At 45.4% G+C, this 895,055-nt stretch carries 691 protein-coding genes, 6 tRNA genes, 1 pseudogene and 2 riboswitches; of the genes and pseudogenes, 319 read left to right on the top strand and 379 right to left on the bottom strand.

What is annotated here, in order from left to right:
* A partial coding sequence (locus tag AB4Z08_RS11890) for a hypothetical protein (RefSeq protein ID WP_441573958.1) occupies nucleotides 1–779 on the top strand: 779 nt, incomplete at its 5' end.
* A gap of 344 nt (nucleotides 780–1,123) precedes the next feature.
* Here the strand turns inward: AB4Z08_RS11890 and AB4Z08_RS11895 are convergent.
* Nucleotides 1,124–2,080, bottom strand: a complete 957-nt coding sequence (locus AB4Z08_RS11895) for a BPSS1187 family protein (protein ID WP_441573959.1) — start codon at nucleotides 2,078–2,080, stop codon at nucleotides 1,124–1,126.
* 53 nt (nucleotides 2,081–2,133) lie between these two features.
* Here AB4Z08_RS11895 and AB4Z08_RS11900 point away from each other — a divergent pair, with 53 nt between their 5' ends.
* Nucleotides 2,134–2,805: an MgtC/SapB family protein gene (locus AB4Z08_RS11900; protein WP_441573960.1), complete on the top strand. Its 672-nt coding sequence runs from the start codon at nucleotides 2,134–2,136 to the stop codon at nucleotides 2,803–2,805.
* A gap of 1 nt (nucleotide 2,806) precedes the next feature.
* On the opposite strand, the gene AB4Z08_RS11905 is transcribed toward AB4Z08_RS11900, so the two are convergent.
* Nucleotides 2,807–6,418 (bottom strand): gliding motility-associated C-terminal domain-containing protein, encoded by a 3,612-nt coding sequence (locus AB4Z08_RS11905; protein ID WP_441573961.1) that lies wholly within the window; start codon nucleotides 6,416–6,418, stop codon nucleotides 2,807–2,809.
* 127 nt (nucleotides 6,419–6,545) lie between these two features.
* On the opposite strand from AB4Z08_RS11905, the gene AB4Z08_RS11910 reads away from it, so the two are divergent.
* Nucleotides 6,546–6,941, top strand: coding sequence for a DUF6304 family protein (locus AB4Z08_RS11910; protein WP_441573962.1), 396 nt, complete (start codon nucleotides 6,546–6,548; stop codon nucleotides 6,939–6,941).
* Nucleotides 6,917–7,198, top strand: coding sequence for a hypothetical protein (locus AB4Z08_RS11915; RefSeq protein WP_441573963.1), 282 nt, complete (start codon nucleotides 6,917–6,919; stop codon nucleotides 7,196–7,198). Before AB4Z08_RS11910 ends, AB4Z08_RS11915 begins: the two co-directional genes overlap by 25 nt.
* 51 nt (nucleotides 7,199–7,249) lie before the next feature.
* Here AB4Z08_RS11915 and AB4Z08_RS11920 read toward each other — a convergent pair whose 3' ends face one another.
* Nucleotides 7,250–8,473, bottom strand: coding sequence for a family 16 glycosylhydrolase (locus AB4Z08_RS11920; RefSeq protein ID WP_441573964.1), 1,224 nt, complete (start codon nucleotides 8,471–8,473; stop codon nucleotides 7,250–7,252).
* Nucleotides 8,474–8,784: 311 nt separating this feature from the next.
* Nucleotides 8,785–10,524: a cellulase family glycosylhydrolase gene (locus AB4Z08_RS11925; RefSeq protein ID WP_441573965.1), complete on the bottom strand. Its 1,740-nt coding sequence runs from the start codon at nucleotides 10,522–10,524 to the stop codon at nucleotides 8,785–8,787.
* 172 nt (nucleotides 10,525–10,696) lie between these two features.
* Between AB4Z08_RS11925 and AB4Z08_RS11930 the strand changes: the two genes are divergently transcribed.
* Nucleotides 10,697–13,555 carry a ligand-binding sensor domain-containing protein gene (locus tag AB4Z08_RS11930; RefSeq protein WP_441573966.1) on the top strand — a complete coding sequence of 953 codons (2,859 nt, stop codon included), beginning with the start codon at nucleotides 10,697–10,699 and terminating at the stop codon, nucleotides 13,553–13,555.
* A gap of 99 nt (nucleotides 13,556–13,654) precedes the next feature.
* A complete protein-coding gene (locus tag AB4Z08_RS11935) occupies nucleotides 13,655–14,893 on the top strand; it encodes a multidrug effflux MFS transporter (protein WP_441573967.1) in 1,239 nt (412 codons plus the stop codon).
* On the opposite strand, the gene AB4Z08_RS11940 is transcribed toward AB4Z08_RS11935, so the two are convergent.
* Both AB4Z08_RS11940 and AB4Z08_RS11945 read right to left on the bottom strand, forming a co-directional pair.
* A complete protein-coding gene (locus tag AB4Z08_RS11940; protein WP_441573968.1) occupies nucleotides 14,890–15,615 on the bottom strand; it encodes an SDR family oxidoreductase in 726 nt (241 codons plus the stop codon). The genes AB4Z08_RS11935 and AB4Z08_RS11940 overlap by 4 nt on opposite strands.
* A 74-nt stretch (nucleotides 15,616–15,689) precedes the next feature.
* Complete coding sequence (locus AB4Z08_RS11945; protein WP_441573969.1) at nucleotides 15,690–16,271, bottom strand: Crp/Fnr family transcriptional regulator; 582 nt, start codon at nucleotides 16,269–16,271, stop codon at nucleotides 15,690–15,692.
* 75 nt (nucleotides 16,272–16,346) lie between these two features.
* Here AB4Z08_RS11945 and AB4Z08_RS11950 point away from each other — a divergent pair, with 75 nt between their 5' ends.
* From AB4Z08_RS11950 to AB4Z08_RS11960, 3 genes are all read left to right on the top strand, one after another.
* Complete coding sequence (locus AB4Z08_RS11950) at nucleotides 16,347–16,553, top strand: hypothetical protein (protein WP_441573970.1); 207 nt, start codon at nucleotides 16,347–16,349, stop codon at nucleotides 16,551–16,553.
* Nucleotides 16,540–16,884 (top strand): TfoX/Sxy family protein, encoded by a 345-nt coding sequence (locus tag AB4Z08_RS11955; RefSeq protein WP_441573971.1) that lies wholly within the window; start codon nucleotides 16,540–16,542, stop codon nucleotides 16,882–16,884. Before AB4Z08_RS11950 ends, AB4Z08_RS11955 begins: the two co-directional genes overlap by 14 nt.
* A 118-nt stretch (nucleotides 16,885–17,002) precedes the next feature.
* The gene (locus AB4Z08_RS11960) at nucleotides 17,003–18,235 is read left to right on the top strand and encodes a cation:proton antiporter (RefSeq protein WP_441573972.1); all 1,233 of its coding nucleotides are present in this window, start codon (nucleotides 17,003–17,005) and stop codon (nucleotides 18,233–18,235) included.
* 46 nt (nucleotides 18,236–18,281) lie between these two features.
* On the opposite strand, the gene AB4Z08_RS11965 is transcribed toward AB4Z08_RS11960, so the two are convergent.
* Nucleotides 18,282–20,438, bottom strand: a complete 2,157-nt coding sequence (locus AB4Z08_RS11965) for a glycoside hydrolase family 3 N-terminal domain-containing protein (protein ID WP_441573973.1) — start codon at nucleotides 20,436–20,438, stop codon at nucleotides 18,282–18,284.
* 147 nt (nucleotides 20,439–20,585) lie between these two features.
* Between AB4Z08_RS11965 and AB4Z08_RS11970 the strand changes: the two genes are divergently transcribed.
* Nucleotides 20,586–21,701: an aminotransferase class V-fold PLP-dependent enzyme gene (locus AB4Z08_RS11970; protein WP_441573974.1), complete on the top strand. Its 1,116-nt coding sequence runs from the start codon at nucleotides 20,586–20,588 to the stop codon at nucleotides 21,699–21,701.
* Between the two features lie 197 nt (nucleotides 21,702–21,898).
* Here AB4Z08_RS11970 and AB4Z08_RS11975 read toward each other — a convergent pair whose 3' ends face one another.
* Nucleotides 21,899–22,732 carry an aldo/keto reductase gene (locus AB4Z08_RS11975; protein ID WP_441573975.1) on the bottom strand — a complete coding sequence of 278 codons (834 nt, stop codon included), beginning with the start codon at nucleotides 22,730–22,732 and terminating at the stop codon, nucleotides 21,899–21,901.
* A gap of 728 nt (nucleotides 22,733–23,460) precedes the next feature.
* Here AB4Z08_RS11975 and fusA point away from each other — a divergent pair.
* On the top strand, nucleotides 23,461–25,536 hold the full coding sequence (gene fusA / locus AB4Z08_RS11980; RefSeq protein WP_441573976.1) for an elongation factor G: 2,076 nt from the start codon (nucleotides 23,461–23,463) through the stop codon (nucleotides 25,534–25,536).
* 61 nt (nucleotides 25,537–25,597) lie between these two features.
* Here fusA and AB4Z08_RS11985 read toward each other — a convergent pair whose 3' ends face one another.
* A complete protein-coding gene (locus AB4Z08_RS11985; protein WP_441573977.1) occupies nucleotides 25,598–26,191 on the bottom strand; it encodes a nuclear transport factor 2 family protein in 594 nt (197 codons plus the stop codon).
* Nucleotides 26,192–26,301: 110 nt separating this feature from the next.
* Nucleotides 26,302–27,339 carry a tRNA dihydrouridine synthase DusB gene (gene dusB, locus AB4Z08_RS11990; RefSeq protein WP_441573978.1) on the bottom strand — a complete coding sequence of 346 codons (1,038 nt, stop codon included), beginning with the start codon at nucleotides 27,337–27,339 and terminating at the stop codon, nucleotides 26,302–26,304.
* A gap of 195 nt (nucleotides 27,340–27,534) precedes the next feature.
* Here dusB and AB4Z08_RS11995 point away from each other — a divergent pair, with 195 nt between their 5' ends.
* The 8 genes from AB4Z08_RS11995 (at nucleotide 27,535) to egtD (ending at nucleotide 36,511) form a co-directional block, all read left to right on the top strand.
* Entirely contained in the window at nucleotides 27,535–28,098 is a 564-nt protein-coding gene (locus tag AB4Z08_RS11995; RefSeq protein ID WP_441573979.1) for a TetR/AcrR family transcriptional regulator, read from the top strand.
* Between the two features lie 65 nt (nucleotides 28,099–28,163).
* Nucleotides 28,164–29,051 (top strand): alpha/beta fold hydrolase, encoded by an 888-nt coding sequence (locus AB4Z08_RS12000; RefSeq protein WP_441573980.1) that lies wholly within the window; start codon nucleotides 28,164–28,166, stop codon nucleotides 29,049–29,051.
* 144 nt (nucleotides 29,052–29,195) lie between these two features.
* Nucleotides 29,196–30,083: an alpha/beta fold hydrolase gene (locus AB4Z08_RS12005; RefSeq protein ID WP_441573981.1), complete on the top strand. Its 888-nt coding sequence runs from the start codon at nucleotides 29,196–29,198 to the stop codon at nucleotides 30,081–30,083.
* Nucleotides 30,084–30,333: 250 nt separating this feature from the next.
* Complete coding sequence (locus AB4Z08_RS12010) at nucleotides 30,334–31,713, top strand: mercuric reductase (protein ID WP_441573982.1); 1,380 nt, start codon at nucleotides 30,334–30,336, stop codon at nucleotides 31,711–31,713.
* 45 nt (nucleotides 31,714–31,758) lie between these two features.
* A complete protein-coding gene (locus tag AB4Z08_RS12015) occupies nucleotides 31,759–32,700 on the top strand; it encodes an ABC transporter ATP-binding protein (RefSeq protein ID WP_441573983.1) in 942 nt (313 codons plus the stop codon).
* 9 nt (nucleotides 32,701–32,709) lie between these two features.
* On the top strand, nucleotides 32,710–34,278 hold the full coding sequence (locus AB4Z08_RS12020; RefSeq protein WP_441573984.1) for an ABC transporter permease/substrate-binding protein: 1,569 nt from the start codon (nucleotides 32,710–32,712) through the stop codon (nucleotides 34,276–34,278).
* 12 nt (nucleotides 34,279–34,290) lie between these two features.
* The gene (gene egtB / locus AB4Z08_RS12025) at nucleotides 34,291–35,445 is read left to right on the top strand and encodes an ergothioneine biosynthesis protein EgtB (RefSeq protein WP_441573985.1); all 1,155 of its coding nucleotides are present in this window, start codon (nucleotides 34,291–34,293) and stop codon (nucleotides 35,443–35,445) included.
* A gap of 79 nt (nucleotides 35,446–35,524) precedes the next feature.
* A complete protein-coding gene (egtD, locus tag AB4Z08_RS12030; protein ID WP_441573986.1) occupies nucleotides 35,525–36,511 on the top strand; it encodes an L-histidine N(alpha)-methyltransferase in 987 nt (328 codons plus the stop codon).
* A gap of 13 nt (nucleotides 36,512–36,524) precedes the next feature.
* Here egtD and AB4Z08_RS12035 read toward each other — a convergent pair whose 3' ends face one another.
* The gene (locus AB4Z08_RS12035) at nucleotides 36,525–36,998 is read right to left on the bottom strand and encodes a DinB family protein (protein WP_441573987.1); all 474 of its coding nucleotides are present in this window, start codon (nucleotides 36,996–36,998) and stop codon (nucleotides 36,525–36,527) included.
* A 242-nt stretch (nucleotides 36,999–37,240) separates the two neighbouring features.
* Between AB4Z08_RS12035 and AB4Z08_RS12040 the strand changes: the two genes are divergently transcribed.
* Nucleotides 37,241–39,949: an outer membrane beta-barrel protein gene (locus tag AB4Z08_RS12040; RefSeq protein ID WP_441573988.1), complete on the top strand. Its 2,709-nt coding sequence runs from the start codon at nucleotides 37,241–37,243 to the stop codon at nucleotides 39,947–39,949.
* Here AB4Z08_RS12040 and AB4Z08_RS12045 read toward each other — a convergent pair.
* Nucleotides 39,944–40,861 carry a DsbA family protein gene (locus tag AB4Z08_RS12045; protein WP_441573989.1) on the bottom strand — a complete coding sequence of 306 codons (918 nt, stop codon included), beginning with the start codon at nucleotides 40,859–40,861 and terminating at the stop codon, nucleotides 39,944–39,946. The two genes, AB4Z08_RS12040 and AB4Z08_RS12045, sit on opposite strands and share 6 nt — an antisense overlap.
* 133 nt (nucleotides 40,862–40,994) lie before the next feature.
* Complete coding sequence (locus tag AB4Z08_RS12050) at nucleotides 40,995–41,855, bottom strand: OmpA family protein (RefSeq protein WP_133810237.1); 861 nt, start codon at nucleotides 41,853–41,855, stop codon at nucleotides 40,995–40,997.
* Nucleotides 41,856–42,135: 280 nt separating this feature from the next.
* Between AB4Z08_RS12050 and AB4Z08_RS12055 the strand changes: the two genes are divergently transcribed.
* Nucleotides 42,136–43,161, top strand: a complete 1,026-nt coding sequence (locus tag AB4Z08_RS12055) for a LacI family DNA-binding transcriptional regulator (protein ID WP_441573990.1) — start codon at nucleotides 42,136–42,138, stop codon at nucleotides 43,159–43,161.
* 290 nt (nucleotides 43,162–43,451) lie between these two features.
* Here AB4Z08_RS12055 and AB4Z08_RS12060 read toward each other — a convergent pair whose 3' ends face one another.
* From AB4Z08_RS12060 to AB4Z08_RS12070, 3 genes are all read right to left on the bottom strand, one after another.
* Nucleotides 43,452–44,690, bottom strand: a complete 1,239-nt coding sequence (locus tag AB4Z08_RS12060; RefSeq protein WP_441573991.1) for an alkaline phosphatase family protein — start codon at nucleotides 44,688–44,690, stop codon at nucleotides 43,452–43,454.
* 143 nt (nucleotides 44,691–44,833) lie between these two features.
* Nucleotides 44,834–47,005, bottom strand: coding sequence for a DPP IV N-terminal domain-containing protein (locus AB4Z08_RS12065; protein WP_441573992.1), 2,172 nt, complete (start codon nucleotides 47,003–47,005; stop codon nucleotides 44,834–44,836).
* Between the two features lie 35 nt (nucleotides 47,006–47,040).
* A complete protein-coding gene (locus AB4Z08_RS12070; RefSeq protein WP_441573993.1) occupies nucleotides 47,041–47,997 on the bottom strand; it encodes a hypothetical protein in 957 nt (318 codons plus the stop codon).
* A gap of 150 nt (nucleotides 47,998–48,147) precedes the next feature.
* On the opposite strand from AB4Z08_RS12070, the gene AB4Z08_RS12075 reads away from it, so the two are divergent.
* The 12 genes from AB4Z08_RS12075 to AB4Z08_RS12130 all read left to right on the top strand — a co-directional run bounded on the left by AB4Z08_RS12075 (nucleotide 48,148) and on the right by AB4Z08_RS12130 (nucleotide 57,600).
* Nucleotides 48,148–49,413, top strand: a complete 1,266-nt coding sequence (locus AB4Z08_RS12075) for a dihydroorotase (protein WP_441573994.1) — start codon at nucleotides 48,148–48,150, stop codon at nucleotides 49,411–49,413.
* Between the two features lie 6 nt (nucleotides 49,414–49,419).
* On the top strand, nucleotides 49,420–49,956 hold the full coding sequence (locus AB4Z08_RS12080) for a DUF4199 domain-containing protein (protein WP_441573995.1): 537 nt from the start codon (nucleotides 49,420–49,422) through the stop codon (nucleotides 49,954–49,956).
* A 15-nt stretch (nucleotides 49,957–49,971) separates the two neighbouring features.
* Nucleotides 49,972–50,970, top strand: a complete 999-nt coding sequence (locus AB4Z08_RS12085) for a glycosyltransferase family 2 protein (protein WP_441573996.1) — start codon at nucleotides 49,972–49,974, stop codon at nucleotides 50,968–50,970.
* Nucleotides 50,971–51,001: 31 nt separating this feature from the next.
* Entirely contained in the window at nucleotides 51,002–52,135 is a 1,134-nt protein-coding gene (locus AB4Z08_RS12090; RefSeq protein WP_441573997.1) for a glycosyltransferase, read from the top strand.
* Nucleotides 52,136–52,215: 80 nt separating this feature from the next.
* Nucleotides 52,216–53,241, top strand: coding sequence for a GHMP family kinase ATP-binding protein (locus AB4Z08_RS12095; protein ID WP_441573998.1), 1,026 nt, complete (start codon nucleotides 52,216–52,218; stop codon nucleotides 53,239–53,241).
* A 27-nt stretch (nucleotides 53,242–53,268) separates the two neighbouring features.
* Nucleotides 53,269–53,844: a D-sedoheptulose-7-phosphate isomerase gene (locus tag AB4Z08_RS12100; RefSeq protein WP_441573999.1), complete on the top strand. Its 576-nt coding sequence runs from the start codon at nucleotides 53,269–53,271 to the stop codon at nucleotides 53,842–53,844.
* On the top strand, nucleotides 53,844–54,539 hold the full coding sequence (locus tag AB4Z08_RS12105; protein ID WP_441574000.1) for a nucleotidyltransferase family protein: 696 nt from the start codon (nucleotides 53,844–53,846) through the stop codon (nucleotides 54,537–54,539). The genes AB4Z08_RS12100 and AB4Z08_RS12105 overlap by 1 nt, the downstream gene beginning before the upstream one ends.
* Nucleotides 54,536–55,057, top strand: a complete 522-nt coding sequence (locus tag AB4Z08_RS12110) for a D-glycero-alpha-D-manno-heptose-1,7-bisphosphate 7-phosphatase (RefSeq protein WP_441574001.1) — start codon at nucleotides 54,536–54,538, stop codon at nucleotides 55,055–55,057. Before AB4Z08_RS12105 ends, AB4Z08_RS12110 begins: the two co-directional genes overlap by 4 nt.
* A gap of 26 nt (nucleotides 55,058–55,083) precedes the next feature.
* Nucleotides 55,084–56,055 carry a hypothetical protein gene (locus tag AB4Z08_RS12115; RefSeq protein WP_441574002.1) on the top strand — a complete coding sequence of 324 codons (972 nt, stop codon included), beginning with the start codon at nucleotides 55,084–55,086 and terminating at the stop codon, nucleotides 56,053–56,055.
* 3 nt (nucleotides 56,056–56,058) lie between these two features.
* The gene (locus AB4Z08_RS12120) at nucleotides 56,059–56,601 is read left to right on the top strand and encodes a hypothetical protein (protein ID WP_441574003.1); all 543 of its coding nucleotides are present in this window, start codon (nucleotides 56,059–56,061) and stop codon (nucleotides 56,599–56,601) included.
* 192 nt (nucleotides 56,602–56,793) lie between these two features.
* Nucleotides 56,794–57,165 (top strand): VOC family protein, encoded by a 372-nt coding sequence (locus AB4Z08_RS12125; RefSeq protein WP_441574004.1) that lies wholly within the window; start codon nucleotides 56,794–56,796, stop codon nucleotides 57,163–57,165.
* Between the two features lie 9 nt (nucleotides 57,166–57,174).
* Nucleotides 57,175–57,600: a hypothetical protein gene (locus tag AB4Z08_RS12130; protein ID WP_441574005.1), complete on the top strand. Its 426-nt coding sequence runs from the start codon at nucleotides 57,175–57,177 to the stop codon at nucleotides 57,598–57,600.
* A 51-nt stretch (nucleotides 57,601–57,651) separates the two neighbouring features.
* Here AB4Z08_RS12130 and AB4Z08_RS12135 read toward each other — a convergent pair whose 3' ends face one another.
* The 8 genes from AB4Z08_RS12135 to AB4Z08_RS12170 form a co-directional block, all read right to left on the bottom strand.
* A complete protein-coding gene (locus tag AB4Z08_RS12135; RefSeq protein ID WP_441574006.1) occupies nucleotides 57,652–59,403 on the bottom strand; it encodes a RagB/SusD family nutrient uptake outer membrane protein in 1,752 nt (583 codons plus the stop codon).
* Nucleotides 59,404–59,421: 18 nt separating this feature from the next.
* Nucleotides 59,422–62,892 carry a SusC/RagA family TonB-linked outer membrane protein gene (locus AB4Z08_RS12140; protein WP_441574007.1) on the bottom strand — a complete coding sequence of 1,157 codons (3,471 nt, stop codon included), beginning with the start codon at nucleotides 62,890–62,892 and terminating at the stop codon, nucleotides 59,422–59,424.
* Nucleotides 62,893–63,029: 137 nt separating this feature from the next.
* Nucleotides 63,030–64,139: a FecR family protein gene (locus AB4Z08_RS12145; protein ID WP_441574008.1), complete on the bottom strand. Its 1,110-nt coding sequence runs from the start codon at nucleotides 64,137–64,139 to the stop codon at nucleotides 63,030–63,032.
* A gap of 51 nt (nucleotides 64,140–64,190) precedes the next feature.
* Nucleotides 64,191–64,787 carry an RNA polymerase sigma factor gene (locus AB4Z08_RS12150; RefSeq protein ID WP_441574009.1) on the bottom strand — a complete coding sequence of 199 codons (597 nt, stop codon included), beginning with the start codon at nucleotides 64,785–64,787 and terminating at the stop codon, nucleotides 64,191–64,193.
* 168 nt (nucleotides 64,788–64,955) lie between these two features.
* Nucleotides 64,956–67,493 (bottom strand): DNA gyrase/topoisomerase IV subunit A, encoded by a 2,538-nt coding sequence (locus AB4Z08_RS12155; protein ID WP_441574010.1) that lies wholly within the window; start codon nucleotides 67,491–67,493, stop codon nucleotides 64,956–64,958.
* A 17-nt stretch (nucleotides 67,494–67,510) separates the two neighbouring features.
* Nucleotides 67,511–67,915 carry a hypothetical protein gene (locus AB4Z08_RS12160; RefSeq protein WP_441574011.1) on the bottom strand — a complete coding sequence of 135 codons (405 nt, stop codon included), beginning with the start codon at nucleotides 67,913–67,915 and terminating at the stop codon, nucleotides 67,511–67,513.
* Entirely contained in the window at nucleotides 67,912–68,814 is a 903-nt protein-coding gene (locus tag AB4Z08_RS12165; RefSeq protein ID WP_441574012.1) for a DUF1835 domain-containing protein, read from the bottom strand. The genes AB4Z08_RS12160 and AB4Z08_RS12165 overlap by 4 nt, the downstream gene beginning before the upstream one ends.
* A 98-nt stretch (nucleotides 68,815–68,912) precedes the next feature.
* A complete protein-coding gene (locus AB4Z08_RS12170; protein ID WP_441574013.1) occupies nucleotides 68,913–70,820 on the bottom strand; it encodes a DNA topoisomerase IV subunit B in 1,908 nt (635 codons plus the stop codon).
* A gap of 336 nt (nucleotides 70,821–71,156) precedes the next feature.
* Here AB4Z08_RS12170 and AB4Z08_RS12175 point away from each other — a divergent pair, with 336 nt between their 5' ends.
* The gene (locus AB4Z08_RS12175; protein ID WP_441574014.1) at nucleotides 71,157–71,306 is read left to right on the top strand and encodes a hypothetical protein; all 150 of its coding nucleotides are present in this window, start codon (nucleotides 71,157–71,159) and stop codon (nucleotides 71,304–71,306) included.
* A gap of 336 nt (nucleotides 71,307–71,642) precedes the next feature.
* On the opposite strand, the gene AB4Z08_RS12180 is transcribed toward AB4Z08_RS12175, so the two are convergent.
* Together AB4Z08_RS12180 and AB4Z08_RS12185 are read right to left on the bottom strand one after the other, a co-directional pair.
* Entirely contained in the window at nucleotides 71,643–72,311 is a 669-nt protein-coding gene (locus AB4Z08_RS12180) for a response regulator transcription factor (protein WP_079468073.1), read from the bottom strand.
* A 47-nt stretch (nucleotides 72,312–72,358) separates the two neighbouring features.
* On the bottom strand, nucleotides 72,359–75,460 hold the full coding sequence (locus AB4Z08_RS12185) for an ATP-binding protein (RefSeq protein WP_441574015.1): 3,102 nt from the start codon (nucleotides 75,458–75,460) through the stop codon (nucleotides 72,359–72,361).
* Between the two features lie 146 nt (nucleotides 75,461–75,606).
* On the opposite strand from AB4Z08_RS12185, the gene AB4Z08_RS12190 reads away from it, so the two are divergent.
* The gene (locus tag AB4Z08_RS12190) at nucleotides 75,607–76,710 is read left to right on the top strand and encodes a WD40/YVTN/BNR-like repeat-containing protein (RefSeq protein ID WP_441574016.1); all 1,104 of its coding nucleotides are present in this window, start codon (nucleotides 75,607–75,609) and stop codon (nucleotides 76,708–76,710) included.
* Between the two features lie 237 nt (nucleotides 76,711–76,947).
* Entirely contained in the window at nucleotides 76,948–79,350 is a 2,403-nt protein-coding gene (locus AB4Z08_RS12195; RefSeq protein WP_441574017.1) for a glycoside hydrolase family 31 protein, read from the top strand.
* A 668-nt stretch (nucleotides 79,351–80,018) separates the two neighbouring features.
* Here the strand turns inward: AB4Z08_RS12195 and AB4Z08_RS12200 are convergent.
* The 19 genes from AB4Z08_RS12200 to AB4Z08_RS12290 all read right to left on the bottom strand — a co-directional run bounded on the left by AB4Z08_RS12200 (nucleotide 80,019) and on the right by AB4Z08_RS12290 (nucleotide 99,951).
* Entirely contained in the window at nucleotides 80,019–80,621 is a 603-nt protein-coding gene (locus AB4Z08_RS12200; RefSeq protein ID WP_441574018.1) for a toxin-antitoxin system YwqK family antitoxin, read from the bottom strand.
* A 96-nt stretch (nucleotides 80,622–80,717) separates the two neighbouring features.
* Nucleotides 80,718–81,626 carry a DUF4382 domain-containing protein gene (locus AB4Z08_RS12205; protein WP_441574019.1) on the bottom strand — a complete coding sequence of 303 codons (909 nt, stop codon included), beginning with the start codon at nucleotides 81,624–81,626 and terminating at the stop codon, nucleotides 80,718–80,720.
* A gap of 314 nt (nucleotides 81,627–81,940) precedes the next feature.
* Nucleotides 81,941–83,875 (bottom strand): 1,4-alpha-glucan branching protein GlgB, encoded by a 1,935-nt coding sequence (glgB, locus tag AB4Z08_RS12210; RefSeq protein WP_441574020.1) that lies wholly within the window; start codon nucleotides 83,873–83,875, stop codon nucleotides 81,941–81,943.
* A 247-nt stretch (nucleotides 83,876–84,122) separates the two neighbouring features.
* Complete coding sequence (locus AB4Z08_RS12215) at nucleotides 84,123–85,928, bottom strand: DEAD/DEAH box helicase (RefSeq protein WP_441574021.1); 1,806 nt, start codon at nucleotides 85,926–85,928, stop codon at nucleotides 84,123–84,125.
* A 79-nt stretch (nucleotides 85,929–86,007) separates the two neighbouring features.
* The gene (gene rimO, locus AB4Z08_RS12220; protein WP_441574022.1) at nucleotides 86,008–87,315 is read right to left on the bottom strand and encodes a 30S ribosomal protein S12 methylthiotransferase RimO; all 1,308 of its coding nucleotides are present in this window, start codon (nucleotides 87,313–87,315) and stop codon (nucleotides 86,008–86,010) included.
* Nucleotides 87,316–87,535: 220 nt separating this feature from the next.
* Nucleotides 87,536–88,417, bottom strand: coding sequence for a cupin-like domain-containing protein (locus tag AB4Z08_RS12225; RefSeq protein ID WP_441574023.1), 882 nt, complete (start codon nucleotides 88,415–88,417; stop codon nucleotides 87,536–87,538).
* A 211-nt stretch (nucleotides 88,418–88,628) separates the two neighbouring features.
* On the bottom strand, nucleotides 88,629–89,591 hold the full coding sequence (ftsY, locus tag AB4Z08_RS12230) for a signal recognition particle-docking protein FtsY (RefSeq protein ID WP_441574024.1): 963 nt from the start codon (nucleotides 89,589–89,591) through the stop codon (nucleotides 88,629–88,631).
* Nucleotides 89,592–89,854: 263 nt separating this feature from the next.
* Nucleotides 89,855–90,028 (bottom strand): DUF4295 family protein, encoded by a 174-nt coding sequence (locus AB4Z08_RS12235; RefSeq protein ID WP_079468085.1) that lies wholly within the window; start codon nucleotides 90,026–90,028, stop codon nucleotides 89,855–89,857.
* A 74-nt stretch (nucleotides 90,029–90,102) separates the two neighbouring features.
* Nucleotides 90,103–90,285 (bottom strand): 50S ribosomal protein L33, encoded by a 183-nt coding sequence (rpmG, locus tag AB4Z08_RS12240; RefSeq protein WP_133810271.1) that lies wholly within the window; start codon nucleotides 90,283–90,285, stop codon nucleotides 90,103–90,105.
* Nucleotides 90,286–90,315: 30 nt separating this feature from the next.
* Complete coding sequence (gene rpmB, locus AB4Z08_RS12245; protein WP_133810272.1) at nucleotides 90,316–90,552, bottom strand: 50S ribosomal protein L28; 237 nt, start codon at nucleotides 90,550–90,552, stop codon at nucleotides 90,316–90,318.
* Between the two features lie 194 nt (nucleotides 90,553–90,746).
* Nucleotides 90,747–91,334: a carboxymuconolactone decarboxylase family protein gene (locus AB4Z08_RS12250; RefSeq protein ID WP_441574025.1), complete on the bottom strand. Its 588-nt coding sequence runs from the start codon at nucleotides 91,332–91,334 to the stop codon at nucleotides 90,747–90,749.
* Nucleotides 91,335–91,445: 111 nt separating this feature from the next.
* Nucleotides 91,446–92,000 (bottom strand): peroxiredoxin, encoded by a 555-nt coding sequence (locus AB4Z08_RS12255; protein ID WP_133810274.1) that lies wholly within the window; start codon nucleotides 91,998–92,000, stop codon nucleotides 91,446–91,448.
* Between the two features lie 424 nt (nucleotides 92,001–92,424).
* On the bottom strand, nucleotides 92,425–93,330 hold the full coding sequence (locus AB4Z08_RS12260; RefSeq protein ID WP_441574026.1) for a serine hydrolase: 906 nt from the start codon (nucleotides 93,328–93,330) through the stop codon (nucleotides 92,425–92,427).
* Between the two features lie 481 nt (nucleotides 93,331–93,811).
* Nucleotides 93,812–94,540, bottom strand: a complete 729-nt coding sequence (gene bshB1, locus AB4Z08_RS12265) for a bacillithiol biosynthesis deacetylase BshB1 (protein WP_441574027.1) — start codon at nucleotides 94,538–94,540, stop codon at nucleotides 93,812–93,814.
* 35 nt (nucleotides 94,541–94,575) lie between these two features.
* Nucleotides 94,576–95,073: a hypothetical protein gene (locus AB4Z08_RS12270; protein ID WP_441574028.1), complete on the bottom strand. Its 498-nt coding sequence runs from the start codon at nucleotides 95,071–95,073 to the stop codon at nucleotides 94,576–94,578.
* Between the two features lie 46 nt (nucleotides 95,074–95,119).
* A complete protein-coding gene (locus AB4Z08_RS12275) occupies nucleotides 95,120–95,743 on the bottom strand; it encodes a DUF4294 domain-containing protein (protein ID WP_441574029.1) in 624 nt (207 codons plus the stop codon).
* Between the two features lie 79 nt (nucleotides 95,744–95,822).
* A complete protein-coding gene (locus AB4Z08_RS12280; RefSeq protein WP_441574030.1) occupies nucleotides 95,823–96,824 on the bottom strand; it encodes an alpha/beta hydrolase in 1,002 nt (333 codons plus the stop codon).
* Nucleotides 96,825–96,960: 136 nt separating this feature from the next.
* Nucleotides 96,961–99,441 carry a cytochrome c biogenesis protein CcsA gene (gene ccsA, locus AB4Z08_RS12285; protein ID WP_441574031.1) on the bottom strand — a complete coding sequence of 827 codons (2,481 nt, stop codon included), beginning with the start codon at nucleotides 99,439–99,441 and terminating at the stop codon, nucleotides 96,961–96,963.
* Between the two features lie 111 nt (nucleotides 99,442–99,552).
* Nucleotides 99,553–99,951 (bottom strand): cytochrome c maturation protein CcmE domain-containing protein, encoded by a 399-nt coding sequence (locus AB4Z08_RS12290; protein WP_441574032.1) that lies wholly within the window; start codon nucleotides 99,949–99,951, stop codon nucleotides 99,553–99,555.
* 237 nt (nucleotides 99,952–100,188) lie between these two features.
* Between AB4Z08_RS12290 and AB4Z08_RS12295 the strand changes: the two genes are divergently transcribed.
* The 3 genes from AB4Z08_RS12295 to AB4Z08_RS12305 are packed head-to-tail and all read left to right on the top strand — an operon-like array spanning nucleotide 100,189 to nucleotide 103,164.
* Complete coding sequence (locus tag AB4Z08_RS12295; protein ID WP_441574033.1) at nucleotides 100,189–101,232, top strand: agmatinase family protein; 1,044 nt, start codon at nucleotides 100,189–100,191, stop codon at nucleotides 101,230–101,232.
* Between the two features lie 16 nt (nucleotides 101,233–101,248).
* Entirely contained in the window at nucleotides 101,249–101,836 is a 588-nt protein-coding gene (locus AB4Z08_RS12300) for a hypothetical protein (protein WP_441574034.1), read from the top strand.
* 32 nt (nucleotides 101,837–101,868) lie between these two features.
* Nucleotides 101,869–103,164 carry a radical SAM protein gene (locus AB4Z08_RS12305; RefSeq protein WP_441574035.1) on the top strand — a complete coding sequence of 432 codons (1,296 nt, stop codon included), beginning with the start codon at nucleotides 101,869–101,871 and terminating at the stop codon, nucleotides 103,162–103,164.
* Between the two features lie 125 nt (nucleotides 103,165–103,289).
* Here AB4Z08_RS12305 and AB4Z08_RS12310 read toward each other — a convergent pair whose 3' ends face one another.
* On the bottom strand, nucleotides 103,290–104,177 hold the full coding sequence (locus tag AB4Z08_RS12310; protein ID WP_441574036.1) for an AraC family transcriptional regulator: 888 nt from the start codon (nucleotides 104,175–104,177) through the stop codon (nucleotides 103,290–103,292).
* Between the two features lie 112 nt (nucleotides 104,178–104,289).
* Nucleotides 104,290–105,528, bottom strand: a complete 1,239-nt coding sequence (locus AB4Z08_RS12315) for an MFS transporter (RefSeq protein WP_441574037.1) — start codon at nucleotides 105,526–105,528, stop codon at nucleotides 104,290–104,292.
* Nucleotides 105,529–105,672: 144 nt separating this feature from the next.
* On the opposite strand from AB4Z08_RS12315, the gene AB4Z08_RS12320 reads away from it, so the two are divergent.
* The 3 genes from AB4Z08_RS12320 to AB4Z08_RS12330 all read left to right on the top strand — a co-directional run bounded on the left by AB4Z08_RS12320 (nucleotide 105,673) and on the right by AB4Z08_RS12330 (nucleotide 109,602).
* A complete protein-coding gene (locus AB4Z08_RS12320; RefSeq protein ID WP_441574038.1) occupies nucleotides 105,673–106,560 on the top strand; it encodes a hypothetical protein in 888 nt (295 codons plus the stop codon).
* Nucleotides 106,561–106,693: 133 nt separating this feature from the next.
* Nucleotides 106,694–108,199, top strand: coding sequence for a DUF5723 family protein (locus AB4Z08_RS12325; RefSeq protein ID WP_441574039.1), 1,506 nt, complete (start codon nucleotides 106,694–106,696; stop codon nucleotides 108,197–108,199).
* A gap of 113 nt (nucleotides 108,200–108,312) precedes the next feature.
* Entirely contained in the window at nucleotides 108,313–109,602 is a 1,290-nt protein-coding gene (locus AB4Z08_RS12330) for a bifunctional folylpolyglutamate synthase/dihydrofolate synthase (protein WP_441574040.1), read from the top strand.
* A gap of 1 nt (nucleotide 109,603) precedes the next feature.
* Here AB4Z08_RS12330 and AB4Z08_RS12335 read toward each other — a convergent pair whose 3' ends face one another.
* From AB4Z08_RS12335 to fbp, 5 genes are all read right to left on the bottom strand, one after another.
* Entirely contained in the window at nucleotides 109,604–110,155 is a 552-nt protein-coding gene (locus AB4Z08_RS12335; protein ID WP_441574041.1) for an NUDIX hydrolase, read from the bottom strand.
* Nucleotides 110,156–110,173: 18 nt separating this feature from the next.
* Nucleotides 110,174–110,701 (bottom strand): YfiT family bacillithiol transferase, encoded by a 528-nt coding sequence (locus AB4Z08_RS12340; protein ID WP_441574042.1) that lies wholly within the window; start codon nucleotides 110,699–110,701, stop codon nucleotides 110,174–110,176.
* Nucleotides 110,702–110,710: 9 nt separating this feature from the next.
* On the bottom strand, nucleotides 110,711–111,475 hold the full coding sequence (locus AB4Z08_RS12345; protein ID WP_441574043.1) for an ABC transporter ATP-binding protein: 765 nt from the start codon (nucleotides 111,473–111,475) through the stop codon (nucleotides 110,711–110,713).
* Nucleotides 111,476–111,609: 134 nt separating this feature from the next.
* Nucleotides 111,610–112,101 carry a CAP domain-containing protein gene (locus AB4Z08_RS12350; protein WP_441574044.1) on the bottom strand — a complete coding sequence of 164 codons (492 nt, stop codon included), beginning with the start codon at nucleotides 112,099–112,101 and terminating at the stop codon, nucleotides 111,610–111,612.
* Nucleotides 112,102–112,344: 243 nt separating this feature from the next.
* On the bottom strand, nucleotides 112,345–113,355 hold the full coding sequence (gene fbp / locus AB4Z08_RS12355) for a class 1 fructose-bisphosphatase (protein ID WP_441574045.1): 1,011 nt from the start codon (nucleotides 113,353–113,355) through the stop codon (nucleotides 112,345–112,347).
* Between the two features lie 140 nt (nucleotides 113,356–113,495).
* Here fbp and AB4Z08_RS12360 point away from each other — a divergent pair, with 140 nt between their 5' ends.
* The 3 genes from AB4Z08_RS12360 (at nucleotide 113,496) to AB4Z08_RS12370 (ending at nucleotide 117,624) form a co-directional block, all read left to right on the top strand.
* Nucleotides 113,496–114,764, top strand: coding sequence for an aspartate kinase (locus tag AB4Z08_RS12360; RefSeq protein WP_441574046.1), 1,269 nt, complete (start codon nucleotides 113,496–113,498; stop codon nucleotides 114,762–114,764).
* A gap of 74 nt (nucleotides 114,765–114,838) precedes the next feature.
* Nucleotides 114,839–115,114 (top strand): hypothetical protein, encoded by a 276-nt coding sequence (locus AB4Z08_RS12365; RefSeq protein WP_441574047.1) that lies wholly within the window; start codon nucleotides 114,839–114,841, stop codon nucleotides 115,112–115,114.
* A 65-nt stretch (nucleotides 115,115–115,179) separates the two neighbouring features.
* Nucleotides 115,180–117,624 (top strand): outer membrane beta-barrel protein, encoded by a 2,445-nt coding sequence (locus AB4Z08_RS12370; RefSeq protein WP_441574048.1) that lies wholly within the window; start codon nucleotides 115,180–115,182, stop codon nucleotides 117,622–117,624.
* A gap of 3 nt (nucleotides 117,625–117,627) precedes the next feature.
* Here the strand turns inward: AB4Z08_RS12370 and AB4Z08_RS12375 are convergent, their stop codons facing one another.
* The 22 genes from AB4Z08_RS12375 to AB4Z08_RS12480 form a co-directional block, all read right to left on the bottom strand.
* Nucleotides 117,628–119,067 carry an NADH-quinone oxidoreductase subunit N gene (locus AB4Z08_RS12375; protein WP_441574049.1) on the bottom strand — a complete coding sequence of 480 codons (1,440 nt, stop codon included), beginning with the start codon at nucleotides 119,065–119,067 and terminating at the stop codon, nucleotides 117,628–117,630.
* Nucleotides 119,054–120,505 (bottom strand): NADH-quinone oxidoreductase subunit M, encoded by a 1,452-nt coding sequence (gene nuoM, locus AB4Z08_RS12380; RefSeq protein WP_441574050.1) that lies wholly within the window; start codon nucleotides 120,503–120,505, stop codon nucleotides 119,054–119,056. The genes AB4Z08_RS12375 and nuoM overlap by 14 nt, the downstream gene beginning before the upstream one ends.
* Nucleotides 120,506–120,528: 23 nt before the next feature.
* Nucleotides 120,529–122,418 carry an NADH-quinone oxidoreductase subunit L gene (gene nuoL, locus AB4Z08_RS12385; RefSeq protein WP_441574051.1) on the bottom strand — a complete coding sequence of 630 codons (1,890 nt, stop codon included), beginning with the start codon at nucleotides 122,416–122,418 and terminating at the stop codon, nucleotides 120,529–120,531.
* A 15-nt stretch (nucleotides 122,419–122,433) separates the two neighbouring features.
* Entirely contained in the window at nucleotides 122,434–122,742 is a 309-nt protein-coding gene (nuoK, locus tag AB4Z08_RS12390) for an NADH-quinone oxidoreductase subunit NuoK (protein WP_133810298.1), read from the bottom strand.
* Complete coding sequence (gene nuoJ / locus AB4Z08_RS12395; protein ID WP_441574052.1) at nucleotides 122,739–123,269, bottom strand: NADH-quinone oxidoreductase subunit J; 531 nt, start codon at nucleotides 123,267–123,269, stop codon at nucleotides 122,739–122,741. The genes nuoK and nuoJ overlap by 4 nt, the downstream gene beginning before the upstream one ends.
* A complete protein-coding gene (gene nuoI / locus AB4Z08_RS12400; protein ID WP_441574053.1) occupies nucleotides 123,266–123,781 on the bottom strand; it encodes an NADH-quinone oxidoreductase subunit NuoI in 516 nt (171 codons plus the stop codon). The genes nuoJ and nuoI overlap by 4 nt, the downstream gene beginning before the upstream one ends.
* A gap of 11 nt (nucleotides 123,782–123,792) precedes the next feature.
* Nucleotides 123,793–124,743 (bottom strand): NADH-quinone oxidoreductase subunit NuoH, encoded by a 951-nt coding sequence (nuoH, locus tag AB4Z08_RS12405; RefSeq protein WP_441574054.1) that lies wholly within the window; start codon nucleotides 124,741–124,743, stop codon nucleotides 123,793–123,795.
* Nucleotides 124,744–124,747: 4 nt separating this feature from the next.
* The gene (nuoG, locus tag AB4Z08_RS12410; protein WP_441574055.1) at nucleotides 124,748–127,441 is read right to left on the bottom strand and encodes an NADH-quinone oxidoreductase subunit NuoG; all 2,694 of its coding nucleotides are present in this window, start codon (nucleotides 127,439–127,441) and stop codon (nucleotides 124,748–124,750) included.
* Nucleotides 127,428–128,702: an NADH-quinone oxidoreductase subunit NuoF gene (nuoF, locus tag AB4Z08_RS12415; protein WP_441574056.1), complete on the bottom strand. Its 1,275-nt coding sequence runs from the start codon at nucleotides 128,700–128,702 to the stop codon at nucleotides 127,428–127,430. Before nuoF ends, nuoG begins: the two co-directional genes overlap by 14 nt.
* Nucleotides 128,703–128,704: 2 nt before the next feature.
* On the bottom strand, nucleotides 128,705–129,169 hold the full coding sequence (nuoE, locus tag AB4Z08_RS12420; protein WP_441574057.1) for an NADH-quinone oxidoreductase subunit NuoE: 465 nt from the start codon (nucleotides 129,167–129,169) through the stop codon (nucleotides 128,705–128,707).
* 11 nt (nucleotides 129,170–129,180) lie between these two features.
* Complete coding sequence (gene nuoC / locus AB4Z08_RS12425; RefSeq protein ID WP_441574058.1) at nucleotides 129,181–130,926, bottom strand: NADH-quinone oxidoreductase subunit C/D; 1,746 nt, start codon at nucleotides 130,924–130,926, stop codon at nucleotides 129,181–129,183.
* 117 nt (nucleotides 130,927–131,043) lie between these two features.
* Entirely contained in the window at nucleotides 131,044–131,682 is a 639-nt protein-coding gene (locus tag AB4Z08_RS12430; protein ID WP_441574059.1) for an NADH-quinone oxidoreductase subunit B, read from the bottom strand.
* A gap of 50 nt (nucleotides 131,683–131,732) precedes the next feature.
* Nucleotides 131,733–132,152 (bottom strand): NADH-quinone oxidoreductase subunit A, encoded by a 420-nt coding sequence (locus AB4Z08_RS12435; protein ID WP_441574060.1) that lies wholly within the window; start codon nucleotides 132,150–132,152, stop codon nucleotides 131,733–131,735.
* Between the two features lie 318 nt (nucleotides 132,153–132,470).
* Nucleotides 132,471–132,914, bottom strand: coding sequence for a CBS domain-containing protein (locus AB4Z08_RS12440; protein WP_441574061.1), 444 nt, complete (start codon nucleotides 132,912–132,914; stop codon nucleotides 132,471–132,473).
* A 240-nt stretch (nucleotides 132,915–133,154) separates the two neighbouring features.
* The gene (locus AB4Z08_RS12445; protein ID WP_441574062.1) at nucleotides 133,155–134,969 is read right to left on the bottom strand and encodes a glycoside hydrolase family 35 protein; all 1,815 of its coding nucleotides are present in this window, start codon (nucleotides 134,967–134,969) and stop codon (nucleotides 133,155–133,157) included.
* 150 nt (nucleotides 134,970–135,119) lie between these two features.
* Entirely contained in the window at nucleotides 135,120–136,817 is a 1,698-nt protein-coding gene (locus tag AB4Z08_RS12450) for a GMC oxidoreductase (RefSeq protein WP_441574063.1), read from the bottom strand.
* 84 nt (nucleotides 136,818–136,901) lie between these two features.
* Nucleotides 136,902–138,599, bottom strand: a complete 1,698-nt coding sequence (locus AB4Z08_RS12455) for a GMC oxidoreductase (protein WP_441574064.1) — start codon at nucleotides 138,597–138,599, stop codon at nucleotides 136,902–136,904.
* Nucleotides 138,600–138,631: 32 nt separating this feature from the next.
* Nucleotides 138,632–139,207 (bottom strand): gluconate 2-dehydrogenase subunit 3 family protein, encoded by a 576-nt coding sequence (locus AB4Z08_RS12460; RefSeq protein ID WP_441574065.1) that lies wholly within the window; start codon nucleotides 139,205–139,207, stop codon nucleotides 138,632–138,634.
* A 190-nt stretch (nucleotides 139,208–139,397) separates the two neighbouring features.
* Nucleotides 139,398–140,147: a L,D-transpeptidase family protein gene (locus AB4Z08_RS12465; RefSeq protein WP_441574066.1), complete on the bottom strand. Its 750-nt coding sequence runs from the start codon at nucleotides 140,145–140,147 to the stop codon at nucleotides 139,398–139,400.
* Between the two features lie 263 nt (nucleotides 140,148–140,410).
* Nucleotides 140,411–141,226 carry a hypothetical protein gene (locus tag AB4Z08_RS12470; protein ID WP_441574067.1) on the bottom strand — a complete coding sequence of 272 codons (816 nt, stop codon included), beginning with the start codon at nucleotides 141,224–141,226 and terminating at the stop codon, nucleotides 140,411–140,413.
* A gap of 307 nt (nucleotides 141,227–141,533) precedes the next feature.
* The gene (gene hppD, locus AB4Z08_RS12475; protein WP_441574068.1) at nucleotides 141,534–142,664 is read right to left on the bottom strand and encodes a 4-hydroxyphenylpyruvate dioxygenase; all 1,131 of its coding nucleotides are present in this window, start codon (nucleotides 142,662–142,664) and stop codon (nucleotides 141,534–141,536) included.
* Nucleotides 142,665–142,714: 50 nt separating this feature from the next.
* Nucleotides 142,715–143,872 carry a homogentisate 1,2-dioxygenase gene (locus AB4Z08_RS12480; protein ID WP_441574069.1) on the bottom strand — a complete coding sequence of 386 codons (1,158 nt, stop codon included), beginning with the start codon at nucleotides 143,870–143,872 and terminating at the stop codon, nucleotides 142,715–142,717.
* Nucleotides 143,873–144,882: 1,010 nt separating this feature from the next.
* Between AB4Z08_RS12480 and thrA the strand changes: the two genes are divergently transcribed.
* The 5 genes from thrA (at nucleotide 144,883) to rpe (ending at nucleotide 151,449) form a co-directional block, all read left to right on the top strand.
* Entirely contained in the window at nucleotides 144,883–147,327 is a 2,445-nt protein-coding gene (thrA, locus tag AB4Z08_RS12485) for a bifunctional aspartate kinase/homoserine dehydrogenase I (protein WP_441574070.1), read from the top strand.
* Nucleotides 147,328–147,471: 144 nt separating this feature from the next.
* Nucleotides 147,472–148,398, top strand: a complete 927-nt coding sequence (locus AB4Z08_RS12490) for a homoserine kinase (RefSeq protein WP_441574071.1) — start codon at nucleotides 147,472–147,474, stop codon at nucleotides 148,396–148,398.
* A 20-nt stretch (nucleotides 148,399–148,418) separates the two neighbouring features.
* Nucleotides 148,419–149,714, top strand: coding sequence for a threonine synthase (thrC, locus tag AB4Z08_RS12495; protein WP_441574072.1), 1,296 nt, complete (start codon nucleotides 148,419–148,421; stop codon nucleotides 149,712–149,714).
* A 24-nt stretch (nucleotides 149,715–149,738) separates the two neighbouring features.
* Entirely contained in the window at nucleotides 149,739–150,749 is a 1,011-nt protein-coding gene (locus tag AB4Z08_RS12500) for a tetratricopeptide repeat protein (protein ID WP_441574073.1), read from the top strand.
* 34 nt (nucleotides 150,750–150,783) lie between these two features.
* On the top strand, nucleotides 150,784–151,449 hold the full coding sequence (rpe, locus tag AB4Z08_RS12505; RefSeq protein ID WP_441574074.1) for a ribulose-phosphate 3-epimerase: 666 nt from the start codon (nucleotides 150,784–150,786) through the stop codon (nucleotides 151,447–151,449).
* Here rpe and AB4Z08_RS12510 read toward each other — a convergent pair.
* Nucleotides 151,430–151,819, bottom strand: a complete 390-nt coding sequence (locus tag AB4Z08_RS12510; RefSeq protein WP_441574075.1) for a response regulator — start codon at nucleotides 151,817–151,819, stop codon at nucleotides 151,430–151,432. The two genes, rpe and AB4Z08_RS12510, sit on opposite strands and share 20 nt — an antisense overlap.
* A gap of 9 nt (nucleotides 151,820–151,828) precedes the next feature.
* Nucleotides 151,829–154,477 carry a PAS domain-containing sensor histidine kinase gene (locus AB4Z08_RS12515; RefSeq protein WP_441574076.1) on the bottom strand — a complete coding sequence of 883 codons (2,649 nt, stop codon included), beginning with the start codon at nucleotides 154,475–154,477 and terminating at the stop codon, nucleotides 151,829–151,831.
* Nucleotides 154,478–154,739: 262 nt separating this feature from the next.
* Here AB4Z08_RS12515 and purE point away from each other — a divergent pair, with 262 nt between their 5' ends.
* The 4 genes from purE to AB4Z08_RS12535 all read left to right on the top strand — a co-directional run bounded on the left by purE (nucleotide 154,740) and on the right by AB4Z08_RS12535 (nucleotide 157,766).
* Entirely contained in the window at nucleotides 154,740–155,195 is a 456-nt protein-coding gene (gene purE / locus AB4Z08_RS12520) for a 5-(carboxyamino)imidazole ribonucleotide mutase (protein WP_441574077.1), read from the top strand.
* Nucleotides 155,196–155,293: 98 nt separating this feature from the next.
* The gene (locus tag AB4Z08_RS12525) at nucleotides 155,294–156,250 is read left to right on the top strand and encodes a PhoH family protein (RefSeq protein WP_441574078.1); all 957 of its coding nucleotides are present in this window, start codon (nucleotides 155,294–155,296) and stop codon (nucleotides 156,248–156,250) included.
* 265 nt (nucleotides 156,251–156,515) lie between these two features.
* Complete coding sequence (locus AB4Z08_RS12530) at nucleotides 156,516–156,998, top strand: hypothetical protein (protein WP_441574079.1); 483 nt, start codon at nucleotides 156,516–156,518, stop codon at nucleotides 156,996–156,998.
* Nucleotides 156,999–157,226: 228 nt separating this feature from the next.
* A complete protein-coding gene (locus AB4Z08_RS12535; protein WP_208116220.1) occupies nucleotides 157,227–157,766 on the top strand; it encodes an inorganic diphosphatase in 540 nt (179 codons plus the stop codon).
* A gap of 81 nt (nucleotides 157,767–157,847) precedes the next feature.
* Here AB4Z08_RS12535 and AB4Z08_RS12540 read toward each other — a convergent pair whose 3' ends face one another.
* Nucleotides 157,848–158,621, bottom strand: coding sequence for a C40 family peptidase (locus tag AB4Z08_RS12540; protein ID WP_441574080.1), 774 nt, complete (start codon nucleotides 158,619–158,621; stop codon nucleotides 157,848–157,850).
* A 92-nt stretch (nucleotides 158,622–158,713) separates the two neighbouring features.
* On the opposite strand from AB4Z08_RS12540, the gene AB4Z08_RS12545 reads away from it, so the two are divergent.
* From AB4Z08_RS12545 to AB4Z08_RS12560, 4 genes are all read left to right on the top strand, one after another.
* Nucleotides 158,714–159,289, top strand: coding sequence for a sigma factor-like helix-turn-helix DNA-binding protein (locus AB4Z08_RS12545; RefSeq protein ID WP_441574081.1), 576 nt, complete (start codon nucleotides 158,714–158,716; stop codon nucleotides 159,287–159,289).
* Nucleotides 159,279–160,364: a zf-HC2 domain-containing protein gene (locus AB4Z08_RS12550; protein ID WP_441574082.1), complete on the top strand. Its 1,086-nt coding sequence runs from the start codon at nucleotides 159,279–159,281 to the stop codon at nucleotides 160,362–160,364. The genes AB4Z08_RS12545 and AB4Z08_RS12550 overlap by 11 nt, the downstream gene beginning before the upstream one ends.
* Nucleotides 160,365–160,437: 73 nt before the next feature.
* Nucleotides 160,438–161,019, top strand: coding sequence for an RNA polymerase sigma factor (locus AB4Z08_RS12555; RefSeq protein WP_441574083.1), 582 nt, complete (start codon nucleotides 160,438–160,440; stop codon nucleotides 161,017–161,019).
* Nucleotides 161,020–161,036: 17 nt separating this feature from the next.
* Entirely contained in the window at nucleotides 161,037–161,393 is a 357-nt protein-coding gene (locus tag AB4Z08_RS12560; RefSeq protein ID WP_441574084.1) for an anti-sigma factor family protein, read from the top strand.
* 154 nt (nucleotides 161,394–161,547) lie between these two features.
* On the opposite strand, the gene AB4Z08_RS12565 is transcribed toward AB4Z08_RS12560, so the two are convergent.
* The 6 genes from AB4Z08_RS12565 to AB4Z08_RS12590 all read right to left on the bottom strand — a co-directional run bounded on the left by AB4Z08_RS12565 (nucleotide 161,548) and on the right by AB4Z08_RS12590 (nucleotide 169,123).
* Nucleotides 161,548–162,027, bottom strand: coding sequence for a nucleoside deaminase (locus AB4Z08_RS12565; protein ID WP_441574085.1), 480 nt, complete (start codon nucleotides 162,025–162,027; stop codon nucleotides 161,548–161,550).
* 140 nt (nucleotides 162,028–162,167) lie between these two features.
* Nucleotides 162,168–164,768: an ATP-dependent chaperone ClpB gene (gene clpB, locus AB4Z08_RS12570; RefSeq protein WP_441574086.1), complete on the bottom strand. Its 2,601-nt coding sequence runs from the start codon at nucleotides 164,766–164,768 to the stop codon at nucleotides 162,168–162,170.
* Between the two features lie 259 nt (nucleotides 164,769–165,027).
* On the bottom strand, nucleotides 165,028–165,873 hold the full coding sequence (locus tag AB4Z08_RS12575; protein WP_441574087.1) for a glycine betaine ABC transporter substrate-binding protein: 846 nt from the start codon (nucleotides 165,871–165,873) through the stop codon (nucleotides 165,028–165,030).
* Between the two features lie 11 nt (nucleotides 165,874–165,884).
* Entirely contained in the window at nucleotides 165,885–166,715 is an 831-nt protein-coding gene (locus tag AB4Z08_RS12580; protein ID WP_441574088.1) for an ABC transporter permease, read from the bottom strand.
* 26 nt (nucleotides 166,716–166,741) lie between these two features.
* Nucleotides 166,742–167,935: a quaternary amine ABC transporter ATP-binding protein gene (locus AB4Z08_RS12585; RefSeq protein WP_441574089.1), complete on the bottom strand. Its 1,194-nt coding sequence runs from the start codon at nucleotides 167,933–167,935 to the stop codon at nucleotides 166,742–166,744.
* A gap of 39 nt (nucleotides 167,936–167,974) precedes the next feature.
* Nucleotides 167,975–169,123, bottom strand: a complete 1,149-nt coding sequence (locus AB4Z08_RS12590) for a porin (protein WP_441574090.1) — start codon at nucleotides 169,121–169,123, stop codon at nucleotides 167,975–167,977.
* A 473-nt stretch (nucleotides 169,124–169,596) separates the two neighbouring features.
* On the opposite strand from AB4Z08_RS12590, the gene AB4Z08_RS12595 reads away from it, so the two are divergent.
* Nucleotides 169,597–170,865 carry a DUF937 domain-containing protein gene (locus AB4Z08_RS12595; protein WP_441574091.1) on the top strand — a complete coding sequence of 423 codons (1,269 nt, stop codon included), beginning with the start codon at nucleotides 169,597–169,599 and terminating at the stop codon, nucleotides 170,863–170,865.
* Nucleotides 170,866–170,930: 65 nt separating this feature from the next.
* On the opposite strand, the gene AB4Z08_RS12600 is transcribed toward AB4Z08_RS12595, so the two are convergent.
* Both AB4Z08_RS12600 and AB4Z08_RS12605 read right to left on the bottom strand, forming a co-directional pair.
* On the bottom strand, nucleotides 170,931–172,844 hold the full coding sequence (locus AB4Z08_RS12600) for a DUF3857 domain-containing protein (protein WP_441574092.1): 1,914 nt from the start codon (nucleotides 172,842–172,844) through the stop codon (nucleotides 170,931–170,933).
* A 3-nt stretch (nucleotides 172,845–172,847) separates the two neighbouring features.
* Nucleotides 172,848–174,863 carry a transglutaminase domain-containing protein gene (locus AB4Z08_RS12605; RefSeq protein ID WP_441574093.1) on the bottom strand — a complete coding sequence of 672 codons (2,016 nt, stop codon included), beginning with the start codon at nucleotides 174,861–174,863 and terminating at the stop codon, nucleotides 172,848–172,850.
* Nucleotides 174,864–174,929: 66 nt separating this feature from the next.
* On the opposite strand from AB4Z08_RS12605, the gene queG reads away from it, so the two are divergent.
* A complete protein-coding gene (gene queG, locus AB4Z08_RS12610) occupies nucleotides 174,930–175,844 on the top strand; it encodes a tRNA epoxyqueuosine(34) reductase QueG (protein WP_441574094.1) in 915 nt (304 codons plus the stop codon).
* 99 nt (nucleotides 175,845–175,943) lie between these two features.
* Here queG and AB4Z08_RS12615 read toward each other — a convergent pair whose 3' ends face one another.
* Nucleotides 175,944–176,744 (bottom strand): hypothetical protein, encoded by an 801-nt coding sequence (locus AB4Z08_RS12615; protein ID WP_441574095.1) that lies wholly within the window; start codon nucleotides 176,742–176,744, stop codon nucleotides 175,944–175,946.
* Nucleotides 176,745–177,141: 397 nt separating this feature from the next.
* Between AB4Z08_RS12615 and AB4Z08_RS12620 the strand changes: the two genes are divergently transcribed.
* The 8 genes from AB4Z08_RS12620 to AB4Z08_RS12655 all read left to right on the top strand — a co-directional run bounded on the left by AB4Z08_RS12620 (nucleotide 177,142) and on the right by AB4Z08_RS12655 (nucleotide 196,125).
* Complete coding sequence (locus AB4Z08_RS12620) at nucleotides 177,142–181,239, top strand: two-component regulator propeller domain-containing protein (RefSeq protein WP_441574096.1); 4,098 nt, start codon at nucleotides 177,142–177,144, stop codon at nucleotides 181,237–181,239.
* A 567-nt stretch (nucleotides 181,240–181,806) separates the two neighbouring features.
* The gene (locus AB4Z08_RS12625) at nucleotides 181,807–184,623 is read left to right on the top strand and encodes a TIM-barrel domain-containing protein (protein WP_441574097.1); all 2,817 of its coding nucleotides are present in this window, start codon (nucleotides 181,807–181,809) and stop codon (nucleotides 184,621–184,623) included.
* An 86-nt stretch (nucleotides 184,624–184,709) separates the two neighbouring features.
* On the top strand, nucleotides 184,710–187,835 hold the full coding sequence (locus AB4Z08_RS12630) for a SusC/RagA family TonB-linked outer membrane protein (RefSeq protein WP_441574098.1): 3,126 nt from the start codon (nucleotides 184,710–184,712) through the stop codon (nucleotides 187,833–187,835).
* A gap of 12 nt (nucleotides 187,836–187,847) precedes the next feature.
* The gene (locus tag AB4Z08_RS12635; protein ID WP_441574099.1) at nucleotides 187,848–189,407 is read left to right on the top strand and encodes a RagB/SusD family nutrient uptake outer membrane protein; all 1,560 of its coding nucleotides are present in this window, start codon (nucleotides 187,848–187,850) and stop codon (nucleotides 189,405–189,407) included.
* A 26-nt stretch (nucleotides 189,408–189,433) separates the two neighbouring features.
* Nucleotides 189,434–190,192, top strand: coding sequence for a hypothetical protein (locus AB4Z08_RS12640; RefSeq protein WP_441574100.1), 759 nt, complete (start codon nucleotides 189,434–189,436; stop codon nucleotides 190,190–190,192).
* 341 nt (nucleotides 190,193–190,533) lie between these two features.
* Nucleotides 190,534–191,079: an RBBP9/YdeN family alpha/beta hydrolase gene (locus AB4Z08_RS12645; protein WP_441574101.1), complete on the top strand. Its 546-nt coding sequence runs from the start codon at nucleotides 190,534–190,536 to the stop codon at nucleotides 191,077–191,079.
* A gap of 278 nt (nucleotides 191,080–191,357) precedes the next feature.
* The gene (locus tag AB4Z08_RS12650) at nucleotides 191,358–193,187 is read left to right on the top strand and encodes an alkaline phosphatase (protein ID WP_441574102.1); all 1,830 of its coding nucleotides are present in this window, start codon (nucleotides 191,358–191,360) and stop codon (nucleotides 193,185–193,187) included.
* 172 nt (nucleotides 193,188–193,359) lie between these two features.
* Nucleotides 193,360–196,125 (top strand): glycoside hydrolase family 2 TIM barrel-domain containing protein, encoded by a 2,766-nt coding sequence (locus AB4Z08_RS12655; RefSeq protein WP_441574103.1) that lies wholly within the window; start codon nucleotides 193,360–193,362, stop codon nucleotides 196,123–196,125.
* Between the two features lie 94 nt (nucleotides 196,126–196,219).
* Here AB4Z08_RS12655 and AB4Z08_RS12660 read toward each other — a convergent pair whose 3' ends face one another.
* The 9 genes from AB4Z08_RS12660 to AB4Z08_RS12700 all read right to left on the bottom strand — a co-directional run bounded on the left by AB4Z08_RS12660 (nucleotide 196,220) and on the right by AB4Z08_RS12700 (nucleotide 207,695).
* Nucleotides 196,220–196,924: an NUDIX hydrolase gene (locus AB4Z08_RS12660; RefSeq protein WP_441574104.1), complete on the bottom strand. Its 705-nt coding sequence runs from the start codon at nucleotides 196,922–196,924 to the stop codon at nucleotides 196,220–196,222.
* A gap of 78 nt (nucleotides 196,925–197,002) precedes the next feature.
* Nucleotides 197,003–197,665 (bottom strand): HAD family hydrolase, encoded by a 663-nt coding sequence (locus tag AB4Z08_RS12665; protein WP_441574105.1) that lies wholly within the window; start codon nucleotides 197,663–197,665, stop codon nucleotides 197,003–197,005.
* 154 nt (nucleotides 197,666–197,819) lie between these two features.
* A complete protein-coding gene (locus AB4Z08_RS12670) occupies nucleotides 197,820–198,326 on the bottom strand; it encodes a hypothetical protein (RefSeq protein ID WP_441574106.1) in 507 nt (168 codons plus the stop codon).
* Between the two features lie 27 nt (nucleotides 198,327–198,353).
* The gene (locus AB4Z08_RS12675; protein WP_441574107.1) at nucleotides 198,354–199,526 is read right to left on the bottom strand and encodes a peroxiredoxin family protein; all 1,173 of its coding nucleotides are present in this window, start codon (nucleotides 199,524–199,526) and stop codon (nucleotides 198,354–198,356) included.
* Nucleotides 199,527–199,554: 28 nt separating this feature from the next.
* Complete coding sequence (locus tag AB4Z08_RS12680; RefSeq protein WP_441574108.1) at nucleotides 199,555–200,757, bottom strand: redoxin domain-containing protein; 1,203 nt, start codon at nucleotides 200,755–200,757, stop codon at nucleotides 199,555–199,557.
* Between the two features lie 30 nt (nucleotides 200,758–200,787).
* Entirely contained in the window at nucleotides 200,788–202,173 is a 1,386-nt protein-coding gene (locus AB4Z08_RS12685) for a RagB/SusD family nutrient uptake outer membrane protein (protein ID WP_441574109.1), read from the bottom strand.
* Nucleotides 202,174–202,193: 20 nt separating this feature from the next.
* Nucleotides 202,194–205,682, bottom strand: coding sequence for a SusC/RagA family TonB-linked outer membrane protein (locus AB4Z08_RS12690; protein WP_441574110.1), 3,489 nt, complete (start codon nucleotides 205,680–205,682; stop codon nucleotides 202,194–202,196).
* A gap of 441 nt (nucleotides 205,683–206,123) precedes the next feature.
* Nucleotides 206,124–207,080, bottom strand: a complete 957-nt coding sequence (locus AB4Z08_RS12695; protein WP_441574111.1) for a FecR family protein — start codon at nucleotides 207,078–207,080, stop codon at nucleotides 206,124–206,126.
* Nucleotides 207,081–207,149: 69 nt separating this feature from the next.
* Nucleotides 207,150–207,695, bottom strand: coding sequence for an RNA polymerase sigma factor (locus tag AB4Z08_RS12700; protein ID WP_441574637.1), 546 nt, complete (start codon nucleotides 207,693–207,695; stop codon nucleotides 207,150–207,152).
* 135 nt (nucleotides 207,696–207,830) lie between these two features.
* Here AB4Z08_RS12700 and AB4Z08_RS12705 point away from each other — a divergent pair, with 135 nt between their 5' ends.
* The 3 genes from AB4Z08_RS12705 (at nucleotide 207,831) to AB4Z08_RS12715 (ending at nucleotide 210,655) form a co-directional block, all read left to right on the top strand.
* Nucleotides 207,831–208,823 carry a YncE family protein gene (locus tag AB4Z08_RS12705; RefSeq protein ID WP_441574112.1) on the top strand — a complete coding sequence of 331 codons (993 nt, stop codon included), beginning with the start codon at nucleotides 207,831–207,833 and terminating at the stop codon, nucleotides 208,821–208,823.
* Nucleotides 208,824–208,995: 172 nt separating this feature from the next.
* Nucleotides 208,996–209,796, top strand: coding sequence for an alpha/beta fold hydrolase (locus AB4Z08_RS12710; protein WP_441574113.1), 801 nt, complete (start codon nucleotides 208,996–208,998; stop codon nucleotides 209,794–209,796).
* Nucleotides 209,797–209,821: 25 nt separating this feature from the next.
* A complete protein-coding gene (locus tag AB4Z08_RS12715; protein ID WP_441574114.1) occupies nucleotides 209,822–210,655 on the top strand; it encodes a hypothetical protein in 834 nt (277 codons plus the stop codon).
* A gap of 2 nt (nucleotides 210,656–210,657) precedes the next feature.
* On the opposite strand, the gene AB4Z08_RS12720 is transcribed toward AB4Z08_RS12715, so the two are convergent.
* The 4 genes from AB4Z08_RS12720 to AB4Z08_RS12735 are packed head-to-tail and all read right to left on the bottom strand — an operon-like array spanning nucleotide 210,658 to nucleotide 216,565.
* Nucleotides 210,658–211,764 carry a sensor histidine kinase gene (locus AB4Z08_RS12720; RefSeq protein WP_441574115.1) on the bottom strand — a complete coding sequence of 369 codons (1,107 nt, stop codon included), beginning with the start codon at nucleotides 211,762–211,764 and terminating at the stop codon, nucleotides 210,658–210,660.
* 3 nt (nucleotides 211,765–211,767) lie between these two features.
* Nucleotides 211,768–212,319, bottom strand: coding sequence for a chemotaxis protein CheB (locus AB4Z08_RS12725; protein ID WP_441574116.1), 552 nt, complete (start codon nucleotides 212,317–212,319; stop codon nucleotides 211,768–211,770).
* 33 nt (nucleotides 212,320–212,352) lie between these two features.
* On the bottom strand, nucleotides 212,353–213,174 hold the full coding sequence (locus AB4Z08_RS12730) for a CheR family methyltransferase (protein WP_441574117.1): 822 nt from the start codon (nucleotides 213,172–213,174) through the stop codon (nucleotides 212,353–212,355).
* Nucleotides 213,175–213,181: 7 nt separating this feature from the next.
* Nucleotides 213,182–216,565: a response regulator gene (locus tag AB4Z08_RS12735; RefSeq protein WP_441574118.1), complete on the bottom strand. Its 3,384-nt coding sequence runs from the start codon at nucleotides 216,563–216,565 to the stop codon at nucleotides 213,182–213,184.
* A gap of 331 nt (nucleotides 216,566–216,896) precedes the next feature.
* Between AB4Z08_RS12735 and AB4Z08_RS12740 the strand changes: the two genes are divergently transcribed.
* From AB4Z08_RS12740 to AB4Z08_RS12785, 10 genes are all read left to right on the top strand, one after another.
* Nucleotides 216,897–217,274, top strand: coding sequence for a response regulator (locus tag AB4Z08_RS12740; RefSeq protein WP_441574119.1), 378 nt, complete (start codon nucleotides 216,897–216,899; stop codon nucleotides 217,272–217,274).
* 7 nt (nucleotides 217,275–217,281) lie between these two features.
* A complete protein-coding gene (locus AB4Z08_RS12745; RefSeq protein ID WP_441574120.1) occupies nucleotides 217,282–218,433 on the top strand; it encodes a HEAT repeat domain-containing protein in 1,152 nt (383 codons plus the stop codon).
* Nucleotides 218,433–219,863, top strand: a complete 1,431-nt coding sequence (locus tag AB4Z08_RS12750; RefSeq protein ID WP_441574121.1) for a glycosyltransferase family 2 protein — start codon at nucleotides 218,433–218,435, stop codon at nucleotides 219,861–219,863. The genes AB4Z08_RS12745 and AB4Z08_RS12750 overlap by 1 nt, the downstream gene beginning before the upstream one ends.
* 15 nt (nucleotides 219,864–219,878) lie before the next feature.
* A complete protein-coding gene (locus AB4Z08_RS12755) occupies nucleotides 219,879–221,357 on the top strand; it encodes a glycosyltransferase family 2 protein (RefSeq protein WP_441574122.1) in 1,479 nt (492 codons plus the stop codon).
* 20 nt (nucleotides 221,358–221,377) lie between these two features.
* On the top strand, nucleotides 221,378–224,239 hold the full coding sequence (locus tag AB4Z08_RS12760; protein WP_441574123.1) for a tetratricopeptide repeat protein: 2,862 nt from the start codon (nucleotides 221,378–221,380) through the stop codon (nucleotides 224,237–224,239).
* A 22-nt stretch (nucleotides 224,240–224,261) separates the two neighbouring features.
* A complete protein-coding gene (locus AB4Z08_RS12765) occupies nucleotides 224,262–226,490 on the top strand; it encodes a DUF4838 domain-containing protein (protein ID WP_441574124.1) in 2,229 nt (742 codons plus the stop codon).
* A 230-nt stretch (nucleotides 226,491–226,720) separates the two neighbouring features.
* Nucleotides 226,721–227,338 carry a TetR/AcrR family transcriptional regulator gene (locus AB4Z08_RS12770; RefSeq protein ID WP_441574125.1) on the top strand — a complete coding sequence of 206 codons (618 nt, stop codon included), beginning with the start codon at nucleotides 226,721–226,723 and terminating at the stop codon, nucleotides 227,336–227,338.
* 277 nt (nucleotides 227,339–227,615) lie between these two features.
* Nucleotides 227,616–228,983: a TolC family protein gene (locus AB4Z08_RS12775; protein ID WP_441574126.1), complete on the top strand. Its 1,368-nt coding sequence runs from the start codon at nucleotides 227,616–227,618 to the stop codon at nucleotides 228,981–228,983.
* Between the two features lie 10 nt (nucleotides 228,984–228,993).
* Complete coding sequence (locus tag AB4Z08_RS12780) at nucleotides 228,994–230,037, top strand: efflux RND transporter periplasmic adaptor subunit (protein WP_441574127.1); 1,044 nt, start codon at nucleotides 228,994–228,996, stop codon at nucleotides 230,035–230,037.
* Between the two features lie 11 nt (nucleotides 230,038–230,048).
* Nucleotides 230,049–233,168, top strand: coding sequence for an efflux RND transporter permease subunit (locus AB4Z08_RS12785; protein ID WP_441574128.1), 3,120 nt, complete (start codon nucleotides 230,049–230,051; stop codon nucleotides 233,166–233,168).
* Nucleotides 233,169–233,247: 79 nt separating this feature from the next.
* On the opposite strand, the gene AB4Z08_RS12790 is transcribed toward AB4Z08_RS12785, so the two are convergent.
* On the bottom strand, nucleotides 233,248–234,210 hold the full coding sequence (locus tag AB4Z08_RS12790; RefSeq protein ID WP_441574129.1) for a tetratricopeptide repeat protein: 963 nt from the start codon (nucleotides 234,208–234,210) through the stop codon (nucleotides 233,248–233,250).
* A gap of 227 nt (nucleotides 234,211–234,437) precedes the next feature.
* Here AB4Z08_RS12790 and AB4Z08_RS12795 point away from each other — a divergent pair, with 227 nt between their 5' ends.
* Nucleotides 234,438–234,953, top strand: coding sequence for an outer membrane beta-barrel protein (locus tag AB4Z08_RS12795; RefSeq protein ID WP_441574130.1), 516 nt, complete (start codon nucleotides 234,438–234,440; stop codon nucleotides 234,951–234,953).
* Nucleotides 234,954–235,049: 96 nt separating this feature from the next.
* Here the strand turns inward: AB4Z08_RS12795 and AB4Z08_RS12800 are convergent, their stop codons facing one another.
* The gene (locus AB4Z08_RS12800; RefSeq protein ID WP_441574131.1) at nucleotides 235,050–235,919 is read right to left on the bottom strand and encodes an aldose 1-epimerase family protein; all 870 of its coding nucleotides are present in this window, start codon (nucleotides 235,917–235,919) and stop codon (nucleotides 235,050–235,052) included.
* Between the two features lie 106 nt (nucleotides 235,920–236,025).
* Here AB4Z08_RS12800 and AB4Z08_RS12805 point away from each other — a divergent pair, with 106 nt between their 5' ends.
* A complete protein-coding gene (locus tag AB4Z08_RS12805) occupies nucleotides 236,026–236,742 on the top strand; it encodes a 3-ketoacyl-ACP reductase (protein WP_441574132.1) in 717 nt (238 codons plus the stop codon).
* Nucleotides 236,743–236,800: 58 nt separating this feature from the next.
* Here the strand turns inward: AB4Z08_RS12805 and AB4Z08_RS12810 are convergent, their stop codons facing one another.
* Nucleotides 236,801–237,571 carry a porin family protein gene (locus tag AB4Z08_RS12810; protein WP_441574133.1) on the bottom strand — a complete coding sequence of 257 codons (771 nt, stop codon included), beginning with the start codon at nucleotides 237,569–237,571 and terminating at the stop codon, nucleotides 236,801–236,803.
* Between the two features lie 32 nt (nucleotides 237,572–237,603).
* Complete coding sequence (locus AB4Z08_RS12815; RefSeq protein ID WP_441574134.1) at nucleotides 237,604–238,422, bottom strand: alpha/beta hydrolase; 819 nt, start codon at nucleotides 238,420–238,422, stop codon at nucleotides 237,604–237,606.
* 85 nt (nucleotides 238,423–238,507) lie between these two features.
* Here AB4Z08_RS12815 and AB4Z08_RS12820 point away from each other — a divergent pair, with 85 nt between their 5' ends.
* On the top strand, nucleotides 238,508–238,924 hold the full coding sequence (locus AB4Z08_RS12820; protein ID WP_441574135.1) for a hypothetical protein: 417 nt from the start codon (nucleotides 238,508–238,510) through the stop codon (nucleotides 238,922–238,924).
* On the opposite strand, the gene xrtN is transcribed toward AB4Z08_RS12820, so the two are convergent.
* From xrtN to AB4Z08_RS12850, 6 genes are all read right to left on the bottom strand, one after another.
* Nucleotides 238,914–240,254 (bottom strand): exosortase N, encoded by a 1,341-nt coding sequence (gene xrtN, locus AB4Z08_RS12825; RefSeq protein WP_441574136.1) that lies wholly within the window; start codon nucleotides 240,252–240,254, stop codon nucleotides 238,914–238,916. The genes AB4Z08_RS12820 and xrtN overlap by 11 nt on opposite strands.
* A complete protein-coding gene (locus AB4Z08_RS12830; protein ID WP_441574137.1) occupies nucleotides 240,248–242,761 on the bottom strand; it encodes an XrtN system VIT domain-containing protein in 2,514 nt (837 codons plus the stop codon). Before AB4Z08_RS12830 ends, xrtN begins: the two co-directional genes overlap by 7 nt.
* 205 nt (nucleotides 242,762–242,966) lie before the next feature.
* Complete coding sequence (locus AB4Z08_RS12835) at nucleotides 242,967–245,570, bottom strand: alpha-L-arabinofuranosidase C-terminal domain-containing protein (protein WP_441574138.1); 2,604 nt, start codon at nucleotides 245,568–245,570, stop codon at nucleotides 242,967–242,969.
* A 12-nt stretch (nucleotides 245,571–245,582) separates the two neighbouring features.
* A complete protein-coding gene (locus AB4Z08_RS12840; protein WP_441574139.1) occupies nucleotides 245,583–247,997 on the bottom strand; it encodes a glycoside hydrolase family 127 protein in 2,415 nt (804 codons plus the stop codon).
* 348 nt (nucleotides 247,998–248,345) lie between these two features.
* Nucleotides 248,346–250,067 (bottom strand): DUF885 family protein, encoded by a 1,722-nt coding sequence (locus AB4Z08_RS12845; protein WP_441574140.1) that lies wholly within the window; start codon nucleotides 250,065–250,067, stop codon nucleotides 248,346–248,348.
* 12 nt (nucleotides 250,068–250,079) lie between these two features.
* Nucleotides 250,080–252,218: a prolyl oligopeptidase family serine peptidase gene (locus tag AB4Z08_RS12850; RefSeq protein ID WP_441574141.1), complete on the bottom strand. Its 2,139-nt coding sequence runs from the start codon at nucleotides 252,216–252,218 to the stop codon at nucleotides 250,080–250,082.
* Nucleotides 252,219–252,408: 190 nt separating this feature from the next.
* On the opposite strand from AB4Z08_RS12850, the gene AB4Z08_RS12855 reads away from it, so the two are divergent.
* The 4 genes from AB4Z08_RS12855 to AB4Z08_RS12870 all read left to right on the top strand — a co-directional run bounded on the left by AB4Z08_RS12855 (nucleotide 252,409) and on the right by AB4Z08_RS12870 (nucleotide 259,817).
* A complete protein-coding gene (locus tag AB4Z08_RS12855; RefSeq protein ID WP_441574142.1) occupies nucleotides 252,409–253,317 on the top strand; it encodes an AraC family transcriptional regulator in 909 nt (302 codons plus the stop codon).
* A 77-nt stretch (nucleotides 253,318–253,394) separates the two neighbouring features.
* Nucleotides 253,395–254,843, top strand: a complete 1,449-nt coding sequence (locus tag AB4Z08_RS12860; protein WP_441574143.1) for an APC family permease — start codon at nucleotides 253,395–253,397, stop codon at nucleotides 254,841–254,843.
* 448 nt (nucleotides 254,844–255,291) lie between these two features.
* Nucleotides 255,292–258,324, top strand: coding sequence for a SusC/RagA family TonB-linked outer membrane protein (locus tag AB4Z08_RS12865; protein ID WP_441574144.1), 3,033 nt, complete (start codon nucleotides 255,292–255,294; stop codon nucleotides 258,322–258,324).
* 26 nt (nucleotides 258,325–258,350) lie between these two features.
* Nucleotides 258,351–259,817 (top strand): RagB/SusD family nutrient uptake outer membrane protein, encoded by a 1,467-nt coding sequence (locus AB4Z08_RS12870; RefSeq protein ID WP_441574145.1) that lies wholly within the window; start codon nucleotides 258,351–258,353, stop codon nucleotides 259,815–259,817.
* A gap of 42 nt (nucleotides 259,818–259,859) precedes the next feature.
* Here AB4Z08_RS12870 and AB4Z08_RS12875 read toward each other — a convergent pair whose 3' ends face one another.
* Both AB4Z08_RS12875 and AB4Z08_RS12880 read right to left on the bottom strand, forming a co-directional pair.
* A complete protein-coding gene (locus AB4Z08_RS12875; RefSeq protein ID WP_441574146.1) occupies nucleotides 259,860–261,503 on the bottom strand; it encodes a serine hydrolase in 1,644 nt (547 codons plus the stop codon).
* 116 nt (nucleotides 261,504–261,619) lie between these two features.
* Entirely contained in the window at nucleotides 261,620–261,964 is a 345-nt protein-coding gene (locus tag AB4Z08_RS12880) for a DUF6249 domain-containing protein (protein WP_441574147.1), read from the bottom strand.
* Between the two features lie 112 nt (nucleotides 261,965–262,076).
* On the opposite strand from AB4Z08_RS12880, the gene AB4Z08_RS12885 reads away from it, so the two are divergent.
* Entirely contained in the window at nucleotides 262,077–262,664 is a 588-nt protein-coding gene (locus AB4Z08_RS12885; protein WP_441574148.1) for an RNA polymerase sigma factor, read from the top strand.
* Nucleotides 262,661–262,996: a hypothetical protein gene (locus AB4Z08_RS12890; RefSeq protein WP_441574149.1), complete on the top strand. Its 336-nt coding sequence runs from the start codon at nucleotides 262,661–262,663 to the stop codon at nucleotides 262,994–262,996. The genes AB4Z08_RS12885 and AB4Z08_RS12890 overlap by 4 nt, the downstream gene beginning before the upstream one ends.
* 44 nt (nucleotides 262,997–263,040) lie before the next feature.
* On the opposite strand, the gene AB4Z08_RS12895 is transcribed toward AB4Z08_RS12890, so the two are convergent.
* Nucleotides 263,041–264,198, bottom strand: coding sequence for an aldose epimerase family protein (locus AB4Z08_RS12895; protein WP_441574150.1), 1,158 nt, complete (start codon nucleotides 264,196–264,198; stop codon nucleotides 263,041–263,043).
* A 199-nt stretch (nucleotides 264,199–264,397) separates the two neighbouring features.
* Here AB4Z08_RS12895 and AB4Z08_RS12900 point away from each other — a divergent pair, with 199 nt between their 5' ends.
* Complete coding sequence (locus AB4Z08_RS12900; protein ID WP_441574151.1) at nucleotides 264,398–266,752, top strand: beta-L-arabinofuranosidase domain-containing protein; 2,355 nt, start codon at nucleotides 264,398–264,400, stop codon at nucleotides 266,750–266,752.
* Nucleotides 266,753–266,922: 170 nt separating this feature from the next.
* Here AB4Z08_RS12900 and AB4Z08_RS12905 read toward each other — a convergent pair whose 3' ends face one another.
* The 19 genes from AB4Z08_RS12905 to AB4Z08_RS12995 form a co-directional block, all read right to left on the bottom strand.
* On the bottom strand, nucleotides 266,923–268,920 hold the full coding sequence (locus AB4Z08_RS12905; RefSeq protein ID WP_441574152.1) for an alpha-L-arabinofuranosidase C-terminal domain-containing protein: 1,998 nt from the start codon (nucleotides 268,918–268,920) through the stop codon (nucleotides 266,923–266,925).
* 65 nt (nucleotides 268,921–268,985) lie between these two features.
* Entirely contained in the window at nucleotides 268,986–269,705 is a 720-nt protein-coding gene (locus tag AB4Z08_RS12910; RefSeq protein ID WP_441574153.1) for an NUDIX hydrolase, read from the bottom strand.
* A 231-nt stretch (nucleotides 269,706–269,936) separates the two neighbouring features.
* Nucleotides 269,937–271,619: a sodium:solute symporter family transporter gene (locus tag AB4Z08_RS12915; protein ID WP_441574154.1), complete on the bottom strand. Its 1,683-nt coding sequence runs from the start codon at nucleotides 271,617–271,619 to the stop codon at nucleotides 269,937–269,939.
* A gap of 127 nt (nucleotides 271,620–271,746) precedes the next feature.
* Nucleotides 271,747–273,222, bottom strand: coding sequence for an L-arabinose isomerase (gene araA / locus AB4Z08_RS12920; protein WP_441574155.1), 1,476 nt, complete (start codon nucleotides 273,220–273,222; stop codon nucleotides 271,747–271,749).
* Nucleotides 273,223–273,232: 10 nt separating this feature from the next.
* Nucleotides 273,233–273,931 (bottom strand): L-ribulose-5-phosphate 4-epimerase, encoded by a 699-nt coding sequence (locus tag AB4Z08_RS12925; RefSeq protein WP_441574156.1) that lies wholly within the window; start codon nucleotides 273,929–273,931, stop codon nucleotides 273,233–273,235.
* Between the two features lie 7 nt (nucleotides 273,932–273,938).
* The gene (locus tag AB4Z08_RS12930; protein WP_441574157.1) at nucleotides 273,939–275,612 is read right to left on the bottom strand and encodes a ribulokinase; all 1,674 of its coding nucleotides are present in this window, start codon (nucleotides 275,610–275,612) and stop codon (nucleotides 273,939–273,941) included.
* Between the two features lie 142 nt (nucleotides 275,613–275,754).
* Complete coding sequence (locus AB4Z08_RS12935; protein WP_441574158.1) at nucleotides 275,755–277,302, bottom strand: alpha-N-arabinofuranosidase; 1,548 nt, start codon at nucleotides 277,300–277,302, stop codon at nucleotides 275,755–275,757.
* A gap of 217 nt (nucleotides 277,303–277,519) precedes the next feature.
* Nucleotides 277,520–279,256, bottom strand: coding sequence for a LamG-like jellyroll fold domain-containing protein (locus tag AB4Z08_RS12940; RefSeq protein ID WP_441574159.1), 1,737 nt, complete (start codon nucleotides 279,254–279,256; stop codon nucleotides 277,520–277,522).
* A 38-nt stretch (nucleotides 279,257–279,294) separates the two neighbouring features.
* A complete protein-coding gene (locus tag AB4Z08_RS12945; protein WP_441574160.1) occupies nucleotides 279,295–280,974 on the bottom strand; it encodes an alkaline phosphatase family protein in 1,680 nt (559 codons plus the stop codon).
* 34 nt (nucleotides 280,975–281,008) lie between these two features.
* Entirely contained in the window at nucleotides 281,009–282,475 is a 1,467-nt protein-coding gene (locus AB4Z08_RS12950) for a M60 family metallopeptidase (protein ID WP_441574161.1), read from the bottom strand.
* Nucleotides 282,476–282,504: 29 nt separating this feature from the next.
* Nucleotides 282,505–284,241, bottom strand: coding sequence for a DUF4983 domain-containing protein (locus AB4Z08_RS12955; protein WP_441574162.1), 1,737 nt, complete (start codon nucleotides 284,239–284,241; stop codon nucleotides 282,505–282,507).
* Nucleotides 284,242–284,271: 30 nt separating this feature from the next.
* Nucleotides 284,272–285,915: a DUF5008 domain-containing protein gene (locus AB4Z08_RS12960; protein ID WP_441574163.1), complete on the bottom strand. Its 1,644-nt coding sequence runs from the start codon at nucleotides 285,913–285,915 to the stop codon at nucleotides 284,272–284,274.
* 24 nt (nucleotides 285,916–285,939) lie between these two features.
* On the bottom strand, nucleotides 285,940–286,650 hold the full coding sequence (locus AB4Z08_RS12965; RefSeq protein WP_441574164.1) for a hypothetical protein: 711 nt from the start codon (nucleotides 286,648–286,650) through the stop codon (nucleotides 285,940–285,942).
* A 17-nt stretch (nucleotides 286,651–286,667) separates the two neighbouring features.
* The gene (locus tag AB4Z08_RS12970) at nucleotides 286,668–288,176 is read right to left on the bottom strand and encodes a RagB/SusD family nutrient uptake outer membrane protein (protein ID WP_441574165.1); all 1,509 of its coding nucleotides are present in this window, start codon (nucleotides 288,174–288,176) and stop codon (nucleotides 286,668–286,670) included.
* Between the two features lie 41 nt (nucleotides 288,177–288,217).
* Nucleotides 288,218–291,421 carry a SusC/RagA family TonB-linked outer membrane protein gene (locus tag AB4Z08_RS12975; RefSeq protein ID WP_441574166.1) on the bottom strand — a complete coding sequence of 1,068 codons (3,204 nt, stop codon included), beginning with the start codon at nucleotides 291,419–291,421 and terminating at the stop codon, nucleotides 288,218–288,220.
* 58 nt (nucleotides 291,422–291,479) lie between these two features.
* On the bottom strand, nucleotides 291,480–292,523 hold the full coding sequence (locus tag AB4Z08_RS12980; protein ID WP_441574167.1) for a DUF5007 domain-containing protein: 1,044 nt from the start codon (nucleotides 292,521–292,523) through the stop codon (nucleotides 291,480–291,482).
* A 32-nt stretch (nucleotides 292,524–292,555) separates the two neighbouring features.
* Entirely contained in the window at nucleotides 292,556–293,227 is a 672-nt protein-coding gene (locus AB4Z08_RS12985; protein ID WP_441574168.1) for a hypothetical protein, read from the bottom strand.
* Between the two features lie 8 nt (nucleotides 293,228–293,235).
* Nucleotides 293,236–294,771 carry a RagB/SusD family nutrient uptake outer membrane protein gene (locus AB4Z08_RS12990; RefSeq protein ID WP_441574169.1) on the bottom strand — a complete coding sequence of 512 codons (1,536 nt, stop codon included), beginning with the start codon at nucleotides 294,769–294,771 and terminating at the stop codon, nucleotides 293,236–293,238.
* A 21-nt stretch (nucleotides 294,772–294,792) separates the two neighbouring features.
* Nucleotides 294,793–297,822: a SusC/RagA family TonB-linked outer membrane protein gene (locus AB4Z08_RS12995; protein ID WP_441574170.1), complete on the bottom strand. Its 3,030-nt coding sequence runs from the start codon at nucleotides 297,820–297,822 to the stop codon at nucleotides 294,793–294,795.
* A gap of 657 nt (nucleotides 297,823–298,479) precedes the next feature.
* Here AB4Z08_RS12995 and pepE point away from each other — a divergent pair.
* The 6 genes from pepE (at nucleotide 298,480) to AB4Z08_RS13025 (ending at nucleotide 302,981) form a co-directional block, all read left to right on the top strand.
* Nucleotides 298,480–299,187, top strand: a complete 708-nt coding sequence (gene pepE, locus AB4Z08_RS13000) for a dipeptidase PepE (protein ID WP_441574171.1) — start codon at nucleotides 298,480–298,482, stop codon at nucleotides 299,185–299,187.
* A 50-nt stretch (nucleotides 299,188–299,237) separates the two neighbouring features.
* Entirely contained in the window at nucleotides 299,238–299,828 is a 591-nt protein-coding gene (locus AB4Z08_RS13005) for a TetR/AcrR family transcriptional regulator (RefSeq protein ID WP_441574172.1), read from the top strand.
* 237 nt (nucleotides 299,829–300,065) lie between these two features.
* Nucleotides 300,066–300,809 carry a hypothetical protein gene (locus AB4Z08_RS13010; protein ID WP_441574173.1) on the top strand — a complete coding sequence of 248 codons (744 nt, stop codon included), beginning with the start codon at nucleotides 300,066–300,068 and terminating at the stop codon, nucleotides 300,807–300,809.
* 588 nt (nucleotides 300,810–301,397) lie between these two features.
* Nucleotides 301,398–301,472, top strand: a tRNA-Trp gene (locus AB4Z08_RS13015).
* A 62-nt stretch (nucleotides 301,473–301,534) separates the two neighbouring features.
* Nucleotides 301,535–301,606: transfer RNA gene (locus AB4Z08_RS13020), tRNA-Gly, on the top strand.
* Between the two features lie 28 nt (nucleotides 301,607–301,634).
* Nucleotides 301,635–302,981, top strand: a complete 1,347-nt coding sequence (locus tag AB4Z08_RS13025) for an SDR family NAD(P)-dependent oxidoreductase (RefSeq protein WP_441574174.1) — start codon at nucleotides 301,635–301,637, stop codon at nucleotides 302,979–302,981.
* Here the strand turns inward: AB4Z08_RS13025 and AB4Z08_RS13030 are convergent, their stop codons facing one another.
* Nucleotides 302,982–303,701, bottom strand: coding sequence for an SDR family oxidoreductase (locus AB4Z08_RS13030; RefSeq protein ID WP_441574175.1), 720 nt, complete (start codon nucleotides 303,699–303,701; stop codon nucleotides 302,982–302,984). It abuts the gene before it with no gap.
* 80 nt (nucleotides 303,702–303,781) lie between these two features.
* Complete coding sequence (locus AB4Z08_RS13035; RefSeq protein WP_441574176.1) at nucleotides 303,782–304,714, bottom strand: helix-turn-helix domain-containing protein; 933 nt, start codon at nucleotides 304,712–304,714, stop codon at nucleotides 303,782–303,784.
* A gap of 39 nt (nucleotides 304,715–304,753) precedes the next feature.
* Between AB4Z08_RS13035 and AB4Z08_RS13040 the strand changes: the two genes are divergently transcribed.
* Nucleotides 304,754–305,110 carry an ADP-ribosylation/crystallin J1 gene (locus AB4Z08_RS13040; protein ID WP_441574177.1) on the top strand — a complete coding sequence of 119 codons (357 nt, stop codon included), beginning with the start codon at nucleotides 304,754–304,756 and terminating at the stop codon, nucleotides 305,108–305,110.
* Nucleotides 305,111–305,185: 75 nt separating this feature from the next.
* Here the strand turns inward: AB4Z08_RS13040 and AB4Z08_RS13045 are convergent, their stop codons facing one another.
* The 6 genes from AB4Z08_RS13045 to AB4Z08_RS13070 form a co-directional block, all read right to left on the bottom strand.
* Nucleotides 305,186–306,517 carry a DEAD/DEAH box helicase gene (locus AB4Z08_RS13045; RefSeq protein WP_441574178.1) on the bottom strand — a complete coding sequence of 444 codons (1,332 nt, stop codon included), beginning with the start codon at nucleotides 306,515–306,517 and terminating at the stop codon, nucleotides 305,186–305,188.
* Between the two features lie 465 nt (nucleotides 306,518–306,982).
* Nucleotides 306,983–307,975, bottom strand: a complete 993-nt coding sequence (locus tag AB4Z08_RS13050; RefSeq protein WP_441574179.1) for a DUF6528 family protein — start codon at nucleotides 307,973–307,975, stop codon at nucleotides 306,983–306,985.
* Nucleotides 307,975–309,534: a RagB/SusD family nutrient uptake outer membrane protein gene (locus AB4Z08_RS13055; RefSeq protein ID WP_441574180.1), complete on the bottom strand. Its 1,560-nt coding sequence runs from the start codon at nucleotides 309,532–309,534 to the stop codon at nucleotides 307,975–307,977. The genes AB4Z08_RS13050 and AB4Z08_RS13055 overlap by 1 nt, the downstream gene beginning before the upstream one ends.
* Before the next feature lie 22 nt (nucleotides 309,535–309,556).
* Nucleotides 309,557–312,691 (bottom strand): SusC/RagA family TonB-linked outer membrane protein, encoded by a 3,135-nt coding sequence (locus AB4Z08_RS13060; RefSeq protein ID WP_441574181.1) that lies wholly within the window; start codon nucleotides 312,689–312,691, stop codon nucleotides 309,557–309,559.
* 80 nt (nucleotides 312,692–312,771) lie between these two features.
* On the bottom strand, nucleotides 312,772–313,791 hold the full coding sequence (locus AB4Z08_RS13065) for a FecR family protein (protein WP_441574182.1): 1,020 nt from the start codon (nucleotides 313,789–313,791) through the stop codon (nucleotides 312,772–312,774).
* Between the two features lie 84 nt (nucleotides 313,792–313,875).
* On the bottom strand, nucleotides 313,876–314,409 hold the full coding sequence (locus AB4Z08_RS13070) for an RNA polymerase sigma factor (protein WP_441574183.1): 534 nt from the start codon (nucleotides 314,407–314,409) through the stop codon (nucleotides 313,876–313,878).
* A gap of 178 nt (nucleotides 314,410–314,587) precedes the next feature.
* On the opposite strand from AB4Z08_RS13070, the gene AB4Z08_RS13075 reads away from it, so the two are divergent.
* Nucleotides 314,588–315,052: a hypothetical protein gene (locus AB4Z08_RS13075; protein ID WP_441574184.1), complete on the top strand. Its 465-nt coding sequence runs from the start codon at nucleotides 314,588–314,590 to the stop codon at nucleotides 315,050–315,052.
* A gap of 147 nt (nucleotides 315,053–315,199) precedes the next feature.
* On the opposite strand, the gene AB4Z08_RS13080 is transcribed toward AB4Z08_RS13075, so the two are convergent.
* The 7 genes from AB4Z08_RS13080 to AB4Z08_RS13110 form a co-directional block, all read right to left on the bottom strand.
* Nucleotides 315,200–316,855 (bottom strand): serine hydrolase, encoded by a 1,656-nt coding sequence (locus AB4Z08_RS13080; RefSeq protein WP_441574185.1) that lies wholly within the window; start codon nucleotides 316,853–316,855, stop codon nucleotides 315,200–315,202.
* Between the two features lie 144 nt (nucleotides 316,856–316,999).
* On the bottom strand, nucleotides 317,000–319,396 hold the full coding sequence (locus AB4Z08_RS13085; RefSeq protein ID WP_441574186.1) for a TonB-dependent siderophore receptor: 2,397 nt from the start codon (nucleotides 319,394–319,396) through the stop codon (nucleotides 317,000–317,002).
* Between the two features lie 297 nt (nucleotides 319,397–319,693).
* A complete protein-coding gene (locus AB4Z08_RS13090; RefSeq protein ID WP_441574187.1) occupies nucleotides 319,694–320,749 on the bottom strand; it encodes an SO2930 family diheme c-type cytochrome in 1,056 nt (351 codons plus the stop codon).
* A 25-nt stretch (nucleotides 320,750–320,774) separates the two neighbouring features.
* Nucleotides 320,775–322,049 (bottom strand): parallel beta-helix domain-containing protein, encoded by a 1,275-nt coding sequence (locus AB4Z08_RS13095; RefSeq protein WP_441574188.1) that lies wholly within the window; start codon nucleotides 322,047–322,049, stop codon nucleotides 320,775–320,777.
* A gap of 18 nt (nucleotides 322,050–322,067) precedes the next feature.
* A complete protein-coding gene (locus tag AB4Z08_RS13100) occupies nucleotides 322,068–324,818 on the bottom strand; it encodes a TonB-dependent receptor (protein ID WP_441574189.1) in 2,751 nt (916 codons plus the stop codon).
* 144 nt (nucleotides 324,819–324,962) lie between these two features.
* Nucleotides 324,963–325,847, bottom strand: a complete 885-nt coding sequence (locus AB4Z08_RS13105; protein ID WP_441574190.1) for a LytTR family DNA-binding domain-containing protein — start codon at nucleotides 325,845–325,847, stop codon at nucleotides 324,963–324,965.
* A gap of 59 nt (nucleotides 325,848–325,906) precedes the next feature.
* Nucleotides 325,907–326,293, bottom strand: a complete 387-nt coding sequence (locus AB4Z08_RS13110; protein ID WP_441574191.1) for a hypothetical protein — start codon at nucleotides 326,291–326,293, stop codon at nucleotides 325,907–325,909.
* 66 nt (nucleotides 326,294–326,359) lie between these two features.
* On the opposite strand from AB4Z08_RS13110, the gene AB4Z08_RS13115 reads away from it, so the two are divergent.
* Nucleotides 326,360–326,833, top strand: a complete 474-nt coding sequence (locus AB4Z08_RS13115; RefSeq protein ID WP_441574192.1) for a hypothetical protein — start codon at nucleotides 326,360–326,362, stop codon at nucleotides 326,831–326,833.
* Here the strand turns inward: AB4Z08_RS13115 and AB4Z08_RS13120 are convergent, their stop codons facing one another.
* The 5 genes from AB4Z08_RS13120 to AB4Z08_RS13140 all read right to left on the bottom strand — a co-directional run bounded on the left by AB4Z08_RS13120 (nucleotide 326,834) and on the right by AB4Z08_RS13140 (nucleotide 330,669).
* On the bottom strand, nucleotides 326,834–327,625 hold the full coding sequence (locus AB4Z08_RS13120) for a hypothetical protein (protein WP_441574193.1): 792 nt from the start codon (nucleotides 327,623–327,625) through the stop codon (nucleotides 326,834–326,836). It lies immediately after the preceding gene.
* Nucleotides 327,625–328,143: a hypothetical protein gene (locus tag AB4Z08_RS13125; protein ID WP_441574194.1), complete on the bottom strand. Its 519-nt coding sequence runs from the start codon at nucleotides 328,141–328,143 to the stop codon at nucleotides 327,625–327,627. The genes AB4Z08_RS13120 and AB4Z08_RS13125 overlap by 1 nt, the downstream gene beginning before the upstream one ends.
* A 47-nt stretch (nucleotides 328,144–328,190) precedes the next feature.
* Nucleotides 328,191–329,783 (bottom strand): Na+/H+ antiporter, encoded by a 1,593-nt coding sequence (locus AB4Z08_RS13130; protein ID WP_441574195.1) that lies wholly within the window; start codon nucleotides 329,781–329,783, stop codon nucleotides 328,191–328,193.
* Between the two features lie 9 nt (nucleotides 329,784–329,792).
* A complete protein-coding gene (locus AB4Z08_RS13135) occupies nucleotides 329,793–330,356 on the bottom strand; it encodes a flavin reductase family protein (protein WP_441574196.1) in 564 nt (187 codons plus the stop codon).
* Nucleotides 330,357–330,423: 67 nt separating this feature from the next.
* The gene (locus tag AB4Z08_RS13140; protein ID WP_441574197.1) at nucleotides 330,424–330,669 is read right to left on the bottom strand and encodes an Atu4866 domain-containing protein; all 246 of its coding nucleotides are present in this window, start codon (nucleotides 330,667–330,669) and stop codon (nucleotides 330,424–330,426) included.
* Nucleotides 330,670–330,847: 178 nt separating this feature from the next.
* Here AB4Z08_RS13140 and AB4Z08_RS13145 point away from each other — a divergent pair, with 178 nt between their 5' ends.
* On the top strand, nucleotides 330,848–331,375 hold the full coding sequence (locus AB4Z08_RS13145) for a VOC family protein (protein WP_441574198.1): 528 nt from the start codon (nucleotides 330,848–330,850) through the stop codon (nucleotides 331,373–331,375).
* A 55-nt stretch (nucleotides 331,376–331,430) separates the two neighbouring features.
* Here the strand turns inward: AB4Z08_RS13145 and AB4Z08_RS13150 are convergent, their stop codons facing one another.
* Complete coding sequence (locus AB4Z08_RS13150) at nucleotides 331,431–331,982, bottom strand: ferritin (protein WP_441574199.1); 552 nt, start codon at nucleotides 331,980–331,982, stop codon at nucleotides 331,431–331,433.
* A 166-nt stretch (nucleotides 331,983–332,148) separates the two neighbouring features.
* Here AB4Z08_RS13150 and AB4Z08_RS13155 point away from each other — a divergent pair, with 166 nt between their 5' ends.
* On the top strand, nucleotides 332,149–332,469 hold the full coding sequence (locus tag AB4Z08_RS13155; RefSeq protein WP_441574200.1) for a Bor/Iss family lipoprotein: 321 nt from the start codon (nucleotides 332,149–332,151) through the stop codon (nucleotides 332,467–332,469).
* 30 nt (nucleotides 332,470–332,499) lie between these two features.
* A complete protein-coding gene (locus AB4Z08_RS13160) occupies nucleotides 332,500–334,008 on the top strand; it encodes an FAD-binding protein (RefSeq protein ID WP_441574201.1) in 1,509 nt (502 codons plus the stop codon).
* A 9-nt stretch (nucleotides 334,009–334,017) separates the two neighbouring features.
* Here AB4Z08_RS13160 and AB4Z08_RS13165 read toward each other — a convergent pair whose 3' ends face one another.
* The gene (locus tag AB4Z08_RS13165) at nucleotides 334,018–334,536 is read right to left on the bottom strand and encodes a DinB family protein (protein WP_441574202.1); all 519 of its coding nucleotides are present in this window, start codon (nucleotides 334,534–334,536) and stop codon (nucleotides 334,018–334,020) included.
* Nucleotides 334,537–334,658: 122 nt separating this feature from the next.
* Here AB4Z08_RS13165 and AB4Z08_RS13170 point away from each other — a divergent pair, with 122 nt between their 5' ends.
* Entirely contained in the window at nucleotides 334,659–335,891 is a 1,233-nt protein-coding gene (locus AB4Z08_RS13170; RefSeq protein ID WP_441574203.1) for a thioredoxin family protein, read from the top strand.
* Here AB4Z08_RS13170 and AB4Z08_RS13175 read toward each other — a convergent pair whose 3' ends face one another.
* Both AB4Z08_RS13175 and AB4Z08_RS13180 read right to left on the bottom strand, forming a co-directional pair.
* Complete coding sequence (locus AB4Z08_RS13175) at nucleotides 335,892–336,599, bottom strand: LytR/AlgR family response regulator transcription factor (RefSeq protein ID WP_441574204.1); 708 nt, start codon at nucleotides 336,597–336,599, stop codon at nucleotides 335,892–335,894.
* A complete protein-coding gene (locus AB4Z08_RS13180) occupies nucleotides 336,596–337,621 on the bottom strand; it encodes a sensor histidine kinase (protein ID WP_441574205.1) in 1,026 nt (341 codons plus the stop codon). The genes AB4Z08_RS13175 and AB4Z08_RS13180 overlap by 4 nt, the downstream gene beginning before the upstream one ends.
* A gap of 219 nt (nucleotides 337,622–337,840) precedes the next feature.
* Between AB4Z08_RS13180 and AB4Z08_RS13185 the strand changes: the two genes are divergently transcribed.
* The gene (locus AB4Z08_RS13185; protein ID WP_441574206.1) at nucleotides 337,841–338,737 is read left to right on the top strand and encodes an alpha/beta fold hydrolase; all 897 of its coding nucleotides are present in this window, start codon (nucleotides 337,841–337,843) and stop codon (nucleotides 338,735–338,737) included.
* A 49-nt stretch (nucleotides 338,738–338,786) separates the two neighbouring features.
* On the opposite strand, the gene AB4Z08_RS13190 is transcribed toward AB4Z08_RS13185, so the two are convergent.
* Complete coding sequence (locus tag AB4Z08_RS13190) at nucleotides 338,787–339,635, bottom strand: NAD(P)H-binding protein (RefSeq protein ID WP_441574207.1); 849 nt, start codon at nucleotides 339,633–339,635, stop codon at nucleotides 338,787–338,789.
* Nucleotides 339,636–339,844: 209 nt separating this feature from the next.
* Between AB4Z08_RS13190 and AB4Z08_RS13195 the strand changes: the two genes are divergently transcribed.
* Nucleotides 339,845–340,210, top strand: a complete 366-nt coding sequence (locus AB4Z08_RS13195) for a hypothetical protein (RefSeq protein ID WP_441574208.1) — start codon at nucleotides 339,845–339,847, stop codon at nucleotides 340,208–340,210.
* Nucleotides 340,211–340,298: 88 nt separating this feature from the next.
* Here AB4Z08_RS13195 and AB4Z08_RS13200 read toward each other — a convergent pair whose 3' ends face one another.
* Nucleotides 340,299–340,796: a hypothetical protein gene (locus AB4Z08_RS13200; protein WP_441574209.1), complete on the bottom strand. Its 498-nt coding sequence runs from the start codon at nucleotides 340,794–340,796 to the stop codon at nucleotides 340,299–340,301.
* Nucleotides 340,797–340,957: 161 nt separating this feature from the next.
* Between AB4Z08_RS13200 and AB4Z08_RS13205 the strand changes: the two genes are divergently transcribed.
* The 3 genes from AB4Z08_RS13205 (at nucleotide 340,958) to AB4Z08_RS13215 (ending at nucleotide 342,821) form a co-directional block, all read left to right on the top strand.
* The gene (locus tag AB4Z08_RS13205) at nucleotides 340,958–341,590 is read left to right on the top strand and encodes a DNA-3-methyladenine glycosylase (protein WP_441574210.1); all 633 of its coding nucleotides are present in this window, start codon (nucleotides 340,958–340,960) and stop codon (nucleotides 341,588–341,590) included.
* 72 nt (nucleotides 341,591–341,662) lie between these two features.
* On the top strand, nucleotides 341,663–342,172 hold the full coding sequence (locus AB4Z08_RS13210; RefSeq protein ID WP_441574211.1) for an RNA polymerase sigma factor: 510 nt from the start codon (nucleotides 341,663–341,665) through the stop codon (nucleotides 342,170–342,172).
* Nucleotides 342,173–342,176: 4 nt separating this feature from the next.
* Nucleotides 342,177–342,821: a hypothetical protein gene (locus AB4Z08_RS13215; RefSeq protein WP_441574212.1), complete on the top strand. Its 645-nt coding sequence runs from the start codon at nucleotides 342,177–342,179 to the stop codon at nucleotides 342,819–342,821.
* A gap of 18 nt (nucleotides 342,822–342,839) precedes the next feature.
* Here the strand turns inward: AB4Z08_RS13215 and AB4Z08_RS13220 are convergent, their stop codons facing one another.
* Complete coding sequence (locus tag AB4Z08_RS13220; protein ID WP_441574213.1) at nucleotides 342,840–343,529, bottom strand: hypothetical protein; 690 nt, start codon at nucleotides 343,527–343,529, stop codon at nucleotides 342,840–342,842.
* Between the two features lie 146 nt (nucleotides 343,530–343,675).
* Nucleotides 343,676–344,557, bottom strand: a complete 882-nt coding sequence (locus AB4Z08_RS13225) for a heme-binding protein (protein WP_441574214.1) — start codon at nucleotides 344,555–344,557, stop codon at nucleotides 343,676–343,678.
* Between the two features lie 595 nt (nucleotides 344,558–345,152).
* Between AB4Z08_RS13225 and AB4Z08_RS13230 the strand changes: the two genes are divergently transcribed.
* The gene (locus tag AB4Z08_RS13230; RefSeq protein WP_441574215.1) at nucleotides 345,153–345,818 is read left to right on the top strand and encodes a GNAT family N-acetyltransferase; all 666 of its coding nucleotides are present in this window, start codon (nucleotides 345,153–345,155) and stop codon (nucleotides 345,816–345,818) included.
* A 32-nt stretch (nucleotides 345,819–345,850) separates the two neighbouring features.
* On the opposite strand, the gene AB4Z08_RS13235 is transcribed toward AB4Z08_RS13230, so the two are convergent.
* Both AB4Z08_RS13235 and AB4Z08_RS13240 read right to left on the bottom strand, forming a co-directional pair.
* The gene (locus AB4Z08_RS13235) at nucleotides 345,851–346,651 is read right to left on the bottom strand and encodes a class I SAM-dependent methyltransferase (protein ID WP_441574216.1); all 801 of its coding nucleotides are present in this window, start codon (nucleotides 346,649–346,651) and stop codon (nucleotides 345,851–345,853) included.
* A gap of 4 nt (nucleotides 346,652–346,655) precedes the next feature.
* Nucleotides 346,656–347,324 carry a flavin reductase family protein gene (locus AB4Z08_RS13240; protein WP_441574217.1) on the bottom strand — a complete coding sequence of 223 codons (669 nt, stop codon included), beginning with the start codon at nucleotides 347,322–347,324 and terminating at the stop codon, nucleotides 346,656–346,658.
* A gap of 218 nt (nucleotides 347,325–347,542) precedes the next feature.
* On the opposite strand from AB4Z08_RS13240, the gene AB4Z08_RS13245 reads away from it, so the two are divergent.
* The gene (locus tag AB4Z08_RS13245) at nucleotides 347,543–348,583 is read left to right on the top strand and encodes a bifunctional transcriptional activator/DNA repair enzyme AdaA (RefSeq protein WP_441574218.1); all 1,041 of its coding nucleotides are present in this window, start codon (nucleotides 347,543–347,545) and stop codon (nucleotides 348,581–348,583) included.
* A 19-nt stretch (nucleotides 348,584–348,602) separates the two neighbouring features.
* Entirely contained in the window at nucleotides 348,603–350,030 is a 1,428-nt protein-coding gene (locus AB4Z08_RS13250) for an MFS transporter (protein ID WP_441574219.1), read from the top strand.
* 3 nt (nucleotides 350,031–350,033) lie between these two features.
* On the opposite strand, the gene AB4Z08_RS13255 is transcribed toward AB4Z08_RS13250, so the two are convergent.
* Nucleotides 350,034–350,492, bottom strand: a complete 459-nt coding sequence (locus tag AB4Z08_RS13255) for a DUF2147 domain-containing protein (protein WP_441574220.1) — start codon at nucleotides 350,490–350,492, stop codon at nucleotides 350,034–350,036.
* A 123-nt stretch (nucleotides 350,493–350,615) separates the two neighbouring features.
* On the opposite strand from AB4Z08_RS13255, the gene AB4Z08_RS13260 reads away from it, so the two are divergent.
* Nucleotides 350,616–352,127: an alpha-L-fucosidase gene (locus AB4Z08_RS13260; protein WP_441574221.1), complete on the top strand. Its 1,512-nt coding sequence runs from the start codon at nucleotides 350,616–350,618 to the stop codon at nucleotides 352,125–352,127.
* Between the two features lie 45 nt (nucleotides 352,128–352,172).
* Here AB4Z08_RS13260 and AB4Z08_RS13265 read toward each other — a convergent pair whose 3' ends face one another.
* The 4 genes from AB4Z08_RS13265 to AB4Z08_RS13280 form a co-directional block, all read right to left on the bottom strand.
* Entirely contained in the window at nucleotides 352,173–353,402 is a 1,230-nt protein-coding gene (locus tag AB4Z08_RS13265) for an RNA polymerase sigma factor (RefSeq protein WP_441574222.1), read from the bottom strand.
* A 50-nt stretch (nucleotides 353,403–353,452) separates the two neighbouring features.
* Nucleotides 353,453–353,806, bottom strand: coding sequence for a YciI family protein (locus tag AB4Z08_RS13270; RefSeq protein ID WP_441574223.1), 354 nt, complete (start codon nucleotides 353,804–353,806; stop codon nucleotides 353,453–353,455).
* A gap of 99 nt (nucleotides 353,807–353,905) precedes the next feature.
* A complete protein-coding gene (locus AB4Z08_RS13275) occupies nucleotides 353,906–354,361 on the bottom strand; it encodes a type II toxin-antitoxin system RatA family toxin (protein WP_441574224.1) in 456 nt (151 codons plus the stop codon).
* A 180-nt stretch (nucleotides 354,362–354,541) separates the two neighbouring features.
* Entirely contained in the window at nucleotides 354,542–355,666 is a 1,125-nt protein-coding gene (locus AB4Z08_RS13280) for an epoxide hydrolase family protein (RefSeq protein ID WP_441574225.1), read from the bottom strand.
* A 295-nt stretch (nucleotides 355,667–355,961) separates the two neighbouring features.
* Here AB4Z08_RS13280 and AB4Z08_RS13285 point away from each other — a divergent pair, with 295 nt between their 5' ends.
* The 8 genes from AB4Z08_RS13285 (at nucleotide 355,962) to fucP (ending at nucleotide 366,016) form a co-directional block, all read left to right on the top strand.
* Complete coding sequence (locus tag AB4Z08_RS13285) at nucleotides 355,962–356,978, top strand: LacI family DNA-binding transcriptional regulator (RefSeq protein WP_441574226.1); 1,017 nt, start codon at nucleotides 355,962–355,964, stop codon at nucleotides 356,976–356,978.
* A gap of 123 nt (nucleotides 356,979–357,101) precedes the next feature.
* Complete coding sequence (locus AB4Z08_RS13290) at nucleotides 357,102–358,238, top strand: glycoside hydrolase family 172 protein (protein ID WP_441574227.1); 1,137 nt, start codon at nucleotides 357,102–357,104, stop codon at nucleotides 358,236–358,238.
* 20 nt (nucleotides 358,239–358,258) lie between these two features.
* Nucleotides 358,259–359,827, top strand: coding sequence for an aldehyde dehydrogenase (NADP(+)) (locus tag AB4Z08_RS13295; protein ID WP_441574228.1), 1,569 nt, complete (start codon nucleotides 358,259–358,261; stop codon nucleotides 359,825–359,827).
* Between the two features lie 102 nt (nucleotides 359,828–359,929).
* Nucleotides 359,930–360,712 (top strand): SDR family oxidoreductase, encoded by a 783-nt coding sequence (locus AB4Z08_RS13300; RefSeq protein ID WP_441574229.1) that lies wholly within the window; start codon nucleotides 359,930–359,932, stop codon nucleotides 360,710–360,712.
* Nucleotides 360,713–360,744: 32 nt separating this feature from the next.
* On the top strand, nucleotides 360,745–362,394 hold the full coding sequence (locus AB4Z08_RS13305; RefSeq protein ID WP_441574230.1) for a UxaA family hydrolase: 1,650 nt from the start codon (nucleotides 360,745–360,747) through the stop codon (nucleotides 362,392–362,394).
* Between the two features lie 137 nt (nucleotides 362,395–362,531).
* The gene (locus AB4Z08_RS13310) at nucleotides 362,532–363,764 is read left to right on the top strand and encodes a DUF6786 family protein (RefSeq protein WP_441574231.1); all 1,233 of its coding nucleotides are present in this window, start codon (nucleotides 362,532–362,534) and stop codon (nucleotides 363,762–363,764) included.
* An 80-nt stretch (nucleotides 363,765–363,844) separates the two neighbouring features.
* Complete coding sequence (locus AB4Z08_RS13315) at nucleotides 363,845–364,705, top strand: fumarylacetoacetate hydrolase family protein (RefSeq protein WP_441574232.1); 861 nt, start codon at nucleotides 363,845–363,847, stop codon at nucleotides 364,703–364,705.
* A gap of 21 nt (nucleotides 364,706–364,726) precedes the next feature.
* Nucleotides 364,727–366,016, top strand: a complete 1,290-nt coding sequence (gene fucP, locus AB4Z08_RS13320; RefSeq protein ID WP_441574233.1) for an L-fucose:H+ symporter permease — start codon at nucleotides 364,727–364,729, stop codon at nucleotides 366,014–366,016.
* Between the two features lie 62 nt (nucleotides 366,017–366,078).
* Here fucP and AB4Z08_RS13325 read toward each other — a convergent pair whose 3' ends face one another.
* From AB4Z08_RS13325 to AB4Z08_RS13350, 6 genes are all read right to left on the bottom strand, one after another.
* Nucleotides 366,079–367,254, bottom strand: a complete 1,176-nt coding sequence (locus tag AB4Z08_RS13325; protein WP_441574234.1) for a hypothetical protein — start codon at nucleotides 367,252–367,254, stop codon at nucleotides 366,079–366,081.
* 57 nt (nucleotides 367,255–367,311) lie between these two features.
* Nucleotides 367,312–369,117, bottom strand: coding sequence for a RagB/SusD family nutrient uptake outer membrane protein (locus AB4Z08_RS13330; protein ID WP_441574235.1), 1,806 nt, complete (start codon nucleotides 369,115–369,117; stop codon nucleotides 367,312–367,314).
* 28 nt (nucleotides 369,118–369,145) lie between these two features.
* Nucleotides 369,146–372,229, bottom strand: a complete 3,084-nt coding sequence (locus tag AB4Z08_RS13335) for a SusC/RagA family TonB-linked outer membrane protein (RefSeq protein ID WP_441574236.1) — start codon at nucleotides 372,227–372,229, stop codon at nucleotides 369,146–369,148.
* A 179-nt stretch (nucleotides 372,230–372,408) separates the two neighbouring features.
* Nucleotides 372,409–374,973 carry a GH116 family glycosyl hydrolase gene (locus AB4Z08_RS13340; RefSeq protein ID WP_441574237.1) on the bottom strand — a complete coding sequence of 855 codons (2,565 nt, stop codon included), beginning with the start codon at nucleotides 374,971–374,973 and terminating at the stop codon, nucleotides 372,409–372,411.
* A 294-nt stretch (nucleotides 374,974–375,267) separates the two neighbouring features.
* Nucleotides 375,268–376,002 (bottom strand): metallophosphoesterase family protein, encoded by a 735-nt coding sequence (locus AB4Z08_RS13345; protein ID WP_441574238.1) that lies wholly within the window; start codon nucleotides 376,000–376,002, stop codon nucleotides 375,268–375,270.
* A 185-nt stretch (nucleotides 376,003–376,187) separates the two neighbouring features.
* A complete protein-coding gene (locus AB4Z08_RS13350) occupies nucleotides 376,188–377,072 on the bottom strand; it encodes an NmrA family NAD(P)-binding protein (protein WP_441574239.1) in 885 nt (294 codons plus the stop codon).
* Nucleotides 377,073–377,165: 93 nt separating this feature from the next.
* Between AB4Z08_RS13350 and AB4Z08_RS13355 the strand changes: the two genes are divergently transcribed.
* On the top strand, nucleotides 377,166–378,092 hold the full coding sequence (locus tag AB4Z08_RS13355; RefSeq protein WP_441574240.1) for a helix-turn-helix transcriptional regulator: 927 nt from the start codon (nucleotides 377,166–377,168) through the stop codon (nucleotides 378,090–378,092).
* 9 nt (nucleotides 378,093–378,101) lie between these two features.
* On the opposite strand, the gene AB4Z08_RS13360 is transcribed toward AB4Z08_RS13355, so the two are convergent.
* From AB4Z08_RS13360 to AB4Z08_RS13420, 13 genes are all read right to left on the bottom strand, one after another.
* The gene (locus AB4Z08_RS13360; protein ID WP_441574241.1) at nucleotides 378,102–378,389 is read right to left on the bottom strand and encodes a hypothetical protein; all 288 of its coding nucleotides are present in this window, start codon (nucleotides 378,387–378,389) and stop codon (nucleotides 378,102–378,104) included.
* A 263-nt stretch (nucleotides 378,390–378,652) separates the two neighbouring features.
* Complete coding sequence (locus AB4Z08_RS13365; protein ID WP_441574242.1) at nucleotides 378,653–379,183, bottom strand: hypothetical protein; 531 nt, start codon at nucleotides 379,181–379,183, stop codon at nucleotides 378,653–378,655.
* A gap of 35 nt (nucleotides 379,184–379,218) precedes the next feature.
* On the bottom strand, nucleotides 379,219–388,020 hold the full coding sequence (locus AB4Z08_RS13370; RefSeq protein ID WP_441574243.1) for an RHS repeat-associated core domain-containing protein: 8,802 nt from the start codon (nucleotides 388,018–388,020) through the stop codon (nucleotides 379,219–379,221).
* 74 nt (nucleotides 388,021–388,094) lie between these two features.
* Nucleotides 388,095–388,835 carry a hypothetical protein gene (locus AB4Z08_RS13375; protein ID WP_441574244.1) on the bottom strand — a complete coding sequence of 247 codons (741 nt, stop codon included), beginning with the start codon at nucleotides 388,833–388,835 and terminating at the stop codon, nucleotides 388,095–388,097.
* Between the two features lie 4 nt (nucleotides 388,836–388,839).
* A complete protein-coding gene (locus AB4Z08_RS13380; RefSeq protein ID WP_441574245.1) occupies nucleotides 388,840–390,069 on the bottom strand; it encodes a hypothetical protein in 1,230 nt (409 codons plus the stop codon).
* 18 nt (nucleotides 390,070–390,087) lie between these two features.
* Entirely contained in the window at nucleotides 390,088–396,666 is a 6,579-nt protein-coding gene (locus AB4Z08_RS13385; protein WP_441574246.1) for a DUF5977 domain-containing protein, read from the bottom strand.
* A gap of 42 nt (nucleotides 396,667–396,708) precedes the next feature.
* Nucleotides 396,709–397,809 (bottom strand): hypothetical protein, encoded by a 1,101-nt coding sequence (locus tag AB4Z08_RS13390; RefSeq protein WP_441574247.1) that lies wholly within the window; start codon nucleotides 397,807–397,809, stop codon nucleotides 396,709–396,711.
* A gap of 1 nt (nucleotide 397,810) precedes the next feature.
* On the bottom strand, nucleotides 397,811–400,036 hold the full coding sequence (locus AB4Z08_RS13395) for a hypothetical protein (RefSeq protein ID WP_441574248.1): 2,226 nt from the start codon (nucleotides 400,034–400,036) through the stop codon (nucleotides 397,811–397,813).
* Nucleotides 400,037–400,363: 327 nt separating this feature from the next.
* The gene (locus AB4Z08_RS13400) at nucleotides 400,364–402,061 is read right to left on the bottom strand and encodes a RagB/SusD family nutrient uptake outer membrane protein (RefSeq protein ID WP_441574249.1); all 1,698 of its coding nucleotides are present in this window, start codon (nucleotides 402,059–402,061) and stop codon (nucleotides 400,364–400,366) included.
* Between the two features lie 10 nt (nucleotides 402,062–402,071).
* On the bottom strand, nucleotides 402,072–405,407 hold the full coding sequence (locus AB4Z08_RS13405; protein ID WP_441574250.1) for a TonB-dependent receptor: 3,336 nt from the start codon (nucleotides 405,405–405,407) through the stop codon (nucleotides 402,072–402,074).
* Nucleotides 405,408–405,477: 70 nt separating this feature from the next.
* A complete protein-coding gene (locus AB4Z08_RS13410; protein WP_441574251.1) occupies nucleotides 405,478–406,704 on the bottom strand; it encodes a FecR family protein in 1,227 nt (408 codons plus the stop codon).
* A 92-nt stretch (nucleotides 406,705–406,796) separates the two neighbouring features.
* The gene (locus AB4Z08_RS13415; RefSeq protein WP_441574252.1) at nucleotides 406,797–407,393 is read right to left on the bottom strand and encodes an RNA polymerase sigma factor; all 597 of its coding nucleotides are present in this window, start codon (nucleotides 407,391–407,393) and stop codon (nucleotides 406,797–406,799) included.
* Nucleotides 407,394–407,521: 128 nt separating this feature from the next.
* Nucleotides 407,522–409,531: an FAD-dependent oxidoreductase gene (locus AB4Z08_RS13420; protein WP_441574253.1), complete on the bottom strand. Its 2,010-nt coding sequence runs from the start codon at nucleotides 409,529–409,531 to the stop codon at nucleotides 407,522–407,524.
* 204 nt (nucleotides 409,532–409,735) lie between these two features.
* Between AB4Z08_RS13420 and folD the strand changes: the two genes are divergently transcribed.
* Nucleotides 409,736–410,587, top strand: a complete 852-nt coding sequence (gene folD / locus AB4Z08_RS13425; protein ID WP_441574254.1) for a bifunctional methylenetetrahydrofolate dehydrogenase/methenyltetrahydrofolate cyclohydrolase FolD — start codon at nucleotides 409,736–409,738, stop codon at nucleotides 410,585–410,587.
* 48 nt (nucleotides 410,588–410,635) lie between these two features.
* Here the strand turns inward: folD and AB4Z08_RS13430 are convergent, their stop codons facing one another.
* Nucleotides 410,636–411,268 (bottom strand): MarR family winged helix-turn-helix transcriptional regulator, encoded by a 633-nt coding sequence (locus tag AB4Z08_RS13430; RefSeq protein ID WP_441574255.1) that lies wholly within the window; start codon nucleotides 411,266–411,268, stop codon nucleotides 410,636–410,638.
* 118 nt (nucleotides 411,269–411,386) lie between these two features.
* Here AB4Z08_RS13430 and AB4Z08_RS13435 point away from each other — a divergent pair, with 118 nt between their 5' ends.
* Nucleotides 411,387–411,863, top strand: coding sequence for a hypothetical protein (locus AB4Z08_RS13435; RefSeq protein WP_441574256.1), 477 nt, complete (start codon nucleotides 411,387–411,389; stop codon nucleotides 411,861–411,863).
* Between the two features lie 142 nt (nucleotides 411,864–412,005).
* The gene (locus AB4Z08_RS13440) at nucleotides 412,006–412,521 is read left to right on the top strand and encodes a DinB family protein (protein ID WP_441574257.1); all 516 of its coding nucleotides are present in this window, start codon (nucleotides 412,006–412,008) and stop codon (nucleotides 412,519–412,521) included.
* On the opposite strand, the gene AB4Z08_RS13445 is transcribed toward AB4Z08_RS13440, so the two are convergent.
* From AB4Z08_RS13445 to AB4Z08_RS13465, 5 genes are all read right to left on the bottom strand, one after another.
* Complete coding sequence (locus AB4Z08_RS13445) at nucleotides 412,510–412,995, bottom strand: DinB family protein (protein WP_441574258.1); 486 nt, start codon at nucleotides 412,993–412,995, stop codon at nucleotides 412,510–412,512. The two genes, AB4Z08_RS13440 and AB4Z08_RS13445, sit on opposite strands and share 12 nt — an antisense overlap.
* A 45-nt stretch (nucleotides 412,996–413,040) precedes the next feature.
* The gene (locus tag AB4Z08_RS13450; protein ID WP_441574259.1) at nucleotides 413,041–413,634 is read right to left on the bottom strand and encodes a porin family protein; all 594 of its coding nucleotides are present in this window, start codon (nucleotides 413,632–413,634) and stop codon (nucleotides 413,041–413,043) included.
* Between the two features lie 126 nt (nucleotides 413,635–413,760).
* Nucleotides 413,761–414,867 (bottom strand): Gfo/Idh/MocA family protein, encoded by a 1,107-nt coding sequence (locus AB4Z08_RS13455; RefSeq protein WP_441574260.1) that lies wholly within the window; start codon nucleotides 414,865–414,867, stop codon nucleotides 413,761–413,763.
* 203 nt (nucleotides 414,868–415,070) lie between these two features.
* Nucleotides 415,071–415,601, bottom strand: coding sequence for an OmpA family protein (locus AB4Z08_RS13460; RefSeq protein ID WP_441574261.1), 531 nt, complete (start codon nucleotides 415,599–415,601; stop codon nucleotides 415,071–415,073).
* Nucleotides 415,602–415,699: 98 nt separating this feature from the next.
* Nucleotides 415,700–416,506 (bottom strand): aminotransferase class IV, encoded by an 807-nt coding sequence (locus AB4Z08_RS13465; protein WP_441574262.1) that lies wholly within the window; start codon nucleotides 416,504–416,506, stop codon nucleotides 415,700–415,702.
* A 76-nt stretch (nucleotides 416,507–416,582) separates the two neighbouring features.
* On the opposite strand from AB4Z08_RS13465, the gene AB4Z08_RS13470 reads away from it, so the two are divergent.
* The 4 genes from AB4Z08_RS13470 to AB4Z08_RS13485 all read left to right on the top strand — a co-directional run bounded on the left by AB4Z08_RS13470 (nucleotide 416,583) and on the right by AB4Z08_RS13485 (nucleotide 422,896).
* Nucleotides 416,583–419,828 carry a glycoside hydrolase family 31 protein gene (locus AB4Z08_RS13470; RefSeq protein ID WP_441574263.1) on the top strand — a complete coding sequence of 1,082 codons (3,246 nt, stop codon included), beginning with the start codon at nucleotides 416,583–416,585 and terminating at the stop codon, nucleotides 419,826–419,828.
* A 160-nt stretch (nucleotides 419,829–419,988) separates the two neighbouring features.
* Entirely contained in the window at nucleotides 419,989–420,468 is a 480-nt protein-coding gene (locus AB4Z08_RS13475; RefSeq protein ID WP_441574264.1) for a YdcF family protein, read from the top strand.
* Between the two features lie 54 nt (nucleotides 420,469–420,522).
* Nucleotides 420,523–421,851 (top strand): GntP family permease, encoded by a 1,329-nt coding sequence (locus AB4Z08_RS13480; RefSeq protein ID WP_441574265.1) that lies wholly within the window; start codon nucleotides 420,523–420,525, stop codon nucleotides 421,849–421,851.
* 211 nt (nucleotides 421,852–422,062) lie between these two features.
* Nucleotides 422,063–422,896 (top strand): class I SAM-dependent methyltransferase, encoded by an 834-nt coding sequence (locus AB4Z08_RS13485; protein ID WP_441574266.1) that lies wholly within the window; start codon nucleotides 422,063–422,065, stop codon nucleotides 422,894–422,896.
* Nucleotides 422,897–423,099: 203 nt separating this feature from the next.
* Here the strand turns inward: AB4Z08_RS13485 and AB4Z08_RS13490 are convergent, their stop codons facing one another.
* A complete protein-coding gene (locus tag AB4Z08_RS13490) occupies nucleotides 423,100–424,320 on the bottom strand; it encodes a trans-sulfuration enzyme family protein (protein WP_441574267.1) in 1,221 nt (406 codons plus the stop codon).
* 130 nt (nucleotides 424,321–424,450) lie between these two features.
* On the opposite strand from AB4Z08_RS13490, the gene AB4Z08_RS13495 reads away from it, so the two are divergent.
* The 7 genes from AB4Z08_RS13495 to AB4Z08_RS13525 all read left to right on the top strand — a co-directional run bounded on the left by AB4Z08_RS13495 (nucleotide 424,451) and on the right by AB4Z08_RS13525 (nucleotide 435,941).
* Entirely contained in the window at nucleotides 424,451–425,041 is a 591-nt protein-coding gene (locus AB4Z08_RS13495) for an RNA polymerase sigma-70 factor (RefSeq protein WP_441574268.1), read from the top strand.
* Between the two features lie 44 nt (nucleotides 425,042–425,085).
* Nucleotides 425,086–426,270, top strand: a complete 1,185-nt coding sequence (locus AB4Z08_RS13500; protein ID WP_441574269.1) for a FecR family protein — start codon at nucleotides 425,086–425,088, stop codon at nucleotides 426,268–426,270.
* Between the two features lie 197 nt (nucleotides 426,271–426,467).
* Nucleotides 426,468–429,821 carry a TonB-dependent receptor gene (locus tag AB4Z08_RS13505; RefSeq protein ID WP_441574270.1) on the top strand — a complete coding sequence of 1,118 codons (3,354 nt, stop codon included), beginning with the start codon at nucleotides 426,468–426,470 and terminating at the stop codon, nucleotides 429,819–429,821.
* Nucleotides 429,822–429,838: 17 nt separating this feature from the next.
* Nucleotides 429,839–431,428 (top strand): RagB/SusD family nutrient uptake outer membrane protein, encoded by a 1,590-nt coding sequence (locus AB4Z08_RS13510; protein ID WP_441574271.1) that lies wholly within the window; start codon nucleotides 429,839–429,841, stop codon nucleotides 431,426–431,428.
* A 14-nt stretch (nucleotides 431,429–431,442) separates the two neighbouring features.
* Nucleotides 431,443–433,491: a glycoside hydrolase family 2 protein gene (locus tag AB4Z08_RS13515; RefSeq protein ID WP_441574272.1), complete on the top strand. Its 2,049-nt coding sequence runs from the start codon at nucleotides 431,443–431,445 to the stop codon at nucleotides 433,489–433,491.
* A gap of 9 nt (nucleotides 433,492–433,500) precedes the next feature.
* Nucleotides 433,501–434,940, top strand: coding sequence for an alpha-L-fucosidase (locus AB4Z08_RS13520; protein ID WP_441574273.1), 1,440 nt, complete (start codon nucleotides 433,501–433,503; stop codon nucleotides 434,938–434,940).
* Nucleotides 434,941–435,077: 137 nt separating this feature from the next.
* On the top strand, nucleotides 435,078–435,941 hold the full coding sequence (locus AB4Z08_RS13525; RefSeq protein WP_441574274.1) for an NAD(P)-dependent oxidoreductase: 864 nt from the start codon (nucleotides 435,078–435,080) through the stop codon (nucleotides 435,939–435,941).
* Nucleotides 435,942–436,029: 88 nt separating this feature from the next.
* On the opposite strand, the gene AB4Z08_RS13530 is transcribed toward AB4Z08_RS13525, so the two are convergent.
* On the bottom strand, nucleotides 436,030–436,884 hold the full coding sequence (locus tag AB4Z08_RS13530) for a protease complex subunit PrcB family protein (RefSeq protein WP_441574275.1): 855 nt from the start codon (nucleotides 436,882–436,884) through the stop codon (nucleotides 436,030–436,032).
* 216 nt (nucleotides 436,885–437,100) lie between these two features.
* Here AB4Z08_RS13530 and AB4Z08_RS13535 point away from each other — a divergent pair, with 216 nt between their 5' ends.
* Nucleotides 437,101–437,487 carry a response regulator gene (locus AB4Z08_RS13535; protein ID WP_441574276.1) on the top strand — a complete coding sequence of 129 codons (387 nt, stop codon included), beginning with the start codon at nucleotides 437,101–437,103 and terminating at the stop codon, nucleotides 437,485–437,487.
* Between the two features lie 4 nt (nucleotides 437,488–437,491).
* On the opposite strand, the gene AB4Z08_RS13540 is transcribed toward AB4Z08_RS13535, so the two are convergent.
* Nucleotides 437,492–438,097 (bottom strand): alpha-ketoglutarate-dependent dioxygenase AlkB family protein, encoded by a 606-nt coding sequence (locus AB4Z08_RS13540; protein WP_441574277.1) that lies wholly within the window; start codon nucleotides 438,095–438,097, stop codon nucleotides 437,492–437,494.
* Between the two features lie 58 nt (nucleotides 438,098–438,155).
* Complete coding sequence (locus AB4Z08_RS13545) at nucleotides 438,156–438,962, bottom strand: alpha/beta hydrolase (RefSeq protein ID WP_441574278.1); 807 nt, start codon at nucleotides 438,960–438,962, stop codon at nucleotides 438,156–438,158.
* A gap of 112 nt (nucleotides 438,963–439,074) precedes the next feature.
* On the opposite strand from AB4Z08_RS13545, the gene AB4Z08_RS13550 reads away from it, so the two are divergent.
* From AB4Z08_RS13550 to AB4Z08_RS13575, 6 genes are all read left to right on the top strand, one after another.
* Nucleotides 439,075–439,665: a sigma-70 family RNA polymerase sigma factor gene (locus AB4Z08_RS13550; protein WP_441574279.1), complete on the top strand. Its 591-nt coding sequence runs from the start codon at nucleotides 439,075–439,077 to the stop codon at nucleotides 439,663–439,665.
* 65 nt (nucleotides 439,666–439,730) lie between these two features.
* On the top strand, nucleotides 439,731–440,723 hold the full coding sequence (locus tag AB4Z08_RS13555) for a FecR family protein (RefSeq protein WP_441574280.1): 993 nt from the start codon (nucleotides 439,731–439,733) through the stop codon (nucleotides 440,721–440,723).
* 189 nt (nucleotides 440,724–440,912) lie between these two features.
* Nucleotides 440,913–444,365, top strand: a complete 3,453-nt coding sequence (locus AB4Z08_RS13560; protein ID WP_441574281.1) for a SusC/RagA family TonB-linked outer membrane protein — start codon at nucleotides 440,913–440,915, stop codon at nucleotides 444,363–444,365.
* Nucleotides 444,366–444,376: 11 nt separating this feature from the next.
* Nucleotides 444,377–445,855 carry a SusD/RagB family nutrient-binding outer membrane lipoprotein gene (locus tag AB4Z08_RS13565; RefSeq protein ID WP_441574282.1) on the top strand — a complete coding sequence of 493 codons (1,479 nt, stop codon included), beginning with the start codon at nucleotides 444,377–444,379 and terminating at the stop codon, nucleotides 445,853–445,855.
* Nucleotides 445,856–445,874: 19 nt separating this feature from the next.
* Entirely contained in the window at nucleotides 445,875–447,236 is a 1,362-nt protein-coding gene (locus AB4Z08_RS13570; protein ID WP_441574283.1) for a fibronectin type III domain-containing protein, read from the top strand.
* A 151-nt stretch (nucleotides 447,237–447,387) separates the two neighbouring features.
* Nucleotides 447,388–449,403, top strand: a complete 2,016-nt coding sequence (locus AB4Z08_RS13575; RefSeq protein ID WP_441574284.1) for a beta-L-arabinofuranosidase domain-containing protein — start codon at nucleotides 447,388–447,390, stop codon at nucleotides 449,401–449,403.
* Nucleotides 449,404–449,450: 47 nt separating this feature from the next.
* On the opposite strand, the gene AB4Z08_RS13580 is transcribed toward AB4Z08_RS13575, so the two are convergent.
* Nucleotides 449,451–449,954, bottom strand: coding sequence for an Lrp/AsnC family transcriptional regulator (locus AB4Z08_RS13580; RefSeq protein ID WP_441574285.1), 504 nt, complete (start codon nucleotides 449,952–449,954; stop codon nucleotides 449,451–449,453).
* Nucleotides 449,955–450,162: 208 nt separating this feature from the next.
* Here AB4Z08_RS13580 and ppsA point away from each other — a divergent pair, with 208 nt between their 5' ends.
* On the top strand, nucleotides 450,163–452,574 hold the full coding sequence (gene ppsA, locus AB4Z08_RS13585; protein WP_441574286.1) for a phosphoenolpyruvate synthase: 2,412 nt from the start codon (nucleotides 450,163–450,165) through the stop codon (nucleotides 452,572–452,574).
* Between the two features lie 63 nt (nucleotides 452,575–452,637).
* Here the strand turns inward: ppsA and AB4Z08_RS13590 are convergent, their stop codons facing one another.
* Nucleotides 452,638–453,078 carry a hypothetical protein gene (locus tag AB4Z08_RS13590; RefSeq protein ID WP_441574287.1) on the bottom strand — a complete coding sequence of 147 codons (441 nt, stop codon included), beginning with the start codon at nucleotides 453,076–453,078 and terminating at the stop codon, nucleotides 452,638–452,640.
* A 140-nt stretch (nucleotides 453,079–453,218) separates the two neighbouring features.
* On the opposite strand from AB4Z08_RS13590, the gene AB4Z08_RS13595 reads away from it, so the two are divergent.
* Nucleotides 453,219–453,764: a type II toxin-antitoxin system death-on-curing family toxin gene (locus AB4Z08_RS13595; RefSeq protein ID WP_441574288.1), complete on the top strand. Its 546-nt coding sequence runs from the start codon at nucleotides 453,219–453,221 to the stop codon at nucleotides 453,762–453,764.
* Nucleotide 453,765: 1 nt separating this feature from the next.
* On the opposite strand, the gene AB4Z08_RS13600 is transcribed toward AB4Z08_RS13595, so the two are convergent.
* From AB4Z08_RS13600 to AB4Z08_RS13610, 3 genes are read right to left on the bottom strand one after another with little or no spacing between them, the layout of a single operon-like run.
* Nucleotides 453,766–454,461 (bottom strand): LytR/AlgR family response regulator transcription factor, encoded by a 696-nt coding sequence (locus tag AB4Z08_RS13600; RefSeq protein ID WP_441574289.1) that lies wholly within the window; start codon nucleotides 454,459–454,461, stop codon nucleotides 453,766–453,768.
* A gap of 4 nt (nucleotides 454,462–454,465) precedes the next feature.
* Complete coding sequence (locus AB4Z08_RS13605; RefSeq protein ID WP_441574290.1) at nucleotides 454,466–455,527, bottom strand: sensor histidine kinase; 1,062 nt, start codon at nucleotides 455,525–455,527, stop codon at nucleotides 454,466–454,468.
* Entirely contained in the window at nucleotides 455,520–456,518 is a 999-nt protein-coding gene (locus tag AB4Z08_RS13610) for a hypothetical protein (protein ID WP_441574291.1), read from the bottom strand. Before AB4Z08_RS13610 ends, AB4Z08_RS13605 begins: the two co-directional genes overlap by 8 nt.
* 309 nt (nucleotides 456,519–456,827) lie before the next feature.
* On the opposite strand from AB4Z08_RS13610, the gene AB4Z08_RS13615 reads away from it, so the two are divergent.
* From AB4Z08_RS13615 to AB4Z08_RS13630, 4 genes are read left to right on the top strand one after another with little or no spacing between them, the layout of a single operon-like run.
* Complete coding sequence (locus tag AB4Z08_RS13615) at nucleotides 456,828–459,881, top strand: SusC/RagA family TonB-linked outer membrane protein (RefSeq protein ID WP_441574292.1); 3,054 nt, start codon at nucleotides 456,828–456,830, stop codon at nucleotides 459,879–459,881.
* Nucleotides 459,882–459,892: 11 nt separating this feature from the next.
* Entirely contained in the window at nucleotides 459,893–461,218 is a 1,326-nt protein-coding gene (locus AB4Z08_RS13620) for a RagB/SusD family nutrient uptake outer membrane protein (RefSeq protein WP_441574293.1), read from the top strand.
* 33 nt (nucleotides 461,219–461,251) lie between these two features.
* Nucleotides 461,252–462,487, top strand: a complete 1,236-nt coding sequence (locus tag AB4Z08_RS13625; RefSeq protein ID WP_441574294.1) for a TlpA family protein disulfide reductase — start codon at nucleotides 461,252–461,254, stop codon at nucleotides 462,485–462,487.
* Between the two features lie 16 nt (nucleotides 462,488–462,503).
* Nucleotides 462,504–463,679, top strand: a complete 1,176-nt coding sequence (locus AB4Z08_RS13630; RefSeq protein WP_441574295.1) for a redoxin family protein — start codon at nucleotides 462,504–462,506, stop codon at nucleotides 463,677–463,679.
* Nucleotides 463,680–463,747: 68 nt separating this feature from the next.
* On the opposite strand, the gene AB4Z08_RS13635 is transcribed toward AB4Z08_RS13630, so the two are convergent.
* Nucleotides 463,748–465,769, bottom strand: coding sequence for a hypothetical protein (locus AB4Z08_RS13635; RefSeq protein WP_441574296.1), 2,022 nt, complete (start codon nucleotides 465,767–465,769; stop codon nucleotides 463,748–463,750).
* A 192-nt stretch (nucleotides 465,770–465,961) separates the two neighbouring features.
* Here AB4Z08_RS13635 and AB4Z08_RS13640 point away from each other — a divergent pair, with 192 nt between their 5' ends.
* A complete protein-coding gene (locus AB4Z08_RS13640) occupies nucleotides 465,962–466,378 on the top strand; it encodes a hypothetical protein (protein ID WP_441574297.1) in 417 nt (138 codons plus the stop codon).
* 160 nt (nucleotides 466,379–466,538) lie between these two features.
* Here AB4Z08_RS13640 and AB4Z08_RS13645 read toward each other — a convergent pair whose 3' ends face one another.
* The 11 genes from AB4Z08_RS13645 to AB4Z08_RS13695 all read right to left on the bottom strand — a co-directional run bounded on the left by AB4Z08_RS13645 (nucleotide 466,539) and on the right by AB4Z08_RS13695 (nucleotide 484,322).
* Nucleotides 466,539–467,792 (bottom strand): amidohydrolase family protein, encoded by a 1,254-nt coding sequence (locus tag AB4Z08_RS13645; RefSeq protein ID WP_441574298.1) that lies wholly within the window; start codon nucleotides 467,790–467,792, stop codon nucleotides 466,539–466,541.
* A gap of 9 nt (nucleotides 467,793–467,801) precedes the next feature.
* A complete protein-coding gene (locus AB4Z08_RS13650; protein WP_441574299.1) occupies nucleotides 467,802–468,857 on the bottom strand; it encodes a TlpA family protein disulfide reductase in 1,056 nt (351 codons plus the stop codon).
* Nucleotides 468,858–468,925: 68 nt separating this feature from the next.
* Nucleotides 468,926–470,311: a RagB/SusD family nutrient uptake outer membrane protein gene (locus tag AB4Z08_RS13655; RefSeq protein WP_441574300.1), complete on the bottom strand. Its 1,386-nt coding sequence runs from the start codon at nucleotides 470,309–470,311 to the stop codon at nucleotides 468,926–468,928.
* 10 nt (nucleotides 470,312–470,321) lie between these two features.
* The gene (locus AB4Z08_RS13660; protein WP_441574301.1) at nucleotides 470,322–473,849 is read right to left on the bottom strand and encodes a SusC/RagA family TonB-linked outer membrane protein; all 3,528 of its coding nucleotides are present in this window, start codon (nucleotides 473,847–473,849) and stop codon (nucleotides 470,322–470,324) included.
* A gap of 24 nt (nucleotides 473,850–473,873) precedes the next feature.
* Nucleotides 473,874–474,887, bottom strand: a complete 1,014-nt coding sequence (locus AB4Z08_RS13665) for a FecR family protein (RefSeq protein WP_441574302.1) — start codon at nucleotides 474,885–474,887, stop codon at nucleotides 473,874–473,876.
* A 42-nt stretch (nucleotides 474,888–474,929) separates the two neighbouring features.
* On the bottom strand, nucleotides 474,930–475,505 hold the full coding sequence (locus AB4Z08_RS13670; RefSeq protein ID WP_441574303.1) for an RNA polymerase sigma factor: 576 nt from the start codon (nucleotides 475,503–475,505) through the stop codon (nucleotides 474,930–474,932).
* 152 nt (nucleotides 475,506–475,657) lie between these two features.
* Nucleotides 475,658–476,791: a family 20 glycosylhydrolase gene (locus AB4Z08_RS13675; RefSeq protein ID WP_441574304.1), complete on the bottom strand. Its 1,134-nt coding sequence runs from the start codon at nucleotides 476,789–476,791 to the stop codon at nucleotides 475,658–475,660.
* A 2-nt stretch (nucleotides 476,792–476,793) separates the two neighbouring features.
* Nucleotides 476,794–478,074 carry an IPT/TIG domain-containing protein gene (locus AB4Z08_RS13680; RefSeq protein ID WP_441574305.1) on the bottom strand — a complete coding sequence of 427 codons (1,281 nt, stop codon included), beginning with the start codon at nucleotides 478,072–478,074 and terminating at the stop codon, nucleotides 476,794–476,796.
* A 32-nt stretch (nucleotides 478,075–478,106) separates the two neighbouring features.
* Complete coding sequence (locus AB4Z08_RS13685) at nucleotides 478,107–479,759, bottom strand: RagB/SusD family nutrient uptake outer membrane protein (RefSeq protein WP_441574306.1); 1,653 nt, start codon at nucleotides 479,757–479,759, stop codon at nucleotides 478,107–478,109.
* 21 nt (nucleotides 479,760–479,780) lie between these two features.
* Complete coding sequence (locus AB4Z08_RS13690; RefSeq protein WP_441574307.1) at nucleotides 479,781–483,041, bottom strand: SusC/RagA family TonB-linked outer membrane protein; 3,261 nt, start codon at nucleotides 483,039–483,041, stop codon at nucleotides 479,781–479,783.
* Between the two features lie 264 nt (nucleotides 483,042–483,305).
* Nucleotides 483,306–484,322 (bottom strand): FecR family protein, encoded by a 1,017-nt coding sequence (locus tag AB4Z08_RS13695; protein WP_441574308.1) that lies wholly within the window; start codon nucleotides 484,320–484,322, stop codon nucleotides 483,306–483,308.
* A gap of 162 nt (nucleotides 484,323–484,484) precedes the next feature.
* Here AB4Z08_RS13695 and AB4Z08_RS13700 point away from each other — a divergent pair, with 162 nt between their 5' ends.
* On the top strand, nucleotides 484,485–485,063 hold the full coding sequence (locus tag AB4Z08_RS13700; RefSeq protein WP_441574309.1) for an RNA polymerase sigma factor: 579 nt from the start codon (nucleotides 484,485–484,487) through the stop codon (nucleotides 485,061–485,063).
* A 48-nt stretch (nucleotides 485,064–485,111) separates the two neighbouring features.
* Here AB4Z08_RS13700 and AB4Z08_RS13705 read toward each other — a convergent pair whose 3' ends face one another.
* The 7 genes from AB4Z08_RS13705 to AB4Z08_RS13735 form a co-directional block, all read right to left on the bottom strand.
* On the bottom strand, nucleotides 485,112–485,984 hold the full coding sequence (locus AB4Z08_RS13705) for an EamA family transporter (RefSeq protein WP_441574310.1): 873 nt from the start codon (nucleotides 485,982–485,984) through the stop codon (nucleotides 485,112–485,114).
* Nucleotides 485,985–486,287: 303 nt separating this feature from the next.
* Nucleotides 486,288–487,145 carry a hypothetical protein gene (locus AB4Z08_RS13710; RefSeq protein WP_441574311.1) on the bottom strand — a complete coding sequence of 286 codons (858 nt, stop codon included), beginning with the start codon at nucleotides 487,143–487,145 and terminating at the stop codon, nucleotides 486,288–486,290.
* Nucleotides 487,146–487,285: 140 nt separating this feature from the next.
* A complete protein-coding gene (locus AB4Z08_RS13715; RefSeq protein WP_441574312.1) occupies nucleotides 487,286–488,221 on the bottom strand; it encodes an NADP-dependent oxidoreductase in 936 nt (311 codons plus the stop codon).
* Nucleotides 488,222–488,297: 76 nt separating this feature from the next.
* Entirely contained in the window at nucleotides 488,298–488,642 is a 345-nt protein-coding gene (locus AB4Z08_RS13720) for a nuclear transport factor 2 family protein (protein WP_441574313.1), read from the bottom strand.
* Nucleotides 488,643–488,830: 188 nt separating this feature from the next.
* A complete protein-coding gene (locus tag AB4Z08_RS13725) occupies nucleotides 488,831–490,057 on the bottom strand; it encodes a PepSY-associated TM helix domain-containing protein (protein WP_441574314.1) in 1,227 nt (408 codons plus the stop codon).
* Between the two features lie 22 nt (nucleotides 490,058–490,079).
* Complete coding sequence (locus AB4Z08_RS13730) at nucleotides 490,080–491,270, bottom strand: DUF4374 domain-containing protein (protein WP_441574315.1); 1,191 nt, start codon at nucleotides 491,268–491,270, stop codon at nucleotides 490,080–490,082.
* An 81-nt stretch (nucleotides 491,271–491,351) separates the two neighbouring features.
* Nucleotides 491,352–493,724, bottom strand: coding sequence for a TonB-dependent receptor (locus AB4Z08_RS13735; protein ID WP_441574316.1), 2,373 nt, complete (start codon nucleotides 493,722–493,724; stop codon nucleotides 491,352–491,354).
* A gap of 644 nt (nucleotides 493,725–494,368) precedes the next feature.
* Between AB4Z08_RS13735 and AB4Z08_RS13740 the strand changes: the two genes are divergently transcribed.
* Nucleotides 494,369–496,087: an ATP-binding response regulator gene (locus tag AB4Z08_RS13740; RefSeq protein WP_441574317.1), complete on the top strand. Its 1,719-nt coding sequence runs from the start codon at nucleotides 494,369–494,371 to the stop codon at nucleotides 496,085–496,087.
* A gap of 6 nt (nucleotides 496,088–496,093) precedes the next feature.
* Here the strand turns inward: AB4Z08_RS13740 and AB4Z08_RS13745 are convergent, their stop codons facing one another.
* The 3 genes from AB4Z08_RS13745 to uvrA all read right to left on the bottom strand — a co-directional run bounded on the left by AB4Z08_RS13745 (nucleotide 496,094) and on the right by uvrA (nucleotide 500,351).
* Nucleotides 496,094–496,951 (bottom strand): hypothetical protein, encoded by an 858-nt coding sequence (locus AB4Z08_RS13745; RefSeq protein WP_441574318.1) that lies wholly within the window; start codon nucleotides 496,949–496,951, stop codon nucleotides 496,094–496,096.
* A 29-nt stretch (nucleotides 496,952–496,980) separates the two neighbouring features.
* On the bottom strand, nucleotides 496,981–497,706 hold the full coding sequence (locus tag AB4Z08_RS13750) for a metallophosphoesterase family protein (RefSeq protein WP_441574319.1): 726 nt from the start codon (nucleotides 497,704–497,706) through the stop codon (nucleotides 496,981–496,983).
* Between the two features lie 107 nt (nucleotides 497,707–497,813).
* Nucleotides 497,814–500,351: an excinuclease ABC subunit UvrA gene (gene uvrA, locus AB4Z08_RS13755; protein WP_441574320.1), complete on the bottom strand. Its 2,538-nt coding sequence runs from the start codon at nucleotides 500,349–500,351 to the stop codon at nucleotides 497,814–497,816.
* Nucleotides 500,352–500,474: 123 nt separating this feature from the next.
* Here uvrA and AB4Z08_RS13760 point away from each other — a divergent pair, with 123 nt between their 5' ends.
* Together AB4Z08_RS13760 and AB4Z08_RS13765 are read left to right on the top strand one after the other, a co-directional pair.
* Nucleotides 500,475–501,188 (top strand): 2OG-Fe(II) oxygenase, encoded by a 714-nt coding sequence (locus AB4Z08_RS13760; protein ID WP_441574321.1) that lies wholly within the window; start codon nucleotides 500,475–500,477, stop codon nucleotides 501,186–501,188.
* Between the two features lie 9 nt (nucleotides 501,189–501,197).
* Nucleotides 501,198–501,452 carry an Ada metal-binding domain-containing protein gene (locus AB4Z08_RS13765; protein ID WP_441574322.1) on the top strand — a complete coding sequence of 85 codons (255 nt, stop codon included), beginning with the start codon at nucleotides 501,198–501,200 and terminating at the stop codon, nucleotides 501,450–501,452.
* On the opposite strand, the gene AB4Z08_RS13770 is transcribed toward AB4Z08_RS13765, so the two are convergent.
* Complete coding sequence (locus AB4Z08_RS13770; protein ID WP_441574323.1) at nucleotides 501,432–501,854, bottom strand: secondary thiamine-phosphate synthase enzyme YjbQ; 423 nt, start codon at nucleotides 501,852–501,854, stop codon at nucleotides 501,432–501,434. The two genes, AB4Z08_RS13765 and AB4Z08_RS13770, sit on opposite strands and share 21 nt — an antisense overlap.
* Before the next feature lie 256 nt (nucleotides 501,855–502,110).
* On the opposite strand from AB4Z08_RS13770, the gene AB4Z08_RS13775 reads away from it, so the two are divergent.
* Entirely contained in the window at nucleotides 502,111–502,542 is a 432-nt protein-coding gene (locus tag AB4Z08_RS13775; RefSeq protein WP_441574324.1) for a response regulator, read from the top strand.
* Between the two features lie 2 nt (nucleotides 502,543–502,544).
* On the opposite strand, the gene AB4Z08_RS13780 is transcribed toward AB4Z08_RS13775, so the two are convergent.
* Nucleotides 502,545–503,528 carry a GlxA family transcriptional regulator gene (locus tag AB4Z08_RS13780; RefSeq protein ID WP_441574325.1) on the bottom strand — a complete coding sequence of 328 codons (984 nt, stop codon included), beginning with the start codon at nucleotides 503,526–503,528 and terminating at the stop codon, nucleotides 502,545–502,547.
* Between the two features lie 129 nt (nucleotides 503,529–503,657).
* Between AB4Z08_RS13780 and AB4Z08_RS13785 the strand changes: the two genes are divergently transcribed.
* Nucleotides 503,658–504,059, top strand: a complete 402-nt coding sequence (locus AB4Z08_RS13785; RefSeq protein ID WP_441574326.1) for a DoxX family protein — start codon at nucleotides 503,658–503,660, stop codon at nucleotides 504,057–504,059.
* On the opposite strand, the gene AB4Z08_RS13790 is transcribed toward AB4Z08_RS13785, so the two are convergent.
* The 6 genes from AB4Z08_RS13790 to AB4Z08_RS13815 form a co-directional block, all read right to left on the bottom strand.
* Entirely contained in the window at nucleotides 504,031–504,741 is a 711-nt protein-coding gene (locus AB4Z08_RS13790) for a class I SAM-dependent methyltransferase (RefSeq protein ID WP_441574327.1), read from the bottom strand. The two genes, AB4Z08_RS13785 and AB4Z08_RS13790, sit on opposite strands and share 29 nt — an antisense overlap.
* Nucleotides 504,742–504,939: 198 nt before the next feature.
* Nucleotides 504,940–505,359: a DUF4345 domain-containing protein gene (locus AB4Z08_RS13795; protein ID WP_441574328.1), complete on the bottom strand. Its 420-nt coding sequence runs from the start codon at nucleotides 505,357–505,359 to the stop codon at nucleotides 504,940–504,942.
* A gap of 144 nt (nucleotides 505,360–505,503) precedes the next feature.
* A complete protein-coding gene (locus AB4Z08_RS13800) occupies nucleotides 505,504–506,769 on the bottom strand; it encodes an MFS transporter (RefSeq protein ID WP_441574329.1) in 1,266 nt (421 codons plus the stop codon).
* A gap of 30 nt (nucleotides 506,770–506,799) precedes the next feature.
* Nucleotides 506,800–507,027 carry a hypothetical protein gene (locus tag AB4Z08_RS13805; protein ID WP_441574330.1) on the bottom strand — a complete coding sequence of 76 codons (228 nt, stop codon included), beginning with the start codon at nucleotides 507,025–507,027 and terminating at the stop codon, nucleotides 506,800–506,802.
* Nucleotides 507,028–507,072: 45 nt separating this feature from the next.
* Nucleotides 507,073–507,663: a TetR/AcrR family transcriptional regulator gene (locus tag AB4Z08_RS13810; protein WP_441574331.1), complete on the bottom strand. Its 591-nt coding sequence runs from the start codon at nucleotides 507,661–507,663 to the stop codon at nucleotides 507,073–507,075.
* 152 nt (nucleotides 507,664–507,815) lie between these two features.
* On the bottom strand, nucleotides 507,816–508,592 hold the full coding sequence (locus tag AB4Z08_RS13815; RefSeq protein WP_441574332.1) for an SDR family oxidoreductase: 777 nt from the start codon (nucleotides 508,590–508,592) through the stop codon (nucleotides 507,816–507,818).
* Nucleotides 508,593–508,746: 154 nt separating this feature from the next.
* On the opposite strand from AB4Z08_RS13815, the gene AB4Z08_RS13820 reads away from it, so the two are divergent.
* The gene (locus AB4Z08_RS13820; protein WP_441574333.1) at nucleotides 508,747–509,115 is read left to right on the top strand and encodes a winged helix-turn-helix transcriptional regulator; all 369 of its coding nucleotides are present in this window, start codon (nucleotides 508,747–508,749) and stop codon (nucleotides 509,113–509,115) included.
* Between the two features lie 13 nt (nucleotides 509,116–509,128).
* Here AB4Z08_RS13820 and AB4Z08_RS13825 read toward each other — a convergent pair whose 3' ends face one another.
* The gene (locus AB4Z08_RS13825) at nucleotides 509,129–509,902 is read right to left on the bottom strand and encodes an AraC family transcriptional regulator (protein ID WP_441574334.1); all 774 of its coding nucleotides are present in this window, start codon (nucleotides 509,900–509,902) and stop codon (nucleotides 509,129–509,131) included.
* A 130-nt stretch (nucleotides 509,903–510,032) separates the two neighbouring features.
* Nucleotides 510,033–510,899 (bottom strand): NAD(P)-dependent oxidoreductase, encoded by an 867-nt coding sequence (locus AB4Z08_RS13830; protein ID WP_441574335.1) that lies wholly within the window; start codon nucleotides 510,897–510,899, stop codon nucleotides 510,033–510,035.
* A gap of 187 nt (nucleotides 510,900–511,086) precedes the next feature.
* Between AB4Z08_RS13830 and AB4Z08_RS13835 the strand changes: the two genes are divergently transcribed.
* On the top strand, nucleotides 511,087–511,458 hold the full coding sequence (locus AB4Z08_RS13835; protein ID WP_441574336.1) for a winged helix-turn-helix transcriptional regulator: 372 nt from the start codon (nucleotides 511,087–511,089) through the stop codon (nucleotides 511,456–511,458).
* Between the two features lie 87 nt (nucleotides 511,459–511,545).
* On the opposite strand, the gene nudK is transcribed toward AB4Z08_RS13835, so the two are convergent.
* Entirely contained in the window at nucleotides 511,546–512,124 is a 579-nt protein-coding gene (gene nudK / locus AB4Z08_RS13840; RefSeq protein ID WP_441574337.1) for a GDP-mannose pyrophosphatase NudK, read from the bottom strand.
* A 59-nt stretch (nucleotides 512,125–512,183) separates the two neighbouring features.
* On the opposite strand from nudK, the gene AB4Z08_RS13845 reads away from it, so the two are divergent.
* The 3 genes from AB4Z08_RS13845 (at nucleotide 512,184) to AB4Z08_RS13855 (ending at nucleotide 514,058) form a co-directional block, all read left to right on the top strand.
* Nucleotides 512,184–512,930 carry a DeoR/GlpR family DNA-binding transcription regulator gene (locus AB4Z08_RS13845; protein WP_441574338.1) on the top strand — a complete coding sequence of 249 codons (747 nt, stop codon included), beginning with the start codon at nucleotides 512,184–512,186 and terminating at the stop codon, nucleotides 512,928–512,930.
* Between the two features lie 42 nt (nucleotides 512,931–512,972).
* Nucleotides 512,973–513,542 carry a Crp/Fnr family transcriptional regulator gene (locus AB4Z08_RS13850; RefSeq protein ID WP_441574339.1) on the top strand — a complete coding sequence of 190 codons (570 nt, stop codon included), beginning with the start codon at nucleotides 512,973–512,975 and terminating at the stop codon, nucleotides 513,540–513,542.
* A 126-nt stretch (nucleotides 513,543–513,668) separates the two neighbouring features.
* Complete coding sequence (locus tag AB4Z08_RS13855) at nucleotides 513,669–514,058, top strand: RidA family protein (RefSeq protein WP_441574340.1); 390 nt, start codon at nucleotides 513,669–513,671, stop codon at nucleotides 514,056–514,058.
* Nucleotides 514,059–514,164: 106 nt separating this feature from the next.
* Here the strand turns inward: AB4Z08_RS13855 and AB4Z08_RS13860 are convergent, their stop codons facing one another.
* From AB4Z08_RS13860 to AB4Z08_RS13915, 12 genes are all read right to left on the bottom strand, one after another.
* Nucleotides 514,165–514,962, bottom strand: a complete 798-nt coding sequence (locus tag AB4Z08_RS13860) for an alpha/beta hydrolase (protein WP_441574341.1) — start codon at nucleotides 514,960–514,962, stop codon at nucleotides 514,165–514,167.
* Nucleotides 514,963–515,052: 90 nt separating this feature from the next.
* A complete protein-coding gene (mrdA, locus tag AB4Z08_RS13865; RefSeq protein WP_441574342.1) occupies nucleotides 515,053–517,005 on the bottom strand; it encodes a penicillin-binding protein 2 in 1,953 nt (650 codons plus the stop codon).
* A gap of 106 nt (nucleotides 517,006–517,111) precedes the next feature.
* Complete coding sequence (locus tag AB4Z08_RS13870) at nucleotides 517,112–517,915, bottom strand: hypothetical protein (protein ID WP_441574343.1); 804 nt, start codon at nucleotides 517,913–517,915, stop codon at nucleotides 517,112–517,114.
* A 147-nt stretch (nucleotides 517,916–518,062) separates the two neighbouring features.
* Entirely contained in the window at nucleotides 518,063–519,178 is a 1,116-nt protein-coding gene (locus AB4Z08_RS13875; RefSeq protein ID WP_441574344.1) for a glycoside hydrolase family 76 protein, read from the bottom strand.
* A 132-nt stretch (nucleotides 519,179–519,310) separates the two neighbouring features.
* Nucleotides 519,311–521,104: a RagB/SusD family nutrient uptake outer membrane protein gene (locus tag AB4Z08_RS13880; protein ID WP_441574345.1), complete on the bottom strand. Its 1,794-nt coding sequence runs from the start codon at nucleotides 521,102–521,104 to the stop codon at nucleotides 519,311–519,313.
* A gap of 18 nt (nucleotides 521,105–521,122) precedes the next feature.
* Nucleotides 521,123–524,482, bottom strand: a complete 3,360-nt coding sequence (locus AB4Z08_RS13885; RefSeq protein WP_441574346.1) for a SusC/RagA family TonB-linked outer membrane protein — start codon at nucleotides 524,480–524,482, stop codon at nucleotides 521,123–521,125.
* A gap of 102 nt (nucleotides 524,483–524,584) precedes the next feature.
* The gene (locus tag AB4Z08_RS13890) at nucleotides 524,585–525,523 is read right to left on the bottom strand and encodes a FecR family protein (protein WP_441574347.1); all 939 of its coding nucleotides are present in this window, start codon (nucleotides 525,521–525,523) and stop codon (nucleotides 524,585–524,587) included.
* Nucleotides 525,524–525,713: 190 nt separating this feature from the next.
* Entirely contained in the window at nucleotides 525,714–526,316 is a 603-nt protein-coding gene (locus tag AB4Z08_RS13895; RefSeq protein ID WP_441574348.1) for an RNA polymerase sigma factor, read from the bottom strand.
* Nucleotides 526,317–526,479: 163 nt separating this feature from the next.
* Nucleotides 526,480–527,928: a SusD/RagB family nutrient-binding outer membrane lipoprotein gene (locus tag AB4Z08_RS13900; RefSeq protein ID WP_441574349.1), complete on the bottom strand. Its 1,449-nt coding sequence runs from the start codon at nucleotides 527,926–527,928 to the stop codon at nucleotides 526,480–526,482.
* 17 nt (nucleotides 527,929–527,945) lie between these two features.
* Nucleotides 527,946–531,398 (bottom strand): SusC/RagA family TonB-linked outer membrane protein, encoded by a 3,453-nt coding sequence (locus AB4Z08_RS13905; RefSeq protein ID WP_441574350.1) that lies wholly within the window; start codon nucleotides 531,396–531,398, stop codon nucleotides 527,946–527,948.
* A 124-nt stretch (nucleotides 531,399–531,522) separates the two neighbouring features.
* The gene (locus AB4Z08_RS13910; protein ID WP_441574351.1) at nucleotides 531,523–532,437 is read right to left on the bottom strand and encodes a FecR family protein; all 915 of its coding nucleotides are present in this window, start codon (nucleotides 532,435–532,437) and stop codon (nucleotides 531,523–531,525) included.
* 88 nt (nucleotides 532,438–532,525) lie between these two features.
* Nucleotides 532,526–533,056, bottom strand: coding sequence for an RNA polymerase sigma factor (locus tag AB4Z08_RS13915; RefSeq protein WP_441574352.1), 531 nt, complete (start codon nucleotides 533,054–533,056; stop codon nucleotides 532,526–532,528).
* 296 nt (nucleotides 533,057–533,352) lie between these two features.
* On the opposite strand from AB4Z08_RS13915, the gene AB4Z08_RS13920 reads away from it, so the two are divergent.
* Nucleotides 533,353–534,663: a sensor histidine kinase gene (locus AB4Z08_RS13920; protein WP_441574353.1), complete on the top strand. Its 1,311-nt coding sequence runs from the start codon at nucleotides 533,353–533,355 to the stop codon at nucleotides 534,661–534,663.
* On the opposite strand, the gene AB4Z08_RS13925 is transcribed toward AB4Z08_RS13920, so the two are convergent.
* From AB4Z08_RS13925 to AB4Z08_RS13980, 12 genes are all read right to left on the bottom strand, one after another.
* Complete coding sequence (locus AB4Z08_RS13925) at nucleotides 534,664–537,081, bottom strand: ABC transporter permease (protein WP_441574354.1); 2,418 nt, start codon at nucleotides 537,079–537,081, stop codon at nucleotides 534,664–534,666. It lies immediately after the preceding gene.
* Between the two features lie 163 nt (nucleotides 537,082–537,244).
* A complete protein-coding gene (locus AB4Z08_RS13930; RefSeq protein WP_441574355.1) occupies nucleotides 537,245–537,634 on the bottom strand; it encodes a hypothetical protein in 390 nt (129 codons plus the stop codon).
* 73 nt (nucleotides 537,635–537,707) lie between these two features.
* A complete protein-coding gene (locus AB4Z08_RS13935) occupies nucleotides 537,708–538,472 on the bottom strand; it encodes an SDR family oxidoreductase (RefSeq protein WP_441574356.1) in 765 nt (254 codons plus the stop codon).
* A 106-nt stretch (nucleotides 538,473–538,578) separates the two neighbouring features.
* Nucleotides 538,579–540,375 carry a TlpA family protein disulfide reductase gene (locus AB4Z08_RS13940; protein WP_441574357.1) on the bottom strand — a complete coding sequence of 599 codons (1,797 nt, stop codon included), beginning with the start codon at nucleotides 540,373–540,375 and terminating at the stop codon, nucleotides 538,579–538,581.
* Nucleotides 540,376–540,386: 11 nt separating this feature from the next.
* Nucleotides 540,387–541,772, bottom strand: coding sequence for a RagB/SusD family nutrient uptake outer membrane protein (locus AB4Z08_RS13945; protein ID WP_441574358.1), 1,386 nt, complete (start codon nucleotides 541,770–541,772; stop codon nucleotides 540,387–540,389).
* 37 nt (nucleotides 541,773–541,809) lie between these two features.
* Nucleotides 541,810–545,019, bottom strand: coding sequence for a SusC/RagA family TonB-linked outer membrane protein (locus AB4Z08_RS13950; protein WP_441574359.1), 3,210 nt, complete (start codon nucleotides 545,017–545,019; stop codon nucleotides 541,810–541,812).
* Between the two features lie 266 nt (nucleotides 545,020–545,285).
* Nucleotides 545,286–546,479, bottom strand: coding sequence for a FecR family protein (locus AB4Z08_RS13955; protein ID WP_441574360.1), 1,194 nt, complete (start codon nucleotides 546,477–546,479; stop codon nucleotides 545,286–545,288).
* An 83-nt stretch (nucleotides 546,480–546,562) separates the two neighbouring features.
* Nucleotides 546,563–547,207: an RNA polymerase sigma factor gene (locus AB4Z08_RS13960; protein WP_441574361.1), complete on the bottom strand. Its 645-nt coding sequence runs from the start codon at nucleotides 547,205–547,207 to the stop codon at nucleotides 546,563–546,565.
* A gap of 141 nt (nucleotides 547,208–547,348) precedes the next feature.
* The gene (locus AB4Z08_RS13965; RefSeq protein ID WP_441574362.1) at nucleotides 547,349–548,110 is read right to left on the bottom strand and encodes a tRNA(His) guanylyltransferase Thg1 family protein; all 762 of its coding nucleotides are present in this window, start codon (nucleotides 548,108–548,110) and stop codon (nucleotides 547,349–547,351) included.
* Nucleotides 548,100–548,546 carry an AAA family ATPase gene (locus tag AB4Z08_RS13970; RefSeq protein ID WP_441574363.1) on the bottom strand — a complete coding sequence of 149 codons (447 nt, stop codon included), beginning with the start codon at nucleotides 548,544–548,546 and terminating at the stop codon, nucleotides 548,100–548,102. Before AB4Z08_RS13970 ends, AB4Z08_RS13965 begins: the two co-directional genes overlap by 11 nt.
* A 6-nt stretch (nucleotides 548,547–548,552) precedes the next feature.
* Nucleotides 548,553–548,954: a hypothetical protein gene (locus AB4Z08_RS13975; protein WP_441574364.1), complete on the bottom strand. Its 402-nt coding sequence runs from the start codon at nucleotides 548,952–548,954 to the stop codon at nucleotides 548,553–548,555.
* Nucleotides 548,955–549,092: 138 nt separating this feature from the next.
* A complete protein-coding gene (locus AB4Z08_RS13980; protein ID WP_441574365.1) occupies nucleotides 549,093–549,722 on the bottom strand; it encodes a helix-turn-helix transcriptional regulator in 630 nt (209 codons plus the stop codon).
* 286 nt (nucleotides 549,723–550,008) lie between these two features.
* Between AB4Z08_RS13980 and AB4Z08_RS13985 the strand changes: the two genes are divergently transcribed.
* The 8 genes from AB4Z08_RS13985 (at nucleotide 550,009) to AB4Z08_RS14020 (ending at nucleotide 558,810) form a co-directional block, all read left to right on the top strand.
* Nucleotides 550,009–550,578: an NADPH-dependent FMN reductase gene (locus AB4Z08_RS13985; protein WP_441574366.1), complete on the top strand. Its 570-nt coding sequence runs from the start codon at nucleotides 550,009–550,011 to the stop codon at nucleotides 550,576–550,578.
* 245 nt (nucleotides 550,579–550,823) lie between these two features.
* On the top strand, nucleotides 550,824–552,566 hold the full coding sequence (locus AB4Z08_RS13990; protein ID WP_441574367.1) for an ABC transporter ATP-binding protein: 1,743 nt from the start codon (nucleotides 550,824–550,826) through the stop codon (nucleotides 552,564–552,566).
* Nucleotides 552,550–554,313 carry an ABC transporter ATP-binding protein gene (locus AB4Z08_RS13995; RefSeq protein ID WP_441574368.1) on the top strand — a complete coding sequence of 588 codons (1,764 nt, stop codon included), beginning with the start codon at nucleotides 552,550–552,552 and terminating at the stop codon, nucleotides 554,311–554,313. The genes AB4Z08_RS13990 and AB4Z08_RS13995 overlap by 17 nt, the downstream gene beginning before the upstream one ends.
* 287 nt (nucleotides 554,314–554,600) lie before the next feature.
* Nucleotides 554,601–554,813: a hypothetical protein gene (locus AB4Z08_RS14000; protein WP_441574369.1), complete on the top strand. Its 213-nt coding sequence runs from the start codon at nucleotides 554,601–554,603 to the stop codon at nucleotides 554,811–554,813.
* A gap of 113 nt (nucleotides 554,814–554,926) precedes the next feature.
* A complete protein-coding gene (locus AB4Z08_RS14005; protein WP_441574370.1) occupies nucleotides 554,927–555,511 on the top strand; it encodes a TetR/AcrR family transcriptional regulator in 585 nt (194 codons plus the stop codon).
* 103 nt (nucleotides 555,512–555,614) lie between these two features.
* Nucleotides 555,615–556,847 (top strand): MFS transporter, encoded by a 1,233-nt coding sequence (locus AB4Z08_RS14010; RefSeq protein ID WP_441574371.1) that lies wholly within the window; start codon nucleotides 555,615–555,617, stop codon nucleotides 556,845–556,847.
* A gap of 39 nt (nucleotides 556,848–556,886) precedes the next feature.
* Nucleotides 556,887–557,684 (top strand): PhzF family phenazine biosynthesis protein, encoded by a 798-nt coding sequence (locus AB4Z08_RS14015; RefSeq protein WP_441574372.1) that lies wholly within the window; start codon nucleotides 556,887–556,889, stop codon nucleotides 557,682–557,684.
* A gap of 4 nt (nucleotides 557,685–557,688) precedes the next feature.
* On the top strand, nucleotides 557,689–558,810 hold the full coding sequence (locus tag AB4Z08_RS14020) for a serine hydrolase domain-containing protein (protein WP_441574373.1): 1,122 nt from the start codon (nucleotides 557,689–557,691) through the stop codon (nucleotides 558,808–558,810).
* A 1-nt stretch (nucleotide 558,811) separates the two neighbouring features.
* On the opposite strand, the gene AB4Z08_RS14025 is transcribed toward AB4Z08_RS14020, so the two are convergent.
* The 4 genes from AB4Z08_RS14025 to AB4Z08_RS14040 form a co-directional block, all read right to left on the bottom strand.
* A complete protein-coding gene (locus tag AB4Z08_RS14025; RefSeq protein ID WP_441574374.1) occupies nucleotides 558,812–559,576 on the bottom strand; it encodes a ThuA domain-containing protein in 765 nt (254 codons plus the stop codon).
* Nucleotides 559,577–559,757: 181 nt separating this feature from the next.
* Complete coding sequence (locus AB4Z08_RS14030) at nucleotides 559,758–561,632, bottom strand: glycosyl hydrolase family 18 protein (protein WP_441574375.1); 1,875 nt, start codon at nucleotides 561,630–561,632, stop codon at nucleotides 559,758–559,760.
* 34 nt (nucleotides 561,633–561,666) lie between these two features.
* Nucleotides 561,667–562,839 (bottom strand): DUF5009 domain-containing protein, encoded by a 1,173-nt coding sequence (locus AB4Z08_RS14035; protein ID WP_441574376.1) that lies wholly within the window; start codon nucleotides 562,837–562,839, stop codon nucleotides 561,667–561,669.
* A 30-nt stretch (nucleotides 562,840–562,869) separates the two neighbouring features.
* Complete coding sequence (locus tag AB4Z08_RS14040) at nucleotides 562,870–564,636, bottom strand: glycoside hydrolase family 9 protein (RefSeq protein ID WP_441574377.1); 1,767 nt, start codon at nucleotides 564,634–564,636, stop codon at nucleotides 562,870–562,872.
* A 245-nt stretch (nucleotides 564,637–564,881) separates the two neighbouring features.
* Here AB4Z08_RS14040 and AB4Z08_RS14045 point away from each other — a divergent pair, with 245 nt between their 5' ends.
* Nucleotides 564,882–567,785, top strand: a complete 2,904-nt coding sequence (locus AB4Z08_RS14045; RefSeq protein ID WP_441574378.1) for a ligand-binding sensor domain-containing protein — start codon at nucleotides 564,882–564,884, stop codon at nucleotides 567,783–567,785.
* 282 nt (nucleotides 567,786–568,067) lie between these two features.
* Nucleotides 568,068–569,333 carry a glycoside hydrolase family 71/99-like protein gene (locus tag AB4Z08_RS14050; protein WP_441574379.1) on the top strand — a complete coding sequence of 422 codons (1,266 nt, stop codon included), beginning with the start codon at nucleotides 568,068–568,070 and terminating at the stop codon, nucleotides 569,331–569,333.
* A gap of 106 nt (nucleotides 569,334–569,439) precedes the next feature.
* On the opposite strand, the gene AB4Z08_RS14055 is transcribed toward AB4Z08_RS14050, so the two are convergent.
* Nucleotides 569,440–569,766, bottom strand: coding sequence for a hypothetical protein (locus AB4Z08_RS14055; RefSeq protein WP_441574380.1), 327 nt, complete (start codon nucleotides 569,764–569,766; stop codon nucleotides 569,440–569,442).
* Nucleotides 569,767–570,148: 382 nt separating this feature from the next.
* On the opposite strand from AB4Z08_RS14055, the gene AB4Z08_RS14060 reads away from it, so the two are divergent.
* From AB4Z08_RS14060 to bioA, 8 genes are all read left to right on the top strand, one after another.
* Nucleotides 570,149–570,820 carry a response regulator transcription factor gene (locus AB4Z08_RS14060; RefSeq protein ID WP_441574381.1) on the top strand — a complete coding sequence of 224 codons (672 nt, stop codon included), beginning with the start codon at nucleotides 570,149–570,151 and terminating at the stop codon, nucleotides 570,818–570,820.
* Entirely contained in the window at nucleotides 570,795–572,117 is a 1,323-nt protein-coding gene (locus tag AB4Z08_RS14065; RefSeq protein WP_441574382.1) for a sensor histidine kinase, read from the top strand. Before AB4Z08_RS14060 ends, AB4Z08_RS14065 begins: the two co-directional genes overlap by 26 nt.
* A gap of 63 nt (nucleotides 572,118–572,180) precedes the next feature.
* On the top strand, nucleotides 572,181–574,172 hold the full coding sequence (locus tag AB4Z08_RS14070) for a TonB-dependent receptor plug domain-containing protein (RefSeq protein WP_441574383.1): 1,992 nt from the start codon (nucleotides 572,181–572,183) through the stop codon (nucleotides 574,170–574,172).
* A 48-nt stretch (nucleotides 574,173–574,220) separates the two neighbouring features.
* Nucleotides 574,221–576,170 (top strand): LTA synthase family protein, encoded by a 1,950-nt coding sequence (locus tag AB4Z08_RS14075; RefSeq protein ID WP_441574384.1) that lies wholly within the window; start codon nucleotides 574,221–574,223, stop codon nucleotides 576,168–576,170.
* Nucleotides 576,171–576,595: 425 nt separating this feature from the next.
* Nucleotides 576,596–577,540 carry a terpene synthase family protein gene (locus AB4Z08_RS14080; RefSeq protein ID WP_441574385.1) on the top strand — a complete coding sequence of 315 codons (945 nt, stop codon included), beginning with the start codon at nucleotides 576,596–576,598 and terminating at the stop codon, nucleotides 577,538–577,540.
* A gap of 121 nt (nucleotides 577,541–577,661) precedes the next feature.
* A complete protein-coding gene (locus tag AB4Z08_RS14085) occupies nucleotides 577,662–579,341 on the top strand; it encodes an ATP-binding response regulator (RefSeq protein ID WP_441574386.1) in 1,680 nt (559 codons plus the stop codon).
* A gap of 253 nt (nucleotides 579,342–579,594) precedes the next feature.
* Nucleotides 579,595–582,096, top strand: coding sequence for an ATP-binding protein (locus AB4Z08_RS14090; RefSeq protein WP_441574387.1), 2,502 nt, complete (start codon nucleotides 579,595–579,597; stop codon nucleotides 582,094–582,096).
* A gap of 126 nt (nucleotides 582,097–582,222) precedes the next feature.
* A complete protein-coding gene (gene bioA / locus AB4Z08_RS14095; RefSeq protein ID WP_441574388.1) occupies nucleotides 582,223–583,509 on the top strand; it encodes an adenosylmethionine--8-amino-7-oxononanoate transaminase in 1,287 nt (428 codons plus the stop codon).
* 67 nt (nucleotides 583,510–583,576) lie between these two features.
* On the opposite strand, the gene AB4Z08_RS14100 is transcribed toward bioA, so the two are convergent.
* The 5 genes from AB4Z08_RS14100 to sppA all read right to left on the bottom strand — a co-directional run bounded on the left by AB4Z08_RS14100 (nucleotide 583,577) and on the right by sppA (nucleotide 588,419).
* A complete protein-coding gene (locus AB4Z08_RS14100; protein WP_441574389.1) occupies nucleotides 583,577–584,071 on the bottom strand; it encodes a DUF2911 domain-containing protein in 495 nt (164 codons plus the stop codon).
* A 115-nt stretch (nucleotides 584,072–584,186) separates the two neighbouring features.
* Entirely contained in the window at nucleotides 584,187–584,717 is a 531-nt protein-coding gene (locus AB4Z08_RS14105; protein WP_441574390.1) for an SRPBCC family protein, read from the bottom strand.
* 85 nt (nucleotides 584,718–584,802) lie between these two features.
* Nucleotides 584,803–585,333 carry an SRPBCC family protein gene (locus AB4Z08_RS14110; protein ID WP_441574391.1) on the bottom strand — a complete coding sequence of 177 codons (531 nt, stop codon included), beginning with the start codon at nucleotides 585,331–585,333 and terminating at the stop codon, nucleotides 584,803–584,805.
* 39 nt (nucleotides 585,334–585,372) lie between these two features.
* Entirely contained in the window at nucleotides 585,373–586,479 is a 1,107-nt protein-coding gene (locus AB4Z08_RS14115; RefSeq protein ID WP_441574392.1) for an ABC transporter permease, read from the bottom strand.
* Nucleotides 586,480–586,664: 185 nt separating this feature from the next.
* The gene (sppA, locus tag AB4Z08_RS14120) at nucleotides 586,665–588,419 is read right to left on the bottom strand and encodes a signal peptide peptidase SppA (RefSeq protein WP_441574393.1); all 1,755 of its coding nucleotides are present in this window, start codon (nucleotides 588,417–588,419) and stop codon (nucleotides 586,665–586,667) included.
* An 86-nt stretch (nucleotides 588,420–588,505) separates the two neighbouring features.
* On the opposite strand from sppA, the gene folK reads away from it, so the two are divergent.
* Nucleotides 588,506–588,991 carry a 2-amino-4-hydroxy-6-hydroxymethyldihydropteridine diphosphokinase gene (folK, locus tag AB4Z08_RS14125; RefSeq protein WP_441574394.1) on the top strand — a complete coding sequence of 162 codons (486 nt, stop codon included), beginning with the start codon at nucleotides 588,506–588,508 and terminating at the stop codon, nucleotides 588,989–588,991.
* A 31-nt stretch (nucleotides 588,992–589,022) separates the two neighbouring features.
* Nucleotides 589,023–589,652, top strand: a complete 630-nt coding sequence (locus AB4Z08_RS14130) for a deoxynucleoside kinase (RefSeq protein ID WP_441574395.1) — start codon at nucleotides 589,023–589,025, stop codon at nucleotides 589,650–589,652.
* A gap of 205 nt (nucleotides 589,653–589,857) precedes the next feature.
* On the opposite strand, the gene AB4Z08_RS14135 is transcribed toward AB4Z08_RS14130, so the two are convergent.
* On the bottom strand, nucleotides 589,858–591,093 hold the full coding sequence (locus AB4Z08_RS14135) for an NAD(P)/FAD-dependent oxidoreductase (RefSeq protein ID WP_441574396.1): 1,236 nt from the start codon (nucleotides 591,091–591,093) through the stop codon (nucleotides 589,858–589,860).
* A 120-nt stretch (nucleotides 591,094–591,213) separates the two neighbouring features.
* Between AB4Z08_RS14135 and AB4Z08_RS14140 the strand changes: the two genes are divergently transcribed.
* Nucleotides 591,214–593,673 (top strand): MG2 domain-containing protein, encoded by a 2,460-nt coding sequence (locus AB4Z08_RS14140; RefSeq protein WP_441574397.1) that lies wholly within the window; start codon nucleotides 591,214–591,216, stop codon nucleotides 593,671–593,673.
* Between the two features lie 120 nt (nucleotides 593,674–593,793).
* Here AB4Z08_RS14140 and AB4Z08_RS14145 read toward each other — a convergent pair whose 3' ends face one another.
* From AB4Z08_RS14145 to aspA, 3 genes are all read right to left on the bottom strand, one after another.
* On the bottom strand, nucleotides 593,794–594,957 hold the full coding sequence (locus AB4Z08_RS14145; protein WP_441574398.1) for a porin: 1,164 nt from the start codon (nucleotides 594,955–594,957) through the stop codon (nucleotides 593,794–593,796).
* A 40-nt stretch (nucleotides 594,958–594,997) separates the two neighbouring features.
* Entirely contained in the window at nucleotides 594,998–596,338 is a 1,341-nt protein-coding gene (locus tag AB4Z08_RS14150) for an anaerobic C4-dicarboxylate transporter family protein (protein ID WP_441574399.1), read from the bottom strand.
* A gap of 120 nt (nucleotides 596,339–596,458) precedes the next feature.
* A complete protein-coding gene (gene aspA / locus AB4Z08_RS14155; protein ID WP_441574400.1) occupies nucleotides 596,459–597,862 on the bottom strand; it encodes an aspartate ammonia-lyase in 1,404 nt (467 codons plus the stop codon).
* Nucleotides 597,863–597,999: 137 nt separating this feature from the next.
* On the opposite strand from aspA, the gene AB4Z08_RS14160 reads away from it, so the two are divergent.
* Nucleotides 598,000–599,100, top strand: a complete 1,101-nt coding sequence (locus AB4Z08_RS14160) for a lipase family protein (RefSeq protein WP_441574401.1) — start codon at nucleotides 598,000–598,002, stop codon at nucleotides 599,098–599,100.
* Here the strand turns inward: AB4Z08_RS14160 and AB4Z08_RS14165 are convergent.
* The gene (locus AB4Z08_RS14165) at nucleotides 599,097–599,639 is read right to left on the bottom strand and encodes a hypothetical protein (RefSeq protein ID WP_441574402.1); all 543 of its coding nucleotides are present in this window, start codon (nucleotides 599,637–599,639) and stop codon (nucleotides 599,097–599,099) included. The two genes, AB4Z08_RS14160 and AB4Z08_RS14165, sit on opposite strands and share 4 nt — an antisense overlap.
* Before the next feature lie 107 nt (nucleotides 599,640–599,746).
* Here AB4Z08_RS14165 and AB4Z08_RS14170 point away from each other — a divergent pair, with 107 nt between their 5' ends.
* The gene (locus tag AB4Z08_RS14170) at nucleotides 599,747–600,151 is read left to right on the top strand and encodes a hypothetical protein (RefSeq protein ID WP_441574403.1); all 405 of its coding nucleotides are present in this window, start codon (nucleotides 599,747–599,749) and stop codon (nucleotides 600,149–600,151) included.
* A 45-nt stretch (nucleotides 600,152–600,196) separates the two neighbouring features.
* Here AB4Z08_RS14170 and AB4Z08_RS14175 read toward each other — a convergent pair whose 3' ends face one another.
* Nucleotides 600,197–601,402: a hypothetical protein gene (locus tag AB4Z08_RS14175; RefSeq protein WP_441574404.1), complete on the bottom strand. Its 1,206-nt coding sequence runs from the start codon at nucleotides 601,400–601,402 to the stop codon at nucleotides 600,197–600,199.
* A 602-nt stretch (nucleotides 601,403–602,004) separates the two neighbouring features.
* Between AB4Z08_RS14175 and AB4Z08_RS14180 the strand changes: the two genes are divergently transcribed.
* A tRNA-His gene (locus tag AB4Z08_RS14180) sits at nucleotides 602,005–602,078 on the top strand.
* Between the two features lie 583 nt (nucleotides 602,079–602,661).
* A tRNA-His gene (locus AB4Z08_RS14185) sits at nucleotides 602,662–602,735 on the top strand.
* A gap of 86 nt (nucleotides 602,736–602,821) precedes the next feature.
* Here AB4Z08_RS14185 and AB4Z08_RS14190 read toward each other — a convergent pair.
* Entirely contained in the window at nucleotides 602,822–603,394 is a 573-nt protein-coding gene (locus tag AB4Z08_RS14190; RefSeq protein ID WP_441574405.1) for a hypothetical protein, read from the bottom strand.
* A gap of 129 nt (nucleotides 603,395–603,523) precedes the next feature.
* On the opposite strand from AB4Z08_RS14190, the gene AB4Z08_RS14195 reads away from it, so the two are divergent.
* From AB4Z08_RS14195 to AB4Z08_RS14240, 10 genes are all read left to right on the top strand, one after another.
* A complete protein-coding gene (locus tag AB4Z08_RS14195) occupies nucleotides 603,524–604,114 on the top strand; it encodes a DUF445 domain-containing protein (protein ID WP_441574406.1) in 591 nt (196 codons plus the stop codon).
* Between the two features lie 188 nt (nucleotides 604,115–604,302).
* Nucleotides 604,303–606,879, top strand: a complete 2,577-nt coding sequence (locus tag AB4Z08_RS14200; RefSeq protein WP_441574407.1) for a TonB-dependent receptor domain-containing protein — start codon at nucleotides 604,303–604,305, stop codon at nucleotides 606,877–606,879.
* Nucleotides 606,880–607,048: 169 nt separating this feature from the next.
* Nucleotides 607,049–609,523, top strand: a complete 2,475-nt coding sequence (locus AB4Z08_RS14205) for an outer membrane beta-barrel protein (RefSeq protein ID WP_441574408.1) — start codon at nucleotides 607,049–607,051, stop codon at nucleotides 609,521–609,523.
* Between the two features lie 187 nt (nucleotides 609,524–609,710).
* Nucleotides 609,711–610,259, top strand: a complete 549-nt coding sequence (locus tag AB4Z08_RS14210) for an RNA polymerase sigma factor (RefSeq protein ID WP_441574409.1) — start codon at nucleotides 609,711–609,713, stop codon at nucleotides 610,257–610,259.
* A 111-nt stretch (nucleotides 610,260–610,370) separates the two neighbouring features.
* Nucleotides 610,371–611,420, top strand: a complete 1,050-nt coding sequence (locus AB4Z08_RS14215; RefSeq protein ID WP_441574410.1) for a FecR family protein — start codon at nucleotides 610,371–610,373, stop codon at nucleotides 611,418–611,420.
* A 226-nt stretch (nucleotides 611,421–611,646) separates the two neighbouring features.
* The gene (locus tag AB4Z08_RS14220) at nucleotides 611,647–615,036 is read left to right on the top strand and encodes a SusC/RagA family TonB-linked outer membrane protein (protein WP_441574411.1); all 3,390 of its coding nucleotides are present in this window, start codon (nucleotides 611,647–611,649) and stop codon (nucleotides 615,034–615,036) included.
* Nucleotides 615,037–615,054: 18 nt separating this feature from the next.
* A complete protein-coding gene (locus AB4Z08_RS14225) occupies nucleotides 615,055–616,485 on the top strand; it encodes a RagB/SusD family nutrient uptake outer membrane protein (protein WP_441574412.1) in 1,431 nt (476 codons plus the stop codon).
* 30 nt (nucleotides 616,486–616,515) lie between these two features.
* The gene (locus tag AB4Z08_RS14230) at nucleotides 616,516–617,214 is read left to right on the top strand and encodes a DUF4843 domain-containing protein (RefSeq protein ID WP_441574413.1); all 699 of its coding nucleotides are present in this window, start codon (nucleotides 616,516–616,518) and stop codon (nucleotides 617,212–617,214) included.
* 36 nt (nucleotides 617,215–617,250) lie between these two features.
* Entirely contained in the window at nucleotides 617,251–618,705 is a 1,455-nt protein-coding gene (locus tag AB4Z08_RS14235) for a PKD-like family lipoprotein (protein WP_441574414.1), read from the top strand.
* A gap of 20 nt (nucleotides 618,706–618,725) precedes the next feature.
* Nucleotides 618,726–619,823, top strand: coding sequence for a redoxin family protein (locus AB4Z08_RS14240; RefSeq protein ID WP_441574415.1), 1,098 nt, complete (start codon nucleotides 618,726–618,728; stop codon nucleotides 619,821–619,823).
* Nucleotides 619,824–619,902: 79 nt separating this feature from the next.
* Here the strand turns inward: AB4Z08_RS14240 and AB4Z08_RS14245 are convergent, their stop codons facing one another.
* Nucleotides 619,903–620,556 (bottom strand): protein-L-isoaspartate(D-aspartate) O-methyltransferase, encoded by a 654-nt coding sequence (locus AB4Z08_RS14245; RefSeq protein WP_441574416.1) that lies wholly within the window; start codon nucleotides 620,554–620,556, stop codon nucleotides 619,903–619,905.
* A 124-nt stretch (nucleotides 620,557–620,680) separates the two neighbouring features.
* Between AB4Z08_RS14245 and AB4Z08_RS14250 the strand changes: the two genes are divergently transcribed.
* Together AB4Z08_RS14250 and AB4Z08_RS14255 are read left to right on the top strand one after the other, a co-directional pair.
* Nucleotides 620,681–622,405: a phospho-sugar mutase gene (locus AB4Z08_RS14250; RefSeq protein ID WP_441574417.1), complete on the top strand. Its 1,725-nt coding sequence runs from the start codon at nucleotides 620,681–620,683 to the stop codon at nucleotides 622,403–622,405.
* Nucleotides 622,406–622,530: 125 nt separating this feature from the next.
* A complete protein-coding gene (locus AB4Z08_RS14255) occupies nucleotides 622,531–623,469 on the top strand; it encodes a DUF2279 domain-containing protein (protein WP_441574418.1) in 939 nt (312 codons plus the stop codon).
* Nucleotides 623,470–623,475: 6 nt separating this feature from the next.
* Here the strand turns inward: AB4Z08_RS14255 and AB4Z08_RS14260 are convergent, their stop codons facing one another.
* Nucleotides 623,476–623,973: a phosphoribosyltransferase family protein gene (locus AB4Z08_RS14260; RefSeq protein WP_441574419.1), complete on the bottom strand. Its 498-nt coding sequence runs from the start codon at nucleotides 623,971–623,973 to the stop codon at nucleotides 623,476–623,478.
* A gap of 126 nt (nucleotides 623,974–624,099) precedes the next feature.
* On the opposite strand from AB4Z08_RS14260, the gene AB4Z08_RS14265 reads away from it, so the two are divergent.
* The 11 genes from AB4Z08_RS14265 (at nucleotide 624,100) to AB4Z08_RS14315 (ending at nucleotide 635,056) form a co-directional block, all read left to right on the top strand.
* Complete coding sequence (locus tag AB4Z08_RS14265) at nucleotides 624,100–625,413, top strand: 4Fe-4S dicluster domain-containing protein (protein ID WP_441574420.1); 1,314 nt, start codon at nucleotides 624,100–624,102, stop codon at nucleotides 625,411–625,413.
* A gap of 57 nt (nucleotides 625,414–625,470) precedes the next feature.
* Nucleotides 625,471–626,250: a (Fe-S)-binding protein gene (locus tag AB4Z08_RS14270; protein WP_441574421.1), complete on the top strand. Its 780-nt coding sequence runs from the start codon at nucleotides 625,471–625,473 to the stop codon at nucleotides 626,248–626,250.
* A 106-nt stretch (nucleotides 626,251–626,356) separates the two neighbouring features.
* Nucleotides 626,357–626,860: a hypothetical protein gene (locus AB4Z08_RS14275; protein ID WP_441574422.1), complete on the top strand. Its 504-nt coding sequence runs from the start codon at nucleotides 626,357–626,359 to the stop codon at nucleotides 626,858–626,860.
* A 185-nt stretch (nucleotides 626,861–627,045) separates the two neighbouring features.
* Complete coding sequence (gene miaB, locus AB4Z08_RS14280) at nucleotides 627,046–628,458, top strand: tRNA (N6-isopentenyl adenosine(37)-C2)-methylthiotransferase MiaB (RefSeq protein WP_441574423.1); 1,413 nt, start codon at nucleotides 627,046–627,048, stop codon at nucleotides 628,456–628,458.
* Nucleotides 628,459–628,514: 56 nt separating this feature from the next.
* Nucleotides 628,515–629,750, top strand: a complete 1,236-nt coding sequence (locus tag AB4Z08_RS14285; RefSeq protein WP_441574424.1) for a sigma-54 interaction domain-containing protein — start codon at nucleotides 628,515–628,517, stop codon at nucleotides 629,748–629,750.
* A 24-nt stretch (nucleotides 629,751–629,774) separates the two neighbouring features.
* Nucleotides 629,775–630,296 carry an LPS assembly lipoprotein LptE gene (gene lptE, locus AB4Z08_RS14290; protein WP_441574425.1) on the top strand — a complete coding sequence of 174 codons (522 nt, stop codon included), beginning with the start codon at nucleotides 629,775–629,777 and terminating at the stop codon, nucleotides 630,294–630,296.
* A gap of 35 nt (nucleotides 630,297–630,331) precedes the next feature.
* On the top strand, nucleotides 630,332–631,642 hold the full coding sequence (locus AB4Z08_RS14295) for a hypothetical protein (protein ID WP_441574426.1): 1,311 nt from the start codon (nucleotides 630,332–630,334) through the stop codon (nucleotides 631,640–631,642).
* A 12-nt stretch (nucleotides 631,643–631,654) separates the two neighbouring features.
* A complete protein-coding gene (gene secG, locus AB4Z08_RS14300; protein WP_441574427.1) occupies nucleotides 631,655–632,014 on the top strand; it encodes a preprotein translocase subunit SecG in 360 nt (119 codons plus the stop codon).
* A gap of 134 nt (nucleotides 632,015–632,148) precedes the next feature.
* Nucleotides 632,149–633,201 (top strand): endolytic transglycosylase MltG, encoded by a 1,053-nt coding sequence (gene mltG, locus AB4Z08_RS14305; RefSeq protein ID WP_441574428.1) that lies wholly within the window; start codon nucleotides 632,149–632,151, stop codon nucleotides 633,199–633,201.
* 134 nt (nucleotides 633,202–633,335) lie between these two features.
* On the top strand, nucleotides 633,336–634,304 hold the full coding sequence (locus AB4Z08_RS14310) for a YihY/virulence factor BrkB family protein (RefSeq protein ID WP_441574429.1): 969 nt from the start codon (nucleotides 633,336–633,338) through the stop codon (nucleotides 634,302–634,304).
* A gap of 143 nt (nucleotides 634,305–634,447) precedes the next feature.
* Complete coding sequence (locus AB4Z08_RS14315; RefSeq protein WP_441574430.1) at nucleotides 634,448–635,056, top strand: redoxin domain-containing protein; 609 nt, start codon at nucleotides 634,448–634,450, stop codon at nucleotides 635,054–635,056.
* 84 nt (nucleotides 635,057–635,140) lie between these two features.
* On the opposite strand, the gene AB4Z08_RS14320 is transcribed toward AB4Z08_RS14315, so the two are convergent.
* The gene (locus tag AB4Z08_RS14320; protein ID WP_441574431.1) at nucleotides 635,141–637,678 is read right to left on the bottom strand and encodes a M14 family metallopeptidase; all 2,538 of its coding nucleotides are present in this window, start codon (nucleotides 637,676–637,678) and stop codon (nucleotides 635,141–635,143) included.
* 169 nt (nucleotides 637,679–637,847) lie between these two features.
* On the opposite strand from AB4Z08_RS14320, the gene ggt reads away from it, so the two are divergent.
* The 4 genes from ggt to AB4Z08_RS14340 all read left to right on the top strand — a co-directional run bounded on the left by ggt (nucleotide 637,848) and on the right by AB4Z08_RS14340 (nucleotide 641,629).
* The gene (gene ggt, locus AB4Z08_RS14325; protein ID WP_441574432.1) at nucleotides 637,848–639,554 is read left to right on the top strand and encodes a gamma-glutamyltransferase; all 1,707 of its coding nucleotides are present in this window, start codon (nucleotides 637,848–637,850) and stop codon (nucleotides 639,552–639,554) included.
* A gap of 69 nt (nucleotides 639,555–639,623) precedes the next feature.
* Nucleotides 639,624–640,154 carry a DUF1572 family protein gene (locus AB4Z08_RS14330; protein WP_441574433.1) on the top strand — a complete coding sequence of 177 codons (531 nt, stop codon included), beginning with the start codon at nucleotides 639,624–639,626 and terminating at the stop codon, nucleotides 640,152–640,154.
* 3 nt (nucleotides 640,155–640,157) lie between these two features.
* The gene (locus tag AB4Z08_RS14335; RefSeq protein WP_441574434.1) at nucleotides 640,158–640,580 is read left to right on the top strand and encodes a hypothetical protein; all 423 of its coding nucleotides are present in this window, start codon (nucleotides 640,158–640,160) and stop codon (nucleotides 640,578–640,580) included.
* Between the two features lie 5 nt (nucleotides 640,581–640,585).
* Nucleotides 640,586–641,629 carry an aminotransferase class I/II-fold pyridoxal phosphate-dependent enzyme gene (locus tag AB4Z08_RS14340; RefSeq protein WP_441574435.1) on the top strand — a complete coding sequence of 348 codons (1,044 nt, stop codon included), beginning with the start codon at nucleotides 640,586–640,588 and terminating at the stop codon, nucleotides 641,627–641,629.
* A gap of 66 nt (nucleotides 641,630–641,695) precedes the next feature.
* Here AB4Z08_RS14340 and AB4Z08_RS14345 read toward each other — a convergent pair whose 3' ends face one another.
* Genes AB4Z08_RS14345 through AB4Z08_RS14360 form a run of 4 tightly spaced genes read right to left on the bottom strand, consistent with a single transcriptional unit; the run spans nucleotide 641,696 to nucleotide 648,146 of the window.
* Nucleotides 641,696–642,679, bottom strand: a complete 984-nt coding sequence (locus tag AB4Z08_RS14345) for a DUF5007 domain-containing protein (protein WP_441574436.1) — start codon at nucleotides 642,677–642,679, stop codon at nucleotides 641,696–641,698.
* A 24-nt stretch (nucleotides 642,680–642,703) separates the two neighbouring features.
* Nucleotides 642,704–643,378: a fasciclin domain-containing protein gene (locus tag AB4Z08_RS14350; protein WP_441574437.1), complete on the bottom strand. Its 675-nt coding sequence runs from the start codon at nucleotides 643,376–643,378 to the stop codon at nucleotides 642,704–642,706.
* Between the two features lie 37 nt (nucleotides 643,379–643,415).
* Nucleotides 643,416–644,972 carry a RagB/SusD family nutrient uptake outer membrane protein gene (locus tag AB4Z08_RS14355; RefSeq protein ID WP_441574438.1) on the bottom strand — a complete coding sequence of 519 codons (1,557 nt, stop codon included), beginning with the start codon at nucleotides 644,970–644,972 and terminating at the stop codon, nucleotides 643,416–643,418.
* Nucleotides 644,973–644,990: 18 nt separating this feature from the next.
* Complete coding sequence (locus AB4Z08_RS14360) at nucleotides 644,991–648,146, bottom strand: SusC/RagA family TonB-linked outer membrane protein (protein ID WP_441574439.1); 3,156 nt, start codon at nucleotides 648,144–648,146, stop codon at nucleotides 644,991–644,993.
* Nucleotides 648,147–648,976: 830 nt separating this feature from the next.
* On the opposite strand from AB4Z08_RS14360, the gene AB4Z08_RS14365 reads away from it, so the two are divergent.
* On the top strand, nucleotides 648,977–653,710 hold the full coding sequence (locus AB4Z08_RS14365) for a translocation/assembly module TamB domain-containing protein (protein WP_441574440.1): 4,734 nt from the start codon (nucleotides 648,977–648,979) through the stop codon (nucleotides 653,708–653,710).
* Between the two features lie 130 nt (nucleotides 653,711–653,840).
* Here AB4Z08_RS14365 and AB4Z08_RS14370 read toward each other — a convergent pair whose 3' ends face one another.
* Nucleotides 653,841–655,043, bottom strand: coding sequence for a bifunctional 3,4-dihydroxy-2-butanone-4-phosphate synthase/GTP cyclohydrolase II (locus AB4Z08_RS14370; RefSeq protein WP_441574441.1), 1,203 nt, complete (start codon nucleotides 655,041–655,043; stop codon nucleotides 653,841–653,843).
* 397 nt (nucleotides 655,044–655,440) lie between these two features.
* On the opposite strand from AB4Z08_RS14370, the gene AB4Z08_RS14375 reads away from it, so the two are divergent.
* On the top strand, nucleotides 655,441–658,713 hold the full coding sequence (locus AB4Z08_RS14375) for a TonB-dependent receptor (RefSeq protein WP_441574442.1): 3,273 nt from the start codon (nucleotides 655,441–655,443) through the stop codon (nucleotides 658,711–658,713).
* A gap of 105 nt (nucleotides 658,714–658,818) precedes the next feature.
* Nucleotides 658,819–660,267 carry an OmpA family protein gene (locus AB4Z08_RS14380; protein WP_441574443.1) on the top strand — a complete coding sequence of 483 codons (1,449 nt, stop codon included), beginning with the start codon at nucleotides 658,819–658,821 and terminating at the stop codon, nucleotides 660,265–660,267.
* 236 nt (nucleotides 660,268–660,503) lie between these two features.
* Here AB4Z08_RS14380 and AB4Z08_RS14385 read toward each other — a convergent pair whose 3' ends face one another.
* Complete coding sequence (locus AB4Z08_RS14385) at nucleotides 660,504–660,962, bottom strand: MaoC family dehydratase (protein ID WP_441574444.1); 459 nt, start codon at nucleotides 660,960–660,962, stop codon at nucleotides 660,504–660,506.
* A 337-nt stretch (nucleotides 660,963–661,299) separates the two neighbouring features.
* On the opposite strand from AB4Z08_RS14385, the gene AB4Z08_RS14390 reads away from it, so the two are divergent.
* Nucleotides 661,300–663,477, top strand: coding sequence for a TonB-dependent receptor (locus AB4Z08_RS14390; RefSeq protein ID WP_441574445.1), 2,178 nt, complete (start codon nucleotides 661,300–661,302; stop codon nucleotides 663,475–663,477).
* Here AB4Z08_RS14390 and AB4Z08_RS14395 read toward each other — a convergent pair.
* A complete protein-coding gene (locus AB4Z08_RS14395; protein ID WP_441574446.1) occupies nucleotides 663,474–664,217 on the bottom strand; it encodes an alpha/beta hydrolase in 744 nt (247 codons plus the stop codon). The genes AB4Z08_RS14390 and AB4Z08_RS14395 overlap by 4 nt on opposite strands.
* A gap of 47 nt (nucleotides 664,218–664,264) precedes the next feature.
* Here AB4Z08_RS14395 and AB4Z08_RS14400 point away from each other — a divergent pair, with 47 nt between their 5' ends.
* The 5 genes from AB4Z08_RS14400 to AB4Z08_RS14420 all read left to right on the top strand — a co-directional run bounded on the left by AB4Z08_RS14400 (nucleotide 664,265) and on the right by AB4Z08_RS14420 (nucleotide 669,718).
* Entirely contained in the window at nucleotides 664,265–664,981 is a 717-nt protein-coding gene (locus AB4Z08_RS14400) for an esterase family protein (protein WP_441574447.1), read from the top strand.
* Between the two features lie 7 nt (nucleotides 664,982–664,988).
* On the top strand, nucleotides 664,989–666,062 hold the full coding sequence (locus AB4Z08_RS14405) for an ATP-grasp domain-containing protein (protein WP_441574448.1): 1,074 nt from the start codon (nucleotides 664,989–664,991) through the stop codon (nucleotides 666,060–666,062).
* Between the two features lie 310 nt (nucleotides 666,063–666,372).
* Nucleotides 666,373–667,473, top strand: coding sequence for a carboxylate-amine ligase (locus AB4Z08_RS14410; RefSeq protein WP_441574449.1), 1,101 nt, complete (start codon nucleotides 666,373–666,375; stop codon nucleotides 667,471–667,473).
* Nucleotides 667,474–667,600: 127 nt separating this feature from the next.
* Nucleotides 667,601–668,497 (top strand): type 1 glutamine amidotransferase, encoded by an 897-nt coding sequence (locus AB4Z08_RS14415; RefSeq protein ID WP_441574450.1) that lies wholly within the window; start codon nucleotides 667,601–667,603, stop codon nucleotides 668,495–668,497.
* 12 nt (nucleotides 668,498–668,509) lie between these two features.
* Nucleotides 668,510–669,718 (top strand): hypothetical protein, encoded by a 1,209-nt coding sequence (locus AB4Z08_RS14420; protein ID WP_441574451.1) that lies wholly within the window; start codon nucleotides 668,510–668,512, stop codon nucleotides 669,716–669,718.
* A gap of 98 nt (nucleotides 669,719–669,816) precedes the next feature.
* On the opposite strand, the gene AB4Z08_RS14425 is transcribed toward AB4Z08_RS14420, so the two are convergent.
* Nucleotides 669,817–670,575, bottom strand: a complete 759-nt coding sequence (locus AB4Z08_RS14425; RefSeq protein ID WP_441574452.1) for a hypothetical protein — start codon at nucleotides 670,573–670,575, stop codon at nucleotides 669,817–669,819.
* A gap of 174 nt (nucleotides 670,576–670,749) precedes the next feature.
* On the opposite strand from AB4Z08_RS14425, the gene AB4Z08_RS14430 reads away from it, so the two are divergent.
* Together AB4Z08_RS14430 and AB4Z08_RS14435 are read left to right on the top strand one after the other, a co-directional pair.
* Nucleotides 670,750–671,952, top strand: a complete 1,203-nt coding sequence (locus tag AB4Z08_RS14430) for a hypothetical protein (protein ID WP_441574453.1) — start codon at nucleotides 670,750–670,752, stop codon at nucleotides 671,950–671,952.
* Nucleotides 671,953–672,001: 49 nt separating this feature from the next.
* Complete coding sequence (locus AB4Z08_RS14435) at nucleotides 672,002–672,394, top strand: RidA family protein (RefSeq protein WP_441574454.1); 393 nt, start codon at nucleotides 672,002–672,004, stop codon at nucleotides 672,392–672,394.
* Between the two features lie 103 nt (nucleotides 672,395–672,497).
* On the opposite strand, the gene AB4Z08_RS14440 is transcribed toward AB4Z08_RS14435, so the two are convergent.
* The 4 genes from AB4Z08_RS14440 to AB4Z08_RS14455 form a co-directional block, all read right to left on the bottom strand.
* Nucleotides 672,498–672,803 carry a rhodanese-like domain-containing protein gene (locus tag AB4Z08_RS14440; protein WP_441574455.1) on the bottom strand — a complete coding sequence of 102 codons (306 nt, stop codon included), beginning with the start codon at nucleotides 672,801–672,803 and terminating at the stop codon, nucleotides 672,498–672,500.
* A gap of 39 nt (nucleotides 672,804–672,842) precedes the next feature.
* On the bottom strand, nucleotides 672,843–673,661 hold the full coding sequence (locus tag AB4Z08_RS14445; protein WP_441574456.1) for a PASTA domain-containing protein: 819 nt from the start codon (nucleotides 673,659–673,661) through the stop codon (nucleotides 672,843–672,845).
* A 26-nt stretch (nucleotides 673,662–673,687) separates the two neighbouring features.
* Entirely contained in the window at nucleotides 673,688–674,674 is a 987-nt protein-coding gene (locus tag AB4Z08_RS14450) for a D-alanine--D-alanine ligase (RefSeq protein WP_441574457.1), read from the bottom strand.
* A gap of 148 nt (nucleotides 674,675–674,822) precedes the next feature.
* A complete protein-coding gene (locus AB4Z08_RS14455; RefSeq protein ID WP_441574458.1) occupies nucleotides 674,823–675,170 on the bottom strand; it encodes a 4Fe-4S dicluster domain-containing protein in 348 nt (115 codons plus the stop codon).
* Between the two features lie 95 nt (nucleotides 675,171–675,265).
* Between AB4Z08_RS14455 and AB4Z08_RS14460 the strand changes: the two genes are divergently transcribed.
* Both AB4Z08_RS14460 and AB4Z08_RS14465 read left to right on the top strand, forming a co-directional pair.
* On the top strand, nucleotides 675,266–676,264 hold the full coding sequence (locus tag AB4Z08_RS14460) for an acyl-CoA reductase (protein WP_441574459.1): 999 nt from the start codon (nucleotides 675,266–675,268) through the stop codon (nucleotides 676,262–676,264).
* Between the two features lie 378 nt (nucleotides 676,265–676,642).
* Nucleotides 676,643–678,217, top strand: a complete 1,575-nt coding sequence (locus AB4Z08_RS14465; protein ID WP_441574460.1) for a trypsin-like peptidase domain-containing protein — start codon at nucleotides 676,643–676,645, stop codon at nucleotides 678,215–678,217.
* A gap of 385 nt (nucleotides 678,218–678,602) precedes the next feature.
* Here AB4Z08_RS14465 and AB4Z08_RS14470 read toward each other — a convergent pair whose 3' ends face one another.
* The 3 genes from AB4Z08_RS14470 to proS form a co-directional block, all read right to left on the bottom strand.
* Complete coding sequence (locus tag AB4Z08_RS14470) at nucleotides 678,603–679,364, bottom strand: LytR/AlgR family response regulator transcription factor (RefSeq protein WP_441574461.1); 762 nt, start codon at nucleotides 679,362–679,364, stop codon at nucleotides 678,603–678,605.
* Nucleotides 679,361–682,288: a two-component regulator propeller domain-containing protein gene (locus AB4Z08_RS14475; RefSeq protein WP_441574462.1), complete on the bottom strand. Its 2,928-nt coding sequence runs from the start codon at nucleotides 682,286–682,288 to the stop codon at nucleotides 679,361–679,363. The genes AB4Z08_RS14470 and AB4Z08_RS14475 overlap by 4 nt, the downstream gene beginning before the upstream one ends.
* 150 nt (nucleotides 682,289–682,438) lie before the next feature.
* Nucleotides 682,439–683,914 (bottom strand): proline--tRNA ligase, encoded by a 1,476-nt coding sequence (proS, locus tag AB4Z08_RS14480; RefSeq protein WP_441574463.1) that lies wholly within the window; start codon nucleotides 683,912–683,914, stop codon nucleotides 682,439–682,441.
* Between the two features lie 283 nt (nucleotides 683,915–684,197).
* Between proS and AB4Z08_RS14485 the strand changes: the two genes are divergently transcribed.
* Nucleotides 684,198–685,241 carry a hypothetical protein gene (locus tag AB4Z08_RS14485; RefSeq protein ID WP_441574464.1) on the top strand — a complete coding sequence of 348 codons (1,044 nt, stop codon included), beginning with the start codon at nucleotides 684,198–684,200 and terminating at the stop codon, nucleotides 685,239–685,241.
* A 158-nt stretch (nucleotides 685,242–685,399) separates the two neighbouring features.
* Entirely contained in the window at nucleotides 685,400–686,953 is a 1,554-nt protein-coding gene (locus AB4Z08_RS14490) for an OmpP1/FadL family transporter (RefSeq protein ID WP_441574465.1), read from the top strand.
* A 75-nt stretch (nucleotides 686,954–687,028) separates the two neighbouring features.
* Here the strand turns inward: AB4Z08_RS14490 and AB4Z08_RS14495 are convergent, their stop codons facing one another.
* From AB4Z08_RS14495 to AB4Z08_RS14520, 6 genes are all read right to left on the bottom strand, one after another.
* On the bottom strand, nucleotides 687,029–689,395 hold the full coding sequence (locus tag AB4Z08_RS14495; RefSeq protein WP_441574466.1) for an ABC transporter permease: 2,367 nt from the start codon (nucleotides 689,393–689,395) through the stop codon (nucleotides 687,029–687,031).
* Nucleotides 689,396–689,609: 214 nt separating this feature from the next.
* Nucleotides 689,610–690,512 carry a tRNA (adenosine(37)-N6)-dimethylallyltransferase MiaA gene (gene miaA / locus AB4Z08_RS14500; RefSeq protein WP_441574467.1) on the bottom strand — a complete coding sequence of 301 codons (903 nt, stop codon included), beginning with the start codon at nucleotides 690,510–690,512 and terminating at the stop codon, nucleotides 689,610–689,612.
* A 127-nt stretch (nucleotides 690,513–690,639) separates the two neighbouring features.
* Nucleotides 690,640–691,218 (bottom strand): IS1096 element passenger TnpR family protein, encoded by a 579-nt coding sequence (locus AB4Z08_RS14505; RefSeq protein ID WP_441574468.1) that lies wholly within the window; start codon nucleotides 691,216–691,218, stop codon nucleotides 690,640–690,642.
* A 102-nt stretch (nucleotides 691,219–691,320) separates the two neighbouring features.
* A complete protein-coding gene (locus tag AB4Z08_RS14510) occupies nucleotides 691,321–692,757 on the bottom strand; it encodes a CCA tRNA nucleotidyltransferase (RefSeq protein WP_441574469.1) in 1,437 nt (478 codons plus the stop codon).
* Nucleotides 692,758–692,826: 69 nt separating this feature from the next.
* The gene (locus tag AB4Z08_RS14515) at nucleotides 692,827–693,393 is read right to left on the bottom strand and encodes an L-threonylcarbamoyladenylate synthase (RefSeq protein ID WP_441574470.1); all 567 of its coding nucleotides are present in this window, start codon (nucleotides 693,391–693,393) and stop codon (nucleotides 692,827–692,829) included.
* 16 nt (nucleotides 693,394–693,409) lie between these two features.
* Nucleotides 693,410–694,546, bottom strand: coding sequence for a glycosyltransferase family 4 protein (locus AB4Z08_RS14520; protein ID WP_441574471.1), 1,137 nt, complete (start codon nucleotides 694,544–694,546; stop codon nucleotides 693,410–693,412).
* Between the two features lie 141 nt (nucleotides 694,547–694,687).
* On the opposite strand from AB4Z08_RS14520, the gene AB4Z08_RS14525 reads away from it, so the two are divergent.
* Nucleotides 694,688–695,500: a 2,3,4,5-tetrahydropyridine-2,6-dicarboxylate N-succinyltransferase gene (locus tag AB4Z08_RS14525; protein WP_441574472.1), complete on the top strand. Its 813-nt coding sequence runs from the start codon at nucleotides 694,688–694,690 to the stop codon at nucleotides 695,498–695,500.
* A 130-nt stretch (nucleotides 695,501–695,630) separates the two neighbouring features.
* Nucleotides 695,631–695,714: transfer RNA gene (locus AB4Z08_RS14530), tRNA-Leu, on the top strand.
* 432 nt (nucleotides 695,715–696,146) lie between these two features.
* On the opposite strand, the gene AB4Z08_RS14535 is transcribed toward AB4Z08_RS14530, so the two are convergent.
* Nucleotides 696,147–698,759 carry a DUF7133 domain-containing protein gene (locus tag AB4Z08_RS14535; protein WP_441574473.1) on the bottom strand — a complete coding sequence of 871 codons (2,613 nt, stop codon included), beginning with the start codon at nucleotides 698,757–698,759 and terminating at the stop codon, nucleotides 696,147–696,149.
* Nucleotides 698,760–699,031: 272 nt separating this feature from the next.
* Between AB4Z08_RS14535 and AB4Z08_RS14540 the strand changes: the two genes are divergently transcribed.
* From AB4Z08_RS14540 to AB4Z08_RS14555, 4 genes are all read left to right on the top strand, one after another.
* Nucleotides 699,032–699,616: an RNA polymerase sigma-70 factor gene (locus AB4Z08_RS14540; protein WP_441574474.1), complete on the top strand. Its 585-nt coding sequence runs from the start codon at nucleotides 699,032–699,034 to the stop codon at nucleotides 699,614–699,616.
* Nucleotides 699,616–700,623: a FecR family protein gene (locus tag AB4Z08_RS14545; protein WP_441574475.1), complete on the top strand. Its 1,008-nt coding sequence runs from the start codon at nucleotides 699,616–699,618 to the stop codon at nucleotides 700,621–700,623. Before AB4Z08_RS14540 ends, AB4Z08_RS14545 begins: the two co-directional genes overlap by 1 nt.
* A gap of 128 nt (nucleotides 700,624–700,751) precedes the next feature.
* Nucleotides 700,752–704,393, top strand: a complete 3,642-nt coding sequence (locus AB4Z08_RS14550) for a SusC/RagA family TonB-linked outer membrane protein (protein WP_441574476.1) — start codon at nucleotides 700,752–700,754, stop codon at nucleotides 704,391–704,393.
* A gap of 2 nt (nucleotides 704,394–704,395) precedes the next feature.
* A complete protein-coding gene (locus AB4Z08_RS14555) occupies nucleotides 704,396–705,868 on the top strand; it encodes a RagB/SusD family nutrient uptake outer membrane protein (protein WP_441574477.1) in 1,473 nt (490 codons plus the stop codon).
* Nucleotides 705,869–705,977: 109 nt separating this feature from the next.
* Here AB4Z08_RS14555 and AB4Z08_RS14560 read toward each other — a convergent pair whose 3' ends face one another.
* The 12 genes from AB4Z08_RS14560 to AB4Z08_RS14615 form a co-directional block, all read right to left on the bottom strand.
* A complete protein-coding gene (locus AB4Z08_RS14560; protein WP_441574478.1) occupies nucleotides 705,978–706,889 on the bottom strand; it encodes a DUF4302 domain-containing protein in 912 nt (303 codons plus the stop codon).
* Between the two features lie 35 nt (nucleotides 706,890–706,924).
* Nucleotides 706,925–707,806 (bottom strand): substrate import-associated zinc metallohydrolase lipoprotein, encoded by an 882-nt coding sequence (locus AB4Z08_RS14565; protein ID WP_441574479.1) that lies wholly within the window; start codon nucleotides 707,804–707,806, stop codon nucleotides 706,925–706,927.
* Nucleotides 707,807–707,883: 77 nt separating this feature from the next.
* Nucleotides 707,884–709,359, bottom strand: coding sequence for a RagB/SusD family nutrient uptake outer membrane protein (locus AB4Z08_RS14570; RefSeq protein ID WP_441574480.1), 1,476 nt, complete (start codon nucleotides 709,357–709,359; stop codon nucleotides 707,884–707,886).
* A gap of 21 nt (nucleotides 709,360–709,380) precedes the next feature.
* The gene (locus tag AB4Z08_RS14575; protein WP_441574481.1) at nucleotides 709,381–712,830 is read right to left on the bottom strand and encodes a SusC/RagA family TonB-linked outer membrane protein; all 3,450 of its coding nucleotides are present in this window, start codon (nucleotides 712,828–712,830) and stop codon (nucleotides 709,381–709,383) included.
* Nucleotides 712,831–713,147: 317 nt separating this feature from the next.
* On the bottom strand, nucleotides 713,148–713,480 hold the full coding sequence (locus AB4Z08_RS14580; RefSeq protein WP_441574482.1) for a hypothetical protein: 333 nt from the start codon (nucleotides 713,478–713,480) through the stop codon (nucleotides 713,148–713,150).
* A 295-nt stretch (nucleotides 713,481–713,775) separates the two neighbouring features.
* Nucleotides 713,776–714,537, bottom strand: coding sequence for a DUF72 domain-containing protein (locus tag AB4Z08_RS14585; RefSeq protein ID WP_441574483.1), 762 nt, complete (start codon nucleotides 714,535–714,537; stop codon nucleotides 713,776–713,778).
* Nucleotides 714,538–714,547: 10 nt separating this feature from the next.
* Nucleotides 714,548–715,258, bottom strand: coding sequence for a LytR/AlgR family response regulator transcription factor (locus AB4Z08_RS14590; RefSeq protein ID WP_441574484.1), 711 nt, complete (start codon nucleotides 715,256–715,258; stop codon nucleotides 714,548–714,550).
* Nucleotides 715,258–716,283 carry a sensor histidine kinase gene (locus AB4Z08_RS14595; protein WP_441574485.1) on the bottom strand — a complete coding sequence of 342 codons (1,026 nt, stop codon included), beginning with the start codon at nucleotides 716,281–716,283 and terminating at the stop codon, nucleotides 715,258–715,260. The genes AB4Z08_RS14590 and AB4Z08_RS14595 overlap by 1 nt, the downstream gene beginning before the upstream one ends.
* Nucleotides 716,284–716,308: 25 nt before the next feature.
* Nucleotides 716,309–717,520 carry an acyltransferase family protein gene (locus AB4Z08_RS14600; protein WP_441574486.1) on the bottom strand — a complete coding sequence of 404 codons (1,212 nt, stop codon included), beginning with the start codon at nucleotides 717,518–717,520 and terminating at the stop codon, nucleotides 716,309–716,311.
* A 92-nt stretch (nucleotides 717,521–717,612) separates the two neighbouring features.
* The gene (locus AB4Z08_RS14605) at nucleotides 717,613–718,518 is read right to left on the bottom strand and encodes an ADP-ribosylglycohydrolase family protein (RefSeq protein ID WP_441574487.1); all 906 of its coding nucleotides are present in this window, start codon (nucleotides 718,516–718,518) and stop codon (nucleotides 717,613–717,615) included.
* Nucleotides 718,519–718,523: 5 nt separating this feature from the next.
* A complete protein-coding gene (locus AB4Z08_RS14610) occupies nucleotides 718,524–719,132 on the bottom strand; it encodes a hypothetical protein (RefSeq protein WP_441574488.1) in 609 nt (202 codons plus the stop codon).
* A 38-nt stretch (nucleotides 719,133–719,170) separates the two neighbouring features.
* On the bottom strand, nucleotides 719,171–719,818 hold the full coding sequence (locus AB4Z08_RS14615) for an NADPH-dependent F420 reductase (RefSeq protein ID WP_441574489.1): 648 nt from the start codon (nucleotides 719,816–719,818) through the stop codon (nucleotides 719,171–719,173).
* Nucleotides 719,819–720,057: 239 nt separating this feature from the next.
* On the opposite strand from AB4Z08_RS14615, the gene AB4Z08_RS14620 reads away from it, so the two are divergent.
* From AB4Z08_RS14620 to tsaA, 10 genes are all read left to right on the top strand, one after another.
* Nucleotides 720,058–724,122 carry a hybrid sensor histidine kinase/response regulator transcription factor gene (locus AB4Z08_RS14620; protein ID WP_441574490.1) on the top strand — a complete coding sequence of 1,355 codons (4,065 nt, stop codon included), beginning with the start codon at nucleotides 720,058–720,060 and terminating at the stop codon, nucleotides 724,120–724,122.
* A 262-nt stretch (nucleotides 724,123–724,384) separates the two neighbouring features.
* Nucleotides 724,385–727,462, top strand: coding sequence for a SusC/RagA family TonB-linked outer membrane protein (locus AB4Z08_RS14625; protein WP_441574491.1), 3,078 nt, complete (start codon nucleotides 724,385–724,387; stop codon nucleotides 727,460–727,462).
* A 28-nt stretch (nucleotides 727,463–727,490) separates the two neighbouring features.
* Nucleotides 727,491–728,990, top strand: a complete 1,500-nt coding sequence (locus AB4Z08_RS14630; protein ID WP_441574492.1) for a RagB/SusD family nutrient uptake outer membrane protein — start codon at nucleotides 727,491–727,493, stop codon at nucleotides 728,988–728,990.
* 121 nt (nucleotides 728,991–729,111) lie between these two features.
* Nucleotides 729,112–730,161, top strand: coding sequence for a glycoside hydrolase family 130 protein (locus AB4Z08_RS14635; RefSeq protein ID WP_441574493.1), 1,050 nt, complete (start codon nucleotides 729,112–729,114; stop codon nucleotides 730,159–730,161).
* Nucleotides 730,162–730,166: 5 nt separating this feature from the next.
* Nucleotides 730,167–731,429, top strand: coding sequence for an MFS transporter (locus tag AB4Z08_RS14640; protein ID WP_441574494.1), 1,263 nt, complete (start codon nucleotides 730,167–730,169; stop codon nucleotides 731,427–731,429).
* Nucleotides 731,430–731,440: 11 nt separating this feature from the next.
* Nucleotides 731,441–733,147 carry a hypothetical protein gene (locus tag AB4Z08_RS14645; protein WP_441574495.1) on the top strand — a complete coding sequence of 569 codons (1,707 nt, stop codon included), beginning with the start codon at nucleotides 731,441–731,443 and terminating at the stop codon, nucleotides 733,145–733,147.
* Nucleotides 733,148–733,349: 202 nt separating this feature from the next.
* Complete coding sequence (locus AB4Z08_RS14650) at nucleotides 733,350–733,814, top strand: carboxymuconolactone decarboxylase family protein (RefSeq protein ID WP_441574496.1); 465 nt, start codon at nucleotides 733,350–733,352, stop codon at nucleotides 733,812–733,814.
* A gap of 66 nt (nucleotides 733,815–733,880) precedes the next feature.
* Nucleotides 733,881–734,216: a YciI family protein gene (locus AB4Z08_RS14655; protein ID WP_441574497.1), complete on the top strand. Its 336-nt coding sequence runs from the start codon at nucleotides 733,881–733,883 to the stop codon at nucleotides 734,214–734,216.
* A 58-nt stretch (nucleotides 734,217–734,274) separates the two neighbouring features.
* A complete protein-coding gene (locus AB4Z08_RS14660; RefSeq protein WP_441574498.1) occupies nucleotides 734,275–735,513 on the top strand; it encodes an RNA polymerase sigma factor in 1,239 nt (412 codons plus the stop codon).
* 14 nt (nucleotides 735,514–735,527) lie between these two features.
* Entirely contained in the window at nucleotides 735,528–735,926 is a 399-nt protein-coding gene (gene tsaA, locus AB4Z08_RS14665) for a tRNA (N6-threonylcarbamoyladenosine(37)-N6)-methyltransferase TrmO (RefSeq protein ID WP_441574499.1), read from the top strand.
* 51 nt (nucleotides 735,927–735,977) lie between these two features.
* Here the strand turns inward: tsaA and AB4Z08_RS14670 are convergent, their stop codons facing one another.
* The 6 genes from AB4Z08_RS14670 to AB4Z08_RS14695 all read right to left on the bottom strand — a co-directional run bounded on the left by AB4Z08_RS14670 (nucleotide 735,978) and on the right by AB4Z08_RS14695 (nucleotide 739,893).
* Nucleotides 735,978–736,271 (bottom strand): DUF1330 domain-containing protein, encoded by a 294-nt coding sequence (locus tag AB4Z08_RS14670; protein ID WP_441574500.1) that lies wholly within the window; start codon nucleotides 736,269–736,271, stop codon nucleotides 735,978–735,980.
* 17 nt (nucleotides 736,272–736,288) lie between these two features.
* Nucleotides 736,289–736,696, bottom strand: a complete 408-nt coding sequence (locus tag AB4Z08_RS14675; RefSeq protein ID WP_441574501.1) for a DinB family protein — start codon at nucleotides 736,694–736,696, stop codon at nucleotides 736,289–736,291.
* A gap of 67 nt (nucleotides 736,697–736,763) precedes the next feature.
* The gene (locus tag AB4Z08_RS14680; RefSeq protein ID WP_441574502.1) at nucleotides 736,764–737,603 is read right to left on the bottom strand and encodes a helix-turn-helix domain-containing protein; all 840 of its coding nucleotides are present in this window, start codon (nucleotides 737,601–737,603) and stop codon (nucleotides 736,764–736,766) included.
* A 114-nt stretch (nucleotides 737,604–737,717) separates the two neighbouring features.
* Nucleotides 737,718–738,905, bottom strand: coding sequence for a hypothetical protein (locus AB4Z08_RS14685; protein ID WP_441574503.1), 1,188 nt, complete (start codon nucleotides 738,903–738,905; stop codon nucleotides 737,718–737,720).
* Entirely contained in the window at nucleotides 738,905–739,303 is a 399-nt protein-coding gene (locus AB4Z08_RS14690; protein ID WP_441574504.1) for a hypothetical protein, read from the bottom strand. The genes AB4Z08_RS14685 and AB4Z08_RS14690 overlap by 1 nt, the downstream gene beginning before the upstream one ends.
* Before the next feature lie 185 nt (nucleotides 739,304–739,488).
* A complete protein-coding gene (locus tag AB4Z08_RS14695; RefSeq protein ID WP_441574505.1) occupies nucleotides 739,489–739,893 on the bottom strand; it encodes a DoxX family protein in 405 nt (134 codons plus the stop codon).
* 130 nt (nucleotides 739,894–740,023) lie between these two features.
* Between AB4Z08_RS14695 and AB4Z08_RS14700 the strand changes: the two genes are divergently transcribed.
* On the top strand, nucleotides 740,024–741,931 hold the full coding sequence (locus tag AB4Z08_RS14700; RefSeq protein WP_441574506.1) for an AAA domain-containing protein: 1,908 nt from the start codon (nucleotides 740,024–740,026) through the stop codon (nucleotides 741,929–741,931).
* Here AB4Z08_RS14700 and AB4Z08_RS14705 read toward each other — a convergent pair.
* Nucleotides 741,918–742,844, bottom strand: coding sequence for an alpha/beta fold hydrolase (locus AB4Z08_RS14705; RefSeq protein WP_441574507.1), 927 nt, complete (start codon nucleotides 742,842–742,844; stop codon nucleotides 741,918–741,920). The genes AB4Z08_RS14700 and AB4Z08_RS14705 overlap by 14 nt on opposite strands.
* Before the next feature lie 280 nt (nucleotides 742,845–743,124).
* Between AB4Z08_RS14705 and AB4Z08_RS14710 the strand changes: the two genes are divergently transcribed.
* The 6 genes from AB4Z08_RS14710 to AB4Z08_RS14735 all read left to right on the top strand — a co-directional run bounded on the left by AB4Z08_RS14710 (nucleotide 743,125) and on the right by AB4Z08_RS14735 (nucleotide 747,896).
* Nucleotides 743,125–743,760: a LysE family translocator gene (locus tag AB4Z08_RS14710; protein ID WP_441574508.1), complete on the top strand. Its 636-nt coding sequence runs from the start codon at nucleotides 743,125–743,127 to the stop codon at nucleotides 743,758–743,760.
* A 107-nt stretch (nucleotides 743,761–743,867) separates the two neighbouring features.
* Entirely contained in the window at nucleotides 743,868–744,317 is a 450-nt protein-coding gene (locus AB4Z08_RS14715; protein ID WP_441574509.1) for a KTSC domain-containing protein, read from the top strand.
* Nucleotides 744,318–744,448: 131 nt separating this feature from the next.
* Nucleotides 744,449–744,532 (top strand) — tRNA-Leu (locus AB4Z08_RS14720).
* Nucleotides 744,533–744,920: 388 nt separating this feature from the next.
* On the top strand, nucleotides 744,921–745,238 hold the full coding sequence (locus AB4Z08_RS14725) for an RNA recognition motif domain-containing protein (RefSeq protein ID WP_441574510.1): 318 nt from the start codon (nucleotides 744,921–744,923) through the stop codon (nucleotides 745,236–745,238).
* 1,280 nt (nucleotides 745,239–746,518) lie between these two features.
* Entirely contained in the window at nucleotides 746,519–747,022 is a 504-nt protein-coding gene (locus AB4Z08_RS14730) for a cupin domain-containing protein (protein ID WP_441574511.1), read from the top strand.
* Between the two features lie 130 nt (nucleotides 747,023–747,152).
* The gene (locus tag AB4Z08_RS14735) at nucleotides 747,153–747,896 is read left to right on the top strand and encodes a hypothetical protein (protein WP_441574512.1); all 744 of its coding nucleotides are present in this window, start codon (nucleotides 747,153–747,155) and stop codon (nucleotides 747,894–747,896) included.
* Between the two features lie 421 nt (nucleotides 747,897–748,317).
* Here AB4Z08_RS14735 and AB4Z08_RS14740 read toward each other — a convergent pair whose 3' ends face one another.
* Complete coding sequence (locus AB4Z08_RS14740; RefSeq protein WP_441574513.1) at nucleotides 748,318–748,539, bottom strand: hypothetical protein; 222 nt, start codon at nucleotides 748,537–748,539, stop codon at nucleotides 748,318–748,320.
* A 158-nt stretch (nucleotides 748,540–748,697) separates the two neighbouring features.
* On the opposite strand from AB4Z08_RS14740, the gene AB4Z08_RS14745 reads away from it, so the two are divergent.
* On the top strand, nucleotides 748,698–750,701 hold the full coding sequence (locus AB4Z08_RS14745) for a hypothetical protein (RefSeq protein WP_441574514.1): 2,004 nt from the start codon (nucleotides 748,698–748,700) through the stop codon (nucleotides 750,699–750,701).
* Between the two features lie 106 nt (nucleotides 750,702–750,807).
* On the opposite strand, the gene AB4Z08_RS14750 is transcribed toward AB4Z08_RS14745, so the two are convergent.
* Complete coding sequence (locus AB4Z08_RS14750; RefSeq protein ID WP_441574515.1) at nucleotides 750,808–751,794, bottom strand: GlxA family transcriptional regulator; 987 nt, start codon at nucleotides 751,792–751,794, stop codon at nucleotides 750,808–750,810.
* 127 nt (nucleotides 751,795–751,921) lie between these two features.
* On the opposite strand from AB4Z08_RS14750, the gene AB4Z08_RS14755 reads away from it, so the two are divergent.
* The 6 genes from AB4Z08_RS14755 to AB4Z08_RS14780 all read left to right on the top strand — a co-directional run bounded on the left by AB4Z08_RS14755 (nucleotide 751,922) and on the right by AB4Z08_RS14780 (nucleotide 757,660).
* Nucleotides 751,922–752,371: a DUF1569 domain-containing protein gene (locus AB4Z08_RS14755; RefSeq protein ID WP_441574516.1), complete on the top strand. Its 450-nt coding sequence runs from the start codon at nucleotides 751,922–751,924 to the stop codon at nucleotides 752,369–752,371.
* A gap of 166 nt (nucleotides 752,372–752,537) precedes the next feature.
* A complete protein-coding gene (locus AB4Z08_RS14760; protein ID WP_441574517.1) occupies nucleotides 752,538–752,762 on the top strand; it encodes a hypothetical protein in 225 nt (74 codons plus the stop codon).
* A 164-nt stretch (nucleotides 752,763–752,926) separates the two neighbouring features.
* Nucleotides 752,927–753,763: an AraC family transcriptional regulator gene (locus tag AB4Z08_RS14765; protein ID WP_441574518.1), complete on the top strand. Its 837-nt coding sequence runs from the start codon at nucleotides 752,927–752,929 to the stop codon at nucleotides 753,761–753,763.
* A 90-nt stretch (nucleotides 753,764–753,853) separates the two neighbouring features.
* Nucleotides 753,854–754,957: an agmatine deiminase family protein gene (locus tag AB4Z08_RS14770; protein WP_441574519.1), complete on the top strand. Its 1,104-nt coding sequence runs from the start codon at nucleotides 753,854–753,856 to the stop codon at nucleotides 754,955–754,957.
* A 210-nt stretch (nucleotides 754,958–755,167) separates the two neighbouring features.
* The gene (locus AB4Z08_RS14775) at nucleotides 755,168–756,571 is read left to right on the top strand and encodes a serine hydrolase domain-containing protein (RefSeq protein ID WP_441574520.1); all 1,404 of its coding nucleotides are present in this window, start codon (nucleotides 755,168–755,170) and stop codon (nucleotides 756,569–756,571) included.
* Nucleotides 756,572–756,649: 78 nt separating this feature from the next.
* Nucleotides 756,650–757,660, top strand: a complete 1,011-nt coding sequence (locus AB4Z08_RS14780; protein ID WP_441574521.1) for an efflux RND transporter permease subunit — start codon at nucleotides 756,650–756,652, stop codon at nucleotides 757,658–757,660.
* 137 nt (nucleotides 757,661–757,797) lie between these two features.
* Here the strand turns inward: AB4Z08_RS14780 and AB4Z08_RS14785 are convergent, their stop codons facing one another.
* From AB4Z08_RS14785 to AB4Z08_RS14795, 3 genes are all read right to left on the bottom strand, one after another.
* Nucleotides 757,798–758,784, bottom strand: coding sequence for an SUMF1/EgtB/PvdO family nonheme iron enzyme (locus AB4Z08_RS14785; protein ID WP_441574522.1), 987 nt, complete (start codon nucleotides 758,782–758,784; stop codon nucleotides 757,798–757,800).
* Nucleotides 758,785–758,911: 127 nt separating this feature from the next.
* Nucleotides 758,912–761,749: a hypothetical protein gene (locus AB4Z08_RS14790; RefSeq protein ID WP_441574523.1), complete on the bottom strand. Its 2,838-nt coding sequence runs from the start codon at nucleotides 761,747–761,749 to the stop codon at nucleotides 758,912–758,914.
* Nucleotides 761,750–761,753: 4 nt separating this feature from the next.
* The gene (locus AB4Z08_RS14795; protein WP_441574524.1) at nucleotides 761,754–761,933 is read right to left on the bottom strand and encodes a hypothetical protein; all 180 of its coding nucleotides are present in this window, start codon (nucleotides 761,931–761,933) and stop codon (nucleotides 761,754–761,756) included.
* 282 nt (nucleotides 761,934–762,215) lie between these two features.
* Between AB4Z08_RS14795 and AB4Z08_RS14800 the strand changes: the two genes are divergently transcribed.
* The 6 genes from AB4Z08_RS14800 (at nucleotide 762,216) to AB4Z08_RS14825 (ending at nucleotide 766,560) form a co-directional block, all read left to right on the top strand.
* The gene (locus AB4Z08_RS14800; protein WP_441574525.1) at nucleotides 762,216–762,428 is read left to right on the top strand and encodes a hypothetical protein; all 213 of its coding nucleotides are present in this window, start codon (nucleotides 762,216–762,218) and stop codon (nucleotides 762,426–762,428) included.
* Nucleotides 762,359–762,949: a class I SAM-dependent methyltransferase gene (locus AB4Z08_RS14805; RefSeq protein ID WP_441574638.1), complete on the top strand. Its 591-nt coding sequence runs from the start codon at nucleotides 762,359–762,361 to the stop codon at nucleotides 762,947–762,949. Before AB4Z08_RS14800 ends, AB4Z08_RS14805 begins: the two co-directional genes overlap by 70 nt.
* Before the next feature lie 116 nt (nucleotides 762,950–763,065).
* A complete protein-coding gene (locus AB4Z08_RS14810) occupies nucleotides 763,066–763,650 on the top strand; it encodes a TetR/AcrR family transcriptional regulator (RefSeq protein WP_441574526.1) in 585 nt (194 codons plus the stop codon).
* 54 nt (nucleotides 763,651–763,704) lie between these two features.
* Complete coding sequence (locus AB4Z08_RS14815; protein ID WP_441574527.1) at nucleotides 763,705–764,448, top strand: SDR family oxidoreductase; 744 nt, start codon at nucleotides 763,705–763,707, stop codon at nucleotides 764,446–764,448.
* Nucleotides 764,449–764,494: 46 nt separating this feature from the next.
* Nucleotides 764,495–766,033: a DHA2 family efflux MFS transporter permease subunit gene (locus AB4Z08_RS14820; RefSeq protein WP_441574528.1), complete on the top strand. Its 1,539-nt coding sequence runs from the start codon at nucleotides 764,495–764,497 to the stop codon at nucleotides 766,031–766,033.
* A 71-nt stretch (nucleotides 766,034–766,104) separates the two neighbouring features.
* A complete protein-coding gene (locus AB4Z08_RS14825) occupies nucleotides 766,105–766,560 on the top strand; it encodes a nuclear transport factor 2 family protein (RefSeq protein ID WP_441574529.1) in 456 nt (151 codons plus the stop codon).
* A 30-nt stretch (nucleotides 766,561–766,590) separates the two neighbouring features.
* Here the strand turns inward: AB4Z08_RS14825 and AB4Z08_RS14830 are convergent, their stop codons facing one another.
* Nucleotides 766,591–767,490, bottom strand: a complete 900-nt coding sequence (locus tag AB4Z08_RS14830; RefSeq protein WP_441574530.1) for an AraC family transcriptional regulator — start codon at nucleotides 767,488–767,490, stop codon at nucleotides 766,591–766,593.
* A gap of 350 nt (nucleotides 767,491–767,840) precedes the next feature.
* Between AB4Z08_RS14830 and AB4Z08_RS14835 the strand changes: the two genes are divergently transcribed.
* The 7 genes from AB4Z08_RS14835 (at nucleotide 767,841) to AB4Z08_RS14865 (ending at nucleotide 778,277) form a co-directional block, all read left to right on the top strand.
* Complete coding sequence (locus tag AB4Z08_RS14835; protein ID WP_441574531.1) at nucleotides 767,841–770,972, top strand: glycosyl hydrolase; 3,132 nt, start codon at nucleotides 767,841–767,843, stop codon at nucleotides 770,970–770,972.
* Between the two features lie 13 nt (nucleotides 770,973–770,985).
* The gene (locus tag AB4Z08_RS14840; protein ID WP_441574532.1) at nucleotides 770,986–772,407 is read left to right on the top strand and encodes an arabinose isomerase; all 1,422 of its coding nucleotides are present in this window, start codon (nucleotides 770,986–770,988) and stop codon (nucleotides 772,405–772,407) included.
* A 54-nt stretch (nucleotides 772,408–772,461) separates the two neighbouring features.
* A riboswitch (cobalamin riboswitch) is annotated at nucleotides 772,462–772,669 on the top strand.
* Nucleotides 772,670–772,843: 174 nt separating this feature from the next.
* Nucleotides 772,844–774,826, top strand: a complete 1,983-nt coding sequence (locus AB4Z08_RS14845) for a TonB-dependent receptor (RefSeq protein WP_441574533.1) — start codon at nucleotides 772,844–772,846, stop codon at nucleotides 774,824–774,826.
* Nucleotides 774,827–774,837: 11 nt separating this feature from the next.
* Nucleotides 774,838–775,989 carry a DUF5074 domain-containing protein gene (locus AB4Z08_RS14850; RefSeq protein ID WP_441574534.1) on the top strand — a complete coding sequence of 384 codons (1,152 nt, stop codon included), beginning with the start codon at nucleotides 774,838–774,840 and terminating at the stop codon, nucleotides 775,987–775,989.
* A gap of 18 nt (nucleotides 775,990–776,007) precedes the next feature.
* A complete protein-coding gene (locus AB4Z08_RS14855; protein WP_441574535.1) occupies nucleotides 776,008–776,952 on the top strand; it encodes a hypothetical protein in 945 nt (314 codons plus the stop codon).
* Nucleotides 776,953–777,246: 294 nt separating this feature from the next.
* Nucleotides 777,247–777,702 (top strand): excisionase family DNA-binding protein, encoded by a 456-nt coding sequence (locus AB4Z08_RS14860; protein WP_441574536.1) that lies wholly within the window; start codon nucleotides 777,247–777,249, stop codon nucleotides 777,700–777,702.
* On the top strand, nucleotides 777,702–778,277 hold the full coding sequence (locus AB4Z08_RS14865) for a PIN domain-containing protein (protein ID WP_441574537.1): 576 nt from the start codon (nucleotides 777,702–777,704) through the stop codon (nucleotides 778,275–778,277). The genes AB4Z08_RS14860 and AB4Z08_RS14865 overlap by 1 nt, the downstream gene beginning before the upstream one ends.
* Nucleotides 778,278–778,336: 59 nt before the next feature.
* Here AB4Z08_RS14865 and AB4Z08_RS14870 read toward each other — a convergent pair whose 3' ends face one another.
* Both AB4Z08_RS14870 and metE read right to left on the bottom strand, forming a co-directional pair.
* Complete coding sequence (locus AB4Z08_RS14870; protein ID WP_441574538.1) at nucleotides 778,337–778,723, bottom strand: acyl-CoA thioesterase; 387 nt, start codon at nucleotides 778,721–778,723, stop codon at nucleotides 778,337–778,339.
* 21 nt (nucleotides 778,724–778,744) lie between these two features.
* Complete coding sequence (gene metE, locus AB4Z08_RS14875; protein WP_441574539.1) at nucleotides 778,745–781,207, bottom strand: 5-methyltetrahydropteroyltriglutamate--homocysteine S-methyltransferase; 2,463 nt, start codon at nucleotides 781,205–781,207, stop codon at nucleotides 778,745–778,747.
* A gap of 67 nt (nucleotides 781,208–781,274) precedes the next feature.
* Nucleotides 781,275–781,478: riboswitch (cobalamin riboswitch) on the bottom strand.
* 143 nt (nucleotides 781,479–781,621) lie between these two features.
* On the opposite strand from metE, the gene AB4Z08_RS14880 reads away from it, so the two are divergent.
* From AB4Z08_RS14880 to AB4Z08_RS14910, 7 genes are all read left to right on the top strand, one after another.
* Nucleotides 781,622–782,494 carry an SDR family oxidoreductase gene (locus AB4Z08_RS14880; RefSeq protein WP_441574540.1) on the top strand — a complete coding sequence of 291 codons (873 nt, stop codon included), beginning with the start codon at nucleotides 781,622–781,624 and terminating at the stop codon, nucleotides 782,492–782,494.
* A gap of 229 nt (nucleotides 782,495–782,723) precedes the next feature.
* On the top strand, nucleotides 782,724–783,467 hold the full coding sequence (locus AB4Z08_RS14885; protein WP_441574541.1) for an RNA polymerase sigma factor: 744 nt from the start codon (nucleotides 782,724–782,726) through the stop codon (nucleotides 783,465–783,467).
* Nucleotides 783,377–784,579, top strand: coding sequence for a FecR family protein (locus tag AB4Z08_RS14890; RefSeq protein ID WP_441574542.1), 1,203 nt, complete (start codon nucleotides 783,377–783,379; stop codon nucleotides 784,577–784,579). Before AB4Z08_RS14885 ends, AB4Z08_RS14890 begins: the two co-directional genes overlap by 91 nt.
* A 126-nt stretch (nucleotides 784,580–784,705) precedes the next feature.
* Nucleotides 784,706–788,083 (top strand): TonB-dependent receptor, encoded by a 3,378-nt coding sequence (locus tag AB4Z08_RS14895; RefSeq protein ID WP_441574543.1) that lies wholly within the window; start codon nucleotides 784,706–784,708, stop codon nucleotides 788,081–788,083.
* A 19-nt stretch (nucleotides 788,084–788,102) separates the two neighbouring features.
* Nucleotides 788,103–789,632, top strand: coding sequence for a RagB/SusD family nutrient uptake outer membrane protein (locus AB4Z08_RS14900; protein WP_441574544.1), 1,530 nt, complete (start codon nucleotides 788,103–788,105; stop codon nucleotides 789,630–789,632).
* A 39-nt stretch (nucleotides 789,633–789,671) separates the two neighbouring features.
* Entirely contained in the window at nucleotides 789,672–791,105 is a 1,434-nt protein-coding gene (locus AB4Z08_RS14905; RefSeq protein ID WP_441574545.1) for an aryl-sulfate sulfotransferase, read from the top strand.
* A 21-nt stretch (nucleotides 791,106–791,126) separates the two neighbouring features.
* Nucleotides 791,127–792,122, top strand: a complete 996-nt coding sequence (locus AB4Z08_RS14910; RefSeq protein WP_441574546.1) for a c-type cytochrome — start codon at nucleotides 791,127–791,129, stop codon at nucleotides 792,120–792,122.
* A 67-nt stretch (nucleotides 792,123–792,189) separates the two neighbouring features.
* On the opposite strand, the gene AB4Z08_RS14915 is transcribed toward AB4Z08_RS14910, so the two are convergent.
* Complete coding sequence (locus AB4Z08_RS14915; protein ID WP_441574547.1) at nucleotides 792,190–792,987, bottom strand: DUF4382 domain-containing protein; 798 nt, start codon at nucleotides 792,985–792,987, stop codon at nucleotides 792,190–792,192.
* 311 nt (nucleotides 792,988–793,298) lie between these two features.
* On the opposite strand from AB4Z08_RS14915, the gene trhA reads away from it, so the two are divergent.
* The gene (gene trhA, locus AB4Z08_RS14920; protein ID WP_441574548.1) at nucleotides 793,299–793,943 is read left to right on the top strand and encodes a PAQR family membrane homeostasis protein TrhA; all 645 of its coding nucleotides are present in this window, start codon (nucleotides 793,299–793,301) and stop codon (nucleotides 793,941–793,943) included.
* A 15-nt stretch (nucleotides 793,944–793,958) separates the two neighbouring features.
* On the opposite strand, the gene AB4Z08_RS14925 is transcribed toward trhA, so the two are convergent.
* A complete protein-coding gene (locus AB4Z08_RS14925) occupies nucleotides 793,959–794,843 on the bottom strand; it encodes an AraC family transcriptional regulator (protein ID WP_441574549.1) in 885 nt (294 codons plus the stop codon).
* 101 nt (nucleotides 794,844–794,944) lie between these two features.
* On the opposite strand from AB4Z08_RS14925, the gene AB4Z08_RS14930 reads away from it, so the two are divergent.
* Nucleotides 794,945–795,898: an NADP-dependent oxidoreductase gene (locus AB4Z08_RS14930; protein WP_441574550.1), complete on the top strand. Its 954-nt coding sequence runs from the start codon at nucleotides 794,945–794,947 to the stop codon at nucleotides 795,896–795,898.
* Nucleotides 795,899–796,041: 143 nt separating this feature from the next.
* Here the strand turns inward: AB4Z08_RS14930 and AB4Z08_RS14935 are convergent, their stop codons facing one another.
* Entirely contained in the window at nucleotides 796,042–797,733 is a 1,692-nt protein-coding gene (locus tag AB4Z08_RS14935) for a sodium:solute symporter family transporter (protein WP_441574551.1), read from the bottom strand.
* A 173-nt stretch (nucleotides 797,734–797,906) separates the two neighbouring features.
* Nucleotides 797,907–798,788 carry an inositol oxygenase family protein gene (locus AB4Z08_RS14940; RefSeq protein WP_441574552.1) on the bottom strand — a complete coding sequence of 294 codons (882 nt, stop codon included), beginning with the start codon at nucleotides 798,786–798,788 and terminating at the stop codon, nucleotides 797,907–797,909.
* A 132-nt stretch (nucleotides 798,789–798,920) separates the two neighbouring features.
* Between AB4Z08_RS14940 and AB4Z08_RS14945 the strand changes: the two genes are divergently transcribed.
* Complete coding sequence (locus tag AB4Z08_RS14945) at nucleotides 798,921–799,940, top strand: LacI family DNA-binding transcriptional regulator (RefSeq protein WP_441574553.1); 1,020 nt, start codon at nucleotides 798,921–798,923, stop codon at nucleotides 799,938–799,940.
* Here AB4Z08_RS14945 and AB4Z08_RS14950 read toward each other — a convergent pair.
* From AB4Z08_RS14950 to AB4Z08_RS15035, 18 genes are all read right to left on the bottom strand, one after another.
* Nucleotides 799,937–800,491 carry a DUF1415 domain-containing protein gene (locus AB4Z08_RS14950; RefSeq protein ID WP_441574554.1) on the bottom strand — a complete coding sequence of 185 codons (555 nt, stop codon included), beginning with the start codon at nucleotides 800,489–800,491 and terminating at the stop codon, nucleotides 799,937–799,939. The genes AB4Z08_RS14945 and AB4Z08_RS14950 overlap by 4 nt on opposite strands.
* A 20-nt stretch (nucleotides 800,492–800,511) precedes the next feature.
* Nucleotides 800,512–801,429 (bottom strand): class I SAM-dependent methyltransferase, encoded by a 918-nt coding sequence (locus AB4Z08_RS14955; RefSeq protein WP_441574555.1) that lies wholly within the window; start codon nucleotides 801,427–801,429, stop codon nucleotides 800,512–800,514.
* A gap of 41 nt (nucleotides 801,430–801,470) precedes the next feature.
* A complete protein-coding gene (locus tag AB4Z08_RS14960; protein ID WP_441574556.1) occupies nucleotides 801,471–803,081 on the bottom strand; it encodes an IPT/TIG domain-containing protein in 1,611 nt (536 codons plus the stop codon).
* An 18-nt stretch (nucleotides 803,082–803,099) separates the two neighbouring features.
* Complete coding sequence (locus AB4Z08_RS14965; protein ID WP_441574557.1) at nucleotides 803,100–803,795, bottom strand: fasciclin domain-containing protein; 696 nt, start codon at nucleotides 803,793–803,795, stop codon at nucleotides 803,100–803,102.
* Between the two features lie 17 nt (nucleotides 803,796–803,812).
* Entirely contained in the window at nucleotides 803,813–805,276 is a 1,464-nt protein-coding gene (locus tag AB4Z08_RS14970; protein ID WP_441574558.1) for a RagB/SusD family nutrient uptake outer membrane protein, read from the bottom strand.
* Nucleotides 805,277–805,297: 21 nt separating this feature from the next.
* Nucleotides 805,298–808,537: a SusC/RagA family TonB-linked outer membrane protein gene (locus tag AB4Z08_RS14975; RefSeq protein WP_441574559.1), complete on the bottom strand. Its 3,240-nt coding sequence runs from the start codon at nucleotides 808,535–808,537 to the stop codon at nucleotides 805,298–805,300.
* A 40-nt stretch (nucleotides 808,538–808,577) separates the two neighbouring features.
* Entirely contained in the window at nucleotides 808,578–809,612 is a 1,035-nt protein-coding gene (locus AB4Z08_RS14980) for a DUF5007 domain-containing protein (protein WP_441574560.1), read from the bottom strand.
* A 6-nt stretch (nucleotides 809,613–809,618) separates the two neighbouring features.
* Nucleotides 809,619–810,758 (bottom strand): carbohydrate-binding protein, encoded by a 1,140-nt coding sequence (locus AB4Z08_RS14985; RefSeq protein ID WP_441574561.1) that lies wholly within the window; start codon nucleotides 810,756–810,758, stop codon nucleotides 809,619–809,621.
* A gap of 12 nt (nucleotides 810,759–810,770) precedes the next feature.
* Nucleotides 810,771–812,255 (bottom strand): RagB/SusD family nutrient uptake outer membrane protein, encoded by a 1,485-nt coding sequence (locus AB4Z08_RS14990; RefSeq protein WP_441574562.1) that lies wholly within the window; start codon nucleotides 812,253–812,255, stop codon nucleotides 810,771–810,773.
* Nucleotides 812,256–812,272: 17 nt separating this feature from the next.
* Complete coding sequence (locus AB4Z08_RS14995) at nucleotides 812,273–815,272, bottom strand: SusC/RagA family TonB-linked outer membrane protein (protein ID WP_441574563.1); 3,000 nt, start codon at nucleotides 815,270–815,272, stop codon at nucleotides 812,273–812,275.
* 716 nt (nucleotides 815,273–815,988) lie between these two features.
* Nucleotides 815,989–816,951, bottom strand: coding sequence for a polyprenyl synthetase family protein (locus tag AB4Z08_RS15000; RefSeq protein WP_441574564.1), 963 nt, complete (start codon nucleotides 816,949–816,951; stop codon nucleotides 815,989–815,991).
* A gap of 62 nt (nucleotides 816,952–817,013) precedes the next feature.
* Nucleotides 817,014–818,276 carry a hypothetical protein gene (locus AB4Z08_RS15005; protein WP_441574565.1) on the bottom strand — a complete coding sequence of 421 codons (1,263 nt, stop codon included), beginning with the start codon at nucleotides 818,274–818,276 and terminating at the stop codon, nucleotides 817,014–817,016.
* A gap of 41 nt (nucleotides 818,277–818,317) precedes the next feature.
* Nucleotides 818,318–818,749, bottom strand: a complete 432-nt coding sequence (locus AB4Z08_RS15010; protein WP_441574566.1) for an HvfX family Cu-binding RiPP maturation protein — start codon at nucleotides 818,747–818,749, stop codon at nucleotides 818,318–818,320.
* A 3-nt stretch (nucleotides 818,750–818,752) separates the two neighbouring features.
* The gene (locus AB4Z08_RS15015) at nucleotides 818,753–819,502 is read right to left on the bottom strand and encodes an HvfC/BufC N-terminal domain-containing protein (RefSeq protein WP_441574567.1); all 750 of its coding nucleotides are present in this window, start codon (nucleotides 819,500–819,502) and stop codon (nucleotides 818,753–818,755) included.
* Nucleotides 819,486–820,313 carry an HvfB family MNIO-type RiPP peptide maturase gene (locus AB4Z08_RS15020; protein WP_441574568.1) on the bottom strand — a complete coding sequence of 276 codons (828 nt, stop codon included), beginning with the start codon at nucleotides 820,311–820,313 and terminating at the stop codon, nucleotides 819,486–819,488. The genes AB4Z08_RS15015 and AB4Z08_RS15020 overlap by 17 nt, the downstream gene beginning before the upstream one ends.
* An 83-nt stretch (nucleotides 820,314–820,396) precedes the next feature.
* Entirely contained in the window at nucleotides 820,397–820,723 is a 327-nt protein-coding gene (locus tag AB4Z08_RS15025) for a hypothetical protein (protein WP_441574569.1), read from the bottom strand.
* A gap of 88 nt (nucleotides 820,724–820,811) precedes the next feature.
* Nucleotides 820,812–821,036, bottom strand: coding sequence for a hypothetical protein (locus AB4Z08_RS15030; RefSeq protein WP_441574570.1), 225 nt, complete (start codon nucleotides 821,034–821,036; stop codon nucleotides 820,812–820,814).
* Nucleotides 821,037–821,086: 50 nt separating this feature from the next.
* Nucleotides 821,087–821,701: a sigma-70 family RNA polymerase sigma factor gene (locus tag AB4Z08_RS15035; protein WP_441574571.1), complete on the bottom strand. Its 615-nt coding sequence runs from the start codon at nucleotides 821,699–821,701 to the stop codon at nucleotides 821,087–821,089.
* 197 nt (nucleotides 821,702–821,898) lie between these two features.
* Here AB4Z08_RS15035 and AB4Z08_RS15040 point away from each other — a divergent pair, with 197 nt between their 5' ends.
* Nucleotides 821,899–822,618: a hypothetical protein gene (locus AB4Z08_RS15040; RefSeq protein WP_441574572.1), complete on the top strand. Its 720-nt coding sequence runs from the start codon at nucleotides 821,899–821,901 to the stop codon at nucleotides 822,616–822,618.
* A gap of 16 nt (nucleotides 822,619–822,634) precedes the next feature.
* Here AB4Z08_RS15040 and AB4Z08_RS15045 read toward each other — a convergent pair whose 3' ends face one another.
* Both AB4Z08_RS15045 and AB4Z08_RS15050 read right to left on the bottom strand, forming a co-directional pair.
* A complete protein-coding gene (locus tag AB4Z08_RS15045) occupies nucleotides 822,635–823,498 on the bottom strand; it encodes a hypothetical protein (RefSeq protein ID WP_441574573.1) in 864 nt (287 codons plus the stop codon).
* Nucleotides 823,499–823,646: 148 nt separating this feature from the next.
* Nucleotides 823,647–824,630 carry a LuxE/PaaK family acyltransferase gene (locus AB4Z08_RS15050; protein WP_441574574.1) on the bottom strand — a complete coding sequence of 328 codons (984 nt, stop codon included), beginning with the start codon at nucleotides 824,628–824,630 and terminating at the stop codon, nucleotides 823,647–823,649.
* A gap of 149 nt (nucleotides 824,631–824,779) precedes the next feature.
* Between AB4Z08_RS15050 and AB4Z08_RS15055 the strand changes: the two genes are divergently transcribed.
* The 4 genes from AB4Z08_RS15055 to AB4Z08_RS15070 all read left to right on the top strand — a co-directional run bounded on the left by AB4Z08_RS15055 (nucleotide 824,780) and on the right by AB4Z08_RS15070 (nucleotide 828,938).
* Nucleotides 824,780–825,217, top strand: a complete 438-nt coding sequence (locus AB4Z08_RS15055; protein WP_441574575.1) for a hypothetical protein — start codon at nucleotides 824,780–824,782, stop codon at nucleotides 825,215–825,217.
* A gap of 84 nt (nucleotides 825,218–825,301) precedes the next feature.
* Entirely contained in the window at nucleotides 825,302–826,840 is a 1,539-nt protein-coding gene (locus AB4Z08_RS15060) for an acyl-CoA carboxylase subunit beta (RefSeq protein ID WP_441574576.1), read from the top strand.
* A 107-nt stretch (nucleotides 826,841–826,947) separates the two neighbouring features.
* Nucleotides 826,948–827,790: a UbiA family prenyltransferase gene (locus tag AB4Z08_RS15065; protein ID WP_441574577.1), complete on the top strand. Its 843-nt coding sequence runs from the start codon at nucleotides 826,948–826,950 to the stop codon at nucleotides 827,788–827,790.
* A 47-nt stretch (nucleotides 827,791–827,837) separates the two neighbouring features.
* Nucleotides 827,838–828,938 carry a M42 family metallopeptidase gene (locus tag AB4Z08_RS15070; RefSeq protein ID WP_441574578.1) on the top strand — a complete coding sequence of 367 codons (1,101 nt, stop codon included), beginning with the start codon at nucleotides 827,838–827,840 and terminating at the stop codon, nucleotides 828,936–828,938.
* Between the two features lie 210 nt (nucleotides 828,939–829,148).
* Here AB4Z08_RS15070 and AB4Z08_RS15075 read toward each other — a convergent pair whose 3' ends face one another.
* Nucleotides 829,149–829,922, bottom strand: a complete 774-nt coding sequence (locus AB4Z08_RS15075; protein WP_441574579.1) for a hypothetical protein — start codon at nucleotides 829,920–829,922, stop codon at nucleotides 829,149–829,151.
* A gap of 154 nt (nucleotides 829,923–830,076) precedes the next feature.
* Here AB4Z08_RS15075 and AB4Z08_RS15080 point away from each other — a divergent pair, with 154 nt between their 5' ends.
* Nucleotides 830,077–830,820 (top strand): hypothetical protein, encoded by a 744-nt coding sequence (locus tag AB4Z08_RS15080; protein WP_441574580.1) that lies wholly within the window; start codon nucleotides 830,077–830,079, stop codon nucleotides 830,818–830,820.
* A 455-nt stretch (nucleotides 830,821–831,275) separates the two neighbouring features.
* Here AB4Z08_RS15080 and aroQ read toward each other — a convergent pair whose 3' ends face one another.
* The 3 genes from aroQ to ytxJ form a co-directional block, all read right to left on the bottom strand.
* Complete coding sequence (aroQ, locus tag AB4Z08_RS15085; protein WP_441574581.1) at nucleotides 831,276–831,701, bottom strand: type II 3-dehydroquinate dehydratase; 426 nt, start codon at nucleotides 831,699–831,701, stop codon at nucleotides 831,276–831,278.
* A gap of 37 nt (nucleotides 831,702–831,738) precedes the next feature.
* A complete protein-coding gene (locus AB4Z08_RS15090; protein WP_441574582.1) occupies nucleotides 831,739–832,320 on the bottom strand; it encodes a UbiX family flavin prenyltransferase in 582 nt (193 codons plus the stop codon).
* Between the two features lie 110 nt (nucleotides 832,321–832,430).
* Nucleotides 832,431–832,763 carry a bacillithiol system redox-active protein YtxJ gene (gene ytxJ / locus AB4Z08_RS15095; protein ID WP_441574583.1) on the bottom strand — a complete coding sequence of 111 codons (333 nt, stop codon included), beginning with the start codon at nucleotides 832,761–832,763 and terminating at the stop codon, nucleotides 832,431–832,433.
* A gap of 309 nt (nucleotides 832,764–833,072) precedes the next feature.
* On the opposite strand from ytxJ, the gene AB4Z08_RS15100 reads away from it, so the two are divergent.
* From AB4Z08_RS15100 to AB4Z08_RS15150, 11 genes are all read left to right on the top strand, one after another.
* Nucleotides 833,073–834,434, top strand: a complete 1,362-nt coding sequence (locus AB4Z08_RS15100) for a UDP-N-acetylmuramate--L-alanine ligase (RefSeq protein WP_441574584.1) — start codon at nucleotides 833,073–833,075, stop codon at nucleotides 834,432–834,434.
* 33 nt (nucleotides 834,435–834,467) lie between these two features.
* The gene (locus tag AB4Z08_RS15105) at nucleotides 834,468–835,241 is read left to right on the top strand and encodes an exonuclease domain-containing protein (RefSeq protein WP_441574585.1); all 774 of its coding nucleotides are present in this window, start codon (nucleotides 834,468–834,470) and stop codon (nucleotides 835,239–835,241) included.
* Between the two features lie 72 nt (nucleotides 835,242–835,313).
* Nucleotides 835,314–836,054: a polyprenol monophosphomannose synthase gene (locus AB4Z08_RS15110; protein ID WP_441574586.1), complete on the top strand. Its 741-nt coding sequence runs from the start codon at nucleotides 835,314–835,316 to the stop codon at nucleotides 836,052–836,054.
* 80 nt (nucleotides 836,055–836,134) lie between these two features.
* Nucleotides 836,135–837,013 carry a DMT family transporter gene (locus tag AB4Z08_RS15115; RefSeq protein WP_441574587.1) on the top strand — a complete coding sequence of 293 codons (879 nt, stop codon included), beginning with the start codon at nucleotides 836,135–836,137 and terminating at the stop codon, nucleotides 837,011–837,013.
* 75 nt (nucleotides 837,014–837,088) lie between these two features.
* Entirely contained in the window at nucleotides 837,089–839,935 is a 2,847-nt protein-coding gene (locus tag AB4Z08_RS15120) for an alpha/beta hydrolase family protein (protein WP_441574588.1), read from the top strand.
* 207 nt (nucleotides 839,936–840,142) lie between these two features.
* Nucleotides 840,143–840,742 (top strand): zeta toxin family protein, encoded by a 600-nt coding sequence (locus AB4Z08_RS15125; protein WP_441574589.1) that lies wholly within the window; start codon nucleotides 840,143–840,145, stop codon nucleotides 840,740–840,742.
* On the top strand, nucleotides 840,717–840,896 hold the full coding sequence (locus AB4Z08_RS15130) for a hypothetical protein (protein ID WP_441574590.1): 180 nt from the start codon (nucleotides 840,717–840,719) through the stop codon (nucleotides 840,894–840,896). Before AB4Z08_RS15125 ends, AB4Z08_RS15130 begins: the two co-directional genes overlap by 26 nt.
* A gap of 154 nt (nucleotides 840,897–841,050) precedes the next feature.
* Entirely contained in the window at nucleotides 841,051–841,893 is an 843-nt protein-coding gene (locus AB4Z08_RS15135; protein WP_441574591.1) for a DUF6597 domain-containing transcriptional factor, read from the top strand.
* A 54-nt stretch (nucleotides 841,894–841,947) separates the two neighbouring features.
* Complete coding sequence (locus tag AB4Z08_RS15140) at nucleotides 841,948–842,403, top strand: GNAT family N-acetyltransferase (RefSeq protein WP_441574592.1); 456 nt, start codon at nucleotides 841,948–841,950, stop codon at nucleotides 842,401–842,403.
* A 39-nt stretch (nucleotides 842,404–842,442) separates the two neighbouring features.
* Nucleotides 842,443–842,946 carry a cupin domain-containing protein gene (locus AB4Z08_RS15145; RefSeq protein ID WP_441574593.1) on the top strand — a complete coding sequence of 168 codons (504 nt, stop codon included), beginning with the start codon at nucleotides 842,443–842,445 and terminating at the stop codon, nucleotides 842,944–842,946.
* A gap of 154 nt (nucleotides 842,947–843,100) precedes the next feature.
* Nucleotides 843,101–843,718, top strand: a complete 618-nt coding sequence (locus AB4Z08_RS15150) for a DUF4230 domain-containing protein (protein WP_441574594.1) — start codon at nucleotides 843,101–843,103, stop codon at nucleotides 843,716–843,718.
* Between the two features lie 17 nt (nucleotides 843,719–843,735).
* Here the strand turns inward: AB4Z08_RS15150 and AB4Z08_RS15155 are convergent, their stop codons facing one another.
* A complete protein-coding gene (locus tag AB4Z08_RS15155) occupies nucleotides 843,736–844,455 on the bottom strand; it encodes a hypothetical protein (protein WP_441574595.1) in 720 nt (239 codons plus the stop codon).
* Between the two features lie 253 nt (nucleotides 844,456–844,708).
* On the opposite strand from AB4Z08_RS15155, the gene AB4Z08_RS15160 reads away from it, so the two are divergent.
* Complete coding sequence (locus tag AB4Z08_RS15160) at nucleotides 844,709–845,029, top strand: RNA recognition motif domain-containing protein (RefSeq protein ID WP_079468754.1); 321 nt, start codon at nucleotides 844,709–844,711, stop codon at nucleotides 845,027–845,029.
* A 180-nt stretch (nucleotides 845,030–845,209) separates the two neighbouring features.
* Here AB4Z08_RS15160 and AB4Z08_RS15165 read toward each other — a convergent pair whose 3' ends face one another.
* From AB4Z08_RS15165 to AB4Z08_RS15180, 4 genes are all read right to left on the bottom strand, one after another.
* Complete coding sequence (locus AB4Z08_RS15165) at nucleotides 845,210–846,526, bottom strand: dihydrolipoamide acetyltransferase family protein (RefSeq protein ID WP_441574596.1); 1,317 nt, start codon at nucleotides 846,524–846,526, stop codon at nucleotides 845,210–845,212.
* A 70-nt stretch (nucleotides 846,527–846,596) separates the two neighbouring features.
* Nucleotides 846,597–847,844, bottom strand: coding sequence for a CinA family nicotinamide mononucleotide deamidase-related protein (locus AB4Z08_RS15170; RefSeq protein ID WP_441574597.1), 1,248 nt, complete (start codon nucleotides 847,842–847,844; stop codon nucleotides 846,597–846,599).
* 107 nt (nucleotides 847,845–847,951) lie between these two features.
* Nucleotides 847,952–848,368, bottom strand: coding sequence for an acyl-CoA thioesterase (locus AB4Z08_RS15175; RefSeq protein WP_441574598.1), 417 nt, complete (start codon nucleotides 848,366–848,368; stop codon nucleotides 847,952–847,954).
* A 42-nt stretch (nucleotides 848,369–848,410) separates the two neighbouring features.
* Nucleotides 848,411–848,818 (bottom strand): DoxX family protein, encoded by a 408-nt coding sequence (locus AB4Z08_RS15180; RefSeq protein ID WP_441574599.1) that lies wholly within the window; start codon nucleotides 848,816–848,818, stop codon nucleotides 848,411–848,413.
* 286 nt (nucleotides 848,819–849,104) lie between these two features.
* Here AB4Z08_RS15180 and AB4Z08_RS15185 point away from each other — a divergent pair, with 286 nt between their 5' ends.
* The 3 genes from AB4Z08_RS15185 to AB4Z08_RS15195 all read left to right on the top strand — a co-directional run bounded on the left by AB4Z08_RS15185 (nucleotide 849,105) and on the right by AB4Z08_RS15195 (nucleotide 855,061).
* Complete coding sequence (locus tag AB4Z08_RS15185) at nucleotides 849,105–852,182, top strand: tetratricopeptide repeat protein (protein ID WP_441574600.1); 3,078 nt, start codon at nucleotides 849,105–849,107, stop codon at nucleotides 852,180–852,182.
* A gap of 46 nt (nucleotides 852,183–852,228) precedes the next feature.
* Nucleotides 852,229–853,878, top strand: coding sequence for a hypothetical protein (locus AB4Z08_RS15190; RefSeq protein ID WP_441574601.1), 1,650 nt, complete (start codon nucleotides 852,229–852,231; stop codon nucleotides 853,876–853,878).
* 241 nt (nucleotides 853,879–854,119) lie between these two features.
* Complete coding sequence (locus AB4Z08_RS15195) at nucleotides 854,120–855,061, top strand: hypothetical protein (protein WP_441574602.1); 942 nt, start codon at nucleotides 854,120–854,122, stop codon at nucleotides 855,059–855,061.
* Between the two features lie 3 nt (nucleotides 855,062–855,064).
* On the opposite strand, the gene AB4Z08_RS15200 is transcribed toward AB4Z08_RS15195, so the two are convergent.
* A complete protein-coding gene (locus AB4Z08_RS15200) occupies nucleotides 855,065–855,967 on the bottom strand; it encodes an SDR family oxidoreductase (RefSeq protein WP_441574603.1) in 903 nt (300 codons plus the stop codon).
* Between the two features lie 239 nt (nucleotides 855,968–856,206).
* Nucleotides 856,207–858,297, bottom strand: a complete 2,091-nt coding sequence (locus AB4Z08_RS15205) for a prolyl oligopeptidase family serine peptidase (protein WP_441574604.1) — start codon at nucleotides 858,295–858,297, stop codon at nucleotides 856,207–856,209.
* 171 nt (nucleotides 858,298–858,468) lie between these two features.
* Here AB4Z08_RS15205 and pfkA point away from each other — a divergent pair, with 171 nt between their 5' ends.
* The 4 genes from pfkA (at nucleotide 858,469) to AB4Z08_RS15225 (ending at nucleotide 863,240) form a co-directional block, all read left to right on the top strand.
* A complete protein-coding gene (gene pfkA / locus AB4Z08_RS15210; RefSeq protein ID WP_079468763.1) occupies nucleotides 858,469–859,449 on the top strand; it encodes a 6-phosphofructokinase in 981 nt (326 codons plus the stop codon).
* 12 nt (nucleotides 859,450–859,461) lie between these two features.
* Entirely contained in the window at nucleotides 859,462–860,949 is a 1,488-nt protein-coding gene (gene pyk, locus AB4Z08_RS15215) for a pyruvate kinase (RefSeq protein ID WP_441574605.1), read from the top strand.
* Between the two features lie 239 nt (nucleotides 860,950–861,188).
* Entirely contained in the window at nucleotides 861,189–861,758 is a 570-nt protein-coding gene (locus tag AB4Z08_RS15220; RefSeq protein ID WP_441574606.1) for a TetR/AcrR family transcriptional regulator, read from the top strand.
* 75 nt (nucleotides 861,759–861,833) lie between these two features.
* Nucleotides 861,834–863,240 carry an MFS transporter gene (locus AB4Z08_RS15225; RefSeq protein ID WP_441574607.1) on the top strand — a complete coding sequence of 469 codons (1,407 nt, stop codon included), beginning with the start codon at nucleotides 861,834–861,836 and terminating at the stop codon, nucleotides 863,238–863,240.
* On the opposite strand, the gene AB4Z08_RS15230 is transcribed toward AB4Z08_RS15225, so the two are convergent.
* Nucleotides 863,230–864,405: an MFS transporter gene (locus AB4Z08_RS15230; protein WP_441574608.1), complete on the bottom strand. Its 1,176-nt coding sequence runs from the start codon at nucleotides 864,403–864,405 to the stop codon at nucleotides 863,230–863,232. The two genes, AB4Z08_RS15225 and AB4Z08_RS15230, sit on opposite strands and share 11 nt — an antisense overlap.
* A gap of 108 nt (nucleotides 864,406–864,513) precedes the next feature.
* Between AB4Z08_RS15230 and AB4Z08_RS15235 the strand changes: the two genes are divergently transcribed.
* The 6 genes from AB4Z08_RS15235 to AB4Z08_RS15260 all read left to right on the top strand — a co-directional run bounded on the left by AB4Z08_RS15235 (nucleotide 864,514) and on the right by AB4Z08_RS15260 (nucleotide 869,412).
* On the top strand, nucleotides 864,514–865,869 hold the full coding sequence (locus AB4Z08_RS15235; protein WP_441574609.1) for an NAD-dependent succinate-semialdehyde dehydrogenase: 1,356 nt from the start codon (nucleotides 864,514–864,516) through the stop codon (nucleotides 865,867–865,869).
* 117 nt (nucleotides 865,870–865,986) lie between these two features.
* The gene (coaA, locus tag AB4Z08_RS15240; RefSeq protein WP_441574610.1) at nucleotides 865,987–866,943 is read left to right on the top strand and encodes a type I pantothenate kinase; all 957 of its coding nucleotides are present in this window, start codon (nucleotides 865,987–865,989) and stop codon (nucleotides 866,941–866,943) included.
* Nucleotides 866,943–867,527 carry a Crp/Fnr family transcriptional regulator gene (locus AB4Z08_RS15245; RefSeq protein ID WP_441574611.1) on the top strand — a complete coding sequence of 195 codons (585 nt, stop codon included), beginning with the start codon at nucleotides 866,943–866,945 and terminating at the stop codon, nucleotides 867,525–867,527. The genes coaA and AB4Z08_RS15245 overlap by 1 nt, the downstream gene beginning before the upstream one ends.
* 63 nt (nucleotides 867,528–867,590) lie before the next feature.
* Complete coding sequence (locus AB4Z08_RS15250) at nucleotides 867,591–868,037, top strand: DoxX family protein (protein WP_441574612.1); 447 nt, start codon at nucleotides 867,591–867,593, stop codon at nucleotides 868,035–868,037.
* 34 nt (nucleotides 868,038–868,071) lie between these two features.
* Complete coding sequence (locus AB4Z08_RS15255) at nucleotides 868,072–868,830, top strand: MBL fold metallo-hydrolase (protein WP_441574613.1); 759 nt, start codon at nucleotides 868,072–868,074, stop codon at nucleotides 868,828–868,830.
* Nucleotides 868,831–868,944: 114 nt separating this feature from the next.
* Nucleotides 868,945–869,412, top strand: coding sequence for an ankyrin repeat domain-containing protein (locus AB4Z08_RS15260; RefSeq protein WP_441574614.1), 468 nt, complete (start codon nucleotides 868,945–868,947; stop codon nucleotides 869,410–869,412).
* A 92-nt stretch (nucleotides 869,413–869,504) separates the two neighbouring features.
* Here the strand turns inward: AB4Z08_RS15260 and tssD are convergent, their stop codons facing one another.
* The 5 genes from tssD to AB4Z08_RS15285 all read right to left on the bottom strand — a co-directional run bounded on the left by tssD (nucleotide 869,505) and on the right by AB4Z08_RS15285 (nucleotide 873,740).
* The gene (tssD, locus tag AB4Z08_RS15265) at nucleotides 869,505–869,891 is read right to left on the bottom strand and encodes a type VI secretion system tube protein TssD (RefSeq protein WP_441574615.1); all 387 of its coding nucleotides are present in this window, start codon (nucleotides 869,889–869,891) and stop codon (nucleotides 869,505–869,507) included.
* Nucleotides 869,892–870,044: 153 nt separating this feature from the next.
* Nucleotides 870,045–870,569, bottom strand: coding sequence for a type VI secretion system TssO (gene tssO / locus AB4Z08_RS15270; protein ID WP_441574616.1), 525 nt, complete (start codon nucleotides 870,567–870,569; stop codon nucleotides 870,045–870,047).
* 60 nt (nucleotides 870,570–870,629) lie between these two features.
* Nucleotides 870,630–871,805, bottom strand: a complete 1,176-nt coding sequence (locus tag AB4Z08_RS15275; RefSeq protein WP_441574617.1) for a hypothetical protein — start codon at nucleotides 871,803–871,805, stop codon at nucleotides 870,630–870,632.
* Between the two features lie 10 nt (nucleotides 871,806–871,815).
* Nucleotides 871,816–872,670 (bottom strand): TssN family type VI secretion system protein, encoded by an 855-nt coding sequence (locus tag AB4Z08_RS15280; RefSeq protein WP_441574618.1) that lies wholly within the window; start codon nucleotides 872,668–872,670, stop codon nucleotides 871,816–871,818.
* A 107-nt stretch (nucleotides 872,671–872,777) separates the two neighbouring features.
* Nucleotides 872,778–873,740, bottom strand: a complete 963-nt coding sequence (locus tag AB4Z08_RS15285; RefSeq protein ID WP_441574619.1) for a hypothetical protein — start codon at nucleotides 873,738–873,740, stop codon at nucleotides 872,778–872,780.
* Between the two features lie 213 nt (nucleotides 873,741–873,953).
* On the opposite strand from AB4Z08_RS15285, the gene AB4Z08_RS15290 reads away from it, so the two are divergent.
* The 3 genes from AB4Z08_RS15290 to AB4Z08_RS15300 are packed head-to-tail and all read left to right on the top strand — an operon-like array spanning nucleotide 873,954 to nucleotide 877,297.
* Nucleotides 873,954–875,006, top strand: a complete 1,053-nt coding sequence (locus AB4Z08_RS15290; RefSeq protein ID WP_441574620.1) for a PKD domain-containing protein — start codon at nucleotides 873,954–873,956, stop codon at nucleotides 875,004–875,006.
* 9 nt (nucleotides 875,007–875,015) lie between these two features.
* The gene (locus AB4Z08_RS15295) at nucleotides 875,016–875,447 is read left to right on the top strand and encodes a GPW/gp25 family protein (protein WP_441574621.1); all 432 of its coding nucleotides are present in this window, start codon (nucleotides 875,016–875,018) and stop codon (nucleotides 875,445–875,447) included.
* A gap of 23 nt (nucleotides 875,448–875,470) precedes the next feature.
* The gene (locus AB4Z08_RS15300) at nucleotides 875,471–877,297 is read left to right on the top strand and encodes a hypothetical protein (RefSeq protein WP_441574622.1); all 1,827 of its coding nucleotides are present in this window, start codon (nucleotides 875,471–875,473) and stop codon (nucleotides 877,295–877,297) included.
* 145 nt (nucleotides 877,298–877,442) lie between these two features.
* Here AB4Z08_RS15300 and AB4Z08_RS15305 read toward each other — a convergent pair whose 3' ends face one another.
* From AB4Z08_RS15305 to AB4Z08_RS15345, 9 genes are all read right to left on the bottom strand, one after another.
* Nucleotides 877,443–878,537 carry a transglycosylase SLT domain-containing protein gene (locus AB4Z08_RS15305; protein ID WP_441574623.1) on the bottom strand — a complete coding sequence of 365 codons (1,095 nt, stop codon included), beginning with the start codon at nucleotides 878,535–878,537 and terminating at the stop codon, nucleotides 877,443–877,445.
* Nucleotides 878,534–879,433, bottom strand: coding sequence for a hypothetical protein (locus AB4Z08_RS15310; RefSeq protein WP_441574624.1), 900 nt, complete (start codon nucleotides 879,431–879,433; stop codon nucleotides 878,534–878,536). Before AB4Z08_RS15310 ends, AB4Z08_RS15305 begins: the two co-directional genes overlap by 4 nt.
* A 114-nt stretch (nucleotides 879,434–879,547) precedes the next feature.
* A complete protein-coding gene (locus tag AB4Z08_RS15315; RefSeq protein WP_441574625.1) occupies nucleotides 879,548–880,915 on the bottom strand; it encodes a DUF5458 family protein in 1,368 nt (455 codons plus the stop codon).
* A gap of 38 nt (nucleotides 880,916–880,953) precedes the next feature.
* Nucleotides 880,954–881,400: a hypothetical protein gene (locus AB4Z08_RS15320; protein ID WP_441574626.1), complete on the bottom strand. Its 447-nt coding sequence runs from the start codon at nucleotides 881,398–881,400 to the stop codon at nucleotides 880,954–880,956.
* Between the two features lie 36 nt (nucleotides 881,401–881,436).
* Nucleotides 881,437–883,878: an AAA family ATPase gene (locus AB4Z08_RS15325; RefSeq protein ID WP_441574627.1), complete on the bottom strand. Its 2,442-nt coding sequence runs from the start codon at nucleotides 883,876–883,878 to the stop codon at nucleotides 881,437–881,439.
* 357 nt (nucleotides 883,879–884,235) lie between these two features.
* Nucleotides 884,236–885,282 carry a DUF3137 domain-containing protein gene (locus AB4Z08_RS15330; RefSeq protein WP_441574628.1) on the bottom strand — a complete coding sequence of 349 codons (1,047 nt, stop codon included), beginning with the start codon at nucleotides 885,280–885,282 and terminating at the stop codon, nucleotides 884,236–884,238.
* A 13-nt stretch (nucleotides 885,283–885,295) separates the two neighbouring features.
* Nucleotides 885,296–885,823: a hypothetical protein gene (locus tag AB4Z08_RS15335; protein ID WP_441574629.1), complete on the bottom strand. Its 528-nt coding sequence runs from the start codon at nucleotides 885,821–885,823 to the stop codon at nucleotides 885,296–885,298.
* A gap of 34 nt (nucleotides 885,824–885,857) precedes the next feature.
* Nucleotides 885,858–886,166 (bottom strand): hypothetical protein, encoded by a 309-nt coding sequence (locus tag AB4Z08_RS15340; protein ID WP_441574630.1) that lies wholly within the window; start codon nucleotides 886,164–886,166, stop codon nucleotides 885,858–885,860.
* Nucleotides 886,167–886,307: 141 nt separating this feature from the next.
* Entirely contained in the window at nucleotides 886,308–887,531 is a 1,224-nt protein-coding gene (locus tag AB4Z08_RS15345; protein ID WP_441574631.1) for a PmoA family protein, read from the bottom strand.
* Nucleotides 887,532–887,674: 143 nt separating this feature from the next.
* On the opposite strand from AB4Z08_RS15345, the gene AB4Z08_RS15350 reads away from it, so the two are divergent.
* The 3 genes from AB4Z08_RS15350 to AB4Z08_RS15360 all read left to right on the top strand — a co-directional run bounded on the left by AB4Z08_RS15350 (nucleotide 887,675) and on the right by AB4Z08_RS15360 (nucleotide 890,441).
* Nucleotides 887,675–889,228 carry a C25 family cysteine peptidase gene (locus AB4Z08_RS15350; RefSeq protein ID WP_441574632.1) on the top strand — a complete coding sequence of 518 codons (1,554 nt, stop codon included), beginning with the start codon at nucleotides 887,675–887,677 and terminating at the stop codon, nucleotides 889,226–889,228.
* Nucleotides 889,215–889,484, top strand: coding sequence for a hypothetical protein (locus AB4Z08_RS15355; protein ID WP_441574633.1), 270 nt, complete (start codon nucleotides 889,215–889,217; stop codon nucleotides 889,482–889,484). Before AB4Z08_RS15350 ends, AB4Z08_RS15355 begins: the two co-directional genes overlap by 14 nt.
* Nucleotides 889,485–889,826: 342 nt before the next feature.
* Nucleotides 889,827–890,441, top strand: a complete 615-nt coding sequence (locus AB4Z08_RS15360) for a hypothetical protein (RefSeq protein ID WP_441574634.1) — start codon at nucleotides 889,827–889,829, stop codon at nucleotides 890,439–890,441.
* 153 nt (nucleotides 890,442–890,594) lie between these two features.
* Here AB4Z08_RS15360 and AB4Z08_RS15365 read toward each other — a convergent pair whose 3' ends face one another.
* The 3 genes and pseudogenes from AB4Z08_RS15365 to AB4Z08_RS15375 all read right to left on the bottom strand — a co-directional run.
* The gene (locus AB4Z08_RS15365) at nucleotides 890,595–891,608 is read right to left on the bottom strand and encodes a dipeptide epimerase (protein WP_441574635.1); all 1,014 of its coding nucleotides are present in this window, start codon (nucleotides 891,606–891,608) and stop codon (nucleotides 890,595–890,597) included.
* 12 nt (nucleotides 891,609–891,620) lie between these two features.
* The gene (locus tag AB4Z08_RS15370) at nucleotides 891,621–894,248 is read right to left on the bottom strand and encodes a 4-alpha-glucanotransferase (protein ID WP_441574636.1); all 2,628 of its coding nucleotides are present in this window, start codon (nucleotides 894,246–894,248) and stop codon (nucleotides 891,621–891,623) included.
* Between the two features lie 495 nt (nucleotides 894,249–894,743).
* Nucleotides 894,744–895,055: pseudogene (locus AB4Z08_RS15375) on the bottom strand (hypothetical protein); the annotation flags it as partial.

An 895,055-nucleotide genomic window follows, 5' to 3' on the forward strand; every position in this document is an offset into this window, starting at 1 on the left:
TCAAAATAATCTCCCATGGCAAAACAAATGTCTGTCATTCCAAACAAATGTCTGTCATTCCCTTTACGGGAAAACTCGGCCCTCTCATTGGGTATAAGCGCAATGGCAACTACTTCCTGCGCTCCATGCCTGAAAGCGTGCAGCAAACGGCTGCTACCCGCCGCGCATCACGCCGCTTTGGTATCGCCAGCAGAAAAGGCGCTTTTATCCGGCATGCTTTCTACGGCAACCTGGATATCCACTGTGACGGTGGCCACATCAATCGGCTGAACAGGCTACTCATTGCTGCCGGCGATCATCACGCCGCCATCACGGGCTTCCGCTTCAATCGGCATACCGGAGTAGATCGTTTTTTTACGGTGGCTCCCCGCCTTTTCCCTAACGGGATATTAAATATCCCCGCACAAACCATCGACGGGTATAAAGGTATTACTGCCCTGGAAGTAAAAGTGATCGCAATGCGTATTGATTTTATATCACATCAGGTGGTGGGTAACGAAACGGTTACACTCATGATAGCGCCGGATTCCACTTTACAGGAAACAAATGTTTCGCTCGATGTACCCGGAGAGGGTTCACTGGTAGTAGTTTTCCAGGTAAGAGCGATGTACAACGATGGCCCATCGGGCAACAGACAATATATGGCTGCGGATATTATTGCGGTGGCTGCGCCACAGGTACCCAAATATGCTAAAAAACGTACTTATCCAAAGCGGACAAGATTGCTTCCTAACCTTACCTATACACGCGCATATCCAACTATTATTCAACTGGAATAAAACGCGCTTGCCCCCCGGAGATATTTTGATGAATAAACCTTTTATACCTGCTTCCTTTGAATAATATATTTCTTTCCGCAGCTACAGCCTGGTAGGGAAGCAGCCCTGCTATGGCCATTTCTGGCCTCCATCCATTTGCTGATGCAATTTCATCCCTATTACACATCCAGAGGTCATCCCCGCATCAAGTCCACCTCTACTGCACTGCTTCTGTAGGTACTTAGCAGTTGCTAAGTATAGCATCGGTATCTGTGAGGCAGCCTTTAGGGCTGCTGATAGCCTTAGATCGCTAGCATTCTTCCTGTATAGATTGACTAAAACTTTACACTGCTCAACTTGATCACTTACGGTTTCGTAGCCCCACTGATCATGTATTTCCATACCGGAATAAACTCCATCCCCACTGTAGAGCCGTGCTTATCAGACTTGTTAATATCTGTTACCAGTATACTACGGGTAGAATGTACCGGCGTCTGTGGCTGCACCATCGTTGTATCCGTTACAGCGTGATGATTAATCAGCGCAACATCTGCCACCTGGTACTGATAATTAAAAGGATCCTGCACATGCAGGAATGCATAATACCGGCTTACAGGTGTGCGTCCGTTCACCTCCTGCCAGTGTGCAGGTGCATTAAAATATTGTAAGTAGTCCTGTGGACCGGAAAACATTAATACACCCCGCAGTTTAAATTGCTTACCCATATAAGCAGCATGCCCGGCCCCCTGCGAATGCCCGGCAGCGATGATCTTATCCCAGCGTGGTTGTCCATGCCTCAGAAACTCCTCCCACACCACATCCTGCTTCGCCAGGTATTGCAATAGCTTTGTTAAACGATTCACCAGGCTGTTTACCGAATCTACCGCTACCTTATCACTCACCGGCGAACCAAACATAATTTCCTGCCTGAAATGATCAAAACAGGTGCTGTCTTCACTCTTTGAACAAACCGTAGTAATCACATTATTCAAATAATCCAGCGTCACCACATAATAGCCCATCTCCGCAAAACAACTGTCGAATGCCCTGAAATGGACCGCACTCCCACCGGTGCCCGGTATCATCACCAGCAACTGATGACGATTATTTTTCTCCATTGGCGTCACAGCGAGGTGTGGCGAATGAACAGTACTTATGCCGGCCCCGGTTGTCTCAGGCGACACAGATTGCAGCTTCACCTGTGCCCGGCCAACCAACGGCAACAATAGTACTGCGAAAAACAAAAGCGGTGTTCTTAATACAAACATGCTAAAAAGATGAGTGAGTTCATTTGAAGATACAATTTTTGATTCCTTTAACATAACGCCTATACGTTAAAAATGGTAAAAGGGCATTTATTGCTTAAATTAGTAAGATGATACCCTGGACAGAAATACTACTGCGATTAGCACTGGCTGCTATTTTTGGCGGCATCATAGGACTGGAAAGAGAACGTAAAGATTGGGCTGCCGGCTTAAGAACGCATATGATGGTATCTGTAGGCGCTGCGCTTACCATGATGGTATCTGCTTACGGATTTGCAGATGTACTGGGCACTCCTAACATTGTACTCGATCCCTCCAGGATAGCAGCACAGGTCATCAGTGGTATCGGGTTCATTGGTGCAGGAACCATTCTGTTTCTAAAGGAAGGAGTAGTACGGGGACTCACTACTGCTGCCGGCTTATGGACCGTAGCAGCCATCGGACTGGCTACCGGCGGAGGCATGTACTTTGCCGCATTTATCGCCACTTCCATTGCCATTATTATCTTATGGCTGTTACAACCGGTGGAGAAAAAGTTTCTCTCAAAATTTGAACAGAAAACCATTCGCATTATCACACTGGAAAGAAACAAATCTATAGAGGTGGTTGATAAACTATTTCAAACGACTGCCCTCAATATCTCCTCCTGTAATATCGAACAAAACGATAGCCTGTTTTTTGTCACTATCCGGTTCAGAAGTATGGACAAAGCCATAGTAGGTAAACTCATTGCCGACATCCAAACAGATGCCGGCGTGAAAGAAGTGTCGTGGAACAGCTAACCTACCGGATCAGTGTCACCGCTCCCTTCACCAGCTGTGTACTGCCATCCAGGAATTCCACCGTAGCAAAATAAACATAGGTGCCCATTGGCGCCGGCTGCCCTCTCACATATCCATCCCATCCATAACTTCTGTCATTGGCAGGTGTATTATGCGCTTCAAATACTTTATTCCCTAAGCGGTTGTAAATATTAAAATCTTTCAACTGCTTGATATCCCAGCTGCCAATCACATAAAACCAATCATTTTGCCCATCACCATTGGGTGTAAACGCATTCGGCATCGTCACGCCGAAACTGGTGGAGGTTTTAATATACACGGATGCAGTATCTGTGCAATAATACTGGTTGAAAGCCGTAACGGTATATCGCATAGATGACGTTGCATTGGCAAGTGGCCAGGCACAGGTAGTGCACGATAAGCCACTGATCGGCGTCCAGGCATAAGACACTGCAGGACCGCCATCTACAACAGCATGCAGATTCACCGCTGCTGGTCTTGGCAACTCTATCAGTGAAGGATTCAGACTAACCGTAAAAGGAGTATACGCCCTGTTTGACTGGTTATTGGTATAATTCGTTTCATCCATCACGAAATCCGTTCGCCTGTTTACGATGGCTGCAATTTCATTGCTGTGCGGGGCAGAAAGCAATGTGGTGAAATTATGGCAAACACCATCTGTAACGGGTGTATAAAATAAAGGGGATAATACTTTGGTCTGCTCACTGGATGGATCACCATTGTAAAAAGATACCGGCACCCCCGCATGAATACTATCATAGCCATTAGCTGTGCATACCTTGAATGTCACCAGGATATGATCATTATCGTAGCACTCTGTTTTCAACAGGTCAATGCTAAAATCAGGCGGAAAGATCCGCACATACTGCTGATCTTTTATTATGCAACCATACTTATTAGTCAGCTGTACGCCCACAAAGGCACTGTCTTTCATAGTTGCCCGTGGCACTGCACAGGAATAGCAGCTCAGCGTGTAGGCGTTATCGTTCTGCCATAAAATATCTTTAGGTGTAAAGTCCGTCAACTTATAATACAGTGGAAAATCTGCTTTCCTGAACACGATGGTATCCTGTGGAAACACCGCAACAACAGGTGCTTTATATTGCCAGCGCGTGGTATTATTATCAGGATCTGACTCATTCAAACCCGTTGCAGGTGGATGTATCGTACGGTCCTTGTTCACAATGGCGTACACATTACCGGTCGTGCTTTGCTTAATATAACTGCCATAATCCGCACAGGCACCGGTACTCTGTAATGGTGTCAAAAATCCATTTCCCAGCAGCACCGCTGCAGGATCAGCAGGAGACCGGTCATAAAACGCTACAGGCAACTGAGCAGGAATATTTCCTTTGGTATATAAATTACATAGGGAGAAGTCTACATGTAAACTATCGCCTTTGGCACAATCTACATTTTTCATCGCTACGGTATAATCATCCACTACCGGTATATGCAATGTAGCGGTAGTGCTGTCGTAGCAGGCATTTTGTGTATATGCCATCACCTTCACAGTGGTAACCGTATCCTTTCTGTAAGGCGCGGTAAAAGTAGCATCCACACAGTTCGTACAGCTAAGATAATCGCCTGTCCATATAGCACTTTGCACAGTACCATTTGTTCCTTCAGGTTTCAACACCACCTGTTGTTCCGGTGTAAGCGTATAGTCTGCCGGATCCAACGCTACCTTAAATTTAAAGCCGTGTTTGATACTGATATTATTACCGTAATTAGTTTCCACCAGAGGGGTATTCGGAAGCGCCAATGGCAGCGTAGAACCATCATCATTCAAAACTACCCCAAGGCTATCTATACCGGCACGACCCGCATCCACAATAGTAGATAACAGCGTGGTAGAGCACTTTCCCCTGATATCACCCGGCAAAGGCCAGATGCCTAACTTTTGCGTACCCGGCTTACGGGGATCACCGTCATAAAAAGATACCGGTGTATTTTTAGGAATGGTATGATAACCGAAGTTGTGGAAATATAACGTTACACGCACTTTGGTTTGCTGGTAACATTCTATTTTGGTCACATACACCGCACCATCTGCTGTAGGATCATCTACAATAATTTGTACTGCGTTGGTAGTATCAAAGCAAACACCATCGGTAGCGGCTAAACGAACATGATAGTTCGCGGGTATCTTGAACACATACTTCAGTTGTTCATCTGTGCTGACTACCTGCTCCACCATTCCCTTGTCATTGCTCATGAGCCAACTCCAGCTGGTGGCGTTACGGGAGCGGTTATTAAAATATACACTATCCAGTTCAATTCCGTCTTTGGATGCGATTTTTCTTTTGCTGGGCCAGAAGCGGGCTACTACGCCACAACTAACAGATATCACATCATTGGAGGTAGCGGAACAGCCACTCACGGTATTGGTTACACGGAGAATGATCTCATAATTTTTCTTCTGGGTAACGGTCAGCTGCATAGTGGCCGCAGTACCACTGGGAACACCATCGACCAGCCATTGGTAAGCATTTCCGCCGGTACCACTGCTGGTAAACGTCACCACGTTGCCTACTACGGGATAGTCGATATCACGGGTAAAAGCCGCAACAATATTTTCGGCGCAGGGTTCATTACATACCGTACTGGCTAACATACCGGGCAACGCCACATCAATAAAGCTGTGCATCCGCGCCGCCTGACCGGCTGTAAAGGAAAGGATACAACCAATGCCCTGCCCGTAATCCATAAAGTTATCTGGGAGATCCGGTACGTCTACAGTAAATCCGGATAAGGTATCTGTGCTACAGGAATTTTGTGGTACACCGCAGGCATAGCCGCCGGTAATTGTCTTTTCGGGCGGGGTGTCACATACCATGTCGCCATCAGTAAGACAGTCATTATTTTTACAATCCCGGTTCGCAAAAGTATGTGCCAGGCTAAGGTAATGGCCCATTTCATGCGCCAGTACGCCTACACCAAGTCCTGCTACCACAATGTCGCCACCAGCACTGGCATAACCGCCCATCTTCAGCCGGGTCCAGCTGCCACAGTCGAAATCCTGCATGTATTCCGACTTAATATCCGTCACTACCCATATATTCACATAACGTGCAGGGTCCCATCTGCCGAGGGCTGTAAGGTCCCCTCCTTCCATTTCATTATCAAAATCCGATAAATAGGAATGGGTACGTACAATACCTGTGGTTTTGCCTCCATCCGGTGCTGTTTTAGCCAGGCAAAACTGAATTTTTGTATCGGTGCGGCCGCCGGTGAATGCACCGGTTGCCGCATACGCATCGTTTAGTTCCTTCAGAGCCGCCAGTACAGCTGCGTCCGGATATGCCGTCGGGTCTTCATTGATGATATGAAATACCACTGGTAGGATCACGAGTCCCGGTGGCTTTACAGCGGCTCCTGGTACCCGGATATATTGTTTTTGTAAGATAGCCTTATTAATGGCCCGTTCGCGCGCCAGGAAAGACGCATCTTTCCTCCATAATTCCTGCAAGGCATCTGTGCCACAGGGGCGCACCGTAGCAGACATTCCTTCCTGTGCTTTCAGGACAACAGGAAGTAATAGACACACCAATAACAGGGTGTACAGGTTTTTCAGAGCTGGCAAATGCATCAACGACAGATATATTAACGATGGCGCAAATATATATTCATTTTTATTAATCAGTAAACTTATTATGTGCTCCTTTAACTTTCGCTTCTTTGAGTTAATTACTATATTGACCACCTAAAACGCCAACATGGTCTTTCCAACTACCTATACAGATAATGCTGGTAGCATAACTACGCATTTTGAAACCGATGGCGAATGCATGCAACTGATGCTCCGGAACACCGCATTTACCGGCGCTAATTTCGATGAGCTTTCTTTAGTAAACGAAACTGACCATATTGGTGAAGGCATCACGCTCGATGATTTGGGATGTATTACCAACTGTACATTTGATATCTCCATACCCGTAAGAATAGGGACACAACAGGTAGAAAAAATGGCCGCGCTCTTTTTCCGGCTGCATCTCGAAAGCGGAAAAGTCACCTGGTATGACCAGCTTTCTTTCCGGATAGATGAACATACTACGCTTTGTTACCCGGACAAAAGGGAGAATTTATCATGGAAGGAATACTCCCTTACCTGAAGAAAGAGCTACCAGACAATGTAACCCTGTTGTGTTGTTTCGACTGTGCCTTTGCTCATTACTGGCCCGCAGGGAACAGTGCTTTCGGAGGTATGCGCTGTTATAAAAATCTCTCCACGGAGATCCTGCAAATAGCAGATAAAGGAGACTTAATGGACCTGGACCACTTTCACGGGGATCAGGTGCTGGCTACCCAGGAAACCTGGCATTGCAACGAATTCCAATTCCCCACTCCCGACCAGTGGCGATACCTATAAAAAAGGGCCGCCTGTAAACACAGCCGGCCCGATCCATCACCCTAAATAACATTAATACCGGAATGCTTCCCAACCGGAAGCAGTAGCACGATTACAGGTCATGGCCTGCGTACCGTTTTCACAGGAAACATATTTGCCATTATTACCCCGGAGAGAAATGGAACCATCTGTATTAACAATCCAGTCAAATTTTTCCCAATCGCCCACGGTGGTGCGGCTACAGGTAATCGGATTTAGCCCGTTTTCGGACGATACATACTTACCCTGGCTTTTCAGGGCCACTTTACCACCACCGGCATCTTCTACCACAAACTGTTCCCAGGCCTGGGCAGTAGCCCGGGTACAGGTCATAGCCTGTGTACCATTTTCACCGCTCACAAAAGCATTATTAAATCCTTTCAGGGTAATCGTACTGCCAATAGGTGCAGTACCACCACCGCCATTAGTGATAGAATATACTCTTACATAATCAACATACATATTGGCAGGCAACTTACTTTCATCAATGGTTTGTCCGGGAAAATCACCACCCACTGCCATGTTGAGGATGATAAAAAACTGGTTATGAAACTCTTCTGTGCTGTTAATATTATTCAGAATATTGGCCGTAGCAAACTGGTTGCCATCCAGGTACCAGCGGATAGAACTGGCATCCCACTCAACTGCATATACATGGTAGTCCGTGATGCTGGTGCTGGTATTGCCTCCATAGGATACATGCCCGTTGGCATCCCAGTGAATAGTGCCGTAAATGGTGTTGCTGGTGTTTACCTGCTCCATAATATCTATTTCACCACATTTGGGCCATCCAACTGTGCCAATGTTATTCCCCAGCATCCAGAAAGCCGGCCACAGTCCCTGGCCGGAGGCCAGCTTAATACGTGCTTCGATACGGCCATACTGTGTTGTAAAATGACCGGCGGTATTCATACGCGCAGAGGTATACGGCCAGCCATTCACGCTCTGCTTTTTGGCGGTAATCACCAGGTTGCCATTGCTAACGGTGGCGTTGGACGATTGATAATATTGCTTTTCGTTGTTAACCCCGGGGCCGGTTTCAAAAGACCATTTGGAGGTGTTAACACTGCTGCCGTCAAATTCATCTGACCAGATCAATTGGTAGGAAGCGGCGGCAGCCTGCACTGCAGCTGCAGCTGGTTTAGCGTTTAACGGTTGCAGGGAATCGGTTTTCTTTGCCTCTTTTGTACAGGAGGAGATAATGGTAGCCATTAACAGGAAGGAACCGATGCTAATGGTAAATAGTTTTTCTTTCATGGAATTTAGAATTGAAAAAAGGTGAACAAATAAGGGTCATGGATCAACGCGGAATATTTTTATCTAGTGGAGTAAATTTGCAGCTTGTTGCCTGGGTAACAAAATTTAGGGGTACGTCAAAAGTACGCGGTTTTTTGTCTTCCCCAGGATTATACTGATTTTGATGATTTTACAGATTTTTATTTTATGATTTATAGAGATAAAAAATACCTGTTATCCTCTCCCTTTATCTTTTAATCCTATAAAATCATTAAAGAAAAAAAACTGTAAAATCATCAAAATCAGTATAATCCTGGGGAAGACAATATCCGCTATTGCTTTACAAAAGTGATCCCACTGAAATGGCATCCCCCCTGCACAAATGCCACCCGCAATCTATTGGTGCCTTTTGCCAGTTGAATGTTCTTCAGCTCCACCAACTGCCATACTTTATCATTGCCGGGAACGGCGATATTAGTAGCCAGCGCTTTACCGTTACCCGTAATAGTAAAACGCGCCCCGGCGCTGTCGGTGTCTGCACGCACTTTCACCTGCAAGGTATAAGTACCGGGACTAGTCACCTCCGCAGTATATTGCAGCCACTCTCCGTTTTCTATATTAAAAACAAAAAACTCATTACCTTCTCTTTTAATATCCACCCCATCATTACGGTACGCATAACCACGATTCCCCTGTGTATTTACGCCCGGTGTATAATGATAGCTCGCCGTGTCCATATCAGCATAAGCGGATAAATTTCTCCCTAAATCATAATCTACTGCCTGGATGACGGCTTTATCCCTGATGTAATGTTCCTTAAATGGGATCGCCTCCGCGGAATGTACCTGTCTGAACATGGCATCTGTTACGTCTTTGTGATACACATTGTTCTCCAGGCGGGTATTACGTACAAACTCCGTTAATGCTTTCCAGGCATCATCTGCCGCAGGTGCGGGGGCCTTGCCACTCCAGTAATCCAGGATCGCCTGGTAGCCCGGGCTTACCTTAATTTCCAGGGGTTGATTACTACCTATCTTTTTCAGCTGCCACCATGCCCAGCCAATATCATTGCTTTCCACCATRCGGATGGTATTGGTATACCAGTTATTGGAATTTTCTCCGGATTCTCCCAGCCACAAAGGCAGGTTATACTTTTCCCGCAGGTCCAGGAAATGCTGAATGGAAGATACCTGCGTGAAATTGCCGTATTTATGAAAGCTCATCACGATATTATCATCCCAGGCAGGCAACAGGCCATTGTAATTATTCCCGAATCCATTGCCTTCTATGATAATGATATGCTTTTTATCTACTTCCCGGATCGCTTTGGTGATGTCCTGCATCAGCTGCTTCAAAGGCGCATTCTTTGTTTCCCTGGTGCCCCTGCTATCTGTAGCATCTTCAAAGCCCCAGTTGGGTTCATTAATAATATCATAACCGCCTATCCAGGGCTCATTGGCGTACCGCTCCGCCAGTTTCCGCCATAACGCAATGGTTTTACTGCGGTTAGCTTCACTTTCCCAGAGAGATGGTTTTTCCGGATGCCTGTCGGAAATAGGCAGATCATTCCCCTGTCCTCCCGGCGTAGCATGCAGATCCAGGATCAGGTACAGATGATTCGCCCTGCACCAGCTCAGTAAGGAATCGGTCAGTGCAAAACCTCTGTCCAGCCAGGTGTTTTGTCCGGGTACCGGTTCCTGATCTACCGGCAACGTATACAAATCAAAGTGCATTGGCAACCTCACAGAATTAAAACCCCAGGCCGCCATGGAGTCAATATCTCTTTTATTGGTATGACTGTTCAGCCACTCTTCATAAAAAGCCTGTGTTTTTTCCGGCCCTACCAGCTCCTGTATTTTTGCACGGATCTTATATTGCTGCCCGATATTGCCCAGCCGGAACATATATCCCTCCTGCAACATCCAGCCCCCTAATCCCATTCCCCGTAGAATGACCTTTTCATTCTTCTCGTTTACAATAATATGTCCCTGTGTTTTCAAATACCCCTGCCCGTTAGTCTGCCCAATCAATGCAGCTAAAAAAATGAGTACCAGCCCGTGGAATTTCAGCATGATCATATGTCTTTTAAAGAAAGACCAAGATCTATATTAAATAGGGAAAATTCATTTTTTCACCTACGTCATTTCTACTTCAGATTGCAATAACAGATTGATTATTAATCCGTCTTCATTACTACTATACTACATCAACAAAAAAATTCTACATTTAGTAAAACGCTTTTACATGAAGCCTTTTCTGTTGCTGGCACTTTTATTCCACGTAAGTTTCATTTATGCGCAAAACACCATTGGTCTACCCTCCATTGTCAACTACAGCAAAACCCAATACCAGGGCAACGGGCAAACCTGGGACATAGATATGGACAAACGGGGCATCCTGTACTTCGCCAATAACGAAGGATTGGTCACCTATAACGGTAACTACTGGAAACTATACCCAGTCCCCAATAATACGCGGTTACGTGCCGTAAAAGTAGCGCCCGATGGACGCATCTACGTAGGTGCTCAGGACGATTTCGGCTATTATTATCCGGATGCCAATGGTATACTTGTCTATACTTCTCTCAAAAAAAATATCCCCGCAGGGCAAACAGAATTTGCAGACATCTGGAATATTGCCTTGTACAACAACGCTGTTTACTTTAAAAGCAACAATAAAATATTTGAATGCCGTAATAATAAGATACAGGTATACAACGCTCCTGTGGAATGGAAAATAATGGGCAGCACCGCCCATGGCCTCTATGCACAGGACCTGCGACAAGGGTTACTGAAACTGGTGGCGGGTAAATGGCAACCCGTTTGTAAGGAAAGCTCCGGGCAACAACCACTAGTGACCGCATTCCTGCAGGAAGAAAATGATACCCTTCTCATTGCCACACTAAAAGATGGGCTGTATAAAATCAGTGGACAACAACTGGTCCCCTGGCGTACTGCCGCAGATGAAGTATTCCGCAACAGCCGTATCTACTGTGCCATCCCGCTGCAACAGGGCCAACTGGCCATTGGCACCTTTTCCAAAGGTTGCTATATCATCAATGGCGCCGATGGAAAAGTCATACAGCAATTCAGCATGGACGAAGGACTCCAGAATAATAATGTCCTGAAGCTGTTTACGGACCCTCAACAAAATATCTGGCTGGCACTGGATAACGGTATCGACCAGCTCCGTTATAATACTGCCATCAAACAAATTCAACCCGATAAACATAATTCCCTCACCACTTATGCGGCGCTGGTATTTAGCCACCGCCTGTATATCGGCACCTCCGATGGCCTCTACAGCACACCACTGGACAGCGTTACAGATATCAGTTTCTCAAAAGGCAATTTCCAACCCGTACCCAATACGAAAGGTCAGGTATGGAATCTGACCGCCGTTCAGCAACACCTGCTGATGGCCCACCAGGAAGGCACTTTTGAAATCAATGGCAACAAAGCCACGCCGCTGCTGAAAGATGTTGGCTGCTGGACTTACCTGGCGCTGGGTAACAGGATATTGACTGGTTGCTACAACGGGCTGGCCGCTATTCAATATAATAGTACAGCCGTTACCGTTACCCGGCATATCACCGGATTGTTTGAATCCCTGCGTTTCCTCGCAGCAGATAATGCGCAACGCATTTGGTCTTCTCATCCTTATCGCGGCGTATATCAACTCACACTGAAAAGTGATACCGCCTTGCATTCGCAGCTTTTTACACAAAAAGATGGCCTCCCCGCTACCAACAATAATTATGTATTCCGCATTCAAAACAAAATGGTGGCAGGCACTATGCAGGGCATCTACGAATATGAAGAAGCGAAACAACAATTCGTCCCTTCCCCTTCCCTCTATCCATTACTACACACCCGCAGCATACAATACCTGAAAGAAGACAGCAGTGGCAGGATCTGGTTTGTGTCCGATAAAAAACCAGGCGTCATAGACGCCGCTCACAAAACAGTGACCTGGTTTCCGGAACTGACAGGAAAAATTGTAGGTGGCTTTGAATTCATTTATCCCTATAATGATGAAAACATTTTCTTTGGAGGAGATAAAGGCATTTATCATCTTAATTATAAAAAATACAACAACCATGGCAGCCAACTCTCAGTGCTACTGGGACAAATAAAAGCCACCAGTAAAAAAGATACCCTCTTATTTGGTGGCTATGCGGTACAGGATGCAAAACAACGGGTGACGCTGCCTAATGCATACAATAGTTTTCATTTTGAATACACCGCACCAGCAGCTGAACAAGGTAACAACATCACTTACAGCTATCAACTGTCAGGATTCGATAAACAACCCGGAGAGTGGACCAGCAAAACAGAAAAAGAATATACCAATCTGCCCTATGGTCGTTATACTTTTTCCGTAAAAGCAAAAGATAATCTTGGCAATATCTCTCCTGCCGCTACCTACACCTTTACCATTTTGCCCGCCTGGTATCAAACCTACACGGCATGGGGACTGTATCTATTGCTGCTGGCGGGTTTCATCTACTTCCTGTATGGCCGTCAAAAAAAGAAATTTGCTGCGCAAAAAGAAAAACATGAGCAGGAACAACAACACCTCATTTTTCAGCATCAGTTGGAACTGGAAAGAAATGAAAAGCAACTGATCCAGCTACGTAATGAAAAACTGGAATCTGATGTACAGCATAAAAACAAAGAACTGGCAACTGCTACCCTGCACCTGGTGCAGAAAGGCAAACTACTATCCAATATCCGGGAAGAATTTATTCAGAGCGTAAAAAAAACAAACGATGCTTCCACATTGCCTTCTTTCAAAAAAGTAATGCGGCTGTTTGAAGAAGCAGAAAATAACGAAGAAGACTGGGCTCAGTTCTCACAACATTTCGATGAAGTACATAATAACTTCTTACGCACCCTGAAAAAATTATTTCCTGAACTCACTACTACCGATCTCAAGCTATGTGCTTATCTGCGCATTAATTTAACGACAAAAGAAATTGCACAGTCCATGGGTATATCCGTACGGGGCGTGGAAACCAGCCGATACCGGCTACGCAAAAAACTGAACATTGCAGGTGAAACACCCCTCTATGATTTCCTGATTGACATCAAAGCGTCATAAAAACATAACAGGAACTTTACAGGGATCAGACAATCAGGCCGGGCTTGCATCGTTTTTTCTGTTTATTTTTGCGGTGCATTTTTTAAAGAGATATTTACCTTGGCCAACGAACTCTCCAGAGCGAAATACATTTCGCTTATACTTATATTAGGTACACTTACAGCATTAGGACCATTTTCCATTGACATGTACCTGCCCGGCTTTCCGGCAATAGGTAAGGATTTAGGTGTAGACCCTACGCGGGTGGCACTCTCCCTTTCCAGTTTCTTCATCGGCATTTCAGCCGGCCAGTTATTGTATGGCCCGCTGCTGGACCGTTTCGGAAGAAAGAAACCACTTTATATAGGATTGCTCCTTTATGTGATATCCTCTATCGGATGTATTTATGCGTCCACCCTGGACAGCCTGATCATTCTGCGGTTTGTGCAGGCCATAGGCAGCTGTGCTGCTGCCGTGGCATCTGTAGCCATGGTGCGTGACCTGTTTCCCGTAAAAGAAAACGCGAAAGTATTTGCACTGCTCATGCTGGTAGTAGGTACCTCTCCCATGATAGCCCCTACAGTAGGCAGTTATGTGACCAGTGCCTTTAGCTGGCATGCCGTGTTCCTCATACTGGGTGCCATGGGCGCACTGATCCTGTTAGCCACCATTTTCTGGCTGCCGGAAAGTTTCAAGCCAGACACGTCTATGTCGCTCAAACCCAGACCCATTATCAATAACTTCCTCGCGGTAGTAAGTGAGCCACAGTTTTATACGTATTGTTTTGCAGGCGCCATTTCCTTTTCGGGCCTGTTTGCTTATGTATCCGCGTCTCCACAGGTTTTCATGGACATTTATAAGCTAAGCGATAAAGCCTATGGCTGGATCTTCGCCTTCCTCTCTATCGGCCTGATTGGCTCCAGCCAGGTGAATAGCTTATTATTAAAACGCTTCACCAGCCAGCAAATAGTACCGGTGGCATTGGTTGGCCAAACTATTACTGGTCTTATTTTCGTGATATGTGCCTGGAACAACTGGTTATCGCTGCCGGGCATCATCGCACTTCTGTTTGCATTCCTTTGCTGTCTGGGCTTTATCAATCCCAATACAGCCGCTTTATCACTGGCACCTTTTACTAAAAATGCCGGTAGTGCTTCGTCGCTGATGGGTGCAATCCAAATGGGTATTGGTTCCCTGGCATCTACGGTAGTGAGCTTATACAATACGCACACAGCTACTCCAATGGCAGTAACCATGTGCGGATCTTCTTTTGTAGCATTACTGATTTTAGTGGTTTGCAGCAGGAATATCAAAACAGCGGTTACTGCTGCGCCAGCAGCTGCTGCGATGGCCCATTAAACCATCACGGCGCCCCCGTCTACCACAATAATCTGACCGGTGCTGAAGCCTTCACGCATCAGGTATAAATAGGTTTGTGCAATATCTGCCGTTTCACCTACACGGCCTACCGGCAACGCAGCTGCTGCCTGTGCATACATCGCTTCACGGTCAGCCTCCGCCATCCCCGCCCACAGGTCGGTTTTCACAATACCCGGAGATACGGCATTGACCCGTATAGGCGCCAATTCCATGGCCAATACACGGGTTAATCCATCCATAGCGCCACAGATACATGCGCCCGCTGCCCAGCCCTTCTGTGGCCTTAAACTGGCTATTCCGGTAGTCAATACCACCGAACCACCCGGCAGTATATGCGGACTGGCATATTTCACGGCATTCATAGCACCCAGAAAACGTAACTGTAAAGCGTCCAGCATGTCTGCACTGCTGAAATCAGCGACCTGCCCAAACGGGAAAGGACCACCCGCTGTAAATACCAGGTGATCAAAAGCACCGGCACCGTTAAAGAAATCACGTACAGCTGCCTCATCACGCAGATCTAAGGCAACACCCTGGGCCGTACCAGGTAAAGTAGTCAATGCCTTGTTTACCCGTTCCTGGTTACTGGAAACAATGATTACCAGGGCGCCTTCTGCCGCTGCTGCCTGCGCCGTAGCCAAACCAATACCCGCTGAGCCACCCAATACCATCACCTTTTTTCCTGTCAGATTTGTATTCATAACCTTTTGTTTTTTATGAATACAAAATTCGTGTGTGGCAGGATGATGGCATTTACCAAATGGTAAAAACGATATTAAGCAGTATAGTTTTTCCGGATCCTGCTGAGCGATTGTTGGGTAATACCCAGGAAAGAAGCAATGGTACTTAAAGGTACGCGCGCCGCGATGTCGGGCTCCTGCTGCATAAAATGACGGTAACGCTGCGTAGCATCCAGCCCGGTGTACTCGTTCCGGGTCTCTATCTTTTCCATCAGCACCCGCTGGTTAATAGTCGTGATCAGTGATTGCAGATAAGGGATCTTTTCGTATAACCACAACAGTTGCTCCCGGTGCATTACTGTCAGCTCTGCCTCACACGCAGCTTCCAGCCTATACGCGGCGGGCGTCTGCTGGGAATAACTATCAAGCACCGTAGCGCATCTGTATTCCTTCAGGAAAAACAGGGTAATATCTTCCCCTTCTTCTGAATGCTTCACCAGGCGCAACACACCTTTGCTGATAAAGAATATTTCTTTCGCTACTTTGCCTTCTGCCAGCAACACGGTGCCTTCTTTCACGGTACGCGTACTAAGACCGGCAGATAACAACTCCCAGTCCGCCGCTGTAACAGGGTGCAACAATTGAAGATAATCGTGAAAAGATCCGGCAGCTATCATAGTAACTAATTTCTTTACAATATTATACAGAGAATTTGAAAATCCTTCCGCTATCTTTTACCTTTAAATATTTTTATGAAGATCCCGGCGTTCGCACTGCTCCTGCTTTCCTTTACAGTCCATGCACAATCATTTAAACCTTTAGCGGATAGTATCCGGAAAGCCTATGATATTCCCGCACTCGGTTATGCTGTGGGGAAGCACTGGAAAAACGCTACGGCTATTAAAGGGAAATTGTATCTTTATCATCTCCCAAAAAACACTACCCATGGCACACAATGAAAAACTGGCTGACCGTGTTCGTGAAATCCTCGCTGCAGCTACCAGCAATGTGGAAGAAAAGAAAATGTTCGGCGGACTCTGTTTTATGGTCAATGATAAAATGTGCGTTGGCGTGCGTCCCGAAAGAATAATGGTGAGAATAGATCCGGCCACCTCCGATGCGGTGCTGGAAGCCACACCCGATGCGAAGGTAATGGTACATGGCGGTAAAGAAATGAAAGGATTCATTTTTATAGACGAGTCAGCACTCACTACTAAAAAACAACTGCTTCATTGGATTAAAATGGCATTAGATTTTAATGCAAATGCTAAGTCTTCAAAGAAAAAGTAATCCGAAACCGCCGATCAGGGAATGATTTGCCGCATTTTTTTCTATCTTTAAAGCCCTCCGGAAAAATTGTAGCATCATTAGGAACCTGATTTTTTAACTGGCATTATTCGATTTGCTTATGAACACTTTTACACTGATAACGGCTTTAGTTACCATTAGTGCATTAATTTCCTACATCAATAACCGTTTTATAAAATTACCGGGAACCATAGGCGTGATCGTGGTTTCACTCCTGTTGTCCGTACTGATTCTGTTAACCGGTAAAATATTTCCCGATGCTTTTGCATTCATTAAAGACCTGACCAATGGCATCGACTTTACCGGTACACTACTGGACGTAATGTTAGGTTTCCTGCTCTTCGCCAGTGCCCTTCATTTCGATTTCAATAAACTAAAAGCGCAACGATACCCGGTGCTGGTGCTTAGTACCGTAGGTGTTATCGGCTCTACCTTTATATTCGGATTCCTGTTATACTGGGCTACACAGCTGATGCATATTGATTTACCCCTGGTATATTGCCTGCTCTTCGGCGCATTGATTTCACCCACAGATCCCGTGGCCGTTTTATCCATCTTAAAAAAATCAAAAGTACCACCTGCCCTTGAAACTATTATCGGTGGCGAGTCTTTACTGAATGATGGTACCGGCATTCTCTTGTTTGTGATCCTGAAAGAAGTAGCAGGACAGGCAGATACACATGTCTCCCTGTCATATGCCGCGGCCTTGTTTTCACAGGAAGTTTTTGGTGGTATCGCGCTCGGCGTTATCTCCGCCATCGTTGCTTACAGAACCATGAAACGGGTAGATGACTTCCAGATCATTGTAATGGTGTCCTTGTCGATGGTGATGGTGATATCTGTGCTGGGAGCCATGTTACACGTGTCCATTCCACTGGCAGCAGTGTCAGCGGGGCTGATCCTGGGTAATACATCCCTGGGTACCAAACAGTCGGAAGATATGCAACACTATTTTCACAATGTATGGAGCCTGATAGATGAATTACTGAATACTATCCTGTTTGTGATGATAGGGCTGCAGATTGTGATCATGCCGTTTTTACAAAACTATTGGTTCACCGGTTTATTAGCTACGCTATTCGTACTGGTGGCACGCGCACTGAGTATTACCGTGCCTTCCATTCTATTAAAACGTACGCTGAACATTAACTATAAAAGTATTACGATCCTGGTATGGGCGGGGCTGCGGGGAGGTATTTCTGTAGCACTGGCGTTGTCTTTACCGGAATCACCGTATAAAGAAATTATTCTTTCGGCCAGCTATTTTGTGGTGTTGTTCTCTATTATTGTACAGGGATTGACCCTCAAGAAAGTGGTAGATCGAATGGTATAGCGGATATCCCCTTACGCGGCAGTAGCGCCGCGTAAGGGGATATTATTTATTTTATGCGCAGTTCCTTTGTGAGCACAAAGTCTGCCGAACTCTTTCCTATATTAATCTTATAAGTGCCTTTATATAGCTTCCAGGCATGTTTGGATAAATCCCATTTCTGCAACTCAGCTACCGGTATTTCCAGTTGCACTACTTCCTGTCCGCCCTGTTTCACCAGCACCCGCCTGAATGCTTTCAATTCCTTTACCGGCATGCGTTCTACATCAGGATAGCTGATATAGGCCTGCACTACTTCATCACCATCATATGCACCGGTATTTTTTACAGACACGGCTACACGAATGGTATCATTGTTCCTGTATTCCTTTGCAGGAGCTGTTTGCCAGGCATAATCAAATTTCGTATAGCTAAGACCGTAACCAAATGCGTATTCCGTATTACCTTTAAAATAGCGGTAGGTACGGTTTTTCATGCTATAGTCTTTATAATCCGGTAACTCATTCAGCGAATTATAAAAAGTAACCGGCAGGCGCCCTGCGGGCGAATATTTTCCGAAGATGATATCCGCGAGGGCATTACCGCCCTGTTCACCCGGATACCAGGCCAGGATCACCGCGTCTGCATAAGGTGCAATGGCCGCTACATCTACTGCACTACCGGCAGTAATCACCGCAATGATCGGTTTTTTATGCGCTGCCCGCAGCTTCTTCATAAACAGGATCTGCGAACGGGGCAAACTTAACGTACTTTTATCTCCACCGGAATCAGAAAGAAATGCATCACCATCTTCACCTTCCAATAAAGGAGTTAAGCCAATCACCGCTACTGTTACATCGCAGTTCTCAGAAGCCCAGATACCGCCAAAATGCAGTGTATCCGTGAAATCACATCCCTGGTCGTATTGCATCGCCATACCGGGACCCGCAGCCTTGGCCAAACCGGCAGCAAAAGTAACCATGTCGCCGGATACGCCGTGATAGTTACCCATCAATGCTTCCAGCGAAGCAGCATTCGAACCGGTTACTAGCATAGATGCATATTTATCCCGGTTCAATGGCAACACACCATCATTCTTCAGCAATACCATACTTTCCCTGGCAGCTTCCCGCGCCAGCCCGGCATGGTAGGTGTTGTTTACGCTATCAACGCCAAACCGGCTATAAGGACTGGCTTCCGGCGCGTTATAGAGTCCCAGTTTCAGCTGGGTGCGTAAACTGGCGCTAAGCGCACTGTCTACCTCTGCAGCAGTGAGCCATCCTTTATCAATCGCCTTCATGACATCGTCCTGCAGAATATTGGCGCAGTCCAGGTTAACACCAGCTTTAATCGCTGCCGCCGCCACTTCCTCACGGGTAGGAATGGCTTTATGCCTTAACCAGATATCATCCAGTGCCCAGCAATCCGTTACTACCTGGCCGCCAAATTTCCACTCGTGACGCAGAATGTCCTGTAACAGTGTATTTCCGGTGCAGCAAGGCTGGCTGTTTACCCGGTTATAAGCACACATAATAGACTCCACCTTACCATCTACCAGCCTCTTAAAAGCATAGAGGTAAGTTTCTCTTAAATCCTTTTCATCTATAATCGCATTAAAGCTATGACGATCGGCTTCCGGGCCACTGTGTACCGCGAAGTGTTTGGCACAGGCGGCCGTTTTCAGCATGCCCGGCACATCCCCCTGCAGGCCCTGTACAAAGGCTCCGGCCATCGTGGCTGTCAGGTAAGGATCTTCTCCATAGGTTTCCTGCCCGCGGCCCCAGCGGGGATCCCGGAAAATATTAATATTAGGAGTCCAGAAGTTAAGCCCCATGTACTGCACATGCCGGTGCTGCTGCACCGCCAGGTTATACTTGGCCCGCGCTTCCGTGGAAATAGTACTGGCTACCTCCCGCGCCAGTGGCGCATTAAAGGTGGCAGATAAACCAATTGCCTGCGGATACACCGTGGCTTCACCGCCCCTGGCAATACCATGCAGGGCTTCATTCCACCAGTTATAAGCCGGCAGCTGCAACCGCTCTATCGCCGGACTGTTGTATCCCAGCAGGGAAATCTTTTCCTGCAGGGTAAGCGTATGCAACAAATCATTTACCCGCTCATTCAACGGGGCTGCAGCATTCCTGAAAACTGCCTGCTGTTGCGCTCCCGCCTTAAAGACGAATAAAAATACAATTGAATAAAGAATGAAATACTGTTTTCTCCGCATGCTAAAACCTGAATTTTTATTTAAAATATATCCTGCCACCTCCGCAAGTTATCACATAAAAGAGATAATCATTCCCCGGCTGCTGCTCACTGATTTAATTTGTTTAATATCGTACAGGAAATAATAAAATAGTATAACTACCAGCATATGAATAAATGGGAAACAATAAGAGCCGATTACCCGGTGACCAATAAAAGCGTTTATCTGTTTACCAATGGCGGTGGCCCCGTGAGCACCCCATTTGTACAACATGCCCATACCCTGCTCACTGAACTCAGCGAAAAAGGCCGGATGGTCATGCCGGGATGGAATCAACAGGTAGATGAAGTACGACAACAGGTGGCTCAGATGCTCAACGCACAACCAACTGAAATTGCGTTCATCACCAACACCGCACATGCCATGACCTTACTCTATGACATGTTTCCAAAAAGCTACGAAATCATCACCATGCGGGATGAATTTCCTACCGGCATTGTAGGCTGGATGCACAGCGGATATACCCTCCATCTTGTAGAAAGCGATGCCAATCAGCACATCTCCCTGGAGGCCATTGCCGCGCAAATTACTCCCGCCACAAAAATCCTGATCACCAGCCATGTGATGTTCAGGACAGGCTTCCGTCAGCAACTGAAAGAAATTGGCGAATTATGCAAACAACATGGCATCATCCACATCGTAGATGCTACACAATCATTTGGAGTAAATGATATTGATGTACAGGAATGTAATATAGATATCCTCATCTTTCACGGCTACAAATGGGTAACCTCAGGATATGGCAGCGGCGCTATGTATGTATCCCGGCAACTCCTGGATAAATACCCGCCTACCGTGATGAGCTGGTACAATGTAGATTATGAAAAGCCTGACTTTGATCTGGTGAAAGACTATACCATTTTTACTCCTAAAAAAAATGCGCTGGCTTTTGAAGCCGGTACACTTCCTTTCATCAATATCCTGCTGCTGGGGCATACGCTGGCATATCTGCAACGTATAGGCATTACGGATATAGCGGCCTACATACAGGAGTTAATTGATTACCTGAGGCAACAAGCCAAAGCACATGGTATCAGACTGCTGTCGGACTATGCGCCGGCCAACCGCTCTGCTATTCAACTGCTGGAAATTACGGAGGAACAAAACCTAAAAGTGGTACAAAATAACATTAAGGCGAGATATAAAAATAACAGGCTGACGGTAGCGCTTAATTTTTATAATAATAAGGAAGATATAGACCGCTTATTTGCTGCGATTGCCTGATGCGATTTTTTGTCTTATTCAGGATTATACTGATTTAGATGATTTTCCAGATTTTTACTTTTCAATTTTTTGAACAAAAAGATGAGGGGAGATATAATCGAACTTCGCTTAAATCTACCCTCATCTTTTTAATCTTGTAAAAACAAAAACTGGAAAATCATCTAAATCAGTATAATCCTGAATAAGACAAAAACTCGCTAAAAATCGAAATTATCCGGATCTGGTCCTACTCTTTCTCCGCAATCCAGTGCAGCTATTTTCTGCACATCTTCTTCGCTGATATTAAAGTTAAAAATGGCTGCATTGGAAATAATCCGCTCATTGCGGATGCTTTTAGGAATAGTCACCACTCCTTTCTGCAGATCCCATCTTAATACCAGTTGCGCCACAGATACTTTGTATTTGGCAGCCAGTTCTTTCAACAAGGGCACGTCAAAGGCTTTACCCTGCATCAGCGGGCTCCAGGCTTCGTATTGTACCTGGTGTTGCTGACAGAAGTCCAGCAATGGCTGCTGTACCAGGTAAGGATGAAACTCCAGCTGATCTACCATAGGAACCACCTTGGCGGTCTGAAATAAATCCTCCAGGTGATGTTGCAGGAAGTTGCTGACACCAATCGCTTTTACCCTGCCATCAGCATACAATGTTTCCAATGCGCGCCAGGTTTCTTTGTATTTCCCTTTCACCGGCCAGTGGATCAGATACAGATCCAGGTAATCAGTCTTCAGTTTTTCCAGGGAAGCATCAAACGCTTTTAAGGTGCTGTCGTATCCCTGGTCGGCGTTCCATACTTTCGTAGTGAGAAAAATATCTTTTCTGTCGGTCGTATTTTTCTCAATGGCAATACCAACGCCTTCTTCATTATCATAAATAGCAGCGGTATCTATATGGCGGTAACCCGCATCCAGTGCATAGGTAACGGAGTCTATTACTTCCTGCCCGTCTTTTGTTTTGAAAACACCTAATCCGAAATAAGGCATCTGTACACCATTCGCGAGTTGTACAGTACCATTAATGTCTGTAATATTCATCTGATGGAAGTTTTATGGTTTTTTAAATGTTATCTGATTGTTTGAAACGCCAGCGGTGCCGGTTTGTTCATTCTTATATAAAATTTGTACAAAGCAACAGCCCGGTAAAGGCAAGCGCAGCCCCCGCATATTCCGGTGACTTATAGCTATAAGTCGCTGCCAGTGGTAACGATCTGCAAAACGCAAATTTACGACCATTCAAACCGGTAGCCCTGGTAAATATTAAAGATAAATTTGTATAAAGATGAGAAAAAGGACCTGCACCTGCTGCCAGGCAATCAATGCAGGAATGTCAACGAATTAGTTTTTTTCATATAATTAAAGTATCTTTGCGGAGCAATTTAAAGCACATGAAACGTATTCTCACATATCAGGCAACCAGGCACACAGCTACCGTTATCAGAGCGGTAATTGCAAGTACTTGCATTGTCTTAATTCAAGACGGGGAGGCAGATCCATCCCGGATATGAGAGGTTAATATATAACTCCTGAAATCTTTTCAAGGGGCCTCTTCATCCGAAGAGGCCTTTTTTATTTGCTTCCCCCACTACTCCACATTTTTCCAGACAAGAAAATTTATAATGATGAACTGCAACAGGAAATTTATTATTAAAACATTGTCAGTTACACGGCTGGACCGGTAATGCAGGGCATCCTGTTGCATGTTTGCAAAGGCCTCTCATTACCAGATGAGAGGCTTTTTTTATTCCTTTTTAAATAGAAATTATATGAAACGCTTAGCGGATTTTAGAAATATAGGTATCATGGCTCACGTAGATGCAGGTAAAACAACGCTCACGGAACGCATGCTTTACTTCACCGGCTTTACACATAAACTGGGTAATGTAGACGAAGGCAACACTGTTATGGACAGCGATCCCCAGGAAGAAAAAAGAGGTATCACTATTTCATCTGCAGCGATTACTACGTATTGGAAGCACGGGGATAACACCTGGCAGATCAATATTATTGATACACCCGGCCACGTAGACTTCACCGCTGAAGTAGAACGTTCGCTGCGGGTGCTCGACAGCGCCATCGCAGTATTTTGCGCCCGCTCCGGTGTACAACCTCAGTCAGAAACAGTATGGCATCAGGCCAATCATTATAACATTCCCCGCATTGCGTTCATTAATAAAATGGACCGGCAGGGCGCGGATTTCCGCAGAGTAGTGAATGAAATACGGGAACGCCTGAACGCCAACGTATTGCCGGTACAAATACCAGTCGGTGCAGAAGATGATTTCACCGGCGTGATTGACCTGGTAACCATGAAAGCACTCGTATGGAATACACCCGATGGCAAAACGTATGACACACTGGATATTCCTGCCGAATTGCTGGAAGCAGCACAGGAAGCAAGGAACTATCTGCTGGAAGAATTATCACTGCTGGATGAGTCGTTATTGAATAAATACACCACCCATCCCGGAAGCATTACACCAGCAGATATATATACAGCCTTACGCGGCGCTACCATCCGTATGGAAGCAGTTCCCGTACTGACAGGTGCGGCCTACAAAAACAAAGGCATACAGCCCCTCCTGGATGCAGTAGCCACCTATTTGCCTGCGCCTTCAGACGTAGGTATGGTAAAAGCTGCTGACCCGGATACAGATGAACCCGTGATGATACCCGTGAGCGAAACATCTCCATTGGCGGCCCTTGCATTTAAAATCATCACAGATGATTACGTAGGGAAGTTAACGTTAGTACGTGTATATGCAGGCATCTTACGCAGTGGAGATACACTCTGGAACAGCCGCACCGGCCGTAAAGTCAGGATCAGCCGTTTGATGCGTATCATGTCCGATAAATATGAAACCGTGGAAGAAATTGGTGCCGGCGACATTGGCGCGGTGGTAGGATTAAAAGATGTGAAAACCGGGGATACCCTTTCACATCCCGATCACCCGGTACTGCTGGAAAAAATCAGCTTCCCGGAACCCATGATAGGATATGCGATTGAAGCTAAGTCGGCCAAAGAAAATGATAAACTCGGTGAAGCACTGGCCAGATTGCTCGATGAAGATCCTACCCTCAGCGTAGCAGTAGATAACGCCACCGGGCAAACGATTCTGAAAGGAATGGGTGAACTCCACCTGGAAGTAGTGCTGGAAAAGCTGGCATCACAATATCACCTGGAGGTCAACAAAGGACAACCGCAGATTGCATACAAGGAAATATTTACGAAAGCCGTTACCCACCGCGAGGTATATAAAAAACAAAACGGTGGCTCCGGTAGCTTTGCAGAAATAGAATTTGAATTATCTCCGAAAGAAGATGATGTACCCGGACTGGAATTCATCAACGAAATCAAAGGCGGTGCTATTCCAAAAGAATTCATCCCTGCGATCAGCAAAGGTTTTGAATCGGCCATGCACAATGGCGCCCTGGCGGGATATCCGGTGAAGTCCATGCGCGTAAAATTACTCGATGGAAAAATTCACGACACCGATTCACACGCCATGGATTTTGAACACGTGGCCGTCATCGGTTTCAAAAAGGTAGCGGCCAAGGCTGGCCCCCGCCTGCTGGAGCCCTGGATGAAAGTAGACGTAACCATGCCGGAGGAATATACCGGCGCCTTAACAGGTGACCTGAACAGACGCCGTGGTGTGATCAAACACATCGCCATGGATACACAGGTACAAACCATTACCGCAATGGTACCTTTGTCCGAATTATTCGGCTATATAACGGTACTGCGTACACTCTCGTCCGGCAGGGCATCAGCCACGCTGACATTTGATGGTTATCAAACCGTTCCTGAAAACATCAGCAGCGGTATACTGGTGAAATAAAAAGAAAATGGTGAAGGAATAAATCCCTTCACCATTTTTGTTATTGCGAAAAAACCATGCGCTAATTGGATAAAACATGATCCTCCCGTACATCCTGATAAAACTGTTTTACCAACCGGCTGTCCGGCAGGGAATTCAATACGGCAATAAGCCATTTCCCATCCTTATGTACCACCTTTCCTTTATAATACCCCACAGACATCAGTTGTATCTGTCCGCTGGTCAGATCTGTCCATAAACAGGAAGCATACATACTAACTTTCACGGTGTCATTTACACCAGGGAAAAACTGCATATTGGTAATCATATGTCTGGGCTGAAAATGTGAGTCTTTCGTACTCATGACTAAAGTCTCTATTTTGGCGGTCCAGTTCTGTTTCCCCTTTAACTTCACCCCGTCTACCTCTCCACGGATACTGTCGTCCATAAATTCCACACATTTAGCCAGGTCGCCATTATCAAAATGCTCGCAGAAACCAAGTATGACTTTTTCTATTTGCTGTTGATCTTTAAATCCAAAATCACTGGTGGCCGTCGTGTCAGGGGATGCAGCCGGGCCGGCGGGGATAAGTTTTTCTTTGGGAGATGATTGACAGGAAAATAATCCTGTTATGCAGCATACTACTACAACGGCGATAAGGGAGTATTTGAACATCAGGTGAATTTTATGATATAACAAAACAAACGCATAATAAGTTTTATTATATCATAAAATATTCTTTCTATAAGGCTGTTATCGGGGACCAGCTATTAATATATACCTGGTTATAAGGGGCAATTCTGATGGTAGTCAATGAGTTCTATCGGCGTATTCGCCAGTTCAATACCTTTATAATAGGCTTCAATTTCATCCAGCACTGCTTCTACCTCTTCCACCGTTTTCATGGTCACCAGGCGGCTGCGGAATTGCTTGATATCCGGTAGTCCCTTCAGGTAATTGGCATAACAACCGCGCATTTCATTGATCCCCTGTACCGGCCCTTTCCATTCTACAGATAAACGCAAATGTTTCTTACTCACGGCGATACGCTCTTCCAATGTAGGACCAGCCATAATTTCGCCCGTCTCAACATAGTGCTTGATTTCACGAAACAGCCACGGGTAGCCAATTACCGCCCGGCCAATCATAATACCATCCACCCCATATCGGTTCTTGTATTCCAATGCTTTCTGCGGACTATTGATATCTCCATTACCAAAAATGGGAATATGTATACGTGGGTTGTTCTTTACTTTTCCGATCAGGTCCCAGTCGGCCTGTCCTTTATACATCTGGCAGCGGGTACGCCCATGGATAGCCAGGGCTTTAATACCTACATCCTGCAAACGTTCTGCTACTTCTTCTATGTTTTTGGAGTCTTCATCCCAGCCTAGCCTGGTTTTCACGGTCACAGGCAGTTTGGTCGCCTTCACACAGGCCGCTGTGAGGCGCACCATCAGGTCCAGGTCTTTCAACACACCGGCACCAGCGCCTTTTCCTGCTACCTTCTTCACCGGGCAGCCGAAATTAATATCCAGCAGGTCCGGATTGGTGACATCTACTATTTTAGCCGCCATAGCGAGACTGTCTTCATCGCCGCCAAAGATCTGTATCCCTACAGGACGCTCATATTCGAAAATATCCAGTTTCCTCCTGCATTTGATAGCATCGCGTATCAGCCCTTCACTGGAAATAAATTCCGTATACATCAGATCAGCCCCGGCATCCTTGCACACCGCCCTGAACGGAGGATCACTTACATCCTCCATAGGTGCCAGCAGCAAAGGAAAATCAGGCAGCGTTATGTTGTCAATCTTTACCAAAATCAATATTTTTTCGCAGAAGGCGGAAAGATAAGCATTATTGCCGAATGAGTGGGATTGACCGGTAACCCGGAATATAGAAAAGCTTTGTTGCAGATAGACGGCTTTCTCCAGGACCGGAATAAGTATAGCAGTTGTTTCGGAATTATTTTACCGAACGTTTGGTAATTAAAAACTTTCTCTTACCTTTACACCATGAGACCGCAAAAAATAGATGATACGCAGCTGATTGAAGGACTGATGTCAATATTGCAATCCAAGGGCTTTGAAGGCGCCAGTCTCAACGACATGGCCAACGCTACAGGCTTGCAAAAGGCGAGTCTTTACCACCGGTTTCCGGGCGGTAAAAATGAAATAGCTATTATGGTTCTCCAGTTTGTACATGCCTGGATAAAGGATCATATATACCTGGTATTGACAGAGAAAGGCGTAGCCCCTGCCACCAAATTGCAACGGGCTATACAACACATCAGGCAACTGTATCAGAACGGTGAAAAAAGCTGTATCCTGAACGCACTATCGCTCGATTCGGGATTGGTAGTATTAGGCGATGAGATCAGCAAGGCAATGCAATTGTGGATCGATGCGTTTACCGCGCTGGGCATCGAGCAGGGCTTTACCACAGCTCAGGCCAAAAGCAGGGCCAGACAATCACTGGTACTCATACAAGGAAGTTTAGTACTTGCCAAGGGATTGGGAGATCCCGGTCATTTTCAAAAAGCACTTTCCGATGTGAAACTGCTTTTTGCCAGCGAGTAAAATTTTTTACCCATAAATCTTACCGAACGTTCGGTAATAATATAATCAATATTAAATAAAATAAAATGAGCATTGTAAAACACAACACCGCATCAGTAAATGGAGTCGACATTTTCTACCGGGAAGCCGGTCAAAAAGGCAATCCTGTCCTGGTATTATTACATGGCTATCCCAGTTCATCACATATGTATCGCAACCTGATGCAGCACCTCGCAGATGATTATTACCTGATTGCTCCCGACTACCCGGGATTCGGCAGGAGCGCCCAACCTCATATGGCCGACTTCAACTACTCATTCAGCAGTTTCGCCGGCATTGTACAAGGTTTGCTGGATCAGCTAAAACTGGACCGTTACAGCCTTTACCTGATGGACTACGGTGCACCGGTGGGATTCCGCATCGCCACCGCTCATCCTGAAAAAATCGAATCGCTGATTGTTCAGAACGGCTGCGCCTACGATGAAGGACTGGAGCAGTTTTGGGATCCTATTAAGGATTACTGGAAAGACAGGAACAACAAAGTAGCAGAACGCACGCTGGAAGGCTTTCATAGTATGGAAGGACTACAGTGGCAATACACCCACGGCGTACCCGATACCACATTAGTCAGCCCGGACAACTGGGAGCACGACCTCCGGCATTTGCAACGCCCCGGCAACGACAGGATACAACTTCAGCTGTTCCACGACTATCAGAGTAATGTAGCCTTATATCCTCAATGGCAGGAATACTTTCGTACCCACCATCCCGAAATGCTGATCGTTTATGGTAAGAACGATTATATTTTCCCGGTAGCCGGCGCAGAAGCTTATAAAAAAGATGTAAAACACCTCCAATACCATCTGTACGATACAGGACATTTTGCATTGGAAACCCATGGTGAGGAAATGGCCGCTACCATCAGGGATTTTCTTAACAGGAAAGTTATCCGAAAATCTCCGGCCACCGCCTGATAGTTGTAATATTGCGTCGCCGGAGCGCGCTTTTACAGCCACTCCGGCTACCATCTTTTTTATATACCTGATAGTTACCAATATTTAAATCATCACCACATGAAACACCGGCTGTCTTTTCAAATCACACTAATCTGGATATTTATGATCATCGCATCAACTGCTGCTGCAAAAAAAGAATACCCTGTGTACCACAGGACCATGAAGGTCGACGGCATTACCATCTTTTACCGGGAGGCTGGCGATCCTACCAGGCCTACACTCCTGCTGCTACATGGATTCCCTTCCTCTTCCCACAACTTCAGGACGCTCATCCCTCTGCTGAAAGATGACTTCCATATACTCGCGCCGGACTACCCCGGTTTCGGATTCAGTGATATGCCATCCATGTCCGAATTCGATTATACTTTTGAAAACTATTCACTTTATATAGAAAAATTTCTTGTGCAGAAAGGCGTGACCAAGTGCAGTATGTATTTGTTTGACTATGGCGCACCGGTAGGCATGCGGATCATCCAGCGCAATCCCGGTATCCTGGAGCACCTGGTGGTGCAGAACGGCAACATTTATGCAGAAGGCCTGAGTGATATACTTAAAATGTACAAGAAAAATATAGATGAAAACACCGCAGATTCCCGTGCTCAGGTGTATAAGGCGTTTGAACTGGAATACACCATGTTTGAATACCTGCATGGCGTGGGCGACAGCACAAAAGTAGCACCGGAAAGTTACCAGCTCGATCAATTCCTGATGGACAGACCCGGCAACAAAGAGATACAGTACAAACTGAAATACGATTATCGTTTCAATATTGCAGAGTATCCCAGGTGGCAGGAAACCTTGCGTAAGCTTGCCCCCCGCGTGCTGGTTGTATGGGGAGAGAATGATCCCGTATTCCTTAAGGCAGGAGCACTCGCATTTAAAAAAGATATTCCCGCAACGGAAATGTATTTTTATCCCACAGGACACTTTGCATTAGAAGAGTACGCCGTGGAAATAGCAGAGAAGATCAGGGTCTTTTTAAAACAGTAACATTGAATCATGCCCAAAGACATAAATAAGTGCATACTCCAGGGCAGGAAAAAAACTGTGCTAAATCAAATTTTAGACACTAAAACATCCCGAAAATCAAAATAGTCTCCAAAAACTGAAATTTATCAATTTAAAAAAGAAGGCCAGCCAAAAGGCCTTCTTTTACTTTTGGGTCGGCACCCCATAATTCACAAATTTTCCCTACATTTCCCTGGTATAATCTTTGGCCCCGCTCCTTAAAGCTTTCCGTATGCAAAAATTTGATGCAATCATAATTGGATCTGGTCAGGGCGGAAACCCGCTGGCCAAAAAAATGGCAGAAAAAGGATGGAAAACAGCAATGGTGGAACAGCGCTACCTCGGTGGTACCTGTATTAACGATGGCTGTACCCCTACCAAAGCCATGATTGCCTGTGCGAAAGTGGCACATACTGTTTTTCACAGCAAGTTATGGGGTGTCCACAGTCACGGCTTAACCGTAGATCTGCCCTTTATTGTTGCCAGGAAAAATAATATCGTGGAGCAGTTCCGCGAAGGAACCGCAAAAGGCCTGCAAACAGATGGCGTCACCCTTTTTATGGGCAGCGCAGCTTTTACCGGTAATAAAACCATCAAAGTAACCGGACATAAGGGAGAAGAAAATATCCTCACCGCAGATCACATCTTTATCAATACCGGCACTACGCCCAACATCCCGCCCATTCCGGGTTTGAACGAAGTCCCGTATTTTACTTCCACCACCATCCTGGATGAAGTAGTAATACCCAAATCACTGATTATCCTGGGTGGCAGTTATATTGCCCTGGAAATGGGACAACTCTATAAGCGTTTAGGCAGCGCCGTTACAATTATAGAAACGTCTCCGCAATTGGTGGCTAATGAAGATCCGGATGTAGCCGCCGTGATCAAGAAAATGCTGGAGTCAGAAGACCTGCAGATATACACAGGTACACAAACAGAACGCGTCAGCAGAACAGGGAAAACGATCCAGGTGGATATTGTGACGGGTACCAACCGGGAAACACTAACAGGAACGCATCTACTGATAGCTACCGGCCGCAAACCGCAAACACCGGCACTACAACTCCAGCACACCAACATACTCACCGATGAAAAGGGATATATCCTGGTGAATGACCAGCTGGAAACAACGGAGCCGGGCGTGTACGCCATTGGTGATGTAAAAGGAGGTCCGGCATTCACACATATTTCTTATAATGATCACCTCATTATTTATAAAAATCTGTTTGAAAATGCTACCTTTTCCGTCAAATCAAGACAAGTGCCCTATTGCATGTTTACGGACCCGCAACTGGGTCGTATTGGCATCACAGAAAAAGAAGCAAAAAAACAAGGCATCCCTGTTAAGGTCGCCTGTCTGAGTATGGATAAAGTAGCGAGAGCAATAGAAACCGGGCAAACAAGAGGCTTTATGAAGGCACTCGTACATGAACATACCGATGCCATACTTGGTGCCGCCATCATCGGTCCTGAAGGAGGTGAAATCATGTCGCTCCTGCAGATGGCTATGCTGGGAGGAATTACCGCCTCACAGGTACGTGAAATGGTATTTGCACATCCGCTGTATGCCGAATCGCTGAACAACCTATTTATGACCCTGGAAAAATAGGCTCCAAATTGAGCAAGTTTTTCCCCATATCATCCAATAAAACAAATGATTAAACTGGATCATGTTTCGAAAAGTTTCGGCCCGGAAAAAAAAGCGGTAAATGATATTTCCTTCGAAGTACCTGAAGGAGAAACGCTGGTATTACTGGGCACCAGTGGTTGTGGTAAAACCACTACCCTGCGCATGATCAACCGGCTGCTGGAACCCGGTAGCGGTCACATCTATGTAAATGGAAAAGAAATAAGACAACTCTCCCCGGAAATACTCCGCCGCAACATTGGCTATGTATTACAGAACACCGGACTGTTTCCGCATTACACTGTTAGTGAAAACATTGGTATAGTGCCGTCACTACTGAAATGGGACAAAGCACGTATCCGGGAACGCACCATAACGTTAATGGATAAACTCCGGCTACCGGCAGCGGACTACGCGGAAGTATATCCGCATCAGCTCAGCGGCGGACAACAACAACGCGTAGGCCTGGCCCGCGCGCTGGCGGCGGATGCACCGGCACTGCTGATGGATGAACCCTTCGGCGCACTCGATCCGCTTACCCGTATCAGCGTACGGAAAGAATTCAAAAATCTCGATGAAATCAGTAATAAAACCATCATCCTGGTCACACATGACGTAGAAGAAGCCTTTGAACTGGGCAACCGTATTTGCCTGATGAACGAAGGCCGTATTCAACAGCTGGGCGCACCCGCCGACCTGTTGTTTCATCCGGTCAATGACTTTGTCAGCTCCTTCCTGGATCCGCAACGGCTACAGCTGGAACTGAAAGCCCTGAAAATAAAAGACCTCTGGGCATGGATACCTGCCCGCCATGAATCAGGCGGCAACACCACGCTCACAGCCGAAAATACCTGCTGGGAGGCCCTGGAGGCAATGACTTCCCAACGGGTAGCCGTTGTATACAATCAGGAACAAAAAATAATAGATGGAAATGGATTAATGGACGCAATAGCCGCCTACAAAAAATAATACGACTGCATGGAATCCCGGGAAACACTATTTGATTTCGTACAACAACAATCCGGCAAACTGCTGGAACAAACCCTGACGCATACCGGTCTTACTTTTATATCAGTATTGCTGGCAGTTGCCATCGGCGTGCCCGCAGGCATCCTGATTACCCGTAGAAAAAAATGGTCTGGATTGGTACTGGGCTTCGCCGGTGTGATGCAAACTATTCCCAGTATTGCATTGCTGGGATTTATGATCCCCCTGCTGGGCATAGGTCCCAAACCCGCTATTGTGGCGTTGTTCCTGTATGCCTTATTACCTATTATCCGCAATACCTTCACCGGTATCAACGGAGTCGACCCCAGCGTTACAGAAGCGGCTACCGGCATGGGACTGAGCAAAAGGCAACTGCTGTTTAAAGTGCAGCTGCCACTGGCCTTACCCGTTATCATGGCAGGTATACGCACCGCTACCGTGATCAATGTAGGTGTGGCTACCCTCGCTGCCTATATCGCCGCCGGAGGACTGGGAGAATTTATTTTCGGAGGCATTGCCCTGAATAACACCAACATGATGCTGGCCGGCGCCATACCAGCAGCCTTACTGGCAATTCTGTTCGATTGGCTCCTGTCACTGTTACAACATATCAATATCCGTAAAGCCCGTAAAACATTATACATACTTCCCATCATCTTCGTGGTATTATCTTCTTTCTACCTCATACCGGATACTTACAACAGTAAAATGCTGGCAGGATTTACACCCGAATTTATGGGTAGAAAGGACGGCAACCTGGGACTGAAATCGGTATACGGTTTACATATCCGTACCCTGGTGATCAGCGACATGATCATGTACAAGGCTGCCTATGAAAAAAAACTGGACGTCATCAGCGGAAGCAGCACCGATGGCCGGGTAAAGGCATTTGACCTGGTGGTTCTGGAAGATGATAAACATATCTTCCCTCCCTACTACGCTGCTCCCATTGTGCGCAATGAAACCCTGCAAAAATATCCGGAACTGGAACCGGCACTCAATGTCTTGTCTGGTACAATTAATGATAGCATTATGACGGATCTGAATTACCGTGTTGACTATCTGAAACAAAATCCGGAGAAAGTAGCAAAAGATTTCCTTATCGCACAGAAATTATGGAAACCGGCAGGTACCGGCACAAAAGGAAGTATCCGCATCGGTTCCAAAATATTTGGTGATGGCTATATACTCGCCAATATGTACAAAATGCTGATCGAAGGATATACCGACCTGTCGGCAGTAACCAAAACGGGATTGGGAGGCACCAAAATAGTATTCGATGCCTTAACCAATGATCAGATAGATATGTACCCGGAATATACCGGCACCGGCTTACTGGTGATACTACAAACACCGCAGCAGGTAACAGACAGTATTATCAGCGACTCAAAAAAAGTATACGATTACGTGAGTACTGAATTTGAAAAACAATACAGCATAAAATGGCTGAAGCCAATTGGATTTAATAATACTTACGCATTAATGATGCGGAGATCAGCAGCCGAAAAATTACATATCAGCAGCATTTCGGCATTTACACATTATGTGAATAAACAGTAACGACCTGTAATTATGTTATTGAAAAAAGAATATGAAACCGTGCGCCGGCGAACAGAAAGTATCTGCGCGCCGCTGAAAACAGAAGACTATGTAGTCCAACCTATTGTGGATGTAAGTCCCCCTAAATGGCACCTGGGGCACACCACCTGGTTCTTCGAAACATTTATACTCGTGCCTAACGCAAAAGGATATACGGTATTTGATCCGCAATACAATTATGTATTCAACAGTTATTACGAATCAGTAGGCGCCCGCGTTATACGCACCAATCGTGGTAACCTCAGCCGCCCGGCGGTAGAGGACATTATGCGTTATCGTAAACATGTGGATGAAGCCATGGTTGCTTTTCTGGAAACAACAACACTTACTCCCGAGCTACAGGCACTCTTTACATTGGGCTTAAATCATGAAGAACAGCACCAGGAACTATTATATACCGATATTAAGTACATCCTTGGACACAATCCGCTATTTCCGGCATATGACCCCGCCCGTAAAGATATTCCACCGGTGAACAATCAACCCGGTTCCTGGTTAAATATGAGGGCAGGCATCTATGATATTGGATTTGCCGGAGAGGGATTCAGCTTTGATAATGAATTGGGCAGACATAAAGTATACCTGGCAGATTACGCCATCAGCGATACGCTGGTAACCAATACAGCATACCTGGACTTTATCCAGGCGGGTGGCTACCAGGATTTCCGGTACTGGCACGCAGAAGGTTGGGACTGGGTAAAAACGAACCAGGTCATCACCCCTATGTACTGGTACAACATAGATGGGCAATGGATGCATTACACCTGGCAGGGACTACAGCCCCTGATGCCCGACGCCCCGGTAGCACATGTGAGCTACTATGAAGCAGCAGCATATGCTGCCTGGAAGGGAGCCAGATTACCTACAGAATTTGAATGGGAGGCAGCAGCACCTCAGTTGGCATGGGGCCTTCGATGGGAGTGGACAGAAAGTGCCTACCTCCCCTATCCGGGTTTTGCCAAAGCCCCGGGTGCCATTGGTGAATACAATGGGAAGTTTATGATTAGCCAGATGGTACTGCGTGGCGGATCTGAGGTTACCTCACCCAACCACAGCCGTATTACCTATCGTAACTTTTTCCATCCTTCTCTCAGATGGCAATTTACCGGAATCAGATTGGCAAGATGATTGAACAACCACTCTGAAGAAATCGGGACTTTTTTGAGACAGTTAACTGTCAGTAGAAAGATAACATCAAAAAGTATTTATGACTGTAATTCCAACTGTGCTTCCGTGTAAACGCAAGCCCGCCACCGAAACATTCTACCATGATGTAGTGCAGGGCCTCAGCGCTCCGCAAAAATACCTGGACCCCAAATATTTTTATGATGCCACCGGCGACGCACTCTTTCAGCAAATTATGCAATGCCATGAATATTATCTGACGGGTTGCGAAATGGAAATCCTCAGCACCCAATCTGATCAGATTGCACAGGCATTACAAAAATATGCCGGTACCTTCGACCTCATAGAACTGGGTGCCGGTGATGCTACCAAGTCGATGCATTTGCTCCAGACATTGCTCGATAACGGCGTAGACTATACGTACTTTCCAATAGATATCTCCGCCAACGTTATTCATCAACTGGAAAAATCGCTGCCGGAAAAACTTCCGGGACTCCAGCTGCACGGATTAAATGGAGAATACTTTCATATGCTGCAGCAGGCGAACCAACATACCAGCCGGAAAAAAGTGCTGCTGTTTATGGGAGCCAATATTGGCAACTTCAGCATCACCGCTGCCAGGAGCTTCTGTCAGCAACTGAGGCAATACCTTCAGCCAGGTGATTTGTTGCTCACGGGATTTGATCTTAAAAAGCATCCGCAGGTAATTCTGAATGCTTATAACGATAGCCGCGGCATTACCCGTGCTTTTAATTTCAACCTGTTGCATCGGATTAACCGGGAGTTGCAGGCTGACTTTGATACCACAAAATTTGCGCATTTCCCCACTTACGATCCTGGTACCGGGGCCTGCAAAAGCTACCTTATCAGCCTGGAAGAACAAGTAGTACATATAGGTGACCATCTCACCGTATCCTTTGCAGAAAACGAATCGCTGTATATGGAAATCTCCCAGAAATACAGTCTGGAAGAAACGGATCAACTGGCCTCCTTTGCAGGATTTAAGCCAGTAGCCCGTTTCTTCGACCGGAAACATTGGTTTACGGATTGCCTCTGGAAATGCGTGTAGCTCGCTCCGTCATTTAATGCCAGGCGCCTAACATACGGCGCAGGGTCACAATTTCACCAGTGTGATAACTGGTATGATCCAATAACAATACCGCTTCCCGAAATAAATGTTGCCCGTTTCCCCATGGAAACGGGCTAAACAGATCTGCACCCGGCGCTTCCAGCAGACCTATAAAAGTATGCAGGTCCTCCTCCACCTGGGCCACACTGTGCTTCCAGGCAGCATCATCTGCCGGCACGGTTTCTTTCGGCCAATAAGCTTTGGGCCACTCTATTTCCTTATAATCAGGATTACGGGAAAAATCAAGGATATCAAACTGGGTGATGCGGATATGCTCTACCAGTTGCCAGATACTATAGGGCATTTCCCCGGGAACTACTCCCCTCAATTTGGCGGGGACCGATTTCACGGCATCGGCAAATGTTACGTGTGCATTCGCTTTCAGCAACATTTCCTTTAAAGACTTTACTAAAGTTGGAGCGTTCATAGAATAATATTGACTTTAACACTAAATTAATTAAGATCTTCTTTCTTCCTGCATAATTGCAAGGAGTGTTAACAAAGCGACAATACAACAATCATTCCACCCAAAAGTTGTAAACGATTCGTTAATCTATTTTCATTTTGATTGTTTTTTACATTTTCTGAGAATATTGGTGTTTGATTAACACTTCCCCATGTTGGGCGGGCTATCATTGCAAAAAAGAAATTTTCAACCAAATAAATGCAATGGCCAAATTCGCTCTAACGTTAACCATCCTATTGACTGGCATTCATCTCACCCTATTTGCGCAGAGAGAGATAAAGGGAATGGCCTATGATAAAGATACAAGGAAACCATTGGAAGGAGCTACAGTATTGCTTTTTACAGCTGAAAAATCGATTTTAAAGGGACAGAGTCAATCTGACAGAGACGGCAACTTCCTGGTAAAAAATGTACCACCAGGAAACTTTGTACTCACCATTAGTTATATGGGATACACTGCCGCTACCATCCATCTGTCCGCTAATGAAAAAGGAAAGGTCAGTCAGCCAACCATACAACAAACAGGTCTGCAAAGAAACGCCATCAGTCTTAGCAGTGTAAATATCAAAATAACCAAACCAGCATTTATTATCCGTAAAGATACCATCGAATTTTCCGCAGGCGATTTCCAGACGGCCGAAAATGCATCGCTGAAAAACCTCCTGCAAAAGATCCCGGGCCTGACAGTCGACGCCGATGGCAACTTCTTCTACCAGGGCAAACCCATTAAAGAATTATATATCGACGGCAGGTCCGTATTTCAAAATACCCCTAACTCCTCCGGCGATCCTCAAAAAGTATCCCGGATGCTCCTGGCCAACCTGGTAGACAAAATACAGGTGGCGGATAAAAAAGGATTAGATGGCATGATTGAAGGAGGTAAAAATGAAAAGGTCATTAACATCACCATCAAAAAAGAAATGAAAAAAGGCGTCAACGGAACAGTGGGCGCAGGATACGGAACAGACGACCGCTTTAATGTTGCCGGCAATGCCAATATGTTCCGGGATAATAAACAGGTAATAGCCATGGCCACCCGCAACAACGTAAACTCCTCCAGGGGGCCCTCTTCCACCGATGAAAATTTAAGCAGAGCGGAAAACTACGGTGGCCTGGCCATCAGGAGCAATGCCAGCGGAAACATATCTCTCGACATCGCGAAAAAAGTAAAGCTGAACGCCAATCTAATTCACTTCGATAACCAAATCAATAACGACCAGTTTCAGCAACGCGACAACATATTGCCCGACAGCAATTTTCGTTACAATAGCACTTCAAAAAATGCCACGAATACCTCGTTCAATAACATGTATGCTAATGTGATGATACAACCCAACGACGAAAATTTCATCTCCGTAGACCTGATGGGATCTCTCCAGAAAAATCAGCCCTGTACCGAAAATAAATACATCTCCCTGGGTGGGAAAAATAATGATACCATTAATATGGGAAATACCATCAACAAGGAAACCAGGAAAAACAGTGCCCTCAGCATAGGCACTACATTCATTCACATGTTTGATAAAAAATGGGGCAATACCAATTTCAATATAAATGTAGAACAAAATAACACGCGAGATAACCAAAGCAATTACAACTTAAACTTCGTGCCCGCATCAGACATATCCGATACCATCAATCAACAGCTGGCATATCAGCTAAACACCCGGAAAATCACTACGGGGCTCAGTTACCAATACCCTATCACACCGGTCATTTTCCTGAGCCTAGGTTACAGGTATACCAACAACCTCACTCAAAATGACCAGCAGGCATTTGATTTTGACGGCATAAAAAGAGGTTACAGCATCCTCAACAAAACGCTGACTTATGACTTCCAAAACAGGTACACCGTCAATGCATTCAGCACCGGCATTACCATCAATAAAAATAACTTACAGGGCCAGCTGCTGATTTCCTATAACAACACCAACTCCATCAGCAACAACTATACAGACGGAAAAGAATACCGGCAGAAAGTAAATTACTTCGCCCCAAACCTGTTCCTGTCTTATAAAATTGATAACTACAAAACTTTCAGTGCAAACATTTCCCGCGAAACGCGTGTACCCAACACAGGCACCATGTTAGTACCGGTAGTATCCATCAGAAATCCATTGTATGTGCAACTCGGTAACCCGGACCTTAAACCAACCATCTATAATAACGGTTCCATCGGCTATCGTTCCTACAGCGTAAAGGGCCTTACTTTCGGTACCAATCTGAGTGTGGATATTCCCGAAAATGTAGCAACGCAATCCATCTACTCTGATTCTTCCGGAAGACAAATCAGCCAGCCGATTAACGTAAATGGCACCTACAGTATTAACCAGGATATAACGCTTGGCAAGCGATTCAACAAATCCGGCATCACCCTGAATTATACGCTGGGATACAATTTCAGTCACACCAACACCTTTGTCAACCAACTTAAAAATACTACGTCAAGCTTTGGCAGCATGCAGGTGCTCACCGGTTCCTGGACTTACAAAAAACTGCTGGAACTGGAAGGAATGTTTTGTGTAATGTATAACGGCAACGCCTACTCTATCCAGGACAATGCGTATTATGATTACCTCAATTACAACCTGTCCCTGTCAGCCAATACCTATCTCCCTTTCAATATTAACTTTGGCGTAGGCACTACCTACTACAATAATACCAGTCAGCGACAGCAATATGTAGTAGTAAATACCTGGGTCTCCAAAACCTGTTTGCCCGATAAAAGCCTGCAGGTGAAGTTATATGTATACGACCTGTTCAGAGAAAACCAGGCGCTGCTGACCATGCAAACATTTACCTACATAGAGCAGCAGCGGAATAGTATACTTGCCCGTTATGCCATGCTAAGCGTATCCTACTTTTTTGGTAAGAAAAAACCTGCAACAGGCCCTCAGCCACCACAATTATAAAGAAGCTGTCAGCGCCCACAACTGGCCACTGGCAATCGTATGTACCCACAACTTATTTTCCTCCTGATAGCCACGTAGCGTTGTTTCGGCAGCATCAAAAGAAAGATCATTTAATACGGCGAATTCTTTGGTAGTAAGCGTTGGAAAATAAGAAAATAATTCCAACCCTTTGGCATAAGTCCGCGCCCGTGCTTCCGGCATCAGCTTATGTAAAGCAGTCGTAAATACCGTATACGGCTTGGCACCATATACCAGTTCTGACCGACCTGTATTATCTATAAAAAAGACAGAAGGAAACCCACGCACACCTAATTGTTTCCCTAATGCCAGATCCGCTTCAAACAACCCCGCCGCTATGCTGTTAAAATCTGCCTGCAACTGTAATATATCCAGCCCTGCAAAAGCAGCAGATTTCAATACCGGCTCCGGCTTACAGATATTCTGCTTTTCCATAAACAACAACTCCCGCATACGCCGTAAAAAAATCACCGCGCTATGCTTATCCTGCTGCTGCGCCGCTTTAAACCAGATAGAAGGTGGATAAGAAGAAGCTAAAGGATCTTCCAGCCAAACATTACCATCAATGGGCATCTGGTAATGCAAACTCACCTCATCCCAGTGATGGGCCACATCAGATGGACCACTGATACCACCAGAACTGTATACATCCCAGGAAGGCAACAATCCTCCCATATGATAACTGATATCCAGCACATGCCCATACTCGAGTTTTAACCGGCGCCATTGCGGCTCTATCCCCCAACAGGTGGAACAGATAGGGTCCGTAAAATAAACGAGCTTGATGGGTTTATCGGAAGACGCTAATCCATTCGTTATCGGAGCATCTGTAATAGCACGACCCGGAATCTCACAAACACCGCTTACCGGATCACAAAACATAGGTTCATTCATAGCAGAAATTATTTATGCGGACAAAAATAAGGGAAAGCATACAGCAAAAAGCGTAAAGCAAAAAGCTATTGTAGCGAATGACCGTACGCTACAATAGCTTTTTGCTTTACGCTTTTTGCTCTATGTTCTTTACTTAGTTCGCTGGTTTCTCCAGTAATTTGAAGAACTGATCCAGCTGAGGCAATATCACGATCCTTGTTCTGCGGTTCGCTGCTTTACCTTCCGGTGTATCATTGGAAGCAACAGGTAAGTATTCACTTCTACCCGCGGCAGTCATACGTGCTGGCGGAATGTTATACTGGTTCTGCAGTATACGCACTACGGAAGTAGCTCTTTTCACACTCAGATCCCAGTTGTCCAGTAATACATTAGGACGGTAAGGCACATTATCCGTGTGACCTTCTACCATAAATTCGATATCCGGCTGCGCAATCAGCACCTTGGCAACTTTACCAAGCACTTCTTTTGCTCTTTCATTGATATCATAGCTACCACTTTTAAACAGCAGTTTATCGGAGATATCTATATATACCACGCCTTTATCTACCTTAATATTAATGTCCTTATCATCCATATTACCAATAGCACCCTTCAGGTTCATTACCAGCTGCATGTTCAGGGAATCCTTACGGGCAATGGCGGATTGCAGATCCTTGATATAGGCATCTTTAGCGCCAATATTATCAAGTGACTTTTTAATACTTTCTGCCTGTGAACTGGAAATAACAGACAATTCTTTCAGATGATCCAGCATCTGTGAGTTGTTGGTTTTTAACTGCTGTTGCTGTTCTGTCAGATTCGTTACTTTATCTTTATACGAAGCGGCGGCGCGGGCGGCGTCTTCTTCGCAGGTTCTCAGCTTACCATATGTAGCGCGGTAAAGACTATCCAGTTGAGCATTCCTGGCTTGTGACTCCCTTAATTTTCTCGGAGCGGAACAGGATGCGAAAATGGTTACTAAAGCTACCGGCAAGGCTAGTTGTGCTACTCTCATAAAAATGTTATATTTTAATAATCTAACAAATAACTATATATGATTAATAAGGGATACAATGGAGGTATCCGCTATATAGCAAATAACAGGCCGAAGCACCCATCAGTTCGTTAGAAAAGTGTTAGAAAATCTGGAAATCTTCACCAGAATGGAGAGAATATTATGCCATGCCTGTTAAATACGCATTATTCATAAAAAAAAGTTAATGTTTTCTAATATCTAAGTAACTTGTCCGGTAGAGTATAACGCTGTATCTATTTTCTATTAATTGCTGAAATGTATGAGAAAGGTGGTTTCTTCGGGTCAACCAACAATAAAGGAAATTGCAAAAAGGCTGAACATCTCTGTATCTACGGTATCAAGAGCGTTACATGATCATCACAGTATAGGTTTAAGAACCAAAACCAGGGTAAAAGAACTGGCTGCTGAGCTGAATTATGAACGTAATCAAACAGCTATCTATTTCCAACAAGGCAAAACTTTTACCATCGGTATCCTTTTACCGGAGCTGTCCGAGGCATTTTTTGCCAGCGCAATCAGTGGCATTGAAGATACCGCTTACAGCAACAACTATACAGTACTGTTAGGGCAATCACACGATGACGAAGCCCGCGAAAAACAGATCATCCAGAGCATGAAACAACACCGGGTAGACGGATGTATTGTGTCTATCGGAAAAAACACCAGCAACTACGAACACTTTGAAATGCTGCAGCAGGCTCGCATTCCGGTAGTATTCTTCGATCGCATTCCTGATCTCCCGAATATGCACTCCGTTTCCTGTAACCTGGAATCCGGCACCGTACAGGCAGTAGATTTCCTGCTAAAACAAGGTCACCGCGTAATAGGCATGATCAATGGCCCGGAAACCATGGTGGCCAGCAAGGAACGCGCTGCAGGCTATAGCAGGGCGCTGCACAAACATCGCCTTAAATACGACCCAAAACTGATCGTTAATGCTGACCTTACCGCTGCCGGTACAGAGGAAGCCATGCAATACCTGCTGTCACTCAAAAGGAAAGTAACCGCCATCGTTACATTCAATGACTATGTAGCCATGGATGCTGTACAATATGCCATAAAACAAAAATTGGAAATAAATAAGGATATAACTTTTGTATCTTACGCCAATACACCGGTAAGCGGTTATACGGCTTTTCCTCCTGCTGCTTCTGTTGAGCAGTTCCCTTATGAGCAAGGGCAGGCGGCTACCAATATGCTACTGTCTCTCCTGAATGGAGAACACGCATTAAACGATTATCAACGCACCATCATGGAGTCACAACTGGTGATTCATAACCGCTGAGGCATCTTCTTATCGATAACCTTGCCACAGCAGGTGACCGTGGCACAGGTTATTCGACTTCATTGTTCGCTGTCTATAATTGCTGCTTTTCGAGCTTAGTTCACTTTCTGATTAATTGCTACAACGATTCTACATGATTTTTTTAACATTACGTATACGCAAACGCTTGCGTTATCAGCGCAAGCGTTTGCGTAAAGCCATATTTAGGCTAAAAGCGACAAACAAAAAGCAAAAAGCTATTTTCCCGAAGATATCCTGGAAAATAGCTTTTTGCTTTTTGTCTGTTGCTTTTAGCTTTGTGGCTGCTGCACCACCCAACGGTTAACGGTATTCAACGGCGCCTCCAGCACAATCTTATAAAATCCCGCAGGAACATCTTTTATACTCAATTCCGCCTTTTCTGCCGATACCGGTACTTCTCCCAGGAATTTATATGTGTCATGGCCACCCGTCTTGTAGTTATTGGTGGTGGTCACCCATATTTTCACCTTGCCTTTTTTATCATACGACTTCCACCCTACCTGCAACATATCGTTTGCTACAACCGCTGTAGGCTGGGCCAGTGAAATAGCACCGGTAAGTGGTACACCATCCAGCTCACGGGCATTTTCAACAGGTATTTTAATATTCATAAACCGCGCAATAGATGGCAGAATATCTACAATACCCGGTTGTGCTGTTTTAAAATAAGTATTCAATCCTTTGGCGTTGGTAACAATCCAGGTTGTACGCTCCCGATCCGATTGTCCACCATGCCCATGGCCTCCTTTGGCATCCCTGCCATGATCTGTGGTAATGTAGATCTGCCAGTCTTCATTAAAATGCTGACGGCGGTATTCCATTGCATCCCAGATCTTACCAACCATATCATCTGTCATACGCACGGCGGTATCCATTCTGGCGCCGGTACCATAACGATGCCCCATGTCATCACTGTATTCCAGGTACAACCAGGTCATATCCGGTGCATCACTTTTTACATACTCCGCTGCTTTAGCAGCTACCGTTTCATCTATCTGATGTATGTACCAGCTGTCTTTATCATGCGGAAACTGCACCGTATCATGTTCCAGACCATCTACCGCATGATCTATATGTAAACCACCGGTTTGAGGTAAACCATCTCCCACCAACTTCGTTCTGTTATCCAGCCAGGTAGAAAAAATAGCAGTGGTGCCCTTCGGATAAGCCGATTTAAAAAAACGGAAAATGCTGGGGTATGAATAATTCTGCGCTGCAATATCATTATCCCAAACATTATGTTTGTTGACCCAGGTACTGGTCAGCAAACTATTATAACCAACGGCAGAAATAGTGGGCGTTTGTGAATACCCGTTCTTTTCTCCTCCTACATAAGCCCTGCAATACCCTCCTTCTTTGGCAATACGCTTCAGATTTGGTGTTGGCTGCGATTCAATCACATCTGCCGGTATCCCATCTGCAATGATGAATAATACCTTGTGCTTTTTCTGCTGCGCAACCAACGTGGAAAATGATAAAAGGCCCATTGCCAGGAATAAATATTTCATTGTATACTGTTTTAGGTAAGCTGATCGCAAGTAGCATAAAATAATGAAGCGAAGATAACAGCGAATATTAATTTTTCGCTATGATCTCCGCTTCTTTATTATCCTTATTTATCTAACAGCTAAAAGCTAATAGCTAATAGCTGTTATTTCAGATTTGCATCAAAATAGTCCGTTATCTTCTGCATCAGGTGTACCCTGTCTTTCCCCAGCACATTATGTAAATGTCCCGGATATACGAAATAATCCAGCTGTACTTCATTATCCACACAAGCTCTCACGAAATTAATGGAATGCTGCCATACCACTACATCATCATTGGTACCATGAATCAACATCAGGTGCCCCTGCAGGTTTTTAGTTTTTGTGAGAAGATTGGCATTGGCATAGCCTTCCGGATTTTCCTGGGGCGTATCCATATAGCGCTCTGTATACATGATTTCATACATGCTCCAGTCAATCACCGGCCCACCGGCTACGGCCGCCTGAAATACGCCAGGATGTCGCAACATCAGGGAGGTGGTCATAAATCCTCCAAAGCTCCAGCCATGTACGCCCATTTTCTGCTGATTGATGTAAGGCAATGACTTCAGATAAGCGACTCCCTGTAGCTGATCATTCATTTCTACGGTACCCAACTGACGGAAAGTAGCCTGTTCGAAAGCCATACCGCGGTTATCACTGCCACGGCCATCCATGGTAAAGATAACATAGCCATGTTGGGCCATATATTCATACCACAGGTTACCACTGTAGGGATAGGTATTACGGATCAACTGCACATTCGGACCATTGTACAGGTATACAATTACCGGGTATGTTTTGGTAGAATCAAAATTCACAGGTAATATCAGTTTACCATACAAAGGTGTACCATCATCGGCTTTCAGCGTTATCGGTCTGATTTGCGGGCGTTGAAAATCTTTCAGCGGATCCGCAGCAGTAATAATAGCTTGTTCCCATTTGCCGGAAATTGTTGTCACTCTCGCTACATAAGGTGTGGTGCCAGAGCTGTAGGTATCCAGCACATAGCTGCCATCACTGCTCACCTGTGCATCATGCCAGCCGGCAGCTTTGTCCAGGCGAACATATGGGGTTGCTTTCTGGTTTTTTGCATAGTCAACGGTGTAAATATGCTTCTCCATCGGGCCTTCTTTCGATGCCGTAAAAATCACATTGTCAGGTTTCACATCCACCAGTTCATTTACCACCCAATCACCCGCTGTAATTTGTTTTAACTGCTGCCCCCGGGTATTATAGAGATACAAATGCCGGTATCCGCTACGTTCACTGAACCAGATAAACTGATCTGGTCTGCCCGGTACAAAAGTAAGTGGATGCGTAGGATGTACATATTTGGCGTCTGTTTCTTCAAATAGTGTTTTCACCAGTTCACCGGTAACTGCGCTGTATTGATTAAGCCACAGATGATTCTGCTCCCGGTTCAATAATCCTATATAAACAGATTGCTGATCAGGCGACCAGGTAACACAGGTCAGGTAATGATCAGCGGGACCACCTGTTTTCAGGAAAATAGTTTTTTGAGTAGATGGTTGATAAATGCCCAGGGTCACTTCGTGCGACTTACCGCCGGCCATAGGGTATTTAATGTTATTGGCATGTGCAGGCGTAACAGACCAGTCAATGATCGGATAATCATTCACCATGCGCTGATCCATGCGGTAAAATGCCAGCAGATCGCCTTTCGGAGAAAAGAAAATGCCTTTATCGATGCCGAATTCTTCCCGGTGAACACTTTTACCGTTCACGATATTTTCATCTGCATCGTTGGTCACCGCCTGAACGACATCGGTGGCAGTGCGAATAAAAAGATTATTTTTTACGGTCCAGGCAATCTGGCCGCTTTGTGTATTAACCGTGATATTTTCAGCGGCAGCCGGCAGTTCACACCAGTGACTGAATTGCATCACACCGTTTTGCAGGATCCCTTTGAACAGGTCGTTGCCAATGCTAAACCATGCGCTGCTGGCGGAAATCCAATGCAATGGAGGTAATCCGCGTAAGGGTTTGGCCGAGAATAATTGCTGATTAAGATCCGTCAACTTCAGCAAAGTATCTGCTTTAATACTATTACCTGTGGGTGTACTCTTTACCCAGGCAAAGCTACCATTTGCTGCAACTACGCTGGTGTAGGCGTTTTGCTCCGGAATCCACTCAAATTGTCTTAATCTTTCGGGCGCCAGTTGCTGGCGAAGTCCATTGGTTGCTTCGGCCATCGTATACTGACGTTGCTGGGCCTGTGTATACAGCCCACTCATCATCGATCCTGTCAAAAGCAATAGGAAAGCTTTCTTCATCTCTCTTTTTGGGAAGCTAAATTAAGGAATAGCGATTAGCTTTTAGCCAATGGGCTGATATTCCTTCTTACCCATTCTTTTTCTTCGGGCAACAGGTAATCGGCTCTTTTTTCTGTAATCCAGGAAAAAGTTTTTTTGATATCTGATTTGACGGTACGGAACTTAAAAAGGAATTCCATGCCGAGCATGAGGTCTGTGAAACCGTTCTTCACTGTTTCTATGGTCATCCGGGCACTGCTGCGCCTTTTTGATAACAGCTCCGTAATGCGGGCAGTAACAGCCTGAATGGCATTTTCATCCGCATATTTATAAATGGCTTCCATTGCCTCAAATTTCAATTGTCCCCGCAGGAGGTAACGCATGTAAAACATGGCTTCCTTTTCTTTCTCAATATCCGCCATGGCAGCAAAAGCGAGACTTTTAACGTCCTGACGGTGATATTCCAGTAAGCGGCGTAAGGAAGGAACACTTTTTTGGGTACCTACTTTATGCAGTAATAAAGTGATATAGTAGATATCATATTCATTCATGGTCCGCTTTAACAGGGACAGCGCCCAGTCTTCCACTGCCGGATTATTAGCACCCCTGAGGGCCAGCAGAGCGGAACGGCGGATATTATTATTAACAGATAGCGTATTGTTGAATAAGGGCTCCAGGTTAATATATCCCGGAATAGCAAGCCCACGTTCGAGGTCCTGTTGAATAGCGGTGATCATATCAGCATCCTGCTCTACTTTGAGGCGATCCAGCAAAAAGCGGATCACTTCCGAATCGTTGGTGTTTCTGGAGAGCTGGGTGATGATAAAGAAGGCGGCGCGGCGTTTATCTTTATCAGGCTCCTGATCAATATATTGGTACAGCAGGGGAATATAAGCGTGATTAGCGAGTTGTTCCGCTTCGCGAAGTGCCTGCCAGCTGGTTGTCTGGCCATTATGCAATTGTTCCGAGCGGTCGCATATCCGAGCTACGAGGTTAGTAAGGTAGTCAATCATCAGTAGTTATTTTGATCTGCTACCCCTGCATTTTCAATTATCATACCAACCTGAACAACGATCCGAAAAGTACGAACGGCCGGCTTCAACAATTAACAGTTTTATGTTACATTTGCCCCTGTATTTTCGGACAGGTATAGAACGTAAAGCATGCACATATTACTCAAGAACGTAAAGATTATAGCGCCTTCCTCACCCTTGCACGGGCAGCAAAAAGACATATCCATTCAAAACGGCATCATTCAACAGGTAGCTGATAACCTCGAAGATGCCCGCGCAACGGTCATTTCAGGTAGCAACCTGCATGTTTCCGCCGGATGGATGGATGTTTTCGCACACTTCTGCGACCCTGGTCAGGAACACAAGGAGGATCTGCAAAGCGGCATAAAAGCAGCAGCCACCGGTGGTTATACTACCGTGATGATTGTGCCTAATACCCAGCCCGCACTGCATACCAAACCGCAAATCGAATATGTACTGAGCAGATCGCGCCATTCGGCCGCTACCATTCTGCCAATTGGCGCAGCCACCAAAAACCTGGAAGGCAGCGGTCTGGCAGAAATGTATGAAATGCAGCAGGCAGGAGCCGTAGCCTTCTCTGATGGCCTCAAACCGTTACAATCCCCCGGATTAATGCTGAAAGCCCTCCAGTACATCAAAGCTTTCGACGGCACCCTCATACAATTACCAGACGACCAGAGCATTTCTGCACATGGGCTCATGAACGAAGGCATCTACTCCACCCAGCTGGGGATGCCCGGCAAACCCGCCCTGGCAGAGGAACTGATTATACAACGTGATATAGAACTCGCTAAATACACTGACTCCCGCATTCATTTTACCGGCATCAGCACCCGCAAATCAGTGGAACTGATTGCTGCGGCTAAAGCAGATGGCGTAAAAGTAACCTGCTCCGTTACGCCTTACCACCTGTCGCTGACAGATGCCCACCTGGTTAATTACGACACCCACCTGAAGGTAAATCCACCACTGCGTACCGCAGATGATGTAAAAGCCCTCCAGGAGGCCGTATTACATGGTACCATCGACTGTATTGCCACCCATCACCTGCCACAGGACTGGGATGCCAAACAGGTGGAATTTGAATATGCCAGAAATGGTATGATCGGCCTGGAAAGCACCTTTGGTGTGATCAGACAATACCTGCCCCAGTTACCACTGGAACAGCTCATCAATATGCTGACTACCCATCCCCGTAAAATATTCGGACTGCCTCAGCCTGTACTGCAGGAAGGCGCTACGGCCAATCTTACTATCTTTGATCCGGAAACCAGCTGGCAGTTTACTACCGCCCACATTGCTTCCCGGTCCAAAAATTCAGCGTATATTGGCGAGCAACTGAAGGGTAAAGTACATGCCACTGTGAATGGTCCCGTTTTTCATGTAAATAATTAACCTGGTATGCAGCAAAATTCTAACCCTGGCCTGAAATGGGGCTTGGTCGGCGGTATTATATTAGTATTTTTAAATGTACTGACCTATATAGCCGGTCCTACTATATTATTTTCCTGGTGGAACAGCGTTATACAACTGGCTGTCTTTATTGTGATTGCAATACTGGCTGGAAAAGAAAGAAAGAAACAACTGGGTGGATATATCAGTTTTAAAGAAGCACTGCAACCAGTGTTTACTGCTTTTATCATTGGTACCGCCATCATTACAGTTTATCAGTATATCCTGTATAAATACATAGATCCACACCTGGTAGATGCCTTAAAGCAAAACCTGCTGGAATCTACAGAAAAGTGGATGCATAAGTTCAAAGCACCACAGGAAGAGATAGACAAACAATTAGACGAACTGGCTAAAACAGACTTTAATGTAGGCCTTGCAAAATCGTTCATGGATTTCCTGAAAGGAATTATATTCTATTTTGCGGTGGCAGCCATTATTTCACTGATCATACGTAAGAAACCGGCCGAAGGGCAACACTTATAATACTATTCTATTAAGATGAACATATCCGTAATCGTTCCTTTAAAAAACGAAGAAGAATCGTTACCTGAACTCGCCGCATGGATTGAAAGAGTGATGGATGCTCATCATTATACCTACGAGGTATGGATGATAGATGATGGTAGCACCGATGACTCCTGGGGTGTCATTCAGCAACTTGCTGCGCAAAACCCAAACATAAAAGGCATCAAATTCCAGCGCAACTACGGTAAATCAGCCGCACTAAACGAAGGTTTCAGTGCTGCCCAGGGGGATGTAGTCATCACCATGGACGCCGACCTGCAGGATAGTCCGGATGAAATACCTGAATTATACCGCATGATTATGGAAGATGGTTATGACCTGGTGAGCGGCTGGAAAAAGAAACGTTACGACAATGCCTTTACTAAAAACCTCCCTTCTAAGTTATATAACTTTACCACTACCCGTATGAGCGGCGTAAAGCTGCATGATATGAACTGTGGCCTGAAGTCCTATCGCAAAAAAGTGATCAAGTCAATAGAAGTATACGGTGAAATGCACCGCTATATTCCTGTTATCGCCAAATGGAATGGGTTCCGTAAAATCGGCGAAAAAGTAGTGGAACACCGTGCCCGTAAATACGGCGTTACCAAATTCGGGCTGGAACGTTTTATCAACGGTTTCCTGGATCTGGCCACCATTATGTTTATCGGCAAATTCGGCAAACGCCCGATGCACCTGTTCGGTGCCCTGGGCTCTCTGTCGTTTTTTGTGGGTTTTGTGATTGCGCTTTACATGGCCATTGCTAAAATATTTTTTGATAAGGTGAATATGACAGACAGACCCCTCTTCTACCTGGGCCTGCTGTGTATGATTATTGGTTCCCAATTGTTCCTCACCGGTTTTATCGGTGAACTGGTAACCCGCAATGCTACCGAGCGTAATTCTTATCTCGTGGAAGAACGCATGGACCACACCAGTAATGTTACGGATGACGATTTACAGCTGTCGAATCTTCATGATCGCCGGCTTTAATCCTGTAATTCACTATTCGTAATTTGCAACTATGGCTAACAAAAAGAAAATACTTATTTTAGGTACAGCCTATCCTTTCCGGGGTGGGCTGGCTGCTTATAACGAGCGACTGGCAGAAGAATTACAGGAAACAGATGACGTGGAAATATGGACGTTTACCATCCAGTATCCCAAGTTGTTTTTTCCTGGTAAAAGCCAGTTCTCTACTGATCCCGCCCCCAAGCACCTTAAGATCAGACGCCTGATCAATTCCGTCAATCCGCTGAACTGGTTAATCGTAGGTCGTAAGATCCGGAAAATGAACCCGGATATTATCATCACCAAATACTGGTTGCCTATCATGGGACCCGCATTGGGATCACTCCTGCGACTGGGAAAACGCAGGCATACCAAAGTAATTGCGGTACTTGATAACGTAGTACCACATGAAAAACGACCCGGCGATGTAGCTTTTACCAAATATTTCCTGAAGCCGGTAGACGCTTTTGTGGCAATGAGCCAGTCTGTACTTAACGATCTCCGGGTATTTGAGCCTTCAAAAAAAGCATCGCTCATTCCCCATCCTATTTACGATAACTACGGCGCACTCATCACCAAAGAAGCAGCCCGGGCACAACTGAAACTTCAGCCAGGCAAACGCTATATCCTGTTTTTTGGTTTCATCCGCCAGTATAAAGGGCTGGACCTGCTATTGGAAGCGATGGCAGATGAACGCATGAAAAAGCTGGATGTACACGCTATTGTAGCCGGCGAATATTATGAAGATGCCGCTCCTTACCTGGAACTGCTGAATAAATTACAACTGGGCGACCGGGTGCTCATGCACACCGATTTCATTCCCAACGAAGCCGTTAAAAATTATTTCTGCGCCGCCGACCTGGTGGTACAACCTTATAAAAGTGCTACCCAAAGCGGTATTTCACAGATCGCTTATCACTTCGAGAAACCAATGGTGGTCACAAATGTAGGCGGACTGGTAGAAATGGTGCCGGATGGCGTAGTGGGATTCCAGGCAGAACCCAACCCCGCTTCTATTGCTGCCGCTATTGAAAAATATTTCCTGGAAAACAGGGAAGCAGATATGGTAGCAGCCCTCCGTATAGAGAAACTACAATATTCCTGGAGCCGTTTGGCGAAAGAAATTCATACATTGGCAAGCATTTAACTATCAATGGCTGGCTTTTTGATAAATACCGCCAACTAACAGCTAATCTAATATCTAACAGCTAAAAGCTAACAGCTCGCATGATCTACAGAAGCAAAGCACCTTTACGTATAGGCCTTGCCGGTGGTGGCACAGATGTAAGTCCGTACTCGGATTTATACGGTGGCGCCATTCTCAATGCTACCATCTCTTTATATGCCCGTGCATCTATAGAACCCTCCACTGACGGAAAAATTATTTTTGAATGTGCCGACAGAAGAGAAAGTGCTTCCTATGATGCCGTATATCCTTTACCGTTAGATGGCAAACTGGATATACTGAAAGGTGTGATTAACCGCGTACAAAAAGATTACGGTTTATTACCGTCTACCGGTTTTAAACTCACCACTTTTGTGGATGCTCCTGCAGGCTCCGGTCTCGGTACGTCTTCTACCCTGGTGGTGGCCGTACTCGGCGCTTTTGCAGAATGGCTGAAGTTACCATTGGGAGAATATGACATGGCACACCTGGCCTATTCTATTGAGCGGGAAGACCTGCAACAGGCTGGTGGTAAACAGGATCAATATGCAGCTACTTTTGGAGGCGTAAACTTCATGGAGTTTTACAAAGGCGATAAAGTAATTGTAAACCCACTCCGCATCAAAGAGATCAATCTCCATGAGCTGGAAAACAACCTGGTATTGTTTTACACTTCTACCAGCCGCCTGTCTTCTACCATCATCTCAGAACAACAAAAAAATGTAACAGATAAAAAAGATGCTTCCATTGAAGCCATGCACCAGTTGAAAGAACAGGCGGTGATGATGAAGGAAGCCCTGTTACGGGGTACCATCGACAAAATCGGTGAAATTCTGAACTACGGTTTTGAAAACAAAAAGAAGATGGCCCAGGGCATTACCAACCCGCAACTGGATGAAATATACGATGCTGCCCGCAAAGCCGGCGCCAGCGGAGGTAAAATTTCAGGTGCCGGTGGTGGTGGCTTCATGATCTTCTATTGCCCTAAAAACACCCGCTTCGCCGTGGTAGACGCATTAAGTGGTTTTGGTGGTGATGTAAAACGCTATACCTTTACTAATCACGGCATTCAAACGTGGAGTATTTAAGGTTACACCAAATCAAAAAATCTACTGATGAAACAACATATTATCAACAAGCTCCGGGAAAGTATTACTGTAAAAGAAGCCATTTGCCAGGATGAGCCACTGTTGAACACCATAAAACTGGCAGCAGATACCATTACGCATAGTCTGCAAACAGATCATAAAATCCTTTTTTGTGGTAACGGCGGCAGCGCTGCCGATGCACAGCACCTGGCAGCTGAATTTTCCGGTCGCTTTTATAAAGACCGTATGCCACTGTATGCAGAAGCCTTGCATTGCAACTCTTCCTATATGACAGCAGTAGGTAACGACTACGGCTACGACCAGGTATATGCCCGCATCCTGAAAGGAATAGGCCGCCCCGGTGATGTGCTGGTAGCCATTTCTACTTCCGGCAACTCAGGTAATATCCTGGAAGCCATCAAAGTAGCAAAGGAACAGGGTATGATTGTAGTGAGCATGACAGGTAGCACCGGTGGCAAAATGAAAGCCGGAAGCGACTATCTGATCAACATCCCTTCCAATGATACCCCGCGCATACAGGAAGCACATATTACCGTAGGACATATCATTTGCGAAATAGTAGAAAATAACCTGTTTGGATAATGACCAGTGAATGTATTGTACTCGCCGGAGGCCTGGGAACACGCCTGCGCAGTGTGGTAGCTGATAAGCCAAAATGCATGGCCCCTTTGGGAGAACATCCTTTTTTATATTACCTGTTACAATACCTTCACAAACAAGGCATCACCCATGCGGTGTTGTCGCTGGGTTATTTATCAGAACAGGTGATCGGTTGGTGCAACAGTATGGATTTGCCATTACGTGTATCCTTTACCGTAGAACAGGAACCGCTGGGAACCGGTGGTGGCATTGTTCATGCCCTGCCTGCTTTAGAAGGCAGGGAAGTGTTTATCGTAAACGGAGATACTTATTTTGATGTAAACCTGTCCGCATTCCATCAGTTTCATACAGCACATCAAAGTCCCCTGTCACTGGCACTGAAACCCATGCAGCAATTTGACCGCTACGGCAGCATCGAACTGGATGCCAGGGAGCGAATCAGCGCTTTTCATGAAAAGCAATTCTGCGCGGCCGGACTAATCAATGGTGGTATTTATCTCACCACCACTGACTTTTTAAACAGCTTGTCTTTGCCGGAAAAATTCTCCTTTGAGAAGGAAGTCCTGGAGCCCGGCGCCGCTGCCGGCAACTTATACGGCTTTATCAGTGATACTTATTTTATAGATATCGGTATTCCGGAAGATTATGAAGCAGCAAAAAAAGTATTGGTATCATGACATTATTTCTCGACAGAGATGGGGTAGTAAATGACGAAATCCGTGATGGATATGTACTTCGTCCGGATATGTTTCATTTCAGTGAAGGAGTATTAGCCGCTATGCCATTACTGGCCAAACATTTTGATCGCATTGTGATGGTTACCAATCAACGCTGTATTGGCCGGGGCCTGCTTACCGTAGCAGGTTTACAGGAGATCCACGCACAAATGCTGCAACAAATTGAGTTACATGGTGGCCGTATCGACAGGATCTATTTTTGTCCGGATCTGGATAACAGTAGTCCTTGCCGAAAACCGGCTACAGGAATGGGTTTACAGGCACAAATGGATTTCCCGGACATTGATTTTACAAATGCAGTGATGGTAGGAAATACATTGAGCGATATGCAGTTCGGAAAAAATCTGGGCATGCAAACTGTTTTTATTCCTTCTACCCGTCCGGAAGTATCTTTTCCTCATCCATTGATTGACCAGCGGTGTCAAAACCTGTTGGAGTTTGCACAGTCCATACAATAATTCCAGTCCCGAACCGTATAATAGATATGGCAAAAAAATCATTACTGTCACTACTACTGCTACTCGCCTGTTTACTGACTCATGCGCAGCAACCGGATGCAGCGGCCTTAAAACAGCTGAAACATGACCAGGATACCCTGCAGGTGCTCAGCATGGATATATTCAATGGTAAGGGTGATGATGGCAGGGAAAGGGCTAAAGATGCGTTTATTCCGATGTTGGTGCGGGCACTGAAAACAAAATACTCCTTCCGTTTTCCCTTTGACTCACTGAAAACGATTTCTATCCAATATCCACAGGACAGTACCTTCCGCATATTTACCTGGGCACTGGAACGTGAAAATGGCTTCTACCGGCACTTTGGCGCTATACAAATGAATACAGCAGATGGACAGCTCAAGCTGTTTCCTTTGTTTGATGCCTCAGACTATATCACCAATACAGATACCATTGCAGATAATAAATCCTGGTATGGTTGCCTGTATTATGCAGTCATACATCGCCATTATTTCAACCAGGAATTTTATACGCTCTTTGGCTGGGATGCCAATAACCCACGCAGCCAGAAGAAAATAGTAGAAATGCTCACCTTCAAAAATGGTGCACCCGTATTTGGCGGTCCGTTTTTTAGTTTTGCTGAGGATAGCACGCCCAAGCCTACACGCAACCGCTTTATCATAGAATATAAAAAAGAGAGTACCGCTACCCTCAATTATAATAAGGAACTGGATATGATCGTGTATGACCATCTTATTTCAGAAACCAACGAGCCAGCCAAGAAATTCACCTACGTATCCGATATGGATTACGAAGGTTTTAAATGGCAGGCTGGTAAATGGATGCACGTAAATAAGATTTTTCATGATGCTATCCCTATGGGAAAAGGAGCGCCAACTCCACAGCCCCTCGATCAGAAGAAGAAGATTATGACCCAGCCGAAATCGGCAGAAGATTACCAGGAGACACCAAAGAAACCTGTGCAGAAGAAAAAGCAATAGCCAATGATGACAGATGCACTCAGAGCAGTAGTTCAACAATGGCTGGATGAGGAAATATCCCAAAACGAATTTTTGGCGTTGTTACCTCCCGGACTACAGCATGATCCGAATGTGCTGAATGCGCTGTTTCAAGACATCCTGAAACAACAATTACTTACAGATGTTGTATACTTTCTCCTTATCCTGTGCAAAGTTGAAAAAGAAAATGAACATACTTCGTTACTGAATCAATTGATGTTGGAACCCTGGCATTGTTCTTACGAAGATATTGTTCATATGCTGCAGCAGCGAAAAGATCCTGAGAGTATTCCTTATATCAGGACAGCCATGCAACAAAAATATCCTTGCCTGGAAGCATATGGTACCGGCACCCGCCAACTAATCAATCAGTGCGGATGGGCACTCTACAGCATTGGAACTGACGAAGCCATAACAACGATCAGGGAACTGTCGGCCTCTGATGATCCCGTACTCAGGGATGAAATGTGTTATCGGCTAAGCAGGGTTGAAGGTACCCGCTACGAAAGGAATTACGATCTTGATTAATATACTAATATTTATTATTGATAACCAAACACTTAAACACAAATACGCCCCGCTCCTCATGACCCGGGTAAAAAATCAACCACTTTTTTACCCATCTCCTGAAAAAAACTTTAATATTTTTTTAAAAAGAACGATCATTCGATTATATTTGCATCATAAAAGAGCGAACATTCATTTATTAACTACCGACTAATGCAACTCAATCACTTAAACCTCACTGTAAAAGATGTGCCCGCAACACGCACTTTTTTCGAAACGTACTTCGATTTCCGTTGTACAGATCCTAAACTCAACGATAGCTTATCCGTTTTAACAGGTCCCGATAACTTCCTGCTTGTACTCATGAACCAACGCTTCAACGATAAGGAAAACCATACCTATCCGGATGCTTTCCATATCGGCTTTTATCTGGAAGATAAAGATGCTGTAAACGATATGTATCAACGCCTGAAAGATGGCGGCATCGTATTGGACCAGGCACCCCAGCCTATGCGTAAAACATTCGGCTTCTACCTGCGCTTCGATACTATCATGATTGAAATTACCACACCTGTCAACGATTAAACCACTTGTATGCAATCCGAAATCAAAAAAAAGCTACCTATCGGCTGGTACCTCAAAGAAGCGGACAGCCTGATTACACAATATATGAATGCCGCCTTTGAAACCTTTGGCATCAACAGGTTTCACTGGCAGGCAATGAAGAATATTGATACCCACACAAAGATCTCCAAAGCACTGTATTACCACCAGGTGAGCAGGTTCCTTTCTGAAACTGAACTGGAAGAAATGCTTCAATCCCTCGTATCCCGCGGCTGGGTGCAGCAGGACCAGGACATGTATTCCTTTACATCAACGGGAAAAACAAAATTTGATGAGATAGCAGCCAACCAACAGGGCAATCATGAGAAAATACTCACCGGCACCACAACGGAAGAATATCTTTCTACGATCAACTTCCTGGAAACAATAATTAAAAATATGGGAGGCAAAATTTAATAAACAATGGTGGTCCGAAGATAATATCATCTTCAGACCACCGTTATTTATTTAAAGTCCGTCATTCCAGTTAGGATTCTGGGTAAGATGCTTATTTAATGTGCGCTCCTGGATAGGTACAGGATACAGGTAATCCCGGTTTTCGTTAAAGCCCTTAGCAATATTCCGGTTCACCATCATAGCACCACCGGATGCACCATTTTCAAGGTCTATTTCAGTACCCAGTTTCAGGTAAGCGGGACCTTTGGGGCCTGAAGGTTTAGTGCCTTCATAAATCACCACATCCACTTTCCCATCATTATCCAGGTCATACTGCCCAAGGCCCGGGAAATACATTCCTTTAAAAGGACGGGTAAGCATACTCCCCTCTTTCCATCTGCAGATATCACTCCAGCGGAAATTTTCAATGACCAGCTCTATCCGGCGCTCCCGGCGGATTTCCAGCAGCACACCACTAATGGTCTTATTGTTGTACCGTGCAGCCTCATACGGATCCGGATTCCCATTTGCAGCGGCCACATTCAGGTTGGGCATACCCACCCGGTCACGCAACAATTTAATAGATTGATCTATATCACCCTGTGTAAGCTGTCCCAGTTCTGCCTTTGCTTCCGCATAGTTCAGCAATACTTCTGCATAGCGGAATACCGGCATATCGTTATCATTTTTTACGTAAGAATCCTGCGTTTCATCTGTTACATATTTAATGAGCTGATAACCTGTTACTGCCGCCCCAAAATCCGGTACCAGTTTATTGGTATTTCCAATACGTGTATAACCTGGTGTGCGGATCGTTTGTGCCAGCCGAGGATCACGATCCTGGCATTCTGCATAAAACTGTATTTTATTATAGTCCGGTTTATCTGTAAATCGGCTGCCATCTTTCATCAGATAACTATTCACAAAACTCTTTTCCAGTCCGGGTTGACCATAAGAAGCAGTAATCGTATAGTAGTTAGCGTTATGATATAATTGTAAACCTGCGCTGTATTTTCTGCTCAATATAATTTCGTCTGTATTTGCCGCTTTCGTCGCAAAAAGGTCGCGGTAAGCATTGGCTGCAGTACTGGTGTAAATACGGTATTGCCCACCGGCCATCAGCTGTGCTGCTGCATCCGCAGCTGCCTGCAAAAATTTATTCTCATCCGGTAAATTGAAATTGGCTTCTTTGTGATATTTCCGGAAAGTACCTTCATAAAGACAAATACGTGCTTTCAGCGCGAGTGCCGTCCATTTTGTCACCAGCTCATTACTTTTCAATGCATCCAGGGAAACAATGGCAGAATCAATATCTGCTATCACAGAATCCATCACCAGTTTACGGGGATCTCTCGCTTTTTGCAGCAATGCCTGATCATTAACATCCATCGGTGTATTATACCAGGGTACATCTCCAAATTTTTTGACCATTTCAAAATAAAACCAGGCCCGGAAAAATTTAGCTGCACCTACGTATTTCCTTGTAGTGGCATAAGGCAATACTTTATTACAGTTGATCAGAAAATAATTGATCTTCCGCAATTCCGTCCAGCTCCAGCCACCGCCAGTAACGGGTACCTGCCGTTTACCTGTGAGGAATTCCGATACACTGGACTTCACCACGTTATCCATATCCTCATTATAAATCGTTTCTGCATCTGGTACCATGGTGTACATGGAGTTGATATATAGTTTGAGGTCCTTCTCTGTTTTGAAGAAATTCTCGGGAGAAATTTTTGCCAGCGGGTCTCTGTCCATAAATTTATTACAGGAGCTAAACCCCAGTACCAGCAGGCATATAATAAGTAGATTAATTTTTTTCATCGTCTTTTCTTTTACAGGTTAAAAAGTGATATCCAGTCCTGCCGCAAATGTTTTACTAAAAGGATAAACGCGGCCGTTAGCGTCCGTTCTTACCAGGTTAGGATCACTGGAAAGCTGCTCCGGGTCCAGGTATTTGCTCTGCAGCTTGCTGATCGTAAGCAGGTTTTCACCACTGAAATAAATCCGGCAACGGGTCAGTTTAATCCGCTTCATCAATGACTCCGGAAGAGAATAACCTACAATCAGGCTTTTCAAACGGATGTAGGCCAGGTCCTGCAGATATTTATCATTATTTTCTTTCAGCGAACCGTTATCATTGAGGGCAATGTATCCTCTCAACCGCGGAAAGTAGGCATTCGGATTTTCAGGACTCCATAACTTATCTGCAAAATCTGTTGGAATAAAAGACATATAAGGACGTGAAAAAGGACCCCAGAATTTATCCGCATTGTTTCCCGGATACCAGTTCTGACGGCCTACTCCCTGGAAGAAGAAACTAAAATCTATTCCATTCCAGTCTGCTCCTCCCCTGATACCAAACGTATACCTGGGCAAAGAATTACCAATAACTTTTAGATCACCATGATCTGCCAGGGTATTCTTTCCTTTGTTGATAGTATTATCTCCATTCAGATCTACGAACTTCAGATCACCGGCGCGGAGCTTGCCCCATTCACCCGGCGCTGAAAAAATGTTGTTGCCCACTTGTGTCTGATCTACTTTCCAGTCTGCCGCTTCTTTGTCTGACTGGAAATAGCCTGCAATACTATAGCCCCAGATATCGCCCAGCTGCTGGCCTGCGTAGTAATCACTTAAAATGCTGTTGGGGTTATCAAACCGTGTAATCGAAGCCTTAAAATCACCTACGTTAAAACCAAGATTATAATTAAATGGTTTACCCGCTACCTGCAAGGCACTACGCCAGTCCACGTTTACTTCCCAACCCTGGGAACGAAGATCTGCTGCGTTCTGTTTAGGCTCTCCTGCGCCAAAAACAGCGGGTAAGGTCATACCTTTGGTGAGCATATCTTTCGTATTACGTACATACCAGTCGAAAGTAACATTCAACCTGCTGCGCAAAAAGCTCATATCCGCTCCGAAATTGGTAGAGTTCACCTTTTCCCAGGTAAGATCCGGAGAAATCGGAGTTGGCAGGGTTACATACTGCGTACGTTTACCTTCCGTGATATAATCTATTGTTCCCATACCCATAATAGGGATATAAGGATAGTAGTTATTGCGCACATCCTGGTTCCCTAAGGCGCCGTAAGAAACGCGCCACTTAATATCGTTGACCACATTCCTAACCGGCTTAAAAAATGCTTCCTCACTCATGCGCCAGCCGGCTGAAACAGAAGGGAAAAAGCCAAAACGTTTACTGGAGGGGAAACGGGAAGAGCCATCGTAACGCCCGTTAAATTCCACCAAATACTTATCAGCGTAACTATAGGCAGCACGTCCAAAGGTACCCAGCAGGGCCAGCTCCTGGTTATTACTATTTACGGTAGCATCACCGGTACCCAGCGCTACTTCATTCAGGTCTTCTGACAACAGGTCTTTCCTTCCGGAATACAGCATTTTATATCGCTGCAACTCCTGGTTAATGCCCGCGGTGAGATTAATCGCATGTTTACCGAAATGTTTACTGTAGTTACCATACAGGTTGGCGACATGCACCAGGCGACTATCGTCCTGCTGCCATAACTCATCATTATTAACATAGCTGATTATACCAGGGAAAATAGACCATGGAGACGCTGTTTGCCGGTGATAGCTGTTGCCATTTGCTACGGTCAGCGTATAGTTGGCATTAATATTAAAATCCGGCGTGATTTTGAAGATAGCCCCTACCGTGTTCACCAGCTCTGTTTGCTTCATCGCACCTTTGCTTTTACCATGGAGAAGGTCCGCATAAATACCATCACCAATGGTATAGTTGTTTAGTTCTGTACGATAAGTGGCAGTACCATCAGGGTTTACAGGTACATATGACGGTAACGCATGTACGCTTACAGATACGAAATTACCATTCACGGTACTGCCCGGATACGTATAGTCGTAGGCGTTAAATTGCGTATTGCTGGTTAACGTCAGCCAGGGCTTCACCTGCGCTTCAATTTTAGCCCGGAAATTATAGGAATTATAAATATCCTGTTGAATGCGCATCATACCTTTCTTCTGATATACCCGCCCTGATACCATATAATTTACTTTCTCAGTACCACCACTAATATTCAGGCTATGCTCCAGGGAAGGCATCTGGTCGCGGAACATGGTATGCCACCAGTCGGTATTACCATAGTATACGTACATATCTTTCCCTTTACGGTTCTGTATTACTACAGAAGGCAGGGTGTGATCTGTTTTTCTTTTCAGCAATTCGGCATAGTCTTCATCTGTATAACCAGTATAGGTTTTTCCCAGTGAAATTTTAAATGCCTGATCATTCAGCATGGCCGCATCATAACCACTGGTCACAAAATCGGTACGACTGGTATTACCTGCCCAGGCATAATTGGTGCCGTAACTGATCTGCATTTTACCGGACTTCCCCTTTTTAGTGGTCAGTAGTATCACACCAAAAGCGCCACGGGCACCATATATAGCTGCCGATGAGGCATCTTTCAAAACGGTTACAGATTCAATATCCCTTGGATTTACAGTATTGATATCTCCCGGAATACCATCAATCAGCACCAGCGGCGCTCCACCAGAGATAGAAGTAAAGCCACGGATATTAAGGGTAGCATTGCCCCCCGGACGACCGTCACCAAAGTTTACATTCAGATTTGGAATAGCGCCCTGCAATGCCTGTCCTACATTGGCTATGGGTCTGCTTTCAATTACACTGGCATCTATCTGGCTGACTGCCCCGGTGAGGTTGACTTTCTTTTGGGTACCATATCCTACCACCACCACGTCATTAATTTTCGCGCTACTACTTTGCAGCGATATTGTAAGAAATGCATCATTGGCGATCACCACTTCTTTGGTAGTATATCCCACATAAGAAATAACAAGTATATCACCTGGCTTTACGGTCGCCAGCGTAAAGCCTCCTGCTCCGTTCGTAACCATTCCTCTTTTCGTTCCTTTCAGGAAAACGGTAACACCTGGCAGCGGCTCCCGGCTTGCGCCATCTATTACCTTTCCTTTGAGTCCGAATTCCTGTTCATCTTTAGGATATATGACCAATAAGTCATTTACCGCACGATAAGACAATGTGGTAGGCGCCAGCAAAGAGTCCAGCAGGTCATCTGCGAAACGCCCCATGGCCTCCAGTGAATCCATACGGTAGTTATCTGCCTCTTTAGCATCATAAACCAGTCGTAAATGTGTTTGACGGGCTATCTGCTTTAAGATGGTATTCAGATTTGTGCCGGTTACTTTCAGGGAGATGTTCTTTTTTAAACTCTGCCCCTCCAGGCTTTTAGCCCATAAAGACAAACTTGCTACGGCAAAACAGGCTGTCAGCAGACTTAGGCGCATAAGATAACGGATTGTAGAATTGCTTACTACATTTTTCATAAATTTGAACAGTTTTTATGTTGAATTAAAAACACGCTGCCTCATCCGGTAATTAGCGTTACGGAAGGATTTGACAGCAAAACAAGTGACCGGTTATGTTAGCGCATAACCGGTTTTTTTATAGATGCATAGATGAAATACTCATTGTTCTTTTTCTCGTACGACAGGCGGTGTACAAGGCATAATGCGTCCAATACGGCTGTTAATGTATGACTCCTGGTAAAATCACCTGAAACGCGATACTGCTGCAATGCCGGCATTGTCAGCCGGATATGCACCTGGTAGCGGTTTTCGAGTGCTTCTACCACTTCTTTCATGCTGTTCTGATGAAATACCAGCGCTCCATCCCACCAGGAAGTGGTGATGTTGGCAGGTTGGAAAAAAGTGCGCACGTTATTGTTGCTGGTATTTATTTCAATGCCCTGCTCCGGCAGCAATAAACGGCTGCTATCGGGAGGACTATCCAGGTTGGTGGCAACCTTTACCTTTCCGGATTTCACTACAATTTTCACCGCACCTACACTGTTGGTAATGCGAATATTAAAAGAGGTCCCCAAAACAGTAGTGGCAGTTTTATTGGCATATACCACAAAGGGATGCCCTGTATTTTTCTTCACGTCAAAGAATGCTTCTCCGGCGTCCAGGAATACTTCGCGGGCACTTTTATCAAAGGGCATATTATAATACAAACTGCCGGATCGGTTGAGCATCACCACTGAACTATCAGGCAATACTACTTTACGGATAGCATGAGTAGCTTCCACCCTCACCCGGTATTGTATTACCGGTGATGGCTCGTTTACTGCTATGGGCGCTCGTTTGGCTGTAGTACTATGCCAGTAATAGAATAAAGACAGGCTCCCAATACAGAATATAACAGCCACGGCTATACGCTGAATCCATGGTATTAAACGTCTTTCTTTTGTTATGGATGTTTGTTCTTCCGGCTGTTGCAGATACCCCTGATTCTGGAAACCTCCCTGATCCGGCACCGGGATTTCATCCCTGCCAGACTCCTGTACATGGCCGTTGTGCTGCCGCAAATGCTGCAACATATCTGTCCGGACCGTTTCCAGTTCAGCCGCTGTAAGGTCTACCGGATTATCTTCCGTAGCGGCGAGCCATGCTTCAATCATGGCCTGATCTATGGCGCTGGCTTCTCCTTTCAGATAGCGTTCAACAATACTTTTGAATTCGGATGTACTCATGCTATAGTGAAGCAACAAAATCAGGCAAGTAGTACCATCTTTGAATGTTAACTAAATGTTAAGGAAATAAATGATCCCAGGAAAGAGCAGCGGGATCACGGTAGCCTCTTTTAAATGCATACGCAGGCGTAGCAAGGCTTTAGATAATTGGTTTTTCACGGTTTGCTCAGACAAACCCAGTTGTTGCGCTATTTCTGCAATAGATTTATGCTGCTGCCGGCTCAACAAATAGATTTCCTTCATTTTGGCGGGCAAATGATTCACTGCAATTGACAAAGCATGCTGCAATTCCTTTTCACTTAATAAGTCCACCGTAGTAGCGCCTTCTACCGGCAAAGGCATTAAATCCATTGCTTCGCTCCCGGAAGTCTTCCTGGCCTGCGCTATTTTTTTCAATAACTCATATCGCACTGCGGTAAAGAGATAGGTACGCAACGACGCAGTTAATTGCAGGGTACTTCTTCGTTTCCACAGGTTAATAAAAACGTCCTGCACTGCATCTTTAGATTCCTCCTTATTCTTCAGCCGCTTATAGGCGAAAAGAAAAAGCGGTTGCCAATACCGGTTATACAATACTTCATACGCAGCTCCATCATCAGCTGCAACAAGTTGTAATAGTTCGGTTTCGGCTAAGTTTTCGTATTTCATTCCAGCAATAAAAATATGGACAGGCGCAAATTAAACATCCCTATTAAGATACTGTTTTATTTAATTGTTAAGAGAAAATATACGGGGAAATAAAGACCTGTTCTTCCCGGCACAAAAAAAGGCGGATAGCTACTGCTATCCGCCTCATATATTTATCCGACCAGATGATTAGAACAATTCGCCCTGTCCACCTGCCGGGCCTTCTTCATTTGGATCCGGATCTTCATCTTCAGACAATAATTCCGCACTAATCAGATCATCACCTGCAATCCTTGTTCCTACTGCTTTCCAGCCGGTTACTTCCACAAACTCGGAGAGGTCTATTTCCTCTTCTTCCGGACTCCGCTTCTTGCCGGTTTTCAGCAATACTATGGGTTGTGTGTGTGTGGTTACCATCTCCAGGTAGTTGGACACGCCTTCTTTAATGAAGAGGAATTTATTATTCAATGTTTGCGTTTCAATCCTGAAACGTTTTACATTAAACTGCTTTTTATCTGCATCAAAATAAATGGCGGTCACCGTTTTTTCCGGGTTAAATTTCTCAATGTATACTACATCACCGGATTCGTAGCGATTGGTAAGATCATAGTTGGTGAGCTCGTAGCTACCATTCTTAAAGGCAACAAAAATTTTGTCTTCCCCTTCAAATGCACCGATATATACGCCACGCTCCTCCGTATTCAAACGACCGGTTTCAGTATCATACCAGATCTTTTGCCCCGCCAGTGTAGATACGCCTTTCTCTTTGAATTTCACGCCACGGATCGGATACTTTGTGACCACGTTACCCATGGAACTACGTCCCTTGATAGCAATGGTTTCGAAAAACAGGTCAAATTCCTTGTTACGTGCGCTACAGTTAGGACTGAGTTTGATCGTTACTATTTCTGCTTCTCCATTAGGATTGGAAGAGAAATACTGCACCTTGGAGTTTTTCTCTCCTTTATGTGCCAGCTCGTATTCTTTGTCGCGGGTAACTCCCGTTACATTGAACCGCTTGGCATAACTCACTCCCGTTTTACCTTCTACATAAATCATGTTGTAGGTAGTACGTTCATCATTTTTACGGAATATATCCACATGAATGATATCCTTACCCACAAAGGTTTTATCGGCTACTTTCGTTACCAGCATTTTACCGTCCCGGCGGAATACGATGATGCTATCGAGGTCAGAACAATCTGCCACAAACTCGTCTTTCTTCAGGGAGGTACCAATGAAACCATCTGCACGGTTCACATATATTTTGGTATTGGCAATCGCTACCTGAGCTACCTGTATGGTATCAAAAGTTTTGATAACTGTTTTACGTTCACGGCCTTTACCATATTTCTTCAGCAGGTTATCATAGTAAGCAACGGTGTAATCTACCAGGTTGGCCAGGTGATTCTTTACTTCCTTGATTTCTGCTTCAATACTTTTGATCTGTTCATTCAGTTCATTGATATCGAGGCGATAAATTCTACGTACAGGCTTCTCCGTTAATTTCACAATATCTTCGCGGGTAATTTCACGCTTCAATTGCTTCTTGTACGGATTAAATCCTTTATCAATAGCCACCAGTACTGCTTCCCAGTCTTTGTGTTTCTGCTCCAGTTCCTTGTAGATCCCTTTTTCGAAGAAAATCTTTTCCAGGGAGGTATAGTGCCATTTTTCCTGTAGTTCTGACAGCTTGATTTCCAGTTCCTGTTTCAGCAGGTCTTTGGTATACTCAGCGGAAGATTTCAGCAAATCAGAAGCCGTGAGGAATTGTGGCTTATCATTTACAATTACGCAGGCATTCGGAGAGATAGATATTTCACAATCAGTAAATGCATACAATGCATCGATAGTAATATCCGGAGAAATACCTGGTGCCAGCTGCACTTCAATTTCCACTTCAGCGGCAGTATTATCCACCACTTTCTTAACCTTGATTTTGCCGCTGTCATTTGCTTTCACAATAGACTCCATCAGCTGGGTAGTGGTGATACCATGAGGCACATCCTTTATCAGCAGGGTCTTTTTATCTTTCTCTTCAATATGCGCACGTACACGTACTTTACCGCCACGTTTGCCATCGTTATAGCTGGCTACATCCACCATACCACCGGTCGTAAAATCGGGGAACAGTTCAAACTTTTTGCCCCGGAGATACTTCACAGAAGCATCTATCAGTTCTATAAAGTTGTGTGGCAATATTTTGGTAGATAAACCTACGGCGATACCTTCTGCTCCCTGCGCCAGTAGCAGCGGGAACTTCATAGGTAATGCGAGCGGTTCATTTTTACGGCCATCGTAGCTGAGCTGCCAGGAAGTCGTTTTAGGATTAAATGCTACGTCCAGTGCAAACTTCGACAAGCGCGCCTCAATGTACCGGGCCGCCGCCGCATCATCACCTGTTCTTACATCCCCCCAGTTACCCTGTGTTTCAATAAGCAGATCCTTTTGCCCGAGGTTCACAATAGCATCGCTGATGGAAGCATCCCCGTGCGGGTGATACTGCATCGTTTGCCCGATGACGTTAGCCACTTTATTAAAACGGCCATCATCCATTTCTTTCATGGCGTGCAGGATACGACGCTGTACGGGCTTCAACCCATCTTCCATACTGGGCACTGCCCGCTCCAGGATTACATAAGAAGCGTAATCCAGGAACCAGCTCTCATACATGCCTCCAACGTGGATGACATTGTGCAGAGATTCGTCTGATGTTTTATTTTCCATGTCCATGTATAATACACTTACGGTTTTACGTTAATCATTTTTTCAAAATCCTCCCTCCATATACGTACACTGTCCTTTTGTACATCTTCCAGAGAGTTTAATTCAATAAAGCAACAATCAGTAACAGCAATCAGTTGATGCCATACATTCACCGGCACTTCTACCCTGGCCGGTGCAGTTACTTCCGTTATCACTATTTCGTTTCCTCCCAGCGGGCACCAGTGAATGGCTGCCTTGCCGGCAAAAAGATACAGTACTTCCGGGTTCTTATTGTCACTTTTACCCTCATGGTAATGCTGACCGCTACTGCTACCTGCATTACGGTAACATACCAGGAAATCTCCTGTGCGGTTGCAATTCCAGAAATAACCGCTGCCGCGGTCATCTGCTCCCAACAGGTCAAGGGATGTTACCTTTATCATAGGGTAGTTGGATTTTCAGTGTTGTCCTTACCCGCTGCGTTATCTGTACTTTCTCCAGGTAACTTCACTTCAAAATCACGGATGGTTTTCAGTTCTCCCCTGCTTTCCAGTTTACCTTCACGGATCAGCTCTTTCAGCCGCCAACCCAGGAATTGGTCCATCACAGGGTATTTCAGTTTACCGGTTACCTGTTGTACAATCCGCCATGCTTTCACAAATTCTTTTCCACTCTGCGTTTGCAGCTCTTTATCGTAAAACAGGGTAGGCTCTCCTTTTATCTTTTTACCGCCTTCCAGTAAACGGATACCGGCGTTTTCATTCATCAGGCGATGCCATTCATCTCCATCCAGCTCGTATTCTGCCAATGAAATTGGGCGCGCCAGTTTCTTAGCCTTCAGGAATTCCTTGGGCAATATCTGGTGCAGATGAGTAGGATAAAACACGGCTCCCTTCTCATTGAGGAAAGGCAGGTTGTTGAGGTAGATAATATGTATGCGTCCTGCAAAATCATACAACTGACTCACCAGCCAGTAATAGCCGCATACATCCCGGGCATTTTGTCCTGCCCAGATCCATACTTCCTGTTCGGGGTCTTCCTTCAGCTGTGCTTTCAGGGTATTGAAGCGGTCAGCATCTTCAGGATCCTCATCAGTGCCAGGCGCTGCTACAGGTGCCGGCTCCTCCTCCGCAGGTGTTGGTAGTGGTGATATCCCCGCCAGCTGTTGCCAGAACTGTTTACGTCCGGCCCTGCCCTCTTTGGTGTCCAGTATGAACAAAGGTCCAACCGACAGATCATCTTCAAAACAAAGAATATCTCCGCTCATTTTCTCATCCATCGCGACCGCTTCACCCAGCACAGGAACCGAAGACTGACCAAAAACAATGTGTATTAAGCCCATACTTTGAAATTAATTACGAATTTCAAATGACGAATTACGACTATACCCAAAGATCTTCGCGAATAATCGTAATTCATGATTCTCAATTCGTAATTCTTTTATACTGTTTCTTCAACTAAATCCTTTTCATACCGCAGGTTATTAATGATAAACTCCTGGCGGGTCTGGGTATTTTTACCCATATAATATTCCAGCAACTTCTGGACATGAATATCTTTCGATAAAATGATCGGCTCAATACGAATATCTTCTCCGATGAAACGGCCAAATTCGTCAGGAGAAATTTCTCCCAAACCTTTAAAGCGGGTGATCTCCGGTTTGTTGCCCAGTTTCTTCACTGCTTTTTGCTTCTCCTCTTCTGTATAGCAGTAAATAGTCTGTTGCTTGTTACGAACACGGAACAACGGTGTTTCCAGGATATATACGTGCCCGTTCTTCACCAGGTCGGGGAAGAACTGCAGGAAGAAAGTCAGCAGTAGTAAACGGATGTGCATTCCATCTACGTCGGCATCGGTAGCCACCACAATGTTATTGTAGCGCAGTCCTTCCATCCCTTCTTCGATATTCAGCGCATGTTGCAGCAGGTTGAATTCTTCGTTTTCGTATACGATCTTTTTAGTAAGACCATAGCTGTTCAGTGGTTTACCACGCAAACTGAATACCGCCTGGGTTTCCACATTGCGGGATTTGGTAATGGAACCACTGGCAGAGTCACCTTCTGTAATAAAGATGGTTGAATCCAAACGGCGGGCTTCCTGTTCTGCTCTATCTTTTCCGGTGAGCTCATCGTTCAGGTGTAAACGGCAGTCACGCAGCTTTTTGTTATGAAGATTCGCTTTCTTGGCTCTTTCGTTGGCCAGCTTCTTAATCCCTGCCAGCTCTTTGCGCTCACGCTCACTTTGTTCAATACGTTTCTTCAGCGCCTCTGCAATAGCCGGATTGCGGTGCAGATAATCATCCAGGTGCTTGGACATGAATTCCAGTACAAACGCCTTTACAGAAGGACCGCCTTCAGAAATTACCTGGGATCCGAGTTTGGTTTTCGTCTGTGATTCAAATACCGGCTCCTGCACACGAATGGAAACAGCGGCACAAATAGAGGCCCTGATATCAGTGGCTTCATAATCCTTTTTATAAAAGTCGCGCACTGTTTTCACAAATGCCTCGCGGAAAGCCGCCAGGTGCGTACCACCCTGAGTAGTATGCTGCCCGTTCACAAATGAATAGTACTCTTCTCCGTACTGACTTTCATGCGTGATGGCTACTTCAATATCTTCTCCTTTCAAATGAATGATCGGATAGCGAAGATCTTCTTCATTGGTTTTACGCTGCAACAGGTCCAGCAAACCATTCTTTGAAATATATTTCTTTCCGTTAAAGCTAACAGTCAGACCTGCATTCAAAAAGCAATAGTTCCAGATCTGGTTCTCGAGGAATTCCGGTATAAAGCGATAGTTTTTAAATACAGTATCATCAGGTGTAAAAGTTACCAGGGTGCCATTGGGCTCTGTGGTAGCAGTTTCCTTATGTTCTTTTGTGAGTACTCCTCTTTCGAATTCGGCCACTTTCATGCGACCGTCACGAACGGATTGTACGCGGAAATAGCTGGACAATGCATTCACTGCTTTGGTACCCACCCCGTTCAATCCCACTGATTTCTGAAAAGCCTTGCTGTCGTATTTGGCACCGGTATTAATCTTACTCACTACATCCACCACTTTTCCCAATGGAATGCCCCTTCCAAAATCACGGATGGTGACATGATGTTCTGTAACCTTGATATCCACCTGTTTACCAAAGCCCATGGTATGCTCATCGATACAGTTATCTGTTACCTCTTTGAGCAGGATATAAATACCATCATCCATGCTTGATCCATCTCCCAGCTTACCGATGTACATACCAGGCCGGAGGCGGATATGCTCCCGCCAGTCCAACGACCGTATGGAGTCTTCCGTATAGGAAGCAAATAGATCTTTGTTATCCGTTTTGTCCGTGTTTGCCATAATATATTAAAATTTCCTAAATACTATTGTTTCGTGGGTTAATCAATGATCTGCAAGGATACTAAATCTTTTAGCAAAATCAGATTGCTGGCAAAAATAAAGGATTCATTGAATCATCCCAAGTATAAGTTATGCACTATGCTTACATTATTGAAATCCAATAAATTAAGACTTATGAAAATTGTATTTTTGGGAGATTTTCACCTATTCAGGGTATTTTCCGGGGAGATCACATGAAAATGGTATAAAAAAAATTTATGTGAAATTAAACTTATATCAATAAAATAATTATATTTACATAAGTCAACTTTTAAGAGATATCCTAACCTAATCCTTATGAAAATACTATTTCTAATCCTGCTATCAGCAGTTATTCTGGTAGCGCTCGCAGCTACCTACTTCATCAAAAAAGAACAGGATAATCGTATCGGCAACAAATTTCTCACCCTTATCCGGAAATTTGATTCGTGGCAAATGATGCGATAATCAACTTATTACAACTTTACAAACGGCTTTACAACAATATTTACAACTAGTCACATCAGCCTGGCAATAGCCATCAGGGAATATTATGTCTTATACTTAAATGTATCAACCTATTAACCGTATAATCCCTATCCTATGAAAACTGGTTTATTATTTAAACTCGCCTGCTTACTGATTGCTGCTGTTGTGTTAAGTGTACATCTGCTTCGAAGAAGCATAAGGCAAAAAGCATAAAGCAAAAAGCTATTGAAGCGAATGATAAAATACATAATTATATAATGATTATCATTCGCTTCAATAGCTTTTTGCTTTATGCTTTTTGCCTTATGCTCTTCGTCATCTGTTGTAATACTTATTCACTGCATCCGTACGGCTCCGTACATGCAGCTTTTCGTAGATGTTGTGTACATGTCGTCTTACCGTTTCAATACTGATAAACAGATTGCTGGCAATTTCCTTGTACAGATATCCTTTGGAAAGTTGATCCAGGATTTCTTTTTCGCGGGTAGTTAATGCTTCGAGTGCAGGATTGGGTTTTGCCTGTTTCTGGAAAAACGCTACCACCCTTCTGGCTATTTGCGAACTCATCGGAGAACCGCCATCGTATAAATCACGAATGGCTTCAAGTAATTCACCCGGAGATGTTTTCTTAAGAATATATCCACTCGCACCGGCTTCCAACGCCATGAAGATCTTATCATCATCTTCATAAACAGTCAGCATCATAAATTGCATGTCGGGATGTTCCCGTTTCAACTGCGCAATACATTCAATACCATTCATACCACCCGGCAGATTGAAATCCATCAGCACTACATTTGGCATCAATTGAGGGATCTGTTCTACTGCGGTTTCTGCATTATTAAAAGTCCCTACACAGGCATAACCGTCAGAACCATTAATCAGCAATTCCATAGCCGTGCGGATATCATGATTATCTTCTACTATCGCAATAGTGATAGTGTCCATGTTATCCTGGGACTTCTTCTTTGAGTATACCGTCATGTTTAAAGGAATTATAACACTTAAATGTTATTAAAAACAAATGTATGTCAATTTAGTGGGATATCGAGAAAAACTATTGTTCCATTGTTCGAGGAAATATCCGCATTACCCCCTACAGATATCATTCTCTTCTGAATATTTTTCAGGCCATTACCGAATAATCTTACTTTCTCCTGGTCAAATCCTTTTCCATTGTCCTTAATCATTATTGTCATGTTCTTATGCATCTTCACTTCTACAATCACCTCTGTTGCTTTGGCATGCTTCACCACATTATGCAATGATTCCTTTACTGCCAGATAAATATTCCTCCTGGTACCACCACTCAGCTTAATATTAGGAATACTTTCGGGAATATAAAACTGATGTGTAATATGCGCATGCTCTAAAAACTCTGCAGCAAAACTTCTCATATAGGCGATAAGGTTAGCCAGTGAATCATTGGAAGAACTCATCGCCCAGATGATCTCACTCATTTTATCTACCATCTCCCCCGCTGTTTCGGAAATACGTTCCACTTCCCGCGTTTGTGAAGGATCCTGTATTTTTCGCTTCGCCACTTCGCTCAATAAACGGATAGTTGATAATCCCGAACCAAGGTCGTCATGCATATCACTGGAAATACGCGCCCGCTCCTGGTCTACGGCCTGCTCTTTCTCCAGTTTTAATTTCTCATGCCGTATTTTATAATCCAGGTAAAGCGTAGAGAAATAATAGGCAATACCCAATAACAGCAACAGCAACAAAAACCGAAACCACAGTGACTGCCAGAATGGAATCCTGATCACAATCTCCAACGTGGTAGGAATCGTGCTCCAGATATCATCATTATTAGAACCTCTTACTTTAAAAGTATAACTGCCCGGATGCAGATTAGTATAACGGGCCATCCTGAAAGTCCCCGCCTGTACCCAGTCTTCATCCGCTCCTTCCAGTTTATACTGCACTTTGTTCTTTAATGGATTGGTGTATTCCAGCGGTACAAATTCTATCGCAATCGTATTCTGGTTGTAAGGCAACTCTACTTTCTTCAGCAGCGAAATGGCCGTATCCGATTCATAAGGCTTATCCAGCACTTCCATGCGCCGTATGATCACTTTGGCATTAGAGAGGTTATCCCGGAAATTTTTAGGATAAAATCCATTCACCCCACGGATCCCACCAAAAAATAATTCGCCGTCAATAGATTTATAAAAGGCCCCTGTATTAAATTCGTTCGACTGTAAGCCATCTTCGTAATTATAGGTAGTGATCTCTCCTGATAACGGATTAATCTGCGATAACCCCTTATTGTGGCTCACCCAGATTCTATCTTTATCGTCCAGCAACACGCCGTACATGTAATCGTTGATCAGTTTCGGATTGTCGTAACTGTTATAATGCTGCTTGATACGGCCGGCCTCATCTATAATAAACAATCCTTTGTTAGTGGCTACCAGCAACTCTTTATGGGCATTCTTATTAATAGATTTCACCGTGGTACCCGATGGTAGTGGTACTGACTTCCAACGGGAATCCGATTTGTTTTTTGCATACAGCGAAGATTTCGTACCCACGTACTGGTTACCCATAAAATCTTCATAGTAAGTAGTCAGTAATTCATCCGCAAAATTATGGACCACCGATACTTCATACCCTTTATTAGTATCATCAAACAACAGGAGATAACCGCCGTAGTTGAAGTACAGTTCACCATTGGTACGCTTAAAGAGGAAAGGCCATGGATCCCGCTGCATTGGCAGTCCCAGCGCAGTTACTTTACTGGTGAGGTCCAGGAAAGATTTGGTTTGCACATTAAACAAACCGATGTGCATGTTGGCAAAATGCAGCCATAAATGATCCGCATTTTCACGACAAATGGCGCCCAGGTCATTGGCCGGAAATTTACCGGGATATAATTCATTGGAAATACGTTCCAGGAATTTGCCACCATCTCCATAAATATTCAATCCATCGCGCATGAGGCCCACATAGAGTTTGCCGTCATCATGCTTATACACTGCCTGCACCATATTATGTGTGATGTAGGGAGACCTGTACAGATTAAATACCTTTTTATGAGGAGAATATTTTTTCAGACCATCACCATCTGTGCCTACCCACATATTATCGGAGATATCGCGATAGAGATAAGAAACATTGTTGAAGGACCTGGTTTCAAACGTATTAAAACTGACGATATGCCGCAGAATTTCGTTGCGGGTAATACTGTAGATGAGTACACCATCATTCCCTCCTATCCATACATTTCCAAACTGGTCTACTTCCGATACAGCAGGAATAAAGGGTTCTCCTTTTTCATTCCGCATATCAAAAGTCAGATCGCTGAACTTATTGCGTTGTTTATTGAAGATGGTAATATGCCCCGAGCTCACAATGATCATAGAGTCTTTGTTCAGATTGCGGATCACTGGTTGATTACCCACCCCTGGCAGGCAATAGGTAGCCAGCCGTAGATTTTTAATATTCAGTGAAAACAATTCTCCGGGTTCTCCATTCATCCAGATGGTATTACCATCTTTCATCACGGCTGTAGGCAACACTCCTTTTTGCCGGAACTGTGGTGGATAGAGGATAATGCGCCTGATAGCGTAGGTGGTATTATCCAATACATACAGTCCCTTCATGGGCCGCCACACCCACAATGAATTGGTAGCGGTATCCTCCCCCAGTATCGTAAACTTCACATTATTGTCGCGTTCCTGCGCATTAACATTAGAAGTGTCTTCCAGTAAGGTGCGGAAATTATTACGATACTTATCATACACACTGATCCCGTTGTTATGGGCCAGCAACATCTGTTGACGACTATCTTTATAAAAAGTAAAACCTTTATATCCTTTGAGATCAAACCGGTTGATCACCGCCCGGTTGCCGGTAGAACCACGGGGTACCAGTTCCCCTTTGCCTTCTCCGGCTTTGTAGAGTGTACTTGGTTTATACCGGTATTCATTAAAGGTATAACCATCAAAACGATTGATGCCATCCCGGGTGGCAATCCACATAAATCCCTGGTCATCCCGCGTAATATCGAAGACAGTGCTTTGTGAAAGTCCTTCATTAACACTATAGCTGTCGAAAATGTATGGCTTATCCTGTGCATGCAATATCCCGGGGAGAAGCCCCCATAAGCAACATAGGACGAACATTTTTAAGCGATGCGGTTGATGCACTATGATTATGTTATTGAAGTAAGCAGGTTAGGTAATCTGCAAATATATAAATCTGTACCACACTTTGTAGCAATTTTGTAATTTTCTTGCTGGTAACAGATTGAAAATAAATGATATGCTTTATGAATTCAGTTAGAACAAATCCGGGCTTAATAGCCTTAGATACTTTACAGTGGCTGTTTATCGCTGGCGGACGCAGGCGCACTGCCGGGCTGTTGGCCATGATATGCTTTTATTTAGGATATACTGCTTTACCGGCAACTGCCCAGAAAAAGGAAACAGCATACCAGATAAACGTCATTACATCTGCGCCAGCGAAAAGTATCCGTGGCCTCAGTGTGGTAACGGATGATATTATATGGGCTTCAGGTACAGAAGGTCAGGTAGGTAAAAGTACAGATGGCGGTGCTCACTGGCAATGGACGGTGGTACCAGGTTGCGATAGCTGCGACTGGCGCTCGTTATATGCATTTGATGCCCGTAAAGCGATTGTATTAAATGCCGGTGCTCCCGCACTTATCTTTTTAACCGAAGATGGAGGCACTTCGTGGAAGCAGGTTTACTACGATAACCGCCCGGGTATTTTCTTCGATGTCATACAGTTTTTTAATGACCAGGAAGGAATTGCCATCGGTGACCCATTGGATAATAAATTTACTGTCATTCGTACACACAATGGTGGCCGCTCCTGGGAAAGAGATGCCACAGCTACATTGCCTGCTGCCGCCGCCGGAGAGGCGATCTTTGCCGCCAGCGGAACCAGCCTGGTCACATTACCCGGAAAGAAAGTGTATTTTGCCACCGGCGGAAATGTGGCACGGCTTTTTGTATCCGGTAGTAACTGGCAAGCCTATACGATTCCGGTAGTACAGGGAAGCAGCACCACAGGCGCATTTTCCATTGCCTTCCGGGATGCCGCCACCGGCATTGCTGTAGGAGGCGACTATAAAGTGGATACCGCCAGAAAAGGCAACTGTATGCTTACCAGCAATGGCGGGCGAAACTGGTACGCTCCGGTTACCCCTCCAGGTGGATACAAATCCGGAGTGGCCTACATCTCCCCCAAAATACTAATAGCTACCGGTACGTCCGGCACGGACATTTCGGAAGATGGCGGCAAAAACTGGAAAAAAGTGGGCGATGGATTTAATGTAGTAGCCAGAGCCCGAAAAGGAACGAAAGTATACCTGGCCCGAAAAGATATCGCGGTATTGGGTAACCACTAATAAAAAGGTGCTCCTGGAAAGGTGCACCTACTAAAATAGGTTAAAGCAAAAAGTAAATTTATTAATATGAAGTTAATAAGTAATTTAATCACTTTACGTTATTTTTTGCGAACCACTGAATTTAAAGGGTAAACGCAGAAATATCAGCATCTAACGCGAATTGACTATAACTACTCTGAATTTTTATGTAATTTAAGACCATGGTAACGCATTACCAGGCATCCAGAAAAAGAGATTATGCAAGTTGAAACCTCGTCAAGTAAATACGGCGCCAAGCACTATCCCGACAGTATCAGGGAATGGAAAAAAGAAGGTAATTATTTTTGTTTTTATACTACAGAAACAATTCTCGAAATAAGGGTCATTGCCGATAAGATCATTCGCTTCAGATACGCTGCTGACGGCACTTTTCAAAGGGACTTCTCCTACGCCACCAGCGATACACTCGAGGAATCACCTATATCATTCGGTATCAAGGAATGGGAAGAAACTTTTGAAATATATACAGATGCCCTCCGGGTATTTATAGCCCGTGATAACCTGCGTATCACGATTTCTGATAAGGAAGGCAAAGTAATTAACCAGGACGAAATGGGTTTCCACTGGCAGCACTACCTGTTGAAAGGCGGTAAAATTCAGTACTGCAGCAAACTGGTGCAGGAAGGAGAATGCTTTTACGGATTGGGAGATAAGCCTACGGAACTGAATCTGCGGGGCAAACGCCTGGAAAACTACGGTACAGATGCCTACGGCTATCAGAAAGATACGGATCCGCTTTACCGCAATATCCCTTTCTATTATGGACTGCATCATGGTATCGGCTATGGTATCTTCTTCGATAATACCTTCCGTACCATCTTCGATTTTGGTAAAGAAAGAGAAGACGCCTGCAGCTTCTGGGCACGTGGTGGCGAAATGAACTACTATTTCATTTACGGTCCGGACCTGCTGGAAGTAGCTGAGTCCTATACCAAAATTACCGGGACGCCGGAACTACCTCCCCTGTGGGCCCTTGGATATCACCAATGCCGCTGGAGCTATTACCCTGATACCAGGGTGAAAGAAATTGCCAAAGAGTTCAGAACACGTGGTATCCCCTGTGATGTCATCTACCTGGATATCGACTATATGGATGGCTTCCGCTGTTTTACGTGGAATAAAGAATGGTTCCCCGATCCGGCAGGATTGATAAAGGAGCTGGCTGCAGAAGGCTTCAAAGTAGTGGTGATCATTGACCCGGGTATTAAAGTGGATCCCGATTATGCCGTATATAAAGAAGGCATGAAAAACAATTACTTCTGTAAACGGGCAGACGGCGCCCTGATGGAAGGCGATGTATGGCCGGGCAAATGTGTATTTCCCGATTATACCAATCCTGAAGTACGTGAATGGTGGAGCAGCCTGTTCAAAAGTCTGGCTGAAATCGGTGTACGCGGCGTTTGGAATGATATGAACGAGCCTGCTGTTTTTGAAATGGGCTCTTTCCCTGAAGATGTGCGCCACGACTATGATGGAGAAGAAGTAAGTCACCGAAAGGCACATAATATATATGGTCACCTGATGAGCAAGGCTACGGCTGCCGGTATGAAAAAATACCTGATGCCTAATCGTTCCTTCCTCATTACCCGCTCCTGCTATTCCGGTGCCCAGCGCTGGTCCTCCGTATGGACCGGTGACAATGTATCCAGCTGGGAACACCTCTGGCTGGCCAGCGTGCAATGCCAGCGTTTAGCCGTTTCCGGTATTTCATTTACGGGTAGCGACATTGGCGGTTTCATCGGTGAGCCTGATGGAGAACTCTATACCCGCTGGATTCAGCTGGCAGTATTTCATCCGTTGATGCGTACACACTCCGCCAGCAATGAAACCGGGTTTAACCAGGAACCCTGGAGCTTTGGAACCGAGTATGAAAAAGTAGTGACTAAGTTTATTAAGCTGAGATACAAGCTGCTTCCTTATTTATATACCACCTTCTGGCAGTATGCAAACCAGGGTACACCTATGCTCCGCCCGCTGGCCTTTGTGGCGCAACAGGATGCGGCTACCCACAACTGTTCCCACGAGTTTATGTTTGGTGACGCGTTGCTGCTCAGCCATGTGAGCGAAAAAGGAATGAAAGAAAAAGCAGTATACCTGCCCGCAGGTAACTGGTATTATTTCTGGAATGATCTTAAATATACCGGCGCCCAGGAGGTAACAGTGAATACACCGCTGGATGAAATGCCCCTGTTTGTAAAAGCGGGTGCGGTGCTGCCGCAGTACCCCGATATGCAGTACACGCAGCAAACACCGGTAACGGAAATGCTGTTGCATGTATATTATGGAGAACAGGAGGTGAAGAGTGTGCTGTATGAAGATGCAGGAGATCATTATGGCTACAAAAACGGACAATATAATGTGATCCGCTTCAAGCAACATTCCACGCCGCAGCAGTTCCATCTCAGAAAGCAGTTTTATGTTAATTATGAAACGTCCTATAAAAACCATCGTATTATCGTACATGGTTTACCGTTTCAACCTGCGTCGTTGCTGGTAGACGGGCAATCCGTGGCGTTATTGCCTGAAAATCTGTTGGCAGATAATACCGTGTCATTTGTGGTACCAAGAAGCTTTGAAGAAATTAAGATAAGTAAGGACTAAAGTGGAAAAAAGAAAAGGCACTTCAGATAGAGATCTCGCGCCGGTTTCATAACCTATGCCAACTTTAGAGATACTAAATTAGATGCTTAATCTGAGTGTACAAAATGTCTGATGCCTTGAAAGGCATAATGAACAAAATGAATAACTTGTTAACGTTGAATTAAGAGTGTCTGACGAACATTAAAAAATAAAATCGCTGGTAACGACTTACTGTAAAGAGTTACAGCATAGAAAATCAATTTAGCAAGCATAACCGGAAGGGCATAAAGCGTAAGGCGCAAAGATGATTTATCACCTTTGCGCCTTACGCTTTTGTGTGTTGATGATTGCAACACGTATTGATTGCTTATGCTTAGTAAAAAATAGAAAGAAATATAATTGATGTCAGTGCACAAAACACTAAAAAGATAAAAACTGCTCTAAACAAAATCTCCATCTTGTCGGTCGTGGTATAATCAATTCCATGCAATTCTTGCGGATTCTCCCCGTGGTTGATAATCAGGCTTTTCATACAAACAAATAATTAAAAGGATTAAACAATAAAAATCATTGTAGACTTGGGGTTCCAGAAGATCAACATCCTATAATGAAATTACAGAAAAAAAGCTAAAATGGACAAATCTTTTTGTTCATTTTAGCTTTTTTTCTGTTCATTTTTATTCCTGTGTTTATCCTTTCTTTTTATGCTTTCCTGCATTTTCATGCGGTAGCTGTAAAACTGCTTTTTTAACAGCAGGTTGCTCTTCCGTAGTACTATCTCCCAACTCGCCGGCAGTAACGGTTTCACCTCGTTTGTAGTATTCCTTTACGGCCTTCCCCGTTTCCTCATCATACAATTTCCAGACACCATTGCGCACTGAATTTCCTTTACGGATAATTTCTGTGGGTGTTTCTGCATTCGTTACCGGATCAATGATCATAATCGTATCCCGCTGCCCTTCTATCTCAGTAGAAATAAACGCACCCTCCTCGCTCGGCTTTCCATTTGAATAATAGTACTTACAATAACCATCAAGTACATTATTCTTATACGTTTCTTCCGCTATCAGGTTGCCAATGGAAGTAGTCTTCTTCCATACCCCCTCTTTACGGTCATTCTTGTAAGTCCCCTCCCAGGTATATCCCGGTTCTCCCCTGACCTCTCCCACTTCCTCCACCCAGTATCCCTGCTTACGGTGTTGCTGATCACGTTGATTGGATTTAACCTGTGCAAAACTGCTGCTGATCATTATAATTTGCAGCAGCATATATAAAAATCCCTTTTGTATCATCTTTGTTTCTTTAGCACAAGTTAAATATTTTATACATATAATTGAAAATCCGGACAGTGATATCTGCTATTAACGCATCACCGTCCGGATTAATTGTTATTTATGCAGTTTGATATCTCCTACCTTCGTATCCTTACCGCGTTCTACTTTCACCCCGGTAATAGTAGTGTCCTTGTAACCATTAGAGGCATTCACAAATATATTCCAGTCGCCTACTTTCAGACCACGCACTTTATAATCACCATTTCTCCACGGCAATGCATATAATGTGTCCTTATTGCTGTTGTAAACAGACAGCACAGGATACGCATCCCATGGTGTTACCCGGCCGGAAAGACTACCCATCTTCAGAATGGTAAATACATTGATGTAAGGTCTCAGAATGAACTGTCCGTTCCAGGTTCTGATAATAGAACGCTGTATATCAAAGTCCAGCCACAATTGCAGATCATCCGTACTCAGCTGGTCCCATTCATTATGACGCACTCTTACAATAATCTTTGATTGACCAGATACGGACTTCAACGGATAAGTAACCCCGTCTTTTACCAGTGAGTTCTGGGTACCTACCGTGATACGGATGCGTTCCATTGTTCCTTTGTGTACATTACCACCGGCCAGTAAAGTATCTGCCCCGTTACGCAGGGTCAGCAGATCATAAATGCCCGGATGAATACCCAATGAATCCCATAACTGGCAGGTATCAGGTTTGGGAGTCCTGTCGTGATCATGATCCTCATCCCACCAACATCTGTCTTTGTCATCCCATCCATCATCATCTGTTTTACCACATGTATCTACCAGCACTTCCACTTTACGGATATCCAGTAATACCTTGTCAAAATAACCTGGATCATCGGAAAGAAAGAGACTCACCTTTTGCTGATTAGGTGGAATATTGGAGACGGAAGCTGAATTATCCTTTTTACAGGCTTCCATCATAGTAAAGGCAACAATTGCTGCCATCACTAAACCAAGCCCCGGCTTACGGAGAAAGTTTTTCATAAATGAATGGTTTTAAGTGTCTAATAAAAGTATGATTCGATTCGATCTGGCTGAAAGTTCACGTCCTGTATAAAACGCCTTATACCTGGCATTATTGCTGTTCCGGAACAGTCCGGATAATAGATGGTGCGAAGTGCGGAAAGTTTAAAGCGAACAAAAAATTAGCCAAAAAAAATGGGCCAGTCTCTGTGAGACCGGCCCTTATCTGGCATTAATTTTTTCAGCAACATAAATAGTATACTTAGCTGACCATTGATGGGTAAAGCATTTACGAAGACAATGCCCTCAAACCAATACCCCGTCTCTCAGTAATATTATTGCAGCTTCAATATCGTTGCACCCAATGGTGGCAAACGTAAAGAAAGCGTATAGTCTCTACCGTTATAGATCTGCTGCGTTGTTTTTAAGATACCTGTATTCACTACACCACTACCATAATACTTCGGCGCATCACTGTTGAGGACTTCTTCCCACTCTCCTCCTACAGGCAATCCTACCAGGTAATTCTCCCGCACTACCGGCGTCATGTTCAACACCACCAGCAACACATCTCCCTGCTCTTTTCCTTTTCGCACATAGGCGATCACACAATTATCATAATCATTCACGGTAATCCACTCAAATCCGGCCGCATCAAATTGCTGCTCATACAAAGCGGTAGCATTGACATACAGCTGATTGAGATCTGTTACAAATGCCTTCAACCCCTTATGCGTGGTATGCTGCATCAGGTGCCAGTCCAGCTCACCACGGTAATTCCATTCCGAAGTCTGCCCAAACTCATCTCCCATAAACAGCAACTTGGTACCAGGATGCGTATACATATAACTATACAACAGGCGGAGATTGGCGAACTTCTGCCAGTCATCACCGGGCATTTTATATAGCATCGGCGACTTCCCATGCACTACCTCATCATGACTCAGCGGCAGCATAAAGTTCTCGCCAAAGGCATACACCAAACTAAACGTCAGATCATTCTGATACCATTTACGATGTATCGGATCCTTTTTAAAATAGTCCAGCGTATCATTCATCCAGCCCATCATCCATTTCATACCAAAGCCCAGTCCTCCCATAAACGTAGGCCTGGACACGCCATAATGCGATGTAGAGTCTTCCGCAATGGTCTGAACATCCGGAAACAGGGCATAGATCGTTTCATTCATTTTCTTCAGGAAACTGATGGCTTCCAGATTTTCATTTCCACCCAGTTCATTCGGCACCCAGGCGCCTTTTTCACGGGAATAATCCAGGTGTATCATGGAAGCAATCGCATCTACCCGCAAACCATCTGCATGGAAACGGTCGAACCAAAACACCGCATTACTCAGCAAAAAAGATCTTACCTCGTTACGCGCATAATTAAAAATATAGCTGTTCCAATCCGGATGATAACCCTTACGCATATCCGCATATTCATACACATGCGATCCGTCAAAACGATATAACCCATGCGCATCATACGGAAAATGTGAAGGTACCCAATCCAGTATCACCCCGATATCTGCCAGGTGGAATGCTTCCACCATTTCCATGAAATCCTGTGGTGTACCATGCCTGGAAGTAGGCGCAAAATAACCGGTCAGCTGATAGCCCCAGGAACCATCAAAAGGATGTTCCATCACCGGCATCAGCTCCACATGGGTAAAGCCCATTTCCTTTACGTAAGGCACCAGCATGTCAGCAATCTCCTGGTAAGAATAAACACGCTCAGGATCCGAAGGGTCCGGACGACGCCAGGAGCCCAGGTGTACTTCATATACGGCAAATGGACTGTCCAACGAATTACGCTTCGCCCGCTGACTCATCCACTTCTTATCATCCCACTCATAATCCAGCGGATATACCACAGAAGCCGTTTTAGGACGCACTTCCCAGTAATTCGCATAAGGATCTCCCTTAATCAACTCTTCCCCACTATGAGACCTGATAAAATATTTATAGAGAGAACCGGCTTTTACGCCAGGTACAAAACCTTCCCAGATACCGGAGCTATCCCAGCGGGGCAGCAAGGTGTGACTATAGTGGTCCCACCCGTTAAAATCACCCATCACTGCTACAAATGCAGCATCCGGCGCCCATACGGCGAAATAGGTCCCGTTAGCACCTTCCAATTCCATAGGGTGTGCACCAAACTTTTCGTATAGCCGGTAATGTGATCCGGCCTGGAAGAGGGTAATATCACTGGAAGAAAATAGGGAAAACGGTTCAACATACTGTAAAGCGCGATTAGTATCTCCGATCATAGTAACGTGTGAATTGGATGTCTAGATAAACAAGGTAGTTAAATTTTGGGAAAATGGCAGATACCGGGAAACAGTTATTTAAAAAGAAAAGAGGCTACCCGGTACTTGGGCAGCCTCTTTAATGGCTCACTGTTCCTGCAGATACTCCCATTTAAATAAATCAAACGAGCCAATTGTCCATAAAATAAAAAAGCGCCTCAGTATTACTGAGACGCCTTTTTCTATATCGCTACTCCGTTAAACCGGATTAGTATTTCTTTTTGTACGGAGGTTTACCACCGCTGCCGAAAGACTCGCGTCTGTCGCCACCACCGGTACGGCTACCGCCTGGACGGCTGCTACCACCTTCAGAACTCCAGCTTCTTTTACGCGGACCATCTTCTCTGCGTGGACCACGATCTCCACCACCGCCACCAGTGCGTGGGCGTCTGTCGCCATCCTGAGACATTTCTATCCTTACGCTGCGGCCGTTGTATTCCACTTTCTTGAAAGCTTCTGTTACCTTAGGCAATTCTTCATTCTCTACTTCAAAGAAAGAATAAACGCCTTTCAGATCAATACGACCGATTTTATTACCACGTAAGCCAGTGTTGTCGCACAGGTAACGGAGCATATCGCCACGGTTGAAATCATCTACTGAACCCAGGTTGATGAATAAACGGGTGAATTTGCCATCGCTTCTGCGTGGACCTCTGTCGTCTCCAAGGGTACCTGCACGTCTGTCGTCTTTTGCATTCAAATCAGGTGCATCCTGGTAGTATTCCAGGAACTGGTTGAATTCGAGAGAAGCAAAACGTTTGATCAGGTCTTCCTTGGTCATAGATGCAAACTCTTCGTTGATGCGCTCCATGTAAGGTTCAATCTGTTCTTCGTTTACGACTACGTTATGTACTTTATGTACCAGGCCAAACAGTTGTTTTTCACAAACTGCGAAACCATCCGGTACTTCTGCTTTTACAAATTTCTTACCCAGTACTCTTTCGATCTGGCGGATTTTTCCGGTATCACGTGCGCTGATGATAGCAATAGAGATACCTGATTTACCTGCTCTACCGGTACGACCACTTCTGTGGGTGTAGTTTTCTACGTCATCCGGTAAATCGTAGTTGATTACGTGTGTAACGTTATCCACGTCGATACCGCGGGCTGCCACATCAGTAGCTACCAGCACCTGCAGTGCTCTTTCGCGGAAACGCTTCATTACTTTATCACGCTGCTGCTGCGTCAGGTCACCATGCAATGCATCTGCATTATAGCCATCCTTAATCAGTGATTCAGCAATTTCCTGTGATTCAATTTTGGTACGGGTAAAGATGATACCAAAAATTTCAGGGTTGAAATCCACGATACGTTTCAGGGCCGCATATTTTTCACGCGGACGAACGATGTAGTATTCGTGTTCTATATTAACATTACCGCTGTTTTTGCTACCAACAGTCAGTTCAAACGGATCTTCCATGTATTTCTTGGCGATACGACGAACTTCCTGCGGCATTGTTGCAGAAAACAACCAGGTAGTTTTACTATCCGGTGTGTTAGACAAGATACTGTTGATGTCTTCCTGGAATCCCATGTTCAGCATTTCATCTGCTTCATCAAGGATAGCGTAACGCACGTTATCAAAATTAACGGCACCACGTTCTATAATATCCAGTAAACGACCTGGAGTGGCCACTACAACGTGAACACCTCTTTTCAGTTCCCGCAATTGTTGTACAATGCTGGAACCACCATATACCGCTACGATGCTAACATCGCCGAGATATTTACTAAAATTTTTCAGATCACTTGTGATCTGAAGACACAGTTCACGAGTAGGACATAAAATCAGACTCTGTGGTTTATTAATTTTCAGATCCAGTTGCTGCAGCAAAGGCAGGCCAAATGCAGCAGTCTTACCGGTGCCCGTCTGGGCAAGACCTACGAAATCGCGGTCACCTCCTAACAATACTGGTATTGCCTGTTCCTGGATGGGAGTTGGGGAAACGAAGCCCAGGTCCGTAATTCCCTTTAAGATAGGCTCTTGTAAGCCCAGTGATTCAAATGTAGTCATTGATTTGCATTAATCAAGCTCCGTCGGGAGCTGTGGATATAGCTTTTAGCGATTAGCTATCAGCTGTTAGAAATATTATTTACACCAGCTCGCCTTCGAGGTCGTAGTCAAATGCTTTGGTGATACGGACTTCTACTAAATCACCTGGTTTCAGGCGTTTGGTAGTATCGATAATCACTTCGTTATCTACTTCCACCGAATCAAACTCGGTACGGGCTAAATATCTGCCCGCTTCTTTCTTGTCTATTATTACTTTGAAGATCTTTCCTACTTTCTCCTGATTTTTTTCCAGAGAAATTTCCTGTTGAACTTCCATAATTTCCTGCGCTCTTCTCTCCTTTTCTTCTGCCGGAATATTGTCTTCCAGCGCATATGCGCTGGTACCTTCTTCGTGGCTGTAGGTAAACACTCCTACACGATCAAAGCGCATTCTTTCCAGGAAGCCTTTCAGCTCTTCTACGTCATCTTCCGTTTCGCCAGGAAAACCTGCAATGAGGGTGGTACGTAAACAGATACCAGGTACTTTGGCCCGGATGTTATGTACCAGCTCTTCTATTTCTTCACGGGTGATCTGACGCTTCATTGCTTTTAACATGGCATTGGAAGCATGTTGCAATGGCATATCAATATAGTTGCAGATATTGGGGAACTCATTCATCACATCCAGAATTTCCATAGGGAACTTCGTTGGATAAGCATAGTGGAGACGAATCCACTCCAGCCCTTTTACACCTGCCAGCGCACGCATCAGGTCACCCAGGCGGCGTTGTTTGTACAGGTCCAAACCATAATAGGTCAGCTCCTGTGCAATCAGCATAATTTCCTTTACACCTGATTTTACCAGTTTCTCCGCTTCCAGCACCAGCTCTTCAATGGGTTTGGAAACGTGTGTACCACGCATCAGGGGAATCGCACAAAAAGAACAGGTGCGGTTACAACCTTCTGCAATTTTCAGGTAAGCATAGTGAGATGGTGTACTCAGTAATCTTTCACCAACCAGTTCTGCTTTATAATCTGCATCAAATTTCTTGAGGATCAGGGGCAGTTCCATGGTACCAAACCAGGCATCCACACCTTCAATTTCTGATTCCAGGTCGCCACGATAACGTTCGCTCAGACATCCGGTAACATATACTTTATCCAGTTTACCGCGCTGTTTCAGTTCTACCTGCTCCAGGATGGTATTAATCGATTCTTCTTTGGCCTTGTCAATAAAACCACAGGTGTTCACTACTACAATATTGTGGTCGCGTTTGGCACTTTCATGCACCACATCGATATCATTGGCCACGAGTTGTCCACTCAGCACCTCTGAATCCACCATATTCTTGGAGCAACCAAGCGTAATTATATTAACCTTGTCTTTCTTTAAAGTTTTTGTCTTCAAGCGCGAATTGTTTTAAACAAGCGGTCAAGCATTCTTTGAACCGCTACCGCCACGAAGACACACAGACACTGATTGAATTTAACAGCAGACTTACTGTATGTGACTTGAGTCTTAGTGGGGGTTGAAATAAGGAAGGTGCAAAGGTAGCAAAAAGAATTGACAATTGGAAATTTATGCTAAGTAACTGTTGTTTAGCTACTTAGCATCTCTTATCCCTATATCAGCTCAGTTCCTGCAAGGCCTTGTCTGCACGCGCTCTGGCGAGTCTTCTTTTATAATAGTACCACCATTTAGGGGCCATCTTAATCATCAGGTTATTCATCCCTCTCAGACCAACCAAATGATATAATCCGTTCAATTTACCTAGTAAGGTAGGATCCATTGCCCGTAAACTCATGGCAAACCCGCCATCCAGGTACTCCATATGATGCCAGTAACCTGCCGGCATAAACATGGTATCTCCATGATTGAGAATAGTGGTATAGCCCCTGGCATGCTTGAGGGCCGGAAACTGTTCAAAATCCAGGTTCTCATGCCAGTTGACAAAGTTAGCCGCGCTCTCTACCGTAAAAGGCATGCGGTAAATAAACGGTGCCTGGTTATTTTCCAGTAAAAGCACCCGTTTCCTGCCCAGGAACTGTGTATGAAAGATATGGGACAGGTCAATATCATAATGCATATGCGCTACTGAACCGGCGCCTCCCACAAACAACATGGGATACTTTTTCAGAAAGCCTGTGGACAGGTTATCCGGCCAGGTAAAATCTTCCACCAGCTGAGGTGCGTGCTGAAAAATATTAAAGAGAAAAATGCGGAGGGCTACCGGTCCCTGCTCCACCATAGTGAGGTATTCACCAAAAGAAATGTAATCATCCGCTCCATTAACAAGGGTATTCACGCCGGCGCGCTCGTTATTATATACCCCCACTGTCTTGTCTCCCACTATCGATTTGAAATAATCCCACGTCCACTTTGTATAAGCCGGCCAGTTTTTGCTAAGGCCTCCTGCTGAGATGATAACAGGTTTACGTGGATTGTAGTAGTTCTTCTTGAATTCCGCTGGTGTAATATCTTCAACTCGATCTATGTGCTGTACTATCATACTTACGAATTGTTAAAAAGGGTACAAAAAGGGAACAATATTCAAATGTAATAAATGCAGTTTTATTGTATCAAAACAAAGAAACAGGCTGAATGTTGATGAAAACGGCCGGGCTCCGTACAGGGAGCCCGAACAATGATTTTTTATTTAAAGTAAATTATTAAACAAGCCTTATGCCAATTATGAAATAACAATTATATTAATCAGATAATCAAGCATTTACACTAAATAGAGAGTCTACGAAAGTTTCCTTATTGAACACTTGCAGATCCTCCATTTTTTCACCGATACCAATGTATTTTACGGGTATTTTGAACTGATTGGCGATGGCCAGTACTACTCCACCTTTGGCAGTGCCATCCAACTTGGTAATAGCCAGGGCAGTTACTTCTGTAGTAGCGGTAAACTGCTTGGCCTGCTCCAGGGCATTCTGACCGGTAGAGCCATCCAGCACCAGCAATACTTCATGTGGCGCATCCGGAATTACCTTTTTCATCACACGTTTGATTTTGCCCAACTCATCCATCAGATGCAGCTTGTTGTGCAAACGACCTGCCGTATCTATAATAATAACATCCACATCTTTAGCGGCGCCGCTTTGTACAGTATCGAAAGCCACAGCACCCGGATCGGAACCCATTTGTTGCTTTACAATAGGCACCCCTGCTCTTTCACTCCAGATAGTCAGCTGATCTACGGCTGCAGCGCGGAATGTATCCGCAGCACCCAGCATCACTGATTTACCTGCTTTCTTGAAGTTATAGGCCAGTTTCCCGATAGTAGTGGTTTTACCCACACCATTCACGCCTACCACCATGATTACATAAGGCTTTTTACCAGCCGGTACATCAAAATCACGGAATCCACTATCCGGTGCGTCTACCAGAATGGCTGCAATCTCTTCCTGCAACATCCTGTTTAATTCGCTGGTTCCCAGATATTTATCCTTCGCCACACGTTGTTCGATCCGGTCAATGATTTTTACAGTTGTATCTACACCTACATCAGCAGAAATAAGGGCATCTTCCAGGTTATCCAATACTTCCGTGTCTACCGTAGACTTCCCTGCAATGGCGCGTCCTATTTTACTCAGGAAGCTCTCTTTGGTTTTTTGTAAACCCTGATCCAGATTTTCCTTCTTCTCCCTGGAAAATAGTTTATTGAAAAAGCTCATAGTTAGTTTAATTGGGTCCGGGTCGTCCCGGTTTATTTGAGTTATCCGGCTGCTTGATCACAGCATCATTTACAACAAGTTGCTAAAATACACCTTTTTAGCTTCTAGCCGTTAGCTTTTAGCTGTTAGCAAAATGCAGCGGCATAATAATTTATACCCGCTGCATTTTGCTAACAGCTAAAAGCTAACGGCTAAAAGCTATATCAATACAAAAAGCTGTCCGTTTAACGGGACAGCCTTTCAGTATTATTAGTAAAGCCGAATTACTTTTGTGTCATGTACTCCTGGATCTTGTCCTTGTGTACAATTGCTTCCTTAAAAGTATAAGCACCGGTTTTAGGAGAGCGGATTGCTCTGATCACCTTAGTCCATACTTTTGATTCAGCTGCTGCTTTAGTATCTTTGACTTTCGCGTTCTTTGAAGCTACTTTTGCCATTGTATCTATTGTTTTTATGGTCTAATGGCTAATTGGCTGGTATGCAAATACAGCCATTCACCATCAACAATTACTTATTTAATTTCTTTGTGAACAGTTACTTTCCTTAAGATAGGATTGTACTTTTTCAACTCCAGACGCTCAGGAGTATTCTTCTTATTCTTGTTAGAGATGTAACGGGAAGTTCCGGGTTTGCCAGAAGTCTTATGTTCTGTGCACTCCAGAATTACCTGTACTCTATTGCCTTTTTTTGCCATTGTGTATTACAAATTAAGTGAGTCTTAGAATTAGATTGCCTGACCAGCTGCACGCAATTCCTTCACAACTGCATACAAACCTCTCTTGTTGATGGTTCTGATACCATCAGCAGAAACTTTCAATGATATCCATTTGTCTTCTTCTGCCAGGAAAAAACGCTTCTTTTGCAGGTTAGGAAGAAACCTTCTGTTTGTCTTAATGTTGGAGAAGGAAACATGGTGACCTGTGATCGGCTTCTTTCCTGTCACCTGACATACTCTTGCCATGATCTAAAAATTTAGGAATGCAAAAGTCCAATTTATTTATGGATTTTGCAAATATTATTAAATGAATTTATTCACAAGTACATTTAAAGTCACTTATAAAGCGCCTTTACTTAAGATGTGAACACAATGCAAATTATTGATAACCAAACGATTATCAGACAAATTTTCATCTGTCTTTTATCTAAAAAATAATTTTACAATAATACAACAAGGCTACGTAAAACAGCGCCTAATCTTACCGCTTCCAACACCCTTTGCTGATCCGTACCATGTTTCAACAAGGCTTCTTCGTGGGAAGTAACGCACATTTCGCAACCATTGAGTGCAGATACCACCAGGCTCAACAGCTCAAAAAATTCTTTCCCTAATACCGGGTTTGCCATAATGCTCATCCTGATACCGGCAGGTGTAGTCGTGTAAAATTCCTTATTCACAAAATGCCTGAAACGATAAAACACGTTATTGGCATTCATGAGGGAAGTACAACTAATCACTTCTGCGATATCTTTATCCACCGCACCTTCCTGGATAGCCAGCTTTTCAAAAGCCGCCTGCAGGTCGGTATGCTTCTCATTCACGGCTACCGCCACCCCGATCAGGTAAGCCTCTTTCTTTGACAGCGTAGCTGCCGCAAGAGAGTTGGATACATTGATCTTCAAATCTTTCAGGTAACGTGCATCCACATTTACCAGTGATTGCAATTTGCCGGATACCTGTTCACCTGTCAAACCCACTGCTTCCAGTAATTGAACCGCCGTATCCTGATTTGTAGTTGCAAACATATAAATATATTTTTAATTAAAAATTACGAATTAGGAATTACGAATTAGGGATTTGTGGGAAGACGGACTATGATATCCCATAATTCGTAATTCGTAATTCGTAATTCAAATTTATGCAGTCAGCGTAGCTTCGCCTTTAGTCCAGTTGCAAGGACACAGCTCATCTGTTTGCAGTGCATCCAGTACACGCAAAACTTCTTTTACGCTACGGCCTACAGACAGGTCGTATAAAGAAACCCAACGTACAATACCCTGAGGATCTACAATGTAAGTAGCACGGTAAGCAACTTTCTCGTTTGCTTCCAGGATACCCAGTTCAGTAGCGAGAGATTTGGAAGTGTCAGCCAGCATTGGGAACTGTAATCCACGCAGATCATCATGATCTCTTCTCCATGCAGCATGTACAAATTCACTGTCAGTGGAAGCACCGATCAATACAGCATCACGATCAGCGAAATCCTGTGCATGTTTGTTAAATTCAGCTATTTCAGTAGGACATACGAAAGTAAAGTCTTTAGGCCACCAGAACATCACCATCCATTTGCCGGAGTTCTTCAGTTCTTCAGAAGACAATTCGTAAAATTCTTTACCTTTTTCGATAGAAACAACAGCCGTTTTTTTGAATTCGGGAAACTCTGACCCTACGGATAAGATAACATTTTTCATAATAACTATTCTCTTTTTGATTTACAGACTAATGATTTTTATTCTTTGACGGCGCAAAGATCACATTACATTCATTAGTAATCAAATAGATTTTAAAAATGTGACATTGAGTTTCTCTATATATCACCTTTTTCACTGTGGTAGCAAAGGGAATAACAACAATCGCCTATATAATCAAAAAAAATATCCCGGAGTTAACATTTTAATGCTATTTCTGTAACATTTTGGCACGTTATTTAGTTATATAAGTGGACTTTTTTAATACAAATAGCATGGAAATGAAGAAAAAATACTTTTTACTGGTGGTTATAACGATTGGACTTGCTTTGATTCCGTTTATCAAAAACAGTATCATTAAACACGATGAATTTGACGCTACCCGAGATCTGTTCATTTAGTGTTTAGCGGGTCCCATTGACCGTTCCTAAAACTGCCCCAAAGCGGGGTCGGGTTTCCATTGGCTGGCTGGTTCATAATACTGCCAGAGTGTAAAACCCACCTTCCGCAATAATTGCCATGCCTCATTATCATGGTTCCAACCCTGATCCTTGTTGTTTTTGGTAATAATACAATACACATAATCGCCGTGAGGCGCATTTACCATTATCACCTCCGAACGTGATTCATCCACCGCGCCATTTTTTGACGCGGTGCGAACGTTTGTGGGTACCTGTAGCACCCCTTCCCCATCCCAGTAGTTACGGGTAAGATTCCGGTACATACGCTCACTTGCAGCAGGGCTAATCACTTCTCCCTTATAAATCATCTCCAGCAACCGGGCCATTTCCCTTGGACTGGTTTGCCCCCATCCGTATTCCTGCCGGTTCGCTTCCCTCCCTTTCGTACGGGAATTGACCCGCAAATGCTCAAATCCATGCTCCTGCAACCACTGATTAATTACCAACCCGCCTCCTGCCAGCGACTGCAACCACAAACTGGCGGTATTATCACTCATTGTCAGCATCAGCATCACTGCCTTATCCAGCGCAATCTGCTCGCTGTCCCGGAAAGACCCCAATATGTCTTCCCCCTTGTATAACAACGAATCTCTGTACACCAGGTGCTGGTGATATTGCAGCTCCCCTTTCGCCAGCTTGTTAAAAATGCCTACCTGTATCGCTGTTTTAATCATACTGGCTGTAGGAAACGTGGTATCGGCATTTATAGCCACTATACGGTCCGTTTTAAGGTGATGCACATAAATACCGGCCTGCCCGTGGAAAGCTGCCAGAAGGGGTGCTAAAATGGCCGTGAGCCGTTTATCGGTTTTCTGGGCACCGGCGGATAAAGCAACGAAAAACAGGAGCAGTAGGATGGGTAACTTTTTCATATAACCAAGATAGAAAAATAGCGGGTAAATTTTATATCCCTACCGAACAGCCAAGGGGCCAGGTTATAAAATGGGGGAACATCTTCTCAATATTCTCTAAAGGCCATTTAACACGCATTTTCCATTTTCCCCGTCAACTATCTTTAGCGGCGCCACCATGGCCGATTCCGACTTCGATTTACCTTCATCATCCCCGCATCAAGTCCACCTCATCCCCGCATCAAGTCCACCTCCCCTGCTGTACTACTACAAGTGCATAGCGGGTGCTAAGCATAGACCTGGCGGCGTTTACATAATGAAAAGGTAAGATTGACTATAATAATGGGGGTTTATGCTTAAAACTTACACTATCCACCAAATTTCCAACCTGATTGATCCCCGACAAGCTAACCACATAACAAAAATGCAGCATACACCCACTGTTATACGCTGCATTTTGCTAAAAGCTAATGGCTAAAAGCTAATAGCTGAATGCTAACTGCTAGGTAGTTTGATTAATCATATCCGCAAAACTCCGGACACCAATCATTTTAGCGGAAGTATAACCTTCTGCATACTCCACTCCCACCATTTTGCCCAGCATTTTGGCACGATACACCACGCTGTCAAAAAAGTTGGAGCCGGAAATATACGTCTGGGGTTCGTTATCTTTTGGTGCCAGGAACTGGGAACTGAAGCTTTTGATAGCCTCCAGTTTCCTGTCTATCACTGGTGTAATATCTATAACGAAGTCTGGTTCATGATAACGGTCCTGCAGGAAGTGATATACCTGCTTTGGACGCCAGGCTTCCTGTGGCTGCCCGTCTGAAGATGTTTCGATTTTTCGTAAGCCTGCCATAAAACAACTGTCAGCTATCAGTTTGGCGGCTCGTCCATGATCCGGATGACGGTCATCAATGGCATTTGCCAGTACAATATCCGGGCGATACTTACGGATAGCCGCAATGATCGCCAGTTGTTCCATGGTGTCATTTCTAAAAAAGCCATCAGCCAGACCGAGATTTTCGCGTACTTCCAGTCCCATAATCTTTGCTGCTGCTGCTGCTTCCTCTATCCGCAGCTCCGGAGTACCACGGGTACCCAGTTCTCCACGGGTAAGATCTACCACCCCTACCTTCATTCCCTGTTGCGCATGTACCATCAGCGTGCCTGCACAGCCCAGTTCCACATCGTCCGGGTGCACAGCTATAGCCAGTATATCTAGTTTCATATGCTGTAAATTGAGGTGCAAAGATGGGAAAATATTTAATCTTCTGAGCTGGTAATGACTACGCCTGCCTTCCGGTCCATTACCTGGTACTTATCCTGTACTTCTTTTTCATCAATGATCCTGACAGTGCGAAATGTTTTGCGGTCAACCGTCATTAAACCGGTTTCGTTGGTGGGTGTTACGGGCTTGCCGTTTACGATAAAATAAAAGCTGCTGTCGTTGCCGTATTTGCGTAACAGGCTGTCATATGCGGGAGATTGGCTGCTTAACAGTGCATTGACCCTTTTACGGGCAAAGGGTTTGGTTTCTATGTATACAACGCCGTTGGCCGCCTGGCTGCCGTATTTCAATACCGCTTTGGAACCTTTGGCAATGGTGATGACACCGATGCGATCTGGTGTTACCTGGCCAATGGCCGTTTGGGTCACTACCACACTATCCAGCACATATACCGGATCGTCATCTTCCACAGATTGCGCCATAGCGCCTATTGAAATAAACAGTAAGCTGATAAGTAAGATCCTTGCTTTCATAATAGTCCCTTTTTCTTTACAGGCGAATATTACGAAGATAGCAGAATTAATTATAGGCGCGGTAGTGCTGGTACATTTCCAGCTCCTGAACAATTACCTCGATGTCTTTATCTTCCTGCTTGTCATACTCGCTTTTAAGGTTACCACCAAAGAAGAAAGCAACGGTTTGCCATACACGGGCATTAAATCCGCCTTTGAGTTCCTTGATAATTTCAAAGCAATTCTGACCGGTTTCGCGGTCGATTAGTTTCATGAGTACTTTGCCCTGGTATACGGAGAGATTTTCCAGTTTATCGCCAAACTGGGCTTTAAGTTCCTTTTCTTTGGTGGCCAGGAAAGCTTTGCGCTCTCTTTTGTTCATATTAGCCATGCTGGAATTCACGTCTTTCAGCACTTTTGCGGCCGATCTGGCATAAGGGTATGTTACATAAACGGCATTTCGTAAACGACTCCAGCGCTCGCGTTCCTTCCGAAGTGCTTTCGGCATTTTTTCCACTACATCGAATATAGCGAGGGTAATAACCGGAATGGTATCTTTACCCACCACAATTGCATGCAGCGGAATAACATCCGCACCATGCGCCTCTTGCGCCATCGCACCTGTGTGACAGAGGGATATGCCCAGTACCAGGAAAACAAAAACGATGATCTGTTTGAAACGAAGACGCATAGATTACTTAACGTTGCTTAAATACGGAATGTTACCACAAGTTAAAAAAGATTTCAGATTTGCCGCCAACTAAATCCGGTTACCGTACCGGGGTCATTTTTAACTTGTTGATAGCGAAGTCACTGATCGCCTTTTCTACCGTTGGCAAATCATGCGAAGTCAGCGACGAACCCATCACGTGTGCCCCTGCACCTGGAATGGGGATGGCCTCTTTCTCCATATCAGGGGTACCCAATTCCTCCTGCATCTGTAAAATGGCGCCCACCTTTACAGTGGGGTCCTGGTGTGTTTCATCTTTATAATAATACAGATTCAGCACCGGCTGTTTTATCTTTTCAAATGTTTGTGTGGTCATAGTAGACTCCAGCAGACTTTCCAGCTGCACCACCCCTTCCAGGCGATAATCGGTGTACCAGTATTTCGCCCGTTCCGGGTCTTTATCACTGCCACGCCTGAAATCCCCCTTGCTGACTACCCTGGCCAGTTGCAGGCCCCAGGGATTGTTGGCCAGGAAAGCAAGGTTATCGTTAATAGCAATATTTGGCGACATATTGATCAGGGCATAAACATCGTTGGGATAAGCGGCAGCCAGCTGCAATGCCAGCGTACCACCGGTAGAAGTACTCATCAGGATCACCTTTTCTCCCAGCGCTTTGCCTATACTCAATGCTTCTTCTGCATCTTTCCATAAACCCTCAGCGGTCATGTGCAACAGTGGATCTGAAGTATCTATTCCATGCCCGTCCAATCTCGATAAATAAAGATTACAGCCAAAGCGTGCGGCAAAATTGCGGTGTACCGGGTTGCCTTCTTCCTGGCTGGCGGAGAAGCCGTGCAGGTATACTACGGCATAAGGTGTTTTTCGATGCAGGGAATCATGCCATACAATGCGGGCCTGGTTATCTGGCTTCAGATGATGTCTTGCCTCCCTGGCATGGATATAATCATCCAGCGAAGCACCTGCGGCAGGTACCGACGGTAATTCATGATTATATACCGGATCGGCCGGTTTGGGTCCAAGGAGGTATACCACTGAAAGCGTGGCTATAATGATGAGCGCAATACGCAACCACCTACGCATTATAAGGAAATTTAATGACACTAAATGTAGATAAGAATTCCGAGATGTCGCACGCACCCTGGTTATTTAATAAAGAAAAAATCCTTCAACAGCGGATGCCATTGAAGGATTTCTATATTAAAAATATTTCTGTCGGTTATCTTCTTCTCAATTTCTGATAGATGCTCATCGCAGTACCCAGTATAGTGATGAGGATACCCAGCCATAATACGTTGATATATGGGAATATCATGGCTTTCATCACGATATAGTCGCTGAAGCCATTGGCTTCTTTTACCTTCAGTTCTATTTTGTTTTCCGCAGGCATAATTTTAGAGAACCTTACATTCAGTCCCAGTGGGGCCAGCGTATCTTCTACACTGTACTGGTAACTGCTGTCGCGGATAAAATAAATCGGCTGTAACTTAAAGTGATCATCTGTTTGGGTATACACTTCCAGTTCAGCACCTACTGCCAGATCACCATTCTGTGCAATGTAATTGCGGCTTTCAGGTTTGGTATTCAACCCTTTCAGTACAATGAAGCCCTTGGAGAAAAACACAGAGTCGCCTTGTTTCATCAGATGCGTTACGTAAGGAGTGGTATCCTGTTTCGCTTCTTCTTCCTTGTTAGGCGCCGCAGATACGTAGGTAAAGATATCCCTGGTCAGATAGTGTCTGGAAGCAGGGTTGGAAGAAATTGTATTCTCTTTTCTGTTTACAAATGCATCAGGGTAAAGGGTAAATTTCTCCAGTATATTACCGGAAACTTTATCTTTTTTCTCGTAGTGTACTTTGTAATACGTTTTTGTATCCTGCCCGATGGAGTCACCGGCATAGGTTACATGATAGTCCCCCATTTGTACCGGAACATCCCTTGGCAGCATGATATTTTCCCGCGGATTTTGTTTGCTTTCTTTTCTGAAGAAGCCATCGTTCAGCATCTTCATACGATCCAGTGATATTACTTCCATTTTAGCGGAAGAAATCAGGATGCCCAGCAATACCATTCCAAAACCGATATGTGCTACCGAAGCACCTGCATTCTTCAGTTTACCTTTCAGGCCGGTGAATATGTAAGAAATATTGGCAACAATCGCATAGATGCTGGCAAACAGCATCAGGTAGATAGCCGTCAGGAAGCCGGCGCCATAATTATCATAGGTGATGGTCCCTTTCCAGGCTACCAGCCCGGTTAATAATAAAGCTACCAGCGTAGGAACCGCCAGTTTCTTTGTGATCTCTCCACGTGGGGTATCCTTGTATCTCATGAATTGCACGACTGCTGTTAATACACCCAGTACGATCGCAATCCAGATCTGAATCTTATTGTAATGGAAAATGCTGTCTGATGGCGGCGCAATGTCGTTCATATTAAACAGTGACTTCAGGCCGGTGAAACTCAGCAATTTATTCCATACCGGAATAGAGGTGGTGAAGGTAATCTGAATGGCTGCGATGAGCAGTATCAGGGAACCTACAAACAGCCAGAACTCGCGGGAGTAGCTGTTTTCTTCTTTCTTTACCGCCGGAATTTCCTTTCTGCGCATGATCAGCAATGCAATAGATGGTACGGTAAATACCAGCATGGCAAACAGTAGCTGTGCGGTCATTCCCATATCCGTAAAGGAGTGTACAGAAGTATCTCCTAAAACACCACTCTTGGTGAGGAAAGAAGAATAGAGAATCAGTACATAGGAAATAAAGAAGAAGAAAATGGTAGATTTCAGCGAGTGCCCGGTAGATTTATATGCCAGCAGCGTGTGAACACCTGCCACCATAGTGAGCCATGGCACCAGCGAGGCATTTTCTACCGGATCCCAGGCCCAGTAGCCGCCGAAGTTGAGTGATTCATAAGCCCAGGCAGCTCCCATCATAATACCGGTACCCAGCATCATAATAGCAAACAGGCCCCATGGCTGCACTGGTTTTACCCAGCCGGTATAATCGCGGGTCCAGATACCTGCAAAAGCAAAGGCAAAAGGAATGATCATGGAAGCAAAGCCCAGGAACAGTACCGGCGGGTGGATCACCATCCAATAGTTCTGCAGGGTTACATTCAAACCATTACCATCGTGGATATGCTGCATATAGTCCGCTGTCTGGAAAATAGGCGCCAGTTGATTTTCAGGTGCCTGTCTCAGTAACATAAACGGATTACTACCTACTTTATAGCCCAGTACAAATATACCCAGCAGCATACTGGCCATAATCAGCTGCGCCAGTGAGAAGGTTGTCATCACCGGTGCTTCCCATTTTTTGGAGGTGCGGATCAGGATAATACCCAGGATACTGTTCCAGATACTCCAGAGCAGGAAACTACCTTCCTGATCGGACCAGAGACTGGATAATAAGTATTGTATTGGCAGGTCGCGGGAGGTGTTGCGCCATGCGTATTTATATTCAAAAAAGTGATTATACAAAATATAGTACAGGCAGCTGAAAACGCCGATAACAGCGGCTGATTGTATGATGAAAGACCAGCGTGCCAGTCTTTTCCAGGAGTCCTGTAAAGATGGTTCCTTTAATTTAACTACATTATAATAAGCTACAGTGGCTACTATAGATGCTACAAATGCCAGTATGGCAAAGAAGTGGCCTATTTGGCCCGGCAGTAAATGTTCCCCTACAAACTTCATAAAATTCCTCTAGAGATGTGAATATTCCGGCACCTGACAATTCTGATATGCTGTTTATAACCAGTTGCCTGGAAATAAATGATCAAATATCAAAATGTTCAAATAATTACATTAAAGTTGTTTGTTGCTGATAGCCACCTGGTCGTCCTTGTATTTAGACGGGCATTTCATCAGTATTTTGCTGCAATGAAATTCGCCTTTCTCCATTTTACCTGTGAGTACAATAGATTCGGCTTTTTCAAAATCGGTAGGTTTGGCGCCGTAGAATACCACTTTATGTGATTCGCCCGTTTTATCGTGGACGTAGAAGCTGAATAAGTTAGCATCTTTCATCGGGTCGTAATTCATCGCCTTTAAAGTGTCCAGTTTCCCGATGACATGGAATTCTTTTCCTTCCTTTTCCCGGGCTGTCGCGAAAGTTTCATAGGTACTGAAATCTCCCACCATAGTTACTATCACTCCAATTGCTACCGCAATTACCACCAGCAGAATAATATTTGTTTTTTTCATATGAAAATTATCTTCCCTATTGATTTGATACAAGCTGCAAAACCCTTTACCAGTGCGCCCTTAACGATCCCTGCTTTTTGCCGTACTTTATTTGTTTCCGATTAATCGGCAAAATTAAGTCAAAATGACCTTCTTCGGACAATTTTTATATAAAAGGCAATTCTTTTTATGAGAAGGACGGCTGTAAGTAAACATAATCCTATCTTTGCGCGGAATTTAGAAAAGTACGATTTTATCATGGCAGATTTATCTCAATTTGACCCTAACTCAGTTGGCCTGCTGTCCAACAACGTTTTTGGCTTACCTTTTTCTGAGGAAGAAGCCCGGCTGGTATTGTTACCTGTGCCCTGGGAAGTAACGGTATCCTATAATAATGGTACTGCCCGTGGACCGGAACGTATATTCAGAGCATCCTTCCAGATCGATCTTTACGATGCGGATGTGAAAGATGGCTGGAAACAGGGTTTTTACATGCGTGAACCAGATAAGCACCTTTTACTGCGCAGCGATTACCTGCGTAAGGAAGCGGAGCTATACCTGAAATTCCTGACTGAAGGGGGAGATATTTCCGAAAATGAATTCCTGAAAAAAACACTGGTAGACGTAAGCAACGGCACCAGGGCCATGAATGAGTGGGTATATACCCAAACCAAGGCGCTGCTGGAAAAAGGCAAGCTGGTAGGATTGGTAGGTGGTGATCACAGCACCCCGCTGGGCTTCTTTAAAGCCATTGGTGAACATAAAGGCGACTTTGGTATTTTACAGATAGATGCACATTGTGATTTACGGGATGCCTACGAAGGATTCAAATACTCACATGCCTCTATTATGTACAATGCCCTGGCAGAAGTACCTCAGCTGTCAAAGCTGGTACAGGTGGGTATCCGCGACTACTGCGAAGAAGAAGTGGAGTACATCAACAACAGCGAAGGCCGTGTAGTAACCTTTTTTGATAAGCAAATCAAAGAAAGACAATTCGAAGGGGAAACCTGGAAAGCGATCTGCGACAGCATTGTTGAAACTTTGCCGCAACAGGTATACATTAGTTTTGATATAGACGGACTGGATCCAAAATTATGTCCGCATACCGGTACCCCTGTAGCTGGTGGTTTTGAAGTAGAGCAGATTTATTATCTCTTCAAACGCGTACTGGCCAGTGGTCGTAAGCTGATTGGATTTGACCTGAATGAAGTAAGCACTTCACACGATGAGTGGGATGCCAACGTAGGTGCCCGTGTGTTGTTCAAGCTTTGCAATCTGTTGATCAGTTCTAATTCCTAATCTTACATTCCTGTTCATGCATAGTTTGCGCATCCTGCATCCTAATACCAGTAGCAGAATCCGGTTATTACCGGTTATGCATGGTCTTACGGGTATACTGTTTCTGATAAATGCGATCGGTGTATACCGTGGTCCGCAACCTAACTGGTTCCTGGTGGTCTTTTTCCTGGTGGTAGGACTCATGGCAATTGCGTTTCCGTTTACCATGAAGCGGTTTAAGCAATTCAGTGAAGCAAATACGGTAGCACGTATGATAGAGGCGCTCATCTGCTTTACCGGCAGTTTATACTTCCTGTCGCACCTGCAGCCGCTGACCAGTCTGCTGTTGTTCCTGACAGGGAGCGGCCTGGCATATGTAGGCTGGATGGAATACAGGATTTTCCAGCCATCGTATGTAAAGATGGACACCACCGGTATTACGCTGCCTACCACCTTTTCCAAAAGGCTGGTTGGCTGGAACGAACTGAATAACGTAATTTTGCGGAACGACCTTCTGACAATAGACTTTAAGAATAACAAGATTCTGCAGCTGGAAATACTGGATGAACCTGGAAAAGAGCAGAGAGAAGTATTAAATACCTTCTTTCAGACCAGGGTTCAATAGGTATTCATCCCAACAGATCATAAAATCACAAAATGTTAAAACAAACACCTTACATATTATATTCTGACGGTGAAGGGAATATTTTTGAAGATACCAGCATGCACGTAACTGGCCGCAGTGGCTGGGATGCGTGGCCGGTAGACGTAGAAGAGTGGATCGAATTACCGGAAGGAGGCAATTTGTATGAGTTGCCAGGTCGCCGTGGTATTGGCATCAATGCCACCACCGGTGATATGCAGCTTTGTGATAAAGGATGGGCGGTAGCGGCTTTCATTCCGCCGGCACATACCGGTTTTTACCTGGCAGCCTACGAAACCATGCCGGATGCGCCTACCCTGCCGTTGTTTTGTTATACGGCAGTGGGTTGGCTGGATGGTAAGTTTTATGTTCCTGCCACCCGTATTGAAGCCGATATCCGCCAGGAATGCGCCGGCTTTGACGACAAAAAAGTAAAACAGGGCGTAAAAACACTGGTAGAAGCATATCCGCATAACAGGCTGGTACAACACCTGGCAGAAAATTGCGCATTGACCTACGAATGCCCTGCTGCACGTAATTATTTTATGGGAAGATGGGAATGCCCTATTCCTTCCTCTCCTGCGTGCAACGCCAATTGCGTAGGATGTATCTCCTTCCAGCCGGAAGAAGAAAGCATTGTTTCTACGCAGGATCGTTTGCGTTTTAAACCAACTGCAGCAGAAATCGTAGAATATACTGTACCCCACCTCGAAGAAGCCCCCTTCCCTATCGTGAGCTTCGGCCAGGGTTGTGAAGGCGAGCCTTTACTCATGTGGGAAACCATTCGCGAATCCATCATCGAAATACGTAAACATACACCTAAAGGCAGCATCAATATCAACACCAATGGTAGCAAGCCCGATGCGGTAAGAGCCTTGTGTGAAGCAGGATTGAACAGTATCCGCGTGAGTTTGAATTCTGCCCAGGAAAAATATTATACGCCGTACTATCGTCCTAACAATTATACTTTTGACGACATCGTTGAAAGTCTGAAAGTAGTACGCGAATTTGGTGGCTGGACTTCCATCAACTACTTCGTATTTCCGGGTATGACGGATAGTGCAGACGAGTACGAAGCACTGCGCAAGCTGATCAGGGAAACCGGGCTGAATATGATTCAGTGGCGTAATTTTAATATTGATCCTGACTGGTACCTGGGTAAACTGGGAGTCACTGAAACCGGAGAATGCCTGGGCGTGAAACAGTTGCAGGAACTGATACAGGAGGAATTCCCTGATCTCAAATTCGGTTATTTCAATCCACCGATAGAACGTATCACCGGTGATTATATGAGCGACTTCGCCCATTAATAAGAGCGAAAAGCCGAAAGCAAAAAGCTATTAAAGCGAATGACCAGAGCGGATATTGATTCTTCGCTCTGGTCATTCGCTTTAATAGCTTTTGGCTTTATGCCTTTAGCTTTCCGCTTCTTCAATCAGCTTTCCGCTTCCTCGAACCGATATTGCTTTGCATACGCAGAAGGTGCCATCCCCGTTACCTTTCTGAACACCCGGTTAAACGTAATAGGATTATTATAACCGGTAGCATAAGCTACTGCAGCTATGCTATCAAAATCACCATTAATGATCTTCTTACAGGCAACGTTGATCCTGATTTCATTCAAAAACTCCAGGTATGTTTTACGGGTATGTTTCTTAAAGTATTTACAAAATGCGTAGGTGGTCAGATGGGCTACCGCAGCGATTTGTCCAAGGGAAATATTTTCTGCATAATGCTCCAGTGTATACTGGTAAATATCATTCATCCGCAGTCCTTCCGACTCACTGTAAGAGTGCCTGGAGAAGCCCGTGGATAATGACTTCCATTCCTTTACCTGTTTTGAAAAAAAGACCAGCATTCCCACAAATGCCAGCAATCGCTCTGCACCGCTGAGACGGGAGATCTTTAATATATCTGTTGCAATTTTTTCTGCATGTTCTGACGGTAGTTGCAGACTGTTCGCGGTGAGTTGTAAAAACTTCCGGACCGTTTCCATTTCCTTCAATGAAAATAATCCCTGCAACGCCTGTTCATGATCGAAGAAAATATGAATAGCGTGAATATTCTTCTCCTGAATATTTTCAAAATACCGGGCATCCCCTTTAAACATATGGGGCTGATTAGCACCAATCACATAAATTTCCCCCGCCTTAAATGGCTGGGTATAATTACCGGCAATCAGGGTGCCTTCTCCCTTAATGATGAGTGTTACCTGTGTCTCTTTATGTCTGTGCAGGTAATTATAGAAGTATGGGAGGATGTCTTCCTGTATAACTACAGCTCCTTCATCGGCAACAGGAACAGTAAATTGAATTACTTTCATTAACCAATTTTACTAATTTTTACTCGAAATTAGCATTTTGGTGACAATATTTGCAAAGTCTTTAACAATTTTGAATATGTCAGGCGGGCTTTTTTACGGCTTCTCTTCCCGCCTATACCAGCTCTGATATGGATCTCGTTGCTTTACCAGCGGTTATTTTTTTCTGTAACCACCAGAAACCAGTCCCTGATATAATACAGCCTAACGCCGTGATGGCCCACCAGGGCTTAAATCCCAGGTGCTGTACCACAAAAGCGCCGGTAGTCGGGGACACAATATTGGCCAACGAATAAGAGATCGTGTACAGTGCCGCATACTGGCCACGGTTGTGGTCCTTGCTCCGGCCAATCCAGAAACTATTCATGAAAGGCAGACAAAACATCTCTCCAAAGGTGATGATCAGCATAAATAAAGCCGCTACTGCCCATATTGGTGGCAGGAAAGAAAGCAGCAGATAGGAAGAACAGACCATCAGCGCACCGCGCGCCACAAATACCAGGTTAGGCCGGGTGCCATCCAGGCGGTATACCATCACCATTTCCACCACTGCGATCAGGATGCCATTGATAGACATGTTCAGACCAATGAGCCATTCTTCCATATGCATCACCTCCTTAAAATACAAAGGCACTATACTGGAAAACTGGAACAGGCAGATAGCATTTAAAGTGGCAAATGCCAGGAACCACAGGTAGATATTATCTTTCCATACCTTATCTTCCTTTATCACCACTGTTTTGGCCTCCTTTACCGGTGCCTTTACCGGCGGCAGGAAGATCCGCATTAATATCGCTGCAGCCATACAGGTAAACCCATCTACCCAGAAAAGTAGCTGGTAGCTGAAGCTGGCCAGGATTCCTCCTACAGCCGGCCCTACAGACCAGCCCAGGTTCACCGCCAGGCGGTTCAGGGCATAGGAACGGGTACGGTTTTCCGGGGCACTGTAGGCCGCAATGGCAATACTATTGGCCGGCCGGAAAGCATCACCCACAGAACTCATGACAAATACACAGATACATATTTGCTCAAACGTTCGCATCTGTCCCAATAAAATGAATAATAAACCGTTAGAGAAAAGACTCCAGAACTGTACCTGGTAAAAACCAATTTTGTCAGATAGCCATCCACCCAGCAATGCGCCCACAATAGCGCCGCTACCAAAGCAGGCCATCACCAAACCTGCCTGGGCAATGCTGAAGTGCAGATGTTGTGTGAGGTATACCGTCATAAAAGGAATCACCATGGTACCACTCCGGTTGATCAGCAACACGAGTGATAACCACCAGGTGGCAGGTGAAAGACCTGTATAGGCATTCTGATAAAGGCGAATAGTTTGTCTGACGAGGTTCATAAAAAATTGGCGAAAATAAATTCCTTAAAATCGGATTAACAGCACAGTTTTTGCAAAGATCCGGAATTCATCTTTTGATGAGTGATTATTTTTTCTGGATCAAAACATTAACTTTGGTCTAAACAGGCGCTCAATAAGGTTATCATGGAGGAAAAAAACGGTAAAAAAAATATTCAGGCATTAGGCATTACCATCGGCGTTCATGCGTTGCTGTTAGTTGCCCTTGTATTTACCGGATTCTCCGCTCCACCACCCCTGCCCGACCAGGACCTGGGGATGGAAGTTAACCTCGGCACATCTGACGATGGTATGGGTGATGAGCAACCACTTAACCCTAACCCACCCAGTGCGGCTGCCTCTGAACCCGCACCGGCAGAAAGTCCGGCCACCGCTGCCAAAGACAATAGTGAACCACAACAAGACATTGCTACACAGGATGAAGAGGATGCCCCGGAAATAAAAAAACCGGAAAAACCTGTAGAGAAACCGAAAGAGATTCCTAAAAAACTGGAACCTAAACCTGTCAAGCCAGTAAAAAAACCAACAGAAGCACCACCGAAACCAGCACCACCTGCACCCAAGCCCAAAGCCGTATTTTCCGGTGGTACCGGCAACAGTGCCAACAGTGGTAACAATGCCAATGGCTCCAATAATGCTACCGGAGAAGGTAATACCGGCAAGCCCGGAGATCGTGGACAGCTGGGTGGTAACCCTAACGGTGGAGGATACACGGGCGGAGGCCTGGGAGGAGGTCGTTCGGACTTTCATCTCAATGGCAGAAATCTGATAGGAAGACCACAGGTAACCTACGATGGTACTGAAACCGGCTATGTAGCCATCAATATAAAAGTAGACCAACAAGGCAATGTGACATCAGCCACCTTCAGTATGAAAGGGTCTACGATCAGCAATTCACAACTGATCGAAATAGCGAAGAAGGCAGCGAGAAGCGGACAACTAAAATATAATGCTAACCCGGATGCTCCTGAAGAGCAATTCGGGACCATACGTTTCTATTTCAAAGCAGAGTAACAACAAACAATAACCGGCGTTTTTGAAGTGGCAAGTGCAAGATAATTTATCCTGCTCCTGCCTGCCTTGGAAAACCGGACCAGGAATTCCTACATCTCTACCTATGACTTCAAGAGCATATAAGCACGATTTTGTGTCATTTCGAGAAACCTATTTTTTATCGCCAACGATGATTGTAAGACTTAACCGTATCTTTTTCAGCACATCAGTACTGCTACTACTGACGTATGCCGCTATGGCACAAACTTTCCCGGGTTACAACAACAGTAACTATGCAGGTATTTATGGCGTATTTTCCAACCCTGCCAGCGCAGCCGGTTATCGTTATAAATGGGATGTGAATATTATTGGCGCAGATATCAATGCCGGCAATACTTACGTAAGTGTTCCCAAATCATTGCTGTTCAGCGTGCCGGATACCCTGCGGCGTAACAAGGATTACTTTCTCGATGAAGGCGCCAACAGAAAACAGAATGGATGGGAAATGGCCGAAATAGTATTGCCTTCTGTATTGTATGCTATTGATGAAAAGCAATCGCTTTCCTTTGTATGGCGTATGCGGAGTAGCAGTAATGGCGGGAATGTTACCACTCCTATCGCCAATTTCTTTGGGGTAGATTTCCCCAATACAGGATATAAGAACGTTAACTTAAGCATTCCCCAGGCAGGTGTTACCTCTCACATATGGCATGAGCTGGGGCTCAGCTATGCGCGGGTAATAAAAGAAAGCTATGACAGCCGTTTGAAAGCGGGTATTACGCTGAAACTCTTAAGTGGTGTGGCCGCAGGCTATGCTTCCGTAAAAAATGCTGACTTCCGCCTGAATAATTCCCGCGATGCCAGCATCACCAGTGGTACGCTGTATTATGGCTATAGTAAAGAGCTGGATGACTGGCAATCACCTACGCAAAAAAATCTGAAACTGTTTAATAACAATGGGATTGGAATCGACATCGGGATGATTTATGAATACCGCCCCGATAATGGTGGCTTCGGCGCCTACGAGGGCTYGGATGCAGATGATTATAAATTCCGTATAGGCGCTTCCATTACTGATATCGGTAAAATCAAATACACCAAAGGCGCCAACAATACAGATCTCAGCCTGGTGAAAGATCATGTGGTACCTAATGATATCCAGTACAGGAAAAATGAAAGTCTGCAGCAATATGCACGCCGGCTGAATAAATACTTCACACCACTGGCTACCGATTCCACGTTTAACATGACCTTACCTACTGCCCTGAACCTGATGGGCGATTACAATATAGATGGTCGTTTTTTTGTTAGTACCAATGCGGTAATTGCCTTAACAGCGGGACGCAGAGATATCACCAAAACCTATGCGCTGACGCAGTTCAATATTACGCCCCGGTATGAAACACGCTTGTTTGGTGCTTATCTGCCGCTGACCATTAATCATAACGGTCAGGCAGATGTGGGTGCCGGCATTCGCATAGGGCCTTTGCTGATAGGCTCGAGTACAATTTTTACCAACCTTTTTGAAAGACGTATCGATCATGCGGGGGCTTTCGTAGCTTTGCGCTTAAATTCAAGCATGTTCGAACGGGGCGATGGCAATGGTGGTGGCATCTTCCGGATGCGTAAGCGCCAGCTGGGCTGCCCGGTTAATTATTAAGAAAATTACGAATTACGAATTACGAATTACGGCTTTGTGTGGAGGTAATAACATAGGATCTACCCTCAAATCCGTAATTCGCAATTCGTAATTCGTAATTGTAATTTACAATTATGGCCTCTTACAAAGAAACGCTGGACTATCTTTATGCACAGCTACCCATGTTTACCAAAGTGGGTGCCAGTGCTTTTAAAACAGATCTGCATAATACTATTGCATTGCTGGATTTACTGGAACAACCGCAGCATGCTTTTAAAACCATACACGTTGCCGGCACCAATGGGAAAGGCTCTTCCAGTCATATGCTGGCGGCCATTTTCCAACAGGCGGGTTACAAAACAGGATTGTATACCTCTCCTCACCTCCTTGATTTCCGGGAACGCATCCGCATAAACGGACAGGTGGTGCCGGAAGATTTTGTCATCCGTTTTACGGAGCAGATGCGTCCGCACATTACCTCCATACAGYCTTCCTTTTTTGAACTCACGGTAGCCATGGCCTTCCGCTATTTCCAGGAGGAAGCCGTAGATATTGCCATCATTGAAGTGGGACTGGGCGGGCGCCTGGACAGTACCAACGTAATTACTCCCGAACTTTCGTTGATTACCAATATCAGCTTTGATCATAAAAATATGCTGGGAGATACACTCCCTTTGATTGCCGGAGAAAAAGCAGGCATTATCAAAGCCGGCGTACCGGTGGTAATCAGTGAAACGCAATCAGAAGTACAGGATGTTTTTATTGATAAAGCCGCCTCACTGAATGCTCCCATTCACTTTGCAGACCAGGAATGGATGGAGTCATCCAGCGCTATTGAAGGCAGTCATCTGAATATAACGTTACTGGATACACGCCAACAGCAAATGCGGCGTTTACAGCTGGACCTGAATGGACAATACCAGGAAAAAAATGTGATGGGCGTATTATCTGCGGTCAAAGTATTACAGCAAAACGGATGGCATATTACCTGGGAACATATCAGCGGAGCACTATCACATGTAAAAAAGCTCACCGGCTTAAGAGGCCGCTGGGAAGTGATTCAGCAGCATCCGCTTACTGTACTGGATGTTGGTCATAATGAAGCCGGCATCCGTGAAGTAATGGAGCAACTGGGCCATGTAAACTATCAGCAGCTACATATTGTAGTGGGATTTGTAAAAGATAAAGAAGTAGAAAAAGTATTGCCTTTATTCCCTCCTACAGCGCATTATTATTTTTGCAAAGCACAAATTCCGCGTGCCATGGATGAAGTAGCACTGGCGGAAATGGGCACAGCCAGTGGTTTACAGGGTCACGCGCATGCATCTGTGCAGGCAGCGTTGCAAGCGGCCAGGCAGCACGCCCAGCCGGATGATATGATTCTTGTTTGTGGTAGCTTTTTTGTGGTCGCAGAGGTGATGTAAACTACTTCATCCCCATTTTGCCAAGGTGCAGCAACGCGTAGAAGATACAGGTGGTATGCAGACTGTGTACAATCTTATTATCCAGTACGAGTTGCTGCAGTTCTTCCAGTGGCATAATCACCACTTCAATGTCTTCATTATGATCCAGTTGCTGCTCCTGCACTTTTACACCGCCGGTAGCCAGAAACATATGTGTATAGTTATTGGCAGCAGCAGTATTAGGAGCAATTGTACCCAATGATATCCATTCCTTGAACTCATAGCCGGTTTCTTCCAGCATTTCGCGCTTCATGGCAAATAAAGGAGAAGGATCCGTGGCGTCCATTGTACCACCGGGAATTTCCAGCAATGTTCTGCCAACGCCCTGCCGGTATTGACGTATCATAATTACTTGTCCGTCTTCCCGCAAGGCCACACCGTTTACCCAGTTATTATATTCCAGTACATAATAAGGTTCGACTATTTTCCCGGCAGGTGTTTCACATTTGTCAGCGCGCGCAGTTAACCAGGCGTCTTTAAACAGGTATTCCGAAGACAGTAATTTCCAATCCATATTCATAATATCAATGCTTTACCAATCCATCCTTTCCTTAAGGCGCAGGATATGCTCCAGATGGTGTTTACCATGCCAGGCATAATTAGCGGCATGGGTTTTCAGATTATGTTGTGTACCGTTGGCGGGATGTATAAAAGTACGTTCCCAGTCAGCGGCGGTTAAATGTTCCATCAGGTTAGTCCAACGGGTATGCAGGGCATGTAATAGGGTAATAGACACATTGATGGGGATGAATTTCACATCCGGCAGTTTTGCCCACTCGCCTTCCTCATATGGTTTTATAATGGGTTGTTCTTCTGTGAGGGCGAGTTTCATGCGGATATATCCGTTCATGTGGCTGTCTGCCAGGTGATGCACTACCTGTGCTACCGTCCAGCCATCCGGCCGGTAGGGCGTTTGCAGCTGGTATTCATCCAGTTGTTGCACCGCTATTTCCACCAGCTGGGGTAAATAGTGAATGTCTTTGATGAATCCCTGCAGCATGGCAGGAGTATACTCCGGTAATGCTGTAAAGCGGCCAATAGGATATTTAAGTGCTTCCATCCGGTTTATTTATTCTTCCCGTAGATCTTTACCAGTGAGATGAATGAATACATCTTCCAGGTTTGCTTTCTTCACTTCTTTTGCTCTTTCAAAGCCTGAGGATACCAGTTGATCGATCAGTGTATCAGGAGAGTCGATAGCAATGATACGGCCACTGTCTACAATTGCACAGCGGTCGCACAGGAACTCTGCTTCATCCATATAGTGAGTGGTGATCACCACGGTAGTGCCCTGGCTGCGTACCTGCAGGATCAGATCCCAGAGGTTGCGTCTTGCCTGAGGATCCAGTCCGGTGGTAGGTTCATCCAGGAATATGATCTGTGGTTTGTTGATCAGCGTGGTAGCAATGGAAAAACGTTGTTTCTGGCCGCCGGAAAGCTCTTTGAACTTTGCTTTGGCTTTATCTTCCAGGTTAAACATCCCCAGGAGTTTCATGGGAGATACTGGTTGATTATACAGACCACCGAACATTTCGATGAGCTCTATCAGGTTCAGTCCCGGATAATAACCGGAGCTTTGCAATTGTACGCCGATAATCTTCTTTATATCATTAGGATCTTTGTCGAGGTCGTAGCCGCCCACTGTCACTTTCCCTTCTGTTTTATCGCGCAGCGTTTCAATGATTTCCAGGGTCGTTGATTTGCCTGCGCCATTAGGGCCTAACAGGCCAAAGATCTCACCTTCATACACCTCAAAGCTGATCCCTTTTACCGCAGTAAATTCCCCGTATTTTTTAACCAGGTTATTTACCTCAATGATCTTTTTCTTTTCCATGGGGCCAAATTACAGAAAGAATTACGAATTATGAATTACGAATTACGGATTTGTGGGGAGATAAGAGCGAAGGTTGATACTCGCGTTTATCATCTCCCCACAAATCCGTAATTCATAATTCGTAATTCCTAATTTTATTGCTTAATAAACACCTGTGTAAAGAAAGTGATCCTGCCCTTGCCAGCAGTACCAATACCGATCAGGGTGTAGTCACCGAGCATGTTTTTACGGTGTCCGGGGCTTTTGATCCAGCCATTTACCACCGCTTCAGCATCCAGGGTGCCGTATGCAACGTTTTCCGCAGCACCTGCCACGCGCCCCATTTTCTTGGAAACGTAGGCTACACGCTCTTCAAATCCTTCGTGCCCGAAGCCGGTGCTGCCATTAGCCATATCGCGGCTATGACTGCGGGCCTGCTGGCTGATGGTGGCATCCAGCTGCAAAGGCTTCAGTCCCTTGGATTGACGGAACTTATTGGTGTAGTAAAGGATCTGTTCATCCATACTACCACCGGTGTTACCGCCATCTGCCTGACGGGTGGTGGCACGTGAACATGCACTCACCTGGAAGAAGGCAAAAACAGCTACCAATAACGCAAAGATCCGTTGGTTCTTCAAAATCAACATAGAATAAAAATGGTTAATAATTAGAAATGAATAATGAATAATGAATAATGAATAATGAATAATGAATAATGAATAATGAATAATGAATAATGAATAATGAATAATGAATAATGAATAATGAATAATAATTAGACTATTAAATACACCATAGGTTTAGCAACTGTTATACCAGAAATTAAAAACGGTGTATAGTGGACATTTTGTATCCCCTATACACCGTTTTTAATAATATATTTTTCTTTCTTAATCGTTCATAATATGCTGCCAGGTTTCCATCATGTTCTTTGAACCAATAAAAATAGGCATCCGCTGGTGCAGTTGTACCGGCTTCAGTTCCAGCAGCCGCTGTTTACCATTGGCCATTGCCACGCCACCAGCCTTTTCCATGATAAAGGACATCGGGTTACATTCGTAACAAAGTCTTAGCCTGCCGGATGAATATTTCCCGAAAGCAGGATACATGAAAATACCGCCCTGAATTAAAGTACGGTGTATTTCGGCAACCATACAGCCTACAAAACGATGGCGGTAGATCCGGTCGTTTTCATTTCTGGCCATAAAATGGTCAACAGACTTGCGGATCTTTTCTTCATATAAGTGATAATATCCCATATTGATAGAGAAGATATCACTATCTGGCGGACATTTCAGGTTAGGGTGCGACAAACAGAACTCACCAATAGATGGGTCCAGGGTAAAGCCCTGCACACTGCGACGCGTAGCATATACCATCATGGTAGAAGAGCCATAGATAATATAACCAGCCGCAATCTGACGGGTACCCGGCTGCAGGAAGTCCTCCAGCTCACACTCCGTACCTTCCGGTGTAAGGCGGCGGTACACAGAGAAAATTGTTCCGATAGATACATTCACATCTATATTACTGGAACCATCCAATGGATCCATCAGTACCACGTACTTCGATTTTTTGGAATGCTCATCATGAAAAGGAATGAAATGTTCATTTTCCTCTGAAGCCACCCCACAGCAATAAATGCTGGTTTCCAGGGAGTTGATGAATTGCTCGTTGGCAAATTCATCGAGTTTCTTTACGGATTCGCCCTGCACGTTGGTCTTGCCGGCTTCTCCCAGGATATCAGCAATACCTGCCTTATTCACTTCCACATTTACCCTTTTAGCTGCCAGCCCCATATCACGGAGTAAACCGGATAGCTGACCGGTTGCCCCCGGGTAATTCCGCAACTCCTGAATAGTGAATTCATCCAGGGTCATTACTTTTTGCTTAAGATTCATAACGTTAGGTTGTACAAACGAAATTAAAGGAATTGAAACTATTTTAAGGGAACTGTCATTTATCTATAAACAGATTTTAAAACAATTCTAAACTTGTCTTACTTTGCCAAATAATTTTTTAAAAGAAGATAAACTATCATATGAAGGTTTTCAAGTTTGGTGGCGCAAGTTTAGAAAGTGTTGAACGTATCCGGCAGGTGGCGCAGATAGTGCAGTCATTTCCGGACGAAAAACTCCTCATTGTTATTTCTGCCATGGCAAAAACTACCAATGAGCTGGAAAAGGTAGCAGAAAGCTTTTTTCTCCGGAAACGGGAAATTGCCGCACAATTGCTTTTCAACATTGAACAGCATCACATCAATGTAGCTGAATCACTACTGGGTACCCGCGAACACCCTTTGTTTACGCAACTCCAGCAATTCTTTACCGAAGCCGAATGGACGCTGGGTGAAAAACCACTGCGCACCTATGATTATTACTATGATCAGCTGGTGGGCCTGGGAGAATTGCTGAGCACCGCCATTGTAAGTGCTTTCTTTAACAGCATCGGCCTGAATAATACCTGGCTGGATGTCCGGGATGTTTTCCGTACAGATGACAACTTCCGGGATGCTAATATTGACTGGGTATATACCCAGAGACAGGTAACTGAAAAAGTGGCCCCTCTCTTTGAAAAGACCAGCATCGTGATTACACAGGGCTTCATTGGCGCTACCGATCAAAACGAAAGCGTTACCCTGGGCAGGGAAGGCAGTGATTATTCCGCCGCCGTTTTTGCCAATATGCTCGATGCAGAAAGCCAAACGATCTGGAAAGACGTGGAAGGCCTGAAGAATGCAGACCCTAAATTGTTTCCCAATACCGTGAATATACCGGAAATCAGTTATGGAGAAGTAATTGAAATGGCCTATTACGGCGCCCAGGTCATACACCCCAAAACCATTAAACCACTGCAGAACAAACAGATACCACTGCTGGTAAAATGCTTTCTGGATAAAAATCTGCCCGGCACCGTGATTAAGGAAACGGCAGATGTAAGACAGCTACCTCCCATTATTGTGCTGAAAAAGAACCAGGTACTGCTGAATATCACCTCCAAGGACTATTCCTTTATCACAGAAGATAAAATCAGTGATATTTACGAGATCTTCCACGCGCTGAAGGTAAAAATTAACCTGATGCAGAACGGAGCGATCAATTTTTCCTGCTGCATAGATAATAACCCGGAAAAGATAGAACTCCTGATCAAGACCCTGCACCAGCAGTTCAAAATCGTGTATAATGAAGGACTGGAGCTCCTCACCGTTCGTTATTACCAGACCAACCTGCTGGAAGAACTCAGTGATGGACATACCATACTTTTAGAACAACGTTCTCCCGCTACCATACAACGTCTCTGGAAAAAATAAATTTATCCAGCAAAATAATTTGACTCCCCCGTGCAACTTTTTTTGTACCCGTTCGTCTTTAGTAAAAATGTGGTATGAAAAAAGTTGCTATCGTTTTGTGCCTGAGTACCTTTCTGATGCTTATTTTAGTATTGGGAGGAAAAATGGCAAGCCATGGCCACCTTTCGGCCAAAAACCCGGATGAACTGCCTATATATCTGATTACGCTCGGAAATTTCCGGGAAACACCTGCCGTTCCTGCTACCCAGTCATGTATTGCGAATGAGACAGAAAAAGTACCCATGGAAACAGCAAAAGACATCATGAACCTGGCTTTTAAATACATCCAGGATAATTATAGGAAGAAATAATAGTACGGCCCCCTACATATTTATTGGTTATAGCTTTTGAGAACTTATACAACGGAAACGATAGTATGAAAACGATCATCGTAGCCCTGGGAATGCTTTTTTGTTGCACCTTCACGGCGTTTGCACAACAACCCAACTCCTCAGGAAAAATTACACTAACAGTTACAGACAATGCGGGTAAGCCCCTCCCCTTTACCAGCGTTATGCTGCGGAAGGTAAAAGACTCCACCCTCGTAAAAGGTGAAATGAGTACCGAAAATGGCGGCTGTGCCTTTGATGGCATTGCTAACGGACACTATTTCATACAGGCATCGCAAATGGGATATACCACCTCCTATAGTACCGCATTCCAGGTAGATGCCGGCCACAAAACCATTGCCCTGGGCAGCATGAAACTGCCACCGCTGGGCAAAAACCTGCAGGCAGTGAATGTAACCGCTCAAAAACCTTATATCGAAAGCTCTGCCGGTAAAACGGTGATGAATATAGAAAATAGTGTAAGCGCAGCAGGTAATACCGCCCTGGACCTGCTCCGAAGAGCCCCCGGCGTTCAGGTAGACAACAACGAAAATGTTACCCTGAAAGGACAGAGTGTTACTGTAATGATTGATGGTAAACTGACCTATTTAAGCGGTGAACAGCTGACCAATCTCCTGAAAACCACACCAGGAGAAAGTATTGCCTCTATAGAAATACTGACCAGCCCCTCTGCCAAATATGATGCTTCCGGTAATGGCGGTATCATCAATATAAAAACTAAAAAAGGGAAAATGACAGGCGTAAACGGTAACGTCAATGCTACCCTTACCCAGTCGAAATATGGTCGCTATGGCATATCCGGCAATATTAACTGGAGAACCGAGAAGTTCAACCTGTTCGGCAACTTCGACCAGGGCGATTATCCCCGTCAGGTTACCCGCGACTACAGCCGCTCTGTGAAAGAAAGCGATGGCAGCACTACTTTCATGCAACAGGACGTATTTCAGCGTAACCGCTTCAAAAACAACTACCTCAAAGTGGGTATGGATTACTTTATCAACGATAAACATACCATCGGGGTACTGGCCAATGGCTTTAAAAACGCCTTCAGCAACCAGATCTATAGCGCCACTCACCTGGGCAGACCCAACATGCCGCCGGATTCTGTTGTCAACTCCCTCACCGTTAATGACAATAAATTTGATAATATAGCCCTTAACCTGAACTATAAAGGCATCATTGACACCGCCGGAGGCCGCGAAATCAGCTTCGATGCAGATTATGCCCAATTCAATAATCACCGCTTCATGCAGCTGAACGACAGTTTGTATGATCCGCATTCAAAACTTAGCCGGAATCCTAACAGCATCCGTACTACCGGTGGTACCCAGGTGCTCATTAAAAGCCTGAAGGCCGATCTCAGCTGGCCACTGGGTAAAGAAAGCAAACTGGAAGCGGGTGCCAAAGCAAGTTTTGTCACCACCACCAACCTATTACAGTTCGACTCTCTCTATAAAGGTATTTACCGCCCCTCGCCAACGTTGAGTGACCGGTTTAATTACCAGGAAGATGTGTACGCCGCCTACGCCACTTATAAAAAACAAATACACAAAACAGCCCTGCAATTGGGCTTAAGGGTAGAGAATACCGCATCTACCGGGCATTCGTTCACAACAGACACTTATGTAAAACGTTCCTACACCGACTTCTTCCCGAATATCAATGTGGAACAAAAAATAAATGATAAGAATAAAGTGAGCCTGGCGATGTCACGCAGGATAGAAAGACCGCAATACGGACAGCTAAACCCTTTTATGTTTTACCTCGACAAATACACGTATTTCAAAGGCAACCCTTACCTGAAACCACAATACAGCAATATTGCGGAAGTCTCCTATACCTTTAAGGATAAGTATATTGCTACCCTGCGATACAGCCGTATAAAAGATATGATGGAAGAATTTATTACACAGGACGACAGCACCAAAGCCTCTATCAGCACAGAACGTAACTACGACAAAACGGACATCTACAGCCTGCTGTTAACCTTGCCTATACAAGTCACCAAGTGGTGGAGCAGCGATAACAATGTGGATCTTTCCTACAATAAATACAAGTTTGAGGATCCTACTACTAACGAGCCCTTTAGCCGTTACAACGTTAATTACTATATCAGCAGTACCAATACGATCACACTGCCCAAAGATGTTAAACTGGAAGTAATGGGGTATTATAATTCTCCCTTTGTTTTCGGCATTTTCAGGGGCTACAGTCAATATAACCTGAACCTGGGCATTCAGAAGATGTTCATGGATAAAAATGCTACTGTGAAGCTGAGCTTTAATAATATACTGCGTAATGAAAGCTATCGCGGTGCCGCAGAATTTGCGAACCTGAACATGAGTATTTTTAATACCTGGCAGTTCAGGACCGTGAATCTTTCTTTCAGTTATAAATTCGGCAGCGCCAGCATCAAAGCCGCCAGGGAAAGAAAAACAGGTACCAGCGATGAGCAGAACAGAGCAGGTTGATAGTTAAATCAGTATCCGCATCATCTGCTGTATCAGCTGCATCATAGCAGTAGGATACACACCCAGCCCTATTAACAGTATGGTTAAAATAACCAGGGTGATATTACCGGCCATGGGCAGGGCCGGCACTACCATTGTTTGTTCTCCCGGGGCAGGTACAGCAAACATGGCCGCCACCAGGCGGATATAATAGTACAATCCAATTACACTGTTGATCACCAGCATAAACAACAGGAACCACTGATGCCCGTTTACGCCCGCCATCACCACATAAAACTTACCGATAAATCCGGCAGTGAGTGGTATGCCGGCAAGGGATAACAACATAGCAGTAAACACTGTGGCTACCCAGGGATAGCGCCAGAACAGCCCTTTATAATCAGCAATCGTTTCTGCATCCTGCAAACTACTCGACATCACAATCACTACACCGAACGCGCCTATACTGGTAATAAAATAGGCCACCAGGTAAAAGGCCAATGCTTCCAGCCCTGTTTGTACGCCCGATAAAAAAGCTACCAGGATATATCCCATATGAGCTATAGACGAATAGGCCAGTATGCGCTTAATATTTTGTTGGGTCAATGCCAGCCAGTTGCCCGCAAACATAGAGGCCACCGCAATAATGGCTACAATCCACCATAACATCGGATAGTCGTTACCGTGAATGTCCTGGTAAAAACGGATCAGCAATACCAGCATGGCGCCCTTTGAAACAGTAGCAATGAAGGCGGCCACCGGCAATGGCGCTCCTTCATAAATATCCGGCGCCCACATATGAAAAGGTACAATACCGAGTTTAAAGCCCACCCCTATCAGCATCAATCCGAAACCTGCCATCACACTTACCGGCAAATAACCCGCCTGCCGCAAAGCCACACCTATACCGGGAAAATCCATATGTCCGGTAAAAGCATATACGAGCGCCATACCGAACAGCAGGAAGGCAGAAGACAACGCCGCCAGCATCAGGTACTTAATCCCTGCTTCATCGGAACGCTCACGGGCACGCAGGTACGCAATTAACCCATATAAACTGATACTCAATATTTCCAATCCCAGGAACAACGCCATAAAATGCCGGCTTACCACCAGCACCAATGCTCCGATGGTAGCCAATATCAGCAGGATATAATATTCTTCCTTACGTTCCTCTCTTTCTTCAAAATAGTTAAACGACAACAACAGGATAATGAAGCCCGCTATCAGAATAAGCCCTGTATTAAACAGGGAAAATTCATCTATCACCAGTAGCGGAGGATAAGCATGTGGAATATATTTTATGGCCGGTATCACCGCCATCATCGACATAATAAAAGCGATGAGGGTGAAGCTGTATACGATACGGTGATTACGCCATATCGCTATCAGCAACATAGCTCCCACTGCCGCAGCACTTAGGGTAATCAACGGTCCAAGGCTTAAAAAATCAGCGAACGACATAATCTATAATTTGGGAAGTGTTGAGTACCGGTTGCGGATGAAATCCCAACCAGCAAATGACGATAACCAGGGCCACTATAATCACCAGTTCGCGCCCGTTGAGATCCTGCATAGTATATTGCCGGTCGCAGGGCCCGAAAAAAACTTTCTGCATAATGCGCAAAGAATAGGCGGTAGCCACCACCAAACCAATCGTAGCCAATACTGTCAACAGATGATTGGCCTGCCAGCTTCCCAGCAGCACCAGGAATTCTGCCACAAAATTGCCCAATCCGGGCAAGCCCAGCGAAGCCATCACAAAAATCATAGCAGCACTGCCCATGAAAGGTAAACGCAGCCAGAGGCCGCCCATTTGCCGTATGTTGCGGGTATGAATACGCTCGTATAAAGCACCGGCAATAATGAACAGGGCACCGGTGCTGATGCCATGTGTAATCATCTGCATCACCACACCCTGGTAAGCAATTTCATTAAATGCAAAAGCTCCCAGTAATACAAAGCCCATATGACTTACACTCGTATAGGCAACCAGTCTCTTAAGATCCGTTTGTGCATATGCCAGCATTCCTCCGTAAAGAATACCCACTACGCCCAGCAACATAGCTATCGGAGCTATTTCCGCAGCCGCAGCAGGGAATAGTGGCAATACAAAACGAAGAATACCATATGCGCCCGTTTTCAGCAACAGTCCGGCCAGCACTACGCTGCCTGCCGTAGGCGCTTCTGTATGTGCATCCGGTAACCAGGTATGGAAAGGTACTGCCGGCAATTTTACCAGGAAGGCCACCAGAAAACCCAGCATCAGCCAACGTTCGGTCGATGGCGTCATCGGCGTATTTAACAGATCAAAGTAATCAAACGTATATACGTGTGTGTTAGCTTCATGTACAAAGTAAAGACCCAATATGGCCAGCAGCATCAGTAAACCTCCTGCCTGTGTAAACAGGAAAAACTTATTGGCCGCATATTCCCGGTGCTCATGGCCCCAGATACCAATCAGAAAGTACATCGGTATGAGCATCATCTCCCAGAAAAAATAAAATAAAAACAGGTCCATTGTCAGAAAAACACCGGTAATCCCACAAAGCACAAACAACAGATTGAAATGAAAAAAGCCTACCCGGCTATTGATTTCTTTCCAGGAAATCAATACCGACAACGCCCCAAGAAAAAAAGTAAGTGCCAGCATCAGCAGGCTTAAACCATCCATGGCCAAATGCAGACTGATACCGAAATGCGGCACCCAGTCTATCCGGTACTGATACCACCAGCGGTCTCCACCCGCAGGATGATTTATCCAGATACTGATTACAATACCCAGGTTCAGCAATAAACTAAACAGGGCTATCCAGCGGCTCCCTGCATGGCTTTTCGCACCTACTATCCACGATAGCAGCGCCGCAGCGAAAAGAATCAACAATAGTACCAGCAGGATCATATTAGTTCGTTTATACGTTTAGGTTATATGTATATTCTCCAGATGAGTACAGACAATATCGCTACTGCACCCAGTACTACACCCAATATATACCACCGCAGCAACCCACTCTGGGTACGTGCCAGCATATTATGACACCACTCCATGGCTGCTGCGAGATGAGTATACATTTTGTCTATCAGATCTTTCTTATTCATGCGTGACAGGTATACATAAGGATATACCAACAGGATATTATATAATTTATCGAAGTCCCATCCTCTGCTCCAAAAACCGCGTAACCAAAGGATGGCAGGCATTTCCAGGAAGTCAGACATCCCTTTCGGATGCAACACTACCCAAGCATAGGCAAGCCCTATACCACTCAGCGCAAGTAGGGCAGATAATGCCTGAGAAGTCCATTCCAGGGAAACACTTTCCTGCAACACCGTAACCGCTGGCAATACAGGCAGCAGCCAGTTGCTGAAAAGCGTTACATGCCCCAACGTATGCGGCAGTTCTATAAATCCGGCAATGGTAGATAATACCGCCAGGATATAAAGCGGGATCATCATGCTTTTACCAGGATGATGATGCACCTCCGTTTTAACGTCTCCATAAAACACCAGGAAAAACATCCGGAAGGTGTACATGCCCGTAAGTAATGCGCCCAGCAAGGCAGCCAGCCAGAAACCCATATGTCCGCCTGCGGCAGACCAGGACAACCAGATAATCTGATCTTTACTATAAAAGCCGGCTGTTACAAAAGGAATTGCCGCCAGAGAAGCACAGCCGATCAGGAAAACCCAGTATACGCCCTTCAGCTGTTTTTTCAGTCCACCCATTTTAAACAGGTCCTGCTCATGATGCAGCGCCACAATGATAGCGCCGGCAGCCATAAACAACAGGGCTTTAAAAAATGCATGTGTGACAAAATGAAATACCGCTGCCGACCAGGCGCCACATCCCAATGCCAGGAACATATAGCCAATCTGGCTGATGGTAGAATAAGCCAGTACTCTTTTAATATCTGTTTGCACCAATGCGCTAAAACCGGCCAGCACCAGTGTAATAGCACCTATTACGGCGGTAGTGGTTTGTGCATCAGGTGCCAGTTCAAATAAGGTATGTGTGCGTGCAATGAGGTATACGCCTGCTGTTACCATGGTGGCTGCATGGATCAGCGCACTCACCGGCGTAGGGCCGGCCATGGCATCCGGCAGCCAGGTTTGTAAAGGCAGCTGCGCCGACTTACCTACAGCGCCACCCAGCAGCAACAATGCAATCCAGGTAATCACCGGATCGCCTTTAGTCCACAGGTGCGTGCTGCTGTCCAGTATCTCCGGGATACGCAATGTACCTGTATACTGAAACAACATAAACAATGCAATCGCCATAGCAGTATCGCCTACGCGCGTAACAATAAATGCTTTGCGTGCAGCATAGCCATTGGCCGGATCTTTATACCAGAAGCCAATCAGCAGATAGCTGCAGAGTCCTACTCCTTCCCAGCCAAAGTAAAGCAGCAATAAATTATCTGCCATCACCAGGGTGAGCATAGCCCCTACAAATAAATTCATGCACGCGAAGAAACGGGCGTAGTCGGGCTCCTCGTGCATATAACCGGAAGCATATACATGTATCAGGAAACCTACTATTGTAATCACCCCTACAAATACTACAGACAACGCATCCATCCTGAGATCGAAGCCTATCTTAAATCCACCCACTTCCAGCCAGTTAGCGGCATGCTGTACAACGGCCTGTTCTCCATTGCCGGCAAATTGTATGGCTATCAGTACGGCTACTATAGCGGCCAGACCAATACTGCCGCAGCCAATTACGGTGACGGCTATACGGCTCATACGTTTCCAGCCCAGCATGAGCAGGAAGGCACTTGCAAAAGGAATGAGCGGTATGAGTGCAGGGAACATAGTTATAAAGATTTTTTATCCATTCATTTTTGCGGCTTCATCACTATCCAATGTTTTGAGCTGATGGTATAACTGTAATATCAGTGCCAGGCCAACCGAGACTTCTGCTGCTGCCATTGCCAGTATGAAGATGAACATCACCTGTCCATCTGCCGTCCCCCAGTGGGAAGACGCGACCACAAAGGCCAGTCCTGCAGCATTGAGCATCACTTCTACTGACAACAACATAAAAATAATGTCGCGGCGCACCAGTATACTGATCAGCCCCAGCACAAATAAAACGCCGGCGAGCAACATACCCGCGGTAGTAGGATGCACGTTCATAGTTCATTATTTTCAAGGAACCGGTGTAATGTTTTTTCTTTCTGACGCCCCAGGTGATACGCGCCCACAATACCCGCCATCAGCAACATGCCTGTGAGTTCTACCGCGAGGATGTATGGCCCGAACAACGCCATTCCTACGGCTTTGGGATCCACCACCTGTATTTCTGCGGCAGGCTGACGATTCTGTAAAACAAGAAACACCAGTTCTCCCAACAGGATGATGCAAAGCAAGGAAGGAAAGATCCAGATACGGGGCTTCAACCATAGCTTCTCCTGTGCAGCAGACTCTTTGCCGAGATTCAGCATCATCACGAAAAATATCAGCAGTACCATAATAGCGCCGGCATAAACAATCACCTCCAATGCTGCCATAAAAGGTGCACCATAGAGATACAATACTACTGCCACTGCCAGTAAGGATACTACCAGGTATAACAGCGCATGCATAATGTTATAGCGTGTAATCACCATAATAGTAGCTAAGATGGCAATAGCTGCAGCGATATAGAATGCGGGTCCGATCATGGCATTAAACTTTTTACATCTACTGGTGGTTCCTCCTGCTGGGCATCTCCTTTATCTTTACCTCGTATAGCCATACCCGCTACATTGTAATAATTATAGCCAGGATACTTGCCCTGACTGTTGATCAGCAAATCTTCCTTTTCATACACCAGGTTTTGCCGGTTGTACTCCGCCATTTCATAATCGGGCAATAGCTGTATCGCGTAAGTGGGACAAGCTTCTTCGCAGAAACCACAAAAAATACAACGGGAGAAATTGATACGGAAAAATTCAGGATATCTTCTGCCGGATTCATCTTCCGTTGCCTGTAATGAAATACAATCCACCGGGCAGGCAGCTGCACAGAGATAACAACCCACACAACGCTCGCCTCCGTCCGGATCACGGGTGAGTGCTATGCGGCCACGCCAGCGGGCCGGCAACGGCGCTTTCTGCTCCGGATACTGAAAGGTTTCCCGCTTATGGAACATATGCAGGAAAATCAGCCACATACTTCTTACCAGACTAAGCATTATTTTGAGTTTTAAGTATTTAACCAAAGTTTGATCGCCGCCGTTACCATCAGATTTAATATCGATAACGGAAATAATACCTTCCATCCATACTCCATCAGCTGATCATACCGGGGCCGTGGCATAGATGCCCGGAACAGAATGAATAGCATAATGAAGGCAAAAGTTTTTATAACGAACCATATTACCGGCGGCAGGAAAGCAGGTCCCAGCCAGCCACCGAAATACAGCGTGACCAGCATACCGGAAATAAGGGTGATGCCCAGGTATTCTCCTATAAAAAACATCCCGAATTTCATCCCGGAATATTCCGAGTGAAAGCCCGCTACCAGCTCACTTTCAGCCTCTGGTATATCAAACGGCAGCCGATGTGTTTCCGCCACTCCTGCTACCAGGAAGATGAGAAATCCAATGAACTGCGGTACAATAAACCATACCGTTCTTTGTGCTTCCACTATTTCGCGCAGGTTAAAAGAGCCGCTCAATACCACCACTCCCATCAACGCAAGCCCCATAAATACTTCATAGCTGATCATTTGAGAAGCCCCCCGCATAGCCCCCAACAGCGCATATTTGTTGTTGGAAGCCCAACCGCCCAGCACTACGCTGTACACGCCTAATGAAGACATGGCCAGGAAAAACAGCAGGCCAATATTTAAGTCTGCCACAATAATATTAGGTGCAAAAGGCATCACTACAAAGCTCATGAGTACACTGAGCATTACCACTGCCGGCGCAAATACAAACACTACTTTATCTGCAAAAGGAGGAATCCAGTCTTCCTTAAAAAACAATTTAATCGTATCGGCCAGTACCACAAGCAGTCCAAAAGGTCCGGCCCTGTTAGGTCCGTAGCGATCCTGCCACAGCGCCAGCATCCGGCGTTCTACCCAGATAAGACCGGCCGCCGTATTTAACAGTGCAAATAGCACCCCTCCTATGATCCACCAGAAGTTTGTCATATCGTTATACTTTTATCAGCTGTGGCGCTTCTGCAATCTGTATGCCCGGCAGGCCTACAGGTATACCAGCTACCCCTTGCTGCAATGTATCATTGATGATCACCGGCAACGTATAGTTGTGACCGTTGTCTTTAAAATGTAACAGATACCCTGCTGCCACCTGTAGCCTTTTCGCATCTTCACTGTGCAGCATAATATAGGGTGCAGGAATACGCTCTGCCACACCGGGCGTATGCACGCTCAGTTCCTCTGATCCGTAAATATGATAGAGTGGCACCAGCAGTAGGTGTTCCGTCATTGCCAGATAGGGCTCTGGTACCTCCGTATAAAACGGCGTGTGTCCGTTAACGTGAGGAGCAATTAAGCGTTTACCACCGTTGCCGTCATGCAGGGGACCACCGGTTTCCACCTGGTATTTATTCACGGATTGTACAGAGTTCCATCCCGGCGCCCAGAAGAAAGGAATCATGGAAGAAGGTGGTTCTCCCCGGTATCCTTCCATGGTAAAAGAGAGGGCGGTATCAGTATCTTCCGGCGGCTTGGGTTCACTCACCTGCAGGTTCGCCTGCATGGCCGTGCGACCACTGTAACGATGCGGTTCTCTCGGTACTTTCTGACCGGCAATACGAAAATCCGCATGTGGTGCCAGTGTATCGATGCCTTCAAAGACCGGCCAGGTGGCCGCAACATGGCTTACCACATCATCCAGGTGTTGCAGCTTAGACAGCGTGGCATGCCCGTTACCGGCGGCTATTTGTAACAGCCAGCGCCAGCTCTCCTGCACAGCCGTCTTCGCCGAAAAGACCTGGAAGAAACGTTGGGCGCGTCCTTCGTTGTTCACCAGCGTGCCATCAGATTCTGCAAAGGTGCCGGCGGGCAATATTATAGTCGCTTTTTCTGCAGTAGCGTTATAGAGATGATCCAGTAAAATCACATCATGTACCTTGCTAAAAAAAAGATCGGCCCTGTGCTGATTTAACCGGCGATACAGATCGTTTTCAAGGATAATTACCGTATCTGCTTCATTATTCAGCGCGCGATCTACTGCTGATTCCAGGCGATGGCCACCTAGCATTTCCAGTCCCATGCTATTGCATTCCGGAACGGTAAAGGTGAGCATGGCATCGATGCCCAGGTCATGCAGTGCCCAGGCTACATTGGCAGCCGACTTGATCACGGCTTCGCTGCCACTGCCGTAGCCGGCAATGATAAGCGGATTTTTGGCCGTCTTTAATACGTTGGCAATTTCTATGGCGATGGCTTTACCCTGCTCCGACATGCCATTGACTACCGGCATTTTATCGCTCAGCAGGTGACTAACGCCAAAGCCTATACGTGCAATATTGTCAGGAGCAGTATGCCAGGCACCTGCTGCCAGTTCATCGAGTTTGGTTTCCTGTACATTCAGGATATACAGCGGGCCTTTGCTATCCTGAACGGCCTCACGCACCGCAGCATCCTGCCAGGCCGGCATGTGTACACTGTTGATTACTTCGTTTACCGGAATACGACGTATGGCCTGTCGTACAGACAGGGCCAGCATAGGCGCTGTGTTGGTCACATCTTCTCCCAGGATCAGCACCACATCTGCTGCTGCTGCTTCCTGCAGCGATGCGGCGCGTACCGGGCCTTGTTGAAGTATTCTGAGGGAAAGGGATACCAGGTCATGATCTGCGGCGGAAACGCCCAGATAAAAATTGTCTTCTCCTACCAGTTCTTTTAATACTGCATTGGATTCCAATGAAGCACGCGGAGAACCAATACCTATTGTTTTACCGGGTTTCATCCGGTGATGAATATGCTGCAATATCGGGATACCATTTGCCTGTTCGGCAGGCCCATGATATACCATCGGTGTTTTAATACGCTGTTCACTATTTACAAATTCATAGCCGTAGCGGCCACGGTCACAAAGAAAATATCCATTTACCGCGCCGTTAAAACGGTTGGTAATCTGCCGGATGGCGCCGTATCTTTCGCCGGCCAGGATGTTGCAGCCAAGGCCACAGCCCTGGCATACAGAAGCGGCTGAAGTAAGGTCCCATTTGCGGGTATAATGCTGTTTGAGGGTTTTATCTGTAAATACGCCGGTAGGGCAAATCTCTGCCAGGTTGCCACTGAATTCACTTTCCAGGGTACCTTCCTGCTGACGTCCGAAATACACGTGGTTATGCGCAGCAAATACATCGAGGTCTTTACCACCTGCAAAGTCTTTATAAAAACGCACACAACGATAGCATTGTATGCAGCGATTCATTTCGTGGTTAAGAAATGGCCCGAGATATTGATTATTATACGTTCGTTTGGTAAAATGATAATCGCGGTAGGAATGTCCGGTCATCACCGTCATGTCCTGCAGGTGGCAGGCACCGCCTTCATCACATACCGCGCAATCGTGCGGGTGATTGGTCATCAGCCAGCCGATCACATGTTCACGAAAATCCTTTGCGTCTTTATCATCAATGGATAAACGCAGCTGATCTTTTACGGGCTCCATGCAGGACATCACAATTCTTCCTTTGGTGTCCTCTTCGTCTTTGAAAACTTTCACAGCACATTGCCGGCAGGCACCTACTGACCCCAGGGCCGGGTGCCAGCAAAAGTAAGGAAGGTTTAAACCAAGCGACAGGCAAGCTTCCAGCAGGTTCTTGCCCTCCTTTACTTCATAGGTTTTATTATCGATGTTAATAATGGGCATATGGGCATTTTTTATCTTTGATGTGTTGCTCAAAATCTTCCCGGAAATATTTCAGTGCACTCTGTAAAGGCTCCATGGCACCAGGTGCCAATGCACAGAAGGTATTTCCGGGGCCAAGCAGTTTCGTATGCATTTCCAGTTGTTCCAGATCTGCATACGTTCCGTGTCCCTGTTCCAAAGCATATAATATTTTTTCTGTCCAGGGCAGTCCTTCGCGGCAGGGCGTACAGAAGCCGCATGATTCCTGTGCGAAGAAATGTTCCAGGTTATGTACAAAACCAACCGGGCAGGTACGATCATCTAATACGACCATAGTGCCGGTACCCAGGCGGCTTCCTGCGGCCGCTACTCCTGCGAAATCCATTTTCACATCCAGATGGGCATCGGTTAGGAAATCAGTTGAAGCGCCACCAGGCAGTGCACCGCGAAAGCGATAGCCGGCTTTCATGCCTCCTGCGTGTTCTTCCAGCAATTCCCGCATAGTAACCCCCATAGGTAGTTCCCAGGCACCGGGCTTGTTAACCTTTCCGCTTACACCGTATATTTTCGTACCCCCGTCGGCGGTATAGCTCAGTGATTTAAACCAATCGCCTCCGTTATTCATGATATGCGGTATGTAAGACAATGTTTCTACATTGTTCACAATTGTAGGTTTACCAAATAATCCACTTACCTGTGGAAACGGTGGTTTGGCGCGGGGTACGGCACGCTTACCTTCCAGTGAGTTAAGCAGGGCTGTTTCTTCCCCGCACATATATCTGCCTACGCCGGTATGCAACTGCATTTCCAGGCTGTAATCTTTACCTAGTATATTTTTACCGAGATAGCCTGCCGCATAAGCATCTGCAATGGCCTGGCGCATGATGTGCGCAGCTTCTTTATATGCCCAGCGCATAAATACAAACGCCTGTGTGGCCTGTATCGCATAGGAAGAAATGATCATTCCTTCCAGCAGCTGATGCGGATTGCCTTCCAGCAGCCACCGGTCTTTGAAAGTACCGGGTTCCATTTCATCAGCATTGGCAACGAGGTATTTGGGGCCGTCCACATTCATGGGTACAAAACTCCATTTCATACCAGTGCTGAAACCTGCGCCCCCTCTCCCTTTGAGATTCGCATCTTTGACCTTTCCGGTTACTTCCTGCGGCGTAAGCTCCTGCAATACCTTGCGCAGTGCGGAGTACCCGCCCACTGCTTCGTACTCCTTCAGATGAAGTGCAGCGCCCGAAGCGGGAATATGTTGTGTGAGCGGACGTTCCATATTCATAAATATTGATCCAGTATTTGTGAAAGATCTTCTTCCTTCAGATCTCTGTAGAGGTCATTATCAATCATTAGTGCCGGTGCATGATCGCAGGTACCGAGGCATGCATTGGGCAGCAGCGTAAAGCGTTCATCGGGTGTTGTTTGTCCATATTTTATCTGCAGCAGCTCCATCAGTTTCTGCTTTATTTCCGTATAGCCCATCACGTAGCAACTGATACTGTCGCAGAGCAGAATGACGTGACGACCTACAGGGTGCCTGAAAATCAGGTTATAAAAAGTAGCCACGCTGTCTACTTCCGCGGTGCTCATGTCCAGCAGCAGGGCAATATCGGCCACGCTGTCGTCAGATACCCAGCGGCGTTGTTGTTGTACAATTTTCAGGGCTTCGATACAGGCGGCCTTTTTTACCGGCACCTGTTGCAGCTCATGTGTGATTTGTTCTATTTCGATAGCAGAAAGCATATGTTATCAGGTTATCTGTCAATATCTGCAAGTACATAATCCATTCCTCCGAGTATAGAAAGCAGATCTGCCACCGTATAACCGCGGCTGATCAGCGGAATCATTTGCATGTGCGGGAACGAGGGCGTTCGTACTCTTGTCCGGTAGGCAGAAGTATTGCCATCGCTGACGAGGTAATAGCTGTTCCATCCTTTGGTGGCCTCGGTAACCACCATGGCCTCACCTGCAGGAATAACGGGCCCCCAGCTTACGTTGAGGAAATGGTGTATGAGTGTTTCTATGTCCTGCATGGTGCGTGCTTTTACCGGAGGCGTAGCCAGCGGGTGGTGCGACTTATAATCGCCGGATGGCATATAGGCCACACATTGTTCGATGATGCGGAGGCTCTGCCGCATTTCTTCTACCCGTACTACCGCGCGGTCGTAACAATCACCGTTGTGAGCAACCGGTATCTCGAAAGCAAAGTTCTCGTAACCTCCGTAGGGCCTTTTCTTGCGCATGTCCCACTCCATGCCGCAGGCTCGGAGTCCGGGGCCGGTGACGCCCCAGTCAATGGCTTCTTCCAGGGTATAGATACCAATGCCTTTTGTCCGGGCTTTAAACAGGTAATTTTTCATCACCATGTTATCGTATTCTTTCAGCTGTTTCGGGAAATAGCTGATGAAGTTTTTCACCAATGGTTCCCAGCCGTTGGGCAGGTCCTGGGCTACGCCGCCTATGCGGAACCAGTTGGGGTGCATACGGCCGCCGCAGATGGCTTCAATGATTTCGAAGATGCGTTCACGGTCGGTGAACATATAGAATACAGGAGATAGCTGTCCCAGGTCCTGGGCAAAGGTGCCATACCATACCAGGTGGCTGGCAATGCGGAACAGTTCGCAGAGCATAATACGGATTACCTGGGCCCGGAGCGGTACATCAATACCTCCCAGCTGTTCTACCGACAGCAGATAGGCCAGGTTGTTATTCACGCCACCGAGGTAATCAATACGATCGGTATAGGGAATATAGGTATGCCAGGATTGCCGTTCTCCCATTTTTTCGGCGCCACGGTGGTGAAAACCGATGTCCGGTACGGCATCTACAATATCTTCTCCGTTTAATTGCAGGATAATGCGTAATACGCCATGGGTACCGGGGTGTTGAGGGCCGATGTTGAGGAACATGAAGTCAGCATCTTCGCTATGGCGTTTTAAGCCCCATTCTTCGGGTTTAAACCGCAGGGCCTCCTGCTCCCTATCCTGCTTCTCGTCATAGAGCTTAAATGGCCCCATTTCAGTAGCGCGTGCCGGGTGCTCCTTGCGGAGCGGATGCCCCTCCCAGGTGGAAGGCATAAGAATGCGTTTTAGCAGGGGGTGACCATTGAACCGGATGCCGAACATATCATACACTTCGCGTTCGTACCAGTTGGCGGAAGTCCAGATGGGGGTAATACTGTCCAGCGCAGGGTATTCGCCGTGGAGACCGGCTTTGATACGCAGGAATTCATTTCTGTCGAAGGAAAAAAGTGTGTAAACAACGGTAAAATCATAGGGTTTATGCCCGTTCTGTTGCCGTTTATACGCACGCTCATCAATGGCCGTGAGGTCATAGAGCATGCGATAGGGCATTTGTATTTCAGATTTAAGAAACTGTAGTACGGCCACAATATTCTCCTGTGGCGTCCAGAAGGTAGGCGTCCCATCCCGTGTAGCCTGTGGCTGAAAGGTGATATCACCAAAACGGGAGCTTAATTCCGCTGCAATGCGCTCGGGCATAGAATGGATTTTAGCTGTTAGCTTTTAGCAGTTAGCGGTTAGCTTTTAGCCTTTAGTCTCCTGTGATTAGCTTTCGCTATAATCTAAAAGCTAACCGCTAAAAGCTAACTGCTGCCACTATATTTCGTCGGGTGTTTTAAATTCCGTCATTTGCTGTCGTTTTTCACGCAGGGTATCTTTCATGGAAATCTTTTCGGGTCTGATCACGCCTTGTTCTCCGATCACCCAGCTGAGTGGTCGTTTCTCTTTACCTACGGTGTCGCGCAGCATCACGAGGCCCTGCATAAATGCGTCCGGGCGCGGGGGGCAACCGGGTACATATACATCTACCGGTAAAAATTTATCTACTCCCTGTACCACGCTGTAGATGTCGTACATACCGCCGGAATTGGCGCAGGAGCCCATAGATATTACCCATCGGGGTTCCATCATCTGTTCATACAAACGTTGTATGACAGGCGCCATTTTGATGAACACTGTACCGGCAATGATCATCACATCTGCTTCACGGGGAGTACCTCTGATTACTTCTGCACCGAAACGGGCTACATCATATTTGGGGGTCATAGCAGTTGCCATCTCTACAAAACAACAGGAAAGGCCGAAGTGAAAAGGCCAAAGCGAGTTTTTTCGTCCCCAGGCCAGGAGACTTTCTACAGAAGTAAGCATCACACTTTGCTGGATTACTTCTTCCATAGAAGTATTGCCGGAAACTTTGCCCGATACATCATTTGCGTTGGTCAGCCACCATTTCATAAAAGAGTTGATTTACGTTATGCGTGAATCATAAAATCAACATGCTGCTGTTACGTAAGTGCCTGTGGTGTTGGAGTCTTAATGTCCGTGTAACCGTTAACGTTAGCGGATTTTTTCTTCCGCATTTTTTTGTATGCGCGTAATATTTTCTTCCCATCGGGACCGAAGTCCAATGCGCCGTTACGCCATTCGTAAATAAGTACAGCCAATAATATGAAGATAAAAATGGAAACACCGAGAAAGCCAGTCCAGCCTACTTCTTTGTAGGCAATTGCCCAGGAAATAATCAATACTGTTTCAATGTCAAAGATGACGAACAGCATCGCTACCAGGTAAAACTGAGAAGGGAACCTAAGTCGGGCGGAGCCGGTGGAGATAATACCGGACTCGTATGCCTCGCCTGTTGCGCGGTCTTTATGGCGTTGGCCTAATACATAAGACAGGCCCAATATGATACCGATGAGTATCACAACAATAGCACCATATGCTAAAAATGGCCAAATGGGGGTGATGTCAGAAACAGCGCTTTTCAAAGTGTTCGCCCTCCGAGCGATTTACTTAAAAGTCCGTTATGCCAGTCTTTAGGAAAAACCAGTAGTATGCTTTCCAATCTACTGTAACAAATCTGTTAAACATTAATATACGTCTGTAAACCGCTTATTTCAAAGAGGGAACCAGATATGGATCTGATTTCATAACGTTTCATTCGCTGCATTACGGTAAAGACTATATGAAATTGAAGTTACAAAAATTAGTACGAATCTGCAAAACTGTTTCTACTGCGAAAATCAGGTATGCGTGCCAGTTATATAACATTCCAGACTGGTAATGATATAACGCTGGTCATCTATAATAAATTTCACCACGTCCCCAATAGAAATCAAACCGATCAATCTGTTTTGTCCATCTATTACAGGCAGGTGACGAATTCTTTTATCCGTCATCAATCCCATACAGTCTTCAATGGAATCTTCTTCTGTAACTGTAATAGGGCGTTCTGTCATGATTTCGCGGATCAGGGTTTCTTTGGAAGCACGTCCCTTGAGGATCACTCTGCGGGCATAATCACGTTCTGAAAAAATTCCAAGGAAATGATCCTGGCTGTCGACTACCGTCAGGGCTCCTACGTTACGATCGACCAACATTTGAAGGGCTTCAAAGACAGTGTTGTCAGGGTTTATGGAGTATACTGCATGACCCTTAGCCTGCAGGATATTGCGTACCTTTCCCATGGCATGCATTTTAAGAAAGTAAATAAATGAAAAACCACCATTCCTAAGTTAGCAATTTTCGTTGTTAAAAGCAAGGCAGTGAGAAATATTTGTTAGTGTACAAAGTACACAATAGTGCAAGCTGAAAGCTGAAGGCAGAAAGCAAAAAGCGATTGAAGCGAATGATATTAGCGAAAATAAGATCCGCATACATCATTCGCTTCAATCGCTTTTTGCTTTCTGCCTTCAGCTTTCCGCTATTTACAAGGCTGCTGCTCCCGATACCGGCGCTGCTGCTTCCTGGTGTAAATCAAACACTACTATTTCATTAGCACCTTTCTTCAGCCACGGAGCAGGACAATACAATCTTTTCTGTGGTCCTATTTCCCAATAGCGGCCCAGGTTATGACCATTTACCCAAACAATACCTTTTTTGTATGCAGACATATCAATATAGGTATCGCCGGTTTTATCGAGGTTAAAAGTTGCTTTAAAGAACTGTCCTGGTTTAGTGGCATTTGTAGCAGAGGCGCTGAGGTCCTGTACAAATTTCTCTGTCATGGGCAAACCATACACTTCCCAGTTCATCAGTGTCATACCGTTCAGGACTACACGATCCGTGATTCCTTTACGATCAATGAGTGCATCTGCAAAGTTGATACGGCCCATTCCTTCTACCAGGATCTCCAATACAGGATTTTGTACATCACTCACCGGAATATCAATGGTTTTTTCACCGAGGCGACGATCAATTTTACCAATGTATTTTCCATTGAGGAATACAGTCGCATAATCATGCAGGTCTTTCACCGACAGCTTACCGCTCTTATGTCCAATCAGCGTGGTTTTATACAGCATAAAGCCGTAGTCCTGACCAAAGGCCTCAAATGGTTTAGGTTGCGGAGTATGCATCGCTGTTGGCAGATGATCCCATACAGAAGTAAATGCATTGAGTGTAAACTCCGGGATGGTAATTGTAGGGATAGGTGCCGGAACAGCCGGTAATTTTTTGCCCTTCGGGAGATAACTACCCAACAGTTGACGCAGGGCCTGGTATTTAGGCGTAGCGCTTCCCTGCTCGTTAATAGGTGCATCATAGTCGTAACTGGTTACATCCGGCTCATAACCACCTTTACCGCCTGAATTGGCGCCGGCAGTATAACCGAAATTCGTTCCGCCATGAATGACATACAGGTTAAAAGAGCGTTTGGTATCCATCAGGAATTTTACTTCCTTAGAGATGCCATCAATGCCCGGACGCTGCCATTGTTCGCCCCAGTGTGTTAACCAACCCGGATACGATTCGCTGCTGAACGCAGGTACATTCGGATTTTGTTTTTTCGCAGCGGCAAAATCAGCTTCAGAGCCACCGGAATCCAGTCCTATGGCTGCTCCTTCTACTCCACCTGCTTCCAGCATGTAGGCAGTAGCACCGTCAGCAGTGTAGAATGGAACATTGATACCATTCTTCACCCACATGTCTTTCAGTGTATTTAAATATTCTTTATCGTTACCGTAACTGCCATATTCATTTTCTATCTGCACCATCACCACCGGACCGCCATTGGTAACCAGCAAAGGTTTTACTTCTGCCGCGAGGTGTTCCACATAAGTGGTAACAGCCTGTATATAGCGCGGATCCATACAACGCACTTTGATATCCGGCGTTTGCAACAGGTAAGGTGGTAAACCACCGAATTCCCATTCTGCGCATACATAAGGACCCGGGCGCAGCAATACCCACATACCTTCTTCCTGTGCTATTTTGATAAATTCTGCAATGTTGTGATTGCCGCTGCTGAAATCAAACTGTCCCTTTACCGGTTCATGATAGTTCCAGAAAACATAAGCCGCAATTGTATTACAGCCCATCGCTTTCGCCATCTGGATACGGTGACGCCAATATTCATGCGGAATACGCGCCGGATGCATTTCACCACTGATCATCTGGAAAGGCTTACCATCCAGCATGAAATCAGTTTTACTCAAGGCAAAGGAATGTTTGTTTTGTGCCTGCACTGCCTGCCCCATCCAACAGGATAACGCCAGCATGCCGCTTAGGATTACTTTTTTCATTGTTCAAATAAGTTGCAGATAAGCGTACAAAATACGTTAAATATTAAGAATTACGAATTAGAAATTACGAATTACGGATTTGCAGGTAGATAAACAAATGTTCGTCTACCCGCAAATCCGTAATTCGTAATTCCCAATTCGTAATTTCTACTAGATGTTTCCTTTCTTAAGTTCATTAACAGCATGATCACATGCTCTGGCAGTAAGCGCCATATAGGTGATAGAGGGATTCACACAAGAAGAGGAAGCCATACAGGCGCCATCGGTTACAAATACATTCTTTGCAGCATGTACCTGGTTAAAACCGTTGAGCACTGATGTTTTGGGATCTTTACCCATACGGGCCGTTCCCATTTCATGAATACAATGTCCCGGAGGAGGTGCGCTATCATAGCCACTCACATTCTTCAGCCCTGCTGCCTCCAGCATTTCTATTGCACTGGCCTGCATATCCTTGCGCATGGCCTTTTCGTTGTCTTTAAACTCACAGTCTATGTCCAATGTTGGCAGTCCGTACTTATCCTTCTTCGTTTTATTCATCGTTACCTTATTTTCAAAATAAGGCAGATGTTCTCCCCATGAGCCCACGCCCATATTCCATTTACCGGGTTCTGTCTGTGCTTCTTTCAACTGCACGCCAATACCTTCCCAACTGGTCCCCCTGTCTCTGCCGGCGCCCCCCTGGTAACCAAATCCACGCACATAATCCTTTTGCATGGTTTGGTCGTTGATATTGCGAAAACGGGGAATATAAATGCCATTAGGCCGGCGGCCACTGTTGTAATACTGGTCTTCAAAACCTTCAAACTCGCCACCGGCACCAACGCCAAAGTGGTGGTCCATGAGGTTATGTCCCAGTTGCCCGCTGTCGTTACCAAAACCATTCGGGAAACGGTCAGATACAGAGTTCATCATGATCCAGCTGGTACCCAGGGTAGAGCCATTCAGGAAAATGATGTCTGCATAATATTCTACTGTTTGTAAAGTATGGGAATCCATTACCCTTACACCGGTCGCCTTGCTTTTGTCTTTATCATATAATACTTCCAGTACTATTGAATCAGGACGCAGGGTCATATTGCCGGTAGCCGCTGCTGCCGGCAGGGTAACGCCGTTGCTGCTGAAGTAGCCGGTAAACGGACAACCACGGGCACACAGGTTACGGTACTGGCAGGGACCGCGATCTTTTAATCCTTTGGTGAGGTGCGCCACACGGCCGATGGTGATGATACGGTCGTTATACTTTTCTTTTACACGGGCAGCCACATGTTTTTCCAGGCAATTCATATCCATGGGTGGCAGAAAAACGCCATCCGGCAGCTGGGGCAATCCTTCGGCCTGCCCGCTTACGCCGATGTATCTTTCCACATATTCATACCAGGGAGCAATGTCTTTATAACGGATAGGCCAGTCTACACCGTGCCCGTCCTTCGCATTGGCTTCAAAATCGAGGTCACTCCAGCGATACACCTGCCGTCCCCACATCAGGGAGCGTCCGCCTACATGATATCCACGCAGCCAGTTAAAGGGCTTTACCTCGTTGTAGGGATTCTCTTTATCATCTACCCAGTACTGTTGTGTTGCTTCGTCAAAAGCATAGCAGCGGCTCTGGATAGGATGTTTCTCCCGCATTTCATTGGTGGTGTTGAGGTGATGCGCAAATTCCCAGGGCGCTTTCATGGCGGTGGTGTAGTCCTTGATATGTTCTACATTACGACCTCTTTCCAGTACCAGTGTTTTCAAACCTTTTTCACTCAGTTCTTTCGCAGCCCAGCCACCGCTGATACCGGAACCCACCACGATGGCATCGTAGGTATTCTCTTTTTGTGCCTTTATATTAAGATTCATATCATCGAGTGTTAAAAGCACTTAGCGGCCAGGACATCCCCCTTTATTAAAGGCGTTATTCCCTGACCGCTAAGTACTATAATTTTAGATATTGCCTTTCTTTAATTCTTTTACCGCATAATCCACCGCACGGGCTGTCATAGCCATGTAGGTGAGGGAAGGATTTACACAGGAAGCGGATGTCATGAACGAACCATCTGTTACAAATACGTTCTTTACTGCATGCATCTGGTTGAAGCCGTTGAGCATCGACGTTTTCGGATCGCGGCCCATACGTGCGGTACCCATTTCATGGATAGCCATACCTGGGTAGGAACCGTTGTCGTATGTTTTCACGTTTTTCATACCTGCTGCTTCCAGCATTTCTGCGGCATCATTCATCATGTCTACGCGCATCTTCTTTTCGTTCTCCTTAAATTCTGCATCGAATTTCAGGACAGGCTGACCCCATGCATCTTTCACGGAGCTATCCAGTGTTACCTTATTCTCTTCATATGGTAAGCATTCGCCGAAGCCGCCTAAACCGATACTCCATTTGCCCGGTTCAGTGAGCATTTCCTTGAAATCTTTACCCACACCCATTTCAGCAATACCACGACTCCAACCGGAGCGGCTGGCGCCACCCTGGTAACCAAATCCGCGGATATAATCACGTTTATCGTTACCAATATTACGGTAGCGTGGTACATAGATACCGTTGGCACGGCGACCGAAATAGTATTTATCTTCATACCCTTCTGCAGTACCGGAAGCACCGGTGCGGAAGTGGTGATCCATCAGGTTTTTACCGAGCACACCACTATCATTACCCAGTCCATTCGGGAAGCGGGAAGAGATGGAGTTCATCATCACAAAAGTAGATCCCAGGGTAGAACCGTTAATGAAGATGATTTTAGCGTAGTATTCTACTGTTGCCTTGGTATGTTTATCTATTACTTTTACACCGGTAGCTTTGCCTAATTTTTCATCGTAGATCACGGAGTTTACGATGGAATCAGGGCGGAGCGTGAGGTTACCCGTAGCTACAGCTGCCGGCAAAGTAGAGGATTGTGTACTGAAATAAGCGCCAAACGGACACCCGCGGCTACAAAGATTACGATATTGGCATTTTTCACGACCAGGAAGGGGCTGCGTAATATTCGCCACGCGTCCCATGGTGATGATGCGGCCCTTGAATTTGTCTTCTACACTTTTCTTTACATCTTTTTCCACGCAGTTCATTTCCATCGCTGGCATAAAATGACCATCGGGCAGTTGAGGCAGCCCTTCTTTTGAACCGCTGATACCTGCAAATTTCTCTACATAGTCGTACCAGGGCGCAATGTCTTTATAACGGATCGGCCAGTCTACCGCAATTCCATCTTTCAGATTGGCTTCAAAGTCGATATCGCTCAGGCGATAAGACTGCCGGCCCCACATAATGGACTTACCACCTACGATATCGGGACGATACCAATCGAAGCGTTTTACTTCGTTATATGGACTTTCGGAATCGTTAATCCAGTATTTTTCGTTGTGTTCACTATAAGGATAATCGCGGCTCAGTTTAGGATGTGTTTCGCGCTGATCTACGGTAATGCGGCCACGGTGTTTGAATTCCCATGGATCTTTGGTAGCAGTCTCGTAGTCTTTTACGTGCTCCAGTGGTTTACCACGGTCGAGCATGAGTACTTTCAATCCTTTTTCGGTTAATTCTTTGGCTGCCCAGCCACCACTGATACCAGAGCCAATCACGATGGCATCATAGGTATGCTCTTCCTGTGCTTTTATATTCAGGTTCATGTATGATCAGATTTAAAGAATAAAAAGAAGTTTTACACTGCCCAGGCTTTGTCTCCTTTGGTATAAGGAATACAACCTTCGAACTTGGTGGGCACCGGTACATAACGCAATGCTTTGGTAGCCCCCGGCTCTGAAGTGAAGTAGCCCAGCAGGGTTAATTCCTTCAGGTACTGGAAGTAATGGGTAGGATCTCCTTCTTTTTTATCTTTACGCTTGTTGTAGTTTACGCGCTCTTCTTCGATAGTAGTGAGCAGTTTGGTGCGTTGTTCCGGAGTAATGTCTATGAAGCCTTTTTTGAATTCCTTGTTACTGGCAGCATCAATTTTCGACAATCCATCCAGGAGCACCTGTTGGTCTTCTTTCTTGTAGCAATCATTCATCATCGTGATGATGAATTCTTCTACTTTGGCATCTTTAGCACCGGGAGTGCTGGTTCTGGGTATGATGGTTTCCGCTACTTCTGCCAGGAAGGCTTTTGTTTCCGGCTTTTGCAAATCATAGTTTTTCGGAGCGGAACCTGTACAGCTTTCTAAAGCTGATAACGTGGAAGCGGAAATGGCGGTGCCCAACAAAATCGCCACATTCCTTATTGCGTCTCTTCTGTGCATATTGGTAAATTGATTTGACCTTCGAACAAGTTGGAAAAAAAAACGCTAAAAACCAAATTAAAGTGTGTAAAAAGTACATAAAGCAAAAAGCCTAAGGCAAAAAGCTATTAAGGAGAATGACCAAAGCGAAGATTATCCGCCCTGTTCATTCTCCTTAATAGCTTTTTGCCTTAGGCTTTATGCCTTACGCTTACATTATATATTTACCCTTGTCGTCTACCAGCACTACCGGCAGGCGATGGTGTTTTTCAAAATAATCGTACGCCCCTCTCAGTTCTGTCCAGAATTGCTTGGAAGAACTATCTGTCAGGGTAAACGTACCGAGATAGTTCATAGAACCGGTATTACCGAATTTTACCGGGAAAACATGTACCGGGATAAAATCCTGTCCGGCGTTTTTAGCGTTTACAGCCATGATGTATACCTCATCAATGAATTCATCTGTCAAAGGAATACAACCCACTGTGATACAGTTGCCGTGAATATAAATTTCACCACCCGGATTTTTGGCATCACTCAGGATGCGATCGGAAAAATTGGGATAGTTGATACCAAGTGAGAGGTGATAATTACTGTTTGGATTAAAATCGTTGATATAGTAGAAGCCTTCCGGTACTTGTCTGTCGCCTTCCTTGCGTTTTGGACCCATTTTACCTGATAAGGTACATACACGGTAAGATTTAAACAAGCGGAAGGTATCCGATGCGTTGTTTTTTACCCATATTTCCATCTCACTGTCGAGCTTGAAAGAACGAATGAACATATACTTTGCAGGATAAGTCAAACCTTTCTTTTCGAACTCTTTTTTCAGCAACTCTTCCTTCTCACGGTATGCCTCCCCTACTTTGGGAAACATTTTCTGGTTGTCGAGGAAAGATTGCTGGGCAAATATTTTGCCTGCACCCAACAAAATCAAGACGATTACTACTAGTCGCTTCATATACTAATTCAACAAAATTTTAATGTTTAAACCAGGTTTACGTAAGCAAGATAAAACAATAACAGGGCAATAATAAAATATATTACCATACTTACTTTCTTACTGGCAATCTTTAAAATATAGTGTTTGTGCCCCTGATAGATCAATATAGCTGTAAAAGCCTGGAAAATCCCACCTAACAAAAACAATACACCAAACAGTGTTTGCATCCTCATAAAAACGGAACAGTTATTTTAATATTGTAAAGTTAAGTGATTATTGCTTTACTGTAGCTTTATCCATTCCAGTTTTACCACTGCAGCATCCATTCCGGATGTATAAGTACCGCGTACAGGATATTTACCACCGTTATAGGCATACGAATAGGTACTGGTTACCACGCGGGAAGAATTAACGCTGCTGATATTTTCCGTCAGGATATTGTGTGCAGACAGGTTAGCGGCGCTGAGATCCATCAGGTTGGCTAGTTCCGGTTGTTGTTGCTGAGGATTCTGCTGTTTATCGTAGGTATAGCCCACCGCCGATGTATGCAGGAATTTGGAGTATCCTGGTTGTTTACCAAAATTATCAACCTGCGTTACATTTCCTTCTCCGTCCCAGGTAAATTGCTGGTAGCCGGTATTTTCCCAGGTGCCTTTGGCCGGATTTTTTCCAAACTGGTACCGGGTGGCGAGTTTACCAGCTTCATTATACACCAGTGAATCGTAGGTGTACACTGCATTATCGCGGTAGTAACTGATCTTAGCCACTTTGTCTCCTGCATAATCATAGGAGGTATAAAGATCTCCGGTGGTGGCGGTTTCGTTGTCCGCAAAAAGACTTTTCACCAGGCGACCATTTTCATAAACAGGGAGCTGTACATCGCTGTAGGCTGCATTCTCTGTTTTATGAAACTGTACAATTTTTTTGATCGTCTTATCCGCATTGTATTCCAGCACAGTTTGTCCTGCCGGTGAAGATATTTTATGCAGATAAGTACTTTGTTGTGAATTCCGGTCTGAACGGAAGGCCGAAAAAACAACTGCAGATGCCATGAGCATGGCCAGGCTAACCCTTTGGGTGGCAGATTTGTTGAGCATAGGTTACAAATATTAAATTTTTTACATTATATAAAGACGGCATAAAAATATGGCTAATTAAATGGGAAACAAGGAGGATATGGTTATTAAGTTGTTAATAACAAAGGTTTTCATAAAAACAGGCCCTTCCAATCATTTCCATCATATAGTTTAAATATACGCATTAAAAATAATAAATATCTATTAAAATAAAAATAAAAAAGCCCGCCGTGGAAATCAGGCGGGCTCTGCATTTAAATTGTTGTAACCATCATAAAACGGCCTAAAGAACTCCCATCGGGAGTGTAACTAAAGAAAGCATAGGAAACTATAAGTTACCGCGCAACGCCTGTTCTCTTTCTATAGATTCAAACAGGGCTTTGAAGTTGCCTTTACCGAAAGACTGTGCTCCTTTACGCTGAATAATTTCAAAAAATACGGTAGGTCTGTCCTGCAGTGGCTTCGTGAAAATCTGCAACAGGTAACCTTCATCATCTCTGTCGACCAGGATGCCTAATTCCTTTAACGGGGCGATAGATTCATCGATCTTCCCTACCCTGTCCAGTAATGTTTCATAATATACTTCCGGCACCTTCAGGAACTCCACGCCCCTACGCTGCAACTCAGACACTGTTTTCACAATATCATTGGTAGCAATGGCTACATGCTGTACACCTGGTCCACCGTAGTAATCCAGGTATTCCTCGATCTGGGATTTCTTTTTGCCCTCGGCCGGTTCGTTGATTGGGAATTTCACACGTCCGTTACCGTTACTCATCACTTTACTCATCAGGGCAGAGTACTCCGTAGAAATATCGCTGTCATCAAAAGAGATGAGATTTTTGAATCCCATTACGCGTTCGTAAAATCCCACCCAGGTATTCATCTCGTTCCAACCCACATTGCCTACGCAATGATCTACATATAGCAGGCCGGTATCAGCCGGGTTATAGTCTGATTTCCATTCCTTGAAACCAGGCAGAAATAGTCCGTTATAATTTTTACGTTCTACAAACACGTGAACGGTATCACCATAAGTATGAATTCCACTGCGTACTACTTCGCCAAATTCATCTTTCTCTACAGTAGGCTCCATATACGGTGTAGCACCACGTTTCACAGTTTCTTCATAAGCAGAACGGGCATCCTCTACCCACAGTGCCAGTACTTTTACACCATCGCCATGTTTAGCCACGTGACGGGAAATATCTGTATCGGGAAACAGGGAGGTAGTCAATACAAAGCGTAATTTATTCTGCACTAACAGGTAAGATACCCTGTCTTTCACACCGGTTTCCGGACCGGCATACGCCACTGATTGAAAACCAAAAGCTGTTTTGTAGTAAATGGCGGCCTGTTTGGCATTGCCTACATAAAACTCAACGTAATCTGTGCCGTTGAGGGGTAAAAAGTCCTGCTGACCGGTTAAGTTGTCTGCATTCATTAATGCTGTTTCCATAACATTCAATTGTTTTGGTTTTATAAGTCGTTGGTTGCTGTTGTTAATAATTATTCTGCCCAGCTCATTACATAGCTGCCATCTTCAATACCCAATGCTTCTTCCGTGATTTGCAACGGATGAAAGGTATCTACCATTACTGCCAGTTCTTTTGTTTCTTTTGCGCCGATACTTTTTTCCACGGCTCCGGGATGTGGTCCGTGCGGGATGCCTGCAGGATGCAGGGTGATCATACCACGCACTACATGTTTACGGCTCATAAAGTCACCATCTACATAATATAACACCTCATCACTGTCTATATTACTGTGATTATACGGGGCAGGAATTGCCTGCGGATGGTAATCAAATAAACGGGGACAGAAAGAGCATACTACAAAGTTGGTTCCTTCAAACGTCTGATGCACCGGAGGTGGCTGATGTACACGACCTGTGATGGGCTCAAAATCGTGAATGGAAAAAGCAAACGGATATTCGCATCCATCCCACCCCACCACATCAAATGGATGATGCCTGTAGTGGATCGGATATATGACTCCTTTCTTTTTAATACGGATCAGGAAATCCCCAGCCTCATCAATCGTTTCCAGGTTTTGTGGTTGCCGGATATCCCTTTCGCAATAAGGAGAATGTTCGAGCAGCTGTCCGTATTTACTCAGGTATCTTTTGGGATAACGGATAGGACTAAACGATTCCACGATAAACAGGCGGTTGTCTGCACTATTGAACGAGATCTGGTAAATAGTCCCGCGTGGTATTACCAGGTAATCGCCGTAACTGAATTCCAGCTGACCATACTGTGTTTTCAGCACACCGCTGCCTTCGTGTACGAAGATCATTTCATCTGCATCCGCATTTTTGTAGAAATAACCTTCCATGCTTTTGCGGGGAGCAGCGAGTACAATGTGGAGATCACTATTGACCAGCACAGCTTTACGACTCTGCAGAAAATCATCTTCCGGCTTTATATTGAAGCCCGTGAAACTGCGGTGTTTCAGCATCTTTTCTTCCGCCACCTTAGGTGCAACGGAATAAGGTTCATCTACTTTTACAATTTCTGTAGGTGGGTGGCAGTGATACAATAAGCTGGAATGAGAGGAGAATCCTTCCGTAGAAAACAACTGTTCCGAATACAGCTGGCCATCCGGTTTGCGGAACTGGGTATGGCGCTTATGCGGTATTTGTCCTAGTTTATAATAATGTGGCATATCAGGTAAATTGAATAAAATTGTTTTGGTGTACAATTAACGATTGAACGGGTGTATGATTCGTACTGGTGTATGATCGAAATGATATATCAATGCGCAACCGGTGAATGGCAGTAAATAATTAGATACACATGCACGGGAATAGCAGAAATTTACTATTACAAAGTTACGGTATATAAACACGAAGAATGGCCGGTAGTGGCCGTTGGGAAAGGTTATGCCAAAGTCGAATCCATGGCAAGTGTGGCCATGAGAAAGTAGTAGTTAAGCTGACTGTTGCTTGTATATTTCAGTGAAATGGACAAGTGGCGATTGTTTAGGCAACTAAGTTAAGGATATAATTCTATATTAACCAAAATAAGTAGCGTATCGCAGGAGTTATAGCGGGCACCCGGAAGGGGCATAGTGCAGTGAAAGAGTAGTGAAAGAGTAGTAAGAGTGTAGTAAGAGTGTAGTAAAAGAGTAATGTAACAGTAGTAACAATGTAGTGGAACAGTAATAGAACTATAATGGGAATGTAATAGATAGACGAATCCTAAGTACCGGAGAAGTATACGAGAAGTAGTAATGAGGTAATAATGATCGGCCGAGAGGTGCATTTAGTCATAAAATTGTCATCAAAACAACATTTTCACTACTTATTGAAATAACGAAAACATACAAATAGCCGTAATTTATTAAATAATAATCACCATAAAGGTGCAAAACAAATACAAAAACAACCAATAAGCTCATTTTTTAAAATATTTCTAAATATCGCCACTGCACTTTTATTTACCGGTGTAATTGTAGACTTTTGTTACACAATCGTCATATTTAAAATAGTGATACCGTTTTACACATATCAATTCTCTGTTAATCCCGCCTCTCAGCCGGACACGGACACTATGGCAACAACGTCCACATTTATTACAACCCCACTGCGGGGTTAGTTTTCACATATTATCCAACGACCACCAAGTGGTACATAACCGGGAGGACCCGGAGTTAACTACGTATAAATTTTCCATATGCAAGTATTAAAATTTGGCGGCACTTCTGTAGGAAGCGCCAAAGCAATAGAACAGGTTTGCAACATCCTCAAAAAATATAAACCTGCCGGACAATATGCCATCGTTGTATCTGCGCTGGGTGGAGTAACGGACAAGCTTATACGCTGCGGACAACTCGCAGAGCAAGGCGAGGAAGAATATAAAAATGTATTACAGGAAATTGAAGCCCGCCACCTGGATACTATCCGTGAGTTATTCCCCATTACCGCACAAAGCGGACAGATTAGCCAGCTGAAGAAAAAATTAAATGCCCTCGAAAACCTCTGCGACGGTATCTTCCAGGTAGCGGAACTCAGTCCCCGCACCCTGGATAAAATTATGAGCTACGGAGAACTGATGTCCTGTACCATCGTAGCAGAGAAACTCAAACAACAAGGCTTCTCTGCCACCTGTAAAGACAGCCGCGAGCTGATTGTTACAGATAACAACTTTGGCCACGGCGCGGTAAATTTTGTTGCCACCAATCACCATATTACCCAGTACTTTGCACAGTCCACCGTTGACTATGTAGTATTACCGGGCTTTGTTGCCGCTACCGCCGAAGGAGAAACCACTACCCTGGGCCGTGGCGGATCCGACTATACCGCGGCTATTGTGGCCGCTGCTGTTAACGCCGATGTACTGGATATCTGGACAGATGTTAGCGGCATGATGACCGCAGATCCCCGCATCGTATCACAGGCGATTCCTATTTCACATATCTCTTATGTGGAAGCCATGGAACTCTCCCACTTCGGCGCCAAAGTAATTTATCCGCCTACTATCCAGCCGGTCATGAGTAAACACATTCCCATCTGGATCAAAAACACCTTTGCCCCGGAAGATCATGGCACCCTTATCCAGGACAGTGCTGACCGCAGTTTCCCCGTAACCGGCATCTCCGGCATACAACATATCGCGCTGCTCACCCTGGAAGGCAGCGGCATGGTGGGCATCCCCGGCTTCTCCAAGAGATTGTTTGAATCGCTCCTACGGGAACGGATCAACGTGATCCTTATTACACAAAGCTCTTCCGAACACTCCATTACCGTAGGCATACATGAAACGGATATGCTGAAAGCCAAAACTACCGTTGACAGCGAGTTTGGACAGGAAATACTGGAGAAACGCATTGAGCCCCTGCAGGTGGAAAAAGACCTCTGCATTGTAGCCGTAGTAGGTGATAAAATGAAAAATCATCACGGTACCAGTGGCAAACTGTTTGGCACCTTAGGCCGCAACGGTATCAACGTAAGAGCCATTGCACAGGGATCTACAGAGAAAAACATCTCTGCCGTGATTAATAAGGCCGATATCAAAAAAGCGCTGAACGTCATGCACGAAACCTTCTTCGAAATACCGCTGAAACAGGTTAACCTGTTTATTGCAGGTGTAGGTAATGTAGGCAGCAAACTATTGGAACAACTGCAGCAGCAACAACAGTACCTCCGGGATGAGCTGGGACTACAGGTAAGAGTGATTGGCCTTGCCAACAGTAAACAGACCCTGTTAATGGACGGTGGCATTCCTTTGGATAACTGGCGCGGACAGTTGGAGCAAGGTGACCGTGTAAGCACCTCTGATTTTGTACAACAGATAAAATCACTGAACCTCCGCAACAGTGTATTCGTGGATAATACTGCCAGCAGCGACATTGCGACCGTGTATCATGAATTTCTGCAACATGGTATTTCGGTGGTCACCTGCAATAAAATTGCCTGTTCTTCTGAATACATCTATTACAAGCAACTGAAAGACCTTGCCAGAAAATACAATGCGTCTTTCCTTTTCGAAACCAATGTTGGCGCAGGATTACCGGTTATCAATACCTTAAATGACCTGATCAGAAGCGGCGACAAAGTACATAGTATAGAAGCCGTTTTATCCGGCAGCCTCAATTTTGTGTTCAATCATTTTGTTAACGGCTCCAGCTTCCGGGAAGTGGTAAAAGCCGCACAGGATGAGGGATACACAGAACCGGATCCACGCATTGACCTGAGTGGTAAAGATGTAATGAGAAAGATACTGATCCTTGCCCGGGAAAGTGGTGCGGCCATAGAAATGGATGAAATCACCAACTACTCTTTCCTCCCGGCAGCCTGCCTCGATGCCCCATCTGTACCTGCTTTCTACGATGAGCTGGATATACATGCCGGACATTTTCAGGGGCTCCGCGAAACGGCTGCCGCTGAAGGTAAACGCCTGAAGTTTGTAGCCCGCTATGAAGATGGCAAAGCCTCTGTAGGGTTACAAAGTGTAGCACCGGATCATCCGTTCTTTAAGCTGGAAGGCAAGGACAATATTGTGCTGTATACTACCAGTCGCTATAAAGACCAGCCGCTGATCGTGAAAGGCGCCGGTGCAGGCGCAGATGTAACAGCTTCCGGCATCTTTGCTGATATTATCCGCAGTGCCAGAGTATGAAAAAGAATTACGAATTACGAATTACAAATTACGGATTGGGTAGTTTGTAATAAGGATTCGTAATTCGTAATTCGTAATTCGTAATTCGTAATTCGTAATTCGTAATTCGTAATTCGTAATTTTTAATTCTTAACTTAAGGTTATATGGATAGTATAAAAGTATTTGCGCCAGGAACTGTTGCCAATGTGGCCTGTGGCTTTGATGTGATAGGACTTGCACTGGATGCGCCGGGAGATGAAATGATCCTTCGCAGATCCGCCGAGCCGGGAATTCGCATTACTGCCATCCATGGCGCAGACCTCCCGCTTGATCCCGCCCGTAATGTGGCCGGGGTGGCGGTACAGGCCCTCTTACAGAAATACGAACAACCGGATATCGGGATTGAAATAGAGATCTTCAAAAAAATCCATCCGGGTAGCGGCATTGGTTCCAGTGCTGCCAGTAGCGCCGGCGCGGTAGTAGGCGTTAACCACCTGCTGGGAGAGCCTTTCACCAAAAAACAACTGGTGCGCTTTGCCATGGAAGGAGAAAGACTTGCCTGCGGCTCTGCACATGCCGACAACGTGGCTCCGGCTATCCTGGGCGGTTTTACGCTGGTAAGAAGTTATCGTCCGCTCGATATCACCGCATTGCATACCCCTCAACATCTATGGGTCACCGTTATACATCCGCAAATAGAAGTAAAGACTTCTGATGCCCGTGAAATACTGAAGCAGAAAGTACTGATGACCGATGCCATCCGGCAATGGGGCAATGTAGGTGCACTCGTGGCCGGCTTATACCAGGAAGATTATGAACTCATCAGCCGCTCCCTGGAAGATGTAATCGTAGAACCGGTAAGGGCCATCCTCATCCCTGCCTTCCATGAACTTAAACTGAAATGTAAGGAAGCCGGCGCATTGGGCGGAGGTATTTCCGGTTCCGGTCCTTCTGTATTTATGCTTAGCAAAGGAGAAGAAAATGCCCGCAAAGTTGCGGCTACTATGGATAGCGTTTACGCACCACTGGGAGTAGATTATAAAATCTATGTTTCCCAAATTAACACCGCCGGTGTAAAAGTGATTGACTAACCAAAACAAACGTATTATCCATGCAGTATTTCAGCTTACAAAACAAGCAGCATCAGGTAAATTTCGAAACAGCAGTTGTACAAGGATTAGCACCAGACAGAGGTTTATATTTTCCGGAACAGATACCAACACTGGACAAAGACTTCCTTACTCACCTGCACGACTATACGGATCATGAAATCGGACTAAAAGTTATCCGCCCATTTGTAGGAGACGAAATACCCGAAGAAGCATTAAAAAAGATAGTTGCAGACACGTTGCATTTTCCTTTCCCGGTACAGAAAGTCACCGGTCAGACTTATGCCCTTGAATTATTTCATGGCCCCACCCTTGCTTTCAAAGATGTAGGCGCCCGTTTCATGGCCGGATGCCTGGGTTATTTCCGCCGCAACAGCACAGAACCGGTAACCGTACTGGTCGCCACTTCCGGCGACACCGGCGGTGCTGTGGCCAGTGGATTCTACAATGTTCCCGGTGTAGAAGTAGTGATCCTTTACCCTTCCCAGAAAGTAAGCGTTCTGCAGGAAAAACAACTGACTACCCTGGGTAAAAACATCCATGCACTGGAGATTCAAGGTACTTTTGACGACTGCCAGCAGCTGGTAAAAACAGCTTTCCTGGATAAGGAACTGCAGGCCCGCCGCCCGCTTACCAGCGCCAACTCTATCAACGTAGCCCGCTGGTTGCCGCAGATGTTTTATTATTTCCTGGCTTATAAGCAAATGAAGGCAGCACATCCCAAACTGGTATTTTCCGTCCCCAGCGGTAATTTCGGTAACATTTGCGCGGGATTGATGGCCACCGCCATGGGATTACCTGTGTCACATTTTGTAGCCGCCACCAATATTAACGATACGGTGCCGAGGTTTATGGCCAGCGGTAAATATGAACCCGGTAAAGCATCCCCCACCCTCTCCAATGCCATGGATGTGGCAGATCCCAGCAATTTCGTACGGATATTGGAGTTATTTGGCAATAGTCTGCCTTCTCTCGCTGAAAAGCTGACTGCTTACAGTTTTAATGATAAAGACACTGCCCGCACGATGGAACAGGTATGGAAAGAAAATCACTATATGCTGGATCCGCACGGGGCAGTAGGTTTCATGGGGCTGCAACGTTACCTGGAACATTCTCCTGAGCTGACCGGCGTTTTCCTGGAAACCGCGCACCCGGTGAAATTTGAAGACACGGCGCCTAAGTCTATCCGCGAAGAAATATATACACCGGCGAAGGTGATGTCTTTATACGGTAAAGAAAAAGAAGCCACCTTACTGGCGGCAGACTATACTGTGTTCAAAAACTGGTTAATGCGATAAGGATTCTGTAGTTTTGACGTCTGTATGAAGTATTTATCTATCCTCCTGTTATTAGTGGGTGCCCTGGCATGTAACAATGCCGGCACCCGGCAGCCGGCAGCTGCAGGCAATGCAGACACCGTACTACAAAGTGATATCATCCGGCCCGTAACGGACTCGATCCGGCAGTTTCCGGATAACCCGGAATTGTATTACCGCCGTGCATTATTGCTCTTTAATACCAATCCCGCTTTTGCGCAGGCTGATTTTGAAAAAGCTGCGAAATTGATGCCTGCCAACACCGACTACTGGGCAGGCGCCGGAGAAGCAGCCCTCATCGTAAACGATTACAAAAAGGCAGCGGGTTACTTTCAGCAGGCCCTCACCACCGCTCCCGGCTACACGTACCTGGAGTACCGGCTGGCCACTGCGCTCATAGAAAATAAATCATATGCAGCTGCCGACAGTATCGCCAATATACTCGCACAAACGAATGATGGGCGTGACAAAGCTTTTTACCTGAAAGCCCGTATGGCAGAAGATAAACAAGATACCGTTACTGCCATCCGGCATCTTACCTCCGCTATTCACGCCGCCGGCGCACAACCCGAATTTGAAGCCGTGATGGAACTCGGTGACCTGCTGCGCAGCCGCAAAGCACCAGCCGCCCTGACCTATTATACACAGGCATGGCGAATAGATACCACCAATGCCTACCCTTTATATGAGGCGGCACAATTCCAGGAAGAACTGGGAGATGAACCGGCAGCACTCCTCACCTACCGGAAATGCATCATTGCTGATCCGGGATTTGAAAAAGCGTACCTGGCACTGGGAAAAATTTACGGCAACAAAAAAGACTGGAAAGAGGCGTATACCTATTATAACATGGCCGCTAAATCCGCACCAACAGATGCCTGGGCCTATTATTACCGCGCGCAGACACAAGAACAACTGGGCAATAAAACATTGGCGATTGAAGATTATACGAAGGCTTCCTCCTTTAAAAAAGATTTCAGCGAAGCTAAAGCAGCCTTGCAAAGACTGAAGCCTTAATTACTTAAATTTACATGACTCAAAAATACTGCATTTGGAAAAACATCCTGTTTTAGTGGCGCCATCTTTACTGGCAGCGAATTTCCTGGAACTGGGAAAAGATATAGATATGGTGAACCGTAGTGAAGCAGACTGGTTTCATCTGGATGTAATGGATGGCAGATTTGTACCCAACATCAGTTATGGACTGCCTGTTATTGCTCAGATAAAGAAAAGAGCGAACAAGCCCTGTGATGTTCATTTAATGATCGAAGAACCGGAAAAGTATGCAGCAGACTTCAAAAAAGCCGGGGCAGATATCTTAACCGTGCACCTCGAAGCCTGCATTCATCTTCACCGTAATATTCAACAGATAAAAGGACTTGGCATGAAAGCCGGTGTGGCACTGAATCCACATACACCTGTAGGCATGCTGGAAAATGTAATCAGGGATATTGATGTGGTGCTGATCATGAGTGTAAACCCGGGATTTGGTGGTCAAACCTTTATTGAGCAAACCTATCATAAAATCCGGCAACTGAGAAAGCTGATCACCGATACCCATTCACATGCGTTAATTGAAGTAGACGGAGGCATAGGAACGGAAAATGCAGGACAGCTTATTGATGCAGGCGCCAATGTACTGGTGGCAGGCAGCGCGGTGTTTTCTTCCGCAGATCCTGAAAAGACCATTCATGCACTTAAGACAAGTGCGAAATAATTTCTTTTGATAATGGCTTGGTGAGATAGCCTGTTACGAAATCGTAAGCGCTTACCCGCTCTCTGTCCTTTTCATCAATAGAAGAGGTGAGCACAAATATCCTGATGTTCTTAGGCAGCTGATCGCAAAATGCGGCGTATTCCTCCAGGAACTCCCAGCCATCCATCACAGGCATATTGAGATCCAGCAAAATAAGATCGGGCAGGGCGTGAGAGTTTGCGGCGTTTTCACGGATATAATCCAGCACATCCTGTGCGTCTGAAAATACACGGATATTACTGCTGATTGCCTGACGTTCGATCATGATTTTAGCAATCTGCTGGTGAATAGGATCATCATCTACAATAAAAATCGTATCGATCAACTTCATAAAGGGGGTTTATTCTGATCTAAATGTAATAATAAATTTCGTTCCCTCTCCAGGATGGCTTTCTGCCCTTATATTTCCACCCATTGCTTCCACCTGGGTTTTAGTAATAAACAGGCCTATTCCTTTAGCGTCTTTATTCTTATGAAACGTTTTGCGGAATCCAAATAACTTGCTGCCGAAGCGTTCCATATCTATCCCTACGCCGTTGTCCTGCACACTTAATATGATGTTTTCATTTTCCTTCCAGGTCTGTAAATGTACAGCTGGCGTGCGTTCTGAAGAACGATAACGGATGGCATTGGTGATAAAGTTCTGTAAGATACTATCCAGGTATACCCTTGGATACTCAATCACCGGTTCTGCTCCAAAGTTATAGGTTATCTGAATATTACTGGTTTCAATGTCTACCAGCAGTACATCCCTTACTTTCTGTAACCGCTCTGCAAACTGTAATTTTTCTTTCTCTACATTCACATCTTTCCTGATCTGTACTACCTCTACCAGGTCGTTCAGGGTTTCATCAATCTTTTTAATCACCTCATGTACCATTCCCAGGTACAGGTCTCTTTCCTGCTGGGCCACCGCCTCGTTATGCATTTGCATCAGCGCCTTCAGATTGGCAATAGGCGCCCGGAGGTTATGGGAAGTAATATGGGCAAAATCTTCCAGCTGCTTGTTCTGGTTGATGAGGTTTTTATTAAGATTCGATAGCTGATCATTGGCCTTTCTCAGCTCTTTCTGCATTTTCCGGCTATCTGTTATATCCCGCATGAACACGGAAATACCGCCATCCTGCATAGGTGTAAGCAGGAAATCATACCATTTATCTACTCCGGGAAAGTAAATACCAAAAGATTGAGAAGCCTGTTGCAGTATACATTCCTGCAGCCGTGCATAAAATACAGTGCCGCTAAGCCGCGGGAACTCCTCAAAGATGTTGCTGCCCATGGCTACCGGGTGTCCGATCATTTTCTCTGCCTTGCGGTTGAGGAAGTTAACGTTCCCGTTTTTTTCCATAGCCGCATAGCCCATATCAATGGTATCGAAGAAAAGGCGCATCAGCTCTGTGTTCCGTGTGAGCGCATCTCTTATTTCCAGTTGTTCGGTAATATCCTGTATCACTCCGTACATCCTTACCAGGCGCCCATCTACATAGCCGGGTTGCCCGATGGAGCGGACCCTTTTCAGTTGTTGCTTTGCGGATACAATCGTTAGTTGTGCATCAAAAGGTTTACCGGTGTCTATACATTGCTGAATGAGTGCATGGAGGCTTTCCCTTGCTTCCGGGGTGTAGAAGGCCATGGCCTTCTCAAAGTTTATTTCCGTATCAACTGGGCAGTCGTGGATATAATAGGATTGATCTGTCCAGCGTACCTGCTGGTTGTCGATATCCATTTCCCAGCCGCCTATTTTGCCTATATTGCCGGTTTGCTGGAGGAATTCCTGGTTTTTCCTGTTTTCCAGTTCCTGCATTTTTTTGTCCGTAATGTCATTCACCAGCGCCACTACAATCATTTCCTTGTCTATCGGTTCTATTACCGGGAAGACGGTCAGGTCGAGATATACTTCACGTCCAACGGTTGTCCAGCGTTTGTCCTGGGAGAAGTCGATTCTTTTTTCCACCCGCAGGGATTTGTTTTCTTCCAGTGCCTGAATAAACAGTTTATCCAATTCAAACATGGTGGACAGGTCGTCATTCATGACATTGAAAGGCTGCCTTACAGCGGGATATGGCGAATTAAAGAAGAAGCGTTGTGTTTGATTGATGCGGCGTATAAATCCGAAATTATCGAACTGAATATATCCTATAGGCAGATTTTCTATGATATTGTCGAGGAGTCTTTCACTTTTTTGCAGGCTTAGTTCAGAGAGTTTTTTCTCTGTAATATCATCCAGTATCAGGAAGATATTGACCATATTACGCTGCTGATCGGTGAGTGGAAATATCGTGGCTTCAAAGTACACCGGGTAAAGCCGGGTAACGTTTTCGTTTCTTTTTTCGCGGTAGCTGAGTAATATTTCGCGTTTCAGTGTTTTTCCTGTGCTGAGGGCTTCCTCAAACATTTCAGAGAGTCCATTGAGGCGATAGAAGGGGTCCTGCAGCCATTTATAGGCTTGTTTTGTAAAGAATGGATGTGCCTCTCCCCATATTTCCCTTTGGCGGCTGTTCATATCCATGCTATTGCCATCGGGTGAAAACTGTTGCAGGCCCAGGGGGAGGTTTTCCAGTACCTGGCTGTAATAGATTTCATTTTGTTCGCGTTTTATTTCATCGAGTTTACGGGAGGTGATGTCTATACCAATGAGTATGCAATGTTCCATGGTGCCGTCCTCGTTCATGAGGGGGCTGATACCGGCTTCCAGCCAGAGCGGGGTATCTTCCTTTTTAAGGAAACAGCATTGTTCCTGCACGGGATTGCCGGCCAGCAGGGTGGTCCATATTTTTTGCCACCGGTCCGTGTCTGCGGGCCGGAGGATATGGGTGAGCGGTTGGCCGATAAGTAGGTCGGATGATTGCTGCAATGCGGCTACCACCTGCGTATTTACCGCAGTTACCATCCCCCCGGCATCTATAGTGACAGAGAGTGCACAGGCATTAATAGCGGCTTCAAGATGCTGTAAGTGCCGGTAGTGCTGTTCCAGCATAACTACATTCATATGATAGCAGAATCTAAGATCGTTGTGTCAGGAAATACCCAAAGTAGGCATTATATAATAAAAAACACTATTGTACCGGTAAAAGTAATAAAATGTTGGATAAAGGTCAATTCCTTTACAAATGCGCCTTCAACGGGCGGATGAGTGGTTGGAAGGTATCATTTATCCACGTGTTGTGGATTTTCAGTTTTCTGAAATTGTTAAACGATCAATATCTTTGGGCTATCTATATAAATTATCATTTTTTAAAATACTATTTGAGATGAAAGTTTTGATTATCATGGGTTCCGAGAGTGACAAACCTGTAATGGAAGAATCACAGAAACACCTGCAACATTTTGGGATTGAAAATGAGATGGTGGTAGCCTCTGCACATCGTAATCCGGATAAAGTACGAGAATTGTGTATCACCGCTCAGGAGAAGGGATTTGGCGTAATTATTGCCGCAGCGGGCATGGCAGCAGCCTTACCGGGAGTTGTATCAGCTTACACTTCGCTGCCTGTTCTGGGAGTTCCTTTAGAAGGTGGTTTACCTGGCGGTATTGACGCATTGTATTCAATTGTACAAATGCCTGCAGGCTTACCTGTTGGTACATTGGCAGTAGGAAAAGCAGGAGCGCGCAATGCAGCAATTCTGGCCGCCCGTATCATTGCTCTGAGCAATAAGGATATCGCCGCTAAAGTGGAAGCCTTCAAACAGAACGGGTACAGAATTTAGTGATAGCTTAACAATTGCGTCTTCCAGGTTGTACAAGATTTAAATATATTCGGATTGAAAAATACCGATCATTTCCTGGACAATTAAATCAAGAATCATTGACTGAATCCATTATCAATTTAGACAGTATTAATCCCATTGAGTTTTTCGGTGTTAATAACGGAAAACTAGATCTGCTGAAAAAGAAATTCCCATTGCTTAAGATCCTGTCCAGGGGCACCCAGTTAAAATTGAGTGGGGCACCGGAAGAAGTGGCTACAGCGGAGGAAAAAATCGGTCAGATCGTTAAGTACCTGGAACGTAACGGTAATTTGACGGAGAACTATTTTGAACAGATTCTGGGAGATGAGGAAGGCACAAAAGTCGATAATTTCAGTGAGCGTAACCCCAATGAAGTATTGGTATTTGGTCCTAACGGTCGTACGGTAAGAGCACGTACATCCAACCAGAAAAAGATGGTAGCCCTGGCGGAGAAGAATGACATTATCTTCGCGATAGGTCCTGCCGGTACCGGTAAAACCTATACTGCTGTAGCTTTAGCGGTACGTGCGCTCAAAAACAAAGCTGTTAAAAAGATTATCCTGACACGTCCTGCGGTAGAAGCAGGTGAAAGTCTTGGTTTTCTGCCGGGAGATTTAAAAGAAAAGATTGACCCATATCTGCGGCCATTGTACGATGCGCTGGATGATATGATCCCTGCGGAAAAACTGAGTTATTACATGACCAACCGTGTAATTGAGATTGCACCACTGGCGTATATGCGTGGTCGTACCCTTGATAATTCGTTTATTATCCTGGATGAGGCACAAAACGCCACTGATCTGCAGATCAAAATGTTTCTAACCCGTATTGGAGCATCTGCCCAGGCCATTATTACCGGTGACCTTACGCAGATAGATTTACCTAAAAATCAGCAATCCGGTCTGGAAAGGGCTTCGCGCATCCTTCGTAACATTGAAGGCATCGCACATGTGGAACTTGATGAAGAAGATGTTGTAAGACATCGACTGGTGAAAGCCATCATCAGGGCATATGAAGCCAATAAGGACAAATAGACCATTTTATCGTTTGGCTATTTTGTTATTTTGATGTTTTTTTCAATGGCAATGGCCATTCCGGAAGAAATATCTGTATAACAAAATAGCCAAATGATGAAATATTAACTCTTTGTTAACGGCGATTGCTGTAAGTTCACCTGTTTTTATCCAAGGGAGATATTCAGTCCGAAAGCCTGTGAATGAGCCTCGCTATAGTTGATGACTTTGCAGAATTGAAGTTTACCCCTATTTTTGTTGTGATATATAATAATTTATCGACCGCATGACCAATTTTTTTCGAATCATGACACTGGCATTGACTACAACCTTGCTGTTGGGCAGTTGTAAGAAAAGGGCTTCCCCCGAAGAGGTAGCGCTGGCGTTTATGCATGCGATTCAGGATTCGAACTACGACCAGGCAAGGGACTATGCCACCAAAGAATCTCAACAGGTAATACAGATCTATGCTATTTTTGACGGCCGCCGCAGTGGCCCGGAAAGGGAAAAAATTAAAAATGCAAGGATAGAGGTTGTCAACATTGAAGAAAATGGCGATAAAGCCGCTGTAACTATCCTGAACTCCTCCGCACACCAGAAAGAAATCCTCCAGATGGTGAAGGAAAACGGACAGTGGAAAATTTCCCTGACATTCGACAGCATTATTCCCAACTACGCACCGCAAACAGGTAACGCATTTGATTCTACCGGGGTTTTACCTACAGATACTACCTCCGCTACCGGTATTGTCATGCCGGAAACTAAATAAATTTTCCCCCTTTTTGTCTTTTTACACAAAAGGAAGGGATAATTTTTAGCTATTAACGGGTAGTTCCCTTAATTTTGCCACGCATTAATGATCCGAATGTGTGGCGTATTTCCTGTTTACTTACCGGAAACCTAACCATATCTTCATGAAAAGTGAGGTGAGTACTTTATTCACTTTTCTACATTAAGCCAATATTGAACAATAAACCTTAAAGTAAAGTAGATTATTATGATGACAAATCCCTGGCACAGTGTGAGTCCCGGCTCTGAAGTGCCAAATGTTGTAAATGCAATTATAGAGATTCCAAAGGGATGCCGTGCCAAATATGAACTGGATAAAGAAAGCGGTTTGCTGAAACTGGACCGGGTTTTATATTCTTCTGTATACTATCCTGCCAACTACGGTTTTATTCCACAGTCTTACTGCGATGACCATGATCCATTGGATATCCTGGTATTATCCCAGATTGAATGCGTACCTATGTGCATCATCGAGGCTAAAATCATTGGCGTAATGCAAATGATTGATGGTGGTGAAGCAGATGATAAAATCATTGCAGTAGCAGCCAACGATATGAGTGTAAACCACATCAACGATATTTCTGAACTGCCTCCTCATTTCATCGATGAAATGCGTCATTTCTTCGAAGAATACAAAAAGCTGGAAAAGAAAACCGTTGTGGTGGAAGAATTCCAGAATAAAGCCAAAGCAGAGAAAATTATTATGCAGAGCTTTGAAGATTATCGCAAGATCTTCAAACAAAGCTGATACAGCTTTTAGCCGTTAGCTTTTAGCTTTTAGAAGAAATGCAGCGGAGATACTTCGCTGCATTTCTTTTCTACCAAAAGGCTAAAAAAATCTTTTTATAATGCGTAACCGATGTGTACGAAGCCCCGTTTCTGCATTGATAATACCCTGATTGTCGATCGGATCAATACGAACCTTCCCCGAAGCATGGATAATTTCGTGATCGTTCAGTAATATCCCAACATGCGTAATCCTACCCTCTTCATTATCGAAGAAGGCCAGATCACCCAGCCGTGCTTCCAGTAAGAAATCGACAAGATGTCCCTGTGTGGCCTGCTGATACGCATCCCGCCACAGGGAAATACCGGATAACTTAAAAACATTTTGTGTAAAACCAGAACAATCGACCCCGAAAACACTGGAACCACCCCAGAGATAACCCGTATTTAAAAACTGCCCTGCAGCGTTCTTTAAAGCCGTTATGTCGATTGCAGCAGTATTAGTTAAGGGAAGTGGCTTATCTTCGAATTTTACGACCATATTTCCCCATTGCGTGGAAGTATCGTTATTGCTCTTCACCAGGCAGCCAAAAGGTACCAGCATCAGCTGATCATTCATGGTAACCCGGTTCACCCAGCCAGGTAAATACCAGGCTGCCGGTGCCAGGAACAATGTTTCATCAATGGGTTCCAGGTGAGCAGCAGTGGCCCAGCCTGTATATTCGTCGTATTGATTTTTTATTTGTACCCAGCCGCCGGGAGCTGTTTCCGTAATTTCAACACAGGCTCCCCATAGTAACTGGGAAATCATTTCACTCTTGTGTGAGGCAGTTCCCCTTAATGGCGCAACTGGCACAATGACAATGGCGTATGGCATATTAATTGTATAAATCCATTTTATTATTCAATAATCTTATGCGCTAAATGAACTTTTTCCGCTTTTGTACGTAAATATAAAGTAATAAGTTTATGCAACAACAGTTAACCAATTTATCCGACAAAGAGCTGATATCCCGCGCCAGGAAACAGAACGACCGCGAGGCTGAAGGCGTATTGATGGACAGGTACAGTCATTTACTGGTAGCTGTTACCATTCCCCATTTGAGTAATAATTCCAACCTGGACCCCAATGTTGTATTTCCCGCCCTGCTACAAAGATTAAGTGCCAGTCTTAAAACGCAGACTATCTACAAAGCCAATGAATGGATCTTACATATACAGAAAGGATACCTGGGTAAACCGGAAAAAAATACACCTTTTTATCCATCACGCGATGGAAGAGATTTGTTACATATTGAAAATACAGTGGACAAAGCTGCTACCAATATCATCGACCGGCAGGATCTGATTGTCCGGCTGGAACAAGCCCTACAACGGCTACAGGCAGACGACAAAGCCATTATTACACAATTTTATCTTGAGAATAAATCTTTTGCAGACCTTTCAGCATCTACCGGATTATCACGGGAAAAGTTGAGATCCCAACTGAAAGCAGCCAAAGGAAAACTTGCCAAGCTATTTATGAACCAGGGATATGTTAAGTAGTAAACCGAATAATGATAAAGTACTAAAGATTTTTTCCGCTATCCGTTGCCTCAGCAGAGATCAGCTACCCCGTTATCTGGATGGGAGGCTCACAGACGTGGAAAGACATCTGGTAGAACAGCATCTCACAGATTGTGATCTGTGTTACGATGCCCTGCAGGCATTGGAAAAAGAAGGGAATACCGACAATTATCAGGATCTGACCAACAAACTGCAACGCTATGTACACAATAGCGTGCAGCCGGTTTCACATGGACATAAGGTAGCGCAATACACCCGCAAAGAAAAGAATAAGGAGCATATGCTGACTTATTTCTGGGTGGTAGCCTTTATTGGCTTAGGTATTGGCAGCATATATGTTTTACGTGGTCATATGCGGAATCAACCCCCTGTAAGAATCATGGCCGCCAGTATGCCTGCAAAGGATTCTGCCCAAACCAATGCTGTTACAACCGGCCCGGTGGTATCTCCTGTCAGCAATGACCCGGTAGTAGCACCTCCGCCCGTTACCCATAAATTAGAAACACCCGCTAAGCCGTTGGTAGCTGTAGCAGCCAATGCTACCCACCCGGATTCCATTGCCCTGAAAAAAGCGGCGGCATTGAAAGCATTGCAAAGGAAAGCGGCGGCAGACAGCGTAAAACGACAGGCACTTTTGCTGAAGCAGGCCGATTCGCTGAAAAAAGCCGCGGCCGATAAAGCCAAAGAAAAAGAAGAGGATAAAAAGCCCGATACCAAACCGGATAATAAACCTGCACCCAAAGAAGATAAACCCGATACCAAACCGGATCCTCCTAAAAAAGAAGCCCCGGTGACGGCCGTCAACAGCGATGAATACCTGTATAAAGCAGCGATGGTATACCAGCAACAGGGTAACCTGAGTGAAGCAATAGACCGGTACAGAAGAATTGAATCTGTCAGCTCCGGCAAATATGTAGAGATGGCGCGTTATCAACTGGCTATCTGCTATCGCAGCAAAGGACAAATGGGTAAAGCCCGCCGTATGTTCCGGGAAGTGGTGCGCATGGATGGTTCTATGAAAAGTGCGGCCCAACAGGCGTTAGATAGCATGTAATAAAAAAATATCAAAAATATTATGGACTTTTGCGAATGCTGCATCTCATATGCAGCATTCCATTTATTAGCCTGTGAATAATCCAGACATACAACAACTAACAGACCAGGAGCTACTGCAACGGTTCAAAGCTGATAACAACAGTGATTGGATAGGTGTGCTGTTTGACCGATATGCCTTGCTATTGCTCGGTATGTGCATGAAATACCTGAAGAATGAAGAAGATGCACGCGACGCCGTGCAGCAAATCTTTCTCAAGATGTTATCCGACATCAACAAACATGAGATACAGTTTTTCCGGGCCTGGATTTACCAGGTAACCAAAAATTACTGCCTGATGCAGTTGCGGCAAAAACATATGAAATACAAGGAAGAAATTTCCGACAAACATATGAGTGGCATCGCAGCTGAAGAGGAAGATAAGCGGGTATACCAGGAAAAGGATATCTTGCTGGAAAATATGGAACAGGCCATGAACCTGTTAGTTCCTGAACAGAAAGTTTGTGTACAGCTGTTTTACCTGCAAAAGAAATCATACCAGGAAATTGCTGATCAAACCGGATATAGCCTGCTACAGGTGAAGAGTTATATCCAGAATGGCAAAAGGAACCTGAAACTTTTACTGGAAAAACAACAACGCGCAAACAAAAGTTAATTTGCATCAATAGTGATATGAACGAGCATTTCAACGATATCTTTGTAACTACAGGCTGTCCTACACAACAGCAGCTGCTGGACTACGTGCAGGGTAAGCTGACTGCTGAAGAACAACATGAGGTAGAAATGCACCTGGCCGACTGCGAGCTTTGTAGTGATGCACTGGAAGGTCTGGCTGCTATAAAAGATAAGGAAAAGATACCCGGATGGATCATTGAGATGAAATGGGATCTTCTTAAAAAATTACGTAAACGTTACCGGACCAGAAGAAAAGCGGATAATAATATATACCTCACCGTTATCATTCTCAGTATCCTCTTTCTACTGCTGGCCCTATTCTGGGCATATCACTTTTCAGCTGTTAGGCATTAGCTTTTAGCTATTAGCAAATGCAGCGGAGATAAACACATGATGTTATTCGCTGCATTTACTAATAGCTAAAAGCTAATGCCTAAAAGCTAAAAATCATACATCTATCTCCGCTGCATTTTGCTAACAGCTAAAAGCTAACTGCTAACAGCTGTTTCTAATATAACGTTCTGTCTCCCCGTTCTTTCCAATCATGGAAAACCTCCAAAGCTGCTTTATCCGGCATCGCAATCAGCGGAATTTTTTTATGGGCATGGTCTTCTGCTATTTCCCTGTAAATAAATGAATCATCAAAATCAATAGCAGCCGCATCTTCCTTGGTATTGGCATAGTATACGCGCAGTGGTCTGGCCCAGTAGATAGCACCTAAACACATGGGGCACGGTTCACAGGAAGTATAGATTTCACAATCCTGTAGTTGGAAAGTACCTAACTTTTTGCAGGCCTGTCGTATCGCTACCACTTCTGCATGTGCTGTGGGATCTGTATCCGCAAGTACCTGGTTCCAGCCTTCTCCCACAATCTCCTCTCCTCTTACTACAATAGCTCCAAAAGGTCCGCCTTCACCATTTTCCATGCCCTTACGGGATAAAGCAATGGCATGCTGCATAAATCTTCTTTCTCTTTCTCCCGGCATACAATGACTATTTTGATTCATTCAAATTTAGGAAAAGCTATCGACAATACCTGCAGCAAGGCGCTGCGAAAACAATGCATAAAAAAGCCCCGCGAAGAATCGCGGGGCTTATCGTTAACTATGTATCGTCGTATTTAGAATTAATTGTTTCTGATTACTACTACGCCATCAAACACATCTATCAGCACTGGTTTGGATTTATCAATATCACCTCCAAGAATCTTCTTACTTAAGAGGTTAATGATTTCCTTCTGGATCAGGCGTTTCAATGGTCTTGCACCAAACTGCGGGTCATAACCCTGAACGGAAAGGTATTCGAGCGCATAATCTGAAAATTCCAATATCATGCCATTTTTCGCTACCATATCCTTCAGCTGTTGTAACTGAATGTTAATTATTCCCTTAATTTCATTTCTCATCAACGGCTGGAACATAATTACCTCGTCTATCCTGTTCAGGAACTCCGGACGGATGGTTTGTTTCAGCAGGGTCATTACCTCCTCTTTCGTCTTATCTACGATCTCTTCCCTGTTGGCATCGTTGATGTTTTCAAAGTTTTCCTGGATAATATGACTACCCATGTTGCTGGTCATGATGATGATGGTGTTCTTAAAATTCACCACCCGACCCTTGTTATCCGTTAAGCGCCCATCGTCTAATACCTGCAACAAAATGTTAAAGGTATCCGGATGTGCTTTTTCTATTTCATCCAGCAGGATCACGGAATAAGGTTTACGGCGTACGGCTTCTGTGAGTTGTCCACCTTCATCATATCCCACGTATCCCGGAGGTGCACCTACCAGGCGGCTCACAGAGTGTTTTTCCTGGTACTCACTCATGTCTATACGGGTCATCATGTTTTCATCGTCAAACAGGTACTCTGCCAATGCTTTGGCCAGCTCTGTTTTACCCACCCCGGTAGTACCGAGGAAAATGAAGGACCCGATAGGCCGGCGGGGATCCTGCAATCCTGCGCGGCTGCGGCGTATAGCATCAGATACAGCGATAATTGCTTCGTCCTGACCTATTACCCGCTGATGCAGCTCATCTTCCAGGTGCAGTAATTTATCTTTTTCACTCTGCATCATTTTAGATACCGGGATACCGGTAGCCTTGGCTACGTTTTCCGCGATGTCTTCTGCGTCTACTTCCTCTTTAAGAAGACGTTTATGATTAGCAGATATTTTATTCAATTCTTCTGTCAGATCGATGACCAGTTTTTCCTGCTCCTTCACTTTACCATACCGGATTTCGGCTACACGGCCAAAGTCCCCGTTCCGCTCTGCCTGTTCGGCTTCCAGCTTCAGGTTTTCAATCGCTGATTTAGCATTCTGGATCTGGTCCACTACTTCTTTCTCTGCCTGCCATTTTGCTTTGAAGGTGTTACGTTCTTCACTCAGCCTCGCTATTTCCTCTTTCAGCTCACGCAACTTATCTTCATCGTTTTCCCGCTTGATGGCTTCTCTTTCAATTTCCAGCTGCCTGATTCTTCTTTCCAGTTCATCCAGCTCTTCCGGCATGGAATTCATTTCCAGCCTGAGCTTCGCTGCACTTTCATCAATGAGGTCAATCGCCTTGTCCGGTAAAAAACGGTCGGTGATATAGCGATGTGATAATTCTACCGCTGCAATGATCGCTTCATCTTTGATCAGTACATGGTGGTGACTTTCATATTTCTCCTTCAGTCCACGTAAAATGGAGATGGCATCTTCCACGGAAGGCTCGTCTACCAGTACTTTCTGGAAACGTCTTTCGAGGGCTTTATCTTTCTCAAAATATTTCTGGTATTCATTGAGGGTGGTGGCACCGATCGCGCGGAGTTCTCCTCTTGCCAGCGCAGGCTTCAGGATATTAGCAGCATCCATGGCGCCTTCCATAGCACCGGCACCTATCAGGGTGTGGATTTCATCTATGAAGAGAATGATTTCTCCATTGCTTTCCGCTACTTCTTTTACCACACCTTTCAGTCTTTCTTCAAACTCACCGCGGTACTTGGCGCCTGCCATTAACGCACCCATGTCGAGCGCATAAATGATTTTTGATTTCAGGTTTTCCGGTACATCACCATTGATGATACGGTGGCCCAGCCCTTCCACGATGGCGGTTTTACCAACACCAGGTTCACCCACCAGGATAGGATTGTTTTTAGATCTGCGGGAAAGGATATGCAAGGTTCTGCGGATTTCCTCATCACGACCAATTACCGGGTCGAGCTTGCCTTCCCTGGCCATTTCGTTGAGGTTCTTCGCATACTTTTGCAGGGTATTATATTGATTACCGCCACTTTGTGAGTTGACAGTATCGCCTTTACGCAGTTCTTTGATCGCTGTTTTAAGTCCTTTCTCTGTAAGACCGGCATCTTTTAACAGTTTAGCGGTATCATCATTACCACCGAGGATGCCCAGCAGCAAATGCTCTACGCTTACAAATTCATCTTTAAATTCCTTGATAGCCGCGCCTGCCCGTAATATTACATTGTTGGCGTCCCGGCTCAGAGATTGACCGCCTTCGCCGGCAGCCATGCGGGGGTATTTATTTATCTGTTCATTGAGTTTACTGTTAACAAAAGTAGTGTTGACATCATTCTTCTTCAGTAAGTATTCAATGGGACTATCTTCGTCATTTAATAAGGCTTTTAGAAGGTGTCCTGTTTCAATAGACTGGTTTTGATTATTAAAAGCCAGTTGTTGTGCCTGTTGCAGTATTTCCTGCGATTTTATAGTGAAATTATTCAAGTTCATATCTGCTTATTTTGCTCCTTTTTTTGATGTTCTCAAACGTGCTTAGGTAACAACAAACCGTGATCCAATGTTCTATAACCGGTAATTATGACATATAAAACAAAGTATTACTGCATTTTTAGCAGAAAAGTAGCCTGGTAACTGCTATTTTTTCACGAGCAGAAGGCAGAAGGCAAAAAGCAAAAAGCTATGATAGCGGTTGATCATCCGCTATCATAGCTTTTTGCTTTTTGCTTTGTGCTTGGTGCTCTATTGCGATTTAATCCCAGCTTTTCACCAGCTCCTGGTTGTTCTTCATCCATTCCTTCACCGCAGCTTCTTCGTTACCATCAGCATCTGCCATAGCGCCCATCAGGGAGCCCAGTTGTTCACTGTTCAGCTGAAACTTACGAAAGAAATTAACGGCCACGGTGTCGGATATACTGAATTCGTTATTGGCGATAGTTTGAATTTTTTCTGTTTCTCCAAATACCTGTTTCGGATCTTCCAGGAAACGGAGTTTATAGCGGGAAAACATCCAGTGTGGCGCCCACCCGGTTACCACTACCGGTTGTTTTTCATCCATACTTTTCTTCAGGGTGGCCATCATAGCCGCTTCGCTGGAAGACTGCAACTGATAATCCAGTGCATAGGCCTTCACAGCGTCTTCTGCTTTGCCCATGATACCGGCACCCGCATCGATGCCTACGATGTGGCCTTCGAATTTATCTTTTACAGCATTGAGTTCATCGATACTTTTAATAGTCACGTAGTCCGGTACTACCAGGCCTATCTTAGCGCCTTCGAAATTGGTATTCAGTACCGTTACTTTCTGGCCGAAATTTTCCATATAGTTATGATGCGTCACGGGCATCCAGGTATCCAGGAATACATCCGCATCCCCTCCTGCCACAGCGGCAAATACAGGCGCCACATCTGCATTCTTCAAGGTTACGTGGTAGCCTTTCTGTTCCAGGATGCTTTTAGCCAGTTGTGTCATCGCCACACCTTCTGCCCAGTTTACATAGGCGATGGTAATTTTTTTATCTCCGTTCTGCGCACCGGAATTGCAGGCAGTAATGACTGTTACCAGGGCAGCCAGTGCGAATAATAATATCTTTTTCATATCAGCTGGTTTTAGTTGTTAGCGCGTTGTTTTCTTTTTCCGAATGATTGCGTGATGCGGTCCAGGATGATAGCCAGGATCACCACGGCAATACCACCTTCGAAGCCCAGTCCTATTTTCAGCTGGGTGATACCTTTCAGTACTACTTCTCCTAGTCCGCCGGCGGCAATCATGGCGGAGATCACGACCATAGACAATGCCATCATAATCGTTTGGTTTACGCCTGCCAGCAGTGTTGGCATGGCCAGTGGTAATTCTACCTTAAAGAGCAGTTGCCTGGAAGTGGCACCAAAAGAGCGGGTAGCTTCCACAATATCTTCCGGTACCTGTTTGATCCCGAGTGTGGTTAAGCGTACCGCCGGTGGCATCGCAAAGATGATGGTGGCAAAGACGCCCGGTACTTTTCCCAGTCCGAAGAATAATACTGCGGGGATGAGGTATACGAAAGCCGGCATAGTTTGCATAAAGTCCATCAGCGGACGCATAATTTTACCGGCAGTTTTATTTTTAGCAGCCCAGATCCCTAATGGAATACCTATTAATAAGGCAATTGCGGCCGATACAAGGATCAATGCGAGTGTTTCCATGGTTTGTCCCCAGTAACCCATACCATAGATCAAACCGAGGCCCAGGAGGGTCATTACGCCTACTCCCCAGCCGGCACGTCTCCATGCGAGGATGGCGAGTAAAGCAATCACGACATAAAAGGGGGTAAAAGTGAGCAGCCATTGCACACTGTTGACCATTGCCTCCACACCTACTTTGACCGTTTTAAAGAAGGGGCCGCAGTTGTGGGTAAGCCAGTTGATGAATTGTTCTATATATTTTCCTATTTTAATCATATCTTATTTTCGTTTATTCGCCGGGGTTATACAGGCTGATTACCTGTGGTTTCAATAATCAGGGATGTTTGTGAGATGAGACCCAGCAATTTATTATTCTGCGGATCTACTACTGCCACCGGCTTATCTGTTTCGGCAATAAAAGGCAACATCTGTTCTACCGTTGTATCAGGGTAAGCTACCGGCACATCGCGGTGAATGACTGCTTCAATTGTTTTATCGCCCCGCTTTTTCACTTCCAGTATTTCACGGAGATATACAAAGCCCAGGAAGTGCTTATCTACAGTTACTGCAGGCAGGATATCGAGGCCGGTAGCGCGCATTTTACGAAGGCTCCCTTCCGGTCCGTCTTTACGGAATACTGCCATGGTAGGTTTGGTATCCATCATAGAAGAGGCGGTGATAATGGTTTTACGGTCAACTTTTTCCACGAAAGAAGACACATAATCATTTGCCGGTGCCGTCAGGATTTCTTCGGGGGTACCAATTTGTATCACTTCTCCATCTTTCATGATAGCGATGCGGTCACCAAGACGAATCGCTTCATCGAGGTCGTGTGTAATGAAGATGATGGTTTTGTGCATTTTCTCCTGCAGATCCAGCAGCTCATCCTGCATCTGCGTGCGGATCAGCGGATCCAGTGCAGAAAAGGCTTCATCCATGAGCAGTACTTCCGGATCGTTGGCCAGTGCACGGGCGAGGCCTACACGTTGCTGCATCCCACCAGATAGTTCTGACGGCAGCATCTGTTCATATCCTTTAAGTCCCACGAGCTCCACTACACCAACGGCTTTGGCCGTTCTTTCCGGCAGGGACATGCCCTGCAGTTCCAGGCCAAAAGCAATATTTTCAAGTACGGTGCGGTGTGGCAGGAGACCGAACTTCTGGAACACCATGGAAATTTCCTTTCTGCGTGTTTGTTGCAGGGCGGCTTCATTCAGTTCAGTAATGTTGGTACCGTTGAATAAAATATCACCATCTGTAGGTTCTATCAGGCGGTTTAAGCAGCGCAGGAGACTTGACTTGCCGCTACCGGAGAGGCCCATGATCACAAAAAATTCTCCTTTCTCAATCTGGAAAGATGCATTTTTTACAGCCACAGTGCAACCGGTGGCTTCCAGTATGTCGGCTTTGCTTTTACCTTCCTTCAGCAGTTGCAGCGCCGTGTTACGTTCGCGGCCAAAGATGAGGGTCAGATTATCGATTTGAAGTTTAGGCATTGTTGAATAGTTTTAGCTGTTAACCGGCTAAGGCTTTTGTTAAAAATAGTAGCCAATATTTATGTTGAATCGACTGTGCCATTTGGCCTGGCTATCGCCGGCCGCAAGGGCATCTGTCCATACGGGACCCAGCCAGGGTTGGTTCTTTCCGGCGGCCCAGTCGATATAGGTAAAAATGTGTCCTGCCGTTATCATACAGCCGAGTACATTCATTTGTGTGTCTGCAAAACCGGTTTCCGGTTTATGCATATAGGAGTAATCGTTATAAAAAGTGAGTGCGCTAATGGGCCCCCAGTTCACCGGTTCCGTATATGCCAGTGAAGCGGTATGCAGAAAACTGCGGGCGGCCACCTGGTAAGCGGAGCCATAGGCAGCCATATCCACCGCTTTTTCAAACTGCGTAGAGTCGGCCACGTTATACCGGTAATACATAGACTGGAATTTAAGATTCCATCTCCGCCAGTTCAGATTACTATGTAAAGCGGCGCCCCAGTGGCTCCCCATATTACCGGAGGGAATATTATACAAACCACCCAGCATAACGGAAGCGCCTATACTGTTATGCTCATTAAAAAAATACTCCGTGCGGGCGTTACCCTGATTCACTTCTTTATTTCTGCCTGCCGCATCGTAACTGTAGCGACCCGGGTCAATTTCCGTTTTGTCGCCGAAGTTTAGTTCTTCTGCATTTTTAAAAAAGGCCAGTTGGTATACCCAGTGGGGATTACGGCGTTCGAACTTAATCCCCATATCATAATCATCTTCCTTACCTACATAATAAGGCAGGTTAAAGAACCAGCTATGCGAGTTATAGGTTTGATTACCAAAGGGCACTTGTGTAAGACCGATATCTACCTGTGTGCTGTCATTGAAATGATAGCGTACATAACCTTCTTTCAGCATACTGCCGCCAAAATCTTTCGAATAAAAGCGATATTCTGCATGTAGGGATAGCCTTTTCCAGGAGGCACCTGCATTTACGCGGAACATATCGAAGCCAAAATCACCACCGCGTTTTACCTGTTCCTTTTTCCAGGAAGAGAGGTTGTAATTAAAGCGCAGGGCTCCGCCTATATGAAAGGTGGGCTTATCCTTTTTGGTTTCGGTACTATCCTGTGCAACAACAAGCATACTCGGCAAGAGAAGCAGTAAGCATAGCAAAAACCAATACGATGATGGTTTAATCATAGTTATTAATTTTCAAATATGTTTAAGCTGATCTTTTTCCTGGCGACATAGGAATCCTATGTGCATGCAACTGCATAAAACAGCTAGCCGGAAAGGGAAACCGGGCGCGATGTGGCCCGACAAATGATCAAATCCAATAAATATTGACTGTTATAGCGTATTGCATCGTGCACGGAAGGCACATTAAACAGTCGAAAAAATGCGTAAAGCACGGCGAAGGTACGAAAAAATGGCTGCCGGACCAAAGGAAAAGCAAAAAAAGGTATACATCTCACTATAAATCAACATCTTATTTATAATTCGTTATATATCAAAATTGATATCTTATAGTAATTATTAAGCGATTCAAACAACGCGGGTGACTCTGTTGTTATACAATTTCCTGTAACATACGTCTGTCTGTTCCTGCTAAGAGCCGGATGATTGAGAATCAAAACCGATCAATACATTCATCATCATTAAACCCTACAATTATGTCTTTCGACTTACTGGAAAGCGCTAAAAGTATTTTCAACAACAATGTAGTTAGTCAGGCTTCCTCACAACTCGGAGAGAGCGAGGGGGGCATTCAGAAAGCCTTAAGTGGTATTGTACCGGTCATCTTAGGCGGCCTGCTCAGCAAGGCAGGATCTTCCGGAAGTGCCGGCGGTTTACTTGACATGGTAAAAGGGGTAGCGGGGGATGCCAATCCATCTGCCATCACTGGTGCCCTGCAGGGTGGAGCGGGAGGTTTGGTTGGTAAAGGGGCAGATTTGCTACGTAGCCTGTTTGGCGACAAGGTGAACGCTCTTATTGGTATGCTGGCCTCTTTTGCCGGTATTAAAGAATCGTCTGCCAGTACGCTGATGGCATCAGCTACGCCGGCCACGCTGGGCACGGTAGGTCAGTATGCAGCACAAAACAATCTTTCGCCTAATTCCTTTCTTTCTTTACTGGATTCTCAAAAAGATAAAATACTGGGGGCTATTCCCGGTGGCTTAAACATTGCAGGGATCCTGGGACTGGCCAACCTGGGTGATCTGGGTAAGAAACTGGGCATTACCGGCGATACCGCCACTACTACCGGCGGTGCGGTAAATATAAAACCAGCTCCCACCAGTAATCGCTGGGTTTGGTCGTTACTCCTGATATTAGTCGCCATCATTTTACTGTGGTACCTGATGCGCGGTTGTGGTGGTAACAAACCAGGCACCATGCCGGTGAGCGATAGTGTAACTACCAGCCAGCTGGCCGATTCTGCTACTATGAACGTTACCCCAGGTGGTCCGGTAGTAACCCGTGAAAGCATTAAAGTAACCCTCCCAGACGGCACTGTACTGGATGCATATAAAGGAGGTATAGAAGATCAGCTCGTAACATTCCTGAAAGATGATACCCGTAAAGCCGGCAAAGATGTATGGTTTGATTTCGATAACCTGAATTTCAAAACCGGCAGCGCTGAACTCACAGAAGAAAGTATGAAACAGGTGGGTAACATCGCGGCAATCATGAAGGCATTTCCAAAAGCCAAAATAAAAATAGGTGGCTATACCGATCGTACCGGTGACAGCACTGCCAATCTGCGTCTTTCCAAAGAACGTGCAGAATCCGTAGTTACTTCACTGAAGAAAAACAATACGAATAGTGCACAGCTACTTGGTGCAGAAGGATATGGTTCACAATTCGCCAAGGCTGCGGCTACTGCTTCTGATGAAGAAAAGAAAAAAGACAGACATATATCTGTTAGCGTGAGAGAGAAATAAAGAAAAAAATTACGAATTACGAATTATGAATTACGACTCACGTAATTCGTAATTCGTAATTTTTGTTACTGCTTCACCAGCACCAGCCGACTTCTGTCTGCCCTGTATATCGTGGCATAAAACTTTACGAGTTCCGGGAAATCAGTCGCCGGAAACACGCCCGCCTTCTGTTCCATTTTTCGTATATAGTTTAACGTATTTCCTTTCAATACAATGGTACTGCTGTAAGTGCCGAACTTTCCTGACACCGTTACCCCTGCCGGCAATGATTCCGGCTGATAGCCAGGAGGCAATGTAATATTTACCGTGTCGATATCCCGGTATGCATAATTAAATTTAATCTCCGATTTACGGGCTTCTTCCGCATCCAGCTTCATGCCTCCACGGGAGAGTATATCAGGCACCAGGAACATTCGTTTACCCGTTACCGTAGCATAGTTATGTCCTTTGATCTGTATCTTCTCCTCAATAGAAGGAATGACGGTACCCAGTTCTTTACAGCGATAACCTGTGATATCGTAACTGGAAAGGTCCAATCCTTTCCGCAGGGCCTCCAGTTGCTTTTCTTCGCTCAGCTCATGAATCATGCTATGTAGCCCGTCCTGCTGCAATCCACTATGAATGGTGACAGCACTGATATCAATGTTACCGCTGGAATCCACCAAAGCGGAAACGGTACGGAGTTGTTCATTACAGTCCATTCCATAAAAGGGGGTGCGTATCAGTTTACTTTCTTTTTCATCTATCAACAGTACCGGTCTGTTGTCTGTAAAAGCACCCAAATACCCCACGGGCATTGTGTTACTGGTACATTCCAGCCAGGTGGTATCTTTTGCATCCGGTATACAAAGGATTACGTGATTAAACTGGAACGATGGAAAATCCTCCCGGATAGTATGTGCATTGGGACCGGCTTTCACCAGCACACAATTGGATTTGATACCTGCTTCTTTTAATAATGCCATCATATAATTAGACAGCGCCTTACAATCGCCATAGCCTTTTGCTGCCACAGCGGTAGCCTCAAAGGTTTGCCAGCCGCCTATTCCCAGTTGAATACTGATATAGCGGTTATTCTGTTGCATGAATTTATAGAGCACCTTTATTTTTTCCGCGCGGCTGCTGATGCCTTTGGTTAGTTCCTGTACTTTCGCTTTTATGTTATCCGGCAGCACATCTCTTCCTTCATTCAGTTTATATACGAAAGTGCCAAAATCCTTCCAGGTGCTCATATTACCTTTGTAGCGTTCCAGTTCAAAATCCGTTGACGCCAGGAAAACGCTGGGGGTGCGACGATAAAATTCGTCCGGGTTCACTTCCGACTTCAATGCTGCCAACTGCTTTACTTCCCAGGCATAGGTTTTTATATTTTTATCCGTTGTTGCTACTGGTTCTCCATTATAGAGATAACTACGATAGCGCAATGCATAATCCGATGGCACTGTTACGGTGAGCTTACTCTGCTCTACGGTGCAGTCGATGCCGTCCTGCGGTTGCCATAGCGGTAACCAGGCGGTATTACCGGAACGAACTTCTACGGTATATTCTACCGTATAAGGATATACGGCATAATAAAACTGGTGCAGTTTCATGCGCGCATCTGTCATCAGGCTGGCATCATCTACAGCGCTTACATCCCTGATTTCGCTTTGTTTCAGCCGCTTTACCAGTTCACCGTCAGCATCATACAAGGCGCCGCTGATAGAGCGGATCTCCCGCAGCTTATCGTAGTATTCGTACAGATGTACGTCTGCAGCGCCGGCTTCATCCAGCACTGTAGTAATATAATGATAAGTAATACGCGTATCCGACAGATCATTTACTTTAACGGTGGTTTCATCCAGCCTTTTCACCACATGTGCATTTTCTTTCAGGGCGGCCGGAATATTTTTAGCGGGATAAAACGGCTCTCCTGCCAGCGCAGGCTGTGTGGCTATTGCCAGCAGCAGGCCCACGCTTATTGTTAACAGCTTGCGCATACTTTACTTTTTCTTTTTTAAGACAATCTGCTCTGCCTGTTTTTTTACTATCAGGTCATAAAACTCACGCAGTGTGCTATAATCCTCGGGCTCAAAATTTGCTTTGCTCAATTTTATGCGGCAGCGCAACTGTATATGATTTTCCTGTTGCTGAATAAGATACTGAAATTGTCCTTCATGTTCATTGAAGTTCGCGATAGTAGGTTTGGGTAATTCGTCTACCTCATACCCTTCCGGCACATCCATGTTAAAGGAATATACTTCATCGGATACGTTATTCATTTCCACCGGAAATTTACGTTCCATTGATTTAAAAGGGTTGTTTTTATAGGCTTCTCCCAGCATCGGGTTGATGTATAATACATCTTCATTGCCCAGCTGCATTTTAAATTCGTACTTCACCATCACCGGTGATTCCAGCTCTTTCAGGTCTTCCACCTCTTTATTTGACAGTTCCAGGTCGCCGGTATATCCTTTCGCGATTTCTTTAAAGTATTCCTCCTGGCTTTTCTCTTTAATTTTGGTACGTACGTTATAGGATTCAAAATACGTAGGTCGTTGCATGAATGAGCCACTGATGGAACCATTTTCTATTTTACCTAACATTACGCTGGTGAATTTCTGTTCATTCAGCGAATCGGCGCCCAGGAAAACAGGTGTGGCAAAATCATCCACTGTTCTGGCTGCGCCGTTGTAGCAGGCCGGCGGTAATTTACAGAAGCCCATCAGCGGTTCAGAAGCATCCAGGTTAATGTATCCGTCTCCCAGGTTTACACTGGCAATTACATAGTTGAAACGGGTATACAGCGGATAAAACTGGTACACATATCCATTGCCGCGGGTACTGAGTATTACGGGCGAAGCAAAGAGCCCTGCTTTTTTCAGCATGGCTACCAGCAGGATATTTATTTCTGCCACATTTCCATTCTTTGAGCTGAAGACAGTTTTCAGTGATCTTTTCATCCACAATGCGCGGTGACCGGTACAGGTAAAGTTATCCCGTACCCAGGTAAATATCTTCTGTGCTTTTTCCTTGTTTGTTTTGGCATCTTTTACCAGGTCTTCCACGGTATTAGCCAGGAAGCCGTTATTGTTATCAAGTGCGCCGGCCATTTCCGGATCTTTCATCATATCCTTCATCAGGTCTTCCCAGGTACTTTGCACCGGTTTACGTGGCTGATCGGGCCAGTTGTAGGCCGACAGCTGAAACTCTACCCGGTTAATATAGTTGTCCGTGGTGGTGATAAAACTTTCATCATGAATAGCCGGCACATCTTTCAATGCCCATCTATAGGTAGTAATATTAGGTGTCACAGTCACCATTTGAGTAGGACCGCCGGCACCACGTGATTCATCACGGAAAGTAAAAGTAGAACGACTGAAATCTTTTGTCTTTACCACATACTTCTCATATCCCTGCGGGATGAGCATGTAGTCAAAATACTCAGGAATGGACACACTGTATTCGCTCCACAGGCGCGGGTACTCGCCCTGAAAGTCCCAGGCCCGCAGGTGTCGGTAATATGGCGAAGCAATGGTATAGGTATATTCTATGATAGTTCCTTCTTTTACGGCAGGCAGGGTAAATTTCTTTACCAGCAGCGCCTTATCCTGTTTATCACTGAACACATTTTTGCTCTCCATTTTCGTTTCTACCACTTCCCCATTTTCCAGGTTATAGGCGGATGCTTTCAGGTTCAGCAATTTCTCTTCCTGTGTTTCGGATTTATATAGCGGAACCTCTACAGTAGCTACGTCGTAGCCGTTTTTGTCAACGATTTTAAAGCGGCGGTGAACTTTATACACCAGTCGCAGATCATTCCCATCTGATTCAAAAACAGAGGATCCAATTTCACCGAGCACGATAGCGTGGGCGCCCGTGTCCTGTTCAAATTTTTTTACGATGAATTCCTCTTTTGAAATTTTTCCGAATTTCATTTTAACTCCCTCCTGAGCAACTGCACAAAGGGAAAACAAACTGCTTACCAGGCAGGTAAGCATAACAAGGGTATAACGCATACAGTTAAATAGCATAAGGGATAATATGCAGGGCTAAGGTATAAAAATTCACGTAATTTCGCTGTAATGACGCATACTTTATTCATAAAAGAGCTGGCAAAAGAGTTGGGATTTGATCACTGCGGCATTGCGAAAGCAGTGCAGCTGGATGATGACGCGCGGCGGCTGGAAACCTGGCTGAATAAGGGTATGCACGGCAACATGCAATATATGGAGAACCACTTCGACAAGCGGATAGACCCCCGTAAGCTGGTAGATGGTGCCCAATCCGTGATTACGCTGTTGTTTAACTATTTTCCTTCCAAGCTACAGCGGGAGGATGCGCCGCGTATTTCCAAGTATGCTTATGGACATGATTATCATGAGGTAATCCGGGCCAGGTTGAAAACGATGTTACTGCGCATGCAGGAACGTATCGGTCCCGTGCAGGGACGTGGGTTTGTGGACTCGGCGCCGGTGTTGGAGCGTGCCTGGGCCAGGCGTAGCGGTCTTGGCTGGATAGGAAAAAACGGGAACCTGATCCACAAACAGGCAGGTTCATTTTTCTTCATTGCCACCCTCATTACAGATATTGAACTGGAGTATGATGGCCCTGTGGCCGACTATTGCGGATCCTGTACCCGCTGCCTGGACGCCTGTCCTACGGAAGCGCTGGTAGCACCGGGAGTGGTAGATGGCAGTAAATGTATTTCTTACTTTACGATAGAGCTGAAAGATCAGCTGATACCTGATAAGATGAAGGGACAGTTTGACGACTGGATGTTTGGTTGTGATACCTGCCAGGACGTATGTCCGTGGAATCGTTTCTCCAAGGCACACCAGGAGGCGGAATTTACACCAGTACCAGCCATACTCAACTTTTCTACCCGGGATTGGGAAGAGCTGACAGAAGAAGCATTTAAAAACATCTTCCGCCACTCCCCCCTTAAGCGAAGCAAGTTCGCCGGTATCCGCAGAAATCTTAATTTTCTCAGCTCTTAGCCATTTTTCAGCTGTTAGCCATTAGCTGTTAGCTGTTAGGCAAATGCAGCGAAGATCAACAAATTATGTACTACGCTGCATTTGCCTAACAGCTAACAGCTAATGGCTAACAGCTGAAATAATCCATTGCGTGAGGTCGGCTGCTGCTTCGACGTTCTGGTAAGATGATGGTAATCTCTTTCCATCTACATATTCGTTGTAAAACCAGGGGTCTCCTACGGCAAACACTGTTCCTTTACCTACCCGCGCTTTCGCCATGATAACGTATTGGCCATCTTTGAATACTGCCCGGGCAGGAGATTTTAGTTGGAGGGTAGACAATTCCTTGATATATACTTTTCTTCCTGGCTTAAAGATCTCATGGCCGGGAGGGATATTGAATGTTCCCTGCTCCCAGTTCTTTCCCTGTACCCGGTTGCGGCTGTCGCCATTAAAATGGATACCGAATTTTTCACTCAGCTTATTGAAGTGGTCAAATTCTGCGTTGGCAGAGTCATTCTCCATCAATACCAATACGCCACCGGCTTTTACCCAGTTAAAAATGACCGCAGCATCCTTTTCATTCATATAGTTGGGATGAGGAGATTCCTTTTCCGTATCCGGGTCAATGATCATATAGATATTGGTTTTCTGCAGATTGGCAGCGGTGGGTGCTTCCAGCAGGCTATCTCTTTTCACACCCAATGAGTCAAAGATGCCTCCCCAGATGGAAATACCGCCATTATCCGTTTCATTCCAGATGTAATGCCACCGGACGGGATTACCGGCTTTGTCGGGTTTAAATTCGTTGTTGTAGTAGTAGTCGAGGGTTACGGTGAGTCCCTTTCCAGGCTGTTGCTGGGCCATGGCAGTCAATGCCAGCCCACATAACAACATCATACTTATAGTAATACGCTTCATGGATTTTCAGATTGGCAAAAAAAGTACTCAATAATATTTAAAGATTATAGCAGACCACGAATGAAATTATCTTGTACCGGAAAAAAGGTCATTCATGGCGGGTTTCCAATTTTTTTTAAATATTGTTTGCTAATTTCTTGACAATCGTTTTACCTTCACCTACTTTTGTATAGCAAGAGGCTGGCTACCCCAATAAAATCGCAAACATCACTTATTATATACCGGTTATGCCGGACAATTAGCTGATTAACTTTTTATGGACCTGAGTGCCATAACGTGGAATTTTAGCAATAAAGGTCGAATTCTTTCGACCTTTCTTTGTTTATAACCGTTTTGTACTATATTGTTGCGCCTTTATAATTGTCAGACTAACAATTTTCAACCAAGGGATGTGTACATGCGGAAGAGGCTCTTCATATTCACGTTTTTAATACTACTTGCAACGCTTACGTGGGCGCAAACCCTCACCTATCAGTTCAACCGGATTGATATTAACCAGGGCTTGTCCAATAACCAGGTAAACTGTGTATTCAGGGACAGCACCGGTTTCATGTGGATCGGCACCGTATCTGGCCTGAACCGGTTTGACGGGTACCATTTTACCGTATACCAGCATGATTTGCGCGACAGCACTTCCGTGTCCGATAATAATATAAGTAAAATCATGGCGGGTCCCGGGCAGCAGCTCTGGATCCAAACCCGCACCGGCATTAATATATATCAACCGCAGACCGCAAAGTTTAACCGGCATCCTGAAACCCTCCTCAGGCAATGGGGTATTCCGGGCAACGTATTGACAGACATCGTAAAAGACAGGGCCGGACAGTGCTGGTTTCTCCATCCTACTGCCGGTATATTTATGGTAGATACCCATAACAAGTCCCTATCGTTAGCACATTCAGCTGACAGTACCAGCATTGCCACCAACAGCGTTTCCGCCATGGTCCAGGATAAGGCAGGCGATTACTGGCTGTTGCATAGCAGCGGTACCCTGGAAAAAATGGATGCCCGCAGCCATCGGATCGTGTACCGTAACCATACCCTCGTAAAACCAGAACATCCGGTTACCACCTGGAACATGGTCACCGACAACGATGGCGACCTTTGGATATTCAGTAATAATGAAGACAACGGTGTTTACTTTTTTGTCGTGAGTGATCACCACTTCCGTCATATTGATCAGGCTACCCCGGGGTTGGCACTGAACAATAATATTGTCAGGGGTATTGTTCCGGATAATAACGGACAGATCTGGATCGGCACAGACCATGGTGGCATCAATATTATTGATAAGAAAGACCAAAGCATCCGGTATATCCAGAATATCAACGAAGATAACCGCAGCCTGAGCCAGAACAGCACCACCACGCTGTATAAAGACAATACCGGTATTATATGGATAGGCACTTTTAAAAAAGGACTGAACTACTACCACGAAAACATGGTAAAGTTCCCACTCTTTCAATACCAGGCGTATAGCCGTAACAGTTTACCGTATAATGATGTGAACCGATTTGTGGAAGATGCCAGCCATAACCTATGGATAGGTACCAACGGCGGTGGACTGATCTATTATGACCGAACCCGGAATACTTTTACCCAATACCGTCATGACACCGGCAACCCCAACAGTATATCCGGTAACGTTATAGTAAGTCTGTGGATAGACCATCGCCAGCAACTATGGGTGGGCACCTATTTCGGGGGACTCGACCGGTTTGATGGTCATCAGTTTATCCATTACAAGCATGACCCTAAAGACAGTAACAGCATCAGTGACAACAGCATCTGGGAAGTGCTGGAAGACAAAAACCACCAGCTCTGGGTAGGTACCCTCAACGGCGGTCTTAACAGGATGGACCCTGTAACACAACAGTTCCGTCACTTTCAGCAGGAGGTACCCTCCAAATATATTTCCGCCCTGCTTGAAGACAAAGCAGGCAACCTGTGGATCGGGACTTCCGAAGGACTGGATGTAAGAAACCCAACAACCGGTGCCTTTAAACATTACAGCAATACTCCTTCCGCAGGAGGAAGCCTGAGTCATAATAACGTCGTCTGTATTTTCCAGGATAGCCAGGACCGCATCTGGGTAGGCACCCGCGAGGGATTGGATCTTTTTAACCCTAAAAACAACAGCTTCCATACACTCCGTAAAGAAGACGGGCTGCCCGATAATTCTATCCTCAATATCCTGGAAGCAAACGATCATAGTATATGGATGAGTACACCCAATGGATTGTCTAACATGACCATTCATCCGGCAACTAACGGCAAAGGGCCTACGTATTCGTTCAAAAACTATGATGAATCCGATGGTTTACAGGGCAAGGAGTTTAATGAAAATGCCGCATTAAAAACAAGTCGGGGTGAGCTCATATTTGGTGGTGGCAACGGTTTTAATATCTTCTACCCCAATACAATTGCCGTCAACAAAAATATACCACCGGTTGTATTAACAGATCTGCAGATATTTAATAAAAGTATTCTCCCTGGTGAAAAAATCAATGGCAGGATACTACTCACTTCCGCTATATCAGAAACACGCAGCATTACCCTGAAGTACAGTGAAAATGTTTTTTCCCTGGAATTTGCTTCCCTGAATTATTTCCATCCGGAGAAAAACAGGTACGCTTATATTCTGGAAGGTTTTAACAAAGAATGGTTGTATACCGATGGCCTGCAACGAAAGGCCACCTTTACCAACCTTGATCCGGGGGTGTATACCTTCCGGGTAAAAGCTTCCAATAATGATGGCATCTGGAATGATACCGGGCTTACCTTACAAATCCGCATACTACCGCCTTTCTGGAAAACATGGCCGGCCTTCCTTTGCTATGCACTGCTGATATTGGGAGCATTATTGCTGGCCCGCAGGATTATCCAGGAAAGAGAAAGGCTGAAGTTCAGGATGGAGCAACAAACACAGGAAGCCGCACGCATGCATGAACTGGATACCCTGAAAATACGCTTCTTTACCAATGTCAGTCATGAGTTCAGAACACCGCTCAGTCTTATTATTACCCCCCTGGAAAAGATCATCCGGCAAACGACTGAAGGAAATTTAAAAGGGCAGCTGGAACTGATGCAAAGAAATGCCAGGCGCCTGCTTAACCTCGTGAACCAGTTACTTGACTTCCGTAAAATGGAGGTACAGGAAATAAAACTACATACCACTGAAGGAGATATCGTTGGTTTTATAAAGGAACTAACCGGCTCCTTTTCTGACCTGTCCGACAAAAAGCATATACAGCTTGCCTTTCAGAGTGATGTACAAGAACTGAAGATGCTGTACGATGCAGATAAAATAGAGAAGATCCTCTTCAACCTGCTCTCCAATGCATTTAAATTTACCCCGGAACAAGGTAGTATATCCGTTCATGTTAGTTACCAGGAAGCAGCAGCACAACTGGAAATAGCGGTGAAAGATAACGGCATCGGTATTCCATTGGAAAAACAGGATCATATCTTTGAACGCTTCTTCCAGCATGAAGTACCTGCTTCCATGGTAAATCAGGGCAGTGGGATTGGTTTATCCATTACCCGTGAGTTTGTAAAAATGCATGGGGGAAGTATCAGTGTAGATAGTGCCCCGGAAATGGGCAGTTGCTTCACCGTACTCCTGCCCGTAAAAACGGCAACGGCGGTGGTATTGGGCACTGTGCAGGAAACGATAAACAATGCCCCGACTGTAGCACCTGCCATCCCTGTTAGTAGCAGCAGCAAGAAGCCGGTGATCCTGTTGGTAGAAGACAACGAAGATTTTCGCTTCTACCTGAAAGACAACCTGGGACAATATTTCCAGATCATAGAAGCCGAAAACGGAATGGTTGCCTGGAAGTTACTACAGCATACCCTCCCCCATCTGATCGTGAGTGATATATCGATGCCTGAGATGGATGGACTGGAACTATGTAAGAAAGTGCGTGCACAGCAGCGCACTGCACACCTTCCTATCGTACTGCTTACTGCCCGGGCAGAAGAGGCCCAGCAACTGGAAGCCCTCGAAACTGGCGCGTCTGATTATATTACCAAGCCGTTTAATTTTGAAGTATTGTTGTCCCGTATAAAAAACATTATCTCCCAACAGTCCTCCTTACGGAAAACCTTCCAGCAGCATATAGAGGCACATCCCAGTGAGGTGGCTATTTCTTCCGCTGATGAACAATTTATCCAACAGGCATTACAAATTGTAGAGAAGAATATCTCCAATCCTGACTTTTCTGTAGAAGAACTAAGTCGTGCTTTGTTTATGAGCCGGGTATCTGTTTATAAGAAAATTTTAGCGCTCACCGGCAGGTCGCCCATTGAATTTATCCGGAGTATACGCTTAAAACGAGCGGCCCAACTGCTGGAGAAGAGTCAGCTAACAGTGGCCGAAGTGGCCTATGAAGTAGGTTTCAACAACCCTAAATATTTCACCAGGTATTTTAAGATGGAGTACAATGTACTGCCGTCTGTATATAAAGCAGAAGGCGGAAAGCATAAAGCATAAAGCTATTGTAGCGGAGGTTGCTGTCTGCAACCGGATACATTCGCGACAATAGCTTTCTGCTTTATGCTTTATGCCTTCTGCCTTCTGCTAAAACAACAAATCTGCCCTATTAAATAACGAAATGCTACCCCTTCCTCCCGGGGGCAATGGATAATTTTGCCGGATTGATTATTAAATCTGTTTATGCTCAAGCACAACTTTAAGAAAAGCAACCGGCTGTATCTGTTGATCGAAATCCTGCTATACTGTTTGATCACCATCTCTCTCATAGGGTTATTGTTGTTATAACCCGTTTAGAACCAGGCGTATTCCCTTTAGCTGATTAACATTTTATGCCCTAACCGCTATCATTTTGCTACCCTATGATTGCCTGCGGTTAACATAATCACCCTATATCTAAAACATACCACTACCCTGTGATTCCGTGTGTCCGTTTATTTTTGTTTTCACACGTTCTGAAGTAAACACGTTTTGAAATAAGACTACACGTACCACAAACAACCACGTTCAATCAAGGAAAAAATCCGTTCAGATATGCAGATAAAGAGGGCGATACCGTTCGTACTAATGACGCTTCTAACTTCCTGGTGTTATGCCGGCCAGGTAGATAAGCTGGCAGATGGTCTGGTGATACATTTAAAACAACCCACACCTAATGGTGCCAAACAAGTGAGGTTACAAGTGGTATCCGACAAAGTGATCCATGTAACCGCCACGCCCGGGGACCACTTCGATGGTACACCCAGCCTGATGGCAGTAGATATAAAAGGGAATACCGTAAAATGGGATACAGAAGAGCGCAATGAAACAGTGGTATTGAAGACGGCCAGTCTTTCTGCCACCGTAGCCCTTAATACCGGCGAAGTAGTTTTCCGCGACAATGCCGGACGTATTATACTACAGGAACAAACAGGTGGTGGTAAACACTTTACCCCCGTTACTATCGACAACAAACAATTATACCGTATCCAACAGACGTTTGAATCTCCTGCTGATGAAGCCTTTTATGGTTTGGGGCAGCACCAGACCGGCTTAATGAATTACAAAGGACAGGATGTAGACCTCACCCAGTACAACTCTGTGGCGGCAGTCCCTTTTGTAATATCCAACCGCAACTATGGCATTTTATGGGATAACTATTCCATTACCCGTTTCGGAGATGAGCGCCCATACCAACAAATGTCTGCCTTACACTTAACATCTGCAGAAGGAAAGGCCGGTGGTTTAAGTGCAACCTATGGCGACCGCTATAACAATACCGTGTATGTTAAAGCAGTGGAAGATAAAATTGACTATGAGTTCCTCGACCGCTTAGCTAGTCTCCCGGCGGCTTTCCCGATGGTAAAAGGGAAAGTGACCTGGGAGGGAACAATGAATGCAGATGAGAGCGGTGAATATAAATTCTTCATGACTACCTCCGGATATACCAAAGTATGGATAGATGGACACTTAAAGCTGGACAGGTGGCGCGAAAGCTGGAATCCGGGTGCTTCCGTATTCCGTCATGCACTTAAAAAAGGTCAACCCGCCACTATTAAAGTGGAGTGGATACCAGAAACTTCTCAATCCTTCATTTCCCTCAAATTTCTTTCTCCTACACCGGCAGCTGCAGCAGATAAGATGAAGCTCACTTCTGAAGCTGCCGAAAAAATTGACTACTACTTTATGTACGGTCAAAATATGGATGAAGTAATCAGTGGCTACCGGCAGGTAACTGGTAAAGCCACCCTGATACCACGCTGGGCACTGGGTTTCTGGCAGAGCCGGGAGCGTTATAAAACACAGGATGAAATAGAAAATACGGTAGCTGAATTCCGCAAACGCAAAATTCCGCTGGATAATATTGTGCTGGACTGGAGTTACTGGAAACAGGATGAATGGGGCAGTCAACAGTTTGATCCGGCACGTTTTCCTGATCCGGCGGGGCTGATCAGTCACCTGCATGAAAAGTACCATGCCAACTTCATGATTTCTGTATGGCCTAAATTTTATGAAGGGATAGATAATTACAAATTATTCGATAGCAAAAACTGGTTATACAAACAGAACATCAAAAACAGGCAGCGCGACTGGATTGGTAACGGTTATGTATCTACGTTTTATGATGCATTTAACCCGGAAGCCCGCAGGCTTTTCTGGAATCTGATCAACAAAAACCTGTTCAGCAAAGGCATAGATGCCTGGTGGCTGGATGCCACAGAGCCCGACATTCTGTCCAACTCCTCTATTGATGAGCGTAAGACATTGATGAATCCTACGGCTATGGGATCTTCCACACAATACTTCAATACTTATGCACTGCTGAATGCCAAAGGTATTTACGATGGTCAGCGTGCCACCAAACCCGGTCAGCGTGTATTTATACTTACCCGTTCTGCCTATGCCGGTTTACAACGCTATGCTGCCGCTACCTGGAGTGGTGATATTGCCGCTACATTTGAAGAAATGGGCAGGCAAATACCTGCCGGATTAAATTTCTGTATGTCTGGTTTGCCTTACTGGACTACAGATATCGGTGGCTTCTTTGTAGAAGATAAATACGACAAACCTAATCCGCAGGGGCCTGCACTGGAAGAATGGAGAGAACTGAATACACGCTGGTTTCAGTATGGTGCTTTCTGCCCGCTGTTCCGTTCTCACGGGCAGTATCCTTACCGTGAAATGTTTAACATAGCGCCAGACAGCAGTGTAGCGTACCAGTCTATGCTTTACTATGATCAGCTGCGTTACCGCCTGTTGCCTTACATCTACTCACTGGCTGGCAGCACTTACCATCACGACTATACGATTATGCGTGGATTACCGATGGATTTCGGGCAAGATACTGCTGTATTGAATATCCGTGATCAATATATGTTCGGGCCTTCTCTGCTGGTAAATCCGGTTACACAGTACCGGGCGCGCAGCCGGGAATTGTATTTGCCGGCGGGCAATGGCTGGTATGATTTCTATACAGGTGTATATCAGTCAGGCGGACAGCACATCACTGCCGCAGCACCTTTGTCGCGGATGCCTTTGTATGTTAAAGAAGGCGCTATTCTACCTGTAGGCCCGGCATTACAGTATACCAATGAACGTAAAGCAGATACTATACACTTGTTTGTATATACTGGTAAAGACGGTGACTTTAGTTTGTATGAAGATGAAAACAATAACTATCAATACGAAAAAGGCGCTTACAGTAATATTTCTTTCCACTGGGATGAAGCAGCGCAAACATTGAGTATAGGAAAACGGGCAGGTAGTTTCCCTGGCATGTTACAGCAGCGTTACTTCCGCGTAACGTTTGTGAGCAGGCAAACGCCTGCAGGGCCTGATCTCAGCAGTAAAACAGATAAGATTACATCATATAATGGAATAGCAAAAACGGTCCGGGCCATCTGACCTGGACCAATTTATTCAATTGTTGAATAGTCCAATCAAACATAAACATTATTCAAATTCCTCTGCCTTAATAAAACACGTTAAACATGAAAATCTGGTACACTATCAGTCATTTTTTTCCACGGCAATCTGTCTTACGGACACTTGCAGTATGCAGCCTGGCTGTTGCGCCTCCCGCCTTACAAGCCGCTGCAAATAACGGGAGGGCATATACGCATCCTGTAAAACAAACCATCACGGGCAGGGTACTGGATGCTAAAGATGGGTCTCCCCTGCCGGGTGTAAATATTTTAGTAAAAGGTACCACCCGTGGCGCTGTTACCGGCGTGGATGGCGCCTTTAGTTTATCTGCCGATGCCGGTGAAATGCTGGTAGTTTCGCTGGTAGGCTTCGACAAGGTGGAACTGGCCGCCAAAGCCGGCGCTCCCATGGTGATACGTTTAGCATCGGCATCTACCGGTTTAGAGGAACTGGTGGTAATAGGTTATGGTGCACAGAAGAAAAAAGTACTGACCGGTGCTACCGTACATTTAAACACAGAAGACCTGGTAAAGAATCACAGTGTGAGCGTAGAGCAATCATTGCAGGGACAGGTACCAGGGGTGCAGGTCACCTCCAACTCCGGACAACCGGGTGATGCCATGAAGTTTACCATCCGTGGTATTGGCACCAATGGCAATTCCAGACCGCTTTTCATAGTAGATGGTTTTCCGGTGGATGATATCTCCTATATAAACCCATCCGACATAGCCAGCGTGGACGTATTGAAAGATGCCGCCTCCACAGCTATTTATGGTACCCGCGCCGCGAATGGGCTGGTGATGATTACCACTAAAAAAGGACGGTCCGGAAAAATGAGCGTCAGCTTTGACGCCTCTTATGGGTTACAGAATCCAGCCCGTAAACTGGACCTGCTGGATGCACAACAGTATGCCAATATTATGAATGAAGCCGCCATCAACTCCGGCACCATTCCTATTTACTCAGCAGACTCCATTGCTAAACTGGGTAAGGGTACCGACTGGCAAAAAGCAGCTACAATAAAAAATGCACCTATTCAAAATTATAGTCTGAGTCTTTCCGGCGGTAACGAACATTCCATTTTCTCCTCTTCCCTCTCCTATCAGGGACAGCAGGGCGTCATGGGATTACCTGGTAAGTCTAATTTCGAAAGAACGTCTTTACGCCTTAACTCAGAACATAAGTTATACAAAGACCTGATCAAGGTAGGTGAGAACCTCACGTATGCGCATACACGTCAAAGCGGTATCGGCACCGGTAATATTTACAATAACTCTATTCGGGGCCTATTGAATGCTGATCCTACTTTCCCCGTATATAATGCCAATGGCAGCTATGGCAAACCTGCTTATGCAGATGAGATCAATCCGATTGGCGCCATTGATTACCTGCAGAATAACAAAAGCATCACCGACAGGATCATTGGTGATATTTATGGAGAAGCCATTATTATAAAGGGGCTGACCTTCCGCACCGATTTTGGGGCCGACATCTCCTATAACTATCTCAATTCCTTTCTGCCGGTATATAACCTGGGTACCAATAACAGTAACGATCATTCCCAGGCCAAACAAGCCATGTACCGCAACCTCGCCTGGAACTGGGACAACACACTTAACTACCAGTTTACAGTGGGCAAACATAACCTGAACATATTAGCAGGTACTACAGCCAGGAAAAGCGAAGCCTATAATGTAGGTGGCAGCACCACCGATCTGATCATTTCAGATTTTGAACATGCTGTTATCAGCAACGGATTAAATAAAGACACCCGGCAGGTATTCGGCACCCGAAACATGGATGCGCTGCAATCCTATTTCGGACGCGTGTTTTACAGCTATGACGAAAAATACCTGCTAACAGCTATCCTGCGCAGAGATGGTTCAACCAAATTCGGCGCCAACAATCGTTATGGCTACTTCCCCTCTTTTTCAGCGGGATGGATTGCCTCCAACGAAAGCTTTCTGCAGGGTATCAGCTGGCTAAACTTCCTGAAGATCCGCGGTGGCTGGGGCAGGAATGGTAATGACAGAATTGCCAGCTTTGCTTACTTAGCCAGCGTTAACTCTACCTATCGCGATTATTATTTTAATGGAGTACAAACTGTGGGAGCATCTCCTAACAGAATCCCCAATCCTAATCTGAAATGGGAAGTTTCCACGCAGACAGACATTGGATTTGATGCGACCCTTTTTAAAGACGTTACGGTAACATTTGACTGGTACCGTAAACAAACCGGCGACTGGCTGGTAGACGCACCCATTCCTGCAATCGTAGGTACCGGTGCACCTACCATTAATGGCGGGAACATTGAAAACAAAGGGATTGAGCTGGGCATCAATTACAATCATCAGTTTGGCGAAGTAACTATTGGCATTGGCGGTAACATCGCTTTCAATAAAAATACCGTAGTGGAAATCCCTAACCAGGAAGGTGTGTTGCATCCATCTTATAACGGCGTGTTATCTTCCAATATGGATGAATACTTCCGTGCGCAGAATGGTATGCCTATCGGTTATTTCTATGGATTAAAAACAGCCGGCATCTTCCAGAATCAGGCAGAAATAGATGCCTATACCGGCAAAGGCGGACAAAAAATACAGCCAGGTGCACAACCCGGAGATGCCCGTTTTGTAGACCTCAACGGTGATGGCACGATTACGGGTGATGATAAAACAAAAGTAGGTGATCCCAATCCGAAACAAACCTATGGTATCTCCTTATCTGCAGGCTGGAGAGGGTTTGATCTCTCGGTGTTACTCAGTGGTGTAGGTGGCAATGACATCGTAGATGGCACCAGGGCCTATGACCGCTTTTACAATAACTACACAACAGCTGTTTTTGATCGCTGGCACGGAGAAGGTACTTCCAACTCCATGCCCCGTGTAACGCAAAATAATGAAGCCAATCAAAACTATACCCGCTTCTCTGATCTGTATGTACACAATGGTGCGTTTATGCGCATCAAGAGTATCAACATTGGATATGATTTTAAGAAAACATTATTAAAACATGTTCCTATACAACAGTTCAGGCTATATGTTTCAGGACTGAATGTATTTACGTTTACACATTACCGTGGGCTTGACCCGGAAGTAGGTTATGGTATTGACAGCTGGTCTTCCGGCACTGACCTTGGCTATTTCCCTCAACCCAGAACCATTTTATTCGGTCTTAATGTTAAATTCTAAACTCCGGCAATCATGAAGAAAATATTTGCAGCAATACTAATCACCGGGTTGATCACATCCTGTTCTAAAAGTTTCCTGGAAACATTACCCGTAGACGCTGTTACAGAAGAGGACTTCTACAAAACACCTTCAGATGCCTTCCAGGCATTGGTTTCCGCATACAGTGTATTAAACTGGGATGGTTACGGCAACATTGCCCTGAGTTCTGAAATAGCGTCAGATGATTGTTTTGGCGGTGGGGGTGCTTCCGACAATGGCTGGAGTCAATGGGACAAAAGTTTGAAGATGAATGATCTCAACAGTAATGCCTGGACAAAATATTATGCCGGCATTTACCGTGCTAATAAGTTTTTACAGAAAGTAGGGAACGTTAATTTTAATGGTGACGAGGCTACGAAAAAACGTTACATCGCAGAAGCGCATTTCCTGCGCGCTTACTTTTACTTTGACCTGGTGCGGATGTTTGGTCATGTGCCTTTGTTGACGGCACCACTGGAGCCAGGCAATTATAGTATTCCACAATCCAGTCCGGACAGTGTGTACATGCTGATCGCCAACGATCTTAAACAGGCGGCGGCTGACCTTGCACCTACCCCTTACAGCAGTATCCCGGCTGCGGAAAATGGCAGGGCATCCAAATGGGCTGCAGAAGCCTTACTGGGTCGGGTATTCCTTTACTATTCCGGGTACTACAATAAGCCGGATATTGCAGGCATCATTACACAGGCGGATGCTGCTGCGGCGATAGAGGATGTGATCAATAACAGCGGTTATAGCCTGGTACCTAAGTACCAAAACCTGTTCAGGGCATCGGCAGAAAGTACTACTGCCTACGCCGGACAAAACAACCAGGAAGGCATTTTCACCATACAATATACTTACCTGGGTATGGGTGATCAAAGCCAGCAAAATGGTAATCGCATGCAGGTAATGATAGGTATCCGCAGCCAGGTGCTGGCGCCATATTATAAAGGATGGGGCGCTGCCACTGTAAATGAAACGCTGTATCATGCCTTCGCTCCCGGCGACAGCAGACAAAGCGCTTCCATTATTTCTATTGTGGGAGAAGGATTTGGTAACAGCTACACATTAGCCGATCAGGCGCAGTATACAGGCTTCTTCTGTAAAAAATATACTCCTTTAAAAGATAAGAATGCTGATGACCTGGGCGGTAGTTTCCAGTGGGACAATTTCGACAACTATATGGTGATCCGTTTTGCCGATGTATTGCTGATGGGCGCAGAACTTAACCTAACCAGTAATGCAGGTAAAGCGCAGGGCTATCTGAACAGGGTACGCGACCGTGCTTTCGGTGATCAAACGCATCGTATCACACTGAGCAATAAGGCACAGATCATGGAAGAGCGCAGACTGGAGCTTTCACTGGAAGGGCAGCGCTACTGGGATCTGCTACGTCAGGGAACAGCTGTGGCGAAGCAGGCGATCGATAACACCTCTTCCAATGCGGCATTCAACATCAGTTTCCGCAGTGAAACAGGTGGATTGTTTTCTATTCCGGAAACACAGATCAACCTATCTAACGGTACGCTCAAACAAAACACCGGATGGTGATATTGTTCACTTTAAAAACTAAGAATATGAAACGTCTGCATATATTTTTACTGGGATTAACGGCCGTATTTTTCAATGCCTGCAGTCCTTATGAAGACCGCGTTACCCCTGCCGATCCGGCTGGCATACAGCTGGATTTCTCCGTGACACAAACACCTGGCTATGATAACCAGGTAACATTAGAAAGCAAGACAAAGGGCGTGATTCCTTTCTGGGATTATGGTTTTGGCGTAACCAAAGAAAGCAGGGCCGTGGTAATATTACCTTTTGCCGGCGACTTCTATATTAAGTATTCTGCCTATGGTAGTGGAGGTCCGAAAACGGATTCTGTAAAAGTGAAGATCAGTGAGAATGATCCGAAATTCTTCTCCAGCAAATTATACGATCTGCTTTCCAACAGTTCGGCAGGTAAAACGTGGGTATGGGCGGTAGATGTACCGGGGGGATATTGTTTTGGAAATGGTCCCGGCGATGCAGATAAGCCAGGATGGTGGACAGTAGGTGCGGCTGGACTGAAAGATCAGGGAGTGATTGATGATGAGATGAAGTTTGATCTTAACGGGAATGCACATTTTACGATTACGCATAAAGGTGTTACTACCAATGGTTTCTTTGCGTTGGATACCCTGACACAAAAATTAAAGATCAACGGTGCAGATATCAGTTGGGGAAACAATGTGACCTACAATATTATTAAGCTGAATGAAAATGAGATGACGCTGGTGCAGCAAGGTGATGGCTGGCGTAATATCTGGATGTTCAAGCGGAAAGGTTTTATATTTTAAAAATCCACTTATGGCCCCCGGCGGGAGTTTCCCGCCGGGATTTTTTTGAATGACGAATTAAAAATTACGAATTACGGATTTGTGAGAAGATTAACGCGGATATCTCTCTTTACATTTTTTTTAAAGATGATCTATGCTAATAATTATAAATAATTAAGATACTCAGTATTAATCAATGCTGTTTTGGTTGTTACCTGTTGCCGGTGCTTTTTAGCTCCGGCTATTTTATGAGTACTCCTCCTCACTGGTCTCCAAACAAATCCGTCAGGTGTGATCCGTAATTCATAATTCGTAATTCGTCATTCTTTTTCCTATCTTTCAAGACACAATGCGACTATGTCATGGAAATTAAAGTTCTGACCGCGCCGGGGCTGGGAAGCTCTGGTCCATTACACTGGCAAACCCTATGGGAACAATCTATACCCGGAACAAGGCGAATCGAGCAGAGCGACTGGGATGCGCCGGTTTGCGAACGTTGGGTAGCACAAATAGAGAAAGCTGTTAAAGCAGCGGGGCCTCAGGTAGTTATTGCCGCTCATAGTCTCGCCTGTATGGCGTTGGTACATTGGGCCAGGCAGAGTAAAAGTAAGATTACGGGGGCATTACTGGTAGCGCCGGCAGACGCGGAGCGACCCGGATTTCCGGCAGCAGCCGTGGGCTTTACGCCTATTCCTTTAGTGAAGCTGCCTTTTGAAAGTATTATCGTGGCCAGTACCAATGATACTTACTGTTCCCTGGAAAGAGCTGCTTTTTTTGCCAGCCACTGGGGCAGCCGTTTTGTCAATACCGGTGCCAAGGGCCATATTAACAGCGAATCCGGTTTGGGCGAATGGCAGGAAGGACAGAACCTGCTGAAAGAACTGGTTCAAAACTGGCCCACCCTCTGATTGTTTCCTGTCAACAACGTTTAACCTGTAATTTTCACTATTCCTTACCGCTTTTCCACCTCCTGTATTCAATACTTTCCTTTTGCCGGCAAAAAAATATATCTTGGCTCTCTGAAGCTATAACTAAATCGATTTTTCATCTGTGACAATTAACATAAAGATAAAGATGCCCGGGAGGAATACAAGGTATGATTGTAGCTACCTTTGCCCCCTTTAAAATCAACGGTATTTATTTCTTACCAGAAAAAAAACAGCATTTTCCAACAGACTACTATACAATGAAGAATTTTGTTTCCATTTTGTCAGGCGTGTTGCTGGCAGCCAGTGCAAATGCACAAATAAGACAGTATACCATGGCGGCAGCGCATTCTCATAACGACTATGAGCGGGCTACTCCTTTTTATGCAGCGGCATCTTTACAATTTGGTTCTATTGAGGCAGATGTACACCTGAGAGACGGTATCTTATATGTAGCACACGACGCCAGTGCTATACAGTCTTTCCGCACCTTTAAAGAAATGTACCTGCAGCCGGTGCTACGTCAGTTTGCCCTGTATAACGGCAAGCCGTATGCGGAAAACACACCAATGCAGTTGCTGATAGATATTAAAACGGAAGGCACTCCCACCCTGCAGGCTTTGCAGGATTTACTGCTGCCCTACCGCCAATATTTCGACAGAAGCACCAACCCCTCCGCTGTGAAGCTGGTGATATCCGGTAACCTGCCATCAATAACGGAATGGTCTAAGTTTGACCCTATCTTCTTTTTTGATGGCAGACCCGACAGCGTATATCCGGCGGCGTTACAGCCCCGCATTGCTATGCTGAGTGTAGACTTTCATAACTATAGCAGCTGGAACGGCAAAGGGACCCTGGTACCGGCAGAATTGAAAAAAGTGACCGAGGTAGTAGATCAGGTACATCAACGCGGATATGCGTTCCGTTTCTGGGGCGCCCCCTCCAGCAGATCTACCTACTACAAGCTAATGGACCTGGGCGTAGACTGGATTGGTACCGATCATCCGGAAGAGTTGTACGATGTTATGCATAATACTACCCGTAATACGGCAGCCAACATGCCGGTGCATCCGGTCTATACACCTACTTATGTATCTGATGCCACGCAGGTGCGTTCCAAAAATGTGATCCTGTTTATAGGCGATGGTACAGGTTTGGCAGAAATGTTTGCGGGTTATACTGGTAACAAAGGAGCGCTCAACATTTTCCAGATGAAACAACTGGGTTTATCCAAAACTCAGTCTACCGATAACTACCACACAGATTCCGCTGCTGGTGGCTCTGCCCTGGGCACCGGTTCCAAAACCCATAACCGTGCTATAGGAATGGACAATACCTATGTAGCCATCCCCGTACTCCCTGAAATACTGGCCCCTAAAGGCATTCAGAGTGGTGTGATTGTAACGGAAGAAATTACCGGCGCTACTCCTGCCTCCTTTTATGGTCATACTCCGGACAGGGACAGCACCTACACGCTGAACAAGCAATTGCTTGGCAGCAAGCTGCAACTGGCTGTAGGCGGTGGCAGAGAAGAACTGAATAAAGATTTCGGACCCCAGTTGGCTGCTTCCGGCATACAGATATACGACAACCTGGATAACTGGAACGCTACTACGAAAAACCGCACCCTGGTTATTCTAAGTGATAAAGTAGTTACTTCTATGCGCAATGGCCGTGGCAATTACCTGAAAACAGCGCTGAAGAAGGCATTACAACAGTTGAATGCTTCGGGCAAAGGTTTCTTCTTAATGGTAGAAGGTTCCCGCATAGATCATGGTGGTCACTTCAATGACCTGGATTACCTGGTACGTGAAATGCTGGACTTTGATGATGCCATCGGAGAAGCATTGCGCTTTGCTGACCAGGATAAACAAACCACTGTTATCGTTACTGCCGATCACGAAACCAGTGGTCTTGCATTAATGGATGGTGATATTGCCAAAGGCACCTTACGTGGACACTTTGCCACCAACGACCATACCGGTATTCCTGTGATGGTATTTGCCTATGGCCCTAATTCCAACCTTTTCCGTGGCGTGTACGAGAATAACGAGATCCATGCGAAAATGCTGAAATGTTTCCACCTGTAATAACCACTATCTTTATAAGCAGTCCCGGTAGCATGAAGCTGCCGGGATTTTTTATGTCCTTTCCGGCAATATCATATTGTCTGCCTGACAATTAACGCCGCTCCATTTATCCTATTTTTAGAAATATCCCCTATTTCTTTTTTACTTTTAAAAGCATTTTAAAATTCCGGTTATGTCAGCAAGAATATGGTTGCTGCTTGGAGGCATGTTATGTCTGCACGCAGTGTTTGCACAGGAATCCCAGCGTATCTATCTTTCAGGCACAGATAAAGACCATACCATCAACTGGGACTTTTATTGTTCCGGCGGGCAGCGTAGTGGTAAATGGACCAGCATCCCGGTTCCTTCCAACTGGGAGCAGCAGGGTTTTGGCGGCTATAATTATGGCCATGATAAGGTAAAGGCAGATGAACAGGGCACTTACCGTTATCGTTTTGCCGCACCAGCCAACTGGCGGCAACAGCAGGTAAATATTGTTTTCGATGGTGTAATGACGGATGCCGAAGTAAAGGTCAACGGGCGGCTGGCCGGCGCTATACATCAGGGGGCCTTTTACCGGTTCAAATATGACATCAGCTCTTTATTACATAATGGCAGCAACCTGCTCGAAGTAAAGGTCAGCAAGATGTCGGCCAATGCAGGCGTGAACAGGGCAGAACGCAATGGTGATTTCTGGGTACTTGGAGGCATTTACCGTCCCGTTTACCTGGAAGTGAAGCCGTTGATTCATATAGACAGGATCGCTATCAATGCCACCGCAAAGGGTGATTTTTGGGTACAGACTTTTACCAGCCAACTGCCGAAAGGCTATTCACTCAGTGCACAGGTATTTACGATGGAGGGCAAGGCCGTACAGGAGGCAGTGAGTATTGCTGCTACTAACGAACAAACCTATACGCTGCAACAGGCTGTTGCTCACCCAGCTACCTGGAGTGCGGAGTTCCCGCATCGGTACCGGATGGTGGTGCAGATTAAAAACGGTGATCGTGTTATTCACCAGGTAACGCAGCCGTTTGGATTCCGTACCATTGAAATAAGGAAACGGGATGGCATATACGTAAATGATACCAAAGTCATGCTGAAGGGGGTGAACCGCCACAGTGCCTGGCCTGAATCCGGTCGTACACTGAGTAAGGACATCAGCATACTGGATGTAAACCTCATGAAGGATATGAATATGAATGCCGTGCGGATGTCGCATTATCCGCCGGATGAGCATTTCCTCGAAGTATGTGATTCGCTGGGACTGTTCGTCCTGGATGAACTCACCGGCTGGCAGGCAGCCTATGACACGGTGGTAGGACGCAGACTGGTGCGGGAGCTGGTGGAAAGAGATGTAAATCATCCTTCCGTTATTTTCTGGGACAATGGCAATGAAGGTGGCTTTAACCGTGCACTGGACGGCGACTACGCTTTATACGATCCCCAACAACGGCCTGTTCTGCATCCCTGGGAGCGCTACAATGGTTTGGACACCAGACACTATCCCAACTTCAACTACCTGGTTAATTCCAGCCTATACGACTCCGATATCCTGATGCCTACAGAATTCATGCATGGACTATATGATGGTGGTATGGGTGCCGGTTTACCTGATTTCTGGGAGCGGATGTTGCAGCATCCCCGCTGTGCAGGCGGCTTCCTCTGGGCCTTCGCTGATGAAGGCCTGGTGCGTACCGACAAGAACGGCATCATAGATACAGATGGGAATCATGCGCCAGACGGCATTGTGGGGCCACACCGGGAAAAAGAAGGCAGCTTTTATGCGATCAAATCTACCTGGTCGCCTGTACATATATCCCTGCCCGTTATATCCGGCAGATTCAACGGCCGGATACCGGTAGAAAACCGCTATGACTACACTTCCCTGGCGCAGTGCCACTTCAGATGGCAGCTGCTGCGGTTCCCATCTCCCGGAAAAAATACTACAGCAGATACCATTGCCGGAGGTATTATTGCCTCACCTGACCTGGCGCCTCATACCAAAGGCTTTCTGCAGTTAGCACTACCTACCGGATGGCAGCAGGCGGATGTGCTTTATGTAACTGCCTGGGATCCTTATGACCGGGAAATTATTACCCGAAGCTGGCCGTTGCAATCACCTGCAAAAGCCCCCAACAGCTTCGTGTCTTCTCTTCAACAGGGCATCAACGTAGCCAACAGCGGAGATACCATGATCATTAACAATGTACATGAGGTGTATTATTTCAGCCGTAGCTCCGGGCAGTTGCTGCAACTCACCACGCCTGCAGGAAAGATTTCACTTGGCGGAGGCCCTGTACTAGCGGGGGTGAAGCAGGAGCTGAAGCAATTCAACTGGCAGGAAGACAACGCGCATGGTGGTGGTAGCCTTACTGTAAAGTATGAAGGCAGTGGCTTCCTTCAGCTCACATGGACTTTCAGACCGGGAGGTTTGCCTGTACAACTGGACTACAGTTATAGCATAAAAGGGGAAACGCCCTTTACCGGTATTACTTTCCGCTATCCGGAAGAAAAGGTACAGGGCCTCAGCTGGATTGGCGATGGGCCTTACCGGGTATGGAAAAACAGGCTACAGGGGCAACAGTTTGGCAGCTGGTATAAGGCCTATAACAATACTGTTACCGGTGAAAGCTGGGAGTATCCTGAATTTAAGGGCTATCATGCCAATGTATACCGGGCAACCTTTCATACCACGGAAGCTGACCTGACCTTTTATACCGCTAACGAGGGTACGTTTCTCCAGGTATTCCGTCCACAGCCACCCAAAGGAGCCAGTAACAACAATACCAATCCGGCATTTCCCGAAGGCGATATCGGCTTTATGAGCGCTATAGCGCCCATAGGCACCAAGTTCCAGGATGCTGCGCAAATGGGGCCGGAAAGTCAGGGGAATGTGATGTTGAATTATACGCCGGTAAGCGGAAAGATCTGGATCGGTGTAGCGGTTAGCCATTAGCTGTTAGCTTTTAGCAAAATGCAGCGGAGATAAACATATAATATTATGTTCTCCGCTGCATTTTGCTAAAAGCTAACAGCTAATGGCTAAAAGCTTATCTCAAATTTCCCGGATCTGTTACGAAATTCAGGAAGGCATTAAACTTAGCGTTGTATTTACGTTTGTCCAGCTTAAAGTAGAAAGCGCCACGTTTGGAGCTTAGTCTGTCTTTATCTTTCTGCTTGATCAGTAGTCCGGTTGACAATACTTTGCGGCTGAAATTACGTTTATCGAATGTTACATCATATACAGCTTCGTAGAGCAGCTGTAACTGTGGAATAGTAAATTTCAGGGGCAGCAGTTCAAATAGGATGGGGTGTATAGCGGCTTTATAACGGAGCTTTTCCTGGGCCATTTTCACCATGTCGGTATGGTCGAAGATGAGGTCTGGCAGTTTATCCAGCGCAATCCACTCTGCATGGTATTCGTCGCTTATCTGTAGTTTAAATTTGTTGATATCTATCAGGGCAAAGTAGGTAATAGATATGGTACGCTCTACGGGATCACGGGCAGGTTCACCAAAGGCAAACAGCTGTTCCATGTATACTCCTTCCAGACCGGTCAGTTTGTTTAATACACGGGCTGCGGCGGTTTCAAAACTCTCATCTCCCTGTACAAAGCCGCCCATCAGGCTCCATTTATTTTTCTGCGGCTCAAATCCGCGTTTGATCAGCAACAGCTTCAACTCTTCCCCATCAAAACCGAAAATGATGCAATCAACTGCTACCAGCATTCTTGATTGCCCTGTATAACGTGTCATACCAGCAATATATTTATATAACCCGGCAATTTATGGTACCCTGCTGACATTAGGAAATTATATTGCAATATTCCCTATTTATACAAACAGTTGTTGCAACACCGGATCAGTGTAATCTGCTACAAAAGCGATGATATTGTCGTATTGTGCAAACTCTTCCCGTGTATGCATGGTGGTTAGCACTACTGCCTGCATCCCTGCATTTAAAGCGGCTTCTACTCCTTTGGGCGCATCTTCAAACACAATACAATCTGCCGGTGTAACACCCAGCAGGGTAGCGCATTTGAGGAATACCTCCGGGTTGGGCTTGCTGGTAGCAACATCATCAGCACTCACCACTGCTTTGAGATAGCGGCGGATATCCAGATTGTCCAGGACATAATTGATATTGAAAGTATTGGCAGCGGAGCCTATCGCCATGGGAATATGCCCGGTGGCGGCCTTTTCAAGGAAAGCAGGCAATCCTGCTATCAGCTCCAGGTGAGGACGAAATGCTTCCTGGTACAGGACTTCTTTCTCATGGGCGATGTCCTGCATTTGTTCTGCCGTAAAATGGTCTTTGCCAAATACGCGCACCAGGAGTTCTTCATTTTTGCCATACATATGGCTCCTGACTATTTCCCGCGGAAGGTTGGCGCCCAGCTTATTCAACATGTTATACCATCCTTCCAGGTGATATTCCATATCATTAATCATGGTGCCATTCAGGTCAAAAAGAAATGCTTTGTGCTGCCGGGTCATAATGCCTTTTTTTATAAGGCGCAAAGATACACGGATTTTGTCTTATTCAGGATGATACTGATGATGATAATAATTTCCAAATCAGGAAAATTATCAAATAATAAATCATCAAAATCAGTATCATCCTGAATAAGACAATATCCGCGGTCTTTATCTATTCCAGCAACTTCTTCAGGCCCGCGTCGTAGCTGGCTATCTCAGCAGAAAGCGTGTCCACCAATGGTTTGCGGTTGCTCTTATCCCCTTCCAGCATAATACTCCATCTTACTACAGAAGTATCTTCCTTATCCGGTAAAGATTCCACGAGGGCTGTTACCGTAGCATGTGTGATGCCGGTAGGCAAAGGCGATACAATACTGAAAACAAAAAACTTATACGATTCATGCACCTGGTCAATGATATCGCGGCGTTTACGATTATCCGTAAACGTGATATCGCGGTAGCGTGTTTCATTTTCTGTAACAATCTGTACGTCCTTGATAGTACCATTCGAATAATCCTTTACCTGCGGCAGGTTACGGATAACACGCCATATTTTTACAGGCGATCCTTTTATGAATGTTTCGTGCGTATAATCAGGAATGATTTTCTTAGCCGGTTGCATTTGAGCCATAGCAGCGGTGCTACAACAGATTAACAACAGTGTCCATATTTTTTTCATAACATAGTTAATTACAGGTGATCCAATCTATTTACCAAAAATTTCCTGCAGCTTCTGGCTTAGTTCTTCGCCACGCAGGTCTACGGCTACAATTTTCCCTTCTTTATCAATTAAAAAATTGCTGGGAACGGCGCGAATATTATATTCTTTCGCCACATCATTTTTCCAGCCTTTGAGATCACTTACATGTGCCCATTCCAGGCCATCGTCCTTAATGGCTTTCAGCCAGGCATCTTTTTTATCATCCAAAGATACACCGAGGATCTCCAACCCTTTGCTGTGGTACTTTTCGTAGTTGTCCAGCACATTGGGATTCTCTGCACGGCAAGGACCACACCAGCTGGCCCAGAAGTCCAGCAACACATATTTGCCGCGATAATCAGATAGTTTGACTGCTTTACCGGCAGTGTTGTTTTGAGTAAAGTCCATAGCAGTAGCACCTATGCCGGTTTTCCTGGCAATAGCTTCTGCATTGGCCATATCTGTTTTCTTCTGCTTTGCCTCTGCCAGCCACGGATACTCTTTTGACAAGCGGTTTATTTCTGCCAGGATCAGTGCTTTATCCTTGATGGGATGCAGGAAATCGAGCGCATACATCAATACCGGCGTATGCTGATTCATTTTCACCAGCAGTTTAATACGTTCCCCCATATCGTTAAATAACCAGTTGAACTGCTCACCCAGCGCCCGTTCCAGCGCAGTATCTTTTGCCAGGGAAGCTTTGTATTGCAACTGTCCAACTTCAATCATGTTCTGATAGTTGCGGTGATTGATAAAATTCACTTCATTGATCAGGTCATTTTCCTTGCTGCCTTCAATAAACACGTAAGGCGGATTCTTTATTTTCATCACCGCCGTGTCTTCTCCCCGGAAATCAATTTTCAGGTTGTCTTTACCTGCCCAGATGGTGAGTCGGTCTTCCTCAAACTCGTTGAGGATATAGAATTGTGGACGGGTGGCGTCAATTTTAACACTATACGTACCATCTGCCTTCAGGTGGATCGTATCTAAAGTTACGCGGTCATCCCCCACCTGTTTCTGCACACGAAAGGGGAATTTCTGTTGTTGTTCTGCCGAAGGCGGGAACTTGATTTTACCGCTCACTGTAATGAACTTCTTTGCCTGCTGTGCGGAGGCGGAGGAGGTAATCCCCGCCACCAGCAACAGCATACCAGTGATGTTGTTTTGGTACTTATTCATTTGAAAGTGTATATTTTAAAAGGATGAATTATTGTATGGGTACCATCGGCATAGCTTCTATCACCTTGCCCTCTTCTTTTGCCGGCTTTTCAGCGGTTTTTACTTTGCCTCCAAAGAGTGCTGCCAGCTTCTTTTCTATTTCGCCGCTGCCGTCCGGATTAAAGCCTACTTCCTTCATCAGGATAGTGCCTTCAGGGCTGATCAGGTAGGTAGTGGGTACTCCTGTGATCGCGAAGCCACTACCTGCAATGTTGATATTATCCAATGCCTGCTTCCATGGATTATTTTCCTGCGCCACTGCTTTCAGCCAGTCGGATTTGCTTTTGTCGATGGAAATGCTGTAGATATCGAAGGGCTGATCCTTATACTGCTGGTACACTTCCCGCATATGTGGAAACGACTGCCGGCAGGGACTGCACCAGCTGGCCCAGAAGTCAATCAGCACATATCTTCCTTTGAACTGGCTGAAGGCCAGCGACTGATCTTTTTCATCGGGCAGTGTAAAGTTCTGTACCTGCCTGCCCACGGCAGAATTTTTTATCCCCTGTGTAAACTGCTGGAACTCTTTTGCTTCTTTTGTTTTTTGCATATTGGGAGATAAACCAGCGTATAGTCGTTCCTGTTGCTCCGAACTCATCATCTCCCGTGCCTCCCCTAAACTAAATACCGCCGCATAGGAGTTAGGATGATCCTTTACCAGCTTCTGCAGTAAAGGGACCAGGTATTTCTGCTGCAGGGACTTTTGTTTTGTTTCAAATGCGGCATAGCGTGGATCTGTTTCCTCCATCCAGGGTTTACCATATTCTTTTTTCAATTCCCCCGTGATGCTATTCCACGCAGCGGATTTTTGTTTGCCATATGCCTGTAATACTTCTACCGCCTCGGAGCCTTTTACAACAGAAGCGCTCATCCCTTTTGCCACATCGGTGGTAACGGTATAGGTAACCGGTTTGTCCATCAGGATCCCGAAGGGAGAATACATCTGTCGCTCTGCCAGCACATATTCCGGCACCAGCATGAGATACACCGGTTCTGTGAAAGGAATATGAAGGGTATAGCGCCCATTATCTATAACAGCAGAATCATGATAGGTCCGCGAGTAGATATACATTTTATTGTGTCCCTTCAGGTCACCTGTAATCGTGCCCTGCAGTACAATCTGCTGCTGGGTTTGAGCATAGCTACCGATACAGATCATAGTTCCTGAAATGACGGCGATGATTTTTTTCATTTGCTTTTATTTGAGTTTCCGATATGATGATTAATAGCCTGTATTTTGTTTGATCAGGCCTTTGGTAATATCTATTTCGTGTTGTGGTATTGGCAATGCGTAGCGGGTGGGCGGCAGTTCAGGATTTGGTGCTGTATTGCTGCGGATAGCATCGAAGCGGGCAAATCCTTCAAAAGCCAGTTCCCATTTACGTTCCTGCAGTATCCTGGTGATCAGTGCTGCCGGTGTGGTAAAGTCTGCCGCTGTATACACATGTGGCGCTCCATTTTTCGTATAGGCGCGGGCGTTTACCTGGTTCAGCAAATCAATGGCGGTGTTGTTAATACCCTTTGTTTGCGTCAGCGCTTCTGCGAGCGTAAGCATTACCTCTGGTAAACGGATCAAAACCACGTTATCGCGGATGTTCTGGTCAGTGAATTTACGCATCACCGGATCATGCGATAACATCAGGCTATCCCTGCGTTCATCACCTGCTGTATAGGTATTCAGAAAAGCAGGCAGTGGATTACTAAAGCCATATACGTAATAGATACCGTTGTTATCATTATACCTGGACGTTTTGTTGAAGCTTTCCGGCAAGGCAAATAATATCTCATTACTCAGCGGATAGCTTCCTTTGCTGGCGGCATAATTATCCGGCCACAGGTCCCAGAAAGTAGGCTGCAGGTGATACACGTTGCCAGTCATGGCAGCCTGTGCATATACGACCGCTTTATCGTACGCCTGGCTATATAGGCATACTCTTGCCGCCAGTCCGTTAGCCGCACCTCTGGTGGCCCTGCTACCCTGACTGAGTGCATCACCACGCGTTACCGGCAAATCAGGAATGGCAGCATCCAGATCTTTAAGTATTTGCGTGTACACTTCACCGTTGGTGGACCGTGGTACATCCTGTGAGCCATCATATCCATCAAAGGCACCCAATCTCAAGGGTACCCCCATGTTACCTGGTTTCCCCTGCAATGCACCATCGCCATAGAGACGCAGCAGCGCAAGGTAGCAGTAAGCACGGATAAACCTCGCCTCTCCAATGAATACGGCCTGTTTGGTTTTGTCGAACTGCGCGTATTTAGGCAACTGGGAAATGATCACGTTGCATTGGTTAATTGTTGCGTAAGGCTTGGACCAGAGTGCGGCATATTGATCATCCCGCGGATCTATATTGCCCTTGATGAGATCCTTATCATAAGTATCAGCGATGCCTCCGGTAACATCTCCCAACAGGTAATTATCACTTGCTACCGCATCCATCATGCTTAGGTAAGTGCCTGCCAGGTAGCTTTCCGTGGTTTGTTCATTTTTCAGCAACTCCGATTCTACCATGGTGCCTTCCGGCTTCAGATCCAGTTGTTTGTTGCAGGCGCTCATCACCAGCAGCAACGTAAACAGGCTTATATGGTATTTATATTTTTTCATATCCAGCTCAGTTTATAATTTTAGAAAGATGCTTTAATACCTACTCTCCAGGTACGTGGAGAAGGCATGGTGAGTTCATCATATCCCATATTCAATGCAGAAGAGCCATATGCGCTCACTTCCGGATCCAGCCCCGAGTACTTTGTGAGGATAAAGAGATTGTTCACCTCTGCATACAATTTCAATGCGGTAAATATTTTGGCACCTCTCAACTGTTGACTGTTGAAATTATATCCCAACAGGAGGCTACGCAGTTTTACAAAAGAAGCATCTTCCAGGAAACGGGAGCTCTTCCGATCCAGCGTATAGTCGTACGAGGTACCAAAGCCTACCTGTGAATAATTGGATGCGTTGATCAGCGCAGGAATGGCGGTCTTCTGACCAGGTGCCTGCCAGTAGCTCAGCAAGTCCGAAGAGAGATTGTACACGTTGTTGGCAGCACTGGAACTACCCAGGTAGCTGTACATAGCTGCTTTGGCACCGTTGTACATTTTGTTGCCCGCAGAGAAAGAGAAAAAGCAGTTCAGCTCAAATCCTTTCCAGGTAAATGTATTCCCGAATCCACCGAAAACAACCGGCATAGCATCTCCCATATATTTCCTGTTTACATAGGGTGCATCCGGATATTGTTTTTGTATAGGCACTTCAGATACTTTGCCATTCTTGTCCGACCACTGTGGTTGTCCGTTGGCACTGTTAACGCCTGCCCAATCATATAAATAAAACGCGGTGGCAGAATGTCCTACGCGCCAGAAGCGACCACCAGTGGTTTCATTTTCTGCGGCCAGCTGTTCTTCATCGATCTGGTGCAAACGGGTAACGATGTTGCGGTTACCGGAGATATTAAAAGTCGTATTCCAGCTAAAATCTTTCGTAACCATATTCTGGCTGTTAATACTAAACTCTATTCCCTTATTAGTGAGGTCAGCACGGTTCTGCTGTTGTAAGTCGAAGCCCATGAAATAAGGCAATGCAGACTGCAGGATGGCATTGGAAGTTTGACGGCGGTAGTAGTCAACAGAACCACTGATACGTCCCTTCCATAAACTATAGTCAGCACCGATGTTCCAGGTGGTGGTACGCTCCCATTGCAGATTGGGGTTAGCTGGTTGTTGGTTGTTGATTGTAGATGTGTTACCGTAAGTAGCCCCATAAGTATTGATCACATACTGGCCCTGGTTACCATAATAGCCGTTGCCACCATCGTTACCGGTGAATCCTACGCTGGCACGCAACTTCAGCTGTTCAATAGCTTTACTTCCTTTCAGGAAACTTTCTTCACTGAGTGCCCATCCTGCTGCAAAGGAAGGGAAGCCAACATAGCGGTGATTGGCGGAGAACCGGGAAGATCCATCCAGGCGATAAGTAACACCCGCCATGTATTTATGTTTGTATTCGTAATTGAGGCGACTCAGGAAAGAAACCTGTGCCCATTGCTGCTGCAGTGAATTCTGCACTCTTTTATCGGTAGCAGTGAGGATACTGAGCATATCATCATTCAGGAAACCTTTACCGTTTACGCTATTGGTATTTTCTACCGATTTCTCAAAACTTTGTCCCAGCATGGCGCTGATGGCATGTCCGTTTCCAATGACCTTATTAATGTCCAGCCGGTTATTGATGACCCATTTCCGCAGTTGCTGTTGTGTTTCAGTAGCAGATCCACCTATGTTTTTGGGGCGGTCAATGATGCGATCATAGGCACGGGAGCTGATCCAGTCTATGCCCACGTCCGAGTGTGCACTTAGCCAGGGCAGCAGTTTCAGATCGGCAAAAACATTACCCAGTACGAGGTTATCCGTATTATAATTTTTACCTGACCTCGCCTCTCCTACCGGGTTCGATACATCTTCCGGGCCGGTGGGGTTCTTACCATTCAACCAGTTGTATTTGCCCGTGCTGTCGTATACGCTGATGTTAGGTGCTTTCTGAATAGCGGTACGATATACATTCTGTGCACTGAGTGAATTGTTGGTGGTTTGATTCAGCGTCATGCTCACACCTACTTTCAGCGATTTGCTCATCTGGTTATCGAAGTTCACACGGCCCTGGTAACGGGTAAGATCATTATTGATGATATAGGCTTGTTCTTTATTATAGCCGAGACTCACGTAGTAGTTAGACTTATCAGTGCCGCCGCTCATAGATACCACCGCATTGTTACCATAGGCGTTCCGCACTACTTCATTCAGCCAGTTGGTGTTGGTACCTTTAGGAAATTTATAATTAAAAGGCGTGTACCAGTTGCCGGAGGTAGCTTTTCCGATAGAATCTTTCTGCCGGAAAAGTTCGGTATAAAAATCAGCGTACTGATCGCCGGTCATCACCGCAGGCAGCTCCCGTGGTTTACTCAGCGAAGTACTCACCTGTACGTCTACACGCATTTTCCCTTTTGCTCCTTTTTTGGTAGTGATCAGGATAACGCCGGCGGAGCCGCGGGAGCCATATATGGCAGTAGAATAGGCATCTTTCAATACTTCCACGGATTCAATATCATCCGGATTGAGGGTGGCGAGTGGATTTTTTTCAAAGGTGGTGGGCTGACGATATTCGTTTACCACCTGGTTACCGCCATAGGCGAATCCTGCGGAGCTACCTTTATTATAATCCACTGTGTTGAGGTTGGGATCAATCCCGTAAATGGGTACACCATCCACTACGATCAGCGGGGAGTTACCATTGGTATTGAGGGTGCTGATACCACGAATGGTGATGTTGGAAGCTGCTCCCGGCACACCGCTGGAGGGGGCAATGAATACACCGGGGAGTTTGCCGATCATGGCCTGATCAATGGTCAGTGGCGATTGTCCGGGTTCTCTGCTGGCATCATAGGTGGCCACCGCTCCCAGCAGGCTACGCCTTTCCTGTACACCATAGCCAATTACTACGGCTTCGGTTAAACGCGATGCCGCGATAAATAAATTTACGGATGCTGATGTCACCGCTCCTGGCAATACTTTCACCGCTTTCAATTCTTCGGCACCGTAGCCGATGGATGTAAATGTGAGTTGATAGGTGCCGGCAGGCAAAGATATTTCGAAACCACCTTCTGTATTAGTGACCGCATAATACTTTGTTCCGGCTACTTTCACTGTAACGCCTGGTATTGGAGGTCCCTGTTCACCTTCTTTGACAACACCTTTTATTTTACCGGGACCGGTTTGCTGCAAATTAACGATAGGCGGTGCTGTTTGTTTCACGATCAACAGTACGTCGTTTTTTTCTACATACTTCAGTGGCGTATTTTCCAGCAGAGCCTGTAATACCTTTTCCAGCCGCTCGTTTACAAATTTCAATTTCTTTACCTGGTAGCGTACCAATTCCTGGTTATCATAACCAAAAGAAAGGTGGTAGCCCGATTCCAGTTTTTTGACACAGGAAGCGAGGGATTCGTTCTCAAATTTTTCTGTCACTCTGACTTGCTGTAACAGTTGGCTGTACCCGTTATTAGCATACAGGAGGCTAATACCTCCCAGTATAAAAACAGTGACCATTACGCTCCATCTCATAAGACCTGGTATAAAAGTTAGCGTAAGCGATTTTTGCATATATTTGGTTGATTTTAGTGTTAACTAAACGCATATAACAGTCATCAAGCGTGTCTGCAAATCACTGCCTGACTGTTGTATAACTTTCTAAAACCGTGTCTGCTCCAACAGATGCGGTTTTTTTTTGGCAGTTAGCCTTTAGCTGTTAGCAAATGCAGCGAAGACCAACAACATATGATTATCTCCGCTGCATTTACTAAAAGCTAATAGCTAATAGCTAACTGCTTAAAGGGTATAGCTATCGCAGAGATGGGCTTCCATGTCCATCCTATTTATTTTGGTTGCATCCTCCTTGTATGCGGATTTTAGCGGTTAGTCTTTAGCTGTTAGCTGTTGGCAAATGCAGCGAAGACCAACATATGATTATCTCCGCTGCATTTACTAAAAGCTAACAGCTAATAGCTAAAAGCTTTTGCGGTGTATCGTGATGTCTTTTTCCTTTATATCATATTGTACAGGATGTATGCTGCTTACCAGGTCCAGGACCTGCGTAATGGTTAGTTGTTTGCTGCATCTCAATGTATATTCGTCCTGTTTCATTTCTGCCGGATTAAACCGGATATGTACGCCATATTGATTTTCCAGTGTGAGCGCCAGTTCTGCGAAACCTACCTGTGAAAGGCTGATCATGCCATTGGCCCATTCATTTATCTGTTGGTTGTCTGCTTTTGATTTCATGTATTGCTGTGCCGACCGGCTGAATATGAGCTGGTCGTTGGCACTGAGTACATCGAGTCCTTTTTGTGCGTGCAGTACCTTCACCATGCCTGTTTTCACGGTTACCTGTGTTTCATCCAGGGTGCCGTAGGCCTTTACGTCAAACGAGGTACCGAGTACCTGCACATTCAGTTCCGCCGTATGCACTTCAAATGGATGTTGCTCATCCTGTTTTATGTCAAAGAACCCTTCTCCATCCAGTTTCACGGTGCGCACGTTGCCAAACTCCTGCGGATATTCCATTCTGGCACCTGCGTTGAGCCATACACGGGAGCTGTCGGGCAATACGAGTTCCTGTTGTTGTCCGGTGGCTACCTGCACAATAATCATTTTATGGCGGGGCTGCCAGTTGCTCAGAAACCACCAGCTGCACGCTCCCACGACTCCGGTCAATAAGGCCGCAGCAATATGCCAGCGGTACCGCATCCGTACTACGGGCGCTTGTACCTGCTCCAGCTGTGCATGGATATGTTGTAACATATCTGTTTGCAGCTGTTGCTTGTGGGCATCGTCCCGGAATGTATGCATAGGTTGTTCAGACTGGTTTTCATACCAGTCCTGCAGCCATTGCAGTTCTTGTGGAGTACAGGTTCCGGTTTCAAGCCTCTGGAGGATCTTTGCTATTTTATCTTGAGCATCCACGCTTTAACCATTTGTAGTAGTAAAGACACCTGTGTAAAAAGGTGGTACTATAGGGTGAGAAAATATTTTTTATTTGTAGTGCTTTAGTTTGTCTTTCAGCCGTTTCAGTGCGGTGGTCAGCTGATTTTTCACTGTTTGGCCGGAGATGCCCAACCGGGTGGCTGTTTCCTGGACCGATAGTCCATCACGCCGGCTCAGCAGGTATACTTCCTGCATTTTTTCCGGCATATCTGCGATTGTAGCGGCAATGACCGCCTGTATTTCGGTCAAAAAAAGATGGTCATCTGCCGAAGGCAAAACAGGCATTGGAAAATCTGCAAAAACATCCAGGTGTTTCTGGTAGTTGTGATGATAGCGGAGATGATTGAGCACACGGTATTTGAGCGAAATAAAAAGGTAAGCATCCAGCTGCTGCCGGATCACGATATCCTTTCTCTTATGCCAAAGGGCCACAAACACTTCCTGCAAACAATCTTTTGCGTCTGCATCATTTTGCAATCTGGCGTAAGCTGCGATGTACAATTTCTCCCAGTAGCGGCGATATAATTCATCAAAAGCAGCTCTATCATCCAGCAACTGCATACGTTCCAGCAGCGCGGTATCCGACAAGTGCATCAATCACCAAAAGGTTTAAACGTAAATATATAGAAAAGCGGTTCAAAAAAGCAAGGGGTATTTAGTGTTAGGTAAAAAGACTACAGGTTGTCTCCAGAATCAACCACGAGTTTTGCCGCATAATAATTCACTGCTATGAAACAGATGTTGACTGCTCTTTTTTTCCTGTCCTCCGCCGCTGTGATGGCGCAATCGGGATATCATGTCAGCCGGACCTTCAGGGCCGGTGGTGACGGCAAATGGGATTACATTGCCCTGAACCCGGTCACCGGGCAATTATATGCGGCCCATGGTACCGCTGTAAATATCCTCGACAAAAAAACCGGCGACAGCACCGGTATGATTGCCAATACCACCGGGGTACATGGTGTTGCTTTTGCGGAAAAATTCCGGAAAGGATATACCACGAATGGCAAATTGAATACCTCCACCATATTTGATATTCAAACCAACCAGGTGCTGGGAGAAATCAAAACCGGGACTAAGCCCGATGCTATTCTATTTGATCCTTTTTCTCAGAAAATCATTATTTGTAATGGCAACAGTGCAAACCTCACTGTCATTGACCCCGGTAATGACCAGGTAGTGGCTACCGTGGCGCTGGGCGGCAGTCCCGAAACAGCGGTTACAGATGGTAAGGGAAACATTTATGTTAACCTGGAAGATAAAAGTGAAGTGGTGAAAGTAGATGCCCATACTTTTACTGCCGGCCCGCATTGGTCCCTGGGTAAAGGAGAGGCGCCTACCGGTTTGGCGATAGACGTGGCTACCCACCGATTATTTTCCGGTTGCGATAATAAGGTGCTGGTAGTACTCAATGCCGACAACGGAAAAATTGTGGCCACGCTGCCTATTGGCGACGGCTGCGATGGCGTGGCATTTGATGCAGCGGAGAAAATCATTTTTGCGGCAAACGGCGAAGGTACCTTATCCGTAATACAGGAAACCAGCGCCGATAAATATATCACCCAGGCTACCATACCTACCCGTAAAGGCGCCAGAACACTGGTGCTGGATCCACAAACACATCATGTGTACCTGCCCGTAGCTGATTTTTTACCTGCTACAGGTAAAACCAGCGCCACTATTGCTCCCGGCACATTTAAAGTGCTGGAGGTTAGTAAGTAGTTGGTTCGAAGGAATTACTTATATTTGAAAATGTGACTTTCCGACGGCTCTAAAAGCTAAAATAAAGCGGACTAAACCGAGATAGCGCACCCCTATCCGGATTAGTCCGCTTTCTCAAATAACCTGGTTGTTAGCGGCTATAGTTCATCATTTTCAAATATTAATTGTTGTTATGGACATTATTCAGAGAAATAATATTCACGTGGTTGGTAACCAGGATGCCCTACAAACCCTCCTATTTTCCCATGGATTTGGAATAGACCAGACCTCCTTTTCAAAAGTTATCCCGGCCTTCGAAAAAGATTACCAGATTGTATTATTTGATAATGTTGGCGGCGGTAAAGCCGAGATGAAAGCGTACAGTCCCAAACGTTATGAGTCTGTAAACGGTTACGCTACAGATATAGCAGATATTATCCAGGCACTGGAAGTAAAAAATGTCACTTTTATTGGTCACTCGGTAAGTGGTATGACTGGTCTGCTGGCCAGCAACCATTATCCTGGTATGATAGAACGCCTCATACTGCTGGGTTCCAGTCCCCGCTACCTGGATGATCCTAAAGATGGTTATATAGGTGGATTTGATAATCATGCATTGACCAGTCTTTTTGAAGCCATGGAAGGAAATTACCATGCCTGGGCAAGTGGCTTTTCTAAACTGGCCATGCGAAATGAAGACAGGCCGGAATTAGCCGCTGCCTTTGCAGCATCACTGCAGGCAATAAGGCCGGACGTAGCTATACAGGTAGCAAAAGCCATCTTTTATATGGATCACCGGGACGCTTTGCCTAAAGTCACTATTCCTACCCTGGTGGTACAAACAGAGAATGATATTGCGGTACCTGCCATCGTCAGCGAATACCTGGAAGCCAACATACCCAACAGTCGGCGTATGAAAGTAAAGACCCACGGACATTTTCCGCATATCAGTGCACCGGAAGAAGTTATTGCTGCCATACAATCATTTCTGTAATTATTTCATACTTCAATTTCATACTGTGAGTACCTGGGAGCGTAAAGCATTAAATTTTATCAACCAAACGAGTCGCTGGGATAAGGACAAACATATTTCCTCTTTTCTTGCCTTCAGTATTTCTCTTGTAAAAAATCTTACAGAGGCGGATATTGCCCTGCAGCTTGAATTTGAAGATGAGGAAACAGCGAAGGTGAAATGTGCATCACCCGTGCATTTGAATGATATGGTATTAAACCCGGAGCCTATAAAAAAACTGCTGTACACACAGGGGTTTAAAACTATTTACTGGCGCGACATTCCGCCGCCGAAGGAAAATGTGTTACAGGAAATATTACAGGCTTTTTCCTCTGCTATCATTATTCCCATTAATACAACCCCCAACAACAGCCTGCTGATACTGGGCTGGAGTACGCCCCAGCAGTTTGACAATGACTTCCTGGAATGCATAGAAACCATCCGTTTACGCCTGAAAGAAATACTGCTGCATTCTCAGCAACAGCTGTACTTTCAGCGGGTAGCCATCCGTTTTGCCGCAATACTGCATACCATCCCGTATGCATTGGTGTTCATTAACAACGATGGATTTTCCGGATGGGTAAACCAGGAAGGAGCAACCCTGCTGGGACTTTCAGGACCGGGAGAACAATTACCGGCTATTCTTTCTGATGCGATGATGCAACTCCGGAACAGGGCATTGAATATAGACGATATCTATAAAGAAGCAGTACTGCTGTTTTCTTCTCCCGAAAATTCTATTACCAACTGGATATGGAAGCTGGAACATAAAGCATTAAAGGTCTCCTGTTTACCCGTTACCACGCAACAAATCAGTGGCCGGCTGTGGATATTTGAATAATACTAATACCGTTGCCTCCAGAGGAAATAAAAAGTACTACCCTCTCCTGGCTGAGATTCGACCCATACCTTGCCTCCCTGCTCTTCTACCAACAGCTTGAAGATATTTAAACCGATCCCTGTGCCATCGCCCTTACCATCATTATCCAGTCTTTCAAACAACTTGAATATGCGGTCCGTATCACGTTTGGCCACACCAGGACCATTATCTTTTACGTAAAATTCATGAAACTCACCTTTATCGGTGCCTCCAATGGTAATGATTCCTTCTTTCTTATCATTGTACTTGATGGCATTGGAAATAAGGTTTTGAAAAACCTGCTGCAGTTTTAGTTTGTTGGTTTCCAGCACCGGCAGCTTATCAACGGTTTCGATGCGGATATGTGCCGGTGGAAATAATAAGTGCGACAATTGTCCGATCAGTTCATGTACATCTACGTCTTCAATGGTTTGTTCCATTTCACTTTGCCGGGTATAATCCAGCATAGAAGTAATCATTTCTGTCAGGTGGTTAGTAGCTCCCAAAACAATCGTCATGTATTCTTTCAGGTCAGGGGCGCTCTGGATACGTTCATCTTCATTGATGAGTGCCAGCAGGCCGATTGCGCCGGACAGAGGAGATTTGAGATCGTGGGCTACTACATACATAAAACGTTCCAGTTGCTTGTTGACCTTTTCTTTTTCCACCATCGCTTCCTTCAGCTCCTGCTGATACAGGTATAGTTTTTCAAACACGCTGACTTTGGCCCGGGTGATATTTATATCCAGTGGTTTTGAAAGGTAATCTACTGCACCTTCTTCAAAACCGCGCATCACGTACTGTTCTTCTTTGTTGATAGCCGTAACAAAAATGATGGAGATATCTTTTGTTTTAGGGTTTGCCTGTAATAACCGCGCCACTTCATAACCATCCATATCGGGCATTTGTACATCGAGCATAATTAATCCGATATCATTGTGACGCAGGACTGTTTTTAATGCTTCATTACCGGATGTGGCCTTCAGGATTTCGCGGTTATCTCCTTCCAGCATGTGTTCCAGGGATACCAGGTTTTCCGCTTTATCATCTACCAGCAGGATGGTAAACGTCTTCGGTTTGTGCTGCTTCATTTGTCAACTTTTATTTGCTGTGCTTATTTGTCTTAAATAATGAATGATGTCATTTACCGGCATCGGCTGCACGCCGGAGCAAAGGTCTATGGCGGCCTGCGGCATCATACTAAACCCGGCTGTAAGCGGGTCCTGTACAATCCCTGTGCCACCGGCAGCAACAATGCGGCATAATCCGGCTGCGCCATCTTTATTGGCGCCGCTGAGTAAAACTCCCAGCACGGCAGGGCCAAACACACTAACGGCACTGCTAAAGCTCAGGTCAATAGCAGGGCGACTATAATTTACCGGTTCAGAATAATCGAGGGAAAAGGTACTATCATCTTCTATGAGCAAATGATAGTTTTGCGGGGCCAGGTAAATATTTCCTGGTAATAATGCTTCTTTGTCTTCTGGTTCTACAATGGTTTGTTGCACAGATAACAATCTGTTCAGTTCGCTCTCTACATTTTTTAACCGATGCAGAATGATCACTACAGGTATAAAAAAGGGAGATGGCAACTGATTCAGTAACTCCACCAATACAGGCATACTCCCGGCAGAACCGCCGATCATGAGGATACTGTATTTGTGAGAAAGCGTCAATGACTATACTTTGCGTCTGAAAATCTTATTTGAAATGCTCACTGGTTCAAATTTATACCGCTCTTCATTATATAACAATGACTCTTTAATACCTAATGCAAGGTAACCTAACGAAGTTAAGCTTTCATAAAATAATTTAACTACGCGTTCCTGCAGTGTTCTGTTAAAATATATAAAAACATTCCGGCAACAGATGAGTTGAAATTCATTGAACACCTGATCTGTCACCAGATTATGCTGAAAAAAAATAATGTTGCGCCGTAAGGCCGGCTGTATAATCGCATTATCATAACCCGCCGTATAATAATTAGAGAAATCATTTATTCCTCCAGACTGCATATAGTTATAGGTATAGTCTTTCATGTCTTTCAGGTTGATGACACCATTTTCTGCTTTCCGGAGATTAGCGGCATTCATATCGGTCGCGTATATACGACATCTGTCCAGCAGTCCGGCTTCTTCCAGCAGGATAGCCATAGAATATACTTCTTCACCCGATGCGCAGCCTGCATGCCATATTTTTATAATAGGATATGATGCCAGTCTTGGTAATACCTGCTCCCGGAGTGTTTTATAGAAAGATGGATCCCGGAACATTTCTGTCACGTTCACAGTAATATACTGGACCATTTCCTGAAAAAAGCCGTTTTCATTCAGCAACCGGTGCTTTAATTCAAAGACGCTGTCGATATGTGCATAACCTGTAAACCGGATGAATCGGCGTTTCAACGAAGCGGGAGCATAATCTGTAAAATCATAACCATATCGCTGTTGAATTATCTTCACCAGATCCGTATAATCGCTGTTGCTGATGTCTTCTATCATAGGCCTGTTATGATAACCATACCCTTAACAAGGATAGCAGTTTAATGTTATCCACTGGTTTGGCTATGTAGTCTGAAGCGCCCGCCTCCATACATTTCTGGCGATCGCCGGCCATAGCTTTAGCCGTTAATGCGATGACAGGTAATTGTTGAAACCGGGCGTCTGCACGTATACGTCTCATCGCTTCATAGCCATCCATTTCCGGCATCATAATATCCATCAGCACAAGATCCAGGTGTGGATGCTGTTGTAATATATCCAGCGCCTCCCTGCCATCGGCAGCAGTCAGCACCTCAATCCCCTGCTCTTCCATCAGGGCACTGATAGAAAAAACATTGCGCATATCATCATCTGCCAGTAATACCTTTTTGCCGGACAATGTACTTTCCATTCCTTCCAGCGGAATATTTTCCACACTTGCTTTTTTCTGTAGCTTATAGAGAAACAGTTCCAGTTCGTCCATCAGGCGATCCGTGGAATGCGAAGAGTTGCGTACGATAGCTGACGCATATTTCTTCAGTTGTTGTTCTTCATTGCTGGTAATATCCTGGTCGAGATACACGATAAGTGGTGTATTTCCCGATTCCGGTATCTGGGTAAGCGCCTGTAACTGTGCGATGCCGGCATTTAAGTCGTGGCCAATTTCTACGATAACGGCATCATATTTTTTCGCTGCCAGTAATGACGATGCCGGGTTGATACCAGCAGCGATATCATATTGTGTTTCCAGGTTTCTTTCATCGCTTTTTGTTTTGAGCGCGGCGTCGGCACTCAACGGTCCTGCGGATATGAGTAATACTTTCTTCAGCCGGGCCTGTATCTGTGAGCTGATGCTGGCGAACACTTCTTCCATATCTTTCAGCTCCAGCGGCTTTCTCGTATAACCGTGGATGTTATCTTCTGCGATTCCCTGTATGTCGGCACCCGTTACCACATGGACCAGTATTTTACTCAACTCGTCACTGCTTTTCAGAATTTTCAGGATGCTGCGGCCATCGATAACAGGCAGGTTCATATCCAGTATAATGGCTGCTGGTAAGTATTTGCGGGCATAGGCTAATCCATCCTGTCCGTTATGTGCCACAATAGTTTTAAAGCCTTTATTGCGGGCAAAATCCCGGAGTATATCTGCGAAATAGATATCATCTTCAATAATCAGTATCAGTTTATCCTGCTTGCTGATATTGTTACGGTCATCTTCCACTGTAGCAGCAGGTAAAGCTATGGCCGTGGAGATTTCCGGTGTGGTTACCACCTGTTCTGCGGTCGGTAATATTTTGCCATCTGCAGGAATCACAACAGAGAAAGTGCTGCCGGCCGAAGTACTGCTATCCAGGCGGATCTGGCCATGCAGTAGGAGCATTAGTTCCCTACTGATGCTGAGGCCCAGACCGGTCCCTCCGTATTTGCGGTTGGTAGTGCCATCGCCCTGATGAAAGGCATTAAATACCAGTTCCTGTTTATCGGCAGGTATACCCGGGCCAGTATCGGTAACACTGATACCTATGGCGTTGGCGTCACTCTTATACCAGGAAATACTGATAATGCCACCTGCGGGGGTAAATTTAAAGGAGTTGGACAACAGGTTGCGGATCACCTGTTGCAGCCGGAGTTTATCTGTAACGATGATAGCGGGAACATCCGGCGCAATATTTTTGATAAATTGGATTTTCTTCTCAGCGGAGATGACATCGAAAAGATCAGAGAGGTCGTCCATAATGCTGGTAACGGTTACCTCTTCGAAGTTCATCTCTACTTTACCTGCTTCTATTTTAGATAAGTCGAGTACATCATTGATCAGGTGCAGCAGATCTGAACCCGATTTATAAATGATGCCGGCGTATTCCATTTGTTTTTCCGTAAGATTTTTGCCTTTATTTTCCTGCAGCATTTTGGCAAGGATCAATACGCTGTTGAGTGGTGTGCGCAACTCATGCGACATATTTGCCAGGAACTCTGATTTATAGCGGCTGCTGGCTTCCAGTTCAGCCGCCTTTACGGCAAGAGCGCCCCTGGCGGCTTCCAGCGCTTTGTTCTTCTCATTAACTTCCGCATTCACTTGCCGCATTTCCTCTTCCTGCACCCGTAGTTCTTCTTCGGAAGCCTGTAGTACTTCCGATTGCCGGCTCAGTTCTTCGTTCGATTGCCGCAGTTCTTCCTGCTGACTGATCAGGATTTCCTTTTGTTCCTGTACCTGTTGCAATAATAACAATACTTTACTCCGGGCGTTGGCCGCATTAACGGCCACGGATATATCTTTTTCCAGCAGTTCCAGCAGGCGGAGCTGCAGCGGGGTTACTTCCTTAAAGCTGGCCAGTTCTATCACACCCAGCAATTCATCTTCTATCCACAGTGGCACCATTACCACAGAGCCGGGGATAGCCTTGCCGCTGGCGGAGCCCAGTTGCAAGTACGTAGCCGGCAGATCGTGGATCACGCGGATAGTCCTGCTATTGGCAGCAGTTCCCAGGAAACCATCATTCATAGCAACAATACCAGGTATAGCTGCCGGCATACTAACTGCCGAGGTTAAACGAAGATTATTATGTACGTCATCATAACAATAAAAGGCGCCGGCAGCAAAACTGGCAAAACCGGTTAGGGTATCTATGCATTTACCTACCAGTTCATCCCGGTTATGGATTCCCTGTAAGCTCTCATTCATATTATTTACACCGGTGAGCAGCCAGTTTCTTTCATTGGCGGCTGCATTCAGATCTACCACCTCATCCAGCTTACTGTTAAGTGCATCCTGGGCTTTCAATCTTCTTCTGAACTCCGTATACGTAATCCTCATCAGGATAAAACCTACGAGCAGGATAAAAGCATTATTAAATAGCAGCGCTTTGACGGCTTTACCGAAAGAATCTTTCTTGACTTCTTCCCGGAGTGCCAGCAGCCGGCGCTCTTCCGCATTTACAGCACCAATCTTCGCCCGCACTTTGTCCATTAGCAGCGTTTCTTTCTCCGTGATGTTAGCGTTATCTTTAAAACGTTGTGCATCCGCGACATGATCCAGCTCATTCCAGAAGCTTAACAGGTGGTTCACATCGTCTTCGAGAGAGTCTATGTTCTTTACCTGTACCGGATTATCCTCCACCATGGTGCGCAGATCATTTAATGCTGGTGCTACTTTGGGTAACGCCAATTCATACGGCTGCAGGTACCGATGCTCGAACGTGCTGCGAAACCCGCGCCTGGCCGCTTCCATATCAAACAACAGTCGCTGCACCCTTTCTGAATTATTAAGTACACGGTACGTATGTTGCACCCATCCTGCTTCCTCCGTTTGTGTATCGAATGTGCGCCAGGTTAGAAATCCTCCCAGTATTACAAGTAATACCACAAGGGAAAAGCCAAGGTACAGTCTGTTAACCAGTGAGATCTTCATCGTTGAATGCGAAAAAAAGGTAATTGTTGTGTTTTGTAAAATTGTTATATTAGGTATAAATGTACCGAAATGCCTTCATATTCAATACCTTTGCAAAACGCAACGTATCAGTTTTGACATTAATTTAAAAAAATTATACCGTCTGTGAAAAACCTAACCATATGCTTTTAATGTATATATCTACGCAAATGAATTGTTGAGTGATTGCAACAACTAAAAAAAATCATATTCCTGATTTAATGCATACCATCAAAACCAAATTTCATCATACATCCGTACATCTTAAACAATGCGGCACCTGCATTGTTTACCGGATTAAATTCAGCCCACTATGAGTAAAATATTGTTAGTAGAAGATGACGAGATCATGCCGAAGATAGTTGCCAGAATTCTTGCCTCCACTGAATATGAACTGGACCACGTGTCCAATGGCAAAGAAGCGTTTGAAAAACTGGAGGCCACCAATTACGGCTATGACCTGATCATTACGGACATTATGATGCCATATGCCAACGGGTTTGAAATTCTCAGTAAAGTAAAAAGTCCTGACAGGGAAAAGCCCATTCCTGTTATCATCGTTTCCAATGCAGGTAATGAAGATATGATCATGGAGGGTTTTAAACTGGGCGCCGATGACTTCCTGAAGAAGCCCATCATTCCTGCGGAATTATTGATAAGGGTGAAAAGATTATTAATGAAGACTAAATAGCTGGATATTGGACATACAAGTACCTGCTTTCCTGGAACCAGCCTGGAACCTGTTCCAGGGAGCGCCACTGGCCATACAGCTGGCGATGATATTTATTATAATTGCTGCTGTGATTACGCTACTGGCCTATTTCTCAATTTTAAGAAACCGTTACCGGGGCTATCAGCGTGCAAAAAGACTGGCATCACTCCTACCTACACTGGACAACCTGATCATTGAGGAAGTACTGGCAAATCAGGATCCACTTGCCAACACTCATCCGGACCGGGTAGAACTGAACCTGGAAGGATTCTGGAAATTACCGCTGCAAAAAAAATGGGCCAGACAGGCTACCACCGACCGTATCATCCATTTCCGCCGGAATGTGAGAGGCAATGCCGGACATCTTTTGCGGACGCTATACTTGCAACTGGAATTGGATAAGGATAATATCAAGCAGATGAAATCGTCCAGGTGGGAGCGGAAAGTACGGGCACTGACAGAATTCATCAACATGGACATTCCTATTGCCGACGTATCCATATTACCATTAACGAATAGCCATAACCGTGAGTTGAGGGCTGCTGCCAGACATGCCTATATCAAGCTCAGTAAAAATGAGCCGTTCAAATTTTTTGATGTGGTAACAGATCCGCTGCTGATGTGGGACCAGGTAGAATTATTCCGCATCATCACCACTACCGAAGATATCGCCATCCCCAATTTTGCGCGATGGATCACTTACTCTTCCAACAAGAGCGTGGTATCGTTCTGTTTAAAGCTCATCATTCACTACAACCAGTTGCCGGCGGTACCGGCCGTAAAAAAGCTGCTGGATACCAAAGACCATTACCTCCGTGCGGATGCGATTAACTGCCTCGGAAAATTGAAAGTACCTGATGTGGAAGATAAGCTGGTGGCTATTTACAGCAGTCAACCCCTGCATTGCCAGATAGAAATACTGAAAGCGCTGGGACGCATTGGCAGCGGGCAGCACATCGACTTCCTGAAACAGGAATTCCTGCATTCCACCGATTTTGATTTGCGTAAAAGTGCCGCCAAATCCATTGTAAAAAATGAATGGATCGCCAGCCAGGTATTACAGGAACTACTGGATACTGCAGACCCCGAAAATCTGCTCATCCTGAAACATTGTATGAACCCGTTAATCAAATACTGATGAATGGACTTTTAGAAACAGCAGGCAGGATTTATGAAAACACACTTTTCGTATATGGATTGGTGTTATTGTTTACCTATGCATTGCTCGCTATCTTATCAATGCTGGCCATCCGCAGGTATGTTAAACGGAACAACGATCATCAGCTGAATATTCTATCCAGCTCCCCTATGGCGCCGGGTATCACCATCCTCGCACCTGCCTTCAATGAAGGGCTCACTATTGTATCTAATGTACGTTCCCTGCTAACGCTCAACTATCCCCGTTACGAGATCATCATCATCAATGATGGCAGTACGGATGATACCATGGAACAACTGATCAATGAATTTAAAATAGTCCCGGTAGACTTTGCCTATAATATAAAGATTCTTACCAGGCCGGTACGTAATATATATAAGTCTACCGACCCTGCTTATTCTTCCCTGCTGGTAATAGATAAAATAAACGGGAAAAGTAAAGCAGATGCGGTGAATGCCGGTATCAACGTAGCGGCTTTCGACTATTTTGTTTGTACGGATGTAGACTGTATTCTTCATAAAGATACCCTGCTGGAGCTCATCCGGCCGGTAATGCAGGAAGAAAAGAAGCGGGTAATCGCCGTTGGCGCCACGTTGCGTATTGCCAACTCCTCTGAATTTGACGAGGGTGTGATGACCAGGATGCGGCCACCTAAACAATTATTACCACGTTTCCAGGAAGTAGAATATATCCGCTCCTTTGTATTGGGAAAAATGGGCTGGAGCTACATCAACTGTGTACCTAACGTATCCGGCGGACTGGGATTATTTGACAGGGAAGTAGCCACACGTTGTGGCGGGTACGATCATCTTTCTTTCGGGGAAGATATGGAACTCCTCACCAGGATGTGCCGGTATGCGCACGACAACCGGATTTCCTATGCCGTGCGTTACATTCCTAAAACCCTTTGCTGGACGGAAGCACCATCCTCTGTTAAAATATTGAGCCGGCAACGCGTACGCTGGTCGCGGGGACTTGCACAATTAATGGCTGCCCACTTCAGCATGTTCCTGAATCCGCGCTACGGCAAAATGGGGTTAATCGTATTTCCGTTCAATTTCTTTTTTGAATTACTGGCACCACTGATTGAGTTCACCGGCATCATTGTATACATCATCCTGGCAGCATCTGACAGAATCAACTGGCCATATGCCTTGCTGTTACTGCTTTTCGTGTATACCTATTCCATCATGATCACTACCATTTCCATATTATGGGATCAGCTTTCCTTCCGTTATTATAAAACATGGAAAGAAGTGGCTTATCTCTGTTTCACTCCCTTTATGGAATTTTTACTGTATCACCCGCTCATTGTGATTAATTCATTGCGTGGTTATTATAATTTCCTGACCGGAAGAAGAAGTACCTGGGGTAATATGCAGCGGCAAGGTTTTGGAAAGAAGAAATAAAGAAAAGAGAATCGTATGCTAAGAACCATTTTTGAAGGAGGTGTATTTATATATGGTGTTACGCTATTGTTCATGTACGCCCTGCTGGCTTATATGTCCTATCGTGGCATTATACGCTTTCGCAAAAAGAACAGTTTTACCAATTATGATCACCTGCTGGATTCCCCGCTCACACCGGGTATTTCAGTGATTGCCCCCGCCTTTAATGAAGGTGTTACCATTATAATGAACGTTCGCTCCCTGCTAACGCTGAACTATACACGTTTTGAAGTGATCATTGTAAATGATGGCAGCACAGACGATACACTGGAGAAACTGATCCATGAATTTGAACTGGTGCCGGTAGACTTTGCCTATAATGAAAGGATTGTTACCAAGCCGGTAAAGCGTCTTTTTAAATCTACCAACACCGCCTACGACAAGCTCCTGGTCATTGACAAAGTGAATGGTAAAAGTAAGGCCGATGCATCCAACGCCGGTATCAATGCTGCCGCATTTGACTATTTCCTGTGTACCGATGTGGATTGTATTATAGAGAAAGATACGCTCCTACGCATGATAAAACCATTCATGGATGAAGAGCATAAGCAAACCAAAGAAGTAGGCGAACCTTGCCCTCAGTGCGGTTATGTGCATGTAGTGGAAGATAGCAGGCAGGTAATCGCCACCGGCGCAACCCTGCGTATTGCCAATTCCACAGAGATAGATGATGGAGTCATTGTAAGGGTACGCCCCCCCGAAAAGTTGCTGCCCCGTTTCCAGGAGATGGAATATATCAGGGCCTATGTACTGGGAAAAATGGGATGGAGTGGTTTGAACAGTGTACCCAACGTATCCGGTGGACTGGGATTATTCGATAAAGAAATAGCGATCAAAGCCGGTGGTTATGACCACTCCTCTTTTGCGGAAGACATGGATATTGTGACCCGCATGTGTGCCTACATGTTAGACAACAAAGTGAAATATGCGATCCGCTATATTCCCACCACACAATGCTGGACAGAGGGGCCGCCCAATATGAAAGTATTTAGCCGGCAGCGTACCCGCTGGGGACGTGGCCTCGCAGAGATCATTACTATTCACAGGAAAATATTTTTTAATCCGCGGTATAAAAAACTGGGACTGGTAGTATTACCCTACAACCTGTTTTTCGAATTCCTCGCGCCGATTATTGAATTTACCGGAATCCTTTACTATATCTACCTGATCATAACACATCAGGTAAACTGGCAATATGCGATCATCCTATTGCTGTTTGTATACCTGTATTCAGTGATGATCACCACCCTGGCTATCTGCTGGGATCAGATTACCTATGGCTATTACAAAACCTGGTGGGAAGTAATCGGACTGGCATTCATGGCCTTTTTTGAACCATTGATCTACCATCCGCTGATCGTATTTTTTGCGCTCCGGGGATACTGGTATTTTCTTATTGGTAAAAAAACTGCCTGGGGAAATATGCAAAGACAAGGGTTTGGTAAAAGAAAGTAAACTTATAAATAAGAAAAGCAATGGCTGTATTAAAACATCTGTTAACAGGTATAGTAGTGTGTTTGGCGTTACAAACGCAGGCGCAGGTTTTTAAGCAGAAGAATAATGCAGAAGGACTGTATGATCAGGCAATAGCTGAAACAAAACAACAGCACTACGACAAGGCCATTGCCCTGTCGAAGCAGGCATTACAACAGCAACCAGACTTTATTGATCAGCAATTGCTGCTGGCCAGGTTATACATGCTCACCAAACAATATGACCTTTCCCGCAAATATTTTAAAGAAGTATTGACTAAAAACCCCCGTTACCGGGATGCTTATTACTATGCCATCAATGTAGAATTGACTACCGGCCGGTATACCGAAGCAGAATGTTATGCAGATGAAGCGCTCAGTGTTTTTCCGGGCAGCCTGGATTTTATGCTGAAGAAATTAGGGATACTGGATGTACAACATAAAACCTATCGTGGCAATGAGTTAGCGGAAACACTGATGAGCAAATACCCGGAAGACACGACTGTCAGGAATTCCTATATAGAACATTATCTCCTGAGTGGCCGATACTATCAGCAACTCGGTAATACCGGCATGGCCAGGCAGAGCTATGATAAAGTATTGCTGGTAGATCCCCGCAACCAGCAGGCCAGGGAAGCCAGTCTTGCTGCGGCGATCAAAGGCGGCAGCTACCAGTCGGCGCTGGACCAGGTGAATGAAGGCCTCACCGCCTATCCGGGTTCTTATGATTTGCTGATGCGCAAGCTGGGCATTTTACAGGAAATGCATGCCTATGCAGAAGCACTCAGCACGCTGCAGGAAATACTACGGCGATACCCCGGCGATGCCAAAGCCCGCACGCTGGAAACATCTCTGCGGATGGAAGCAGCCACCTACTATGCTAACACTGACCCCTATACGTTATATGAAGGCGTGCTGGAAAAAAATCCCGGCAACCGCGAAGCACTGGATAAACTGATTGGTTACAGCATGGCCAGGGGCGCCTACAAAGAAGCGCTGGCCTGGATTAACAGGGGCTTAAAAAACAATCCTACTGACACCCGCCTGCTGGCATTAAAATTGGATGTACTGGAAGGCGATCATAAATACAGTACTGCCGCCGCTTTGGCTGAGTTGCTATATCAGCGCGCACCTAATCCGGAGTTAAAAGAAAGGCTGGTACTGCTGCAAACGGCCGGTGGTCGCGAGTATTTGGCGCAGCAACAATACGATCTGGCATTAGCATCTTTTGAAAGTGCCCTGAAAGTGAATCCTAACGATACCACCGTACTGAATCTCCTGGCCAATACCTACATCTCTCAAAAAAATACACCTGCAGCTCTAAAGGTGCTGGACCAGGCACTCACCTATTACCCGGACAACGCCTACTTTTTACTGAAAAAATCCAGCGTGCTGGCAGATGCCGGCAGATACGAAGAGGCCGCAGTAATAGCCGGACAACTGGCTGCCCGTTTTCCTGCAGATAATCGTTTCAGTAGTAACCTGGCAGAGATGCGGCTCACCGCCGGCAGGATTTTAATGAAGGGGGAAGAGTACGATCTGGCAAAGCAACAATTTGAGCAGGTATTGGCCATAGTTCCTTCCAACCAGGATGCCCTGGAATATATGATCAACCTGGAAAGCGCCACCGGCAAGCCCGACAGCGCATTATACTACGCAGATAAAGCATTGGGATATTATCCCGGTAACCGTGATTTTCTCTTAAAGAAGGCCTCTGTATTACAGGATAATCATGACTATAATGCCGCTGCCGCTATCACCGCCGACCTCATGTCTAAATATCCGTATACGCTCAAATACAAAACAGCATATATCAACAGCCTGATGTCTGCCGGTACGGAGTACCAGCGGAATCAACAGCCGGATAGCGCACTGGCCATGTTTAACCAGGTGCTGGCATTGAATCATAAAGATTCTATGGCATTGCTGTACAGTATCAATATTCTGAACGGGCAACAGCGCTACGACAGCGCACTGGCGTATACCGCGCAGGGAATAAAATACTACCCCGGTAACGAAACGTTTTTAATGAAGCGGGCAATTACCCTGGAAAATAAAAAAGACTTTGCTGCTGCTGCACTGGTAGCCGATTCTGTGGTAAAATTACAACCTACTGCAGTGAACACTGACTACCACGATTACCTGCAAAGTAAAACATTGAAGAACCAATTTGGTTTATACTACCTCAATTCCAGCTACGATTATTCAGATAATAAATACAACATCGCGACAATAGAATACCGGCGTTTTATTAAGCGGGGTTCTTATGCGGTGCAGCTGAACTATGCCGGCAGGCAAACCGGCAACGGCTTACAGGGATTGGCAGAAATGTATTATACCCACAACACTAAACTATACTCCTACGGTATGGTGGCATACTCCAACAAAACTGTATTTCCACAGTTGCGTGCTGCGTATTCTATTTTCAAAACATTTAAAAAAGAAATTGAAGTGGAACTGGGTGGACGTTACCTGAACCTTGATAGCACCAGCAGCATTTCCGGTGTGATTTCTGTAGCAAAGCCATTTGGTGATTTCTGGGTGAACCTCCGGGGATTTGTGATCAGTGAGTCGCCTAAAAGCTATACCGCATTTAACCTGACCACCCGTTATTATATGAACAGGCGGCAGGATTACCTACAGGTGGTAGCGGGACTGGGTACCTCACCAGATGACAGGAGCAGGCTGGTAAATTTCCCTAATCTTACCGGTTTGCTGACACATAGCGTGGGCGCAGGCTACCAGAAAGTATTTCACTACCGGACTACACTGGGATTATATGGTACCTGGATTAATCAGAAGATCAGTGACACCGGGTTCCAGAACCAGTACGACATTTATGTAACGCTTCAGCGGAAATTTTAACCGACTTACAATGTGCAGAATTATGAACAGCTTTTTGTTAATGATCACAACGTTGTTATACAGTGCGTGTCAGCCTGGTAAGGCGGAAGACTTCCTCCTGGTAAAGCAGGGCCAGAGTGCCTATGTGATTGTGATTCCGGCATCTCCTACCAAAGCGGAAACCAGGGCAGCCGGTATTCTACAGGATTATGTACAACGTATTTCCGGGGCGAAGTTAGTCGTGATAGCAGAAAGTCTGTATAAAGATCAGCCGGCAGTGTTCATTGGTAATACCATTCATACGTTAGGACCGGAAAAAATCAAAAACGATGGCTTTTTCACAGGGAGCAAAGACAAACAGCTTTATATCCGCGGGGGCAGCGGACAAGGAGTAGTATACGGCGTATATCACACCTTAGAAACGTATATGGGTTGCCGTAAGGATACGAAAGGCCCCGCCACTGTTCTCACGTCAAAGGATATACGCATAAATGGCGCGCTGACGGACTTGCAGGAGCCAGCCTTTATTTACCGGGAAAGCTACTACCCTGCCTCCACCGATCCGGAATACCTGGCATGGCATGGGCTACAGCGCTTCGAAGACTTATGGGGCGTATGGGGACATTCTTTTTTTAAAATACTACCCCCCACCACCTATTTTAAAGAGCATCCTGAATATTATTCGCTGGTAAATGGAAAAAGACAGGCATTACAACTTTGTTTGAGCAACGAAAACGTGTATGCATTAACGGTAGCCTGGTTTAAAAAAGCTATTGCTGACAACCCTGATGCCATGTATTGGTCTATAGCCCCACAGGATGGTGGTGGCGCCTGTACCTGTGATCAATGTAAGAAAGCAGATGCAGAAGAAGGTGGACCTTCCTGCTCGCTGATCCGTTTTGTAAACCGGGTAGCCAGTCAGTTTCCGGAGCAGCGCTTTACCACACTGGCCTATGGCTATACCGCCAAAGCACCCCTGAAAACAAAACCGGCAGGCAATGTATTCATTATGCTGAGTACCATTGATGCTTTCCGACAGGATCCGTTATCGCAAACACCTTCTGCTGCAGGCTTCCGGAAAAATCTTGAGAGCTGGGGAGCTACTACCGGCAACCTGTTTATCTGGGATTATACCACACAGTTCACCAACTACCTGGCACCATTTCCTGATTATAATAACCTGCAACCCAATCTTCAATATTTCGCCACACATCATGTAAAAGGGGTCTTCTCGCAGGGCAGTGGTGAAACCTATGGCGATATGGCGGAATATAACAGCTACGTGCAGGCGGCCCTGTTATGGCAACCCAATGCAGACATTAAACAGGTGAACAGTACGTTTCTAAAGGGCTATTACGGTCCTGCTGCTCCTTTTGCAGGGCAGTATATCGAAGCGCTTAGCAATGCCGTTAAAAGCACCCACAGCACCCTGGATATTTATGGCAACCCGATTTTTAATTCCCGGGATTATTTGTCGCCAGCGCTGATAGACCAATACTCTACCCTGCTGGACAAAGCCGAAGCTGCCGCGGGTAACAACAATACTTATTTACAACGGGTATATCAAACGCGGTTGTTCCTGGAGTACGTTGTATTGCAGCAATCCCGTTTTTATGGCAACGAAAAATATGGTTACCTGCAACCTGATGGCAGCGTACATCCCAAGTGGCCGGCGCGGGTAAAGCATTTCACGGAGCAATGTAAAGCAGCCGGTGTGCAAGAGCTTTCTGAAGGCGGCTTATCTCCTGATGCCTATGCAAAGGAATGGGAGGAGCTGTTCTCCCGTAAATGGATCAATAGTCTCGCCCTGCGCGCACCGGTAACACTCGTAAACGCCTATACACCGGAATACACACCTAAAAAAGAAGCCACCCTCACAGACGGATTATTTGGTGGTAACGACTTTAGTTATAACTGGCTCTTTACTTATGGTAAGGATATGATCGCCACCATTGACATGGGCAGTAATAAAGCCATCCATCAGATACAGCTGAATTTTCTGCAGGACGCCAGGCATTATATCTTCAATCCTACACAGCTACTGATTGAAACATCTACAGATGGTGTGTCTTTTAAATTTGCTGGTCTAAAGGATATACCAGTGCCGGAAGAGGATGATGCGGTGCATATTAATCACTATTCATTTACCTTGCCAGCAACTTCAGCACGGTATATACGGGTAACGGCTAAGTGCCCGGCGGTGTTACCGGAGTGGCGGTTGGTGGAAGGAAAAAAACCGGCGTTGTGTTGTGATGAGGTGAGTGTGGAGTAATGCGCTTTTTGTCTTGAAACAGGATTATACTGATTATGATGATTTCTCTTGTGATTTTAGAGATTGAAGAGTTTCAGGATTGGATGTTGGATGCCATTATGCAAATTTCAATTTCAGCCCAATCATAAAATATTAAAAATCAACATAATCAGCATAATCCTGTTACAAGACAAGAAATAAATTTGGAAAATAAACACTGTTCAGTATATTTGCACTGTAAACAATTCAACGTGGGCATAATAGAAAGAAAAGAGCGGGAAAAAGCGGAGATGCGCAGACGTATTGTAGACGTAGCTGTTAAAATGATTGTGGAAGAAGGATATGAAAAAGTATCTATCCGCAACATCGCAGATAAGATAGAGTACAGTCCTGCCACTATTTATCTTTATTATAAAGATAAAGACCAGTTACTGTATGATGTGCAGTCTGATGCTTTTGCAACCCTTGCAAGTGAGTTTCTGAATAAGATAACAGACAATGCTCCATTCAAAAGACTCGAGCAGCTGGCCAAAGCGTACGTAGAATTTTCCAGGGAGCATCCTGAGTTATATGATCTGATGTTTATCATCAAAGCACCCATGAATGCGCTGGTGGAGGAAGAAAAGTGGAAAAACGGGGATCCGGCATATGATGCACTGCATAATCTCATGCAGGAGTGTATTGATAAGAAAGTAGTGAAGTTTAAAGATGCTACTATTGCTACGCTTTCCGTATGGGGCTTTGCACATGGATTGATCAGCCTGCACCTGCGGGGCAGGTGCTCAAAAGTATCCCGTGTATCTGACGAAGAAATGCCTGCTGTGGTGGATGAAGCTATCCGGGAATACCTTCGGATGATTAAAGCGTAAAATAAATTTACCAAATCGTAAAATATATCCCGGAGTTAAACGTCTGCATTAGAAGCGAGCCGATTTTTTGCTGTAACAAATACTTGCTGAAATCGGGAAAGTCTTAGCAGCTAACGTTTAGCAGACCAGGTGTGAAAGAGAAATGTGTCCCGAAATAATTCAAAAAGCCTTCACGGCTTTTTTTAAAGCCTGGCATTAAACACTGTTCAGTATATCAACAACGATAACAAAAGCCATATGGCTTTATTTTTTTCGGTATAAATAAACACCGTTCATTATGTACACGTCACTCACAAAAGGAGCATTGTTAATAGGCCTGCTCACGGCAGGTTTCAGCTCCTTCGCACAAAACACCGTGTTGGATCAATACATACAATCCGCTTTCAGCAATAATAAGGGGCTCAAGGAGCAAAACTTCCAGCTCACCAAATCGTTGCTCGCATTACAGGAAGCTAAAAGCCTGTTTGGCCCCAATGTATCCCTGCTCGGCAGCTACACTAAATCGAGCGGTGGGCGTACCATCGACTTTCCTATCGGGGATATCATGAACCCGGTGTATAACAGTCTGAATCAGCTGACCAACAGCCACAACTTCAAATCACTGGAAAACGTATCGGTTCAGCTCAACCCTGATAACTTTTATGATGCAAAAGTGAGGACCAGTCTCCCACTGATCAACGCAGAAATTTATTACAACCAGAAGATCAAAAGAGAACAGATTACCCAGCAACAGGCTGCAGTAAATGTATACAAGCGGGAACTTGTGCGTGACATCAAAACAGCCTACTACCAATACTACCAGGCAGCACAGGCAGTTGCTATTTATAACAACGCCCTTTCGCTGATCAACGAAAACATACGCATCAACGAAAGCATGGTGCGCAATGGCATGCGCAATAACACCGCCCTCTATCGTGCGCAAACAGAGAAAGAGAAAACCGATGCGGATATCAACAAAGCCATTAACACCCGTCAGAATTCCAAAGCATATTTCAACTTCCTGCTAAACCGGGGACTGGACGAAAACGTAACGCTGGACAGCACCCTGCTGATCACGCCGGCACAACTGCCAGGCAAAGATATCAACGAGCGGGAGGAACTGGCTCAATATAAAAGTGCCACTACCGCATACCGGTTAAACGAACAACTACAACGTGCCTATCTTATCCCTAAGCTCAGCACTTTTATTGACCTGGGCTCACAGGGCACAGGCGCAACTTTCGATAAAAACACACGTTATTATCTCTTTGGCGTAAACCTGGAATGGAACCTGTTTGCTTCTCATAAATATAAATACAAGATCAAACAAGCCGCCAATGATGTGGAAACCATCACCAACGCCGCATCGCAGACAACTGATCAGTTACGCTTACAGCTATACCAGGCAGTTAACAACTATCAGACTGCATTAAGGAATTTTAAAACCGCACAAAGCCARCTGTCCTTTGCCGAAAGGTATTACCGCGATCAGATGAAAGTCTACAAAGAAGGGCAACTCCTGTATATAGAATTACTGGACGCACAGAATCAACTGACACAGGCACAGCTGCAAACTACCGTGGCACAGGCATCTGTGCAAACGGCCTATGCTGCAGTAGAACGTGCACAGGCATCTTACAACATTGATAATAACAACAACCAATAAACATACTTATATGAAAAATACATTGCTCCTGCTGCCTCTTTCCCTGATTTTGTATTCCTGCGGCAGCAAGCCGGCGGCTACCACCACACCTTCAGATACCATCCCAGTGAAAATAATGCCACTGGAAAAGCAAGGCACCGCAGTATCTATCAACGCATCCGGCCAGTTTACAACGGATGACGAAGTATATCTTTCTTTCAAAACAAATGGTATCATCAGCAGCATACTGGTAAAAGAAGGCGACCCGGTACACAAAGGTCAGCTCCTGGCAACACTGAACCTCACAGAAATAGATGCGCAGGTACAGAAAGACCAGCTGGCATTTGAAAAAGCACAACGGGACTATCAACGTATTGTTCGCCTGCATAACGACAGCGTAGCTACGCAGGAACAGCTGGAAAACAGCAAAACCACCATGGATCAGGCACGCCAACAGCTTAGTACCACCCAGTTTAACCGCAGCTATTCGGCTATTCACGCTACACAGGATGGATACGTATTGCATAAACTGGTGAGCAGCGGACAAATGGTGAATGCAGGTACCCCGGTGTTGCAAACCAACGGCGCCAGCAGCGCACATTGGTTGCTTCGTGTAGGCGTAAGTGATAGAGAATGGGCGCAGGTAAAAACCGGCGACAAAGCTACAATTGAAATATCCGGTGTACCCGGCGACAGTCTAACAGGAATGGTTACACGTAAATCTGAAGGTATTGACGCACAAAGCGGCACCTTCCTCATCGATGTACAACTCACCGGCAGCAAGCCCGCCGCTATCGCGGCCGGCATGTTTGGCCGTTGTCATATTAACGCTGGCGCTGTTACCGGCAGCACCGCCTGGAGCATCCCATATGCCGCCCTGCTGGATGGCAATGGCAGCAGTGGTTTTGTGTTCATTACCAACGACAATAAAACCGCACAGAAAATCCCGGTAACCATCACCGGTATGGAAAAAGAAAATGTGCTCATCAGCAATGGCATGGAACAGGCAAAGGCCCTTATCATTTCAGGTAGCGCCTATCTGAAAGATCAATCACCCATCCGCATCATCCAATAACACCTACGATCATGAAAATAGCTAATTATGCCGTCAAAAATTACCAGTTCACCCTGGTGATATTTATTATGATCATTGTGTTGGGTATCACTACCATCCTCAACATGCCCCGCTCTGAAGATCCGGAAATGAGAGCTCCACAATACACCGTTATTGTAGTGTATCCCGGCACCAGTCCTAAAGACATGGAAGACCTGGTAGTAGATCCGATGGAAAAAGAAATCTACGGCCTGGATGATATTAAACGGGTACGTACTTCTATCAGTGATGGAGTAGCCGTAATGCGGGTGGAATACAAATACAGCTCCAACGTAGACCAGAAATACCAGGAACTGGTAAGAGAAGTGAACAACAAGCGGAAAGATTTACCAGCAGACATTTACAGCATTGAAGTAAGAAAGCAGGAACCATCCGATGTAAACGTGATGCAGATAGCACTGATTTCTGAAAATGCATCCCGTGATAAACTCCGCTATTACGCAGATAAATTACAGGATGAACTGGAAAAAGTACCCTCACTGAAAAATGTAAAACTGCATGGCCTGCCCGAACAACAGGTGCGTGTAGAATTACAACTGGATAAAATGGCGCAGCTGCACCTGCCCGTTAACAACGTGATGGCGGCCATACAAAGCGAAATGGCCAATATACCTGGTGGCAGTATTGATGCCGGTGCGAAAAGCTTTAATATCAAAACCAGCGGCAATTATCAGAACATCGATGAAATCAGCAACACGATTGTATCTGCCGGTAATGGAAAAAATGTTTTCCTGAAAGACATTGCAAGGGTATACTATGGTTTTGAAGATGAGAAATATTTCGTCCGGCTCAACAGTCACCGCTGTGTAGTCGTTTCAGCTGCGCAGAAGTCCGGAGAAAACATTACCAAAACACAACTGCAGTATAAACCGGTCATAGAAAAATTCAAAAAAACATTGCCTTCCAATATTGACCTGGTGCAATATTTTGATCAGGCTGATGCAGTAAATAATCGTTTGAGCGGATTGGGCAAGGACTTCATCATCGCCATACTACTCGTGGCCTTTACCCTGCTGCCTTTAGGGCAACGTCCGGCATTGATTGTGATGATTTCTATTCCGCTGTCGTTATCTATTGGTATTGTGTTGCTGCAACTGTTTGGATTTAACCTGAACCAGCTGAGCATAGTAGGATTGGTAGTAGCATTGGGGCTGCTCGTAGATGATAGTATTGTGGTGGTAGAAAATATAGAGCGATGGATGCTTGAGGGACATAGTCGTATGGAAGCCACCCTCAAAGCCACGTCACAAATAGGATTGGCCGTAGTAGGTTGTACTGCTGCCCTGGTGATTTCCTTTATGCCCCTGGTATTTATGCCGGAAGGCAGTGGCGACTTTATCCGGAGTCTTCCGCTGGCGGTGATATTCAGTGTGCTGGCCTCTATGGCGGTGTCGCTTACCATCATCCCATTCCTTTCCAGCCGTTTGCTAAAAGAGCATACCGGTAATCCGGAAGGTAACCTGTTTATGCGTTTGCTCAAAAAGCTGATCCATGGCAGTTACGCGAAATTGCTGGATAAGGCATTACACCGTCCGGTGATCACGATGGTGGTATCCCTGGTTATTTTTGGTGCGGCAATAGGATTGTTTAAAGTGATTGGTTTTAGCCTGTTTCCTGCTTCCGAAAAACCACAGTTCCTGATCAATATATTTACACCGCCGCAGTCGAATCTGGTGTACACCAACGAGGTAGTAAAGCAAATAGAAAAAGAACTGAAACAGGAGACGATCATCAAATCTTTTGCCAGCAATATCGGGAAAGGCAATCCCCGTATCTATTACAACGAAACACAGGAAAACGAAAGAAGTGATTATGCACAGATCTTTGTGCAACTGGGTGAACATACCAGCCCGGCTGAAAAGACCAAACTGATCGAGTCCCTTCGTAAAAAATGGACGCCTTATCCAGGTGCTAAAGTGGAGGTAAAGAATTTTGAACAGGGACCACCGATGGTAGCACCGGTAGAAGTACGCTTATTTGGAGATAACCTGGATAGCTTACGTGCGATGGCTGCCAATGTAGAAAAGATGCTGGAAAAAACACCCGGTACTATTTACATCAACAACCCGGTAAGTACACTAAAGTCAGATATCCGTGTAAAGATAGACCGTGAAAAGGCGCAGCAGTTGGGCATTCCAACGGCCAACATCGACCGTGTGGTACGTTTAGCCATATCCGGTATTAACCTGGGTCAGTACAATGATCAGAACGACAATGATTATGATATCCTGCTGACCAAACAGAAAACGGGCAAACCAACGATGGACGTTTTCAAAGATCTGTATGTCAATAATAGTCAGGGGACCGCGATTCCGCTCTCACAGGTAGCACAGCTACAGCTGGAAACATCTCCCTTAACTATTAATCACCAGGAGAAAAACCGGGTAGTAGCCATAGGTGCTTTTATAAAGAAAGGTTTTCTGACAGACCAGGTGATCGGAGATGTGGTAAAACAGATGGATGCGCTGAAACTCCCTGCAGGCTATACTTACGAGATGGGTGGAGAAGTAGAGAGCAGGAAAAATTCCTTTGGTGGATTTATGAGTGTGATCATTGTTACCATCTTCCTGTTTGTTGCGGTATTAATTCTGCAGTTCAAAACTTTCAAGAGTATGCTGATTGTTTTGTCAGTGATTCCATTAGGCATAGTAGGTGCCGCCATAGGTTTGTGGCTGACAGGTAACTCCCTCTCCTTTGTGGCTATCATAGGCTTGATAGCGCTGGCAGGGATAGAAGTAAAGAATACTATTTTGCTGGTAGATTTCACCAACCAGTTGCGCATGCAGGGCAAACCTCTGGAAGAGGCCATACGGGAGGCCGGAGAAGTACGTTTCCTGCCCATCGTACTCACATCACTCACCGCTATCGGCGGATTAATACCGGTGGCTATATCTACCAATCCGTTAATTGCCCCACTGGCCATTGTGTTGATTGGAGGCCTGATCAGTTCTACGTTGTTATCGCGTATAGTGACACCCGTAGTATATAAGCTGATTCCACCCAAAATAGACGTGGTTCCTACAAATGGACATGGATCACATCATAAGAAAGATCTGCTGTTGCCACAGGATGCCATTTTACATCATTCATAATTGGTTTATGACTTAAAACAGAAGAAGCCTGCTTTATAGCAGGTTTTTCTGTTTTAAGTCGTCACGCATAGAAATACAGCTATTCGTTTGTCCAGCTATTTTTATCCATCAACGCTTTCAACATGTTTTTTTCTTCCGAAAACCGGTCACCTAAACCCAGCTGATCTATCAGGCTATAGCTATTCATCACTGCTTCCCTGCACCAGGGCATATCCTTCGCCAGGTTAAACAATTTTACAAAACCTTTCAGGTGTTCTTTCTTTTCTATCAGGTAATATGCGTGCTGACAACGGAATTGCGGGCTATAATAAAACTCCTCTCCTGCCCAGTTCCATACCTCTTCTGTAACATTTATATCGTCTTTCAGCCATGCAGCGGCGTAGATAGGTGAAGGCAGGATGTTGCCATCAAAACCCAACAACTCATAAACAGACAGCTCCAATGGCTTGTCTTTCGGTAACGTTTCGGCCAGTATTTCATTATAAATCCGGTGTGCTTCTTCCTGCTGATGAATAAAATGGTAAGTATCTGCCAGCACTATTCTGGCTCTTTTATGAGCAGGGTCCAATGCAATTGCTTTCGAGGCATTGGCACTGGCTTCCGCGTAGTTGGTCAGCACAAAGTTTGTTTTCGCCAAAGCCGACCAGTAATCTGCACTTTGTTCATCTGCCGCCGTCTGATGAGTGGTGGCCAGGCCCAAAGCTTTTTCAGGATAACGATCATCTGTGAACCGCTCGATGAGTTGCCATAGTTCCAGTTTACTACCCATAAACTGATCTAATATGGCATAAATAATTCCCCTGCGATCTGCGGCTGATTTAACCGTTTTCCAGGTAGCATATTGCTCCGGGAAAGCATCTGCGAAGGGCATGGCTTTCCCGGTATCGGGATTTTTCATACTTAAATTAACCGGCGCACCTGGTTTACAAATATATCTTGGCACTGTTGCCAGAAATTCCTGCTGAAAATTCTCCTCGGCTGAATAAGCCGGAGGAGTTGACAAAGCTGCTGTTTTACCAAATAGTTTTTTGAATAAATTCATGTTGGCTACGGATGGTTTTAACTTGTCATGGTTGGCATGGAAGCGGTATCATAACTGCTGTCGGTGTTCTTAAACCGCTATTCTCCGCCCACATTAAACACATATGCATTAAATATAATCAGTTAGTTTTAAATCCCCACAAAATTTTATCAGTCAACCATTTAAAATTAGTTCCTTACTTTTATGGCTAATTTGCTAGTCAACCATTCCTTTGAAAATTAGTTCTTATGAAAAAAATCTTCCTGGCATTTGCAACCATGCTTTTGGTGATTTGTATGAGTACACAATCATCGCAGGCACAATTAAAACGATTCAGTATTGGCCCTTTTGTTGAAGCGGGCTTTCCTGTAGGTGATTTCAGTAAGACCCATAATACCGGTTATGGTATTGGTTTAGGTGCTGATGTTAAACTGGTAGCAGGTTTAACGGCCGTAGGTTCTGTAAGCTACTTCCACTTCGGCGGTAAAAGTGTTACCACCAACAACTTTACCACTGATTACAAAGCTTACAATGTAGTACCTATCCGTTTGGGGTTACGGTACAAGCTGATCTCCATTCTGTATGTGAAGGTAGAAGGTGGTACTGTTCAGTATACCGGAAATGGCTATAACGGTGTAGGCGGACTCGTAGCACCAGGTCTCGGTATCCGTGTACTCGGTCTGGATGTAGAAGGCAAGTATGAAGCATGGTTCAAAGATGGTACACGTAGCTTCTTTGGCCTGAAAGCCGGATATAATTTTTAAGCTATTAGCCATTAGCTTTTAGGAAAATGCAGCGAAGAGCATCATTTGTTAATCTTCGCTGCATTTTCCTAAAAGCTAAAAGCTAATGGCTAATAGCTAGAACATCGTCGCTGTCCACGTTCTTTCAAACGCTTTACCGGGAGCTAACCGGTTGATCCCTTCTTTCTCTTCCAGTTCTCCGGTAGCGGTTACACTATCGGCAATACCACACCAGGGTTCAATACAAACGAAGTCGGCATCTTTCGCCGCCCATATTCCCATGTAAGAAAAGCCTTCGAAAGCCAGTGTTAATCCATGTGGTGTAGACTTGCTTTTAATGCTGATAGCGGTAGAGGCAAGGTCTTTGAACACCAGGGCATCCTGGTAGAACAATGATTTTTTCAGGGGCAGTTCGTGCGTATGCTGTAGCAGTGGTACAGGAGCCGTTTCTATTTGTCCACCTGGAGATAACGGCCAGCTACCGGTTTCTTCTTCCTTATTAAAATACAGGTAATAATCTTCGTAAGTAGTATCTGCTACCAGTGGCAATTTGAAGGCTGGGTGCGCGCCTACGGAGAAGAGTAATACTTTTTCATCTTTGTTTTCCACCTGGTAGGTTACCTGCAGCTGATCGTCCTGCAGGAGGTACTGAATGGTAAAATTAAAATGGAAAGGGTATACGTTCCTGGTATTTTTATTATCAGAGAGACGGAGACTGACATGTTCCGCTCCCTGCTCCGTCACCATAAACAGTTGCTCTCTGGCAAAGCCATGGCGGCCGAGGGTATAGGTTTGACCATTATAGCGGTAGGTATTGTCTTTAAGACCTCCTACAATGGGAAAGAGTACGGGACTTTTTTTGCCCCAGAAAGCGGGGTCACCGCTCCATAAATATTGCAGCCCCGTATCTTTACGGATAATGCTTTGTAATTCTGCGCCTTGTGGGTCAATCACAACGGTGAGTTTTTCATTGGAGATTTCTATCATGGTCTGATACTGTTATATAGTGGATATCTGCGAAGATAACCTGTAATTGGAACAAAGCTTTGTACCTTTGCCAGGTATTTTTTTTCTTAAAAAACGAAGGCATTATATGGAATCATTAAAAGGAAAGAAAGCCCTGATCACCGGCGGTGGCAAAGGCATAGGCCGTGCGCTGGCGGTAGCGCTGGCACAGGAAGGTGTTGACATCGCCCTGATGGGACGTAGTGCAGGTTCACTGGAGGAAGTGGCCAAAGAATTAACCGGCATGGGGGTGAAAGTGGCATATGCTACTGCTGATGTAAGCGACATGAACGCGGTCAACACCGCTGTTGCACATCTCACAAAAGAACTGGGAGACATTGATATCCTGATCAACAATGCAGGCATTGCAGCTTTTGGTGGTTTCCTGGAACTGGAACCGGCACAATGGGAGCAAATCATCCAGGTAAACCTGATGGGCGTATATTATGTAACCCGTGCCATATTACCGGGTATGATAACCAGGAAAGCAGGTGATATCATCAATATTTCATCTACAGCCGGGCAACGTGGAGCTCCGCTTACGAGTGCCTACAGCGCTTCTAAATTCGGGCTGCTGGGATTAACGGAATCCCTGATGCTGGAAGTGAGAAAACATAATATCCGGGTGAGTGCTTTAACACCGAGTACGATTGCTACGGATATGGCAAAAGACCTGAATTTAACGGATGGTAATCCGGACAAAGTATTACAACCGGAAGATCTGGCGGAATTTGTTGTGGCGCAGCTGAAGCTAAACAGAAGAGTGCTGGTAAAATCAGCGGGGTTATGGTCTACTAATCCTTAAGTGATTTGATGTTAGTTGCTGATGAATATGTTCATCAGCAACTAACATCCTCTATAAATTATTTACGGATGCGGTAAGCATATCCGATAGATGCTGTAGCAGCACCGGTATTGTTTTTACCATTGGCACTTCCTTTCTGAATATTGAGGAAGCCGTAGTTTCCTCCGCCTTCCACAAATACCTGGCTACGACCAAAGAGGTAAGCCAGTCCTACGTTTCCGCTTACACCGAAGTTGAAGGTGTTCAGCTGATCTTTGATGTCTACGTTTTGGTCGAAAGACTGTTGGCCTATTGGCTGTGTAGCTTTTTCATCCAGGAAAACGGTGGTACTACCGCCGGTGATATCCTGTTTACCACTCAGCAGAAATCCAAAGAAAGGGCCTGCATCTACATATAAACGCAGGGGTGATTTCGGTCCCAGGTTCCAGCCAAATTTAGCCAGAATAGGCACCATCAGGTAGTTAAGTTTTGCCTGACTTTTGAAATCTGCATAGAGATAAGTGGTGCCGGGAGGCAACTGGCCTGCCTGTTGTGGCGGAACCGGAAATGCCTGCAATCCATTCTTTTTGCCACCCTGTGAAGAGTAGCTGATCATTGCTTCGATAGAGAAAAGTTTGCTGATGTGGTATTCCCCGAAAATACCGAAGTCGGGGCCCTGACGGGAGCTGTAACCCTTATTGAGGGGATTTTCTTCACTGCCACCCGCCGTAAGATTTGGAATACTGATGCCTCCTCTTACGCCGAGATCAATTTGTTGTGCGTAGGCGGTGGTGCCAAAAAACATGACAATAGCCGGCAAAAGCCATTTAAAAGAGCTTTGGATTTTCATAATTAATAAGAATTGTAAACCCAATTTACTAATTATCTCACATTACTCAACCAACCGGCCACAAACAATAAAACATCCCGGGCATCCGGTTCATTATGCATTTCATGATACATACCCTCCCATTCCCTATAAGTGAGCAGTGTAGCGGAGGCCCGCTGCGCAAAGAGCCGGGAGCCTTCCACAGCAGTAAATTCATCGGCATTGCCATGAATAAGTAAGGAGCGGGCTTTTAATTCTGCCGCGTGTAACAGGCACCAGGCGCCATTTTGAATCATATCATTGGCCAAACGCAAACTGAGTTTATCATGACGCAAAGGATCTGCCTTAAACTTTTCCACTGCCCTCTTATCATGTGAAATTTTATTAATATCGAGCCCCTGTTTAATACGGAGATTAGGCGCTATTGCACTCAATACCTTCAAGGTCCCTTTCAGGAAACTACCAGGACGCATACCAATGATCAGCGCGGGTGCCGAAATCACCGCTGCCTGGATATCCGGCTGTCTTCTGAGTAAGAAACCCGTTAATACACCACCGCCCATACTATGGCCATACATCACGACTGGCTTACCATAAGTATTCTTTACATAACCCAGGAATGCCTGCAGGTAATCAAACATAAATTCAAAACCTTTAGAGCCTCCTTTGGGACCATCACTTTTACCATGCCCATAATGATCAATGCCAATCACCGCAAAACCCTCTTTCATAAAGAATGCGGCCACATGATCGTAACGGCCAATGTGTTCTCCGATCCCGTGTACAATAGTCATTACCCGGTCAAGATTTTCGGGGATCCAGTTGATACCATGAAACTTTGTGTGCTGGTAATTCCAGTAAAATTCATTCATAGCCGGAGTTTAGCTGGTGCAAAACGAAGATAAAGAATATCTTTATCCCCTATTTCAACCAGATAAAATTAACTGAAACACACACATGAGTAAGCAAGCAACCACATCACCGGTATACTCCATTCCTTTAAGTTACCGTAAGATGGAAAATCTCCATATTGTTTTCTGGCTATTGAAAGATATCAGCTGGTGTATGATCTGGAAGCCCCTGGGCGTTGCCATGATCTTTCCAACGCTGATTATCTCTATCGTTATTGCGTGGCGCACCCGTCAGTTTATGTCTGAGCTATGCCACAACGTAGCCATCACCGTTTGGATTTCGGCGAACTCCTACTGGATGATCAGCGAGTTCTTTCATTTTGATACGCAGGTAATTATGGGCAATATTACCTATAAGCATCTGGCACTGATTCCTTTTGTGACGGGCATTTTAATACTGGCTTATTTCTATCTGTATTACCAGCCAAGACATAAAGAAGAAACAGAAGTGATTACTGAATAAGGTGTGTATGGAGTAACACTCCTATTTTTTGTTCGAGTAGTGTTTTCTTTTCTACCGTCATATTAATGAGATAATAATTATCCCCGCTGCAGAGTGCATCCCATCTCCACTCCAGCTGGCTGCTACTGCGGCGGGTACTGTTTTCATACCACCAGGCGGTGTACAATGTGCTGTTTCCCTTTCTTAATTCCGCTGTATACATTTTCACGCCCTGCATCGTCTGTTCCTTTACATTAAAAAATTCAAAGCCACTCCCCTTCCAGCAAATCATAGGTTGATGATCGGTAAAATAGAAGCCTGGAATAGGTTTGATATACAGCAAGGCATCAGCAGCTGTTTGTTTAACCACGTGGTCGGCTTCAATGGTTTGCAAATAACCTGGCAGTGTTTTTACTCGGCTGTTGCTGTCCATATCACTTCCGGCATTATTCCTTTTTAAATAATATCCGGCTACAATGCCCAGCAGGAGCAACAGCTGCAGTACAAGTCCATACCTGTGCGGAGCCGCAAAGGTACGCTCCATCGCTGCTTTTCCATACCGCTGCAATAACCATTTAATTCCGGGTATCAGGGGAAGTATGACATAGATAAGCAGCGATAAAATACCCACTGCATCATGTGCAGCCGTGTCGGGTGGCAATGCAAATTGTACCAGCAAAATGATGCGAAACAAGTTGGCTATAATGTTTAAACCTATAATGCCCGTTAGTACCAGGCCGACAAGAATTCCCGGGAGCGTTTTCTGATACCTGCGCTGATAAAAGGCGATCAGCATCACCCCCCAAAGCAGGGAGGTAAGCATCATCTGCAATCCCATACAGGCAACATCCACTGTAAATTCATTGTGTCCCAGCTGAATTACATTGCCGTTAATGGTAATACTGGGATTAACACCTGCCAGCATTTTTCCAGCCATCCCGGTGAGCCATAGTCTCAGCGGAAAACTAAACACGTTAGCGGCATAGTCTATTGCCGGTGTAACCAGTATAGCAGTAATAAAGGTGAGCAGATGAATGCGTCCATAAAAATACTCTACTACAAAAAAGATGGCGGAGGCCAGCGCAGCATAACGTAAAGTAAACACCGGCAGCTGCCACGACAGCAATAAAAAAAACATTGCCACCCAGCCGCAACGCATACTGCCTACGCAGGTACGATCTATCCGGAATACCATGACCATGGCTACTACACACAATATGAAAAAAGTGTTGTGCCAGGCAAAATAGGCATGTAGCTGCATGATACCTATTACTAAGTAAACCGCCAGTAACCATGATGCCGGCAGTTTTGCCCCCCTGCTTATACATCGTTTATACAATAACGTTAGCATATATTCTTCCTTTTCGGGAACAGCAACTTCTCAAATCTGACATAGGTCAATAGTAACACGGCTACAATGAACAGCGCCCATTCATGCGGTTCCGGAACAGCCCCATGTCCGTGTAAGGAAGCATTTTTCAATGTATTCCCATCATCTTTGATATCAAATTTATCATAATCTGCCTGCGTTTCCAGTACAATCAAACTGGATAATGGAGACACGATATACGCCTGTTTTGCCGCCTCGATGAGGGTGGTATCGTTGTTGAGGTCTTTTGCTGTAACGCGCGGTCCCAGTTGTTGCATCACATGATTATACACAAACAGTCGTGCCAGGTGATCAGGGCCATGTGCAAGGGTGCTATCTGTACTTCTTGTAATGCGCATACCTGCCTGGGCCATAATCAGCTGTGAAGTATCTTCTTCCGGTTTCAGAAAACTATTTTTATTTAGTTGAGATAATAACTGCGATGTTGTTCCTTTTTCGTAGATCAATGACCGTGATTCCTTCAGGGTAGCCAGGTAAGGTGAAAGGGCATTACCAATATCGTATAGTCGTACGGGTTGCCTGGTAAAGAAAGTACGCAAACTATCCCGGAACCCCGCGTCTTCCAGGTCGCCCAGTTGTGGAGAAATACTTTCGGAAGCAGTAATTACCATAGCACTGGCTGCATTAATGATATGGTGAAACGGGAACAGCGAAAAGCGAAGCTGTTGCAGTTCATCGAATAATTCCTTCTTATTATTTTCTGTTAAGGCTATCATTCCCTTTTGTGGATGAAATATCCACACTGCTTTGTCTTTCAGCTGTGTCGTTATTTGCTGATAATCGTTGTATTTCCAGCTACTATTGACGTCCAGGTAATAATTTTCCGGCGCAAAAAATTCGTAAGCAGGTGTATACGGCAGCAACGTATATCGCTGGTCGTTAAAGCTGAAAGCAGTATTGTCTATAGGTTCCTCCGGAATACTTAGCTCCCAGTCTGCATCATAATTACCTTTACGATTAATGGTGCTGCTTTTACCTGGATGGAATCCGGATGGAAGTGTCATTTCCCTGGGCCAGTTATCCATATTCAGGTTGACCTCATACTTAGCCTGATCGTGTACCGGTCCTTCAAACCAGGTGGGTTGGTATACCAGTTTACCTTGCTTCACCAGCAGCGGAGAGGTGATACCTATTTTAAATTTCCGGGTATCCTGCACGGGTACCGGGAATACGCGTACGACTACCCGATTTCCTTCCTGCCAATGAACTACAGAAGGGTCGCGGTATTGAACACCAACAATATCTTTATAAGCTGCCTGTGCTTTTTGCCTGGTAGTGAGTATCCCCTTTTCTTCCTTCCCATTGATCCATAACGACAAAGAAGTAACAACACCCCCTTCAGGTAAATGGAAAGTATAAATAGCTTCTTCGTTTTGTGGCCAGCCCCTTTCGCTCTTGTTGGCTACGGTGATCGTGTTCTCCGTATAGGCCAGGTGGTAACGTGGCCATAGATCAGCCATGGTGCTCACTTTCGTAGTGGATAAGTCTTTTCCGGTCCAAAGACGATCTTCTGCAAAATGTCGCTTGTCGTATATTACACTAAGGATATTCAGTCTGTCTTCTTCCGGTATGTTGGTGGCCCCAAATATAAAAGCGGATGTAATGAACAGCGGATCATGTTTTATTTCGCCATCATATTCCTTTTGTGGCATAGACCAGAGGTTAAAGCTATCCCAACTTCCAGGGGCCATATAAATAATACCTGTTTTCAGGATCTTTTCCGTCATGAAATTATGCGGCAGCTTTTGTGCAACACTCACCCAGGCTGGCAATTCTGTTGGTCTGTCGCCCACACTGAAAACATCCTCCATGGCTTTTATGTTTACTGCATATAATAATGCGTAAGTGGTGATAATGGCCATAGATAAGGCAAGCATAAATAAATAAATGACGCGGTAACGAAACACCGGCCATATCAGTTTTTGAACCATTCGCAGGTTAAACCATAAAAGGAATAGCGGGGAAAATGTAACAATAGAAATGCCAATAGCAATCAGGCCAATCAGACTGATAACATACATATCCAGCAGATAGCAGGCCAGGTAAACCGGTGCCAATAATGTGAAACCCAATACCGCGCTTTGCAGGCACTTTACCCATTCCGGCCATTGTTCAAAGAAACAAAACGCCATGATGTTAACACACATCATTACCAATATAATAGCAAACCAGGTAGCTGTTGATTTAAATACGGATATCTCATTATTGATGGTATAAGCATCCAGCAATAACAGGACAACGAATATGGCTACCACTTTTCGTCTATGAGGGTTTCGTTTGAGCTCACCACCGAACCAATTGGCAAAGAACCAGATTAATACGATAAAATGATTTATCAGAAAATAGGCTTCCGATTTGGGGTTCCCTATCCGGTAAGAGGATAATACAAATACGAGTACTGAACAGCATAGTGATACCAGGCCGATGGTAATTATTATCGGCTGGCGTTTGGAAATTCCAACTTCCATATATAGGTTTTGAATACGGAGGTAAAGCTATAAAATAAAAAGCACTTTGTAATACAAAGTATAAATATATTTTTGAGTTTTTGGAGAAAATGGGGAGATGATCATTGATAATCAGCGATCATCTCCCCCACTTCTTTCAAAAAACGGAAAAAGTGAATAGTTATCTTGCCGGTATCCGATGATGGTATAGGATGAATCGCGGTTCCTACCGCTTCAATTTATCAGGAGCCTGCAATTTGTGCATTACAGTTTTATCCAGGGACAATCGGATAATATTTACCGAAAGTGGTGGCACGGTCCAGTTGAATTGCGCGCCTGCATTAGCAATGGTGGTTGTATGTGGCATATAGGCAGTAGGCCGGTCAAAAGAATTTTCCGCTTCCGGTGTATCGGCTGTCAGCGTGATGACCTGTGCTATGGGATGAACAGCTTGAGCGCCATCCAGTTGAATATCGGCATTCACTGGTTGTTCACCGGCATTGACTATTTTCAGAATAATATCTCCGTTTTTTTCATCTTCCCCGGCGATGGTGAACAGCTTTTGTGGTTCCTGGTAAGTCATCAATAAGGTATCCTCTAAATAACATTTTACCTCACTGTTGCCTACTTCCAGCCGGATATTATACCAATGGTCTGATGTCAATGGAGATTTCAGTCTCACCGGGTTACTGATACCTGCTACCTCATACCCGTCCGTGAGACTTTCAAATACCGCATGAGAGTTCAGCCATGATCCTATATGAGCGCGCAAACAGGTATTGGTATCTTTCACGGCAAACGGAATAATGAAAGCATTTACCCCACCCGTTTTACGTGCTTTCAAAGTAAGCGTATAGGCGTTAAAGTGATGATTTTTCAATACGGCCAATTGCTGGGCGCCTTCCACGGTTTGCGCGATAATGCCACTGGCTTGCTGCCAGTTACCCCGCACCGGCAGCCATTCCTTTAAACCGGTGGATGAGCTGCTGTGATATACCGTATCTTTGTTTTGTACGACTACGATATCCTTATACGCTGCTTCCGTATCCCAGGTAGCGAGACCAATGCCACCGGCAAACTTCGGTTGTTCCGTTGCCTCGGTCTGAATGCTGGTCGTCACCGGGAAATTGATGGTGGCTTTATAATCATTAAGCATATTAAGCGCATAGTAAGAAATGCGGCCAAAGCTGGCGGCGGCGTTAAAATGAATAAGGTTCACGGGCCAGTCCACATCATGCTCATTCACCAGCAAGGGGGCATAGCTACTCATGTTTACCAGGTCGCCGTTTTTCTCCATGCTCATCACGTATACCGCATCACTCAGGGCGGCACGCAGGTTGCCATTGCCTACACCGGCATTGGTGGCATATTCTCCCACATACATTTGCCAGTGGCCTCGTTTATACTGATCAAAATGATCAAAGTTGCGCAGGCTCCAGCCGGCATCTTTATATGCATGTTCATCTACGATGTCTGTATGTTGCATACTATCCAGTGTATGCCGGTTTACGTCACCAATGCCCATGCTGGCTATGATACCTATCCGGGGATACCTGGCGTGTATGGCGTCATAAAAACGGTTGTATCGCTTAGCGTAGCCGGGGCCATGCTGTTCATTACCTACTTCTACATACTTCAATGGAAAAGGCGCCGGGTGGCCGTTGGCAGCACGTTGTTTACCCCAGCGCGAGGTAACCGGGCCAATAGCATATTCAATAGCATCGAGTGCATGCTGTATCACCGGTGCAATGCTATCGTCCGGAATAAAGGTGCCACTGCGGTATTCACAGGATATGCCCACATTGAATACGTACAGCGCGGCGGCATTAATATCTTCACAAAACTGCAGGTATTCGTGATATCCAAATCCATTGCTGCTCCAGTAACCCCAGGGGCTATACGTTGGTATGCGCTGCTCAAGTGGTCCCAGCGTAGTTTTCCAGTCTGGCGCACTTTCCACCGTAATACCTTCTACATAGCAGCCACCGGGCCAGCGCACAAAGGCAGGCTTCATTTTTTTGATAAGGGTAGCCAGGTCTGCCCGCATACCATTAGGCCGATCGCGGAAAGTATGCACCGGAAAGAGCGACACCATATCGAGCAGCAGGGTACCGGAGTGCTGAAAGGAAAGTACCAGTCGCGCATCCCGGTCAGTATCCTTTGCGGTGAGTATGGCAGTGTACTTTTTCCAGTTGGCCTTTGTGGCAATCGCAAAAGTAGTATCCGCGAGTACCCTGCCGCTGGCTGTTTGCAGAGAAACACGCACATTGCCGGTATAACCTTTGCTGCCGTTGGCAAAAAGAGATAAACGATATGGAGATCCTTTGGTGATGTTCATACCCCAGAAACCTTCGTTTACCAATGCAGCTTCATTACGTATATCCGTATCAGTTACCTCCACCTGCATAGCATGCGGAGTAGCTTTGTGTAAGGGATGATCGCTGACAATGGATAACTGTACCTTGGCATTTCCTTTTTCTTCCGCATGCCAGGCTGGCCATTGACTTTGCAGGGGCCATTCCATTTTCCAGTCGGATGACTGTCCGTTAAGCATAAAATGCGGCTTCAGCGGAAAAGGTTGCAGCCATCCGTTTTTCAATTGTGTACCTGCAGGAATGCAATGGTCTTCGAAGCCGCGGTTCTGTACCATTTCCGCATAAAGTCCTCCTTCGCCGGCATGACTGATTTCTTCAAAGAAAATACCGTGCAGGGTAGCTGGTACTACAGCACCTCTTACAGCGGTATTTACATGGATGCTGGCTCTTGATTGAGCTATAGCAGCACTACACCCCATCAACAGAGCGATGGCAGCAAAATGGCCGTATTTCATGCGTATAATTTGTTATTCCACGATCCACTCATGTATACCACTTGCATTTTCTGCAGGTAATTGTACTTCGAGTTTTAACGCAGTTGTTGTAACGGGTTCAAAGGTGATGACGTTGTATTTATCTTTCTCCACGACATAGGGTGTCTTATTCTTCACCGGTATCCAGTCAGTTCCCTGTTTGTAATAGAGCTTCCAGGCGGCGGGAATGCGGCAGCCTCCAAAAGGGCCATCATCATACCAGTATACTTTGGAGCTGCTAACGGTATAGGTGCTGTCAAAGTCGTAGCGTACCCATTCTGTGCTGCCTTTGGCTGGCCACCAATGTAAATAGAGGGCGCTGTTATCTTTGGAATCTTTAGGTTCGTACTGATCATTCAACGCCATAAACATGCGCTGATTTTTCACTGAAGCGCTGATTTTGCTTTTAGATGCAATGGTGGGCGCTGGCTTGGGACGGGCCGCGGAAGATTCAAAAGGTATCCATACCGTCATTTCTGCAGGACCACGATTGGCCCATGCGTAATATGGTATAGCCGTTACCGTTTGCGTGCTGCTGATCAGTGAATCTGAGTGCAGTTGTCTGCTGGCCGAACTACCTGTCATTTGCAGGGTCATCACTCCATTGAGCAGGGTTGGCTGGAAGACAGTATTCACATCAGCCTGTTTGCTGACTACAATATTCTGCACAGTAGCATCTTTATTATCCGGGCCTTCCAGGCAAAACATCACAGGGCCCCGCTCCAGGGCAAAGCGGTCTTTATCATCTTTTACCGGTGCTGCTGCCAGCACTTTCTTTACCTGCATGGGGAAGTCTACCACCACTTTATCTCCTTTTTTCCAGGTACGGCTGATCACAGCATAGCCTTTATCCACGGTGTACACCACCGGTTTACCATTCAGTAAAACAGGGATATTCACAGCAGCACTATCATCCTCAAAATAGAGATTACCGGGTACGGGCCTGTTTTCCGCCCATCCGGGAATACGTACTTTCAGGTTAAAGGCAGTAGGTTTGGTGGTATTGATCGTAATTTCATCTTTACCATTCCAGGGGTAATCTGTTTGTTGCACAATATTAACTTTCCCTGCTTTCAGCTGTATACTGGCAGAGTCACCTACAAACAGGTTTACATACAGGTCATTATCTTTCTGTGCATATACATACCCCGGCATAGAAGGCAGGAAGCGGGTCATATTGGAAATACAACAGGCGCAGCCAAACCAGGCACTCCGCTGGTGTTGTCCCATGGAGGCGAGTGGGTTGGGATAAAAGAAGCGATCACCACTTAATGATACCCCGGACAGCAATCCATTATACAGCGTGCGTTCCAGCACATCGATGTATTTGGCATCACCATGGAGCAGAAACATCCGGCTGTTCCAGTATACATTGGCAATAGCTGCACAGGTTTCTGCGTAAGCGGACATATTGGGCAACTCATATGCGGCACCGAAAGCCTCTCCCGCACCAGTTGCACCAATGCCACCAGTGATATATAACTTCCGCTCTACCACATCTTCCCAGATATCATCAATGGCGCTGAGGTATTGCCGGTCGCCTGTTAATGCCGCCACGTCCGCCATACCGGTATACATATACGTAGCACGCACCGCATGTCCTACGGCTTCATGCTGTTCCGTTACTTTTTTATGCGACTGGCTGTACTCCTGGCTATACTTCGTTCCGGGACCGCGTACATCCAGGAAAAATTTAGCAAGGTCCAGGTAAGATTTATTACCGGTTACGCGGTATAACCTCGTGAGACCTGTTTCCACGATCTGATGGCCCGGAAACTTTTCTTCCTTACCCCAGCCAAAAACACGCACCAGCAGGTCCGCGTTCTTAATAGCGATGTTGAGCAATGTCTTCTTTCCTGTGGCCTGGTAATGTGCTACAGCTGCTTCAAACAGGTGACCTGCATTGTAGAGTTCATGACTGAGGTCTTCTTCCTTCTCCCAACGTTTGCTGCCAATCCATTCATGTGGTTTTGCTGCTTTCACCGTACGAAAGGTATAGAGATAACCATCTTTTTCCTGGGCAGCACCGATGATACTGATGAGTGTATCCAGGTATTTTTCCAGGCCGGGATCCGGCTGCACCTGCAGTCCGTAGGAAGCACCTTCAATCACCTTATAAAGATCTGTATCATCAAAAGTATACTCCGTTAGTTTATCACCGGAAAGTTTACCCGCGGCACGCAAAAAGTTATCTATTCTGCCTGTTTTTTTACATTGCTCCAGTGTATACGGTATCGTTACACCGGCGTTGGTCCTTATTTTTGGCGCCCAGAACTGGTCGTTTACCCTTACCTGGGTAAAGGCCACCGGCCTTATCGGATAGTCTTTTTGCAGCTGCGCTTTTAATGCAGTGTTGCTGAGCAACATACCCGCACCAGCCATCGCCATCTTTCCCAAAAATGATTTCATACCTTTTTATCTTTATAAACACCTAATATAATAATTTATAATTGTCAATTAAACAATTATATATCCTAACATGCGTTTTGACTCAATTCATTGTTCTTACTCATCTCATCCGGATAAACAGGCCTGCTAAAAGGTCGGTTCAAACAGGTCATTTTAATTGTCTCAATGACATTTAAAAGTATTCATAAAAAAAGAGGAATACTGCGTAAATATTAACGGGTATTCCCTGTATTTTATCAATCCCGGGTAGCGCAGCAGCATACACTATGCAGCTGCAGGCGCGCCTGATAAGTTGAGTCCATAGCAACATAAAAAAGCCGGGGCTGGAAAGCACCCGGCGTATTTCCGTTATAGCTTGTAAAAATGCCAGGTACTGACAAAATCTTTGGGTACTGGTTTATTCAAAAGAATCGCCCTTAACATTTCAATGGGCATCATATTCTCTTTCAGCACGGCATCATGGTATTGTTTGTAAGACATTTTTCCACTGTCTACCAATTCTTTTTTCAGTGCTTCGAACTGCAATCCTCCGATCATATAAGCGATCTGATACAGCGGACTATAACCGCCCACAAAAGAGCGCCGTACCTCTCCTTCTGCATTGGCCCGCTCATGTCCTACACGATCAACGAGGAAGTCGATACATTGCTGCGGTGTCCATTTACCGGTGTGGTAGTTGATAGAAAAGATGATCCTGGCACAACGGTGCTTACGCCAGAACAACATGCCGATGCGGTCTTCCGGTGTTTTAGCAAAGCCCTGATCCCAGAGCAATCTTTCCCAGTACAAAGCCCATCCTTCAATCCAGAAAGGTGTTTCAAAATGACGGTATGCTTTGTAACGGTTCTGCATAAACTCCTGCAGTGCATGTCCGGCCAGCAATTCATGGTGTACGGTAGCACGGGAGAAGTGTGGATTATTACCCCGCATGCTCATCATCTTATCTTCATGACTCATGCTACTAACCGGATAGGATACAATAAATTCTTCTCCGCCTAAAAAGAATGGATTTACCAGTTGCCTTTCCGGCGACATCATGTTCATGCGCCAGGTTTCTTCTGCCAGTGGCGGCAGTGTGATGAGGTCATGCTGTTTGAGAAAGTCGATGGATTCATTATAAAGTTGCATCATGGCAGCAGGCTGGTCGGCCGGCGGTACGTAGCTGTTCTTCACTTTTTCCATGGCCGCCTTCCAGTCGGTACCCAGCCCCATTTCACGGGTAGCTTTTTCCATTTCTGCGTCACACCAGGCAAATTCTTTATTGGCAATGGCCAGCAGTTCTTCCGGCGTGTAAGGGATCATTTCCTGCTGCAATCCCCTGATCAGCTGTGTTCTGCCAATAGGGTGACCAATAATACCGCTGCCATCATCCGGGAGCTGCCCACTGCTTTTCTCTTTAGCGGCGAAAGCAGCCCCATAGCCACTTAAGAGGCTATCCAATTGTTTATAGGGAGCAGGTATCCACCAGGAGAAAAGCGGATCATATCCGTTGTAAAAAGAAAACACGCTGCCAAGCGCATTTCGCAAGTCTTTTACAGTAGCCTTACTCCGGCGTATCTGTACAATAGAGATGCCGCTATCATGTTCCAGTTGTTGTCTGCTTTTGTTAACTTCCTTTGCTATTTCGTTGAACTGTGCCGCCAATACCGGTGCATCCGGTTTGGCGCCGCGGCGGCGGCTTTGCTCTACCTGGTAAATTTTATCTGCAAAGGGAAACCACTTTTTCACCTGGGCATATTCCTGTTGTGCCTCGGACAAATCCTCCGCTGCAGCAGCCAGCTTGCGTTTAAACAGCGTATAATCTACCTGTGTCCCTACATTCAATGCGGCGTAGTTCAGCTGCTGCAGGCGTTGCTGATAGCTCTTAATGAGCGTGGCGAAGCGGGCAAAACGTTCCGGTGAATTCTCTACAAAATAAAAGCGGTTCAGGATACCGGCATCTGCCTCATACTGTACCATGATATTATTGACCTCACTGGTTTGTGCGTAAAGGTCATTATCAGCGGATTGTGCGGATACGATCACCTGCTGTAAGAGCAGCACAGCGATCAGTGGAAATATTTTTTTCAAGGTGGTCAGGTTTTACTCGTTAACATTTCTATCTGGTGGTGTGGCTTGTAACAGGTGCTGCACAAAAAAATCGCGGCGTTTAATACGGCCGTAAGGACCGCCATCACTATGTCCCATGCCCGGAACCGGCAGGAATTCAAACGTCTTTCCTTTCTTTATCAGGGCATCTATTACACGGTAAGTGGATTCAGGAGGTACATTCGTATCCGCCTCTCCTACTATCAATAAAAGGCTACCCTGCAATCTGCCGGCATTGGTGACATTGGATTGTTCTTCGTAATGCTTGCCAACCGGGTATCCCATCCATTGTTCGTTCCACCACTGCTTATCTACCCGGTTATCGTGACAACCGCAGGAAGCCACGGCTGCTTTATAAAATTCAGGATGAAAAAGGAGTCCACCCAACGCATTTTGTCCGCCGGCAGAAGTGCCATATAGGCCTACCCGTGATGTATCCACAAAAGGGTATTTCCTGGCGAGTGCTTTGATCCACAAAATACGATCCGGGAAACCTGCGTCTGCGAGGTTTTTCCAGCATACGTCATGGAATGCTTTTGAGCGGTTAGCCGTTCCCATACCATCTATCTGTACCACAATAAAACCCAGATCTGCCAAACTTTGCATGTCGATATAATAACTCATAAAGCTTTTGGGTACAAAAGCGTCCTGCGGACCGGCATAAATATTTTCCACTACCGGATATGTTTTAGTGGAGTCGTAGTTCGATGGCCGGCACATCACACCCCAGATATCTGTCTTCCCATCGCGGCCTTTGGCAACAAATGGTACAGGGAAGGGAACGCCGGTAGTCTGCCAGGCGCTTACATCTGCTTTTTCCAGTACAGTAATGAGTTTTCCATCAGCCGTACGGCGCAGTTCATTTACCGGCGGCACATTTACCTGTGAGTACTTATCTATATAAAATCTTTTATCGGGAGAAAAGAAAACGAGGTGATTACCGGTGGCAGGAGTCAGGTCCAGCAGTTTACTACCGTTGAAGTCTATACGATAATAATGAATAAAGTAAGGATCTTCCCCGGCATTCCGGCCACTGCCACGGAACCAGATTTCTCTTTTTTGGGCATCTACGCTGTCCACCTCTCTTACAATCCAATCTCCTTTGGTGATCTCGTTCTTTATTTCCCCGGTAAGGGTGTTCACAAGATAAAGGTGCTGCCAGCCATCCTTCTCAGAGGTCCACAGCAGTTCATTGGTTTCGGGGAGGTAGTGGGTGTATATCCGCGATTCGTAGATGAACGTGTTCGTTTTTTCCTCCAGTATCGTTCGGGTGTTACCGTTAGTTGCATCTACTTCTATGATGCGGAAGCGCTGATGCCCACGGTCTGCTTTTTCGTACAGGAAGTATCGGGCATCGGGTTGGCGCCAGTGCAATACCGGTGCATCAAAGAAATCAATGATGTCGGTGTTTACTTTGGCGGTAGTTTTGCCTGCCAGGTTAAACACGTACATTTCATAGGTGGTAAAAGGGTCACCGGGTTGTTTATAGGGTTGCGAACGCAGCTGTCCGCGGGTAGTTCCCGGTACATCCGTCAGGATATAATATACGGAAGAATCCTCTACCGGGTGGATGCGATAGCCCACCAGGTACTTGCTGTCTGGCGACCAGGCCAGAGCGCCGTAGCTTTCCCTTGTTGTGTCGCCATCCTTTGTAAAGGGGATCACTGACCCATCCTGCAGGGAGCGTACGTAGACATTGCCATTGATGGTGGTAGCCACCCATTTCTTATCGGGGGAGACACTGTCGGTGGCAAAACTCTCCCAGCGGCTGGGCTCCCGATGTTGGAAAGGTCGGGAGGTGGATTTAGGCCCCGACAATTTTGCAAATTTTGCAGTATCGGTAATGACTTCTTTTTTGCCGGTAGCGGCGTTCACGAGGTAATAAGTCTTAATACTGTCTTTGCTATCAGTCACATACCAGAATGAGGTTCCTCCCGGCAGCCAGTTGGCATCTACATTATGCTTAAACACCGTTTTCCGGGTGATGCTATCCAGTAACCGCACCTGGCGATATCGCTGCAGTATATCCGCATGTGTGGGTAAATAGGGCGTTGGCTTGCTTTGTTGTGCCTGCAGCAGCCCACCGGGGATGCCCAGTAACAATAGCAAAAAAAGAAACTTCTGGTACTTCATAAATAATTCTGATCGGCTGTAAATAAATGTATACCTGACAGTTATTAAAAATACACTGTTTGAATATTTTTTAAAAGTACTATCCACAATGCGTAGTTTTTGAACGATTTTTAATAACTTGTTCTCATATCTTCACCTAAATTTGGCCACAAAGCCTTCAAAGGTGTTAAAAAAAGAATAATGTAACTACATGAAAGTATTACAGTTTACAATACCTGTAGCGCACGACAAAACCATTATCACGCAAAAAGATTCGCTGCCAGCTTTCTATCCGCACCTGCACCGTCATGAAGAAATTCAGCTCACCTGGATTCAGCACGGGCACGGTACGTTGATTGTGGAAAACAATATGCATGCTTTCTGGTCGAATGAAATTTACTGGTTAGGCAGTAATCAACCTCATGTATTAAAGAGCGAAGAGTTGCCTTTTGGCAGTAAGAACAAAAAGAATGTGCAGGCGCTGACCGTATTTTTCAATCCTGAAGGTAAGCTGGCGCCATTGTTTGAGCTGCCGGAATTCAAAAAGATCAAGTCATTTGTAGAGCAGTCCCGTAACGGATTTAAGATCCCGGAAGTGCATGTACTGGATATTTCGAGCCGTATGCTGAAGATCCATCAGTCGCAGGGGATTGTGCAGTTTCTGGCATTTGTGGAGTTGATGAATTTCTTTCTGACGATTAAGAGCCTGGAGCCGTTAATTACGGGGTCGAGGTTATCGGCAGTGAATGAGCAGGAAGGTATCCGTATCGGGTATATCTACAATTATATTATGCAGCACTATGATACGGAAATTAAGCTGGAAGATATTGCCCGGGAGGCGCATATGACACCACAGGCTTTTTGCCGGTATTTCAAAAAGCATACGCGGTTAACATTTGTGTCCTTTCTGAATGAGGTACGCATCAATGAGGCTTGCAAAAAACTGGCTGGTGGCTCATTCGACAGCATCGCTACCGTGGCGTACAATTGCGGATTCAATAGTATTGCCAATTTCAACCGGGTATTTAAAAGTATTACCGGGAAATCACCGCGCAGCTATCTGCGGGAATATGAACAACTGGACAACACGTCGGATACTGCAGCTACAAAATCTGCATAGTATTGGTCAATAAGCGAATAGAATTCACCCCGAAGTAGCTGTAGTTTTAGGGTAATCAACCAATTACTATAGCTACTATGTCAGACGCTCCATCATTCAAGCCGTCTATAAAGCTGCTGGATGCCACTATGATTGTGGCCGGCAGCATGATAGGCTCCGGAATTTTTATTGTCAGTGCCGATATTACCCGTCATACGGGAAGCGCCGGTTGGTTATTGCTGGTATGGCTGATTACCGGGTTTATGACGCTTACTGCTGCTTTAAGTTACGGGGAACTGAGCGGCATGTTTCCCCGTGCCGGCGGGCAATATGTGTACCTGAAAGAGGCCTATAATCCTATGACGGCTTTCCTATATGGCTGGAGCTTTTTTACGGTCATACAAACGGCCACCATTGCGGCAGTAGGCGTTGCTTTTGCCAAATTCACCGCCTACCTCCTGCCTGTATTCAGTGAAGAAAATGTGCTGCTGGACCTGGGATTGATGAAGGTGAGTGCGGCGCAACTGCTATCTATTATGGTGATTGTATTACTAACCTATATGAATACACGTGGTATTGAGGGCGGTAAAAAAATACAAACTACTTTCACGCTGACTAAACTGGTGAGTCTTGCTGCCTTGATCATTTGCGGCCTGCTGGCATTAAAACCGGGGGTATGGACGGCCAACTGGCAGCATGCATGGGACCTCCATCCTTTAACTATCGGTGATACTGCCCCCTCCTATACTACCATAGCGGCCCTTGGTGCTATTGCCGCGGCGATGGTGGGTTCCGTATTCAGCAGTGACTCCTGGCATAATGTTGCTTTTGTGGCAGGGGAAATAAAAAATCCGCGACGTAATATTGGGCTAAGTCTTTTCCTGGGTACCGCTATCGTGACTGTTATTTACCTGTTGACCAACATTACCTATCTCGCCGTACTACCTTTATCAGAAATTGCACAGGCGCCAAAAGATCGTGTAGCCGTGTCCGTATCTCAGGTTGTTTTGGGTAATGCAGGCACAGTTGTTATTGCGCTGATGATCATGATTTCTACTTTTGGATGTAATAATGGCCTTATTCTGGCCGGCGCGAGGGTGTATCATACGATGGCGAATGACGGCGTATTTTTTAAACGGGCGGGTACTTTAAACAGTGCTTCCGTACCGGCATTTGCCTTATGGATCCAATGTGTGCTTGCCTGTTTATGGTGCTTAAGTGGCCGGTATGGTGAATTGCTGGACATGATTTCATTTGTAGTGGTGGCATTTTATATGCTGACGATAGCCGGTATTTTTATCCTGCGTAAAAAGCGGCCGGATGCTGACAGACCGTACAAGGCTTTCGGATACCCGGTGTTGCCGGTATTATATATTTTAATGGGCCTGGCATTCTGTGGGTTGCTGTTTGTCTATAAACCACGATTCACCTGGCCGGGACTGATCATTACGCTGTCAGGTATTCCCGTATACTACCTGGTTAACAGGAAAAGACGGAGCGATAAACCACCTGTCTCCCAAAGGGAAAAAATTACTACCACCAACTAATCTACTGACCAAACCAATCATTTCCGGGGGGCTGATGTATCAGCCTCCTTTTTAATATCTCCCCTTATAAGTGTTCTCCGTACGCATTTACAAGTGTTAATACATAATTAATCTACTATCAGACCCTGGTAAAAAACTATACTGCTACATTTGTAAAATTCACTATCTTTCTGGCTGAGTCAGAGGTGTAATGTAGTCATCGTGAAATGCCAACCAGTTTTTTTCATCTACGTTTTTTGGAACCCAGTGAATATTTTAAAAATTTACCTACAACAGGCAATAGTGCAATAACGATTTAGCAACAATTATTATTTAACAACCAAAACCAGTAATTCAGCAACACTAAAACAGACAGGCCGTATATATCTGTTCCAATCACGTTTATTCAAGTTCACGTCTTATTCATCAAATTATGAGGTACTCATTCACTAGAAAATTATGCTTTCTGATGGTCTTTCTATGCGCAGCTACCAGCGCTGTGATGGCACAAAAGACCATTACCGGGAAAGTCACCGCGGCGGCAGACGGAACGGGTCTGCCAGGTGTAAATGTAATTGTGCCCGGCACCAGCAGCGGGGCCAGTACTGATACAAAAGGTAACTACACCCTTTCTTTACCCGCAGGTGCTAAATCGGTTTTGTTCTCATTTATCGGCTATGAACCACAAACAATAACAGTTGGTGACAAAACTGTCATCAATGTATCTCTCAGCGCTACCACCAAAGGATTGGGTGAAGTAGTGGTTGTAGGTTATGGCGTACAAACACGCCGCGATGTAACCGGTACTATTGCTTCCGTAAAAGGCTCGGATATTAAAAACTTACCGGTACCTGATGCCGCCTCGGCTATACAAGGTCGTGTTACAGGGGTGGACATTGTCCGCTCAGATGGTGCTCCCGGCAGCACGCCCGCCATACGTATACGTGGTACTGGTACCATTAACAACGCAGACCCTTTGGTGATCATTGACGGGATCCCGGCCAGTGGCCTCAGCGATGTAAATCCCAACGACATTGCGTCCATGGAAATACTGAAAGACGCCTCTTCTTCCGCGATCTACGGTACCCGTGCGGCCAACGGCGTGGTCATCATCACCACTAAAAAAGGAAGCTACGGCGAAAAACTGAAAGCATCTGTGAACCTTTACCGGGGCGTATCCAACACTATCCGGTATATTCCTCTGCTAACGGCACCGGACCTCGCCATGCTCAAACAGGAACGCTATACCAACGATGGCGCCACAGTAGATCCACTCTGGAAAGATCCTTATTATTCCACCCAACGCACCGACTGGCAACGTGCCCTCCTGCGTTCCGGCGATGTAACCAATGCTGATGTGAACTTACGCGGTGGCAACGCCAGTTCCAATTACATGCTCAGTGCAGGTTACTATAATGAAAACGGGCTGATTGTCAACTCTTATTTTAAACGTTACTCCGTACGTTTCAACTCAGAACATAAGCTGGGTAAACGTTTCAAAGTAGGTGAAAACATGCAGCTGACCTATAAACAGAGCGCCGGTCCTGATACCTACTCTTCACAGACAGGTCTCATTTTCAGCGCCCTGCGCTTCAACCCTGCCATCCCGGTACGCAATCCCGATGGCAGCTACGGCAGCTCCAAAGCCAGCAATGAACTCGGCGATATCAACAACCCGGTATATACTGCTGAAACCACCGATGCCTGGACCAAAACTTACCGCATGCTGGCCAGCGTATACGGAGAACTGGAAATTATGGACGGTCTGACCCTTCGCGCCAACTACGGATTTGACGGCAATATCAACAACCAGTATAGCTTCTCACCAAAAGTACTGGACCAGACCAGGGCACGTGATCACGCAGAACTGTACAACCGCAATGCCACCGAAAACACCCAGCTCAGTGAAATATTCATGACCTATAATAAGATATTCGGACAAATACACCATATCACCGTTACCGGTGGTTATTCTCAGCAAACTTATAACGGCTCCTTCTTCCGCGCCGACCGCTGGGGCTTTAATGATGAAGCACCAGATCAGCGTGTACTCAGCAATGGTAACGACATCCACGATGCCCAGGGTAACTACTATCCGGCCAACGCTATCGCATCCGGATTTGTGAGAGGTTTCTATGGATATAAAGATAAATACCTGCTGACAGTTACCTTCCGCGCGGATGGTTCTTCCAGGTTTGCACCGGATCAGCGCTGGGGATACTTCCCTGCCTTCTCCGCAGGATGGCGCATTTCAGACGAAACCTTCTTTAAAGATCATGTGAAAGCAGTCAGCAACCTGAAAATCACCGGAGGCTGGGGACAACTGGGTAATCAGAACATAAATGATTTCCAGTACCTGGCACCGATAGACAAAGACAGACGCTATAACTTTGGTGAAAACCCATTTACCGGCGTATGGAATTCCAGACTGGCCAACCCCAACATCACCTGGGAAAAAGCGGAGATGACAAACATCAGCATGGAAGCTGGCTTCTTCGAAAACAAATTGAATACCACCATTACCTGGTTTAATAAAAATACCCGCGATATGCTGGTACCAGCTCCGGAAATGGACCTGCATGGTACTGCTGCTATCCCCGATCGTAATATCGGTGAGCTGAATAACAAAGGCTGGGAAGTGGAAGTAGGCTACCAGGGCGGTAATGATCGTTTTCATTTTAATGTAAGCGCCAACGCTTCTTTCATTAAAAATGAAGTCACCAAATTATACGATCCTACCTCTTACATTGGCTCAACTGTTTACGGCCGCCAGGGAGTGGAAATTTCCCGCACCTATGTAGGTCAGCCACTGGCGTCTTACTATGGCTGGAAAACCAATGGTATTTATCAGACAGCTGACGAAGTAAATAATGATGCCAACATCAAAAACGATCCCAACAAGGCTAAAATCATGCCCGGCGATGTACGCTTTGTAGACATCAACGGAGATGGTATCGTTAACGATAAAGACCGCGTAAACCTGGGTAGCCCTAATCCTAAAATGGTATACGGTATACAGGCCAGCGGCAGCTATAAAGGCTTTGATCTGAGTCTCTCTTTTGCCGGCGTAAGTGGTGTAAAACTGTACAACGCTGATAAAATGCAGGGGATGGATCCTGCCTATCCGTATAATATGTATGCCGATGCGTTGAACCGCTGGCATGGTGCAGGTACCAGCAACAGCGTACCACGCATGTCGCTCCGCAGTGACAATCAGAACAATCGTGTTTCCGATCGTTTTGTAGAAAAAGGTGATTATTTTTCCCTGAAGAATGCCTCACTGGGATATACCATTCCATCTAAAATATGGGGTCACAGCGGCATCTCTGATATCCATGTATATGTAGCCGCACAAAATCTGTTCATCCTTACTTCCTACTCTGGTTTAACTCCGCAACTGGGATATAATGGTACCAGCGATGGTAACAGACAACGCGGTGTAGACGTAGCTGCCTATCCACAGGCCCGGACCTTTACATTTGGCGCTACCCTTAACTTTTAATTCACGGGAACTTTAAATTAATTACTATGCAACGGATCAAACATATATTTTTAATTACCGCTGTGCTGCTGGCAGGTTGTAAGAGTGTGCTGGATGTAAAGCCAAAAGGAAATTATACCACCGGCAACTACTGGCGTAACCAAAGCGATGCGTTAGATGGTGTTACCGGCATTTACAATACCTTACTGGAAGAAGATTATACCGGCTTTAACGAGTTTGTATTTGATAACTGCTCAGATGACCAGGTACGTGGTGGAGACCACGATTACGACGCCGCTATTGAAGACTTTTCCTACGATCCTTCTACCTACAGTGTCAGAGTAGGCTGGAGATGGAAATATGAAACGATCAGCCGCTCCAACAACGTGCTCATTTATGTTCCTAAAATAACAGATATAGACGCCGCGATTAAAAACCGTTGTCTTGGTGAAGCACATTTCTTCCGCGCCTTCGCCTACTGGCGTCTGCTGCTGATATACGGAGAAGCACCTATTGTTACAGAAGACGATGTACTCAAATCCAATTACAAAAAACCTAAAGTGAGTGCAGATCAGCTGCGTGCACAGATTGAAACGGACCTGCTGGCAGCAGCCGATCAGTTACCGGAAACCTATGGTGATGGCGATAAAGGTCGCGTGAGCAAAGGAACCGCCTGGGGCCTGCTCTGCAAACTGTATATGAACTGGGAAAAACTGGACAAGGCAATTGAATTTGGCAGCAAAGTAACTACCAATGCACATTATGCTTTAGCTCCGAAATATGCCGATAATTTCAGCGTAGCCACCGGTAACAATTCAGAAATGTTACTGGCCGTTCAAACAGTAGATGGTAACGGCTATTCCGACTTCATCACTTATCACGCCCCCCGTAACTGGAATGGCTGGAGCTTCTTCTATCCTACCAAAGGACTGGTCGATGAATTTGAAGCAGGTGATCCACGCAAGAATATCTGCATCATGCAACCCGGCGACCAGGTGAACATAGGTACCGGTATTGCTACCTACAATGCAGATGCTTCCTGGAGTGGCTATCACTATAAAAAATTCTGTAGCTGGAAACCTTCCGGTGGGTTAGACTACTCACTTAAAACGCCGTTGATGCGTTCCGCAGATATTTACCTGCTGGTGGCAGAAGCTAAGATCCGTGTGAATGGCGCCGGTGCCGGTGATGCAGAAATTAAAGCAGTTCGTCAGCGTGCTTCCGCTACTTTGCCTGTAGTAACAAATGCTGGTATGAAAGAATTGATGCACGAACGCCGGGTAGAATTATGTGGTGAGAATGAGCGTCATCAGGATTTGTTGCGCTGGGATAAAGCGAAACTGGTAGACATTGTAGCGTTGTACAAATTGCCTAAAAAGGCGTATGACGGTACTACGATCACCCGCGGTGGTGCAGCCAGAACATTCGTTCGTCCTAAGAATTACTATTTCCCGATGCCGCAACAGGAGATAGATAGAAGTCAGGGGATATTGATACAGAATCCGAATTTTTAAGATATACGAAAAGCCGCTCTCTTATCGGGAGCGGCTTTTTTATTATTCTATTTTCTCCGCATCCTCTTGCCCATTCTGCATCTTCGTCAAACCCCGCACTTTCCCCTGCTCGTCCACGTGAAAAGATAACTGCGCATCCATATTCTTTGCAAAAAACTGATGCGGTGCATACGCTGATATTTCCTGCTTTACCTGTCTGCCACCGGTCCCCTTACCATACATCCGGTTAGCTTCCCGGCTAATGGTTAATATGAATCCGGAACTGAACCGGTATTTACCTACATACTTTTCAAGATCGGTTGTATCCATGGGTATTGTTTCCCTGGCTATAACCATCTTATCACTGCGTTTCAGGATGGTGGAATCGCCGGTACCATGTATCACCAGCGCATTGATATGTCCGTTGCTATCCCTGGTAAAGCGGAGGGTATTCAGGCTGTTATCCTGCCAGCATTGATCCCTATCAAAAGGCACCAAACGGGTTTTAGTTCCTCCTTTTCTATACAACAACAGGCGGTTATCTTCATACACGATGTAATTCTCACCCGTTGCCGTCATCCCGTATACACCTTCCAATTCCTTTTGCTGTTCAGCAGATAGTGGTATTTCCTGTTGTGGATAAGGCTTGCCGATTGTGATGGCGGCTATTTTTGTTGCGGTGAGTTCCGGGTTATTATTTTCGCAATTAGTCAGGAGGGTTACAAATACTTTTTCTTTTGGAAGATAAACAGCGAAGGTGGAGAATCCGTTAATCAGTCCATCATGGTGGCGGTCAGGACTTCCCTGAATATTGCCACTCCACCAGCCATAGCCGTATCCGGTAGAAGCTCCGTTTTTCAGGTGATGGGGTGTTAATGCCTTGTCCAGGCTTTTTTCCCGGATAACCTTATACTCCATGACGGCCTTGTTCCAGGTATACAAATCCATCGCAGTAGAGAGTATAGCACCTGCTGCATAAGGTTGGGACATGCTCAGGAAGGCGGCGTTTCTATAATGATCATCATACTTTTCATAACCATGTGCCCTGTTCGGGATGATATGATCTTCGTTATCGAAGAAGGTATGTTTCATGCCCAGGGGTTCAAAGATATGTGTCGTGATATATTCCTCATAGGAAGTTTGAGTGACCAGTGAAATGATGTAACCGAGAAGCACATACCCATTGTTATTATAGCGAAAGTTTGTGCCTGGCTCAAATTCCATGGGCTCCTCTTTAAATTGCGCTATCAGTTCCTGGGGTGTCATATTTTTCTTCCGTGCTTCCGGTGTCCACTTGCCGGCACTGGTGGAAATGCCGGAGGTATGCGTGAGTAAATGTTCGATGGTGATGGTTTGTCCATGCGTGGGATAGTCGGGGATAAACCGGTGGATATCATCCTGCAGTGACAGCCTGCCCTCTTCCACCAGTTTCAAAATGGCGCAGGCGGTAAACTGTTTGGTGATGGAGCCGATGCGGAATACCTGTTCCGGTTGCATGGGAAGACCAGCTTCCAGGTCTGCTTTACCGAATGCCTGTTGGTAAATGATCTTATCATCTTTTGCCACAAGTATCACACCTCCGGGACCAGTATCCGGAAATGCCTTCGACAACAGCGTATCTATTTGGCCAGCGGCTGACTGTGCCGGCGTAATAAAATGAAGGTGGAGGAATAATAGTAATAGCCAACCGGCTAATTTATTTTTCATGATAATCTGTATTTAATTGGTAACGATAGTGGGCACAGGAAGGCGGCATGATTAAAAACTAATACATACAGGTGTGGGTTTCCTGTGATGTGATGGATTTATTTCCTTAGGTACGATTAAGGCTTCCGGGAATGGGATTTAAGCACGTTATATCCCACTAATAAACTAATACCTAAACAAAGGAATATAGAAAAGACAAATCTAAGGTCATCGCTAACCCCTGGAATGGGTAGTGCATTTAGTAAGGCGCCTGTCAGCAATCCCATGGCAATACCAATACTTATAATACCCAGCATTAATAAGAAAGGCAGTACAGTCAAATTTCTCTTGAAATAATCGGGAGGTAGTCCTTTTTCAAGGATGGTCATTCGTTCTTTATGCCTGGTCGTGAAATAATAATAACTGATTCCGAATATGACCAGTGCAATAGCAATAAATAAGGCGGCGGACGTTAGTTGCATGATGTATTTTTTAAAAGTTTTTGGCTACTTTCATATTAGACCAGCCATTTGTCCAAATGGTCACAATATTTTTGATGTGACCACTTTCCCTCTTTGCTGGTCTAACTACCTGATGAAACTATTTAGGCAAATTCAACCCGAAGATGAACTATTAAAAAAAGCAGCGCTTGGTGACCCGACCGGCATCGCTTATCTGGTGAATACCTATAAGGACTTTGCCTTCACCATCGCCATGGGGATTGTTTCAAACAGGGAGGATGCGGAGGAAGTTGTACAGGATTCCTTTGTAAAAGCCTTTGCTGCTCTCGGAAAATTTAATAACAACGCTAAATTTTCTTCCTGGCTTTATAAAATTGTTTATAATACTTCAATTACAAAAATCCAGTACAGAAAACCGCAGCCGGTCCCTTTCGATACACAGTATGCAGCCGGTTTACCGGGATTATCCGAAAATCAGAGCTGGGAGGCGTTAATCGTCACAGAAAGGAAAAAATACGTGACCCTGCTGCTCAATGAACTGGCAGCAGAAGACAGGACCATCATCACGCTTCATTATATCGCGGAAAAAAGTATCGGAGAGATTTGCGATATACTGGGAATGAATAAATCCGCCGTAAAAATGCGGCTGCTGAGAGGGCGTAAACAACTGGAAGCAGCATTACAGCTATTACTGGACCAGGAAAAAAGAAATTTATTATGAATAAAATCAATGACGACAAACTCCGTGTATTTTTAAAAGAAAACGGCATTGCGCAGACAACGGAGCAGTTTTCCGCTGAATTAACGGCGCTGCTGGTGCATAAGTACAGTACGCAGCCTATCAGTCGTCCGCTTGAATTTAATGCCGGCAAATGGCTCGGAAAGCTCATTATAGGGATATTGGTTTGCTTTAACCTGACGCTGCTCGGCTATGTGGGGATCCTATACCTGCCGCCGGTACTGTTTATGTGCCTGATAGCTGCTATCCTGGGTGTATGGGGAATGATCGGCATAATGAAGAAAGAAATGCCGGATCGGAGCCCAGCTGTATAAAATAAAGCGGTTGTCCCAAATGGAAACAACCGCCTTACTATTACTTATTTTGTAGAGAATTTGTACACAGTGGTTTGTGAAAACGTTTCACCTGGCTTCAGGATCACGTTAGGGAAAGATGGCTGATTCGGGGAATCGGGGAAATGCTGTGTTTCCAGGCAAAGTGCTGCGTTCTTCACATACTTTTTACCATCACGGGTATTGGTAAGGGTACCATCCAGGAAGTTGCCGGTATAAAACTGTATACCTGGCTGCGTAGTAGCTACTTCCATGAAACGACCGCTGTTAGGGTCATACAGGGTAGCAATAGTTTCCAGGTCGCCTTCTTTTTTATCCAGCACCCAGTTATGGTCATACCCACCTTTTACTTTACCAATATCGGCACCGATTTTCTTAGGTGAAGTAAAATCCATGGGACCGCCTTTTACCGGATCCAGTTTACCGGTAGGAATCAGTTTATCCGTAACCGGGGTATAACGACTGGCTTTCAGGGACAGTTCATGGCCCAGAATGGTGCTGTCTTTACCCGCAGAAAGATTAAAGTAAGCGTGGTTGGTGAGGTTCACCGGGGTGGCTTTATCGGTAGTAGCTTTGTAAGTAATCTGCAGGGCATTGTCAGGCGTAAGGGTATACACTACTGTTGCCTGTAAAGTGCCGGGATAACCTTCTTCCCCGTCTTTGCTGGTATATACCAGCTGCAGACTGCTGTCGCCGGCGGGGGTGGCCGCCCATACTACTTTATCAAAGCCTTTCAGACCGCCATGAAGACTATTCACATCGTTATTGGCAGCAAGGGAATATTCTTTGCCATCCAGTTTGAATTTTGCATTGGCAATCCTGTTGGCATAACGACCAATCAGAGCGCCAAAGTAAGGCTGTCCTTTTTGCTGGTAACCTGATAGTGAATCGTAGGATAATACAACGTTTCCTTTCTGGCCTTGCTTGTCGGCGGTGATAATATCGGTAATGGTACCACCGTAGTTCAGGATCTTAACTTCCATCCCATTGGCATTCTTCAGGGTGTATTGCAATACTTCCTGACCGTCTGCCTGACCAAAGCTGCGCGGGCCATTAGCCGGAGTGGTGGCAACTGCTGTGGAATCCTTACTTTCTTCTGTTTTAGGGGCATTGTTGTTACAGGAAGCCAGTAGGGTGCCACCGGAAATCAATAGGGCAGTCATCGCCTTTAAATTCATGTCCATAACGTATTTTGGTATTAAGTGAAAAAGAGTCACTAAATATCGGGATAATCCGGCTAAAGTCAAATAATTTTATTTTATTTTTAGTGTCAATTAAACAATTAAAAAAGCGAATGATTAAAATACGTGTACTATCTGTCAATAATCGGAAAGTAAGTATACAGCGTGGTAGCTAGCTTTAGCGGGATAAATATCGATGAATATGAAAAGACTGATCATTACCTGTCTCGCACTGGCAGGGTACTATAGCACTACTGCCCAGTCCTATGTTCCGGGCTGGAAAGAGCCTAAGATGAAAGTGCTGCCGGCAGTAGCCATTAAAGCATATCCGTTTCCCTTAGCGGCTGTAACGTTGCTGGATGGCCCCTTCAAAACAGCCATGCTGGCGGATGCACATTACCTGTTAAAAATAGACCCCGACAGGCTGCTGTCGGCCTTCCGCTCCAATGCTGGTCTGGCACCTAAAGGGAAACAATACGGCGGCTGGGAAACCGGTGGCCTCGCCGGACATACCATGGGCCATTACTTATCCGCCTGCGCCATGCAATATGCCGCCACAAAAGATACCACTTACCTGAACCGGGTGAACTACCTGGTAAATGAATTGGCACAATGTCAGCAAAGCCGCCACAGCGGATATATTGGCGCCTTCCCCAATGATGATAAACTCTGGACCGAAGTAGCCGCCGGCGATATCCGCTCCCGTGGCTTTGACCTCAATGGCGCCTGGTCACCCTGGTATACGGTACATAAAATAATGGCCGGCTTACTGGACGCATGGCTCTATTGCAATAATGCACAAGCATTGCAGGTAAACAAAGGTATCGCCGACTGGACCGACAACGTCATCAAAAACCTCACGGAAGCACAAATGCAGCAAATGCTGATCTGCGAATACGGTGGCATGGCGGAAACACTTGTCAATACCTACGCCCTGAGTGGCGATAAAAAATACCTGGACCTCTCCTATCGCTTTTATGATAAACGTATTCTTGATTCACTGGCCATCGGGAAAGATGTACTTCCCGGTAAGCATTCCAATACCCAGATCCCCAAAGCCATTGCCAGCATCCGGAGATATGAACTGAATAAAGACAGCAACGATGCCGCGATTGCCACCTACTTCTGGGAGGTAGTAACAAAAGATCATTCCTATGCCAACGGAGGTAATAGTAATTATGAATATTTCGGCGCCGCCAGACAACTCAACGAAGCACTAACAGACAATACCACCGAAACCTGCAATACCTATAATATGCTGAAGCTGACCAGGCACCTGTTTGCTTTGTCGCCACAAGCCAGACTAATGGACTATTACGAAAAGGCATTGTATAATCATATCCTCGCCTCTCAGAATCATGAAACCGGTATGATGTGCTACTTCGTACCACTCCGTATGGGTGGCAAAAAAGAGTACAGTGATGAGTTCGAAACCTTTACCTGCTGCGTTGGATCAGGTATGGAAAATCATGTGAAATATGGCGAGAGCATTTATTACAAAGGCGAAGACGGAAGTCTGTATGTCAACCTCTACATCCCATCTGTACTCCAATGGCAGGAAAAAGGGATTACCCTGAAACAGGAAAACAATCTGCCAGCCGATAATCGTACTGCCTTCACCGTTAGTACGAAGCAGACTGCTTCCTTTGCGTTACGCATTCGTAAACCAGCCTGGGCGAGAGCTGGCATTACCCTGCAGGTAAATGGTACCGACCAGCCGCTCACCACAGATGCAGGTGGCTACTTTGTGATCCGCCGCAATTGGAAAAACAATGATAAGGTAACGCTTACCTTACCGGCAGATGTGTACACGGAAGCGATGCCCGATAATCCAAACCGGCAGGCATTGTTCTATGGCCCAGCGCTGCTATCCGGTATACTCGGCGAAAAAGAACCAGACCCGGTTAGTGGTGTGCCGGTATTGGTCACCGCCAATCACTCTCCTGGTACCTGGATCAAACGTACCGATAACAATACACTCACCTTCCGTTCTGCTGGTACCGCACAACCACAGGATGTTATGCTGACACCTTTCTATCAAACTAAGAACGAATACTACACTGTCTACTGGGATGTATTTTCACCGGAGAGCTGGAAACTCCAACAGGTACGCTATGCAGCCGAAAAAAAGCAGCAACAGGAACTCGATGCCCGCACCACAGATATCCTTCGACCCGGAGAAATGCAACCAGAACGTGATCATGAATTCACCGGCGAAAAAACAACCACAGAAGAAGAGCATGGCCGCAAATGGCGCATCGCCTGGCCGGAAGGCTATTTTTCCTTCCAGATGAAAGTAGCTCCCAACAGCAAGCACACCCTGCAATGCACGTACTGGGGCATGGATAACCGCGGCAGAACATTCGACATTATAGTAGACGGCACCACGATCGCCACAGAAGATCTCAATAAATTCAAGGAGAGCCGGTTTTATCACATCTCCTATGCAATACCTGAAAGTCTGACAAAAGGAAAAGAACGCGTGAACATACGTTTTGTACCTAAAAACAATAACAGCGCCGGACCACTGTATGGCTGCAGAATGGTGAAAGAGTAAATGACCGTTGGGTTGTTTCCGCGGCAATCGCCCGGAAACAACCCAGCGGTCAGCTACCACGAAAGAACCGTTTTCCCACCGTACCATTGACACATGCAATCATGCTGAAAAAAAACCGCTGACAGGAGTATTTCCCGTCAACGGTTTATGTAGTGAGACAGTTAAAGGATCTACTTATTCATCTTACTCCTGATCACATAAAAGGACCAGGGTGCGATATTGGCTCGTATCGTCTTGCCTTTAATATCAATACTTTGTATTACCGGGGAAATATTCATGGGCTGATCCAATGAATTCAGTCCCTCCAGGCTATTGCTTCTCAATGTAGTTAAGCTGCCGGTGGTAGCCAGCTTCGCGCCCTGCACTGTCAATTCCACAGGAATAGAATTGGCAGATGTGTTCACCAGCTTCATCACCAGTTCGCCGGTAGCAGAGTCAACTACCGTCGACGCATAAACGCTGTCCTGTCCACTGATCACGTCATTATCTTTCAGGATCGGCACCACTGCACTCCCTTTGTTGTTAGCATACATTTTTTGTACATAGTAATTCGGCGTACCATACGAGCGTAGGTTATCAAACCAGATCAGGTCCGGTGTCCATTGCCAGCCTTCCACATGTGCCAGCAGTGGCGCGTAAGAAGCCATTACCACTACATCTGTATTGCGTTCCAGACCGGTCATAAACGCAGCTTCCGCCAGCGCGCACTGCCAGGTGTTTTTATTGTCACCATTGCCCACACCTTTGCTGTGAGCGGCATATTCACCGGCAAAAATCTTAGGTCCCTTGCGGTCGTATGCATCGTAACGCGAGGCATTCTTCAGGAACCAGTCGGGGGAACTGTAATAGTGTTCATCCAGGATATCTGCGTGCAGTTTGCGCAATGTATCATTCAGAAAAGTGAATTTATCACCGTCCGGCCCGGGTCCCAGGCTATTGATCAATTTTATGTCCGGATACTTTTCTTTAATCGCTTTTGCAAAAATGGTATAACGTTCTACATACTGCGGTCCCCACTGTTCATTGCCTACCCCCATCATTTCCAGGTTAAATGGTGCAGGATGTCCCATTTTGGCGCGCAGGGCACCCCAGGTGGTATTCACGTCCCCGTTGGCAAATGCTATCAGATCCAGTGCATCCTGTATGTAAGGGGCCAGCTCATTTACAGCAACAACTTCGCCGCTATTATACTGACAGGCCATGCCACAGTTGAGAATAGGTAGTGGTGAAGCACCAATATCTTCCGCTAACTGGAAGTATTCAAAGAAGCCCAGTCCGAAAGATTGAAAATAATCCGGCGTAGCACGGTGCGCAAACTCGGTATTCCATCGGTTCATGATCACTTCGCGTTCATTCACATCTCCTACTGTTTTCTTCCATTGATAACGGTTGGCCAGCTCCCGTCCTTCTACAATACAACCTCCGGGGAAGCGGAGAAATCCCGGATGGAGATCCGCCAGCAATTGCACGAGGTCCGCGCGTAAGCCATTGGGGCGCTCTTTCCAGGTATGCTGCGGGAACAATGAAATCATGTCTATATCAACTATGCCCGGACCCTTGAATGCCACCTGTAACTTTCCTTTAGATACCGTAGCGGAAGCGGTGAAGCTACCTTTATATCGCTGCCAGCTGTTGCCTGCGGGTGTGATGGTAGTGCTGCCGATAGCCTTTCCCGTTTCATCCAGTAAGGCAACAGTAAGTTCCACTGGCGTAGCGGACTCCTGTCTGGCATACACAGAGAAATTATATCGCTCTCCGGCTTTAATACCCATACCACGGAATCCTTCGTTCACCAATGCGAAATTACGTATATCGGGTACCGTTACCCTGGCAAAGCGGGGATTCGCAGCGTTGGTAAGCTGCCGGTTGATAACCAGCACCTGCCCGTTAGCGGCTACTTCCTTCGGAATACTCCAGCCCATGAGCGGTGCACTGAATTCAAAGGAACGGTTCTTCACCAGCTCCGCATAAATACCTCCATCTGCACTGAGGTTGATATCTTCAAAGAAGATGCCCCACATATTGGGTGAAACAGCCGTTTTAACTTCATTGGCTTTCACGGTAAATTTCAATGGCCGTTGCGCCGCTACCCCTGCAGGAAACAACATCGACAGGAGTAATGACATAACTACCACCTGCAACAGTATGGAGTGCTTTTGTATTTTCATAACAAATCTAAATTAACAGAAGTTATTTAATTGTCAAAATAACAATTAAATAACTTCTCCTTTTTTTACAACCTGCTGTTATGCTGCAGCACGTGCGGATCAGGAACAAAGTTGAGGAACGCGTGGAAGTTGGCGTTATACTTTTTGCGATCTATTCTATAGTAAAAGGCGCCTTTTTTAGAGCTCAGCTTATCCTTATCTGTCAGCTTTACCAGCAGTTTGGTAGAAAGAATCTTGCGGCTGAAATTACCTTTATCAAAAGAGATATTATACACAGATTCGTACAGGTGCTGTAATTGAGGGATCGTGAATTTACCTGGCAGCAGCTCCAGCAATAACGGGTGCAGGGCTGCTTTATAACGAAGCTTTTCCTTCGCCAGGTCTACCATCGCTTTATGATCAAAGATCAGGTCAGGGTGATGATTAATAGGAAACCATACGGGGTGAAAATCTTCGTTCAATTGTTGTTTATATTTCTGGATATCTATCAGGGCAGTGTAGGCCACAGACACTGTACGTTCTACTGTATCCCGGGAAGGAGAACTAAAGGTATGCAGTTGCTCCATGTAAATACCATCCAGTCCACTCAGATTTTTAAGCACCCTGCTGGCCGCATCTTCCGCACTTTCACTCTCCTGTACAAAGCCGCCTACCAGGCTCCATTGCCCTTTGCAAGGTTCAAAACCTCTCTCTATCAGCAGCAGTTTCAGCTCTTGCCCGTCAAACCCAAATATGATACAGTCAACGGCAAATAACAACCTGGTCTGCTGCGAATATCTCTTCATAACGATGTATTAGTCAGTGAAAGTACAAATTAAAGCGGAGCTTTGTCTTTGTTCAGGATTATACTGATTATACTGATTATACTGATTTTTGCTTTTTTTATTTTGTAGGATTTTGTAAGATAGCGAAGTTATTCTTGCTTTTTATGCTATACCATCTCTATTACTCCTACTAAAATCAAAAAGTAAAAATCAGTATAATCAGTATAATCCTGAGAAAGACAAATCCACGCTTTACCAAAAGCGTATATACAACGCCGATAGCAACAACAGCGTAATAACAATCAATACGGTAGTAGCCGGGCTGATCTTAAACATCGCTTTATCAAGTACAAATGCTTTGGGATTTATTTTTGGTCCGGCGAAGCTGATGGCAATCATCACGATCATGGTAAACATAAAAGCCAGTCCCATACAGATGAGGAAAGGAATTTCATATCCTCCTTTTCCATTGGGATAAGCCGTATAAAAAATCGTTTCGTGACCTAATACAGTTGGTGCAAACTGGTTAAAGAAAACACAGAGGGTAAAGCCCGTAATGATACCTGCTACTGCCGCAGCACCGGTAGTACGTTTCCAGAACATACCCAGCAGGAACATGGCAAATACACCGGGGCTGATAAAGCCGGTATATTTCTGAATGAAGGTAAAACCACCTTCACCGCCAATTCCCAGCAGATCATTCCAGGTAAAGAGGATCCCTAATACCATGGCCACGATGACAGTAATACGGCCGGTCCACACCAGCTTTTCTTCCGACGCATCTTTGCTGATATATTTCCGGTATACATCCAATGTAAAAATGGTAGAGATACTATTGGCTTTGCCTGCAAGTGACGCTACAATAGCTGCTGTTAAGGCGGCAATAGACAAGCCTTTCAGGCCGGAAGGCAGAAAACCGAGAATAGCTGCATATGCCCCGTCTTTGCTATCCAGACCTGGCAGGTGACCATTTTTCTGCAACACGTAAGCCGCAATACCCGGCAACATAACGATGACAGGCATCATAATTTTTAACAGACCGGCAAAGAGAATACCATTACGGGCGGTTTGCAGATTAGCGCCCAGCGCACGTTGCGTGATATACTGATTGCAACCCCAGTAGTTGAGGTTCACAATCCACTGTCCTGCTGCATACATCAGGATACCCGGCAGCACTAAATATTTGTTGATATATTCCTGTGAAGATGCAGCATCGGGTTTGGCTAATATCATATGAAAATGATCCGGTGCATCTTTCATCAGGGCGTTAAAACCAGCCATGGCATTATGCCCCAGGCCAAATTTTTCACTCACCAGCGTTAAGGCCATATAAGTGGTAGCCAGTCCGCCAATGATAAGTACACTCACCTGTATCACATCGGTATAGCCAATTACCTTCATGCCTCCCAATGTAATAATGACAGCAAAAACAGACAGGGCAATCATGACAACATGCAGGTATTCCCCGCCCAGCAAGCCATTGATAGCAAGCGCGCCGAGGTATAAAATAGAAGTAAGGTTAACGAATACATACAAAAACAGCCAGAAAATTGCCATGATTAACGCTACCGTTTCATTGTAGCGTGTTTTCAGGAACTGTGGCATGGTATAAATTTTATTCTTCAGGTAGATGGGAATAAACCACACTGCAATGATGATGAGTGCTATGGCAGCAATCCATTCATAGGCGGCTACCGCTATTCCTACAAAATAGCCATCGCCACTCATGCCGATAAACTGTTCCGCAGAAATATTGGAGGCAATCAGAGAGGCACCGATGGCCCACCAGGTAAGTGATCCTTCTGCCAGGAAAAAATCTTTGGTATCAGTAGCGGTTTTCTTCTTCTTGCTATATATCCAGTAACCGTAAGCAGATACAACAACGAAGTAAATGATAAAGACGAGGATGTCGCCAGTGGAGAGTATATTTTTCATAACGGGAGGGTTTTTTAGCTTTTAGCCATTAGCTTTTAGCTTTTAGCAAAATGCAGCGAGTCATTAGCATAACATCATCTATGCTGCATTTTGCTAAAAGCTAAAAGCTAATGGCTAAAAGCTATTTCTAATATGCTTTGTCATTCCAGCGGAGTTCATTTTTAAATTCGCGCAGGTCAGTATGTTTATCTATCAGCGCCAGTTCTATGCCGGCCATTTCGGCAAAGTCCTGCATATGTGTGGTGGTAAGGTTCTGACTATAGCAGGTATGATGTGCGCCACCAGCCAGTATCCAGGCGGTACATCCTTTTTTCATATCGGGATAAGGTTTCCACAATACGCGGGCTACCGGCAGCTTAGGCAGATCCTGTGGCGGTGCAACCGCTTCCACTTCGTTTACCAGCAAACGGAAACGGTTCCCCATATCCACCATAGACGCATTGATGGCAGGACCTGCAGCGGAGTTAAACACCAGTCTTACCGGATCTGACTTTCCTCCTATTCCCAGCGGATGCTTCTCGCAGGAAGGTTTACCGTCTGCTATCGACTCACAGATTTCCAGCATATGCGAGCCGAGTACCAGTGGGTTAGCCGGATCAAAATGGTAGGTATAATCTTCCATAAAAGAGTTACCGCCGGGTAAACCGCTGCCCATTACTTTCATGGCTCTTACCAGTGCGGCTGTTTTCCAATCGCCCTCCCCTGCAAAGCCATAGCCTGCTTTCATGAGGCGTTGTACGGCAATACCGGGCAATTGCAGCATGCCATGCAGGTCTTCAAATGTATCGGAGAATCCTTTGTAATCGCCTGCTTCCAGGAATGCTTTCAGGCCCAGTTCTATTCTGGCGGCATCTTTCAACGCTACATCCTGCAGCAGCGCAGATGAAATGGTATAGCTATCACCATATTCCTTTACCAGGGAGGCTACCGCGGCATCAGAGATACCGTTGATCACACTCACCAGGTCCCCTATGCCATGTGTATTGCAGGAAAAGCCCAGTTTGGATTCTGCTTCTACCTTATCACCGTCTGTTACAGCAACAAAGCGCATGTTATCGCCAAAGCGCACAAAGCGTCCTCCTTGCCAGTCGTGCCATCCGGCGGCCACCCTGGCCCAGGCACCCAGTTCATCCAGTACTTCCGGATCCTGCCAGTGGCCGGTGATTACTTTGCGGTTGATGCGCATACGGCTCATCATAAATCCGAATTCCCGGTCGCCATGCGCGCTCTGGTTCAGGTTCATGAAGTCCATATCTATTTCACTCCAGGGAATATCACGGTTGTACTGAGTATGGAGGTGGCATATGGGTTTGGCCAATGCTTTCAATCCACGTATCCACATTTTGGCTGGCGAAAAAGTGTGCATCCAGGTAACTATACCGATACAATTGTCAGCAGCATTGGCTTCCATGCATACAGTATAAATTTCCTCAGGTGATTTCACCGTTGGTTTGTATACTACGGTAACGGGTATACGCGCATCCCGGTTCAGCGCGGCGGCTATTTCCTGGCTGTGTGCAGCTACCTGTCTTAATGTTTCTTCTCCGTATAGATTCTGGCTACCGGTGACAAACCAGATCTCAAATGTTTTCAGATTAATCATGTTGCTTGGTTTACTGCCCGTAATAGGAATTGGGGCCATGTTTACGTTCAAAATGTTTTTTGATGAGTGCGTCTTTCAGACGGGGAGCGTTGCCATTGATCGACTCGGTGAGGTACGCCATCTGTGCCACTGATTCCAGCACGGCACTGTTATATACTGCTTTGGCAGGTGTGGTAGCCCAGGTGAAGGGCGCATGGTTTCCTACCAGGATCATTTCTATGTCGGTGTAAGTAAGTCCGCGCTGTAACAATGTGTTCATGATCTGAAAGCCGGTCTCGTATTCATAGTCGCCGGCAATCATCTCATCAGACATGGGCGGTGCGCAGGGAATGTCTACTGTATTATGGTCGGCATGCGTGGTGCCATAAATGGGAATATCACGTTGACTCTGTGCCCATGCGGTGGCATAGGTAGAGTGGGTATGGACAATGCCGCCAATATGTTCCCAGTGTTTATATAATACGGCGTGGGTCAGCGTATCAGAAGACGGACGTAATTGTCCTTCTACTGTTCTGCCATCAAAATCCACTATCACCATTTTTTCCGGTGTCAGTTCAGCGTAGGGCACACCGCTGGGCTTAATGGCGAATACACCTTGCCGGCGGTCCGCCGCACTCACGTTACCGAAGGTGAAGATCACCAGTCCTAATGCAGGCAACTGCATATTGGCCTCGTATGCTGCCTGCCGGATATCCTGATACTGTTGCATGCTACTATTAATCTATGGTGATGGCGGCGGTAAAGGCGCCTAATGCTTTATATTTCTGGTACCTGTTTTCGTATATTCCTGCCCGTTGTACTTCCGGTTGATAAGTCTTTTCGAAGCCCTGCCCCATGACTTCCATGGCATCTTCCACGCGGGTAAATATACCGGCGGCGGTAGCAGCAAACATGGCGGCGCCCAATGCGCAGGTTTGTTCGGAGCGGTGAATACGGATAGGCATGTTCATCACATCTGCCATCATCTGCATGATAAAGGCCGACTTTTTGGCTACACCGCCAATACCGATCAATCCTTTTACAGGTACGCCTTCCCTTTCGAAACGTTCTACAATGGCTTTGGCGCCAAAGCAGGTGGACTCCGCCACGGTACGGAAAATGCGGGGAGCATCTGTAGCGAGATTCAGACCGGTGAGGGTGCCTTTGAGCGATTGGTCCGCATCGGGGGTACGGCGACCATTCAGCCAGTCGATCCCCAGTTCACTATGCTCTTCCGGGGCAATCTGCGCGGCTTGCCGGGCCAGCTCAGTGATCATTCTACCACTCGTTTCTTCCGCTAACCTGGCGGCAGTGGCGGCGTCTATCAGGGAAGAGGAAGGCAGCAGCTGTTGTAACGGCCACGCCAGTACGTTGCTGAACCAGGCGTAAGCGTCTCCAAAAGCAGATTGTCCGGCTTCCATGCCCATCATACCGGGGATCACGGATCCCGGTACCTGACCACAGATGCCTTTCACCAGGGTGTGTTGCATCTCTTCCATGGGCGCTACCAACATATCGCAGGTAGAAGTACCCATTACTTTGCTGAGGTGATATGGCTCTATTTGTCCGCCTACGGCACCCATATGCGCATCAAATGCGCCGATGCCGATGACTACACTGGTGGGAAGTCCCAGCCGCTCCGACCACTCCGGACACAGATGCCCGGCGGCTTCACTGGCGGTATATGTTTTGCTAAAGAGACGTTGTGTGAATCCCTGTAACAACGGATCTACGGCCGTGAAAAAAGCATCGGGGGGCAGCCCGCCAAATGCTTCTGCAAAAAGGGCTTTGTGGCCGGCGCTGCAAACACCCCGTTTCAACTGACTTACATGTTTGCCTCCCGAAAGGAGAAAAGGTATCCAGTCACAATGCTCTACCCAGGAATACGTAGCTTTCCTAACGGCTTCGTCTGCACGAAGAATATGCAGCAATTTAGCCCAGAACCATTCAGAAGAATAAATGCCGCCAACAAAGCGAAGATAGTTCTCTTCAAAGGTGGCTGCCGTAGCGTTGATGGCGGCTGCTTCCTTCAGAGCGGTATGATCTTTCCACAATACAAACATGGCGTTGGGATTATCATGGAAGGCGGGTGTAAGCGCCAGCGGTGTACCGGTTTCATCTACTGCCACAGGGCTGGAGCCTGTGGTATCTACGGAGATGGCTTTGATATTAGCCACCACAGTAGTCCCTGCCTGCTGCAAACATTGTTTGATGGTGCTTTCCAGTCCTTCTACATAGTCCAGCGGGTGCTGACGGAAACGGCTCTGTGCGGCGTTGCAGTACAGGCCATCTTTCCAGCGTGGATAGTAAAATACCGCCGCTGTTATTTCCTGACCGTTTTGTGCGTCTACTATGATAGAACGAACCGAATCGGTGCCGAAGTCAACACCTATTACGTATGATGGTTTCATATTTACTGTAAAATTGACACTTATTAAAAAAGGAATTACGAATTAAGAATTACGAATTACGGAGTTGAGGGGAGATTTTGCAGGAGATATTCGCGTAAGTCTCCCCACAACTCCGTAATTCGTAATTCCTAATTCGTAATTCTCACTTCAGCTCCAGTATTACCACTGAGAAAGGCGGTAATTTTACGCTGATGGTATTGTTCTTAAGCGACGCTCCTTTAAAATCTACCGGCTTAATAGTATTTGGCTTTGGAAAACTATTGTAGTCCTGCAATTTAGTGGAGGTAAGTAATCGGCCATTGACAGATTTGTAGGCCTGGCTGCGGGTATCCAGCGTAATTTCCTGTACTTTATGGGCATCAATATTTACCAGGGAAATATGCGTAACGCCATTTTTATCTTTCGAAGCAGAAACAGTAACGGCCGGTAATTTTTCATTACCAAGCGTATAGTCGTTGCAGTGAACGTCAACAGGGATCAGGGTGGCATCCTGGTGTACACTGTACATCTCCATCACGTAGTAGGTGGGCGTTAACACCATGGTGTCTCCCTTAGTAAGAATAACCGATTGCAGTACATTGATCGCCTGTGCCAGGTTGGCCATGCGTACACGATCGGAATGGTTATTAAAGATGTTGAGGGTGGAACCTGCGATCATAGCATCGCGCATAGTATTTTGCTGGAACAGGAAGCCGGGATTCGTTCCCCCTTCCACGTTATACCATCCGCCCCATTCGTCTACTACAAGGGCTACTTTTTTTGCCGGATCATACTTGTCCATTACGGCCGTATGTTTACGGATCAGGGTATCGGTCAGCAGGGCCGACTTCATCGTAGTGAAATATTGCTGCTCTGTAAAATCCACCGCATCGCCCTTGCGGTTCCAGTCTATGATAGAATAATGGTGCACGGCCACGCCCTGCAACAAATGCAGTGGAATATTTTTCATCAGCACTTCGGTCCAGTTATAATCCGCATCGCTGGCGCCGGAGGCGATCCGGAAAATTCCATCCTTCAAATCACTATTCATAAAGGTGGCAAATTTGCGGTACAGATCTGCATAATATTCAGGACGCATATTACCGCCGCAGCCCCAGGCTTCGTTACCTACGCCCCAGAAGCGAACCTTCCAGGGTTCCTTCCGGCCGTTTTGCTGGCGCAGGTCAGACATCGGGCTTTTACCACCGAAGTTGGCATACTGCACCCAGTCCGCCAGTTCCTGCACCGTGCCGCTGCCTACGTTGCCGGAGAGGTAAGGCTGTGCCCCCAGCTCTTCACACATGTTCAGGAAGTCGTGTGTGCCGAAGCTGTTGTTCTCCGTGACATTTCCCCACCACGTATTTACGATGGCCGGTCTTTTATCTTTCGGGCCTATACCATCTTTCCAGTGATAAGTATCTGCAAAACAACCACCCGGCCAGCGGAGATTGGGAATTTTCATTTTGCGCAGGGCGGCGATAACATCCTTGCGGACCCCGTTCGTATTGGGAATATGGGAAGTGTCGCCCACATAAAACCCACCATAAATACAATTGCCGAGATGTTCCGCAAAATGTCCGTAGATATTGCGGTTGATCGTTTGTGTGGGCGCATCAGAACGGAAGGTAACCGTATTTTGTGCCTGTATGGCCTGCGTGGAAAGCAACAGACCTATAATACCTGTACAGATATAATGATATTGTTTTTTCATAACGAGGTTTTAAAATATCCTGTCACACAACTTTGATTTACTGTGACAATTCAAAAGAACAAAATAATTGTCACATTTACAATTAAAAAAGTAAGAAAAAATATTTCTTGAATAAAAACCAGCTATAGTAAAGGATTACAATTCATCTATCCTTTGAAAATAATAAAAAGGGACACCATTGCCGGTGCCCCCTGATATACTGTACTATAATCGACCTTTAGTTAATACCAATCACCTGCAGCCAGTTCTTTCCCGGCGGCTTATCATCGCCCTGCAGGGTAATACCTATCCAGGTCATCATGGAAGGCACCACATCATGTATTGATGGGGCATCATCGGAAAGTGTGATCGCCGCGCCTATGAAGTCCCAGGAATACGGGCCTACAATCGTAAAATCGCTGTGGGAAGCACTTCTGTCAACCAGTTTATTACCGCTGCCATCATTACCCGGCCAGTTGCCTATCAGGTTCTTATAATAAGGATGTGTGGCATCTATATCAGAAACATAGGCGTACTTCTTAATCGCATCGTCCGGCATAGCCGTATTCCAGATACGGACATCCGCCATGTTCATGTCCACCACGTTATCATCGTACCATACTGTAGGATTGTAACCAATCACCAGCGGGCTGGGCGACACAATGGATGGCTCTCCATCTGTAATGGTGCCGGAACCTTTGCCTTCCCCATCTACATATACATTGGCCTTGTAGGTATTTCCTCCGCCGGCATCTTTAGTATGGGTGATGGTGGCGGCAATAGCATGAAAGTTACCGTCTACAATCGCTTTTGTTGGGGTGATTTCCAACGCATTGGTACCATCATGCACTACAAACACCACATCATTCCCACTGCGGTAAAATGACCATCCAACTACGGCACTGTCCACGTTTCTGCACTTGGTAAGGAAGGGTGGATAATAGTAATCGAAGTCACCGTTGAGTCCTTTCGCAAATTTAACTTTTGCCTCAATGGTAATATCTCCTGTGCCGGGGTTGTAGCTATCGTTATAATTTTCTGCACGTACATATCCCGGATCTCCGCCATGGAACCGGACGCCATAGTCAAATATTTTGGGGCCAACGAATTTTCCCGGTGTGATCAGGGGGCTGTAATAGATAGAGAAGGTATTACGCTCCATCGCTGATTTGCCGCCCATTTGTTTCATATAGCCGCCACTGGTAGACTGTATGATTACCAGCCAGTCTTCTTTGTCGGCGTCCTTACGCGCCTTGAGGGCATCCAGCAGTTTGCCTACATTGGCATCCACGTCTGAAATGGCCTGGCGATAGGTTGCATTATCACTGAAGCCTGCCTGTAAACCAGCCTTGGCAGGCCCGCTCAGGTTTACAATCAACGCATCCGGGCTGTATGATGACAGCTCAGTTACTGCTGCATCCACTACTCCCTTGTCGCCGGCTGCTCTGCTCACGTCCACCACTTTATCCGCATTATTGAGCAGGAAGTTATTAAGGTCATCCCATTGTGTAATGGCAGTTACTTTCGTATTGAGATTATCCTGTTTCAGATAGTAGATGAAGCTGAAGTAATACTTGATATCTGCATGACTTCCCTGTACCGACTTTGGAATCAGTGTGCTGTCGCCTATCTGGTGACTGAGATAGGGCATCCCGGTAGTAAGTCCGGTCCAGCCGGCAGCTACGGTAGATACGGTATCATTCAGCCCTTCCCAGGTGTACACACTCTTAGTGAGCAATCCTGTCATTACTGTTGGATTAAAACTTTCCACCAGCTTGCCGGGCGCACCATCTATCCCGATCAACAACACTTTTCTCTTCTTGAATTTAGCGCCACCATAATTCAATCCTGCCGTATCGGTATCGTATTTAGACAGTGCCGGAAACTCTTTCCGGCAGGCGCTTATACCCGCTACAAATATGATAGCAGCCGCTATCAATCCTCCGCGTATATATCCTGATAATAATTTCTGCATAAAGCATTCGTTTAAGAAAGAAAAAAATGCACGTACTGTTAGAAAAATTTGAGCCATAAGCGACCCTCAATTTCCCAATTGGTGTCTATCTGAAGATTAAGCCAGTAAGCTATCTGGTAAAACACTTCTTTGGTATAAGGAGGCGTTTGCAACTCCGCATTACCTGCACAGGGCAATACATAGTTCAGTACATCCCAGGCATAACCACCCTTCAGTTCAAAGTTTTTCCCAATGGCGCCAGGCGCCTGATTTCTTAGCAAATTACCTTTCCCTTCCTTACAAGGCCAATAGCCGATCAGCTTATTATAATTGGGATGTGTTTCATCAATCTGATTGGTACAGGAATATTTGGCAATAACATCACTGGTGAGTGAATCGCCCCATATACGCACATCAGACATGTACATATTTTCCGGAGTACCGATAGAACCGGGAATATAACCCATGGTAAGTGGCGCCGTGGTATTAAAATCTCCATTGGCCGTGATCTCCTTTGTATTATTCAGCACACCGTCAGTATAGGTTTTCACCCATCTCTTATTATTGGGCATCATGTAAATGACTGCCGAGAGCTGATGCCAGTTGCCATCATTCATCTTCCCTCCTTTGCACTGAATGTTGTTCTTCCCTTTCTGGCCAAAGTTTATCTGCCATAAATTACCTTCCTGGAAAAAGCACCAGCCAACCACGCCTCCATCAAAGGAAGCACGTTTAGAAAGAAATGCCGGATAGTTAGCCGAGAAGTTGGGAGTATAATTCCGCATTTTTGCTTCAATAGTATAGTTGCCTGTACTGCCAATATTGTACATACTGTTATCCTGCAGAATAGCATTTACGGCACCGCTTCCCTGGTCGTACATGTGTACACCATATTTAATGGCCAGCGGCACTTCTATTTCGTGCTCATACAAATCAGGGCAATAGTAGAGAGAAAACGCATTGCGCTCTGCATCTGAGTCGGCGCCATAGGTATTGTCTACTCCGCCGTGAGTGGATTGTATAATGACCAGCCAGTTTTCATTGGCAAAATCAGGTCTGCTTTTCATTCCATCCAGCAACTCGCCGATATAGGCATCCACCTGGTTGACTGCAGCTACATAAACAGGGTTGTCTCCGCTGAATGCGGAAGATTTACCGGCTTTATTAACACCACTGAAATGTGTAATCATCAGGTCCACACTATCTGCTTTCAGGTGAGTCACCGCTGCGTTTTTCACGGCTGCATCATCATCGTTCGTGGTTACTTTTACAGTGGCATCTGCCAATAATGTTTTATTCAACTGATCCCATCCGGTTACGGAGATCGTTTTCAGCTTTCGCTGGCCGGAATTTTTCAGCAGTGTAAGAAAGGAAGCAAAACGGGCACCGCTGGCAGATCCCGGCGTAATGCTGCTATCTCTTATATTATTCTTCTCAACGCCTGTTCCGGTCATAATACTGGCCCAGGACGTAGCATCGGTAGTAATAGAATCCGCAATAGCGTCCCAGCTATAGGTGCTATGCGGCATCAGGCTTTTGATAACCGGAGGTTTGATCTTTTTCAATTCAAGACCCGATAAGCCATCTACTACTATCAACAGTACTTTGCTCTTATCTGAAAATTTAGGTTGCGGCGTATTGTCATCCGACACCATGCCTATTTTTTTACAGGCTCCTGTCAGCAGTATTGTTGCTGTAAGTGTGCAACCCAGTATATATTGTAAGGATCTTATGCGCATAATAATTTTATTTTGGCTGACTGTTGGGAGATGATCATCTGATATCATTTTTCCATACTTGTTCCGTGAGTACCGGCAGATCAGCTACATCAGCCACCGCGGAAGCCGAAACAGCAATACCCCATTGATCAAAAAACGGTTTGAGGTTTACTCCTGCATATCTGCTGGCCTTCACAAAGAAGAAGTTTTTCTTCACCTCATTGATATAGGAAATACGCGCTTCGTGACGGGCCTCTTTACAGACATATCCCATCATACCATAACCGTAACGCTGGAATAACTGTACAAAAGGTACCAGTCGCTGGAAAACATCTGTTACATCTGAAAAGTGTTTACCATTCCCAACGGCCTTGGCAGCCCAATCCAGTGCAGGTTGCACAAAATTCTGTTCTTCATCGTATACGCGTGGGGGTTTGGTTCCATAGCGCTGCGCTATCTTAAATACAAACAGGTTATTGGAAGTTTCTCCCAATCCGTCTGCTCCACTCCAGCTCCACATGCTACCCATCTGAAAGTTATGGCCTATCTCATGGAAAGGTCCCCAGCTGGCCCCCTTGTTGATTTCCGCCACATCCAGGAAATCAGAATGCCAGTCGAGATACGCCATACAGGGATAACCGTTATGACCACTCCCCAACGAAATCTGTATGTCCAGTACAAAACGCTGCGGCGTACCCGGCGCCTGGTCAACCGGATCTGCAGGGTTATCGGATAACCCATACCATTCGTGATAATCTTTCTCTATTACCTCGTCCCATTTACTCATTACGGCCCCTGCATCAAATTTATCCAGCAAGCCCAGTAAAACTTTGCGGTAGGCTGTTAGTATAAACCGCTTGCCTCTCAGCTCCAGCACCGGCACCTGGGAGCGGCGTACCTGATCTTTCCATGCAACAGGATCTGTTTCCCCCAATACAAAGTCAGGCGCTTTGCAAACATTACTGAGGGTAATAGTGACCGTTTTTTTAGACGGCAGCGCAGGAATCATATATACCAGGCCACCATAGATATTGCGGATATAGTTTACGCCCGGCAGTACCACACTACGGGTGGTGATCACGCCGGCGCGCAACTGTGGCAACTTGCCATTTACATCATCGGTATGTGATCCTATTTGCACGGCCATTCCTTCCATACCCTGAGGCACTACTACTTTCACCAGTTCACCGGGCGCGGCATAATAGCCGGTGCTCAGCCAGGCGCCGGGCACTACGCTTATCCTGATGTTGGGCGAGGCCAGTTTAAAGTCCAGGTTAAGTGTTACCGGTACATTATACAAACGGGGTTCGACAACAGAAATAAGGCCGGGAAACTTACGCGCATCTGCAAAGCCGCTGCTGTCGATCTTGGACATGCTGGTATCGATCGTTCCAACACCGGATGTATCAATAGCCAGTGGCTTGTCATAGCCATCTTTATAATCATAATCTTTTTTACAGGCTGTCTGCATGGTCACCAGCAGTGTTAACCCTAGGACAGACCTGATAAATGATATTTTCATTGCACTGTTTTTTAAGTTAAACACCATGATTATTGAATGGTAGATGGGAAATCACGATAATTCGCAGGCCATGATTTTCCTGCCAGGTTCCATTCCGGCTGCACCGGTACATTCATCCAGTTCAGAATCATAAAAGGGATATCTACCGGGTTAGGAACATATCTTTCCTGGTTAGGAATCACAGGAAACAGGTAGCCGCTTACATCACTAAAAGGCGCCCATTTATAATTTCCTTTGAGAGAAAAATTCTTCCCGGACGGGCTCTTATCTGCAAACACGCCGCCCTGTGCATCCAGGCATGGCCAGTAGCCAATGAGGTTAGCATAATTAGGATGTGATTTGTTCACATAAGTACGCGGAGCCCATTGTTTGATAACCTCGTCAGATACTACGGTATTGAATATACGAACATCACTCATGTACATATCCACATACTGGTCGGTAAATACTTCGGTAAAATACCCCATGATAGTGTTGGCAGAACTGGTAATACCCGTTACGTTGCTGGCCATTGAACCGGTCCCTTTGTTTTCCCCATCCAGGAATACCGCCGCTACATAGCTGGCCCCTACTTTAGTCACGGTTCCAGTGATCGTATGCCAGTCTCCATCTGTGAATCCTACAGATGGTCTGATCTCGATTTTACTGCTGCCATCTCCTATAAAGAAGGAAATATTACTGCCATTACGGAAAAATGCCCAACCAGGTGTGGTACCGCTGCGGGCAGCTACCTTTCCAAAAAATGGCGGATAGCTGTAGGTGTAATTTCCATTGGGTCCTTTATTAAACTTCACTTTCGCCTCAAAGGTCATTGATCCTGATCCGATATTATACAACTGCCCATCAGCGTTTTCTGCACGCACGTAACTATCCGGAGGACCATATAATCTCACGGCGCTGCCTTCATATGGCACACGGATATTTTCCGGCCTTACCACTACTTCACTTTCAAAACGGGGGTTAAAGAACAGTGTAAATGTATTCTGCACGGGATTGCTGAAAGGGGTACCGTCATTATCTTCCGGCGCCACCGGCCATGTTCCCCCATGATTGGAGGTAACGATCACCAGCCAGTTTTCATTGGCAAAGTTTTTACGACTACGCAATGCTGCCATGATGCTGCCTACATTTTTATCTGCATCCAGGATGGCCTGATTGTATTGAGGAACAGATTCATCGAACCCATATTGTTTACCGGCAGTTTCTACTTTATTAAATTCTGCAAACACCACTGACGCGCTGTCATTTTTCAGTTCGCTGATCACGGCGGTGGTTACATCCACGTCTGAAGTAAATGTTTTATTTACATCCATGCTGTTAGCGATCAGTTCCTGACTCAGTGTTGTCGAAGCGCAGAACGCAGCGCTGCGCGATATAACGCCGGCATCTTTCAGATATTTGGTAAATACCGGGTAAGTGCCCAGGTTTTTATTGGTATAATCATCACCTGTTACGCCATGCTGTTCACCTGTAACCCCTGTGAGCATATCTGCCCAGGTGGCTCCATCAGCGCCGGATGCATCACCAATACCTGTCCAGGAAAACACGGAACTATCGCGCATACTCCAGATCACGGGCGGTTTCATCGACTTCAGGGTTTCTCCCCTGGCACCATCTATCACCAGACAAAGTACTTTAGGCGTGCCGGACATTTTGCCCGGATCATTGGGATATACTTTTCTGTCAATTCTACTGTTGCTATCCTTATTACAGGCAAACAACGTAAAGATGACGGCAACTCCCAAAAGCGAAATAATCTTTTTCATACTATGATTAACTGATTGTGATGATTATTTTTACTTGGCGATAACCATACGGAAAATATTTCCTACCGCTGTATTGTCAAATGAAGAAATCGAACCGTACACAATCACGGCTGGCTCTCCCTCTGCCGACACGGTTTCTGTCATCCCATAAACAAATCCTGCCAGCTTTCCGGTGTTGTTGTAACCTGCGGCCAGCGATCCATCGGCATTTATGATCACCATTCCTTCCCTTACATAATTATCATACTTATCGAAAGTTCCGGCTACTACTATTAATCCGTTGTTTAGCTGCAGGGCATGTGTCGGGGAACCGGAGTTAAACAGTTTAGATTTGAAAGTGCTCACTACAGATCCATCTTCATTCAACATCATGATACCATCACAAGGGATGCCGTTAAACGATTTAAAGGCGCCGGTGATAATGATCTTTTTGGTCACCGCATTATACTTTATGGAGAATATCCGGTCGTTTGCACCACTACCGGATTTGAAAGCCGGATCTATTCTTCCGTTCTGATCCAGGCATACAATATTTCCCGCACTCACGTCATCAAACTTGTTAAAGGAACCACCCATCACTACCCTGCCGTCAGGCAGTACAATCGCATCCACGATGCTGCCCGCAGCTCCGCTGAATCCTTTTGAAATGGCCAGGTTATAATGATAGGAAGAGTCGAGGTTGCCGTCCATATCCAATGCCATGATACTGTTTACATATCTTACATCTATCGACCTGTCGGTTTTGGTAGAATTTTTATAGTAGTACTGCAGATAGTTAAAAAAGGTGCCCAATACCAATACGCGGTTATTGGCGTAAAATACTTTCTGCACTACCCCGGATACGCCGGCATTGAAAGAGGGAACGGTATCAAACGAGTTCTTCTCCTCTTCATTGGGATCGCCCTCGTGCGCATTGCCACCTGCTGTTTCCGTTGGAATGATTTGCACCGTGGTGGTGTCCACCTGTCCGCTGGGATAGATGCGGGTAAGGTTCGTCATTCCCTTCATGCGGCCATATTGGGTAAAGAAGCCACCCAACACAAATTTACCGTTGGGGAGCTGCGTTGCGCCGGAAATGCTTCCGGACATGCTTACTGCCGAATCTGTTTTGAAGGCATTCACAAACTGTCCGTGTTTCTCTATCAGCGCAATGCCATTCAGCGGATTACCTACGCCATTACTGTTATAGGTTTTGAAATCGCCCACCATCAGGTAACGGTTATCAGAAGTAGGCAACAGGTAATTAATAATACCATCTGCACCGGTACCGGCTTTGAAAGTATTGTCCAGCTTTACCTTTCCTATTACTTTAAACACCGGTCCATGGAACACCTGCAACCCGATATTTATGTATGGACTTCCAGAGCTACTGGCTGGCGGCACTTTTACGGTAATAGCTGCATCTGAAATCGACACGATCTGCGCTTCCTGGCCTGACAGAAAAAAATGCAGGGAGTCTTTATAAGCCATCAGCCCCGTTACTTTAAATGTTACCAGGTCACCGGAAGATCCCTGTGAAGGATTGGGTAGTTCATCGCTGAACTTCACGCCCAATGGCGGTTTCCCCCCTGCGTACGGATCGGGGAATACACTCCCCTCATCTTTTTTGCAACCGATCACTATTGCCAGCGACAGCAGCAGTAACCATATATTTTGTCTGAACAATTGCATCATCTGAATAATTTGTGAGCTGAGTAATTAATGTAAGTCCAGGCCATACTGCAAACAACGGCTATAGAATTCGGATACGCTGAACCCAAAATCATGTTTTGAAAAAACCAGTACATGCACGGCACCGTTTGTGGGTTCTATGTTGGCAGAAGCCACCAGGGCCGGGAACCAATAAAATGGTGGTTGTGAGATATCCGGTGTATAAGAGATCATCAACTGCCGGTATCCGGCATATTGTGCCCCACCTTCATTATTATATATTACGCCGAGGTTCATGGGTATACTGTCATAGGAGCGCATAAACACACCGGGATACGTTTTATACTGGGCCGGATCTATCTGCGGGATATCCTTCAGCATATACTTTCCTTTGAAAATATAACGGGAGAGCATTTCCCGCCATACCGGCGCCGGTACCTGCGATAATTTGGTGATGGTATCCTTTCCTGTGAGGAACAGCACCTGGTTTACCAGGGAGATCGTACTATCAAAACAGGGATTAGAGGGAGCAAAAAAGGTGATGGTTTCATTTTTGAAAACATTTTCCATCTTTGTTATACTGATCACCTGCAGCAGTTTGCTGAAGTATTCGGGTTTTGACTGAAGATATTCCAGTACAGTGCCATTGAATTTTCCTTTTGCAAGACCGGTATCCTGGTAATAATCTTTTTTGCAGGCGGCAAACAGCATCACAGTAAAGGTGAAACCTGCCAAGAGCGATAAATATTTATTTTTCATGTTCAGCAGTTTTTAGGTTAACGCCAGTATTCATTGAGTTTCATTAAAGCATTGTTGGTAAGCGCACTTTCCGCGATAGGCCAGGTCCAGGCGCCACGCTGGAAAGCCGATTGGGAAATGGGGGCTGTACAGTATTCCTGGTTGAGGATACGGTGCGTGCGAACAAGGTCATAGTAGGCATGTCCTTCTCCCATCATTTCTTTGGCACGTTCCCAGAAAATAGCATCCTTCAGCTCAGTAGCATCCGAGCCGGCATAAGAAGCTGTTTCTGCGCGGCCACGAATCAGATTTAATAAACGGATCGCCTCGGATTGATTGGCAGCGCCTAACTCCGCATTCGCCTCTGCTGCCAGCAAAATGGCATCCGCATAACGGAATACAATCAGGTTACCATCAAATGCTATGTTACTGCCGGAGTTGCCGATGAACTTTCTGAACTCTACCAGGTTGCCTTCCCGATACATGGTATTGGCATCAAACCACAGGTCTTTTCTTTTATCAGCTACACCCAACGGATACATCTTCTCCAGGAACTTGCCTACGTAGTTTACATAAGAATAGCCGCTGCCAGCACCATGTTCCAGTACATTATCGTTCAGGTACTGATAACCCAGTCCGCGTACTTCCCCATAGTTTACATTCTGCGTAAGCTCAAACAACCCTTCTTCAGACCCTCCCCTGTACAGGCGGCGGAATTCTGAGGTGGTCAGCAAACGATGTGCACCACCATTTTGTTCCATCAGCTCTTTGCCGAGTGCCACAGTAGCTTTATAGTATTTGTCTTTATTGCCTTCATCAAAGCCAGCATTCCACATGTTCATATGCATCATCAATGCCAGTGCTGATCCACGGCTGGGACGTACGGCTTTCATTTTAGGATCACTGTAAGCCCAGGGCAGGTCATCTTTATACTTCGCCATTTCGGCCAGACAGGAATTCAGTACATCAGTAAACTTAGTACGGCCAATGATTTCATTGAAATATGGCTTTGTATAATAAGGTACATCTCCATAAAGGCGTACCATCAGGAAATACAGGAAATTTCTCACCCATACTCCTTCCGCTTTATACCTTCGTTTATCCGTAGCCGATATCTGGGTGTCAGGAATATCATCCACACGGTCTATCAGGATGGCAGCCGATTGTATTACGCGGTAATATCCCTGCCAGTTAGGGATATCATTAAAATGGAAAAAGCCATTCCAGTAACCCTCTTTCATTAATCCTTTCAAATCGTTGTACACCAGGAAGTCGTAGTACGGGCGTCCCCATATGGCGCGGGAAGTGGATGTTTGACGGTATATACCGCAGCGGAACTCTGCTGCAAGGAAGAAAGAGTTGGTCAGCAGTACGTCCGCGATCTCTCCGTAAAGGTTATTGGTAAACTTTTCCGCATCTGCTTTGGTTTGCCAGAAAGTGGAGCCGGATTCTTTGTCCGTGGTAGTCGTTTCCAGGAACTTCTTACACCCCGGCATGCTGGTGCAAAGTAAAGCGGCCATTCCTATCGCAAAAACTAAACGCTTCATATATCACAGTTTAATTGCTTAATACATTGATTGTTTATATCCTAGAACTGCACGTTCAAACCCATTGTCACGGTTTTTCTCACCGGGTATCCACCTGTCTGATCTCTTCCGAGTGCAGATACGTTTTCCGGGTTAGGGCCGCTGTATTTACTGAACATGAAAGGATTGCCCAATGTGCAATACGGACGACAGGAAGTAATACCCCAACGGATGGTTTTGTCGCGCGGTATTGTATAGGCCAGCGTGATAGACTGTATCTTCAAATAAGAACCATCTTCTTCGAACAGGGTCTGTTCTACGCGATACGGCCTTATGCTTTTATAGCGCTGATAATCGTACGGATTAGGATACAACGCATTGTCTCCATTCTTGACCCAGTAATCGTATTGATCCAGTGGTACCAGGGCGCCTGGTGCGGTAGGTCTTCCGTTGGCATCATATCCAAATGGATTGGAGAAGCTGTTAAAACGGTCCTGTACAGCGTTATTCAATATAGCACGGATGGCCGTATAGCTACCGGTAATATTAAGTGACCAGGGGCCGTACTGCACAAATGAACTAAGTCCTCCTGTAGCGAGGGGCTGAGAGTTACCGGCATAAATGATATCTGCATCATTGATAATATAGTTACCATCACGGTCTGTCCACCTGGGGTCGCCGGCTTCTGCATAATAATAATTTTTACCATCGCCGGAAGATACCAACAGCGGCCTGCCAGTGGCAGGATCTACCTGTACGCTGCCGGGCTGGGAATACGCGCCGGTATTGTTCAGCAGTAAGTTGGTTAAACTGTTACGACCTACACGGTACAGGATATTTTGTTTAGCCGTTTCATCATACCATATATACTCCCGTTTACCGTTTGGCAGCCGGGTCAGGATATTTTTATTGAGCGCACCATTAACAGTAATGGTCCAGTTTAATTTGCTGGTAGCAGGTAAAGGGCGATAAGTAATGTTAAACTCTATCCCGATATTCCTCATGGCGGCGTCGTTCGTTTTCACTTTGCTGAATCCACTACTGGTAGGGAGTTGCAGCTCCATTAACATGTCGCTTACATCTTTAATGTAAACGTCCATTTCGGTAGACAATTTGCCTTTCCATAATCCGAGATCAAAACCACCATTCCACTGGGTAGTGGTAACCGGTTTCATACTGGCATTCGGTAACTGATCGTAGGAAATGCCGCTCATAGACCGGTCGTTGTATTTACCACCATTACGGTCGTCGTACACACCATAAGCATCGAAAATGGTACCCTGTGGGGTTACATTCCGTCCCCAGGTAGCGCGAAGCGAACCATAGTCGAGCCAGGTTTTATCCTTCAGCAGGTTCTCCTTATTAAAATTCCAGCGGACGCCGATAGAAGGATTATTGGAATACGGAGTAGCTTTCCCGGTAGTGGAAGATGCATCACGCCGGTAGGTAAGATCCAGCATATATTTTTGCATGTAGTTGTAAGAAAAAGAAGCCGCAATAGAAACCATCCTGTTGTCGGAACTTCCATTCAGTACACCACCCGCATCGAATGCACCACCAGATCCGATAGGGCCCAATACATGATCACTTGGCGTAGCACGCTGACGCAGCATGGTAGCCTGAAATGTGGTTTTAGTCAGCTCATTAAAAGCAGAAGCGGTAAAGTTATGTTTATTATTTACCGACTTGTAATAAGAAAGACTGCTACGGCTGTATAAATTAGTAGAACGATCGTTATAAGCCCTTACTTCTGAATAGTTGTTATTGATAGCTGCGGGAATAAAGTTATCCTCCGTACCGGTGGTATTGCCAAAGCTGAACTGGCTGGTGGCATGTAAACCTGTGAGCACTTCATAGTCGATATCTACGTTGGTGGTCACGTTGGCTGTTTTATTCACATTATCATTTCTCAGGGCTGCTACTGCGTTGGCGGAAGCAGAATAAAAAGAAGGTGCCGGCAAAAGGGAAGACTGACCTCCTGCTTTACCTACATCCGTTTGCGTGATACCATTACCACTACCCTTACTGTTTTGTCCGAGACTGGTGGTCACCGCACCGTAAATCTTCAGCCGGGGTGTAGGCCGGTATTGCATGTTGGTGCTGAGTGTATAACGGTTAAAGTCAGTGTTCTTCACTACTCCTTCTTCATTATAATAGCCCAGATTGGCTTTATAGTTAAAGCGGTCATCACCACCGGAAACGGTGACGTTATGCGTTTGGTTATAGGTATACTTATAGAACAGTCCCTGCCAGTTGGTAGAATTGTTATAGTAAGGATTGAGGCTGTCTGCCAGGAAAGGCGTGGCATTGATATCAGCTTGTGCATACTTTAGTGAATCCGTATAAGTAAGGATCTGCGAAATACGTTGCTGTCTTTCGCCATTACCGCCAATTACTTCTCTCAGGGTAGGCGGAATACTTACGAAGAAATTGCCCGAATATTGTACAATAGGCACTTTTGATTTACCACGTTTGGTATTGATCAGCATTACGCCATAAGCACCACGCGATCCATACAATGCAGTGGCCTGGGCATCTTTCAGGATCTGTACACTTTCAATATCTTCCGGAGGAATCAGTGATAACGGATTCAAACCCGGACCTGCCTGATTAAATCCATACTGGTAATTGGAATTAGCATCAACGGGTATACCATCGATCACAAACAACGGCGAGGTAGGTGCCAGGAAAGCATTACTGCCAGAACCGGTAATGCTCAGTGTAGACAACCCTCTCATCTGGATAGTACCTGCATAACCTGGTGCACCGGTATTATTCTGGATATTCAAACCCGCTACTTTACCTTGCAACAATTCCAGTACGTTGGATACCGGCACATCCTGCAATTGTTTACCACTGATTAACACCGTAGATCCGGTAGTGGTTTCTTTTGTTTTTTTCTGATACCCTATCACCACGGTTTCATTCAGTTTATTTTCTTTTACCGTGAGATATATCCGCATCAGTTCACCGGTTTTGGCTTTTTGTACAGTTGTATTAAAGCCCAATGCCTGGAAGCTGATATCGGCTCCTGCCGGTACGGTTACAGAGAAGCTGCCGTCTCCGGCGCTGGCGCCTACCCCTTTAGGTGGCTTACCGCTGAATATTACCACGCCTGGTACCGGAGAGTTGCCGCCTTTCTCATACACGATTCCTTTTACCGTTACCATCTGATCCTGCGCCGAAGCTGTAACAGCGAGCATTACAGCTATCAACAGCGCGATAAGTGGTTTTATCTTCCCTGGTATAGTGTTATACTTATACATGAAGGTTTGATTTTATCATTTGATGATTTTATTTTTCTGCCAATGACATCTGTTTGGATCAGTTGTCCCTGAAATCGGGATTTCCTTTCCAGAACCAGAATACAATTTTCCAGACGCCGGGCTGATAGATGGCGAACTGTGTTCCTACCTGCGCGGTTACTCTCAATGCACCGTTGGAAACACGATCATAGCTAAAAGTGGCTACTGCACGGTCTCCGGTGCCATTGGTATATTTTGTTTGCCGCAAAGCCAGCGGAATAGGATAGGCCACATCATAGGTTACTCCTTCCGGGGTAAATTTTGGCTGCCCGAAGTGATGCACTACCTCCTCCCATTTGGTATGCTTAAACAATGCAGGGTTGATAGGATTGTAGGAAGAATCGCGGAACTCAAATGTGAGGGAGTTACCGGTGGCATTCGGATCTTTGTAGAATACCGTTATTACCCCCGAGTTACCGATATAACTTTCATCGTTATAGTTCTTTACACCAGATACCAGGTAAGCATACGTATATCCGTTAGCATTACCCGTTACCGGATCAATGGAGCTGGGCGCATATGGCTGCGGGCGAAGCGGCTTCAATGCCATGTTGCGGATCATTTTACTACCGCCGCTGTTGGATACTTCCACATCAAATTTATAACCGGAATCCGGCTGCATTTTGATAGCGTTCAGGTATTGCAGATCGGTAGGCGCCCACATAACAAATTGCCCGGAGTGCTCCCGTACTTCAAACAGATGGTGCTGTTCAATGGTACGTTTTTTCTCTATTTCTTCACGGGTGGTTTCCAGACCGGTATAAGCTTCTTTCCATACCAGTACCGGGAAAGTTTTATTAAAGATTTCCGCGGATCCACCATCTACACCTCTCATATTCATGATTTTAAAAGTGAGTGGACTGGTAGAATTGTCTGCGTTGAAAATATTGGTGGCAGGATCTTGCGGCAACAGGGACGTTCTTCCCAACACCGGTTCAAACGTAGTTTGGGTATAGTTAGCTCCTGAACTGATAAAATCCACGTCAGCCGGCACTTTTACGCAGGCATACAGTAGTAATCCGGAGGCGGCCAAAACTGTCAGCAACTGAAATGATCTTTTCATTGTACAATTATTTATCGGCTTCAGCTTAAAAGCTATTTGTTAAATCTGTTGATGAATTCATTAAATCCAAATTCATGGTCTTCGGCCAGGATGTGCATCACACCGTTCCTCAAATAAGTATCCATCGACATGGTATTAGCCCTTATCCATTTGCTGATGTAAAAGGAACCTTTTGTATCGCTGTAGATGATGTACGCCGGTCCGCCGCCTGCATACCCTGAAGCAGTTTGGGTGTATAGCTGCAGGTTCACTTCACGGCTGTATTTGATGGAGTTGATGCCACGGCCATCGGGGTATAACACCAAACTATCCGTTGGATATACGCCCGGCACTACGTAACGGCAAAACAACGTATCCAGGTTTTTCTGGTCCAGATCGGCCAGGGACAATGAGGCCAGTCCTTCTTTTTCCCGCAATACATTGAGGTTGCGCATGGCTGTTTTAAAACTGGTATTGGTGACCGCAAATAAAGTGAGCTGTGTATTACTCATTACCCGCTTTAAACCAAGCCGGTCGATGACCACCACCATAGAATCAAAAACGCCCACCTGGCTTTTAAGATAATCGTACATGTTGGCATCTATCTGGGTAACGCCCTTGGTGTATGATTTATATCCTCCATCCTTCTGGCAGCCGGTAAAAAATATACCAGCCATTAACAACAGAAGGCAACATATTCGGGTATAAGCATGTATCTTTTTCATAGCTGCTATTATTTATTCCAGTAAGCATTTTGAACAAGCTGATGATTGGCGCTCAGCACTTCATCCGCAATCGGCCAGTAGATACCTCCGTTGCGCAGCAATGGTCCCAGCTCACTACTGCCAGGACGCAGGCGGGCAAACCGTACCTGGTCGTACCATCGCCAGCCTTCTCCCATCAACTCTCTTCTTCTCTCCTTAAAAATTTCCACCAACAGATCTTTACCTTTAAAAGAAGGACTTACGATGCCCCTGCTTACCATTACAGTAGACAACCACTGCGTAGCTTCATTCGGATCATTTAATACGGTGGCTGCTTCCGCTCTTAACAGCGCCAGCTCTTCCAGGCGGGAGAACATCATGGTACCATTGTACAACCGGAAAGTACCTTTGTCAGCTTTTCCATCTTCAATCACTTTTATTTTGCTGAACACCGGTGTATTGGTCGTGTAATTGGAGAAGTAATAGGTTGTTAACGGGTAACCTGTGGTCAGATCAATACTGAAGCGTTCATCTCCGTTCCATTCAAAATATTTAAGAATAGAATCCCTGGGGATATACATCGCCGGCAACTGGTTGCTGGTAATGGGCTGCGCCAGCGTATATTCTTCCAGGTGACCGGCAGTAATGCCTTCTGCATTCAGATAATCGAAAGAAAAATTCAGGATCTGACTCGGCCCTCTGCGCGCAAAAAAGCCGCTGTCGCTGGCGCAGAGTATATCCGTTTCCGGTGTAAAGGAAGCATCCGCACGCGTGTAGTTGTCGAGGATAAAACGGGTGTAAGACATTACATCCGTATAGTGTTGCTGCCAGGCTGCGATATGTGACAGCACTGCATAGGCGCTGATCTTATTAAATAAGGTACCGGCCCAGAAACTGTATCCCTGGTTAAAATAAAAACCGGGGCTTTGCGGATCAGTACTGTTATAAATGAAAGGCAGGTCCTTTGCAGCAGCAATCAATTCCTTTTCTGCAAAATCGAGCACCTTTGCCTGTGGTGTGCGCGGTAACTGCGGGAATTGTCCATCGTAAGAAGATACGATCAGCGGCACATCACCCCATATACGAACAATATAGAAATAAAGGAATGCGCGCAAAGCCCTTGCCTGCGCCACGTCCAGCTGATGATTCAACGCGGTGTAATAGGCATCTTTCGCCGGTATGTCACCAGACCTTTCAATGAACAGGTTGGCGGCATTAATCGCCGCATAAAACCTGCGCCAGCTTTTAAGCGATTGCAGTTGCGGGAAAGAAACATTTAATTCATTATTTACAACTGCTTTCAGATCTGCACGGGAGGTGGGCAGGAAGTCACCCTTACGGAACTCCCCATACATCCAGAACGCAGCATTATCCGTGAGGGCAGCGCGGGTAAGTCCATACACTCCTATCAGGGAGCTACGGGCATCTTCCACAGATGACCAGTAGTCCTTATCTGTCACCAGCCTCGTAGATTTTACATCCAGCATTTTACTGCATGACATGCACATGGTGATCAAAGCCAACACCAGCGCCTTTTTTGTTACTAATCGAAATATATTATTCATGCTTAATGAAATGACAAATGATTATAAATCCAGTTTCAATCCAATGGTGTATGTTTTGGGAATGGGTATCGCATAACCGTTATCATAGCCATTGTAATAAGTCAGTTCAGGATCTCCGCCGGTATAAGCGGTAAACGTAAGCAGGTTGTTGCCGGTAGCATATACATAACACCTGCTGATGCCAGGCGCCAGTCGCTTCATCCACCTGGTACCCGCCAGATCATAGCCCAGGGAAACAGTGCGCAGCTTTATAAAAGAGCCGTCTTCCAGGAACAGGTCCTGATCCGCACGATACGGAATCACAGCGCTCCATGGATTATACTGCGGATATGTTTTCATATTTTCAGGATGCTGCCAGTAAGTGATATCTTTTACAGACTCCAGGTTGGATTGTCCGTCGTGGTTGACAAAATCGTAACGCACCGCAGTTTTGCTGTTCAGGATATTCATGCCGCCGGCAAAATAAAAGCTGAACGACAGGTTTAAATTGCCATACCGGAAGTTGTTATCGAAGCTACCGGTATATACAGGCATGCTGTGACCCTTCATTACTTTATCCTTGTCGTCAACAATAAAATCGCCGTTCCTGTCTTTCCATGCCGGATCACCAGGCTTAAATGCTACGCCTTTGAAGCTAAGAGGTTCGTTGTTTTTTGGGTTGATGGGAATATCCGCCACCTTGCTGTATCCGCCTGTATTTTCATACACCCAGAACTGATCTACCGCTTTGCCTACTTCAAATCTGCGATCACCGGTAACGAATGACTGTACACCACCAGGTAAAGCTTTCAGGGTATTTACATTCCAGGCGCCGCTGACAGACGGTGTCCACTGGAACTTAGCGGTGCGGATCACATCGCCCGACACCCCTGCTTCAATGCCACGGTTATTTACATGCAAGCCGCTCATATATGCGCTGGCATAACCAGATTCCGCTACTACCGGCATCGGCAGCAGCATATTGCGATCATCTTTTGAATAATAATCTGCCGAAATACGCAACCGGTTATGAAAGAAAGCGACATCGGTACCGATCGTAAGTATATCTGTATAAGACCAGCCAATATCATCTCCTACCCAGCCATACGAATAGGGTCTGGACAAACCGGCAACGCCGGTATACGAGTAGGCGTTGGGGTTACCAGACCAGCCCATATCCACTTTATATTGCGGGCCGGCAGCGAAACGGTCGTCTCCATACATTCTGCCAACACGTCCCCAGGAAGCGTGCAATGTCCAGTCACTAAGTGTAGGCATTTGCGTTATGAACTGATTTTTCAGATTCCATTCTCCGCTAACTGAAGGTGTGAGTAACCAACGTTTGGATGGTGCTACCAGCGAAGAGGCATCATTACGCAATGTTAATGTGACGCGATAAATGTCACGGTAATTATATTTTACATTACCATAAAAAGACAACAGCCGCTGTTTCTCTGCATCAATATAACGGTACACCAGCTGATTGGCAAAATACAGTGGTGATAAGTAGTTGCCTTTACCGGCATCGCTCTCCACAATATTTACCTTCACACGGTCGCTGATACCTTTATATGCGCGCTCGTAATTATACTTTTGAAGATCGGCCTGGAATGATTGTCCTGCTTCAAAATTAAAGTGATGATCACTGGAAGGAGTCCATACATAATCTATGACGTTTTCAAAACCAGTACGCTGATTGTTACCAAAATAATTGGATGCATAGTTGGCGCCATCCATTAAGGTAGAGGGATAAAAGACATCTCTTAGGTTTTCATTATAGTCATATAACAGGCGCGTGGTATAACGTAGCTGCTTAAACGCAAATACCAGCGAAAATGTTCCCTGTATACTGTTTACATGATTTCTGTCGAATCCTTTACGGAAGGCATCCCGGTACTGACCATATGTGTCCTTATCAGGAGATAGCGGGTTCGATAGGTCAGGGATATAGGCTGTTTCCAGAAAGCGGTCCTGCATAGAAGTATTTCTGACACGATCCATTCTGTTGGCATTGATCATGGCAGAAGCCATGAGCCATTTAATGGGTGACATATTTACTATAAAGGAGCCGGTATATTTATCGAGGCGGGTATTATCTGCAATACCATTTGCCTGTGTTTTATCGCCAAAGAAACGGAAGTTGGCTCTTTCAGAACCACCGGAAATACTGGCGTTAATGCTATGTTGTGTAGTATTGTGGAAGTACAGATCGCTCCAGTTGGCATTACCGAAATATCCCTGGTTAGAGGAATCGCGCAGGTAAGATGGGAAACTGAGTGAATCTGCTGTAGTGGCGTACTGCTGATAGAACGGCCTGCGGAAGCGGTTTTCATACTGCGCATTGGTAGTATAAACCGGATCAAACAGGTTGACACCGAAGTAACTGTTCACGCTGATTTTCCGTTTACCTGAAGTAGCATTTTTAGTGATGATATTAATAACGCCATTAGCGCCCCTCGGCCCAAACAAACTGATAGCAGCAGCATCTTTGAACACCTGTACTTCTTCCACATTATCCAGGTTAACGATAGAAAGCAGGTTGGTAGCTGGTCCCAGCCTGGTTTGATCGGAGTTCTGTATATCATACACCAGGGTATTGTCCTGGATCATGGGTACGCCATTTAAATACACGGCGGGTTGTACCTGGCTAACATCTTTTTTTGACAGCAGCGGCATGGACAAACCGCGTATATACATGAACTGCTCTGTGCCGGGTTCTCCACTGGGCTCCTGTGTATAAAGGCCCCTGATGTTACCTTTTACCATTTGCTGCAGCGAATTATAAGGAAACAGGGCAACATGCTGTACGTTCAGGGTATCATTATTTTTAAATGCCGCATTTACCCATTTCCTGTTGATGGTGTTGATCACATCATACTCGGAAATAACGGTGGTATCTTTTTCTTCGTTGGGAACAGAATCCAGTGCTAAAAAAGGCTTGCCATAATCCGCTGCCATGGCGTGTGGCGAGCCAATGCATAAAGTAACATGCATAGTACAGCAGGCTGCTATCAGCGAAAGGATCCAGCGCCGCTTTTTTCCGGACAACCGCGTGGATAGATGATCTCTCATTGTTCATTAATATTTGAAGTGATTCATTCCGGGCAATAGCATTCCGTTCAGGCATTTTTCAATGTCTGTGCACAAACAGAATACCGCCGTTATTTCAGCTATTTATTGCTAATAAAATCTGTTTAAAAATGGCCGTAAAAATTACGCATAGGAAGATCGCTTCCCGTGGAATACTGGTATAAATTTTTCATTGTTCGTGTGTTTATGTAAGAAATAAGCCGTTTAAGATTATAGCTCCGCCGGTAGACAAACAGGGTCCATCAAAGCAAAAAACATCGGGTATACACGGATTACAGCCAAACGAAAAAGATATTCATCTTTCAGTAAAACTGATTCATTATTTGTTTACAGGGAAATCTTTAGTGCGTTACGATTCTGGTTCTAATAAATGCTTTTGAAATTTGGTTGAATACTAAACTATCGTTTCATTGTTGTTCACTATCATCCACAAAATAATAAGCGTAGTTGCTACGTCATATTCCCAAAACAAAACGTGATAATTATATGACACAGGAAATTATACGAAGCATTTCTTTTAACACAACATCGACATAGAGATGACAAATAAGGATTAGCATCTGCTAATTTATAATCAGAAACAGGATCATTTATATTTTTAGGCAGATGACCTACATTTGCGCTGTAATTTTTGGGACTATGAAGCATTTTATATTGGCAAGTACCTCCACCTTGTTTGGAGAAACCTACCTGGCTTATCTGCAACCGGCCATGAAAGTATTGTACGCAGGCGTAGATGAAATCATATTTATTCCGTTTGCCCGTCCGGGTGGCATTTCACATGATAACTATACCAGCAAGGCAGCCGAAGCATTTGGAGCTATCGGCATAAAAGTACGGGGGCTGCATACATTCGATGATCCGGCTGCTGCCATTAAAAATGCGAAGGGCTTTTTTACCGGGGGAGGCAATACTTTTCTGCTGGTAAAAACACTACATGAACAGGGACTGATGTTTATATTGCGTGACGCGGTAAACGGCGGCACACCTTATATGGGATGCAGTGCAGGGAGCAATATAGGTGGGGTAACCATGAAAAACACCAATGATATGCCCATTGTATATCCGGCCAGTTTCGACACCATGGGGCTGATCCCTTTTAACCTGAATCCCCACTACCTCGATCCGATAGCAGGTTCCCAACATATGGGAGAAACCAGGGAAACCCGCATCAGGGAATATCTTACTCAAAACACCACGCCGGTACTAGGGCTGAGAGAAGGCAGCTGGATCTACGCACATGATACCCACTTAACACTGCAAGGTAATTTGAGCGCCCGCATTTTTGAAGTGGGCAAAGAGCCGTATGAATTACCAGCTGGTAGTTCCCTCAGCACCCTGAAATAAAAATGTAGCCCAATCCCTTAAAAGAGCAATCATTCTTTTATCTTTGCCACATGCGTGCAAAAGATGAAAATAAAGCCAGCGTCATCCGGGAGAAAGCCATGGAGATGATTGTTCAGGAAGGATTTGATGGTATGAGTATGCATAAACTGGCCAAGGCGGCCAATATATCTGTCTCTACCATCTATATCTATTTTAAAAACCGGGAAGACCTGCTGAATCAATTATATGTAGAAACAGGCAATCTTTTCATGCAACAAATGATGAAAGGGTTTAGTCCTGATATGGATTTTGAAGCGGGATTATGGCAACAGTGGCATAACCGCTATCAGTATATTCTTCGGTATCCCCTGCATCATCGCTTCTGGGAATTGTTCCGGAACTCTCCCCTCGTGGAAAAACAGGACTTCCTGGAGGGGCACGCCTTCAAAAAGGCCATGCTGCAGTTTGTTTTGAATGCGCAACAAAAAGGAGAGATCGTATCATTGCCCACAGAAATTTTTTGGGCAGTAGCCTATGGCACTTTTTATACCCTTATCAAATTTCACCTGGACAACTCCACGATGTCAGGGGCACCTTTTTCGCTCAGCGATGATATGCTGAAACACACCTTTCAGTTGGTCATGAAATCGTTGAGAGTATAACGGTAATCTTTCGTTCTATTTAACCGATAAGATGGATCAGGGTGAAATGTTAGGGAATATCTTTTTTCAATATGCTCTAACTGCCCATACACTCGCGTTAGCCATTGTCAAATCCCTACTACACTATCTTTGAATATTATACAATACGCCATACACTCCCTTTAGCTAATCTTCCATCTACCCCGAAAACAGGTTCCCCGGATTATCTTATATTTATAGTAATCAAAATAATCTCCCATGGCAAAACAAATGTCTATCCTTCCCTTTACGGGAAAACTCGGTCCTCTCATTGGGTATAAGCGCAATGGCAAATACTTCCTGCGCTCCATGCCTGAAAGCGTGCGGCAAACGGCTGCTACCCGCCGCGCATCACGCCGCTTTGGCATCGCCAGCAGGAAAGGCGCTTTTATCCGTAAGGCGTTCTACAGTAACCTGGATATCCATTGTGACGGTGGCCACATCAACCGCCTCAACAAGCTGCTCATTGCTGCCGGCGATCATCACGCCGCCATCACTGGCTTCCGCTTCAATCAGCATACCAGAGTAGATCGTTTTTTCCCGGTGGCTCCCCGGCTTTTGAGTAACGGAGTATTAAATATTCCCGCACAAACCATCGATGGGTATAAAGGTATTGCTGCGCTGGAAGTAAAAGTGATCGCCATGCGGATTGATTTTACATCACGTCAGGTGGCGGGTAGCGAAACGATTACACTCATGATAGCCCCCGATACCACTTTCCAGGAAACAAATATTTCGCTGGAGGTGCCCGGGGAGGGTTCACTGGTAGTAGTTTTCCAGGTAAGAGCGATGTACAAAGACGGCCCATCCCACAACAGACAATACATGGCCGCGGATATCATCGCGGTGGCAGCGCCACAGGTACCCAAACGTGCTCATAAACGTACCTACCCAAAGCGGACGAAATTGCTTCCCAAACTTACCTATACATACACATATCCAGCTGTCATTCAACTGGAATAAAGCTATTTTGCCTCCGGAGATATTTTGATGAATAATCCCTTTATACCTGCTTCCTTTTAATAATACATCTCTTTCCGCAGCTCCCCCCTGGTAGGGAAGCAGCCCTGCTATGGCCAGTGCTGGCCTCCATCCATCTTTTGATGCCATTTCATCCCGGTTATACATCCGGAACTCATCCCCGCATCAAGTCCACCTCTACTGCACCACTTCTATAGATCCTAAGCGGGTGCTAAGCATAGCATAGACGGTATCTACATAATGACAATATATTTTGTGGGTAATTTTACAACGCCAGTCCGCCATCGCTTACAATCTATTCTGATACAGTGTTCTTGCCCGCCAATTACTGATACTGCATTCTCTTTCAACACAGACAAACTCATTTCATTCCAATGTTGAAGTAATTATGAATATAGGGATATGGCACTTTTTACACCCTTTTCAAATTTCACCTGGATAACTCTTCTATGTAAGGAGAAACTTTTTCACTCAGTGATGATATGCTGCGACAGATTTTCCTGCTGGTGATGAAATTATTGAGGCCATAACGGTAACGTATATACTAAATTTAACTATCTTTGCGTCGGTAAAAGTGTAGCTCAGCTGGAAGAGCACTTGCCCCACAGCTTGAGGTCACTGGTTCGACTCCGGTCACTTTTACCAATTTATCTTCTTCCTCTATAACGCTTCCGTATATACGCATGATTTATTACTTTCGCTGCGGCAGCAGTATGGTTTAATTGGAAAAGCACCCGACTGCCAGTTGGGAGTTATCAGTTCGAGTCTGATTATTGCTGCCTTTCTTTCTATTTAATCGCTATCATCATGCAGGAGTTTTCATCAGCCGACTGGGACAAATTTTACGAGGTATTACAATTTCTCAGCAAACACCCCTTTGATTCTCCTGATACCGAACGTTTAAAAGGATTGGTTACAAAAATCTATAAAACCGCCCGTAAAGAAATCAGGCAGACAGAAAGCGACCGCCGCTACCAGGCCGACCAGCAGAAGCTGCAGAACACTGTTGTGTTTCAACAGGGATTACAGGCTTCCGTTGGTCATGCCATTACCGATACCATTTACTTGCCCGTACAGCAGGAGCTGGAAAATGCATGTATCTGCTATTCATGCCGGCAACCATATACGACCGTACATTATCACTATCACCGGCTTTGTCCCACCTGCGCACAAATTCACCTGGAAAAGAAGGCACAGCGTGTATCCTTAACCGGTAGAACAGCTGTTGTTACCGGCGCCCGCATGAAAATCGGGTATGTAACAGCACTCCGTTTACTGAGGGACGGAGCTACTGTGATTGCTACCACCCGCTTTGCAGCGGATGCATTGCTCCAGTATACCAAAGAACCGGATTACGAAATATGGAAAGACCGCCTCATCATATATGGCCTGGATCTTATCAGTTTACCGCAGGTAGAACAATTTATTCAATACCTCTGTCAAACACTGCCGGCACTGGATATCATCATCAATAATGCCGCGCAAACGATTCATTATCCGCCGGAATATTACCAGCCTTTAGTGGAGAAGGCAGCGCAACTTCCACTGCTGCCGGAGGCCGACCAGGCAAGAATTGTAGCTACCGTACCGGTACAACAAACACGCATTGGCAACAGCGAATTATTTCCTACCGGGCAGCTGGATTTCTTCAACCAGCCACTGGACCTGAGAAGCAGCAACAGCTGGGTGATGAAGCTGGATGAGGTAGATACCGCAGAAGTGTTGTCTGCCAACCTCGTGAATAACATATCCCCCTTTATGCTGAACAGCCGCTTAAAGCCGTTGATGCTGCAATCCTCTTTCCCCGATAAATTCATTATCAACGTTACTTCTTCAGAAGGGCAATTCAGTTATGCCCAGAAAACCATTTATCACCCGCATACCAACATGACCAAGGCAGCGCTTAACATGATGACACGCACCAGCGCCGCTGACTATGCAACGCATAATATTTATATGAACAGCGTAGATGTGGGATGGGTATCTACCGGCAATCCGATAGAGAAGAAATCGAGACTGGAACAAAGAGGCTTCTTACCACCACTGATGCTGGATGATGCAGCAGCACGTATCTACGATCCTATTGTACAGGCGATAAATGGTGAACCCAGCTTTGGGAAACTGTACAAAGATTATATAGCAGTAGCCTGGTAATTACAACGCCAGCCCGCCATCACAACGTATTACCGTACCCGTTATATTACCATTCCGCATCAGGAACAGGATCGTATCTGCTACATCTCCCGGCTCTCCTACCCTGCCTACCGGTGTTTGGGAAGCATAGGTTTCAAAGGTATCTGCTTTGGCATCTGCCGGCAGAAAATCCCACCAGCCCGTATTGACTACGCCAGGAGAAACGGCGTTGATACGTAAGGGTTGGATTTCTTTGGCAATAGAAGGAATCATTAATTCCAATGCTCCGTTAATCGCTGCCAGACCGGATACACCCGGCGCCTGTGATATCGCTGAAATAGCTGTAATCAGGGTAATACTGCCGCCTTTATTGATATAAGGCAACGCTGCCTGCAGGGTATTCAGTTGTGGCCAGAACTTGCCTTCAAAGCCTTCCCGTAAATCTTTCAAAGACAGGTCTGCAAATTTACCGGCTCCTTTGGCGCCACTCAATGCAATCACCAGGTGATCAATACCTCCCTGTGTACTAAAAAACGTATCCAGCTCTTTCCGGTTATTACTATCCATCGCCGCAGTCTGTATGCCGGGATTCGCTTTGGCTGCATCTGCCAGCTTAGCGGCAGAGCGACCGGTAACAGTTACATTCGCTTTTTCGTTGACCAGTAATGCAGCCGTAGCCAGCCCTATGCCGGTAGAACCGCCTGCAATAATTACTTTCTTACTCTCAAATGTGTTAGACATATTGTTATCTTTTATGTACACAAAGTTGGGGCATAAAAGCCGATGCGGCATTATCTGTATTATGCATTGTATTAACCCAATTATGCATTTTTACGGTACGACAACGGGGTTTGTCCTGTCTGCTCCCGGAAAAACCGGTTGAAACCCGCAGGGTCGCTGAAGTTCAGCTGATAGGATATTTCTGAAATGGCGATATCTGTATACCGCAATACCGCTTTGGCTTCCTGCACCAGCATATCCGCAATAGCAGCAGATGCAGTATGCCCGGTTACTTCTTTCACTGTACGGTTCAGGTGATTAGGGGTAACGCCCAGCAAAGCCGCGTAATCTGCTACCTTTTTCTTAGCGAGAAAATGCTGGCTGACCAGTTTCTTAAACCGGGGCACCAGGTAAGTATTTCGTGTATCTGTAGTCGTTAGATGCAGCTCCTGCGCTACATAGCTCCGCTTTACTTCCAGCAGCAACAGGTACAGGTACATCCGCACCGCCTTTTCGCAGCCGGATTTATGGTGCTGTAATTCTTCATTTATCTTACCTACAAAATCCGCTACTGCTGTGATAGCGGCCTTATCCAACTGTATAAAAGGAACACCGGAATAGTCGAAAAACGGAAATTCCACGGGTATTTTACCGGCAGGAATAATGTCTTGCAGGAAATCAGCATTGAATAAAATATAATAGCCAAAAGTATCTGCACTGATATTATCCTTGCTGAATACCTGCCCCGGAAACGTAAAACTCAACGTGCCCGCCCTGTGCTGAAACTTTTCCAGCCCCAACTGCACATCCACGCTACCACTTAATGTAATACTGATCCGGTAGAAATCAGATTTGAGCGGACCCAATGCGGGCCGCAATCCTTCACTGGAATACACTTCAAAGCCCGGAATACGTTTCTCCTCTTCCAGGTTATTATACCCGAAGTCGGAGGTGTCGTCTTCCTTGCGGTGCAGGTGGCGGAAGTCGTTCAACACATACTGCGGGATCTCCGGTTTACTGATTTTTGTACTCATTTTCCTATATTCGTCCTTAAAATTAGATAAAATATACCAATGGAGTTAACCACCCTTTACCGACCCGTAGGACCAGATGAGCTGGTGTTAATAGAACAATCCGGCTGGAAGCGATTTCCTCCCAGAAGACCGGATCAGCCCATTTTCTATCCCGTTATGAACGAGGCATATGCCATACAGATATCTGTGGAATGGAATGTACCGGCATATGATGCAGGCTTTGTAACAAAGTTTTCGGTAGACAGTGACTTCCTGCAACGCTATACCGTTGAAAATGTGGGCGGAGAAATACATAATGAATTATGGGTACCTGCAGAAGAACTGGAGGAGTTCAATGATCATATTGTGGGTGTGATTGAGGTGACGCAGTCTTATTACAAAGAGAAACAAGGATAGTGTATACACTGCCGTTATAAACATAAAAAAGCAGCGACCAATCGATCGCTGCTTCGTAATTATACAAACAGATAGTTATCTAGCGATATCAATCTTCACTTTCTTATTCTTAATTCTTTCATTCTTGATTTGTTCCAGTGCATGTCCTACTTTAGATTTCACCACTGCTACAAACGAGAAGAAATCTTTCACTTCAATTAAGCCGATATCTTCCTGTTTCAGGTGCGCTCTCTTGGAGAGGAATCCTACTATATCTACTTTATTCACTTTATCTTTTTTACCGGCACCGATGAAAATGGTGGTCCATTTTGGTTTATCCGGTAAAGTGGAAGTGGCTGGCAATTCAATCTTTTCCACGATTTCATCTGCGAGGTAAGGCATCAGTTTCTCATCCGGAGAAAGAATCACGATAGCAGTACCACTGGCTTCCATTCTGGCGGTACGGCCATTACGGTGTGTCCAGCTATCTTCTGTATGTGGCAGGTGGAAATGTACGATATAACGGATATTCGGAATATCAAGACCGCGTGCAGCAAGATCAGTTGTTACCAGTACGTTTACAGAGCCATTGCGGAATTTGCAGAGGGCCGCATCGCGTTCCTGCTGTTCCATGGCGCCATGGTAGAAGGTGTTGATGATGCTTTTTTCTGACAGCATTTTGCTGGTACGTTCTACTGCTTCGCGGTGATTGCAGAATACAATGGTAGAGCGGTTGCCCAGGGAGCAGATGAGGCGAAACAGGGTTTCCACCTTATCATTTTCCGGTGACAGTACTTCTTTAATGGTCAGTCTGGCTGCCGGCGTGCCTTCTTCCGGGAGATAATCCAGCTTCTGTGGCTCGTTGAGCGCCAGGAATTCCGGTATTTCCACTGATTCGGTAGCAGAGGTCAGGATACGCTTTTTAACATTGGGAAGGGATTCAATAATGAAAGACACTTCCTCCTGGAAACCAAGTTCCAGTGTTTTATCGAATTCGTCCAGTATCAGCGTTTCAACAGCGGCTACGGTGATATTTTCCCTGCGGATATGATCACCCAGGCGGCCTGGTGTTCCTACAATCACAGCTGGCGGCTGTATGAGGTTATTTTCTTCTGTTTCCCTCAGATGCCCACCATAACAGGCAGTGATTTTATAACCGGTTCCCATGAGTTTGAACACCTTCTCTATCTGAAGGGCCAGTTCGCGGGAAGGTACTACTATAAGCGCCTGCGTATTTTTATTGGCAGGGTCCAGTTGTTCCAGTATAGGCAGCAGAAATGCCAGCGTTTTACCGGAACCGGTAGCTGACAACAGAATTACATCAGCGTGTTGCTTGTTCGCGTCCACTGATGCCTGCTGCATTTCATTGAGTGAATCGATCTTGAGATTGGTAAGGATATTACCTAATGAGTATTTTTCTTTTTGCATTTGGGGGCAAAAGTACGAAGATTAACGCGGATTTTGTCTTGGAGCAGGATTATACTGATTATACTGATTTGCTTTTTTAAGATTCGCGGATATAAATGCGGATATATTCTTATATATCTCCGATAATCTTTTAGCATCAAAAATTAGAAAATCAGTATAATCAGTATAATCCTGTCCCAAGACAAAATTCCCCGCAACTGATTTGCTTTTTTAAGATTCACGGAAATAAATGCAGATATATTCTCATATATCTCCGATAATCTTTTAGCATCAAAAATTAGAAAATCAGTATAATCAGTATAATCCTGCCCCAAGACAAAATTCCCCGCAACTGATTTGCTTTTTTAAGATTCGTGGGTATAAATGCGGATATATTCTTATATATCTCCGATAATCTCTTAGCATCAAAAATTAGAAAATCAGTATAATCAGTATAATCCTGTCCCAAGACAAAATTCCCGGCATTTACCGGCACAGGTGCATCTGATCATTGGCCGGATAGCTGAAAGTGTTGGGTATTACCCATCTTGCTTTATAAATTTTCCACCCTTTTTGGGAGAAGATACTATTCCCTTTCGCATCCAGTACTTCGTCCGTCCACCACGATTCTTTTGGTCTTACCAGCAGTACCGGGAAACCGCTCCCGGCGGAAGAAACACTCTTAATATTGGCCTGCAGCACATCGGCCTGTGTCAGTTGTTTGCTGATCACATTAAACGTATATACGTTGGTGGTATTAGTCAGCCATAAGTTATTTTCACCATATACCGGGAACAGGTCATGTGCTTCCGTACCGGGGATGTTAATGATGGTATCTGGTATCAGATCGGGTGCGGCACAGTTGAAGTTATACCGGAACGACCGGATGGTAGCCATGGCAGCAGACCAAAGTCTTTGCTGCCCGGCATCCCAAACTACGTTATGCCCAAAGTCAATAGGCACTTTTTTCGTATATACGCCATCAGGGAAGTGAAGCGTATCTGTTTTAAACAGCATCAGGTAGTTTCCTGTACTGGAAGCGCTGACAATATTGCCATCGGGCAATAGTTCAGCGGAGTGGGTATTTCCACCGGCATAGGCATAGAACACCGTTTTTTTATCTGCTATCCTGATCAGGGCCACGCCTCCACCGGAGGCGTTAGTCAGGATGTATTGATTATTGTATACGGCTTTTGCATCGCTGGGGTTGCCAAACCACTTTACATGTTCCGCTTTTACATTGGAGTTTTCAGGTTTCCATTCCCAGATCACCGCCCCGGAGTTGATATCTGCTATCACGATCCGGTTCTGCGATTGCTCTGCCACGACCATACATTTGCTGCAGGCCGCCACAGTAGCGGGCGTATCTGTTTTCACCACCGGTGGCGGCACTACTACCGGCGCTACATTGCTTTTACCCGAACAGGCAATGGCCATAAGGCTCACAGCTGTGAATACATACCATAGTTTTTTCATCATCAGTAATTATCGTTTTGCGCAAGATTGGGGTTCAGGTCTCGCTGTGTTTGCGGAACAGGCCACCAATAATCTCTTTGCTTGTTAAAGGTTCTTTTTACGATCTGTTGATTTTCAGAATTAAAAATGGCCGCATTCATTACTGTTTCCGCCAGTTTCCAGCGGCGGATATCTGTATAATAGCTGCCTTCAAAAGCAAATTCAATACGTCTTTCATGCCGGATCAGCTGCCGCATGCTGGCTTGTGTTTGCGTAGCGGGTATTTCGTAAGGCACCAGTCCCGCGCGCTGACGCACCCGGTTTATGGCTGCATACACATTGGCATCCGGTCCAGCCGCTTCATTCTGTGCTTCTGCGTACATCAATAATACATCCGCAAAACGGATATACATATAGTTTGTTTCTGATCTCAGCGCCTGGTTGATCAGGTTGGTAGTGGCTTCTTTGTCATAAATGCTGTACTTCTTCACACCATAGCCGGTGATCTTAAAAGGTGCTGTAGGTGTAGTTACCGCACCAATGTAGGTGTCTCCCGGGAATACCATGCTCTTATAAAGGCGCGGATCACGGTTATCATAAGGCTTTGCCGGGTTGTACAACGGAGATACTTCTTTGGATGCACCATCTTTCATATCATAAGCATCTACGATATCGCGCAAAGGTGCGTTGGTATTGTATTGGCGATCTATCAGATCGAAAGAATTACCCAGTTCCGGAATTTTTGCCCCTACATCAAAAATACATTCCTGACTATTTTCGTTGGCAGGCAAAAACAGGCTTCTGTAATCAGCAAATAAGCCATAGCCGGTACCGGCCAGGTCCATCACTGCTTTGGCGGCATCTGCGGCCAGTTTCCAGCTGGCGATGTTACCGGAAGGGTTGTTCAGCGGGCTGGCATCAAACAGCAATATCTTTGCTTTCAGCGCCATGGCAGCTCCTTTTGTAGCGCGGCCAATATCACCGCCACTGTATTTCACCGGCAGGGCCGCAGCGGCTTCGTCCAGATCTTTCAGCACTTGTTGTACTACGGCAGCGCGGGTATCACGGGGCAGCTTGCCCTGTTTAGTGGGATCAGGTGCTTCCAGTATGAGCGGTACTCCACCATAATAGGTGGACAACATACCGTAATAAAGTGCTCTTAAAAATTTCGCTTCTCCCGTCATACGCGCTTTTAAAGCGCTATCCATTGGCACCGCCGTGGATCTGGCCAGGAAATTATTACATCTCCCTATACCCACATTACAATCACGCCAACGGGCATTGATGATAGTAGCGTTAGTAGGTGTTTGCGTACCGAGCGCAATGGAGTTAAATCCCCTGGAATCATCATAATTATAGGCATTAGGCGTGGCGGTTTCTTCCCACAACACGGTAGCATCTCCTCCCAGTACACCTTCCAGTCTTAATGCAGCATAACAACCTGTTAATGCAGCGGTCACATTTTTTTCAGAAGTCCAGTAGCTATCATCCGTATAACGGTCCTTAGGCATGGTGTCCAATGCCTTGTCCGAGCATGCTGCCAGCAGCATTATACCTGTTGCTATCAAAATCAGTTGTTTCATCGGCTATAATTTACAGGTTGGATTAAAAAGTTAGGTTTACACCGAAGCTGTACGTTTTCAAAGAAGGGTACTCATAAAAAGTATCTCCTTTGATATTTTTCTCCGGGTCAAAATTTTTGAATGGCGTAAACGTGAGCAGGTTTTCACCGTTGGCAAATACCGCTGCACGCTTTATTTTCAGCCTGCTGAGCCAACCTTGTGGCAGTTCATATTTCAACTGCAGGTTTTTCATGCGCAGATAAGATCCGTTCTTCAACCAGAAAGTAGAGGGTTGAAAATTTTCCGTTGCGCCGGTGGCGGTGGTAAGGATGGGCAACGAGGCATTCGGATTTTGCGGTGTCCAGGAGTTGTTTATCCATTCTTTGGTAACGCCGGCGCCGTTGTTAAATGGCATGGCCAGGTTCACCGTAGGATACAGGTTGATGCCCTGCACTCCCTGGAAAAATGCGTTCAGCGTAATCCCTTTATATCCGAGGTTGATGTTAAAGCTGTAGTTGTATTTAGGAATAGAACTTCCGGCAATGATACGGTCATAAGCATCTATTTTTCCATCGGGTTTGCCATCTGGTCCGCTCAGGTCCGCATACTTCACATAGCCGGGTTTTACGGCATTGCTGATTTTGGCGCTATTGTCCACTTCCTCCTGCGACTGATAAATGCCGATGGCCTGGTACAGGTAGTATGCATCAATAGGTGCTCCTGCCTTGGTAATTCTGCGGGTACCAATAATAGATTCTCCATTCAGGCTAATCACTTTATTCTGCACATAACTAACGTTAGCGGATATACTATAATTGAATGCCCCGATATCATTGCGGTGTGTAACAGTCACTTCATAACCGGTATTATTCACTGTGCCCACATTGGTAACAGGGCCTGCCAATCCACCACCCTGTTGCGCGATCTGCACCGGGCGCAGGATATCTTCTGTACGTCTTTTAAAAACATCTACGCTGACTGCCAGTTTACCATTCCAGGCGCTGGCATCTGCGCCCACATTATAGGCAGTGGTGGTTTCCCAGGAAATATTGGGGTCGCTGAATTTGGTCACAGCCGCACCGGGGTTAACGGTATTATTAAAAGAATAATCCTGGCCCAGGTTCACGGTACTCATGTAGCCGTATAAATCTGCTGCATCATTTCCCTGGTTGCCCTGGTTACCCAGTTTACCGTAGGAAGCCCGCAACTTCAGCAGATCGATGATACGGGACTGTCCAAAGAAAGCTTCTTTATCAATGCGCCAGCCGGCAGATACAGCGGGATACAGTCCCCAGCGGTTGCCGGGTGCAAAGCGGGAAGATCCATCATAACGTACGGTTGCTTCCAGTAAATATTTATCCGCGAAATTATAATTCACCCTGCCAAAATAAGACGCCAGCACATCGCGGGTCACCCTGCCATTGGCTGTGGGATTCAGCGAACCGGCATCGAGGTCGGTGAGTGTATTATCGAAATAGCCTTCGATGTGCGCGGTGGTGCCGGCATTGTCGAAACGGTTATAACTGGTACCTGCCATCACATTCAGGTGATGCTTTTTGCGGAAATCATGTTGCCAGTTCAGTGTCTGGTAAAAGGAAATATTGAGATTATTGTCGTCATAGCTATTGGAAGAAGGATTGATATTATAATTATTCGGTGCACCTGTTTTAGGATTATAGGTCACCAGGTAAGGCACAAAGCTACGTGCATAGCCGTCCAGTTTATCTACCCCGAAATTAATGTTGTAGGTGATATTAAAAGGAAGCTGGTAGTCTGCATATACCTTTGCCAGCATACGTTGTGGCGCGTGATAATTACTGCCTTCTTTCAGCAGCATCAGCGGGTTTTCGATGGTATTTCTGCCCGGGGTAGTAAAAACACTGCTTCCATATTTTCCATCTTTTGTATAGGGAGAAAAAATAGGCAGTACGCGTGTCAGGCGGGTAAAATAATAACCGGTGGCATCACTGCCGCCGAAAGGAGGTTCTGTATAGGTGCGGTAATTACCGATGATGCTGGTGCCCACGTGTAATCTTTTGGATACGTTGGCAGACACATTTACATCCAGCGTATAGCGGTTAGCGTGATTCGCCGCAATGAGTACGCCGTCCTGGTCCATATAGCCCAGCGCAATACTATACAGCACATTATCCGAGCCACCCGAGAAGCGCAGATTATGCTGCTGCAGGTTACCATTTTTCAATACCAGGTCAAACCAGTTAATATTCGGATAGGCGTATGGGTTAGTAGCCATGCCATTCTTATATTCTTCTATCTGTGCGGGGGTATAATCTACTGCGGCAGGAGACTTCCCTTCATTGAGAAGGGCCTGGTCTTTCATCTGCATATATTGTATAGGGTCCCATACCACATCCGGCAGGGCCGTAGGATTTTGAATGCCATAGGAGTAGCTGTAGTTGACTTCCATCTTTCCTTTCTTACCACTTTTGGTGGTGATCAACACCACGCCGTTGGCGGCTCTGGAGCCGTAAATAGCGGCAGAGGCATCCTTGAGTACCGTGATGTTATCAATGAAGTCGGGATTAATTTCATTGATATCATATTCTACACCATCTACCAGCACGAGTGGGTTGTTGTTGTTGAGCGTACCTACTCCCCTTACGCGGATGGTGGCACCATCTTGTCCGGGCTTACCACCGGCCTGATTTACCCATAGTCCGGATACCCCGTGCAGCGCCTGGCTGGCGGAGGTAACAGGTGTATTTTCTTTGGTGCGCATATCCAGCGTAGAGATCGCGCCGGTAAGATTTACCTGTTTCTGTGTACCATATCCCACTACCACCACCTGGTTCAAGGCAGTAGGAATTTCTTTCATTTTCACTACAAGTGATAACTGCTCGCCTTGTTTGAGCTGGTATCCTGCCAGTGTTTGAGGCTCATAGCCTACATAGGTAAATATAAAACTGTAAGGGCCGCCGGCTTCCAGGTTATTAAAGTGGAAGAGCCCTTTTTCGTCTGTCTGCATTCCTTTCGTAGTGGCGTTACCGTTTAGTTTAACGGCCACGGTTACACCGGGAAGTGCTTCGCCTTTTTCATCTTTCACAATACCAGTTACGCTCACATGTGACTGCGCCTGCAGGGATAAGTAAGGAATAGTCAGGAGCATCCATACCAGGGCCAGATAAAGAAAAATAGTTTGCTTTTTAGCGGTGATCATATACCAGGTTTTAGGCAATACGTTTTTAATTTCATCATTGGCTGATGAAGCATGTTTGTTGAAAAATGTAGATGAAAAGATTACTTATAAATATGGAATCCAGTACTGTCTTGCGTTACACTGAGTTTATTCAATAATCCGATAGTATTTAAAATATTGGCCGGTGATTCTGTTTTCAATAGTTGTCCAGAGAAATAATATTTCTTCAACCGGGCAGATGAATAGTTAATATGGATATTATATTGTTTCTCCAGTCCTGCCAGCAGTTGTGGCAGTGGCACTTTAGTATATACAAATGCGTCACTTGTTTCTTCCACGGTGCCCATGATGAGTGCAGGCGCAGGCGTGGGTTCCGCTTTATGGCGTTGTACATCAAAGGTTTTTGCTGCTGCCCTGAAATCTGCTGCCTGACCGGGTTCCAGGTAAACAATATTTGCCGTTGACGTATCTGCTGCCGGCTGGATCATAACTTTTCCTGATACCAGTTTGATATGGGTGGCGGTGCGGGCATTGATTTCAAACACTGTACCCAGTACCGTAGTAGTGACTTGTTTGGTATACACGACAAAAGGATGTGCGGCGCTGGCGGTAACGGTAAAACGCGCCATCCCTTCCAGGTGTACTTTGCGTTGGCCGGGCCGCCATTTCAGCTCACTGTTGCGCCCCAGCTCCACGATAGAACCGTCTTCCAACGATACATGAACATTGTCCTGATCTTTATTTACTATCACCTTTTCCGGCGGGAGTGCTGTAGACGCTATATCAGCAGCGGATTCACGGGATCTGCTCTTTTCTTTACCGGAAGGCCAGCATATAAACGTCAGCAAACCGGCTACCACAGCGGCGGCGGCCCATCCTATTTTTGTATACATCCTTCTAACCGGTGCTACGGGCATTTCCCGTTTCACTTCCTGCAGCATGGCCTCGCTGAGGGCAGGTGAAAGATGTTCCGTTGTTTCAAATTCCTCCCATTCTTCCTCCGGCATCCATTGTTCCAGCACTTCCGGATGCTGTTCCAGGTAACTGGCTACTGCGGCCGCCTCCGCAGCAGTACAATCATTCGCTAAGAAACGCCGGATCAGGGCGGGAGTTATTTCCATATTCAAAAATATCAGGCAGTTCAGTATATATTACGTTTGAAAAAAGCGTTGTACCCACGCATCACCCTAAAATAATTTGCGGTGTTATAACTGGGAGATAATAAGCAGTAGCACCAGCACCTCTTTGATTTGCTTAATAGCGCGGTTGACCTGGTTTTCCACTGTTTTAACGGAAAGGGATAACTGTTCAGCAATTTCTTTATTGGTGAGACCATTAATCCGGTACTGGAATATTTTTTTCCTTTCTGCCGGCAACGATTCCATGGCACGATGGATCAATTGCATGTTATCACGGTGAATGAGTGCGGCAGACATATCCGGCTCGGCCGATGGCATTTCCGGATCTACCGGTACCATTTTCTGCTGTGCCTTTTGTCTCAGTACATCTATTAAGGTAGTTCGGGCAATCCGGAAGAGCTGCCGGGAGAGGGGAATATTTTCATCGAGATGACCAAAGTACCGCCATACCTTAATAAAGGTAAGCTGTACCAGCTCCTGCGTAAAGTCTGCGGAACCGGTGCGTTTAAGAAAATAGTAATACAGTTTTTCATGAAACTGGTAATACATCTTTTCAAAAGCGGCCGTGGATCCTGGTTGTATGTGGTCTGATTTGTTCAAAACAACAATTAGCAATAATTACATTGTTCACAAAGTAACCTACAATAGCTTTTATTCGGAAATTAATTGATTGTTAACTCACGCTTCACTGCGATCACACATAATTACAATCTTTTTTTCGAAATAAAAAGGGACCTCCGGCAAAAGCAGTATGCTGCTTTTTGTTTAATTTCAGTACATGAAAATACCTTATATAGTACTGGCGCTGGGGACTGGTATCCTCGTATCCTGCCATCAGCAGGGGCAACAACAACAAAATAGTGTAGTAACAGATTCCTTACCGGCAGAAACCGAAAAAAAGGTAAACTGCTATGAAAAAGTCCTGGGCAGAGATACCATACAGCTTACCCTCTCCTACCAGGACAGTGTGGCTTCCGGTAAACTGGTGTATAATTTCTTTGAGAAAGATAAAAATACCGGCGAATTCAGGGGGATTGTGCATCATGGTATTATTCGCGGCAACTACACTTTCTTCAGCGAAGGCGTGGAAAGCAGCAGACGGGTGATATTTAAAGTCTCCAAAGAGCAGGCATTTGAAGCAGTACCAGAAAGTATCGATCAGCAAGGCTTTCCGGTATTCCCTCTTGACGACAGCCAATTGAAATTTGATAGTATCCCGCTGGAAGAAGGCGCGTGTAAATAATGYGGATTTTGTCTTTGTCCAGGATTATACTGATTTAGATGATTTTTACTTTTTTGATTTTATAAGATTTTTATCTTTTCTAATACTGAAAAATAAAATCGGGAAAATCATCTAAATCAGTATAATCCTGGACAAAGACAAAAATACTTACCGGATCTTCTTACAATGAACCGGTCCCTGCGTAATCCGTACCATTTGCACCTTCCCGTTAGGTTGTCTTACAAACTCCAATTGAAAATCAATCCCGGGAGTATTGTATTTAAACTTATCCGGAGCCACCGGTAATAATTCCGCATCCGGCAAAGGCGTGGTGGAAGATGCCATCAGCTTATTATCATGAACGGTAATGGTAGTAAAGGTATTCCTCATCGTTGGCAATTGGTATTTGCCGGCATATGCCTGCAATGATTCATTGACCACAGCATCATCGCCCGTTACCTTCCACCAGTCAAACGTAGCCTGCTGTAAAGAAATCAGTTCCACTACATTGCCTTCCTTATCTTTTATAAACTCAATGCCGGAAACCGGATTTACGCCCGGGATAATAAATTTTTCCGGTCCCACCGGCAGCAGTTTAAAACTACCTTCCATCGATGCATTACAGAAAAGTATCCCTTTCTTATTACGGATGTCTATTGTTTGTTTTCCCGCCTGGTAGGTCCCGGTGTAACTGTCGAGCTGTTGGCTGCTTACATTGATGGCGGATGGTACTTCTTCGCCGAGTGCCAGTTCTGTAATTTGTGCAAACAGTTTGAAGCGCCGGTCACTGAAATCAGTTTTGTCTTCCCCCGATTTCACGTTGGTTAAAATAACGATGTACATTTTTTGTGAAGGAAAATATTTTTCCAGGGTAATAAACCCGCTGGTTTGTCCTTCATGGTGAATACACTTTTTACCCGCTTCCTGGTCAATAAACCATCCATAACCATAGGAAGAAAAAGTGCTATTGGTGAGCCGGTAGGGTGTATATGCTTTTTCCAGGGTAGTGGTACGGATTAACCTCCCTGCCAGCAGCGCCTCGTTCCATTTGTTGAGGTCCTGCGCAGTAGAAAGCAGATCCCCGCAGCCATAGCCCATGGAAAGGGTTTGATAGGCGCAGTGTTCATAAAAACCATTATCCCGGGTATAACCCGTCACCCGCAGCGGCACGATGGCTTTTTCATCGGCAAAACGGGTATTCCCCAGGCCAGCAGCTTTAATCACCTTTTCCGTGATGTACCGGTGATAGGATATCCCGGTTACTTTTTCGATGATATACGCCAGCAGTACATAGTTGGAATTGGAATACCCATAACGGCTACCCGGACTAAACTCCAATGGTGCTTGTTTAAAATAGTTGATGATAATCTCCGGTGTAAAATCCCTTCTTTCAATAAAAGGCTCGTGGCTCTCAATAGAGGTATACTCTGTGAGGCCGGAAGTGTGCGTTAATAAATTTTCTATGGTAATAGTAGCGCCTTTAGCCGGGAAGTCTCTTACATATTGCTGTACACTATCCTGCAGGGATATTTTCCCCTGCTCCACCAGCTGCAGGATGCCTACAGCCGTAAACTGTTTGGTAACGGAACCTATCTGGAACACCATATCGGGTTTCAGTGGTACCTGCATTTCCAGGTTGGCGCTGCCAAAAGCCGCTTCATAAATGACCTTTCCTTTTTTAGCCACCAATACCGCTACGCCAGGATCGGGCGGTGGGATAGCGGCAGATAAAACCGGGTCAAGTTGTTGGGAGAGGTTCGTTTGTGCGTGTACGTACGTCCATGCAGACAGGCATAATAACAATGATAGCATCCGTTTTCTCATGTGAATTTCTTATACCTGCAAAACTGCGGTGAATGCAGCAATCCGCATAAAAACCCATCGCTCAAATCGGGATTTGAGTGATACAAAAAGAACAGCCGGCCCCTTTTGAGAGCCGGCTGCTGCCTTTATGAATAACATGACAACTTAAAACTTATAGGATACCGTTCCGGTGAACTGGGTAGGCGGTATTGGGTTAACACTATAGTTTTCGTGTACGTAATAATTGTAGGTGTTGGTAACGTTGGATACTTTCGCCATTACACCAAAGCGTTTGAAGTTGTAGCCGGCACTCAGATCAAGGGTAGAGAAACCAGGTACAGAGATGAGGCGGTTATAGTTCTGTGTTTGACCGATGGTGTTGTTCCATCCTGAAAAACGTTGACCCAGGTAATAATAACCCGCACCCACTTTCAGGCCTTTCAGCTTTGTTTGCTGCAGGGTATAGAATACGCTTGCGTTAGCAGTGTGATTAGGGTTTCCTACCAGGCGCTCTCCTTCTACGGAACTGCCTTTTACACCTGGGGTGTTTTCGATAGTCATGCTATTATAGCTATAACCCGCGATTACATCCAGTCCTGGCAAAGGATGACCTGCGATATCTACTTCAACACCCTGACTAAGTGTTTCGCCGATCAATGCTTTAAAGTTGGTATTATTGTTTGGAGCACCGTTTTTGTCAAATGGTGCTGTTTGTGTATAGTTACTGTTCCTGATGCGGTAAGCAGTTACGTTTACAGACAACAGTCCTTTCAGGAAATCGTTTTTAACACCGGCCTCATATTGTGTAATAAGAGATGGTTGCAGATTCTGACCATATATATCCTGTCCGCTGTTGGGAGTAAAGGAGGTAGCGTAACTGGCAAATAAGGCAGTTGTAGCAATAGGCTTGTACACTAATCCCAGGCGTGGAGAAAATGCCTGGTCATATCTTGATTTTCCCACTGTTTTACCACCTTTGAAGTCGTAAGCTACCGGTGATTCTGTTTGCAGATAAGAGTAACGTATGCCTGCCATGAATTTCAGTTTTTCTGAAATGCTGATCAGGTCCTGCACATATATACCTACTCTGTTCGTAGGTGCATTAGATACTGATTTCAGGGTATCTCCCGGCATATCGGTACGGCGTGGGTACATGGAAGGATTCAACACATTGATGCTATCATAAACACCAGCAGTCTTACTGAGAATAGAAGGTACTCCATAAGCATAGGTACCTGTCAGATATCTGTCTGCATCTACACCAGCCAATACAGTATGTTCCAGGGAACCGGTTTTAAAGGTACCGGTTACATCTATCTGACCGGAATAATAATCTTCATTGGTCGCATTGGCACCTAAAGGGCGCAGGAAGTTACCATTTCCTTTAGCCTGTACTCTTTCCAGTGAGTAATAATCACGTTGGTATTTGGAGTAAGAAACAATACCATTCAGCGTCCATTTTTCAGTCAGCTTATGTCTGATATTGGCAGAAGCGCTGGTTTGTTGTGTATGTGCATAGTTCCATCCTTCACCATAGAAAGTATTGCGGGATACTTTGTTAATAGCAGTATCACCAATAGATCCAATACCAAAATCAGGTGTAAAATCATGTTTCAGGTAATCTGCCTGTACCAGTAATTCTGTGCGGTCGCTCAATTTGAACAACAGGGAAGGATTTATATAATAACGTTTGGAGTGTACCTGGTCACGGTAGCTGTCTGCTGTTTCGAAGGTACCATTTACGCGGTACGCTACTTTGGAAGACAATGGGCCGTATATATCAAATGCTGGTTTTAATAAACCATAGCTACCAACGCGCAGATTTACTTCTCCACCAAAATTAAACTTAGGTTGTTTGGTGACCATGTTCAAAATCGCACCTGGCGCTACGTTACCGTATAAGATAGCCGCACTGCCTTTCAGCACTTCTACTCTTTCCAGGGAGCTCATTTCCGGCATAGCACCGGCGTTAACACGGGCGCCATTTTTAAATGTATTGGTGCTGGAAAAGCTATAACCACGGGCGTTAAAGGTTTCCTGGGTACCGGCTCTGGTAGAGGCCATGTACACACCATTTATATTTTTCACCACATCGCTCATGCGTTGTGACTGTTGATTTTCAATTACTTCATGACCAATCAGCGCTACTGCCTGTGGCAAATCCATTACAGGCACAGGTAATTTACCGATGCTGACAGGTCTTTTATTAATGGTCCTGGTTTGAGTACCGTCTACCACCACCTCACTCAACTGGCTGGAAGTAGCTTCCAATGCAAATGTCACAGCAGTTACCTGATCTGCTGCTACCGTTACCTGGCTATGCAGGGTTTTGGTACCTGTGCAGGAGATGACCAGGGTGTAATTGCCCGGTTTCACGTTTTTCAATGCAAACTCGCCTTCTTCATTGGTAAGGGTACCTTTCTTGGTATCCTTTAATCCAATAGTTACAAATGGAGCAGCATGTCCGTCTGCTGAGCTGATTTTTCCTTTAATGATACCGTTTTGCGCGAGTACTGTAAGGTTGATTAAAATGAGACCGATGATAAAATAAAAGTGCTTCAATACCGTAATTTTGCGCAAAGGAACGTTAAAGCGGTCTGTAAGGATGATCGGATCGGGAAAATGATTTACGCAATCGGGAAAAAAGCAAGTCTTTGTCTTGGGACAGGATTATACTGATGTAGATGATTTTCCCGATTTTATTTGCTGCTGTAGCGGATTTTAGAAGATTTCCGGGAGATATATGCAGATATTTTCGCTTATATCTTCCGGAATCCGGAAAATCTTCCAAAATCAAAAACAAAAAATCGGGAAAATCATCTACATCAGTATAATCCTGTCCCAAGACAAAAACTCGCGCTATTTCTTCATTTCGTTAATCCATTGCTTAATCAACGTCACCCCTTCCTTGTGAATCACGGTACGCGCCAGTTCCGGCATCGCTGTGCCAGGCTCCACGCTGTTCATGCGGTAGGCCAGGATGGAATGGAGGGCATCACCGGGAATCACGTCAAAATCAAGTCCACCTGCGCCGCCACCGGCAGAAACAGGCGATTTCAGGATACCTAGGTGGTCAGCACCCGTTTGCTCGTACTCCAGGAAGAGGCCGGTGTTATAGGCATCTCCCCCCTGGGTATGACAATGGGCGCAGTTTACGTCCAGGTAGGCCCGGGCCCTTTCGTTAACGGTATAATGGATACTGTCTTTCCAGTTGGGCAGCTGTGCTACCTTGTCCATGGCAGGGAGCCCCGTCAGCAACCCGTTGGCAGCCCATTGCTGCAACTGGTTCTGCGTTTGGCCGCTGCGGGTGAAGTTCAGGTTACGTGCCTTGGGGCCAATTGGTGTCAATACGCTGTTATTAATGTGACAACGCTTGCAGTCGTTGGTATTGGGCATCTGGTACACAGTAGACTGCTGCTGTCCGTTATCATCCAGGAAGGTGATCGGGATCTTCTTACCCAGGATCCACTTCTCCGCATCCTGCTGGGCTGCATTCCACAGGTAGTTCATCACCTTCCATTGCTTATCTGCCGGATCTTTGAAGAGCAGTCGTGTTTCGATCATGATCTTCTGATGAGCAGGATTTGTATAGGCAAAGTTTTTAACGATGAATGTCGAATCGGGAAAATCCAACGCGCCATGGGAAGTATACTGCATTGTTTTCCCTTCGGGCAACACAATGAAACGGTCCTTTACCGAATAGTCTGTAAACAACGGGGTGGATAACTCATAATTCTGTACTCCTTTACGTGGCAACAAATCCTTGAGCGCACCGGTAAAGAAGCCATAGTCCGATAATTTCTCTTTGAACTGAAACGGCCCTGCTGCCGCAGCAGGCGCCGGTTTCTGCTGGCAGCTCTGTGTAGCGGCGATCCAGCATATAAAACACACAATAATTAAGCAAGGCTTCCTCATCTCCCTAAAAAAAATTTAATAAAGACTATTTACAAACATAAGGCGTTACATCCGTGCTGGGATGCCAGTTCTTTGATGTCATATTCATGGCATCCACATTTACGAATAAATTGGGGCCTGTTTGTTTAATACAGAGTGAATCCGGGTTTACAGCGGTCCCCTTGGTCAGTATATTAGTGGTGATGCCATCATAGGTGATGAAAGGTAAACGGGCGTTTTTACGTGCCGGATCCATCGCATTTAGCTGCTGCTCTATGCCTACCAGTATTTTACCGGTATGGTGTTCATATACAGCAGGCGGAAATGCACTACCCACTTCCATGGTATTATCATGGATGTATACATTTTTGGGGATAGGGAAATAGTGGTCGTTAATTTTTGTACCTGCTTTTTCATCTATAAAAAATCCGGATACCACAGAAATGGCACTGGAATTATTGTTGATGATGCGGTTATTATACAGTTCTATATCTGAAGCAGCCAGAATTACCACACCACTGCCGGGAGCGGCATTACCAACGCCCCAGGTAGAACCGAAGCTACCGGATTTGGCAAAATTCCTTTCATTATTATCATGGAAATAATTGTCGTGTGCTTTTACAAAGCCACCACGTTTTGACAGGTCCGGCAGGTCGAAAATGAGGAAGCCTGCGGTATTTCCCCAAAACTCGTTATCATAAACCTGTGCATGTGAGGTGTTTTCTATTTCACAGCCGGCTACATTTTTAAAGGCTTTACATTTACGCACGATGGCGCTATCTGTTTGTCCTACGTAAATGCCCGCATCGGAAGCGCCCTGTGCATAACAGTTTTCTACCAATACATTTTTACACATTACCGGGTAAATGGCATAGCCACCACTGGTAGAATCGGATACCGTCCAAACTGCGTGGAGATTGGTCACCACCACATTTTCGCTTTTGTTAATCTTTATCAGATCGCCTTTAGAATCGCGTAGGGTAAGGCCATCGATCGTAAAGCCTTTCACATCGGTTACCCGGATACCTTCCCCACCCTGGCTTTGGGCCGAAAAGTCGAGGATCGTTTTGTCCGGACCCGCACCCTGGATCAGGATGTGCTTTACCTGGGCAATGCTCAGGTTATCGAATTTGTAGAGGCCTTCTTTTAACGTAATACTGCTACTGTCGGTCAGCGACAGGAAAGCTTCCGCAATCTTTGTTTCATCACCGGGGCCGAAGTTCAGCCGTGTTTTATAGCCGCCGGTTTCTTTTACTTCCGGGTTATTATGACAGGCGGCCAGTAAGGCAATCAATAATAAGCAGACATGATATCGTTTCATATATGGGTTTTTAAAAAATCAGAAAACATTGTAAGCAAAAGTAACATAGTACATGCCACCAATAGCGGGGCTACCAAAGCCATTCCTGTAATACGTGTTGGTCAGGTTAACACCACCCAGTTTAATGGTGGAATGCGCCTGCAGCAGGCGATAACTCACCTGTGCATCTATCACGGCGGAAGCAGGTACGGTACCGCTGCCAAAACCTATCTGGTAGAAATAGGCCGGGCGGTAACGGAAAGTAGTATTGAAAGAGAAATGTTCTTTCTTTCCAAAACCGGTATTACCAAAGTCTATATTGAATTTATAGTTGGGCGTATTGAAATTATTTACCTGACTATTGTTCCTGTTTTTCAGGAAGTCGGAGGAGAAATTCACTTTCGCCAGGAAGTGGTGCGACAAATCTACGCTTACGCTGGCGGCATAGCCATAGGTATTCACTTTTTCTGCACCGTTGTACGCAATGTTATATTGTATGTATTTGCTGTGATCCAGGAAGTCGTTCGGATCCTTGCTACCAGGAGTATTGGCCACATTAACGTATCCGATAAAATTTTTCCAGGTAGAATAGTAGCCCAGTACATCAATGAGTACACGGCCGGCGATGAGGGAAGAGTACCCTAGCTCAAACGCATCTACGGACTGCGGCTTGATATCACTCAATGCAAATTGTTTAAGATCTGCCGGGTTTTTGGTACGCTTAAAACTATCCACGCTGGCCAGTGTGTAGGCTGGATACTGATCAAAATGGTACACTCCATTGAGCAGGCGGTCGGAGCCACCGGAAGCAAAGCTGTTATAGTCTACCGGCGTGCTTTGCAGCGATTGTATATTAGACGGGAAGCTGTAAGCATTCTGGTAGGAGAAGCGGATAAAGCTTTCCTTGTTTACTTCCAGTACAGCCGATACCCTGCTGGTGATGCGGGGTTTGGCGAACAGCGTATTTTTATCGTAGCGGAAAGCGGCGGCCAGGCTCAGTTTCTCGTGTATTACTTTTTTGGTGAGATGCGCATAAGCACTGTACTCTGCCACATCGATCGGGGAATCATTGTCGGGGAAGAGCGTCCCTTTCGAATCCAGGCGGTAGAGGCGATAGTTTAACCCGGCAATGAGTTCCGCAAATTTTATCAGGTGTGTAAAATTATATTGGGCTTCTGCATTAAAGAGCCGGCTCCTGTCGGTAAACAGGGTCCCTCCTTTCGAGGTAGGGATGTTGGAGATGCTGTCTTTCAGCCGCAGGAACTGCGCACTGCCGGCATCGGGTCTGCCCTGATCAGCAAATGTTCTGGCCAGGTTGCTGGCGTCCTGGTAGCTTTTCCCCTGAGACATAGCTTCCAGTAACGCGCTGGTATATTGCGGATACCAGCCATCACCGGTGTTGCCATCGTAGCTGGGCTTCCAGGCTTCGTTGATCAGCTGTGCAGTGGGCATCGCAATGATAGTATGCCCTGAATTTTCTCGGCTGGTGTAAGCACGTACAAACCAATGTTCTGCTTTCACTTCTGCACGGTACTGGCCCAGGTGAAACCCGTTCAGCGCGTAACGGGTATCATTGCTATATACCGCATCGCCTTGTCCATAGGTGCCGGAGAGGATCGCTTCCAGTTTGGGTCTTATCTTATAACGTAGTTCCACGTTGGCTTTGAACATCTTCGCATCGCTGCTGAGGTAACCGTACTCCGGGTAGCCGGTACGGGCTACGTTGTGGTTACCTTCTGCCAGCAAGGGGTTGATGATAGGCGCCAGTTCCGGCACCTGTTGCAGGGCGCCTTCCAGGAAGGGGTTAATGTCCACAGAGGTTTTGCTACCGTAGATATTCACTCCATTATAGTTAGGATCCTGCAGCGGACCGCCGGGACCGTTGGTGTTGGTAGTGTCATTGGCCATCCAGTCTTTCGCCTGGGTGTATTGCACATTTATTTTGAAGGCAAACCTGTCATTCACTTTTTTCGCCCAGCGAACGGTCCAGTCGTAGTACGGAGAAGGCCCCAGCGGATCATTCGCCTTTCCTTTACTTACATGGTTGATGCCCTGGGTAATCTGGGCGCTGAGTCCCTGGTATTTAAACGGGTCTTTACCGGTCATAACCATGGTACCATTCAGGCCGCGGGAGCCATATAAAGCAGAGGAGGCCCCGGAAAGCACTTCCAGGTTATCTACGTCCAGCTCTGTTAACCCGATGATAGCGCCTATGGGGAAGTTCAGGCCGGGGGCCTGGTTATCCATTCCATCTACGATCTGGGTGAAGTTGGTATTACCGCTGGTATTAAAACCGCGGGTGGTAACGGTAGTGAACAGCAGGCTAGAGGTGGTGACGTCTACCCCTTTGAGGCCCTGCAGCATATTATAGTAGCTGGGCTGGGGCGAATTAATGATGTCTTTGGTGCTGATTCTTTCAATGGTAACAGGAGATTCTATCTTTTTCTGAACAAACCGGCTGGCAGAAACCACCACTTCCTTACCAAGTACGGAGGCCGGCGACAGCTCTATTCGCTGGAATCCAGGGCCGGAAATGATGATTTCTTTTGTTTCAAAGCCTACCGATGACAGTATAAGGGTAACAGGATAACTTTTCCTGGTGGAGAATTTGAAGTTCCCCTGGTCATTGGTATAGTCGCCGTTAGGCGCTTCCTTCATGGTAACGGATACTACAGGAACCACTTCTTTAGTAACGCTGTTGCGGACGTTTCCTGAAAGTACGGTTTGTGCCAAAGCGCTATATGGTAACAGAAGCAGGCAAACCAACCCTATAATTATGGATCTTAGCATTGGCAGGGGAATTTAGATGGTTTGGTTGTAAGATTTTACGTGTGTATTACTGGTAATGTGACACAGCGATATTACCAAAATACCCTGAGTGGAAATGGCAGTGGTGGTGACTTTGGGGCGAAATGGTGGCTATTGGGGGTAAAATCAGGCCGCCGGGGCGAATCGTTCCTGGAAGGTGGGCAAACAGGTAGCTGATACCGGGATGCTGATGTCATTTAAACCTTCCAGTTGCAGGTAATGTCCTTTTGCATTTTTCTTAAAAAGCACCACTTTGGTCAGGTTAACAAGATATGAGCGATGCGCCCGCACAAAAGTGCCGGCAGGTAAACCCATTTCCAGTTTTTTCATGGAAGTTCTGATCAGTTCTTTGCAGATGGTATTTCCTGACAGGTAAAACACCTGTACATAATTATCTTCTGCCTTCATGAGCAGTAGTTTACCCGGATGCAGGGTTAACACCGGCTTATCATGTTCATCACGGAGGAGAATACAACTGTCATCCGTTTTGGCTACCTGTTCCTGTTCTGTCTTCAGACTTTTCAGCTGGGCGATCTTTTCCCGGGTAAAAAACCACAACAGGCAGATGCAATAAGGTAAAGGCAGGATCAGCGCAGTATAATGAAGGGTATTGATAAACTCTGTCCAGGTAAAGAAGAAAGTATCAGTAATGGTTACGTTTACGATGGTAACCATGAGCGACACCAATATGATTTCACCCAGGAACCAGCAGCCATAGGTGGCGTTGGTCAGCTTGCGGCGCCACTTGAGTTTTGCCAGCCCGAATTGAGTGATGCACATCACCACTACTCCACATAAGGTAAAAATGAGGAAAAGTGGCATCAGGGAAAGGTCTTGCCCTTCATACCACATATTGATATTAAAGGGCAGGAAGATATACATAAACAGGAAGCTGAACACGCTGCAAAAAGCGATCAGTGAAATCCTGTTGGCGACCGGGTCCAGTAAAGTAAAGCGGGGTTGCTCTGCGGCATATTTTGAAATAAGTGGCAAAGTGTGCAAGCTTTTCATATCGTGGATGATTTTCTTCATTTAAGATAAGTAAAAAACCCGGAATCCCGATACCTGGTTTACCATTCGCGCCATAAATCGGAGATCCCTTCTCCATCGGCATAATCCGAGGGTTGTAATCCTGCCGCTATGGTGATCATATCCAACACTTCGCAGAGGTCTTCGCGTTCCCCGGTTTCTATGAAACCGGAAATTTCATCATTCAGGTCGTTATATGCTTTTACCGCTTTTTCAAAAAAGGCGAGTTTAGTTTGTTCAGCGGCATTTTCACCAGCATCCTGCAGGTCTGCGATCAGTTCATCCATAATGCCGGTGGCGATGTCACAGTTTTCTGCGCTGTATTGTTCCATACCACCTACATCATTTTCGTCCGGGTAAAATGCTTCACTCCATTTTTCAAAAGGGTAATGTACTTTTACCGCCTGCAATTTCTCCTGGTATGTCATATCTGTTTTTTGAGGCTGCAAATATATAAGATATTATATTACAGGTGTATTTTAAAAAACGTAGATATGCCACCCATTTATACCACAGAGCGGTTTCGAATACCGGATTTTTTCAGGATGATGTGTTTTGTGCTGAGCGTTGTTATGCTTATCATGGCTGGTTACACCATGTCGGTGATCCATGTATCGCCAGTACTTATTTTTGTCGCTATTATTTTTTTATTCCTGGCGTGGTCGATGTTTACTTATGCGCGGCAGGAGCTAATCCTGTCAGATACCTCAATTATTTTTAAACAGGTATGGAAACCGCACGATATAGACTGGCAAACGATTACTAAAGTAGATATGGCTGAAGTGGGGAAGTACGACGATCCTCAAACCACAATCTATTACCTGGACAGGAAGCTGAAAATAGCGCACAGCATGTTTCTCCGGCGGCAGTACAAAGAGATCCTGTTGTTGCTGGAAATGAAGTTGCCTCCGGAACTATTTACGGCGAAATATTTGCAACTCCGGGAAAAGCTGGCGAAGAAATGGTGATTATTTACGGTCGTAAAGCTTCATTATTTCACCCACGATACAACCGGAACAGGTAATAACGGGGGCATTTCTTTGCTTAATGCGATTGTATAATTTACTATTGAGCTGATCTATGATTACACCTTTTTTGATCAGTAAATCAATAGCCGTTACACCGAACGCCTGTATTTCACAAGACAGATGTTGCAACATCCCCGTGATTTCCGGGAGCGGATCGTCTTTCAATACGAGATCATTTATACGCTTGCCTTCTTTTGTCAACGAAGCGGCAATACCACAATTCATGGCGTACATCTCGTTACCAGAAAGCTCTACTGCCACATCGTTTACCGTTTTTTCAGAGCCGTAAAAGTTATTCCGTTCTTTCAGAAAGGCATTGGTCACGGCCGCATTATAATGTATCGCCCTGACAGTATTATCCGCCTCTTTAAATCCTGGTCCTTCCGAAAACGAGCTGGTGGTGAAATAGACTGTACTAAAAAAAATGCTGTCATTTCTTGTCAGTAAGTTGATGAAAAAATTGTTAGGATAAAACCTGATGGCGATGCGCTGATGATTAAAAGCACCATCGAGTGGCCGGTTCAGCTGTAAACCTACCCCGCTACGGGATTCCATATAGTTTTTCAGCAGAACATTCAATCGCGTCATTAAAGCTTTCGTCGTTTTGGCACTATCCACTACTGCGTTAATAATGTCAAAATCTTTTTTTGCAAAATGCTGACTATAGCTGTTCATACATAGCAATACAGCAAAGGCGATAAGGATATTGGTGCGGAAAAACATAGTTGGCATTATTTAAAATCTGGTATTTCTCCTGGCTTCAATTCTCTGCCACGTTTCTTTTCTGCTATCGAAAAGGCTTCGTCTGTCAACGCTTTGAAGCCCTTGGGCGCTTTGTTTGCCGGTCCTTTATAAATACCTATAAATGGTTTTGAAAATGTTCTGCGGGTAACGGGATCGGTCATACGAAAATACTGCGTATACCAGCCTTGTACGATGCTGGTATCCGGCAGTGGTTTGTTCGCCGCTTTATTCCTGTTAGCGAGTATTTTTTCCAGGGAGATGTTGTCCGCATCGGCTGTAGAGAAGAAATAAACTTTGCGTCCCCGTAGCGACTGGCCGGCACTACTTTTAAATACGCCGGCATGATGCCATTCTGTAGCAAATGGCTCCAGCTCCTTTGCTGCTATTTTAGTATTGAATTTCTTTGACAGCAAAATCGCTACCTCACCGGCTTTCAGTAAACCTTTATCTTCTGCGTCCTGGTAATTTTCGGACTTCCCCTGCCGGAGGTAATGACTCATTTTCATAGCGGCAAGATACAATTTATGAGGGAGTTTGGAAATTTCGCCTCCCTCTATATATTTTCATATTTCATCCTTAAAATTTCTTCTTCAATATCAACCAGTTCATGATACTTCCTGATAATTTCATGCTCTGTATGGGGATCTTTATTCAAGTCATGCAGTACGCTGCGCTGATGCTCCAGCATCTTCAGGTATACCTTTTTGTACACTTTATGATCTACCCCGTCCAATTTATTGTGCATGGATACGGACTTACGGTGTATCAGGTCTTCCCGCAGCTGCTGCAATGCAGGGTTTGATTTCAGCTCCTCCGGAAAATGTGTATCCAGGTATTGCACACTGTGTTGTAATAATGCTTCGCGGATATTCTTTTCCTGTTCTGCCGGCGACAGATGATTATCCGGATCTTCCATATTTACCCACTTAATCACCAGGGGCAGAGTAAGCCCCTGCACCACGAGGGTGAGCAATATCACGGTAAAGGTGATAAACAGGATCAGGTTGCGTTGTGGGAATAATGCGCCATTGTCCATGTAAACCGGAATGGATAATGCGGCTGCCAGCGATACCACTCCCCTCATGCCTGCCCAGCCGATAAGCAATGGTCCCTTCCATCCGGGACGATTGTCGGCAGTTGTAATATACCGGCTGATGAACACCGTAAATACAGATGCTCCCAGCGTAGAAAGTAATCTTGTTACAATTAAAACACCGGTAATGATAAGCCCGTATTTGATGGCCTCTCCCAAACTCACCGTACCCAGCTCCCTTATGATCACCGGCAATTCCAGCCCGATGAGCATAAACACCAGTCCGTTGAGTAAAAACCCGAGCGTAGACCAAACGTTAGCCCCCTGTAAACGGCTTCTGTAATTGAGGATACGCTGACTCCTGGCAGAGAGAAAAAGCCCACCGCTCACCACTGCCAGCACGCCGGAGCCATGAAAGGATTCCGCCGCAATGTACATTACATAAGGGGCTGTGAGGGTTAGTAGTACATCCATTTCTGTACTGGTAGGCAAAAAACGGTGCATCACATAATATAATAAGCCAACCAGTAAGCCAATCGCAATTCCCATCACAATCACTACTACAAAGCTCACTGCTGCGTCCCGCAACACAAATACCCCGGTCATGACCGCCACTTTGGCGAAGCCGAATACAATTAAACTGGACGCATCATTCATCAGGCTTTCCCCTTCCAGGATGGCAGACATACGTTTCGGTACCTTCACATACTTGAGGATAGTGGTAGCTGAAACAGCATCCGGCGGCGACACAATGCCACCCAATAAGAATCCCAGCGCCAACGTAAAACCAGGGATAAGCGCATGAGATACTACGGCTACCACCAGTGAGGTAACAATCACTATCAGAAAAGCGAAGCTGGCTATGACCCGCCGCCATCGCCAGAACTCCTTCCAGGAAGTATACCATGCCGCCTCATACAGCAGCGGAGGCAAAAATATCAGTAAAATCAGTTCAGGATTAATCTGTATAGAGGGCAGAAAATGAAACATGCTAAGTATTAACCCTCCTATTACCAGTATAATAGGATAGGCTATTTTCAGCTTCTGCGCCAGCATCACCAAAAAAAGGATAATAAAAATCAGGATAATATACTCGATGACGTTAGTAAGCATATATGAGCGCTATAGATTTTGTGGCTTAAACTTTCCCGGTAAGGCAATATGTTTTCCCGATACCATAAACACCCCTTCTCCCCTGTAGTGAACAGTTCTGGGGTATTTGGGATAAACGGCTGCCTGTGCCCTTACCACCTCCAAGATAAAAAAATTATAACCGGATAACAACTGGGTGTCTACTACTTTACATTCGTAATTGGCATAACATTCTTTTATCAACGGCGCTTTTACAATTTCTGCTTCTTCCGCAGTAAGACCAAATTTCCTGAATTTGTCCAGATGTGTCCCCGTACTGTTGCCAATTCCAACCACTTCGTTGATCAAATCTACAGTTGGAATATTGATTACACACTCTTTGCTCTTTCGGATCATCTCATAGCTGTGATTGGCACTGGTGATCATACAGCCGATCAGGGAAGGGGAAAACTCCATCACCGTATGCCAGCCCATCGTCATGATATTCGTTTTGTTTTTCCAGCGTGAGCTCACCAGCACAATAGGGCCGGGTTCCAGGAATTTGCGGATCTTCTCTACCGGAAGATCCGCTTTTTTATAGGCTCTTTTCATCATATCGGCGTTTCAAATATATTAATCAACATAACGGAGTATGACATTGTTGAGAGTCCCCCCAATTGTGTCATTTCTCCCGGTAAAAAATATACCCTCCATGATACAGCGTATCTGGATCGTTAAAATCCCCGGTGGCTGTAAAGCCGGTATCGTCCCAGTACTTAATATGATCTCCGCTGATCTCATACCTGCCTGTGTAGGCACTTTGTTTATTGCCTCTTGCCTCATCATAGCGGCCATCAGGCAGTAGCTCCTGGCGGATATAACCGTTGCTGGTTACCCACATACCTACGTATTTGTGTTGTTGTTCCATGGTAGTTTTTTATACCACAAAACTACACTACGGTTGGGGAAGGACGTTTACAGAAATCAAACGAATCATTGCAAAATTCAAACATTATCATATTGGGTCACCTGCTTTCCGAAAACTAAAGAACTTGTCGTTTTTCTACAAATACCCAACAGCTGCGGCTATTTACCTTTACGGCTATATGAAAACAATCAACATGTTCCGGATATTAGGTATGGTAGCGCTGTTAGCTGCCTTCAAGGCTTCCTCACAAACAAAAACACATGTCATGAATCAACGGCTGAGTGTAATAACCATTGGCGCAGATAATCTCGCTGCTTTGCGCGCTTTTTATGTAAACAAATTTGGATGGACACCTGTTGCAGAAAACAAAGATATCATTTTCTTCCAGCTGCATGGCTTTCTATTTAGTTTATATGGCAGCAATGATCTATTCGCGCACACCGGAAAGCCCGTAAAAGAAAAGGCCTCCGGATCTGTTACCCTGGCTTATATGGTCAATTCAAAAGAAGAAGTACTGGCGCTATATACTTCCCTTAAAGAGAAGGGTGTAAAGATCATTAAAGAACCGTTTACACCTCCTTTTGGAGGGCACTTTTTCCTGTTGGAAGATATAGAAGGCAATGTTTGGGAGGTGGCTTATAATCCCTTTATTCCGCTGGATAAAAACGGAGAGGTGATAACACATAAGCGTATAGATCATCTGTAATGATATACTATGTGGCTTTTCCTGTGGAAGGAAAGCCACATAGTATCCTTTATCCTCACGGGTTAGCGGCAGATTTGGTTTCTGCCAGCTCCGCTTCATCCGGCTCCTGTTGCAGATCTCTGTCCAGGTTGTATAAAGCATCATCAGATGCTTTTTCACCACCGGCCACTTTAATTTTATCCAATAGATTTAATGCAAGGGTTTCTTCTTCTGTTTGTTCTCTTACAAACCATTGCAGGAAATTCCAGCTGGCCCAATCGCCTTCATCAAAGCTTAGTTTCACCAGTTTATAAATCGATGCCGTGTTCTCTATTTCCTGCTGAAATACTTTCTCAAAGCAATTCTGCACACTTACCGGATCGCCTGGAGGCTGTGGAATGGCTTCTATAGTTACCTTTCCACCTCTTTCAAGAATGTATTCCAGGAACTTCGTCATGTGATTGCGTTCCTCGTTTGCATGCCGGAAGAGAAAATTGGCGATACCGCTATATCCTTCACCGGAAGCCCATGCAGCATAAGATAAATATATCTGGGATGCCAGCGCTTCCTGGGTCATTTGTTTGTTCAGCCCGGTTTCCATATTGGGCGAAAGCCTGTTCCTGTTCATGGGGAAGGTTTTAGAAGGTTATACAAATCTGTGCTGTTGAACGTCGACTCAAAAACTGCACCACTAATTACATGCAGATAGCAAACTGCGGCGGTGATTTCCTTTACAAATAGTATATTTAGGAAAATATAAATCTATGTGTAGCCCCAAATTCCATAGATATTGTATGCACTTGCTGCTGGTAACCGGCATGCTGTGCATCAGCAGCTGTTACACTTATCGCGTGGCTACCCACGCACTGCCTTCAACAGATACCTCTCCCGTAAACAGTAAGCGGACCTACAGCCTGTTCTGGGGGCTTCTCAACAAGCCGCAGGTGATCAGTACGCCCGTATGCGATTCACTGGGGGTAAATGGTGTATCAGAAGTAACTGTCAAAACTAATTTTGGCAATGCAGTACTCACCATCTGTACCCTTGGCATTTATTGCCCGGTTAAAATAGAATGGAAATGTGCCAAGCCCTGTTCACAGGAGGCTCCGCTATAACTCATTTCTTCACCCCATTATTCGTCTGCCATGAAAATTGTTAAGCACGGCGGCTTCCCCTGGAGTAATCTGCACAATACCTTCACACAACAGGTTACAGACCTCTATGACCTTGCCAATGATGTAACCGGTACGGTACTTCAGAATTATAATAGCACTACCAGCGGTATTCAGCAAATCATAAAAGATGCTATACAAAGTGGTACCTCCCTGCGCACACTGGGCGGTAGCTGGTCATTTTCTCCTATAGCAGCCACCAAAGGAATTTTGCTTAATACGAAGCCACTGAATATTCGTTTTACGATCAACAGCAGCAGCACCGCAGCAGCCTATACCGGCGATCCCAAAAGACTTTGTTTGGCGCAATGTGGCAACTGTATCTGGGAACTGAACGACTTCCTGCATCAGCGGGGGCTGTCTTTATCGGCATGTGGCGCCAGTAATGGCCAAACGATTGCAGGCGCCATTGCCACCGGCACACACGGCGCCGCCATTGGCTTTGGCGCCGTACAGGAAGGGGTGGTAGGCCTGCATATCATTACAGGCCCGGATAAACATATCTGGCTGGAACGAGCTTCCTACCCGGTAGTGGCCAACTCCTTTGCGAATAAACTAGGCGCCACCATTGTGCGGGATGATGAAGCCTTTAACGCCGCCGTAGTCAGCTTTGGTGCATTCGGTTTTATACACGGCGTTATGATTGAAGCTGAAGATGATTACCTGCTGGAATATTATCTGCGCCGCGTACCTTTCGATGATGCACTGATGCATCAGCTTACCACACTTGACTTTGCATATCCACATTTGCCTTTTCCGGATATCATCCCCTTTCATTTCCAGTCACTCATCAATCCCTACGACCTGAACAAAGGCGCCTACATGACCACCATGTATAAACGTCCTTATCGTGACGATTATACAAGACCCAAACCCAATGGCGCCGGGATAGGCCCAGGTGATGATGCACCGTGCTTTATTGGTAAACTGGCAGGTGTACTGCCCGCTGCCGTACCTCTATTGGTCAATAAAGTACTGGCGAAAAGTCTTACGCTATGTGAACAGCAATTTGGGCGCCTGGGGGAAATATTCAACAACACAACACTACGGGGTAAAGTATCCAGCGCGGCAGTAGGACTTCCCGTTGCTGTGGTAGACCAGGTCATCAACGGGCTGCTGCGGGTAAATAAAGAGGCAGGCCCCTTTGCCGGACTATTCGCGTTTCGCTTTGTAAAAGCCTCTAAAGCCACTATGGCATTTACGCATTTTCCCCCCGTCACCTGTGTATTGGAACTGGATGGCGTACTGTCGCCCGAAACGGTACGCTTTTATGAAGCCGTATGGAATATGCTGGACCAGTTAAACATTCCGTTTACCTTCCACTGGGGCAAGATGAATACGTTAACGCGGGAACGATTACAACATATGTACGGCGATAAACTGGATCAGTTTCTGGCGGCGCGCGCCAGGATAGTGGATCCGGATATGATACGGATTTTTAGTAATGAGGCCATGCAGCAATGGGGAATTGATGCCGTGTGAGGCCGGTTTTCAGACGAGGTATTTTTCCCTTAGCAGGTTACAATGATGGATGCTATGTCCTACCACCATCCAGCCTAAACTTCTGGCGGTGTAAATATCTTTGCCGCCAAATCCTTTAAAGTCAAGCATTTCATCCGTCATCCCGCTAAAAAGACTGATAGTCGCTTCTCTGATCGTCAAAAGTTCTGCTGCGATATCGGCTAAAGTACGATTAGCAGCATTAAGGTCTTTCGTATACCGCTCTCCTGCCGGTACTTCCAGGTGAACATCTATTCCTCTGGCGTAACAGAAAATTTTATATGCATAATATCGTTCATCATCTGCCACATGAATAAGCATCTGTTTGACGGTCCATTTCCCCGGAGCATAGCTAAAGTCCGCTGCGGCAGCAGGAATAGCGTGAATCAATTGCTGCACCTGCAGCTTATTATTTTCTAACGCTGTTATTAAATCATCTCCTGTAGCCAGATCAAAGAAATATGGATACCAGTAAGGTGCATCGTTTATATCGGGACGGTGAATTTTCATCTTCATTTTTTTAATGCGTATGCTTTTAAGGTTATCTTGTCCTAACTCCTTATCCGTTCTTCACTCAACTTATTATCTTTGTAAGCACCCACTATTTTGTCACTCAATTTAAGCAAAAGCGTATGAAAACAAGCCTGGCCATCATAATTCTATGCTTAGTCAAAATCCTTTCCCTGGCTCAAGCGCCCCGGCAATCGGGGATTCACTTCTTTCAGGGGACCTATGCTGAACTATTAAAGGAGGCACAGCAACAGCATAAAATGATTTTTATAGATGTATATACTGACTGGTGTGGACCTTGCAAAGCAATGGATAAAAATATTTTCCCTTTAAAAGAAGTAGGTGATAAATATAATCCGTTATTCCTGAGTTATAAACTGAATGCAGAAAAAGGAGAAGGCATTGCACTCGCAAAAAAATTCAACATCGAAGCCTACCCCTCTTTTCTTTACCTTAACAGCAGTGGTGATCTGATTCATAAAGCAGTAGGCGATGGCCCAGCAGCAGCATTTAACAGTCATGTGGACAAAGCAATAACCCTGGCGGGAGATAAAAATCAGTTAAGCAACCTGGAGGCCGAGTTTACATCCGGCAACCGTCAACCCGAATTTCTGCGCACCTATATTTCCAGGAAACTGGCGTTGGGACTCGACAATAGCCAGGTATTTGACGAATGGCTCAAAGTAGTTTCTCCGGATGATTTAAAAAAAGAAGACCACCTCGTATTTATCGGGCAGCATATAGTTGGGGTGCAAAGCAGCGCCCTGGTATTTTTAATGGATCATTATGATGGATTGAGTGAACCGGCTAAATCGGCCATCAAACAACGGCTGTATGACCAACTGGCGGAAACGGCTATCCCAAGGGCTATTGGAGAGAAGAAACTAATGGAAATAAAACAGATGACCAGCTACGTGCAGCAATTGGGTCCCCTCAGTGAACAACAATTGGTACACATGAACCGGATCAATTTACTTTATGCAGGCATGGTGAAAAATGAGGCCCTGGCGAAAAAGTGCGGCTATACCATGGTGGGTAACTTAATGAACATCTCCATGGATTCTATTCATGCACAAGATGCCCGACGATATGAACAACTGATGGCACCTTTCATCAAAGGAGAAAAAGATAGCACCAAAATACCAGGCTTCCAGGAAGAAAAGAAATATATTGTCAATGTTTTTTCGAGAGAAGTATATAATAAACTCTTTACTGCCGCTTCGTCCTTTAGCTCGGTGCTTGACAGCAGGGATAAGGCTTTGGAAGATGCGCTTAAATGGGCAACAAGGGCACAGCAGTTAATACCAGGTGTGAAAGAAACCGCAGATCTCATCTCTAAACTAAAAGGTAAATAGCTATTTTTTAATCAGGTGATCATTGATCAGTTTCATCAGTTCTTCCTTATAATTTTTACTCACAGGAATTTTGTGCGTACCTATTATGATTTCATTGTTCGCAATAGATTGAATTTTATCTATCGCCACAATAAATGATTTCTGTATGCGCAAAAATTTAGCGGCTGGCAGCTGTTCTTCAATAGCCTTCAGCGTACTCAGTGTCAGAAATTTATGTTGCGCCGTATAGATAGTCACATAGTTCTGGCTGCCTTCTATATACAGAATATCCTGATAGGCTATTTTCTCGTAGATGTTACTACATTTAATAAAGAAGAAGGTGTCCGAAGAAGGAGACGCCGGTTGCTGGGTTTGTAAAAACTCCTGTGCGCGGTTTACGCTACGCAGAAAACGTTCCGGGGTAATCGGTTTTACAAGATAGTCGAGCACATTGAGTTCAAACCCTTCCAGGGCAAAATTTGGATAAGCCGTAGTGATGATCACGAGTGGCCTGGAAGTAAGACCTCTCAGGAAATCGGTACCCCGTATTTTCGGCATCTCAATATCCAGGAACATCAGGTCTATTTTCTCCTGTGATAATACCTGGCTGGCTTCCATCACATTCCTGCAGATAGCAGCCAGTTGAAGAAAACCGGTATCCCGCACCAGTAGTTCGAGTCCTTCCCGTGCCAGCGGCTCATCGTCTACAATAATACATGATATGTTCATAAGATGTTGATCGAAAGTAACACTCCGTAATGTGTTGCAGCCGGAGTAATGCGTAAGTCGTAATTCCCTTTGTAAATAAGTTCCAGTCTCCGCTTTACATTTTCCAGACCTATACCACCCCGTTTATCATCTTCCCGGGGGATAGTTGCTTCCGTTGTATTATCTATTTCCAGTGTAAATATATTATTTTGATAGTGCAGATGTAGCCGTATACTGTTTTCTTTGTTGGTATAGGTGGATACGTACTTGTATGCGTTTTCCACGAAAGGGAGCAGCAGCAGCGGCGCAATCGAAAAATTCCGCACTTCTGCCCCAACCTGGTAATCCAGTTGCAGCGACTTCCCTTTACGAAGTTGTTCCAGTTGCACATAGTTATTCAGGTAATATATTTCCCGCTCTACCGGTATATTAGGAGTGTTGCATTCATACAATTGATAACGCAGCATATCCGCAAAAGTGGCCAGCGTACTGGCCGCCATTTCCTGGTCTTTCCTGATAAGCACATAAATGCTGTTAATGGCATTAAAAAGAAAATGAGGGTTCATCTGTGATTTGAGAAAGCGCAGCTCATTTTCCGTACGTTCTTTTTCCACCGCATGATGGTGGCGATCGCTGACTATTTTGTTCTTAATCAACTTTGCTGCAATAAACACAAAGGAGGTATAAAAATTAGTCATACCTATAAAGAGGGAAAAGTACAGCAAATTTGCAGACGTTTTGAGCTTATCACTGCCTATAAAGTATATTTCTATCCACGCAATCAGAAAGGCCGAAGCCACTAATAACAAAATAGCAACCGCCATAAATCTCCCGTACTTTTTCTGATAAAAATACCGCGGAAGTAGCCAGTAAATAATCGAGTATACCAAGGTCGCCTGGAAAAACAGCCATATACCAGTAGATGCAAAAGCGGACGGCAGAGAGGCATCGTAAGATCTATAGGAAAAAACGGACCAGAAAATCAGATCGGCCAACCAGAACAGGATATGAAACCCTTTATATTTGGTAAAGAATAAACGCATAATGGGTAACAAGGTATTTTGGGTACCACAAAATACCAATATTAATTGACGAAAGCACGCTACCGGTTGATCAAATGTAAAGTAGCCGGAGGAATGAACCATAAAGTCGTGAATATCCCTTTAAAGGAGACCTTATCCTTTAAAACACCTGTTTGGTCAATATGATTTCTGCAGCCAGCACGTAATGCTTCTCTTTACGGAAACAATAAAACTTTTTTTATGAAACAGGTCTTTTCACATTTGCCTGCCCGTATCCTGATAATAGTCTTCCTCTTTCTGGACACCATACCCATTAACGGATACGCCGCTCATACCTGGTCGTTTGCTGTTAAAAAAGAGGGACAGGGCAAACCGGTTATCTTCATACATGGACTCTATTGTTCCGGCGCCGTTTGGGATGAAGCAGTCGCGCATTACAAAAAAGATTATACCTGCTATGAGATTACATTACCAGGCTTTGCCGGACAAGCCCCTATCCGGTCAGACAGCATCCTCCAAACCGTTACCCGGGAGCTGGCAGACTTTATCCGTGAAAACAAGCTAAACAAGCCCGTGATCATAGGACATAGTCTGGGAGGCTGGCTGGCCATACAATTGGGCATATGGTATCCTGACCTTCCGGGCAAGCTCGTATGCGTGAGTACGGGGCCTTTTCTGCCGGCATTTATGATGGGCGCTGGTGCTACTCCGGATAGCAGTCGTCCCATGGCCCTTCAGATGAAAGAAAGAATGTCGTCCCTTACTGCTGAACAGATACGAGCGGCGCAGAAATATATGCTGGGCGGCATGATTACGGATAGTATCAACATTAAAAAGATCACAGAGATGGCCGTTACCTCCGATTCACCTACACAGGGAGAAGTGATGTATGAATTGTATACTACTGATCTGCGGGATCAGATGAATATGATCACCTGCCCTATTCTGGCACTGGCAGACTGGGCGGCCTATAAAAGCTATGGTGCTACCCACGAAAATGTGTTGGAGAACTATCATCAGCAATACCGGAAAGCTCCGCAAACAGTTATTGCTATGAATGATGAATCCAAACATTTTATCATGCTGGATCAACCGAAATGGTTTTTTGAACAGGTAGATGCTTTTCTGGCTAAATAAATAAAAGGGATCGTCTTGTTGGCTAATAAGACGATCCCTTTTATTGGCACTAGTTGTTGGGAGCATTCCAAACACCCGCATCAGCGGTATTTTTGGCATAGGCAGCAAAATCCCTGGGAGCTCTTCCCAATGCACGCTGTACGCCATCCGTCAGATAGGTATTCCGGCCATCCAGTACTTCTGCAAATAAATAGGTCACCAGCCAGATAAAGTCTTCCGGGATAGCATATTCCACCATCATGGCTTTATATTCTTCCATAGATACCTGCTGATACTGAATAGGCTTTCCGGTGGCATGAGCAATTTCGCCTACCGCTTCTGCAAAAGTCATCAAACGGGGCCCGGTGAGCTCATATAATTGCCCGGCATGGCCATCTTCCGTAAAGGCTGCAACGGCTGCATCTGCAATATCATCCGCATCTACAAATGGCTCCACCACACTGCCGGCAGGCAGCGCCACATGACCAGCCAGCAAGGGGTCCAACAAGTAGCCTTCACTGAAGTTCTGGTTAAACCAGGCTGCCCGGAGAATAGTCCAGTCAATACCGGTATTCATTACAATTTCTTCACAGGCCTGCGCTTCTTTCTCACCACGGCCGGATAACAATACAATATGCCGGATGCCATTTTTCACAGCAGTTTCGGTAAATGCACGAATAATATCTACAGCGCCTGGCACCGCCAGATCGGGGTGATAGCTGAGGTATACCGCATCCATACCCTGCAATGCAGACTCCCACGTTATTTTATTTTCCCAGTCAAAAGAAGGATTACCTGATCTCGAACCAATACGTACCGGCCAGCCTTTCGCCTTCAGCTGCGCTGCCACTCTGCTACCGGTTTTACCGGTGCCACCTAATACAAGTACATTCAATGGGTTGTTCTTTTCCGCTTTCATAATTATTTTCTTTTCCCAAAACTAGGACGACCAACATCCGGAAAATAGAACAAAACCGACATGGGCAATAAAAATGTCCGGAAATTAAAAGAATGTGGAAAAAGGTTCTTCTGTCTTTCACCTGCATTTGCGTTGCGTTATTCCGTTTTAATTTAGCATTCTCAACCCCACCATTGACACCCTATTGCTCATCTCAAAACAATCAAACCATGAAACGTGTTCTATCTATGTTCCTATTGCTGACATTCATCTGTTCCAGCGTCTCTGTTGCAACAACTCCTACTAAAAGCACGATGAAAACGACTGTCAGTCGTGCCCGCATTCATGCACATCTGCAGTTATCGCAGCGTGTGCTCGGTATTGATGTAAACATACCTACTGCGCTGTATACTGTGGTTAACCTGAATACAACAGCCAACGGCACTATTTACAACAGTAATTTGTATGATGTGGAGGTACAGGAGGGAGATGTACTTTATCTGAATACATTGGGATTAATACCTTCTATTACTTACACAGTGACTGCAGCTGATATTGCCAGCGCGTATATCCATGTGTCTGTTTTGTCCCTTTAATGAAATTGTATCTCCTGATAAACTACGCCATCCACGTGATAGGTGGATGGCGTAGTTTATCAGATTAAAAATGTTATTCACTGCCGGCTTAATCTTCTTTCCATATTTTCATTTTACCTTCCAGATGCAGATCCCGCCAATGTCCTTTCTGATTCTTATTACTGATAAATGTTGTTAAATTATCTCGCTTCTTTATTTTAAAATACAGATTCAAATATCGTCTGGCCATACTTTCATCTTCTAACTTGTAGTACGACAAACTAATTCTATATCTGCAATCATTCTTAATTGATTTTGCTCTTCTGACATCGACATTTGTATATTTACAAATCTTCTCAATTTTCCAGTTAATTATTCCCTTCGAAAGAGTGATTGCATCCTCATACCATCCCAACATCTCTAAATCCGCAGAAAGATTGGCCATGTGAATAGCATTTTTCCTATTACACATCCACGCGCGCCTGTCATAAACATATGCCTTCTTAAAATTTTGCTCCCCGTAATAACTGGCTGCGATCTCGCATAATATATCCGGATCTTCCCCTGCTTTCTTTAAAGCTGCAAATAATTGGCGTCTCGTCTTCATAATACTATTCTTATCAAAGCAGCGGGCCTAATTAGGGCTCCTGCTCCATTAAATTAATACTAAAAAACATATCTTTCCTTTAAAACCCGATCATGGTAAATTACCGTCATCCTGCAAATGATTTGTAACTTCCACTCTCCAAAACAGGTATTTTCTCCCATATGAAAATAAAAAAACTGACGGCTGCATTTTATCAGCGAAAAGATGTGGTGAAGATCGCCAGGGAATTACTGGGCAAAATGCTGGTCACGGAAATAGATGGCGTACGTACTGCCGGCAGGATTGTAGAAACAGAAGCTTATGCGGGTGTTACCGACAAAGCCTCCCATGCCTGGAACGAGCGGCGGACCAACCGCACCGCTGTGATGTACATGCCTGGTGGACTGGCCTATGTGTATCTGATCTATGGCATCCATTACCTTTTTAATGTGATCACGAATGTAAAGGATACGCCCCATGCCGTATTGATCCGGGCCCTGGAACCGGTGGACGGCATTGATATGATGAAAGCCCGTTTTCTTCCCCTCCTCACTCCCAATATTACCGCCGGACCGGGAAACCTGAGCAAAGCATTGGGCATTAATATCGCACTTACCGGGGAAAGCCTGACAGGCAAAAAAGTATGGATAGAAGACGCCCCCAACCTCCCCGAAGATCAAATGGTGATATCTACGCGTGTAGGCGTGGCTTATGCCGGAGAAGACGCCTATCTCCCCTATCGCTTCAGCGTAAAAGGCAATAAATGGGTGAGCAAAGGCAAAGGGCTCATAAAAAATTCTCCGGGCAAAGTGTGATTTTTCAGACGTTGGTGCGAATAATGAAGAAAGCAACATTTTTTCAATCTGGTACGCTGACAATTAAAACGCATGAAGTCAATTGATAAATCGGAACACTTTCTTACCGTTATTCAAACGCACAAAGGCATCCTATATAAAATAGCGAATGCTTACTGCCACGATGCGGAAGATAGAAAAGACCTCGTGCAGGAAATTATTGTACAGTTGTGGAAATCATTTGATAACTACTCCGACCAGTACAAATATTCCACCTGGATTTATCGTATCGCTTTAAATGTAGCCATTTCATTTTATCGCAAAGAAAGTCGCAGAAAACAGGTAGATAATCCACTATCGGAAGGCGTATTGAATATGACAGATACAGCTGCACCGGACGAAACAGCCACCAATATTGTTTTTTTACAGCAGTTCATCGCTGAACTGAAAGAGCTAGACAAGGCTCTGATGCTGCTCTACCTCGAAGAAAAAAGTCATAAGGAAATCGCTGAAATCATGGGTATCTCCGTCAGTAATGTGGCAACGAAAGTCAACAGAATCAAAGCCGTTCTAAAACAAAAATTTACGCATCTCAAAACCTAGTACAATGGAAGACACAGAAATGATCCATCTCTGGAAATCTTACGACAAAAAACTGGAAGAAAACCTGTCATTCAACAGGCAAAATGCAGCAGACATCACCCATATGAAAGTCCAGTCAGCCCTGGCTTCCATGAAACCACTTAAAATATTCACCATCCTCATAGGTATTATTTGGGTGATTTGGGTAGACAGTATACTGATCAGCACCTTCCACATCGCCAACCCGTTCTTCCTGGTTTCGGCAGGAATACAGGTGCTGCTGACCAAACTGGCCATTGGGATATATCTCTACCAGCTCCTTCTCATTCAGCAGGTAGACATTAACGCCCCTGTACTGGATACCCAGGAAAAATTATCGAAGTTGAAATCCTCTACGCTCTGGTGTGCCCGGTTGCTTTTCCTGCAACTACCTGTATGGACCACCTTCTACTGGAACCAAAGTATGCTGGATAACAGCAATGGTTGGCTATACGCACTCCAGATCATGGTAACGGTATCATTTACGTACCTGGCCATCTGGTTGTTTGTCAACATCCGGTATAAAAACAGCCACAAAAAGTGGTTCCACTTTATTTTCAATGGCAAAGAATGGAACCCGGTGATAAAAGCGATGGAATTACTACACCAGGTACAGGAATACCGGCAATAACGCCTAACGCCTGGCAGATCACTTGCTATTCGCTGTTAAGCTATTTACATATGCCATCAGCTTTACCAGGTCTTCATCATTCTTTACATTCAACTTATTACTGCGGATATACGCTTCCAATGCGGTACTGTCGCCACCAAGGGCTTCCAGTACCGCTTTTTCATTTTTCTTAATACTTAGCGGCACTCCGTCTTTTGCAATAAAATAGGTCGTGTATTCTTCTATGGTACGAACAGTAGTAGCTGAGCCATATGCTTTATCCTCATGTACTTTTTTCACCTTTCTTACCAGCAACTGTATTTTACCATCAGCCAACACCTGGTAAAAGGAGTTCTCCGTACTGTTCTTTATCGGGGTAAAACCATTGCGAAACAGCAATGGCTGATTGTCTTTCCGGTTGGTGATAGTAAACGATTTTACCGGCTGTGCAAATGTGTTCATCTCGTTCTTTTCATTTCTGAACAGCAACACATCTTTTACCTGGTCATATTTCAGGGCCACGCCCTTATAGGATTTACCGTTCTTCAGCTCTACATTACCTATTGCCCATTCGTCCTGCAGATAAGGGGATCCCTGCACATCTATGTAACTCTTTTCAAAGACAGGATTGCCATCTGCACCTTTTGACAACAAAGCCGCACCTGCCTGCGCAGATACGCGTCCCAGGCTAACGATCAATACGAATCCGATTAACAACCAACGTTTCATGATATATTCTTTTAGCATTTTATGACGCTAAAATACGAAAGGGCAACAGCTATTCTATAGCTGCTGCCCTTTATTTTTAACCCCACACAAAAACCCGCCTCGCAGCGGGTTTCGTTTGGGGTTAATGCTTGATAATTATAAAGTGCTTACTGTTTTACCAGTGTATTGATATTAATATGTGGCCACATAATTAATCCGGCTTCACCGAAGCGGGGTAGAAAATTAAAATTCGTCTGCTGCGTATACTGCAACTGCAGGAAACTGGTATTACCCGCTGTCACCTCTTCTACCCAGAAAGTGGTGTTAAAATTATTAGGGTTTACATGCTGCGTAGTAAAAGGAATATTCAGCAGGCTGGAAGTATCCAGTACAAATGTAGTCACCTTGCCGATTTGTTGATTGGTTAATGCTTTCCGTAGCGTAGCATTAGGATTCTTCACATCAAAATCGGGGAACTTTGTTTGGGCCTGCAGGTATTGATCCAGGTACCCTAAAGGCACGTTGGGACCTGCCTCCGGAGTAGAACTATTATCTGCAATGGCAGGCGTCCCCTGCGAAATAAAGGAGTTACCCAGCACCAACACGGCATCACCATGCGGAATACTGGCCTGCCGCGCAATTGTCTGGGACGGTGGTGCTATCGGAGCAACAGCAGTAAGCTCCACTTTTTGTGGTTCTATATGAGACAGATTAAGCCACATACCATTTTCCACATGCAGCACACCACCCGTGAGATTATCCGTTACCACCAGGTCATACAAAACGGCACCTACCATTTGTTCGATAGTGCCACCACGATTAGGCACCGGTGCACTCACGGCAGTGAAGTTGATCGTTTCGGTATAATTCTGTATCAATAACAGGAAGCCTTCAGCACCGTTGGGGACTGCTACCAGGTTCCAGCCACTGGAACCCTTCCAGGTTCCCAGCAACGCCGCCAGCGGGCCTAATTCTTCTTCAATCTGGGCATTGGTTCCGGCCAGGCGGACAAAATTCCTTAAAGGGGGAACGTTTTGAAATGTTTGCATGATATAGTTATTTTGGGAGTGGATAAAAGCAGTGGACTACTCCGGCATCAACGGCATTACATCTCCTTATGGTAGTTGCGTACCACTGATAAATTTCCGAAGTATAAAAACAGTCTGAATTTATTATTGAAACAATAATAAATTCAACTCAACTATCGCTAAGCATCTGTCATTTTATTTTTAGTATGCGGATGTTTTTGTAAATAAGTACTGCATAAATACGCGGCTACCAAAGGTAGTCTGTGGAGAAGGGAACTGTCCTTGTAAAAAGGTACATACATTTCTTTCCTGATGTAATCAAACATGCTGTGGTGGTAAATTTGAGGGTATTGCAAGAATTTCAGGGTATGCCGTAAATAGAGAGAAAACCAGCTTTGTAATTCTATTAATGGATAATTGAGTCGTTATTTTAAATTGAGCCTTTGAAATTCCTGGTAGCAGTTTTTATAGTCGTACACTATAAATGTAAAATAATTTTAGTTAAAAAAGAAATTGATTTACAAAGGATAGTATATGCTGAAACCCTCATTATGTTTTGCCCCGCAAAGGAATTTTCCCCATCATACTATATCTTTACTTTATATTCAGCAGCACTATGGATGACCAACTTTACCAGGCCGACCCGCATATTGTAGCAACATGGGCAAAAGGATGGGCTATCGCCCGGGAAGTATCCCCTCCGGTGCCCGACGGCGGTGCATTCCGGATAGAAGTGGGACTCCCCGATCATGTGCGGCGCTATATTTTTTCCGCCGCCACTACAGCTGTGCGGCAAATTGCAGATACCATCAGCGACCCTTATATTTTCCTGAAAGTATGCGCACCACCCGACGTGGTGAGCAGACTCCTGCCTCCCGGATGGGTCATACAGCCGCAGGCTTATATGATGACCTGCTTTGGCGCCATGGCACCGGTTAACACCGCACTGCAGGAAGGATACGTACTGGATATCAGCGAGGATATTCCCGTTCCCATTGTCAGGATATTAACAACGCAGGGCGAAGTAGCTGCTATTGGTCGTATTGCCTTTGTAGGCGATTATGCTATCTATGACCGCATTGAAACACATGAAAGTCACCGCCGCCGCAAACTGGGAAGTGTGATCATGAAAACGCTGGAAGCCGTTGGCGCCGCCCGTGGTATTAACAAAGGCCTGTTGGTAGCCACCAGGGAAGGCAGGGCACTATATGAAACACTGGGATGGCGATTACATTCACTGTATACTACTGCTGAAATTCCCGGTCCTGTATTACCAGGTTAACAAAACATGCTCCCCGGGAAAGGCTAAACAGCTCACTTCTCCGCCACTATCACGAAACGATCTTTCTGCACATCCAGATAAGGATGAACAGCAAAGTAATCTTTCAGCAAAGCCGATATTTTTGTGAAATCAAAATCATCATAGTCTTCGAACAGGTAAGGCATAGACCGAACATAAAACAACAACGCTTCCGGATCATAAAATCTCATAAAACCCACATCCTGCGCTTTAAAGGATATTTTAAAAGCAGTGGGCACAAATTCCTGTAATGCATAACCGAGGTTCCAATGCAAAAATTCTTCATTGGGCTTAGCCTGAATTACGGTGGTTACAGACAAATCACTTCTCCCATCTACCTGCTGTGTAATAAAATATCCACCGGGCTTTAAGATGCGGTATACTTCGTGTACATCATAACTTTCATGACGATCTATCACCAGATCAAAAAAATTATCTTCAAAAGGAAGGTCGTCGTCTGTATAATCAGCAATCAATGTACCCCCAAATGTTTGTAATCGTTTGGCGGCCAGTTCCACATTCGGCGCATATCCTTCTGTGGCATAGATCTGAAGCGATGCTTTATCCGGCAGCAGGCTCAGAAACTCGCCTCCCCCGGTACCGAGGTCCAGTAATACACTCCCGGGTTTAAGATGCTGACATATGGTCACAAAGTAATTCCAGGGCAAAGGGCTTTCCATCATCCTGCCCGTGTTGGTTAAATAAGTAAAGTCCCAGCCTGTTGCTTTATCTTCCTGCATATCACGAAAATTTTCTCCAAAGAAATTAAACTTAAGTAAAAATGCCGGATTAAAAGAAGGCGATGGTGAATCCACTGCATTAATATTTTTCGGGAGAAGATAAAGGCAACGTTGTTTTATATAACCGTTCGGGTATTCCGGCGAGTGCAGATGAATGTACCTGTTCTCCCAATCCATAGAATTGCTGAAAGCTCATAATCAGTGGGCGCCACTTGTCAGGATCTATCCTGTTGGGTTGTCCGCTCATCAATATCGTTTCTTCCACGTGCACCCTTTCTATTTTCAACTCAAAAGTTACGATTCGCCAGCGTTGCTGCGGATCATCTTCTCCAATAGGGTGTACAGCGGTGACAGTTGCTTCCATTTGTACAGGGCACTCTGCAACACGGGGAGCGCTTACCTTGTCAGCCGCTACTGGTGTAAGTCCTGCGGCTTCAAATTTATTTGGTTCAAAACGATAACCCCGTTGCCGTTTCCTTTCGGGCACCGGGTCTGTTCCGGTAGTTAAGGCCAACCGGTCAACTGCTGCTGCTTCCTGTACGGAGGGCAGGTTTAACACACATTGCCTGGTGCGCAACAGGTTCTCTGTTGTTTTAGACGACATCCCCAATCCTATTATACAACGCCATCCCAGCCAGAAAACGGAAGACATGGGCGCCAGGTTATAGCTGCCGTTTCCATTCACGGTGCTGATAAGCACTACAGGCGTACCAAAGTACAGAATGGCGGGTTCACTGATTTTATGCATATATCATGTATTAACGAATGCCCAAAATTGGTGATTCTCCGCCCGGAGGCAAACCCGAATCTTGCGATGTTGCGCAAAATTCATCATCGCAGGATTCTGACTTATTGGCGCTCCCGTACTCACATTTCAGCAGCYCAGCAATAAACAGAAAAAAATACTTGTTCAGTTTCCGGTTGCCACCCAACTGCAACTGGCTTACTTTTGGATAAAAGACATACATGCTGACTCATGAAATCATGTACCAGGCGCTTGTTGATAAGGACGTTTCTTACGAAGGGACTTTTATAGCAGCAGTGAAAACGACCGGCATATTCTGCCGGCCTACCTGTACAGCCCGTAAGCCCAAACAGGAAAATGTGGAATTCTTTCAATCAACAAAAGAGGCAATACTAAAAGGTTACAGACCTTGTAAGGTGTGTAATCCCCTGGAGAAAATGAACGAAACACCACTGCATATAAAAGAGATCCTGGACGAACTGAATGCCGATCCATCCAAAAAATTCAAAGACGCAGACCTCCTTCAAAAAGGCATTGAGCCCATTACTATCAGGCGATGGTTTCTAAAAAACCATGGAGTAACGTTTCAGGCTTACCAAAGGATGTTCCGGATCAATTCTGCCTTCAAAAAAATACAAAACGGGGAACCTGTTACCTCTGTGGCTTTCGATGCCGGGTATGAATCATTAAGTGGCTTCTCTGACTCTTTCAAATCAATATTCGGAGTATCGCCCTCCAATAGCAGGGATAAACAGATCATCAATATTACCCGGCTGGAAACGCCGCTGGGGACAATGTTTGCCTGTGCAGTAACACAGGGCATCTGCCTGCTGGAATTTACCGATCGTAAAATGCTGGAAACAGAACTGAAGTCGCTGGCGAAGCAACTGAATGCAAATATCATCCAGGGCGCCAATCCACATTTTGAGATGTTGAAACAACAACTGGAGGAATACTTTGAAGGAAACAGAAAAGTGTTCACTGTTCCGTTGTATTCCCCGGGAACACCGTTCCAGGAAACGATCTGGGATATACTGCAAACCATTCCCTATGGTGCTACCAGCTCTTATAAACAACAAGCCCTGGCGATTAACCGACCCGAAGCCATTCGTGCCGTAGCCAATGCCAATGGTATGAACAGAATTTCTATCCTGGTGCCCTGTCACCGCGTAATTGCCGAAGATGGCCAGCTCACAGGCTATGGCGGCGGGATATGGAGAAAGAAATGGTTGCTTGACCACGAAAAAACAAATTCAATTTAACCCGGATATCACGATTGTTATGGAAAAGAAAAGTTCTAAGTGGATGGCACTCCTCGTCATCCTCACTGCCCCCCTATTGTATGTTATTGACATTTTCATCATCAATATGGCGATCCCGGGCATCAAAAAAGGAGTACATGCCACGGACGGAGAAGTGCAACTGGTAATAGCAGGCTACCTGCTGGGCAGCGCCGCTTTCCTCATTACCGGCGGCCGCGCCGGCGACTACCTCGGCAGAAAAAAAGTATTTTTCTGGGGCATGTTCTTCTTCACATTGACATCTTGTTTATGTGGTTTATCACAAACTGCGCTGGAACTGAATATCACCCGTTTTTTTCAGGGCCTCAGCTCTTCTTTCATGGTGCCACAGTCCATCGCATTTATACAGGTACTCTTTACCGATCCACGCGAAAGAGCGAAGGCCATCGGCTGGTACGGTATCACCCTGAGCATTGCGGCGATCATTGGTCAGATACTAGGCGGTTACCTGGTAGATACACATTTTATGATAGAAGGCTGGCGCCTGATTTTCTTTATCAACCTCCCGGTAGGTATCATCGCCCTGTGGGCCATTCACCGGTATCTGAAAGAAACGCCCAGGGATACCGGGCAACGGTTTGATTACTCAGGAGCGCTGATCCTGACTACCGGGCTTGTCTGCCTTATTTATCCGCTGACCAAAGGACGTGAAATGGGATGGCCACTGTGGAGTATCGGTGTGATGCTGCTATCGCTGTTCATTTTTGCTTTCTTTATCCGTAATCAGCAAATGAAGGTTGCCCTGCGCAAAGGCAGCTTAATTGATACCGCGCTTTTTAAGATCCGCGAATTTAATATTGGTCTGCTGGCAGTGCTGTTTCATTTTATGATGCATACTGCTTATTTACTGATGAGTGCTATTTACTTACAAAACGGGCTTGGATTCACCGCCCTGGACTGTGGCCTCGCATTCATTTTGCATGCGGTACTGTTCATGATCTCTTCAATTATCGCATCGCGGCTGATTGTACGATTCGGGAAGTGGGTGTTACAGGCAGGTCTTTTGATTATCCTGATTTCTTTCCTGCTGCAAATAGGACTCTTTAAACCGGCTGTAAGTCCGTTTTGTGTAACACTACTGATTGGTATTTATGGGCTGGGTAACGGACTGGTATTGCCTTTTTTGTTGAACATTGCATTAAAAAGTGTACCGGTAAAATTTGCCGGAGTGGCCGCAGGTGTATTCTCTACTTTTCAGCAAACAGCATCTGCTTTAGGGATCAGTATACTGGGCGGTGTTTTCTACTATGTTGTCAGCCAGCAGGCCTCCTCTCCAAATTATCTCAAAGCTTTTGATACCGGGATTGCCTTTAGTATTATTTGCCTGGGAATAGTAGGTATCATGTTATGGATGTTACCCAAAACAATGGAAGACAATATGGAGGAGTTGCAACCCGAAGGAATCTGACACTTATTTTATCCGGTCCCAGTAAATGGTTTTTCCCAGCAGCGAAATGCCCACATAGCCCCTGATTTCCAGCCGGCCATTCCTGACTTTCATATTAGCGCGGTAAGATTTGCCGGTGGTAGCATCATAGATTTCGCCACCTTCCCATTGCCCGTTTTTATATTGAAAACCAGTCAGCATCACCATATTCTGCCATTCCCTGCTTCTCAATCTTACATCGGGGTTCTTCGTATCTTTACGAAGAACTCCTTTTTCATCGAGCATGTATTTGCCCCATAGCAGTTTCCCCTGGTAGATATTTCCTGACTGATAGATTTCAATTTTACCCGTTTTCTCTTCGTTGAACCATACGCCCAATACACTGTTGGCGGGACTATTTTGTGCATTTATTTTTATCGCGAAAGAAAAAAGACAACAAAAAAACAGAAGGGATTTTTGGGCCACCGGATGATATTTTTTCATTAGCATTTGATTAAATAGTATGCGCATTATGGTGTTAAGATAAGCGTTCATCCTGTAATATGGTATGCACTTGTTTTTTTTAATAAAAAATTTGCTGTATACTGGCTTTTTATACAGATGAACATGAAGAAGAAATTACTTTTTTTTACGCTTGCCTGTAGCGTAGGCACTGCTTTTATCGCTCACGGACAACAATCGTCTTATGTTAGTATTTTACCGGGAGATGATGGAGCCGCCATTATCCGGAAGGCAGCGAATGTACGCCCTACAGAACGGCAATTGCGCTGGCAGGAGCTGGAAGTAACCGGCTTCCTTCATTTTGGTATGAATACTTTTACAGAAAGAGAATGGGGAGATGGCAAAGAGTCACCGTCGCTCTTCAACCCTACCGAACTGGATGCCACCCAATGGGTACGGGCAGCTAAAGCCGGTGGTATAAAACAATTGATCCTGACGGCCAAACATCATGACGGCTTTTGTTTATGGCCCAGTAAATATACCGACCATTCCGTAAAAAACAGCCCGTGGAAAAACGGGAAAGGCGATGTGGTAAAAGAAGTAGCGGACGCCTGTCACCAGGCAGGTATGGGCTTCGGCGTATACCTGTCACCGTGGGATAGAAACGCTCCCATGTATGGTACTGATGCTTACAATGATTATTTCGTAAACCAGTTAACGGAGCTTTTAACCAACTATGGCCGCATAGACGAAGTATGGTTTGATGGCGCCAATGGAGAGGGGCCGAATGGTAAAAAACAGGTGTACGATTTTCAACGTTGGTATAGCCTCATCCGCAAACTACAACCCGGCGCCGTGATTGCAGTAATGGGACCGGATGTACGCTGGGTAGGTACAGAATCCGGCTATGGCAGAAGCACAGAATGGAGTGTGGTGCCTGCCAACAATTTAGATCAAAATGCAGTGGCAGCTTTATCTCAAAAAGAACTGCTGATAAAACCCTCCGGGTATGGCAATGGCGAAGATATGGGCAGTCGCGATGCCTTATACAAAGCCAACAGCCTGGTATGGTATCCTGCTGAAACAGATGTATCTATCCGGCCAGGATGGTTTTATCACAAGCAGGAAGATGACAAGGTAAAATCACCGGAAAAATTGCTGGACATCTACTTCAATTCCGTTGGTAAAAATGGGGTACTGCTCCTCAACATTCCACCAGATAAACGGGGGCTGATAGCCGAAAGTGACGTAAAAAATCTTACGGCATGGAAAAATTCGATTGATCACATCTTCTCAGAAAACTTTATCAGCAAGGCTAAAATTACTGCCAGCAGCGGTAAAAATACAAAGGGCCTCGCCGATGCGAATACAAATACTTACTGGACAACTAAAGATAAAGACAGCACCGCTACGATTGAAATCGATCTGGGCGCCACAAAAACGTTTAATGTTTGCCGCTTACAGGAATACATTAAAAAAGGACAACGGGTAGAAAACTTTGTATTGGAGTATAAAGCAGGCAACGACTGGAAAGAGGCTACTAATGGCACCACCATTGGTTATAAGCGGATGCTGACCTTCCCGGATGTGAGCGCACAATTCATCAGGTTGCGTATCACATCTTCCCGCATGGAACCGATGATTTCGGAGATGGGCATTTTTATGCAGCAAAAATAAAAGCCAATACCCAATAATTAAAGTATGATCACCAGCACAGCCGGATTATTCCAGCTGTGCTATTTTTTGCTGAATCGTTCGTTTATCCGTTCCCGTTTTAGCCAGCGTTAATGCCTGCTGTAAATGCTGTATGGCTTTCCTGTTGTCAATACCCGTGTACAGTTCGCCCAACAACACAAAGTAATAATGGTTGCCGGATAGCTGTAACTTTTCTGCTTCCGCAATCGCCACTTCCTTTCCTTTTACTTTTGAGAGCGCATAGGTTCTGTTCAACGCGGCCATGGGGGAATACACCAGCTGTAATAAACGATTGTATAGTTGCAGAATATGATCCCATTTTTCCGGGGTATCTGTTTTCTGCGTATTCCAGTAAGCAATCGTGGCTTCTATATGGTACCTCGACATCTGCTTTCCCTGTGATGCCGCATGAAGGAAGTAAACTCCCCTGCCAATCAACTCCTCATTCCAGCGTGTTTCGTCCTGGTCCTGGTATAAAACAATTTCCCCATTTTCATTTTTCCGGGCTTCAAAGCGGGAAGCATGAAAACACATCAGGGAAAACAGGGCATTTACACGAGGCTGATTCGTCTGTTCATTTTCAATAAGCAGGTAGGCCAGGCGCATGGCTTCCAGGCAAAGGTCTTCCCGCAACACTACATCCTGACTTTCGGAATAATACCCTTCATTAAATAATAAATACAGGGTAGTCAGCACGGTGTCCAGCCGGTTATTAATTTCTCCTTTATCAGGAAACAGGATGGTTACTTTTTCGAGACGCAGTTTTTCTTTGGCCCTGAAAAGTCGTTTGTTGATCACGTCTTTACTGGTGAGAAAAGCGTTGGCAATTTCCTCAATACCAAAGCCACACAGAATACGGAGCGCCAGGCCTATTTGTGCTTCCATGGGGATTGCCGGATGACAAATTGCAAATAACATTTGTAACTGGCTATCCGCTATATTTTCGGCCGATAAATTAATCTCCATTTCAACGGCTTCCGGAGTATCTGCTTTTACCTGCGCAGCAATCTTCTCCGCAAAGAGCTGGTGGCGCTGCAGATAATTCTTTGCTTTGTTTTTTGCTACAAGATAAAGCCATGCGGTGGGGTTCTCCGGAATGCCTTTATAAGGCCAGGTTTCCAGTGCTGATAAAAATGTTTCACTGGCCAGGTCTTCCGCAATCTCCATATGCTCCATACCAAACACTTTACAGAGCACAGCTGTAATTTTCCGGAATTCTGACCGGAACAAATGTGGTATCAATTCGGATTGCATCATACGAACAAAGACCCCGCAATACGGTGCTGCTCATTGGGGGCATTTACTTTTTAATGAACACCATCTGCTTTGGCAATTTTACGAACTTCCACCGTATTGCCTTCTCCCTGTAAAACAGGACAACCTTTTGCAAACTCCACGGCTTCTTCTACCGAATTGGCCTTTACGATGATATATCCGCCAATCGTTTCTTTTATTTCACCAAAGGGACCATTCGTTACCACCTGATTGGAATGCACAACCCTGCTGTCATCAAAAGGAAGTCCATTCCCGCCGCTGAATTTGTTCTGGGCAGCAATTCCTCCTATCCAGTCCATCGTTTGTTTCATCCAGATCTGTATCTGTTCCGGAGAAGCGACCTTTTTGCCGTCTTCATGTCTGAAAATTAACATAAACTCATCCATGTTTTTAAGTTTTTAGTGTTCAGGAATAATGATACTATACCCTAATAACAAATGGAATGTCAGGAATAGGACATAGGGTGCAGAAAATAAATCGATGCTTTACAGCGCAGGCTGGTATTCTATATGGTGCTTCAGGTCTGCCAGCCGTTGTTTTACATTATTCTCAAGATGACGTCTGATAGATTTTGCCAGCAATGTAAAGGGAAATCTGACCGCAAAAGAATATAGGAAGATGACCTCCGTGGTATGGTGATCGATGGCTTTAAATGTCCATGATCCCAGGAATGATTTAAACATATAAGGCCCTTTGGTCATTCTGACGGCCGTTACTTTAGGTGGATTGAAGGTAACATACTCCGTTACCATGCCCAGCCCGTTTTGTGCTACACAGTGGGCCTTTACGCCTTTAGCGGCAGTGCTGGCGCCATCCATGAGGTCTGCCTTTTTCAGGAAGGTATCCCACTGAAGCCGCTTACCATAATCCTGCGTATAGTCAAAAACGTTCGCAGCATTTGCCTGAATACGGATAGCTGCGGTAAATTTGATTACTTGCATAACGGGAGTAATATTTATAATGCTTTGGTTGATCTGTTGAACGGGGCGGCGGACACCCGGCGCTTCAATAGCCTCTTAAGATACGGCTTTCCTGCCAGAAAACGATTCTGGCAAATGTAAAGCCCCCAAAAGTTTAAACTTTTGGGGGCTTTACAAAAACTGCCTTATTTATTTTAACACTTATCCAAGCAACTGTGCAAAATGCTGCAACTCCTGCACATATAACGCTGGTGTTTCCAATGCAGCAAACCTTCCGCCTTGTGGCAGCTTGTTAAAGCTCTTCAGATTCACGCGGCGTTCTGCCCATTCTTTCGGTGTATTACTGTCGGCCGGGAAGATAGATACCGCTGTAGGTACTTCTGTTCTTGGCACTGGCTTCGGTCCGTGTTCTCCAAACATGGAACGTGCATCTTCCAGGTATCTTCTGATGGAAGTATTGATGCTGGAAGACACCCAATAGATCATAATATTGGTGAGCAACTCATCTTTCGTAAAGCTGTTTTCTATATTTCCTTTGGTATCGCTCCAGGCATAAAATTTCTCGAGTATCCAGGAGGCCAGTCCTACCGGCGAGTCGTTCAAGCCATAGCCCAGTGTTTGAGGCTTGGTAGATTGAATCATGTTAAAAGCGCCTTCCATGAACCACCAGCCCTGGATAAACTGTCCGAACTGCTGCTCTGCCGGCGACATGGTGGACCAGTCTTCCGTACCATTAGGATAGCCGGTATCTGTAAGGTGAATCCCTTTTACCTGTGCAGGATAGTTTTGGGCCAATGAAGTGGTAACTGCGAAATCGCCGGCTGCCAGGAAGTTGGAGTAGCCAAGTACTTCCGTCATTAATTTCGCCCACAGATGCGCCGTTTTTTCAGAGGTCATAGCTACCTTGCCGGAAAAGCCGTGACCTGGCATAGAAGGAATGATCAGGTCGAAAGAAGGTGCTCCGTTCGCGGGTTCCGTGAGCATAGGAATGACTTTATAAAAACGGAAAAAAGAGTCCGGCCATTCATGTGTGAGCAATAGTGGCTTTGCACCATGTCCGTTTCCCTTCACATAAATAAAATGGATCTCTACGCCATCAATTGTTATCTTAAACTGAGGAAAGCTGTTTAACAGGGCTTCCTGTTTACGCCAGTCGAAGCTATTCTGCCAATAGTCTGTCAGCTCCCGCAGATACTGCGGATTGGTGCCATAGTTCCAGCCCGCATTTTCCGGTTCATCGGTCCAACGGGTTTGTTTCAGTCTTACTTGCAGGTCAGTGAGCAGGTCTTCAGATACTTCGATTTTAAAGGGCTGTAATTGTTTCATGATCGTATTTTCTTTAAGTGATTTTTTAATGTCGCAGCGTAGGTGGCTCCTATTCTGAAACAAAGCTAATCATGCAATGTGACAACAGTGTGTCAGTTGAAAAAAAGAAAGTTGAAATATTTTTCAGGGAGATGATGTGGAGGATAGCCATATCTTAGCATAATACTATTTTTTCTGCCGTCTCCGGTAAATTTCCCCGGCGGCAGAACGATCCTCCAGGTATACATCTCCCTGTGCTCAAAAAAAATTTGACAAAAAACTTGTTTACTTAAACGTTTAAGCATATTTTTAAGAAATGAAAAAGGTCTCGCTGAAAGATATCGCTACAGAAGCCGGTGTGTCCACGGCACTGGTATCGTATGTGCTGACGAATAAGGAGAAAGAAGCCAGGGTTGGGGAAGAAATCGCCAAAAAGATCCGGGAGATAGCACGCAAGCTGAACTATCAGCCCAATCATATTGCCCGTAGTTTAAAAAGTGGCCGGTCTTTCACCATAGGATTGATTGTAGCCGATATTTCGAACCCTTTCTTTGCCAACATTGCCCGTACCATAGAAGATGAAGCCAAGCGGAATAATTATACCGTGATCTTTGGCAGCTCGGATGAAAACGTGGATAAATCCAGGGACCTTATTAATGTATTATTAAACCGGCAGGTAGATGGATTAATCATTACGCCTACGGAAGGGTCGGAAGAACAGATCAACCAACTGAAGGCGCAGAAAGTGCCCTTTGTGCTGATTGACCGTTTCTTTCCGGAGATTGAAGCCAGTCACATTGCCGTGAATAATTATGAAGCGGCATACAATGCCGTATCGCACCTGGTAAAAATGGGCAGGAAACGCATTGGCATGGTGGCTTATAAAACAACCCTGCATCATATCAGTGAAAGAAAACGTGGTTATAAAGAAGCATTGCAGGCGCATCATATGACAGGGAATACGTTGCTGAAATCAGCAAGGTATTCACATCTGAAAGAAGATATTAAAATATCCATCGATCAGCTGCTCAGTGGCCGCCATCCGGCTGATGCCGTTTTTTTTGCGACCAATAGCCTCGCCATGGAGGGATTGAAATATATTAACTCATTGGGAATACGCATTCCCGATCAACTGGCGGTGATCACCTTCGATGAAGGAGAAGCACTCGACCTGTTTTACTCTCCCGTTACGTTTGTACGGCAGCCCATCCTGGAAATGGGAAAAGCAGCGGTACGTGTGCTGCTGGAAGAAATCAAAGACAATAAAAAAGAGATCGAACATATTTGCATCGATACGGCACTGGTGGTCAGAAAGTCCTGTGGTAGCCGCTAACAGCGGTTATCTCCTGTACACCATTGCATAAGATGCCTGTTATTTTTACACTAATGCTTAAACGTTAAAGCATTAAATAACTAAAAGCTAAACGCTAACTGCTAACAGCTAAATCCACACATGATGAAAAAACTGCTGCTGCTATCTTTATCTGCCTGTCTCAGCTGGGCCACCTACGCACAACAATCCTTCAACGGATTAGACATGAACATGGGGAATCTTTTCCGTCTCTCTAATGCGAAAACACGCTCTATCAGTCCGGAAAACCTTACCGGCGAACCCGGCAAAGGAGGCATGGCCACACTCGATCAGGGCAACGCCCGCGGCGCCGCCAGGGACCTGGGCCAGGGCTGGAAAGTAAATCCTTATATTTTTATTGAACCCGGCAAAACAGTAACGCTGGCCGAAATAAACGGCCCCGGCGCCATACAGCATATATGGATGACGCCAACCGGCAACTGGCGCTACTCCATCCTCCGCTTCTATTGGGATGATGAAACCACTCCTTCCGTAGAAGTACCGGTAGGTGATTTCTTCGGCATGGGCTGGGGCGAATATGCTCCCCTCAGTTCTCTCGCGGTATGTGTAAATCCCGGCAGTGCCTTCAACTGCTACTGGGCCATGCCTTTCCGGAAGAAGTGCAAAATCACCATGGAAAATATTAATACAGAAAAAATGACCCTGTACTACCAGGTCGACTATACGCTGACCACCGTACCGGAAGATGCCGGCTATTTTCATGCGCAGTTCCGCCGCAACAACCCGGTGAAAGATGCGTCTTTCACAATGTTGGACGGCGTTAAAGGACAGGGACAATACGTGGGTACCTACCTGGCCTGGGGCGTTAATAACAACGGCTGGTGGGGTGAAGGAGAAATAAAATTCTTTATGGATGGTGATGGCAAGTTCCCTACTATTTGTGGTACCGGTACCGAAGATTATTTCTGCGGCTCCTATAACTTCGATCACAAAGGGCGTTATGCAGAATTCTCTACTCCTTATACGGGTCTGCACCAGGTGATCCGCCCCGACGGATTATATAAATCGCAGCAACGCTTTGGTTTGTACCGCTGGCATATTATGGATCCCATCCGTTTTGAAAAAGAACTGAAAGTGACCATACAGGATCTGGGCTGGCGCAGTGGTGGCCGTTATCTGCCCCAACAATCTGATATCAGCAGCGTTGTGTTCTGGTATCAGCGCGAACCACATGCCCCTTTCCCCAAGTTACCATCTATGAATGATCTGGAAGTAAACTGACCATTAAAATTACCAACAAAATGAGTCGAGCATTGTTAACAGGATTACAGTTGATAGGAAATAATTTTTCCGGAGAAGGCGATCGCTTATTCCGGGCATTTGATCCGGTGCAGCAACAATGGCTGCCCCAGGAATTCAGGGAGGCGACCACCGGGGAAATAGATACCGCTTTAACCATGGCGGCCAAAGCATTTGTTACCTATAAAAAAACTACGCCTGAGCAACGGGCTGCTTTTCTGCATGCTATTGCAGATGATATTGTTTCCCTGGGAGATGAATTAATCAACGTGGCCTCGGCAGAAAGCGGTCTGCCGCTGCCGAGGCTACAGGGAGAAAGAGATCGTACCACCGGGCAGTTGCGGTTGTTTGCCAACACCATCAAAGAAGGTTCCTGGGTAAATGCCCGCATCAACACGGGCACACCCGATGTGCGACAGATGCAGATTCCCCTTGGCGTCATCGGTATCTTCGGCGCCAGCAATTTTCCGCTGGCATTTTCCGTTGCTGGTGGTGACACTGCTGCTGCACTGGCCGCTGGTTGTCCGGTTGTATTCAAAGCACATCCCGCACACCCGCATACCTCCTACCTGGTAGCTACCGCCATCCGTAAAGCAGTGATGCGCACACAAATGCCGGAAGGCGTGTTCTCCATGGTACACGGCACCTCCCACGAAACCGGCCAATACCTAACGGCGCATCCACTCGTATCTGCCATTGCATTTACCGGTTCTTTCAAAGGCGGCAAGGCACTATACGATACGGCTACACGCAGAGCGGTACCCATACCCGTGTATGCAGAAATGGGAAGCGTTAACCCGGTGTTTTTTCTACCGGGTATATTACGGGAGAAGGGATCCGCACTGGCCATGCAGCTGCTCCAATCCGTAACCCTTGGTGTAGGACAGTTTTGTACCAACCCCGGCATGTTTATCACGCCATCTGAAGAAACGGCTGCTGCGTTTATCAGCACCCTGCAACAGGGTATTGATGGTGTGAGCGGCGGACATATGCTGACCCCAGGTATTTTACATGCCTACCAGCAAGGCATCGACTGGCTACAGCAGGAAGGCGTACAAGTACTGGGCGCGGCCCATCCAGCACCCGAACAGGCCACCCCTTACCTGCTACAGGTAACGGCTGCCAAAGCGCTGGAAACACCTGCTATCTGCCAGGAGGTATTTGGTCCGGCATCCCTGCATATTCAGGCAGGCAGTATAGAAGAAGTATATGCGCTGGCACGCAGACTCGAAGGGCAGCTCACCGCAACCATTCACGGTACGGAAGAAGACCTGCAGGAACATGCCGGTCTCATTGATATCCTGAGAGAAAAAGCAGGCAGGATCATCATCAACGGTTTTCCTACAGGCGTGGCCGTTAACCATGCCATGGTGCATGGCGGTCCCTGGCCTGCTGCCACCCCTGCTGCCGGCACCTCTGTAGGTACTGCCGCCATGTACCGCTTCTGCCGGCCGGTATGTTTCCAGGATTTTCCGGCCTACCTGCTGCCGCCGGAGCTACAGGATCATAATCCTATGCACATCTGGCGACTGGTAAATGGGAACCATGAAAAATTACGAATTACGAATTAGGAATTATGGATTGGCAGAAAGATCATGTACGATGATCTTCTGCCATCTCTCTACAAATCCGTAATTCGTAATTCCTAATTCGTAATTCTAAAAAATCAAACTATGGACCTGGGCTTAAAAGATAAAATCATTATTGTAACCGGTGGCGCCAAAGGTATTGGCGCCGCCATTACTTCCGTGCTCGCCGCCGAAGGCGCTGTACCAGTCATCATCGGCAGAAGCGGGGAAGACAACCTCCAGCAACTGGCCCGTATCCACAGTGCCGGCGGTAAAGGTGCACATGTCATCGCCGAACTCACCGACCCCGCTGCCTGCAAACAGGCGGTGGAAGAAGTTACCGCACAATTCGGCCGGATAGACGGACTGATAAACAATGCAGGGATTAATGATGGCGTAGGACTGGAAACCGGTTCCTACGAAGGATTTATGCAATCGCTGCATCGTAACCTGGTACACTATTACCTGGTGGCACATCATGCACTGCCCTTCCTGAAATCCAGCAAAGGGGCTATTGTAAACATCACCTCTAAAACCGCAGAAACCGGACAAGGCAACACCTCCGCCTATGCTGCTGCCAACGGAGGCCGCAACGCACTCACCCGCGAATGGGCCGTAGAACTCCTCCCCTTCAGCATCCGGGTAAATGCCATTGTGGTAGCAGAATCATGGACTCCTTTATACGAAAGCTGGATCAACACCTTCGAAGATAAAGACGCCAAACTGGCCAGCATCGTGGAACGCATCCCACTGGAAAAACGCATGACCACCCCGGAAGAAATTGCACAGATGACCGTATTCCTGTTGTCAGAGAAATCCAGTCATACTACCGGACAACTCATTCATGTAGACGGCGGCTATGTGCACCTTGACCGATCGCTGCTATAATCTTTTGCTCTTCTTACTTTATGCTAACGACCATGAAACAGACAACTTTAAAGATCCACCCCGGTGATAATGTATGGGTAGCACTGCAGGACATTCCTGCCGGTACCCGCGTGGAATGTGGTGGTGAAACGGTAACGGCTGTACGTAATATTGAAGCCAAACATAAAATAGCTGCCCAACAGCTTCCAAAAGATAGTCCGGTGATGATGTACGGGGTACTGGTAGGCATCGCCAACGATGATATTCCTGCCGGTGAACTCATCACCACCAAAAATATCCGGCATGCCTCCGGGCAGTTTGCCGTGAGCGGAGAACGTCACAACGCATGGACGGCGCCAGATACATCTCCCTGGGAAAACCGCACCTTTGAAGGCTATCACCGCACAGATGGCCGCGTAGGCACCGGCAACTACTGGGTGATCATTCCACTGGTATTTTGTGAAAACAGGAATGTACAGTTATTACATGAAGTACTGGTAAAAGAACTGGGTTACCGCAAACAACATACCTACGAAGCCATGCTGCAGCAACTGTTGCAGGACTTCCGGCAGGGCCATACCAGCAGCCATATCGCCACCGCGGAAAATGGTGAAGGCATCACAGTCCAGGGCCGTACTTTTCCCAACATCGATGGTATCAAACTACTCACGCATACCATGGGCTGCGGCGGCACTAAACAGGACGCACGTACACTTTGCGGACTGCTGGCCGGCTATATTACCCATCCCAATGTGGCAGGAGCCACGGTACTGAGCCTGGGCTGCCAGAATGCGCAGATAGATATGCTGAAAGAAGAAATAGAAAAACGCGTACCCGGATTCGACAGAACAGTGATCTACCTGGAACAACAACAAACAGGTTCCGAAAAAATACTGATGACGCAAGCTATCCAAAAAACATTTGAAGGGTTAGCAAAAGCCAACACACTGCAACGGCAGTCTGCCCCACTCAGCAAATTATGCATTGGCATGGAATGCGGCGGCTCCGATGGATTCTCCGGTATTTCTGCCAATCCCGCTGTAGGCCGTGTAGCCGATATCCTCGTGGCCCTCGGTGGCTCCGTGATCCTCTCTGAGTTTCCGGAGCTATGCGGTGTAGAACAGGAACTGAGCGACCGCTGTGCAGATGAAGCACTAGCCGCGCGCTATGTACAACTGATGCGCGACTACGCCAGCAGCGCCGAAGCAGTAGGTTCCGGATTTGACTCCAATCCCTCTGCCGGCAATATCCGTGACGGATTAATCACCGATGCGATTAAATCTGCCGGCGCAGCCAAAAAAGGCGGCTCTTCACCAGTAACAGATGTGATTGATTATCCCGGCTGGGTGCAACGTCCCGGTCTCGCATTATTATGCACACCTGGCAGCGATGTAGAATCTACCACCGCAGAAGTAGGCGCCGGCGCTAACATAGTATTGTTTACTACAGGCCTCGGTACACCGACCGGCAACCCGGTAACACCCGTGATTAAATTATCTACCAACAGCAAACTCGCTGCGAAAATGCCCGATATTATAGATCTCGATACCGGCGCTATTATCAGCGGCGATGTATCTATTGATGAAGTGGCAGCCAATATTTTTGAACTCGTGATCGCTACCGCCAGCGGACATTACAGCACAAAAGCCCAACAGCTCGGACAAGATGATTTTATCCCCTGGAAGCGGGGAATATCGCTTTAGCTGTTAGCTTTTAGCGGTTAGCTTTTAGATTAAAGCGGAGGGATTGGTGCGGAGGGATTGGTGTGGAGGGATTGGTGCGGAGGGACTTTTGCTTTTTGCTTTTATCAACTATTATTTATCATTTCAATTCCATCGATATGAAATCCATTCTCATTTTCGGTTGTCTGGCTGCGGGGCTTGCCGCGTGCAACGGCGGCGGAACCTCGCATGAACAAAACCATATGAAGCCTGTCAACTTTGGTGAAGACGTTGCTTTTTTGCAGCAGCATTTAAAAAATGTAGTCGTATTAAAACATGCCGGCGACAGCAGCGGCCTGGTGGTAACCGGCGATTACCAGGCCCGGGTAATGACCAGCACCACCGGTGGCAGTGCCGGTAAAAGTTTTGGCTGGATTAATTACGACCTCGTAGCATCGCAAAAATTTGCACCACATATCAATGCATTTGGTGGAGAAGAACGTTTCTGGATGGGACCCGAAGGCGGCCAGTATGCACTGTTTTTCCCACCGGGAAAAACATTTGATTTCTCCAACTGGCAAACACCCGGACTGATAGACACCGCACACTATACTGTGACTGCACAATCTGATACCGCCATCACCTATCAGCAGGAAGGCAGCCTGCAAAACTACAAAGGCAGCACCTTCAAATTACAGATCAGCAGAACCATCCGCCTGCTTGGCAACAGCTATATTACTTCCCGTCTTGGATTTACATTACCGGCAGGTATTAAAAGCGTGGCGTATGAAACAGATAATGCTGTTACCAACAAAGGCGACAGTGCCTGGCAGGAACAAAACGGATTGCTGAGCATCTGGCTGCTGGGTATGTTCAAACCATCCGATCAAACCGCTATCATTGCACCTTTCCAGCATATTCCCGATGCAAAGATTCATATTACCGATGATTACTTTGGTAAAATACCCGCGGAAAATTTATTGATAAAAGATAGCGTGTTATTATTCCGGGCAGATGGCAAATCACGCGGAAAATTGGGCCTGTCGCCCTTGGTCGCAAAAAGAGGCGCCGGTAGTATAGACCTGCAAAACAATACCCTCACCGTGCTCCTCTACGAAGTTGTTCCGCAAGGCCGTTATGTCAATTCAAAATGGGAGTTGCAAAAAGAACCCTTCAAAGGTGATGCAGTGAATTGCTACAATGATGGACCACTCGCCGATGGTACACAAATGGGCCCCTTCTATGAAGTAGAATCTTCCTCCGATGCGCGTGCCCTGAAACCAGGAGAAACGCTCCGCTACCGGCAGGTGACCATGCACTTTGAAGGCGATGCCCAGGCACTACAGGCCATGGCTGCACAGTTATGGCAACTGCCGCTGAAAGATGTAGCACAATTTCTTGCTAAAAAATAAACGTGGGATCCAACACATGGTGCCAACGATAAATAAACCCGATATCAATACCACATTTCTTCATTACCAAATAAATCAACATGGAGATCATCCGCATTTATAAAACCTCCGCCGCTTTACTGGTTGCCTACCAGGATCAGTATTATTCGGTGGCCGCCAACTGGAACAGCTATGTAAACAGGTCCGGATTATTTGATTTTGTAAAGGCCGATATAAAAGGGAAAACACCTGTTCCGAATGCCATAGCGGAACAACTATTGGCAGGAGATCTGCTGGCGCCTATTGGCGCGCAGGAAGTATGGGCTGCCGGTGTTACCTATTACCGCAGTCGTACCGCCAGGATGGAAGAATCTGAAGTATCCGGTGGTGCTACCTTCTACGATAAAGTGTATGTAGCGGAAAGACCCGAACTATTCTTTAAAGCTACACCACACCGCGTATCCGGACACGGACAAATCCTGTTCATCCGCGAAGACTCCACCTGGGATGTGCCGGAACCGGAGCTGACTTTATTTATCAGCAGCCAGGGAACGATTGAAGGTTATACCATCGGCAACGATATGAGTTCCCGTAGCATTGAAGGAGAAAATCCACTGTATCTGCCGCAGGCAAAAGTATATGAGAAATGTGCAGGACTGGGCCCCTGTCTCATGGTACCGGATGCGCCCATTCCACCGGATACCGTGATCAGTATGTCGATTTACCGCAATGATCAGGAGCAATACTCCGATAGCGTACCTATCAGTCAGATGAAACGTAGTCACCAGGAACTGGTGAATTTTCTTTATAAAGGCTGCGCTTTTCCCGATGGTTGTTACCTGATGACAGGCACCTGCCTCGTTCCGGATAATGGCTTCACCCTTCAGGACAACGACCGCGTGGAAATCAGCATAGATCATATTGGCCAGTTGATCAACGAGGTACAGACCTGTCGTTTATAGCCCACCATAAAACCACCTTTTATGAATTCCACTATCGACATAAAGAAAGGGGCGTCCGCGCCCCCTTCCAGCAACAGTCAACTGAAAGTCGCCTCCATACTCATTATCAGCCTTTTCTTTTTATGGGCGCTCACCGGCAACCTTATTCCTGTACTCATTCCCCATCTGAGAAAAGCCTGCCAGCTAAACGATTTCCAGTCGGCCTTCATTGACGCGGCTTACTGGATCAGCTACTTCTTTTTTGCGCTACCCGCCGCCTGGGTGATGCGTAAGTGGAGCTATAAAACAGGCATCATTACCGGTTTACTGATCGCTGCAGCCGGCGCAGTATTATTCTTTCCCGCCGCAGAATTGCGCTCTTTCGGACTATTTCTTTTTGCCTTGTTCCTGGTAGCTGCCGGCATGACCTTCCTGGAAACCGCCGCCAATCCATATATCACCATTATGGGTACACCGGAAACATCGGTGCAGCGGCTCAACTTTGCACAGGCATTCAATGGACTCGGTGCATTCGTTGCCGCATTTTTTCTCAGTAAAGTGATTCTTTCCGGGAAAGAGTTTACGCATGAACAACTCAGCAGCATGTCACCTGAAGTGCTCAATAATTACCTCTTATCTGAGGCCCGCTCCGTCCAGGTGCCTTATCTCGCTATCGCCAGCGTGCTGGTGCTTACCGCCATCCTGTTTATGATCGTACATTTCCCTAAAATACAGGAAGAACACAGCGATGACCTTAACATCAACTTTCGTGTATTCCGGCATGTGCATTTTCGCTGGGGCGTGATCGCACAATTTGCCTATGTCGGTGCACAGGTGTGTATCTCCAGCTTCTTTATCCGTTATGCAGGACATAGCGGGCATATGCCGGAAAAAGAAGCCACTACTTTCCTTGGATTGCTATTACTCTGTTTTATGGTAGGACGGTATGCAGGAACGCTGCTTATGCGAAAAATAGCACCCCGTCAGCTACTATTATTTTACAGTGTGGCCTGTGTATTATTGTTATGCTATTGCGTAGGCATTGGCGGAAGACCAGGTGTTTATTGCTTGCTCGGTGTAGAATTTTTTATGTCGATTATGTTCCCGACTATTTTTTCGCTGGCCATCCGCGACCTTGGCAATGAAACGAAATCCGGATCTGCTTTCCTGGTAATGTCTATTGTTGGCGGAGCGCTGATACCCCTGGGGCTGGGCGCCGTTACGTACTACAGCAATGTACAGCTGGGTTATACGGTTCCATTGATTTGCTTTGCTGTAGTGGGTTATTATGCATGGCGACATGCACTGCCAGTATTAAAAGCAATCAGGTAAGTAATAAAAAATGGCTGCGGGCGAGCTCCCGCAACCATTTCCAGGGAAGAAATTCCAGCTCGTTATTCCGATAACAATTGTTGTATTGCTTTACGTGTAAGTCCAAAATAGATTTGCTGCCCCGGACGATACTGCTCCCTCAGTTCAAAGTTTTCGAAAGACGGCCCGCCTGGAATATCGATATAGTCAGCCGGATGCCGGCTACCTCCGCCCCAGTATTTTGCCCTGCCGTTCACCCGTACCTGCAAAGAAGTATCCGCCTCCTGAGCGGCTACCCGCCAGTATTGTGTGAGCTTATAGAAAGGACGATAGCGCCAGCCCCACCTGGCAGTATAGGCAGCTGTTTCGGGCCACGCAGAGAGTTCATTCAATGTTTCGTCCGGTTGTGCCATCACTATAAAATCACCACTTTTGTTATGTAACATTTGCTGCGCCGGGTAAGCAGCTTTTTCAACAAAGTCTATATCCTTATACCCGGCATATAATGTTCTTGCATTGACGACTTTATCTTTCAGGTATAAATTCCTCAGCCTGGAATAATTCCCCATAGTAGCCGTCACCCCACAACGTTGCATGGGTGCGCTTCCCGGCTGCTGAAATACTTCTATGCATAATTCCTCCGGTTGAGCACTACGGATACTAAGACGGAGATAAGGATGCGCCCCATTCAGGAATTTCTCCATAAAAACATACAGATATAAAATAGTTTTTTCCGGATGCTGAGGATCGGGTGCTACTACGCTCATGGTATCTGACACAATTATTCCGCGGGTGCCGGCACTCGCTAAAAACCTTCCCGGATCCGGCGTTTCGCCAGTCCACATCAGCTTACCCCATTTACCATCTACCTGTGAGGGAGACACTTCACTGAACTCCATCTGTCCATTTACCACCGGTTCTATGGCGATGTAGTTAATGTGATAAACGATGTGCTGCCATTCATATCCTATCCGCAATAACCCACGTGGACCGCCATCATTGCCTGGTCTGGGGTTTTCTATGGCAGCAGGCCAGAGCCCCACCACAATGCCATTCCGGATACCCCATATGGGGGGACTGCCGGCATTGTCAGGCCGGATCCATTCAGTAGATGCATTGGTTACGGATGGCTTTTGTCCTGCCACCCATGCCGGCCATAACAGTATACTAACGGCAACGCCTATGGTAAAAACACATTTGCGTTGCCCGTTGATATGATACCATTTCCTGGAGGTTATCTTCTTACTAAATCTGTTCATCCTGCTTTACTTTATCGGCCACTATTGTTACTGTTAATATAACCTTAATACAAAAAATCACCAACCGGGGTTTTGTACCAGGTTTGGATTTTTATTTATTTCTGCTTGTTGTATTGGCCACAGGTAATGCTTAGGAGCTACAAACACGCGTCTTTCTATCACCGTTCTTTTATAAAAGTTATCATCGTTGAGCGAGGCCCCGGCGCCTATATTCATACCGTGAATTTCTTTATTATCAATATTCCCGGCGATTTTCCAGCGATGGGTATCAAAATAACGATGTGCTTCAAAGGCCAGTTCTATGCGGCGTTCATGATGAATGCGTTCCCGCATATTTGTCTGCGATAAGCCGGAAGGTAATGCCGGCAACCCTGAGCGGTCACGGATGGCGTTGATATATTTGTATACATCTGCCACCGGCCCGTCTGCTTCATTCAGAGCTTCTGCATAGTTGAGATATTCTTCGCCTATGCGGTAATAGATCCAGGTATTTAAAGAAAACCTGTTTTGGAAGATGTCGGAAGTAGGGTTGACCATTTTCTTCATCAGGTAACCGGAGATGCAATAATCGGAGCCTGCTCTCTTTCTGCCATCCAGCCCTTCATTCCAGAATTGTATGCCACGATTTTTCCATATGGCGCCGTTAAAGTTGATGCTCGCATAAAACCGCGGTTCCCGTTTCACATACATATTACGCACACCCGCCGGGTAATAGTTGCTGGGATGATTAGCAGCCGCATAGCCCGTTTCCACATAGCCCGAGGCTGCATTGATTATTGGCGAACCATCGGCGTTATACCCGGTAATGGGCCGTTGTCCGTTGTCCATTTCATAATCATCTACCAGTTCCTGTGTGGGGCAAAAAATAGAGTAGCCACCATAACCGATCGGATTACTACAACGCTCAAAGTGGGAGTGTTCACCTGCATTGCGGGCAAATAATACTTCTGCATTGTTGCGTTCAATAAATACTTCCTGGTAATTCCTTACCGGATCGTTGGAAGCCGAGCGATACAATTTATACCCGTTGGCTTCTGCGCCATCGATACATGCTTTGGCGGCCGTAGCTGCCTGTCTCCATCTCTCTTTATCAAAAACCGGAAAAAGGGCGATGCCTTCCTTGTCTTTCAGCCCTATGTAATCGGGGTTACCATTCCATAAAGGGCTCGCCATATATAGCAGGGCCTGTGCTTTCAGCGCCAGCGCAGCGGCTTTGGTTACTCTGCCATATTTGTCGGAGGTCACTGTCCAGTCCAGCAGCCCCGCTGCCTTATCGCATTCTGCCACAATAAAACCGATGACCTTATCTATGGGCTGTCTGCGCATTTTCGTATAGTCTTCCGTAAGCGTATATGCATGATCACCGATCGGCACCGGCCCATAAATACGGGCCAGCATAAAGTGAAAGAAAGCTCTTAAAAAAGTAGCTTCCCCGATCCACTTCTTCCGGTCTTCTTCGGGCATTGGCACCAGCGCTACGTTTTCGAGGAAGATATTTGTTTTGCGGATGCCTTCATACATAAATCCCCAGATATCCGGATAGTAGTCATTGGCACTCCAGGCGCCGGAGTTTAACATGTGCGAGTACGCTCCCAAAAAGGTGATCTCCATTTCATCACTGGCGCCGGTAAAGGGATTGCGCTGGTCCCAGTCTGCCGCTCCCAGCATCACCGGAATATTGTTATAGGCAGATGTTAGAAAGGATTCTGCAAACTTTCTTTCGGAAAAAACTTTTTTGATATCCAGGTCTTCGTCCGGTGCTTTTTTCAGATAATCTTTTGTGCAGGATGGCACTAACAGCACCAGTAATCCCAATAAAAGGATGCTGATCTGCTTTTTTATTGTTGGAAATATTTTTTTCATCTGTCAGGTTTGAAAATTGAGCATTGGTTTAAAACGTGAGCTGGGTACCGAAGTTCACGCTGCGTTGTAAAGGATATCCGCCTGTACCATATTCTGATTCCGGGTCTATCGCTTTTACCTTATCCCAGGTGATCAGGTTATAACCGTTTATAAATAGTCGTATGCCTTCCAGTCCAGGTCTGCTGCCATGTTTCAGGTGGATGTTGTAGGCTACTTCCGCACTTTTCAACCGCACGTAGCTCGCGTTTTGCAGGAACATGGTGGAGGTCCGGTTGTTATTCGGATTTTGCAAGGGCGACACCCGTGGATATTTAGCGTTTGGATTTTCCGGTGTCCAGCGGTTATCGTAGTATTCATGTAAAATATTAAATGTGCCGAGACCCATCTGGAAAGCATACATAGAAGGTCCGTCTACAAAAAGACTGGCTTTGGCTGCGCCCGTGAAAAACACACTCAGCTCAAATCCTTTCCAGGCAAAGCTGGCACCGGCACCATATACAATTTGTGGCGTTCTGGCATAACCGATAGGTACGCGGTCATAATCATCGATCACGTTGTCACCATTTGTATCCTGGTATTTAATATCGCCTGGTTTTACCTGTTCCATAAAATTCTGTCTGGGGCTTTTATCAATATCTGTCTGGTCTTTAAAAAAGCCCAATGCCACCAGTCCAAGTGGCTGACCTATCGGTTGCCCTACGAATGACTGATACGCATATTTCGGGATAGGATCATCGTTTTGTGTGCAGATACTACGTGCATACGTAAACGTCCCTCTGAAGCTATAAAAGAACCCGCTATGCGTAGTTCGTTTCACTTCCAGCATCGCATCCAGACCGCTGTTTTTAGCCATTCCCAGGTTGGCGTACGGCAGGATACCCGGATAGTAGCCAGTTACCCTGGGTATCACACCCCGTTGTATTAAAATGCCTTTCCTGTTTTCTTTAAACCCATCTACCTGCAGGGTCACTGTACCATCGAATAATTCGAGATCTATCCCCAGATTGGATTTGGTAGCCACCTCCCAGGTCACATCATCATTACCTAATTGCGCTTCATCAAATCCCTGGTAAAAGCGTTGGTTGTCGCCGAAGAGGTAAGATTGCCCGTTGCGGTTAATGGTGGTGAGGAATAAAAAGCGGCGGGCGGCGGGATCTATGCTGATCTGGTCATTGCCCACCTGTCCGTAGGATCCCCTGATCTTGAGGTTGGAGATCGCTTTGATATGCCAGAAATTTTCGTTGCTGATGACCCAGCCGGCGGATACAGATGGGAAGAAACCATATTGTTTTCCTTCCGGAAAATTTTCCGATCCGTTGTAGCCTGCATTCACTTCCGCGAGATAGCGGTTTTTAAAGTTGTACGTAAGTCGTCCGGCCAGCCCCTGCCGGCGATACGGAAGATTGTTAATCGTGCTACCGGCAGTCAGGTCAATAAATTCGCGGCGGTTGCCGAGGAGCATACCGGTTACGTTATGACTGCCAAAGCTGCGGTTATAGTTAATTGCCAGCTCCGTATAGATGGCACGGTTAGCCCTGTTAATTACCGTGTATCCCATGGGTTGCTCTTCTCTTATTGTTGCGTAGAGATCATTGCCATTATTATCTTTTCCTCTGTATTGCTGAATGGCGTATGGCTTTTTACGTTCTGTGGAAGCAAAGTAATAATGATCATAGGAAAACATGCCCCGCACCGAAAGTCCTTCTGTAACGAGTGAAGACAGGTCCCATTTACCACTGAAAGTACCTTGCAGGGTATTCATGTCCTGCCGCGTGTAACCAGCACGGGTAACGAGCCCCCAGGGGTTATTCTGCAGGTAGGAGGTGGAGGCACCGGCAATGGATCCATCCGGATTTACTTTTGGATAGTTAATGGGAGAAGTAATTTTCAGTGCGTCAAAAATATCAGGCGCGCGGGTGCCCGGATAGTTGCCCTGCTGAATAACCCCACCAACGCCCAGTTCCAGGCTGATGGTTTTGGATACGTTGATGTCTACATTCGACCGGAAGTTATAACGCTTCATTTGTGCATTGGTCTTATAAGCATTGGCTGGATCCTGCTTATAAATACCATTCAGAATCGTATAGCCTACATTGGTATAATACTTTATAATTTCGCTGCCGCCTGTTACGCTGAGGTTATTGATGCTCTGAAAAGTATTTTTCTTCAGTACCGCATCTGACCAGTCTACATCGGGGTACAGGTAAGGATCGGAATGGTCTTTAAATTTCTGTAGTTCTTCCGCTGTATATTTTACGGGAAGATGATCATTGTTCAGGGCTTCATTGATTAAGCCGGCATATTCGGCGCCGTTAATATAATTGGGCAGGCGCAGGGCATCGAGGGTGGCGTTCTCCGTACGGAATACTACCTGTGGCTTTCCGATCTTTCCTCTTTTGGTGGTGATGAGGATGACGCCGTTGGCGCCGCGTACGCCGTATACCGCCGTAGCAGAAGCATCTTTGAGGATAGAGAAGCTTTCAATTTCCTGGGTATTCAGGTTGTTGATATCGCGTTCTACACCGTCTACCAGGATGAGTGGACTACTGTTGGCCCAGGTACCGAAGCCGCGGATAAAAATGGCGGCGCCATCATAGCCGGGTTCGCCGGAACTTTGCCTGGTAATAATTCCCGGCATACTCCCTGCCAGTGCGTTAGATAAAGAAGGGGTGGCAATCCGCTGCAGGTTATTCACCGGAACGCTGGAGATAGCACCAGTCACGGATATTTTCTTTTGCTTGCCAAACCCTACTACCACTACATCTCCTAATGTACTGGATTGCTGTTTCATGGCTACATTCAGCTCCGTCAGTGCTTCCACCGGTATCTGCTGGGTTTCATAGCCAACATAAGTAAATACCAGTGTTACATTCTTTTCTACTTTAATAGCATAGGTACCGTCAGGATAAGTAGTGGTGCCTACCGGTGTACCTTTTACAATCACATTCACTTCTGCGAGCGGCTTGCCATTTGCGGCGGCCGTCACTTTTCCGGTAATCACTTTTTGCGCAGATAAGGTATAGATGGAAATGAAAAAAAAGAAAAGGAAGCCTGTACATCTTTTTTTCAAAGATCCTGGCATGGGAGGCCTTCCTTGAAGGGAAGCTTTCATAAACGTGTGGATTTTGGTGATTGGTTTAATCTGGTGTTACCTTAATCGTTTAAGCAACTGGAATTAAAGACGATTTAATGATGAATGCCTGTCTGTGTATAAGTGTAAATTATTATCGGAGATGCTGCTGCAATGAGGTGATGGATTGCGCCCGGCCAGCTCTCACCAGGCGCTCTTTATCATGCAGACAAGGTTATTTTCTTACCACCCACGACTGCATGTGTGGCGGGTATGGTGCCATAAGCCACCTGCAGTGACGGGACACCTTTTTTCCAGTTAACGGTACCGAATCCTTTTTCAGTAGCAATAAAGCTGCTGAAGTCTCCGATCCTGGAATCGATGTAGATGGCGTTGTCTACTGCATCGTATCGCACACCGGTGAGTCCCTGCAATAGTCCGTAACTGGACATGGCCCTTGCATACCAGTGTCCACATTCGTACTCATTAAAAGGATTACGTACGGTGCCATCATATCTCCGGCGACAGGCCCGTACAATCTCCAGCCCTTTCGCTACTTCGCCCTGGAACATCAGATGAGAAGCTACCTGGTATTCAATACCGGTCCATACTTCATTGCTGTATACAAAGGGGAGCGACAGCATACCACCCTTAGGCCAGGAGCATAATAACAGGCCGCCTTCATTGCCCAACGCATAGGTAGAGCGTTGCGGATTCACGTGATTACTTAAATCTTTTTTCAGATTGTATTGGTGTACTGCCAGCAAATGACTTTTTGTTTTAGCCTTATCTACAGGTTCTTCCATACCGCATACCCTGGCTATCCAGGAGCCGAGAATACCATCCGACAAGCATCCCGTGCCATACTGATATTTGGGACCTTCTTTTTTCAACAGCACCACGGCCTCATCTGCATACTGAGTGCTGAATGATTGTGCCTTCACCGGATCAGGTGCATTTAATCCTGTCCATTGTATTTTTTGTATGAAGTATTCGCCGTTATAGAGTTCTGTTTCCAGGAGTTGTTTTCCTTTGTGATAGAGGGCGGTATATTCCGCTACATCATTACCCAGAAAAGTACCCATTAATGAAAACGCCTGTAAGGCGCCCAGGTAAAAGCTGGTACACATACCAGTCGCGCCCCAGAATTCAATATCATAGGTATTATGATGTGGTTCTTCCACCAGGCCTTTGCGGCGTGGATCCCAGGTACGGATGCAATAATCCATGCTCACTTTTACGAGCGGATACATTTGCTTCAGCCATTCATTATCGCCGCTGATGCGCCATTCGCGGTATACTTTCATGATGCCACCCAACTGTCCGTCTGCTGCCGAATGAAAATTATGTACCAACGGAGAGATGGGAATATTGGCCCTGAAGCCCTGATGTCCTTCTGCATTCTGATTTTCATTGAACTCCGTATGGCGTAAACTTCTTTCCAGCGCCGGAAATAAATGCGGCACTGCCTGTGCATAATTCCATACATGCGTGCACGTGCCATGACAACTACCCCAGGTATCGCCAGAGCCTTCCCAGCACCAGAAGCGGCCATCATACTGACGCATTACCGTAGCTGATTTCAGAATGGTGAGATTCGCAGCAACTGCTTCGAGTACTTCGGGAGGCAACGTACTTTTATAAAAGGCATCGGTAAACAGTGCGGTCTTTTTATACAAGTCGGCATAGTTATCTTTCCAATAATCACTGACGGCAGCGATATCTTTAAACCGGCTACTGTACCAGGGTTTATAATATTTTCCGAATGCATTGGCGTGTCCACTTACGTCCTCGCCTATACGTAATTTTGAATCCGGTACATACCAGGCCATCATAAGACGGATTACTTTTTTCTCACCCGGCTTTAAACGAAATGGTACAAACAGGGAGCCACCGGGTGCATCTTTTTCTACCGGAGGGGTATTGCGCGTGTTCCCATCTTTCAAAGTATTCCACACCATCGTCAATGGATCAAACCAGCCACCACGGAACCAGCAATGATCTACAACGGTATTGGGCTCCGTTGTAAAAATGGCGAAGTGGCCTTGCTTTTCTGCTGCATTTTCCGGTGCGGCCTGTGTTAGTACAAATCCGTTGGGCATTGCTTTTATCGAGTGCAAGGTATCCGCCTGCCGCATAAAATTGCGCGCATTATAGGAGAAGATAAATTCTTCCGCTTTATTACCGGTATTCGTAAAATGATATTCCATTGCGCCAACGGGCATACTGGCATGGTCTTCATCGCCAGGAATGAAAGGACTCCAACCTTTAATAACCACCTGCGCCGGCATAGCAGGATCCTGGAGTGTGATGTCTGCAAACGGGAAGCGGGCTTTCATGACCGCATTCTTAAACCGTGGGAGTCCCCAGGTGGCGCCACCGGTGCCGCCCAGGCCGGCATCCCGCTGACCAAATTTTTTCCAGTCGGGCACAGGCCCTTCCAATACCCTGGCTGCTCCTCCTTTTATGCTGATGGCCGCAAACATGGCCGGCTCATAAAACATTTCCGGGTTGTGGTGTATAGACATATGTGAGATGGCGCCTGTGCCTTCCAGGCAAAACATGCCGGCGCCAATACCGCCAATAGGAAATGCGATGCGGTTATTATATTTCCCCTGATAGGCGTCATTAAAATGGCGGTCTTTTTCCATCGCCGGCGAAGGTGACTCCTCCTCTTTTTTACCGGATGTGTTTTTTGCCAGTGCAACTACCGGCAATGCAGAAACGCCGAGGTAGGCGACCGCGATATTTCTCAGAAAAAAACGTCGGTTGTTACTTTTTTTCATGTATCAGTTATTTTTAGAAATCAGCTGGCAGATGTGCTGGCCGGGCAATCGAATACACACATAGGTTCACCTGCAGAGCTGGCGTCACATTACTTCTTCTCTTTTTTACAATAGTTTTTCATACCACACCATGCGGTGTCTGATGCGTTTTGTTTTTCCGTGGCGTTTACACGCTTAATCGTTTAAGCAAATAGGCAATAAAAAAAATACTTTATAAAATTGAAACTATAATATTTTATCTGCGCTTCCAAATTTATTTTTAGAAATGTAGGTAAAATCGTTGTCATTTTCCGATTAAGGCGCGGTGATTAACCGTTGCTTTTCAACTATTGTTGTTTCAATACCTTCCTCACTGATGGTAATAATCCTGTAGCCAAAAAAATGCTCATCAAATGCTATTACTGTCGAAGTTCTCACGAATTGTAAGGAAACAGCCGGGGTTACATACTGTTGTATATTTCCCTGCGACTGCATATCATCGAGATGAAGATGTCCGCAGAAAATATATACATCCTGCGGATGCTGCCGCAAAACCTCCGCTATTTTTTCACGTCCTTTTAAAGGATAGGCCCTGTCTACCTCTGCATTCACCGGCAGTATAGGATGATGTATAAACAGGATCACTTTCCGGTTGGTTTGCATCTCTTTTTTAAACCATTCCAATTGTACCTGGCTTATTTCTTCGATGGAAGAGTCCATGAAGATGTATTTATACCCTCCCTTTTCATCCGTATAATAAAGCTCCGTTCTTTGATCTGGTAAAGGATTATAAAATGGAATGACTTCATTAAAATGATCATGATTACCCAGTACGATGCGATAGTTACCCGGATACTTATTTAAAAGATCAAAGAAGAAAGGATGCGAAGATGGATCTCCGATATCGCCGCCAAAAATCACTTCCGTGATCCCGGCTGCCTGTACTTCCTGCAAAATATTTTTCAGGTCTTCTCTTGCATCCACCTGTCTGCCAGTGGTAAATGCTTCATCCATATGCGAATCAGTAATAAAGGCAATAACATTTTTCATATGCATGGTTTGATACTAAATATACGGATTACTGATTGGGTATTCACTCATCCTTTTTTATATATCTGTTCCATGGAGTAATATCGCTTATACCTGCATATGTGCTGCATTTACCGGGAAAATAGGCCCCTTCTATTTCCCCGGTATGCCATTTCTTATTGCTGTTTTCGTAAGCCTTATTTTTCTTATTTAAACCAAATGGAGTAATCGTTTACAAACGCCTCGGCAGTACGTGCAGGCTTTTGGAGTATTTCCGCAACGGCGTTGCTCACATATGCTGCATCGCCGCGGCGCTGTACTTCCGTATATGCCATCAAAGTATGCACGGCCCAGGGAGGTAATCCTTTCTTCTCCATCCATTGTTTACCTTCCTCCAGGGTCAGCGGAATATAGGTAACCGGCTCTTCTACCACCTGGCTGAGGATGGCAGCGAGTTGCCCGTAATTGATAGCTTCTCCACCGGTCAACACATAGGTAGCTGCTACATGTTTATCCGGCGCTGTCAGAATGCTAAAAGCTACTTCTGCGATATCCCGCACATCGATATACGCTCTTTTCCCATCACCGGTGGCCTCCTGGATATTGCGTTCGTGTTTCACCCGCTCTGAAAATTCACCTAACCAGTTTTGCATAAACCCGGTAGGTTGCAGCACTGTCCAGGGAATACCGGCTGCCCTCAACAGTTCTTCTACAGCGCCATGCGCCTGCCCGATCTGTGAGCTGGCCATATGTGTGGGCGAGCTTTTCGCTGCAGCAGCGGAAGATAACTTCACCATATGTGCCACGCCTGTTTCTGCAGCCACCTGTATCACCTGGTGCTGCTCGTCTACAAAATTAGGCCCCATTCCGGATGACAGGAATACGGCGCGGCTATTTGTCATCGTTTTGTGCAAACTCGCTTTATCTGCCATATCTGCTTCCACCCATTCCACAAAAGGCAGCGCTACAGCCTTGCTTTTATTACGCGTAACCGCTGTGGTAGGGACAGCGTTCGCTGATAAAAACCGGAGCAGTTCACTCCCTATCTTCCCGGTGGCACCAAATACAGTGATATACTGGTTCTTTTCCATTTTAATGATTTAATTTAGTAGACCCAAAGGTACTGGCCACAGCGGCCGCCGGTTAACGGGAAAGGAAGTCTCATCAACGCAAAAAGAAGTTTTATGATCAGCAGTTGCCAGGCGGGTAGTGTAGAGAATACCCCGGTTCAGGAAAAAAAAGTCAGGATCAACGATGCTTCCGGTTTTCATATACAGCTGGAAGAGCTCTCCATGAAAGAGCTAGACCTCCGTTGGGGAAATTACAGCAACCCCACCCAAAAAGTATTGTCTTTTCTCCCGGCTAAAAAAGCCATTGTATCGCATTTCCGGATACAGGACGATACCATCAACAGCACTACTGCCATACCCGAAAAACAATTTGTAGTATACCGGGAATCTCCTGAGCCTTATGAAATGATCGTATCGCCTACGCGGCATAAAAACCGCGCCTTTTTTGAACTCCTGATGTCGGAGCATTTCTATCAGCATTTTTTTACGGAAGAAAGTCCGTTCATGAGCAGCTTCCAGCGCGATGAAACCATCAATACGCCCTCTCCTGCTTTCACTGCGCAAATGATGCCTGCCATGCAAGCCATCATCAACGACATGCGTCAAACACCCTACAACGGCCATTTGCAGGCGGTATACCTGGAAGCCAAAGCCATCGAGCTTTTCCTGATGCAGGTGAAACAGCTGGATCATCAACATCTCCCGAAAAAAACAAAGCTGCCCGCAAAGGATATTGAAAGTTTGTACGCCATAAAGCAGTACATGGAGCAACATTACGAACAGCCACTGTCCATTACAGCACTGGCCCGCAAAGCAGGGATTAACCAGATGAAGCTCAAAAATGGCTTTAAGGAATTATTCAATACCACCGTGTTTGGCTACCTCAGTGATATCCGTATGCAGGAAGCGAAACGATTACTACAGGATGAGAAACTGTATGTAGGCGAGGTAGCAGACAAAATCGGGTATAAACATCCGCATCATTTCACCGCAGCCTTCCGGAAAAAGTTCGGCATGATGCCGAAGGATATCCGGAAATAATCTATTAGGTCAGGTTTTTCCTACCTTTGATTTATTTAATTGTAGGAAATGGAAAAAGTAGAAACCATCCTGGAATATTACCAGACTACTAAACTGAAAATCTTTTCCTACTTCACTGAAAGCAGTTTTGCCCTGATCTTTGTTAATTAAGGCACCGTTTACGGTTGCAGAATTATTTCCAATAACGAGCTGTTTGGTCTGCACATTTAAACCAGTAGCGGTTTTGTTAAGGGTAGACTGTGCCTTTACGCCGATGGCCGTGAAGGAGAGTATAAGTAGTAGAGAATATTTTATCATGTTATCATGAGGTCAAGGGATTAATAAAGTTGGAACTCAGTGTACAGGGTAATTGACATCCCTCGATGCTTGGTTACAACTACCGTATTATTATAGGTCGATTAAAACGATCAATTTTAAAATATCTTATTCTATGTTATACAGCATAGATCGTTATGCTGCAGCCCATAGCAATATTTTTTGCGCGGCAACTCAAAATACTACCTCCTTTATACTTTCAAGAGCAAGGGCCGAGTTTTAACCGGCCCTTTTTAGAAATCACGCTATTGCACTAGTTTGTCGTACAAATAAGCATGTTCATTGTCGATCTGACGTATGAGCCCCGCAGAAGAATCTACATATGCACGAAAAGGCAACAATATGCCCGTCATCATCGAAAAACCATGAAGCTTTTGAGCATCACCTAAGGCAAAAAAAGCGCCACTGCTATCCACTCTGAATGCAACCAATTTCATCTTCATGTAACGGTGCATCAGTTGCTTGATACGATTATCTGCCAACAAAGAACTGTCCTTTACCCTCTCCTCGGATGTACAAGCATTACAGGTATCCGCAGCGTAACGAAAAACCCTTTCAAAAGTATGGGGATCAAAATACCCCGTTACCCCATCTATTGTATGTCCTTTCTGACCAACCAGTACCTTGATTTCAGGCGACCATTGGGTGATGGAGAAATAGTCGAACTGATAATCTTCAAGAAAACCCCGACTTATTTTACTGACAGTGTCAATTTCCAGCCTATGGTTATAGTAGTAGTTAACCGTTCTGCGCTCTGTGCAGCTTATTAGTAACAATAGTGGTAAGAAATATCTTATTCTCATATTCTTTTTTATTGAGTTCTTGGAATAGCAATTACGCCATGCAATCCTAGCTGGATCTGCTGAGAATTAGCCGTTTGTTTCTTCCAGGCCCCATAATCCCACCAGTCAAATGTGTAAGTTCCATCATTATTTTCAACAAAATTTTTCACCCTAATGTAATGCGAACCGGTCAAGTGCTTCAAAGAAACCTGATCTCTTATAAATCGATCTCCATACACATACAACACAAGGTCATACTTCTGAGACTTTTCATAAAGCATCCTCGGTTTCAGCGGACTAATCCAGGCCAAATCTGCGCCAGCAACATCTACCTTGTAACCAAAAGCATTCCATAAACTTTTCGCTTTTGTAAGGTTCGCACCTGCCCAGAGAGGATTACCCTCATCACCCGAATCATAATGGGTATCTTGATTTATGTAACCTTTAAATGCCGCACCTATCGTCATAAATAACATTTGATCGGCCTTATTTCCTTTCAAACCTTCATATTCGTTAAGATTTGAGCCTGCCGGATCCCTGATAAAATCACTCGGCTGCATTGACTTAATTACCGTTCCATTATTATATCGGAAATCACCATCAGTATACAGCGAAAACATCCCACTAACCATGCCTGCCGGATCGTGCTCATAAACATAGGACAAGCAAGACCCCTCCCAGCAAAACATTGTTCCATGTCCTTGGTTGAGAGTGGAAGGATTATTCACCCGGTCCTTCATATTCTTAATAAACTCCCCAGGCGTTACATTTTTAAAATACTTACTCTGTTTGAGATTTTTACTCAGTTCTTCAATTTTTGTGTTTGCCTCATCTTTCGTGGATGTAGGCGGATCGCCAGGGCCAAGCCCCATCACATCTACAAACATAATTGGGTTATTCGCCCCAAAAACATAAGGGCTTTGCCATGGATATTTTCCTGTTAACGGATCGATCGACAGGAAGCGGCCAATGCGTGCATCGTATTCTCTAAACTCGAATGAATATTGATTTCCCTCACCTTGTATTTCATCAACCTTCTCCTTCCCATTAAATCCATACCTATAAACTCCCGCACCTGCCGCAATACTTCCACTTCCACCACTGCCACCAGCATAACTACCATCAGCTATATACGCGGTGAAATTATCTCCTGCTGCCGATTGAAACCCATCTCCGAAGTCAATGCTATTCGATGCCACATATTCAACAGGTTGATTATTACTCCTGTTATTCAGAGACAAATCTACCGGCAACGTATACCCGTTTACATTATCTGTTCCGGAAACCCATCCATTCTGAATGGCATGACCACTGCGACCAGGTATCAATGAACCAAATGGATAATAATCCTGTACGGATGTGAGCAACGGATCGAAGTGATCAATGGTGGTACCGTCTACGGTTATCGGACGTTTTCGGTCCGAAACGGTGGCCAGTACATTACCCAGGTGATTACTTAATTCAAAGACCTTATTACCTCTCGTAAAGATAGTATTTATCCCGCTTCCTAATGCAGGCAAATCAGTTTGTACCGGGTTCACTTTATTCTGCACATTTACCTGCTGATTCAACAATCCAAGTCGGCTACTACCATATAAATCTGATTCTATGAGCGTTAGATCTCCCTGGTTAACAGCAGGATCACCCTTGGTATATACCCCCATTACATTCCCTGTGGCGTCACGTACATACCAGGTTTCCACGTTCTTCACTTTTTTACTGATCCGGTTACCTGCTACATCATAAGTATAGGTGATAACGGTTCCATCCAGCTTATGGATACGTTGAATTTTACCATACACCGTCCAATAGATACTATCTACCCCACTTTTCAGATCTGCTGTCAGGTTACCAATGGCGTCGTAGGTGTAATTATGCACGGCCTGATTATCGATATCATTAGGATAATTACCATCGGGTACCGCATCCCTCACATAATCCAACTGATTGTTGTTCAGGTTATAACTGTAGGTCAATTCATCCATTGCCAGTGGCTTACCGGCAAATGTTTTATTGCCATTGCGATGATAAGACTGGATATTACCGTTGGCATCATAAGTTACAGCCTCTTCAAAATCATCTAATTTATTGGGCGTCCAGGTATTGGTGGTAGTATTCAATCCGTTCGCTGCCGTCATGCTGCTGAGACGATTTAATACATCATATTTATAAGTATAGAGTAAGGGTTGTCCCAGTGTAGCAATGTTCACGCTCATAGCGGCAATATTGCCATTGTATAACGGACTAAAAAGACTGGCATTACTTGCCGTTCCTCCCGCAACCGCATTGGCATTACCGATGGATTTATAGTCTCTGTCACCGGAATAATGCAGTGCAAAGCCGAATGCATCACTGGCCACCAGGCTATTTTTTACGCCATCACGCCCCATATCATAAACAGGCGATAAAACACTGCTATTGACTCCCTTCAGCCAACCCTGTAACGTATAGGCATAGTCGAGGCCCTGTACCTGTTGCTGACCAATAATGGTTTTAGCTAATGGGCCATGCTTGTAATACTGATAATAGGCTTCATTCTCCCAGTATACTTCATCGGTACTGGTTTCAACATTTGTCAGGCGGTTTTCCGCATCATAGGAGTACCGGTGATAGAAAGCATCCGGTGCACCTGGCTGATAAGCCACTGTATTTACCTTTCCTGATACCAGGTCATAATTATATACCAGCTTTTTAAACCGGTTTGGGGTACTGCCCATCGAACCATGGTGGTAATCCTGCAACAGCGTATCTACATTACCGTGAATATCATAGCTATAATAAGTAGCACTGGCGTGTTCAATAGCACTAATATCTGATGCAATATCATACACTGCGCTCCAGGAAACACGGTTCCGCAGATTCTTACCTGTCAGCAAATAATCGATCGGAGCATATGCCTGATCATATACGGTTTTAGTAATCTGGGACCTGGTACCCGTTGCAGCCGTCAGCCATTGCTGAAAGTTATTGTTATCGCGGCTGATCACACTGGTCATCGGCGTAGTGGATTTTATCTGCCCCACTTCCGTGATTCTTCCCAGGTAGTCATATAACGTATAGCTATAGGAAGATATTAACTTCTGTTTTGCATTCCGGGAAACGCTCAGGCGCCCAAGTCTGTCATACCAGTATTCGGAGTATCCACCATCCGGTGAGGACTGCGATACTACCTGGTTCAATGTATTATAGCGGTATTGAGTGGCCATTGTGTGTGGAGGCACTTTTGCTGTTCCTGCCAGCCTTGCTGCCTTTACACTGTTTAGCCATGTATCGGATCGGTCTAATGCTACTCCTGAAGGTGGGATGGTTTTTATCAGATTCCCTGCCTGATCATAATAGTAGAGCGTATGATGATACTCACTTAACTGATGTGTCAACGTGAACACTTCTTTGCCAGCAGCATCCAGACAGCTCTTCATGTAGGCCTGATTAAAATCATCCTTTAAGGAGTCTGTGCGTGCCTTGAAAATTTCTGTAGCGGTACTTACAATGAAGAAACTACTATCAGAACAGTTGTTCGTCGTATTCCCTTCCATGGGCTCGTAGGTTGGAACGGACTGCGGGCAAAGCAATGGACCTTTGTACAACGCAATACTACTTGTGGAACCACCTGTGCAGCCCTGCCTGGTTAGGCTGTTAGCAACGGCTCTTGTTGTAACGCCTACTGTGAAGCTGTTGTAATCAGCCGTAAATTGAGATAAGGCTGTATCAACAGCGGTCATTGGCAAAGCCGCTGAAGTCATAGCATAGGTGGTATCTTTACAGGCTGCTTTTCCATTTGCATCCAATAAATACATCACCGGCAAACTACTGAGGAATCCTCCGGCATTAATGCTACCATCAGCATTCATGAATATACCACGTATTTGTGAATTTGCTGCTGGATTCACCATTGTTCGCGACCAGGGAATACTGCCATCCATATTCATTTTAAGAATAAAGTTGCTATTCTGGCTGCCGTCTACGACCTGCCCCATTAACAGACTACCATTATTCAGCTGGCTGGCAGCCACCCAGGCAACATTATTATTTAAAGGAGCAGACAACCGGAAGGCATTCCTGACACTAAGATTAGCATTCAAATTCAGTACGGTAGTACGTCCATTGGTATTTCCCATGTCAGTAGAAGTGGTCATCACAATCCTGAAACCGCCATCAGGCAAATTAAACAACCTGTTTACATTCGCCTTATAGCTGGACTGATATAACTTCTGCGTTATTACACTCCCATCCGTTTTATTGAATTTAACAACGGCAGGATTATACATTGCTTTATTAATATCATAAATTAATCCAACGACTAACAGCCCGGTACTATCTTCCGTGATATTCTGTGTGAGGTCTCCGTAGGTTGTTCCCATTCGTTTCATCCACTTCATGGTTCCCACACTATTCATTACCCCAATAGTCCAGTCCGCCCTGGAAGATCCCGCATCGTAATCGCTCACATAGGCAATATCTCCATTGCTGAGTTCTATAATATCCCTTAGATCATCGCCCGTATTGGGTGCCGGGCTTGGCCCGGTATATATTCCTTTACTCCAGATAATATTTCCCGAATGCCCCAGCTTCATGAATGTGGCATGTCTTTCCAGCCCGATTCCCAATACGTCATTCGTCGAGTAACCACCAACGACGATACCACTATCTTTGGTTTCAATTACTTTCATTATGTACGCCGCCTCAGTTCCAAAATCATACATCCGGGTCCATATAATATCCGCTGCTGCTGATGTTTTGATAATTACTGGTTTTGCAGTACCGGTAGTTGTCCATCCTGCTAACAGGTAACCATCACTGATACGTTTTACATCCCAGATATTGGCATTGTATGATGTACCGGCATCTGTAATCTGGAAGGTATTTATAGGTGATGTTTGTTTGGTTATCAAAGTATCACCGTAATGTAATAAGCTACAACTGTCTCTGAAATTCAGGTAGTCCACTACCGACAAACTATAACCCAGGCGATTATTCATAAAGGCGGTAAACAGGTCATTAGTAGCCTGTTGTGCAGAATCGGACACGCCAACACTTGCCATCATCATAGAGGCACCACCCCCACTTCTGCCTGGGAGCGCCGGTGTAACTCCCGGGAACCTGTTGGTAAAATTGGTGTACAGACTATCAACTACCTTACAATTGGCGCAAGGGGCTGGTGTAAAGCATTGGAATGCCGGAGGCACACTCACTGCTTTTTCCAGGAAGGTACATCCCCCGGAAGCATTACAGGCATTCAGGAGGTTATCCAGGTCTGCCTGGGCGATCTTCAATTTTCTTGTTCTGAACAGGTAATCGGCAAATGTTTCCTGCGACCAATGTGCCAGATCATATTCCTGTTTTACTGCGGTAATCTTGCCACATTCGCAATCACTTGGTTTGCTGATCACCGGCTTATTGGCGGTGCCGGATTGCGCATAGTAAGGCGCCGGTATTGTCAATAAATAAGGGCAACCCGCAGGGCGTACAGGAGTAGGATGAGCCACATTATAATTGCGGATCACATCTTCAAAAGAACGGTTGGTTAATACGCTGCTATTCGGAACAGAACTGGATCCATAAGGATGATCCTGATCCGCTCCTGCCTTACATACTTCCAGTAATTGTGTTTTGATCAGGTTAAAGTCTGTCTCAGAATAACTACAAGATGATAACTGTTGCATCCAGGTAGTTACATAGTTATTACAGTTAGCGGCATAAGAGCGCTGCATAGCAGCATTGGCAGAATCAGTCATTCTCGCTTTATCTGCTACTGTCAGGTTATCCAGGTATCCCAAACCATTTTGCGCAAGCGCCTGTTTCGGGGAATTAAAATGCGGTGTCTTCTTTGCTAAAACCAGATCAGCGGCACTTACTCTCTGAGCACCTGCAGGACAGGTAGCGTTGTCAATTTTATCATTTATTACCTCCTGTTTTATAGACAGGTAGTTTTCCCGAAAGTTGCGCCAGATCATGTTCTGATCACCTGCACACAAAATACCCTCTCCAAAAACATTGGTACCATCCGTATATTTTACCACGCAGGTATTATCATCGTTCCGGCAAAGCGCTCCTATTGCGCTTCTCGAATAAATAGACCAGTTATTGATCTTATTGTTAGCCGTCATTCTACTTTCAATCTGACTTTTTATATCCGTGGGTTCCAGGACCACCGGATCCCGGGTAGCTGGTACTCCATAGGGAGTAAAAACAGCAGAAGTACCACCTGTTGGGTTGAGATATCCGGCAGCTTTGGCTTCGGCATAGGTATCTACTGCGCGGAACTTAACATCCCATTCCATGCTGGCCCGGTGCTTTTCATATTCCAATAACTTACAGTACTCCGGATGAAAACGCAACAACGCCTCTGCCCAGGAAGATTGGAACTTCGCAACAAACTGCTCTGGCAGCAGTGCCTGCGGCATGACCATGGTATCGGCTATTTCATCGTATACCATCGCCGGCTTCCCATTTTCATCTAAAAAAGTAATGTCCTTTCTTTTATAAACCGGTGCAGATCCCTCCGCATCGCCTACATAAAAAATAGAATAAGGATATTTATTATCATCCAGGGTAGCATACTGACCAGAAGGAGGCATCATATCCATTAACATGGATTGCCGCGTCATATCGGACAATGTGGCTTTCTGACACAATGCATTGCAGGAAGCAACTGCTTTTGCATAAGCATTATCAATTTCACCACGGTAAGCCACCGAATCTGACGGATTCAGATTTGCCTGTTGCATATAAGCCGTAGCGAAGGTAACGCGGGTACCTATACCTGTAAGACAGGCAGCACAATCAGGTGCGCAGGATTTACCCAGCATCAGTTGCCGCTGCTCATCCTTGAGCTTTTCCAGGGAAGTACACACGCTGCTCTTCATGAATATTTTTTCCCTGTAACCAGCCATCGCCTCCTCATTAATCTTCAGCGTTTTTGTTATCTCATAATTGCCCTCTTTCAGTTGTAAAGAAAAAGTCAATACTTGAGCTGCTGGTGCGCTACAATTTGAAATAACACTATCTATGCTGTAATTCGTCAGTTTTTTAATCACGGGACTTCCACCCAGCAATTGATTGTATACATCATCGGTGATCTTTATCTCCAGATCAAACCTACCTATATAACAAACATCGTTGCCATTGCAATCCTTCTTTTTTAATACCGGTGGTACCAGGCTGTAACTAAAATCATAGCGGCCATCCACAGGTACGGTCAAAGGTTTATGGATGGTCATCACACCATCAGTAATAGTGTTGTTATTTACGCCGCCCAGTATCTCTACTGCCGTACCCGGTACGTTTGAAGGCAATCCTATGAGATTGGCGCTACCAGGTGTTCCCGCCAATGCGGTGGCAATGGTACGGCCATGCATATCCAGGTAAGTAATGCTGTACTGTCCATTGGCATCCTGCACCATGTTCTTGAAATAGTGCGATGCATCCCCTGCCTCTGTACCAAAAAGGGCATCCAGTTCACTTTGGGTAGCACTACCATAACTATACCTGGTTTCATGATTACTATTAATAGCATAACCCGGCCCTACTCCACTCTGCCGGCTGATTCTGCCGGTATTATCCGGGGTATATACCGTTTCTGTGAAGGGGAAGCCCTCCGCATTCGGAATATATTTATTGAAGCCATCATTGGCCCGGGGATTCCTACCAGAATAATATTTCGATGCACCGCTGCTACTATCCATTGGCTGGGCAGAAGTTTGCAGGAAATGTTCCGGCGCATCCAGCGTATCGTACTTACTTACATCATATGCTCCATTTACCCCGGTATTAAAATTTTTCGTATAGGCAATAATGTTACTTAATGTGGGGGCTGGCAGCACCTGTATAGCTGGTCTTCCCTGTTGATCATACAATGTTTCAGCTACAATTGTGGTATCAGTAGTATTGTCTTTGGTGACTGTTTGGCGATTCTGTAAATTTCCATCAAAGTACTGTACAACCACCTTGCGTTTCCCTTCTTCTGCAAAGCTGATATTGGATTGCCAGTTGAGCATATTCTCATGCCCCTTGAAGTTAAAGGATGCCATACCACCTGCATAACCGCTGCTCCAGGCAGTTTCTTTCCGGCTGCTCCTGTCTCTTACCTGCACCGCTCTTACCCGCGCATACAATGTACCGGTATTATCATAAATCAGTGGTATGGCATACCGGTTACCGCTAATGCTAACACGGGTAGCGTTGTTACGGAAAACCAACGCCGGGTCTACGGGATTTCCATATTTATTGTTGGCCAATGACGAGGAATCTATATAAGCCCATTCCAGGTCATATTCATCCGCGGCCTTCAAGGCAGTCCATTTAGCGATCAACTGATCAGGATTGGCAGGTAGAGAGGTAGTTTCGAAACTGATTGCTTTTACTACATCATTCACCATATCCAGTTTGAATACCGGTTTCACCCGCATTTCATTCTCCAGCATCAGGGCGCCATTGACGGCCGTATTACTGGAGGTGAGCGTCAATAACTGGACGCTCACCTGGTGAGCACCATTAAATACAAAACTATTCCGTGCAGTGTATGCCTTGGTTGTATCATAATTAATGGCAAGGGTATCCTGTATTGAATGCGAATTCTGATCTGTTCCGATATAGGTAACCCGGATAATAGCAGATGCTGTAAAGGCTCCGCCGGGATATACCGGGCTATATTCATTCAGCTTGAATGTTACAATATTCTTTACCGGATAAGAAGCTTCCAGCTTACTCTTTAGTACGGCATCAAAATAAACACTGTCCTGCACCGTAATGATAGCATTGGCTACCAATTCACCCTTACTGCCATCCAGCACCTTCTTAACCGTGATGCCATTCTGCGCGGTAGTAGTCATTGTACAGAGTAACTGTACAGCGACAAACAGTAGAAATAAAATCTTTCCAGATATAGGGGACTTCATCATAGCGGTTAATTACTCGGGGTTCCAATAAATACTTCATAATTACTATAGGCAGCAGCCGGTACCAGGGTATTTGCGTTCCTGGTAAAAAACTGCTGTTCATCAAATACCGATGCTGCAACAGGGACATTGTCGCGGTAACGGAAATAAGTTTTCACCAGGGCATAAGGCTCAAATGCAATACCATCTGTACTCTCTGTCTGGCTTATCATTGTACTCTTCATCAGATACTGAATTTCCTGTATCCGCCCGCTGCGGTTATCCAGCTTAATTTCCATATAGCGATATGCCATATTCTCCGGAAATTGAAAGCGGATAGTCGTAGTATCTTTACGGGCAGTAACCTTGCATTCCTGTACTCCCGCCTGTTTCACGGCCGATGTAATCAACTGCACCGGTAATACAGCCGCCCCACTGTCTGCAGGTGCCGCGCCAGATACGTACAACAATTTATCTTCTCTGAATACAATAATACTATAGCGCGAGTTTTTCACACTCAGGGTATTCCCTAATTCAGACCGATAATTCCCACCAGACAACTGAATAGTACCTTTCAGCGAATCAATCAGCACGTCCGGCTGGTGTTCATTGGCATAGGTATAACATATATCCAGCGACATATGTCCGGACGCAAATGCTTTTCCGGCTTTGGTCAGCAATTCAATGGCTTTGTCCATTCCATCACTGGTTTGTGCCGCCGCAATATTGGCTACTAACAGGCAAATGCAGACAAGTATATTCTTCATCATCAGTTTATTCTTTGATTAAAGCACTTCTTGATTCTGTAATCGTTTTGATCCCTCTTTCCGTTTCTTTCTTCACCCTTATTAAAGTACCATCGTCATCATATTCATAAAAACTGGCGTAGTTATTTTCGTCCAACTCTGCCATCAGTCTTAATGTTACCGGATCATAGGCAAAAGACTTCATATTGGCATTATAGGGATGAATACGTAAATCATCAAAGTACACATCGGTGCTGCCGGTAGCATTAAAGGTGATGGTAAAAGTGGTGGCTCCTGCCGGTATATCTACCACCTGCTCCACCCGCTGCCAGCCTTCTATGATATTACCTGCCGGTAAGGCAGTGATACTGGTTGTTCCTGTTTTGACAGACAGGTTACTTTGCGTATAGCTGTTACAGTTACATTCCTGTGCTTCTTTTATCCACGCACTTACAACCATCTTTTTACCAGCATAAGGAGAAAAAGAGGGCAAAATCACTTTGCTGTCTGCGCGGATACCTTTGAGCAACACGATTCCTGGAAAGCAACTGAGTGAACCTGTTTTTATCACGAAGTCAAAATCATCGGTATCCGTATTGATTACTACCGTGCCTACGCCTACAGGAGTATTACGCTTCACCAGGATGGAACGTTTCCCGGAATGGGCCACATTGCTGTCAATACTGGCTTTGTAGGGCGTATAATCGAAGTTGCGTGTCACTGAGCAGGTAGTATCTTTCTTACCTCCAAAATCATAATCCTCAAATCCTTCAAAGAGGGCTTCCCTGTAATGGGCATTCTGTATAACAGCAACCGGCAATGTATTATCATACCCGTATAAACCCGCATTATACCTACCTAATGGATCTTTATTCTCCAGTTCAAATCCTTTTATATTAAAAAGTGTCGACTGTGCATTCCATACCCAAACAGAGGTATCATACACCGGTTTTAAGGTGTTATCAGTCTGCCGGTTCCAGAACGGTACAAACGTGGCGAAAGTGCCATTCTTACGTATATCCGTTACTGTTACATTTGCATCCGATTCTTTTCGGGCGCCGTAATATGTGAAGGAACGATAAGGGCGCCAGTTACCTGCTATACCCAGACTATACGGATTTACACCTGTATCCTGCACTACACTATAACAGGTACCGCTGGTATCGGGGCGCAACGAATACGGCGCGGCCATCGCTGTTTTAGCCGAAGCTAAAAACAGCGATATGATGCAATATGTTATGATGATAAATGGCTTCATTGAAATATTCAGTTAGTGTTATTTTATTACAAATGCACTATTGGGAACAATAGCAAAAGTGTTCACAATCGTTGTTTCCAAATGCGGTTCCCTGCCACCCGGAGTTAACCACTCCCAGGTATAAGACCTGATAGAAGTTTGTGTCATCAGAACTTTAGAAGAACCACTAACGGTATAATCCTCGAATGTATCCGTCAAAGTATGAGCTGTATTGTTTCCCGCCTGTGTAAATTCTTCTGTTACTTTTATACTGATTGCCAGATTATTTACCACACGGGGGATTGTACAAGCTTCATCTTCATAAAAACTAATTACTACATCCCCTTTCGTGAAACTATTATTACGGCCACCAACCGGGTTGGGTACTACAGTTGTATTTTGATTGACTATCGTGAGCCTGGCAAAGTAAGAACACTCTCCATGATCCCTTGCATACTGAGGTCCGCCGGCATTTAACTTTATAAGTGTTTTGCTGTTTGCAGCAGCAATACTTGTATAGGAAGTATCAGTACCTACCGGCAAAGTATAGGTAACCACCGAACCTGTCGTTCCCGGAGGGCAGTTATCCCTTGTGAATGGTCCACTCTGCGCATCATTTTTATAATAACATCCACCCTTACTGTTGGCATATGCCTGCCCTTCTGTTTGTAATCTTGCCTGCGCCAAAGCATCCGCGGCTGCCTGACTCACCAGCGAAGAATCTGCCCCTGCTTTAAGTACATATTTTATCTGGTCTCCGATAGCCGGGCTGGTACAACTCTTCGTGAAATAAGCACTATCCTTTTTACTATAGTAATAAGTACAGGGCACCTGCTGTCTGGCTAAACCAGGCCCGCTATATTCCAGATAGGCTTTAGCTATTTCATCCGCCATTTTCTGACTGACTACAGAGCTGAATTTATTGGCAGCCACAGTAACCGGTATCCTTTGAGTATTGGTACCGCAGGTAATAGTGAAAGTATCTGTAATAGCGGCATTACGGAAGGTATCAATAATAATTGCCGGTAATTTTCTGTCAGGCACTTTCCAGAATTCCTTAAACTCTGTTACGGAAGCATTGATTACGCCGGAGTTATCATTCAACACCAGCTGATTACCTACCAGCGGATTATTAAGCATGGTAACACTGCCTGCGGAAGCTGCAATATTTCTTCTGCCGGAACGGATAATCTTCAATGTTACATCACTGCCTGTAAGCGCGGAACCATCCTGGTTAATAAAATAAATATCAGGTGTGCCACCTTTCAGCATATTGGCATCTACTGCCCATACTTTAAAAGAGGCCGGCCAATAGGCCACTTCCGGCGCACAATCGGTGCCTGCGACTTTACGTTTGGCGTATGCCAGCATCTCATCCCCGCTAAAGAAATAATCATTTACGCTGCCTGTCAATCCACCTGTAATACGGCCCTCTTTGATATTGATATGATCCAGCACCACGCCTACATTCTTATAGGCGCCTGCCATGCCTTCATAGATCCAGGCAGCAGGATAAGTGTAATTATATACGCGGTCATTGTACTCATTCTGTACAGACGTTAACACCGGCTCTCCTGATTCTTCGTCATACAACAGGTTATGCGTAACCACCTTACTACCTTTGTCTACCGCCAGCACACTGTCAATAATGCCATGACGGTTAATCACTTTGGTGGCTGCCACTGAACGGAATATATTCTCTTCCCGCTGTGGTAGTGGAATAAGTGAAGGCACCAATATTGGCCAGATAGCCGCTGTAAAGAAGTCCGCATTCACACTCAGATTCACTCCATTGGTCAGCGACCGCTCTTCCCGCATATCCAGCATCAACTCCATGTCCTTACCTATCTCACTGTTAGATATCACTCCTTTGGGAGATATCGTCAGCACCTTGTTGTTCAAATGTTTTTCTGCTGACTGCTGATTATCTACCCGGTAAAAATTCTCTGAATAAGCGATCCAATGATCCGGGTCTGTTTCTGCGTAAGATGCCTGCGAACGCAGCTTACCATTCATATCATTGATTTCTATTTTAAAACCCTGTGATACGGACAGGAAATGCTGGGAGTTTACACGCAACAGGTCCTGTAATGGATTCTTATACCGCTTCTTCGTTTCACCGTTAATGGTAGTACGTTCTGTGATAGTCGGGAAATCTTTGGTAGTATAGAAACAGGTTTCATCATATCCATTTGCTGAACGATTCTTTTTCGCATTAATGGTGCGTACCCTTACCTTACTATAACCTACAGAAGGTGAAGGAAAGAAAGATTCCCCTAAAGGCTCCTCTGTATACCCCAGGTTCACCGGCGCCAGCACACTCACTCGCTCCTGGTATTCGATGGGCATATGCCAGGGATTTTCCTCACCACCCATGATCGGCTCATAAGCCGCCACACCACTGCTGATTCGGAGGGTTTCTCCATTTACCACCTTGGTGGTGGTGTAATCATATTCTTTACCATATGCTGCACCACGCTGCCCCGTCATTTTATTCCAGTAATCATAACTCACTACCCGCTTCACACGTAATCCACCTCCATATTTCTTTAACCAGGGGTTTGTTAACCGTGCAACAGAACGGGAGGTATCAATGGATTGTGCCCAACGTTTTGGACGGGCATTATTTTCAAAGCTGTTAATCGTGTTCTTTATATTATCTACCTGAGATTGTAATATTTTTACTGCCTCCTCTATTCCCATTCCTTCTCCTTCATCTGACCCGGGGTAAGCTTTGGAAGGGAGGTTGAGCTTAAGGAATTGCATCGCGGCTTTTACAAGCGGGCTGTTATTTCCTCCTTCATTGCCCTTTTTATCAATGCCGGTTAGTTTTACCCAGATTGTCTTTCCACCATTGTAAAATCCATATCCGCCATTGGGGTCTATACCTGCATAACAAGACACAAACTCTGACCCGCTGCCAAACTTGTCCGCCGGCATACCAACTAACAACCGGAAGTAGATCTTACTCATGCCTTCAAGATATCTGGCATACACTTCCGCATTAGATTTTACAGCATAGGGCACATTAATAGATACATACAGGTAATCCCGACCAGCAAAATGATCATACATCTGGTTAGTGCCAGGCAGCTGATCAGTTGGTATGATCGGACTGAAGCCCGCCACCTTACACATCTGCATGGCACGCTTGTTCTGCACATAGGCATAATCATCACTTTCATAGTCTATTTTCAGACGGCCCCCGGAAGGCATTTCGATGGAATCCAGCGCCCAGGCAGCAGCATTGGATGCCGCCAGCGTACTGTCCTGTAGGGAGTAAGGATAATCCGAATTACTGATCAGGTTACCTGCATTAGATCCCGGGTTTTGCAACGGGTCCTTATAATTCCCCCAACGATCATATTTACTTGTCGTATAGGAAGGATTTAGCTTATTATAATTAAACCGGTAGGAATTCTTTTTCCCTTTTTCATTTCCATTATAGCTGAACCAGATTTCTTTCAGGGTTAATTTGCCGCCGGTATTACCGTTTACACCATCGTTGTTCACACCAGGACAAAGCGTATAGTCGTACCTGAAATGCACTGTTTTTACAGGTTTTGCTTTGGTACCATTTTTCAGGTAATCTGCTTTGGTATATAGGTCTATCTGTTTCAGCAGCCGGCCGCCTCCATCCGTTTTCTTACCCAACGCATCAATCTGCAAAAGGTCCGACCGTTTATCCAAAGTAAAAAAGGCTACCATACTTTTTGATTCGATCGCGTTCAGGTACCAGACTTCTTTTCCACCGCTCACATAACTACCCTTATCATCGCGGTTATCTGTTTTCATACCTTCATTGTAAGTAGCCATCTTACTATAAGGCGCACGCCACAAAAAGGGTTTCTTAATACCTGCCGTGCGGGTATAATTAAAGCGGATTGCATTACCGGCATCATCATCTGAAATACCGTCACCGGTAACATCCACGTAATCAGGGGAAAGAATACCTGTCAGCAGATATGAGTGCGCATAGGGCGGCATCGAATCTGCAGTATAATACCAATCGTTACCTTTTTTATTCCCCAACCCGTCATCAACACCGGGTGTGTAGTTCACCAGTCCTTCGGCCGGAACAGCATCCTTTTTCTCTACCGAAAAAGTAGTTTCTTTTTGCTGAAGATTATATACTGGTATACCATATACGTATCTGCGGCCATCGTTATTTAATACATCTATTTCTGAAATGTGGTCCGCTTTGCGGAAAGCATTCAAACGCTTCTCCCGCATAAAAGCACCGCCATTTACAGGAAAAGCATCTATATCCTTTCTTGTGAAAAACTTGCTGGGCGGAATGATCTGGTAATCGGTATTAGGTCCAAGCGCATCCGACTTCCAGCTCATCTTTAAAGAACCATCTCTCGAGTCCTGGAAATAATCTACCTGGATATCATACATTTGACCTCCTTCCAGGTTAATCTTTCTTTCCGCAGGCCGTTCAGAGTGCCAGGACATATCATCTATTATCCAATCATCTCTCATCTTCACTTTATTTCCATCATCCGATTCCGTCTTAAACAGATATGTACCAGATACGGGCACCTTCAGCCGACCGAGCAACTGTAAGGCGAAATGTTCCTTTTTCTGGTTAGGCACGTGAAAATAATCTCTATTCTGAAAATTGATATTAGATTCACGCTGATCGCCCAGCCAATTGCCAAAATACTCATTGTCGAAATATCGACCGATCAATCCATCTCCATTACCATAAAATTCATCTACAAATCCATCTGTACTCTTGCCAACGGTAAACGTGTTTTCTGTGTAGTTCTCAATATATTTCGACAATCCCACTTCACTCGCTTCTTTTGCGGTGAGGTAAGTAATAGACTGGGTACGTTTCTCGCGCGCCGGTTTTACCGTATTGGCATTGGTGAGTGTAATATCCGGTTGTGCAATCCCATTTTTAAAAGGGGTGATCCTGGTAGTTGATTTTATAATAGGTAATTCTCCCAGTTGAAATAACCGGGGTGTTACTACATTATCTCCGCCCATCGCATCATAAAAAGTAGTGGCATTAACCGTTTTCTCCCCCGGGCTTCTGAAATAAGCCGCTTCAAAAGCTTTATCTGTTTTCCGGAATCCGGTTACTGATCTGAGCGGATTATCATTTTCCCATAATGCTGATTTGGTAAATGACCGGGTATAGTTGATATCTACCCCTCCATGCACAATAAACCCACCGCCAATATCAGCACTAAAACTACCTGACGCATCACGGGTGGTCATTTCATGATCATATACGTAACCGATATCATTCCGGTAAGCCCGGAAACTGCCACCAATACCTTCTCCCGACATAGAAAATATATCATAGGTATAAGAAGGGATGGCAATGTTCGGAACAGCTGGCTTTTCGCGGTAAGGAATATCTTTTTCCCGGTTAAAGTCCAGCAGTGCGCCACGGTTATCATTGGCAGACTGATAATTCAGGTAGCCAAAGGCAGGAAGACTGAGTCTTTTATCCTTATCTGCAATCTTTTGTGTAGAAACATAACCACTGATATACAAGGCAGGATGTATTACGGTCACAAGTCCTCCCAGTTTCAATGTCACCGTAGCATTTGTATTTGTATAGGGTATGTGGATAGTAGGGCTATAACCCGGATGCGCAAACGAAATATGTGAACTGATACTGGTACCGGTACCTAAACCTTTTTGCGGCTTCAGACCGATCTCTTTTCCCTTGTCATCAAAAATCTTCTCACTGGCGCTATACGCACGTACACCGCCAGACAATTGCAGGGCAGATAGTCCCGACCTGGAATTATAAGAAGTCCCAATAGATACACTGCCGGTATAACCACCTTTCTCCATCGCCTCTTTACTGGGAAAGGCAACGCCCAGCGAAGGTGAAATGGCTAACCCATCCTGAGAATTATTACTGATGGACAGTCCTGCTGTTAAACTACCTTTTGCTTTATCTCCCACACTAAGGCCAGCGTTTAAGCCTGTTTCCAGGCCCCATCCCTTATAGGTATTTTTAAATATTCCCAAACTAAAACCCAGGGTTAGTGGGGCACCGGTTATTTCCAGGTCTATACCTCCTGTTACGCCCACCGTTTTATTTTCCTTTATCGTGAGTTCTTTGGTGATAGAATCTTTTCCATTGAAATCATCAGGTATACCGCGAAGATTGCGGGTAATACTACCAGGGTTGATATTCCATCCCAGTCCTACCCAGCTGGCTTCCTGATCCATGGAGATGCCGCTGTTATATCCGATTGTAACCGGATAACCTCCTACATCCAGCAATGGAATGCTATAGGAAAAATCGCCACTGAACAGGTCCACCATGTTTTCGTTGCCTGCCGAATGAAATGCCTGCATTTCCGGCTGGGTAGGGCCTCCAATATCGCCTGCATTTTTTTTGCCGGCGGCATTCGCCCTCATCAATGGTTTTACTGCTTTTGTCGGGGAAGCAAAGGGAGTTATGATCGTATTGTAAGGCAATACATTTATTGCAGCAGGTTTGGTGGCAGCCGTTGTCTCCAGCCTCCTCACTACCGGAACGGCAGCCTGGAGATGGGTAGGAATTATCATCTCAAGATAAATCACTGCGAGCATCGTGCCCGCCATCCATTTTTTTCCTCTCGCTACATAGGCCAGTATCATGTAATTCTATTTTAGGTAAGGGATGAGATCAGGGATCGGTTATTAATTACTGCTGTAAATGAATTTCATTTCCCAGGTTTCTGAACGGCTGTTGAACAATCTGAAAACGTACAACTTACCGGCCGATAACCGGTTGCCTGTATCCAGCGGTAGTACCAGCATATTGGTACCTGGCTGCAGATTGATATTACCATGCCGTATCACCCGGTTTTTATCTTCCAGAGAAACAATTTCATAGGTGGCTTTCTCATCACCGGCATCATTCACATAACTGCATTTCACAGATTTGCCGCAATTGATCACCTGACTGTTGTTTCTTCTCAACTCTACAAAGGAAGTCAGATCATCAGCGATAGTATTAGCAGGTCGCTTCATCCTGAAGGTCCATACATCCGTTTGTGCAGCGTACTGCCGGCCGTTATTGGCGGTAATCGTCCATGCATAGGTAATTCCGGTATCCAATGCAGGAGCACTCGCCGGATAGGTCATGAAAGGTTGCCGCAAAGAAGAGACGCGGTACACCGGCATGTTCACCTGTACGGCTTCCAGTGGAGACTGATTTTCATATAATGCTACCAGTACCAGGTCGTAATTAAGATCGGAAAACAGGTTCACCGGCGCAGGCGGAATCCAGGTAAACTGAGGCAGGGAAGCATCCAATAAGGATGCATTAGCCGGTGTATTCAGCTGTGGCGGAGCCACCGGTTCCACTACAAAGTTCAGGCAGTCTTCCACCTGGGGATGCATAGATTTATCTCCCTCCACCACAATGCTGTAACAAACCTTGTATTTGCCCGGTGGCAGCAATGCGTTCTCACGCCGGTCTGCCACGGGAGAAAGGTATTCATACGCCACAGGCCCTACATCTTTCAGTTGCAGTTGTTTGGCGCCCACCGATAGCTGGATAGCGCGGGAAGTTCCTGTTAACACAGGCTGCCCTGTAACAGCATCCATTAAACGAAGCATAATAGTGGCCGTCAATGTGGAGGACGCAGCATTTGTTACTACCATATTCCACAACTGTGATTGCTGTAATACGCCAGCAGGGGGAACCTGCGCAGACATTGTTACCTGGGCATTCAATTTCAGAGATAGCAACAACAGCAATAATATGCTGGTTGCATGGGATTTTTTCCGTGTCATACTAAAATATCCTTGTATAAGTTAATCTTCCTGTATTGTTAGATACCAGTTGTTTTCCTCCACCCGGCAGATAACTCTTTTCTGCCCTCAGTGCCACCTCTCCGAACCGGGGAATATTCATTCTCGCATTTGCACCGTATCCCCATTGCTGAATCGCGTATACCGTTTGACGGTTATACTTCAGTGTACCTCCAATTTCAAACCAATGCAATGCTTTCCAGCTGGCATCACCAGCCAGACTATACAGTCCATATTCTTCCGTTACCGCCGCTGCTGCCTGCCCCGCCAGGGTAAACTTTTTCAGGAACACGGTATGCGCTGCAACAATGTTACGGCTGTTAAAATATATAAACGAGGTATCTGTTTGCCGGTTGTAAAACCGGGAATAGGTAACCATACTATTCATCATAATACCACGGTACCTATAAGTATGTGTAGCCGTTCCCGTTAGCATATAAAACAGCTGCTCCGAAAAATGCTTCTCATCCATTTTTATCAGCTGGGAGGTGGGCTGATAGCCAATGCTGACCACTGGCCAACGAGGTATCCGCATCGTTAACTGCACACTTTTGAAAACAGTATTACTTTCATAATTTGAAGGCATGTAAAAAGTGGCGTAATCATTCTTCCGGATAGCCGCTGCCAGCAACAGACGCTGATGAAAAAAGGGCTGCTCTGCCTGAACATTCCAGGCAATTTGCCGTGACCCGGTAGTATAAAAACTAAACGATTGAAAATCACTGCCCATCCACTTATACATACCCGTTACACGTGTATTGGAAAAATTGATTAACGTACTGAAGGAAGCGGTATAGGCTTCATTGGTATGCCCGGAGAAATCAAACATGCTGCTAAAATTATTGCTCCCATGTGATCTGCGGGCATTGTATGGCATCGATGACCGTGCCACCTCTCCCACCAGGAAAGTGTTAGCTCCCAGTTTCCATTGTGCTTCCAGCGCTATACCCATCAGACGATTATCCACCGGTTGACTGCTATCTGATGTAACAGCGTTATTGCCATACAACTGTTTTTTGCCCATGTAATATGTCAGGAAAACATGGTTCCCTTCTTTCATTCCAAAACCACCGCGGATCAGGGTAAGATATTGTGGTGCACGTTTCTCTTTCACGATAAAATTGCGGAATTGGTAATCTACTACTCCGGTGGCAAGCGCGAGATAATAAGAAGGATTATACTCCACCTGCACACCGGATATACTGATATTTCTGGCAGTAAGTTCCGAATAGTCAGCAATAGTTCTGCCGATACCAAAACTCCGTATAGCCAGCAGCGTACGAAACCCTTTTGGCAATACCGAATCCGGTAAATTCAGGCTCTCCAGTGCATCAGACAGCTCCCGGTTATTACGGCTATGTTGCAAAGCATCCAGTAAGGTGGCTTTTTGCCGGTTTGTTTTAAGCACCAACTGATTATAACGCTTATCCGCTACATTCAGTAATCGTTGCAGAGAATCTGTTTCTTTACTAAAATGTTCTTTTTCTGCAATCAGTTTTTTATACAATGAATCTCCCTGGCTACCCGGTTTAATCTTCCCTGCCAGTGAATCCATTTTGAACCGCAATGCCTGCTCCCTCGCTTCTATCAACCGCTGGATATAAGCGGCTTCGTCAAAAGAGTAGCGAATGCCGGCAATCCTCCCTTTCAAACTATCTGCATAGGCTTTCAGGGAGTCCAGCTCCCGGAGTTGCTTAAACTTTCCGGCACTCCAGCTCCTGGCATTTGCCAGCAACTGCTGTTTAAAATCAAGATTATTATAAGACAGCCTCGCACCTGTCAGATTCCGGAACAGCGATGAATTCCCGTTCTGGGTGCTGAAAGAAACCCTTAATGGATATTTGTTCCTGACGGTTATACTTAAATTTGTTTGCAAAGTATGCTGATGAATATCCCGCTCTGTATACGGCGTATCAATATTTGACTGGTAATAAAAATCGTACAGCACATTCCCATGCACCGCCAAAAAAGGTGTGCGTACCGGTGCAGGCGCAGGCATTACTTTCCTGACAGCTCTTACAGCAGTAATATCGGATGAATCCGGTCTGTTATATAGCATCACGGGAATCCTCAAAAGAGTTTTACATCCGCTATGAATATAGAAGTATCCGGTATCGGAAATATTCCTGTTTCCCAGCGACAATTGTTGTCCTGACACAGGCATACCGGCCATAAGAATGACAGTCAATAGTAAAACTAATTGTCTCAATGGAAAAAAATTAGAACATCAAATAGGGACACAATTCCACAGTGCCTGTATGTACAGACGCTGACAAAGGTTAACTAACACACGACTAATTGTATTAAATTTTCATGGTATAAAATTTAGGCTAAGGGTATACTACAATTTTTCTATTTACATCTTGGGGTAAAGATATAAAAAATAATTACAGGGGAAATGATTATAAAAAAACTTCTCTATTTTTTATTCTCTTGATAATATTATACAACTATTCCTTTCAACAATTTTCAACAAAAATGGATCATATCTTCTTAAAAGACATGATCCATCAGGAAATAATTTTCGTCAATTATACTAATACAACGGATTCTGCACCATCTTCGGATCCGTTTGCGTTTCTATATATGGAATCGGCCACAGATAATCCCTCCCTGCATTAAACGTCCGCACTTCTATCACGCGCATATCTGCTTTGTTGGACACCTGACTATAGTCCGCAATACCATTGGCATCAATAGCAGGCGCGTTGGCTAAAAGACCTCTCGGTACACGGCCATACAAAGGTCCTTTCATCACTTTCTCTGCTATTTTCCAACGACGTATATCGAACAAACGGAAGCCTTCATTCGCCAGTTCATACATCCGCTCTTTACGCACCGCGGAACGCAATGCTGCCTGTGTGGCTCCCACCGGAATCTCCGGCATGTTTACACCGACTCTTTGCCGCACATCGTTGATCGCTTTAAATGCTGATGCATCCAGTTCATTGGCTTCCATTTTTGCTTCGGTATAGGTGAGTAATACTTCTGCATATCTTATCAAGGTGATGCTCATAGTAGACATCCGCATATTGTCTTTATCTTTCAGATCAATGTATTTACGCCAGCAATAACCGCTGAAGGAAGCATATGCGTTGACAGCATCCTGGTTAACAATGCGGGTAGCCGGCGCAGTATTGTAGTTCCAACTCATCAGGCTATCTTTATGCGTTTCAAACTGGTAATTAAAAAAGATAGATCCCGGTAAAGCAATCGTATACCCTAATCTTGGATCACGGTTTTCAAAAGGCTTCTTAGGGTCATACAACGGCGATTTATCAATCGTAAGCCCATCGGTACATTCATAGCTGTCTACCAACGATTGAGAAGGTACTTTGTTGGAAGCTCCGCCGGCATTCCTGCATAAAAGCGGATAAGGCCCACCCCAGTTAAGTACGGGCAATTGGTATTGCAAAGCCAGGATAACTTCTCCGGAATTTTTATTATCATAAGAAAACAAGCGGGGGAAATTATCTTCCAGCTTATATACATTCAGGTCCATTACAGCTTTGGCGGCATCTGCTGCCACTTTCCATTTTTCATTATACAATGCCACTCTCGCTTTGATAGCCAGTGCGGCGCCTTTGGTTGCACGTCCTGATTCTGCAGCAGGATAGGTTTTAGGCAGCCAGGCAGCGGCGCTATCCAGTTCTTCAAAAATAAAATCCAGCACTACCTGTTTCTCACTACGGGGCAGCTGTGCTGTTTCTAAGGTAAGGGTATGTGTTACCAGTGGTACGCCACCGAATAAAGAAATCAATTGTTGATACATGTAGGCTCTGATGAAGCGGGTTTCGCCCATACTGCGTTTATACAATGCGGCATCTGTGAGTGGTTTTACTTTCTCTGCGTTGTCCAGTATATAATTACAGCGACCTATTACTTTATAAAAGTCGGTCCATAGCCCTTGCGTATAAGTGTTGTTGGCGTCATGATTGCCCGTACCTATTTTCTGCAGGTCGCTGGCATTGCGTTCATAGCCAATATCGGTGGCAGCATCCAGCATCAGGCTAACGGTGGGGCCTTCCAGCTGCCCGGGATCATAATCATCCATCGGTTTGTTCATGGCCCTGTATAAGCCGTTTACCGCCAATAACAATTCATCCTGACTTTTAAAGAAAGATGCATCAGAAGGACCTCCGAGCGGGCTTTTATCCAGGTAGTCTTTATTGCAGGCTTGTATGGCCAATAAAGAAATAGCGACGATGATATAACAAGTAAAATGCTTCTTCATGATGACGGTTTTAAAAATTTACATTAACACCAAAGCTGTACACCTTCATGACAGGATAATTATCCGCTACGCCAACAGCCGTTTCTACGTCATAACCCGGCCAGAATTTAGCAACGGTAAACAGGTTAGATCCGTTTACAAAAACGCGTACACTATTCAGCTTCGCTGATTTTGTCAGATGAGATGGCAACGTATATCCTATCTGCAGATTCTTCAAACGCAGATAGGCCGCGCTTTTCATCCAGAAGCTGGAAATCTGCTGGTTGTTGGTACCACCAAATACCAGTCGTGGGAAAGCTGCATTTGTATGTTCGGGTGTCCAGTAGTCCTTGAATCTTTCCTGTGCCGTACCGCCTACGGAGCTCACATAAAAAGGCATGATGCCCGCGCCGTAAATTAGTCCATCCACCTTACCTACGCCTTGCAGAAAAGCACCGAAGTCAATACCTTTCCAGGAAGCATTCAGACTAACACCATAAGTATAGCGCGGAATAGTATTTCCCATCACCACCTTATCATTTTCATTGATGATGCCATCACCGTTCTGGTCTTTGTATTTAATATCTCCCGGTGCAATAGTGCCGAATTGTGTAGCATGTTTGGCTACTTCATCTGCATTCTGAAAAAAGCCTTCTGCTTCCAATCCAAAAATAGCATTCACCGGATATCCTTCCCTGCTAACGGTTACAGCCGACTGATTGATACCGTGCATATCCACCACTTTATTTTTCACATCAGAAACATTCACGCCAATGTTGTATTTAAAGTCTTTGATGTTACCATCGTAGTTGATGCCCAGCTCCCAGCCTTTGTTACTTACTTTACCAGCATTCTGATAGGGGGCTTTGAGCCCGGTGATGAGGGGTATGTTCAGGAGCAGCAGGATATCTTTTGTTTTGCTGCTATAATAATCTGCTGTTATGGAGAGATGTGAAAACAAGGTAACATCCAGTCCTACATCACTCATCCCGGTGCTTTCCCAGGTGATATTTCTGTTTGCCAATGCGTCCATAGCGGCTGCATTTACAATTTGTCCGCCGATGGTATAAGAGCTAAGATTCACTACTGTAGCCGATGGATAATTACCTATGTTCTGATTACCCAGTTTACCCCAGGAGCCGCGGAGTTTTAGTTCGTTGATCGCAGGTTTCAGTGCCGCCATAAAAGCTTCTTCTGAAATGCGCCAGCCAGCGGATGCGGAAGGGAAAACGCCCCATTTGCGGCCTTCAGCAAAACGGGAAGATCCATCGTTACGGATATTTAATTCCAGCAGGTATCTTTCTTTATAGTTGTAATTGACCCTGCCAAAAAAAGAGCGTAAAGACCATTCTGCACCGGAACCACTATTCTTCATATTGCCGGCACCGCCCGCATCCAACACCGGATAATCAGGCAGGATATAGTTATCGCGGGATGCATTCAGTATATCCTGCCGATAGCTGTTTTGCTCCGCGCCACCCAATATTTTCACATCGTGCTTACCCCAGGTTTTGTGAAAGGTGAGCGTGCCCCGCATGTTATTATAAAACTCTCTTTGATTGGATACTTCCAGTAAACTTACCGTCGGATTTTTATTTGCCAGGCTCCCATCCGGATGATAGGTCTGCAATGCTTTTGTAAATTTGTTCGTATAGCTTTGCACGTATTTAGGTGCAATATTGAAAGAAGCTGTTAACCATTCTACCGGTTGATAGTTAATGGTGGTGTTCATGCTACCCCAGGGCGCACTTAACTTTTTCAATCCTCCTTCTTTGGCAGAAGCAGCCGGGTTGTTACCTACCCATCCCTCTCCGCGGGTACCATTGGAGTTAACAGCCAGCTGATTGGGCGAAATATTATTCATGTAAGCGAACAGTACATCTGCACCTGCCGATGGCTCTGTGGTCACAGGACTGATGTATTGCAGATCGAACTGCATGTTCAGCTTTTTAGAGAAAATGACATCTGTATTGGCACGGACCGTGAGGCGCTTAAATTCCGATTGTTCGATCAGTCCTTTCTGATCAAAGTAGCCTACAGACAACAGCATTTTTACTTTGTCCGTTCCGCCGTTCACCGTTAAAAAATGACTTTGTTGAAAACCGGAACCGGTTAATACTGCTTTCTGCCAGTCGGTGTTGGGAAGTGAGTCGGAGCTGCCGTTGCCCTGCTGCCGGTACTTTTGCAGTAATGCCTCTGAATACAAAGGGGTACGACCGGAATTCTTATAGGCTTCGTTGGTCAGCAACATATAATCCAGTGCGTTGGTGAGTGCGGGCAGGTTGGTGGCCTGTTGCCAGCCTACATAATTGTTGTAGTTGATAGAAAGCTTACTGCTTTTGCCACGTTTTGTTGTTACCAGGATAACGCCGTTGGCAGCCCTGGAACCATAGATAGAAGCAGATGCCGCATCTTTCAGTACAGTAACGGAAGCAATCACGTTAGGGTCAATGTTATTGATAGATCCTTCTACCCCATCCACGAGTACAAGCGGATCGGGATTTTTCAGCGTACCCCAGCCACGGATGCGGATAGTACCACCGTCGCCACCGGGTTTACCATTGCCCTGGGTAATGGTGACGCCGGGCATGGTGCCTTGTAAACCGGCAGAGGTTTGTCCTACAGGTCGGGCCGCCAGTGTTTCACCGGACACGGTGGCTACCGCACCAGTGAGATCTACTTTTTTCTGCGTGCTGTAACCTACCACCACTACTTCCACGAGTGATTTTGGTGTGGGCGATAACCGGATACGTAAATTGGTCTGATCTTTTACCGGTTCCTGTATAGTTTGATAACCGATACTGGAAATCGTGAGTACATCCTGATCACTGATGTTGTTAATGGTGAAATGTCCGTTCACATCGGTTTGTACGCCTTTTGAAGTGGACTTTACACCTACCGATACACCTGGCAATCCCATACCGGTACTATCGGTGATGGTGCCGGTAATGGTTTTATTGGATGCCTCCTTGCCGTTACCAGGTGAGGTTGACTTTGCGCCTGGTGTACTCCTTTTTATCACTACCGTTCCATATTTAATCAGATAGGTTAGTGGCAAATCTTTCAGGCATATTTTCAATGCTTCGTCCAGGGTTTTATTTTTGATTTCCACGCTGAGCGGTGGCGTATTTTCCAGCAACTTTTCATCACAGATGAACTGGTAACCGGTTTGTTTGCTGAGTATATCAAAAACTTTATCCAGCGGCATTTTGTTGGCTGACAATTTTACTGTCTGCGTTTGTGCGCTGGCGGATAAGGCGCCTGCCATCAGGAGCCAGATGCTCAGCTTCCTGACCAGCCATATTTTGAGTTTAGCCGGCACGCGGCTCCTCCTCCCGTGGGAGTGGGAAATGGTAAGCAGTTCCATACTATCTTTTGGTTGAGTTTAAAGTAAAGGATCGTTAAATATAAATGCGGGTGCTAAACGTGGAAAAGCATTATTTCATCGTTGCCGGCATCACGGTAATTTTATTACCGTTAGTACTGAAATGCACCATACCGGTTTGTTCCAGCAGTTCGAGCAGCTGGGCAGCATTTTCTTTACGGGTCATACTACCATAAAGTTTAATGCCGGATAAATCTCCTTTGTATTCGATATCCACATCGTACCATCTGGCAATTTGCCGCATAATCATACTGATATCTGTTTTACGGAATCTGAATTCTCCTTCTTTCCAGGCCATTACGTCTTCTATATCGGGCTTGCTGATCATAAACGTGGTGCCGGCATCGTTGATGCTGGCTTGTTGCCCGGGTTGTATCAATGAGGTAGCATTGCCCTGCGATACACTCACCGCGCCTTCCACCAGGGTGGTTTTTACGCGGCCTTCATCGGGATAAGCCATTACGTTGAAGTGGGTACCCAATACGTTTACCTGCATGCCACGGGTGCGTACAATAAAAGGCTTGTCGGCATTTTTGGCCACTTCAAAATAAGCTTCCCCTGTTAAGGTCACGGTTCTGTCGTTGCCGGTAAATGCCACCGGGAATCTCAGGGAGGAAGCGGCATTCAGCCATACCTGGCTGCCATCCGGCAGTACTACCTGGTACTGTCCCCCTCTTGGGGTGCTGATAGTATTATACTGCGGGGCAGCATTCGCATCTCCCTGGTTGGCGGTGTAAGCCAAACGGCCGCTGTCCAGTTTAATGATACGTGTGTTGCCCTGACTTCCCAGTGCTCCGTCACGAGCGCTGTCTAATACAATGGTGCTGCCATCTGCCAGGGTAAGTACGGCTTTGTTACCACCCGGAATAATAGCGCGCGTTGTGTTACCAGCCACTACTGCCACCCGATGCGCAGACCGATACCACCAGGAAAACCCTGTTCCCAGCATGATCAGCAATACCGCTGCTGCAGCCAGTTTATACAGGATATGGATGTTGGAAGATGAGGAAACAACAGAAGATGTATCGATGGCAGCGTGCTCATTTATCATGGCTTCCCGCTGTTCTGCTTCCTTCATCACATCATGGAAAGCCTGTTGCAAATCCACATCATGTTTTTCCGTATAACGATCTTCCGCCAGGATAGCGGCAATCATTTCGCCCAGTACCTGTTCGTTGTCATTCCCCTGCACCTGTACCTGCAGCCGTTGCAGCTCCTCCGGAGTGATGCGATCGCCCAGGTACTTTTCCAATAATGCTTTTAATTCCTCATTTGACATAAAACCGGATGAAATATCAGCACACTCTCATGAAGGGCTGCTATTATAAAGACGAAAAAAATAATGAGCGGAATCCCTGGCAGACAAACTTTTTACTGCCAAAAAAATAATAGCAGCCATATACCTGTTAAATGACCTGCTTTGGCAGCCAGGTGTTTCCTGATCGCTACAATAGACCGGGCAATATAGTTTTTGGAAGTAACGCGGGAAATATTCATCTGCCGGGCAATTTCATCGTGCGACATGCCCTGGAAGCGGCTCAACCGGAAGGCCTGTTGCATTTGCGTTGGCAACCGGTTGATCGCTGCATTCAGCTGTATTTCTACATCTTTGAATTCCAGTTTATCCTGCGCGGAAGGGAGATCTGATTCCATATATACATCGTAGCCGTTTTCCTGCACCGTAGGCAACACACGTTTCCTGAATTCATCCAGGATCATGTTTTTAGACATGGTATACAAAAAAGCGTCAAAGCGGTTGACTGCCGTTAACCGTTCCCGGCTCATCCAGACCTTGATAAATATTTCCTGTGTAAGATCTTCTGCCTTTGCCGCCGACTTCACAAATTGCAGGGTATTGGCATACATCTTCTCCCAATAACGGTCAAATAACAGCTGGAAGGCCTGTTGGTCTCCCGCAGCCACGCGCTGCAACAGCTCTTTTTCATTATGTAAGCTATCTTTCAGCAAGGAAGGTCATGGAATTTAATACAAAATAACAATTTTGTGGAATTACACGGTATATACTACGTTACTGCTAAAGACGATAAAAAGAATCGCCCGAATCCTTCCGCGATATTATTTTTTTTTAAAAGATTTTATCTCGGTATAAATAGTACCGCATCTGCCACCACTATACCGTCTGTTTTGTGGTTATCAATTTCCACGTAGGCGCCGGTGCCGGCTTTTAATTCATAACTACCCAAACTTACCCATTCTCCGGAAGTTTGCCCTAATACCTTCACTGTTTGCGCAGCTATCAGTTTCTCGGCAGTACGCTTCCCATCATTGATTTTCACATGCACATTACCATCCATACCAGGCAACCGCGGAACATAGGTGTATACTTCGTATTTGCCTGCTTTCTTCACTTCCGGCGTAAAGCGTACTGATTTGGCGGTGGCGCCTTTGCTGTCGTCTGTCAGCAAAGAAGGACCATAACCGCCGTGGATAGCCGTTTTCCATTCGCCCGTAATAGTTACATGGGCGGCATCATTATCATCTACCAAAATCTCCACCGGACTATTATCCACCAAAGGATTGGTGAGCAACAGCTGCTGTACTTTCTTTACATCCGTTTCCTGTACCGAAGTTTTATTATCGATGGCTACTGCTGCTGCTGTTGCTGCCGATTGGCCCAACACCATAAATACCGGCTCCATACGAATGGATCCATACGCAATGTGCGTAGCCGACAAACAAACAGGTACCAGCACATTACGGGCATCGCCGGCTTTTGGAATAATCGAGCGGTAGGAAACCGGGTAAGGACTCAATCCGCCAATTTCTACATCTCCTTCATTCTTCACCATACCGTTTACGACTATACGCTGGCAATTGTGAGAATCCATATTATAAGCTGCCATGCCTACTCCATCCGTAACTACTTCCCGTCTTTCACAATTGGCCTGTGTCATCACGTAGTCGCCTATCATCCGCCTTACTTCTCTCACATACATTTGAGGAGACCAATGGCCATTATCTTTGTATTCGTCTTTAGGATAGCCCCAGGTCAGCATTTCAGTCCGCAGATGAGCAGGTACCCGCTCATCATGTCCTATAAAGTACAGTAAGCCTTTGGTATAGATTTCATGGTCATGGATGATTTTTTTCCGCGTAGCATAATCCGCGTCCGGATAGTCATAGTTCATCCCAATCATATCCGTGGAAAAAGCGCCTTTGTTATTGATATCTGTTTTGCCGTTGGGCATCAGGTCCAGCTTTAGCATGGGCGACAGATTTTTCGGCTTTGTATTTTCCAGCAGGCGGAGCAATAATTCGTATTTAGTCGGATCGTATCCTTCGGGCGCCGTAATCGGAATCCGGTTAGCCGGCTGATTAGTCAAACAGATCCTGAAATTATAAGCCTGTACAAATTTATCGCCGGCGCCATGATCTGCCAGGGTGCCGCTGGCAATTCCCCAGAGCAGGCCGCTTTCCGGTTTACCTGGTATTTTGTACGGGTCTATACCATCCGGGAACTGGTGTATTTCTCTCAACTGTACGCCGTTATAGGTTTCATTGTACTGGCTGTTGGCTTCGCGGCCTACTGTATAGGCAATACCCGCTTTCGCCATCAGATCGCCTTCATAGGAACAGTCGATGAACATTTTGGCTTTCACCACGCGGGTGTCTGCACCATTCACCACAATTTCCGTGATATAGCCATTCTCCTTTTTAGCGCTGCTGATGGCATATTCATAGAGTACCGGTACATTGGCTGTTTTAATATATTGCTGAAACACATTTTCGGCCACGCCGGGCTCAAAAATCCATTGTTCCAGTTTTCCATAGTGCTGTCCCATCCGGCGATAGAAGTCGCGGGATAAGCCGGTAATGGCATATTTATTACCAATATCTGTATAGCCCAATCCACCGGAGGTGAGTCCGCCCAGGTGCTTGTCGGGCGACACCAGTATCACGGTTTTGTGTAATTGCTTTGCTGTATAGGCAGCGATTACACCGGCAGAAGTGCCGCCATATACGCAGATATCTACTTCCACAGGCGCGGCAGCATAGCATAGATTACCCGCAGGTAAGAGGCAACAGGCCCCCAGGAGAACGTGCTTATATCGCCCGAGGAGGGCGGAAATGATGTTCGTCTTCATACGCAGAATGTAAATAATGACCATTTAGGAGGTCTTATGTTATAAAGACGAAAAAACAGGTAACAGGAATTCGTTGTGCAAAAAATAAATTTTACATCGGATAATTCCAGGCCGCCGGCGTATGGAACTTTATAACGGGTTAAGTATCTTTGTGCCCTTCAACAACGCAGATACCGCAACAATTAACGAATAAAAGATTTTAATATGACAGCAACATCTATACTGCTAGACGGGAAAGCTTTATCCAAAGAAATGGAGGCTGATTTAAAGGTAAGGGTAGAGAAAATCATCGCACAAACAGGTGTAGTACCGGTATTGGCTACTATACTGGTAGGCAATGATCCTTCTTCAGAAGTATATGTAAAAATGAAAGGTAACGCCTGCGAGCGCGTGAGCATGAAGTCACTGCGGGTACATTTGCCGGAAGAAACAACAACAGCGGAATTGTTAGCGGAAATTGAAAAATTAAATAATGATGATCAGATCTGCGGTATTCTGCTACAGCATCCTGTTCCTCACCAGATCGATGAAAGGGCCTGCTTCGACAAAATTGCCATCCATAAAGATGTGGATGGAGTTACCTGCCTGGGTTTTGGCCGCATGTCCATGGGCGAACCCGCTTATGGCAGCGCTACACCAGCTGGTATCATGGAACTGCTGAAGCATTACAAACTGCCTATTGCCGGCAAACATGCGGTAGTAGTAGGTCGTAGTCCTATTCTTGGTAAACCGGTAGCCATGATGCTGCTGAATGAAAATGCCACCGTAACCATTTGCCACTCCAAAACCAACAACTTAGCAGAGCTGATCAAACAGGCCGACATAGTAGTTGGCGCCGTAGGCAGACCTGAATTTATTAAAGCAGAATGGATAAAAGATGGCGCTATTGTAGTAGATGCCGGCTATCATAAAGGCGGACTCGGTGATGTGGAAATCAATAAAGTAAAAGATCGTGCCGCTGCTTATACCCCGGTACCTGGTGGCGTTGGTCCGATGACCATTGCCACCTTAATAGCGCAGACGGTAGCATCTGCCGAAAAGAAAATAACCGCATAATAAAATATGGATAGTAAAGTAAAAGGTGTTACTGTATAGTGACACCTTTTACTTTTTACCCATTACCTCTTTATAAATCTCATCGAAAGATTTTCCTTTATGCCCCTGAAATAAAGCGGAGAACTTCATTTCCGTTTCTTTTAATAACTGTATACATAAGCGTTTATCGTCCTGCCCCATTTCAGCCAGCATCATCTTTGCCAGCTTCCCGATGCGTTCCTGGCAAATAGTAATTACCTTTTCACCCTGGGCTGTCAACTCCAGCCGTTTCGAACGTTTGTCAGTTTTATCGTTGATTTCTTTCAGAAAACCTTTTGCTTTCAAGCGGTTCAACATATCCGTTCCACTGGACACCTCCAGCAGACAGGCATAGATCACTTCCGATTTTTTCGGATGCTTATGTTGCTGGATCGTTAGCAACAATCCAAATTCTTCCATCTGGGTAACGCCCGTATTTTCAAAAGCCGCATGTGCATAGGTCATGTTCAACTTATTGATTCTGCCGATTATCCGCAGCAGGAGTCCGTCTGTATGAGGCACCACGCCACCTGCCAGTGCAGCTGTGCTGTTGCTTTCCCTGGTATGAATCAGCTGATACCGGCAAAAGTCTTCAATACTGGCGCCCGGATGCCGCTCTGTAAATTCACCCCATCGGTTAATCAGCTCAATTGTTTTCTGCATCAGTTATTTCGTTTTCGTAGTAAAAGTAAAAAAAAGATGAGCGATACGTATCAATTATTACGTTTTCGTATTACATTTGCTGTAATAAACAATGTTTACGTAATAAAAAACGATAACTATGCTTTCTCCCTATCTTCTTCCAGCGGCTTTAGTATGCCACATCGCAGGACTGGTCATGATGGCTGGCACTACTTTATCTGACTTCATTGCTTTCAAACAGTTTTGGAAACATTATCCTGGTAACCCGCTCAGCACACAGGGCTTACAGCAAACCATGTCTAAATTCCCGATGATCATGGGACTCGGTGTCGGTTTGCTGATTTTGTCCGGTGTAGCCATGATGGCGCTTACCCAGGGAGCGTTTGCAGAGATGCGCTGGTTCCAGGTAAAACTGGCCGTAGTCATTATACTGATATTAAACGGATTGTTGGTGGGCAGAAAACACGGCGTACAATTACACCGGCTGCTAACCGTTGCAGATGGCCATATGAGTAATGAGCTGCAACAGCTGAAGGTGAACCTGCGCCGCTTTCATATCATGCAGTTAACACTGTTTGGCGTCATCATCATTTTAAGTGTATTCAGGTTTAACTGAGGCGAACGTGGCTGTCTTCTCATACGGCAGCCACTTTTTGACAGTCGGATTATTGTCGCTTTCGACCCGCTATATTGGCGTGTTAGCACCCGATACAAACCAATATATCCCGTTAAGTTTGTAGTAGACAAAACGATCCGCTATGAAAGCACAATTAATCAGTGAGATAGACCTCACCGGCAGCACCCTATTACGGTTACTTTCTTCTTTTACAGAAGCACAATTAAATGCAATTCCCTTTGAAGGCAGCTGGACCGCCGGACAGGTAGCAGAGCATATATGGAAGGCGGGAGACTGCAGCCTGCTCTATGGTCCTGCCACACCAACAGATCGCGCACCCGATGAGAAGGTAGATGCAATCAAGGCCATGTTTTTAAACTTCAGCATTAAAATGACATCGCCTGACATGATTCGCCCGGGCAATGATTATCTTACTAAAGAAGTGATACTCGGCAACATTCAACAGATATGGGAAAAGCTGACCACTGCCGCGCATACACTCCAGTTACAGGAAGAATGTAACAGTTTTGAGGTACCTGGCTTCGGACCTTTTACCAGGTTGGAATGGATACAGTTTATCAACATTCATACACAACGACATATACATCAGCTGCAAAACATACAGGCACATTTGATAAGCGCACAACTACACGCGTAGCCCGATCTTCATTCGCTCTATTTGCCGCCGGTGACGCAAAATGTGTACTATGGCATGTTCCATCAGTTGCTCGATGTCGTATAACTGCCCCCAGTTGGTAAATATTTTCTTTGCATTATCGGGTTGTTCCAGCTCATCGTCTTTAATGTCTTTGAATACTTCGGTGGTAAACCGGAAGGCATCTCTCAAATCATTTATATAATCACCGGCGACAGGGCGCAATTTCTTATCCGGCTTCTCATACGTATGCCCCTTGAAACGGTGGATATAACCTGCATAGGAATACATGGAACCAGCCACGTGCGCTAACACGGTTTGAATGGACCGGCAATCAGGATTGAGGGTAAGTGGATCAGCAATAGCCACCAACGCAGTATCAGGAATACCTGTAATGCATACCACCAGTTCAGCTACCGCTCTTTCATATTCGTCCAGTAAGGCGCCAATGGCGCCCTGTCTATATACTTTATCCATTTTATAACTCCCCGGTAAAAGAGGAGCGATAAAATTAATGCTTTCCTATTTAAAATTGATGCCAAGGCCAATCTGTGCCTGTTGTGTTTTCCACTGATAGCGGTCATCGATATTATTTACATCTGACAATCCCAATACATAGCGTGCATATACGTGTAATATATCAAACGTTAAAGTGGCGCCGGCAGCCACTCCCAGGTCACTGCGTTTAAAAGCAGCCCGGTTATAGGTGAGCAGATTTTCATTGGCATAAAATAAATAACTGTATTCCGGACCTGCATTTACGGTGATCATTTTGTTGACATTGTAACGCAGCAATACCGGCAGGGTAAGGTAACTTAACTTAATGCTTTTGTTGGCACCATCATTACTCGAGTGAATATAACGGGAACTGAAATCATCGCCGCGTTTTGGGGACGCCTGTGAAAACAATAACTCCGGCTGAATGCCCCATTTCTTTGTAAAATCATAACTCGCAAAAACACCGATTCTTCCGCCTAAGGTATAATTCGATTTTATCCCCTCTCCGTTTAGCTTGAACATATTCAGATCAGCCTTTAATCCGTAGTGCAATTGTTGTGCGTTCACTACGGAAACAACAGCGCATAGGATAGCCACCACCAATATTCGTTTTTTCATAGTTGATCAATTTAACCATAAAGAAACGAATTGATCAGATGCGTATTGCAGCGGCATTGCCACTAATAGATGATCCTCCTGTTTTTCACTATCATGCGCGGAATTTCCTCGGCCAATCAGATACGGTCAGAGGCTCAGATTTACTTTTTGCCCGGTTTTAGTCGCTTTATAAATAGCGTCAATGATCTTTAAGTCCTTCACGGCCTCCTCTCCGTTCACGGGTACAACCGGCTGTTTTCCTTCCAGAAGGATGCCTGCCATTTCTTCCATCTGCACGGTTTGATGGGTCACATGCGGCTGTGTTAACTCGCCCTTACTGGTACGGCCTTTAATGGGTCCATAGCCGGTGGATGGCCATAATTCAGCAAATCCTTTTTCACCGTTTAAGAAAAAGCGGTCCAGGTTATTCATGTTATACGTAGATAAACAGGAGGCCACTGCCCCACCCGGGAAGCCGAGCTGGAACTGTATGGTTTCATCCACACCTGTTTTAAATTTCACCGGGTCTGTTTTTGTTTCCTGTGCCGTCACCCATACCGGATCTTCTCCTACCATATAACGGGAACCGTTGATCGCATAGATCCCGATGTCCATCATAGATCCACCACCAGCCAGTTGTTTATTTAAACGCCACTGTGCAGGATCACCGATTTTAAAACCACATTGTCCCTGGAAAAACAGGATCTTACCCAATTCACCTGCATTTCTCATACGGATGATCTCCAGTGTTTTTGGCTCAAAATGCATGCGGTATCCTACCAATAGCTGCACATTTGCCTTTTTGCAGGCATCCACCATTTCCTGCCCTTCCCGCGCATTCACCGCCATAGGCTTTTCACAGATCACATGTTTACCGGCAGCGGCTACACGTATTACCTGGTCATGATGCAGCCCGTTAGGGGTGGTGATATACACCACATCAATGTCCTTGTTATCTTTTATCTGGTCAAAGTTGTCGTAGTTATAACAGTTCTTTTCCGGAATAGCGAAGCGGCTCTGCCAGTCTTTAATTTTAGCAGGGGTGCCACTGATCACTCCTACCAGTTTAGCTTTTACGCAAGCGCGCATCGCTTCTGCCACACGGTTGCCATAGCCACCTAACCCCATGATGGCCACCCTTAAAACGGGGCCATCGTAGTGATTCATGCGCGCAGCCCACCCGGTCAGCGGCATTAACGGCATTACCATAGCAGTAGCAGCAATTTTTTGCAGAAAGTCACGACGTGAGTTCATAACGGGAATATTTTGGGTTTCATGTATGGATTAATGATACAAAAAATATCCAGCATTTTTATGCGCGGAGGTAGCTAAAATATAACGAAACGGGTATACGAAAATGAGGCGGGGGAATAACGGGGGCAACAAACGGGGGCATCTCCTGGACTGAGGGCAGGGCCGCTATAGGCGGCACCTGCCTTCCGGATATAATCAACAACTTAATCCTTTACATCATACAAAATGACAAACTCTACTCTTCTGTTCTTTGCCTTGCCGGCTTCGGTGTCATTGGTCGCCACCGGGTCGCGGTCAGACAGGCCCCAGGTAAACATGCGGTCATTGCTCACATTATAACTGTTGAGCAATTTTTTAGCTCCGGCAGCACGTCTTTCAGATAAATCGCGGTTATAGGTAACGGCCCCTGTATTATCGGTATGACCAGTAATCAGAATTTTTGTTTTGTTGTACTTGTTCAGCACTTCCGCAAAATGTCCGAATGTTGGCTTTACGCTTTCATTTACCTGGTCGGATGCCGTGGCAAAAAGAACGTTATTGGGGAAGATCACTTTCAGACTGTCTTTGATGATACTTACTTCGGCCTCGTTCAATACATTTTTCAGCTCTTCATATTGCTTGTTCATATATACATGCTGACTGCTGCTTTTCTTTGAAGCAGCACAGGAAGCCATAAAAGCAACGGCTACGATAGCCAGCAGGTAATAACGTGAGGTCAAGAACATTCTTTTCATTATCAGGTGTGTTAGGCCACAAAGGTATGTAAAATAGCCATTATCAAGCTGTTGCACCGATAATCTATAATATTCATAAAATCATATATGCGTTAATGTTATAACTCCTCCCAGGGTATCTGCGTGTATGCTTCCTGCAGGATATCGAAAACAGCTACCTCCACAGGAAACATCCTATTCTCTATTTGGCGTATAGGCTGGGCAGCAGTAATGGAATTCATGGCAAAGGCAGTAGTAAAACTATCGAGTTCATGGATGGATATATGCTTTACCGTTACCGGTATCTTTAAACGCTTCAATCCCATCATGATCAGCTGCAACATAATGCCGGGCAACGCCGGCGCCGCAGGAAAAACAAATCCGGTACCATCATAGAAGCCGATGTTCCAGACAGATCCTTCTGATATTTCACCGGATGCCGTGGTATACAGCACATCATCATAGCCACTCAACAATGCCTGTCTTTTGTAATGAAGCAGCCCTATGGAGATGCCCGCATGCTTGAGGTGCGGCAGGAAACGCTCGTACACCGCGGTTCCCACCGCCAGGGGAGTAACATTCATTTCCAGGGGGGCCGACCGGATGATCAGCACCTGCAAATCATCCCGGGAGATGGCGCCCGGATTGGCGGCTGATGAAAAAATATGTACCCGCAGGGAACAGGAGCCCCCTGCAACGCTCGTCCTGATAAATGAAAGCAGTTTTTCCGGTGGTACACTCACACCAAAAAGAGCGATAGACGATGCTTCCAGGCGCGCTACATGCGGATGCAGCCCTTTTACTTTTCCGTTGCGGACCTGCATGGCAGTAAAATGACCGGCATTCAATGTGGCCAGTTTAGGAAGATCGGCTAATGTCACCGGAGCGCCATTTAATGCCTGTTCATAAATCATTTCTGTTGACATCTATTACTTTTATTTCTTTGCCACTCAAGGCTAAGGTGTATGTATTTTTTAGAAAAGATAGGGAAATATCATTTCTTTGAGACCTTTCGATCTTAAACAGCAGGAGCAAAAAACAGGTATTCCTTCGTTAACAGACGCAGGGGCTGTATATATATTGGCAGATTTTAATGGTGAACAATTCATGAAAAAATTACTTCTACTAGTTCTTTTAGCCTTTTCGGGCGCCGCATCTTTTGCGCAGGAGGCATCGCAAAAATCCAAAGTTTTCTGGCAGGAAAATTTCAAAACCGCGGAACTCCCCGCCGGATGGAAAAATGTGGATTCCAGCAAACGGGATCTAAACTGGATCGTTACAGATCAACCCTACCCTGGCTCCTATCAATACCAACAACAGGCACCACCCATTGCATCTAAAAGCCGCGGCCATCACCTACAATTTCAGGCAGGCTATTTTGTGGATGAAGATCAACCTTCCTGGGTGAAGAAAAAGGTATATCCGGATACCTGGATACAAACCAGCAGTATTAACTGTGCCAATAAATCATCTGTTATCCTTCGCTTCCAGCACACATTCCGGTACAACAGCGAATTTGCTGCACCGGGAGCAGCCTTGCTCGTGGGCGTAAGCACAGACGGTATCAAATGGACCGACTACAATGTGATGAATAATGTACCGCCGGCCAATGATATGTTTATACCTATTAACCAGGAAATTAACATCACAGCCATCGCGGCTAATCAACCGAAAGTATATATCCGTTTCTACTGGAAAGGATTTTACAGCTGGTACTGGATGATAGATGACATTGAACTGGCAGAAGCTTATAGAAAAGACCTCGCGATTACCCGCCTGGTATCACACAATGAAGAGAAGAATACATTTACTACCGCAGATGAACTGGCTGTTACGGTAAAAAACACCGGCATCGAAACATTAAAATCTGCTTTTAAAATAAGTTGCAAAATCGATCAGCAAAAAGAGATAGAGGCAGCAGTGCCCGGCAATAAAAAGGGGCTGGCACCGGGACAGGAAATGACAGTGAAATTTCCGCCAACAGATCTAACCGACCGCACCTTGCATGCACTTGCATTCACGCTTCACTATGATGGAGATGAGCATGCGTTCAATGATACACTGCGCGCCCGGGTGAATGCCAAAGAATCACACGTTGGCAACTTAACCGATTTCAAAGGAGCAGGCAATGAGTTTAATATCAAATCCGGCTTATCGGCCTTTAAACTGATTTTTTATACCGATGATATCTTCCGCATCTGGATGGCGCCGGATGGTGAGTTCAGCAATCCTGCCGGCAATGATATTGTGGTGGATTACACACCGAAGCCATCAACAGTAACAGCTACGGATAAAGGAAGTTATTACCAGGTAAAAAGTAAAGACTGTATCGTTCGTGTATATAAACAACCATTGCGGTTTGCGATGTATGATATCACAGATACCCGGGTGATCTGGGAAGAATCTGCGCCGATGTCGTTCGGATCCAGCACCACGCAAACCATGCGCCGGCAGCCCGATGAATACTTTTATGGAGGCGGCATGCAGAATGGCTACTTCTCGCACCGCGGACAGGAGGTATTAATTGAAAAGGGTAATGGATGGGATAACGGCGGCAGACCTAACCCCGCCCCGTTCTATATGTCTACCGCCGGATATGGCGCTTTTAGAAATACCTTTGATGTAGGCCGTTATTCTTTCAAAGAAGAGTTACAGTTTGCACATAATGAAAATCGTTTTGACTGCTTCTATTTTTATGGTCCTGCTTTAAAACAAATCCTCAACGGCTATACGCAGATAACAGGCCGGCCTTTCTTAATGCCACGCTGGGCGCTGAGTTTAGGTGATGCCAATTGTTATAATCGTGGTGGCAGTGGTACTGATTCAAAAGCGTATAAAGGTACCGGTACTACCGGCACCACCCCGGATGTGATTAAACTGGTGGCTGATAAATATGTTGAAAACGATATGCCCCGTGGCTGGATATTGCCTAATGATGGATACGGATGTGGTTATACGAAATTAGATTCTACCATTACAGAATTGCATAAACGCGGCTTCTATACCGGCTTATGGACAGAAAATGGTGTTGACAAAATCGCACGTGAAGTAGGTACCTATGGTTCCCGCCTCGCAAAGCTGGACGTAGCCTGGGTAGGTCCCGGCTATAAATTTGCATTGGATGGCTGTAAAGCGGCCTATGAAGGTATTGAAAACAACAGCAATGCCAGGGGATATATCTGGAGCGTAATGGGTTGGGCTGGTACGCAGCGGTATTCCACTGTCTGGTCCGGCGATCAGTCCGGCAACTGGGAATATATCCGCTTCCACATCCCCACCATTATCGGAGCGGGTCTTTCTGCACAGAACGCCGCTACCGGCGATGTAGATGGTATCTTCCGCGGCAGTGACTCTACCTATGTACGCGACCTCCAATGGAAATGCTTCACACCGGTGTTTATGGTGATGAGTGGCTGGGCAAAGAAAAACAAACAACCTTATCTGCAGGGAGAATCCAATACGGCCATCAACAGAAAATACCTGCAGCTGAAGATGAGAATGACACCATATATGTATACCCTGTGTGCGGAAGCACATGAAACAGGGGTACCTGCTTCCAGGGCTATGGTATTGGAGTTTCCGGAAGATGAGATATGCAAGGGTACCCAAACGGAATATCAGTTCATGAACGGGCCTTCCCTGCTGGTAGCACCCGTATATAAAAGTGAAGGGAAAAGAGATAGTATCTATTTACCACAGGGTACCTGGTTTGACTACTGGGATGGCACTGCGTATACCGGCGCTACTGTTATCAATAATTACACTGCGGGACTGGAGAAATTACCGTTATTCGTAAAACAAGGCGCCATTATCCCGATGTACCCACTCATGAATTTTGATGGGGAAAAGAAAACGGATACGCTGACACTCGATATCTATCCTTTTCACAAATCATCTTTTGATCTGTATGAAGATGACGGGCTGACACGCGACTACAAAACCGGGGCTTTCGCTAAAACATTAATTGAAGTGGACGCTACCAAAGGAGTGCAGGTGAAGATCAACGCAGCAAGAGGTGAATTTGAAGGCCGTCATCAACAAAGGATCTATTTGCTGGAGATACACCAGCCGGCTAAACCTAAAAAGGTAACAGTCGGTGGCCAGTCGTTGAAAATATATACAGACCAGTCATCGTTCGACAAAGCGGCTACCGGCTGCTATTTCAGCGCAACGGAGAAAAAAGGCACCCTGCATATTAAAACAAACTGGTTAAGCACTGCTACCACACAGGAAGTGAACGTGTTATAATTACAAATTGGGAATTACGAATTACGGATTTGTGAGAAGATAGTAAACGCGAAAGTCAATACTCGCTTACTTCTTCCTGCAAATCCGTAATTCGTAATTCCCAATTCGTAATTCCTACTGGGTAAAATCATATATTTAACCCTGTTAAACACCAAAAACGATGAAAGGACTAATTCTGTCATTAGGTGCACCCAATGATACCGCCGGCAACCTCAGTCCCATAGCCCTGGACAGGTTAAATGCCGTACTGCAGATTTTCCGCTACAACCCTCAATTCCTCATTGCATGCACTGGCGGCAAAGGACCCCATTTCAATGAAACGGAACATCCACATTATCATTATTCGCAGTGTTATCTGCAAGCCCATGGAATTCCGGCGTCCGCACTGACGAACCCGGTAAATTCCGCCAGTACAATAGATGATTTCGTGCAGGCAAGGGCGTTAATATATACCATGGCGCCGGATATATTGTGGGTAGTTACTTCCGACTTTCACGTACCCCGGGCAAAGATAGTCCAGGCACAAAAAGTCAACTATCCCAACACCATTTTCTGGGGAGCACCTTCTTCCATGACGGCGGAAGAGCTGGAAGTATTACTTGCGCATGAACAGAAAGCGATGGCTGCTTTATCAATGTAATGCTATGCTCATTGCTGCCAACAAGAAAGCAATTAATTACTATCTTGTACTGCTATGAATACCATTCCACTGATACAAAGCATACTGGGACTGCTGGCAGGCATTGCCCTGATTGTATTGCTCACTGCCCGTTTCAGGGTACATGCCTTCTTCGCGCTATTACTGGCCAGCATACTTACCGGCGGTATCTTAGGACTGCCTGTCACTGAAATAATCGGTAGTATTAAAACGGGCATTGGTAACATCATCGGTTCATTAGGATTACTGATTATTCTCGGCACTACGCTGGGATTAATACTGGAACATAGCGGCAGCACTACCGTGCTCGCCAATTACGTATTACGCCGCACCGGCACGGGACGCTCTGCCATGGCGATGAACATCATCGGCTACCTGGTAGGCATGCCCATTTTCTGCGATTCAGGATTTATTGTACTCAGTGGATTGAACAAAGCCTTAGCCAGGCGTTCCGGCATTCCGATGATCGTCATGGCTTCTTCGCTGGCTACCGGTCTGTATGCCGTGCATTGCCTGATGCCGCCGCATCCGGGCATCACTGCGGCTACCGGCACTATTCATGCCGAAACAGGAAAGGTGATGTTATACGGATTACTTATTGCCATTCCTGCTGCAGCCAGTGGTTATTTTTGGTCGGTATTTGCCGGACGCCGGATAGCCGTTACCGTTAGCAACGATCAGGTTGCCACTGAAACAATCGCGAAAGGCCCTTCTGTCCTTATGTCCATCTTACCGGTGGCTATTCCTATTCTGCTCATTGCCATCCGTTCTCTCAGCAGCCTGGAAGTAACACATCCTTCCCCGTTTCTGCAACTCATCTCCATACTGGGTATCCCGGAAGTGGCGCTCAGCACAGGTATCCTGCTGGCGCTGACGCAACTGAAAAGTAATATGAGCACTATCCTGCAGGAAGGTGCAGAAAAAGCAGCCGGCATACTGATTATCATTGGTGGCGGCGGCGCATTTGGCGCCATTCTCGCCAAAGCAGATATCGGCAGTCATATTGCACAGAATCAATCCATTGCTGCCATGGGGCTGCTACTGCCTTTCCTGGTCACCACCCTGTTAAAAACAGCCCAGGGTTCTTCTACTGTAGCAGTCATTGCCGCAGCTGCCATCATGCAGCCACTGTTACCTGTGATGGGGCTCGACTCCGCAAATGGACGTATCATCTGCGTGCTGGCGATGGGCGCAGGTTCTATGATGATATCACATACCAATGATGCCTACTTCTGGGTGATTTCAAAATTCTCCGGCCTGGAAATTAAAGAGATGCTGCGTGTGTACAGCACCGGGAGTATTGTTATGGGTATTATATCGGTGACATGTGTTTATTTGTTATCTCTACTGCTTCCCGCGTTATAACAAATAGTTAGCAGTTCAAACTAACTCCGGACTATGAAACCGGTTGCATAGAAAAATAATTCACCGTTGTTCTTTTTCCACACTAAATTCCTACATTTAGGTCGCTACGCGAAGCACTTTTACGACCTGTAATTTTGTATACCCAAAGGGTATACAACAGACTATCCGATCCTATTTCAGTTATTAGCAAACCCTCAAATCATTAAAGGCTATGGCCCCACAGTCATCTATCCATGAATGCTGGAATGATTTATCACAAAGCAGAAACGACTGGAACAAAATTGTCAATGCTTTATTAAGTCCTATCAGCAACAAGATTATTGAATCATTATCTCTTAAAGCAAATACATCTGCCTTACTGGATGTTGCTACCGGCACAGGAGAACCGGGTTTAACCATCGCTGAAAAGTTTCCCGGCATCACTGTCACCGGCATCGATCTCTCTGACAAAATGTTGGAGTATGCCCGGGAAAATGCACGACAGCGCAATATCCCCAATTACATGACCTGTTGTTGCAATGCCATGGAATTACCTTTTGGCGACCAGGCATTTGATGCGGTATTATGCCGCAATGGCGTCATGTTCTTTAATAACATTGAGGCCGGTCTGAGAGAGATGTACCGTGTACTGAAATCCGACGCTAAAATAACGGTTTCCACATGGGGCTTGCTGGACAAAAACCTGTGGATCTCCATGGTATTGGATGCCATGAAAGAAGTCACCGGCCGGAGAATGTACAACAGGCATATCCCGGGCATGTTCTATTGTATGCAACCTGGATTTATGACAGACTGGTTTGAAGAAATCGGTATGCATCAAATCCAGGAAGAAGAAATAACCGGTATCATTGAATTCAATTCTGCGGAAGAACACTGGAACTATGTAACAAGTGTAAGTGCTGCCGTTGTAAATGCATTAATCGGGCTATCATTACAGGAGCGGGAACAGGTAAAAGAGCTGTTAAGAAAGAAAATAGCCACGCATATTGTTCACGATAAACTATATTTCCAATGGACGGCCAGGATCACCAGCGGTATTAAATAGCTGTCTTACTTTTTACTGCTTTACCAGTAATTCTTCCGGATGAAAATATGTTTTTTCCTCCCGGTTGTTTTATAGTGAGAGATAAGCTTATTAACACACTTCATATTATATTAAAAAATATTTATCTTTCCGGCTTCTCAAAAACAGAAGCTGGAAAGATAATTTTGATAGCCGGTGAGTCTACATTTTCATACAAAAATGATTTAGCCCAACGCCTGCTCCAGATCCCGCAAAATATCCTCCACGCTCTCCAATCCCACACTGATACGAATCAACCCATCAGAAATTCCTGCTTTCTCCCTGTCTTCTTTTTTCATTCCGGAATGCGTCATAGAAGCGGGATGCGATACCAGCGTATCCAATGTTCCCAGCGACACGGCGCGTACACACATCTGAAGCCGGTCAATAAAACGCACAGCAGCGTCAAAACCGTTTTTCAATTCGAAGCTCATCACCGCACCGGGATAACGCATCTGGCGGGCAGACAATTCATAATCCGGATGGGATGGCAGTCCGTTGAAATTTACTTTTGCCACGCCGGCATGTGCATATAGGAATTCTGCTACGCGCATGGCATTGCTGCAGTGTTGTTTCATGCGCAGCTCCAGTGTTTTAATGCCCTGAACCAGCAGGAAGGTGTCGAAAGGGTTGGCGCAGCCGCCCAGCAATTTAGCAGTCTTATTTACCTTCTGCATCAGGGAAAGGTCTTTCCCAAGGAGTACACCGCCAATGGCAGTGCCATGACCATTCAGGAATTTGGTGGTGGAATGAAATACGAAATCAGCGCCATACCGGAAAGGCTGTTGCAGGTAAGGTGTGGCAAAGGTATTATCAACACTTACTTTCACGGAATAGGCACTGGCTATTTTACAAACAGCTGCAATATCCACACACCGCATAGAGGGATTGGCAGGCGATTCAATATGGATCATCCTGATGGTATGATCTTTCTGCAGCAGTTTCTCTACACTATCCAGGTCATGCAAATCGGCAATCAACGCTTTCACACCGAATTTCGGGAGGAAGTCGAACAGGAACTCATGTGTACCGCCATAGAGGGAGTAATGAGTGAGCACCGTATCTCCGGCTGCTATATTCGCCAGGAACATGCTGGCCATAGCTGCCTGTCCGCTGGAATGCAGCAAGGCTTTCAGGGGCAAAGGGCTGCCATCTTCCTGTACAATACCAAATGCTTCCAGTGTGGCGATCAGTTTTTCCGCTACCGATACAGTAGGATTACCAAACCTGGAATAAATATAGCCGGGCGCGGTGCCGGAGAAACGGTCCATTCCCTGTTGTGCGTTATCGAAGGTAAAGGTAGCGGTAGCGTAAACCGGTACCAGGTGGGCATTCTCTCCCATATCAGACTGGGCGGCATGGATGGCGGCAGATGCCATTGCTGTAAATTGCGGATGATTTTCCATGCGCTAAATTAATGGTTTCTGAAATTGATTTCCGGGAAAAAAAGTCGCTGCAGAAAGAAAGCGCTTGCTGGAAAAGCGGAAATGATATAATATTGATCAATAGTTTTTGCCATAAAATCCAGAACGCGCTTTGAGTTTAACTGAGGACAGGCTTCTTTTTTCAAAAATTGCAGATGGAGATGAAACAGCCTTCCGTTTATTGTATCATCGCTACAATGCAGTGCTGTTGGGGTCTGTAAAAAAACTACTGAAGTCAGATGCAGCTGCAGAAGAAGTATTACAGGAGGTTTTTTTAAAAGTATGGCTCATACGTCATACCCTGGGAGCTATTGAAAATCCCGGTGGGTGGATGTATACACTGGCGTCCAACTATTCGCTTTCTGTACTGAGAAAATATGCACGGGAAAGAAACCGGCAGGATGATATCGCAGAAGATATGCCTGACAATGAAGATGTATCGGCCGGCATCTATGCACGGGAATTGCAGGAACTCATTAAACATGCAGTGGAAAAGTTACCGGCCTCCCGCAGGGAGGTTTTTATGATGAATACCCAGGATGGCAAATCCCGCAAGGAAATTGCAGAAACGCTGAACATATCTGAGCACACGGTCAAAAACCAACTGGTTACCGCCCGTAAATTTATTCGTGAATACCTGGAAAAGCAAACAGGAACACGACTTCCTATCCTACTGATTATACTCCTGTCCAGATTTTTTTAATTTTTTTTAAAGACGCATAGTACAGTATCTGTTTGGGAGCGTCTATGAGCAAAAGAAGGGATTGTATCGTGGAAGCAAAAGAGTACTACCGGTTTTTATTGCATCGTTATTATAACGGTACCGCTACCGCCGCGGAAGAAGAAGAGCTATTCGCTGCGCTCCGCGCAGACGGTGAGGAGGAAGAATGGACAGCCATGATCAGTGAGCTGCATGCTTCCGCTGCCCCCGACCCTGCATATAACCCGGCCCTGTACGAAGCCACCATTGATCAGATCCTGCAACCAGTGGCGGTTACCCGGCAAATAAGCGCTTATCGCTGGTACTATGCTGCCGCAGCTGCTGTGCTGCTGCTGATAGGCACCGGCGCTTACCTGATGCGGCAGCATCGGGCAAACACACCAGCACCTGTATTAGCCGCCATTACCACCGACGTAAAACCCGGTAAGAACGGCGCGGTACTCACCCTCAGTGATGGGAGCCGGGTAGTGCTGGACAGCCTGCATAACGGCATTATCAGCACGCAACAGGGCACTAAGCTGCGGCTCCACAACGGGCAACTGAGCTATGATGCTTCCGGGGCCGGCACGGTAAGCTATAATACCATGACCACACCCAGAGGCCGGAAATTCCAGCTGCAACTGCCCGATGGCACCCACGTATGGATGAACGCCGCCAGTGCCATCACCTACCCCACTGCCTTTACCGGCAACAACAGGAGTGTAACACTTTCGGGAGAAGCTTACTTTGAAGTAGCCTCCAATGCTGCGTTACCATTTATCGTACATATCAACAACGAAACCGCCGTGGAAGTCCTCGGCACACATTTTAATATCAGCTCTTACCACGATGAAAACAACATCAGCACTACCCTGCTGGAAGGCGCTGTACAAGTAAAGGTAAAAGAACAAGCCAGGCGCCTGCTGCCAGGACAACAACTGGACATCAACAAAACTTCCGGTGTAACCACTCTTAACAAACAGATAGATACCCTCGCTGTGATTGCCTGGAAAAATGGCACATTGAACTTCCAGGATAAAAAACTTACTACCGTCATCAGCATGATTGCCCGGTGGTACGACATTGACGTAGTATATGAAACAACACCTCCTGATGTCACATTTGTAGGAGAAATAGGCAGTGATGTAACACTGGCCAGCGTACTCACATTCCTCCGGGAATCAGGTATCCACTTCCGTTTGGAAGGCAGAAAGTTAATAGTAGGATCTTAAAATATCATGTTATCAGACAACCAGAAAAAAGAATGTTATAGAAAAACGGTGAACTAAAATTCAAACATCTATGCAAGGATACCTGTAATAAAAAACCGAAGGTGTTTCGACCACCTCCGGCTAAAAGATTACAGCTATGCAAAACAGTTGAGTATTCCAGACAACTATCTATTTACAAGCCAAATCAATGCAAAGCTATGCAAAAAATTGCTCTTTGTAACCAGACCCGTCATGTACCTACATCAGGTAAAGTACTGACCAGGAGCTGGTTTCCAACCAAAATGCTGTTAGTTATGAAACTGACGTTTTTATTGCTTACGGTCGTTCTGTTAAATGTGCATGCTACAGGATTCGGGCAACTGATTACCTGGTCAGGCAGGAATGTACCGGTAGAACAAATCTTCGCTGTCATCAGGATACAATCCGGCTACACCGTAGTAGCCAGCAGGGAAGTATTGAAAAAAGCGAATCCAGTGACCATGAAAGTGGAAAATGCATCGATCCAGGCATTCCTGGACCTGATGCTGAAAGGACAGCCGTTGAAATATGAAATCGTGAACAAATCCGTTTTCATTTCTCCCAAAGTGGCTACCGCTAAGGAAGAAGACCGAACGCTGGTCGCACCACCGGCAGACGTAAAAGGAACGGTAACCGATGAAGCAGGCGCACCTTTACCCGGTGTGTCTGTCAGAGTAAAAGGTAGTTCCCAGGGCGTTAGCACCGGCAACGATGGTAGCTATGCCCTGCACATTACTGCAGAAGGCCCCCAGGTATTGGTATTTTCCTACCTGGGCATGATACCACAGGAAGTAACCGTTACCGGCAACGGCACCTTCAATATTGTATTGAAAGCATCCGTTGAACAACAAACGGAAGTAGTAGTGGTAGGGTATGGTACCCAGAAAAGAAGTGATGTAACAGGCGCAGTAGCATCTGTTCCTAAAGAAAGGCTCCAGAATTTACCCGTTACCAACGTTTTGCAATCGATTCAGGGAACAACTCCAGGCGTAAATATTGTCAGCAACAGCAGCAAGCCAGGCAGCTCCCCTGCCTTCTATTTACGTGGACTCAAATCCATCAGTGCCAGCAACTCACCACTGATCGTATTGGATGGTATCCCCTTCAGTGGCTCTTATAATGATATCAACCCAAATGATATTGCCGCCATTGATATGTTGAAAGATGTATCCGCATCTGCCATCTATGGCGCCAGAGGAGCCAATGGCGTGATCATGATCACCACCAAAAAGGGAAAAACCGGTAAACCTGTTATTTCCTACAGCGGCTACGCCGGACCGGAATACCAATCCAACACCGTACAACAAATGAATGGTGAACAATACCGCACCAAAAATCACTGGTATAATATCCAGGCCGGCCGCCCCGACGCACCAGACCTGCCTTACCTATCTGAACAACAAAATTTTGCCAATGGCAAACCAGAAGTAGACTGGCTCAAAGAAATCCAGCAACAGGGATATATCCACAGTCATGAACTAAGCATTTCCGGTGGTACCGATAATGTGAAATATTATATCTCCGGTACTTACCTGAAAGAAGATGGTACCGTCAAAGGGTTCCAGTATAACCGCGCCAGCATCCGCGCCAATGTAGACGCGAACGTAACTCCCTGGATGAAAGCCGGTGTGAATATGTTCTTCGTAAACAATAACCAGGACGGCGGTAAAGCCACCCTCTTTGATGCCAATGCACTGAGTCCTTACGGTACCCTGTACAATGCTGCCGGTGACTATGAAGTATATCCCATTGCACCGCAAACACTGTATATGAGCCCGCTCATCAACCTGTATAATCCAGGACTGGACCGTGGAAAAAATATCACCGCCAGCGGCTATGCAGAAATAGCACCCACCTTCCTGAAAGGACTGAAATACCGCATGAACGCCTCCTACTCTTTCCGGCCCAATCGCACCAGCGACTATTCCGGTCGAAAAATGGGCGACATGTTAGGTACTGCTAAAGTGTACAATGAAGAAAACAAACAGTGGATCGTTGAAAATCTCCTGACGTATAACCTCCACGTGAAAAAAAATAACCTGGATTTCACGGCGTTATATAGTGCCCAACAGGATGAACAGTTCACCTCGCAACTGGATGCCAACTCTTTTATAAATGATAACCTGGACTTCAGTAATATGAAAGCCGCACAGGTACAGAAAACCACTACCTCCTATACCGGCAGTGCCCTGTTATCGCAGATGTTCAGAGTGAACTACAACTACGACAGCCGCTATCTGCTGACCGCTACTATCCGCCGTGATGGCTACTCCGGATTTGGCGACAATAACAAATACGGCGTATTCCCGTCTATCGCTGCCGGATGGAATATCCAGCAGGAGAAATTCATGGCCGCCATACCCACTATTTCCCAGTTGAAATTAAGGGCTTCCTATGGTAAATCCGGCAACCAGGCAGTAGGCGCTTACCGTACGTTAACAAGAATGACCACCGCCAATTATATCTATGACGGCGCTACTGCCATCGGTGTGGTGCCTTCTACATTGGGGAACCCCAACCTGAAATGGGAAACCACTTCCGGATTAAATATTGGCCTTGATTTCGCCGTGCTGCACGATCGCCTCAGTGGCAGTATTGAAGCCTACAGCACGCATACCAACGACCTGTTGCTCAGCAGAAAAATACCAGCCATCAACGGTTACACTTCTGTATATGATAACATCGGGGAAACCGCCAACAAAGGACTGGAAATATTACTGAACAGTCGGAACATTGAATCCGATAATTTCTCCTGGCAAACATCTTTCAATATCTCCTTCAATAAAAATAAAGTAGTGGCACTTTATGGTGATAATAAAGATGATATCGGCAACAACCTGTTTATTGGTAAATCAATGCTGGGTATTTACGATTATACCATGGCAGGCATCTGGCAGGTAGGTGAAGATTCCAAGATCGATCCGGGTACCAAACCAGGTTATATCAAATTCAAAGACATTGATAACAGTGGTAAAATAGATGCAGCTGACCGCTCTTATCTAGGCTCACAATTACCTAAATATGTGGCTGGCTTAACCAATACTTTCCGCTACAAAAACTTTACGCTGAACATTTTCTTCCAGGATGTACATGGCTCATTACGCCCCAATAATATTCTTGATAACAGAGACCAGGCTGGTATTGTAAATCTGCCGGCAGACGTTCCTTACTGGACTTCTGACAATAAGATCAATACCAACCCGTCATTGGCTTATACCAATCCTAAAGGATATAAATACGCACAGGACGCCTCTTTTATCCGCCTGAAAGACGTTACACTCAGTTATAATTTTGATAAACAGGTATTACAGCGTCATAAAATTTCTAATCTGCAGGTGTATATGAGCGGTCGTAACCTCGCCACCTTTACCAAATGGAAAGGTTATGATCCGGAAACCTCTCCGTCTGCTATTGCTACATCAGGTACTACTAAAGACATGCGCTTAGCCAACGGACAAGGTCCTGATCAGCAGAGTTCAAATTTTTACCCGCTTAACACCACCATCATCATGGGGGTAAATATCAGTTTCTAATCTAAAAAGATATGATCATGAAAAAGAGCTTATATATATGCGGAATGCTGGCAGCAGGTGTGTTCATCACCTCCCTGTCTTCCTGCAGCAAAAGTTTTCTCAACGAACAGCTGAAATCTGATTACGCACCGGATAATACCCTCGTGGATCCATTGGGTTTTGAAGCAGCCAGCACCGGCATGTTAAGCATCGTACGTGCCGACTATGGTGATGTGCAGGGCTTACTGGCCACTTTTTACGTAGGTACCGATATGGCCATTACCGGGCAACCCAACACTGTACAGGCACCTTATGAGAATTATCAGAACCTCAATTCCCAAACCGGCTCTTTGAGCAGTATCTGGAACTGGGGCTATAAAGTGATCAACGCTGCTAACGTGGTCATTGATGCCTCCGCCAATCCCAAGGCATCACTGACGGATGCACAACGTGACTTCTATAAAGCAGAAGCCTGTTTCTTCCGCGCTTATGCATACAATCACCTGTCTATTTTATTTGGCGGTGTACCACTGATTACGGCACCGGTATCCGTTCCACGCACCGACTATACCAGGGCCACAGAAGATGCGGTAATACAACAGATGATCACAGATCTTACTTTTGCAGAAGCACATCTTCCCGATCCTGCCAATGTAGTAAAACAGGGTCGCATCAATAAATTCGCAGCCACAGAGCTATTAGCCGAAGCCTTGCTCCGTGCCAACAAACCGGCAGATGCAGAAGCTGCTGCCAAAAGAGTGATCGATAGCAAATTCTTTACCCTGATCACCAACCGCTATGGCACTAAAGCATCCCTGCCCGGTGATCCATTTGCTGATATGTTCACCTATGGCAACATGCGCCGCAGTCAGGGCAATACAGAAGCCATCTGGGTAATTGAACAACAATACAATGTAACCGGTGGTGGTGCTGTTACCAACTTTGATCAGCGCCGCCGCGAATGGGGGCCTTTTTATGTAAACGTAGCCGGCATGAAAGTATGTGACTCCCTCGGCGGCCGTGGCATAGGTAGGATCAGACCTACCAACTGGTGGACGTATGAACTGTACGAACAAAAAGATATGCGCAACTCCCCGTACAATATCCGCCGCAAGTACTATTACAATGATCCTGCGTCAGCTAAATACGGACAACCGGTCATCGTGAGCGGCTTCGATACGATCCAGAATATTTATGCCCATACTACTAAATGGTATGAGTTTCAACCGCAGGATATACAAGGGGCGCAGTCTTATAAAGACAGGATACAAATGCGCCTCGGGGAAACTTACCTGCTGCTGGCAGAAGCACAACTGTTACAGGGACGTCCCGGGGATGCGGCCACCAGTATCAATGTGATCCGCGATCGCGCACATGCTACGCCCGTGCAGGCATCTGAAGTAACCATGGATTATATTCTCGACGAAAGAGCCAGGGAACTCACGGCCGAAGAACTACGCCGCCTCACCCTTATCCGCACCAAAAAACTGGTGGAAAGAGTCCGGAAATATAACCCGAAAGTAGCTCCTACCATCAGCGATTTCAATATACATTTGCCTATTCCGCAGTCGGAAATTGATGTGAACAAAGATGCCGTACTGCAACAGAACGAAGGATATAGCAAATAATCAGAACAGAACAGATGAACAAACACACCCTCATAACATTCCTGACTGTACTCCTGTTTTTACAGGGGTACGGACAGGAAGGAAGAAAAGTAATTCCTTTCAACGATGGATGGGCTTTCCGAAAAGGACCGCTCATCGCTGATTCCAGCCAAACAGACACCGCCTGGACAAACGTGCACATTCCGCATACCTGGAATAACAAAGACATGCAGGAAGGCAAAAATTTCTATGCCGGCGATGGCTGTTATAAAAAGATGTTCAAAGTAGATCCTGCACTGAAAGGGAAACGGTTATTTCTCCGGTTTGATGGGGTGGGCTCCGTGGCTACGCTCTATATTAACAACCGGTTAATAGGTGAGCATAAGGGCTCCTATGCTGCTTTCTGCTTCGAAATCACACACTCCGTGAAATATGGAGCGGAAAATACCATTGTCCTGAAAGCGAATAACCAGGCCCGGGAAGATGTGCTTCCGATCAACAATTTTCTCTTTGGCATTTTCGGTGGCATGTACCGCCCCGTGAACCTGCTCATCACCAATGATATCAACATCACGACCACAGATTACGCGTCATCCGGACTCGCCATCAGCCAGGAAAATGTCAGTGATAAAAAAGCAGACATCAGCGTAGTTGCAAAAATTGAAAACAAACAGCCACATCATACCACTGCACAGGTACAAACTGAGATCAAAGACAGGCAGGGAAAACGTATAGCCGTAGTAGTTAAAGACGTGGTACTTAGTCCACAGGGCATTAACATCATCCGGCAGGACCTTCCCGTTACGCAGCCACACCTGTGGAACGGCCTGAAAGATCCTTACCTTTATTCACTCACCACTTCCATTATCACAGCCGGTCATATCATTGATGCAGTAACACAACCACTGGGCATACGCAGTTTTGAAGTGCTCCCCGGCAAAGGCGTTTTCCTGAACGGACAACCTTACGTCATGCACGGTGTTACCCGTCACCAGGAATGGCAGGACTGTGGCAACGCGCTCAGCAACGAACAACATAAAGCTGACCTGGACCTGATCCGCGAAATAGGCGCCACCACCATTCGTTTTGCACATTACCAGCAATCGGATTATCTCTACTCCCAATGTGATAGCATGGGTTTTGTGATCTGGGCAGAGATACCCTTTGTCAACAACTTCTCCGGAAAAGAAAGTGAAAACGCCCGGCAACAACTCACAGAGCTGATACGGCAAAACAGAAACCACCCCGCTATTTATGTATGGGGGATGCACAATGAAGTATATTCCAAAACACCCGATGAGCATGTGGCAGTGTTAACACGACAACTGAATGACCTGGCCAAAACAGAAGATCCGGGCAGGTATACGGTAGCCGTCAGTGGTTATGGTGAAATGAACCGTCCCGCGAACCTGGCAGCAGACATACAAGGCATGAACCGCTACTTCGGCTGGTACGAAGGAAAGATCAACGACATAGAAACATGGGTAAGCGGACTGGAAAAAAATTATCCTGACTATAAACTGATGCTCACAGAATATGGTGCAGATGGAAATATTAACCAGCATACAGATAGTATTTCGACAGATTTTGATCCGGTAAGCGGACAATTCTTCCCCGAAACCTATCAAACAGCCACCCACGTAAAACAGTGGTCTGTCATAGAAAAACATCCTTACATTGCCGCCTCGTATTTGTGGAATATGTTTGAATTTGCCGTTCCCATGTGGAACAGAGGTGGTGTAAATGCACGAAACCTAAAGGGCTTAATCACCTATGACCGCAAGCAGAAAAAAGATGCTTTCTACTGGTATAAGGCCAACTGGAATCCGGAACCAATGATCTACATCGCAGAGCGCAGAAATAATATCCGGAAACAGGCGCAGGTGAAGGTGGAAGTCTTCAGCAACCTGGAAAACATCACACTTACCCTCAACGATGGTAAGCCGGTGACCGGCCATCAGGGTGCCAATCATCGGGATTTTATTTTTGACAACATCCTCCTCAAAGCTGGTGTAAATATCCTGAAGGCAACGGGCACTCAAAATGGGAAAGCTATAACAGACACCATTACCTGGACACATTAACTGATAACAATGAAGAAATTTTGTACGGCTGCTGCCACCGCATTGCTGTTATTACAACTACAAAGCCAGGGACAGACAGGCATATCAGCAAAAGATAGTATCATACTGGAACATGGAGCGCACCGCGCCGGCAACAGAACAGATGCCGACATGGAACGCTGGAGATCCCTGCGCCTCGGACAGTTCATTCACTGGGGATTGTATGCCATTCCAGGCGGCGAGTGGAAAGGCAAAACTTACAACGGTGCAGCCGAATGGATCCGCTCCTGGAAAGAAATGCCGCAGGCAGATTACGATAACTTATACAAGCAATTTAACCCCGTTAATTACAACCCGGAACAGTGGGCCCAACAAGCGAAAGACATGGGCACCGGCTACATGATTATTACCACCAAACACCATGACGGCTTCTGCTTATGGCCCAGTAAGTATAGCCGCTATACGGTAGCTGCTTCTCCCTGGAAAAAAGATATCATTGGGCCCATGGTTACGGCGTATAATAAAAAAGGTATTGATGTATACCTCTACTTTTCCATCATCGACTGGAACCATCCTGACTACCGCGCTTCACTGAAAACGCCGGCTGACAGTCTCGCCAACAGCCGCTTTAAAGTGTTTGTAAAAAACCAGCTACAGGAACTGCTGTTAAAATATCCAACAGTAAAAGGCTTCTGGTTTGACGGCACCTGGGATGACTCCTGGAAAAATGATGGCGCCTTTTCTGATGAACTGGAACAGTACCTGCAAAAAATACATCCGGGCCTGATCATTGGCAGCCGCCTACGCGCCGATGAAAAAGGCGCCAGGCATTTTGACTCCAATGGTCACCTGATGGGCGACTATGAACAGGGCTGGGAACGCAAGCTACCAGAAAAATTTGCCGACATACATGGTAACGACTGGGAAGGTGTGATGACCATTCCGGAAAATCAATGGGGTTATAATGCGAAGTGGGCAGGACATATAAAAACGTCGAACGAATTAATTGAAATGCTGGTAAAATCCACTTCCCTTGACGGCAACTTCGTCATCAACTTTGGCCCTAAAAGCGATGGTACTTTCCGTACAGAAGAATTACAGCGTATGCAGGAAATTGGTCAGTGGATGAAAACAAACGGCGCAGCTATCCGTGGCGGTGGTTATGCCGGTTTTGAAAAACAGGACTGGGGTTACTATATCCGTAAAACCGGTACCGACAGTGTTTTTATGGTGGTATGCAATGTCCCGGTATCTGGTAGTCTCCGTGTAAAACTAACGGCACAAACCACGCTGACAAAAGCTGCTTACCTGGACAATCCAACACAACCACTCCTACCGGAAGTAATTGGGAAAAATGAATACTTCCTTCACCTGGATGCTAAAAACTATCAGACGCCGGTAGTCATTTTATTACAAACCAACCGTAGCAGCAGTGGTGATAACAGTCACTTTGAAAAAGCAAAGACCTGAGTTAGAATTAAGAATTACGAATTACGGATTTGCAGGTAGATAGGCAAATGTTGATCATCTGTTGTTATCTACCTGCAAATCCGTAATTCGTAATTCTTAATTCGTAATTCTAATCTACCTTCGAAAGAAAAAAGGTTATGATAGCATTCTTAGGCATGGGCCTTCTGGGATCAAATTTTGTGAGGGCACTTATCAGTAAAGGAGAAACCGTACAGGTATGGAACCGCACTACCGCTAAAGCTACCGCACTGGAAACATTTGGCGCCAAAGCATTTGCGGATGTGACCGAAGCCGTAAAAGGGGCAGACCGCATACACCTGGCACTAAAAGATGACCATACCGTAAATGAAGTACTGGAGGCAGCGCTCGCAGGACTGAAGCCCGGGGCGATGATCATTGATCATACCACTACTTCTGCCGATGGCGCCGTTGCAAGAACGAAAGAATGGGCCACACGTGGATTCACGTACGTACATGCACCTGTATTTATGGGGCCTTCCAATGCGCTGGAAAGCACTGGGTATATGCTGGTTTCCGGCGATCAGACAGTGATCAGCAACATTACACCAGCCCTCGCTAAAATGACCGGCCAGGTGATCAATTTTGGAGATACTGTTGGCAAAGCGGCTGGCATAAAACTGATTGGCAACAGCTTCCTGGTTAGTCTGACGGCTGGCCTCGCAGATACCCTGTCACTCGCCAAAGCACTCGACATCCCTATCAGCGATGTCAGCTCCCTGTTTGGTGCCTGGAATCCCGGCACAGGGCTACCTGCCAGACTGCAAAGGATGACCTCCGGTACCTATAACAATCCTTCCTGGGAACTGAGCATGGCCCGAAAAGATACACAGCTGTTTATTGATGCCGCAAAGAAAGGCGATACCCATCTGGCGGTATTACCGGCTATCGCAGCAGAAATGGACCGCTGGATTGAGAAAGGTCATGGTAATGATGACTGGACGGTAATAGGAAAAGACAGCATAGAAGCAATTACGAATTAGGAATTACGAATTACGAATTTGCGGGTAGACAGGCAAATGTTGATCATCTGCTGTTATCTACCCACAAATCCGTAATTCGTAATTCTCTTTACTTACTCTCTCCTTTCAACGTCACTTTATAAGCGGTGCCAATAAACGTTTCTGCCTTCGGCTCTGTAATCACCTGTATAGTCATGCTGCCTGGAGCAGGCGCAGTAAGCTTATAGTGAATAATGGCCTCGTTGGTGGCCGTAAAATCGATACGGGTAATACGAAGTTCATAACCTCCGGTAGGCCTGGTACCGGCGGAAAGTACAATACTGTTTACCTGGTCGTTTACCGGCGTGGTGGTAAAAGTAACAGCGCCATCTGCCTTTTGTCCTTCTCCGGCATTTTCTTTATGCGACTGTATAAATTCGGCAGCTTTCTTTACCATAGTAGCAGCTTCTGTTTTGGTGATGTATGCTTTAGGACGGAAATTGCCGTTCTCCAGTGCTACTACATTGAATTTGATAAGTGTTTGTACGGCATTGAGCGCGCTGCCTGTAAAAGACTTTTCATCTTTTATATTCAGCCACATCATATTTACCGGGTACTGGTTTTTAGCGGTGATGGCTTCATATAAAGCAAGTGCAAACTGTTCCCTGGTGGCAGGTGACTCCGGGTTCCGGTCACGACCAGACTGGATACCGTTATTGCCGGCGATGATGAGCGACTGTGCATAAGGCGCTTTGTCGTTGGCCAGCTTAAAGTAATCCGTAGCCTTAGGGGCTTTAATAAAGCGGATATTGTCGATATTTAAACCCAGACCTTTTACAATAAGATCAATGCCATTACCAAAAGAAATACGCGATTGGGGCTTGGGGGCTGTGTATGCTGTTACAGGTTTGTCTTTGCTGTAAAGGTCCTGAGGCTGTAAAGCCAGGAGGAATACCGGTAATGCTACTGCCGTGTATAGATTCATAAAAACAGGTTTTTATACGATGGGGCGAAATTAAGGTATTTGTGAATAGGTTTAAAAATCCGTGTAATCTATTACCCTCCTTCCGCCCGAATTCCACACTTTGGGGCACCTGTTCATTTTCCCTTAATCAATAGGAGTGAGCATTAGCGGGTTTAAAATTAAAAATAATCCTAATGGCATCTACTTTGACTGAAGAAAGTGGATAAATATTAACGGATGAAAATTCTCATGGTAGATGATGATGCTGACGACCGGGATATCATTCGGTTTTCAATGGAGTCTATAAATGCACCTGATACGATTTGTTTTGCGGAAGACGGAGAACAGGCACTGACTATTTTACAGGAAAACGATGCACTTAGCCCGGTTCCGCTCCTCATTATATTAGACCTGAACATGCCCAGGATGAATGGGACCGAAACCCTCAGGAGCCTCAAACAGGATGACCGTTTAAAAAATATACCTGTAATCATTTATTCTACTTCTATCAACCCTTTTGAAAAAGAGAAATGCATGGAACTTGGTGCACATTCTTTTATTACCAAGCCGATTTCTTACCAGGAAAGCCTGGATATTGCCCACACCTTCTTACGCTTTTTATAACCCGTTAGTAAATAATTCTGAACGTTAAATTAATTCTTGGCTGCAAAGGTCGGGTGGACTTAGCGATACGATGCTCCCATTGTTGTTGCAGATCTCCTTTCATGATCAGCAATGAGCCATTGCCCAACTTCAGAGAATATTTACGCTGATGATCTTTCTTATGTCTGAAATCAAAACTCCTCGCCTGCCCCAGGCTTAAGGAAGCGATATTGGGATGCTTCCCCAGCTCTTGCTCATGATCGCTATGCCAGGCAACAGAGTCGTTACCATCCCGATAATAATTCAGTAACACGCTGTTAAAATGCAGCTGCGTGAAATCTTCCACCTTATTTCGTAACGCCTGTAAGGCCGGTGTCCAGGGTAATGGATCAAATTGTTTTTCAGAGAGACGATAACTGTATTTCGCATCTCCATACCAGGCCAACAGTCGTGGTGTAAGGATCACTTTGTCCTTTATCGTTAAAGTAGATTGCTTCCAGGGCACGGTGCTGATCAACTCATTCAGGAGCGTGATACCTGCTCCCGCTTCAAGGAAATGCGGATAATATTCCAGGAGATTTTCCGGAAAAAGCAGGCTCTCATTATCCTCAAAAAAGCTTAGCTGCGACATATGGTTGTATACTATCTCAATTTTATGCCAGAAGGTAAACTCCTTCCACAGCCCATCATTATTTCTTTTGCGGATTCAATACCTGCAATGCTTTATAAGCTGCGTTGTGCAAAATAGTCAGGTGCGTTTCCTCCGGCATGGGTACAAACACCACCGACATGCCCATTACCGGTTCAGCCTGTAGCTTATCTGACAGCATCTTTGCATCATCTTCCATTTGTTTTCCTTCTGTACCTACCGCAATAAAAATCTGTGCATCTATTCCTGTATCACGGAATGGCTTCTTTATTTTGGCCAGCAACGATTCATTATTCCACCACAAGCCGGGACTAATGATCACATAGCGGTTAAACAAATGCGTATGTTCCACCAGTATTTGTGCAGCCAGTAAGCCGCCCAGCGATTGCCCAATGATGGTGCGGACATTATTGGTTCTGAAATGTTGCTTTACATAAGGTTGCAATTCCTTTTCAATAAAACTGATAAATTTTGCGGATCCTCCTCCCGTAGGCAGATCTTTTTTATCCTCCGCCACCATAGAAGGAAAGGTAAAATCCCTTTTCCTGTCTATGTTCGCAATACCCACTATAATGGAAGGCGGCATTTGCTGAATCATGGTTAAAAACTGTACCAGTCCCGCTATATGCAAAAAGTCTTCATTCGCAGAACCATCCAGCAGGTATATGACCGGGTAGGTTTGTTGGAGATTTTTTTCATATCCCTCCGGGAGATAAATATTCAGTGTACGTGTTTCATTTAGTTCCGTTGACCGGATCTGCCGTACTTCGCCGATTAAAAAAGGAGTGGTTTGCGCATTTGCTGTACTAATGAATAAGATGCCAAACAGAAAGATTAACAGGCGCATTTTTTTCTTTCAAACTTAAGCATAAAAAAGATATCCACCATTTGTTGGCTTAACAATGGCGTAACATGCCCCCGCTATATTTGTGATGTCATGATTAAAGTCCAGATACCCGATGGAAGATTTTTCTGCAATTGAAGTGTATGTGCGGGAGTGGTTGAATGGAAGCGACCTGCAGTTCAAACCTGTTTTTCATTATTGCTTCCCAAGGCTGTTACGATACGCTGCCCGCTTTATCAACGATCATACGCTGAGTGAAGAACTGGCGATGAACGTACTATTTAAGGTATGGCAACAGAAAGAACGGATGGCAGGTATTGATGATTTCAACAGTTATCTTTTTATTATGATGCGCAATGAAGTGGTGAGTATGACCCGCCGGAAGAAAATGCTGACGCAGGAGATCTCTCCGGACCACGACTACCCTGCTATTCAGCCGTCCGACAAGCTTCACTACCGGGAACTGGTGCAGCGCTACCAGCAATGCCTCGATAAGCTGCCCCCACGCAGAAGAGAAGCATTTGTGCTGAACCGCGAAAAAGGATTGAGTTATGCAGAAATTGCCAGTCAACTGAACATCTCCGTTTATACCGTACAAAATCATATTGCCTCCTCTCTTAAAATGCTGCGCACAGAGCTACAGGACTATGCCGATCTCCTGCCATTTGTATTCCTTACCTTACTCCCAATGTTAAGCGTATATTAATTCAACCTTTGCGGATAGTTTGACCGGTTTCTTACCTGCGTCTTATAAAGATGTAAACAGTTACCGTGGAACGACCAGCTAAAACATTCATGATTGCCTACTTCGCAGGAACCCTGCCGGAGCAGGACCGAAGCATCGCAGAAGATTATATTGCCAGTGGCCAGGATACCGCCTTTGTTCAGGCCTGCATGGAAATGGCCTGGCATCAGACTACCACCGCAGGTATACATTACCTGCCCGACCAGGATGCCTGGGAGAAATTTTACCATCGTACCCGTATAGATACAACGGTGAAGGAACCTGCACCGCAACAACAGCTGCCCCGCCGCCGTTTCCTCCGGATTAGTGTAGCCGCTGCCGTTATAGTGTTGCTTGGAACAGCCTATACTTTCTTTGCTTCCCGCTCCACACCAACACCTGTCAGCTGGACCATGGTAACGGGCACGCCTATGCTGATAAAAAAGGTACAGTTGCCTGATGGCAGCAGCATCACGCTGTTTCCCGGCACCAGCATCCGTTATAATAATGAGTATAACCAGCACGAACGTACGATATTACTGCAGGGCCGCGCCTTTTTTGACGTAGCTGCTGCCGCCGGCAAACCTTTCCTCGTTAAAACAGGCAACTACACCACACAGGTACTGGGAACACGCTTTGAAATACAGGAAGAAAGCAATCTTCAGCAACTATCTCTTATCCTCCAATCCGGTAAAGTACAGTTATTAGCTGCTGGCAAGCCACTGGGTGACTTGCATCCGGGAGAACAACTCCTGCTGCATACCGGCAACGGACAGTTTAATATCCGGCCTGTAGCCGCAGCAACAGCCACTGCCTGGATAAGTGGAGAACTCAGCTACGAACAAACTGATTTCGCGGTAGCCTGCCGGGAACTGGAAGCCTGGTACGGGATACAGATCACTATACACCGGCCGGAATTGCTGCATAAACATATTACCGCCAGCTTCCACCGTATGTCGCTGAAAAATGCACTGGACATACTATCACAAACGGCCCGCTTCACCTGGCAGCAGGATCAGCAACACATACACATCTATTGAGACAGCTGTTAGCTTTTAGCTATTAGCGTTTAGCCTGTAGCCTTTGTTTTCAGCTATACTAATTATAAACTATTATCAACAAATAACAAGCTAACAGCTAATCATAAACTATTATCAACAAATAACAAGCTAGCAGCTAATAGCTAATGGCTGTTAGCTGTTAGCTGCCATCTATTCAACTGTAAAATAATGAAAACTATGTCATCGCATCGCCTTATGATGTTGATCTTACTGTTATGTGTGGGACAGTACAGTCTCGCACAGCAATTACCCGGCAAACTGATTACCCTCAGCGGCAGTAAACTGAGCGTGCAACAGTTTATCCAACAGGTGAAATCACAGCAATCCCTGAAATTTACTTTTGATGAAGAAGTAAATGAACGGATGCAGCAATCCGTTAAAATCCGCAAAAGCCCGGTGGCCTTGCCGGATGCGCTGGAATGGCTGACTACGGACGCGGGTATACGCTATCGTATCGTCAACGACTATATTATTCTCAGCGTAGCCAGTACCATCAATAAAAAAGAAAGTAATATCAGCGGGAAAGTATTTGCCGATACTCAGGAACCACTTGCCGGTGCTACAGTGCGACTAACAGAAACAAAGCAGACTACCGTTACCGGTGCTGACGGCAGCTTTCACCTGCCTGCTGCTCCCGGCAGCTATACCCTGGAAATAAGCTATATCTCTTTTAAAAAACAAACCATCTTTGGCGTCACTGTTAACACAGATCAACCCACCGTGGTAAATGCTATTATGCAGCCCGCAAAAAATGCGCTCAACGAAGTAGTGGTCACCGCACTGGGTATCAAAAAAAGTGAACGCTCCCTCGGGTACGCCATCTCCCAGCTGTCTGAAAAAGAAGTGAGTGATGTACCACAGCCCAACGTACTCAACAACCTCACTGCAAAAGTACCTGGTGTAAACGTGCGCAGCACCGGATCTGATCCGGGTTCCAGCGTAATGGTCACCATACGTGGGCAATCCTCTCTCAGCAAAGACAATCAACCTTTATACATAGTGGATGGTGTGCCCGTGGCACCCGCCATTCAGAATCCGGCGCAAGCCGTTGATGGTAAACAAACCATCGACTACGGCAGCCCCATCAGCGATATCCCCGCAGATGATATTGCCAGCATCACCGTGCTGAAAGGCGCCAGTGCCGCGGCATTATACGGCAGCCGCGCAGGCTCCGGCGTGATCCTGATCACCACCCGCTCCGGTGCACAGAAAAAAGGACTGGGTGTTTCGTTTAACTCCACCGCGATGTTCGACAAAGCCTGGATGTTTCCTCATTTTCAAAATGAATTCGGTTCCGGCGACTGGGCAGGGTCAGATAACACCATCAGCACCGGCGCCTGGGGCCCTCGCCTGAATACCGGCGTTAAACTGGTACAGTGGAACAGTCCCCTCGATGCCAATGGAAAACCCATTCCGCTGGAATGGAGAGCTTACCCGGATCGCGTAAAAGATTTCTTCAATACCGGTCAAACCTATACGAATAACATCGCGGTATCAAAAAGCAGTGATGCCGGCAACTTCCGCATCTCTTATGCCAACATGCAAAACAATGGGATTGTACCTAATACCGGTATGAAAAGAAATAATCTCACTTTTTCCGGTGCATACAATATTCGCCCTTCTATTCGCATCAGCAGCAATATTGCGTATACGAATAACCGTAGTGATAACCGCCCTTCTGCCTACACGGAAAGCGTGACCATGCAGGTGTATAAGCTCACACCTAACGTAAATATTCACGACCTCCGTAACTACTGGGTACCAGGGAAAGAAGGAGTGCAACAGTACAATCCCTACTCTACCGATGATAACCCTTACCTGATCGCTTACGAAGAAACCAACAGCTATAGCCGTAACCGTTTAACAGGCAACGTGCAGTTGTTTGTGGACATCCGTCCGGATCTGACGCTGATGCTGCGCACCGGTTTGGACTATTATTCCCTGAACCAGGACCAGAAGCGTCCTTTCAGTGCCAAAAGAAATCCTAAAGGCGCATTTGTATTACAGAATGATCTCTTCCAGGAACAAAACAGCGACTTCCTCCTAACGTGGAAGCCTAAACTAAAAGGTGATATTGCTTTCTCTATTGCTGCCGGTGGCAACCGCATGGACCAGCAAAGTAGCAGCAACCAGGAATCTACCGGTAGTCTTACCCTGCCTGGCATCTACAATCTTTCCAATGCTGCCGCCGGCGCCATGACTTACAGCCAGGGCAAATCACATAAAAGAATCAACAGCGTATATGCGTTAGGGGAACTCAGCTACCGTCAATATCTTTTCCTGAGCATGACGGCCCGCAACGACTGGAGCAGCACGCTGCCACCGGAAAATAATGCTTACTTCTACCCTTCTGTATCTCTCAGCGCCATTGTATCAGATATGCTGCATATGAAATGGCAGCCACTCTCCTACCTGAAAGTACGCGCCAACTGGTCACAGGTAGGTGCAGATACGGATCCTTATCAGCTGCTGAACACGGTGCCTTTTGATACAGACTGGGGCAACGTAAAACGTGCTACCGTTACATTTAATCAGAAAAATAACCGGTTGAAACCGGAGATAGCGACCTCTTATGAAGCCGGTATCGATGCCAGCTTTCTGAAAGATCGTATAGGCTTTAACGTAACCTGGTATAAAACCAACAACCGCAATCAAATCATCCTGGCTCCCACTACCATCGCTTCCGGCGCCAACAGTATGCTGATCAATGCAGGTAATATACAAAACGAAGGATGGGAAGCCTCCCTGAACCTGGTACCGGTAAAAGGTCGTTTCACCTGGAAGTCTGATATCAACTTCACCCGCAACCGCAATAAAGTCATTGAGCTGACCAAAAGCGTAAGCAGCTATATGCTGGGCAGCACAGATGGCAGCAACATCGAATACCTGATCAAAGAAGGCACACAGATGGGCGATTTTTATACCCGCAGCTGGCTGAAAGTGAAAGATGGTGAATATGCCGGTCAGGCACTGCTGAACAGCAAAGGCCTACAGCAACAGGATAATGATTTTACAAAAATCGGTAATTACAATCCTGATTATATGATTGGATTCAATAACAACTTCCACTATCGCAACTTCACGCTGAATATGCTGATAGACTGGAGACAAGGTGGACAGTACTACTCCTATGTAGCGAAAAGCCTCATCCAGGACGGACGTACCGAAAATACACTTCCTGGGCGTGATGCCGCGCATGGCGGTCTTAACTGGACGGATGCCAACGGCAACAAACGTGAAGACGGTATGATCATGCCGGGAGTGATTGCCAACGGCGATGGTACCTATCGCAAAAATGATGTGATCATTGCAGCTGCAGATTACTACGATAATAAATACTGGAAATACTACGAGAACGAAACTTACAGCGCTACCTATGTGAAGCTGAAAGAAGTTTCCCTCACATATGCTTTTGGCCCGCAGCTGATGCGCCGCCTGCCTTTCCTCAGTAATTTATCTCTATCGCTGATCGGCAGCAACCTTTATACCTGGACATCCGCCAACAACGGCTATGACCCGGAAATCACGATGAGTCTTTCTAACCAGCGTTATCAGGGCGTAGGTCACTGGACATTACCCGGTACCCGTTCCTATGGCGCAAAACTTAGCTGTAATTTTTAATACCCGCATTCATGAAAAAATATATCCGCATTTACGCCACCCTTTCTGCAGCACTAACGCTCAGTGCCTGTACGAAAGATTTCGACAATATCAATACCAACCCAAACAGTCCGGTAACCACTCGGCCGGAATATCATTTCACCGAAGCCATTACGCAAACCGCCTATGCATATGAAGAAAATGCATTTGCCCGGCGCCCCGCTGCATTGGGCAGGTATATTACCCTGATCCGCAACAACGATTATGAATTGTTCCGGTGGACAGCAGTAGACTGGAGCGATATTTATCAGCGTGCCATGGTGATCAAAACCATGCAGCAGGAAGCTGGTGCTGCAGGTAAATCTACCTATGTGGCGGCAGGTAACGTACTGATGGCATTCAACATGTCATACCTCACCGATTTGTTTGGAGATGCGCCATACTCAAAAGCGCTGCAGTCATTGGAAAACGGTAACATCAAACCTGGTTACGACAAACAACAGGACATTTACATGAGTTTGTTGTCTGTATTAAAAGATGCCAACGAACAGTTGAAAAATGCCGGTACCGGCATAGATCCCGGCGCCGATGCGCTGTATGCAGGCAACGCTTTAAAATGGCGCAAACTCGCCAATTCCCTGCGTTTACGGTTATTAATGCGTTGTTCCAAAGCATATGCCGATGCATACAAAGACATACAGGAAATCGTTAACAACAAAGAACAGTATCCAATAATCGCTGCCAACACGGATAATGCAGAAGTCATCTATCCCGGAGTAAAAAAAGACGATAGCTGGCCGGGCGGTCCGCTGAATATGATCGACAACGACTTCCTGAAAACCAAAGCCAGTAAGGAACTGGTAGATGCGTTACTGGAAAGAAATGATCCCCGTCTGGAATTGTGGATCGCACCTGTCAGCAGCAGCACCGGCGCTACTGTGGATCAAAACAAGTATGTAGGTGTACCGCATGCAGCGGTAAATCCTGCTGACTATAACGGTGGTGAATCACATCAGTCAGTCTTCTCGTCTTTCTTCCGTCAGAATAAATCTGCCAGTCTCAAAGCCAGTATGATGGTCTATTCCGAAGTATGTTTCCTGTTGGCGGAGGCAGCGCAGAGCGGTAAGGTAACTGTGCCAGGCACCGATGCCGCCACACTTTACCATGATGGGATTGAGTCTTCCATGGATTATTATGGTCTGAAAGCTACCGCCACCACCCGCAACTACTACGAACAACCACTCGTGAAATATGATGGTACATTGAAACAGCTGATCACACAGAAATGGCTGGCGATGACTTTCCGCGGTGCCGAAGGCTGGTTTGATTTCCGCCGCACCGGCTTCCCGGCTTTTGTAGCAGGGCCCATGGCTTTTCAGTCTACTTTCCCGGTAAGATACGCCTGGCCTACTTCTGAGCAGGATGTAAACCTGGATAACTACAAAGCAGCGATCAGCGTTTTTGGTCCGGATGATATCAATACCAAAATGTGGTACCTGCAATCACGTTAACGGATAAACGATTATAGCTATGCAACATATGGAGAGAAGAAAATTTTTAGGCAACTTCCTCAAGGCTGGGAGCCTCCTTCCTTTTGTAGGAGGAGCCGTATTGCTAGAGTCGGCCACGGCGGCTCCGGCAGCGGATAGATCTGCTCAGCCGGCAACAATGCCTCATCCCGCACTGGAAAGTTTTGAGCCGATCCCTTATCCTGCCACCAACATACCGGATCGCATTATACTAACGGTAACGGATAAACCAGCTACTTCAGTTACGCTGAACTGGCGCACCGCCGATGCTACCGGTGCACATTATGCAGAATATGCGATCGCTGATGCCCATCCTGATTTCGCGGCCAAAGCCAAACGTGTATCCGCAGATGCCCGCAGCTTCCGCTTTGAACAGGTGAGTGCTGCACATCACCGGGTAACGCTGCAGAACCTCCTACCCGCTACCGCCTATACCTATCGCGTGGGAAACGACAGTGGCTGGAGTGAGTGGACCTCCTTTCGTACTGCTGCCGCAGATAACAGTAAGTTGTCTTTCATCTACCTGGGAGATGCACAGGTAGGCATCCGTCCTTTCTGGAGCCGCGTGATACGGAAAGCTTATGCACAGTTACCGGATGCGCAGCTGATCATTCATGCCGGTGATCTGGTAAACCGCGCGAACAAAGACGAAGAATGGGGACAGTGGTTTGAGGCAGGTGGTTATATACATGGCAGCATTCCAGCCATTGTAACACCCGGTAATCATGAATATACACACGAAGATGATCAACCGCATCTGTCGGTGTACTGGAAAGAACAGTTTGGCCTGCCGGCCAATGGTACGGGAGATGACAACCTCGAAGGGAGTGTATACTATACGGATATCCAAAACGTACGTTTCATTTCGCTGAATACCATGATGCTGGAAGAAGCAGCCAACGAAGCCCAGATAAACCGGCAAACCGCATGGCTGGAAAAGTTGCTGAAAAACAATCCCTGCAAATGGACCTGCATCACCATGCATCACCCGGTGTTTTCCACCAAAAAAGGGCGTGACAACAAGCAGGTAAAAGCCTGTTTAAAGCCACTCTTCGATCAGTATAAAGTAGACATTATACTGCAGGGACATGACCATGCGTATGGCAGGGGCATGCAAAAAGTGGCTCCCGGTGGTACCATGTACCTGGTAACCGTTAGTGGTTCCAAAATGTATGAGTATGATACATCTATAGAATGGACGGATGTAGTAACAGGCGACATACAACTGTATAGTCTTGTTACCATCGATAACGATACGTTGTCGTTCCGTTCCTGTCTGGCTACCGGCGAGGTATTCGACGCCTTCGACCTGGTAAAACAACCCGGCCACCACAACCGGTTGATTGACCGCCGGCCTTTATAACTGTCCGCTATCCCTATATGCAAGGCTGTTTCCTTCCTGGAAGCAGCCTTTTATTTGATACAATTTGTAGAAACTTTGAGTCAATTACGATATCTCGCAAAGCGGATAAAGCATATTTTGGCATATAAAATTTATATCGACTACAAAGATTATGAAACTGATTGCTATAGCTTCCACGATATTGCTGGGTCTTTCCCTTTCCACCCTGGCACAGCAGCAACGCACTGCTGTGCCAACTTATTACCCGAACCGCGCGCCACTTCATCCCAAACCTTACATCGCGCTTCCGTTGGGCGCCATTACGCCTAAAGGCTGGTTGCGAAACATGCTGGTGCAGCAAAAGAATGGCGCCACGGGCCAACTGGACAAATTATATCCGCTGGTAATGAACCAGCGTAATGGCTGGCTGGGCGGCGATGGCGACCAATGGGAACGCGGCCCCTACTGGATAGACGGCCTGCTCCCGCTGGCTTATATCCTGAAAGATACTGCCCTCATCGCCAAAGTAAAGCCCTGGGTGGAATGGTCTCTTAAAAGCCAGCAGCCCGACGGCTATTTCGGTCCCTCCAAAGATTATAGTCCCGAACCCGGCATACAACGGGACAACAGCCACGACTGGTGGCCCAAAATGGTGATGTTGAAAGTATTAAAACAATACTATGAGGCCACCAGCGATCCACGTATTATTCATCTCCTGACCAACTATTTCCGGTATCAGCTGAAAGAACTACCGCAAAAGCCCCTCGACCACTGGACATTCTGGTCACGCTACCGCGCAGGTGATAACCTGATGGTGGTGTATTGGTTATATAATATTACCGGAGATGCATTCCTGCTGGATCTTGCCAAACTGTTGCATCAACAAACGTTTGATTATACCGATGCATTTTTACATACCAACCTTCTGTCCACGGCTGGCAGCATTCATGGTGTAAACCTGGCGCAGGGAATGAAAGAACCGGTGATCTATTATCAGCAGCAGCCGGATAACAAATACCTGGAAGCTACCCGTAAAGGTTTTGATGACCTCCGCAAATTTAACGGTATGGCACAGGGCATGTATGGCGGCGATGAAGCCCTGCATGGCAATAACCCTACACAGGGCGCAGAGCTGTGTAGCGTTGTAGAAATGATGTTCTCACTGGAAAGCATACTCGAAATAAGCGGAGATGTATCGTATGCCGACCAGATCGAAAAAATTGCATTCAATGCCTTGCCGGCACAGATTTCCGCTGATTTTATGACCCGGCAGTATTTCCAGCAGGCCAACCAGGTAATGGCCACCCGGCATATTCGCAATTTTGATGTGAACCATAGCGGTACCGATCTTTGTTATGGCTTGCTCTCCGGCTATGCCTGCTGTACCTCCAATATGCACCAGGGCTGGCCAAAATTCACGCAAAACTTATGGTATGCCACCACAGACAGTGGCGTAGCAGCCCTCCTGTATGCACCCAGTGAAGTAAAAGTATATGTAGGCCGGCAAACACCGGTAACGTTTAAAGAAGAAACGAACTATCCTTTTGAAGAAAGTATCCGGTTTACCCTTAGCACACCTAAGAAAGTAAGTTTTCCGTTTCACCTGCGCATTCCGGCCTGGTGTAAAAAAGGGATCATCAAAATAAATGGCAAAGTGTGGCAGGAAGCAGGCGGCAACCAGGTGGTGAAGATAGCCCGGGAATGGACACCTGGCGATGTCGTAGAGCTGCAATTGCCGATGCACATCTTCCAGAATACCTGGTTTGAAAATTCGATGTCGGTAGAACGTGGGCCTATCACGTATGCGCTAAAAATCGGGGAAGCAGCGCGGGAAGTCACCAACACAATAGATCCGGTGGATAATGGTCAAAACTATACTGAAGTACGCCCTACCACTCCCTGGAACTACAGCCTTATCGCCACTCCCGATAATAAGCTGCAAGATCGTTATAAAGTAACAACCACGGGTGTGATGCCCGCTTATCCATGGTCATCTGCGCAGGCACCTATCTCCATAAAAACAACCGCCAAACGAATACCCTCCTGGCTATTATATAATGAAATGACAGGACCTATACCATACAGTATCACTTATGGCATGGAAATGGGCGCCGAAGAAGAAATTACGCTCATACCCTACGGCTGTACAAAGTTGCGGATTTCACAGTTCCCGGTTGTAGGTAACTGATAAGTTAATGGGGTGTATCAAAAAATGATACGCCCCACTTTTTAAATTTATTTATTTTTATGCTGCAATTTTGTTTGCAGTCCTGTTTTCAGGTTTAACTCCACTTCAAACTTAGACTCTGCTAAAACAAACAGGCTGCGGATCTTCTGGATATTATCCAGCTTCGATAATTTGGTCAGGTTAAATTGCTCGTAGGCTTCCATATCAGCTACCAACACCTTCAACAGGTAATCAAACTGTCCGTTCATCTTATAACATTCCATCACTTCCGGGAAGGTATTGATCTTTTGTTCGAAGGCAGGCAGGCGGTCATGCCCATGTTCCTTTAACGTAACGCTGGTATAGGCCACGAGGTTTTTGCCCAGCTTATTTTTATTGAGCACGGCAATATAGCGTAAGATATACCCTTCTGCTTCCAGGCGTTTTACTCTTTCAAATATAGAAGTAACTGACTTACCTAACCTGGAAGCAATCTCTTTATTAGTTGTTCTGGCGTCTTCCTGTAATATGTCCATTATACACATATCAATCTGGTCAGGTATGAAACTCATGATGCTATTTTTATCAAAAATAGCGATACTGCTACTGATTTAGGAAAAAAAGTCGGTAGAAGCAGTTTTTTTTAGTTTTGTTTTCGCTTTTGAATCCGTTGTTGTCATACCATCGTCACATAGCATAATTTGCTTTCATAGAAAACAAACCACGTTTGGAAGACGTACATCATCCTTCCATTTTTTTATTCATTAAACTCATTTTTATATGAGAGAAAGTATTGTACTGCCGCTAAAAGCGGTGGGCATGGACGCTATTGCCCTGGTAGGCGGTAAGTCGGCCTCATTGGGAGAAATGATCGCTAACCTGTCAAAAGTAGGTGTTGCTGTTCCGGATGGTTTTGCTATCACCACTACCGCCTATTACGATTTTATGAAACAAAGCGGGCTCGAAAAATTCATAGCAGAACAGGTAGCCACCGTTGACTTTAACGATATCATCACCCTCCGCAGAGCCGGGCAGAAAATAAGACAAGCTATCAGCAGTACCCGGTTTCCACACGAGCTGAGTGACGAGATCATTGCCGCCTATCAGCAGTTATCACAGCAATACGGACAGGAACAAACAGATGTAGCCGTAAGATCATCCGCCACCGCGGAAGACTTACCCGATGCCTCTTTTGCAGGACAACAGGAAACCTTCCTTAACGTCAGGGGGCCTGCTGCATTAATTGATGCGGTAAGGAACTGTTTCGCCTCCCTGTTCACCGACCGCGCCATCAGCTACCGGCAAAATTTCGGCTACGACCATTTCAGTATAGGCTTGTCCGTATGCGTTCAGAAAATGGTCCGCTCCGATCTGGGAGCTTCCGGCGTAGCCTTTTCTCTCGACACCGAATCAGGATTTAAAGAAGTAGTAGTGATCAATGGTTCCTTCGGGCTTGGTGAAATGGTAGTACAGGGTGCTGTATCACCGGATGAATTCATCGTATTCAAGCCCTGCATGCAAGCTGGTTACACCCCTATCATAGAAAAAAAGCTGGGTGTAAAAGATAAGAAAATGGTGTATGGCGAAAGCAGTGATGAAAGAACAAGGATTATACCGGTAGAAAAAAAGCAACAGCAACATTTTTGTTTGAGCGATGCACAAATCATGCAGCTGGCTACCTGGGTACGTTGTATTGAAACCTATTACTCAGAAAAGAAAGGCCGCTGGTGCCCGATGGATGTGGAATGGGCTGTAGATGGCCTCACCAATGAACTGTATATCGTACAGGCACGCCCCGAAACTATTCATTCGCGGAAAGATCATAACATGATCACCTCTTATGCCATTGACCATACCAGTACCGCCAAACAACTATTAAAAGGTATTGCTGTAGGCGATAAAATTGCCGCCGGCAAAGTGAATATCCTCTTTTCTCTCGACAACCGCCTAATTACCGGTAGTGAATTCAAACCCGGTGATGTACTGGTCACCGACATGACAGATCCCGACTGGGAGCCCATCATGAAAATGGCTTCGGCCATCGTCACCAATAAAGGAGGGCGCACCTGTCACGCGGCCATTGTAGCGCGTGAAATGGGTATCCCCGCTATTGTTGGCTGCGGCGATGCCACCGAGAAATTAAATGCGGATCAGGAAATCACCGTTTGCTGTGCAGAAGGAAGCGATGGTATTGTATACGAAGGCATACTGCCCTTCCGGGAAGATCAGCTGGACCTCACCAAACTCCCGGCCATACGTACCCCGCTCATGCTCAACGTAGGCTCTCCGGCTATGGCCTTCCAGTTTGCCCACCTGCCCAACAAAGGCGTGGGACTGGCCAGAGAAGAATTCATTATCAACAACTACATTAAAGTACATCCGTTAGCGTTATTAAAGCACAAAGAACTGCACGATGCAGAGCTCTCTGCTAAAATAGCCCAGCTCATTCAGGGACACGATAATGAAGTGGACTACTTCGTTAATAAACTGGCCTATGGCGTTGGAAAGATTGCGGCTGCTTTTTATCCCGAAAAAGTAATCGTACGTTTTTCCGATTTCAAAAGCAATGAGTACTTCAATCTGTTAGGTGGCAAATACTTTGAGCCTACAGAAGAAAATCCGATGATCGGCTGGAGAGGGGCCTCCCGCTACTACTCCCCACAATACAAACCTGCCTTTGAACTCGAGTGCAAGGCACTCCTAAAAGTACGGCAAACCATGGGGCTGAAGAATGTAGTGGTGATGATTCCATTTTGCAGAACAGTAGAAGAACTACAACTGGTACTTGCTACCATGGAAGAATTTGGATTGCGTCGCGGCGAAAACGGCCTGGAAGTATACCTGATGGCAGAACTACCCTCCAATATTATGATGGCGGAAGAATTCTCTGCTCTCATTGATGGTTTCTCGATAGGATCAAATGATCTGACACAGCTCACACTTGGTCTCGACAGGGATTCTTCCCTGGTGGCCAATCTTTACAATGAACTGAATCCGGCAGTACAACGGCTCATTGCGCATTTGATTAAAGTAGCGAAACAACAAAAAGTAAAAGTAGGTATCTGCGGACAAGGCCCTTCGGACTTTCCGGAGTTTACTAAATTCCTGGTAAAACAGGGCATTGATAGTATTTCAGTTACACCAGATGCAATCATAAAAACGGTGATGGCGATTCATGAGGCGGAGAAGTAAGAAAAGATGAGGCTGTCTCCTCTGTTTACAACAAACATAGAGGCGGCCTCTTTTTCTACTGAGCTATAACCAGCAGATGTCCATAAAAAACTGCTCAAAATCTTTCCTGAATCTTTCCAGGTCAAAATCCTTTATCTTTTTTACTGTAGCTATTTTATCCAGGGAATCCAAGATATCTTTTGCAAAGATGGGTCTGATATCAATTGCTGTTACATAAACCTCGAAGTCCAGCTTAATGTGGTACTCCATTACATTTGCAGGGCGTTCAACCTGAACACCTTTGTAGATGTAGGTCTTCGGTTCTACTTTATAGGTAGGTCTGCCTATTTTCATAAACTCCTCGTATCTTGGACTGGTACATAAAAGACCTATGTAGAGCACATGTACATCTTCTCCATAAAATCTATCACTAAAAAAATCGTCTATAGCCATCTGACAGGAAGCAACCTGGTCAAATTGCCTTTTGACCTCAGTAGAAATTTCTTCTGTTATGTATACAATCATATACCAATCTATTATCTGAACATTTTATTTCCAGAAAGCAATATACCACAATGGTAAAATAATTATAAATAAGCATTTTCTACATCAGTTTTATAAACTGTTAAAAGATTGCATAACTTTCCCCTCCGAAAATAAATATTATGCAACACTTAACCCCCAATTCCGAAGCTGACGGCTTATTAAAAGTACTCAACGATTATACTTATGCGTTAGATATACTTGACAAGTACGATCACCAGGTGCTCGAAATTGAATCCACTACCCTTGAAAATATTTTTGAAATTACTTATCAGAATGCCATGAACGCGATCATGGGACTTCGCAATAAATTCGGGGGCAGCAGCCTTTTTGGAAATGAGAAGGATGAATCTTTCCAGGGATCACTGGCGGCTATCTACCAAACTTTCGGAGGTCAATTCGTTTACCCCAGTGTAGAAGAAAAAGCGGCGCACCTTTTATATTTCGTTACTAAAAATCATTCTTTTTCAGATGGCAATAAAAGAATAGCCGCATTTTTATTTGTGTGGTTTCTGGATAAGAACGCTATTCTTTATCATGAAGACGGATCAAAAAAAATTGGCAATAACGCGCTCGTAGCGTTTACGCTGATGATAGCAGAATCTAAACCGGAGGAAAAAGATATGATGATAAAGGTGTTGGTGAATTTGATGAATGGAAGTAACTAACTCACCTCGGCATGTTAATCGCCTCCATAAACTGTTTCATATATGCATCACCGATAGGCACATTATACTCACCTGTAAAAATTCGTTGCCTTTCTATGCTATCTATTTTATCCAGGGAGATGATATAGGATTTATGCACCCGTAAAAAACGAAACGGCGCCAGGATCTCTTCAAAGCTACGTAGGTTCTGCAAAGTGAGGATCTTTTGCTTGGTCGTTTGTATGGCTACGTAATTACGCAGCGCTTCTACAAAAAGAATATCTTTTACATCTACTCTCACTATCCGTTTATCGGTGCGAACAAAAATATAATCTGTGCCGGCAGGTTGTGAAATAGCAGGCGTAATTTTTGCCTGCACCCGTTGCACCGCTCTCGCAAAACGTTCAAAGGATACGGGCTTCAGGAGATAGTCTACCGCTTCGCGATCGAAGCTTTCCACGGCATATTCATCATAGGCAGATACAATGACGATCTGTATTCCTGCCGGCGCTAATTGCATAAATTCAATGCCGCTGAGTTCCTGCATCTGTATATCCAGAAATACCAAGTCTACTTTCTCCTGTTTCAGAAAAAGCAATGCTTCCTGCGGATGAAGAAATGTTTTCAACAATTGCAGGTCTGGCGTTTTATTGATGAAGGATACCAATACCTGTGCTGCCAGAGGCTCATCGTCTACCACTATACACTTTACTGCCATATCATTACCAGTTGATCACTAAGTTACTATAATATTCATCTTTCATATCCATTACTTCCAGGTCATGTTTTCCGGGATAAATCAATTGTAAGCGCTTACGCACGTTATCCAGTCCGATACCGCCGGTTTTATCCCGTTGGTGACCGGAAATATAATTATGCACGCGCAGCACCAGCTGTTGCTGGTCGCATTCCAGTGTAATCCGGACTGGCTTTTCCGGACGATTACTCACGCCGTGCTTAAACGCATTTTCTATAAACGGCACCAGTAGTAAAGGTGCTACTCTTTTATCAGGTAACTGTTCCGGGAAATTAAACACCACGCCTTCACTACAGCCGGTACGTATGCGTTGCAAAGTTACGAAGTCCAGCAGATAACGAATCTCCTCTCCTATGGCCGCTCTGTAAGCAATATCCGATGGCTGATTCACCATATAGGCCAGCAGATCAGTGAGGGTTTTATGCGCTGTGACTACTTCCGGTGAATCCATCAATGCCAGCGAGTAGATGCTATTAAGACTGTTAATAAGAAAATGAGAATTTAACTGCATCTTCAGAAAACCAGATTCCGCCTGCTGTTGCTGTTGCTGCAGGATGGCTCTTCGTTTATCTTCCTGCAACCATAAAATAAAAAAGCAATAAGCAAATGCTGCCACCAGGATAACGATACCACTCCACAAGCCGTTGACAAAGTAAGTCGAAAAAGACTGATACAACTGTACCTTTTCCCCATGAACAACCTGGTAACCGCTATATAAGATCGTTTCCCTGAAAAAGCTATCGGCAATGATATACTTCAATACAATACTACCTGTCAATAGTGGCAGTACAGTTGCCAAAATCCGTCCCCAATTATTGTGTTGCAGAAACGGGGGCACTACCCAACGCACATACACATAACACAACAGGAAATTCAGTATACCAAAGAAGCCATAATTAATATGGAAGTGGTGCATCGCCAAAGGAGTACGTTTCACAATGGTGATGGCATTCAGTCCGTATACCAATAGCATCCATACGGCCATCAGCACAAAAAATTCAATGATATTTTTGCGGACCTTATTCATCGGCGGGATATATATTTATTTTATCCGGTAAGACATGATCGGCAGAACTTTCCGACGTCACAGACACAGACAGTGTGTCATTGGAAATATGAACGGTAATGATCAATCCCCCGGGACCGCTTTGCAACTCCCGCATTCTTTTGTCCGTTAGATATTGCAAACGCAATGCTTCCACCAGCCCGGCCGGCTCAGCGCCTGTGATCTGCAACGTGATGGATTCTGCTGCATTACAAAGACTACGTAGTTCAATGTATCTTTCAAAATTCAATAGCTCTTTTTTTAAACTCACCTTATCATTTTCAAGGGCTTTATCGTACAACATATATCTCAGCAGATCCGATAATAACAACATGGCACGCGTGCCTTCAATTTCCCTTTTTCCCGGGTCTTCCAAAAGTGGCGCCAGTTGCTGTAAATTATACAACAACTGCCTGGACCCTTCCTGCATGCGCTCATACCTCCGCCGGGCATGAGCCGCTGTCGTAGCCAGTAACCGATCTTCCGGTGCGGCATTGCGCCATTCCAGGAAGAGGCGATAACTACATGCCAGCAAAGTCACGCCGGTACCTACCTGTATCGTCAGCGGTAAATACTCCATAAAAGTCATAGGCATGGGCATAGGGACAGGCACCGACATCCGGGTAGCAGATGCCATCACCTTCAACGGAATAGCCCTGAATAATACTTCATTGGGAAAAATAAAATAGCCGATGAGATACTTGACTACAGAAAATCCAAGAACCGATGCAATCATATACATCGCCATACGCCTGTACTGCCGCTTCCTTACAACGGCAGGCAGCAAAAGGAATACCAGCAGGTAAAACAATTGGAAATTAATAAATCCATACACCACATACTTTACAAAGGTCCACTTTAACAAAACCCCACCTGAGAACATACTTTTCAGCGACGGATATATGTATAGCAGTATCAGGGCCATCCAAACAGCCAGGTGTGCAAAATACCGGTATGGTCTATTGTGTCGCATATACACTTACAACATTGAAGATAGCATTTGCATCCACCCTTTCTGCATAAACGCCTGTTTATTTTTTTCGTACCTGCATAATGCCCGTTCATACTTATCAATCGCCTGAAAGTACCTATTGGCGGACATTTGACGGATATCCTTGTCATTCGCCGCGTCAAATCAGTTTCATCCACGTCAAAAGAGGGAATGTACATTCCGCTACCGGGTACGTCCATTATCCCACAAAAGAAATAACAGGATAAGTACTTTGGATTTTCATTTTTGTTCGGGACAGTTCATATATCGTAAAAATCAACCAACTTTTGTATGAGAAAGTCATTATTATTTATCCTCCTATGTATGTCAGGCGCCTCTGCCTACGCACAGCAGGTTTTAAAGGGAACCGTGAAGGATGCGGTATCCCACCAGCCGGTTCCGGGAGCCACCGTAAAAATAATAGGTGCAGCCAAAGGAGCCACGACCAATGATAAAGGAGAATTTGAACTCAATGTGCCAGCCAACGCACAACTGCAAATCACCTCTATTGGTTTTGAAAATGTAGTGATAGCTGCCAGCCTGATAAAATCCGGGCCTATCATGATGAAGATGACAGCTATTAACCTCATTGATGCGGTGGTAGTAGGGTATGGTACCCAACAAAAATCAAATGTCACCACCGCTATTTCCACGGTGAAAGCCGATGCACTTTCTCCTGAAAAAAACATCGCCAGCGATTTTGGGAAAGCGCTGACAGGCAGAGTAGCCGGCGTATTTGTGTCGTCCAGAGATGGCGGCCCCGGTGGTACACCCAATATCCTTATCCGGGGGGTGCAATCGGTTAATGTAACCAGTACCAACCCCCTGATTGTAGTCGATGGACTGATCCTGGAAGGCAATACCATCTCCATCAATAACATTAATCCACAGGATATTGAATCCATCGAAGTACTGAAAGATGCAGCATCTGCAGCTATATATGGCGCCAGAGGCTCTACCGGTGTGATCATTGTCACTACCAAAAAAGGAAAGCTCAACAGCAGACCCAGTTTAAATCTCAATATGTATACGGGAGTGAACAATGTACCTACTTCCCGTCATATGCTCAATACAGAACAGTATACCTCTGCCTTTAACGACGCCCGCAATAACCGTATCAGCGATATAGATGCCCAACTGGCCAACTCTGGCAGTCTTACCCCTGCCAAGATCAGCCAGCTGAAAAATGAAAAGATCACCCTGCAAAGTCAGCTGAATGGCTTAAAGATGGCCGACCGTAGCACCGACTGGCTCGATCGTATCAAAAATAAAAATGCACCTGTCAATAATATACAAGCCAGCATGAGCGGCGGCGGTGATAAAAGCAATTATTACATGTCTCTCGGTCGCTATGCAGAAGCAGCTACCATGGGCACAGGCAACTTCGAAAGATATACCGGCCGCCTGGATATGACACAACAAATCAACAACTGGCTAAAAGTAAACGGTAACATCAACATTACCCAGTCTGTCAGAAAAAACATCAGCAGTCCATTGGTCACTGCCTTCAATGCACGTCCTGATACCCCGGAAGATCCGGTTCTCAATGCTGATGGATCACTGGGTTACTACGTAGGTCAGCAGCAGCATCCACTGGGCGTGATGATGGACAACAATAACAAAGATAAAAACAATGTATACCTGGGTAGTTTATCGGCAGACGTGAAACTGTTCAAAGATCTCTCCTTCCGCTCCTCCTTTAACGCTACCAAATTCAATGATCTGGCGACCACCTTCTACCCTGCGGCCGGCTACCTGGGCGCTTTTAACAAAGGTACTTTCAAGAATTTAGGGGTAGATAATTTCTCCTATAACTTCGATAACTACTTCACCTATACGAAAAGAGTAAAACGTCTGGGCATCAATGCTACCCTGGGCTATACCTTCTATAGCAACGAACTCAATACTTTCGGTTATGATCTCAACGGCTTCCCGAAGATTGATGGTATCACCGGCGGCGGCTCTGGGGCTGCTTATGGTAGTAATTCCAATATTGGCAGCTACAATACCAACAACAAAGAGGTATCTGATGCCTATTTCCTGCGCACAGGTTTCGACTGGGAAGGTAAGTACCTGCTCAATGCGTCTATCCGCCGTGATGGTTCTTCCAAGTTAAATGCGGATCACCGTTACAGCTGGTTCCCTTCCATTTCCGGTGGCTGGGATATTGCCCGCGAAAACTTCCTCGCCGGCAACCGCTTTATAAACCAGTTAAAAATCCGCAGCAGCTACGGTATGAGTGGCAACATGCGTGCGGTAGGATATTACGATGCACAAAACCTGCTCGGGGCCACTTCCTATATGGGTAATCCTGCGCTTCTGCTCAGCACCATAGGGAACCCCAACATACGCTGGGAACGTACCAAACAGGTAGATGCCGGCATAGATGTAGCCTTGCTCAACAACAGACTCACCTTTACAGCAGATTACTACAATAAGACCACCGATGGTTTAATGAGTAATAATAATATACAGTATATCTATGGTGCAGCTTCCATTCCGGATAATATCGGAAATATCCGCAACTACGGCGTAGACCTGGAACTGGCTGTCAGCAGCCGTCCCGGCGCCGCCTTCTCCTGGAAAGTGGAAACCAATATGAACATTAACCGGAACTTACTCGTGTCGCTGAAAGACTCGCTTACCACTTACGGCGCCTATATTTTTGGCGGCCCTATGACCAAAGCCAAAGTAGGACAATCGCTCGGCTCTGTACAGGTATATGAATCAATGGGCGTAGATCCCCAAACAGGTGACATGATCTATAAAGATCAGAACAAAGATGGTAAATGGGATAGCAATGATATGATTACCGTTCCCGTGGCAGTACCCAAATTTACAGGCGGTACCAATATTACGCTGTCTTACAAAAAATTCACCGTATCTGCACTATTCAACTATGTGGTCGGCAACAAAGTATATGATTTCTATGAGCAAACACTCCGTAACTATGATATAGACTACTACGGTGTAATGCCCAATAAATTTGACATCATTAACAGCCGCTGGAAACAAAAAGGAGATATCACGGACGTACCCAGAGCAATTGTAGGCCCACATGGCGCGGGACAAACCAACGACTGGAACTCCCGCCCTTCTACCCAGTTTATATATGATGCTTCTTATGTACGCCTGCGCAATCTCACCGTGAGCTATGATCTTCCCACTGCGATGCTCACTAAAGCAAAAATTACACGGGCACGCATATACGCATCTGCGCAAAATGTATTTACCATTACCAAATATATCGGATTTGATCCGGAGGCAGCCAGCAACACCGGCGTTGTAAGTTCCAACACGCCTAATCCGCGTGCGGCTGTTATTGGTATAGATCTTTCATTTTAATAAGCCACCACATGAAACAACATACTTTATTACATATAGCGGCTATCATTACACTCGGGTTATCTGCCTGCAGTAAACAACTGGATGAAGTAAATCCTAATACTAAGATTGCCTATTCACAAATCAACAAAAACAACCTGCCGCTGTTGATCAACGGCGCTAAACTGGCACTCACCAATAACAATTCATTCTATAGCTACTATGGATTGCAGGATATTATGAGCGATGATTTTCAATCGCTGAGCTATACTACGTATGAAAGTAATAACATTGCATCCAATGACAACACGCTGGGACCTGTTTATAAACAGCCGTACCAGTGCATTGCCAACGCAAATATAGCGATCCGGTATGCACAACAGTTTCCGGGCGACAGCAGCATCAGCGCCGCACTTGGCGAAGCCTTGCTTTTACGTGCGTTTTCGTATATGCTGCTCACCGAATCCTTCGGTGATGTAGTGATCGTTAACGGCGGAGAAGATCCTAAAAACCGTCCTGCACGCAACCCGGTAGCAGAAGTAAACCAGCTGATTGAAACAGATCTCAAAAACGCAATCGATCAATTACCTGTTTACACAAACGCACTTTCCGCTTCCAAACAAAGTGCGCAATTATTACTCGCCAGATTTTATCTGAACCGGGGTAGAAACGATGAAGCACTGACCATGGCCAACAATGTGATCAGCGCCGGCAAATTCACGCTACAGTCTAACTTTGCGGATATTTTCAAATCATCGGTAAACAGCCCCGAGGCCGTTTACAAGATCAACGAAACCAGCATCAGCACTTTTTATGGTCTCCCTAATCTATACGGACAAGGCGGCACCGGTCAGGCAGGTTTCGGTAATACCTTTGCCGACAGCAATCTCGTAAAATCATATGAGCCGGCAGATATCCGCCGCAGCTACTTCGTTCGCACCAAAGGGGCCTCCATCCTCGACTCGGTGTATTTCCTCAGCAAATTCCCGCAGGAACTCACGCCTTCGTATGTAATATGCCGTTATAGTGAGGCATTCCTCATTGTTGCCGAAGCCAATGCCCGCAAAGGAACAGTAGACGTCACCACTTACAATCAGCTTCGCAGCGCCCGCAATGCCAGCACCGTCAACAATGCTGATTTTGCTACACCTGCCGCCTTCCTCGCCGCCATTGAGCAGGAAAGAAGAAGAGAATTCATAGGAGAGCGGTTAAGATGGAGCGACATGCAACGCTTCGGCAAAATAAACACCTGGCTGCAATCATTCGGACAACCCATTACACATGTACTGATGCCGCTGCCTTCCAGAGAATTTTTTATTAATCCAAACCTGTCGCAAAACGCCGACTACAGTAAGTAAAAACGGAAATCAATTATATTTAAACTAATCACGATGAAGAAAACAGTTTTAAAATTCTGCGCACCGCTGCTCCTGTTAACAGCCCCCGCAGCCCTGATGGCGCAACAAAACAAATTAGTGAAAGCCATCACCGTGCGCGGCAGCGTGGAATTCACCGATCCTAAACAGGAAATCAATAAAGTATTTCTGTCAAAGGATGACTTAAAAGGAAAACCTGTAGTGGTAGACTCCTGTGTAGTAGGCAAAGACAACACCTTCTCCTTTAAAATCAAACAAGACCACCAGGGTATCTACATCCTCAATGCCATGAACTGGGACCATGCTACTTTCTGGAGCGATGCAGATGTAAACGTGGCCATGAGAGGCTATGATACTGCCCGGTACAAGGTTAAAATACCTCACTACAATTACGTAGACGGATCTTACGATAACAATTTCGTGAATCTTTCTTCCCTGAATGCAGAGCTGAATTACCGCCGCATGATTGATGAGTACAACATGGAGTACTATGCCAAAAAAGCAACAGATACTACCTGGTACGGCTATATGAAAAATACCAAAAAGTACAATGCGCTGGGCGAAGACTTCAAAATGCGTCAGGAAGTATTAACCAAAGCTTACGCTGACCGTCCGGTAATGGTATATGCACTCCGCGGCATGGCAGGCACAGAAGCAGGTGAAAAATATGACAAGGCCATGAAAATGCTGGACCTGCTGATCGTACGTTATCCGTGGCTAACAGAAGCAAAGCAACTGAAAGAAACCATCATCACCAACAAAGCACAGGCTATGCGCCTGAAAAGCGGTCAGCCAATGCCATCCGTAAAATATCCGGATGCCAACGGTCAACTTGCCGGACTGGAAAAATACAAAGGCAAATACCTGCTGGTAGACTTCTGGGCAAGCTGGTGCGGACCATGCAGACAAGCCATTCCTAAAGTAAAGGAACTGTATGCTGCTTATAAAGACAAAGGATTTGAAGTAGTGAGCATTTCTATTGACACCGATAAAAATGCCTGGAAAAAAGCGATGAAGGAAGAAGAAATGCCATGGGAGCAAATGCTGAGCGACAATAAAGATAAAACCATGGAACAGTTTCAGTTCTCCGGTATCCCTACTATGTATCTCGTGGATAGCGAAGGAAAAATCATGGAACGCTTTACCGGATACAGCGATGAAGCAGCCGCTAAAATAAAGGAAAGTCTGAATAAAGGCACGAAGGCAGCACCAGCTAAACAAGCAGCGTCTATTCCAATGACCGGTTTCTAAAAATCATACACCAACCATGAAAAAACACATCCTGATGATGGCCGGCAGCTTGCTGCTGGCCTCTTTTCTCCCGGCAACAGCACAAAAAAGTTACAAGGTAACGGCTAATATCAAAGGCCAGGGCGATTATCGCCTGAGTTTATCTTATATAACTGCAGAAGGACGCAAAATGGATACAGTCATCTCCCGCAATGGCGATGAATTTACTTTTTCCGGCGACGTAAGCGAACCGGTGATAGCAACTTTTGTTTCCCGCCACCCGGGATCCAAATTTGAAATGTCTAAAGGAGGCATGTTCATGCCGGCGCCTAACCTGGAAATTATCCTGTCCGATAAAACCAACATACAGGTATCCGGCGATGCAGCTGAGCTGTTCAAGGCAACCGTAAAGGGAGACAAAGCCAACGAAGAACTGAATGCGCTCCGGCAAAAAGAAATGTCCCTGGTAGCACAAGCCTGGGAACTACGTAAAAAAACAGCTGCGATGCGCAAGCCGGAAGACAGCACCGCCAAAAAAGCATTGGTGGCGGAAATGCTGGCAGCGGGCGACCAACTCACTGCTCTCCGCAAACAATTTATAGCAGATCATCCCAAATCATTTGTCAGCGTAATGCTGTTGAGCAGGTTACAAGGTGATTATGACGCAACGGCCTACGAACAGGCTTTCAATAAACTGAGCGCTACTTACAAAGACACCTACCTGGGGAAATACCTCGCTTCCCGGATTTCCGGCGCTAAAGCCACCAGCGAAGGTGCGGCTGCAATTAATTTCACCAAAAAAGATAACCACGGAGAGCCGTTCACGTTATCTTCTCTCAAAGGGAAGTATGTGTTACTCGACTTCTGGGGTAGCTGGTGTGGTCCCTGCAGGGCCAGTCATCCTCACCTGAAGGAAGTATATGCGAAGTACAAAGACAAAGGACTGGAAATTGTAGGCATTGCGGATGAAAAATCCAGCAATCTGAATGACGCAAAAGCGGCCTGGCTAAAAGCTATCCAGGATGATGGCATCAACTGGATTCAGGTGCTTAACAACTACGACAAAGCCACCACTGATCTTGCCATGTCATATGGTATTTCCGGCTTTCCTACCAAAATACTGCTGGATAAAAACGGTAAAGTATTATTCAAATTAGTAGGTAACGGCGGTGACGAACTGGATCAGAAATTAAAGGCCACACTGGGCTTATAAAAAAACAGGGTGTACCAGATCACCGGTACACCCTTTTATCGTAAGCCCCCTCAGGCATTACCGTTATGTTATTTCACCGGCTTCAACTCCAGCACTTTCACCTGTAAAGGCGCCAGTTCTATCGTGATGCTGTCCTCACTATCCATCTCTCCGGCTTTCACGTCTTCTATTACATTAAAGGCGGCAAACTTAGTCTTATAGTCCGCCGGCAATTCCAATACCTCTTTCAAACGGAACGTAATTTTTTGCGTTGCTGCAGATGGATTTCTCCAGGTGATCGTGCCTTCCTTATGATTCCATGCCGCAAAGCCATACACTTCTTCCTTACCGGGATCGCCGCCTATCCAGTGTATATCGGATAAAACATCGCGGTGCCTCTCAGACCACTTCATGCCTTTAGCCAGTATATTCCAGGAGGCAGTACTCATCAGGTGCGGATTAATATACAATTCCTGCATACCCGTGCCGTTACCGAAAAACTCCCAGATATCTTCCGCCAGCCCCGCATCATCGTTGGCAAAAGATGCACCCAGCCCATTTTCATTATTCACTACAATGCCATGATACATCAGGGCATTGAGCGGATATAAGCGGGAACGTTTCACCACATTTTTATATACTTCCGCATCGCGGTAGTTGATCCATTGTTGTCTTTTAGTTCCCACACCCTGTACTCCCATATCTTCACCGGCACGCCAGATAGCATCGCCATAATTGAGCCAGTAGGGAGAAGGCCAGGTGCCTACGGTGAGGTTAAAAAACAGATCAGATTTTATTTTACGGAGATCTGTGATCACACGTAAAAAAGATTCCACATCTCTGGCATACTTCTCTCCTGCCCCGGCAGCACCGTTGCCTGCACCTACCCCATCAAACTTGAAACTGATCACACCCTGATTTTTTACAAATCCTTCGGTGAGCTTTTTAAAATAATCGAAGTAGTGCGGATCAGCCAGGCTTAAACCGTTATCATTCGGCGTAAATGGCAACTGCAGCGTTTTAATGCTGGCCAGTCGACTGATCTTTTCATTATCATAACCACCCCAGGGTGATACCCATACTCCCATGGCCGATTTGTACTGACGTGCCAGCGCATCCATCTTCTTAAAACCATTCGGCAACTTACTGCTGAAATACCAGAGTCTGTTATAATCATCCCAGCCACTATCCCATAAAAAGGCGCTGATCTTTGCTTTTCGCTTTACTACCAGGCTGTCGCCAAACATTTTAATCCGGTCCATGGCATTGGCCTCCGTGATTTCCCGGCCATCATACCCTACATCATACCAGGAGTTATAATGCGGGAAAGCACGATAAGGTACTGCCCTTACTTTTTCGAGGTAAGATAGAAAACCCCGGCGAAGTTGCTCCGCAGGCGTAATACCCCAGGCCACACTAACGTCAAATCCGTTACCTGAACGCAGCGTAGCAGATGCAGCCACACCACTTCTGGTAGCAGTAGTACTCACCTCATTCTGCGCCATAGGGTGTTCCAGGGCAAAAAACAGGTTACCTGCCAATATCGGAGAGCCATCTACAGTACCGGAAAGCACGGGTTGATAGACTGCAGGAATATTGACCAGCGATAAATCTGTAATTGCATGTGCCGGATCCTCAATATGAAAATGTTGCTGGATAAAGTTACAATCATCATGCAGGGAAATACGCCAGGTGATCGTGATACCATGTGTTTTATTGGTAAGCCCAAAGATCAGCTGCTTTCCCGGCAGGCGGTCAATTATTTTCACCGCATCCGGTACTGCCGCAATAGTGCCAGCATCGCGGGTGCTGATCGCAAAATCAGATGGCAGCAACAAGGTGCCATCGTTTAATTTCAATGCAAATAAATTATTCTTATCAAAATCTATTGCTTTAGACAACTGCCTGTCCCGGAAGGTAACATGCCCAGACTGCTCATTTATCGACCTGAAGTTTACCTCCAGCACATTATTTTCCAAAACATATTTGTCGGGTAAAACGGTTGCTTTAGCGGGAGCTTTACCTGCATAAAATACCTGTGCTGGCAACGATTGTTGTATAGCTAGTAAAAAGAGTACGATCAGTATCCTGCTGGTGAAAATGTTTTTCATGGAACGTCTGTTGAACAGAGGATAATGTTAGCTGATTTTAGTGGAAAATACTGACACAAACGATTGCGTGAATTAGCCGGTAATAAAAGGTTTTTAATGTAATTGTCCTGATACGCCGCTGTATTTGTCGCTTTTACCCCGTATACTCAAAATATATCCGTGGTATATTTACAGTACGTCAAACCGTCTACTATGGAACCATATACTTTAGAACGCGATATGGAAGTGTTTTATGTGAAAGCCTCCTCTTTTCCGCAAGGTATTAAACCCGCTTTTGAAAAGCTGGCTGCTTTAGTGCCCGATATACAGGGCAGAAAACTATACGGTATTTCCCGGCCGGAAGGTGGCTGTGACATCATTTACAGGGCTGCTGTAGCCGCTCAATCTCCGGGAGAGGGCGCAGCCTATGGTCTCGATAGCTTTATTATCAGGAAAGGGGTTTATATGAGCGAAGTCCTGTTAAATTATGAACAGGACCCGCCCAAAGTCAGCCAGACATTTGACCGGCTGCTACAAACGCCCGGTTTGGATCCCCAGGGTTACTGTCTGGAAGACTATCTCAATGAAAAAGATATACGCTGTATGGTGCCATTAGCTTTTAGCCATTAGCGGTTAGCTTTTAGTAAATGCAGCGCAGATGATGTTATATTGATCTGCGCCGTATTTACTAAAGGCTGTTTACGTATTTTCCCCTTTTAATTTAGCCATTAGCGCTTAGTTTTTAGTAAATGCAGCGCGGATGATGTTGTATTGATCTGCGCTGTATTTACTAAAGGCTGTTTACGCATTTTCCCCTTTTAATGACGATGGCGGGGGTAAATAATGTTGCCAGGTTCGTATAGGGGTTTTCGTTAGTTATCAATAGGTCGGCGCATTTGCCCGCACGTACCAGTCCCCGGTCATGCAAACCGGTCACAGTGGCACTGTTCATTGTAGCACTCTGAATAGCCTCTGCCGGGCTGAAACCACATTTGCTCACCAGCAATTCCATTTCATCCTGTAAGGGAACGGCTTCATTTTTTTCTGGATATATCCAGTCGGTGCCAGTTACTATTTTCACGCCTATGCGATGCGCCAGGCGGGTAATGGTCAACGCATTCCACATCTTGTTGTTCGATGCATGAAAGATAGTAGGGTCGAGGAAAATGCCTGCCTGCTGCATGCCCTGTAATAATTTCACCTGTACTACTGTGTCCAGTGTAAAACCTTTTTTGTACAGTTGTTGCCAGGCTTCATGAAATCCCAGTGTATCGCCTTTCATTTGTTGAAAACAAAGATCGGCGGCATGTGATAAACTGTTCACGCCAGCTGCGATGCCATCAGCAGGTTTGGCGGGGAATACCGTACCATGGCTCCATACTTGTATGCCCTGTGCATGTGCTTCCCTGGTAATCGCCGCTATTTGTTTTTTTGTGAGATCCGCGTACACTTTAATGCCGCTTGCACCTGCACCTTTGGCTTCGGCCACAGCCAGCTTCAAATCCGTTTCCGGTGTAATGGCGCGGTACCAGGGTGTAGTTCCCAGGTCTTTATCTGCACGGGAACTGCCTTTCATCTCTGCAAAATAACCGGGTCCCGCAAACTGTGCTGCATAAAAAATATCCGGGCCGATCAACTGATCCGTTGCAATTTTCCTTTTGTACTCCGCCAGGAAAATAGCATCTCCTGCCATATCGCGTACGCTGGTAATCCCATGCCGGATCATGTTCTGCAGGATGCTGTCTGTTTTCATATGCGCTCCTTTCTGATCCCCCATATTCACGGTGGCCAGGTGCACATGCGCATCCATCAGGCCCGGTGTAATAAACTGACCGGTACAATCAATCACCGTTAATTTATCACTGGGCAATACGCCATCGTATATCATCTTTTCAATGATCCCTTCACGGATCAGCACTGACCCAATACGGGGCTTTACGCCTGCATCACCGTCTATGATAGTGGCATTTTTCAGTAGTAGCTGTCCCCGGCTGTGGTGCCCGAAGCCAAGCATCAGGGCCAATAACAATAAGCATGATTTCATAAAAATCAATTATAATTTTTCCAGGTCAGCTATTTCAATATGCTGCTGAATAATAGTTCCGTTTTTATCGATCAGGAAAGTAGCGGGCAGCGATTGTACTTTATACTGCTTTACAAATTCACTTTTCATTCCTTCCTCACTCCTTAATTGTGTCCAGGGGATTTTATCCGCCTCCACCGCTTTTTCCCACAGTTCTCTTTTTTCATCCACAGATACCGATACAAAGCCAATCCCTTTCTTATTCATCTTTTCGTATAGGGGTGCCAGTTTGCGGTTAGTGGCCCTGCAAGGCGTACACCAGGAAGCCCATACATCCAGCAATACGTATTGATGCTGACCAAACATGCTATCCAACGCCACCGCATCACCGGTAATAGCCGGCAATGTGAAAACAGGCGCCTTTTTGCCAGTCATGTTAAAAGCGGCAACGGCGGCTTGCTTATCACGTAACCGGCTATACGTAGTTTTGGCAGCAGCCTGTTGCTGAAATGCCGGTACCAGTTTATCGAGGTCGGAAGGAGACCAGGCGAAAGCGTAGTAGTAGCCCATCCAGGCCCCTGCCAGGTTCCCGGCATTCGCCAATACAAAGGCCAGTCTGGCACCCTGTACTTTTTCTGCATAACGATTACTTTCCGTATTCGCTTTTAATTTCTCTTCCAGATTCGACGCCACTTCGTATTTGTGCCCCCATTCATTCCATGCTTTCTCATCCGGCTTCATTGCTTTTTCAAAATCATTCCATTTCCTTTGCAATGCACCACCACTGATAACGACCGCTGTATCGTTGGTCATACTGATAGTCACTGTCTCCCCCTCTTCTAATAATACAGCATCCATAAAGGGCTTACGCAGTTGAACGGAATATACCCCTGCACCGGCAGGCAACTTATACGTAAAGGAATTGCCGGTGAGCCGCAGCGTATCTATCAGTTGCCGCGAAGGCCATTCCCGGTAAATGGTGACTTTCTCATTTTCCCGGTGCAGTGCTGTCGTAAATTTCAGCTGCTGTGCATGCAGCTCCGCTTTGATCAGGAGCAAAGATGATAGGTAGTATAAAAACTTCATACACATTTTTTTTACAAGAAAAAGGCTGACTAAAAAATGTTTTTTAGTCAGCCGGGATGATAGTTGGTTTACCTCGGATTTTGTATAATGGCTGGATTTATGCTAATAATTTTCGGTGCAATCTGTAACAGGTAACGCGGACCGCTAGCGGCTAACGTATAGGTATCACCTTTATAACTGCGCGTCAGGTCTTTTTTGAAACGGGGATCGCGGTTCAATCGTTTCAGGTCAAACCAACGAAGCCCATGATACATCAGTTCTTTTCTTCTTTCTGCCAGCACTTGTAGCAGTGCATCATCTGCTGTGGCAGCAGTGAGATCTGCATAATCGGCGGGCTTGAACCGGTTATGCCGCAGTGTGTTCAACAGACCAATCGCCTCATCTTTACTATTGTTCCGAGCCAGACACTCTGCTTTTATCAGCATCATCTCGGGAACGCCTATACTGTAATTAATATAGTTAGCCATATAGTCAGGATAAGGGCTTTTGCTGGCAGCACCACTTCTGTCGAGCCGTGTAAAAGCGTAAACATAGCGCAGGTCTTTCTCTCCTAAAATATTCAACAGCTCCGGATGAATCATAAAACGCACCAGGGTGTTACTCAGACTATTGGTTCTGGTGAAAATATTTTCCGGATTTGCATCAGCGGTAGGACGGCCTTTAAAACCACTGTAAGGCTTTGCCGGGTTGATGAAGCTGATGACATTATGGTCCAGCAGCGTACTTTTCAGCGCCAGTGCGGCATCAGCAGCTTTCAATGCCTGCTCATAGTTACCCATATATAAATATACCCTTGCCAGCAATGCATATGCAGCGGCTTTGCCAGGATGTATATAATTCCGTCCCATCACCGGTAAACCACTTTCTGCAAGTGCCTCCGTCAGGTCTTTGATCACCTGATTGTATACTTCCTGTACCGTAGCCCGCTTTGTTTGGGCTTCCAGGTCCGGTACCAGTAAAATAGGCACTGCCAGATCGGTATTAGCCGTAGCAGCCTGATAGTCGTTACCGAATAAATTAGCCAGGTGGAAGAAATGATAAGCCCGGTGTATTTTAGCTTCTGCGGTCAGCCGGCTTACATCAACAGGTGTGCCATTGGTAGCACTCCCTACTTCGGCCAGTACCAGGTTACAATTATAAATATTGCGGTAGGCGTTATTCCATTCCCCATCATTATCGGTTGCCCTCAGCAAATCTTTCGCCCACAAATAACTTTTAGCAGTACGACTATCGCCCAGCAATCCCAGCATTTCATCGTTGTAGCTCAGGTCATCCGTCATAAACTCTTCGTTCCCATAGGCGGCATCCGCCATCACCGGATCGTTCATGAACAGTTCATAGTCTGCCACCGTTTTAGGAAGAAACTTCCCTTTAGGCGTAACGTCCAGGAATTTCTTGCAGCTGCCGGCCAGCAATATGATGAAGAGCAAACAGTATATCGTTAATTTTTTCATTACCATTTTTTTACAGTTCAACACGAATAGTAATCGTTGTTACTTTTGGTTCCGGTAAATAATAAGCTCCGTTTATCGGATCTATAGCTTCAGGATCTATCCCATATTTATTCTTCTTCCATAAGGCTACATTATTCATCTGCGCAATCAGATGCACCCCTCTCAGGAAAGTCCCTTTCAGCAAAGAAGCTGGCAGATTATATCCTAACTGTATTTCGCGCAACCGGATATAATCACCTGGTATCACACTGTTGGAAGAATATTGAATGGCACGTTCGCGGCCGTCATAAAAGTCGGCCGGATCAAAAGAAGGTGTGATGGCCGCGATATCTGTTTTAGCTTCATCACCCGGTTTGCGCCAGCGGTTGCGGATCTGGTAATTCAACGAAGTAGAAAAGGAGTAACCATACATATCCGGCATTTCGCGGCGGAGTACATTTCCAAAATTGAAAGTGGCCAGCGCACTCACAAAAAATTCGCGGTAAGAAAATATATTGGTAAATCCACCGGAGAAAGGAGCACGGTAAGTTCCGCTCTGTATCAGCGATGAGAACTGGGCAGCTTTTACTTTCTCCCCCTTATCACCATATACCTGCGGGTTACCGTGATCATCAAGTCCTGCCCACTTGTAACTCCATAGCGACTCCCGTGCATATCCTTCTACATACTGTGTACTGCCGGTGGCGCGACCGATCACCGGATCACTATCCGGCACTTTATTATCTGTGATGATATTTTTATTATAGGCAGCATTTAACCGGCTATTCCATTTGAATTTTTTGGTGTCAATGATGTTGCCCTGTACCGTCAGTTCAATTCCCTTATTGGTCATCCTGGCAGCGTTGATCTTCATGCTCTCAAACCCTACCGTAGGGTCCAGTACCCTCGTGCCATACAGATCATAACCATACTTATTATACGCATCTGCGGTCACCTGCAGGCGACCCTCAAACATCGCCATGTCTATACCCAGGTTAATAGTACGCGATCTTTCCCAACGGAGCTTCGGATTGTAACCACTTACCCTGGCATAAAACTCATTAAGTCTTGCCATGAAATACCGGTTGGCCACCAGCAAAGGAGTGGTAGTACGGTCAAAGTTACCGGTCAATCCCACGGAACCACGCAACTTCAGCATACTGATATTATTGGCATGAAAAAACTGTTCCCGTGCAACATCCCAGGCTGCCCCAACCGACCATAGCGGCGTACTGCGGTATTTGGGATCTGCGCCAAACAGGTTGGACTGATCCACGCGATAACTACCGGTAATGGTATAACGTTCGTCATAAGTATAGGTTCCCGTTCCATAATAGGATTTCTCTCTTACATCATTGTATCGGAAAATATCCTGCTGGGTAGCATCATAAGTGGGAATCTTCCGGCCATTCCACCAGGTAAGATCATTACTCAGCAACATCTTCTGATCTATCGGCTGCCAGGATTGCAACTCATCGTTATAACCAAACTTGGTAGCAGTGAATCCTTCTGTTATGTATTTTTTCACTTCTATACCAGCGGCGAAGTTCACAAAATGTTTTGCACGAAACAGGTTACTGTAATTCAGCTGTGAACGCAATGCCCAGTTGCTGTTGGTATATTCCGACTGATCCAGCCGGTCACCCTGCGGGAGATTATAAACAGCTTTATCGTTTACATCCAGCGTGGTAAACTGGTTAATATAATTACGATTACTATAAGCTTGCTGAGATAACAGGTTACGGCCACTCTGCTTCATACGGTCGTAAAGAAAACCTGCATTCAGGGTGAGTCCTTTCAGGATCTTCCATTCACCACCCACGTTTGTCCTCAGTCCGAAATTCTTATTCCTGTTATTGGAAAGCCGGGCATCTTCCAGCAGGTTACGGCCATTGTCCGCATACCCCATTGTTTTCAGCCGGTCATTCTCTGTTTTATTAAAAGTCGTATAGTCGTACAGGTATTTTCCATTTGCATCCAGTAATAACTGATAAGGCGCCAGTTGCTGAATATCTCCGCTGAGATTGGGCACTGTTTTCATGTCCTGAAATACACCATTCATATCCACATTAAACCGCAGATTACGGGTTACTTCAAAATCACCGCGGGTATTCAGTTGTACAGATTGTGATTTATCACCGATGTATACTGATTGACTATTATCATAAGAACCGGATACCATAAAGCGGTATCCTTTACCACCACCGGAAAGCGACAGGTAGTGATTTTGGCGCACACCGGTACGCAACAGTAAATCGCGCACCTGCGACTGGTTGGATATGCTTCCCAGTGAATCCTGTTTACGCTTAAACTCCGCGTCTGTAATCAGTCCTTTATTCAGTTGCAAAAGAATATCGAAAGATGGCGAATAACCACTTGATTGTCCTTCAAAAATAAGTGGGTCAATGAATCCTTTATCATACAGCTCCTTATCATAATCCACCAGGTCGGCGCCATTGGCACGTTTCAGCGCACTATAATCCGGGCGCTGCGTGAAATATAAATTGGTAGCGTAGTTGAGTTTTATTTTACCTTCCTTACCCCGTTTGGTCGTCACCACGATCACGCCATTGGAAGCACGTGCGCCCCAGATAGCCGCTGCTGCAGCATCTTTCAGCACATCTATCTTTTCCACGTCATTCATATTATCCGGCAACTGATTCACCGGAAAACCATCCACAATAATGAGCGGCCCATTACGGTCTGTTTGTATGGCACTACCACCACGCACCTGTATATCGATACCATTCTGATGGCGGTCTTTGCTGGTACCGGCATAGCCCGTCGCCAGTGTTAACCCTGGTATACTTCCTTCCAGTAACCCCGTCAGCGACTGACTACCTCTTCTTTCAATTTCCTGCCCGGTAATACGGGAATATGCACCTGTCGTATTTTTCCTGGCCAGCGTTTGATACCCGGTAGAAATCACCACTTCCGGAATGTCCTGCAAGGATGGCTTCAGGGTAACATTGATCATGGCTTTGTCACCCGCTTCCAATTCACTGCTTACATAGCCAACACAGCTGATGCTAAGCTGTGCTTCGGCTGTTTTAAGCTTCATGGAAAAATAACCTTTATCATCGGTAATGGCAGCATTACTACTGCCCTGCTCCCGGATGGTAACACCGGCATTATACACAATGGCATCGCCTTCATACAGGCCTACACGACCACGGATGCCTCGTTCGGTCTGCGCCGGCGTAGTCGCTTCTACATGCACGGAGCTCACACTAATCATATTATCATTTCTGCGGAAAGCCAAATGATAATTCACGGTCAGGTACTGCAGCACTTCCTCCAGCGATCTTTCACCCGCAGGAATGCTGATCCTGGCATCTCTGTTGACAGAAGAACCAGCATAAAAAAAGCGAACTTTATACAGTTCTGATAAAGTCCGGAATACCTTTTCCACAGGGACTTTATCCAAAGTCACTGTTTTTCTTACCTGTGCCATAGCGGGCAACAGCGCCAGTGAAAGTACTAACACCATCATCACAAAAAAGGCATGGGAATGTCTACTCGTTATCCTCACGGACAACCGGCAAAAACGTAAATACATAATCCTACTAATGGTTTTGGTTGATTACTTGATTAATACATTGGCTGAATCTGCAAATTGATATTGTTTGTTTAATGTAAAGCACAATACCTCCAGTACTGCTGGTAATGCATCATTTTTAAATCGTCCTGAAAAAACTTCTTTTTGCAGAATAGTATCTGCTATCTGAATATGAATATTATAACATGCTTCCAATTGTAATACCACCTCGGGTACAGGTGTATGATCAAACAGAATTTCCTGTGCCTTCCATGCATTCAGCGTCGCGGGGGTGAACCTCTGCTGCTGCTTTGTATTGCGGCTAGCCGGATCTATCAGCAGGCTCTCAGCAGGCATCAGGTAGGTAATCAGCTTGCGAGTGCCCTGGCTGTTTTTTTCTACCATCACCTTACCTTCTTCCAGCAATACCTGTAATTTGCCGTTGGCAGATGTCATCCGGAATGCTGTACCCAGCGCGGTGATAATATACTCCGCTCCTTTCACATTAAATGGGCGCAGCGGATCACGGGATACCTTAAAATAAGCCGTACCATTCAGGGCCATGCCGCGCGCAGACTTACCAAAGGCATTCTCCAGTTGCAGGCTGGCGCCACTCTCCAGCAATACATAACTACTATCCGGTAGCAGCACTCCCTGCATAACTTTGCTGGTATTGTGGTAATACAGTTGCAGCGGTCGCACAACAGTGGCAACGCCAGGTGGGGCAATGGATACAGGGCGGAAATGCCATACCGTTAGAAAGACCAGTATCACCGCAGCAGCGGCGGCGGTATAATACCAGCGCATGCGGCGTGCAGGCTTTCCTGTATTCAGTAACCACTCGTCCATTTTAGCCATGGCCGCTGGTTTTTCTCTTTCTGCCTGCAACAGCCAGCCGGCTGTTTTCACCATATCCACCGCTTCGCGGATCAAGGCAGCCTGCTCCGGATGTCCCTGAAGCCAGTTATTCCAATAGCGTACATCGTTTTCGTTGGTATGAAAACAATAATTAATAAAAGACGGATCTCCTACCAATTTTTCTATTGAAATATCTTCCATGCAGTAACGCTTTTCTTATACAGAGGAAAAAGTGGTTGGGATTTACCACAGAAAAAAAATATTTTTTTTACCTACCTCCTGGCGAAGCTGTACAATCGCCCTATGGGTAAGGTTATAGACTGTTCGGAGGCTGGTATTTTTGGCATCCGCAATTTGCTGCAAGGACATATTCTGAAGGAAACGGAGCTCTATTACTTCTCTTTGGGCAGGGGTCAGTGTTTGTAAAGCCTGTTGTATGCGGTTAAACTGTGCGGTAAAAATGTCAGTGTCTTCACCGGTATCAGCAGACAAATCGATCATGGCTGTAATATCGGTTAACTTTTTTTGCCTCCCCCATTGTTCAATTAAACGGCGTTTAAAAGCCGTAAGCAGGTAAGCTGATACGTTGATATCGAGGGAAAGATTTTCTCTTTTCTCCCATAGGTAAATAAAGAAATCGTGCAGATGATCCTTTACGAAAGCCGTTTCACCACCCAGCCATTTACACCCCCATACAAACATGCGTGAATAATATTTGTCATATAATTCACGAAAAGCAGCTTGTTCACCACCACAAAATTTCATCCAGGTATCTCGTTCATCAGGCATATCACATCTCCATCGGGCTAACCCCTTCATGTTTTGGTCGACATCAAAGATATTAAATTAAAAATTTCCTGTTAGATGATTTTCTTTCCTCCACGGATAATTTTCACAAAATATTTTTTTTAATATATAAAAAGGTGCTGAGTATACACCCAGCACCTGTATAGGATTAGAATAGTTGTTATTTATAATTTCTCCTTCTTCCTGATTTCTGCAAACAATGCTTTAAAAGCATCCACATTATCCTGCGTTCCTTTACGCACGCCCTTACGGTTATAATACCCGTCAATAAACTCCTTCGTATTCACCCACATGGTTTCAAACACGCCGGGCATCCGTTCCGATAAAGTGCGGGAGAATTCGGCCATCAATGCATTTTTGCGGGCAGCATATACCTGGTCGAGTTGTGCCAGTACTGCTGATGTTTTAGCACAACCTGAAGGCAACACCTGGAATCCTTTAATCGCAAAGTAGGCGGGCGTAGGCGGCGCGTCTTCATACTTCCAGTCACAGATCATAATATCTTTCGGTATCATATCTATCGCCCTGGCGGTATTATTCATGCTTGCCTGCCAGGCCAGCAGGTTTGTTTCTTTTCCATCTATCAGGCGATCGCTCCACATCCACATCTGGCATTTTTTTTCTTTGAGATGTTGATGCAAAGCATTTACATAGCCAGCAAACAGTTCCGCCGGATCTTTACCACCACAGCGCGGACATTTATTATACCCGATGATCCAGGCTTCGTCTAAACCTACATGAAAGGCATCGGCCCCACACACATCGATCAATTCATCCATCAGCGGAAAAATGACTTTGAATAAATCCGGATGCAGCGGACAAAGACATTTGCTGTAGAAGTCGAACATCCCACCATTTTTCCACGGCACCGGTGGATTATAGTCCGGTGATTCATCCAGCTGCGGATACTTTTTCAACAACGGTCCTATTTCCGTTTGCTCCGACTGATGTGCCAGCAGGTTCAGGGTCGGAATAAACCGGATACCCGCTTCCTTACAGGCTTTCACAATCTGTTTCAGATCGGATTCTGAAATAGCATTTCTTTCTGCCACTTCCGGATCAGATTTAAACTGGTACGCATACTCAATCCTCAATGCCAGGGTATTCACACCTTCTGTCACCAATGCTTCTTTGATGAAGCGGCACAGCAATGGCACGTCCTGCGAAGCCGGCACACTGAGCAAAAGCCCTTTTACCGGAAGTACATTCCATTTAAACGGAGCCGGTTGTTGCGATTGGGCCATGACCGGCAGCCACAGCAACCACAAAACGGGCAGGATATGTTTTAATCTTTTCATTTTTATTCAGCGATTACTTTACGGATACGATTATTATTTCTGTCCAGCACATATACAGCCCCGTTTTTGTCGATGGTAACACCGGTAGGTGCACTGAACATCGCGGTAGCGCCGGCGCCATCTGCAAATCCTGCGGTGCTGCCACCAATATAAGTAGTCACATTCCACGTATTGGCGCTGATCATACGGATACATTGATTACTGTTTACCACCGAACCATCTGATGTGCCATTACCAGCAACATACAGATTGTTGGCGGCATCAACTGCAATACCCCAGGGATAGTCGAAACGGGAAGCCGTTCCGGTACCATTTACCAGGCCGGTTTGATTGGCTGTACCGCCAACAATGGTTGGCGCCCAGGTATCTGCTGCAAATTTTTTGATCACGGAACTTCCATTCTCCGTCACAAATAAATTGCCTTTATCATCTACGGCTACATCGGCGGGATAACTGAGGTCCCTGATAATCTCTTTGGCTTCACCTGCCGGTGTTACCTGGAAAATGCTGCCGGCAGCACGGGCGTTGGCGTAGTACATCATTCCATTGCGCTTATCAATACCAATACCCCAGGCTTCTCCCCAGGCGATCAGAGAGGTAGTACCATCCGGTGTAATTTTGCGGATGGTCCAGTCGGCCGGATCTGCCACAATTACATTCCCGTCTTTATCTGTAACAATATCCAGTGGCAGAGAGAACTGTGCAGTATTTCCCTTACCTTCCACATAACCGCCGGCACCGTTGCCTGCCAGTGTTGTCACCGTTCCATCAGGCGTTATTTTCCGTACACGATGATTGTCCGCATCTGCTACATATAAATTGCCATCGGCATCTACATCCATACCGCATCTTTTACCAAAATTAAAAGAGGAGAAAATACCTTTTCCATCAGAGAAACCAGCTACACCATTACCTGCAAGCGTACTTACTTTGTAAGAAGATATGTATCCGAAGTCTTTAGTGGTAGTAGTAGCTTTTCCATTAATCGTCACCGTGATTTTACCACTACCTGCTTTCTCTGGTATCACGATCAGGATATGATCGCTGATAACACCTTCTATCAATGCTTTCCTGCCATTCACAGTAACGCTTACACCACTGGTATCCGTACTGAAATTGCTGCCATAAATTAATACTTCCGTGCCCGCAGCACCTGTTTCCGGTGTAAATTTATCAATCACCACCGGGGCGTTGTTGTCGTGTACAAAGCCCTTGTCTTTTTTACAGGCAGCGGCTGTGCATAACAGCATCACTATCTGCAAACGATATAATATAGTTTTCATCTGTTATTTTTTTTAGTGAGACAGTTACGTTATTACCAACCCGGATTTTGTGTAAAGCCAGGGTTCTGGCTGCTGACCTTATCCATTTCGCTTTGTGGAATAGGCAACCAGTAATTCCTGGCAGCATCAAACACTCTTTTCTCAATTACCGGGTACGAATACGTAACGTTACCACTACCGGAAACAGCTACGCCGTGTACCTCTTTGTTATCCACTTGTGCGGCTATTTTCCAGCGGCGCACATCCCAGAAACGATGATCTTCCAGGGCCAGTTCTATTCTCCTTTCGTGACGGATCTTTGCCCGCAGCGACACCTGGTCGCCACCACTGATAGATGGCATACCAACCCTGCCGCGAATCGCATTCAGCGCATTGTATACATCCGCACCAGGACCTGTTGCTTCATTCTGCGCCTCTGCATAATTGAGATACAATTCTGCAGTTCTGATCAACACCCATTTACGATCGGTACCACCAGAGCCGGAAAATAAATCTACCGAAGGGAGCAGGTATTTACGTGGCCAGTAGTTGGTAGCGATCTGCCCGGAGCGTGGTGCGTCGGCACCGTTAGGATCCAGTACTTTCCCTTTCCAGCTGCAACCAGGATATAAAATAGTAGCATAAAAACGCGGATCCCTGCCTTCATAAGGTCTTTGTGCACTGTAGCCGGAGGCAGGGTCAGTAATTGGCAAGCCGGTGGTCTTCATTTCATAATCATCTACCAGCTCCTGTAAAGGCGTAATGTTACCATAGCCATTGGCACTGCGGGGGTTCATCTCCCGGTCTATGCCGCCATCACCAAAAGCACCCGGCGCACCGCGGCTCCAGATCACTTCTTTATTAAAATATTGTGTGAAGATATCGCTGTAGTTATCATACAGCGTATAACCGTTCATGACAGCGGTATCCAATGCGGCCCTGCAGGCTACGGCAGCTTCCTGCCAACGGCCGGATTCATTACCAGGATTAAACAACGGGCTTGCATAAAATAAACGTACCCGTCCTTCCAGCGCCATGGCAATCATTTTAGAACCACGTCCCCAGTTAGAAGGGCGATCGTTATACGTTACGGGCAATAATGCAGCGGCTTCTTTCAGATCACTCAGGATACTGGCTGTCACTTCCGGAATGCTGTTGCGTTTAAAGTAAATACCGGATGGATCATCGAATGGATTTTTTTCACTCAGCAACAACGGCACACCACCCCAGGTACGCATCAGTTCAAAATAATAGTATCCTCGCAGTAACAACACTTCTCCTCTCAGCCGGCTGCGGCGTTGCGGATAGTTAGGATCCTGCGGTATCATATCATAGTTGGTGAGGAATTTATTACAGGCGCGGATTTTTCCATAGAAACTGGTCCACAGGTCGGCCATCGGAAAATTAGCCGGACTCATAGATCCTGTATTGAAATTACCTGCGTCCGGATAGGAGGCGGAGTTATCACTCGCCTGGTTGGTTTCATCGGTAGCACTGCTCAAGCCCCAGCCCGAACCGGGTTTAAACATATTAGGCAAACTCTGATAAATGGTATTTACAAAGCCCTCCGCATTTTCAATATTTGAAAATACTTCCTTTTCGGTGATCAGGTCACTGGGTTTTCTGTCGAGAAAATTTTTCCCGCAGGCAGTTACACACATCATCAGTACTGCCGTAATCCCTGTTTTTATTAAAGTATTTTTCATCATTATAATTTATCCCCGTGATTAAAGATTGATGGTAATACCGGCGTTAAACACCCGCATAATCGGGTAAGGCTGCCAGCCCCAGCGTCCGCCGGTATTGGATTCGGGATCTATGCCCAGGTCTTTTACATTATCCCAGCTGATCAGGTTCATGCCATTTACATAAATGCGGGCACTCTTTATCTTCACTCTTTTCAACAAATGAGCGGGCAGGCGATAACCTATTTCTGCATTCTTCAATTTGATGTAGTCTGTTTTCCTGATCCAGTAAGAAGAGCTGATAAAGTTGTTGGACATATTGCTTTCAGAGAGATGCAGGGCCGGAAAAGTGGCATTGGCGGCATTCTCCGGTGTCCACCTGCCCTCATGTATCGGACGATAGCTTTCCCTGTAGTTGGCCGTTAGCTGTGAAGAAAAAATCTGACGGCCACCTGCTGCACCCTGGAACAATACACTCACATCTATCCCTTTATAGTCTATCCCGAAGGTGGCACCGAAGTAATTGGTAGGCACATTCAGCATAGGAAGCATCACCCGGTCTGCCTCGTCTATTTTATTATCCCCATTGATATCCTTGTATTTGACATCACCCGGTATCAGCGGAGCAAATGTTTGTTTAGGACTTTTATTGATTTCATCCTGACTCTGGAACAGCCCTTCTGCAATATATCCCAGGTCATAACCAATCGGATGTCCTACCTTACTCTGGTAAGGATAGGCCAACTTAGGTTCATCCTGTTCGAGGATTTTATTCTTTACATACTGATAATTTACTTTCGCAAAAACACCTACCGGTCCTGCATTGGTGTACATATTCAGTTCTGCTTCTACTCCCCTGTTCTGAATGCGGCCCATATTCCTGTTCAGCGAGGCGGTAATACCCATATATCCGGGAATAGTGCCGGCAGCTACCAGGATATCTTTTCGCAGCTCATTAAAAAGATCTACTGAAAATTTCAGCTTATCTTTCATAAAGCCTGTTTCTATACCCAGGTTTGTTTTGGCCGCCTTCTCCCAGGTGATAGCGGTATTACCTACCCTGTTTTCATAATACCCACTGGTACCTGAAGCCACACTACCAAAGGTAAATCCGCTACCACGGGCATAATCAGACACATATAACCAACGTTCTCCGCCTACCTGATCGTTACCCACATAACCATGAGAGAAACGCATTTTCAGGAAGCTGAATAACGATTGATCTTTCATGAAATTTTCATTACTCAGCACCCAGGCAGCAGATAAGGCCGGGAAAAATCCATACCGTTTGCCGGGAGGAAAGTTTTCAGATCCATTGTAACCTGCATTGAATTCGAGGTAATACTTTGTGGCATAATTGTAAGCAACACGGCCAACGAAGCCTTCGTATACCCTTGGCAGATTACCTGACTGAGAGCGGTAGTTACGGTTAAAGAGGAACAATCCACTGAAGGCATGTTTCCCGAAATCCCGGTCATACATCAATTTCAGGTCGTAGTAGTAATACCTTTCTCCACTGGAAGCCCCGGAACGCTGTAAGCTGGTGGCCTTACGATGTTGGGTATACGTACCTTCCCCACCGGGTACCGATTTATAACGATAGGAATCAAATTCCTGATCCAGTGCAAAGTTGATATCCCCGTAGTTTTCAAAAGTAAACAGCCCTTTTACTTTCAGACCTGGTGTAATGAAATCCAGTTTGCGGGTAAGTGCCACGCTACCATTGGTACTATGCCAGTATGCATCCAGATAACCATTCCGTGTAATCAGGCCATATGGATTGTAAAAATCTTCGCGCAATGTGCCCGATGCAATGCTGCCATTGGGATTCAGCCTGGGGGTGAGCCGGTTGGTCATCTGCGAAAGCACCACGAAGAAAAATTCATTGCTGCCCCTGTCGCCGGAAGGACTCGTTCTATTCTCCAGCCGCGAAGCCAGGTCCACCTGCAGGTCGGTATTTTTATCCAGCGTAATATCTACGTTGGAGCGGAAATTGAAACGGTCGTATTTATATTTGACCCCGTAAATATTTTCATTAGCACGGTTATAGATAGGTTCCTGCCGCAGGTAAGAGCCGGAAACAAAATATTTCACATATTTAGATCCTCCTCCGATATTAATATTCAGGGTTTTCTGAGGCGAATTTTTCCGGATCATTTCACTGTACCAATCCGTGTTGGGATAATCATACGGCTTCAATCCTGTTTTATAATATTCCAATTCCTGATCCGTGAACACCGCAGGCATGCCATCATTTTTAGCCGCTTCATTTTCCAGTACACCAGACTCATAGGAGCTCAGGAAGCGGGGGAAATTAGTGGGCTGCTGCAACGCATACTGCATGTTCACCTGGATATTGGGAGGGCCATCTTTACCACGTTTGGTGGTAACCAGCACAATGCCGTTCGCTCCCTGAATACCGTATAATGCAGTAGAAGAAGCATCTTTCAGAATAGACACTGATTCTATTTCATTAGGGTCCAGCTGACCAATATTAGCGTCTCCCCTCGGTAAACCATCAATGACCACGAGTGGATTGGTAGCACCGGTGGTGCTGATACCACGGATGAACAACTGCGCATCATCGCTGCCGGGTCTGCCGGAGTGCTGGGCAGTGATTAAACCGGGTAGTCGTCCTGCCAGGGCATTAGATAAATTGGCTACGGGGCTTTGTTTGAGTTCTTTGGTTTGTATGCTGGATACCGCACCGGTAATACTTTGCCGGGTTTGCTTTTGTCCGTAGCCCAATACCACTACTTCGTTCAAACCAGCCTCGGAGGGTTTCAGCCTGATAACAGGTAGTTGTGTATTGCCTTTTACCGGTACTTCTTTCGGCTCATATCCCAGGTAAGAAATGAGCAGGATACCATTTTCAGGGACCGTTATTTTAAAGTTGCCATCTACATCTGTAGCTGTTCCTTTACTGGTACCCTTCAGCTGAATGCTGACCCCTGGCAGTTCCTGGCCATTTTCTGCCATTACCTTACCTGTTACCGTTATATCAGCCACGCTCTCGGAAATAGCGACCAGGCCTCCTTCCAGCATTTTGTAGCGGAAGCTTTTGGTCAGCACCTTATCCAGGATCTCCGGCAGCGTAGCTTCTTTGAAATCGACATCCACCTTTTCATCTTTCGGAAAGGTTTTGTAATTGTACAGGAAGCGGTATTCACTTTTTGTTTCCACCCACTCCAGCAGCTTATGCAAAGCTATCTGCCGGCTGTTAAGCGAAAACCTGCTTTGTGAATGCACATCAGCACGTACCTGTAGCATGAAAACAGTAATCAGGATGAGGCAAAGCTTCATACACAAAAATATTTTTCTCACTAAATAGTTGGAAAGGGCTGTTTTTAAACACAGCGTTTTTTTCATACATTTGAATTGAACGTTAGACATTTGAAACAATGAAAATCCCGCACGGACTAGTTGTTTCGTTCCATGTTTGACATTTAAAGGGAAGTGTGGCGACACTTCCCTTATTCTTTGGCGGAAGACGTGTGGTTATACAGGTTCCGGTGGAACCGGGACAAAATTTTTCATCGTGTTACTGTTTTTTTATGATCTGGTTGACTAATGATGTATGTAAACGGTATCCCCTTTTATGGTATAATTGAAATCTGCTGTTACCTCCAATGCTGTTAATGCTTCTATGACGGTTTCCTTTTTAAAAGTTCCTTTAAATCTGTAGTCGGTCGGGAAGGTGTCTGTTAAAATGATTTTGCGATTGTACCAACGGCTCATCAGTCGCACCAGTTCGGGAAATGACTTATCCTTAAACTCCAGGCGATCATCCATCCACACGAGTTCACTTACTTTCTGGCTGCTGACATTCGGTGTCACTTTTTCCACGATGAGGAGTACATCTCCCCAATCAATGATGCGGCCATTCATCACCATTCCACTGGTTACCTGGGTTTTCTTTCTGAGGATGGCTTTTTCGCCCGGCGCCAGCACCAGGCTGTTACCATTACGGCTAACGGCCACATGACCTTCTACCAGTGTGGTTTCTATGCTCCCATCTCCTTCATATGCTTTTACATTAAACCGGGTACCCAGCACCTGCACATTCAGATCAGTAGTATGGATCACAAAAGGATGCTGGTCTTTTTTAGCGACTTCGAAAAAAGCTTCTCCTTCCAGGTACACTTCCCGCTGGCCGCTGCCAATGTTGGCAGCATAAGTCAGGTGGCTGCTTACATTGAGCCATACCCGGGTGCCGTCTCCCAGCAACACCTTTTTTCGGACACCTTCTTTGGTATCCAGCGCCAGCTGCCGGTCTGCGCGGGGTAGCAACATCCATATACCGGCGCCTGCCAGCAGCAGCACTACTGCCGCCGCTACCTGCCACCAACGTTGTTTTATTTTAGGCACTGCCGCTGCGGCCGGCTCCTGCCATTCCCCCTCCTTCTTTAAACGATCGGTGATATCGTTATACACCTGGAGCAGGTCTGGCGCTGCATCGCTACTGTCCGGCGTTTGAACAGCCCGGTAGTTATCGTACCATGATTCCAGGGCCGTCCGTTCATCTTCCGTACAATGCCCCTGCAGGTATTTTTCCAATAGCCCTATCAGTTGTTGATCACTCATTATTTTGGTTGTCTGCAGGTATAGACACGGTACTTTATCCTAACCCTACCCCCTGCGCAAAATTTATTTTTCGCCCATTATTGATGGGAACCACCCGTTTTTTTATATCTTATGCACTTTATGGCAGCCGGACACCTAACGATACCGGCATAAGTGGTAAGAATGACGGAGTATATTGCATTACAGGATGAACAATTGATCGCATTACTGGCAAACAATGACAACAAGGCTTTTGAAACCTTGTATCAGCGCCATGCTGCTGCACTATATCTTCATGCCTACAAAAAATTTCCCGTGCCTCACCTGCTGGAAGATATGTTGCAGGACATTTTTACCACACTCTATAAAAAACGCGCTACGCTCACGGGCATAAAAAATTTCAGCGCCTATCTTCACGGCGCCCTGCGCAACCGGATACTCAATGAGCTCAGGAATTCGCTGCTGCATCAGCAACATCATCAACATCTCCCTATAGAAAAAATAGCAGAAACAGATAATACCTACGACTACAAACTGCTGGAAAAAAGATTGGCCCTCGCACTCGATAAATTAACGGAGCGCAGCCGGGAAGTATTTCTGCTCAGCCGCCGCGATCATCTCTCTAATAAAGAAATTGCTGCACGTTTAGGCATTTCTGTGAAAGCTGTGGAGAAACATATGGGAAAGTCTTTACAGGTCATACGCAACGAATTCAAGGACTATGGTCTTCTCGTGGCCGTCTCTGTAATTTTCTATCAGTAGAAAGGGCTGGCCTAAACAGTCCCCTGCTTCAGCCAGCCCGTATTTTATCTATCGCCGGAAATCAGGCGCATTTAACAACAGCATCGACAGTAACATCAACGCTACTCCCACCCATTGCCAGCCATTTACCGGTTCCTTCAGTATCATATGCGAGCATACAATAGCTACTGGTAATTCGGCCGTCATAATCACCGCACTGATACCAGCGCCCACTTTGGGAATCCCCTTTGCAAATAACAGCGGCGGGATAATGGTGCCGAACAGGCCCAGGAACAGCGCCCACTTCAACAGACCCGGATCAAAATGTGTGCTGGCAATCAGCGGGGCCGCATTCACCAACAGGATGCCCATCGTGGATCCCGTCATGATCACCGCACTTTTTTGCAGTGGATGCAACTGCTTTCCTACCCTGCTGTTGGCCACCACATAAATGGCGTACAAAAAAGCGGAAGCACCGGCATAGAGCAGTCCTTTCAGCGATACCGGCTGCGTGCCGCCTGTAGCCAGTCCGCTGCCCAGCCAGGTACCTGTAAGAATCAATGCCGTTGTAATCAGCTGTAGTAAAGAAGGCTTCTTGCCAAACAAACACCATTCCAGCAGCAATCCTATCCAGGTAAACTGCATCAGTATCACAATGGCCACTGAAGCCGGAATATATGCCACAGACACATAATACACGAAGCTGGTAAATCCGATACTGGCCCCCGTTAATAGTAACCATCCCCATTCCCGCGCGCTCAGGGCAGCTTTATTTTTCTGATACATCCATAACAGGATCCACAATACCACCATGCCGGTGAAGGCTTGTGTACCGGAGATTTCAGCGGCAGTATAGCCTTCGCGGTAAGCCAATTTTACAAAAGTAGAGAGTATACCGAAGCTGCACGCCCCGGCGAAAACCATTAATATATACCTGGTCATTATTTTCGTTTGTGTAGAAAAAGAATAAAGAGAAAGGTAGGTGCACGAAAAAATAACCAGGTCAACAGACTTAGACAGATACAATGATTCAGCTGATTCCTGCAACAGGAACAGCGGCTAAGAAGAAGAAATGCTGGTTATTTTGCCTGCAAAACAACAACAGCTGGAGGAGGTGTACTGGAATATATGCGGTGCATGTGAGTTATATTATGGCTACAAGGTAGAAATATTTTTTTAAATACTCCTATACGGCATAAAAAACGCCACCGTTTTACAACGGTGGCGCATCATCCTTAAAAAAAATTACTCAGGTAATTTTGCGTGCATCAACCTGCCTTCTGTTATCACCGAGGTATCCGCATCCGCTTTGGACCATACTTTACCGGAAAAAGTAGCATCGAACGTTTTATCGCCTATGGCGATAATCGTAAATTCAACGGTAGAACCGGAACCAGGAGCAATCCCATTAGCATCTACCTCGGTGCCATAGTCTTTGTTGCCATAATAGAACTTAAAGTAAGGCATCTTTATTTTCTGTCCTACAAATAAAGCGGCTTGAGATAATCCAGATTTTACTCTCAGTGCATTGTAACAAGAGAAAGCATAACTTTTATCTGCCTTTTGATATAAAATAGATGTGACATAACTGAAGTCACTGTAATTAATCACATAATGATTAGCTTTGAAATACACGGTCGTAGTCAACTCCATGCAATTGATTTTATCATAACCGGAAGAGAAAACATACTTCTTATCCGGGCTTTGAATGGATAATACCTTTTCATTCACATCGAAATTGCCTGTTGGGCCGATATAATATTCAAACAGGTTTATATTACCTATACCGGAAGGATTATCACGCATCAGGTTTTTATGTCCCGCAGGAATAGTCGCCGTAATAACGGTGTCCGGTAGCCCTCCTGTTCGGGGTACCTGCACTTTAAAAGTAACATCTGCATCAATAACACCGCTGTAGATGGCACTTAAATAATGGCCACTGTTACGGGCGCCTTTATCGACCTGGTTAATTTGTATTTCTACAGGTATTTTCTCGTTGGAAGTAAGGCTACTATTGCTGCCTTTGGTGTCTTTTGCATCTTTTTTACATCCCATGGCCAATAGCAACAGGGATGACAGCATGAAGGAATTGAGGGTACGCATGGTTATAATAATATGTGATTAAATCATAAGCAGCGTAAATGTAAAAGGTTCAAGGTATTCAGCAAGTCAAAAAATATATCAAGATAAATTAAAAACAACAGCCCGTTGTAAGAATAACTACCACAGCGCATATTGTCTTTTTATAACAAAATAATTATTTTACCAACGGTTCTTCCGGATTCAATCTGCAAATGTGCAGCAGACATTTCTTCGAATGCGAATATCCTGGAAACATGGGAAATCAACTGTCCCTGTTGCAAAAGATCTGCGAGTTTCGCCATATCGGCACCGCTGGATTTTACTGCCACAGGATAGCCGTGGCAACCCACTGCTGCTGCTTTTTCAGTAACTGCTTCTTTCAGACCGGAAGGCAGACTCACAATGGTGGCACCTTCTTTCATAATCAGCAACGAGCGATCAATGTTTTCTCCACCAAGCGCGTCTACTACAAAATCAATATCTTTTGTGTGCTCTTCCAGTTGCCGGCTGGTATAGTCAATATGTTCATCTGCTCCCAAACCCAGTACCACCGATTTGTTGGCAGCAGAAGAAGTACCGATGACATATGCACCCCAATGTTTAGCCAGTTGCACCGCATAGTGTCCTACTCCACCGGCAGCTGCATGTACCAATACTTTTTGTCCGGGTAAAATGGGTGTATAATACGTCATGCCCTGCCATGCAGTAAGTGCTGCCAGTGTAGCCGCGGCGGCGGCTTCATGCGAAATGTTGGCAGGCTTCAATACCAGGTGTTCAGCAGGAGCAGCTACATATTCGGCATACCCTCTCCCATGGCCCGGAAAATTGACCATCCCGAATACTTCATCATCTACCTTAAATAAAGGAGAAGCGGAAGCGGTGACGACACCCGAAATATCCCATCCCAATATCATTGGATGTTCATCTTTCAATCGTGCCCACTGTCCTTTACCGATGCGTGTCTTTACGTCTACCGGGTTAATACTGATGGCTTTTACTTTTACCAGCACTTCTCCTGCTGCAATAACAGGCACTGGTAGTTCAACGATCTGTAAATGATCCACGCTGCCAGGTTCTTTCAAAATAATAGCTTTCATCGTGCTCAATTTTAAAACAAATGTAACGCTGGCAAGCGGCTATTACCTGTATATTTATACGAAAATTCTGTACATTTCAGAGGAATGGTCTCGGATCGAAAATAACTTTCAGTGAACTCACCTTGCCGCCATCCAGATGATACCATGCGCAACCAAAAATGGTTTTACCTTCCATCGTGAGATCATAAAACAGGCATACATCTTCCTGATCTACAAACACCTTCTGCACGGCATATTTCAGCTTCATCTTTTTCATATCATCGAAGTAGGCAGTGGCACCCTGCCGCGATCCCATCACGCCTTCAAAAATCATGTCCTCGTTGGCAAAATGCTTTGCTGTATCGAAATCTTCTTCATTGATGGCCTGTATCAGTGAAAGTACCACTTTCGCATTATCAGATACCTGGTTTATCTTTTCCATAATGAGCTATTTTTTATGATAACCGCGAAAAAATCATACCGTTATTTTTCTGCCGGATTCAGCTGTTTCAGGGTACAAAATTCCGCAATAAGGGCATATTACGGCGCATTTGTTACTCATTTCCACATAAAAAAAGAGGCACATCCGCGGATGTACCCCCTCTCTTCCAATCTACGACGGATTATCTTTTATGCAGTGGTAGTCTGCGCCACCTTTTTTACAGCCACCGGTGTTTTCTTCTTTCTTCCTTTGCCCCACCAGATAATAAACCCGGTAATGGGCAAAGTGGCACCGATTAAGCTGGCAAAAAAAGCCATAAATTTTCCGGGCAAACCAAGTATGCTGCCCACATGAATATCATAGTTCATGCGTCTCAGTTTACCGGCAAAATCAGCTTCCTGATAAGACTGTTCATACAATTTATTGCCCGTAAGCGGCTCCAGTGTATGCTGATCATACAGGTAACGCTGATTGTTATAATACTGTCCCCGGGAAGGATAGACGATCACGCTGATAGCCGCCTCTGCTTTGGTTGTATCCGGGAATCCCAGGTAAAAACCAGCTGCTTCCGGATGTTTTCCAACTACTGTTTTCCAGGAGATGTCCATCTTTTGTCCCAGGTTATCAAAATGCTTTTTCCCTGCCTGCAGAGAATCTGATTTCAGCTCTACAAATTCGGGCATGACTTTCCCGCCCGAAGTAGCCCAGTACAGGCCTTTGCTCCACCATTCCAGTCCGTATACCATACCGGTAACGCCTATAGCAAAAAGCAGGAGCAGGGCATAAAATCCGAGTACATTATGCAGGTCATAGTTGATCCTTTTGGTACTTGCACCCCATTTTATTTTAAAACTTTGATTACGGGTGCTTTTATTCCATTTTTTGGGCCACCATAACACCAACCCGCTTATCAGCGTAATCACACAGATAAGAGTGCTGTAATTGATAACAGGACGTCCTATTTTGTAAGGCAGCCAAAGAAAACGATGTCCGTTCAATACCCAGCGAAAAAAGCTGACATCCCCTTCTTTGCGGTCTACCTTGCTGATGACTGCCCCGGTATAAGGGTTCAGTTTCAGGGTAGACCCACCTCGACGCCCGCCGATATTAGCTTCTACTGCCTTCCCTTCTTTATACAATACATAACCCACCTGTTTACCGGGATACACTTTATTCGCCACAGCCATGATCTGCGATGGCGCCATCAATGCCTGCGACTGCACCGGAATATTGGTCTCCGGTTCTATAAGGCTGATAATTTCTTCATTGAATACATAGATGCAGCCGGTAATACAAATGATGACTATGATAATACCCGACACAAGGCCCAGCCACAAATGCAGCCAGGCAGATATGCGATAAAACAGTGACCGGGAATTGGATTTCTTCCCGGTTACTTTTTTTGAATTACTCATATTTTTCTACTTAAACGGGTTATTAATATTCCACTTTTGTAATCGCCGTAATCTTACCACCGTTCACTGTTAAACCACGTGTAGCCGTAGCTGTTGCTATATCTATTTTATATACCCAACTTCCGTTCGCTGTATTTAAACCGATATAACCGGTTTTACCATCTTCAGAAGTGGTATTGTTATTATAGGTAGCAGAAGTACTGGTAATCGCCGCCGGTGCACCTGTTATCCAGGTAAACGTTTTCTTTTCCACATCTGCCAGCGCCATTTTCAGATTGCCTTTCACTGCCCGGGCATCTTCATACATCATCAGTAAAAATTGATGATGCCCCAGGTAAGCCTGTGAAGCAATATGATGACCACCGGATATGTCCTGCACATTGAAAAAATAGTTTTGGTCAAATTCGGTGGTCCCTTTCAATATCCTCACTATAGCCGAAGGCCTGGTGGTGATTACTTTTCCACCGTTGGTTGCAGCCGCCTGTGAAAAACCGTATACATCTCCCTCTTCAGTAACGCCTAATCCATCGGTGAAATAAGCTCCTAAGTAGCTGGTACGGTTATCCCTGATTACTTTTTCCAGCTTCAGGTCAGGGTAAGAAAATACAGCTACCCAGCTGCTATCGGGATACGCCGTACCAAATGCGTCACTGCAGCATCCTTTGATGCTCATGTAAGGCGCATACACTTTTTCTCCTACCTGGGTAGCCCAGGTGAAATGCGCCCTTTCTCCGTTTGCAGCGAGTTGCACAATATTTATATTGCCACGTCCTACAATCCTTGATTTCATGGCATCAATGCGATACGTACTGGCCACTTCATTGCCACTCCGCGGTACTTTTATAAGTAATAGTTCATCGTTTACTTTAACAAATACCTGTACAGTTTCTGTCTGAAACTCTGTTGTTTTCACCATTTTACCGCTGGTAGTAAAGCGATAGGTAGTCACTGCTCCGGGGTTGCCCTGTCCGTACAGGAGACTGAAAAATCTTCCCTTATGCGTCAGGTAGTAGCGATAAGAGCCATCCTGCTCCATACCATTGCCTGCAGTGGTAATAGTGCCACCACCGAGGCTATCTGTTGTCAGTAAAACATCCGCAATACCACTTGTACCTATGGGTGTTGCTGTTATTACATATTTTGCCAGTCCCTGGAATTTTCCTTCTATAAAAGGTTCATCCATCGTGTCTTCTTTATCACATGATATTCCCATAAAAATGATACTACAAAACAGGAATAAAAGCTTACTTATTTTTTTCATCACTATCCGTATTGAAATTGAACTGATTGATATTTATTTACTGATAAAGTACCGCAGCTTGGCATAAAATGCACGACCTGGTTTCTGTAAGGTGAAATTGTCATACAGTTTGTTATCTATCAGATTTTTACACTCCACAGATACATTATACCGGCCATTAGCCAGGCTATACACCATGTTTACGTCCTGGGAAAACTGTCTTGGAATCCCCAGTTTTTCTTCTGCCTGGCTTGGCCAAGAGAGATAATAACCGTGCACATACAACAGGTTATAGCCCAGCGTAAGTGTGTTGCCTTTTTTCAGTACATTCCTAAAGAAAAGGGACGCATCAGCATTACCAAAAAGAAAAGGCATATTAGGAATGCGATCTCTGTACAACGGACTTACATTCTTTTGTCCGTCTTCATACTCCGTATTGTTACGCAGGTTCTGGTAGGTCATGTTCACCCCGGCAGTAAATAGTTGTTTGAAAGAATACCTTACCTCTCCGTCTATTCCCATATTGGTTACTTTGGCCAGGTTACCGTTTGTTTGCTTCGTCTGGTTAGGATTCAGCATAGGACGGATAAAGTCGCTGGCGTCGCGGTACAGGAAATTGGCGTCAAAAAGAAAACGGTGATCGTCTTTAATATTCAGCTGATAATTTATCCCGAAATTGAAATTGTTGCTGCTCTCAGGTTTCAGGTCTGTATTACCTTCCAGGTTGATCATATCACCATACAATTCTTCTGTTTCAGGTAAACGATAACTTTTTTCATAAGAGGTTTTCAGTTGTAATACGGGCAGAATAAAGTAGGTAGTAGCCAAACCATATCCCTGTTTACTAAATTTCGACTCCTGGTTTCTGTAGGCAACATCACCCCAGTTACCACTTGGATTATAGCTTTGCGAGAAGCTGTTGCGTTGTGAATAATTTTTCACAAATACGGAAGTATTCCACCTGGCATTGTAATCAAATTTATACCCCAGACCCAATACGTTTTTATTTACTTTTTTGGGCTGATCATACTTCTCATCCTGTGGAAATAATTCATCCTTTCCTTTGCGGCTGAAAGTACTGTATACATCATTGATGATAAAGGAATGGTGATCATCCAAACGATAGCTCAGATTGGCAGTACCCAGTCCGTTGTTGTTACTGAATTTATACATGCTCCGTTCCCTTTCTGCACCATTATTAGGTACATGTTGCTGGAACCAGTTGTAGCGGCGGTTTACCGTATCAATATTTTGTTCATGTCCCAGGTTATAGTTACCTGTCAGGCTAAAATCCAATCCCTTTACAAAGATGTCTTTTACCTGGTACTTCACACTGGGCATCAGGATATCGCCTTTGCAGTGCCAGTCGCCAAATACACTGACCATTCTTGCGCCGGATTGTATTTCCGCGTAGTTCTGTCCCATGGTGATGCCGAATAATAATTTATCAGCGTATTTTTTCCCTACTACACCCACATTGGCAATGATAGTTTCATTATGATAAGTATCATGGAATCTTCTTACCCATTGACGGGGATAATATTCGCCGGTAAGCAGGTCAGCTACGTTCACGCGTACACGATAATTGTTATCAGAGTAATTCTGGAAGGCATTTATCTGTACCGTAAAACCGGATTTGGCCGTGTAACCTGCATTCAGGGTAGAACGATGCGTATTAAAGGAGCCAAAGGAATAAGAAGCGTCTACATAACTGCGTTTGCTATTGCTGGTAACGATATTAATGGCGCCCCCCAAAGCATCTGATCCCAGCCAGATAGGCACTACGCCTTTGTACACTTCTACTCTTTCTGCCAGGTTGATAGGAATATTATTCAGCTGGAAAGAAGAACCAAAGTTATCCATGGGTACTCCATCCAGGAAAAACTTGACCTGCCTGCCGGTAAACCCATTCAGGGAGAAATTCATCCTGGAACCTAAACCACCATCTTCGCGGACACGGATACCGGATACTCGATCCAGTGCATGTGAGAGATCCAGGGTGGAGTTGTATAATTTCTTTGCATCAATGGCCGTTACATTAAAGGCCTGCCGGTTTACTTCCTGGCTGGCAGAGCGACCTATCACCGATACCGTATTTATTTCACTGACAGCTAATGACATAGTAAGTTGCAGTATTTTTTCTTCTCCAGCCTTCAGGTCCAGTGTCTGATCAGCTTTCTTAAATCCTACTGCAGAAATGCGGAGGATATGTTTACCGGGATTCACTTTTTGTATGCGGAAAAATCCATCTGCATTAGAGATAGCGTTGGCGTTATTGTTATGCAGTTTCACGGAAGCACCGGGAACAGGTGTACCGGCAGCATCTTTCAGATAGCCACTGATGGTAGCCGTACCAACTGACTGGGCATAAGTAAAAAGGACAAGGGATAGCAATATGCTTGTCAGCAAAATTTTTCTGATATACATTTTTAAACAGCTTTTTTTAAGTCTCCGGCAGGTAATGGCAATAGTTGATCAGGCGGGCGTTTCCGCAACATCCGCTACTGGTTTCCTGTCTCATTTTAGTTCCGCAGTATGTGTATGAAAAGTATATCCTGGCAGCATGGTTCCAGGCGTTCACATACAGTATTGACTATAGGTATTAAATTTCTTTTGCAAAAGTACCCGAAAATTTAACAAACCATTTTCGACATCGGGAATTTTTAGACCATTGAATTTTTCCGCATTGCGTCAGGATTACATTTCGGTTATGCGTATACGTTAGTAAGGCATTGGCTTCGTAAAACGATGCCTTATCATGAATTCTCAGCGATAATCTGCTATTGTTTATCTCTCAAATTTGTTATCAGTACCTACGTTAAATAATAAAAGTATACTGCATAAAAAAGAACTTTCCTATATAATTCTAAATCCGCATATGAATGCATTGTTTATAACCCTACTAAAAATGTGCGTTACTTGTTAAAATCTTCACCCGGCAACTTTAAACTTCTCGCAAAACAACTATGTTGTTAACAAAGAATTTACACTTGATAATCTGCATTCTTCTACCTTGAATGCAAACAGGAAGGAAAACCTGCACCCATTTTGAATTTGAAAACCTGGAAACTATGAATATAACCAATGTAATACCCAGGATAACCAGTCAGGATGCCGAAGCAAATGAAACGACCGGACGGATTATAAAGATTGTCAATTCCCTGGCCCTTGGCGCCAGTCTGCTTGCTTTTGTACTGGGTTGCTTACTCTATTATATGACTGGGTATAAAAGCATATTATATCCGGCCATGCTGGAAAGCGTCCTTTTTCTTTCCATACTGCTGATCACCCGGCACAGCCGGCCGGAATACGGGCAGCAGTTGATGTTCTTTTTACACAGTGTATCTATCTGGTACTTTGGCATCGTACTGGGACCGGCAGCACAGATCTACCTGTTTGCCCCATTCCTTGCATTTTGTGTATTCCTGGTATTTCACCGGCCGCTTGCGCAAATCATTGTATTAACCAGCAGCGCAGGCATGTTACTGTTAATAGAAATGAATTACCGGCAAGGACTTATCACACCGCTGCCACTGAATAAGGAAACGGAAGCGGGTCTTCACTGGCTCGTCATTGCAGCCGCCACTTTCCTGAACGGTACTGCACTCTATTATTTTACCAGGGAAAGCAGGTTTCAGAATAAGCAGCTGCAGCTTTTGGTGAATCAACTTGATAAAGCCAACCACGCAATGAGAATATACGTGCGGGAAACCACCCACGAAATCAGATCTCCGTTGAATGTAGTCAACAGTATTCTGCAAAACTACATTGAAACAGCGGATAGGGGGAAACGAACCGTCCAGGTGGGAATAGCCCACCTGGAAGCGGTTCACTTTGCCTGCCAGGATATGCAGCTGGTGATGAGCAATGCCCTTGGCTGGTCAAAGATTGAGGCAGGGAAAGATGAGATCAGCAAATCGCCGTTCCTGTTCACCGACTGGATACTGCAACTCTGCGACACCTATGAATACCTCGCCAAAAGAAGATCTGTACATATTAATATTGCCTTCAGCGACAACCTGCCCGAATATATCCTGGCAGATAAATCAAAACTACGTACCATCATCGTTAACTTACTCAGCAATGCTATCAAGTTTACTACTTTCCGCTCCATCATTACCGTAAGTGCCACTATGAAAAATAATCAGCTCGTTTTTTCTGTTACCGACCAGGGAGCAGGCATTTCGGCAGAGAAAAAAGAACACATCTTTGATCCGTATGTAAGTGAACTCGGACAACAAACAGAGTCCAGTGGACTGGGACTACCCATCGCACGTCATATGGCACGCATGATGGGAGGTGATCTGTTTGTCAGTGACAACACCGATGGCGGCGGCAGCATCTTCACCCTCCACATGCCGGTAGAAGCCATTCCGCCACCACCCACTGCGAATGCGATCATCGATTATTCTCTCTTAAGTGGTTTAAAAGTACTGGTAGTGGATGATGATCATCTCAATCATCTCGCCTTCTCCCTCGCATTGAAACGCATGGGCATAGAAGTGATACTCGCCGATTCAGGTCCGCAAGGCTTCACTAAAGCCCGCCTCCATGAACCAGATGCCATTTTAATGGATATGATTATGCCGCATGTCAGCGGTATAGAAATGCTGGCACAATTTAAAGCCGACAGGGCACTCCGGCAGATTCCCTTCATCCTGGTATCGGGCAATTGCTATAGTGAAGTACGGGAAGAAGTAATAGCTTCCGGAGCAGATGGCTTTCTAAGTAAACCTGTAAATATTGAACAACTATATAACATACTGAAAGAGCTGGTGGTGATGGCATAGCCATCATCACACTGCTTTCAAACGCCAGGTGGACCTGATTCTGCCAGCCCCCCGCATCTTTTGCAACTGCGCTTCCGTCAGTTTTTCCAGCAGATGTGGCAACGCTGTCAGCCGGCTACGGTCCCTCGCCGCCTCTTTGTCTATCTCAAATCCCATCTTTTTAAAAAATGCTTCGGCCACCTCAAAACTGTCAAACATGTTTTCATGAATCCTATGCTGCGCATAAAAGGCATTCCACTCTTCCCCGCGATCAACACCCGATTTTGCATGGTCCCATTTCACATAAATATCCGCCGTAATCCAATAGCCACCACGCAGCGTCAACACCTGGTGAATGATACGACACAACTGTTCTTTTTCTGATTCATCCAGGTACATCAACAACCCCTCATTCACAATCACTATTTCACCCCCCGGAAAACGACTTACCCTTTCTTCAAATTGCGCTTCATCCAATGCATTTAAAGGCAATAACTCCAATACACTCACCACGGATATGCCGGACAACGCCGCCACAAATTCTTTTTTAATCGCCACCACTTCCGGTAAGTCAGTATCGATATAATGATAACCCGGCTGCTTCGTGGCTTCCAGTCCCCGGAAAGAAAAACCCGACGATAACTCCAGTATATTTTTAATAGACAGATCCGCCAGTAGCTGGTCAATACTCCAGTAACGGTCTTCGAAATGCAATACCCGCCCCCAAAAGGAAATATCTTTATTGGCAAGGTCCGGCTGATAGGGATGCGGCGCTACCATCAGCTGTGCGGCCTCCTTTACAAAAGGAATCCGGGTGATCCCTTTCAACAACAATAATGATTTGGCAGTAGGGCTGATGGTGCTGAAATCGCGGGAGGTTTCCATACGTATTATTTTATACGCAAAGATACCTGCTATTCTTCACCAGCTAAAAAATCTGCATAAAAATCCGGAATCGGACTGCTACGGATACCGGCAATGGTGTCGGCAATCGGATACGCTACTTTCCGGATCACCGACATCAGCCCCTCTCCGGCGATCGTTAGCTGCAGGTAAGCCGCCAGTCGGTCTTTCTCTTTTGATCTTCCCACGGCGCCTGTATTCATCACCATCTTACCGGCCGGTTCCAGCTGCCGTATATACGACAAATGGGTATGACCAGTAATCAGGATATCCGCCCGGTGTTCCTCCAGCATATTTAACAGGTCTTCTTCTGCATGCTGTTCATACAAATATTCATCGTTGCTCCTGGCGCTGCCGTGTACCAACAACAAAGCAGCAGCGGGAAAACTCAGTCGTATAAAACGGGGGAGATCAGCCAGAAAAGCCTTGTTATCCGCCGTAATGGTATCCTTCGTATAATTAATAGCGGTAAGTCTCGCGTCCTGCTCAACTTTACTGTGCTTGCTGAGGGGTAACACCGGATGATTAAAAGCAATGCGCTCATCATGATTCCCCATGATCACTGGTATCTGCCGGCTCCGGATCAGCGCTATCACTTCGTTATGCCAGGGTGCCGCATCTGTTAAATCTCCCAAACAATATACCTGGTCTGCCCCAAAGGCACGAATATCTTCCAGTACTGCCTGCAATGCCGGCAGGTTGCCGTGAATATCACTGATGATAGCTATCTTCAACATGCTGATGATTCTTTGATCTTGTGCAACGTTACATATTAATTCAGGCGCAACATCTTTATTGCGAAAGAAAAAGTAAAAAACGCAACTGTTTCATTAAATAATACCATTTACTTTTTACCTATAAATGCGGCCAGGTAAGGGGCCGTTTTACTATTACGCACCATTGCTATTTTTTCGGGTGGCCCTGCAGCTATTATCCTTCCACCTTCATCACCGGCACCCGGACCAATATCAATTACCCAGTCGCTGCCTGCTACTACCCGCATTTCATGTTCTACCACCACTACGGTATTACCGGCATCTACCAGCCCATTCAGTTGTGTAATTAGCTTTTCTGCATCGGCCGGATGCAAACCGGTAGTAGGCTCGTCCAGTATATACAGCGTATTCCCTTTGCCGATGCGCTGCAGTTCTGTTGCCAGCTTAATACGCTGCGCTTCTCCGCCGGAAAGTTCTGTGGCGGGTTGCCCCAACCGCAGGTAGCCCAGCCCCACTTCATGCAATACTTCCAGTGATCGCTGCAGGGAAGCATCTGTAGTGAAAAAGTTTTTCGCTTCGTCTACTGTCATGCCAAGTACTTCTGCAATGTTTTTATCCTGCCAGGTGATTTCCAGCGTTTTGGCATTATAACGGGCACCATGACAGGTAGGACAAGGGGCATATACGCTGGGTAGGAAAAGCAGTTCCACCATCACAGATCCTTCACCCTGGCAGGTTTCACATCGTCCTTTTGCCACATTAAAAGAAAAGCGTCCGGCATCGTACTTCCGGGCTTTAGCCATTTTGGTAGCAGCAAACAATTTACGCACCTGGTCAAATAAACCGGTGTAAGTAGCCAGGTTAGAACGTGGAGTACGGCCTATCGGTTTCTGATCTACCTGTACCAATCGCTTAATATTTTCCATGCCACCTGTAATGCTGCCCCCCAATGTAACGGGCCGCGATTGTTCGAGCTCCTCTCCTTCTTCCGCGGCCGGTGCTTCATATCCCAGGTAGGTAGCCACCAGCTCCACCAGCACCTGGCTCACCAAACTGGATTTACCGGAGCCGGATATGCCTGTTACCGTAGTAAACACCCCTAATGGAAATGCAGCATCCAACGACACCAGGTTGTTACGGGTAACACCTGCCAATGTCAGCCAGCCTTTCGGTTCACGGGGCTTGCGGGTAATTGCTTTTTCCCGGGAGAAGAGATAATGACGGGTGCTGGAAGCAGCCACGTGCTCCAAACCGGCAGGTTCACCACTGTATAATACATGTCCGCCTTGTTCTCCTGCCGCAGGGCCTACATCCACAATCCATTCCGCATGACGGATCACGTCCAGGTCATGTTCTACCACAAACAGTGAATTGCCCGCCGCTTTTAGTTTATCCATGGCCGTTAGTAAGGCGGCCGTATCAGCGGGATGCAACCCGGCTGAGGGCTCATCGAGTACATACACTACACCGAACAGATTAGATCTTACCTGTGTAGCCAGTCGTAACCGCTGTAACTCGCCAGGGGAAAGACTGGGAGAGCTGCGCTCCAGCAGCAGGTAACCTAAACCCAGATCCAGTAAAATAGACAATCGTGCTGCCAGGTCCTGCGCAATACGCTGCGCCACGATAATACGCTCCGGGTGCAATCCCTTTGCCACAAAGGCTTCGGAAGATCCGCAGGCATAACGTTCCATTAAAGCCGCGAGTTTTTTGAGCGGCAACCTGGACATTTCTGCAATGTCCAGTCCATCAAATTTCACGGCCAGCGCGTTTCTGCCTAAACGCTTTCCATCGCATTCCGGGCATTCCCTGCTGATCATATATTGTGACACCCGCTTTTTCATAGCAGCACTTTCTGTGTTGGCAAAAGTGTGCATCACATATCTTTTCGCACCGGAGAAGGTACCCATGTAACTGGGCTCCGTCTTACGTTTCAGCGCATCTTTAGTTTCTTCGGGTGTAAAGCCCGCATATACCGGTACTACAGGCTGCTCTTCTGTAAACAGGATCCAGTCACGCACTTTCTTTGGCAGCTCGCGCCATGGCTTATCTACATCATAGCCGAGAGTAACGAGTATATCCCGGAGATTTTGTCCATACCAGGCAGTAGGCCATGCGGCCACTGCACGTTCCCGGATGGTCAGTGAATCGTCCGGTACCATAGAGCCTTCTGTTGCATCATAAATACGACCGAGACCATGACATACGGGACAAGCGCCCGCAGGGGTATTGGGAGAAAAGAATTCTGAATCCATTTGTTCCTGGCGAGGCGGATATACACCTGCCCGGGAATACAACATGCGCAGCAGATTAGACAAGGTCGTCACGCTGCCTACGGATGAACGGGTAGTAGGTGCACCCCGCTGCTGTTGCAATGCTACTGCAGGCGGCAGACCATCTATTTCATCCACTACCGGTACCGGCATCTGGTGAAATAACCTCCGCGCATAGGGTGACACTGATTCCAAATAACGGCGCTGTGCCTCTGCATACAGCGTCCCAAATGCCAGCGATGATTTACCTGAACCGGAAACACCGGTAAATACGACCAGCGCATTTCGGGGAATGCTGAGCGTTACATTTTTCAGATTGTGTTCACGTGCACCACGTACATGTACAAAACCGGTATCACCGGTCGCTGTGGGGGCTTGATCTTGTTTCCGCATGCCCGGTTGCCACAAAAACTATGCCCCGCGATCAGTTGGCAGTATCTTCACAACACCGCAAGATCCGGGTTTTCTGTGGTCGCACTCCGTGCTAATTTTACACCTCAATACAAATTGTATCAGATGGAAAATATCACTACCCGCCTGTTGTCCCACAACTGGCAGCACACAACAGATCAATTACTGGAACAGGGTTACGCCCTCGTAGAAAACGCGCTTACCAAAACGGAATGTAAGGCGCTCATCAGCGCCTACAACGCTGATAATACCTATCGTAAAACCATTGTGATGGAACGTTACCGCTTTGGTAAAGGAGAATATAAATACTTTCAATATCCGCTACCAGACATGATTACCAGCATCCGTGAAACGGTATATCCTTTCATTGCGCCCGTAGCTAATAAATGGATGGAAGTACTGAACATCGATAAAAAATTCCCGGCTACACACCCCGAATTAAAACAATACTGCCATGATAATGGTCAAACCAAACCCACTATCCTCATATTGAAATACGGGAAAGATGGATTCAATACGCTTCACCAGGATTTGTATGGCGATATTTATTTTCCGATGCAGGTAGTGTTATTTTTAAATGAACCGGAAGAAGATTACACGGGTGGTGAATTTGTACTCACCGAACAAATCCCCAGGGCGCAATCCAAAGCAAATGTACTCAAACCTAAACGGGGAGATATGTTGATATTTACCACCAACTTTCGCCCTGTGAAAGGCAGCAAAGGCTATTACCGGGTAAATATGAAACATGGGGTAAGTCCGGTCCATAGCGGCAACCGGCATACGTTAGGCATTATTTTTCATGATGCTCTGAGTTAAAATAAAGCGATGTTTTATCACGAAAAACTAACTCCCCTATCACTGAGGCGGCTCATTCACCGGGGTGAAATTAAGCTGGGCGGAAATCAATCACTCCACATATATGGTACCCTTTCCTGTACATCCGGCAGACGAATGAAAACAGCTAACCGCGTTTTCTTTGCAGATGAAGGCGAAGCGAAGGAAAATGGGTACCGCCCTTGCGGGCATTGTATGCGGGCGGCATACAAAGCATGGAAAGCATCACTCTCCCCACGCCGTTAGCATCAAATTACGCGGTCCTCCGTAATTACGGTGTTCGCATAAATATACGCCCTGCCAGGTGCCCAGTGCCAGGCGACCATTGCGAATAGGGATCATTACAGCATTACCCAGCAATGCGGCTTTCAGGTGAGCCGGCATATCATCTGACCCTTCATCATCATGTAAATATTCAGGATCATTCTCCGGTACTGTTTTGTTGAAGTACATTTCAAAATCCAGTCTTACTGTAGGATCYGCATTTTCATTAATGGTGAGTCCTGCAGACGTATGTTGAATGAATACCTGCAACATACCTGTTTTTATTTCGGCGAGTTGTGGAAACCCTTGCACGAGTTCTGCGGTGATAATATGAAATCCTCTCTTTCGTTGATGCAGTTGTATAGGTTGCTGGAATATTTTCATGCCGGTTGTTTAAGAGGTTGCAAGATAAGGAATTCACATTTGGCAATAAACACCGAGTCCTTTCCCATGGATCACAATAGGTCTATGGCCGTTGGAAAAATCGCCTGCTTTTATGCCATCAAAATGCCTTAACGGAGTCTGCTGTACGCATTACAAAATATTTAATTCGAACGATCACACATTTTTCTTTATCTTCATATTTCCCGCCGCGATAGTAACAATGAGAATGGAAATCCATAATGTTTAAATTTTAACCATGATGAAGCCGCAACAAATAATGATCATAGACGATGATGCAGATGACAGGAACTTCTTCCAGGAAGCTATCAATAATATTTCACCTGTTATAGAAACACATATTTGTGATAGTGGAATTCAGGCGCTCGCGCTGTTCCAGGAAAATAAAATCGCCACACCTGATTTTATTTTCCTCGACTTTAATATGCCGCTGATGAATGGGAGAGAATGCCTGGTAGAACTGAAAAAAATACTGCAACACAAGATTACCAATATTATTATACTCAGTACTTCCGATATGAAGGAAGATATGGAAGATGCGCTGCGTTTGGGAGCTAAGCTATTCCTGACCAAGCCAAATACTTTCCAGGAGCTTTGCATTATGCTGAAGGGCGTACTTGAAGGCAGCTGGCAGAAGTTATTCTCTCATCCTGCCAGCTCAGATATGTAAGTTTATGCTTTAACTGCTCCTTTATTGTATTTATTCCTATACTCGAGCGGTGATAAACCCGTTGTCTTTTTGAAAATCGTCCTGAAAGCCTTTGTATCAGAATATCCCACCTCCCACATAATTTCATTAATATTTTTCCGACTGCTTTCAAAACTTTTTTTCGCTACTTCCACTTTTACCCGTTGGATGTATTCAGATACGGTATTGCTGGTCGCTTTTTTAAATCGTCTTTCGAGACTCCTCCGGCCAACGGCAAACATAGAAGACAACTGTTCTACTGTTATCTTCTCCATAAAGTTCTGCTCTATAAATTCCTGCGCCTGTTTCACTGATTCATCCTGGTGTTCCCGCTGTCCTTTGAATATGGTGAAGCAGGACTGACTATCCCTGTCTATCTCTATTTCAAAATATTTGGAAGCCAGAATGGCCATATCTCTGTCAGTATATTTCTCTATCAGGTATATCAGGAGATTCCAGAAAGAATTAGCTCCACCACTGGAATAAATACCAAATTCATCTGTGATGATTTTTTCAGAAACCAGTTCTATCTGTGGAAACATGGCCCTGAACTCTGCTGCCGCCAGCCAGTGTGTAGAACAGCGCCTGCCATCCAACAAACCGGTAGAAGCCAGTAAGAAGGCGCCTACACAAAGACTCGCCACTTCTGCACCGGCCTTATGTTGCTGTACAATCCAGGGATAGAAGTCCTTATTCTGTGCAATGACTTCCTCCCGCTCACCGTTTACCGCAGGAATAATGATCAGGTCTGCTTTGTGATCCTCTGTAATCATTGCATCGGGAGTTACTCTGAAAAGCCGGTCATATACCTGTGCTTCTTTTGTGAGCCCTATCAGCTTGACATTGAATAAGGCAGGTCTTCCCAGGCTCTCCAGGAAGTCATTCGCTTTCGTAAAAGCAACAAAAGATCCTTCAATGCAGCTAAGTGCAACGGCGCCTTTGGGAACGAGAATAGATATCTGCTTCATATACCAAATCTAAGATAAAAGATTGTCGGAATCAACCCTTTTTAAGTCGTTTATACCCCCATCATGAATTTAACAGGTTGTGTACTTTTGAATTGTACCATCACATCAACATTAAACCCTTATAAAAATATGAAAAAGACAAAAATTATCTACTGGATCTTTACCGGCATATTGTCGGCCTTAATCGTCCTGGGAGCAGTACCTGATCTGATCAGCATACCGGAAGCACAAACCATGTTTAAACACCTGGGCTATCCGATGTACCTGTTGCCATTCCTGGGGCTGGCAAAAATACTGGGCATCATTGCCATACTTATTCCCGGCTACCCAAGGCTCAAAGAGTGGGCGTATGCAGGTCTTTTCTTTGATCTAACCGGTGCCATGTATTCCAGCTTCTCTGTTGGTGACCCGGCTTCTCAATGGGCGCCGATCCTGATAGGATATGTACTGATTTTCGGTTCTTATATATTCTATCATAAGCTGGCTGCCACCAAAGGTAAACTCAGCAGCAGCCAATTGAATGTGGCATAAAGCTATCGGGTAAATCATAATAAGCATTAACAGCGCCCTGCCCCGTGTAGTTAGGACCGGCCTGATCATCCGCACCGAGATATTGAAGGCCGAGGTTAAAGACCAGTGTGCCGGTGCGGCTGATAATGCGGGTGCGACTGTTATATTGGAGGCCTTGTTCCTTCCATAATTTCTTCCATAAAATATTCTCAGGCAGTATTATATTTTGTAAATCGAGATGAGCAACAAAATATCCGTTTGCTGTCAACGCACTACACGCCATGGCGATTACTTTTAACTTATCGCCCAGGTAATGCAAACCATGAGAACAGGTAATGAGGTCATAAGATCGATCCGGCTGCCAGTCTACTACAGACCTGACTTCAAGCGTGAGTCCTTCAAGGTTCTCCGCTTCCGGAGGAAAGGTATCCAGTAAATCGATTCCTTTTAATTGTACTTGTTGCTGTAATCCTTTGCGGGTTAAATCGGTATGCGTTTGAATCAGAGCTAAACCACTGCCACAGCATAAATCCAGCCATGAGGCGCAACCATTTTCCCGCACTTTTTGTTCCAGGAAACGGGCAGGAATAAATTTAAATTCTTTTTCGTAGCTGTTAATACCGCTGGCATTCCGGTCGCGGTTCATACTGGAATTAGCGACTACGGCAGACCATATCAAATCCTTTTCAGGGAGTAAAGACATAAGTAATTCGGGTGTGTAACAAGGTACACATAAGCCCTGTAAATTACAATCATCAGTGGCTTATTTATCACAAAAAATAAGAAGAGGTTGTATCAAAAATAATTTTATGGACATGAGCATCGCGTTAACGAAATAGTTATCCGGATAAAACAGGTCAAAAATTACTTTTGATACAACCCTCGGGATCTTACAAATCTATCATTGCCCCTTGAAGGCAAATCCGTTTTTCCGTAAACGCAGCCACAGTAATGCACCCAATATAAAAAATACACTTTCAATGACCAGCCATTGTGTACCAAAAGCCCCCAATGGTCCTTCTACCATCCAGGTAATCACCCTCGACAGCGCATATAAACCCCAAAGCCAACATAAGAAAATTACACCCTGTTGTATGTCTTTAAACGCCCAACGCACCAGCATGATCGTGATGGTAAGCCCTACGCCACCATATACTCCTCTGATAGAACTGAAAGCATCGCTGTTAGGCAACTTCACCTGCACGAGGTCCATCACCGCCTGCGGGCTGAAAAAGCCCATCATGCTCACCATTAAAAAACTTCCCGCAGACAGGAACAGGTATAAGCGGGATAATACATTGATAGTTCGGGAATGATTCATATTACTCTTTTTATAGCGCAAATTTGGACGTATTGCACAAATAAAATCTTTGTGTGTATCAAGATTTTTATGCAAATGATCACTTTGCGATATAAGCGGAGAGGGGTTGTATCAAAAGCCTTTTGATACAACCCTTTCTTCTGATTAAACTTCAGTTGGAACGGGCATATTTACTACCGCCGCACCACGTGCAAGCTTAGCCTTTACCAGTTTACTTACACGATATACCAGCAAAATACAGGGGATGGTTAGCCCTATAATTACCCAGCCCAATGTATCATAATGTTCCAGCGGACTGAATTTATCTTTCTGAGATACAATCATGCCGGCAATTACAGCTGCAATACCGCCTGCTACCTGTTGCAGGGAAGAGTTGACACTCATAAATGCGCCTCTATCAGCCAGATCGGGAATACCCGTGGTCAGTGCGGTGAAAGGAATCATACGGCCCATGATACCACCCATCATCAATACATTTAAGGTCATGATGATCCAGAGTGGTTGCGGTGTAAGATGGGTGTAAATCAGCACAACCACCATCATATATACCGCAGCGACAGTGTAAAGTAAAAATTTATCTATCTTATCACTCAACTTGCCGAGAAGCGGCATAATGAACAGGGCGCCTACTCCCGATACCATAAATAACAGGGGTAACTGTTGCTGCGTGATATGCAGATTATTGATAGCGAAAGCACTTCCAAAGGGCATCATCATAAAACCACCAATAGACATCAGTGCAGTAGCGGTGAAGCCTATACGATAATCTCTTTTCGCCACGGTATGCAACAGGTGCTTATAGGCGCTTTTGTCCTGTTGTACGGCCAGGTGTGCAATAATAGGTTCCAACTGGATACTGATCAGCAGCAACACAATCAAAGCCATACCGGCCACCAGGAAGAAAGGTGCTTCCCAACCCCACGCATTAGCGAGATATAAGCCAATGGGAATACCCAATACCTGGCTGGCGCCGAAAGCCATTTGTACAAAGCCCATCACGCGGCCGCGTTGGGAGAGGTCAAAAAGATCGGTGATAATCGCCAGGGAAATAGAACCTATCACACCACCGAATAAACCCGTTACAATCCTTGCCGCCACCATAGTGTAGTAGGTGTTGGCCAGGCCGCAACAAAGCGTACCGATAATAAAGCCTACGTAAAAAAATACCAGTAATTTTTTACGGTCAAAACGATCCGCAAAACCAGCGGTCAGCAACCCGGAGATACCGGCGCTGAAAGCATAGGCAGATACAATAAATCCAAACTGGTTAGGTTTTATGCTCATAGATTTCATGAGCATATCTCCTAATGGCGACATCACCATAAAATCCAGTATGACGGTAAACTGCGTGAGTGCCAATAGGGCAACCACCAGTTTCTGATGAGACGAAAAAGCAGCTGTTTGTTTCATATAAAGGATATTGACGGATAAAGAAAGTAATTAGTCTTCCAGCTCTGCACACTCATACGCGCTGGCATGCACCAGTGCAATGATGTTATCTGTTGCCGGTTCAGCAGCTACGACCCTGAGTACGCAATCCACATCTTCCAGGTCCACGGTCCATTTCTCGATAAACGGCTGCCGATCCAGTACCTGTGCCACTTTTGAGCGGTCTTCCACTGTTGCGATGTTCGTTTTGAAAACAAGAATATGTTGTGTTGTATTCATCTTATATAAGCAAGCGCTCATTTATTAATTTGACAAAAAAAATAGCTATTTCGATAAGCCTTTTATCACGCAGTCGAATGTTTCTTTCATGATCTTTTCGGAGAACTTAAATTTACGGCCGCCAAGACTTTGACCTTCATTATGAAATTTTATCAGGGAATAGAGCGGTGCAAATGCTACTGACCAATATACTTCCAGGGGCATGCGCTCTATTTCACCACGGGCAACGGCATTCTCTACATAATCGCCCATGTTTTGCTGAAACTCCCTGGTAATCGTTTCCAACATTCTTTCCCGGTAGGCTGAGTTGCGGAGCTGATCAAAAAAAGCGGCAGATTTATGGTTATCTAATGCATACTCCGCCCGGTTTTTCCACTGACACCAGAGACCATCTCTGAATGACATTTCCGGGCTAAATCCCTTCAGCGTGGCACGGGTCATCTTGATGCCTTCTTCAATGCTGATACTGGTGAGCAGATCTTCTTTGTCTTTATAGTAGATGTAAATAGTAGCCGGAGATACGCCCGCCGCTTTCGCCAGGCGATTGATCCCGAAATTTTCCAGTCCATCCTTCGCCACCATCTCAATGGCGGAATCCCGAATGGCCTGCTGTTTATTTTCATCTCTGTATCTCATCCGACACAAATATAAGTGAGCATTTGCTCATTTAAAAATATTTTATGCTTTTTTTTGAAAAATTACCGGCTAAGTACAAAGGCAGACCTGTAGAAAACCTGCGTAAAAGTAAGGCTGAGTAAGCGTAAATGGCTTAGTCAGCCTTACTTTTTTTAGTGAGACAGGTCCGGCGGCGTGAGTTTTTTGGAAAGACCGCCATCTACAGTAATTTCTTCCCCGGTGGTGAACGTAGCATCAAAGGCCAGGAATAACACGGCTTTTGCGACCTCTTCTGCCCTCCCATTCCGTTTCAGGGGAGTTACCTCATCTCCCAGCTTCTCAAATGCCAGCAGATCTTCTTTTGAGGCGCCGGAAACACCCATAGTAGGCGTGTGTATGAAACCCGGACTCACTGCATTCACCCGGATGCTGCGAGGCAGCAGTTCAGCCGCAAACCCTTTTACAAATGATGCCAGCGCTGCCTTCGCACCAGCATATACACTCATCCCAGCATAGCCGGATTGATTGGCAATGGAAGTAGTCAATACAATAGCACCATGATCTTTGATCAAAGGTGTCAGTCGCTGTAAAGTGAAGAACGCCCCTTTGGTATTGATGGCAAAGGTTTTATCATAGGTAGCTTCCGTCACCTGGTCAAAAGTCTCCAGCATCGAAAAACCAGCGTTGATAAAAAGGAAATCAATTTGTCCCAGTTTCTCTTCTACTATACGTTTCAGCGCGTCAATGTCTTGCAGACTGCTGGTATCGGATTTCACGATGTGTGCTGCCGACCCCAACTCCTGCTGCGCAGCTTCGACGTTCTTTGGATTGTTACCTGTGAGCAATACTTCTGCCCCTCCCGCTATCAGCATTTTCACTGTAGCCATTCCCATTCCATGGGTACCGCCTGTCACTACTACCTTTTTCCCGGTATAATTGGTTGTCGTCATGTGCTTATTTTTTTTTGATAAATAATACCGCAAAGTGACGCAGATCCGGGGAACAGAACAATAACGGATATTATCTTCCTATACGGAAAATTTTATCCCTATGCCCACTATTCACGGAATAAGGATAATTTTGTCCTTATTAAAAAAGATAGCTATGTATGAAAAAAAGATCCCAAAAAGTTTTGCATGTGGCATGGCGATCATCATGGAAATTATTGGTGGTAAGTGGAAATCTTACCTGGTGTACCTTATTAACAAAGGCGTAAAAAGACCCAGTGAATTACAGCGTGCCATGCCCAGCGCCAGCAGACGGGTATTGGATTTGCAGCTGCGGGAACTGGAATTCCATGGCATTGTTCAGCGTACTATATTTCATGAATTACCGCCTAAAGTAGAATATTCACTCACCGCGTTTGGTGAATCTTTATTACCCGTAGTAGATGCGATGGATAAATGGGGAGAGGATTACCAGGATGTTTTTGAACAGCTCATGGCAAAGAAACTGGAGGCTACAGCAGTATAATAACAGCATGGCATTACCACCACGTCTCATTCTTAAAAAATGCCTGTGGTGTTTGCCCGGTAAATGCTTTAAAGTCTTTAATAAAATGTGCCTGATCGAAATACCCTGCATTATAGGCTGCTTCCGTCAAACTCTCTGCTTCGGAATAATGGTCCAGCAGATGTCTTAATCTTACAATGGCTGAAAACTGTTTGGGCGTACTGCCTACGCTGCGCCGGAACCTTTTTTCAAAAGCATCCTGGCTGATGAATAAGTCTGCCGCCAGCGACTTTATCTTTATATCTCCGTTGGTATCTTTAATCTGCTGCACGGCATGACTCACCAGCAAGTCAGGTGATTGTGCTCTTAATTCGGCTAACAGGAACGCCTCTACGACTGCTATCCGTTGCTGATCATCGGTGGCTTCACTCAAGCGTTCCTCTACTTCCCTGATTTTATGCAAACGAATCACATCATCCAGTGGTTGTTGTGCTTCAAACAATTCATGCAGTGGCGTTTTAAAAAAAGCAGTAGCGCCACCTTCCTGGAACACCACCAACAGATTAGCCGTATTGGGTTCATACTTTAGCTGACGTGCTGATTTTCTAAGTCCGCTCAACGCTGCTTCAGGCAGTTGATTGGTTAACGTTTGGGTGATATGGGTCACAGTACCTCTCACCCGGAAACTCATGACAACAGATGTATCTGGCAGTGTTGTATTTTCCATTCCTTCGCTGCTTTCAATAAGGAGAAAGGCTTTGACAAAAGGCCGAAGAACAGCAACCGGAAGATGACGTTCCATTTTCATATCATACGAGATTTCGTCTGTGAAGATAAGCAAAATTTAGCCTTACAGCCGGCTGCGATATTTACACCGGCTGCCCGCCTGCGGTGTAAATATCGCATTACCAGCTGTAAGACTAAAGCCTGTTAACTATCTATCGCATCGCTTTTATCAATGCGCCCAACTGCTCCTCTCCGTATCCCGCCTTTACTCCCTTATTCATCAACTGTTGCAGGAAGTGGGGCACCTCGCCGGTGATGCCTGCTTCCTGTGCCTGTTTTATCATTAAATCCATCGATACGATACAGGTTTTCAGCGCGCTTTGCGGATGGTCAAAATCGTTGTTGGCGATTACAACTCCTTCATGTCTTACCATTTCTCCCAACACTGGCGCGATCAGGTTGATCATATTACCCAATTCATTCACAGGTAGTTTTTCAGATTCAAAAATCCTGGCACCCTGCAGGAAGCCGGCGATCAGTCCAAACAAACTGGATAGTATGGACAGATCCCATGCTGCCGCAGCACCTACGGCGTCTCCCATATACATAGTGTTTCCACCCAGCACCTTAAGTATTGCTTCTCCACGTTCATAAGCCATTTTGCTTCCTGCTATAAAAATGGGAGTATCTGCTTTACCTATTTGTCTTGGTGTAGCCAGCAAAGCGCCATCCAGATAATCGGCGCCCTGAGAAATAGCCCACGTTTCCGCATTTCTGGCATCCTGTGGTGTGCCGGTGGTGAGCTCCAGCAGTAGCCTGCCACGCAGGTTTGCTCCGGCCGTTTCCAGCACGCTGCGGGTGATCTCATAATTATTCAGGCAGGTAATAATAACGGGGCTTGCCTTTACGGCTGCTGCCGCATCTGCTGCAAATAGCGCCCCATCCTGCAGCAGGGAAGATGCTTTTTCAGCTGTACGATTCCAGACTGTTACCTTATATCCATTATCCAGTAAGGTGCGTGCCAATACAAATCCCATGGGGCCCAAACCTATCACAGAGACGTTTTTATCTACGTTCATAGTATTCATTTAAATGTTTACAATGACGCAAATCTCACCACAATAGCAGTCCCTAACAATATGGGAAAAAAGATTCGGGCATGGAAAAATTTTTCACTATCCCACTGTGGCGGTTTTGCGGGGGAGACGGTCTGCCCAGGGATATCTGCTGCTTTAAAAAAGCTATCTTCATCACAAATATCAACGCATGTACGAGAAAAAAATACCAGAGAACCTGGACTGTGGCATCAGTGTATGTATGAAAGTAATGGGAGGTAAATGGAAAGCCTGGATCATTGAATCTATCCATGATGGCATCAGGCGTCCCAGCGAAATCCACCGGCAAATGGAAACTGAAGGCGCCAGCTTACGCGTCATTACCATGCACCTGAAGGAACTGGAAGACCTGGGCGTACTCTATAAAAAGATATATCCCGGCACACCATTAAAAGTAGAGTATTATCTCACTGAAGTAGGCATGAGTACGCTGCCGCTGATCAATGCCATGTCGCAATGGGGCAAAGAAAAGAAGCCCTACCTGATCGCGGGCGAACGTACTGCTTATCTGGCCGCTAATTAAAACACGGTCATTGATAATTTCGTTTAGCCGGTAAAGTGATCATGCTACTATTCCGTATATCCGATAAGGTTAGATGGAAATTTTCGTTTAGCCACACAGGTTATTGATGGCTGCATACTGCAACAGCATAATGGTTTTCCCATCCTTTATGTCTCCGGTCCGAATCATATCCATAGCTGCTGTAAAGGGTAATTCCAGTACTTCAATGTTCTCCTGCTCTTCTTCCAGTCCTCCGCCGGCATGTACCTGCTGTTCTTTGGAATAGGCTGCCACGAAGAAATATAATATCTCTGTTACAGAGCCCGGCGACATATACGCTTCAAATACCTTACGCACGTCAGTTACGTTGTAACCTGTTTCCTCGATGGTTTCCCGGCGTATACATTCTTCCGGATTATCCTGGTCCAGCAACCCTGCACAACACTCTATCATCATACCGGTGTCATTCCCATTTATATAAGTAGGCATCCGGAACTGCCGCGTGAGTATCACGGTTTTATTTTCTTTATTATATAGCAAGATGGTAGCCCCATTACCCCTGTCGTATGCTTCGCGCTCCTGCCGTACTATTACCCCATCATTTCCCTTCGCTTCATAGCTAATCTTTTTCAGTACATACCAGTTATCAGACAGGATTGTTGTTTCGAGGATTTTAATCTCTTTCATATTAAAATTGATCGTTTTTGATCGTTTTTGTTTATTTTTGATCAAGTTAAAGATTAAAAATGAATTTCCAGTTAAGAAAGCAAAAAATTCTGGCGCAGTTATCCGCACAGGGCGAGGTAGATACCAAAGCCCTGGCGCAATCGCTGGGTATTTCGGAGATCACCATCCGCAGAGACCTTAACCAACTATCGGATCATGGCCTGCTCTATCGTACCCATGGCGGCGCTATTCCTGTAACACAGCCGGAAATGCCACACCGGTTTATTAATAAGGCCGCTACCAACCAGGCCGCGAAAGATAAAATCTGCAGCAAAGCTGCCGCACAAATCAATGATGGCGATATTATCTTCATGGACTGTGGCAGCACGGTTTTCCGCTTATGCCAGTTCATTAAAGGCAAAAGAATCAAAGTCATCACCAACTCCATGCCTGTGATCAGTGAACTGCAAAACAGCCAGGTATCCCTGAACATCATTGGCGGCGAATATGATGCAGAGCGACAAGCCATTCATGGCAGCATGGCCATAGAACATATCCAAAGATACCAGGCAGGTAAAGCTTTCATTGGTGTAGATGGCATATCCTCGAAGGGATTATTTGCACATAGCGAAAAAGAAGCCGCTATTGCCCTGGCACTGGCCGCACAAAGCACACAAACCTACCTGCTATGTGATGCTGGCAAAATAGATAAGCCTTCCTATTTAAGATTTGCCCCACTGGAAATGGTGTACGCTATTGTAACGGATGCTGATCCGGCGGAGTTGAAATACTGTAAGAAGAAAGGCGTAAAGGTAATTGGTGTGTAGAACGCGTTTAAAACCGTATGAACCGCTAAAAGAAATAAGTACATGCAGGAACTACTACGAAAACATATAGAAAAAATAGTCCCACTCACGGAGGAGGAATTTGCGTTTGTAGCTGCTCATTTCACCATTAAAAATTATAAAAAAAGAGATTTTCTTATCCAGGAAGGTGAAAGTGTAAAGTATACTTATTTTGTAGTCTCGGGTCTGTTAATGCTCATATATAACGATGATGCGGGGAAGCAGCATATTGTTTCTTTCGCCATGGAAGACTGGTGGGAAAGTGATTTCCTGGCTTTTCACACCCAAACCAAAGCCACTATGTCTTTACAATGCCTGGAAGATACCGATGTGTTCTGTCTTTCGCTGCCAGACTATCAACACTTATGTGCAGGCCTCCAAAAGATGGAGCATTTTTTTCTTAAAAAAGCAAATGGTGGCCATATTGGGTCACAGCAACGCATTTTGTCTTTCCTAACCTCCAATGCAAAAGAACGTTACGAGCAACTCCTGAAACGATATCCTTCCCTGTCTCAAAGAGTACCTAAAACACTCCTGGCTTCCTACCTGGGCATTTCGCGTGAAACCCTTAGCAGAATCTGGCGTTCGGCTTAACCTTATTTCCATCGGTTTGTAATTGTGATATTTGTCACACAAAAGATGCCGTATTATGCTTCACCTTTGCCATGTACAATTTATTAATTGTTGTCTCTGCAGTGGCACAAACAAAAAAGCAAACCAATGGAAAAAAAAGTAATTAATCCGTGGAAATGGCAGGATGAGCGTAGCTATGTGCAGGCCGTTGAAGTAAAACAGACAACAGGCACACTCTATTGTGCAGGACAGGCAGCAGTATACCCAGATGGGCGTTCCAGTACCGATGACATGAAAACCCAGTTGATACTGGCCCTGCAAAACCTGGAACAGGTGATTAGCGAGGCGGGGTACGAATGCAGCGGTATCGTACGGTTAAATGTCTATACCACTTCATCAGAAGAGTTTTTTACCTGCTTTGATCTCTTTCAGGATTGGATAGCGAAGCATGGCGTTAAACAGGCGCTTACATTGTTCGAAGTGAAAAGTCTTTTTGAAACACTAAAGGTTGAATTTGAAGCGACCGTTGTAAAATAATTATTAAACGTATTAAAAGACAAAGGCCCGGTATTGTTCCGGGCCTTAATATTTAATAGATTAAAAATATTTCATTAACACAAACCAACTTTCAACAACGAAGAGGCTATTCCAATATCCGCCCCAATGCGGCTTTATAATCCGGATTCTCTGTCATCCCGTTATGTCCCTGCCCAGGCAGCGTTATGAGCGTATCCGCAGGCTTCAAACAAGCTTTCAGCTTCACTGCAGATGACTCATAATAAATCACCTCATCCTGATCTCCATGAAAAATCGTGATCGGTGCGGTGGTTGCCTGTACATATTTGTAAGTAGGAAAAGGATATTTTAAGATAAAGGAAGGCAGAAAAGGATACTGATGGTTCGCCATATCTGTCATGCTGTAATAAGGCGCCTGCAATATAAGTCGCTGTGGATGATTCACAGCAGCCAGTTTTGCAGCAGTGCCGGTGCCAACAGAATAGCCCAGGATAGTAATTTTATTTTCCGGGTACATTTTCTTCATGCTATCATATACCGTCTGTGCATCTTCATAAAACTGTGCTTCACTTTTAATGTTGCCACCACTTTTTCCATAGCCCCGGTAATCAAAAATAAACACGTCATATCGTAAACGTGTATACGTAGCTGCCACTTCTCCCCAGGTATCGAGAGCGCCGGCATTGCCATGCAGATAAAAAATCAATCCTTTGGCCGAGTCTCTTTTAAACAACAACCCATGCAGCAAAGTGCCGTCATTCATACGGATCTGCTGCTCTTCAAAAGGCTGGTGAAAGTGAAAGCTATAGTCTGCCGGTAACTTCTTAGGAAAAAAAAGTAAATGCTCCTGGATGAAGTATACAAGTATGCACACTGCTACATAGAACAACAATAATATACCGGCTATTTTCCAGATGATTTTCATCTTACTAATATACACAACAAAGCCGTTCCAACGGAGCGGAACGGCCTTATTATTAACAAACTATTTTACAAACTTCCAATCAATGCGGTATTAATGAAAATATTGCTTCAGCATCTCTGCTGCGGTTAATGCACCTGTAGTGGTATTTAAAGAGTCGATCTTCGACAACTCCAGCTTGGCAGCTGAAATGGTTGTTGTTTCCAGCATACGTTTCATTGTCAGCATTTTTGCAGCAGGTAGGGAATCCCGCAGGTACTTTTCCATCATCAGGTTGGCAATAGGTACTGCAAAGGTGGACCCCATACCGGCATTTTCCACAATCACCGCAATAGCAATACGGGGATGATCCCTGGGGGCAAACGCCACAAATACTGAATGATCTTTGAGGTCTACTACTTTACCATCTACGATGCCCCTGTTCTCTGCAGTGCCGGTTTTACCACATACATCAATTCCGTCCATGTGAGCACCCCTGCCGGTACCATGTTCTATTACATCTTCCATCCCAAAAATAACAGACCGGTAAGCGGTATCAGATACGTTCGCTACCACATGCTTTTCCTTGTATTTTTTCAGCAGGTCAGAATTATCCTGGTCAATCGACTCCACCAGGTGTGGTATATAATAGAAGCCCCTGTTGGCAATCATACACATGGCGTTGGCCATCTGCAGCGGTGTTACCGCTACCTGTCCCTGCCCCATGCCTACATATAATTCAGAACAGGAATTCCAGTTGCCGTTATAGAGCCGGTTCAACACGGTAGTATCAGCCACTATCCCCGGGCTTTCACCCGGTATGTCAATACCCAGTTTATGCCCCAGTCCGAATTTAGACATGTACTCTTTCCATTTGGTATGTCCCTTTTTCACACCACCCCATTTATCATTGTCTACTTCCATCCGGTACAGGTGCATAAAATAGGAATTGCAGGAATGCGCCATGGCAATACGCAGGTTGCTGGCATGACCAGCTTCACTGTGCATACAGTGAACAATATGTCCACAGGCGTTGTAAGCCCCGCGGCAGGGATATCCGAAGTCGGGTGTAATCAGTCCCTCATCCAGTGCTACTATGGCCGTTAGTGGTTTCATGGAAGATCCTGGCTGATAAGTAGCCTGGATGCCCCGGTTCAGGAACGGCTCTGTAGGATCCGTAAACAGCTTGCTGACATTTTTTGTACGGGAACTACCAGTAAGCAGATTAGGATCAAAAACAGGCCCGCTCACCATCGCCAGGATACCACCACTCTGCGGATCAATGGCCACGATGCTGCCTATCTTGTTGCGCATCAGTTGTTCTCCCAACACCTGCAATTCAATATCCAGTGACAGTCGCAGGTTTTTACCTGCAATAGCAGCAGTATCAAACACACCGTCCTCCAGTGATCCCTGGGGTCGGTTTAAATTGTCCTTTATAATATACTGTGTGCCTCGTTGCCCCATTAATATCGACTCATACGTTTTCTCCAAACCAGTCAACCCTACATAGTCACCGGACTGGTAATCAGCATACCCTTTCATCTTCAGCATAGCCGGCGATATTTCACCTATGTAGCCCAGTATATTGGCAGCCGCCTTATAAGGATAAGCACGTACCGGCCGTTGTACCAGCTCAAAGCCGGACTGGAACAGGTACATACTTTCCTGCAAACGGCTGTAAGTGGAGGGAGACAGTAATCCCGCGAAAACGGAAGGACGTACCCGCCCATTCTTCTTCACGGCATCGGCTATACGCGATTTAAATTCTTCGGCAGTTATCTGTAGAATATTACAGAGATAGGCCGTATCTATCTTCCTGACGGCAGCAGGTGTAACCACCAGGTCATACAAAATATCATTACTGAGAATACTCCGGTTTTGACGATCGAAAATGATGCCCCTGCTGGGATACACAATTTTCCGCGTGACCGCATTGGCATCAGCCAGCCGCACATACTTTTTATCGATTACCTGGAGGTAGAGCAACCTCGCAGCAAAAATTAAAACTAATCCTGTGATAATGAATACTACAACGAGTTTCCTGGGTTGATTATAAACGGACATGGTAAGTGATGGCAGGCATCTTTTAGAATTACAAAACTATTTCATAAAAATAGTTCTGAATAGAAAAATAGATGAGCGGCCATTACACCTGATGAGATCACCAACTTTACTTTCCTTCTTTTTTGAAGGTACCATTCACACCGTCCCAACTGTACTTTGCGGCGTCTTTCGTCACAGTCATAATGGGTTCTCCTTTCTTATCCACTTTCTCTGTCGCTACTTCCTCCACCATATTCCAGAAGATCATATCTGGTTGCCCATTCTTTTCTGCCGGGAAAGTAAATGTTTCGTCGTGATAAAAAGCACCAGCATCACCTACCGTATATCTATCCGGCAATGGCACCAGCCGGCCACCGTTCATCCAGGCAAAGTAGTAAAAGTTGGAAGGTACTCCACAGGCTGCCCCGTTAAAGCCCAACGTAATAATGTTCTGAACATTGGAAAGTCCCAGCCCGCTCATTATTTTAGACTCTGTAAAATTAGCATCCTCCCCGTCAGATACAAGACAGGAACTGGTAGCCATCAGCTTGCCGGCCTGCACCACCTTCAGTTTTACCAGGAACATCCTGGAAACAGTTTTAACACCATTGTCGATAATCGTTGAATCTACATGACGATCAATGGCATATACAAACTTGGTATCCCCTCTGCGCATGGGTGTAAAAGAGATTAATCCCTGCCAGAGGAATCCTTCTTTATCTATACCGTTCTTCTTATATTTTATCTCTAACCATGGACCTTTAAGCCCTTTCAGGGTAAGCAGTTTATCTGTAATCGCGGTAACCGTAACATCATCGCCGGTTAAAAGCGTATCTATTGGAGGTTGCTTGGTATCCGCGCTGATACGCACAAAGGCGGTATCTGCAAAAATATAACGGGAATCATTTACCTGTAAACTCCAGGTACGCATATCAGGCTCAGTTTCCTGGGCAAAAGCTACAGCCGTAATAAGAAAGGAGCAACAAACAAACGCAAAAAAAGCCATCGTTCTCATGAGGTATAAATAGATATTGAAACCCAAAAGTAACACTTTACCTCCTGAAAACGATGGTCCTTATCATTTTGCCGGAGGACAGATCTGCATCAGATACACAGCACTGCTGGCCTCATAGGATTGCAGCACACCTGTTACACAAGGCACCTTGTAATTGCGGTAAGTAAGTCCCCTGGTAACATCCCGGTTGCCCCAGGCGGCATTAATATTTTTCTGCATCCAGGGCAGGAACTGTGTTTGTTTAGCATCGGTAATCAGCAGCATCATGTACTCACCCAAAATAGCTTTCAGTACCCCCTGCTCATTCCAGTCTCCTTCTGCCGGCAGAATGCCATTTACATCACTCATGGTTTTCTGGGTGTAGGTCGCCGCCAGATTGGCCTCGTCAAGATAGCTTTTCGTACCGGTCACTTTATACAACATCACCGCTGCACCAATAAAGGTACCCTGGTTATAGGTATAATCAGACCAGCCTTTATTTCCATTGACATTGTTATCGGCAACCCTGCCGGTATTAGGATCAAACAGGTTATTCACACCCCAGCTATACACATCTTTCGCTTTCTGCAAATAGCCGTCATCACCAGTAATTTTATACAGCGTCATGGCAGCGATGACGGTAGGAAAATTGATGCAGGAATTTTTACCGCTATGATTAAAATCCCAGAACATGCCTCCCTTCACCGGATCATAGGAACCATCCCATACCCGTTTGAAACCAGATACAGAAAAATCCAGATACGCTTTGGTACCGGTGAGCTGATGCGCCCTGGCCAGGGATATTACCCACCACATGATATCATCATAGATGAACCATTCCCTGGTGTTGTTCCAATTGTATTTATCATAGCGGTTATAACCACCTTCGTACATATCAGTAACCCGTTTAAGGTCTGCTGCATCATTGGTACGTTTATATACATTCATCGCCATATCCCAGTAAATAGCCTGGGTCCAGATAGCACCGATATCTTTCTTCTCTGTATTGGCGTAATACAGTTTATCATTGGTACTGTAGAAATACTGGTTAAACGTATTATAGGCGGTACTGGCATCTTTAACAGTAAAAGATACTCCCTGCACCGGCGCCGGACCTACAGGCTCTTCTTTTGTAGTGCTTTTGGAACAGTTGCTGTGCAATAACAGCGTAACAAAAAGTATACGGGTAATCTTGTTCATATGATCGGGTTAAAGAAAGAATTACGAATGACGGAATTACGAATGACGGTTTTGTGGGTAGATGGTAAACGCGGATATCTACGCACAAATCCGTCATTCGTAATTCTTCCGTCATTCGTAATTCAAAATATTTTACCAGCCTAAATTCTGGATCAGTTGTCTGTCATTGTCCACGTCATCAGAAGGGATCGGGAACAGGTAATGCCGTTTGCTGAATACACGTGTTTCGAAAGGCACTACTTTTAGGAAATCAGGCAGATCGGCACTGATGTTCAAACCATAGATAGGTCCGTTCTCTGTTTGTTCTGCAATCTTCCACCTGCGCACATCAAAGAAACGATTGTTTTCAAAGGCCAGTTCTACCCGGCGTTCTTTGCGGATGGCTTCGCGCATGGCTGCCTGTCCGGCCGGTGCCGGTAATTCAGCAGAACCGTACAATGGAATACCTGCTCTTTCCCTGATCAGGTTTACATACTTCAGCGCTTCGGTACTACCCGGATCAGATTCATTCACGCATTCCGCGTAGCTCAGGTATATTTCTGCCAAACGTATCAGCATCAGCGTACGACCACCTACATCCCATTTATCCAGGCCCATGGCTTTACGCACAATATAACCGGTAGGGGTATAATCATTCCCTCCTGTTCTCTTACCGGAATTACCGGTACTATACAACCGTGTAATCAGGTCCGGATAATTTCTGTTTAACCAATGGCTGCCATCATAGGTGATATTTACATAAAACCTTGGCTCACGGCCTACCCACTGATTATAAATGCTGGCACTCACTTTATCATTCGGCGCCTTAAAATCTGAGTACCCGGTTTTTACATAGCCGGAAAGTGGATCGTCAATACTGCGGCCGTTCTTTGTAAAAAAAGCATCGACCATATTCTGCGTGGCGCCCAAACCGCCACTGCCTCTCACATCTCTCGAATTCTCACCACTATGATAAGGTGTCATTTCATACTGACGGGAGTTCAGGGAATTATCCGGACGAGCAAAAATCACTTCTTCATTCCAGTCATTCAGGAATACATCCCGGCAATCGAGATAAGCATTCTTCTCATTGTTAGCGTATGTCCTGGTATATAATTTATAAGTGCCTGGCACAAATTCATCCAGGAAAGCTTTGTAGGCGGCGGTAGCATCTTTCCATTTCTGCGGATCTACCGACTGACCAATCAGTTGCTTACCATCTTTGTTTCTCAGCGCTGCCATATCTGTATTACCATTGAAGAGCGGGCTGGCGCCGTACATCATGGCATTGGCCCTGAAAGCCAGCGCAATGCCTTTAGTAATATGACCTACGGTAGTAGAAGAATATTCTTTGGGCAACACGGCTGCTGCCTTCAATAATTCATCACTTACATAGTTGACACATTCCTCAAACGAATTACGCGGAATTTGCAAGGTGGTGTCTACCGATACCGGCTTCTCTCCCATCAATACAACGGGACCATATATACGCATCAGGTAAAAATAATACATGGCACGCAGCGCTCTGGCCTGCGCCTTGGCCTGGTCCTTCAGATCCGGGCTCAAGTCGGTGATTTTATCTGCGTTATCTATAAATACACTGGCTGCTCTGATTCCTTTGTAAAAGTTTCTCCAGTAGTCACCAACAAAACCGGATTTGGCATCCCAGTTACCAATATTTACATCATTCGACTGCACAAATCCCCATACGTAATCTGCCTCATCGCAGCCTCCCGTCCACAATCCACGGTTGGTATTATCACCGGGATTACGTTGTCCGAATTCATCCGGAATTCTGCTGTATACATTGTCCAGGAATCGTTGTGCGGTGGACCAGGTCCTGAATGTTTCATCAATGGTTAACCGGTCATCCGGTACCTGGTCCAGGAATTTCTTACAGGAAGATAATAACCCTATGGCCAGGAAAATATATAATAGCTTTTTCATGATCAGTTGCTTGTTTGATTAAAACCTTAAGTTAGCCCCCAGAGAGATGGTCTTTACACTTGGATAGGAAGACCCGTTGTCTGTATTCAGTTCAGGATCCCATAACTTAAACTTGCTGAAAGTGAGCAGGTTGATTCCCTGCAGGTAAATGGAAGAATTCCGGATACCAATACGTTGTAACAGGTGCGCAGGCAGGTTATAGGCCAGTTGTACCTGTTTCAGACGGATGAAGCTTACATCTTTTACCCACCAGCTGCTGGCTTGTGTGTTATTTTTATTTTCTGCTTCACCGTATGCCAGTCTGGGATAAAACACATCCTGACTTGGGTTATCTACGGTCCATCTGTCGGTAGCAATACTATAAGCATTGGTAACGCCGCCTCCTCCGTTGAAAGGAATGATGGCACTACCTGCCAACAGGCGGTCTGCATTGGAAACACCCTGGAATAAAAAGCCGAAACTGAAACCTTTGTAAGCCAGGTCCATTCCAAAACCATATACCATAGCAGGTACATCACCACGACCAATTTTGGTAATATCGGCGGAGTTGATAAGTCCATCACCATTCAAATCTTTGTACTTGATATCTCCGGGTTTTACCTGTGACTTATCACCAGGTACAGCGCTTTTATCAATTTGTCCCTGATCAACAAACAATCCTTCTGCGATATAGCCATAGCGGGCATTCACATTGTTGCCGCGGTGCTCCATCCATGGATACAGCTGTGGTGGGCGGTCATCTTCTATCAGCTTATCTTTATTCCAGGTGATATTACCACGCACGTTGATATCGACCTGTCCGATCCGCATCCGGTATTCCAGATTTGCATCCAGTCCTTTATTATCTACTATACCGAGGTTACCATACTGCTGATTTTCCAGTCCCATGAAAGATACATTGGACGCTCTTTGCAGGAAGATGCCGGAACGATGTTCTTTAAATACATCTACATTAATTCTCAAACGATCACCCAATGTTACCAGCTCAATGCCCAGGTCCTGTTTGTTGGATACCGACCAGCGCACATCTGTGGCATAACGGTTAATGCTGATGCCGGCGCCATTATCCACGAAGCCCGTTCCGTATTTGTACCTGTTATCATTTGAATTCAGATTGGTGATATACAGGAACCTCTCTGCCGCACTACCCAAACCAGTGTTACCATTGGAGTAACGGAATTTCAGGAAAGAAACCGCATCTTTAAGTGGTGCAAAAAAGTGCTCATTGGATGCTACCCAGGCCAAACCAATGGCAGGGAAGAAACCAAAACGGTTTTTGGGTGCAAACAATTCAGATCCGTTATAGCCGAAATTAAACTCTGCAAAATAGCGGTCATCATAGGAATAAGCGACTTTACCCGCCAGGCCCAGGTAACGCTCCGGAATAGACCCTATAAAATCTCCGGCTAGCGTATTACTCTTATCACTGGTGTAAAATAAACCGAGGCCGGTTACATGATGTTTTCCAAAGCCGCGGTCATAGTTGACAGCCGCTTCTGTATAAAACTGCCGGGTAGTCTGACGGTCGCCATCTAATTTATCAAATCCCAGGTAATCATCTCCGGTATATGTTTTCACCAGGTTGAGCGAACCATCCGGTTTATAAGGATTGTTCATATCCGGGTAATAAGTGTCTTCTCTTTTTGACCGTACAATAAAGTTTTGGTTGTACGTATCAAAGGCGAACATGGCAGTGGCAGATAAACCAGGCGTAATGATTTTCAAATCCTGTGTTGCCCTGATATTAGAATACAGCTGGTTCTTAAATTCATTGCGGTATCCTCTGCGGGTAAGGTCTGCATAAGGATTGCGGAAACCACCGTTGGCAGATTGTCCGGGTACCAGGTTGCCCGGGTACATAATAGGATATGCTACCGGCGAGGCATCCATGGCACTCTGGAAAATATCATGACTGGCTACACCAGGATAATTACCATTGGAGAAGTAGCCCTGCAGACCTACATCCAGTTTGGTTGTTTTGGTAACTTTCAGATTCAGGTTAGAGGTAAAATTATAGCGGTTATATTTTAAGGAAGAATTATACTTCGCCAACTCATCTGTTTTCAGGAAACCACTTTCATTGAAATAGCCCAGTGATACATAGTATTGGGCATTTTCCACACCACCGCTGGCATTCAGATTAGCACTGCGGGTATGCCCATATTTATTGAATACAGCATCCATCCAGTTTACATCAGGGTACAGCAGCGGATCTGCGCCGGCCTTTGTTTTATCAATTTTCTCCTGCGAATAGATAGGGTTTTGATTACGCGTAGTGGCAGCTTCATTGGCCAGGTTCATATAGGTAACGCCATCAAGCATTTCCGGCCTTTTGGTAAATGAGTTAACACCTTCATTGTAATCAAAATAGATTTGTGGTTTGCCTATTTTACCGGTCTTTGTTTTCAGCAATATCACGCCATTGGCTCCACGCACACCGTATACAGCGGTTCCTGCTGCATCTTTTAAAATGGTGAAAGATTCAATGTCTTCCGGAGAAATATTATTGATGGCTCTTTCCACACCATCTACCAATACCAGTGGCGTGGCTTTGTTGCCGTTACCGAAGGTAGCAATACCGCGGATCCAGATATCGGCGCCGCTCTTTCCGGGTTCACCGGAACGTTGTACACCAATCACACCGGAAATACGGCCTGCCAGCATGGTGGAAATATCTGATGCGGGCTGCTTGAATTCAGATGGTTTAATGGTCGATTGCGCACCAACCAGGCTTACCTTACGCTGGGTGCCGAAACCTACCACCGCTACTTCGCCGAGTGATTTGCTGGACAGCTTCAGTTGTGCATTAATGGCAGACTGACTTCCCACTGGTACTTCTACGGTTTCATAGCCGATAAAACTGAAAGACAATACGTCTGCCGCGGATTTTATGATGATCTTATACCGGCCTTCGGCATCCGTGGTGGTCATGGTACTTTGTCCTCTAACGGCTACGCTTACACCGGGTAAAGGCTTGCCGTTTTCATCGCGGATAACACCGGACACAACTGCATCCTGCCGGGCGGTGGTGATGACGGCTGGTGTAGCCAGTTTGCTGATCACCACAATATCATTCACCTCTGCAAATCCGAGGGATTTATGCTGTAATATTTTTGCCAGCACATAGTCCAGTCTTTCATTGGAGAAAGAGAGGCGATCTACTTTATAGGCACTGATCAGTTGCCGGTCATAGGCAAAAGTAATTTTAGTGCGGCGGTGCAGTTCTTTCAGCGCGGATTCCAGGCTTCCGCCTTTCAATGCAATCGTTACGCTGGTTTCCTGCAGTATTTGACCCTGTCCGGCATAGGCTGGGGCACAGGTGAGGATCAAAACGACTGCCAGCAATCGTTTTTTGAAATTTTCTACAATTTTCTTCATACGTGGTTAGGCATTAATTGTTAACATTAATGAAAGGTTCCATTTACGTGGCATTAGTACGTAGTGTTTGTAAGCGATTAGCTTTGGTGATACATTGTTTTATTATTCGTAAATAACGGTGTGCCTGTCTATAGATCGTACTTTCAGATGATGGATCGCTGCCAGCACCTGCGCTGCTTTTTGCGGGTCCATACCTGTTGGCAATTCCGTGGTATATCTGGTTGTTTTTACGTGTTCTGCTGTAGTGGTAATGGTGATACCAAAGTTCTTTTCCATCAGCACGGCCATATCATTAAAGGATACATCATTAAATACCAGTCTGCCCTCTTTCCATCCGGGTAGACTCTCATCTACCGTTGATACTTTCATGTGCCGGTTGTCCTTATTATATACCAGCTCCTGGTCCCGTTCCAGCACCTGGATATTGTCGTTGTTGGCAGCCACGCTTACTTTCCCGGATATGACGCCGATGCTGAGGGTATGTATGCCTTTATAGGCGGCGATATTAAAAGCGGTGCCCAGTACGGTGGTGCGGAGCGGCCCGCTTTCTACGGTGAATGGTACGTTGGGGTTGGTGTGCACCTCAAAAAATACTTCTCCGTCTACCAGTTGCAGTGTTCTTGTTTTGGATAAATCATCCGGTACGCGGATGGTGGAGCCGGCATTTAATGCTACGGTAGATCCATCGCTCAGGTGAATACTGATCCTTTCTCCGTTACGGGTGGCATAGGTGGTATAAGTGGGCGCCGAAGTGCGATGTAATATCCACCAGGCTGCGCCGGTTCCGGCCAGTAGTAATACGGCGGCAGCAACCCTCACCAGGCGGCGGGGAGTGAGATAAAACGTTTTAGCTACTACAATTTGGGGTTGGATACCACCCCAGATTTCCTGCTTTACGCGGGCTTCTTCTGTTGCATCCATTTCCGGGAGCAGGGTATCATCGAAAGACTGGTACCAATGATCGATCACCTGGTTTTCTTCCCCGGAGGTATGACCCAGCATAAATTTTTTGAAGAGTTGCCTGATTTTGCTGACTTCCACTGCGCGCGATTTTATTACTTATCTGAAAAAATAATGTTCGGTACTAGTCCGTATAAAAAAAATCTGAAAATAATTTTCCCTCCGGGAGAAGCAGTACTATCGACAATACAAAGCTGCTCCTATAGCAGGAATGACATTCATTAAAAAAAGGGAAAAGTATAGTAACAGTATAGGCCGCTGGTTGTACGGACTACCTATTATTATGTAAATGAATGAACAGGTATACCAATACCAATGTCCATTCTCCTGTAGAAGAGGCTTTAAGAGAGATACGCAACCTTTTTAAGGCATCTGTCAGCTGGTTCTTCACGGTTTGCTCTGATATGTTAAGTGTTCTTGCAATGTCGGCAATGGTGTAATCATCTTCCCGGCTCAGGCGGAATATCTGTTGCATTCTGGCCGGCAGCCGGCCTATTTCTTTATCTATGCGAGCTTGCAGCTCTTTGGTTTCCAGTGTATCTGTGGCAATATGCTCATCGAAATAATCAAAAAAACCGGCCTTCTTAATTTCCGCAGCGCTAAAAGCATAATGGCTGATCACCCGGTAGCGGATAGCTGTAAAGAGATATCGGCCAAGATCTCCTTCCTGCATGACGGTGATATCATTTCTTCTTCTCCATAAAGTAATCATCACCTCCTGCACCATATCCTTCGCCTCATCTTTATCCACACGCTGACAAGCCTTTAAATAAAGGGCCTGCCAATATTTATCATAAATCGATTCAAAAGCAGCTGTATCATCTCTTTTTATAAGCTGTAATAAATCTCCATCACTCAACATTTGTTCGCGCATATTAAAAGTGGGTGGATACCTTTATAACTTCCCGCGGACGAAAAATAATGATAATCTTTTAGCTTTTAGCCATTAGCTTTTAGCTTTTAGCAAAAATGCAGCGAAGATTAGCCTTTACGCCTCTCTTTTCGCTGCATTTTTGCTAATAGCCAATGGCCAACAGCTAGTGGCTATCCCACCAAACCCGGCTGCTCAGATCATCCGGGCCTCCAATGCGTTGTACAGCCTCATCATAATGCTGCTTGTTCAGCAACGCCTCCCTGGATGGATACCCATGCCTGCGGGGTATTTGTCCGTCACGGGTTTGTGCATTCGCCGGCGGCAATAATTTAGGGAACCCGGTTCTCCTCCACTCGTACCAGGCCTCCCATCCATTCAGGAAAAGTGCTACCCACTTCTGCGTACCTATCAGCTCCAACGCTTTAGCAGGACTGTATACCACCCCAGGAGAGGCAATACAGGCGGCATACGCCGCATCGGTATATACTCCAAACTGCTGCATCGATGCTTTGATACCTGCCAGGTAATATAATTCAGCATCTGCATCGGTACCGGGTATCCAGTTTAACTTCACCGCCTCGGCCAGCGCAAACTGTACTTCTGCAGCGGTATAAAAGTATACCGGCGATTCCGGCTTACGCATCGCGGCACCCAGCAACGACATGGAAGAAAAATTAGTGTTGATCACCCCATACGCCTGTCCGTGATATAAACCATCTCCCGCCTTGTCCCCGAATTTGGGTAAACGGGGATCGTTGTTGGCCTGCAAATTATTCACCAGCGTAGCCGATAAAGCATAAGGGTTATTATCTACCCGCCAGCTGAAAGACCAGTAATTCTCATTGTTCTGATCTCCCGCGAGATAATTATATACCACATTGTCTTTATTATCCAGGATCACCCCGTCCGCCAGGGCGGCATTAAATGCTGCTTTCCCTTTTACAGCGTCAATCTTCGACAACCGCAGCCCCATTACCAGTCGCATCGTATTGGCAAACTTTTTCCACCTGGTCGGATCTCCCCCAAACAGGATATCTCCTTTTACATTTGCGCCTCCATCAAATTGTGTCGCTGCTTCCTTCAATTCTTTAAACAGATCCGTATAAATATCCTGTTGCTTATCATAGGCGGGCGTCAGATTATCACTTCCTTTCAGCGCATCTTTATAAGGTATATCTCCCCAACGGTCTGTCATGTGCAAAAAGAAATATGCCCTGATGATACGGGCAATGGCCAGCTGATTGGCATTGGAACCAAATGAACTGGCTTCCAGTTTTTTTGCAGGATCCGAATTAGTGGTGATCACTACCTGCAAATCGTTTAATGCCCCCTGGTAATATCCATAATCCCAGTTCCCTCTTACGTATACTCCTTCCCGTTGGTAAGTCATCTCCGCCAGGTGCTGCGAATACAAGGGCGCCTCCCGCATCAGGTTACCGCTGCTGCCAACAATAGTGGACGCCATATCACGCAGGATATTGGTAATCAGGTAACCGGTATAAGGCCGCTTAGGCATATTGGGATTGGTGTTGATATCCCCGAAATCCCCCGGCTTACAGCTGTATAATGTCAGTATGAGCAATAGTATACAAGTAATAAATGGATGCTTCATAAGTAAATGTTTTATGGTTATAATACCAGTTTCAGGTTAAAACCAATGGTGCGCGTGGCCGGCACCTGTCCTCTTTCTTCCCAGAAGCTTTCCAGCTCGGAAGTATCAATACCTTTCAGCGCAGTATAAATCAACCACGGATTTTGTGCATACAACGCCACGTTCAAACTGGTGACGCCCAGGCGTTTGGTCCACGGCTTCGCGGCAAAAGTATACCCCAACCGCAGCTCCCGCAGTTTCACATAACTGGCATCATAAATAAATGGCGGCGCTACCTTATTAAACAGGTAGGTCCAGTAATACGTACGTGCTTCCACGTAGCCGTTGAAAGGCGTACCATCTGCCAGTACTCCATCCGGCTTGATACCACCACCCTGTGCTACCGGCAAACGCCAGTCGTTGCCCTTGTCGTTGGTGCCCACGGTAGATGGATCCAGCCCGGTACCCAGCAGGAACATTTTAGTGAGCGACAAGAACTTGCCACCTACCTGGTAGTCGATAGAAAAAGTAAAATCAAAATTCTTATACACAAAGGTACTACCCAAACCACCGGTAAACTTTGGCAGAATAGATCCCAGCGGCTGGTTTTCATTCGTGAGATAAGCACCATTGGCATTTACAATCGGTTTACCATTATAGGGACTCTCTATGTTTTTGCCATTGGCATCCCTGGCCTGGTAGTACTGGAAGGTAGGTCCTACCAGTAATCCCCACTCCGCACCTTTCCTGTGATCCAGCTCCAGCCGCAACCCGTTTTCACGGGAAGCTGCCAGGTAGTTGTCCATGTTGGCGGCCAGATCTATGACCTTGGATTTATTGGTCGCTGCATTCACATACAGGTCCCAGGAAAAATCCCGGTTACGTATAGGCGTTGCAGTGATAGCAATATCCATTCCCTTACTCTGTATTTCTCCCAGGTTAGTTAAATAACTGTTGTAACCATTGGTTTCGCTGATGGCCAGGTTAGCAATCTGTTTGGTATTTTTGTTATTGTAGAAACTAACATCCACCCCTACACGATTATTAAAGAGCTTTAAAGCCAACCCTGCTTCTATACTCGTACTGAGCGAAGGCGACAACCGCGGATCTACAAGCTGGTCTGGTGTATTCAATGCCGGAGAGCTACCATAAGGGTTTTGCAGGTTATAGCCGGTATTGATCGCATAAATGCCGGCATCAGATCCCGCCTGTGCTACTCCCAGTCTTACTTTACCAAAGTTCAGCCAGTTACTCTTAGGCAACAGCTCTGTAAAAATAAAACTACCTGATACAGAAGGGTAGAAATAATAATTTTTAGCTACGGGCAAGGTAGAAGACCAGTCGTTACGTCCGGTAATATCTACATAGAGTAACCGCTTGTACCCCAGCGACACCTTGGCATACAAACTTCTGATTTCCTGTTCCGCGTAGTCATTAAAAGCATTGGGACGTTGAATGGAGGCCGTAATAGCATACAGATTAGGAACACTTAGTCCTCCAACGGTATTGGCTTCATTGCGGGTCGCTTTATAATGACGGATGTTGCCACCTAACAATCCATCAATAGAAAAATCGTGCAATTGCTTGTTGTAATTCAGCGTCATTTCATAGTTGAACTCACGCGGCAGCGAAGCACCGGATTTATACATATCCTGCTTTACTGTACCGGAAGCGATGCGATCATCATAATCATCTACCATGATATCAGCACGCATCATCGATTGTAATTTCAGGTTGGGTAATATTTTATAATTGAATCCTGCATTACCGAATACCCGGAAGTTAGAATAGCGGCGATAGCTTTCATAGTACACACTGTAAGGATTATCGCGCTTACGCGGCCGTAAGGTGGTAGCGGAGTCGTTGCCATTAGGACCTACAATATTCCAGGTACGGTAAGTCCCATCTGCGGTTTTATAATCCCGCAGTCTTTTCATATCTACAGACCGTTGAAACTCCTGGTTGAACTGCGCCATGATACTACGCTGATTGGAGTTACCACCGTCAAATGGTTCTGCCATCTGTGTAGTACTGACTACATTGATATCTGCAAAAACAGAAAACTTATCGGTCACATCAAAGTTACCGGTGAAGTCGATAAAATTACGTTTACGGTTGGCATTCGGATAAATAAGGTCGCGGTATTGATTGGCATAAGACAGGCGGTAGGAGGCTCTTTCCGTACCGCCGGAAAATGCTACGCTGTTGTTAAGGTTGATACCCGTCCTGAAAAAATCGCGTACATTGTTAGGATGCGAAACGAAATGGGTTTCTTTTCCAAAGTCTTCCCCCGGGTACCAGCTAAACCATTCCCTCACCATGGTACCATCCATTTTCGGTCCCCAGCTCTGGTCCATATAATACTGCACCATTTTCTGGCCGTCAAATTTCTGCCAGTCAGCCGGATGCTTGTTAGGATCAAAATGGAAGACATCAAAATTCATATTGTCGCCGGCGCCATAAATATTCTGGTATTCCGGGATCACCGATAATTTTTCAAAGGCGGTACCGGAGTTGATTTCCACCCTCATTTTCTGATTGCGCTTACCGGTTTTGGAGGTAAGCAGCACCGCGCCGGCGGCGGCACGGATACCATACAACGCGGTAGCAGCGGCGCCCTTCAGCACAGAAATCGATTCAATATTATCCAGGTTGATATCGGTATGTGAAATGATGGTACCATCCAGTACATAAATGGGGGATCCTCCACCTAAGCTGTTGGCGCCGCGTATGCGCAAGCCGGCATCACGGAAAGTAGAGCTGGGCGCACCTACCAGCTGGGCGCCGGCAATTTTTCCTGCCAGCGCTGTTTTCAGATCGGTGAACTTACCATTGTCTACCTGTTCTCCGCCGATTTTCTGAATGGCATATCCCAGGGAACGTTCTTCCCGTTTTATACCTAGCGCAGTCACCACTACTTCACCGAGTTTCTGAAAATCGCCTTCCATATTTACATTCAGCGTACCTTCTTCAGTTACAGGAAGTTCCTGTTTTTTCAGGCCGGTAATGCTGAACAATAAGGTGGTGGGAACGTTTTTCAGTTTAATACTATAGCGGCCATTTTCATCGGTAATAGTACCATTGTTGGTGCCCTGTTCCAGTACGGTTACGCCGGGTAAGGGGCCTGTTTTATCGCTGACAATACCGCTGGTCTTTTTGACCGGCTTTCCAGGAGCTGTTTCTGTGGCGGCTCCCGGCAAAATTACAATCACGCCGGATTGTTCATTGATCACCGTTCTGGTGTTTTTCAGGATACTGGTTAATATTTCCCGGAGACTTTTATTATCAAATGCCTGATGATTTACCGGGAAATTCTTCAGCTGGTTGGCATTGTAGGCAAAATTAAGCCCTGTGTTTTTTTCAATCTCCTTCAAGGCGTCCAGGGCATTTCCGGCAGAGATCACCAGGTGTGGTATTTTCTTGTCCAGTTGCGGGCCTGTTTGCCCTAAAGCATTGCTGCTGAAGGCTAAGGGCAGCAGCCATAAAAACAATCGGAGCACTTTTACCTTAAATAATTGGCAAATAGGTATCCTTTCTCTAATTTTAGAAATGAGAATCATGAGCTTACATTTTATGTGAGAGTTTTCAGCAGCATTCGTTAGGGCGAATGCTGTTTCATTTTACATACACGCGAATTTTGTTTTGTTGGTCTTTTTTGCTAAACCGTACATTACTTATTTTCTCAACAATCGTGAGCACATTCTGCAAAGGCATACCGGCATTAAAGGTAATCGTCCGGAGTGAGTCATCGGATAGCGAGTGCTTGTCAAACTCCACCCCATAGATCATCTCCAGACGTTCCAATATATTAGACAATGGTTCCTCCCTCATTACAATACGACCGCTGGTCCATTCATCTCCGCCCAATCCTTCTTCATGACGCGTGGTAAAATGATAGCTTTTACTGTCTATCATTACCTGATCAGCCGGCAGCAGGTTACAAAATGTTTGCTGCGCTTTTCCCACACTTACCTTACCTGTTTTCACCGTAATCTTTACAGCAGGATTATGTGCATATTTCATCACATTAAAGGAAGTACCGAGTACGGTAGTGGTGATGCTATCGGTGAGCACGCGGAACGGACGGGCAGTATTGGGTTGTATGCTAAAAAAGGCTTCTCCTTTATGGAGGGTGACAATGCGGTCTTCTTTATTAAAATGGCTGTTGAAACTAAGTTGTGAGTTGGCGTTGAGGGTCACTACAGAACTATCCGGCAGCATCACGCGTTTTTGTTCCCGGATGCCGGTACTGATCCAGGTAAGCGTTAATGGCTTTTCCGGCTGCGGCTGTAACCAGCAATAGTGGATGCCCCAGCACAGCAATGCAATAGCCGCAGCACTGCCGGCGATGCGGTACACCCAGGTAAGCGGACGCACCTTTGCCGCGGCCGGTTGGGCGTTGGCCAGGATGGACTGCAGCAGCCGCTGCTTCGCCTGTTGCCGTTCTTCTTCAGAGGCAAAGGGAGTTTCCTTATTTTGTTCGTTCAGCCGATCGAAGAAGTCGGATATCTTCTTATCATGTCGCCCCATAGTAACCCGTATGTGTATACGAAGACAACTCAGCGATCATTTTTTGATCAGACGAATCCGCTAATTAACATTTCCTTAACATAAATATTTACTTTCGTAGTAACCGGCGCTTTACGTTGTTCAGCTGATTGCGGACGGTATGCTCTGAAAGGGAGAGCAGGTCGGAGATTTCTTTCACATTAAGGCCGTCCATGAGGTAAAGACGGGCAATTTCTCTCATTTTGCCAGGCAAGGCTTCCAGGTGGTGCAGTAGCCGGCGGGCATATTCTTTTCGCTCTATAACAGCGTCTTCTTCTGCGGCGCTATCGATGCTGTTGAGCAACGCCTGATAGTGGGCATTTTTCACCGCATTGGCTTTCAGAAAATTGTAGATCCTGTTTTTCAGGCTTTTGAACAGGTAAGCTTTTACGTTGGTATCTATCTTAATACCTTCCCGTTTATCCCATATGTGCAGAAAAAGTTCCTGTAATACATCTTCTACATGATCTTTATCTCCAAGTATCTTCCAGGCATAGCCATACAACTCTTCCCAGTGGCGTAGATACAGCTCCGTAAAGCCTTCCATGCTGCCAGTTTTAACCAGGTGAAACAGTGCTATGTCTGTTAAATGGGTAGTCATATTAATTGAATGATCGCACCTGACGAAATTACTTTTATCCGCGTAGCCGGTGAACAGCAGGCGTATTATTAAAACATTAATTAAGTTGGGCTGATTATTTCATATGACGCGGAATGGCGCGGATATTGCTTTTCATAACGATCAGAATTACATTTTGGCTGTACTGCTTATCTTTTTGAAAATTAATCAAATTGTAAGAAGAATACCGAAAAAAATTATGAGATTACAATAATATGATTTTGCCCTGAGAGAGTACTTTCACGTACTTAGCAGTTGTTTTTGCTTAAATTCGTCATATGTCAACAACCGGTACCCGAAATCTATTACAACGAGTGAAAACACTTTCACACTTTATCGTAGGAGACCCCCAGCAGTTTACCTTGGAAAACCGCATCTTTAATGCCATTTGCGCGATTGCCCTCATCATTATTGCCATTAATGTTCCTTACAACTACATAACGGGGCTTACTGTTACCTCGTTTATTTTTTCTATCCTGGTACTGGCATTTGCCGGTATTTATTATTTATCAAGATACCGGAAGATGGTAAATCTATGCATCGCCATTTCTGTGATCATGATTAACGTGGCTTTTGCCATCAACTACTTCTACAGTGGCGGTATAGAAGGCGCCTCCCTGTTATCCTTTACACTGGCCTTCTTCCTGACCATGCTGATTTCACCGGCCAGGCAATATTACTGGTGGATAGGCCTCAACCTCTTTACTGTACTGGGATTGATCATCTATGAGTACTATCATCCCCACGCAATACAACCCGTTTACAAAACGAGAGAAGACATCTTTGCGGATATGACCCCTACCTACATTATTAATGTGGTCGTTATTTTCGTCGGCACCATTTACCTGAAAAATGCCTACACAAAAGAAAAGAAGCAGGGAGAGGAAAAAACCCGTTCGCTGGAAATCATGAATACAGAAAAAAGTAAGCTTTTCTCGCTCATCTCCCATGACCTCCGCAACCCGCTGGCATCTATCCAGTCCTATCTTCAGCTGATGCGGGAAATAGAAATTGACCCTCAAAACAAGATACAGATAGAAACGGAGTTATTATATGTGGTAAACAGTACACAGGAGATGTTGTACAATATACTCGTATGGTCCAAAACACAAATGGATGGACTCAATGTAAACCTCGTTCCCGTAGATGTAGCTGCAGCCATACTGCCTATTCTGAAAATTAATAAAATGGCCGTTGCCAAAAAGAAAATCAGCCTGGACACCAATATAGACGCCTCTATTAAAGTAATGGCAGACATAAACATGTTGCAACTGATTGTCCGTAACCTGGTAGGCAATGCGGCCAAATTTACACCGGCAGGGGGCTCTATTTTTATTACCACCAGCAGAAAGGGGGATAAATGTTTAATTGAGGTGAAAGACAGCGGCGCCGGCATTGACGCCTCCAGGCAGGTAGATATGTTTTCTTTGAAAGTACGCTCTACCTTCGGCACCGACAACGAGAAAGGAATCGGGTTGGGCCTGTTTCTCTGTAAGGAGTATACCAATGCACAACAGGGACAGATCTGGTTTGAAAATAATAAACAAGGCGGAAGCTCCTTTTACCTGGAGCTTCCGCTGGCTAACTAGTTATTCTGCTTTCAGGCTGTTGACCGGATTAGCCACTGCCGCCCGGATAGCCCGGTAACTCACCGTTAACATCGTTATCAGGATAGCAATGAAGGCAGCCAATACAAATACCGTCCAGCTGATCTGCACACGGTAAGCAAAGTCCTGCAACCACCGGTTCATCATAAACCAGGCAAGCGGCGTGGCAATGACGATAGCCAGTAATACCAGTTTCAGAAAATCTTTTGATAACAGCGTTACAATACCAGTTACAGAGGCGCCAAGTACCTTGCGGATGCCGATTTCCCGGGTACGCTGTTCGGCGGCATAAGTAATCAGCCCAAACACGCCTAAGGAAGCAATCAACACGGCCAGCACCGCAAAGGAAATAAAGATCTTACCTGTGCGCTGCTCAGCCACATACAAACGATTAAAATCATCATCCAGGAAAGAATATACAAAAGGCTGTCCGGTCATACCTTCCTGTGCCTCATATTTGCTTTTGATCTGTGCCACCACTTGCTGAATATTGGCGGTGCGCACCCGGAATATCATTTTACGGCGATATTCGCCCAGGCGGAACACCAGGGGCGGTATTTTATTTTTTAAAGATCCGGTATTGAAATCCTTCACAATACCAATCAGCTTTATCTGTGCCCTACCATTGTTATTATCATACAGGTACTTGTCATTCACATCTGTAAAACCCATCAATTTTGCGGCGGTTTCATTTAACAGGAACGCAGTAGTATCAGAAGGCATGTCTGGCGAGAAGTTTCTGCCGGCAGCCATCTGCATACCCATCGTGGGAATGTAATCCGCATCCACATACCAGTCATTTATACCCATTACCTGTCCATTACTACTTCCGGCATCTCTGGAGTAGATACTGGTATTTATGGCAACATCGGTAGGCAGTGAAGCCGTCATTGTACCCGCTTCCACCCCTGGAATCGTCAGTACTTCCTGCCGGAAGCTTTTGGCATGTGTCCACAGTGCAGCAGTATTTCCCAATACCAGCATTTGCTCTTTATTATACCCCAGTTTCTTATTGCGGATAAAATCCAACTGATTCTTGATCACCAACGTACCTACTATCAGTAAAATAGCAGCGGTAAACTGAAATACCACCAGGCTATTTCTCAACCAACTCCCTTTAAAACCAACCGACAGCTTACCTTTCAACACCTTCATCGGTTCAAAACCAGACAGGAAAAATGCCGGATAGCTACCCGCCAGCAAACCAATTGCCGCAGCAGTCACCACTAAAAAAGGAATCATCCAGATCAGATATGTTGTCTTCAACACCATATGTTTGTCTGATAACTGGTTCAGGAATGGTAACAGCAAAATGGCAATAGCCACGGCCAGTAACAAGGCGAAAAAGCTGGTCAGTGTTGATTCCGTCAGGAACTGAAAAATCAGTGATGACCGCTGGGAACCCAATACCTTCCTCACCCCTACTTCTTTTGAACGTCCGGCAGAACGGGCTGTGGAGAGGTTCATGAAATTTACACAGGCTATCAGCAAAATGATGATAGCTACAGCGATAAAAATGTATACATATTGAATATTTCCGGAAGGCTCTACTTCACTGGACAAGGGAGAATTCAAATGAATTTTGGAAAGAGGTAACGCTACATATCCAAAATGTCCACCGTTCTTTTCAACATCCGCAATGGTACTACCCGTCATTTTTTTCAGAGAACTCTCCATATATTTTTTAGTAGCTCCCTTCAGATACCCTTCCAGTTGCCCACTGCTTCCTCCCGGCCGCATCAGTATATAGGTGGTATAGTTATCCGCCATCCACTGCGCACTGCGACTATCCTCCAGTTCAGACATGGCGCGGATAAAATCAAAGTGCAGATGCGATTGGTCAGGCACATCTTTTATCACCCCGGTTACCTGGTAGGTATTGACATTATCCGTCAACAAAGTTTTTCCTAATACATCAGTGCTGTTAAAATATTTAAGCGCCATGCGCTCAGAAATCACAATAGAATGTGGTTGCGTTAAAGCGGTTTTAGGATCCCCCGCAATCATAGGCAGGGTAAATACATCAAACAGTGAAGAATCTGCAAAACTGGCATTTTGTTCTAACAGCGTGGAGGTACCTTTTCTTACCATTATATTACCTTGCTGAAAAAAACGTACATAATTCTCCACCTGTGGATAGTCCTGCATTAATACCGGTCCTAGCTGACTGGGTGAATATCTTTCCTTAAAGGCATTCCCGTTCACAAAGAAATCTGCATCCACACGAAAAATACGATCAGCCTTCTCATTAAATTTATCGTAACTCAACTCATCTGTTACAAATAAGGTGATCAGCAAACAGGTAGCCATACCTATAGCCAACCCGAAAATCGTAATCGCTGAAAACCCTTTGTTTCTCCATAAATTACGTAATGCTATCCTGAAATAATTTTTAAACATAGTGCGAATTATAGAAGTTCCCTGTATAGACACATTTATTGAAGGTTGGTTGCTCCAAACAAATGCCGGAAAGAAAGTCTTTTGATTACCAACGATTTACAATAATTCCGCACAGGGTAAATGCCCGTAAATAGCACATAATATGTCCGATTCCGAACAAACACTATCTGTTGATGGGCCTTGCTCTTAACGCAGTCCAGGTATCATCTATAGACACGCTCGTTACAGCCTCCAACCCTACTGCTTCAAAAGCTGTCCATACCGTCTCCCGCTTAATATCGCTTTTAATATTGCCACTGCCTTTAGGATAACAGGCCCAGAAAATACAATCCGGTTTACCCGATGCCACATGCACCTTCACCAGCTTTTCCAGCTCAGATTGTGTAAGTGCAAATACCTGCACAAAATCATAAGCACCTTTATTTTTAGCTGCAGGCTTTGTATCATAACTGACATCACCTATGAGCGTGATATATTCAGAAGGGGYATTGATGATTAAAGCACTGGCGGCTTTATGGAAGTATAGCTTTTTTAGTACGGCTGATTCGGGCATTTGCTTTTTGTTATAAAAATAAAAAAGAACGACAAGATTCCTGTCGTTCTTTTTTACAAGTTCATAATGCCCTTTACAAAAACATCCCACCCGAAGCTTCAATACGCTGTGCTGTAATCCAACGCGCTTCTTCTGAACACAGAAAAGCTACTACTCCACCAATATCATCCGGCACACCGGTACGGCCCAGCGCCGTTTGAGCAGAGATATGTGCAATGGCCTGTGGTGCATGATCAAATACAGCTTTGGTAAAATCTGTTTCAATAATACCAGGAGCCACTACATTGGCAGTAATGCCACGTACACCTACTTCCTTCGCCAGGTACCTGGTGAATACTTCTATAGCACCCTTCATAGAAGCATAAGCTGCATATCCGGGAGTTACAAAACGTGCCAGTCCGGTAGAAAGATTAATGATACGACCGTTGTCTGCGATGAAAGGCAATGCTTTCTGTGTAAGGAAGTATACGCCTTTTAAATGCACGTGATACAATTCATCAAAGTCTGCTTCCGTTGTTTGTGGAATCAGGGATCCACGATCAATGCCGGCATTGTTTACCAGGAAATCGAAGGTGCCGCTGCCGGTTGCGTTCTGCAGATGAGTGGATACGGTATCGAAAAAAGCATCGAATGCTTTTGTATCGGCGGTATCCAGCTGAAAAGCCGCTGCTTTTTGTCCCAGCGCCTGTATCTCCCCTACTACTTTATCTGCCTCTGTCTGGTTGCTTTTATAAGTGATAATGATATCATGACCGTTTTTAGCAAGATGTAAAGACATATTCCTGCCTAAACCACGACTACCACCCGTTACCAGGGCTATTCTATTTTTCGCTGCCATTTTGTGATATTTTTTTTGATAGCACAAATTTCAGGTAATCTTTTGGGCCGGTTGTGGTGATAGCTTAAGTATTTTAAAACGAAACCGGCTATTATTAGTGGTGATATTAATCGTTTAACAGCATATCCAGCTGTTGCTTCAGTTTCTCTTCTACTTCTGGTCCTTCAAATCCTATGTTGGTAAAAATGATGTTACCTTCTTTGTTGATGAGATAGGAAGCAGGAATAATGTTAAACCGGAACTTATCTCCTATGGCCGGATCCGTATTATAATACACCGGGAAAGTATATTTTTTATTCCCGCTCCAGCCTTGTGCATCTGCCAGGGTATTCTTAGCCCCACTGTTGGTGATCATAAACACAACATCCGGATGTTGTTTGTATTGATCATATAACTTTTGCAGATAAGGCATTTCCTGCATACAGGGAATGCACCAGGTAGCCCAGAAATCAATCAGTATGATCTTACCTTTCAGCGATGCCGCGGATACTGGTTGTCCTTTCATATCCACAAACGTATTCAGGGGTGGTGCCGGTCTGTTCATTCGTTGCTTCTTTACTTTGGCGATCAGTATATTTTTCCGGAATACCTCCAGCTGTGCCAGTTTGGTGGCATTATTGGTATGCTGATAAAAAGCAGCGGCATTATCCAATGTTTCTTTGCCGGCATATTCATCTGTTGCCTGTTCCATGTATTTATCTGCTGCTGCGAGATGCCCCTGTTTCATCGCGATCAGTCCCAGTATAGATAATAAATGTCCGCTGCCTTTATGAATCGTTGCCTGTCGCGTACTATCATCTACTGCAGGATAGATATAGCCTGTTTCGGGGAAATAACGGATCACACCTACCGGATAACTACCTACGCTATCCAGTGCACGTTGTGCATAGCGGCGGGCGCTATCCAGCGCCAGGTTATTATCCAGCAATGTTTGCGCGATCTCCTGCCAGGTGAGCACCTTATAAGGGTTCTCCTTTTCGTTGGTCATAAAACGGGCGTGATACAATGCTTTGCTACTATCCTTTTTTACGCTGTAATATTGAAACAGTTTGTCATGCATGCCGCCAAAAGATTCGCTGTTGGTTGCTGTTTCCTTTTTCAGTTCATTTTCAAAAAAGGTGATCTGCCTTGTCGTATCTTTTCCTTTGGCCACTTCTTCTGTCATGAGTTCTCTCCCAACATCCGAGGCGGGATAGCGTTCACGGATAACTTTCCGGATAGAGTCAAGCCGGGTGTTTTCACCAATGATCAGGTAGCCCATGGTGACCTTGTTGATGTTACCTCTGTCAGTAGGTGCTGCATCAAATTTATCGGCAATCACCTGCTGCGCCCTGGTTCTGAATTGTTCTTTTTCCTTAGCGGTAGCAGCCTTACTGATTTGATACGTCAGCAGCCGCAACTTTGCTTCATAGTTATCCGGATAACGCGACAGCTCTTCTTTATAAAGTGCAGCTTGTTTATCCGCCAGCAAAGGAGATTTCCCCATTTGCGCGCTCATACTATATCCCTTATAGAGCGATACATCTTTTACCGGCACTTTATTTTTAAAGACGGTGATTTCATAGTGCCGGTCTTTTGCCGGTTTATCAGTCGCCTCTCCGCTTTCCAGGTAAAAGGTAGCGAAGGTGCTATAGTCAGCCAGCACGAAGGAAGTCGTCCATTTATTGCCGTTGCGCTGCATGTTCATTCTCCATGCCTGGTTGTAAAAATTGGAATACGAAAACACTACGGTTACAGGGCTGGCGGCGGCCGGGATGGTAGCTCCCGGCGCCGATGGATCGTAAGTAATAGTGATGGTCTGACCGTGTTCCGGATACTCCGGTGTGATCACCACCCGTTGTTGTGCATACGTTTCACTGACGGCGACTAGCGCCAGTAAATGTAGCAGGATTATATGTTTCATACGAACAATAGTTATTTGTACCCTTCATTCTGGGTAAGGTTAACATTAGTTCTGATAGCATCAGAAGGAATCGGGTACAGCGTATCGGTAGACTGCCAGTTAGCGCCTTTGAGAGGCCCCAGCACGGCGTCTGATCTTTTGTTACGTTTCAGGTCAAACCAGCGATGGCCCCACTCTGCAAACAATTCCACTTTGCGTTCCTGCTCTACCGCCAGCAGCAACGCCGGCTGTGTCAGGGAAGTAGACAGATCGGGCAACCCGGCGCGTTCACGGATAGCATCCAGGTCATCACGTCCATCGGATAGTTTCCCCTGTTGTATGCGGGCTTCTGCACGAATGAGGTATTGTTCTGCCACGCGCATCACCATGGAATACTCTGTTATAGCACCAATTGTTCCCAGTCTTACTTTATACTTATATGGGAAGTAATATGTTGCGCCGGCAGTAGTTTTTCGGAACCCTGTCCAGTTAGCGAGCCGAAGATCATTCGGTTCAAATTTCCGGATCAGCTGAATAGTATCTAATCTGAATAAAGCGGAGGCTGTAGGTGTGCCGGGAGTAGACGTGAAACCTTCCCAGGTATTGCGGCCACCAGTCACATTTACTGGTTGTAATTGCCAGATTGCTTCCTGGCTGTTGGCGAGGAATACGGTATTCAGGTCTTTCAATAACACATAGCGGCTATCGTTGATCACGAGTGAGGCAGTAGATTCTGCCAGCGCCCATTGCTGATTGTACAAATAAGTTCTGGCCAGCAAAGCATTGGCTGCCGCTTTATTGGGACGCAACCGCAAACCAGTGGGATAATCATTCCCCATGAGATCCACGGCCTGTTTCAGGTTGGCGATGATCATATTGTATATTTCCGCACGCGGTGCACGCGGCTTTACGCCATTGACTTTATAATCCGTGCTGGTAATCATAGGTACATCTCCATACATATTTACCAGGTAGAAATACAGGAAGGAACGGGTGAAGTAAGCCTCTCCCAATAACTGATTTTTCACAGAGGCAGTTAAACCGGTGGCAGCGGAAAGCCCTTCTATACAGGCATTCGTCTGATAAATGTAAGCATATACAGCTGCAAACATCCGTTGTGGAAAGGTGCTGCTGGGCAACAACCTGTTTTCACGGAATACATCATAGTCTGCATACCCGGTATAGTAGTACATTTCATCTGCCTGCATCGCCGACAAATAGCTCACCAATACATTCGCAAACTGGTAATTGAGGGCATTCATGTCGCTGTACAAACCAGTGACTGCTGCCGTTGCCGTTTTATCATCTGTAAAAACAAGACCTGATACCAGCTCATTCTTTGGCAAAGGCGTTTCTACGTACTTGTTGCAGGCACTCAGCATCATCAGGCCAGCTAAAAATATATGAATACGTTTCATGTTAAATCTTTTATTATCTGCTGAACAGGAAATTTCTTTATAAACCAAACTGTAATCCGATCACATAGGATTTTACCGGAGGCATCTTCATGCCCTGCGTTTCAGGATCCAAACCATTATAGTTAGTGAAGGTGAGCAGGTTTTGCGCCAAAGCATATACACTCACATTATTCATCTTCCATTTCTTTGTATACTTCGATAAGTCATATCGCAGGGAAATATTTTTCAGGCGGATGTAAGAAGCGTCCCCCCAATTGGCAGACGAAAGTGCATAATTTCTGAAATCTGCGGTCCCGCCACTGGCGCTGGCGCCCGGCACATTAGTCACATCGCCTTTAGTCTTCCAGCGATCCAATGCGCTGATATCCTGGTTCGCAAACGTACCTATACCTGCTTTGCCGTAGCCATAATTAATACCTGGTCCTTCCTGTTTTACAAACTGTAAGAAAAAGTCAAAGCTGATACCTTTCCAGGTAAACGAGTTCTGTAAACCGCCGTAAAACCTGGGATCCGTATTACCCAGCGTAACATAGTCATCATTTTCCGCAGGCGTGCTGGCGCCGCTGTTGCTGAAGAACAGCGGTTTGCCGGTTTGTGGATCTATACCCAGGAATTTATATCCTCTTACAACAGTCAACGGCTCTCCTATCACATAGGTATTTTTATAAGCAGAAGCTTCAAAATCCGGGTATTCCTTCAGCTTATTTTTAGGGATTGATAGATTGAACGATGTTTTCCAGGTAAAGTTCTGCTTTGAAATATTGGTACTGCTTACTTCAAACTCCCAGCCCTGGTTTACCACGCTGGCGGGCAGGTTTGCCGTAATGGAAGAAAAGCCTACCTGGGGTGACAGCTGCAAATCCACCAGTTGGTTATCGGAAATATTGTAGTAGTAGTTGGTATTAAAAAAGATGCGATCCTTCAGGAAGCCCAGCTCCAGGCCGATCTCTCTTTTATGGCTTTCTTCCCATCGGAATAATCCATTTGCCAAACGGGAAGGTACCAGGCCAGGTACGCCGTTATAAGGGTAAGAGGTAGATGACCAGCTATCCAGGTATTGATAGTCGCCTACCTTATCGTTGCCGGAGTTACCAATACTTCCCCTGATTTTACCAAAGCTCAGGAAGGTATTATCTTTCAGGAAATCTTCTTTGCTGAATATCCAGGCGGCGCCAATGGCGCCGAAATTACCAAAACGCTTGTCTGGTGCAAAACGCGTGGAACCATCGCGGCGGAAGGATGCATTCACAATATATTTTCCGTCCCAGTTGTAGTTAAGCCGGCCGAAAAATGATGCATAGCGATAAAAAGAATACACTGAGGGACGTGGTGTTATCTGGCTCGCGGCATTCTGATCTTCCAGCAATGCGTCGCTGGAAAAACCACTTGCTGTTACCGACTGCCCCTGCGTAAGACTCTGCTGCCAGCTACCACCCAGTAATACCTGCAGATCGCCCTTTGCAATTTTCTTTGTATAGTCTGCCTGTGGTTCTATGATATAGGATCCAAAGCTGGAAGAACCAAAAAGGGATTGACTTCCGGTGGTTGTTATCGGATTAAAGCTGGCATCAGGCATGGTCTGCGTCTGTTTCATATCTGTACGGGTATATCCCAGGTTGGCTTTAATGTTCAGACCAGGCAGCAGGGTATACCTGATGACGCTGTTTGTTGCCAGGTTGTTGGTACGGATCTCTGATTTTCGCAGCAAAAAAGCGGCAGGATTTTGTAACATATCAAACCAGTACAGCTTACCGGTGGAGTCGTACAAAGGCATATTGGGCGCCAGGTTATAAAACATAGTCAGATCGGTAGGCAACGTATTATCACGACTACTGGTATAATTTACAGAAGCACTGATATTAAACTTACCGTTTGTGCTGCTATGGTTCAGGTTTATATGGCCTGCTCCACGCTGAAAGCCCAAACGATCCGCCATCACACTTGATTCTTTATGGTAAGTACCACTTAAGAAAAACTGTGTCTGTTCACTGCCTCCGGAGATAGATCCCTGTGCTTCTGTAGTATGTGCGGTATTGCCCATATAGAACTTTTGCCAGTCAGTTGTTTTTTGCTGATCCCAGCGTGTCAGATCTGGCGCATTATCTTCATCATAAGGTTTATTATCATTTTTATACGCTTCTTTACGCATCGTAATATACTCCGGCGTACTCAGCATCTTCATGGTATTTACCACCTGCTGCGCGCCCGTATATACGTTGAAGTTAGTTTGTGTTTTTCCACTCTTCCCTTTTTTGGTTTTGATCAGTATCACACCGTTAGCACCCCTGGAACCGTAGATCGAAGTAGCATCGGCGTCTTTCAGAATAGAGATACTTTCAATATCAGCGGGGTTAATAGCCGCCAATGGACTTTGCTCGCCATTGGCCGCAGTAAACTGATTGAGCGGTTCTGAATAAAAGGGTACGTCATCAATTACATATAGTGGATCATTGGGACTGAGGATAGAACTCTGACCTCTGATGGTCACCTTAAAGTTGGAACCGGATAAACCACTGGAGGAGTTAATAATTACACCAGACGCACGTCCCTGCATAGCGCCTAATGCATCCAGCACCGGCTGTGAGGCAATATCAGCCGATTTAATAGTGGCTACTGATCCCGTGTTATTACGTTTACTGGTAGTACCATAACCCACGATCACCATTTCATCCAGACTGCTGGTTTGTGGTTTCAGGTACAATTGCAACGGACCGAAGTTCCCTACATGAAAGGTCTGGGATTCAAAACCCACATAGGATACCACCAATTCGTCACCCGGACCCGCTGCAAGAGAGAAGTGTCCTTTTTCATCGGTGATGGTACCAATATTGGTTCCCTTCACCTTCACCGTCACCCCGATCAGCAGGTTACCGGCAGCATCTTTCACTACGCCGGTCAACGGCTGTTGTGCAGCGTCCGTAGCAGGATTAGTATAGTTTGAGCCCGTGGGTAACGTTTTCTTCTTAATAAAAATTGTTTTGTCCTTAATCGTATAATCCAATGATTGACCCTTGAAGATTTCCGTGAGGAAGTCTGCCAGCGGCTTGTTCTCCGCCTTAATGGTCACTGGTTTCACTGTACGCAACAGATCCCTGTCGTAAAAAAACAGGTAACCGGTTTGTTGTTTTACCGAAGAAAAAATCTCCTCCATAGGAGCATTTTTCATCGATACTGATACTGTTTGCGCAAAAGCACCCGCAGATACTTTTAAGGTCGCCACAATCATGAGAAAGATCGTTAATCTCATAGTAAGTGCAATTTTGGTTGCGGAAAGTCCAGGCATAGAAAGGACTTTACCATGATAAGTCAATTGCATAAATTTGCATTTGTTAGGATGGATAATCAGTATTCAAGTATGTACAAGCTTAGTGCGGTCATCATCCGGACATTTCCCCGGAGGTGGGTCCAATCACCTCCGGTTTTTTTATTGTCCGGACAACCGCCTTATAATCTCTAAAGTTGGTCGTGCATAATATTCAGTTGACGATAGCTAAAAATTAAACTGGCTGTTACCTATGGTTCCACGATGATACTACGGCCCTGCAGGCGGAAATGGATACCAGTATTTTCCAATCCGTCCAATACATCGGACAGTGGCAGATTACGTTGAATTTCTCCCTGAAATCTACGGGCAGGAATAGTACCTGCATAAACAATTGTTACATCATACCATCTGGCCAGCTGACGCATCACAGTGGGTATATCTGCGTCATGGAAATAAAACTCATCCTTCTTCCAGGCCAGGATGGCTGCAGTATCTGCCTTTGCTGTTATATTGATATCGCCGGGGGCATTTACCAATGCCTGCTGGCCGGGTAATAATACCCTTGATCCATTACGGGTGTTTACCTTTACGGCGCCTTGTATAAGGGTCGTTTTAATGCCCGGTTCATCTGTATAGGCATTAATATTAAAGCTGGTACCTAATACTTCTATATTGGTAAGCGGACCTACTTTTACATTAAACGGCATTTTTTCCTTTGCCGCCACTTCAAAATATACCTCTCCCTTTATCTCCACTTCTCTTTTCCCCTGCTGAAAAGCAGTAGGGTAGGTGATGGCAGAAGCAGCATTCAACCAAACCCGGGTGCCATCCGGCAGCGTAAGCCGAAACTGACCGCCTCTGGGTGTGGTGAGGGTATTGATGGTGGTTTGGGCGGAATAGTCCTGCGTATTATACTGCAGCTGACCATTATTCAAATGAATCAGTGCGCCCTGTTGTTGAATCACCTGGTTGCCGTTACTATCCAATGGGATCACCGAACCATCTGCGAGTGTTAACATGGCTTTACTGGAACCCGGCAATATCCGGGCAGCCGGTACGGATACGGCGGCCACCCGTGGTGCCGGAGCGGAAGGACGGAATAAATAAATGCCTGCACCCAATAGTAGCAACACCGCTGCGGCAGCACTCCACCAGCGGTACATGTTGCGTACCCGCCCCTTGTCTGCTACCGGAAAATGCTGTGCACTAAAGGTGGCCCAACCGGCGGCAGTATCAAATTTTTCATACTGCGCCAGCTTATCGCGAAGGATCACCGGATCCGTCAGCTGTTCAAAAAAAAGACGATTTTTTGCAGACGCGGCTACCCATACCTGCAGTTCTTCTTCCTCTGTAGCGGTCAATATGGCCTGCTGATACCGGTGTATCAGGTAAGCCATTCGTTGTAATACCGGGTTGGTTTCACTGTTTTGTTCTGCTGCCACTTCGTCCTTTTAATATAGAAACAATGAAATTTTCATTTCGATTAAAGAAATCGGAAAAAATATTTCTCCCTTAAAACAAATGATTAATAATTGTAATAATGTTTGATCAGGGTGATATAAACCCCTAACAATGGTAATATGTTCTTTTTTATCAGGCTGCTTCTGATGAGCTTAAGCGCCCGTAGCTTCTGTGCCCTGACAGTATTGTAGGAGATCTGTAAGGTAGTGGCAATATCTTCGTTCTTGCGTCCTTCGAGGTAGCTCATTTTAAAAATCCGCCTGCATTGGGCTGGAAGATGTTCTATTTCCTCGTATAACTGCTGTATAATTTCTGTTTCTGTGAGTACAGCATCAAAACCACTCATCTCATCTGTTACCTGCTCTTCCTGTAAATAGGAAAACTCCTTTTCCTTGATAGATAACCGCTCCCGGCTCTTCAGATAATTGAGGCAGGCATTTTTGGTGGCAATAAAAAGAAAGGCTTTTATATTGGTGGCAGATTTAAAATCGCCTCGTTTATCCCAGAGCTTTGAAAAGGTTTCCTGCACGAGGTCTTCTGCCTCCTGTTCACTATCAACAATGGTAAAGGCAAAATAACATAGCGCTCTGTAATGCTGGTTAAATATAAATTGGAAAGCAGATTGGTCTCCACCAGCAAACTTTTTCAGTAAAATATGCTCCTTGTTTGAATACTCGGCTATCATCCCTGGAACCTCCTCGCCTGACAATATAAATGATTATTTATCGCTCTAAAAATACCGATAAAAGCTGATTTATTTATGGTTATGGGGAAAATAACTGGTACTATTCCGTTGATAACCTTTACTGCTGCGGGTACCGGACGCCGTATTCCAGGGATGCCCCTCCCATTACACAGCGTTTATAATCCGACTGATAAACTCATTATATTCGTCTCTCATCGGCAATTCCATATTGCGGCAAAGCTGTTTTCTTTTCACAATCACGGTAGTTCGCTGTTTCGCATCAAAACCTTCTTTCTCTATTTCTGTCCAGTAAATACCGGTGCCTCTTTTTTGCCATAAGGGTAGTTCATTGAAATTTACGCCCATCGAAAACAGCAGCTCATTTTTCTCCGCGATACTAAGCTTTTCAATACGTTTGGAGGCATCTGTTTTAGTAGCACCCTGCTGCCTTAAACGCCAATAGCAGTGTGCATTCAGGGAGTTTCGGTGAGCATCTTCATTACGCCAGCGAAAATAATCTTCTACGAGTTGGGCATTAGGCAATTCACAGATGCGACAATCGAAGGCTGCCACACTCCCCAGCAATACCGAGAACTGCGCGCTGGCTTCTCCGGCAAGTATGGAATTATATTTCCGGTGCTTCCGGGAGAAAGCCGTTTCATTTAAATCAAATAACAAAGAAATTTCATCGCTTTGTGTATAGCCATAAATTACCTTAAACCCACAATTCATCAGGTGCTCTGTAGTAGCAATCATGTAATCGCGGAAGCGTACATCGAAAGGTGCTTCAAAAGGATGCGTTTCTTTGGTAAGCCGTGTAAAACCACGACCATCAATCCTCGCTATCATATACATACCAGGCAATACCTGTGTATCGTGCGCTGTTTCATATACACGCATTTTTAAATCCAGATCATCAAACTTCATGGGTCCAGGGTTTTATAACAAACCTATTGTCTGCTATCTCTACAAAATATAGTTCATCAAATCCTTCTTCCGGCGAGGGCAACTCCAGCCGGCGGTAGGTGCCGCGAATACCAGCCTCCGGGATAAATGCCTTACCAGATCGGCCACTGTTACGTTCTATAGCCCCCGCCAACGCCGACTTAAAATAATATCCCTTCACTTTAAATTTATACTGCTTTGCCAGGGCAATATATCTCTCCCGGTCTGCTTTACCCGGATTCGTATTATCTACCACAAACGGTTGTTGCAGGGAAAAACATACATCTAAAAAACGTCCTTCCTTGTTACGGGTATGTAGCTGATCCATAGAGATCCGCATATGCGTTTCAAAAAAATGCTGTTTGTAAAAAGATGTTTTACCGGTAGCCTGTATACCACAAAAAATAATTGCTTCCATTAGATATCACTTTGCTTTTTCTTTGGCGGCAGACAAATTAGATAACGCGATCAATCCTGCGCCGGCAATAACCGCACCGCCCATAAACGGAAAACCTGCTCCCACAAGATCTTCTATCCTTACAGAAAAGAGGAAAGGCAAACAATAAAACATGCCTGCAATACCGGCTGCTATGGCGGTAAAAGACCCCCATTTTGCAATAGCATTTACCATAGCTATTTTTTCAAAAGAAGTTTTTGATAACGCGATCAATCCTGCACCTGCAATAAAAGAGTCGCCGGCAAAAGGAAATCCGGCTCCTACCAGGGCTTCTATTCTTGCTGAAAAGAGGAAAGGAAGACAAAAGAACATACCGGCAACACCGGCTGCTATGGCAGCAAATGCGCCAAATCTTACAATAATAGTCATAAGGATAACATTTACATAAGTACAGACGGCTATAAATATTTTATTAACAACTGCCAGTCAGCAGTCCCGCAACCACGAACAATCTTTTTAATTAATCACCATAGTACAGGATCTTATCTCTCTAAAATATAAAACAAATCACTTCTCCGAAATGCGGTACACGCAACGACGCTGGCCGCCGGGTATATGCTCTATCCTTTCTATCGCAGCATTTTTTCCAAGCACTGCTCCAAACACATCCTGTTCCATCTGGCAAAAATAGCTGCAACATTTGGCCGCCGCCTGAATAGGACAATGATTCTCTATCAGCAGAAAACTATCCCCTTCTTTTCTGAACTCCGCCATGTAACCTTCCCGCTTGCGGAGATCTGCCAGCTGAAGCACCTTACTTTCCAGGTCTTTACAATCTTTCAGCTCTTCCTGGTATTTCTCCTGTGTGCTTTGTGCAGTAGCATCCAGTACTTTGCCCATATTTTCGGGAGATAATGTTTTACTCATATTACAGAGCAGCTTCAGCGCCAGGTCCTGGTGACGGTCAGGAAAACGGGCATTGCCGGCATCTGTTAAAGACCAGATCTGTTTTGGTCTTCCTCTTCCCTTTGATTCTGTAGTAGCTTCTACCAATCCTTCATTTGCCAGTTTGAGCAGTTGAAAACGCGCTCCCTCCATGGTTACTTTCAACTCTTCTGCTAATGCACATAAAGGTTGTGGTCCCCTGGTTTTAAGTATCCATATCGCCCGCTCATTGTCAGCAAAATTATTATTCATAATAAACAAAGTGTTTATTTGGTTTATTCAGCAAAGATACTATCTTTGTCCCATAACTAAAACGAATAGTTGCGATCCCGCAACACCGGCACTGCCGCGCGTATACCGTGTGCAGGACCCGTGTATGCAGTGATTCAAAACTACTGCTCCGTCATATCAACCGGCAGGGCCCTCCGGCTGATATTATTAAACATATACGAATCAACAGTTAAGGCGATGGCAGCCTCGTTGCTTTCAGGCAGCAGGCCTCTGCATGTATATACTTTAAACATAAACATCCATTACAATGAAAATAGCAATAATAATTGGCAGTATCCGTCAGGGAAGACAATCCCAGAAGATCGCCCATTACCTGCAGCATAAATTGCAGGCAAATGGAAGTACCATTGATCTGATAGACCTTGCAGAAACGCCCCTGCCCATGCTGGAAGAGCGTGTGGGAAAGCATCCGCAGCTGCCGGCAGCAGTACAGGATTTAAGTAACCGCCTCCACACAGCAGATGCGGTGATCATGGTTACGCCAGAATATCATGGTAGCTTTTCCGGTGTATTGAAAAATGCACTCGACTATTTTTACGGCGAATTTTCGAAGAAAGTAATCGGCATCGTGACTGTCAGCGCGGGCAAATTTGGTGGCATTAATGCCGCCACTCAACTGCAACAGGTGATCCTCAGCTTAGGCGCATTCCCACTTCCCACTAAATTACTGGTGCCGGAAGTATATGGCGCATTCAATGACGCGCAGGAATTAACCAATGAATTTACACTCAGATCGGCACAAAAATTCATGGATGAATTTCAATGGTTTGCGAGCGCCATCTGCGAAAAGAAACAACAGGCTACACTTAGTATTTAAACATATTCCGGATACAGCAGAGAATACGGGCATTCTCCGTTGTATCCGGTTTTTAGCTATTAGTTTTTAAGCCATAACTTTTAGTTAAACCATGATATTCTCCGCTGCATTGCCTAACAGCTAATGGCTAACAGCTAAAAGCTAAAAAAACATCCTATCTTGCCTCCTATTATACAATATTTAAAGGAAGCATTCGTCTTCAAAAATGGAAATCCTGTTTTTAGCTGCAAAACATATCTGGTAAGATGAAACAAGAAGCTGGTACTAAAAAGAAAGAAGCCGGCATATTCAGTCTGCTGCAACCATATATGGGCATGGTTGTTTTGCTGATACTGTTTACGCTGTTGAGCAATGGCCTCAACTTATGGCTACCCAAAATTATCGGAAACGGCATCGATGCATATGAGCATGGCACCTTTCAGCTCAATCCGTTACTGATAAAATTCCTGGTGGCTATCGTCATCATCCTGGTGTTTACCTATCTTCAGAATATCATACAAACATATGTGTCTGAAAGAGTGGCCAGGAACCTCCGCACCCAAATTTCAGATAAAATATCCGGCCAGAGTTATGCCTGGATAGAGCAGGCCAACCCTTCCCGGTTGCTGACCAACCTGATTGCAGATGTGGATTCCATCAAATTATTTGTGTCCCAGGCGATCGTTTCCCTCGTATCTTCCCTGTTCATTATTATTGGTGCCAGTATATTACTGCTCACCATCAACTGGAAACTGGCCCTGGCCGTGATTGCCACCCTTCCCGTTATCGGTATTACCTTCTTCCTGGTATTACGTAAGGTAAGGGCCTTGTTCATCAAAAGCAGGGAAGTAATGGACTGGCTCAATAAGGTTATCAACGAAAGTATCCTCGGTGCGGCCCTCATCAGGGTGATTAATTCCCAGCAACTGGAATATGAAAAATTCCTCGATGCCAATGGCAAAGCCATGAACTTTGGTCTTTCTATTGTACGGATGTTTGCAGGACTGATCCCGGTGATCACTTTCTCTGCCGGCATAGCCGGACTCTTAATCCTCGCACTCGGTGGACATTTTGTTATCACTGATACCATGAGTCTCGGTGACTTCGCTGCGTTCAACAGCTACCTCGCCCTGCTGATCTTCCCCATACTGGTGATCGGCTTTATGAGCAATATTATTGCCCAGGCCACTGCTTCCTACCAAAGGATCAGCGCCGTCATCAATATGCCGGACATCATGCCCGGTGGCACCATTAATACTCCTGTTAAGGGAGACATTGAGTTCAGGGATATTACCGTCAACTACGGTCAGAAACCAGTGCTTAAAAATATCTCTTTTACCGTAAAAGCCGGATCAAAAGTAGCCGTGATAGGTCCTACTGCTGCTGGTAAAACCCAATTGCTGTATTTGCTTACCGGCCTCATAAAGCCGTCTTCCGGCACCGTGCTGATAGATGGCCGTCCGGTATCAGATTATAATTCCGAATCCTTTCACAGCCAGATTGGCTTTGTATTCCAGGACAGCATTATCTTCAATATGAGCATCCGGGAAAACATCGCCTTCAATGACAGTGTCACTGATGCATCCCTGGAAAAAGCACTGTACACATCTGAACTCAAAGAGTTCACGGAAGCGTTGCCCGAAAAACTAAACACCATCGTGTCAGAAAGAGGCAACAGTCTTTCCGGCGGACAAAAACAGCGCATCATGCTGGCACGCGCACTGGCCATCAACCCAAAGATCCTGCTGCTGGATGATTTCACCGCCCGCGTAGATACCAATACGGAAAAGAAAATACTGGCCAACGTTCAGACGGAATATCCGGGCATCACACTCCTGTCGGTGACACAGAAAATTTCTTCTGTAACACATTACGATCAGATCATCCTGCTCATGCAGGGCGAAATTATTGCCAGCGGTACACACGATGAACTGATCAATTCCAGTCCTGAGTACATCCAGATCTTTAATTCCCAACAAAGTACCAGCAACTATGAATTACAATCTTAATAAATATACCGGGAAGGAACATAAAACATCCAACTACGCCGCATTCAAAAATCTGCTGCAGTTGATTTCCCATGAGAAAAAAAATCTGATCATCGCGTTATCAGCTATTCTGCTGAACTCTACGCTCAATCTGCTGGGACCTTTTTTAATTGGTTACACGATCGATCATTATGTACAGCATAAACAATATCACGGCGTACTGGTGTTCTCCGGTATATTACTGTGTATGTACCTGGTAGCGTTATTTACCAGCTTCTTTCAAACTAAACTGATGGGAGGTGTGGGTCAACGTACCTTGTTCACACTCCGTAATTCCATCTTCAGTAAAATACAACAACTGCCGGTTGCTTTTTTTAATCAAAATAAAGCAGGAGACCTTATTTCCCGTGTCAACAACGACACCGATAAACTCAACCAGTTTTTTTCACAATCACTGATGCAGTTTGTGGGTAACATCGCCACGATGATTGGCTCCGGTATTTTTTTACTGGTGATCAATTACAAAATAGGTATCGCTGCGCTGGCACCCGCTTTGCTCATTCTGATCTTCACCAGGATATTATCGCCCTGGATCAAAAGAAAAAATGCTGCCAACCTCAAAACAGTAGGTGGTATGAGCGCAGAAATTCAGGAAAGCCTCAGTAATTTTAAGGTAATCGTTGCCTTCAACCGCCGCGATTATTTCAGAAAACGTTTCAACGAAGCTAACGATAAGAATTACGAAACCGCCATTGGCGCTGGTTTAGCCAATAACGTATTTCTTCCATTCTATGCCATGTGTGCCAGTATCGCACAACTGCTGGTACTCACCGGTGGCATTTACCTGATTACACAGGGAGAATTCAGTATAGGCTTATTGGTGAGTTACCTGGCATACGCTAACTACTTTTATAATCCATTAAGACAACTCGCCACACTCTGGGCCAACTTTCAGGTAGCCATGGCGGGATGGGACCGGATCTCTGAAATACTGGCGCTGGAAACAGACCTGGTAACTGTACCGGCGGTAGCTGCCAATACATCCAACGCTCCATTACTGGAGTTCAGAAATGTACATTTCGGTTATCCTGAAGGCAGGGAAATATTACACAATATCAGTCTTTCCCTGGAACAAGGTAAAACCTATGCATTAGTAGGACCAACCGGAGGTGGTAAAACGACCACCGCTTCTCTCATTGCACGTTTATACGATCCAACACAGGGCACTGTGTTGTTGAATGGAAAAGATATCCGTGGCTATGATGCAGATGAACGCTCCCAGAAAATCGGTTTCATTTTGCAGGAACCATTCCTGTTTACCGGTACGGTAAAAGAAAATATATTATACGGCAATCCGCTGTATGAAGATTATACCAACGACCAGCTAACAGAAGTGATCAAAGAAGCCAACCTGGAAAAGCTACTGGCTATCTTCGAAGAAGGCCTGGAATCAAAAGTAGTGTCAGGCGGCGATGGGGTGAGCCTGGGACAAAAACAGCTGATTGCCTTTATGCGTGCTGTTCTCCGGAAACCGGACCTGTTAATACTCGATGAGGCCACTGCAAATATTGATACCGTTACGGAACAGTTGCTGGGCGAAATACTGGAAAAACTACCCACATCTACTACGCGTGTAATTATTGCACACCGACTGAATACCATTGAAAATGCAGACGAAATATTTTTCGTGAATTCAGGAGAAGTAACCCGCGCAGGATCGCTGCAAAATGCGATGGAGAAATTATTGCATGGGGTAAGAGTAAGTTAGTAATACAACCATTACGTAGGGTAACTATCCGTTAGTACCCGATTGATATATACATATTCCGGCAGCGATTGTAACTTTTGTAACAATGCAGCCGGAATTTTTGTTGATCCTGATAGTGCACCCGCTACCTGCCCATGCCGCCCAAAATACAGCCTTCAAATCGCGCCCGCTTACTTAATTTTGCAGTCATACTGTAAAATAGTAATATATCAGGGAAATAGTGCATGGCATGGCCCCTCTCCACCGAACAGCTCCCCAATCCCGTTTTTTTTTATTATATTCACCACATGTCAAAATTCAAAGATGTAGTGGTAACACTATCAAAAAAGCATCCTCAAACAGCTGAACCGGTGCAGGCCGGGCATACGTTTGTTATCGGCGTATTGGGTAAAAAGTCTGCCTACTACGAAATAGCAACCGAGCAGTTAAACAACCTTCATAATGATGATTTGCAAAAAGCGTTGTTTCAACTACTTCACCCACAAACCCCGCACCACTAGTCAATCTTTTTCCAACACCAACAAGAACCTGCGCAGATCGCAGGTTTTTTGTTGCCGGAAAAATTTTGTACTAACTGGTAAAGAATATACCTTTGGGTTAAAATAACCACAGTATGTCAGGCAGACCTAAAATATTTGATGATCAGGAAGTGATCGGCAAAGCAGCTGATCTCTTCTGGCGGCAAGGATATGAAGCTACTTCTACGGAAGATCTGCTGGCGGAAATGGGCATCGGTAAAGGCAGTTTTTACCTGGCGTTTAAGGGAGGCAAGAAAGAACTCTTTGAAAAGGCACTGGCGCAACATAGCGAAAACGCGATTGCCCGGTTTAAAAAAGAACTGGACAAAACAGAAGACCCCATTGAATACATCCGGCAATTTTTTCGCAGGATTACAGAGAGTCCCAAAAAAATACACCAGCGGGGCTGCATCATGGGCAATGCCATCGCAGAATTATCTAATACCGAAATCCTGTTGATGAAAAGAGCTGTGCACCACCTGCAGGACCTGGAGGGTCTTTTCCTGAAAGCCTTACTCCGGGGAAAAGAACAAGGTAAGCTTACCTCTAAGCTGGAACCGGCACTGCTGGCCCGTTTATTACTCAATAACTGGAACGGACTAGGTATTACCCGGAGAATTTATCCCGATAACGAATCCCTCGCTGCCATCATAGAAACGCAATTAAAAATACTGGACTAGATCCTGATAAAGTTCAGCTCATCAGTTCTGCTAACAATGTAAACTGCAAACCAATTTCATAAATTATTCTGTACCAATTGGTACAGAATAAAAAATACTTTTCATGGAAAAAGCCGTACCACTATCTAAAACCACCGCCTTGTTATTTGCAGCCGCCAGCGGATGCGCCGTAGCTAACGTATACTATGCACAGCCACTACTCAACACCATGGGGCAAGACCTCCATATCCGGCCAGGCGCAGTAGGCATCGTTGTCACCATTACACAAACAGGCTATGCCCTGGGACTATTATTACTCCTGCCTTTGGGCGACCTGTTTAACCGCCGCCGCCTGATCGTCACCCAACTATTGCTCGCAATGGTGGCCTTATTGTTAGTCGCCTGGGCACCTGCCCAACCTCTCTTCTTTGCAGGCATCGCCGCCGTTGGATTACTGGCAGTTGTCACTCAAACACTGGTGGCCTATGCCGCCACACTGGCGGCTCCTGCAGAGCGTGGGCGTATCGTGGGACTTGTCACCAGCGGAGTGGTGCTGGGCATTCTGCTCGCACGCACTATCTCCGGTACCCTCGCTGATCTTGCCGGATGGAGAGCGGTATATGTCTTCTCCGCAGTCCTGATGCTACTCACGGCCATCGCATTGTTCAGGGCACTCCCCAAAAATGATCCCGGCAAAGTAGTCGCTTCCTATCCCCAACTGCTGGCCTCTGTTTTCCGGCTTTTCTACGAAGAACGCATCCTCCGGGTCCGCGCCTTCATTGCCATGTTCATCTTCGCTGCCTTCAGTGTACTATGGACTTCTCTCGTGTTACCCCTCAGTGCTCCACCCTATCAGTTTACGCATACCGTAGTGGGCATGTTTGGTCTGATAGGCGTAGCCGGAGCCCTGGGAGCCGCCAGAGCCGGACACCTCGCCGATCGCGGCCTTGGACAATGGACCACCGGCGTAGCACTCACCTTGTTGGTCCTCTCCTGGATACCCCTTAGTTTCACCACACAATCCATCTGGGCACTCCTTGCCGGCATTATCCTGCTCGATCTGGCAATACAGGCCGTACATGTCACCAATCAAAGCATGATCTACCAGATTCGTCCGGAATCACGTAACCGCCTCGTAGCAGGTTATATGCTCTTCTACTCTATTGGCAGCGGCATAGGCAGCATTGCAGCCACCACTACATATGCCCATGCCGGGTGGACAGGCGTATGTATACTCGGTGCTGCCATCAGCGCCATCGGATTAATATTCTGGGTAATCACCCTCCCCCGCAGCAGCAGGCATACAACACTCTCCACCACCAACACTCATCAAATACACGCAGATCAACACGCTTAAAAAAGCAATAACTTTGGGGTCCAGCAAATCATCTTCGTCATGCCACATATACCCATTTACCAGGTAGATGCTTTCACCGATGAACTGTTCCACGGCAACCCGGCTGCGGTTTGCCAACTGGAAGCCTGGTTGCCAACAGATATCCTGCAGAAAATAGCCGCAGAAAACTTTCTGCCGGAAACCGCATTTTTTGTCCCCACTCCGCAGTCCGGCCACTATGAACTCAGATGGTTTACACCCGAAATAGAAATGGATCTCTGCGGACATGCTACCCTCGCCACAGCACATGTACTCTTCAACCACCTGGGCTGGGACATGCACCAGCTCACCTTTCATACACAAAGCGGCCCGCTGGCAGTGAGTAAAAATAATGACCTGCTTACACTCAACTTTCCATCAAGACCCGCAACAACCGCTTCTCTCCCACCTGAAATACTCAAAGGCATGGGCGTATACCCTATGGAAGTACTCAAGGCAAGAGATTATATACTCGTGTATCATGATGAAGAAATTGTCCGCAACCTGCAACCAGACAAAGCCATCCTGGACCAGATCAACCTGGATCCCGGTGGCATCATCATCACCGCCAAAGGAAAAGAAGTGGATTTTGTATCCCGCTTTTTTACACCGCAGGCCAGCATCTTTGAAGACCCGGTAACCGGGTCCGCCCATTGTTCCCTGATACCTTTCTGGAGCGCCCAACTAGACAAGAAGGAAATGGTCGCGTTACAGCTATCTGCCAGAAAAGGGAAATTATACTGTGTAGATGCAGGCGACCGCGTATTTATTGGTGGCCACTGTAAGACTTACCTCGAAGGAAATATTTTTGTACCTTAAAGAAATGAGATCACTCCTTATACCTTTCTGTTTGCTCATCGGCGTGGCCCAAAGGCTTACTGCTACTGCGCAAAACTTACCGGCAATAGATAACACTGTCACTACTTTCATGAAGCAATATCATGTTCCCGGCATGGCTATCGCCATTACACACCATGGTAAACTGGTATATGCCAAAGGCTACGGTTATGCAGATACGCTGCAACAATCCACTGCTACTACCAACAGTTTATTTCGTATTGCCAGTGTTTCAAAGTGTATAACGGCTACGGCTATACTTACATTAGTGGATGCTAAAAAACTGTCGCTGGATGCTACCGTGTTTGGGAAGAAAGGCATACTCGGCACAACTTATGGTCAACCGCCTTACGCGGAAAATCTCCGGAAAATCACCGTTCGCCAACTGCTGCAACATACTGCCGGAGGCTGGACCAACAACGGTACAGACCCTATGTTCAGCCATCCTGCTATGTCGGCAGATGAATTGATTTCATGGACCATCACCCATCAGCCACTGCAAAATACACCCGGCACCGTATATGCCTATTCTAATTTCGGCTATTGTATACTCGGCAGGATCATCGAAAAAGTATCCGGTATGCCCTATGAGGCCTATGTAAAAAAAGCAGTACTACAACCCTGCGGTATCACCACCATGCAAATAGGAGGCAACACCTTAGCGCAAAGAAAACCAAATGAAGTAGTGTACTACGGACAGCACGGCGAACAACCCTACATTTACAATATTACCCGCATGGATGCACATGGTGGCTGGATTGCTTCCGCTACCGATCTTGCCCGCCTGCTCGTACACGTAGATGGTTTCCCTGCTCCTTCAGATATACTAACAGGTACTGCGATCACTGCTATGAGCACTGCTTCCACCGCTAATCCCGGCTATGCCCTGGGATGGGCCGTGAATCCCTATCACAACTGGTGGCACTCCGGCTCACTCCCTGGTACTGCCAGCGAAATCATTCGCTCTCATCACGGATTTACCTGGGTAATGCTTTGCAACACCCGCACAGACAGCAGTTTTTTTAATGACCTTGATGGTCTGCTATGGGAAGCCGTGAATGATCCCAATACACCCTGGCCCGCTGTGGACTTATTCACTGGTAAATAATCTATTTTTTCTTACGCCCCACCCATAACAGGGCATCTTCATACATTTTATTCTGCAGTGAATCGGTAAATATTTTATCACCATGTCCCATGTTAACATACAGCATATTGTATTTCTTATTGGTCCACACTACCGGGATATCACCGGAAGTCAACAGGTTCTTTTTTCCCAACGGATAATTCGCGGCATCTAAGGTGACCAATACTTTTACATCTTTACTTAACCGGGGGCTGGGGTCCCATTGGTACCACTCATTAGCCGGACTCAGATAGTCCGCGGGTAAATGCCTTGTCACCGGGTGATTGGTTGGATCTACATGCAATTTTGCAGGCAATGGCGGCCAATTATTATTTACAAAAACAGCGCCGCCCAGGAAGTTCACAAACCAGGGCCATTGTGTATATTTATCGTTGTAGCCTGCTACATGAAATCCAATCCATCCACCACCATGCTCCATATAGGTGCTGAAAGCAGCCCGCTGTTCCGGCGTAGTAGGGAAAAAATTCAACCACAAAACCACCTGGTACTTACTCAATACGGCTGCATTCATTTTGGACCAATCCGTAGTAGTATCAAACTGGAAATTTTTTTCTCCTGCCAAACGCTTGAAATATACCAGCGCATCATTTGCAAAATCAACATGGTCCGGCTCTACACGGAGATTATAAAAAGCGAGTACTTTAAAAGCAGGTGGCTTGTTAACAGCCGCTGCTGTGAAGCTGACATGTAACAACAGGCATAATAACAATGGTCTTTTCTTCATCATAATTGTGTATTTGTGTTTAATTAATAGCGGGTATCCTTTACATACTACATGGGAACAAATGGTGCTAACGGGCAATAGGAAGTCAGGGGCAATGCCCATCAAAGAAAAACGTAAACGCGTATACGAAAATTAGCGCAGTGCAGTTCCACTAAGCCTGCTGCACTGCACGGTACTTCCCAGGCTACTTAACAGCAGCCCAGAAAATAGCATTCTGAAACAGTTGTGTATAAGCCGGATCCTCCAGCAATGCGGAGCCATGTCCCATAAAAATGTATATATTCTTTGCCTTTACATGCTCGTTGGTCCATACCACCGGATGATCGCCCATCTTTTTATCAGAGGCGGGTACATAGGAAGATTCATCTACGCTGGCCAGTACACGCACTTGCGGCCGCGGGCTTTTATCGTAGGTATACCATTCTTCTTTTTTAATAATAAAAGGAGATGTAATGCCCTTCATTACCGGATGATTTTTATCCTCTATTGTCACTTTACCATCGGCAAAGTCAGGAATGTAATTGGTAAAACGAATGCCTCCCATGAAATTGTAAAACCAGTTCCACATGGGGAAGCCATCAAACTCTCCCAGCAAGGTAGCATGATGAAAACCAACCCAGCCACCGCGACCTTCTGTAATATACCGTTCAAAAGCCGCTGCAGCCTCTGGTTTCCAGCCATAGGGCGCGTAATCCAATTGAATGAACAGTTGGTACTTTTTCAGGTAAGCATCATTGATACTGTCTGTATTATTTATATAGTTGACCACAAAATTATTCTTCGCAGCGAGCTGGTCCAGCCATACGCGGGCAGCTTTTGAAAATGCCACGTGATGTCCTCCGTTTTCATACAGCACCAGCGCAGTGAAAGCGGGATTACTATCCAGGTGTTGTCTCCCTCCCAGCGAGGTATTAATCTGGTCCAGCAAATATTCTTTTTCGTCCGAAGAATATTCCCAGAACATCACTCCTGCCATTTTATGCGTCGTCACATAATCACATTTGTTTTGTACGGACCACTCATCATCGTAGGTAATAAACTCCCGTGTAGTTGGGTTAAAAAGATAAGGTGCTTTGGCGCTTTCATCGCGGTAGGCAATAAAACCCTTTTTATTCACGAGGCTATCTTTCGTAAACGTATAGCCTTTACCGAAAGACTGCGATATGATCTTTCCACCCAGCCCCGTGCCGGTGCTATCGGCCAGTATAAACCGCCGGCCGTAAAAGGCGATTCCCATCACCAGCTTATTTACCGGGACACCTGCTGCTACATAGGCCTTCACCGCCTTATCAGCAGAATGCCCCGCAGGATTGCCAGCAGCGGTCATCAGGTTGGTATGATGACCAGCATTTTTATCTGAATAAAAATCATAGGTCATCAGATTGATATAGTCCAGGTATTGCTGAGCTTTTCCCATCTCTGAGGTTTCCAGAAAAGACTCAAAGCCACCAACAGCCGTTGTCAGTAATTTCTTCTGATGTGTTTCCTTTTGCAGCTTATCTAACTCCGCCCGCAAGGCAGCAAACATCAGCGTATAGTTCTGCTTGTCTTCCGGACGATATATATTACCGGTTTCACCAGGTCTGGCAGGATATTCCCAGTCGATATCTACCCCATCCAGTGCATATCTCCGGATAATATCCACTGCACTGGTGGCAAATGCCTGGCGGGCAGTATCCGTTAATACCGCATCTGAAAAATTAGCACTCCAGGCCCAGCCCCCAATAGAAATCAGGATCTTTAAATCGTGATTTTTTTCTTTCAGCAGATTTAACCTGCGCAGGTTGATCGTATCTGTTTTTTCGTTGCTTAACACCGCCCGGTTATGCTGCACATTTACAAAAGCATAATTGATATGCGTCAGCTTATTGGCCGCAATTTTGTCCACATCCACCAGGCCGCGAAAGCCACCTACATAACCAATGATCACCGGCTTCCCCTGCTCCGCCGTGTTTTTTTCAAATACGCGCAGAGCAGGTGTAGTAGCGTTAAGTAAAGCCGGGAGTAGTAGCATTAAAAAATAGATACCTCCTTTCTTTGGTGAATGCAAATACTTCATAATCTCTTGTTGAAATGAATATTTTTGTAGCATGCTAGATTTTTATTCTTAATTTCTTGTTCTCCAGGAATCCCACGATAATGATCAGTACAAACGCCACTGCAAAAGAGCGGAAAATACCGCCTATACCACTGTCGAGCCATTGCGGATAATGAAAACCTACCAGTGAATAAAGTGAGTACAACAAATAAGGCATCAGGTAGCAGGTCAGCGTGCTGGTACCCGCCGGTTTGATGATCCTGAACCAATGAAATTTACCTTTCACATCTACCAGGAAAATCAGTAACTCAAACATCAGTATACCAATACCTCCACAAATCAATACCCAGGCTGGTGTAGATCCTATCTTTGAAATACCACCGGTATAAGGCCGTACCAGGAATCCTAGTACAATGGCACCTATACCTATCAACGCAAAAAACGGCCATACAGCGTTGGTGCGTCCACGTTGGAGCAACCTGCTGTACAAAGCAGACATAAATGCACCGCCCAGGATCAGCGTAATAGAAGACGCATCGCCGATAATCCACAGCCAGAAAGGAAACCAGCCTCCATGCGTGCCCAGGTTAATAGCCAGGAATAACAGCAGCGCTATCAGCAACAATTCGAAGCGACCCCGGATCAGCAAATACACCGTAGCACTTACCAGGTAAGCCCATCCTATAATACCGAGGATGCCACCCCACGACTGCTGCATGCCATGCGGATGCTCCGCATCACCACCCTTGTAGAGCCACGCCATCAGCGCCAGCAACACAATACCCGCAGCAGTCAGGCTATACCTGAGCGTTTTAGACATCGTTTCCGGATAATCCAGCCATACCAGGAAAAAGCTGAGCGTAATAATAATTTCCCATACCGCATAAGGTAACACGGCAGCGGAACTGTAGCTTTCCAGGTTGACATGAAAGAAGCCCATTACAATCAACGCTACTGACCTTAACACGATATGCGTTTCAATTTTCAAAAACGACTGTTGCTTTTTTATACGATACCCAATGGCATATGGAATAGAAAGTCCCACAATAAAAAGAAAGGTAGGGAATACGGTATCTGCAAAGCCCATCCCGTCTTCATCTCCCCGAACATGTTCTATCCAGGCCGGAATATTACTGACCCCACTTACATCATTCACAAAAATCATCAGCAACATGGTAATGGCGCGAAATGCATCAATAGATAGTAATCTGTTTGTTTTGATTGACATGTGATTTGGTTATGTAACCTCAATATAATTCTATTCTTTCGCCATTGCAGTGATAGCCTGCAGAAACCAGGCGGAATGCGGAATCCATTGCTCCGTCCACCGCCACTCATTGCCATTGTCTTCTTCTTTGAAATCAATACCGCTACCATCACCACTTTCCTTGTGACCGGTGATCCCGTTAGAAACACCGCCCTTACCGGTACCATGTCCGTACAATGCTTTCATATAAGGCACATTGTTCTTTCCATAACCATACAGGAAACACATATCATAAGGGTTTTCACCAAGGATCCACGACAACTGATGAGAAGCATAATCCGCCAATGGCACGCGTACACCCCAATTACCTTTAGCCGGATATACCAGTCTCCCGCCGGTGATAGCCGCTGCTGCCAATGATCCCAGCCGCGCATTTTCGCCCTGCCACCACCAGCCGGTTTCATTTTCATGCGGTATAAAAAATCCAGCCTTTACCCTACCCCGGTATTTAAAATGCTGCCGCGCATATCCATAAGGATTACTCACGTTACCGGTGACCGCCAGGTTGTAGTCCAGGGCTTTGCGAATGGTGGTTAACGCCGTATCACGGTAACGGCTATCTTTTTCCTTATCAAGATACCGTACCAGTGCAATCACTGGCAGCCCCGCATCGGAGGCATGGAAGAAAGGCCGGTCGCCATCGTCTGCTATAAAGTAGCCTGTGGGAGATAAACGCCGCGTCAGATTACCGGCGCGGTGCCGCGCTTCATTTCTGTAAAGCGCACTGTCGGTGGCAATCCATAGTTCAGTCGCCGCCATCAATGCGCAATAATCATCTATGATATTCTCTTTCCCGTCATCATCATACTCCTTATTATGTATCAACAAATGGGCAAAAGCTCTTTTAGCGGCGTCAAGATATTGAGCAGCGGTAAAGTCGCCGTTCTTTTTCCAGCCTGCAATCCTCGCCAATGCTGCGATACCCATCCCACCACCTTCCCGGAAAGCGCACTGGTAGTCAGCCGTGGTCACGCTGTTGGCCAGCAAACCAACGATCCTCCTGGCATGCGCATCTTTATTAAAATAGCTGAACACTGTCATGTAGAAATAGTTGCTGTCGGACAAGGCACGCATCATATAATCCGCTCCCCACAGGGCTTCCTGCTCTGCCGCTGTTGTTTGTTGTAAAGAAGACAGCAACTTCGGCGCGGTTTCCCGCAGATTAATCAATGACCAGGTCACCAGCGGAATTTGCTGCGGTGACATGAAATTGGCGTAGGCCAGGTGAGAAAAATATTTACTGACATCTCCGGAGGCGTCACACCAGCCCCCACGGATATCTACCCGCTTATCGCTGCCATATAACAACACACGCTTATCCGCATCTTCTTCTTCGGGTGTATTGGCCCGCTGTCCTTTATAAAAGCGTAAGATGGCCGGCACCACTTTTAATGCCAGTAGATTATCCCCGATTTCAAATGGAGCAGAAGTATAAGTAGCCTCGTTAACGGTAATGGTTATACGGAAATTCCCCGCTGCCCGGAAGGAGGAAAAATCTGCCCGGTAATAATATTTACCGGCAAACCATTCCGGTACCCGTGCCGCTTTATCGGTCTTACCGATGTACACTACCTTATTGTCTGCTATATTTTGCAGGGAAAAGTGCAACGGTACCGGCAGCGGCACATCACTACTTACAACGGCAGTTTTCGGACCACGACTATCATAAGCCACCTGGTTCACATGAATAACAGATTGAGAGAATGCCGGCCGTGAAAACAATGCCCCTAAAATAATATACCCCAGCAAACGAGTCATAGGCGATCTTATATTTAAACAGTGGTTTTACAGTTACCTTTTAACGCGGACCAGGAAAAAAATGGTGGACCTTAGTGCCATTCCTGTGAAAACAAATATCAGGATTAATCCCTTCACCTGCTATTTTCACACCTAAACATTCCCTCTACCAATATTGATAATCAATTGATTCCGGATATTTATTACCTCTACAATACCACTACACGAGAAATTTCCGGAAGAAAAACCCTATTTTGTTTTGGTCTATGCATCGAGTCCTGATATTCCTTTTACTTTTCATTTGCCTTTCCATACCTGCCGGAGCACAACAGACGATCGGCCTGCCGGACATCATTAATTACAACAGTCTGGACTTTCACGCCAGTGCAGATATAAGATGTATCCGACAGGGCAGCAATGGCATTCTATATATGGCCAACAACGATGGCCTGCTCACCTTCAATGGCAGATACTGGAAACTACACCGGCTCCCTAATAAAGCGGAAGTAAGATCTGTAGCCGTAGATCCCACGGGAAAAATTTACGTAGGCGGACACGATGAAATTGGCTACTTCTTCCCGGCAGCTAATGGTACACTGGAATATCATTCCCTGAAACACCTCATCCCACCGGTAGATCACCAGTTTGCAGACATCTGGGATATCATTATCGCCGGTGATGTGGTTTATTTCCGGACCATAGAAAGCATTTTCGAACTAAAACAGAACAAAATCACCTTTTTCGATGCACCCGGTGGCTGGCTCATGATGGCCTGGGCCAATCAACAATTATATACCACCGACCGCACCCTGGGCCTGCTGACATTAAAAAATGGCAAATGGGAGCCTGCCTGCAATAACATACCCACTACCAGTCTGCGTATTAAAGATATCACCGCCTACAAAGGCGATACCTTGCTGGTAGCTTCTCTTAATAATGGTTTATTTCTACTCTGTAATAATACCCTACTACCACATAAAACCAGTATCGATCCCGTTCTGCAAAACGACCGGATCAACTGCGCCCGGAAAATAGCAGATAACCAATATGCCATTGGCACTATTGGCAATGGCCTGTTCATCCTGGATGAGAAAGGGCGTCTCTTCCAGCGTTTTTCCCGCAGCGAAGGACTCCAAAACAATAATATCTTTTGTCTTTTTCCTGATAAAGACCGGAACCTCTGGCTGGGGCTGGAAAACGGTATCGATCTCGTTAACTACAGCACTTCCCTCCGGCATATCTATCCAGATAAAAACAATGGAGTATCCGGCAGCGCCATCACCGTTTTCAATCATCAGCTGTACGTAGGTACCTCCAATGGCTTATTTACGCTCCCGGTAAATCCGGAAGAAAAAGATCTCAGCGCCAACAGCGGCACTTTCACAGAAGTAGCACATACCAAAGGGCAGGTATGGGGGCTGCAGGAAGTAAATAAACAGTTGTTAATGGCACATCAGGACGGCGCCTTCCGGATCAGTGATGGCCAGGCCACGCCCCTGGCAGATAAACAGGGCACCTGGTCTTTTTTACCATTGTCACCAGGAGCAAATTCTCAGCAAACCGTCATCGCCGGCGCCTATACAGGCTTGTTGCTGTTCCCCTACACAAATGGCATACTCTCAGATAACATCATAAAAATCGACAGCCTGTATGAGTCCATGCGTTTCCTGGCAACGGATAATAATATCATCTGGGGCTCCCATCCTTATCGTGGCATCTTTCGCATGGAACTATCGCCGGATAAAAAAAAGGTAATTCACAAAACTATCCTGACACAAAAAGACGGACTACCCGCCGGCACCAACAACTATGTTTATCATGTAAAGAACAGGATCGCTATTGCCACCGAAAAAGGAGTATATGAATACAATGCCACCACTCATAAAATGGCGCCATCGGCCTATTTCAAACCCTTTTTTAAAGATATGCCGGTCCGCTTTCTGACTGAAGACAAAGAAGGCAATATCTGGTTTGTGAGTAATCAACTGATCGGCGTAGTGGATTTCAACCATCCGGCAGACAGCAGTTATTTTTCGCTGATCTGGTTCCCTACGCTTCCCGCGCAGGCGCCAGCCAGCCCCGGTTATATTTATCCTTACGATAAAGAAAATATTTTCATCTGCTCCAGCAAAGGCATTTATCATATCAACTACCTGCAGTACATGAATGCCAGCACACATCTCAATGTGCTACTGAGCAGTGTTAATGCCTTGTCGCCGAAAGACAGCCTGATTTTCGGAGGCTATACCGGCACAGCCAAAGAAAACATGGCACAGTTGCCCAAACAATGGAACTCTTTTCACTTTGAATATACCGCCAATGTATATCCACAAAAAGACAATGTTGAATTCAGCTGCAAACTCAGTGGCTTCGATCGGGACTGGTCCGACTGGTCGCCCCGTACAGAAAAAGATTATACCAATCTCTCCTATGGTACCTATACTTTTTCGGTGAGGGCGCGTAATACTACTGGTAACATCTCTGATGCCGTCAGCTATACATTTGAAGTAATGCCGGCCTGGTACCAAACCGGATGGGCATATGCCGCCTATGTACTCCTTGCGCTGGGACTGATTTTCGGATTACTGGAGCAACATAAAAAACGGGTACGCCATCTGCAACAGCAACATGCTACCGCACAAAAACAATTAAATTACCTCCACCAGCTGGAACTATATAAAAATGAAAAGGAAATCATCGCGCTGCAGAATGACAAACTGTCCTCTGAAGTCAACCTGAAGAATAAAGAGCTGGCCACCATCACTATGCACATGGTAAACCGCGGTAAGCTGGTATCCCGTATCAGGGAAGAACTGTCCCTGCTCCTGAAAAAAACGGGCCTGTCAAATGCTGGCAGCGAATTTAAGCCCATCCTCCGGTTATTGGAAGATGCAGAAAAAGGTGACAACGACTGGGAACAATTTGCTGCACACTTCGATGAAATACATCATAATTTTCTCCATATCATAAAAAAGAAATATCCCATACTAAGCGCCACAGATCTGAAACTCTGCGCCTACCTCAAATTGAATTTAAGTTCTAAAGAAATTGCACAGCTGATGAATATTTCCGTAAAAGGAGTAGAGATCAGCCGTTACCGGCTCCGTAAAAAACTGCAACTGGAAACAACCGTCAATCTTTTTGATTTCCTGATAAACGTTACTCCATAAGGCTTCCATCGTACACGAGGTGAAATTAATGTCGTTAATAGGACATTAACAGGGGCAATTAATGCTTTGTTAACGCTTTCATTAGTCCTTCCCGCCTTACTTGCAACATATTCCAGCCTCACAGCCGGAAAAAACAACTAAGGTGAATGCAAAACCTTGGGAGAATCCGGGAAAGCCGGGTTCTCCTCTTTTTAACATCAGGATGCCCGCTGATACACAAACCTATAAATGCCATGCGCTGCTCCGTTCATTATTCCACCGTTAATAACAAACAGTATACATATGAAGCGTATTTTGACAGCTTTACTCCTCCTGCTGGCGATGCCTTCCCTGGCGCAGTTGAAACACAGCAGGGAATCCCAGTATCCTACTTACCACGGACTTATTATGGCTGGCTATCAGGGCTGGTTTCGTGCTTCCGGAGATGGCTCCGGCGCCCAACGGTATTCCTATGGCGATGAAACCCGCAGCGGCATTGATATGTGGCCCGATGTAAGCGAATATGAAAAAACATATGCCACCCCTTTTAAACTGGCCAACGGACAACCCGCCCGTTTTTTCAGTTCCTATGACAAAAGCACCGTAGACCTTCATTTTAAATGGATGCAGCAATACAACGTGGATGGTGTTTTCATGCAGCGCTTTTTTAATAATGCCAAACACCGCGACAGCACTTCCGGCATTATCCTGAAAAATGCATTTGCTGCCGCATCAAAATATAAAAGAGCTATTGCAGTGATGTACGACCTCTCCGGCTTAAAAGCCTCAGGGGAAGATTGTTCCGCCATTATTGAAGATTGGAAATACCTGGTAGATCAACTGAAAGTGACCAATCAGCCGGGTGCTAAAACTTATTTACAGGAAAATGGTAAACCAGTGGTAGCGATATGGGGTATCGGTTTTCCGGACCGTCCATATAATCTCCGCAATATCGGGTTGGACAGATTGATCGACTTTCTGAAAAATGATCCGGTATATGGAGGTTGTGCTGTGATGCTGGGTGTGCCCACTGCATGGCGTACACTCAATGCCGATTGCTTACCGGATCCTTATCTGCATACCCTCATTAAACAGGCGGATATAGTGCTGCCATGGAACGTACAGCGTTATTCTCCACTGCTTCACAATGATATGGACCGTTTCCGTGATAACCTGATAGAGGATCTGGCCTGGTGTCGTGCCAACAAGCTGGAATATGTGCCTTGCGTATATCCCGGATTCAGCTGGCATAACCTGAGCCGCTATGAGTTTCCTGATGATGTAAAACCATCTGGTTCTATTCCAAGACAAGGTGGACGTTTTTACTGGCAGCAAATTACGACTGCACTCACTGCCGGTGCCAGTATGCTTTATGTAGCCATGTTTGATGAAGTAAATGAAGCTACGGCCATCTTTAAGGCGTCTGATCAGCCACCGGTGAGCAGCACCACGCCGTTTATCAATTTAGATGGTAAACCATCAGATCATTATTTATGGTTAACCGGGGAAGCAGCTAAAATGCTGCGCAATGAAATACCGGTTAGTGTGAAAATGCCGGAAAGGAAATAAACAGATAAGTAGAATAGATAGGCAAAAGGGCTGATTAAAATAGTATTTTAATCGGCCTTTTTTACGCGGTGCATGTTAGATACAGTTATAAGGGTACAATCAACGCTTATTTTAACGCCTGCACTGCCAGGTACTTACCTTTGGCTAACAGGTATACGCCACCAAAATAAGAGGCAATACCTACAAGTGAAAATACAATCAGCATCCAGATAATTTTGCGTCGGTTTCCTTTCCGCCTTTGATCTCTGCTCAGGATCATCTGTTCCACTTCCAGCCATCCCCGACCGGGATCGCCGGTTCTGAAACGTTGATCCAGTCTGCCAGATCTTATCATTTGCTGATAAATGGCGGCGACTGATTTAGCATTGGGAATATTATCCATCAATGCAATCAATTCCCTCGTATCATCATCCGCTATGCGCCCGTCTGACATTGCCTTTTCAGGCAAATTTTTTAGCATAAACCTATCTGCAATCATTTTAAAATACGAATTCATAATAATGCCTGCATGAGTGATTTGATATCGGTATTGTATCTACGATATTGGGGCATGCATAGTTTTAATTTCCGTAAGAAAAACCTTTTAGCAATGGCAGGCGCCGTTTTACCTCGTATACTCATATACATACTTTGTTTACATTAAATAAATAACAACATTTGCTTTCTCTGGGGTAAAAACATCTCAAATACCCGACTTTAATACGGATACCTAACAATGATTCCTAAAACCCTTTACCACAGCCTATTTTATCGACATAAATTCCTGAATCCCGCTACTACAGAATTCCTTTAGGAATTATCCCTATTTTTAGCCCATGAAAGTGCTGATTATAGAAGACGAACCCGCGCTCAGAAACAGTATACAGGAATATCTTGAACATCAGGGCTATATCTGTGAACTGGCAGCAGATTTTAAACAGGCAATAGATAAAGTCAATGAATTTGACTACGACTGTATTGTGGCAGACATAGGTCTTCCCCTTGGAAATGGCCTCGATATCGTGAAAGAATTAAAAATGCTGGAATCCAGAGCAGGTATTATCATCATCTCTGCAAAAGATTCACTGGAAGATAAACTCAGTGGCCTGGAACTCGGTGCAGATGATTATCTGACGAAGCCATTCCATCTATCAGAACTCAACGCCCGCGTAAATGCTATTTTACGCCGTAAAAATTTTGATGGCAACACCACCATCACTTTTTATGAAATCGTCATAAAACCCGCATCCAAAACAGTACTGGTACACAATAAATCCATCACCCTCACGGGTAAAGAATATCAATTACTGCTATACTTCATTGCCAACCAACACCGGGTAGTCACCAAGTCAGCACTGGCAGGACATCTGTGGGGAGATGAATATGATCAGGCAGGATCTTATGATTTCATTTACACACACATAAAAAATCTCCGCAAAAAGATGCTGGAAGCCGGCGGGGAAGATTATATCAAAACAGTTTATGGCACCGGTTACCGTTTCGGCTAATCCGCTGGTAAATATAAATACACACACTGCTATCATGAAGCTGCTGACTAAAACAACGGTTTATTTTCTGCTTATCATGTTACCTGTTTTTGCAGCAGGTGCTTTCTTCCTGTATACCAAATTCAATAAAGAAATTAAACATGAAACAGATGAAGAACTGGTGAACGATAAACTACAGTGGATGCGCTACCTGGACACCGCCAGCGTGAACAATCCCATATTCAGCATCAGCACACCGGAATTCAATTTACAGCCTACCGAAAAAGCCGCGCAAAAAAAACATAAACTAAACGGCGTCAGCATCTACCAGGAGCCGGAAAATACTTATGCCCCTTTCCGGCAACTCACACAAGTGATCAGTTTGCATAACAAAAACTATCAATTCACCCTGCGTAAATCACTTATTGAAAAAGATGACCTGATCAAAAATGTAGCCTATGTAATGCTCTCCGCTTTCACCGGTCTGCTGCTGTTTGTACTGATTTCCAATTGGCTGATCAGCAAAAGCGTGTGGAAGCCATTTTACCGCTCCCTCGATCAGATACAACGCCTGCAACTGAATAAGCTGGAAAACACCGTATTTGACCGCACCGCCATCCATGAATTTAACCAGCTGAATACAGCTCTCGGCAACATGACCACCCGCATTCACCAGGACTATACCAGCATCAAAGAACTGACGGAAGATGCCGCCCACGAAATGCAAACACCCTTAGCCATCGCACAAAGCAAACTGGAATTATTATTACAGGACGATACCCTTTCTGAATCACAACTAAAAGGAATTCTGATCAGCTATGATGAGCTGCAACGCTTGTCCAGACTCAATCACAACCTGCTACTGCTGGCGAAAATAGAAAATCAGCAATACCCCGTTACTGAACAACCCGACCTCTGTACCGTCATAAAAAAATACCTGCTGCTTTTTGAAGAATTAATCAGGGAGAAAGAACTCCACATCCATCAGGAAATGACAGACAGCGCCCCATGGCCACTGCACCCTGCACTCACGGATATACTGGTGAGCAACCTGTTAGGTAATGCCATCAAATACAACTATTCAAAAGGCAACATTGACATTCATTTAACACCTACCGCCTTCAGCATTACCAACAGCAGTCAGCTACCGGAAATCCCCGCAGAAATGCTGTTTCAGCGCTTTAAAAAACACAACAACGGCTATACGAACTCTAACGGACTGGGGCTTGCTATCGTAAAAAAAATGGCAGATACCTATCACCTGCATTTGACATATGGCTATGAAAACGGCCAGCATACTTTTACGGTAACCGTGTGAAACATTCAGATTTGCTCCAGATTCTATTGCTTTCTTTGTGCAACAAACCATACACGTTGTTATATGAAACGCATTTTACTGGCTATAATTTTACTGAATACGGGCTTTCAACTGGCTGCTCAAAACCGTGTACCCGTTTCCGTTAGTGATACTACCAAGCCATCTGCTAAGGACACGATCAGCAAAATTTCCGACCTGAATGAAGTCATTATTTCTTCTACCCGCAATAACAGCCGCATTGCAGACCTCCCCATGAAAGTAGAAGTGCTGGGCAAAGAGGATATGATGGAAGAAAGCGGGATTAAACCCGGTAATGTAGCTAGTATATTGGGTGACTTATCCGTGATACATATTCAAAATACCTCTGCAGTCAGTGGTAATAACGCCATCCGTATGCAGGGACTGGATGGCAAATACACACAGCTGCTCCGCGATGGCGTACCTGTGTACGAAGGCCTGAGCGGGAACTTTGGTGTACTCGCCATTCCTCCGCTGGACCTCAAACAAATAGAGATCATTAAGGGCTCCGTATCCACGCTGTATGGCGGTGGGGCCATTGCCGGCATTATCAACTTCATAGCCAAAACACCCGGCAGTACACCTGAATTAACCATACTGGCCAATCGCAGCACGCTGAAAGAAACGAATGTAAATGCCTTCTACTCAGAACGCTACGGTAAAACCGGGCTGACATTGTTTGCCGGTGTCACTACACAAAATCCGGTAGATGTAAATAAAGATGGTTTCAGCGATGTTCCCCGGTTGCGGCAATACCTGCTACATCCGCGCTTCTTCTGGTACATCAATCCGCTGAGTACCCTGATAGCAGGTTATACGGGTACCATCGAAAAGCGCGAAGGCGGCGATATGCAGGTGCTGGAACATCAGGCAGATAATATTCATCAGTATACGGAAGTCAACAATAGCGAACGTCATAGCGTAGACCTGCAATTTACCCGCAAAAGCCTCCTCGGAGGCACCCTGGCAATCAAAGGCGTAGGAAGTTTCTTCCATCTGCAAAATGATCAGGGCACCTTTGCGTTGCTGGGTAACCAAACCAGTACTTATGCAGAAGCTTCCTACAATAAAAAAAGCGGGCGACACGATTGGGTGGCGGGGTTGAATAATACCGGTGAAATTTACCGCCGCGCAAAAGGCGACAGCACGCTGCTGGGCAACTACACCTACAATACCATGGGCGCCTTTGTACAGGATGGTTATCACTTTACCGACCAGTTCCTGGCGGAAGCCGGAATACGCGCCGATTACCACAACGTATTCGGATGGTATGTACTGCCCCGCCTCGCCTTTGTATACAAGCCGGTGGAAGGGCTTTCTCTCCGCCTCAGCGCAGGTACCGGCTATAAATCACCAGCCGTATTTACGGCACAAACGCAAACCATCGGCTATCGTAACCTGTTGCCGCTCAGTGCAGGTATTAAATCGGAAAGAAGCCAGGGCATTAATTTTGACGGCAACTACCATACTTCTCTCGGCAAGGTAGATGTTACTATCAACCAGGCGCTGTATTATACCCATATCAAAGATCCAATCCTGCCAGTAGCAAGTAAGAACGACAATAACATGCTCCTGCTCCAGAACATGCCTTACCAGGTAAACAGTTTGGGTACCGACACCTACCTGCGTTTTGAACTGGATCACCTGGAACTGTACCTGGGCTACAACCATACGGTTTCCAGGTACAACAACACCGGATCTACCAATATTCCCTTTGCACCACAGGACAAATTTGCCAGCACCCTGGCGTATGAAATAGAAGGGAAATGGCGCTTTGGGATAGAAAACAGCTGGATAGGCCACCAGTATGATGAAGCCAATCAGAAAACGCCCAACTACTGGTTCTGGGCCGCCATGATTTCCCGGCAGTTTGGCGAACATATCACGCTGGTACTGAACGGAGAAAATATTTTCGACGCCAGACAGGGCAAAAATATGCCATTGTTTACCGGCCCGGTGAGTCATCCCAACTTCGCATCCCTCTGGGGTCCCATAGATGGACGTACCATCAACATGTCCGTAAAATTTAATTTATAGATAATATTGAGAACGGCGTACCTTTGCGATCCTAATTTTCTGTGCAAAATGAGATCTGCTAAAAATAGGTACGCCGTTTTATTTGGCTTTGGTACCTTACTCCTTATCCTGTCATTCCTGGTTAGAACTGCTCTGCTTATCTGGATTTATCCACAATCCGGCCTCCATATCTCTGATATACCCGCTATTTACGGCAAAGGACTTGTCTACGATGCAGGAGTGGCGCTGTTCTTTACCATTGCTTACGCCTTTTACCTCTTAATACTGCCACAGCGACTGAATAGCACGTTATTTAACCGGGTATTTACCTATATCGGTTTTTTCCTGGCCACCATGATCCTGGTATTTTCCTTCTTTGCTGAATTTACTTTCTGGGGAGAATATGCCGGCCGCTTTGACTTTATAGCGGTAGACTATCTCATATATACATATGAGGTGATCGGTAATATCAATGAATCATACCCATTGCCATTGCTGATTGGAGGTGTACTGCTGTTCACGTTCCTGCTCACCTGGGGCCTTAGTCGCCGGGGTACTTTCCGCAACAGCTTCCAGTCTAATACATCCTGGGGAAAAAGATTACTCACATTTGCCACCTTACTGGGATTACTCCTGCTGCACGTTTATTTCATCAGCAATACCTGGGCGGAAAAAAGTAAGAACCGCTATGCGCAGGAGTTATCCAAAGCAGGCGTCTATTCCTTTATTTCTGCCTACCAGAATAATGAGCTGGCTTATGATAAATATTATTTGCTGGAAGATGACAACAAGGTGTTCGATCGCATGCGCTCCCTCCTGCAGTCACCGGACAGTCGTTACCTGGAAAATGGTAAAAGTGTTTACAGAAGCATAACGGATACCGCTACACGTGTAATGCCGAATGTAATGATGGTCACCATCGAAAGCTTCAGTGCCGACTTCATGGACCGCTTCGGCAACACCCAGCATATCACGCCGATATTGGACAGCATTGCAAAACAAAGCATCCTGTTTACCAATATGTATGCTACCGGCACCCGCACGGTAAGAGGGATGGAAGCCCTTACCCTGGCCGTTCCACCTACACCCGGACAAAGTATTGTACGCCGCAAAAACAATGAAGGCCTGTTTTCTGTAGGACAAATATTTGAACAAGCCGGTTACGAAAGCACTTTCTTTTATGGTGGGGATGGTTACTTCGACAACATGAATAAATTTTTCGGCAACAACGGATACGATATCACCGACCGTCATCGCCGGAAGTTAGTAGAAGATCAGATCACCACTACCCGAACCAACATACCAGATAGCGCCGTTCAATTCTCAAATGCCTGGGGCATCTGTGATGAAGATATTTACAATGCCGCCATCAGAAGTGCTGATGAGAAGTACGCCGCAGGAAAGCCTTTCTACGACTTCATCATGACGACCTCCAATCACCGCCCCTTCACCTACCCTTCCGGTAAAATAGATATTCCTTCGGGTGCAAGCCGGGAAGGTGCCGTAAAATATACCGACTACGCCATCGGACAGTTCCTGAAAAATATCAGCACTAAACCCTGGTTTAAAAATACGGTGGTCATCTTCGTAGCAGATCATTGTGCCAGCAGCGCCGGTAAAAATGAAATTGAAATCAGCAAATATCATATCCCCTGCATCCTGTACAATGTACCAGGGGCTACACCACAGGAAATCAATGCCATGTGCTCACAGATAGATATCTACCCTACCCTGCTGAGTTTATTGCACTGGAGTTACAACAGCAAACTCTACGGAAAAAATGTACTGGAACCGGGCTACCAGCCACGTGCTATGATCAGCACTTACCAGAAACTAGGCTACCTGGAACCGGGAAAATTACTCATCCTCAGTCCCCAGCAAAAAGCAGCCTGCTTTAGCTGGAACCAGGCACGCAATGAACAACATGCCGCGCCCATGGATAGTAGTCTGCTGAAAAACAGCATCGCGAATTATCAAACGGCTTACTCGTTGTTTAAAAACGGTGGGATGAAGAAGTAATCATATTCGATTGATCTGTATCCAAAAAATACTTCCTAAAATAAAAAAACAGCAGCCAATTGGCTGCTGTTTTTTTATTTTAGGAAGTAAACGCCGAATCTGAGCCCCATCTACCTCTCCTACTATATGTACTTACCCTAATTTGCCATCAGAAATTTGCCCATTTTAGTTATTTTGTTAATAAGTCTCACACTGATAATTTAATTTAGTTTAATAGATGCCAAAGAGGTTTTAGAAACTCATGTAGATAAACTGTTGGACAACGATAAGGATAAGTTTTTCTATCAATCATAATTTATTGCGACATCATTTTTCAGTTCCAGTAACCATTAAATAAGCCAATCCAGACCTGTAACACCTACCTGTTAGTCAATCGCAAGCTCATTTACATATAAAATATACTAAATAATCTAAATCAATTATGTATGAAACATGTTGCTTCGCCTTCGAAAGAGGCTTTAATTGACATTTCTTACCCCATTCACAACTTATCTAGTAAACACGGAGAGGTTATGGAACAGATAACCAGAAATTGGGTGGACGATTATGATTGTCTACCCTTAGAATTCAAGCGAAAAGCTAAAGGCGCTAATTACGGAGTACTGACTGCCGCGGTTATCCCACGCGCCGAAATAAAAGTCCTGGTACCAATTACCAGGTGGATGCTCTGGGCCTTCTGCTGGGACGACTATTACGGTCCATATGAGAAACATGATCTTAAGGCTATCTGCAAAACTGCCTTAAAAATACTGCGAGGTACAGAAGAAGATGAAAAATATGAGAATGACCTTTTCAGTCAACTTGCAGTAATAAGGCAGGAACTGGGGATTGTTGCGAATAGTGAATGGATGAGAAGATTTGTAGCTTCACATGTATATTATTTCCAGGGATTGCTAATGGATACTTATAGCTATAAAAAGAACTTAAAATATCCATCGAGTGCAGACTACTTTAAAATCAGAGATAGACTGATAGGAGGTTTTATGGTGATGGACTTGCTGGAACTCGCAGGAACTATTTTTCCCAGAGGTCTATTCGAAAATCCAAAAATCCAAAAGTTACGATTACTGGCATCCCGCTTAATGATCTATGATAATGATTTATTCTCCTATAAAAAGGAAATGAAGGAAGGAGAGGCTATGAATATTGTCCTCGTTCTACAAGCTGAGCATAAAATAAGCCTTGACGAAGCCTTGATCATTACATTAGAAATGAGACAAATAGAGTATCTGGAGCTGCTGAAATTCAAAAAATACTTTAAGGAATTCGGAGATTATGCCGGTATCGTAAAAATTTATTGGCAAAATACGATGATCCTACTAGAGGGACAACTTAACTGGTATAAATTAATGTCAAAGAGATATGAATAACATCTGATTAACGCATTATCTCAATTTATTTTACTATAATTTTCTTATATTCACAGTACCATGGAACCTACACATGGTACTGTAAATATTTCTTTGCCTCATATAGCCCAAATAAAGATCCATGAACGTATTTGGAATCTCTCAAATTGAAATTGCCTTTAAGAAAATATGTTATCTGATTTCTGCTTTATCGCTAACGTTAGGTCTTTATGTATATAAAGTATTGGACTATACCCCTATGCTTTATATTGAGTTGTCAATCGGAACATTTTTTCTTATGATGCCATCATTTACAAAAATGATTGGCTTGGATCTTAATATTTCAATTTTCTTCATTGTTCTAAATTCAGCCCTGGTATATTATGGCGTTATCTTAGGCCCCTTATCTGAAATACATCTTCTTGTTGTTTTCCTGGTGGGCGCATCGGTATGCTTACTGTGGGGTAAAAAACTCATGTACTTTCCAGTTACGTTGGTGCTACTGATGTTAATCTTTCTGGAACTCAACTATTATTATTTTTGGTTTAAACCACTTGATATTGAATACCAAAAAGCAATAATTGTTAGATGGGTAGTTGTCTTCACTGGTAGCTTATTGTCTATTGTGACTTTCTGGTATTTTGCTAAACAATGGGTAGCTGAAAAATCCAGACGACTAATTACAGATTTACGCAAAGCCAACGAATCTAAATCCGTCTACGTCCGTGAAACTTCTCATGAATTAAGAACCCCTCTTTCATCCATATTTGGGATCGCCCAACTACTGCACTCCAAAAGAAATACAATAACTGATCCCGAACTTAAAAAGGAGATTGAATACTTGTTTGAGTCAGCATTTATAGCCACTAAAATAGTAGACAACATCCTGGATATGTCAAAAATTGAGGCCGGAAAATTTGATGATATAAAAGCAGAAACAATAGATTTACAAAAAGCAATAGAAACCTGTATGGTCATGCAACGATATGTAGCGAGCACCAGAGGTATAAAAATTAACTTAGACTACGATAAACAACTGCCGCCTTATATTATCACAGATAAAATAGCATTGTATAAAGTGATAAATAACCTCTCTTCAAACCTTGTGAAATATGCCCCCGAACAAAGTAACGTTGAGATAAAAATATTCGGAACCCAAGAAACTATATTCTTTCAAACTAAAAACTCGGGCAGCATCAGCGCTGAAGGCATGAAAACCATATTTGAGCCTTTTGCTTCCAGTAACGATACTTTAATGAGTACAGGTCTTGGCTTACCAATTACCAAGCATATTGTTCAACTGCTGGGCGGAGATATTACAGTAGAATGTATTGATGGAAACACCATCTTCAAATTATCTATACCACTCATAGCCGGTTGCGAGAAAGACTTAGCAGCAAGTGATAGACCATTTAAAAAAGGATCTCTGAAAGGATATAGAATTTTATGCATAGATGACGATCCGATACAACAGCATATCATCAAAGTAACCACTCAAATGGCTGGAGCCGAACCTATAGTAGTAGACAGCGGTGAGGCTGCTTTCGATTTTCTAAATAGTGAAAACCCCGCCCTGATTATTTGTGATGCAAACATGCCGTTTATGAATGGCAAACAATTTCTATCTAAATTAAAGTCTACCACAGCATTTAGCCATATTCCGGTTATTATTATTTCAGGAGATGCATTTGAAACTGAAAAGGAGGAAATGTTAAAGGCCGGGGCGGATGAATACCTTACTAAGCCTTTCCATTTTACTACCTTTTATTCAATATTACAGAAATACCTCCCGCCTATTAGAATTCTATTAGTCAACAAATAATGAAATACTATCTTTCTTTCTCTACGATTTTTCCGAAAAGCATTTCTAAAATTTCATGTTTGTTTTTCCTCATAATTCCCTAAATTTATTTCCCCGGTATCATATTAATAATTTTTCTACCAACCGGTGCGCATAATCTGGCCTCTTTTAAGCAACATTCGTCCAATATATAGCGGTACTGTCAGCCATTGACAGCAATGCCTTGTTTTTTTATTTGTTGAAAACAACCAAAACAGTAAAATCAACATCACTCATGCTGGCTACAACTTTTACGGGTTCCCTAGAAAGTGATCCGGACGGCGGGGAAATGAAAGATGATATGCAGCTGCATGAAAGACTAATGCGCCAGCAAAAATTACTGGAAATCATTGGTAGTATTCATGATAATTTTGCTACACCTGAACGCATCCATAATGCGTATGAACATTTATTACCCGATCTGATTTCACTGACAAAGAGTGAACACGGTTTTGTGAGCGAAGTAATCCAATACCGGAATGGCACCATTCAGTGGCAACCGCTTGCCAAAAGCCGGATGCCGGAAGGTGAAGGAAGCTTTGCTACGTCCCTGCAAAAGGTGGTCTATAGCGGGCAACCGCATATCAGTACTGTAGACAATGGAACTGCCACTCCCTGGTCGTTTCTGGGAATTCCGATCGTATTTCAACAGGAAGTCCTGGCTGTAATAGGGCTGATCACCCAAACCACTCCATATACTACCGCTACCATACAACTACTTCAGCCCCTGATGCAGGTGCTGGGTTATCAGCACCGGAATGCCTTCCGGGTCCGTGAATACCAGCAATTGAAAAATGCGCATACCGAACTAAAATCAGAATGGGAAGCACTCATGATGACGCTGGATGATATTGTGTTTGAAATGAACGATCAGAAAGTCTTTACCAAAGTATGGTGCAGCCAGGAAAACCTACTGTTTCGTCCCCGGGAAGAAGTAATAGGCAAAACCATTTCCGAAGTATTGGGCGAACATTCCATTGCCTTTAACCGCCTGGCAGACAAGATCCTGCGGACCGGAGAACCCCAGGAGTACCTATATCCGGACATCCGGCATAGTCTTGAGCATTGGTACGAACTGAAAATGACGCTCATCAATAGCCCGCAACCAGGCCCCAAACGGATATTACTGCTTATCAGGAATATTTCTGCCCGGGAAAGAAAACATACCGGCTACCAACAGGCACAATCAGAATTGAAGCGAAGCAATCAGTTACTCGGTATTTGCCAGCAGATGGGTAAAATGGGGGGCTGGGAATTCAATGTGGTGACCGGCGAAATGTATTGGACCAAAGAAGTGTATGCTTTGAGAGAAGTACCACCCGACTTCCCTATTACATTTCATGCAGCGGCCAGTTTCTATCATCCCGATGATCAGCCTGCATTTGAAGCCGCCAGAGATCTCCTCTCCAGCGAGAATGTACCTTTTGACCTGGAACTACGGCATATTTCTGCCAAAGGCACCAAAACATGGGTACGATCCGTCGGCCGGCCTGTACGAAACAACAACGGCCACCTGACACATTTCCGGGGTATCATCATGGATATCACCGATAAAAAAGATACAGAACTGGCACTTACCAATGCCAGGGACAGCGCACAAAAAGCAGCACAGTCAAGAAGTGAATTCTTATCCGTTATGAGCCACGAAATCCGTACTCCTTTAAATGCCATCATAGGCATTGCCGGCATCCTGGAAGAAAATCCGGTGACAGAACATGCAGAAGTGATTCATAGCCTGCAATTCTCTGCCAACCATTTGCTGGGTCTTATTAATGATATTCTTGATTTCAGCAAGATGGAAGCAGGTAAGATTGAACTGGAAAAAATTCCGTTTGATCCGGCTGCCCTTATACAGGGTATTACCACCAACTACCAGCCAATGGCCAAATCCAAGGGAATTGAACTGGTAACCAACATCGATAGAAAACTGCCGGCCAACATTACCGGCGATCCGGTCAGGCTCTCACAAATCATCAACAACCTCCTCAGCAACGCTATCAAGTTTACCAACGAAGGCAGCGTTACCATCGCCGTACAAATGGAAAGCAGTACGGAAGATACCTGCAATATCTCCTTTATGGTAAAAGATACCGGGATAGGCATAGTTCCCGAAATGCAGGATAAAATATTTGAAACTTTTGTACAGGAAGATTCTGCCACCACCCGCCATCATGGTGGTACGGGATTAGGCCTGGCCATCACAAAAAAGCTGGTCAACCTCCATAACAGCAATATCACACTGGAAAGCCAGAAAAATGAAGGCACCATTTTCCGCTTTGATATCCCTTTCGCCGTTCCGGAAAACGAAGCCAATCAACTCCGTAAAAAAGAGAAGCAAGCCGCCGGCTTCCTTAACGATATCACCCTGCTGGTAGTGGAAGACAATGCCATCAACATACGCATCATTGGATTGCAGTTGAAAAATTCAGGCGCCACCATCGTCACCGCCAGTAATGGCCGGCAAGCCCTGTCCAAAATGCAGGAACAGTCTTTCGATGGCATCATCCTCGACCTGCATATGCCGGAAATGAATGGCTATGAAACCATCCCGCATATACAACACCTGCAGCCCAACGCTTTCATCATTGTACTCACCGCGGATATTATGCCCGAGGTAAAAGAGCGGCTTCATAAATTGCAGGTGAAAGATATGCTGCCCAAACCATATGCTGCGGAAGATCTCCTCCATATTCTGGAAGAAGCGAAAAGCAGAAAGCAGAAGGCAGAAAGCGACTGACCTGAATGACCAAAGCAGAAGATCCTGGACGTAGGGAGATATTATCTGCGCTGATCATTCACGTCAATCGCTTTCTGCTTTCCGCTTTTAAAAGTACCTTCGCGCCTGCACAAAAAGCCAACAATTATGCAAACACCTTCTTTGTCGGCCCGGGACCTGGACATCATCTGGCACCCGTATACACAAATGCAAACCGCTCCTGCGCCTATCGGTATTGTACGCGGACAGGGTGCACTTCTTTTCGATGAACAAAACAACAGCTATATAGACGCCACTTCCAGTTGGTGGGTAAACATACACGGACATGCACATCCACATATTGCACAGCAACTGGCAGCCCAGGCACTGCAACTGGAACATTGCATCTTTGCCGGGTATACCCATCCTCCGGCTGTAAACCTGGCGGAACGCCTGCTACAGATCCTGCCGGATAATCAACGCCGCGTGTTTTACTCCGACAACGGATCTACTGCGATAGAAGTAGCGCTGAAAATGGCCATACAATACTGGGATAATAAAGGTACCCGCAGACATAAAATACTTGCCTTTAAAAATGCCTATCATGGCGATACTTTCGGCGCCATGAGCGTGAGCGGCAGAAGTGTGTTCACCCGCGTGTTCGATGACCTTTTGTTTGATGTTCATTTCCTGGAGGTACCCACCGCGGAAAACATCTCACAAATAATAAATACTATAAAAGACTTACAGCCGGAAGATATAGCTGCCTTTGTTTTTGAGCCGCTGCTCCAGGGCTCCGGCGGGATGGTGATGTACGATGCCAAAGCATTTGAGCAACTGTTACAGTACTGCGCTTCCAAAAATATTTTACTCATCGCCGATGAAGTGATGACCGGCTTCGGCAGAACCGGAAAAAACTTTGCCATGGAGTATCTCCACACCCAACCGGATATGATATGCCTCTCCAAAGGGCTTACCGGTGGCACCATGGCGCTGGGCGTAACCACCAGCACCGCGGCCGTATACGAAGCATTCCTATCCAACGATAAACTTAAAACATTATTCCACGGCCATTCCTTCACGGCTAACCCCCTCGCCTGCACCGCCGCACTGGCCAGCCTGGATATCTTTACCGATCCCGCCTGTGCACTGAATCGGGAACGCATACACGAAAAACATGCTGTCTTCTTAGGAGAACTGCAACAGTTTTCGATTATAAAAAATCCAAGACTACTGGGGACCATCCTCGCATTTGAAATAGTAACCTCTAACGCAGACGGGTATACGAATGCACTAGCGGACCACCTGCACCGCTTCTTCCGGGAAAAACGGATCATGCTGCGCCCGTTGGGCAATACACTCTATATACTGCCACCATACTGTATTACCAACGAACAACTGGACCAGGTATATGAGAGCATCCGGGAACTGATACCCACACTTGACAACCAATAAAAAATGCTTAAATGCAAAGAGGCTGTCTTTTCAGACAGCCTCTTTGTAAATACTTCACCCAGTACAATTATTTTACCGGTACAGCAATTTTAGTATCATCCCATTCAAATACCACAGCATTGCCTGGCAATGTGAATGTGAGCTTTTCAGCCGGCTTAGCCAATGCTTCGCGCTTTACTTTTACTGCTACCACATCTTCACCTTTATTTTTGTCGTAATCATAAGCACCCCATTGACCCAGTTTACCATTGAGGATAACCGTCCAGGTTTTAGGATCAGGAATAGAAAATAAAGTGTAAGTGCCGGCTTTTACAGGTTTACCACCAAATACAACATCTTTGCTGAAGGTGATTTGAGTGGCTTCGTCAGCACCGGTACGCCATACTTTACCGAATGGCTCCAGGGTGCCAAAAATTACGCGGCCATTTTTAGAGGGTTGTCCGTAAACTACTTTAATACCGTTGGCTTCTGTTGTAACGTGTGGACTCTTACGTGGCTTTTCCTGTGCAAAAACGAGGCTGGTAACGGCCAGAAATAAGGTTGCCAAAAAGAAATGTTTCATTTTTTTAGTTTTTTCTGAAATAAGAAGAATTTTTCAAGAAAGCTTTACAATTTAAATTAAACCATAAAATCCGTTGTAAGCAAAACAATGGGATCAATGGTAAAATAACTCCATATTACTTCTTTTCACAGATATCACTCAACTTAGTTAAGCCGGCTTCCATGGCAGGTCCATAAATCCGGTCTGTTACAAATCCCCTTAATTTCCACCAGGGCAGCATCCCCAGTTTGATTTCCATATGCCAGAATATAGCCGTGGATGCTCCATCTGCCGTGGGCTTCAGTTCAATACCGCCATTTACCGGTCTGGCGCCTTTGATGTCCAGCAGGTAATGTATCCCCTTGGCCGGATCACTGTCCAGGATCGTTACTTTCCCACTGCTTTCCCTGCCTTCCCAACTATACCAGGCGCCTGTGCCGGCTGCCGGCCCGGAAAATACGAGGGTAGCGGTACTGTCGGGTTTCGTCCACGGATTCCAGGGCTCCCATGCCTTCAGGTCACTGATCTGTGCATATACGACGGAAATAGGGGCCCGTATCACGCCGGTACGCTCTACTACTCCCGTAGATGGAAATAACAACGACAGCAGAAAAATCATACTGCCCAAAATGATCACACTGATCAGCAACAACTTAATAAGACGCATAGAAAAAAATTACGAATGACGAATGATGAATTACGGAACATGGAGTAGATCATACCCCGCAATTCGTAATTCATCATTCGTAATTCTATTTATCGACAACCCTTTTTATATTCTCCAATCCCTTTTCAAAATCTTTCCCCACCCACTTGTCCATCATCAGCCCCATGACCTTTCTCAATGGATGCTGCCCCATATTGCAAATCATGCCCCAGGTAACCAGGGTGCCTCCGGTAACGGTATCCAGGCGAAAATAGCCTTTGGCGAGTCCCATGGCCATAAAATCGATATCGGTAGCGATGTACTGATCTGCCCGCGACTCCGTGACAGACATGTGCCCCTTGCCCACATTGCGGTTGCTGCTTTCCCAGCTGTATCCCGCGCCTACCCCGCTTTCCTTTTCTCCATAGGTAATTTTCACCGCCGGGTCCTGCTCTTTCCAGGGCGACCACAGCTCCCAGTTGCGCACCACATTCACCAATGGGAAAATAACACCGGCTGCTGCCGGGACTAACAGCGAACGCTCCACTTTAACGGTGGGTGACAGGAATAAACTGAAAATGAAAAGCCCCAGTACAAGGACAATAAATGCACCCAGAATAATGAAAAAGGCTTGCATCTGACTGGATTTAGATAGCACAAAGCTAATAAAATCACACTATTCCCACTTGAATACTTTCACGGCTACCGCATATACGACAACACCCCACAAAGTAAGAATGGCAATATCCCAGCCCACATTCCAGAGATGCTGCCCCTCAAAGGCCACTTTCCGCAACGCATCAATCAGGTAAGTCAGCGGCATTATTTTGCAAATAGGCTGCAGCCAGCCCGGGAAGGAATCTATCGGGAAAAAAGTGCCTGCCAGCAGGAACTGTGGCAGGGTAACAATATTTGCCAAAGGAGGAATGGTGCTTTCGTTTTTAGCCAGACTGCTTACCACAAAGCCAAAGCCCATGAACACCAGCAACCCGAACACCGACAATACCAGCATTTCCAGGAAAGTGGCAAAACCGTGCACCAGCGTAAAGCCAAATGCAAAATGTCCCAGTGTAATGATCACCACAGAGCTGATCAGCTGGAAGATCATCCGGCTCAGCGCCTCCGCCAGTACAATATAGGTACGTTTGATAGGTGTGGCAAAGAAACGCTTGAGTACCAGCGTTTGACGCATATTATAAAACAGGAAAGCGGTACCAAATACAGCCGCACTCATCAGCGCAAATCCCAGCTGTCCCGGTAAAATAAAGTCAATGGTCTTAAATTCCCGTCCTGGGATCTCTGTTTGCTTAAAAACAGCCACAGTAGGACGTTTGTAAGACGAGTCATCCATGTTGGCGGTCACATTTTTCAACACGCCCATCAGGATCATTTTTTTACTGGCATCTGAAGCGGTAGAGGTCCGGATATCGATTTCGTAGTGCGGCACCTTATCTGTACTTTCCACTGGCACCACATTCAAAATAGCCACCAGTCGCCCTTTCTTCAGGTCTTCTTCCATGTCGGCGGCCGGTTGATCCGTTACCAGCTTCAGGGCACTTATATAATGCAAGTTCTTATAAAACTCACTCGTAGTATCGGTTTGGCGGCCTACTCCCACTTTTACGGAAACAGTACTGCCTCCTATAAACCCAAACACCAGGATAAATACCAGCGGGAACCCCAAACTAAACACCACGGCGGAAGGACTCCGGAATATACCCCTTAAACTTCCTTTCGTAATCGCCAGCATGGCCCTCAACTGATTGTACTTAGCTCCATTCATCTGATCTGCTATTTTAAAAACCGGAAGCAAAACTACTATAAAAAAGGAGAAAGCCTAAGGCATAAAGCAAAAAGCTATTGTAGCGGAGCAATAAGGGGATATTGTTGGTTTGTTATCCGCTTATATCTATGCTACAATAGCTTTTTGCTTTATGCCTTAAGCTTTATACTTTGAGTGCGCTGCTTCTAGAAACTATATTTAAATGGTATTCTTGCCTGTATCTGGCCATGCATCTGCTGTACATCTTTCAATTGCTGATACAGCTCATAATTAGCACCCAGCTCTTTTTTCACCATGTTCGCACTGGTCTCTGCACCTAACCCTTTGAGGAACCGGGCGATCTTATTCTTTCCAGCTTCAGGATATTCCCTTAAACGGTACTCAGATAATTTTGCCAGTCGCGCCGCACAAGCCAGGGCCTCATTCACACCACCTATACGGTCTACCAGTCCCAGTTTTTTTGCTTCTACACCACTCCATACACGTCCCTGGGCGATGCTGTCCACCACGGCAGGATCCAGCTTTCTGCCGGCTACCACGCGGGATTTGAAGGAAGCATAGGTACTGTCAACACCATTCTGGATAAAGCGCTTCTCTCCTTCTGTCAACGGACGGCCTACTGAACCCAGATCGGCATACTGGGCGGTTTTAACACCGTCGAAAGTAACGCCCAGCTTATTTTTAAAGAAATCCTGCAGATTAAACATCACGCCAAATACACCGATAGAGCCGGTTAAGGTATTAGGCTCTGCAAAAATGCTGTCGGCCATACAGGAAATATAATAACCCCCGGAAGCTGCATAGTCGCCCATAGATACTACCACTGGTTTTACTTTCTTCGCCAGCGACAGTTCCCGCCAGATCACTTCAGAAGCCAGTGCACTGCCTCCACCGGAGTTCACACGGAACACGATGGCCTTCACGTTCTTATCTTCTCTTACCTTGCGGATTTCGCTGATATAATTTGCACTGGCAATGGTATTATCCTTATCAGACTCTCCATCTATAATGTCGCCCTGTGCATAGATCAGTGCAATTTTGCCCTCTCCGGTGCCGCTGGAAAGTTCCGTACCTACATTATATTTCCCCAGGGTAACAAAGTTGATGTCCCCATCCGCCTTGGTAGCTGTTTTACTTTTCAACTCTGCAGTTACTTCATCATCATATTTCAAACCATCTACCAGCTTATATTTTAACGCATCATCAGGTTCCTGGATCAAATTTTCGTTGGCATATCCATGTAAGGCAGCGGTATCTATATTACGTGCTTTACCCACTCCCTGCAGGAAAGTACCATACAATTCGCCCAGGAACTGGGTAGTTTGAATACGGTTAGCTTCGGTCATCTGGGTTTCACGCAATGGCTCGGTAGCACTTTTGAATTTGCCGCAATAGAAAATCTCCGGTTTTATTTCCAGCTTATCCAATGCGCCCTTTAAAAAAGGTATCTGGGTGGAGAAACCTGTGAAATCCAGTCCACCTTTGGGGTTCAGGTAAATTTTATCTGCAGCGGAAGCCAGGTAATAAGCGCCTTGTCCCATCACTTCTCCATATGCATACACAAATTTGCCGGATTTACGGAAACGAAGCAGCGCATTACGCAACTCTTCTGTGCTGGCAAAGCCACTGGGATTGCCATTTACTTTAAGATAAATACCTTTAATGTTATCATCATTGGCAGCATTTTCGATCAGTCGTACTGCCTGAAACAAACCAGGCACCTCTCCTTCATCATCGGGCATCAGGGCACTAAGCGGGTTTACTACTTTCTGTTCTTTATACGACTGGCCCGTTTCGAGCACCAGTACGCCGTTGGGGTTAATAGTTACCTTTTCGGAGGTAAGGGCCTTGCCTATTATGACCATCAACACGATGATGCATATACCTGCAAATGCAACAAATGCAAGAAAGGCTGCCAGGAAAACTTTGAAGAAACGCATACTTTTTGGTTAAGATGAAACTGAGATAGAAAGATACATTTTTTCAAAAATAAGGAATATGGCTACTTTTGGGGCTTGAAATATACATGAATACAGCAATATTACTTATAGGTGGCAATTTGGGTGATCGTACCGGGAACCTTGAAAAGGCGGTACAGCTGATCTCAGAAACAGCCGGAGAGGTCGTACAGATCTCCGCCTTATACCAGACCGCTCCCTGGGGAGCCGTGGACCAGCCTGATTATCTTAATCAGGGTGTAGAAATCCGCACCACAATGGATGCACTAACGTTACTGCATACACTTTTGGAAATAGAAAGAAAGATTGGACGTATCCGCCAGGAGAAATGGGGATCGAGGGTCATTGACATCGACCTTATCTTCTTTAACGACAGCATTATAGCCTTACCGGAATTAAAATTGCCGCATCCCCGGATGCAGCTGCGGCAATTTGTACTGGTGCCTTTGCTGGAAATCGTCCCGGATTATGTACACCCGGTGTTACATAAAACAGTTAAAGAACTGGCAGCCAGCTGCCCGGATACATTACCGGTTAACCGCTACTCCAACTAAACGGGTTAGCATCATTCTAAACAACACATTCATGCACTATAAATTTATTACGGTAGAAGGGAATATCGGCGCTGGCAAAACAACACTGGCCAATATGTTGTCTGCTCATTTTTCTGCGAAACTGATCCTGGAAGAATTTGCAGATAATCCTTTCCTCCCCCTCTTTTACGAACGCCCACAACAATACGCCTTCCCCCTGGAATTGTTTTTCATGGCGGAACGTTATAAACAACTGAAAGAAATGCTGCAGTCGCAGGATCTTTTCAGCGATATCATTATCTCCGATTACCTCTTTATTAAAAGCCTGTTGTTTGCCAAAATCAATCTGCCGGAAGAAGAATATGCCCTGTATCAGAAATTATTCGACATCATCAATCCGCAGCTGGTACAACCCGAACTACTTATCTTCCTGAACGCACCTGTTACCAAGCTTCAGGAAAATATCAAACATCGTAACCGTACATACGAACAACATATTCCGGACGAATACCTCATGAGTGTACATGATATGTATATGCAGTATATTAAGCAGCATCCGGTACGTACACTGGTGGTAGATACCACTAAAGTAGATTTTCTCCGTCAGCCGGAAGACTTTAACAACCTGCTGCTGGCGCTGGAAAAAGAGTATGCACCGGGTGTGCATTACTTAAAGCTGTAATGCGATTTTTCGTCTTTGTCCAGGATTATACTGATTTAGATGATTTTTGTTTTTATGATTTTATAAGATTAAAAAAAGATTAGCGAAGACCGATGGGGTTGTACTATCGGTCTTCGCTAATCTTTTTATCTTTCTAATCCGGAAAAAATAAAATCCGGAAAATCATCTAAATCAGTATAATCCTGGACAAAAACAAAAAATCGCGCTACGCCTTCTGCGCAATAGCATTTGCGGCGACAAAACCGCTGGTCCATGCATGCTGAAAATTAAAGCCCCCCGTGATGCCGTCTACATCCATTACCTCTCCGGCAAAATATAAATCAGGTACCAACCGGCTTTCCATGGTGGCAGGATCTATTTCACTCAGCGTAATACCGCCGCAGGTTACAAATTCCTCTTTAAAGGTAGTTTTACCTTTTACCGGGAACTCCATGCTGACCAGCAATTTCATTAACTTATTCTGGTCTTTGGCTGGCAGGTCAGCCCAACGCATTTCTTCCGGTATTCCTACCTGTTGCAGCAGAAATTGCCATAACCGTTGAGGCAGGCTGAATGGATTCTTATTATATAATTTCTGTTTTCCTAATTCAAATCGCAGGCTTTGCCAGTCTTCCCGCAGCGTGTTTTCATTATAGGCCGGCAGCCAGTTCACAATCGCCGTAAAGGTATACTGGAGTTGCTGCAGCTCCCGGGCTCCCCAGGCCGACAATCGCAGTATAGCCGGGCCACTCATCCCCCAATGGGTGATGAGCAAAGGTCCTGTTTCCTGTAACTTCGTACCTGCCACTTTTACCTGGGCCGTATTGGCCACTCCCATCAGGCTGGTGATCGGATTACCAGGCATATTAAAAGTAAACAGGGAAGGCGCCGGTGGCACAATGCTATGCCCGCTCTGTTCCAGCCACGCAAATTTGCCCGCCTGCGCATATCCTCCGGCGGCAATACATAAATAATCAGCTGCCAGCTCACTACCATTTTGCAATTGCAGCTGCCAGCGGCCATTTTTCCCTTTTTTAAAAGAAGTCACCTCTGTATTGGTCCGGATATTCAAATGGTATTTATCTGCTTCCCGCAGCAAACAATCGATGATGGTCTGGGAATTATCTGTTACGGGGAACATACGACCATCCTCTTCTGCCTTCAGTTTCACCCCTCTTTCGGCAAACCAGGCGATGGTATCGGAGACAAAAAACCGGGAAAATGATTTCTTTACAAAATTTTGCCCCCTTGGATAGCGTTTAGCCATATACGTAATATCCGGTGCATTGTGGGTAACATTGCAGCGGCCACCACCACTTACCTTCACTTTGGATAACAGCTTACCTGTTTTCTCCAGCAGCACGACTTCCAGCTGCGGGCAAAGACGGGCCGCATTTACCGCACAAAAAAATCCGGCAGCTCCACCGCCTGCCACCACTAAACGTTTCTGTTCTGAACTCATTAAAATCTTGTTAAAACCATGGCTTGAGCACGCAATAATAACAAACCTGCCGTAATCTTACCGATTAATCTTCCGAAGTTTATATTTTTACATATATTATACTGGCTCAAAATATATTGCATGCAACCGCACCTGAAGAAAAAGCGACATCACCTGAAATGGATGATCCCTGCCGTTCTGTTAACCGGCGTAATGAGTGCACTGGCTATACTACCATCGCCCAATGATTGGTCCGACCGCATAGTGAAGGCATTACAAACATTTGGTTCCCGCTACCCGGCTGAAAAAGTTTATCTCCACCTGGATAAAGACTACTACGCCTCCGGTGAAACCATCTGGTTCAAGGCCTATATCACCCTGCAGGGAATGCCTTCCACTTCCGCTACCAATCTCTATGTAGAGTTGCTGGATAAGAACAATAACATTGTACAGAAGAAACTGTTTGCTGCCGGTAATGCCGGCGCTCCAGGCAACTTCGATATTCCTGAAACACAGAAACCGGGCGTATACCAGCTCAGGGCTTATACCGCCTGGATGCTCAATTTCGATCCCGCTTTCAGCTATAACAGGACTATAGAAATATTTGATCCTTCCAAAAAAACAACTGCTCCCGCTGATAGCGTTGTTGCGCCCGACTTTGCGGTACAGTTTTTCCCGGAAGGTGGTAACCTTATCGCCGGTCAGCCTAACATAGTGGCCTTCAAAGCCATTGACAACAACGGCTACCCGATTGAAGTTTCCGGTACTGTTAAAGATGCCAAAGGCGGCAACTCCGTTGCGCTTAAAACCATTCACGATGGTATGGGTACCTTTGATATTACCCCTGCCAACGGGCAGGATATTTTCCAGGCAGTGGTGAAAAGTGCCAAAGGACAAACCAAAACAATTGCACTGCCAGCACCGGTAACCACCGGCGCATCTCTGAAAGTATTCAATAAAGGCGCCCGTATCTTTTACCAGGCCGTTCCCGGTAATGTAAGCGATACCGCCTTTAATGACCTGGTGATTGTGGCTCAGATGGGCTCCCAACTGGTGTACAAAGCCAGCCTGGATGTAGGCGAAGGCCGGATCAGTGGTTTTATCCCGGCAGACCATCTGCCTTCAGGCATCTTACAAATTACCCTGTTCGCTAAATCGGGTATGCCGCTCTCAGAACGACTCACCTTTGTCCGCAAAAATGACCTCCTGCAAATGGATGTACTGGACGCAGATACCCACAAAGAACCCAGAGCGAAAAATGCGATTGAAATCCGCCTGCCAGACACCCTGCAAACCAGCATATCCATGGCAATTACAGATGCGGATGCTGTACCGGTAGATAAAAATTCAAATAACATCGTTTCTACTTTCCTGCTGACTTCCGATCTCAAAGGATATATATACAACCCTTCCTGGTATTTCCATAACGATGCCGATTCCACCCTCCGTGGCCTGGACCTCGTGATGATGACCAACGGCTGGAGACGGTTCGCCTGGGAAAAGATCCTGAACAACGAATTCCCGGAAATCAGGTTCCCTTACGAACAAGGACTCCTGATGAAAGGAGTAGCGACCATGCTGAACGGCCGTCCTATGCCTACCGGTAAACTGGATATGATCATCCGCCTGCCGATAGACAGCTCCTCCATGTTCGCCTCTGCGCCTATCAACGATAAAGGTCAATTCGAAATTGCCAATATGGTGTTCCCGGATACAGCCTATATCTACTACCAGGGTAATGACCTCGTAAAAAAAGGAGTAGATGTAAATGTGAAGTTCGATAACCACTTCTTCGAACGCCCTACCCAGGTTAAAATACCTTATCCATTGCGGATACCACCAGCAATAGACAATAATGCCCTGAAGCAGTTCCTGGCCAATGCAGCGGAAGGTAACAAGGTAAACCGCTCTATCAATAACAAAACAGTATACCTGAAAGAAGTAAACGTCAATGCCACAAAAGTTAAACCGGAAGAAACCACCGAAAAACGCTACACCTCCGGTATGTTCTCCGGTGGCGATGGCTATACGTTTGACCTGACCAAGGAAAATCCGATTGCACTCAACGTATTCCAATACCTGCAATCTAAAGTAGCAGGACTACAGATTACCGGCGATCTGAATAACCCTTCATTGTCATGGCGTGGTGGCAAACCAGGCTTATACCTCAATGAAATGCAATCTGATGTAAGCATGCTGGGTACCCTCTCCATACAGGATATCGCCCTCATCAAAGTATTCCGCCCTCCGTTTATGGGTGGATTTGGTGGTGCCAACGGCGCCATTGCGGTATACACGAAGAAAGGTGGCGACAACGCTCCTAAAAATGATCCAAGCATCAGAGGCTTTAAACTTTATAAGAAAGCGGGTTATACTATCGTAAAGCAGTTCTATTCTCCTGACTACTCCGTTAAGAAAGAAGTACATGCTTTACCTGATAAACGCCTCACGCTCTACTGGAATCCAAACGTAGCAGTTGATACCCTCACACACACTGCCAGGATACAATTCTACAACAACGATTTCACCAAACGTTTTCGTGTAGTCGTAGAAGGTATAGGAGATGATGGTAGCGTAGGCAGACTCGAACAGGAATTTTAGTAGCTATTAGCCATTTTAGCTTTTAGCCATTAGCTTTTAGCTTTTAGAAAAAATGCAGCGGAGATAAACATATACTATGTTCTCCGCTGCATTTTTTTGCTAAAAGCTAAAAGCTAACAGCTATAAAATCAGCAACGGCGTTACAATCCCTACTGAGAAACGATAGTTGTCATTGTTTACCATTCCTAATGTCGTTTGTGCGTAGTTGGTATACCGGTATACTCGTCCTATCATATTGGCGTATACTTTCAGGTTCACATGTTTAAGCGGGTATACTTCTATACCAGGTATATATCCCCAGGCAGTTCGCAGTTTTTTATCTTTGTTGGGGTCGGGGTTCCCATCCCAATAGGCAAAATCCACCATGCCGGTTAAGGCCAGGTGTACAATCCTGCTCAGTTGTATGTCAGCGCTCAGCCAGTGGCTCATATATTTCACGCCCTGCACCGCTTTTTTATCGGGGGTAAAGCTGCTCACAAGTCCCTTGCGATCCAGGTTTTCAAGACTTAATTTAAAATCATATTGCAGGCGGAAACGGTTTAAAGAAAGCTGGTTACCCAATGCAATGTAGTTCATGTACTGATGGGTAGCTTCTTTAAAGATACTGTAAGACCAGATGGTGCTGAACTTGCCTTCAAACATATTACTCCGCCAGTTGATCACTGCGGCAAAAGGAAATTTACTTTCGCTGATACCAGGAATAGAATCATACAGTTCTTTAAATGTTTTGGTTCTGCTGTTTAGTATCTGAAAAGTGAATTCATTATTCTTATCGGGCAAAAAGCCCAGTCCTGCACCCGTCAGGAAGTTATCGGAATATTCGATGATGTCGGAATATTCGTAAATATCGATCGGGTTCGCATCAAACTCGTAGCCACCCCAATCTGCGCATAATTTGCCGGCATATATTTTCCATTTTTCATTGGGATCAAAACGTATAAAAGCCAGGTCAGTAGATCTGCTGAGGTTATCAATAGACTGTGTCACCGGATCACGGGTATAACGGTCACGGAAGCGGAAGTACAGCTTATCTGCCACCTTGCCTTTGATCTCCAGTCTGAACTGTTCATTCACAAAGCGGGAACCTGTATAAGTACCGTTTTCAAAGTCATTGCGAAAGGCGAAACGCATATTGGCGATAACGTCTACATTATTCAGCAATGATTGCCTGTTTACCGGTATCAGCGGGGTATGCAGGGTATCATTTGCAGATTCCTGCTGCTGTGCAGATGTAGTAAATGCGTACAATAGCATGTACGCCATTAACCATTTGCGGATATGCATAATCGTTAGATTTCGGGAGTCATTATTTGCCTGTAAAATGCTACCACAGTATCCCTGCCAGGAGGAAACCCACTGCCACAGAAACACCCACACTCACAAAGCCAGGTAACATAAAGCTGTGGTTCACCAGGTATTTGCCTATATGTGTGCTGCCTGTACGGTCAAAATTGATGGCCGCCAGCAGTGTAGGATAGCCGGGTAAAACAAAGTCCCCATTTACTGCCGGAAACATGGCCACCAGGTGCGGAGGAATAATGCCCAGTGATAAGCCCAATGGCATGAGCGCCTTGGTAGTAGCGGCCTGGCTGAAAAGCAGGATGCTGAGCAGGAAAAGAGCAATGGCAAATGTCCACGGAGCAGCACGCACCATATCATCCAACGCATGTTCTATGATATCAGTGTTCGTTTGCATAAAAGTAGCGCTCATCCATACCACACCAAAAATAGATACTACTGCCTGCGCACCGGAATTAAATAAACTTGCTTTCGCCACGGCAGCCGTAGTGGTTCTGCAGAGCAGCATAATAGCGGCTGCAGCTGCCAGCATCACCAGTTCTATCACAGCAGACATTTTGATATTACCAGCAGCATCTACGGCCAGGTTACTGGTACCTTCTCCGAAAGAAGGCAACATATTTGGAAAAGCTCCTACCAGTACAATCAGTAATACCGCGAGCCCGAAAATCAGTACAGAAGTCCTGGCACCTGGTAACAGCGGCGCCCTGGCAGCTTCTGTATCTGAATTTATGCTGGATGCAAACTCAGGGTCTTTCATTTTTTCGAGGAACAGGGGATCTTTGTCGAGGTCCTTCCCCATTTTCCAGCATACCGCCACACCTGCCAATGTTCCTACAATCGTAGCAGGAATACATACTTTAAGGATTTCCAGCAACTCCACTTTACCACTGAGGATCGTTAATATAGCAGCGGTGGCTGCGGAAATAGGACTGGCCGTAATAGCCAGGTGAGAAGAAATAACAGAAATACTCAATGCTCTTTCAGGGCGTATTCTTTTTTTGGTAGATACTTCTGCAATAATAGGCAACAGCGAATAAGTAATATGTGCGGTGCCTGCAAATAAGGTAAACAGATAAGTCACCAGTGGTCCCAACAATACAATCAGCGAAGGCTTGCTGCGCAGAATTTTCTCTGCCAGTCTTACCAGGTAGTCCATTCCCCCGGCAGCCTGCAACGTAGCCGCAGTACTCACTACCGCCAATATAATCAGCATTACATCAATAGGAGGATCTGCAGGCCGCATGCGGAAGAGGAATATATAAATGGCCAATGCCACCATCCCCATCACACCCAGCCCAATACCTTTCATTCGGGCGCCTACGAGGATAGCCCCCAGCAAAATTGCAAATTGTAACCAGATCATATAAAATGTGTATATCTGATGATAATGATCGGATGTATCTACTGCAGAAGGGCTCCGGCAAAGAGAGAACGCCGGAACATACGGGCAGCCTACCGGAAAGGCGGTGGCTGCCCGCATATTTTATTGAATAAACTGGGGTCTTATCAGGTTGTCGAAAGTGAAAATTTCATCCCACTTTTCCTGCGTTACCCACTTCTTTTCTTTCACCGCCAGATCATGAACGGACTTTCCGGTTTCCAGTGCTTCGCGCGCAATAGCGGAGCATTTTTCATATCCGATAATAGGATTCAGTTGTGTTACAATACCAATACTATGCATCACCATTTCTTTGGTGCGGTCTGCGTTGGCTGTGATCCCCACTACGCACTTATCTTTCAGGGTCTGACAGGCATTATTCATATAAGTAATGGCGGTAAACAATGCAAAAGCAATAGTAGGTTCCATTACATTGAGTTGCAGCTGTCCTGCTTCTGCAGCCATGGTCACCATCAGATCAGCGCCAATAACATAGAAAGCGGTTTGGTTCACCACCTCTGGTATTACCGGGTTTACTTTACCCGGCATAATAGAAGATCCCGGCTGCATGGGAGGCAGGTTAATTTCGTTTAACCCTGTCCGTGGGCCGGAAGATAATAACCTCAGATCATTACATATCTTGGAAATCTTTACAGCTGTGCGTTTCAGCACACCAGATAATTGCACATACGCACCGGTATCATAGGTAGCTTCTATCAGATCTCCAGCCAGTATAAGATCCAGACCGGTGATAGCCGCCAGGTGTTTGGTAACCAGTTCGGAATATCCCTTAGGTGCATTTACGCCCGTACCAATGGCGGTGGCGCCCATATTTATTTCAGAGATGAGTCGTTTGCTTTCTTCCACGCGGGACAGCTCTTCGTTGATATTGGTAGCAAAGGCTTTGAACTCATCGCCCATACTCATAGGCACCGCATCCTGTAACTGGGTGCGGCCCATTTTCAGTACGTTTTTGAACTCCACTCCTTTAGCGCCAAAAGCTTCTGCCAGCTCACTCAGGGTGAGCTTATACCCGGTGAGTTTATTCATCAGGGCTATGCGAAAAGCAGTAGGATAAGCATCGTTGGTAGACTGTGAGCAGTTTACATGGTTGTTGGGATGACAGAATTCATATTGTCCCTTTTCCTTCCCCATCATTTCCAGGGCCACGTTCGCAATAACTTCGTTAGCATTCATATTCACCGAAGTACCTGCGCCTCCCTGTATCAGGTCGCTCAGGAACTGGTTATTAAACTCACCCGCAATTACACGATCACAAGCCTTGATAATATACTCCGCGATATTTTTATCCAGTACACCCAGGTCACGGTTCGCCATAGCGGCGCCTTTTTTCACATAGCCCAACGCCTGTACGAAAACGGGTTCCACCATCAGGGGAATACCGGTAATATGAAAGTTCTCAATTGCACGCAGGGTTTGAATACCGTAATATACGTCCAGTGGTATTTCTTTTTCACCGAGGAAATCATGCTCAATTCTCTTTGCCATATTTAAAGTAATTTAGGCCTGAAAGTTAAACGCATTTAGAACAATGAAACAGTGCGAATTGTTTTATTTTATCTTAAAGTGAAGTGCTTTTATTAGTATTTCATTCGGCATTCATGATTTGTAATTCATAATTATCTATGGTCCACCGTATTTTACTGATCTGTTTTCTATTTTTATTTTTCGGGAGAAATCAAACTTTTTCCCAGCAACTGCAGCCCAACTTTAACCCATCGGAGTACGGCGAATTGTTAAAACTGGCAGAACGGATGGGAGATACGCCCTGGACCAAGGTAAAGAGTAATCCGCCACGAGATTGTGAACTGATTTATCGTGCTAAGGAATCAGGCCTGGTGAACCGTTGGGATCTGTGGAAGCGAAAAGATGGCGTAGGTATTATTGTGATCCGTGGCACCATTGGTAGTAGTACGTCCTGGCTGGAAAACTTTTATGCAGGTATGATTCCATCGCAGGGTACGGTGAAATTAAATGACAGTACTGCAGTGCCTTATAAAGTGGCAGAAGATCCAAGAGCTTACATACATGCCGGATGGATGCTGGCAGTAGCTGCTATGGGACCTGAAATTAAACGTAAAATAAACGAATACTATCAGCAAGGCATACACGAATATATCATCTTCGGACATAGCCAGGGTGGGGCCATTTCTTTTCTGCTGCGCTCTTACTTTGAATACACCGATGGACTTCCAAAGGATATTGTATTCAAAACATACGCCAGTGCTGCGCCTAAGCCTGGTAACCTGTACTATGCATACGACTATGATTTCATAACCCGGGGAGGCTGGGGATTAAGGGTAGTCAATGCACGCGACTGGGTGCCTGAAACACCGTTCTCACTGCAAACAACCAGGGATTTTAATACGGTAAGTCCTTTCGCAAATATTAAAGGTTCTCTGAAAGATCAGAAATGGGCCATACGCGCCGTACTCAATTATATGTATGGTCGCCTGGATCGTCCTACCAAACGCTCGTCCAGGCGTATGCAGCGGGTATTGGGTAAGTTCGCCTACAAGCGTGTCAGAAAGGTACTGCCGGAGTATCAGCAACCGGATTTTGTAACCAGTCACAATTATACCCCGGCAGGTATGCCCATCATCTTATACCCGTTAAAGGGCTATGATGAACTGTTTCCGTTTGATGGAAAAAACATTTTCATCCACCATATGTTCGAACCTTACCGCTGGGAACTGGAACAGATTTATAAGATAAACGCCAACTAATCATTGCTACCTTTCTCACCGGTAAACCAGTGTTCCTTATCTCTGAACAATACATTGAAAGTAGTCAGGGAGCCGTAGATGCGGGTAATATACTGCTGCATATTTACCTTCTCTTCATCGGTGAGCACTTTATGGCTGTTGATGTTTTGTTCCAGCACACGCAGCCGGTCGCGCAGCATGACTATTTTATGAAAGAAGGTATCAATAGGCAGCTCCTTTGCTTTCAGGGTGGGATCACCCGGCTGCAGCACCAGGTTGCCGCCCTTCCAGCGATCGCCCAGTGGCACCACTTCTGTAATGCCTCCCCAGAGACGCAGGATCTTCAATATAGATGTTTCCACCTCTGAAGCAGTTTCCACTTCGGAGGTGGTGTTCTCCGCCACCAGTACCTCAAAGAGTGGATCTGTTTTGTCGATCATCTTAATACCATGGTCCATGAAGGTAACGCGGTATTGGGCGTATTTCACCGCTACAATTACTCCGGGGCCAAAATGTGCGTGCTGTACCCTTGAGCCAACGCCGAGTGTGAGTTCTTCCATTATTTTTTCCTCAAACATAAAAAATTCCGGCAAAGGAATAAACTAACATTTGTTAAGGTCCATCCACTTTTAAGCATTTACTTTTACCTCGACTAAATATTTCAGCTATGACACCTTCAGCCAAACTAATGTGTGGACTCATTCTCATCACTATTCCTACTATTCAATTCGGCGGATATTTCCTGTTAAAGATCCTCAGTGGAAAAATGAATCAGTTGGCGCTTACACCATTTCAACGATCCATGTTCCGGGCCGGTCATGCACATGCCGGTGTACTGGTCATATTATCCCTGGTTTGCCAGTTGCTCACAGATGCAGTTACGTTAGATAATGCACTTACATGGGCAGTAAGAATAAGTATTCCTTTTGGTACTATACTGATTAGTGGTGGATTTTTTGCAGCGGCTGCAGGTAAGGCAAGAACACAGCCGAATCAATGGATTGGGATATTATATGCAGGCGTATTCCTGTTGGGTGCAGGTGTACTCACATTAGGGATAGGGCTGTTGTAAAAACGTGTGATGATCCTTTCACAGATCATCACACGCATCAACATATTATTCTTTTACCTTGTTCAGGAAGTAGGATAATTTAAATAACAGTTCGTCCTGTAAACCAGCGCGCAGCTTGGCTTCTTCATCTGTAATTCCTAACCGGCGCAGGCGTTGATAATATACGTAGGAGCCGCCAATCAGTTCGAGACACTCTTGTATTTTACGTTTCACTTCTGCTTCTTTGGTACGTTTTTCAAATTCCTTTTTAGTAAGAATTTTATCAACGAAGTAGAAGTTGTCTTTATCTTCTACCCACTTATTCCCTTCTCTATGCTGGGGTTTGTATACTTCCAGGTAACAGTTATCCAGTTTCAATACATCGCCGAATTCTGCGCGTATATCTATCACCGTTGGTTTCTCTGCTGCCGGATTTGCCAGGCGTTTTTTAATATGATTGCTGATTTCAACACCCAGTTCATCGCTGCTCATCAGGATCTGGTTCAGTTCTGAAAATTCCAGGCTGATGGTGATGCGGGCATATCCTCTCCCACTTTTTATTTTACCAAATAAGCTGGGGGTAGTTTGTTCATCAAAGATGATATCTTCTACCTGCACTTTGGTAATCGTTTTATAGTTGGGAGTATAACCATCTTCCAGTGGAGTAGCACGCTTATTTACCAGGCGGGAAGGCTCCTGCCGGCGGGTAAACTGTATGAACTCATCGATGAAGCGCAGCTCCTGCTTTTTCAGCTTGGCGTAGACTTCATGAGTAGTATGGTTATGTATTTTACTTAACAGCATCAGATCACTCCAGCTATCGAAATGCTGCATTTTTTTCAGTTCATCCAAAATATCTCCTGCAGCCATGTTACGGCGATAGAAGATTTCTCCTACAAGAAATAATGCGTACTCCTGGGCCGGGTATCCCAGTTCAGGCAGTACATCGTAAGGGCTGCGTTTCTGTTCGCGGCCACTTTCCAAAAGATCAATATCTGACATAACTGGCGCCAAAAGGTACTTACGTGCGGCAGCACGCAGTTTCTTGCTCACATAATCCACCAATTGGTCACTTACGTGCCCATGATGCACAAAATCATGCAGTATCTGCACAAAACGCCGGGATGTAGGCAATCCAAATTGTGAAAGAATATCATTTTCCATGTCCAGCACGTCCTCAAAACCAGGCTCCTCCTTTCCAGGCTTCACCCGTTGATCCATTTGCTGGTAACGCTGATAGTACTCCTGCAACTTCAGTTTAAGCTGATCCATAATGTATATACAATTAAATATTAAATACTTCTATAAACAAAACAATAGTGGCACAGTAATGCTAAAAAATTTTCCTGTCTGGTTAACATATCCATGCTTAACGACATCAGGAAACCCGAAAACAGGGGCTTCAACGATGCCATAAAAACAACATTCAGTTGGTTATCAACTACTTATAAAAATGGGAATGGAATGGGAAAGTGCGCAAAGATACACCTTTTCCTGAAGTGAGCAAAAGAGAGTGGAAATTATGAAAATTAAGACGAAAGGCTGTGCCTGCATTCACTTTAGACCGGAATCTATCATACAGATATTGTTCAGTTTTGTAGATACTTTTTTATCTCTTCACAAGCGATTTCAGGTACCTGAAAAATGATTGCGCAATACATCAATTCATTCACCTAAAAATGTAAATGCTGATTTGTCAAGGGCATTTTCATCTGCCCTGCCTCCTATTGCAGGCCCCTTTTATTTCTCCTGTTTTCAGCTTCACTCATTTATAAATTTCTCTTCATGTGTAATTCCTTGAAAATTTTTTATTCAAAGTATTTGGAATTTAAAAATAGTTTCGCTTATCTTTGCACTCCCAACAACGAAATACGGTGGTTGTAGCTCAGTTGGTTAGAGCATCAGATTGTGGTTCTGAGGGTCGAGGGTTCGAAACCCTTCAATCACCCAACCGTTAAAAAGGCTTCTGTAAAAAGAAGCCTTTTTTGTTTTTATACCTCTCCTAAATCAATGCTCATAATAACGGGGATCAGGTTGAAAATTTGAGTATCGTGTAAATTTTAAGCATAAAACACCCATTATTATAGTCAACATTACCTATTCATTACATTGACACCGTTGAGCACATGCTTCACACCCGCTATGTATATACAGAAGCAGTGCAGCAGAGGTGGACTTGAGGTGGACTTGATGCGGGGGTGAGGTGGACTTGATGCGGGGATGTATAGCCAGGATGAAATGGCGAACGGAGGCCCAAAATAGCCACAGTGGCTCCAATAAAGATAATCCAGGGGCAATTTGGGAATGGCAGACGCGGGTCGAACGACTTTTTGGGAATATTGAAGAAAGATATTCCCAAATTTTTCAATTTGATCCATAACCTCCCCATGTTTGCCACAACATGCAAACAAAAAATTATACTTCTTCCGTAGGAAAAATATTCTCTGAAAAAATATAGAGAAAAATTTCTTTAGTAGAAAAAGATTCTCTTATATTTGCACTCCGAAAAACGGGGTAACCGTTAGGAAACGGTGGTTGTAGCTCAGTTGGTTAGAGCATCAGATTGTGGTTCTGAGGGTCGAGGGTTCGAAACCCTTCAATCACCCAAAAAAATGAAAAGGCTTCTGTAAAAGGAAGCCTTTTTTATTTTAAACATGTGATATCCTAATGAAACTTTACCAGATTTTTTTATCAATCCCCCCTGATAAAATCCTCTTCCAATAATTCGCCAATGAAATAAAAGCTGGCAAACAATACCATCTTATTATCACTGCTTACTTCAATCGTTCCTTCAAAAGGTCTGTCCAGGGTAGTGGCCCCTAACTCCCAAAAGAAACCCAGTTTAAAATAATAGATCATTTCATCTATCCCATTAGTGACCCGATATCTGTATTGCCCCCAGGTATGCTTCTTAAACATGGAGTATTTCAACTCTGGTTTAATTTTTCGGAAAGTATACTCCATGCCATTTAGCCATATCGATTCCCTATGTCCTATTGCTATCCATTGGTTAATTTCATAATTCCCGGCAATCTTACCCGTATAGTCATCTATAATAGACATATCCTTGAAAAGTCGCTTCCCCACTGGCGCAATTTTCATCCGTGTATCTCCAAAGTAGAAAAAGCTCATCTTTGCATTATAGTAAAACTCCCCCATCATCGTTTCGCCATCATACACACTAAAAAGCTGATGCTTGCCGGTATTTACAAATCCATTATTATAACTATCAACAATTACTCTTTTCGTGAAGCGGTATAGCATAAGTTTACAGGTATAGATAATAATTACATTAAAAATAATTAATTTATCAGCGCCCACTTTGTTTTTTAATTATTTGTTTTGCCTATTGATTTTCTACATTTGTGCAAACCTGAAAATTAATAACGCATAATGATATTTTTTCTTCCCCTCATCGCTGCTCTCATTGGTTGGTTACTCAACAGCCTCGCTGTAACCCTCCTTTTTCGTCCATACAAACCCGTTAAACTAGGCTTCGTTACCCTGCAAGGTTTATTCCCTAAAAGACAAGCCCAGCTGGCTAATAGTCTCGGTGCACTGGTAGGTAAACAATTATTTTCCTTTGACGATATCAAAACCAAACTCACCGATCCGGAGAAGATCAGAAATATTATTCCTTTGGTAGAAGCACACCTCGATACTTTTCTGCGGGAAAAACTACCGAAAGCCATGCCAGTACTTTCCATGTTCATTGGCGACAGTATCGTGAACCAGATTAAAACCCATCTCGTAGCAGAACTCGATACCCTGTTTCCATTATTGATCAGCCAATACCTCGATAATGTACAACAGGACCTGGACCTGGAAAAAATAGTATCCCAAAAAATTGCAGGCATCTCTGCAGATAAACTGGAAGCCATCACGCATGATCTGCTGCAAAAAGAACTGCAAAGCTTCAAAATGCTGGGGGCCATCAGCGGTTTAATTACCGGATTAATTTGCCTGGGCATCTCACTGTTATAACCTTTACATACCCGGATTACAAGCGATAAAAGACAACTCTGTTAACTACTGTTAAGACCTCTTAGCGGTCATTTTTGTGATTTCCTGCGGGCAATCATTCCGCTCATCACAATCTCAAACCATTCATACCTATACCCCGATACATTTGTCCTTATCTGAGAAGAAAGTCCGGATAAAAACCGATAAGGATGAAAAAATGCTATGCAGTAATTGCTGGTATACTCTTGTGGCAGGTAAACGCCTTTGCACAGGCACCTAAAGCAACAGCCCCCCAGCAGGGACAAGGACAACAGGGAAGACCCAACATGCCGCAGATTGGCCACTTGTACGGTAAACTGGTCGATGCCAAAACCGGAAAACCAATCGAATACGGCTCCGTTACCATATTAAAGCAACGGGACTCCTCCCTTGTAACCGGTATGCTCACTAAATCAAATGGCGACTTCAGCCTGGAAAATCTCCCCTTTGGCCCAATGATCCTGCGCGTTAATTTCATGGGGTATACCAGCCTGCAGAAGAAGGTGATGATCACCGCTCAAACACTGGAACAGGACCTGGGTAACATAAAAATGGCCCAGAATGTAAAAACACTGCAAAGCGTGGAAATTACCGGGCAAAAGAGCGCTTTCGCCATGGGCATAGATAAAAAAGTATTTAATGTAGACCGCAACCTTACCAGTGTAGGAGGTACCGCACAGGATGTACTAAAAAATGTACCCTCCGTAAACGTTGACCTGGACGGTAATGTAACGGTACGTAATGCTTCTCCCAATATCTTTGTAGATGGTAAACCTTCTACCCTCACCCTGGATCAGATTCCGGCTGATGCCATCGAAAGTATTGAACTCGTTACCAATCCATCTGCCAAATATGACGCAGAAGGAATGTCAGGAATACTAAATATTGTGCTGAAGAAAAACCGCAAAGCCGGTTTCAATGGCGCAGTAAACATTGGCGCCGGTACCGGTAACAAATATAATGGCGGCGGTAATATCAATATACGCCAGGGAAAATTCAACGTATTTGCCAACTACAATATCAATTCCAACCACAACTGGGCCGATGGTACCACCAACCGCAGCAACTACCGCAGTGGTGCAGTAACGGATACCAACTACCTCTTCCAGAACAGCAACAGCACCAGTAAACCACTGTTTCAGTTCGGACGTTTTGGATTGGATTATATGCTCGATAACCGTAACACCATTTCGGTGGCACAAAATATCGTTGCAGGAGATTTCAAAAATAATGAAGACCTCTCCAGCACCTTCTCCGATAAAAATCATGTGGTTACCGGTATCAGTGATCGTTTAAACAATAACAACTTCAACTTCCGGAACTACACGACTACACTGAGTTTTAAACATACTTTTGCGCAACCAAATAAAGAATGGACTGCAGACATTAACTATAACAAGAGTTCCAACAGCCGTAGCGGCGACTATCTCACACAGGCAAAAAATGCCATGGGAGATCCACTTGGACAAGCACTGCTGCAAAACAATACCACTTCCGGCAAAACAACTTTCATGACTTTCCAAACGGATTACACCAATCCCATCGGAAAAAATGGTAAGCTGGAACTGGGAGCCAAAGCCACTTTGCGTGACTATACCAGTTTATATGATGTATTTGATAAAGACACCCTCACCGGTAAATTTATCAATAACCCACTGCTATCCAACAACTACAAATACAACGAAGAAATATATGCAGGCTACGCCAATTTTGCCAGTACCATCGGCAACTTCGGCTACCAGGCAGGGTTACGCGTAGAGCAATATGTATATGCAGGAGAAAATGAAGGCACGAAATACAAACCTACCAAAGCCGTACCCGGGTTCTATCCCAGCTTGTTCCTGTCGGAAAAATTAAAACACGATCAGGAGCTGCAGCTGAACTATTCACGCCGCGTAAACAGACCGAACTTCTTTCAGCTGATTCCTTACCGCGATTACAGCGATCCGCAAAATCAACGCGAAGGAAATCCTAACCTGAAACCGGAATATACCAACAGCTTCGAATTTTCTTACGTAAAAAACTGGGCCAACAGTAATTTCCTTGGTAGCATCTACTTCAGGAATACCAACAATATGATTTCTACCATCAGCACACCTATTGGTGCAGATACGCTGCTGACACAGTACATCAATGCCAACAGAAGTAACTCCTACGGTGCGGAACTGACCTTAAAAAATCAGATCTTAAAAGGATGGGATCTTACCAGCAACGTGAACCTGTATCAAACAGATATGAAGGTGAATGCCAACGGTCAGAATTTTGATAACAATGGATTTAGCTGGTTCGCCAAAATAAATTCAGAAACAAAGTTACCTGCTAACTTTACCGTACAGGTAAATGCCACTTACCAGGCGCCTACTATTGCACTTCCTTCTTCCGGCGGTGGTGGTGGCGGTGGCCGCGGTGGCGGAGGAGGTGGTGGTGGATTTAACCAAATTCCATCTTCCGCACAAGGTACTATCAAAGGCTTTAGTACCGTTGACGTTGCAGTGAAAAAAGACTTCCTGAAAAATAAAGCGGCCTCATTGACGCTCAGCTTATCCGACATATTCAATACCCGTCAGTATGAGCTAAACCAGGTATCTCCGGGCTTCGCACAGGATTATATCCGCAAACGCGAATCACGTGTACTCAAACTGAACTTCAGCTACCGCTTCGGTAAGTTTGATGCATCCTTATTCAAAAAGAAAAAGAAAGATCAGGGAAGTGACCAGCAGATGGGGGATCCCATGCAGAGCTTCTAAAACATATTAAAGAAGGTGAATGCAAACCACAGGCCGGTTAGTAGTGCAACTGCACTGCTGCCGGCCATGTTTTTTTAGCTACCACTCATCATATTTCGTTAACGTTTAAGCTTATGCCTATTACTTTTACGGTGTTGTTGTATCACTTATAAAGTTGCTAAATCCACGCATGCGAAATTTTCTATCACTCATGTTCGTGCTGTTTGTTATGTCATATAACGTCAACGCACAAACGACAATTCCGGCTGCATTAAAAGTTACCGGCAAAGTAGCAGATATTGTTACCGGAAAGCCCATTGAATACGCATCTGTAGTATTGCTCAAACAGGCAGACTCTACGATGGTGACCGGTGCATATACTACGCCCACCGGCAATTTCACACTCAATAATATTGTTCCTGGCATATATGTTTTACGTATCACCTTCATGGGCTACGAAAAAATGGAGAAAGCCATCCGTGTAGTGGAAGGAAAAAATACACTCGCCGGAACCCTGCGCCTGCAGTCTGCCGGCAAAGTATTGAATGYCGTGGAAATCAAAGCAGAAAAACCAGCATTCTCCATGCAGATAGACCGGCAGGTATTTGATGCCGGCAACATGATTAATGCAGAAGGAGGCACGGGAACGGATATACTAAAAAATATCCCCAGCGTAGATGTAGACATAGACGATAACATTACCCTCAGAGGTAAAAGCGTGACCATTTATGTAGATGGCAAACCCTCTCCTTTCGGAGATGCCAAAACCGCGCTGCAAATGATCCCGGCAGAAAGTATTGATCGTGTGGAAGTCATCAACAACCCTTCTGCTAAATTCGAAGCGAACGGCAGCGGCGGTATTATCAACATCGTACTAAAAAAAGACAAAGCCTTCGGATATAACGTCATGTTCAATGCAGGCGGTGCCACCCGCGGTGAAGCCAACGGAAGCGTAAATGCTAGTCTGCGCATGAGACGTTTTAATTTCTTCGGCAACTACAACGGTCGCTATGAACACGTAAACGGCAGTGGCCTCAGCTCACGCCAAAACCTGGTTGCTGACAGCAGTAATACTTCCTTCTTTTCTCAGGCTAGTAAAAACGTTAACAATAACAGCAACAATGGCGGACGCTTTGGCTTCGATTATTTTATGGACGATCATAATACCTTTACGATCTCCCAGGGATTAAATTTCAGCAAAAGCGATAATGAGGATAACATCTACCTCAATTACATGGATGAAAAAAGAGAAACATTGCATTTCGGAAACCGGGATAACAACAGTGATAATCACAACAATAACAATAACACCAATCTCAACTACAAACATACTTTTGCGAAAGAAAACCAGGAACTGACGGCTTATGTCAGCTACAGCGGTAATAAAAGCAACAATACCAGCAGCTATAACACACAATATCAGTACAAAGGAATAGATACCCTGCCCAATGCGGATAAGCAAAGCAATAAGAGCAACAATGGTAACCGTTTCTGGAATATGCAGTCGGACTACACTTCTCCCATCGGGAAAAAAGGTAAGCTGGAAACCGGCGTAAAAGCCACTATGCGGCATATCGACAATAACTATATCGCCTCCCTGTACGACTGGACGGAGAAAGATTACGTAGTAAGCCCTACTTTGTCTAATCAGTATAATTATGAAGAAGATATTTACGGCGGATACATCAACTTTGCAAACGCCATTGGCAACCTCGGCTACCAGGTAGGGGTACGTGCAGAACAATCTTACCTGAAAGGCTACTCTGTAACCAGAGACACCACGGTGAATAACCGCTTCTTTAACCTGTTCCCCAGCGTATTCCTCAAGTACAATTTACCAAAGAATCAAAACCAAAGCCTGGTATTCAACTACTCTACCCGTATAGACCGCCCCAATTTTGATCAGCTGCTGCCATATATCAATAACTCCGATCCGCAAAACATCCGGACGGGAAACCCGGAACTACAGCCCGCGCTGTCCCATAAATTTGAAGTCAGCTACTCGGTGTATTATCCTAAATCAAATAATTACCTGAGTACAAGTACCTACTATGCGCAAACCAATGACAACATTGATCGTATCAGTACACTGGACACCATTTCAGGTGTAACCACTACCAAACCAATGAACCTGGCCACCCAGCAGAATATAGGAGGTAATGTATCCTACAGCTTAAACCTGACCAAATGGTGGAAAGTATGGGCCAATCTGAACCTGGAATATAATAAGCTCACCAGCATTACTGTCAATAACGAAAACTTCAGCTATGGATTAAACGGCAATACCCAGTTTCGTATACCTGGCAGGTTTAGTATTGAGTTAGGCGGCCATTTCCGTTCTCCCAGGATACAGCCGCAAGGAACCTTCAAGGCCATGAATGGTATGGATCTGGGTATCCGTAAAGAGTTCATGAAAACAAAAGCGCTGGTGGTGGCACTGAATATCTCCGACATCCTGAATTCGCAACAGTTCAGCTCACATTACGAAACAGCTACTTTTATACAGGACTACGACCGCAAAAGGGCCACCCGCTTTATCCGCCTGAATGTGCGGTACCGGTTTGGCAAAATGGATCCTAACCTGTTCAAGAAAAAGAAACACACATCCGAAGAAGAAGATAAAAAGGAAGAAGATAAACCGAAGGAAGGCACAGGCAGGCTTTAATGAAAAAGGAGGCGTCTCATATTGAGGCGCTTTTTTTTTGCAGGCATATTGCTATACCTTCCTGTTTGCCCCTTACCCGGATAACTCAACCCTTTTTTGCTTTTACTAAAATATTTTAAACTATTTTGTCGGGCAATCATATATACAGGTGGATATGGCCTCCCGTGGTAATTACGATGAAAATACAATGCTGAAGCTGTTAGCACAGGGCAGTGAGTATGCTTTTACGGAGCTTTTTAGCCGCTACCGTACAAAAGTGTATTCCGTAGCATTCCGGTTTCTGCGATCGCAGGCTGCCGCCGAAGAAGTGGTACAGGATGTATTCCTCAAGTGCTGGCTGAAACGTGAAAGCCTTTCTGACGTAAAGAACCTGGATGCCTATCTCAAAGTGGTAACAAGGAACCTGGTACTTAACCGGTTTCGCAAGTTGGCCAATGAAGCCGCTGCGCACGAAGAACTGGGACGCAGGGATATAATGGTAAACGATACCGACCATCGCGTACAGGAACACCAATACCAGGAAATTGTCCGGGCCGCCCTGGAACAATTGTCGCCACAGCAACGGGAAGTATACCGGCTCGCCAAAGAAGAAGGGCTGAGTCATGAGGACATCGCCAACCGCATGCAAATCTCCGCAGTTACCGTGAAATCCCATATGGCCAGGGCGTTACAGTCTATCCGCCGCTACCTCAATGGTAGCATTAGCATCCTCCTGCTAATGTCCCTGATTAAATAACAATAAAAAATATATCCTTTCACCCTCCACCATTGGAATTTACCAGGTGTCTATTATTATGTAAGTTTTGGAAAGATACCTGTAAGTTCCTGTAAAGTTATTGTAATCGTTATGTCGAACAACCCTGGATTCAATGAATTAATGGATAAATACCTTGCCGGAAAAGCCAGCAGGGAAGAGTGGGATGAATTGAGGGGAATGATTAACAAAGGCAGCTTTGATGACGCAATAAAAAACCGGATAGATGCGGAATGGGATAGCGGTGTAATGGAACCTGATGTTTCATTTGAACGTTATCATGAAATGATCGGCAATATTATGTCTGCCGAATCACATATCGCCAGCATCATCCCACTTAAACCGAATCGCCGCCGCAGCATACGCAGGCTCGCGATAGCTGCTGTGATAACGGGTTTACTGGTACTGCCTTTCGCGGGCTGGTGGTGGCAAACCCGCGAAAAAAAGTCGCCGGTAGCTATTGCTTTGCCGGCCGCTAAAGTAGCAGCTGAAGAAGAAGTGGTAGAAGTACAATCGAAATTTGTAAGACTGCCTGATGGAAGTACAGTGTTACTGGCCGACAACAGCCGCCTGGAATATAACCGCGACTTTAAAGGCGATAAAAGAGAAGTAAGGCTATGGGGAGAAGCTTATTTTGATATTAAAGAAGTGGCAGGTAAACCCTTTATCGTGAAAACGGGCAAACTCAGTACACAGGTGTTGGGAACAGCCTTTAATGTAAAAACATCGGCTGACCAACAACGGGTAGTAGTAACAGTTACCAGGGGTAAAGTGAAAGTAGCAGATGAAAAAAACAGCTACGGCGTATTGGTGGCGGATCAACAGCTATCCGTTAATATGCTTACCAGTACTGTGACACGTGCACAGGTGAAAAGTATGGAAGTGGTGAAATGGAAAGATGAATTCCTTGTCCTGGATGACGTGAGTATGGAAGAAGCAGCTGTTATGATTGGAGATAAATATCATGTGAAAATATTATTTGCCAATGAGTCATTAAAACATTGCCGCATCGCAGGATCATTTTTTCATAATCAGCCTTTGGAGAAAGTGCTGACGATTATTTGCAGTGTGGCAAATGCCGGGTACACCATTTATCCGAACGATAAGGTAGTACTGAACGGCGAAGGATGTGCCAACCAATAAATAAACGCTTATAGACGGTCATTAGTCAACAAACGGAATATAACATCGGTGAAGATCTTCACCTGGTACGGCGCGTTGTGCACCGCGCATAGTTGCCATTTTCTTTAATAGTAATTATCTAAAATCAACCATCAGAATTATGGATCTAATCTCCGTGAGGGATCGCTATGTCCCTATGCGAATCAACCAACCATACATTAAGAAAAAGGGCAAAACAGGTTTTATTATGAAGATAATTTTCTTGTATTTTTTTCTGCTGGCATTATCCATTCAGCTCCTGCCGGCAGCACCGCTGTCAGCACAGGAACTGGGAAAGAAAACAATTACACTGGGCCTGAGAGATGAAACACTCCACAGTGCCATTAAAAAAATTGAGCAGGCCAGCGGATTTCTTTTTGCTTATCCGCCAACTGCTGTAGCAAAATACAAACATATTACACTGCCCACCGCCAGTCGCTCTGTAAGTACCACCCTGAATGCAGTACTGGAAAATACCAACCTGGCTTACCGGGAGGTAGACAGCAGCGTGGTATTGTTTGTAAAACCTGCCACCAATCCGGGTATCACCGACAACGTGGAGGGAGAGCTACAACAACAAACTATTATAACCGGCCGTATCCTCGATGAAAAAAGTGGCGACCAGATAGTGGGCGCCACTATTATTGAAAAGGGAAACAAAATACTCAATGGCACCACTTCCAACGAAGTAGGTGCCTTTAGATTACCGGTGACCCTGTCCGCTGGTAAGGCCGTACTACAGATCACCTACGTAGGTTACGAATCGAAAGAAGTGGAAGTGCGCAAATCTGCCAATCTCACCATTAAACTCAGTACCAGTTCCAAATCACTGAATGCAGTAGTAGTCACCGGTTTGTTTTCCAGGCCAGCAGAAAACTTCACGGGGGCAGCCACTTCCTATACCAAAGAAGAACTGACCAGGGTATCCGGTAATAGTGTACTGACTGCCCTCAGTGCCCTCGACCCCTCTTTCCAGATGCCTCAAAACATCAATGCCGGCTCCAATCCCAACACATTACCCAATATAGTGGTAAGAGGCGGCAACAGCCTGGGAAATCTGAATGGAACCAATCAGAGCAATGTATACGACTTCACCACCAGCCCCAATACACCATTGTTCATCATGGATGGCTTCGAGGTATCACTACAACGGGTAAACGATTTTGATATGAATCGTATCGCCAAAGTAACTATTTTAAAAGATGCCGCCGCCACTTCCATTTACGGTTCCCGTGCAGCCAACGGCGTTATTGTGATTGAAACTATCCGGCCGCGTGAAGGCCGTTTACGTGTAACCTATACCGGTAGCGTTGTAGCAGAGCTACCTGACCTGAAAGGATATGACCTGGTTAACTCAAAAGAAAAGCTGCAACTGGAAAAAGAGGCAGGATTGTATAATGGCTACCCCAACCCTGTTTGGCAGGAAAGAAAAGATTTTCTATACAACTACCGACTGGCGGAAGTGGCCAAAGGCATCAATACCGACTGGCTCAATGTTCCCCTGCGTAATGGCATTGGCAGCACCCATAACCTCTATGTGGAAGGTGGCTCCGAATCAATATTGTATGGTCTAAACGGTACCTATAATACCACAGAAGGTGTCATGAAAGGCTCCAGCCGACAGAATATTTCCGGTAACACCTATTTGTCCTATCGCTATAAAAATTTCCTATTCAGGAACGATCTCACCCTTAATTTCAACAAGTCTGTTAACTCACCCTATGGTTCATTTTATACCTATACCAAATTAAATCCTTACTGGTCGCCTTATGATGCAGACGGACGTCCAAAGTACTACCTGGAAGATATCCGGTTTTACGATGGTGCACGCCTGGCTTCAAGACTGAACCCTGTTTACAACGTATCCCTACACACTGTAGATCAGGCCACCCAGCAAAATATTACCAACAACTTTTTTGCACAATGGCAGGCGAAAGAATGGCTGCGCTTTACTGCCCGTTTTGCTTACCAGCGCACTACCACCGGCGGAGACGACTTCCTTCCGGCCCAGCATACATCATTCGATAGTATTCCCGTAGAGCGCTATTATGAAAAAGGATCCTATACCAAAGGCTATGGCCTGAGGAACACCATTGACGGGTCTTTTATGGCAGACCTGAATAAATCCTTTGGATCTCATATGTTCTTTGCTTCACTGGGTACTACCATCCGGCAGGATAAACTGACTTCAGAATCATATACCATCAACGGTTTCCCTAACGATAAACTGGACCAGGTATCACTCGGAAATGGTTATAAAACAGGTACCCGACCATTAGGCCTGGAAGGACTTACCCGCCTGTTGGGTTATTTTGCCAACTTAAGTTATGCGTACGATAACCGCTACCTGCTGGATGTATCCTACCGTTTGGATGGCTCGTCACAATTTGGCGCCAACAAGCGTTTTGCTTCCTTCTGGAGCGTAGGCGGCGGCTGGAATCTTCATAACGAAAGCTTCCTGAAAAACAGTGCTGCTATCAACCGCCTGAAATTACGCTACTCATATGGCTACACCGGCTCATCAAATTTTGCCAGCTACCTGGGACTTACTACCAGCAAGTATTACACCGACCAGGATTACTTATATCACCTCGGTACTTCCCTGCTTGGCTTTGGCAATCCCAACCTTGCCTGGCAGCAAACCGCAAAAAGTAATGTTGGTATTGATGGAACTTTCTTCAAACGACTGGATATAACAGCCAACTATTTCCAGGAGAAAACAAAAGGATCTGTAGTATCCATCACTACTGCTCCATCCACCGGCTTCTCTATGTATATGGATAATATGGGTGATGTGGTAAGTAAAGGATATGAAGTAAACCTGCGTTATACCATTTTCTCGAATCCCCGCAACCGCGACAGCTGGTCAGTGTTTGCCAACGGTTTCCATGTACAGAATAAGATTGAGAAAATTTCCAACACCCTCGAACAACTCAACAAAAAGAATACAGAATCACTCAGCACTGCGCCATTGGCCAGGTTTGCGGAAGGGCGCAGTACCACCGCTATATGGGCAGTACCCTCACTTGGCATCGATCCTTCTTCCGGAAGGGAAATTTACCGTACCCGCAACGGCACTACCACCACGGTGTACGATCCGCTGGACCAGGTAATTGTAGGCGATGCACGCGCCACCCTCGAAGGAACCTTCGGAACCAACTTTGAAAAAAGAGGCTTCGGGTTAAACCTTTACTTCCGTTACAGGTTCGGTGGCTATACTTATAACCAGACACTGGTCGACAGAGTAGAAAGCGCAGATATGAGTCTCAATGTGGATCGCCGCGTATTTGAAGAACGCTGGAAAAAGCCGGGGGATGTTACCTTTTACAAAGGCATTGTGGATAACAACGGATATACCATTACATCTACTACCTACGCCACCTCACGCTTTGTACAAAAGGATGATTGGCTGAGTCTCGAAAGTGCTTCGTTGTATTATCGTTTAAGTGACGCGCAGAATGCACGGTTACGCCTGCACGATACCAAGGTGACACTCTTTACCAATCAACTGTTCTGGTGGTCGGGTATTAAGCGGGAAAGAGGTTTGGACTATCCTTTCAGCCGCAGCTTCACTTTACAGTTACAAACTACTTTTTAATCTTAAAGGGATCTGAACATGAAACATCTACGCAATATACTTTTCCTGGTAGCTTCCTCGGCCACACTCACTTTTACTTCCTGCAAGAAATGGCTGGATGTAAGGCCCAAAACAGAGATCAAGGAATCAGAACAATTTTCTACGGAACAGGGATTTAAAGATGCATTGTATGGCAGCTATCAGAAAGCAGCCGATGGACAACTGTACGGTGCCAACCTCACCTTCAGCTTCCTGGAAGTGCTGTCGCAGGGATACGATAACACCACGAAAATAGACCACGACTTTTTTTACGCGGCTACCTATCAATATAACAATGCCGGCATAACAGCTATCATCAATAATATCTGGGGTAGTATGTATGCCACCATTGCGCAAACAAACTACATCCTGAAGAACATTGATGACAAAAAATCCATCTTTGCTGCCGATAATTATAATATCATTAAAGGGGAAGCACTGGCGTTGAGAGCATTCCTGCATTTCGACCTGCTGCGCTTATATGCGCCCTCTCCTAAGTCAGATGCCAATGCCACCGCCATTCCTTACATGACCGCCTTTACCGTAACACCACAGGCACGTTTGAAAGTAAGTGAGGTGATAGCTCTTTGTGAAAAAGACCTGAAAGAAGCAGAAGCATTATTGAAAGTATATCCGCAAATGACCAATCCAGGCGGTAACGATGACTTCCTCGCCTTTCGCAAAAACCGGATGAACTACTGGGCAGTAAAAGCATTGTTGGCAAGGCTCTATCTCTATAACAACGATAAAGTACATGCACTTCCTTACGCGAAAGAAGTCATCGCCAGCAATAACTTTCGTTTCATCACATCTGCTGAACTGACTGCCAATGCGAAAGATCTCGACAGGACCTTTACACCGGAACACATATTTGCGATTTATGTTTCCAAACTAAAGGATCCGGTAACCAGCTATTTCATGATGGCCACCGGCGACAAGATCTACAAGAAATTTACTGTTACAGAAGAACGCAGAAAAGCTGTGTTCGAAACCACATCGGGGGGAAGCACCGACATCCGCTTTGTGAGCAATAGCCTGTGGAGCGTAAGCAATGGAATTATTTTCCCTGGTAAGCTCTGGCAGATAGATGAAAACAGGGAAGAACTGAAGAAAAGGATTCCTGTAATATCGCTCTCAGAGATGTACTACATCGCAGCCGAAAGTGAACCTTCTCCTGCAGAAGGGCTCAAATGGCTGAATAAGATCAGGTCTGCCCGTAACATTGCAGAACTGCCGGCCGGCCTTGATGCAGCTACTTTGCAGAATGAAATATTTAAAGAGTATCGCAAAGATTTTATCTGCCTGGGACAACTCTTCTTCTATTACAAACGATTAAACCTGGCTAAAATTGAAGGCTCCCTGAATGGTACCATCAATAACACGCAGTATGTGCTGCCATTGCCTAACCAGGAAATAGAGTTTGGAAAATAATCATACCTGCATCTTCATAAATCATCAAACATGAAAAATATTTCCAGGCTGATAGCAACAGCCATATTATATCTACTGGCAAGTGCATGTGGTAAGGAAGAGCGGCTGATGTATAAAGAAGCCCCTGCTATCTATTTCTCAAGGGATTTTGTAATGCCCGATAGTATCAATTATACTTTCGTGGTTAAACCTGATACTGTATTGAAAGATACCGTGTACCTCAATATCCGGATCAGCGGACTGGCTGCAAATGCAGACAGAAAATTTAATCTCGTGATCGCAGACAGCTCCACTGCTGTAAAAGGAAAACATTTTGATATAGGCCCCACCGTTATAAAGGCCGGTCAATATGCTATTAAGTTTCCAGTATACCTGTTCCGCACAGCAGACATGAAAGACAAGGTGTTCTCTATTTATTTTCGTATAGCCTCCTCCGATGATTTTGCCGCGGGATTCGGCAACAGCCTGAATTACCAGGTAAGGGTAACGGATAAGCTGCTGAAGCCCGCCGACTGGAGCGACTTCTTTTACGGCGCCTATTCATTGACCAAACACCAGTTTATGGTATCAAGACTGGGCACTACTGCCATTACGATGGGCACCGGCGCACAGTTCTCTGAGATCATGTCTATCCTGCAGAAAATGCGCGTGGAACTGGTGAAGTATGAAAACGAGAATGGTCCGCTGATAGATGAAAATGGCAATCGGGTAACCTTTCCAGCCATTTAACGGGTCATCTTTTTTCTTTATCCTAAAAATTGCAATATGAAATTGTCGATATATAATTGGTCAGGTGCTTTACTGCTGCTGATGCTCACACTGTCCGGCTGCCTGAAAGACAACAGCAATAAAGACGTTAAACCCATCAATGAAATTACGATCTCCGATACTACGGCGGTAGCGGCTGTACTGCAGTTTGATACCTTAACAGTGAAACCGGACATTAAGGAATCTATTCCTGTGGGTGACAAAGGACTGGTGTATGAATGGAGTATTCACCAGAACGATTCTGAAGATGCGTACCCGGTGTACATCCTGGACAGCACCCGCTATCTGCATCAGTCGATCCGCGTAAAGCCCGGCATCTACCGGCTTATTTACAAAGTAACCGTAAAGGCTTCCGGTGTGTCTTATTTTAAATTTTTCGACCTCAAGGTCATCAACCGTTTCAGCGAAGGATGGCTGGTGATGGAAGACCTGGCTGGTAAAACGGATATGACGATTATCCTGGGAACAGATACTTCTTTCCATCATATTTTCACGGAGCTGAATAAAGACTATGTACTGAATAATCCGTTGCAGGTAGCTACCACCAACCATTACGGTGAGAAATCAGTGTGGATGTTTGGCGCTGATAACGCCATAGAACTGGAGTATACCCAAATGACAAAGCTCACGGATTATACCAGCTGGTTCTGGGAAACACCGGCTGTATTTCATCCGCAAAAGTTCAGGCAAATTAACACTGGTGTATATATCCTGATTAACAATGGTCTTTTACATGCCCGTTTTGCCGGTGGTTTTCCGGGAGATGTAAAATATCTGAATACCCTTCCATTCCCGGGCGGTAAAGGCGATGATTATTATTTTTCTTCCTATACCGGTGTAGGTCCGCAGCCTTATACGGATGAAAAAACGCCGTATACTGCTTTCTTCTATGATACAAAAAGTAAAGGCTTTGTGTATCTCTCTGGCGCTTCCCTGATCCCGTCATTGGTGGCTTTCAGCGCGCCGCAGGCAGGTGGTTATTTCGACATGCGTAATATTGGGTTGGACCTGTTGGCCATGGATCAGGGCAATGCTCCTTATCTGAATAATGCCATTTTTAAAGATAACAGCAACATCTATTTATACCAGATAGATGCCAACCGCTCAGATCCTGCTATCGCTAAGAAACTGATCACGGGTGATGCCCCTGAACTGTCAACTTTCTCCAAAATGACCAGCTCCAGGAAATTACAGCAGATCTATTTCCTGGTGAATAATAACATCCACCTGTATGATATTCCTTCCGGTAAAGCCCGTGTAATCAAAGCCATTCCGGCCGGAGAGCAGGTAACGTACCTGCAGTGTACCGGCAACGATGTAATGGTAGGCACCTGGAATGGTACGGAGGGAAAACTGTACCGCTATAAGATCAGCCCACTGGGTGATTTCCAGGACGTAAAAGTATTTACCGGATTCGGCAAAATTGTAAGCATGACCTATAAAGCTGCATAACATCAAAAACCATTATTAATATGAAGAAATCAATCGCCCTGCTGGCTGCCGTTACCGGTATGCTTTCTGTACAGGCACAAAACGGAAAGGGCTATACGATTAAAGGCGTGATCCATGGCCAGGATACCGGTAAAATATACCTTAATACGTTTATGCTCCCTGATCATAAGCCGGATTCCACCATGCTGAAAGATGGCAAGTTTACTTTTAAAGGTAAATTGAGTTCACCCCAGTTATATGCCATATGGCTGGAGCACCAGAATGGCGGCTGGTCACTGTTCCTTGAAAACAGTAACATCACGTTTGCTACTCATAAGGATTCCATCCTGGACGCAAAAGTTACCGGCTCTTCAACAGATTTGCTCTATAAAGAATGGGGAGAACAGTGGGAAGCCATCCGCCAGAAAGCCGGTAAATTATACGGCCGTGCCAGCGCTGCAGAGAAAAATAAAGACAGCGTAGAGCGGAAAGCAGTTACCACCGCATTCGCTGATCTGGATAATGAACTGGATAGCACCGTGACTGCGTTTGTAAAAAGAGTTCCCACTTCACCTGTATCCGCAGCTATCGTGCTGGAAAGGTATATTATGTACTCCTACCCTGAAAAGGCCGCAGCTGCCTGGCAGCTGCTCGCTGATCCGGCGAAAAAAACAGACTACGGGCTGGCTATTAAAGCAGCGCTCAACAAGCACGCCAAAATGAGTGTAGGCGCCCGGCCGGCTATGTCACTTCCGGACACTACCGGCAAACTCGTAAAGTTATCTGACTATAAAGGCAAAGTGGTACTCGTAGATTTCTGGGCCAGCTGGTGTGGTCCCTGCCGTGCTGAAAACCCCAATGTGGTAAAAGCTTATCAGCGCTTCCACAGCCAGGGCTTCGATATCCTGGGCGTATCGCTGGATACCGATAAAAAAGCATGGCTGAAAGCAGTAGGCAAAGATGGCCTTACCTGGACACATGTTTCTGATCTGAAAGGATGGAAAAGCAATCCGGTATTGGAGTTTGGCATTTCCGGCATCCCCACCAATTTTATCATTGATGGTACCGGGAAAATAATTGCGCAAAACCTGCGTGGAGAGGACCTGGAAAAAAAGCTGGAAGAGGTATTAAAAAAATAATGCCTTAAAAAAAGAAAGAGGCGGTATAAAAGTGATGTTACACTTTTTATGCCGCCTCTTCTATTATCGTTCTATATCATTACTTCTTTCCGGCCAGCATAGGCACAAAAGAAAAATTATCGAACAGCTCCTGCTCGTTCTCTGTGTCACTGACCTTGGTAATCCGCAACATCCGCTGTACATCCTGTCCGCCCACCGGAATCACCATCTTACCTCCTACTTTCATCTGTTGCAGCAGTTTTTCCGGAATATGCGGCGCCGCCGCGGTTACCAGCACCTTGTCAAAAGGGGCATAGGTAGACAAGCCCTCGTAACCATCTCCATAAAATAAACGGAGATTGGGGTACTGGGACTTAAAGGGAAACAGTTTTACCTGGTCAAACAGCTTACGTTGCCGTTCTATGCTAAAAACACTGGCTTTCAGCTCCGCCAGCACACAGGCCTGGTAACCACTGCCTGTGCCTATTTCCAGCACTTTCTCATAGGGCTTGATTTCCAGTAACTGGCTCTGATAGGCCACCGTATAAGGTTGTGAAATAGTTTGTCCTTCCCCGATAGGAAAGGCCCTGTCGTCGTAGGCTATACTCTCAAAAGCCGTATCAAGGAAAAAATGCCGGGGAATATTGCCAATAGCCGCCAGTACATTTTCATCTGTAATACCTTTCTGACGGATACTATCAACTAACTGTTTGCGTAATCCTTTTTGTTTATAAGTATCTTCATACCGCCTCATGGCCGCAAAATTAACCATTACGGGCGATTTTCAATGTATTTTGGAATCTGTAATTTCCAACATTCGTTTTTTTATTTTTACTTTACAATCCATTTTAGCATTTACGGCTTACAAAAAAAGAACCATGGATATAAATATTGAAAACAAAGTATCACAATGGCTCAACGGGAATTATGACGCGGAAACCGTTGCCACACTGAAGAAAATGCAGGAAGGCAACCCCGATGAACTCAACGACGCCTTTTACCGCAACCTCGAATTTGGCACCGGTGGCCTCCGGGGGATCATGGGTGTAGGTACCAACCGCATGAATAAATATACCCTTGGCATGGCGACTCAGGGTTTTGCCAATTACCTTAAAAAAACCTTTACCGGTGAAATTAAGGTGGCTATAGCACATGATAGCCGCAATAATGCCCGCTTCTTTGCGGAAACCGTTGCCAACGTTTTTGCTGCCAATGACATCAAAGTGTTTCTTTTTGAAAGCCTGCGTCCTACGCCGGAACTGTCTTTCACCATCCGTCACCTGCAATGTCATGGCGGTGTGGTACTCACAGCGTCTCATAACCCGAAGGAATATAATGGTTACAAAGCCTACTGGAACGATGGCGCCCAACTGGTGCCTCCCCACGATGGTAATGTGATCCGTGAAGTAGAAAATATCGCCTCCCCCGATGAAGTGAAGTGGACCGGCGGTGGAACCAATATCACCCTCATCGGCAAAGAAGTGGATGAAGCCTACCAGAAAGAACTGGTCAGCCTCTCTATCAACCCGGACATTATCCGCCAGCAACACGATCTTAAAATAGTATATACCCCCATTCATGGTACCGGTATCACCCAGGTGCCTGCGGTACTGCAACAGTATGGTTTTACCAACATAAACATCGTACAGGAGCAGGCTACCCCGGATGGYAACTTCCCTACCGTAGTATATCCTAACCCCGAAGAGTCCGAAGCCATGAGCCTTGGCCTCAAAAAGGCGAAGGAACTGGATGCCGATATCCTCCTGGGTACCGATCCGGATGCAGATCGTGTAGGCATTGCCGTGAAAGACCTGAAAGGCGAATGGATCCTGTTAAACGGCAACCAAACGGGTGTACTGTTATTTAACTACATCGTGGAAGCCCGCAAACGCAAAGGCCTCGCTAAACCAAACGATTACATCGCCAAAACGGTGGTTACCTCCGATCTGATCGATGTATTTGCTGCCAAAAACAATATCACCTGCTACAATGTACTGACCGGCTTTAAATGGATCGCTGACCTGATCCGCCGAAAAGAACCACAGGAAAACTTCATCTGTGGCGGGGAAGAATCATATGGTTATATGATTGGCAACAATATCCGTGATAAAGATGCCATCTCCTCTGTAGCCATGATTTGCGAAATGGCAGCCTATGCACGCAGCCATGGCAAAACCCTGTTTGAAGAGCTGATCGACATCTACGTACGCTACGGTTATTACAAAGAAAGCCTGATCTCTATTACCAAAAAAGGAATGAGAGGGGCTGAGGAAATCGCCGAAATGATGCGCGGATACCGCGAAAATCCACCGGTAACCATCAATGGTTCTCCGGTAGTAACGCTCTATGACTACCAGCTACAACAGATCAGGGACATCAAAACCGGTGATATTAAAGCACTGGACCTCCCTAAATCCAACGTACTGCAGTTTTTACTGGCAGACGGCAGCAAAATTTCTGCCCGCCCTTCCGGTACAGAACCTAAGATTAAATTCTACTTCAGCGTAAATGCACCACTAAACAGTGCTGCAGACTATGATAAAGTAACCGCGGAACTGGATCAGAAAATAAATGGCATTATTCAGGACATGGACCTGAAATAATAGAATTACGAATTGGGAATTACGAATTACGGATTTGTAAGTAGATAAATGCAGAAGATCTTCACGTATATCTACCCGCAAATCCGTAATTCGTAATTCCCAATTTGTAATTCTCACTAACCCGCATGAAAAGACCACTGCTTATCCTGATCCTGATGCTGCCCTTCCTGTGCAGCAAGGCACAAAAAAAAGTGCCTTTTTTCTCTATTCCGGATACCACTGTTAACTCCCATGTATGGCTGCTGAGCGGCACTACCGTGGCGTTATACGGTGCAAGTCTCGCTGCCCTCAATACGGCCTGGTACAAAGGTTATCCCAGGTCAGGGTTCCATTATTTCAATGATATGGGGGAATGGAACCAGATGGACAAGGCAGGGCATATTTTCAGCGCTTATTTCATTGGAAAATATAGCCGTGAAATGTGGCGCTGGTCGGGACTTCCCCGTAAAAAACAAATCTGGATAGGTGGCCTCAGCGGTTTCGCTTATCAATCGGTTGTTGAAGTACTGGATGGCTATTCTTCCGAATGGGGATTTTCCTGGGGAGATATGGGGGCCAATGCTATAGGTTCCGCCCTGTTGATCAGCCAGGAACTAGCCTGGGATGAACAACGCATTCAATTAAAATTTTCCGCACATCCACAGCGTTACGATGACCCGGTGCTGCAGGAGAAAGCCGACCAGCTTTTCGGCACCACCTACTGGGAAAGAACACTGAAAAACTATAATGGTCAAACCTATTGGCTGTCTGTAAACCTTTACTCTTTTCATAAAGACAGCCGGATACCCAAATGGCTGAATATTGCAGTGGGCTATGGCGCACAGGGCATGATCGGTGGAAGGGATAACACCTGGACGGATTCCCATGGCATCTACCGGGACTACAGTGAACTACAGCGTGTACGGCAGTTCTATTTATCTCCGGATGTAGACTTTACCAAAATCCCTACCCGGAAGAAAGGCATCAAAGTCCTGTTCCAGGTATTAAATATGATCAAGTTTCCAGCGCCTACTTTAGAAATCAATTCGCAGGGGCATATGAAAGCACACGCTATCTATTTTTAAGATGGCTTATTCGAAATAGGCGGAAATAATCTCCTCACCGTTCATCTCCACCAACACCATATCCTGTAAAGTAGTTGCCAGTGAATAACCTACAAAGTCAACGGACAGTGGGAAGGATTTATGCTTGCGGTCTACCAGCACAGCGGTCTGGATTTTTCTGGGGAGAAATTTCAGCAGTGGTTTCAGTGCATACAACATGGTGCGACCGGAGTTGGCCACATCATCCACCACTACAATTACTTTATTGTTGAAGTCAATTTCTTCAGACACCACTACTTCACCCGGATTTTGTTTATCCAGGTGCAGTTCTATAATATGGGTTTTCAGGGGAGATATCTGTTCCAGTATAGCCGCGATCTTATGGGCGATGATTACACCACGATCCCAGATACCTGCTAAAATGATATCCGTACCATCGCTGTTCAGTTCATAAATTTCGTAAGCGATACGTTCAATTTTCTTTTGAATGATATCCTGCGTTAGAATGATATTCCTGTTTTCCATGGTGGCAAAAATAAGCAATTCGTCATTAGCAGTTAGCCATTGATAAAAAAATCAAATACACTAAATGCTAACAGCTAATGGCTGACAGCTAAAAAAGACATAAATTAGGGAGTCAAATCTGAGATAATGCGAATTGTACAAGAATTATTATTTGTCATCCTCTTTGGGGCAGCGGTATATCTTTTTGCCCGTAAAGCAGGACAGATAAGGAAAAACATACTGCTGGGAAGAGATAAAGACCTGAGTGACCATCCTGATCTTAGATGGAAAAATCTCCTGCTGCTGGCATTTGGACAAAAAAAGATGTTCCGTAATCCACTGGTGGCGGTGCTCCACTTTTTTGTGTACGCCGGCTTTCTGATCATCAACCTGGAAATCCTGGAGATCATCCTTGATGGCATTTTGGGCACACATCGTTTATTCGTTCCCGTATTAGGCAGTTTATATCCTGTATTAATCAGCTTATTTGAAGTGCTGGCAGTACTGGTACTCAGCGGCTGTGCCATCTTTTTGATACGCAGGAATATTTTAAAGCTGAAACGCTTTATCAGTAAGGATCTGGATGGATGGCCGCGTTCGGATGCCAACTATATCCTGATCACAGAAATTGTGCTGATGTTCCTGTTTCTGACCATGGATACGGCAGACCAGGCGTTACAGACCAGGGGCGCTGCTCATTATATTCCAACGGGACAATTCTGGATTTCAGGGATGTTTACCCCGCTGTTTAACGGACTCTCTGATGGCTCGCTGGAAGCCATAGAACGTGGTTGCTGGTGGCTGCATATCGCTGGTGTGCTGGCCTTCCTGAACTATCTTCCCTACTCCAAACACCTGCATATTATACTGGCATTTCCGAATGCTTACTTTGCCAGCCTGGAACCCAAAGGTGAAATGGAAAATATGCCGGCAGTACAACATGAGGTACAGCTGATGTTGCAGCCGGAGTTGGCTGCCAACACACCTGCATCCGACACCATGCCTAAGTTTGGCGCCAAAGATGTAATGGATCTTACCTGGAAAAACTTACTGGATGCCTATAGTTGTACAGAATGCGGCCGTTGCAGTGCTGCTTGTCCGGCAAATATCACCGGTAAACTGTTGTCGCCCAGGAAGATTATGATGGATACCCGCGACCGCCTGGAAGAAGTAGGTCGCAACATTAAAGCAAATGGCACCTTTACAGATGATAAGAAAGCATTGTTACGCGATTATATTTCTGAAGAAGAACTGCGTGCCTGCACTACCTGTAACGCTTGTGTACAGGAATGCCCGGTAAGCATTAACCCATTGGATATCATCCTTCAGCTGCGCCGCCACCTCGTAATGGAAGAATCCAGCGCGCCGGCAGAATGGACCGGGATGTTCAGCAACATTGAAAATAATATGGCCCCCTGGAAATTCAGTATGGACGACCGGGACAAATGGGCCACCGAATAACACCGGCCTTATTTAATCGATCGCCATCATTTTCGGTATTACTTTAAAAAAATCAGAATGCATATTAAAACAATGGCAGAATATGCCGCAAACGGAGAAACCCCTGAAGTCCTTTTCTGGGTGGGTTGTGCAGGTAGTTTTGATCAGCGTGCCCAAAAAATCACCAAAGCATTTACCACCATCCTCGATAAGGTGGGGATCCAGTTTGCCATTTTAGGAAAAGAAGAAAGCTGTACAGGAGATCCTGCAAGAAGAGCAGGTAATGAATTCATTTTCCAGATGATGGCGCAGAATAATATACAGCTGCTGAATATGTACGGTGTTAAAAAAATAGTAACCGCCTGCCCCCATTGTTTTAATACGCTGAAAAACGAATACCCTGCACTGGGAGGTAATTACGAAGTTATTCACCATACCACTTTCCTCCAGTCGCTGATTGATGAAGGAAAAATAAAGATGCAGGAAGGCGGTACTTTCAAAGGGAAAAAAATTACCTACCACGACTCCTGCTACCTCGGACGCGCCAATAATATATATGAAGCACCCCGCAAAGTACTGGAAACACTGGATGCAGAACTGGTAGAAATGAAGCGTTGCCGCAGTAAAGGCCTATGCTGCGGTGCCGGTGGAGCACAAATGTTTAAAGAAGAGGAAAAAGGTACTACCCGCATTAATTTTGAACGCGGACATGAAGCTGTAGCTACCGGCGCCTCCGTGATTGCTTCCAATTGTCCGTTTTGTATGACTATGCTGACAGATGGAGTAAAAGAAGTAGGTAAAGAAGACGAAGTAAAAGTGCTGGACATCGCGGAATTAATCGCCCAAAGCATGAAATAATGGAATTACGAATTAGGAATTACGGATTTGTGGGGAGATATAAGTGGATGTTCCCCACAAATCCGTAATTCGTAATTCCTAATTCGTAATTCTTTAAATTTGCATTATGAATACTAACAACATCTTCCCTTCAGGCTTCTCTCCGGCCTCCAGGGTGTGGATATACCAGAGCAACAGACCGTTCAATGAACAGGAGACACTTGAAATCAATGAGCAGCTGCAACAGTTTACAGCGCAGTGGAACGCACATGGAGCGCCTGTAAAAGGCTGGGGACAGGTAGTACTGAACCAACTGATCGTGCTGATCGCGGATGAGTCACAGACAACCGTAAGTGGTTGCAGCACAGATAGTTCAGTTCGAATCATTAAAAGTATAGAAAAACAGTACGAGGTAAATATGTTTGATCGTCTCCTGCTCGGCTTCATCGTGAAAGATAAAGTACAGCTGTTGCCGATGGCCCAGGTAGCCTATGCCCTGGAAAAAGGCTATATAGACGAAAATACCATCTACCTGAATAATACGGTATTGACCAGGCAGGAACTGGATACCCATTGGCTGCAGCCGTTGAAAGACAGCTGGATTGCCAAAAAGCTGGGTGTAAAGGCATAAAAAATAAGAATTACGAATCAGGAATTACGAATTACGGATCTGTGTGGAGTTAAAAGCGTTTGCGCTTTTACTATCTCCCTACAGATCCGTAATTCGTAATTCCTGATTCGTAATTCTTATTTTCTGCCATTATGTCATTTTGTTGTTTTTATTACCTATTTTTGCCTTCCAAAATTTTTGTCAGGATGCTTGATCTGGATACCAAAGTGCATGATGAAAGTCGCCAGGGAGAAGCCTTTTCTCCGGCAACGACTGGCACCCAAACATATACTAAAAAATTCTACATTGAAAGCTATGGTTGTGCAATGAATTTCAACGATAGCGAAATTGTTGCTTCCATACTTGGAGCAGAAGGATATGGCCCTACCCGCAACGCGGAAGAAGCCAGCCTGATCCTGCTGAATACCTGTTCTATCCGCGAAAAGGCAGAACAAACCGTACGTAAACGTTTAACCGAATTCAAGAAAATAAAACAGCAAACGCCAGGTATGCTGGTAGGCGTTTTAGGCTGCATGGCCGAACGTATTAAAGGCAAATTGCTGGAAGAAGAAAAACTGGTGGACCTGGTAGTAGGCCCCGATGCCTATCGCAGTCTCCCCACCCTGATCGCAGAAGCAGAATCAGGTCAGAAATCAGTGAATGTTTTATTAAGCCGGGAAGAAACGTATGGTGATATCAGCCCGGTAAGACTTGATAACAACGGCGTCACCTCTTTTGTATCCATCATGCGGGGTTGCAATAATATGTGTACTTTCTGCGTGGTACCTTTTACCCGCGGCCGGGAACGCAGCCGCGACGCTTACTCCATCGTAAAGGAAGCAACAGAACTGTTTGAAAACGGCTACCGCGAAGTAACCCTGCTGGGCCAAAACGTAGACTCCTACTACTGGAACAGTGATGATGGCTCCGAAACAGTGACCTTCGCCATGTTGCTGGAAAGAGTAGCACTGATCAATCCTTTACTGAGAGTGCGTTTCAGCACCTCACATCCTAAAGACATTACAGATGAAGTACTTTTCACCATGCTGAAGTACGATAACATCTGCAACTATATTCACCTGCCGGTGCAAAGCGGCAGCTCACGTATCCTGCAACTTATGAACCGCACGTACACCCGTGAATGGTACATGAAAAAAGTAACCCGTATACGTGAACTGATTCCTGATTGTGGTCTTTCTACCGATATTATTACCGGTTTCTGTACAGAAACAGAAGAAGATCACCAGGATACCCTTAGTCTCATGGAGTTTGCACACTATGACCTGGCTTATATGTACTTCTATTCTGAACGGCCCGGCACCCTCGCGGAACGCCGCTACCAGGACGATATTCCGGAAGACGTAAAGAAAAGGAGACTGGCAGAAGTAGTGGAATTATACCGTGGCCATTCACAGGCCACCATGGAAAAAGAAGTAGGAAAAACCTTCCGTGTACTGGCAGAAGGCACTTCCAAACGTTCCGATGAACAGCTTTTTGGCCGTAATGATCAGAATAAGGTAATCGTCTTTCCAAAAGAAAACTTTAAAAAGGGTGATTATGTTATGGTGAAGGTGGAAAGCTGCACATCCGGCACTTTGATAGGAAAAGCCGTACAATAGCAGCCCGCTGATAACGGGGCTATATTTTTAACCATCAAACATATGAATAACCGCTTATGGACATTCAGGCTATAAAAAACAGGTTTGGCATTATTGGTAGTAGTCCTGCTCTCAACTACGCATTGCAAGTGGCTGTTCAGGTAGCCAATACAGATCTCACGGTATTAATTAACGGAGAGAGCGGGGTTGGTAAAGAGGTTTTTTCACAGATTATCCACGCCCTCAGCGCGCGTAAACATAATCCTTTCATAGCCGTAAACTGCGGCGCCATTCCGGAAGGAACGATCGACTCTGAGCTTTTCGGCCATGAGAAAGGATCTTTTACCGGCGCGGTAGACAGCCGCAAAGGCTATTTCGAAACCGTTAACGGCGGCACCATCTTCCTGGACGAAATTGGCGAAATGCCAATGGGCACCCAGGCCCGCCTGCTGCGCGTACTGGAAACCGGCGAGTATATCCGCGTAGGTTCTTCCAAAGTTCAAAAAACAGATGTACGCGTAGTAGCCGCTACCAACAGGGATTTACTGGAACGTACCCAGCAGGGCAAGTTCCGCGAAGATCTTTACTACCGCCTCAACACCGTACCTATCCGCGTACCCGCACTGCGCGATCGCAAAGAAGATATCCCGTTGTTGTTCAGGAAATTCTCGGTAGACTTCTCTGAAAAATATAAAACACCCTCAATACAACTGGATGAAGAAGCACGCAATATACTCGTGAACTATCCATGGAGAGGTAATATCCGTGAGCTGAAAAATATTGCGGAACAAATTTCTGTATTATCATCCGATAAGCTGGTCACCGCCAATGACCTGAAACGCTTCCTGCCGGAACAACCGGAAATAAACCGCTTGCCTATGCTGGCAGCGCCACAGCAAAACGCCGATTTTAATAGCGAAAGGGATATTCTGTACAAACTTTTCTTCGACATGAAAAAAGATGTAACAGAAGTAAAGAAAATGTTTTTCGATATTCTCCAGAATCCCAATATGCCGCATGCCGCAGAGTATCCGGTAGATAATCATGTATTGCACAGCTATCCTTCTGCCGCAGAAATGAGCACTCCTCCCAGCAGCAGTCTTGGTAATGCACAACCCATTATCTTAGCAGATAATAAAATTGATCATCACGAAGAAGTAGAAGAAACACTGTCTATTGCCGACAAAGAGAAAGAACTCATTGTGAAAGCGCTGAAAAAACATAAAGGCAAACGTAAGGATGCCGCTCTGGACCTGGGTATTTCTGAAAGAACGCTTTACCGCAAACTCAAAGAATATAACATCGCCGAATAAACGAATTTTAATATCAGCACAACAATGATTACCAATATCAAAGCATTTATATCAATAGCCATACTGTCAGTATTAAGCGGTTGCAGTGTAAAATACTCTACCACCGGCGCCAGTATAGACCTGGAGGCAAAAACCGTGAATGTGCGCTTCATTGAGAACAGGGCTCCTATTAACAACCCTACCTTAAGCCAGAAGCTGACGCAGAAACTGCGTGATAAAATCACTTCTCAAACCAGTCTGACACAGGTGAATGAAAATGAGCCAAGAGCAGACTACGAGTTTAAATCTACTATCACCGGTTACTCCTTCTCCAATGCGGCTGTAACGAATGTTGACCAGGCAGCTACCTCCCGTTTGAACGTCACCGTAAATGTTACTTTCGTCAAGCGGGTAGGCGATAAAAAAGGATTTACCCAATCATTTTCCCGCTCTGCAGAGTTCCCGGCCACCCAGTTGCCCAGCACCGTAGAAAATGGCTTGCTCGAAAACAATATTATTCCGGGTATCACAGATGATATCTTTAACAGGGCATTTGCCAACTGGTAATGTGTAAGTCGTTTTTTTTATTACATTAGCAACCTATGACGGCAAACAGGATTATAGCGCATGTGTTTCTACAACCCTCTCTTCATTTGGTAAATGAAGCGGCGATAGAACAATTGGTGGCGGATCACCCGTATTTTTCTGCTGCCCGCCTGCTGCTGGCCAGAAAGGTATACCAAAAAACCGGCGACCTGCAAAGTTCCGCCGTTAAAAAGGCGCTGCTTTATACCAACCAGCACCACTACGCTTATCAGGTGATTTCAGAAGAACAATTATTACAGGAAGTGGAAAACCGTGTTGCATCGGTTATTCCGGAAGATACACTGCCCGGCGAAACCGTAGAATCGCTTTCTGCGGAGAGTCAGGGATTCGAACCCCGGGAGATGATGGCTGCACAACCGGATACAACCGGATCTATCGCGGATGAAATAGCAGAGGAAGAAGCATTGCCTGTAGTGGAAGACCGGCTCCGGGATGTTATTCCGGAAGATCAACTGCCAGGGGAAGCAACGATTGCCACACCACCCGTTATTGAGGAGGAAGTAGCCACCATAGCAGCGGCGGCTGTACACCCCACCACAGAAAATCATTTTGCTGTTGTTTCGGAAGATGTGCCTGAAGTGGAAGCTGCTTCAGCTGCGGAAGTAACAACAGATCTGCCGGAAGCAGCTCCCACTGCTGATACTGAGGTAACAATCCCAACAGAATTGCCTGGCAGTACTATTATGGAAAAAGAAATGCCTCTTGCTATAGCAGATTTTGAACCGGCAGGCATCGAACCTACCATTTCGCCCAACATGCCGGCACCGCCTGTCATCGCTGCTGCAGCGGAAAACAGCCCTACTGGCGCCGATGAAGAAGTGGAAGCTGCCATGGGGCCGATTAAAATATTCCCCTTGTCAGAAAGAGTGGAAGAAACAGAACTGATCTTTCAACCCCTGTATACAGATGATTATTTTGCCTACAAAAGACTGAAAAATCCGGAGGAGGCAGACGACCTGAATGAACAGGGTGCTGCTGAAATGAAAAGCTTTACTTCCTGGCTGCGGCAAATGAAAGATAATTTTGTTGGAAAAACCAGCAAAGACTGGTATCACCAGCAATTACACCGCATTTACGAAGAAGAAGACGAACCGGAAGTTTCTGAAACAGTAGAGAAAATGGCCATGGACTCTATTGTATTTAACAATGATATCGTATCTGAAACACTGGCGGAGATCTGGGTTCGTCAGCACCAATACACCAACGCGATTAAGATATATCAAAAATTAAGTTTGCTTAATCCCGACAAAAACGCTTATTTTGCGCAAAAGATATTAGAATTAAAGTCACTAACAGACAAAAAATAAATAGTAATTTCTATGTTGATAATTTTTGGTATCCTGATCATATTAGCCTGTGTGTTGTTGGGCTTCTTCGTGCTGATCCAGAACCCTAAAGGTGGCGGACTTTCCGGCGCTCTTGGTGGTGTTGGAAATCAGGTGATTGGGGTGCGTCAGACAACTGACGTGTTGGAAAAAGGTACCTGGATCCTGGCGATACTGATCGCTGTATTATGCCTCACTGCTCCTTTCTTCATTGGAAAAGGCGGTAAAGCAACTCAAACCCTGGCTCCTAGTGCGGTTGAAAGAGCAGGTGCTGGTGCACCGGTACAAGCTCCTCCTGCTCAGCAGTTACCAGGCACTACCCCGGCTCCTGCTCCAGCGACTCCCGGCAAATAAGCATCTTATCGGAATAATAATATTTGAAACCTCGCCGTTAAAAGCGAGGTTTTTTTTCATGGCGACTGACGGAGTATATTGAAAAACCTGACTTTATCACCGCTTTCGCTTAATTGTAACGTCCAATACTATCTATGGCTAAAAAAAGCAAACCTTCCAGCACAAAAGCTGTCTGGATAAGACGGACACTGGTCATTGCCGGCTGTTTGGTTGCCGGTGCGCTGGTATATACCTCTTACCGCGTATTTGGTCCGAATACCAAAGCTTTTGGCGATAATAAATATTTTTACATCCGCACCAACAGCACCTATGACAACGTGCTCGATGGCCTGGAAGAACAAGGCATCATACGCAACCGCAACAGTTTCAACTGGGTGGCGCAGAAGCTGGACTATCCTGCCCGCGTAAAAGCCGGTCGCTATAAGATCAGCAGAGGAATGAGCAACTTTGACATTGCCCGGCTGCTGCGCTCCGGCAAACAAGCCCCCGTTGTACTGGTCATCAATAAATTACGCACCAAAGACGATTTCGTCCGCAAAGTGAGTAACAACCTGGAAGCAGATTCCGGCGTGCTCCGCTCCCTGATGCACGATGCAGTATATCTCCGCCAGTTTGGCCTGGATACTAACACCGTGATGTGTGTGGTAGTACCCAATACCTACGAATTCTACTGGAACACCGGTGCAGAAGCGGTATTCAAGAAGCTGGAAAAAGAAAGAGAAGAATTCTGGACACCGGAAAGAAAAGAAAAGGCAGATAAACTGAAATTATCAGAAAACCAGGTCACCATCCTGGCTTCTATTGTGGAGGAAGAAAGTAATAAAAATGACGAAAAGCCACTGATTGCCAGCGTATACCTGAACCGCTTCCGTAAAGGCATGCGCCTGCAGGCAGATCCTACCGTGAAGTTTGCATTGCAGGATTTCGGTCTGAAACGGATACGGGAGAATCATACCCTGTTCGACTCTCCGTATAACACTTACCGTTATGAAGGCTTCCCTCCCGGACCTATCTGTACCCCATCAGAGAAGACATTGAACGCCGTTTTAAATACACCGGAAACAGATTATCTTTATTTCTGTGCCAGATCCGACTTCTCAGGATATCATGCTTTTGCAGCCACCTATGCAGAGCACCTGGTAAATGCCAGAAAATACCAGGCAGAACTGAATAAACGAGGATTCTAATATTGAGAATTACGAATTATAAATTACGAATTACGGATTTGTGGCGAGATCATAGCAGATGATCATTGCGTTTACTATCTCCGCACAAATCCGTAATTCGTAATTTGTAATTCGTAATTCTAAAAAAAACAACATTGGCCTTCAGACCCGAAAACATCATCTTCCGTTCACGCCCTTACCGCCGTTTGGTGGACAGGACCAAAACCCTGATCCTGCCTGGATTTGAAGGGCTACCTTTGTATGATGTATTAAAACATTTCGGACAGGAAACCAAGAACAGGGGCCTGGGAGACCGTGCCAGGGCCATTTCCTTCAACTTCCTGCTGGCCATTCCACCTTTTTTCATCTTCCTGTTTACCCTGGTACCTTATGTGCCGGTAAAAAACATAGAGCCTACCCTCTATGACCTGGCGGAAGACCTCACACCTAACTATAACACCTACATGATTGTGAGAGGAATGATCCATGACTTCCTCTATACCCATCGTAATGGATTGCTCTCTATCGCCTTCCTGATGGGATTTTTCTATTCCTCGAATGGCGTTATGGGCATACTCCGCTCCTTCAGCAAAATTCAGGGAGTAGGCTTCCGCAAAAGAAAATGGTGGCAAAACCGGCTGATTGCCCTGCAATTAACTGCTATACTGGTTATTCTGCTGCTGATTACTGTAGCACTGATCGTTGCACAGGGAGCTACCCTCTCCTGGATATTCAAGTTGATTGGCATCAAAAGTACCCTGCTGAAGAATGTGATCGACATAGGCCGCTGGGTGGTGATCATTATGCTTTTTTACTCCGTAAACGGATTTTTATACCGCATCGGCGCGGCTACCACCCGCAGATGGAAATTCATTACCGCCGGTGCCACCGTAGCCACCGTTTGTATGATACTGGTCACTGTTGGCTTCTCCTGGTTTGTCAACAACTTCGGTAATTATAATAAGATCTATGGTTCTATTGGTACCATCCTCGTACTCATGCTCTGGATCTTCCTGAACTCCCTCATTCTCCTGATTGGATTTGAACTCAATGCCAGTATCAGAACCATCAGCGATGCAAGACAAGAAGAGAAAAAACAACAATTAGCTGCTAATCAGGCATAAATAACTCCCCACGCCGCTATACTTGGCAAATATTTTTATTTTATAATTTTTTATTATATTTTACTTGATTATTTGCTCCTAAAAAAGCAAAAATATACTGTCGCATTTTACTATATTTAGTCAGGACCTGAAAACCATTCACTATGATGAAGGCCACCTTTTATTTATCCTGTTTTACCATCTTACTTTCCTCATTTCAACCGACCAGGGAAACACCGCTGGAACCTGGCGCATTGCTCCCAAAATCAGATGTTAGTCTGACGGATATCTCCGGTAAAAAAATCACGCTGGCAGGCGCCAAAGGCAATAATGGACTACTGGTAATTTTTGGTAGCAACATATGCCCTTATATGCAGCGTAACGAAGCACGGCTACAGAACATTTGTCAACATGCCCGCAAAAACAATATCGGCGTAGTGATAGTCAATTCCAATGAAGCCGAACGCGGGGACAGGGAATCCTATACCGCTATGCAACAATATGGCGCCAGACAAAACTTTGCCTGGTACTATGTTGTTGATATTAATGCCGTGCTGGCCAATGCTTTCGATGCCAATCATATACCGGAATGTTTCCTGTTTGATAAAAACAGCCGGCTGGCTTATAAAGGAGGAATTGATGACAGCCCGGGAAACCCGGCAACAGTGAAGGTGCCGCTGCTTCAAAATGCTATCAACGAATTGCTGGCGGGGAAATCAGTAACCGTTAATACAGCCAGTAGCCTGGGATGTACAATCAAAAGAAATCTGTAATCCACTTATATAATATTTTAAGCAGGTAGTAGGTTTCGGAGAGATGAATACCTCAACAAACTACCTGCTTAAAAAAACGTATACCTATTGTCCTACAAGAAATACAGCGTTGCTAAACAACAGCTTCCCATTTTCCCAGAAACTTCTGAACAACGGATTATCAGCCATTAACACCACCTGACCACTACCAATATCTTTTACACCAAACAGCAATCCATCTTTCAACTGCTGCCGGGTATCTGCTCCCACAAAACCACTCAGATAGCTGTCTTTCTTTAACACACCTACATTCCAGCCACCATTTTCTATAAACTCATATAAATGTGAATCCAGTTTCAGCGTATAATAATATTCTGAATAACCAAAAGCCAGTGGATGTGTAGTATCCATTTGCACTTTGTAAATAGCACCGGGAATAAATTGTTTAATACTCTCCCGCTCTCTGTTGGCATAAGGTTTCAGTGCCTCATATGTACGCGCCGCTGCTGCTTTATCTTTCGCTTCTTTATCTTTATCCTTTTCTTCCTCTTTCTTCAGCTTAATACCCCAGTCAGCACCCGCCACCTGTGCAGCTGCACTTTCCAGTGCAATCAACTTACCACCGTTGCTGATCCAGTCTTTCAAATGATCCGCAGCAGCCTTGTCCGCAAATACTTTGTAATCCCCATCCGTTAATATCAGCACATCTGTTTGTCCCCAGTCAATGTCCCCAAAATTTCGTTCATTCACCACCGTTATAGGAAAATCCAGTTGCTGCTCAAAGAAGTGCCATACCTCCCCCATGCCCAGCGATGATATGCCATCACCTGCCAGCAACGTAACATTTGGCTTTTTGATAAACCTGATTTTGTCGGAACCGAAATCCGTTCCTTTATCCACAAATCCACTGCCCACCGCATCCAGTGTGATTTTAAAATGATTGGCCTGCGTAGTAATGTACTGATCAAACTGATCACCTTTGCTGGTATTACCTGAGCGTGTAATGATCAGCGTACCGGCAGAAAAGTCTTTGCCACCCACGCTGAACGGCGTTTCGGTAAAACGTACTTTAATATCATTTTGCAGTAATGCAGATAAAAATTTCACGTCCCGCAAACTATTCCATTGTGCCAGGTAAGCATATGGCTTTTGTGCAGACAACGGCGTATTATTTCGTGCCACCGGTGCTCCGGCTGCAGGTGTAAGTGGTTGCTTTACGGCGTAAGAAGTTAACCCGTACGCATAAGGTAATGCCCATGCAGTAATATCGTAAGTAACCGAATCTGTTAAGTGAGATACCGGCTCAAACAATACCCGCAGCATATTGGAATGAGGCTGATAGGCACTGATGACCAGGTCTTCTTTATCAATTGTAAACGTTTCCGTTTTACCAGTGAAATAATTAAATCCACTGGCACTGCCGGCATTGGCGCCAAAGCCAAAAGCGATATTGTTTTTACGCAATAGTTCTGCCAGTGTATTCAGCTTTTCTATATTACCACCTGCCTTTACTACATAAGACTTATACCCACCTTGTGGTGTTTTTTGAGCAGCTACAAAATAGTTGCTGTATTCACTGATAATTTTTGCGGCATTTTGTGACGCCACCTCAATGGTCGATAAACCGGTGGTGAAGTGATGCGCAATACGATCAGACAGCGTAAGGGTATCTCCGTCTCTTTTCAGCACGGCAACTCCTGCCCTGCCGCTACCACCTTGCTCGAAGGTCATACCCAGTGAGCCATTGTACATTGGATAAGTATCTCCGTAACTGGGATAGAAGAGATCGAAACGTTCTTTTGTAAAATACAACCAGCCCTGCTGGTCAAAATATTTTGCATTATTTTTTCCGATCATGACCTGCAGTTGCCGCTGCCAGGGCGTAATGGCATCATGAAAAGGTTCAGCCGCCGGCGCAAAATAATAGGGTGCTTCTATTTCCTGTTCATGGAAATCAACATGCAGCTGTGGCATCCACTCATTATATTTCGCTACCCGCTGTTGTGATTCCTTCTGCGTTTGCCAGGCCCAGTCGCGGTTCAGATCAAAATAATAGTGATTGGATCTTCCTCCGGGCCACGGTTCGTTATGCTCCCTGGAATAACGACTCACATTGGGTTTTACGCTGCGGGTGTTGTTATAAAAGTTCACATATCTTTCACGGCCATCAGGGTTCAGACAGGGATCAATGATCACTACCGTATTTTTCAGCCACTGCTGCGTTTGCGCATTACCGTTATTCACCAGCTCATACAGCGTTTTCATTGCCGCTTCTGTGGATACCGCCTCATTACCATGCACATTATAACTCAGCCACACAATCACCGGCTGGTTATTACCTGCATTGTCACGGGCATTAGACATATCCAGACTATGCTGACGGATATTATCCAGCTGGGAAAAGTTTTCAGGAGAAGCCACTATAGCCATCATAAGGGGCCTGCCCTCATAGGTTACGCCATACTGTTCCAGCTTCACATTTTTAGCCGTTGCGGCTACCTGTTTAAAATAATCCACCACTTTGTAATGTGGGGTAAACTGCGTCCCCAGGGGATAACCGAGGAACTGATCAGGAGTTGGCACCTGGGCGGAAGCAAAAAGAAAGCCCAGCATAGCAAAAGCCAATAATACATATCTGCGCATAGAAAGCCTGCAATTAGACCCTGTAAGTTAGGAATTGTTTTCCGCTTATTACAATACGCTGTTATCTGTTAAAATATTTCCCTTATAACCACGTTCTAATGGGGTCCCTGAATTATTTAATTTTCTGGATTTATGTGCATGTCTTAATTTAGACCCAAACACGATACTCATGCGTTACCTGATCCTGCTAGGAATGACGGTATGTACCCTGCATACTGCCTGTGCCCAACAAAAGATAGATGATTTACATCCTTACGATTATACCATAGAGAAAGATATCAGGGTATTACATGGTGCAGTAGTATCTGCCCATCCACTCGCCAGCAGAGTGGGTGCAATCATATTGCAGCAGGGTGGTAATGCCGTAGACGCGGCTATTGCTACCCAACTGGCGCTGGCAGTAGTATATCCCGGCGCTGGCAATCTTGGTGGCGGCGGTTTCCTGGTAGGACACCTGAAAAACGGTCATAATATCGCCATCGATTACCGGGAAACAGCCCCGGCAAAGGCGCATCGCGATATGTATCTCGATTCACTCGGTAACCCAATTACCCAGTTAAGCCTGGATGGACAGCTGGCAGCGGGCATCCCCGGCACCGTGGCCGGCTTGTTTGCCTCGATGAAATACGCCAAACTGCCGTTTACCAAGCTGATTGATCCCGCCATCCGCCTTGCGGAGAAAGGGTTTGTGATTACCTCTTCAGAAGCTAACGGCATGAATGCTGCAAGAGGAGATTTTGAAAGACTGAATACCTCCAAAACGGCATTCGTCAGAGACCAACCCTGGAAAGCCGGCGATACACTGGTACAAAAAGAGCTCGCACATACACTCACGCTTATACGAAATAAAGGAGCCGCAGGATTTTACCAGGGCGAAACCGCTGCTAACATCGTAGCGGAAATGAAACGTGGCAATGGTATCATCTCCCTGCAGGACCTGAAGAACTATAAAGCGAAAGAACGCACCGCGGTAGCTTTTAACTATAAAGGCTATACGATTGTAACTATGCCCCTGCCTTCCAGCGGTGGTATTTGTTTACAGCAGCTCATGGGGATGGTAGAAAACTATCCGCTGTCGCAGTGGGGCTTCCTTTCCCCTCAATCCGTACAACTGATGGTAGAAGCGGAAAGAAGGGCTTATGCAGACAGAGCGCAGTTCCTCGGAGACCCTGACTTCGTAAAAGTACCCTACGCGAAATTAACCGACAGGAAATACCTGGCTGCCCGCATGCAGGACTTCATCCCTGGTAAGGCCGGTTCCAGCGATAAAACCAAAGCCGGCGTTTTCCCGGAAAGCGAGGAAACCACTCACCTGAGTATCATTGACGAAGAAGGTAATGCCATTGCAGTCACCACCACCCTTAATGGCCACTTCGGCAGCAGAACAGTAGTAGGCAAATCCGGCTTCATCCTCAATAACGAAATGGACGACTTCAGCGTAAAACCCGGTGTACCAAATATGTACGGACTGGTAGGCACAGAAGCCAACTCCATTGCACCCGCCAAACGTATGCTCAGCTCTATGACACCTACGCTCGTATTGCAACAAAACCAGGTGCTGTACTCATTGGGAACACCCGGCGGCGCTACCATCATCACTTCCGTGTTTCAAACGTTAATGAACACACTGGAGTTTGGTCTCTCCCCTTCAGATGCCATCAACAAACCTAAATTTCATCACCAATGGCTGCCGGATGAAATTACCGTGGAACCCAGCTTCCCGGATAGTACCATTGTGGCCCTGCAGGGAATGGGGTATAAAGTGGTGAAACGTAGCCCCATTGGCCGTACAGAAATTATTAAACGAGCACCTGAAAGCCGCTTCCTGGAAGCTTCCGGCGACAAACGCGGCGACGACAGTGCTGCAGGATACTAGTTCATTTAAATTTATATAATGGATGAATGTTACCTTTTAAATTCATCCGGGAACAACAAAATATTTATCATGTCCATCCAATCTATTTATTTACAAAGCGCGTTACAACGACTGGAAACCCACCGCCAACTGGGACTTAAAACCATAGAAAGACTCACCTCCGAACAACTGCACTGGCAGCCGGATGGAGAACCCAACAGCATTGCCATGATCATTAAGCACCTGCATGGCAATATGTTATCCCGCTGGACAGACTTCCTGACCACAGATGGCGAAAAGCCCAACCGTGACAGAGACCGCGAATTTGAAGAAAGCAATAATACAGCAGCAGAACTACTGGAATTGTGGAATACAGGCTGGGACTGCATGCTGAATGCCATCCGCAGCTTACAGGAAACAGACCTCGACAGAACTGTTTTCATCCGCAATGAACCACATATTGTGATAGATGCCATCAACCGTCAACTGGCACATGTGCCCTATCATGTAGGACAAATCGTTTATATTGGTAAAGCAATCCTGAAAGATCAGTGGCAAAGCTTGTCCATCCCTAAAGGAGGATCTGCCGCCTACAACAGAGAAAAAACAGGGAATAAATAATTCATGAAAATACGTATAGCCTTAGCCGTTATTGCAACTATGTTCGTGATAACTGCCTGTCAAAGTAAAAAAACCAATGACCTGCTGATGAACAAAAAGTGGCGGGTATATGATGTGAGGATTCCGCCGGAATCACCTATCAGCAATACGCAGTACATACAGGCGCAGGACCTGAAGAAAGGCTACTACCGTGATGCCTATTACCAGTTCCTGGATGACAACGTTTTTGTAGCCACCATTGCCGGCAGATCAGACACCGGAAAATATTTTATTCTCAGCAATGGCGCCATGATTTCTGTTACCGCTAAAAATGGTGACCGTAAAGTAGAAAATCTCGTCACCGTAACTAAGCTTTCAGAAAATTACTTTGACATGCTGGTCACTTCCACGGATTTCCAGTTTATCTTATGTACTAAAAAAGAATAAACGCCATGCTGTATACAGATCTTACACCCGGGAGAACAGTGATGCTGGAAGGCAGGAGCTGCCTGTTTTTTTCGGGGTTTGCTTACCTGGGTTTGCATCAGCATCCGGCGTTTAAGAGCCTGCTGATACAGGGCATTGAACAGTATGGTACTGTTTTCCCTTCTTCGCGGGCAGGTAACTTACGTTTATCTATATACGAAGAGATAGAGCATGCACTGTGTACACTGTTACATCAACAGGCAGCCACAGTGTTTTCCTCCGGCTACCTGGCGTCACAAGCCGCCGTGCATTATGGCGCCACCTGCGGTCAGCTGTTGTACGCCCCTGGAACACATCCGGCGTTATGGCATCAGCAGCCCGTGCTTCCACAGATGAACCGGGAAGAATGGATCACCCAATCGATAGAGAAAATCAATACGCATCCGGATAATAGCTTCGTAATTGTTTCTGATACTGTCAACCCGTTGACCGGTACCATTCATTCTTTTCACTGGCTGCAGGAACTGCAGCGCAAAGTACTCGTCATCGCAGACGACTCTCATGGTATTGGCGTGCTGGGACCAATGGGAGAAGGATGTATACATTTTTTACCACAAGCCACCAATATTCGCTACCTGCTCACCGCCTCGCTGGCAAAGGCTTACAGCGTGCAGGGCGGTGTAGTAACCGGTCATGCAGCAGATATCATGGCGCTGAAAAGAATCCCTCTTTATGCCGGCAGCACACCCATGATGCCCGCCAACGCTTACGCATGGCTACATGCAGGAGAGCTGATTCAAAAGATGCGCAGATCACTACAGCAAAATATTGCCTACCTGCTGCATCTGACGGCTGGTTCGGCCGTGTATAATCCACATGCCCTACCCATGTTTATATTACCCACCGGTGATACGATCGTGCATTACCTGGAGGATAAAGATGTGATTATTTCCAGCTTCTCTTATCCGCAACCTAATAGCCCGGTGGTAAACAGGGCGGTGGTATCGGCACTTCATCTCCAGGAAGATATGACCACCTTGCATCATTTTCTATCGGCTTTCTCCTTATAGTAAAACAGCAGTGGAGAACATAGTAAGTATGTTCTCCACTGCTGTTTATTACAACTTCGTATTTACCTACTTTCTTGTCGTTTTCGGCAATCTGATCTCCACTACATACACCCCAGCCTTCATCAAACGGAATGCAAACAGCGGGTTCACGCTACCGATTTTGGTCGTCAGCGTTTTATCTATTGACACAAATGCAGAAGGAATGCGATAATACATCAGGTAGTTCCAGTTGGTCCCCCCGTTTGAATACTTACTTAACGGGAACGGCGCAATTTCAAAATTACAGATCATAGCGGTATCTGTATATTCGATCGGATGGAACCTTGCATAGTTCTCGAAAATAGGACGGTCGCCACGCTTGATGATCTCTCCTTTTTTAGGATTGAATGGATTACCGTTCTTATCTGTGATCTTCAGGATTACAGAAGCACCGCTTTCGCTCACCCTGGTGATGGTCATAGTAGGCTGCCCCATGGGGATCGTAGCGGAACCATCATCCGGAAACAGGTTGCAGTTAGCGGTTGTTTCCGTGATCAATGGCGGATCAACGGTGGTCATTGTTGCTATATTCTTATACAGTTTGGAACCTGCTACATTGGATACTTCTATGTCGTATTCATAAGTAACGCCAAGCGGCAAACTATCGGTAGCACCGTTAAATACAAATTGCCCGCTATTCAGGAACTCATATGGTTTTAACTGTTTAAGGGTACGCTTTTTATTCACCTGCTCAATAGTAGTATCCACGGCAGGATCTACAGAAGCAGTGTATACATATACCGGGTACTCTTTATAAAATTCATCGGCATGCTTATGCGTATCCGCCCGCCGTACATCCACCAGTTTAACGATCATCGGCTGGGTAGTACCATCGGCCAGGATGGCACTGGTTTTCTGGAATGGATTTCCGCGCTGGATGGTGAGCGGTGCATCCGGCACATACAACCCATCACTTAAAAATCCTTCTGTTATTTTCTTGCAACCGCCAGTCAGGATACCCAGCAGGATCGCAGCACTCAGTATTTTTTTCAGGCTATATTTTTCAGGCATAATGTTAAGTTTATTGTGGTAAGACTACTTCCAATAGAAGGCGTGTGTATTGGCCAATACATGCAGTATGCCTGTTTTGGTGATGATACCGGTAGTTTGTAATATGTCTTCTTTGTCTCTGTCATCCTGCGGAAAGTCATCTGGCAGCGGATCGGGATCAAGTCCGTTAATAACTTTCGCCACGTATATGTACCGCACACCGGCAGACAGGATACCACCATACTGGTCCGTTTTCTTTAACCTGATGGAGAAGTCTTCCCCCACTTTATTCTTATATACCTGTTGTTCCAGCGAAAGATCTGAACGCTGGATCTTGCCATCATACATATAAGCCATCAGGGAATCGCGCAGCTCAGGTGCTTTGAGACTGTCAAGTGTATACAGGACGTTTTCATCATTCAATTCCTCCTGTAACTCTTTGGTACGGGTTTTCAGAAACTGCTTGATAGAATAGTCTGTAGGCGCCATAAAAGTGATATTACTGTTGATCGTTTCCTTTAACCCGGCTTTGTCTATCAGCAGGATCAGCGTATCAAACAGCGGGTTGGCCTTGAGGTAATCGTAGGTGCTTAGTTCAGTGTGGTCATTTGTAGGACTTCCACCCATAAAGTGGTCATCTTTTTTACAGGCAGTAAACAACATCACGGCCATCAACAACCCCCATCCACCTTTAGATATAAATATTTTCAATTTTTTCATGTCAGTTCTTTTAAACGGTCATAATAATTTGCGCGCACTATTTCACTCTTCCTAACCAGAATGGATTTTGTGTAATAACATTGTTGTTCAGGAACAATACACGTCCTACCGGCCATTTCCAGCCACCCGCATCAAAACGGCTCTGTGGGAAATTACCGCCAGCTATTTCAGCGTTAGTCAGTAAACCGGTACGTACCAGGTCGAACCAGCGCTGGCCTTCGGCATATAATTCACGGGAGCGCTCACGCATTACTTCCCATTTAATGTCATCTATATCATCAGCTGTCAGCAAATCTGCATGAGCCCTGGCTCTTACGGTATTAATATCTGCCAGTGCAGCGCCAAAATTGCCCTGATCGGCATAGGCTTCCGCACGTAACAGGAGCAGGTCTGCATAGCGTATCAGGATGATGTTGGCATCAACAGCCGCCTGTGAAAAGGTTGCCGGATTTTTATAGTAGATATTTTCCCGGTTAGGTCCTGCAAATTTGCAGATCACCGAGTTGTAAGGTTTATCCGCATCCAGTGTGGAGAAAAAGTACTGTAAACGCACATCAGGTGTATTATCTCCGTAAAGGGCGCCGATCAGTTCCAGGTTAGGAGCATCAGGTTTGGCGGTCTTGGTCTGAATGAAAGGCTCTTTCAGGATGGAGTAATAAAAGCCTTTTTCCACCTGCTGTTCTCCATTTCCAACCTGCATGTTGATTTCGAAAACACCTTCATTGGATTTACCATGGAATATCTTCGGATAGCTTTCTGCAGGCAGCAACTGGTATTGACCGCTTGCTGCTACGGAATCTACCGCAGCAATCGCGTTGGTAAGATCAGATGCTACGCCTCCTTTATTCAGGAAGTTCTTCCACATATACACATGTGCCAGCAACCCAAAAGCAGCGCCCTTATTAGCTCTTACCGCTCTTTCTGAACCATTGGTATACACCATCGGCAACAGGCTAATCGCGTTTTTAAGATCTCTCACACAACTGTCGAGAATAATTTTTTCATTCGTGCGTGCTATATTGGTTGCTTGTCCCGGATTCGCATCATAAGTTAGTACCTGTGGCACATCCCCCCAGATACGAGCCATGTAAAAATAGGTAAAGGCACGAAGGAAATAAGCCTCTCCCATCAAACGGTTACGGGTTTTTGTTGGCTGGTCGGTGAATTTTGCATCTGGAATTAGTGGTAAATGATGCAACACCAGATTGGCCTGTGTAATTACTTTATAGTACGGCGTCCAATCATGATATCCCTCGAGATAACTACCGAGAAAGTCTGCATTGTTAAATCCATCGCCGCCTTTCACGAGAAATCCCAAATCATACTGGTTGTAATCCATAAATTCAAATGCCGGCAGCGAGCCATAGGCGAAATGCGACATGTTCTGGTCATAAGCCGTATTGGATGTTAAAGCCTTACGTAGTAACGCATAATTACCTGCTATGCCTTGCTCCGCATCGCGCTGGTTTGTCCAGAATACGGGCCCATAGGGTGAATTGATCGGGTCCTGGTCCAATAGCTTTTTACAGGAGGTAAATGGAGATAATACCAGTCCCGCTGCTATTACCACAAAAATATGTTTAAGACAATTCATAACAACTTCTTTTTAAAATTAAAAACCAACATTTACACCCAGCGTAAATTTCCTCGGGATCGGGTAGCCACCACCGGTATAAGTACCTTTTTCATCCACTGCTTCAGCATCAGGTACACTGGCCTTCTGGAACATCTTCAGATTATCCACAACACTATAGATCTGGAGATTGCGAAGTTTGATCCGATCCAGGAATTTGCGGTTGAAAGTGTAAGAGAGGTTCACGTATTTGATACGTGCGTAACTGCCGTTTTCCACAAAAGCAGTGGAGAATGGCAGAAACTGATAATAATAATTTTTGCTGTAAGGTATCACCTCTGCAAATTGAGCATTGTCACCTTCTTTATGCCAGCTGTTAATATTATTTGGATCTATGGCAGCAATCTGCGCATAGTTGGTTGTTAACCCTATCAACCTGTCAGACATATATTTGTTATAGATATCACGACCCAGCAGGAAAGTAACATATACTTCCAGGTTAAAGCCTTTATAAGAAAAACTATTGCTGAAACCGCCGGTAGCAGCCGGATTCGGGTTGCCTCCCCGAACTTTGTCATTCCAGTCCCATACATCATAGTCACCATTCTGATCCTGCCAGATGAAGTCCCCTGCCTGAACAGTATGGTTACCGTTCCAATAGGTCATTTTTTCACCGGTATAAGGATTAAACGGAATGTCCTTTGCAGATTTGTAAACACCGTTGCTCTTAATCATGTAGAACTCGTTGATAGCCCGACCTTTGGTAAGCACATAGGTCATACCTGTATTATTGTCTGTCACCATCAGGTCACGATTACCATTAGGCAGCTTGACGATCTGGTTTTTTACAAAAGACAACAGGAAACGGGAGTTCCACTGGAATGCACTGCTGGCAGGGAGTATACGCGCCTGGATATTAAACTCCGCACCGATGTTACGTACATCTACTGCATTGGTATTTACTTTATTGTAACCCGTAGTAGAAGGCAGCAGCAGATCGAACAACATTTTAGAGGTTCCTCTGTTAAACGCATCCGCGGTTACATTGATACGTCCGTTAAAGAAGCTTGCATCAAAACCAATATTGGTTTGCAACGCCTGTTGCCAGGTTAATCCATCCTGCGCCACACCACCCTCGAAATTAGGCGTTACGGCGTTCACGCCATTATAGGTACCTCCTGTAGCACCACCATAGGTTCCCTGGTTAATGCTGTAAGTATTGTAAGGCAGATAAAAACCTGTGGGCAAGCTACCGGTAACACCGAAACTACCACGGATCTTAAACATGTCCATCCATTTCTTCACCGGCTCCATAAAAGGCTCATCTGTTACATTCCAACCTGCGGATACAGATGGGAAGTAACCCCAGCGGCTATTACGACCAAAACGGGAAGAAGCATCTGCCCTATAGGCAAATGACAACAGGTATTTTTCTTTATAATCATAGTTTATACGGGAGAAGAAAGATAACATACCGGCAGATTCATAATTGGAGCCGGAAATAATGTTACCGTAAGGGTCTGTATATGCCAGATAGTTGACATCAAATCCCTGCACCACCTTGATATTATCATTACCCAGCGACCCGCTGCCGATACCTGTATATTCATTCCTCACATTATTGATCGTGTTACCCAGCAATATGTTCAGATGATGCTCCTTGTTTACCACGTTGGTATTAAAGTTCAGGGTATTATCCAGGTTCACATTTTCATACCGTGATTTATTGCTTTGTGCATACGACAACCCTGCGGCGTTCAACTCACCAGGCCTGAATATATCACGGGAATTTACGCTGGATTGCAGGGAGCCCATAGAAGAAAAACGCAACTTGGGCGTAATATCGTAGTTCAGGGAAATACTGGCAGTAATATCATCATTGATATTTTTATCACGACCAGAGGAAAGATCACCTACGTAGTTTCTTTTATCAACATCAGATAAATTAAAGAGAGATGAGAGGTACTGTCCATCCAATAATGGAATAACATTTTCTCCGGGGAATTGTCCGCGACCACGTGATCTATCTCCGCGACTAAGACGGAAAAGTGCATCCACACTGAGTTTAGAACTCATTTTTACACCCAGGGCAGTTGAAACGGTGTAGCGTTTAAATCCGGTTCCTTTGATCGTACCATCTTCATCGTAATAGTTACCACTGATACGGTAGTTCATCATATCATTGGCGCCGGAAACAGAAAGATCGTAATTCTGTATTATTCCTTTTCTGTAAAACAGGTCCTGCCAGTCGGTAGCTCCCTTAAACGCCGGGTTCAGACTATCTGTTAACAGCATAGGTGTTTCCAGGGCCATTCTGTCCGCGTCCATGTATTTAGACATATAAGCCAGTTTAAACTGTCTTTCCTCTGCGCCTCCGATAACATTTTCAAACTTAGGCTGCTGCGTTAATCCACCATAAGTGGAGAAATTCACCTGTGGTTTGCCGGGTTTACCACGTTTTGTTTTCACAATCACTACACCGTTAGCACCACGGGAACCATAGATAGCGGCCGCAGAAGCATCTTTCAGGATATCGATAGATTCAATGTCATTAGGATTCAAACCGGCAATATAGTTGGTACCGGTGTTATCAAATGCCGCCGCATCATCCATGGAAATGGGAATACCATCTACCACAAATAACGGGGAACTCAGGGTGCGCGCTGCATCGGCACTTCTGCTGATAGCAGTAGTACCCCTGATCACAAAAGATCCGCGTACACCTGGCTCACCTGTAAAATTCTGTACGTTCAAACCAGCAGCACGACCTTGTAATAACTGGTCAAAACTTGGGGAAGGTAAGTTTTCAATCTCTTTACCTTTTACGCTGGAAACAGCCGCTGTTACAGTTTTACGCTTCACTTCCTGGTAACCGATCACCACTACATCTTTCAGACTTCTGGCATCAGGCTTCAGCATTATGTGAAAAGTGCTTTTACCTCCTACCGAAACGGTTTGTGTTTCAAAGCCAATAAATGAAACGGATAGTTTATTGGAGCTACCTTTTAAGGTAAAGGTGAATTTTCCGTCAGGGTCGGTGGCCGCCCCATTGTTGGTGCCTACTTCTTTCACAGATACACCGGGTAATGCCCCTCCTTTTTCATCTGTAACGGTCCCTGAAATTCTCCGCTCCTGGGCCAATACCTGCAGGCATAGCAATCCCATGAGTGCTAATAATAGCAACTTTTTGTGCATAGATTCTGGTTTAATAAATTACTCTGGAATAATCAGATTGACATATCCGAATGCTGACGATAACTGTTCACTGATGAATTAATAATTGTTGCTGTTGGAATTTGATTGACTGATTTTTGTGCTGACTTCCGATTCGTTAAATTGAATTACTGGTTGACTAAAAATTTTTGTTCACTCACTGTTGACTAACTGAATTGTTCTTGACTGAAAATTTGCACCGATTCGTTACTGGTTGAATAAATTAATTGTTGACTGCAATGCTCCTTACTTCGATACTTGTTCACTACTTTCATTGTTCTTGTCCGAAATTTATAATTGTTAAAGTTTTCCCAATACAATAATAAAAACAACTGACAATATGATGACACATCTTTAAATACTGCTAAAAATGGCGTTCTTTCCGCCCAAACACTTGATAAGTATATATTAACGCCAAAAACAAGTTATTTTTCGGCTCATTTAAATTAAAATACTATTATAAAATAGCAATTTAGTACCAATTATTTTTTACCCTCAAGACAAGTTAATGACAATTACTTATTACTCATTTTCCGGTAAATGATTGTCTGGTTCAGTACTGTACTCACTGTTACCTATATACGAAATTATCCATGCAGTGAGCAAATGACCTCGTCACTCACGCTACATCTGCCTGAATATTCATCATTCAACATTACCAATTCTTAATTCTGGCCTTGATTGCCAACTATTAATTATTTTTGCCGGATAAACTTTGCAGCCTGAAAAAAGTACGGAAAATATTATCTGTCGTGTTACTATGTTTGTTAGGCCTTGTCATTCTGATTGGAATACTGGTAAACATCCCTGTAGTGCAGAACTTCCTTGTGGGTGAGGTGACCAGCCGGCTGTCGGATCGGCTGAAAACACGGGTGCAGATAGACCGTGTAAGCTTTCAGCTGTTTAACAGTATGCAGATGGAAGGCGCCCTGATAGAGGACCAACACCGCGACACACTGTTATATGCAGGCAAATTACAGGTACGCATTACCGACTGGTTCTTCTTTCAGGATAAACCTATCCTCAAATTTATAGGGCTTGAAAATGCACAGGTGAACCTGCTGCGGTCCCGCAAGGATTCCGTCTGGAACTATCATTTCATCGAAGAAGCCTTCAGTTCTTCCACACCCGATACCAGCCAAACCCCTTCCCAGGGCATTTCACTGGACCTGAAAAAAATTGATCTTAAAAACATTCAGCTAAACCAGGTAGATGCCTGGGTTGGTGAAGATATGCGGGCATCTGCCAAACGTATCTACCTGGATGCTAAAAACCTGGACCTCCAGAAACATAATATTGATATCCAGGAGCTGACCCTTACAAATCCCAACTTCATTATCAGTAGTTATGCCTCCTCACCGCTCCGCCACAGAAGGCATTCCGCTTCCTCCGGCAACCCTGTACCCGATACCGGCAAACTGCAGCAGCTGCGATGGAATAATGCCAACTGGAAACTTATTGTAAAAGAAATTAATATAAAAAACGGCACTTTCGGCGTAGATAACCCTGACGACAGTACGGAAATAGAACCAGGATATTTTGCACCACATCATATCCGGTTCAATGACATCAACCTGTCGCTCACCAATACCAGCCTGGTGAAAGACAGCGTGATCGGTGATCTTACGATGAGCACCAAAGAGCGCAGCGGCTTCGAAGTGAAAAAACTCAGCAGCCGGTTTAAGATGTCGCCGGTGGAAATGGAATTTTCTCAACTGGACCTGGAAACAAACCGCAGCCATATCGGAGACTATTTCACCATGCAATACAGCGATATCAGCGATATGAGCGATTATATCAATGATGTATTTATGCAGGCCAGCTTTAAAAACTGTAAACTGTCATCAGACGATATCGCTTTTTTTGCACCACCACTCGCCTCCTGGAAAAAAGAGATCACCCTCAACGGGAAGGCCCGTGGCCCTGTCAGCAACCTGAAAGCATCTGAAATTGAACTGGAAGCAGGCAACACCACCCGCCTGAAAGGAAGTCTCGAAATGCGCGGATTGCCGGATATCTATGAAACATTCATCGACTTCCATGCCGATGAACTGGTGACCACCGGGAAAGATGTGATGCAGATCATGCCCATTGTAAAAGATGTTGTCAATACTGTTCGGATAGATCGCCTCTCTGCCATCCGCTTCCAGGGTAGCTATACCGGTTTCATCAATGACTTTGTTGCCTATGGCCAGTTCCAGACTAATCTGGGTAAACTGAACTCCGATCTGAACTTTAAAACCAGTCGGGATGTCCCCGTATACTCCGGAAGCTTAACAGCTGTTAAGTTTGATATTGGAAGCCTTTTTGATAACACCAACCTCTCTACGATTTCCCTGGATGCTAAAGTAGATGGTGCCGGCTTCAACTTTAAAACGCTGAAAGCCAGCGTAGACGCCAATGTGCAGGAGATTGCCCTATTCGGATATAACTATCAGAACATCAAAACAAAAGGTGAAATGAGCCGTAAGTTTTTTAACGGCTCCCTCACCGCCAATGATCCCAACCTGGATTTGGATTTTGCAGGCACCATTGATTTCAATGAAGCATTGCCGGTATTCAATTTCAATGCGGACGTTCGCAAAAGTGATCTGAAGGCATTACATATCACCGAAGATTCTGTTACCCTGCAGGCCAAAGTAGATCTTAATTTCGCCGGCAGCAACATTGATAACTTCGATGGTGTTGCCAGGATGTATGAAGTATCTGCATTCAAAGATAACCGCCGCCTTGAGTTCGACTCCCTGAATGTATCGTCTCACCTGGTGGATAATCAGAAAGTATTGGAATTTGCAGGTAGTGAAATCAGCGGTTTTGTAAAAGGACAATATAGCTTCCTGCAATTGCCGGACGCATTTCACCTGTTACTATATAAATATTATCCCAGTTATTTCAGTCCACCGCAAAATATCAGCATCAACCAGGACTTCACTTTTGCTTTTAACCTCGGAGAAGTGGATAAGCTGCTGAAAGGCTTTACCAATCAATTTTCCGGCTTTAATGAAAGTAAAGTAAACGGTGCCCTGAATACCATGAATGGCGGCAACCTGGTATTAAACATCAACATACCCGAAGCCGGCTATCTTGGTTATCATGTACAGGATTTACAGGTAAAGGGAGAAGGTAATTTTAATAAAGTCAATATCAGCACCAGTATTGGCAAAGTGCTGTCAGGTAAAAATGTGATGCTCGAAAATCCATTGATAATGGCCAGCTCCGGGCATGATACGTCTTTTGTAAAAGTGGATCTGGCAGCGGAAGATACTTCTTCCCTGGATGGCTTTTATGCGCGCATCATTACGGTACCGGAAGGTCTGAAGATAAATTTCCTCAACAGTGCATTCACAGTAAACGAGCGGCAATGGAATGTTACCCCCGGTAATGAAATCTACTGGAGCAAACATTTTCTAACCGTAAAAAACCTCCGTATCACCCGCAACGATCAGAGTATTACCATAGAAACCAATGAGTATAATCCGGATGAGTCCAAGTTTATTGTTACACTCAAAAACCTGAACCTGGCCGATGTGATTCCGTCCCAGCTCATTACTACCCGTATAGAAGGTATTACAGATGGCACAATTAATATTGCAGATCCTACACAAAACCTGGATATCAATACCGCATTGAGAACACGGGAACTGCGTATTGACAACGATTCTATCGGTATTTTAAATGTAGATGGCACCTATCATCATCAAACCGGCACCGCTACTTTTAATATCCAGTCAGATAATGAAGGCAAAGCTTTCCTGGCGCAGGGTAAGGTAGGGCTATCGGCCAGTAACCAAGACATAGATGCTAACATCAAGCTCAATGGTACCTCCATCAGTTTATTAAATAAATACCTCGCAGGGTATGTTTCCCAACTCACGGGGACCGTTGCGGGCAACCTGAATGTCAGCGGTACTACCAGCATCCCTTCTGTGAAAGGTACGCTCACACTGGATACCGTGGGTGTTACGGTAGATTATTTAGGCACCCATTACAGGATTCCAAAGCTGAATGTAAATGTGGATGATAACCTGATTGAATTCGGCAACTTCGTGCTCATAGATAAGTACAACACCAAAGGCACGGCCAGCGGCTATATCAGCCATGACCACTTTGATAAGCTTAATTTCGATTTTGATGTAACCGGAAGAGGATTTCTGTTTCTCAACACCAGTGCTGCCGATAATGACCTGTTTTATGGAGATGTGATCGCTGATGGTAAAGTGTATTTTTCCGGTCCGCTGAATGATATGCAAATGCATATCCTGGCCCGTCCTATCAAGGGCACACACTTTTACCTGCCTATGTCCGACAGTAAGGACATAGGAAAGTACGACTATATCACCTTCAAGACGTATGGTACAGAAATAGTAGAAAAGAAAAAGAAGAAAGACAATACTAAACTAACAGTAAAACTGGACATTGCCGCCAACCCGGATGCACAGATAGATGTGATCCTCGATGCCACCACCGGTGACATTATTTCTGCCAATGGTACTGGTAACCTCCAGATTACGGTAAACACGGAGGGTGATTTTACCATGTTTGGTAACTACGAAATCAATAATGGTTCCTACAACTTTAACTTCCAGCGTTTGACCAGCTGGAAATTTGATATAGAAAAAAACAGTACCATAACCTGGAATGGAGATCCATCGGAGGCCAGGGTAAATATTATGGCCAAATATTCCCTGCCTAAGGTAAGTCTGTACAACCTCGTAGGCCAGGGCACCAGTGCCGCCAACGATAAACTGGCCACCCGCACAGAAAAAGTAGATGTACTCATTAACCTGCGGGGGGCCCTGCTTAAACCAGACATTACCTATTCCATTGAATTACCGGAAGTAGGTAGTCTGGCGTATGAAAGTGGTGTGGCGGCTCACCTGAAAGAAATTAACAACGATCAGAATAAAGCATTATTCCAGGTATGGGGTCTCCTGTTCTCTAACCAATTCCTTCCGGATGATGCTACCTCCACGGCAGCAGCCAACGTGGGCATTACCGGTAAGAACAGTGTGGGCCAGGCCCTGTCTGCACAGGCACAGGCCATCCTTAATAATATTACCGGGGCGCTGCTCAAAGGAAGTGGAATAGGGGTGAATGTAAACTACCGGGCCTATAATGTAGGCGGACCATTGGACAATTCTTCAGTAGACCGCAACCAGGTGAGTGCGGGTATTACGAGCAACCTGTTTAATAACCGTTTCCGGTTGTATGCCGGTGGCGATTATGATTGGGGCAAAACCGCTACTTCCGCCAATACCAATCGTTTTGCGGGCGACTTCCGCATTGAATACCTGTTGACGCCAGATGGTCGTTTCCGTATCAATGCATTCAGCAAAACGGATTACGATGTATATAACCTCAGCAACCGTACGAAATCCGGTGTGGGCATTTCCTATATCAGGGAATACAACCGGTTCAGTGAGTTGTTTGGTGGTAGCCGCCGGTCCCGTACACCACTCATGGATTCCCTGCGTAAAGCGGCAGCCCTGAAACAGGAGCAGGAAGATGCTGCGAAAGTAAAGGCAGATACCACTACTACAAAATAAAGACGAGAACAAACAGCAAAGGAGCAAAACCTGTAAAACAAGCGTTGCTCCTCTGTGTGGTTTGATTGAGCTGCAGATATCTTTCGAACTCCTGCGAACTTACACGCGGCTCCCTAATGAACCGTCACATTTATCCTTTCAGGATTTCATGCCCTAATTTATCTCTTTTTGTTTTCAGATAAGTCTCGTTATGCGGGTTGGGATTGATTTCAATCGCCACATTTTCCACTACTTCCAGACCATATCCACTTAAACCAGCGCGTTTACGCGGGTTGTTGGTGATCAGGCGTAATTTGCTGATACCCAGCTGACGGAGGATTTGTGCGCCTACGCCATAGTCGCGTTCGTCCATTTTAAAGCCCAGTTCCAGGTTAGCTTCCACTGTATCCATTCCTTCTTCCTGCAGTTTATAGGCTTTCAGTTTATTCATGAGGCCTATTCCTCTGCCTTCCTGGTTCATATATAATATGAGTCCTTTCCCTTCTTTCTCTACCATTTGCATGGCGGCATGTAATTGTTCACCACAATCACAGCGTAAAGAGTGAAGTATATCTCCAGTTACACAAGAAGAGTGCACACGTACCAGTACCGGCTCATCTTTTTTCCAATCACCTTTCTTCAATGCCATGTGAATTTCACCGGAATTGATCTGTTTAAAGGCAATCAGCTCAAAATTGCCGTATTTGGTAGGCATTTGGACTTTCACTCCTTCTTCTATCAGCGTTTCAGTGCTGAGCAGATAGGCAATGAGGTCTTTGATGGAGATGAGTTTGAGATCGAACCTGGTGGCTATTTCACGCAGTTGCGGTAAACGGGCCATGGAACCATCTTCATTCATTATTTCCACCAGCACGCCAGCAGGTTCAAATCCGGCCAGTCTGGCCAGGTCGATAGTGGCTTCTGTATGTCCGGAGCGGCGTAAAACGCCGCCGGTTTTCGCTTTCAGCGGAAATATGTGGCCGGGTTTACCCAGGTGTTCCGGTTTGGTGGTAGGATCAATCAGCGCCTGTATTGTTTTAGCCCTGTCATGCGCGGAGATGCCTGTTGTACAGCCATGTCCCAGCAAGTCAACCGAAACAGTAAAGGGGGTTTGATGCAAAGCGGTATTGTCGCGGACCATGAGTTCCAGTCCCAGCTCTTCGCAACGTTCTTCTACCAGTGGTGCGCAGATCAACCCGCGACCATGGGTACTCATAAAGTTGATGATTTCAGGTGTTACGTTGCGTGCTGCCGTTATAAAATCACCTTCATTTTCACGGTCCTCGTCATCGACTACGATCACCAGTTTACCGTTTTTTATATCTTCTATTGCTGCTTCTATTTTATCTAACATATTTTATTCCCTCCGGGTCAGTAATGTTGAATTGCGCAAAGTTACGACATATACATGTGAAAAGATGAGGGGGAAGGGGGTTGAATTTTAGTTAAAAAAACGTTGTAGATATGTTAATTACACAGATCAGTTTTAACATATAACAACTTAAAATACTATTTGTTATGTTTATACATTTTAAAACCCATAAAGTTCACTGTGGTCATAGGTTTGACCCATTATTAATATCACCTATTTGAGAAATTATAATTTTTAGGGAAAATCTTGAAAAATCCTATTGTTTATAGGCGTTCAGCTAGATGTCATCCAATTTTTCCCTGACCCTCCAAGTTATCCACAGTCTACTTAACAATTTGTTAATTTGAAGTTAAAATTATGCCAGGAAAATTAAGCAACTTTGCCGCTGAAACAACAACATCTTTGCTTTATGGGGTTTAAAAAATTACTCTTTACACTTTCATTGTTACTCACGGTTTTTGTTACCTATGCGCAGGTTACCACCAGCAGCATCTCCGGCGTAGTAACTGACTCAAAAGGCCAGGGCCTCATCGGGGCTACTGTAAAAGCCACCCACACACCTACTGGAACAATTTATGGAACAACCACCCGTAATGGTGGTGAGTTCACCATTCCCAACATGCGTGTTGGCGGACCTTACAAAGTAGAAGTTTCTTTCATCAGCTTCGGTACCGAAACCTACAACGACATCTTCCTGAAACTGGGTGAGCCGTTGAAAATCAATGTGAAACTGGCTGAAGGTTCTACCAACCTGAAAGAAATCAGCATCACTGCTACTAAAAACACCACCAAAGGCAATGGTGGTACTGCACTGAACATTTCCCGTACCCAGCTCAATAACCTCCCTACGGTGAACAGAAACGTACAGGACTTTGCCAGACTGAGTCCACAGGCATCTGTTTCTACCAATGGTAAAGATGGTTCTCCTATGGGTATTTCCTTTGGAGGCCAGAGCAATAAGTACAACCAATTTGCAGTTGATGGCGCTGTAACCAACGACGTCTTCGGCTTATCTGCCTCTGGTACCAACGGTGGCCAGGCAGGAGCCAACCCTATTTCCATAGAAACCATTGATCAGTTACAGATTGTACTGAATCCTTACGACGTTAAACAGAGCGGCTTTACAGGTGGTGGTATCAATGCCATTACCAAAAGCGGAACAAACGATTTTCACGGTGCTGCCTATTTCTTCTACCAGGGACAATCCCTCGTAGGTAAAGCTCCGGATTCAACCCGTGCAGGTTACGGCGATTTCACCAATAAAATATTCGGTGCCTCCCTGGGTGGCCCAATCATAAAAAACAAACTGTTCTTCTTTGTAAACGCAGAAAGATCTGTCAGAAATAACCCGGTTGATTTCAACCCTGCAACAGGATCTTCCAATGTAACTACCGATGAACTGAAAAGTATCTACGATTTTGTTGCAAATAAATACAAGGTAGATCTGGGAAGCTACACTGACCAGGAACGCGATAAACCAGCTACTACCCTCTTCGGCCGTATTGACTGGAATATCAATGCCATTCACAAACTGACGGTACGTCACAATTACCTGAATGCGAGCGATCTGATCTACAGCAGAACTAACAGCTCTGCCGCTTTTGCAAACAACTATTATACCTTCCCTTCAAAAAGCAATTCCAGCGTTATTGAGTTGAACTCCAACTTCTCTAATAAGTTGAGTAATGAGCTCAGGATCGGTTATAATAATGTAAAAGACAAAAGAAACTACCAGGGCCAGCCCTTCCCTACCGTTACCATCAACGATAACGGACGTACCATCAACCTGGGTAGTGAATTTTCCTCAACAGCAAACGCACTGGATCAGAGTATCTGGACAATCACAGACAACCTGACCATGTATAAAGGCAAACATACGATCACTGTAGGTGCCAATGCTGAAATCTACAAGATCAAAAACACCTTTATCCAGGGAGCTTTCGGTTCTTACACTTATGATTCCATCAACGGATTCATTAACAACCTGAAACCAAGACAATACCAGATAAACTATAACACAGCTGATTCTACCCTCCGGGATGGTATCGGTTTCAAAGCAGCCCAGATCGGTATTTATGCACAGGATGAATGGAATGTCAGGAAAAACTTCACCCTGACCTATGGTGTGAGAATAGATATTCCTATCTTCCCAACCACACCTCCGGATAACGTTGCATTCTCCAAAGATCCCAGCTTTGCAGGTTATTCCACTACTACCATTCCAAAATCCAAACCACTGATCGCTCCGCGTGTTGGTTTTAACTGGGATGTTACTAACGATGGAATGACTATCATCCGTGGTGGTGTTGGTATTTTTACCGGCCGCGTACCATTTGTATGGATCTCCAACCAGTATGCAAATACCGGTAACGTCTATACCAACGTAAGCTTGAGCGGTGCCGGCCTGCCAAACAGTTTCCGTTTCAACTATGATGCAAATAGTCCATTCTACGGACAATATTCTGCTGCCAATCTCACGGCAATGGGTGCTAATGTAGGAACCAGCCCTTCCAACATTAACCTGACTGACAAGGATTTTAAATTCCCGCAGATGTTTAAAACCAACCTGGCGGTAGAAAGAAAACTGCCGTGGGGAATGAGCGCTACCTTAGAAGGTAACTTCACCAAAACGCTCAACAACGCTATCTGGGAAAACCTGAACGTAGTTCAATCCAACGACAGTGTTTCTTTAGGCGGTGGTATTAAAAGACCAACATGGGTTAAGAAAAACAAAAACTGGGGCAACCAGATCCTCCTGTTGAAAAATACCAACGAAGGTTATACTTATAACATCTCTGCTGAATTGACCAAACAAACAAGCAACGGCCTGTTCATGAAAGTTGGTTATTCTTACGGTGACTCTTATGCTATTAATGATGGTACCTCTTCTACAGCTGGTTCCAACTGGCGCTTCGGACCAAACATCAACGGTTTAAACAACCTGGAATTGGCCCGTTCCAACTATAGCATGGGTAGCCGCGTACTGGCGGTAGTTTCCAAAACCTTCAAATATGGTAAAGAAGATAAATTCCGTACCACTGTAACCCTGTTCTATAATGGTCAATCCGGTATTCCTTACTCATGGGTATACTTTAACACCGTTGATCCTACCGGCGATGACTTAAACGCCAGCGGTAACAACGACCTGATCTACATTCCTAAGGCAACAGAAGTAGCTGCTATGACCTTCGATCTGATCTCTCAGAAAGATTCCAAAGGTAACTTGATCTACTCCCGCACTCCGGATGAACAAAGAGCTGACCTGGAACGCCTGATCAACAGCGACGGCTACCTCAGCAAGCACCGTGGTGAAAATGCTAAAAAGAATGCAAGCCGCACTCCGTTCGAAAATATCTTTGACTTTAAAATAGCGCAGGTACTGCCTATTTATAAAAATCATAAAGTGGAAATCACTTTCGACATCCTGAACGTAGGTAACCTGCTGAACAAAGATTGGGGCAGAACATACTTCATTGCCAACAACGCCTCTACACCACTCACATTCAGGAAATTCGATACCGTTTCCGGTAACGCAGTTTTCCAATATGACAGAAGAAGAGAAGTCAATGGTTTTGGTGATGAAAAACCATACTTCATCAACAACTTCACCGCTCGTTGGAGAGGACAACTTGGTCTTCGCTACAGCTTCTAGAAGCAATACATCTTTATAAAAGGAAAGGCCTCCGTGTGTCACGGAGGCCTTTCCTTTTTACAATAAACCAATATCCATTCCCGTTATACCCCAAATCCTTTACCCTTGCGCCATCTTGTCCTGTTCCTCCTTCTCCTGCTTCCCCTGCATAGTATTCAGGCACAGAATATAGTGGCCAATCCCGGTTTTTCAGACGTTAACATCTGTACAGAATATAATTACCCCTGTGCGCCCAGCGCCTGGGAATCCGTAGCACCCAATACCAGTAAAATCATGTATACGCAGGTCAGGGGAAACCGCTACATCACCATCACCCTTTATAGCAGCATTGATCCAAACTTCCGTTCCTATAGCGAAACACAATTACTTTGCCCCTTGCACAAAGGCCAACGTTATCAATTGAAGTTGTACACCCTCATGGACGAAGGCCGTCCCTATCCCCTGCCAGGTGTATTATTCGACTCGGTACCTGTATACCGTTGGACACCCAGACCACTGGAGCAACCCGCCACCCTGTACTTCAACAAAGATTCCGATAAGCATCCGGAAAAAAAATGGACCGTGCTGGAAAAAACATTTGTAGCCGAAGCCAATGCGAAATACATGATCATCGGCAACTTTGATTCCGCTCTCGGACATTATCCGAGAAATGAAACATTTTATCTGGATATAGACAGTGTGTCGCTGGTTCCATTATCCGGTAATGTTTGTGCAAACACTAGAGAAACTGCTGCGAAGTTGTACACGTTACACGACCGGCATCATTTTATTTCGCCAGACAAAGACCTGCAGGACCTGGAGCCCGTGAAGACACCAAAACTTCAAACCGTTTTTTATAAGCCTGGCTCCTGTGATACCCTGCTGTTGAAATCTGATTTCTTCTTACCCAAAAGTAAAAATATCAACCCCTCCTATGCCGGTCAGCTGGAAAGCGCACTAAAGCCCTCCGGCAGCGTATTACGTCATAAAATTAAACTCACCGGCTATGTGTTTAAAAATGCCAGCGAAAAATATAACCAGGTAATGGCACAGGACCGCGCGCAGGCAGTGGCCAGCTACATGGTGTATAAAAAAGGGTTTAGCTTCGATGACTTCATCGTTACCGGCGTAGGAAAATTCACTGCAGACGGTGACTCCAGCGAAAGAGTAGAAGTGATTAATTGTCAACCTTCGGAAGAAGTAACCGTAGCGGTTACACGAACAGATACCTTACTGATACCAGACCTGCTTTTCCGGGTAGACAGCCATCAACTGGAAGATAAGATGATCCACGCACTGGATAGTCTTATCGATAAAATCCCGGTAGGTGATCATATATCCCTGACCGTTACAGGGCATACAGATAATACCGGCACCAACATTTACAACCAGGAATTATCCATGCGCCGCGCATTTACGGTGTCAGATTATATCCGGAATAAAAAGCCAGGCAGTAACATCACGGCCGTAAACGGAATGGGAGAGTCTATGCCGGTAGCTGACAATAAAACGGTAGCAGGCAGGCGGAAAAACAGACGGGTAGAAGTGGTGATCTACTATCTGTCTTCTCAATAAACTGCGAAAAACGGTATAATGCTACAGTCGCTTATTTCTATAAACAACTTACACCTTATCCTTATCATGATAAGGTGGTGAATAGGAATGAACCTTCCCGGTCCGCTTGGACCGGAAAGAATCAGGAAGATGGGGTACTGTAATCCATACGCCACCTTTATTCGTTCCGCTGGCAGCGGTGGATGAGCAAGCGTCCAAACTAACCCTGGCCTTGCACATTGTAGCGCTGAAGAGGATTAAATAAAATGATATAAGAACACCACATTGCCTGTGTAGGCTGGTTTAGGCTGATCTTTAATCCTCAGCGTGGCTTCAATCACCACTTTGGTTGTTCCTCTTAAATTGGTGATGGAATTCAGTTTAGCCCCCAGTTGAACCTCACTATCTACCACTACGGCCTGTCCGAATTTAAATGATTCTATCCCGTAATTGATTTCCATTTTAATATTGCGAACATCTGCAATCTGCTTCCATAAATATGGAATTAAGGATAAGGTTAAATATCCGTGTGCGATGGTGGCTTTAAACGGACCTTCATTCTCCGCTTTTTCCTTGTCCACATGAATCCATTGATGATCTAAAGTGGCGTCAGCAAACTTATCAATCTGCTGCTGGTCTATTTTATGCCATTCGGATACTCCTAATTGCAGGCCTAAATACGATTGATACTCCTGGTAATTATTGATAATTAACATACTTTTTTTTTAGTAATCAGTTATAGGTCTGTTATGGCGAAGCTTAAAGTTTTTATTCTGATCTAACTCCCAGGTATCGCACCACAATATTGTGAACGGCATAAAAGTATTCAAAGTGCACCTCTCTACCAATATATATTAGATCTTTATTGCTTTAGAGCACCTATTTTTTATTTTATTCACGCCCCACGCTTCCCTTCCTATCCAAAATTTTCCGGATTGCGTAAACGCAACGGCATGCTTTTGCCTAATTTTGCTCCCCACAAATCAAACGGATACACCATACAGCAACATCATCTGAGCACATTATCTCATTTAAACGACGGCAATCACGGCTATGTACACACTTAACAAACGATTATTCCTGCTGCTCTTCTCCGGATGCAGTATTAGCGCACCATTAATGGCGCAACACAAAACAACCAACGAAAATAAAAAAGATACCCTGCCGACTAAAGCTGCTGATCAAAAAGTGCTCGGTGAAATAGTGGTTTCTGCCAGCAGGAAGCCGGTGACACTGGATAATGTTCCATCTTCCGTAACGGTTATTACTAAAAGAACACTGGAAAACGACCTGCGGATAAATACAGATGTAACAGATATCCTGGCCCGGGAAGTACCCGGACTGGCGCCGGGAACACAAACCAACAGCAACGTAGGCCAAACACTCCGCGGACGCCCTGTATTGATCATGATTGACGGAATCCCTCAATCCACCCCACTCCGCAATGGTGAGGTAGACATGCGTTCCATAGATCCGGGCGTACTGGAAAGAGTAGATGTGCTGAAAGGCGCTACTGCCATATATGGCAACGGTGCCACCGGTGGTCTGATCAACTACATCACGGCTACCCCTAAAGAAGATAAAGTACTGTCCGGCAGAACCATGATTAATACCACCGGTTCCCTCACCAGCCTGAAAAACAGTGTAGGCGGCCGTGTGAGCCAGATGCTACAGGGGAAATATAAAAAATTCGATTACATCGTAAGCGGTGTAGCCGAAGAAACAGGAGAATATAAAGATGCCAAAGGCAAACTGGTAGGGCCCAACTACAGTTTGGGTGAAACAGACAGCTACAACGCTTTTGCCAAAATCGGGTACCAGGTAAATACCCGTCAGCGCTTACAGCTGATGTACAACTACTACCGCAGCCAGCAGAACTCCAACTACAACGTAGTGAACGGAGATATTCTCAAAGGCATTCCTTCTTCCGGTGTATTGGGAAAACCTGCCGGTGTATCTACCGGCTCCAGGGGCAATCACAACCTGCACCTCGAGTACCAGGCAGATAGTCTCATTGGTGGTACTTCTCTCAATGCCGATGCCTACTACGAATCCCGGGATGATATCTTTTATGTATCCTTTGGCCGCTTTGCAGGCAGCGACGGACAATCACATACACTGGACAGGAAAAAGGGATTACGCCTGATGCTGAATTCGCCAGTATCCAACCAATATAATTTTAACGKAACACTTTCCTACGGCGCCGATCTGCTGAATGATGTGACCTCCCAGCCACTGGTAGACGGCCGTGTATGGGTACCGGAGATGAATATGCTGAACTACGCGCCTTTTGCAGAAACGCAGTGGTATCTCTGGCAAAACCTGATCCTGAAAGCAGGTGTGAGAGTAGAAAAAGTGCATGTAAGTGTTGATGATTACAACACCCTGCCGCTCACAAATGCCGATGGTACACTTCCTCCCAGTATCCGTGTAAAAGGTGGAGATCTCGACTATACCGCTACCTTATTTAACGCCGGGATCCGTTATAACCGCCTGCCGGCTTTCATGCCTTACTTCAGCTTTTCACAGGGATTTTCTGTGTCTGATGTAGGCCTGGCACTACGTGATTCAAAGGTAAATGACCTGAAAAAGATCAATACAGAAGCAGTGTTGGTGAATAACTACGAACTGGGCTTTGTGAGTGAACACAAAAAATTCCGTTTTGAACTCAGTGGTTTTATCAGCACCTCCAGGCTGGGCGCAGATATGATCTTTGACGCCAACACTGGTTTATTTAATGTGAGCAGAACGCCGGAACGCATATACGGCGTTGAAGCTGCCATTACTTACCAGGTATTACACAATCTTGATGTCAGCGCCAGCTACAGCTACGTAGAAGGAAAATCAGATACCGCCAAAACGGGGGGCAGCTATAATGTATACCTGAATGGCAGAAGGATTGCACCACCTAAAATGACAGCCAGCGTCAATTACCGCCCGCTGAAAAACCTGGAAGTAAGATTACAGTACATGGGCGTTAATGGCCGGAACCGCTTTGAAAAGAAAGCTAATGGCCTGTACAATGGCAACGAAGGCCGGGTAAAAGCATATAACCTGGTGAACTTCAATGCCAATTACAAGGTCACCCCACGTACCATGCTGACATTAGGTATCGAAAACCTTTTCAACGAAGATTACTTCCCTGCACGTGCACAGTGGTTCATGATTCCGAATCAGTATGCCAAAGGAAGAGGCGCCGCTTTTAATATAGGCGTTGTCGTTAATTATTAGTAGAAGAAAGGCAATTGTAAAAATATATTCATGGCAGTTTTCCAGGTGGCCACATCATGCCGGCCACCTGGAATCTCCAGGTAAAAGATGTCCTTATCCGGCTTATACCCCTTCAGCAGCAACTCTTTTATCAGATCCCGGGTATCATCAATACTGTCGATTACGCCATTATGATTCCTGTCGGCCGTTTCATCGGCAGTACCACATTCAAAAAAAAACTGCTGTCCCCGATGATAACTTCCTTTACGGATCAGCTGATGCATAATACGGTCCTTATCATCCAGGTACCCATCACCGAGAGGCTTGCTACGCCACCACAATGCGCCGGAAAAAACGCCGGCCAGCTGGAAAAGATCCGGATAATGCCAGGCAATGTCCAGGGCAGACAATCCCCCCAGGGAGAATCCCGCAAAAGCACGTTGTTTGATCTGCATCCCCGGATACTGCTGTTCCAGGAACGGTAGCAGCTCCCTGATAATAAAGCGGGTATAGCTTTCCGCTTGCCCGCCCTGCCCCTGGTGATCCAGCACTCCTGCTGTACCATATTCTGACCTGCGATGCACACCGGCATGAATACCCGCTACCAGTAAGGCCGGCGGCAGCTCTGGTAATAACCCGGAAAGTTCCTGCCCGTCATTTACCAGCAACAGCACAGAAGGAGACTCTCCCCGGAAATAAGTATCCAGCACCACTTCCCGCTGCAGATACGAAGAATTGATATAATGTTGACGTGTTTGCACCCTAACAATTTACCAATAAACCAATAATCTTTTTTAAATTTATCTAAATGCTTCCCGTGACCGAAAACTATTTGAAATGGCATTCTCCCAACCTGGGAAAGGAATTTGAGATGTTGGTATTCGGCGACAGCGGATATCCGTTACTCCTCTTTCCCACCTCCATGGGACGCTACTATGAAAGCAAAGACTTTGGCCTTATTGAGGCGATCCGCTGGTTTATTGATGAAGGCAGGATCAAGGTATATTGCCCCGACRGTATTGACGCCCTCAGCTGGTATAACAAACAGATTACTCCCGAACAAAGAGCGTATAATCATACCTGTTATGACAAATTGCTGATGGAAGAAATACTTCCCCGTATGGAAGCCGAAACCGGCCGGCAACGGATAGTTGCCGCCGGTTGCAGCTTTGGTGGATATCATGCCGCGAACTTTGCCTTCCGTCATCCTGAAAAGGTATCTTATCTGTTTAGCCTGAGTGGGGTATTTGACATCAAAGCCCGTGTAGACGGGTATTATGATGACAATGTATACTTTAACAATCCGTCCGACTATGTGCCGGATAATCAGCATGCTGATCTGTGGCGCATGGGCATTGTGCTGGGTGTAGCCGACCGGGATGTAACAAGACCGCAAAACGAACAGCTGTCGGTATTACTGGCAGCTAAAAAAATATCTCACTGGTTGGATATACGGCCTCAAACGACGCATGACTGGCCGGTATGGCGGGAAATGCTGCCGCATTATCTATCACTTATTAAGTAAGTACTGTATGAAAAAAATAGGTATTCTCTTTGGACAGGAAAACACTTTTCCGCAGGCATTTGTAGATCGCGTAAACCGGATCAATCCTCCCGGCATCTTCGCCGAATTTGTGACCATCGATAAAGTAATGCAGGGCGCAGACTCCGGTTATGCAGTGATTGTAGATCGTATCTCCCAGGATGTTCCCTTTTACCGGTCTTTCTTAAAAAATGCGGCTGCTGCCGGTACCGCCGTGATCAACAACCCTTTCTGGTGGAGTGCAGATGACAAATTTTTTAATAATGCACTGGCAGATAAAATAGGCATTCATGTGCCTAACACCGTACTGCTCCCCTCTTATAAGTTACCGGACGAAACCACCGACAAATCATTCCGTAACCTGATTTATCCGTTCGACTGGAACAGCATTTTCGATTATGTGAGCTTTCCCGCTTACATGAAACCTTATGCTGGTGGTGGCTGGAAACATGTATACCGGGTGGAGGATAAAGACGACTTTTTCCATAAACACAGCGAAACCGGGCAGCTGGTCATGATGCTGCAGGAAGAAATTGATTTCAGCCAGTATTACCGCTGCTTCTGCATTGGCGGCAGAGAAGTACGCATTATGCCTTATAACCCCAAACAACCGGCTCACCTGCGTTACGAGGCTAATTATGAGGCCAGTCCTGCTCTGCTGGCACAAATCACCGAACAGGTGCTTGCACTCAATCAACATCTTGGCTACGATTTTAATACCGTGGAAATGGCGGTACGCAGTGAAGTCCCCTATGCCATTGATTTCTGTAATCCCGCTCCGGATGCGGACCTTCATTCCATAGGCGCGGAACATTTCGAATGGGTGGTGGAAACCAGCGCCCGTTATGCCATTGAAAGGGCCATTGCACAGAAACCCGGAAAAGATAATCTTACCTGGGGCAAATTTGTGCAACGCAGTCCGGCAAAAGCAAAAGCGAAACCCGCTGCTGCCGACGAAAAAAAGAAAGCAACCGGCGAGAAAACAAAGAAATCCACACCAGCAAAGGAGAAGARAGCACCTGCTAAAAAAAGCACTGCTAAAAAACAACAAAAAGAAAAGTGAAACCGAACCAGCTATTAGCCTTTAGCTATTAGCTTTTAGTAAATGCAGCGGAGACCAACATTTGATTATCTTCGCTGTATTAAACCGGCTGTTAGCCATAGGGTGTTAGCTAAACAAATATTATCTACGCGCTAAGCTAATGGCTAATGGCTAACAGCTATTAGCTGTTAGTAAACGCAGCGGAGACCAACATTTGATTATCTTCGCTGTATTAAACCTGCTGTTAGCCATAGGGTGTTAGCTAAACAAATATTGTCTACGCGCCAAGCTAATGGCTAACTGCTAATAGCTAAAAGCTAAAAATCACCATATGTTTAAGGCGTTTACGCTTGGGATCGAAGAAGAGTACATGGTAATAGATCCCGTTACCCGGGAACTCAGGTCACATGAACAAAAAATAGTAGAGCAGGCGCATAAAGTCATCAGCGACCAGGTAAAAGCCGAGTTTCATCAGGCGGTAGTAGAAGTAGGTACCCGCATCTGTGCCAATGTACACGAAGCCAGGGCAGATGTAGCATTACTCCGCCGTACCATTGCACAAATAGCCGGCGACCTTGGATTCAATATAGGTGCTTCCGGTACGCATCCCTTCAGCAAATGGGAAAAACAACTCATCACTGACCATCCCCGCTACTTTGAGATAGTCAACGAAATGCAGGATGCTGCCCGTTCTAACCTGATCTTCGGGTTACACGTACACGTAGGCATGGAAAACAGGGAGATGGCGATTCATATAGCCAACTCCGTTAGATATTTCCTGCCGCATATTTTTGCACTCAGCACCAATTCACCTTTCTGGGAAGGCCGTAATACCGGCTTCAAATCCTTTCGTACCAAGGTATTCGATAAATTTCCCCGTACTGGTATTCCTGATTATTTTGCCAGCATTGAAGAGTATGATAACTATATCAAACTGCTGGTAAAAACAAACTGTATTGACAACGCCAAAAAAGTATGGTGGGATTTAAGGGTGCATCCGTTTTTTAATACGGTAGAATTCCGGGTATGTGATGTGCCGCTGACAATTGACGATACCATTATGCTGGCGGGTCTTTTTCAGGCAGTATGCGCCAAAATTTACAAGCTGCGCATGCAGAATCTCAATTTCATTATCTATAACCGCGCATTAATCAATGAAAACAAATGGAGAGCCTCCCGCTATGGTATTGACGGCTATCTCATTGATTTTGGGAAAGAAATGGAAGTAAATACCCGCGCCCTTATCTTCGAACTACTGGACTTTATTGATGATGTAGTGGATGAACTGGGTAGCCGGGAAGTGATTGAGGCCACCACCCGCCTCATGGAAACAGGCACCGGCGCCGATAAGCAACTACAGGTATTTGCAGACACCAACGATCTCGTGGCGGTAACAGACTTTATACATGAACAGTTCCTTTTAGGATGCTAAAAGCCTGAAGCAGAAAGCAAAAAGCTATTGGAGCTAGTGATTTTAGCTGGCGACCATTCGCTGTTTGTGATTCGCTTCAATAGCTTTTTGCTTTCCGCTTTCCGCTTTTAGCTTTAATTTTGCAATTATGCATCCAATAAAAAAGAGCTGGAAGGTAGCTGTGCTGGATATGTACGAGGGTGTTCCCAATGAAGGGATGCGCTGTATTCGCGAAATATTGGCGAAATATGCCAGTATGCACGCACTGGACCTGCAATTTGATGAATTTGAAGTACGGCAACAGATACAGGTTCCCGATACTTCCTATGATATTTATATCTCCACCGGCGGCCCTGGCAGCCCGGTAGACAGTGAAGGCAGCTCCTGGGAAGCTGCTTATTTTTCCCTCATAGATGAATTACTCGAATGGAACAGGATACAGGAAGTAAAAAAACCGGTATTCTTTATCTGCCACTCCTACCAGATCATGTGCAGGTATTATAAACTGGGCAATGTATGCAAACGCAAATCACCTGCTTTCGGTGTTTTTCCTGTACATAAAACCGCCGCAGGCATGCAGGAGAAAGTATTCAGTGCCCTCCCCGATCCTTTTTATATAGTGGATAGCCGCGACTGGCAGGTGATAGAACTGGATTACGAAAACCTGCAGGCAATGGGTGGACACGTACTGGCTTTGGAAAAAGAAAGACCACATGTACCACTGGAACGTGCCACCATGGCCATCCGGTTTAATGAACATTTCATTGGGACCCAGTTCCACCCTGAAGCTGATGCTGCCGGTATGCATATGTACCTGCAACAGGAAGAAAAGAAAAAACAGGTGGTGAATAACCACGGCATAGAAAAATATAACAGCATGATCAGCCAGCTCACTGATCCGGATAAGATTATGCTCACACACGATCGGTTCATTACCGCTTTCCTGGATTATGCCATTTATGGCGGATTGTCCGAGCGACTGGCCGCTATTGAACGCCTGGTACAGGTAGCCGCACATACAGATAATGAGCACTCGTTCTTTTAATTAAAAGACACCATGATCCCTGCTATCAGAACATCTTATAATCAGCAATTTACGCCTGCCCAATACCAGGCTTTTTTAGATGGCATTGCCACAGATACCGGCGTGGTACCGGCTTTCCGCATTGCCGAAACGCCCGTTTTTGTGCCGGCAGCACTTGGCAACAAACTGGTACAGGCCTGCGAAGAAATAGTGAATGTATTGCTGCGTCCTGACTTCAAAACCATTACCCAGGACGCCATTCCGCAGGCGCTGAAAGTACCGCATGAAAATGACCATCCGCATTTCATTGTCATTGATTTTGCCGTTTGTAAAGCAGAAGATGATTCCCTGATCCCTCAGCTTATTGAACTACAGGGCTTTCCCACCATGCTGGCTTTCCAGGAAGTAATGGCCCGCCGGTTTAAAACGCATTTTAATATACCCGCTTCTTTCAGCAACTTTTTCAACGGACTGGATGAAAATTCCTACTATCAGTTGTTGCGCGAAATGATTATCGGTCCTTATCCACCGGAAGAAGTTGTGCTGCTGGAAGTGAAGCCTGATGAGCAGAAAACGCGGATTGATTTCTACAGTACAGAAAAAAATCTCGGCATTAGTACCGTTTGTTTAACCGCTTTGATACAGGAAGGTAAAAAATTATTTTACCTGAAAGATGGCGTTAAAACGCCCATTCAACGCATTTATAACCGCATCATTTTCGATGATTTGCAACGGCAGTCGGACACGCTCGGTGAACATGTAAACCTGTTCCAGGATCTTGATGTAGAGTGGATCACACATCCCAACTGGTTTTACCGTATCAGCAAATACATGATGCCTTTTATTCACAGTGAATATGTGCCTAAAAGCTGGTTCCTGCATGAATTACCGGTTGTACCTGCCGACCTGGAAAATTATGTATTAAAGCCGCTCTTCTCCTTTGCAGGACAGGGTGTACTGATAGATGTTACAGCTGCAGATATTGATAACATCAAAGATCCCGAAAACTGGATCCTGCAGCATAAAGTAAAATATGCACCTGCCATAGAAACCCCTACCGGCCCTGCTATCTGCGAAATAAGAATGATTTATATCTGGTTGGATGGCGCTGCGCGCCCTATGCTGGTACATAATCTTGCCCGGATCAGTAAAGGAAAGATGATCGGTGTAGGATTTAATGGCAAAGATACCTGGGTGGGTGGTAGCTGCTGCTTCTTTGAAGAGCAGAAGGCAGAAAGCTAAAAGCAAAAAGCTATTGAAGCGAATGATCTCAGCGAATAATTGCCCGCTCTCTTCATTCGCCTCAATAGCTTTTTGCTTTTAGCTTTCTGCCTTACGCTCTATTGCAGCTCGAACTCATCGACCAATGGTCCGTGTGCGTATTCACTCTTACTTCCCACGCCAATAGCCAGTTCTACGTTCTCGCTATTTTTTACGATCAGGAAAGGTTGCCCGTACTTTTGTTTACCCGCAAAAATAACTGCGATATCCGTACAGGAAAAAACGTCTGCTTTATGCAGCGTAATTTCTTTGTTGTCATCCAGTACATTTTCTGTTTTACGATTATCTTTCCGGAGATGTAATTGTTTGCCTACATACTGCCGCTTCAGCCACTCATAGTTGCCATTGATAATAACCGGTGTATTAGCCAGGTTTTCCGCAGGCACCTGGAAAAGCAGGAGTTTACGTTCCTCATCACGCAGCGTAAATATCAGCGTGGGCGTACCACCATCCAGTGTTTTACGGTCGTAGTCAACAATCCGGAACGTTTTATTTTCTACCGCTTTATAAGGGGTATAAAAATGGCCGCCTTTAAGTACACTTTTATAAGGCACCTCCACTACCGCTTTCACTTTTATATTATCCAGCAGACTATCTTCCTTATTTCTCACCAAACGTTTAGGGTTCAGTTTTAAAAAGGTGATCTCCTGACCTACCAGTGTGAGCTGGGCAATATCCGCCGAAAGGTGCTGAAAAGCAATACTGCTGTCGTAAGCTATTAAAGTTGGCTTCTTCTCTGTGTCCCTGTACTTTATCTGTGCCGAGGCGCTGCAAGCGGCTGCCATCGCGAAACACAGGGATAAATGTTTCAATTTCATATGATCAAAATATGCGCAAATATATAATGTATTAAATGTTTTTCTCTTTTCTGCAGCGATCTGCAGATATAATAAAACATAACGGTGAGTTCACAAATACATTGCGTAGTGACTCCCTAACTTAGTAATAATAACATATTTTTATGTATATATGTCAACTTAATACCTATCCTTATGTTTAGTAACCTGGCCATAGATGTGGCCCTTGGCCTTATTTTTATTTACCTGCTGTATAGTTTGCTGGCCTCTGTAGTACAGGAACTGGTGGCCCGGATATTCAATTCCCGGGCACGTTTGCTCACCAAAGGTTTACGCCGGATGCTGGAAGATGATGATCACAGTGAAGACCTCGGCTGGTTCGGAAAGTTTACCTTCTTTAACTGGTTCTATGAGCTGGGCTGGAGTGTTGTCTATTTTTTTGAGCCTTTCCGCAGAAGCCCTTTTCTTAAAAAATTCTATACCGCCCCTTCCATCCGTAACCTGGGGGAGAACAGCGCTGCTGCAAGGCCGGCGTATATCAGTCCGCAGATTTTTTCACAAACGATGGTGCACCTGTTACGGAACAGTTCCAGGACCCGGCAGGCATTGCCCAAAGAACAGGCAGGTGCAAAACAAACATTACCCTACCAGGAGACGGGGGACCAGCAGACAGAACAAGCTCCCAAACTCACGGATGCACAAGCTATCAAAGCTGCACTGACGCACAACTACCTACACCTGGCCCCTACAGTACAGGAGCACCTGCTACAGCTCTTTGAAGATGCCCGGCACGATGTCAAAGCATTCCGCATCAACATGGAAAGCTGGTTCAATGAAACCATGACCCGCGCCAGTGGCTGGTACCGTAAACAAACCCAAACCTGGCTTTTATGCATAGGCATCGGCATCGCGGCTTTATTCAATGTGGATTCCATTGCCATTGCACGTATCCTGATGAAAGACAAAAATGTAAGAACAGAGATGGTGCAACTGGCCACCAGCCGTGCGCCTGCCTATACAGCTATAACGGATACGCTTATACGCAAAAATGTATTACATAAAGACAGTGCCTTTTATCGCACAGATACTTCACTTCGTGTATTCGTGAACGATACCTCGCTGATAGGTGTATACGCTATGCTGCGCAACGATGCCGGCGATGCCAGGAATGTGCTGGGCATCAGCAGGGCATGCATCACCGACAGCAGCAGTGGACATAAAATAATGCGCTGTGGTTATACCCACCCTTTCCAGCAAAACGGTGGACTCATCTTTGCCGGCTGGTGTATTACAGCCCTCGCCATATCACTCGGCGCACCTTTCTGGTTTGATTTGCTGGGCAAACTGGTGAAGTTCCGAACAGCGGCACCGCCAAATGACAGCACCACCACGCACTAACGCAATTGTTGTAGATTTGTACATCTCCTCATCTCTTTAAAAAATACGTATGAAACGCACCAATTATTCCTCCGGGGCCATGTGGGAAAGTAAAGTAGGCTATTCCCGGGCAGTGAGAGTGGGCAATATCATTGAAGTATCCGGCACCGTGGCAACAGACAACGACAAAGTAGTAGCAGAAGGCGATGCCTACGAACAAACCAGGTTTGCGCTGGCCAAAATAGAATCTGCACTCATCAATGCCGGTGCTACCTTGCATGATGTGGTACGCACCCGCATGTTTGTAACGGATATATCAAGATGGGAGGAATATGGCCGGGCACATGGAGAATTTTTCAAAAGCATTAAACCCGCCACCACTATGGTAGAAGTAAGTAAACTAATCGATCCGCGCTACCTGGTGGAAATAGAAGCGACCGCTATTATAGAGCAGAAGGCGTAAGGCTAAAAGCATAAAGCTATTGAAGCGAATGATCACAGCGGATAGTACGTTGTTGTGATCATTCGCTTCAATAGCTTTATGCTTTTAGCTTTATGCTTTGCGCTTATTTATACAGTTCTGTCCATTTCAGCATACCACCTACCAGGTTTTTGGTATTGCTGAAGCCCATAGAGTCCAGCAACATACAAGCCTGACCACTGCGGTTACCACTGCGGCAATAAACGATGATTTCTTTTTCTTTCCACTCTTCGATTTCATCTACCTGCATCTGCTGTACAAAACCCAATGGAATATGTGTACCGCCAATGTTGAACTCTGCACGCTCATGCGGCTCTCTCACATCTAATATATAAAGCTCTTCGCCGTTGTCTATACGCTGTTTCAGCTCTTCTGCTGTAATGTTTTGCATAGTTATAAAGAATTTAAAATCAAATTACATCATTTTCAGTTATTCCTGTTCAACAGGCTTGGGAGCAGCAGCTGTGCTGTCTGTTACCGGTTTGGTAGCAGATAGCCAGAAGTCTACGCTTTCCCCTGCTCTCACCATATTAAAGTCGCCAATCTCATTCCTGCGGGTAGGCACCTGCTTAATAATATAAGCATTTGCGGTGTCTTTTACGCTCGGGTCAATGATGACTGTACCTGCATTGAGGCTGCTGGCGCTCAGTATTTCACGGGCTTCAGCATAAGTCAATCCTATGAAGCTAGGCACCGGATTCTCTACATTACCGGTACCACTGCCAAGTATCAGGGTAATATTGCTACCTTCTGCTACCAGGGTACCTGCTTTTATCTTTTTACCGTTTAATAGCTGCTGTAATACGGCATTGGTGGCAATATCAGGTCTGTAAATCGTATCCCCCACATTGAGGCGCATGCTTTTCAGCATCATTTCAGCGCTACGGAAAGTCAATCCTTCCAGATCCGGCATCTTCACCATAGGCGCCACCATTTTATTGACAGTGAGATAAATCGTTCTGCCCACCTTCACCTGTGCACCTTTATCTGGCGTTTGCGCATATACAGCCAGGGCCGGGATGGAATCCACATAAATGGAATCCCTTACATCTGCTTCAAAACCGGCTTTTTCCAGCAGGGCAATAGCTTCCTTTACATTTTTTCCGTGTACATCCGGTACAGTCAGCTGTTGTCCGTGTTTGGTGATAAAGCCCAGCATCGAAAAGAAAAGCAGGGCCAGCGCAAAAAACAAAGCGATAACAACTAACAGATTAAATCCAAATGAACGTTTGGTAATAAAGTCGAACACGATAATTATATTAAGTGTGATAATCCTTATTTCATGCTCTCTTCCAAAAGCAGGCCATAAAATTCCTGCAGGGTTTTACCTGCAGCCCTCACCTGCTGTGGTACCAGGCTGTTTTCAGATTGTCCGGGCATTGTATTTATCTCCAGGAAATATAATTTTCCGCTCTCTTCTTCATATATAAAGTCGGCACGTACTATTCCTTTACAGTTCAACTTATTATATAACGCAACAGATGCTTCCTGTACCTGCCTGGCAACATCGGTGGTGATGGGTGCCGGAGTTATCTCATTGGATACACCTGGGGTATATTTCGCTTCGTAATCGAAAAATTCCTTGCTGCTCACCACTTCTGTGATAGGCAATGTGGTAATGGCGCCATTGGAACGGTACAGGCCCATGGTCAGTTCCCTGCCTTTTATAAATTCTTCTATCAGTATCTGGGTATCTTCGTTGAAAGCCTTATCTATGGCTGGCTGCAACTCTTCCGCGGTCTTTACCTTTGACATACCAATACTACTGCCGCCTTCTGCCGGTTTCACGAATACGGGTAAACGCAGCTGCTGCAGTATTTCTGCTGTATTATATGGCTGATTACGGAAAATATGCACTGATTTGGATACATTCACGATTTGCAGGGCCGCTACTACCTTGTTACAATAACTTTTATTGAAAGTCAATGCAGAAGTTACCATGCCACAGCTGGTGAAAGGAATACCAAGCATTTCAAAATATCCCTGTAAACGGCCATCTTCACCCGGAGTACCGTGGATGCCAATAAATACCGCGTCAAAAGTGATTTTATTTCCATTGATGGTTAAGGTAAAATCATTTTTATCCACTTCCGTCACTTGCCCATCTGCACCGGTATGGCTCCAGCTCTCTTTGGTGATGATAACCTTGTAAACATTATATTTACTGCTATCCAGATTATTTTCAATTGTTACGGCACTCTGCACTGATATCACATATTCCCCGGAATATCCACCGGCTACTAAAGCTATGTTCTTCTTCATAAGATATTTTACAATAAGCGGGTAAAGTTAAAGGTTATTTGTTAATTGACAAGAGCCGCAGTCCTTCCGGTTGCCGGCGTTCAAATTACATAAAAAAAACCGTCTCCGCCAAGGCGGGAACGGTTTTTTAAGCTTCCTTTAGAATATTTTAAACGTGCAGTTTTGCTTTCTTACCCATCAGCTCATCCACTGTTTCCTGGTACATTTCGTCCGGAACGCAACAATCTACCGGGCAAACAGCAGCACATTGCGGTTCTTCATGAAATCCCTGGCATTCTGTACATTTGTTGGGAACAATATAGTAGGTATCTACGCTGACAGGTGCATTGCGCTGGTCAGCATCCATTACACTACCGTCCATCAATGTATAGGAGCCTTTTACAGTGGTACCATCGGCCAGGGCCCACTCTACACCGCCTTCATATATCGCATTGTTGGGGCATTCTGGTTCGCAGGCGCCACAGTTTATACATTCGTCTGTTATCTTAATTGCCATAGTGTAAACTTTTTGGTTAAGTAGTAAGCCATTAATTTTGTGTGACAAAAATAAAATTTTCCCGGTTTAATTAAGTCAATTATTTATACAGTTTCATGAACATAGCAGAAAAAGAAGCCGCTTTGGTGCGCCTGGGGCAGTATCTGGCGGATAAAAGTCCGGAATTGGAAGCAGTAAAAGAGCGTGCTTATATTGCAAATGGATGGTTTATTCCCTCTTTTATCGACAACGCACTGGATAATATCTCCCAATATTTCCTCTCTCCTGCCCCTCTTCAGCAGTGGTTAGCCAATTATCCCAAAGCCGGGGAAACACGGACGCCCAAAACAGTAGGCATTGTGTCTGCCGGCAATATACCGCTGGTAGGCTTCCACGACTGGCTTTGCGGGTTTGTAAGTGGCCATCAGGTAAAAATGAAACTTTCCGGTAAAGATGAGATCCTGATGAAACATATCCTGGAAAAGATCGGTGAATGGTATCCTGAGCAGGCCCGCCAAACCGAAATACAGGATATGCTGAAGCATTGTGATGCCTATATTGCCACCGGCAGCAACAACTCTGCCCGGTATTTTCATTACTACTTTGCCAAATATCCGCACATTATCCGCCGCAACCGCACTTCTGCTGCCATACTCACCGGAAAGGAAACACCAGCCGAGCTATCTGCACTGGCAGATGATATTATGCTGTACTTCGGATTAGGCTGCAGAAACGTTACCAAAGTATATGTACCGGTAAACTATGATTTTGTACCTCTCCTCAAAGCACTGGAGAAATACAACTACCTGGCAGATCACCATAAATACAAGAACAATTACGACTATAACCTCGCCCTGTTGCTGCTCAACGCCAACCCATATATGACCAACGGTAGTATACTGTTACAGGAAAACACCTCCCTGTTTTCCCCTATCAGCGTATTACACTACAGTAATTATATAGATATGGCCCAACTGCAACAGGAACTTTCCGGTGAAGAAGCAGTGCAATGCCTGGTAGGTCAATCCTTTACCCCTTTCGGTTATGCTCAACAGCCTTCCCTCAGCGACTATGCAGATGGAATAGATACCATGCGTTTTTTACTGGAACTGTAGGGCAGAAGGGAAGGCGGAAGGCCTTTGTCTTTAAGCAGGATTAGATTGATTATACTGATTTTCAAGATTATTATCTAAGGTTAATCTTCCGAAATCAGACAGCAAAAGTCAGTATAATCAATCTAATCCTGCTTAAAGACAAGCGCCGAAGGCGATACTAACAAATTGTCGCATTTACTTGTTATATTGACATACAAGCTGACAGGCTTGTCAGTGGGATATTAAGCCGCGTTTAACGATTACGATAAAAATGTGTTAAAGTAAATCAGCCCTGTTGCGTTTCATTCTCCCCGCGAATTAAATTTGTAGTAAGGGCATGTAAATTGATCATATCCCGGCGTTATTATCTTATTAATTATCACGCAAACACACTATAATATGAAATTCAAGCAAATCGTTACAACTGTTGTTATCAGTGCTGTAACTGCCGCTGCCTCCATATTTGTGTATGGCAAATATATCCAGCCAGGGCAGCCAATGGTTTTCCAGAATGGTACTGAAGTTCCCGTAAACTATGCACGCTACATGCCAGGCACAGAGGGCAATGCAAACGCGACTCCCCCATCAGACTTCACCACAGCAGCGAAAGCAGTCGTTCCGGGTGTAGTACACATCAAAACAAAGATTAACCCCCGTCAGGTCACGAATGGCAATAACCTGCAAAGAAAACGCAGTATCCTGCAGGACCTTTTTGGAGATGAATTTTTTGGAGATGAATTCAATGGCAGCGGTGATGGCCGCAGGTATTATGTTCCCGGCCAGATGGCTTCCGGTTCCGGCGTACTGATTTCTGCCGATGGGTTTATTGTGACTAACAACCACGTTATTGCCGATGCGGATGAAATCAGTGTATCCCTCAGTAACTCCAACAAAACTTTCAAAGCAAAACTGGTAGGTACGGATCCCAGCACCGACCTGGCAGTCATTAAAATAGAAGCATCCGGCCTTCCTTACCTCATTTACGGTAACTCCGACAACGTGGAAATAGGTCAATGGGTGCTGGCAGTAGGTTATCCACTGAACCTGGACGCCACGGTCACCGCAGGTATTGTGAGTGCGAAATCCCGTTCTATTGGTATAAACAGAAGTGGTGGCAAAATAAACAGTGCGATCGAATCATTCATCCAAACCGATGCCGCTGTAAACCAGGGTAACAGTGGCGGTGCGCTGGTAAATACCGCTGGTGAACTGGTGGGTATCAACTCCGCTATTGCGTCTCCTACGGGCTCCTATGCAGGCTATTCTTACGCAATTCCGGTGAACCTGATCAAAAAGGTAGTGAACGATATCCTGAAATATGGTAACGTGCAAAGAGCTTACCTCGGCGTTAAATACGCTCCGTCTTCCCTCATTGGCAATATGAGCGATGAGCAGCTGAAAGATGCAGGTATCAAAAGAGATGTAAACGGGGTGCAGGTAACAGAAGTATTGCCTAACAGCTCTGCCTCTATAGCCGGACTGCGTGCCGGTGATGTGATCACTGCTGTAAACGGTGTGAAAATCCCGACTACGTCCCAGCTCAGCGAGCAGGTAGCCCGTTATAAACCAGGTGACAAGATTTCATTAACCTATCTGCGCGACAATAAAGAAGTAACCGCGGAAAATGTGATCCTGAAAAACCTGAAAGGCAATACTGACCTGGTAAAAGTGACTACACTGGATCGTCTGGGGGCAGATTTATCTGAACTGGACAGGGATGAAGCAGCCAGACTGGGTGTTAACGGAGGCGTAGTAGTGAATGATATCGGCAACGGTATCCTGAAAAAACAAACGTCTATGGCGCCGGGCTTTGTGATCCTGAAAGCCGGTAATACGCCGGTAACCTCAGTAGATGCGCTGAGCAGCGCAGTGGAAAAACAAAAGACACTCAAACTGATAGGCTTCTATCCTGAAAAAGGTAGCAGTGTCTATTATTACAATATTACCACTGGTACAGGAAGCGAGAATCTCTGATCTGCTGCCAGCAAGATCGTTTTATAGGTCTTCAAAAAAAAGTCCCGTTCCCAGGCAGGTAAGCCCGGGACGGGACTTTTCCATTAAGTCATACATGCGTTGCCTGGAAAGGCGTATCATGCAGTCAGCTATCTATGAAAACCTATTATGAAAATAATATAAGTATATGATACTACTCCCCACTAATCCGTGAAAGCCGGGAATGGGTTAGCGAATGCTTAAAAATGCATGTTAAGTGCAGGTAGAAATGGTGGTTATTCCACGGTTGGTCCCTCGTTTTACCTAATGCCGGGCTGGTTTTATGGCTTATCTGCCCATAAAAAAAACAGGCCAGACACTCCAAGAGAAGCCTGACCTGTTTTAAATATGTTACGAACGTATTGTCTTACAGATTGATCACCCCTTTCAGCTGGGTGAAGAATTCATCCTTTTTGCGGGAAGAGATAGGAATATTCTTCTGATCACTCATCACCACGGCTGTTCCCAGGCCCTTGATGATCTTTACAATGTGATGAATATTAATGAGGAAAGACTTATGTACCCGATAGAATCCTTTATCCGAGAGCATTTCCTCATACTCTTTCAGTGATTTTGAAATGAGATGAGAAACGTTGCTGATCAGCTGAATTTTGGTATAGCTATCAAATGCCTCACAATAGATAATATCCTTCAGATCAATCACATTATACCCGTCATTGACTGGAATAACGATCTTTGAGAAGGCATTATCGTTGTTTTTGACATAATCTTTCAGGATAGATGCCAATTCGTTGAGCCGGCCCTTCTTGCTCTTTTTTACCTTTTCAAGGGCGTCTTCTACCTCACTCACCTTGATTGGTTTCAACAGGTAGTCCAATGCGGCAAATTTAATGGCCTGCAGTGCATACTCCTGAAACGCGGTGATAAAAATGACTTCGAAATTCAGCACCGGAAACATCTCCAATAGCTGAAACCCATTGTGTGGTGGCATCTCAATATCAAGAAACAGAACATCAATGGGGTTATTCTTAATCATTTCTGCCGCCTCATTGATATTTTGCGCTTCACCGACAACCGTTACATCTTTGCAGTAGTTCTCCAGTATGTTGCGTAAAATATGAATGTTGCGGACTTCATCGTCTACAATGGCAGCTTTTATATTACTCATAACATCTTAACAATGGGAATCAGTATTTCAACTAAGGTACCTTCCTTATTGCCGAAACCAGATTTAAATTTATCAATAATTTCTAACTTTCCAACACTTCCATTAAAAGATTTTATAATCTGCAAGCGCTCTTTAATCACGCTAAGTGCAGTAGACTCGTGTTTAATGAGCCTTGAACTTTTAATGCTATTTGACTTATCCCAGCCTATTCCATCATCATCTACGGAACAATATAAGAGATCATCCACCATTTCCAATCTTATTTCTAAATAACCGCTGATATTCTTGGGGGCCAGCCCGTGTTTAATGGCGTTTTCTACGATCGGCTGAATAATCATGGGCGGAATGTAGATGGTATACTCTTTCAAAGCATCCTCCAGGATGAAATGATAGGTAAAGGAATGGGCAAACCGGATCTTTTCCAACTCCAGGTATCGGGTCAGAAAGGCGATTTCTTCTTCCAGTGAAATATATGATTTCCGGGAATTGTTGAGCATTTGCCGCATCAGGGTAGCAAAATCCGCCAGGAAGTTAAGGGCTTGTTTCTCCTCTTTTTCCAGGATGAGATGCTGAACCGAGTTCAGCGAATTGAAAATAAAATGCGGATTCATCTGGTTGGTGAGCGCTTTGGCTTCCAATTCCGCGATGCGCCGGTTATATTCCGTTTTTCGCTTCTCTGCCTGCTTAATACGCCTGATAATGTAACGCAGGCCCACCAGTATCATCAATAATGCTGCCAACAGCAGAATCCCCCTTGCCCACCACTGCTGATACCATCTGGGCAGGATATCCACCTCCATGTTTAGGGCCCTGGACCAATCGCTCTTATATTTGCGGGCTCTTACCAGCAACTTATAACTACCTGGTTGTAAATCAGGGAACGGTATGATGTTCGACATGGTGGTTACCCAGCCGTTAGTGGTATCTCCCGAAAAATTATATTGGTACTCTACCATCTCCGGCAGATCAAAAACGATGGTTCCAAATTCCGCTTCAAAAGAAGCCTTTCTTTTATACAGGTGCACAAAACTATTGGCTGGCAGAAAAGTACTGTCACCATAGCGGATATTATTCAGGTAGATGACTGGTGGAATAGTATCTACCGGAATATGATCTGCATTGAAATAGCACAGCCCATTGGAAGTGGCGATGTACAGGATGTCATTGTCTGAATATACGCCACGGATATCGTCGGACATGAGTCCGTCGTTCGAAGTGATATTACGGATAATGGACTGTGTTTTCACATCAATCACCGATACGCCGCGGTTGGTAGCCACATACAGGTGGCCAATCCCATCGTAGTAGAGCTGCTGGCAAATATCGCTGGCCAGGTTATTGGCAGTCCACAGGTGTTTCACGATGGCGTCATGCTGCATCACATAAATCCCCTGATCGCTGGTGCCAATCCACAGGGCCCCATCTATCCATTTCAGGTCTTTAATGCTTACTTTGCGCAGGGTGTCTGCCCCGGCTGGCAATAGTTGCCGTTTCCCGTCTGTACAGAAATACAGGCCGGCATTAGTACCTACATAGTAGGCAGAATCATTGATGCAGGCGATGGAAGTTGCCAGCACGTCCAGCTCCCCGATGAAATAATCATCCAGGGCAATCACCTGATTTTTGGCGGCCAGCCTGATTTTGCCGGCAGGCGACACATCCACATCCTTCAGCATTTTTACCGCTTTCAGGAGAGATGATTTATGCGTGAGCGTATTAAAATCATACAATCCGTTGTCGGTGCCTATCAGTACGTGATCATCTTTATGCGGTAAAATAGCCAGTACGCTGTTACGGCCGGAAGTAGTATCGAGGGTAAACTGTGTACTGATGCGGTTATTCCTATCCATCATATTGAGGATACCCGCATTTTGTCCGATCAGTAACAGGTCGTTCTTCTTATCCTTGCTGATGCTAAAAATAGAATGTGAGGACAGCCCGTTGGTATTATCGAGATAGCTGAAATAAAAATTTTTGTAGGGGATATTATATACGCCATCGCCAAAAGTGGTAATCCAGATATTACCATCTCTGTCTTTCAGCAGGGAGGTAATGTAGTGGTTGTCCAGCAGTTTGATCGTTCTTCTTTCTCCTTTAAAAAACCCTTTGAGGAAATACAATGCACGCTGGGTACCTACCCACAGGTTGTCATTATCAATGCACATATGATTGATATCGTCATGAATCCCCCATTCTGCGCCATTAAAAAAGCACACGGCATCTTTAGCAGTATAGGAATAGATGGTATTGCGGATAATAACGATGGCATTGTCGTTCACACGGCTGCGCAAGGCAGGGTCATCTAACGGGAACGGGCAAACGGGAAATATTTTCTGGTCAGGATTACTGGGATCTTTCAGATTGTCGAGGTGAAAAGAGGCCTGTAGCGGATGAAAGAGACTATCATTACGCATCAGGAAAAACAGGTCTGCACCGGCAGCACCAAGTTTATCGTAAATTGTTTTTTTGCCGTTGTATTGAACAAGGCGGTTGTTTGTATTGAGGAACCAGACCACTCCTTTTTTACCTTCAAAAGCGTATTGCATGTAGTGGCTACGACTGTTGAAGATGAGAGAGGTATCGTTTTCTTCACTATGTATAATTGATTTATCGTAGAAAGAAGGTTTTCCATTGAGGGTAAAAAACCATACCCTGCCCTGGGAGTCGGCGGCCAGTTTTACGACGTCATTGTCGGTGAGGCCATCTTTTTTGGCGTAGTTGCGAAATCGTTTTCCGTCAAATTTACTGACACCGGTAGGAGTAGCAAACCATATGAAACCGTCTTTATCCTGCACAGCAGCATAAACAGTGGCGTTGGCCAGTCCGTCCTTCACATTGTAGTTACGGATCATCAGCCCCTGGGCCAGGGTTGTTGTAACAGTGCAAAAGAAGACCAACCCCCATAACATTATGTAACGGTTCAAGGGCATCGGATCATTTTAATGGTTTATCGTAAAAAAATTACGAATTAAAAATTACGAATTACGGATTTGTGAGCAGATGTTAGCGGAAAACTTGCTCGTTTGCCTTCCGCACCAATCCATAATTCGTAATTTTTAATTCGTAATTCTTTTCTAGTATGCTCTTGCGAACAACACCCTTTCTTTAGACGGCTTACCTGTCAGAATACAAGTACCGGCTTCCTGCGGATTATCGAGCGGGATGCAGCGTATAGTAGCTTTTGTACGGTCTTTTATTTTTTCTTCTGTTTCGGCAGTCCCATCCCAGTGTGCAGCAATAAAGCCGCCTTTTTCATCCAGTACTTTTTCAAATTCTTCAAAAGTGTCTACACGGGTAATGTGACTGTCGCGGTAAGCTTTCGCCTTGTTAAAGAGGTTGAGCTGTATTTCTTCCAGCAGTTCCTGAATGCGGGTGGGTAAACCATCCAGTGACAGGCTCATTTTTTCTTTGGTATCGCGGCGGGTAACTTCTGCCACGTTGTTTTCGAGATCTCTCGCGCCAATGGCTATACGAACAGGTACGCCTTTCATTTCGTATTCTGCAAATTTCCAGCCTGGGCGGTTGTTGTCGGAATCATCATATTTCACGCTGATGCCGGCGCTTCTCAATTCTTTTACGATGACGTTTACTTTTTCATCGAGACCAGCTTTCTGATCGGGGCCTTTATAGATAGGCACGATCACGACCTGTATAGGTGCAATTTTAGGTGGCATTACCAGTCCTTCGTCATCGCTGTGAACCATGATCAGTGCACCGATAAGGCGGGTAGAAACGCCCCATGAGGTAGCCCATACATAGTCCAGTTTATTTTCCTTATTGGAGAATTGTACATCAAATGCTTTCGCAAAATTCTGACCGAGGAAGTGAGAGGTTCCTGCCTGTAAGGCTTTACCATCCTGCATCATTGCTTCCACGCAATAGGTTTCTACTGCGCCGGCGAATCTTTCGCTGGCGGATTTGATGCCGCGTACCACAGGAACAGCCATGAAGTTTTCGGCGAAGTCAGCATAGATGTTCAGCATCTGTTCTGTTTCTGCGATGGCTTCAGCAGCAGTAGCGTGTGCGGTATGTCCTTCCTGCCAGAGGAATTCGGTGGTGCGGAGAAACAGGCGGGTACGCATTTCCCAACGCACTACGTTTGCCCACTGGTTGATCAGAAGCGGTAAGTCGCGGTACGACTGTATCCAGTCTTTATATGTATTCCAGATAATTGTTTCGGAAGTAGGGCGAACGATGAGTTCCTCAGCTAATTTAGCTTCCGGGTCAACGATCACGCCGCCGCCATCGGGATCATTTTTCAGGCGATAGTGGGTTACTACGGCGCATTCTTTGGCGAATCCTTCAATGTGGGCAGCTTCTTTGCTCAGAAAGCTTTTAGGGATGAACAGCGGGAAGTACGCATTCTGGTGGCCGGTTTCTTTGAATTTGCGATCCAATACATCGCGCATGGCTTCCCACAATGCAAATCCGTATGGTTTTATCACCATACATCCTTTTACTGCGGAATAATCTGCCAGGCCGCCTTTCAATACCAGGTCATTATACCATTTTGAATAGTCTTCCGAACGGGCTGTAATCTCTTTACTCATAAAAATTATACCTTATTTATATATCGTTAGTTTTAAGTTTCTTTCGTTTCAATTTGTCGTGTCAAAATTAAATACCCCATCCGGCTGCTGAAGGCTGAATTGGCTTAGTTTTTGTCACTATATGTAAGAAGAAAATGTCACAAACATAGATGAAAAACATAACTGTGCAAACAGTTATCATAAAATAATATAACCTCGACTATGTTATTGTAACTTTCTTCCCGTTAAATCCGTTAAAAAGGAGTAAATTTACTATACGAATCACGCTTAAAACATATTTCAAATGAAGCCTATATTATACATTGGACTGGCCGCATCGCTCGCACTGGGAGCGTGTTCCAGTACCTATAAAACGGCTCAGACTCCGGATGATGTATATTATTCTCCGCGTCAGCAGCAGCGTACCTATGCCTCCAACAATGGTTCGAACGGTAATAGCAAGCAGGATGAAAACGATGCAAACTATGTGGAAGGAGATCAAACGGACGGTGGCAACTATGTGACTTACCAGGATGAAGATCAGGGAGATTATCAACGTCGTCTGAACAGATTTGGCAATGGTGGCAGCAACTATTCCGGTGATTACTGGGATGGATATAATGCAGCATCCAGTCTGTATATGAATAGCTATGGCATGGGATACGGTGGATTTGGCATGGGTTACAGCCCATACAGCAGTTTCTATGGTCCTTCCCTGAGCCTTGGTATCGGTTGGGGCATGGGTGGTTTCTATAGCCCATGGAACTCCGGTTTCTACGGTGGTGGATGGGGATATCCCTACATAGGCAGCTACTGGCCTTCCTACTACTATCCATACTATGGTGGTGGCTATTATGGCGGTGGCGGATACTATGGACATGGCGGTTACTATGGTGGCGGTCATTACATCAGCCGTCCTTCCAACTCCTATGGTGCTGTAAGAGGCAATGGAGAAAGAGTACCAAGAGCCAATTATACCAACAGCGGCGGTGGCGCCAGCGGTGGTGGTGGATATAGCCGTCCTAACAGGACCGGTACTTTCCAGCCGGCAAATGGTGGTAATGGTGGTACCGTAAACCCAGGCAGCGGATCCGGAGACAGACCACGCCGGGTATTCCAGCAGTCCAGCTCTGAAAGACCAGTGACCAGACCTACCTATCAAGACAACAGCAACAGCGGAAGTAATAACGGTGGTTATTCCCGTCCGCAACGTGTAGAATACAGCAGACCAGCTCCTTCTCCTGCACCTAGCTATACCCCCAGCCCCAGTTCTGGTGGTGGTCGCAGCAGCGGTGGAAGTGGTGGCGGTGGCGGCGGATACAGTCGTCCTTCCAGAGGTGGCCGTTAATAAAAACATTGACAAGATAAGCGTAGCCTAAAAACCTACGCTTATTTTTTATCTTCATACAAGGTTTTGCCCACATAACCGTTATACAACATATTGCAGAACACGTTAGCATCACTAGAATAGCCTGCAAGCAAATCTCATTTTTAAGTATACAGATCATGATTAAAAGACTTTATCCTCTTTTAGGCGGCTTGTTTATATCTGTAACAGCCATGGCCCAAAGTTCCAACGACGCTCTACTTTACTCCCCCATGCAACCTCATGGTACTGCAAGAACCCAGGCACTGGGTGGTACAGGTGTGGGCCTTGGAGGAGATTATTCATCGGCACATATTAACCCGGCAGGTATTGCCATCTTTAAAACCGGTGAGTTTCACATCTCAGGTGGTGTAGGCATCTCTCAATTCACGTCCAATTACCTTGGTAATAATCAGCTTGATAATAAAGGCTCCCGCTCTAATTTCCAGATGCCTTCTATTGGTGTAGTGATGGCGACTAATAAAAACGATGGAGCCAGCACCTGGAATAACATCACCTTTTCATTGGGAATGGAGCGCCTCGCCAATTATAACAACGAAATCAYCATCGCAGGACGCAATAATAAATCCTCGCTGAGCGATGTATGGGTGGATGACTTTTTTGATGCCGGCGGCTCTACCCTCGCACTGGGTAGTGACCTGGCCAATGTTACCGGACTGTTTGCTGATTATCAGCCAACCACCGGTAATAAGGAACTGATGACACTTGCTTCTCCATCCAGACAAATAGGTAACCTTGCCGGCATACAACAGAGAGGCACGCTGAAAACAGAAGGTGGACTGAATGAATATACTTTTGCGGTGGGTGGTAACTATGGTAATCGTCTTTATATCGGTGGTAGTCTTAACCTGCCCAGCATTAACTATAAAGAAACGCTCAACTGGTCAGAAGATGATGCTACCGGCATTACCAACAACAATTTTAAATACATGGATTACAACAAATACCTGAAACGCACCGGTCTCGGATTTGGCGCTAAACTGGGTATTCTGTACAAAATATCTGATCACTTCAGATTAGGTGGTACTTTCGTTACACCTACCTGGTATTCTATTCATGATAGCTACACCTCAGAACTTTTCTCAGATGTAGAAAATGATAAAGGCGAACAACCGGCATACTCTCTGGATCAAACGAAAGGATATCCGGTAGAATACGATTATAGCTATACTGCACCTTTGCGTGCTGCTGCCGGCGCCTCCTACTTCTTTGGTGATCTGTCAGCACCTAAAACCACACAAGGTTTTATTACGGCTGATTACGAATTTGTAAACCAGGCTTCCGGTAAGTTTAAAATGAGCGATGACAGAAAAACACAAAATAGCCTGAATGGTAATATCAGCTCCATTTATAAGTCTACTTCCAATATTCATGCAGGCGCCGAAGTTAAATTCCAGGCCATGTATGCAGTAAGATTAGGTTTTGCAGCATATGGCAATCCTTACAGCAATGATGGCTATAACGCAGGTGTAGATGCTTCCCGTAAAGTTTATAGCGGTGGTGTTGGTTTCCGTAATAAAGGTTTTTATGCGGATGCTACCTATAGCTATACACAGGGTAACGACAGATACCAGCCTTACACGGTTGTAACCAGCGCAGCAATGACGCCTAAAGCGGCTACACTGGATTATACCAGAAGTAATATTGTACTGACTTTAGGATTCAAATTCTAAACGCTCATCCATATAAAAAAAACGTCCGGATGTAATTACATCCGGACGTTTTTTTTATATGGACTTATCGGATTGCTACTCCATCTTCAAACTCTTTACCGGGTTTTCCAATGCCGCACGTACTGCCTGAAAACTCACTGTTGCCAAGGTGATCAACAGCATTGCAGCACCCACCACTAAAAATACGTCAGCGCCTAAACGAATATGATAAGCGAAGCTACTCAGCCAGCGATCCATGCAATACCAGGCCAGCGGCAACCCTATCAATACGGCGATCAACACTGCGCGCAGGAATTGTCGTGAAAGCATCATTACTACATTAGCAGCGGTAGCACCTAATACTTTACGGATACTGATTTCTTTACGCTTGCTTTCGGCGGTAAAGGCGGCTAGTCCGAACAGTCCAAGGCAGGAGATCAGCACTGCCAGTGCGGTGAAATATTCAGATAGCGCCGCTACCCTTTTCTCTGCCGTGTATTGGGCCTGGTAATCATCATCCAGAAATTTATAGTCGAATGTAAAGCCAGGGTTATAAGTATTATAAAAAGCCGCCAACTGCGCCAGCACAGCCTTCGTTTGACCTGCTTTTATTTTTACCATTACCGTAGTGTTGCGAAAATCCAGCATAAAAAACAATGGTTTAATGTTTTCATGCAGCGACTGAAAATGGAAATTCTTCACCACGCCGGCTATCTCCGTCTTTACACCATTAAACTCAATCACTTTCCCTACAGGATCTGCAATCCCCAGGGCTTTAATAGCGGCTTCATTGAAAATTATTTTTGTATTGTCTGTACCAAAATCGCGGGAAAACGGGCGGCCAGCGGCCATTTCAATGCCCAGTGTTTCGATCATGTCATAGTTTACCATCAAAGGGCGGCACAGGATAGTTTCCACCGTACCTCTCCCCTTCCAGTTATAGCCCATAGAAGGCGCGCCCAGCACATTTCCTACCATGCCGGAGGCATTTACTACGCCGGGTATTCTCTTCACGGCAGCTAAAAAGGCGGGCATGCTTTCCGGTACTTTTCCTTCTGCGTCAAAGTATACCACGTTATCCTTATCGTAACCGGTTTTTTGTGATTGCACATAAGCTATTTGACGGTATACGGTTATCACGGCTACCATAAATATAACCGATAATGTAAACTGAAATATCACCAACCCTTTGCGTGCCAGCAGCTGGCCCGTGGCCTGCTGCATCTTCCCTTTCAGCACAGTTAACGGACTAAAGCCTGAAAGATATAATGCCGGATAGCTGCCTGCCAGCAGGCCTGTGATCAATGTGATAGCCAATATGCCGAGAAGCAATGCAGGACTCATATCCAATGTCAGCGTTTTACCGGTAAGCTGGTTGAAATGCGGTAACAGCACCATTACCATTATCAAAGCAATGATCAGTGACAAAAAGGCGAGCAACATTGACTCACTGAGATATTGCCCGATCAGTGAAATACGATTGGCGCCCACCGCTTTGCGGATGCCCATTTCCTTCATTCTGCCGGCGGCTTTGGCCGTGGAGAGATTTACGAAGTTGATGGCTGCAATCAGGATAATAAAGAGTGCGATCAGAGAAAATAATTTTACGTAACTGATGCGACCACCAACAGCTACTCCATTTTCATAATTACCATACAGGTAGTTATCGCTGTAATGCTGCAGGAACATATTTCGTGGAGTGGTAGCCCCTTTGGTGATGTTGGTCATGAAACTGCTCAACTTCGCATTGAAGGCAGGAATATGGGTGCCTTCTTTCATCACGAGATAGGTCAGGAAGGGCCCCTGTGGATCCATTCCCGTTATTCCCATAATATCTTTAAAGGCATCAAATGGCAATATAAAATCGAATTGTATGGAAGAATTAGCGGGTGTTTCTTTAAAAACGCCGGTGACAATACTGCTTTTTTTGACGAGATCGAACTGCCAGCTAATGGTTTTGCCGACTGCATTGTCTCCATCGCGAAAAAGCTCCTTTGCCAGCCTGGCAGAAATCACGATACCATTTTTATCCTGCAGTACCTGTTGCGGATTTCCAGCGATCAACGGATATGAAAAAACGCGGAGATAGTCTTTCCCTGCAAAGATGCCGGCTGCCTTGCCGTTTTTATCTCCTGCCGACACGGCTACTTTAGGGAACCAGGAAGGTGGTGTACTTACCACCGCGTATTCCACTTCCGGCATCGTTGTGGCAAGGGTTTCTCCCAGTAATGCCGGGGTTTCGGCGGAGGTAGTGATCCCTTTTTCATGTGGTTTGTTTTCCATTACCTGAAAGAGCCGGTAATCATTTTTGTGAAAATGATCAAATGACCATTCGTCATGTACCCATAGATAGATGAGCAACGTACAGGCGAGACCGGTAGATAGACCTATGAGATTCAGGATAGTAAAGCGCCTGTTTTTTATGAGGTGGCGCCAGGCGATTTTCAGGTAATTTTTCAACATAAGCGGAAGTTTGCATGGGCGAAGCTGCTGTAAAAAGATTCCAGCAGCGAACAAAATGCCATGATAGCATCTCTATAAAAATAAATTATTTATATATAGCAGGTTAAATATAAATGTCCGGTTTCAGCACAGCAACTGTCCGTATTTATATTTTGGAGAGAGGGGTACAGCAGTAAATTTTCTGATATTGAAAACATCTCACGGGGCATGCCCTTTACAGCAGCTGTTGCTGTACATAACTGATGATCTCTTCATCATCACGAGGATCGAACCATTGAAAAGCGGGATCTTTCCGGAACCAGGTCAATTGTCTTTTTGCGTATTGGCGGGTATGTGTTTTAATATCATCTATGGCCTGATCCAGAGAGATGTATCCATCCAGGAAGCTGAAAATTTCCTGGTAGCCAACGGTGCGCAATGCGTTGTGTTCGCGGTAACGGATAACGGATCTGACTTCTTCTACCAGGCCGGCATGTACCATATGGTCTACCCGTTGGTGGATGCGTTGATGTAGTATTTCTTTTGGAGGGGTAATTCCTATTTTAATGATATTGAAATCGCGCTGCGAGCGGGTAGCACTGCGAAAAGTGGTGATTGACTGTCCGGTGGCATCCAATACTTCCAGGGCACGGATCAGTCGTTGAGGGTTCTGGGTTTCGGCGGTAGCATAAAATCCGGGGTCGCGTTCCTGTAGCTGTTGTTGTAGCCAGGGCAGGCCGTGAAGGGCAAATTGTTCATTGAGGTGTGTACGGATACCTGGGGCGATAGCGGGCATATCATCGATACCATCCGCAAAAGCCCTGATATAGAGGCCGGTACCTCCGCACATCACGGCGATGTCATTGTTTTTAAATATATCGGCTGTATATCCCAGGGCAAGTTTTTCGTAGACGCCGGCATTTACTTCTTCCTGGATACTGTGTGAGTCAATAAAATAGTGTGGTACCGCCGCCAGTTCTTCCGGGGAAGGCTTTGCGGTACCGATACTGATTTCGCGGTAGCATTGCCTGGAATCCGCAGAGATAACAGCTGTATGGAACAGTTGTGCGAGTTGAACGGACAACGCTGTTTTACCTGACGCTGTAGGCCCTGCGATAATGATGACAGTTTTTTGCATAAACGAGTTGTAGAATTACGAATTTCAAATTACGAATTACGGATTTGTGGCTAGATGGTAAAGCGAAGATCATCCGCTGTTATCTATCCGCAAATCCGTAATTTGAAATTTGAAATTCGTATTTATTTTAAAAGCTATTATCTTCTTCGGTGCCGAATTCTTCAGCGCCATCGCCGCCCAGCGCATCACTTTCTTCTCCTTCTTCTCCAAATCCGTCTGCATCCATACCTTCTTTGTTGAGGTCATATTTTTCCTCCATTTCCACGAGCTTGTCGCCAACGAGGCCTTTGGTGCCATATTGACTGGGTGCGAGACCTTCTTTACGTACGCAGGCAGGATATACTATTTTACTGTTTTCGTCTTTTGACACGCCGATCAGTTCTACCAGGAAAGACCAGTTTTTGGCGAAGTCGTAGAGGTAGATAAATTTCTGATTAGGATCTTTTACAGCAGCAGCTATCACCGTATCGGCCATGAGCAGGGGTTCTGCTTTACGTGGCTGGTTATCGGCTTCCAGGATAATTTCCCGGCCGCGTTGCCAGTTATCGTTGCTACGGAAAAAGGTAGCCTTATGTTTTGAATCAAATTCGAATGCTTGCAAAATTGCTTGGTGAAATACTAAAAACGTCTGATTCGGCTTAATGGCAATGTCTCTGTAGACACTTTCATCTTCTTCCCAGTAAACTCTGAATTTCAAAACCGGCATGACAAAAAGGTTATAAGTTATGTAATGTTTAAACAGGCCGCAGTTAGCGGTAGGTTCTAAATGCTAGTGAATACTTATTATGGTTATGTAAAATTACCAATTTTATTTAACCGGGCTTAGATTCAATGCGCCGGCTTTTTCCAATAAAAAAGCATAAGCTGCATCGTAAGTATTTGGGATTTCGCCATCCAGGATGGCTTCTCTGATGGCGCTTTTCAGGTCACCTACGATCCTGCCGGGTTTCAGCCCAAATGTTTCCATGATCATTTCGCCGGTTACGGGTGGCTGCCAGTTGCGGATCCGGTCGCTCTCCTCTACTTCTTTCAACCGCCTGCGTACCAGTTCAAAATTTTCCAGGTAACGTTTTACCTTGGCTTTGTTTTTTGAGGTAATATCCGCTTCACAAAGCATCATGAGTCCTTCTATATCATCTCCGGCATCGAAGAGTAATCTGCGGATAGCCGAGTCTGTTATGTTCTCTTTAGTGAGACTAATGGGTCGCAGGTGTAGTTCTACCAGTTTCTTTACCAATTTCATTTTATCACTCAATGGTAATTTCATCCGGGTAAAAATACGTTGCACCATTTTACCTCCTACCGCATCGTGGCCATGAAAAGTCCAGCCATGACCCGGTTCAAATTTTTTGGTTGCTGGTTTGCCAATATCGTGTAATAAAGCGGACCAGCGGAGCCACAGATCCCGGGTATTTGCCGAGATATTATCTACTACCTGCAAGGTATGATAAAAATTATCTTTGTGCCCCTTCCCTTCGTTCATCTCTACGCCCACCATATCAATCATTTGGGGAAAAATGATTTTGAGCAGGCCGGCCTTGTATAAAAGATCCAGTCCTACAGAGGGTTTTGGCGAGAGCATAATTTTATTAAACTCATCGGTAATTCTTTCCTGGGAAATGATACGGATGCGTTCTGCATTTTCCTGAATGGCCGCAAAGGCGGAGGCTTCGATGGTGAATTGCAGCTGTGATGCGAAGCGGATAGCGCGCATCATGCGCAGTGGATCATCACTGAAAGTTTGTGCCGGCGCCAGTGGGGTACGGATAATTTTCTTATCAAGATCGGCCAGTCCGTCGAATGGATCGAGCAGGGAGCCATAATCTGCATCTTTCAGGCTGATAGCCATGGCATTGATGGTAAAATCACGGCGGTTCTGGTCGTCCTGCAGGGAACCTGCAGATACTTCCGGATTACGTGATTCCTGGCGGTAGCTTTCTTTGCGCGCGCCCACAAATTCCATTTCCAGCTCATTCCATTTTACCTGAGCAGTACCATAAGTTTTAAAGAAACTAACGGGAATGTTGTTGCCTAAGCTTTCTGCGACTTTATGTGCGAGGGCAATACCATCACCTACACACACAATGTCCATGTCTTTTGTTTTCCTTCCCAACAGTTTATCCCGCACAAAGCCACCGATCAGATAGGCAGGCACCCCCAATTCGTGGGCTGCTAATGCTATCTTTTCCAGCACTTTTCTTTCCTGCAGGGAGCAGGGTATGTCCAACGGCTTGCTGCTGATCATATTAAAATATTCCTGTTAAATTTATTCCTTTCGCTGAAACCAGGGCGCAAATGTAATAAATAAACGTTTTTAATCCCGGATTATCGCTATTGATCCGTCTTTGTTTATCCGGATGATCCTGGATGCGATGCTGTTGGCAGCTTCTTCCTGCCTGTGTTTCACGATATAATCCACACCATTCCGGATATCGTCCGTTACATCGGAGAAGCGGGCGGGAGAAGCTGCTCCGCTGATATTGGCAGAGGTAGACACCAATGGTTTACGCAGCCTTTTTATCAGATGGCGGCAAAAAGGATCTTTTACAATACGGATGGCGATGCTGCCGTCTTCGCTGATGACATTGGGGGCCAGGCCCAGCGCGCCTTCATAAATCACGGTTGTAGGACGGGTGAACCCGGCAATAATATCCGCGATATCAGGCCGGGGATTGGCGATAAAATGCAACAGGTCCTTCACATCTGCCAATAATATTACCAGGCTTTTGCTTTCACTCCGCTTTTTCAGGTCAAAAACTTTCTGCACTGCTGCTTCATTGGTAGCATCGCAGCCAATGCCCCAGATTGTATCTGTTGGATAAAGGATCAGCCCACCATTGCGCAGCACCGGCATCGCCGCACTGATATCATCTTCAAACATTTCGGTATGTTGTTATTTAGTTATTTAGTTGTTTGTATACTTTCATCATGGCCGCTGCGCATTTTTCCGGTGTAAAATGTTGTGCATGCTGCCAGCCCTTTTCCTGCATCTGTTTTACCAGCGAGGGGTTATCCACCACCTGTTTCATCGCATGGGCAATGGTGCGGGGATCCAGGGGATCTACGTACAGGGCTGCATCTCCTGCTGTTTCTGCAAAACAGGAGCCATGGGAGGTAATAACCGGGGTACGGCTCCACAATGCCTCCAGGATAGGAATACCAAAGCCTTCGAAAATGGATGGATAGATCAGTGCCATCGCGCCCTGGTATAGTCCGGGCAGCTCCCTGTTTTCCAGGCGCACATGCTCATTCAGAAAGATCACCTGTTGTGTGAGACCATTGGCCGCCAGGTAATCCTTTACTTTCTTTTTATAACCACTGCCATTGCCCAGCACTACCAATGGCAGGTCCATCGATCCTTTTAGTGTATTCATGGCCGTTACGATGCCCAACAGGTTTTTACGCTCAATCAGCGAGCCTACATACAGAAAATATTGGGAAGGTAGCTGGTATTTAGCGCCTATAGCCGCAATTTCATCATCCGCCCAGGTAACGCCAAAAGCGGGATCACAGCTTTGGTATACCACCGCTATTTTATCGGCAGGCGTCTGGTAATAATTGATCAGGTCCTGCTTTGTTTGCTCGCTGATGGCCACCACCCTATCTGCATACTTACAAGCATAACGGGCCTTGCGGCGATAGGTAAGCACATCTATCCAGTTGTATTGCTCAGGGTATCTTTCAAAAATAAGGTCATGCATGGTCACCACAGAACGGATACCGCTTTTATGGATGCCAAAAGGTAACTCGTGGCTGAGGCCATGGTAAAGATAGATCTGATAACGCAACAGGTCCTTCACCACAAAACGGCTGCGCCAGGCCGATTTAAGCCAGCGATGCAGCTGCTTTCCAGGCAACACTACCTGTAGTTCCGGCATAGCACTCAGGTCGTACATGGGCGTTTGCTTAGGGGCAAACAAGTAGTACTCATCTTCCGGAAAATCCTTTACGAGAGATGATATAAGGGTACGGCTATAGTTCCCTAAACCTGTGTCATTCTGGAACGCGCGCTTGGCATCGAATCCTATTTTCATGGGGTCAAAATTACGAATTACGAATTATGAATTACGGATTTGTAGGGAGAATACCCGTTATTATCTTATACAAATCCGTAATTCGTAATTTCCCATTCGTAATTTCCCATTCTAGGTATTATGTTTGCAAAAAAAACGACAATGGATTTACAACAACAAATACTGGCTGCCTGGGCTGATCGCAGCCTCTTACAGGAGACACAGTACACGGATGCCGTTAAAGCAGTAATAGAGGCAGTAGATAAAGGACATCTGAGAGTTGCAGCACCAACAGAAAACGGCTGGCAGGTGAATGAGTGGGTAAAACAGGCCATCTTACTGTATTTCACCATACAACCTATGGAAACAATGGAAGTACCTCCGTTTGAGTTCTATGATAAAATGAGATTAAAGTCCAACTATAAAGAACTGGGTGTAAGAGTTGTTCCTCATGCGATAGCACGTTATGGCGCTTTTATCGCCAAAGGTTGCATCCTGATGCCATCTTATGTAAACATCGGTGCATTTGTTGACGAAGGCACCATGGTTGATACCTGGGCCACCGTAGGATCCTGCGCACAGATCGGCAAACACGTACACCTGAGTGGTGGTGTGGGTATTGGCGGTGTACTGGAGCCATTACAGGCTAGTCCGGTGATCATTGAAGACGGTGTTTTCGTAGGCTCCCGTTGTATCGTAGTAGAGGGTGTAAGAGTAGAAAAGGAAGCGGTATTAGGTGCTAACGTAGTACTGACACAGTCTACCAAAATCATTGACGTAAGCGGCAGCGAGCCGATTGAATATAAGGGCCGTGTACCTGCCCGCAGCGTGGTAATTCCTGGTACCTATACCAAGAAATTCCCTGCCGGCGAATACCAGGTTTCCTGTGCACTGATTATTGGTCAGCGTAAAGCTTCCACTGATCTGAAAACAAGTTTAAATGATACGCTGCGTGAATTTAATGTAGCAGTATAAATATCACCTTCTTCGTGGATCGCGCAGGGCCATAAAATGCCCTGCGCGATTTTTTTTGGGGTTGCGAAAAAAAATTTGGTGAATTTAAAAAAACGCTTACTTTTGCAATCCCTTAACGGGGACATGCGATGCCCAGATGGCGAAATTGGTAGACGCACTGTGTTCAGGTCGCAGCGTTCGCAAGGATGTGCTGGTTCGAATCCAGTTCTGGGCACAAAAAGGACAAACTTAGGTTTGTCCTTTTTTATTTTGGATAAGAACACCCATCATTATAGTCAGCATTACCTTCTCATTATGTTGATTCCGTCTATGCTATGCTTAGCACCCGCTAAGTGCATATAGAGGTACTGTAGCAGAGGTGGACTTGATACGGGGATGAGGTGGACTTGATGCGGGGGTGAGGTGGACTTGAGGTGGACTTGAGGTGGGGGTGAGCTCCGGATGTCTAACCCCGGTTTTTCAACCTGATCCTAAAAAAACTCTTCTCCCGGCACGATGCAACAGCATTTGCCAGATAAAAAGATAAACTTCCGGCACCAGGTATTTAAACCTGCATAATATAAACTAAAAGCCCGCTCAAATGAGCGGGCTTTTAGTTTATATTATGCTTAACCCAATTATCGGGCATCAACTTCTAGCGGTTGCTTTACTTCTTTTGCTGAGACAGAAAAGTAACGAGCGATGCAAATTCATCGTATGATAATGCGTTAGCAAGACCAGTCGGCATCATAGACGTTTTCATTTCCTTACGGGTCAGGATGTCTGCTGTTTTAACAGTGAATACGGTACCACTGATATCTCTCATAACTACTTTAGCAGCCGTTTCTTCTGTAACAAATCCCATATAAGACTTGTTCCCTTTCGCCGTGATCATCACTGTGGCAAATCCCTGTGAAATAGATGCACTAGGCTTGAGAATGGATTCTGCGATCTGCTCCCGGTTCATGATAGATCCGATTTGTCCCATAAAAGGACCTTTCATGATCTCTCCCTTGTTAATACTGTGGCAGGCCACGCAGCCCTGGTTGGTAAACAACACTTTTCCTCTGACAGGATCTCCTTTTAATTTATTAACGGCCAACAAAACATCTTCGATAGATGATTTACCTACCTGACCTTTTTTACTTTTAATTTTTTCCAGATCTATTTTGGGTTCTTTAGCTGCCACTGCTTCCACTTTTTTCGGTGCTGCGAATGCTGGAATATCCATCCTGTCGCGTGCGTCAAGATCTCTGAAAAACGCTATGCCGGCAGGGCCTTTCTTCAGCGACTCCTGTTTGAGGAATTTTTCGATAGCTGGTGATGCTTCCCAGGTTACGCCTTTGTAATAGGGGCCATGCGAATCCGGTCTGGTACCCCACCACCAGGATGCGTCATAGGTATCCTCTTTTCTATAGAGACGTGCCAACGTGATAATGATCTGCTGTTTTAACTTCGCATCTTTCGACAGCTGGTAAGCATTCATTAAGCCACTCACCGCTTTCTGATCATGCATATAGCGTAAGGCCCACAATGCGAGGGTGGCGTTTTCACTGTTGATTCCCGCTACGGCAGCATCTACTGCATGAAGATTTACAAGGGCCTGAACAGCCAGATGAGGTAGTACAATAGCTGAATTGGGCGTAGCGTGTGGTCCTTCCACATCTTTAACTGGTGCAACAAATGATGCAGGAACTTTTGTTTCCAACAAAGCACTGGCTGTTTCAATATGGCCTAAGCGTCCCAGTCCGATTATGGCAGCAGCCTGCACGCGCGGAGACGGATCTTTAAGTCCTTCCAGGAAAGGTTCCGTAGCAACATCTTTAATGATCCCTTTTCGGTCTGCCAAAGCCCGCAATGCATGTTCCCTCATGGAAGCATCTTTAGTTAATGCTGTTAAAGCCGGGATGCCAGCTGCACCGGCCGCCTGTGCATAAGTATAGATGCCGGCTACGCGGGCATATAATGGCAATTGCGTATCCGAAGCGATCTCCAATGCAGCAGCAGTGGCTTGTTTATCCCCACGTGCAATTAATTCCTGAGAGGCGTTCAAACGGGCTACCGCACTGGCCGATTTAAGCAATCGTGCTAATTCCTCAATCGGGGCTTTGGCCACGTCAGGAAATGGCTGGTAAGTCCAGTTGTTCGGTACTGCCCGAATCACATAGCCTTTATCCGGACTGCCGGAATAGCCTGCGCCATCCCATGCTGAAAGGTAAAGTCTGCCGGATCCGTCAACATCCAGATCGGTGATCTGAGGAAGACCTATAAACTCTTCTTCTTTTTGGGTGAATGTAGCGCCATCAGGTGTTACCCTGTGAATGTAAAGCATGCTGCGTCCCCAATCCGCCATCATTGGAACATTATTGAATTTCTCGGGCCAATTGGGTTCCGCCATATATAAGGCGCCTGTGCCCGAGCCACCGCCCAGGTCCGCCAGGGCAGGCATTATTTCATCTGTAAAATGCTGAAACAATACCGGGTATCCATATTCCCCGGATTGGATATGGTGGGAAAACCGTACGTTCCATCCACCACCGTCATTCGTATTTTCTCTCGTAAAAATATTCATATATGGATCAATAGCCACATCATATACATTGCGTGTACCGTGGGTAAATATCTCCATTTCCGTACCATCAGGGCGTACCCGGACAATACCACCACCCAGCATGGTCAGTTTCTTACCGGAACGATCTGTTGCGTTATGAAACCCAAAATCACCTACCGCTATATAGATCCAGCCATCAATACCCATTCTGATACCATTGGTAGCATGATCTGTTCCACGCTCCTGTATGTATTTGGTATTGCTAAGATTTTCGACAAGTGGTTGGGGAGGTCCGTCTGCCTTACCATCTCCGTCCTTGTCTTCAAAAACAACCAGGGCCATTCCGCTAGCTTTGCCAGTTTCACTGGAAAAGGTGGTGTGCAATACAAAAACCCGGTTGCCCTGCACAATGATGCCACGTGGGTTATCCACTGTTGCAAATTCAATGTGCTGGTCCATTTTACCATCGTTATCCTTATCAATCAACTTAAGAATCCGGCCTTTACCCGGATCTTTCCCCAATGAGCCGATCATATCCACGCCTACAAATACTTCGCCGGTAGGCGCAACTGCAAGGCAGGCGGGGCTGGGCGTTACATCAGGACCGGCAAACCTGGTAATCGTTAATTCAGGTGGATTGGGAGAACTGGTTAAAGTGTCTCCAACGAATTGTTTTGCGCCAATAAATACTGCAAGAGAATAAATCAGGCCAATTGAAAATTTCATCATTTTTGTTCGCTGTATTAATATGTAGGATTATTAAATGCTTTATCAAAAGCACCGATCAATATAGAAAAAATAAATTTTCAGGGCGGAATTATTTGGGGAGCGGCATGAAAAACGATTGAATAGGTGGCATCCTGTAGTATAAATGGGAGGAACAGAGCTGGCAGCTCACCCCTGATTTCATGGGTATCATATGTTTATATCACTTATATTTACTCATGAAAAGGTTACAATAAACACCGTAATTCCGACGCCATTTTAGTGTTAGCAATAATATGAGCAATTCAAGCCTTAGCCAGATCCGGTTGGAATATTTATTCAATAAGTATTACGAAGTACTGTGTCAGTTTTCTTATAGTATTGTGAAAAACAATGATGCAGCAAAGGATATCGTGCAGGATTTTTTTGTAAAATACTGGGAAAAATATATACTTCAGGAGCAGCCTGATAACTTTGAATCTTATGCTTATATTTCGGTTAAAAACAGGAGCCTAAACTATCTTGAAAGTGAGCAGGTAAAGTTACGTCATCAACAAGGAATTGAAAGATTGCTCTATAGTGACGATGATCTGCAACCGGGCAACAAGGAAAATGAAAATTACAGTATAAGGCTTTTAAAAGCCATTAACCAATTACCGGAACAACGGCGCAAGATTTTTACGATGAGCGCTATGGAAGGATTAAAGTACCTGGAGATAGCTGCACAAATGAATATTTCCATCAATACGGTAAAAACACAAATCCGGAAAGCCTACCTATTCCTGAGACAAAACCGTGAAATTTTGTCCATCCTGATTTTGGCAACCTCCTATATGGGGAGTCACCCTTTTTTCCTTTTCAACTGTCTTAATACAATATAATGGGTAAGCATAAAAAAAACACGGAAGTAGATTGGGAAAAGATCCACCATTTGCTCGATGAGCAAAGTGGATTACCTGTATCTACCGGGCAAATGAGTGAGGAAGAACTTGAACTTTTAAAGGAAATAATTGCTATCCGTACACAGGCTGGTGAACTGAAGGGTTGGGAAGGCGTAAATACCGCAGAAGATCTTGCGAAGCTCAAAGCCCGGTTATCACTGCCTGCTACTGTTGTCGTCCCCATATGGCGCAGGGTAATACGATATGCCGCCGTTATTTTCATACCACTTGCCATAGCCGCTTCGGCATGGTTGCTTTTTAAGCAAAGAAGCCTTCCTGCGGCCGATGGACTTAAGTATATCACCCAGGAAACACCGAAAAACAATACACAACCAGTCATCTTGCCTGATGGCAGTAAAGTATGGCTGAATGCCGGTTCCCGGCTACATTATTTACCGGCTTTTACCGGCAAACAAAGAATAGTGGAAATGAGTGGTGAAGCCTATTTCGAGATCGCCGCCAATACACTGCAACCTTTCATGGTTAAAGTGAATAGCCAGGTAGTACAGGTGTTGGGGACTTCCTTTAACATCAATGCCTATGGAAGACAGATCATCACGACCCTGACACAAGGTAAAATCGCTGTAGGAACGGCAGATCAGCCGGCCACTACACAATACCTCCTGCCTGGGCAACAGGCAGCGTATGATACCCTCACGGGTGTACTGCATGTAAGTGCCGGCAGTACAGCAACTGCCCTTGCCTGGAAATCAGGACAAATTGCATTTACGGATGTTGCCTTTGATGATTTGATGAAACAATTAGGATTACGTTATGATTACAGGATTATTTTTACAACTGAGCAATTCAACCGCCTTCACTATAATGTTCCGTTGATGCCCAGGCCTGAAAACATTCTCCCATTATTGGAGTTGATAAAAGCTACCACTGCTTCTCCCATTGATTTTAATATTGATACGTTAAACCGCACCATTGAAATAAAATAATAATTATTTATCTTTCAGGATCGAGAGGAGTTTTTGCTTAGAGTAGTACAATGACAGGCCAAAGTTGATATCATTCTTTTGTTATCCATCATTATCGCATAAATTTGATGAACCAATCCAATTGTCTTTTGAAGGGCTGGTTACATCTGTCCTTGCCATCATACCTGAAATGTTCATTTTGCTTTGTCATTTGTTTACTCACATGGACTGCCAATGCCCAATCTCCGCGCATTTCAATTCACGTAAGGCACCGACCTATCACACACGTTTTAGGACTGATTACAGAAAAAACAGGCACCGCTTTTTTTTACAATACGGAGGAAATTAAAAAGCTCCCTCCTGTAAGTCTGCAGGTTGATAACGAAACGGTTGACAACATATTACAGCTCCTGTTAAAAGATCAGGCGCTGCATATTGTTCATACAAATGGAATCATTGCCATCATACCCGCCCATAGTGAAGACAACATCTTATCAGTAAATGAAGTGACGGGCCGTATATCAGACATCAATGGAAATCCTTTACCACAGGCTACGATCATTGAAAAAGGAAGTAACAATTGTACAAAAAGTGACACCGCCGGCATATTCCATCTTAGTGTAAAACCCTATGCAATATTACAGGTAACCTACATTGGTATGCAAACGAAACAGGTGCCCATTAAAAGCCCTGCATTCCTGTCAATTTCTCTGCAACCCGTATTAACTGCTATAAACGAAGTGGTGATAAACGGATATTCCAATATTAAACAAAAATATTCTGCCGCCTCGGTGACCAATATTGTCGCTGGCAGCCTGGATCGCAATGATCAGCTTTCTATAGACAATATGCTGCAAGGCCAGGTACCTGGGCTGTCTATCAATTTGAACAGTACTAATCCCGGAGCAGCTCCTAAAATAAGGCTACGCGGAACAGCCACACTACTGGGAAACCGGGAGCCTGTTTGGGTGATTGATGGTATTATCAGTAATCCGCCAATGAAACTGGATGCTGCAAGTGTAAATTCACTGGATGATGTAAACCTGATGACCAGTCCGATCACAGGCCTGAATCCCAAAGACATCAAACAAATAGATGTATTGAAAGACGCAGCAGCAACCGCATTATACGGAGTCAATAGTGGTAACGGCGTGATCCTGATTACTACCCGTAACGGCATGTTGCATAAAGCACCCGCCATTACATTTTCGCAAATGACCAATATTACCTTCCGACCCGGCTATCGTCAATTAAACCGGATGAACGCCTCACAAAGGATGGCGTTGTCGAAAGAAATTATAGATAACAAATTGCCCTTTTCAAATGGCATCCTTCCCCAGGGATTTGAGCGGGACTATACTGCCTTTCTTAACGGGAATATGAGCAAAGAAAAATTGGAAGAACTGGAAAAAGGCTATGAATCCATGAATACAGACTGGTTCGATATTCTGTTCAACAACGGTGTTGCGCAAAACTATCATTTATCCGTAAACGGAGGTGGGAGTAAAACTGCGTATTATTTGTCTATGGGCTATGCCAGTCAGAAAGGACCTGCCATCTTCACACAAGCCAGGCAATATTCCGGAATGATCGGGGTTACTTATCATCCTATCCCCGGGTTGCAGGCAGGGATCAAGTTATCCGGCTCTCAGCACGCAGGTACCTATCCTTACCAGACAAATCCTTACCAGTATGCCTATAATACATCCAGGAGCCTACCCTATACCATAGGGCAGCAGCGAATGTATTACAGTTCCTCTCCTTTTACTCCTAACTGGTCGCTGCCTAATTATGTAATGGACACTTCCCAGGTGGCATTGTCCAACATTGTTTCTGACATGGAGAACAGCCATACCAAAACGTTGGTGAACACTTACAAGGCTGTCATTCATGCAGACTGGACATTTCTTCGTTCATTTAAACTTCACGGATTATATGGCCTGGGAATGTCCGGGTCACAAAACAATAGTTATGCAGGAGAGACAACCGGTTACATCGCCTCTAAATACCGGCTGGGATTGGGCGCGGGTATGGCATACAGTGATGCTGCAAAACAAAATATCATTCTTCCGGCGGGCGGCGAATACCAGGAAGCAAATACCCGGCAACGTGACTATACCATCCGTCATTCCATAGAATATAATTTCACTGCCCCTTCGCACTATGTACAATTGCTGGCCGGCAATGAATTAAGACAATCAAAATACGATATCGACAAGCTGTTTATACTTGGATATTATCCTGATAGTGGAAAGGTAGCCCATTCCCCATCAGCAAAGGACTATCCCTTGTACAACAATTTTTTTCCCTATTCCGGCATTCATCCTACGGAAAAAATCATCAATAAATACCGGCAGATGAGCTGGTACGGCATGCTGGTATACTCCTATAAAGACAGGTATACACTCAATTTTAACATCCGGCAGGATGGAGCCAATTATTTTGCCCAATATGGCAACGAAACCTGGCAGCGGACCTGGTCTGCCGCCATCAAATGGAGCATCCTTGATGAACCCCGGATAAAAAAAACGATGCATGCGGACAACCTGCTCGCGCTCCGGATATCTTATGGATACAATATCGGGTTACCTGAAATAAAATCACCGAATCTATCCATTTCCAATTCGTCGCGGAATGTTATTTCCGGGGATGGTCAGGCTACCGTGACCAATTTCTCCAACCCCGGATTGCGTTGGGAAAAAACATATGTATTCAACGTCGGCATAGACTTTTCTTTTTTTAACAACCGGTTTTACGGAACGCTGGAAGCCTACAATAAACGAAGCACTAACTTGCTGGCCAATATAGACCTGGCCGAAGAAAACGGCCTTAATTCAGGCATGTATAACAGTGCGGGTGTGGACAACAGCGGTATAGAAGCCGGTATGCAATGGCAGATCATCCGGCAACGCAACTGGAAATGGAATGTAGGCACCAATCTTTCATTTAACAAAACCCGCATACTGCAAACCAACTTCACGGACCCCGGAATCATAGGTAATCAGCAACAATACCTGGATGGAAATATTATCAAATCGGGGACAGATCCCAATACGATGTATGCCTACGCATTCACAGGACTCAACAACAAGGGTATTCCAACTTTCCGGGGAATTTATGATAAAGACTACGCGGTTCAACCAACGGTGGCAGAATACTACGCCAATGTTTTTGTTCCTGTAGGTAGTCGTATCCCTTTAATAGACGGTAGTTTCTCCACGAATGTCAGGTACCGTAACTGGAATCTCAGCGCCGTTTTCCGGATAAAGCTGGGTTATAAACAACGACTGATCAACCTTTACGGAAGCGGAGGATTTATACCCAACCCGGCTGAAAATACTTCTACCGCCATAGAGAAACGCTGGAAGCAACCCGGCGATGAAAAAACAACTGATATCCCCCGCATGACTAACCAATCCGGACTTTATCTCGTTGATCCCATTACGATGTCTCCTGTACAATATTATCGCTTTGATGCTGCCACCATGCAATACTTTAATGGAACACTCCCACTTTACCTGATGTCTACATTCCCATCTGAAATGTATAACAATAGTGATATCCGGACGGTCAATGCCAGCCATGTGAGCCTCTCTACACTTTCCCTGCAGTACACTATTCATCCCCGCAAAGCCGGCAAGCAACTGTTTAAGGATATTTCCTGTTACACGCAGGTACACGATGTATTGTTACTGGCGAGTAAAAAATTGAATGGTCAGGACCCGGAACTGCCTGCAGGAACAATGCCCCGGCGGCCTTCTCTGACACTTGGTATGGATGTAAATTTTTAGCAATGATGAAAATTAACTACTTAAAATATATCATCTTCCTGCTTACTTCCATATGTATCTGCTGTGGATGTAAAAAGTACCTGGATACCCCGGCCGATAATCTGCGTACCCCAAAAACAGTGGCAGAATATACCGAAATGCTGAATGGCGAAGGATGGAGCAGGAACCTGTCGGCCAACAACGACTTGTCTCTTTACTTTCTGGATATGATGACAGCGGATGTAACAGAAAGTACAGGCCCCACTCCTCCGGTAGATGAGAGAGGTGCCTACTCCGCGTTTTACACCTGGCAAAATATATACGATGCTCAATATGATGAAAGACGGTCTCCCTCTGCTATCCTGAATAACACCTGGCTGGGACTATATAGAATTATAAAGGTTTGTAACATTATTACCGATAAGGGAGAAAACATCCAGGGAGATATTTCTTCCAGACAATTTTTACTGGGGGAAGCACATTTTTCCAGAGCGTTAGCTTACTATTATCTTGTAAATATCTGGGGGACACCTTATGATCCGGCAAATACTGCCGACTCCATGGGAGTACCACTACAAACAAGTGGTACTTTAGTAAATACTTATCTCCCGAGAAGTTCGGTACATGCCGTTTATAATCAAATACTGGAAGATCTCAACAATGCGCTTGGTTATGTACAGGCGTCCGGGAAAACGGGAGGTATTTACCACTATTCTCCAGCTGCTGTTTACCTGCTACTATCAAGGATACACCTCTATCTTCAACACTGGGAACTGGCGGCCACATTTGCAGGGAAATGCCTTGAAATCAAATCTGTCTTAAATGATATCACTACCCAAAACAATGTCAGGTCTGATCTTTATTCCAGTCTTTTGGGAGTGGATAACCCAGAGGTGATATATACCTTCTATAATGATTTAAATCCAAATGTCTTTAATATTTTCGGAGATGGAAATAGTTATGGCTTTAGTGTTTCCAGGGAACTCCTGCAGCTATACGCCGGAACTGATCAACGGTTAGGTGGTTATTTTTATGACAATGATGCAACGATTATTCCAAAAACATTTAACACTTATGGCAACATTTATTGCTTTTCCTTTCGTACGGCAGAAGCCTATCTTAACCGGGCGGAAGCGAATGCTCATCTGGGAGAAACCGGTAAGGCACTGGCGGATATTTACCTGTTAAAAAACAATCGCGTAAAGGGTGCTGCATACGCCCCCCCGATGAATCAACAAAACCCGTTACCCGAAATACTGACAGAGCGGAGAAAAGAACTGGCGTTTCAATTGCATAACTGGTTTGATCTCAGACGCACAAACAGCCCGGCTATTATTCACTATTTCACACCGGTGATAAACCAGCAGGTCCATGCGCCACAGCAATTTGTACTCCGGAAAAACGATCCGGGTTATACACTGGAGATACCAGCCAAAGCCTTACAGGTTAACCCTGCATTGAGACCACTTGGTCTTAACACCAGGATACCTCAGTGAATGGTTAACAATTGCATCTTCATTACAAAATTTAAATTGCAGCAGTAATAATACTGCCGCCTCTGTTATCAACCAAAGTCGCTATTACGAGGACTTAGATCTCCTGACATTACTGCCGGATCAATATTTCTTCTGTAACCCGATCCGCACCAGCGGAATTAGTATAAAATGTTTTTAAGTATATGCGCCCGCTCACCGGATCATAAGACTTATCCAGTACTTTAAAGGAACCTTCTTTAATTCCCTTTTGCATTGCCGTATTAATAGTAACTGTTATGTCCCTGTCCGTGGCGCTTTTCGCGAAGATGTTGTACTGCCAGCCAGACGCCCCCAGATCACTGTAGTCTACACTCACGGTGCCTGCATATTTAATTGGATTCGCTGTCTTAATTCCGGAAATCTTCGCAGTATTTGCAATTGTTCCATTTGCCAGTGTTGTCTTATACAGGATACGTACAGAAGTATCCAGGTAATTACCTGCCAATGGATATCCCGGGATAACAACGCTGCCGGAAGTATCTTTCACAGTGGCTCTTGACATAGTAACGTCAGATCCGTTGTACTTGCCTTTTAAAACAAAGCTGTCTGCTGTGCCCGAAATAATTTCCAGCTCGAAATCAGACTTCAGTCCTGTACCTGGCTGTGCACCGGGTACTTTAGCTTCTGCATCCGCCAGTAAATGCAGGTAGGTATAAGTATCAAATATTAATTCAGGCTGCTGTAATGCTTTAAGGCGATAACTGCTGTTTAATGATGGCTGGTCTTTCCATCGCGAAGCCACCCGATTGCTATCGTTGAACTTAAACCAGAACGCATATACGTTGTCGTTTTCTTCCGGATTGGGGACCACCGTTGCTACCCAGCCGTAAGGAGCTGCCACCAGGATAGACTGATAATTCGCCAGCACAGCATTCAGCCGTTGGTCTGCGGATTTGTCAAAAACCGATGAATGAAGATCCTTTTTACAGGAAACAAAAACCACCGCAGCCAATAGTAAAATATATACCAGATATTTAATCATTTCTGTAAAATTTATAGTGAAATAACTGCCTGCACCTATCGATGCAACACATTATGGATCTGTTGTTGAACGGAGGTTTGTAAACTATAGAAATCAAGGTTATAGGCATCTCTAAAATAATCCACCACAATTTTCTCTTTTGCTCTCAGCAACATGATGCCCTGGGGATTATTAAGACTGTCCGGATAGTCTGGGAAGGGATGATAAAGTGTATAATCATAACGGGCGCGCCCCATTACCAACATGGTTGATACCAGTTCGGCAATATCCTCACCTGGTTCTTTCCGGGCATAGTTGGTAACAAATCCCAGTGTCCATGGATTCTCTTCCGCAACAGTCCAGTTGCCAGTATAACCATCCGGCGTCACTTTGTTAAATGCGATCGGATAATTTTTCTTTTGGTTTAAGATATGTGTGTATTCATGATGGATCAGATGCGCCATATCGGCCACTCTTCCACTATCCTGCCTGCTATATGAGTTAATACCGAACAACAGTATCTTAAGGCCACCTTCTGCCAATCCCGCCACAGCATTACCGTTACTTTGCAATGCAATACTTCCGGAGAGCATAATTTGCTTCGGCGTATTTAGTTTCATAAAAGTAGAATCGCCTGCGGTCTGATTATAAGGTGCAATCCATATGCTGATAATATCCTGTGTTACCGGTATTACTCTATTCTCGATTGGAGGTACCAGTATCAGGCTCTTATCAAACTCCGACTGATCCCATTTGTATTTCATTTCTATATTATAGGGCTTTATCATAGAATCATATAGCCATTTATCAATAGGGCTCTTTACCCAAGCGTCACCACCCAATCCGGTAATATCCGCATTCAGCGTTTCTTTCTTGTTACAGGAAATAACAGCAGCGGCAGTTATTACCAGTAACAGGAATGATTTTAAATATTTCATTCTTAAAGATTTAAATCAGTTGTATATATTATTTCAACACGCATGATGTACCATGCAAACATGGATCAATATCGCCGCTACCTGGGATTGGCAGCCAATCCACTAGCTTGAGCTACCTGTGGTATTTGTAACACTTTCCTTGGATCATCAGCAGTAATATTGATAATAACACCTTTATCATCTTTATGTGTAACAGGAAGTTTATTTCTCAGGATATCCATCCATCGCATCCCTTCCTGCATAAACTCACATCTGCGGGCATCCAGAATTGCCTGTATAGTTGCACCCAGGGGATCTGCCGCCTTGTTATAATAAGCAGTTACCTTATCTAAGGTGATGTTGTTGGTAACGGGATTATAGTTAATCACCCTTGTACTATAGTAGGTATTCAAATCTGCTATCGCCGCATTAAAGTTTCCGGTTTGTGCACTTGCTTCTGCATGATTAAACAATACTTCTTCTGCGGTAAACAATGAAACATATATATAAGGGTTGCCAATATCCGCGCCGGTATACACAAAATTCTCCAGCCATTTTTCGATGCCCTGGTCATTGTTATTGGATCCGTAATAAAACACGTTATACGCCAATGATCCTCTCACAATGTTCCCGGAATAAAAAACATTACCTGCAATTGCTGCGTTTAATCCATACTGGTATCCTAACCAGGCCCTTGCCCAAATGGAGTTGGTGGTGGCCAGCAACAGGTTGGATTTCGTATCAGGACTTGTAAATGCCGCATGTCTTTCTGCACGGGTAGCAGTATTAAAAGTGGTATTAAGCGGGCGCAGGTAATCTCCGAAATTATTGCCCGGAAAAACCTGGCTGGTGTAGGTTAATACCTTGGTGTAGTCTTTCTTAAACAGGTAGAAGCGGGCCGCAAATGCATTGGCAGCAGCTTTGTTAAAATGAAAGGAAGGTACTTTATAAGCGCTGTTGTTGATTAACGGTAATCCTTCCGTTAAATCCTTTTCAATCATTTCATACACATACTTCACTGTTTTCCTTTCATATTTTGGATTGATGGTTTTTTCAGGCGCCAACACATAAGGAATACCGGGATCAGTGGCCGCTGTGGCAGCATCATAAGCCTTCGAGAAAAAAGTCACCAGCATAAAATGTGCATAAGCCCTTGCCAGCAACGCTTCTCCTTTATAAGGACTATAGGCCGTTTGGTTAGTGGCTTTATTAATAGCATCCAATGCCTGGTTGGCTGCAGCGATTGCCTGATAACAACTTTGCCAGTAAACATCCGGAGAGCCTTGTTCCGTACTCGCATAATCTATAAACTTATACGCATTAATGTTTACACGGAGATCACCACTGTATTGATCACCCGAATGCCCTCTGTCACCTGCATTATCAGACATCGACTCGCTAAAACAGATATAGTCCCTGTCCGGGTAGGCCGATGTAAGCATTTGCGCTACCTTATCAGGCGTATCCAGGGTAGTTCTGTTATCCGGCTCTACTTCCAGGTATTTGTTACATGCACTTAGTAACAACGTACCGGTACATATCAATACACTTACTTTTATAATATTTTTCATCATGATAGTTCTTTTAAGAAATCCTTACAAACCAACTTTTAATGACATCACCAACTGACGTTGCAGCGGTTGAGCAACACCACCGGCATTAAAGAATTCGGGGTCCTGTCCTCTCAGTTTGCTATCGGAATACAACAACCAGAGATTGCTGGCTGAAGCAGTCAGCGACAGATTATTTAACCCTATATTCTTAACCATACGGGGAGGCAATACATAGCTGAGCGCTATATATTTAACCCGTATAAATCCTCCATCTGCCACCCTTGCAGATGAATAATTATAGTTGTTGTAAGGATAGGCATCTGTCATTCTGTAATTGGTGAGGGCATCAAGAATAGACGGTACATTGGTTACCTTTTGATCGCCCGTCAATGACCAACGATCCAGGAATTCCCTTGGAAATGCGTCGAGGTCGGAGTAGGTGGATTTAAATACAGGATTGAGTCTTATTTTATTTCCTGCCTGGTAAGTAAGTAATACATTCAGCGATAAACTTTTGTAGCGGAATGTGTTAGAAAAACCTCCGGTAACAGGTGGATCCACAGGTCCTTCGTAGACCAGGTACTTAGTTTCTATATCCTGTAAATTCACTTTACGGGACACCTCTCCCTTTTCATTTACAAACAACGGAATCCCTGTATTACTTTCTAATCCCTTGTAGTCAAGTGAGAAAAGACTGCTTACCGGGTAACCATCTTTATTTCCTCCTTCCGGTTTTACCTGGTCAAATATAATTGGGGTGTTTTTTGCGTTGGTAATTTCGTTTTTGTTGTAACCAAAAGTCACGTTCGTTTTCCATCCTATATCTGTACTACGAATGATGTCAGCACCAATGGTTACTTCTATTCCATGTGAATTCAGGTTGGCATAATTGGCAACTCTCACATCCTGCCCGCCTATGCCGGAAGTTTTAATCCCGGCAATGAGATCGAATCCTCTTTTTCTATAGAGATCAATGCTGGTGGTGAGTCTGTTGTTAAAAAGTGCAGCATCTACCCCAACGTTCAATGAGTATTGCTTTTCCCAGGTAAGATCAGCATTCTCCAGGTCAATGATCTGAATACCTGATTCAATTACCCGTGCATACTGGCGGTAAGTATTCTGTGCTTTCAGTACTGCAGCTGAATTGGTAGCAGCACCTAAGTCTGCCGTCAGTCCGTAACTGGCACGCAACTTCAGCATGTTTATTTGTCCAACATCTTTCAGGAAATTTTCCTGATCCAGGTTCCAGGCACCACTCAAACTCCAGGTAGGTAACCAGCGGGCAGATGGTGATTTCCCCATACGATTGGAACCATCTGTGCGTACTGCTCCTGTAAAGTTATAGCGATTGTTGTAAGTGTATCCAGCAGTGGCATAAAAGGCAGCATAACGATCATAGGTTTCCTGCATACCAAAATACGGAAGGTTGGCTTCACTGGCCTGTTTAAATGCGAGGTAGTAAGGAATTACACTACCGCCATAACCGTATTGGTAACCATAACCTGTATTCAACGCGTTTTGCCTGTTGGCGTATTTGACTTCCTGTCCTACCAAAACATTCAGATCATGTTTACCAAACGTCTCTGTATAATTCAGACTATTTCTGAAGTTATAATTGGTCAGGGAATTTTCGTTCCTGTTGTAAAAGCCCCCTACTGGCAGTACAATCTGTGGGAACGCATTTGGATTATCCGGATCCTTATACAGGAAGCGGTTAGCATTGGCGATAACAGAATTAGTGGCTGCCCGGTATGCCTGTGCTTTATTGGAGCTCTCATTCACCAGGTCTTCCTGGCTGGTTTTAGCATACCTGATGGCTCCCAGGAAATCGTACCTGAGATGTTTGGTAATTTTGTAAGACAGATTACCCTGTAATTTGATGTCTATGACGGAGAGTTTTAACTTATTATTCTGCAGCTCATTGAGGATATTAAACGGCGCATAGTTCCTTGTAAAATACTCCAGGTCACCATTCTCACCATATGCTGTCAATGCGCGGCTGGTATTTAATGCGTAGTTATATGGGTTAATGTCAAAATCCCTGCTCATCTTCCCATAGAAAGCATCAGTGCTTCGTGCCACAGTACCCGGAGCTTCCTGCTGTCTGACAGATCCGGTAGCAATTAATCCGGCAGATAATTTATCGGAAAAAGTATAATTATTCTGGGAGTTAAAGGTGAAACGTTTGACTTTATCGGCTACTGTCCAACCGTTGTCATTATAAAATCCGGCAGAAAAATAAGACTGCATTTTTTCTGAACCGCCGGAAAGACTGATCGTATGTTCCTGTATCAGGGAGTTGCGGAATAAGATATTAAACCAGTTGGTATTCGCCAGTGCGTAACGTTCTAAAAAAGCTTTTCTGCCTTCCTGTGTATTTTCAAGCAGGAACTTCCCCGTGGCAGGGTTATAGGTTTGTAACTCGTCATACATTTTACCGTATACGCCCTTGTCGGCACGGTTGCCAATATCAGACAGATTCATCAGCCCTTTCCTGGCTATCTCTGCATCTACAGACATCTGTTCTGCCGAGTTCATGATATTGAAGTTGTTATAGCTGGGTCTTAACTGTGTGCTGAAGTTACCTGTATAGTTAGTGGTCATTTTGCCGGAACGGCCTTTCTTTGTATTGATGACCACTACACCGTTCATAGCCCTGGCTCCATACAAAGAAGTAGCAGCGGCATCTTTCAGGATATAAATATCTTCCACATCATTCATATTCAATCCTGCAACAGAGGATGCAAGTAGCGTAGAAGGGTCTCCACTGGACAACTGATCATTGGAAACATCAATTACATCTTCCAATGCAATACCATCTACTACCCATAAAGGTTTGTTCTCACCAGTAAGGGAAGTAACACCCCTGATACGGACCTTGGGGGCTGATCCAAAAGTGGCGGATACACTTTGAATACTTACTCCGGCTGCTTTTCCTTCCAGGGCACGGCTGATATCGGTGGTTCCATCCATCCGGATATCCTCTGCTTTAAGCCTGGTAGAGGCACCCGCAAATTTTCGCTTGTCAATTTCCTGAAAACCGGTTACAATGACTTCATTCAAGCCTTTTGCCCCCTGCTTCATGGTAACATCCAGGTGTTTGCTGCCATTAACATTTTTCACAACAGCGGCATATCCTAAAAAGGTAAAAGCCAGTTTATCGTCCGGAGTAGCGGCGATGCTGAATTCACCCAGGTTACCGGTCACGGCTGCCTTTTTACTGTTAGCAGCTCTCACCACTACGCCTGGCAATGCATTTCCTTTTTCGTCTGCTACTTTGCCGGAAACAATAATGGATGAATCACCAGACCTTGATGCTGATACCCCCTTTACCGGATTTTGCTGCGCTGCGGCATCCCCGGTGCCCGTTACAACTAATATAAGACCAGTGGCGATGATCAGTGATAACTGTTTGATCATGAAGACTGGCCCGACAAATGATTTGGTTGACACGCACAGGTTCCCTATACGGAACGCTCTGTAAAAGTCCATATTCATACTGTTATAAAATTATTTAATCCCCTACCTGGTGGTCAGGAGCGAGTCAGGTTTAGTCTTTCGTTGTTACAGTGGGCCCACTGTCTGATTTTAGCCGATTTTGTCTTATTACATTTGGTTTCAAATGAAATTACTGTTATACGACAGGCGAGAAATGAAAAAGGGTGACTGGGAGAAAAAAAATATTAGAGAAAGTAGATCAGGACAACTTTTCTATTAAGGTGGCAGAAGCTATTCCATGGTAACGGGGACATCACTAATTATAGGAGAAGCCGTATAAACCTCATAGTCTATACGGCTCCTGGTAAAAATTAATTAATTCTAATACGCGATATCTTTCCATCCAGGCCATTATTCCGGATGAAAGTTACTCTCACGTATTCATCCTCATAAGTCCTTTCAAACGTATCCACCACATACTCCGGGGATGCCCGCTTTACATTAACAATGCAGAAATCATCATTGGTCCCTCCATCGGGGGAGTCATACACCCGGATCTCTGCGCCGGGACGTACGCCATAGAGTTTGGCTGACCTGATCTCATCATTTTTTACTGGTTTAAAATCCTGTCCTGGAACGTCTTCCACGGTTTGAACAATGTTCTGAGTGGCATTGTTGCCTTCATAAAATGCAATGATTCCCATAAAATGGTGATTTGAGGTGAAGAAAAATTAGCAATAAAAGCTTCTTTACAAGACATAGCAAAGCCTAAGGAATCGTCCTTACACATCTGTGCAAATATGCTACAGATATTACTTTACATAGAAAATATATGTTTGATTGAAAAATAATAAAGTTCATTCATGGATAGCTATTTTGAGTAACATTCAATTCTGTAACAAAACAATCAATTAAAGGGAAGGTGAAGTTAAGTAACTTTTGAGATAAAAAAAAGTTCCATCAAATATTCTCTCATCAATAATATGGAAGGAATGCTTACTACTTATGAAGGACATTCTCCACATAAGACTTTAGCAACTCCAGGTCATTTAAGGCAGCTCCTATTGTATTATTAAAATAAACAAACACTTCTTTTCCGGCGACCAACCATTCCCTGATATACCCGGCATATTCGTGGAGAAAACCATCGTCATAACTACCTTTATAATCACCAGCAGGACCATGAAATCTTACATAAACAAATGGCAGTTCCATCTCTTCCAATGGTGATGCTGAATTTGTTTTATCATGAATCACCATTCCCGCTCCGAAGCTGCTTAAAAGCCGGTAGGCTTCTTCCCGGTACCAGGAAGCATGCCGGAATTCTACTGCCAGCTTCCATTCCCGGTGTGGATCTGCTTTGATGATGGTGGCCAGTAATTTTTTAACGTGGGAGATATGGTTGTAACGCAATCCTGGCGGAAACTGCATCAGTAAGCAGCCTTTCTTTGATCCGGCAGCTGCAATGATGTCCATAAACTTCCTGACATCTTCCGCATTAACATGCAGTTCTTTCTGGTGGGTTATTTCTCTCCATAGCTTAAAAGTAAATCTAAAATGTGCCGGTACACTATCTGCCCATTTCTGAATAGTGCTTTGCATGGGCAGTTTATAAAATGTGCTGTTGATTTCTATGCTATTAAATAATGCACCGTAAACGGACAATCTGCTTTTACCCTGAAACGCGGCAGGGTAAAACTGCTGATTTTTATAGGGCAACAATAATCCGCTGGTGCCTGTATAATAGGTTCCCTTCTTCATCTGCAGTTATTTACTTCTTAAGTAACTTATTGTTGATGATTCTTTCCAGTACCTCTTCCTTCTGATATTTGCTGATGGGTACTTCATACTTACCCACATGCAGTATATTTCCTTCAATGGCACTGATATGATTGATGTTAACCAGGTAAGATTTATGTGGCTGCAAAAACTGTCGCGGGTGCAGTTTTTTCTGTACGGCCTTCAGTGTAGCATGGGTCACTATTTTTTTGTCTGCTGTATAAAAGGCCACATAGTTGCCCAGGGCTTCGGCAAACAGGATGTCGTTGAATAATACCTTTTCCAGTTTGGTATCTGACTTAATAAAAATATATTGCTGATCACCAGTTTGCTGGGCAGAAAAATAATCATAGGCTTTATTTGCCGCCTTTAAAAACCGTTCAAAAGAAACGGGTTTTACCAGGTAATCAAGCACATCCAGTTCAAAGCCCTGTATCGCATATTGCTCATAAGCAGTGGTGAAGATCACCTTGGGGGGATTAGGATAACTTTTCAGAAATTCGATGCCCGTCATATAAGGCATCTCAATATCCAGGAATAACAGGTCTACATGCTGTTGTTTCAAAACAGTATTCAGCGCTATGGCATCTTCGCATACTGCTACCACCTGTAGGAAACCAATTTTGGAAGCATACCCCAGCAGCCCCTTTCCGGCAAGCGGTTCATCATCGGTGATAACGCATTTTATAGTAACGTGATCCATCAGTTTAATGTCAGTTTTAATTCAGCTAAAAAACCATCTTCTTTTGTTTGCGTTGTTAATGTATGCATGCCGGGATATAACAATTCCAGTCTTCGTTTCAGGTTATCCAATCCAATACCTCCTTTCTGCCTAAAAGGAATATTATCGGGTATCGAATTTTCCACAAAAAAACAGACTTCATTGGCTTCCTTTGTCATTTGCATACGAATATGAAAGCTACCGCCCACATATTTAAAAGCATTTTCTACCAGCGGTAAAAAAAGCAGCGGATACACCTTTTCCTCGTGCAGTTCTTTATCAAAACACACGCTGAGCTGCAGTTTTGCAGAAGACCTTATTTTTTGCAGGTCAATAAAGTTTTGCAGATATTGTATTTCCTGCAAGATGCTCACGGTTTGCTGCTGGTCATATAACTGATACCGCAGCAGTTCAGAAAAGCTTTCCACTGTTTTTTTTGCCGCCGTTATGTCTTCATCCATCTGAAAATAAATGGTATTTAAAGCATTAAACAGAAAATGTGGATGGTATTGTGCCCTTAAAAATTTCAGCTCCGTTTGCAGCTGGTCATTGGCTATTTTTTCCAGTTGTAACCTGTTTTGCACATATGCCTGCAGAAAGATGTGACTACGCCGCACGCCATAATATATCAGGGCGTATAACAAAGGGATGACGTTGATATCTGCCACATCCATCCATTGCAGACCATCATCTGTAAATGCCGCCATAGGAAGCATCGTGACATTCTGCAGCACCTGGTTTACCACAAAAACATAAAGTAGTTCCTGCGCTATTCTTTTATAGGAAAAATCGATCGCTCTTTTTTCATCAAAATAACGGAACAACCGGTTAATTGCCCACATAAAACAATAACCCATGATGATGCTGCATATCACCTCTATCGTGTTTAATAACAGCGACCGGTGCCAGAATCGCATACCGGAGGAGCTGTCCGCCAGCAGGCGAATGGTATAATATACCAACAGGCCGTAAATAGCGGGGAAAATATATTTCCAGAATCCTTTCATAATAATATGCGGAAGTTACAATTAATTATGCAGTGGCAGATTCGACCGGTAACACGATCCGTGTCTCTTCTTTTTTCCCTATGCGCTGACGGGGCTTCATACCAAACAAGAAACGCATCACTCCAAATGGCCGGATAAACAAATGAAAGATACCCATAGAAATAACAAAAGTAACGATGACGGTGAAAGAATATTTCAGTGCAATATCATCTGATACCCCCACGATGTAGTAGGTCAGCAACACAATCACGGTTTGGTGCAGGATATAAAAAGGATATACCGCCTCGTTCAGGTAAGGCAACACCGGACTTTTTCTGTTGAGATATTTTTTGCCATATCCCACAATAGCGAACACCCACATCCAGGCTACCACCGCTGATATCGCCAGGAACACATAAGTCCCGACGGCAAGTTTAAAATCTGTATATACATGCCAGGGCTCCAGCTTATTCCAGCGCAGGTAATTGATGAGCAGCGTGCCTGTAAAGGCAATGGTCAGGGAGGTGCGTCGGTTGCGCTCCAGGCTATCCATGAATGCCGGGTTGGCAATACAAATAAAACCAGCGAGTACATAAAACAGCCAATACAACAAAAAGGCGTAGTCATTTACCAGGGTATTGGTTTCGGGAAATTTCAGTACCATAAAAGTATAGACCAGCACACCCGGTATCAGCAACAGGTAAATGAATTTTCCTTTCGCCATCCAATCCGCTTTCTGCAGGAACGCTTTCCCTTTAGCAGAAATGAGCCAAACAAACAGCGGCGCAAAAACGATGTCATAAAGCAGGAGATAGCAAATGAACCACAGGTGATGCCAGCTGAGGTTTCCTTTTGGATAGGCGCCCGTGCTAAACATATGCGTATAAAAGTCCCGGAAATTGCCTTTAAAGCCCTGTGTCAGCCGTTCCATATATACCTGGGGAGGTACTATTACCAATATTCCCAGGAGCAGGGGAATAAACAGCCGCCTGAAGCGGAGGCCAATGAAGCCACCACCGGTTCTGCGTTGCAGCATATAATAACTCACCGTACCTGAAATAAAAAACAGCAGGGGCATACGAAAACGATGGGTAAAATCATTGAACTCCAGCAGCATATTGCTGGTTTCCTTATTTTTTATGTGCCAGGACCATTCCGCTACATAAGGCATGGCAGAATGAAAAAACAATACGCAAAGGATAGCCAGGATACGTAGCCAATCCAGATAAGCCTGCCTGGGAGGAGATTGTGGTTGCATAAAATATATTTTATACAAACCTATCCCTGGCAAGGGGTATGGTAAAAGATATTTGACGTCAGGACATATTCCGGTGGTGAAAAGACGGTTCCCTATCCTTTGAAAAAAGGACTGCGGTCAAATTGTTCAGTTTGCCGGATCCATTGCGTTGGAATAGTATGTTCACCGGCAGATAGCACCACGATGCTCCCTACGATGGCAGCAATCGTATCCCGGTCACCCAAACCGCTCACAGCTTTCCATAAGGCGGCTTCCACGTCACCTGTATGATGAGCTGCACACCAGAGGGCAAAAGGAACAGTATCCTGGGCGGTGAGTTGCATGCCATTGCCTAAAATTGATACAATGGTTCTAATGTCGTAACTCAGCGGCAGCGTAGCGGCTTTTTTTATCTTGTACTTCACATCGCTTTCCGGGGTATGCTGCACAATAAATTTAAAAAACTGTTCAGCAGGTAAAGGTCCGCACTCCGCGCAAATACTGGCGGCCAATGCTACTGCCACTGCACCTGCTATCGCTTCGGGATGAAAATGTGTTACGGCAGCAGCCAGCGAAGCCTGTTCCATCACTTTTTCCACGTTGCCCTGAAAATATGCACCGATGGGACCGGAGCGCATAGCGCCACCATTACCCATAGAACCCATACCATCAAAAACGTTGCTGCTGACTTCCTGCCAGTGTTTACCGGTACCTATATCTCTTAGTATGGCATGTGCAGTACCACCATAACCGCGGTAATCATCCAGCAAATAATTAGCTGCAAATGCTTTGGCAAGTTGGTCCTGCTTTATTTCTCCATACTCGGCCAGGATGTTATACACACCAATCCCCATAACTGTATCATCTGTAAAAAGCCAATCGCCGGCCTGCAATTCTTTATAGCGGATCCGGTCGGCAATGATATCTTCTTTCCCAAAAAAGGTTTCGCCGAAAGCATCTCCTATAGACAAGCCCAGCAGGGATTTCTTTGCGGATAAAAGTGGATTGTTGACAGTCATATAACTCAAAGGGATTTATGTTGCTTTGCTTTTATTTTATTGATCTCATCCATCATGAAACGATGCGGATCTTCCACATCATGCCCAAGATCAATGAAAAACTTCTTTAGCAAATCATAGGTTTCATAATCGCCGTTGAGATAGTGGTCGGGGGTTGTTTCCATATGTGCACAACTAAGACAAATATTCAGGCAGGACACAATAGTGCCGTCCGCACGATAAAAGACAATAGCATCGCGATAATCCGGTCCACATAACATACGGGGTACGTCCGTGACCGTGGTGTTTAAAATCTGCTTTAGCCAATCTACCTGTGGAGCATCCCGCTGGAAAGTATGAGTCTTTATGCTGGAAGCATGAAAGTTTCCTTGTTTGTCGATCAGGTTTTGCGTATATGCTACTAATGGAGTTAGTTCACTGAGCCTGGTTTCTTCCGCCGGAGTCAAATCATCTCTTTTCTGTTTCCGTTCATTTAGCCGCATATACTCCTCTGTTAGCTCTTTAGCCACTGCTTCATAGGCGGTTCCCCGCTGCAAAGAATAGGTTTCTATATAATCAAAATCAAGTTGATTGATATAATCTACTACACTGGGTCGTTGACTAATAGTGGTCATAGGCGAATATTTGACGCCAAATATACGTTGCCCTTTCCTTACTGCTTCAACAACTTAAACGCATGGTTCCAGTCGTTTTGTAAAAACCCGGGGATACACCACAAGATACACAACGGCTCAATGGCGCGTGCTGATATCGCCTTGCCCATGTCTTCCGTTTCCCAGCCAAAAGCGGTTAATATATCCGTCACCGTTTTCCTGGCGGCGGCATCATTGCCACAAATAAACATGGTAGGTATTCCACCAGGAAGCTGTGGCTTATACATCAGCATACTCCCTACGCTGTTAAACGCTTTTATCACACTGGCATCAGGTATGGTCTGCTGAATTTTTTCCAGCAGCGATCCATTCTGGTCTGTAAAAAATTTCAATACCCCATCTTCCGGAGGTGCACTGGCAATAGGATTGGTGGTATCAATCACCGTTTTACCGGAGAAGTTCGCCACGCCTGCCTGTTCCACTGCAGACACAGCAGCTGCGCCGGCTACCGACAATACCAGCAGTTCGCCAAACTGTGCGGTGGCATCAAAGGTCCCGGTTTGTCCCTTTGCATTTTCACTTTTCCATTTCTGCACTTCTTCTTTTTCCGGGTTCCGGCTGCCCAGCATGACTTCATACCCTTCTGATAAGAAAGCGGTTCCCAGCGTTTGTCCTACTTCGCCGGAGCCAATAATACCTATTTTCATCTTGTAATTTTTTTTGAGAGAATGATTTCGTTGGTTAATGGTCTTATTGCTGAGGTGGTGAAGAAATCCGGTCTATCCTGGAAAGATAATTGTACAAGGAAGATACAAATTAGTGCCGATAATCAATACCTATACAGGTTAAGTTTACACTATCTGCCGGAAAGCCGCACTCCACCCACAAGCAGAAATTCAGTACCTTTCGTAATGGCAGCGGAAATGCCATCGTAAACCGGCACGTTATGAAGCGATTGTCCCTGATCTGTTCCTTGCTGATCTATATTTTCACGGGTATGCCAGCTGCTTTTGCAGGTGACACTGCGTCTTACTATACACAACAGCTTGATAACCGCAACGGACTTTCTAATAGTGCCGTCAACTCCCTCCTGCTTGATTCAGATAAGTTATTATGGGCCGCTACCTGGGATGGGCTCAATATGTACGATGGTACGGCCTTTCATGTGTTCAACTATAGTAAGGATAATCCATTACACAGTATCGGTAACAATGTAGTACTACAGGTAGTAGAAGACGGAGACCGACGGATCTGGCTCAGCACCATCGAAGGCGTATCCCGTTATGATAAGCAAAGCGGCAAATTCTATAATTATTTTTACAGCCGGCAGCAGCGCAGTCGTATCAGCGAACAGGAATACAGGCTGATAGCCGATACGGCAGGACAGCTATATTGTTTGAGCCGTCAGGAAGGACTTACCCGGTATAATGCCAGGGCAGACTCGTTTGTGGTATGCCCATTGCCTGCTGGCAATAACCGGATCAGCAAAGCCGTTTTTGATGCCGCCAATCACCTGTGGGTCCTTCGCGGCGATGGTAGCCTGGAAATATACGCCGACTGGCAGGCACAATGGCCACTGTTGCAGCGCTACACCAACGTACAGGCATTATTCTCACTGGAAGGCAGCATCTTTTTCACGACTACCACACATGAACTGATGACCGTTTCACCTGGTACACACCAGGTACAACTGCGGGCACTCCTCCCCCATGCGGTGACTGCCATGACCCGCTATGGCCCCGATTATTTGCTGGCATGGACGACGCAAGGCTTTGGTGTATACGATGCACAATTCCGGCCAGCCCATCTGCTGCCTGAAGTAACACGGCAGTTGCAGGACATGAAGATCATATCATGGGCCACCAGCAGTGAACAGATATTATGGTGTGGTACTGATGGCAATGGTATCATCAAAGTGTATCCGCAGACAAAATACTTCGGCACTGTTACCCGCAATACCGGTGGTCCGGCCTTCAACAAACCTATTCGTGCTTTTTGTGATAATGGCAACGATCTATGGGTAGGCACCAAAGGCAGCGGTATTATCTGTTTACCGGGCTTTACGAGGCAACCTGCCATTACACCGCAACAACTGTTTACGGCAGAACTGGATGATAATTCTGTGTTTGCACTTTGCCGCGCATCCGATAGCATGATCTATATTGGCACCGATGGCAAAGGCCTGGCTGTATATGATCAATTACATAAACGCTTCTTACGGTGGCAGGATATGACCGGTAGCAGCCAGCTTCCTGTTTTCGGCTCTGTATATGCCATACAGCCGGATGCAGATGGTTCACTGTGGCTGGGCACCAGCGGCTATGGACTCGTACACCTGCGTATTCAGCGACAGCAGCGGAACATGGTGGTTACCGGATTTGAACAATATACTTTTAACGGTACCGACAGCGGGCCGGCCAACGATATTATTTATTCTCTTGCCTCCGGCCCGGGCAATACCCTCTGGGTGGGCTGCCGCTATGGCGGGCTTAACCTGTTCAACAAAACGCAAAAGAAATTCCTGGCCTTTAAAGCCTTCAGCTATGAAGGCGGACTATCCCACAATGATGTACTGGCACTTTACCGCGATACACGGCAACGGCTATGGATAGGCACCAGCTATGGACTGAACTGTATTGCGGAAGCAGATGTCAAACAAGTACACCCGGAATTTATCAGGTATAATACAGGCAACGGACTGCCGAATAATACCATTCATGCCATCACACAGGATAACGATGGCCTGATCTGGGTAAGTACCAACAAAGGACTCGCACGTATCAATCCGGCTACATCGGAGATATCACATTTCCAGGAGGCAGACGGACTGCAAAGCAATGAATTCAGCGATGGAGCTGTATGGAAAGATCCCGGTGGCAGACTTTACTTCGGTGGCATTTATGGCTTCAATTATTTTGTGCCGGGTAATATCCAGGAGCGCCGCGTATATCCGAACCTGCTGATATCCGGGCTGCAGCTGGCCGGCAAAACAAATGAAAACGGATTACAGGTACTTAAGCCGGGGCAGTATAACCCCGCCGCCTATACGTTATCCAGGCGCGATAACTTTTTTGAACTGCAAGGCAAGGCTGTCAGTTTTTTGCATGCCGAAAAATGCGAATACGCCTGGTTCCTGGAGGGCTACGACAAAAGCTGGCAATACACCGGCGGCAATGGTAAAATTGCCTACAGCAATGTGCCTCCCGGCCGGTATGTGCTGAAAGTAAAATGGAGTAATGGCGAAGGCGTATGGACACCTCCCAGTGTATTACTCACACTCACCATCCAACAATATTTCTGGCTTACCTGGCCAGCATTTGGATTATACGGATTGCTCCTGATCAGTGCTGGCACCGCCTTCTGGTTGTATCGTAGAAATAAACTGGAGATGAAACACCAGCTGGAAATGGAACATCTGCTGCGTAAAAAAGAGGAAGAAGTGCACGAAGAACAACTCCGCTTTTTTACCAACATTGCCCATGAACTGCAAACACCACTTACGCTGATTGTCGGCGCAGCAGAACGCAGCAGGGAACAACCCGGTGATACCTATCATCAGGCATTGGTGCATCAGCATGCATCCAGACTCACCTATCTTGTACAACAGCTACTCGAATTCCGCCGGGCAGAAGCCGGTTTTCTGAAAAATTATTATTCTCCGCTGAATATTTCTGCGCTGCTGGAAAATATTGCTGCACTATTCAAACCCATGTGTCAGCAAAAAGCACTGCACTTCCAAACGGCTATTGCTCCCGCCATGATGGCGGCAATGGACAAGGACAAGCTCGAAAAGATCCTGTTTAATTTACTGAGCAATGCCTTCAAATATACCGGCCGGAACCAGTCCATCGTTTTCAATGCCCAACAGGAAAAGGATTGTCTGGAAATTTATGTGTACAACTCCGGCTCGCATATTCCGGCAGCGCAGCTGGATAGTCTGTTTACCCGCTTTTTTACCACCGGCGCCCATACGCAGGAGAAGTTCGGCACCGGCATCGGGTTGGCTTTTACTCAGCAGATGGTGTTACTGTTGAATGGCAGTATCCGTGCCGTGAATGAAAATGAGGGAGTCGCCTTCTATGTAAAACTGCCGCTGATAGAAGCAGGTACCAGCACTATGGAAGCACCGGCTAATCCTGCTCCTTCCTACCTGTTGCAATCTATTACGGCCAACCTGTCCTCATCCGTAGCACCAGCCATTGATCCTAATAAGCTATCCCGCATACAAAGTCTGCAGGAAGCAGGTAAAAAAAGTATACTGCTGGTAGAAGATGAATATGCCATCCGGCAACTATTAAAAGATCAGCTTTCCGGTCAGTATATTATATATGAAGCCAATAATGGCAGCGAAGCGCTGGAACTGATCCGGCAAACCCTCCCCGATCTGATCATCAGTGACATTATGATGCCGGACATGAATGGCCTGGAGCTTTGTAATAAAATAAAGAATGCCGCCAGCACCTGTCATATTCCTTTTATTATTCTATCTGCCCGTGGTACCATGGACCAGCAAACGGAAGGTTATGAAGCTGGTGCAGATGCCTACCTGCCCAAACCCTTTTATGCTGCACATTTACAGGTACGCGTGCGTAAACTGCTGGAATACCGCGAACGACTGCACGAAGTTTTCAGGAGAGATCACGGCCTGGGACAACTGGAGGAAACAGATATGGCAGATGAGGATAAACAATTCCTGCAGGAACTGGTGCGCGTAATAGAAGAACGTATAGATGAGGAAGGTCTCAATGCAGAAATACTGGAGAAGCATCTGCTCCTTAGCAAAATGCAGTTGTATCGTAAACTGAAAACGATTTCCAATATGACACCGGCAGAGTTTATCCGTTATATCCGGTTAAAACATGCGGCACAGCTCTTAGTAAAAACCCAGTTAACAGTAGCCGAAATCTTTTACAAAACAGGTTTTAATAACCAGTCGTACTTCTTCAGGGAATTTAAAAAGATGTACCGCTGTTCCCCAAATGAATACCGGGAACAACAAACCGCTGTGTAGCGCAGAAGACAAGTAAAAATTCAACGCATTGATTTACAACAAATACCAATCATTTATTTTTACGATTGTACAGTGCTTTGTAACTATAGTACAGCATCTTCGTACTGCTTCCACCTATCTTTAGACCATCCAAATCAATCCAAAAAGAATTCACGTATGAAGAAGCAGGGATATGTACTGCTGTAGTTCCATTCAAATCCAACATTAATTACTTTTTTAAAACAGGTTCCTCCAGGGGGACGGAGCCATTAAATTCTTACGAATGAAAAACTGGACACAACTAATGTCAGCGGTGTTATTGCTGCTGCTTGGCGGGGCTACCTATGCCCAGGTTAAAGTAAGTGGCCGTATAAGCGATGAACAGGGTGGCGCGCTCCCGGGCGTTACTGTGATACAGCCCAACACCCGGAATGGTGCTGTTTCCACTGTTGATGGCAGCTATACCATTACGCTAACTGCGAGCGAAACACCCACGCTGCAATTCTCCTTTATGGGTTATCTCACCAAAACGATCCGCTATTCCGGCAGCGGTGCATTGAATATTGCGCTGCAAAGAGATGAAGTGGCGTTGAAAGACGTCATCGTAATTGGTTATGGTACACAGCGCAGAAGCCAGGTAACAGGCGCTATCTCTTCTATAGATGGAAAAAGTCTGGCTAAAACACAGGCAGTAGATCTCAGCACCGCTTTACAGGGACAGGCGGCCGGTGTATCTGTCACCTCTCCTACCGGCGCGCCCGGAATGGAAGCAGTGGTACGTATAAGAGGTATTGGTTCGCTTAGCCAAAGCAGTAACCCGCTCTATATTATAGATGGTGTGCCGATGACTACAGGACTGAACACTATTTCGCCTAACGATATCGCCTCCATCGAAGTATTGAAAGATGCTGCCGCTGCCGCCATCTATGGCTCCCGTGGCGCCAATGGGGTGATACTGGTAACCACCAAATCCGGGCAGGCGGGCAAAAATGAAATAGGGCTGGACATTGCCTATGGTTTGGCCAAAGCCAGCGGTTTGCCCAATATGCTTAGCACCAGCCAGTTTATAGAACTGCAGAACGAAGCTTTTGCCAGTGATGGCGCTACCGCCCGCAACCAGGACGATCCGTCCAAACTGCCTAATACCAACTGGCTGGACGCCGTATTCCGTCAGGCGCTTACCCAGCGTTATAGCCTCAACTTCTCAGGGGGGTCTGATAAAACACGCTACTACCTGGCGGGCAACGTGGTAAACCAGGATGGTACTATTGTGAACTCCAATTTCAAGAGATATGGTTTGCGCTCGAATGTGAGCAGCGATGTAAAAAGCTGGTTAAAGGTGGGTGAGAACATGAATATCACTTACGACAGAACCCAGGAAATAGGCGCCTCCGGCGATGGCGCCAGACCTGGTAGCTTACCCGGCGTAGTACGCTATGCACTCATCAGACCTAATGCGTTACCGCTCTACGATGATAAAACCGGTTTTTATACCGACCTGCCACCTGCCAATCTCTATAAAAATGCGTTGCTATATGGTGATGGTAAAAATCCATTGGCCATTGCCGATTACCGTACCCGTACTGCCAGCAAGTATCGCATCTTAGGTAATGTGTTCGCAGAAGCTCACTTCCTGAAAGATTTCAAGTTGCGCACGGATCTGGGTACCGATTTCTATATTGCAGAACAACAGCAATACAGCGGACAGATACCCGGTGATCGTACCCTGATGCAGGATAAAGACAAAGGGCTGGATAAATACCGTAACCGTTATACTACCTACAATTGGACCAATGTGCTCAATTATAATCATACGTTTAATGAGAAACATGCAGTAGGTGTAACCCTCGGTTCAGAATATATTTCCTCTAAAGTAGACTACCTGGCTGCTTCCCGCAACGGCTACGACAATCGCGCGGATGGTTCTCCCAGTTTGCAATACCTCGACTACGGTTCCGGTCAGCAGTTCAATAGCGGTACTATGGAAGAATGGGGACTGATGTCTTACTTCGGCAGGGTTACCTATGCGTACAACAACAAATACATGGTGAACGCCAACATGCGGGCAGATGCTTCTACCCGTTTTGGGGCCTCCAACCGCTGGGGTTATTTCCCTTCCTTCTCTGCCGGCTGGAATGTAGCCCATGAAAATTTTATGAAAGATGTGACCTGGCTCAACGATCTGAAAATCCGCGGTGGATGGGGACAGCTGGGTAACCAGGACATTGGCCTCTATCCTTTTGCAACCATCTACTCAACCACCAATAATATTTTACAGGTGATTAGTCGTGGTAATCCCGATGTAAAATGGGAAACCACTACCCAGTCGAACATTGGTGTAGACGCAGGTTTCCTGAAAGGTGCCCTGACACTCAGCGTAGATTATTTCAATAAGCAGTCTTCCGACATTCTCATACAGCTTCCTTCTTCCTATACCAACGGAGATGCTACACCACCGTATGTAAACGGCGCCAAAATGAGTAATAAAGGGCTGGAAATTACCGCTGCTTACCGGCAATCTATTCAGAAGGATCTCTCTTTTAATATAACCGCTAACGTTACCACGCTGCGTAATAAAGTGGTATCTCTTTATAAGGGTCGTGAGCAGATTTTCTCCGCAGGATCCGGTCGTGTTATATTGCGGGAAGGCGAGCCTATCAGCTCTTTCTATGGCTATAAAACCAATGGATTATTCCAGAATGACCAGGACATAGCGCAGTATAAAAACAGTAAAGGAGAAGTTTATCAGCCCAATGCCAGGCCTGGTGATATCCGCTTTGTAGACGTTAACAACGATGGAAAAATTGATGATGCTGATCGCACTATTATCGGTAATCCCAATCCGAAATTACTGTATAGCCTGAATGCAGGTGTCAACTACAAACAGTTTGATCTTACTCTGTTCTTCAATGGTGTACAGGGCAACCAGATTTATAATGAAGTAGACAATATCATTAACAGTTTTGATGGGCGCGGATTTAATAATAAAGAAGATTTCTACACTAACCGCTGGCATGGGGAAGGTACGAGCAACAAGACACCCAGGGCCACTTTCCTCGATCCCAACAATAACCGCCGCACCTCCGACAGGTACGTAGAAAACGGCAGTTATGTGCGATTAAAAAACCTGATGCTGGGTTATACATTGTCGCCTTCATTGTTACAACGCATTGGCTTCAGCAATGCCCGCATCTACGTCAGCGCACAAAACCTGTTTACCATTACCAAATACGGTGGCATGGATCCGGAACTATATACCAATGAAAACCTCGCCAACTATGGCGATATGGCCGTGGGCATAGATATGGGTACTTATCCGCCTTCACGCACCTATACATTTGGTTTACAATTCGGTTTCTAGGACTGCCAATTATTTAAAACAACACACCATGAAAAAACTAGTTGTTATAATAGCTGTTGCCGTTAGCATGTTGAGTTGCTCCAAGCGACTGGAAAAGTTCCCGCAGGGAAAGCTAACTGCAGGCAATGTATTTACGGAAGCCAATGATTTTGTGATGGCTACTGATGCGGCGTATCTGCCAATTACCAATCGTTTCCGCGGTGACTGGGGCTGGGATGACGGCAGCAGTATACCGCGTGACTGGGTAGTAGGTGACCTGATGAGTGATGATGCCGTGAAGGGCGGCGGTAGTTTGGGTGACCAGGAAGATATGCGCCGGATGCAAACATTCAGCATTTTCCCGGAGAACAATAACGTGCTGGGAATCTGGCGCTTTAACTACAAAGGGGTGGATGCCTGCAATACGCTGCTGGCACAGGATGGCGCAGGTGTTCCTGGTCTTGACCCGGCTTTACTGAAACGTATGAAAGGCGAAGTGTATTTCCTTCGTGCATTCTATTACTTCCGGCTGGTGGTGAATTTCGGTGATATTCCTTTGCTCATACCCGAAAAGAAGCTGATAGACAATACCGTGCGTACACCAGCGGCACAGGTATATGAACAGATAGAAAGTGATCTTACACAAGCTATCAGTATGCTGCCTGCCAGCTATGATGCAGATAATTACCAGCGCGCTACCACAGGCGCCGCACATGCACTGCTCGCAAAGACTTACCTGTACAGGCAGCGCTGGCAGGATTGCCTGAACCAGGTAGCAGAAGTAGAGAAAGGCAACTACGCGTTGCTGGATAAATTTGAAGATAATTTCAACGGCATTGGAGAGAAAGCAGGTGAAATCATTTTTGCGGCGCGTCATGATGCCGGCAAAACGCCTTCGCAGGGAGCTGTACTGAATGCTGTATTCGCGCCACAAGGTAAAGGCTGGGGTTTTGAAATTCCGACCAAAGACCTCGTAGATGCCTTTGAAACCGGCGATCCACGCAGGGCAGCCACCCTCTTCCAGGCAGGTGATAAATATGTGGATGGTACCAATTATGATCCTGCGTGGTCACCAATTACCGGTTTTAATGTGCGCAAGTTTATGAGTAATGTCAACCCCATAGATGATGGCGGTATTGACTTTGCGTACATCCGTCTCGGTGATGTAATACTGTGGAAAGCAGAATGCCATGCTAACCTCGGCGCATTGCCCGAAGCACGCACCGACCTCGAAAGGATCCGGGCACGGGCACGCAAGTACGCAGTTAATCCTGCCACTGCTCTACCTCCTGTAACGGCCACCAATAAAGACGCGCTTCTTTCCGCCATTCAGCATGAAAGACGGGTAGAACTGGCCATGGAAGGTCATCGCTATTATGACCTGGTAAGATGGAACCTGGCGCAGACCGTGCTGGTCAAAGCAGCAGATGCAGATCCACTGAAAGGCTATAAAGATTATGGTAATGGCTGGAAGCCATTAAATAAGTTGTTGCCTATTCCGCAGCGCGAAGCAGATCTGTTGAAACTACCACAGAATACAGGATACTAACATACTGCAGGCAAACATCAAATGCCTGCCTGTAAAGGAATATACGGAAACCTGCCTGTTGTCCCGTAAGGCGCAGTAAGCACCTTACGGGGCAGTCAGTAACATTATCAAGCCATTCAATATGAGACTAGTAACTGCCAACCGTTTTGCCGAAAATCCATTGCTAAGGCCCGCAGATGTGCGGCCAAGCCGACCCGGCCTGGAAGTGGCCTGTTTGCTGAACCCCGGTGTTTTCGAATTTGACAATAAAATATGGCTTATTATCCGTGTAGCGGAAAGGCCACAGCAACAGCATGATATCATTTCTTTCCCCATCCTGCAAAATGGCGGTATTGAAATCCTGGAGATTTCAAAAAATGATCCACACCTGGATGCCACCGACCCACGAGTACTGCGTTACAAAGGGGATGACTACCTGACTACGTTGTCGCACCTACGTCTTTTTTGTAGTGACGACGGTATTCATTTCCATGAACCGGAAGGCTATCCGGAACTACATGGAGAAGGTCCGCTGGAATCATTTGGCGTAGAAGATTGTCGCGTAACAAAAATAGCCGACCTCTATTATCTCACCTTCACCGCCGTATCTCCGAATGGTGTAGGCGTGGGCATGCGTACCACCCGCAACTGGAAAACCTTTTCGGACCAGAGCATGATCATTCCACCACACAACAAGGATTGCGCACTCTTCGATGAAAAAATAAATGGTAGCTACTATGCCCTGCACCGTCCCAGTAGCGTGGATTTGGGCGGTAACTACATCTGGCTGGCGCAATCCCCCGATGGGGTGCATTGGGGGAAACATCAGTGCCTCGTTAAAACGCGACCGGGATACTGGGACAGCGTACGTGTGGGCGCAGGCGCCGCACCTATTAAAACAAAAGAAGGATGGCTGGAAATTTATCACGGCGCCAATGAAAAGCACCAATACGGATTAGGTGCGCTACTGCTGGATCTGGAGGACCCATCCAAAGTGCTGGCGCGTAGCGATGACCCTATTATGATTCCCGAAGCACCTTATGAGCTTACCGGCTTTTTCGGACATGTGGTTTTTACCAACGGGCATATTGTAAGAGGTAATGAACTCACTATCTACTACGGCGCAGCTGATGAAGTAGTGTGCGCTGCCCGGTTTTCCATCGGGGAAATACTTTCATCCTTAAAACGGTAAAACTTATGTTCAGCAAGCTTTCTGCAGAAATAAAACATTTCAACCGACAGCCCCATGATTTTCGCATACTTGTGCTCACCAATATGATTTACGCACTGGTATTACCGGTGATCGACATTTTTGTGGCAGCGTATGTGATGCGTAACTCTAACGACCCTACGAAAGTGGTGATCTATCAACTGACCATTTACACAGGTATACCGCTCACGTTTTTGATCAATGGATTTTTGTTGAGTCGGTTTAGTATTAAAACATTGTATTCGGCCGGCATGCTGCTGAGTGGTGTATCCATGATTGTGATGATGTCGTTGAAAACGCTGGATCTCACCGGCATTGGGATTGCAGGGATTATTATGGGCATGTCTTTCGGCTTCTACTGGGCCAACCGCGACTACCTCGCATTGTCCATCACCAATGACGAAAACCGTAATTATTACTATGGCCTGGAAACATTTTTCTACACCATCATTGCCGTTGTCATACCGATTTGTATTGGCTGGTTTATTGAATCCGGTGGTGAAATGAATGTGAACAATGCCTATCGCATCATCACCGGGCTGGTTTTTGTGATTACTATTTTTGCTTCCGTAGTTTGTTTCCGCGGGCATTTCCGCAATCCGGATCAGAAAACATTTATCTACCTGCGCTTTCATCGTTACTGGCGGAAGCTGTTGATGCTGGCCTCACTGAAAGGATTGGCACAGGGATATCTTGTTACCGCTCCTGCCATGCTGATAATGTTGTTGCTGGGAAAAGAAGGCGCATTAGGCACCGCGCAATCGGTAGGTGCCATCATTGCTGCGGTGCTGATGTATATTATTGGCAGGGCGGCAAAGCCGGAACACCGTTTGTCTATTTTTGCGGGTGGCCTGGTATGCTTTGCGCTGGCGGCTATTTTCAATGGCACCTTCTACAATGCCACGGGGGTAGTCATCTTTATGTTATTCCTGTTACTGGCAAAGCCACTGCTCGACATGGCCTATTTCCCTATTCAGTTTAGTGTGATTGATATTCTTTCTAAAAAAGAAAAGCGCAATGAATACGCATATATTCTGAATCATGAAGTAGGGCTGTATGCCGGCCGTTTCCTGGGTGCAGGCACCTTCATTTTCCTGGCGTATTATTTTTCCAACGAGGTGGCCTTGCGTTATGCCATCATCATTATTGCGGTGCTGCAGCTCCTTTCCATTGTGGTGGGGAAAAGTATTATTAAAGAAGGAAAAGTACTGATTAAAGAAACTAAAGAAAAAACATCTGTAGTGATATAAATTGTATAAGCATGGTAAAATTTACAACAACGGGAATAGCACTCTGCCTGATATGGATGGCCTGTAAAACGCCGGCGCCACAGCCGGTGGTGCAGCAACACCTGGCCCGCCTGGATTCAATGGCAGATGTGCCGCAGCCGTTACAAATCATAGACTGGTATGCCCTGGCCCGGCAATTTGATAGTACGGCCTACAACTTTAACACGCCGGGACCTCACTGGCCACTGGTATGGTGGGATAGCAGCCGTCATAATTTTGATCAGCCGGTAGTAGGATTGTATACCGCGATGGATGATCAGCGGCAGGGACCTGCACATAATAAAGGTATCTTTCACGAAGCACTGGCCACCATGGGGGCTACTTTGGGAGCTACCCTGGTGGGCGTAGATAAAAGTCAGCAACAGGGCCTCAACTATGTGGCCATGCTAAAAAACTATTTTAACCGGGAAACGGGATGGGATATTATGATGAATAACACCTGTCCGGAGGTAGCACAGCTGGGCGGAGGCTATGGGCGCGACTGGTGGTATGATGTATATCCTAATGTACTCTTTTATGGCATCTATGATCACTATCCGGCCACCGCAGGTTTTGATACGCTGGCACATCGCATCGCGGAAAAGTTCTGTGCAGCAGACTCGGTACTCAACGGCAATTATGATCATTCGTTTTTTGACTATGCACACCTGCAATCAAAAGATAACTGGATCTGTAAACAGCAGGATGCTGCGGCAGGTCATGCTTATGTATTATACGCTGCCTACCGGAAGTTCGGCGATCCCCGATACCTGCAACATGCGGTACAGGCGCTGCAAACACTGGAAAAACAACCACATAATACCAACTATGAAGTGCTGATGCCTTTCGGGGCTTATATGGCAGCAAGACTGAATGCCGAACAAGGCAAACAATTCAACGTACAAAAATTCCTGGAATGGAGTTTTAATGGTAACCCTGACTGCCGCCTTGGCTGGGGCGTGCTGGCCGGCAACTGGAATGGTATTGATATATCCGGCATTGTGGGCAGCACCACCGACAGAGGGGGCTACGGCTTCCTGATGAACACCTATGATGCGGCCTGGCCGCTGGTGCCACTGGTGCGCTATGATCCCTCCTATGCGGCTGCCATTGGCAAATGGATGCTGAATGCCGCCAATGCCGCCAGGTTTTTCTATACGCAGTATATGCCCGATGATCATGAAACCATTCCCGAAAAAGCAGCCATTACCAAAGGCGTGATTGGCTATGAAGGGATTATCCATACCTCTTCTTACCCCGAATACGCCCACCTGAAAGCCCCCGTGGCACAAGGGGATGGACCACAATGGGCAAAAGGAAATCCCGATGTTTCACAGTTCAGCGTATACGGCAGCGGGCATGTGGGAATATTTGGCAGCATCATCCGCACCACCAGCGTTTCTGGTATATTGCAGCTGAATTTACTGGCCACTGATTTTTTCAGAGATAAGGCTTATCCTTCCTATCTCTATTATAACCCCTATGCGGAAGAAAAAACAGTGAGGGTAAACGTAGGAGATGCACCGGTAGATATTTATGATACTGTTAGCAGACGTTTTATAGCACGACAGGTGAAACAACAATATGACCTGGTCATGCCGGGCCGTAGCCCTGCCGTGCTGGTGTTTACGCCTGCGGGCGGAAAAGTGAGTAACGTGGGTAACCGGATGCTGGTGAATGAAGTAGTAGTGAGCTATTAGTGAAAAGCCGAAAGGGAAAAGCAAAAAGCTATTGTATGGGAGATAAACATATATATTATGTTCTCCATTACAATAGCTTTTTGCTTTTCCCTTTCGGCTTTCTACCTTTTTTAAATTTTTTTCTCCGGAGATGTCCAATTTGATTTAAGTCGGTCCTTATTGAAGTATAAACACAAATATTCAACGATAAAATAAACACATCATGGAACAGAGAATTAACTATTACGAAAAAGGTCAGGGCGCATTCAAAGCATTAAATGGTATTGGCGCCTATCTGGCAAAATCTATTATCGAGCAACCACTTTTGCACCTGATTTATTTCCGGGTATCACAAATCAATGGCTGTGCTTATTGCCTGGATATGCATTCCAAAGATCTTCGTGCCATCGGGGAAACAGAGCAGCGTCTTTACATGCTGAATGCATGGCGCGATGCTCCGGTTTATACGGAGCGGGAACGTGCCGCCTTTGCCTGGGTAGAAGCCGTTACCAATGCACATGTACCGGATGATGTGTATGCCGCCAGCCGGGAGGTATTTTCTGAAGAAGAGCTGATAGACCTGACCATGGCCACTCTTGCCATCAACAGTTATAATCGTTTGAATGCTGCATTTTTGCCTGTAGCAGGCGGTTACAAGCCTGGCATGTTTACTGCGAAAGCAAATTAATGCCTGATTATTTTGTCACATCTATCAAATTCGTACATTCATTTATCTATTAAAATATAATACGCCATGAAAGAGTTCATGTTAATATTTCGTCAACCTAGTTATGATTACAGCAATGCTACACCGGAAGAAATGCAGGCCCTTTCCAAGAAATGGGGAGACTGGGCAGGTGGTATTGCTGCACAGGGAAAAGTAGTTGCTCCCGGCCGCCGGCTGGACACCACAGGTAAAGTATTAAAAGCAGGAGGTGTAATTACCGATGGTCCTTTTGTTGAAATCAGGGAACGCCTGGGTAGTTTTCTCATTGTGAAAGCAGACAGCATAGAAGAAGCCACCACCCTGGCTCACGGCTGTCCTGCGCTGGACGCCAACGGCAGCGTTGAAATCAGGGCTATCTTATAATTTATCAATATCATCAAACAAAGCCACTCTTTCACGAGGGTGGTTTTGTTATTTGTATATGGAAAAGGGACACACGGCTTTAAAGCATTTATTCCAGCAGGAATTTTCCAAAATGGTAGCTGTCATCAGCCACCTTTATGGCTTACAGCATATTGAAATAGCAGAAGATATTGTCAGCGAAACATTTTTGCTGGCAACGGAAACCTGGGAAGCAAAAGGTATTCCGCCAAATCCCACTGCCTGGTTATATACCGTTGCCAAACAAAAAACATTGTATCATTTCAGGAGAAATAAAATATATGAAAAGAAGGTGATGCCGGAACTAACTGCCAGAGAAGAACGCAGCGTAGAAACGGAAGACTTTAGTTTCTCTCCACAGCAAATTAAAGATAGCCAGCTACAAATGCTTTTTGCGGTGTGCACACCTGCTATCGCCAGCGAAGCCCAGATCGGACTGGCTTTGCGTATTCTTTGCGGCTTTGGTATCGATGAAATTGCGGAAGCCTTTTTATCCAATAAAGAAACCATCAACAAAAGATTATTCAGGGCCAAAGAAAAACTGCGGACCGAAAATATAAAGATGGAACTGCCACCGGAACATGAAATCGTGAACCGGCTCGATAACGTGCTACACATTATTTACCTTCTTTTCAGCGAAGGTTATTACTCACAAACGCAGAACCAGATCCTTCAGAAAGACCTCTGCATAGAAGCGTTACGCCTGGGCTTAATGCTGACGGAATATGACCTCACCAATCTGCCTAAAACAAATGCCTTAATTGCGCTCATGTGTTTTCACGCTTCCAGGTTTAATGCACGACAATCCAACGACAACACGGTGGTGCTTTATGAAGAACAAAACGAAGCATTATGGGATCAGGCGTTAATCAACCAGGGACAACATTTCCTGGCATTGTCTGCACAAGGCGATGAGGTTAGCTCTTATCATCTCGAAGCCAGGATTGCCTACTGGCATTGCATAAAGGAAGATACTCCTGAAAAATGGGAGGATATCCTGCAGTTATACAATGATCTGCTGATGATCAACTACTCCCCCAGCGTAGCCCTTAACAGGACATTTGCATTATATAAAGCCAATGGGAAAAAAGCGGCGCTGGTAGAAGCAGAAAAATTAAAACTGGAGAATAATCATTTTTATTTTTTGTTGCTGGGCGAATTATATAAAGATATTGATAACAAAAAAGCGTTGATGCATCTTCAGAAAGCGTATGACCTGGCTAAAACACAGGCGGAACGGCAGGGAATTAAAGAGAAGATGGAGAACATCGGCTTATAAATACTGATATACACATGGAAGCCAATATAAAATTTATCGGTAAAATAGATTCCATTCTAACGGCGCTCGAAGAATGTCCATTACAGGAAAGTGAAAATGCACCGGCTGCAATGATCACCATCTACCCGGAATTTATAACAGGTATCCGGCACATTACCGAGGGAACAGATCTGCTTTTATTTACCTGGTTGCACCAGGCCAACAGAACAGTATTAACATGCCAGCCAAGGAATAATCCGGCAGCTCCGCTTACCGGTGTATTTTCCACCAGATCACCTGACCGGCCTAATCCTATTGGTATGCATGAAGTGAAAGTATTAGCGGTTTCACCTGATGGTGTCATTTGCGTGTCTGGCCTGGAAGCATTGGATCAAACACCGGTTGTGGATATTAAACCGGTGATCCGGAAGTAAAGCGAAATACCCGGTTGTTGCAAAAAATGCAACAACCGGAGCAGATAGTATTTACTCCCCCAGCCCATGCACCAACGTCATGGTACAATTATCTGTAGAAGCCCACCGTATGGCCTTTAACGGCTGATACGCCGGATCATTATAACATTGCAATGCCGCTGCTTCGGACGGAAATTTAATCACTGCATTCATTTTCTTTACTGCGCCTTCTACCCCGATGGCTTCCAGGTCGGATGCCAATACTTCCGCACCATATCTATGCAGTAACTCCATTACCGGCGGACCATATTTGCGGTATTCTTCCATGTTGGTGATATCGTAGCTATTGATATAATATACTGGCATAAGTGGTGCTTTAATCATTAGTAAATATATTCCGGTGGTACGACACCATTCATGCGGAGGTACACGGTTGCCTGTCCGCGGTGATGCGTGACGTGATCAATTGTAGCATAAAAGCCGGCTACCGCCTGATCGGACAGTTGAATATGTTCCATGCTCTTTTTCAGGGCAGAAAAAGCATGATTCAGGTAGGCGATGGTAGCATCTTTGCCGGTGGTGGCCGCAGGAGGATCCCAGTCAGCAGGCTGTTGTCTTATAAAATTTTCTTCCCACCAACCAATTCCGTAACCTATGTGATGCAGGAGTTCTCCAAATGTCCACACTGCTGCGGTAGGTTTAAAATCGAAGTTTTCTGCGGGCATGGCAGCGGCCACATTCAACGTGTAATCCTTTGCATTCCCGAGCGTTGTTAATAATTGTGCTTTCATAATATTCAATTTGATAAGCCAAAATTAACCTGCCCGGATAGCATCTGTTTAAGGAAAATTGCTGTTTTTATAAGCGTGTGGCGGAAGGGGATTTCCCAAACTGTTTTTTGTAAGCTGCGGAAAAATGTTCGAGACTGTTAAAGCCGGAAGAGAAGGCAATATCTGTAACGGGCAGCTGTGTATTACAAAGCTGCAGGTGTGCCTGTTTGAGTCTTACCTGCAACATATAGTTGTATGGCGCTGCTGCTGTAATCTGCTTGAACAGGCGGTTAAAGTGAAACGGGCTCATATTACCCAGTGCAGCTAATTGTGGCAGGGTAACATCATCTGCATAATTTTCATTGATAAATTCCTTTACCTGTTCAATGACGGGAAGATAATTTCTTTTTTGTTTGTCATTCAACGCCGGCAAGGGCTGCTGCGGGTTACCAGCGGCCAGTACCAGCAAAAAAAGCTCGGTCATCAGTTGTTCCGCCCATAGCCTGGAGTAGCGTGATTGTTGCAGCAAAGTGAATATACGTTGATGCAGAAACTCCATCTCCGGAGTAGCTTTCACCAGTATCGACTGTATATCCGGGTTATCAAAAAACCAGGCAAAGGCAGCAGCATGTGCCATTAAGCCGGCTGTGCTTTCCCCCGGAAAGGAAAAAATGGTACATTGATCCGGAATATCGTGCACATGGGCTACCTGGTGTTCATAGCCAGGTTTACATAGCAGGAATAAACCACTGTAAGCATCTAAATCATTTCTGAAAACTTTAAACCGGAAATTGCCTTTGCGGATATAGGCCATGGAAAAAGTGGCCTGGTATTCTTTTTCAGAAACGGCGCACTCCCTGCACTGGCACAAAAAATTATGTACCGTACAAATAGGTGAGTCATAAAGTGTTTGTATATCCGCCTGCATATGTATAAAGTTAGTCTTTGTGAGATAATAATGACCAAATTTAATGCGGTATACTGACAGCGTTATGTCAGGAGTATTTCACTTTATTTCCGGCTGGCCGGCCTTATTCCATACTTACGGCACCGCAGGCAGTTTACTCATGTCAATTTTCTCATTCCCAAATCCAAACGTTACACCAAACATGGCCAGTATCCGCGATTTATCCAGTCCAAAATCGTTGCCAAAGGCGCCGTTGATGTACATATCTTTCGCTATCCGGTAATTAACAAATCCAACTATCCGCTGGGATTTCAAGTTATCCTGCACCGTATAGTTCCGGTACACCGCTTCCATGCCAAAGCTCACGGGGTCGAATTCAAACGACAGGCGCCCGCCTACGTCCACACTGTTGGCCGGGGTGATGGTGCCGTTTTCCAGGGCATAGGCATCATACATATATCTGGCGTAAGCAGCAATACTGAGGTAATTGGTATTGGTGGCGCCGGGGTGATTGGAATTGAGTGGGGTATTCAGGGCAAATGTACTCCATATGCCTGCCCTGCCCGCCTTCCAGGCAGTATCAGCAATACCATAGGTAGCGTAGGCGCCGGCCACGTCCCATTGAAAAAGAGGTTTCTCTGTCAGCTGATTTTTTACCCGGGCCATTAAAGCCGACAGGGCTTCGTTTTTACGGGCGGTGTATTGTCTGAAGATCCTGGCAATAGTGGCGGTATCACCGTTTTGGACAGCGGTGCCATATGCAGGATCTGAGTTCACTGCGTCCAGTATATCCGCTTGTTGCTTTTGGGTGAGTGTGTCCACGGTGGCGTGTAAACGTTCCGCATACCCTTTGCGGTAGGCCCGGAGCAGTGTACTCCGGAAACCGGCAGAGAAAACCTTCTGGTTGGTGCCGGCACTATCCGGGATCATATCTTTCCTGATGAAAGCGATAGAAATAGTGGTGAATTTAAGGGCGGAAAAAGGCTGTGTTTTCCATACTTCCGGCGCAGTGCCTGTTTTATAGCGTTTAATGCCGATGAACCTAAACACGTCGCGGTTTTTCGGGAGTGCCCACCAGTAGGGCGTAAACTGAGCGGCATAATTCTGCGGCCAGCCATCTCCGTTAAAGTTTTGCAGTACACTTAACCCAAAAGCTTTGGGCGTAGCAGGTGATTCAATTAGGGTGGGCGAAATATCTACCAGCTTAAAAGCACTGGATTGCGGTACGCTGAGTTTTTCTGCAGGTGCTTCCTGTGCATAAAGCTGCTGACGGGACAACAGCAATAATAGCAACGACAGCCAACATATAAGTTGCTTCATCATTAGTCCAGTTTTACGGTCATCAATAAATAAATAGTACTGAAATCGCCACTGGCGTTGATTACCTGGTCAGGTGCAGTGAATTCCTTATGACCTTCCGTGCCGGCATCAAACACATAACGGGCCCCTATCTTCCCAAATTCAATTTTTCGGGTGGCCAGGTCTTCCCAGAATAATTCTATTTTGGTAACGATGTGAATACTCCTGCGCTGCAAACCAGAAGCCCGTCCCAGCGCCATTTGCCGGATATCTCCGGATGCATCGGATACGCCGTCAGGAACAGGAAATTTGCTACCGTCGTCCAGCATCGTAAATATTCTCGTCCACGCAAATCCATTGGTAGTAATATCAACAGCCAGCTTGAGCTGCTGATCGCCGTTTCCGGCTACGTAATGGTTCATAGGATTGTTGATTAAAGCATGATTTAAATTCTGGCAATGACATACTCCCGGTGGTTTTTCCGCATAGGCTTATTCCGGGTGTATAGGTTAATACGCACGCAAAATAATAAATCTCCGCTGTGCTGTCAAAATAAAAATGCGGGTGTATCGCCACGCAATACACCCGCATTTCTATTTTGTTTATCTTATTTGTTCAGTGGAAAAACAGCTCGCAGCGCGGGAAAGCGTAAGTATACACCTGCCCATACCAGGACACCGAAAATAACAGGGAACCAATAGGATATATTTACCCGGGACATTACCGCTACTGCTCCACCAAGATAACAGCTCAGGAAAATAGCTCCCAGTATCGCTGTGCGAGGTATCGCATATAAAATAGTGCAGAGCAGCAGAACTACGCCCAGGCCCTGTACCTGTTGTTCCGGCCATCCCAGATCTACACTACCTTTAACGGATACTGCGGCATTGGCGACTTTCATACCTGCATCTACCAGGAGAAAAAGCAGTACGACAATAGTGATCACCCAACCGGTAATACGGGTGCTTTTAGAAGGGGCTACTGGTTTCATATAGATTGTTTGCGTTTCCATATACTTTAGTTTTTTTTGGTTGTTTGTTTAACGATACAAACTTATACCGATTCATCATTTTTTGCCGTGGGCGAATACGACATTCTTAATGGTCGATTGCGACAAAAGCAGAACATCTTACCTTTGCGCCATGGATTATTTCAAAAAGCAGCTTGATTTACTCAAAATAGAACGGGAAACGGACCAACAGTCTTATCAGCAAATGACAGAAACCTCGTCCGTAGCAGATCGCAGGGCGAATGGCCTTACCTGGTACCCCATTGCTATCCGGGGGTCTGAAATGAGCCGGGGCGACTACCTGACCGTGGAGGTAGAGCGTACCACCCACCAGGATATTCCTCATCAACTGCGTTTTGGCGCTTCCGCGATGCTATTTTCCAACCACGACCGGAAACAGGATCACCTGGAAGGCACCATCTCCTACCAGGGCGGCAACCGCCTGAAAATAACCCTGCGCACCGATGAACTGCCGGAATGGGCCAGTGATGGCAAGCTGGGAATTGATGTGTTATTCGATGACAACAGCTACGACGAAATGCAGAATGCCCTCAAACAGGCAGACGCATTACAGGATAAAGAACCGGAAGGCAGACTGATAAAAATACTGACCGGAGAAAAGAAGCCCTCCTTTCACCCGGACCAGCCGCCTTATGTGAATCCAAAATTAAATGCATCCCAGCAATCAGCTGTTACCAAAATATTATCTGCCAATGACCTGGCGATTGTACATGGACCTCCCGGCACCGGCAAAACAACCACGCTGGTACAGGCCATCAAAGCATTGATTCAACAGGATCGTAAACAAATACTGGTAGTGGCCCCCAGTAATACCGCAGTTGATCTGCTCAGTGAAAAACTATCTGATGAAGGTTTGAATGTGCTTCGTGTAGGTAATCCTGCCCGTGTTTCCGAAAGACTCATGTCACTCACACTCGATAGTAAAGTGTCTGAACACAGCAGCATCAGGGAAATCAAACGACTGAAGAAACAGGCCAATGAATTCCGGGATATGGCGCATAAGTACAAACGTAATTTCGGCAAAGCCGAAAGAGAACAACGAAAAGCGCTGTTTGATGAAGCCCGCAAGATCATGAAAGAAGTAGGCAACACCGAACAATATATCATTGACGACCTGATTACCAAAGCGCAGGTGATTACCGCCACGCTGGTAGGCGCCAATCATTATACCGTCAAAAATCTGCAGTACCATACAGTGGTGATAGATGAAGCCGGACAGGCACTGGAGCCTGCCTGCTGGATTCCCGTTCTGAAAGCACAAAAGGTGGTGCTGGCAGGTGATCATTGCCAGTTGTCACCCACCGTTAAATCAGAAGAAGCAGCCAGAAAAGGTTTGAGCACTACCCTTCTGGAAAAATGTACGGCCCTGCATCCGGAAAGTGTGACGCTGCTGGAAGAACAATACCGCATGCACGAAACGATTATGGGATATTCTTCCAGCATCTTTTATGAAGATAAACTGAAAGCACATGCATCTGTTGCCCACCACCTGCTGTTTTCAGCAGATAATCCGCTTTCCTTTGTAGATACTGCCGGCTGCGGGTTTGATGAAAAATCAGAAGGCACCAGCACCACCAATCCGGAGGAGGCTGTCTTTTTATTTAAACATCTTACCTTGCTGGTAGCTGACCTGAGTGCACATTACCAGCCGAAAGATTTCCCCACAGTGGCGGTTATATCTCCCTATAAACAACAAATACAACTGCTAAAAGAACAGCTGCTGCATTCACCGGCACTACAGCCTTATGCAGACAAAATTTCCGTGAATACCATAGATAGTTTCCAGGGACAGGAGCGCGATATTGTATACATCAGCATGACGCGCAGCAATACCGAAAACAAGATTGGATTCTTATCCGATATCCGGCGTATGAATGTGGCCATGACGAGGGCCCGTAAAAAACTGGTGGTAATAGGTGACAGCGGAACGCTTTCCCAGCTAGGATTCTATGCGAACTTTATCACCTATGCAGAAAATAAAAATGCCTACCAGAGCGCCTGGGAATTTATGGATATTTAACTGCCGTACTCATAACAGACAATAGCTGCTGATTAAATGCGGACTGTTGTTCAAACATCGGAAAATGGCCGGCGCCTTGTATCCAGTATAATTTTATATCCGGGCGGATGATTTTCAGCTCATAGGTGTAAAATGCCAATGGATCCTGGTTGCCGGAGATGATGGTGATGGGACCTTTATAATGAAATAAATTTTTGCTCAGGTCATAGTGTACCCGCCGCAGATCACTCACCATCAGTTGTTGCATCAGCAAATTTGTTTTCGCTCCATTCATCTTCACCATCATGCTATCGATCAGCGATTTGTTATAGATATAAGCCAGTCGTACGGTCCTGGTATACAATGCAGAATCGGCCTTATTTCCATGACCCGCTTCCAGTTTTTTATCGAGTGAATCCATTAACACCACATCTGATGCGCCCAGGCGGGCACGCAGGTTATTGACATGTGTTGTCAGCAGGTCGGTGGAAAACTTGTAGTATCCCGGATCGACGAGTACCAGGGCACTTACTTTATCCGGGTAATTGGCCGCAAAACTCATTGCCAGCATGGCTCCCCAGGAATGACCATAAAAAACAGCCCGCTTTACATGCAGGTGTTGCAACAGCCGGTTTAAATCATCCATGGCCGCCTTGAGATTGATGGTAGTAGAATCGAATGGAACCGGAACAGACAATCCTGTCCCCCGTTGTTCCAGCAAAATACTGCGGTATTGCTTGCTGAGTGCAATGGCTGCTTCTTCCTGCTGCAAACAGGAATTTCCCGGGCCGCCGGATAAAACAATTATGGGTGTTCCACTGCCGTAAGTATGATAATAAAGATAGCCATTGGGATATCTGATAGAGTCCAGTTGCTGTGCGTAGCCCGTTAATGCGCAAAACAGCAGCATGGTTAACAACACGGGTATTTTCATATAAGATCAGGTTGAAAAAAGTAAACAGGTGTTTCTACTATTAAAGTAGTGCAATTTCCCGATTACAACAATTTATTTACCGCTACAATGACCAGCAACAGTTCGCAGTTGGTGAGCAAATCATGTTTAAGTAAACGGATAGCTTTACTCATGTGTTTTTCTACCATACTAACTGATAAGAACATACGAAAATAAATATCATGGTAAGACAAGCCTTCCTCACTTTTTATTTTTCAGAATGTTTTATCTTGTGCCATCTTTCTCCTTTAATCCAATAACGATGATACCGATCAGCCAACTATTGCTTTTTGCATTTACTGCATTGCTCATGGTATTAGTACCGGGGCCGAACATGATTTACCTGATTTCCCGGTCTGTTACGCAGGGGAAAAGGGCGGGATTTATTTCGCTTTGCGGGGTGGCCTGTGGATTCCTGTTTCACATCACCCTGGTATCTTTTGGGTTAACCGCAGTTTTAATGGCCGTTCCTTACGCCTATACGGTGCTAAAAATGACCGGGAGCCTCTATTTGCTATACCTTGCCTGGCAAACGCTTAAACCCGGCGGAAAAGGCATGTTTGACACCGATAAACAGCTACAGGCAGATAAGCCGCTTAAATTATTCAGTATGGGTCTTTTCACCAATCTGTTGAATCCCAAGGTAGCGGTGTTTTACCTGTCTTTTTTTCCGCAGTTTATCAAGCCTGCGTACGGGTCTGTGCTGGCACAGAGCTTCCTGTTGGGCCTTACGCAGATAACGGTCAGTTTCACAGTTAATTTTTTCATCATATTTTCAGCAGCAAAGGTAACGCGTTGGTTTTCTGCTAATCCGAAGTGGGTACGCCTGCAGAAGTGGGTAATGGGCGGTGTTTTCGGCGGATTGGCCATCAAAATGGCGCTGGACAAGGGTAAATAAAAGCTTGGCGGTAGCTTAAAAAAGCGTAGCTTTGCCGGTTTTTCGGGTAAGATAAATGGTAGCCTGCTCATAGTGATCAGCCTGTTTATTTTTTGAATAAATACATTATGAGTAAAATAGTTGATTACAGGAAGTTGCTGGGCGTTACCAAAACTACTGAGTTAAAAGAATTAAAAACGATTTACAGGAATTTAATGAAGGAGTGGCATCCGGATAAGTTTGAAGGAGTAGAGGAAGAGAAAAAGCTGGAAGCCGAAACGAAGAGTAAAGAATTGATTGAAGCATATCATTTCCTGGTGAGTATTGCGCCTGAAACAATTGAGGCTGCACTTCCACAATATACAGAAACGATATCTGCCTCTACAATGGTAGATTTCAGTTATACCAAACAAACATTGCAACTTCATTTCCAGGATGGCAGCAGCTATGAATACCTGGATGTTCCAAAGGCATTATACGTGAAGCTGATTAACTCTGATACACCAGGTAGATTCTGCCGCAGGCATATCTATCATGAGTTTGTGTATCGTAAAGTGAGCAAGGCGGTTGAGGCTTAAACAAGCCCGGACAAGGGGTYCCGGCACATGACTATTATTTATGTGCTGAAATTTTTTTCAAAAAAGTCTGGAAAAAATTTGGTGAAATGCTTTGTCTGCTTATCTTTGCAACCCCTGACACGATATCAGTTGCCCAGATGGCGAAATTGGTAGACGCACTGTGTTCAGGTCGCAGCGCTCGCAAGGGTGTGCTGGTTCGAATCCAGTTCTGGGCACGAAAGTGGACAAATCGAGATTACTCTTGGTTTGTCCAAAGTTATGTGATGCTATTGGTGCCTATGGGAAATCATTCAATTTTGTATTAATTACATTGAGCCAATCGTTACTACAATGGTTACCTTTGGTATAGAGGGTTTGGCGACAAGTGGGGTTGTGAAGTCTCTTGCCGCTGTTCCAGCTTGGAGTTTAGCTGGTGGCCGGTAATAAATTTTAAAGGGATTTTTGAACCCGAAAATAATTTCTTGTAAATAATCCTGTATTATCCATACTATTGCTCTACCTCCAGTAAGTCAGCATTTTACTTTTCTGATTTGGTTTGGATGCTTTTTTCATCATTCATCATTTTTTTTCAGTGGTGTATGAGTTAAATTAAAATTGTATATTTTGAACATTTTTGTAGGCAATGTGAGTGACAGAACAACTGAAGTTGAGATTTGGTCACTCTTCGATCCATTCGGAGTGGTATATAGTATTAACCTGGCTGTAGACAAGTACAGCGGTCGCCCCAAAGGTTTTGCATTCGTTGAAATGCCGGATGATTCCAATGCAGCGCAGGCAATTCAGGAACTGAATAACTCAGTAGTTGACGGCAAGACCATCGTAGTGTACGAGGCTCGTCCAAGACCTGAAAGACCGGAGAATGACCGTTTCTCCAGATCCGGGCCAAGGCCGGGCGGTGGAGGCTTCAGACCGAGATACTAATAGGTTTTATTAATCTGATTAGCTTTTTAGAAGATATGAGTAAAATCGCAGCATACGATTGGTAGTCTGCGTTTTTACTGTTTTTGTTTGGGCGATATTTTAATACCGAGGGTATCGCCAACAGAAAATCCAGGTTCTTAAGAAAGCCTGTAAGTACCGCTTACAGGCTTATTTTATTTCCGTCCAATGGCGGATTGCATGGATGCTGGCAGCCGATAATCTTTTCACTAATTCAGCAACAGACCATTTTTGAATTATTTTCTACATATAGCCATATATTGAACGTTTGCGGCAGGCATATTACCTGATATCTCAGGCATACGGATTTTCAATGGCAAATCAGCCCAGATTAGACAGGGAATATTTTACCTATAGAAAACTCAATAAGTAAATGGGAACTATTTTCAATGATGATTTCAGAGAATTTATTCAGGCAATGAATAATCATGATGTAGCGTACATTCTTGTTGGGGGTATGCTGTGATTTTACACGGTTATCGAAGAGTAACCGGGATTATGGATATATGGGTTAATAGAATATCAAGTTTTCAATGAAGAAGGATTGATGATCAGGCTTTAATGTGTCCTGATTTATGCAAAAAAATACACTTTAAATGCGATAGCATGGAGAACCCGATAGTTTTGGTTTTATCAAAACATAGCTGGCAACCCGGCAATAGCCTGTCAATAACACTTTCTTTTCATCAGCTGTTAAAATTTAGATGATCTTTTTAAGGCCAGTGAAAAAAGAATGATAAATCGCCACGACCAATAGCAGAACTGTGTGCAGCATGCCTTTAATTCCGCGAGTGTCGAAAAATCAAGCTTTTTACCGCTTTCTCCCACTATTGTTGACACATAATTGACACTTCTAATGACACCCCTAATTGCTGATATTCGATCAGCAAGAGCCACTGCGAGAATCACTAAAAAAACAAATAAGAAGTGCTTTATTGAAGGAAATAAGTAGCTGTGATTTTGACAGTATTTATAAAGATGTCAGTATTTATTGAAAAAAAAGTCAGCATAAAATAGTAAAAGGCGGCTATGGAGTAGATAAATTTTTTTAGTACCGGCAGGTACTTGTTAACAATACTATTGCCATACGTGCTTCTACTCGTAGATACGTATTTATACTGATTCTTGTAAGAAATCTGTTCTGCGGCTTTTAATTCTTATTAAAATATAATTGCTTTGCTACTCGAAATACAACTGCATAACTACAATTGCTTTCGGGAGTCGATACAGGTAACTATGCCATAATAATTATTAATACAGCAATGATCACAGAAGAATTAAAAGCACTTCTGGCTAACGACCCAATGCCAGACATCCTTGCCCCTACAGACAGGCGCAGAGTATACCGCGGCAGTACTGCCGTTGTTAACTTCCTGCTGACTTCAAAGGAAACCAATAATGCCCTCTCCATTATGGATGGTACTGCCATGAAAGGCAGCGAACCTCCCAGGCATGTGCACGAACATGAAGATGAAACATTTATTATCAAAGAAGGAGAAATCGATTTTTACATTGGCGACCAGGTTATACACGCTAAAGCCGGCGATATAGTATTTGCCCCCAGGAAGGTGCCACATCATTTTGTGGTAAAAAGCGACTACGTGAAAAACCTGATCGTGATGACACCTGGTGCATTTGATCAATATTTCTGGTATCTCTCTACTCCATGTGGTACAGAAAAAACATTAGCTCCACAGCAACAGACTCCTGAAGAGATGAAGAAATGGAAAGACCTGGTAAAGCTTTTCGGAGTGGACTTTTTATAGAAAAATACCTCCCGAACTATCGTTGAATATTAAACAATACCCATTACACTCCCTTTAGTTAATCGGCCATCTATCCCGAAAACAGGTTCCCCGAATTGTGCTATATTTATAGTAATCAAAATAATCTCCCATGGCAAAACAAATGTCTGTCATTCCCTTTACGGGAAAACTCGGCCCTCTCATTGGGTATAAGCGCAATGGCAACTACTTCCTGCGCTCCATGCCGCAAAGCGTGCAGCAAACGGCTGCTACCCGCCGCGCATCCAGGCGCTTTGGCATCGCCAGCAGGAAAGGGGCTTTTATCCGGCATGCTTTCTACACCCACCTGGATATCCATTGTGATGGTGGCCACATCAATCGGCTCAACAGGCTACTCATTGCTGCCGGTGATCATCACGCCGCCATCAAAGGCTTCCGCTTCAATCAGCATACCGGTGTAGATCGTTTCTTTACAGTTGCGCCCCGGCTCTTCCCTAACGGGATATTAAATATTCCCGCACAAACCATTGCCGGACATAAAGGTATGGCTGCACTGGAAGTAAAAGTGATCGCAACGCGTATTGATTTTACATCACGTCAGATAGTGGGTAGCGAAACGGTTACACTCATGATAGATCCCGATACCACTTTCCAGGAAACAAATGTTTCACTGGATGTACCCGGGCAGGGCTCACTGGTAGTGGTTTTCCAGGTAAGAGCGATGTACAGAGACGGCCCATCCGGCAACAGACAATATATGGCTGCCGATATTATTGCGGTGGCAGCGCCACAGGAACCCAAATATGCTAAAAAACGTACTTATCCAAAGCGGACAAGATTGCTTCCTAATCTTACCTATACACACGCATATCCAGCTATCATTCAACTGGAATAAAACGGTCTTGCCCCCGGAGATATTTTGATGATAATCCCTTTATACCTGCATCCTTTCAAATAGTATATTTCTTTCCGTAGCTACAGCCTGGCACTGAAGCAGCCGTTCTATGGCCGGTGCTGACCTCCATCCATTTGCTGATTCAATTTCACCGGGGTTATACATCCGGACCTCACCCCCGCATCAAGTCCACCTCTGCTGCGCTGTTTCTATACGCACATAGCGGGTGTTAAGTATAGGATCGATATCGTCTACATAATGGAAAGGTAATGCTGACTATAATGATGGGGAGCTTAATGCACTATATCTTAAAAGCGTATGTAGAGACAACGAAGATAAAATTCCTTCTAAAACATCCGTGATGATGGCCTTCGGGCAACTGGCAGGCTTAGATCTGCAGCATTATTCCTTAATAGATTGACTAAATCTTATATGAATTTAATACAGCTGTATCGGATTCAAGACCGCTTGTTTTACGGAGCGTATCCAAATATTGTAATGTGTCCTGGGGTACCTGAATAAATGTATCTTTCTTATACCCCTCCGGGTTGGGTACCAGTTCCCTGCTTTCATCATAGCTTTTGGGATTATTGTAGCAACCGGAAAAAGTAACTAATGCGAGCACTATCAGTAATATTTTCATACAGCAAGATATAGATTAACAAAACGACTTCCAGTGTTTAATGAACCCTGGAAAGCAGGAAATTGTCATGATATTTTTCGCCTGTCGTTACGTACTTCCATTGCGTTGGGTGACACTACATTTAATGAGCATTGTTGCAATAACCTTAAATATTTTCTATGACAACCTTTGAATCGCTCGCGGCACTGCGAGCCTATGGTCCCCCATTGACCAATGAAACCTGTATACTCCTCGGATATTATGCCCCCGGTGATGGTGGAGGTGGTTATTTTTACTGGGATGCAAGCTCCACAGAAAATGATAACAGTGGTACAATTATAAAAGGCAGTAGTACCACCGGCAGATGGAAACGCCTGTACAGCGGCGAAATAAGCATTGCCTGGTTTGGCATTACCGGTAACGGCACCGATGAAACAAGCCTCCTATCAGATCTGCTCAAATGGGTTCCTAATGGATCTGTACTGGATTTCCAGCATAAGGAAATCGCGTTATACAACACTGTGACAGGCGTAACATCGGGTGATGCAATTCCCCTGAATAAAACAGTCAGATTAAGTGGAAAAACAAACATCACACTTAAAAACGGACGACTTTACGCGGCCACTCCCGGCACTTCCGGTACTAAATACCGATTCCCCTCTACTTTTGCGATTGATGGCTGCTCAAATATAAACTTAGAAAATCTATCTTTCTATGCTAAGGGGCAAAGTTATGGAGATGCCGACGCCTCCGCTTCTTTAGGTGCAGAGTTAAGGAGAAATTTCCTGGCGCAAAATGGTGGTCATGCATTGGTAATAATAAGATCATCACAAATTTATGTAAATAACTGCCGTTGTTACCTTGCTGGCAGCACTGGATCATTATACATAAGTTCATCCAGTGAAGTGAATTTGTCAAACTGCCATTCCAACCCCGCTTCATATGGATACGCTGCATATGCGGCAGATGCCTGGTGTGGAAGTGCTGCTGTGGCGGGCTTCCCCGATTTCAAGGCCTACTTTAATAACTGTACTGCATACGCAGAAAACCTGGGAACAGGCTCCCCTACCTATTGCGCGAAAGGTGGAGTGGTAATTGAAGACAAAGATGTTTCCGCCTATGTAAACGGTGGATATTATGCCAATATGTGGGCCAATGGCGGTGCCCTTTTCCTGGGAAATGCCTTTTCCTGCGGGTCGGCCTCCATATTTGTACATGATAGCGCTGTCTTTGACTGTGCCACCATACTTTACCTGTTTTCCTCAACCGCAAACGGTGCTACCGCTATCGTAGATGGTATCACAGCGACCAAAATCGGATTGTCAGCAGTATTAACCGGAATAGAATCTAACGGGCCAGTTAATTTCACCTTCCAAAATTGTAATATCGATATTACAAGCGACAGACTACAACCCTCGGGTATCAGACAGGAGTATAGAGAATCATCCGTGTTTGGCATTCTTAAAACCTCCATTGCAGTAAATGCAGAAGTAAGAAATTGTATTGTGACAGGTAATGCACAACATATGATTCTAAACACCAAAGGTATATACGGGGGAATCCGGCTATACAATAGCAGGATAACAGTTAGCGATTTTATTGCCACTTCCGATGGATGGGGAGCCAGTACCGTAGATACTCCGGATGCAGGATTGCTGATAGCGGCCAACACCATCATCACTGTATCCTCAACCACAGCTACCTCCAGCCTCATAAACTGGAAATCCAAATCAACAGATGGCGTTTTTACCAGAGTACGTCTGAACCTTCAGGAAGCTACAATCACTGCCAATGGAACAGCCCTGCGTCCTCTACTGTCGCTATTGGACCCTACCGGCGGACCACTGATTGATTTTCTTTCTTTTCCCGAAAGTTTAAAGGGCTGCTATCTTTCTGCCAGCTACTCTGCATATAGAGTACGGAGACTTTTTGAGGTTAGCGGCGTACAGAATTTAGGGTTAGCCGGAAGTAATACTGTTTGGCAATTCAAACTGATCGGAAACCGGCCACCCAATTTCCCCTGCTTGATTGTAGCCGACGATAAATCATTTATCCAGGTATTTCAACCAACCGCTGCAGGATATACCGATGGGGGTGATGGCACCATCAGGGTAAATCTCCTCCTGATGGGAGATGTCAGATCCAGGTTTACCATTGGTAATAGCTACACAATCATGGAGTAGTTATGCTGAATGATCCGGCCTCCACTAAAATGGACAAATCGAAAATCCCTTCGGTTTGTCCATCTTTATTTTCGGAAAAACCCACGGCTGGTAAGTATATCATGGCCTAAGCTACCGTTCTCGTTTTATACTTATTCCTGTATTCAACAGGTGTTGACCCGGTAATCTTTTTAAATACCATCCTGAATGTTTTCAGGTCATTATAACCAACACTATACGTAACGGCAGCAATATTCATTTCGCCGGCTTCAAATGCTTTCTTGGCAGCTTCTACTTTTACCCTGTGAATAAATTCTATCGGATTCAGCGAGGTGGCACTTTTAAACCGGCGGATAAAGTTCCGTTTGCTCATATTTACCTGCCTGGCAATCTGATCTACGGAGATATCAAAATTAAATTTCTTCTCAATAAAGCTCTGCGCAATATGTATTTCATCGTCATTGTGCATGCGCTGTCCTGAAAAAACAGTGAAGATGCTTTGTGACGTCCGCCCATAGTCCAGGGCGTAGTATTTGCTTAATTCTACCGCTATCTCTTTCCCACACTCTTTTTCTATGAAATACAACAGGGCATTTAATGCCGAAAAGCCCCCGCCACCAGTAATAATAGCTTTAGAATGGGTAACAACATGATCGGGTTTAAAATCTATTAACGGGTATCTTTTCTGCAGGTCTTCGATAGCACCCCAGTGGGATGTAGCAGGCATGCCATCCAACAGGCCGCATTCAGCCACAAAATAGGCGCCGGTACAAAGACTGATAATCCGCGCTTTCACCTGATATTTCTCTTTTATCCAATCAATCAGGATGTTGTTCCTGGAAAACATTGAGTCGATGTCCTGCGGTTCCGAGCTCATTGGAGGGATCACAATAATATCTGTATCAAAGTCGTCAGATATGGTCTTGCTGCACTGAAACTGTATGGGAAGACTTAGCTGTACATTCCTGAGATGTACCCCTACCAGCTCTATCTGAAAAGGAACAGGCATGCCTTTTCTTACAGCCACTTCATTGGCACTCGTTAATAACGCTACAGTGGTAGAAGCCGCCGATAACAGGACATCTTCATATATTATAACTGAAATATGTTTCATCCTATCTAAATATGGTGCATTCAAAATATAGGAAAAAAATGGCACAAAATCCACCCCTTAATGTCATTTTTGAGTAGTGACCCTGTTTTAGCACCGCGATACCTTTACATCAGAAAACAACAAGGATATGAAAACGATATTTGACAATGCAACAAGAGAAGAATTGATTGGCAGGATCAATTCCCTTACAAAGAACAATACAGCCCAATGGGGCAAAATGAATGTTTACCAGATGACCAAACATTGTACAACATGGAACAACTGGATCCTGGGAAATAGCCGGTATGTTTATAAACAGGAATTCCTGGGAAAGATCTTCGGAAAAATGGCGTTGAAAGGTATGGTAAAAAGCGATGCGCCCATGAAAAAAAATATGCCGGCCGGCATATTCGCTATAAAAGCAAAAAACGGCGATTTTGAACAGGAAAAAAAGACCTGGGTGGAACAGATTGCGCAATACGGACACTACTCAAATCCGGATTTTATTCACGACTTCTTTGGTAAGATGAAGGTGGACGAAATTGGCATCTTTGTGTATAAACATTTCGACCATCACCTGCGGCAGTTTAATGTATAGCACTCATCATTTCAATGAAAGACGGTCACTGTTTAATGTTCAATTCCCCCAACCCCGGCCAGGATTCAATGTTGAAGTTGGCCACTGCAAAATTGCTATGGTTTTATATCTGTACGCTTCTGGAAAAACCTGTCAAATTTTTATAAATTTGCCATAAACAGATGAAATGGAAGATTACGTAATCGTTGTGAATCATATCGAAGAACTACAATCAATTCAGGACCGCCAGAAATTGGAACAGATATTTGAAAAAGCCAAACGAACCATCGTTGGAGGCCAGAATGTAATACTGGTGAGAGAAGAGCGTAACGGCAGACAGGAAAAATTTGAGACATTTTCCAATGAACAGGATTTTGAAGCATACAGGAAGCAGGTCTTCCGGTTTCTCTGAATTGATTTATAATCGGCAAATTATCAAACAGATTACCCGATTTATACCCTTTAAACCTGAATGATAATGACTTCCCGTCATTATCATTCAAACATCCACCAACCATCTTTTTTTGACAATTGTCATTATTTCAGCTAACTTAAATCCAGCTAAAACCAGTTGGAATGAACGGAAACAGCTCATCGAATCTGTATTGCGTTTATAACATGCTCCACTTTATTGAGAAGAACTACGACCAGGAGGTTTCAATAAAGCAGCTGGAAGAAGTTTCCCATTACTCCTACCGGAATATTCAACGGATTTTCAAATACACCTGTGGGGAAACCATCGGCGCTTATCAGAAAAGACTCCGGGTAGAAAATGCATATAAGCTGATGCTTTACACGAAAGAAAACATCACGTCTATCGCCCTTCAGGTTGGGTTTGCCAACCTGGCCTCATTCTCCAAAGCTTTTAAACAACACTTCCACTGCTCTCCCAAAGAAGCAAAACTGAACAAAACACTGTTATTCAGCGAAGCTGGCATAGCCCCCGTTGAATCCGGCGTTGTATTACAACCTGAAATCATTTATCTTCCTCCATTGAAGGTATATTATGAAAGTGCCTTTATATCCTATGAAAATTCAGAGATTGAATTGCTATGGGAGCGATTTATGAAAAATGAGTTTCCTGATGCAGGAACTGCCTATTTTGGTGTGATAGCGGATGATCCTTTAATAACGGAAGAACTGAATTGCAGATACGATGTATGTACGTCGGAACAGGCGATAAATAAACAGCTCCCCTCAAAAGTGATAATGGGTGGCCGGTACGCCCAATTTATTCATACGGGCACATATGAAACGATAGAAGAAACATACAAAAATATTTATTCAGGCTGGATGCTGGAATCAGATCTGGAGTTTGCCCCTACACCCATTATTGAAAGGTACTTAAAACACGTTGACAATAGCGATACTAAAGAAGATCAGCTGACAAGCATATTGCTACCTCTTAAATGAGATTGTCAATTTTGGACAACATTGCTCTTTCACTGTAACCTAGTTTTGCTGTATTATTTAACACAGCATAATTATTAAATCATGTGCAAAATGGGAAATCTGCTCTTGCTTCTACCTACACTGTTATTTTCATGTACGAAAGAAATAGCTACTCCGGTTCCGGGTGATACCGGCATTGTATATACCATGCCGGAAGAATCCGCTCCTCATGAAGGTACCTGGCTTCAATGGCCACACGAATATCAGTATGGCAAAACATTCCGCAACCGGCTGGATGCCACCTGGATAGCTATGACGAAGGAATTAAGACAAGGTGAAAAAGTTCATATCATCGCCTACGATCAAACGGAACAGGAACGAATCACGGCGCTGCTGGAACAGGAAAACGTGCCATTATCGAATATCGACTTCAGCATCTACCCCACAGATGATGTATGGGTTAGGGACAACGGCCCTATCTATGTAAAAGATAAACACGGACAACTTTTTATTGAAGATTGGGGATTTAATGGCTGGGGACGGAAAGCAGCTTATGATAACTGCAATGCCATACCTGCAAAGATTGCCGCTGATCGGCACATACAAAAAATCAATCTCAATAGCGTCATGGTAAATGAAGGAGGCAGCGTTGAAATTGATGGGAAAGGCGTTTTAATGGCTTGCAAAAGTTCCGTTTTAAATGAAAACCGGAACCCAGGCATGACACAACAGCAGGCAGAAGAAATATTCACCAAATATCTGGGTATCAGGAAGGTCATCTGGCTGGAGGGAAAGGCCGGGCTGGAAATAACGGATATGCACATTGATGGATTTGCCAGATTTGCCAATGCCTCAACGATCATAACAATGAACAACGATGATTTGGATTATTGGCAGGTCCCCCAGGATGATATCAATACATTATATGCCGCCACCAATAGTCAGTCTCTTAACTACAAATTTGTAAAAGTACCGCTTACCCAAAATGAAGTAGTAACCACCTACGGAAAAAACCTGGGCAAAGCTTCCTATATCAATTATTACATCGCCAATAACAGTGTGCTGGTACCCAATTACAATGACCCTAATGATGCAGTGGCCATGAATATTATTCAACAGCTGTATCCGGGTAAAAAAGTCGTTGGAATTGACTGTCGTAACCTGTTTGCCAATGGAGGAATGGTTCATTGTGTTACCCAGCAGCAGCCACGATAGTAAATCAGGACATACGATCAGGGGAAATACATTTAGGGCATTTAAAATGGACAAATCGAAATTGATTTCGGTTTGTCCATTCTCATTTTTGGGAAAATGTGTGGTTTACTTTTTCAGCATGGTATTACCATTCCCTTCAATTGTACTCAAATCCGGATTTGAGCAGGCTGTAACAGGCCACGAAGCCAATTTTACCCTAAATTGACATCCATGAAAAAAATCATCCTGATGAAATTTACGGTGTTCCTTTTGTTCACGACGCTATGCTTTTCCGATTCAATTTTTGCGCAGATCCAACGGCGGCAATTTATTAAAAGCGCCGATTCCCTGATCTCTCTCAGACTGCCGGATATTGCGCCGGGTGCCGTTGTGTTGGTAGCTGAGAAAGACAAGGTAATTTATAAAAAGGCTTTCGGTCAGTCAGATATCAAAAGCGGGAAAGCGATGAAAACAACGGACATCTTCAGGATCGGTTCTGTTGGGAAACAGTTTACGGCCGTGGCAATCCTCCAGCTGATAGAACAGGGAAAGCTTGGACTGAATGACAGTATACAACGTTTCGTGCCGGATTATCCCTGGAAAGGACATACCATCACGATCGCTCATCTGCTCAGTCAGACCTCTGGGATCAGGAATTACCTGGAACTGGAAACGGATGCAAAACCCGAAGACATCAACCATTATAGCCCGAAACAGGTCATAGATGTTTTCAAGAAAGAGCCGCTGCTGTTTGTACCAGGAACTACGTTCCAGTATAGTAACTCCAATTATTTCCTGCTGGGATACATGATAGAAAAAGTCAGCGGGCTTCCCTATAAAGACTACCTGCTTGAACAGTTGATCACGAAGGCCGGATTAAAATCCACGTTTTACATTGATCCCGAACGACCAGATTCCAGGCGGCCTACCCCCTACTCCAGGTTCAACGGGAAACTGGAAGATGCTGAACTTCAACCGGTCAACCTTACTTATGGTGCAGGTGCGCTGGAATCAACTGCAGATGATCTGCTAAATTGGCATCAGGCATTATACAGTGGCAAACTAATCAAGCCGGAAACTTTGAAGCTGGCAGTTACCGCTTATAAGCTGGCAGACGGCAGCGACTCAGAATATGGCCTGGGCTGGTTTATCAAAAAACTGGATGGAGCCCCCACTTTGGAACACAGTGGCTCTACTGACGGATATCAAACGGATATAGTTTACCTCCCCACGCAGGATATTTATGTGGTCACCCTGTTCAATTGTTATGAATCAGATATGGATTGGCAGGTACTCACCAATGACCTGTCCAGGCTGGCGATGGGGAAAAGCATTACTGCTGTGGTACAACTGACAGTAGAACAGCTCAAACCTTTTACCGGTACTTATGAAGTTTTTGCAGGAACAGTGAATCACCAGATCCGGATAACCCTGGAGGGAATTACACTGTTTGCGGAGGCCCTCAATCCCAACGACAGGCTACCTAAAGTAGCATTGTATGCGGAGAAGGAGAATAAATTCTATATGAAGGAAGCCCCTCTCAGGTTTGAGTTCGTGAAAGACGAAGCGACAGGAATATATAAACTGGTCACCTACAATAACAGGGGGAAAGATGCAGAATGGAAGAAGCTTTAAGCAGCCACCTTACAATTCGTGTTTTATTCCTATCTTCCGGCTACTTGTTTTTTCACCCATTGCGCTAATTGCAAAAAAATGTTCAGAAACCATTCGAAATGGCTTGTAGTAGTCACCCTTATTTATGCGATGCTGATTAGTTGTGGCGGACTCGCATCTACCAAACAACCCACGCAGCAGTTACCGCCTTCTATAGAGCTAAGGGCGCTTTATTCCGGAGCCGATGTGAATACTGTATTAAATTCAGTTGCTATTCCATTGAAAGAGTCCATCTTTCAGCATGTTGAAAACATGGATCATATGAACTATACGGCCAGTAGTGATGGTTCATTGGTGATGACCGTTTACTTTAAACCTGGTACAAATCCGGACCCGGCGGCACTGAAAATCTCAAATCTCGCTGCTGTACTAACCGGCCAATTGCCTGCACAGATGACCGGTTCTGGCATCATCGTCTCCAGGCAAGAGGGCCCCATAGTGATGGCGATTGATCTGTACTCGGAAAAAGATGGACCTTACGACGATACCTTCCTGGCTAAATATGCCGCTATGAATATTATTCCTGATCTGCAACGGACTCCCGGCGTCAGTCAACTGCTTACTGCTGACCACCATAAAGACTCACTGATGCGTATCTGCCTAAACAAACAACAGATGAGCACTTTTAATTTAACGTTGCAGGAAGTATTAGCCGCTATTCCTGCAAAGCAACTGGAAGCAGTAACAGGGGTATTATTCAAGGATGGCAAACAGCCTTTTGATTATATCATTAAATGCAAAAGTGAACATCATCAACCTGTTCCTTACCGGGATATGAAGATTCGTAAGAATGCCGATACTGTATTGCGGTTAAAGGACCTGGCGGCGAAAATGGAATTGGGTCCTTATACTCATGGAAACTTTACCCATATAAGAGGTGATCAACCTGGTGTCAGTATGATAGTCATGCAGCGGGCTGATTCAAATAATGAAGAAATACAGGCAGCTATTAAAAATTTGATGGAAATAGTTTCAAAGAATCTTCCAACCGGCATAAAATATTCGATATTATATAACCCAAAAGACTCCCTGTATATTTCAGCGGAGTAGGTGATATTTTTACAGGAGATGACGTTGATATGGCGCCATCTCCTGTAGGCTATTCTATTTATGTTCAGAAAAACCGGATACCACAGGCGGCAAAGAATGCTGTTACCTGTAACAAATAAAGGAGGAGTTACTATAATTTACAGTAATCTTTTTATTCTTCTTATAAAAGTATAATCACCGGTAATCTCATCTTCAAAATTCATTTCTTCATCAAGGATATTCACATCTCTGTAATAGGTAGCTGTGCTCAGGTAACCGATCTCCAATCCGCCACCACCACAAATGTTGCAACCACCATCCCCGGCTTTTAAAAACCATTTGCTATCCATCATGATCTCATAGTGATAGGGATTATTAGCGATCACTATGCCGAAATGATTATAGGTATCTAAAAAATAGGGCGCATTACTATCATGCTCTGCTGCAAAATGATGATATTTTTTCGTGCGATCCAGATCATCTCCCCAGGGGTACATGGTGCGGGAACCACCACCACATAAATACTCCCACTCATCCTCAGTGGGCAAACGGAAGCCGGTATCAACGATATTCTTTACCAGCGCATCATAAGAAGAAGATTCATACAGGAATGCTTTGATCTCTTCTCCATTTTTCTCAAGGCGAAAACTGTCATTTACGGTATACTTATATTTTTCTTTTGGAGTGCTACGCAAGTCCACCAGGGCTTTTTCAAAATAATCATCCGCCAGTAATCGTTCATCATCCATGGCCACCGGAAAGTAACCTGTTTCCTGCACATGGCGCTCTACGATCATCGGGCCTATAGTAACTGTTCGTACAGGCGACAGGCGTTCCCGTATATAGGCATCCACTTCGGTTACCTCTATTCCTGTTAATGCGGCGATGTTTTTTTTGTTTTCAGCTGCCGTTGTGTAATGATCCAGACCAAGGGTGACCGTGTCACCCGGAACAAAAACAAATTCGCGCCCCATATACTCCAATACTGCGGTAAATGTGCTTTGATTAAACTTATTGAATTGTTCAAAATATTTGATCGTAAATCCAGGCAATTGTGTTGCTATCAAAAAAGATAAAATTGCTTTCGCTTCCATTTCCGCGAGCGAATTCCAACTTTTACGTTGGTATATGCGGGTTATATCCATGATGTAGTTTACGTTGATAATACCAGGCGAAAATACACCATCTGTATTAAATTTTCCTTTTCTGCATCTGCTCTTATATCCTGTACATCACTATTGAGTAAGTTGTATAGACATCAGGAGTTGCGTACTACTCTTCTTCCACTGTTTCTTTTGCCTGCTCACTCTTTCCAAACTTCCGGGGAAACCACGACACTGTCGCCATAAAATACTGTTGCAGCACATTTGCCGTACCATAGGTCAGTGTGTTGTTATATCCGTAATTGATAATGCTGGTATTCTGGTGCAACAAATCCATGGCAGATAATTTCAACTCAAAATTATTTCCTTTCATAAAGCGATAGGCAGCATTGGCATTCCAGATGGCATAATTAATACCACCTGAACCCGTGGAGGTATTGCGGTTAAAATTCACGTTACTGCTAACGGAGAGCCGCCGGGTACAATTAACGCTGGCGCTGAATGCTGTCACATAGGTACGGTTGCTGAGATCATTGCCTTCAATTCCGTGTCGCCTGGATTTATACCAGTTAAAACCCTGGTTGAAGCTGGCATTAAAAATATCCTTATAGGAATAATAAACGCGGAGATTATTATTGCTGTTAATATTATCTGATTTGTTCCACACACCGCCAATACTATTAGGGGTACGGCTAAAATTGTCAAAAATATTCACACTGAGTTGCAGCTGATGCTTCCTTAACTTAAATGCTTTGTTCAGGTTACCGGATATACTCAAAAACTGATGGCCATCTGCATTCACCACATAATAACTGCTGCGCCCTTCTTTATCTGTCATACTGCTATCTGCAAAACTATTATTAACGATGCCGGCAGACACACTCCCGTTGTAGTTGAAATCTCTGTTTGTTCTCACCGTATAATGGCTCATGCTGAACGTCAATACTCTTTTTTCAGCAGGCTTCAGGGTAGCATTCCCATTTCGTATGTAATACAGATTGGAGCTATCCACCAGTGGCGCCAGCTGAAAAACAGCCGGATAATCATTGGTAGCAGCAAAATTCAGACTATAGGTGTCATAGAAATCACCATATTGATTGTTTTGATACCTGATGCCGGCATTCGGTACAAACTTCAGATAACTACGACTGAGGTTTTGAAAAGCATGATCAGAATAGTTTTGCAGCTGGTAAAATTGTGCCTGCGCACTGGCATCTATGGTAACCGTTTTGTTATAACGATTCTCCAGCCCTTTATTGAAGGTCCGGCTGAAATTCAATGCCGGTTTTTCGTTTATCGTAGTATACCTGCTATCGTTGGTTAAATACTGGTTTAGTACATAATTATCCTTTGCAGGATCCTTATCCCTGACTTCATTCTTTTCCCCATGTGTATTTACATCCAGGTTATTTTGCAGCTGAATACTCAACCGGGATAAGTTACCAGTAAACATCCAGGGGGATAAATCACCCCATTTCAGCGACAGGTGTTGTTTGGTATCATTGCTACTGGTATTATAACGCCGGTCAAACAATTTATTTTGTGCAGGATTGGCGATGGAATTAAATGTTGTTTGTTGCCACCGGTCGTTGTTGCTGTTGGCGGCAATAAAGGAATAATTAATTTCATAATCGCGCGGCCGCCGGCTTTCATACATCCTGGACTGGTGTGATGTACCAATTTCCAGGGTCAAATTTTTCCCGTCACTGTTATTATCATTCACGGACTGATTAGTACTCTGCAGCACCCGGGCAGTGTTAAACACGCTACTTTCATTACGGCTGTTACTTTGGGTAGTGTTACTGTTGAAGGCGGCACCGACGTAAAAGCGGTTATTATCCTGACGCTTGTCATACCTCGACTGGAAGTGCTGAGCGGTGTTGTTAATCCGGATATTGCTCCGATCATCCCGTATCAGGCTGCTGTCACCGCCGAGCGAGGTAACTGTTTGGGTGTTACGCACCTGGTCATTGATATTATTCTTCAGAAAATAACTCGCATTCAGGCGATTCTCTTTATTATAATCCCGATCTGGTATAAAGTCATGCTGAAACACAAATCCACCCGATTGGGGCCGGCTAATGCCCTGCATCGAGAAATCTGACTGGTACTCCGTCCCGGCCCCTACTCCTTTAAAAGTGCTGTTACGCAGCAGCTCGTTGGCGTCTGCGGCGTCTTTGTTAATGTTATTGCTGGCAGCCACAAATCCGATCTGGGTCTTTGGTGAAAAAAAGTTAATGCTGGCATCTGCCTCATAACGTTCCCGGGAACCATAGCCTGCAGACACTTTTCCAAAGTGCCCCATCCGCTTATTCGCTTTCAGCTTGATATTCACTTCCGTAACGGAATCCAGCGGATTGTCCCGGTTCTTGTTTTGCTGATACACCTGAATTTTATCTACCGCATCTTTGGGAATATTCTGTGTCGCCACGCGCTTATCACCGCCGAAAAAAGGTTTGCCATCCACCAATACACTGCGTACTTCCTTGCCGTTGACAGTAATGGTACCATCGCCCCAAAAGGTTACGCCGGGTAGTACCCGCAGCAGATCTTCTGTTTGCGCAATGGGATCCAACCGGAAAGCATCAGCATTAAATTCCAGGGTGTCACCATTCATTTGCACCGGTGGTACTGCTATTACCTCAATGCCTTTCAAGCTGTTTTCTCCACGTTCCAGGTTGAGTTGCTTCAAGTCGATCTCATTACCACTGATCGTAAATTTCTTCGCCAAACTCTGATAGCCCATATAGCTGACTACAATTCTTAACGACTGGTTTACCGGCAAATCTTTAAAATGAAACTCCCCGAAGTTGTCGGACAACTGGTAACTGATCAGACTTGAATCTTTCACCAGGTACACCGCCAGCGTAGCTGCTGGTAAAGCGTAGTTATGAACGGAATCCCGTACCATCCCATTGGCAGCAGCTTTCCAGGTACTATCTTTTTTTTGTGAGAAGACAACAGCAGCAGTGCATATTAAAATAAACAGTAGTAACAGTCGTTTCATTATCCTATAAATTGTCGTTGGGTGTTAGCTGAGTAATCACAGGATTGCGTTTACGATGCTGTGTGGTAAAGTAGCGGGTTAAAGTATCATTGTATACAGGTGACCTGTCTGCGGTCCTCACCTGGGAAAATCCGGTCATAGAAAAAGAGATAAAACAGGGAAACAGGGAAGATACTTTGCGCATCTAAATATTTTACATAGATTCAAAAATTCGAGGCAAACAGCACTGCATAGGGCTTATCACGATGATCAACTTTTCATGTAAGACATTTGCGATGCTCTTGTGCTTAAATGTAATTTATAATTTCAATTTTTTTTTTAGAATTCCGGAGATGAATACTTTAACGGACCTAAAAAGCTGCCGCAGGCGGTAGCAAGTTGACATCATCCACTTTCTATTGCATATTTCATTAATTTTAATTTTCCAGGTGATCCTGATAAGTTCCCCACTTTAAATGATGGTGATATGAAAGAGAACAAATACGATGATCCGGCCTTCTTCGAAAGTTATAGCCAGATGCCCCGCTCCGTAGATGGATTGAATGCCGCGGGTGAATGGCAAACTTTTCGTGCCATGCTACCGGACCTGCGCAATAAAAAGTACTGGACCTGGGTTGTGGCTTCGGATGGCATTGCCGGTATGCGCGCGAACAACAGGCGGCTGCTGTGGTGGGTGTAGATATTTCCGAAAAAATGCTGGAACGCGCCAGGAATACGACCCATGATCCGGCAATCACTTATATACAACAAGCCATAGAGGATATTGATTTTACAGCAGACTCCTTTGATGTAGTCATTAGTTCCCTGGCATTACATTATGTGGCCGCATATGAGGTGGTTTGCCACAAAGTATATGACTGCCTGAAATCCGGCGGCACCTTTGCGCTTTCTGTGGAACACCCTGTTTTCACTGCCAATGCCGCGCAGGACTGGTACTACGATGCACAAGGCACACGGCTGCACTGGCCGGTAGATCGTTATCAGGCGGAAGGATTAAGGAAGACAAGGTTCCTGGATACCGATGTGATCAAATACCACCGCACGGTAGCAACCCTGCTAAATACGCTGCTGGCAGTGGGTTTCAGTATCCGTCATATCTCAGAACCCCAGCCCTCCCCCGAAATAATAGAGCAATACCCCGAAATGCGGGACGAAACACGCCGCCCTATTTTCCTGATGATGTCGGTGGTGAAACCCTGAGTCAACGAAATCCTTACCAGATACAATGCTGTAAGGCACTCAGCCTTTTCACCAAAAATAAATTTGCCAGTTTAATACCAAATGGTATATTTTTGTACCGGCAAAGATCATAGGATATGAACAAAGCAGAGAAAACAAAACAGTTTATTGTGGAGATGACGGCGCCTGTGTTCAATGAAAAGGGCTATACCGGCACTTCTTTGAATGACATGACGAATGCTACCGGCTTAACCAAAGGTAGTATCTATGGCAACTTCGCCAATAAGGATGAAGTGGCCCTGGCCGCCTTTGATCACAACATCAGGAAAGTAGGCGTGATCATCCGGCAGGAAATGGACAAAAAGACTACCTGCAAGGATAAGTTAATGGTATATGTGCATGTGTATGAAAACTTCCTGAAACATCCGTTTCCTGTAGGTGGCTGTCCTATTCTTAACACCGCCATCGAAGCAGATGATACCCATCCTTTATTAAAACAGAAAGCAGTCGATGCCGTATATAACTGGAAAGGTATTATCACCGACCTGATTGAAAAAGGTATGCAGCAGGGAGAATTCAGTAAACATACAAATGTGGAACAAACGGCCCTCACCATGATCGCTATGATTGAAGGCTGTATTATGATCACCAAGTTAACAGGCAAAATGAATTACCGGAAAGCCATTATGCAGTCCGTGGAAAAAATCATCAACGAGTTATAATCAAAATTTTTTCTCTATAAATATACCAATTGGTATAAAACAAAAACTAATAAAATGAAAACATCCGGAAATACGGTGCTGATCACCGGCGGCAGTGCAGGCATAGGCCTGGCGATAGCGAGATTATTATCTCAGCAAAACAATAAAGTAATTATTACCGGCAGAACCCCGGAAAGACTGGCAGAAGCGGCCCGGCAGATACCTGGTGTGACCACCATCGTCAGCGATGTCAGCAACGGACAGGACGTAGCGAAACTGGTAAAGACCCTGGAACAGGATTTCCCTGAACTGAATATGGTGATCAATAACGCCGGCAAAGCGCATGCTTACGAATTGTCCGCCACCGCCAATGCCGCGGATAAAGCAACGGAAGAAATGGTGACAAATTATTTGGCAGTGATCCGGCTCACAGAACAGCTGCTGCCTTTACTCCTCCGTCAACAGGAAGCTGCCATTGTAAACGTGACCTCTATTGTAGTATTTGCACCATCCGCACGCATTTCTACTTACTCCGCCACTAAAGCGGCATTACATTCCTACACACAGTCGCTGCGCCACAGTATAGCACCACTGCATGTGTTTGACCTGATGCCACCACTGGTAAATACTGAATTCTCAGAGGGAATCGGCGGTGCTAATGGCATTCCTCCACAACAGGTAGCGGAAGAATTCTTTACAGCACTCGGCAAAAATCAATATGAAATTCATGTAGGCAATACAGAAGATATCTATCAGCTGATGTTGACTTCTCCTGATGCTGCTTTTGCGGCGATGAATGGCGGCGGCGTAACAGCTTAAAAAAATTTCCTTTAAAATATACCAATTGGTATATTAAAATACAATAATGAAACGGACAGTATTGATCCTGGCGGTTATTACAGCGGCCATCATGGAGCTGATAGACACTTCTATTGTAAATGTGGCATTATCGCATATGAGCGGTAACCTGGGCTCCACCCTGGAAGATACCTCCTGGGTCATTACTGCCTACGCCATCGCCAACGTTATTATCATCCCTATCACGGGCTTTCTGGCGGGCAAACTGGGCAGACGCAATTATTACATTGGCTCCATTATCGCCTTCACCTTCTTTTCGATGATGTGCGGACAAGCCAGCAACATATGGGTACTGGTGATCTTCCGCTTCCTGCAGGGCATAGGCGGCGGCGCACTCCTATCCGTATCCCAGGTAATTATATTTGAACAGTTCCCTAAAGAAAAACGTAATGTGGCCAGCGCGCTCTTTGGAGTGGGCGTGTTTATTGGTCCTACCATAGGACCTACCCTTGGCGGTTACATCACAGAGTTCTATTCCTGGCCCTGGATATTTTACATCAATATTCCCATTGGTATAGTAGTCGCATCTATCTGCTATGTACTGTTACGCGAACCCGGCGAAGCAGGGCCCGATCGTAAAATCGACTGGACAGGTATCCTCCTGCTGGCAGTAGGTGTGAGCGCTTTGCAAACCGTACTGGAACGCGGCGAAACAGACGACTGGTTTGAAGCGCCCTATATCACCTGGCTCGCAGTAATAGCTACTTTCTCTATTATACTCTTCATCTGGTGGGAACTCCGGATCAAATACCCGGTTGTGAATCTGCGGGTACTAAAAAGCAGGAATCTCAGCATCGCTGCCATCCTTACGTTCGTATCCGGCATGGGCATTTTCAGCTCTGTATTCCTGACACCCGTATTTGCGCAGCGACTTCTCAATTTCACACCCCTGCAAACAGGTATGTTGCTGCTACCCGGCGCCTGTCTGGCGATAGGTGGACTTATCATCTCCGCGCGGCTGCTGCAACGCGGCGTATCACCGGTATTCCTGATTGTGGCTGGCATGGGCTTATTTGTGCTGTTCAGCTGGCAAATGTCACAGCTTAATCAAAACGCCAGCGCCGCTGATATTACGGTATCTCTCATCTGGCGCGGCGTTGGACTGGCGCTCGTAACCGTGCCGTTAACTACACTGGCCGTATCTTCTTTATCAGCAGCAGATATCCCCCAGGGCGCTGCACTCAATAACATGATGCGGCAGCTGGGCGGCTCCTTCGGCATCGCCATGGTCAATACCTATCTCGCTAACCGCAACGCCCAGCACCGCTCCGACCTGGTCAGCAATTTGCAGACAGATAATCCTGCTTTAACCACCCGGCTAACCGGATACACACATTTCTTCTTAAATAAAGGCGCCACCGTTACTGATGCACATGACAAGGCATTAAAACTACTCGATAACACCGTTATCCGCCAAACCACCATCTTAAGTTTCAGTGACGCATTTCTATTGGTAGGCATCATATTCCTCGCAGCATTGCCCTTGCTCTTCATTGCGTCGACCAAACAAAAGGCAGCCGCTAATGTAGTGGTACTGGATCACTGATTTTTCTACTGCAGCAGGAGCGCATGATAAGTGCCGTGCATCACAAAAGCATTATCTTAGTACAAAAAAAAATGCATCGGCTATTCTACCTCACCCTGTTTATCATGATTCCTGCATTTGTGCATGCACAAACACCCACAGATGCGATCAAAGCGTCCATCAATCAACTCTTTACCGCCATGCGGAACGCAGACAGCGTGGCTATCAAAGCTTGTTTTGCACCAGGTGCCCGGCTGCAATCTGTATCCAAAGACAAACCCCTGCAAACAATAGCCATCGATGAATTTGCAGGCCACATTGGTCAACTTCCCCCGAATGCGGCAGACGAACGGATTGTGTTTGATCAGATTCATATAGATGGCACACTGGCATCCGTATGGACTCCTTATCGCTTTTATTTTAAACAACAGTTTAACCATTGCGGCGTAAACTCCTTTCAAATGGTACAATTGGATGGCGTATGGAAAATACAGTACGTGATTGATACCAGGCGCAAAGATGATTGCGCAGAAGAACCCGGTAAATAATTTAAACACCGGTATATAAATCGGACTGCCTCACGATACCGGTTTACGACTTTTTTTACGAAATACGGCTGGTGTAAAACCAGCCTTTTGTTTAAAGAAAGCCGTGAAATAATTGGCCGAATCAAAGTTCAACTCATAGGCAATTGCTTTGATCGTTTTCCCGGAACTCACCAGCAGGTCCTTTGCCTGTTGTAACCTGATCTGCTGCTGGTATTGGGTAGGCGACAAACCTGTGTATTGCTTAAACATACGCCGGAACCAGGAGTAACCCATATTCAGCCTTCGCGCCAGCTCTTCCGGCGAAATACTGCCATCCGGATGCTCCCGCATCAGCAGTCTCGCTTTCTCAATTTTTGTAACAATCTCTCTATCCTGGAACTGATTATTTTTTGTGGTGAAGTATACCGTCCCCAGCATGTGCATGGCAATACCGGATATAGCCTGTTGAAAACCCGCACGCTCTTCCGTGGCCAACGCTATCACCTGCTTAAAAAGATCCAGTAACTGCTCATTAAATCCAATATGATGCAACGGCGCCTCCCTGTCAAAGAAATTATGCCGGATAATCTGATCTGCCACCGCCCCCTTGAAGCCTATCCAGTACGTGTCCCAGCCACTGTCTGTTTTAGGCCGGTAGCTATGCCATTCACCCGGAAAAAGCAGCAGCATAGTGCCTTCTTCAACGACTTCATTTTTCAGCTGCCGGGAGCTGAACTGACCGGCCCCACGGGTAATATAGATCAACTGGTATTCCTGTAAAATACGACCGGTATCAGGATTGAACCAATAACGGGAAGGATGATCTTTCGACGGATACCTGCTGTCAGGCAATACCGACTGGTAGCCAACTGTAGTAACAGTAAGTCCCCAGTTGATATCATCTTCATTAACCGTCAAATACTTAATAGGTGAATCCTGGTATTTTTTCATGGTACAAACAGCGTTTCATGCGATGGAATAAGCAGTGGATACAACTGAATCAAAAATAATGATAATCGGGGTAATTCCATCTGTGTAAATTTCCCTTCCTCCGGAGTACAGGCATTCTTTTCCCTTTATTGTACAGCCATACGGGAGAATACAACCAAAAACAGCTACCTAAAGTACCTACTCTGCCGATTGTGTCAAAAAACGTACTTTTTAAGCCAGATCCAGCACCCCATTCGCTTACTTTCTGAATAGATTTGTACCGTTGCTGCTCCATCACTGCCGCAATACACGTTGTAGAAAAATCATCAGCTTATTACCAGAGAAACGCTCCCTGGTTTAAACGTATACTTATGTACCTGAAATTACTTCGTAGTCTTTGGTTACCCGTTATAGCCGCCAGTTTCTTCCTCCTGCTTTCCTGGACAACTGGTATAAAGTCACCGCCTCCCGGAGAACATAGTTTTCGTTTTCTGCAACAACAGTTTGTATCACCCGATAAACAATTCGGCAGCGCCCCGCTGTGGGTATGGAACACCAAAGTAACACGTCCCGTTATCGACTCCATGATGGCCGGATTTAAAAGTCACGGCTTTGGCGGCGTGTTTGTACATCCACGGCCCGGCCTCGTAACGGAGTACCTCTCGAACGATTGGTTTGATATGTGGAGCTATGCTGTAAAAAAAGGAAAACAACTGGGACTGGATGTATGGATATATGATGAAAACTCTTACCCCAGCGGTTTTGCAGGTGGGCATGTTCCCGCTGAAATGCCCTCTTCGTATAACCAGGGACAGATGTTGCATCTGGAAAAAATAAACCAACTACCGGAAACGGACACACGATATTTTATCTGCCTGAAAGAAGCAGGTGGACAATTTGAAGACATCACCGGCAAACAAGCCGCAGAAAAAGGTAAGAAAGGTAACTACTATGGCTTCAGCAAAGCTTATTACCATAAGTCCGACTGGTATGGAGGCTACTCCTATGTAGACCTGATGGCGCCTGGGGTTACTGAGAAATTTATTGAAGTCACCATGAAAGGTTATGAAAAAAGTGTAGGCGCCGACTTTGGTAAAACAGTACCCGGCATTTTTTCAGATGAACCTAATATAGAAGTACAAGGCGGCGGCAATATCCGCTGGACACCAGATCTCTTCTCCCACTTCCGGGCAACATGGGGCTATGACCTGGCGCCACATTTACCTGAACTATTCGAAGAAACCGGTGAATGGAGAAAAACAAGACACCACTATTTTCAAACATTACTACAGCTCTTTATTGATCGCTGGTCAAAACCTATGCACGCCTATACGGAGCAAAAAGGATTGCAGTGGACCGGCCACTACTGGGAGCATGGATGGCCCAACCCCAATAGTGGTCCCGACAATATGGCCATGTACGCATGGCATCAGCGCCCAGCCATTGACATGCTCTTTAACCAGTTTAATGAGCAAAGCCCGAATGCACAATTCGGGAATATCCGCTCCGTAAAAGAGCTGGCCAGTGTAGCCAATCAACTCGGCAAAAAAAGAACGCTCTGTGAAACCTATGGTGGTGGCGGATGGGAACTCACCCTGATGGACATGAAGCGACTGGGCGACTGGGAATATGCACTTGGCATCAACACCCTGAATCAACACCTCGCGACCATGACACTCACCGGCGCGCGCAAATATGATTATCCACAATCATTCTCTTATCAGAACCCGATGTGGCCTTACTATACGCAGCAAAACCAGTACTTCGCCCGCTTATCGCTTGCCCTCTCCAGGGGACAACAACAAAACGATGTACTCATACTGGAGCCTACCACCAGCGCCTGGATGTATTTTAATTACGACAGATCCAATCCGCGGATCACAGCAATTGGCAACCAGTTCCAGGCATTCATTACGCGCATGGAAAAAGCCCAGACCGAATATGATCTGGGCGCTGAAAATATTATCCGGGATCATGGTAAAATATTGCAGGATCAATTCATAATAGGAGAACGCGCCTATCATACCGTCATCATTCCACCAGGCATGGAAAACCTCGACAGCAGCACCTTTCAGCTACTGCAACAATACACCTCCAGCGGTGGAAAAGTACTGGTATTTGAAAAGCTGCAATATATTGATGGCACATCCAATGCCGCCCTTGACAAATGGTTGCTGCAACCAACAGTTACGCATATACGGGAACTGACCCAATCGGTGATACAACAATATATTCCTTCTCCCGTGATCAGTTTTCCGGAGATAGATACCACACAGGGCGATCTCTATCATCACCGCCGCCGCATAGATGACGGACAACTGTTATTCCTCTCTAATGCCAGTGTACATGAAAATGCCACCGGACAGGTACGGATAAAAGGCAAAGATGTTGTACTGATGGACCTGCACACCGGCCGCATCCTGGATTATCCGGCTACCGCAGATAACGGCTATCTTACTATTCACTATGACCTGCCACCAGCCGGCAGTATACTGTTATTTGCAGGTGATCAACCCATGCATAACGGCACCGCCTACACGGCGCCCTGGTCCGGCACGCCTGTAAAAGCCACCCCTCTGAGTATTCAGCGCCTTTCGCCCAATGTACTCAACATCGATTTCTGCGACCTCCACATCGGCGACAGCACCTACAATGATATACATGTGCTGAAAGCAGCAGACCTTGCGTTCAAACATTACGGATTCCGTAACGGCAATCCCTGGAATACCTCCGTACAATACAAACGAAACATTATACAGCGGGATACTTTCCCTCCCGGTAGCAAGGTGAACGCCGTATATCATTTCACCATCAATGGCGCAGACAGGAGTCACATGCAGGCAGTAGTAGAAAGACCGGATATATGGAAAGTAAAATTAAACGGGAAACTGCTGACACCTGTAAAAGGCGGCTGGTGGCTGGATAAAGACTTTGCCGTGTACGACATCAGCAATAGTAAAGCCGGAGAAAACCAACTGGAAATAATCGCTGCTCCCATGCGTGTTTTTGCAGAGATAGAACCAGTATATATCATCGGAAATTTCAACCTCACACCCGTGGCTAAAGGCTGGGAAATTGCCAAAGCTGCCCCGCTTTCACCGGGCAGCTGGCGGAACATGGGCATGCCTTTGTATGGTCACAGTGTAGCCTATACGAAACATTTCCACAGCTCAGCCGGCACCAACTACCAGGTAAGACTAAAAGAATGGAAAGGTACTGCCGCTGCTATAAAAGTAAATGGTAAAGCCGCAGGGGTTATAGATATTCCTCCTTATACCGCCGACATCTCTTCGTATATGCGGGAGGGTGACAATACCGTGGAAGTGATCATCACCGGTAGTTTAAAAAACACGCTCGGACCCCATCACAATAAACCTCAACCAGGAATAGTGTCGCCCTGGCATTTCGGAAACGTAAAACAGCATCCCCGCGGAAATGCCTATGACACCTATGACTACGGTATGATGACTGATTTTGACATTGAACAACGTGCCCGGCACTAAATAAAGGAAGGATATGACAGCTATTAAAGTGGGACTATTTGGAATTGGACTGGCCACCTATTGGTCGCAGTTTGAAGGATTAAAGGAAAGACTGGAATCCTATCAGCTCCAAATAGCGAGGCAACTGGAGAGTGATGCCGTTGTAGTACTGGATGCGGGCCTGGTAGATTCGGTAGAAAGTGCCAGAGCAGCAGCTACCCTTTTTAAAACCAACGATGTCAGCATCATCTTTTTGTATGTATCTACTTATGCACTATCGGCCACCGTATTGCCGGTAGTGCAAAAAGCCAAAGTACCGGTAGTGATCCTCAACCTGCAGCCAGTGGCGGCCATCGATTACGAGTGGTTCAACGGATTGGGCGACAGGGGCCTCATGACCGGGGAATGGCTCGCCAACTGCCAGGCATGCGCCGTTCCGGAAATCGCCAACGTATTTAACCGTGCCGGCATTCCTTTTTACCAGGTAACCGGCACGCTGAACGATGTGGAAGCATGGCAGGAAATAGCCGACTGGAAAGAAGCTGCCGCAGTAGCCGCCGGCATGCGGAACAACCGTCTCGGTGTATTAGGCCATTACTATAACGGTATGCTGGACATCTATTCTGACCTTACCCTGCAGGCAACTACCTTTGGCGGACATATCCAACATCTTGAAATGTGCGACCTCGCCGCCTTTCACCAACAGGTAACACCCGCCGAAATAGAACATAAAATACAACAGATCCACCAGGAAATGGAAGTACTGGAGGAATGCCCGCCACAGGAGATTGTACGCGCCGCCCATACTGCGGTGGCACTGGATAAAATGGTGGCGCACCATCAGCTGGGCTCCCTCTGTTATTATTACGAAGGCACTCCCGATGGCGAATATGAAGATCTGATTGCTTCCGTTATCACCGGCAACTCCTTACTCACCGCTCACCAGGTACCCGTAGCGGGTGAATATGAAGTAAAGAACGCACAGGCCATGAAGATCCTCGACCTTTTCCAGGCAGGTGGCTCCTTCACAGAATTCTATGGCCTGGATTTTAACGCTGGCATTATTCTCATGGGACATGATGGTCCCGGTCACCTGGCAATTGCCGAAGGCCGGCCCCTGCTGAAACCATTAGGTGTATACCACGGCAAACCCGGTAAGGGCTTGTCTATTGAAATGAAAGTAAAACATGGCCCGGTCACTTTACTATCTGTAGTAGAAACCCACAACGGCAAATTAAAATTGCTGGTGGCAGAAGGCGATTCGGTGCCGGGCCCTATTTTGAAGATCGGTAATACCAATAGCCGGTACCGGTTTTCACTGGATGTAAAAACGTTTGTCAACAACTGGAGTAAAGAAGGCCCTGCGCATCACTGCGCCATTGGCATCGGGCATATAGCCGCGAAAATTGAAAAGCTGGGAAATATACTGGACATTGCTACCGTAAAAGTATGCTAACGAAGCATATACAACCCCTCGCCCCCTTTCGTTTTGAATCAACAGAATAATAGCCTACTTTTGCTCCGTTATGGTTTATCCATGTCCACTCCGGGCATGAATAATTAAAAGGGAACATGGGTGAAAATCCCGGACAGTCCCGCTGCTGTAAGTCTCATACAATGCTAAGGCAACACCACTCAAGGCCACTGTTGATCATTCAATGGGAAGGTCGCCGAAAGCAGAGATAAGTCAGAATACCTGCCATACAACTGATTTTTGAGCTTTCGTGGAATGAAGCTTAGGGATAAATGCAAGCTACAGGATGTTCCTGTACCCGTGCGCTTTCCTAATTATTTTTTCTCCTGTCGAAGGCTGTTGATGGAATATTAACAGGTTTAAAATTATGCGTTTCACTGAACAAGCCTGTTCACTGACTAAGGTATGCTTGTATGTTATGGTCTTCATCATCTGGCCGGCAACAACCATTAAAGCACAGCAGGCAGATACGATTACCACCAAAGATCTCCGGGAGGTGTCCGTTACCGCGCAGCGAACCGGCAGCGAAGTAAGCCCGGGGCAGAAAATGGACGAAAAACAACTCAGCAGACTGGGCAGCCATTCTGTGGGGGATGCTATCCGCTTCTTCTCCGGAGTGCAGATCAAAGATTATGGTGGCATAGGAGGCCTGAAAACAGTGGATATCCGCAGTATGGGCTCCAACCATACCGGTGTATTCTATGATGGCATTGAACTCGGCAACGCCCAAAACGGACAGGTAGATCTGGGGAAATTTTCCCTGGACAACATGGAAGAAATCGCCCTGTATAACGGACAAAAAAGCAACATCTTTCAACCGGCCAAAGACTTCGGATCTGCCGGCTCTATCTATCTTACTTCTCTCAAACCTAAATTCGCTCCGGGTGAAAAAACACATGTGAGAGCGACTGTTAAAACAGGCTCCTTTGGCTTGTTCAATCCTTCCCTGCTCTGGCAACAAAAAATCAGTGATAAAATATCTGCCTCCTTCAGCAGCGAGTGGACCAGCGCTACCGGACGGTATAAATACACCTATGCTAAATACGATAAACAAGGAGGCACCAAGCTATACGACACAAGCGACTACCGTAGAAACAGCGATGTAAATGCGGTACGGCTGGAGGGCGGACTCAATGGCGTTATGAAAGGAGGCGAATGGAACACTAAAATATATTATTATAATTCCGAAAGAGGCCTACCGGGTTTTATTGTCAACAATGTATACGGGCATGTCGACCGCCTCTGGGATCGCAGCCTGTTTATCCAGTCCTCTTTCCGTAAAGAAATTACCAAACGGTACAGCATCCTCCTCAATGGCAAGTATGCATATGATTATACCCATTATAAAACCAGCGACACGGCACAGTTTCCGGTAGACAATTACTATCGCCAGTACGAAATGTATTTTTCTATGGCAAATCAATATGCGCTTACTACCTGGTGGACCATCTCCCTTTCCGGCGATTTGCAATGGAATAAGCTGGATGCCAACCTGCAGGAATTTAGTTATCCTACCAGGTATACCACGTTGGTCGCAGGAGCTTCCGCCGTGAACTTTAAACGATTCAGCGCACAGGCCAGCATACTCGGTACTTTTGTGAATGAAACCGTAAAACAAAATGCTGCTGCCCCATATCAGCAAAAATTTACTCCTGCAGTTTTTGCATCCTGGCAACCTTTCCCAACACCTGATTGGCACCTGCGGACCTTTTATAAACGCATCTTCCGCATGCCTACGTTCAACGATCTTTATTATACAGAAATCGGTAACCGCTTTCTGAAACCAGAATTCGCCACACAATATGATGCAGGCATTACCTGGAATAAAACATTCACAGATAAACTGCTCAGTATAGCTGGTCTGGAAATAGATGCATACTATAATGAAGTTACAGATAAGATTGTAGCGGTACCTGGGCAAAATCAGTTTATATGGACCATGATGAACCTCGGCAAAGTAAAAATTAAGGGCGTAGACGTAAAAGCAAATGCCGGCTGGCAAATCAAAAAGCAGGTGGATATCCTGTTAAAAGCGACCTATACTTTCCAGGAGGCACGGGATTTCACCGACCCCACCGAAGGGTTCTATGGCGATCAGATTGCCTACATCCCCCGCCACAGCGGCACACTCATAGTGAGCGCCGATTATAAAGGCTGGGAAGCGAATTACAGTTTCATTTATACAGGAGAAAGATATAACGCCAAGAACAATATACCAGCCAACTATGTACCTGCATGGTATACCAGCGATATTTCCTTTGGCAAACAATTTAACTATAAACGTACCCGCGTTCACGTTACAGCACAGGTGAACAACCTGGCCAATCAGTTTTACGAAGTGATACAAAGCTACCCCATGCCGGGCAGAAACTGCCGCTTCATTGTAGCGGTTAATATTTAATCAGAAATGTTATGACGAAACAAGTAAAAAATACGTACTTATTGCTGGCAGCCATTGGTTTGGTTATCAGCAGCTGCAGAAAAGATTCGACCATTGTGCCTTCGGAACTCGTCCCCGTAACAACTCCGGAGCCGGATGCACCATATGCAGGCATGTATATGCTGAATGAAGGAAACATGGGCAGCAATAAAGCCAGCCTTGACTATTTTGACTATACCACCGGCATTTACAAGAAAAACATCTTCGCAGAAAGAAATCCTACAGTAGTGAAAGAACTGGGAGATGTAGGCAATGATGTACAGATCTACGGCAGCAAACTATACGCTGTTATCAACGTATCCAATAAGGTAGAAGTGATGAATGTTGCCAATACCAAAAGCCTGGGAAGAATTGATATTCTCAACTGCCGCTATATTACTTTCGCTAATGGTAAAGCCTATGTCAGCTCTTACGCGGGACCTGTAAAAATAGAAGCCAATGCCCCTATCGGCTTTGTGGCAGAAGTAGATACCAGCACCCTGCAAGTTACCCGTAAGGTAATAGTAGGTTATCAGCCGGAGGAAATGGCGGTAGTAGGTAACAAGTTATATGTGGCCAATTCAGGCGGTTACCGCGTACCCAATTATGACCGCACCGTATCAGTAATTGACCTGCTCACCTTCACCGAAACTAAAAAAATTGACGTAGCCATTAACCTCGATCGCGTGAAGGCAGATAGCGATGGCGATATATACGTGACCTCCCGTGGTGATTACCGGAAAACACCCTCTAAACTATTTGTGATCGACACCAAAAAAGATGAGGTAAAGAAAACATTCGACATAGGCGCCAGCAATCTCTTTATCTCCGGTGATACCGCTTATGTCTATGGCTCAGAGTTTAGCTATAACACCGGCAAATGGGTCATCAGCTATAACATGATCAATGTAAAAACGGAAACATTACTCAACACCAATTTTATCACCGACGGTACAGAGAAATCTATCAAAATGCCCTATGGCGTTATCGTCAACCCTGCCACCAAAGAAATTTTTGTAACAGACGCTAAAGACTATGTTTCCTCCGGCACTTTATACTGCTTTGATAAAACAGGAAAAAAGAAATGGTCTGCCATCACCGGAGATATTCCGGGACATATGGTGTTCGTAAAATCCAGTAAATAATCACACTAATTTTATATTATGAAAAGAAAATTTCTACTCGCAGGTATGATGCTGACTTTAATCATCAGCAGCTGCTCCAAGAGCAAAGATGAAGTAGTGACACCAGATCCGGAACCAACCGGCCCCTTTCTAAACAAGGTTACAAAAGTATTTGAATATTTCCCCGCACCCGGCCAATTCACCAATGGCCTTCCTGTATGGAAAACAGGTGATGATGCAAAAAAAATGGCTGATTATGCACTGACAGCCCTCGCCAAAGAAGACATGATTTCCCTCGGTGGTTTTGGAGGCTTCGTAGTAATGGGCTTTGATCATACCATCAAAAATGTACCCGGCGAATATTCTTTCATCGTATTGGGCAACGCATTTAACAATTTCGCAGAACCAGGCGTGATCTCTGTTTCAGTAGATGCCAATAAAAACGGCCTGCCGGATGATGAATGGTATGAAATTGCCGGATCTGAGTATAATAGCTCTAAAACCATTAAAAACTACCAGATCACCTACTATAAACCAGATGAAAATAAAGTGCGCACTACTGATCCTGCGGATCCGTATACCAGCGACAATACTTACATTAAATGGAAAGACAACCAGGGACAAAGCGGATACATTTCCAGGAATACATTCCATGACCAGCCTTACTACCCTCAGTGGAAAGGCGATAGCATTACTTTCACCGGCACACGGCTGACTGATAGCAATATCAAAAACACCTCCAGTGATCCCGAGTCGCCTTATTTTGTATGTCCTGCATTTTCTTGGGGCTACGCAGATAATGCTCTCAATGATGATAACGATGCAAAAATAAAGCTGGACTGGGCGGTAGATAAAAAAGGTACACCAGTTAAACTGACAGGTATCAACTTCATTAAAGTACATACCAGTCAACGTGCAGAAGCTGGCTGGCTGGGCGAAATATCCACGGAAGTGTTGGGCGTAAGAGATCTGAACTTAAAATAACAGCATACCATACTCCTATTGTAAGAGAAGTCATCCCGGAATAATGGGATGGCTTCTTTTTTGCTAACAATATTTTACATCCAGTTATTTAATTATCATAACGGGAATCCATAGATTATCCCCCTAAAATTGTGATCTTATATTCGTGAATCTCAATAAAAATTCATTTTTCAGAAAACTCACAATAAAAAGCAATTAATTAATAATCAACCATTTACTAATTATTCTTGCAATAGTTATTGTTTCGTTTATTTCGTTTACGTATATTTGGATATAAACAAAACAAACAGCGTAATGGAAGCCATCATAGAGAAAACCACCAAAAAAGATCAGCAGATAGCCAGATTTCTTATTGATGAAATGCATGAATTTTCTAAAGAAATATTTGGCACCAGAAATAAAAGTATCGCGATCAGAATAGATAATAAAAAGAAAACATTAGAGATTCCTGCGAAAGCGTTTAAATTATTTTACGCGATACTCGATAATATGGCAGATGGAAAGTCAATCACCATGTTTTCCAGTGATGCAGAAATTAGCACCCAACAGGCGGCTGACCTTTTAAACGTATCGAGACCACATGTAGTAAGTCTTCTAAATAAAGGAGAAATTCCATTTACCAAGGCTGGCACCCATCGAAGAATTCTGCTAAACGACATTATTGCATATGATAAAAAGCTACAAAAAAACCGAAACAGCAAGCTGAATTTTTTAGCGAAACAGGCGCAGGAACTTAATATGGGATACTAATGATCAATTCAACTGGATTGGTAGCTGTGCTGGATGCGAATGTGTTGTACCCGGCTTCCGTGCGGGATATCTTATTAAATCTGGCAGCTGTTAAACTATATCAACCGAAATGGACAAACCAGATACAGGAGGAGTGGATGAGAAACCTGTTAATAAACAGCCCCAACATTGCACACAAAAGTCTCAAAAGTGCCCAGATCGCCATGGACAGGGCATTCCCGGATGCGGCTATATCTTCTTATGAATCTCTTATCGCTGATATAGTATTACCAGATAAGGGCGACAGACATGTACTGGCTGCCGCCATCAAAGGTGAGGCGAAGGTCATTGTTACTAATAACATGAAACACTTCCCTCCAAAATACCTGAAGCTGCATCATATTGAAGGGCAGACACCTGACAAATTCATCAAACATCTGCTCTCGTTGGATAAAAACAGGGTGCTTGACGCATTCCATGCACAGGTGAGCAGATTAAAAAATCCACCGCTGTCAGCCAGCCAGGTGCTTGCTTCCCTTGAAAGGTGTGGACTAAAGAGCAGTGTGGGCATAATAAAGTCTTTGCTGAAGCTTTAGATGATCTAAATATAAAAAGACGTCTCATATTTTGCATGAGACGCCTTTCCACTTTCCGACTAACTATTTACCGGTACGGGATGCTTATCATCTCCTATCGCTACCAGGCTGAAAGTGCCTGAAATAGCCTTCTCCCGGCTGTCCGAATACATTTCTTCGATATACAGTTCTACCAATACTTTCAGGCTGGTATTGCCTACTTCCGTTACCTTGCCGATCAACTCCACAATGGTACCGGCAGGAATAGGCCGGGTAAAATCTATTTGCCCGGATGATACCGTCACCATTTTTTTACGCGCAAAACGGGTAGCAGTAATAAATGCTACTTCATCCATCAGCGACATCGCGGTGCCTCCGAAAAGTGTATCGTAGTGGTTGGTAGTACTGGGAAATACCGCTTTGAATATTCTTGTCTCCGAGTGAAGAATCTTTTCCTCCATAGTCATAATCGTTCCGTTTTTATGTTTTTACAAAGCAGCCTTTTCTCTCATCACCACAGCAGCTTTTACCATATTCGTTAAAGCTACTTTGGTTTCCGGCCATTTACGCGTTTTTAATCCACAGTCAGGATTCACCCACAGATTCCTTGCCGGCAATGCTTCCACTGCCTTTTCCAGCAACGAAATCATTTCTTCTGCAGAAGGTTGTCTGGGTGAATGTATATCATATACGCCCGGGCCAATTTCATTCGGATATTTGAAATCCGCGAAGGCATCCAGTAATTCCATTTGTGACCGGGAGGTTTCAATCGTGATCACGTCAGCATCCATCGCAGCAATGTGTTTAATGATATCATTAAATTCACTGTAGCACATATGCGTATGAATTTGTGTTTCATCTTTTACACCACTGGCAGCAATACGGAATGCCTGTACAGCCCATTCCAGGTACGCCGCCCAGTTTTCCCGGCGTAAAGGTAATCCTTCCCGGATGGCTGGTTCATCGATCTGTATCACTTTAATACCCGCATTTTCCAGTGCCACCACTTCATCCCGTATAGCCCAGGCAATCTGATTAGCGGTAGTAGACCTTGGCTGGTCATCTCTCACAAAAGACCATTGTAAAATAGTAACAGGACCGGTGAGCATACCTTTCATCAGCTTGTCGGTATTGGCTTGTGCAAAGCTGCTCCAGCGTACCGTCATATCTGCAGGACGGCTTACATCACCAAAAATAACCGGTGGTTTTACACAACGGCTGCCATAACTCTGTACCCAGCCATTTTTAGTAAACAGGAATCCATCTAACTGTTCGCCAAAATACTCCACCATGTCGTTGCGCTCAAATTCGCCATGCACGAGTACATCCAGGCCAATTTCTTCCTGCCAGCGGATCACTTCTATAGTTGCCTTTTCTATGGCGGCGTCATATTGTGCTACCGTCAGTTCTCCTTTTTTCAATCTTGCTCTTAACTGCCGGATATCATCTGTTTGTGGGAAGGAGCCAATGGTAGTGGTCGGGAATAATGGCAGGTCAAACTGCTCCTGCTGTATAGCCTGACGAACTGTAAAGGCACTTTTCCTGCTGGCATCACTCAATGTAAATGCAGCGACCCTGTCTTTTACGGCTTTACGGTGAATAAGTCCTGAGGCTGCACGGTTGCGAATTGCGTCCTCATTGGCGGCCAGTAGTGCTGTATTTCCTTTTACAATATCCCGAAGCTCCTTTAATTCCTGCAGCTTCTGTTTGGCAAAGGCCATCCAGTTTTTTATTTCGGGAGATATCGCTGTTTCGTAATCCAGGTCACAGGGAACATGTAAGAGAGAGCAGGAAGGCGCAATGGCGATTCTGTCTTCCCCTAAAACTTTAATAGCCCTATGTATAAATGCTAATGATTTGGTGTAGTCATTCTTCCAGATATTTCTGCCATCTACTACTCCCAGAGAGAGTTGCAATTTGCTGTTGGCGATCTTTGTCTGCAATACATCTTCCAGTTGTGCCGGGCAACGTACCAGGTCCAGGTGCAGTGTCTGCACCGGCAATGCCAGTACTGCCGGCAGGTGCTGGCCATAACATTCAAAATAGGAAGCCAGTACAATATGTAACTGCGGGAAGGCAGCATGTATCTGCGCATATGAATCGCTGAGCACCTGTAATGCTTCCGCAGAAAGATTGAGTGACAGGCAGGGCTCATCCAGTTGTACCACAGTGGCTCCAGCCTTCGTTAACAGGTCAAGCACTTCCAGGTACACCGGCAACAATTTATCTATCAATGATAACCGGTTAAATCCTGCTTCTTTTTCTTTACCCAGTAACAGGAAGGAAACGGGGCCCAGTAATACCGGTTTGGCAGCATAGCCTGCATTCTTCGCTTCCAGGAACTGATCCACCACTTTGCGGGAAAACAGGTGAAAGTCCTGACTGGCGGTAAATTCAGGAACAATATAGTGGTAGTTGGTATCAAACCATTTCGTCATTTCCATGGCGGTGATATCATCTCCATCCCACTGATAACCTCTGGCCATAGCAAACAACAGGTCTGTTTCAGATAACTGTTTTGCGGTGAGGGCCTGGTATCTCGCTGGTATAGCGCCCGTCATCAGCGAGGTATCCAGTACCTGGTCATAATAGGAAAAATCGTTGCAGGGAATCCAGTCGATCCCCGCCTGCTTTTGCAGTTCCCAGTTTTGCAACCGGATACCGGCGGCAACTTCCTGTAGGGCAGAAATAGAAATGCTGCCTGTCCAGTAGCTTTCGCAGGCCTTCTTCAATTCACGCTGGCTACCTATCCTCGGATAGCCTAAGTTGTGGATAATCATTGCTGATTGTTTAAAAGGTGATACATGATGTTCACGCTCTTCTACATACCATAGCAATGCTTTAACAGGAGAAAGTGTAAGAGAGGAGAAGATAGTACGTAATTGTTTCTTACAGGCATGATCCCGGATGCCATACAGCATTGGTTGACGGACCTTTAAAAAAGCGTCCATCTGTCGTACCTGTTCTTAAAAAATTACTACATACCAAAACCTGACCTGCTTCAATCCCCGAAAGCAGTGTCAAAGTGAAATAAAGGCAGGTCTCCTGGCTCGTTTCACTGTTAAACACCTTCCCATTCCTCCAACGGAACAGTGGTATATTGTTTAACAGTTGCAGATAAATTATCTGCGCAAAACTTACAGTTGCGGGACAGCCTGTGATTTACACACAGTTCCCTTTTAATCCCGCTTTTCAGCGGGAACCATTACTTGCTTCGATTGTAATACGTAAAGAACCGGGGGCGAAGATAATAAATCCCGGCAACTATCAAATTTAAGTTCCCGGCCGTTTTACAGCAGGATTTCGTTTTCTTACAATGTGGCGCAGTAGCAAAAAGTGAGTTTTACATCATAAAACGAACAAAAATGAAACAAGCTAACATCCTGATTACAGGCGCCACCGGCAACATTGGTACTACACTGGCCAAACAGTTATCCGCACAAGGTATTCCTTTCCGTGCCATGGTAAGAACTACAGACGATCAGGCCCGCGCACTCCACGCGTTACCGGGAGCAGAAGCCGTGATCGGAGATTTTAATAATCCCGACAGCGTGGCCAGCGCTTTACAGGGAATAGAAAAAGCTTTCCTGCTCACAAACTCTTCTGAGCAAGCCGAAAAGTTACAAAGTGATTTCGTGGATGTTGCACGCCATGCCGGAGTACAACATATTGTAAAACTTTCCCAGTTGCATGCAGCACCACAATCGCCGGTACGTTTTCTCCGGTATCATGCCGCCGTGGAACAAAAGATCCGCGAATCCGGTATAGACTATACTTTCCTGCGACCTAATTTATTTATGCAGGGACTGCTGGGCTTCCGGGATCCCATCATACAGCAGGGCAAGTTTTTCGCCACCGCCGGAGAGGCGCCGATTAGCCTGGTAGACATCCGGGATATTGCCGAAATAGCAGCCACCGCACTCTCTACTCCCGGCCATGCAGGCAAAATATATGATATTACCGGCCCCGAATCCCTCACACACCAGGAATTGGCAACCAAACTGTCTATCGCGCTGGGACGTACTATCACCTACGTGAATGTTTCACCGGATCAGTTACTCCAGGCCTTATTACAGGCAGGATTTCCCCTCTGGCAGGCAGAAGGCCTCATCGAAGATTATGCCCACTATGCCCGCGGAGAAGCAGCCGCCATTTCACCGGCAGTGCAGCAGCTGACAGGTCATGCACCCCGCAATTTTGACCACTTTATACAGGAATATGCAGCACTGTTTGCCTGAGAGCGAATTTTGTCTGGGGCAGGATTATACTGATTATACTGATTTTTACGCTTTTGATTTAGGAAGATTTAAAAAGATTAGGGAAGATATTAGCGAATTTATCCGCTTATATCTTCCCTAATCTTTTAAATCAAAAAGTAAAAGTCAGTATAATCAGTATAATCCTGCCCAAAAAAAACCGCTGCATTTTATCGCTAAATTCTTATTTTAGCCTTAAATAACGAATCCAGTGGGCAATGAAGAAGCTGTTCTGTTGAAGAAACTGCAGCAAGGGGATGCAGAAGCTTACATAACATTATACAACCAATACTACCCCTCACTTTATACCTACATACTCCACTTTATAAATGTTCCGGAATTTGCGGAAGACGCACTACAGGAAGTATTCATAAAGATTTGGGAGATAAGGGAGCGGATCAATCCTGAACTGTCCTTCAGCGGCTACTTATACCGCATTACCCGAAATCATGTATTCAAATCATTAAAGAAAATAACTGCCGACGAAGCACTCCGCCTACAGGTCATGCAGGAATTACAACGGCAAACAGAAGATGCAGATACCAAACTGATATGGAAGGAATACGAGGCATTATTGCACGAAGCAATCCGTCAACTCCCTCCTCAACGGCAAAAAGTGTTCAGGCTATGTCGGGAAGAAAGCAAAAGCTATGAAGAGGTAGCACAGGAATTAGGCATTTCCCGGAATACCGTCAAAGAACATATGGTCCTCGCCATGAAAAGCATCCGGTTTTTCTTTTATACCAATAGTGATGGCCTGCTCCCGGTCTTCTTTTTGTCCAGTCTGATGCTGGATCCCCACCCCGCTGAAAAAATATTTTCACCTCCACCCACCCTACCTGTCGTTTCCGGGATAGTATATACATGTCCACAGAAAGAAACGAAGCTTATTACCAACAATTGCTCCTCCGATGGCAACAACGGATATGTACTCCAACGGAAGCCATTGAGCTGATGGACTATCTGCGGCAGGACACTTCCAACCGCACCCTGTTAAATGAATTACAGACCTCATTCCGGCAGGTAAAGCCCGCAACGGCATTGTCATCTGCCGATCCGGGCGAAAGGGTCAGGAAAGAGCTGTTAAAGCATATACAGGCATCTCCCGTTATTCCTATCCACCAGCCACGAAAAAATATCCGTACATTCAAACTCGCGGCGGCAGCAGCCATCCTGGTTGGTATGGCTATTCCGACAGGGTATCTCTTGCTGCAGCAGTGGCACACACCCCAACCAGCCATCAGTAAGGCGGCACAAACGAAAACTACCGCGGACAGCCACAAAGCAGTACTCACCCTGGCCAATGGAGAAAAAATTGTACTCGACCAGAAAGGCATGCAACAACTGGCACAACAGGGCAGCAGTACCATCCGGACGAAAAACGGACAACTGGTATACGAAAAAACAAACGGCGAAGCCAGCGCCCCACTCTATAATACCCTCACCACCGCTGCCGGCGAAACCTATCCGCTGGTACTCGCCGATGGGAGCAAAATATGGCTTAATGCCTCCTCATCCATCCGTTTCCCGGCAACATTTGCAGGCAACGAGCGCAAAATTGCACTCACCGGAGAAGCCTACTTTGAAATTGCCCATGATGCACATAAACCGTTCCGCATCCAGGTAAAACAAATCACAGTAGATGTATTGGGCACACACTTTAATATCAACTCCTACGCAGACGAAGCCACTATCAACACCACCCTGCTGGAAGGAGCCGTAAAAATAAACAGTGACAAAGGCAGTATGCAACTGGCACCGGGAGAACAGTCGCAGGTAAGTGCCAATGGAACTCTAAAACGCGTGGCCGGCATCAACACAGACGAAATTGTAGCCTGGAAAGAAGGCTACTTCCGGTTCGAAAGCGCAGACCTGACCACCGTATTACGACAATTCTCCCATTGGTACGATCTGGAAATCGTATACGAAGGCAAAGTAAAACCAAGAAAATTCTTTGGTATGATCAGCCGCAGCAGCAGCCTGGTCAACGTATTAAAAATGTTGGATGCAAATAATATTTCATATAGAATAGAAGGAAAGAAACTGATTGTCAGAGGTGATGAATAGTGAACAGCACCTCCGTTTCCGGGTGAATAGTCAAATCAACCAATAGCAGGCGGGTAAGCCAACGTAGCACTGAATAAAGTCGATAGAACAACCAAATCATTTATCTAATCAAAACTCAGCACAAGTATGCAATTAAGCACTGTTGCCTGTACCCGGTATGATAGGAGCCGGCGTTCAACCAAACACCTAAAGGTCGGTAGACTACTGACCCTGCTTTGTCTCGCCACCGGTATGCAGGTGAACGCGGCAAAATCACAGAACCAGGTGGTAAACCTATCACTCAAAAATGCCACCGCCAAAGATGTATTCCGGGAAATCAACAAACAAACAGGGCTCAACATCCTGGCAGATGAAGCCTTACTGGAGAAAGGCGGCAAAGCTAACATCGAGGTAAAGAATATGCCTGTTGGCGATGCCCTGAATATTTTTATGCGCAACCAGCCACTCTCCTACACCATTGAAGGCGGAGCGATTATCGTAAAAAATAAGCCAGCCGTTCAACCGGCCAGCACACCACCTCCTCCCATAGAAATCCATGGTACTGTAACTACCGCCAAAGGACAACCTTTACCCGGTGCTACAGTCACCGTAAAAGGCACCAGACATGGCGCTGTTACCAAGGCAGATGGCAGCTTCAGCATTACTGCCAACGCAGGTGAAACACTGGAATTTTCCATGGTAGGCTTTAAACCATGGTCTGTAAAGATAGATGGCAACACCACCACTTTTAAAGTAGTACTGGAAGATGATGTATCCAACCTCACCGATGTGGTGGTGGTAGGGTATGGTACCACAAAGAGAAAAGATCTCACCGGCTCCATCAGCTCCATTTCCAGTGACCAGATGAACAATGGAGGTGTTACCTCCAACGCGGCACAGGCCATACAGGGCAGGGCTGCGGGCGTACAGGTAAGTCAGTCGAGCTCCGCTCCCGGCGGACAAACCATTGTGCGCATCCGCGGTGGCAACTCCATCAAATCCACTAACGAACCATTGTACGTGGTAGATGGTTTTCCTTCTGAAACAGGTAAAGACATCAACCCGAATGATATTGATGATATACAGATCTTAAAAGATGCCTCTTCTACCGCTATCTATGGTGCCAGGGGCGCCAATGGTGTAGTGATGATCACTACCAAAAGAGGCAAATCAGGTAAGGCCGCTATTCAATATGACGGCTACTATGGTACCCAACGGATTATAAAGGAATATGATAAAATGACCGGCCTGGAAAACATGCAGGTCACCAATGCCAAAGCCATTGAAAAAGGTCAGCCCGCCTATTATACGGCAGAAGACCTGGCCAGCGGCCGCAATAACGACTGGTTTAAATTAGCCACCCGCCCAGGTATGGTGCAAAGTCATAACCTGAATATAGCCGGTGGTACCGTGGAAGATCGCGTATCATTGTCTGGCAGCTACTTTAAACAGGATGGCGCTCTTAAAAATACGTCTTTCGAAAGATATTCCGTACGCCTGAATTATGACAGACAATTCAGCAAAAACTTCAAAACCGGCGCCAGCATATATGGCTCCCGTTCTTACACTAACTTTAAAACATACGATGGTAATATTGTCCCTTCCAACGTAATGTATGGTGTATTAACCGCCTCCCCTGCCATTCCCGTATACAATGCGGATGGCTCTTACGCCCGGTACAGGAGCAGAGACAATCCGCTGGCCTGGCTAATGGCGCCGACCAACGACCGCTATGAAAACAAAGTAAATATCAATGCTTACCTGGACTACGAAATACTCAATGGACTTAACTTCCGTGTAAACGGAGGAACAGAATATACTACCTTCCGGGAAGGTACTTACCTGCCCCGCGACCTGGTAGATGGCGAAAAAGTGGGCGGAAAAGCCAGTCTGAACAACGTATCCCGTACCCGTAACCTGGTGGAAGCCTATTTTACCTATAAAAAAATATTTAACACCATACATTCCTTGAACGTGGTGGCAGGGGTATCTTACCAGTCTGATATGTACTCCCAACACTATACACTGGCACAGAAATTCAGTACAGACGCTTTCCTTTATCACAACCTGGAAGCCGCCAGCGAGCCACTTAGCAATACCAGCCTGGATGTTCCCTCCAAAATTGCCTCCGCTTACGGACGTTTAAACTATTCACTGAAAGATAAATACCTCGCTACCTTTACTTTCCGCAGAGACGGATCCTCTAAATTCGGTCCCAACTACCGCTTCGGAAACTTCCCTTCCGGCTCTGTAGCCTGGAGAGCAGGTGAAGAAGATTTCATCAAAAATCTGAACATCTTCTCTAACCTGAAAGTAAGAGCCGGTTATGGTCTAACAGGTAACGATCGTATTCCTGATTACATTTACATGTACCTCTTCGGCCCCACTAAAGTATCATTGGGACCAGGAAGCGACAGCTATGGTGGTACCGTGGCTACCCGCCTCCCCAACCCGGATCTGCAATGGGAAAGTACCGCACAGTTTGACGCGGGAATAGATATGGGATTCTTTAACAATCGAATTTCTGCCACAGTAGATTACTACCGCAAAAAAACCAACCGACTCATATTTGATATTCCTATCGGCGACTGGAATGGCTTTGCTGTACAAACGGTAAACGCTGCTGAAATTGAAAATAAAGGCGTTGAATTATCCGTTACCACAGAAAACATTATCAACCACGCTTTCACCTGGAATACTACAATCAATATTGCCTACAACAAACAAACCTGCCTGGATCTCGGTGGCCGTCAAAGTGTGATTACACAAACCGCAAACCTCTATGGTGGCCGTTCTATCGACTTCACCAAACTGGAACCCGGACAGGAGTTAAGCACCTTTTATGGTTATATCTATGATGGCGTCATCAAAACCGGCGAAGCACATCCGCAACAGCCCAACTCTAAAGCAGGTGATCCTAAGTTCAAAGATATCAGCGGACCCGATGGTAAACCCGATGGTATCATCGATGCCAATGACCGTACTTACCTGGGACACGCTACGCCACGTTACATTTACGGGATTAACAACAACTTTGCCTACAAAGGTTTTGAACTGAACATCTTCCTGCAGGGCGCACTGAATTACAGTTTATACAATGCTACCAACCTGGTACTGGAATCCGGTCCCGGCAAAGCAGCATTGAACAGATGGACGACTACCAATGAAAATACAGATATCCCGAGAGATGGATATGTGATCGCCTACGGTGGTATGATCAATTCAAAATTTGTGGAAAATGCTTCTTACCTGCGTTGCAAAATGATTACACTCGGATATAATATCCCCGTAGCCAAAACTTTCCTGAGAAGTCTGAAAGGCATTAAGGTATATGGCTCTGTACAAAACTTATTTACGATTACCAAATATACAGGATCAGACCCTGAGGTAAACACGAACCTTAACAGTAGTGTTAACAACGGTAGCCTTAGCGGCGGAAACAATGCCAACCTTTCTTCCGGATTGGACTACACGGCTTTCCCTGCTTACCGCACCTATACCATGGGGCTTAAATTTAATTTCTAACCTGTAAATTCCGGAACAAATGAAATACGCTTATATCGCATTAACTACTTTACTACTCGGCGCTACTTCCTGTAAGAAGCTCGTAGAACCTAAAGTATACAGTTACCTCACAGATGCCAACGCATTCCTCACGCTCAGTGATGCCAAAGCAGCTGTAAACGGAGTATACTCCAGACTAAAACAACCGAGTGGCAGATCCGATGCCTGGATGTACTATGCAGGCTTCCAGGTAACCATTTCAGATCTTACCACCGATGTAGGACATGCCAGTACTGCAGGTGATGTGGGGCTGATGTCTGATTGCCAGTGGGCCTCCAGCAATACTTACCTGGCCTTCGCCTGGCAGCATCAGTATAAACTTGTTACAGATGCCAATATATCCATGTATTATATTCCACTGATGAGCAGCATTACTGATGCACAGAAAAACCAGTTTGTGGCAGAGCTGAAGTTCCTGCGCGCACTGGGCTACGTGGATCTTACTGATGCCTTCGGCCCCGTGATCCTGGTAACAGATGAAACCGTGGCACAAAATCTAAAGAGTCCTGAATATAATGCACCTTTAGCTACTACTCCTGTAGCAGATATCAATAAACTGATCATCAGCGACCTGGAGTTTGCAGCACAACATTTACCGCTTAATTACACGAACAGCGATATCTACAGCACCAACGATATAGGCCGTGCTACCAAAGGCGCTGCCATGTCCTTACTCTGTAAACTCTATATGCGTGAACATCAATGGCAGAAAGCCCTGGACCTCACCACAGAAATCATGAAGCTGGGCTACGGATTATACCCTACCTACGCCGGATTATTTGCGGAGAAAAATAAATGGTGCCAGGAAAGCATCTTCAGCGCATTGGCCGACCCATTGAATGATGCCGTAGAAATCATGAACCACTTTGGTCCCATCAACAATCCGGTGGTAACAGACAGATGGCAATACTTTGCATTAACCTGGTACTTCTGGAATACCTTTGCTGCTAATGATGATCGTAAACAAATGTTCTACTATGATTATATCGGTACAGACGGCCTCCATTACGTACAGGGCCCTCCGGGACAAACCAATCCACCTCCGGGATTTTATTACATGCCGGATGTAGCCACTACAAAATTTGCAGATCCTAAAGGCTCTACTACGTACTACGATGGACACGTATTCCCGATACTCCGTTATGCAGATATCCTGCTGTGCAGAGCGGAAGCGCTGAATGAACTGAATGGACCTAACAGCGAATCTATAGACCTGATCAACCAGGTAAAAAGCCGCTCTCATGCTACCGGTTTAGGCGCCCCCGGCACATTCACCAAAGAAACATTGCGTGATGCCATCCTCCAGGAACGTGGCTGGGAATTCTTCTTTGAATGCAAACGCAGGCAGGATCTGATCCGCATGGATAAATATCAAAGCGTAGTAAATAAGTATCTTACCGCTGTCGGAAAAACGGCCACCATTACAATGCCAAGAGATAAGTATTTTTCTTATCCACAGGCTCAGATAGATATCAATAAAACCCTCAACAATAATGACCGCCGTCATTAACAAAGGGTACTGTCTTTTTTTAATTATTCAATATTGCAAATGAAAAGATTGAATAAAATACAACGTATGCTGCCATTGGTTTCAATGGCAGCTGCGTTTTTTTTGATACAGGCCTGCAATAGCGGAGGGAACGACATCACCGAAATCACCCTTACTCCGCAGGGACAAAATGCCCTCAAAGTAAAGGTGGCCGTGCAATGCACCGACACCGTAGATGCTGCCGTGGAATACTGGCCCAAAGGAAAAGAACAGCAACGCACTACTACTCCACTATCCAAACATCAGCTGAAGCATACGATCGTGCTCACCAACCTGCAGCCACTGCAAAGCTATGAGTACCGCGTATTAACAGGCCATGGCAAAGACTTGTACGGCAGCAAGGTATACACCTTTAACACCACCGATGTTCCTGTGTGGATGAAAGATGTGTTCAACGTAGTATGTCCGGACAGCTCCGTTTTACCAGCGCCTTTCAGACAGGGCTATGTGATGGTGTCCCGCCGCGATGATCCCGGCGTATTGTTTTTATTAAATGCCAAAGGACATATCGCCTGGTATCACCAGGTAAGCGGCACCGGCTTTAAAGTAGCCGGTTTTACCCAACAAAACACGCTGTTGTCTCTCTTAGGCGGCCCGGCGTACGAAACCAGCTATGGCGATGAAATACTAGAGCTTTCCCTAACCGGCGACACCCTCGCCGACCTCAAAAAAGGAAGGGATTTTAAACCCACCATCCACCACGAAATTTTATTGAATAACAATAATGAATTTGTTACGCTTTTTGTAGAAGAAAGAATAACAGACCTCAGCAGCAAAGGAGGTAGTAAAACAGATACCGTCAAAGGAGATGGTATCCTGGTATTAGACAGACAAGGCAAAGAAGTATGGAAATGGACAGTATTTGATGTACTGAATCCGCTGGATGATAAAAATATTCTACAGGAGAAAAAAGACTGGATGCACGCCAACTGCGTCACATTCGATAAAGATGGTAACTACCTCATTTCTTTTTATAACAATGGACAAATCTGGAAGATAGATGCCCGCACCGGCAAGCGTCTGTGGGCGTTCGGCAAAGGCGGCGATTTTGATATGCCGGCAGATGCACTGTTTGACCAGGCCCATGCCGTTCATATCAATAAACATAATGAGCTGATGTTTTTCGACAATGGCGTCAGCAAAAAAATATCCCGGACACTGGCATTTAAAATAGATGAAAATGGGAAACAGGCACACCTGGTCATCGACACCAAACTGCCGCCGGAAAATTATAATGAAAGAATGGGCAGCAGCTACCTGGTAGGTGACAGCACCTTACTCCAATGCGCCACCAAACGCAATACCGTTATCCTGACCAATTTACAGGGCAGGTTCCTGTGGCTGATGAGAACAGGCATGTCTTCCTACCGGGCCTCATTTATTCCGGCAGAGAGACTGGCACCTTATATCGCGCAACCTGGATACGCACATTAATGTCAACCAAAAAAACAACACATGCGCCACTTAATAGTGATTAGTTTGATAGGCATCGGTGGATTTGCGATGATTTCTTCCTGTGGCTCTGCCGTGGAAGGTAAAACAACCACCACTGCAGCCGTTACCACTACCGATAAATATATTGCCATAGATACCACCCTCATTCCGAAGGATGCCTTTGGCGAAGCGGTACGTTATGGCAGAGACCTGATGATGAACACGGCACTATATATAGGGCCGGATGGCAGCGCAGGCAAATACCTGGGCAACAAAATGAATTGTACCAACTGCCACCAGGATGCTGGTACCAAAGCCTTTTCCTTCAACCTCATGTCCTCTCACGATAACTATCCCCAATACAGAGGCAGGGAAGGCAAAGTGCTCACGCTGGCGGAAAGGGTTAACAACTGTGTGATGCGTCCGCACAATGGTAAACCGCTGCCACTCGACAGCAAGGAAATGGTCGCTTTTTTGTCGTATTTCAAATGGCTCAGCAGTTTTGTACCAAAAGACAAACCGTTCAAGGGAGCGAAAAATCTACATGTTACCTTTCCTGATATGGCGGCCAATCCACAACATGGCCAACTGTTATACCAGGACAACTGCTCCCGCTGTCACGGTCCCAATGGCGAAGGACAATGGAATGCTGATAAAAGCACGTATGTATATCCGCCACTCTGGGGTAGTACGGCCTATCAGCCTGGTTCCAGTATGCACCGCGTGATCAAACAGGCAGAATGGCTGAAAAACAATATGCCTTATGATAAAGCAGTACCCGGCAAACCTTTTCTTACCGATCAGGAAGCATTGGATATTGCAGCTTTCGTAAACAATGACCAGATTCACCCAAGACCTAATCCAAAAAGTTTTGACTATCCCCATGTAGCGGAAAAGGCGATCGACTATGACCATGGCCCGTTTGCAGATACTTTTTCTGTTGCGCAACATAAATACGGTCCTTTCCCTCCTATTATCAGCTACTGGAAAGAAAAGGGATGGAAAGCGATTTATTAATATCTCATAAAAGAAAGCGGTTGACCAGAACTAATCTGGTCAACCGCTTTCTTTTATGAACTACTTATTACTTCAATGTAATAATACCCACATTGGATACTTCACCTGTCTTAACCGATACAGCAGCAACTGTTGTATCTTTTAAAATACCGTCACCTGCAATGGCAACATTATAAATGCCCGTATTCAAACCGGCTATAACGTATGCACCGGTTAATACATCAGGTATTGCAGCTGCAACCGTATCTGTATTCTGTATAACAAATACTCCTCTCACATGCAGCAACGGCAATGCGATTCCTTTAATGGTACCGCTTGTAGCCGCAGTATACGTGCGGATCACCGGCTTCAGGATGTACTTATTGCTGCCCGTAGTAACAATGGAGCGGCTGGCGTCAAAATCCAGCCATAAACGATATTCAATATCAGCTACCAGGTCGGCATGTATATTCAGTTTTAAACCAGACTGCTGTGCAGAAGGTGTTTCCAGCGGATAAGCCGTCCCTTTTATGACTACGCTGTTGTTTGCACCCAATATTAATCTGATCTGCGAAATTTTACCGGCCGGTATTTCTTTTGATGCCAGCAAGGTATCCAGTCCATTTCTGAAACTCAGGAGATTATATACTCCGGGACGCAGTATGGGAAGTGATTGCCAACCCGAGCCCGTTGCAGCATCTGCAGAGGCATTTACCTGAATGTCTCTGATGTCAATATACACTGCATCATAAGGAGCAGGCGCATCTGTCAGATATATGCTCAACCTGGAATTTACACCACTGGAAGAGTCATTTTTGCTGCAKGCATTTAAAAATAGCAACGATGCTGACACCAGCATAAACGTGGCGAAGAAATGGTTTTTCATGATTAAAAATTGAATAACAGTTTTCGGTTAATATTGATAATTAAGCTTACAAAGGTAGTAACAGATTCTATATAATTAAAAAATTATATATAATAATTGATTAGCTCCTGTATTGGTGATCAACATATAGCATCTCTCTTCATGGCAATATTAAAACACAAAAGACAAAAACCGTACCTGAAACGGATTATATAACGGAATAGATAAACTCGATCTACCCGTTGCGGAATATTGTCCTACTTTTGTAACGATAGTGGATGCATAGACATAAACGCATCACAGCAAGACTTAACAGAAGAAAATTTGGACGAATGCCAGTCAGTAAGAATGAAAATGGATATACCCGTAAACAGGAAGTCGTAAATGGTCTGATACATGGGCTGGGCATTATATTTGGCGTGAGTGCGCTACCAATGCTGGCAGGTATTGCCGCTACGCATAATAATACGCCCGGCATAGTAGGCGCTTGTATATACACCTTCTGCTTTATATTACTTTTCACCAATTCCACCATCTATCATCTATCACAGGAAGTGGCTATTAAAAAGCTGTTCCTTGTATTTGACCATATCAGCATTTACTTTTTAATTGCCGGCACCTACACCCCTTTTCTGCTGGTATACATGAATAATGCATTGGGAATTACACTCTTATCGGTGTTATGGGGACTTACACTCTTTGGTGTACTCTTCAAAATATGGTTTACAGGTAAATATGATATTGTGTCTACCATCATCTATCTGGCCATGGGCTGGATTATGGTGGCCGGGGGCCGTCGTTTTTTTGAGAGTATCCCCCTCCCGGTGATGATCATGCTGGCGATTGGTGGAGGCTTGTATACAATAGGCGTTATTTTCTATATCTGGGATAAATACACCTATACGCATGCTATCTGGCATTTCCTGGTACTGGCAGCGGCCATTTGTCACTATGTGGCGGTATTGCTGACTATGTAAAAAACTATGGAATTATCAGCCGCTCATACCCGGCTGATAATTCCGTTCTGCCCACATCTTTTTCCGGAAATCAGTAGGATTATACCCTGTATATTTTTTAAACGTTCTGTTTAAATGACTTTCGTCTGTGAAGCCCAGCTCCTCCACTATTTCACTCATCCGCATATCACTGTACTGTAAACGTGTTTCCACCAGCTTCAACTTATAATTGGTCACGTAACGCTGTATACTTTCTCCGGTTACCTTCTTCACATATTCACTGATATAATTTTGTGAGATGTTAAACTTCGCGGCCAGTTTCTCTGATCGTAACTTTTCCGGGTAATATATATTCTGGTGTATGTAATTAAGAATTTCGTTGGAAACCTCACTGTTCACCACCGGTTTATCCGGTTGCACCAGCGATACATTACGGGCTACAATGGTAATAATGGTATTGACCAGCTGCTGCACCACTTCATTTCGCAGGGATTGCTCTTTAGGATACTCCAGGATCAACGCATTCACCAGCGCCCTCACTATCGGCTTATCATCTGTATTACGCAAAATACAGCCCGGAAAATGATGATTATTCAGAAAGATATACTCCAGTTTCTTGGCCCAGTCGCCCAGGTTGCTATAGCTATTATCTGTACGCTGTGCTTCCAGGTAAATGCCGTTAAAACGAATGAACAGAAAGGCGGTTTTGCTTTTTATCCTGGTATATTGGGTATCCTGGGGCATAAACAGGAAAAGATTCTCCGGCTCATACTCAAAGCTGTGCTGGTTATTATGCAACATACCTGTACCTTTCAGGATATACACCAGTTCAAAAAAATTGTTCCGGTGCTGCCCCATAGGACAGGTTTCTTCCTCCACATACATGATGTCAAACGGCTTAAAAAGGTTTACTACTTCCATAACCTGATAATGTACAAAATGAACCCCTGTTTATACAAGGGGATACCTGCAAATTTATTGGAATTTTGACTCATCAAATCACAAAAACAAATTTTTCAGATATGAAAGCAATCGTATTACAACAGAATGGCGGCGTGGAAAACCTGGTGAGTAAAGACATTCCCGTTCCAACTATAAAAGATAACGAGGTATTGGTACGCAATAAAGCGATCGGCATCAACCCGGTAGACAACTTCGTAAGAGCCAATGAAGCAGCGCTGCAGTCCATCCTGAAACCCACCGCAGGGGAAGACATTATCCTGGGCTGGGATATCTCCGGCGAAGTGGTCGCCACCGGCAAAGACGTAACCGACTTCAGCACGGGCGATGAAGTATTCGGTATGGTCAATTTTGGTGGTCATGGTAAAGCATATGCGGAATACGTAGCCGCACCTGCCAGCCATCTGGCGGCGAAGCCGGCCAATACCTCTCATGATCAGGCGGCTGCCGCCTCACTGGCGGCACTCACCGCCTGGCAGGCATTGGTTACCTATGGCAAAATAAAGAAAGGCGACAAAGTCCTGATTCATGCTGCCGCCGGCGGCGTTGGTCACTATGCCGTACAAATAGCCAAACACTTTGGCGCCTATGTAATCGGTACTTCTGGTCCCGCCAAAAAAGAAGCCGTGCTGACCTTTGGTGCCGATGAACACATCGATTACACCCAACAGGCATTCGAAGAGATTGTCTCCGATGCAGACATTGTAATCGACTCCCTGGGCATCCCCGGGCACCTGGAACGCTCCCTGGCTGCCACTAAACAAGGTGGCCGGCTGATTAGCCTGCTGGTATTCTTCGATGATGATTTAAAACAAAAAGCAGCCGCCAAAGATGTATATATACACCGCCTGAGCGTAGTATCCAACGGCAATGATATCAAATCAGTAGCTGCACTGCTGGCACAGGGCGCCCTGCACTCCGATATTTCCCATACTTTCCGCTTTGAAGAAATCGGACTGGCACATCAACAGGTGGCGACCGGTAAAACACAAGGAAAAATTGTAATCAGGTTGTAAGTACAGTATAAGTGAAACCGCTCCCAACATGCAAATTAGTATGCATGTTGGGAGCGGCTTTTATACCCTCCTCAAAAAAAATAGCTGCTGCAAAAAGTGCAACAGCTATAATAACAAGTAGACAGTGAGTATATAAAAAATCTTTACCAGAACTTCACATAAATAACTGACAACAACAACAAAATTGTTACAATTAATATCACGGAAGACGGTTTTAGTTTAAACATTTCATAATCCAGCGCAAATGCTTTGGCACTCACTTTGGGCCCTGCAAGGCTAATCCCCACCATCACCAGCACCGTACTCAGGAAAGACCATCCCAGACTGATAAAGAAAGGAATTTCATACTCTCCCTTTGCATTGTGGAAAGCAGTGTAGAGAATGGTTTCCGGACCAAATAGCCGTACCGCCACCTGGTTAAAAAACAGCGAAGCCGCAAAACCCGTAATAATGCCTGCAATTGCAGCAGTACCACTGGTTCTTTTCCAGAACATCCCCAAAATAAAAGTGGCAAATACACCAGGACTAATAAAACTGGAATACTTCTGCACAAAAGTATAACCACCTGCCCCACCGATATCCAGCAGATCATTCCAGGTAAATATCACACCAATAATAATCGCAGCTACAATGGTGAGTCTACCGATCCACACCAGTTGCTTTTCATCTGCCTGCGTGTTGATATATTTCTTGTAAACGTCTAACGTAAAAATAGTGGAAATACTATTGGACTTTCCCGCCAGCGATGCAACGATGGCGGCGGTTAACGCGGCAATCGCCAACCCTTTCAGCCCCGCGGGCAATAAGGTAAGGATAGCAGCATAAGCACCATCCTTATGCCCGCCTTCCAGCTGTGGCAAATGTCCATGCTGATACAACACATAGGCCACTACTCCCGGCAGCATTACAATCACCGGCATCAGTATTTTGAGCAGGCCGGCAAATAAAATACCCGTACGGGCGGTTTGCAGATCTGCACCCAGCGCACGTTGTGTGATATACTGATTACAACCCCAGTAATTCAGGTTGCTGATCCATTGCCCCGCGATATACATTCCAAATCCGGGCAATATCAGGTATTTATTGACATAATCCTGCGGCGCCGCTGCTGCAGGCTTCTTTAACATCATGTGAAAATGATCGGGGGCTTCCTGCATCAGGATATTAAATCCGGCCAGCACATCTTTCCCCATACCGAATTTTTCACTGACTACTGTTAATGCCATGTATGTGGTGGCCAGTCCTCCTATTATCAATACGCCTACCTGTATTACATCGGTATAACCAATTACTTTCATACCCCCCAGGGTAATAATAACGGAGAAGATAGCCAATGCCACCATCACCTCATGAAAGTAAGCACCGCCCAACAGTCCGTTGATAGCCAGTGCCCCCAGGTAGAGGATAGAAGTTAAGTTTACAAATACATACAAAAACAACCAGAAGATCGACATGATTAACGCCACCGTTTCATTATACCGCGTTTTCAGAAACTGCGGCATGGTGTAGATCTTGTTTTTGATATACACCGGCATCAGGAACACCGCTACTATAATCAGGGCGGCGGCACCTACCCATTCATATACAGATACAGCAATACCTACAAAGAAGCCATCGCCGCTCATTCCTATAAACTGCTCCGCTGAAATATTAGACGCAATGATGGAAGCTCCAATGGCCCACCAGGTGAGAGAACCTTCTGCCAGAAAAAAATTCTTGGAGGCGCTTACGACCCCCTTTTTCTTTCTTTTATAAATCCAATAACCATACGACGCAACAATCACAAAATACAATGCAAATACCAGGTAGTCTTTTAAGACAAGTTGATTACTCATAAGTGGATCGGGTTGATCAGCAGTTGTTTATTGACGTGGATATAAAATACCTGGATGGAATATAATCACTTTCCCGGGTGGAAAAAAATCAAAGAGGATTACCCGAATGGATGTCATGTGATTTAAACGCCTGCACCCATCCCCGATAATCCTCTGCCTACCTTATTCTCCGGTTAGAACTTTAAAGTAGTGGGTAAATATTTGGCAACCAGATCCTGGTAATAAGGTTTCAATACCTTCCAATCCGGCGGAACAGGGCTCTTTGAATACAGATCATATGGATTGAACAGGTCTACCCATTTAAACATTTCTACATCATGTGCGTCCATTAAATGGCCGTAGGCATGCTCTTTATGCTGTGGATAGAAGGAATGGTAACGCAGCATATACAAGGCTGGTTCCGGTAAATGATCCTTCATCATCTGATAAACATATTCATCATGGCCCCAGCTCAGGTGTACATTACGCAAACCACAGTTAGGTTCATATACCCCGTATTTGGTGTTATAATCAGGGTTGTTGATATCCGGATTATTTTTGAAGAATTCAGGAAAAACGATCTTGTCGGAAAATGCACAACCTACCGGGAAGGTATCTCCTACCACTGCCCATTGCGGCTCTCCAAACAGGCACAATACTTTGCCCATGTCATGAAACAAACCTGTTAATACCATCCAATCCGGGTGCCCATCGGCACGAATCGCTTCAGAGGTTTGCAGTAAATGCTGGAACTGATCCAGGTCTGTATCAGGATCAGAATCATCTACCAGCTGATTCAGGAAATCAAATGCATCCCATACCGACATTTCCCTTTTATTGAAAGAAAGAAATTCCTGTTCTTTCTGTTTTACAAATGCATAAGACTGGTAGGTATGATTCAACCGGTAAAATTCACGTACGGTATCCCTGGGTGGCGCATCATAATTACGGAATTCAGCGGTGCTTTTTTCCTTATTAATATTGGCAGGATCCGGATAGCGCTCAAGTAAATCATCTTCCCATTGATCCAGCGATTGAAGCGGTGCAGGATTAGGTTGTCCGTTAACGTTATCCATAATATCAGATTTTTAAAAAATTCGTGGAAAAGAAGAATAATATCCTGCTCTAAATATGCGATCTTTTTAAAAATCTTCCGCATAATAGAATAACTTTATTTACTTAACCGATTAAGTAACACAGGCTACCATATGGAAAATGTCACGATCAGGATGCTCGCCGAAAGATTACAGTTATCCACCGCCACTATCTCGAAAGCGTTGAATAACAGTCATGAAATCAGCGAAGAAACCAAGCAGCGGGTGCTGGCACTGGCATCTGAGCTCAATTACGTGCCTAATCCCTATGCCAGCAGCCTGAGAAAAAAAGCCAGCAATACCATCGCAGTGGTGATTCCGGAAGTCGCCGACAGCTTTTTTGCAGAAGCAATTAACGGTATTGAATCGGTAGCCCAGGAAAAAGGATACCATGTGCTGATTTACCTCACGCATGAAAATTTCGGGAAAGAACAGGCTATTTTGAAAGACTTTCAAAGCGGGCGGGTAGATGGCGTACTGATTTCCGTGACCACCGAAACCACCGCCGCCCAACATGGACTTGAACAACTGGTTAAGGAAATACCCATCGTTTTCTTTGACCGGGTATGTGAGGCGGTGACTGCGGCCAAAATCACCACAGATGATGCCATCGCGGCCTATAAAGCTACCACACACCTTATAGCAGGCGGATGTCGTCATATTGGTCTCCTATCTGCTTCCAGGCATCTTTCTATCAGCAACAGACGCGCAGAAGGCTTTCAACAGGCGCTGGCCGACCATCAGCTTCCGCTAAACAGCGCCGCTATCACCTACTGCTCCAACGACCCTATCTCCACACATCAAATCCTTAAAAAGGTGTTCCGGGAACAACATTATGATGGTGTAATAGCTACTACTGAAAAACTGGCGACCGCCGTTTACGAGGTATGTGAAGCATTGCAATTGAGTATACCCCAGGACCTGCAGGTCATAGGATTCTCAAATCTCACCACCGCCAGATTCTTAAACCCCTCCCTCACCACCATATCACAGCCAGCATTTGATATGGGCAAAGCCGCGGCTGCATTACTATTCAAGGCACTGAAAAGCAGCAGTTTTCCTCTGCAGGAACAACAACAGGTGATTCCATCTTCTTTAATAGCCAGAAATTCTACGGTAGCAACAGGCGCCTAAAAACAACTATCTCTGAGCATTTTCATATAGGCAGTACCTTTTTCACGGGCAAAGTTGACGTTGCGCTCCGGGATCTGCTCCGGATGAGGATAATGCAACAACGCCTTTTCGATATCTTCTTCCCGCAAAATATGGAGCATGGGGTAAATAGACCGGTTTGTATAATTGGCGGCATCCTCTGGAGCAGTGCCGGCAAACTGGTAAAGCGGATGAAATCCGGCTACCTGGTAAGTTCCTTCGTACTTCTTTTGGCGGATCAGCTTTTCAGCAGCCGTTACCAACTCCAGGTAATCGCGGAATACCGGGAAGGCATCCGGTAAAATCAGTAAAGTAGTAGCGATGTCCCGATCTTTGTCCAGCAGTAAACATTCTGCCAGGAAATCTGCCCTGGCAGTACTTATCGTAGTACCTTCACTCACTTCGTAACGTATACTGTTACGCTTTACCTCTCTACCTGCAAACGGACAGAAATTACAACCTATCACCAGTTCCCTGATCCAGTTTTGTGTTTGTGCAATCACCTTTTCGATTTGTCCCGGATCATATGCCATAGCGGTGAAGGTACGTATAACTATCTTTTGGTAATCACCGTATTCTTAAAGTGATCTCCTACGCTGTAATGTTCAATGAAGTATTTGTCTGCCGGCAGGTAAGCCTCAATCATCGGTAATTGGGGAGCATAATGGTAGCTGCCGCCGGGTTGAAGCGCCGCCAGGATATCCATATACTTACGGGCATACCGCAGATATTCACTGTTACTACGCTGATGATGATGCAGAAAATGATTGGAGAAAGAAAGATTGGAAATAATGGTGCCCCAATATCCCGTTTCCAGCGGATATTCCAGCCAGTCGGTGGCTACGAGGTAGTCTTCTGTATGGTCAATAAACCGGTCTATGCCGGTAGCTGCAATGCCTTGTTCCTGTAAATGCCGCACCAGATAAGCATGCTGTCCACAACCTATATCCAATACCGGCCCCTTCATGGTGGCCGGATCCAGACGCAATACTGACAGTTGCATAGCGGGAGAGTATTCTGCGCAAACAACACCCTGTACATGTTGCTGATTCACCCCGTTTAATTCCCGCACAAATGGATTGGTTTGCAACAACCACTGTGTTAAGCGCTCCCCATGCAGTTCTTCCAGTCCGCCGAAATCGGTGCGTTTGCTTTTAAGGATACGGATAATGTCCTCCAGTAGTGCCCTATATACGGCTTTTAATGATTCACCGGCAGCACCGGAAACGTTCATATACTGGTTTACCGCGCAAAAGGCCAGTTGAGCCTGTTCCGTAAGATAATTAACCAAACCTGCTGTCAACCCATCCGTATTTAATTGTAAAATTTCTTTCGGGTAAGTTGCCAGCAGGTATCTGGTATAAGGCGTCCACGCCAGTGCAGCGCTTTTTCCGCCATAAAAAAGATTCAGATTTTTATGTTGCTGGTGTTGTGACGAAATACTCTTTATAATCTCCGGAAAAACTGACATGCATATACTTTAGCCACCTAAAGGTACGCTGCTTTCAGGGATTAAGGGTAAGTAATCCGTACAATCCGATTGGCTACCCGGTAATCGTACCGGGTAAAACTTCCTGCTACCAGCATAGATTTTTCTCCCGCCTGCTGTACTATTTTCAGGATACCTCCGCTGTTGGCGCTGGGACTGAGCGTAATACCTCCATTGCTGTTGAAGGTAGGATGAATAGAACCATCTGCGTTCAGCACAATGACATTGTTCCGTTCCAGGTCGCCAAACTTATTGAAGATACCGCTGAGAATAATTTGTCCACCCGGCATAAAACTGATATTGTAAATAAACCCGCTGGTGCCTTTGCCAACATTAAAAGTAGGGTCTACTACTCCGTTCTCATTAATACGGGCCAAATGTGGCACAGGAATGCCGCCATAATTATTAAAGCTGCCTGTCAGCAGGATCTTCCCATCTGCCTGCCGTTCCATGTTATCAATGCCCCGGTCTGCTCCGGCGCCAACGATAAAAGAAGGGTCCAGTGAACCATCTGTATTCAGTCGTGCGATACGATTTACCGGTTGCCCGTTGTATTTGGTGAAGGTGCCGGCTATCAGCAGCTTGCCATCCGGCAACAGGATAGATTTGTTGATAAATCCATTGGGACCTTCATTACCCATGTGTTTCGCCAGATCATAATTGTAAGTGCTGTCAATACCACCATCCGGCGTTAAACGCACCAGGCAATTGATCTGTATAGAATCCAGGTGAACAGAGTCCAGCCCTAATGAGCTGGTCAGTTTAAAATTGGGTTGCACATAAAAACGAAAACCTCCTGTGAGCAGGATATTTCCGTCTGCCTGTACATGCATATTATCTACCGACCCGGAGATACCGCCTTTCAGTACAGATACCGCGAGATCCTTACCGGAAGGCAATTCTATTCTGTTTGCTGCCAGCGATCCGTTGTTATTCAGTAGAGCGATGCTGTTAACATAACCTACTCCTTCGTAATTGTTGAAAGATCCTGCTACCAGGTATCTATTTGTTGTTCCCGGCAGCGTTGCGGGTAGCATTACTGCAGTGCGCACCAGGGTATTGGTACCATTTTTATTATCCGGACCAAAGCTTCCATCCACGGTGCCATCATGATTCATCCTGGCCACCCGGTTTAGCCCTCCTGGTTTACCGCTGCCGCCGTAGTTCGTAAAATTCCCTACTATCAGGTACTTCCCGTTCTCTACCGGGATCATGTCGGTAATAACATCGTTTGCTCCCACTCCGCTCGGGTAGAGTGTATCCATTTCGAATACCCCCTGCACACGGAAAAACGGACCAAAAAAGTATTGCTGCTCTACCTGCGCCGCCACATTTCCGGTAGCTGCCTGTGCAGGTACTTTTACACGTACAGTCGTATCCGTTAGTGATATGATGGTAGCTTTTACCCCATTAAAAAGAATGGATAATTTATCCTTATTCTTTTCAAACCCTTTACCAGCAATCACTACTTCATCTCCTACGCGTCCCTTGACAGGATTGATACCATCCTTGTTAATATAAATGGCAGGCAGGACTGTTTCCTGGTAAGGGTTTTTCCCGTTGGTGTTCACTGCTTCCTTTTTACAGGCGCCCAAACCAGCCAGGAGTGCTATTAAATAAATATATCTTTTCATAGAGAATGCGTTAATAGATTATTGATTCTGCAACACCTGTTCTGCCGTTCTTACAAAGTCACCCCGGAAACCAAACGTATGCCTGATATTCAGGGCATGTATCACACCATTGGTGGGTTGAATATCCGAGGAAGCAACATTTACATACGGATTATTCCGGAAGGTGACAGGATCAAAGGTGATATCCGTCAGCAGCAGGATACGTGCTCCTACTGCTTCCACACCGTTATAATTCTGATACTGCAACCCGATGTTCAGTATATAACCATTGGCCATTACATAATTAATTCCCGGATAGGCGTACCAGTTAGCAGGGTCCACCCGCGCAAACTGGTTGGCGGTATGTTTTCCTTTCATGATATACCGTAACAGGAAATCACGCCATACACTTCCCGGAATATCCGACAGCTGTGCACTATCTTCCACCATCCGATACCGGAGTTCATTCAGTGCACGCAGCGCATCTCCAATGCTCTGATCAGTAGGTGCAAAAAAAGTAACAGAATCATTTTGCAGCATATCTTTCATTCCTGCTTTCTCTACTATAAAAGCAACGGTATCAAACAGGTAGGGATTCTTTACCAGGTAATCGTAGATGGTACCGTTATAATGAGGATCTGCCAAACCTCCGTCTATATAGTAATCCTTTTTACAGGCAGATATAAATAATCCTACCAACAACAGGATGCCGGCTAAGGGCAACAGCTTGCGCATAGTAAATATTTTAACAGTTATTGTATCCAATATTGGTTTCTGGTCACCAGTGGGTTGTTCTTTACCGCATCACTTGATATAGGCCAGGTCCATGCACCCATATCCATCTGCTGCTGTGTCAGCGAGTTCTCTGTCACATTCTTATCCATAATTCTACCGGTGCGGATCAGGTCATACCATAAATGCCCTTCTCCCATCATTTCTTTTTCTCTTTCTAAAAACACAGCATCCTGTAATGCTTTACCGCCGCTGCCTGTGTAAGATTTAGCCCCTGCTCTGTCCCGTACCAGGTTCAACATCCCGATAGATTCAGCTGGCTTATTCAGGTAAGCCAACGCTTCTGCTCTCAGCAAAATGATATCTGCGTAACGGAAAAAAATGAGGTTGGCATCGTAGTCTCTTGTTTCAGGATCAGTGATCGCCGAAAATTTCAGGAACATCGGGGTCTGGTCTGTGTTGTAAGCATTATAAAACCACAGCTCCAGTCGTTTGTCCGTTTCACCCCTGGGATAGATCCGGTCCAGGTGCCTGATCATCGGAGTAATTTCGCTTCTGCCCCCGATCTTATCGTGAATATAAGGTTCATGTAAGGTCCATTGACAAATCAGCGAGTGAAACTTACCACCATAGTTAGCATCCAGCGACAGTTCAAAAATGCCTTCTTCTGAACGGCCTTTGAATATGGCCTGGAAGGTTTCTTTGGTATAAGGCAACAACTTATACACATTCAGGTCCATTATCTCTTTTCCCAACGCAGCAGTTTGCTCCCAGTATTTATGTTCATTTGCTTTATCAAATCCGGCTGCCCACATATTAATATGCGCCATTAAAGCCAGTGCAGCGCCCTTGGTACCTCTCACAGCCCTGTTGGTAGGATCGTCATAGGCAATTGGCAAATCCTCTTTACAGGCTTCCAGGTCTTTTAAACAAAAATCCAGCACCGTCAGCATTTTTTCCCTGGGTAACAATTTTGTACTGTACGCGTCTATCTGTAAAGGAACATCTCCGTATAACCTTACGATGTAGAAATAAGTAAATGCACGGATAAACCTGGCTTCGGCAGTAAGCGCTTTTTTATCCCTGTTGCCGAAGTTAGGATCCTCGATTCCGGGAATCCTGTCTATACACAGGTTTGCCAGGGCGATCGCCTGGTAAAATTCTTTCCAGTTCCGGGGATTTTCGGCGCCATCACCATTGCCGGTATTCAGCATCTGATTCTGCCCAAGCGCCTTCAGATTGCTTTTCCCAAACCAGTTCCAGTTACCTGCTCTGAAATCACCTGTATTATATAAGATGCTGCTTGTAAATTTATTCAACAAAATACCATAAGCACCATTGATCGCACTTTCTGCATCCTGCTTTGTTTTCCAGAAGTCTTTTCCGGAAAGTGTGTCCAGTGGCTTTACTTCCAGAAATCTTTTACAGGCGCCTGCGCCTGCCAGCAAACAAATCAGGATTCCTATTTTATACCATTTGTTCATCTGAAAATAATTTAAACGTGATTAAAATTGTGCGCCTATACCAAATGTGAAACTGCTGGCAGCAGGATATCCATTGATATCATCCCTTCCCAGCGAAGTAACTGTTTCCGGATTAGGACCAGAATATTTGGAGAAGATGGCCACGTTATAGGCTGTAAAATATGCGCGCAACACACGAAGCTTTAACCGCTTCATGAAATCAAAATCGCGGAACTGATACGCCATCGTAATCTGGTTGATCTTAAAATAAGAACCATCTTCCATCACCAGGCTCTGATTCAGGCGGTTGGGTCTCACCAGCAGGTCATGATCAAAAGAGCCTACAATCGCCGGCCGGGAAGCAACATCGCCGGGCCGTTTCCAGTAATTCAGCTGGCTGATATCGTACAGGTTTACCGGCCCTCCTGCTACACCGGTAATGGATTGGGCATCCGGGTATTGTAACCGGTATATCCTCGCAGCAATAGCATTATTCAAAATGCTGCGGTTCAGCAGATAAGTACAAAATACGCTCAATGATAAATTACGGTAGCTGAAGGTATTGTTGAAACCACCTGTTATGGAAGGTTCAGGATTACCCATGATCATATAGTCTGCGTCGCTCAGTGCATAATCTCCGTTCAAATCCCTCCAGATAGGATCACCTGCCTGGAAAAACTGGGAACCCGGTCCTGCATTGGCTTTATAACGTACACCCCTGATAGGATCTACTGGTACATCAGAAGTGTTTTTATACACGCCATCTGTCTGGAATAAATAGTTACTCTGCGGATTTCTGCCCACTTTCAATGCGATAGACTGGTAATTCTGATCATCGATATTCAAATAGAACTGTGATCCACCCGGCAACTCTGTGAGTACCCCGTTGTTATAAGCACCATTGATACTTACTGTCCACTGCAGGCCTTTTGGATTGGAATGTACGATTGGACGTCCTGTAATAGACAGCTCATGGCCGTAGTTTACAATGGCGCCACCATTTACCTGCATCTTATTATAACCGGTAGAATTAGGTAAAAAAGCATCCCTTACAAGGTTGTAGTTGTTCTTGTAATAAGTGTCGTAAATGATTTCAATGCGACCCTTAAATAAACCCAGGTCTACCCCAAAGTTGAATTGTGATGATTTTTCCGGCTCCATGGAAGGATTCGCCAACACATCAAATTCCGGTATCGTAGAGTTACTGTTGTTATAACCAGGCACACTTTTATATACACCCAGCGAATTAAGAATAGTAGCAGTAGGCCGGCTGTTAACGCCATAGGTGGTACGGATAGATCCGTAATCCAGCCAGTTAAGCCGGCGCATCAGGTTTTCTTTATTGAAATTCCAGCGGAAGCCAACAGAAGGATTTTTGGTATAGGGATTATTAATACCCGCCGCAGAACTTCCATCCAGGCGATAAGCCAGATCCACACTATATTTGGTGCGGAAGTTATAAGACAGGAAACCGGCCCAGGAAGCAGCATGATACACATAGGATACCGGTGTACCATTTACATTCACTTCATTGGCATTGTTCCATACGTTACCCGGATAAAAACGGGGAGAATAACCGCGGGGGCCCCAGTAGTAATCATTAGGACCATTACGCACATCTCTTACATGCTGGTCATCTGATTTAATATTTATTTCACTGAAAACGCTGGCGTAAATGTTATTACCTTTTTCCAGGTCCTTTTTGTTGGAGCTATAGCTATAGTTCACACCATTCCGGGTATTCAGCTCATCATGTCTGCCAACAAAACCATATAAGCGGGTTGCATTATTGTTGGAAAATGACATCTTAAACTGGTCCCTGGTGTCGGTATAATAATCATATGAGGTAGTAGAGTTGATCCGCAGGTTGTTGATAATTTCATAATCGATATCCACAAAGCCCCTGAAGTTAACGGTGTTATTATCATCCACATTATTTTCATAACCATCCAGCTGCGGATTACCCACAAACTTGGAAGGACCGGGCAATAACGAGGTGGTAAAAGAACTGCCAGCACCATTATCGGTGAGCCCACCGCCATTACCACGTTGCTTTTGTCCCAGTGCACTGAATAACTGTGCGCCAATACGCAGCTTTTTACTGGGCTGCATGTTCAGTTGCATATTCAGGCTGTACTTATTGAAGCCGGTATTTTTCAATACCCCCTGGTTCATTTGGTAGGCGAAGTTGGCCTTATAGTTCATCTTGATATTACCTCCACTCACCTGCACGTTATTATTGGTATTCATCGTGGTCTGATAAAATAAGCCCTGCCAGTCGGTCGAATTATTAAAGAAGGCGTTCAAACTATCTGTCAGGAACAGTGCATCCAGATCAGACAACCTGTCCCGCGCTTCCTGTATGTCCCGGGAGTTAGCCAGAATAGAGTTAATACGATACCTCCGCTCTTCATTACCCCCAATGGTGGGCCTTAACTTAGGCGGGAAATTAACGAAGATGCTGCTGTTGACATCAATGATAGGCGTAGGTGAATTACCGCGCTTGGTAGTCACTACAATTACACCGTTTGCTCCTCTGGAACCATACAAGGCGGTTGCCTGTGCATCTTTCATTACTTCAATAGACTGTACATCTTCCGGAGGAATCAGTGCCAGTGGCCCGGTAGCAGCTCCCGGCTGCAACATGGATTGTGATATGCCCCCATCAAAATCTACCGGCACATTGTCTATCACCAATAGCGGGTTATTGCTGGCCAGGTAAGCCTGGTCTCCACTTCCACTTACATTCAGCTGAGATACACCTCTAACGGACATGGTACCACGAAAACCTGGCGCACCTGAGTTATTCTGAATATTTAACCCTGCTACTTTACCCTGCAATAATTCCTGGATATTGGAAACCGGTACATCCTGCAGATCCTTACCCGAAATTACTGCTACCGAACCGGAAACTGTTTCTTTGGTACGCTTCTGATAGCCTACTACCACGGCTTCTTTCAGGGATTTATTCTCCGGTGAAAGTGTGACATTCAATACAGTTGCTTTTCCAATCTTCATCGTTTCAAAACGATAGCCGATATACCGGAACTGAATGGTTTTGTCTGGTTCTACTTTAATCGTAAACTGCCCTGTTGGATCTGTTACCCCCAAACCTTTATTATTTTTTATATCAATGATAGTTACACCCGGAATTCCCTCTTTCGAAGCGGCATCCGTTACCCTACCTTTGATGGTAACTGCCTCCTGGGCATATACCGTATAGCTGGCTCCTGTAAGTAGCAGGAAAAAAATCACCAGCAATATTGAGTACCGTTTATTCATGGCACGGAAGTTTTAATGTTTTCAGAATACAGTTACCTGGTTAATCATTGGCAAACTTGGGATTCACTTTAAACTTAAAGATGACCTCCCAGCTGCCCGCCTCAAAGATGGAGAACGTCAGTCCCAGTGCTGCCTGGGTACGCTGACCATATGAAACCCTTTCATAAAGAAAACCAATAGCGGCTTGTTCATTGATACCTACATCCGCCAGCACCGGGAAGGGATTGGTGATATCCCAGGTAACTACGGTACTATCCTGGGTCATTTTCCGGTTGAATGCAAAGGGAACCATTTGCTGGATGGTATTACTTCTGTAAACAAGACTATCCCATTTGGTAATATTAAAAACGGGTAGCCTGATCACTGCGGAATCTGCATCAAAAAACTTAATAGAGAGTGTATTCTTTGCGGTACCTGTTTTCCGGAAATAAACCGTAACATTATCCGCCGTAATAAAATTATTCTGCTTGTCCTGTACACCAATCACAGTAGGGTGAATCACCCCACCCTTGTCCAGAGGTTTGCGTAGTCCTGTAAAATCATCGAATTCATAGGGCTCATAAGGGCGCGGCCGTGCAAGCTGCAACTTTCTTTTCTGAAAAGTTTTTTGTCCACCATTGTTCTTCACAAAAATGTCGAAAGTGTACGTACCGGGTTTCAACTTCGAGGTATCAGTAGCCCAGAATACCAGGTCTCCGGAATTAGGTTTGATATCCAATACGGGTCTTTTCACTTGTATCCGCTTGGCATTAATTTCTTCCACACTTTTCTCTGTACCGCTATAATAGGTTTTCCATTGCCAGGTATCTACCTCTTCTCTTAATGCGGGTACAGGCTGACCATTCGGGCCGGCAATATTCTGCAGCTCAAACGTAAGTGGCTGAGTGGAGTAATCCGGATTAAACTTACCATAGAACACGTTGGTGCGACCAAAATTTGCAGCATAAAGATCTCCATCGAAACTGGCATTGTTACTGAAATGTTCTTTTTCTTTCGGCAACAAACTTTTATAGCAGCTGGTTGCCATCATTGTCAGCAGGCCAGTAATTGCATATTTATATACTTGCGGGTTCATGGCTGATTAATTTATTTTAGTGAAAATAACACGGTGCAGATTCAGGTTAGCCTTCTTCATCACCACTTTCATCAGGTGCTTACCCTGTGGTAAATCTGCGGTGCCAAATGCACCCTGCCAGTTTTGCCACCCACCTGTTCCCTGTATAGGAATTTCATTTGATACGGTTACACCATCTATCGAGAGATAAATAATACCACCACCGTTTCCTGCTATTCTCAGTTCTACTTTATATTTTCCTGCTTCTTTAATATTCACGGTATATCTTACCCAGTCTCCATCGCTGGTCCAGCCTATGTTGTAGCCGCCACCGGGGCTTACCTGGTTATCTCCTTCGGAACAGTTTTCTGTACCTGGTGCATCCGGACGATAAGCATGGTTACCATTACCGTTATTGTAATGGAATGCCACCTCTTTAGGACCTTCGTCATAGTCTGCCGCATTTACAATACCCGGTATTTCAATCGGGAAGCCGAGGTAAGGACCCTGAATAGGTTCCAGTGATTTAGGATAAGCCTTGCCAACAAAAGAAGTAAACCCAAAAACATGTCTGCTTTCCAGGATATGCATCATCCCATTTTTTGTTTTGATATCCACGTTTTGCGTCAGGGCAGTAGACCAGTCCTTGATGAACCGGGAATCATTGCGGTCGCTGAACTGTACCACTTCCGTACCACCACCCACGGCGCCGGAAGCATTGGTGCGACTCATTTTCCCGTTCATGCCATGTTTGTACAGCGATACAAGATCGGCGCCATCTGCATAACGCAATGAATCTGCATCTACGATGCCCTGCAGAATATACCGGCGCAAAAGACTATCCCATACCTTTAATGGAATACTGTCCATGGTCCAGTTACCAGGATCTCCCAAACGTATCCGTGCGAAATTCACATTGCGCATCGCCGTTTCAATACTGTTATCCTGTGGTATAAAAAAAGTAACCTTATCATTTTTTAATATCTCTGTAAGATGTACGCTGTCTATGATCCTTAACAGGGTGTCATACAAGGTTCCCTGTGCCTTGAGGAAATCATAAGTACTTACGCCCACTTCGGATACAGGTTTCGCATTGCGATAGTCCTGCAACCCTTTTTTGCAGGCAAAACACCCGGTGATCGCCAGCAGTAATAGCATTTTTTTCATGGCAGTGATTTATTATTTCCAGAAACTATTTTGAATCAGGGATGGATTGTTGGACAACGCCTCTTTTGATATTGGCCAGTAGGCAGCACCTTTATCTACATCCGCCTGTGTAAGCCTGCTGTATTGAGGAATACGTTTAAAATGCACGAGGTCATACCAGTACCAGCCTTCTCCCATCAGTTCCCGGCGGCGTTCCAGCAAAATAGCATCCAGCAGCGCTTCGCCACTGGTGGCTGTGTTCACATTTTTGAGCGCCCTGCTGTTACGGATCCGGTTTAAATCCTTCTGTGCCTCATCCGTCATTCCCAACCGGGCTTTCGCTTCTGCACGTAACAGGAATAGTTCTTCATAACGGAATACAATAATGCAGGAGGCGTACATTTTCAATACAGGATTAGTCACACTGCTGTTGATCTGCTTCATCTTAAAGAAAATAGGATAGGTATCTTCCAGCTTGGTAAAAAAGTAAGCAGGACGTTGTTCATGCGGCTCTGCGTAAATCTTTAACACCGTATCCCTCGGAACATATATTTCAGACTCCCGCTTAGGTATATAGGGGTCCCGTAGTGTCCAGTCTTCCAGTTGTCCGGTAGAAGAAATTTCCGCGTGGTCAAAGTTCATATCTACCTGGAAAATATTACAGTCAAAACGTCCACGGAAAGCACCATCCAGCCTCGTAAGCTCTCCCACGCTTACAAAATTGTATCCACTGCTGGAGGTAGTGTTGACTACGATATCGGCATATTCCAGCGCCTTGTCGTATTTACMCTGCCAGGAATAAATATGTGCCAGCAACGTATAGGCCATTCCTTTAGTAATGGTAATAGACTTATGGTGCGATTCTCCCTGGCCACGGTAGTCCCCCTGCTGTTCCGGTGACTTTCCATCATACCTCCAGGGCAACCCATCGATACAGGTTTTAGCTTCTGCAGCGGCGTAGTCCAGCACTTTCTGCCAGCTTTCCCTTGCAATATTCTTAGTACTACCATCCGCTACTTTAGTTACCAGTGGCACATCTCCCCAGATCCTGACAATATAGTAGTAGAGAAAAGCTCGGATATAAATGGCTTGCGAAATATCCAGCTTCAGATCGTTCTGTGAATAACGGTAGTCTGATACCGTTACCTGTGGCAATTTGGCGATAGTAAGATTACATTGCGCAATAGCTGCATAAAATCTACGCCAGTCACGCCATTGCGACATAGTAGAAAAAGTAGCGTTCAGATTACTTTCTACCACGGCTTTGAGATCACCGCGTTTGGTAGACTGAAAGTCTCCTCCCCGCAAGTCCCCATATACCCAGTGCGCATTTTCATTGCACATGGCTGCTCTCATTAAAGCATAACAGGCAGATAATCCGGCACGGGCATCATTCTTTGTCTGCCACATATTTTCTTCCGATAAGGCACGATGTCCGGGAACGTCCAGCATCTTTTTACAGGACAGTATACCTACCGCCAGGAACAGTAGGATCCCGGCAACAGCAATATTTTTCATGATCTTGTTTTTTAACATCAGAATTGAAAATTAAAGCCCAGTGTAAATGTGCGCGGAGCAGCCCAGTTGTAGTAGCCTTCGTCATAGCCGAAATAGCTGACTGCTTCCGGATCACCACCTTTGTACTTCGTCCAGGTAAGCAGATTGTTACCGGTACCATACACACGCAAATGATCTACGCCCGCTTTTTTCATCCAGGCAGTATGCAGGTTGTAGGCCACGGTTAATGCACGCAGCTTTACATAAGAGCCATCTTCCAGGAATAAAGTCTGGTTAGGCTGGTAAGCATACACAGCACTCCAGGGATTGTATTGCGGAATTTTACTGTAGTCTCCTTCTACTTTAGACCACCAGCTGATTTCTTTGATTGCTTTCGGATCATCAATACCTTCGCGGTTGGCAAAATCAAAACGATCAGCTAATACCTGGTTGATCACCTTACCGCCAAATGCATAATTCAGTAATACATTTACCTCCCATTCGCCATAGTGAAAAGTATTACTAAAACCACCCTGTGCGGCCGGCACCATCCGTCCTTTCATCACCCTGTCTTTATCATTGATATCAAAATTGCCATCCAGGTCTTTCCATTTGGGATCTCCCTTGCGCAGTGCTACGCCCAGGTACGACTGTTTCTTCCCGGTGGCAGGATTGGTAGGTACTTCTGCATCTGAATTATAAATGCCTTCATTGATGAGGAGCCAGTAACGATCAACAGGTTTGCCCACTAAAAAACGGCGGTTACTGATCACCAGGTCAGTCAGGCCACCAGGTAAGGCGACCAATTTATTCTGGTTGGTATACATGTTGATGCCTGTGGTCCATTGGAACTTTTTACCCCGAACCACATCTGCTTCGATAGACAACTCATAGCCGTAGTTGCGGATATCCATGCCATTCTTAACGATCCCGGTATATCCTTCTTCCTCCAGTGTAGGAATTTTCAGCACCAGGTTCTTGTCTGTTTTGGAATATACATCCAGCGATGCCCGTAGGCGATCATGAAATAAACCGATGTCGATGCCTCCATTCAATTGCTCTACTACCGGCCAGGAAGTGCCCGGCACCACATAGCCCGTACCATACGCCGCATTGATAGCCGGGAAGGCGTTATAGGTAGACATATTAGGTACGCCTGTCCATCCGGCATCCACATTATACACCGGCCCTGCCTTATACAGTTCATCCATCATCAAACGGCCTACACGCCCCCAGCTGGCCCGTACATTCAGGTTACTAAGCCAGGAAGATCCCTTGGCAAAATCTTCATTGGTCACTCTCCACGAAGCGGATAAAGTAGGCGATACCAGCCAGCGGTTGTTGGCATCCAGGTAGGAAGTACCATCTCTTCTCACATACAGAGACACAAAATATTTGCTGTCATAATTATACCCTACGTTGGTATAGAAAGAAGCCAGACGCGACTGTGTAAAGTCTTTCGTATTAAACATCAGGCGGAAATTGCCAAAACGACCAGGCTTGTTGTTATCATCTCCCGGTTGATATATTTTCACATAATCACTGGATCCTTTGTAGGCACGGCCATAATCATAGCGCCATTTATCCCATTGGCCATACTGCCCCAATGTCACGTCCAGGTGATGTTTGCCGGAAAAAGTATTTTCATAATGCAGCGAATTATCCAATACCAGGCGCTTATTCAATCCATCAAAATTGGATACATAACTATTCCCTTCACCTAATGCTGTTGGCACAAAGAAGTCGCGGAAGTTTTGTCCGTAGTCGATCGCGAAACGGGTGTTCCAGGTGAAGTGCGACAAGAAGCTATACTTCACATTGGCGATGATACGGGCGGAGTTATTTTTATTCCGGTTGATCGTATTTTCCAGGTCGGTATAATATTGCTGGAGATAAGCTTTGTTGGGAGAAAGAGGCGCATCGTAGTTAAACAGGTAATCTTCGTCACCTGCCCTGTCCCGGATAAATTCATTCCGTTTGCGGTTCAGGTTAGCGATAGCCACATAGGTGGTAAATACCAGGTTCTTTACCGGTTGGATATTGATACCAAAATTTACATCATAGCGTTTGATGCCGGTTTTATCATATACGCCCTGTTGGGAAGATTGTCCTATGCTGAAACGGAAATTAGCATATGGTGTACCACCGCTAACGGCAGCCTGTATGCCATCAGTAAATCCATTTCTTAAGAAAAGATCATCCCAGTTGGCAGGTCCGAAATAACGTCCCTGCGAAGAATCGGCCAGGTACCGTGGAAAGTTCCGCCACTGTGTTTCGTCTGCATACTTTTGATAAAACGGCAGACGGAAATCACTCTCATACTTTCCATTCACCGCATCTACCGAAGGTCGCAAGGATAAACCGGCATATGCATTCACCGATACTTTCATCGGTCCTACACGGGGTGCTTTGGTAATAATGTTAATGACGCCGTTGGCCGCATTGGGTCCGTATTTGGCGCTGGCGCCGAAATCCTTCAACACTTCAATGCTTTCAATATCATTGATATCCAGGAAAGACAACAGGTTGGTTTCTGTGCCCGTCCGGTTAAAGTCGAAACGCTGTATATCGTAAGCAAAAGCGTGGTCCATGATCAACGGTACACCATCTACCACGTAAGTAGGCTGTGCATAAAAGATATCACGGTTACTCAGCAACAGAGAAGAGGTACCGCGTATAAATACGCTGTTGCGTTTTCCGGGTTCAGCAGATGGCGTTCGTATATCCACTCCCGTTACTCTGCCAATCAGCATCTGGTCTATACTGGTATAAGGCATTTTTTTTACTTCCATAATATTTACGGAAGAAACAGCGCCGTTCCTGCTGGTTTTCAAAAAAAGTTCATTATTGGGAAGATATCCCGTAGTGTCTCTTTTCGTAGACACTACTTTTGAAAAAGCCAGTGAATCCGCATTTAAGGCGAGTGTATCCTTGGCTTTTTTAAACAGCATATTCTGCGCCTGTGTATTGGTAGATACCAGGCACACCGCTGCAAAAAAATAAATACCCCGGTGCAGGAAAAAGTAAATGTATTTCATACATGCAATATTTAGGAATGAGAATCCCATGGCGTAAAGAAGCTTTACACCGGCAATCATTTTTTTTGGCACTTACAGGCATAGCAAGCCCTGTTCCCTTTCAGGAAATATCAATTATCGTTAAGTCTGGGAGAACGCCATGGTGGCAGATGGACAATAGGTTAACCCGCTATATGCTACTAACAGCATAAGCATAACTTTACCATATCTGACAACTGCTAAAACATAACGTACCGGAGGCTTTTAGGGGCAGCGCGCTTCCCTAACAGGTTGCAATGAACGATGAGTCATGGAAAAAGATTAATGAACGTGAAATTTTTAAATCGATCTGTACTCCTTTGGTTTTCAATAATTGCTAATACCAATACACAGCGGGGAAACTACATTAAACACAGGGTCACACCGTCTATCAGTACTATCAATGCTCTTTAAATTCTGGTTGTTTATTTAACGCTACAAGCCAAATGTAATTAGCTAAAAGGATTTTTCATAGTTTTTTGCTAATTATTTTTAAAATTTAATTCAGGAAGCTTTTTTCCTTGCTGATTACACAGCTTTAATTTCCATCATTCTTTTTTCGAATTCCCCGTTCACTACAATAGATTTATTCTTCACGCGCACTTCAATCTATTACAGGTATCTTATGCACGGCAAAAGTGACCACGCTCTAACCATTCATTCAAACATCATAAATACCAAAGCAAAAACGAGGCAAATCAATAAGCTCTGTCAGTGGTATACCGCACTAATTCTTCCAGCGCGGCACGGATAGGAGAAGGAGGAAAAGTATATAAAATGTGGAAAGCATCATCGCGGTAAGCCATCATTTTTTCGGCAGCATATTGTAATCCTCCGGATTGATTGACTGCGTCCACCACAAAATTTACTTTGTCTTTATCGGTATGCTGGTGCTTTACAATGTGGAGTATCTTTTTCTTTAACACAGGGTCGGCGTGCTGGACGGTATATATCAGGGGCAGCGTTACTTTCTTCTCTTTAATATCATTACCGGTAGGTTTTCCCACATCTTCTTTACCATAATCAAAGAGGTCGTCCTTTAATTGAAAGGCCATGCCTACTTTTTGTCCGAAGTCGTGTAGTAACTGCACGGTTGCCGGGTTGTCCGAGGTGGAGGATGCACCCGCAGCACAGGCAGCAGCCAGGAAAGAGGCGGTTTTAGCATTGATCAGGTCATAATAATCCGATTCTTCAAAGCTCAGTTTATTCGCTTTGGTCATCTGCAATAACTCCCCTTCAATCATTTGCTGTATGGCGGCGGAATAAATTTTCAACAGGCCGGGGTCATTATTATCGAGCGCCAGGAGTACGCCTTTGGTAAACAGTTGGTCCCCCACCATCACGGATACACGATTTTTCCAGAGTGCGTTGACAGAAAAGGCGCTGCGACGCTTCATAGCATCATCTACCATATCATCGTGTACCAGGGAAGCAGTATGCAGCATCTCTACCAGCAGGGCAGCCCGATAGCTGCCATCATTAATGTCACCGCATAAACGGGCACAGAGCAACACAAACATAGGCCGCATCTGCTTACCTTTATGGGCTGCAATGTCGGTCATGATCCTGTTCAGCAACAGCACATCGCTTTGCATGGCATTATTGAATATTTCCTCAAACCGCTGTAATTCGCTTCCTATCGTTTCCCTGGCTAACTGCATTGTAATTGATCAACTATGAACGGGGCCGAAATTACTACATCTGCACGAAAATCCCTTGGCGACTATCTTATATCTGTATCAAAAGTGCTGTATACACCGTATTTGTTCTTTTTCACGATAGTATACTTCCCCTTGTAAAGCAGTAATGGCGGCAGCTGCCGGGGATCATTCACATATACTACATCCAGTGCGATCGCTTTTTCATTTTGTGCTTTTAACTCATGGGGATAATACGCCGCAAACATACAAGGGTAATCTGTCAACTCTGCTGCAGGGATATTATACACCATTCTTGGCTCCACATCTTTAAAAAGATAACTGGGCCGGTAAAGAGAATCCTTTGGCTCAACGTTGACCAGAGAACAGTCTACCGAGTAGTTATCCCGGTAGTATTTATGCGTACTGCGGTTTTGCAGCACATAGGGCGTCCCTAACTTCAGCGTATCCTTTTTGAGAGAATCAATCACATAACGCCGCAGCGTCTGATCCTGGTCTATGCACAACATCGGCTGGTAATGCAACAACTCCCATAACTGAGACCCCATCATCGTCCCGTCTTTATTCAAATGCGCATGCCCTACATGAATGATAAACTTACTCTTCGGATTGGCCCGCATTACTTTATAGATATTGGCGGCCTGTCCTTTTTCCCGGGAAGCAGTATAATAAACACTACTTTCTCCATCCGGCTTCACTGTAATGATCATAGAATCAGGCGGATCAAAAGCTACATACCTAACAGAACCGAATTGATCCAGTCTTATGCTGTCGTCCCATGTAGCCCTGATAGGATGTTCATATCCTTTAACCTGGTAACCGGACTTAAATGCATACCGGATTAATTCCCCGTAATTAGGCTCATTGAGATAAGCACCATCTGTACTGATCGGGTAATGATTTTTGTCCAGCTCATGATCGGGCCAAATCCCTTCCGCCATAAAAACACGATATCCTTTCTTATACAGTCCTGCCAATAAAGATTTGGTGAATAACCGGTGTTCTGGTCTACCATGAGATTCGTTAATCAGGATAACCCTGTATTTATCAGCCTGGTCCAGAACATATTTTCTGGCATCTACGATCTCATCTTCCCGCAAATTTACCAGTATGTCAGGTCCTCTTCCCAAAAGAGAATCTTCATACATCGCAGCCTCCCGGGCATAGCCAGCCACTGACAACTCATCCATATTATTGTTGAGATGCCACCTGGTATTACCAATTCCGGCTTTAATACTATCCAAAAAATCATACCGGGGATTTCCGACAGGAGGATAATCGTGAAAAGAAAACAAACACAGGAGCAGTACACATATAGCAGCTTTCATAGGGGCATTGACGTTGGTTGACCCATTAAACGGCTCGCCACTCACTTTATTTTCCTTTCCAGGAAAAAATCAATACCTATCCTCCCACCCCCAAATACAAAAAGGGCAAACAACATGACGATATAATAGAGAGGAATTTCAAAGCCATTGTCACCGGCGGCAAAGCCGTTACTCCAGTGTACCGTAGCAATGGCTACTATCATGCTAAAAATAAGTGGTAAGGTAATATAACGAACAAACAATCCAAGGGTTAACAGTATAACGCCAGCTACTTCTGTGATACCTACCAGGTAGGCACTGACATAGGGCAGGGGGATATGTAGTGTACCAAACCAGTCGCCGATACCATGTATATCGCTCCATTTCATTTTCGCAGGCAGGTAAAAGCCATAAGCCAATACCAACCGCATCAACAATAGCGGTATATCCTTTAATGCCGATAAGCGGCGGGCCAAAACAGCGTAGGTGCGCATATGTTATATTTGAAATCCCAGCACAAAATGTTGCTGCTGCATATGTTTCAAAAAATTCAACGTATCATATTCCAGTGTATCCGTATCCGTTATATTCAGCTGCGGTGCATAATCCAGTATATCCCTCACCGTTATCCCCATCACCAGTTGCTCTGTTAAAAAGGCCAGCCAGGGCGATACATCCGTGAACTCCACATTCCCGGTTTCCGGATGCCGGTATAGCAACACAAAGTAAATACCTTTATTCGCCAGTAGTGCTTTCGGCTTCGCCATCAGGTGTACCGGGTATTGGAACGATAACAGCCGGTGCTCCGGATTCAATACTAATGGTGTTTCCAGCCAATCGCCGGTGAGTGCAAAGGGAGCCACAGGCACATCCTCCATGTTGTACACTTCCATTTCGGCCCACTCAAATGCGAGCAGATCAATCAGAAATGGTAACTGGTATTCATCTTCCCAATTATGCTCTACAGCATAGGTGTAAAACTCCAGGGGAAGTTTCCATACCTGGTAAGACTGGCATGCATGATGGGAAAAAAAATGCTTTACCATCCCGTTCCATTTCCGAACAGGAATATTCTTAAATGCAATCGGAAAAGCACTTTCCATGGTATCATTGATCATGTTGAATACCATGCGGCGATAGTGTTTCAGCCGTTCGGGTGCTACGCCGGGCAGCTTCACTTTTTCTCCTGTTCTGCAATAGGCAGAAAAAGTTTGCTGTATATGATAGGTGTCAGGCAACAAGTTCATTTTTCAATTTCCATTGTTTGTGACAAATACTTTTCAGTCTTGATAGTTCTCCCTGCAGTTCTGCCATTTCCGGAATATTAAAATCTCTTTCCAGTAATACCGGTACGGGCTGCAGGTGTTGTAAAGTCCATTCAAAAAGATCATACACCGGATCTATAATAGGTTCTCCATGTGTATCAATAATCAGATCCGGCGCTACCTGTTCATGGCCGGCCATATGAATGTAAGCGACTTTGTCCAGCGGCAGTTGCTGAATAAATGCTTTGGCATCGTACTGATGATTGAAAGCATTCACATAAATATTATTGACGTCCAGCAATAGCTGACAGCCGGACTGCTTTACTACTTCTTTGATAAAATCCACTTCACTCATTTCTGCAGCCACAGGTGTATAATAGGATACTATTTCCATCACCAGTGGGCGCTGCAGGTAATCCTGCACTTGCTGTATACGGCTGGCAATATGCTTTACTGCGTCCATTCTGAACGGAATGGGTAACAGGTCATACATATGCGCATTATCACATTTGGAATAACTCAGGTGCTCTGAATATAACTGTACTTTATATTCGTTGAGAAAGGCTTTGATATACTTTAAAAATTCTTTATCCAGTTCTTCCGGGCTGCCTATTGACAGTGAAAGACCGTGACATAAGACCGGATATTTTTCCACCACACGGTGTAATACCTTCTTCCAGTAACCACCTATGTTCATCCAGTTTTCAGGTGCAAACTCAATAAAGTCGGGCCTGATATGTTCACCGCTGATCATCTCTTCGGCAAACTCTCTGCGAAAACCAACACCTACCATGATCGTACTATTTAATTGGTGTTAAGGTAAAATAGTGAAAGGCCGGCTTACTTACCCTACCGACCTTTCAGTTATTCAAATAATTACTGGCCGGATTTGGTAGAGTCGCTTTTTTGCTTACCACCTTTCTTGCCACCTTTTTTATTACCACATTTACCTTCACCACATTTGCCCTGACCACATTTACCGTCTTTTGCTTTACCGGCAGAAGCGCTGTCTTTCTTTGCGCCACAAGCCAGTTCAATAGTATTGGCAGCATTGCCGGAAGTGCCGGTTAAAGCATTTCTTACAGCAGCGCCGGAACCCAGGTTAGTATAGCTAACTGGTTTTGCAGATACCTGCAGGGCAGCCAGACCTAAGATAGCGCTGGCAACGAGAGAACCTGAAAATAATACTTTGTTGTTTTTCATGTTTTGAAGATTTAAAAACTGAGTGAAAAAATTTATGTGCTTGATAGTATAGACGTGGTGATTAAAAAATCCTTACAGGTACTTCAAATTATTTTTTCATTTCTTCTACAATCATTTTCTCCCATTTGAGCTTCAACGATTCATCGGGGAGTATATCCGTTTGCGTGATAAATCCATCGATATGCTTATCTATAGCCTGGCTCTGCTTCGCGTACCGCCGGCAATAAATGCAGTATAAAAGATGTATTTTCAAACCTATTCTTTGCAGTAATGTCAATGATTGCTGTTGTTGTAATTGCTTTTCCACCAGCATAGTAGCTTCTTTACAACAAGGCGGCCATATATGTTTATGTTGTCCCATTGTCAATTACTGAACCAGTTTTTTTCAAGGCAAGCTCTCAGTTGCAATTTTGCCCGGTGAATAATTACCCAGTAATTAGACGCAGTAATAGATAAATCCTTACAAATGTCTGCCGATTCTTTTTCTTCGAGGTACTTCAGATTAAACACTTGTCTGCCGATATCGTTCAATTTACCCATGCAGGTGCGTAGTATGCTGTAAAAATCTGTCTGCTCCTGTCTGCTGCTTATTTCTGATACCCAGGCTTTAGGGGCCATTTCTTTGCGCCAGTGTCCTTTTTCATTAAAAAAGAAATGATGGGGATCACTATCACCGGTTTTCTCTTCATCTATACTTATCGTAATTGCGGCCTTATTGGATTTCCGGAAGTGATCTGCTATTTTATTTTTAAGGATGGCCATCAGCCAGGTTTTCTCGCTGCTCTCGCCCCGGAATTGCTCCTTCGCCTGCAGCGCACTGAGGAAAGTTTCCTGAACCAGGTCTTGTGCCAGCCCGTTGTCCGATACTTTAATTACCGCAAATCTATATAATTCATCGGCGTATAACTTCACCCATGCGGTAGGATTACAGGCTATCATAGATTGATGTACAGTTGAGTCAGCAGCTTCTACTCTCATAAACTTGTTTTGCATATATTGCTGTAGAAGCTTACGGAAAATTAGCTTTTTTAGATTTCTCTCCACCCCAAAAAAATGTTAAAGGCGGATGACCGGCAGTTAACGATTGGTAAATGGCAGCAAAGGGGGTAGCCACTATTCAGCATTTTGTACTATTTTTGGCACGTACCCAATGAAATATGAATTAAACTCGGCCCATGAAAAATGAAATGTCGCCTGTAACGTCCGTTTACTTTATTACTTTATTAAAGGCATATTTACGTGGTACTAAAACAAGGCAGGAGGTCATAGAAGAGCTACGAGGTGTTACGCCAATGCACGACAAAGCGGAAGATTCCCACACCGAAGTGAGCAGCCTGCTGTTTAAGACGGCCAGTGAAATGAATGAAAATTATTACCAGGACATCGTAACCGCCATTTCCAATGCCACCGATACTACTCCCAGCCGGGAAGGTGTAATACATCAGCTGGAAGCTATGCTGACTGGCTTTATTACGCCCAAACAGCTATTCGAATGGGCCACCTGGCATAATGAACCCGATTCGGAAGATGGTGCGGGCTTTTTCAGTGATATAGCGGTAGATTATTTCTGCACACAATTACTGCCTGCTTCTTTTGATGAACTGGCGATTGCACAATACAAACAGGCCCTGAAAATATTCCAATCCGGCACACATAACAGCCTGAAAGATAAAGTAGCACTGGTACTGCTATCTGAAAAAGAAAGACAACGCTTCTTATTTTACCTGGGCGATTATATACAGGGGCATACTTCCCCGGAGCAACTGGACGTATACCTGTTGCACAAATTTGGAATGGATCATCACTCCTTTCCTTATATGTCTTCACTCTCTGCTATTATGCATGAACCCGGTAAGCTACCGGCCCTGCTGCACATGGCGGCAATGGATGCTTAATACCAGCCGATTACGATTACTTTATCACATCCATTATGCGAACTGCCCGGTTTTCCCCGCTTACAATATCAGTAGTGTAGGTGATAACCTTATCCCCATTACTATATTCCAGCAGCATTTCCAGTGGCATCGCTACCGGCGGATAACTGCCTGCTATCAACATTGATTCAATCTGATCTTTATAATAGTCCGGCATAAATGCATAACCGGGAAACAGGGTATGCGGCTGTAATGGCACCCATACGCGGGCTCCTATCAGTGCATGACTGGTCACCTTTACCTGGCTGGAATCCGTTTGCACATTATTGGCCTGGTATTCTTCACAAGCTACTCCCGCAATTACTTTCTTGGCGCCCGTTTTCACCAGCTGGTTTAAATAACCGGTTTCTCCCGGATAAATAGGCTCCATGGTCGTCAGGTCCAGCTTCTCTTTAGTGCCGCTACCTGTTTTGTGAATAGCCGTGATGCTGAGTTGTGATCCTTTTGCAAAATCTGCGTAAAACTGGTAACGAGCCCCCGTACTTCTGCTCAACAAATGTATCGCCATTCGGGGCGCGGCGCTGCTGTAATAAATCACAATCTGCTCTCCCCCGTTGATGACCGGTTGATTGCCTTGCCAGGCTTCCATTTCCTGGTATACTGCAATATCAAATTCAAATACGGAATCTATCGTTACCTGTTCATCTCCTCCAATGATCAGGGATGGATTGTCACTGGCAGGTTTCGTGTTGCTCAACTCATAAGGTCCTTCTTCCTGGGAAGAATCAGCCCTGGCGGTAGTAAGACTCCGGACTTTGTCCTTCATCTTTTTCAGGAACTGCGCTTGTATAACGGTGCTGCATAGGATCAGCCACCCGAGCAGGAATACCCGCTTATTCATAGGGATAGTTTTACCCACCCAATATACAGTAAATTATTTTAATATATCTGGTAAGCTGAAAGCAAAAAGCAAAAAGCTATTCTAGCGGATGGTCACGCCAAAGACCCGCTACAATAGCTTTTTGCTTTCTGCTTTCTGCTTTTTGCTTTCAGCTTACCATCAGACTACAGCCTCTCAGGGCAGAATTATCCAGTCGGCCCAATACCTCAAAACGGCCATCAGCATGCATTTTGCCAATGTCTTCAGTGGCAATGAAAGCACAGGAATATATATTGGCCAGATCAATGACATTCATCACACCGGCACCTTTGCCGGCTGTAAGGTGGAAAGGATCATTCTCATCTCGCAGCAATACCTTCATCCAGGGAGGGGTTTCAAACATACCATCTCCCCTGGAATAAGCCTGGGATAACAACTCCGTCATGCCATATTCCGCATGAATAGCAGCAGCACCCAGTCTTTCCTTCAGGAAATGATGTACTTCCTGCCGGGTCCATTCTTCCCGGCGCCCTTTCATGCCACCGGTTTCCATCACTATGGTGTGTTTCAACTGCAGGGTATATTGCTCGGCAAAATCGAGTAAACCGAAAGTAACACCTATCAGCAATACCTTCTGCCCACGGGCTTCCAACGCCTGTAAATGATGAAACAACTTATCATGCTCATAAAGATAAAAGCCACTTTCCTTATGCCCGCTGCGCTCCACCATCTCCTGCACCATCCGCACCAGGGAAGAATGCTGCCGCTCCAGGTAGGAAGGCAGTAATCCAAGAACGACATAATCACTCACCGGTCCGTAAAACTGCTCAAAGGCGGTCATAAAGCTTTGGGTATAGATCGCGGATTGCTTTACCAGATGACGGCTGTTCACCGTTTGGGTAGTACCGCTGCTCTCAAACACCAGTTCCGGCTCAAAAGTGCCGCATACCACCGTATGGGATTTAAAAAATTGTATAGGCAGATAGGGAATTTCCAGGATACTTTTCACCGAAGCAGGTGATATGTGCAGGGCATCCGTATAGGCCCTGTACAGGTCATTTTCCTGGTACTGATATCTAAAAAGCTCCAGGGCAGCGGATTCCAGCCCACTTTCCTGCAATGAAAAAATATATTCCGGTGATACCGCGGTCATGTAAATCTGGCTTTAAAATCATACAAAGTTAGGGAGAAGAATAAATCTAGCCGCAGTAAGTAACAATTGTCATAAAAAAACGTTTTTAAGAAGATGTATTGTGATGACTGAATATTTGTATATTTCCTAAATTAATGTAGGTTTGTTTTATGAAGAAAATTCTGTTTTTGTTCCTGCTGGCCGGTTTGTTTTACGCCTGTAAAAAGGATAACATAGGTTCCAAACCTATTCTCACATTTAAGGGATATTCAGTAGACAGTATTACAGCAGATTTGCAGGAGATGAACGTCATCATGGGGGTAGAGGATGGAGATGGCGATATTGAAGATACCCTCCAGATCGCCTCTATCTTCGACAGCAGAGGACCTAATCAGGATACCCTGTATTCTATAAAGGGGATGCCAGGCATAGGAGCTAACAAGGGCAGCAGAGTAAAGGGAGATATTTACATTAACCTGAAGTCCGATGAGTACAAGCTGGTGCAGATTGATAATGACAGTATTCACTTCCTGGTGTTTATACGCGACAACGCCGGTCATTACAGTGATACCATTGCTACTCCCAAAATGCCATACCATAATAAGTAAATTACCTTACATTTACAACATACCAAGGATTCCTTTTACTAAAGGAATCCTTTTATTTTTAGCTTTACCATTCATTTTTAGCACATGGATAAAATAGAAGAATTACAGGCAAAAATGGCCGAGGCAATGTTGGGTGGTGGGCATGTACGCATTGCTTCCCAGCATAAAAAAGGTAAGCTGACCGCCCGTGAAAGGTTGCAGCTCCTGATGGATGAAGGATCTTTCGAAGAACTGGATATGCTGGTCACTAACCGTAACCGCGGTCTTACCGCCGACCAGGAGCAATTCCTGGGCGATGGCGTGGTAACAGGCTACGGCACTATCAACGGCAGACTGACCTACGTTTTCTCTCAGGACTTCACCGTATATGGCGGTAGCTTATCAGAGCCACATGCCCGCAAAATCTGTAAGGTCATGGATCTTGCCATGCAAAACGGTGCTCCCATCATTGGACTGAACGACAGTGGTGGTGCCCGCATACAGGAAGGTGTGGTAAGCCTGGGTGGCTATGCCGATATCTTCTATCGTAATACCAGGGCTTCCGGTGTTATTCCACAAATCTCCGCGATCATGGGACCCTGCGCAGGCGGCGCGGTATATTCTCCTGCTATCACCGATTTTATCCTGATGGTAGAGCAAACATCCTACATGTTTGTAACCGGACCTAACGTGGTGAAAACCGTTACGCACGAAGAAGTAACATCAGAAGAACTGGGTGGCGCACAAACACATGCCGCCAAAAGCGGTGTTACCCACTTTGCCTGCAGCAACGAAATAGAATGTATCCAATATCTCAAACAGCTGTTGAGCTATGTGCCCCAGAACTGTGAAGAAACCGCGCCCGTATATGCTTACGAGCCTGGCAACGAAATCAGGGAAGCACTGAACACGCTGATACCGGCTCATCCCAACCAGCCATATGACATGAAAGAAGCGATTGCCGAAATCACCGATAAGGACAGCTTCTTCGAAGTACATAAAAATTTTGCAGAAAATATGATTGTGGGCTTTGCCCGCATTGCCGGCAGAAGTATTGGAATAGTAGCCAATCAACCTGCTCACCTCGCAGGTGTACTGGATATCCACGCTTCTGTGAAAGGCGCACGTTTCACCCGCTTCTGTGATGCTTTTAATATTCCTTTGCTGGTACTCGTAGATGTACCTGGCTTCCTGCCCGGCACCGACCAGGAATGGAATGGTATCATCACCAACGGCGCAAAACTGTTGTACGCACTTAGTGAAGCCACCGTTCCCAAGCTCACCGTTACCACCCGCAAAGCCTATGGTGGTGCATATTGTGTGATGAACTCCAAACATATTGGCGCTGATATGAACTACGCTTTCCCTCAGGCGGAAATAGCTGTGATGGGCGCAAAAGGGGCAGTGGAAATCATCTTCAAAAAAGAAATTGATGCGGCACCAGACCCTGAAGCCCGCATGAATGAACTGGTAGCCGACTACCAGGAAAGATTCGCCAACCCTTACCTGGCAGCGGAAAAGGGATATATCGATGAAGTCATTTCTCCGGATCAGACACGTATCAAACTGATCAAAGCTTTCAAGATGCTCGAAAATAAAGTAGTAAATATGCCGAGAAAAAAACACGGCAATATACCTTTGTAGCGGTTAGCGGTTAGCTTTTAGCTTTTAGAAAATGCAGCAAAGACCAAATAACATCCTCTTCGCTGCATTTTCTAAAAGCTAACAGCTAATGGCTAAAAGCTAAATTTATGTTCCGAAGCGCTTTCAATTTCATACTTTTCACTTCGATCTATATTTCGTTGTGTGCACTGCTGATGATCTGGCAAACCAATCAACTGCTGGGGCTTCAATATGATCAAAACACCTTCTATCTCTTTGTTTTCTTTTCTACTATCTGCAGCTATAACTTTCACTGGTACCTGACACCAGGCTCCTTTTCTGCCACTTCTGAACGAATCCACTGGAATGACCGGTACCGTACCGGACTGCTCCTCCTTTGTGGTATTGGTATCATCGGTTCCGGATGGTTCTTCTGGCAATTGCGCGAACACTGGCTGGTACTCTGTGGCAGCGCTATACTTACCTTTTTATATTCGGCGCCTAAAGTGCCTCACCCTGCCTTTCGCTGGCTCAGCAAAATTGCTATTGGCAAAACGTTGTTCCTCACTTTTGTATGGACCTACGTAACTACGCTGCTGCCCGCACTGGTGGCCGGAAAATATGTTGCCACACCGCTGATACTCCTTACCCTGCATCGTTTTTTCCTGATTTACGCCATCTGTATTTTGTTTGATTACCGCGACCTGGAATCAGATAAAAAAGAAGGCATTCGCAGCCTGATTACAATGCTGGATCTCAAAAACCTAAACCGTCTTTACTACTTTTCCTTGCTGATAGCAGCTATCAGCGCAGGATTGATGGGGCCATTCACCACACTCACGGCGGTCATCTCGCTCATAATTCCGGTAATCATTACCGCGCTGCTGACGCGCAAAGCACAGCACAGTCATTCAGATTACCTGTTTTACTTTGTGCTGGATGGATGTATGGCATTATCTGCAGCCCTGTATTGGTTAGCTGTTGGCCTGTAACTAACTGCTTTTTCCCTACCTTTGTCCGATCAAAATTTCCACAAAACATGTCCAAAAAGCAGAAATCAATATTCAACAAGGAATCATTGACATTCCTGGAAACTTACCTGAACAACCCATCTCCTACTGGTTTTGAGAAAGAAGGACAAAAGCTTTGGCTGAAATATCTGACACCTTATATTGATGAACACTTTGTTGATCCATACGGTTCTGCAGTAGGCGTTATCAATCCCAAGGCGGAATTCAAGGTAGTTATTGAGGCCCACGCCGATGAGATTTCCTGGTTTGTAAACTATATTTCGCCGGAAGGCCTGATCTATGTAATCCGTAATGGTGGCTCCGATCAACAAATAGCGCCTTCCATGCGTGTAAATATTCATACTGAAAAAGGTGTCGTTAAAGCGGTATTTGGCTGGCCAGCTATTCATACCCGCATCCGCAGCGGCGATGGTAAAGAACCACAACCCAAGGTTGAAAATATCTTCCTGGATTGTGGCGCCCGTTCCCGTAAAGAAGTAGAAGAGCTGGGCATTCACGTAGGTTGTGTATGCACGTTTGCAGATGGCTTCCAGGAACTGAACTACGATTATTATGTCTGTCGTGCGATCGATAACCGCATCGGTGGTTTTATGATTGCGGAAGTAGCCAGAATGCTGAAAGAAAAGAAACAGCAGTTACCATTCGGTTTATACATTGTAAATGCAGTACAGGAAGAAGTAGGATTACGTGGCGCAGAGATGATTGCCAAACGCATTAAGCCCAATGTAGCCATCATCACAGATGTTACACACGACACCACCACTCCGATGATCAATAAAAACATTGAAGGAGAAATTAAATGCGGTGGCGGTCCCAGCATCACTTACGGTCCGGCAGTACACAACATCCTGCGTGACCTCATCATTAAAACAGCTAAGAAAAACGATATCCCTCACCAGCTGCATGCCGTAAGCCGCAGCACCGGTACAGATACCGATGCTTTTGCCTACAGCAATGATGGTACCCCTTCTGCCCTGATCAGTTTACCATTACGCTATATGCACACCACGGTAGAAATGGTGAAGAAAGATGATATTGAAAATACGATTCACCTGATCTATCAGACCTTACTGAACATTACACCTAAGACTAATTTCCAGTACCTGTAGCGAGTTTTTGTCTTGGTTCAGGATTATACTGATTTAGATGATTTTCCAGGTTTTGTTTTTACAGGATTAAAAAAGATTAGCGAAGAACGATGTGGATACCCGCATCATTCTTCGCTAATCTTTTTTTAATCTTTCCAAATCATAAAAACAAAAAACTGGAAAATCATCTAAATCAGTATAATCCTGAACCAAAACAAAAAATCGCGCGCACTAGTTCTTAAAGAAATCTGCTGCCCTGGTTACTTTCTCTACCCAGGCACCGGATGCTGCCTGTAGCACATACTCGCTCAAACCCACTCTGCTTACACCTGGCGCCCAGTCATAGGTATACCCCATCCTGGTCCATGGATAATGCGCATCTGTGGCGGATGTTAATGGCCGGTAGTAAGCATAAATAATGTAGTTGTTAAACCACGTAGCATACGTAGGTGGCACACTGCTCTGCAACACCGCAGTAGCGCTTTTCGTATTAATGGCCGGATTACCCGCCGGACGGTATAAACGCTCCGCCTTCACCCACATGGTGGCGATATGGGTATTTGTTTTAGAATTTACCGGTGGCAATCCTAACAGCTGACATACTCTCAAAATAGTATCCGAGGTCGCTGTAAAAGAGGGGCCTACCTTGTTTTTCATCTGTTTAGGTATAAACAGCCAGGATTCGCCCCATACATTGGTAATGGAATCGCCTTCCGGATAACTGGATGGAAAGCGCATAAAAGTGGCCAGCAGTACATACGACTGGCCGTTAATGGTTTTCCATTGCAGATCGGCATTGTCTGATGTAATAGGCCATAAGGCATTGGACATTTCACTACTGTCTGCTACCATGGCGTCAGATACGGCTTGCGCGTATAACTGATCCATCGTTTGAACAGGTGGGGGTGTTACCGGGTCATCATCATTTTTATTACAACTGGTAAATGCTACAGATGCCAGAAGCATCATTGCGGGCAGCATACTGCCGGAGAGGAAATGTTTCATAGAAATGGTTTTCTGGGTGCTGGTTATTTAATTCGAGTCCCGCAATTAAGTGTATTTCAATGAAATATACAAATTTGAAAATGAACTGCTGCCAGCGCCCGCAAAACAGGTTCCACGGATTATGTTATATTTATAGTAATCAAAATAATCTCCCATGGCAAAACAAATGTCTGTCATTTCCTTTACGGGAAAACTCGGTCCTCTCATTGGGTATAAGCGCAATGGCCAATACTTCCTGCGCTCCATGCCTCAAAGCGTGCAGCAAACGGCTGCTACCCGTCGCGCATCCCGCCGCTTTGGTATCGCCAGCAGGAAAGGCGCTTTTATCCGTCATGCTTTCTACCCCCACCTGGATATCCACTGTGACGGTGGCCACATCAATCGGCTCAACAGGCTACTCATTGCTGCCGGCGATCATTATGCCGCCATAACAGGCTTCCGATTCAATCAGCATACCGGCGTAGATCGTTTCTTTGCGGTGGCGCCACGGCTTTTCCCTAATGGCATATTAAATATCCCCGCACAAACTATCGCCGGGCATACAGGTATGGCTGCGCTGGAAGTAAAAGTAATCGCAACGCATATTGATTTTACATCACGTCAGGTGGTAGGTAGCGAAACGGTTACACTCATGATAGCCCCCGATACCACTTTCCAGGAAACAAATGTTTCGCTGGATGTACCTGGGCAGGGCTCACTGGTAGTGGTTTTCCAGGTAAGAGCGATGTACGAAGACGGCCCATCCGGCAACAGACAATACATGGCTGCCGATATTATTGCGGTGACAACGCCACAGGTGCCCAAATATGCTAAAAAACGTGCTTACCCCAAGCGGAAGGTATTACTTCCTGGCCTTACCTATACATACGCATATCCGGCTGTCATTCAACTGGAATAAAGCGATCCTGCCTCCCGAGATATTTTGATCAATACCCTCTTATACCAGCTTTCTTTAAATAGGCTATCTCTTTCCGCAGCTCCCCCAGGTAGGGAAGCAGCCCTCCCATGGCCGGTTCTCACCTCCATCTATTTGCTGATGCAATTTCATCTGGGTTATACACCCGAAAGTCATCCCCGCATCAAGTCCACCTCTCCTGCACGACTTCTGTATGTACATAGCGGGGGCTAAGCATAGCCTGGACGGAATCTACATAATGAAAAGATAGTGCTGATTATAACAATGGGTGTCCTTCATCCACTATTTTTTTGATTTTAAAAGATGAGGGGAAAACGGAGCGGATAAATTCGCTTCGTTCTCCCCTCGTCTTTTAGTCTTTTAAAAACAAAATCCGGGAAATCATCAAAATCAGTATAATCCTGGGAAAGACAAAAATTCGCGCCGAAGGCAATCCCCTACAAATCGTTCATTCCAAAATACTCCACGCCCAGCTGATATCCTTTCAATCCAAGTCCACAGATGCAACCAATACATTTAGGAGCAATCAGCGAAGTATGTCTGAATTCTTCCCGCGCGTATACATTGCTGATATGTATTTCCATTACCGGGGTTTTTATACCTGCAATCGCATCACGGATCGCAATAGAGGTATGTGTATAGGCACCTGCATTCAACAGGATACCATCGTATGAAAATCCAACTTCATGCAGATAGTTCACCAGTTCTCCTTCTATATTACTCTGAAAATAAGTAAAGGTGACAGCTGGAAATTGTTTTTGCAGATGTTTAAAATAATGCTCGAAAGATTCGCTGCCATAAATGCCTGTTTCACGCTTACCGAGCAGGTTTAAGTTGGGCCCGTTAATAATAGCTAATTGCATGATAATGGTTATAAAATGAAGAATGTAACGAAGATAATTAATCCCGTTTATTATTACTATCGCCGCCCCAGCGGTAGGTTTGTTGTTCAATGCCGGCCAGGTCAATGATACGGTCTACTACCGTAGCCGCCATTTCTTCCAGGTTGGTAGGTACGCTGTAAAAAGAAGGCGTAGCCGGGCAGATAATGCCGCCGGCCATGGTCACCGCTTCCATATTTTTGATGTGAATAAGGTTATAAGGAGTTTCCCGTACCACACAAATCAGCTTTCTCCTTTCCTTTAACACTACATCTGCTGCGCGTGTAATCAGGTCATTGGAAATACCGGTGGCAATCCTTCCAAGTGTGCCCATGGAACAGGGACAGATAATCATGGTATTAAATCGTCCGGAACCGGAGGCAAAGGGAGCGTGGAAATCCTGTTGGGTATAAAGGTGGAAAGGCAATTGTTTATAATCTTCGTCTCTCAGTTCTGTTTCCCAAACCGTTTTGGCATTTTCTGTCATCACTACGGCTACCTGGTCCAATTGCTCGTGCGCCGCCTGCAACTTCTGCAACAACTGGCGCGCATAAATGGAACCACTGGCTCCGGTAACTGCTACTACTATACGATGTTTCATTTGGCTATGCTATTGATCATGCAAAGCTAGCCTATTTGCTGCTATTGAAAGCACATCATTATTGCCAGACCCGGCAAAACCAGGCTGGCGGAAAAGCAATAAAGAAAAGATTATAACCCGGATTGGGCAACAATTTCATCCATCAGGATGCCGCTGTGACTTTCATTGTAAATACAGGCGCCGTTGCGGATCACCAATACCTGCGGAGATTCATGAGGTACCTGGTACATTTCCGCTATTTTATTGGATACCGGACGATGGGAGATAAGGTCCAGGTAGTAAAACGTTAACCCTTCCGGTTCAGCTGCCCGCTCCAACCTCGCTTTAGCCATCGAGCTGATAGAGCATCGCGTACTGTGCTTAAAAATAGCTACCGGCTGATGAGCTGATACCGCATTGACTTCAGATAGTTGTTCCTCGTTGGTTAACGTTTTCCAATTCATTTAACATGCTTTATTATGTTCTATCGCAGGCGACTTGGCCATCCCCTTCATTGGACACCCTAATTTCTGATGGCTTGCGCAGGACGTTAAGAAAACAGCAAAGATACAAACCATACAGGTGTAGCCCAAAATTCTTACATAAGATTGCATACTGGGAGTTTTATAATTTATAACTAAAACGAAATTTCACAGGAAATATGATACGACCACTTTTTTAATCGTCTTTTGTAACGTTATTTTGCAAATATAGAAAATACATTAAAAAAAACAACAATGTAATTTTCGGATGTTCCGAAATTATCCAGCGTTATGACAAAAGTACATTTTATTGCCATAGGCGGCAGCGTAATGCATCAATTGGCCATTGCGCTCAAAAATAAAGGTTACCAGGTGACCGGCAGCGATGATGAAATTTTCGAACCGGCATTATCAAACCTCCGACAGGCGGGCATTTTACCAGATAACACCGGATGGAACCCTACCCGGATAACGCCGGATCTGGACGCGGTCATCCTTGGCATGCATGCCAGGGAAGACAATCCCGAGCTGATAAAAGCCCGGGAAATGCACCTGAAAATCTATTCTTTCCCGGAATACATCTACCAGGAAAGCAAAAATAAAACCCGGGTAGCCATCGGGGGCAGTCATGGTAAAACCACCACTACCGCCATGGTAATGCACGCTTTACAGCATAATCACCAGGCATTTGACTACCTCGTAGGCGCCAGACTGGAAGGTTTTGCCCAATCGGTAAATATTACAGATGCGCCCGTTATTGTATGTGAAGCAGATGAATACCCTGCCTCTGCCATCGAAAAAAGACCCAAATTTCATTTCCTCCATCCGCAGATAGCCGTATTAACAGGCATTGCCTGGGACCACATCAACGTATTTCCCACTTACGAAATATATAAAGAACAGTTTGCCATATTTATCAGGCAGATGGAACCAGACCAGGTACTGATTTACAACGATGGGGACGAAGAACTCGTACAACTGGTGACTGCCACAGGCGGCCACCTCAAACTCATACCGTATGGTTTGCCAAAACATACCATCGAACAAGGCATTACCCGCGTATATTTCGGCGATCAGGCCGCCAGCCTGGAAGTATTCGGAGACCATAACCTCCTGAACATGCACGCTGCCAAACTCGTATGCAACCAACTGGGACTATCCGATGCGGAATTCCTGGCGGCAATTGCTACCTTTAAGGGCGCCGCAAAAAGACTGGAGCTGGTCGCTAAAAACGGGCATTGCGTGATCTATCGTGATTTTGCACACGCTCCTTCCAAGGTGAAAGCCACCATGGAAGCGACCAAACACCAATTCCCCGACCGGAAACTGGTGGCGGTACTGGAATTACACACCTATAGCAGTTTAAATGCTGATTTCCTGGAACAATACCACGGCGCACTGGATACTGCAGACGTAGCAGCCGTATTTTACAGTAAACATGCCCTGGAAATCAAGAGAATGCCCGATCTTGCCCCCGAACTGATTGCACAGCGGTTTGGACGGAATGACCTGCATGTTTTCCACAACAGGGAAAAACTGGAAGCCTTTTTATCCGCTCAGAACTATCAGGATACAAACCTGTTATTAATGAGTTCCGGTACATACGATGGCCTTGATTTCAGTAAACTGAAGGAATTATTGCCGAACAATTAAATCACTGAATAAACAAATACTAAATATTATATAATGCCGTCTTTGCTCCTCAAAAGGCCTCTGGCCGTAATCGATCTCGAAACTACAGGTACCAATGTAGCTTCTGATCGTATCATTGAAATTGCTATTATCAAAGTGTTTCCGGACAAAACAACACAGTCCAAAGTGAAACGCATTAACCCCGGAATGCCGATCCCAGCAGGATCTACAGCAATTCATGGTATTAAGGACGAGGATGTAAAAGATGCCCCTACCTTTAAACAGGCAGCCCACGAACTAAAACAGTTTATGGACAACTGCGACCTGGCAGGTTACAATTCCAACCGCTTCGATATTCCTTTACTGGTAGAAGAATTCCTCCGTGCAGAAATAGAATTTGACGTGTCCAAACGCAAATTCGTAGACGTACAAAGGATTTTCCACCTCATGGAAAAACGTACCCTCGGCGCCGCCTACAAGTTTTACTGCGATAAACAACTGGAAAACGCTCATAGCGCCGAAGCAGACGCACTGGCTACCTACGAAATACTGGAAGCTCAGCTGGGCCGCTACGAACAATTACAGGAAGATATTGACTCCCTCGCTGATTTTACCAAAGAAGAAGATTATATCGACTTTGCCCGCCGCCTCGTCATGCAGGGCGGAAACGAAGTCTTCAACTTCGGCAAATACAAAGGCCGCTCCGTAAGAGAGGTCCTGAAAGCTGAACCACAGTACTATGACTGGATGATGAAGGCAGATTTCCCCCTCAATACCAAACAGAAACTGTCAGAAATCTTTCATAATATGATGTTAAAAAAAATGTAATGTTAATAGGGAACGTCATATCTTGCGCCGGAATTGAATTATTTTCGCAGTCCAAAAATATCATCTGCTGAATTGGAAAAGCTTGTCATCATTCCTACGTACAATGAAAAGGATAATATCCGTAACATCATTGACGCTGTATTTTCCTTACAGGAGAATTTTCATGTCCTCATCGTGGATGACGGATCACCTGACGGTACCGGCGCTATTGTAAAATCATTACAACAGCAACATCCCAACGAATTATTCCTGGAAGAAAGATCCGGCAAACAAGGTCTGGGTACAGCTTATATCCACGGATTCAAATGGGCATTGGCCAGAGGATACCAATACATTTTTGAAATGGATGCGGATTTCTCACACAATCCCAAAGACCTGGTAAGCCTCTACGATGCCTGTGCCAAAGACGGAGCAGATGTATCTGTAGGCTCCCGCTATGTAAAAGGCGGCAAAACCGAAAACTGGCCATGGGACCGCGCTGTTTTGTCTTACGGCGCCTCCATCTATGTAGGTATGATCACCTGGATGCCCGTAAGGGACCCGACAGCTGGATTTGTATGCTACCGCAATACCGTACTGGAAGCCATTAACCTGGACCAGATACAGTTTGTAGGATACGCGTTCCAGATTGAAATGAAATTTACGGCGTGGAAGCTCGGCTTCAAAATCAAAGAAGTAGCCATCACCTTCAAAGACAGAAAAGAAGGATATTCCAAAATGAGCAAAGGCATTGTAAAAGAAGGCGTTCTCGGCGTCCTTAAAATACAATGGCAAAGCCTTTTCCGGAATTATGCAGTAAGAGTGAAGAATTAATTACTATACATAAAATTACTGTTTAGGGATTTTTTCATTTTTTTCAAATGAAGAAATCCCTAAATACATTAAGTGGGTTCATGAAAAAAGCATTTCTCCAGCTACATCTCTCCGTATTTCTGGCTGGTTTTACCGGGATCCTGGGTAAGCTGATCTCCCTGAACGAAGGGCTGTTAGTGTGGTACCGGTTATTGTTAACGGCTATTACCTTATACATCTTATTCCGCCTCCAGGGCACCTTTAAAAAACTTGCCTGGAAAGATATTTTACCCATCGGCAGCACCGGTGTGATAGTAATGCTGCATTGGCTCTTCTTTTACGGCAGCATAAAATACTCCAACGTATCTATTGGCGTAATCTGCTTTTCCATGACCAGCCTGTTCACCGCCATCTTTGACCCACTGATCAACAGACGCCGTTTCGATGTAGCAGAAATGCTCCTCAGCATGCTCACCCTGCTGGGCATTCTGCTCATTTTCCATTTCGATACCCAATACCGCACCGGTATTATCCTGGGTATTATTTCCGCCATGTTTGCGGCTTTATTCACAGTATTTAACAAACGGTTGATCAAACGATTCGATACTTCTACCATCACTTTTTACGAACTGTCCGCCGGCCTGGTAGTATTGACCATTGGCATGCCTTTTTATATCTATAGTTTCCCGGTAGCCTCTGTGCTGCCATCCTCTATGGACCTCCTATATCTCTTCGTACTGGCCTGGTTTTGCACGGTACTCATGTATCTGCTGAGCATGAATGCGCTGAAAAAGATTTCACCTTTTACGGTAAACCTCTGCTTCAACCTGGAACCGGTGTACAGCATTGTGATGGCCTTTGTACTCTTTCATGAAAATAAGTTCCTGAACAACGCCTTCTATGCCGGCCTGGCCTGTATTATGTTGTCTGTTGGATTACAGATGCTCCGCGTAGTAAAAGACAAAACTGCCGCGCATTAAACCACTTATAAAAAAGCACTTACCGCTGCTCCACTCCGTTGGGCTAAAAGCCATTTAATTATTACATTAGCAGCTATGAGAAAAGTTTTTTTAGGGATATCCCTCCTGGGATCTGCCCTTTTTACCTATGCGCAACAACCTGCAAAAAAGCCGCTGGATCACAGTGTATACGACAGCTGGCAAAGCATTGGCACTAAACTGATCAGTAACAACGGACAGTGGGTAGTGTATGCAGTACTCGCTCAGGAAGGTGATGCCAACCTGTTGATCTATGACCGTAAAACAGGTCAGACCACCACCATTCCGCGAGGCAGCAACCCGGTGATTACAGAAGATTCCCGCTACGTAATATGCAGCATTAAACCGCTTTTTAAAGATACCCGCGAAGCGAAGATCAAAAAAAAGAAAGCAGCTGAAATGCCCAAAGATTCCCTGGCCATCATCACATTGGGACAGCCGGATATCCAGAAATTCCCTGCAGTAAAATCTTTTAAAACACCGGAAAAAGGTAGCGGCTTACTGGCATACCTGCTGGAAAAACCAGCCACCGATACCGCGAAAACAAAAGGCAATAAACCCACCAAAGCCATCGCCGATACAGACCGCGCAGACGATGATAAAGCCGCCGGCAGCATCACTGAAAGCGGCACCCTGATGATCCGGCAACTGCTCTCCGGCAAACAGGACTCCATAAAAAATGTAAAGGAATATACTTTCAGCAAACCAGGTAATCAACTGCTGGTAGAAATAGCCGCAGAGAAAAAAGATTCCCTTTCCCGCAACGGCGTGCTCCTGTGGCATACCGCCCATCGTAAAGCAGATACCCTCAGCAGCGGCAACACCGACTACAAACAATTTGCTTTCGATGAAAAAGGAGAACAGGCCGCCTATTTTGGTACGCCCGATGGAGAAAAAGCTTTACAGCAATTCTATAAACTCTATTACTTCAAACCCGGCCAGGACAGCGCCCGGGAAGTAGCCGGCAAAACCAGCAGCGGCATTCCTGCTAACTGGACCATCAGCTCCAACAGCACAATATACTTCAGCAAAGACGGTCAACGCCTCTTCTTTGGCACCGCCCCCATACTGCCCGTGAAAGATACCAACATAGTAGATTTTGAAGTGGCGAAAGTGGATATCTGGAATTATAAAGATGACTATCTGCAGCCCATGCAGTTAAAAAATGCAGATAAAGAACTGAAGAGAAGCTATGCTGCCGTATATTATCCTGGTGCCAATCGGATCGTACAACTTAGTGATAAAGACCTGGAAACCGTGATCACCGCCGCTGAAGGAAACAGTACTAACGCACTCGGCTATACGGATAAAGGAGAACGCGTGCCCATGCAATGGGTAGGCCGCACCCTGAAAACCGCTTACCTCGTAAACGTAAATGATGGCACGAGAAAAAAGATCAAGGAAAAGCTGGATGGTAACTTTTATATCTCTCCCAACGGAAAATATATCATCTGGTACGACATGGTAAACAGACAGTGGTTCAGCTACGATAACGCTACCGGTGCTGCTGTCAACATCAGCAAAGCTATTCCCACCAAAGTATATGATGAAGAAGATGATCATCCTGACGTACCTGAGGCTTACGGCATAGCCGGATGGCTGGAGAACGATGCATCAGTGTATATCTACGATCGCTACGATATCTGGGAAACAGATCCTTCCGGCAAAAAATCACCGGTGAATCTTACACAAAGTATTGGTCGTAAAGAAAAAATACGCTTCCGTTATCTCCGCCTCAATCCGGAAGAAAAATATTTCACACCCGGCCAAAACCTGATGCTGACTGCATTCCAGGACAGCACCAAATATAACGGCTTCTACCAACAGGAATTACCAGGTAAAAACGGGAAAATAAAAGCAGCCAGACAAATTGTGTTAGGCCCGTATTCCTATACAGATTTACAGCAGGCAAAAGACGCAAAAATATATACACTCACGAAGAGCAGTTATGAATTATCACCCGATATATTCACAGGAGATAATATTGCGCAGGCAACCCGGATCAGTCATACCAATCCTCAACAGCAGGACTATAACTGGGGCACCGCCTCCTTGTACAAATGGACTACATTCAGCGGGAAACCAGCAGAAGGTATTCTCTATAAACCGGAAAATTTTGATGCTACAAAACAGTATCCTGTTATCTTCTATTTCTATGAGAAATTAACAGATGGTTTATATAGCTATCAGGCTCCTGCACCTACCCCATCCCGGCTGAACATTTCATTCTTTGTAAGCCGCGGCTACCTCGTATTTGCACCGGATATCAGCTATGAAAACGGCTACCCGGGCAAAAGCGCCTACGATTATATTGTCAGCGCAGCAGAAGATCTGGCTAAAAAGCCCTGGGCAGATGGTAAGAATATGGGTATACAGGGACAGAGCTGGGGCGGCTACCAGGTAGCATACCTGATCACGCAAACCAACCTGTTTAAGGCAGCATGGGCAGGCGCTCCGGTGGCCAACATGACCAGCGCCTATGGTGGTATTCGCTGGGAAAGCGGCATGAACAGGCAGTTCCAGTACGAACACTCACAAAGTCGTATCGGCGCTACCTTATGGGAAAAGCCGGAGCTCTACATAGAAAACTCTCCGCTCTTTAACCTGCCCCGCGTTACTACGCCGGTGGCGATTATGTCTAACGATGCAGACGGTGCAGTTCCCTGGTACCAGGGCATTGAAATGTTCACCGGCTTACGGCGTTTAGGCAAGCCCGTTTGGTTGCTGAACTATAACAATGAAGCACATAACCTGATACAACGTCAAAACCGTAAAGATATTCAACGCAGAGAACAACAGTTCTTTGATCACTTCCTGAAAGGCGCGCCAGCACCACAATGGCTGGAAAGCGGTGTACCTGCAACAGAGAAGGGAATTAACTGGGGCTGGGATCTGCAACAGTAAAACCATGATTGTAAAAAACGCTACAAGTGCCTCTATCAGGTGCTTGTAGCGTTTTTTGTTTGTGTAGGAAGAGGTGGTAATAATTAAATTATCATATTTACAATCCTGCTACAAATTGCTGCTGCAGCGGATTATAGCTTTTTGTTAATGCAGAAAAATTAAGGTTTGGATAACCTGCTATGCAGATAGACTTTTCATCTTTGTAGCATGGCCAATCTATATATCATCGCTGGTTGTAATGGTGCAGGAAAAACTACCGCCAGTTTTACCATATTGCCTGAAATTCTGGATTGCCGTGAATTTGTAAATGCGGATATTATTGCCGCGGAGATATCTCCTCTACATCCTGAGCTTGCGGCATTTGAAGCTGGCAGAATTATGTTGAATAAAATTCATCTGCTCATGAAAGAAAAAAAGGACTTTGCGTTTGAAACAACATTGGCCACCAGGAGTTATGTATCTCTCATTAAAAATGCAAAGAAAGAAGGTTATACAATAACCCTACTTTACTTTTGGCTTGACTCCCCTGAAATAGCAAAAAGAAGAGTTCTAAACAGGGTACAGGCAGGGGGGCATAATATTCCGCCTGAAGTCATTGAAAGACGGTATTACAGAGGTATTGATAACTTAGTAAAGTTATATACTCCTGTTTGTGATAATTGGATGATAGTAGACAGCATGGAACCTATTCCTCAGGAAGTTGCATTGGGTGGAAACGCTGGACTTAAATTGATATTAAACAACTATATTTGGGATGTTATCCAACAACAGTATACAGCGTATGGACAGCAAAGAAAAAGAACTTAGACTCTTATCCGAAAAAGTAATGCGCGGCCTGAAAATAGCTATGCGCAAGATGGTGGAAGCTAAGGCCGCCAATAATGAAGATCTGGTCATTGGTGACAGAAATGGTAACATAAAGGACGTTCCTGCCAAAGATTACTTGCGCACCATGAAATAGCTGCCCATTGCTAACCACTTGCAACTCCCCCTCCTCAAATATATTTTTCATAATATAAAACATTTAACATATATTTACAATAACATCGCCACTTTAGCGTATGGTGTGAATTTGCAGCGATAGCGATATCCCTTAACACCACATTATTGTACCTATGAACTTCCATATCTATCATCCTGCGGATGCATTACGTCCTTTTGTAAAGCAATATTATTTCTGGGAAGATAATACCCGGGGAACAATTCAGCTGCCACAAAACCTGTTTGCTCTTGGCGATCAATACATGGTATTCATCCTGGAAGGGAAAGCGGAAATTAAACCACTGAACCACAGAGCATTTGCCTTACCCGCCACTTCGGTGCTGGGGCATCTTACCTGTGCCTGTCAGTTACAGGTACAGGGACCGGTAAAAGTTGCCGTGGTACAATTAAATGCTTACGGGTGTCATCGCCTGCTGGGACTCGATGCGGCTGGCTTCACCAATTATTACCGCAACCTGGCGGCTACCGAACAACCACTATGGGACGAACTACTCAACAACTTACATCATATTCAGGAACCCAAACAGGTAGAAACCTTGCTGGATAACGCTTGTTTACAGGCATTAACAGCACAGGCAGATAACCTGAAAGCCGTGGATGATATGGTAGACTATATGCTGATTATGCAGGGTAATGTGGAAGTACCTGAACTCTCCTCCCGATATGGACTTTCCCGTCCTACCCTGGAACGTATATTCAGCACCGTAGTAGGTATTCCGCCTCAGTTGTTTGCGAGGATGATCCGGTATAAAACAGCACTGAGCTCCCTGCGGCAGTTAAATTTACCAGAATGGCAAACACCTATTACCGCTACTGCTTATTATAATCAGGCGATGTTTATACAGGATTACCTGTTATTTAATCACGAAACACCTTCTTACTTTGCACCCGCTGCAGCCGCTACTATTGCACATATGCCGGTTACAGGCCAGCACCAGGTAGCAGTAGCCAGTTAATATTTCCGGAATAAAAATATTACCTTATTTTAGTGAGCTTAATGCTAACTGAATATGGAAACCATCGACGTACATGAAGGAGAATACTATATCTCCTCAGATAAAACGCGGCTTGACCTGAACGCTATTCACGATTACCTGTCCAAAGAATCTTACTGGGCACAAAACATACCTTTCGATATCGTTCAAAAATCCGTAACAGGATCTTTATGCTTTGGCGTATTTCACGAAAACAAACAGATAGGCTTTGCCAGGGTCATTACTGACGGCGCTACCTTCGGCTACCTGGGAGATGTATATATACTGGAACCCTACCGCGGTAAAGGACTCTCCAAACTCCTGATGCAAACCATTTCAGCCCATCCCGACCTGCAGGGATTAAGACGCATGCTCCTGGTTACATTAGATGCCCATGGATTATACCGTCAGTTTGGTTATACAGACGTTCCTAACCCGGAAAAATTTATGCAGCGTCACAACCCGGACGCATACACGAAAAAGGAGCAATAACCATACTTTTTGTTTAACTTACTATTATAACAGGCATCTATGCAATATTCTGCAGCCCATTGGCGTGAACAACTGAAACTGCAATCCCATGTGGAAGGAGGTGCATTCCGTGAAACCTACCGTTCTGAGTGGGTACTGGATATGACTACTTTGCCGGCGGGCATGACCGGCAACCGCAACGCATCTACCTGCATTTATTTTTTACTGGAAGAAGGAGAATTCTCTGCATTCCATCGTATTGCGGCCGATGAAATCTGGCATTTTTATGATGGGCATACCCTCACTATTTACGAAATAGCTCCGGGTGGGCAACTCCTGGTGCACAAACTAGGACGTGATATCGCTAACGGCGAAAGCCTACAGGTCATCATCTCCGCAGGCAACTGGTTTGCCTCCCGCGTGGAAGTCCCCGGAGGCTATGCCCTCACCGGCTGCACCGTGGCGCCAGGGTTTGATTTCGCGGACTTTGAACTGGCAGAAAAAGCGCCTCTGCAGGCGGCCTACCCGGAACATGCCGCATTGATAGACAGTCTCACCAGCTAACGCCAGCAACAATAACAAACAAACTTCGTCTATAACAACAGGTTATCATCACAAATGGTAACCTGCCTTACCGAATTTACCATACCAGCTCCCCTTCCCCGTAACGGCCACGGCTACTCGCTGTCAGCTGCCAACTTTTTATTAATTTACAGGTATGAAAAAAATCCTCTACCTCGTTATACTGGTTTTATTAGCCGTCCTGATATTCTGGTTGGGCAAACGTTTTGGCAGTACCAATGTGAGTCAGCAGGTGATATCCAACAGCACTATTGTCAAGGAAATTGCGGAACTGGCCAGCCTGGATGTACAGGGATCCGCCAGCATTAAAAAAAGTAATATCGAAAACAACGGCGACTGGACCGATAACCTGAAGAAGACTTTCCTGGAAAATACCGTTTGGGTAACAATTCCTTACCAGGCTAAATTCGGAGTTAATATAGACGACAAGCTGTTTAAAGTACAGCTCACAGATAAAAAGATCATTATCCACCTGCCGGCTCCACACCTGCTCAGCTATGAGCTGAAAATGGACAGGATGGAAACTTCCAACCGCAAAGGCTGGCTGTTGTCACAGGATGATGAAACCTATACCGATGTACAAAAAAAGCTGTATCAAACTTCGCGCGCTCAACTGGAAAATAACACGCTGTATATTCAGCAGTCCAAAGAAAAAATAAGGAAAGTGATGGAGCAGTATTATGCACCATTTCTAAAGGATCATACCCTGGAAATACAATACGATGGCGAAACAAAGGTGCCTGAACTGAAGTAGGCCGGTAAACCTGCTCCCTACGCCGCCTGTTCAGCAATGTACTTTACCAGGCTTCTTTTCGCAACGGGTAACAATGTTTCATCTACCGGCACTACCAGCGGTGTTTCCGCGCAATACACTGCAGGGTTGGGTAAGCTGTTCCGCTCCCTGATCAGCATCGCTTTAATGTGCCCGATGGTATGCACAAAGTCCTTTTTGTATTCCTGCACATACTGCGTGTGAATACCCCGGAACTTTTCATCGTGCCGTTCGAAGATGGTGAGCCGGTAAGTATACACCAGCGTATGACTGCAACGCCCATCGCAAAGCAGCAGGTAACCTTCCGCTGTTTCAAGCGGAACAAGTCCCACCGGGAAAATGCTCAGGTTGTCGGCTACATACTCGTAAATCTCTGCTCCTTCTTTAATAGTGTTGTTTAGCTGAGGCAAAGAATACTGGATGATCGTTTCCAACTCCTCCATTAACTCATCGTCTGCAATCAGCTGTTCATATAAGAGCTCCAGCTTTTGCAGATTAATGGCCGTGAGCCGTTTGGGAAACTGCTGTTGTAAAAACTGCTTGTTGTCCCGAAAGGCTACCAGGTTGTTGTAATGAAAAATAATGTCGGATAACTGCGGGTACAGCTTGCTTTGTGTGAAGTAATGATTGATGTCCTGTAAATAGGCTAATAGGGTATATTTCTTCAGCTCAAAGTCAATATAACCATCAGCAAACCAGGTTTCACTTAACGCTCCCATAGCAATTAAATTTAATGGATCATGTACTGAATTTACGAAAAAAAAACCGCAAAAAGGGGCGTTTTTTGTTAATAGAGCAGTATTTTAAATAATATTTCTACGCCTGTCAAACTTCACACTACAAAGGATCTAACATAGTAATATGGAAGTAAAAAAGAGGGTAATAACAAAAATATTTTAAAGCTGACTTTTTTATTAGCGTAATTTTCATAACTTCAGTATATTATTTTTCATTTTTTTAATTTCAGTTATCATGAACATTTACGTAGCCAACCTGCACTATAGGTTGAACGATGAGGATCTCCATCAGATTTTCAGCGATTTTGGAGAGGTTACCTCCGCTAAGGTTATCAAAGACCACGAAACTGGCCGCTCACGTGGTTTTGGCTTTGTGGAAATGCCTAATCAAGAAGAAGGAGCAAAGGCTATGGATAGTTTGAACGGCAGCGAAATCGAAGGTAAGCAATTGATGGTAAACGAAGCAAGACCTAAACAACCGAATAATAATTTCAAAGGTGGCGGTGGTAATAACCGTGGCGGCGGAGGATATGGTTCCCGCGACCGTCGTTATTAATAATCCCCTTTATTCGGCACAAAGGAACTGGAAAAGGCGCTCTAACGAGCGCCTTTTTACTTTATTAGCAGTTAGCCTTTAGCTGTTAGCTGTTAGCAAAATACAGCGGAGAACATATGGTACATATGTTTATCTCCGCTGCATTTTGCTAACAGCTAACAGCTAAAGGCTAACTGCTAGTCAAATTCCTCTCTTTGGATCAAAATGTTCCAGCTCCTGCGCTACTGCACTCAGGAAAGTAGCACCCAGGGAACCGTCTACAATACGGTGATCATAAGACATAGACAGGTACATCATATGCCTGATACCGATCGTATCTCCCTCTGCAGTTTCTATTACCATTGGACGTTTCTTGATAGCACCTACCGCCAGGATAGCTACCTGTGGCTGGTTGATGATAGGTGTCCCCATCAGGCTACCAAAAGTACCTACGTTGGTCAGGGTAAAAGTACCGCTCTGGGTATCTTCCGGTTTCAGCTTATTCTGACGGGCAGAATTAGCCAGGTGGTTTACCTGTTTGGTGAGGCCTACCAGGTTCAGTTGGTCTGCATTTTTGATCACAGGAACGATCAGGTTACCACTTGGTAAAGCCGCGGCCATTCCTACATTGATATCTTTCTTAATAATAATTTTATCACCGTCCAGCGAGCAGTTGATCAGCGGGAAACGCTTGATACACTTCACAATAGCCTCAATAAACAGGGGCGTAAAAGTAAGTTTCTCTCCTTCGCGTTTTTCGAAATCACCTTTCACCCGGTCACGCCATTTCACCAGGTTGGTTACATCGGCTTCAGCGAAGCTGGTCACATGCGGACTGGTTTGTTTGCTCATCACCATGTGATTGGCAATCAGTTTACGCATACGATCCATTTCCACGATTTCCACATTGCCGCTGTAGGTAGGTGAGGCAACGGTGGTATTGGTGACTACCGGCTGACGGGATACCGCAGAAGATACTGGTTCCGGCGTTACATCCGCTACCACTTTCCCTTCCCGGCGGTCTGCCACGTATTGTAAGATGTCTTTTTTAGTAACACGGCCATCGTTGCCGGAGCCCGGAATCTTTTCCAGGTCAGCAAAGCTGACACCTTCCTGCTGTGCAATGGTCAGTACCAGCGGTGAATAAAACTTAGCACCACCAGCTGAAACAGCGGTTTCAACAGCAGGGGTATGTACCGGCGCCGATGTAAATCTCGGCTCGGAAACAGCCGCAGGAGCTGCAGGAGTTACAGGTGCAGTAGCCGCCGCTGCATCGGCATTGGTATTAATACGGGCTATGACAGTACCTACTGCCACTACATCATTTTCATTAAAGAGCACTTCCGTGATCTCTCCTTCCGCAATGGAAGGTACTTCGCTATCCACTTTGTCAGTGGCAATTTCAAGTACGGTTTCATCTACTTTTACGTGATCGCCCGCCTTTTTATGCCAACGCAAGATGGTGGCTTCCATGATGCTTTCCCCCATTTTTGGCATTACCAATTCTACAATGGCCATAAGATTGATTTTTGCTTTAGTGCGCAACAAAAATAAGGGAATTGTAGCAATTCAAAATGGCTCAATATCCCTATTGCAGAATGAGTTTGCGCAACTCATTCATAGCGTAAACCGCGGTCATCTGGGTATTCCGTTCCCGGTCATACCGCAGCTGAAACTTTACGGTATTAATGGTGTCTTTATTTCCTACTGCAACCCACACTGTACCTACCGGTTTTTCCGGGGTACCACCATCAGGTCCCATGATGCCGGATACCGCAATAGCATAGTCGGTGTCCAGCAGCGATAACGCACCAGCCACCATTTCTTTCACTACCGCTTCACTTACAGCACCTTGCGTTTGCAACGTTTCCGGCTTTACGCCCAACACCTGCTCTTTTGTCTCATATGCATACGCCACCACGCTCCCCTTAAAATAAGCAGAGCTGCCGGGAATAGCCGTAATCCAGCTGGCTATCAGTCCGCCCGTGCAACTTTCTGCAGTAGCTACGGTTTTACCCTTTTCCTTTAATAATTGTCCCAATACCTCTCCCATCGTCATATCCCGGTCGGTGACCACTATATCCGCCACCAAATCCTTCAGCTCATGAAAGAGGATACTCACCTCTGCTGCTACCGATAACTTATCCTTGCCGAATGCGGTGAGCCGCAACTTCAGTAAGCTGTAACTGGGCAGATATGCCAGCTTTACGTGTGCCGGCAGTTTGGCTTCGAAAGCCGTCAGCCGCTCCGCAACAAATGATTCTCCCATACCGGAAGTAATCAGTGTCTGATGTATTACTGCAGGGGTATCAAAATGCTTTCCCAGCTGTGGTAACACATAATCCTCCATGATTCCCTGCATTTCATGCGGCACGCCGGGCATAGATACATAGATCTTCCCTTCTTTCTCAAACCACATGCCTGGTGCAGTTCCTCTTTTATTGTTAATCACGGTAGCCGATTCCGGTACCATGCTCTGATCAAGATTACGCTGCAGCAAAGCCAATCCCCTGCTTTCAAAAATATGCAGCACATTTTCGAGGGCAGCTTCATTTTGAACCAGCCTGGTATTAAAATACTCACAAAGCGTGGGCTTGGTGATATCATCTGCCGTAGGCCCTAACCCTCCGGTAATTAATACAATATCAGAAACAGCCGATTCACGGGCCAACGCTTCCAGGATATCTTCCTTCACATCGCCAATGGCTACACGCCGGTGAACCCATATCCCCATTGCATTCAACTGCTGCGCTATCCAGGCAGAATTGGTATCTATCGTTTGTCCTATCAGCAGTTCATCCCCGATAGTAATAATGCTGGTTGTGATCTTATCCATATACATGATTTTAGCTGTTAGCAGTTAGCTTTTAGCTTTTAGCAAATGCAGCGGAGATTAACATAACGCTATCTTCGCTGCATTTGCCAAAAGCTAACTGCTAAAAGCTAAAGGCTGGTAAAAAACTGTTCTAATCTCTTCTTCAGCTCTTCCGGCAAACCGGCTTTCTGCTTTGTATTCACATCAATGAATACCAGTGTGGTCACACCCACATTCAGCAATTCATTCTTCTCGTTATACAACTCACTGTGAAACTGTATCTTAGAACTCTTCGGCAACTCCCGGAGTGTAGTCTTTACCGTTATAAGGTCATCATAATATGCCGGCCGCAGGTATTTTACATTCAATTCTGCTACGGGCATGATAACGCCCTGATCTTCCAGCTCCTTATAGGTAAAACCCAGCTCCCTGATGGCTTCTGCCCTTCCTACCTCATAATACAGCCCATAATTGCCATAATAAAGATATCCCATCTGGTCTGTTTCACCATAACGCACCCTGATCGTTGTTGTACTGATAAACATGGTTCCTCGCTATTTTATACCCAAAACGTTTACTTGAAAATTTTATTTGCCCAGGGCACCATCGATCGAAAATTTACCCGGACCCGTAAACAACAATGTTACAAAGGCTGCCAGGAAAAAAACAGGTAATTCTTTTTCATCGAGGGGTTTATGGGCCTGAATCATAAAAATAATCACACTCATACAGATCACCAATGGGATAGAAGCCAGTCTGGTCAACAGTCCCATGATCAGTAATACCGCACAAAACACCTCTGCAAATACCGTCATACCCAAAGAAATTTTGTGACCTACACCCAATGGATCCGGAAAAGAATTCATTTTGGCAGTAAAATTGATCAGCTTGGGCCAGCCGTGCATCAATATCATCCCTCCGAATACCAGTCGGAGTACCAGCATAGAAAAACTTACGGCGCCATTTGTGTAACCGGTTGAGAACAGTTTTCTCATAGTAGGTAAGGTTTTTGTACTAAAAAATTATTTTTCGCAAGATAAATGAATAGACTTTGCCTTGCTTCCGGAGTTATCCACATTGTTGGAAACGCAATCGGAAAAGAAAAGATATAACTTTTATATTTGCTGATACCACCTGATTCGTTTCGCACTAAGCGCTTCAGAAGCATAGACATAAGAAACTGCCTATCAGGTCAGGCCATCGCAGAGTACTTCCCCGGCTGGAAAATATTTCCTCCCGGGATTCGTTTTAAACGCATATTCAAGAAATAACAGCTATAGCATGCAATTCATAAGAAAAGTTTTTATTCCCGGACATCTGTACTTATCGCTCCTGGCTTTTGCAGGCGCAGGTTTGGCAGGGATGCCTTCAGCACAGGCGCAGCAAACACGCGTATATACAGATCCGGAAAAAGTATTCAAGGATGCCCAGCAATATTTCCAGCAGGAAAAATATGCCGTATCCATGCAGCTTTTCAAGCAAACAATTGATAACATCGATTATTTCCATGAAACAAACCGCGACCTGGTAAAAACAGATGCGTTCTACTATTATACCATCTGCGCACTCAAACTGCAACAGGACAACGCAGAAAAAGAAGCGCTGAGATTTCTGAAACTGGCCAATAACAACGCCCGTGAAGAACTCGTCAGCTACCAGCTGGCAAAATATTATTTCCGCCAGAATAAACTCAAAGAGGCCATTCCCCTCTACGAGAAAGCCAATATCGAAAACCTGTCCAATGCAGAAATTGCAGAAGCAAAATTCGAACTGGCCTATTGCTACTTTAACCTGAAAGACTTCAAAAAAGCACAGCCACTGTTTTCCTCTATTAAGGAAGTACCCGGCAAATACAGTCTGCCTGCCAACTACTACTATGGTTTCATCGCCTACTACAATCACCAGTACGGAGAAGCCCTCAACAGCTTCCAGAAAGTAGTGAACGAACCTAAATACAGCAACGTAGTACCTTACTACATCGCTGAAATTTATTACTTCCAGGGTAAAACAGATCAGCTGATTGCCTATACAGAACCCCTGCTGGAAAAAGGCGGCCAATACTACGAAGCTGAACTGAAACAACTGCTCGGTAAGGCTTACTTCGAAAAAAAGAACTACAAGAAAGCACTCCCTTACTTGCAGGACTTCCAGAACAATGCAGATGAGGTAAGAAATGAAGATATCTACCAGTTATCATACGCCTACTACCAAACCAATAACCTCAGTAAAGCGATTACCGGCTTCAAACAGCTGAGCAGCTCAAAAGACTCGCTGGGACAAAACTCTATGTACCTGCTGGGCGACTGCTACCTGCGTACCGGTCAGAAAGCCAATGCCCGCAACGCTTTTGCCTTCTGCGCCAATAACAGCTCCAATGCACAGCAACAGGAAATTTCCCGCTTCAACTACGGCAAATTATCCTATGAACTGGGCTATCCGGATGCCGCACTCAACGAACTGACACAATTTGTAAAAACATACCCGCAGTCTTCCTATAACAAAGAAGCCCGGGAAATACTGGTGAACCTTTTCATGAACAGCAACAACTATAAAGATGGTTTGGCTACGATTGAAATGATCACCGATAAAAATCCTACCGTACTGAAAGCTTACCAGAAAGTAGCCTATGGCCGCGCCACACAGCTGATTAATGATCAGCAGCTGGCAGAAGCCGATCGCCTGCTGGACATCGCTATCAGCAACCCATACGACCCGCAGATCAAACAACTGGCTCATTTCTGGAAAGCAGAAATTGCCCTCCGTCAGAATAAAAATGACCAGGCTATCACTAACCTGAACGCCTATCTGAATACCACTGCGCCTGTTTCCGGTGAAGCCAACGCACAAACTGCCAGCTATAACCTGGGGTACAGCCTCCTGAAACAGAACAAATACACAGAAGCACTGCCTTATTTCGAAACCGCACAAAAAACCAGCGGCCCCAATGCACAACGCATTGCTACCGATGCGGCCCTCCGCAGCGCCGACTGCTACTATATGCTGCGTCAGTTCCCTAAAGCACTGTCGCTGTACGACCGCATCATCAACAACAACGAGCCAGGCGCCGACTACGCTACCTATCAGAAAGCGGTCATCCTGGGATTGCAGGGAAAACAAGCAGAGAAACTCGCATTGCTCAAACAACTGGGTAACAAGTTCCCCACCTCCGGTTTCAATAACGAAACAGATATCGAAATCGCCAATACTTATCTCTCAGAAGAAAAATATACAGAAGCCATTCCTTTCCTGGAAAATGTATTACAAAAGCAGCCTAACGGTCCTAACGCACCAAGGGCATTGCTTAAACTGGGACTCAGCTATTATAACAAAGACAACGACAGCAAAGCATTGTCCTATTACCGCCAGGTAGTGGAAAAATTCCCCGGCTCGCCCGAAGCCAACGAAGCACTGCAAAGTATGAAGTCTATTTATGTAAGCCAGGGCAAAACCGATGACTACCTCGCCTTCCTGAAGGCCAGTGGCAGAACGGTAACGGCTACTGCGGAAGACTCCCTCACCTATGCAGCAGCAGAATCCAGGTTCACCAGCAACGACTGTGCAGGCGCTACCAACGGATTCAATAACTACATCCAGAAATATCCAAACGGTCAGTTTATCTTACCGGCTTACTTCTATAAAGCAGAATGCGCGTATAACAATAAAGACTATACGGCGGCACTGCCAGCTTACGAATTTGTATTATCCCGCAACAACAGTTTGTATGCAGAAAGATCTGCACTGCAGGCGGCCAATATCAACTTCTACCAGCAAAAAAATTATGAGAAATCACGGACCTATTACCTGCAACTGCAGGACCTGGCCACCAGCAAAGAAAACAGTCTTTCTGCCACCAGGGGATTACTCCGTAGCAACTATCAGCTGAAACACTGGGATGAAGTGACCAACTACGCCGAAATGTTGCTGGCTGCCGCTAATATCAGCACCGATGACCAGATCATCGCTCATTTCTATCGTGGTAAAGCGCTGCAACAGGCAAAAGATTACGCAGCCGCACTCGCTGAATTCAAAACAGTGGCTGGCATGACAAAATCTGAAACAGGCGCTGAAGCCCGCTACAGTATTGCGGACTGCTACCTGCAACAGAATGAACTGGACGCCGCTGAAAAAGCAGGTTTTGATGTGATTAAAAATACCCCCTCCTACGAATTCTGGGTGGCTAAATCATATATTCTGCTGGGTGATGTATATACCCGTCAACAAGACTATTTCAATGCAAAAGCTACTTACCAGAGTATCGTTACCAACAGCACTATCCCTGAACTGAAACAGGAAGCAAAAGATAAACTGGCCAAAGCAGAAGCAGAAGAAAAAGCAGCAGGTAAAAAACCGAAGAAATAACATTCATTCCGGATGTTGGAATTTTGACATTTAAGCGCAACAAAGCATGAACATTCAAACAATATATAACAAACGTACTTTCATCATCACCGCACTGGGCGCAGCCGGACTGCTGTCTTCACAAAAGACCTTCGCCCAGGAACCGCTGAAACAGGAAACGATCGACATCATTTCCACCAATCAGCCTAAACTGCGCGATGCCTACAAGCTCAATCTCACGGCTACTTTGCCGGGAATTGATACCAGCAGGCCTTCGCTCAAATACCAGATACCGGCGCTGAACCTGAACTTCATGTACCAGGCCACGCCACTGAAACCACTGGCGCTGGGGAAAGACTCCCTCTCCTATCTGCAGAACAACTTCGTGAAACTGGGCTATGGTAATTTAAAAACACCTTATGTGCAGGCAGGCTTCGGTAGCGGCAGAAAAGATATGTATAACTATGGCCTGTATGTAAACTATACCGGCTCCCAGGGCAAAGAAATTTCAGACCAGATCTATAGCAACCTGAATGTGCTGGCTGCCGGTACTTACCTGCTGCCTAAATTTAAATTTGACGGAAGCATTGGCTACGATCGCAATACCGTTCACTATTATGGTTATGGTCATGATACCGCCAATTATAAAAAGAAGGATACAGAACAAACCTTTAACCAGCTGACGGCCACTGTAGGTATGCAAAACCGGCCACAGAACGACTGGGCATTTACTTTTCAGCCCCAGGTGAAGTTTATTCTGTTCAATGATTCCTACAAGCGCACTGAGAATACCTTCCTCCTGAAAGCTCCTATACGCAAGCAGGTGTTTGAAGATATCTACGTAGGTGTAGAAGGTGTATTTGACCTGTCTACCTATAAACAGGATAACAACCGCGCCATCAATAATAATATAGTAGCTGTTCATCCAGCGGTAGATATCATCAAGCCCGGATTTGTACTGCATGTAGGCGTAAATCCTACCTGGACCGACAGTAAATTTTATGTATTGCCAGACATCGTGAATGAATCACACCTGGTACGCAAAAAACTGATCCTGAGCAGTGGATGGATCTCTTATTTCGAAAAGAATTCCTATCGTAACCTGGCCAACAAAAATCCTTTCCTCGCGGGCTTACCCGGCGAAATGCTGAATACCCGTGTAGAAGAAAAATATACCGGTATCAAAGGTACTTTGGGCAGCCATTTTAACTATAACACCAAATTCGCTTCCGTTACCTGGTACAATATGCCGCTCTTTGTAAACGACAGCGCCGATACCAAGAAGTTCACCACCCATAATGAAACCATGCTGCGTGCCTTCCAGGTACACGCCGAAGTAGGTTATATAGAAGAAGAAAAATTCCAGGCACGCGTGAGCTTCGACTGGTATAACTATAACAAACAGGAAACAGAAGTACAACCATGGCATCTGCCGGCATTCCAGGGCGATTTGTTTGCACAATATACCATCGCTAAAAAATTACACCTCAATGCAGATCTCTTTGCACTGAGTGGCAGCTATTATCTGCTTCCCAACAAGGATTTCAATAAAACCAAAGGTGCATGGGACCTGAATGCAGGTGCATCCTATGATATCAGCAAAAATTTCGGCCTCTGGGTGAATGCAAATAATATTTTCAATTCGCACTACCAGCGCTACTACCTATACCCTACTTATGGGTTCAATATTGTGGGTGGAGTACTGATTAAGTTCTGACGGTAATACCGTCCATTGTTATCAGCTTTTAGCCATTAGCTTTTAGCTTTTAACAAATGCAGCGGAGATTAATATTTGATATCCTTCGCTGCATTTGCTAAAAGCTAAAAGCTAAAAGCTAATGGCTAAAAGCTGGCTAAGTGCCGACAAATTCTTAACTTCCCTTTTAGCAAAAACAGCAGAAAGCACCATATCCTGCGTTCCTCTCCGCTGCATTTACTAAAAGCTAACAGCTAAAAGCATGATGCTAGAACAATATATCCAGGAAGTGCTGTTTAAACAGCGGGTTTGTGTGGTACCACAGCTGGGAACTTTTTCTGTACAACATTTTCCGGCGCATTATAACTCCCAGGCACAAACGTTAACTGCTCCACGGGAGCAGGTGATCTTTACCCAGCAATGGCAGGACGATGGTTCCTGCGTGGAATGGATTGCCCTGAAGGAAAACCTGGTGCCCGCTGTAGCACAACGCAAGCTTGAAAAATACCTGGAAGAACTGAAAGAGGGTCTGAAATCAGGTACACCGCTGGTGTTGCCGGGTATTGGACAGTTACAGGGCGACTTTGCCGGTAACATCCATTTTCATGCGGAAGAGCTGCCCATAGAAAAAGCAACGTTAGACATTACGCCTATTGAGCGTGCAGATATTAAACCAGCTTCTTTTACACCACCACCTCCGCCGCCGCCACCGGAACAAAAGCAGGCACTGGAGCCTATCATGACAGAAGAAGTGGAAGATACACTGGAAGCAGTGACAGAAGAAAGTGGATTTAAATGGTGGTGGGCAGGTATTCCTATTGCAGCCATTGTAATAGGATTGGCCGCCTGGTGGTATATTTCCGGGGTGTCTACTGCTACATCTGCGTCTGCACCTTCGGTTAATACGGATTCCATTGCAAAACAGGCAGCTATAGATTCACTGAAACAGGTGGCAATAGCCGACTCAGTGGCAGCGGCCAATGCAGTACACACTTATTTTGCTGTTGTTAAAACATATAAAGATAGTAGTGCAGCGGTGCTGGCACAGAAAAAGCAGGCATCCTGGAAGAGAACATTGGTGATCTACAAAAGAGATAGTCTGTTCCGCACTGCGATTGAATTGCATGTGTTACCTGCAGATACAACGCTGCGACTCGACTCCATCAGAAGTGTATTCGGAAAAAATGTATACCTGGAATACTAGTCGTCAGACTTTAATTTCTCCAGCCACAATCTCCAGCCCCTCCGCAAACGTGCGGGGCTGGTATCCCAGCTCTTTTGCCGCCTTATCTATCAGCAATCCTGTCTTAGCAGGACGGGCAGCAGGTTGCGCCAATGTTTTCGCACTGATCTTTTCTACCAGCGAGGTATCCAGGTTAAAGAATTCGGCCGTTTTGATGGCCATATCATAAGGAGTGAGTATTTCATTACCGGAGATATTAAAGAAGCCGGTAGCTTTTTTATCTGCAATCAACAAACAGCCTTGCGCCAGATCATGACTGAGTGTAGGGGTACGCCACTGATCATCCACCACTTTCACTTTTTTACCCTGCTGTAAATTATTTTTCACCCAGGTAATCATGTTGTTGCGATGCGGATCTGCCACTACGCCATATACCAGCACCGTACGGACAATTGCCCACTGCGGCAGCTTGCTGTTGATGATCAGTCGCTCTGCAGCTACTTTACTGGTGCCATAATAATTGATAGGATTAACCGTAGCATCTTCACTGTAGGGCCCCTGTAAACCATCGAATACGAAATCAGTAGACAGGAAAATGAAGAAGGCATTGATACTTTCTGCTGCATGTACCAGGTAACGCGTAGCGCCTACATTGGTATCCCAGCAGGCATCCTTATTTTTCTCACAATCATCTACCTGCGACATAGCACCACCATGGATAATAATATCCGGATGATGCTTTTCCACCAGCTGTTTTACACTGCCGGCATCCCGGAGGTTTACCGCCTCATAGGTGTAGTTATCCCGCAGGGGAAAACGATTCGGGCCTCTGCCCGTGGCTATCACATCATATTTTCCATCTTGCAGAAAAAGCGGGATCAGATGTTGTCCCAATAATCCGTTACTACCAGTTATAAGTACCTTCATAAAGCCATATTCAAAACGCTATTTCTAAAGATAAGGAAAAACACGGATTTTGTCTTATTCAGGATTATACTGATTTAGATGATTCTCCAGATTTTTACTTTTTGATTTTATAAAAAAGATTAGCGAAGACCGATGCGGATATCCTCATCTATCTTCGCTAATCTTTTTTAATCGGGAAAAACAAAATCCGGAAAATCATCTAAATCAGTATAATCCCGAACAAAGACAAAATTCGCGGGCTACTTCTGCATTCCCAGGTTATACATCGTAAATGCCCAGATATCCGTTGCCTCGTCAATCAGTTTGGAAGTAGGTTTACCTGCACCATGTCCCGCCTGTGTATCAATACGGATCAGGGCAGGATTAGGACCTGCGTTATCTGCCTGCAGTGTGGCTGCAAACTTAAAGGAGTGAGCAGGCACTACACGATCATCGTGATCAGCCGTGGTAATCAGCGTAGCCGGATAAGCAGTTCCTGGTTTCAGATTATGCAGTGGTGAATACTGCAGCAGGTATTTAAACTGATCTGCATGATCACTGCTGCCATACTCCACTGCCCATGCCCAGCCGATCGTGAACTTCTGAAAACGCAGCATATCCATTACACCTACTGCCGGCAACGCTACTTTAAACAGTTCAGGACGCTGCGTCATGCAGGCGCCTACCAGGAGTCCGCCATTTGAGCCACCGCGGATCGCAATCTTTGTAGGGTTGGTGTATTTGCTTTTGATCAGGAATTCCGCTGCCCCAATAAAGTCATTGAATACATTCTGCTTCTTATCGAGCATACCGGCTTTATGCCATGCTTCGCCGTACTCACTGCCACCACGCAGGCCCACTACTGCATAAATGCCTCCCTGTTCCATAAAATACAGGTTAGATACGCTGAAGCCCGGTGTTTGCGGAATATTGAAACCACCATATCCATAAATCAATACCGGGTTGCTACCATTGAGCCGGATCCCTTTTTTGTAAGAAAGGAACATTGGTACGCTGGCGCCGTCTGCACTTTTAAAGAATACCTGTTTGGTTTCGTAACTGGCAGGATTGAATTTCACATCTGCTTTATCATATAAAGTAGATGTGCCTGTGGAGATATCATATTTATATACTGTAGGTGGTGTCACAAAAGAAGTATAGGTATAGAAGAACTCCTTATCTGCTGCTTTACCACCAAATCCGCCAGCGGTACCGATACCCGGCAGTTTTACTTCATGTACCAGTTTACCGTTGTAATCATACTGATATACTTTGGTAGCAGCATCCTTCAGGTAAGAAAGGAATAAATTGCCGCCGCCTGTGCCGGCTCCTTGCAGTGCTTCTTTCTTTTCCGGTACAATTGTTTTCCAGTTGGCTTCCGCCGGATTGGCCGGATCAATCAGTACCACTTTATAATTAGGGGCGTTGTGATTGGTGCGGACCATCAGCTTGCCACCATCATTGTCTATTACGCCAGGTTCATAGTCGAAGCCTTTTACCAGCATGGCAAAATCCTTTTGTGTGGGATTTTGCGTATCCAGGTAGCGAAGTTCCCGGCCGGAAGTGCCTTCAGAGGTGCTGAGGATGAGGAAACGCTCATCTTCCGTTACCTGTACTGCGGCATTACGCAGGGGATGTTCATCGTCTTTATATATTAATACATCCTTTTCCTGTGTATCTCCTAATTTATGGTAGTAAACTTTCTGGAACTGGTTTTTGCCGGATAGTTTGTTTTGTTCATCCGGTTTGTCGTAGCGGCTGTAATAGAAGCCATCACCTTTCCAGGCGAGGCCGCTGAATTTCACCCATTCCAGTTTGTCAGACAGGAGTTGTTTCGTTTCCACGTCCATAACAAAACCTTCCTGCCAGTCGGATCCTGCTTTGGCGAGCAGGTAAGCTGCATGTTTGCCGTCTTTGGAAAAAGCGATGCTGCCCAATGCGGTGGTACCGGCGGCGGAGAGCTTGTTGGGATCCAGGAAAATTTCCGGGGTACCTCCTAAAGTGGCAGTGCGGTAAAGGATGGCCTGGTTTTGCAGTCCATCATTCTTAAAATAGTAATAATAATTACCATGTTTAACTGGCGCTCCGTTTTTCGGATAATTCCAGAGTTCTTCCAGTCGTTTCCGGATTTCCGCGCGGAAAGGGATTTTTGAGAGATAGTCCTGTGTAACCTTATTCTGTGCTACAACCCAGGCTTGTGTTTCTTCGCTGTGATCGTTTTCGAGCCACCGGTAAGGGTCTGCTATCTTGGTACCATGATAATCGTCTACTGTATCTACCTTTTTTGTGTCCGGATAGCTAATTGTTTGCTGCTGTCCCATTGCTTGTAATGCTATTAAACTCACGCTCATAAAGATCCATCGTTTATTATTTTTATTTAACATGCGTAATATTTTTTGAAAATTTTAGCTACTTTGTTTGATGGAAATTAAAAATTTAGGTTATTTCATCAGATAACAGTTAGAAAACAATTGCAAAATGTTATTTTTGTGCGCCTTTAAGATATTTTTTTAGCAATTTATATGAAAAAACTGAACAACATTGCAGTCCTTACATCGGGAGGAGATGCTCCTGGCATGAACGCCGCAGTTCGTGCAGTTGTAAGAACGGGCATTTATCATCAGCTGAATGTGTATGGCATTATGTACGGCTATAGGGGAATGTTGAAGAACGAAATTTTCCCGATGGAGTCCAAATCTGTAGCCAACATTATACAGCGCGGAGGCACCATATTGAAGACCGCCCGGTGCAAAGAGTTCTATGAATATGAAGGGCGAAAAATGGCTTACGAAAATCTGAAAAAACACAACATTGACGGGCTTGTAGTAATTGGTGGAGACGGCTCGTTCAATGGTGCGCAAAAGTTCAGCCAGGAATTTGACATTCCGTGTATAGGCTTGCCTGGTACTATTGACAAGGACATTGCAGGGACTGATTCTACTATTGGTTTTGACACGGCTGTGAATACAGCGGTAGAAGCGATAGACAAGATCAGGGACACAGCGGATGCGCATGACCGTTTATTTGTAATCGAAGTAATGGGCCGCGACGCTGGTTACATTGCATTACACAGCGGCATTTCCACCGGTGCGGAGCACATATTGCTGCCTGAACGCAAAACAGAAGTAAATGACATTATCGAAGAGCTGCAGGCAAACGAACGCCGCAGAAAACTGGTTAATCTGATTGTAGTAGCCGAAGGTGATGAAACCGGCGGTGCTACTGAAGTTGGTCGCATTATTAAAGAAAGGTGCCCTCAGCTGGATACCCGGGTAAGTATCCTTGGGCATATTCAGCGTGGTGGCGCTCCCACCTGCACAGATCGTATTCTGGCCAGCCGCCTGGGCTATGCTGCCGTAGATGCCCTCCTCGAAGGCATCCACAATGTAATGATTGGTGTTGTCAACGACAAGATCCATTACACCCCTCTTGATAAAGCTGTTAAAGCCAAACAGGAAATTGACCCCGAATGGTTTAAGATTGTTAAAATTCTTGCGAGTTAAAAAATTAGACTTATGAGTACAAAGGATCTTTCGAAATACTATCACAAGCAGATGGATAATGCTGCGGGTAGAGAACACTCTTCGCACAAAACAAAAATCGTGGCTACCGTAGGGCCAGCGTGTGATACCTATGATGGACTGCTGACATTGGTAAAAGCTGGTGTTAACGTATTCCGCCTCAACTTTTCTCATGGATCTCATGAAGACAAAGCGAGGATCATTGAATATATCCGTCAAATCAACAAAACCGAACCTTACACCGTAGCTATCCTGGCCGATTTACAAGGTCCGAAGCTCCGTGTAGGTGAAATCGAAAACAATGCCCTGCCATTGAAGAAAGGTGATATCCTCACTTTCGTGAATGAGAAGCTGGTAGGCAACATGGAAAAAATTTACGTTTCCTATCCCGACCTGTACAAAGATCTTAGAGTTGGCCAGAAAATCTTGCTGGACGACGGTAAAATTGAAACAGTAGTAAAAGAAATCACTGCCAGCGGCGAAATCAAAGCAGAAGTTTCCTTACCAGGTGTATTGTCTTCCAAAAAAGGCTTCAACCTGCCAGATACCAAAATATCTCTGCCAGCACTGACAGATAAAGATATTGTGGATCTGGAATTCATCATTGATCACGAATGTGACTGGGTGGCATTGTCTTTCGTAAGAAGCGTAAAAGATCTCGCTGTATTGCGCAAACGTCTGGAAGCACGCAATTCTAAAATGAAGGTGATCTCTAAAATAGAGAAACCGGAAGCGATCCAGAACCTGAAAGAAATTATCTGGGAAAGTGATGGCGTGATGATTGCCCGTGGTGACCTCGGTGTAGAACTGCCGGTAGAGCAGATCCCGATGATCCAGAAAGACATCATCCGCAAGTGTATTCACCGTGCAAAACCCGTTATTGTGGCTACACAAATGATGGAAAGCATGATGGACCGCACCCGTCCTAATCGTAGTGAAATTACCGACGTTGCTAACGCTGTACTGGAAGGTGCCGATGCAGTAATGCTCAGCGGTGAAACAGCTACCGGTATGTTCCCTGAACTGGTGATCCAAACCATGAACAAAATCATCCAGGAAGTAGAAAAAGAAGCGATCATCTACAACCGTAACCTGATCCCTCACCGTCACTCTCCTACCTTCCTCAGCGATGCACTGTGTTACAATGCATGTAAAATTGCGGAAGACCTGGATGCAGATGCCCTCATCGGTATGACCCAGAGCGGCTACACCGGCTTTATGCTGAGTAGCTACCGCCCTCGCAGCCCACTCTTTATCTTCACCAAAGAAAGATCACTGGTGAATCAGCTGAGCCTCAGCTGGGGTGTTCGCGCTTTCTACTACGAAGAAGAAGAAAGTCTCGATGATATCGTTTTCGATCAGATCAACATCCTGAAAGAAAGAGGTTTCATTAAAACAGGTGATGTAGCCGTTAACACTGGTAGCACTCCCGTAAAACAACACTTACCAACCAATATGCTGAAAATTACGAAGGTTGACTAGCTTTTAGCCGTTAGCTTTTAGTAAATGCAGCGAAGACAATAATTTGTACAGCCATTGGCTGTTAGCTAATTCCATTTAGCAAAAAAACGCAACGGAGATTAAGTCTGGTACTTAATCTCCGTTGCATTTTACATAAAACGTAATACGGTCGTCTCCGCTGCATTTACTAAAAGCTAACGGCTAAAAGCTTTCCAATATACAGACTTGTCTGTTTGTAAAATAATGCCTAATATTGCCTCATGAAAGAACAGGGCGCCAAAGAAAGAATTTTGAATACCGCCAGCGATTTGTTTTACCAACAGGGCTACCTGGCCACTGGCATTAACCAGATCATTGAAGAAGCTGGTATTGCCAAAGCCAGTCTGTATCAGCATTTCCCGTCCAAAGAGGCGTTGCTTACAGAATACCTGCTGAGAACCCGGCTCAGCAGACAGGAAGAGCGAACACAATTCCTGAAAGATATGGAACCAGGCAAGGAAAAGCTATTGGGGCTATATGAATACCGCCTGCAACACATGCAAAGCAATCAATTCAAAGGTTGCGCCTTTATTCGTATCGCCTACGAATTACCTGGACTCAATGAAGATGCGCTCCTCCAGATACGCACACATACCCAAAGCCTGCGATCATTTATAGCAGAACAATTACAGGTTATTAAAGATCCGTTCCCTGAAGATGAATTAAATGAGATGACAGACATGCTGCTGAACCTTTACGAAGGTGCCGGCCTGCAAGGGTATACGCAAAAGTCCGCCAAGCCAATGGAAAATACTAAGAAAGTGGTGCTAAAACTGCTGGCCACTTTGTAAGACCAGGCCCCCAACGGCGATCCATCATTAACAATTATTCAACAATCATCCAAGCAATTCAAAAATTTCGCCTACATGAAAACAGACCAGTCTGTATATATCACCGCTCCTACTGTCAATCCATGGCTTTCCCTGGCAGTTATCCTGCTGGCGCCACTGATTACGGTGATAGACATCTTCATCGTTAACATCAGCGCTCCGGCCATCAAAGCTTATTTTCACAGCACGGATGCCGCCCTGGAACTGGTGATAGCTTCTTATCTGCTGGGATACGCCGTATTCCTGATTACCGGCAGCCGTACCGGCGATTACCTCGGCAAAAAAAAGGTGTTCATTGCCGGACTGGCAGCATTCACCATCACCTCCGCCATGTGTGGCTTTGCCGGCTCCATGGACATGCTCATCATCTCCCGGTTGTTACAAGGCATGGCAGCCGCGTTTACCGTACCACAAACCATTACGCTGATCCAACTGAACTTCCATTCGCCGGCAGACAGGGACAAAGCATACGGACTATACGGAATATCACTGGGTACAGGTGCTACCATCGGGCAATTTCTGGGTGGGTATTTCATTTCTTCTCACCTGATTACAGATGGCTGGCGGTTAATCTTCCTGGTCAACCTGCCAGTAGGTATCATTGCCATGATACTTGCCTGGTATTTTGTGCAGGAGTCTGAGCAAAATAAATCTACCCGCTTTGATGTGCCGGGTATCGTTTTGCTTACACTGGCATTATCTCTCCTGATATACCCTATCATACAGGGCTCCGAGCTGGGCTGGCCATTGTGGACAATAGGCATGCTGATAACAGCATTCATACTGCTGGTTGTTTTTGTAGGATATCAATACAGGTTAGGCAAACAACAACGCGATCCGCTGGTCCCGATGGAACTCTTTCGTATACGGAGTTTTAACACAGGTATCCTCAGCGTATTGTTTTTCTTCGGCGTAAATACCTCGTATATTTTTACGGTGTCTATCTACTTCCAGAATGGCTTTCACATATCTCCTTTTACGGCAGGCAAATATTTCGTGCTGCAAACCATTTCCTACCTGCTGGCATCTCTATGGTCCATCAAAAATGCAGTACGCTTTCGCATCCGTTTATTACAGGTCGCCTGTTTGTTGATGATCATCTCTTTTATCGGGCAGTTAATATTATTTTGGGGAGATGAGATAACGCCCTGGGAAATTATTCCCTGTTTGATCATATACGGCAGTGGTTCCGGTTTGCTGATGCCTTCTTTATTAAAGGTAGCGATGTGGGATATACCGGCCTCCAAAGCAGGAGCAGCCAGCGGCGTATATTCTACGATCCAGCAAATTGCTTCTGCTTTGGGAGTAAGTGTACTGGGTGGTATTTTTCTCTACCTGGCCCGCACTTCCGGCAACTATTATATGGCTTATAAAGTAGCGCTATATTGCATGATGGGCTACCTGTTAGTCGTAATATGGATGCTCAACCGGGTTAAGCGCTGAGTACTCCTTTTGTTTTTTTATAAGTAGTCAGATAAATGATCAGTGCCACTGTAATCAAAGCAGTACCAGCGATACATACACCATTCCATTGCGCCACTGACCACACCCACAATCCAATACCGGAGCCCAGCGAAGTGCCAATAAAACTGGCAGTCATAAACACCGTATTCAAACGGTTCCTTGCTTCCGGCAACAAGGTGTAGATGCGGGTTTGATTGGATACATGGATGCCTTGCAAACCAAGATCAATGGCAATGATGCCGATGATAATGCCGATAATATTTGTTTGGAACGCATAAAACAGGAAGTAGCCCAGGAATAAAAAAATGATACCATACCCAATGGCTATACGTGGATTTTTTTTATCTGCAATCCGTCCTACCAATGGAGCGCCCAGCGCACCTGCAGCGGCAGCGAGTCCCATTAGTCCTATTTGCTCACTCGTATACTTAAAGGGAGCAGCAGATAACAGGAATACCACCGTAGTCCAGAACATGCCGAACATAGCAAAGCAACACGCATTGATGGCAGAAGCCTCCCTTAACATGGGCTGCTCTTTGATCAGCGTGAGTAATGATTTCATCAGATCACCGTAAGTACCACTGAAATTAGGCTTGCTGGAAGGAAAAGAAGTGATCATAATTACTGCCAGCAGTGCGCTGATACCCGCTGCTATCCAGAACATGGCGCGCCATCCGAAGTGATGACCAACCACACCGCTCAGGGTGCGCGATAATAATATGCCCACCAGTAAGCCACTCATGATCGTTCCTATTACTTTACCACGACTGGCAGGATCTGAAAGATTGGCTGCCAGTGGCAATATCAATTGAGGAACTACGGAAGTAAAACCAATCATCAGGCCTGTAATTTTCAACATCGTAATATTGACAGATTTTGCAGCAGCAATCAGGGCCACCACAGCGGCCAGTGTCATTACTACTATCTGGCCTTTTCTCTCCAGCTTATCTCCCAAAGGCACGCAAAATAACAACCCCAGCGCATAGCCTACCTGTGTAAAAAAAGTTACCTGTCCTGCGTTGCTTTCACTCACCCCAAATTCGTCACTCATCAACACCAGCAAAGGCTGGCTATAATAAATATTAGCAACGATCAACCCTGTACAAAGGGCCATAATCAATATATTCCATCTGCTGAGCGCCATAAAGTCCGTTTGTTTTTTAGCAATGCAAAGATAGCAATTCGCTTTTAGGACTTTGCTTTTAGTGGAAAACGGTAAATTTGTGTGACTATTTACTAAAAGCTACAGAGTATGTTTACAAGCATCAATCCATTTACACAGGAAACCATTGCTGAATATACAGCACACACGCCATCAGAGATAGAACAGAAATTACAGCAGGGCCACAAAGCCTGGCAGCAATTACTGGAAGTGCCGCTGGAGCAACGCCGGCAGTGGATGATGCAGGTAGCACAATCCATGAAGGATCAGGTAGATATCCATGCAGCACTGATTACGCAGGAAATGGGCAAAACGCTGAAAGAAGCAAGAGCAGAAGTATTAAAGTGTGCCACCTCCGCCGAATATTATGCAGAAAACATAGCCGAAATGTTACAGCATAAACCCATCCGTTCCGATGCCTATAAAAGCTATGTTTCTTATGAATCAAAAGGTATCGTACTGGCGATTATGCCCTGGAATTTCCCTTATTGGCAGGTATTCCGTTTTGCTATTCCCAATATACTCGCAGGTAATACCGGCTTACTGAAACATGCCAGTAACGTAAGTGGTTGCGCACTCGCTATAGAAAAATTGTTTTCGGAAAGCAATTTTCCCGCTGGCACTTTCCAGTCTGTACTGGTATCTTCCAAAGATATAGAACCCATCATCGCAGATCCCCGTGTACAGGGCGTTACCCTCACCGGCAGTACGCCGGCTGGTAAAAGTGTGGCAGCACTGGCAGGCAAGCATATCAAAAAAACGGTGCTGGAGCTGGGCGGCAGCGATCCTTTCATCGTATTGAAAGACGCCGACCTGGAAGCCGCCGCCAAAACCGCCGTTCAGGGACGCATGCAAAACGCCGGTCAATCCTGTATTGCCGCCAAGCGCTGGATTGTGGAAAAAGAAATTGTACCGGCTTTTACAACGGCGGTAAAACGCATTATCGAAGAACTGAAACAGGGCGACCCTACCCAGGAAAGTACTACCATGGGGCCTATGGCCCGTCCCGACCTGGCAGACGACCTGGCCAGACAGCTGCAGGAAAGTATCAGTCAGGGCGCCACACTGGAGTTGGGTGGCACGCATGAAGGCTGTAACTTTGCTCCCACCCTGCTGACAGGGGTGACTAATCAGATGACAGCATTTAAAGAAGAAACATTCGGGCCACTGGCCGTTATCATAGAAGCCGCTGACGAAGCCCATGCCATTGCTCTTGCCAATGAAACAGAATTTGGTTTAGGCGCTGCACTGTGGACCAGCGACCTCGATAAAGCTGCCCGGCTGGCTACACAAATAGAAAGCGGCAACGTATTTATTAATGCCATGGTTCGCTCAGATGCACGCCTGCCCTTTGGTGGCGTAAAACAATCGGGCTATGGACGCGAATTATCACTGGAAGGCACACACGAATTTTTGAACGTAAAGACCGTTTATATACAACAATAAAGCTTTTAGCCATTAGCTTTTAGCTTTTAGGAAATGCAGCGAAGACTAACATATGATGATATCCGCTGCATTTCCTAAAAGCTAAAAGCTAACAGCTAACAGCTAAAAAGCACTGTAATGACCACTTCTCTGAAACGCGACCGCTACACTCCCTATATCAGTTTCTCCCGGAAAGAATGGGCAGAAAGAAGCGGTGATGCTTTGCTGCAAATGCAGGACTATGACCTGGAAGCGCTGCATGGCATGAACGAACCACTCACACAGGAAGAAATTACCCAGGTATATCTTCCACTCGCACATCTGTTGAATTTATATGTAACCGCTTCACAACAGTTACATAACGCTACCAGCAATTTCCTCAGCAGCCAGGTACACAAAGTACCTTACATCATTGGTATTGCCGGAAGCGTGGCTGTAGGAAAAAGTACTACCGCCAGAGTATTGCAAAAACTCCTGCAGGCATGGCCTAACCATCCAAGAGTAGACCTGGTCACCACGGATGGTTTTCTATATCCCAACAAAGTGTTGGATGCCAATAATATCATGAACCGCAAGGGCTTTCCCGAAAGCTATGATATCAAAAGGCTCATCCATTTTCTGGCAGATGTGAAATCAGGCAAAGAAAAGGTAGCAGCGCCCCTCTACTCGCACCTTGAGTACGATGTATTACCCGGACAGTTACAGTGGATAGAACAGCCTGATATTGTGATTGTAGAGGGCGTGAATGTGTTGCAGGTACGTCACCGCCAACAGCAGAAAGATCCTGCCGTTTTCGTATCCGATTTCTTCGACTTCAGTATTTATGTGGATGCAGCAGAAAAAGATATCCGCAAATGGTACATCGCCCGCTTTGAATCGCTCCGTATGACCGCGTTTCAGAATCCTGAATCTTTTTTCCACCGGTATGCCCATCTCTCCGATACCGCCACAGTGGAATTAGCCACTCAGATATGGGATGATATCAACAAACCTAACCTGGAACAAAATATTGCGCCTACCCGCTACCGCGCAAGCCTGATCCTGGAAAAAGGACATCATCATTTTGTTCAGTCCATTCAACTGAGAAAAACTTAATGTCAGATACTACTAAGATTCGTGAGCAGCTGCAGGCATTGCTAAAAGAACCCATGGTTCATTGGGAACAATTTGAGGCCATCCTGCAGCCCGTCTCTTTCCTGGCTGGAGACTATCTTTCAGAAGCCGGGAAAACCGCCAATGCCGTTTTCTTTATTGAAACGGGTATTGTCAGAGTATACACCGTTCATGATGGCAAGGATATCAGTATGGATTTTGCCTTTCCCGGTGCTTTTACCGCGTCTTATGCCTCTTTCATTACGAGGCAGCCTGCTGCGGTAAATCTGCAGGCTATTACCCCGGTAACCGGCTACGCCTTTTATTATCAGGACCTGCACGGCTTATATGCCAGCTCTCATCAGTCTGAGCGGATCGGCCGCCTTATGGCAGAATACCAATACCTGAACAAATACGACCGGGAGCTGTCCTTCCTTCAGTTTACTGCCCAGGAAAGATATGCGCGGCTACTGCAGGAACATCCGGAAGTAGTGCAGCACATATCTATTAAACAAATTGCTTCCTATCTGGGCATCGAGCCGGAAAGTCTCAGTCGCATCCGTAAAAATATGAGTGCGCCGGATTAACTAACATTTGTTAGTGTCATTTGTGAAGAAGATGATGACATTTGTATTCTAAAAAATACACACATGGCATTCTTTTCTGGCTTATGCAGTATCGCTCTTTTGCTCCTGGCTATTGGCTATATCTTTTCTGTTTCGGCATTGCAGCTGCTGTCATTCGATGCACGTATATCCGCCGCCGTTATGTTTCTGATGATTGGCTTCTTCCATTTACTGAAACCAGGCAAACTCATTTATATGATTGAAGGATGGTTTCCCTTCCCCCGTTTTCTTATCTTGTTTACCGGCGTATTGGAAATGTTGCTGGGAGCAGGTCTATTATTTCCTGCCACACAATACTATGCCGGCTGGGGATTAATGATACTGCTGGTCGGTATGTTTCCTGCTAATATCCGTGTGGCGGTACAACAACTACCTGCTCCCGGCGGACTACCGGCCAAACCCTGGTATACCTGGAGCCGGTTAGCATTTCAGCCACTCTACATTTTATGGATATGGTGGGTGATTAATTAATAACTTTATTCCATTCTTCAAAATTTGCTACACCATGCGCATACAATTTTTACGCAATGCTACATTGCTATTAGAATGGAATAACAAACGGATACTGGTAGACCCTATGCTCGGCGCGAAAGACAGTCTGGATACCGTTCCCAATGCGGCAAACACCATCCGCAACCCGATGACGGAACTCCCTGTGAACGAATCCGAACTGAAACAACTGCTATCTTCTTTAGATGCGATCCTTGTCACCCATCGCCACCGGGATCACTGGGATGTTACCGCGCAGGCTATTTTATCGAAACAACTACCGGTATTTTGTCAGCCGGAAGATGTAACAGCATTGACAGAACAAGGTTTCACGCAGCTAATACCTGTTCATACGTCCGTTAACTGGGAAAATACCACTATCAGCCGCACCGGCGGACAACACGGCACCGGAGAAATCGGTAAAATGATGGCCCCCGTGTCCGGCTTTGTGTTACAGGACGAACACACTACTTTATATATTGCCGGAGATACCATCTGGTGCGAAGAAGTGAATACTGCAATGGATACTTTTCAACCGGATTATGTGGTTGTAAATGCCGGCGCTGCACAATTCCTGCAGGGAGATCCTATTACCATGACTGCTGCGGATGTGATTAAAACCATTCAGCATCCTGCGCAGAGCAAAGTGATTGCGGTGCATATGGGTGCCATCAATCATTGTTTTCTGAGCAGAGAAGCATTGAGAGTGGAAGTAAGCGCTGCAGGCTTGTCGGCACTTATCCCGGAACAGGGTGAGTGGATTAGTGCAGAGTAGGAAAGGTATGACTACTGCTGTTAGATCCACAAACTATTTGTTTGTCTGCCATCATGAAACTGCACAAAAAAGTGCTATTCAAATTTATTTCTTCGAAAACAAAATGCATTCATCATGAGTGAGAAATTTCACCAAAAAATGCAGGAAGCTTTTATACTCGATGATTTTGAAACAATGAAAACGCTGGTGACCGATGGCGCTGACGTAAATTCAGTCGATGCCCGGGATGGTAGCCCGATCCTTCAACGAGCTGTAATTGAAAACAAAAAGGCCATGATCGATTTTCTAATAGCCCATCATGTCGATGTAAACAAGACAGATCGAAGAGGGATGACAGCGCTTCATTATGCTGCCATGTATAAATTTATTGATATCGCGGAAACCCTAATTGATGCCGGCGCACCAATAGATATAGCTGATCAGTCCGGAAATACACCTTTGGCATACGCGATAAGCGACAAACGGGAAGGATACCTTGAAATGATAAAATTATTAATCGATCACGGGGCAAATACTGACATCAAAACCAGGGATGGCAGATCGATGCTTGAATTTTATGGAATTTCATTAACAGACATCTAACCATTTAAAAACGGCATTAGCATAATTATTCAAAAAAAGGGGCTGTCTCATTTTCAGAGACAGCCCTTTTTGCATAATAATGTCGGGAGTTATTACACCCATTCATTAACATGTTTTGCGTTGCCCATGCTAACTTCACGGGCTGAAATGGTAAAGGAGATGACCATTGGGTTTTTGTTTTCGTAGTCGAAAGACTCTTCAAACTTAACCAGGTAACCTTCTTTAAATTCCAAAGTTTTCAGTTTGGAATCAGTGTCTCTTTTGTAGAAGGTGATGGAACCATCTTTGCGTTCAAAGTTGTTTACCATCCACTCAAAGAGTTCTGTTTTTCCGGTAGATTCTACCGTCAGCTTAATACGTCCGCCACGGGTAATTGCCGATGGGCGTCCGGTAGCATCTGTTTCCTGTGTGAGATCGTAGGCGACATGCTGTACGTTGTACTCTTCACCGCCTGCTGTGAATTTTGCCTTGAAGGACATGTGGGTTAATTTTTAAGGTTACAATAAAGAAAAAATAATTAGGATTTATTTATGTATTTATAAGTCCCAAATATAGGATGAAATTTTTCAATAGTCAAGAGTCCTAACAAATAATTTTAATTCCAATATCTATCGTCAATATACCCATCAAAGTTAGTGTGAACGACTGTTCAGCAACATCATTTGTCTGCAGTTATCAAGGTCCCTGCTCTTACTTTCTACCTTCGCATTCAGGTCTGCCACCTGCACTTTCAGGTCAGCAATACTTTGCTGTGCATTTTGTAATTCACGCAGTTGTTGCTTGGTTTGTTGCAGTGATAAACAGTTTTGCACAATGTTGTCGTACAGCCCGTAATGCGTAACGGCTTCTTTGGGAATAGAGTTGCGCATATCTGCCAGGGAAGCGGCTATTACCTGATCCATATAATTAGCGTTCTGGTTAGGCAGATTAATGGAATCGAGGTTATGTTTTACCTTTTCCAGCTTCTGCAGGAACTCTGTCTGGAAGGCCTGTTCCTGTCTGAATGAACTCAGTTCTTTACGCAGGGAAGCATTTTCCCTGGCAGGGACCTGGTAATTAAAGAATACGGCTAACACAAACAAGGCGACTGTTATGATAAAAAATAACAGGAACCATATAAAGGAAATACTTCTTTCCTGCCTGTTTAATACTTGCATACTACGAAATGATTTTTTTGATTGAATTTATCGGGATACGAAATATGTTGTTTCATTTTCTTAGTCGGTAAAAAACCAACGTTTGGTTTTATGCTTACGCAGGTATTCGGCATCTTCGGCTGATTCTTCTTTCACAAAAATATTGCTGTCCTGCTTGCGTCCGATATAATCCAGTCTGCTCAGGCTTTCAAACAGTTTATTGACGGCCCGTACAAAAGGAATCATGGGTTGCAGACACTCTCTAATATCGAGGTGTTTATAACGGATATTGGCACAGTTGATCATCAGGTTTTCCAGTTCACCCTGCCGTAATTCACACCATTCAGATAAGTAGTTGAGTAATTCTTCTTTACCTGCGCCGGCGCGTTGGTCAATAGCGTTTTTCATAGTACGGGCGAGGCCGGCAATAATTTCCAGCATCTGTGCAGGTGCCTGGTTCAGGGCCAGCCATCTGAACTGGGTGATGCGGGTACCGAGGAACTGAACCATTTTTTCGGTAATATACAATACTACCAGCGCCAGGTCATTATTCTGATTTCTGCCGTAAATTTTTTGCACGATGTGTACGCCATAGAGTTCCATTTGTCCCAGGAACTGATCCAGCTCATGGTGGAGATCTATTAAAGCAGGATGTGCACTAACAATGCTACATGGAGGAATGTAATCATCATCCATCTGCGGTCGGCCATCCGCCACACTAATGCGGGCCAGCACCATCTGGTAGCTACCCAGCTGACCGGATGGCAACTGAGAAGCGGGTGCTACATACAAACTATATTCCGGGGTAGCATAAGGCAGTCTTGGTGGATCTTCATCCAGCAAAGGCTCTCCACTGGGTTGCCGGTTAAAGGGGTTCACCTGTATGATCACGTAATAGGTACTTTCTGTATGCTGCGGATCCCAGGTATAAGTAGCTTCCGGAAAAGTAGTGGCATATTTCAGCGAGTGTACGGTATGCTCCGGTACTTCTATTCTTCCTCCGCCGGGAGTTACTGCCCGGCACTCTGTTAACTTAATACGCCACTGCTGTTGATTATCACTGATAAACCAGCAACGCAGGGATTCTTTATTTTCTGCTTTAGGAGGCAGCAGGCCATAGTTGAGTGCATGTATACTGCAGGAAAGTGCATCCCTGATCTGATCCAGCAGTGCATTTTCGGTATCAATAAAATGCTGCTTCTTTATCTTCATGCCATCGACCCAGTTAACGGGAAAATGCTTTAGCGGTTCTGCCATAATGCTGCTTTTAGGATAACATAATTCTGTTGCAAATAATCACACTGTTTTCTTTGATACCATTCATAAACACCGCCTTATGCGGGTCCAGTGTTTTAGCTCCGCCAAACCAACGTGGCTTCAGGTGAAATACCCAGCCATAAGGCTGCCCGGTGTTATCTACAAAATCAATGGGGGTATTGGGATAACGGTCGTTATAGTCATTGATAAAGTGGTAGAACAAATCACCCAGATCCATTTTAATCGGGGTACGTGCCCTGAAGTAAGTACGACTGTTATCCAGTGGCCCCTTCTCCATTTCCAGGCCAATAACAATCAGGTCTTTCATCTCATCTTCATTTACTTCCGGCATATCTTTATACATTGGATATTGCCACCACTTATGCACTTTCACCGGAATGGCCATCATCTTCTCAAAAGTTTTATAAACAAATGTGGGCAAAACAAAGGAAAACATACTGGTAAGCATAGGATAATACAACAAGGTATCTTTATCCAGGAAACGATTGACCAGCACAAAGCCTACGCCGCCAAACAGCCAGATGGCCAATATAAAAGCCAGTTCGGATACCAGTGTTGTTTCATTGGCCCAGAAACGGGTATACATGAAATGGCAATGCACTACGCCCAGCCCCAGAAACCATACTTCATAGAAAAAATACTGGTTCATCAGGTTTTGATGGGTAAACAGGAAAGGGATGGAACTGATAACGGCAAATACCAGCGTCATACACACTAAATACAACAGTGCTTTCTTTTTATAAAGGCTGAAATTTTTAATGTATCTGCTGAGCAAAGCCACTATGAAAGATCCTACGGCCAGCACGCCGGCCAGCATAAAATAAAACTTAGCAGTGTATCTCATAGTTCTGTTGATGTCAAGGTTTTTCGGGTTTGGGTACTAACATTTCTTTGGTTTTTCAGATGCCCGGTAACAGCAAAAATAATTCCATAATAAACAACAGCCTGCTATCAGAGATAAAAATTATATCCCATGATACCCTGATCAGGTTGCTTATCAGACATCACTACCTTCTTATCTCCCGGAGGCGGCAACAGTAACGTGTTAATTTCCACATCTGCCGGCAAAAAATAGCCATAGCAGGTTTCCAGCAATTTGCCAAATGGCTGCCAGGGAAGATAATCGTATATACGTTGGCGTTTAACCGGACCGATGCTGACCGTTAACACGGGCATATCTGTATAACATTGCGTGCCCACCATGGCATCTACCCCCAGCAAACATTCTCCCAGGGGAATGCCGTTACCCGTTGTTACCAGCTGTGGTTCGCGATTCCAGGAAATATCAACAGTTTCTTCCAATACCTGCTCCAGGCATAATTTCACCAGTGACATATTACCCGCAATATGATGCATATATGGCAGCAGCTTCACCAGTCTGTTGGCTGCCGCCGCCGGAAGACCTGCCGGCAGTTCCCAAAACGCGTGGAATAGCTGGTCTGCATCTTTGCCAAATACATCAAACAACAAATGCTTTTCCCGCTGTTCCAGGTATACCCGTTGCAGAAAAAATTCATTCTCCAGGGGCTGGAAAAATTTACGGGCCTGCTGCTGTTGCTGCTGCTGCTTTTTATAACGGGCCACCATCTCAGTCACCCCGCTTTGCCGGGAAGAAGACTCCTGTTTAAACTCGTGAAACATGCCCTGCGGTAAACGGTCATAGATCCCATCCCGTGAAAGAGAGAAATTGATAAATGGCTGATAAGGTTGACTATCATCCAGTTTTACATGAGTAATATCTGTAGTAAACGAGCGCGTAAATACATTTTTCATCTGTACTACCACTTCTTCCTCCCGCACATGATTATCCAGTAATTCTCCCACCACCACTTCTGCCCTGACATCATAGGGCAAAGCATTGACGTGATCAATCACTTCCTCCAGCACCGCAGCCTTCTCTGCATTGTTTACCATAAGGCATTATTTAGGTTTTTCTTATCCTGCTATTACTGTTAGCATAACTATCTTTCATCTATGGTTCCGGGCTAACAAGTCAGTAACAAAAATAGGGGTTTGATTTAATTATTATGGCTTAAATTTTGATCCGTGGAAAAAATCTTTTTTACGTGAATTAACTCTGGTTATTTGTCTAAATTTATATTAAAATTGTAAAAACCTGAAAAACCGATGGCCCCCCGTAAACCCGAAAATGAACGTAAGGTTAACTCATTCCGACCTTTTGGTAAAATAGCCAGTCATGTTGACCCCATGGTGCTCTGGACATTTCTTGGTCTGTTCCTCATCAGCGCAGCGCTGCTTGCCTTTCAGATGGACGGCAGGGAAGATTGCAGCAATACCGATATAGCACTCAGTCATATCCAGAACAGTAACAGTAAAGCTTATTCCGTAGGCGAAGTCATTACCTTTAATGCGGAAAATCACGACAAAAAAACAGGCAGCTATACCTGGGAGTTCGGTGACTCCAGCGCTAAAGCCACCGGCAGACAGGTATACCACTCTTTTAATAAAGCAGGCAGCTATATTGTGACACTGACCTCCGGTAAATGCAGCTGGAATAAGGAAGTGCTGGTAATCATGAATACGCCCGTTGCCGTCGCCAATAACGCAGATGTATTCCCTGTTATTGATGGTCCTTCTGAAGCCTTTGCAGGCCGACCAGTTACCTTCAGCAACAAAACACCCTCGGCCACCAAATGGAGCTGGCACCTGTTGCAGGACAACGCTGAAATACATAGCAATTCATCAGTTACCTATACTTTCTCCTCTCCCGGCGAAAGAACATTATCACTTATTATCAATGGTGACAGCAGCCATATGGTACTCAAACACATTACCGTATTCCCGGCCCGTCCGGTGGAACGCCAGGAAACACCTCAACCCGTTATTGACCTGAATCCTGCACCAGCACCTGCGCCCGCCCCGGTACCAGTACCCGAAAAGAAGCCATCTATTTCTGATGAGGAATTTAAATACCTCCTTATCCAGGTAACGCTGAAACAGAAAACTGCTGCAGACTTCGCCCAGTATCTCTGTAATAATCTCAACGCCAGAGTGGTCCTGAATGCGAATGATGTAGATAATTTCACACATTTCTGCTCCCGCATTTATGGTAAGAAAAAATTCAAAATAGAAAGGGTTAATCTCACTAAAACACCAAATGGGTGCGTAAATGAGATCCTGATCATGTACGACCGTAAAAAAGTGTTGGGCATATTTTAAGCTGCTATCATGAAAGGAAAATATTATAAACTACCCATAGACTTTTCTCAGTTGCTGCAAAAAAAAGATATGCCAGCCATCGCACTGGAAGAGTCTATAGAACAACATATCCATCTGCTCATCACCACTGTACTGGGAGAAAATAAAGATGATGCCCAGTATGGCTGCCAGTGGTGGGACAGCGACTTTGATATCAAGGCTTCCAACAATGAAGTAAAAGAGCAGATAGAGAGCGCCGTCAAAACATCTATTGTTCGCTATGAAAAAAGAATAGCACAGATACGGGTAGTGGCCGCCGTAAACCAGGAAGAACTGTTACTGCCGGCTACACGCAAGATGAAGAAGAAAATCCGCGTCACGGTATCAGGAACCATCGCCAAAAACAATAACCCGTTCCAATACAGTAGTTTCTTCTACATCAGCCCGTTGTCGTATGATTGATCATTTGTTTATTAACACCACCCATGAAAGAAAAAAAAGAACGTATAAAAGACAGGATGCTGAAAACCGCCGCCCGCCTCTGGGGATATCCGGATGCGGAAGTGGAAACCTCTTTTGACCCGGTAGTACAACTCCTGCTGGAAGCCTGCGCCAGTGAGCTGGAAAAAATTTCCGGCGAAGTGGATGTTTCACATGCGCGACTGGTGGAAAGACTGGCTCAGATCATGATGCCGGAACCCATCACCAGCAGTCAGCCTGCCTACGGTATCCTGCATGCCCTGGCCACGGAGCCTGTCGCGGATATTCATGCCGATCATCAGTTCTATCATCATACCAAAACAGGTACCCATAGCCGCGATCTTTTCTTTTCTCCTGTCACCAGCCATCGCCTTTTCCGCGGCCATGTCCAATACCTCGCTATAGGCAACAAGCTTTATGAAACACGTGACCACTGGTTCAAAGAGCAGATACTGCAGGGACAAACCTTTCCCGACATGGCCCCCAATCATTTATGGATTGGCCTTTCTATGGAAGAGGTAGCACATTCCTGGGAAGGCATGTCGTTTTTCTTTGACCTCCGCAACGTGCACCAACAGGAAATGTTTTACCATTATCTGCCACTGGCGCGGGTATTTATAAACAATAAAGAGATCTCCATAAAAGCCGGGTACCATCATAGCCGCAGTGCAGCAGAAGAAGAAGTAGACAGCATGATCCAGGTGGCCGTAAATAACAATGCCCGTTACAGTCAGCATATACTGCATCGTTTCCGCCGTCATTTTCTCACCGTTACGGATGCCCCTAATGCCAACAATCCTGGCATTCCGGAAGCACTGCTCCGCATTTTCGGCACTGACAGCAACCGGATCAACAAAGAGGTGCAATGGCTGCGTATTGAATTTCCCGAGGCATTGCATCACACGCTGCTGGAAGATTTGTACTGCAGCATTAACTGCTTCCCGGTGATCAACAAAAAAAATAACGAGCAGTCGATGAAGCTGAATCGTTATCTGAATATCATCCCCATGCAAACACCCGATATCTTTTTTGATATCAAACGGGTATATGACCTGGAAGGCACCGATTACTATGTGCGTAATTTCTCTACTGCCGGACAAATGCAGGAAGGCGAACTGGTGATCCGCAGCAGCGGTATCGGCCGGTTTGATACCCGCGAAGCCAAAGAAGTAATCGCCTACCTGGTGGAAGTGATCCGGGATGAAAGTTCCCTCTTTGAAGAAGTGAAGAATGACTATGTGACTAACCGGATGCGGGAACTGCATCAACTGATTGCATCCCTGGAAGAGCAATTGCAGCCGGGCGCCAATAAAGGGAATATCCCTTACGTGATGGTGAAACCTAAAGAAAATGCAGAATATATCTTCATAGAATTTTATTCCACCAACGGCACCGCAGCCAATAACATCCGTATGGGTACGCGCCTGCTGGAGTATGGCAGTATCAACACCCGCCCCAATAGTATTACCTTACTCACCAATACACAGGGCGGGAAAGACCGGCTGAATATTGATGAAAAGATAAATTTGTACCGCTCCCATTTGTTATCCCATAACCGTATTGTAACACCGGAAGATATCAAAGCACTCTGCAAAACTATCTTTGGAAAAGAAATGAAGGCAGCTGTTGTAGCCAAAGGCATTGCCCTGCAACCAGGTAGCGGCGCCAGCTACAGCCGGACACTGGATATCCGTATCACCCTGCATCAGGCTACGGAACGTTATCCTGTTGCCAATCTTCATTATATGAAAGAGGAGTTGCTGTTGCAACTGGAAGAGAAGTCCAGTAATACATTTCCCTACCGGGTATTTGTAAATGACGCACTGGTATAATATTGCTTCACCCGTCATTCATCAGCGAATGCTGATAAATGACGGGTGAAGCATATGCTTCGCTGGCAATGCGCTGATAACCAGTATTACTTTAATTGGTTTATAAAAAAGTGATGCAATATCCGGCATCCCTGCCATATCCTTTCTATCTGGCCGCTACAGTATTAACCAGCCACCCACCAGCAAATACATTACTTCTGTTATCACCTATATTCCTCAGCTGCACCTCTCCGCCTGTTTTCAACAAACCTGCAGGTACTCCCTTTTTCCCGTCTGCAGCGTAGAGCACCACAGTATTACCGAAGCCGAGGTCTACGTATATGCGGCTGCTGACCAACCATCCTTTACCAGAGAGACTGGAATTTTTACGTATATACACTCCGTTAGCCTGCAGGTCATCCAGCAATTGAATGCTCACCAGCTGTCCATCTTCGAAGGAGCCGTTATTTTGCAGACGGGCTGCATATACGACTACTGCGTGTTTCGCGGGTGCTGATTTACCCAGTGTGATACGGATCGTATTAAAATCCTTGTCCCCGGTCTTACTAACCGGAGCAGGTGTGGCGAATACAGATCCGTTGCTGGAATTTTTACTGAATACGTTATAGCCAAAGCCTGGCATATATAATTCCGGGCTTTCAAAAAGCTGCTTGATCGCAATGATCTTGTAGATATACTGGGCAGTTTCATTATTGAGCAACAACTGGTAGTAGTCGTTGCTCCCCTGCCGTTTTATATTTTTGGAGATGTTGCCCGATCCGGCATTATATGCCGCTGCGGCCAGTGTCCAGGAGTTCAGCTGATCATGCAACAGCCGTATTAGTTTGCAGGCGGCATGTGTTGCTTTAATCAGGTGATTGCGTTCATCATAACCAGCGCTGACTGTCAGGCCCAGCTCCGCCGCCGTGCCAGGCATAATCTGCCATACACCCTGGGCGCCTACCGGTGAAGTAGCATTACTCAGACCGCTTTCCACAATGGGTAGGTATTTAAAATCCAGCGGTACATTGTATTGCTGAAGAATGGGTTCTATAATGGGGAAATACTGTTCGGCTTTCAGGCGCAATGCAGGCAGGTAACCCTGATAGCGCAGGTTGCGTTTAATCACATCCATGAGACGATAGGAAACAAAATCTCTTTCCATCGGTACAACTTCCCCGCAGAAATCCACCTGTTGTGCTATCCCGGACCGGGTGAACAACAGGAATACAAGTAACGTCAAAACAAAACGCGTCCTCATTGTTTGGCCAACATGTATTTAGGAAGTACCGTTACCGGCACATATAATACCACCTGTTGCTTTCCTTCTGTTGTTTGCAGTACAATAATTACTTCATCGTCTTTCTTATATTGTTTGGAAGGCACTACAAATACCTCGCTGGCTTCCTCTCTGGGGGCGATGATAGTGGGTCCTTTTTTGTAAAGGATGGGCATGGTATGCAGTAGTGAAGTATCTTTTTTCTCTTTGTGAATCAGACTGGCCTTCACAATTTCAAATGGTTCTTTGCCTTTATTACGGATGCGGAAGCAGAAGTAATTCATGCTGCTCAGCGTCATGGCTTGTGCATATCCGACGCTGATACCATCTACTTTCACTTCGTACTGGTGATTTACTTTATGATCTTTCCCGAAGTCTTCCGCAATTTTACCAACGGTAACGGTATCTACGCTGATAAGGTTGCCGGTTTCTTCCGGCAAATTAGCCAGCTGTTCATCTCCGCTTCTTTCCCCCCTGCCGGGACGTGGCGCCTGTGGCGTTGCTTCCGGCGTGGTGAAGGCGCCTGTGGTTTTGGACTTACCGGATAAGGTGTATTTCAGGCGGGACAGATCCGCCTTATCATGATACGCAATGATCATGTAATGAATATTCTCTCCTTCCCGGACAATCAGGTTAGTTGGGCGTGGGGCCGCAGTAATGGGGCGCAGAAATACCATATTTCCATCCACTATGCGATAATCATAATCTGTATTTTTTCCATCGCCGATCTGAAATGTACTGATGGGGGCGCCGGAAGTAATAAGCGTTACCGCTCCTTTGGTAGTCAGAATACTATCTGTACCTGTCTGGGCTTTTACGGATAACCCTGTACTTGTGATTAACAAACAAAGCAGTAAACTGCACAACACTCGTTTCATCTTTAGGTCAGCTTTTACCTTTAAAAAATGTAGGGATTCTCCGGTCGTCAGCTTTCGGGCATATACACGGGCTGTCAAAAGCATCGTTAAAGCCCAAAAGCTGACCACTGAGGGTTATTTACCATCCTGCTCGTAGGTAGTATCCCAGTCTGTAGCGTCATCGCCTTTTTGACCCTCCATTTTGATCAGGAAGTTCTTGGCAGGGAAGTAAGGCTTCAGATGGATATCCAGGTGGATCCGGTCTTTCTGTATCGGATCCTGCTCAAAGCGGCGGATATTAAAGTCTTCAATCAGCTTATCAGGACCGGTGATGCCATCCAGGAAACGGATAATCTGCTTCATCAGGTCCTTGCGTGTATTGGCATTAAAGTTTTCGAAGGCACGGCGGTTCAGGAAGTCCATCAGCACTTTGGTCACGAAATCGAATACCCGCACAACAGAATAAGTTTGCAGCCCCAGGTTATCCCCGTTGAACAGTGTTTTAGCACTGAAGGCCATTACTTTTCCGTATTCTTTCACCATGGGTACCAGTCCCATTTTTTCCAGGCTGGCAATTTCACTTTTCTTCAACTCGAATTTCACCCCATCCACTTCGTTCATGCCACCGAATTTTTTACCGGCAGTTACCTGCGACATCAGGGTTTTATAGATCTTGCCTGCCAACGCACCGGAAGGCGGTACATACAGATGATCCTGTTCTCCCACTTCATCAAATTTACCGCGGCCTACCAGCCAGTTGCAGGACATGATTACATTGGAGCGATGGATTTCGCCACCAGTAAGATTGGCCTGCTCAAACATCTCCATCACATCATCCGGCGCATCCAGATGAGCGAAGTCTGTTACCAGCATGGCTTTATTTTCATGGGCAATTTTTGCCCATTTTTCTATCACCTTATTGGAGCCCAGGTAGCCGGGAACAACAAGCAAACTGTAGTTGGTACGCAGATCCAACCGGTCATAGTTGCTCACCAACTCGTTGTTGACAGCATCAATAAAACGGGTATTATCCAGGTCTTTCAGCTGCTCCAGTTCCACGTTGATAAAGGAAATGTTCTTTACCTTATCGGATTCTGTATTCTTGAAGAAGAGTGCCACATTCCGGTAGGACTGTTCCAGTTCACGGGTGGAGTCTACTGCTTCACCCAGATTGGCTGACAATACCTTTCCGGCTTCTTCCGCGTGGGAAGCACAGTAGTCTACCATTTCAGGCAGCTCTGTTGTTTCGGACAATACTTTTTCCCAGAGGGACAGTACTTTTTTGAGTTTATCTCTTTCTGTTTTTTTGCCGGCTTCTGTCAAAAATATATTGCGGCGCGCCTTACGCTCGGGATTAAGGTTTTGTGCACCTTCAACGGTACCTTCCAGGAGGTCAAAGCCGCCATACTTTGCAAGATCTTCAATATTTCCGCTGAGGTTAACTTCCTGCTGTGAAGACTGGCCATCATTTTGCAGCTCCTGGTTTTTCTGTAATTCTGCCATAATCAGTGAGGTTATGTTCCTGAATGGGGAACTGTTAATTATTTGGTATTAAGGTCTTTCATCATGCCACGAATTGCGCCTAGTATCGCTTTGCGGGCATCCGGATCGGCCAGGGCTGATTTCAGGATTTTATTCGTCTTCAACTGTTTCATAATTTTCAGGTATTGTTCCTTCTCAGTTGCCAGGTCGTTGAGGAAAGCACTTTGTTCTGTAATACCTTTTATACCGAAATCACCCAGGTGATGGAACTGTAATTTTTCCGGCACAGTGCGACCTTCTGCATCATGGAAACTTACATTCACGGCTGGCTTGAAATGTTCAAAAACAGCTTCTACGGAAGTAAGCCCTTCCACTATTTCAGGTTTAACGGGTGTTTGCTGGGTTAACTTTTCAGCAAACAAGGTACGGTTATGCGAAATTTCCGCGATGGCTTCGTTGGCGTCCAGCTTCACTTCTGTGCCGCCAATTCCGTAGTTGTCATTCATTTGAGATAAATTTAGAATTTTGGAATCTGACAATCATCAATTTATTGTCCAGTCTAGCTGATCATTTTTTATATCCAGTGTTACTGTCATATCTTTTCGCAGACTACCACCTATGATCATGCGCGACAATGGTTTACGCAACTGACCCCGGATCACCTCCCGCAGCGGGCGGGCACCATACTGGGGAGAATAGCCCATCAGTGCCAGATGCCGGCGGGCATCCGCAGATACGGTTAAGCTGATCTCCTGCTGCTGCAATAGTTGCAGTAAATGCTGTAAATGAATATCAAAGATTTTCTCCACGTTTGCCTGCTGAATAGGACCAAATGGAACAATCTCTGTAAGTCTTCCCAGGAACTCCGGCCTGAAATGACGGGCCATCAGTTCCATCAGCTGCTGCGATGCAGGGATCACATTCTCCTGAAAAGACCTTGCAATCGCTTCACTGCCAATATTGGAAGTAAACAACACCAGCGCATTGGAGAAATCGCCTGTTTTCCCCAGCCGGTCGTGAAGTTTTCCTTCATCCATGATCTGCAAAAAAATATCGAAGACAGATGGATGTGCTTTTTCAATTTCGTCAAACAACACTACAGCGTAGGGTTGTTGCCGTATTTTGTTGACCAGCAGCCCCCCTTCTTCATACCCCACATATCCAGGAGGAGCGCCATACAACAGAGCCGCCGCATGTTCTTCTTTAAACTCTGACATATCAAAGCGGATCATACAACGTTCATCCTGGAACAGGAAGTCGGCCAATGATTTTGCCAGTTCCGTTTTACCGGTACCTGTTGGTCCCAGGAAAAAGAAAGAGCCTATGGGCTGTCCGGGCCTGCTGAGGCCGGATCTTGATTCCAGTATGGCATCCGCCACTGCTTTGAGTGCATGGTCCTGTCCTACTACCCGCTTACTTAACTGCTGCTCCATGTTCACCAACCGCTCTCTTTCCTGGGACTGTACTTTTCCCAGGGGAATGCCGGTGATAGCAGCAATCATGGTAGCCAGATCTACCGGAGTCACTTCTTCATGCGGAGTGGTTGTTACGACAGAAAGCTGTTCCAGTAGCTGTTGCAGGTAAAGTTGTATATCCGCAACTGCCGTCATTTTACTGACATCCTGCGGGGTATGCAACCGGGCAGCTAACAGGGTACCTAACCGTTCCGTCATTTGCCGGTGAAACCATTGAAAATCATTTATTTGTAAGGAATCCTTACTGTTAAGGGATTCCAATTCCAGTTGTAAAGTTTGTAACAACCCGGCGCCGGTGTCCTGCATGGCGCGTATAGCAGCCATGGTACGGTCCAGCAGGTTTATGGCACTGTCCGGCAAAGATCTTTCTTTCAGATAGCGCCGCGACAGGCGGATGGATTCGTGTATGCTTTCAGGTGATACGCTGAGTTGATAGAAATGCTCATATACCGGTACTACTGCGCTCATCATGCGGCCAGCCAGTATTTCATCGGGCTCTGTCAGTGTAACGGTTTCAAACCGGTGCCGCAGAATGGCATCCGGCTCTATGAGCTTACGAAACCCTTCCGGCGTGGTGGTGCCGATGAGAATAATTTCACCCTGACCCAATGCGGCTTTGATAACATTGGCCATACCTCCGCCGGATTGCTTGTCCAGCAGGCTGTGAAGATTATCGATAAAAAGTATATGCTTACCCGTTTGTTTAAGCTGCTGAATAATTTGCAGCAGGCGGTCTTCCAGTTCGTTTTTATAAGCAGCCCCAGCTATAAATGCACCATAGTCGAGTGCATACATTTCTGACGACTGCAACTGCAGTGGCACCTGTTTTTGCACGATAGCACGGGCCAATCCTTCTACCAAAGCGGTTTTACCCACTCCGCCATCGCCGATCACCAATACACTGGCGCGATCTTTACGTGTAAGCACTTCCGTGATGCTCCTGATTTCCCCATCACGGCCTATCACCGGGTGAAACGTTTTCAGCAGTTGCGGATCTGTAATACGATATACATATTTCAGTGCCCCGGGTTTAATACGGCTGGGGGTGGTGCTATCAGGTGCTATTTCTTTTCCACTTTTTCCGGCAGCTTTTAATTGCTCCCTTGTAAAGGGAAATGTTTTCAACTGTTCATAGGAAAAGCCGACTCCTGGTGTGCACAGTGCCATGAGCAAGGCCCAGGGATCCGCTTCTCCGAGATCGTTTTCTGTTGCTATACTGATGGCTTCCTGTAGTACTGCTGTTGCCGCTTCATCCGGTTCTGGTTCATCCGGAATACGCGACGCCTTAGGCATCTCATCCAATCGGACTTCCGCCCATTCTTCCAGGTAGTATACATCCAGGTTTAATTGATGCAATGCAGGCGCCAGCCCTGTTTCTCTGTGTAAACAGGCGCGCAATAAATGCGCAGGTGTATACTGCGAATGATGATAATCTTTTGCAATGGCTGTTGCTATCCTTATGGCGGATTGCAATGCAGGTCCAAATATGGTCAATGTTGACAGGGTCATTTGGATGATACCAGGTTTTTCAAATATTAAGTTAACAATTACAATTACTATTTGGGCGCCCCTCTTAGGAGGCAAAGTAAAGATACAGCGAAAACATTTACATAGAATTCAATCTAAAAAAAAACTCGTTCGGGGTATATCATTCTATGCATAATCGGATATTATACGTATTTAACGTCCTTCACAACACACTACCACAAAGGGTTACAACGAATATAAAAAATATCGCAACATATTATTTAAATTTTATTTTTGAAGCTGAAATCTGGCAGAAAAATGAAATTTTAAAGGAAATTATTGGGAGGATGTCTACCTATTAAATATGATACAGCTATTTTTCCCATCTCCTTAAAAAAATTATGACCTGGAAAATGCCCTGCTTGTCCAGATACTGCTATTGTCCTGCAGATCTTCCGCCAATTGAAGCAGTGACATAAAATCGAGATAGAAATTCTTCAACATCTGCCTGTCCTGCAGCGATCTGTTCAGGGTTGTTTCAAAATAGTCCATCCCATGACCAATACCGATGTAAACGCGGTTATTATAAAAAGAAATAAATAACCTGGCAGTGCTCCGTTCCTGCAGGCGGATGATTTTTTCCATTAGTCGTTGCGTCAGCAATTGCTGCGCTTCGTTTGGATCCGGGGCATATACCATAAATAATTTATTGAAGGCTGCATCTGCGGGCAGCACCTTTTTGCCGAGGTCCCAGGTTTGAATAAATCCGTTGTCGGCAGCGGTGTTGGAAAACAAGCTTTCCATTGCGGAATTGCGGGAAAGAATATACACAGGGGTGCTGAAATAGCGCGGGAACTGTCCAATAAAATAGCTGCCGGAGAAGACTGTATCGGGTCCCTGCCCGCGTACTGTCACCAAAGGCATATGCATCACCTGGAGATCGCAGAACTGGAAATTCATCTCCCCTGTTTTACCATATACCTGGTCATTGCCACTAATGCGATAATTTTTCTTCGCAAACAAACCGCTTTCGGTAAATTCCTCATAGCTGGCATAGTTGAGCGGCTGATAAGTATAGGAAGGATTAATAAAACCAATAATGGGCTTTACAATTCTTGTTTTAAAATCATGCTGAAAATCTACCGCATCGTCCACTCCTTTTCTTTTCATCATAAAATAACGGACCCCGTAACTGCCGAGCGTAAACAGCAATACAATACCCACTATCAGAAATGCCTGGTTACCAAAACCGCTGTTGGTGGCTTCCGGTGCCTGCTGAGTGGAAAACCTGACCATAAAATAAATAAAAATGGCAAACGGAATCAGGCAGGCAGCCCACATCCAGCGCATCCAGTTGCGACCGGAAATGCGTTTTTGTTCCATGGCCAGCAGCTCATTGCTGAGCTGCTGATCCAGGAAGGCATTAAATTCTTCCAGTGTTTTCATGAATGATATGTTATCAGTTAGAAGACCAGTGGGCAGAAGATCCACCTATAGAAATGGGAGACACATCAGGTACCTGCTGACTGATCAGCGCCTTAAAGGGCTGTACGTTTTCGGCGGACAAAGGCAGTTTAAAAAAAGAGCGGCTTTGTCCAAGCCTTACATGCGCATATTCCATTGGGAACAATCGCAATCTGATAATACGTAGCGGCAGGGTAAGTTTATAATCCGTATAGGTATCTACGTTATTCACTGATTCTCCTTTTTCAAGACGGTTTACAAAGTCATGAATTTTCTCAGGACGTTTCTTCGCGTGGTACAGCATAAAGAGATAGGGGATCAAAACAGCTACGGGTAAAAACAACAATATAAACAGCACACCATTGGGTGTTTCATTGCTTTTTCCGGCAAAAATACTATAGGCTATTCCCCCAAAAACAAGCACAGCAAAAACTTCTGCGGTAATAAGGGCATTAATGGTTTGCTTTTTATCCTTCTCGTGGATTTCAAGCAATGTTGTTTTCAGTTCAGAGAGGTTATTCATGCTGACATGTTGTGTTTAGCAATATGGATTTACTTCATTTGGATTTCAGTTTATAGAAATTACTGATAGCAAGATAAAAACCGGCTATGGATACCAACGCATAAGCGGAAATCAGCGCCCAGATACTTTCTCCCGTTACTTTATAAATCAGCATTTCAATTTTGGTGATACTGATCGCATCGTCTCCCGGGCTATGAAATTGTTTGTAACGATAGAAGATAAGTGCTATCCCTGCAATGCCGAGTAACAAACCAACGATCACACCTCCCCAGGAAGGCGCATCTTCCTCATCGGGAGATTTATTTATCTCTTCCTCTTTTTGAGAATCATTTAAAGTGCTCATGAGGATGATGGTTAAGGGTTATTGAATCAGGGTTATTTCGCACATCTCATCCGATCTGTTTCTCCGAGGTTAACCGAATTAAAATCGAATCATTCACAGCGCTAAAATAAATGAAAAAGAGAGAAAACACAAAATGCAATATCAAATGATACTTACTTCCGGTGGATGTACATATTCTTCCCAGGCAGCCTCTGCTTCAGCAACAGAGATATCACCACTATACACCATCACTCTGTATTTCAGCTGGTAGCGCGCTCCCGGGTAAAGCTGCCATGGTTTCATGCGCGTAGGTGTATAGTTAAACATGAGTTCCCCCCCTTCCATATCTTCCGGCCATACGCGCAAAGGTTCGGGGGAATCAAAATTCTCGGGATAGTTCATAATCAGCATGCCTGCCTTTCCCTGTGCGGTCGTGCCTGATATTTTCACCCAACGGGCGCGGGTGCTGTCGGCATCTTTGCGGGTTTTCCCTTCTGATGTCAGTACCTGGCTGGTTTTAGCCGTAAACTCCGTTGTTGTTCTCAGCCCGAAACCACCGCCATAGCGGTATTGCAACAGGGTAATACCATTGGGCGTATCCGGTGCAAAAGTGGAGGTAAAATCCCATTCCCGGCGGGATCCTTCCTCCGTAGCAGGGTATGCCTGTACCAGCCACGTTTCCCGGATAGCTGTTTTTTCCGTACCATCTTTCAGAAATGCAATATGATCCTGACCAGCGCTGAATCCGCACCATACATTACCTGAAAGGGTTTCCAGGTGACCATTAAAACGTACTTTTCCTTCTTTCTTCTGCACATTCCAGAAATCTGTTTCTCTTCCTTCAAACAGCGTGTGGGTCCATGGATTCCAGATACCCATATGATGCAGGTGTCCGGCATTTGGGAAGATGTTAGTCAGCACTACGCCATTGGGAGCCCAGAGCGGATGAATAAAGGCGCTGCGGTTATATACGGTATCTGCGCCTGCCGGAGCAGCTACCGTTTCAAAATTATATTGCAGAATAGGTTGTTGTTGTTCTTCCAGCAACAGATGACCACCCTGCAGGACTGTTTTCATGACCGGATTGATCACCGCTGTGCCTTTTTTCAGTTCGTATTTCCTTTCCGTACCGGCAGGCGTAGTTCCCTGCATAATCCAGCATAACTGTCCCTTGTATACATTAACGGCAACGGGCGTACGCTTTCCGTTGCTGATTTCTTCCAGGCTAACAGGTGCATTACCAACACCGGCCGGCAATGTCGTATATACAATACTGTTATTCCTCCTGATACTGCCCGCTTTTACAATAAAACCGGCAATTACCTGTGCATGGATGCTGGTAACAAGAAATATCAGAAGAACGGTTAACCCGTGGAATTTTTTCATAAACTGCTGCATAGATTCCCAGAAAAATACGGTTTACTTTTTCACTATGCAAATACTCTGCGTAGGGAAATGATAATATTGTTGCAGTATGGGTAGCTTATTATCTTTTAAATCAATATTTTTGAACGCTTAATAAGGATACTATGGCATCCCCAAATATGAATATGCTGACTACCAAACTCATAATAACCAATAAAACCGCCTTATTACAGAAATACGGCGATAGTCACCAGCTCATACTGGATGATTTAAATGCGTTGCAGACCTATGATAATAGCAGACACCTGGATGCACATATTATTTTCATTGACGACACCGTGCAGATGCAGGCTTACCAGGCTACTGCTGTAACAGATGCCACCGATGACGCACAAAATAAGAAGGCAATCGATGATTTATACCGTTTTTTTTCACCGGGATATATACTACTGGTGGGGGCACAGGATATCATTCCATTCCAGCGTTTAAAAAATTTATTACCGGGCGACAATGATCCGGATGGAAATATCCCCAGTGATCTGCCTTATGCATGCGATACGCCTTATGACACGGATCCGGGGAAATTCATTTCCCCTACCCGGGTAACAGGCCGGCTGCCGGATATTCCCGCAATGGGGGATGCGAGCTACCTGCATACGCTGATTACCAATATTATTGAAGCTGCGCCTGCCCAGCGGAGTGATTATCTTCCTTACTTTTCCATCAGCACCTTTGACTGGCAGGATTCTACGCAGAACAGCCTGCAGAATATTTTTGGGAATCATACCAGCATGCTGTTATTTCCGGGAGATGAAACCATGACAGGAACTAACTGGACTGCGGCCCAATTGCAGGCAAAAACGCATTTCATCAACTGTCATGGCGCTATTTATAATCCTGCCTATTACGGTCAGAAAGCAACGGATTTTCCGCTGGCCATACGATCTGATATACTGAAAGATAAAATCGCGCATGGCACCATTGTAGCGGCAGAATGCTGCTATGGTGGCCAACTGTTTGATCCGAAAAAGAACAGCGCCAAAAGAATCAGCATGGCCAACAGTTACCTCCTGAATCATGCACTTGCCTTTGTAGGTAGCTCCAATATTGCTTATGGCCCACCCACCGGACAGGGATTGGCGGATTTGCTGACACAGTATTTTGTGATCAATGTGTTGAACGGCGCTTCTACCGGCAGAGCCCTGCTGGAAGCAAGACAGCGGTTCCTGAACGAAATGGGCCCCACACTGGATCCCTACGAACTTAAAACAGCCGCACAGTTTTACCTCCTCGGCGACCCGTCCTGGCAACCGGTGATCAATGATAAAGATCCCAGTACCACCGCCGCGGAACAGCCTTTCGTAAATACCGTGCAAAACCGCCGCGACAACCTGGAAGCCAGAGGTAAAATGCTGGACGATTTTATCGCCGTTCCACAGCCTTCTGATGGCTCCCATGCAACAGATCCTGCGCTGCACACCGCCATGCACCAGCTGTTGGATGAAAAAAACTTTGCCAAAGAACGGGACCCTAAGATTTTTGTAAACAGGAAAAATAGCCAGGCAGGCAAAGAAGATGTCAGCGGCTCCATGCCATCTGTAAAATTTCACGTATTTTCGGAATCTGCCACCACCGGGGAAATACCGTTAACAAAGGTCATTGTGGTGAAAGAAAAAAACAATCAAATACTGGGGTATCGTGAATATGTCAGCAGATAAAACCAACAGGGACCAAAACAATCCCTTTATTACACTTACCGGACGCCTGGTGCTCCGCACATTTGGCAAACATAGTAAAAGTGAACACCTTGGCGTATTCCTGGTGACAGATCAGGGAGACTACCTGATACGTCCCGCAGGCGCTAACCCTTTTATGCAGAATCCCCTGATGCCACTGGCCGGCAAAACGATTGTTGCCACCGGTTGTATTGAGGATTATGTATTTCTCGCCCAAACCTGGAAAGAAGAGGAATAGCAGTCGGGGGCTTCGGCGAAAACAGCTATGAATGTGTGCATAACCAAGGCCCTGAAAAGAGATAGCAAGCCCGATGGCGAACAATGGTAAAATCTGAACTACCACCCGGTTCCACAGATAAAAGGGATGACAAAGCCAATAGCCAATAGTCATCATGCGCGCCCTACCCGATTCTGGAAAGAGAAGCGGGCGTAAACCTGGTGGGTAACCATAACAAGTTCCCTGCCTGGCAATAAACAGGTACGCTATAACTATACACTACATGTATATGTTTTTTTGTTATTTTGTCGTTTCAACGAATCCGCTGATGCTGCGGGAACGCGAACGGTCAAATGTTTACCTATGAATTTAGATGCGTTTATTAACCACCTTGTACGCGAAGGACAAGTAGCTGTAGTCAACCAAATGATCCCTTTTACACCGCAGGAATTACAGGACACCCAAACGATACTGGAGGCATATTACCAAAACGATATACTGGAAATACCTGGTACTGCACCGGCTTTCGATGCGGATGCCGCCCTCTGGGCTGCCGGGTATATTTACAGAATAGCACAACTGGCAATGCTCAGGGAAGCAGGAAAGCAGGACATCCTGCACTGGCTAAGGCCTTACCCCGCAACACCCACCGCTGCCAGCATTTACAGCGCAGACCTATGTTTGCGGTATCTGCCAGACCTGTTCAGTCTTAGCAAAGGCCTTACACCAGATGATCCGCTGGTGCAACAAATCAGGGAAACAGCCATGCAGTGGCCTTTCTCTTCCACCGGCATGAACCTGCCTGCCAATGGGGATCTCACGGCAGTAATCGCATCGCCCGCTCTCTTACAGGCTTATGCCGACAGAATTATCGCCACCCGTGATTTAAACAGATGCGATATTCCGGCAGTACAACAAACTGTCACTACCTCACTTGGTAACTACGCGAGCATACTCTGGCCGGATTATAAAAAATGAACGAATTAAACACCGATAAAAGAACGGATGCACAGCCACCGGATCGTGACCAATGCCGTGATATGTGCTATAGCGTCCATACCTAAAAAGGATCGTATTGCGATCGTGTCGGATAATGGGGATTGGGCGGTGTATGACCCACATCATAACAGATCAGCGGAGTAATACGGCACCGGTACCGGGACCATTGGCGTAGATAATACGTCCATTTTCCATTTTAATACCAGTAGCAGTATCTTCTGCCAGCAGCAGCGGACCATCCATATCCACATAGTCCAGCAGCGGCAGCAGATGTGCTACCGCAGAGGTACCCACTGTGCTTTCATTCATGCTACCCGTCATCACCTTCATGCCGGCTTGTTTTGCAGTAGCTATCATGCGCAGGGCAGGTGTAATGCCCCCGCATTTGGTGAGTTTGATATTAATGCCGTGGAAATAGCCCTGACATTGAGCTACATCCTGTTCTACAATACAGCTTTCATCTGCTATTACCGGCAGCACCACCTGTTCATACACCTTTTTCATTCCTTCTTTATCGGCTGCCGGCATGGGTTGTTCGATGAATTCAACACCGAGTTCTTTTAATGCAATGGCGTTGCGCAATGTTTCATCAACACCCCAGGCACAGTTGGCATCTACCCTAAAAACTGCGTCTGTGTACTTTCTCAGCTCAGTAATGATGGCAATATCTTCTTTGGTGCCCAGCTTAATCTTATAAATAGGCCACGGAAATTCTTTCAGTTTGCGCACCATATTTTCGACGGTGTCAATACCAATGGTATAATCTGTCAGCGGATTATGCGTAATATCCAACTCCCATACTTCGTACAACTTTTGGTGCTGTTGTTTAGCATAAAGGTCCCATGCAGCAATATCCAGTGCGCAGAGTGCAAACATATTGTCCTGCAGCAAAGGATACATATCCTGCCAGAAAGCGGCGGGAGTGCTGAGATGATAATTTTCGATAAAAGAACGATGTTGTTCTATCGCTTCTATGAGACGGGGCACCGTCATATTGTAGTAGGAATTATCTGCTGTTTCTCCCAATCCACTGTGGCCATCCTGCTCCAGCTTCGCTACCAGCAAAGGTTGCACGTCTTTCGATTTACGGGAAATCGTAAAGGTGTGACGAAATTTCAGTTCAAATGGGTAAAGGGTGAGCTTCATATACTGAAAATACTACGATTTTTTTTCTTGTGCACGATTAAGCGCATTTTGTGGAATACGATATCGCCAGTAGTGCGAGGCTACCGCAGGAATATTGATCCTTTCCGTGTCTGGATGGCCGGCTGAGCGTCCTTCAGCGGCCAGCAGATCCTGTATCTGGAAAATGCGCCACATGGCAGGTGCCTTCATATGGCGGGCAATGATTTCCCTGATCAGCGCCGGGCTGGCTTCCGCAGGTGTAGGCCCTTTATGATGTAGTTCCTGCTGGTAATATTTTCTGGAGATGTGAACGTCTTCCTGCCACCATCCTCTCAATGTGCTCATGTCGTGCGTAGAAGGCGTTAATACAGAAAGATAGGGCGCTTTTGATATTGCTGTAAAGGTGACGTCTCCTGTTTTTGGCATGCGTTCTATTTCCAGGCTTAAAATACCTTGTGCCTGCATTACGCCGGGAACACATGCTGGTACCATACCCAGGTCTTCCCCACAAATAAGCATGCTGGTAGCTCTTTTGATCAGCGGCAGTTTATGGATCGCCTCTTTGCGCCAGCAACTCTCCTGCCGTACATAGAAGTAGTCGTGATACAATGCCTGCAGATGCCTACGGGTGCTGCTATCCAACGCAGCAAAAGAATAGGTAGCTGCCATATCATAACGGGGATGATACAACGTTCTGTTGCGGTCTGTCACCTTTATAAACAGTACATCTGCGAGGAGGGTATACAGCATATTTTTCACCGCTTCCGACAGGGTAGATTCCAGCACTTTCCGCTGGGTATCAAATGCAGGGAGCAGCTTATAACGACCATCTGTGAGGGGTTCCATCAGCTGCTCTTTCATCATACCGGCATAATTACCAAAAATATCTTCCAGGATGGCGTTGGTGATGTAAGGCTGACAGAACCGGTCTTCTTCAAAATCTATTCCACGCAGCCGAATTTCTTCCCGGCTAACGGGAACGGCTGGATGAAAATAACCGAGTATTCCCTGTATAGCATCTCCGGGTATTTGCCAGATGCGGAAAAAACCGAGAATATGATCGATACGAAAGGCATCGAAGTAAACGGACATATGCCGGAGTCTTTGCTGCCACCACTCCAGGCCATTGACCGCCATTTGTTTCCAATTGTAGGTAGGAAAGCCCCAGTTTTGTCCTGTTGTGGTAAAACTATCCGGAGGAGCACCTGCCTGCATATCCAGGTGATAGCATTCGGGATTCATCCAGGTATCTGCGCTATGACGGGCTACACCAATGGGAATATCTCCTTTCAGGGCCACGCCGTATTGGTGTACCGCTGCTGTGGCTGCCGCCAACTGCTTGTGGAGATGATATTGTACAAAGAAGTGATAATGTGCTGCCGCAGCAGCCGCTTCATCTGCTATGATAAGTTTGTTGATAGCCGTGTAGTCGTAAACGTTATGGAGCGGCCATTGGGTAAAATCGCCTGTTTGATAGCGATCGCGCAGGTAACAATATACTGCATAAGGCAGGAGCCAGTGTTCATTGGAAGCAAACCACTGCCAGTAATCGCGTGTTTGCAGCTTCTCTCCTTCTGCTTCGTATAATGCCCTGAGATAAGCCAGTTTAAAAGACATGACCGTTTCATAGTCCACTGTTTCCTTTTCGTTCAGCCATTGCCGTAACCGACCGAATTGCCGTTGCAACGGATGTGTATCCGGCAGACTGCCTACCTCCTGCAATCTTATGTATAGCGGATGCAGCGCGAAAGAGGAAATAGCTGCGTAAGGATAGGAATCTTTCCAGGTATTGGTTTGAATGGTATCATTTACCGGCAGTACCTGTATGAGTTGAAAACCTTTGTCCTGTGCCCATTGCGCCAGTTGAGGCAGGTCTGCAAATTCCCCGGTGCCAAATCCTTCGGTACTACGCAGACTGAATACCGGCACCGCAATGCCGGCGCCCTTCCAGGGGGTATAGTCTATGCGCAGGAAGCCATCGTGCAGAATTACCTGTCTGCCTGTTACCGCTACCGTATACAGTTCCCTGTTATCCCCATTTTCGAACTGTACAAATTGTTGTATGTCCAGGTCATAAATACCGTACTTATAATAAAGCGGCATTGGTGCTCCGGAGAGATCCAGTGCTACAGAAAACCAGCCCTGGGCATCATATTCCAGCAATAATGGCTGTAAAATGTTCCAGTTACCGGTTGATGGGCTACTACCCAGTAAACAAATGGTTTTATGACAATCTAACAGGGGCGCCTGTACGCGAAATATATGCGTGGCCGTTAGTCGCCCATTGATAGCAGCGGTGGTTCTGGGATAAAATACGCGGGAGAATGGTGCGGTGAGCCAGGCATTTTCCGGGCGGGTGGCATCATTCCAGGTATCTGTAAAAACCACTTCCGGATGCTCTCCGGGGGTGAAGGCAAATTCCCGTACGGCTCCTTCGTACACTACGTCTTCCAGTTCTCTTAAAATATACTGGTATTGGAGGATAAACGCTTCTCCGGGAGCCAGCTGAATATCAGTATACCACCAATCTGCATTCAACCATTGCATACGGCGGGCATGCCTGGGGACATCACTGCCCAGTGCAGGTAAATTACCCAGCAGATAAAGTTCCTGCCCGTAATAAGTATGGTAACGAAGGTAAAAACGTAGTCTATAATTCATTTTGTCCCGGCTAAGCCGGAACAAAGTAAGAAAAAATAGGGATCAAGTTGAAAACCTGAGGGATAGTGTAAATTTTAAGCATAAAGGAAGAATGCCACAGATTTAAGCCTCCCAGCTGCCCGAAAGGCTGCATCATGGATATTATGGGAGGAATTTTATCTTCATTGTCGCTAAATGCTCTTTTAAGATATAGCGCATCAAGAACACCCATCATTATAATCAGCATTACCTTTTCACTATGTAGATTCCGTCTATGCTATGCTTAGCACCCGCTAAGTACATATAGAAGCACTGCAGCAGAGGTGGACTTGATGCGGGGGTGAGGTTCGGATGTATAACAGGGATGAAATTGAATCAGAATACGCATGGTGGTCAGAAATGGCCATAGCAGCGCTGCTTCCCTACCAGGGGGGAGCTGCGGAAAGAAATATACTATTTAAAGGAAGCAGGTATAAGGGTTTATTCATCAAAATATCTCCGTAGGCAAGGATCACTTTATTCCAGTTGAATGACAGTTGGATATGCGTGTGTATAGATAAGTTTGGGAAGTAATCTTGTCCGCTTGGGGTAAGTACGTTTTTTAGCATATTTGGGTACCTGTGGCGCCGCTACCGCAATAATATCGGCGGCCATGTATTGTCTGCCGTTCGATAGGCCGTCCCTGTACATGGCTCTTATCTGGAAAACTACTACCAGTGAGCCCTGCCCGGGTACATCCAGCGAAACATTTGTTTCCTGGAAAGTGGTATCCGGATCTATCATTAGCGTGACCGTTTCGCTACCCGCCACCTGGCGTGATATAAAATC

It is taken from the genome of Chitinophaga sp. RAB17 (genome assembly GCF_052114225.1).
In the GTDB taxonomy this organism is placed as follows: Bacteria; Bacteroidota; Bacteroidia; order Chitinophagales; family Chitinophagaceae; genus Chitinophaga.

Bases quoted from the DNA above. Each gene is read 5' to 3' on its own strand.
- AB4Z08_RS13830 (WP_441574335.1), bottom strand. From the start codon at position 510,899: ATGAACGTAGATAAAAACGTCTCTGTGATAGGTTTGGGCCCCATGGGA.
- AB4Z08_RS15250 (WP_441574612.1), top strand. From the start codon at position 867,591: ATGGCATTCTTTTCTGGCTTATGCAGTATCGCTCTTTTGCTCCTGGCT.
- AB4Z08_RS14065 (WP_441574382.1), top strand. From the start codon at position 570,795: ATGGCACCGGTTACCGTTTCGGCTAATCCGCTGGTAAATATAAATACA.
- AB4Z08_RS15220 (WP_441574606.1), top strand. From the start codon at position 861,189: ATGAAAGAACAGGGCGCCAAAGAAAGAATTTTGAATACCGCCAGCGAT.
- AB4Z08_RS14025 (WP_441574374.1), bottom strand. From the start codon at position 559,576: ATGATGAAGAAAAGACCATTGTTATTATGCCTGTTGTTACATGTCAGC.
- AB4Z08_RS14815 (WP_441574527.1), top strand. From the start codon at position 763,705: ATGAAAACATCCGGAAATACGGTGCTGATCACCGGCGGCAGTGCAGGC.
- AB4Z08_RS14560 (WP_441574478.1), bottom strand. From the start codon at position 706,889: ATGATTAAATATCTGGTATATATTTTACTATTGGCTGCGGTGGTTTTT.
- AB4Z08_RS12815 (WP_441574134.1), bottom strand. From the start codon at position 238,422: ATGAATGAATTTTACTGGAATTACCAGCACACAAAGTTTCATGGTATC.
- AB4Z08_RS12545 (WP_441574081.1), top strand. From the start codon at position 158,714: ATGCAACAACAGTTAACCAATTTATCCGACAAAGAGCTGATATCCCGC.
- AB4Z08_RS12930 (WP_441574157.1), bottom strand. From the start codon at position 275,612: ATGAAACCATCATACGTAATAGGTGTTGACTTCGGCACCGATTCGGTT.
- AB4Z08_RS13515 (WP_441574272.1), top strand. From the start codon at position 431,443: ATGAACAAACACACCCTCATAACATTCCTGACTGTACTCCTGTTTTTA.
- AB4Z08_RS14980 (WP_441574560.1), bottom strand. From the start codon at position 809,612: ATGAACCCGCAAGTATATAAATATGCAATTACTGGCCTGCTGACAATG.
- AB4Z08_RS12790 (WP_441574129.1), bottom strand. From the start codon at position 234,210: ATGAATTTATTCAAAAAACTATTTGGTAAAACAGCAGCTTTGTCAACT.
- AB4Z08_RS12955 (WP_441574162.1), bottom strand. From the start codon at position 284,241: ATGAAAAAGATTATTTCGCTTTTGGGAGTTGCCGTCATCTTTACGTTG.
- AB4Z08_RS15195 (WP_441574602.1), top strand. From the start codon at position 854,120: ATGATGCTAGAACAATATATCCAGGAAGTGCTGTTTAAACAGCGGGTT.
- AB4Z08_RS14165 (WP_441574402.1), bottom strand. From the start codon at position 599,639: ATGGAAGAACTCACACTCGGCGTTGGCTCAAGGGTACAGCACGCACAT.
- AB4Z08_RS15235 (WP_441574609.1), top strand. From the start codon at position 864,514: ATGTTTACAAGCATCAATCCATTTACACAGGAAACCATTGCTGAATAT.
- nuoF (WP_441574056.1), bottom strand. From the start codon at position 128,702: ATGGAACGTCCGCTCACACAACATATTCCCGCTTCGGGCGCTGCACTT.
- miaB (WP_441574423.1), top strand. From the start codon at position 627,046: ATGCTTGATCTGGATACCAAAGTGCATGATGAAAGTCGCCAGGGAGAA.
- AB4Z08_RS14030 (WP_441574375.1), bottom strand. From the start codon at position 561,632: ATGAAGTATTTGCATTCACCAAAGAAAGGAGGTATCTATTTTTTAATG.
- AB4Z08_RS14215 (WP_441574410.1), top strand. From the start codon at position 610,371: ATGTCGAACAACCCTGGATTCAATGAATTAATGGATAAATACCTTGCC.
- AB4Z08_RS13315 (WP_441574232.1), top strand. From the start codon at position 363,845: ATGGAGATCATCCGCATTTATAAAACCTCCGCCGCTTTACTGGTTGCC.
- AB4Z08_RS14770 (WP_441574519.1), top strand. From the start codon at position 753,854: ATGGGAAATCTGCTCTTGCTTCTACCTACACTGTTATTTTCATGTACG.
- AB4Z08_RS14600 (WP_441574486.1), bottom strand. From the start codon at position 717,520: ATGCAACCACAATCTCCTCCCAGGCAGGCTTATCTGGATTGGCTACGT.
- AB4Z08_RS14150 (WP_441574399.1), bottom strand. From the start codon at position 596,338: ATGATCTGGTTACAATTTGCAATTTTGCTGGGGGCTATCCTCGTAGGC.
- AB4Z08_RS14635 (WP_441574493.1), top strand. From the start codon at position 729,112: ATGAGACTAGTAACTGCCAACCGTTTTGCCGAAAATCCATTGCTAAGG.
- AB4Z08_RS13945 (WP_441574358.1), bottom strand. From the start codon at position 541,772: ATGAAACGTATTCATATATTTTTAGCTGGCCTGATGATGCTGAGTGCC.
- AB4Z08_RS13225 (WP_441574214.1), bottom strand. From the start codon at position 344,557: ATGCAAACATTTCAAAACGTTCCCCCTTTAAGGAATTTTGTCCGCCTG.
- AB4Z08_RS14750 (WP_441574515.1), bottom strand. From the start codon at position 751,794: ATGAAACATATTTCAGTTATAATATATGAAGATGTCCTGTTATCGGCG.
- AB4Z08_RS13390 (WP_441574247.1), bottom strand. From the start codon at position 397,809: ATGACACGGAAAAAATCCCATGCAACCAGCATATTATTGCTGTTGTTG.
- AB4Z08_RS15005 (WP_441574565.1), bottom strand. From the start codon at position 818,276: ATGAAAGCTGCTATATGTGTACTGCTCCTGTGTTTGTTTTCTTTTCAC.
- AB4Z08_RS14735 (WP_441574512.1), top strand. From the start codon at position 747,153: ATGGCAAAACAAATGTCTGTCATTCCCTTTACGGGAAAACTCGGCCCT.
- AB4Z08_RS14830 (WP_441574530.1), bottom strand. From the start codon at position 767,490: ATGAAAAAATACCAGGATTCACCTATTAAGTATTTGACGGTTAATGAA.
- AB4Z08_RS14070 (WP_441574383.1), top strand. From the start codon at position 572,181: ATGAAACGCATTTTACTGGCTATAATTTTACTGAATACGGGCTTTCAA.
- AB4Z08_RS14015 (WP_441574372.1), top strand. From the start codon at position 556,887: ATGCCACATATACCCATTTACCAGGTAGATGCTTTCACCGATGAACTG.
- AB4Z08_RS13030 (WP_441574175.1), bottom strand. From the start codon at position 303,701: ATGTCTAACACATTTGAGAGTAAGAAAGTAATTATTGCAGGCGGTTCT.
- AB4Z08_RS13170 (WP_441574203.1), top strand. From the start codon at position 334,659: ATGAAAACAAGCCTGGCCATCATAATTCTATGCTTAGTCAAAATCCTT.
- purE (WP_441574077.1), top strand. From the start codon at position 154,740: ATGAAAGTTTTGATTATCATGGGTTCCGAGAGTGACAAACCTGTAATG.
- glgB (WP_441574020.1), bottom strand. From the start codon at position 83,875: ATGATCGGAGATACTAATCGCGCTTTACAGTATGTTGAACCGTTTTCC.
- AB4Z08_RS15070 (WP_441574578.1), top strand. From the start codon at position 827,838: ATGTCCAAAAAGCAGAAATCAATATTCAACAAGGAATCATTGACATTC.
- AB4Z08_RS14850 (WP_441574534.1), top strand. From the start codon at position 774,838: ATGACGAAACAAGTAAAAAATACGTACTTATTGCTGGCAGCCATTGGT.
- AB4Z08_RS14465 (WP_441574460.1), top strand. From the start codon at position 676,643: ATGAAATTCAAGCAAATCGTTACAACTGTTGTTATCAGTGCTGTAACT.
- AB4Z08_RS14045 (WP_441574378.1), top strand. From the start codon at position 564,882: ATGCATCGAGTCCTGATATTCCTTTTACTTTTCATTTGCCTTTCCATA.
- AB4Z08_RS14520 (WP_441574471.1), bottom strand. From the start codon at position 694,546: ATGAAAATAGGATTCGATGCCAAGCGCGCGTTCCAGAATGACACAGGT.
- AB4Z08_RS12305 (WP_441574035.1), top strand. From the start codon at position 101,869: ATGTTAAAACAAACACCTTACATATTATATTCTGACGGTGAAGGGAAT.
- AB4Z08_RS12895 (WP_441574150.1), bottom strand. From the start codon at position 264,198: ATGGACATGAATTTAAAGGCGATGACTGCCCTATTGATTTCCGGTGGC.
- AB4Z08_RS13190 (WP_441574207.1), bottom strand. From the start codon at position 339,635: ATGAAAGCGGAAAAGAACAACCCATTGAATGTACTTGTATTAGGTGGC.
- AB4Z08_RS15320 (WP_441574626.1), bottom strand. From the start codon at position 881,400: ATGAATGACAACTACGGAATTGGCGGCACAGAAGTGAAGCTGGACGCC.
- AB4Z08_RS15020 (WP_441574568.1), bottom strand. From the start codon at position 820,313: ATGGTAGGTGTTGGTTTTCGCAGAGAGTTTGCCGAAGAGATGATCAGC.
- AB4Z08_RS14880 (WP_441574540.1), top strand. From the start codon at position 781,622: ATGAAACAAGCTAACATCCTGATTACAGGCGCCACCGGCAACATTGGT.
- AB4Z08_RS13095 (WP_441574188.1), bottom strand. From the start codon at position 322,049: ATGAAACGATATCATGTCTGCTTATTATTGATTGCCTTACTGGCCGCC.
- AB4Z08_RS14800 (WP_441574525.1), top strand. From the start codon at position 762,216: ATGAAAGAGAACAAATACGATGATCCGGCCTTCTTCGAAAGTTATAGC.
- AB4Z08_RS12015 (WP_441573983.1), top strand. From the start codon at position 31,759: ATGATTAAACTGGATCATGTTTCGAAAAGTTTCGGCCCGGAAAAAAAA.
- AB4Z08_RS15030 (WP_441574570.1), bottom strand. From the start codon at position 821,036: ATGCTGGTGGAAAAGCAATTACAACAACAGCAATCATTGACATTACTG.
- AB4Z08_RS15160 (WP_079468754.1), top strand. From the start codon at position 844,709: ATGAACATTTACGTAGCCAACCTGCACTATAGGTTGAACGATGAGGAT.
- AB4Z08_RS14170 (WP_441574403.1), top strand. From the start codon at position 599,747: ATGACACCTTCAGCCAAACTAATGTGTGGACTCATTCTCATCACTATT.
- AB4Z08_RS12590 (WP_441574090.1), bottom strand. From the start codon at position 169,123: ATGATTAAACCATCATCGTATTGGTTTTTGCTATGCTTACTGCTTCTC.
- AB4Z08_RS13255 (WP_441574220.1), bottom strand. From the start codon at position 350,492: ATGAAAAAATATCATCCGGTGGCCCAAAAATCCCTTCTGTTTTTTTGT.
- AB4Z08_RS13270 (WP_441574223.1), bottom strand. From the start codon at position 353,806: ATGGATGAGTTTATGTTAATTTTCAGACATGAAGACGGCAAAAAGGTC.
- AB4Z08_RS12170 (WP_441574013.1), bottom strand. From the start codon at position 70,820: ATGGCAAACACGGACAAAACGGATAACAAAGATCTATTTGCTTCCTAT.
- AB4Z08_RS14615 (WP_441574489.1), bottom strand. From the start codon at position 719,818: ATGAAAATAGGTATTATTGGCTCCGGCGAAGTAGGACAAACGCTGGGA.
- AB4Z08_RS14730 (WP_441574511.1), top strand. From the start codon at position 746,519: ATGATCACAGAAGAATTAAAAGCACTTCTGGCTAACGACCCAATGCCA.
- AB4Z08_RS14970 (WP_441574558.1), bottom strand. From the start codon at position 805,276: ATGAACAAATGGTATAAAATAGGAATCCTGATTTGTTTGCTGGCAGGC.
- AB4Z08_RS13535 (WP_441574276.1), top strand. From the start codon at position 437,101: ATGAAAATTCTCATGGTAGATGATGATGCTGACGACCGGGATATCATT.
- secG (WP_441574427.1), top strand. From the start codon at position 631,655: ATGTTGATAATTTTTGGTATCCTGATCATATTAGCCTGTGTGTTGTTG.
- AB4Z08_RS12350 (WP_441574044.1), bottom strand. From the start codon at position 112,101: ATGTTGATTTTGAAGAACCAACGGATCTTTGCGTTATTGGTAGCTGTT.
- AB4Z08_RS13215 (WP_441574212.1), top strand. From the start codon at position 342,177: ATGGAAGACACAGAAATGATCCATCTCTGGAAATCTTACGACAAAAAA.
- AB4Z08_RS12680 (WP_441574108.1), bottom strand. From the start codon at position 200,757: ATGAAAAAAATCATCGCCGTCATTTCAGGAACTATGATCTGTATCGGT.
- AB4Z08_RS13735 (WP_441574316.1), bottom strand. From the start codon at position 493,724: ATGTATATCAGAAAAATTTTGCTGACAAGCATATTGCTATCCCTTGTC.
- AB4Z08_RS13580 (WP_441574285.1), bottom strand. From the start codon at position 449,954: ATGAGTTTCATACCTGACCAGATTGATATGTGTATAATGGACATATTA.
- AB4Z08_RS15140 (WP_441574592.1), top strand. From the start codon at position 841,948: ATGGAAACCATCGACGTACATGAAGGAGAATACTATATCTCCTCAGAT.
- AB4Z08_RS14160 (WP_441574401.1), top strand. From the start codon at position 598,000: ATGGTCCACCGTATTTTACTGATCTGTTTTCTATTTTTATTTTTCGGG.
- AB4Z08_RS12095 (WP_441573998.1), top strand. From the start codon at position 52,216: ATGATCTACAGAAGCAAAGCACCTTTACGTATAGGCCTTGCCGGTGGT.
- AB4Z08_RS12225 (WP_441574023.1), bottom strand. From the start codon at position 88,417: ATGATAGTACAGCACATAGATCGAGTTGAAGATATTACACCAGCGGAA.
- AB4Z08_RS14230 (WP_441574413.1), top strand. From the start codon at position 616,516: ATGAAAAATATTTCCAGGCTGATAGCAACAGCCATATTATATCTACTG.
- AB4Z08_RS13160 (WP_441574201.1), top strand. From the start codon at position 332,500: ATGAAAATTGTTAAGCACGGCGGCTTCCCCTGGAGTAATCTGCACAAT.
- AB4Z08_RS12235 (WP_079468085.1), bottom strand. From the start codon at position 90,028: ATGGCAAAAGTAGCTTCAAAGAACGCGAAAGTCAAAGATACTAAAGCA.
- AB4Z08_RS13090 (WP_441574187.1), bottom strand. From the start codon at position 320,749: ATGAGGAAGCCTTGCTTAATTATTGTGTGTTTTATATGCTGGATCGCC.
- AB4Z08_RS12510 (WP_441574075.1), bottom strand. From the start codon at position 151,819: ATGAAGTTGATCGATACGATTTTTATTGTAGATGATGATCCTATTCAC.
- AB4Z08_RS15280 (WP_441574618.1), bottom strand. From the start codon at position 872,670: ATGAGATACACTGCTAAGTTTTATTTTATGCTGGCCGGCGTGCTGGCC.
- AB4Z08_RS13110 (WP_441574191.1), bottom strand. From the start codon at position 326,293: ATGACATACCAGGAGAAATTGCAGGCGGTAAAAGTACATTACCCTTTT.
- bshB1 (WP_441574027.1), bottom strand. From the start codon at position 94,540: ATGAAACTAGATATACTGGCTATAGCTGTGCACCCGGACGATGTGGAA.
- AB4Z08_RS12655 (WP_441574103.1), top strand. From the start codon at position 193,360: ATGTCAGCAAGAATATGGTTGCTGCTTGGAGGCATGTTATGTCTGCAC.
- AB4Z08_RS14670 (WP_441574500.1), bottom strand. From the start codon at position 736,271: ATGCCAGTATATTATATCAATAGCTACGATATCACCAACATGGAAGAA.
- AB4Z08_RS12090 (WP_441573997.1), top strand. From the start codon at position 51,002: ATGGCTAACAAAAAGAAAATACTTATTTTAGGTACAGCCTATCCTTTC.
- AB4Z08_RS15015 (WP_441574567.1), bottom strand. From the start codon at position 819,502: ATGAACTTGTTGCCTGACACCTATCATATACAGCAAACTTTTTCTGCC.
- AB4Z08_RS13910 (WP_441574351.1), bottom strand. From the start codon at position 532,437: ATGGGGCGACATGATAAGAAGATATCCGACTTCTTCGATCGGCTGAAC.
- AB4Z08_RS15100 (WP_441574584.1), top strand. From the start codon at position 833,073: ATGACAAAAGTACATTTTATTGCCATAGGCGGCAGCGTAATGCATCAA.
- AB4Z08_RS14555 (WP_441574477.1), top strand. From the start codon at position 704,396: ATGATGAAAATTAACTACTTAAAATATATCATCTTCCTGCTTACTTCC.
- AB4Z08_RS12270 (WP_441574028.1), bottom strand. From the start codon at position 95,073: ATGAAAGCAAGGATCTTACTTATCAGCTTACTGTTTATTTCAATAGGC.
- AB4Z08_RS11985 (WP_441573977.1), bottom strand. From the start codon at position 26,191: ATGTTCAAATACTCCCTTATCGCCGTTGTAGTAGTATGCTGCATAACA.
- AB4Z08_RS13620 (WP_441574293.1), top strand. From the start codon at position 459,893: ATGAAACAACATACTTTATTACATATAGCGGCTATCATTACACTCGGG.
- AB4Z08_RS13100 (WP_441574189.1), bottom strand. From the start codon at position 324,818: ATGCTAAGATCCATAATTATAGGGTTGGTTTGCCTGCTTCTGTTACCA.
- AB4Z08_RS13075 (WP_441574184.1), top strand. From the start codon at position 314,588: ATGAAAATACCTTATATAGTACTGGCGCTGGGGACTGGTATCCTCGTA.
- AB4Z08_RS13560 (WP_441574281.1), top strand. From the start codon at position 440,913: ATGAAAACTATGTCATCGCATCGCCTTATGATGTTGATCTTACTGTTA.
- nuoE (WP_441574057.1), bottom strand. From the start codon at position 129,169: ATGCTTTCTGCTATCGAAATAGAACAAATCACACATGAGCTGCAACAG.
- AB4Z08_RS14930 (WP_441574550.1), top strand. From the start codon at position 794,945: ATGAAAGCAATCGTATTACAACAGAATGGCGGCGTGGAAAACCTGGTG.
- AB4Z08_RS13105 (WP_441574190.1), bottom strand. From the start codon at position 325,847: ATGAAAAGCTTGCACACTTTGCCACTTATTTCAAAATATGCCGCAGAG.
- AB4Z08_RS15075 (WP_441574579.1), bottom strand. From the start codon at position 829,922: ATGAAACATTTCCTCTCCGGCAGTATGCTGCCCGCAATGATGCTTCTG.
- AB4Z08_RS15360 (WP_441574634.1), top strand. From the start codon at position 889,827: ATGAATTTAGATGCGTTTATTAACCACCTTGTACGCGAAGGACAAGTA.
- aspA (WP_441574400.1), bottom strand. From the start codon at position 597,862: ATGGCAAAGAGAATTGAGCATGATTTCCTCGGTGAAAAAGAAATACCA.
- AB4Z08_RS14890 (WP_441574542.1), top strand. From the start codon at position 783,377: ATGTCCACAGAAAGAAACGAAGCTTATTACCAACAATTGCTCCTCCGA.
- AB4Z08_RS13260 (WP_441574221.1), top strand. From the start codon at position 350,616: ATGAAGAAGAAATTACTTTTTTTTACGCTTGCCTGTAGCGTAGGCACT.
- AB4Z08_RS12945 (WP_441574160.1), bottom strand. From the start codon at position 280,974: ATGCGCATAAGATCCTTACAATATATACTGGGTTGCACACTTACAGCA.
- AB4Z08_RS13870 (WP_441574343.1), bottom strand. From the start codon at position 517,915: ATGCGTACCTGGAGTTTACAGGTAAATGATTCCCGTTATATTTTTGCA.
- AB4Z08_RS14355 (WP_441574438.1), bottom strand. From the start codon at position 644,972: ATGAATTGTCTTAAACATATTTTTGTGGTAATAGCAGCGGGACTGGTA.
- AB4Z08_RS14190 (WP_441574405.1), bottom strand. From the start codon at position 603,394: ATGCTATACCGCTTCACGAAAAGAGTAATTGTTGATAGTTATAATAAT.
- AB4Z08_RS13820 (WP_441574333.1), top strand. From the start codon at position 508,747: ATGTATGAAAAAAAGATCCCAAAAAGTTTTGCATGTGGCATGGCGATC.
- AB4Z08_RS13035 (WP_441574176.1), bottom strand. From the start codon at position 304,714: ATGAGTACAAAAATCAGTAAACCGGAGATCCCGCAGTATGTGTTGAAC.
- AB4Z08_RS13410 (WP_441574251.1), bottom strand. From the start codon at position 406,704: ATGTCAAATGAGGAATTAAAAGCATTATTGGAAAAGTACCTGGGCGAT.
- AB4Z08_RS12565 (WP_441574085.1), bottom strand. From the start codon at position 162,027: ATGCCGGGAGAAAGAGAAAGAAGATTTATGCAGCATGCCATTGCTTTA.
- miaA (WP_441574467.1), bottom strand. From the start codon at position 690,512: ATGCAAAAAACTGTCATCATTATCGCAGGGCCTACAGCGTCAGGTAAA.
- AB4Z08_RS14410 (WP_441574449.1), top strand. From the start codon at position 666,373: ATGTTTAAGGCGTTTACGCTTGGGATCGAAGAAGAGTACATGGTAATA.
- AB4Z08_RS14965 (WP_441574557.1), bottom strand. From the start codon at position 803,795: ATGCGCAAGCTGTTGCCCTTAGCCGGCATCCTGTTGTTGGTAGGATTA.
- AB4Z08_RS12585 (WP_441574089.1), bottom strand. From the start codon at position 167,935: ATGCCTAAACTTCAAATCGATAATCTGACCCTCATCTTTGGCCGCGAA.
- AB4Z08_RS12010 (WP_441573982.1), top strand. From the start codon at position 30,334: ATGCAAAAATTTGATGCAATCATAATTGGATCTGGTCAGGGCGGAAAC.
- AB4Z08_RS12105 (WP_441574000.1), top strand. From the start codon at position 53,844: ATGACCAGTGAATGTATTGTACTCGCCGGAGGCCTGGGAACACGCCTG.
- AB4Z08_RS13965 (WP_441574362.1), bottom strand. From the start codon at position 548,110: ATGAAGTTTGATGATCTGGATTTAAAAATGCGTGTATATGAAACAGCG.
- AB4Z08_RS14515 (WP_441574470.1), bottom strand. From the start codon at position 693,393: ATGTTTGAAGATGATATCAGTGCGGCGATGCCGGTGCTGCGCAATGGT.
- fbp (WP_441574045.1), bottom strand. From the start codon at position 113,355: ATGAATCTTAAGCAAAAAGTAATGACCCTGGATGAATTCACTATTCAG.
- pyk (WP_441574605.1), top strand. From the start codon at position 859,462: ATGAGTACAAAGGATCTTTCGAAATACTATCACAAGCAGATGGATAAT.
- AB4Z08_RS13115 (WP_441574192.1), top strand. From the start codon at position 326,360: ATGCCACCCATTTATACCACAGAGCGGTTTCGAATACCGGATTTTTTC.
- AB4Z08_RS15090 (WP_441574582.1), bottom strand. From the start codon at position 832,320: ATGAAACATCGTATAGTAGTAGCAGTTACCGGAGCCAGTGGTTCCATT.
- AB4Z08_RS12070 (WP_441573993.1), bottom strand. From the start codon at position 47,997: ATGATTGACTACCTTACTAACCTCGTAGCTCGGATATGCGACCGCTCG.
- AB4Z08_RS13680 (WP_441574305.1), bottom strand. From the start codon at position 478,074: ATGAAAACTATATTATATCGTTTGCAGATAGTGATGCTGTTATGCACA.
- AB4Z08_RS13655 (WP_441574300.1), bottom strand. From the start codon at position 470,311: ATGAAAAAATTAACGATATACTGTTTGCTCTTCATCATATTGCTGGCC.
- AB4Z08_RS13885 (WP_441574346.1), bottom strand. From the start codon at position 524,482: ATGAAGAAAATTGTAGAAAATTTCAAAAAACGATTGCTGGCAGTCGTT.
- AB4Z08_RS14865 (WP_441574537.1), top strand. From the start codon at position 777,702: ATGATCAATTCAACTGGATTGGTAGCTGTGCTGGATGCGAATGTGTTG.
- AB4Z08_RS13305 (WP_441574230.1), top strand. From the start codon at position 360,745: ATGAAACAGACAACTTTAAAGATCCACCCCGGTGATAATGTATGGGTA.
- AB4Z08_RS14605 (WP_441574487.1), bottom strand. From the start codon at position 718,518: ATGACTGTCAACAATCCACTTTTATCCGCAAAGAAATCCCTGCTGGGC.
- ccsA (WP_441574031.1), bottom strand. From the start codon at position 99,441: ATGAAGTTTGTAGGGGAACATTTACTGCCGGGCCAAATAGGCCACTTC.
- AB4Z08_RS13180 (WP_441574205.1), bottom strand. From the start codon at position 337,621: ATGCGTTTATTCTTTACCAAATATAAAGGGTTTCATATCCTGTTCTGG.
- AB4Z08_RS11915 (WP_441573963.1), top strand. From the start codon at position 6,917: ATGGAAGGAATACTCCCTTACCTGAAGAAAGAGCTACCAGACAATGTA.
- AB4Z08_RS12460 (WP_441574065.1), bottom strand. From the start codon at position 139,207: ATGCACAGAAGAGACGCAATAAGGAATGTGGCGATTTTGTTGGGCACC.
- AB4Z08_RS14460 (WP_441574459.1), top strand. From the start codon at position 675,266: ATGAACATAGCAGAAAAAGAAGCCGCTTTGGTGCGCCTGGGGCAGTAT.
- AB4Z08_RS14505 (WP_441574468.1), bottom strand. From the start codon at position 691,218: ATGCCGGTTTTGAAATTCAGAGTTTACTGGGAAGAAGATGAAAGTGTC.
- AB4Z08_RS15300 (WP_441574622.1), top strand. From the start codon at position 875,471: ATGAAAGAAAAAAAAGAACGTATAAAAGACAGGATGCTGAAAACCGCC.
- AB4Z08_RS15165 (WP_441574596.1), bottom strand. From the start codon at position 846,526: ATGGCCATTGTAGAATTGGTAATGCCAAAAATGGGGGAAAGCATCATG.
- AB4Z08_RS12165 (WP_441574012.1), bottom strand. From the start codon at position 68,814: ATGGGCTTAATACACATTGTTTTTGGTCAGTCTTCGGTTCCTGTGCTG.
- AB4Z08_RS12470 (WP_441574067.1), bottom strand. From the start codon at position 141,226: ATGCTCAACAAATCTGCCACCCAAAGGGTTAGCCTGGCCATGCTCATG.
- AB4Z08_RS13525 (WP_441574274.1), top strand. From the start codon at position 435,078: ATGATAGCATTCTTAGGCATGGGCCTTCTGGGATCAAATTTTGTGAGG.
- AB4Z08_RS14785 (WP_441574522.1), bottom strand. From the start codon at position 758,784: ATGGATATAACCCGCATATACCAACGTAAAAGTTGGAATTCGCTCGCG.
- AB4Z08_RS12730 (WP_441574117.1), bottom strand. From the start codon at position 213,174: ATGATAGAAGACATCAGCAACAGCGATTATACGGATCTGGTGAAGATA.
- fusA (WP_441573976.1), top strand. From the start codon at position 23,461: ATGAAACGCTTAGCGGATTTTAGAAATATAGGTATCATGGCTCACGTA.
- AB4Z08_RS13505 (WP_441574270.1), top strand. From the start codon at position 426,468: ATGCAAAAAATTGCTCTTTGTAACCAGACCCGTCATGTACCTACATCA.
- AB4Z08_RS13240 (WP_441574217.1), bottom strand. From the start codon at position 347,324: ATGCATAAAATCAGTGAACCCGCCATTCTGTACTTTGGTACGCCTGTA.
- AB4Z08_RS12805 (WP_441574132.1), top strand. From the start codon at position 236,026: ATGGAATCATTAAAAGGAAAGAAAGCCCTGATCACCGGCGGTGGCAAA.
- AB4Z08_RS14345 (WP_441574436.1), bottom strand. From the start codon at position 642,679: ATGCCTGAAAAATATAGCCTGAAAAAAATACTGAGTGCTGCGATCCTG.
- AB4Z08_RS14430 (WP_441574453.1), top strand. From the start codon at position 670,750: ATGTTTAGTAACCTGGCCATAGATGTGGCCCTTGGCCTTATTTTTATT.
- AB4Z08_RS15290 (WP_441574620.1), top strand. From the start codon at position 873,954: ATGGCCCCCCGTAAACCCGAAAATGAACGTAAGGTTAACTCATTCCGA.
- AB4Z08_RS13940 (WP_441574357.1), bottom strand. From the start codon at position 540,375: ATGAAACATATAATCCTGCTACATTTACTGGCGCTAGTCGCCGTCAGT.
- AB4Z08_RS13880 (WP_441574345.1), bottom strand. From the start codon at position 521,104: ATGAAAAAGCTATTATATATTTTCCTGGCCATAGGGTTATTATCTTCC.
- AB4Z08_RS15080 (WP_441574580.1), top strand. From the start codon at position 830,077: ATGGCAAAACAAATGTCTGTCATTTCCTTTACGGGAAAACTCGGTCCT.
- AB4Z08_RS14115 (WP_441574392.1), bottom strand. From the start codon at position 586,479: ATGAATGGAGCTAAGTACAATCAGTTGAGGGCCATGCTGGCGATTACG.
- AB4Z08_RS13285 (WP_441574226.1), top strand. From the start codon at position 355,962: ATGAAAAAGGTCTCGCTGAAAGATATCGCTACAGAAGCCGGTGTGTCC.
- AB4Z08_RS15135 (WP_441574591.1), top strand. From the start codon at position 841,051: ATGAACTTCCATATCTATCATCCTGCGGATGCATTACGTCCTTTTGTA.
- nuoJ (WP_441574052.1), bottom strand. From the start codon at position 123,269: ATGATCGGACCCGCATTCTATATCGCTGCAGCTATTGCCATCTTAGCT.
- AB4Z08_RS12135 (WP_441574006.1), bottom strand. From the start codon at position 59,403: ATGAAAAAAATTAATCTACTTATTATATGCCTGCTGGTACTGGGGTTT.
- AB4Z08_RS12315 (WP_441574037.1), bottom strand. From the start codon at position 105,528: ATGAACCTCGTCAGACAAACTATTCGCCTTTATCAGAATGCCTATACA.
- AB4Z08_RS12890 (WP_441574149.1), top strand. From the start codon at position 262,661: ATGAATAAAATCAATGACGACAAACTCCGTGTATTTTTAAAAGAAAAC.
- AB4Z08_RS12735 (WP_441574118.1), bottom strand. From the start codon at position 216,565: ATGAAGATCTCACTGGTTAACAGACTGTACCTTGGCTTTTCCCTTGTG.
- AB4Z08_RS13845 (WP_441574338.1), top strand. From the start codon at position 512,184: ATGAATTTCCAGTTAAGAAAGCAAAAAATTCTGGCGCAGTTATCCGCA.
- AB4Z08_RS11970 (WP_441573974.1), top strand. From the start codon at position 20,586: ATGAATAAATGGGAAACAATAAGAGCCGATTACCCGGTGACCAATAAA.
- AB4Z08_RS14295 (WP_441574426.1), top strand. From the start codon at position 630,332: ATGACGGCAAACAGGATTATAGCGCATGTGTTTCTACAACCCTCTCTT.
- hppD (WP_441574068.1), bottom strand. From the start codon at position 142,664: ATGGAAACAGCATTAATGAATGCAGACAACTTAACCGGTCAGCAGGAC.
- AB4Z08_RS13715 (WP_441574312.1), bottom strand. From the start codon at position 488,221: ATGAAAGCTATTATTTTGAAAGAACCTGGCAGCGTGGATCATTTACAG.
- AB4Z08_RS14975 (WP_441574559.1), bottom strand. From the start codon at position 808,537: ATGAATAAACGGTACTCAATATTGCTGGTGATTTTTTTCCTGCTACTT.
- AB4Z08_RS13375 (WP_441574244.1), bottom strand. From the start codon at position 388,835: ATGATGAAGAATATACTTGTCTGCATTTGCCTGTTAGTAGCCAATATT.
- AB4Z08_RS14010 (WP_441574371.1), top strand. From the start codon at position 555,615: ATGGAAAAAGCCGTACCACTATCTAAAACCACCGCCTTGTTATTTGCA.
- AB4Z08_RS12005 (WP_441573981.1), top strand. From the start codon at position 29,196: ATGATCATCGCATCAACTGCTGCTGCAAAAAAAGAATACCCTGTGTAC.
- AB4Z08_RS14275 (WP_441574422.1), top strand. From the start codon at position 626,357: ATGAATACTAACAACATCTTCCCTTCAGGCTTCTCTCCGGCCTCCAGG.
- AB4Z08_RS14145 (WP_441574398.1), bottom strand. From the start codon at position 594,957: ATGCATATCCGCAAATGGTTAATGGCGTACATGCTATTGTACGCATTT.
- rpmB (WP_133810272.1), bottom strand. From the start codon at position 90,552: ATGGCAAGAGTATGTCAGGTGACAGGAAAGAAGCCGATCACAGGTCAC.
- AB4Z08_RS13475 (WP_441574264.1), top strand. From the start codon at position 419,989: ATGAAAGGACTAATTCTGTCATTAGGTGCACCCAATGATACCGCCGGC.
- AB4Z08_RS14245 (WP_441574416.1), bottom strand. From the start codon at position 620,556: ATGAGGCGGTATGAAGATACTTATAAACAAAAAGGATTACGCAAACAG.
- AB4Z08_RS12630 (WP_441574098.1), top strand. From the start codon at position 184,710: ATGAAAATCTGGTACACTATCAGTCATTTTTTTCCACGGCAATCTGTC.
- AB4Z08_RS14985 (WP_441574561.1), bottom strand. From the start codon at position 810,758: ATGAAAAAAATGCTATTACTGCTGGCGATCACCGGGTGTTTTGCCTGC.
- AB4Z08_RS13690 (WP_441574307.1), bottom strand. From the start codon at position 483,041: ATGAAGCTTTGCCTCATCCTGATTACTGTTTTCATGCTACAGGTACGT.
- AB4Z08_RS12280 (WP_441574030.1), bottom strand. From the start codon at position 96,824: ATGCGTAGGTGGTTGCGTATTGCGCTCATCATTATAGCCACGCTTTCA.
- AB4Z08_RS13925 (WP_441574354.1), bottom strand. From the start codon at position 537,081: ATGTTTAAAAATTATTTCAGGATAGCATTACGTAATTTATGGAGAAAC.
- coaA (WP_441574610.1), top strand. From the start codon at position 865,987: ATGACCACTTCTCTGAAACGCGACCGCTACACTCCCTATATCAGTTTC.
- AB4Z08_RS13205 (WP_441574210.1), top strand. From the start codon at position 340,958: ATGAAAATAAAAAAACTGACGGCTGCATTTTATCAGCGAAAAGATGTG.
- AB4Z08_RS12605 (WP_441574093.1), bottom strand. From the start codon at position 174,863: ATGCGTTATACCCTTGTTATGCTTACCTGCCTGGTAAGCAGTTTGTTT.
- ppsA (WP_441574286.1), top strand. From the start codon at position 450,163: ATGAGAGAAAGTATTGTACTGCCGCTAAAAGCGGTGGGCATGGACGCT.
- AB4Z08_RS12040 (WP_441573988.1), top strand. From the start codon at position 37,241: ATGGCCAAATTCGCTCTAACGTTAACCATCCTATTGACTGGCATTCAT.
- AB4Z08_RS14320 (WP_441574431.1), bottom strand. From the start codon at position 637,678: ATGCGCAGATATGTATTATTGGCTTTTGCTATGCTGGGCTTTCTTTTT.
- AB4Z08_RS12020 (WP_441573984.1), top strand. From the start codon at position 32,710: ATGGAATCCCGGGAAACACTATTTGATTTCGTACAACAACAATCCGGC.
- AB4Z08_RS14840 (WP_441574532.1), top strand. From the start codon at position 770,986: ATGACAGCTATTAAAGTGGGACTATTTGGAATTGGACTGGCCACCTAT.
- AB4Z08_RS12900 (WP_441574151.1), top strand. From the start codon at position 264,398: ATGAAAAGACTGATCATTACCTGTCTCGCACTGGCAGGGTACTATAGC.
- AB4Z08_RS12905 (WP_441574152.1), bottom strand. From the start codon at position 268,920: ATGAAAATACAAAAGCACTCCATACTGTTGCAGGTGGTAGTTATGTCA.
- AB4Z08_RS13360 (WP_441574241.1), bottom strand. From the start codon at position 378,389: ATGATAAAATATTCTCTACTACTTATACTCTCCTTCACGGCCATCGGC.
- AB4Z08_RS15255 (WP_441574613.1), top strand. From the start codon at position 868,072: ATGCGCATACAATTTTTACGCAATGCTACATTGCTATTAGAATGGAAT.
- AB4Z08_RS14780 (WP_441574521.1), top strand. From the start codon at position 756,650: ATGTTCAGAAACCATTCGAAATGGCTTGTAGTAGTCACCCTTATTTAT.
- AB4Z08_RS13790 (WP_441574327.1), bottom strand. From the start codon at position 504,741: ATGTCTTTACTCCCTGAAAAGGATTTGATATGGTCTGCCGTAGTCGCT.
- AB4Z08_RS12600 (WP_441574092.1), bottom strand. From the start codon at position 172,844: ATGCGCAAGCTGTTAACAATAAGCGTGGGCCTGCTGCTGGCAATAGCC.
- AB4Z08_RS12915 (WP_441574154.1), bottom strand. From the start codon at position 271,619: ATGAAAAATATACTCTCCACTGGCGACATCCTCGTCTTTATCATTTAC.
- AB4Z08_RS12820 (WP_441574135.1), top strand. From the start codon at position 238,508: ATGAGTAAGCAAGCAACCACATCACCGGTATACTCCATTCCTTTAAGT.
- aroQ (WP_441574581.1), bottom strand. From the start codon at position 831,701: ATGCAATTAGCTATTATTAACGGGCCCAACTTAAACCTGCTCGGTAAG.
- AB4Z08_RS13005 (WP_441574172.1), top strand. From the start codon at position 299,238: ATGCGTGCAAAAGATGAAAATAAAGCCAGCGTCATCCGGGAGAAAGCC.
- AB4Z08_RS15185 (WP_441574600.1), top strand. From the start codon at position 849,105: ATGCAATTCATAAGAAAAGTTTTTATTCCCGGACATCTGTACTTATCG.
- AB4Z08_RS15275 (WP_441574617.1), bottom strand. From the start codon at position 871,805: ATGGCAGAACCGCTAAAGCATTTTCCCGTTAACTGGGTCGATGGCATG.
- thrA (WP_441574070.1), top strand. From the start codon at position 144,883: ATGCAAGTATTAAAATTTGGCGGCACTTCTGTAGGAAGCGCCAAAGCA.
- AB4Z08_RS14420 (WP_441574451.1), top strand. From the start codon at position 668,510: ATGATCCCTGCTATCAGAACATCTTATAATCAGCAATTTACGCCTGCC.
- AB4Z08_RS13530 (WP_441574275.1), bottom strand. From the start codon at position 436,884: ATGAATCTATACACGGCAGTAGCATTACCGGTATTCCTCCTGGCTTTA.
- AB4Z08_RS13330 (WP_441574235.1), bottom strand. From the start codon at position 369,117: ATGAAAAAAATATTTCCAACAATAAAAAAGCAGATCAGCATCCTTTTA.
- AB4Z08_RS12580 (WP_441574088.1), bottom strand. From the start codon at position 166,715: ATGATTAAAATAGGAAAATATATAGAACAATTCATCAACTGGCTTACC.
- AB4Z08_RS13670 (WP_441574303.1), bottom strand. From the start codon at position 475,505: ATGAAGGGGTTAGCCCGATGGAGATGTGATATGCCTGATGAACGAGAT.
- AB4Z08_RS12535 (WP_208116220.1), top strand. From the start codon at position 157,227: ATGATGACAAATCCCTGGCACAGTGTGAGTCCCGGCTCTGAAGTGCCA.
- AB4Z08_RS14995 (WP_441574563.1), bottom strand. From the start codon at position 815,272: ATGAAATACATTTACTTTTTCCTGCACCGGGGTATTTATTTTTTTGCA.
- AB4Z08_RS13195 (WP_441574208.1), top strand. From the start codon at position 339,845: ATGAAACGTGTTCTATCTATGTTCCTATTGCTGACATTCATCTGTTCC.
- AB4Z08_RS14135 (WP_441574396.1), bottom strand. From the start codon at position 591,093: ATGAGTTCAGAACAGAAACGTTTAGTGGTGGCAGGCGGTGGAGCTGCC.
- AB4Z08_RS12560 (WP_441574084.1), top strand. From the start codon at position 161,037: ATGAACGAGCATTTCAACGATATCTTTGTAACTACAGGCTGTCCTACA.
- AB4Z08_RS12990 (WP_441574169.1), bottom strand. From the start codon at position 294,771: ATGAATAATATATTTCGATTAGTAACAAAAAAGGCGCTGGTGTTGGCT.
- AB4Z08_RS14440 (WP_441574455.1), bottom strand. From the start codon at position 672,803: ATGCAAAACATTACAGCAGAAGAGCTGAAACAGCGTATAGACAACGGC.
- AB4Z08_RS14545 (WP_441574475.1), top strand. From the start codon at position 699,616: ATGGGTAAGCATAAAAAAAACACGGAAGTAGATTGGGAAAAGATCCAC.
- AB4Z08_RS12085 (WP_441573996.1), top strand. From the start codon at position 49,972: ATGAACATATCCGTAATCGTTCCTTTAAAAAACGAAGAAGAATCGTTA.
- pepE (WP_441574171.1), top strand. From the start codon at position 298,480: ATGAAGCATTTTATATTGGCAAGTACCTCCACCTTGTTTGGAGAAACC.
- AB4Z08_RS13440 (WP_441574257.1), top strand. From the start codon at position 412,006: ATGAAAGCACAATTAATCAGTGAGATAGACCTCACCGGCAGCACCCTA.
- AB4Z08_RS14740 (WP_441574513.1), bottom strand. From the start codon at position 748,539: ATGAAAATATTACTGATAGTGCTCGCATTAGTTACTTTTTCCGGTTGC.
- AB4Z08_RS13915 (WP_441574352.1), bottom strand. From the start codon at position 533,056: ATGACTACCCATTTAACAGACATAGCACTGTTTCACCTGGTTAAAACT.
- AB4Z08_RS13685 (WP_441574306.1), bottom strand. From the start codon at position 479,759: ATGAAAAATACTTTAATAAAAACAGGGATTACGGCAGTACTGATGATG.
- AB4Z08_RS13785 (WP_441574326.1), top strand. From the start codon at position 503,658: ATGAAAAAGACAAAAATTATCTACTGGATCTTTACCGGCATATTGTCG.
- AB4Z08_RS14235 (WP_441574414.1), top strand. From the start codon at position 617,251: ATGAAATTGTCGATATATAATTGGTCAGGTGCTTTACTGCTGCTGATG.
- AB4Z08_RS12635 (WP_441574099.1), top strand. From the start codon at position 187,848: ATGAAGAAAATATTTGCAGCAATACTAATCACCGGGTTGATCACATCC.
- AB4Z08_RS11945 (WP_441573969.1), bottom strand. From the start codon at position 16,271: ATGATAGCTGCCGGATCTTTTCACGATTATCTTCAATTGTTGCACCCT.
- AB4Z08_RS15175 (WP_441574598.1), bottom strand. From the start codon at position 848,368: ATGTTTATCAGTACAACAACGATCAGGGTGCGTTATGGTGAAACAGAC.
- AB4Z08_RS12625 (WP_441574097.1), top strand. From the start codon at position 181,807: ATGACGCTTCTAACTTCCTGGTGTTATGCCGGCCAGGTAGATAAGCTG.
- AB4Z08_RS14350 (WP_441574437.1), bottom strand. From the start codon at position 643,378: ATGAAAAAATTGAAAATATTTATATCTAAAGGTGGATGGGGGTTGTTG.
- AB4Z08_RS15295 (WP_441574621.1), top strand. From the start codon at position 875,016: ATGAAAGGAAAATATTATAAACTACCCATAGACTTTTCTCAGTTGCTG.
- AB4Z08_RS12710 (WP_441574113.1), top strand. From the start codon at position 208,996: ATGGACATTATTCAGAGAAATAATATTCACGTGGTTGGTAACCAGGAT.
- AB4Z08_RS14255 (WP_441574418.1), top strand. From the start codon at position 622,531: ATGAAAAGACCACTGCTTATCCTGATCCTGATGCTGCCCTTCCTGTGC.
- rpmG (WP_133810271.1), bottom strand. From the start codon at position 90,285: ATGGCAAAAAAAGGCAATAGAGTACAGGTAATTCTGGAGTGCACAGAA.
- AB4Z08_RS12185 (WP_441574015.1), bottom strand. From the start codon at position 75,460: ATGTTCGTCCTATGTTGCTTATGGGGGCTTCTCCCCGGGATATTGCAT.
- AB4Z08_RS12365 (WP_441574047.1), top strand. From the start codon at position 114,839: ATGAAAAAAGTTGCTATCGTTTTGTGCCTGAGTACCTTTCTGATGCTT.
- AB4Z08_RS12195 (WP_441574017.1), top strand. From the start codon at position 76,948: ATGCAAGTTGAAACCTCGTCAAGTAAATACGGCGCCAAGCACTATCCC.
- AB4Z08_RS14825 (WP_441574529.1), top strand. From the start codon at position 766,105: ATGCATCGGCTATTCTACCTCACCCTGTTTATCATGATTCCTGCATTT.
- AB4Z08_RS13510 (WP_441574271.1), top strand. From the start codon at position 429,839: ATGAAAAAGAGCTTATATATATGCGGAATGCTGGCAGCAGGTGTGTTC.
- AB4Z08_RS12550 (WP_441574082.1), top strand. From the start codon at position 159,279: ATGTTAAGTAGTAAACCGAATAATGATAAAGTACTAAAGATTTTTTCC.
- AB4Z08_RS14650 (WP_441574496.1), top strand. From the start codon at position 733,350: ATGGAACAGAGAATTAACTATTACGAAAAAGGTCAGGGCGCATTCAAA.
- AB4Z08_RS13265 (WP_441574222.1), bottom strand. From the start codon at position 353,402: ATGATGCAATCCGAATTGATACCACATTTGTTCCGGTCAGAATTCCGG.
- AB4Z08_RS13400 (WP_441574249.1), bottom strand. From the start codon at position 402,061: ATGAAGAAGCATTTTACTTGTTATATCATCGTCGCTATTTCTTTATTG.
- AB4Z08_RS13140 (WP_441574197.1), bottom strand. From the start codon at position 330,669: ATGGAACAACAACACAAATACGTAGGTATGTGGGTAACCAGCAACGGT.
- xrtN (WP_441574136.1), bottom strand. From the start codon at position 240,254: ATGCTAACGTTATTGTATAAACGATGTATAAGCAGGGGGGCAAAACTG.
- AB4Z08_RS13080 (WP_441574185.1), bottom strand. From the start codon at position 316,855: ATGAGAAAACGGATGCTATCATTGTTATTATGCCTGTCTGCATGGACG.
- AB4Z08_RS11950 (WP_441573970.1), top strand. From the start codon at position 16,347: ATGAAGATCCCGGCGTTCGCACTGCTCCTGCTTTCCTTTACAGTCCAT.
- AB4Z08_RS15105 (WP_441574585.1), top strand. From the start codon at position 834,468: ATGCCGTCTTTGCTCCTCAAAAGGCCTCTGGCCGTAATCGATCTCGAA.
- AB4Z08_RS14335 (WP_441574434.1), top strand. From the start codon at position 640,158: ATGAAAATACGTATAGCCTTAGCCGTTATTGCAACTATGTTCGTGATA.
- AB4Z08_RS14790 (WP_441574523.1), bottom strand. From the start codon at position 761,749: ATGAAACGACTGTTACTACTGTTTATTTTAATATGCACTGCTGCTGTT.
- AB4Z08_RS12360 (WP_441574046.1), top strand. From the start codon at position 113,496: ATGAAGGTTTTCAAGTTTGGTGGCGCAAGTTTAGAAAGTGTTGAACGT.
- AB4Z08_RS12500 (WP_441574073.1), top strand. From the start codon at position 149,739: ATGAAGTATTTATCTATCCTCCTGTTATTAGTGGGTGCCCTGGCATGT.
- AB4Z08_RS12515 (WP_441574076.1), bottom strand. From the start codon at position 154,477: ATGAATGTAGTTATGCTGGAACAGCACTACCGGCACTTACAGCATCTT.
- AB4Z08_RS12960 (WP_441574163.1), bottom strand. From the start codon at position 285,915: ATGATGCAATTGTTCAGACAAAATATATGGTTACTGCTGCTGTCGCTG.
- AB4Z08_RS13310 (WP_441574231.1), top strand. From the start codon at position 362,532: ATGAAATCCATTCTCATTTTCGGTTGTCTGGCTGCGGGGCTTGCCGCG.
- ggt (WP_441574432.1), top strand. From the start codon at position 637,848: ATGCGTTACCTGATCCTGCTAGGAATGACGGTATGTACCCTGCATACT.
- AB4Z08_RS14580 (WP_441574482.1), bottom strand. From the start codon at position 713,480: ATGGGAATCATTGCATTTTATGAAGGCAACAATGCCACTCAGAACATT.
- AB4Z08_RS14370 (WP_441574441.1), bottom strand. From the start codon at position 655,043: ATGTTAGATAAAATAGAAGCAGCAATAGAAGATATAAAAAACGGTAAA.
- AB4Z08_RS14795 (WP_441574524.1), bottom strand. From the start codon at position 761,933: ATGCGCAAAGTATCTTCCCTGTTTCCCTGTTTTATCTCTTTTTCTATG.
- AB4Z08_RS15155 (WP_441574595.1), bottom strand. From the start codon at position 844,455: ATGGGAGCGTTAAGTGAAACCTGGTTTGCTGATGGTTATATTGACTTT.
- AB4Z08_RS13765 (WP_441574322.1), top strand. From the start codon at position 501,198: ATGTTTTATCACGAAAAACTAACTCCCCTATCACTGAGGCGGCTCATT.
- AB4Z08_RS14060 (WP_441574381.1), top strand. From the start codon at position 570,149: ATGAAAGTGCTGATTATAGAAGACGAACCCGCGCTCAGAAACAGTATA.
- AB4Z08_RS13465 (WP_441574262.1), bottom strand. From the start codon at position 416,506: ATGTCAACAGAAATGATTTATGAACAGGCATTAAATGGCGCTCCGGTG.
- AB4Z08_RS14085 (WP_441574386.1), top strand. From the start codon at position 577,662: ATGAACGTATTTGGAATCTCTCAAATTGAAATTGCCTTTAAGAAAATA.
- AB4Z08_RS13200 (WP_441574209.1), bottom strand. From the start codon at position 340,796: ATGAAGACGAGACGCCAATTATTTGCAGCTTTAAAGAAAGCAGGGGAA.
- AB4Z08_RS15060 (WP_441574576.1), top strand. From the start codon at position 825,302: ATGGATAAAATAGAAGAATTACAGGCAAAAATGGCCGAGGCAATGTTG.
- AB4Z08_RS13695 (WP_441574308.1), bottom strand. From the start codon at position 484,322: ATGAGTGATCAACAACTGATAGGGCTATTGGAAAAATACCTGCAGGGG.
- AB4Z08_RS12540 (WP_441574080.1), bottom strand. From the start codon at position 158,621: ATGCCATACGCCATTGTCATTGTGCCAGTTGCGCCATTAAGGGGAACT.
- AB4Z08_RS13130 (WP_441574195.1), bottom strand. From the start codon at position 329,783: ATGCTTACTAACGTCATCGAGTATATTATCCTGATTTTTATTATCCTT.
- queG (WP_441574094.1), top strand. From the start codon at position 174,930: ATGACGCATACTTTATTCATAAAAGAGCTGGCAAAAGAGTTGGGATTT.
- AB4Z08_RS14385 (WP_441574444.1), bottom strand. From the start codon at position 660,962: ATGTTAATTATCAATAATTACCAGGAGTATCAATCGTATTTAGGCCTG.
- AB4Z08_RS12140 (WP_441574007.1), bottom strand. From the start codon at position 62,892: ATGCGCCTAAGTCTGCTGACAGCCTGTTTTGCCGTAGCAAGTTTGTCT.
- AB4Z08_RS12110 (WP_441574001.1), top strand. From the start codon at position 54,536: ATGACATTATTTCTCGACAGAGATGGGGTAGTAAATGACGAAATCCGT.
- AB4Z08_RS14495 (WP_441574466.1), bottom strand. From the start codon at position 689,395: ATGTTGAAAAATTACCTGAAAATCGCCTGGCGCCACCTCATAAAAAAC.
- AB4Z08_RS14760 (WP_441574517.1), top strand. From the start codon at position 752,538: ATGGAAGATTACGTAATCGTTGTGAATCATATCGAAGAACTACAATCA.
- AB4Z08_RS12465 (WP_441574066.1), bottom strand. From the start codon at position 140,147: ATGAAGCGACTAGTAGTAATCGTCTTGATTTTGTTGGGTGCAGGCAAA.
- AB4Z08_RS13055 (WP_441574180.1), bottom strand. From the start codon at position 309,534: ATGAAACAACTGATTTTGATAGCAACAGGTATAATGCTGCTGGCAGCA.
- AB4Z08_RS12050 (WP_133810237.1), bottom strand. From the start codon at position 41,855: ATGAGAGTAGCACAACTAGCCTTGCCGGTAGCTTTAGTAACCATTTTC.
- AB4Z08_RS14005 (WP_441574370.1), top strand. From the start codon at position 554,927: ATGTCAGGCAGACCTAAAATATTTGATGATCAGGAAGTGATCGGCAAA.
- AB4Z08_RS14630 (WP_441574492.1), top strand. From the start codon at position 727,491: ATGAAAAAACTAGTTGTTATAATAGCTGTTGCCGTTAGCATGTTGAGT.
- AB4Z08_RS13175 (WP_441574204.1), bottom strand. From the start codon at position 336,599: ATGAACATATCATGTATTATTGTAGACGATGAGCCGCTGGCACGGGAA.
- AB4Z08_RS15355 (WP_441574633.1), top strand. From the start codon at position 889,215: ATGTCAGCAGATAAAACCAACAGGGACCAAAACAATCCCTTTATTACA.
- AB4Z08_RS13815 (WP_441574332.1), bottom strand. From the start codon at position 508,592: ATGACGACAACCAATTATACCGGGAAAAAGGTAGTAGTGACAGGCGGT.
- AB4Z08_RS12875 (WP_441574146.1), bottom strand. From the start codon at position 261,503: ATGAAAAATAAATTAGCCGGTTGGCTATTACTATTATTCCTCCACCTT.
- lptE (WP_441574425.1), top strand. From the start codon at position 629,775: ATGATTACCAATATCAAAGCATTTATATCAATAGCCATACTGTCAGTA.
- AB4Z08_RS14525 (WP_441574472.1), top strand. From the start codon at position 694,688: ATGGATTTACAACAACAAATACTGGCTGCCTGGGCTGATCGCAGCCTC.
- AB4Z08_RS12160 (WP_441574011.1), bottom strand. From the start codon at position 67,915: ATGATAAAGGTAACATCCCTTGACCTGTTGGGAGCAGATGACCGCGGC.
- AB4Z08_RS12445 (WP_441574062.1), bottom strand. From the start codon at position 134,969: ATGAAAAAAGTAATCCTAAGCGGCATGCTGGCGTTATCCTGTTGGATG.
- AB4Z08_RS15065 (WP_441574577.1), top strand. From the start codon at position 826,948: ATGTTCCGAAGCGCTTTCAATTTCATACTTTTCACTTCGATCTATATT.
- uvrA (WP_441574320.1), bottom strand. From the start codon at position 500,351: ATGCGGAAACAAGATCAAGCCCCCACAGCGACCGGTGATACCGGTTTT.
- AB4Z08_RS14055 (WP_441574380.1), bottom strand. From the start codon at position 569,766: ATGTCAGACGGGCGCATAGCGGATGATGATACGAGGGAATTGATTGCA.
- AB4Z08_RS15130 (WP_441574590.1), top strand. From the start codon at position 840,717: ATGGACAGCAAAGAAAAAGAACTTAGACTCTTATCCGAAAAAGTAATG.
- AB4Z08_RS14745 (WP_441574514.1), top strand. From the start codon at position 748,698: ATGACAACCTTTGAATCGCTCGCGGCACTGCGAGCCTATGGTCCCCCA.
- AB4Z08_RS13810 (WP_441574331.1), bottom strand. From the start codon at position 507,663: ATGAGATACAGAGATGAAAATAAACAGCAGGCCATTCGGGATTCCGCC.
- AB4Z08_RS13290 (WP_441574227.1), top strand. From the start codon at position 357,102: ATGAAAAAACTGCTGCTGCTATCTTTATCTGCCTGTCTCAGCTGGGCC.
- AB4Z08_RS13370 (WP_441574243.1), bottom strand. From the start codon at position 388,020: ATGACTACTACCGCGCAGAATGGCATCACGGTTAAGAAGGTGCTGGAT.
- metE (WP_441574539.1), bottom strand. From the start codon at position 781,207: ATGGACGCTTTTTTAAAGGTCCGTCAACCAATGCTGTATGGCATCCGG.
- AB4Z08_RS14895 (WP_441574543.1), top strand. From the start codon at position 784,706: ATGCAATTAAGCACTGTTGCCTGTACCCGGTATGATAGGAGCCGGCGT.
- AB4Z08_RS14695 (WP_441574505.1), bottom strand. From the start codon at position 739,893: ATGGAAACGCAAACAATCTATATGAAACCAGTAGCCCCTTCTAAAAGC.
- AB4Z08_RS15315 (WP_441574625.1), bottom strand. From the start codon at position 880,915: ATGGCAGAATTACAGAAAAACCAGGAGCTGCAAAATGATGGCCAGTCT.
- AB4Z08_RS12100 (WP_441573999.1), top strand. From the start codon at position 53,269: ATGAAACAACATATTATCAACAAGCTCCGGGAAAGTATTACTGTAAAA.
- AB4Z08_RS12145 (WP_441574008.1), bottom strand. From the start codon at position 64,139: ATGAGTACATCCGAATTCAAAAGTATTGTTGAACGCTATCTGAAAGGA.
- AB4Z08_RS11930 (WP_441573966.1), top strand. From the start codon at position 10,697: ATGAAGCCTTTTCTGTTGCTGGCACTTTTATTCCACGTAAGTTTCATT.
- AB4Z08_RS14810 (WP_441574526.1), top strand. From the start codon at position 763,066: ATGAACAAAGCAGAGAAAACAAAACAGTTTATTGTGGAGATGACGGCG.
- AB4Z08_RS14775 (WP_441574520.1), top strand. From the start codon at position 755,168: ATGAAAAAAATCATCCTGATGAAATTTACGGTGTTCCTTTTGTTCACG.
- fucP (WP_441574233.1), top strand. From the start codon at position 364,727: ATGAATTCCACTATCGACATAAAGAAAGGGGCGTCCGCGCCCCCTTCC.
- AB4Z08_RS12755 (WP_441574122.1), top strand. From the start codon at position 219,879: ATGCTAAGAACCATTTTTGAAGGAGGTGTATTTATATATGGTGTTACG.
- AB4Z08_RS13575 (WP_441574284.1), top strand. From the start codon at position 447,388: ATGAAACTGATTGCTATAGCTTCCACGATATTGCTGGGTCTTTCCCTT.
- AB4Z08_RS13825 (WP_441574334.1), bottom strand. From the start codon at position 509,902: ATGAAAATGGAACGTCATCTTCCGGTTGCTGTTCTTCGGCCTTTTGTC.
- AB4Z08_RS14755 (WP_441574516.1), top strand. From the start codon at position 751,922: ATGAAAACGATATTTGACAATGCAACAAGAGAAGAATTGATTGGCAGG.
- AB4Z08_RS13010 (WP_441574173.1), top strand. From the start codon at position 300,066: ATGGCAAAACAAATGTCTATCCTTCCCTTTACGGGAAAACTCGGTCCT.
- AB4Z08_RS15200 (WP_441574603.1), bottom strand. From the start codon at position 855,967: ATGAAGGTACTTATAACTGGTAGTAACGGATTATTGGGACAACATCTG.
- tssO (WP_441574616.1), bottom strand. From the start codon at position 870,569: ATGCAAGTATTAAACAGGCAGGAAAGAAGTATTTCCTTTATATGGTTC.
- AB4Z08_RS14955 (WP_441574555.1), bottom strand. From the start codon at position 801,429: ATGTCAGTTTTTCCGGAGATTATAAAGAGTATTTCGTCACAACACCAG.
- AB4Z08_RS14075 (WP_441574384.1), top strand. From the start codon at position 574,221: ATGAGATCTGCTAAAAATAGGTACGCCGTTTTATTTGGCTTTGGTACC.
- AB4Z08_RS13245 (WP_441574218.1), top strand. From the start codon at position 347,543: ATGCTGACTCATGAAATCATGTACCAGGCGCTTGTTGATAAGGACGTT.
- AB4Z08_RS11955 (WP_441573971.1), top strand. From the start codon at position 16,540: ATGGCACACAATGAAAAACTGGCTGACCGTGTTCGTGAAATCCTCGCT.
- AB4Z08_RS14210 (WP_441574409.1), top strand. From the start codon at position 609,711: ATGCTGAAGCTGTTAGCACAGGGCAGTGAGTATGCTTTTACGGAGCTT.
- nuoK (WP_133810298.1), bottom strand. From the start codon at position 122,742: ATGAACGTGCATCCTACTACCGCGGGTATGTTGCTCGCCGGCGTTTTA.
- AB4Z08_RS15050 (WP_441574574.1), bottom strand. From the start codon at position 824,630: ATGACCGCGGTATCACCGGAATATATTTTTTCATTGCAGGAAAGTGGG.
- AB4Z08_RS13780 (WP_441574325.1), bottom strand. From the start codon at position 503,528: ATGAAGCAGATATCTATTCTCGTTCCCAAAGGCGCCGTTGCACTTAGC.
- AB4Z08_RS14510 (WP_441574469.1), bottom strand. From the start codon at position 692,757: ATGATCAGCAGCAAGCCGTTGGACATACCCTGCTCCCTGCAGGAAAGA.
- AB4Z08_RS12260 (WP_441574026.1), bottom strand. From the start codon at position 93,330: ATGAAAAAGTTACCCATCCTACTGCTCCTGTTTTTCGTTGCTTTATCC.
- AB4Z08_RS13210 (WP_441574211.1), top strand. From the start codon at position 341,663: ATGAAGTCAATTGATAAATCGGAACACTTTCTTACCGTTATTCAAACG.
- AB4Z08_RS14315 (WP_441574430.1), top strand. From the start codon at position 634,448: ATGATGAAGGCCACCTTTTATTTATCCTGTTTTACCATCTTACTTTCC.
- AB4Z08_RS13995 (WP_441574368.1), top strand. From the start codon at position 552,550: ATGAATTACAATCTTAATAAATATACCGGGAAGGAACATAAAACATCC.
- AB4Z08_RS12760 (WP_441574123.1), top strand. From the start codon at position 221,378: ATGGCTGTATTAAAACATCTGTTAACAGGTATAGTAGTGTGTTTGGCG.
- AB4Z08_RS13975 (WP_441574364.1), bottom strand. From the start codon at position 548,954: ATGACTATTATTGTAAGATTTGGCGCATTTGCTGCCATAGCAGCCGGT.
- AB4Z08_RS12995 (WP_441574170.1), bottom strand. From the start codon at position 297,822: ATGAGAGATCATCTATCCACGCGGTTGTCCGGAAAAAAGCGGCGCTGG.
- AB4Z08_RS12295 (WP_441574033.1), top strand. From the start codon at position 100,189: ATGGCAGATTTATCTCAATTTGACCCTAACTCAGTTGGCCTGCTGTCC.
- AB4Z08_RS13920 (WP_441574353.1), top strand. From the start codon at position 533,353: ATGTCAACAACCGGTACCCGAAATCTATTACAACGAGTGAAAACACTT.
- AB4Z08_RS13350 (WP_441574239.1), bottom strand. From the start codon at position 377,072: ATGGAAAAGAACCAGTATATCACTGTATTTGGTGCCACCGGGAAGATA.
- AB4Z08_RS15170 (WP_441574597.1), bottom strand. From the start codon at position 847,844: ATGGATAAGATCACAACCAGCATTATTACTATCGGGGATGAACTGCTG.
- AB4Z08_RS12665 (WP_441574105.1), bottom strand. From the start codon at position 197,665: ATGACCCGGCAGCACAAAGCATTTCTTTTTGACCTGAATGGCACCATG.
- AB4Z08_RS13185 (WP_441574206.1), top strand. From the start codon at position 337,841: ATGAAACAGGTCTTTTCACATTTGCCTGCCCGTATCCTGATAATAGTC.
- AB4Z08_RS12370 (WP_441574048.1), top strand. From the start codon at position 115,180: ATGAAAACGATCATCGTAGCCCTGGGAATGCTTTTTTGTTGCACCTTC.
- AB4Z08_RS13445 (WP_441574258.1), bottom strand. From the start codon at position 412,995: ATGGATAAAGTATATAGACAGGGCGCCATTGGCGCCTTACTGGACGAA.
- AB4Z08_RS13625 (WP_441574294.1), top strand. From the start codon at position 461,252: ATGAAGAAAACAGTTTTAAAATTCTGCGCACCGCTGCTCCTGTTAACA.
- AB4Z08_RS13460 (WP_441574261.1), bottom strand. From the start codon at position 415,601: ATGAAAAGAATGTTCTTGACCTCACGTTATTACCTGCTGGCTATCGTA.
- AB4Z08_RS14960 (WP_441574556.1), bottom strand. From the start codon at position 803,081: ATGAAAAGATATATTTATTTAATAGCACTCCTGGCTGGTTTGGGCGCC.
- AB4Z08_RS13355 (WP_441574240.1), top strand. From the start codon at position 377,166: ATGATCAGCAGTTGCCAGGCGGGTAGTGTAGAGAATACCCCGGTTCAG.
- AB4Z08_RS13045 (WP_441574178.1), bottom strand. From the start codon at position 306,517: ATGCAAAAAGAAAAATACTCATTAGGTAATATCCTTACCAATCTCAAG.
- AB4Z08_RS13970 (WP_441574363.1), bottom strand. From the start codon at position 548,546: ATGGAAGCAATTATTTTTTGTGGTATACAGGCTACCGGTAAAACATCT.
- AB4Z08_RS12980 (WP_441574167.1), bottom strand. From the start codon at position 292,523: ATGAAAAGATCATTTCAGTTGCTGACAGTTTTGGCCGCCTCCGGATTA.
- AB4Z08_RS15205 (WP_441574604.1), bottom strand. From the start codon at position 858,297: ATGAGCGTGAGTTTAATAGCATTACAAGCAATGGGACAGCAGCAAACA.
- AB4Z08_RS12065 (WP_441573992.1), bottom strand. From the start codon at position 47,005: ATGAAGAAAGCTTTCCTATTGCTTTTGACAGGATCGATGATGAGTGGG.
- AB4Z08_RS12175 (WP_441574014.1), top strand. From the start codon at position 71,157: ATGAAAATACTATTTCTAATCCTGCTATCAGCAGTTATTCTGGTAGCG.
- AB4Z08_RS13565 (WP_441574282.1), top strand. From the start codon at position 444,377: ATGAAAAAATATATCCGCATTTACGCCACCCTTTCTGCAGCACTAACG.
- AB4Z08_RS13135 (WP_441574196.1), bottom strand. From the start codon at position 330,356: ATGATGAAAAGAGCCTATAAAAAAGCGGATCTTCCGGTAGAGAAGATC.
- AB4Z08_RS15365 (WP_441574635.1), bottom strand. From the start codon at position 891,608: ATGAAGCTCACCCTTTACCCATTTGAACTGAAATTTCGTCACACCTTT.
- AB4Z08_RS13340 (WP_441574237.1), bottom strand. From the start codon at position 374,973: ATGAAAAAAAGTAACAACCGACGTTTTTTTCTGAGAAATATCGCGGTC.
- folK (WP_441574394.1), top strand. From the start codon at position 588,506: ATGAATACAGCAATATTACTTATAGGTGGCAATTTGGGTGATCGTACC.
- AB4Z08_RS15325 (WP_441574627.1), bottom strand. From the start codon at position 883,878: ATGACCCTGTCAACATTGACCATATTTGGACCTGCATTGCAATCCGCC.
- AB4Z08_RS12675 (WP_441574107.1), bottom strand. From the start codon at position 199,526: ATGAATAAGTACCAAAACAACATCACTGGTATGCTGTTGCTGGTGGCG.
- AB4Z08_RS14340 (WP_441574435.1), top strand. From the start codon at position 640,586: ATGCTGTATACAGATCTTACACCCGGGAGAACAGTGATGCTGGAAGGC.
- AB4Z08_RS14945 (WP_441574553.1), top strand. From the start codon at position 798,921: ATGGAAAATGTCACGATCAGGATGCTCGCCGAAAGATTACAGTTATCC.
- AB4Z08_RS15260 (WP_441574614.1), top strand. From the start codon at position 868,945: ATGAGTGAGAAATTTCACCAAAAAATGCAGGAAGCTTTTATACTCGAT.
- AB4Z08_RS13420 (WP_441574253.1), bottom strand. From the start codon at position 409,531: ATGAAGACGAACATCATTTCCGCCCTCCTCGGGCGATATAAGCACGTT.
- AB4Z08_RS14435 (WP_441574454.1), top strand. From the start codon at position 672,002: ATGAAACGCACCAATTATTCCTCCGGGGCCATGTGGGAAAGTAAAGTA.
- AB4Z08_RS13710 (WP_441574311.1), bottom strand. From the start codon at position 487,145: ATGCGTACCCTCAATTCCTTCATGCTGTCATCCCTGTTGCTATTGGCC.
- AB4Z08_RS13300 (WP_441574229.1), top strand. From the start codon at position 359,930: ATGGACCTGGGCTTAAAAGATAAAATCATTATTGTAACCGGTGGCGCC.
- AB4Z08_RS12190 (WP_441574016.1), top strand. From the start codon at position 75,607: ATGAATTCAGTTAGAACAAATCCGGGCTTAATAGCCTTAGATACTTTA.
- AB4Z08_RS14130 (WP_441574395.1), top strand. From the start codon at position 589,023: ATGCACTATAAATTTATTACGGTAGAAGGGAATATCGGCGCTGGCAAA.
- tsaA (WP_441574499.1), top strand. From the start codon at position 735,528: ATGGAAGCCAATATAAAATTTATCGGTAAAATAGATTCCATTCTAACG.
- AB4Z08_RS11975 (WP_441573975.1), bottom strand. From the start codon at position 22,732: ATGAATATTACAGACATTAATGGTACTGTACAACTCGCGAATGGTGTA.
- AB4Z08_RS14080 (WP_441574385.1), top strand. From the start codon at position 576,596: ATGAAACATGTTGCTTCGCCTTCGAAAGAGGCTTTAATTGACATTTCT.
- AB4Z08_RS13705 (WP_441574310.1), bottom strand. From the start codon at position 485,984: ATGACCAGGTATATATTAATGGTTTTCGCCGGGGCGTGCAGCTTCGGT.
- nudK (WP_441574337.1), bottom strand. From the start codon at position 512,124: ATGAAAGAGATTAAAATCCTCGAAACAACAATCCTGTCTGATAACTGG.
- AB4Z08_RS13060 (WP_441574181.1), bottom strand. From the start codon at position 312,691: ATGATCACCGCTAAAAAGCAAACTATTTTTCTTTATCTGGCCCTGGTA.
- AB4Z08_RS12940 (WP_441574159.1), bottom strand. From the start codon at position 279,256: ATGCAGAAATTATTATCAGGATATATACGCGGAGGATTGATAGCGGCT.
- AB4Z08_RS12150 (WP_441574009.1), bottom strand. From the start codon at position 64,787: ATGAAATACGAAAACTTAGCCGAAACCGAACTATTACAACTTGTTGCA.
- AB4Z08_RS14710 (WP_441574508.1), top strand. From the start codon at position 743,125: ATGATACCGATCAGCCAACTATTGCTTTTTGCATTTACTGCATTGCTC.
- AB4Z08_RS14645 (WP_441574495.1), top strand. From the start codon at position 731,441: ATGGTAAAATTTACAACAACGGGAATAGCACTCTGCCTGATATGGATG.
- AB4Z08_RS13500 (WP_441574269.1), top strand. From the start codon at position 425,086: ATGAGCAAAAGAAGGGATTGTATCGTGGAAGCAAAAGAGTACTACCGG.
- AB4Z08_RS14050 (WP_441574379.1), top strand. From the start codon at position 568,068: ATGAAGCGTATTTTGACAGCTTTACTCCTCCTGCTGGCGATGCCTTCC.
- AB4Z08_RS14690 (WP_441574504.1), bottom strand. From the start codon at position 739,303: ATGAACCATTACGTAGCCGGAAACGGCGATCAGCAGCTCAAGCTGGCT.
- AB4Z08_RS14660 (WP_441574498.1), top strand. From the start codon at position 734,275: ATGGAAAAGGGACACACGGCTTTAAAGCATTTATTCCAGCAGGAATTT.
- AB4Z08_RS13775 (WP_441574324.1), top strand. From the start codon at position 502,111: ATGATGAAGCCGCAACAAATAATGATCATAGACGATGATGCAGATGAC.
- AB4Z08_RS14425 (WP_441574452.1), bottom strand. From the start codon at position 670,575: ATGAAATTGAAACATTTATCCCTGTGTTTCGCGATGGCAGCCGCTTGC.
- AB4Z08_RS11965 (WP_441573973.1), bottom strand. From the start codon at position 20,438: ATGCGGAGAAAACAGTATTTCATTCTTTATTCAATTGTATTTTTATTC.
- AB4Z08_RS12310 (WP_441574036.1), bottom strand. From the start codon at position 104,177: ATGAAAGTAATTCAATTTACTGTTCCTGTTGCCGATGAAGGAGCTGTA.
- araA (WP_441574155.1), bottom strand. From the start codon at position 273,222: ATGATTAATCTGAAAACATTTGAGATCTGGTTTGTCACCGGTAGCCAG.
- AB4Z08_RS13325 (WP_441574234.1), bottom strand. From the start codon at position 367,254: ATGAACAGATTTAGTAAGAAGATAACCTCCAGGAAATGGTATCATATC.
- AB4Z08_RS12320 (WP_441574038.1), top strand. From the start codon at position 105,673: ATGGAGGAAAAAAACGGTAAAAAAAATATTCAGGCATTAGGCATTACC.
- AB4Z08_RS12850 (WP_441574141.1), bottom strand. From the start codon at position 252,218: ATGAAGTACCAGAAGTTTCTTTTTTTGCTATTGTTACTGGGCATCCCC.
- AB4Z08_RS12855 (WP_441574142.1), top strand. From the start codon at position 252,409: ATGAAAGTATTACAGTTTACAATACCTGTAGCGCACGACAAAACCATT.
- AB4Z08_RS15285 (WP_441574619.1), bottom strand. From the start codon at position 873,740: ATGGTAAACAATGCAGAGAAGGCTGCGGTGCTGGAGGAAGTGATTGAT.
- AB4Z08_RS15010 (WP_441574566.1), bottom strand. From the start codon at position 818,749: ATGCGCACCTACGCTGTTTTGGCCCGCCGCTTATCGGCATTAAAGGAT.
- egtD (WP_441573986.1), top strand. From the start codon at position 35,525: ATGACTGTAATTCCAACTGTGCTTCCGTGTAAACGCAAGCCCGCCACC.
- AB4Z08_RS12055 (WP_441573990.1), top strand. From the start codon at position 42,136: ATGAGAAAGGTGGTTTCTTCGGGTCAACCAACAATAAAGGAAATTGCA.
- AB4Z08_RS14450 (WP_441574457.1), bottom strand. From the start codon at position 674,674: ATGAAGAAGAACATAGCTTTAGTAGCCGGTGGATATTCCGGGGAATAT.
- AB4Z08_RS13335 (WP_441574236.1), bottom strand. From the start codon at position 372,229: ATGAAAGCTTCCCTTCAAGGAAGGCCTCCCATGCCAGGATCTTTGAAA.
- clpB (WP_441574086.1), bottom strand. From the start codon at position 164,768: ATGAACTTGAATAATTTCACTATAAAATCGCAGGAAATACTGCAACAG.
- AB4Z08_RS15190 (WP_441574601.1), top strand. From the start codon at position 852,229: ATGAACATTCAAACAATATATAACAAACGTACTTTCATCATCACCGCA.
- AB4Z08_RS14610 (WP_441574488.1), bottom strand. From the start codon at position 719,132: ATGACCACTATTAGTCAACGACCCAGTGTAGTAGATTATATCAATCAA.
- AB4Z08_RS13385 (WP_441574246.1), bottom strand. From the start codon at position 396,666: ATGATACTGGCCTATGTAGCGAGAGGAAAAAAATGGATGGCGGGCACG.
- AB4Z08_RS12910 (WP_441574153.1), bottom strand. From the start codon at position 269,705: ATGAAGAGATATTCGCAGCAGACCAGGTTGTTATTTGCCGTTGACTGT.
- AB4Z08_RS13645 (WP_441574298.1), bottom strand. From the start codon at position 467,792: ATGAAATCATGCTTATTGTTATTGGCCCTGATGCTTGGCTTCGGGCAC.
- nuoH (WP_441574054.1), bottom strand. From the start codon at position 124,743: ATGACAAACTTCTGGTGGATCATAGGAGGGGTGCTATTTGCACTGTTA.
- AB4Z08_RS13595 (WP_441574288.1), top strand. From the start codon at position 453,219: ATGCAACACTTAACCCCCAATTCCGAAGCTGACGGCTTATTAAAAGTA.
- AB4Z08_RS14090 (WP_441574387.1), top strand. From the start codon at position 579,595: ATGCTGGCTACAACTTTTACGGGTTCCCTAGAAAGTGATCCGGACGGC.
- AB4Z08_RS14820 (WP_441574528.1), top strand. From the start codon at position 764,495: ATGAAACGGACAGTATTGATCCTGGCGGTTATTACAGCGGCCATCATG.
- AB4Z08_RS12490 (WP_441574071.1), top strand. From the start codon at position 147,472: ATGGATAGTATAAAAGTATTTGCGCCAGGAACTGTTGCCAATGTGGCC.
- AB4Z08_RS12950 (WP_441574161.1), bottom strand. From the start codon at position 282,475: ATGAAAATATCATTTATCAGGTCTGTCCTAGGGTTAACACTGCTGGTG.
- AB4Z08_RS13570 (WP_441574283.1), top strand. From the start codon at position 445,875: ATGCAACATATGGAGAGAAGAAAATTTTTAGGCAACTTCCTCAAGGCT.
- AB4Z08_RS13220 (WP_441574213.1), bottom strand. From the start codon at position 343,529: ATGAAACGTTGGTTGTTAATCGGATTCGTATTGATCGTTAGCCTGGGA.
- AB4Z08_RS12935 (WP_441574158.1), bottom strand. From the start codon at position 277,302: ATGAAAAAACAATATCATTATATCTGTACAGGTATTATAGGTCTGTTG.
- AB4Z08_RS12925 (WP_441574156.1), bottom strand. From the start codon at position 273,931: ATGCAACAGTATCAGGATATCCGGCAGGCAGCATACGAGGCCAATATG.
- AB4Z08_RS14285 (WP_441574424.1), top strand. From the start codon at position 628,515: ATGGACATTCAGGCTATAAAAAACAGGTTTGGCATTATTGGTAGTAGT.
- AB4Z08_RS13615 (WP_441574292.1), top strand. From the start codon at position 456,828: ATGAGAAAGTCATTATTATTTATCCTCCTATGTATGTCAGGCGCCTCT.
- AB4Z08_RS12615 (WP_441574095.1), bottom strand. From the start codon at position 176,744: ATGAAGCGTATTACTATAAGTATGATGTTGTTATGTGGGCTGGCATTG.
- proS (WP_441574463.1), bottom strand. From the start codon at position 683,914: ATGAGTAAAGAGATTACAGCCCGTTCGGAAGACTATTCAAAATGGTAT.
- AB4Z08_RS13660 (WP_441574301.1), bottom strand. From the start codon at position 473,849: ATGTATTTACGTTTTTGCCGGTTGTCCGTGAGGATAACGAGTAGACAT.
- AB4Z08_RS14020 (WP_441574373.1), top strand. From the start codon at position 557,689: ATGAGATCACTCCTTATACCTTTCTGTTTGCTCATCGGCGTGGCCCAA.
- AB4Z08_RS14470 (WP_441574461.1), bottom strand. From the start codon at position 679,364: ATGAGTAATATAAAAGCTGCCATTGTAGACGATGAAGTCCGCAACATT.
- AB4Z08_RS14845 (WP_441574533.1), top strand. From the start codon at position 772,844: ATGGTCTTCATCATCTGGCCGGCAACAACCATTAAAGCACAGCAGGCA.
- AB4Z08_RS14765 (WP_441574518.1), top strand. From the start codon at position 752,927: ATGAACGGAAACAGCTCATCGAATCTGTATTGCGTTTATAACATGCTC.
- AB4Z08_RS12795 (WP_441574130.1), top strand. From the start codon at position 234,438: ATGAAAAAAATCTTCCTGGCATTTGCAACCATGCTTTTGGTGATTTGT.
- AB4Z08_RS12575 (WP_441574087.1), bottom strand. From the start codon at position 165,873: ATGAAAAAGATATTATTATTCGCACTGGCTGCCCTGGTAACAGTCATT.
- AB4Z08_RS12650 (WP_441574102.1), top strand. From the start codon at position 191,358: ATGAAGAATTTTGTTTCCATTTTGTCAGGCGTGTTGCTGGCAGCCAGT.
- nuoI (WP_441574053.1), bottom strand. From the start codon at position 123,781: ATGCTTAGTCTGGTAAGAAGTATGTGGCTGATTTTCCTGCATATGTTC.
- AB4Z08_RS13230 (WP_441574215.1), top strand. From the start codon at position 345,153: ATGGATGACCAACTTTACCAGGCCGACCCGCATATTGTAGCAACATGG.
- AB4Z08_RS13380 (WP_441574245.1), bottom strand. From the start codon at position 390,069: ATGAAGCCATTTATCATCATAACATATTGCATCATATCGCTGTTTTTA.
- AB4Z08_RS15370 (WP_441574636.1), bottom strand. From the start codon at position 894,248: ATGAATTATAGACTACGTTTTTACCTTCGTTACCATACTTATTACGGG.
- AB4Z08_RS13550 (WP_441574279.1), top strand. From the start codon at position 439,075: ATGGAAGATTTTTCTGCAATTGAAGTGTATGTGCGGGAGTGGTTGAAT.
- AB4Z08_RS15350 (WP_441574632.1), top strand. From the start codon at position 887,675: ATGGCATCCCCAAATATGAATATGCTGACTACCAAACTCATAATAACC.
- AB4Z08_RS12450 (WP_441574063.1), bottom strand. From the start codon at position 136,817: ATGAATCTTAATATAAAGGCACAAAAAGAGAATACCTACGATGCCATC.
- AB4Z08_RS13250 (WP_441574219.1), top strand. From the start codon at position 348,603: ATGGAAAAGAAAAGTTCTAAGTGGATGGCACTCCTCGTCATCCTCACT.
- AB4Z08_RS15230 (WP_441574608.1), bottom strand. From the start codon at position 864,405: ATGGCGCTCAGCAGATGGAATATATTGATTATGGCCCTTTGTACAGGG.
- AB4Z08_RS13875 (WP_441574344.1), bottom strand. From the start codon at position 519,178: ATGAACAAGATTACCCGTATACTTTTTGTTACGCTGTTATTGCACAGC.
- AB4Z08_RS12965 (WP_441574164.1), bottom strand. From the start codon at position 286,650: ATGAAAAATAAATATTTATCGCTCTTGGCAGGTTTCACCTTTACTGTG.
- AB4Z08_RS12970 (WP_441574165.1), bottom strand. From the start codon at position 288,176: ATGAAGCGTTTAGTTTTTGCGATAGGAATGGCCGCTTTACTTTGCACC.
- AB4Z08_RS14835 (WP_441574531.1), top strand. From the start codon at position 767,841: ATGTACCTGAAATTACTTCGTAGTCTTTGGTTACCCGTTATAGCCGCC.
- AB4Z08_RS13435 (WP_441574256.1), top strand. From the start codon at position 411,387: ATGCTTTCTCCCTATCTTCTTCCAGCGGCTTTAGTATGCCACATCGCA.
- AB4Z08_RS12880 (WP_441574147.1), bottom strand. From the start codon at position 261,964: ATGCAACTAACGTCCGCCGCCTTATTTATTGCTATTGCACTGGTCATA.
- tssD (WP_441574615.1), bottom strand. From the start codon at position 869,891: ATGTCCTTCAAGGCAAAATTCACAGCAGGCGGTGAAGAGTACAACGTA.
- AB4Z08_RS12000 (WP_441573980.1), top strand. From the start codon at position 28,164: ATGAGCATTGTAAAACACAACACCGCATCAGTAAATGGAGTCGACATT.
- AB4Z08_RS14595 (WP_441574485.1), bottom strand. From the start codon at position 716,283: ATGAAAGGATTCTGGAAATATATTTTCCCCGCTATTTACGGCCTGTTG.
- AB4Z08_RS12985 (WP_441574168.1), bottom strand. From the start codon at position 293,227: ATGAAAAAGATACATGCTTATACCCGAATATGTTGCCTTCTGTTGTTA.
- AB4Z08_RS12640 (WP_441574100.1), top strand. From the start codon at position 189,434: ATGAAACGTCTGCATATATTTTTACTGGGATTAACGGCCGTATTTTTC.
- AB4Z08_RS12080 (WP_441573995.1), top strand. From the start codon at position 49,420: ATGCAGCAAAATTCTAACCCTGGCCTGAAATGGGGCTTGGTCGGCGGT.
- AB4Z08_RS15145 (WP_441574593.1), top strand. From the start codon at position 842,443: ATGCAATATTCTGCAGCCCATTGGCGTGAACAACTGAAACTGCAATCC.
- AB4Z08_RS14685 (WP_441574503.1), bottom strand. From the start codon at position 738,905: ATGATGAAGCAACTTATATGTTGGCTGTCGTTGCTATTATTGCTGTTG.
- AB4Z08_RS14900 (WP_441574544.1), top strand. From the start codon at position 788,103: ATGAAATACGCTTATATCGCATTAACTACTTTACTACTCGGCGCTACT.
- AB4Z08_RS12800 (WP_441574131.1), bottom strand. From the start codon at position 235,919: ATGATAGAAATCTCCAATGAAAAACTCACCGTTGTGATTGACCCACAA.
- AB4Z08_RS13610 (WP_441574291.1), bottom strand. From the start codon at position 456,518: ATGCGACACAATAGACCATACCGGTATTTTGCACACCTGGCTGTTTGG.
- AB4Z08_RS13540 (WP_441574277.1), bottom strand. From the start codon at position 438,097: ATGTCGCAGCTAAGCTTTTTTGAGGATAATGAGAGCCTGCTTTTTCCG.
- AB4Z08_RS14540 (WP_441574474.1), top strand. From the start codon at position 699,032: ATGAGCAATTCAAGCCTTAGCCAGATCCGGTTGGAATATTTATTCAAT.
- AB4Z08_RS12250 (WP_441574025.1), bottom strand. From the start codon at position 91,334: ATGTTTGCAACTACAAATCAGGATACGGCGGTTCAATTACTGGAAGCA.
- AB4Z08_RS14195 (WP_441574406.1), top strand. From the start codon at position 603,524: ATGATATTTTTTCTTCCCCTCATCGCTGCTCTCATTGGTTGGTTACTC.
- AB4Z08_RS12060 (WP_441573991.1), bottom strand. From the start codon at position 44,690: ATGAAATATTTATTCCTGGCAATGGGCCTTTTATCATTTTCCACGTTG.
- AB4Z08_RS11995 (WP_441573979.1), top strand. From the start codon at position 27,535: ATGAGACCGCAAAAAATAGATGATACGCAGCTGATTGAAGGACTGATG.
- AB4Z08_RS12765 (WP_441574124.1), top strand. From the start codon at position 224,262: ATGAACAGCTTTTTGTTAATGATCACAACGTTGTTATACAGTGCGTGT.
- AB4Z08_RS12810 (WP_441574133.1), bottom strand. From the start codon at position 237,571: ATGAAAATCCAAAGCTCTTTTAAATGGCTTTTGCCGGCTATTGTCATG.
- AB4Z08_RS13480 (WP_441574265.1), top strand. From the start codon at position 420,523: ATGAATACCATTCCACTGATACAAAGCATACTGGGACTGCTGGCAGGC.
- AB4Z08_RS13600 (WP_441574289.1), bottom strand. From the start codon at position 454,461: ATGGCAGTAAAGTGTATAGTGGTAGACGATGAGCCTCTGGCAGCACAG.
- AB4Z08_RS13545 (WP_441574278.1), bottom strand. From the start codon at position 438,962: ATGCGCCTGTTAATCTTTCTGTTTGGCATCTTATTCATTAGTACAGCA.
- AB4Z08_RS13155 (WP_441574200.1), top strand. From the start codon at position 332,149: ATGCACTTGCTGCTGGTAACCGGCATGCTGTGCATCAGCAGCTGTTAC.
- AB4Z08_RS14640 (WP_441574494.1), top strand. From the start codon at position 730,167: ATGTTCAGCAAGCTTTCTGCAGAAATAAAACATTTCAACCGACAGCCC.
- AB4Z08_RS15345 (WP_441574631.1), bottom strand. From the start codon at position 887,531: ATGAAAAAATTCCACGGGTTAACCGTTCTTCTGATATTTCTTGTTACC.
- AB4Z08_RS15310 (WP_441574624.1), bottom strand. From the start codon at position 879,433: ATGAAACGAGTGTTGTGCAGTTTACTGCTTTGTTTGTTAATCACAAGT.
- AB4Z08_RS12690 (WP_441574110.1), bottom strand. From the start codon at position 205,682: ATGAGATGGAGCGTAATGGTCACTGTTTTTATACTGGGAGGTATTAGC.
- AB4Z08_RS13520 (WP_441574273.1), top strand. From the start codon at position 433,501: ATGAAGAAATTTTGTACGGCTGCTGCCACCGCATTGCTGTTATTACAA.
- AB4Z08_RS12975 (WP_441574166.1), bottom strand. From the start codon at position 291,421: ATGTATAAGTATAACACTATACCAGGGAAGATAAAACCACTTATCGCG.
- AB4Z08_RS15245 (WP_441574611.1), top strand. From the start codon at position 866,943: ATGTCAGATACTACTAAGATTCGTGAGCAGCTGCAGGCATTGCTAAAA.
- AB4Z08_RS14485 (WP_441574464.1), top strand. From the start codon at position 684,198: ATGAAGCCTATATTATACATTGGACTGGCCGCATCGCTCGCACTGGGA.
- AB4Z08_RS14925 (WP_441574549.1), bottom strand. From the start codon at position 794,843: ATGGAAGTAGTAAACCTTTTTAAGCCGTTTGACATCATGTATGTGGAG.
- AB4Z08_RS14260 (WP_441574419.1), bottom strand. From the start codon at position 623,973: ATGGAAAACAGGAATATCATTCTAACGCAGGATATCATTCAAAAGAAA.
- AB4Z08_RS12115 (WP_441574002.1), top strand. From the start codon at position 55,084: ATGGCAAAAAAATCATTACTGTCACTACTACTGCTACTCGCCTGTTTA.
- AB4Z08_RS13760 (WP_441574321.1), top strand. From the start codon at position 500,475: ATGGAAAATATCACTACCCGCCTGTTGTCCCACAACTGGCAGCACACA.
- AB4Z08_RS15180 (WP_441574599.1), bottom strand. From the start codon at position 848,818: ATGAGAAAACTGTTCTCAACCGGTTACACAAATGGCGCCGTAAGTTTT.
- AB4Z08_RS13990 (WP_441574367.1), top strand. From the start codon at position 550,824: ATGAAACAAGAAGCTGGTACTAAAAAGAAAGAAGCCGGCATATTCAGT.
- AB4Z08_RS11910 (WP_441573962.1), top strand. From the start codon at position 6,546: ATGGTCTTTCCAACTACCTATACAGATAATGCTGGTAGCATAACTACG.
- AB4Z08_RS13455 (WP_441574260.1), bottom strand. From the start codon at position 414,867: ATGAACTCACGTCGTGACTTTCTGCAAAAAATTGCTGCTACTGCTATG.
- AB4Z08_RS15150 (WP_441574594.1), top strand. From the start codon at position 843,101: ATGAAAAAAATCCTCTACCTCGTTATACTGGTTTTATTAGCCGTCCTG.
- AB4Z08_RS12740 (WP_441574119.1), top strand. From the start codon at position 216,897: ATGAGTAAAATATTGTTAGTAGAAGATGACGAGATCATGCCGAAGATA.
- AB4Z08_RS14585 (WP_441574483.1), bottom strand. From the start codon at position 714,537: ATGAAGAAGGGAACCTATTATACAGGCACCAGCGGATTATTGTTGCCC.
- AB4Z08_RS12130 (WP_441574005.1), top strand. From the start codon at position 57,175: ATGCAATCCGAAATCAAAAAAAAGCTACCTATCGGCTGGTACCTCAAA.
- AB4Z08_RS11900 (WP_441573960.1), top strand. From the start codon at position 2,134: ATGATACCCTGGACAGAAATACTACTGCGATTAGCACTGGCTGCTATT.
- AB4Z08_RS14950 (WP_441574554.1), bottom strand. From the start codon at position 800,491: ATGGCATATGATCCGGGACAAATCGAAAAGGTGATTGCACAAACACAA.
- AB4Z08_RS11895 (WP_441573959.1), bottom strand. From the start codon at position 2,080: ATGTTAAAGGAATCAAAAATTGTATCTTCAAATGAACTCACTCATCTT.
- AB4Z08_RS15305 (WP_441574623.1), bottom strand. From the start codon at position 878,537: ATGAGGACGCGTTTTGTTTTGACGTTACTTGTATTCCTGTTGTTCACC.
- AB4Z08_RS14590 (WP_441574484.1), bottom strand. From the start codon at position 715,258: ATGGATCACGTTACTATAAAATGCGTTATCACCGATGATGAACCGCTT.
- AB4Z08_RS13630 (WP_441574295.1), top strand. From the start codon at position 462,504: ATGAAAAAACACATCCTGATGATGGCCGGCAGCTTGCTGCTGGCCTCT.
- ftsY (WP_441574024.1), bottom strand. From the start codon at position 89,591: ATGAGCTTTTTCAATAAACTATTTTCCAGGGAGAAGAAGGAAAATCTG.
- AB4Z08_RS12705 (WP_441574112.1), top strand. From the start codon at position 207,831: ATGAAACAGATGTTGACTGCTCTTTTTTTCCTGTCCTCCGCCGCTGTG.
- AB4Z08_RS13900 (WP_441574349.1), bottom strand. From the start codon at position 527,928: ATGAAGCATCCATTTATTACTTGTATACTATTGCTCATACTGACATTA.
- AB4Z08_RS14360 (WP_441574439.1), bottom strand. From the start codon at position 648,146: ATGCACAAAAAGTTGCTATTATTAGCACTCATGGGATTGCTATGCCTG.
- AB4Z08_RS11905 (WP_441573961.1), bottom strand. From the start codon at position 6,418: ATGCATTTGCCAGCTCTGAAAAACCTGTACACCCTGTTATTGGTGTGT.
- AB4Z08_RS14110 (WP_441574391.1), bottom strand. From the start codon at position 585,333: ATGCAAGCCTTTTTCATTATTCTGGGTGCATTTATTGTCCTTGTACTG.
- AB4Z08_RS11940 (WP_441573968.1), bottom strand. From the start codon at position 15,615: ATGAATACAAATCTGACAGGAAAAAAGGTGATGGTATTGGGTGGCTCA.
- AB4Z08_RS13950 (WP_441574359.1), bottom strand. From the start codon at position 545,019: ATGAGATTAACGATCTTTCTCATGATTGTGGCGACCTTAAAAGTATCT.
- AB4Z08_RS14655 (WP_441574497.1), top strand. From the start codon at position 733,881: ATGAAAGAGTTCATGTTAATATTTCGTCAACCTAGTTATGATTACAGC.
- AB4Z08_RS13590 (WP_441574287.1), bottom strand. From the start codon at position 453,078: ATGATTGTATACATAACAGAAGAAATTTCTACTGAGGTCAAAAGGCAA.
- AB4Z08_RS13745 (WP_441574318.1), bottom strand. From the start codon at position 496,951: ATGGAAACCTCCCGCGATTTCAGCACCATCAGCCCTACTGCCAAATCA.
- AB4Z08_RS14715 (WP_441574509.1), top strand. From the start codon at position 743,868: ATGAGTAAAATAGTTGATTACAGGAAGTTGCTGGGCGTTACCAAAACT.
- AB4Z08_RS12870 (WP_441574145.1), top strand. From the start codon at position 258,351: ATGCAACGGATCAAACATATATTTTTAATTACCGCTGTGCTGCTGGCA.
- AB4Z08_RS14705 (WP_441574507.1), bottom strand. From the start codon at position 742,844: ATGAAAATACCCGTGTTGTTAACCATGCTGCTGTTTTGCGCATTAACG.
- AB4Z08_RS14940 (WP_441574552.1), bottom strand. From the start codon at position 798,788: ATGGATAACGTTAACGGACAACCTAATCCTGCACCGCTTCAATCGCTG.
- AB4Z08_RS12125 (WP_441574004.1), top strand. From the start codon at position 56,794: ATGCAACTCAATCACTTAAACCTCACTGTAAAAGATGTGCCCGCAACA.
- AB4Z08_RS14535 (WP_441574473.1), bottom strand. From the start codon at position 698,759: ATGATGAAATTTTCAATTGGCCTGATTTATTCTCTTGCAGTATTTATT.
- bioA (WP_441574388.1), top strand. From the start codon at position 582,223: ATGCAAACACCTTCTTTGTCGGCCCGGGACCTGGACATCATCTGGCAC.
- AB4Z08_RS13120 (WP_441574193.1), bottom strand. From the start codon at position 327,625: ATGCCAACTATGTTTTTCCGCACCAATATCCTTATCGCCTTTGCTGTA.
- AB4Z08_RS13860 (WP_441574341.1), bottom strand. From the start codon at position 514,962: ATGAAAATCATCTGGAAAATAGCCGGTATATTATTGTTGTTCTATGTA.
- AB4Z08_RS12215 (WP_441574021.1), bottom strand. From the start codon at position 85,928: ATGACTACATTTGAATCACTGGGCTTACAAGAGCCTATCTTAAAGGGA.
- AB4Z08_RS13280 (WP_441574225.1), bottom strand. From the start codon at position 355,666: ATGAAACAATTACAGCCCTTTAAAATCGAAGTATCTGAAGACCTGCTC.
- AB4Z08_RS12885 (WP_441574148.1), top strand. From the start codon at position 262,077: ATGAAACTATTTAGGCAAATTCAACCCGAAGATGAACTATTAAAAAAA.
- mrdA (WP_441574342.1), bottom strand. From the start codon at position 517,005: ATGTCCGTTTATAATCAACCCAGGAAACTCGTTGTAGTATTCATTATC.
- AB4Z08_RS12440 (WP_441574061.1), bottom strand. From the start codon at position 132,914: ATGGGAAAGGTACGCAATATCCTGCAGGCTAAGGGTCATGCAGTATAC.
- AB4Z08_RS13650 (WP_441574299.1), bottom strand. From the start codon at position 468,857: ATGAAGTTTTTATACTACCTATCATCTTTGCTCCTGATCAAAGCGGAG.
- AB4Z08_RS15055 (WP_441574575.1), top strand. From the start codon at position 824,780: ATGAAGAAAATTCTGTTTTTGTTCCTGCTGGCCGGTTTGTTTTACGCC.
- AB4Z08_RS12620 (WP_441574096.1), top strand. From the start codon at position 177,142: ATGCGGAAGAGGCTCTTCATATTCACGTTTTTAATACTACTTGCAACG.
- AB4Z08_RS14415 (WP_441574450.1), top strand. From the start codon at position 667,601: ATGCATCCAATAAAAAAGAGCTGGAAGGTAGCTGTGCTGGATATGTAC.
- AB4Z08_RS12035 (WP_441573987.1), bottom strand. From the start codon at position 36,998: ATGAACGCTCCAACTTTAGTAAAGTCTTTAAAGGAAATGTTGCTGAAA.
- AB4Z08_RS12830 (WP_441574137.1), bottom strand. From the start codon at position 242,761: ATGGAAGTTGGAATTTCCAAACGCCAGCCGATAATAATTACCATCGGC.
- AB4Z08_RS14175 (WP_441574404.1), bottom strand. From the start codon at position 601,402: ATGGATCAGCTTAAACTGAAGTTGCAGGAGTACTATCAGCGTTACCAG.
- AB4Z08_RS14935 (WP_441574551.1), bottom strand. From the start codon at position 797,733: ATGAGTAATCAACTTGTCTTAAAAGACTACCTGGTATTTGCATTGTAT.
- AB4Z08_RS14680 (WP_441574502.1), bottom strand. From the start codon at position 737,603: ATGCAGGCGGATATACAAACACTTTATGACTCACCTATTTGTACGGTA.
- AB4Z08_RS14040 (WP_441574377.1), bottom strand. From the start codon at position 564,636: ATGACTCGTTTGCTGGGGTATATTATTTTAGGGGCATTGTTTTCACGG.
- AB4Z08_RS13850 (WP_441574339.1), top strand. From the start codon at position 512,973: ATGCAGGAACTACTACGAAAACATATAGAAAAAATAGTCCCACTCACG.
- AB4Z08_RS14225 (WP_441574412.1), top strand. From the start codon at position 615,055: ATGAAACATCTACGCAATATACTTTTCCTGGTAGCTTCCTCGGCCACA.
- AB4Z08_RS13065 (WP_441574182.1), bottom strand. From the start codon at position 313,791: ATGGAAATAACTCCCGCCCTGATCCGGCGTTTCTTAGCGAATGATTGT.
- AB4Z08_RS12200 (WP_441574018.1), bottom strand. From the start codon at position 80,621: ATGATACAAAAGGGATTTTTATATATGCTGCTGCAAATTATAATGATC.
- AB4Z08_RS15035 (WP_441574571.1), bottom strand. From the start codon at position 821,701: ATGAGAGTAGAAGCTGCTGACTCAACTGTACATCAATCTATGATAGCC.
- folD (WP_441574254.1), top strand. From the start codon at position 409,736: ATGACAGCAACATCTATACTGCTAGACGGGAAAGCTTTATCCAAAGAA.
- trhA (WP_441574548.1), top strand. From the start codon at position 793,299: ATGCCAGTCAGTAAGAATGAAAATGGATATACCCGTAAACAGGAAGTC.
- AB4Z08_RS12345 (WP_441574043.1), bottom strand. From the start codon at position 111,475: ATGGAAAAGAAAAAGATCATTGAGGTAAATAACCTGGTTAAAAAATAC.
- AB4Z08_RS13895 (WP_441574348.1), bottom strand. From the start codon at position 526,316: ATGCGCGAACAAATGTTGAGTGATGGAGATTTATTACAGCTTATAAAA.
- AB4Z08_RS15340 (WP_441574630.1), bottom strand. From the start codon at position 886,166: ATGAGCACTTTAAATGATTCTCAAAAAGAGGAAGAGATAAATAAATCT.
- AB4Z08_RS13635 (WP_441574296.1), bottom strand. From the start codon at position 465,769: ATGAAAAACATTTTCACCAGCAGGATACTGATCGTACTCTTTTTACTA.
- AB4Z08_RS12120 (WP_441574003.1), top strand. From the start codon at position 56,059: ATGATGACAGATGCACTCAGAGCAGTAGTTCAACAATGGCTGGATGAG.
- AB4Z08_RS12340 (WP_441574042.1), bottom strand. From the start codon at position 110,701: ATGGAAGCACTTAAATATCCTATTGGCCGCTTTACAGCATTACCGGAG.
- AB4Z08_RS12700 (WP_441574637.1), bottom strand. From the start codon at position 207,695: ATGCACTTGTCGGATACCGCGCTGCTGGAACGTATGCAGTTGCTGGAT.
- AB4Z08_RS12840 (WP_441574139.1), bottom strand. From the start codon at position 247,997: ATGAAATCATTTTTGGGAAAGATGGCGATGGCTGGTGCGGGTATGTTG.
- AB4Z08_RS12670 (WP_441574106.1), bottom strand. From the start codon at position 198,326: ATGAAAAAAATATGGACACTGTTGTTAATCTGTTGTAGCACCGCTGCT.
- AB4Z08_RS13295 (WP_441574228.1), top strand. From the start codon at position 358,259: ATGAGTCGAGCATTGTTAACAGGATTACAGTTGATAGGAAATAATTTT.
- AB4Z08_RS12685 (WP_441574109.1), bottom strand. From the start codon at position 202,173: ATGAAAAAATATAAATACCATATAAGCCTGTTTACGTTGCTGCTGGTG.
- AB4Z08_RS12480 (WP_441574069.1), bottom strand. From the start codon at position 143,872: ATGCCACATTATTATAAACTAGGACAAATACCGCATAAGCGCCATACC.
- AB4Z08_RS13125 (WP_441574194.1), bottom strand. From the start codon at position 328,143: ATGAAAATGAGTCATTACCTCCGGCAGGGGAAGTCCGAAAATTACCAG.
- AB4Z08_RS14905 (WP_441574545.1), top strand. From the start codon at position 789,672: ATGAAAAGATTGAATAAAATACAACGTATGCTGCCATTGGTTTCAATG.
- AB4Z08_RS14240 (WP_441574415.1), top strand. From the start codon at position 618,726: ATGAAGAAATCAATCGCCCTGCTGGCTGCCGTTACCGGTATGCTTTCT.
- AB4Z08_RS14220 (WP_441574411.1), top strand. From the start codon at position 611,647: ATGAAGATAATTTTCTTGTATTTTTTTCTGCTGGCATTATCCATTCAG.
- AB4Z08_RS13145 (WP_441574198.1), top strand. From the start codon at position 330,848: ATGAAAACAATCAACATGTTCCGGATATTAGGTATGGTAGCGCTGTTA.
- AB4Z08_RS13025 (WP_441574174.1), top strand. From the start codon at position 301,635: ATGCAGGAGTTTTCATCAGCCGACTGGGACAAATTTTACGAGGTATTA.
- AB4Z08_RS14330 (WP_441574433.1), top strand. From the start codon at position 639,624: ATGTCCATCCAATCTATTTATTTACAAAGCGCGTTACAACGACTGGAA.
- egtB (WP_441573985.1), top strand. From the start codon at position 34,291: ATGTTATTGAAAAAAGAATATGAAACCGTGCGCCGGCGAACAGAAAGT.
- AB4Z08_RS12335 (WP_441574041.1), bottom strand. From the start codon at position 110,155: ATGGATTGGAAATTACTGTCTTCGGAATACCTGTTTAAAGACGCCTGG.
- AB4Z08_RS12155 (WP_441574010.1), bottom strand. From the start codon at position 67,493: ATGGAAAATAAAACATCAGACGAATCTCTGCACAATGTCATCCACGTT.
- AB4Z08_RS14035 (WP_441574376.1), bottom strand. From the start codon at position 562,839: ATGTCAATCAAAACAAACAGATTACTATCTATTGATGCATTTCGCGCC.
- AB4Z08_RS13700 (WP_441574309.1), top strand. From the start codon at position 484,485: ATGACGGAGTATATTGCATTACAGGATGAACAATTGATCGCATTACTG.
- AB4Z08_RS13750 (WP_441574319.1), bottom strand. From the start codon at position 497,706: ATGTTGAAGATAGCTATCATCAGTGATATTCACGGCAACCTGCCGGCA.
- AB4Z08_RS13605 (WP_441574290.1), bottom strand. From the start codon at position 455,527: ATGAATAAGGTCCGCAAAAATATCATTGAATTTTTTGTGCTGATGGCC.
- AB4Z08_RS12255 (WP_133810274.1), bottom strand. From the start codon at position 92,000: ATGAAAAATGTTATCTTATCCGTAGGGTCAGAGTTTCCCGAATTCAAA.
- AB4Z08_RS14455 (WP_441574458.1), bottom strand. From the start codon at position 675,170: ATGGCAATTAAGATAACAGACGAATGTATAAACTGTGGCGCCTGCGAA.
- sppA (WP_441574393.1), bottom strand. From the start codon at position 588,419: ATGCGTTTCTTCAAAGTTTTCCTGGCAGCCTTTCTTGCATTTGTTGCA.
- AB4Z08_RS13345 (WP_441574238.1), bottom strand. From the start codon at position 376,002: ATGAAAAATGTTATTGCCTTTATTACTGATTCGCATATGGATGAAGCA.
- AB4Z08_RS13720 (WP_441574313.1), bottom strand. From the start codon at position 488,642: ATGGAAAAGATAAACCAGGTATCTGATAATGCGAAAGTGGTACTTTCA.
- AB4Z08_RS12530 (WP_441574079.1), top strand. From the start codon at position 156,516: ATGACCAATTTTTTTCGAATCATGACACTGGCATTGACTACAACCTTG.
- AB4Z08_RS14200 (WP_441574407.1), top strand. From the start codon at position 604,303: ATGAAAAAATGCTATGCAGTAATTGCTGGTATACTCTTGTGGCAGGTA.
- AB4Z08_RS13490 (WP_441574267.1), bottom strand. From the start codon at position 424,320: ATGGAAAATCATCCGCAATTTACAGCAATGGCATCTGCCGCCATCCAT.
- AB4Z08_RS14105 (WP_441574390.1), bottom strand. From the start codon at position 584,717: ATGCGTCTTATTAAGTTGTTGCTGATCAGTGTGATCATTTTGGGCAGT.
- AB4Z08_RS14675 (WP_441574501.1), bottom strand. From the start codon at position 736,696: ATGAAAGCACAATTATTAACAACGCTCGGGAATGCAAAGGATTACACG.
- AB4Z08_RS14570 (WP_441574480.1), bottom strand. From the start codon at position 709,359: ATGATGAAAAATATTATAAAAGTAAGTGTATTGATATGTACCGGTACG.
- ytxJ (WP_441574583.1), bottom strand. From the start codon at position 832,763: ATGAATTGGAAAACGTTAACCAACGAGGAACAACTATCTGAAGTCAAT.
- AB4Z08_RS13430 (WP_441574255.1), bottom strand. From the start codon at position 411,268: ATGCAGAAAACAATTGAGCTGATTAACCGATGGGGTGAATTTACAGAG.
- AB4Z08_RS13855 (WP_441574340.1), top strand. From the start codon at position 513,669: ATGGAAAAAAAAGTAATTAATCCGTGGAAATGGCAGGATGAGCGTAGC.
- AB4Z08_RS12205 (WP_441574019.1), bottom strand. From the start codon at position 81,626: ATGAAAAACTTTCTCCGTAAGCCGGGGCTTGGTTTAGTGATGGCAGCA.
- AB4Z08_RS13450 (WP_441574259.1), bottom strand. From the start codon at position 413,634: ATGAAAAAACGAATATTGGTGGTGGCTATCCTATGCGCTGTTGTTTCC.
- AB4Z08_RS15025 (WP_441574569.1), bottom strand. From the start codon at position 820,723: ATGAAAAACAACAAAGTATTATTTTCAGGTTCTCTCGTTGCCAGCGCT.
- AB4Z08_RS13050 (WP_441574179.1), bottom strand. From the start codon at position 307,975: ATGATGAAAAAACTATGGTATGTATTCACAGCTGTGAGCCTTATGGCC.
- AB4Z08_RS14140 (WP_441574397.1), top strand. From the start codon at position 591,214: ATGCAACCGCACCTGAAGAAAAAGCGACATCACCTGAAATGGATGATC.
- AB4Z08_RS12045 (WP_441573989.1), bottom strand. From the start codon at position 40,861: ATGAATGAACCTATGTTTTGTGATCCGGTAAGCGGTGTTTGTGAGATT.
- AB4Z08_RS12180 (WP_079468073.1), bottom strand. From the start codon at position 72,311: ATGACGGTATACTCAAAGAAGAAGTCCCAGGATAACATGGACACTATC.
- AB4Z08_RS14000 (WP_441574369.1), top strand. From the start codon at position 554,601: ATGTCAAAATTCAAAGATGTAGTGGTAACACTATCAAAAAAGCATCCT.
- AB4Z08_RS13040 (WP_441574177.1), top strand. From the start codon at position 304,754: ATGGAGTTAACCACCCTTTACCGACCCGTAGGACCAGATGAGCTGGTG.
- AB4Z08_RS13150 (WP_441574199.1), bottom strand. From the start codon at position 331,982: ATGAACAGGAACAGGCTTTCGCCCAATATGGAAACCGGGCTGAACAAA.
- AB4Z08_RS14575 (WP_441574481.1), bottom strand. From the start codon at position 712,830: ATGGACTTTTACAGAGCGTTCCGTATAGGGAACCTGTGCGTGTCAACC.
- AB4Z08_RS11920 (WP_441573964.1), bottom strand. From the start codon at position 8,473: ATGAAAGAAAAACTATTTACCATTAGCATCGGTTCCTTCCTGTTAATG.
- AB4Z08_RS12660 (WP_441574104.1), bottom strand. From the start codon at position 196,924: ATGACACGTTATACAGGGCAATCAAGAATGCTGGTAGCAGTTGATTGC.
- nuoM (WP_441574050.1), bottom strand. From the start codon at position 120,505: ATGATCCTGCTGGTACTATTGTTGATTCTTTTCGCTGCGGCGCTGCTA.
- AB4Z08_RS12750 (WP_441574121.1), top strand. From the start codon at position 218,433: ATGAATGGACTTTTAGAAACAGCAGGCAGGATTTATGAAAACACACTT.
- AB4Z08_RS13675 (WP_441574304.1), bottom strand. From the start codon at position 476,791: ATGAAAAGATTAAAACATATCCTGCCCGTTTTGTGGTTGCTGTGGCTG.
- AB4Z08_RS12780 (WP_441574127.1), top strand. From the start codon at position 228,994: ATGAAAAATACATTGCTCCTGCTGCCTCTTTCCCTGATTTTGTATTCC.
- AB4Z08_RS12275 (WP_441574029.1), bottom strand. From the start codon at position 95,743: ATGCGTCTTCGTTTCAAACAGATCATCGTTTTTGTTTTCCTGGTACTG.
- AB4Z08_RS15225 (WP_441574607.1), top strand. From the start codon at position 861,834: ATGAAAACAGACCAGTCTGTATATATCACCGCTCCTACTGTCAATCCA.
- thrC (WP_441574072.1), top strand. From the start codon at position 148,419: ATGCAGTATTTCAGCTTACAAAACAAGCAGCATCAGGTAAATTTCGAA.
- AB4Z08_RS13485 (WP_441574266.1), top strand. From the start codon at position 422,063: ATGGCCCCACAGTCATCTATCCATGAATGCTGGAATGATTTATCACAA.
- AB4Z08_RS12455 (WP_441574064.1), bottom strand. From the start codon at position 138,599: ATGAACCTGAATATAAAAGCACAGGAAGAGCATACCTATGATGCCATC.
- AB4Z08_RS14860 (WP_441574536.1), top strand. From the start codon at position 777,247: ATGGAAGCCATCATAGAGAAAACCACCAAAAAAGATCAGCAGATAGCC.
- nuoC (WP_441574058.1), bottom strand. From the start codon at position 130,926: ATGCCCGAGCGCATTGCAGCGGAATTAAGCTCCCGTTTTGGTGATATC.
- AB4Z08_RS12725 (WP_441574116.1), bottom strand. From the start codon at position 212,319: ATGATCGGCGGTTCTGCCGGGAGTATGCCTGTATTGGTGGAGTTACTG.
- AB4Z08_RS14625 (WP_441574491.1), top strand. From the start codon at position 724,385: ATGAAAAACTGGACACAACTAATGTCAGCGGTGTTATTGCTGCTGCTT.
- AB4Z08_RS13985 (WP_441574366.1), top strand. From the start codon at position 550,009: ATGAAAATAGCAATAATAATTGGCAGTATCCGTCAGGGAAGACAATCC.
- AB4Z08_RS13665 (WP_441574302.1), bottom strand. From the start codon at position 474,887: ATGGAAGATATTTCAATAGAAAAATTGGTAGGAGATCCGTCTTTTATT.
- AB4Z08_RS15335 (WP_441574629.1), bottom strand. From the start codon at position 885,823: ATGAATAACCTCTCTGAACTGAAAACAACATTGCTTGAAATCCACGAG.
- AB4Z08_RS13805 (WP_441574330.1), bottom strand. From the start codon at position 507,027: ATGAATACAACACAACATATTCTTGTTTTCAAAACGAACATCGCAACA.
- AB4Z08_RS15330 (WP_441574628.1), bottom strand. From the start codon at position 885,282: ATGAAAACACTGGAAGAATTTAATGCCTTCCTGGATCAGCAGCTCAGC.
- AB4Z08_RS12375 (WP_441574049.1), bottom strand. From the start codon at position 119,067: ATGTCGTTCGCTGATTTTTTAAGCCTTGGACCGTTGATTACCCTAAGT.
- mltG (WP_441574428.1), top strand. From the start codon at position 632,149: ATGGCTAAAAAAAGCAAACCTTCCAGCACAAAAGCTGTCTGGATAAGA.
- AB4Z08_RS12290 (WP_441574032.1), bottom strand. From the start codon at position 99,951: ATGAAAAAAACAAATATTATTCTGCTGGTGGTAATTGCGGTAGCAATT.
- AB4Z08_RS12300 (WP_441574034.1), top strand. From the start codon at position 101,249: ATGCATAGTTTGCGCATCCTGCATCCTAATACCAGTAGCAGAATCCGG.
- nuoL (WP_441574051.1), bottom strand. From the start codon at position 122,418: ATGTTCCCTGCACTCATACCGCTCATTCCTTTTGCAAGTGCCTTCCTG.
- AB4Z08_RS11960 (WP_441573972.1), top strand. From the start codon at position 17,003: ATGAACACTTTTACACTGATAACGGCTTTAGTTACCATTAGTGCATTA.
- AB4Z08_RS13640 (WP_441574297.1), top strand. From the start codon at position 465,962: ATGGAACCATATACTTTAGAACGCGATATGGAAGTGTTTTATGTGAAA.
- AB4Z08_RS15115 (WP_441574587.1), top strand. From the start codon at position 836,135: ATGAAAAAAGCATTTCTCCAGCTACATCTCTCCGTATTTCTGGCTGGT.
- AB4Z08_RS13405 (WP_441574250.1), bottom strand. From the start codon at position 405,407: ATGGAACTGCTTACCATTTCCCACTCCCACGGGAGGAGGAGCCGCGTG.
- AB4Z08_RS12785 (WP_441574128.1), top strand. From the start codon at position 230,049: ATGAAAATAGCTAATTATGCCGTCAAAAATTACCAGTTCACCCTGGTG.
- AB4Z08_RS13935 (WP_441574356.1), bottom strand. From the start codon at position 538,472: ATGGCAGCGAAAAATAGAATAGCCCTGGTAACGGGTGGTAGTCGTGGT.
- AB4Z08_RS13795 (WP_441574328.1), bottom strand. From the start codon at position 505,359: ATGAATCATTCCCGAACTATCAATGTATTATCCCGCTTATACCTGTTC.
- AB4Z08_RS14910 (WP_441574546.1), top strand. From the start codon at position 791,127: ATGCGCCACTTAATAGTGATTAGTTTGATAGGCATCGGTGGATTTGCG.
- AB4Z08_RS13980 (WP_441574365.1), bottom strand. From the start codon at position 549,722: ATGAATAATAATTTTGCTGACAATGAGCGGGCGATATGGATACTTAAA.
- AB4Z08_RS13725 (WP_441574314.1), bottom strand. From the start codon at position 490,057: ATGAGTAATTCAAAAAAAGTAACCGGGAAGAAATCCAATTCCCGGTCA.
- AB4Z08_RS13730 (WP_441574315.1), bottom strand. From the start codon at position 491,270: ATGGGAATATCATGTGATAAAGAAGACACGATGGATGAACCTTTTATA.
- AB4Z08_RS12595 (WP_441574091.1), top strand. From the start codon at position 169,597: ATGTCTTTCGACTTACTGGAAAGCGCTAAAAGTATTTTCAACAACAAT.
- AB4Z08_RS12865 (WP_441574144.1), top strand. From the start codon at position 255,292: ATGGTCTTTCTATGCGCAGCTACCAGCGCTGTGATGGCACAAAAGACC.
- AB4Z08_RS15045 (WP_441574573.1), bottom strand. From the start codon at position 823,498: ATGAATAAGCGGGTATTCCTGCTCGGGTGGCTGATCCTATGCAGCACC.
- AB4Z08_RS15120 (WP_441574588.1), top strand. From the start codon at position 837,089: ATGAGAAAAGTTTTTTTAGGGATATCCCTCCTGGGATCTGCCCTTTTT.
- AB4Z08_RS14870 (WP_441574538.1), bottom strand. From the start codon at position 778,723: ATGACTATGGAGGAAAAGATTCTTCACTCGGAGACAAGAATATTCAAA.
- AB4Z08_RS15125 (WP_441574589.1), top strand. From the start codon at position 840,143: ATGGCCAATCTATATATCATCGCTGGTTGTAATGGTGCAGGAAAAACT.
- AB4Z08_RS14700 (WP_441574506.1), top strand. From the start codon at position 740,024: ATGGATTATTTCAAAAAGCAGCTTGATTTACTCAAAATAGAACGGGAA.
- AB4Z08_RS13740 (WP_441574317.1), top strand. From the start codon at position 494,369: ATGAATATAACCAATGTAATACCCAGGATAACCAGTCAGGATGCCGAA.
- pfkA (WP_079468763.1), top strand. From the start codon at position 858,469: ATGAAAAAACTGAACAACATTGCAGTCCTTACATCGGGAGGAGATGCT.
- AB4Z08_RS12835 (WP_441574138.1), bottom strand. From the start codon at position 245,570: ATGAAATACGGCCATTTTGCTGCCATCGCTCTGTTGATGGGGTGTAGT.
- AB4Z08_RS14265 (WP_441574420.1), top strand. From the start codon at position 624,100: ATGCGAATTGTACAAGAATTATTATTTGTCATCCTCTTTGGGGCAGCG.
- AB4Z08_RS14270 (WP_441574421.1), top strand. From the start codon at position 625,471: ATGCATATTAAAACAATGGCAGAATATGCCGCAAACGGAGAAACCCCT.
- AB4Z08_RS13165 (WP_441574202.1), bottom strand. From the start codon at position 334,536: ATGAAAATTCACCGTCCCGATATAAACGATGCACCTTACTGGTATCCA.
- AB4Z08_RS13835 (WP_441574336.1), top strand. From the start codon at position 511,087: ATGTACGAGAAAAAAATACCAGAGAACCTGGACTGTGGCATCAGTGTA.
- AB4Z08_RS12645 (WP_441574101.1), top strand. From the start codon at position 190,534: ATGGAAATTAAAGTTCTGACCGCGCCGGGGCTGGGAAGCTCTGGTCCA.
- AB4Z08_RS14620 (WP_441574490.1), top strand. From the start codon at position 720,058: ATGAAGCGATTGTCCCTGATCTGTTCCTTGCTGATCTATATTTTCACG.
- AB4Z08_RS15000 (WP_441574564.1), bottom strand. From the start codon at position 816,951: ATGCAGTTAGCCAGGGAAACGATAGGAAGCGAATTACAGCGGTTTGAG.
- AB4Z08_RS14565 (WP_441574479.1), bottom strand. From the start codon at position 707,806: ATGAAATATTTAAAATCATTCCTGTTACTGGTAATAACTGCCGCTGCT.
- AB4Z08_RS13275 (WP_441574224.1), bottom strand. From the start codon at position 354,361: ATGCAAGTAATCAAATTTACCGCAGCTATCCGTATTCAGGCAAATGCT.
- AB4Z08_RS12075 (WP_441573994.1), top strand. From the start codon at position 48,148: ATGCACATATTACTCAAGAACGTAAAGATTATAGCGCCTTCCTCACCC.
- AB4Z08_RS12720 (WP_441574115.1), bottom strand. From the start codon at position 211,764: ATGAAGCAGCACAAACCGAAGACGTTTACCATCCTGCTGGTAGATGAT.
- AB4Z08_RS12430 (WP_441574059.1), bottom strand. From the start codon at position 131,682: ATGAAATGGTGGCTGACCAACGCAAATGATGTATCGGGCAAAGTTTCC.
- AB4Z08_RS14100 (WP_441574389.1), bottom strand. From the start codon at position 584,071: ATGAAACATTTCTTTTTGGCAACCTTATTTCTGGCCGTTACCAGCCTC.
- AB4Z08_RS15040 (WP_441574572.1), top strand. From the start codon at position 821,899: ATGAAAAATGAAATGTCGCCTGTAACGTCCGTTTACTTTATTACTTTA.
- AB4Z08_RS13800 (WP_441574329.1), bottom strand. From the start codon at position 506,769: ATGAAACAAACAGCTGCTTTTTCGTCTCATCAGAAACTGGTGGTTGCC.
- AB4Z08_RS12860 (WP_441574143.1), top strand. From the start codon at position 253,395: ATGTCAGACGCTCCATCATTCAAGCCGTCTATAAAGCTGCTGGATGCC.
- nuoG (WP_441574055.1), bottom strand. From the start codon at position 127,441: ATGCCCATTATTAACATCGATAATAAAACCTATGAAGTAAAGGAGGGC.
- AB4Z08_RS14855 (WP_441574535.1), top strand. From the start codon at position 776,008: ATGAAAAGAAAATTTCTACTCGCAGGTATGATGCTGACTTTAATCATC.